Genomic DNA, 922,746 nt, shown 5'->3' on the forward strand with positions numbered 1-922,746 from the left:
CACGCACCTTTGTATTATCCATGTCACTACTCCTTTTCTACCCATCTATTCACATAGTGTTGCGATTTTACAAAGAAATATTACATAAAAATGACATTCATAAGATTTCTTTAAAATTCTCGTTTCCGTTCATAATAAGAATGCTTACTTATACATTTATTTTATAAGGCAAACGTTACTTAGGAGGTTTTCGATGCGAAAGAAAATTTGGTTTATATGCCTTGCATTATTTATTACTATGATTTTCACTTCATGTAATGCAACAAATGCAAATTCGAAAGGAAAAATTAAACTTGGTGTAACAAGTTGGAAAGAAAATATTGCAACCGCAAACATGTGGAAAGTTTTATTAGAAGAAAAAGGCTACAAAGTTGAGCTCATGTATTTAGAAAAAGCCGCAATTTGGACTGGTGTCGCTCGTGGTGATGTTGATGCGAATTTAGAAGTATGGCTACCAGTTACAGATAAACCGCTAAACGATCGTTATAAAGATGATATTGTCTTAAAATCAAAATGGTACGAAGGTACTGGACTAGGTTTAGTCGTCCCTTCTTATATGAAAAACATAAACAGTATCGAAGATTTAAATGCTCATAAAGATGAACTAGAGAATAAAATTGTCGGTATCGAACCCGGTAGTAGTCTTATGAATTTAACGAATAAAGCAATGAAAGAATATGATATAAAACTAAAACTTGTCCAATCCTCTGAAGCTGCGATGATGAGTGAACTAAAGAAAGCATATACGAAAAAGAAACCAATCGCTGTTACGCTTTGGAATCCGCATTGGGGCTTTTCAGAATTTGACTTAAAATATTTAAAAGACCCTAAGAAAGTATATGGTGAAAAAGATGACATTTATTACTCTGTTCGTAAAGGTTTCGAAAAAGACCATCCGGATATCATAAAATACTTTGACAAATGGAAGATGAACGATGAACAGCTTGGTACATTAATGGTCGAGTTAAATAAAACGAAAGATCCCGAAGAAGCGGCGCGAAAATGGATTAAGAAGAATCAAGCGCTAGTTGATGAATGGATAAAAGATTAATAAAAATAGGCTAGAGGGTTAGCATATCCTCTAGCCTGTTTTTAACTTATTTTTTCGTAACAACGTTATCTACAATCCCATATGCCTTCGCTTCTTCTGCAGTCATAAAATAATCTCTTTCTGTATCATGTGCTACTCTTTCAATCGGTTGCCCCGTTTTTTCTGCAATCATTTTATTAATATCATGCTTTAACTTTAATATTCTTTTCGCAGTTATTTCAATTTCTGTTGCTTGCCCTTGTGCACCACCAAGCGGCTGATGAATCATAATTTCACTGTTAGGGAGAGCAAACCGTTTTCCTTTTGCTCCTGATAATAATAACAATGCACCGAATGATGCCGCAAAGCCCATGCATAGCGTTTGCACATCTGGTTTAATTAAATTCATCGTATCTAATATTGCAAAACCTGCTGTCGTTGAACCGCCAGGGCTATTGATGTATAAGAATATATCTTTTTCTGCATCTTCTGCTTCTAAAAATAATAATTGCGCTACGACACTACTCGCTACTTGATCATTAATTTCTGAGCCGATAATAATAATGCGGTCTTTTAATAACCTTGAATATATATCATAGGAACGTTCTCCTAATTTTGTTTGTTCTACTACATATGGAATTGCATTCATTTTAAATCCCTCCAATACTTGTTATGCTGCGTAAAGCATATAACTGTAGGAAGAAGGGTTTTTCACATTAAATAATAAGACTGGCTGTTTAGATGGTAATTTAGTAAAATCTATTGTCGGAAGAAGCTTCGTTAATAATTCTGGTCTTTCCTCACGAATAGATGTTACAACAACTTCAATATCCTCTGTGAATTCGACTATCTCAATCCCTTCTTCACTTACAGTTTTCAGCCTATTTCTACTCCGAAATAAAGAAGCTTTCACTGCACCTTCTGATACAGAACACACTTTAGCAATATCAGCGATACTATATTGAAAAACATCTTTTAATAATAAAATTGCGGATTGCTGTACATTTAATGAAGACAATACTTTCCCTACCATTTCATGCAAATCTGCAATGTTCTCATGTGGTTCTTCAAAAGTGATTTGTCCTCTTATTTTTTCATGAACAGACTTAGACTTCATCTGATCTAACCAACGATTTCTTGCTATTTTATAGACGAGTGTCATACAAATATCTTTATTTCTATATTTTCGAAGCACTTTACACACTGTTTCTTGGGCGAGATCTTCCCCATCCCATTTGTTTTTCGTTAAAAAAGTACAGTATCTTTTTAACTCTCCATATTGTTCAATTAAAAAGTTTATATTTGAATGATTCATATCGATATGATTCTTTAAAACATGAGTTACTTTTGTGCACAAAATAACCACTCCTTTTCAGCGCTTACTTAATAAACGATTCAACATTAAAAAAAGTTACGGGGATATAAAAAAATAATGTTTATGTTCAATAATTCGCGGTCATAAATATGTTATGTACAATTTTACGTGAGGAGGAACAAATTTGCCAAAATTAACAATTGAAGGTGCGGGAACTTTTGATGTGAAAGAAGGAACAAAGTTAGTATTAGCAATTGAAGATAGCGGTGTCAACATTCTTCATCGTTGCGGCGGGAATGCACGTTGTACAACTTGTAGAGTAGAAATACTAGCAGGTGATTTCTGTGAAGCGAGTGCGAATGAGAAACATGCAATGACGGAAAAAGGAATTGAAGATCATTTACGATTATCTTGTCAAATGCGTGTACATAAAGATATAGTCGTTCGTCCGGTACTTACAGTTGAAAATTCAGGTCTTGATGCTGGGCCACGCCCGGCGGAGTAAAGTGATGAATTTAAAACAGCTCGCTGGCGAATATGCTGCTAACTTTGTAAATGATGGCATGAAAATTGGGCTTGGTACAGGTTCTACTGTATATTGGACAATACAAAAATTAGGTGAACGTGTAAAAGAAGGATTATCATTTCAAGCTGTACCAACATCAAAGGAAACTGAAGCATTAGCACAGCAACTAAATATCCCCCTAATTTCGTTAAACGACGTACAAAGCCTTGATCTTACAATTGATGGAGCGGATGAAATTGATTCAAATTTACAACTTATAAAAGGCGGTGGTGGTGCATTACTTCGTGAAAAAATCGTTGCCTCTTCCTCTAAAGAACTAATTATCATTGCTGATGAATCGAAATTTGTAACACATTTAGGTAATTTTCCATTACCTGTTGAAATCATCCCTTTTTCATGGAAACAAACCGAAAATAAAATTCAGTCTTTAGGGTGTCAAACCACATTACGTTTGAAAAATGATGAAACTTATATAACCGATAACAATAACCTGATTATCGATTGTATATTCCCTAATCATATTTCTAATCCTGCCCATTTACACACCCAATTAAAAATGATTACTGGTGTAGTTGAAACAGGGTTGTTTATAAGTATGACGAGTACAGCAATTATTGGTACTAAAAATGGGATAAAGAAATTGTAATAAAAGCTAACTTTTTAAAGTTGGCTTTTTAGTATGTTCTTCTTCTCTTAATAGTGCTTTATTATGATATACTAGGAAAACGCAAACTGATTACACTAGAAAGGACTGAACATTTTGCAATCCAAACTTATAACAGAACTTGCTGATTTAGAAACTGCCTTTCATATTCGAAAAGAAGTATTTGTAAAAGAACAAGGTGTCCCTCTTGCAGATGAATTCGATACATTCGATGAAATCGGAGAGCAATGTAAACATATTTTAGTTTATTATCATGAACTTCCTGTAGGCACAGGTCGTATACGATTTGTTGATGGTGTCGGAAAATTAGAACGTATTTGTATTTTAAAAGATTATCGTACATACGGATTAGGTAAAGTCATCATTCAAACGTTAGAAGAACTTGCTCGTAACGAACAAGTTACGAAAGTGAAACTACACGGTCAAACACAAGCTGAAGGATTTTATAAAAAATTAGACTATGAAACTTCTTCTGATATATTTATGGAAGATGGCATTCCGCACATACTTATGACGAAAATGTTATCATAATAAAAAGGGTAGTATATGAATCTTATGTATTCATACACTACCCTTTTTTATTAATAGAAAAGTGAATTCTCAAGATTACCTTTTGCATCAAAGCCCATCATCTCTTAGTTCATACCTAAGTAAAGCTTACACTGTTTTCCATAATGATAATGCATAAATCCAGTTTGGATCACCATTTCCTTGATAACTCTGGACTGCTTCATATACTTTTCCTTCGTGTAAAACTCTATCTCCCTTTTTATATGCTTTTTTTGCATCCCACGCTTCATATGAAGCGCTTTCGGTTTTTGTAGTAATTGTGAATATATCACTCTGTACGGATTCATTTCCAGCTACATCAACAGCTTTCACTACATATTTATAAGTAGTATTAGCGAGCAGATTTTTATCCAAATAAGAAGTTGTATTGGATGTTGCAATCTTTTTCATTGATCCTTCTGTTTCTCTATAAATATCATAATGGTCTACACCAATATTATCGTCAGATGGACTCCACATTAAATCCACACTTGACGCTGTCGTTCCCATACTATGTAATCCTTTTGGTTGTGTTGGTGCTTCTGTATCAGGAGTCTCAACTGTCGTTTTTACTGTAAGCGCTGTACTTTCTGTCGATACATTGCCAGCTGCGTCAATTGCTTTTACAGTATAAGAGTATTCTGTACTTGGTTGTAACTTCTTATCAATAAAATGAGTCCCTGGTACTGTATCAATCATCTCTCCGTTACGGAAGATTTGATATCCTTTTACCCCTACATTATCCGTAGAAGCGTTCCATGTTAGTTCTACACTATTCGCTGTTACTTTTTGCGTCTGAAGTCCATTTGGAATACTTGGTGCTTCTATGTCTGGTTTCACATCATTAATAAGATTAACATCAATTACATTATAGAATGCATTTGCTGTATCAGCTACATCCCATACTGCTAAAATCACATGATATCCACTACGATCAGTAGGTACATTGATTTTATGAGTTAAATTATTTGAAGCTGCAGAACCATCATGTTGTACAGTTCCAATTGGTTCGAAATCTGCTCTTATTAGCGCTTTATTTGGATTCCATCCTTTTTTAGTAATATAGTAATGCCACTTACTCGTTAAGTGAGGCGCAGTATACTTCCAAGTAAATGTATTTTCCCCACCAGTGATTGTATTTTTAAACCAACGATTTGCTGTTTGTTGATCTAAAATACCACCAAATTTTCCGCCTGCTGAAGCAATTTGTCCATCTACTGGACCACCTTGTGGGAACCCTTTTGGAGCTTCTAAACTTTGTGGTTCATACATAACACTTCCACAGTTTACATTTAGCGCACCATAAGTTGGACTACATAAAGCGGATCGGCTACCGGGCTTTTCAACAAAACCGTGCGCATAAGCATTTTGAGGAATAAGTGTCGTACTAATAATTCCAGCTGTTAATGCTACAACTCCTAAACTTTTTTTGTTCATTTTCATATTTTGTAGTTGTTTTAAAAATCGATTATTCATGTTCATGTCCCCTTCTTGTTATACTTTGTAGTGGAATGTGGGCTTTGATGTAAAAGAATAACAAGAGACAAACTTGTACCGATGTATGTGTTAATTATGCATACACCGCAGTGAAAATATATTTTTTCCTTGTGAAATATTTCACTTTATGAATATATCATGACATAGAACTCGCCTAAGCATGTGCAGAAGTTGTGCAGAAACAGTGAAATTATTACTAACATATAAAACCACATCCTGAAATCATAAATTAAAACTTTAATTAGTTGGGGTTTTACGGTCGGTTAATACGGGATAAAATAAAAGTGTGCAGCAGAAATTGTAGACTTAGTTCTCAAAATTCACATTTAGTATTTTCATTTTTTCCATTTAAACAATTCTTCTCTTCCTACAACAGAAAAGTGTCTATATCATTTAATATAGACACTTTTTTCATGTATAACTTTATATTTATTACTGACCTACAAATGTAAAAATTTCATCAACAGCTTCCTTATATCCACCCGATGTTCGGAATGATTCCTTCAAATTCAAAGCAGCCTCTTTATATGAAGGGTTATTTAAAATTAACTCCACACTTTCACGCAATTTCTCCACGGTTAATTCATTCATATGTAATTGAACTCCTGCTCCAAGACTCTCCACTTGCTTTGCAATTGCTGGCTGATCTGCACTTTGCGGTATTACAACGAGCGGAACCCCGTTATATAATCCTTCATGCGTACTGTTCATCCCGCCGTGTGTAATAAATAGTTTCGTATAAGTAAGCAGTTCGGTTTGAGGCACATAGTTTTTCACAATGAAGTTTTTAGGGATTTCGCCTAGATCACTTATTTTTGTTTTATTACCAATAGACATAACAATTGTATGCTCACTATTCTCAAAGGCCTTCATACACAGTTTATAAAAGTCAATCGCTTCATTAAAAACAGTACCTAATGAAATATAAATCGGACTTTTTTCTTCAATTGAAGTAAAATCAACGTCTCTGTTTTTCATTTGTGCAGAGATAGATGGTCCTACAAATTTATATGTTTCATCAAACGTATCACCAAAAGGCTGAAACTCCTTAATTGTATACACAATAGTAAGAGGTGCAGGATTACAGAAAACTTCATACGATGATTTTATTTCAACACCATATTTTTCAGCAATTCCCTTCGTTAAGTTTTGAAAATCATTCTGTATTTTATCATGAATTTCTACTGGGATATTTTTTGACAGATGACCTAACATTTGCTCAAAGGATTTTTCATCCTGCGCAAAAGATGTGCATGAATTTATGGCTGGAAGTTTAAGAATTTGAGCAATTAAATGGCCACAACCAAACATAGAATCATGAATCATGTAATCAAAATGTTCACCTTCAATTTGTTCTAGAACGCTAGATATTACAATATCCGCTGTATGTAGAAGGCCGTTTATTCTTTCCTGTAAATAATTTCTGCCTCCAGATAGAAACGCTTTTATAAATTTTTGATCATCAATCGTTCGTACAGTAGCACCTGTCTTCTCAATCCGATCCCTGAAAGCTTCTATTGAAAAATAAACGACCTCTTCACCACGAGAAATCAATTCTTCTACAACTTGTAAAGTTGGATTTATATGTCCTTCTGATCCAGCGTTAATAAATAAAACACGCGCCATAATAAACACTCCTTACGTTAAATCGTTTCTATGTTGGCAAGAGTACGGATTTTCTCCATACTCTTTTCTTAGTTGTTCGTAGCATGTTCCTACTAAATTGACCTAGCGAGTCTAAAACCGAGATCATCTATATGAAATGTAGGATGGCTTCGACGACGACAAGTAGCGCCGCACCCTCTCGCTGTTTCAGCCCAACTACCACCACGAAAAATGCGGTATGATCCGTACACTGTTTCATCATACAAATCATAACACCATTCCCAAACGTTCCCTAGCATATCATAAAGTCCCCATGCATTCGGTTCTTTTTGGCCAACGTCATGAATCTCTCCATTTGAATTTTCATTATACCACGCTATATCATGAAGTTTCCCGTATGTATATCCGGTTGTACTTGCTTTACATGCATATTGCCACTCTGCCTCAGATGGTAATCGGTAGCCATTTGAATCTAAATTACATTTCACAATTTGACCACCATCACTAATAGAATAATATTCTTTTAATCCCGCTTTTTTTGAAAGTACATTACAAAACACAATGGCATCGTTCCATGAAATATTGACAACTGGTTTATGATTTTTATCAAAATTATTTAATGTACTATTTGTAATAGCATCATATAGTTCGATTGTTACAGCATACTTCGCAAGAAGAAATGGTTGAATTTGCACTAGCCATTCTTTTTTTATTCGATCATCTCTTAATACTACCTCTCCAGCTGGAATATTTACCATTAATGAATCGATTGTTTGAATTAAATCATTAGTCATTTTCTATTCCTCCAAACGTTCATTTTATATGAATTTATAGTCATATACTCATTACAAAATACAATTTTCAAAAAGCGTTAAATTTTTCATAATAAAAAACGATTAGTTTAATTAAACTAATCGGTAAGATCCAAAAAGAATTGTTGTGTCACATTCTATTATTATATGTGCTCTAAAAATTTCCGAACCTCATTTGGAGATTTTAAAACAATAACCTTTTTCTCTTCGGACAATTGCTCTAACCCTTTTAAAATTGTAGGTCGTTTAGCATTAGGATATTTCCATATCCATTTAAAAAATTGCAAATCAAATCTTTCTTCACATCCCGCGCCCATATCTGGTCTTGTTTTATTCCGGTATTTTACAATTCTTTTAAACGCACGATAAATACAAATTGTTCTATGAATATCAAGGAAGATAATTGTATCAGCTGCATTCAGTCTGATATCCATCGTCCCGCCATAATTCCCATCAATAATCCACTTCTCATCTTTAATTAAGTTATTTTGAACTGCTATTTGTTCTTCTCTCGGAACACCTTCCCAATTCGGTTTCCAAAATAATGCATCAAGATGATGCACCTTAATATTTAATTTATTTCCTAACTGCCTTGCTAATGTAGATTTTCCTGAACCACCAGAACCAATTAATATTATTTTTTTCATACCTTTACGATACCTTCTATAACTTCTTCAATAGCTTCCTTATTAGCAAAAATCCAGAAGAACATTTCTTCATTTAAATTTAATAAATCTGGTAACTGGACAAAATAAGCAATAAAGATAATTTGAATTGAAAGCATAACATACCAAATGGCTTTTAGTTCTTCTTTCGTTAAATCATTTTGTTTATAATAACCTTCAAAGACTTTGCTAACGATATGTAACCATTTCCCTCTTAATCTTTCATCACTAAATAGCTCGCTTAATATACTTGTACAGCAATAACATAAATCAAATATTTTTACATTATTTTCTAAAATCTCAAAATCTATAAACCCTTCCAGTTTATCATCTTTAAAGATTACATTTGATAGATGCATATCACGATGAATAATTTGTCTCGGTAATGAATGGACCGTTTCCTTGAAAGCTGCGTGCATTCGCTCCATCTTTTGAATTACCTCTCGATGAACATACTCATTCTTTTCTAAAATCGGTATAGCCCATTCAAATACCATCTTATATAAATCTCTTTTTATTAACTCATGGTCACTATTCACCGAATGTAATGCTTTGTGCAGATTAGCTATTTCTTCTCCAATTGTACTTGCTAGCCTTTCCAGCTTATCCGTATCTTTTATTTCTAAAACACTTCCGGCAACATACTCATATAAGCAATAACATTTTTCTTTATATAATACATATTGTTCATCATTTACTGTCTTTACTACTCTCTGTACTTTAATTCCCTTTTCATACAGTTGCTTCAAAACATCGAATTCAACTAGAAGTTGCTTTATCGATCCCGTTCTCTTTAAAATGTACTCTTTATTCTTGCATAAAACCTTCGCTACTTTTGGTTGCATTACAGTAGCTGTGACATGTTCATTTCGAAACCAAAGCTTTGCAATTTCCATTGCTTATTCCATTTACAAATACCCCTTTTACAATTCTTATTTCTTCCGAAAAATAACCTCACACAGTATTCCCACTCCAACACCAATTGTATAAGCCACTACATCACTCCACAAAAAACCGTATCCCAACACGAGTCCGCCCAAAGTCGTTGCACGAATGCTATCTATCCATTCCGCATGATACAATTGGCTCGCTTCAATCCCGTAGCAAAACATTAAACTAGTAAAAGCCAACTTCTTCGTCTCTGTTTTAGGAAACAAAAATCCAAAGCCAGTGAAAATCATTAATGCCCATAATGCATCACCTAAATAATCATTTAATAGATGTGGTAGTGCAAAAGCAAACTTTCTTGAGCTAAGACCTAAAATAATAACAACTATAGTAAATAGTGCATATACTACTCTATTTCGTTTCGTATTCATTTTAAAGTCTCCTAATATGTAATGTAAAACTGTAAATAGCTAGTAAAACAAAGTTATTTTACTAGCTATTTATTGATTGCTTTTATGATAAGAAAATGTGGATTCATATTTAAATAATGATATGATTTTTCGCTTACTTCTTTCATTTTTTCAATTGCCTTCGGTTCCACTATCTCTTCTAATACAAAATAATTTGTAGTTTCATTTAGTATGTCTTGTAATGATCTTCTAAAAAACTTGACTTCAATAGTAATATTCGGTTTAACCCAAGTATCTATTAATAACTGTTTTTCAAAATAATTTTCACATGGAAACTTTGTGAAATCCATAAAAGGATGATGAATAGAATAAATAAGTTCTCCACCTGGCTTCAATACACGACGAAATTCTTGAAATACTTGATTCCAATTTTCTATATAATGAAGAGTTAATGAACTTACAATCACATCATACGTATTATCTTCAAATGGCAATGTTTCTTGCAGATCATGACAAAGGAACGTCGCTTCTTCTCCTATATTTTCTTTTGCTGCTTTTACCATTTCAGGACTTACATCAATTGCTGTAACATTTGCTCCTCTTCCTATGAATTGAGAAGTATACCATCCAGCTGCACATCCAGCATCTAATATCTTTTTTCCTTCTAGTTCCTTTGGAATAAGCTCCATCATCGCCGGTCTTTCATAATAACTGTTATATGGATTTGCGAAATCTAGATTTTCTTTATATGTACTCGCTAATTTATCATACGTATCTTTAATCGAATCTTTCATTACACACACTCCTAATACATATTAATCCATTAACTCCTGCTGCTTTTTCTTTGAAAATGATTGTAGTACTAAATCATACGACCAATCAATCATTTTATTAATTTGCTCCTGCTCTATACCCTTATGAATATAAACGGTATTCCAATGTTTTTTATTCATATGATACCCTGGAATAATTGTTTCTGGATAATCTTCTCTTATTCTTAATGCGACTTCTGGATCACACTTCAATGTAATCGCAGCCTTTTCACCTTCTTCATGATTTACTATCGCAAATATTTTATTATTAAGCCTCATACATGTTGCACTCCAGCCATCTGGAGAATCTTCTGTCGCTTTTCTTTTCGATAAACAGTACGCTCTTGTTGCATTCATTTTAATTGGCACCTCTTATTCTTTCCCTGTTTGATTACGATGCATCACAATTTGCTTCGTTGCTTGAAATTGCTGCTCACCGTAAAACTTTATTAGCTTCTCTCCGCAAAATAGACTAACAATATCAATATGAGATATTTCTCGAAGTAATATTGTAAGCATTTTCTCTCCAATACCTTTATTTCTTACATTCTCATGTACGACAACATCTTCAATGTATGCTCGAAAAACACCATCAGAAACGACTCTAGCAAATCCAACTAATTCATTTTCTTCCCATACTCCAATGGCTATACTATTCTTTAACATTTTTTCAATATCGACTTCTTTTCTTTCTGGCCACCAACCGACAGAATCATAAAGCTTCTTAATTTTTTCTGCACAGATTGGTTGTTCTTGTTGCAATTTATACGTGTACATATGCTTTCTCCCATCAATCAGTATACATAATATTATTATAATCTCTTTTCAAAAAAGTGCTGACTATGACCTTTTGGATGATCTTCAACGATACCATACTCTCGGTAACCGTGCTTTTTATAAAATTCTGGCGCTTGAAAACTAAATGAATCTAGCAATATTAATCTGCACCCTTTTTCCTTCGCAATTTCTTCAATTTTATATAACAGTTGACTACCATAACCGTCATGACGAACTGATTTATCAACCCATAAAAAGTCGATATGAAGATGATAAAAATACATCGTACCTGTTACACCACCAAATATTTTTCCTTCTTCATTTTTTACTACGAGGCTTACTTTTTCCATCGGCTGTTTTACTTCATCTGTTAAGATGGACATATTATATTGAATGACTTTATTTTTAATGTATTCTCCTTCAATACGTGTACCGTTCTCTATATGTTTCATATACATTGCTTCCTTTCAACTTAGTAAGCTACATTTTATTTTTCCCCTTTAAAATACTAATCAAAACGAATCCACCATATGTAACAAAGCATGAAAAGCCAATTATCCCTGGTACAGAGACATAGCCTACCCTTATGTAATTTATAACTGCAAAACAAGCGATAGACAATAAAATAGATGGCCAAAATATAACAGCTATTTTTCTTCGCCCTCGTTTCGATGTACTTTCTTTCTCTTCAGAAACACGTGTGCCAAAAAGCAATACAATACAAATAAGGATCGCTGCAAAGTAAATTGTATCTAATGACAAATTGTGATCATATAGGGCGATTCCAACTTCAAGAGCAATAATCGTTAAAATTAAAATAATGATTGTTAAAGTCTTTAAGTTTCTTTTCAATCGCTCACTCCTAGCATGCTTTCACTATATTCTTTGTATATGTACTTTAAAACTACTGCAAAAGCTTCATCTACCTCTTTATTTTCACGGCGATTCGGTAAATCTTTTCCCCCAATCACATAAAGAAGTGGAAATTCGTTAAACATTCCTATTATACCAATAAATTCAATATCGAATATAAAAAACCTTTTCAGCAGCTCATATGAGCTATTAAAATAAGAAAAAGGTAGCATGAATTTTTTCTTGCTACCGAAAAATATTTATTCTTCTATAGGATTTTCAGGACCGTTAAGTTCCAGCTGATAAAAAGCTAAATCTAGCCATTTATTAAACTTATAACCAGCTTTTTTTATTGTTCCTGCATGAACAAATCCATAGTTTTGATGCAAGGCAATACTTTTCTCATTCTCTGCATCAATTCCAGCAATTAAGGTCATATACCCTCTTTCCTTTGCAATTTTGATTAATTCTTTCATTAATGAAGACCCAATGCCATTTTTTCTATATGCCTTATCTACATACACAGAATGTTCAACTGAATATTTATAAGCAGGCCACGCTCTAAATGGGCCGAATGTCGCAAATCCTACTACTTTATTATCTAATTCATATACGATAATTGGATACTCTTCAGCCTTTTTTTGTTCATACCAATCTATTCTATTTTCAAGGGTTACAGGTTTATACGCATATACAGCTGTTGTATAAAGTATCGCATCGTTATAAATATCTAAAATGTATGCTAAATCTTTTTTCGTTGCTTCCCTTATCATTATTTTCTTCCTTTCATCATGTTCACCTTATTTTACTATCTTTTTAATAGTTTTATTTTATCGAAATTTCCGATTTTTATCTACATACGAATACTAGCTTTTCGGAAACCATCAAATATATTTATTGCAGCAGATAACATGTAGAAGAAAATTCCTCCCCCAATGAGCCACGTTTTAAACTCCTCTGAGGAAATAGTAAATGCATTTGCCAAATACGTAATAAACCCTGCGTTAAATACATGTGGATTTACTACAATTACAATGAATACTATCGTCCCAGCTATTTGAAGAATAGCATTCCCAATCGCCAATCTTTGAGTCCATTGTCCCTGCACTAATTTATAAAGGGATATACATATTTCAAAAACGATCATAATTACAACGATTGGCCAGTACTGCAATAAAACATCTTGATTAAAAGTTGGCAAGACAAACTTCAGTCCATTTGCCGTACCATTATATACGCCAACAAGATGATTCGCATAAAAGTAAAGTGTAGCCCAAACTGCTGTCCACATTAAACCTCCAAAAACTTCAAACTTCGAGATTGCTTTTTTCTTTGGGATATACGAGATGTTTTTCAAATCATCTGGTGTCCATTTTTTTAAACTTGTCGTCAACGGCTCGATACCTTTGTCTTTATCTGTTCTTTCTAAAATAACAAACACAAGTGTCAACCAGAAAAATACATGGAGGCCCACTTCAAAAATTCCCCCAATGCCTTTACCTATCAATTGTAAAATAACATTTAATACCGCTTGATCACCACTATAGCCTATAAAATTTTCTGCAACCATTGATATGAGTGCAATGACAGCTGCGATTGGTATAATCATTTTTAACAACGTTGTATATACATCAAAATAACGTGGTCCAATTAAATGCATCGGTCTATCCAAATAACCATTAGCCAATGAAACCGGACTCCCCAATTTTTCGAGAACGCTCTTTACATCTTCCTCATTATAATCTTCAGGTAACATATCATCTATAGTTGACCTTAGTTCAAGTGTAATATCTTCACGATTTTTTTCAGGTAATCTCTTCGCAACCTCTTGGATATAGAGATCAATTAAATTCATTCCCTTCCTCCTCCTTTAATAAGTTATAAAGTTCTTTCGAATCTTTTATCCATTCTTTTTTCAACTGCAAAAATATTTCTAATCCATAATCACTTAAAACATAATACTTACGAGGTCTACTCTCCGTTTTATCCCAACTACTCGTCACTAATTCCTGCTTTTCTAATCGGCGAAGTAGTGGATATAAAGTACTTTGATCAATTGTAACCCCTGATTGCTCCAATAACTGGACAAGTGAATATCCGTACTGCGGCGTTCTTAATTGACTTAAAACAGCTAACGTTAATGTCCCTCTTCTTAACTCAGTAATTAACGAGTTTAATAAAGTATCCATTCACTCACCTCATTTCCATTACTATATGTCATACAGTATGTGTTTTATACTATGTATCGTACAGTATTAATGTGACAAAAACTATAATTTTTTACCAAAAAAACAGATAATGAACAGCGCAAATTATATGATTTGTGCTTTTTTAGCTAAGTTATATATAACACTCTATAAGGTAACAACCTTAACTACTAATTTTGAAGTTCCAGTAATGCTATATTAAGTTACAAATATCGTATACATATGATGTGAACATAACCTCTCACTATAGGAAGCTATAAAAACGGTGAATTACCATGGTTGAATGATTCCCGTTTTCAGCACCTAATCAACGTTATTTCCTTCATAAACTTCATCTTGTTCAAAATCTCTATTTTTGTTTGGTTTATTAGAGGAAAATAAAAAAACAATTAAATTAGGTTAATTGTTTTTCAAATACAAAATCTTTATTTTTTTAAATAACCTATGATATTCGAAAAGACAAATTCTCCAAATGCAAGTGGTATATAAATAAACCATAACTTTAATATTGCCTTTGTTTCTTTGTGATCAGAATCCCCCATTAAAACCAACCCTATCCTTTATTTTCAAATATTTTGATTTTAATTCCAATAATAAGAAGATTATACCATTTACAAATTTAATAGTCTATGTTTTCTAAAAATTAAATAAACATATTCCCTCAATATTCAGATAAATATAATAACTTTTTTACGTTTCATCTTCAAATTCAATAATGAGTCCTGTTAGAACCGCTACATTACCAATCGATTGGATCCCGTGACCAATAAAATCCATCTTAAATTCTTCCTACTTTAATTTATGTAATGATATAATAACACTAAATTTTCAACACGTGCTTAATAGATTGGGGACTTGTAATGGATAAACCTCTCACTGCATTACAAACTATTATTATACATATGAATACAACTGAGCATTGGCATGATTTTATTTGTTACTGTCAGCATCGCGAAGCGGGACTTCGAAAATTAGCTTTTAAACATTTAGAGACATTTATTACAAATGCAAAGAAATGGGAATCAAAAGATCAAGAAGAGTTTGCCATTTCGCTGTTTACTATTTTAGATGCATTAAACGAAAAAGATGAGGTCTTAACTTTCTCACTAAATAGTTTTCTAATTGACATTCTATATAGATGGACAGAAAACAACCCATTTGATTCAAGACCTTTTAGATGGATAGGAATTTATATGGACTCTAGCAATAAAGAAGACGATTTAGAAAAATCCCTTCGAAAAGCGATTGAATTAGGTGGTGATACCGAACAAGAAGCCTTGATATACCTAGTTTCTAATTAAATCAATACTTTAGAATTTGGTACACATGAATTCCCTTCAGGTTATTGCGGAGATTTAAGTGAATGTATAGAAAAACTTCCCTATATGCTTCAATTAATTGATAGAATTCAGAATAAGAACATAAAGGAGCAAAACATTGGGCAAATACAAGAACAACTACACCTTATTCTAGATTGGTTAAAACATACACAAACTCCAGTAGATGCCGTTCGTGTACGGGAAAAAGAACAAACTCAGGAATTAGAAAAGGTCATTGTATATTATTTACACAACAGCTCAAGTCGTTAATTCATCGTGTACAGAGATAATAAAGTTGTTTAAAAAACGCCAGTCATGTTATTCAACAATCGGGCTATATAACGGAATAAATCCTTGTGAAAATTAAAAACATTTGAAATAATCGTTATTAAGTTGAAGCAGAGCGATTGCAGCAAAAGGTGATACGACTTTTTCTTACTTAATAATCGTACGATAGTTAAAAAATTCAACTAATTATATTCCGAAAGGGTGTGTGTAGTATCTTATCAACTAATGTTTTTACTTATAAATCTAAGGATGGAAAAACAATAATAATTAGAGAAGCTAAAGAACGGGATGCAGAAAGAATACTAGATTCTGCTTCAAAAGCTTTAATAAGCGCTCCATACATGCTAAGTACGGTTGAGGATGTAAAAAAGGTGCGTATCGATGCTATTCAAAAAACGTTAAAAGCTTATTATGAAAATCCAAATTATGTACAGTTTATTGCTGAAGTTGATGGTAAGTTAGTCGGTGCAATAGATTTTAAGAACGGAAACAAAGAAAAAATTAGTCATCAAGGGGCTTTTGCGATGACCATACTACCCGAATATCGAAATTATGGTATTGGAAGAGCTCTTCTAGAAACGTTAATCAATTGGGCTAAAAATAACAGTAAGATTGAAAAAGTTTGTCTTGAGGTAATGGAAGATAATCTAGGTGCAATCCAGTTATATAAGAATCTAGGCTTCTTTGAAGAGGGTAGAAAAGCAAAGGGTGTAAAATTGGATGGTAGCTATCAAGATTTAATATTAATGGCTTTATTCGTTTAAAATTGAACATTAATTTCAATATAAAAAGAGGGTCTTCATAGTCATCTCCCTGTTAAGTAGACAGTAATAGAAACCCTCTTTTTATATTTATCCCACATTAGCTTGCAGTAAAACTCCCCACTGATTATAGTTTCACTTTATTTTAATCCTTTAATTAAAGGTGACGCTTCCCCACTATGGAAAATCCATAAGTCATGAAGTGATCTCGTACATCCGACATATAGTAACTTTGCATCATGTTTTGTGTTTTTGTAATGTTCCTCATCCACATCAATTAAAAGCACCGCATCAAATTCTAAACCTTTCGCTAAATAGACAGGTACTACTGATATACCACCTTCATATTTACTTTGGTTTGCTTCAATTACGTTTACCGTTAATCCTGCATTTGTTAATTTCACATATATATCACGGCATTCATCTTCTGTTCTTCCGATTACCGCAATTGTTTTCACATCTGCATTTTGCAAATGTTTTACCGTCTTCACAATTTCAGTAAATTGATTTTCCGCATGAATTACTTTCACATCTTCTCCACTGCGGAAGACTGGTGTTGCGAGTCCTACTGGGATTTCTGCATTTTTAATTATTTCATTTGCAAATTCAATAATTTCTTTTGTAGAACGATAACTTCTTGTCAATTCATAATAACCGGTTTCTTGGAATACTTCCTTAAAAGCATTCCAATCTTCAATTCCTTGGTAATCATAAATCGCTTGCGATAAATCACCTAATATAGTGAAAGAATTACCTAATGTAATTTCTTTTAATACATAAACTTGGAAAGGCGAAAAATCTTGCGCTTCATCAATAACAACGTGATGAAACTTCTGCCCGATTTCAATCCCTGTTATACGATGATGTATGTATATTAAAGCTGGTAAATCTTCTACATACACTTCTTTTTTACGACAACTCTTTTCTGTTTCTTTAACAAGTTCTTCAGGTAATACCTCGAGTATTTCTTTACTTTTTACTATTGAACTATACAGTGAAAGAGCACTCATTTTCGGCCAAAACTTCATATATGCGTTCAGTCTCTTAGTCGCTTCTTTTTTAAGTAATTTTTTCTCGTTTGTTTCCCCGAATTTTTTAAGTTCAATTTCAATCCAGCGCTTCATTCGTCCTACTAATCGTTCTCTTCTTTTCTGTAAAGGATAATGTTTATATTCAACTTGCATCCATTTTTTAATATCTTCTACTGGAATAATCGCTCTATCCCACGCCTCAAAATCTTTTGTCGGAACTAACTCATTTTCAAATTGGATCATTCTCTCTTCAATAAACGTCTTAAATTCCAACGTACCCTTTAATTTACCTAGCATTATCTTCTTTTCATCACGATTAATTGAAAATGCTTCTTTCAATTTTTCTTCTGTCTGCTTTAGTTTCACTGAATCATCTAACGTACGTAATGCCCAATCCAGAAACGTTGTTTGACTAATATTCCCTACACCTAATTCAGGAAGTACACTCGAAATGTAGTCTAAAAACAGACTATTCGGCGCAAATACGATCATTCTTTCTGCTTCTAGTTGTTCACGATATTCATAAATTAAAAAAGCAAGGCGATGTAAAGCAATTGTTGTCTTTCCGCTCCCTGCAACCCCTTGAATAAGTAATGGTAAATTTCTTTCCGCTCGAATAATATCATTTTGTTCCGATTGAATCGTTGAAACAATATCCTTTAGCTTATTATCTTTATTCTCACCTAATCGATATAGAAGAAAATCATCGGCATGCGATACATCTTCATTTCCTTTTACATATGTATCAACAACACGTTCAAGTTCTCTTTTTCGAATGGAAATGTTTCGTTTTAAATACACATCACCTTCTACTAACCCATCTGGTGATTGATAAAATGCTAATTCTTCTCCACCGGTAAATGAATAAAACATACTTGCGACAGGCGCCCGCCAATCAATAATGATTGGCTTCATCGTGTCCATATCCGAAACCCCTACTTTTCCGATATAAATCGGCATAACTTCTTCTTTTCCATCTTCCTGAAAATCTAACCTTCCAAAGTACGGCTCTTGCACACCAATACGTAAGTTTTGTCTATTAGACTCCCTCATACTTTCAAGAATTTGCTCTTTAAAATCTTCTCCATAATAAACCGGGGTTTTTTCAAGCTTATCCAATTGCTCATCCATCGTATGTAAAGTATCCTTCATTTTTTGTAACTCATCTTCAAATATGTTGCTCATTTCGACGATTCCCTCCTGTCCGTTCTAATTTTTCAGTCGAAGTATCATTGTATTAAAAACCCAATCATAAAGTCAATAGTTTCCATTTAAATTTTCCGAAAAAACTTACTTTTCATCTTTCTAATTTAAAAAGAATATGCAACATCTAAATCACACAAATACACATATAGTATAGTGATGCATACAAAAGATACTACTTTCTATTTGTCTCCTATTTAATTTATCTATTAAAAAACATTTTAAAAATGAAAGACTTTAATCAATGGGCGTTTTACTGCCCATAAATAGTAGGATAAATAAAAGTAAAGGAGGCTCTTCGAATGAATATTTTTAATATTTTGAATCCACCTCAAGATTAAATATGCTTTTATCTGGCTGTATCCTTATGGTTTGATGGTCAATTATGTATGTTGAAATATATAGACTTACAAAATCCGTCTGGCCATGTGTTATCATGCATGCAATCGAGGCTGCTGTTCCTACTGTTTTAGTTACAATAACAGGGATTATTACTCTTACAAACAGTAGTGATTTTTGGTTAAATCCTACTAGCGGGGTCGCTGCTACTGTTTTATTTCTCGGAATTGGAATCGTACTAAGAACTATAAGAATAAAAAGAGAACGCCAATTATTCACACAATAAAAAGCAGATAATGAATTCGTCATTATCTGCTTTCCAATTTTTAAAACTACCTTATTATATTTTTTGATACATAAGCCAGTCACCAGAGTCTATCACTTTCTTTAACATCTTTTTATTCTGAGCGATATACACATATGCCTCAATTTCCCTATCAGCAACATATACTGTTTGCGTGATTCGATCATATAAATCAGTCTCCGCATTACCTGTATATTCTTCTAGTTCATCTAACTTACACAATATCTCATCATTTACTACATAAATTTCTCCATACACCTGTTCTTCAATCGAATAAGTCATGGCCGGATATCCTTCGTTCGTATCAAATAATTTTCCATATGTCCAAGCTCTGTCTGCGATGCATGTTGCACCTAGCATATAATGAGCATTCATTTGTCCTCTTCTTAACGTTCCATAAACGAAAACATGATACATAAATTCTTATCCCCTTTATATGCCTCTACTTTCTTATTTGTAAATAAGCACGAATCATAAAGTAACTCACTTCATTCGGAAGCTGTTCTTTAATAGATTTCAGACCACCATCTGCATTTTGAACGGCAGTTTCAATAAGAGATTCATACTCTGCTGGAACAAAGCTTTGCCAATCTACTTCCATTCCATCCTCATAGCAGCGAATTAAATGGTTTTCGATTGTTTGTCTTGATAAGTTACGTTCTTTTGCAATCTCATTCAAATCAATACCTTGTTTATACATTTCATACGTTTCTAAATGAGAATTTGCGGACGCTTTTCCTGACTTTTTACGCTCTGAAACTACTTCTGTCTTAATCGTTTCAGCATAATTTGGATTTTCCTTAATAAAATGCTGAACTGCTTGTAAGAAGTGCGAGCCATATTTCACAAGTTTGTGTTCTCCGATACCTTTTACCGTCAACAATTCGGAATCACTTTGCGGCATTTTCACACACATATCTTTTAATGTTTGGTCAGAGAAAATAACGAACGGAGGTACACCTTCTCCTTGTGCAATTTCTTTACGTACTTCACGAAGCACTTCAAATAAAGGATGGTCTTGAACAATTTGTCTTGTCTCTACTCGTTCTTTTCGTAAAACATTCTCTTTACCAAGTAATACTTCTTTCCCTTTTTCAGTTACTTTTAACGTCGGATAAGTGCCATGTTCAACTGCAATTAACTCGTCTGAAATTAAAAACTCAATAAACTCACTGACCTCTTTTACACTACGGTTCGATAAAAGCCCATACGTTGGTAAAGTATGAAAATTAAATTCAATAACTTTCTTATTCTTCGACCCAGTTAATACTTGCGCTATCATTTGCTTTCCAAAGCGTTGGTTCGTTCTAATCATGCATGATAAAACCATTTGTGATTCTCTTGTCACATCGATGCTCTCGCGATTGTCTGTACAATTACCACAGCGTCCACAATCTTCTTTCGGTTCTTCTCCAAAGTATTGCAAAATGAATGATTGTAAACATTGTTCTGTATGACAGTAATCGGTCATATTTTGCAATTTTTCAAGTTCATTTGAAAAACGTGATTCTCCAGTTGATTGATCAATTAAAAAACGCTGTACTTGTACATCTTGAGAAGAATATAACAATATACATGTACTATCTAATCCGTCACGACCAGCACGTCCTGCTTCTTGATAGTAACTTTCCATATTTTTTGGAAGCTGATAATGAATTACGTAACGAATATTCGATTTATCAATACCCATCCCGAATGCAGATGTTGCTACCATTACACTTACTTCATCTCGTAAAAAGAGTTCTTGTTGCTCATTTCGATCACTATCACTCATACCAGCATGATATTTTGATACAGAAACACCTGCCTTCATCAAATCTTCATATAACTGATCGACTACTTTTCTAGTAGCTGCATATATAATCCCGGATTCCTTTTGATTTTGACGAATATAATCCGCCAAATATGCATTTCGATCTTGCCCTTTAATGACAGAAAACGATAAGTTCTCACGCTCAAACGTTGTCATAATTGTATTTTCTTGATTAATTTCAAGTGTGTTACAAATATCATCACGTACTTGCGGTGTTGCTGTTGCTGTTAATGCTAATACGAGCGGCTTTTCTGGAAGATAATCTAATATGCGATGTATATGTAAATAACTTGGACGGAAATCATGTCCCCACTGTGAAATACAGTGTGCTTCATCAATCGCAATCATAGGGATTTTCATATCAATAAGTTGATCAACAAACTCCATCGAATCAAGACGCTCAGGCGCCACATAAAGTAACTTGTAATGTCCTTGTTTCGCTAATTGAATTCGCTGATTTGCTTCTGCAATAGATATAGAACTATTAATATATGTAGCTGAAATGCCATTCTGTACCAATGTATCTACTTGATCCTTCATAAGTGATATTAGAGGCGATATAACCAACGTCGTTCCTTCAAATACTAATGCCGGAATTTGATAACAAATCGACTTACCGCCACCCGTTGGCATAATACAAACCGTATCTTTCCCATCTAGTACATTTTTAATTGTTTCATCTTGTCCTCTTCGAAACGAAGAATAACCAAAGTAGGACGCTAAAAGTTCTTGTGCTTTAGTAAACAAAAAAGAGTCACCCGCTTTTCTTTATCTTTCATCTACTTCTATTATATCAATCACTTATGCGACTTGAAAGGGATGATTAGATGCTTATTGTTTTTTCATTATTCTATGTTTCTTCACTTATTTAATATGAATTAGCATCATTATTTTATATGTTTTACAACATTTATAACGTAAATCCAGTACACAAGAAGAAAGAGTTTCAATTTAAATGTTCATTTTATTTCCCTTTCTTGAATACTACTAATCGTATACATATAAATTCAGGAGGTTACTATATGAAACATCGTAATATGAGTTCCATCAAGGCAAAAACGAAAACACAAAAACTCCAATTCTCTAATAATGATGCGTGGAAATATGAATCATACTATAAGTACCAGCCATTATTCTCTTATAAAAAGCTTTTTAATTTTCTTTCTCAACTTTTTAGACGTTAATATATGTGCAAAAAATATATCATTCACAGAATTTTTCTCAATATTAAATGTATAGACTTACTACAATTCAGTTGTTACCATATATAATAATCTGTTGGATAAACCCCTTAAGTTGACCTGCTTATATTAGCAGGTCTTTTTCATGATTACATACTTCTGTGTACCTCGATCTCACTTCCAAGTCTTTTCTCCATTTTATAACCATATTTAGATCCCAACAATTAATGATAATCATAAATTGTTGGGATTTAAATTGTTCACATATAATTATGCAATTCTTCTTTCTCAATACACAAAACACATTTTACTTGTTACTATAAAAGTACTCCAGATGAGTTTTTTGCTCATCGACATTATCTAGTTATTGGGGCCTGCCGCGGGAAGCAGGTCCCTTTGACTGTATGAAGGTCCCAATTTCATTTGGACACATTTACCAGGTTTTTTTAAAAGAATTTTATGATAACATTACGTAGTCGAGTCCGACATCTCGGCAATACCCTTTTGAGGGTCTGCAACTTCCCTTACAGACCCTCTTTTACTTTATATTCAATTTATTCATATATACCACAACACCATTCATTGAATTTCTCCATTTCAAATTCCCTAAAAATAATCTAGGACACGTAACTAAAAATAAATCTTCATCATACTTTGAGTTATACATGTTCAAAGGAGTGTTACTATTTATGTATTCTTATTGGCAATCGTATTACTCCCCCTACCATAACCCTTATGTAAACTATGATTTATCCGTACGGAACTACCGAATTAGTAAAAATGAGAATTTTTTAAAAGGGTATATGCGTTCTTTATGGGAACAACACGTCGCTTGGACGAGATTGGCTATTATAAGTATAGTATTTAATTTACCAGATGTTAATGTTACTGTTGGACGACTTCTACAAAACGCAACACATATGGGACTATCACTTGAACCATTTTACGGTGAGGATGCAGTGAAAAAATATAGTGCATTAATTAAAGATCACTTAGTAATTGCAGCGGATCTTGTTAAAGCCGCAAAAGCTGGTAATCAAAATGCAGCGGCCGCTATAGAGAAAAAATGGTACGCTAATGGTGACGCAATTATTGAATTCCTTAACAGAATCAACCCATATATAGATAAAGAAGAATTTAGAAAAATGTTTTATGAACATTTAGCACTAACGAAAGCAGAAGCACTTGCCTTCCTAAATAAAGATTATGAAGCAGGAGTAAAACTTTACGATAAAATTGAAAAAGAAGCATTAGAAATGGCTGACATGATAACAAACGCAATCGTAAAACAATTCCCGCAAGTATTTCAATAAAGTGAAACTTTAATCAGTGAGGGGTTTGTTCATCCCCCACTGATTATCAGCTCTCACCAATCGGCTTATTTAGTTTTCTCTCCATGATATTTCACCTCTCCTCTTTACATTTAGCTTATATCGATATATTTTATTAATATCCGTTTTTTATAGGAGGAAATAGTTTGATTAACGCGATTGGTCTCGTTTTTATACTTACAAATAAACACGAGAAAAAAAAGAAAGTTTACTTAAATGAAAAATTTGCACTAATAGATATTATTGATTCTAAAGAAGTATTTGATGATGAAGGGAATCCTTTAGTAGAACTAACATGTAAATACAGTATATATTTAGATGAAAAATATTACTGTAAATCTCTCGATGATTATACCGGACAAGTCTTTCCTTTCTTAAGTGCAAAAATAGGAAAAGGTCTTCTAAGAAACTTAAACTATTACTTTTCTTACGTTGATGCCTATGATAAGAAACCACCAGTTAAAGAAATAAGACCACTTATGAAACAAGTAACTAACAGATAGCCAAAAATACCAAAAAAAGAAAGCATCTAACCCTGGATGTTTTCTTTTTTATTAAAAACTCATTAACTTTCATCCTCTTCTAAAAGTATGTATCCAAGCATATTTTAAATTAAAAACATTGGAGGATTAGAGTGAATGAAATACTCAGAAACAATTATAAGCAAACGACTTCGAATACTTAAAATGACGGGTATGTTTTTCATGCTAGTGTTAATAGCATGGATTGGCTATACAAAATTACTTTATGAAAACGGCTTTCTTCAAGAAAAAAAGAATTCAGTAGAAGTAATGAACACTAGCATTACAGGAGAAATAGAGCAGCTTTTTCATATAAACTTGCAAGGTTATCGAAAAACAAGCCTTGATGCTGTTATAGAAGCCAGTAAAACCGATCCAAGTGAACTATCCTTAATTGAACTAGTCAACAAATCCTGCTCGCGAGATTGCATAGGTGAACCAGTTACATATGTAAACTCAAACAATGGATATATCTTTTATAAGGAATCTAATGGAACTAATGTAGCTATAACGGTTAAAAAGAAAGACACATGGGTAATTGTAAAGAAATCTGTTCAAGATGGAATATAATCACCCAAAAAAAGAGTACGCATCGTACTCTTTTTTATTATTAATACCCTTCCTCTTCATGCCTACAATGGCATTTCGCTTTTGTTTTACAATGACATTTTTCACACTCACACTTCGGTTTCTCTTTGCAACAACACTCGTGAAAATCATTGCGCTTACATCTACATCTCCCAAACATTAAATCATCCCAAAATTTATTACAATCTTGAAAATGTCCACAATGACAAGTATTTCTCATAAATATGCTTCCTCCTTGATAGAATTCATCATATTCTATGTTTGAAAGTATACAAAGGCTTGTTTATTAGTCTATTTTCTCCATATTATAAGTAGAGTTAAAAGATTAAATAAAAATAAAAACCGTCACATGACGGCTCTTATTTTTGCAAACTACTCTTTTGTATAAAAATATTTAATTCCTTTCATATCTAACCAAGCAGTTGCTTTGTCCAGTTCGTTCCCTTGACGATAATCTGTTTCGAAATACACAAGCCCTTGGTTATCTCCACGAGATATTATTTTAGAAGTATATCCAAGCTTATCCATCATTTGAATCATGTCAGAAATTAAATTTACACCAAATTCATAAGTAACTACTTTGCTATATTTATTCACTATAATTCCAACCCCTTCTTGTTTTTTTATCGGCTCAACAATTTGATTTGTAAACCAAGCTAACGGCTTATTTCCAATCAGCTTATTTAAATCACACTTGCCGATACCAGCCACATTGCCTGTCTCTGTGTATTGCCAAATATCACATGGATACGCCGGTTTGTTACCACCATAACGAGGAATCCATACAAAATCACAATTGACATTTTCCATTCCAAATGGAGCATACATATGATGAGCAATATATAAACCGACTTTCTTAGCTCCTAATCTGCGTAATTCATCAATAAAAGCTTGTGCACCCGCTCTCATATCGTTCATTGTTCTTACTTCTACGTCAGCTACCCAAACTGTTGCATTTTTATCACCACGGTTCCAAAAGTCTCTTGCTTCTATCCGTGCATCCTCTACTGAAACGAAACGACAGAACGCATAATTACCAAACGGAATATTCCTTGCTTTCATTGCTTGTACATAATTTTTATATAAAGGATCTACATAGTTTGAACCATCTTGCACACGTGCAATTACGAAATCTAATTGTGGTGCTGCGATATCCCAGTTAATGTCGCCATTCCATTTCGAAATATCTACAATATAACCCATTATTTAACATCTCCTTTTTCATTATTATATTCAAAGCTTGTTTTTTTGTTATTATCAACTAATAAATAGTATGAGAGGTATTATATTATTGGGTAATAATTTAAAATTCGGCTTATGTATTGAGAAAACAAAATATTATTACGGGTTTAATAAGTAAAGATTTACAAAACTCTAAACTATATAAAGTGAAACGATAATTAGTAGGAGGCTACGAGCAGTGTAATTCCCACCTAATTTCTTAGCTTCATCCGAATTTTGAGGTAAGAATTTTACTTCCCGCAAATAGCTTGATAAATAAAACCACCTTTCTGACAGGTGGTTTTGTGTACTAATTTACATATAAATTGTCCATATTTTTATAGTTACTTAATATACTTGTTAACTAAAAATAAGACAATTTTTAGTTTTTAATCAAACCAATTTTCGTTTTATCTCACGTACTCATAGTACCATTTACGTGCATCTAACCAAGCTGTAAATTTATCGATATTCCCGGACGGATAGCCATTCGTTATAGCATAACCAATGCCATCTTTTTGAACGACAATTTGTCCATCAATACCCGCATCAACCATAGCTTGAGCCAAATCTTGTAAATTACTAAATGCTACACCACCAGTTTTTACTTTGAGCAAATCCGCTGCACCTCCTCCAGTTTGTCCTGTAAGAGCAAATACAATAGAATTAGCGATTTTATCAACATTCCATTTTGCCATGTCGGATTCATTATCAATAAACCCTAATTCAATAAGAATAGCCGGTGCCTTCGTTCCATTTAATACTGCTAAATCTGTACGTTGTTTCGCTCCTCGATCACGCCATCCAATATCTTTTGCTAGTTGAGCTGAGATTTTAGCCGCCAAATCTTTCTGATCATAATATAAAACCTCAACACCCTGTCCATTTCCATCACTTGCATTAAGATGAAAAGAAATAACTAAATCCACAGCATGGGAATTGCTATTCCGAATGATATTATTTAAATTTTGTGATTGAGTTGCCCCTACCTCGTCCGTATCGTCATAAACCGTGTGTCCTAGGGCTCTTAACTTAGCCGCCACGGCATCTTTAACTTGCCTATCTAGAACGTGTTCTTTCCGATTCCCGAAATTAGCACCTTGAACAATACTATTGTGTCCTCCGTGCAAACTATATCTAGCCATTATTCATCAACATCTCCTTTCTTAATATCTTATTCAAAACTTGTCTTATTGCTATTCCCACTTACAATCTTAACTGTGCCCATACGTCCTACATTTTCTAAAAGTGACGCAATTTGTTTTCGATATAAAAAAGCTATCGCTTCATAAATCGAATGATTTATTCTCTAAATTACTTTTACATGAATGACGACACGAACAAAAAAGCATCACCCTTTCGGCGATGCCTAAAAACTCTATTTTACTTTTCAGCTCCCTAAATAAATAGAGTTTAAAATCACTGAAACTACACCTATATTTCCTCCCCTTCCTTCACAGCTTCTTTCAACCTCTGCAACATATACCCAATTCCTTTACACCCCTCTAGCGGATATGTAATCATTTCTTCTGGATATAACTTTGTCACTACTTTTTTATGCTTCTTCCCTGCTAGTAAGACGATTTCGTCAAACTGTAGTAAACTTTTATCTACCATCTGTTTTTGTAATTGCTCTATACTTATTACCTCATCGCTTTTTGAATCAAATGCAAGATCATAGTTTTCTAATACAATATCACTTGGTCTTAAAAATCCATGTTTCGCTGATAATATAACCCAGTTTTCGAAAAACATAGTTGCGTACGCCTGACATGCTTTTCCGAACGGACTAATATATACATCTTTTGCTTCCATCGGTCCGTAGTCTGAATGTTTATCCCAAATTTTCTTTTTTCCGCATGGAATTATACATAGCCTTTTCATATATATTTCTACTCCCTTTACTTTGGTAAATAAAATTCGTTATTTTGTACATTTTTTTCTCGAAATACTATATAATAATTCTGAAAGTTAAAATTACACATTTTACCATATACGTACTATAGATTACTCTCATTGCAAATATTATAATACCATAAAAAATCTTTCATTTTTTCTTCAAAATAACGAAACTAAATTATAATAAAAGTATGTATTAATAAAACAATAAAGGAGGTTCATAAAAATGAAAAATATTATCCCTGCACTATTAGTCTATTTTATCGTTTGCGTTATTTCCGTTATCATCCCAGCATCTGAAGGCTATAATTATGTCGGCTGGAAGTTATTTGTTGGGCAAGTGTATGCGATACCTATTTTCTTCATTACTACGATAATCACATTTTATATAAACAAGAAAAAATCTTACGAATAAACGATTATAAGGATAGCTAAAGCTATCCTTATTTTAATTCGTTAATCCAATCTAAAATAACCCTTGCAGTACTTTATATCCTTTCTTCTAAAAAGTTAAACGCAACATCTGTATTTCAGCGTTTAAACGCAGTTCCTCCGAAATCCAGCTCTCTAATTTTGAAACAGATGCAATATTTTTTCAAAAAGCCCCTGTAATTTACTTTTCAATACTTCCATATCATTAAGCATACACAATGCGACTGTTTAAAAGTTAAAAATTTCTGCTTATTATAAATAAAAAAGGACAAGTAGCCAATCTGACTACTTGTCCTTACTGTTCATCTGTACGCAATACGATTAAGCTTGGAATGCTTCTGTTAATACTGGTACGATTTGTTTTTTACGAGATACAACACCTTTTAAAGTAGCTGTGTTGTTTTCTAGTGATACGTTGTATGCTTTCTCAACAACGTTTGCTGCTTTACCGATCGCAAGACCGACAGAATCGTTAGTTAAGATATCAGTTACAACGAATAAGAATAGGTCTAAACCTTTTTCTTCTACTACTGCAGAAATTACTTTTTCAAGTTCCGCTTGGTGTACAAGAACGTCGTTTGTATCAACAGCGTTTACTTGTGCGATTTCAACTTTCGCATTACCCATTTGGAATTCTTTAGCATCAAGAGAGATTAATTGCTCCATTGTTTTTCCGCTTAAGTCAGCACCAGCTTTTAACATTTCTAAGCCGTAGTTATCTGCATCTACACCAGCGATTTCCGCTAATTCACGAGCAGCTGCTACATCTTGTTCTGTGCAAGTTGGAGATTTGAATAGTAAAGAATCTGAAATGATTGCAGATAACATTAAACCTGCAACTTCTTTACGAATTGTTACGCCATTTTCTTTGTACATTTTGTTTAAGATTGTAGCTGTACAGCCAACTGGCTCACAACGATAGTATATAGGATCGCTTGTTTCAAAGTTAGCAATACGGTGATGGTCAATAACTTCTAACACACGAACTGATTCGATATCGTTAGCACTTTGTTGACGCTCGTTATGGTCAACTAAAATAACGTTGTCCACTTCGCTTGCTACTGTCTCAACAAAACGCGGTCCTTCTACTTTAAAATAGTCTAACGCAAATTGAGTTTCACCGCTGATTTCGCCTAAACGTACAGGCTCAGCATTCATTCCTAATTCTTTTTTCAATTCTGCATAAGCAATTGCAGAACAAATTGCATCTGTATCTGGGTTTTTATGCCCGAAAACTAGTACTTTTTCCATGTTTTCCACCTCTTCATGAAAAGGATATCTTAAAGAAGCAAATATGACAATATTTAAAGCATATTTTTTTATAAATAATTGCACTTTCTTCTATATTTTTCATCATTTTCATAAAAAAAATCATCTAAAATGAATTAGATGATCGAAATGTATGTTTCAATTAAAATAGTGTAGGAGCTTGCACTACATTGTTAAAAGCAAAATTTGAGGATAAGCCATTATTCAAAAGGTTTACATCTATAACTTGATAAAACGCATTTCCAGTGTCTGCAATTTCCCAAACAGCTAAAATAAGATGGTATCCACTACGGTCAGTTGGTACATTCGCTTCGTGCGTTACTGTTGTCCCTGGTCTAGCTCCACCGTCATTTTTTACATAGAATGGCACTAAATCTAAATCTGATCGCGTCAAAGGTTTATTTGGATTCCAACCTTTTTTCGTAATATAATATTTCCACTCTTTCGTACTATGAGGAGCCGTTAGTTTCCACTTGAATGTATTCGTCCCGCCATTTAACGTAACTTTCTTCCACCTATCTACAGTTTGAACATCTAAAGCGGGAAAATGACCAGCCCCTGCAATTTGTCCATCAGAAGGTCCTAGTTGTGGAAATCCACCTATCCCTTCTACACTTTGTGGTTCATATTGAATTGGTCCACAATTTACATTTACACCTTGCTTACATAAATAAGATCGGCTCGCTGGTGATTCTACATATCCATGAGCTGAAGCCTTTTCTGAAAACCCAAATGTTAATAATCCCGTAAGTAATACGCCACCACTTAAAATAACTTTCTTCATCTTTTGTAAACTATTCTTTTTCATTCTTTCATCCCCTTCCCATAATAAAGCGAAAATAACTATAGTTGGCTAGTCATCTTCTCTACATTTATTATAAGACGAGAATCATTACTAAAAGAACCCTCTAAAAACTTTCTCAAATTCATTTAGTGCGTTAATTAGATTATAATTAACTATTTTAACACCGCCAGAAAAATATAGACGGTGTTAAAAATAGTCGTTTATTATTCACTTACTAATAATTAAGTACTCTCCCCGTTTGATTATAACTTAAATGTTTTTATAATAAAGAACCGTAGCATCTAACTTTCCATTCGGAGAAATTGCATACCCTGGTATTGTTCCAACTTCTTGGTAGTCTAGTGATTTGTACAATTTATTGGAAGGATCTCCTTCTCTAGTATCTAATACTAAAAGAGACCTGTTTTCTTGCTTTGCTCGTTCCTCTGCTTTTTGCATAAGCGATCGTCCAATACCGTTTCGTCTAAAGTTTGGATGAGTCATTAATTTGCAAATCTCAGCTCTATGAATTCCGTTAGGCTTAGTAACTAATTGTAATTGAATACTCCCTGCTACTTCGTTGTTTATTTTAGCCACATACAATATCACTTCTGGCGCTAATACTGTTTGCCAATACTTTGTTGCATCTTTTTGTTCCAGTGGAGGCAAAAAACCAATTGATGCCCCATCATTTACAACCATTTTCAAAAGTTTCGAAAGTTCTTCTATATCATTTTCTAGTTTCTTAATTTCTTCAATTACTAAATTTCGCATTACTTTTCCCCCTTTTGTTTCATTGTAACAATTTTTAAAGAAGGAATAATGAAATAATAAGAGGAATTTATAGTTAAGATATGATTTTTTGTGAAAGGATAACGATATGAAATATATATTAGATAGAACGTACGCAAAAGAATTACTCGAATGGGCATATGAACAAAACCCGGGCCCTTGGTTTGAACATTCACTACATGTTGCTCATGCAACTGAAAACATAATTATAGAACTTATAAAAAAAGGGTACAAGCTAGATGCTGACATAGCATATAACGCTGCCCTTTTGCATGATATCGGAAGATACAAAGGTTTTACCAAATCGGTCATTCATTCCTATGATGGTTATATGTATATGAATGATTTAGGGTATACAGGAAACGCTGTTATTTGTGTGACACACTCATTCCCATGCAAAAATGAACATATAGATATCGCAGCAGAATGGAGTCTCGTTCCTGACCATATGAGAAGCCGGTTAGTTGAAATATTAAATGAACATTGTAACTACGACTTATACAATAAAGTAATTACTCTTTGTGACGCTCTTGCTGATGCGGATGGCTTTACTACGCTGGAAAGAAGATTAATTTCTGTTGGTTTGCGTCATGGTACAACATCTCATACATCTTTACATTGGAAAGGGTTTTATGCGATTAAGAAAGAATTAGAAGCTTTAATCGGTAAGAGTATATACACAGTTCTTCCTGATGTAGAAAAATCTATTTATAAAGATATAGAATATTAAAGTAAATACAAATTGAAAACGATAAAATTTGTATGTATGTTTCTAAAAGACTCTTTCAAAAATGGAGGGATTTCTTATTAGTAAAATAGGATTTGACTTGATAAACCTTGAGGGGAATTTTGAATTTGGATATGAAGATATAAAAAAGATTTCTATGAGATGTAAATTTTCTAACTGTTCACATACAAACGAACCAAACTGCGCGGTTAAAAGAGCTATCTCTGACGGTGCTCTTTCTGAAGAAGTAGTTAACAGTTACTATAGAGATTTTAATGAGGCACATTATGTTTCTAAACAGAAAAATAAAACAAAAGCCATTGATTATATGAAGCAATTGAAGCTTTTTACAAAACCTTAAAATTAAATAAATAGTTGTTATTTCTCATTCCTACTAAATTTTAAATTCTCCCATTATTGTATAACCATAAATTGAACCCATCCTAGATAATTTTTATACTCAAATTTAATTTCACATAAAAAACGTTTTAAACATAAAGTTTAAAACGTTTTTTTATTCAATGCTTTTGATTTTTCAATTCTGTTAAACACTCTTGCACTAAAGTTACCGCTTGACTCATCGCAGCTCCGCCAGCAAATGCTGCTGAAACACCACATGCTTCTAGAATCTCTTTATCCGAACATCCTTGATCAAGACAACCTTTTGTATGATAAATTGTACAATACTCATCTTGCGTTGCTAAACTAATTCCTAATGCAATAAGTTGTTTTTCTCTTTTTGTTAAAGAACCCTCTTGAAAACAAGCTTGCGTGAACGCATTATATGTCTCAGCGATTTCAGGAATTTGATTTGTAAAACTACCTATACCTTCTTTATAATGATGTAGAATATCATTTATCGAACTATGTTGCTCATGTTCCATCTTATTCCCTCCAGTCATATTATCCATACTTATTGTAGTATGTGATGAAATGGAGGCAATATACCCTCTTTTAAATTAAGAATTTTCAATTAATTTTAGTTATAATTTTAAATTATCATCGACAATAACTTTTTCTCTAGAACTTTTTCTTTCAACCTCTTTACTTCTTTCTTCCCAAAATGTTAATCCTTCAATCCCCACATTTTTAGGATTAAATACTGGATCTTTCCCTTCTTTTTTCTGCGTTTCATAATCTTTTAACACTTTTAATGCGGTTTTACTTAAAAGTAAGATTGCGATTAAGTTTAACCATGCCATACTACCGATTCCTAAATCTCCAAGATTCCATAAAAGCGACGCTGATTCAACGCTACCGATGTAAACCATAATTAAAAATCCAAATTTCAAAACTGGTTTTAACCAGCCATACTTCAGTTGACGATCTAAATAAGTAAGTGTCGTTTCAGCGATATAGTAATAAGCGAGTAACGTTGTAAATGCAAAAAAGAAAATCGCAATTGAAATAAATATTGGACCAAACCCTGTTATCACAGTTTCAACTGCTTGTTGTGTATAAATTGGACCAGCTTCCACATTTCCTATGTTTTGTACAATGGCGGTTTTCCCTTCAGGTATAACATTATACATACCTGTTATTAAAATCATAAGAGCTGTCGCTGTACATACGACAATTGTATCGATATATACGGAAAACGCTTGAACTAATCCTTGTTTTGCGGGATGCGATACTTCAGCACCCGCCGAACTATACGTCGCTTCTCCGACACCAGCAACGTTTGAAAATACAGCGCGTTTTACGCCCCATGCAATAGCTGCACCAACAATTCCACTAAACATTTCATTTACACCAAATGCGCTAGAGAAAATTAAAGCAAACATCCTTGGAATCTCCGTTACATTCGCAATTAATATGATACATGTAACAATTACATAACCAATTGCCATAAATGGAACAAGCATTTGAGAAACGCCAGCAATTCTCTTTACACCACCAAAAATAATTGCTGCTAGTAACACGACTAAAAATATACCAGTTATATATTTGCTAATACCATTAGAGTTTTCAAATCCAACTGCGATACTACTAGATTGAATACCTGGTAATAACACGCCATATGAAAGTGTTACAACTACTGCTACAATGACTGCAAACCACTTCATTTTCAAACCTTTCTCAATGAAATATGGAGTACCGCCGCGATATTCATTCCCTACTTTACTTTTGTATACTTGAGATAATGTTGATTCTACAAACGCGCTCGCTGCCCCTAACAAAGCCATTGCCCACATCCAAAATACAGCTCCAGGACCGCCGAAAGCAATTGCTGTCGCTACCCCTGCAATATTACCAATTCCAACTCTTCCTGATAAGGCTAAACAAAATGCCTGAAAAGATGATATTCCCGTCTCTGAACTCTTTCCTTCAAATAATAGTTTAATCATCTCTTTAAAATAACGGATTTGCAAAAAGCGTGTTGCAATCGTGAAATATACGCCTGCCCCTAATGCAAAAACAACTAAACCGATACTCCACACTTGCCCTACTAACCATTCTACTAAATTCTCCATCCAAATCCCCCTTATCATTCTTTGGAAAAGTAATTTTGTATATAAAAAAAAACGGACAACTATTATCAAACTTTCTAGTTGTCCGCATCTTTCATTATTTCATCCCTCAATTTTTATCAGTAAAACGCCCTATTACTTTATATTTACCCAAACACTTTTCACTTCTGTATAATTATCAAGCGCATATGAACCTAATTCGCGGCCAATACCAGATTGTTTATATCCACCAAATGGTGTAGCTGCATTTTCTAAGTTATAATCATTAATCCACACTGTTCCTGCTTTTAATTTATTTGCTACTTGATGACCCGTTTTGATATTTTGCGTCCATACACCCGCAGCAAGGCCATAGGATGAGTTGTTCGCTCGTTCAATTACTTCTTCTGTCGAATCAAATGGAAGTACGACAACAACTGGTCCAAATATTTCTTCCTTAACGATTGTCATATTGTCTGTAACATCTGTGAATATAGTTGGCTTAACGAAATAACCTTTTTCAAGCGCACGTTCGCCACCAGCCGCAACTGTAGCACCTTCTTTCTTCCCTTGCTCAATGTAATTTAACACACGCTCTTGTTGTTTCTTAGATACGAGTGGACCCATTTCCGTTCCTTTCTCCATACCTGCTCCAAGTTTTACGTTGTTCGCCATTTTCACAAGTGCATCTACTACAGTTTCATAATGTTTACGATGAACAAATACACGTGATCCTGCGCTACAATTTTGACCGTGATTATACATAATACCTTGGAATGCACCATTTATCGCTTCTTCCAAGTCCGCATCTTCTAAAATGATATTTGGTGATTTTCCGCCAAGCTCTAACGTTACATGCTTAATCATTTCTGCAGATTGACGCATAATATACTTTCCTGTAACAGTAGATCCTGTAAAAGCAACTTTATCAATGTCATGATGATTTACAATTGCAGCCCCTGCTTCAGGACCAAAGCCTGATACAAAGTTTACAACGCCGTTTGGAAATCCAGCCTCTTTAAAGAGTTTCGCTGTATATAGTAAAGATAAAGGCGTTTGCTCTGCTGGCTTTAATACAATCGTACAACCTGTCGCCAGTGCAGCTCCCATTTTCCAAGAAGACATAACAAGCGGAAAATTCCACGGAATAATTTGTCCTACAACACCAACAGGTTCATGTCTCGTATAATTCAAGTAATCTTTTGAAATCGGGATTGTTTGCCCAATAATTTTTGTAGCCCATCCTGCGTAATAACGATAATTTTCTACAGTCGCTGAAATATCATCATCAAGTGCTACTTGATATGGCTTTCCATTATCTAAAGCTTCTAGTTGCGCTAATTCTTCTCTATGTTCTTCAATTAAATCTGCTAATTTATAAATAAGATGCGCTCTTTCAGCAGTAGCCATTTCTGCCCACGGGCCAGATTCAAATGCAGATCTTGCCGCTTTTACTGCAGCATCAATATCCTCTTCTTGCGCTTCACATACGACTGCTAGAACCTCTTCTGTTGCTGGATTGTACGTTTCAAACGTCTTTCCGCCAATAGCAGAAACAAATTCGCCATTAATAAACATTTTAATTTCTTCATTTAAAAACGCTTCCACTTTTGGTTTCAGCTCAATATTTGTCTTTAACATTATGTTCTCCTCCTTATTTAAACAGCTGCATGAGCTGCAATATTTGATAAAAGCGTTTGAAGCTTTTGATCTTCTTCTACAGTTAACCCTAGTCTTGGATAGCGAGAAGGTCCTCCCGCTTGCCCATGTAATTCCATAGAACGTTTAACGATTTGAACATATTTCCCTGATCCTTCAAGAAACTCGCAAAGTGGTAAAATAGCATCGTTTATTTCCCACGCCTTTTCTAATTCACCATTTTGAAAATGCTCATACATTTTTGTAACGAGACCGGGAACGATATTTCCTGCTACTGAAACCCATCCCGAGGCACCAACTAAATATGATTCCATAACTAAATCTTCAGAACCACAGAAGACTTGGAAAGCCCCTTCACTTTGTCTTACTAAATCTCTCGCTTTTCGAATATCTCCGCTAGATTCTTTAATATGTGTAACATTTTCACACTCTTTTCCAATACGGAGCATTAGCTCTGTACTCATATCAACACCAGAAGTAAATGGATTATTGTATAACATAATTGGTATATTTACAGAGTTTGAGATTTCTTTAAAATGAAAATAAATCTCCTCTTCCTTCGGTTTACAATAGTAAGAGTTTATAATTAATGCACAATCCGCTCCGTGCGCTTCTGCATGTTTCGTATATTCAATTGTTTCTTTCGTCGTCTCTGCTGCAGTTCCAACAATAACTGGAATACGGCCATCAATTTCTTTCAACACGGTTGCTACCATTTTAAATCGTTCTTCTTTTGATAAACTTACAAATTCTCCTGTACTTCCATTAATGATGATACCTGCAACGTTTTGTTCGATAAAGTAATTTACATTTTGCTTTACCCCATCCCAATTAATTTCCTGAAATTCATCCATCGGTGTTATTAATACTGGGAATGCCCCTTTAATTTTTTGCATATTTATCTCTCCTTATCACATTTTATTTTAATAAGAAACCTGCAGGAAATGGATCCGTAGAGTCTAATAGAAACGTCTGCATCCCTGTAATAAATCCTCTACTTTCAAAACGGAAAATGTATCCTAGTTCCTCCTTCTTCACTTTTTCCACAGTTATAAAACTATTAAATATACTTTCATTTTTAAAAGGTTTATCCGCCATATAATCATTTTTAAATAACGCATGAACATAGGAAACAATAGTAGAAACAAAACCTGGCGAACGTACGATAAAGTTATCTTCATGAAATGTAATCGACTTTATATGGTTCTTTTCTTTTTGCAAAGGATCTACTAAAATAAGCCTTTTTATTAGCGACTGTTTTTGTATAGCCTGCAGTGTAGCTTCTCCCCATCTTTTCAATTCAGAAATGTTTTCCATGCGAATTTCTGGCGAATACGCACCTTTTTCTACAACTGCATATACTTTATCTGCTTGTATAAGAGAATAACTTACATTACCAACCTGTAAATTTTTCTCAATCATATAGCATAGTTTGCTTTCAAACGAAACCGATATAACTTCATCATTCTCTACATACGCATGAACTAAAAATATTCCACATAACGTTTCAATTTTGTATTGATTGGACTCTCTCTTTTTTAAATACCCACTTTCGAGTAACATCGTTATTACTGCAACAATGCCTCCATAATGAAGCGGAACCGAACCTTCATGATTAAAAAATAATACAGCTGCATCCACTTCGTTATAGATAGATGGAACGACAATACACCCATTCAAACCGATAAAACCACGTGGTTCATTTAATAAAAGCTTCATCTCTTCTGCTAATTCACCTGAAAATTGTTCATTTAATTGCTCCAAACTGTAGTAGTATTTGCATGGTACGTCTTTCATTACACGAAATGCCTCGCCATTTACATGTACGTCTACTGCTGTATACATTTTTTGAATGTTCATTTTATATCCTCCGTTTCATGTTCCATCGGCGGAATTAGCAAAAATCCTTCTTTAAGTGGATCCATTTCATTGTAAAAAAATCTATGCATACCCATAAGCCAAGCTGATCCCGTAATTTTCGTTATGACAGCTTCAATATTTTCAACATGTGTCGTATTCATGACATATCCTTTAAATAAAGAACCAACGATACTCTCATGAATGAACTCTTCACCAATTTCGATTTCTTTCTGAGCGTATAATACAGCTAGCTTCGCAGATGTTCCTGTACCGCATGGAGATCGATCTATTCCGCCTGGTGGTACAACAACTGTATTTTTCACATGCGCACATTCATGAGTAGGATCTGTATAAAATTCAACATGTGTTAATCCTCTTATAAACGAATACTCTGGATGAGTGATTTCAAACTTCTCATTAATTGTGTTTCTTATATGAATCGCCTTATCGATGATTGTAGATGCATTTTCTGGTACTAATTCTAGATCTACTGATTTCGCATCAATAATGGCATAAAAATTCCCTCCATACGCAATATCAGCCTCTATAGTTCCAATGTCTTTCACTTGTACAGTAATATTTTTCAATAAAAAAGCTGGTATGTTACAGAAAGATACTTCTTTTGCTTTTCCATCTTGAACAGCAATATCTACTTCAACTAAGCCAGCCGGTGTATCTAGTTTTAAAGAAGTAATCGGTTCAACTACCGGAATTAAACCTGATTCAACTAACGCTGTACATACACCGATTGTATCGTGACCACACATCGGTAAATATCCACCTGTCTCTATGTATATAACACCTATATCAGCCTCAGGATGACACGGGTCTGTTAATAATGCTCCTGACATTACATCATGACCACGCGGTTCATTCATTAACAATTTTCGAATCCAATCATACTCCTTTTTCATATGTAACATCTTCTCTGCCATCGTCTCTCCAATCAACTTTGGAAGTCCACTAATTAATGTCCTCGTTGGATTCCCACCTGTGTGTGTATCAATCGTCGTAAAGACTCTTTGTGACCTCATCCGTTTAACACCCTTTCTGTAAAACGACTCAAACGAAGTGGTTCAATAGGAATAATTGTCTCTTTTTCATTTAATAACTCTTCAATTACTTTTCCAGTAACTGCTGCAAGACTAATCCCATCACCTTCATGTCCAGCGGCAATGAAATAATTCGGAATATGTTCCACTCGTGAAATAATCGGTAAATGATCTTCTGTCCACGGACGTAAACCAGCGTAAGAACGAATTACCATCATATCTGCCATTTTCGGATAAAAACGAATTGCTCTATTTGCGATACATTTAATGACTTCATTATTTATCCTCGTATGAAATCCTACAAATTCACGACTACTACCAATTAAGAAATTTTGACTTTCAGTAGGCTCAAATACGAGCGCAACCCCGTATTTTTCAGTTAAAGCATCCACTTTTCGTTTTCCGCCAAATTTAGAAATTAAATAACCGAATTCCATTACTTTACGGCATCCTACGTGTTGTTGCCTTGAAGCTACAATAATATGCCCTTTTCTCGGTTCAATTGGTATATTTATATTTAACATCTGACCAATCTTAGGAGCCCACACACCGGCTGCATTTACAACTTGTTGTGCTGTAAAAGTTCCATTCGTAGTTTCTACAACAAATGAACCATCCGTCTCTATTTCCATACTCTTTACTTCCGTCTGCTTAAAAGCTTTTGCCCCAAACTTTTGTGCCTCTGACAGAAGCGAGAAAGCAAGGAGATATGGATTCACAGTTGAATCCGTCGCACATTCTAAACCGCCTAATAAATCATCAGCAAAAAAAGGCGACTCTTCCCTTATATCTTGCCTATCAAGCATTCGAAACGGTAATCCAGCTTCTTTTTGCCGATTTACCCATTGCTGCGCAGCTTCCATCTCTTCGTCTGACTCACATACGAGAATACTTCCTGGTGCCCTATATTCAAATGAATGCTCTAATTCTTCACTTAAATCAGTTACTAATTTTTGACTTACTAAAGACATTTGACTATCAAATCCCGGGTCTTTATCAATGGCCAAAATATTCCCATCACACCGTGAAGACGTCCCGCTGACAAATTCCCCTTTTTCAATGATTGTTACGTCTCTTCCGTATTTTGAAGTGTAATAAGCGATAGAACACCCTATTATTCCACCACCTATAATTAAAACGTCGCAGTGCCTCACAATATACTCCTCCTTTCCTAGCCCTCTCACTTTCTTTTTATGCAATTGACGTGCCAATTCTGTACATATACAATTTTTATAAATAATATTTTTATTTGTAAAAATATTTTAAATTTATAGTAAATAAGTGTATTATTTTTTTATCACTGTCAAAATTTTTATACATAACAGGAGGACATTATGGAATTCTCATTTCCGACTATACAAGAATTTTTGGAAAGCGTTTTAATCAATCATACATGTAGCCTTGATCGCATTAAGAAAATAAACGAAAGGTTTTATTACCTCCCTTCTACTACAGAAGAATATAATTGCGCAATTATTTATGTAGATGACTCATTCACTGCATTAATTGACGCTTTTTCTTATGAATTAGCTGTTATCATCCTTAACGAAAACGATGAGCCGATATGCTGTATAACTTCTCAGCAAATGATTCCATTTCTTTATAAGTCCTACAATGAACTACAGTCATTTTATGACACTGTAATACAAACAACTGACTCTTCTGTTACAGTAATTGATAGTAAAGAATGCGTTCGAACTTGGACAGATGGTGCTGAAAAAATATTTTCAGTCAACCATAATGAGATTATTGGGCAACCGATTACTCGTTTTTTTGATTATAAAGACTTGGAAATTTTACAATCTTTACATGATGGAAAAAGCATAGTCGCTCAGTTCCATCAGCCTCGCCCCGATTTATTCGTATTAATTAATTCAAATCCAGTTTATTGTAATGATGAAATTATAGGAGCAGTCGTTTCAGAAACAGATGTTACAAATCAAGTCGCTTTAAATGAAAAACTATTTAATATGTCACATGAAATGCACCGTTTAGAACAAGAAGTGGCAAAGTATAAAGATGAATCCGATCCATTCCTTGCGATGAATGGAAAAAGTCCTGTTATACAAAGAACGATACAATTAGCTAGAAAAGTTTGTTCGGTGAAATCAACTGTTTTAATACTTGGGGAAAGCGGAGTTGGAAAAGAAGTATTTGCGAAAGCAATTCATGAAGCAAGTGAAGCAGCGAAGGCGCCTTTCATTTCGATTAACTGCGGGGCAATTCCAGAAGCATTATTTGAAAGTGAATTATTCGGTTACGAGCGTGGGGCGTTTTCTGGAGCAAATAGTAAAGGAAGAAAAGGTAAAATTGAACTCGCGCAAGGCGGTACTTTATTTCTTGATGAAATAGGTGAAATGCCACTTGATATGCAAGTAAAACTGTTACGTGTACTGCAAGAGCGAAAGTATTACCGAGTTGGTGGTGAAAAAGAAATTAATATTGATTTCCGTATTATCGCTGCTACAAATCGTGATTTACAAGAAGAAATGAGAAAAGGAACTTTCCGAGAAGATTTATATTACCGCTTAAATGTAGTTAGCTTGCAGATTCCACCGCTGCGCGAAAGACGCGAGGATATTATTGAATTAACCTATTCTTTCTTAAACGATTTTTCAATCAACTATAACAGACCAATTCGTGACTTACCTTCAAGCATTATGCATGAACTGCTTCATTACAATTGGCCAGGTAATATTCGCGAACTTCGAAACGTTGTTGAACGGCTTGTGGTATTCGCAACAGACGGAATTATAAAACAAGAATATTTACCATTTCATACGACTGAAACTTTAGACAACCATACAGCCCATTCCCTATTACTCAGCAACAATAATACAATCCTTTCTTTACAAGAAGAGATGGATGAGCATGAGAAAAAAGTTATTGAAAGGGCTTTACGAATTTTAAATGGGAATAAATTAGAATGCGCAAAACAACTTGGTGTAACAAGGGCTACTTTATATAACCGTTTAAAGAAACTTGGACTTCAATAAAGAATCAGTATGCACCGATCAGGCGTTTACAGGTAGCCCTCTCTCCCTCCTCTATATTGGCATGATTTTTGCATATATAATTTGTGAAAACCGAACTAGAGGAGGAATACATATGACAAATAAAAACAACTTAATCGTTTGTCGTTGTGAAGAGGTTACATATGGGCAACTTCAATCGACAATTGCTAAATATAACTGCTCGGCAAGAGAATTAAAACTAAGAACACGTGCTGGCATGGGATTTTGCGGTGGTCGCACATGCAGAATAATGATAGATCGAATGATTGAAAATGCGAATCCTGACGTAACTCTTAATGAACTACCGTTAAAATATCAACCACCAATACGTGCAGTTACTTTTGGATCGGTAGGTGAAAGTAAATGAGTAGAATTACACATCACCCTATTTTAGGTACTTTACAAAGTAGTGAGCGTATTACCTTTCAATTTAACGGTCATCAATACGGAGCATATGAACATGAAACGATAGCTGCTGCCCTGTTAGCAAATGGAATTAGGACATTAAGAGTTCATGAAGATAGCGGAACACCGCGAGGTATTTATTGTAATATCGGACACTGTTCCGAATGCCGCATGACAGTAAATAATCAAACAAATGTACGCGCATGCTTAACTGTTGTAGAAGAAAACATGGTTGTTGAAAGCGGGAAACAGCATCCGAATATCGTGAGAGAGATGGTGAAAAAACGATGAGTGATGTAATTATTATTGGTGCAGGGCCAGCGGGATTATCTGCTTCTATTTCTTGTGCTCGTTTCGGACTAAAAGTGCTCGTTATTGATGAATTTATGAAGCCGGGCGGAAGATTGTTAGGACAGTTGCATCAAGAGCCTACTGGAGAATGGTGGAACGGAATAAAAGAATCGAAGCGACTTCATGAAGAAGCAGAATCACTTTCAGTACATATCAGGTGCGGTGTTTCGGTCTATAATTTAGATAGAGATGAAAACAATTGGTTTGTACATACTAATATCGGTACGTTAGAAGCACCTTTCGTACTACTTGCTACTGGAGCTGCGGAATATTCTATTCCCCTTCCTGGCTGGACACTTCCAGGAGTGATGTCAATTGGAGCAGCTCAAGTTATGACAAATGTTCATCGCGTGCAAGTTGGAAAAAAAGGAATTATTATTGGTGCTAACATTTTGTCTTTCGCCATTTTAAGTGAATTGCAATTAGCGGGAATTACAGTGGATCATATTGTACTCCCTGAGAAAAGCGAGTTAAGTCAAAAAGCTGGTGAACCTGAAGAAGTTTTAAACTCTCTTTTAAATGCAGCACATCTCGCTCCTTCTGCTATTTTGCGAATAGGTAGCCACTTTATGAAATATGATTGGGTTCGAAAAGCTGGATTAACATTCTATCCAAACAGCGGAATGAAAATAAACGGAACGCCACTTCACCTTCGGAAAGCAGCTCTTGAAATTATCGGAACAGATCAAGTTGAAGGTGTACGTGTTGCTAATATTGACTCTAAAGGAAATGTTATTAATGGATCAGAGAAAATATATGAAGCAGATTTTGTTTGTATTGCCGGGGGATTATACCCACTTGCCGAACTTGCAGCTGTAGCTGGTTGTCCCTTCCATTACATTTCAGAATTAGGTGGACACGTTCCTCTCCATTCCGAAACAATGGAAACTCCTCTTCCTGGTTTATTTGTAGCTGGCAATATTACAGGCATTGAAAGCGGAAAAATTGCGATGGCGCAAGGAACAGTTGCAGGTCTATCTATTGCTAAATATGCAAGCAAAAAACGTGATATAGTCGACCAACAATTATCTCACGCCATTCAAAACGTTCACTTTGTTCGTCAGAAATCTGCAATTCAGTTTAATCCGATGGTAGATATCGGTAGACGAAAGATGAATGAAATTTGGCGTGATTACTCATCTACATATGCACATACTAAAAAGAGCTGCTGAGATTATTCTCAACAGCTCTCTTCTCTACTCATCTGAGTTATTAAATTTCGCTAATGCGTAAATGCCTTCTTCATCATCTAATTCAAGTTGTAATCTCGCTGCGAATGGATTGACATTATATTCTCTGTCAAGCAATAAGCGTAAAGCTTCGATTAAGTTTGCTTGAATTAAAATTTGCTGGCGACCATTTACCTCTACTTCCGCAGAGAAACCGTAGTCGTCATCATACATGAGTTCAACTAATACTTCTTCTGGACCCACTTGTCTTTTTTCAGCGATATATATACAAAGCGCATTTATAAGCTCTTGTTCAGAAATTTTTATTGTTTCCATGCTACTTCATCTGCCTTCTTCTTACGTTGGTCTTTGAAGTATTTAAATGCACGAACTGCTAACATTACGATACCAGCCATTACTAACATATTTACCATAAATGCTAATACAGAACCAAGAGCTCCCATATTTGCAAATAAGCTACCCATTAGTAAACCACCAAGACCACCTAGTAATAAACCTTTCATAAAGCTTCCTTTATTACTTTTTGGTGCCGTGTTTGTTGCTTTCGTTTTTGAATCTGGAGTCGTTTTTTGAGAATTTACATTTGAGTCTTTTTTGTTTAAATCAACTTTTGACTTTTGACCTGAACTTGGTGTAAATGATTTTTTACCAGATTTGTAACTTTTCGCTGCTGCATGATCTACGAGCATAAAGCTGCTAGCCCCAAAGATAACCATGAATGCTGTCATTACTGCTACAAGTTTTTTCAACATATTATATCCATTCTCCTTTTATATAGATATATGTGAAATCTATCTTTCTAGTAAATTCAGAATGATAGATTTGTTTTTAAGAACATTTTAAAGGTTCTTATGAACTTATTATATGAACTTTTGTCGAAATATGCAAGTATTATTTACTTTCAACAGTTTGGTCACAAAGGAAAAATTAAGCAAAACAGAATTGACTTTAAATGAAACAAAACATATTATAAGTTCATAAGAACTTTTTATTATTTTGGAGGTGAAAAGATGGAAACATTTCATCTCACACGAAACGAAATGGCTACCCTTCTTCTATCACTAAGAGGATGGAATACGAAAAAGCCTCTCGGTATTTTACAAGAAGCTTGGGCAAAGTCACATAAAAAAGATATTGAAAGCGGACAAAGCGTTACAGCTTTTATTACTACCGCACTTTCACCTATTTTTGAAAAGCTGATTAAAATTGACGATACTGATGTCGGTTTTTCTTTAAATGAAATAGTTGCGCTTGGCAATCAGATTGAAAACACAAGTTTCTCTGTAACTGCTATGCAAAACTGGGTGAAACGAGATATAAAAGAAATGATTGGCTCTCCTCAAAAAGGGAAAAAATATTCAATTGAACAAGCAGCCTTACTATTTATTGTCGAAGATTTAAAAACAGCACTTGATTTTGAATCCATTCGTAAGCTATTACGCCTTATTGTAAATGATCCAGCTGATCGAAGTGATGATTTAATCAATCCTGTTCATTTATATGTAGCATACTCTTCTTTATTTGAAGAACTCAATCAAGGAAATTGCTTACAATTAAATGCAACAGATACCGTTCATACAATTGAAAACATCGTAAAAGAAAAAGCTGATAAAATCGCAAGTAAGTTCGATCAAATTAATAACGAACAACGCGAAGCAATTCGTAACGCTATTATTATTGCGACCCTTTCTGTACATACCGCTTATGTACAAATGTTAGCAAAGCGTTACGTAACAGCAACTTTATTTTTACAGAACTTAGATGTGAAGCCTTAAAAAATAGGAGCAGAAATGCTTCTATTTTTTTATGAGAAATTTTTAATAATCTTTTCATTAACCCTTCATGAAAACGTAGCTTATATACTTTACTATAATACTTATGAGAGACATAAAAGAATTGAAATAGCAATCCCCTATGTAAATAAGGTATAATCTACATATAGTGAACCTTTTACGTAATTAAATAAAAGGTTCTTATACTCAAAAATTCATAAACTAGAAGGTGCAACAATGTTAAGTAGTTTTATTCATTCAGTATTAACGTTTTTTGAAGGATTAGGTTATTGGGGCATTATGCTTGGACTTATGATTGAGATTATCCCAAGTGAAATTGTCCTTGCTTATGCAGGATACTTAGTATTCAATGGAAGTATCTCATTTATAGGCGCAGTTGTATTCGGTACAATTGGCGGTGTTATTGCCCAAATCTTTATTTATTGGCTTGGACGATATGGTGGACGCCCTATATTAGAACGTTATGGAAAATATATTTTCATACATAAAAAGCAAATAGACGCTGCAGAAGATTGGTTTAATCGTTACGGAACTGGTGTCATTTTTACAGCACGCCTCATTCCAGTAGTGCGTCATGCGATTTCAATTCCTGCTGGTATTACAAAAATGCCTTTACTACGTTTCACTACACTAACAGCACTTGCGATTATCCCTTGGTCTATTATTTTCATTTATTTAGGTGAAAAGCTAGGTGAAAATTGGGAAAATATTAACGATATTGCTGGTCCGTATGTGAAATCATTCGCAATTGGTGGCGTCGTACTTATACTTTTATACTTCGTTATAAAAAAATGGACAAAAAAGCGTAAAAATCTTGCTTAAGAATATAACAAAAACCGCTATAAATTCATTCGGAGTTATAGCGGTTTTTTATTTATATATGAATTAATCTTCAAGAATTATATAACACCTTTCCATCTACATTTACATGGATAAGCAACCGTTTGATCATTTCTTTCGTATATTATCTCAAAAAGGAGTGATTCCCCTATGCATTGGCAGCAAAAAATACCATACTTAATCGGACGCCCTATCGGTATTTCCTTCATAAATGGGCAAGGAACTTCTGGTGTATTATGTTCAGCTCATGATGGTCAATTATATGTGTATGAATACCTTTATCAAGCCCAGTTCGCAATGAAACATTATGATTATAGACAGATTCAAGATATACATGCATTCCCAAATTGTCCTCACCAAAATCCTCTATACTAAAAAAATCGGAACGGCTTATAGCCATTCCGATTTCTATACTTTATTTCTCAGAATTAAATTTCTGCACTGCTTCATCAAAATAAATCCAACCTTTCCAGCCCAAATGAATCGTATCTTTTAAGAAATACTTATCATATTCATGACCAGAGAAATCAACTACTGGATATCCTGCTTTCTCAACCTGTTCATGAACTTTTTTATAATACACTTCACGGCGTTCTTTCGGGAAGCCAGTATAATCATACCAAGGCCCATTGACAGGTACAGAAATAAAGAGTGGTTTGACATTTTTCTCTTTAAATAAATCTAAAATAATTTGTAAATCATCGTATTCTGGTGATTCATCATATGTTTCATTTGCTCTAAAGTTTTTTAAACCTTTTAGTTTTTTCTTCAGATTATTCTTATGATAATACGGATTTTCAATTCCGAATGTATTTGTAGTAGACTCTGCTTTCCCTTCTTGTTCTGCGTGTTTACGTGCGTCTTCCCAAGAAATTGAACGAAGTCCGATATTTGTTTTCTCTTTCATCGGTTCGATTTTAAATAAAGAGTTAAATAAATCTCTATGATCTAAAATATTTCGATGCATATAAGCAAGTGGTTTAACTAAACCTGCTTTTATGTTATGTTTCGTATCATTATATACAATACCTTCTAATGAATTTTTTAATATATCATCTTCTTGAACAACTTTATAATCTAATAGCCGTTTCGCGATTTGCTTCTTCATTCCTGGATTTATCTCATCATTAAAAATAAAATGATATGCTTGTTGTTTGGAGAAATTATTAGTGAAATCCCCTTGTGATACACCAGTCTTTGTAAACCATTGTGGTGAAAGAACAAACACTACTTTTTTACCTTCTAATTCATCCATAGTAGATGTCATATTTAAAATATGAGCTAAACTTTGTGTACCACCAGTTCCAATTAAAAACGGTGTAAAACCAGCTGGATTTACTTTGAAATAATTAGACGGATGATATGCATCCATTCGTAAAAATTCTGATGAACCGTACATCGGTAAATACTGTGAATTCTCTAACATTTTTTGCTGTAAGAAAACACTTTGTAATTTCTCTTTTTGTAAAGAAGTTGCCGCATCTTCTACCTTCTTATCACTAATAAGCGATACTAAACTTTTCGATGGGATTAGAATGATAATGAAAAAAAGCACACACGCTAAAATTATAGGACCAAAAGCATGCTTCATTTTCATCTTCTGTCCCTCTTTCTATCGTTATTAAATTGTAACCCTTGTTTTTGACACGTCATCTTTTCTCTCCTTTGTCTCTATACATGTTCCATTCTATTTATCTATTATATACATGTATGTATTTCCTTCCTTGTTCTATTAAGCCCTATATAAATAGCGCAAGAAAATGTTTCCATAGAAACATGTTAATTATACAAGATTCTACATAAATTTCACACTGGAATTTTAGTAATAATTTTATTTTTTAACAATGAAAAAATATATGAAATGTCTAGAATTCTTTGGATGATGTATGGAGTTCAAAATATGATAATAAGCGCCCGCTATGATCAACTTCATGAGTATATATAAACCCGAGCTTTCGTAAAAGTTTTTTCGAGCTCTCATTTGCTACTTTAACTCTAGCAATTATTCTTGTTACATTCAAAGTCTCTATTGCATATTTAATGGAAGCCTCTGCTGCTTCTAATGCATACCCATTCCTCCAATGTTCTGGGTCAAGAAGATACATAATTTCTATTTCACCTGTTTCATCTACCTTTCTTAAACCACAATGTCCTAAAAGCTTTCCTGTTTCACTATTAAATAACAACCATACCCCGAAGTCATACTGTTCCCAATGTAAGATAAGTTGCCCAATATAATCATTTGTTTCTTCCTTCGACATTCCTCTTGATTTAGCCAGCCATTTGCCAACAGTATCTTTTTTTAATATGTTATAAAACTGATCAATATCTTCTACAATTGGTTTCCTCATAAATAATCTTTTTGTATAAATTACTTTCTCTTCTTCAAACATAGACATCATTTTCCCTCCAAATACTGTTTACAGACTAATAAATTATACCATGAACTATTTTTCTAACTTTAAATAAGAAAAAACAGACTATCACATACGTGAAGTCTGTTTCCCCATTCTTTTATTTTTGTAAATCTGCCCATTTTAAACTTGTAGCTGGACCAAATTGATGTACATATAAATCTTTCACATATGGTTTTTGTAAGTAAGATAATCCACGCTGGAATACCGGTGCAATTACTGCATCATCAAGTAGCATTTTTTCAGCATCTTGCATTGCTTTCCAGCGAGCCTTTTCATCATTACCTAATTCTGTTTTAATCTTCTTAATTAATGCATCATATTCTGGATTTGCATATTCTGTATTATTAACACTGCTTCCAGAAAGGAATACTTCTAAGTAAGTCATTGGATCTGGATAATCTGGTAACCAGCGTGATAACGACATTTCATATTCTTTCTTCTTCTCAAGTGCTAATTTTTGCGTATGCGGCTGTAATTTCACATTCACTTTTAATCCTGGTAAGTTTTTCTCAAGCTGCTCTTTAATGTACTCTCCAACTTTTTTAAAGTTTTCTAAGTCATAATTTAATAATTCTAAAGTCACTTCATTTGTACCTGTCTCTTGTTTTGCTTTCTCCCAATATTCCTTCGCCTGTTTTACATTTGTCTTATTAAACTCACCAGACGTACTTCTAAAATCTTTCTTATCTGGGCCCTTTAAAAATCCTTTTGGTACGTAATAGTTCGCTGCAACCGATCCATCATTTAAAAATGAATCTGCGAGTCCCTTCTTATCAAAAACTGTACTTAGCGCAAGACGTGCATTTTTATTTTTAAGAATCGGTACATTTTCATTAAATCGGAAGAAGTACATAACTGGATCTGTATATTGTTTTAGCTCTTTATTATTTTTATATTTATCTACGAATTCTGTAGAAATAACAGCTCTATCAACTTTATCTGTTTCATATAAATTTACCGCAGTTGAAATTTCTTTTACAATTTGATAGTTTACTTCATCTAACTTCACTTCTTTTTTATCCCAATACTTATCGTTTTTCTTCATTGTAAAGCTAGCTTCATGCTTCCACTCTGATAATGTAAACGGTCCATTATATACCGCTTTATTTGCTTCTAATCCATATTTATCACCTTGCTCTTTCGCATATTTTTCGTTAATTGGATAGAAGGATGGTAAAATTAATAATTTCGTAAAATACGGTACAGGATGTTCTAGCTCTACGACGAATGTTTTATCATCCTTCGCTTTTACTCCTAATTCATCTAGACCTAGTTGTTTTTTATTTATCTTCTCAGCATTTTTTACATCGTACGCAATGTATGCATATTGAGAAGCTGTATCTGGATTAATCAATTGTTTCCAAGCGTATACGTAATCATGGGCGGTTACTGGATCTCCGTTAGACCATTTCGCATCACGCAATTGGAATGTATATGTCTTTCCATCTTTACTCACTTCATATTTTTGTGCGCCGGCTTCAATTTCTTCATCATTTTTCGATAGACGAAATAGTCCTTCCATTACGTTATTCAAAACGTTAAACGAGACTGCATCTGTTACTTTCCCTGAATTTAACGACGGAATTTCACCCGTTTCTAGTAACTGTAATACTTTCTTCTCATCTTTCGGCTTTGTTGCAGTTTTTTCTTTTGCGCAGCCAACTAAAAATGAAGAAACTAATAGAGTACTAACTAATGAGTAACGAACAACTTTTTTCATTTAAAAACCCCCTCTATTTTTAAGGTACGTAACGACGAGCACCAGCGTATTCTTCTATATATCCTGGTGTATTTAGCGGTATAATCTCTACCGATCTTTCAGCTCTTGGTGAGTGAATCATATTGCCATCACCAATATACATTGCGACGTGATGGACACTACCTTTCCCTTGATCATGTGCAAAGAAAATTAAATCTCCCTTTTGTAGATTTTCTTTATCAACTGCAACTCCTGCTCTTGATTGCGGTCCAGAATCTCGCGGAATTGTAATGCCGTGCGATTTATAGATCGTATGCGTGAAGCCAGAGCAATCAAATCCAAAACCACTTGTACCAGCCCATATATACGGTAATCCTAAAAACATTTTCCCTGTGTTAATTAAATCATCGGCCGCCGGAGTTGGAATATCAGTTTGAGATTGGTAAACTGTTCCATCATTTTTACGTATCCATGCTTTTTGCCCATTTGGCAACAATACACGGTATGAAATTGTGTCTTCACTTAATAGCGGCAGTCTTGTATTATAACTGACTTCAAGTGATTTATGTTTTTCAGAAGGGTTTATATATAAAATCGCTGTTGGTTTGGTTATTAAGACAAAAGGTTCATTTGTTTTATCTGCAAATTCTTGATTATATGTTAATTGTTTTTCAGGCATCCAGCCCGGATAACCTTCTTCATTTCGGGGTGTTGGCTGTCCATGCACTAATACCTTCACCCATTCGCCTTTCTTATCAATAACAGTTACTTCTTGACCGAGTAACGCTTGTGTTTCTAATTTATTTGCATTTGTTAACCATAGTTTCTCGTCAAGTGTCATTGATTTCGTCCATTTCCATAGATCCACTGGATTTGTTGTACTCGGTGTATCGATTGGCCTTAATGAATCAGGTACTGTCCATAACGTTGCAGCAGATACATCTATAAATGCTTTATTATCCTTCTTTTCTTCAGCATTTGCCGATGTAAACGATGAAAATATAAATAAAGTTGTTAAAAATGCAGTTCCTACTTTTTTCATATTTATCCCCCTTAAAAGATAGTTTACTAGTCTCTTCTCCTAAGACTTACTATTCACTGTCGATTGAAGGTTTACCTTTGATCCAGAATAAGTCATTCCTTCTGGCTCTTCCATTAACCAAAGCGGTGCATCAAGATCAAAATAATGAATATTAGGATGCGCTGCCGCTAAATGCGCAACAGCACTAACGGAAAGTGAAGATTCCATCATGCTGCCCACCATACACTTCACACCAGCTGTTTCTGCGATATCTGCAATACGCCATGCTTCACGTATACCACCACATTTCATTAATTTAATATTAATGAAGTCTGCATATCTTCCTTGAACGAGCTTTAATGCGTCACTTGCTGAAAATATACTTTCATCGGCCATAATTGGCGTTTGCACACGATCTTTGACATACTTTAACCCATCCCAATCTTTCGCGTGTACTGGTTGTTCAATAAATTCTATATTTAAATTACGATTTTCCATCTCTTGAATAATAGAGACCGCTTCTTTTGGACTCCAACCTTGATTCGCATCTAAACGTAATATCGTATTTCTTGGTACCACATTTCGAATTGCCTCAATACGTTCCAAATCTAAATGCGCCTCTTTACCCACTTTAATCTTTAATGTTTGAAATCCTTTTTCTATATGTTTCTTCGCTTCTTTTGCCATTAATACAGGCTCATCCACACTCACTGTAATATCGGTATGAATTTCTTTCTTCCCGCCTAACAATGCATATAACGGCACATTTTGATATTGGCAATATACATCATATAAAGCGATATCTACCGCTGCTTTGGCACTTGAATTTCCAATACAACTCATTTGAATGCCCTGTAGTAACTGCTGAAACTGAATGATATTTTGACCAATTAAACATGAACGCATCGGTCCTAAAATCGCTTCTTCCATTCCGCTGGTGAAATCCCCCGTAATAACTGGCGTTGCGGCTGCAGCCCCCTTACCAATCACTCCTTCGTCTGTATGAATATAAACATCTATACTTTCAATTTCTGTTACAGTACGAAGCGCGGTTTTAAACGGTGTATGCAGTTTTACACGTCTACGATTTACTTTTACATCTGTAATTTTCATTTTGTTCATCCTTTCATTCTCCAATGAAGTGAAATTTTAATCCACCGGAGATTTATACCCACGGATTATTAGGTAAACCTATTGGGCATTTACTCTTCTATCTCTCTACTTTGTTTTCGTTCACTTTTGATGTAGGACGATAATGTGAAATAAAAAAATCCAGCCATAAGAATGATTCTTACGGCTGGATTTTGTCTATGATTGAGTAGACAAAGCAGCAATCTGATTATATTTTTTCTGTGCATCTTTTAGCGCTACAAGTAACGCTTTTTGAGAAGAACCGAAATATCGGTTCTTTACTTCCATTACTAACGCCGGGTCATTTATATTTTTATGTAGAAATAAATATTTAACAAATTGAGATGTTAATGCAATTGTCGCTGAGCAGTCTGCATCTACAATTTCCCCTGTATCCTTAACAAGTATAAATGCTACGAAATAGCTTTTAAACTTTTCAGTAATGGGATTATTTTGAGGTGCTTTCGCATCCCCTACGATATAAATTGTATTTGAGGCGTACACAGCTATCTTCCTTTCTTATACGAGGATAACGGGTTTCTTAATAGTCGTATGAGCGAGGAACTCAACGTTGATTAAAAAATGTATCCGCTTACCTTGTATTATAATATAATTGACAGAATTTTAACAACATTTATTTTAGTGCATATTCCATATTTATGAAAATAGCTTAAACTCTTCATTTCTACAATATGTGATTGTTCCTTGTACCATGACATTCATACATAAAAAACTGCACCCCCAATTGTTAGACGGTGTCTAACAATTGGGGGTGCAGTTCAATGGCTAACTGTTTTTATTACTTTGGCATCACAAATATAGTTTCATTTGACTTAGAAAATTGATACTCTTTTCTCGCTAACTTCAAAATTTCTTCCTCATCGTCTGTTAAATTTTCTATGTTAGTCTTTAAAGAATCTTTATCTTTCTTTAAAGATACTAATTGCTTCTTTTGATCCGTAATCGTATCTTTCTTTTTATCAATTACTTCTTGTTGTTTCGTTAAAATATATTGAACATATAGAGTAGTTGCCGCAATAAAAAGGACCATTAAAATAAGTCGCCTTAACTTCTTTTTATTTATCCTACGCTTGTCACTAGGTTGTGATAATTGCTCTGGTATATTAGGAACATTTACTCGCTCGAGTTTCCTCATTCAAATCCCCCTAACCCATATTTTTCACTACCATCGGCACGTTTTCTTACTAAACTAAATTCTATTCTTATAAAATAAACTCCTTCACAAAAATATCCCATAAATTAACCAATTAAAGATAGCATTCGACGACATTTCCATATTTACACCGATTTTTTTTATACATGCTGCTATAAAATAGTAGTTTCTGTAATTCTTTTTCTACTATTGTAGAAGAGTTTTTTCACACACAATATTCCTTCCCCACATATCCATGTTATAACATGCTTACAAGGAGGGGGAATATGCATTACCGCACATTAGGTAAAACTGGAATAACTGTTTCTGAAATAGGTTTTGGCGCATGGGCAATCGGTGGTGATGAATGGGGACCTGTTAACGATAAACAATCTATAACCGCTATAAAAAAAGCAATTGAGTGTGGTGTGAATTTTATTGATACTGCGGATGTGTATGGTTTAGGACATAGTGAAAAGTTGGTAGCTACCGCGATTAAAGGACATCGTAATGATATTATCCTATCAACGAAAGGTGGTTTAATCGGACATCACTACGACCCTAATGGAGTTCCTGTATATGATACTCCCGAAAAAATCATCGCCGTATTCGAAACAAGTTTACAACGTCTTCAAACAGATTATATTGATCTTTATTTTTGTCATATTTGGTGGCATAATCGTAGAGAAACAGAAGCATTTCTACGTGCATTTGACATATTAAAACGTGATGGCAAAGTAAGAGCAGTCGGTGTTTCGACTCATGATTTACAATACATTCATCATTTCAATAACAACAACGAAATTGATATCGTACAACTTGATTACAATATATTAAATCGAAAACCAGAAAAAGATATATTACCATTCTTACAAGAGAAAAATCTAGGAGCTGTTATTCGTGGTCCATTAAAAATGGGCATTTTAACTGGAAAATTCACAAATAAAACAATTTTTCCAGATGGAGATTTACGCAAAGATTGGCCAAATGAAACTTGGTTTCAAGAAGACTTACAAACCGTAGAGAAACTTCGGCTGCTCTCAAATAAAAATCAGACCCTAGGGCAACTTGCACTTCGCTATGTACTCTCTCATCCGGCAGTAAGTGTTGTAATTCCTGGTGCAAAAACAGGAACACAAGCACAAGAAAATGCAAATGCATCTGTTCGCCCTATTTTGAGTGATGAAGAGCTTAACTATATTCATTCAATATAAAAAGCCCAATCCGGGCTTTTTAATTTGGCAAACTAATATCATACTCCATTCGCTTCGCTGTGTCCTCCGCAACATGCACACCTAACAAGTTTTTCACAATATGAAATGCCATATTAATTCCAGCTGAAATTCCGGCAGATGTTATAATATGTCCTTCATCTACAAACTTTACATTTTCTATAACTTCAACATTTTGAAACTCATTTTTAAACTTTTCAATACTAGCCCAATGTGTTGTTGCTTTTAAACCTTCCAGTAAACCTGCTTTCGCCAGTAATAGCGCTCCTGTACAAACTGAAGTCATCAGCTTTACTTCTTTCATTTGTTGGCGAATCCATTTTATTACTATTTCATTTTTTATTTCATATTTTCTAGCACCTAGCCCACCCGGAATTATTAAAATATCCACTGGTGGTAAATTTTCAATACTATAATCTGGCTGTACCTTCAATCCATTCCTTGCTGTAATCATTTCCCCATTCTCGCTAACTGTATAAACAGTAAATGTTTTTTCTTCATTCACCTCAGTTACAGAAAAAACTTCAAATGGCCCTGCAAAGTCTAACACTTCTACTTCATTAAATAAAAATATACCAACACTCCATTTATTCATCATAAGTTCACTTCCTGTTTCAAATGATGTAAAAGGTGATTATATCCTTTTTCTAATGCAATATCATACGCTGTTTTCCCATCATTTTTCTTAATCATCTTATTAGCTCCATTTTTAAGGAGCAACATAATTATTTCTTCATTTCCTAATAATGCTGCTTCGTGGAGTCCTGTCCAGCCTCCACTTTGCATAATATTTACATCTGATCCTTTTTCAATTAAGAAAGCGACAAGTTCACTTTGCTTGTTCGCAATTGCCGCTTGCAAAGGTGTATTTTCATTTTCATTTTTCGCTCTACTATGTATATCTGCACCGCTTTCTAAAAGAAAACTCGCTATTTCTTTCTGTCCAAAATAAGCTGCTAAATGAAGTGGTGTCCAGCCATCTTCACTACATTCGTTAACAATACTTGGACTCGCCTTTATAAACTTCACTACTTTTTCCTTATTACCACTTATAACAGCTTGTGCTATTGATTGTAAATGCTCCATAATAATCTCCCATCCTTCAAAATATTTAAGCATCTCCTTCTACATGTTCTATTAATTATTATATTTTCCTTTTAAAATCTTAAGTTTACATAATAATATTATATATATTACTTTTTTGTGCTTAATGCTGAATAGCAATAATGTTAAAAATACTGCCTTTAAACAATGAAGACCATAATTTCATTAGAGTTACTGAAAAAGCAAGCAAAAAACTATACACATAGTTTTCATCATATTTGTTCATTTGCATAAAATAAAACAGGTAATGTCTATTCTGCTATTCATGCTTTCAACATATCAAATAATATTATTCCAATAAAAAAACAATCCATTTTAAAAAGGGATTGTTTTTTTATTTCTTTTTTATACTGTTTATTTCATTTTTGTATTTTCAATGATGAAATAATTACATTTACAAAAATGAAACGCTACTATCTTAACCCCTCTTATAGTAATTTTTTCGTTTGAAAACAAAAAACACACTTCCACCTTACGATTGAAAAAACATATGTAAAAGTCTCTAAAACAGCTGCCTTATCATACTAATCTATAGCAGTTCTGTCTTCTTCCCTTACCCGTTTCCTTTAACACATACGATTTTAAAACTAGCGCCGTTAATGAATCTGTTAATGTTTTATATGATAAATTTGATAATGCCAATAGATCGTTCGTATATAGCATTCTATGCTTCTCTAATAATAATAGTACTAATCGTTCAGACGGTTTTAATGCCTCATCACTTTCTAGTATAAAGTCTATATTTTTCATTTCTCTAATTATTACTCCTTATATCAAAAAATACTTTAGACGCTTATTTAATATAAAAATAATACATAACAAAATTATAAATATATTAAAATAGCACCATCTAAAAACACTATTATACTATAACATAGAAGTAGTGTTTCCCCAAATAGGAAATGCTTTTTTATATCGCTTATAAGATTCTTGCAAACCTACATAATATTTTGTACCATTACCCACCAAGTTTTCTTCTAATTTCGCTGCTCATCCTGATGTATTTGTAATCAATGAAGTTCTTCTAAATTTATAAACAAATAAAAAACGGTTCGTCTATCATGCCCTAAACATGAATGACAACCGTTTTCCAGCTTCTTCTTAATTAACATGTTCTATCTTAAATATTTCTTGCAATATGCGGCTTACTGTAATGACTTGTTCCACCGCCACCAACTACTACTTTACCGCCTTTTTCGAAAATTAATAATTTACTTGAACCATCTGCAAGAAGCACTATTACTTCAGCATTATTACTTGTTGCTACATAAATTACATAACCACTCTTTGATATACAAGTTTCCCAATTCGAATCAAATTCTGATCTTACTACACGATTTGAATACACTTGATTTTCAATTCTATCTTGTTCTACGTTTTCCAAATTGATTCCTCCCACTTCACTAAAATAGCATTTATAGGAAAATAACAGCCCTATATAAAATAGTAGCCGACTTTAACATAAATAGTATATGTAATTAGTAGGAGAATGCTTGGACAACGAAAACGAAATAGACTTCAAAAATTTCACAATTGAAACTTCTCTTTAATCATTTCCGCTACTTCTTTTGCACTCAAATACGTGTTATTAATTTTTATATACTCTTCTTTTTCAATTTCACCATGAAGAGAGTTTAATCTATGCTTTTTCATCGTTTCTTTCAAATTATTTTCAGACCACTCAATATCTCTTTTTTTCGGTTTATGTTCTAATCTATTCGGGCTTTTATTTCGTTCTAATCTTTCATCTAATTCCGCTTCCAGCTCTACAAAATGCACTGTCCCACCTTTTGATTCAAAAATACTTTCTACATGATGTATATAATCCCAATCCGCTTGGAGGTCAAATGCCCATATATACGTAAAAATCATTCCAGATAAATCACTTTTAGATACTTCTTCAAATATTTCATTACGAAATAAACTTACTAGTCTTTTTGCTTCTTTCGTACTGTAATCAAAAATTGGACTTACTAAATCAATTGTCATGTGGTTATGAAAAAGTTTTAAACCGGTTAATGTTGCTAATTCTTGCCCCACTGTCATTTTTCCAACTGCTTGTGGGCCAAATATTAATATAAGTTTCATTTATTTCCCTCCAATCTTTCTCTATAAACCATTACATAAAATAAAAAATAAGGCAGCCGATTTTAAATCGATTGCCTTATTTTTTATTCATAGTTTTAGTTCTATTCTTTTCGCACAGCTTCAAAAGTAATCATTTGATTTGCATTTGACGGTTCTTTTTCATAATCATATTCAGCAGAGCACGTAATATTAGAGAAACCTATACTTTCTAAAAGAAGTTTAAACTCTTCTATTCCATACCAGCGCAGCGCAAAGCGTTGTAGTTCTGTTTGTACTAACTGTCCTTTACTCCACTTTTCATATTTCAAATATGATACAGTAACTTGGTTCAGCCAATCTATTTCAATTGATTTATTTTCTAATGTGATTCCGTCTCCACTCGGCAAAGAGAAAGTCGATGTATGAATTTCCCCAGTCTTCCAGTCATGCGGAAGCATAATATCTACGATTAATCGTCCATCTGGATTAAGATGTTCATAAAAACATTTCAATGCATTTATAGAATCCACACGATTTTCAATTAAACAAAAAGATCCAGTAGGAATGATAATTGCGTCATATTTATGCGGAAGTGAAAATTGTTGCAAGCTTCCTTCATATAAATTAGGATGTAAGCCTCTCTCTTTACAGCGCTTACGGCAAGAATCTAGCATTTCAGGTGAATAATCTATCCCATCCACTTTAAAACCAGCCTCTAGAAGCGGAATGATGACACGTCCTGAACCTACTGCGGCTTCGAGGATTCTTCCTCTACAATCTTTTAAACGTTTTTTGTAATACTCAATATCACCATTTAAAGAATAACCGACTGGTTTTGTGTAATCATACAGTTCTGTACAAAGTGTACTATAAAAGCTAAACATTTATTTTCTCCTCCGTTTTTACGTACGGAAGATTTCAATTCAACTAATCTTCCTGCACCTCTGATTTTAATGATATTTCGAAAGAGCTGACTGTCATAATATATCACTCACTTTCCATAGAATATAATGATATTGTATTACATAACCTTCCAATTTGAAATATAAAAATTAAAAATTCAGACTACAAATTAAAGAGCTTACTTTAGTAAACTCTTTAGAAAAAATATTTATTTCACAATCGGCAATGTCACTTCACTTAATTTCACTGTAAGTTTCGTGCCAGCTTTCGGTCTAATTGTATAATCATAATCACTTGCAATTAAAACAACTCCGATTTGATGCCCCGCTTTAAATACATAATCATCTGGCTGCATGTCCCATGTAAATGTATAATCTTTGCCCGGTTGAATCGCTGTTGAATTTTCTATACTCTTTAAGTTTTGTGGATCCATCCAGCCTCTCGTTACGATTTCCGGCTTCGCTCCTCCATAGTCAACAAGTAATGCTGTTAAATTTGATACAGATCGATCAATATTTCCTGTAATTGAAATCTTTGGTGTACCACTTATACGCGTATCTTTTTGCAGTACAGGCATTGTATATACTAATCGATTTGCTACTTCTAATTCTGGGTTTGCTACTAATTGGTTTGATTTCATTTGTGCATCATCTAAGAATGAGAAAACTTTATTAGCCGCTCCCATACTTAATGGTAAATTGACTGATTTATTACTTAAATACATACGGATTTTTGAAGGTACAGCCGCTGGATCTGGCCAATTTTTTATCTTTTGCCACGTTTTATTTTCTCGTTGCACATCAACCATTGGTTCATCCATAATTCCATTTTCAATTCCGTACAACCAATAATCTAACCATTTATTTTGTGTTTGCTGCCAGTTATTACTTGATGTCCCACCATGACCACCTTGGTGTAGCCACATTTTACGCGGAACATTATTTTCTCCAAGTGCTTCCCACCATTGCGCGAACTGTTTTGTTTTAACATTCCAATCGTTTAAACCATGAACAACAAATACACTCGTTTTTACATTTTTAGCATCTTTTACATAGTTACGTTTATCCCAAAAATCATTATAATTACCTGTTTTTCGGTCTTGTCCAGCCGTTAACTCTTTTATAACTTGTCCGCAAACTTCAGGGTTTTCCCTTGTCAGTACTGCTTCTGCCATATTATCTGTATCTTCCCCTTGATATCCGCCTGGAGCAATGACTGCACCATTTGCACGATAATAATCATACCAACTACTAATTGCTGCGATTGGAATAATTGTTTTTAAACCTTCGACTCCAGTAGTCGCAACAGCATTTGGTAAAGTACCATTATAGGAAACTCCAGTCATACCTACATTTCCTGTAGACCAATTTGCCTGAACTTCCTCACCCTGTTCTGTAAATGCTTTCGCGCGACCGTTTACCCAATCAATAACAGATTTTGTCCCGAGTATCTCTTGTTCATCTCCAGTTGTAGGGCATCCATCTGATTTTCCAGTACCGATACTTTCGCCTAGAATAACTGCATAACCTCTTGGCACGTAATAGTTCTCATACGAACCAAGATTAACCGCTCCATACGGTTTTCCTTCATACGCATACAATTCTTCATCTACATTATATACAGGAACATCTTTTAATCCAGATCGATATGGACTCATTTCATAAATAACAGGAACTTTCACATTCGGATCTGTCTTTGGACGCATAACTTTTATCGATACTCTGTCTTTCTTACCGTCTCGATCACTATCAACTTCTGTCTCTACATATAAATTTTCGATAATAGCTTCATCGAGAGAATAAATCGGTTTTGTCATCCCATTTTCTAATTCAATTTTTGTACTTTTAGTCTCTTCCTTCTTCTCAGCATGCACATCCATAGTAAAGCTAGGTATAATTGTTGCAGATAGCATTGCTGACAGTGTAATTGCCATTTTCTTTTTACTCAAAATGTTCCCTCCCCTTATTCGTTCTCTTTTACTATATAACAAAATAACTGAAAATTCAGTTTTATTTTATATAAAAGTTGAGAAACTCAAAGATTTCTTATTAAGTAAAATTTAATGCAGGTATGAAAGTATTTTCCCACTTCCTCCTTCTTTATAAAGTGAAACTTTAATCAGCCCTCACCAATTGGGCGTTTAGGATCAGCAGGGCCACTTCTTTGCTTTCGCTGAATTTTGAGGTGGGGTCTTACTGCCCGGCAAATAGCGGGATAAATAGAGAAAAAGACAACCGATATTTCTATCGCTTGCCTTACATTCCATTTATTATTTTTCTAACTCTTTAAAGGTATCTTTCAAGTCTTTATCAGATACCTTTATATCTGCATTTTTAAGCAGTTCTCTAGTAACTTGTTGATGGAATTGAGGATCTTGTATACGTTGCTGTTCTAATTCTTTACGAATATTCTCTTTCTCTTCCTCATACGGTTTAAGCTCTTTTTTATCCGTTAGCTTAATAATATGATATCCGAAAGAAGATTTAACAGGTTCACTCAATTGACCAACTTCTAACTTATACGCAGCATCCTCAAATTCTTTCACCATCATACCAGGTCCAAATTCAGATAGTTCCCCACCTTTTTCTTTAGAACCTGGATCCTCTGAATATTGTTTAGCCAATGCCGCGAAATCTTCGCCACTATTTAATTTTTCTTTAATTTCTTTTGCTGTCTTTTCATCTTTTACTAAAATATGGCTAACTTGAAGCTTTGGCTTATAATGATCTTTAATATCTTTTTCCGTTACGGTTGCTTTAATAGCTTTTTCAAAAGCAAAAGTAAGCTTTAATTTCTCTTTCAACTGATCTTCATTTTTCACACCATTGGATTCCATATATGTATTAAAATTATCGCCCATCTTGTCTTTTAATTCTTTTAGTTGTTTCGTTACCTCTTCATCCGTAACTTTATATTTATCATTTAATACTTTTTCTACTACCATTTCAGATAAATTCTGTTTACCGTAGTTTTCTTTTAATTTTTTGTTAAAATCACTTTCTGAAATGCTTCCTGATTTTGTCGTTACAATATTATCTGATGAACCACATGCAGATAAAGATAACGTCATACCCATTAAAATGCTACCAATTACTAATTTCTTTCTTTTCAAATCTGAATACCTCACTTCATTAAATTCAAATATAACTATTTAAATATAACGTTTTCCTGTGAACTTCACGTGAATTTAATGAAAGTAGAACATTTGCTAATTCTCCATTTAATACATCAATTTTGAAAATTATGGTGATTCATCCTGTATCGCTAATCTCTAAAGCTGCAAAAAGGACTAATATTTTCATTAGTCCTTTTTCACATTTATATAAAATTGAATTTCTCCATCTATAGAGGAAACTCCATATTCAAAACCATGCCTTTCTAAAATACTTTTCACTATCGCTAAACCTAATCCTGTACCTGATTTTTCTTTACTACGAGAAGATTCTAGTACATAAAAAGGCTCCCAAATTTTCTCGATATCCTTAATTTTATCCGTAGGAATGCCATTTTTTATTTGGAAATATATACTTTTATTTCTATCTTCTAATGTAATTATTATGTTTTGATTTGCTGTATATTTTATCGCATTAGAAATTAAATTTTGAAACACCATTCTCATTTTATTTAAATCTGCATAAACGATTGTATCGCCCGCATTACAATTTACTTGCAAGTTAATTTCTTTCGAATCCAGTTCAATCTGATGCTTATCTAATATACTCTGGACCAGTGGTTCAATGGGGAATTCTTCTTTTTGTAAAATATCTCTTTCTAGTTTAGAAAATCGTAATAATTCTTCAATTAAGTTTGATATTTGATCTGTTTGTTTAATAATTGTATCTACATAAGTCCCATCATCTAATCCATCTTTAATCCCCATAGAGTATGCTTTTACTAATGCGATCGGTGTCTTTAATTCATGCGTTACATCACCCATAAATCGTTTTAAATGTTCATTACGATAAGTTAAGTCTTGATGTGCTTCATGTAGTTTTTCACTCATGATATTAATACTATTGGCCAACTCTCCTATTTCATCATTCGTTTTCACTTTCGTTCTTTTAAACTGCAAATGTGAAATATCCTGAGCCACATCACTTAACTCTTTCAGTGGTGTCGTTATTATTTTTGAAAGTATCCACACAAGTAAAATAATAAGAAGGAGCGAGAAACATAGGATATATAAGTAAAATGTATTTAACGTATTTATAATTTCATTTGAATTCGCAATGGAAGTCCCAATTAAAATTATCGTATCATCTTTCGCAATATATTTAGCAAAAAAACTCGCTTTTACCTTTCCTTGATCGTACAGTTTATTCGATTGCCCTTCCGTCTTCACTTTCATAACTTCGTCTTTCGTAATCCAAAGCTTATTTAACGTTACTTTCTTTTTCGTAAGTTGCATGCGTAACGCGTCGTTCATAGCATCTTCTGACTGATTAATTGGCGTATACGCAATTGTAACATTATTTTCACTTTCAATTGTATGAATAACATCTTCTAAATCATTGACTGGCGTATTTTGTATTTGAGTTGTAAATTCATTTAAGTTTTCACGTGTTTTATAAATATTATATTTCGGCAGGAGAAAGTTAATTAATAATAAAGAAATTGTAAATATAAGAATAACGGTTAAAGAAATGCTGAGAAATAGCTTTTTCCCAAGTTTATTCACTTTGTTCCTCCAAACTATAACCCAGCCCACGATGCGTCTTAATAATATTTTCTCCAATTTTTTTACGCAGCCTTCTTACATGTGTATCAACCGTTCTCTCTTCTCCAAAATAGTCAAATCCCCATACAATGTCTAACAATTTTTTACGAGTTAAAATAGTTCCTTTATGATTTAAAAAGCATTTTATTAATTCGAGCTCTGTTTTTGTAATTTCTAACTCTATATCATTTTTATATACTTTATTTTTGGCGAAATTTATCTTTACATCTTGTACTTGAATAATATCATCATGCTGAATAAGTTTTTTCGCTCGTGTAATTAGTACTCCTGGATGAAATGGTTTTTTTACGTACTCATCTGCCCCACTTTGAAGCGCTGCTAATTCATCTTCACTTTCACTTTTCGCCGTAAGCATTAATACTTTTACGCTTGAATTCTTTTTTATTTCCTGACAGACAGTAATACCACTATGTTTCGGCATCATCCAATCCAAAATAGCTAAATCAATTTTTTCATCATAAAATATTTGAAGTGCTTCCTCTCCGTCTTTCGCTAATAATACTTCAAAGCCTTCTTTTTCAAAATAAGCTTTTAAAATCCTTAACATATCTTGTTCGTCATCTGCAATTAAAACTTTCATATTTTTTCCTCCATTGCTTTTAAACAAAAACCAATTGTATCATACAACATCTTTGTTACATGAATGTGACAGAAAAATATTTAAAGCTTTTGAGGGGATAGTAATGGTGAGGTGTTGTACTATGATAAAAAAAATCGGGGTCATTTCTCTTCTTCTATTTCTATTATCAACAAATGCGTTCGCAAATACAAATCAACAAATTGAAGTATTTGATTGTCAAAAAGAAATGGTCATTCAAAAACAATCTTTAGATCCAGTAATCCAAAAAGAAGCAGTTCAATACGCTAAATCAATTACTGGTCCATTTAAAAACTTAAATGTCGTTCCAAAAGATGGCTATATGATAAAAATCCCTTTATCTAAGCCGGTTTCTATTACTAATCAATGGTTACACACTACAATAGACGAAGTACTTATACTACTCCCACTAAAAGAAAAGCCTTATATTATGCTTTATGATGATGAAAATAATCCGCATTTTTATTATGTAAAAGGTAAACCAGGATTATTATTGAAACAAATGAAGGTTAAAACATAATTGACTGAAAAGGAGTCACCTTATAAGCTAAATTTTAAAAGCTAAGGTGCTCTTTTTTATAATAACAATTTAGTAAATGAAATTATAAAAGTTGTCTTTTAATATAAGGATCGCAACTTCATATATCAGCGATTTTTAAGATATATCGATTTACCAACAAAAAAACTGTTCGTAGCTATTATTTGGATAGCAATCTCTATAATACTTTGTAGTGACTCGATCCCTTATATAATCCCCCTTTTACAAATCCATTCGCAGTATAAAACACATCACCTTGCTTCGTGTCAGTATGTAAAACAATCACTTCAAAATATTTTTCCGCATGACATAATAGTTGGTTTAATAATAAGTTCCCTAACCCTATACGCCGATAATCCCTTGAAATATAAAATCTCCTTAACCGCCCAATCTTATTGTCTTTTGTGTACGGATCCTCATTTAAACCTCCAACTCCAATTAACATATCACCTTGGAAAACACCATATAAACATTCTCCAGTTTTATTGAATACATTTATTTTGTTTTTATATTCATTTATTAGCCTTATAAGGAAATTAAAACCTTCTTCTTCACTTTCTTGAACGAGATGACTGAATTCATATTCCATTAAATTTTCTATTTGTTGAATATGTATATCTTTCAAGTCCATTCCCCCTAAGTATGAAAATACATAAAAATGCTCGAGAATCTTTTATTCTGAGCATTTTTATGGTTGTTACTTTATGTAATTTATAGCGTGCGTATTCTTCACTTCATATGTAAATCGATAATACAGTTGATTAATTTTATTATGAAAATATAAGAGCCTTGCTACAATCTAGTGTGTGATAAGGCTCTTTAAAGTTGTTTAATTCTTATCGAATTAAAGCATGTGTTTGTTTAAGTGTATACATTCACCATTTATAAATTCTCTCAAATATACTATAAGTTTATATATTTCTCATTCTTCTCTAACAGGTTCAAAATAAATTGTAATTTGTTAATCGATATGCTTGTGTAACCACTGTTCAAATATCTTTAACTGTTCTTCGGTATGAAAGTAATGTTCACCCGTCTCCATAACTTCTAATTCACAACGATGTTTTTCTGTAAAATAGTTAATAGTTTCAAGTTCACACAGTTCATCCTTGGCTCCGTACAAAATATATGTATCTATATTCCATGTATTAATCGGATGTTCTTTTACATAGCATAAATAATCCCAATGTAACTTTTGACCAATAGGTGTCTCTATAGTCATTTCTTTTTGCAAAAGCTCTGGTGTTACATTAAACCATTTCATCATATTTTCGATAATTCGTTCCATATTAACTACTGGTGATAAAAATAATGCCTTTTCTACCACATCATTTTGATAAGCTAAAAGGCTAAAATACGCTCCCATACTACATGCAAACACGTTTATTTCTTTCCAATGTTCTTTTGCATAATTCATAATTATAGATAATTCACTAACACAAATCTGTACTTTGCAAGGCGTATTATCATCTTTTCTTTCTCCATGCTCAGGTAAATCAAAGCTTAATACTTGATAACCTTTTTGTTTGGCTTCTTCAGCTAATATTTGAATAATTGTATCTTCCTTATTTGACATATTTCCATGTACTGCAATAAAAATTTTATCACTCTTATCTCCCCATAAAACCGCAGGAATATTACTAATTTTAAAATTATTTTTAATCATATTCCCTCCATAAACTAAGACATATAGGACTTGGCAAAAAACGCACACACTTTATTTACCTCTGTACAGCAGGTAATATCCCCTTCAACTCCATTAAATCATCTATTACTACATCAGCCTGAGCAAGTTCATCTTCTTGCGCAAAATCAAAATTACACCCAATTGCAAGTAAACCGTTGTCTTTCGCTGCATTTATATCAGATAGCCGGTCACCAACTACCGCTGCCTCTTTTATATCATATTTGTTCATAATACTTTTAACTAAGTCACCTTTATTTAGCGATTGTATTTGTTCAATACTAAACGTTTCAATCACCCACTTGTCTAAAGCATAATAAGTTACGATTGCTCGTAAATATTCTTTCAAACCATTACTAGCAATGTAAATGGAACAATTATTTTCTTTTATATATGTAAATATTTCTTTTACATTTGGATATAAAGCGCCTTTTCCGCTTTTTATGTTTTCAATAAGTCTATCTAAAAAATATGCATCTGTTTGTTCTCTTATTTCAATAGAATGGTCCGGTAATAAAGCTTCCCAAACTTTCGGTAACGGCACACCCATAATTTCTCTATATTTATCAATTGGTGTTACTGTATCCCATAATTGTAATGATCTTAAGTGATCAAAAGTATCATCTAATGATAATTCTAAAATTTTATCTGTTTGAAATAACGTACCATCCATATCAAAAATTAATGCTTGTAACATTCCTATCTCTCCTTTTGGACTATGGTTTTACCAGATATATTTTTAAGCATCTCAATAATAATTTCTGAGCAATAATTCGCAGCAGTTTTCGCGAAGTCATCATAAGAAATTTGAGCTTCATCATTTGCGCTGTCAGAAATACATCTTATAATGAGAAACGGTATATCATTTATATAGGCAACATGTCCAATTGCTGCCCCTTCCATTTCTGTACAATGAGGTGCGTATTCGTCTATTAATTTCGCCTTTAACTTTGAATCTTCAACAAAACATTCACCGCTGACAATTCTTCCTTCATGAACTGCAATCTGTAAACTACTACTAATACAAGCTTTACGTGCTAACTCTACCAATTCCTTACTTGCAATAAATTCTTCTTGGAACGGAAATAAGTTTTTCATTTGAGTTTTACTTACATCATGATGAGTAACATTCGTTGAAATAACTATATCGCCGACTTTTACATCTGAATGTAATCCACCAGCAACGCCCGTATTAATGATAGAGTCTACATCAAATTTATGAATTAATGTTTGCGCGCATGCAGCTGCATTTACTTTCCCTACACCAGAACGTGTAATAATTACTTCTGTTCCCATGAATTCTCCAATATAAAAAGGCATTCCCGCTATTGTCTGTTCCTCTTGTATAACTAGTTTTTCTAAAAGTAAATCTATTTCAATTTGCATTGCTCCAATAATGCCGATTCTGTTCATGTATGTAGTCTCCTCTTTATTTATAAGTCAGCCAATATATTATGTAATACACCATAATTTTCAGCTATCCAATTCATTTCATCTGCAAAGCGTGAAGGTGGTACACTATGCTGATCCATATTGGCATGGATCCACCAAGTACTCTCCATGTACCAAAGCATTTGAATTGCCCGAACAATATTCCCTACTGGAAAGTCTACTTCATTGCGGTACCCTTCTAAAAATGATGCAACAAGACTCTTATTTAATACTCCGTCACTTAATGCGCACGATATAACTACACGGCCAATATCTAACTCTACATAATCGTAATCCATGCGATCAAAATCAAGAATCGCTGATACTTTATCATTAAGAAACAAGAAATTATCTACCCATAAATCACGGTGCACCCATCCCCTTTGGCTATTATGAAATTGTTCTGTATTTACCAATTGTGTTGCTTCTTGTTGTAATTTTATATAAGGGAGAATGTGCTCTTTTCCTAGTTTCTCTACTTCTCTCCTTTTATCTTCCCAATGTTTCAATCTCGCCTCTTTAGTAGGTGGAACAAATTTAGGATTTTCTCCTTTTATTAAAGAGCCATCATTTAACAAGTTATGCATATAGCCTATCGTCTGACCAAGAGAGTGAATTTCCTTTTGATTCACTTTTCCTGGTGAAACTAAGCTACCTTCCTTATGTTCTAATACTATAAATCTTTCATCACTTTTTGATATATGCATTACATTATTTTTATAAATTAATACTTTTGGACAACTTACACCATTATTATGTAATCTTTGCTGTTGTTGTAATGCTTGTATTAAAAGGTCTGAGTTATACATTTTGTACCGTTCTTGATTATATTGCTTTAATACAAAATCCCCTGCATCCGTTTCGAGTTTCCACTTCAAATTTAGCCAACCACGATGAATAGGTATTGCATTTCGAATTTTAAATTCAAATAAAGTTTCACATTCTACTTTCAACTCTTGAAAAATCATTGTAGCTTTTTCATTAGATAACGGCTCTATCATCTTACTTGTCCTTTCTTAACTTGGCATTCCTTTCACTCTCTCTAACATAACCGATAATAAAAATTTCGGAAGTACAAGTTGTCTCTTTAATCTTTTCGGCTGTGAGAGTAACCTATACAGCCATTCAGTTCCAGTATCCCTCATCATTTTTGGTGCTCTTTTTACAGTACCAGATATTATATCAATCATGCCTCCGATACCAATAGATAGCGGAACGTTTAATGTTTGTATGTTTTCATAGATGAACTCTTCTTGTTTTGGTGAACCTAGTCCTACGAGTAGTAAATGCGGCTTGAACTGCTTAATTTTCATTTTTATTTCCTCTATTTCTTCACCATTTACAAATCCATGCTGTCCTTTAAATTGTGCTCCTGGGAACTGCTCATTTAATTTTTCTAATGCCTTTTTATTACTTTCTGGCGCAGCTCCAAAAAGAAAGACACGATATTCATTGTCGTTACAATATTTTATTAAATCGTGAGTTAAATCCGCCCCAGTAACACGTTCTTTCAAACTTCCTTTTAATATTTTCGAGCCAATTATGACACCAATCCCATCCGCTGTTATTAAATCCGCAGATAGTAACATCTTTTTAAATTCCTTTGATTTTTCCGTATTTTCCTTTGCAGACATAACAATTTCAGGATTTGCAGTTACTACAAACCTTGGTTTCTCTTGTTGTTCATGTAGCCAACCTTTTAATAAACTTATAGCTTTTGCATATTCTAAAGTTGAAAAAGGTATACCTTTTATAAACTGCTGATCCACTGTACTCTCCCCTTACATAAGCTGCAAATATTCATCAATGTCTTTAGAAATTTGAATAAAAGCTTTATTCCAAAATTCATAATTTCTTATATCTATTTCAAAATGTTTTTTCATAAGCTCCTCTACTGGAGCCTTTCCTGTTTCTCGTAAGAACTCTTTATATTTCGAATGAAAAGTACTTTTACCTTCTTGAGCTATTTCTAATAAGCTAAAACTTACTAAATATCCAAATGTGTATGGATAATTGTAAAAAGGAACATCTGCTATATAAAATTGAATATATTTCATCCATACAAACGGCTGGTATTCACTTAAAGCTTTTCCATAAGCTTCTTTTTGTGCAATTATAGATAATTTCTCAATTTCATCAGCACTTAAAGGACCCTCTTTACATTTTTCATAAAATGTTTTTTCAAACTGATACGATGCTCGTATTGCCATTACATAATTAAAACTATTTCTTATTTTCCAGCTAAGTAATGACTTTTTCGTATCTTTACTATCCGTTGTTTCAATTAGATAATTTAAGAGTACCGTTTCAAAGAAAATAGATGCTGATTCAGCCGTACTCATTGGCAAATAATCATCTAAAAAAGACGTAGATTGTTCAAAACTCATATTATAAAAGTGCCAAGCATGTCCTAATTCATGAGCGAGCACTCTTACACTATCTATACTCCCATCATAACGAATGGAAATTCTCGATTCTTTCTCACTGAAAAATGGAGCACAAAACCCACCTGGTGGTTTATTCTCTCTCGGTTCAGCATCTACCCAACCACTTTCTATCGCATTACGTGCAAATTCTGCTAATTCTTCATCAATATTCTTACATGCATCATAAACGTTTTGTATTGCTACTGAAAAAGGAATCATGATCTCATTACTTTCCTTTACCGTCATAAGTTCATGCCATGTAATTGAAGCTTTTCCTTTCTTATACACGTTTAAAGCACTTACTAATTTATCAAGATTTTCTTCTGTCGCATTCCACATTTGGAATAATACAGTTTCTGAAATGCCATTCGCATGAAAAGATTGTGTTAAAATCTCTCTATCTTCTATTTCATTACTCTTTGCATTACGCAATCTCCCTATTTGATTTAATACAGTAGCAAAGATTTCTTTTTCCTTATGTAAAGTACTTGTAAGTAACTCGAATACTTCTAATCTTTCCTTTTCATTATCACTATTCATTGCAATAGTATTTGCTTGTCCAAAGGATAATTGTTTATTATTGTGCTCTATTTCTATCCTATCCCGTAATTGTATGTACATATTTTCCCAAGCATTAAGCTCATCTTTTATTAACTTAGTATTATCTGAAGTTTCCACTTCATTATGTTTTATTACTTGCTGTAATTCATTTTTTAGTTCCTTCACTTTCACGGTCAATTTAGTAAGGTCAGATGGTACACTTTCTTCAACTGATCTACAGTACAAATAGTATTCTGTTTTCTCAATAGCTTGTATTAGCTTTGAAAGAACCTCTACATCTTTTGTTACAAAATATTTCTCTTTCAACTCCAAAATTGGAAATAGAATATCCTCATTCAAATACAAGCGATTTAAATCCCATCTAGCAATTTCTTGCATTTTTATAGTCGCCTCCTATTTTTACAAATAGTTACAGATATTTCTCCCCACACAATTATATATGAAATGGCAAAATTTTGATATCTTCAAATATTTAAATTCCTACAAATACATTCTTATTTATACTCTTTTCTTCTACCATTAAGTATCATTCCACATATAAAAAATACTCCCTCTACAAGAGAGCAATTCATATAGGAAAACTTCAAAGATTTTATCTTCACCAATACCATATCGACCGGTAATCACAGATTAAAGAAAAAAGGATTGATCAAATGATCAATCCTTTACTCTACTTCATTTAAGAAAAATAACGTTATAACGCCAGGTCCTGTATGTGCTCCGATTGCTGCACCAATTGTATTTACGATAAATACTTTACAACCGAATCTTTCCGTAATTAATGATTTTAATGCTTCCGCTGTTTCTAAGTCATCACCATGAGTGATACCGATTGTTTGACCTTTAAGGTCTTTACCACGCTCTTCCATAATATCAACAATTCGGCTTAATACTTTCTTTTTCCCTCTTACCTTTTCAAGTGGTACAAGTTTTCCTTCTTCCACGTTTAAGATAGGCTTAATGTTTAGTAAACCACCGATAAAACCAGCTACTTTACTTAAACGTCCACCTCTAACAAGGTACTGTAAGTCAGCTACAGTGAAGATGTGCTCCATATGGTTCATTAGAAAAGCGACACGGTTTAAAATATCTTCTTTTGATGCGCCGTCTTTTGCCATTTTAGCAGCTTCTAAAACGACAAGACCTTGACCAAGCGAAGCACATTTTGTATCAATAATTTCTAAATCTAAATCTGCATATGTTTCTTTTACTTCCTCTTTAATGACAACTGATGATTGATATGTACCAGACAGTTCAGATGAAAAAGCTAAATATATACAAGGATTACCTTCTTTTGCATAAGAAACAAATTTTTCTTGGAAAGTTTCAAGTGAAGGCAATGATGTTCTATAAACAGCGCCTTCTCTCATTTTTTGTAATAATGTAACTGACTCTAATGTTACTCCATCTAAATACTCTGTTTCTGCTTCATCATATACACGGAGTGGAATTAAATCAATATCATATGCTTGCAGCAATTCTACTGGTAAATCCGCCGCACTATCCGTAATGATTTTAACACTCATTTTTAAACCTCTATTCTGTTATAAATATAAAATAATAAAATAAAAATAGTACTTTTAAATTATATACGTAAAACTTAAATGAAGAAAGGAAAACACTTTATATTGTATGCACTATTCTTCAAAACTTGAACTATTAATGAAAATGATTCTATTTTAAACACCTTTTTCTTATTATTTTTCTATAACACGAGTAATTTTATAAGTATTTTGTATCCGTATATTTTACTTCTTTAACTTAATATTAACTTTTCAATTTTCATAAAATAACCAAACTTTATTTTCCATCACATTGTTTGTTTACATTCATACTTTGGTGATGTTGAATATTAGTCCAGTTATGATAAATATTTATAGCCTGTACTATAATTAAAACAGTGAATATTTACCTGTAAGATGCACTATATCTAAATAAGGTTAAACATTTTATAAAATATTTAATTTTACTAGTAAAGCTAATAAAATTTGGAGAAGAATTTGAACATTTACTGCTATGTCTGTATCTGTAGTCGTAACTGTAACATTTCTAGAATTTCTAATAACAGTTTCTTGTTTATTAATTTGTTTAATAGATGATTTTTGAAACAATTCTTGTGCTACACGGTCAGCTTTTTCACTATCTGCTATAGAAATACTTATTATAACCACGATAGCTGCTTGTAATGCAGCTTGAATAGATAACGCAGCTTTTGTATCTGTAGTAGTAACTTCTACATCTGCTGAATCAACTATTGTAATAGATTCTTCAGAAATTTGGTAAGTTTTACTTTCTTGTGCTGCAGCTTCTGAAACGGTAGCATTTTTAAAAGATGGATGAGGATTTGAGGAGTCTAATGCACTCCACCTTTTATTTTCCTCTGAATGACATGTTTTTTTCATACATTCACCCCCTTTCAATCTAAATAATTATTAACTTGTGATTGTATTTCAGAAACAATACTTTTAATTTGCTGCTTTTTTTCTGGTGATAAATTTTTTAGTTTTTCTTCATTTATCCCATGCCTATTAAAAATATCTGAGAGTAAAAGGTCTATAATTATATTCTTTTGATCCTTATCAAACTTAAAGGAAGAAAATTTATTTAAATCATCCATTTACAATATTCACTCCTATCAGTTTTATATAAAAATTTCAAATAACTACCAGCATTATATGCATTTAAATAAAAATTGCTTGGACAAGTAACTTAATCTTTTATTTTCACGGCTTTTTACTAATAAAATCAAAAAGCTGTCTTCTAATACGAAGACAGCTTTCCTTTACTTCACATATATAAGTTTTATTCACTGTTAAATAATAGGTTCACCTTTGTTATTGTGTAGTTTTCCACACTTAATTTCCCATCAATCTTGAATATTAATTCAGTCATAATGAGAAAGTCCAAGCTTGTACCACATATTACAACAAAAAATATTTACTTAGAGTGAACCCTTATAGCTAAATATAAATAGGATAGACACTTTATAAAATGTTTAGTTTAACTAGTAACGCTAATAAAATTTGAAGAAGAATTTGAATATTCACTGCAATATCTGTATCAGTAGTTGTTACGGTTACGTTTCTGGAATTTTTAATAAATGTTTTTTGTCTATTAATTTGTTTAATAGATGATTTTTGAAACAATTCTTGTGTTATTTTATCTGCCTTTTCACTATCTGCTATAGAAATACTTACTACAACCACAATAGCTGCTTGTAACGCGGCTTGGATAGATAGTGCAGCTTTTGTATCTGTAGTAGTAACTTGTACATCTGCTGAATCTACTATTTCAATATATTCCTCAGAAACTTGATCGATTTCATCTGTTTGTATAGCTTCTTCTAAAAAATTTGCATTTTTACTAAATGAATAAGAATTTACTGATTCGGAATCCTGTTTTTTTGGTTCAGAACCCCGATTTAATGGATCACGTTTTTTCTTTCTTCTACAAACTTCACAATCACACATAAAATCACCCCTTTTAGTCTAAAAAATTAGCAATATAAAAATATTGGCTAACTACTAGCATTTTATGTATTTTTAAAAAAATTGTTTGGACAAGTAACTGAATTTATATTTTATTTCTAATTCTTTTTTGTAATAACAAAAAGCTGCCTTCTAATAAGAAGACAACCCTCTTTTATTTCACATTTATATAAAAGACCCATACTTAAATACATTTAACTTCATATGATATATTGCATCCTTTCTTTTTAGAATGAGTAGTCGTTACTGAAGGGCACTTTTCGAAGTGCTCTTATCTTTAATCCCCCTCTTTTTCAGGAAGAATTTTTTTTACTAAATCCTAATATGATTTGTATCACTAGGGCTGGCGATTACCACATTTCCTTAATAGCTTCAATGAATACAGTAGCTACTAATTAAAATAACCCTATGATTTTCTCTACACTTAAACAATCGTGCGTTACCGAACACATAAACTAATTTTTATTTTGACTATGTAACACTAAATTCACAAGATTATTATCCTATGTTTGGTGAAGCCATCATTTCAATGCCAGCAATCCCACACTTTTAACTAATAACTTAAACAAATGTGCTATCTCAAGGTTCTTTTAATATAGTATCTTATGTTCTATATAATGAAGAGAGCGCTAGTATTCCGAAGGAGGATGTATATGAGTATTCAATTGGCCACATCTAACGATTTAGAATGGATTAATAACCAATATGACTCAATAGGATTTGTACGGAGTGATTTAAAGAGAGATAAAGTTGCAATTATTACATATAACAACGAGTATGCAGGCGTTGGCCGATTAGTCCAAATAGATGAAGATACTTTAGAAATGGGCGGAATTTTTATTCTGCCTCAATTTAGAGGGCTACAATTAGCTGGTGAGCTTGTTTTATTTTTAGTAGAAACTGCAAAAAAATCACAAATACAAAATGTATATTGTCTTCCTTTTGAGGAATTAGAAAACTTTTATAAGAAATATGGATATACTGAAGTCAATACTACGAAAGAAGCAGTCCATCCAATTATTCTAAAAAAATATAATTGGTGTTTGGAGAATTACGATAAACACGTTCTACTCTTCAAATTGTAAATGTAATAAAAAAATATATTCTCAATCGTTTTTCTATCAGTACTCCTAATCGGAGCTAAGGATTAATCAAAGATATTTTATCTCTCCTTTTATAAATGGCTGATTAAAACTCAATGTTCTGTCAATACTATAGGTAACATGATTGTATTTCTCCATTCCCCCTTGGAGAAGAGCAGTTGGCTTTTGCTAACTGCTCTTTTATTTTTTCAAAAAGTCACATAAATATCTTTAATTCCAAACATTCAAAAGATAAAATGTGATAAAATTGTCATGAAGATATTTACCAACTAATACATGCGCCCTAGACTTACGTACTAGGGCGCATGTATTTTTTAGTATGTAACTCCTTCACTCATCTATTATCTACAAAATAAGTATCATATGCCTTATCAAATTCATATCCTAACTTTTCTGCTAGTTTAGCAGATGTAGTATTCGCTGCGTCCCAGTTTGGATACTTTCCATTTTCTAAGCAATCCAATATAATAGCTGCACTAACTACAGTTGCCAAGCCCTCTCTTCTATGATTGTGATCAGTCGCAACTTCAATTTCAATCCCATCATTATAAATACTATAGGAGGATGCACCGCATACAACTTCTCCATTATATAAAATGCTATAACCTATACCACGGTTTATATAATCTTCTATCGAATGAAATTGACTTGTAAAATCTTCAGATATCTTATGTAATTTGGGGCTATTTGCGATATGCTCATCTATTCTTCTTAACTCATATTCTTTTGGAAGTGCTGATATAAAAGATTGTAATTTTGAACGATTAAAAACTTCTGGATTTCGTTTGAATTTATAACGTAAAAACTTATCTATTTTTCTTTCATGGAATGTTTCTAAGCGTTGTTTCCACTCTTCACTATTTACGATAACTAAAATTCTTTCTGGAATATTACGTAATAACTCTTCTGTTTCTTTCGTATTTGGGTCTCCAGCGTAAAATGTAAAAATCCCTACCGTAACTTGTGCTACTTTTGGATTTTCAAGGTCATTTACCCAAGCAGTACCCATATGCCCTTGTAAATAAGAAAGTAAAACAACGTTATTGAAATCCTCAAACATAGAAACTAGTTTTTTTCTTGTATGTATATTCGCTTCATATATCATTTACATTCCCGCCTTCTTTAGAATCAACTACTCTTAACATTTTCATGAGCGCTCCATAATTCGTATTCATATACATACCCACCTGTTCATCATAAAAGCAATTGACTATTAAATTAAAACTTCGAATATTTATAAAATATCAGTAAACATAAAATGATTATAACATCTACTAACTATGAAATGATCAACATATAAAATAAGTCAACAATAAATATATTTCTTACCCGTTAACAAACGGTTTGAAGGACCAACATAATTAATTATGTAACAACCCTCAACAATAGTTTGAGGGTGCATTTAAATACATGTATTATAACTCATTTTTATAAATAAAAGATTCCGTCTCACCGTTCTTATATACTTTAGTCAATTTAACAACTGATTTGTACGTGTTAACGTCATCCTCTATCATTTTTTTATCTCTTCTATTTCGGCATCACCAGTTCCGCCCTCTATTTTTAAACAGTTCGAAATGGAAAGGTATCCGTTTGATGCCAATATAAAAATAAAAATCGTATCAGGAAAATTAATAAATAATAATCCGTAGTTTAAAGGGTCTCCAGCTGGATGTGATAAAAGTAATCGAAAACCTACCAGTTCAGGTACTTGAACAAAATCTCTAGAAACTCTCGGTTCACAACCCACTTACACTCCATCCCTTCTCTATATAGAATTGCTACTACATATATATGAGAAGAAAATAAGAAAAGTTTGGACAATATAACTTTAACGTAACATTATCGTTACCTACTCGTACATTTATATGGAAATTACACCAATTTTGAGTAAGGACACATAATTTTTACTATAAATACATATAACAATTTCATCTTTCATAAAAAAAACGTTATAATGAGGTGTAGCCTCTACGATTACGTTATAAAGGAGATTAAAATTATGGCTAAAATTAAAGTGTACCAAGCAAAAGAAGAAAATATGGATGCAGTAAAAAATATCATTGATGTTGAGGAACAAAACCCAACTACTGAAAATTTACAAAATCTATATGCGTGTGTATTAGATACTGAAGATATGGCATTGCCTGAATCATATATTGAAGAAGATATCTTAATTGATTCTATTGAAGTTATGGTTAACGCTTCTCAAAGCAAAGTAAGAGACTTAGGCGCATACGATGTAATCGAAGTTCAAAACAAAGGCAAGAAAACGCAAATTTTATTACTTGCAGACGAAGAATACGAAATTATCGAAGGCTAATCTAACACCGTACATACGAAAAAGCTCCTTTCCAATTGGAAAGGAGCTTTTTCATTACGCTTTTGATGTTTCACTCTTTTTATTCATTTGTTCTTTCTTAATTACCATACGCTCATTTCCCATAAAGAAAATGAATATGAATGCTAATCCAGCTGGTACCAATGCCCACATGAATGTTTGAACAATTGAACTAGAAAGAGCGTCAATAATCTTATCTAATATTTGCGGAGGGATTTGAGATCTTGCCGATTCTGATAAAATGGCTCTTGAATCCCCTAATTTTGTATTCATTCCCCCGCTCATCCCTTTAAATGCTTCTTCTAATTGATCTTGGAAACCTGTTCTTTGGATCATTCCGAAGATTGTAATACCTAGTGTCATTCCTAATGAACGAATGAAGTTACTCGTTGAAGTTGCAGATCCACGCTGTTCCATACCGAAGTTATGAATTGAAGCCATACTTAGTACAGAGAATGAGAAACCTACTCCAAATCCGATAATAATCATATAAACCGTTAATAATGCACGACTTGTTTCTGGCGTTAATGTACTTAATAAGAATAATCCGATTAACATAATAACAGCAGAAATAATCATAATGTTTCGGTAGCTCAGCTTAGTCGTTAAAAATCCACCTAACTGCGCTGTTACGACTGATCCTAACATCATCGGTAAAAGTAATAATCCTGAGTTTGTTGCGGTACCACCGTATACACCTTGAATAAATAACGGAATGTACACAGTTGCTGACATAAATGCAGCACCGTAACATAAAGCAATAATTGTACTCATTCCGAATAAGCGCTGCTTAAACATCTCAAATGAAATGATTGGTTCTTCTACTTTTCGTTCAATAAAAATGAATGCGATCATTAAAATAGCGAATCCACCAAATAAGCTTAAAATGAAATTAGAATCCCAATCATATTTTTGTCCGCCTAGTTCAAGCGCAAACATTAAAGAAACTACTGCACCAACTAAAGTAATTGCGCCAAACCAATCAATCTTTTGCTTTCTATGAACGCGTGATTCTTTATAAAAGAATGTAATAAAAATAAGTGCTAAAACGCCAAGTGGTAAGTTAATATAAAATACCCAGTGCCAGCTAATGTAATCGGTAATATATGCGCCAAGTAATGGCCCGAAAATACTAGATAATCCAAATACAGCTCCGAATAAACCACCCATTTTCCCGCGTTTTTCAGGTGGAAAAATATCAAAAACGATAGTAAACGCGATCGGCACTAATGCCCCGCCGCCAATACCTTGAATAGCACGATAAATACCTAACTGTGTAATATTTTCAGCAGTACCACAAAGTGCCGAACCAATCATAAAGACGATTAAACCGAAAATAAAGAATCTCTTTCTACCATACATATCTGATAGCTTACCGAAAATCGGCATGCCTGCCATTTCTGCGACCATATAGGCAGAAACGACCCATACAAAGTTTTCGAGGCCTCCTAAGTCACCAACGATTGTTCCCATCGCCGTTACAACAATGGTATTATCCATCGATGCCATTAAAATACCTAGCAATAAGCCCGCCACAACAAAGCCGAGCTTATTATTCTTCTCAACCATATCTCTTGCTCTCCCTCATACTACTTATATTTGTTTATGTTCTTTTACGACTGCATTACCTTTTTGATTAAAACTAGTATGATATTCTACAACACTAATTTCACATCCAGGACCAATTGTGACGTTGTTGCCTCTTACAACTTCAGCAATCGTATGTTCTAAATAGATATCATCTCCTTCAACAATTGAAGTTTGGAGGTTTCCAGCATGACTAGTAAAAGGAATAAATCTCGCTTTTTTACGAACGGTAATTTTTTTACCACCAATTTCTCTTACCTTACTGCCTTCATAACGAAGTGAGATTTGAATATTTTCAGCATTAAGTAATCCATCACTTTCAAGACCACCAGTTAATGATAAATCTTCTACTTCAATATCTCCCTTTACATTTAAAGCACCTTTTACATCTACGAAATCACCTGAAAACTTTCCTTCAATATTTATCATACCTCTAACTTTTGTTTTTTCAATATGAGCATCACCATGAATTTGTGTATTACCATATACTTTTACATATTTCGCATCTACATTTCCTTGTACTTCGTTATCTCCATACACGACATAGTTTTTCACTTTCACATTACCGCGTACATCACTCGTTCCGTACGTTTTAAACTCATTGCAACTCATATCATTCGTAATTGTTCCTTCACCGCGAATCTTCACTTTATTATAATCTCCGCCTGCTGAATTACCAGAACCATTTACTGTGAGACTATGTGGATGTTCCATACTGATTTCTCCCTTTCGTTAAACCTGCTTAATTTCTTTTACATTTGCATTTTTATCAACAGTAAGAACACCGGTATATTCAATCAGTTCAATCTCACAGTTTGCTCCTACTGTAACATTGTTTCCTCTTACCGTTCTTATGTGAGCATAATCAATATCGATATTGTCACCTTCTAATAGTTCAGCTTCTAACTGCAAGCCAAATACTGTTTTAAATAGCCTACTAAATGTACCTGATCTATGTCTTACTTTAATCGTTTGACCACCAATTTCTTTCGCTCGACATGTACCGTGAATATTTATATTAATTTCATCTGCGCTTAATAAACCACCGATTGTAAATTGTCCTTCTGAAGAAAAAGTATCCACTTCACAATTACCGTCAATTGTAGCTTGACCATTGACTTTAAATTCTTCACCAGTGACATTTCCACCTATCGTACCTTTTCCTGCAATTTTTAAACTGTTTGCTTTTACATTTTGCGTAATTGTTGCTTTTCCATCAATTCGCATCGTTTCAGCATGAACTGTGCCATCAACTTTACCAGATCCGCTAATTCGTGCACTGCTACTTTTCAAATCGCCAGTAACTGCACCGTAACCGTTACATTCAAATTGCTCACATTCAACATTTCCATTCACAGTTCCTTTTCCGTTTAATTGCACTTTATGAAACTCGCCACCATTCGATGAACCGTAACCATTTATAATCAAATTATCTGTACGCATACTTTCTCCTCCACTACAACAATTTAGTTTTTAATGCTTCGGTATATTTCATAATCGCTTCGCGTAAAACGATTTTGGTGCCTTTTTCAAAAATTAAATCGTCCACGTTTGAAACCAATAAACATGTAGAAATACCTAACTTTCGGACAATAATTAAGTCACAAGTTTTATGTTTAATTGCTTCATAATTTTCACGTAAAACTTGCAAGACCATTTTTCCTTCTTCTAAACTAATCTCTCCTGATTGTAGTAATTCTTCTAACATGTACACATAAAGAATATCTACAAATTGAAACTCTGCTCTTTTATTCGTTTGTTCTATGAAAAATTGTAAAACTGGTTCTGATGCAATCCCCTTGCATAAAATGTCTTCCTTTGTTAAAAGAATTTCTCTCACACTCGGCGAAAACATGTTCGCTAGTTCATCAAGTGATAAATCCTCTTTCATCGTTTGGATTTTATCGATACGCTCTAATATCTTTTCTTTCGGAAAAAATGTCTCTTGACCTGTAAACGTTGATTTTCGTACAAACCAATCTTCCGGAATTAAATTTTTTCTTTTCCACCTATATAACTGTCCGTATGAAATACCAGTTAGTTCTAATAAATCTTTTTTTGAAATTAAATCTGTACTCAACTGTATAACACTCCTTCCTGATAACAATGTAACATAACACTGTTACGCTGTAAATAGACTTTTATCACAAGTAGCGTAACAATGTGTAAAACAAACCTATTCCTACATACAAAAAAGGCTCTTACACACCTTATGAAAATGTGCAAAAGCCCTTATATATCAAGACTTAAACCAAATATTATAAAAATCAATCCAACCTTGTGAATTAATCATTATATTTTGAACTTTTTCATGTGTACTTACCTCTTGTTTATTACGATATAAAGGAATAATATGAATTTGACGTAACAAAGTATCCTCGATATCGCGTAACAGTGTAACTCTTTTCTCTAATTCTTCTTGTCTAAAATAAGGAGACAACTTTTCATGAAAGTCCATGCTGCTTTGTCCATGAATAAAACTATTTTTTGTAAGAAACATATATAATAGACTATCTTCTATTCGTTCACTAATTGTAGCACTATCATGCATCATATCGGCCTTTTGTATCGTACTTACTTCCAATAGCTCTTCTATATCAAGAAAATTATTTTCTACACGAATCCCGTATTTCGCACACTCTTTTTGTATCCACTGTGCATCTTCAACATGATCTCGTCCTGTAAATGTGTAGAGTTGTAGCACTTCATTATGATAAGTACTCCTTTTAATTAAACTTTCTACATCTTCCTCAATCTCTACAATGCTTTCACCTGCTAATATTAGTTTTTTTGCCACTTCTCCACGTTCTCCGCCGAGTTCTTGAACGATTGTATAACCATGAATGATGTTATATAACGCTTTCCGAAATAACGCATCTTGCATTGGTCCTTCTTTCGTAAGATTACATGTTATATATGTCACGTTCGACTCAAGCCGAGACAATTCTTTATTATGTTTTTCTTTATCTTTATACTGCGCCTTTACTAAAACATCGTATGTACTTACACCTTGTTCTACATTCCACAACTCAATACGATCTAAAAAAGGTCTTTCACGAAAATATAAAGGATGTCCTTCTAAAATGAACAGATTTTCATTACTTTTATATAATTGAAAAGGCCCTGTTCCAATTAGCTCTCCTGCTTCATCTTCATTCACGATAGAACACTGTTCTGCACTTAGCATATGTAAAAACATTCGATTTTCCGTATGTAATTGAATTTCGAAAACGTAGTCATCCACTGAACGGATATTTTCAACGTGTTGTAACATCCATGCGTGTGCATTATTTTCCAGCTTCATAAATCGATTCAACGAGTATATAACATCATGTGCAGTAAGTTGTTTTCCATTATGAAAGTGAACTCCTTTTCGTAAGTAAAACGTCCATATTTTTTCAGCGTCATTATATTCCCAGTGAAATGCAAGTCTTGGCTCTATAATGTTTGTATTACCGTCTACATACACGAGTGTGTCGAATATATGTTTTACCATATGGCATTCTGAACGCATTGTAGCGTATACAGGATCTAATGTGATATCTAAATTCATTTGTACTTGCAACCGGAGTACATCTCTTCTCCCTTCAGATGTCATTTCAACCTTATGACCAAATATTGAATCCACCCAGGAATGATATTCTCCCTTTACTGATGGAAAATGTGAGCTATAGCGTTCCACAAATATACTTCCGCTTTTCACATCCCCTTTTTTCGTTATTTCTTTTCCTCTATCTAAAATTAAAGACATCGGGTGCTTTTGAAATATTAACTTAGACCGATTTCCTCTGCCGCGACCTGGAAACCACTTGATCCAATTTAACTCATCTAATTTTTTTATAATTAATTTACTATTGCGCTCTGTACAAAATAATGTACCAGATATATTTTGCACTGTTACTTCCAATCGTTCTCCCTCTTTTTTTCCTTTTCCATAAGCAATCCATAGTTCAATGTATTGATCTAAAATAAACATCATACTCCCCCTAAAAGGTGAAAAATCCTCCCTATAGTCTCTACCCTTTTTCCAACTCTCCTTTCATCTTATCATTTCAATATAGAAAGGAGGAATTAATATTGAATTATCTCTTACTTCGTTACAATAAACCTATTTTTATTAGATTGTGTGGTGAATTATTAACCCGAACGACTGAATCTATGTTAGCTCTCATTATGATTATTTACGTCAATAAAATGTTAAACGGCAATGTAATAATAACTATGCTAATTTTCGGATTACAGCCACTTTCAGACATTTTATTTACACCTATTGCTGGAGGAATTACTGATAAATATGGCCGAAAAAAGATTATGTTACTCGGATTATTACTACAAGGTGTTGCAATCGGCAGTTTCGTTTTCGCTCAATCTGTTTTTATATTTGCACTGTTATATGTCATTAATGGTATTGGCCGTTCCTTATACATTCCAGCTCAGCGTGCACAAATTGCTGATTTAACAAAACAAGAGCAGCAAGCAGAAATTTTTGCTCTCCTACAAACGATGGGAGCAATTGGATCCGTAGTCGGCCCTTTAATCGGTGCATGTTTTTATAATACTCACCCAGAATATTTATTTATCGTGCAAAGTGTAACCCTTACGATATATGCCGTTGTTGTTTGGACCCAGCTCCCAGAAACCGTTCCACCTATGAGTAAGTCGAAACAAACAGTTGAGGCAAGTTCACCAAAGCAATTTATTTTTAAACATTATGCCATATTCGGTCTTATGGTTTCTACACTTCCTATTAGCTTTTTTTATGCACAAACTGAGACGAATTATCGTATTTTTGCAGAACATGTATTTCCTAATCTCGTATTCATACTCGCATTTATTTCAACATGCAAAGCCATTTTGGAAATCATACTACAAATCTTCCTCGTAAAATGGTCTGAACGATTTTCTATGGCGAAAATCATCCTTATTTCTTACGCCTGCTATACAATAGCTGCAGTTGGCTTTAGTTATTCAACGACGATATTGTCGTTATTCTTCACCTTACTCTTTTTAGTCATTGGAGAAAGTATTGCTCTAAACCACTTGTTACGATTCGTTTCAGAAATTGCACCTCACAATAAACGTGGTTTATATTTTTCAATTTACGGTATACACTGGGATATATCTCGAACGTGCGGACCAGTTATTGGTGCAGTTTTATTAAGTAAGTTAAATGGAAGTATGCTGTTTTATATTTGTGCTAGTTTCTTATTAATTGGAGGTATTGTTCAAGCACTGTTTGTTCAAAATTTAGAACGTAAAAAAATCATGAACCAGCCTACACATAATTTATAGGTTACTACTTTTTCAGTAGATCAATATTTCTTGTTGGATGAATATTAAAAAACAAAAGTGAAGTATTTCGCGTATGAAAGTATGTTTTATATGGCAGGAGACGTTCCTTATTTACAACTAAAAACACCTCACTTAAGGAAAGTGAGGTGTTTTTGAAATCACTTAATTTCTTATCCTGCCATTTTATTAATACTATCCTCTGGTGAAAATACAGAAATATGATCTACCTTACCAGTCGATTTTGGAATGACAAATTTCAGCTCATACTGGTTATTTACTTTGTATACATATATTTTATCTTCACCATTCTCTTTAACTGAAGATGGTTTTCCTAATGCTTTTTCAATTTCTTGTAATGTAATCAATTTTAGTTCTGCATGATATGAGCGTACATCAAAAACTTGTGACCCTTTATTAAATCCGAAAACAATATTTTTATTTGTAAAAGTTGCGTACATTCCGTTCCCTGCATATTCGGTTTTATTTGCTTTCCCCCACGCTTTTTCAATTTCTTCAATATCCCCTGTATGGGCTCCAAATGGTACATTAGGTACTTTTCCTTCTTTTGCGAGTTCAAACAAATCTTTAACGTGGTTAATTGATTTTTGATTAAGTGTTCTATTTTTCGAATCTGGGTCAGGCGATGGTTTTGTTGTTTTTTCATTGCTTGGTTTTGCTTCAGGATTTTTCTGTTCTTCTGAAAAATTACTTTGTTCATTTTTATTATTTTCCGAGGTTGGATTTGTTTCCTTTTTTTCGTCTGTCCCTTTACATGCGACTAGCGCAAACATACATGTAAACACCAAAAATAACATAACTATTTTTAAATATATTTTCATCATTTTTACCCCCTATTGCATCTTATTCATTTCGTTAACCAACCCATTACATTACTTTTCAAATTATGTTTGTTCCAAAAAGTCAGTGCTTCACTCTCTCCAAAAGCTTGTACAAAATATATTACAAAAGCTGTTTCTAAAAAGTAACCAAGTCTGTTATATCCGAAGTAACTACCTCTTGATAAACGAAACCATTTTCATCTCCTTATTTAAACCTTCTCTTCTCAATGATAATATCCTCTATCTATAACTTAAAACATGCTCTCACAACAGCTCCTTGAAACAGAAAAAAACCAGTAGGAAGTGATTACTCTTTTCCTACTGATTGAAATAAAATTATACGGTAAATCTTAGCTTCTTAAAAAATGTAGCGATAGTATTTTTTACAGTTTCAAAATTATAAGCAAACGTGTTATCTCCACTTAATGATGAAATACATGTTAAACCTGCAGCTTTAATAAAAGCTTTTACATCTACAAGCATAGAATTAGCCTCCATGAATTTAATTACAATCATTATAACAGGTGTTTTACGATGCTAACATGAAAGTAATAAATAGATTTCTATTATTAATTTATCCCGCTATTTGCCGGGCAGTAAGATCCCCACCTCAAAATTCAGCGGAAACAAAGAAGTTAGGTGGGGGCTCTGCTGTCCGTAAAAGCCCGATTGGTGAGGGCTGATAATCAGTGGGGATGAACACCCCCCACTGATTAAAGTTTCACTTTATTTAGCTCACAGTACACCATTCCAATGTCATATAAAAAAGCTGCCCAAAAAGGGCAGCTTCAAATATGTATATTACACTTCGATTGATTTACCATCTTCAACAATATGATAAAGTAAATGCGCTAAATGATGAATTGGACCGTATTCTTCCTCTTCCTCATCTGTTTCACCTTGGAACTCAAGATCGTTTAAGTACAGTGCTAAAAATTGATAGTATAGTTTTAAATCAAATCCGTAGCACGCAGTTGGCTCTTCATGATCACCTTCGTATTGTAACATTAAGTATTGATCGTTTCCTTCTGCATCTTCTGCGTCAAAGAATACGAAGAATCCAACGTTTGTATCTAAATCAAATAGATGACGAGTGCCTTTTTCTGTTGCTTTGTTAAAGTCCTCTTCACTTAATTTATGTACTGTTGTCGCTTTAGCATTATCTTCTTGATGGAAATTTACTGTGAATGTTTTCAATGCTGACACCTCCTGATTGTATAATACTAGCATAACATATAAAAAGGACTGCTTACAAATGTAAACAGTCCTTACATTCATTTTCGCATTGCTCGTAATAAGAAGCTTACGATGAAAATTAAGATGATCGCACCGATTAAAGCTGGAATAATTGCATATCCGCCAATGACTGGACCAAAACTACCAAGTAATTTCGAACCAACCCAAGAACCGATAATACCAGCAATAATATTACCAATTACACCACCAGGTACGTCCTTTCCAGTAATTAAGCTCGCAAGCCATCCTAATATACCACCGACGATTAAAGACCAAATCATATAATAACCTCCTTTGCATTTCACCAATCAAAATATAATTAGAAACAATTGCTTACCATTAGTTATGTGACATTTTTCATAAGTTATTCATGTTGTTCAACTTTAAGATTTTTGAGAATAATACACACAGATTAAACCTTTTTTTGAACTAACGATTTATCCGACTTGTTATTACACACATTAAGGACAATCTGGCTTCAATATTGTTCGCATAAACTCTTCTTTAAAAGCTGCATAGTTAAAACCAACAGCAATTCTTTGAATCGGCCGATTATCAAACCTTGTTGGCTCAGCTATTTTTCTAAAGTCTGCTACACTTTGGCCCCTAGTCACATCATTTGTCGTACTAATCCACACTGCCGATTTTTTATATTCGAAAATACTTTCATTTATAAACGAGATAAACGGTAATAAATCGTGTATAGGACTCCCACCAATACCCGGATATTCTTTTTTATAAAAGTTCTCATAATAAAAATCAATCATTGGTTTAATGAGTTTCGCCTGTCCAGTTCCTTGTTTATCTATTATATTGGCCATTTCAGGTGTTATAAGCGCGCCCTGTGTTACATTTAACGGGTATATGCTAGCGTTTTTCGCATATTTCATAACAATATTTGCTGCAATTGGATCACCATAAAAATTCGCTTCAGATACTGGTGTAACATTACCTGGAAATAGGAAAGCGCCGCCCATTATATAATACGAACAAATACGATCCATTATATTTGGATACAATAAAAATAACGTAGCAAGCGTCGTTAGTCTCCCTGTCGCCACAATTATAATATCTTCTGGACAAGGTTCGATTAATTTGATTAATTCACAAAAATTTTCTCGTTTACAAATTCTCATCTCAGGTGGAATAATAGGACCTAAACCGTGATCCCCGTGGATTTCAGGGAAAAACAAAGGCTCTTCAGCTGTCATCGGTCTACTCGCACCTTCAATAATTTTCACTTGTGTAGCATAGTACCTTTCTAAAAAATAAACATTTTCCGTAACGATATCTCGTGATACATTCCCGTACTCAGCAACAATACCTAGAATATCTAATTTACATGTTTTATTTGCATAAATTAACGCTACGGCGTCATCAATACCAAAGTCTCCAAAAAAGATAATTTTCTTATTAACTATTCTCACCCCTCTTCAGCATAATCTACTATTATTATTATGTGAAAAAGACAAGGCGGTGAAACAGCGCAAACTAAAAAAGCCGCCTATTTATTGGCGACTTCAATCTTTTTATAAGACAAATATGCAAGTACATTTTTACTTGAATCGTATTTCGGGTTATTTCCTTTTCTCGGCTCTCTCATATGTGTCTTTTCAAATCCAGGAATGTCTGGCATTTCCCCCATAAATTCAAGCATTTCTTCCTCAGTACCTTCAATGCGTACACGAATCATTATAACTATTCCTCAATTCTCAGTTTCTCTGTACTAAGTATATCGTACTTCAGAAAGACTGCAACACATTTATCTTTTTAACGTTATACTTTTTTTACATATAAACATAGCCATTTCAGTATAGAACGATTCTACTTTATTATTTTTAAATTGAATATTAAAATATTCCTTCATTTCGTTTGGTGCTTTCATCATACATTCTGTTAATTTTTCACGCTTTTGTAAAGGGACATCCATCATATTACACCACCAGTCAAAATCAAACTTCTTATCAAAAGTAAGACATGACTGCATTTGCAAACCATTTTTTTCTAATAAAGTAAGCCATTCTGTCTTTTTTAGAGCTCGTTCATGACTTGGGTCACGCTTTTTTTCTATAAAATTATAAAATGTATCATATTCATTATTTTCTGGCGAAACATTATCTATTAAGATGAATAATCCATTATCCTCCAACGTACGATTTACTTCATAAATAAATTGAGCCGGACTCGTAAAATGATGGGCTGCAATCCGGCATGTAATTGTATCAAAAAAATGGTCTGCAAATGGTAAATTCTCTGCATTTCCTGCTACAAAAGATACATTTTCATGACCATTCTGCTTTATAAAAACTTTTGCTTTTTCTAACATCTGTTCTGTTAAATCAAGTGCAACTACTTCTTCAAACATAGGTGCTAACATATTTGCCACATGCCCGCCACCAGTAGCAACATCAAGAAGACGATTATTATGACGAGACTCAACTTGTTGAACTACATATTGTAAATCCAGTCCTTTAGCATGTATTTTACTATTTACATATTTATCTGCATTGCTGCCAAACTGTTTTTTCACAAGCTCTTCTTTACTCATATTATCATCTTCTTTCTATTGTTATTTACATATACGACTCATATAATTATTACAATTCTCTTAATGTATTTTCAAATCCTCTTTTCATCTCACTTCTTATCATATTTACCTTTCATTAAAATAATATAATTTTGCATTTTATTATTAAACAAAAAAAAGGCTATGGGAACTTCCCCCCTAACCTGAATAAATATTTACTACATTTTTATTTCTTCGTATATATCTATATAATATAAATCCTCTTTCAACTTCATAATAACATCTACTTCGTTATAAGTAGCCTCACGAGCATGTAAACCAAATTGATCCATACCAATCCATATCCACCCAGGTGTAAGATATAAAACATCTATATTAAAATAATCTAACTTAGTAAGCTCCGATGTAATAAATTTATCTTTATTAGCGATTTGTTTATCTATTAAACCGTATTCTTTCCCATTTTCAAATAGCGATATAAATTTCCCTACAATCGGATGTTCACGAACAATAAAATGATATTCTTTTTCCTCTATATTTACCACAATCAAACGAGAAACAGATAAATCAGGCCCTGAATTCGACATATTTGTTTATTCACCTCCTTATATAGGCTTCTTAAATATGATAACAAATGAATATTCAAATTAAGTTAATATAATGTGAAAAATAAAAAAGCTGATTTCCCTTTAGAAATCAGCCTTTATAATTTGATCAACTTTATTCTTTTACAAATTATTATAATGTTTCTTTTTCCTCATCATTTCCAGAAACTAAATTTCCTATAGCATCTGCTGTTACTTCCACTACAAATTCACAAATACCAGCTACAACTTCTCCAAGTATTTCATCCATCTTTTTACCCCCTTATTTTATGTAACCTATTTGCATTATAGAAGAAATTGGTAAATACAAACTATCGAAAAAGGTGACATAAACCTTACAGAATTGTAAGCTCTTTTATCCCTTTACTTATCCCCTTTGAAACTCCAAGTATTTTTAGCAGACATATAGGCCATCATAATATGAAGCAAGTAATAATCTAGTGTCAGGAGGCGTTTAATATGTATTACGTAAAATTAATTAAAGGTCAATCTTTCTACGCTTTTGATCATCGTTTCTTAGTGTCTGAAGAAGAAGAGGTTTCAGAGAAAATTTATAATTACTTGCGACGTAATGAATTTTTTGAAGTACGTAAAGAAGAATATTCTGCTTAATTACAAAAAGCATTAAGAAAAATATCATCTTATTGTGATATATTCTTAATGCTTTTATGTGAATTTCTTCTTTTCAATAATTATTGTTGACTCTATTAAATAATCCAGTATTTGTCCAAGCTAATTCTTCACTATTTTCATATTCTAGTATATGAGGAGGTGAAGAATATGACTCATATCATTGATTACCAAGCTACTCAGCCTATAAGTAAAACTGGTGAAACAACTTTTGCAATCCCAGCTTCTCCAAATAAAGCAATTTTAGCAAATTTGAAATTGAGAATTTCAAGTAGAGATTCACGTAATAATCGAGTAGAATTAATCGCTACAATTGGTGTAGAAGGTATAACTGAGACTTCACAAGTTTTATTCCGAATTTTCCGTGATAACATTGAAATTTTTAATGCACAAGTAGGTATTGAATCTACAGATTCTGAACAATTCTACGTACAAACATTTCAAGCTATAGATCAAAACGTTAGCAGTGGAACACACGAATATTCATTAACTGTTGAAAACCTTACTAGTGGTGCAAGTGCAGAAGTTGTTGGCCCACTATCTTTTAGCGCTTTAGCTATTGGACAAGAGCGTAAATGTTGCTAAGTGAATCTAATATTTAATTTTGTACTTGAGAAAAGCGAGGCGTAGTTATACGTTCTTGCTTTTTTATATGTATCCTTACTTTCTATTAGCTTTAATCATAAATTTTTTACGTTTTGATTCACTTATTTCATCAATTAACACATCAAATTTTTGACAAATCAAAAAGATTGAAATCCAATTATGAAACACGTAATATAGACTCTGACTCTAAAAAAGTTCGTATGAAAATAGTGCATAAATAAGGAGGTTTTATATACGAGTTTTTCATTTTTAAAAGACGGAGAGGTTTTATGTTATGTGGCGTAATAAAAACGTTTGGATTGTTCTAATTGGGGAGTTTATTGCAGGTCTAGGATTATGGCTTGGTATTCTTGGCAACCTTGAATTTATGCAAAAATATGTCCCTTCTGATTTCATGAAATCAGTTATATTATTTATCGGACTATTAGCCGGTGTTCTAGTTGGACCTATGGCTGGCCGTGTCATCGATCAGTATGAAAAGAAAAAAGTTCTTCTTTACGCTGGGTTTGGTCGAGTTTTAAGTGTTATTTTCATGTTTTTTGCTATTCAATTTGAAAGTATCGCATTTATGATCGCATTTATGGTTGCTCTTCAAATTTCAGCAGCATTTTATTTCCCTGCATTACAATCTGTAATTCCACTCATCGTACGTGAGCATGAGTTATTACAAATGAACGGTGTACATATGAATGTTGGTACAATTGCTCGTATTGCAGGCACTTCACTAGGTGGAATTCTTTTAGTTGTGATGAGTTTACAGTACATGTATGCCTTCTCAATGGCAGCATACGCCTTATTATTCCTCTCGACTTTCTTCCTACAATTCGAAGACAAGAAATCAACAACACCAAGTAAACAAGCTGCAAAAGATAATAGCTTTATGGAAGTATTTCGTATTTTAAAAGGAATTCCTATTGCTTTTACAGCACTTATATTAAGTATCATCCCTCTATTATTTATAGCTGGGTTTAATTTAATGGTTATTAACATTAGCGAAATGCAACATGATCCTACGATTAAAGGGTTCATATATACAATTGAAGGTGTCGCATTTATGTTAGGTGCCTTCGTAATTAAACGTCTATCTGATCATTTCAAACCTGAAAAATTACTATATTTCTTCGCAGTTTGTACTGCTTTTGCACATCTGTCATTGTTCTTTAGCGATATAAAATGGATGGCTCTTACATCATTTGGTTTGTTTGGGTTTAGTGTTGGCTGCTTCTTCCCTATTATGTCGACGATTTTCCAAACGAAAGTGGAAAAAAGTTATCACGGTCGCCTCTTCTCATTCCGTAATATGTTTGAGAGGGTTATGTTCCAAATCGTCTTACTTGGCACAGGCTTCTTCTTAGATACAATTGGGTTACAATATATGGTTCTCATCTTTGGAGTCGTTTCATTATTGATTATTTCTATTTCCCTTTCTAAGCAGAAACATTATGAAAAACAGCATTCGCAATCTGCAAATTTATAAAATAAACAAAGAAGTATGGGTCTAATATTGAATCCATACTTCTTTGTTTTATAATACGCCTATTTATTACGTTTATTGAAATTACCTAAAGGAGTATCCCCCTTTTATTTCGAATAGATTATAAAAAGTACTCTTTATAAAAGGAGTGGTAAAATGTCTGATGGCATCGAAGTATTTATTGTCCTGCTCTTTGCAATTGCTCTGTTTAGCATCCTAAACTTTTTAGCCATTTCCTTATCTGGACATAGTTTTAAAAAAAGAATCGTGGCAGGTTTCATATTTTTACTACTGACTCCCATTATCTTTTTGACTATCGCAACATTTGCTTCTATATTCGATAAAGCAGGATTTGGCGCAGGTACGTTAGCCTTTATGACCGCAAGCGTATATATATTAAATGGAATAGTGATTCTGCTTTCCTCTTTATTTATCCTCAAAAAAGACATAACATAGGCTATAGTACTAGCATGAATCTGACTTTACACTAGATTCATGCTTATTTAATTTCTCCTAAATTTTTATATGAAATTAAATAATTCTTTAAAAAAATTTAAACTTTATTTATTATAATATCCCTATCGTATTCGCACGTTTATTCAAATTTAAAAGAAAGGAGCACAAAATGAAAAAGGTTCTACTTACAATTCCTATACTAATCATCCTACTTAGTGGATGCAGCAATAACGATATATACGGTTCTTGGGAAGTCGTTGACAATAAAAAAGGTGAATGCCCTGTATATTATAAATTTGAAACAGTTGTCAAAAAAGAAAATAAAGAGGAAATTGTGCAAAATTTAGTAGAAATGCAAACAACAAAGAATAAAGACGATTTATATAAAGGCTCATTTGTCAAAAATTCTAATGTATATCACATTGATTATGGTAATTCATTTACATCGGACCAAACTTTAAAAGTTGCCGACGGTACATTAAATGTATACTTTTTGACAGCCGAAAAATTATGCACATATAAAAAGAAATGATTACATTTCAGAGGAGACGCAGAAAATATTTTCTGCGTTATTTCACTTTAGAAATCGTCCGCAAAAATAGTCCTTGTTTTCGTATTCTTTTTCATTCAAAACATGAGAAATATACTTAATAAAAGCTAGAAAATACCTTAAGTTATATAAAATGAATCATATAATACACATTTCAATTAATATATCTACGCTATTTACATCGTTACTTTTCAAAATAGGCTAATCCTCCCTCTAAATTTGTCAATCGTTTTAATTTTCATAAAAAAATGATAAAATGTAAACATGTGTTTTCAGAATAATTAAAAACGCAGAATGAAAGCACTGTTTTTAGGAGGGGTTTTGATGACTTACACGTTAGCAACTAGAATGAAAGCATTCCAATCTTCTATATTTAGTGAATTAGGAGCCTATAAAAAAGAAAAAATTGCAGCAGGTCATAACATGATTGATTTGAGCATCGGAAATCCTGATATGCCGCCCGCTGATTTTGTAAGAGAAACAATGGTACATACAGCGAGTGAAAAAGAGAGCTATGGGTATACATTATCAGGTATTCAAGAATTTCACGAAGCTGTAACTGAATATTACAACAACACTCATAACGTTTTATTAAATGCGGATAAAGAAGTTTTATTATTAATGGGTTCACAAGACGGGCTCGTTCATTTACCTATGGTTTATGCAAATCCAGGTGATATTATATTAGTTCCTGATCCAGGATATACAGCTTATGAAACAGGTATTCAAATGGCTGGTGCAACATCTTACTACATGCCTTTAAAGAAAGAGAATGATTTCTTACCAGACTTAGAAGTCATCCCTGAAGAAATTGCCGATCAAGCGAAGATGATGATTTTAAACTTCCCAGGGAATCCCGTTCCAGCAATGGCTCATGAAGATTTCTTTAAAGAAGTAATCGCATTCGCGAAAAAGCATAATATTATCGTTGTCCATGATTTTGCTTATGCTGAATTTTATTTCGATGGTAATAAGCCAATTAGCTTTCTCTCTGTACCTGGTGCTAAAGAAGTTGGTGTAGAAATCAATTCTTTGTCAAAAAGTTATAGTTTAGCAGGTAGCCGTATTGGATATATGATTGGAAACGAAGAAATTGTTCGTGCACTTACTCAATTTAAATCTAATACCGATTACGGTGTATTTTTACCAATTCAAAAAGCGGCATCTGTAGCACTAAGAAATGGCGCTGCATTTTGTGAGAAAAACCGCGATATTTATCAAGAACGGAGAGATACTTTAGTCGATGGATTCCGAACATTTGGCTGGAATGTCGATAAGCCAGCTGGTAGTATGTTTGTCTGGGCTGAAATTCCACAAGGATGGACTTCTCTAGACTTCGCTTATGCATTAATGGATCGTGCGAATGTCGTTGTTACACCTGGTCATGCATTTGGACCTCATGGAGAAGGCTTCGTACGTATTGCACTCGTTCAAGATAAAGAAGTGTTGCAACAAGTTGTTGAAAATATTAGAAATAGCGGCATTTTCGTCCTTGAAAAAGTAGATGAATTAGTTAAAAATTAGTTCCCACTCCCCTGCTTAACTTTAGCAGGGGTATTATTAATTGGAGGTACTTTCATATGCATATTAAAGACACGCTTCCCCATCGTTATCCATTTTTAATGATTGATAAAGTAACAAATGTAAAACAAGGTGAATCCGTTACAGGATATAAACTCATTACAAATAACGAATGGTTTATAAATGATAGTCAAAAACATATGCCTCATATGTTAATTGTAGAATCACTTGCCCAGCTTAGTGCATTTGTACATACAAGTGATTCTGAAGGACTAGGATTTCTCTCCTCTTTAGATGGAGTTGAATTCCACGGAAAAGCATATCCCGGTGATAAACTTGATTTACATTATGAGCTAACGCGCAATCGCCGAGGTTTTATTCTTGGTAAAGGTATTGCAACTGTAAACGACCAGCCTATTGTAACTATAGAAAAACTATTAATATATCAAGCAGATTAAAGTGTTCCTTATATCAGTTGGAAATATCTATTCTCAACCAATTAAGTAAATAGGAAAACATATTACGTAGTTAGGAGCAGGAAAATGGAACGTACTATCGGTATCGATGCTGGAGGCACATTAACGAAAATAGCTTATTTTAACGAAAAAAAGCTATTAACTTTTGAAAAATTTTATTCACATGAACAACATAAAATAATAGATTGGATTAAAAACAACAATGGCATAAAACAAATATGTATTACGGGTGGTAAATCGAAACTATTACAGCATCTGCTTACAGGTTCATATAAAATAATAGAGCTAAACGAATTTGAATCTACTCTTGCAGGTGTCCAATACATATTAAAAGAAGAAAAACACACTATAAACAATTTTATTTTAACCAATATCGGTACAGGTACTTCTATCCATTATGTTTATAATGAACAATATATTCGCGCTGGTGGAACCGGAGTTGGCGGTGGGACTATTATGGGACTTTCAAAATTGTTAACAAATATAGATCATTTTGAAGATGTAATTCCTCTAACAAAAGTAGGATCTAGAAAAGAACTAGATATTACGGTTGGAGATATTTATGGTGGTATTCTCTCACCTATTGATAATAGCTTAACTGCTAGCAATTTTGGTAAAGCCGCTATTTCAGAATCGAAATATAATAGCTCAGACATACTTGCTACTATACAAGGACTTGTCGGTGAAGTCGTTACTGCATTAAGCCTTCAATTCGCTGAAACAAAAAACATTAAACATATTATTTATATTGGTTCGACTTTATGTAATAACGTACAACTTCAACATATTATAAGTAGCTACACCGAATATCAAAATAAAACACCAATCTTTTTACAAGATGGTGGTAATAGCGGTGCAATTGGTGCATTACTTCATGCTACGAAATAAAAAGCTGACTTTTGTCAGCTTTTTAAAAATGGCACTTCAAATTCAATAATTGATTCCCCGTTCTCTTCAATTCGCTCCACGCTTATTCTATCAATCACACAATTTAACTTCCCATGAAAACTAGGAATCTCCTTCACTACTTCAGCAGCTAATTTGGCACTTTCTTTTCTTCCGACTGTTACATGCGGGATGTACGGAATGTCTTCTTTCAAAAATTGTAATAAAGGTCCTGTATACAGCCTATCATGTAGTTCTTCTATTTGTTTTCTTCCTCTATCAACTTCTAAAAACAAATAGTTTCCTACGCTAGTGATACGATTTGCAAACTCAATTTCAATTTTGCCTCCCCCTTTTGATACATTAAAAATATGAGATTTTAATTCATCATTTGAAATATTACTCTTAAACGGGAATACGATTGTTATATGCGGTGGAATTAATCCAAATAAAGGATCATGTTTATGTCTAATGTTCTCTATTTTATCGATGGACATGTTGTTTAGAAAAAGTAAAATTGTACGCATTTTTATCCCCTCAACTTTTCCTCATTATAATATGTATCATATTCTATGACAGCCTGCCCTTCAACAACTTGTTTTGCTTACCTATAAAAATAAAAAAACTTCTCAAATGAGAAGTTTTCATATAGCATGATTATTATTTTCCCGCCAAACTTTCCTAAACTTTATATAACAAGCAATTCTCCATGGAATAATATACGAGACAGCAACAACGTAAAATAATAAACCAATCGTTTGTTGATCTAAATCAACGATAAATTGTCTTGAACCATATCTTAAAACGACAAGTGCAATAAAAGTAATTAAAAAAGCTGCACTTTTTTTCGTATAAATATTCCCATCATCTCTTCGCTCATAATTTGTTAGTGCTATAAGTGGTACAGAGAAAAGAATCCCAATAAATGCTGCTATAGCCACTTGTAGTACAGCTGGATGTACGGGACCTAAAAACCATACAATACCTGGTGTTAAAAATAGTAATGGCCATAAAATACGTTTTCCCGATCCCTTTATTGGCTTATACATGGAGCGATAACGACGCCAAAATATTAGTAGTGCAATGCATAAAAAAACGGTTATTAATGAAGAAGTATCTCCCATTCACTCTTCCTTCTCCCCTAAAATAATTGTATTTAAATTGTATCTTCAAACGAAACCTTACGAATAAATAGAGCGCTAATTACAATATATATGCAAATAAGAACTATCGAAACTAATATGAAATTAGGTATTTCTAGTAACATTTTACTATTAATAAACACCAACTCTTTTATACCTATCCCTGCATACATTGTACTCGCCAATCCGAATAAAACTATTATACTAAAGGCCAATCCGAACCAATTAAATCTTTTCTGAACAATAGTTGTTGATTGGAATAAACAAGCTAATGTACTATAAAATATGAATTGTACAAAGAATTGTTCAATTGCAGATGCTCCTAAATTTACATGTTCTGTTTTATAAAATGTATCCTGTAAAAACAAAGCTTGAAGACATGAAAACAATGCTGATTGCAATAAATTAAAACATATTGAACCAATCAAAAATTGCAACCTAGTGACACCAAACGAGACGACTGTAGGAAAAATATCAAGTTGAATAAGAAACACGCTTATCACAATAAACATTACGATTACAATTGATGAATTATTGAAAATATCATGTAAAAATGCTACCTTTATTCCCTTTAAATCAGTTGCAGTCATTGTCCCTTTTATAAGTAATGCCACAGTCCAAAAGATAAGAATGGCTTTATACTGATATTTTATATGTAACTTCAACTGCTTCATTAACATCGTCATTTTATTTCACCACCAGTTATATGAATAAATAGTTTTTGTAATGTAATTCTATCAATTGATAACCCTTCTTTTTCAAGAGAGTAATAATCTTCATTAGAAAGTTCTTCCCATATAACAGAAATCCTCTTATTTCCATAAACTTCTCGATTTATTACTTTTTTATTGATTGAAAACTCATCCACTTTATCTTTTTTTCCTGAAATAATATGACCTTGTCGTAATAAATCTTCCACTGATGATTGAACAACAAGTGCACCTTCTTTTATGATGATTACATCTTCAATAACATGAGTTACTTCTTCTACTAAATGTGTTGATAATATAATTGTTCGTGGATGCTCACCGTAATCTTCTAGTAGTAGACTATAAAATAATTCACGGTGTGCTGCGTCTAAACCTGTAGTTGGTTCATCAAAAATAGTAATAGGTGCTCTACTTGCTAATCCTTGAATGATTCCGACAACAGTTTGCATTCCGTGTGATAATTTATGATATTTTTCTTTCAAATTAAGTTGAAATTTCCTAGCAAGTTCTTCAGCAAACTTTTGATCCCAGTTTTTATAAAACATGTTACATAAATTAAAAATCTCTTTAACTTTATTATTTAGATATGCAGCTTCTTTCACTTTAACAAAACAAATATTTTGCATCGCTTTACTATTCTCAAAAACATGTTCACCAAATATTGATATGCTTCCACTACTTGAAGTAATTTGACCTGCAAGTAAATTTAATAGTGTCGTTTTCCCTGCTCCGTTCCTTCCAAGCAAACCATATATTTTATGCTCTTCCAATGAAATCGTTACTTCATTTACAGCTATTTTCTTTTTATATTTTTTCGTTACATCTTTCGTTTCAAGTGCAATCATCCCTCTTTCCCCTCCTTCGTAATCTTTTGAATCATATCCATCAATTCATTTTTTGATATTTCTAGTACTTTCGCTTCTTCCCACACTTTAGGTAAATATTCAGTCATAAAAGTATTTTGTCTTTTTTTTAGTACGACTTCTTTCGCTCCCTTTGCAACAAACATTCCGATCCCTCTCTTTTTATATAAAATCCCCTCATCTACTAATACATTCACCCCTTTAGCTGCAGTAGCCGGATTTATTTGTAACATCTTCGCAAATTGATTTGTCGATGGAACTTGTTCTTCTTCAAGCAATATGTCTTTTAAAATATCAGATTCAATCGTTTCTGCAATTTGTAAGTATATTAATTTATTTTGCTCCAGAGTAGGTTTCACACTTTCACCACCTTAGGTTCATAGGTTCATTACTTATGTAATTAACCATATCACATAAAATGTTTTTTTCCATAAATTTCTTTTACAAAAAAAGAGAATCATTCGTTTAAGAATGACTCTCTTTCTAAAATTTCGAAGTTTCAACTCTTGTTCTCAAATTCTTTTCATTTATACCATTTTGACAAAAGTTAAATTGTTGTCCCTTTATTGACTTTGTACGATCTACTATTTGCCCTAAATGATAACTTGTATGCTCCACTAAATGTAATAAACTATGAAGATCAATATGCCTTTTTTCTTCCCATACTTGTATATATACTTTTCCCCACTCATCAAATATTTCTTCAACAGTTTTTAACAAAGTTTCGGAGCTTAAATGTTTTATTGGAAAATATTCTTCAATTCCATTTTCAAAAACTATATTGGGACCCTTATAACGCCTTGTATTTCTCTGTAAATGTTCACAAATATGTAGTACGATTCCACCAATTGAATTAACAGCGGTCTCTTGTTTCCACAAATCTTCTTCACTAACGAGCCTAATTGCCTGTACTAACTTAGGTAAATAATGATCCTGCATTCTATGATAAGAAATTTTGTATACTAACTCCATCTTCTCCCCTCCATTATTTCAACTGGCTCACTGGATATTTAGCAAATAAAGATTTCCGAAAATCTTTATCTTCCACAAGCATTTTAATTTTTTCTTCATTGCCGTTAAAGAACTTTATAACTTTATTTTTATCCCATATATCTTTTTCTTTTGGAAAATCATCGAATATTCTATGCAAAATTGATAACATTTCTTCCCTCGTTATCTTAAAGTTTTTATTCTCTACCTGAAACTCATAAATTTTTGCATTTGGCACTAAAATCACTAAATATATAGCATTAAAGAAAAAATTCTTCTTCATCGTATCCTTCTCATCAAACCAATACGTCTCAATCATTTCTTCTGTAAGAGCCCCACTTTCTTTTGCGCCATAGTTCACTTTTATATTTTCATTTTCTAAACTTATACTTTGAACTGTTCCACCACCGGGTAAATGATTAACAATTGCAACCACATCTGAATTATTACCAACGTATGTCCCAGTATATTTCTTAAAATCATCTGACCTAATATCATATATATCTTTTATTCTTTCTCCATTAGAACAAGCCGCAATGAATAAAAAAATTGTTAGCATAACGATCATGTTATGATGCATATATTTCATTTAGCATCCCCCATTTTTATCGATATTTCGTTAATTACAATATTTACTTTCAAATCCCTTTTAAATATACGCATTTTAATCAAAATTAAAAATTTTCATTTTTTATGTTTACAATTATCCATTAATTGTATATACTTACTAACGTAAGAAAAAAATTCTAAAAGGAGGTCGAAGGAAATGATGAAATTACAATTACATGCATTAACTTTAGCGTTAACTGCACCTGTGTTTTCTGGACAATTAAATATGAATTCGACCACCCTAATGGAGAATTGAAAATCGTACTTTATTTCATTTAATTCATAAATTCGCCACAGGAGGCCGTATACTTTCCTGTGGCTTTTTCACGCCCAGCCATAGGAGAACTGTATCTTCCTGTGGTTTTTTTGCGCGATTTTTTAGTCTCTTACATTATTTTTCTAAGAAAGGAGCAACATTCAATGACTATTAGCGTATTGTTTTTAAGTATTACGATTCAAAGAAATATAATTTCCAAAGATGAAATTCTTCATAATGAGCAAATTGAAAAAGCTATGAATGATGTTAAGGAGCGCCAAGCACTTTACTGTGATCACCTGTAATTCCTTTTCGAAAGGAGGAATTCATTTATGACTTTTCATATTTTCTTTTTTACGACTGTACTTCAAAAAAATAATTTATCTGAAAATGAAATCAATCGTAAACAACAGTTAAAACAACTGACTGATAAAATAACTGACATTAAAAGTTCATACTACACTCAAATGTATTAAAAATATATTTTAAAGGGGTAATATATTCATGAAATTTAAAGCATTCTTTTTAACAATCACTATTCAAAAACGTAAGCTCTCACAGAAAGAGATTTTACGTGAACAACACATTCAAAACATTATGGACGAAGTAAAAGAGCTTCAATCTTCTTATTACACTCGTCTTTTCTAAACCACTTATAAAGGGGTAATTATCCTATGAAATTTAAAGTATTCTTTTTAACCATTACCATTCAAAAAAATAAATTTTCCGAGTCTGAAATGCTTCATGAGCGACAAATTAATCAGGCTATGGATTCTGTAAAAGAAAGACAAAGTCATTACTGTAGTCACCTGTAATTTCTTATTACACTCGTTTTTTCTAAATCACTTATAAAGGGGCAATTATTTTATGAAATTTAAAGTATTCTTTTTAACCATTACCATTCAAAAAAATAAATTTTCTGAGTCTGAAATGCTTCATGAACGACAAATTAATCAGGCTATGGATTCTGTAAAAGAAAGACAAAGTCATTACTGTAGTCATCTGTAATTCCAATTCGAAAGGAGGAATTCACATATGAAGTTTCACCTATTCTTTTTAACGATTACGATTCAAAAAGAAACAATATCTCAAAATGAATTAAAACAAGAAAGACAATATAAACAAGTTATTGATGAAATTCGAGATCGTAGAAGCAAATACTACACTCACCTTTAATCGTTTAACTATATAGAATTGAAAGGAGTCGATTATGATGATGATAGCACGCTGTAAGGAAATGATTTGGATAGTTCAGAGGGATTCCACATAGTTTTATAGAGCTTATATCACACAAGTTCATCGCTGAATTTGATGTATAAAAAATATATAATAAAATCAAATCAACCCGCTTTTAATTATTTTTTTATAAACAAAAGATACACCACTTAAAAAGAGGTGTATCTTTCTCAGGTTTTACTATTTCCGATTACTTCTCTTCGTTTTAAACAATCTCACTAAGTTTGAAACAACTGTTTTTGTTACTGCATAAACTGGTACTGCTAAAATCATTCCGATGATTCCAGCAAAGTTACCTATCCCTAAAATTAGGATAATAATTGTTAATGGGTGGATGTTTAATTTCGAGCTCATAATACGTGGTGAAATAATATTACTTTCAAACTGTTGTACAATTGTTACGATAATAATTACGTATAAGGCTTGCATCGGAGATACGAACAGTCCTACAATAACAGCTGGTGCTGCTCCGATAAATGGACCTAAGTTAGGAATGATGTTTGTAAATGCTGCAATAATTCCTAAAACGAAAGCGTACGGTAAATCGATAATTAAATAACCGATAAAAGTAAACGCACCTACAAATATACAAACGAGCGCTTGCCCTTGAATATATGCAGATAATGTTTCGTTCGTTTCCTTAATGATACGAAGCCCCTCTTCACGGTAAGACTCTGGTAATAAACTTACCGCTTTCCCTGGAAAGGCATGTCCATCTTTAAACATGTAAAATAAAATGAACGGTACAGTAAATACAACTAATGCAACGTTCGTGATAATACCAAATAAAGCCGTTGCACTCGACGTAATTGTATTTGGTATATCTTTTAAGTATTCAATCGCATTTTTTTCAATTGTTTCAATGGAAACGTAGTTTTGTGTAGATAACCATTCAAACAACCTATGATGTGATAATTCTTGTATGTATACTTTTCCTTCTTTTATGTAGCCTGGCATATTTTTTACTAAGTCCATTAGCTGTTGTGAAATCGTAGGAACAACTACTCCAACGCCAACTGCAGTTAATGTTATGATAAAAAGATATAACAGCAATATCGCTAAATTTCTAGGTACTTTTTTATTCTCCAAAAAGATTAATACAGGATTAAATATGAAGTATAAAAAAAGCGCGATTAAGATTGGGAAAAATAATGTTGATATGAAGATACCAATCGGTTGAAATAAAAATGATATTTTTGTGCAAATAAATATGATTCCTACAACCATTAGCACTTCTAATGTCCAAAAGTGCACTTTTGATTTCAAAAAAATGGCCTCCTTTAAACTAGCACTTCTCTTCATTGTACCAAAATAAGTATGAATTTCACATAATATTTTCCTTTACAATATTCCAAAATACCAATAAATACACTACAATGAGATTACATACAAATTTGCAGGTAAAGGTGATAAAAATGACACAATGCATCATTTGCAGAAAAGATACGAAAGAACTTAGTGAACAATATGTCATTCCAGAAATATTATGTGGATATTATTTCACAAACTCAATTTGTGATACTTGTCATGAACAAATGACAACAAATATTGATCGTCCTTTAATTAGGCATAAATTGAGTCAATTTAAGATTGAACAAATGAAAAGACAAATTGATTCCCCACTCTATACGAATGAGCACGGTGAGGAACTTGCAGCTGCTGAGACTGATGTTGTCGAAGTAAGCGACGAAATTCTTTATTCTAATGCATTAATTATGAAACTATGTAAAAAGCACGATATTTCCTTACATAATGAAATTTGGAAAGAGGAACGTGTAACGAAAGTAGCCAGTTCTATTCAACGTGAATTGCTATTGGATAACCGTAAATATAAAATGAGTATATTAAAAATGGCTTATACATTCGCTGTACAAACAGTTGATGGCTACTTTGAAGATCAAGATGCGATTGATATCTCTACCATTCTCTCAAATGCAGATTTCGTGGAACTAAAAGAAAAAAGCATTGTACGTGATTTAAGCAAAAGTTCTTTATGGAATACGCTAAATACAAGTAGTGAAAATCATTACTTTATTTTACTTAGCGATAAAGACGGTCTGTTTTGCTTTATTCGTTTGTTTGACATTTTTGATGTTGTCGTTCATTTATCAGAAAAAAGATTTGACCTTCCATCACCCATTGTCGGTGTAAATAATGTGAATACGCAGAAATTTTATGTCCAAAGTTTAAAACAGTATATGGATGGGCTGTTTAAAGAAAAAGCACCTACTATATAACAGGAACCAGAACGTACGGTCTCCTTTCTTGATGAAAAGACACTGTGTTATAATGAGTATGAAAAGAACAATACAATCACATAAACCAATTATAAATTGTATATAAATAAAAAAGACTAGTGTGCGGCTACACACTAGTCCACGTAACTTAGCAGATTGGATTGTTCATTTATCCTATTTGTTTCTTACAAACAAAACAACCCACATTCTATAAGCATAGGTGGGTTGTTATTTTTTGAGCTTGTCTATTAAAACGACGACGAACGTTAACAATGCAACGAGAAACAGTCCACCTTGCAGTAGCAACGCTATTTCACTCACGTATTATCACCCCCCTCCTACTCGGAGAAGTGATAATTGAACAACCAACCGCACCTTAAGTTACCCTTTAATTTTACCATATTTTCTAATAATTTACGATGAAAACCCGCAAGCGAATAACTTGCGGGTTTTTTATCCCGTGTTAACAGGCAGTAAACAAAATGGAGCAATAAATAAGTGAAACTTTATTTCTCACTATTTTTTTAATGCATATGCATCAGCAATCATTTCACCAACAATTTTATTTTCTTCTTTCTTCTCGTCTTTCAATAATGGGAATAACAATTCTGCCACTTCATACGCTTCTTCTAAATGCGGATATCCTGATAAAACAAACGTATCAATTCCTAACGATTCATATTCTTTTATCCTTTCTGCTACTGTATGCGGATTGCCTACAAGTGCAGTACCTGCCCCACCTCTTACAAGTCCGATTCCAGCCCATAAATTAGGGCTTATCTCTAACGACTCTCTCGTACCTTTATTTAAATGGGTCATCCGTTTTTGACCAACCGAATCATATCTTGCAAATGTCTTTTGAGCAAGCTCAATTGTTTCATTATCCACATATTGAATTAAACGTTCTGCCTCTTCCCATGCTTCTTCTTCTGTTTCTCTTACAATTACGTGTAATCTAATGCCAAATCGCACTGTACGCCCCTTCTCTTCTGCAAGTTTTCTTACTTCTTCTATTTTCTCTTTCACTTGCTCTGGCGGCTCTCCCCACGTTAAATATACATCACTATGTTCAGCTGCTACTTCTTTTCCAGCAGCTGACGATCCTCCGAAATATATAGGAGGATATGGTATTTGAACTGGTGGGAATACAACTTTACTATCTGTAACTTTAATATGTTTTCCTTCTAAAGAGATCGTTTCACCTTGCAATGTCGATTTCCAAACTTTTAAAAATTCATCCGCTGCTTCATATCTTTCATCATGATCAAGATATAATCCATCTCCTTGTAGTTCAACTGGATCTCCTCCAGCTACTACATTAATAAGCAGCCTCCCATGTGAAATTCTATCAAATGTAGATGCCATCCTCGCTGCAACTGTAGGGGACATTAGTCCTGGTCTCACTGCTACTAAAAATTTTAGTTTTTCTGTTTCAGCAGCAAGAGCTGAAGCTAACACCCAAGGGTCTTCACATCCTTGACCAGTTGGAAGTAAAACACCCGTATATCCTAAATAATCAGCTGCCGCAGCAACTTGCTTATAATAACCATATTCAGCTGCTCTTCCTCGTTTTGTCGTTCCTAAATATCGACCATCTCCATAAGCCGGAATAAACCATAATAATTCCATACCTTTACACACCCCTTATTTATTTTGAATCGTATACTAACACATTCTATATAAATTACCCCTAATAATTTATATGTTAATTCCCTGTCTCACCTTTAAAGTTATCTCGCCATCTTAAAAACTTCACTTCTAGTAAACGTACTAGAGAGTCAGAAAACTTCCCAACAAATGCAAATATAATTATGCCGACAAATACGATATCTGTATTTGAAAATTGTCTTGCATCCATAATCATATAGCCAATACCTTCTGTAGACCCCATAAGTTCTGCTACTACTAAACTCACCCACGCAACACCTAACGATAACCTTGCTCCTAGTAAAAGGTTAGGCAATGCAGCTGGTAAAATTAGTTTCGTGATTAATTTTCTTTTACTAAACTCTAACACTCTCGCAACATCAAATAACTTTGAATCCACACCTCTAATACCTAAAAATGCGTTTACGTATAAAGGAAAAAATGCACCATCTGCAATTAATAACACTTTTGATGTTTCACCAAAACCGAACCATAATACGAAAAGCGGCGCAACAGCTAAATGAGGTACAGTTCTTAACATTTGCACAGATGGGTCTAAATATTGCTCACTTCTCGTTGAAAATCCAACAATCGTTCCTAAAATGATTCCTAAGCCCCCACCAATAAAGAAACCAGCCGCAACCCTGAATACACTAATACTTAAATGGCCGAATAACTCTCCTGTTTTAATAAGCTCTTGGAAAGCTAGAAAAATATCTAATGGTGTTGGTAAAACTGTTTTAGAAACAAGACCGAATACGCCAGCCAACTGCCAAATTATTAATATAATAACCGGTATAGTAATCGCCCTTACTAAAACTTTTACATTTAACTTTCGTACCTTCTTTATGCCATTTTTCTTAATCGTTATACTCGCTGGTTTCATAACAGCTTTCGTATTTTCCACTTTACAAAACCTCTTTTCACTTCGCTTTCAATGCTTTTTCTACGAAAGAATTATCTACAACTTTTTCCGTCTTAATTTCTTTCTTTATAGAACCGAGCTTATATTGAAAATCCGCAGTCTTTTGTTGTTCTGCTATTATTTCCTTAGTTACCGGAACTAAAATTGGTTTGTCGTGATTAAACACTTCTTTTACAATCTCTGCATCTATCTTTTTTACAGAAGTGTATACTTTTATTGCTTCATCTAAGTTAGCATCTTGCCATACACGTGCTTTCTCATAAACTTTGAGGAATTTCTCAACTAATTCTGGATGTTCTTTCGCAAATTTTGTCCTCGTAATTAAAAATTCTGGTGAAGAGACATTTAATGTTTCACCGTCTGCAATCACCTTCGCACCTTTATTTAACGTATGTAATGATATGAAAGGGTCCCAAATCGCCCATGCATCTACTGATCCTGATTCGAATGCAGGCTGCGCTTCATCTGGTTGTAATTGAATGACATTTACATCTTTTGCATCAATACCTTCTTTATCAAGTGCTCGATATAATAAATTAAAGGCACTACTTCCTTTTGCTACTGCAATTTTTTTACCTTTTAAATCTTTTACACTCGCAATCTTACTATCTTTTTGAACGAGAATTCCAGTTCCTTTTCTCGCATAACTTGTATTGGCGATTTCGGTAAATCCAATACCTGCTGCTTGCGCTGAAATGACTGGAGAATTCCCTACTTCACCAAAGTCTAGCCGGTTTGATGCGATTGCTTCAAAATAAGGAGGTCCACTTTGGAACTCTGTCCATTTCACTTTAACTCCTTCTTTTTTAAACTCCTCTTCAAACCATCCCTTTTTCTTTGCTAGTAATAGCGGGCTTAATCCTTGTTGTATACCAATTTGTATTGTTACATCTTCTTTCTTACTACTTGCTGTACTTTTTTCACATCCTAACAAACATACTGATATAGCTAAAGCAAAAGAAAGAATTTTTAATTTTTTATACATATAAAATCACCCTTTTCCTATATACTTGTTTGAATCAACCCTCCATATTCAAACTGCTGTAATACTTTCGTTCGAAGTTGTTGGAACGATTGAGAAGTTTTATTTCGCGGATAAGGCAAATTATTTTCAATCACTTTATGTATTTTCCCTGGTTTTGCACTCATAATGATGATTCGGTTTGAAAGATATATCGCTTCGTCTATATCATGTGTAACGAATATCATTGTTGTTTTCTTCTGCTCCCAAATATTTAGCAATACTTCTTGTAAATGACTTCGAGTAAAAGCATCCAGCGCTCCAAAAGGTTCATCAAGTAATAATACATTTGGATCTCTTAATAACGCTCTCGCTATCGCAACACGTTGTGACATCCCGCCTGAAATTTCTTTCGGATACGATTTTTCAAAGCCATCTAACCGAACGATTTCAACCCATTCTCTTACCTTATCTCTCACATACTTATCTTTTAACGATAAATCTGCCGCTATATTTTCTTCAACTGTTAACCATGGAAAAAGCCTATGTTCTTGAAAAATAAAACCTTGTTTCTTGCTCGTTTTTAAGATAGGCTCCCCGTCAATAACAACTTCCCCTTCAAAATCATTATCTAGACCGGCAACAATTTTTAGTAATGTACTTTTTCCGCACCCACTCGGACCAATTACTGTAACAAAATCCCCTTTCTCTAATTGAAAATTAATATTCTCTAATACTTGAACAGTACCAGTTTGTTTCAAAAAATATTTTGATACCCCATCAATTGAAACAGTCATTTCTTCTCCTCCTTAAAATGATTCATATAAATGAACAGATTCAGTATTTGTGCAATAAAAAAACCAAAGGCATTTTATCAACAGATAAAATGCCTTTGGTTTCTCCAATCAGCAATACGTTATGGAATTAAGTACATATTATACAAATATTTCCGATAAGTCAACTAGGTTTTATCAAAACATACATATGATTCGTTTGAATATTTTTACTGTTGTTTATTTGAACGATATCATTTACTTACTATTTTTTCTGATTTTTAATCCACTGTAACCAATAAGAAAACTCACACGCTAAATGCATTTGATGGGATTTAATAACTAAGCGACGAAATTTCTACAAAAAAAAGAGTAATTTCAAGAAATATGCTACTAACCTTAGATTTATTAAAAAAGTTAGATCATATAACTTGAGACTACTCATTCCCATTCAAAATATTTATGTAATTAAATTTTATTTCCTCTGCACCCTGGCTGTCTCCAAAACTATTGGTGGCAGCTCTTTTTGAATGATTTCTTTTAATCCATAAAGAGCTTTCCTCACATAACCACCTTCGAAATTCCCTAATGGTTCTGGTAATTCATCTTCATCCAATATGAAGTATTCTCCATTTGGAAGTACCATAATATCGATGATTAAATCTTCAAAGGAAACCACTTCATCTTTTATTTGTGTGTTTTTTACAATATTAAAATAGGAACCTAAATACTTTCCTTTTATATCTCTCCATACGTATAAATTGTACGGACGATCTTTCCAGTAATATGCGATTGTATAACTTCCTTTTGGGATTGTTAACTTAGTATCATTTGCAGTCATTGTAAATGAATACTGCACCTCGTGAAATAAAACGATACTTTGTGATTGCTTTTCAAGTAATAAGCAATTGTGATCTACTATTGTTGAGTTATACCGGATTTTTCTTTCTATAATTTCAATTTTCGATGTAAGTAACTTATTCATTATTTTGTTTCCCCTTATGCTAGTTCTATCCTCAATTATATCCATTTATGTAGTGATAAAGAAGTGTATAGTTTTTTATATAATGATTTATAAAAGTATATAATAAAAACTCCTTCTTATTTAGAAAGAGTTTTTCACTATCCATGTTTCATATTTTTTCACTTCTAACGGAAGCTCATTTGTTTTTATGTAACTAACAGCACTATTACTCATGTTTTAACTTTTCCTTAACCGCATCATAAAATTTTCGTTCTTCATCAACATTTAAGTAAACACGACTTACTGTTTTAGAAAAGCCGTATAACAACTGCGCTTTCACTGGCTCTTTTAATGTTATTTCAAAAGTAGCAGGTTCTTTTATGAACTCCATAACAGTTGCATCCAATACCTGTTTCCTTTCTTTTGCCGTTAGCAATTCACCCTTGTAGAACGCAATATTATCAATTTGTGTAAATGGCATAACAATTTTCTTTCCTAATCCGATTTGAATGACTACTTGTTCTTCTGTTACGACAAGGGGATTTTTGCGCATCGCTTGTATTTCAGCTATAAAATAAATCATCGCGTATACATTTAAAATAAGTAAAATCCATGCTATTACTGGATTCCACTGATGTAGTAAATAATGAAAACCAATGCTTTCAATTATTGTTGCATGAATAATCATGATATACACACCTATAGCACCAGTCTTTTTATGATATGAGTATACAGATTTACCTGTTGGTACTTTTTCACGCCACGATAAAAACGCATAATAGATTAACTTACACTCTGTTAGAATGACATCTACTAACTTACTTCTTTTCATAGTAGCGTCAAACGCTGCATCAATTGCATAAGAAAAGGAATAATTTTCTCTTCTATATTCTTTATATTTTTTTATTATTTTAGGAAGCACTCTAACAATTTTATAGAGAAGGAATAATTCTAGACCTACAAATGCAATTTCAGCCGCAACAATAATATAAGAGATGAATGAAAAAGCTTGTAAATAGTCACTTGGAATAATAAATCTCGCAAAAATATAACCAGCTATTACAACAGGAACTATATACGTTAACGAGTATCTTTTTCGAATAATGAAGAAATACGTGATGATTGGAATGACAAACATGCAATCTAATAATGACCCAAGCACAACTTCTTTCGGCGCAACTGGTACAATTGGAAGGGCATACAATAAATAGTTTGGTAGCATAATTAAAAAGACGAGTCCAATCCAAACACCTTTTCGCCTTCGTGATAGTGTAACCTCCATACGTTCACTCCTTTATTTAAAAACCTCATTTAAATGGTCTTTATAAAATGAAATGGCACGTTCAAATTCTTTTACTTCCTCTACTTTCACGACAGTTTCAAGTAATAATTTCATCGCTGATTCGTGATCGTTTACGTTATATTTTGCTAATGATAAAAATACTTTCATCGGAGCGTTCTCTGGGAATTTTTTCACCCCAGCTTCTAATACTGTAATTGCCTTTTCATATTCCCCTATACAACGATATGTACTTCCTAAACCAATATAAGCACCGCAAAGCGATTCGCCATCAAGTCCATTTGCGATTGCCTGCTCATAATACGGAACTGCTTCTGTTTCTAGCCCCATTACATCATGTATCCACGCACACTGATACAGTACTTCTGCATCCTTTGTAAAGTTTGTTAATCCTATAAGCATCTCTTTAGACTGCGCATATTTCTTTTCGTTTCTAAGTTTAATAGCTTGCTTTAATAAATGTTCCATAGAATCCACTCCTCACCAATTATTCTGTGTATAGCTCTTGATTGGTATACGCTTCACATTCGTGTAAAAGTAAAATTCCCACCAATTAAAGTTTCGCTTACTTATTACTATGCGGATTCATTCTCATCTAAAAACTTAATTTTAAAAAGCAGTGACACGATTACATAATAACTCTAAGCTTTTGACAATTTCTTTCGCTGTTTCATCTTTCCCATTACACAACTTCCCTTTACCATCCTGTCCAATTACATAATGCACAGCTCCGCGCGAATATAAAGAATGTGGTGAATTCGCAATCATTACATTCACCCTTGCTTCTTTCATTCTATTTTTTGCTCTTTCAAACAGTTCTTCTTCATTTAAATCACTTTCAAGTTTAAAACCAACAAGTACTGTTTCTGGGTCCCATTCTTTTATTTGTTTTAATACTTTTGGAGCCTTTTGAAAGTGAATAATCGGTGCTATATCACTTGAAATTTTTCCGTTCATATTAAGAACATTACCATCTTGATCACAAATTTTCTCCACAATCCAATCTGATCCAGCCGCTGCCATAATGACTGCATCAATCTTTTCATGTGATATGATACTTTTCATTTTATCTTGTAAATCAACGATTCCTTCAAATGGATGTAATTCTAACCCTCTATGTACATTACTCGGTTTCTCCGCAAAATAACCGTGTAAATATATAACATGTGCCCCTTTAGCTAGAAGTTCTTCTGCGATTATCCTTCCGATTGTACCTTTGGCCATATTCGTATGCCCGCGTACTTGATCCCATTTTTCTAGACAACCACCGCTCGTAATTAATACCTTTTTCCCCTTCATTGTAACCATCCCTTACTAATTTTTCTTACGAAACCATTCTGTTCCAAAGTCAACTATATCACGCTGTTTCATTAGACGACACGTTGCATTCCCTATCTTCCCATTTTTTACAGTTCCTTTTCGCTCAAACTCCACACCAATTTCTACAAACTTCTCAGATTCGTAATCCATTTCAAAAAACTCTTTCCACACTCTTTCACCGTTTTCTATAATAGGTGCTCCTACTTGTATTAACTCACATGCACCAGAACGCACCTCGGATAAATGAACAGACGTATTGGAATCATATCCAACACCAATTAATAATACGTACCCGTCTAAATCATATATTTTTCTTAATGGAGATTCTTCTCCAAAGCTCATTGATAACGAATGGTTCATTGTTATTTCTACTGCATGTTTTCCCCATGCAGCAAAACTTCCTAACGGATGATTACTACGTACTACATTCGGATATGTACGAAAACATTCAACTATTTCACCCATTCCCCTTGTTGGGGTTATACGTGAATCAAATGCTGGGACGTTATCTCGGATAATTTGCCACCAGTCTTCCGGTACAGGTGGTCTTGACCAATGTTTCGGATCGGACAAATCCGAAGATTGCGTTGGCATTATTATCGTTCCTTCTTCCGTAACAACTTTCATTAATGCTTCTACTACAGCAACCGCACCACCAGATATCCACCCGATAGAACTTAGTGATGAATGAACGATAATTGTCATTCCTTTTTCGACTCCTAATGCTTTTAAATCTTTTGTTATTGTTTCGATTGTATTTGGAAATTGTGTACTTGCTACTATTTCATTCATTTTCATATTGGTTCCCCCACTAGCTACGTAAATTTAAACTTTTATATAAATATATTATCATATTTTTCTTAATTTTTAACTTAATCATTTTTCACATCTATAAAAAATAGTAATATTATTACACAAAAAAATATTTAAATTATAATATTCAGATTTAAAACACAAAAAGAAAGTGAAGATTTTACATCCAACCATAAAAAGCTGTTTTATACATAGACGAAAGAGCTCATCACAAATGATGAGCTCTTTGTTTACTTTATCCTTCAATTGTAACCCCAGTAAACATTGATAAGTTTCCCGTTATTTTCTCACCTACACGTAAAAATAAGCCTGCTGCTCTTCCGCTTATACAGTGAGAGCCAATTAATAGTTTACCAGTATATGGACCATCCCATGTGTCAATGGTATAGTCAGGCATTTCTATGTATTGCTGGTATATCTTCCTTTGTTCAAAGTAATACTCTGTTTTATCTTCAGCTAATAATTCATCATTTTCGTATATAGATACTCCGCCACCTTCACGACCAAATACAGGTTTGGAAACGTATGATTCATGTCTTTCTAGAAATCGCTTATTTGAAAAATATGTTGGTAGAAAGTATTTATAAATAATGTCTTGCTCTTCTTCTGTAAAGAAAACACTTTCTTCATAAAGCTTCCAAATTAGTGCGAGTACACTTTTGTTTTGCATAACAAATGCGGCTGGCGGATTAATAATTTTCACTCTTTCTTGCGCAATATGATCTAAAAATTGTAAACCAATCCTTTTTCCATTCTTATCAACGTCCGTTACTAAATACTCTATTGGATACAGTCTATATAAATATTTTATTTTTTCTCCACTCGGCGTATATATACCATCTTCCGCAACGACAATGTCTTGTATTCCTACATAGTCCGTTGACTGATTTAAGCAATACGTTCTTAAAAACTGAACCGTTTGACTATCTTCATCGTGCCAATCATAACTAGTAAAATATATCGTCTCTTCAGGGCCTATATGATAGTCATGTTTAATTTGTTCCCATGCCTGCACAATATGCTCTTCTATATGGTTTGGGTGATTTACATCATGATAACGGCATAACACTTCATTTGCGACAGACGGTTCTAAATAGCCTGTTGGCGTATCACAATTTACTTCTATTAATTTTATATCGTCACCATTTACGATAAAATCAAACCTTGTAAAATATGAAAATAAACCATTATGTTTCATTCTCGCCATTTCCCACGCTTCAGCTGGGAATCCAAGTTTTTGAAAATCTTCTGTCGTATTTACAATATATTGATACGTTCTATATAACACATACATGATTTCTTCTGTCGCTTTTGAGATAGCAGTATAAGTTTTTGCTGGCATGCGATACATCCCTGTTGCCATATATTGATTCCATTCTTCATTCTCTAACAGACTAGGCCAAGTGAAACCATTCCTACTAGCCTCTTCTGCAAGTGAAAACCATACTTTCATATACTCTTCTTGCTCTCGTTCTGTATACATTACTCCATTACCCTTTCGTTTTAGGATCCTGCTGGCGCTTTTGCGTTTCCAATTCCACTTGAACCAGAGTTTACTTTCGGTGTTTGCGTAGTAGATGATTTTGGCGTATTTGTATCTGGTGTTACTTTATTGGATGGATTTGGCTGCTGTTTATTTAAATCTACTTTATTGGAAGTATTATTGTTACCGTTAGAACCACCAGTATAACCACCGCTACTACCGCCACCTGTTCTACGCTCATCTTTTTCACGATATGGAATAACATTATTTGCATACGGTTTCTTCATTAAATTTGGTTTTGCTGTATAATTCATATTTGAAGTTCTACTCGCTAATAAATATCCTGCTACAAATGGAAGTATCGGTAAATGAGAGTTTTCATGATAAGATGAAAATGACGGATTATTTTCCTTGCATAACTCATCTTTCTCTACATTTTCATTGGTTGGGGCTTTATCATCACAATTTAATGTTTCTTGTTCATTTCTTTGTTTTGCACCATCTGTTTTAACAGCTGTACTTTCTTGCTGAGCAGTTTCTTCTTCATAATCACCACAACCTGTTAATAAAAAAGATGACACCCCTATTGAAGTAGCTATTTTTATAAACTTACTTTTATCCATTCTCACTTGTTATACACCCATCTTCTTTTATCTATATTTTTCCAGATACCTATATTATATAATGAAATTATTATTTTTTTCAAACTATATTCAATATGTACAATTGTATATTTTCATGCTATTTTTCCAAGTAACAATGAAATCTTTCTATCCCTGGATATTTTTCTCCTAAACTTTTAACTTGAAAACCAATTCTTTTATAAAATTCTACCGCCCCATCGTCTGTCTCTGCTTCTATATAAGTCAATTGATATATCCTTACCACTTCTTTAATCATTTGCAGTGCAATTCCTTTTTGACGATAATCTGGAGCCACTGCTATATGACATACTCGTGCTTTAGTTGCTCCGATTACTTCAATACCTAGACAAGCTTTTTCTTCATATTTGTACAAAGTCCCTTTATTACTTTGATAAAATAATACTGCTTTCTTTAAGCTTATTTCATTTGGACCGACGGCATATTGTAGCACATTTAATATTGAATCTTTTTCAATTTGTTCAACGCGATGTAAATTCATATTTTCATCCCTTTCTATGAAAAAAAGACTAACTCTTAATAAAAAGAGCTAATCTCATTACGCCGTTATTTTTTCTTCTTTTTTTACAACGACAGCCACATAACTATGAAGTATCATTCCAATAATAACGAGACTCATACCAATCCAAGATAATGATGACGGAATTGGTGCAGATAACCAGATCAGCTCTCCTACTAGCGCAAATAAAACTTCACCAGACTGCGTCGCTTCCACTGTTGCTAATTTTTGCGGATCATCTTTCACAAGATCTGTTGCAAAGAAAAATAATACTGTCGCGATTAACCCAGAGCTAACTGCTACAATAAAACATTGAAAAACTTGGCTACTTGACGGTAATCCGCCTGTTGATACTTCGTAACCAGATAATAAAAACCAAAATGGTAAACTTGCTAATGTCATACCGAGTACTCGCTGAAATACATCTAATTCCCCTTTACAAACTTGCATCATTTTTCTATTTCCAAGAGGATACGCAAATGCTGCAATAAGTACAGGAACTACACATAAAACGGTTTCACGAATACCTAATGAAGAAGCATGTTCTGCTTGCATGAGAACAACACCGAATAAAATAATGCCCGACATAACTAATTCCTTCATCGGAAGTTTTTTATGTAGTGGATCCACCGCAAAAAATGGTGTTAACAAAATCCCTGCAACGATTGTAATTTGCCATGTTGATGCAACAAGCCAACCTGGTCCGAACGCTCCAGCAAAACTAAGCGGTGCATAAAAGAGACCAAATCCAACGATACTCCACACTAACCATTCTTTCGGATTGTTTTTCATATATTGAAAGAGTTGCTTTAAGTTCCCTCTATACATAACAATAAGTAATAGCATTGGAACCATAAAATAATACCGTAATGATGCACTCCAAATCCAGCTTCCACCTTCTAAGTCCATTGCCCGGTTTAAAACAAAGGTAAAGGCAAAGAAAAATGATGCCAGTATCCCTATAACAATTGCTTTCATTGTAAAACCCCTTGTATTTAATTTTTTATCTCTATGACATATATTTTAGTATACGCGATGAAAAATCTACATACAAACTTACATTTCACTTTGGGATGATGAAGGAATTGTAGTAGATTTACATGGGAATAAAGTGCATTGGTATGAAATCGAGGCCATTACATATCAAAATTTTCAAGGGTCAAAATCTACTTTAATCTCGACCCGCTATAAAAGATGGCTACCAACTATTGCACATTCAATTTACTGGTTTTCTATTGAGAAACCAAAAGATTATCATAAAAATTTAATGATAGCTTGGGAAGAAAAGCGAACGAATAAAAACAAACGCCTCCTTTAATTATTATTTAGGGGCGTTCGTTCATTCAAAAATTAAAGAATATGTAGTTTATATTCTCTGTATAATTTCCTCAAACGACTGATATGAGCTTGATGATACCGATTATGATCTGCTATATGCCATATTCCCCATCTTATTGTCGCAGTTTCGCCTTTTTCATACAAAACTTCCTCTCTTAAAAGAACAACACCATATGTTCATCATCATTATACACACCATTCATTTTTATAGCCCTTTTTTCAATTCCGTATGTTTTAAATCCCATTGATTCATATAATCGTTTGGCTGGTTCGTTCGTTGAAACAACCCCTAAATTCAATTGCTCTAGCTTCATCTCTTTTGCCCTTTCAATTGCTTTACGTATTAAATCACGTGCAAGACCACTTCTTCGATTTTCAGTATCTACATACATTGCAACGATATGTCCTTTATGCTTATATGCGTCTTTTTCTTCTGTTAATAAAGTAACAACCCCAACTAAACGATTTTCATTATTAAAAGCACCAAATGTAAAACTACTATTGGATGAAAGATTACTAGCAACTCGTTCAAGAGGATTTTCTTGACGTACTGCTTCTTCATAAGTCGTTATAAATGCTTCTGGATTTACTTGTAATGCTTGTAAACGTAACTCCCAATATTGTTTTGCATCCGCTTTTGTAAGTAATCGAATCATTTTATCTTCCCCTTTTTAATTTACATAATATTTTTATAGGCTACTTTTTTGATTCATACTCTTCTTTTAATATACTGTAACGATTGCGATGAATGAACTTCCCCTGTCTCAATCGATCATTTCTCATTAACCCTTCGCATACAAATCCGGCACTTTCATAACTCTTTTTAGCTTTTGTATTATCTTCATCTACACGTAACCAAATTTTCTCCAATTCAAACTGAGAAAAACCTATTTGTAACATGCTGTTTAGAGCTGCCATTCCAAATCCTTTACCCCAATAGTCTTTATTTCCAATCGCAATTCCTAGTTCAGCATTTTTATTTGTTTTATCAAAATTTTTAAGGTCTACCCATCCAATATGTATACCTGCCTCAGTAACGATTGCCCTTTGTTCATAACCATTTTTTCGGCTTATACAAGCTTCAATCCAGTTTCTCGTATCTCCACGAGTGAACGGAGGATATTGATCTGGTACGACTAAATGCTTTGTTACATCTCTATCTAATGACCATTGATAGCGATCTTCTACATCATCTAGTGTCAATTCTCTTAATTGAACATATGGTACATTCATTTTTCTCTCCCGTTTTATAAAAATGATCAAAAGCGGCTACAAATTTGTTTGCATATTGCTCATCATATCTTCTTAGCACTCTAATAAACCATTTTGAACTCCCAAGCCACTTACCATTTACTCTTAATACATATTCATGTACTAAATCCGCTAATAAATTAGCGATAAACAATTCTTCTTCTCTTTTTGTTGCACCAATAAAGTCATCTAAAGTATCCGTAATAAAATATCGCTTCTGCTTAATCGTTTTTTCGGTCCATTTAGCTGGTCCTTTATGTAGTAAATCATTCGCTTCTTTTTTTAATTTCTCAACAATTTCCTTTTCCCCTTTTAATGCAATCCCTTCCGAAACTAATTGTGGTAACGACGGTCTCCCTCGATCACAATCCATTTTGAAAAAGGTTTTATATGTTTCAAAATTATGAACAAACACCTCAACAGGCCATCCATTACTATAGAAAGATTCCCTATAGCAAGAAGTTAAACTTTGGTCAACTATTACAATATCAAGGTCAGATGTTTTCGTCGCTTCTCCTCGTGTAACGCTTCCGCCGAGTAAAGCTACATCACAATTAGAAAATTGTAATGTAATTATGTTTTGTGCTGCGTCAATTGCTTTCATAACCGATCCTCTTTTCTTATTTCACTTTCTTTTTTTCAGCTCTTTCTCTCGCTTTTTTTATATAGCTTTCTGCATCTGGTGTTTTACATGATGTTGCACCGTGATCAACCTCTACTTTTCCAATTTCACGTGCAATTTCAATCGCTTGTCGCTCTAAGTCTTCATTACGAATTCCTATTGCGATTAAAGCACTATTCATCGCTTCTTTTTTTCTATTTTTTTCATTATGTATATTTTCTTTAATCTCTTCTAAGTACGGAGAGAAGAAATCATCATGTAACGTTTTATTCTTAATCGCTATATTTGCTAATAAAGACCAGCCAGCTCTTCCAATCCATTCATCATTAGACTTTGTCCACTCTTCCATTCTTTCTATTGCAATTGGCGAAGTACATATAGATGTCATAAGAACATCCATCAAACAGTAATAATCAACATCCTGAATCCAACTATTAAGCTGTTCTGTCGTTATTTTTTTCGGGTCTAAAATATAAGTTGCTAATGTCATTGCATCCATATTTTTCGTTCCCCACAATCCAACTGCTAAATCGTGATCTTTTTTTATCTTCTTTTTTAACAATTTTAAATTCGCAAAACTAACTCCAAATAACGGCTCTTTCGCTCCGTGGTTTTTATACGTTTTTCGATTTTGTTCTGTTCCATATTCCTCTAGTTGCCGCATTACTTCCTCAAGTAACATATACCCACCTCTTTATCTTTTATGTTGACTGTATATATGTATGTACGATATATTCTACATTACTTTTTGGTTTTCCTATATTTATTTTTAAAATACGGTATGTGAAATTTTTAAACATTGCACAGCTACACCATCAAAAAACTATACATGTTAAACATACAGTTTTTTGATGGTATCAATTTTCCATAGAATAAGATATAAACTACGAAAGAACTTTTAATGAGATGTGTATTTCCAACATGTTTAGAAAACTCTTTAAAATGGTTTACTATCATACTTTTATACCTCCTTCATAAATTATGTTTACTACATTTATTCTTAGCCAAAATACTTTCTACATTTTAATAACTCTCTCAATAAGATTTTCTTATATAAAAATCCCTACAAACGCTGTAGGGATTTATGTCTAAATCATTTTGCTACACTCTATTTCATATGAAAATAGTTTCCTTATTCAGATGCATTCATAAGCACAATTCTCCAACCATCTGGATCCTCTATTGTGGTTCCTTTCTCTATCCAATATGGGTTTTCTGGTTCCACCTCATGATAGCCCATATTACTTAATCGATTCACTATCTTTTCAATTTCATCTTTATTAGGCATATAAAAAACTAGTAAATTATCTTTTGTCGGTGCCGGACATGGACTTCCATTAACATGTGTAGTAAACTCCAAATGATACTCTTCATCTGGTAATCCAAACATAACCCCGTCATATCCTTCGTGATTGTGAAATTCCCCTATACGTTTTAGTCCTAATCCTGTTTCATAAAAACTAATCACTTCTTCCAATTTATCTGTTGGTCTTGCAATTCTAAATTGAACCCAATTCTTCATGCAAATCTCCTCCTTTTCATTTTCCAAAGCTTTATAGTAATTAGTATAGGTTACATATATTCCCTTTAACATCCCTCATTAGTGTGAGCTTCCTAAGTTGAAAGACCTATTAGTTAATAAACAATAGGACTTTAGTATAAATTGCTATTTTGCATTGTTTCTAATGTTATCCATGACTGCCCAATTGGATTAACATATGGCCTTTCCTCATTACAAATTTTACAGTGAGAAGGTGCTTCTTCATTTTCGGGATACTGTACTCCACATGTAGTGCAAATATAATTATTCATATTCCCGCTCCTTTTTTCATATAATTGTTTCTTTACCAATATTTTAATAAAAATCAAAAATATTCGAATCAATATTTGGAACGAAAACGAAGTGATACGAAAGTATGATTTGGTGATTGAAAGTTTAAATAATAAAGTTTAAATTCATTCTATTTTTCAAAACTGCAATTGATATAAAATCTTGCATACTTTTGGGTAAACTTTTTTACAAGTGTAAAAAAGTTTCTTTGCATTTCCCTACCTATAATTGCTAATATAGTAGAGTAGAACTTTTATAGAGAGAAGGAAAATTATGCACAATGGAATTCGAATGACAACTTTAGTAAAAAGGGCTATGTTAGTTTGTGCGGGAGTATTATTCACATACGAAGCGGCTTTTGGATCAGTACATACTGCTTTAGCTAGTACAGAGGATGAAGCAAAATCTGTTCAACTTGTAAGTGAGGTTCAAACATCTCTTGCTCCGAAAGAAGCTCCAAAACATTATAACGGGCAAGTTAGAAAAGTCGCTTATTTAACATTTGATGACGGTCCTGGAAAATACACAGCTGAGCTTTTAGATATGTTAAAGAAAGAAAATGCAAAAGCAACATTTTTCCTAATTGGTTCAAACGTAAAAGCTTTCCCTGATCTTGTAAAACGCGAAGATGCTGAAGGCCACTACGTTGGGATGCACAGTATGACTCATAACTACAAAAAACTTTACACTGAAGGTCATTACGTAGATGAAATGAAGGAAGACCAAGGCTTAATCGCTGGTGTTTTAGGTAAATCACCAGTATTAACTCGTCCAGCTTACGGCTCTATGCCAGGATTAAACGAAGGTCTTCGCAACAAAGTTGTAGACAATGGCTTAAAAGTTTGGGATTGGACAATTGATTCTTTAGACTGGAAATATAACAAAATGCAAGTTGATGCTGCATCAGCTAAAATTGTAGAAAACGTTCTAGCTCATTCTACAAATCCAACAGAAGTTATCCTTATGCATGATATTCATCCACAATCAGTAAAAGCAGTACCTGGAATTATTAAAGGACTGAAAGAAAAAGGATATGAATTAGAAGCATATAATGAGAACGAACACTTCCCATTAAACTTCTGGCATGATAATCGTATGTAATGAAAAGACTTGATCCCCTCTAGTAGGTTATCAAGTCTTTTTTATCGTTTTTAGAATTTCCTTATAGAGAAAACCTATACACGCTTGCACCATATCAATATTATACGTCCCTTCCCTTTTATCAAATAAATTTAACTTTGAAATATCACATGCTATCTTTAACCTAGTTTAAATAAGTAGATGTTATATAATCGTATTTATAGTGCAAACTGAAGAAGCTTGGAATCAATTTAAGAAAGAAACGCGATAAGTAAAAAACTACAAAAGCGACTTATTCAAAATAAAAACATACATATCAGAATACAGTCAAAAAAGGATTGAATATACAATTTCAATCCTTTTTTATATTATCAACACTTTAGCACATATTACTCTTAAGGAGTGATATGTATATGGATTTTCTTTCACCTGAATATTTGTCTGCCTTGCTTGCCATTATTGTAATCGATTTAGTGTTAGCCGGAGATAACGCCATCGTAATTGGATTAGCAGCAAGAAGATTACCGAAAGACCAACAAAAGAAAGTTATCATTTGGGGAACCATTGGAGCAATCGCTATTAGGGCTCTCGCTACCTTAGTTGTCGTTTGGTTATTAAAAATACCTGGATTACTCCTAATTGGTGGTGTACTTCTTATTTGGATCGCTTACAAGCTGATCGCTGAGGGCAAAAATCATGATATTAAAGCCGAAGAAGGATTTTGGTCTGCTATTAAAACCATTATTATTGCTGATGCGTTAATGGGCATTGATAATGTACTCGCTGTTGCAGGAGCTGCCCATGGTAACTTTTCTTTAGTAATCATCGGACTATTAGTGTCTATTCCAGTAGTCGTATGGGGCAGCACATTAATTTTAAAATGGGTGGATCGTTTTCCTGTCATCATTACGATCGGAGCAGCCGTTTTAGCTTATACTGCCGCGAAAATGATTGTAGATGAGAAATGGTTCGCTGGATTTTTCGAAAGTAACCCTTTCGTTAAATGGGCATTTATCATTATTATCATCGTCGGTGTAGTTTTCTTCGGAAAGGCAAAACAAAAAGCAACAGCTGGTTTTGTCTCATAATGATGGTATATTTACAAATAAAAGGCGCTATTCATATGAATAGCGCCTTTTATTATTTATTTAGCTTCCCCTTCCGGAGTCGTTTTTACCTTCGTTTTGTTTTTATCACGGTTGTTATAGTTATACTTCGAACGATCTACTGGAGTGAATCCTTCCGGTGTGTAGAATCGTAATAAGTCACCATTTACGACTTGGTCAGAGTATTTTAGTGAGTTTTGAACCATTTGTTCATTTTTCTTTATTTCATCTGTAAATTCTACAGGTTTTCCAGTAGTTGTATCATAGTATTTGCCGTTTAGTGCAGTAACTGTTGGGCTTACGTAGTTACCGTTACGGAACGCAACGACTTGTTTATGATCTGGTGATAATAAATCAGAACCGAATTGAACATAATTCTTTGTATCTGTACCTAGTAAGTGTAATAGCGTTGGAAGAACGTCAATTTCACCACCGTATTGATGTTGTACGCCACCTTTCACTCCTGGTACACGAACGATTAATGGTACACGTTGTAACTGTGCATTTTCAAATGAGTTCATTTCTTTACCCATTACTTTTGACATTGCTGCATTATGATTATCTGAAATACCGTAATGGTCTCCGTACATAACAATAATTGAGTTATCATATAAACCAGATTGTTTCAAGTAATCGATGAAGCCTTTTACAGATTCATCTAAATAGCGTGCTGTTTGGAAGTACGTATCTACTGATGAATCACCTGTTGTTGCTGGTTCAATCGTTGCTTCTGCCTTATCAATTGGATAAGGGAAATGGTTCGATAACGTAATAAACTTTGTATAGAACGGTTGTTTCAACGTTTGTAATAACGGAATAGATTCATTAAAGAACGGTTTATCTTTTAATCCGTAGTTTACTACGTCTTTTTCATTCATATCGTAGTATGACGCATCAAAGAATTTATTAAAACCAAATGATTTATAAATATCGTCACGGTTCCAGAATGTTTTGTAGTTACCGTGGAATACTGCTGATGTGTATCCTTGTTGTCCTAAAATAGCTGGTGCTGATTGATACGTATTATGAGATTTCGTTGTAAAGACAGAACCTTGCGGTAAGCCAAACATTGAATTCTCTAACATAAACTCCGCATCAGATGTTTTCCCTTGTCCTGTTTGATGGAAGAAGTTATCAAAGTATAGTGTATTCGCATCTTTTGTAAATGAGTTTAAGAACGGTGTAACTTCTTGACCATTTAATTTGTAATCAATTAAGAAGTTTTGGAATGACTCTAAATGAATGTAAATTACGTTCATTCCCTTTCCTTTACCGAAATACTCAGGATTTGGACTTGCATAAGTTGATGTTAAATAATTTCGTACTTCTGTCATATTATCGCCATCCGCTAATGCTCGTTCTGTCGATGCTTTCGCACTTTGAATTCCATCATAAATTGTGTAGTTGTATGCACCTAAATATTTCACAATATAATTACGGTCAAACGTTCTTGTTAATAATTCAGGACGGTCAGACTCTGCAAGACCTAAGTTAACACTGAATAATAAAATACCTACTACAAATACTAGAGATAATTTATGCTTCGCAACACGAATTGGTTTTGGATTTGCAAATTTTGTTGCGACTAACACAATTAATATAATCGTGTCTAAGAAGTATAATGGATCATAAAGATGTAGCAACGCAAGAATACTACCACCTAAATCTCCAAAGTTATTCGTTTGTGTTAATGTCGGGAACGTAATAAAGTCACTGAAAAAGCGATAGTATACTACGTTTGCGTATAAAAGAATCGACAATAACAAATTAATGATAATTAACCAAATATAAGATCGTTTCCCTTTTGCAAATAATGCAAGTCCTAAAAATAGAACTGCTGAACTAAGCGGGTTAAAAAACAGCAAGAATTTTTGGATTGTGTTTGAAATTCCTAAATTGAATTCCGTTACATAAGCTGCATATGTTTTGAGCCACAATAAAATAACGGCAAACAGAAAGAATCCAAAATGATTGCTTAACACACTTTTGCTCTTTAATAAGAACTGTTTCATTTCTCCACCTCTTTTGATCATCCAAGGCTTATTTTTTTATAAGTCTGTCTCTCTATTCAAATTTTCTTCTTCAAATAGATTATCTTTATTTAACTATATGAAGAATATTAGTAATTATAATTTGAAGCTAGTATTTATTCAACTATTTCTTTCTAGACATTTTGACCTTGGTTTCTATTTAACAAAATAAATTTGTAACATTTCCTGTTTTCTCCCAAGATTCATCCACTAATTATGACACCCCATACTATATACCTTTATAAACTCATTCGCAAACTATTCTATCTCCAAATTTGGTACATATTTCACATGACAAAATAATACGATTTGATTATATTACTCCACTTACATTTCCCTTCTTCAACTAACTCTTTAAATCTTAAAGTCATTACATCCCTTCCATACATGAAAGAATTCTCCTGTTCATTAATATTATATTTGAATAATTATTCATTTGATCGACCAGCGATGTTACGTTTTCTCGACAAAAAACTCGCTCTAAAAAGAGCGAGTTTTTTCATTATATATTATTGACCTTTGTACATTGCATCTACTTGTTTTTGAAGTTCCTCATTTTCTAAGAACTCATCATAAGTAGCCTCTTTATCAATTACACCGTTTGGTGTTACTTCGATAATGCGGTTTGCAATTGTTTGCACGAACTGATGGTCATGAGATGTGAATAAGATTGTACCTTTGAATGCAATTAAACCGTTGTTTAATGCTGTGATTGACTCAAGGTCTAAGTGGTTCGTTGGATCGTCAAGTGTGATTACGTTCGCACCACTTAACATCATTTTAGATAACATACAACGAACTTTTTCGCCTCCAGATAATACAGAAACGTTCTTCTTAACTTCTTCACCTGAGAATAACATACGGCCTAAGAAACCACGTAAGAAGCTTTCAGACTCATCTTGTGGAGAGAATTGACGTAACCATTCAACTAAGTTGTAATCACTGTTCTCAAAGTACTTAGAGTTATCTCTTGGGAAGTAAGATTGAGAGGTTGTAACACCCCATTTGAATGAACCGCTATCCGGCTCCATTTCACCCATAAGAATTTTAAATAATGTTGTCATCGCAATATCGTTACGGCCGATAAATGCAACTTTATCACCTTTATTTAAAGTGAAGTACACATTATCTAACACTTTTTCACCATCAATTGTTTTAGAAAGACCTTCAACAGTTAATAAGTCATTTCCTACTTCACGCTCAGGTGTGAAGCCAACGAATGGGTAACGACGTGATGACGGTCTAATATCATCTAATGTAATTTTGTCTAATAATTTTTTACGAGAAGTTGCTTGTTTCGCTTTAGAAGCGTTTGAACTAAAGCGTGCAATGAAGTTTTGTAACTCTTTTACTTTCTCTTCTTTTTTCTTATTAGCATCTTGTGTTAATTTTAAAGCTAATTGGCTTGACTCATACCAGAAGTCATAGTTACCAACATAAAGTTGAATTTTACCGAAATCAAGGTCAGCCATGTGCGTACATACTTTATTTAAGAAGTGACGGTCATGGGATACTACGATAACTGTGTTTTCAAAGTTCATTAAGAAATTTTCTAACCATTGAATCGCTTTTAAGTCCAAGTGGTTGGTAGGCTCATCTAATAATAGAATATCAGGTTGACCGAATAAAGCTTGAGCAAGTAATACTTTTACTTTCTCTGCCCCAGTTAATTCTGACAATTTCTTATCATGAAGGTCTTCACCAATACCTAAACCTTTAAGAAGAATTGCAGCTTCTGACTCAGCTTCCCAACCGTTAAGCTCAGCGAACTCACCTTCAAGTTCAGCAGCGCGCATTCCATCTTCATCACTAAAGTCTTCTTTCATGTAAATAGCATTTTTCTCTTGCATTACTTTGTAAAGTTGCGTGTGACCCATAATTACTGTTTCTAATACTGGGAACTCTTCATATTCGAAGTGGTTCTGTTTTAATACTGCTAGACGCTCACCTGGCGTAATATGTATGTCACCTGTTGATGGTTCAATTTCTCCAGATAAAATCTTTAGAAATGTAGATTTACCAGCACCGTTTGCTCCGATCAAACCGTAGCAGTTACCTGGCGTGAATTTTATGTTAACATCTTCAAATAATTTGCGATCCGCGAAACGCAAACTAACGTTACTTACTGTAATCATTTGTGTCCTCCTACTAATACCGCTTATTTCAGCGTTTTCTCACCGATTGTCTTAAAAAATCGCATATTACGACTCAATTATTGTAGACTATAGCTATTATATAGTAGAAGCTGGATGAATAGCAACGGTTGATTACCTTTCTACAATGAAATCGGATAGTTTTTGTCCATTCCCCTAGCTATTGTATGTATATCATCGACCTCTTTCTCATATAACCTTTCACTGCTCATTCTGTAATATATCGGATTCATTTTCATCTGAAATATTATATACCGAAAAAACTGTAGAGAAATCATTCCCTACAGTCTCTTCTTATTTCGTATTTATTATTTTCTCTTTGTAACTCTTCATTTTACTCGTTAACCCTATTAACGCCGGTAATAATATCGGCATCACAATTAAAGCTAATAGAAGAAGTGCAACGCCAACTACTGATGCAACTTGTATAAGTGTTAATACACCTGATGGAATTAATGCTGCAAATGTCCCGCCTAAAATTAGCGCCGCTGATAATACAACTCCTCCTATATGACGAGATGCAGTTACAATTTTCGTTACCGAATCCCCTTCTATCTCGTTATAGCGCATCATTACGAAAATACTATAATCCACTCCTAAAGCGACAATCATAATGAAGCTAAAGAATGGAACATTCCAGCTTAATGAATCTACATGTAATACATGTGCACTAATTTGTTCGCTTATACCGAGTGATGCGAAGTACGCTAATAGTAATGAGCCAATAATAAATATTGTGTTTAGTAATGAGCGTGTAATTACGATTAATACAATCGCAATTCCAATTAACATAATTGTAGCTGTACGTAAGAAATCTTGCCCTGTTACTTCTTTTAAATCAACGTTTCTAGCTGTTGTTCCGCCAATTGCTGTTTTCGCATCATGTAATTCCGTTCCCTTTACAGTGCCATCGATTGTTTTATTGATTTCTTGAATAATTGGCATCGCTTCTTTTGAATACGGATTTACATCTAAAATGATAGTCATTTTAGCAATTTTTCTATCCTGCGACATGTACGTGTTCAATGCTTTTTGGAAATCTTCTCCCTCTAGCACTTCTTTTGGAATATAAAACTTCTCAGAGCTCTTCGATTCATTGAGCTCCCCTAAATATTTTTGTGCGTCATGCAGGCCATTACTTACTTTTCCAAGCCCTTCTGTACTTTTAGATAAACCGGATTGTAATTGCCCCATCTTTTCTTGCAGGTCTTTAAGGCCCGTTAAAAGTTGTCCTTGCCCATCGTTTATTTTCGTTAATCCAGATTGTAACTCAACTGATTTATTTGCAATTTGTTTTGAACCTGAAGAACCTTCATTTAATCCATTTTTAAGATCGTCTGCTCCCTTTTGTAACTTATTAACTCCATTGCTCATTTCTTTTAAGCCGTTATCCACTTTCAGTAACGATTGATTCGCTTCTTTAAATGAACTCATCGCCGTTTTGTGCTGTGTTGCTAATTGATTTAATTCATTTGAAAGTACGCTTAATTTCTTTTGAGCCTCTTTAGCAATTCCTATCGTTTGTTGTATGTTTGGATCATTCGCTAATTCTGGTTTCGTTTGAACGAAATTGGTCATTAACATTTCAATTTGTTCATATCCCTTTTTCGCACCATCAATCGCTTGAAAAATACTTCCGAAGAATTGATCGTAAGAGTTTAAACCTTTTTCTAACTGTGCATAACCAGCATGCAGCTGCGACGTTGCATTAGATAGAACATTTATATTTTCGTTTACTGAAGCTAAACCACTCTCAATTTGCTGTGCTCCTTGTGCACCGTCGTTTATGCCATTTGATAATTGATGTAAAGCTGTTCCTAATGCTGATACCCCGTTTTTCGCCTCGTTCGTTCCATCAATTAATTTTTGAACATTCGCAAGACTATTTGAATCATTACTTCCCATTTTATTTTTCGCATCTGTTAATCCATCATTAATTTCCTTTATGCCACCATCGGCATCTCCTAATCCTGTATTCAATTCTCCCGCTTGCTTATTTAAATATAATTCTTTTATCTTCTCACCAGTTGGACGTGTTGGTGCATATACTTCTGACACACCTTTAACTTTCGAAATTTTATCAGTTAATTCGTCTAAAATTTGTAGAGAAGTTCCTTCATCCAGCTTTTTATCAGATTGAATGACTAATGTACTCGGTGAAGAGAAACCAGGCGGAAAATGATCCTCTATTACGTTAATACCCATCTTGGATTCATACTTATTATCCACTTCAAATAAATCATTGTAATTAAGTGTATTAGAGTATTTTAATACGAAAGGAATCGATATTACGAATACGATGATTAAAGCGACAAATGGCCTTGCTACTGAGTTTTTCGCAAAGAATCCCCATAAGCGACTATCCTCATGACCTTTAAATGTTTTAACTGGATAAAACATTCCTTTTCCTAAAAGCACCATGAAAAATGGATTTAAAGTCGTTAATACGAGTAATAATACTAAAACACCAATTGCTACCGCTGAAGTCGATTGATATAATTTAAAACTTGCTAAAGCAAGTGATGCAAAACCAATTAGCACCGCTATTCCGCTATATAATACAGTTTTACCTGCTGATTTGAATGTTTCTTTCGTAGCTAAAAATGCATTTTCTTGTTTACTTAATTCTTCTTTAAACCTCGTATATAATAAAATGTTATAATCTGTTCCTACCCCAAACAGGACGACGACTACGAACACTTGTGTAAAGTTTGAGAATGGAAAATTAAATTGATCTACAAGCTGGGCAATAATCCCCATTGAAACTAAATACGATATACCAACTGTAAGAAGAGAAACAATTGGAACAACTGGTGAACGGAATACGAGGATTAATACTACAAGAATGAAAATGATTGAAATAACTTCTGTCTTTTTCACTCCCTCTTGAGAGGATTTAAGAAAATCACCCGCTATTAAGTCACTTCCTGTTAAATACGTTTTTACCCCTTTCGTTTGCACTTTTTCATGAAGATTATTTGAAACTTTTGATATTTCACCATGTTTTTTATCTATCGATATTTGCGTTAAAATAGTCGTATTATCTTTAGAAACTAATTGTTTCTCCAAGTCTTTATTGTCTAAATGTGAAACAACTTCCTTAATTCCTAATTGCTCTTTTTCATTTTGCAGGGCGTTGATTGTTTTTGTTATTTCCTTTTTTTGTTCATCTGTTAAAGCTGCCTTATTGCCACTATTAAAAACGGCTATAATTTCATACTTTTCAACCCCTTCTTTATCCATCTCTTTCATCATCTTGTCAGCAATACTGCTTTGCTTTGTATTAGGGATTGTAATTTTCCCTTTTTCTTTCACTAATTGATCCATATTAGGCATCGTTACGACCATTGTAATAGTAATAACTATCCATAATAGAAAAGATAAACTTCTCCAACTTTTTAACTTGCTCATTTGAATCATCTCCCGTTTTGAAAGTTTCACGTTAGTAACGGAATGAACGTTCATTCCTATTGTTCTATTACATTATTTTGTGAATTCTATTAAACTAGTCTTTCCGGAATGAATGTTCATTCCCTTAGTTACACAAACATCCTTTCCTACTCTCATTTTTTAAATCTATTTAGGAATGAATATTCATTCCTTTCCTTATAAAGCTATAGAATCAAATGATTCTAATAGCGTTCCAAGAGCTTTCTTCTAATTCTTTTACTAACTCTTTCGAGTATTCTAATTGCCCTGTTGCAATTACTTTCGTTAATTTTTCTAGCGGTTGATATACAATAATAATTAAAGCAACTGGAGGCAATGGACGAAGAAAACCTTTTGCGATTCCATCTTCAATAATATTCATAAAGAAGCCTATAAAATCATCAAATATTTTCTTACTCTGTTCATCAAGAAAATAACTATCACAGTGAGAATTTGTAAATAAAAAAGCATCTACATTGTTTCTCGCAAATTCAAATAAACGGTTGTACGTATGACTAAACTGTTCACGAATATTTGCTTCAACAGGAAAATCCGTTTTTATTATTTCAGAAAGCTCTAACATACTTTTTGAAAATAATGAGTTAACAAGTGCCTCTTTATTTTCAAAATAGCGATAAATAGTACCCGCACCGACTTTTGCCTTTTCAGCGATCATTGGAATTGTCGTACCATCGTAACCACGCTCTGCAAAAAGTTGCATCGCAGCATCAAAAATATCCTCTTGTTTGTTTTTAGCCATTTTTTCCACCTCTATTTCCAGGAATGAAAATTCATTCCGTTTTTAATTATAAATTACATGGATTAATAGTCAAGTGCGTGACAAAGTATAGTTACGTTTTAGTGAAAAAATTATATCAACGATTATTAGAATATATCAGCGCAAGTCTAATTATATCAGCGATTTTCAGAATATATCGGCGCATCTCCAATTATATCAGCGATTTTCAGGATATATCGACTTACCGACAACCAAAGAGAAAGCTGTCCCAAAAATTGTTTTTGGGCAGCCCAATTTTCTATTGAAAACTTAAAAGAAATCATAAATAAATGCTTCTCGTACCGGAACTATTTTCTCAAACGCTTGTATTTCCTCTTCACTTCCGCTAATTAATTCTAATTCATTCAGTTGTAACGGACGTTTATAGCCGAACATTATTGTAGATAACTCGTTTATATCCAGTTTGATGCCTTTATCTATTGTTTTTTCTTTTATTATTGTTATTTCATGATTTGCAAGTCTCACTGTTATGTTATTCCACGGAGCAAATGCGTCTGTAATGTTTAGGATCACTTCTTGCTGTACATTGCTCCAATTCAACTCATATTGTTTTAAGAACTGCTCTACATCTACAATTCTTCCCATAAAATATGGTTTTATTTCTGTCTTCACGCGCGGCTCTTGCAATGAATATAATAACGGTTCGCTTTCACTTACTGTCATTTCGATTTCTTTAATCATAGAATCATGCTGACAAATAAAGTTCCACAGACCATTTCGTGCTTCATTATGCAGTGGTACAAATTCTTCTACTGTCATTTTATAGTTTTCTATTTTGTATAACATGTAACCTGCTGCCTTTTTATTTTCATCATAGTAAATCGCTAATGTTAAATCATCATAAACCGCTTGTAACCACCAGTTCTTCTCTCGAACTAACATACATGAAAAACGTTCTGCAAATGCTTCATAGAGCTTCTCGACTTCTTCTGGATGATTTTCTTTATTAAAACGTTTCACAGTACCATTTACTTGTTTTTTCATCACTAAATCGCTCTTACTTATATGACATTTGAGTAGATTCGCACAAAGTTCCCAGCCGTATTTACGGTAAAACGAAACAGCAAATGGATGTAACATAGAGACTGTAAAGCCATCTTTTTTCATTGTTTGAAGTGAATGTTGAAGTAGCTCTTTTACATACCCACTTCTTCTGTACTCTGGATACGTCGCTACTCCTGCAACGCCACCCATTTTAAATTTTTCTTTACCTATGTAAATATGAAACGGGATGAGGTGTAGTTTTGCAGCTAAGTCTTCCCCTTCCATAATGCCGTATATTTCATGACTTTCCTTCATTTTTGTAAGTTGCTGCTGTAATCGTTCCTCATCTACTTTATATTGAAAAGCGTATTCTGATAAACGTAATGCTTCTCTAAACTTATCTTCTTTTAATTGTATGACATTCATATAATTCTCCTCCATTCTCTGTTTGAATTGTATCATAATTCTTACTATTATAGTTCGGTAAGTGAAATTACAAGGACGTTTTAACAAAAAAAGCAGATACATCACGTATCTGCTTTCCACCCTTTTTATTTAGCTAACTTTTGAAGTTCGTCAAAGAATGTAGGATATGATACACCTACTGCTTCTGCATCTTCAATAATTGTTTTTCCTTCTGCCAGGCAACCAGCAATTGCAAGCATCATTCCGATACGGTGATCACCATAACTATTTACTGTATTGCCTTTTAGAGCTGATTTTCCGTAAATGATCATACCGTCATCAGTTGCTTCTATGCGAGCTCCTAGTTTCGTTAACTCAGCAACGACTGTATCAATACGGTTTGTTTCTTTTACTTTTAATTCGTGTGCATCTTTAATTACTGTAATTCCTTCTGCTTGCGTTGCCGCTAATGCGATTACAGGAATCTCATCGATTAATCTAGGGATAATATCTCCGCCAATTTCAATTCCTTTTAATGAAGATGTTTCGATTGTAATATTTGCAGCCGGTTCTGATGCCTCTTCGTTAATTAGATCTACAGTGAACGTAGCACCCATTTTTTCTAAAACATCAATAATACCTGTACGGGTTGGATTCATTCCTACATTTTGTAATACTAGTTTACTATTTGGGATGATTGCACCTGCTACTAAGAAAAACGCTGCTGATGATACGTCACCTGGCACTTGAATGTCTGTTGCTGTTAATTTTTGTCCACCTGACAGCTTCACTGTTTTCCCTTCGCGAGTTACTTTAACACCAAATGCTTCGAGCATTCTTTCCGTATGGTCGCGTGAAATATGTGGTTCTGTAACAGCTGTTACACCTTCTGCACGAAGACCTGCAAGTAAAATAGCCGACTTTACTTGTGCACTTGCAACAGGAGAAATATATTCAATTGCTTTTAAATCGCCGCCACGTATTGTTAACGGTGTAAATGTTCCTTCTTCTCGGCCGTCTATGTTTGCGCCCATTTGTTTTAATGGGTTTGTTACACGCTTCATCGGTCTTTTTGCGATAGATTCATCACCTTGTACGCAAGAGAAAAATGGTGTGTTAGCTAATATACCTGACATTAATCGGATTGTTGTACCAGAATTACCAACATCTAATACAGCTTTCGGTTCTTGTAAACCTTCTAATCCTTTACCAACTACAGTAACCTCATCACCGTTTTGCGTAATTTCTACTCCCATTTCTTTAAAACATGAAATCGTACTTAAACAGTCTGCACCGGGCAAGAAACCTTTAATTGTTGTTTTCCCTTCTGCAATAGAACCGAACATAACAGCACGGTGTGAAATGGATTTATCACCTGGGATTGTAATGTTGCCATTCAATCCGTTATTAACAGGTTGTATTGTTCTTTCTTTCACGTTTTTCACCTTCTCATTTAAATTGTTTCATAAGTTTGGTATTCTTCTTCTCCAAGCGCTAGCTTTGCTTTCATACGATCTTCTTCCCTTTGGAAGCTAATACGTAATACCCCAAGCAGTCCTTCACGCGCTTCTAATATTTGCAAGTTCGTAATACTAATTTCCTCGCGCGCTAAAATACTCGTAATATGAGCCAATGCCCCCACCTTATCTAATACATCGACGTATAAGTCGTGATAGGCAGGAATTGCCCCTCTCTTTCTTACTGGTAAAGAATCACGGTATTCTTTCGCATCTGCAAAATAGTTTTGAATCTCGCCTGCATCTCCGGTAGAAACTGTTTTATATAAATCTTCCATTTCAGAGATCCACTCTTTTAATAATACCATTAAATGCTCTCGATTTTGCTTTACAATATCACTCCACATTTTTGGACTACTAGATGCGATACGTGTAATGTCTTTGAAACCTCCAGCAGCTAGTTGATGAATGAGCGGATTATCTCCTGCATGTTTCTCAACTTGCTTTACTAAACCTGCTGCGATAAGGTGCGGAAAATGACTAACGATCCCTGTTACATAATCATGTTCTTCCGTATTTAAAACAAGAAAATGTGACCCTGTTCCTTTTAACCATACTTTAAGGTCTTCCACTTGTTTATTTGGCACGTGATTCATCGGTGTTAAAATGTAAAATGCATTTTCAAATAAATGTGCCTTTGCACTTTCAACTCCCGTTTTATGAGAACCCGCCATCGGATGTCCACCAATGAAAGAAACATCCTTTGAAAATAAAGCTTCCGCTTCGTTCATAATAGACCCTTTTGTACTACCAACATCAGTCACTATAACATCTTCTCGTAAACGGAATGACGCAAGTTTGTGTAATAGCTTCTTCGTTTCTTCAACTGGAGAAGCAAAAACAATTAAATGTGCCTCTTCACATGCACGCTGTAAATCAACTCCTATTTCATCTACTACGTGTAATTCTTTTGCACGCTCTACTTGCTCTTTAAATATATCGTACCCTGTTATCGTTACATCGTGCTCTTTCTTAATTGCTAATGCGAGAGAGCCTCCTATTAAACCTGTTCCAATTAATACTACCTTTTTACGCATTTGCCTCATCTCGAGACTTATTTTTTTTATTTTCAAAGTGTTGTTTTAACACTGAAATCACTCCTTCATTTTGCTCCCTTGTTCCAACTGTAATACGGACACCCTTTGGGAATGGACGAATAATAAATCCTGCATGTGCACAAGCTTCATAAATCTCTGCAGCATTATCTACCGGTAAGAAGATGAAATTAGTTTGTGACGAATAAAATGGTATACCGTTTTCCTTACAGAAACTCTCGTATTGCTGTAATCCTTCTGTATTCATGTGAACTATTTCTTTAATAAACTCGTCATCACCAAAAGCAATCGTCGCTGCTTTTTGCGCTAATGAAGATACGTTAAATGGTAAACGTACGACATTTAATTTCTCAATTAGCTCTTCCTGTCCGATCGCATATCCAACGCGGAAAGAAGCTAATCCGTATGCTTTAGAAAACGTTCTAAGTACAAGAATGTTTTTATGTTTTTCTAAAAGCGGTAATGTCTCAGGGAAATCTTTTGCTGTTACGTATTCATAGTACGCTTCATCAATGACAATTAACGTATTTTCACTAATGCCTTCAATAAATTGAGTTAATTTTTGCTCATTCACATATGTGCCCGTCGGGTTGTTCGGATTACAAATCCATACGATTTTCGTATTATTATTTACCGCTGACGAAATTTCGTCTAAATCGTATACACCTTTATTTAAAGGAATTTCTTTCACTTCACAGCCTTCAATAATCGCATGATGGCGGTACTGCGGGAATGTTGCACCTGCTGTTACAATGTTATCTCCCGCTCGTAATACGGCGCGGCTTATCATTTGAATGATTTCATCTAAACCACTACCACAAAGTACTTGTTCCATTTGCACATGCAACTTATCTGCGATTGTTTGACGGAGCGTTGTAGCACCTCCGTCAGGATATAAAGCATGTTCCAACCAAGAGTTTTGCAACTCTTCTAAAACTCTCGGTGAACAACCAAATGGATTTTCATTCGATGCTAATTTCACAAACAAATGATCTCCGTACACTTCTTTCATTTGTTCTGGTGATTTACCTGGTTTATATGGTTGTAATGATGATAGTTGATCTTTTACTTGCACGTTAAACCCACCTTTTTATTAAAATTCTTTTGCGTAGTTATTGTGTTGCATAATGTTTTGTTTTAATAATTCCATACGATCTTTTCCGAATTGTTCGACTAGTGCATCTGCAAGTTCCCATGCCACAACAGATTCAGCTACTACACCCGCTGCTGGTACTGCGCAACTATCAGATCTTTCAATACTCGCTTGGAATGCTTCTTTCGTATCAATATCAACGCTTGCTAACGGTTTGTATAAAGTAGGAATTGGCTTCATCACGCCTCTTACGATAATTGGCATACCTGTTGTCATACCGCCTTCTAAACCGCCGGCATTATTCGTTTTTCTCGTGTATCCTTTTTCTTCATCCCACAGAATTTCATCATGCACTTTGCTTCCCGGTTGTCGTGCCGCTTCAAAACCTACGCCGATTTCAGCACCTTTAAATGCATTTATACTCATAATTGCACCAGCAAGTTTTGCATCTAATTTACGATCGTAATGAACGTAACTACCAACGCCAATCGGCATACCTTCTGCAATCACTTCCACAATACCACCGATTGAATCTCCACTACTTTTTGCGTTGTCAATCGCATTCATCATTTCTTGCTCTACTTCTTTATCTAAACATCGAACTGGTGAGTTTTCAGTAATTGTTTGAATTTCTTCAATTGATAAGTTTGAAATATGTTTTGCTTTTACTCCACCAATTTCAAGAACATGTCCTGCAATTCCCACGCCTAATTCGCTTAAAATTTGTTTTGCAACTGCACCAGCAGCTACACGAACTGTCGTTTCTCTTGCAGATGACCGCTCTAATACGTTTCTTATATCACGATGACCATATTTAATTGCTCCATTTAAATCTGCATGTCCGGGACGTGGTTTTGTAATTGTACGTTTCATGTCTTTACTTTCTTTTTCCGAAATTGGCTCTGCACCCATTACTTTCGTCCAATGTTTGAAATCATCATTTTTTACAATTAACGTAATCGGTGATCCAAGTGTCATCCCGTGACGAACACCACTTACAATTTCAACTGTATCTGTTTCAATTTGCATACGTCTTCCGCGTCCATGACCTTTTTGTCTTCTTAATAATTCTTTATTAATATGTTCCGCCGTAAGTGTCAAACCTGCTGGTACACCTTCTAAAATAACTGTTAACTGCGGTCCATGTGATTCTCCAGCTGTAATGTATCTCATTTCTCTTGCCCCTTTACTATTTTTTTGTACAAAAAAGTCCCTACTGAGCGCTCAGTAGGGACGATGTTTATCGCGGTACCACCCTAGTTGTAGACTTCTTTCGTCTACCTCTCTTCTTCTTTAACGATCGTTCGACCGTCTTACCCTCCAAAAGTTGTCGGGAAAGATGCTCCAAGGCTGTAATTCATGCTTACCTTTGTACTGATTCACACCGACCATCAGCTCTCTTTAACAGTGAGATAAGCACTACTGTTTCCTCTTCAATGCATATATGATATGGAATTAAGATAATTTATTTTTGAAACCTTTTAACTCATCCATGAATCTATGGAATTCTGGAATGTCCATTTGTTGTGCAGAATCTGATAATGCAACTGCTGGATCTGGATGAACTTCAGCCATTACTGCATCTGCGCCAATTGCAAGTGCCGCTTTCGCTGTTGGTAATAATAAATCTCTGCGTCCAGTTGAATGTGTTACATCAACGATAACTGGTAAATGTGTTTCTTTCTTTAAAATTGGTACTGCAGAAATGTCTAATGTGTTACGTGTTGCTCTTTCGTATGTGCGGATACCGCGCTCACAAAGAATAATTTGATCGTTACCTTGCGCAATGATGTATTCCGCTGCGTTAATGAACTCATCAATTGTTGCTGCTAATCCACGTTTTAATAATACTGGTTTGTTAACTTTACCTACAGCTCGTAATAAATCGAAGTTTTGCATGTTACGTGCGCCAACTTGAATTACATCAACGTAGTCTAATGCCATTTCAACATCGTTCGGATTTAAAATTTCACTAATAATTGCTAAGTCAAACTCGTCTGCTACTTGACGTAAAATTTGAAGTCCTTCTACTCCTAAACCTTGGAAATCATATGGAGAAGTTCTCGGTTTGAATGCACCACCGCGCATTAATTTTAAGCCTTGGTCTTTCATCGCTTGCCCTACTTGACGAACTTGTTCTAAACTTTCTACTGCACAAGGTCCCATGATGAACGTTTGTGTTCCGTTTCCAATCAATTCACCTTTTACATCAACAATTGTATTTTCTTGTTTCTTTTTACGTGATACTAGTAACGCTTTACGGTTATCATCTTCTTGTAACTCTAAGCTTGCTTTGAAAATCGTTTTGAAAATATGTTGAACTGTTGATGTTTCGAATGGTCCTTCGTTATGCTCTGCAATCATATCAAGTACTTCACGCTCACGTACTGGATCAAAGCGTTTCGTGCCTTGTACTTGCTTTTGCTCTCCAATTTTTTGAACAATTTCACCACGTTTGTTTAAAAGGTGTAATAGTTGTAAGTTAATTTCATCTACCTGTTTACGTAATTGATCTAATTCATGATTTGCCATTTGGAAATCCTCCTCTAATGTTTTAAAAGTATAGTAAGAGAATAAAAAATTCTCTATTTTCTGAACTGACTAATTATACAAATTTATAGTGGAATCGATACCTCTTCTTATTTTAAACTAATAATTCGTACAAAGACATGAACTACTAGTTAAAAACCCACTTTTTTGTACAAAAAAGCCCTACTGATTCAATCAGTAGGGACGATATTTATCGCGGTACCACCCTAGTTGTAGACTTCTTTCGTCTACCTCTCTTCATTGTTAACGATCATCTGACCGTCTTTCCCTTCATAAAGACAATACTATCTTTACTACGAAAAAGATGCTCCAGGACTGTAATTCGCTCTTGTTTATGTACTGGTTTGCACCAACCACCAGCTCTCTGTTACAGGGAAACAACAACTACTGCTTTTCCTTTCAATGCATGACTATTTAATTTTCAAGTTGAACCACTAAAATACAAAAAGTCCCTACTGAATAAATCAGTAGGGACGATATTTATCGCGGTACCACCCTAGTTGTAGACTAACTTTCCGTCTACCTCTCTTCACTGTTAACGATCAATTGACCGCTTTTTCGTAATAAAGACAAACTATCTTTATTACGAAAAAGATGCTCCAAGACTGTAATTCATGATTATCCCTGTACTGGTTCACACCAACCACCAGCTCTCTGTTACAGTAAGACTAACCACTACTGTGATCTCTTCATTGCACTTTGTTTATTCAAATGTTTTTGAAATTGAATAAGTATGATTCGTATTATAGAACGCTTTTCAAAACACTGTCAACAACTTTTTATATATTTTTTTAAATTCCACTTTCGTCCTATAATTCTTTTTGTAAATCACCCATTACAATTCCTATGCGAATTATTTCATTTTCTAGTAAATGTAAAACATATTCCTCTACTTCATACTGAACTAATAATTCTTTTATTTGTATGATTTCTTTTTCAAATAAAACGGCTTCGTGACATGTTTGTAGTAAAATAAAAAACACATTTGCAAACATTTCTTTATGCGCTTTCATACTTTCTTTTTTATGAAGCATTTCAATCAATAACCGCTTCATTTCCTCACCTGTACATTTACCATGTACACTTGAAAATGCACGAGACATAATACATAATCCTTTTTCTAATATTTCATCCATGTATAAAATAATACGTAAAAGCATCACATATTCTCTCGCAGTTATCTCACCCATTTTTGGTCGTTCTCGCAAAAATACGCTGAGCCAAGCTGTCCAAAACTTTTGTTGTTCTTTTACACTTAATGTTTTGACGTAATAGCATAAAAACTGCATAAACTTAATTTTATTTTCTTCATTTTCTAGTATGAGTAACGGGTATAACCAATTTGTTTTTTGCTCCCAATATAGTACACATTTAATAAATACAAAGCTAAGCCACTTCAAGAAAGCTTCTCTCGTATGCGGATGTAATACTTCCAAATGTTCTATCGCATACTTAATAAATCGCTTCATTTCTGTAAATAAAGGTAAATTTATTTGCGTGTAACATAAGCCGGCCCATGCATATTCCGTAATCTCATTTTGTTTTTTTAAATCTAAGTATGGTAACAAATATTTTCGGCACCATTGTTTTTCAATATGATATAGAAATGTAATATCTGCTATTAAACGAGCAAACATAAAGTTTGTTCGTTCCGAATTAACTCTTACTTGTTCTTCAAATAAAAATAAATATTCATATACATTACGATCGTATAAATGATCATATGATAACAACTTTAATAATACAGCCGTCATTTTTCCAACTGGATGCTGAATTGATTCATTATAAAAATCTTGTTTCCCAAACTTAAAGTCTGTATCACTCTTCATAACTTGAGGGAACACTGAAAAAGCAAATCGTTTTACAACACGTATACTATTCTCTTCTAACTCTTCTAGTCGATTACTAATTTCATATAGAAAACTACTAATTAACCAATGAAAAGCAGTATTTCTAACAAATTTCTGCAATAGCGGAATAATTTTTTGGATTTGCTCACTCGTCAATCCTCGATTATTTCGCCATTCTCTAATACAAACAAACCATACTTCATTACTTATTTCTTGCACTCCTACTAATTGGTATGCAAATGAAATACTCCACTCTGTGTTTAATTTACATGCTTTTGATAACATCTCTAAAAAATGACGTTGTTCAAAAACACCATCTTGCGAAAATTGCTGAACTTGCTTCATAATTTCAACATCTTTCAGCTGCAATAATCCGTCAGCAGTTACATTACAAGTAATGCTTTCTGCTGTATCTTCTTTCTTTTGTACACTGTATCGTTCAGAATGAAAATGAGGATGCTTTTGCTTCATTAACTCATACCCATTTGCCGTAGATGGGCTATTCGAATCACACTTGAATAATAAGTCTAATACGAGACATGCATCAAATACCCTCTCTTCTGTAAGATGCTTTATTACAGTTCGAGTGACTTCTTCTTTTGTTTTTTCTAAACAATGTGCATAATGCCTTTTTAAAAGTTGAAAAACTTCGTGTTTATAAGTGAAATCTAAAAGAAGTCCTTCATGTAACAACCATTTCATTTTGTCATCTACACGAACAAAAATATTTTTATTCATCGCATCAATTGCAATTCGCTTTTGAAGTACACTATTTGCTTCTATCATTTCTGTAATATAATAATCCGCTTTTTTTTCATTGTTTTCGCATAAATAAGTTAGACACTCTTTTACAATTCGTATTAAAAATGCAAGATCATTTTGATGAAACTCTTTCTCTACATTTTCCTTATTTCTTTTTTTCAGTGCCGTTTGTCTTAACGACAACATTCTCAATTTTTCTAATCCAATCATCATAATTGGAACAGCATAATAAGCGATATATGGCCTCATCTTTTCGTTCCAAATTTGCTCCACATGAGAAAATGTAGATACTGGTAAGCGACTCGATTCCTCGAGTTCTATTGATTCTTGCGTATCATTCCCCCATTTTCTTACACGTTTCAACTTCAGTTTTCCGTCTAAAATAAAAGTTAGTAACAATAAGGCAATTTCTTTATGCTCAGGAAAAGAACATTTTTGCAGTAACTTAGAAATCTTTTCTATAGAGCTACTATCTTTTTCAGCTGTTTCTAATAAAAGGAGTGTCCACCTTGCAAACAACAGCGGGTCCATCTTACTCTTCGTTTCGTTTAAGTAGTTACAAATTGTTCTCCATAATAACGGTGATATTTTAGAATAGTTTTTATAAATTAATTGAAATAATTCTTTCTGATGACTAAAAAGAAATTGTTCCACTAACCATTCTGCAAGTAATTCATCTACTTCATTATAGTTTGGCGTAAGCATAAACAAATTTTGTAATTTACCTTCTGCTTCTAACCATTCGACCCATTCATAATCATGAGCAAATTCCACAAAGTAACGTACTGTTTCAATTTTTTTAATCGATTGCTTTATGTATGATAATTGTTCCTGTTCTACTGACGGGGGAACCGTTACAATATCCCGAATACGCATTCTTTTCGTAATATAATTATCACCCATTAATTCAGCCCAGCGTTTTACTGCTTTTACGAGGGATTGATGATTATTCACCTTATTCGGATACACAATTGGTCTTATCCCTAAATGTTCCCAGTGGTACGTATTTTCTCCTTGTGCGACAAAAGCAAATCGTCTTGTACTTGGTGGTAAACCAGTTGCTAAATATTTCATTACTGGGTCATTATGACTATATCCAATGAATAAAACGGTGTAATTTGAGAATAGATCAACTAAAAATCTTCTCGCCCACCCTTCCGTTAAGTAAGCCCTTCCAAAATCACCATCTGTTAAAATTAAAGCCTCTTTCTCCTGTTCTACATTACCATGTATATAAGCAAGACCTTTAAAAGCTCTCCCAGTCGGTAAAGCTGGAGCGTAATAAACATTGATATCTCTATTTATTTCTTTAATTGCTGTTGTAAAATGTTGATCAAAATTTGTTGTTACAATGCGGATATCTGTATCTAAAGGAAATAGCCTTGGAATTGCATAATGCAATGGATTCGGTTTTGATTTCTCTATATGAACAAGATCTCTTGCGACTTGATGTACATCTTTTGTTTTCGCAATTTTACCAAGATAATAATCATGTGGTTCTGTTATTTCACGTTTTTCGACATATAACGTTTTTGCAATTTCATCAACTAAATCATCAAAATTCGGTAAGTTTGATTTCCCTTTCATAGAAACTCCCGCTCCAACAAATAATACTAACTTTCCTTGCTCAAGGTGATCAATTAACTCATCTGGAATTTCTACTTCTGAAGTAATCCACATCCTGGATTCCCCCTTACCTAAAAATGTCATACACTCTCATTTTACTATAACATTTTTTCATTGTTTTTATAATATTTAGACTAAATTCCGAACATGAAAAAGTTTTATGTAAATAAATCCGTTACAATGTATGAACTCCAGAATTTATTGAAAAACTATGTATAAATCGGAGGTGTAAATTTTGAATGATTTCACAGTAGTGCTTATCAAGTTTATATCGTGCATTATCGCATTTAGCATTGGGCTTGCTTTATTTTTCCCTGCAACGTTTGTTCAAATTATTTCATTCAGTCTCTTTGTTACAATCGTATCCTACATGTTCGTTGATAAAATCATTTTAAATCGAATTGGCAATACTGGTGCCATTATGTCGGATTTCTTATTAACATATTTAAGCGTATGGATTTTCGGTAATATTTTATTAGACAACTATATGCAAATTGCATGGGGCAGTATCCTTTCTGCCATCGTCTTCACTTTATCTGAAGTAATCGTTCATCGCTTCTCTAACTCTCATACAAGGCACAATAATGATAACATTCGTATTAATCGCCGCTTTGCATATGGTACAGAGTTTGCTGAAGAACAAAATATATTGGATAAAGATAAGAAAAAGTAACGTTTTAATGCAGGAGCGCCCTTTTTAATTATGTGGTGCTCCTTTTTTGTATTTTTTCATTATGGTACGTGAAATTATATAAGTGATTATTTCAAAATACCGACCTACTAACAATATTTGACGCTATTTTTTCTAATAAAAAACTGCCTCTTATTTAGAGGCAGCCACTTTTAAGTCTTTTACTGCAACAACATCCGCAAACGCTCCCAATACTGCGTTATGATGTTTCACAATATCTTCAGCACGTAACACTTCTGTATTAAATGTACTATGTGCATCACTCACTAACGTTACTTTATATCCTTCACTACATGCTCTGCGCGTTGTCGTATCTACACAATACTCTGTTTGCATTCCCGAAAGAATAACGTGTTCAATTCCTTTCTCTTGTAACACTTCACTTAAGTTTGTATTATGGAATGAATCTGGAGTCGTCTTTTCAACTATATTATCTCCTTCTTGCGGAGCGATGGCCGCATGGATTCGCCATCCATCCGTACCTTTTTCTAACGGATGATCTTTAGGACCGTTATGTTGGATATAAATAACTGGAATATCATTTGAACGACATTCCCTAATAAGCTCTTGCAATGTTTGTAAAAACTTTCCCCCATTATGTACTGGCATTCCAGCTGTATACATACCCGCTTGCACATCAATTACGATTAATGCTTTTTTCATTTCACACATCCCCCTTTGTTTGTATAAGCCATTATTATTGTTTATATTCCATCATCCAACAATCTTCTAATTTCCCCTCATGCAACTCATGTTCCTTTAAAATCTTTACTTTTTTAAATCCACTTTTTTCATAACACTTTATTGCCCGTTCATTATTTACTTTCGGATCCATTGCAATTGCTTCTGCTCCCATTTCACCCATAATATATGTAATTGCTGCCTGAACGAGTTTTGTTCCAATTCCCTTTCCCCAATAGGCTGGTTCACCGATAAATTGGTCCATACCCCATACATTTTGTGATTCTTTATAGCCATATAACGCTTTCCACTCTGAATCCACTGGATACATTTGTATGTAACCAATCGGAATGGTATCAAATTCTATTAAACATCTTTTTTCATTACTGTTTGGACTATGTATAAAATGATCAAGCACCTTTTCTACAGATTGCGGATTATCTCGTCCTTCGTAATACCGCAGGACTGCTGGGTCCGTTAACCATTTAGAAATGATAGATGCATCATCTTCCATTACGTATCTAATCAATAAACCTTCTTTTTGAAAAAGCATATTATACCTCTATTATTCCTTTATATTTTTTCTTGCTGTTACATCTTTCATTGCACCTACTAATGCATATGGTAGTAATGTAATCGCAAAAAATGCTGTAAATACGTTAAATTGCGGGATTGTATAGAGTGTGAACCATTCAGTGAAAAATTGAGAATTTAATATTCTATTAAAAAACTCTCCGCCTGGCCTAAAGTTTGGTACCCACCCAGTTATTTCACACAAAATAAAGTGAAACTTTAATCAGTGGGGGTTTTGTTCATCCACCACTGATTATTAGTTGAACCAATCGGGCTTTTACGGACAGTTGATCCCCCACCTAACTTCTTCGCTTTCGCTGAATTTTGAGGTGGGCGTCTTACTGCCCGTTAATGCGGGATAAACAGTAACTGAACAATAAAAAATGCCCCTATATAACGAAACCAAGTCCGTTTCCATATAGGTTGTGCATTTTTTAATATATCCCCCATCTTACCCCCTCCTTAAATATCCATCATATTGATTATACACTTTCCTCACTTTATTTGTTAAAATTTTCTATATAATTAATGCTGTTTGGGGGGAATACATTATGTCTAATCCTATATTTACATCCACTTTAATCATTCTTAGAGGAAACTCCGCAAGTGGTAAAACAACGATTGCAAAACAACTACAAGAACATTTCGGACAAGGGACACTTTTAGTATCACAGGATGTTGTACGTAGAGATATGCTTAGAGTACACGACACAATGGGTAATTTATCACATGATTTACTATTTGAAATTACGAAGTACGGAAAAGGAAAATGTGAATTTGTTATTTTAGAAGGTATATTGAACAGTCATAGGTATGGTGAGATGTTAAAAGAATTAATTCGTTATTTTGATGAAAATGCATTTGCATATTACTTTGATTTATCATTAGAGGAAACTATTAGACGACATAACACAAGGGACAAACGACACGAATTTGGTGAAGATTCCCTACAAAAATGGTATAATCCGCACGATACTATTAAGGTTGCCAGAGAAACTATTTTTACAGATAACTTTACGCAAAAAGATATATTTGATGCAATTCTTAATGATGTTGCGATCAAAAAACAAGCCTAACATATTATGTTAGGCTTGTTATGTATTTTGTATTTCAGTTTTTATAATTAAACAATCTATACATAAATAATAGTATATATTCATTTCCCCAAACTGGAAATCAACTACTGAAATAAGTCCACGTTCCTCAATATCTTGAGTAATTGTAGCAACATATTTCATCTCTTTCGCACAAGTTGGACACGCCAAATCCTTTGGAAGATCATCATATAACGGTACCCCTAATAATCTACATACATATTCAGAACCGAACAAGTCAAAAGCTTCCCAGTAACTATCTTCATCTATAGGTATATCTTCATTTTTCATATTTATAAGCTTTACCGTTGTTTTTGGTAATGAAACTGGTAACTTATATTCCTCTTCCATTATCCATTCTTCTGTATTTTGCTGCTGTATGATTTGAACTGTTTTCCCTCCATCACTTAACTGAAAATATTGCGGTTCCCATACCATCGCGCAGTTTAAACATGAAACGAATGGTAAAATATTTAGTTCATTACTTTTAAGTTCAGCAAGTCTCCCATCTTTTAAATCAAAACAGAGAATTTGATGCATCTTTTCACCGCATAACTTACATACTGGCAAATTACAATCTTGACCGCCAAAGTAATGATTATATGAACCTCTTCCTTCAATTACTCTATACCCTTTCCTTTCTTTGCAATGTGCACCATATAATTCTGTTGTCATATTCTATCCTCGCCTTTTATAAGAGTGATTCACAAAATGATAATAATTAAGACTAAAAAGCATCGTCTTCCTGAATAGCTTCCATAATAAATTCTTTTAAACTCGGACATATTTCTTCCATTTCGTCATCCGCGTGATACCAAATATATATTTGATCATCCATTTTTCCATTATTTATTTTAAAGCACAATTTATCCCCTGAACCATCGTCACCAATTATGATAAGGTTTTCTGAAATATACTCATCTCTCATGTCAACATTTTGTCTAACTATATCATCCCAAGTTTTCGTTACATTTCTATTATCTTTAATCGGATATAGTACCCATTCCCCTATTTCAGCATTATTAACTAATTTAATAAGATCCCTATATTGATTTGGGAAAGCAGCACCTAACTTTTCTTCAGTTTCTTTTATTTGCAGCGCCAATACACCTTGTTTCTTTATTTCAATATATTCTCTTACTTCTTTCATGAAATACACCTATCCTTTGAACTTAATTACACTATTATGAGTAACAGTGTTTAGTAAACGATTTGATCCAATTTATACATTTCATTATACGTTAATCCTTCGTTTTCAACATACTACTCTTCTCTACTTCTCAATAAACTTCTGTTCTACTTCCTTACCTCATTCTTAATAGTTTTATTTTCTAAACATCATACATTTTTTATGTTTTGTTACAGGTTTAGTAATAAGCCATTTAAAAATCCTATTATCCTTCTACTAAAAAAATAAAAGCCAGCCTCAATAAAGAGAACTGACTTCTATTTGGATAATTATTGTTATTATAAAATTTTCACTTTAACAGTTTGTCTTCCCCAATTCATAGCTTTACTTTTTGAACCCATTAAAACATCAATACGATTACCTTTAATTGCACTTCCAGTATCACCAGCGATAGCTTCTCCATAACCTTCTACCCATACTTTAGATCCTAATGGGATTACTTTCGGGTCAACTGCGATAATTCTCATATTCGGATTTTCCGTTAAATCATGCCCCATCGCAGTTAAAACGCGTCCACCATATGTACCATTTTCACTTGGATCAGCAGTATACGCTGTCGCTACTACCGTTAATTCACGTTTAGCAGACTGTATGTTGTTTTTAGATGCTTCTTTCGCTCTCTCTTCTTCTTTAGCTTTTGCTATTTCTCTTGCTTTTTCTTCTTCTTTAGTTTTTGCTATTTCTCTTGCCTTCTCTTCTTCTTTAGCTTTTGCTATTTCTCTTACTTTTTCTTCTTCTTTAGCTTTTGCTATTTCTCTTGCTTTTTCTTCTTCTTTAGCTTTTGCTTTTGCTATTTCTCTTGCCTTCTCTTCTTCTTTAGCTTTTGCTATTTCTCTTGCCTTCTCTTCTTCTTTAGCTTTTGCTATTTCTCTTGCCTTCTCTTCTTCTTTAGCTTTTGCTATTTCTCTTGCTTTTTCTTCTTCTTTAGCTTTTGCTTTTTCTCTTGCTTTTTCTTCTTCTTTAGCTTTTACTATTTCTTGCGCTTTCGGTTCTTCTTTGACTTTTGCCTCTTCTTTAGGCTTTACTATTTCTTGCGCTTTCGGTTCTTCTTTGACTTTTACCTCTTCTTTAGGCTTTACTATTTCTTGCGCTTTTACTTCTTCTTTGACTTTTGCTTCTTCTTTAGGCTTTACTATTTCTTGCACTTTCGGTTCTTCTTTAACTTTTACTTCTTCTTTGACTTTTAACTCTTCTTTAGGCTTTACTATTTCTTGTGCTTTCGTTGTTTCTTTCGCTTTTGCTACTTTCTGCGTCTTTACTTCTTTCTTTTCTTTAACTGATTTTTGTACTTTCGCTACTTGCTTCGTTTTCTCTTCAGTTTTCTTTTCAGTTGGTGCTGTACTTGATAGGAAAGAAACGTTTGCATAAGCAGTTTTTCCTTTATACTCAAATTGCAGCCATCCGTCTTTTACTTGATGCGTTGATTCAATTACATCATCTTTTTTTAGTCTGCCAAGAATTTCTGAATCCGTGTTTGCTTCAGTACGTACATTTAACAAATTCGCCGTTACATGATACACATCTTTTGTAAACTCCGAACTTACAAACACTTCTTTACCGTTCAATTCAATTTTTGACCAGCCATCTTCGGTATTTATGACTTTTAACTCTTGCCCATTCTTTACTTTTTCGACCACTTTTGATTCTGTAGTCGGTTTTTCACGTACGTTAAGTACATCTGCTGTTACAATTGTTTCTGCGGTAGCAGTTGTGGTAAACGCCCCCAATCCAAAAACAGTTGCTGTTGCTGCGCCAATTACTTTTTTCATATTAGCCTCCATTAAATTTTTTTGAATTTTACCAAATGCCTTCGTAAAATTGTATAATCTTACATAATATCAAAACATTTGCAACAGTATATTAATATTGTTTAATATACTGTTATTAAAACTCCTTACTCCAATACTATCAAATTCTCATTTCTAATTCTATATATTATAAATCTCCTTATCTTTTATAAAAGCTCCATGCCCTTCTTCACACTAAATAGTTGTAGCAATTCCCGCCAAAAATAAACTTACGATTGCTAAAATTTGAGTAGCGACTATAGCCCCTCTTAAATGAAACTTATAATCTTTATATCCTTTCATACCTTCCGTACTAGGAATCACAACAAACCTTGGAGTAATCCAGCAAAAAATTAGCCAATCAATTATAAGTAAATCTACTAAATTGAAAATCATTAAAATACCAAAAGTGTGTAAATAGGCATCCATATACATTAATTTTTCATGCTTATGTAGTATATATGTAGAAATGAAAGGAGTACCGAAAAGAATAGTATTATATAAAATATTAAAATAAATGGTTTGCTTTTTTTCATGAATCGATTTTGGAAAAACTACTTTTTGAATATCTTTCGGATAATCAGTTAATGAAAGTCGAGGATTATAATATAAAGACCCTAAAATCATTACGGATAGTACAATAGACATGATGACACCAACGTACATCATTTGCTCAAATTGATTCATATGCTGTATTCACCCTTTTCTGTAATTACTATGATGGTCATTCACTTAATTACATATTGTATGTACGTACATAATCAAAAATTAACAACTAGCTTTAATAGCAAAGCAAAATTGTTGCAATGCAAATGCAAATTTAATACAGTGGAAGCCTAATTGATACAGATAGGATTGGTGAAACCTATGAAAATTGAACATATTGCAATTTGGGTAAATGACTTAGAATGTATGCGTGATTTTTATATAAAATACTTTAATGGTAAAGCAAACTCGTTATACCATAATGAAATGAAACAATTTGAATCTTATTTTATTACGTTCGAATCTGGAGCAAGGCTTGAACTTATGCGTAAAAAAGGGGTTGCAAATAAGCCTAATTTAAACATAACTGGCTATGCTCATATGGCTTTTTCTGTCGGTAGTGAAGAACGAGTGAATGAACTGACAAAGGTGATAAAAGATGCTGGTTATCCTTTATTAAATGGACCACGTTTTACTGGAGATGGCTATTATGAAAGTGTAATAGGTGATCCAGAAGGCAATCAAATAGAAATTACGATTTAACTTACCCTTTTTTACCACCTCCATATTTTCCCACGGATTAGGCGGTGCTGTTGCTGAGGTGCCAAATGGGGCAACTGCTTACTTTTACCGAAAAGCACTATCAAACATGTCAATATTCGCTACTTGGGAGCAACCAGAAGGTGCTGGTGGAAGTATTCGGTGGGTTGAAGACTTCCGCTTGGCAATGCTTCCATTTACAAAAGGTGTCTACGTTAATACGCCTGACCTATCCATTAAAAATTGGCTAGATGCATACTTCAGTTGTAACTTTGACCGATTAATGAAAGTAAAAGCAAAATATGATCCGAAAAATGTTTTTAACTTTCCGCAAAGTATTCCGCTTTTTTAAAATATACACTCCACCTAATCTATCTAAATGCAAAACATCCATTTTTTAAAATGGATGTTTTGTAAAAAGAAGTTTACATAATATAATTATCAATTGCTTATACCGAATAACTATTCAATCATCGAAAGTAAAACGTTCTCAAGCTCTTTTTTAGACAGCATACTATCATTTATATACACTTGATATGCATTTCTCCCTTCCCTTGCTGGCACAACTATTTTCATTGCCCTTACATTCGATTCTTTATACTCACCGAATGTAACGTCATAGCCATTTAATTTATATTTCTTTATATCTCCAGTAAAATTAGGCCCTCTTTCAGATGGTTTATCAAATGGTCTATCAATAAAGTAATCTTTATATTCTCCTTCAACAATTTCTAATTGATAAATTGTAAAACCTTTTTGTACAACTTCTACTAATTCACTTCGTGTTTCTTTATGTAAAATAGCTTCATCCATTATGTAAGGCCGATCTTGTTCATACATTTTCTTCTTTTCAAAGATTCGAAATCGTCGCCACGATTTACGACGCCAATCCTGTACTTCCTTGACAACTAGTCCATGTAACCAAAAACGAAATGAACGATTTATATCATAGTTTGTTATGGACTTCCACATATTGATGTACACTTCATTAACTATATCGTCTACATCTTGGTTTTGACTTCCTACTAAAAATACTACTGTTCTATAAATATCTTTACATGTATATTCATAAATAATTTGAAAGGCTTCTTGGTCCCCAGACCCCATTTTATATAGCCATTCCTTTAATTGTACTTCATCAAAAGCTCCGTTCCCCTCTCATGATCTTTCACACTATATTCGCTCGTTTTTCACAAAAGGTTCATTTTACATGAAAATTTATTTATTACAATAAAAATATAAGGTATATTTTTATGAAAAGGAGGAATTCAAGAATGAATACAGAGGATAAAATTTACGCTGAAAAAGTGTTGAAAAATCTCTTTATCGGATCACAAGTTGATGGATTACAATTTGGTATTTCTCCAGGCGCTATAAAGATTCATTTCACAAACTTTCACGACTCAGTTGATTATGACGGACAATTATATATCAATATCGAATCCAAATGGTGTTTATTTAATAAACCTCAAAAAAGCTACCCATTAAATGAAGATGAATTTGAAGTTTATTCTGAGAAAGAAGAATATGAAAGAATATTTAAGATAAGAAGACAAAAAGTTACCGATATACAACTTGGCTTAGAAATCCCTCATTTAATTATTACATTAGATAGTGGACAAATTATTTTTTTAAATGGTTTTCATGATTATTATGAATGTTGGCAAGCTGGTGTCCTATGTGAGCAATGGCTTGTAGTCGCTGCACCTGGGAATGAAATCGCCACTTGGACTCCTGATGAGTTTATCGATAAATAAACTGTTTTCACGAAGAAAAACCGAAAATATTTTATGAACTACATAACTATTTCTATTACACTTAAACGAATAGACATTTTACTTTAATAGAAATCATTTTATTAAATTTGAAAGGATAATAATGATGGCATGTGTCCATGATTTTGGAATAATTGACGAATTTAATTCTCAAAAAAGTTACAATGATTATACACCAGAGAAATATCATTGTATTTCTGTTAATGATGATATTATCAGTAGTTTAAATCAAAATTTATCAATTATGAAAACTTACTTTCATACAGTCAAAAATCAGGAATACGGTTTAGCTTATTGTGGTATTACAATTATCCCTCCTGAATCTTTAGCAATTTTCTATGAAACAGTTACATCTTCAAAGTTCTTCAGAAAATCTGATGAGCTGAATGAGTTAGCTTCAAAAATTGTACAAGCTGCAGCAGAACAGAAGTACATGATCCATTATGGGGTTTAAATGTAATTCAAAAAATGCTTAGGATTTCTCCGAAGTATTTTTTGTATGTTACTAATACATTTATTCCTTAACCATTTAGTCAATGCTTGAGCCTATGGTCCCTTCTTTTACAAGTGAGGGCGCCCCTATTAATCTAAATAAGCGTCTCATTTCCAATCTTCCAGCTAAACCATCTCCCATGCCCTTCTGTTTCTCCAACCGTTTCACGATATTCGTTTCCGTTAATATAATAATCAATATGAAGGTCACGATCCCACATGTTGTTATACAGGTGGAATACATCACGTTTTGCGCCAATTTCTTGTATTTGTTTTTCTAACTTATGTTTTACTTGTTCTGGTATTTGATTTGCGACGTGTGTATGGAAAATACAAATAACAGCTTCTTCACTTATTTGTTCAATAATAGATGATAATAGCTCTACACCGTCTCCTTCTATTAATTGGACAGATTCATTTTTCACTAAAGATGCAGCTTGATCAAACATCTCAAGCCTTTCTTTATGTTCTGGCCAAATTAAAGCACGTAACCATAAATAATCTTCCTCATCATGTAAATCATTCACATGTAAGTCCAGTCCGATTCTTTCTACGACAGATGGGCTTTCTTTTAGAAAATGTGGTACATTCTCCCCTCTTATTTCAGAAGTTACATGCACATTTGAATTTATATTTCCGTACATTTCATCCGTCCCGTACGAATAACAATATTGGTCCCAGAACAGTTGCAACCCAGAACTTGTCCCAATTTCAATTAACGCTAACGGCTTCTTCACTTTGTTAAATATGTAGCAGAAACTTGGGTATAAGTATGCGCACCGTCTTACTTCATTTGTTTGAACGAGTTTCGTTTGTAACAAAGTAATGATTTCTTCTCGGTACTCTTTACAGAAATCTTTAAAATGATTAAAAGCTTTATCTAAATTTGTAGCAGCATTTTCAACTAAACTACTATAATACGTTTTTAAATGATGTTCTTTCCCTGCTAGCAATAAATAATGTACTGCACCTAATAGTAAGTTTGGGACTGGTTGACCTACCTGAGCATAGGACGATAGTGTAAGTACTTCCTCATCTTCAGCAATTTTCATTGATAAATATTCATATAAATCACTTGACCCTTTACATTCCTTTATTGAAAAGTTTCGAAATAAGTTTGAAATTTGTTCTTTTGTACACATTAGAGTCCCTCCTTTTTATTTTTCAGAATAATCTTACCATTACAGAAAGAATAATCCCATAAAAAGGTACTCGATTTAGTCACTTAAGGATACGTAAGCTTTTTCGAGATAATTTCAAACTGTAATTTTTTTCTATTTATCACCTTAAAAGAGCTTGTTAAATAAGATTTTTAGCGAATAAAACGTTAAATAGTTTAAAATTATCAGATAACACTAGATATTTTAGTCTATTAATTATTATAATAGAGTATGAGATGGTTATATAATTGAGACAAAAAAGGTATACACCTAGGTGGGGCCTAGGCGGTGTTTCTCTTTTACGGCTTAGACATAGAAAACACCTACACTTTTTTGCCAATATAGGGGATGGAGAGATTATCATGAGCAACATGCAGCAAAAAACAGACGTTATCTTAATTGGTGCAGGAATTATGAGTGCAACGTTAGGCTCATTACTAAAAGAATTAGCACCAGAATGGGAAATTAAAGTTTTTGAAAAACTCGCAAGTGCCGGGGAAGAAAGCTCTAACGAATGGAATAATGCAGGTACAGGGCATTCTGCGCTATGCGAACTGAACTATACTTCCGAAAAAGCTGACGGATCTATAGATATTAGTAAGGCTGTAAAAGTGAATGAGCAATTCCAGCTTTCAAGACAATTTTGGGCATATCTTGTAAAGAGCAAATTAATTCGTAATCCACAAGATTTTATTATGCCACTACCTCATATGAGTTTAGTACAAGGGGAAAAAAATGTTGAGTTTCTAAAAAACCGTTTTGAAGCGCTTTCAAAAAATCCACTGTTTCAAGGAATGGAATTTTCTGATGCTCCTGAAACATTAAAAAAATGGCTTCCACTCATTATGGAAGGTCGCACATCTAATGAACCGATGGCGGCAACGAAGATTGACTCTGGAACAGATGTTAACTTCGGTGCATTAACACGTATGTTGTTTGATTACTTAAAAACAAAAAATGTCGAGCTAAACTACAAGCATAGTGTCGAAAATATTAAGCGCACGAAAAATGGTTTGTGGGAAGTAAAAGTACACGATATGAATAGTGGTAAAATTGAGCATCATACTGCTAAATTCGTCTTTATTGGCGGCGGTGGCGGTAGCCTACCTCTACTTCAAAAGACTGGTATCCCTGAATCAAAGCATATCGGTGGCTTCCCAGTAAGTGGACTATTTATGGTATGTAAAAACCAAAAAGTTGTAGAGCAGCATCATGCGAAAGTGTACGGTAAAGCTAAAGTTGGCGCTCCGCCAATGTCTGTACCTCATCTAGATACGAGATATATAGACAATAAAAAAGCTTTACTGTTTGGACCATTCGCAGGCTTCTCACCTAAATTCTTAAAAACTGGCTCAAATCTTGACTTAATCGGTTCTGTAAAACCGAATAATGTCTTAACGATGTTAGCCGCTGGTGTAAAAGAAATGGGACTTACAAAATACTTAATTCAGCAAGTTATGTTATCACATGAAAAACGTATGGAAGAATTACGCGAATTCATTCCGAACGCGAAAAGTAAAGATTGGGATATTGTAGTTGCTGGACAACGTGTACAAGTAATTAAAGATACTGATGCTGGCGGTAAAGGAACACTTCAATTTGGTACAGAAGTAGTAAGTGCAGCTGACGGCTCAATCGCCGCATTACTAGGCGCATCACCAGGTGCTTCTACTGCTGTTCACGTCATGCTCGAAGTATTAGAAAAATGTTTCCCAAGCCGCATGGTAGAATGGGAAGAAAAAATAAAAGAAATGATTCCTTCATATGGCATTTCACTAACTGAAAATCCAAGATTGTTCCAAGACCTTCACACTTCTACTGGTCGTACACTTGGATTAAACGAAAAAGAAACTGTTCATAATTAATGCAGAAATAAAAAAACGTCCGATATATTCGGACGTTTTTTTGTCTACTAAAAATTATACTTATCAATATTATCTTTCGTAAATACAACTCGTTCTGGTAATACGATAATTCCGTTCCCTTCTGCCTCATAATCATATCCTTGAATGGAGTTTGGCTCTACTTTCACTTTTCCAATTCCTTTTACTTCGAAGCTATCCCCTACTTTTAACTTCTTCCCTTTTACAACAATTTCATTTGCTACATACGTTGCGAGAGCACCTTGTTGTTTTACATCCCATAAACCAAATTGTTGTACTGTTCCTCGTTTTACATAATCACGCATAACGTTCGGTGTAGAAAATCCAGTTACCACTACTTTTTTATCCATTTTTAAGTTTTCAGCTGCCTGCGCCATTGCTGGGAGTGCTGTTGCATCTGGACAAATAACTGCGTTAATATCTGGATACGTTTTTAATATGTTCTCCCCTACGGATAAAGATTTTTGTGCATTATTTTCACCGTACTGCGTCGTTACAATTTCCCAGTTCGGATATTTCTTTTTAATAATTTCTTTCGCTTTCGTTACCCATTGGTTTTGATCCGTTACTGTCGGGCTAGAATAAAAGAATGCTACTTTTCCTTTATCTCCAATTTGCTTAGAAGTCATTTCTATTAATAAGTTAGCAAGTTGGTCTGGTGTTCCTTGGCTTATATAAAAAGAACGATCTTTCGGATTCACATCAGAATCCCATGTTAAGACGGTCATTCCTTTTTTCTTAGCACGTTGTAGTGATTGCGATAAACCATCAACTGATGTAGAGGAAACCATAAGTGCATCATAGTTTTGGTTAATAAAATTATTTATATACTTTACTTGCCCTGATACACTCGCTTCAGACGGCCCATCATATTTCACTTGTACGCCTAGCTTCTCTCCCATCTCCTTTGCTCCTTCACCTCCCGATGTGAAGAAACCAACTCCTGTTAATTTCGGAATAAATGCAAATTTCACATCATCAGCCTTTTTCTTATCTGCCGTTTGGCTAGAACACGCAATTAAACCGATTAAACAAATACATACAATCAATACAATCCCTAGTTTTCTCTTCATGACATTTCCCCCTTATGCAAACTCTGTCTTTTCCCCGCTAAAAATTGATGTAATTTGAAATGTCTCATAATAACTGAAAGAATAAGGATAATACCTATTACTACATTGGATTGTTCATTTGTTAAACCCGTCATTTGCAAGCCATACTGCATGAGCCCAATGAAAATACTCGCCAGTACAGTACCGAAAATACTTCCTTTTCCACCTGTAATAAGTGTCCCGCCTAATACAACTGCTGTAATAATTGGTAATATTGTTTCGCTTCCTATATCAGCACGTGCAGAACCGAAATATGCAGTTAAGAAAGCTCCTCCTAATCCACCTCCTAACCCAGAAAGTATGTAAGCAATGATTACTACTTTCTTCGTCTTAATCCCGGTGTATTTTGCTGCATTTTCATTCGCGCCTGTTAATTTTACGTGGCGCCCATATATCGTTCGGTGAAACAAAATCGTGCATACAATTGTTAATAAAATAAGTAGCCATAATAAATTGGGTATTCCTATAAAACTACCATTTGCTAGTTGTACATAAGTATCAGGTAAGCCGCTTATCCCTTCATATCCAGAAGCACCTGCCCCTCCTGAAATGACGAGTGCAATTCCTCCGTATAAAAACATCGTTCCGAGTGTAACGACTAGTGGTTCTACATCTGTCAATTTTATAATAAGCCCATTTAAAGCTCCTGCTAAGCAACTGACTATAAGTGCCATTATTACTGCTAGTAAAATATGAATTCCATTCATCCAAAACACACCAATTAAAATCGAGGTTAGCCCCATAATTGATCCTACAGATACGTCAATTCCTCCTGTTACAATAACGAAAGTCATTGGAATTGCCGCGATTGCTATGAATAGAAAATCATTTGTACTAAAAAGGAGATTACTAATATTTAAGAAATTGCTGTTTATAAAACTAAAGAGAATGAATTCTATAAGAAGTAATATGATTAACACACCTTCCCATCTGTAAAAATACTTCATAGATTCATTCTCCTTTCTGCTTTCCACTTCTTCATGACGCTATCTAATATGATAATAAGTAATAGTAAAAAACCTGAAATAGCATTATTCCAAAATGCTGGTATTTTTAAAAAGATAAGTGAACTGCTTATCACTTCTAAAAACAATGCTCCTAGTGCAGCTCCAAATATAGAACCTGTTCCTCCTTTTAGATGAATTCCTCCTAGCACAGCAGCTGCAATCACCTGTAGTTCCATTCCTGTACCAGTTTGATTTGGAACGAACCCGATATTCATAACAAATATGCAACCAGCGAGCGCAGCGCTTATGCCTGAAATCATAAACGCATATATCTTCACTTTATTAACAGGTATACCAATAAGCCTCGCGCCATCTTCATTATCACCTACCGCATAAAAGTATCTTCCCAATGGCACTTTTCTTAAAAAGAAGTATAGTAGTAGTAAAATAATAAGAACGAACCATACAGTTATAGGTAAACCAAGAATGATGATAGATGACAGCTGCTTAAAATCGTTTGGAATATCTTCAATCCACTTCCCGCCTGTGAAAATTAACATTGCACCTCTAACAATTCCTAACATGCCTAATGTCATAATAATGGCTGGTACCCGAAACTTCGCAACTCCAATACCATTTACGAAACCGATAATGGCCCCAAGTATAATAGCTACAAATATCGACAAGAATGCACTATACCCATTCGTTAACATCATTCCGCAAACTGCTGCACTTAATCCCATGCTTGAACCAACTGATACATCTATATTTTTCGTAAATAAGACGAACGATTGACCGATTGCTAGCACGACTAAAATAACGCTTGATTTCATCAGTAAAGATAACGAGGTAAATTGAATAAAACTAGGGTTTATCATCCCTACAATAGCTATATAAATTAGTAGTAACATTATGATAGACGTTTCGTGCATTTTATACATACGTTTCATTCCGTTACACCTCCGTATGCAAGGCGTGTAACTTCATTCACACTCAGTTGTTCTTTTTCCATATGAGAAACAAATCGCCCATTTCTCATTACATATACACGGTTTACTAATTGGATAATTTCTTCAACATCTGAAGAGATTAATAAAATTGCGAGTCCTTCCCTTTTCATTTTTTTTATCGTCTCATACACTTCAAGCCTTGCTTTCGCATCAATTCCGCGAGTCGGCTCATCAAGAATAATAATTTTAGGATTACATGCAAGATACTTCGCAAGCACGACCTTCTGCTGATTACCTCCTGATAAAGATGCCAATTCTTTATTCATATTCTGTACAACAATTCGGAACTGTTCTATAAACGATTTAACTAAAGCGCTTTCTTTTTCTTGATTTATAAAAAAGCGATTATTTTGATATAAACTTGCTGCTGCAATATTTTCTTTAACAGAAGCAATTGAGAAAATTCCATTCCTCGCCCTATCCTCTGGCACATAAACTAGTCCTTCGTCTAGCCTTTTATGCAAAGAACACGTATCAATTGATTTTCCCCCCAATAAGATAGACCCTGATTTTATAGTTTTCAATCCAAATATCGCTTCTGCTAATTCCGTTCTGCCAGATCCTATAATGCCAGCAACACCTACAACCTCACCCGCATGTACAGTGAATGATATATTTTCGAATGCGTGACCATTTATATCAACCACTTCTAATATTTTTTTCGTCTTTGCTGTCTCTTGAACTACTTCTATTTTCTCTTTCTGTTTATATCCTTTTGGCAATAGTCCCTCCATCAGCATGTCATATGTATAGTCACATACATCACCTTGGCTTACAACCATTCCATCACGTAGTATTGCTACTTTGTTGGCAATTTCAAAGATTTCTGGAAAACGATGCGTAATATAAATCATCCCAATTCCTTTTTCTTGTAAACTTTTCATCAACACAAAAAGACTCTTAATTTCGTGTGTTGTTAATGTCGATGTTGGCTCATCTAGAATAAGAATCTCAGCTTCTCTTATTAATCCTCTAACGATTTCTACTAACTGTTGTTGCGCAATAGATAACGATTCTCCCTGTTCATTAAGATCAATATCCCAACTTAAACTGTCAATTAATTGCTGAACTTTTACTTTAAGCTTCTTTCTATTCCCCTTTAATCCAATACATATATTTTCTTCAATGGTCATATGCGGAAAAATGAGCGGTTCTTGTGGTATTAAATAAATCCCTTCTTGGTGTGCTTCTTTTGGATTTGCAAACTGCTGTCTCTTTCCTTTCACATACATTTCTCCACTATCATACGAATATAACCCCGTTAATATTTTCATTAATGTCGATTTCCCGGCGCCATTTCCACCAACTAAAGCGTATATATCACCATGCTCTACTTGTAAGTTCACTTCCTTTAGCACAAGTTGATTCGAAAACGCCTTACTCATTTTCTTCACTTGTAATAAGGGCACATTCTCCACATGATGTCACCTGCCTTTACCCAGAACATTTTTTGAGAAAATGATTATTTGTTCTACTTGTTTTGTAGCATTTTATATTCCTTTTTTCATATCTAGAACACTTTTTTCAATGTACTATTAATCGTTTCAACTGGAATAAACAAAATATGTGACACATATGTTTAAGCATTGGTCAATTGTTGAAAGGGATGAAGAGTATGTCACAGCTGAACTTTGAAGAAAATTTATTAACTAAAGTAGCCTGGTACTATTATAAAGATCAATTAACACAACAAGAGATTGCTTCACTTCTTCATATTTCAAGAAATAAAGTCGTCCGGTTATTAGATAAGGCACGCAGTGAAGGTATCGTTACATTTCACGTAAAAGGAACCGGTTTGCATTGCTTGAGCATTGAACGTGACTTAATGAAAAAGTTCCACTTAAAAGATGCTTTCATTATCCCTACTCCAATAAACAATTATGCTACTTCTCTCGGAAAAGCCGCTGCACAATATTTAGAAACTCATCTCCAACAAGGTGATTTACTCGGCATCGGCTGGGGTGAAACGATAAGTAAAATGCTAGAAAACATTCATTTTGAAAGTTCTATTAATCTTTCATTCGTAACGCTAACAGGCGGAGTAAACCACTATCTCCCAAGAAAACAAAACTATTTACACTACATGCAAGGCGAACTTCACATTATCCCTACGCCGTTTCTAGCGTCTACAACCGAAATGGCACAAAGTATTCTATCAGAACCGAGTGTAAAAGATATGCTTCAAGTCGCTTCACTTGCTCATACGGCTGTTGTCGGTATTGGGGGATTATCTCAAGACGCTACGATTGTAAAAGAAGAAAAATTAACACTACGTGAGATGACATATATTCGTAGTCAAAACGGTGCTGGCGATATTTTAGGACAATTTTATAATACAAATGGCGATTTATTAGAGCTCTCGCATCACAATCGTCTAATTGGCACGCCCCTCTCTATTTTGCGCAATATGAAGCATGTCGTCGGTGTTGCTGGAGGTACTGAAAAGATAGATGCAATTTATGGTGCCTTAAAAGGAAAGTTTATTCATTCATTAATTACCGATGAGGAAACTGCCCTCTCCTTATTACGAAAGGATGGTGATTGTTAATGTCCCATTTATTAGCTTTTGATGCTGGTACAGGGAGCATTCGAGCAGTTCTTTTTGATTTACATGGTAATCAAATTGCAGTAAGTCAAAAAGAATGGATTCACAAATCTGACCTTCGTTATCCAAGCTCTATGAACTTTGATGTAGTAGAAAATTGGAAGCTAGTACAAGAATGTACGAAAGAGGTGCTTCAAAAAAGCAACACTCCTGCCTCTTCTATTCTTGCTATTAGCGCTACAAGTATGCGAGAAGGATTTGTTTTATATGATCAAGATGGGCAAGAAATATGGGCGTGTGCAAATGTTGATGGGCGCGCATCCGTCGAAGTTAGTGAATTAAAAGAAATTCGGTCACATCTTGAAAAAGATTTATATACAAAGTCTGGTCAAACTTTTTCATTAGGTGCTTTACCACGCCTACTCTGGATAAAAAAACATGAACCCGACGTCTATAATAATATTTACTCTTTTACAATGTTAAACGATTGGATTTTATATAAACTAAGCGGCGTACTACAAATTGATCCCTCAAACGGATGCACGTCAGGTATTTTTGACTTACAAAATAGAGTGTGGGATAACGATGTCGCTAAGGAGTGCGGTCTATCTTTGCCATTTTCACCAACAGTAAATGAAGCTGGTACAGTAATTGGCAACGTTACAAAAGAGTGTGCAGCATTAACTGGATTACGTGAAGGGATTCCTGTCGTCGCCGGGGGTGGAGATGCTCAAATGGCATCGCTCGGAACAGGAATCGTGAAACCGAATCAAACGTTAATATGCGGGGGTAGCTTTTGGCAACAAGAAGTGAATGTTACTGAGCCAATAACAGATCCACATGCTGCGATTCGAGTAAATTGTCACGTCGTTCCGAACCTATGGCAATATGAAACAATCGCCTTTTTCCCAGGTCTCGTTATGCGCTGGTTTCGAGACGCTTTTTGCCAAGAAGAAAAGAAACTTGCTGATAAACTCGGTGTAGATGCTTATGAATTACTAGAAGAACAAGCGAAAGACGTACCTGTCGGTTCACATGGCATTATCCCTACTTTTTCAAACGTTATGAACTACATTTCTTGGCGTCATGCCGCACCTTCTTTTTTAAATTTAAGTTTAGACGCTGACAAATGCGGAAAAAAAGAACTGTTTCGTGCTATTGAAGAAAATGCAGCCTTCATTACACTTGGAAACTTAAAATTAATAAAAAATCTAACTGGCACATTCCCTTCTGAAGTTATTTTTGCTGGCGGTGCCGCTAAAGGAAAACTATGGCCACAAATTCTATCAGACGTACTCGGTATTCCTGTAAAAGTACCTGTTGTGAAAGAAGCAGCTGCTTTAGGAACTGCGATTGCTGCTGGAGTTGGTGCTGGCATATATTCATCTATGGAAGAAACTGCCGAAGAGTTTGTACAGTGGGAGCAAACATTCGAACCAGTTACTGAAAATCACGAACTATATAAAGAGTTCTATGAAACATGGAAAACTGTATATGACAGTCAGCTCGCTTTAGCTGATAAAGGGCTCACCTCACATATGTGGATTGCGCCTGGTGCACTGTAACACATTACATAAAGGAGTGAACTGTATGTTAAAAGCGAATGAAAATGACTTCTCCTATCGCTTCGGTGATAACGGGCCGAAATATTTAATACAAGGTCCAAATATTGATCTTGGCCTTGTTGTCATTCAACCGGGCCAGGAGTTTCAAAACCATTATCATACGACGTGCGAAGAGGTCTTTTATGCATTAGAAGGTGAAATAGATTTCTATGTGAATAATGAAAGAGTTCCAATTAAACAAGGTGATGTCCTGCAAGTTCGTCCTCATGAATCTCACTATCTTATTAACCATTCTGACAAACCTTTTAAAGCTGTTTTTATTAAGTCACCACATTTACCAAATAAAGATACTGTACAAACGGAAAATCCAACATTAACGAAGGAGTGATTTGGAATGACTTGGGGATTTAAAAATCGATTAAATACAATTTTACCTGATGGCAGAGCGGTAATGTTAGCAATAGATCACGGTTATTTCTTAGGACCAATTCACGGACTAGAACAACCACTTGAAACAGTTAAAAACTTACTTCCTTACACGGATTCTCTCTTTTTAACGCGTGGTGTACTTAGCTCCTGTATTCCTGAAAACTGCAGCACACCGATGGTTATGCGTGTATCTGGCGGCGCTACTGTCGTCGGTAAAGATTTAGCGAATGAAACAATTGTTACACCTGTAAAAGAAGCAGTGAAGCAAAACGCAATTGGCGTTGGCGTTTCTGTTTTTGTCGGATCAGACTATGAAACACAAACTGTTTCGAATCTCGCAAATGTAGTCTCTGAAGCTCACGATTACGGCCTACCTGTACTCGGCATTACCGCAGTCGCAAAAGAATTACAAAAACGTGAAGCTCGCTTTCTAGCACTTGCTTCCCGCGTATGTGTTGAAATGGGTGCTGATATTATTAAAACGTATTACTGCGAAGGATTCGAAAAAATAACGAGCACATGCCCTGCCCCAGTAGTCATCGCGGGTGGCCCAAAACTAGATTCAATTGAAGACGCATTAAACATTACGTACAATGCACTGCAAGAAGGCGCAATTGGAGTAGACATGGGCCGAAACATATGGCAATCCGAGCACCCAGCTGCGATGATTCAAGCGATACATGGCATTGTGAAAAATGGATTGAATGTGAAAGAGGCACTTGAACTTTATGATGATGTGAAGAATTAATGTGAAAAGACAGACTATTTATTAGTCTGTCTTTTTTACTTTACAGTGAAACTTTCTTAATCCGTCTTCTAATATGATACATACTTAAATTCTATACACCTTCAAATGATTACTCTTGATGATTACTATTAAGCTTGGAAACTTTCTTATCTTCTCTATAATCAAGACAAGACACTTCAATTAATAAGCCATTAAATACTGTAAAATAAAAACCATAACTACTACCTCTCATCGAATAAGGTTCCTTGTCTATTTCAATGCCGCCGGCTACTAAACGATTATATGCTTGATCCACTTCACTTGATGTATCCACTAAAAAACCAATATGAAAAGCTTCCGGATACGTAACTTCCTTATTCCCTTTAAATGATTTTGGATCACTTAGCACAAGTATAAATCCACTCTCATCACTCATGACTACAAGTGCTTTCCCTTTTTGTTCCAAAAATTGAAAATCAAAAAATGTTTCAAAGAAATGTCTCGCTTCCGATAAATCATCAACACATAAATTTAAATGATTCAGCTTCATGTACTCATCTCCTTTTAAACTGAGGGTATATGGATTCATTTTTTTCATAACACTTAAATATGTAAGGAAAAATATTCAAGCGTTCCATCTAAGACTATGCTTTATAAGTCTAATATTTTTTTCTATAGCCTAGAACGTTTTTTAAATGAATGAAAGATTTCCTATCATTCCCATCCCCCCAGTAATAAAAAAGAGGATACATGTTTGCTTCTACAACATGTATCCTCTGCTTGTATATTACAACTGTTGATAAGCCGATTTCGATGATTTCACATAATAAACCGCATGATCCACATTAATAATATGATCTGGTTTTGGTTTACCACGTCCCGCTCTATGTCCAGCTAAGTGTTCTTCACTTGTTTCCCAGTTTTTCCATGCTTCTTCCGATTCCCAGCGAATCATTACGACAACTTCTTCGTCACCGCGTCTTACTTTTTTAACGAGAACACTTAAATCGATGAAGCCTTCAAATTTTTCAATTATGCCTTCTCCAGTAAAACGTTCTACAACTATATTTGATGTACCTTCTTTTACTGTAAATGTTTTCGTTTCGATAAACATATATCCCACTCCCTCTTCGTAATACGAATACTAGTATTCTTCTATTATAATTGATTATGATAATTATTTTCAATTGTAAAGTTTTAATTTTTTGAATTATGCTGATTTCTTTTCTATCGCCTCATCTAAAAATTTGAAATATGGAAGTAACATCCCTATTAAAGATGTAACACATATAATTGCACCGATAATTACATATAGCGCTCTTACTCCCCACATTTCACTCAATATTCCCCCTACTAACACACCTAATGGCATAGCGGATCGTATAAAAAATAAACGCACTGAAAATACTTGTCCTATCATATTATTTGGGACGATTTGTTGACATATTGTTGTGTTATGAACATTGAAAAATGCAATACAAATCCCTGCTATTACTTCAATTAGTATTGCAATGATAATACTATGATTGAATCCTAATGAAATGTATGTGAGTCCCCCTATAAACAATCCTCCAAGCATAAGTATACGCCGGCTTTTATATGTTACTTTTCCGACTAATACTGAGCCAATTACGTAGCCAAGTGGAAAACCTGCCATAAAATAGCCGTACTCTGCATATCCCGCTAACAGCTCGTCTTTTATATAAGGAAGATTTGTGACCATCGTTACCCCTACTCCAAACTGCACGAAAGTAAGAAATATACCGAGCCAAACGATGATTGGTTTTGTAAAAAAATATGTAAAACCTTGAAGAAATTGTTCTAGCCACGTTTTTCGTATATCTGTTGTAGTTCTCTTTTCTTTTATATAAAGTAAGAAAGCACCACTAACAAATAGACAAATACATACGAAAGATAATGTAAGTTCTGTTCCAATGAAATGAATGACTACTCCGCCCAATACTGGCGCAAGAAACATCATGAGACGAGTCATTCCATCAATATACGCATTTGCGTCTTGAAGTTGTCCTTGACTTACAATGCTCGGTGTAATTGCTTGACTTGCAGGTGTATAAAGAGGTGTAATAAGTCCCACTACAATTTGAACAACATAAATGTGCCAAACTTCTATACTACCTGTAACTAGCATCACCAAAGGTAATAAGAATACGGACGCCCGTATCCATTGTGAAAAAATCATAATCCACTTCCGGCTCCATTTATCAATAAATGGGCCACTTATTAATTGCAGTATGAGTGATGGGATGAAATATAATAGCCACATACTACTTAAAGCCATTTCCGATCCTGTTAACTCATATACTAGAATTGAATTACATAACGTTCCGAAAGCCCCTCCTAATTCAGAGATTGCACTACCAATCCACATAAAAAAGAACGAACGATTTTTCAATATATTTTTCAATTTCACACACCAACTTTTCTTTTATATTCCTCCCTTTATGTACATTCTCGTTGTTAATTATCTATTCAAAAACATATCTAATTCTTTCGCTAAAGACTGTACTGCTTTCTTTCTTAATACATATTTTCCGTCATGTATATCAACTAACTTCGCTGCACGTAACAATTTCAAATGATGGTGTACAGTCGATTTACCAAGCTGTAATCTTTCCGTTATTTCCTGTAATGTACGTTCTTTTTCAAATAACATTTTTACAATTCGCAATCTCGCCTCATCCCCAAGAGCCTTATGTTTTTGAACTAAAAAATAATTCGGTTCATACGGATCTTCAGGATGAATGCTTTCATTCGCAACTGGATAATGAAATACTTTCGTATCATCAATATCCGCTTCAATATTCCACGGTCTGTACGTCATTTGCGGAATAAGAAGTACGTGATGAACACTTGGCTCTGGCATATAGTTCACTCCGCCAGTCGCCCACTCGACAAACTCTTCCGGCTTCATCTTTTTATTCATTTCATTTTTCGCTTCATAATCTCGTTTTAATATAGAAAGTATTTGTTCTTCCTCTCTTTTAATAACACTCTCATACCAACCTGTCATAACAGCGATTAAATGCGATTTCAGCACTTGTACATCTACATTACATATAAAGCTAATATAAGTAGAAAAAAACTGATGATTATCTGTTAGTTCCTTTAGTTCGTGTATTGCACATACAACTCCCGTTGCAGCTAAACGTCTTTTCTCTTCATACTTCTCTCCTAAAAACGGTAAACATATAAATTTCAAATCTTCTTCTGAAAATGAATCAATTTTAAAATTAAACTGCGATAAATCTTGAAAATCCTCTTCATACAATAACTGGAGTAATGCTTTCCACGTATTATGTTCTTCTACAAACTGTAAGTGTTCTCTCATTTCTTCTGTTAATGCTTTCTTAATTTCTTCCCATTCACTTTGAGTCTTTTCAAGAGTATCAATTAACCTTTTATGAGTAATCGCTGCAATGCCAAGTGCACATTCGAAAAGTATCGAATATTTCACCTGAACGTTGTATGTTTCCCTTTTTCTGCTCGTTATGTGATAGACCTCCATTTTTATCCCCTCCTTGTTTGCTATATAACATATTCTATTTTTATCGAATTTTACCTTCTATATTTTTAGAACCGTTTTGCAACTTTAAAAAAACTTTAATCAATGAGCAAACAGAAAAAGGTTTATACTCTTTTCATTCTGACTCAATGAAAGCCTTGATTATTAAATATCATATTAAAAATGAGATTTTTTAATGGCTCAATTATACGTTGTATTTCACTCTCTTGTTCAACTATAGAGAAGGTTTATTGAAGAGAAAAGCGAACGCTTCAAGTACATGATGCCTTACAATCTTCATTAACCGCCCTTCAAGAAGCAGAACTAAATCAACTAAGTCCTTCTCTACCAGTTTGGCAACAATATATGAATATCCTTTTGCATGATGCTTATCATACAGGACAAATTATACAGCTTCGGAAACTTCAAGGTTCATGGCCAACTCACCGTTCTTATTTATAAAGTGAAATTTTAATCAGCTCTTACCAATCGGGATTTTGCGGGCAGCCCATCCCCACTTCACTTCTTTGCTTTCCCTGAATTTTGAGGTAAAAGTCTTACTGCCCGTTAATCCGGGATAAACGATGTTTAAAATCGCATACGTTTAATATCCAACAAAACAATTGAAAACAACTAATTGTTCGATAATTACTGCGATTGCTCAAAATAAAGCAAATTAAAATACATTGATTCCTAACATAACTTACATGCTTCATAACTTCTAATCATAATCCAAATTTGGAAGAATAGATGCTTTTTTATATACAAATAATAAGCCTCAAGGAGTTGTTGACATGCATTTCATATTGAATATGTTAGGGATTTTCGTTGTCATATTAATCGTTTTCTTATGTTCGCCTAATAAAAAACATATAAAATGGAGACCAATTGTAATTCTCATCCTATTGGAGCTTTTTATTACATGGTTTATGTTAGGCACAAAGCTCGGCAGTATTATCATTAATAAAATTGCGTCATTTTTCAGTTGGCTACTAGCATGTGCGAATGAAGGTATTCGATTTGCATTTCCTTCAGCTATGGAAAGTCAGCACATTGATTTCTTCTTTAGTGCGTTACTTCCTATCATTTTTGTTATTACTTTTTTCGATATTCTATCTTATTTCGGAATCTTAACTTGGATTATTGATAAAGTAGGTGCAGTTATTTCAAAGATTTCTCGTTTACCAAAGTTAGAAAGTTTCTTTTCGATTCAAATGATGTTTTTAGGAAACACCGAAGCACTTGCGGTTGTTCGTGATCAATTATCTGTGTTAAAAGAAAATCGATTATTAACTTTTGGAATTATGAGTATGAGTAGCGTTAGCGGATCCATTCTTGGCGCTTATTTATCAATGGTGCCAGCAACATATATTTTCAGCGCCATTCCATTAAATTGTATTAACGCATTAATTTTAGCCAATGTATTAAATCCTGTGGAAGTTTCGAAAGAAGAAGACGTTGTTTACACACCTTCAAAACATGAAAAAAAGGATTTCTTTTCTACTATTTCAAACAGTATGTTAGTTGGGATGAATATGGTTATCGTTATTTTAGCTATGGTAATTGGTTATGTAGCTTTAACAGCATGTTTAAATGGGATTTTAGGATTTTTTGTAACGGGGTTAACAATTCAAAAAATCTTCTCCATTATCTTTAGTCCTTTTGCATTTTTACTCGGTTTATCAGGCAGTGATGCTATGTATGTAGCTGAATTAATGGGGATCAAAATAACGACGAATGAATTTGTTGCAATGATGGATTTAAAATCAAACTTAAAGTCGCTACAACCGCATACGGTTGCGGTTGCAACGACATTTCTAGCTTCTTTTGCTAACTTTAGTACAGTAGGTATGATTTACGGAACTTACAATTCATTATTTGGCGGAGAAAAATCATCAGTCATCGGTAAAAATGTTTGGAAGCTTCTTGTTAGCGGGATGGCTGTTTCTTTATTAAGTGCTATGCTCGTTGGGCTATTTGTATGGTAAATAATTTTTATAATAAAAGACACCCAAGCCAATTGAGTGTCTTTTATTATTATTTTCGAATTTGCCCATTTCCACGAATCACATATTTTGTAGAAGTTAATGCTGGAAGCCCCATTGGTCCTCTTACGTGTAACTTTTGTGTACTGATACCAATTTCCGCTCCGAATCCAAATTCGGATCCATCTGTAAAACGAGTCGATGCATTATGATAAAGTGCCGCGGCATCTACAGAAGTAAAAAACTTGCTGACGTTTTCCTCGTTTTCAGTAATAATCGCTTCAGAATGCATAGATCCATACGTATTTATATGATGAATCGCTTCTTCAACAGTGGAAACCACTTTCACTGCTAGTGTGAGAGATAAAAACTCAGTTTCCCAGTCTTCTTCTGTCGCAAGTAAGATAGAAGGATCAATCGCCACTGCTTTATTATCACCACGTAGCTCCACTCCTCTTTCCTTCAAGGAAGAAAACAACTCGCTACCATATTGCTCTGCCCAATTCTCATGAAGTACAATCGTCTCAATTGCATTACATACAGATGGACGCTGCGTTTTTGCGTTTATAATAATATTAAACGCCATTTGTTTATCTGCTGTTTCATCAATGAATATATGACAATTTCCCGCACCTGTTTCAAGTACTGGAACAGACGCTTCTCTCACTACTGTATCAATTAATTGTTTACCGCCTCTTGGTATAAGAATATCCAAGTACTCGTTCAATGTAAACAACTGTTTTGCACTATCTCTCGTTGTATCTTCTATGAGCTGTACACTTTCTGAAGGCAAGCTAGTTTGCTTAAGCACCCGGTGAATAACGCTAACGATAGCTTTGTTAGAATGTATAGCAGAAGAACTACCACGTAGTATTACTGCGTTTCCTGTTTTTAAACAAATTGTAGCAGCATCAACAGTTACATTCGGTCTTGCCTCATAAATCATTCCGACAACACCAAGTGGTACGCGCATCTCCTGAATAGATAGTCCATTTGGTCGTTCCCATGCACTTACACATTCTCCAATAGGATCACGTAATTCAATTAACTGCTTAATACCCTCTGTCATATCAACAATTCGTTGTTCATTCAGCAAAAGGCGATCAAGGAGTGAATGAGAAAATCCTTTCTCCTTACCTTCTTCAATATCCCGTTTGTTTTCTTCTAAAATATAAGCTGTTTCTACTATCAGCTGATTAGCAATTGCAGCAAGTGCTTCATTTTTTTGATCTGTAGTTTTAAGCACAAGTTCTCTAGCAACCTCTTTTGCTTTTATCCCCTTTGCCAACACTTCATTCATTTTTATTTCCTCCTTTTTAAAGTGAAACCCAATGATCCCTATGGATGACTTCATAACTATGTCTCTCGCCTCTTACTTGAATATCATGGCTTTGCATACCTTTTACATCTCTTAGTTCCTCTGCACTATATGTGCATTGTCCTTTTCCTATTACGCGCCCTTGTTGCGTTACAACCTCTACAACTTCACCCACTTGGAAAAATCCTGATACATTCGTAACACCAGCTGGAAGTAAACTCTTCCCATGCTGAATGATGGCAGTAGCTGCCCCAGCATCTACTTCAATTTGTCCGCTAACAAGCGAATGCAAGGCAATCCATTGCTTGTTCATCTTCATTTCTTTTTGAGGAGCATTACCAACATACGTTCCATCACCCTTACCCTTCAAAACATCTACAAACTTTTCCTGTCCACGTCCTGTTCCGATAAATACACTCACACCAAGAGAGAGTGCTGTCTTTGCAGCATCGATTTTTGATTTCATACCGCCAGTCCCAAGTTTTGAGCCTGCATCTCCTGCAAGAGAAGAAATTTCTTCCGTAACTTCAGGAAGAAAATAATATTTTTTTGCATCCGCATTTTTCTGAGGATTTTTGTCATATAACCCGTTCACATCCGTAAAGATCATAAGCATATCCGCCGAAACAAGCCCGCTTACTAAAGCTGACAGCATATCATTATCACCGAACGTTAGCTCCTCTAAAGAGATGGAATCATTTTCATTAATAATTGGAAGAGCGGAACGGTTTAATAATTCTCCTAACGTAGCGTAAGCATTACTATATTGTTCTTTTCTAGAAAAATCACTTCTCGTCAGCAAAAGTTGCGCAGTAACGATGCCATATTTACGGAATTCCTCCGTGTACGCCTGCATTAACAAACTTTGTCCGACAGCTGCTGCAGCCTGTTTCCCTTTAATCGTTACAGGTCTGCTAGGATATCCTAGCGCTGAAAAACCTGCAGCGACGGCTCCAGATGTAATTAACACAACCTCGTGCCCATCTTCTTTCAACCGAGCCAATGCGGCAACGTGATCTGAAAGCTGTTCTGTAGAGATGCCTCCATGACTATCTGCCAAGGAACTACTCCCAATCTTTACAACAATTCGTTGTTTTTTCACTTTTTTATCCCCCAAGTCTAAAATCAAAGTTTTTTTATAAATTACACTTCATTCACTTTGTAACTATATCTATTCTCATCAATGCTGCACTGAAGTATTTAAGAGCAAAATAAAAATGACCGCTTCGCCCTTAATAAAATAAAAAGGACGAAACGGTCATTGTTCCGCGGTACCACCTTAATTGATATACATAGATATCCACTTGGTGCCTATAACGCAGGCGAACGCCTAAACTTTCATTTAAGACTCAGGGATAGGTTCGATATATTCTATACGAGGAATCTTTCAGCCGGTGAATTCCACTCTCTTTCGCAAGAAGACATATGTACTAATTCCCTTCAACGATTTTCAATCTAATTTTTTTATATTATGCGATATAGTTCGATTCGGTGTCAAGAGGTATTTTTAAAAATAAATAGAGCCACAAGTTATTTGTATGAAATTATCGCCCTACTGAATGAAAATACAAAATGATATAAGTTTAACTCATATTCATAAACATAAAACCTTACATTATAGTGTATATATTTACATAATGTCGAATATAATTAATTTTTGTCTTTTAGTGTTGCAAAAAGGAATATATTCTCTTAGAATGTTTCTTTATATTGCACAGGGATGTTATTCTTATTCTAAGAAAATAATATCAAACCGATATAATTGATTATAAAAGGAGCAAGATTGAGTTATTATGGATAAACAAATTGGATTCATCGGTTGCGGAAATATGGGAATGGCTATGATTGGCGGAATGATAAACAAAAATATAGTGTCTTCAAATCAAATTATTTGTTCAGATTTAAACACTGCTAATTTAAAAAATGCTAGTGAAAAATATGGGCTAACTACAACTACCGACAACAATAAAGTAGCTAAAAATGCTGATATTTTAATTTTATCAATCAAACCAGACCTATATTCATCAATAATTAATGAAATAAAAGAAGTAATCAAAAACGATGCTATCATCGTTACGATCGCTGCTGGAAAAAGTATTGAAAGTACTGAAAATGCCTTTAATAAAAAAGTAAAGGTTGTAAGAGTAATGCCTAATACTCCTGCTCTTGTTGGAGAAGGAATGTCTGCATTATGCCCTAATGAAATGGTGACAGAAAAAGATTTAGAAGATGTACTAAACATTTTCAATAGTTTTGGTCAAACAGAGATCGTAAGTGAAAAATTAATGGATGTTGTCACATCCGTAAGTGGTTCTTCACCAGCTTATGTATATATGATTATAGAAGCGATGGCAGATGCTGCTGTACTAGATGGTATGCCAAGAAATCAAGCATATAAATTCGCTGCTCAAGCTGTGTTAGGCTCTGCAAAAATGGTACTAGAAACAGGAATACATCCAGGTGAATTGAAAGATATGGTTTGTTCTCCTGGCGGAACGACAATAGAAGCTGTAGCAACATTAGAGGAAAAAGGATTACGAACAGCGATTATTTCAGCTATGCAGCGTTGTACGCAAAAGTCTGTTGAACTATCTGGTCAAACTAAAAAATAAAACTATAAAAGAGATTACGTTAGCTATGAATTCACATAATTTTAATTAAAAATTCACTACATGATAAACGGCCAAACTCATATAAAATTGAGCTTGGCCGTTCTACTTTTTAATTATATTAAAATAATTTTATTCGACTCTTCTTTAAAGGTTCTGTTTTATCCCTTACCTATTCCCTACTATGATTGTGTAATTTTATTAGAAACTAATAATTTTTCAATGCATTTCGGTAACATATCTAATAGTGTTTCAAATGCGTAGTTTACATCTAGACGTTCTGTCCATTGATGTGCATCTTTTCCTACCGGTCCCATATTTAATACTGGAACATCAAACTCTTCTAATTCCTGAAGCGGAATTGAATAGCCTTTATCCCATAATGGCATATTGTCTACAAGCGAACTCATTGAATCCAGTGGATACTGCAAGCCTACATAGCTTAAATCTGAAATCCCCCCAAAATAATTTTGGTTTTCAAATGTAATTTTATGATTGTAATGTGCATACTTTTCCATTTCTACAACTACCTCTTTTATTAAAGGATTGCTGCGTGAACTCACAGCTGGATAGTACGGCGGAGCGAAGAAAAGTACAATCATCGGTGCCTTTTCTTTACATAAAATCGCTAATTTATCTACTAAATCAATCGTTACCGCACGATCATCTTTATCTCCTCTATTTTTTATAATATTAGATTGAATATGATCTATTTTTTCTCGTCCATGTTGCTCAATTGCATATGTGATAAGCTCTTCATAAGTTAATACATTTACTTTGAGATTAGGTGGTATAAATGGATTATATTTAGAAAAACGATATGCATGTTTTTCATACGACTCTTCTATTTTCTCTGCTACTTTTGTTACTTTTTGACGTAACAATGAAACTACATCTGTCATTGATTTTTCTAATAAAAACAAATTAAATAATGTGACTGCACGATGCGGAATTTGTACAGAATAATCCTCTTTTAAGTCCCTTTGAAGTAAGTTAGTTGGCGGCGGACTCGCTTCCCCTTCTACAATATCACAAAGGTCTGTGTTTAACTCTAAGTCTGCCGTTATTAATGAAGCCATATAACTCCCATTTAAACCTGCAAAAGGTTCACCTACATGTGTCTCTTTTCCGTAGCACAGAAAACCAGGTAACACTTTACCAATAGAGCCAGTGTAAATATACTTATTTTGGTCACCAGGATGTCTTGAAAACATAGGCTCTGAGTTTAAGACCGTTTTATAATCTAAGTTATGCTCTCTTGCTAAATCTAACAGTCTCGGAACAGCGGCCCTCATCCCTACCGAATTCACTTCCTCATCTGGTACAGCCAATAAAAGAACATTCCCATCGAATCTTCCTTCACATGCTTGTTCAATCATTGCCATTTGTAATGCGAGGCCACATTTCATGTCCATTGTTCCTCTACCAAACAGCCAATCTCCATGTTCTATATCTTCACGTACATGGTCTGGAAGTTCATCTTTATGAGAATAAAACATAGATGTTAACTTTTTAGGATTAAATGCATCTTCTTTCCACACTCCGTAATCTTGTACATCTACAACATCAAAGTGACTTACTATAATTACAGTATTTTTTGTACTATCGCTTTTCTTTACTAGTGCTGTAACAAAAAATCGTCCGTCCCCTGTCGGATTTTTTTGTAAATGATGCGGGTTTTCTTTGAAGTACTGTAAATCAGATAACTGTTCCACAACAAAGTCTGGCAATATTACTTCAGCTTCTGAACCAGTAATACTAGGAATTTCAACAAGACCGCTTAATAATTGAATCAATTGTTCTTTTGATTGCCACTTTGACATATAAATCCCCCTATTTTTCCACATTATGAAAACGAATTCCAGTATATGAATAAAAAATGACGACAGCTATCAAAATTATAGTTCTGATGTACTGCCGATTTTTATTGATATTTCATGAGCTGCTTGTTTTACCTTGCTAATAAGAAAAGATAGTCGATCATCATTAATACGATGACTAATTAACCCAACACTTAATGCTCCTACTACTTTATGATTAAATCCGATAATAGGTGCAGCTACTGAAGCTGTCCCTTCTGTTTTTTCACCATAACTGACAGCATATCCTTCATTTTTTATTTGCTTTATTTGATTAAGAAGAATTTGCTTTTGTTCTGGTAATGAAGAAAGTAAATGCTCTACAATATGTTCCATTTCATTCGTTTTCATATTGGCAAGCATCGTTTTATTTGCGGCACCAATTGAAAGTGGAATTTGTTCCCCTAGATTATCAATAACTCGAATTTTTAAAGGACTATCAATTCTTTCAATGATAATAGAATGTGTTCCGTTTGGAATATTCAAATAGACACTTTCTTCCACTTCAGCAGCCAAACGTTTCATCACTTCTCTTGCAACAGATCTATAGTCTACCTTCTCCAATTGACGCAACCCTATTTCCATCCACATTGGTCCAATTTTGTACTGTTTTGTCTCTGAAATTTGTGTAACTAACCCATGCTCCATTAGAGAGTTAAGTAATCTATGTACTGTACTAACCGGGAGATGTGTTCCATCAGCTATATCAGAAATAGCCCAATACTCTTTTTCATTTGTAGAATTCAATAATTTAATAATACTTATCGCTCGATCAATGGACTGTACCATAACTCGCCTCAACTTTACTCGTAATATGTTAGTACGCTTAATTAACTATCAATTTAGCAAACATTCGAAATGAAATCAATCTATTTATTTAATTTTCTAACAATAAAAACATATCACTAACAATGAATTGAAAACGCAAACAAAAAAATATTGACTTTTCTTTTTAATTGTCTGAAAATTATAACAAGATTTCACATCACGGAATACATTCCATAATACGGAAAAACATCAAACTTTATTCTATCAACTACGAAAGTGAGGAAAACAATGGCGCAAGTAAACAATACAAACAATGAATTAAAACGTACGATGAAAAGTAGACATTTATTCATGATTGCACTCGGTGGTGTGATTGGAACGGGGTTATTTAACGGATCTGGCTTTATAATAAGTCAAGCTGGACCTGGTGGATCCGTACTTGCCTTTATGGCCGGTGGATTATTAATGTATTTCGTTATGCTATGTCTTGGTGAACTCGCTGTAGCCATGCCTGTTTCGGGTTCTTTCCAGGAATATGCCACTAAATTCATCAATCCTGCAACTGGCTTTACAATCGGATGGTTGTATTGGTTAAGCTGGGCGAATACGACCGGTCTTGAATTTACAACTGCCGGTATTACAATGCAGCGCTGGTTTCCTGATATTCCTGTTTGGGTTTGGTGTTTAATATTTGGCGTTACAATCTTTACTATTAACGCATTATCTGCTCGTAGTTATGCAGAAACAGAATTTTGGTTTTCAAGTATAAAAGTATCTGCCATTATAGCTTTTATAATTCTTGGTGGCGCCGCTATGTTCGGCTTTATTGATTTAAAAGGCGACGAACCAGCTCCACTTCTTTCAAATTTCGTAAATCATGGTGGTTTATTTCCGAATGGACTTGCAGCTATTCTATTAACAATGGTTACAGTCAATTATTCCTTCCAAGGTACAGAGCTTGTCGGAATCGCAGCAGGTGAAAGCGAAGATCCAGCAAAAACTTTACCTCGTTCTATTAGAAATATTATATGGCGCACAATGTTTTTCTTCGTCTTAGCAATCTTTGTTCTTGTTGCTTTAATTCCTTGGGAAGAAGCTGGATTAACAAAGAGTCCATTCGTTGCTGTTTTTGATAATATCGGTATTCCATATGCAGCTGATATTATGAACTTTGTTATTCTTACTGCTGTTCTTTCTGTTGCAAACTCAGGACTATACGCTGCTACTCGCATGCTTTGGTCTTTATCAAAAAACGAAATGGCTCCAGCATTTTTAAAGAAATTATCATCACGTGGGATTCCTCTCAACGCTTTAATCATGACAATAGCTATTTCTGCTTTTTCTCTTTTAACAAGCGTAGTAGCTGCTGAAACGGTTTACTTATGGTTAATTTCCATTTCTGGAGTCATAACAATTATTGTTTGGATGTCAATTTGTGTTTCTCAATTCTTTTTCCGCAAACACTATTTAGCTGAAGGTGGAAAATTAGACGACTTGAAGTTCAGAACTCCACTCTATCCCCTTGTACCAATTCTTGGTTTTGGATTGTATGGCATTATATTAGTAAGTCTTATCTTTATCCCAGATCAAAGACTAGGCATTTATTGTACTGTACCATTTATCATCTTTTGCTATACTTACTATCACTTTAAAGTTAAGAAAAGAATTGCAACTAACACTCAAAGTGAAACTAAAATTAGCGAAACTTCGTAATATTGTACGATACAAAAAAGACAACACGTGGCGTTTCACTTCATGTGTTGTCTTTTTTTATTATTTAAATATGAGTTCACCTGAATTTAATGGATTTTTCTCTTCTCCTACAAAAGTAGTAAAATTTTCATTTGAACTTGCTACCTCAGTTGGATTTATCGTATTTCAATTTCGATATAATAATAAATAGGTATATCAGATATAGCTGTACATTATTAGAACTACATTCATTACTCAACTGGTAGTTATCAAGAAAGAAAGGAATGATCATAATGATACAGAACATATACGAAACTCATTTACATGTAAGAAATTTAGAAAAAGCGATAAATTTCTATCAAAACAAGCTAGGATTAACCTTAGCAAGAAAACTCTCCAAAAGAAGAGTGGCTTTCTTTTGGGTCGGAGAAAATAAAAAACAAATGCTTGGACTATGGGAAGTAAATAATATCGAAGACTTTGAGCTGAGACATTTTGCTTTTGGTGTAAATTTAGAGTTTTTAATGACTTCTAAAGCGTGGTTAGAGGAGCGTGGAATAGAAGTGATAGGAAGTCAAGGAAAAGGAAATCAAGAGCCAATTGTCCAAAGGTGGATGCCCGCTGCAAGTGTATACTTTCTAGATTGTGATAGAAATAAATTAGAATTCATTTCTATGTTACATGACAATCCAGATGAATTAGAATATGCATCCTATTTAAGTGTATGGAATGCGGAACACCAAGAAAAATGAATGAAATTTCCGTTCAAGTCTTTTCTAATTTTTTAGATATACTGTTGTACGATCCCCCTTTTGCTATTAATTTTCGTCGGATTTATGAACAGTTATCGTAATGGAAAATTCATGATAACTCCACTTGTTAACATAATGCATTTATTGTTATCTTGTATTTGTACTTACGTACTAGCAATTCCTAATCTGCTTCCATTACAATTTGAAACATTTAATTTTTCTTCTTATCTGGCATCTAATCTTTAAACAAAAACTCCCCTTAAATCGAAAATGATTAAGGGGAATTTTATATACGATGCAATTATAGTTCAGATTTCACCCGAACAGAAACATTATTTTTAATTATATTTTTGACATCTTTAAAGCTAACAAAATTGTTACTTTTCTCATCCCAAAGACGGAAACGGAGTGAACGCAAGCTTGTAGCAAGCGTAATTGTTGGTACATTTTTTAAAGGAAGGGTATTGTTGTGTGCCTCTTCTAGTTTATAGTTAGGTACTCTTGGACTTAAATGGTGAACATGATGAAATCCAATATTACCCGTTAGAAATTGCAAAATTTTTGGAAGTTTATAAAAAGAACTTCCCTCCACTGCCGCTTTCACATATTCCCATTCTTTATCTTCTTCAAAATAAGAATCCTCGAATGTGTGCTGTACGTAAAACAGCCAAATCCCTATTGAACCTGCTATTAAAAATATAGAACCATGTACTAAAAGAAACGATTGCCATCCAATTGCCCAGCAAAGCATTCCTACAATAGCAACGATTAAAATATTCGTTAAATAAGTGTTCATACGTTCTTTTTTTCTAGCACCTTTTCGGTTAAATCTATTTTTAAGCAAGAAAACATAAATCGGGCCTAACCCAAACATAACGAATGGATTGCGATATAAACGATATGCTAAACGGAGTCTAAATGGTGCTGCTACATATTCATCTACTGTAAGCGTCCAAATATCCCCTGTACCCCTCTTATCCAAATTACCACTCGTAGCGTGGTGAATAGAATGCTCATGCCCCCACTGATCAAATGGGAATAATGTTAAAACACCCATACACGTTCCAACTATTCTATTTGCACGTCGACTTTTAAAGAATGAATAATGGGTACAATCATGAAAAATAATGAAAATCCTTGTCATAAATCCAGCGGCTAACAGTGCTGGAACTAATGTTAACCAATAAGAAACTGACAAACTTTTATAAGCAAGGTACCATAAAATAATAAATGGCACGATTGTGTTGATCAGTTGCCAAACACTTTTTTTAATCGTTGATTTTTCAAAAGGAGCAACTTGTTTTTTTAAATTTTTAGTATTTTCTAAGGTCATTGTTCTAATTCCTTTCCTTTTTGTTGCTAATTCATATTATAGCACACTATTAGTATCAGGTGTTAAAAGTAGCTATAATAAATATTTTATACTATGAAAATCTCTTTTTTCTTACTCATTACTTACAAATTTCTTACGTCCAAAATAGCTTCTATAATTGGACAGACGGAGCATTTTATGTATCAAAGAAACTTCATATTTTTCCAATAAGTACATAAAAAACAGCGAGTTTTTTCACAAGAAGAAAAAAGCTGCAATCAGTCAGTTTCACCGACTTATCGCAGCTTCTCTTCTTTTTACCTTATTTTATCGATGAAGCCAAACTGCACCTGCAGACTTGTCTTCAGCTTGGCCTACCACTTCAAACTTCAGTCCTAGCTTCGGTAACTTACGTCCTGCATCAGGAATAACGCTGTTGATGTATTGCTTAGAATCATCAAATTTTGCCACTCCTGGTAATCCTTTATAATCAAAGATACCGCGTGTTGGTGAATTTACTTTCCATGCTGGTGTTTGATCAAATGAGAATGCCGCATCGGCAATTTGATAACGCGTACTGCTCTTCACAGTAGGTTGTCCGTTTAATGTCCCTACAATTGCCTCTGGATGAGAATCTACTACTCCTAAGAACCCTTCACCTGGATGAACGCCTACCCAGTTATCTGTAAAGCTTTGATCCGCATACCATACAACCATTCCTGTATTAAATACTGGGCCACGTGCATATTGTAACGCAGTGTCAGAACCAGCGTAATTTCTCCACTCTACATAGTAATTATGTTTTTTCTGTTCAAATCCGTTAGACACAGTAAAGCCTTTTAACGTCATTGCGGGCTGACCTTCTGCATCATCAGAGAAAACAACTTTTCCATCTACAGTTAAGGCTGCATTATCTAACGCAAATCCTTTATAAGCTACTGCAATATCTGTTAAGTACTCAAATTGCAGTTTTACTTTTTTTCCTTTGAATTGGCTTAAATCGTATGATTTATCAACCCACTTACCATCAGTTGTATCCGCGCCGCCTTTTATATCTTTTTCGCCCATTCTATCAATGCGTGTCTTCGTTCCATCTTCTGCAATCGCATATACGTCAAGGAAATCATACTTCGCTTCAAGTTCGTAAAATGCCTTATAATCGAACTTAGCATCCTTTGCATTTGTTAAGTCAAATACTGGTGTCTCAAGTGTTGTATGAATGTCATTTCCTTTTGTACTGTAATAGAACTTCTTACCAAACGCTGATTCGATATTTTTTATATCTTTGTCCGGCAAGTTAACACGAACAATTCCAGGTCGTTTAGATTTTGTAGTACTTTGATCTACATATGTTGCAACACCGATTCCTTTGCTAAGTTTGTCATAATCTACTTCAAGAATATTCGCCCAGTTCCCCTTCATATTCTTTTGGAAAAACTCTTTATTTTGTGGCGAGAAACTCGTTGGCTCTGTTCCTGCAATTTTTCCAGCCCAGCTACCACCACTCATAATAGACCATGACTCAACAGGTTCACCTTGTCCTGAGTACTTTGTATCATATTCATCTGGTAAGCCTAAATCATGGCCATACTCATGTGCAAACACACCAACTGCTCCGTCTTCAGGCTCGATTGTATAATCATATGCAGCCATCTTTCCGCCCCAGTTCGAAACAGAAGATTTCGTGCCATCAATTGCATATGGTTTTGAACCTAGTTTTGAACGATGTGACCAAATCGCATCATCTTTCAATTTACCGCCGCCAGCTTCTTGACCAACGCCAGCATGTACAACCATTAAATGATCAATAATGCCATCTGGCTCATTTTTATTTCCATCACCATCTTGATCGTATTGATCAAATTGGTCATAGTCTGCTAAATTGATTCCTTTTGCTACCGCTGCTTTTAATGCTTCTTTCACAAAATCTTTTGGTCCTAAAGGCCCCTTGTTATCATGCCCAGTACCCGCATCAGCACCATAATCTGATGCTTTTCCTGGAACAGTAAGCCATTCTGTTACAGTCCCATCAACTGTATAGCTACCACCAGATTGTTCTTCATAATATTGCTTAAATGTGTTAATTTTCGATCCATCAAATAAAGTAAATGGTTCATCACCAAATAACATTTTTTGATAATGTTCACGATTAAAGTCCTTAGAATACATGTATCCTGGCTCTTGATCAATATTGTTATGCTTAAAATCGCTAAATTCTACAAGTAAAACAAGTACTTTATCTTTTCGAACAGCTCCATTGTATTCTTCTTGCTTCGCTGATGTAGTAGGTACTTTTCCATTTAATTTCCCAGGGTTCAATGCTGCACCTTGTCCAGCTACTGGGCCTACTTCAGGCTGCTGCGCCTGTTCATTTTCCCTCATTTTTGCATCTTTTACTTTTTTCATAAAGTCAGAGGCTTCTTGCGTAAGACTATCTCCTGTTAAGATTTCTTTCCCAGGGTTTTCCCCTTTCTTTTTCTCAACATATTTTTCGACAGCCTTTGAAGTCTCAGCTTGTGATGCAGATTGATCAATTACCCCCCGTTGTTTTAGCGCTTCAGCCAAACGCTCCTCCGGTATTAAGTGCTCATCTATTGGTAGAGATGATGTTGGTGTCTCAGCATACGCTGCGTGACCTCCAAAAGCAAACGTACTACTTAGTACTGCTGCTGTTGTTAATACCGCTAATGGTTTTAATTTCTTTTTCTTTTTCAATGTATTTCCTCCCCAGTGTCTGCAAATTATCGTTTTTTGCCGATAACAACACAATATTCGTTATAATACGAATATTCAATCTTTTTCAACAAATAAAATGTTGAGAAATATTTTTTTATGCAGGGTGAAATACATAAGATATAAAAACAAACAGACTCTCCTATAAATAACAGTGAACTTTTATATGTTCTTAGTTACAATCAAAATCCAGTAAATCTGGGATTCATACTTTTTTAATAAAAATAAGAATTAAATATTTTCTATACTATTTAATCTATGGATTACCATATTACTAACTATTCTCATTATTACAAGGTAATAGTGGTTCGTACATCATTATAGCGTGATTCTCTGTTACATATTGATCTTCTATTAACTGTTTCTGTTGATTATATATTTTACGTTGAATCACATTATGTCGTATATAACCGCCCCAGTATGCCGGTTGAATTGAGTGTTCTTTCTCATACACTTCATATTGATAAAGTTGCGGATAGACTGTTCTCCATTCACCAACTAAATGTTCATCTGTCATATAAAGGTGAAGTTGATACGGTTGGTCCGTTTCATTTTTAATTTGTAAATCCAAATAGTTATAGGAACAAGTCGCCCCACTCCCAAACGGTTGAGTTCGCCTAGAGTCAGGAAAGACATCAAAGCTATGACGATATCGTTCTGTTACTGTCAGTGGTGTATGTAAAGTCATCCAATATATTAAATTCGAAAGCTGACAAAGACCTCCTCCAATACCTGTTTGAAAAGATCCGTAATGTAATACCATACCTTCTACATACCCTTTTTTCCTCGTTGGCTTACCTATTAAACGCCAGTAAGAAAATGTTTCTCCCGGTCTAATGACGATACCATTTAGTTTTTTAACAGCAATTTTCAAATTAACAACCTTATTCTGTTGATACCACATATCTACATCTTTGAGCTTACGAAGTAATATCGTTCGGTGCTGAATTGCTGTACAAGGTAGCTTTTCTTGTTGGAACCTTTTTGCATATGTTTTTCCATCTGCCAACCACTGAATGTACCTCTTTGTAGAGTAATACCACTTCCCTAGCATAATGCGATACTTAGACCGCTGTTTAGGACGTAAGTGCACTATATTCATTTTATTCCCTCTCTCTTTCTTCAAGTAAATTCTAATATATTTCTAATTCAATAAACTACAGTTTTCTTAGCTGCATAATAATTTCCGCAAAAAAATAATAAATTTACTCTAGTGGAGATTTTATTTTGATGATTGCTTTATAATTATATAAAACTGAGCTTCAATACAATAAATTGAAATAAACATATTATAAATATAACGGATAACCTTAAATAAAAAATAATGAACATTAAAGAAATTCTAAAGTATTAATATATTTTTCGTAAATATTAATTGATAACACATTAGACTTTCTATATGTATAACTTCTTATTCTACAAAATGAAATTTTTTAATGTAAGAAAAAATATAATTTCCCTTTAACATTTATACAAGTCTCATATGGAAAACTTTACAAAACAATTCGAACACTTATATTTAGAATAAACACAAAAAATTGCCACCAGTTAGCTTAACTGGTTGGCAATTTTTTAACGAGAATGCTTTACAAATAGTTGAATTGCTTCTTCTGGTACATAGCACTTTCCATTACTCTCTACAATAATACTTCTTAATTCATACCCTTTACCATTGATACGAATTATATTTTTGTTACCAAATAATTGTGCTTCTACTTTATTATGTTTTACTACGAGTAACGGGTTTGCTCCTTCGATTTTGTCGGCTGTTACAGTTGCACCGATTTTCTTAAAGGCTTGTTCACTCTCTAAAAATATTTTATTCGTTACTTCTTCTAAGTTAAAGCCCATCGCTTTCGCCATCGTCTTCGCAATGTCTGTATTTTGGATTAAGCCTTCTGGTTTTTGAGGTCCATAAGAATGTAAGAATACATCCTCACCTGTATGTCCTCCTGTCGTAAAGCCGATATTTGCACGATTAGCCAATAATGTAGTAAGAATTCGTCCTACATCCATTTTCTTTTTTGCCACTTTTAATTTTTCTTTTTCATCATGAGTTAGATTATCCAAACCGTATAGTTTAGCTACATCTTCTACATTTGATAAATCAGATTTCAGTTTATTTATAGTTCCTTCAAGTGTCATTTTCGCCTTTTTCAATGGATCAATGTATGCAGAAACCGGTGTAGTATTGTATCCTTTTGTCGTATTCCTATTCCCTATAGAGATGCCGCTGTTACCATGATCAGTTAAAGCGATGAGCATCGTATCCCCATCTTTCTTCGCAAATTGTAACGCCTTTGCTATCGCTTCATCAAATGCCAATACATCACTAATCATCCCAATTGGATCATTAGCATGAGCTGCCCAATCAGGCTTACTACCTTCTACGAATAAAAAGAAGCCATCTTTATCTTTTGATAATGTTTGAATTGCTTTTTCTGTCATTTGAGAAAGTGTTGGTTGTTCTGGATTTGTTGCTATACGATCCATATCAAACGCAAGAGCATGATGTGAGAAAGAGCCCCAAATTTTATTAGATTTGGAGTTCAATAACGCATCTTTCGTTTCAACGAAATCGTATCCTTTGTCTTGAATCACCTTTACTAAATTTTCACCATCTTTTCGGATTCCATTACTTTTCATAGGTAACAGCGCCGCTTTTCCCCCGCCTAATACGACATCTATATTTTGATATACTTGCTGCTTCGCAATTACGTCAAAATGTTTGCGATTGACATGGTGAGCGGAGAATCCGGCCGGAGTAGCATGCTGAATTTCAGATGTAGCAACAATGCCAGTTGCACGACCAGTACGTTTTGCGCCTTCTAATACGTTTGCGACCGGCCGTAACTTGTCTTCTTCTTTTATTGGCTGTAAGCTAGGCGAACTTACAATAGAAGGTAATACACCTACATATCCTGAATTCGATTTATTTCCAGTTGCTAAAGCTGTTGCTGCTGGCGCCGAGTCTGTAATAGCTGATTCCGCCGAAAACGTACGAACACCTCCTGTTACAATTTGATCTAACGTAAGCGGTGCCCCTTTATACCAGCGAGCCAATGTTATCGCCGTTGAACTCGTTCCGTCCATAACCATCATAATTATATTTTTAGGCTGGTGTTCTACTTTTTTCACCTCAGCTTTGGCCGCATGATAATTCATCATACTTTCCGTACTTAATACGCTTACTATTATAGCTCCCACTAATAGTAACTTTTTCATCTTCACACCATAATTCAACATGATTGTTCCTCCATAAACTTTGCATTCATTTCAATACACCTTATTTCCTTTTCCATACCAAAACCTACATATGTTTTATTAGTTCCCAATTCTCATAAAGCTAACAATAGTTACTTTCTCTTTCTTTAATTAAATATCGATATGTATCATTTATCTTATAAAAAAGATTTAACATCCTTTTCATTAATTACTTGTTTAACAATAAATCCTCGATTAAAAGAAATAAAAATTTATTGTTAAACAATAAATTTCATGTTAAATTAATAAGATATTAAATAAATGAGGTGCTTTTTATGAAACAAGGATCCACACTCTTTTTAAAGACCGTTGTAATTCTGATCGGAATCCCCGTTCTTGCTATGTGCATTTTTTTAGTCCCTAAAATAGGAAATTTCGCCGCAGAATTATATCCAGATATTGCATATATTAAATATCTTGTATTTATCAATTTATACGCAACAGCAATACCTTATTACTTCGCACTGTACCAAACATTTAAGCTTTTAAACTATATTGATAAAAATAACGCATTCTCAGAGCTATCTGTTCAAGCTTTAAAAAATATTAAGTACAGCGCATTGGCAATTAGTGTATTATATGTATTAGGTATGCCACTTTTCTATCTCGTGGCAGAGAGAGATGACGCCCCTGGCATTATTATTATCGGGATGATTATGATTTTTGCTTCAATGGTAATCGCGGTCTTTGCTGCCGTTCTCCAAAGACTATTAAAAGATGCTATAGATATAAAATCAGAAAATGATTTAACGGTCTGAGGTGAATAATATGGCAATTATTATTAATATTGATGTAATGTTAGCAAAAAGAAAAATGAGTGTAACAGAACTTTCGGAGAAGGTTGGAATTACAATGGCTAACCTTTCTATCTTGAAAAATGGAAAAGCAAAAGCAGTCCGTTTTTCAACTTTAGAAGCAATATGTAAAGCATTAGAATGCCAACCGGGGGATATTTTAGAATATCAACCTGAAGATACCGAGTAAAAAGAGTCCTTCATACGAGAAGGACTCTTTTTATTACACATTACGGTGCAAAACTAATTTGACCAGTAAACAATAGGATAATTGTTATGATCCAAAATATAAAAAATGATGAGGACAGTATTAATGAAAGAATAGCAATTCCCTTCTTCTCTGTTCTTTTCGTCATTGTGATTATTGAAAGCATGATACCTACACCTGTAAGGGCAATTGTAATATAATCCCCAACTATATTACCTGCATTGGCTATCCTTGTTGGCGTTATAAAAACGAATAGAAAACACAGAATGCCGATGAGTAAAGATACATAGCTTATTATACTGTACTTCTTTTTAGGAACTATTTCAGTTTTCATACTAACCCCACCCCTTCTATATAGCTATGAGTGCATATTAACATGAATAACCATAATTTAGTTAAAATAAACTGGCCACTTCCTTAATAAAGATGGACGATTATCCTTTAATCTCTAGTAATTATTATATACAGAAAATAAAGTGAAACTTTAATCAGTGGAGGTTTTGTTCACCCTCCACTGATTATTAGTTGAAGCAATCAGGCTGCCCGTTATTACGGAATAAAATGAAAGAGTTCTAAAAAATAAAGACTGTACCTTTAAAATAAAAGATTCAGTCTTTATTAATAACTTTTTTTATAAAGAAAACTCTCTATCACTCACTATCTTAAAAAACTCCGAGTACTGTGATAAAGAATAATCCGCTACATCACAATTACCTTGAAACATACATGTTAAAATACCTAATTCTTTTGCAGGTAATAAATCTAATTCTCTATCTCCAATAGCTAAATCAATATTATGCTTTTTATGTAAATGATTATAAGCTAAAGAGTTGGGCTTTCGGGGAAAGCCATCGTCAATTGTAACCATATCTACAAAGTATTTTTCCCAGCCGTAATATTTTAAAATGTCCATAACTCCTGCCCTATGTTTATGGGTCATAATCACATTTTTATCTGCAAATTTCAAAACCTCTTCGACACCTGCAAAAGGTTTCATATCTTTTGGCGTGAATTTTCCCTTCAAAACTTTAATCTTTTCTTCCTGCTCGCATGAAATATTATAATACTGAATTGCATGAGAGTATGATATTTTTAAGTTTTTGTATATTTCTTATTTTTCTACTGAGTCACCTAATATTTCAGAAAGCATTATTGTATATGCAGGATACGTATCAAATAACGTCCCATCAAAATCCCATAAAATATTCATTCTATTCACCTTCTATTTTCAAATCATTGGATGACTAAATCCGCCCTATCCCTAGGCAATTCCGTTTCTAAGTAATAATCCTCTGCTTTCCAATACCTATTTTCAAACTTTGAAAGGTTTTTCTGTGTCTCCTCACTCTCACGTAGAAACCTTGTCTCTCTTGGACAGTCCAAATAGACCATATAATGAAAGAAATCTCTCCATTCTTTTCGCTGCAGAAAAACTCCTTCAATAACAATTACGCCTACAATAGGAATCTGTACTTTTTCCATTTCACATATATCTGTTTCTTCATGAAAAAAAGGTAATTTCAATTTTGTTTCGTGTTGTAGCTTTTGAAAAAATTTCTGCCTTAGCCATTCAATGTCCCATTGTAAATAATAATACTCGTACCATTCTTCATATCCAGTATGATATCGTTTATTACGCTCCACTATATGATCATCAATATGGAAAATATGAAACGGAATGCCTTCTTGTTTCATATTTTCTTTTAAATTGGCTACAAATGTTGTTTTTCCAGATCGACTTAAACCATCTATACCTAAAATGAATCTATTTTCCCTATGCTTCTTCATAATCGTTATAAGTTCGTTTGTACTCATTACTTCTTCCACTCTTCTTTTAATAAAGAATATAAAATGGTATCATGAGCAACTCCATTTTGAATCATATGTTTTCGAAGTAATCCTTCTTCTTGAAATCCTGCTTTACTTAATAATTTTTGAGAAGCTTTATTTTCTACATATACAACAGCAGCAACTCTAATAAGTTGCAATGTTTCAAACCCGTAAGTTAAAATTGCCTGTAACGCTTCCGTTGCATACCCTTGTCCCCAATATGTATCGTCTAATTCATAACCAATTTCAGCTCGTTTATGATGATTATTAATTAAATGAAATCCGCACGTTCCGATTAATTGGCCCGTCCCTTTTTTCTCGATTCCCCAGCGAAATACACTGCCCTCTTCATAACGATTTTTAAACGTTTGAATCGTTGTTTTCGCTTGCTCAATATTTTCAAAAGAATCCATTCCGAAATAACGTATAACTGATTCTTTCGAGAAATATTGGAACAGCGTTTCTGCATCTAATAGTGTAAGTTCTCTTAGTCGTAAACGTTCTGTTTCTAGTTTCGGAAATCCCATCTCTCTTTCTCCCTCTATTCTAATGAACTGCAAATTTCAATATAATTTCCATCTGGATCAGCAATGTAGGCAATTGTTTGTCCCCACGGTTTTACAATAGGTTCAACTAAAATCTTGATTCCTTGTTCTCTAAATTGCTCAATCGTTTCTTGTACATTCTCAACAACGAATCCTAATTCGAAATGAGAAGACTGTAATTCACCTTCTGTAAGCGGTAGTCCTGTTAATTCTTTCACATCTTGCCGCGTATTCATCGCTAAAATGGTAGTTCCAGTATTAAATTCAATATATGTTCCGTGCTCTGCTTTTATAGGTAACTGTAAAATATCTTTATAGAACCTTAAACATGCCTCAAACTTTTCTACATATAAAATGATGTACTTCATTTTCAAATTCATTTTACATCCCCCTTTATATCCATCCCTAAAATTTCGACAAATGTCTCATAAAAACCTTGTTTCTTATAGTAACGAGCACAAAAAAATGAGGCCGATTTCTCGGCCCCCCAGCTTATTGGCATAAAACAGGAGATTTGGTTTGGACATAACCAGTTCGTACTTTTATTATATTTTATTTTTTCTGAATTTTAAATGCATTAAACACCTATTTATATTGAGAAAGTTTTTTGCTTGCATAAAATTAAAGATTTTAAGAAATGATACAAATGGAGGTGTATACATATGGAACCAATGCTATGTCCAAGCTGTAAAACGAACCGTACTCGCTTTAATATTCTTGAGCAACAAGTAAAACCAGTCAAATTAAATCCACAAACTGGTCAAGTAGAAGAAGAATACACAAATGAAACGATGAATGCTTTTCATATGGCCTATCAAGGACCTACTTATCGCGTCCAATGCGCTGTATGTGGGCTTGTTGAAAACCCAGAACAATTTATTAAACCTGCTCAAAATCAGTCTTTCTAATAAAAACATGATTATCCCTTATAGAAATAGATTTTTCTATAAGGGATTTTTTCGTTTAATAAGTTAATTAAAAATGGATTTCTTCCTTATTATATATTAAACTTCGCACTATTTTGCTAATATTCAAAAAAGGGCAATACATCAAGTAATATTAATATTTAGGATTTCGGATCATTTTAACTAGTGGTTTATTATTAAGAATCATTTCTTATTCATTTATGATTTTTATTTGGTTATAAGATTTTAATACTTAACTAGTAGTTCTACACCTTAATTGCATAGTTTTTATTATATAAAAAAGAGTGAGCAAATTAAGTTTATATAGAAACAAAAGAAGTTGATCCCGGTTTTCCCTCTCATCAACTTCTTTTAAACTCCACTCTTTATTATAATATTTCACTTTTTAATTTTTTGATTTTCCAAGAGAGTCTTATAAAAAAGTACATCCACATACAACCTGAAAGACCTGTCGTAACTTTCGCCCACATTGGCAATCTTGATTCCATCGGGCTTAAAAATAGGTTATACATTGATGGTAATATACTTGCTGATATAATAACAAGGAATAGCAATAATTCATTTAGTTTTTGTATCCTCGTCTCTTTTTCTGAGTAAATATCAGGCAATTCATTAACCTCTTCTACTTCTTTACAAAAATAATTCCATCTTGTGAAACTTGTTACGCGTTTCCAACCTGACATTTCGTATATTTCGAAATACTCTTGTTGTTGTTCTTTCGAATCTCTATAAACTAATCTAAAATCAGCTTTGTATATTACATCTTTTGGCTCAGTTTTCTGAAACGTATACATTAAATTATATTTTTGTAATGCCCAACCTTGCTGATGCATCTTTCGTAAAAAAGCTTCTTCTTTTTCTAAATTCCATGCCGTAAAAAATTTAAATACCCTTTTTGTCTCCATCTTCCATTCACTCCCCTAATATACTGTTTCCATTCTTTACAGACCGCTGTAATCTGTTGTACTCCAGTTCCAGTACTTCTCTCCCAAACGGCGTTAACTCATAGCACTTCTTTCTATCTGTAGAGGCAACTTCAACAATTAATTTTTCTTTAAGTAATTTCGTCGTATTCCCGTATAAAGTACCAGGACCGAGCTTTACTTCCCCATTTGTCATCTCTTCTACCATTTGCATAATTCCATATCCGTGCATTGGTTTCACTAGTGATAACAATATGTAATATGTCGCCTCAGTTAACGGAATATATTTTTGCGCCTTCCCATTCATTATAACTACCTCCGATACATCGCCTTATGATATATCGACTTACGATACATCGTATATCGATATTGTATAATCATATTCCAAAATATGCAAGAGTAATTTAATAATTAAATATCCATTTCTTTGAATTAAAAAACCATACAAATTTTCTGAATAATTTGTTAAAATATAGAAATATTAGCTCTTTTATAATGAAAGGAATGGTACATATGATAAATAAATTGAAAGAAAACATCGGATCTGTGTTTGTTGGGAAAGAAAATGTTATTGATCTACTGCTCGTTTCACTTCTTGCTGATGGACATGCACTACTCGAAGACGTGCCTGGTACTGGGAAAACGTTACTGGCGAAAACCATTTCCAAAAGTATTGGTGGTAGTTTTTCTCGCGTTCAATTCACCCCCGATGTACTTCCAAGTGATATAACAGGTATTGAATACTTCAACCCAAAAACAAGCGAATTCGAATTAAGAATTGGACCAGTTATGACAAACATTTTGCTGGCAGATGAAATTAACCGTGCAATGCCGAGAACGCAGTCGAGTTTGTTAGAAGCGATGGAAGAACGACAAGTGACGCTCGAAAAACAATCTACGCCTCTGCCGAAACCGTTCTTTGTTATTGCGACGCAAAACCCAATTGAATCACAAGGGACTTTCCCTCTTCCAGATGCACAGCTTGATCGCTTTTTAATGACGATTTCAATCGGTTATCCTACTCCTGAAGATGAGCTACAAATGATGCGACGTTTTCGGAACGATTTACCATTAGAAAGTGTCACATCTGTCATCTCATTAGAAGATATTTTAGAATCTCAAAAACGAGTAAAAGAAATATTTGTTTCGGAACCGTTAGAACATTACATTATTAAACTTGCTCATGCTACAAGAAATCATGATTATATCGCTAACGGTGTAAGCCCACGTGCCACATTAGCTTTAGTACGTGCTGTTCAAGCTTTAGCCTTTTTACATGGGAGAGAATATTGCACACCAGAAGATATACAATTGTTAGTTCCTTCTGTTTGGAATCACCGTATCGTCTTATCAATGGAAGGTGCATTACGTACGACAAAAAATGATATTATGAAAAGTATTTTAAAAGAAGTTGACGTACCTGTGGAGATTGAGCAAGCATGAATGGACAGCGTGTTGTAACTGTGCCTTTATTTTTTCAACTCCATATTATTCAACTAACCGTTCCAATCGCGTTACTTTTCACATTCTTTTTCCCGCAACGAATGCTTATGTTTCTCTTTTTCTTCTATTATATATTTGCGATTTTTATTTATAAATATGTCGCTTTCATAGAGAAGAAGTTTCAAATCATAAATGAGAAACAAACTACACGGCTTTTTCCTGAGGAATCTGGACAGTTTTTTATTCATTTAAAAAATGGAGCCAGCATACCGCTCGTTAATGGTGTTTGTTACTTTCATTTAAATTCGTCCCTTATACCGCATAAAGAGCAAGGCATTGAACAAATATCAAAAACATTATTCTCTTTCCCATTTTCACAACCTGCAAATTCGGCACAAAAATGGGGTTTAACATTAACCGCAACGAAGCGTGGTGTGTTTCAAATTGAACAGTTTGAATGTGTATTAAAAGATCCATTTCATCTATTAACTGTACATTTACCTGTTTTTGATAAATTAAGGACTGAAATTATTGTGTATCCTTCTCCTAAAGAAGTAGCAGGTTTGCAAGAACTTCAGCAACTTTTGAATGGATTTTATCGAACGAATTTTTCTTTTTACAATGATGAAACATCTATTATCGGTGTAAAGCGATATGAGCGTGAGTCTTTCCGCTCTATTCATTGGAAGGCATCTGCTAAAATGCAACAATTACAAGCGAAGCAATATGAACCTGTAAAAAATTATAGTTGGACGATTTGTCTTTCTTTAGCTGCCGATCGTGGATTTGGTTGGAAAGATAATGTAGAAGAACTTATTTCATATGCAACATACATTTTCCAGTACACAACGAAGCACCACATTCCGTTTGAATTGTTTATTAGTGTATTAGCAGAAGGCGGTGCATTACATGTACCGTTAAATGAAGGACAAACACAATATGCAAAAGCTTTAGAAGAATTAGCCCGTATTTCAGATGATAGTACGTTACTTCCGAAACAAGGATTCCTTCATTATGTAAAGAGAAAGAGAGAACGATCGTCTACAATGATATACATTGGTTTACAAAGAAATGAACTCCCTCTTCTCTCGCAGCCAACGTTTCTCATTACTAGTGAAGGGATGGTGGAACCAGTTGAAAACTTGGCTATATCACATTCATGATTTCATTCTGCTCCTCCTGCTTTCATTATTAACAGAAAGAGATGAACTAATTAGTATTGCAATATTTTTAACAACAGGCTATATTGGAGTATTTCTTATTCATAAATTTATGCAGAAAAAAACAACAGGATTTGTAATACTTTTAGTTCTTCAAATCGTTCTTTTCTCTTTATTTTTACCTTTTTCTCTTTTTGGCACAATCATATTACCACTATTTTTCTTTATCGTACATGCGATCGAACCTGGATATCCAGTTCAAAAATCTTTAGGTGGTATTGTATGGTTTGTTGTTTCAGCTATATTTTATGCACCCTTTCCACCGTTGTGGAAACTATTAATGTTAGCCTTGCATCTTATGATTACATTTTGGTTAACCGGGGCAAATCGCAAACAACAACTATTACGTTTTGCTTCTATCATTACGATTGGCTTAATGAGTATATTAATTGTTCAAGTATTTCCTTTCATTCGACTTATTTTTGGTTTTATAACGGAAGTAGTCGCATTAGGCGTCGGCTATGCTTTAATGCCATTAATTAAAGCAGCGGAATTAAAAGATACTGAAGATGTTTGGGCAAATAAAGGACATCTCTTAAAACCAAAAATTGAAGACGGAAAAAAATTTCCTGATTTTGATCCAATACTCATAAATAGCGCTACAATAATAGTCTGTACAGCTATCGCTATTTACGTCGTTTGGAAAATAGTAAAAAAACGAAAACATTTAAGTTTACCAAATATGCCCGCCTTCGAATCTACTATCATTACTGATAAAGAAGGAATGAGCCAAAATCGTTTTAAACGAAATAAACCGCCGCATAACGAAATTCGGAAGGAAATTTTCAAGCTAGAGAGTAAGTTAACCCCTCCTTTAAATAGAAAACGGGGAGAAACTGTTGAGGCTTGGCTAGAAAGAATAAACGATGAAGAAGATGTAAATATTCAAAGTGATATTATTATAGATGCTTATAATACTGTGCGGTATTCAAATGGTGCAAACACTGTACTTCTACATGAATTTAAGGAAGAGATTCATAAGCTTTATGCATATCAAAAAAATTTGAAGAAACGAAAGAAATAACGTAACAAAAAGACTCCTATATTCATAGGAGTCTTTTTATACTTCTACGTTGCTTTTTAAATGGAAGCATTCTTCCCTGCTTCAATTTCTAATGACTCTTCATGCCACCAAAGTGTTTCTTCAGGGTCTTCTTTAGCGATTAGGTGTGCTTCTTTTTTCGTTTCTACTGTAGGATATGAACCTTTTAGCGCACGCCCTGAAGTCGTAACGAATAGTACACTAAATACAACTAATCCAATAATACTTACACCTGCTAAATAAAATGCCGGTGCGAGCGGGTTACCAGTTGCATGAACTAAGTATGAACATACGAGCGGTGTTGTTCCACCGAATATCGATACAGAAATATTAAATGAGATCGAAAGTGCTCGATAACGTACATCAGTGAAAAAGAGTGATGGTAATAATGAAGGTAATGTTCCTTCATATACACTTAAGAAGAAACCTAGTACGAAAATACCTGCAAATATAGCTGCAATATGTCCGTTACCTATTAGTAAAAATGCTGGAATTGCAAATACAGTTAAACCAAGTAAACCAATTTGCACAACGCGTTTATTACCAATTTTATCACTTAATTTACCGAAATATAGTGCTAGTGGAATCATAAGTGCCATCGTAATAGAAATAATTAATAAGCCTGTTGTTTCTTCGACTTTAAGTACTTGAGTTAGATAAGAAGGAATATACGAAAGAATCATATAATTTGTAATATTAAAGAAGGCGACAATTACTGTGCTTAATAAGAAGTCTTTTTTGTGATATTTAATAATATCCATAAATGAAAATTGTTCATTGTCTTCAGATTCCTCTTGTGCTTTTTCCATCTCTTCAAAGATTGGAGATTCATCTAGATGACGGCGTAAGTATAAACCGACCAAACCAATTGGTGCAGCTATTAAGAACGGAATACGCCATCCCCAGCTGAGCATTTGCTCATCTGTTAACAATAACGTCAAAATGGTAACAATTACCGATGCAGCAATGTAACCTGAGAGTGTTCCAATTTCAAGACCACTACCGAGTATACCACGCTTTTTATCTGGAGAAGATTCTGCGATATAAACCATTGCTCCTGAATATTCGCCGCCTGTAGAGAAGCCTTGAATCATTCGGGCAACTAAAAGTAGTATTGGTGCCCATACACCAATTTGTTCATAGGTTGGTAGTAATGCGATGAATAATGTAGAAAGTGCCATTAAAATAATAGTAGTACTTAACACGATTTTTCGGCCGTACTTATCTCCTATTCTACCAAAGAATACACCTCCGATTGGTCGAACGAGAAAGGCTGCTGCAAATGTACCGAATGTAAGTACAAGTTGCAATCCACTATTATCAACACCTGAGAAGAATAATTGACTTAAAATTACCGCTAAATACGCGTATAATCCGAAGTCAAACCACTCCATTGCGTTCCCTATACCAGTAGCAATTACTGCTTTCCTGGCTTGTTTAGGATTGACAATATTAACGTCTTGAGGTTCAAAATTTAAATCATTATTTTGTTGCATATAATAAAACAGCTCCTTATTTAATTTAACTTCTTTAAGCACACCTTCTCTTATTGAATAAAATTAATTCGAAGCACTTAAGGAAAAACAACGTCTCCTTATCTGTTATTATTATTTCACATAATTAATTATTTGTCCAATTAAATGCTCTTTTTATATAAAATTAAACCCTGTTTAACTTGTTATAAAATGACGTTTAGCTTATATAATATATACCTTTACACTACAAATGAAACTTTCATTTATTTATATTTATAACGTTTCTATAATTGCTTCCTCTAACTTAGAAATCAGTAACTTTTACTTAAGATTTGCATATATTTAAAAAGTGAACTCATTAACTCGAATTCTGTTTTATTACATTTAACTATAATATTATTATAGTTTTAAAGGAGGCTCTTTTATGTTGGAAATAATACTTTTACTTACTACTGTTTCTTTTCTCTTCATTATTTCTGGATTTTTCATTACCTTAAAACAATATAAAGAAATAAAAAATATAAAGACTATATTAACTACAAAAAAAGAAAATGAAAAAACTACATCCGAAAACTCAATCCCTATGCAATTAGACCTTAGCGTTCTCAATAATTTACTCGCGTCTGGAATAAATAAAGGTTCCAATTCAAGTAATGAAAATTCTAAGTCTGATAAAACTAAATAGTCGTTACGTATATAATAAAATATATATCTCCTATTTTATCTAACCTTATTAATAACTACCTCTGATTAAAAAGGAGACTACTTATGTGTAAAAATCCGATTTCTATTATTATTCGTATACAGCATAACATAAAAGTTTTACCTGAAATTTTGAAAGCCTGTGAACAACTACAGCCTTTAGAAATTATCCTTACTATTAACGGATGTATCGATGATTCCATTGATATTGCACAATCTTACAATTGTAAAATTATCACATTAGAAGAACCGACAGAATCAAATAATTGTTATGTAATTGGTGCCAAAAAAGCAAAAGGTAAGTACCTCTTATTTTTAGATGCAAATTACAATATCCCCCCTTCCTTACTTAAACAATTTCTTCAACCATTACTAGATAAATCAGCTGACTTAGTATTAAACAATTTAGATGATTTTTTTTATCAAAAGCAAAAGCCAACTATAGAAATGATTTGGCAGCAAGTTACGAATCATTTCTTTCATCGTCCAGATTTACATGTTAACTCACTATTATTTCCTCCCTACGCGGTAACAAAGGAAATTCTTGAAGCAATTACTCCAGAAAGTTTATTAAATCCGATATTAGCACAAATGAAAATTATTAAAAATAATTTTCGCATTAGCAATCATTTTAAAATTTCTATACCGCAAATTCCCTCCTTCCCCTCAAAACAACTCATTCGTTATCACCTAGAAGCAATTGAAAATTGGGTAAATATATTACAAGATTCAAGAGGAAACCATACTGATAATAATCGAAGGCGGGATATTATTTTAGAACTTCAAAACGGCGAACAAAGAGCTATATCCAAAATAATTACAGGTAAAGAGTTTTATTCAAATACTTATGGAAATAAACAATTATCCATCATTATCCCTGTTCAAAATGAAGAAAAAACGATAGAATCTATCATTTTTGAGGTGCAGAAATTAAAACCTTTAGAAATCATCATTATTGTTAATGGATCAACAGATAAAACAGAGGAATTGGCGAAGAATTGCGGTGCAACAGTTATTACTTACAAAGAAGCACTCGGCATTGATACCGGACGTGCCGTTGGTGCATATTTTGCAAAAGGTGATATATTATTATTTATTGATGGTGATCTCTTAATTCCTAGTTCTGATTTATTACCATTTGTACAATCTGTTCAAAATGGAACCGATTTAGCTTTAAATAAATTAGAGCACTACTACATGTATCGTGTTCCTTATACTATCGTAACTGCATGTAAGCATGTTGTTAATTTAGCATGTAATCGAAAAGATTTAGGTATGGGCTCCACAACTGCTGTCCCTCATGCTTTTAGTCGAAAATGCATTGATACAATTGGGTTTGCTTCTCTTCTTTCACCAACCTTAAGTCAAGTTAAAACAATTTTAGCAGGATTGCATGTACAAAATGTTCATTCTATCGACGTTGACAAGATAAATCGAGTTCGACCAGAAAAACACTTCTCGCAGGAAGGCTACCTTTCATTAGCAACGCAACAAATCATTGGTGATCATATAGAAGCAATTTCTTACCTCATCGAACAAAAAAAGAAACACTGAATGCTTTTAATTGTATATTCTTACCACCAAATAATATATGAATTTATTTTAAATATATAGCAAAATAAAAAAGATGGTTGTAACCATCTTTTTTATTTTTACATTAGATCAAAAGAGAAGTAGCAGGCAGGCTTTTCATTTCTGTATCTTTCTTAAGAAGTTTGAAAATAGAGGCTTGTTAATGAAGAGTCAACACTTAAATCATCTTTTAGTGCAATTGAGAAACATGCAACTAATGGTAAAGTAATAACAATTGATCCACTAGGACTAATTACAATAGTAGGACTTGTCCCACATGTGCCTCCACAATCGACTACTGCATCAATTCCACTACCAGGGGTAATTGTAATTTTAAGACACACATCTAAACAAACATTATTCGTAGTACATGCCATAACTCTCCCTCCTTTCTTTTAACAATATATGCAGTTAATCAAATTCGGACACGACTCTCTTACTAAGTCTTGTAAATTAGATGCTATTTTACTATTCGTTTTATAGGCAATTAACGTTTGATTAAACTATCTAAATTAACTAAGAAACTCAAATCATCTTTCACTGCAATAGAAATACATGCGATAAATGGTATTACATTAAAATTAGACAAACTTTCATCATTGCACCTTACGAATATTTCTGCGCCACCATTTGGATTGACTTTAGTTTCTAAATAAATCTTAAAATACCTTTTATTAATGTAAAAAAAGGTATTCTCGCCTTTCTTACATCTAATATTAAGTTAATTTCGTTACTGCTTTATTTACTCTTTACTTTATATACTTATAATAAATTGAAATAAAAAAGTAAAAACTTCTTCATGTATTTGAAGAGGTTTTTACTTTTCACTTACACTGAATTAAAAAAGCAATTTTAAAAATTTTGTTTTTATTCCAATACGTAACTCATACTTTATCCGTTGCTATTTCAAGCCGATTAATAAAGTGACTTCCAAATTAAAATAAATCTTTAAAATCCCTATTCTTTAGTAAATAAGAAAACCCTTCTACATGATCCCCAGTAATTCTCAATACAGCTGGTGGATGTCCTATCGTCGCAAAATGCTCTTGTGGCCGAATACGATTTGGTTTCATTACATCTACAAAATGGACACATCCGACTTTATACCCTTCTAATATTGCCTTTACTTGTGCAACACACGCTGTGTGAAGAGTGTCCCAGCCAATTCCCTCTAAACATTTTCTACTAATAGCATGGGGAACAGCAATTGTAGATCCTACCCCTAAATCTTTACGGTTACAAGCAATATTCAAAATATATTTATATAAACTTACAATATATAGAGGAAATCTAAGATTTAAATTTAAATCATTTAAAACCATATCAACACCATCCGCAACAGCTTGCGTTAACGGATGAAGATCTTTTGCTGGAATAGCAAAATCAGCATCAATAAAGAGAAGTATATCCCCTGTGGCTTCTTGTGCACCAATTGCCCGTCCTACATCATGCCCTAATCTTTCTTCATAAACAATTACTGTTGCCCCTGATTGCTTCGCGATTACTTCTGTCTGATCTGTTGACCCATTAATGACAACAATTATTTCTTTCGGTTCAATTTTTCTTGCCTCAAGAATAACTTCTTTAATCGTTGATTCTTCATTTTGTGCTGGTATAATAATTGATAACTGTTTTCCATTATAAATTGATGAATTCATTCCCCATCCTTTATGGAAACGTGAATAATTCTTTTGTTTTTTTAACTGCTCTATAATTTCTCTTTTTCTTCCTCCATCTGTATAGTTACCTCTATCATCTTTTCGTTGTAACCAACTCTCCAAAGCTTTTATATTTTCTTTAATCTCATATACTTCTAATTTAGTTAATTCATTTTTATAGAAAGAGGTTTCGTTTGCGGGCATATTATTCAAGGAGGTGTTAGTGATGGCTGACGAGGATTGTAGTCGCCACCCTTTCTCAATAAGAGTGACTTGGGACAGAATAGGGTTCTGCAAGATATCATATCCAATGTCTTCAATTGCTTTTTTAGTAATAGCATATGGCATAGATAACATCGAATCATATTTTAAATCCATACGCCCCAATACATCGTTTACTATTTTTCTATACACCATAGCAATACTTGGCCATTCTACTCTCATCTTTTCAAAACATACGGAGTCTATGTTATTTAAGATTACATCCTGTTCCTTTTTCAGTATCGGTTCTATAAATCGCTCTAATTCTACCGAAAAAATAACATCTTCCCCATCTAAAAATAAGACTACATCACCATTGGCGATTTTTGCCCCATGAACTGGTGCTTTCCGTTTACTTTTCTCCTCAATCACAACAACGTTACTTTCAACAAATGTTGGTATAGATTGTATCGCACTCATTCTATCATCAGCTACAATAATAATTTCTATTGGTTTTATATGCTGCACTTTATTTAAAATTTGATTCAATTTTGATTTTTCTTCTCCTAAAACTATAACGACTGATAGGTCCACTTCTTTTTGTTCTTCTCTTACAGTCTGATGAGGTTTTACTTTTTTTATATATTCAATTGTTTCACTCTTCCCTACAGCTGCATGCCCTGCTTTTTTATCAAAATATAAGTCAATTATAATTTGATTTACTTCCGTGTCTTTATCAAGTTGCTCTAATTCAGAAATAAATGGTAGTAAATGATTTTGCACATCAAATTCACACGCGAAATTTTGTAAAAAATAAATATTCGGTACATATTTAATGTGATTAAAAAATTTCACAACATTAATTCTTTCGCCAAATTTCTCCTCAATTTCTTCTCTTGATAAATTTGGATAAGACAAATCGAAAACTAGATTTATTGGTACAGGTATCCATTTTAATAAATTTGTTTGAGGATTATTAATTAAAGCTGTGGAGCCCTTAACGAATCCAGCTAAAATTAAAGACATAAATCCTCCCCCGGAACTGCCATAAAACAACACATTTTTCGAATCAACTTTTAACTTTACAAATACTATTTCTAAAATATTTGCTATATCTTGTAAATAAAATCTATTTAACTCTCCCTGTCCCCAGCCTAAAGATAATTTTCCAAGATATAACGTAGGGTCATTATAATATATAACAGTATCTTCAAATTCATCCATCCAAGAATGTCGATGAAAAATAGGTGGACCAATTGGCTGTTCTTGAAACCCACCTGCTCCGGATCCAAAAACAATAGTGTTAGAAGCATCGGGCTTAATACGAATTAAAAATTCATACGTTACTTTATCCCAATCAACCTTGAGTATAAATGGTTCTGTAATTTGAAAATCCATTTGCCATAATTGTTCATATGAAATGTTAATTTTTTTGTACTGGTCTAACAGTTTAATCACCCTTTCCATCTATTTCAAGATGTTCTATTAAGTAAGAGAGAGCTTCAACGTGATCACCAATTATTCTTAATACTGCCGGAGGATGTCCATTGTGACTTACATTCTCCATTAAACGAATTCTATTCGGTTTTACAACATCAACGTAATGTACACATTCTACTCTATACCCTTGTAATATAGCTTTTACTTGTGCAAGACTAGGGCATAGTAAGCTTTCCCAGCCTATTGCATCTAAACATGATCTACTCATAGCATGTGGAATTGCTACTAATGAGCCATTGCTTAATTCTGGACGATTATATGCTAAATTAAGCATATATTTTACGACGTCTACAACATAAAACGGAGGATGTAACATCGGATTCAAATCATTTAATGCTATGTCTACACCAGCTGAAACTGCTTTTGTAAAATGATGCAAATTACTTCCTGAAACACTAAAATCACCATCAATAAATAAAAGAATATCTCCTGTAGCTTCAAGCGCTCCAATAGCACGTCCAACATTATGACCAAGTCGTTCGTTATATTCAATAATAGTAACACCAAGTCTTTTAGCAATATTAGCCGTTTGATCTGTCGAACCATTTACAACGACAATTATTTCTAGTGGTTCTATTTTTCTCGCCTCAAGTATTACTTGTTCTATAGTCTCTTCTTCATTTTGTACTGGTATAATGACAGAAAGTTGTTTCCCGTTATAAATTGAAGAATGCATTCCCCAGCCTCGATGATACGAAGGATACTGCTTGCTTTCACCTAATCTTTGAATAATATCTCTTCTTTTTCCTGCATCAGTAAAACCTACTCTTCTTCCCTTTTTCTCTATCCATTTGGATATACCAATTAAATATTTTTCCACTTTCTCTTTTTCATTTTCTAATAATTCTTTTTTAAATAAATACCCTTCTTCTTCGAACATTTCATCTTTAGATAACGTTCTTATTGCATATTGATCGTTAATCCGCCACCCCTGATTCACAATCTTCATATAAGATAGAACGATATCTTCCATATAATTAAAGCCGATGTTTCCCACTACTTCCTTCGTAAGCGCATATGGTAACGAAAGTATTGAATTGCTTTTTAAATCTGGTCGACTTAAAATTTCATTTAACATTTTTCTCCATACAATATCCATATTTGGACATTTATCAACTTCTATAAATTTATCTATTTTGTTTAATACTACATCAGCCTGATTTGTAACGACTGGCTCAATAAAATTCTTCATTTCATTTGAAGATAATAAAAAATTACTATCTACAAATAACAATACATCTCCTTTTGCTGCCTTTACAGAAGCTTCATACCCATCATAATACGTACTATATTTATCCATCAAAACAATATGGCATTTATGTTTCTTTGCTATTTCATACAAATTACTTCTATCGTTAGGAACGAAAATTATAATTTCAAGAGGATTTAGCTTCCATATAGATTGAATTGACTCTTCTAATATTTGCTCTCTTTCACTATACAAAATAATAACCGTTAACGATTTCATTACACGCCCCCTTTACACATCATGTGACATAAAATATTAAGTATTACCATTTCCTGTGAATTCGCTACTTTATTAACATATTCAAAAGTGAATTATACTGTGTAAAAACAACCGTCTATTTTTGAAAATATAAGTTCTGCACTTACCTCTTTTCTCTTATCATTGTTTGTTACAACTCTCACCATTTAAAAATAAAAAAAGTCCTAATTTCTTTAGGACTCTTTTAAATAAACTTATCAATATTATTAATTTTATATACTACCTTTTTCCATGTTATACCGCGATCTTTTGTAGTAAATATTTCTTTTTTATTACACGCCCAACCTTTACGCCGATTAAAAAAATGCAAACAAAATACATTTTTTAATAATAGATTACTTGATACTTTGATCCATTTTGATCCTTTTTTTATTATTTGATATACACTTCCATTTTCACTATTTATAACCCAGCCATAATAGGAACTAAAAAACGAAACAGCCACTTTACTAGTATTTATTGTTTTATTTGAAATATGCCACGAATTCCCCTTATCAAATGAGTAATTCATTAAAAATACATCATCATTCATTTTAGTTGGTATTACTAATAATTTATTTTTATAGATTGCTTTATAAGCCATAGCAGTCCCATTATTAATTCCTTCAAGACTTGGAATATCTTTTATAGGATGCCAACTTTCCCCACCATTTATTGTTTTAAATACCGTTGATGTTTCATAATGTTTTTGTAGTGAAATAAACCCAATTAGATCGTTTATAAATGTTATCCCTGAAATACTATCACTAATACTTATATTTTTTATTACTTTCCAAACTTTCCCTTTCGTTTTCAAATAGTATAAATTATGTTCAAATTTATTTGATGCAAGCTTTCTAGATAATACAATCCATATACTATCCATATTCGTAGCATGCAATTGAACTTGAACATCAGTCGATTTCTCCCAATCTTCTTCAACCGGTAAAATAAACTCACTCCATCTTTCTCCTCTATTAACTGTATAAAATATAGCTGGCAATAAATCGTCATTCTTTTTTGTTAAACCATATGCCCAAGAGCTTCGAGCGTTTATTGGATACCCAAATAATACAATTGAATTAAGAGGATTGACAATATCCCATTCTACTCCTCCGTTTCGAGTATATAAGATAGCCTGCTTTTTATTTGTATATTGAATACTAGCCCAACCATATTTATCCGTTCTCATTTGTAAAGAAGTAAATTGAATATCATTATTTTCCAATATATCACCTCATTCTTATTATTTATATATTCGTATGCTATTATTTTCAAAACGTTCTATCATTAGTTATTTAAACCACCCGCTTTATCTACTATCTTTATACTTACTTTCCCTTTTCTTCACCACTCAAATATAACGAAACTCCTTCTATTTTTCCGTTATCATATACAAACGACTATATTTTACAAAATTCAACTATAAAAAATGCACCCCAATTGTAAACTATCCCCAACAATTAGAGTGCACTTTATATAAAATATAGCTTTTAATTTTTAAGCACTTACTACAGTAGCAACCTTATCCATACAAGTAATAAATTGAGTAATAAATGTATCAATTTCTTCTTTTGTAATTATATATGGAGGAAGTAAACGGATAATATTCCCTTGTGTTACGTCAACTAATATCCCTTTTTCCATTAGCTCTACCTGTAATTTCTTCACATTTTCATTTGTATCATTTAAACTAATTCCAAACATCATACCAGCATGACGTACTTCCTGAATATAATAAGAGTTTTCTTTCTGAATTTCTTGTAATTTATCATTTAAATATAGTGACGTTTCATACGCTTCGTGCATTAAACCATCTTCAATCAATGTGTTTAATACCGTTAACCCTAAAGCCGTTCCCATTGATGAATGAGCAAACGTTGTCCCGTGATCTCCTGGTGAAAATACATCACATAACTTTTTGCCTACAATAATTCCTCCTAGCGGTATCCCGCCTCCTGCTCCTTTACCAATTTGAATAATATCTGGTGTAATATTAAAATTTTGATAAGCAAATAGTTTTCCCGTTCTACCCATACCACTTTGAACTTCATCAACGACAAGAAGTACATTATATTTTTCACATAAATATTGAACACCATGTAAATATTCACTTGATAAAGGATAAATTCCTCCACTTCCTAAAACAGGCTCTAGCATAATCGCAATTGGTTTTTCTTTAATAATAGTCTCCTCTAATTGGTCTATATTTTCGCGCTCTACTTCATATACAGGAATCGATGTTTTAGGGAAATTTTGATATACACTTTCTTGTCTCGTAAAATGAAGTGCCCCTAACGTACGCCCATGGAAACTATTCTTCAGCACTACAATTCCTTCACGTTCTTCATTCGTATTAGCTCTATATTTATCAATTAATTTCAAAGTTGTTTCTGTCGCTTCCGTACCAGAGTTTGTAAAAAAGACCTTTCCGTTTTTTAATGAGCAATCCACTAATTTCTTTGCATATTCAATCGCAACTGGATTTAAAAAATGAAACGGCAGATGCAACGATTTTGTAACTTGTTCCATTGTCTTTTGTACAATTTTCGGATGATTATACCCTAATACGTTCACTCCGACTCCAGAAAATAAGTCTACATACTCTTTACCATCTACATCATAAAGCTTGCACCCTTCTCCTCTTTCTATCGCAACCTTCGTACGACAATACGTAGACATCATATATTCTTTATCTAATTGAAACCAATCCGACATGTTAAATTCCTCCTATTTATTTTCCCTGTTTATTTCTGTTCATTCTCTATAAACTCATGTATAAATTCATTTTTCAGATTAAAATTTTAATAGTAATTTTCTTCACAATATTCATTTTTCCATAATTTCTTCTATTTCAACAGGTCCACTACATACACGTTTTTTTCATCTAGCGGTCTGTTACTACTTTGCATATCATACATAATCAAGGTTATAAAATCATATTTAGTAACAATAGACGAAATAAATTTGGAGGCTATATCGATGAATGAAAACTATGATAAACAGGGGCAATCTTTACTAGGGAATCACTTTAATGAAAAAGGCGAACGTAATGAACAAGCTACCCTTCACTCACAAACAGTTGGTTCACGTGGACCTGTTCTAGAGCAAGATAGTGTACTTCACGAGACGTTACAAGAATTTATTCATGAAAAAATTTTAGAAAGACCTGTTCATGTAAAAGGATTTGGTGCGTTCGGTTATTTTCAAACGATATATTCGATGTCTGAACATACTAAATTAAGTTTTTTACAAAATTCTAATGAGAAAGTTCCTGTTATGGTGCGATTTTCGTTAGCTGTTAGTACGAAAGGAACACCGGATACTGCTAGAAATGTACGCGGTTTTTCTACAAAATTTTATACAAAAGAAGGCATTTTTGACCTTTTATGTAATCACATTCCTGTTTTTTCTGTCCGTGATCCGATGCGTTTCCCTGAAACGATTCAAGCATTATTGCCTTCACCTAAAAATAACTTAATAGACCCTAATAGATTTTGGAGTTTTGTCGCTAAAGCACCTGAATCTATTCATTTTGTTGTCCGTTTATACTCTAATAATGGTACGGCCAAAAGTCTTCGCCACATTCCAGGACATAGTGTTAATACATATGTATGGAGAAATGCGGAAGGTAATCGAAAGTATGTAAAGTATCATTGGTACCCGTTTGAAGGTGTACAGTACATTACTAGTAAAGAAGCAATTAAACTAGCTGCCGAAAATCCTGATTATAGCGGGAAAGATTTATATGATGCTATTGAAAATGGTAAACCAGTGGAGTATGGTTTATACGTCCAGCTCATGGATCCGAAAGATGAAGCGCACCTTTCTTATGATCCTTTAGATGACACAAAAGTATGGGATGAACAAACGTATCCTCTCATACCAGTCGGGAAAATGGTATTAAATAAAAATCCTGAAAATTTTATGGAACAAGTAGAAAAAGTCGCATTCTCCCCTTCTAATTTACTGGATGGTGCAGAACTATCAGATGATAAAATGCTGCAAGGGCGCGCTAGCATTTACAGTGATTCACAAAGAAGAAGAATTGGTCCCGAATTTCGCAAATTAACGATTAACCAGCAGCAAGATTGGACACCTGCTAATCAAATTACAACCGGTGAAGGAAGGTACGTTGAAGGTAAACTTGAAAGAACTTCTATAACGAAACAGGATAACTTTACGCAGGCTAGTGAATTTTATACGAAGTTACAGCCAATAGAAAAAGAACATCTCGCTGAAAACTTAGCTAGTGATTTGAAAGTTATATCCGATGATATTAGGAAGATCATTTTGGGGTATTTCAATCGAGTATCCACTGATTTGAAAACAAACATTGAGACAAAAATGAAAGAGCATTAAGAAGATTAAAACATGCTTTACGAATGAGAATTCAAATCTATATTAATTATTTTCTTATCAAAATCCAATGAGATTATTTAATTTAAAAATGTAAAGCCAATATATCCCTGTTCTATAATTAGAACAGGGATATGTTGAATTAGTTTAATGTTTAACATTAAATACTTTATTTCGCTAAAAAATGCAATAAGTAGCCTTTCAAAACAAACTATAGTAAACTATTTTACTTGTACCGTATAATTCCCTGTTCCACCACCATACTTATATACACTTAAGTAATATTTCCCTGGCTTTGCATTATAATTTCCAAGCAATTTGTTTCCATCACGTTTTGTTGCATAAGCTACATAATTATTTAAATCTGATTCAGAATATAATACCCAGTTCAATCCAAGATTTTGTTCGTTCGTAACAGAAATTTGTAAATCTTTTTGATCCTTTACATCAATAACAAATTTATCCCCCTGATCTTGATCGCTCAAGGTTCCTCTTAACAAAATATTCAAAGATAGTGGGTTTGCTGTTTCAAATGAATTATTTGGTTCTTTTTCTACAGCCGTACCTTCTTCCGTGTTCACTCCGCTAAACACAACATCATATTCAAATTGCCCAGCATTATTTACACGGTAATTTACAAAATAAGCAGTCAATGTTTTATATCCAGTCCACTCTTTTCCTGAAAGACGTTTCAACATATCATTTGTTGTTTCATTCATCACTTTCCAGTCCTCAACTTCTCCTTTAGCCGCACTTCCTGTATATGTCCCCTGTAGTGTAAATGTATTAAAGAATTGTGATTTATTCTTTGTTACTTTCACATCTTTTAATTTCGCTTCATTCGTAATATCTGAAGTAACGTCCGAAAGCGATTTTGGATCATGCTGAGTTAAATACTCATCTGATACTTGTGGAATTGTATACTTATCACGATTATCAATAAGCATTTGCATATATGATTGATATTCTTCATTTAACTTATTATCTTTGCTTAATGTAGCACGGTATGCATCGTAACTTGAAACATCATTTGCGCGAATTAAATCATGTACTTTATCGAACATTTCTGGGCGCTTATTATACATATATGATTGCAGTGCAAACGAATAATTATAAAAATCCCACGTTCCATATTTCGCATTTAATGTTTGTGATGCTGTATAACGTTTTGCAGGATCATTAGATAACCCACCAATTATACTTTTTCGTGGTACTACACTATCTAATCGCGTTGCACCTGCAAAGAACTCTGCATTCCCTTCTTCAAACCATGTTAAACGTTCATTTTGATACATTTCCCCTTGGCCCCATAATCCCTGAACTTCGTACCTTCCCTGTAAGTAGTGCGTAAATTCATGGCGGAACAATTCTTCCAGACTATAAATACTTTGCTCTGGTGTACGTTCATATGTAAAGAAAGTCCCTGTCCCTTCAATATAAATCCCACCATTATTCGTTTCATATCCGTACAGTTGACGATTAAATTGATACTCATCTGGGCTATTATAAATAACCATCGTTAACACATCATCAGCATGTCCGCTTTCAAGTGGTTTATCGCTACCAACTGTACGATAAAATTGAGAACGCACCTCTTTTGCCGCCCAGTATAGACGTTTAATTTTCTCTTCGCTAACTTTATCCCCAGCTTTAAAGACAATTGCACCATCATCAAACGTATACGTTTTCGGTAAATATTTCTTTTTACCCTCTTCTCGAATTTGATCTAAATTTACAGTTTTGCCGTTCGCATCTATTCCTCCATAATTTGTAGTAATTTGTTCTGCCGCAACAAAGTATTGCTCTCCTAAATATGGATAAATTCGCATTGCATCTGTAACAACTTGTTGTCCTTTTGTCGGCGTGCTATGAAGCTTGCCCAATCGGCCAGCATAGTAAATTCCATTATTAATTAACCATCCGTTTTTATTTGTTACTGTACCAAGTAGTGCAAAACGATTTATTTCATTAATAAAGTTATCAATATTTCGATACCACATCGTATCTTTTGGCTCTTTGCCAGTCGTGTACATATCCGTCTGAATATCAAAGTCAATTCCCTTCATCAACTCATATATAGCGTCTCCTTTTGTTCGGTCTTCAATGAAAGTTGCAAGATTATCGTTATATTGTTTAAAAATTTCACCTGCATATAAAACCGTTTCAACATCTGCTGATGCATTTCCAATTAATTTTCCATATGATGCAATTACTTTATTTTGTTCTGATGTACCAAGTTTGAAATTTGGATTTTTTGCAATTGTTTTTAAAGCTGGTAAACATTTATCATGGTAGCTACGCTCATTTAGTTTGCTTAATTCATCATGATAAAAACCTAAATAAAATGCTGCACGTAGAGCTTCTACTAATGTTTCAATTCCTTTTGAATCATCTTTCGTATAAGTTTGTCCTTGTTCTTCTAGTTTATTAATAATTGCTTGCATTCGACTATCATCTTGATAGAATTTAAGACTATCACTATTAAACTGAAATAATTCCGGAATTTGATACCATTTAATTGTCACAAGAAGATCAGTTAATTGTTTGTTATTTAATTGATTTAACTCAGCCATTGAATACTTTTTTTCTTCAGCTAACGGTTTAATATTATCGGTTGGTGCTAGTGGACGCTGCGATAAATCCGCTAATTTTAACCGTTTTGTAAAAGATGCATTTTCTTGTACTTTTGAAGAGTGCGCCAATTCATTAACAGATTTCTGTATTCCTACCGGCTCCATTTGTAATACGTTCTTCACGTTTTTCTCTTTTGTCTCTGCTTGAATTTGCAAACCATTACATGTTATTGTCACTAATCCAACACCAAGAATCCACTTAGAAATTTTCGAATATTTAACCATACCATTGCCCCCTAATAATTTAAAAGAAAATTCAGAATTTCAAAACCAAAAACCCACTTATTTGTATGTATTTACAGTTCTGCTATAAATACAACTATGATTAATAATGCAATAGTAGCTTGTTTTATACTATTACGAGTACAGATTCCTTACATACAATCTCCCTTCCTTACATGTAATACAAGCAAAAACCGTGCCAATCATATTTCTTATGAATAGCCAACATTCTTTTATAAATACTGTAGAATAAAATATACATAGGTGTTTCGGCAATGTATAAATCATTTGACACAAAATCTAATGTTTATGAAGAACAAATTCATTGAATGCTATAAGCTCATTAGCCAGTAAATAAATTTCAACTAACAACATCCCCAATTTTTAAATCTCTCAAACAAAGGTAAACAAACATATTCCATAAAGCTAATATGTTCGTTTACCTTTGTTATTTCATATCAACAGCAAACTATCGTTGAATAAAATAGCATGAATAAGTATTTTGTTATTCATTTCTCTTTTTCATATAATCTTTTTCACATTGCAACGGCTTGAATTTCACTTTTTTCCCTTTCTTCTTTTTCGTTTTTATAACGAGCCATTCCCCTTTTTCAACGTCTAGTTTTAGGCTTTTCATTACATTGATATTATCTTGTTCTTTATAAAGTAAAAATGCTTCTTGCGCCCTCACAAATAGGCTGGGCTGTTCGCTAAATCTACCACTATCATAAATTTTAGTTAGCGAATTATAATAAGAATCATTTTCCTTTCCACCATACATCAAATGGGCAGCCTCCAGATCTCTTTTACTTACTTCCCAAAAACTATGTTCATCAATATTTAAATTAAATGTGGATTTAATGTCCTGTATTATATTTTTCACATACTTTTCATCTCTAACTTTTCTTTCTTCGAGACAATCCGAAGATAACTCTGGTGCATCTGATTGGGAATGTACAACGTGTTGTATCGATACACACAGAATAAATACACTTAAAATGTAAAATATTTTTTTCATATTTACATATCACCTCAAATGATTTAGATACTATATCATTTGAGGCTTACAATATTCTTATGCTAATAATAAGAAAGATCCTATAAAATAAAATTTTTATAGGATCTTTCCTTTTAATATTGCTTTATCAAATTCACGGGCGGGGCAACTACCTTACTACTTTTCACATCATATAATCCTATAGGTGTTACTCGTATAAAAGGCAAGTGCGTCGCAGAAAAGAATAAAATTGTAAATGCTGGATCATCATACGCGTAGCCACGCTCTTGTAGTAATTTCACCATCTGTTTCTCTTCCTGTATTAATTCTCTCATTTTTAAATTAGACATAATCCCGAGCAATGGTAATGCTATTTCGTGTAACACTTCATTGTTTTCTACTATGACCATTCCACCACCGAGCTCTTTTACTCTACGAAAAGCTGTAAGCATATCTTCTTTTCTTTTTCCTATAAGAATGATGTCACCTGTACCAGAATAAGAGCTAGCAAGCCCACCTAGTTCTTTTGCAAAAGCTTTCACAGCTATATTCACTTGCCAACTGCCATCACGAGCAATCATCATAAGGAAACATTCATCATGATCTGTGGACAATTCATCACAGTCTATATTGATTTCACTAGTGTATGGTTTTGTAATAACGTTATTTAATAAGTGTATCCCCGTTTTATTAGAGAAAATCATATCCTCTTTTTCTATTGACCAATCTAATGATAATGGAGTTACTTTATGTTTACTCCAGTCTATATGTAATGCCTCATGTGTATTTACACCGTCACGCTTCACCCATTTCCCCTTTGCAAGGACACTAATTGGTACTGGGTTTTCTTTACTTTCTAAAATATTGATATTAGCAATTCTACCTGTCGCAATCGAACCATGTACATGTTCCATATTATAATAACGAGCAATATTATAACTTGCCATATCGTATGCATCTATTACTGGCACTCCTTGTTTTATCACGGTAGAAATCATAACGTTTGTCATTCCATTCTCATAAAACGAAGGATGTGAGCCGTCTGTTGTAAAAAAGAATCTATCAAACTGCTTTACACCTAGTTCCAACAATTCTTTCAGTAAAACTTCTAAATCTGGGCGGATTGAAGAATTTCTTAGGGAAACAGTGTAACCTTGCATAAGACGAGTGAAAGCTTCCTGCCCTGTCATCGCTTCATGATCACAATCTGTACCTAACAGTTTTAACTTCGCTAAAGTCGTTTCAGATGCACCTGGAAAATGTCCTTCTACTTTCTTCTGCAATCGCTTCGTTTCCTGCATCCAAGTTAACATTTCATCATCGCCATGTAATAGTTTTGGCCACGCTGTTAGTTCGCCGCCTTGAAGAACTGCTTTATGCTTAAGCCATTCTATTATTTCTTCACGATTAAATAAAGTTTCCCCGTTTTGCAATTCAGTTTGTCCATCAAAACGACACCACCAATACATACTTGCTGGAATCTTTTCAAATTCATCTAATAAACGAAATGCTTCTTCACGTTGTAATGTGAAAAATAAAGTTAAATTATCATTAATAAAAGTTGTTGTCCCAAACTGCATCGCATGATTCGCTAAAGTTTCAGGATTATATAATTGATATGGATGTGCATGAGGTTCTATGTAACTTGGAACTACATACTTTCCATCACAATCAATGACTTCACATTCATGCAGTTGCGCTGGCAGCTTTTCCCCTACATAAACAATCCGGTCATCATAGATCCAAATATTTGCTTGCATCCACTCGCGCATATAGGAATTTAAATAAGTTGCGTTCTTACATAAAATGTGCGGACTTCTTTTACCATCTATTACTTCAACATGCTCTCGTAATTGTTTATTACTCCATTTATAATGATTTTCCCCCATTGTATTCAACTCCAAATCAACTCATAATTATTTTGATTAAAACGAGAAATACTTAACTAACTAAAGTATTTTCCATTCATAACTCCCCAATTGGCGCCCCTATATCCTTCATTATATTTAATAATTTTAAAAATAACAATTTTCAGAACTACATACCTTTTTTATCCAAAATAAAAAGAATGTCATGTAACTGACATCCTTTTTATTTTTATCGTAAGCATTAAGATTGATTTTCACTTTGAAATATACTTGATGCCATATCATAAATGCAACTACTGTCCATAGTTGCGAACTTAAAAAAGCACCTCTTTTAAATATAACTATAACAAAATTCCATTCACTTTCTTTTCATCTATTTATTAAATTCAATTTGCATCATTTTATTAAACTGCGGAACAATATCGACCCCACCTATAGAGTTGAGACTGATAGCCAATGTATGTTTGCCTCCAATTACTCCCCCAGCAAAAGTTGTAAATCCAGGAATTCCTCCTCCATGCCCCCAAACTGAAACACCGTTTGGAAGTTTAGTCTCATAGATTCCAAGACCGTATGCGTCACCAACCCCTTTTCCTTCTATAGGAACTGTAGTAAGCATTTCTTTTAGCTCGCGTTCCTTCAGTAACTTACCACCGAGTAAAGATGAAAAGAACTTATTTAAATCATCCGCATTAGAAATCATATCTCCAGCTGCATTAGCTAAACTTGGATTATAATACGTAATATCTTTCAACTCGCCTGTTCCTTCCATTTTCACATATCCACGAGCATGATTCTTTCCTGGGATGACGGGTGAATTTCCTGGTAAAAACGTATTTGATAGGTCCAAAGGTTCAATAATTCGCTTTTCGATTTCTTCCGCATAACTATTTCCAGTTATTTTTTCAATAAGCATTCCTAGTATTACGTATCCTGTGTTTGAATACAACCAGTCTTTTCCCGGCGAAAAATCTGGAGGCAGCGAAAGACCTATTTTCACTATTTCTTCTGCTGTATACGTTTTTTTCGAATTCATTATGTCCGCGTCTTTTGACTTTAAGTATTCAGCGATACCACTCGTATGATTCAAAAGTTGTCGTATCGTAATTTGATTACCATCATACCCATTTCCTTGCACGAGACCTGGTAGCCACTTTTCAATTGGATCGTCAAGTTGTAAGCGATTTTCTCCTACTAATTGAAGCACAGTCGTCGCAGTAAACGTCTTCGTCACACTACCAATTCGAAAGCGATAATCCGAATTCACCGGTTTCTTTGTACTTAAGTCCGCCACGCCAGCAGTAAAACTACTAGTTTTTCCGTTGTTAGACGCCTTAGCTAATATTCCTACAGCACCAAGCTGTACTGTTTCCTGCATTACTTGTTTCCAGCCATTACGATTCTTTTGATCATGTACTTGTGACGAACTAGAAATATTTTGAGTTGACTCTGCAGTCACAGTAAAACCAGGTGTAAATAGAGCAGTACCCGCTAATAAAACTGCAAAACTTGCTAACTTAATTGAATTACATTTTTTCATAAGGCTTTCTCTCCTCCATTAATATCGGATTGATTCAAGCTATACTTTCATCCTATATGATAAATCTCTCTTTTTTCTTATCCATTCCTTACGAAATACTTACGTTTAAATTTAAATACGGTAAACTGAGGAAGAGTTATGCATGCAAATAAAAAGAGAACATGTTTTCATTTTTTATGTAAACATGTTCTCTTAAACATTTAAAATTCTATATCAACTTTTCATCCTATTCTTTACACAACTAATTTATATTCCTTTTTACCAGCCCGCACTAGCATTCATACCATTTCCAATAATAGAAAGTAATAGCGGCCATAATACTGGTCCCAATGTAAGAAATACATTTAGAAGTATGAGCATTCTATATCCAACGGTGAAATTGTGATTTTTACGATTAACAAATACTAAACTGATTAATGATATTATAGTTGTTAAAAATAATACTAACATTAGCAACCAATACCACACCATTAAACTAAGACTCCATGGTGTTAATAGCTCATGTATGATACAAAATGTGATTCCTAATACAGAAAAACTAAAACTAGTCACCGCTGTTTTTATAAGCCATTTATTTATTTTTTTATCGTATGTATTTTTACAATATAAATCTATTAAAGTATATAAAGATAAATATGCCATTAATACACCTATCCAAGACAATAACCAGTCTCCGTCCCCTTTGAATAATACGTACAGTAACCAACACATACCTACTGCTGAAAAAACAAAGGAAATAAGTATGCTTTTTAATACCGATTTCATTACATTTTCACACCCTTAAAAAATCAAAAATTAATTATGATTTATAAAAATTAAGTATAGGTTAACATGTAATGAAGTATAAGTAAATAAAGTTAATTTTATTTACCTATTTGAATACGGTTTCATATAAGAAAATAATTCATGTTAATCAAATTTCCATATAAAAAAGAAAAGGTGAATATTTATGTATCCACCTTCCCATCTCCCTCTACCCACTTCATTATTTCTTCCACATCTAAATCCGTATACGTCTTTTCACCATAACGAACAGACTCATATAACGAGATAATATCCCTTGTTCTACAAATTCTTTTTAACCATTGTTGCATCGTTTCATAGGACCTTCTCTGTTCATGAAATGGTAATGTTCTTTCCCATTCAACTAACGTTTTTCTTATCTTATCTGTCGGTAACGGCTGTTCTAACTGATGAATGACTTTTTCATTCTTTATGCTTCTTACCGCAGTTTGCTTTGTAATCAATTCTTTCTCCTGTACTATTTCTGTTTTCGTCAATTTTTTCCTAATATACTTGTAGATGGCATATATAATTGATATTGCAATTATCACATAAAAAGCTATAGTAATCCATATATTTGAAAGAACAGAAAGCACGTCACTCCATAGACTTTCTCTTTCGAAAGGTTGAAATTTTTTACCCGTTTTCGTTCTTATACCTGTATCTTCTACTTCTTCATATTCATCTTCATCTATTTTGGAATCATCAAAATTTTCACCTATACTAGTAAAGTCATAATTTCTTTCCGATATTGTCTTAGTCTTACTGAAAAAACGCTCTTTTACTATGTCCTGTACATACACAACACCTTGTGATAACGTTATCGCACTAATCGCAAAGAAAAGTATGATTAAAGTTCTTACACTCCATAACTTCACTTTCATATGCCGCTTTTTATTCACCATGACATAAGCCCCTTCTTATTCTTTCATTACAATCCATTTATTCGTTCTACTGTATTTCTTTGGTGAAGTACCAATAATTAAAGGAACCGCATCCAGTTCCTTTCGACGAAAGCCTGCTGTGTAAAAGTAAGAAGAAGATATAGGCGTATCTTGGTCTGATATCGAGGCAAGTACCTTTAATACATTTTGCAAATGTTTCCGATTATCCCCATTTTTTATATGTAGCAAACCGTTATCTTTTACACTATTGATCCATACTTCAAACGAACAGTTTTGCATAAGAAGTTGTTTGCATATACCTGCTGTTAATTCAATTAGTTCCTCTATATCATTTCGCAAAGAAACACCACTTTTATTTTGCAAGTTGAGATAAATCGCGTATTTATCACATTGTGTTCGCTCATACTTTTTCGCAGTTATCGTCCCTGTTTTCGCTGTTGCACTCCAGTGGATGGAACGAAAATCTTCATTTTCATAAGACTTTACTCCCATTACTTTCGTTTCATCATATAAGGGTGAAGACATCGCTTTTCGAAATCCTCGTGACCATTCTTGTAATTCAGGAACTTGTATTTTCGGAACAGCTGGTAAGACTAAATAAGAGGGCGTATCAACTTGTTTATATGTTATATGGTTCGTTATAAATCCAAAGAGATCAGTAATAACAATTTCAACTTCTTCCCATTTCGCGATGCCTCTTTTTAACGCTACAGCTTGCAAATCAAATGAAACTGACTCCCTTCCTTTTAAATTAAAATTCATATAATAATTTGAACCTGTACTATGATTTTTGTTTATTTCATCATGATTCCAAGTTAGCTTATTTTCACATTTAAATCGAAATACGATATTAAGAATAGGAAATATCGACTTGTTTGAAATTTTCATTTTGCACATATTCGTTTCACCTATAAAAACGTTCGAATTCCCTTGACTGTATTCCCATTCAACACGAGATACTTTACGTATATATACATGCATAGCACCTATTAAAATTACATATAAAAATACGAGAGATAAAAACAGTAGATTACTTGAAAATACACTTAAAATAACGGCTACAACTGACATAACCCCCATTACGAAAGGCTCCGCTAAAGGTGTATACACAAGCTGTTGATTCATCGTACATTCTCCACTGGCACACTAATCGTATGAAGAATTTCTTTCATAATTTGTTCTTTCGTCGTTTTCATCTCTCCCTCAATCGTTAACGTTAAACGATGAGCACAAACGGATGCAGCGAGCGTCTTAATATCATCTGGCGTACAGTAATCTCTTTCATTTAATATTGCCCGTGCTTGAATTGCTCTCATAAATGCCAACGTTCCCCGAGGGCTTACACCAATTTCAATTAACTCATGGTTACGAGTTGCTTCAATAATTTCAAGGAGATAATCTTGCACATCATTCCCTACTAACACTTCTCTTGCACGCTTTTGCATCGTAATAATTTCTTCACTTGAAATAATAGAATGTAACGTTTCTAATGGATCATTCATTTGAAACCGATTCATCATTTCCTTTTCAGCTTCTCTCGTAGGATAACCTTGGCGTATTGTGAGTAAAAACCGGTCTAACTGAGCATCTGGTAACGGAAATGTGCCCGCTGATTCGAGTGGATTTTGCGTTGCTATAACTAAAAAAGGTTCTGGTAATGAATGTGTCTGTTTCGCAATTGTAACAGTACGCTCTTCCATAACCTCAAGTAACGAAGATTGTGTTCTCGGTACAGCTCGATTAATTTCATCCACTAATACGATATTTGCAAAAATGGGTCCTAACCTTGTTTTAAAATCCGATTCCTTTACATGAAAATATTCAAGACCAATAACATCTCCAGGCAAAGTATCCGCTGTAAATTGTATTCTTTGAAATTTAGCGTCCACACTTTTAGCCAAACTTTTCGCTAATGTTGTTTTTCCTGTCCCAGGTACATCTTCTAATAAAATATGTCCCCTTGCTATAAGAGCTATAGCTGCCAGTTCAATCGATTCATCTTTTCCTATGATAACTTTCGAAATATTATTAGTAATCTTCTTTAATGTACTCATATAGTATCTTCCACCTTTTAATTATCTAAAAATTAAGAATTTTTTTCAAATTATAACATGTAATTCGAAGATGAAATAGAGTGAAAATGAATCTTTTATTTTTTCTTCATTGCACGCAAAAAAGCACCTATTGTCGTATATTGACAATGAGGTGCTTAACTCAATCCAACACCCTTCTTTCCCTCTAATTTTTAGTATCGATACATCCTTTTTTCTGCCACGCATGCATTGTTTTCAATTAACTAGTAAAATGCATTCTAATATTACATATAATAAAAAACATTTCGATTTGTTCGTTATAGAACTTCCTCTACATCGACACTCTCTATCTTTACTTCATACATATTTGGGATACTTGCTTCTTTTGGTACCCATACATAATAATTTTGATCATTTTCTAATATAAATTGAACTAACTTTGTTTCTGAAACATTCCAGAAATTTTTAAGATTATCAATGTAGTCTTCTAAATCGTCTTTATAGTCCAGTTGTAATATATAATCTCTTACCGTCAGGGCAAACACAATTAAACTTCCTAATAGATTTTTTTGCTCATTTTCTTCTTCATACTCTTGTGGTAAGAACCACACTTGACCTATTCCTATCGTTTTTTTGTATTTTTCATAAAAACTACTATCATCCATATTCTCATAATCATGTATTAATTCATTGACCAATGAATGCCATTTTGGCGGAATAATATTTTCCAATGCAGGATTATGTTCAATTCCTTCTACTATATCCTCGATTTCTTCTGTCTCATCTTCATAGTGATATTCACTTAGGTCTATATGCTTAAATTTCATTTCATTTTTATAATGTGCCAAATCATATGGATAATGGTTATTACCTTTTAAACTTGTATCATCAAGTTCGAGTATCTTTACTATTGCAGCTGTCTCAAAGCTCCAATACCCTACATATCCAGGTTCTTTATGCGCATTTTTCCATTCATAATCATAATGGCCTTTAAACCATTCTTTCTCCATGTACGTTTGCAATCTTTTAGACGCTTCTTTTTTATCTGTTTGTGCAAATTCTATAATCTCTCTCATTTTTGCATATGGATTTTCTTTATAATATCTATTCGTCATTTTTGTGTATCCGATATCACTAGCGCATAAGAGGAAATCGATTACTGCATCATTCACATTTTTTTTATCAACTATCTTTTTTAATCTTTCTATATTCTTTTTATCCGTTTCTAACAAAATCCCTAAGGAAATCATCCAAATCAGACTTAAATATCCAATTTCCCTACTTCCTGTATTCTCTAAATCATAAATTGCATTATGAAAATCTTCTTCTATTACACTAACATCTTCCCCTAAAGAATACTTTGCCCTAATATCCTCCATCTCATATCTAAAATTGGCTAGATATGTCCCTTCTATAATACTCTTATTATCTTTAGAATATCTTTGAATTCCATTTTTAGTATCTTCTTCTAAACTTTTAATATCTTCTCTATTTTCCTCTATAAACTCTTTATGATATTCAATTCCTTCTCTACACTTTTCTTCTATACATAAATAATCTCTCATACCATTCAATTCCTCCTAGCTTCTAAATTATGGCCATTCTCCAGCGATGTTACCCTTTGCATCTATCTTAAATGTTTTAACCTTTCCGCTACTATCGACTTTTGATAATACTCTTTCTACCTTATCTCTCTCCAACGCTTTTGTAATCTTATCTGCTAATTTGTTATCTCCATCAACAGCTTTCAATATTCTACTTTTTTCAGTATTCACACCTGTCAACCAACCATCTGACATTTGTGGTCCATCTTTAGTTTTTCCTAATTGTGAACTACCAAACTTTGCTTCATCAATAACATATTTAATATTTGAATTTGGATTTGCATTTTCGTATAATCCATCAATCCCTTTTACTATTTTATCATTTATGCCTGATGGTGTACTTTTTCCGACTGGCTTTAAATCAAATCCAGCTTCTTTTAAACTTTGATTATTCAATAAATTGTCACTAGATTTTATTTCACCATAATTCCCTTTTTGCTTATTGGTAGCTGTTTTTGCATCAAAATTATCTACAGTTGTGTTTTTGTTACTGCTAGGTTTACCCTTACCACCATCTTTAGACTTCGCAAACTTATAATAAGCTTCTATCAATTCACCTTGTGGTATTTTGGTTATGATAGTTCCACCAACACTAGAGAATGCATAGGAAGCCTCTCTCTTAAATGATTGTAACATTTCAAGCGTAGGCTTCAATTCTTTTGCTAGTTTTACTGCATTAGCAAATGTACTTACTCCACTTGATGCTTTTGCTCCTTTTGTGATATGGCCTACTTTATTTAGTGCCCTATCGCCTAATATTGTGGTAGCTATTTGTGTTAATCCATAGGTAGTCAATTCTGTACGACTCTCTGCATCTCCCTCTATCATATCTCGTTTTATTTTATTTGAAAATGCATGCCACATATTTTTTGCAGTTTCATCCAAATGGAAAAGTGCATAGGTTACATTAATAAAAGTTCCTATGTCCATATTACTTAAAGCTATTGCGGACTCGATTTCATCACCAATAGCTTTCCCCGATCCTCTTTGAATAGCTTCCCACATCTTTTTCGCTGTTTCAAACGTGCCAACTATACTGTCTGTCGCATCGTCCCAAGCATTTCTAACCGGAGATTTCTTCTCAATTATGTTATTTGTTTCTATATCTTTAATTGACTGATCATTTTTTTGAGCTGTTTCTTCTATAATCCCCTGAATCGAACTCACCCAATCCATATTCAACCCTTGTGTACTAAACGTACCACTCACAGGACTAAATCCTTTCCCACTTTGCACTTCAGCGAGTCCGGCTGTGATGCTAGCTGCTAATTGGAGAGCGGTGCTGTAGTTGTTGCTGGATGAATGATTGAATTCATATAAATGCTCTAGTTTTTCTTCCAGTTTTTTTCTCATTGCACCTAATACCGTTACAATTGCACCTACTCCGGGCATTGGTGTAAGTACTTCTATTGCTTCTATACTTGTAATCGATTGATTAATTCCCCTTATTTGTTCTCTTATTTCTTGTTCAATCACATCTGTCGAAGCAACTTTCGCTTGGAACTCATTTGGAAATGCTTCATTTTGGTGAATTAATTCTTCACATAAGCATATGATTCCTTGCGCTAATGGCCGAAATGTTTGGACAAGGTAGGCTTTTGCACTACTGTATGTTTGTCCTTGTAATACTGTGTCTATCGCAAATGCATCAATAGATTGAATGGCTTGTTCCATACTTTGAATCGTAGCATTACATATAGCGTTCATACTTTGAGTTTGACTTTGTACTTCTCCCAAATACATGTTTAAACTCATGTATTGGCCTCCCTTTGTAGTTGCTGCTGTTCATAGGAAAGGTTGTTTTCTTTCTCGCTGAGATGCCGTTTTTCTTTAAGCAACGTCTCTTTTTCGTTTTCTAATTCGAATGTAAGTTTTCTTTCGTACTGCCCGATCTCTTGCCGCATATTCGTAAAAAGGTGAAACACTTCTTTGTCGTCGTGCCAAGTTTCTAGTATTCGGTTAAATAAACGATTGCTTCTATTTTTCCATTCATGAAAACTAGCCTCAGCTCGTTCTTGATTTTGCAGCGCGATTCGGTTTTCATTTTGTTCTTCAAATATAATTCGTAATTTTTGATTACATTGACTGATTCTCGTTTCAATTTCTTGACTCATCTTTTCTCCCTACCTTTTCCCCTTTACGTAGGTTGTTACATTATTGAAAAGTCTTTTGAAGTCCAGTATCCATTTTCTCAAATTCATTTGCTACGGAATGGATATTATCAATCGTTTGTTGAAAAGTAGCGCAAAATTGTTTCGTGATTTGTAAATTTTGTTGATTTGCTTCTTGTGCTTTGAAGTTCACAGATAGTGTCGTACGCGTTGCCTTATTTATAGAGCGACTAGTAGCACTTTGCATCCTATCTGAAGCATTTCTCATTTTCGTTGCAAGTTGCGTTGCCGTATGCAAATTACTTTGAAATTCTCCCATTACTTACTCCCCTCTACCTTTTATTTACAAGAAAATTATACCACGGAAAAATATCCCAATAAACCGAATGTTCGAATTTAACACACAATTCAGCACTGTTACTGAGGATGCGAGCAACGCTTATCTATCAACATAACTGAGTCCAAAATGGATTCTACTTATACAAAAAAGATGACTTCAGCCATATGCTAAAGTCATCTTTTTCTACCTTATTATTTTACTAATTCTCCATTATAAGCTTTTATATTAAGCGGAGCAGTTAAAAATTGTGCTGCTTTACTAACGAAAGATGTGAAGTGTTCACTCGTATTATGGCTCGCAACTGCTGCTTCATCTTTCCATACTTCTACCATCGTATAAACACTTTCTTTTTCTGTATCTTTATATAAGTCATAAGATACATTTCCACTTTCTTCTCTTGAACCATGAATGAGTGGCTGAATTTCTTCTAAAAATGATTGTTGTTTTGCTGGGTCTACTTGAAATATTGCGTGAATAATAATCATGGTGCTTCCCCTCTCATTTTTCACTAATTTTTTCAAACTACTTCCACTCTGCAACTTTTTCAATTGGAAGACGTACTGATTGGTAACCACTGTCAGCAGCTTTCCCGATTGAAATTAGCATTACTGGTACGTAGCGTTCTTTATCTAGTCCAAATGCTTCTGCGATTTGGTCTTTTTCAAATCCACCAATTGGACAAGTGTCATAACCGTGAGCACGAGCTGCTAGCATAAATTGCATTGCTACAAGACCACCGTCAATTAATACCGTATCTTTCATTACTTCTGGTGTAACCATTGAGAAGTAAGCTGAAAGTTTTTTCATTTGGTCTTCTTTTACTTCTGCTGGCATTAAACCACGCTCTACTGCTGTACCGTAAATTTCTTCTGCGTTATCAAAGTTGTTTAAATCACCAAATAAAGCAATCATTGCTGAAGATGTTTCTACTTGAGATTGATTGAATTTCGCAAGTGGCGCAAGTGTTGCTTTCGCTTCATCACTTTCAATCACTACGAATCTCCATGGTTGCATGTTTACTGAAGATGGTGCAAGTGTTGCTTCTGTAAGAATTTCTGTCATTTCTTCTTTGCTAATTTTCACTGAAGGGTCGTACTTACGAATTGAACGACGTCCTGTTAAAATTTCGTTAAAATCATTTGTTTTTACTGAGTTAGTCATAGTTGTATTCTCCCTTTTTTATAATTCTTTTATATTTTCTTGAATGTGATTTAACATATTTAAAAGATTATCGCGTTCTTCCTCACTTAATCCTTTAAATGCAGATGCTGCAAAACGTTCTTTTTCCTCTTGAAATGCTTGAATTTTATTTCGTCCCTCTTCAGTAAGAGAAACTAACGTAATTCTGTTATCATCTGGATTTTTACGTCTTACAATCATTTCATTGGCCTCAAGCTGCTTTAAATGCCTTGTTATCGCAGCATTATCAATATTCACTTCTTGTTGAAGTGCTTTTTGACTAATTTCACCTACTTCATATAACTGAAGTATAAGCTCTAATCGAGACTGGCTCATACCCGTACACCCTTCAAATTTCGAACTTACTTCTTTATTTAGAAAGTGTAATTTATATAAAATAATCGCTTCTTTTGAGCATGAACTTGTCAAATTAACCCTCCTTTACAATCAAAATAAAAACATTTGATGTATCAATAGTTGATATGTCAATTAATATAATATATATCGATTTAGAATGCAAGCATTTTGTTTTCATTTTATTTTTTCCAAATTAAGGCGCTTTGTAGCGTTACAAATAATGTTAATTGCACTATAATAATACTAATTTAAAGAACTGGAGAGTGATTGATAATGCGGCAATATACAAATAGAAATGAGGAATTGAAAATAGAAATGAGGAATTGAAAATGGAAAATGAAATGAGGATATTCACAAATGACAACAATAAATATAGGGATTGTCGCGCACGTAGACGCTGGCAAGACGAGTTTGACTGAGCGTATTCTTTATGAAACGAATGTGATTAAAGAAATTGGCCGAGTAGATAGTGGTAATACACAAACTGACTCAATGGAATTAGAAAGACAACGCGGAATTACGATTAAAGCATCTGTCGTTTCTTTCTTTATTGATGCTGTAAAAGTAAATGTCATTGATACACCTGGACACGCTGATTTTACCGCTGAAGTGGAGCGATCATTCCGCATTCTAGACGGTGCGATTTTAGTTATCTCTGCCGTTGAAGGTGTGCAAGCACAAACAAAAATTTTAATGCGAACATTACAGAAACTAAACATACCGACTATTTTATTCGTTAATAAAATTGATCGTAGTGGCGCAAACACTGAAAAAGTTATGAAACAAATAAAAGAGGTTCTTTCAAACGAAGCATTCCCCTTCTACTCTGTTCTAAACGAAGGAACGAAAGAAGCCCGGATCATTGAATACAAATCATATGACGATTGTATGGAACTGTTAGCACCATTTAATGAATCGTTACTTGAATCATATGTAAATAACGAAATAATACCGGACGCACTATTAAGAGAAAAACTAGAACAGCAAATACAGCAAGCGAATGTGTATCCAATCTTTTTCGGTTCAGCAATGACTGGTATGGGCGTAACAGAACTTCTTGAAAAACTTCCGGCTCTCATTCCAGCTCTTACATCGGCACAAGAGGAACCATTATCCGGTGTTGTTTTTAAAATTGAACGTGAACCTTCTGGAGAAAAGGTTGCTTATATAAGAGTTTTTTCAGGTAGCTTACATGTTAGAAAATATGTTAATATACAGCGCAGTAAGTCTCTATTCCATAAAGAAAAGATAAAAAAAATGTGCCTATTTCATAATGGAGATACCGTTCAAACTTCTACCGTTCCTAGCGGTGAGTTTTGTAAAGTGTGGGGGCTGAATGATATTAAAATTGGTGATATTATCGGTGAACGTACGGATTATATAAAAGATATTCACTTTGCCGAACCACAAATGGAAGCTGCCATTGATGCGGTACCTAAAGAGCAAATTCATAATTTATACGCTGTTCTTATGGAACTATGTGAAGAAGATCCGCTCATTAAAGTTTGGAAAGACGATGTTCATAATGAACTATATATTCGCCTTTTCGGTGAGGTACAAAAAGAAGTAATTGAAACAACACTTTATGAGAAATATAATTTGCAGGTTACTTTTTCAAATACGCGAGTTGTATGTATCGAGAAACCAATTGGCGTAGGCAATTCTGTTGAAGTAATGGGTGAAAAAGAGAATCCATTTTACGCAACAATCGGATTCAAAGTTGAACGTGGTGAACTTAATTGCGGTATAACATATAAATTAGGTGTTGAGCTCGGCTCACTACCTTTAGCATTTCATAAAGCGATTGAAGATACGGTATTTCAAACGTTAAAACAAGGATTATATGGATGGGCAGTTACAGATATTATCGTCACGTTAACACATACTGGTTATGCTAGTCCTGTTACAACAGCGAGTGACTTTAGAAATTTAACACCGATCGTATTAATGGATGCTTTAAAGCAAGCTGAAACATATGTATATGAACCAGTAAATGAATTTGAATTAACTGTACCGGAGCACGCAATTAGTACTGCAATGTATAAGCTTGCTGCCGTTCCAGCAACTTTTGCAGAGCCTATATTCAATAACAATTCTTATCAGTTAACAGGATCATTACCTGTTGCGAAAACAGAGAGTTTCAAACGAATACTACATTCATTTACAGAAGGAGAAGGCATATTTACAACGAAGCCAGCTGGTTTCACAAAACTTATGGCTCCCTTCCCTACTCGAAAACGTGTTGATTATAATCCGCTGAATCGTAAGGATTATTTACTTCATGTTTTGAAGGCTTATTAAAGTAAAAGAGGTGCAATTCGCACCTCTTTTGCATGTATTAATAGGTTAGTTTGTCCTAACAACTTCTTTAAGTTTTCCTATTATTTTCGCTATAGCCTCAATTGAATTTTCCGTTTCATATCCCCCAATATTTACAGAATGATTTGCATTTTTGACAACTTCAATCTGTAAATTCGTTTTATATAACTGATCAATTTGATCTGCATTGTATTGGTGATCTTTATCCCCAATAACTAAAAACCCTTCGTGTCGACTATGTAAGATAGAATCAAAAATTGTATCAAACGTCAGTAAAGGTGTAAGTAGTATCATTTTTGACTGCGCGAATTCTTCTCTCTTCATTAAATCATTTGCAATCGGAATTGTTCCGAGTGACTTCCCTAAAAACATAGTCTCGTTGTATTGCTCATCTTTTAATACTTCATTTATTACAGGATTAATATCATCCATCATTACTTTCGTTACTTCTTCCATTGGTTTATTCATTAATTGTCCATCATAAGAATAATGAATATGTACAACATCTATTTTATGTTCAAGCATTAACATCGTTGCGTAATAAAATAACGGCTTATCATAATTGTATCCTGAACCTGAAAACATAAAGCAAACGGTACTAGAACCTTGTTCGATATGTGTGTAATAAATTACTTTGTCATTTATATGTACCTCTTTTTTAGTGCCCTTCACCATTTTCCCCTCCGAATACATTTACTTTTGTAATACGATATGTTCTGTGTGAACTGATACATCCTTTACTTTCTCTTTTATAAATGCAGGCTGTAAGTTATATGTATGCAGTTCTTCTACTGGCACCCATCTAAACAAATACGTTCTATCCTCTTCTTCCAAAATATATTGATCCGCTCCACTCACAGGTAACTCATGTAGCTCTACTTCATAATAAAAACTAATTTCATGAAACTTTCGCTCAGAAAGTGTAAAGAAATTTTCTACTGACCATATTAACCTTTTCCTTTTAATAGGAACACCTATCTCTTCCGCAAGCTCTCGTTTTAATGCATCTTCACTATTCTCTAGCATTTTTACTCTACCGCCGGGTACATACCAAAAATCTTCACCGTCACCTTGCAGAATGAGTATTTTATTATCATGTTTACAAATTGCTCCAACGCGGTAATTAAAACATGTTTCCTCAACTTTAAACGTAAGATCCATCCGTAACGCCCCCTTATATAAATATCGAATTATTACAAAACAATTATGTAATTACTGTACAAATAAGGTTACTAAATTTATCCACTCCATTCAATGGTTTTTGAATTTTCTAAACTATTATTTTTCATCATTACAAGTGTATATACATATGTTACAATCATATTGCACACTAGAAAACATTATGGGGGTACGGATGGAAACGTTATTAATCCAGCAAACTGAGAAATCAAATAAGTTTTGGAAAATCGTTGTGAAAGAAAAAGACTATGTTGTGTTTTACGGAAAAATTGGCACAGCTGGCAGTGTGAAAGCGAAAGAGTTTGAAACAGAAGAAGAATGTATGAAAGAAGCTAATAAACTAGTTGCTTCCAAACGTAAAAAAGGATATACAGACCCGTTGCCTGGGGAAGATTACATAAAAGAAAAAACAATAACCGAAGAAGAATTTTGGGAGCTACTTCATCGTGCAAAAACGAAAGGTGAGGACCAAGAAGAACAAATAGAATGGCTTACTTCTCACCTTGCTAAACGTACAGTACATGAAATTGTAGCTTTTGATACGCATATGCATCGCCTTTTGAAAGACTCCTATACCTCCCGTTTATGGGCAGCAGCCTATATTATTATGGGTGGCTGTTCAGATGATACTTTCGATTACTTCCGCGGATGGTTATTATATCAAGGAAAAGAGACATACGAAGCTTGTATTGAAGATCCAGAACGATTAATTCCTGTATTAGAAAATTTGAGTGAGTATGACGTCCCAGAAATAGAAGAACTTTCTTTATATTTCGGTTTCACTGTATATGCAGAAAAAACTGGTGACGAAGATGATACTTACTTTACACTTTACCATGTCTTATCTAATGAAGAATTCGACGATGTAGATTTTGAATTTGACTGGAATGAAGACGATGAAGAAGGTTTAAAAAAGATGTTTCCTAAGCTATGGGAACTGTATGGAGAAGAACCGTTTGAGTGGTAGATTCATTATTCGTGAAAAAGTGCCTTGTTTCTTTAGTAACAAGGCACTTTTTTTGATACTATATTTAAATTATCATCTTTCCACTCTCCCACCACTCCATAAAAGTCTTTAAAGAAGGAGCAACCCACGTTCTACTATCATTTTCATGGTTCCATACATATATATCATCTCTTTGTACTTTTCCATTCAAAATGGAATAGCCAAACAAATCACCATTTCCCCCATCAGCAAAAAATAATAAACAGTCAAAAGGCATGTATAAATCTTTAAAATCAACTATATTTCTCATACTCATATTTTCAGTTTTAATTTTTGAAGCAGACCATATAAAGTCACCGTATTCACCTTCTATACCGTTTGTTTCCTGTAATAATTGATATAAATCATTCGGTAACTCCACATGTAAACATTTTTGTATATCAGTAAGTTCATCCTTCGTAGCTGGGTTTTTCAAGCTTAAATTTGATGAGATACTGTGAATGGTGTCTTTCCACATCACCTTTTCCTCCTTATGTGCAATCAAGCATATTCAAAGAACTCCGCTAAATTTATTGATACCATCTTTCTAACAATTCCTTCTCCCTCTCGCCTGAAATACCTGCTTTTAATTCCCATTCTTCCGTACTCTCCATCCACTCATACACATCTGTAACTGTCTCGTCTATTCTTCTAAAAGTAAGCCCTTCATTAACCGCACTTTCGATACAAATAGAAAACCCGCCTCTCCACGGCTTCGTCTCACCATCTAATGGGAAAGTTTCTGGAATCCACAAAGGCATTTCTGTCCAAGGCTGCACATTGTGTTCACTCATAAACGATTCGTCTACCCAAACAAATTCAGCATCGCTATTCGTAACTTTTTTACACGTATTTAATAGCTCTTCCATCGTCAATTCATCATTCGGACCTGTTATATTGAATGTACCTGCTTTATTATTTTCTGCCATGTTGAGTCCAAATCTCGCGACATCTTTTATATCAACTATCTGCACTGGACGATTTTTTCTTCCTGGAACTAACACGTTACCTCCTTTTGCTACACGCTGAATCCAGTATGGAAGTCGATCTGTATAATCGAACATTCCTGAAAGAAGTCCTGCTCTTACGTGTAAAACACGCCCCGGCCAATACTTCTCTGCTTCTTTTTCGCATAATACTTTCAGCGCACCATAATGCTCATAAGGAGATATTTCACCATTCTCTACAGTCTTTATTTGCTCTTCCGTCGGTTCAGGTTGTAATATATAGTCTTCTTTTATGTCATGCGGAATCCAATCTTTATATACGGAAAGGCTTGAGATGAATATATAGTGTTCAATATTATCTTTAAGCACTTCTCCAACATTCCTAATATGATGTGGAGAAAATCCACATGTGTCTATGACAACATCCCACGTTCGATTTTTTAAACTTGATACATCGTTATTTCTGTCACCGGTTAACTGCTCCACATTAGAAAAAATTTCTTTGTTTGTTCCTCGGTTAAATAACGTAATTTCATGCCCTCTCTGTAAAGCCTCATCTACAAATGCTCTACCTAAAAATCGTGTACCGCCTAGAATTAGAATTTTCATGGTTCTCCCCCATTCGTGATTAATAACCCTTCCTAATGTTTAACGATTTTTTATTGAGGAAAGTTACGGGGAGCGTTTAAATTTTTCTACAAGTTCACCATTACTCTTTTAAAAGTATATACTCTTTGATTAATCTCCATCTATCCTTTGTTTCTGGCACAACTTCAGAAGCCATCACCACCACCAATTCCTTCTCTGGAATACAACAAATCATATTCCCACCATCACCCATAGCACAGTATGAAAAGATTCCATTTTCTTCTCGTAACCACCATAAGTAACCATATTGATTTTGGTTCATTTCTGTTGATTCTTTTATCCATGATTTTGATAGTATTTGTTTTCCATTATGAATACCTTCATTCAAATACAGCTGTCCAAACTTAGCTATATCCCTAACCGTTAACGTTAGTCCCCAGCCGCCCGTCGAAATACCGTTTGGATCGTGAACCCATCCTTTCACATCTTTTCCGAATAAGTCATCGAATCCAAATGCTTTCATATTGTAGTTTGGAATTTCGCTCCTGCCGAGTGGTTGAAATAAGTACTCATTCGCAAATTCACGTGCACTTTTCCCTGTTGCATTCGTAATCATTGCTGATAGTACATGCGCTCCTGCAGATGAATATTTAAAAGCTCCAATCTCTCCACCGTTCCCCATTCTATGAAGTGTATACTGTACCCAGTCTGGTTGTGTACATAATTCTTCTAACGGTTCCTGCCAGTCTACAAAAGGGTATGGAGCTGTCATTGTAAGTAGGTGTCGCACTGTTACTTCAGATGACTTTACTTTATATTCAGGGAAAAACTCTATTACTTTTTGATCAACACTTTTTATATAGCCCTTATCTATACATATTCCAATTAGCGCAGAGATTATCGTTTTTGTAACTGACGCTACATGAAATGTATCATTTTGTCCGTAATCGTTATAATATTTTTCAAAAATAACATTACCTTTCCGCACTACTAACATACCATTCATATTTTCATATTCTTCTTTTATAATCTGATCTAACTTTTCAGCAGTTTTCATTATTCTTTCCCCTTTAACCTATGATTAAAAAGGTTCGATAGGTACATATATATCAACTATATGTTTATGCTTTGGATGCTGCTTTGGATTATTTCTATATACTTCAAAAGGATACGAGTCTCTCGGTTTATATCCGCTATTTGGCAGCCATTCACCGTATAAGAAATCCCATGCTCCTTTATATTCATCTTGGAATATTTCAAAATGTCCTACTGCATATTTTCCAGAAGGTATTACCATTATTCCAACGTCGTTCGTTTCTACTGTGGATTCATCTGAAATTGTTACACATAGACTTGTTCTTAAATGATAGTCCTCAGTAAATTCATGATGATCGTGGTAAATGGTTAATACTTTCGTATCCTCAAATACATGATAGTTTTTCTTCGCCGCGTAACGAAATAATTTTTCTATCATTTCTGGAAAAGCTATAGCTAACTCTTCATATGTACCTGTATGTCTTATGTATGCGACGTTTATATCGTCCGCTGTTACAATTTCAACATTTCCTCGAACCTTCTTACATTCATTGTATTGAGGAATTCCCCTTACGTCTTTGCAATTCTTGCTATTATCGTTTCGATATTGAGACGGACTTACACCGTAATGACTTTTAAATGTTCGGGAAAAAACTGCTGAATCTGTGAATCCGAAGTGATACGCAATATCTGTAATCGTCATGTCTGCGCGATATGTAAGTAGATGTGTTGCCCTTTCTAGTTTCAAGCGATTCACATACCGAGATAATGGCTCATCAACTATTCCTTTAAAAATCCGATGAAAATGATACTTCGAAAATCCTGCTATATCAGCTAGCTCTTCAATGGATAATGAACTGTCTATGTTTGATTCTATATAATCTTGAACCTTATGTATGCGTCTTACATACTCATTTCTACTCTGTTTATTCTCCATACTCTTTATCTCCTCACAACAAAAAGAACCATCCTAGAATACTTTTAGGACGGCTTTCTATTCGTAATAGATTCTTCCATATTCTATTGTTAAATCGATATAATTTCACTATATTTTTTAAATTGATGGTAATGTGGCAGTATCCCGATTTAATTGAAAGAAACAACTATTTTTTTATAGCCCTACGCAAATTAATAATATTATTGGGATTTAGCTCCCATTGTCTCATAAGTTCTTTTTGTCTTGTTTTTAAGTCTTCAAATGGTTCTTCCACTATGTCGATTTTATTAAATTTCCCTTCGAAAACTAAAGCATTTTTTATCTTTTTATATCCACCAAAACCTAAGTCATCATTTAGTAACCAGACTACTCTCTGTATTTTTGCGAATAAAATACCACCTGTACACATTGGACACGGTTCCAACGTGCTATAAATAGTAAACTTCTCATTTTTTATTTTTGCATCAAACATTGCTTCCCCTGCATTGCGAATAGCGTCTATCTCTGCGTGAGCTGTTATGTCTTTTTGTGGATGCACTCTATTTCTTCCTCTTGCAATGACATTATTATTTCCATCAACAATAACTGCTCCTACTGGATATGTGTTTTCTTTTAATGCCTTTTCTGCTTCTTCCAATGCCATCTCCAAAAAATATCTATCTCTTTCAAAATGCATATAAATCCCCTTCTTTTGATGAAATTATTTTACAGAAATTGCTTTTGACATCCCACTCACTTCTATCAAATTAACAAAATAAAAAAAGATATCATTATGTCTGCAACAACAGGGCAAGAATGGTGTTTTGATATAAACTTAATTTAATAGAATTTGTGATACAATCCAATCGCCATTAAGCTAAGAAAAACAAATACCCTAAAACGAGAAATTTTAAGGGATCATAAAATTTTCAAATTTTTAATTCTTGTTTTGACGTTTCTTTTGTATGCTCCCTATAACCCCAAATACAATCGCTACTGCTAAACATACGATTGAGAAAGTTTGTAATACGTTTGTCGAAAAATAGCCTACCCCTAACACTACTGCTAAAACGATTCCTGCTACTAACATTCTCCGTTGCTGCATATCCATGCAATCATTCCCCTTTTATCTACACATTTTTCAAAAATAAAACTCTACTCCCGCCATTCCCATCATAATTTGTATGTACCGATACACCCTCTACCTCATCATCCCCAGCCTCAATTCGAAAACCGATTTCTTGATGAAACTGTATCGACTTTTTATTAGTTGGTGACGTAATTGCTTTTACAACTTTACGATTATTTGCACGAGCGACATCAAAGAAATAAGAATACAATGTCGATGCGATTCCTCTTCTTCTATACTTCGGATTTACACCGATAAAATGAACGTATGCTTCATCTTTATATGTTTGTGAAAAAAATCCACATAAGAAACCTAACGTTTCTCCTTCTTCTTCAATGATAAAACTCGTTTCTTGAAAGTGAACGAAAAACAATTTTGGCAACATGGCAGCCATGTCTCTCCCGCCCCACCAATCATTTAAAACAGAATGAATCTTTACATAATCTTCCCCTTGGATGTTTCTTACTCGCATATGTTTCTCCCTCTCACTCACTTCATTTTTTCATAAATTTTAATGACTGTTTCTACTAAAAGGATAAATACCCATATCCCGCAAAATACGAGAACGGACTGAAATATAGAACCTAGCATAACAATACTTATTAAACCTAATTCTGATCCTGAAATGGATATTTCATCAAACCCAAGATTATGTATAAATGGACCAGTAGAAAAAGCCATTAAAATAGAGCCTATTAAATAAATAGCACTCATTATTTTTAATATTTTTATAGAAAGATACGTAGTTTGTTTTTCTTCTACTTGTGATAATTCGATTTCTCCGCTTGCAATTCCTTTTTGCAAACAGTCCTCACATAGAAATTCTTCCTTAATTTTTTACCACCGTGCAATGTACCTGTAATTTCTTTACAGCGCGTACACTTTCGATTTATCATTTTGTTATCACTCCAATCTCGTAAGATTATACTTATACAATTTTATTTTTACCTTATTATTCCTTTTATGTATTTTATAGAGAGGTGACGTGTTTTATGATATCTAAACTTACTTTTGGCTATAAAAAGCCTACTGAGCAATATGTATTACGACCTAGTTGTTATGCAATTATTTTCAACTCAACTTCTTCCAAGATTGCTGTTATCCAAAAAGGAGACCGCTACTTTTTACCCGGCGGCGGTATGGAAGGTAATGAAACAAAAGAAGAATGTTTGCACCGTGAACTACTAGAGGAATTAGGATGGGCAATTAAAATTGATCAGTATATCGGTAATGCGGCTCGATATTTTTATGCAGAAAAGGAAGATATATTTTATTTAAACGATGGATTTTTTTATATTGCGAATATGGTGCAGAAACAAACTGAAAACTGTGAGGAGGATCATGTTCTAAGGTGGATGTCTCCATTGCATGCTATAGAGCTTCTCATACACGATCATTAAAAATGGGCCATTGAACAAGCGCTTTTATTACAAAAACAAAAAGGATCTCCTTCTATATGAAAGAGATCCTTTTTATTGTTAACTTACTTTTTTCAAATTGAGAGCTGGCTTTTTGATTCCACCTTTTTTTACAACATATAAACCGATGAAGATAATAAGCCCGCCAACTAGTTGCATCAAATTAATTTGCTCTCCAATGGTTACTGCCGCAAAGATCACTGCAAACAATGGCACAAGATACATATAAACCATTACTTTCGTTGAGCCTATTTTACTAATACCGACATACCACATTGCAAGTCCGAATATGGTCGCAAAGACGATTGAATATGCTAGTGATCCCCAGCTTGGCATATCTACTGGCCACGTTAGTGTGTTTACATTGAGTAAACAGTATATAACGAGAGGTACAATTCCAATTAAAGTAGACCATGATGTAACTCTCATTGCGGAGTATTTTGTAATGAGTGGTTGCGCTAAAATTGGATACCATCCCCACGCAATTGCTGCTACTAATCCAATTATATTTCCGAGCCACGCATACTCGTAAGAAGCTCCTCCTGTATGTCCTGTTAATAAAACGAATGCTGCACCAATAAAGGCTACGATTGAACCAATTTGTACTTTCATCGAAAAACGTTCTTGTTTGTGCAATACTGCTAATATCCCTGTAAAAATAGGGGACATCGCAATTAATAATGAAGCGTTCGTTGCTGAAGTATATTTCACAGATAGCATAAACATCGTTTGATACATTGTCGTTCCAACGATGCCGACTGCTACTAATCGTAACCAATCTTTTCTTTCAATACGTAATGAGCGTTCCATCATAAAAGTAATAAGTAATAATACCGGTGATGCTACTAAAAATCGTAAACTATTAAATTGAATGGATGACATATATGCCACGCCATACTTTCCTATTGTATAATTTGCTCCCCATACTAATGCAACAGATACTAGGAGCCATTCCATTTGCCATCGTTTCATCCGAATCTCCCCTTCCGTATTTAGCATAGTAAAATTGGCTGGATATAACACCGTCCAATTGGCTGTTTTTTTACCCAGCCAATTTGCTATACTGGATTTATATAAGAGATACGGAGGCGTTTTTTATGGAATGGAAACTAGATAATGACAGTAAAATCCCTATTTATCAGCAAGTTGTTGACTTTATTGAAAAACGTATTACATATGGAGAACTTCCTCCAGGTAGCTTCCTCCCTTCCGAACGGAAATTAGCTACACAGTTAAATGTAAACCGAAGTACAGTAACGACTGCTTATAATGAACTACGTGCTATGGGAATTGTAGAAAGTACGACTGGTAAAGGTACACGTGTAAGTACACATATGTGGGGAGTTTCTCCAACATTAACACCCAACTGGAGAAATTTCGTAGAAGGTGGTACGTTTTTACCAAACTTACCGTTACTTCGCCATATTCGGGCAGAAGTACAGCAAAATGAAAACATTATAGATTTCGCAAACGGAGAACTCGGTTGTAATCTCTATCCTCATGATCAACTACAAGCGATTTTACGTGAACAACCGTTAACGCATTCATTAAGTTATGATCATCCGCAAGGCTATCTCCCGCTAAGACAAGCGGTCGTAAAATATATGAAAGAATATTTAAAAGTTGAGGCGACTGAACAATCCATTATGATTACATCCGGCGCCCAGCAAGCACTTCACCTTATCGTACAATGTTTATTAAATCCAGGTGATGCTGTTGCTTTCGAAAGTCCTTCACACTGTTATTCCCTGCCTCTATTCCAATCAGCAGGTATTCGTATTTTCCCGTTACCTGTCGATGAACATGGTATTAATCCGGATGATGTGCAAGAATTATATAGAAAACACCGTATTAAAATGATCTTTTTAAATCCAAATTTCCAAAATCCTACGGGAACGATGCTTCATCCAAACCGTAGAAAAAAACTATTATCACTTTGTGCAGACTTACGAATTGCGATCGTTGAAGATGATCCGTCCAGTTTACTTACGCTAGAAAAGAAACAACCTTGCCCTACTTTAAAATCGATTGATGAAAATGGAACAGTTATTTATGTACATTCTTTATCAAAAATGATTGCGCCAGGATTACGAGTCGGCTGGCTCGTCGCTCCGCAATCTGTAGTAGAAAGGTTATCCGACGCAAGGCATCAAATGGAATTAGGAATGAGTATTTTCCCGCAGTGGCTTATGCAGCAGTTTTTCGAAACTGTACCATTTCAGTCGCATATCGTACCGTTACGAAAACAACTAGCAGAAAAAAGAGACGTTATTGTTCGTGCTCTAAACGAGCAACTTCAGGATAAAATCTCTTTTTCAAACCCTACTGGTGGTATTTACATATGGGGAAAATTAAAAGAACCGATAAACGAAAAACAACTTATTATGCAAAGCTTAAAACAAGAAATTACTTTTATGCCAGGTAGTATTTTCGGCGCGAAAGATGGTTATATTCGTTTATCTTATGGAAAAGTGGATATTGATCAAATTGAGGAAGGTATTTCTCGTTTGCGGGAGGCTATTTTGGTTTGTGGGAAATAAAATAACTTTTTAATACATTTAAAACTTCTTTATTCATTAACTCCAGATAATAAATAAGCAAAAAATAATGAAAAGAAGCTTAATTCCAAAATTAAATTATAAGAAAGCTCCTGATGATTGATACAGGGGCTTTCTTTTCGAAATTTTTCGTTTTTCTTTATCTTTCTTCCCGACTTCTAAGAATGATTCTTATAAATTGTAACTCATTATGATTAATTCACCTTTCCGCCCCATCCTTCTAACCCCATTATCACAAAAACCACATTTTTTATATAAAGATTGTGCAGCTACATTTTTAACGTTTACTGCTAAAATAATTTTATTTATACCTAAGAAGTTATTTCGGACAAAGTCAGGTAATATCTTTAAAACTTGTTTTGCATATCCTTTCCCTTGATGGTGAAAATCTGTTGAAAATGCTCTTATTAAAATAGATTTTTCATTATTTGTATATGGTTTAACCCCGTCATTTTTATGTAAAACAAAAAACGTTACAAGCTCATTATCTTTCATAGCTAAAATTGAATGCCGATTTGAATCCTCACTCGATAGTTTTACAAGCTTTTTAGGTAAACCTGTATAACAAAGCTGCTCTTCTGACAATGTATATTGATTTATTATATTTCTGAAGTTTTCATTATAAAAATATAACTGCATATAAATATCGCTCTCCTCAATAAATGGTCATTTCTATTTCGTTATCTACAAGTTAAATAATAAAACTCACCCCCTATTTTCTGTAAAATATTCCTCTTTAATATTCTTAACTACATATTTATTATAAATAGAGAAAAGCAACTCTCCATTCTCACAATCTAGCTGTATACTTAATAAATATTATGGGATTTGAAGTTTTTATCTCCACATTCTCACCCTCAAATATATACATTTGTTTATTTTCGATATCAATAAACGCCATAAGTCCATTCTCATTATATGCTTCTGAATATTCACCATCTATTTTTATTCTTTCAAAAGAAGAAAAAGGAGAATGTACTACTTGATATTCGGAAAGCTTCATTATTCGCTTTTCTTCCGGTACGTGCACAATTTTCGGATCATCATCAGATAAATATTCTAGCCCAATTTTATTCGGCGCAACAAAAATTAATAGATGCAATGGTTCTGTTTCATTATTTTTATAGCCATGTATATGGTTCTTCCACCCAAACACTATCTCTCCTTTTGATGCACGAATCATTATTTTATTTGAAATATAATAATCCAAATGACCTGACAACACAACCGCACAATCTTCTCCAAATGGATGGCTATGAGGTGGTATGCCTTCATGCGATTGAAAAATCACTTCATACACCCAATACTTATCATCATTCGTTTTATGAATAAGATCATTTTTTGATATATTAATAGTTGTTTGTGATAAATCGAAACTCCTCATTCGGCCCTCCTGATTAATTTCAGACTTACTTATCTTTTGAAACCATTGCATAGAGCAGTAACATGAAATGATCCTCTAATTTAAAATACATTTTATTTATATATATTCTATTGCTATTTTATCCAAATAAACACTATTAAAAATCAATCCGCAGAATGAAATTCAAATAAAACTTCCTAATACTTTCGTATTAAGAAATTTTCAAATCACTACATATAACCACTTATTAAAATCTATAGTATATTCGTTATTTAGTTCGAAATATTCGTTCATTTTATACAAATACATATGTATTAAATTGTGGAAGATATTACATGTTTGACAAAACCTAAATCTACCATTATCATCAACACGAACCTAGTTATAGGAGTGATAAAAATGAAAATTTACGTTGATGCAGATGCTTGTCCTGTAAAAGATGTAATTATTTTTGAAGCTACGAATGCAGAAATCCCTGTAACCCTCGTTACTAGCTTTTCTCATTACTCTAATGCTCAGCAACCTAAAGGTGTGGAAACAATTTATGTTGATTCCGGGGCAGATGCTGCAGATTACCGAATTATGCAGTTAGCAAAAAAAGAAGATTTAATCGTAACACAAGATTACGGTCTTGCTTCGCTCGCTTTAGCAAAAGGCTGTATCGTTCTACACCATAAAGGCTATAAGTATACGAATGATAACATTGAACAATTGTTACAAACACGATATTTAAGTGCAATGGTTCGAAAAAGTGGTAAACGTACAAAGGGACCGAAACCATTTACAGCAGAAGATAAAGAGAAATTTAGAGAGCTCTTTAAAAGTATGATCGCACTTTAAAAATGAATCGTCTATTTGCAAGGAAAACTTCGCAAAACAAAGAAGAGAATATCGTAATGAACATTCTCTTCTTGAGGTTTACCCTTTAAAATGAAGGTAAATTATCTAAGTTATTTTCTTTTATTCCATCAGGTTCACTACGTATAATATCTCTGCCATACTTATGAAATACGTCCACATGAGCTAACTTCCCTGATTTTGCTTCACTAAGAGCAGTCATATAATCTAACTCTCTCCCGCTACTTGTTTTAAAAGCAATCAAATCACCTTCATCATTTTTTCGAACAGCAACAATTTGTTCTGCTCCTGAAGTAACTTCCTGAGCTATTTCAAATTGAGCTTGCTCTTCCCCTTGATGTAAATAATCATTATATACTTTTTCAAAGTCTTTTTTGTCCATTAAACTCACCTCCAAAACATTTTATTAGTATGGTTGGGAGGTGTTGGTTTTATGTAATTTTCTGTTAGAAAAACGAATTTTTAATACCTACGCAACCCCTTCAAAGTCTCCAATATATCATCTGTAAAGGCTGTACTACCTTCTGTCTCTAAAGCTCTGAAATAAAAACTTCTTAGGAAAGTTCTAATATTTTGTACTAAAATAGCATGCTGCGGATGTCGGATGTCTTCAACAGTTGCTATACTATGTAACCAGTTGCTCCACTCTTCTTCAGTTAAAAGATTTTGGTTACGTAAAGACATAATTGGCTTTACTAATCTCTCATCTTCAAAGTGTACATATACGTAATCACTTAATCGAACCTTTTGACGAACAGCTGCAAGAATTGCATATGAAAACTCACGATTTTGTATAGTACGCACTAAAGCATCTAGTGCATCAGCAGCGTGTGCAGTAGAATGTGCCCAGCCTTTTCCTTCTACGTAACCTCTTACATCTTCTTCTAAATATACATATTCCAGTACTTGTTCTGCCACACTGTACAGTTGTTCTTCCGATAACAACGGTTCTCTTTCATGAACAGATAAAATAAGTGGTGGAATTAATACGGAGAATGCACGTTTAAATACAGAGTCTGTTCCCTTTTCACCAATTTTATAAAATAAATAATCAGGACTAATTGCTTGTAACATTAATCCTCTTAACTCTTTTTGTCTAAATACATCATTTGTAATCCATGTGTGAAGCGTACTATAAATTAAATCATCACGTAATTCAGCATCAGGTGATCCGATATAATCTAGCATCCACTGCGCATATGGATATGCATCTACGTCTTCTGGTACAGCATAATTATTATTTTTAATTTGTAGTAGTTCTTCTTTTAGTTCTAGTACTTCATTCATTCTATTCCCTGTCCCCTTTTTACGTTTTTTTATTGCCTTATCCCCCGTTTTTTACTTTCTAAAGTTAATTTAATTATACGAGAATTATAACTATAAATAAAAGGCTATACATATAATTTTGATTATGTATTACTTTCGCTCTTGAAATATAACTTCTGGATTTGCTAAATCACTATTCCGAAATACAACATCCGCATAACTTTTCGGATTATGCTCATTTATATACATCTTACATGCCGCATGATACCTGTTTAAAAACATCTTCTCTGCTTCTTCATAACTTCCAAAAGCTTCAGTTTCCCGCTTAGCACCACGTTTTCTCGCAATCTCAAAATTTGTATCTACAAAGATTTTGTAATCAAATAAATGCGCAACGTCTTTTTTCAATAGAAACGTTCCATCTACTATTAATATCATATTTTTCGTGGCCAATAGCGGCTCATTATGTACAGGCATATCCGTTATTAAGTTATGAGAAATCGTTTCATATTGTAAATTCCCGTTAGGTCCTAAAGGCATTAATAATCTTTCTTTGAAAGCTGTATAATCGTGTGCATCTTCATAATACCCTCTTGCAGATTCTTTTCCTTTTGTATAGCGAATCACTCTTGGATTATGAAAATCATCAATGCTGGCGCGTGTTACTGGTAATCCTCGTTTTTTTATTTCTTCCGCTAGTTCGTTTGCAAATGTTGTTTTTCCTGAGGCTGTAATACCGCTTACTCCAACTCTTATTGGATGGGTTAAGTTTAGCTTTACAATATGATCTGCAATTTCTTTGATTCTTTGTTTTCGGTTCATGATATCTCCCTTTATAATTAGTTGACATAATATAATTATAGATAATAATTCATGTCACTATTTGTCAGTAAATTGATATCCTTTCTCGAATCGCTGATATCTCGAAAAAATCATTGATATATTTTAAGTTATGATAGATATATTTGAAAAATCGTTGATATATTATTAGCTTACTTTCCCTTAAACCCTCGATATAAAGCAGTCCGTAATTCTTGTTTGTATTCTTCAATTTCTGGCATTTCGAGTTCTTCTGCTAGTCTGATAGCTAATTCAATATCATACGGTACTCGTACAAGTTGAATAGAAAAGCTCGCTGCTTCTTTTTCATTGTAAGTCCCTTCAAATATTAAATAGGAAGCTTGCGTTATTTCAAGCGGGTTTCCTACGCTACCGGCATTACATAACGTTTTCCCTCTGAAATTTTGAACGAACGCTTGGTGAACGTCACCGTAACAAACGACATCTGGTTTTCTTTCCCCTTCTATATTTTCCGTCAGATCACTATTTTCGAACATACTAATACGTTCTTCTCTTGAAGCGTGTGGTTGAATTCTTTCATATAAACTTCTCGGTGAAGCGTGAAACATACGAATGAATTTCCCACTCATATAAAACTCGATTGAAAATGGTAAGTTTCTTAAATAGTCATTTTGTTCTTCCGATAATTGGTTTTGATGCCATTTCAATGCTTCAAATTCAGTCGGCTTTGTAATAAAATCATCCCAGTTTCCCATTACGACTACTTCACATTCTTTACGAATGATTTCAATTGCTTCACTGGAATGAGGTCCTTTTCCTACTAAATCTCCAAGGCAAATAATGCGCTCGATTCCTCTTAATTTAATATCATTCAACACGGATTCTAATGCTTGAATATTACCGTGAATATCTGAAATTACTGCTATTTTATCCATATAAATTACTCCTTTATTTATTAAATTCGCTTGATTGATACCATTTTGGAATATAAGATGAAAAATGATTATGATCTTCTAAAATTCCATTTAATCTTTCCTTCATATCATCTAATAAATATGGTGTGCTTCGGTTTGTCCATACGATATCAGCCGGGAATATCATTGCTGCATATAATGAGTACAGTTTCCAAAAATGTAGATCAGGTTCTCCTCCGCAATAACCGTGAACTTGTCCAATCGCAAATGGTTTGCTTATTCTTATAGTAAAAATCGCTACGTTATAAAAATCGTGTATTGGATCACCAAAATCATATCCACCAAAATCGATAACGATAAATTCCTTATTATGAATCATGCTATTTGCTGGATGGAAGTCATCATGTAAAAATCTTATTGGACGATTTCCCAATAAATCTTTATGATTTTCTACAAAGGTTAATACTGGCTTCAAATCCAGAAAATTCACCTCGTAATCTGTTAGTGCCTCTATGTATCTTTCGTATTTATTCCATCTAGATGTTTCCCATTTATTACTTGCACTTTCTCTTTCAATTGAGTGAATCCTCTTTAATACTTCCCCCGCTTTTCTTCCTGCCTTATACTGTTCTTCCACCGATAACTTCGTTAAACCTTCTTCACCATTTATACCTCGGGTCCATTCAAATACTTGAACACATTTATTTAATTTCTCAATTATTATGAAATGAATTAACTTGGGTGTTGGAATATGTAATGACTCTAATTGTTTCATATACGTATATTCTTCTTGTTTACGTTCAAAATGAACAGCATCACATACTTTTACAAAATAGGTTTCTTGATTCTTTAATTCAATTTTATACTTCTCTTCATGTGAAAAACCTTTTGAAATAGCTGTACACGTTGCAATACGAGGCCATTCTAGTATTCTCTCTATCTCTCTAAGCATTTCTTCCACAACGTTCACCTCTATTAATATATGTACAAACTACCTCGCACTTCATGCTCTCGTTTATTTCCACCTTTAAACTCTACTGCAAATGGATATTCACCATTCTTATTCAAATGTTCTAGCACTAGCCCTTCTCCAATCGGTTCACAAAACTGCACATGAATATCTCCAAATACTACACTTTGACACTCGGCATTCCATTTTTCATTTTTCACAACTGAGCTTGTAGATAGCTCCATTACTTCTTTCCATTTCCGTACTGTTTCTCGAACATTTTTTACTGCGTAATGAATCGTTTCAATTTGTTGCACTTTGTTTTTATGTTCAGTAATCGTCCCACTGTTACGTAAATCGTTTCTTCTTTCTTCGTCCGTTTCATTCCACTGTATAAAGAAAGGTAATTTCGGTCCGTTCTCTTCTTGCTTAACGAATAACATTTTCCATTCTAAAAGTCGGCCATCTTTTCTCATACGTTTCCCTTCAAATGGCCCTATCGTATGTAAGCCGTACTTATTAAAGTTAACTGCTAGCTCCTCAATTGCATCTGTTCGGATCGCGATTTGTAGCATTCCTTCTCCATTTTGTAGTTTCACCACTGTTTCTTGTACTAATGGATTTTCTGCTTCTTTCGCTTTTTCTTCATGTTGAACTGCTAAAAATTCTATATATGATAAATCAAAATAACTTAAACTATTCCAAGTACCCCAATTCGTATGCTCTCCGCCTAATACAGTATGAAATCCAAGTTCCTGCATTTGTTTTGCCGCTTCCTCCGGTGTACCATAAACTGTGTGAACGAGATGATCAAATCGTAACATGTCTTTCTCCCCTTTCTCTCCATCCTTTTATTGTATATTTTATTTTTCTTTCATTCAATTCAAAAACTTTAAAACCTAGTTGATTTATACGATTAATATGTATTATAATGAAACAAATTTAATTATTGCTGATTGGAAAAACCAAAGGCACTTTTCTCATACGGGAAAAGTGTCTTTTTCATTTATTATTACAGGGGGATTATTTATGCAGAAATTAATTGTCTTTGCTATTATTGGATTTTTCGCTCAATTGATCGATGGAGCACTCGGAATGGCGTATGGGGTAACGTCTACTTCACTATTATTAATGTTTGGTATTGCACCGGCTGTAGCTTCCGCATCGGTTCATTTAGCTGAAGTCGTTACAACTGCAGCTTCTGGCGCATCTCATATCAAATTTGGAAACGTTGATAAATATACAGTTTCCAGGCTTACATTACCTGGGGCAATCGGCGCATTTATTGGGGCATGTTTTTTAAGTAATTTGCCTGGAGATGTAATCAAACCGTACATTTCCGTATTTTTATTTACTTTAGGGGTTTATATTTTATTACGATTCATCATTCAAAAACAAATTGTCACTTCAAATAAGCGTATGTCTGCCAAACAACTTGTGCCGCTTGGTTTATTCGCTGGATTCGTTGATTCAACTGGTGGCGGTGGTTGGGGGCCGATTACGACACCCGTTCTTCTAGCAAGAGGAAATGAAGCTAGAAAAGTTATTGGATCTGTAGATACGAGTGAATTTCCTGTTTCACTCGCTGCAACAATTGGCTTCTTCATCTCACTTGGCTGGGAACAAGTAAGCTGGGTTTGGGTATTTGCCTTAATGCTCGGCGGTATTGTCGCAGCTCCAATTGCTGCATGGTTAGTCCGCATCGTTCCGCCCCATTTACTTGGCGTATTAGTTGGTGGTCTTATTATCTTCACAAATATTCGTACACTGCTTACTACATTTAAAGTGGATCCAACTATTATTTCACTTTCTTACGTTGCAGTTGGTCTTGTCGTTATTATTTCTATTTTCATTGCTGTTCGAAATCATTCCAATCGTCCTAACGCATCAACGGCTGAGTATCCAAATGATCAGAAGCAAATGCTACCATAACTATAAAAAAATACCGCTCAATTTAGAGCGGTATTTTTTATTTTTCTATTTTCCAATTAATCATCGTTTCTGTAGCATTTACTCTCTTCATATGTAACTTTTCTAAAACACGCATCGAACTATAGTTATCTAGGAGTGTCTCTGCAATTATTGTTTCTACCTCTCCTGTTTTGAAAGCCCAATCGATTAGTTCTTTTACAGCTTCTGTTGCATAGCCCTGATTCCAATATTTCTCAATAAATCCATAGCCAATTTCTACTGTTTGATCCTCGTTTGGTTTCCCTTTAAATCCAATATCACCTAAAACGCTATCATCTTCTTTCCGAAAAACATACCACGCCCCCCATGGTAATAAAGCCTCATCTTGTTTCACATTCTCTACATGCCCTACAATATGCGGACCGCTATTATATCCTTGCTCGTTAGCAACTTGAATCCTCTCTTCTGTACACGGCACTATATAGAGCCTTTCTGTTTCTAATTTCATTTTGATTTCCCCTTTTTGCTTAAACGTTACTCTAATTATAACAAATAATATGACTTTATCATGAATGTCGAATTATATTTTTCTGAATTTTCTTTTTATTTAGAGGGTTTTTCAATATTTTTTGCGAAACATTTGTATAACAATTTTTTCTTTGCTTATTGCTACATAATAGTAGGTTCGGGTGGAGTTTTGCAAGCGTTTCCTATACAATAACCGATATTTTTTGACTTTTCCTAACAAAATATCTTGCAATATATTCAGAAAGTCATTACAATTGCCATATATTAAAAATCTTAGCAATATATAAATCCTCATCAATCCGATGAGGTAGAGGTTGCGACTTTTAATAGTAAAACGGACGAGACACAGAGAATGTCACTGACTCCGTTTGAAAGGAAAAGTTGCCGAAGTTTATATTTCTTCTCTGGAAATATGAGCTGGGGCTGTCTCCGAAAGGAACAGAACTGTCACGTTTACAAAATTACCGTGTAAACGTGGGGTGCTATCTTAACGGAAGGGTATGATGGGGTGGTTATTTGTGAAACGTTCCGCCAAATTCCTTTGGCGGTTTTTTGTATTTTTCTCCCCCGCTCCTTCCTAACCTACAAGAAAAGGAGTGTTGAACATGAATAGCGCAACAAATCAATCTACCTCTAAAACGCAAACTACACAAGGACAAGGTGAATTAAAACGCGGATTAAAATCGCGTCACCTTACGATGATTTCTCTCGGTGGTACAATCGGTACCGGACTATTTCTTGCCAGCGGTGGTGTAATCCATTCAGCTGGTCCTGGCGGTGCACTAATCGCATACGCCGCAATTGGAATTATGGTATATTTCTTAATGACAAGCTTAGCTGAACTTGCAGCTTACATGCCTGTTACTGGATCTTTTAGTACGTATGCAACAAAATTTGTTGATCCATCACTTGGTTTTGCACTTGGATGGAACTATTGGTATAACTGGGCGATTACGATCGCTGCTGAACTTGCAGCCGTAACATTAATTATGAAATTTTGGTTCCCAGATACCCCTTCTCTTATTTGGAGCGGATTATGTTTAGCTATTATTTTCCTTTTAAACTATTTATCTGTTAAAGGGTTTGGTGAATCTGAATATTGGTTCGCACTTATTAAAGTAGTTACAATTATTATCTTTTTAATTGTCGGCTTTATGATGATTTTCGGAATTATGGGGGGCGAAACTGTTGGATTCAAAAACTTCACTGTTGCAGATGCACCATTTAACGGCGGTATCATGGCAATTATCGGTGTATTTATGGCAGCTGGTTTCTCCTTCCAAGGAACTGAATTATTAGGAGTAGCTGCTGGTGAAACATCTGATCCAGAACGTAATATCCCAAAAGCAATTCGTTCAATCTTTTGGCGTATTCTTTTATTCTATATCCTTGCGATTCTCGTTATCGGTTTATTAATTCCTTATACAACTGAAAGTCTTGCTGCAAGTGATGTAACAGTAAGTCCATTTACACTTATTTTCGAAAAAGCGGGCGTTGCCTTTGCTGCTTCTGTTATGAACGCTGTTATTTTAACTGCTGTACTATCTGCTGGTAACTCTGGTATGTATGCATCAACTCGTATGCTTTGGGATTTAGCTCGCCAAGGAAAAGCACCAAAGTTTCTTGGTAAATTAGATAGCCGCGGGGTACCTGTTAACGCATTAATCGTAACATCGATTGTCGGTAGTATCGCTTTCATTGCTTCTTTATTCGGTGACGGTGTTGTATACATTTGGTTATTAAATGCATCAGGAATGTCTGGCTTTATCGCTTGGGTCGGCATTGCAATTAGTCATTACCGTTTCCGTAAAGCATATATTGCACAAGGAAAAGATTTGAAAGACTTACCATATAGAGCAAAATGGTTCCCATTCGGTCCACTCTTCGCATTTACACTTTGTATCATCGTAATTTTAGGACAAAACTACGGGGCGTTTATGGGTGAGTCAATCGACTGGAACGGCGTACTCGTTTCTTACATCGGTTTACCACTCTTCTTAGTACTATGGTTAGGATATAAATTTACGAAAAAAACAAAAGTGATTCCACTTGATAAATGTGAACTAAAATAAAGTGAAACGAGCAAACAAATTTGTTTGCTCGTTTTTTGTTGCAAACCTCTTTGCTTCCCTATTGCTCCTGTTTTTGCCATAATAGAAGAAATATAATTAAAGGTTGGGATACAATGAACATTCGCATTACTGATGAAGCAAAAGCAGCTATACATAGATTAGAACGTGAGGACAAAAAGATCATTCGCATTAGAGGGACAATGACAAACTCTTGTAGTATTTTCGTTGATGTCAATTTAATTTGGGATACATATAACGCAGATGATGTTGTATATGAAGATGCAGATCTTATCGTACAAATGGATTCATTCACGAAAGGCTACACTGGTGATACGGTGAAACTTGATTATAAGACGACAGGTTTTAGTATTACGACTCCGAGTGAGACGTTAGTTTATGGATTGTCGATTAAAAAATAAAAATTGTTTTCATTTGACCACCGAGGTGAAAAAATGGGTAAATATGTTCCGTTAAAATTTTTATTTAACGAAGAATTAGCAGAAAAAATGGCTGATTCTATTTGTAAACACGATCCTACTTTCTCTAAAAGAAACTTTGTATCTTCCGTAACATGTAAAGTTGAAAATTTAGAGTTAAAGCAGCGTATTGAAGTAATAGCAGATGAATTACATAATGCATTACAAAAAGATTTTAATGAAGCAATACATATATTACTAAAAACATTAGGCCCAGAAAATACAACAGAAGTAGGCACATTTACAAACGGATATATGTACATGCCTCTTGCAAAATACGTTGAAAAATATGGACTTAACAACTTTGAAACCTCATTCAACGCCATGTATGAAATAACGAAAAGAAATACTGCTGAATATGCCATTCGGCCTTTTCTTGAAACATACCATGAAGACACACTAAATATATTACAACAGTGGATTTATGACGAAAACAGCCACATTAGAAGATTAGTTTCTGAAGGTACAAGACCAAGGCTTCCTTGGGCTAAAAAAATAGGAGCTCTAAAAGATGATTTTAAGTACAATTTACAGCTTCTTGAACCATTAATGAATGACCCTTCTAAATATGTTCAAAAATCTGTAGCCAATCATATTAACGATATTACGAAAGAAGATAAAGAACTCGTTTTTCAGTGGTTACAGCAATTACGTGATAAACAGCATCCTATTAATCCTTGGATTATAAAACATGGACTAAGAACAGTAATAAAAAGTGGTACTTTACCAAAAAATTTTTCTTTTTAAGTATTTTAAACAAAACCGCTTATGCTTCAAAAATGAAGCATAAGCGGTTTTCCTTTTGAATACAGAAATAACAAACATAAAAAGTACTTTAAATTTCTTCTTTATATCATTATTTTACTAACTCTTCTATGTTATTACTTTCCTTAATTTTTTCGGATGATAGCCAGAGTGAATAACTTGTTCCATCCTTGTTCCTTAAATATATGTTAAATTCCTTATTATATAGTTCTTCTTTAAGAATAGTGACTACCTTTCTCAAATCATCTATTACATATGGATCATTTCTATACTTTATCTCACTGTCATTGAAAACTAATGTCAATTCATACTCTAGACAATTGCCGTCTTTCGGGTGTGGACAAGTAATATCCTCAATTTCAAAACGATCATTTTGAATTTCATTTAACCTTACGCCTACTTTTGTTTCAGTTTGAACCAAATATGTCCAATAACCGCTTACTGTGTTTTTCATTGTTAAAAGCAGTTCTTCTTTCGTTATAGCTTTTTGCACATTTTGAAAAGGCAAGCCTATAGATTCACCATTATAATCCTCAATTTCAAGTGTTGTTATCTTTCTATTACTCTTCTGAATGAATTGGATTAGAGCATATAAACGATCTAATTCTTTTGATTCAAATTGACTGTAATCAATCTTGTCACTCGTTTTTAAAGTTAATAATAACTTATCCGTTGGTTTCTCCTCTATATCATCATCCACTATATATTGAAAAACATTTTTATTTTCAGGTTCCACGTAACCTAATTTTTTAATTTCTTCTAGCATTGGTTTAAATTTCTTATATTCCTCATATGTTTTTTTTCCGTATTGATATTCATCACCTTTTATTCTTGAATATAAGAAGCCATCTACCTCTACTCTAAATTGAATATTTTTGTTATTTTTTGCTTGAACAGTATGATATGTATGCCCCATATTCCCTTCGTTTATAGCACCCCAATGTGTTACAATCACATCAATTCCGTGCTTTTTTTTCACATATTTTTTCACCTGATCGTCATCTTTATAATTACACCCACTTAAACATAAGAAACATAACAATAGTAACATTACATTTTTCATTCTTTTCATATAGCACCTTGCCCTCTTTTCGCATAAACAAAATATTCCATATATATAGAATACTAAATCGCTGAATGTTTTCAAAGAATTAAAATATTTTTACACTCGATTTATATATCTATTTCTTTTATTAATGGCTCTAATAAGTTTTAATATTGATAATCGAATATAATAAAAAGAAACCTAAATTTAAGGTTTCCCATTTTTACCAACAATTTAAATTTTAATAGATATTTTTTAGCCAAGTAATAATTCGTAGTACCTGAAACGACTCAAACCAAGTAATGAAAAACAGGACAACAAAGAAAGAGATAAGTGATATGAATTTTAATCTTCCATCTTCACGTCTAGCAATCGCTATAATACTCAGAACCAATCCAATTAAAAAAGAAATATACCCTAATAGGATAATAGGCTCAGAATAGCTATCTATTATCCTATTTAATCCAAATAATAACATTCCAAAAGTCATCAAGGTTATTGAAAATACACTAAATTTTTTCATAATTCAACCTCCAATATAATTTTACTATTTTATGGAGAGAATAATTTTTTTATGCGTATGAATGAACAATTACACTATAAAAGTAGATAACTCAATTTATTTTTTCATTAAACAACTGCCTTCTTTTATACCCTCAAAGGATTTTCACTCAATTAACCCGAATATATAAATAACAATTCTCACAAGGAGTAACTTTATATGAATCTATTCGAACACGAAACATAAAACCGTTCCACTTTAATAAGAGGTCCTCCCTTTTTCTTTTCTCATCATATCATCCATTAAAAAAATAGGAGGACATAATTATGAAACGTGATCCATTATTTTTAACTTTATTAGAAAGTGCAAATACACATTTTAGCGGCTGGGATTTTTCTTTCATTTCAGAAACAGGTCGAATGAAGAGCGAGCCTTTATCGTGGTCATACGGCAGTACTGCTTTTCAGCTTATGCAACGTGCAGAATCAATGCTCGATATGGGTACTGGCGGCGGAGAGTTTTTATCTATGTTACAACCGTTCCCGTCAACTATATTCGCTACTGAGGGCTACGCTCCAAATGTGCCAATTGCTCGAAAGAAATTAGAGCCTTTAGGGGTTGCCGTTGTAGAAGTGACCGATGATACTGCTTTGCCATTTCAAGATGGTCAATTTAATTTAATTATAAATCAACATGAATCGTATGCTGCTTCTGAGGTAAACAGAATTCTTTCTCCAAGTGGCGTTTTTCTTACACAACAAGTTGGCGGTCTTGATTGCGCGGAACTTAATGAGCAGTTTGGCTCACCACTAAATAGCGAATTTGCAAGTTGGTCTCTCGAAACCGCATGCAGTGAGTTAAAGCAAAATGGATTTACTATCTTAGATGCAAAAGAGGAATTCCCTTTCCAACGCTTTTATGACATTGGCGCTATCGTCTATTATTTAAAAGCGATTCCGTGGCAAATTCCTGATTTTACTGTTGAAAGGTATTGTGAGGAATTATATCGTATACATGAAATCATCTTACAAAAAGGTTATTTTGATGTGAAGCAACATCGTTTTATGATTAAGGCGATTTGTAGCTAACAAAAAGAGGTGGCAAAGCCACCTCCTTTTTGCTCCGTTTACATATGTTCTCTACTCTTTCATAATAAGAAAAGTTATATCATGCATATTACAATTATGACCGATGAATTGTATTTCTGAAACATATAATCACCTCGCATATATGATGAGAGCAAAAACGTGATTTTTCACTTTCCTCTTCTATTGAGAAATGAGTTGTTTTTCATATCGCTTGTTCGCATCATCTTCTGTCAAACATGCAGTTGTGTAATGAATAATATTCCGGTTATCATACGTAAACATATGTTCTAACTTATTTTCTTCTGTTAATACTGTCGGTAAGTATTTTGGTAAATTGCTAACTACTCCTCTATTATCACCATCTAATATCCAATCAATTTCTTTCCATTCTAATAGACCTTCAGCCGTACGTAATGGTGTATTCATTTGCATTCCATCTGGCAAATCAGCAACGAACACATACATTCCTTCACTAGCCTGGGGCTCATCTTTACCCTTAAAACCAACAGTCCCTTTATACGTTACACTTGAAAGTTCTATGCCCGTTTCCTCAAATGTTTCTCTAATTATTCCTTCGTATGGCGTTTCATTATCTTCTATTTTTCCTCCAACACCATTCCACATCCCCATATTCGGCTTTTTATTTCTATTTAATAGCAGTATTTTATCGCTTTTTCTAATAAAGCAAATTGTGTATTTGTACATACGATCATTTCCTTTCATTTTCCACATGAGTTATTTGGCTTATTTTCAAGTATCGACGAGTCTAAACATAAATTTTTCATATCATTTAATCCAAAAGGTTTTTTAAAGAAAATAAAGTGAAACTTTAATAAGTGGGGTTTTGCTCCTTTCCCACTTATTCTATTATTTTCATTTTTGAAAAAGGATAATATACAAATTCCACCTTGCCAATTATGTTATCTTCTTCAATATATCCTAAGCCATTTCGACTATCTCTACTTACTTCGCGGTTATCTCCCATTACAAATAACTTATTTGGCGGAATTTTTGTCTTTTGAAAGTTATAAAACACTTGTGTGTTGTTAAATAAATCTTTGTTTGTATATGGTTCTTCTTGCTTTTTATCGTTCACATATACCTTTCCGTTCGTTATGTTAATTACATCACCAGGAAGCCCTATTACACGTTTCACATAATATTTCGATTCATCCGCTTCCTTTATAATGACAATTTCTCCGTGTTGTAAATTAGAAAGACGTACTACTGCTTTATTTACAAATACGTAGTCTTCTTCATATAAAGTCGGCTGCATCGATTCCCCTTCCACCTTACATAAAGTAAAAGAATGGTAGCCTATGACTATCACCAATATAAATAGTATGTACTTTCCCCAGCCTCTCTTAATCTCCTTTTTCATATCCATTCCCACCTTATAAAGCGCTTTTTAACTCAAAAAATATATCACTGCACAATATGTTTCCATGCAGTGATACTATTTTTACTGTGCCTTGTTCGGTTGTTCTACTGGAATTGAATTTGTATTTGATCTATTTGTTTTTAATTCAAAATACGCATCCAAAATCTCTTTACCAATCGCAGAATTAATTCCTGATTTATCATCATTCACCCATGGTACAACAACTGAAAAAGCTACTTCCGGATCAGCATCATATGGTGCATAACCGGCAAGAGTTAAATTATAACATTTTTTCCGGTTGTTGTTCTCATCTCTTCCAATATCACTTTCTCCACCATATACTGTCTCAGCTGTTCCTGTTTTTCCCGCTGGTTTATATGGTAGACCTTTAAACGTTCCGGTACCTGTTCCGTCAGCTTCTTGAAAAACTCTTCTAAATCCTTCTTTTACATGATTAATGTACGAAGTGTCCATATCCACTCTATTTAATACAACTGGTTCAATCGACCGAACGACTTTTCCTACATCCTCTGGTCTATTCGGTTGCTCTCTAACTTCTTGTACAATTTGTGGCTTCATTCGGTAACCGCCATTTGCAATGGTTGAAATATATTGTGCAAGCTGAAGCGGCGTATATGTATCATACTGTCCAATCGCGTAATCAAGTAAAAATCCGGGTATGTTATCAGTTCTACCTACTTGACCAATTGATTCATTTGGCAGGTCAATACCAGTCGACACACCTAGGCCAAATTGTCTAAAATAGTAGCGCATTTTATTAAATGTTTCTTGTTTAATATCTAATGGATTGTTTGGGACATAATTAATGCCTGCCATTTTTAAAGCCGTATTAAACATATAAACGTTCGATGACACTTGCAAAGCTCTTAAATCATCAATATCCCCAAATTCTTTCCACGATTTCTTCGGCTTAGAACTTCCTTTAAAATACATTGGTGCATCAAAGAAATGTGTATACGGCTTAATCGCTTCTGTTTGATATCCAGTTAATAAAGTAGCACCTTTTACAGTTGACCCTAACTCATAAGAACTTGTCATCGTTCCTAATGCATAATCTTCTATTTGCATACCGCCATCTTTATTTACAATTTTCTTTCCTGCCATTGATAAAATTTGACCGTTTTTCGGATTCATCATTACTACGAACGCACGATCCATCATCGGCTCTGCAGCATGAAAGGCTCGTAAATTCTTTTCAAGGCTTCCCTCTACTCTTTTCTGTAAATCCATATCGACTGTTAACATCAAGTTATTTCCACTTTTTCCTTCAGTCACTTTTTCTGTTCGAACAATCTTCCCTGCTTTATCCATAATATTTTTAGACTGTTCTTTCGTTCCATGTAGTGCATCTTCGTATTGTTTTTCAATGTAACTTTTACCAATACGGTCGTTTCGATTATAATCACGAACTAAATAATAATCTAATTGTTCTCTTGGCAACCCTTCATTTTCATTAGAAACGCTACCTAGTATAGAGCGCAGTATTTTATCATTTGGGTATTCACGTTCCCAATCTACTGTCGTATCTACCCCCGGTAAACTTGCCAACCTTTCACTAACGACAGCATATTCATTTTGACTTACATCTTTTTTAACGATTTGCGGCGTCATTTTATATCCCGCATTCATTTTGCTTTTAATGGCTAGTACTTCTAGGTCTTCTTTTGAAAGTTCACTTAATTCTTCTTGTGTAATTCTTTCCCTACGTAACTCTTCAACTTTTTTATCTAATTCTTTCCCTTCTATCTCCTGCTTTCTAAATTTACTCTCATCTTCTTTCGTTACTTTCGCTGCTGCCCGCTTTTCATTTAACTGCATCCAAAAATCCTTTTTATCTGTTTCTGTTAACTTGTCTATGTCCTCTTGCGACATTTCAATTAGCTTAGCTAAATCTCTTGCTACTTGTAAAACTTCTTTCGAGTCTACTCCTCTCATTTTCGTATATGTAACGGTTCGCAATGGTTTATTATTTACAATAACGTGACCTTGCCGATCAAACATTTTCCCTCTAGGAACGGGAGTGCTTACCGTTACATCTTCCTTTTTATTTACTTCATTTCTATACGTTTCTCCATCAATGATTTGTACTTTACCTAATTGAATTATAATAGCTGAAAATAAAAGAAAGACAATAAAAAATAGTACATTTAACCGAAATGGAATATGAGTCTTTTTCTTTTTCGATAGTTTTTTCTGCTCCTTTTTCTGTCTCATTTCGCTCCCTCGCTTCATTCTATTAACATTTCTACGCAAAGTCATTATGTATCAAATTTATTTATATGATATATATAGAATTTTATATTAATTATAAAAGAAATAAAAGATTTAATTTTCAGTTTTTTATTTTTATATCCTATTTATTACCATTCCCTTAATGCACAATAAAATGAATATTATTCTAAAAGAAAAATGGAGCAAATTTATTTTTATAAATTATAGAGATGTTGTTACTACATTATCAAAATGTTTTCATATGGCTTAAAACAGCGATTACTCAAATAAAAAACTGAGGTAGATACCTCAGTTTTTTCGTTAACTTATTTCATTGAAGATAACCCTTCAACAAACTCACCAATCTTATTTTGAAAAACAAAGTCAAAGTTATATTCCTGTCCTGTTAACTCTTCATTTACTAAAATAGTTGTTGCCCCTACTTCTCTCTTTGCGATTTCCGGGAATGAAGCGACAGGTTGTACTTTTAATGACGTTCCCATAACGAGAAGTACATCTGTTTCATATAAACGTTTCATCGCATTTTGATATTGAGGCAGTGTATCTCCGTATAAAACAACGTCTGGATTTAAAATGAAATTACACTTCTGACAGCGCGGTACTTCATGATCAATCATATACTGTAAATCATAGCCTGATTTACATTTTGGACAATGTGCTGTTTGAAGTGTTCCATGTAAATCAATAACATGCTTACTGCCACCTAATTGATGTAAACCGTCAATATTTTGCGTTAAAATCGTAATATCTTTCCCTTGTTCTTCTAGCTCAGCTAAAAAACGATGTCCACGATTTGGTTTATATTGATGGAACGTATTAATTTGAAAGATTTCTTTATAATGCTTCCAAAATTCTTTCGGACTTCGGTTATAGTACCCTCTTGATAAGTACATCTCCACATTCGCATCAGCATACAATCCATTTGCTGAACGAAAATCTGGGATACCACTTTCCGTACTTGCACCAGCGCCTGTTAATACTGTAATTTTCTTCGCTTTTTCTAAAATTGAACGTACCTCTTCAAATTGTTGCACAAAAATCACCTCTATGTATTTTCCTATTCTTATTATACCAGTTGTTTACAGGCGGTGTTGTACAATTCATTTTACTTAATGCGTTGCGCCGCCAACCTCTACAATATCTACTTCAACTGTCATCGTTACTTCGATTGCCAATTCTATCCCCTTACGAATAGTAGAAAGTGACATACTCGGTTGCCCTGGATAGTTACTCGCTTGTTCTGGTAAAAACGGAATATGAATGAATCCGCCTTTTATTTTCTTATCATGTTTCTCTAGTTCATGCATAAGTCCATAGAATAAGTGATTACAAACGAATGTGCCTGCCGTCTGTGAAACAGATGACGGTATGCCCTCTTCGCGAAGTTTTTTTACGATTGCTTTCATCGGAAGTGTAGACCAATACGCAATCGCTCCTTCTTCTACAACCGGTACATCTACTGGCTGATTCCCTTCATTATCAGCAATTCTTGCATCATCAATATTAATTGCGACACGTTCTATCGTAATATCTGGTCTGCCCCCAGCTTGTCCGATACATATAATAATTTCCGGCGCTAGTTCTTCTATATACTCTTTTAATACGCTTATTGATTTATGAAATACAGTTGGTATTTGTTTGCTTATTATCTTGTATTCTCCAATTGTTTTTTCATGCAAACCTTTTGCTACTTCCCAAGCTGGATTGATATTTTCTCCGCCAAACGGATCAAACCCTGTTAATAATACTATTTTCATAGTTTTATCCTCCTAATTAAAAACGATATACAAGGCCGTACATAATAAACATATTTATGATAAAAATTGAAAGAGCAATTGGTACTTGTGCTTTAATAACTGCATTTTTATCCTTTAGTTCTAAAAGCATTGCTGGTACAATATTAAAATTTGCTGCCATTGGCGTAAGCAGTGTTCCGCAATATCCAGCAAACATACCAAGCGCTGCCATAATCGCTGGGTTTCCGCCGTGCATTTGAACTATTAAAGGTAAGCCAATTCCGCCAGTAATAACAGCAAACGCTGCGAATGCATTTCCCATTACGACTGTAAATAGCATCATTCCTAAACAGTACGCCATAACAGCAACGAACGGATACTCTGTCGGTAACACTTGTCCGACTAAGTCTGAAACAACTTGTCCAACGCCAGACTTCGCGAATATACCGCCAAGTGCTGCTAACATTTGTGGTAAAATTACAGCCCAGCCAACAGCTTGTAATAGTCTGCTTCCTTCTTGTACAGGCGTTGTTATTTTTGATTTTGTAATACGCATCGCCGCGACGAATGCGAGTAATGCACCAAGCGCTAATGCAACTAATGTTACTTTATCTGGATCAACAAGAGAGACATTTCCCCATCTAATTTTCCCTAACGTTAACGTACCGATAATTGTAAAAATAGGAATTAATAGTGCAGGCATAAAAATTTTATTTTTTAATTTCTCAGCATGTTTCACACGTTCTTGTACTGGAACTTCTTTTTCCTCTGATTTTGTCACTTTATTTAGCGAGGCTAAAACGACCATAGCGAGCACGATACAGCCCACGTAAAACGAAGGAATTACATTTCCAAATAAAAATGTAACTGCAAACAATGCCCAAAATAAACTAGAACCGAATCTGTTTGGATGTTCACGATCGAATGCGATACGAACAGCGATAAAAGCAACAATTATCCCTAATACATAATAGATTGTATCCATTGTGATGATGTTCATATTAGATTGCCTCCTTCTCTTCTTTTCCTTCTGCCTTCATTGTTTTCTCTATATATTTATCAAACCTTCTAAATCTAATCCAGCTTACAATAAGTGCAGATATTGCTGTCGGAATGCCCCAAAGTGCCATATCCCATACACCGACATGCATACCTACTGAATCGAAGAATCCTTTCATTAATAAAATAGCACCAGTTGCGATGAAAATATCTTCTCCGAAAAACCAAGCTGTATTTTCCGCAGCAGCTGCGTTTGCTTTAATCTTTTCTCTTAATTTTTCAGGAAGTTTACCGTATTTACCTTGCGCAGCCCCTTCTGCCATCGGTGCAACGAGCGGCCTTACTGTTTGCGCATGCCCACCAATATTAAGCCCTAGTGCTGCTGATGATTCTCTTATCGTAAAATATGACATTAATACTCTTCCAGTTGTTGCTCCTTTTGATTTCGTTATAAGTGCTTCGGCTCTTTCTTTTAAACCGTAACGCTCTAAAATTCCGATTACCGGTAAAGTTAATATAATTGGCATAGACATATATCTATTTTCTATGAAAAATTTACCGAACATGCTGATCACATCATAAAAACTTAATCCTGAAACCATACCAGTAACAATACCTGCAACCATAACTACTAAAAGTGTATTTAATCTAAATAAAAAGCCCACTGCCACTAATAATATCCCGATTAATTTCACCAATTCCAACACTTCCCCTCATTTTTTATTTCGGTGCACATATAGAAATACCATTATGTTCGAATATTCTGTATATTCTTTCTGCAAATTGCACTGCTTTTTCCCCATCACCGTGTAAACAAATCGTTTGCGCCTGAACTGCTACTTTCTCTCCATTGATCGAATTTACATGGCCTTCTTTCACCATTTGAAGTACTTGCTTTATCGCTTCGTCGTCATCTTTTATAAGCGCATTTTCTTCTGTACGGCTCGTTAATGTACCATCTTGCTTATATGTACGATCCGCAAAAGCCTCTTGTACGAGAGTTACATTGTATTTTTCTGCAGCCTGTATAAACGCCTCGCTATTTGCTAATCCGTAAAGTAATAGACTTGGATTTATATGATAAATTGCCTTTGCGATTGCATCTGCAATTTCCGGATTAGACGCCGCCATATTATATAAGGCACCGTGCGGCTTTACGTGCTGCATCTTCCCGCCTGCCGCTTTTACAAATGCTTCTAATGCGCCTGTTTGATATAAAACATAATCGTATACTTCACTTGCTGAAACATTCATGTTTCTTCTACCAAATCCAATTAAATCAGGAAATCCAGGATGCGCCCCTATTGCTACGTTATGCTCCAAAGCTTTTTCAACAGTTTGACGCATAATAGACGGATCACCCGCATGAAAACCGCAAGCAACGTTTATAGAGGAAACGAACGGAAGAATTTCATCATCATTCCCCATTTTATAAGCTCCAAAACTTTCTCCTAAATCACAGTTTAAATCGATTGTAGTCACAATGTATTCCTCCTAATTCCAGCTTCGTAAAGCGATGAATTTCTTTAATAGATTCATATTTACTTCCTGTTCTATGTACAATTGTTGCGCTTCTTCAAGCGTAATTTTCTCAAAAGAAACATAGTCCCCCGGCTTTAGCTGGGCAAGAAGAGGTAAATCTACTGAAATGATATTTCCCATTCTCGGATAGCCACCTGTCGTTTGCCTATCTGCCATTAATATAATCGGCTGTCCGCCATTAGGAACTTGAATGGTTCCAAATGTAACAGGACTCGATAAAATCTCTTTTTCTTCAATCCTATTTAAAACTTCTCCCTCAACCCTATAGCCCATACGGTCAGCATAATTAGATACCTTATACTCTTTCGTAAAAAATACCTTTCTACTTTCTTCTGTAAATTGATCGTATTCAAAGTCAGCTATGACACGAAGCTTAGGATGTTTCTTATACTTTGGTAGTACGCTGTTGCTAATTACCCATTTCGTTTTTATTCGCTCATCTTTTTGTAAGTCTTGAATGAAACGATTCGCCATTTCTGAGTACGTACCAATTTGAAAACAATCTCCTTTTTTCAGCATTCTTCCTTCTATACCACCAATCGCAGCACGTATGTACGTACTTTTGCTTCTCATTGTACGCTCAATATGTATACCACCCGCAAAAGTCACATACGCTCTACAACCACTTTTCACTTTTCCAAAACAAAGCATACTACCTTCTTCCGCTAAAATGGGACGCCATAATGGGATACGTTCTCCATTTAACAACGGTTCCATGTCTGCTCCGCCAATCGCAAGTAAAGTCGTTTTCTTTATTAACAATTTAGGTCCCATAATCGTCATTTCGAGTCCCGCTTCATTCTCTTCATTACCAACTAACATATTGATCATCCGAAGTGCACTTTGATCCATCGCCCCGCCAACTGGCACACCGTATTGTTGATAATGAGATCGCCCTAAATCTTGGACTGTTGTAAACATTCCCGCATGCAAAACTTCTACATCCATTCTTTAACCCCCTCAAGTGATACGTACTCTTCCTTCGTTATTGGAATAAATCGTAAATACATACCACTTTGAATATATGTTGGTATTTCTTCTTCCGGATTAAATAATGAAATAGGAGTTCGGCCGATAATATTCCATCCTCCCGGTGTTTCAAGCGGATATATACCTGTTTGATTTCCCCCAATACCTACTGAACCAGGAGAGATTTGTAACCGTGGTGTTTCTTTTCTAGGTGTTTCTAATTCTTTTGAAAGTCCTCCTAAATACGGGAACCCTGGTGTAAAACCTAGCATATATACAAAATATGTAGTTTCACTATGTATTCGAATCACATCTTCTACTTGTAAACCGTGATAATGCGCGACCTCTTCTAAATCAGGTCCATATTCTCCCCCGTAGCACACTGGTATAGAAATATGTTTCACATCCTGTTTTACTTCTTCTTTATAAAAATCACACAGCTCCTTTATATACTGGCGAACGTAATCATGTGACCTTTCACTTCTCTCATTTCCCTTCCATACTTCGTATACATTGTAGTAAACAGCTAATGAAGTAAACGACGGAACGCACTCTATCATTCCTGCAAACGGATGTTGCTGCAGTGCTTGAAATAACCGCTGTACTTTCTCATATATACCCATCTTAATTTCTTCACCAAATGTAACAATAATTGCTTGATCCCCTAACGCAGAAAATTTCATCCTACTCCCTCTTTCTATGCCAAAAAGCCGAGTTCTTTCGAAATGCGATGCGCTGTTTCTTTCACCTTCGCAATAAAATATGAAATGTTACTTTCGCTGTACTCAATTGCTAATCCTGAAATACTAATGCCTGCTACAACCGTTCCATCGCTCGCGAAAATGGGCGCTGCTATTGCGGCTGTATGATTTTCTAACTCAGAATAACTAATTGTGTAGCCTTCCTTTTTTGCCATTTGCAACACTTCTAGCAATTGTTCCTTATCCACAATTGTTCCATCTGCAAACTGTTTTAAATCCACTTCCTCTATGTATCCCCGTTTCTCTTCCTCAGAAAAATACGATAGTAAAATTCTTGGACATGCACCAGCATAAAGCGGTGCTCTTCTTCCAACCGCCGTATACACGCGTACTGGCTGAACACCTTCCATCTTTTCAACATAAATTGCGTCATTACCATCTTGAATTATTAAATTAACTGCCTGTCCTAAACTATCCCTAAGTTCTTTCATATAAGGAATTGCTATATTTCTTACTGATAATCGGTGTGAAACAAGTTGACCGAACCGTAAAAATACGACCCCTAAACGATATTTCCCCTTTTCGTTTTTTTGTAAAAACTCCATCTCTTCTAACGAGCCAATTAAACGATAAACAGATGTTTTCGGCATATTTGTAAGCTGAACCATCTCAGTTAAACTTAGCTCTTCATGCTCATAAAACAACTCTAAAATATCCATTGTCTTAACTGCCGTTTTATTTATACTCATTCTATCTCCCTTTCGTTCCGAAAAACGGAACTTAAATTCCGTTTTTCGAAACAAACATATAATTTAAAATTATAAAATATTCTTTCAATTCAATCAATAGATTTTAAGCAAATAAAAAAGCATGGAAGAATATCTCTCCCATACTTCACTACACTTTATAACGCTCTTACTTGTTTCAACGGCCAGAAAACAGCTTGTCCTTTTCCAACAATTTCATCTTCTGAAATAAAGCCAAACATGCGACCATCCTTAGAAACTTCACGATTATCCCCTAAAACAAATACTTGGCCTTCTGGCACTTTCGTTTTCCCTGTGATTTGTTCTAACGTAAAGTCTGGAGTTAATACACGGCCTACTGCTTTTTCTTTAAACTGTTTTAAATATGGTTCTTCCATCGCTTTTCCGTTTACATATAAAACATCATTTTTATACTCAACTGTATCGCCTGGCAAACCAATTACTCGTTTTACTAAATCGTAACCTTCTTTTCCGTGGAAGACGATAATATCAAAGCGATCTAATCCACTTATACTATAACCAATCTTATTCACGAGAACTCGTTCGTTATTTTCTAAAGTGGGCATCATCGATTCACCTTGTACTAAAGAAGGTGTAAATAAAACACCGCGAATAATAGCAATTAATACAAGGGTAAACCCTATCGTTTTAGCCCATGAGAATAATTCTTTCTTCGTATTTTCCTTCATCGTTTCTCCTCTTTCTTAAGCACTTATTTTATTATTTCAACTAATTCTTGTACTAAATTAGGATCTATTTCAGAAAAACATGATTTTCCTTCTCTTACCGCTGTACCGACGTGAGCTTGCGAAATCCCAGTTTCATCTAGCAATCGCTTTATATTTTCTTTCGTCACGCCAGCTCCAGCTACAAGCTGAATTTGACCATCGCTTACCTTTTGCATTTCTGTAAGCACCGGAATATTCTCTACTATATTTCCTTGTCCACCTGAAGTTAAAACGTGAGTCACTTTATGAAACTTCTTTAAAGTTCTCATCGCTTCTACTGGATTTTCTATATCATCTATCGCACGGTGGTACGTTACATTTATTCCATCTACAACAGATAGTAAGTCCGCTAATTTCTCTTCATCCACTTCATTTCGTTCATTTAATACGCCTAATACTACACCAGCTGCTCCTAACTTCTGTGCAACTATAATATCTTCTTTCATCATTTCAATTTCTTCTTCCGTATATGTAAAAGACTTCGCATGCGGACGAATCATAACATGAATTGGTATACTTACCGCTTCTACCGCTTTTTTTATAAAAGCATAACTCGGTGTTAAACCACCTTCTGTATAAGATGAAATTAATTCAATCCGCTTCCCGCCAGCGCTTTCAATTCGTTTTACATCTTCTAAACATGTTGCAATAACCTCTAGCATGAGATGACCTCTTTTCGTGCTTTTTTCTTATTATAACATTAGTAAAAATAAGAAGCCTAGCTTTCTCCTTTAAAACTTAAAAAAGAAGAATGAAAAGAAAGATTTTTTTATTGGCAACAATTATTGGTAACATCCTATTATTCATGTACACTCCTACCATAATGAAAAAACCCGTCATTTTGACGGACTTTTCTAATTTCAAGCTTTTCTTTCCTCAGTTTTCATATCAATGCCTAATTGATCTTCCAATAACTTTACACCTTTCTTTGTAAGATGGACAGCTCGGTTCTTATCCATTTTCGTAATCCATCCCTGTTCAAAAAGCAGTTTTGCAATTGCAGACCCTAACCAACCAGAAATATGGTAACGCCGTTCACTCCAATCAAGGCAAGGTTTTGCAAATACCCTCCTTTTTGTATCTGCCTCATCAACATTTATTCCAAAATTCAGAAACCATCGCTTACCTTGTTCCGTTACAATGTATTCTCCATCCTCTAAAATTATAAATTGCCTATCTAGTAATTTTTCAGTTATCTCTACACCGAGTTTGCCTGCAAGATGATCATAACAAGTTCGAGCATAACGAATTTGTTTTAGTTGACCTGATTGTTTTAAAGAGCGAACTTGAACTGTTGGTGCGATTGTCCCTAACTTTTCAAGCACTTCTGCAACTTCTTGATTAGCGAGTCGATAGTAACGATGTCTACCATGTTGTTCAACTGTAAGTAAATTCCCTTCTACTAATTTAGAAAGATGAGAACTAATTGTTGGATGTGACACTTTTGCCATATAAGCCAATTCACTAGCGGGTAGTGCCTGATTATTCATTAGACAATCTAATATGATTGCTCTTGTAGGTTCAGCAATTAGTTTAGCTATATATGAGATATTCGGATATACATTCATATTTCGATGATACCCTAACTATTAAATTGATACAATTATTTTAAGTTTAATAGTAAAGGAGAATTTATTATGAATGCAATTGATCTTAGTATATTAAATTTGAAAGAAACGAGAAGGCGCTCAGAAAAATTATGGAATTCTCTTCCTAATAATTTTCTTAATTGGAAGCCTGATCCTGAGGCTATGTCTTTTGGTGAGATGATTCGTCATGTATGGAGTTCAACTTTTTACTACCATATGATTATAAAAAACAACGGTTCAATAAACGACATACGTATCACGTATGATGACGAGCCGATTACTTGTGTAAAAAAAGAAATTGAATTGGCACAATCATACTTTACTGACTTCATAGAATATGTTCAATCAATAAGCATAGCCGAGCTAGATTCAAGACTTATTGATAGAAGCGATGTTGGCTATCAACGATATTTAGGCGATATGCTATTACGAATTGCCTATCATGATGCGGTCCATGCAGGTCAATTTTTACAATATTTACGAATGGTAAACTTAGAAAGACCATTAATTTGGGATTAAATACGAAAAATGTTTATACAGCCTCCAAACTGGCATTACAATAAGAATTTTTCAACAAGAAACAATCACAAAACCATGATAATCATTTATATTAAAAACCTACATCTCAACTAAGTACTTCATACACATAAAAAGCACGGGTTTGATTACTAATCAAACCCGTGCTTTCAAAACAACTATAATATCCACAAACAATAAAATGTAAAATTTAAAAACTACGACCGAAACGCCGCATCCGCCAACATAGACAATGTTGCATCATCCATCGGTGGATTATGCAGTCCTGCTCTGACGTTTAAATAGTAACGATGGAGCGGATTTTTTTCTGATAAACTTTTTGCTCCTACGATGCGCATCGATTTATCCACTATAGATATCGCCGCATTTGTTACAGCATATTTCACGGCTGCTAATTCTGCTTGCAGTGATAGTTTATCTTCTGCCTCATCGTACTTTTTCGCAATTTGATATAAAAAGACGCGAGCTTGCATAAGCTCGAGTTCTAATTCTCCAACTAATCTTCTAACATTCGGCAATAAACTAATAGAATGGTTTAAACTGTTTGGCTTGTATGATTCCGCAAATTGAACTGCATAATTTCTTGCTGATTGTGCAATTCCTAAATAACATGCTGGTATATGTAGCAACCAGCCAACACCCTTTTGTTTTACTTTCCCGCCTTTTATATCTGTAAAAAAGCGACCTTCTATCTCTACATTTTGTAAGACAAGGTCGTGGCTAGCAGTCCCTCGCATTGCAACGCTATCCCACGTTTCTTCAATAGATACACCGAGTGTATTTCTTGGAATAACAAACTCACCAACTTCTTCTTGGCCCTCCATACTTGCTGAAATAATAAAATAATCAAGTACTGGTGCCATCGTTGTAAAAGTTTTTCTTCCATTTATAACCCACTTCTCGCCTTGTTGAACCGCTATTGTTTCTGGTTTGCCGCCACGCGTCGGACTCCCTGTTTTCGGTTCTGTTGCTGCCCTGTTAAAGAGCGCACCATTACGTACTTCTTCGCAAAACCATTTGAACATCTCATCATTCCAAGAGCGATTTTCCGCTAGCTCTTTCACAATGCCAAGATGCCAGCCAATCGATAATGCAGTAGCTCCGCAGCCTTCCGCGATTTTCTCTTGAAATAAAACAAAGTCATATAAAGAAATCGCACTACCACCAAATTCCTTCGGTAACGTTAATTTCGTATATCCGATATCTTTCAAATCATTTATATTTTCATACGGAAATGATCCTAATTCACTTAGCTGATGCTCCCTTTCCATGAACTTCGGAATCAATTTATTTATTTGTGCAATAATGAAAGATTGTTCTTCTGTTTCAACAAATGAGAGTGCCATACTATAATCTCCTTTATGTTCGATTCATCAACCGCTCACTTTTTCATTATGATTATATGAAGCTACCTCTCTATTGTTTCACTATTCCGATAAAAATACAATGTTTTTGACTAATAAGAAAAGTTCCTATTTAAGGATAGGTTCTTTTCTTATGTTAATCTCCCTTCAATGCCTTTAATGGCAAAGAGGTTACATATCCAATATACGAGAATAATTCTTTAAAGAAGAATGGAATTTCTGTGTCTAACGTTTTATATGCTGATGTCGGCGTTGGTGAAGCATACGCTTCAATATTAATATGTTTTGCAATTCTCATTGCGCGTTTCATATGAAGTGGATCACTTACAATCGTGTATGTGCGTATTCCGTTCTCTATTCCAACTTGCTTCGCATTTTTTAAATTTTCTTCAGTGAAAAGGGATTTAGTTTCAATTAAAATATCTTCCTCTTTTACACCTTGTTTCATTGCATATACTCTTGCAGTACGTGCTTCCTCAAGTTCTGCCTCGAACTTTGTACCACCTGTAAAAATAATCTTTTTAATATTTCCGTTCTTATATAAAGAAATCGCATGATTAATTCTTTCTTTAAATACAGGAGATGGTTTTCCGTTCCACGAAGCTGCTCCTAGTACGATACCAGCATCCGTTTTCACGTCATCATTTGCTTTAAAACGATAACTCCAAATATCGTAAGCTGCATAACTTACATATAAAATAGCAGAACAAATCATTAGTAAAAATACTTGAAAGATTCGTCTTTTCTTACTCTTCTTATTTTCTTTCATTTGTAATTGCCTCCGTACATCATCCATACTTCTATAAAAAACATTTATATCAAATCGTTTTGTTTGAGTTTATTTAAAAGAAGGAACTTTACTTGTTATTTATGTATAAAAGGGTTTTCATTTAAAATTGAGGATTATCAATTCATTTTCATTTGCGGTTTTCATTACATTTTTTAAATTCATAAGTTTATTACCATACAACTACATTGTAACGAATTTTTTCTCAGAAGGGAACGATGAAACAAAAGGAATTAAAATAAAGTAGCATTTTGTAAGAAAAAAGGTATATTTTTCATATCTCACAAACAATATACCTTTCAAAACACGAATTATAACTTTTCTTTATACAACTCTAATTTTTCTAACAATTGTTCTTTTACGCCTGGCCATTCACTCGAGATAATACTGTACACCACCGCATCTCTCACATAACCATTCGGTAATTTTCTTTCATTTCGAAGCACACCCTCTTTTACTGCGCCTAACCTTTCAATTGCTCGTTGTGCTTTTTCATTTCTTGCATCCGTCTTAATTTGTACCCTAAGCATATGCAGTTTTTCAAAAGCATACTGGAGAAGCATATACTTACACTCTGTATTTATACTTGTACGTTGCACACTCGGATGATACCACGTTTGTCCTAATTCAACTGTCTTATCTTCTACTGAAATATTATATAAACGTGTACTTCCTACAATCTTATTCGTCTGTTGATCTACAAAGGTATTTGAGTACCTCTTCCGTAACCCTTTATCGCTTTTTGAACGTATTGTTGCATATCTTGCACACTATCCATTTTAGAGATTAAATACGCCCAAATATCCCGATTTCCTTCTACAATCGAAAACAAAGTTTCGACATCAGTATTATCCATTAACCGCAACTTTGCTCTTTCGTGAATAATTTCCATTTTTAAGCCCCCTTTGTTGTTACTATATCATAAGAACAAAAACGTATTATAATAATATAAAAATATAGAGCGAAGAATTCTTTTCAAATATATTCTTCTCGTATAAGGTAGGAAGACTCATCAGTAACCCTTAAAAAAGAATTTTTTGGTAATTCCCAATAAATTCTATATAATGATAAACGGGAGGGGATAAAAAATGCTAGATCAAATTACTTGGGGAACGCCAGGCAGCTTATTATGCTTAGGGTTCTTTTTTGCGGGACTAGGAATCTTCTTAAGAAGCGTTACGTCATATACGAAAAATAAATAAGAATATCCCGCTTTTAAACAAAAGAAGCCCTCTTTTTACAGACGGCTTCTTTTTTATAACTTTATCTTATTAAAACTTTAAAGCAATAAATAAGCAATCGGCGTAATAATAAGTAACGTTAAAATCGTTCTCTGCACATATAAAATAATAAGTTCAGATACTTTTAACGGAATATCTGTTGATAATATACAAGGAATGGAAGCGGAGAAAAACAAAATAGATGATACGGAAACAACTGCAATAACAAACTTTGTCACAATTGGTGCACTTACTACTAATAATGACGGTAAAAACATTTCTGCAATACCAACTGATGCGGCTTTAGCGGCTAAGTCTGCTTCTGGTAATTGTAATAGCCATGTAAACGGATAGAAAATATAACTGATCCAATCAAATATTGGCGTAAACTTCGCTAAGACGATACCAATTAATCCTACTGACATAATGGATGGTAAAATTCCCATCGTCATAATAAATCCGTCTTTTAAATTTAATGCAATATTTTTCATAATGCTCGGTGCAGACTTTGATACTTCTAACGCATCTTCCCAAGCACGTTCTAACATTTTTTCTTTATAAACAGGCTCTGGGAACCCTTCTTCTGTTACATATGTATCTGGTTTTCTACTGAGGGGCGGGATTCTTACGGTGATAGCAGTCACGATGAATGTTACAACAAGCGTAGTCCAAAAATAAACATTCCATAAATGCATAATATCTAATGTTTTTGCGATGATGATCATAAATGTAGCGGATACTGTAGAAAATCCTGTAGCGATAATCGCCGCTTCTTTTGTCGTATACTTTCCTTCTTTATACACGCGATTCGTAATAAGGAGAGCAAGCGAATAACTTCCAACGAAGGACGCAACTGCGTCGATTGCCGATCTCCCCGGCGTATTCCATAATGGCCTCATAATCGGACGACAAAATGTACCGATAAATTCAAGCAATCCATATCCGACTAATAACGCTAAAAACGCCGAGCCAATTGGAACGAGCAAACTTACTGATATGACTAGCTTCTCATATAAAAACGGTCCAACATCTGGCGCAAAGAACCAAGCTGGTCCTACTTTTAAACAATATAATATGCCAAATACAACGCCAACTACTTTTAAAATAGAAAAACAAATGTCTACGATAGATGCATTCCATTTCTTCGTATAAAATGGATAAATCGCACCAATTGCCATAACAAATAATGCATAATAAGGTACTATGCCAGGAACCGAAGCCCTAATCCACGATACGATATGATCAATCATAATAGACGATGCACCGTTTATCGTAACAGGAACGAAAAACATAAACACTCCAACGAGACTAGCAAGTATAAACCGAAGAATAATTCCCTTCTCTTGCCCTGTCTTAATTACATTACTCTTTAATTCAATTTCACTCAAAATTCGACACCTCCTATTATCTAAATATTCTGTATAATTATGTTGGATTCCTTCTTTCCATTTCTACTATTTCATCATATAAAAAAAGCCTATTTTAAAATAGGCTTTTTCTACTACCTCTCATAATCATCCACAATCACTTGAATGATACGATACGATTCTTCTGCTACTTTTTCATTACTATCCCTATTCGCATCATATGTAATTAACGCCTTCCAAAGTGCCCATCCTCTCGCTCTATTCCACGTTTCTTCATCCATGCGTAATACTTCATTAAATACATTTCTACTATTTTCATCAAAAAACGTCCACGCCATCGCCGCATCACAAGCAGGATCTCCTACACCTAAAATACCAAAATCAATTACAGCACAAAGTTTTCCCTCTTTAACGAGTAAATTCCCCGGTGCTACATCTCCATGAATCCAAACTGGCTTACGGTCCCATGTTGAACTAAGTGCTACATTCCAAAGGTGCTTTAATAATGCCTCGTCAAAAACATCCTTATTATTTTCAATAGCAACTCTCGCCTCTTCATCATATACAGATATAAGTCCGCCTCGGTAAAAATTATGTGTTCCAGCTAAAGGTCCGTTACTCGCATTAATAGATTGCAATTCTACTAAAAAAGATCCTAAGTCCGCCGCAAATTCATTTAAATCCCGAACGTTTTGTTTCGTAACTGTTTCTCCCTCTATCCACTTATTAATAGACCAAGGCAATGGATACGCTTCAGACGGATTTCCTTTCGCAAGTGGGGTAGAAATCGGTAAAGAAAGCCCCTTACTTAATATAGGAAGCCAACTATTTTCTTTCTCTACTTGCGGTGCATATGCTGCATCACTTGGCAATCTTACACTCATCTCATACCCTAAGTGAAACGTCCTATTATCATGCCCACTAAACTTTACAGGTTTCACTTCTAAATGGGCCCATTCGGGAAACTGTTCCTGTATTAACTTTTCAACTAAACTTACGTTAATTGGATGCATTCACATTCTCCTTTTCTTTTGAAACTTACTAAGCCCATCCGTACTTCCAACATATTCAAAACCATTTTTCTTATAAAAATCATTTAACGTACGATTATGCCCCACGCAATCTAACTTCAAATACTCTTTATCACATTGCACATTCTCTTCTACCCACCGTAAAACCCTCTCTCCTATTCCATTCCCCTTATATTTTCGTTTCACCGCAAATCTATGAATATATAATGAATTAGAAACTTCCTCTTTACCAAAAATATGTTCATCCCATTCATTTTGTTTAGGAGAAACTGTAATCGTACCAACTATTTCATCTTCTTTCATAACAATATACGTATATTTCTCTCTTATACATTCTAGTATTTCAGCCGTAGCTTCCTCTCCTAAAAGATACTGCCACTGATCCACTTCTTTATATTGTAGCCATTGTGCTACTTCTTTTAATAAAATGATAATACTATCACTTTCATTTTCAGTAGCAATTCGAATTGCATATTCTTTACTTATATTTCTCTCCATATTGCCGTTCCCCTTTCAAATTGCTACCATACTGACAAACGAGTCCTTCCATCATTTTCATCTGTAATATATTCTACATAAAATCCTTTATTCACTGCGTTTTCATACATCATTTCAATCTCTTCTTGGTTTTTCGCATAAATTTGTATATACTCACCATCCGCTACTAATACGACTACTTCACACTTACTCTCCTTAAATTCTTCAAATGTTGCAATTTCTCCTAGTACCTCTCCTTTTGGACATGCTTTTAGATCTAAAAATAAAAGATAATATATGTTATCTTTTATTAGCTTTTTTAATTCTGATCCTTCCATGATCTCGTTATCTTCTGAAAATAATTCTGGACCTAATTCATTCCCTATTATTATATAAGCTTCCTCCCTTCCCATGACTTGCCAATCAAATACAGTAATATCAATTGGCTTTAATACTTTCCAAAGTAAATTATCATATCCATCTAGAATATCTACTGTAATCCCTCTTTTCATATGCTTGCTCCTAACTTATTCATTTTCGTTTCATACATTATATATCAAATGTAATTACTATATTTTGTCGATACATATGTACATCATAAAAAACCGCTCCACTACTAGCGAAACGGTTTCCTTTTGCTTACATTTAAATATTTCATTCAATTGTTGCACTGCCTTTTAAAATAATTTCTAATATATGCACCACATTAGCCGTTCATTCTTAATGCTCACTTCGACTTTACAAAGTAATATAAAAACCATACTGCATGATTTTGTTCATCCGCAGCTATTCTCCGTAACAACTCTTTCAAATGTACATCCGATGTCTCATCTGAAATTTCCAAATAAAAATCTACTGTTTTTTGTTCATCTTGTATAGCAAACTCTAATCCTTGTAAATACGTATTTGGGCAGTCTTCAGTAATTTGTGGTTTCGGCTGCCTTCCAGTTAAGTTCGTATAAATTTGTACAAAGTTGTGGAAATGCTTTATTTCATCATTACGAATTTCAAGAATTTGTTTTTGTTCTACTTGATTTGGAGCCATATTCGCTAATTTTGCATAGCAGCTTATGGCGCTATACTCTCCATTTATAGCTTTTTCAATATCACTAATCAACTTATCATTTTGCCTATACCAATCATAATAATTTGAATTATACATCGTATCCCCCCATACTTTCGCTTAACATTTTATGCATTTAGAAATAGTAGGAGCCTGTGTATTTAACGGGACGGCTTTAGAATGAAAGAAAAGTTTGAGAAAAGGGTCTATTTTGCAAAGGAATTGCTTATGCATAAAATAATACTATTGTATACTGTTGCTATAAACTCTCGCGGGAGTTAAGAAAATAAATTCGCGAATCAACGATTGGTTCAACATGATGCGGTGCGAAGCTATTATGAGTTAAGTGACATAATTAGGAGGTTCCACTATGCCATCTTTATTTAAAACTATGGAGTTCCAGCTAAAAACCGAACGACTTGACCTGAGTATGTGGGAGGAATCCGATTCAGTTTGGATGAGGAAATTAATTGGCGAACGTGGTGTGGACATGCCGACCCTCGACTCCGTTCGTAAACGGCTTATTGAGATGCGTAAGAAGGCAGATGAAAATGGCATTTCCCTTCTCACTATTCGAAGAAGAGACGAAGGCGATTTCATCGGATACTGCGGCTTGATTATCGGTCGTTCCACACTTGAAGAGCCGGAGATTGCATACGAGTTGTTCCGCAGCGCTCATGGTAAAGGTTATGCGACTGAGGCGGCATCTGTTGTACTGGACGCGGCGATTGCTACTGGGCGCCAAAGACTTTGGTCGACTGTAGGTGCTTGGAATATCGCTTCCCTCCGGGTACTAGAAAAGATAGGATTTAAGCGTCATCACAGTACGTGGGATGACGAACGTGGTGAGATTGTCTGGAATGTACGTGACCTTTAGAGATCCCGACTTAATTCTAAACATAACACTTTTCAACAATTAGGTGTTTACATTGAGGAAAAGCCAGAAAAATTAACAAACTTTATTATCAGCAAATATTCATTCTTCAGCTTATAGATTTCATCAAAAAAAGCCGTTTCACTAATTAGTGAAACGGCTTTTTTTTAAGCGTTCAATTCTGTTTTATGCCCTTTTACTACACTACGTTTGAATGCAGTTGCTAATATAGTAACCATACTTACTATACCAATCCAAACGAGTACAGTAACAGGAGTATTCCAACTTAACCCTTTTCCGAAGAAGAAGATTTCTCTTAGGCCTTCAATCATAAATTTCATTGGTAACCATGAGTAAACCCAGTCTTGATAAAACGGAGACAACATCTCAGGTGCTAATGATAGTAACGGCGCCCCGAAGAATAGTAATAAAGCGAATAAACCGATTCCTTTTAGCCCAACCAATGAAAGTACCGCAGATATCATTAAGAAGAAACTAAAAGAAGTAATGGATAAGAATAGAGCTGTATCCGTGAAGTTCGAAATATTTAACCCTACCATCCCATCCGCAATCCATGTAAGACCAAATCCAATTACAAGTGTCGCAATAGCTCCTGTTACGATTTGGTTTACTTTTAACAGAAAGTTTTCTTTTCTTGAGCTTACTGGCATTTTACAAATCGCAATAAAAATAATCGCTGCACTAGCTAAACTTGCAATCCATAACGGCTGGAACAATGATATTGGTGAGTTACCGTTCGCACTATTTTTGCCGACCTCATTCATATTTTTCACGTTCTTTACAATAGGTGTTACTAATTTCGCAGCTTGATCTGTTGTTACAGTATCTCCTTTTGCTTTTAACCCTTCTAATATTTGCGTACGAACATTATTGTTCATATTATCAACAATCGCAGTTCATGGACCTTTTTATGCGGCTGGCTTAAAGAAATAAGTCAGCTATATAATAAAAGAACATCCACTATAATAGCGGATGTTCTTTTATTTCATTACAACACTTCAATATACCCTTCTGTTCCATGTACCCGAATTCGTTGTCCGTCTTTTATTAATTTCGTAGCATTCTCTACTCCAACGACTGCCGGTAATCCATATTCACGTGCAATTACTGCTCCGTGCGTCATAAGTCCGCCAACTTCAGTGACTAACCCTTTTATAGACACAAACAATGGTGTCCAGCCCGGATCAGTAAAAGCTGTAACTAATATATCGCCCTCTTCTAAATTCGCTTCTTCCATGTTTAAAATAACGCGAGCTCTCCCCTCAATCACTCCTGAAGAAACAGGCAAACCTACAATTGCTTCGGCCGGGAGATTTTCTCGTTTATATTTACCTGTAATGATTTCTCCATCAGACGTCATAACTCGCGGCGGCGTTAGTTTTTCATATAATTTGTACTCATTTTTTTGTTGATGAATAAGCTCGTAATCTAGTTTATTTGTGCGGACGACTTCGTGAAGTTCTTCAAAAGTTAGATAGTATATATCTTCTATTTCATCCAGAACATTATTTTTCACAAGTTTCTCTGCTTCTTTCAGTAATGCCTGCTTATATATGAAATAACGATGAATCATGCCGTATTTCGGATATTCACGATAACCGATGAAATTGCGGAGGTTACAAATCATTCTCTTCGTCTCTTCTACTTTTTGTTCCCCACCCGGCAAGTGCTGCAATCGCTCTAACAGCTCTTCTTCTTTTTTCAAAGCTTCCTGCAGCCCTTCTTCAAACTTCCGTTTACTAGCACCATATTCAAAGTCCCTTATATGATTTAAAATCATCGGTATAATTGTAGCTGGCTGTTCACTCCAGCGCGTTTTCGTAATGTCGATTTCTCCGCTGCATCTCATTCCATATTTATTTAGAAAGGCATCGATTGCATCCCGAACTGTTTCCCCGCCTTTAAACTGAATTAATTCATCTAAAAAGCTGTCATCTTCTACATGCTGTAAATACGCAATGACTTCTGGATACGGCCGAATCACATCTGCAACATCTAATAATGCTAAACCCATTTCTGAAGTAATATTATTTTGTACAGATTGTGAAAGTACATCTGCTGCATTCTTTTCCCCTAGCCATTGTTCCATCTTTTCATTAATCCATGATGAAGCATTCATACCTGCCATAATAATAGCTATACTTTGCGAGTTAAATAATACTTTCTTTAATTGCTGAATGTCTTCTAAAATAAAATGGAGTACATCCAGCCCTGATTTCGTTTGTATGTTTCGTTTTAACTCTTCGATTGATGCTTGACTATTCTGTATTAAATTTGTAACGATTGCCGGATCATTTTCAATTTCTGGTTGAGAATTTGCAGGTGGCACACTTTTACCAACACTCTTCCCTTTTTCATCATCTGGTAATAATTTAATAAAATTATCTCGCTCAACTATAGTCGTTAATGCATCTCTTACGAGTGGATCCGATTTTCCTAAAGTGTTTATTAAGTAATCTCTGCTAGCAGGTAAAGCTAATTGTTGCGTAGCATCGACAAATAACCTGCCTCCCGCTTTACGCATAGGGGCACTAGTTGTTAACAAGAAAAAAGATAACCCAAGTGGTTTCATCGCATCGGTCATCATTTGTTGGTGACCAACTGATATATACACGTGATTTTCCCCATCATTTACTTCTGGAATTGGATATAAAGTCGTAATCGGTCTGCTTTGGACTATATAAATTGTATCATCAACTAAGCACCATTCAATATCTTGCGGACAACCAAAATAAGCTTCGATTTGTCTTCCGATCTGTGCTAGTTGTAAAATTTGTTGTTCAGACAATGTTTGAAGTTTTTGCTGAACCGGATCAATCTGTTTCGTCTCTGTTCCGCCCTCTTTTACAGCATAAATAGCTATTTTTTTAGTCGCTATCATCGTTTCTGAAATTTCGCCTTCTTTTACTTTATAATTATCGGCAGAGACCAGACCCGATACTAATGCCTCACCAAGTCCAAAACTGGCATCAATTGATAACACCTTTCGGTTAGAAGTAATTGGATCAGCCGTAAATAAAATGCCCGAAGCCTCAGGGAAAACCATTTTTTGAACGACAACACATATAGAAACTTGATTATGTTCAAAACCATTTTGCATGCGGTACGTAACTGCTCGCTCTGTAAATAAAGACGCCCAGCACTTTCTTACATGCTGTAAAATCGCTTCTTCTCCGATAATATTTAAATACGTATCTTGTTGACCTGCAAATGAAGCATACGGTAAATCTTCAGCCGTCGCACTAGAACGCACGGCATACGCATGTTCATTTCCAAAACGTGAGAGATAATGAGCTACTGCTTCCACTACATCAGTAGGGATTTCTACTGCCATAATGACTTCTCTAATCTTCTTACTCATTTCACCAATTTGAGCACGCTCTTCCATTTTCAACTTTGTTAGCTGCTGCAACAAAGTTTGAAGCTCTTCATTTTGCTCGATAGCCTTTTCATATCCTACCGTTGTAACACAAAAACCTTCGGGTACTTGTAACCCTTGAACGCTTGATAACTCCCCTAAATTCAAACCTTTTCCACCGACGAGCGAAAGCTGCGTGTTTTCTATTTCCTGAAAATCGAGAACGAAAGAACTCATGTAACATCTCTCCTTACTATGCATGTGTTCTTGATTGTAGCAGGAGTCAATACGAATAAACAGTCTATTTCGAACTTGATTTACATGATATAATTAAGTTAGGAAGAGATAACTATTTTTATTTCTCCCCCTCTAATCCACTTCAATTACATCTCCAAACTTAAACATTCTTTGATTATGAAAAGCATCCGTACAAGTAATCGTCTTATTTAATGGATTTATATTAGCTACTGTTATGTAATTTTTATATAGATAGCCATTCTCTAAAATTTTTATAGTGTAATCCACTTTCAATAAAAGTCAAAAAAATATGTTCGTCAATTAAATCTTCACAAATATTTAATGCTTATAAATTAATATTCATCTCATATATAAGTTCTAAGAAATTTAGATAAAAAAGACATTATTTTTGATGATCTAAACTAATTGAAACTTTAATTAAATTATATATCTATAACAACATAGAGCAATGTCATAACGAATTGAAACCGAAAGTTTCTTAAAGTAGAAAATTCGGCTTCTTTTATATCGAAATTTGCTTAGCGTATATTTTCGTTAAAATGCGGGTAGTACCCCATCGCTATTGAGCTAAGCTCATACACCATCAATTATAGTAGAGGCTACGTGTAAAGAATTTAAAGACCCCTCAGGAATCAATGAATTCCTAAGGGGTTGCCTACGTGATATAACATATTTACAATTACGTTACGTTTAAAATACGTATCTTTTTCATTTACCTTATAACCACCCTATTTAAGTTTATAAGAACTATGCTTTTGAGATAAAAGTCATTACTTGTTTTATAAACTCGTAACCAAAATAACCACTAAATCCGAATAGGACTATTGCGGCAAATATAGATACTCTTTTAATAAAGGTTGGATTTAGAAAACGTCTAGTAAAATGAACAAAGCTTAATAAGATCATATCATGCATAAAGATACCTAATAAAATACCTACAGCTATTAATATAAATGTAGATGTACTTGCATTACCTAATGAAGAAACGAGAACCGGGCCAAAGACCCCTATCCAAAATACAATATTAGCCGGTGATATAGCAATCATAAAACCAGATAAATAAGCTGATAATAAAGATTTATTAGGATCTTCTCCATCTATGTTAACTTCCGACTTTGCTTCTTTAATGCTTTCTATTCCAATAAACATTAAAAATATAAAACCTAGGAGCCACATAACTGTTTCTACCCACGGATTGGTTAATACACTAGAGAACCCTAGATAAATCAGGACTATTAAAGATAAATCTACAGTCATTCCTCCTATACCTACAAACCAACCATGTACGAAACCATTTCTCATTCCTTGTTTCGTCATTTGGACTGTCATAGCACCTGCGGGTATTGCTAAAGATAAACCTAACAAAATATATGTGAAAAGTGTTATAATCATAAAAATTCTCCTATTATAAGTATTGTAATAATCAAACCCTTTTTCTTTTTCCTCGGATTCAGCAAATAGAACTAGAGCACGGCGACTTTTCACATTACTTCTAGCAAGCATCAAAAACTCATAAGAAGATAAATGCCTAAAATCCCATAAGATCCTTTACATGTTCAGCATTCTTTTTAGATGTTAATTTTTCAAGTAATAAAAACGCAACATCAAAAGCTGTGCCTGGATTTGATGATGTAATAATATTTCCATCTTGTACTATTAAATCATTTTGTACTATTGCACCAAAATTCTTTAACTGCTCTTTTCGTTTACTCGTTGGATGACTGTATGTGGTAGCTTTTTTACCTACAAGAATTCCACTTTTTCCAAGCGTTAATGATGCAACACAAATACTGGCAATAGGCTTCTGCTTGGCATAAAAATGTTGAATAACATGTAAGAATTCTCTACTGTATGCATCCCGATAAAAACCAGCCTCTTCAAATCCTCCTGGAATAGCTAGTGCATCAAATTCATCTAATTGAATATCATCAACCGTTTTTTCCGGTATGACAGTAAAATTCCAAGTACAAGTTAATTTATTCCGAAGACCAACTGTTACGACCTCGGTTGATCCATCTCCCTCCCATTTATTCCAGCCTAGTACATCTGTAAATACACTAGCTTCTACTGCTTCAAACCCGTCAGCTAATAATAATAAAATCTTTTTCATATCGTAAACCGCCTCCTTCTACCCTTATTTTATACAAGTATAGAAGGCTGATAAATAAGTTCAGTAAGGATATTTAATTGTTTTACTTTATTTTATAAAGAATTTAGGTTATTCTATTTTATAAAAAAAGGTTGGATATTTTATGGATCAAATTGATAAAAAAATCGTGGGACTATTACAGTCAAATGCAAAAATTTCAATGAAGGATTTAGCGGAAGCGGTTCACTTATCTTCCCCGTCAGTAACTGAGCGAGTACGAAAGTTAGAGGAACAACAAATTATTGAAGGTTACCATGCACATGTTTCTCTAAAAAAAATAAATCGTCCAATTTCTGCACTTATACTGTTTAAATCAACAAATTGTAAATCATTATCTAACTTTTGCTACAATCATCCAGATGTACTTGAGTGTTACAGAGTAGCAGGAGAAATTAGCTATATTGTCAAAATAGCAACACATTCTGTAGAAAGTTTAGAACAATTTATTGATGATTCAATGCAATATGGTACGCCATCAACGAATATTGTGTTATCTTCTTATGAAAAAAAGATAATTACTCCTTTTATTAGTGAAGAATAAAAATACTGGCATAATCAATTAACTATTGCTTATGCAGAAGGATAATTTTTGTATGTTATATTATTATATTTTTTTAAAAGGAGTGTAATTACAATGGATTTTTCTAATAAATCAGTGATCATAACAGGGGCTGGAAATGGAATCGGGAGAGGAATCGCTTTACACTATGCAGAAAAAGGGGCCAATGTTATTTTAGCAGATATAGACGAAAAAGCAGGTGCAAAAACAGTTACTAAGATGAAAGAACAGGGTAAAGAAGCACTTTTCGTACAAACAGATGTAAGGCTGGAAACAGATATTATTCGATTAATGGAAGTAGCTAATCAAACATACGGTCAGATAGATATTTTAATTAATAATGCAGGAAAAGAGTTATTCAAGTCTCCTTACGATATTTCGCTAGAAGAATGGGACGATGTAATAAGCACAAACCTAAGAAGCGTTTTCTTGGGTTCACGTGAAGCAGCAAAGTATATGCGTCATAACAAAGAAGGTGGATCTATCGTGAATATTGCCTCTACAAGGGCGATTATGTCTGAGCCAAATTCAGAATCTTATGCTGCCACAAAAGGTGGGATCGTTGCTATTACACATGCGCTCGCAGCCTCATTTAGCGAAGATAGGATTACCGTGAATGCTATTTCCCCAGGTTGGATTGAAACAGGAGATTATTCAAAATTAAGTAAAATTGATCATGAACAGCACCTATCAAAGCGTGTAGGAACACCAGATGATATTGCACGAGCCTGTCTGTATTTAACAGCCAGTGAAAATGATTTTGTTACAGGTATAAACCTTGTCGTAGACGGTGGAATGACGAGGAAAATGATGTATGAGGAATAGGCGGTAATCAATCAAGAAATACAGATTCGCTATCAATAAAGCCTACTTTATCCAAGGTGATTTACCGAATCATCATGTGAATTTGAAATACAATTGAACTGTTTATAAAAAAGATGAACCGGAATTTCCTATCTCTAATAAAGAAGGGATTTCCGTTTTTCTTTCGGATGAAACATGTGAAAATGAATAAAAACCATGAAGTACTTAATGCAAGGACACCAGCTACACTAAGAGCGTTAGTTAGATAAAAAAATAGAATATATCATATAGCTAGTAAGAGATATTAGTATCACTGAAAGGGCTGTTAATAGCTATTGAAAAGCATAATTTAATCAATCTCAATTACATCACAAAACTTAAATATCCTTTGATTATGAAAAGCATCGGTACAAGTAATCGCCTCATTTAATGGATTTCTATTAGCTACTGTTCTGTATTCTTTATAAACCTACATTAAAATATTCAGATGAACCTTTTATTAACTCATAACCCCTCCTCAAAAAATAGTAAAAACTACACTTGTGAAATCAATATTTTCTGTTTGCACTTTATATAAATTGATATGTCTCCACCTTAATTTTTGTTTTTTGTAATCCCCACTAATTCTTTTCTCAAATCTCCCAAAATGGATTTGAGAAATTAGGGAACTATAATGTCGTATTGAAACATATTAAGGGGGATAAAAGGTGAACAAGGAAATGAATTATGGAAGTGATTACAAGTTTATTCCAGCAACTTCAATTGAAAGTGGTCACGGCATCGAAGTATTGCCTGATTTATTTTGCTACACGATTCAAATCGTCAACATATGTTTTGTTGGGAATCCGCATACCGATGATTTTGTTTTAGTTGACGCTGGAATGCCTAAATGTGCAAATGAAATTATCTCTGTTACTGAGGAGCGATTTGGTACAAATAGCCGTCCAAAAGCAATTATTTTAACTCATGGGCATTTTGATCATGTTGGAGGAATAATTGAACTCATTAAATATTGGGATGTTCCAGTTTATGCCCATCAAATGGAGATACCGTTTTTGACTGGACAACAAAGCTATCCTGAACCAGATCCAACAGTTGAAGGTGGTATGGTAGCGAAAATGTCTCCCCTGTTCCCTAATGAACCGATTGATTTAGGAAATAGCGTAAAAGCACTACCTATCGATGGAACTGTTCCCCATATGCCAGAGTTTAGATGGATTCATACACCAGGGCATACTCCTGGGCAGATTTCATTATTCCGAGAGAAAGACCGAACTTTAATTGCTGGGGACGCTTTTGTTACAGTGAAACAGGAGTATCTGTATAAAGTAATAACTCAAGAACAGGAAATAAGCGGTCCTCCTCGTTATTTAACAACAGACTGGAAAGCCGCTAAAGAATCAGTCATTAAATTAGAAGAATTAAAGCCTCTAGTCGCTATTACTGGACATGGGATACCAATGTCAGGTGAATTGCTATCAACGAGCCTCAAAACACTGGTTCAAGAATTTGATAAAATTGCTGTACCTGATTACGGAAAATATATAGATAAAAAGATGCATTAAATGCGGAAATACTTTGTTTATTTTTATATTAATGAATCAAAACACCAACGAATATTAAGTTTAATATGAAAAAACACTGTACTTAGGCAACATCTCTATTATAAGAATGGAACTACCCTTTATGAATAAAGCTCGATATTCCGCAAATACTATCCATAGTATAAGCCTGCTTCTTACCCAGGTTGTACTTCTTACCATTAAGGGGTGATTAAAACGGGTTACGCTATATAAAAGCATAATCCGTTTTTAATGAAATATTGTATTCCATATACGTTTAAACAATGGAGGAAAATGATGAAACATATTGTTGCCTTATTAATTAAATACACAGCGATAACTGCAGTATTGCTAATCATGCTCAGTATCTTTCAAGGCATTTCAATTCCTAGAGTATTTCTAATTTCTCTTTTTCTTACGGGAGCTGCCTATTTAATCGGAGACCTCTTCATTTTACCTAAATACGGAAATATGATTGCTACAATGGCAGATTTCGGCTTAAGCTTTTTCGGAACTTGGTTACTAACATCCTTGTTTACTAATTTAGATGCTACTCGTAACATTGGACTTTCTTCATTTATAGCCGCTTTAATTATTGGTGGAACAGAAGTTTTCTTCCATATTTATATGAAGAGGCTAGTGCTACGTAACGACGATGAATTAAAAAATCGCAATCATATTCATCATGATAAATATGCTATGGAAATATCAGATGAATATATAGATTCTTCCACAATAAATAAATCCAAGCTTGAGGATACATCTAAAAAATAAAAAAGTGGCCAATGCCACTTTTTTATTTTTGTTTATTAAGCTTGATCAGAATTTCTTACATGTAACGGAGGTGGAACTACCCACCCTTTTTTCTTACTTAAACGTAGCAGAGTTACACCTGCCTGCGCTTTTTTCATATGAAATTGGCCAAATAGCATCCCTACATCTTCTCGAAGACATTTTCCCATCACTTGACTACATGTCACAAGCCCAGCTGCTAATCCTGTAGAAACAGCTGCTGCTATTTCAACATCATTAATACGTGCCCCTGGGGGAATGTCTTCGATAGATGCAACTGGTCGTTCTGGAGGAGCAGGCGGTAATGCTACGCCATTAATCTTTAAAAGAGCTTTTAATTCTTCTATTTCCGAATTCATATCATTTTCAATTAAGCCTTCTAAAAACTTCTTCAAATCTTCATCACCTGTATGATTCATAAATACTTGATGACTTGCAATTGCACCCTGTGCAGCAAGAAGATAACTCCAAATGTCAAATACTTCACCGTAATGTAACGGTTCATTTTGAGGATTTCCACTTAATATACCCATTTTTAAATTCCTACCTTTCGAAAATATCATAATAAATATTGATTTCAATATTGAAATCAAATTTTTAAGTATGCTTTTTCCTGCAAAAGATTTTCTACTATGCATGGAAAACACCTTTCCAACACCGCGTGTTTATTGTTTAGGAAAGTAGTTTACAAATTAAATACTCAAAGATTATGAAAGAAGATTATCAATAATCTTTGAGTGAGTATCTGTTTAATATAAGGTTTTTTATTTTTATGAATACACAAAAGAAATTGATTTACATATTTGCTATATTTTAAGCCAATTTACTTAGCGGTTAGCTCTACCACCAAGTTGTTGTTCAGCCATTGCTACTAAACGTTTTGTAATTTCGCCACCAACAGATCCGTTTGCACGAGCTGTTGTATCTGCACCAAGTTGTACACCAAACTCTTGTGCAATTTCATATTTCATTTGATCAAGAACTTGTTCAGCACCTCGAACTAACAATTCATTACGACTTCCACTATTATTGTTTGCCATCTTATTTCACCTCCGATGTTTTTAATATGCTACAAATTATGAAATAATAATTATCCTTTTTATGGAAATTAGATTATGAATAAAAATTGATTTTTTTCTTAAAGTAGGGCAAAACATATAAGAAAGAATAACTGATATAACATACTTTCATAACAACACTATGTATACTTCCTAATTCCCTTCAGTAAATAAAAGCAAGATTTCTATTTCAACAAGAAATTAAATAAAATTATGTTTTGAGACATAATCCAAAAGGAGATATGAGATGAAAGCTGTAACCTATCAAGGACCAAATCAAGTACAAGTTAAACAAGTTGATGATGCAAAGTTAGAGAAAAAAGATGATATTATTGTAAGAATTACTTCAACCGCTATTTGCGGTTCTGATTTACATTTATATCAAGGTAACATGCCCTTACCTCAAGGATACATTATCGGCCATGAACCAATGGGAATCGTTGAAGAAGTCGGGCCAGATGTCACTAAAGTGAAAAAAGGCGATCGTGTTGTCATCCCCTTCAACGTTTCTTGTGGACATTGTTTCTATTGCCAACATGAAATGGAAAGTCAATGTGATAACTCAAACCCTCATTACGATTCTGGTGGATACTTTGGTTATACGGAGAAATTTGGTAATCATCCAGGCGGACAAGCAGAATATTTAAAAGTTCCATTTGGAAATTTTACTCCATTTGTTATACCGGAATCATGCGAGCTTGAAGATGAATCCCTACTATTTTTATCAGATGTTTTACCTACAGCCTATTGGAGTGTAATAAACGCAGGCGTTAAGCCAGGTGATACTGTTATCGTCCTTGGTTGTGGACCTGTTGGATTAATGACACAAAAATTTGCTTGGATGCAAGGCGCTAAACGTGTAATTGCAGTGGATTACTTAGATTATCGGATGAATTATGCAAAAAAGATTAACAACGTTGAGGTATTTGAGTTTACAAAATTTCCAGATATGGGAGAACATTTAAAGGAAATTACACATGGCGGTGCTGATGTAGTCATTGATTGCGTGGGAATGGATGGAAAAAAATCGCCACTAGAATTTCTGGAACAAAAATTGAAATTACAAGGCGGAACTCTCGGCCCTATTCAAATTGCTACGAAAGCTGTAAGAAAATATGGAACGGTTCAAATGACTGGCGTTTATGGTGGCAATTATAATGCATTTCCACTCGGAGCATTTTGGGTTAGAAATATTAATCTTAAAATGGGACAAGCACCTGTCATTCATTTTATGCCAGAACTATTTGAAAAAATAACAAATAAAGAATTTGATCCAAAAGAGATTATTACACACAAAATCCCCCTTGAAGAAGCGAGCTACGGTTATCAAATTTTTAATAATCGTGAAGATGATTGTATAAAAGTCATTCTGAAGCCTTGAAGCTACAATTCATTATTCTTAATGAAAAGATAAGATTACATTTCGTAATCTTATCTTTTTTTATTAAATGCTAAGTATCTATCCCCTATTTTCATCTCACATCTAAAATAGTTATTTTCAAAAATTTTTCATTTTGAGATAATAATTAATTGGTAAAAACATGAATTAAAGTATTAAGTAACCAAATAGCGGACACGATAACAATGTTAACTAACTTAAAAGAGGTGTACTTCATGTTTTATTATAAAGAAGAACTGATTAATATTATCAAGCCGGACAAACCAGATCCAGCTGCCGCAAAAGTTTTACAAGAAATATTAGGTGGGCATTATGGCGAAATGCGTACAATGATGCAATACTTCTTCCAAAGCTCAAATTTTAGAGGTAAAGAGAAGCAATATCGTGATTTACTTCGAGGTGTTTTTTTAGAGGAAATAAGCCATGTAGAACTTGTACAACATACAATTAATCAACTATTAACTGGATCTGGTGAACCTACGCCAGGAAATGCTGGTATTGACAACGCACCACTTGATGAAGCGGTTAAACATGCAAATCCTCACCACTTTATTGTAGGTGCTCAAAGTTCATTGCCTGTTGATGCAGCTGGCAACCCATGGAATGGATCTTGGGTATATAGTCATGGGAATTTAATTAGCGATTTATTAGATAACGTAGTACTTGAATCTACAGGTGTACTTCAAAAAACTAGAATTTATGAAATGAGTTCCAATCAAACTTTTAGAGAAACACTTGCATTTTTAATTGTACGTGATAATGCACATCAAAATGCTTTCGCAAAAGCTTTAGAGACATTGGGTGTTGAATGGGGGAAACTCTTCCCTGTGCCGAACTATGATATTAATAAATACCCAGAGTGCAGAAAGTATGTAGACATGGGATTCCATAACGCACAATTTAATTTTAGTTTAGATCCAACAAGAATGGGAGAAATATTCCAAGGTGAATCACCAAGTAGAAACAAAGGAACATTAGCAGTAACTGACCCGCCAAAAGGTTTTCCTGTACCAGAACTTCCTGAAATACCAAATGAGCATAGTCCTGGATTAAAAGATATGGGTCTTTAAGATCATTATGGCCAACTATTGATTCATGGCTGGTCATAGTTATTTATAAAGATTCATGTAAACTTGTTGTTAACATGATAGGATATTTTAATAAATCCTCTTTATTTAAAAGTGGTGTTGATCATATTTCTGCTCCTCTTAATTTTGTTTCTATAAACCATTAAACGCCACTGTATACTTACTTATAATCTTCCTATATTGTAAACAAAGAGGAGGGACTTGTCCCCCCTCTTCTTTTAATTTTTCTTTAAAAGAATTGCTCCTGCAATCCCTGGGTGTGTCATTTCGAATGGATCTAGAATTAATTCTAAGTCCTCTTGTGACAATACACCATTTTTCACACAAAGTTCTCGAACGGATTGACCTGTTGCAATTGCTTCTTTCGCAACGCGAGCTGCTGCTTCATAACCGATATGAGGGTTCACGGCTGTAATAATTCCTACACTTTTCTCAACATACTCTTTTAAGCGATCTTCATTCGCTTCAATTCCTTTTAAGCAATTATCTGTAAAGGCACGGAAACCGTTATTCATAATGCTAATCGATTGAAGTAAGTTGAAAACAAGTACTGGTTCCATCACGTTTAATTCTAACTGTCCTGCTTCTGAAGCAAGGCAAATTGTATGGTCATTACCAATGACTTGGAACGCAATTTGATTAATTACCTCTGGCATAACAGGGTTTACTTTCCCTGGCATAATAGATGAACCTGGTTGACGAGCTGGTAACATAATTTCCGCTAAACCAACACGTGGACCTGATGCCATTAAGCGAAGGTCATTCGCAATTTTAGACATATTCATCATACATACTTTAAGTGCTGCAGATACTTCAGTATAAGCATCCGTATTTTGCGTCGCATCTACTAAATCTTCTGCACCAACAAGCGGTAATTCACTAATTGCAGCTAAATGTTTTACAACTGCTTCAATATATTCTGGATCTGCATTTAAGCCTGTACCAACTGCAGTTGCTCCCATGTTCACTTCATATAAGTGTTGACGTGATTGCTGAATGCGTTTCATATCACGTTCAAGTACACGTGAGTACGCTTTAAATTCTTGTCCAAGGCGAATTGGCACAGCGTCTTGTAAATGTGTACGTCCCATTTTAATCACATGATCGAACTGTTCGGCTTTTAATTCAAATACATCATGCATATAACCCATCGTTTGTAATAAGCCTTCTAATGCATTTAACGTTGCGATATGAATCGCCGTTGGGAATGCATCATTTGTTGATTGGGCCATATTTACATGACTATTTGGACTAATATAGTGATAGTCTCCCTTTTCCATTCCTAATAATTCAAGAGCACGATTGGCAATGACTTCATTTGCATTCATGTTCATTGAAGTACCCGCTCCGCCTTGGATTGGATCTACGATGAAATGATCATGCCATTTTCCATCAAGAATTTCTTGAGCAGCTTCTGCGATCGCACCGCCCTTGTTTAATTCCAATCTTCCTACATCTGTATTCGCAAGCGCTGCAGCTTTTTTTACAATTGCGAACGCTCTAATTAAACTTTCATGAATTTTATACCCTGTAATCGGGAAATTTTCAACAGCGCGTAAAGTCTGAATTCCGTAATATGCCTCAATAGGTAATTCCTTTCCTCCCAAAAAATCATTCTCCACTCGCACGTTCTTGTTTGTCATTGCCATTTTAATTTCTCCCCCATATTAAATGTAAAACCTAAATAAATCATATGAAGTCATTACCAATCCTTATCAGATTTTATTGTTAAATCGTAGACTAAAGGCTCTTCAATAATTTTTTTAATCTCTTCTAATTTATTAGTTTTCCCAAGCGCCCACATCAATTTTGCTATGATGGCTTCCGTATTCATATCTCCAGACAATATTACTTGATGTTGTGCCACTTTCCGTCCTACTTCATAGAGAAGTATGTCTTCTCCTTCTTCCAGGCATTGAGTAGTAATCACTACAGCAATCCCCATTTCAGTCAACTCTTGAATTTTCGAAAGCAAGTTCCTTCCTTCAAAAGGTAATCCACCGTTTCCAAAACTTTCAATAATAATTCCTTTATACAAATCTTTTAAGCAATCAAATATCTCTGGCTTTGTACCTGGATACAATTTCATAAGAAAAACATCCGTACATAAATTAGTATTTATTGAAAGTTCATTATGGGGGGACGTTGGCTTCCAATGATATTTCACTTCATCTTCATTTACCTCAGCAACATATGGATAATTCACACTTTCAAATGCATCATAACTTTTTGTTCGCATTTTAACTGCTCTCGTCCCAATAATCACCCTACTATCAAAAACAATAAACACACCGCCAACATCCTCACAGGCAAATCTAAGAGCATCAGCTACATTTTTCTTTGCATCTGTCTTTTTAAAACTAATAGGTACTTGTGAGCCTGTTAAAACAACTGGTTTTCTTAAACCTTGCAGCATATAAGATAACGCGGAAGATGTATAAGCTAACGTATCCGTTCCATGTGTAATCACAAACCCGTCATAGTCATCATAGTGATTAAAAACAGCATTAGCTATTTCTTTCCAGTGCTCAGGTTGCATATTGGTACTATCAATATTCATTAAGATTTTGCAATCTATTTCTAAGTTTCGAGAAGACTTCGAAAAATAATTCAATAATTCCTCAGCAGACAATCCTGGAACAAGCCCCTCATTCCCCTCCACAGATGCAATTGTCCCACCAGTTGCAAGTAATAAAATTTTCTTCATACACAACCCCTCCATAAAATAAACAACGATATATCGTTCGCGTAATGCGTATTTATATTTATCATTATAGAACTTAATTTGAATTAATCAAGATTTTGTATTCAATACGCGTACTTTTTTTCTATTCTTGATTCTTTTTCTATGCTATAATTAATTTAATAAAATTAGATGGGGTATGAGACGAATGCTGGAACGTTTATCTAAATTAAGAAAAAATCAAAAATGGTCCTTACAAGAGACAGCAGATCGACTTGGGATTGCGAAAAGCACCTATGCTGGTTATGAAAATGGTTATAGATTACCTTCATTACAATCTTTATCTAAAATAGCCGATTTATTTGATACATCTGTAGATTATATATTAGGTCGAATTGAACATTCACATCAAAACAAAGATGTAATTGATATTACAAGACTCCTAAACGATCCAGATGCAACACTTTTAGTAGATGGAGAAGCACTGTCAACAGAAGAGATAATAGATTTTATTGCTTTTGTGAGAAGTAAACGAGAACTAAGTTCCAAGAGAATAGAAAATATTGAACCAACATGTAAAAGTTAATTCAATAAAAAACGAAGACACTGCACTCTTTAAACTTAGAAATACTTAGACAATTAATTTGTAAACGGTTTATATAATGGATTCTTAGCAGCTGGCCTCATTTGGGGACTTATACTTGGAAACAATCCCATTGGTTATATGATTCAATTATTTTTCATCATTTGTGTGGGGTAGCAGCTATTTTCGGAGGTCTCACATCCAATAAATCAATTATCATGAAACAAGGACTTCTCGCTATTTTAGCATTGCTTGCCCTTTTATCTGTCATATAGAACTAAAGCTTTTCAATAAAGGAACTCACTTTTGAAGAATACGCCATTCTTTCTGTAGATTTATAAGAAAGAATGGCGTTTTTGTATGTCTATTTCTGTATCGAGAGAATTTGAAAGTATAACAGAATTCAAACAAGAATTAGCAAAGTATATAAAGTACTATAATCATGAAAGAATCAAGGAAAAATAAAAGGGAATGAATCCGGTATTGTACTAGGCTCATTCCCTAGAGGCTACTTAACAAACCGACCTTTCTAACTTTCGGGGACACAGTCTAGTTGAAGTGCTACAAGCAACGAATTTACTATTTTAAAGTTAAGTATTTAACCTTGAAGTACTTAATTCTTTTTTCCAGACAAAGCATACATTATATCTTGATGCTTTATTGTCCTCTTATAATTATGTGGTATCGGGAATTTGTTTCGTTGTTCTTTTATTATAATTATGATTACTATAAGTGATAAAGCTACAGGTATAAAAACGATTAACAAAGCATCTTAATGTTTATGAAATTCTTTGTTAATCGTTTCTCTTCTCCCTAATCTCCTGCGAGACTATATTTTTTATTAAAATTTCCCATATCTTATTTGATTTATTCTGTGACACCAGATTGGGTTACTCTTACATCAGCTGTTACACGAAAACGTAAATCTTTATAGGATTCTTCCCATTCTTGACTGTTCCATTTTCTTACGTGAGTTCTACCAAGCTTTCTAAGTCCTATAGGATCTGTGTCTTTTTTAATAAATCTCTTTATCAATGTAGTTGCTTTTTTTTCTATTTCTTTTTCCATAATTTTTTCTAATTTTTTTATTTCTTTAGGATTATCTAGATTTTTTGTTTTTGTAAATTCTTGAATTTCAGCTTTAACTTGAATATGAGCATTTACGAATGGATGCTTACTATTCCCCTCCATCTTATATTTTGTTCTAGCTTTTATATTCTCTATCGTAGCGTAAGTATTTGAAGAACCAGGTAGTTTGAATTGGTATGTACCTTGTTTAAAATTATCTGTCAACAATTTAAATACAAATAAATCTTTAGGGTTCACTTTATCAACCATTTTACATCTTTTAAAAAGTGCTATTCCATCTAACTCCAACACGTTACCTTTTTTAGATATTATCGGTAAATAGGAATCTCTCGCATCATCATTAAGTTGGTTTAAAAACATAAAAAAATTTGTTTTGGGCTGCGTTCCATTGTCCATATTTTGCTCCAGTAAAGAGGATAGATAGGAAGCAATTTCTTTTTCTTTAGAATAGTTCCCCTTTAATAGTGATTCCCCTTTTACATTTGTAATTGCTAAATAAATTGCATTTCCTACACTAGGATTTCGGTTCAAAGTCTCTAAAATTTCCTGCATTCCCTTTTCAATTATTTTTTCATTAAATATAATAACACGCAATTGCCCCAACTCTAGAGGTCCAGAAGATTTTTCGGATGCTCTTGCAAGAACTTCTCTACCAGTCTGGCCTGATGCTGAATAGATTTTTGTTTCACCTTCCCCGCCTCCTTTATAAGCTGAAATCGCAAAGGTTCCTTTTAGCTTACCTTCTGCTTCGGTATCATATGCCGCAACTTGAACTAAGTCAATGTCATCCACAATTTTCGTTTTAGCACAACCTATTAAGAAGACACTTAATATAAGGAAAAGTATCCATCGCTTCATGTTTATCTCCTTAACTTTATTTTAGCCGTTTGAATTAGCCATAGTACAGGTAGGTATACATATATATATACAAAGCCCATTTGACCTGTCCAAGTATTTAATAAGTTAATTTTATTACGATTATTCAAGAAAAATGATAAAACAAAGATGAATAGGATGATAACTGGCAAAACATATTTTTGCTTTATTCCCAGTGCCTCTTTTATACCACGACTTACTCCCCATAATGTAAAGGAAACATTGGGTAATATAAAAAAAGCCCAAACAGAAACAATAATGTATTCAAACCGCTCTATAAAGGGAAATTGTATAATTTTAATCATGCTTAAATATGCCCATATCGCACTCGCTAGTTGTTTTTCACTAAAAAATGCAAGAGTTAAAATCATAAGGTATGTGTAGACAATAGTCGTTACTAAATTTGCATAGTGCGCATATTTTTGAGACGTTTTTGCCTTTTTAATAAATGGGTAGTACAGCAATAACATTTCAAATCCAAAAAAACTAAACATATTTCCTTTCATTCCTTTCATAATTTCTAGGAATGAATGCTGTGCAATTGGAAATAAATTCTGGAAATCTGCATACTGCAAAGGATAAAAAAATGTGAAGATTAGAATGCTTGGGATAACGATTCCAAAGAAGCCGATTCCGGCAACTACACGAAATCCTCCAGTAACAATGTAATAACATAGACCCAAAAAAGCCCCTGCTATAACCCAAGATGAAATTGAAGGAAACATCCAAACATGTACTACTTCGATATAAGTATGTAGTGTTGTTGCACCTAACAATACAATATAGGATAAAAAAATGAAGTTGAGCAATCCACCAATCCATTTTCCAAGTACGTTTTGATTGATTGCAATGATGTCTCCATTACCCTGATTTAAAATCTGATATATGATCCAAATCATAACATTAACAGATATTCCAAAAAGTAGCGTGCTAATCCACGCATCATTTCCAACTAATTTTGCACTAATCCTTTCAAAACCAAGCATACCAACTCCCAACTGTATAGTAATAATTAAAAAAAATACCATATATGGCGAGACTTGATACTCAATTGGGATCTGTTTCATAATGCTCCTCCCTGTTAAATTCAATCATCAAAATCATTTCGTGATATGATTTTATTTTTCTCTACCTCTTCTGGATTAAAGCGAAAACGCTGTTTAGACCTTGAAAAAATAGGACGTCGAAACATCGCTGAGATTGGCATACGTATAATGCTGTCTTTCCAATCTGTAGGACGTGTAGGATAAAAAGGGAACAAATAAGGACGTCTTAATGATTCTGTACGTAATAAGCGTACTAAAAGGAAAGAACTTGTTAAAACAATTCCTAATAAGCCCAATAGGTGTGCAGATATTATAAAAGGAAAACGAATTACTCGAATTGTATTACCAATTCGATATATTGGTGCTGTAAATGAACTAAGAGCTGAAAGTGCAACAATGATAATAAGTACGTTACTTGTAAGACTTGCTTCTACCGATGCTTGTCCAATTACAATACCACCTACGATACCGACAGTTAAACCCACTTTAGTTGGTAAACGTGCCCCTGCTTCTCTCAGTAATTCAATCGTTATTTCTAAAAAAAGTGCTTCAATTAATGGAGGAAAAGGTACTTTACTTCTCGATATGATTAACGTTTCAAGAAGTTCTTTTGGGATAAGCTCGTAATGATATGTTAAGATCGAGACATATAATGGCGTCGTTAAGACAGAAAATATAAAAGCAAAAAGCCTTAATAGACGAAAAAAAGAGGCTATAATCCAAGGCATGGTGTAATCTTCTGTCGTAGAAAAAAAATCAATTAATGTTGTTGGAAGAGTGATGGCATAAGGCGAGCCATCTACAAAAAGTGCAATTTTCCCTTCTGCTAATACAGCTGCCACACGGTCCGGACGTTCTGTATTCAAAAATTGAGGGAATATAGAATTTGGGTTGTCTGCAATTAACTGCATCAAATAAGTACTATCCAAAACATGGTCTGTTTTTATTTGACTTACCCTTTTTATAATTTCTTGTAGATTTTGATCATTTACAATTCCCTCAATAAATACAATCGCAACAGTTGTGTTAGAGAGAGAGCCTACTTTCAATTCCTTCATTTGTAAATAAGGTGTTGGGAGCTTTCTACGTACTAAATTTAAATTTACATCTAAATCTTCGACAAATGCGATTTGCGGACCCACAATATTGTATTCAATTTCAGCTTTTGTAATATCCCTTTTTTCTTTCTTTGACACATTTACTAACAAACAATTTAGTTTATCTGTATCGAACTGAATAAGTATATAGCCATTTAAAATACTATCCTGAATATCTTCAATTTGATTTGTTATTTTTGAATTTTCAAAGGGTAAGACAGACCGAATATCTTGTAATGAATCGCAGCTCTTCTCTTTTATATAAGTTAAAACCTCTTCATGAAATATATTTACATCGATTAAGGTTCTAAAATATGAAATGACTATAGAGGATTTGTTTGAAGCGATCTCCAACGTTATAAAATCTTTAGATTTTTTTAGTAATTGCATTAATTCCTGCAAAGATTTTATAGAGTGAACAGGTACTTTTTCATGTGGTTTCAATTGATAATACCCTTCCTTTCAAAAAGAACCTATATATAGTTTTTAGAAATTTCTATTTTAAAAATGAGGGATATTTATATGTCAATATGCTCATTAAAAATAATGCCTTTTTAACTAACTTAACCAAAATTGGTTAAAAAATGTATTACAAGTAAAAATTTGAAATATCTCTAAGAAAAATTACAATATTAAAAACATCCTTTCTTTTGGTTCTAAAGAAAGGATGTTTTTATAACAGGCTTTTTCAAGTGTCTATTCTATAGGGTACATTTACCAGTGTTCTTCTCTTTATTATTTCATTAAGTAACATTAGCATTACATTTTGTATGGTTTCTTAAAAAATTTCAGTAAAAGAACATATTAATTTTGAAGTGTACAAATAGGGAGAGTGACTTCAACTGTAGTTCCCTTATTCACTTCACTCTCAATAAATACCTTTCCCTGATGTGTTTCAATGATTTTATAACAGATCATTAACCCTAAGCCAATCCCCTCTTCTTTAATACTATAAAAAGGTTCTCCGAGGTATGGTATACGTTCTTTTGGAATCCCACACCCTTGATCGATAAAACGAATACTTACTTGATTATTATCAAGTATATTTAATTGAATGAGAATTTCTCCTCCCATCGGCATAGATTCAATTGCATTTTTTAATATATTAACAAATACTTGCTTTAATTGATTTCCTTCACATGAAATCAATGGAATACCAGGGTTAAGATCGATTCTAATTTTTATATTATTCATCATTGCTTGAGGTTGTAGTAGCATTAAAACTTGATCCATTAGCACACTAATATCATTAGGTTTTATTTTTACCACCTGTGGTTTGGCTACCGCCATAAATTCAGTTGTAATACTCTCTATACGCTCAATCTCTGATGATACTATATTTATATAACCTTGATTATTTTCATTTTCCGTTGATTTTAGTAATTGCATGAACCCTTTCATTGTAGTTAATGGATTATTAATCTCATGAGCCATTACAGTCGCTAATTGTCCTACAACAGCAAGTTTTTCAGATTTTCGTAATAATTCTTCTGTTTTTAGCCGTTCAGTGATATCACGAGAAATACTTAGGAAAACTTTTTTACCATTTAAGTTAAAAACACGAACACTAAACTCAGTTGTTATTACTTTTCCTGTTGGAAAAACATATTCATCTTGCAAAGTGAAGGAAGTTTGTCCCTTTTTAATTTTTTCTAATAACCTTACGATTATTTGAGAATCTTGTGGTACTATATTTGAAAATGATAATGAGAGCAACTCTTCTCTACTATATCCAAATCTTCTACACCCAACAGGGTTTACCTCAATAAATCGACTTGGAGCATTATCTTCATTCAGCTCTACTACATATACCGCATCAGTTGCTTGTTCAATTAGTGCACGGTACTTCATTTCACTATCTCTTAATTGCTGGTGTAATCGATGTCGTTCTCTTTCTGCTTGTTTTCTTTCAGAGATGTCTCTACATATTGCTGATAAAGCTATCACATTTCCTCTTACATCTAGTATAGGAGAAACTGTCAGACTGACATCAAGAAGACTCCCATCGCTCCTTTGTCTAACAGTTTCTAATCTAGTAACCACAGATTCACCTGTTAGAATTTTCTGAATATTTTTAAGCGATTCTTCCATTAAAAAATCTGGTACACAAGGTAATCTCTTACCTATGATTTCTTGTGATGACCACCCAAATATCTTTTCATAAGCTTTATTCGCTTGTAAAATATGCCCTTCTCGATCAGAAATGGTAATAGCATCTAGATTGTGCTTTATAAATGATTCCAATAATTCTTTGGTAGCGCTTAATTCTGATTCTACCTTTTTCCTTTCGGTTATATCAACTGTAGAACCAACAACTTCAATAACTTGTCCATTTCGTTTAATCGGCCTAAGCGCAATAAGAATAATAGTTTTATCATTTGGCCAAGGTAATTCAAATATAATTTCTTTTCCTTCCCATGCCTGAAGATAGTACTTCATCAATTGTGGAACTAAATGTGGAGGAACAATAGAAGCATCAATAGTACGTAAGCTTTTTCCTACCACCTGTTCAGAATAAAATCCGTTTTGATAATAAAACTGTCCATCACATAAAGTGTGTATAAAGTGCTTACCCACTTTTTTAAATTTAAAAATTCCTCCTTGAAGCTCATGTACGGTATCTGCAAGTTCTTGCTTCGATTTTTTTAATTCTCGATTCATTTTAGATAAGTCCTGTGTTAAATAATACAATCTCTGGTAGGCTTCCATAAGAAATAGCCCAATTAAAAGTCCTAACGCTATATATAATAAGCCTCCTGTGTAAAGTAATGTAGTATTAAATAATACGCCAACTAACCACTTTATTCCAATAAAAACAGAAAAATATAACGATGCACTTTTAAAAGGATGTAGTTTTTTAAAATAAGTTTTAAAGGTAGAAAATAGAATCCCCATACCTAAATAAGCAATCACAGGAGGTTCCCAGTACCCTCCTGTGTAAAAGATACGCATTACAATTATGCTAATTAACGTAATCCAACCAGCAATACGACCAAAGTAAATAAAAGATAGAATAAGAGGAACAACTCGAAGATCGTAGGAAAATCCCATGTATGGAAAAGAAAAGAACATTAACGTAACTGCAATAATCCCTCCATAGAGCTTTTCAAAATATCGACTAGAATTAATTGTAAACACTTGAATAAATATTGCTGCGCTAACTAATAAAGAAAAAATAGAAAGGTTGATGAAATAATCTTTAATAATCATGTAATGTCCCTCCTTGCATTAAGTGTATTCGACAAAAAAACTAAAAATCCTACAAATTGTATAAACAGTTCAAATGCATAAATTTTAAACTAGGATAAAATCTAGAAAAGTAAATACGGAGCACAGCAGATGAGATATTTTAATGAAAAATAGTTCAAAAAAGATAATAGTAACCGTTGACTACTATTATCTTTTTTCTTTAATTTATCGTAATATGTCTGAAACTCTAAGGGACGTGGTATGTCATTTCATCAAACAATGATTATATGCTGAGTGATGAATATAGAAATTTCAGCAGTAATTTTTGAAAAATAACATAAAAAACAAAACTATCTTTAAAAATGGAAAAAAACTATATAAATGTCAACTAATCTATGTACAAAAACGTTCACTTAATTTTGCATAAAATCACTCAACTTAGGAAGCTAAGTAGTTCTTCAAGGTCGATAAGAACACCTGTAGATGCTTCAGGATAACTACATAATTGTATGAGTAATGTACTTGAAACCTTTCGGTAAAACCATACACATAAGACAACTAACTCCTTGGTTCAATATTTACTTTTTCGCTGAACAAATTCTTTTTCTTGAGCAAAATATTCTAGGATATAAGGAGATTTTTCAATTAACTTGTTGTCTAGTTTATTGTCCAGCTCCAATTACTTCGTTACTTTCAGATTCAGTTCATTATATTTTGTACTTTGTCTTTATACACAACATATTCTTTACCATCCACTACTGCTACTACCGCAAATTCATCATTTGGATTGAATGAAAGCCAATCAGCCCACATGTTAGTATTAGCCCCTCCACTCCACATATTATGAACAGTGTTTTTAGTTAAATTCATAACTTTATAAGACGCATTTGGCGCATTTGTTCCAGTCTTTATTTCAAAAGTGTATGCGTTATGAATTTTTTTATAAAAGTAGAAAACGTTTGATGGACGAAGCTGATTCAAAAAATCCTGTTCTTTTTTCTCTGCAATTTTTATCCCTTCTTGCAAAGTGACAACATCTGTTTTTAATGTTTTCCAACTGTTTTTCGCTGCATTCAAGCTAGGGGTTAAGAATTTATATTTATTTTGATCAGCTTTTTGATCAGCTTTATCAATATGTCCCAGTACACCCGAATATTGAGAATCTAAATCCTCCCATTGCGTAGACATATAAGTAAGAGCAGTGATAGCACTATCAAGCATACTATGCATATCACTAATATTATGAAATGCAACTCCAACTACACGATTCAATGTTATTTTATAATCTACAGTCTGACGCAATTTTTCTAATTCAGGTTCTAGCCAACCTAACTTACCTCTTGCATCACCTATCATTATGCCACCAGCAATCAAGGTTGGAATAAAGGGGATTTTCACCATGTCTAAGCCCTTAGATTCTATGTCTTTCTGATATTTTACTTGTCCTAAAAGGTCCTCTAGACGCTTTTGGTCAGCCTCCACATCAGCACCTTGGTTTTTTAAAATCGATTGCAATGTCTCTTTATGACTTCCAAATGTTCTAACATCTTCTCCAATAGCATTTTTTAATTGAATTAATTCTTCTATTAATGCTTTTGCAGACTTTTGATTTTGTTGAATTCCTCCCTGTAAATCTATAATCCCTTTTTTTAAAGTATCTCCATTTCCAGTATTGATCGCCTCTACTAATGTTTCATAATAATTTTCAAATTTTGTATCGTATTCTATAATGCCTGTCAATGTATCAAAAAGCTGTTTTTTTACTTGTGTATTCCATGTAACAGCATGTGCTCTTGCATTCTTTTGATCTTGTACAATTTTACTAGGTAAATCTGCATTTCCATTAATAGTTATTCCTTCAAAACTCACATCTGGATTATTAATTAGCAAATAAGAATATTCATTCATAGCTTTTGCAAATAAACCAGCATCTTGCAAAGCTTTTTTCATCTGTTCTTCATTTGCTGAAAGAGACATATTTTCAGTGTTCGTTTGTTCAATTTCAATTGCAAAAGTTTCTAGTGGTATGACTGCATAAGTAGTTGTTATAGTTAAAAATGCTGATACAGCGAGTAGTTTATGAGGGATTTTTTTCATCATTTCGTATTCCTCCTATATAAGGTATGGTTTCAAGTTCTAATCTTATTAAAAAGCGATGTCTTTCAAAATGAGTTCTACATCTTTTATCAGTATCGTTTGAACTTTCTTTAGCAGCCTTCAAATCATTAAGTATTAAAGAAAATGTATATAATCTGCTTCAAATTAACCGATTCTGTTGCAAATTTTAAAAAAGCAATTAAACTACAAGGTTATTTTTTATTCGAATCATACTTATATATAATTGAAAGGCGAAGTCTTTAATGAGACTCCGCCTTTCTGTTATATAAGGATTTATTAATTATTACTTTTCTGTTTAACAGTGTAATCATAGACTTTCTATGTTTTAGTTCACTTTACAACAGAATTAATATTTCCCTATTTTTGTGGAGTAACAGTTTCCACTTTTAATTCCTTTATTCCTTCTTTTAATGTAACAGCATCTGTTCGTAATGTTTTCCAACTGTCTTTCGCTGCATTTAAATTAGGTTTTAAGAATTTAAATTTATTTTGATCGGCTTTTTGAGCTGCATTCTCAATATGCCCTAGAACGCCCGAATATTGAGAATCTAAATCATGCCACTGCGTGGACATATAAGTAAGAGCGTTAATAGCATCATCAAGCGCCTTGTGCATTTCATTAATATTACTGTAAGCAACTCCAACTACACGATTTAAGGTTACTTTATAATCCACGGTCTGACGTAATTCTGCTAATAAAGGCTCTAACTTACCTAAATTATCCCTTGCTACTCCCACTATGATACCGCCAATTATTGGTAGACCCAAAATAGCACCCTTCATTACATTAAACCCATCAGATTCTAATTGTTTATAATAGTTTACTGATCCTAATACTTCTTCTAGACGCTTTTGATCAGCATCAACATCTGCACCTTGATTTTTTAAAATTGACTGCAAGAGCTCTTTATTACTTCCAAATGCTCTAACATCGTGTCCAATAGAGTCTCTTAATTTAGTTAATTCTTCTATTAGTTGTTGTGCATACTTTTGATTTTGTTGAATTTCACCTCGTAAATCTGTAATCCCTTCTTTTAAAGTTTCTCCATCCCCTGTATTAATCGCCTCTATCATTGTTTCATAATAATTATCAAATGTTGTATCGTATTCAACAATACCATTCAATGTATCTAAAAGCTGTTTTTTTACTTTCGTATCCCAAGTAACGGCATGTGCCCTTGCATTCTTTTGATCTTGTACGATTCTACCAGGTAAATCTACATATCCATTAATGGTAATTCCCTCAAAATTCACATCAGGATTCTTAATTAACATATAAGAATAGGCATTCATAGATTTTGCAAATAATCCAGCCTTTTGCAAGGTCTCTTTCATTCTCGCTTCATTTGCAGAAAGAGCCGTATCTCCATTATTCGTTTGTTCAATTTCACTTGCAAAAGTTGTTACTGGTGAAACTACATTAGCAGTTGTAATAGTTAATAGCGTCGATACAGCGAGTAATTTGTAAGGGATTTTTTTTATCATTTCATTTTCCTCCAATTTAGGTTTTAAATTTCAGTTCTACTCCTGTTTAAAAGCAATATCTTTTGAAATGAATTCTGCATCTTTATGAATATCATTCCAACTTTCTTTAGCGGCTTTTAAATCATCTGGTATTAAAGAGAATTTGTGGTCTTGCATAGAATCGATATTATCCAATAAATCTGTATAATTTGCGCCCATTGTATTCCATTGCTTTTGAATATTTGTTAGAGACAATATCGCTTGATCTACAGTCTGGTATAAATATGCCAATGTTTCTTTCGCGTTAGTAAGCGAAAGAACTGCTTGATTAGCACGATCTGCTTTCATACTTAATTCTCCGATTTTGTTAGAAATTTCATTATAGGAATCCATATGCTTAGATGCTGTGACACCAGCCGCAGTTCCTAGACCGATACCAGCTGCGCCAAGAGCCGAGAGTCCGCCAACAACAGCCGGTGTTGCTGTACCGCCAGTTACAACAATAACTACCGCTCCTCCAATAGCTGCAATAACTAAAATAGCTGCTCCCAATCCACCACCAATTGACCATGCTAATACATCATCAAAATGTTTTTTCTGAGTAGAACGAAGTTGCTCAATTTCAGCTTGAAGTTGTGGAATCGTTGCCTGTTGACCTGCTAATATTGCAGTTAATCCACCTTTCCCATCTGGACCACCAACATTATTTTTAAAATCTGTAGAATTTTGATATAGTTTCCCTTTGAAGTCTTGTAGCATCTTAATCACATCTGTAACTTCTTTTGAATTTGTATTGATTGTAGTAATTAAATCATTTATACCCTCTTTTAGACCTGCCTTATCTTTCTTTTGTACAGTTTCTACTAATGTGTCGTAATAATTTTGAAATTGTTCATCGTAATTTACAATATTACGAGCAGTTTTTTGAATCTGTGGCTTCGCTGTATCTAACCAGTAATTCGCATTGATTCGTGACAGCTCTTGATTAAGGTGAATATTTTTGAGCAACTCTCCCCCCTCTGAGCCTAAATCGATATTAGATAAATTTACATTTGGTTGCTTAATCATTGTTTTTGCGTATAAATCCATTACTAGAATATGAGACCCTGTTTCAGCTAATGCTTTCTTCAGTCCTTCGGGGCCTAATGCATAATTGCCTACTTTTTGTTCTTGAGCGGTCGTTTCTTGTGCAAATGCATGAATAGTGTTACCGGTAGTAGCAGTTATAACTGTTGCTAATGTAGCTAAAGTTAATACTTTGAATGGAAATTTTTTCATGACTATTCTCCTTCTTTCGCTAAATGCTTATAATCTTTATGAATTTCCAAAAAACGCAATATTAAAATTTGTATACTTGTTCTTCAAGGTAACTTATTACATTTTTTAATTGTCTTAATGTATCTTTTTGAGACTGCTCGTTAGTTGTATCAACATTAGTGGATAATTTTGTAATGCTATTTTTTATTAGATTTAAATCTTCTTTATAGCGCTTTAGTAGATCCAGTTCTACATCTACTTGATTTGCAAACGTATGCAAATCATTTTGTGTAAGAAGAAGCATTGATTTTTGTAAATCAGCTATTGATAATTTCGTTGTTAAATCATATATTTTTTGATTTTGTTTCTCTAAATCATCTAAATATGCTCGCTGTTCTGCTGTTAATTTATTTACTTCAGCAAAAACGCCAAATGTTTTCTTAATCTTTTCGGTATCAATGACCTTCATCAGGTCATACTCTTGTGTTTTTGCTGCGGCTGCGGCTGCTATTTCACCTTGTTTGCTTTTCTCAATTGCTTCACGAGCTGCTTTTTTTGCTGCTTCAATCTCTAGAGCAGTTTTACCTTGTTCTGTCGCTTCTTGCGCCGCTTTTTTCTCCGCTTCTAAAATAGAGTTGTTAATTTCTTTTCCTTTGTTATACGCTGCCACCCCTGCTTGAGCAGCCGGTTCAATAATTTCTTTTGAAAGACTATAAACTTCTTTGAATATAGCAAATCCCTGTTCATTTAAAGCCCCTGGTATTAATGCAATTTGCTGTAAATCATTTTGAATTGCTTTTTTGGTATTTAATATTTCATTTTTTAACTGATCTATTTTTCCTGTTCCATCTGTACTTAGTATGCCTTGCGCAGTTGCCACATTAGTATCAAAATCTTTTAATTTTTTATCAAGCTGTAATTTAAGATCTGTTAATTCATTGATTTGTCGTTGCGCATTTTCTTGATTCGTCATAGCCATTTCTTGAAGTACTTCAAGTCTATCCGAAAACCCTTCTCTATCTTCTTTATTGTCTACAAACGATTTTAATGTCGGGTAATAACTATTAAATTTTGTTACAAATCCTTTACTTTTTGAATTTAATAGAATTAACTGTGGATAGAGTTCCGATGACCATTCCTTCATATCTTGTTTGATTAGGAATTGATTGGTATTTAAAGCTGGGACTTCCTCTAGCTGTACATTAGGACTCATTAAAGATTGATCAATATACGTTTGGACTAATTTAGAATGCGCACCTAATTTTCGTAATGATGAAGAAATATCCATGTTTTCTTGTTGAGTTTCTGCTTGAACGATTGGTGTTGCGAGAGTATTGATAGGAATAGTTGCTCCAGTTACAATGGATGTTATTAAAAATCCTGTCATTATTTTAGTTTTCATTCCGTACACTCCTTTACCATTGTTTTTATAACTTAATTCATATAACTTGTACGACCGCTCTCTTTGTAAACTGGATAAGAAGGAGAAATCTTTCAGATACGTTAATATCGTTGTTTTTTACTTCTAATAGGATATAAGGATTTTATTTATCTCTCATTTCGATACTCTATTTTTTAAAATATAAATAACAAAAATTTATTAACTATATTTGAATCAGGCACCTTATGAGTAGTAAATTATTAATTCTTTCCTAAAGTTGCGGTTTAACTTACAGAATCGTGAGGATCAATAAACCAATGCTTACAGTTAATCTTGTCATAACATTGTTTAATTTCAATTTGATAATATCCCTCTTAGTTTTGTCAGCAAACTCCTTACTAGACAACAAAAGATGAAATTATACTGTACATTGCTTATACTTTTATTGCGGAATAACTTCACTTTTGTTATGCAGAAACTTAGAACACGTTTATTACCAATTTGATTCTTGACCTCTTGTGAATAAATTGACTATTTAGAAAATTATTAAAGACATAATGTTACTTACAACTTCACTATAATTCCTATTAGCGTAACCTTCTCCTTTCTGTCTGGTCATACCAGTTATGTTGTTCATTAAAACATTAAATTTTTAATGCGTAAATAGAAAGATTTTGTCGATTAAGCTCGATAATTCACTGTTAAATAAAAATATGTCCCGGAAAAAATTATATAAATATAGTTATTCGTAAATTTCATTTCTGTAATTGGAATGATTACAAATTAATGTGTATACGGTTAAAAATAACTATTTTAGCTCAACCAAGAAATTTTATTTTAGAAAAAATACTTATAGAATAATATAATAGGTCTTTTTATACTTTTTTACCTTTATTTAGTTATGTATAATTGCATAAAATGTAGATATATTTAGTAATATATGTTATATTATTGATTTTTCACAAAAAATCCTAATATCATTATTAATAAATATCCAGTATGAAGATATTAGTCTATAAACTTATCTTCGTTATAAACATAGGTTTTAAATTACAAAAAAGCTGCAAAGCTTCCTTGGAACACTTTGCAGCCTTCTGTCTTTTTATTTCCTTTAGCAAAATAACGGTTAGTGTATTTTTTCAAATTAACAATATGGTACAAAGATTTCCATTGAGCTTTTGCTCACATATGTGTTTATAAAGTCTTCAAGAGCTATTTGTTTGAGCTGACATCAGACTAGTTTATCTGATTCAGAACTATACCGATAAAGTGCAACTTTAATCAGTGGGGGTTTTGTTCATCCCCACTGATTATTAGCCCACACCAATCGGGCTTTTACGGGCAGCCCGCCCCCCCACCTAACTTCTTTGCTTTCGCTGAATTTTTAGATGGAGGTCTTACTGCCCGGCAAATAGCGGGATAAATTCAGCACATGATTGTTATTAAAAAAATAGATATACTTTGTTTCTCCATTATTTTTCTAACTCCTAAAAATTGAAACTGTTCCGCTAACAAGATAATATCTGGTTAATCTCATACGTCTATTTGAATACAAGTTCTTTTTCTAGACAAATCACAAACTCTTTCTAGAGTAATAAGTCCAGTATTTTCATCTTTTGGGATACTTACACCCATGTTTAAGTCTTTACATTGGAGACAGCAAATAACAAGCTTATATTATTGTATATTTTTCACGGTACTGCCTAGGAGTCATGCTAGTGATTTTTTTGAAAACTCTTATAAAATAACTTTGGTCATTAAAGTTAAGCCAAGCACAGATATCTGATAACGAATAAGTAGTGAGGGTTAATAATTTCTTTGCTTCTTCCACTCGTTCCCTTTGAATATATTCACTTAAAGTAATTCCCATTTCTTTTTTAAATAGTTTAGACAGATAAGTAGGCGTAATTTCTAAATGATTAGCAAGCTCATTCAGAGATATTCCATCGTAAACATTTTTATTAATATGTTTTATACATGTAGTAACCGCGTAAGAATACTTTTTTGCATTGTATTCTTTCACACGATCTGCAAAGGTACGTAAAGCGTCCCCTGATAATCGCTTTACAGATTCTACATTATCTAATTGTTCTAGGGTTTGTATATATAAAATACTATGGGCAAAAGCAATATCTGGTGGCAGATTTCCTTCTATTGCATATCGAGTGGCTAAGGTAATCGCAATAATTCCAAGGTTTTTTTGATTCCTGAGCGGATCCTCTACTAGCATAAGTTCAACATCTTCTTGCGAAACCGCATACATATACTGTATTAACTTTTTTTTATTTCCTTCTTTGATAGTCGAAAAGAAATCATTTACTAATGCCATATTGTGCGTTTTAGGTTTGTTTTGTCGACGTTTTAAAATATATAAATCAGGTTTCACATTTTTATTAGGAGTTTCCTCTAGTACTTTATTTTTTTCCAAGACAATATCTACATCTAACTTTTCATTGAAAATCATGTAATGTAATAAAATTCCCATATCAATTAATGTAGTTTTTTTAATCTCAGATAAACACTGATAATAGGCAAGTCTTTCTTGAATGTTATCATTTGATTTAAATTCTTTCTGAAATTTTATGATCATATCATCTGAATCTTTTGAATGTATAGTAGGACCGATTATAATAGTCCCTTTAATATCATCATGATTTTCTATATGAATTAGAACAAAATTTTCAAGATAGTTGTTGCTTCGAAAAAGTGGCAAGTTACAGGGATCGTTTTCTTGATAAATATCACTAAGATGTTCTTCTTTTGAAGAATAAAAAGGACTATAAACATTATCAGATGTAGAATGATATAAAATTTTTCTGTCTGCAGATAAAATATGTACAGGGGCATTAAATGCTTTATGTGTAAGATCACACAAGTGTTGTATATCGATAGAAGTATTCATTACATTCTCCTTTATAGATCCATAAAATATATTTTGTTATATATAATTCACGACAAATAATACTATAAAATATCAAATTAGTACAATTCACAACAAAATATTACTATATCTTTTTTATAAAAATCATATATTATTTAATTGTAGTTAGCATCTAAATATCAGAGTAGATAAGTAAAGGAAATACACTAAGTTCTTTTCTTAATTCTACAAAATATAATTATTGAACTTGAGAAAACAGTGAATTACTTCAAAATACAGTGGTAGTCAATGCGAGGACCAAGCTGGAAAAAGATTTAAAATAAAGCGAAAGTAACAGGAGATACTGTACCACCGCAAGAAACAACAGTCAAAGTTCCAATTCAATCATTTATACAAATTGAATTCAAAAAATAAATACTGCTAATTTAAATGTGAAACTGAAAAACTATTTTGCTCCAAATTTTAGAAAAAGATAATAAAGAAGTTGTGAAATTGGAAACAGATGAAAGCGATACGGCTATTTTTGAAGCACTATGCTTTGAAAAGTACAAGGTGGAGGAAATTCAAGTACTCAATTAAATATTTAATTGAGAGAAAGGTCTTTTCATCAACTAAAAATAAAAAACGAATGGAATATTCAAAAACATGACACTATATTACTGGTCGTAACAATAGTTTTACTTTCCACAAAAGAGGAAAAATATATAGACTTTACAAATACTAAGAATAGCAAACTAGATAGTTTTATTACCGCATCACATAAAGTGAAACTTTAATCAGTGGGGGTTTTGTTCATCCCCCACTGATTATTAGCTCTCACCAATCGGGCTTTTACGGGCAGCCCGCCCCCCACCTAACTTCTTTGCTTCCGCTGAATTTTGAGGTGGAGGTCTTACTGCCCGGCAAATAGCGGGATAAACTTATTATTAATTTCCAAATACAATAGTTGTTAATCAACAAAAAAACTTCAATAATTAAGGTGCACAGTAAATTGACCTCAAAACAGTAATTACTACAATATCAGTTTTTACTTATTCTATAAAAAAGAAATATCACTTAATAATTATTACTTTATATCAATTTAGACATAAAACATTTTATTATATCGGCTTAAGTATTATGAAATTAAAATTACAAATAACACCAAAACTCTTTTAAGGGCTCATACATCGTTCATATCGGGTTGATTATCTTTTGATACCTATGTCATTAATACAACTAAAAAAGTTTATTGCAAAGGAATCTGAGAGGTTTTTTCAATTTCGAAATTTATTTTTTTGTAAATTAAGGGAAAAATAATCCATATATATATACGGATTATTTTCTTAGTGTACTCTGTATTGACCTGTTAACTGTTTTTCAGCCATTCGAACTAAGCGTTTTGTAATCTCTCCACCGATCCGAACCATTTGCAGATGATGTGATGTATCAGGTCCCAGTGTGACTCCTAGTTCAAAAGCAATTTCATACTTCATTTGCTCAATAGTACTTGTAGTAGCAGAAATAAGAATTTCATTTGTATTACTTTCGCATCTTTGAATATTTATAAATAACATGTACCTAATTATGCTATTTATGCATGAGCAACCTAATTTATTCCAGTATTTTTATAGGAACCCTTTCCCTCCCCTTATTCCACCAATTAAATTTGAAACACAAATGTACATTGCATTTCAATATAACAATAAAAGCTACAAAAGCAACGAATTTACTATTTTAAAGTTAAGTGTTTAACCTTGAAGTACTTAAATTCTTTTTTCCAGATAAAGCATACATTATATCTTGATGTTTTATTGTCCTCTTATAATTATGTGGTATCGGGAATTTATTTCGGTGTTCTTTTATTATAATTAAAGTTTGAAGTTCTATGTTCAATACTTTTGCGAGGACATGATAGTTATATCCATTGTTTAACAGAGAAATTATGTCATAAAACATAGTTTTTCCACCCACTAATTTTACTAATTTATTCTTTAACTCATCCCCTTTTTCTTTAGCTTCATCAATTTCTAACAACATAGATTTTTTATTTGTCTGCTTAATGTATTGAGTATACAACTCTGGGAATTCTTTTTGTACTTCTTTGTTTAATACTGGTTTATATTTAATCATATAAGTAACTTGTAACAATGAGCGTTTTAACAAACTATCTTCAATGAGATACGCTACTTTATTAAATAAATGGACATATTCCTCAATATTGGAATAACTATTAAAATGAGCTAATACTCTACTTTTTATACTAAAAGCCTTGCCTACATAAATAATATTGTCATTATAATCTTTAATGAAATAAATACCACTGTCAGATTTTTTCAATTTATTATCTAATTCTTCTATACTCATAAAATGCAATTCACTCATACTTCTCTCTCCTTAGCAGTTTTAAATCGTAAAAAACAAGCAAGGTTTCTAAAAAAGTACTTAGCTGCCCTAGCATCTCTGATTTTATCTCTTGCTAAATGTCAAAAAACTGTTTCTATGTTCCTCAACTATCAATATGATTATTAATAAAATTTTCTATCGTTATTATCTCGCAATTTTATCATGTAATTTCGAGATCGTTTCCTCATTTAAATTACTGTGTTTTATCGAATAAAGGAAATATATTACTACCCCAATAGTAATCCAAATACTAAAGTACACCCATGTCCTTAACGGTAAATTTAGCATTAAAAACAAACAGCATACAATTGCAACGCATGGTAATACAGGTACAAAAGGTACCATAAATCCACGTTTTAAATTTGGGTGTGATTTACGTAGAATAATAACTGATAGACAAACTAACGCAAACGTCACCAAACTACCGATATTAACTAAATTAACTAATTCTTTCAAATCAATAAACCCAGCTATTATAGAGCTCCCTATTCCTGCCAATCCAGTTATAAAAGTGGGTGCTCCAGTTTTCTTATTAACTTTCGCAAATGATTTCGGTAACAATCCATCACGACTCATTGCAAAGAATACTCGTGTTGCCGCATACATATTGGAAAAAATAACAGCCATAAGGCCAATTACAGCACCTGCAGCAATTGCACCAGCGACTTTTCCTTGTCCTACAACTTCCATTACATAAGCCATCGCCTCAGGAACATTTAATTCTTTATAGGAAACCATTCCTGTCATAACAAGGCATACCATAACATAAATAATTGTACATATGATTAATGATGCAATAATACCGATCGGAAGATTACGTTTCGGATCTTTTACTTCTTCTGCTGAAGTTGCTAATATATCAAAACCCGTAAAAGCGAATAAAATAGCTGCTCCACCCGTAAAAACTCCACTTAAACCGTATGGTGCAATTGGTATCCAGTTCATTGGTTTTACATAGAATATACCAACCGTAATAAACAACAAAATCATTCCAATTTTAATCAATACCATTGTATTATTGATTCGTTTACTTTCCCTCGTACCACGGGATAACATCCATGCTAATATCAATGTAATGATTACTGCTGGTAGATTCACAATACCACCATGCGAAGGAATCGTTACTAGAGCTTTAGGTATCTCTAATCCAAATCCCTTTATTAAATTGTGGAAATAGCCTGTCCATCCAGCAGCGACAGCCGCTGTTGCCACGATATATATTAATAGCAATGACCAACCTACTAGATGAGCAACAAACTCACCAATTGTTGCATATGAGTATGTATATACACTACCAGACGCCGGGAGTGTAGAAGCAATTTCCGCGTAACATAATGCTATAAATCCACATATAATTGCTGCAAGTATAAATGAAAAAACAACTGCTGGGCCAGCATTTCTTGCTGCTACTAATCCAGTTAACACAAGAACACCCGTTCCAACTATCGAGCCTACCCCTAACATAATTAAATCAAATGCTCCTAATGTTTTCGTTAAAGTCTTGCTTTGATTATGCTCTAACAATTGTGTAACGGATTTCTTTTTTAGTAAATTACTCATATTTTCTGTATCCCCTTTAAAATAAGGTTTATTCTTCTCGTTAGTGTTGTATATAAATTTACTTAGTTATTAACTAGCCTCATAATATTTCTTTTACATTAAATAGATTTAAAATATTATATAAATTCGCTTCTCACTTACTAGTTAAACTAGACATTTCCATAGATTTTTGCGTACAACGTTTCATAGCTGAAATGATAGCTGTTCTTAAACCTTTTTCTTCTAGCGTTACTACAGCCTCTATCGTCGTTCCACCTGGAGAACAAACCATATCCTTCAATTCACCTGGATGTATTCCTGTTTCCAATACCATTTTTGCAGAACCTAATACAGCCTGAGCCGCAAATTTATAAGCTTGTTTTCTCGGCATACCGCCAAGTACAGCAGCATCTGCCATGGCTTCTATAAACATATACACATATGCTGGAGAAGAACCACTAATAGATGTAACAACATCCATTAGTTTTTCATTTATGACCTCCGTCTGGCCGAAAATATTAAATATGTTCAGTACCTCTTTTATATCTTTTTCTGTAACCATTTCATTAAAACATAACGCAGACATTCCTTCTCCAACAAGTGCCGGTGTATTAGGCATTACTCTAACAACTTTTAACTTTCTACCAAATTCATTCTCAGTGCTCTTAATACTTTTCCCTGCAGCAATAGTTACAACGATTACATCATTTTTTATTTGATCTTTTATTTGGTTAATTACCGATGAGTATAAATCTGGTTTGATTGATAAAATTAAAATGTCAGCGCTGTTAGCGACTTCATTGTTGTTAATAGTTATAGTTATGCCATATTCATTACTAGCATTTTTTAAATTAATGACATTTAAATCTGAACAAATTATTTGATCTGGAGAAACTATATTTTTTTTAATCATCCCACCTATCATAGCAATACCCATGTTTCCACATCCGATGAATCCTATTTGTTTATTCATAATAATTTGCTCTTACTCCTTCTACTCTAAATTTTATTGATTTTGAAATTATTATTCTAAATAAGGGCTATTACAATTACTTGGTTTATCAATAGAATTTCAAAATTCTCCTTCCTATATAGAGCTTACATATACCTCTAATAACTTCTTTGCTTTCGCTGAATTTTGAGGTGTGGGTCTTACTGCCCGGCAAATAGCGGGATAAAATCATTTCTTTAATCTATAATAAGAAGGACATAAAAAAACAAAAAGTTACAAAAATTTTCAAATTAAAACTTTTATAACTTTTTGTTTTGATGTAAATATAATTTCAATTAATGTATCTCACCGTTTTAAACTTGACGCTCCATAATCTTGTATAGTTACATTTATATGATATTTAATCGGTACTTTACTAAATGTTTGATCCCAATCTTTTTTGACTTTCTCCCATGTTCTCGGGTGTTTAATTCTTAATTGGTTGCCAAAACCCGCAATATCGACTTGGTATTCTTTTTGTATTTTTTTTGTAACATGATGTACTAAGTGCTTTACTTCTTTTTCAATAGCTTTTTCTTCCCTTTTTAAAAATTCATTTTCAAAATCTTTTCCTGATTGCATCCAATTTTCAGACAAACGCCCTTCTGATTCAATGTTTACATCAAAGGAAATATTATTTCCGTTAACATGTGGTATGATTTTGCTTTTTATTGACTTTATCTCGTATATAATAAGTTTCTTTGATTCTTTATCAAAAGTTTTTACCACACCACCATTCCTTTTTCCATTTATCCATACTACTCCTTCCAATTCCTGTTCATTTAAAAAGCCCATCAACTTTTTTGTCTTCCCTTTAATTACAGCAGCTCCTGCAAATTTTGTTTCTCCTTTTATCGAGATTACATTTTGCAAAAGAAAACTGGACCCTGACCGCATCTTTCCTTCCAATTTAGCGAGCGATACAGGAGGTAAAATCCTTGTTGTTCTATTTCTATTATCTGCAATTCCAGACAAACGAAATGCTGGGATTTCTCCTTTTTTGTTTGATTCCAGTACCTCCTTCGCTAGACCCTTGCTAATTAAGAGCATACAGCTAAGCCGAACTTCATTGTCACGGAGATACTGTTCAAGTAATTGTTCTAAACTGAATGTACGTACAAGACTATCACTAATAACAATGTTTTTTAAATGTGGGCTGAACATTGTGCTCTCTCTTTTCAATGAAAACTCACGAACAATTTGATGAATGGAATCACCGGTCTCAGAAACATTTATATAACGTTTTTGTTGTCCATTTCCTTTACTTTGTGCTTGCGAACTAACAATTTGATAAGTAGCTGTTATAAGATTTCTTTTAGGATAACCTCCTTCCTCATCCTCTTTCTCAATTGTTGAATCCTTCCCTTTATCTAGTGCTATACCTGCAGTTAAACTCAACTCTTCTACTTCTTTACTGCTCCAACATCCTGTTAAAAATAGAAGCAAAAGCGTCCATAACAAAGCCAAATAGAACCGCATATAATTAAATTTATTTTTCACACTACTCCTCCTTTTAATCGCGTAATAATAAGAAGAAGCAGTGGCAGTAAACCAAATAAAAATAAAGCAGCATTACCGAGCATATCCCCCAATTTAAGCAAGTCATTTATATTTTTCGAAGTCATAGCAATGATATAAATGATTGGAATCAAAGCAAAAATAAACGGATGAATTCTCTTTTTAAAGAGTTGTGCTAATCCTAATGCAGCTGCATAATAACTAATCGTATAGGTAGCAAATATTTGCATAATCCATATTACAAGCAGTAAAGATTCAAAACGTTCAAATATTAACCCAGAAATTTCAAAACTGCGCATAAGGTCAATTGTCGGCCATGTTCTTGTTACAACCCCATCAATTGATAATGCACCAATGACCATTACAACAGTTATTACATAAAAGATTAACGGAATAGAAATTCCAACTAAAATAGCTTTTACTGCTTTATTTCGTTGTTCCATAAATACCAAAAGAATTAACATAATTTCAGGACCTGTATATGCGAGAGACGTTGTTTTTATCCCATCTAATACTGGTTTAATTCCCAAACCTAATACGGGACGGAGATTATCTATCTCGAATATTCCGATGCTCATAAAGGAAATGATTAAAAAAATAAAAACAGTAATAGGAAATATTATTTCAAACATCCGTGCAATTGAATTAATACCACTCATAATCAAATAGAGACCTATCCACATAAAAGGCATAACAATAGCCCATGTGGGGGTTCCTTCGAGCAAAAAAAAGCTTATTACTTCTGCCATTGAACGAATTTGAAATGCTGAAGTTGTAAGAAAATACCCTATAATAAGAAAACTAAGTAATCTGCCTATCCATTTCCCTACAATATCTTGACTGTATTGGTAAAATGTTTTTTCTGGAAACTGCTGACTTAATTTGACCATAATTACTCCTGAAACCATTGCCAGTATTCCACCTAATATCACACTTAGCCATACATCTGGTGTTTTCACTTTTTCCACAGATGCTCTGGGCAAAGTGAGGATTCCTGTCCCAAGTATGTAATTTACAATAATAACAACTGCTTGCGAAGTTGTTATTCGGTCTTTAAGTTTAGTAATCACTGAAGGCCACTTCCTTTCGTCATCAGCTACCTTTTGCGGATATTTTTTTTGGTATGCATTATTTTCGGTCGACGTCTCATTATTTTTAATGGCATGCGAACCATAAAATCTTTCCAGTCACTAAATCGATATGGAACAGCAGGGCTGGTATAAGGAACGCCAAAACTTTTCAGTTTCACTAAATGACTGCAAAGTAAAAGAAAGAAGAGAATAACTCCATACAAGCCAAATATCGCAGCACAAAACATAGCTATAAAACGAAGAATGCGTAACGTAATTCCCACACTATATTGCGGAATAGTAAAAGAAGAAATAGCTGTTACCGCAACAACGATAACCATTATTGGACTAACAATTCCTGCTTCTACGGCAGCCTGACCAATTATTAAACCACCCACAATTCCCATTGCAGGCCCAATCGGTTTAGGCAGACGTAAACCTGCTTCTCGCAAAACTTCGATAGCTACTTCCATAATTAACGCTTCTATTAAAGCGGGAAAAGGAACTCCTTCTCGCGATCCGATAATAGAAATAGCGAGCTTAGTGGGAATTAATCCTGGATGAAATGAAATAAAAGAAATATATAGTGCTGGAGCAAATAATGAAACAAAAGCTGTCATGAAGCGTAATAAGCGGAGAAGCGTACCAGGAAGCCACCTTTCATAATAATCTTCTGGTGATTGCAGCAGCATACTAAATGTAACTGGAGCAATTAAAACAAATGGTGTTCCATCTAACAAAATAGCTACTCGACCTTCCATTAAAGCACTAATAACACGATCAGGTCGTTCTGTATTTTGAATCTGCGGAAAAGGACTGAGATAATTATCTTCAATAAGTTGCTCTATATAACCAGATTCGAGTACACTGTCTATGTCAATTTTCTGAATTCTGTTTTTTATTTCATCCACCAATTCTGTACTAGCAAGATCTTTAATAAATGCGACAACTAACTCTTTCTTTGCACGTTCTCCTACTGGTAGCTTTACTAATGATAAGTTCTCATCCGCACAGTGTCGTCGCAAAAGTGAGGTATTATCACTTAATACTTCAGTAAAACCGACCCGTGGCCCTCTGACTAATGCCTCCGATACTGGTTCTTCAATATTTCGTTTATTTGCTTTTGTTGTACCAAGAATAAACACATCTGCTAAACCATCAATTAAAAGAGCTGTTGAACCTATCAATACTTTGGGTATTAAATCTTTTATGTAATGGACTTCTGCTACTTCACTAATTGTAAGAACTTTATTTTTAATATATTCTTTTGAAACAGTCCCCTCCACATAAGAAGATTCATTTTTATATTCATCAGAAAAATCATCCATTAGTAATTTCATAATATGTTTGTCAATTATCTCTTTATCTGATAGACCATCAACAAAAACGATCCCAGCTTGAATATCTGTGCGTCCAATATTAAACTTTCGAAAGCGAACATCAGAATTATGTCCGATTTGTTGCTTTATAAGTTCTAAGTTAGAGGCAAAATCATTTGTGAAATGAACGTTTGCATTTTGAGATAGTTTATGCTCTTGTTTCGTTTTACTTTGAATATTATTTTTTTTCACTTGTTTGTCTCTTGACTTCCACCAACTCATTCTTCCCACTCTTTCTCTGACATACGAACCCAATGAAAAAATCTTGAGATAGTATACGGAATTAAAAACAAGATAAAAGCTTGTACAAAGACTTTCCAATCTGGAAGATAAGAAGTAATTATGTTCCACATTTTTATCACCCAATTTATATACTCTGCTAGGATTGAGATTTCTAAAAAACGATATGTACTTAATAAAAAATAACTATAAGATTAAAGAGCAGAAAAGCGAGACATTATGCTTATTTAGTACAAATAACCTAATTGGTATAAAAACATTTCTGACCTAAAATACCATTTCCAATTATAATTTGTTAAATATTATCTCCTTTTCCCTTATTTATATGCCCGCATTTGAATTTCAAATAATATAAGGATCAATGATATTTCCTCTTAAAGAAAAAAAGATGCTAGAAGATAGCATCTTTTTTTAAATTCAACTTACTATGTATTTATATTTTATTGTGAAAATACTCGTTTTTTTTAATGAATATTAATGTTTAAAAAAATAAAAAATACATATTCTTTTGTTCTAAGTTCATACACTTCTACCAAATCGATACGGAATTTTCTGATTTTAAAACTAATATGAAATAAAGGAGAATAAAAAGAAAAACTATTATCAATCTATCAATTGAAAATAATACTTAGCAAGAGTTTATCATCTTAACTCCAAGTGTATTCGTTTTGCTTCAAAATAAAGAACTTGAATAAATTTTTTCGTATCAATACGAGCAGGTAATGTTGGTTCATTATTCAATTCTGTCATCTTTCTCCTTACGGTAGTAAAATCAAAAAATCTAGAAGCATAATTTTCGAACTTCGGGTTTAAAAAATCAGTAAGTCCAAGGGATGCTAAATGGTTTAATGATTGATAAATTGCTCTCCGAATCCGTTGTTTGGAAGCTTCTATGAACCTTTTTAATTCGGCATCTTCAGCTGAATCCCCAAGTTTTTTTTGAGCCAAATTCATAAAAATCTCTTTTAGTGAGGGAAAGCCTTGTTCCAACGTGTTATCTTGTTCATATTTATATAAATAATCTAGCATATCCATTAAATCTTTACTTCCACTTTCACTGGCTATTCCTAATTCAGACAAAAGAAAATGAATGGAATTTTGAAAATGATTAAAAGTATTTAAATGTTTTTCATTACGGTATTTTTCTTGCGCACTTGAATTACTATCTAATTTTAGTACCATATTAAGCGATTCTTGAATGTTTTTTATCGATTTTTCCAAACGAATTCGTTCAATGACTTTCCGAACAACTGTTAATACTTCAATCCGGTTAATTGGCTTAATAATATAGTATTCAACACCAAGAGAATAAGCTTCAGCAATTAATTCTTTTGATTCTACTTGAGAGACCATGATGATTTTCCCTTTAAACGAAGGTTTTATTTGACGGATTGTTTTTATTCCATCTTGAATCGGCATTAACAAATCGATAAATAAAATGTCTATATTTTTAAGGATTAGCATTTGTTGCTCTAAAGATAAACCATCCTCAGCTTCTCCTATAACCTCCCCAAGATCTTCATCCTCGATAATTTGAGCCAACATTGAGCGAACCGCTTTTTCATCATCTACTATATAAAAATACATAGAATCACCCTTTCGAAATTATATGATCAATCCCTAATCTAATTATAAAAATTGATCCTTTTCCTTCGGTTCTGTCCTCAAGCGTAACATCACCTTCAAGTTGTTCGACCATTTCTTTAACATACGATAATCCGATACCTGTCGATGGGTTGCCTAAATCATCATATTTAGAAGTAAACCCAGGCTCAAAAATTGAATCTTTATATTTTGAAGAAATACCAGGACCATTATCGCCTATTTGAAATTCAACAAAATGGTGGTCTTTATTAATGTCAATTGTGATGGTTCCCATACCTTGGATAGCTTCTACAGCGTTTGTAACGATATTATTTATAATAGATAAGATTGTGTAAATATGATAATGAGGATGCACACCATCAATTTTATACACAAATTGGATATCTTTCTCTAGCAAGCGTGCATATTTCGTATTTGCCCGTATAATGATATTTACTAGTTCATGTACAGACATATAATCTGTAAAACTTTCATCAGAAATTAGTTTTGAAAGCCCCGCAAAAATACGTTGGTTATCCTTTTTAACGTCATGGACCTCACCAGCAATTTGTAATGCCTGTTGCCTTAAATCCCCAAGCTGAAAATCCATCTGTTTGTGCTCAAAAGAGTCTAAGGTTTTATATAAATCATAGGATTTTTTTGTTATATTCTCAGCATCTTGTAATGTTTTTTTTAAATGAACAGCATCTTCATATAAATTAGAGATAAGCATGAGCATGTGTTCATTTTGCTTCTTTATATGTCTCTCCCTTGATTGCGCTTCATACAATTTCATCATATTGAAAAAGCTTAGAACTATAAAACTATGGGAACATGCGATAACAATAATCTCATTTATTGCCTCGGATGTGATCGATGTTTTTAATACGAAATATTGAATCATTAATTCCACACAGTCTGACAGTATTTCAATCATGCAACCAATAAAACCAATCATTAGTGGTTGATGATAAAAACGTTTGATTTTTGCTAAATGAAAGAGATACGAATAAGTAAAATAAAAGAAAAAACTAGGATAGTGAGTATGAAAAGCGGCTAGCCAATCCATATTTCCCTTTATAATGACATCCATTGAGATACGAAATACTACCACGACTATCGCTGTTAAAAAACCCGGTAAAAATGCTGGAATTCGTCGAAACAATAACAAAAAAAAGAAAAATGTTGGTGCGCCAAAGCTCATTCTAAATGTTTCATTTAAAGGAAATGACTTTATTTCACCTACTAAGGGTACTGTAAGTATCATTAAAACGAGAATATAGATGTCTTTTTTTACTAAATTACTAAGATTCAAAATAATCACTTCTCACTTTCGCCTAACAGTCAGTATACAAACCTATTTGCATTAATACAATACTTACTCTATTTTTTTCAAAAACTGATAAATAAGATATAAACGAAAGCATTATAGATTGTGAGTATTCATTACACCCTTCTACTTTAGAAAGATACTTTATAACTCAAAAATGTTCAGACACAATATAAGGTCTGAACACTTTTGGACTCGCTCTAACACCAAAATATCTGTGCTCCTTTTTAAAATATACTTAAATCCCATTCTTTTGCAATATGTTCTAACAACATAATTCCTGGTAAACTATTCCCATATTCATCAATGGCTGGTCCGTAAATACCAATACCACATCCATCTTGGAACGATAAATCCTTCCTAGATTTTGAGGGAACAAGTGTCATAATTCCACCGGATACCCCACTCTTAGCTGGTAATCCAATGAAAGCAGCAAATTTTCCAGAAGCATTGTACATTCCACAAGTTAGCATTAAAGCTTTTGTTAACCTAGCTACTTCTTTAGGGAGCACTTGTTCTTTGCGAATAGGATGATATCCATCATGTGCTAGTATAAGCCCTATTAAGGCAATATCTTCTGTATTTATTTCAATCGAACATTGTTTTAGGTAAACCTCTAGTGTCTCCTCCACATCTGATTCTAGAAAACCATTCTCCTTTAAATAGTATGCTAATGCTCTATTACGATGAGCCGTTTCCCATTCTGATTGAAATACTATTTCATTAATAGCGGGACGCTTCTCTATCATTTTTTCAATTAATACGTATAGAGATTCTAATTTTTCTTGCACCGATGTCCCTGGCAAAAGTGAAGCTATCGTAATCGCTCCAGCATTGATCATAGGATTAAAAGGTTTTCCTGGTTTATGTATCTCTAAACGAATAATTGAATTAAAGGCATCTCCAGTTGGCTCTACGTCAACTCGTTCTAATACATAAGAAATACCGCGACTTAAACAAGCGGCTATAAAACCGATTACTTTTGATATACTTTGTAATGTGAAAGGTATCTCCCAATCTCCTGATTTTATCATTGTTCCATCTGGCTTTACTATACAAATACCTAACTGCGATACATTTATTTCCCCTAGAGCGGGAATATAACTGGCGCTTCGTCCCTTAGCTGCATACGCTCGATAATGAGCTACCCATTGATCTAAGCAAACTTTTTCTTGACCCTCAACTTGAACGCTAGAATCCTTTATCATTTAATCATATTCCCCCGTACTATTAACTTTATATAGAATGAATTTTTCTTTACTATAATCAATAATATTTGCACTAGAACCAAGAAAAATATTCAGACATATTGCAGTCTGAATATCCTTCTTATTACACACTTTTCTTTTTTGAAGTTTTCTCATAACTATCCCAACATTCAATATTTTTAAGCCCTTTAATGTTTTCTTTATAAAAAATAGGATCTTTACCAGCTTTTTTCTGGTTTATATAATCTTGTAACGCCGCAAATGCTACTTTTGAAAGTAAGGTAATAGCAATTAAATTAATAATAACCATAAAGCCCATAAATAAGTCCGCTAAATCCCATACAATTTGAATCTTTGCAACAGAACCAAATACAATCATAGCCAACATACTTATTCTGTATATCATTAACCACACTTTACTTGTATGTAAGAAGCGAATATTTGTTTCACCATAATAATAGTTGCCAATTAACGCACCAAATCCAAATAAAAAAACAAAGATAGCAAGACAACCCGATGCCCAAGGACCTATGTGTTCACTTAATGCTGCTTGTGTAAGTGCAATACCATTTAACCCCGGTTGTTTATATGCATCAGACAGCAAAATAATAAAGGCAGTGCTAGTACAAATGATCAGTGTATCCGTTAATACACCAAATGCTTGAATCAGTCCTTGTTTCACCGGATGACTTGTTGTTGCTGTTGCGGCAACGTTTGGTGCACTTCCCATACCAGCTTCATTTGAAAATAAACCACGTTTAACTCCATTCATAAGTGCTGCACCAATTGAACCGCCTGCTATTTGTTTAAAACCAAATGCGTTTTGAACAATAAGAGAAAGAACTTCCGGCATTTTTGATATGTTGGTAACTACAACAAATAATGCAACTCCAATGTATAATACCGCTAAAAATACCACCTTGTATTCAGCCATTTTTGCAATACGTTGTACACCACCAAAAATAATCGCAGCGAAAGCAATAGCCATGATTATCCCAACTGTTAGACGATCTGTACCAAATGAGTTTTGAAAAGCAATTGTAACTGTATTTGATTGTACTGAATTGAATACAAGACCAAAAGTAATTGTGATTAAAATAGAGAATAATACTCCCATCCAACGTTTATTCAACCCTTTTTCCATATAATAGGATGGACCACCGCGGAAACCAGTTTTATCTTTTACTTTATATATCTGTGCTAATGTGCTTTCGACAAAACTGGAGGCCGAGCTAATAATAGAAATAATCCACATCCAAAATACAGCTCCAGGACCACCTAATGCAATTGCAATCGCAATTCCTGTGATATTCCCTGTTCCAACGCGGGCTGCCATACCAATACAAAACGCTTGAAAAGGAGAGATTTGATCTTTAGAACCACTTTTCCCCTCCATTAATACACGGACCATCTCTTTGAACATTCGAAACTGTACAAAATTCAATTTAAATGTAAAATAAATTCCGCAAATAACAAGCATAATAATTAACAATTTAGACCATAAAAAATCATTTGTTGATCCGACTAACTCTACAAAAAATCTTTCCATATTATCACTCCATACCAAAAATTTATCTATCATAATCTATATAAAATCACCTATATTCCTTGGCATAAATACCTCATTCATATTCAAATACAACAAGGATAAAAATTTTCTATATTAATAGAATTGGCCTGTTTAAACAAACATCGCAACACGCAACTGCGAAACTGAATTTTCTAAAAACTTACCATTTATACACAAGATGCTCTATCCCCTTCTGCAAAACTAATATTCTTATCCACTAATGTTGTTGTACTATTATGTTTGTTTCGTTTACCGGTGATTTACATTTTAATCATAATAATCAATAGTGATTAACTGGTTTTTTGTTAATTTTCTTAAAAACATGGAAATATCTCCTTTCTTACTACTAATCTCAAAAATAGGCTAGGTAAAAATTTCACGAAAAATCTATAAAGCGCTTTCAATCTTTAACTAAGAGAAGTTTGTCTTTAATTTATAATTAAAAGTACAGAATGTTACGAAAAAGTACAGATTTTTATAAAAACAAAAAATTTTTTAAGATTTTTCATCTAAAAAAACAGTGAGATTTTGTGAATTTTATACAGTATCCAAACGTCGCAGATTTTGTTCTATCTATCCTTTGACAAGTCTCTATTTTCTTCATATAAACATGCATACTTTTTCTCTTTTAGAAGTTCATATAAATTATTTGAAATCAAGAATCAACGGAATATTATAGGAATATTTAAAAAATAAAACATTTAATTTATTTATGGTATCATACAAAAAACATTTGTTTTCTCAATTAATCCCCCTAGCTGGATTCGTCTATATTGCACATATTTACAACATGAAAGACACTAAGAAAAAAGGATTTTGTTGAAGGGATGAAACATTACAAAACTCTTATTTAGGACCTTATGTCATCCTCTTTTTTAGCAATATCGAGTTATCCCAAAAAACGTATATTTACTAACATAAATTACAGGTGGTGTATTGTGAAAGAAATAGTATTTGTTCAAAATAAAAAAAGACTCCTTATGAAATTCGAATTTTTAAAAAAGGATTTAGTACTTACCATTTCACTGATACTAGCAATTGTCAGCTGCTTAATACATTCGCCAAAGATCGAATATATTAACTTTGAAGTGTTAATTAGCTTATTTAATCTGATGGTAGCCATTAAGGCCTTGGAACAGCTAAAGATATTAGACAAACTTGCCGTTGCGATTTTAAATAAATGCAATAACAGCAGGTCAATATCTATTATTCTAATTTTGTTATGCTTTATTTGCTCCATGTTTGTAACAAATGATGTCGCTCTCCTCACTTTTGTACCAATAACACTTGTCATTAGTAAAAAAACACAAATGAACATGATGGATACAATCATCCTGCAGACAATTGCGGCAAACATCGGTAGTAGCTTGATGCCTATGGGAAACCCACAAAATTTATACCTATATTCTTACTATGGAATTAAGCTCATCCCATTTTTAGGTTCAATCCTGCTTTTAGCTGTACTTGGAATTAGTTTGTTATTTATATTTACTCAAAAACTTCAAAAAACAGATTTGAAAATAGAACTACCTGTTATTACCGTGAAAAATCGAAAAAAAGCTACCGTCTGGATTTTGATACTTATTACTATCATTGCATCTATTTTTGGTGTTATTAATTATTACATTGCGCTAATAGTCACACTGATAGCAGCATTTACGTTAGATAGAAACTTACTATTTAAGATCGATTACTTTCTTCTAATAACCTTTGTCTGTTTTTTTATTTTTATCGGAAACATTTCCCATTCCGATGCACTGGGGACATTTGCTCGCGCTAATTTAAGAGGAGATACTTCAGTCTTCTTTAGTTCCATATTTTTGAGTCAATTGATTAGCAATTTTCCTACTTCAATTCTTCTATCAAACTTTACTTCTGATTGGAAAACTTTATTACTAGGAGTAAATATTGGAGGGCTTGGAACAATTATCGCATCTTTAGCCAGTGTAATCTCCTATAAACTATTCATTCAGGCCAATGTTAAAGAGAGTAAGGCGTATTTAATTAAATTTAGCATTTACAACTTTGCATTTTTAATCATACTTACATGTATACAATACTTTATCTTTAAATTTCTAAAAATTTTTTAAAAAATTGATTCCTTTAGAAAAACCCAAATTTCTCAGCATTAAATTGAGAAATTTGGGTTTTAATATAGGTATGTTCACTATTTTGAGATGTTCCCAAAGCGAAACTCTTTTAGCTTTTACGTTATTTATTAGAATTCGGTTCATTTTTTATGCACTCAGTTATATAATAAATGACTGAATTTATAGGGTAATAACTTTCAATTAATAATAGAAATATAGCTTATTACAATGTTATTTCATTTTTGAAGTCCTCTTCACAAAATCCTTAATGTCCCTCAAATTTTTCCCGCTAATATTATCTTTGATGGTTAAATTTAGTTCAATTTCTAATTTTGCAAATACTGCTCCTACACAATTATAGATACTTAATCCCTCTATACTCTTTCAAGCGGTAATCCATTCCGATAGAAATTACAAATGACAAAATTTATCCGTTTTTCCTACTTGCTAAATTCAGCAAGTAAAATGTTTTTAAAAACTTCTGGGTTATTAAGGTTTAAACTGTTCGAATTGATAGCGAGTGTATGTTTACCTCCAAGTGTTCCACCAGCAAAAGTGGAAAACCCTGGAACGGCCCCCCTGTGTCCCCATACCGAGACACCGTTCGGAAGCTTAATTTCAAGTATTCCAAGACCATATCCGGTTCCCTCTCTATTTGTAGGAACTGTAGTAAGCATTTGTTTTAACTGCTGTTCCTTCAGTAATTTGCCACCTAGTAAGCAAGAGAAGAATTTGTTTAAGTCGTCAGCAGTAGAAATCATATCTCCATCCGAGCTACCTGGGTTAATATAAGTAACATCTTTTAGCTCACTCGCTCCGTCTAGTTGCAAATAGCCACGGGCATGCTTGGTGCCTGGAATCACGCTTGAATTACCAGGTAAAAATGTATTTGACAAATCAAGCGGTTCAATAATCCGATTTTCAACCTCTTCCGCATAGCTGTTTCCTGTTACTTTTTCAATAAGGATTCCTAGTATTACATATCCTGTATTTGAATAAGACCAACCCTTTCCTGGGGCAAAGTCTGGGGGAAGTGAAATCCCCATCTTTACAAATTCTTCAGCCGTATACGATTTTTTTATATCCGTAATATCAAAGTCTTTTGAATTTATATAGTCAGCAATACCACTTGTATGATTCAATATTTGCCGGATCGTAATTTGGTTACCATCATATCCGTTTCCTTGAATAACACCAGGTAACCATTTTTCAATGGAGTCGTCTAGATTCAAACGGTTCTCTCCAGATAATTGAAGTAGAACTGTTGCAATGAACGTTTTCGTCACACTGCCAATGCGAAAGCGAAAATCTGCTTTCATTGGTTTCTTAGTTTTCAGATCCGCTACCCCAGCTGTATAACTCCAAGTTTTACCCCCCTTAGAAATTTTAGCGAGTATTCCTGGGTATCCAAGTTGCAGTTCATCTCGCATTGCTTTCTTAACGGAAGTACGATCGCTTTGCGTACTTGTTTGTAACGAACTAGATACATTTTGCGTAGGTTCTGCTTTTACAATTAATGTTGGTGTTATGTATAACAGGGAACTTCCACCTATTAAAAGTGCTAGACTTGCACATGTAATTTTACTGCGTGTTTTCATAAAGAATTCCTCTCTTCTATTTAAATTGTATTGATGGCTGATAGCTGTCTCATATACTAACCACATAGCTATCAACTCTCCCAATGATAAAAGTCAACACTGAATTTGCAATCAACGTACTAATCATTATTTTCACAAACACCATTGTGTTCTAACAATCTCTAAATCACTCTTTTTCCACATACATATTAACCATAGAAATTACTTCTTTTCCTTAAAACACTCTTGTTACTGATTATTTGTTTTATATGTAGGCCGTACTTGTTCCCCCCTTCATGCCTCCTTATATTTTTATCCTACACAATGAAAATCTCTTTTTTCTTACCTATTCCTTACAAATTCCTTACATACAAAATCACTTCTACAATAGGACTGAAGTAGTATCTGTGCCCGAAAGCGCAAAAAACACCAATGCTTTTCGCTTCAGTGTTTTTGCGCTTTACATATTGTAAGATTCGTTTTACTCTTAACAGGTTAAACTGCTGATTTTTTCTAATGCGATTATTCTTCTTGCTATATAAAACAAATTTCATTGTGTTATATGAAATTTGTCATTAAGGCACATGATTCTAAATTTATTGATGTACTTGAGATGGACTCACTTTTTGAATTTGAACAAGTATATCAAACGCTTTACCTAATGATATATCAACAGTTTTTGGTATATCAGGCCCTTCGGTAGTTATTCCAGCGAAAATTGGCTGTTGTTCGTTTAACCAAGTTTTTGTCACGCCGTTCGCCTTACGTAAATCAATAAAAAATTGATCTTTTTTGACCTGTCCAAAAATGTAGTTATAACTGTTTGGATCATCCGATTTTAATGTTCCATAGGGGCCAAATTCACCATTGCTATTCTTCACATTGTATTGTCCTTCATAAACTGACGTTCCAATAGATACGTACCGTTTTCCGTAATATTCTGCTAAATGCTGCCCTGCTACTTTAGGGTATATAAAAGAAAGCATATTTGTTTTCGAAACGTGTCCATTATGTCCCCATACAATGGTTTTTCCTAAATGTTCTTCAGTCCACTTCGCATTTTCATACATTGCAATATCATGTTTCAAATAAAAATCCGCTGGTTTATCAGGAGGTGTCGCTAACATTGTAGTAAACTGTTCAATAATACGAGCATTTTGCTTTATCCATACGAACTCTTTAGATTTCCCATTTAAATGACTTTTATTTTCCTCTAATAAAGCACTAATTTGTTTAGCATCTAAAACATACTTTTCTTTTTCTTCTTTCGTAAGGCTTTCAAAAGTATTCATATCCTTTGTTACAGGAATAAGCCCTTTTATCTTCTCTTCTACTCTAGGCAACAGTTTTGAATTGTTCGCTTTAATATATTCTATTATATTATTATAAACATTTTCGTTTACTGATTGAATGTCCATCCCGATGACACGTACTTTCGATTTATGTTTTGGATTAGCATTATATTGCCGAATCCAATCAAGTAAATCTAGCATTTCTTTCGTCTTAAATACAGGTGTTAGGTGTTGGCTTGGGTTTCCCTTACCAGTAAGAACATATCGATCAAGTTCCAAGGCCCTGTCCCATCCCTCTTCTAAAACTAGATTGGTAAAGCCCCTTTCAGATACTAAATACTTAACAATGCGGTGTTTCATCGTAAAAACTTCATGAGCCCCATGCGTAGCTTCACCTAAACCTACAATTGAAGCTGAACCTACCATATCCTTAAGTGGTTTCAAATCATTAAGAGATGCAGTTGGATTAGTTGTTTTTAAAGGCTTTGCATGTGCTTCTAACCATTTCGTTATTTGATTTGTATTATAGGGAGCTGTAACAGAAACCTCTGTTTTCGAATCTGCATAAGTATTTCCTACAAAATGAGTCATTGTTATAGCAGAAGCAACAATTGCAATAATTATTTTCTTTTTCATAAAAAACCTCCTGAAATATTTACTTATAGCTTTTTGACATACTCTGCCAACTTCCGTTTAAAACATTCATTTTCTTATTACTGTTAAGATACATTTATTCTAGTTCCTAAAACTCACTTATTTCTTAATAGGTTCTTAAGAAATTCTTAATTCACTTATACGAATATAAAACTAAATAAGCTTCAATTCATTGTATTGTAAATTCCTCATTGCATAACATTATAATGTACAGATATTCGTTATAAATGATGTTATCTAAAGTATTCAATTTCAGTATGTATTATTAACGTAATTAATATATGGTTAATATGAAGTTCCAAATTTTGATTGTTTGTAGTCTCTTTATCATAGAGTTAATTTAGGGGTTATTTTTTGTTCACTTCATTTTTTTCGGCACTCTGCACCTAGACGGTATACCCATTGGCCACAGTTAGACTATTTCAAATCAAAAAAATAGATTACCTGCACACGAAAAAGTATAGTGCACAGGTAATCTATTTGTTTTTGAGATTAATAAAAACCTAATTTATCTTTTGAATTCTTCCATCAATAATAGACTGAATTGGTTCTTTTGATTTTTTTATATAATCTACTAATGCTTCAAAATCAGTTGGTCCTGTTTCAGCATCTTTACCGTTTTTAAAGGATACAAATCCATCTCCCCCTGAAGCTAGAAATGCGTTAGCAACGACGCTGTAAGTTTTAGAAGGAATAATTTCTTCTCCATTCGTTAAGCGAATACTTGTTACTTTTTCTCCATTGGGCTTGTTCGCATCCCAAGTGTATTGGATTCCTGAAATTTGAAGCATTCTTGTTATGTCTTTTTGCCATTGTTGATTTAAAATATCACGAATGTCTTGACCTGTTAAATTTACTTTTATTAATTGATTTCCGAATGGTTGAATACCATATATCTCTCCCCATGTAATATCACCAGCATCTAAGTCATTACGAATACCACCAGGATTCATAAGTGCAATTTGGGATTGCATTGTTGTACGCTGGGCATCAGCAACTAAATTTCCAAGAGTAGATTCACCAGCCGTATTGAGTTTGCGATCTAGTGGCGCAATAGACTTACCTACAACTTCATTAACAAGAGGTGCGATTTTTGCTTGATATTTCTCCATCTTCTTCTTTATTTTTTTATCAGGCTCTATGCCTTCATGATAAGTTGTAACAATTTCTGCTTTTTTCTCAACAATATCTTGTGTTTTACGATCAATCTTTACATCAACATCAGCAAAAGCCATACCATATGAATTTGCTTGTACGACAAGTTTATTATTAACAGTTCCATTTACATAAGTGTGGCTATGGCCACCAAAAATAACATCGACTTCTGGATCAGTCTCATTTGCTAATCGGACGATATCACCATTTGTTACGCCGTTCCCATCTGTTATACCTCCGTTATGTGCAAGAACAACGATAGATTTAACGCCTAGTTTTTTTAATTGCTTTACGGATTTGTTAATAGCTTCAACTTCATCTGTAATTTCTACATTCTTTAGCATAGTAGGCATAACAAGGTTAGGAACATCCGTTGTTACGACTCCGATAAATCCAACAGGAACTCCTTGTACCTTTTTTATAGTGAATGGTGGTAAAAATAAACGACCGGTGGATTTATTATAGAAATTTGCAGCAACATATGGGAATTTTGCCCCTTTAAAATTTCCTGTTTTCTCATGGTATCCACCATAAATAAGGCGGTTCATTTCTTCAACACCTTCATCAAATTCATGATTCCCTATCGTTCCAACATCGAATTTCAAATCATTTAGAAATTCAATCGTAGGTTCGTCTTGTAATAATGCTGAAACAGGAGTACTTGCTCCAACAACATCTCCAGCATGTACCTTTAATGTATTCGGATTTTGTTTTTCACGATCACGTAAATAAGCCCCTAAGTACTCAATTCCCCCTGCATCTTTATTGTTAATTTTTTTTACAGTGTCTAGTTGCCCATGAAAATCGTTAATACCGAGCATTTGTACATCTATGTAGCGGTTTGGTTCTGTACTTGCTTGGGCTGAAGGCATAGCAAATACACTAGTAAAAGTAACTGTACTTAATGCTAAAGCAACTGGAATGATTTTTTTCAACATAAAATTTCTCTCCCCTAATTAAAATCTGACATAATACGATGTTATTTTAATATATTAAGAGAATTATTTCCACAAAAATTCTACCAATTATAAAAATTAATAAGATTTTATTGTTTTCTGACAAGATGTTTCTTCCTCAAAAAATGTATATTTCTTTGTTTTGAGGATTATTCAAAATATTATCTTGATAGTAATATAACAATACTTCTAAGAAATCTAAAAAACTCTAATCAATATATTTTAGCTGTTAAGAAGAGTATTCAATCCAAAATTAATGGAGATTTATCAACCTAACATCTCAATATCACCATTTAAAAAGATGCTCCTGGATTTATCCAAGAGCATCTTTTATAAAGCTTTATTTTTTACTTGTTTATAATTTATCAATTAACAATTAACAATTATATAGTTGTAATCAGTCATTTAAAAATAATAGGAGTGCTTCATTAAATTCTTTGGCATGCGTTGCATTTAGCCCATGTGGACCACCCTTTATTAACGTTACTTTAGAATTAGGAATTGCTTCATGTGTTAATTTCCCACTATATTCAAATGGTACAGTTGCATCAGAATCACCGTGAATAATAAGAGTAGGTATATTAAACTTCTCCAAGTCTTTTCTAAAATCTGTCTTACTAAAGGCGGTAATACAATCAAGTGTTCCTTTAGGTGATGCACTGGCTGCAATATCCCAATTATATAAACGGAATGGCTCACTAACTAAATCTGTTCGATTACCAGCTGCGAAAAATCCCTTAGTAAATTCATCAAGAAATGCAAGGCGGTCATTAATCACACCACTTTTGAACGCTTCAATTGTTGCATCATCTAATGCCCCTTCAGGATGATCCTCTGATTTGTATAAATATGGAGGTACTGCTCCAGCAAAAACAGCCTTTTCAATACGATCTGTTCCATACGTACTAATATACCGGGCTACTTCGCCTCCACCCATAGAAAAACCAACAAGTGTGACATTTTGAAGCTCTAAATGTTCTAATAGTTGATGTAAATCAGAAGTAAAGGTATCATATTCATACCCTTCCCACGGCTGAGATGATTTTCCAAATCCTCGACGATCATATGTTATAACTCTGTATCCAGCCTCAACAAGAGCGGGAACTTGGTATTCCCAAGATCGACCACTTAACGGCCAACCATGAATTAGTACAACTGGTTTTCCTGTGCCATAATCCTCATAATATATCTCAATTGGTTCTTGATTTTCGGTTCCTACAGTAATTTTAGCCATGCTTCTACCTCCAAAAAATATTCTAATATGTATCCTTTTCTTCAATAATCCGGATGAATGTCATAACCTATTCATGCACGTTTATGTTGTGAACTCTAAGTATGAAACTCTATTGTTCCAATGCATTCATTTTCTCCTTTTGGAACAATCCCCCCTCTAATACCTTTTTCATCATAAAATAATTACTGAACATTACTCCTATTCAATTGTAATAACAAAAATAGGTGACTATCAATATTGTTCTATCTATAGGATGTATAGGTAAAACCAATCTATTTTATAGTGAAAACAACTATAGTTACGACCTATACGAATTATAGATAATTTAGAATTGATTAACGAATCAGTTTTCAAATACTATAAAATTGTATAGCACTTCATGTTCTGTGAATGCTGCTATAACCAATATTATTGGTCAGCTTAGTTATAAACGAAGAAACTTATGATAGTATTCGACTATTTAAACTTTCTTCGATTACTTAATTTTTAGGAGGAATACATAATGACTGATCTCTATTCTCGTATTAACAAAGATGATGCTGTCGTGCTTTTAGTAGATCATCAAACTGGTCTTATGTCCGGACTAGTACGTGACTATGGTGTTGATGAATTCAAGAACAATGTTTTAGCTCTTGCTCATACTGCTAAGTTTTTTGATTTACCAGTTATTTTAACAACAAGTTTCGAAAACGGGCCTAATGGACCTTTAATGCAAGAATTGGTTGATCTCTTTCCTCATGCACCAAAAATAGCTCGACCTGGACAAATTAACGCATGGGATAATGATGATTTTGTAAAAGTAATCGAAGAAACTGGAAAAAAACAACTTATCATCGCAGGCGTAGTTACGGACGTTTGTGTTGCTTTCCCGGCACTTTCCGCTATAAAAGCTGGATATGAAGTATTTGCTGTTACGGATGCTTCAGGAACTTTCAGTAAACAAGTTGCAGATGCTGCCAATACTCGTATGGCACATAGTGGTGTGCAACTTATGAACTGGTTTAGCGTAGCTTGCGAATTACAACGCGATTGGCGCAACGATGTCGAAGGTTTTGGCAATTTGCTTTCTAGCAATCTTCCAGGCTATCAAAATATAATTGGAAGCTATAGGGGAGCTCAGCGAGATCTTAGTAAACAAAATGCATAAAGTGAAACTTTAATCAGTGGGGGTTTTGTTCATCCCCCACTGATTATTAGTTGAACCAATCGGGCTTTTACAGGCAGTTGATCCCCCACCTAACTTCTTTGCTTCCGCTGAATTTTGAGGTGGGGGTCTTACTGCCCGTTAATGCGGGATAAATGTATTTCAAAGAAATAGCTTTAAATCACTTTCAAAAAAATGGATAGTATACATTTAGTGCTGATTAAATCAGCACTCTCTTTTAATTTAAAAGGTATAGCAAAAATTTTATTTTTACGATTACAATTTTAAACAATTAAAAAAGGAGCGTTTTATTATGAGTAATTTAGAATTGTTAAATCCGGAGAACAGTGCATTAATTTTGATTGATTTTCAACCTCAAATGACTTTTGGAGTTGCAAGTATTGATAGACAAACATTGATTAATAACGTTATGCTACTTGCTAAATCAGCAAAAACTTTTAACGTACCTACTATTCTTACTACAGTTGAGACACGCAGCTTTTCTGGTTATTTTTGGCCACAAATTCTTGATATATTCCCAAACCATGAAATTATAGAACGCAGTTCAATGAACTCTTGGGAAGATCCAAAATTTGTTGAAGCAGTTAAAGCAACAGGTAGAAAGAAATTAATATTTGCAGCACTTTGGACTGAAGTTTGCCTTGCATTCCCTGTGCTTGAAGCAATGAAAGCTGGCTATGAAGTGTATGCAGTTGATGATGCTTCAGGTGGTACTAGTCTGACAGCACATAACGCTGCTATGCGTCGTGTAGAACAAGCTGGTGCAATTCCAGTGACAGCAATTCAAGTTTTACTTGAATACCAACGTGACTGGGCACACAAAGACACTTATGATGCTGTAATGGAAATTGTAAAGGAGCACACTGGCGCTTATGGTCAAGGAGTAGAATACGCATATACTATGGTGCACGGCGCGCTTCCAAGCAGGAAAATATGAAACAAGAAGGAGTAGCTGTCGAAGAGACTTATACAGGGAACACGATGGATGCTGCTGATCCAGTAACAACGATTGTTACATGGGAAATTCAACAAGGTAAAGAAAAACAGTTTGAAACATGGAGACATGAAATCGAAGCTGCCGCTACTAAATTCCCAGGGCATTTAGGTGTAAATCTAATAGTCCTAAATAACGAATCGAGAGAGTATACTGTTATTTTTCGCTTTGATACGTATGAGCATCTACGTGCTTGGCAAGAATCAGACATTCGCCGGGATTTGTTAAAAACGGCAGAACAATTTCAAGTTACTAATCCGAGTTACAAAACTGAAAGTAGTTTGGCTTATTGGTTTGTTACTCCGAAAACGCCAGTTCCACCGCCAAAATGGAAAATGTCTATCGTTACCCTTTTGGGTGTATGGCCTCTTAGCATGTTAGTTCCTAAAGTGATAGGACCTATTATAAAACATATGAATCCTATTATGTCGGCCTTTTTTGTTTCAGTATGTATAGTGTCCTTGCTATCATGGGTAGTCATGCCGATTTTCGGTAAATTATTTCATCCATGGTTACAAAATAATAGAAAGTAGACGAGGTGTGAACATGAATTTACCGGATATGATTTTATATAACGGAAAAATTACTACCCTTGACCCTTCTCAGCCTGAGGTATCTGCTATCGCCATAACTGATGGTTTAGTCACTGCAGTAGGTGGAGATGAGCTTCTTAATAGTGCCACGGAAAAAACAAAGAAAATAGACCTTAAAAGAAAGAGAGCTATTCCAGGCCTGAATGACTCTCATATACACGTTATTCGTGGTGGTCTGCATTATAATATGGAATTACGTTGGGAAGGCGTGCCATCACTTTTTATTGCTCTAGAAATGCTCAAAGAACAGGCAAGGCGTACACCTGCTCCTCAGTGGGTAAGGGTAGTTGGAGGTTGGTCTGAATTTCAATTTAAAGAGAGACGGTTGCCAACTTTGGAAGAAATTAATGCCGTTTCTGAAGACACTCCTGTATTTGTGCTACATCTTTACGATAGAGCACTTGTAAATCGTGCTGGGCTGCATGCACTGGGATATACAAAAGATACACCAGACCCTCCAGGCTGCTTAATTGAGCGGGATAAACGAGGTAATCCAACGGGCCTTTTAATTGCGAATCCTAACGCTTCTATTCTTTATTCAAGTTTGGGTAAAGCACCAGCACTTAATTTTGACGACCAGATTAATTCAACTCGCCATTTTATGCGCGAATTAAATAGATTAGGTATTACAAGTGCTATTGACGCAGGTGGTGGATTCCAAAATTATCCTGATGATTACAAAGTTGTTGAACATTTAGCCGAGAAGGAACAATTAACTTTGCGTATTGCTTATAATCTATTTACGCAGAATCCAAATCATGAATATGAAGACTTTGCTTCATGGGCAAAAATTGTTTCTCCAGGTCAAGGAACTGATAAGTATAAAATGAATGGTGCCGGAGAGATGTTAGTATTCTCAGCAGCCGATTTTGAAAAATTTCAAATGCCACGGCCTGAACTAGCTACGATGATGGAAGCTGACTTAAAGAAAGTAATTTCTCTATTGGTGGAAAACCGTTGGCCCTTCCGTTTACATGCAACTTATGATGAGTCAATCACACGTTTCTTAAATGTATTCGAGGAAGTTAACAGTGAAATTCCTTTTAATGGTCTACGATGGTGGTTTGATCATGCAGAAACAATCTCAGATCGTAGCATGGAACGTGTTAAGGCTTTAAATGGCGGTATTGCCATCCAAGACCGCATGGCTTTTCAAGGTGAATACTTTGTTGATTTATACGGAAAGGAAGCTGCAAAGCGTACTCCTCCGATTTATCGTATGTTAGACCTTGGTATACCTGTTGGCGCCGGTAGTGATGCAACTAGAGTTTCCAGCTATAACCCTTGGGTCGCTCTTTATTGGATGGTTGCCGGAAAAACCATTGGTGGACTTTCGATATACGATGAAAAAAATAAACTGGATAGAAAAGTAGCCCTGGAATTATATTCAAAAGGAAGTGCGTGGTTCTCTGGTGATGAAGGTAAAAAAGGAACCCTTGCAGTAGGTCAGTTTGCTGATCTTGCTGTATTGTCTGCTGACTACTTTACTGTGCCAGAAGAAGAAATCAAAAACCTTGAATCATTACTCACAATTATGGGCGGACAGGTTGTGTATGGAAATGATGAATTTAAAAATTTATCACCTGAATTGCCGCCAGCATCACCTGACTGGTCACCGACGGGAGTTTATGGTTATGGCGGTGCTAACCTAGCCAACACTATACTTTCTCACGATGCCCATGATAACAAGTTACATAGTTGCAGTAACCCTCTCCATCAACACACTCATACCGTAATAGGAAAAGATGGAACTAAATGGGGTATTGGTTGTACTTGCTTTGCTTTCTAAATCAAAACCACCGGTATAATGCCGGTGGTTTTCTTTCTGCAATAAGGATATGTAGATTCGAAATAGCATTGTATATCTCTATTGGAATCTATTACTATTTAATAGGACAAAAGAGTTGATAGCTTAAACTTGATTTGTTTTTTACATCCTTCTCTCCTTGCAAAGCCTACCCCTTTCCCTTAAGTAAAAGTCAAAAATCGATCACACCACACATATAAAGCCACTGCCCTTTGACTTTAATATTTGCTTTATCTTAAGACTTATAGATTTTTTCAAATTTCACACTAGAATCATTATTATTTCTATTACACTGATACTTTTTGCGAATCATTTAACTTCTGCATAAAGATGCGTGCAGCAAAACTTAAAAATTTATCATCAAAGTGAATAAGATTAATATCTTGACTTGGTGTTGGATCAGTAATACGAACTATGCTCAAAGTATCATTATTAACAAAGTTAACCAGTGAACGAGGTATTATGGCAACCCCATGTCCATTGTATACAAGGCTCAATAGAGAAATAGAAGATTTTGTTTCTATATTTGCTTCAGATAAAGATAACCCTAAACTCTCACAATATATTTTAATAGATTCACGACAACTACATGAAACCATTATTCTACTCAGCCCTACTAATTCTCGAAAAGAAACAAATGATTTTTCATTCAAAGGATGATTTTTTGGAATGACAAGGACGAGCTCTTCACTATACAAAAGGGTGTTTGTTAATGTGTCTGGAATTTGAGCACTACGTGTAATCCCAAAATCAATATTTTTGTCAACGATTTGATTTACGGCAACTTCGGATTCTACAATTTTCACTACGATGTTGGGATAATGTTGTTGAAACTTCATAATATAAGGTGTTAAATAAGTAAGGTCCTCTAATAGACCTCCTATAGTAATCACACCTCTTTTTACACCCTTTAATTCAAAAATTTCATTATAAACGTCATCAAATTGTTGCATGATAAATTTTCCTTTATCAAATAGCAGCTTACCCGCTTCTGTCATTTTGATACCTCTTCCAACTCGATGAAACAAAGGTGTATCAAGTTCACCTTCTAACACACGTATTTGTTGACTTAAAGTCGGCTGTGAAATACCTAGAACTTCCGCAGCTTTAGTAAAACTATTATTATTACAAACTTGAATAAAATACTCTAAATGACGTAACTCCATTCTTGATACCCACTCTCCGCTTTATGAAAGATTTATAATGAAAAGGACGATATGTATACGTGAACATAACAACTTTATTTCCTACTATATTAATTGCAATTACATAATTTCTTTATTTTGTACTACAATACATTTACTACTATTTATTAATTTTCCCTCCTATTTATTTAATTTATATTTAATTAGGATATTACTAAACAGAAATAACATCTAAAAACTTACACTTTCTGTGCGTAATATCCTAACTTTTTCAACTGTTTACTTATCATTTTTTCTCAATATAGTCCAAACTACCAAATATTTGCCGAATCCCCTCTCTATGCTGTGGAAAAATTAGTGTCACCAATTCAATACCTTCTGAAATAATTGATGCATACGTGATACAAAAACTTACAAGTAATATTTTGTCCTCAATTTTTTTATAGGCCGATCAGCTTTACTGTATAGTAGCTCAAGCACTGCAAATTCAGTTGCATTAAGTCCATAAATTTTTAGATCCTTTTCATACGTTTAGTGATTGGCTGTAATTCCCTTGATAATATAACAAATAACTTTAAAGATAAGCTCTCATAATTACCAATCCTTTACAAGTTATCTTGAATTCGAGATTTATTATATTATCGTCGAAATATTATGTCAATAATTCATTTTAGCGTTATCAAGCCACTTATAATTTATTTCTCAACATAAGACATATAGAATCGTTAGAAAATAACTGTTAATATATAGATATCTCAATTACGTTATTTTTTAGAGGGCTTGTTGTCTAGCGCAAGCTCTCTTTTTTCATAGTCTAAATGGAATTCGGACACATTTTATATGGTGAGTTTTGCCCTCTTTTAGCGATAGAGACAAAAAATCTGGTTGTGATGTAAAAACTTCAAAATAACCGCAAATAATCTATAAAAATCAGACATATTAATGAATATGCATTCAAGCGAATCCGGTCTGTTTAAATTTGATTATTGAACTATTTCTCTGTGGCAAAATAAAGCAGCGCTATGGTCGGAAAAGCGATTCCGATCCACAATGCTACACTCCATCCTCCGAAAAAGGATCCAACAGCAACACCCAAAAAGAAAATAGACATGAATAATCCATTTAAGCGACTACGAACTTCTGGTTGCAAAGAGAAAATCAAACGTTGACTTAAAACTGGAAGAGGAATATCGCACTCGATGTTTCCAGCCCCGTCGACTGCAAGCAAAGCAACTTCTAGAGAAGGGAATTCAAAGAGGAGAATTGAAAGAAAACCTTGATATTGAATTATCCATCGATCTCATTTACGGACCAATTTTTTAATTATCCATCGATCTCATTTACGGACCAATTTTTTATCGGTTGCTAGTAACCGGTGATAAGTTGGATGATTCCTATGTACATCACTTGGTAACAAGCGCATTCGATGGAATACGATAAACATGAATAACATTCGAAAAAAGAATTAAATGCGCCTTCCTCCTATACGAATAAAATTTCGCTTAACTTAATAAATAAAATATCTAATTATTTAAGCTGATGTATATGAGTCGGTCCCCCACATACATCAGCTTAAGAGTTGAGAATTACCCTAAATGAATGAACATGCAAAAAAATTTATTCTGGGGATTTTACGATATTTTATTTAATCGAAATGTGACATAACTCCTAATATTAGTCTTATTAAGACGCAAGCTCCCTCTCTTCTATTTTTTAATTGAATATTTTAGGTTTATAATGATTTATTTTTAAAGATAATTACCTAATTTATTAACTTATTTTAGAGTAAAAAATAGGAGAAGTCTATCGTGACAGACTCCTCCTAAAAAACAACCGTTATATACATATTGAAAATAAATTTATTTTATTAATAATGAATATTCACCAGTGTTATCATCAAATTTATACACATTCAAATAATATTTCCCTGGTTTCGCTACGAATTTTCCCTTTATAGCATTTCCTTCATCTTCACCACAAGCTACGTAATTTTGCATGTCTGATTCATGATAAAGTACCCATGTCATCCCAATGTTTTGTTCATTTACCACAGAAATATCTACTTCTTTTGGAACTGTAACATCAAACGTATAAACATCTGTTTGATCAGGAGCGATCAGATTTCCTTTTACAAGCTTATTAAACGGGAGTACCTTTTCCTCTTCAAGGGATCCACCTGTTTGCGGATCTTGTTTTACAGTAACTTTTGTTTGTTCTTTACTTTCTTTTCCTCTACTATCTTTCACTGTTAGTTCCACAGTATATGCTCCTTTTTCTCCATATACATGGGTAGGGCTGACTTCTGTACTTGTTGTACCATCTCCAAAGTTCCATAGATAAGAAATAATTTTTCCATTTTCACTTTCTGTACCATCACTATGGAATTGAATTCCTTCATTTACTATCCCGCTATATGGTCCATTCATATTTACTATAGTCGTTGTTTTTTCTTTTTCCTCTGTTGCAACACCATGGAAAACAATATCATATTCAAATTGATTGGCTGCATTCACACGATAGTTAACAAAATAGGCTGTAACTGTTTTATAGCCGCTCCATCCTGTTTGAGACAACTGCTCCAAGGTTTGATTGACTTGTTTACTCATTGTTTTCCAGTCTTCAGACTCACCTTTTGATGTACTACCTATGTACTTGCCTTCTACAGTAAATGTGTTAAAAAATTGAGACTCATGTTTTGTGATTTTTGCATCTTTTATATTAGTTACATCGACAATTTCTTTCTTCACTTCAGCTAACGGCTTAGGTGCATGTTGTATTAAGTAATCATTTGTTACTTGTGGTACATTGTATTTATCTTGATTATCAATCAACTGCTGCATATACGTTTGATATTCTGTATTCAGCTGTGCATCTTTACTTAATGCTTCACGATACGCGTCATAATTTTTCACATCGTTTGCACGGATTAAATCCTGAATCTTATCAAAGGTTTCAAAGTGGTGATTATATAGATAAGACTGTAGTGCAAAGGAATAATTATAAAAATCCCATGATCCATATTTTGCGAACAAAGTTTGCTTTGCAGTATAACGGCTTGCCGGATCAGATGATAAGCCACTTATAATACTTTTACGTGGAACAACATTATTTGTACGTGTAGATCCTGCAAAGAATTCTGCATTCCCTTCTTGGAACCAAGTTAAGCGTTCATTTTGATATAGTTCTCCACTCCCAAATAAACCAGGAACCTCGTATCTTCCTTGTAAATAATGAGTGAATTCGTGACGGAATAACTCTTCTAGACTATAAATACTCTGTTTTGGTGTACGCTCATATGTAAAGAAAGTACCCTTCTCTTCAATATAAATACCGCCGTTGTTCGTTTCATATCCATATAATTGTCTATTTAATTGATAATCATCTGGATTATTATAAATTACAATTGTCAGCACATCATCTGCGTTACCTGATTCTAGTGCTTTATCATTTCCAATTACACGGTGATATTGTGCCTTTACTTCTTTGGCTGCCCAATATAACCTTTTAATTTTCTCTTCTGTTACTTTATCGCCTGTCTTAAAAACAATAGATCCATCATCAAATGTATATGTTTTAGGTAAGTATTGTAACTTCCCTTCTTCACGTATTTTCTGTAAATCTACTGTATTTCCATCATAATCTTTTCCACCGTAGTTTGTTTTGATTTGCTCTACCGCTATAAAATAAGGTCCACTTAGGCGAGGATACATATTCATCGCTTGTGTAACAACTTCCAATCCTTTGTTTGGATTGCTATGAAATTTCCCTAAACGTCCTGCATAATAAATCCCATTATTAATTAGCCAACTATTCTCAGTTGTTAAATTCCGTATGAGAGCAATTCTACTAACCTCATTTATAAAGTTATCTATCTTTCCATACCACATTGTTGCATTAGGCTTTTTATTCGTTTCCTGCAAATAAGATTGTATATCATAATCAATACCTTTTACGATTTCATATACAGCTTGTTCTTTCATATAATCATTAGCATACATAGAAAGGTTATCATTAAACTGTTTTAAAATATTTGCCGCATACTGTACTGTTTCAGCATCACTAGAAGCATTACTAATTAATTTCCCATACGCAACTACTACTCTATCTTGCTCAGCTGTACCTAATGTAAAGTTTGGATTTTTTGCAATAGCTTTTAATGCTGGTAAACATTTGTCATGGAAGCTTCTCTCATTTAAGTAACCTACTTCATTATTAAAATATCCCACATAAAAAGCAGAACGTAATATCTCAACAAAAGTTTCAATTCCCATTGAGTCCTCTTTCGTAAAAGATTTCCCTCGTCGTCCTAATTCATTAATGATAACGTTCATACGTTCTCTATTTTGATAAAAAGCTTTCGTATCTTGATTGAATTGAAATAAGTCTGTAATTTGATTCCATGAAACTCTTGATAGCGTATCAATGAATTGACTATCAGGCATTTTATTCAGTTCTGCCAGAGTATAGCTTTGCTTTAATTGCCTGTCATTATGTTTCATCACCGAAGTTGGCCTTTGTGAAAAATCACCTACTTTTAAACGCTCTTCAAAAGTTAAAGTTCCATCCGCTTTTGTAGCATGTGCCATTTCATCTTTTGAAGTTTCTGTTCCAATTGGTTTCATCTGTAACGTATTATAGGGTGCTTTTTCTTCTGCGGATACCTGTGTTTGAATACTTCCAAATGATAATGCCATCGTACTAATACCGATCATCATTTGAGTAAATTTTAAATTCTTGTTCATAACATTTCCTCCATTTATATATTCCACCCAAAAATATAACATTTTATCTTAATAAATTATCATAAAATGTATTATTACATATTGTTTAATATACATTTATGTATAAATTAATATTAAACAAATCATTATTGAATCTCTTTCTTTTTCCATACATACTCATGAATTGAGTAAACTTTTTGTTTGGAATTTACAGGTTCGTTGCACGAAACCAGACTCTCTTGCAAGATTTCTTAAGATGTTCGGGGATAAATAACATTGAATTTCTTGAGCAAATAGTTGTAGTTCATCAGATACAAAAATAGACATAAAAAACGCTATCCTTTCCTAGGATTCTAGAGAAAGAATAACGTTTTTTTACTCGTTCAGTACTTAGTAGGTATAACTTTTTATATTTCAAATGACTTTTCTCTCTAAAATTATTTTTCATACAAATTTTCAGATTCTAAAAAATCTATAAATTTCTTATAATGTGTCACTGTTCTTTCTAAAGCAATCATTAAAACAAATATAAAATAAATTGCTTGAATTCCATTCATATAATTAAAGAGTGATTCAAATATATATACAATACTTGCAATCATAGAACAAAACCATAGATAAAATTTCATTTTCAGTTTTTTAATTTTTTGCTTAGTTGTCTTACAAGGCTGGCCATGAACTCTTATAAACAAATAAATTGCTGTATGCAAAATAATAATTGAAAATTGGAAACTTCGATTGTCCTCTGAACTAAATTCAGAGAAACCTATTTCTAATGAATGTAATACTATCCAAATAGAAAACAAAGATAGCACGAAGACATATAAAAAACCAAATAATAATTCAAAAATAAATAACCAAGGTTTATTTAATATTGAGTAAAATGGATTTAGATATTTTATGGTTAATAAAAATTTCTTCACTAAATCAGTAATAATAATTGATGTATTAGTTATATTCATATAGAAAAGTAATGTTATTGGAACCAATAACATTATAGCAATGCCCCAAATGGTAATCTTAATACCGGATAAAAAGAAAACAGCTCCAAAAATTACAACTGAAAAAATAAAAGTTGATATTGGAACAAACATTAAAAATATAAGAGTTCTTATTAAGATTAACTTCCCTAAAAAATCTTTTATTATGAAAACATGTATTTTTTCCTCCTTGTAATTCTTCACAGTTTCAACTATTTCTTTCTCGGATAAAAGAAAATACTTCAATCTATTAAACATAAAAAAACTCCTTTATATTAATTTAAAAAAGATTGCCCTCTGTATGCTACAGAGGGCAATCTTTCTTGATGATTAAAATATATACCCAACTGTTAGCAAATATATTAAAAGACATTGTCATCAATTCACTTTAAATTTCACTTCTGGGTATTTGGAGTCCAATTTTTCAAGCGCAGAGCTATCGTCTACCTGTTTCACATATCGATCAAAAAAAGCGAGACTGAATTCGTTTATAATACGGTGAACGTATCTTGGATCTTCATCTAAGCTTCGTAACAAAGGAGAGAACAAATGAAAATCAGTGAAACTCGTATGATTGGTATGGGGAATAACCATTGACATGCCACCACCTGCAAGTGCATGGTCACTACGAACTTTTCCCTCTAAAAAATCTTCCGTGGAATCATCACTAGTCTCTGCATTCATAATCAAAAACGGTTTTCCAACTCTAGATTTCGGAACATTTTCCCCATATAATGTACCATCCATATTGATGGCTGCTTTGACACGGGAGTCTTCCACTAACACTTGCGCAGCTGTAGCTCCACCATAAGAATGTCCAAACATTCCAATTCGGGATGTATCCATTCTTCCTGTAAAGCGATTATCTTTATCGCTTTGGTTAAGCTTCTCTATTTGATTAAGTACAAAAACAACATCTTCCTTCCATAATTTGATATGGCGATCTCGTTCGGCAAAATCAGTTAAATTGATCGACTGTACAAAAGCGGTTCTGCCATCTGGAAAGACGGTAGCTGCAGCATCATAGGTATGATCAATTCCTACGACGATGTAACCTTGGCTGGCCAACTCCTCCACCTCAAACGTGTTTTGATTGCGAAAACCGCTTAAACCATGGGAAAAGAGTAGAACCGGATAACGTTCCTCTAAATCTGACAATTGAGCTTCCATGAATGCATTCGACTTCATCAAGCCTAAATGGTGAAACGCGAATGCTGGAATAGACAATGATTTTTCCAACCCCTTGGCAATCTCATCCGAGTTATGGATATAAGGTGCGCGATTCATCTCTCCTTTTTCTTTTGCAGGATACCAAACCTGAACCATCAGCTCGCGCCGGCCGTTCAAATCTTTCATATAAGGTTCTTCTCGATTATAATCAATCCAATGATAAAGTGTAGTACCAACCTTGAAGGGACCGCTCGTTTTTTCAAATAAAACTACCGGCATGAGGGAAGGAAGCATGACCGCAATAGTCAAATAAATGACCAGTAGCGATGTCTTGACTGTGAATGCCCCACAACTTTTAACGTTCTTTTTTGATTCAGCAAATAGATAGCAGCTTGTTAAAATAAATGGGGACAAATAAGCAGGAATCATCTGCCAGCGATACCCTTCTACGATAAGCTGCACACCAACCACACAAAAGGCAACTGTTAGAATGAAGACAGACCATTGTTTTATTTTCTCACTAAAAAACAATATACAGCCTAGAATACTAAAATTCACAATGATTATAACAGTCTCAAAAAAATCCATTTACATTCCTCCTATACCCGTATTTTATCTTCAAGGACATCCCAGCCAAATTGAAAAAACAATTTAAAATTACAAACTTTTCGTTTCCATCTCTGATTACCTTAATTCGTACCTTCAGTACCAAAAAATTATTTTCGGTACTAATTTTATATTATACCGAAATCTTCCAGACTGTAAAGTATAATTACCCTTAAGTAAAATCGACATAAAGTGAAACTTTAATCAGTGGGGTTTTCTTCATCCCCCACTGATTATCAGCCCTCACCAATCGGACTTTTATGGGCAGTTGATCTCCCACCTAAATTCTTTGCTTTCACTGAATTTTGAGGTAGGAATCTTACTGCCCATTAAAGCGGGATAAAAATAAAAAATGAGCGGGGCTACGTTAACCTGTATGGTTATTGTGACCCTACTCATTTTTTATGTAGAAGTACTATTTAATCCTTACTTGTGATTCCATGCAATATGATATCGGCCATCATTGCAAGTGACTCTTGTAGAGTAATTTGGTTAGAGGCTATACTCCCCTGTTCAAAAATTGATTTCATTAACGTTTTGAGTGTTTGGATTAGTACTGGAATGTCCATTGAACGTAAAACACCGCTATTGATGCCCTCTTCAACTAGCCCAGTAATTACCTCCCATTCTTCATTTATGCCTTGTTCTATTTTTGCCCACTGCTCTGGATGGTAACGTCGCAGTTCAATCAGTAAACGTACGAAGCTGTGCTGAAAATCCTTAGGCACAATTAAAAGAATCCCTTTTAATTTTTCCGGTATGGTCAAATTCGAATTATCGATAATTTCCCGAAAACGTATTTGGGCTTCTTCATTTATTTGCTCAACTACATAACCAATAAGCTCGTCCTTAGATGGAAAATGCTCGTAAAGCGTACTTTTGCTTACACCTAGATCACGAGCTAAATCACTCATTGTGAATTTTATTCCCCTTACATGAAAAAGCGCAATAGCAGTTTTGGCAATCCGATCTTTCATCATTTATTCACCTCATACCAAAATAGTAAAGTTATTATCTCTCCAGTACTATAATAGTACTTCGAGTACAAGAATAGTTTAACTTTTTATTTCTTGAAGGTCAAACGTGATGAAGATGATGACATTTCACCTCATAGCCTTTAAATGAAAATATTATGTTTTTTATGGAAACCAAGTTTATTTTTATCATTGCGGGGACATCAAAACTTTAACTTGATAGGGATATGGCACTACCCCAATTAATAAATATTATTAACTATATGTCTATCATATTTTTTATAAACAGGACTAATTAGATTTAAAAAAAGACTTCTTTTTCTTTACTCGTAATAAATCACCTGTCCACCCTTTGAATCGCATATACATATACATACCCCCTGTTGTGAAAATAATAAATAAGAGAGCCATTAAATAGCTATATTTCCATTCAAGTTCAGGCATGTATTTAAAATTCATACCCCATAATGCTCCTAAGGCTGTCAAAGGCGTACTTACAGCAGTTAATACAGTAAGAGCTTTCATAATTTCATTCCCACGATGAGAAGAAACAACTTCTTGTAAATGAATCATCGTGTCTAATTCTTCTTGGTACTCTTTAACGAGTTGTAATCCACGCTCTAATTTTACGTGCGTTTGTTTATAACAAAGGGTGTTTGTTAGTTTTTCTAACCAAGCTTCCTCCAAGCCTTGTAACACTTCTTGTATTAAGCGAAACACATGTGTGTTCATAAATAATTCATGACGAATATGATAAATCCTTTCTAAAACTGCTATGTTATTATGATGATAAAAATCCCATAACACATTTCTGAAATTGTTTTCAAAATAGTCAACCTTTCGTAAATAGTGAGATATAAATATCGATAAGATGGCACATAGTCCTTCAGCGGAACTATTACAATTTTTTATACCTATAGGGAAATTATGTATTAATTCTTGAAAATCTTCTTCCTCTTTTTCTTGGACCGTTATCAGTATCCCATGAGCTACGAAATAATGAAGAAATTTTTGAATTTTGGCGTCCTTTTTATCTTGATCATATAAAAACGAACCATATACACAAGTTTGACTTGGTGATAACGTATAAACATATAATCCATTTTCACAAGGAGAACTTATTTTCTTTACAAATTGAGAGAAATAAGATGTTACATCACGGGGGATTATAGAAGAAATTTCTTCAAGCTCACTAGTTTTCACATGATACCAACTCCATTTCGTCATTTTTATGCATTCCATATTATTCTTCCTTTCTAAATAGTTTTATGTTTGATCGAATCATATCCGTAATATGAAATTTGTATGTAGGTATCCATATCTTGGAGGAAAAGTTTTTAAATCATCTAAATTACAAAATAAATGCATAGGAGGTCTTATTCTTTAAAAAGGAAGACCCCCTATATATTAGTTATTTTTATTCTCAATTTTAAACATTTCCTCTATACAAGCACTTTTTATCTTTTCTTATTTATATTTGGAAAAGAAGCCACACAATTTGGCACGTCTATTCAACGAACTCCATTTCGGTCGTCATTATAATTTGGATTTATATGCAGATTGATTGGTGATGTCCTCAAATACTTGACTTCCAATAATATAGTATCCATGAAGCGCGGCCTCTTTTGAAGCGTCTACCATACGGAAAGAAACAATTTCACCTTGCATTTTTTCAATTTGTTTTTTGTGGAGATCTACTATTCCTCCTGTCCAAATAATAGTATCATACTGGTCTAACTTAAATTGTTCTTGTAATACACGCATGATGTCTTGGAAATGTGTATCCAACTCTTTTTGAATTAAAATATCCACCTGACTTGTCTCATAATTTTCTTCTTTATCTCCATATCCTTTTTCTAATATTTTTGGCATGTCATTAATATGCAATTGATTACTTTCACTCGCATGATTCTGCAGGATATTCTTAATATTTTTCAAAGGCTTGCTACATCCTAGTTCCGTCTCATAATGATTTAAAATGACATTCTGTTTCATATCTGTCATTTCTAATGTACGAAATCCACCATCAATAATTAAGATACGATCTTGTTCCTGAATGATTCCCTCTTTTAAGAAATAGGCATGTAAAGCGACCGGTTGCTGAAGAATCAAAACATTTTCCACCGTAATATTAATAAATTTCCCATCAATTTGTACGGAAGTTTCTTTTTTTAGTGCACGTTGTAATTGCTCATGCTGACTACCAAAACAAGTAACGGGAAGCCCGGTAACAACTAAAGGTAACACGACATTTTCTTTATAATCCTTTGCAATGCAACCAAATATTTGTTGTTTAAACTGTTCGCTTTCATAATAATTTTCTATTTCTTCTTCAAATGGAGGAAGAAATGAAGCGTCAGATTGATGTGCTTCATTTCCCATGTAGTATGCAAAGTCTAAGTCTATAAAACTTACCTTTGTTAAATCTTCACTTTCAGCATGATTAGGTACGGGAGCTAGTGTGGCAGCTTCACTCTTAATCGTCACCTCAGAATCTACATCCTGTCGATATGCCCGCTTAGTAAAACCAATTCCTACATCAATTGCATACAGAGATTTCATACTTTTTTCCTCACTTTCTATTTTTAGAATTAAATCTAAGCACTCTCTTCTTTCCCTTCTTTCACATATTTCTTTTCATTTTCCGTTTTTTCTCCGTCTAGGTTCTTACTATTTTGTTTTATTTCATTATCCTTTTCATCTTTTTTCTTTTTGTTATTTTCGTTTTCTGTTAAATCTTTAATAGTAGAAATGACAACCGGTGTGGCTGTAAGCAGTTGTGGTAATGTTTGTTTTGCAACATTAGCTGCAGTTACAGAGAATTGTTTACTTGTCTCGGTTACCTTCTCTAATGTTTCCTTTATGTTTCCTTCTTGTAGTTTGTCTTTTACGCTTTTTCCTTTTGTTTGTATAGCTTTCCGATTTTCTTTTTTTAACAGAGATACCATGACTCCGGTCGTAATCCCAATCACAGCATATTTAAATATTGTATGTTTCATTTTTCTCACCCTTCTCTACTTTTATTTTCTTCCATGCTACAACCTAAAATAATTAACTTATCTATTTATTAGATATTGCAATCTATTAGAGAGAATGATAGTTTTGCGGCTGCCTATCACTCGCCGTTAGTGTTTCATCTGTTACTAGAAGTAAAATTCTCCCTTGATCTAGTTTTTCTTCATATAAGTTAGCTTCCTCCTTCGACAACCCCATTTCCTCCATTTGATTTCGGAGCTCGTCCCCTTTTTTGGAGAAAAAGTTGATAATACTTGTGCCCAACCCTTGTTCTTTTACTCCAATCGTATTTGTGTTTGTATCATCCGCAATTCTTTTTGTTATATGTTTTTCATGTGTTAAGACGTAAATGTCATCTTGGCGAATCCCTTGCAATTCTAGCTTTTTTACTTTCATAACTACTTCCTGTTCATTTTGATATTCATAAACCACCGGTTTTCTTTCATTCTTATGCATCGTATTTTTCCTCCCTTAGATTTTTTATTTTCTTATTTAGTTGTTATGTAATATGTAATACACCTATTTTAAAGATGTTAAACCTAAATTTTCAAAAAACTTAACATAATAGGTTATTAATGTTTTTGAATATCAAGGAAATGTCACGAGCACTTTGCTTTGATAACAGTGTTACAAATAACGCTTTATTTGGAAGATAAGTCCATTATTTTATAGAAAATTTCTATTTAAAAAAGTTACAAAAGGAGTACAAGATATTTTTTTCGTTAATTAAATCAAAGGAAAATAAAAAAACACTCTTTTTAAAAGAGTGCTAACAAACATATAACCTAATAATGTTTCTAGTTTGATTACAGAAAGAAAGTCTTTATTAAAACATATAGTTGCTAATTTAATTGCGATCTTCCTTGCACCCAAGCAGCAATATCATTTATAACATACTCAGGAATATTAGCAGGACTATAATATTCATCCGGTTTACTTATTTCCCCATCGCCCTCTGTAAAGAAATGATTTAACTTTGGATATAGCTGGTAATCAACGTTATTTCGTTCTTTTAATTGTTCTTTCCAAAGAGGAATTTCGATTTTTGATTGAACTTGATAGTCTCTTTCTCCTTGAATAATAAGAAGTGGTGTCTTTTGTTCTTTTGACATTTCTGCTGCTTTAATTTTCCGAATAGAATCCCAAAATACTGCTGATCCTAAGTAAAAATCTTTTGGAGGATTCTGACCAGAGAAATTTGGATCATTTAATAATTCAAATTGCGATTTGTAGAATTTATATTGCTCCTGGTTCATTGCTCCAATAGAAAAAAGATACTCAAATTGATCTAAAACAACGTCTTGAATCGTACGAGCTGGTCCACCCATTACAATTGCCCCAGCAATATTTTGATTTTGGTCTTTTTCAATCATTTTCGGAAGCATCATTCCACCTTGACTATGACCAAGAATATATATTTGATTCTTATTTATTAGAGGCTCATTTTTAAGAAATTGAGTTACAAGAAGAGCATCATCTGTTGTCTCTTTATCAACTGTATAGAAGGGACTGAATTGTGTTTTCAGCCCATGTTCATACGTTCGTTTATTATAGCGAAGGACAGCAATTCCCTTCGATGCAAGACCTTCAGCTAAATCGCGAAATGGTTTTAAAGCAAACGCTGTTTCATCCTGATCAGTTGCTCCTGATCCTTGAACAAGAACAACCGCTGGAAAAGGACCATTTCCTTTTGGAACCGACAATGTTCCTGGTAATGGAAATGCACCACTTCCAACTACTACTTCTTTATCAACAAATGATTCAGGCTTACTATATGATGGACGCTCAGCAACAGGACTAAACGACATGCTTAGTTGAAAATCGTCTATTTTTCCAGATGGATCTAGTTTAATTAGTAAAGGTACAGTCATTTTTTCAAAAACTAATTGAATCTCCACATTTGTATGAACAGGATTTGTCTCTTTTTGTGTAACCTCTCCAATTTCTATAAAAGAACCTGCTTGTAATTGAACTGGCAGTCCCTCCCAATAGCTCTTCAACCATTCTTCGGATATTATTTTCTGTAATGACCTTGAGGTTAAATCAAATGCAGATTTATAATCTTCACTATTCATATAGCGAATAAATGAAAGAGTAGTAGATATAACAGGATTTTCATCATCACTATTGTCTATTTTTTTTATATTTGTGTTTACTTCCTTTAATTTTGAAATAAATTGGTGGTTAAATGGATTATTATATGTATTAGGATATAAATTTGTTTTCAAAATTTCCGTATTCCGTGCCTTATACAAATTTGAAGAACTCTTAAAATTTTCAGGTGAAATTACTTCCTCCGCATATGAGACTGAGGGAATTGCTATTGTAAAAATTGCACTGATAAGTAATAACTTATTACTTATTCTTCTTTTCTTACCCATACCTATTGATTCTCCCTTCAAAATTTAAAATTTCTAATACAATATGCCAACTATAAGGAAAATAAAAATTACCAAAGAGATTAATAATCTATTTTACGATCCCCCTCTCAAGTTAAAAATCTATCATTAACAAACTTCAATAAAAAACGCCTTCCCCCTCTTTTTTTATTGTTGGATTTTCCAATGACCTAGAAGCACAGCACGAAATTACATGTAACCGACCCATGAGATTCTCTGTTTCAAAAGAAAAAAGCACCCCACTAGATGCTTTCTTTAATTGTTCTCACTATCATTTATTCAGGTAATTCTCTTATTACTATAAGATAAATTCATTCTATTTCCTAAACCTCACTTATTTCTTAATTCACTCATACCAATATAAAACCTAATAACCTACCATCAAAAAATAAAGAAAATAGGTTATTTGGCTATTCATTTCGTAAACTTAATGCTCAAATTAGTTTTTTTCACAAAGTTAAACTTTATTAAGAAAAACTTAAAGAATTTCCCTCTATATTCATAAGAACTTTTTTCTATACTCAAAATGTAAATAGACAAAAGGAGAAACGATCATGAAGAAATTTGTAATTTGCATACTAGGAATAGGCCTCCCTATATACTTACTACCTTTTATATTACGCGGAGATTTAGACAGATTTAATCCGATTGCTGAAGAAAAAAATGTATATGCCGTTGCGAAAGGATATGGTGTTCCAGATTATCATCATAAAGGAAAAGCTATGTACTCACTAAAAGCTGTTGACGAATTAAGTAATGAAAAAGAATATACAGTTGGAACGAACACGCCTAATGATTTTATAAGAAAAACTTACTTAAAAATTCATGTGAAAGGAAAATATGTGTATTCTTACGATATTATTTCTAAAGAGGATATTCCTGAGAAAATAAGGGGACAATTGGAGATAGCAAATAAATAAAAGAGCCAATTCATACGATTTGGCTCTTTATTCTCTCTCCCATCTACCGTTTGGATAATTCTTTCGGTAGATTTATTAAATTCGTTATCATTGTTCCAATAACCATTGTTCAATTACTTTTACTGTTTCATCTCGTTGTGCTTTTGCCGTAATTAAACTCGCATTATCACCTTTTTGCTCACCATACATGCCAAAATGAGCATGGTTTCCCCCTTTTATCATGTGCATAGTTGTATTTTTCGACATTAACTTTTTATTGTTCTCTATTTTTTCTAGAGTTGCTAAAGCATCTACTTCTCCATAAATTGATAACATCGGAATCGATTTTGTAGAAAAGTCATCTGCAGGATACGAACCTAAGAAAATGATTCCGTGTACCTTGTCTTCATGCTGAGAGGCATACTTAGAAATCATAGCTCCGCCCATTGAATGCCCAGCAACATACCATTTTTGAACTTCAGGATACTTTTCAATTACACTATCTACCTCATTTATTCCAAATATCGCTAAGTTTAATGGTAACTTAGGCATTACTACAAAGTGCCCATCTTTTGCAAGAGCTTCTCCTAAGTAACTATAAGCCTCAGCTTCTACTTTAGCTCCTTGATAAAAAATAACCCCTACTTTCGCATCTTTCGCTCCAAAAACGATATTATCTTCATCTTTTTTATCATCTACTAACGACAAAGCCTCTTTAGTCGGTTTATAAGTAAACTGAGACCAAGTCAAAAAAGTAATACTTCCTATAATTAAAATAGCTAGTAAAGAGTACAGCATAATTTTTATCCATTTCTTCACAAAGATGACCTCCCTAAGATGTATATATTCCATATTTCGGATTATCATTAACACATATAAAAACTCGAGCATTTTTATTATGCTCAAGTTTTTAGTTCCGTCTTTAATTTATACTATAAATTGTCCAAGATAAATATGTAGCAAATGCAGACCATAAAAAATACGGAATTAGCAACCATGTCGATACCTTAGATAATTTGGAAGAAACTGCTATGAGAAGTAACGTAGTAATAGCGACAAGTAAACAATCTACTGTTGCTAAAAACAAATTCTTTTGGCTAAATTGAAAATAGCTGAACGCTTGATTGAATATATAATTTAAAAGGAATAAAAACCAAAATGTTTTTGGCTTGAATCCATAGTTGTTGTAAATAATTGCAACTGATAATGCAATAAGTCCAAATAATACAGCCCATATCATTCCGATTGTCATACCAGGAGGTGTCCAAGACGGCTTTTCTAACGCATCATACCAAGTACGATCAATAGGGAATAAAACACTAGAAACATAAAACAAACCATATGTTAGTAAAAATACTATAATACTAGATTTTTTCATAAACATTCTCCTTTTTACTAGAAGATTATAGAAAATTTATATGATTAGTATGTCCTTATAATGGATAAAATTCTAAATACATATTGTTTAACCTATTTCATACAAGTTCTTTCATACTTTTATATGCGCAAAGCGCTCTCTCTCGTGCTGCCTTATGGTCAACAACTGGCAAAGGATATGTATGACCAAGCTTAATATTGGCCTTTTGTAAAATATGCTCAGGTGCTTCCCAAGGTTTATGTATATACTTATTCGGTATATCTCTTAATTCTGGTACCCATTTTCTTATATACTCTCCATTTTTATCAAACTTTTCTCCTTGTGTGATAGGATTAAAAATACGAAAGTACGGTGATGCATCTGCTCCACTTCCAGCAACCCATTGCCATCCCATTGTATTATTTGCAATATCAGCATCTAGTAGTGTATCCATAAACCATTTTGCACCTTCTTGCCACGGAATTAACAAATGCTTTACAAGAAAAGAGGCTACAGCCATTCTTGCCCGATTATGCATAAAACCGGTTTGCCATAGTTCTCGCATTCCCGCATCAATAAACGGATAACCAGTTTCACCCTTCTGCCATACTCTTAATAACTCCTCTTCCTTATTCCACGGAAAATGTTCAAAGTTTTTATTAAGAGGTTTATATACTGTAAACGGATAGTGATATAGCAAATAATAAGAAAACTCTCTCCAAATTAATTGGCGTATAAAGCTATTAACTTGTTTTTCAAAAAGACTACATTGTCTTTCGGTACTTTTATTTATTAAGTAATGAAACATTAGCTTTACTGATATTTGGCCAAATGAAAGATATGGCGCTAACATTGAATGAGCATTTTGATTTGGAAAATCTCTTCCTTCACTATAAGAGACTAATTTACTAGAGAAAAATTTCTTAAATGTTTTGTATGCCCCTTCCTCTGTAGGCTCCCATATTGCTTCCATATGAGATGTCCACGGTATAGTCGGCAACAAGTGTAATTCTGAAACAGATAAGCTTGCTGGCAAAGAGCTTCCCCACTTTATACTCTGCACTTTTCTAATAGGTTTAGGTATTACCTGCTTTTGAAATGCATTGTAAAAAGGCGTAAACACCTTATATTCAGTGTTATCCTTCTTTTTTATAATCCACGGTTCTAATAATAAATGCGAATTAAATTCCTTACAAATAATACCTTTATCTTCTAATATCATTTTCATTTTTTGATTAGATTTTAACCTGTCTGGATCATAACAACTATTCCAATATACAGCCGTTATATCTAATTGTTTTATGAGAGAAAGTATTTCTTCCTGTGTATTTCCTTTGCGGATTATTAAAGTAGAGCCCAATGCCTTAAGTTGCTTTTGGACATCTATTATAGCATGGTGTAACCACCACTTTGCCGCACTTCCTATTGAAAAAGTTTCATCTTGTACATATACCGGAAGAACCTCCCCGGACTGAACAGCCTCAAATAGAGCTGGGTTATCATATAAACGAAAATCTTTTTGAAACATAACGATAATTTTGTTTTGCATGGCTACCTCTTCTGATTCTTAAAACATAATAAAATTTATTATACAACAGCAATTTATACATAAGAATTTATTTGTCTTTAATAGATTAATTAACTTTTTCAACTATTTTATTAGTAGCAATTTTAACAACCATTTCTGTTTCACCTGTTCTATCAATCCTGAAACCATGAACTTCAATATCAGAAGGTACTAATGGATGATGACGGATCATATCTATACTCTTTTCAATATTTTCACTAACATTTTTTTGTCCACTCAGCCATTGATTAAGGCTACCACTTGAAAATTCAGGCATGCAATTTTTAAAGAGATAGTCTAATTCTATATTATCTTTTATGAAATCACGTTGAGTTTGTAGATTAACTGAAGAAGTTTCTTTATCCTCTATTCCGACAACAAAAATTTCTTTAACATTTTCTTGATAAATAGCAATAATAATAGATCTCATTATATCTCCATAAGGATGTACAATTACAGAATCATAGCTGTGTATAGTCAACATGTTTTCTTGTTGAATGTTAGTTACTTGTTGGATACTAGGCTCTATTCCGTGTTCAATGTCTGTTAATAATAAAACTTTTTTATTCTTTGAATTCATATGGAGCACTCCTTCTTCATTATTGTATTTATGAAACTTTTAAGCTAGTAACAATAATAATTGTTACCAGTTTTTCCAGCGTCCCTCTGGATCAACACTTGCAAGTCTAACCCATCCATTTTGGACTTTTTCTCGAAATGTGAAATCATTATTTAACAAACGTTCTATATATTCAATAGGTGCTTGAATGACAATTAGTAAACGAAGTGGTGAATGATACGTCTCACTATCTGACTGCATAACCGATTGCCAAGGTAAGCCTGGCAACAGGTCACTAGCATTCCCTTGCATAACACCGAGACCCGCCGTTACGGTTTGGGTTGTTTTATTTCCACTACCATAATAATGAGGAGCTACAGTTGATGCGTAATATTGTAGATTTATCCACTGTGCAACTGTTCCTGGTCCTGCAATAATGTTAGCTAATATATCGCCACTTTCATCCTGTTTCCAATCATAATTATGAAGGAAAGCCCTACCTTCTAAGTCACAATCTTGAGTTAATTCACGCTTTCCGATAATAAAAGATGCATTACGCGCTAATCCCCATTCTGGACGTATTTCACTCCAATCTTCTGCAAATCGATGCGCCTCTTTACTCGGATTTTTTATTTTCGTTTTAAAATTAGGTAATTGCGTTAAACGTTCTCTATTTGCATGTTGGCTCACATTTGGCATAATCGTCTCGATACAATCAAACGCTTCTTGCGCAGTTTTCGAAAGTTCTGGGACGTAAATCCATTCCAATTCGTCCACTGTTGTTTTATGTTCAGCTGCTGCAAAAATGGTATCCTCAGGAATGTTAATGCCTTCAGCAGACAACGCCTCTCTTACTTCTGGAAGATTACATAAAGTCACAAAAACTCTTGCATTGAATCCCCCTGCTGCGCCTCCACAAGCACCACACTCAAGTGCTGCCGCATAAGGATTGTTCGTACTTTGACTACTATGTCCACACATTACAACTAAAGGAGCAAATTTTTCTGTCAGTCCCACCATTTTTAAAGCTTGACGCACATAGTTCACTTTTTCTTCTTTCGTAAAACCGATAGGTATCTCACCTTTTGTGTCATGAACATGATTAAGCGAGAGTGTTGTATCAGGTTTTTGTAACATAGTTTTACGAAGTTTACGAATGAAACCACCAACTCCTCTTGGCACAAAACTCCTTGTCACCATCTGTAGACCAAGTAAAGGGCCACTTACCTCAGGTAGTAACATACTTGTCAGTACATTTTGTTTCATCGTTTTAAATGTATAACGCACCGAACTGCCTACCCTCTTACGTTGCTCATAAGATTTAAATTCATTTTCATCTGTGAGCTCTTTTATTTGATGCTTCGGTTTTAATATAACTGGCAAAGAAGGATGGCTGTCATTACTACCTAGTTCACTAGTCGCAATTGGTAACCCAAAGAAACCAGCTATTCCAAACGTTTCAAACGGACCTAGTTTTTCTAAGTGGCGACGAAACGGTTCTGAACGTACATCAATACAAAATGCTAATTGAGCTAATACATGCTTTTGATCATTAGTTACACGCTGTTTAGAAGCAATCTTCTCCCTTAATTGCTCTGCATGCGTCTGTTCCCAGGCTTCGAGCCAAAGTTTTCTGCGAATATTTTCATCAAAACGATATGCAAATGCTAACAATTCACTTTGTTCAGCTGCAGGCATTCGTAACCATTCCCGTGTTGAAATATCTCCCCAATAGATCCAAGAAGCTATAAGTGGAGCAATCAAAACTTTTTTCTCAACCTTTTGATTTACTACAGATAAATAAGGTTTTACAATAGTCAACTCCATAGAAATTCGAACTGCTAAATATTCCATTAAGAGTTCCTGTTCCTGAATTGATTGTTTTGAGCGCCATCGTATCATTCCTGCCCACCCAGGCAAAGAAAGTAAGTGCCCTTCAAGATAAGCTTGAATGTTAGATTTAGAAATTCCTAGTTCAGATAATGCTCTCGTTAAAGCTAATCGGGCATCTTGTGGCCAATCTTTTAAAACTTTACGCTCATTTTTGCTGAGCGCTGGATCAAATTTAATAAGGTGTTGCCATGCACGATAAAAACCTTTCTCTCGATTTGGCATCGTCCAACTTGACTGGGAGTCATCAAGATATAATTTACACCATTTAATGATATGATAATTAAGAATATCAGATAGGTTTTCACTATTTTGATTCTCTATAAGCGAACTTATTGGCTGCATAACAGAGGCTTTCATATTTGCTGTATTTATATAACTCATTTCTTCTGCCAATTTATTTAATTCTGGCGATGATAATAGACTAGAAGGTAATTTTTCTAACTTTAAAGCCGCTTGGCAAAATCGCTCTACTTTCTCTCGCGGAATATGAAAAGATTGTGAATCCAGCCAACGAGACAAACTCATTTGTAAAAATGATTCCTCAATCTCACCTTTCGCTTTTGCCGAATGAATCATGGAGGCACTAGGATACATATCCACATTACGAATTTCTTTTAACCAATTTGCAACTTGATCAAATGATTGCTTTTCAAGTCCCATCCAAGGATGGTGAGCTGCAAACGTAGAGATAGGCCAAAGTGGTGCAATAACTCTGCTAGCAGATGCAACTAAATCATTTATATTATTTTTTTGTATATCAATGTTTGTATCTTTCTTTAATATTGACGATATGCTCATCACGAATTACCTCCCTTTGATACATAATGTTTCAGATAGCTTGGGTGACTTTCTACTGATTTTCTTCTCGCCTCACCTACTCGAACTAACCAAAGATAAAGTACAGCGAATAAAGTAGAAGATTGATTACGAGTAACGAAAGTACTAATAGCACTACTAAATAGTAAAATACATATAACAAAGATAACGGCTGGAGCTGAAGGTTGAACACTTTGATAAATGTCAGTATGCAACCATTTATAAAGAGAATTATGAACAGTAAAGTAAATGAGAGAACATCCAATCAAAACAATTACGCCAGCAATTCGTCCCATTCTTCCCTCTCCAAAAACAACAAGCTGTTTCCATGAAAAATATAATGACCACCCTAAGATTAACGCACTAACTAGCTGATATCCCTCTCCAGAAGTCATAAACCAGAAAGTAATTGCTATAAATAAGCCTAAAACACGCCCGACTATAATCCATAAATTTGACATCTTTTCATTAGACTGATTCACTACCCCAAAACGTTGCACTGAAGAACCAGCTTGTAAAAACAGTGTAGCTTTAAACAAACCATGTAAAATTAAATGAATAATAGCCGCTAAATAAGCGCCTAATGCACATTGAATAAGCATAAATCCCATTTGTGCAATAGTTGAACCTACTAGCTGACGTTTATAATCAACTTGGACTAAACTAATTCCTGTTCCGATTAAGACAGAAATACTAGAGAAAATAAGTAAAATGATTTGTGCAATATCATCATGAAAAAGAGGTGAAAATCTAGTTAACATGATACCGCCAGCATTTACTAAACCCGCATGCATAATAGCTGAAACAGGAGTTGGAGCAACGGCAGACTCAATTAACCATCTTTGAAAAGGCCATTGTGCTGCTGGAATCATCACCGCTAATATAATTAATAAGTTAATTCCTGTTCTCTCCAATGTTCCATGTAGCGCTACATTTTCATTCGTTAAAACTGATGTTAATTGCCACTGTCCAGTTACTTGAAAAAGCCAAATGATAGCTGATAGCAACGCAATCCAACTTATTGTAAATAAATAGCCAGAGATTTTAGTTGCTTCACTAACTACTTTCCACCCTTTATTTAGCCCTATGAGTAGAACCAATCCTATAAGCGTTGCTCCCCAACAAATGATCATGAAACGAAGATCATCACTTAACCATGCAACCGAAGATACACCTGTAGTAAATGTAAAAAGTAAAAAATATTTTCGATATGAGCGGTCTCCCATTAAGTAACGTACAGAAAAACGCTGAATGATTAAACCAATTGTAAGAACAAAGAAAGCCATTAACCAAGCTAAAGTATCTAGATGCCAAGGCCCCACAACTCTATCTCCATTGTTATTAACAAGTGCGAGTAAAGAAATCAATGAAGGCAAAGCAGCGATACCAATATGGATATGAACAAAACGTAAAGGCATCCTTGCATTTAAAAACAATAATCCACTTAGCCAAGAAGCACTAAGCGCCATAAAAAATAATGTTAACAGTGTTGATGAACTCAGCGAAATTAACATGTTAAATACTCCCTTCTAAGCGAAAATAACCTATAAAATTCCTTTTAATTAAGATGTTTTTTTAAATTTCAATTTTCATTCACTCTTTTTAGTGCATCGTTTTTTCCCATAAAAAAAACCGACAACTTCCATAATTCAATGATTTTATATCATCATTGAATTATGGAGATTGTCGGTTTCCCTTCAACTAACTTCAATAAAGTTTTTTGAAGAGCTCCCATTTTATAGAGAATAATAATGTATGTATTACTCCTGTTAAAAAGAAATGTATATTTCTGATCTCCTAGATTATGCAATCAATATATCAATTTATGTTATACGCTATCTTTTAATTAAGAAACTTTTTCATTTAGTCAATATTACATATTAAAAAAATGCTAAAGCCTTAATTATAGCAAGCTGTTAAAATGAGCGTCTATCAATTTTTTAAAACAATTATAAGATAAACCATATTAAGCAGTTTGTCAATTTCTTTATCCATTTTTTAAGAGTTATTTGAATTACGATTTATTATACCTAAATAACTTCAAGTTTTTAATTATTAGCCTGTTAATAAAGTGCAAAACTTGTAGGTTTCTTAATCCTTCCACTAACCTTAAGGTATTTTTAAAATTTCTCCTCAAGATTATGAAGCAATTTAAAAATCATCACTCGTTCGCCTGTACGGGAGCTTATATCCGTATGAAAGCTTTTCACTTTCTCTCCAGTTAATTCTAGTATAATCTCTTTCAGATCATCAATTCCAGATTCAACTAGCTCCGAACGATTCTTCTTTATCGTTAGCATACCGTCTTTTGTTTCGCAAACACTATATTCAGCCGGCGTTAAAACACCTTGTAAATTTACGATAATCATATCCCGTAATATATCTGTCTTAACGGATATAGACCCGCGTCCTAGGTAGTCCTTTTCCCAGTGAGTAATTGCTTTGCTTATCTCTGATTCAATAGAGCCTTTTGAGCTTTTCATCTATGTATCCTCCTTCAATAAAATAAATTTACAATAACAATATAATAATCCGGATTGATTTTATTTTCAATTATTGAGAAGAATTTATTGGGATTGTTGTATGGTATCCTTTCATATCATAGCGATTTTTTATATTACAATATAGATTTTTTTGATCATTCCCAACAAGATACTCTTACTATAAAGGCTCTGTTGCATAGATTTCTAAAAAGGACATTCCGGAGAAAATAAGGAAACTCTTGTGACATAATACATAAACGAAAGAGTCGATTTCTTTATAAAATAGGAAATCGACTTTTGCTTAATTATTGATTTAGTAATAAAAACGCCTTTTAAAATAACTATGTTTATACTATAGACGTTGATCTTTTTGGAAGTTTAGACGAAAATGATCCTCGTCATTATATACACCAAATTCATACCCTTTCTCTTTATAAAATTTAATAATTTCAGGAAGAGCTTGTAATGTTTGCGCCTTTTCATGCATTAAAACAACTTCTACTTCTTCTGTTGTCTGTTTCTTTACATTATCGATAATCTGAGTTGGATTATCTTTTAATTTCCAATCATTTGAGTCTATTGTCCAATCCCAAACTTTTATTGCTGCTTCTACAATTTGGTTACGAATTTCCTCGCCCTTTAATCCTGGTGCAGATCCATATGGCGGACGAACTAATTTAGGAGTTGTACCCGTAATATTATGGATAAGAGCTAACGTTTCTTTCATCTCCGGTACAAATTGTCCTTTTTTGTATAACTTATCACTATTATGTGTCATACTATGAGCACCAATATAATGCCCTTCTTTTACTGCTCGCTTTACGTTTTCCTGAAAACCTGTATTTTGTAAATTGCTACCTTGCATAAAAAATGTCGAGGCGACATTTTGCTCTTTTAGTACATCTAAAAATTTCCCAGTTAGTTCGCTAGGACCATCATCGAATGTTAAATAAACAACCTTTCCCACCGGTTTTCCATCAGGTCTTTTCTGTTTTGCTGGTGGTGTTTCTTTTTTCTTTTCTTGTTGTTGCGTGTTAACTTGATTACTACTTTCGTTAGCTATTCCCTTCGCTGGGATAGAGTTCCATTTTCCAATTAAAAAGAAGGTGAAAAAGGTCGTTGCTAAAACAACTCCTAAAGATATGATTGCCTTCGTTACTACACTTGTTTTTTTCTTACTTTTCGATTCTTTCATGATTTTCCGATCCTTTCCCTATTAATTTTCATTATTTATAAGGCTGAGCCTTTATTCGACTGAATCATTCGTTTCAACCGGTGTTTACAATAAATAGATTAATAGAGAGAGGTAAAGATAAAATGCAGATAGTGTCGAAATCAGTTAAAGAATAAGTTTAAGTTAATTCTTAAATTTGAAAACTGGGTATACACCCAAAATAAAAAATACTATTCTTTCTAATTAAGATTTAGAAAGAATAGTATTTTTCTATTTACCTATTTTATTACATCGTAAAATAATTAATAATGCCATCCACAATACCTTGTTGCGATTTTGCTTGGAATTCTTCTGAATTCATTCTTTTTTCATCACTCGCATTAGATGTAAACCCTAATTCAATTAAGATAGCCGGAGAAGGATTTTCTCGTAAGACAAGAAAATCACTTCCATGAATGCCTCTATCACGGCTGTCTATATTTTGATCAAAAATAGCTTCTTGTACGGTCTTAGCTAACTTTTTATCTTTCCTTTTATTAGATCCAAAATGAGTTGTTATTCCTTTTACATTTGTATCCTCAAAAGCATCATGATGAATGCTAATATAAAGATCCGCCACATGGTCTTTCGCTACTTTGACACGTGCTTGTAATTCTTCCTTTTGCTTTGTTTCTGGAAGTAAGCTCGTATCTTTTTCACGTGTTAATATAACTTTTGCATCCGTTCTTTCTTCTAATTCTTTCTTTATATTTTGTGCTACTTTTAAATTAAGCTCTTTTTCAATCGTTCCTAATTTCTTTCCTTTCGTCCCTCTATCTCCTCCACCATGCCCTGGATCAATTACAATAGTTTTTCCTTTTAATCGTAAATCCTCTTTTGATATGTTTTTGTGCCCTTTAGCATGTATGAAACTAACGCCTGTACCCATTATTATTATAATAAGCAAAAGCAATATCGCTCTTTTTTTCATTTTAACAATCTCCTTATCAACTTTTCATTCTCTTTCTAATGAAAATAGTAATGAATGCTGATAAAGATAAAATGCAGATAGTGTCGATTTTGTTTAAAAATAATAAAAACGTGTAGAAAAAATTCTACACGTTTTTATTTAAATAGAAATAAAATAATACTCCATCTTCTGTATTTGAAACACCATATTCCGCATCATGTAGCTCTAATATATTTTTTGAAATAGCAAGTCCCAATCCTGTTCCACCTTTTGAACGTTGACGAGACGTATCCCCTCGATAGAAACGATCCCATATTTTCTCTAAATGTTCTGGCGCGATATGAGCCCCTTTATTTTCTACACATACTTTTACACGTTCATTCTCTTCTATTGTAGAAATAATAATATTCTCCTGTTCTGGTGTGTAACGAATCGCATTTGTAATAAAGTTCGTTATAACTTGTTCTATGCGATGCTGGTTTGCAACAACTTCAATTTTAGAAAGTTGTTTATGAACATATAATTGCTTAGCTGTTATATCCGAGGTTAATTGCTCACATATGTAATCGATCATTTCATCAATATGGAAAACATCCATTTCCATTTTATATGTACCAGATTCGAATTTCGCTAACTCCAGCATATCAATAATGAGCATATCCATTTTATCTACTTCTTTTGACATTGCTTTAAAGTAATACTCCTTTTTATTACTAGCAACACCATCCTCTAAAATTGAAATACAGCTCTTCATAATACTTAAAGGTGTTTTTAACTCATGTGAAACACCAGCGATAAATTCTTTACGTGTATTCTCTAATTGCTTTTCTTTTTCTATATCTTGCTGCAATTGATGAATATACGAATGCAAAGCTTTAGAAAGTGTATTAATATTTTGTGATAAATCACCTATTTCATCCTTTGTAGTAATAGGTATCGTCTCAGAGAAATCTAAACCCGCGATTTTTTTTGTAGTATCATTTATTTGTAATAATGGCTTGGCGATTTTTTTTGAGTAATAGAACGATATCAAAACAATTAAAATCAATACAAAGATAATTAAATATACATAATAATCCTTTATCATTTGTACCGCTTCATCAACTGGTTGCAATGATGTCATAGCAAATATATAGTTTGTCTTACCCCCCGCGTCTTTTGTTGGCTTGATTAAAACTTTATATTTAATATCATTTTCTTCGTAATCCATTATTTCTGTAGAAGTAACATCATTAGATTTTTGATTCAATAATAAATCAACCTGAAATTGTTTTATTCTATCTATAAGCACACGATTTCCATATATAAAGTTCGTTCCTACAGTCCCCTCCGGTAATTGCACGTTTTGAATGCTTCCCGCTAAATATAATTGTGAACTTTCTTTTGAAGATACGGCTTTTGGCCCATACAACCTTTCTGACAGTTGCTTGTTCTCTAGCCCAACATTCTTCTCTTTTATTGTTAACATCGCAGGGACTACTATATCCCCCTTCTGTACTCCGTCGATAATAATATGACTCCCTTGTTCTAAACTATATTTCATCCTCTGTATATCTTCTAAATTGATAAAACTATACAACGGTATGTGAATGGAACGTTCAGAAAATATCTTATTTTCGTTTGGGTCTAATTGAATTTCTATAGAAAAATCATTTGCATATTTTATATTACCTACACTATCTAACGTTGTAATCCATGTCGCATTCTCTTGATAGAAATTTTGTTCTAATTCTTGAATTACTTTCGCATCATCTCCAGCTTTTATATATGCTTTTTCAAAGGATTGAATATTTGTTTTAATATCATTAACTTTTCGATTTGCGTAGTATTGCTTAAAAAATATAGTTTGTCCAATAAAAATAGTTACTAAAATAAGTGTGCATAATGCTGTTGTTAACATAAATAACTTTAATACAATTCCTTTTTTCATACTTGTCCCTCAAATTTATAACCAGCTCGTACAACCGTTACAATACAAGCTGCTTTTTGTCCTAATTTATGACGCAAATTACGAATATGACTATTAACAGTGCGATCATCCCCAGCGAATTCATAACCCCAAATTTTATTGATTAGTTGTTCTCTCGAAATTACAATTCCTTGATTTCGCATGAGATACGTTACTATTTCAGATTCTGTATGAGTCAAATTTATGTCTTCCCCATCTATAGTTACTGTACGAGAAGGAAAATGTACATGGATACCACTACTCGTTAATGTGTCTTCAGCTGGTACATTAACAGCTGAAGAATATCGGCTTTCCATTAATCGTTTTGCTCTTGCTAATAAAATAGGAGGACTATACGGCTTTGTAACATAATCATCTGCTCCTAGTTCAAATCCAAGTAAAGTATCATCTTCATCCACCCGAGCCGTTAGCATAATAATAGGTACATTAGATTTCTTCCGAATTCGCCGACAAACCGTCCAACCATCTAATTCCGGTAACATAATATCTAAAATAATTAAATGCACCTCATGCTCTTCAAATATAGATAACGCTTCTTTCCCATCCATCGCCTCTAAGGCGTTATACCCTTCGTTTAATAAGTAATCTTTCATAATTTCACGTAAAATATCTTCATCTTCTACAATTAATATTGTTCTTTGCATCTTTTATCTTCTCCACGATTTATTTTAGTTAGGAAGAAATAGTTCATTTTATATGTTAACCAATTAGAAATCTTTCACTATTTCCGTCACTACTACATACAACATAATTATATCAAGATAATAGCATACCGGTATAAAGATAAAATACAGAGATAGCCTTACTATTGAAATATTATTATGTGGAGGTGCCCCGATGAACCTTGTAATTAGAGAGTTAGAAACAAATGATTTAGATAATCTCCCGGAGATTGATGACAGTTTTATAGTGAATGCTCGGTTAATTCTTTCTCTTTCCAAAGGAAATAAACGTATAGAATATACAGTAGAAGACGTTCCGAGTTATGAAAAAAGTTATTTACAAAATCAAGATGATAATGAAGAACTGGCTTACAATGAATATATAAATAAACCTAATCAAGTCATTTACATAGCACTGTTACATAACCAAATCATTGGATTAATGGTATTGAAAAAGAATTGGAATCACTATGCTTACATAGAAGATATAAAGGTGGATAAAAAATATCGTACACTCGGAGTTGGTAAAAGATTAGTTGATCAAGCAAAGCAGTGGGCAAAAAAAGGAAATATGCCAGGTATCATGCTTGAAACGCAAAATAATAATGTCGCAGCATGTAAGTTCTATGAAAAATGCGGATTTGTAATTGGTGGGTGTGATTTTCTTGTTTATAAAGGTTTGGATATTGAAAATGATGAAGTTGCAATTTATTGGTATTTGCATTTCAAATGAAACTGTTTTTAACATTAAATAAAGTCAAAATAAAAACCCCAATCTCTCTATATTAAAATTGAGAAACTGGGGTTAAGTTATTTAACCATATTTTTTATTTAAAACAAATAACTAATTAATAATCCTGCTGATAATAAGAAGCCAAAAATCGTATTTGTCATCGCTGTTGATTTCATTGCGATGCGCATATACCCAGGATCCTTTGCCCCTTTTTGGAAACTTTGAATCGCAGAAATTGGCTTTCTCAAACCTAGGAACATAACTAATGCCCAAGGGCTTATATAACCCATTAATACAATTACGGCAATCCATAAATACGCAATGAAAAAGGCTACCGCTAGTGTTACCACAGCTTTCTCTCTCCCAAGGAGGATTACTAATGTCTTTCTTCCACCTTTAATATCTTCTTCGATATCTCTGATGTTATTCGACATATTGATTGCACCGACTAAAATTCCAATTGGAATGGAAATCAATACACTTTCAATCGTTACAGTATTCGTTTGAATAAAGAAAGCAATGAGTACAAAACATGTCCCCATTAACAATCCAGAAACTAATTCTCCAAACGGGGTGTACGCAATTGGTAGTGGACCACCTGTATATAAATAGCCAACTGCCATCCCAATTAAACCAATAACCACTAACCACCAACTACTATTCATACAAATATAAATGCCAATAAAAGCTGCTACTACATACAATAAAAGCGCAACTGTTAACACATTTTTTGGCTTCAATCCATGACGGACAATTCCACCACCGATGCCAACGGATTCAGCGGTATCTAATCCACGTTTGAAATCATAGTACTCATTAAATAAGTTCGTTGCTATTTGCAATGCTAAACATGCAACCATCATCGCAATAAATAACAGCCAATCAATTTTGGCAATATAAAGTGATGCCACTGTTCCTAAAATTACAGGAGAAAACGTCGCCGTTAATGTATGTGGGCGCGTCATCTTCCATATTAATTTAGCGGAACTAATTTCTTTTTCTGTCCCCATAACTCTGTTCAATCTCCCTACATTTTAAGTATAAATTACTAGCAGTATCTTTCTATCTATTTCCTGCCACGCATCCATTCATTATATCAATAAATGATTATCCTTTCTAACAAATCTACTTTTAATAAGGTGAAAAATTATAAAATGAAACTTTAATCAGTAGGAGTTTTGTCACCCCCACTGATTATTAGTACATATCCATTGGTTTTTTACGGGCAGCCCTCCCATTCGTTGAATTTTGTGGTGGGAGTCTTACTGCCCGTTAATGCGGGATAAAAAAGAAGTCAAATTACTTCCAAACAACACCTCGCCTCTCATATTCCATTCTGTATTCAACGGCAGCCGCAATTTTAGGGCTTGCGAATCTTTCCGTGATCCAAAGTCCCAAATCAACTCCTGAAGTAACTCCTCTTGCAGTGATAATATCCCCTTGATCCGCAATTCTGTAATGAAGAAGCTCTGCCCCGTATTCACTCATTTCATCCTGTGCCAAATAGTGCATCGTTGCCTTTCGACCGTTCAATATACCAGAGGCAGCTAATAGCATACCTCCTGTACACACACCAGCAACAATTGTTCCTGCATTGTGCATCTCGCTAATCATTTCGGTCAAAGTACCAAGCTCTGCTTGCTTTCGTGCCCCATGTTGAGCTTTATGATTCCAGCCACCACCAGGTACAATTAACAAATCTGGCCTATTATCCATTCGTAAAAAATCATGTAGTTTAACCGTAACTCCAAATGAAGTCGTAACTTCTTGTTTTTGTTCACTCGAAACGAATTCAATTGTAAATGGAGCCCCTTCTTCTATCGCTCTTTTCAGTACCTCAAACGGTGCGAAAGAGACAAGTTCTCCGAAACCATCAAACAATACTATTTGTATTTTCATTTTCGGACACCTCATATGCTTTCTTTTTTAAATTGTAGATATATATAATGATTGGGCAACCTCAAAGTGTAAATTGTAAAGTATACCTAGATTATTCAAATAAAAAATAATATCCCACATAGTTAAATACATTTGTAAACCCTACATTTTCCACAACTGCAACAGAAGGCTTGTTCAATTCCATACAGTCCCAATATGGAATAATATCATTCTCCAAACAATCTTTCACAAAACTATGCGCTATCTTTTGAGCTAATTTTCTCCCTTGGTGACCTTTTATCGTTTCAATATCTATACAATGTATATTTGCAAATACAAAACCTGAAAAACATACACTTACAATTAGATCATCATAAACAACGCAATAACCGATTCCCTCATCGAAAAAACAATCCGGTGAAGACCAAAACTCTAAAATTTTTGATTGTAAAAAATCAATATTCTTAAATGTATTGTTATTATTTTCATAGAGAGCTTTACTCATTTTCAGCACAGTATATCCCTGTTCAAATTTAGGCTCATGATGATTGTCATAATCCTCTTTTCTTAGCGTATACACTCTTTGATTCCAACTCTTTAATTTACGGTGCTGAAATATTCTTTCAATTGTTTTGTTCCATTTTGAATGATTACCGATTCCTTCAAAGCAATCTAGTCCTACCTTCCTCGCCTCAGGTACTATTACATTATTAATAAAATGATTCATTTCTTTATTAAACTCTTCATTTGCAGAATCTCCAATGAAGAAGAATCCATCATTATTACCTAACCAAATAAGTCCCGAATTAGGAGCAGTACTATTATCTACAAATATACGACCAGGGTTCACTCCTGCAATTACAGCACGTACCTCTAATTGACCTTGTTCATTCACTAAACTATTACACCTATAAAAATCATTCTTGCTTAGTTCACAGATCATACGTTACATCCCCTTTTTTAAACTGTTCTATTCTAACTTTACCACTTTCACATAATATTCTGTATTATTTTCAAGAGTGGTTTTAAAGCGATGCGATAAGTAAATGAAATACATAATAAAAAAGAGCCAATCCCCTATAAGATAGAAGATTGACTCTTTCCTTTATTTACTCCCCTGTTTCAGAAAATCGCTTTATACGTTCACCAATTTCATCACGAACACGTTGAAATTCGGACCACTCTTTTCCTGCTGGATCATCAAATCCCCAATGAACACGATTTACATGCGGCGGAGTAGATGGACAAACAGAATCCGCATGACTACACAGCGTAACGACTAAATCAGCACTATTTAAAATGTTTGCATCAATTATATCTGATGTTTGATTTGTTATGTCGATATTTACTTCGTTCATTGCTTTAATTGCATTTGGATTTACTCCATGTGCTTCAATTCCTGCAGAATATACATTCCATTTATCACCTAAATATTGTTTGCCCCATGCTTCTGCCATTTGGCTTCGGCATGAATTTCCTGTGCATAAGAAATAGATTGTCTTTTTGTTTTCCATGTTGTTTTCCGCCTTTGTTTTTAAATTATGCTGGTTGATCATTAAAATATTTACGCTTAAACCAAAAAGCGACGTTTACAAGTGCAATCATTACAGGTACTTCAACTAATGGTCCGATAACTGCTGCAAATGCTGCGCCTGAATGAATACCAAACACCCCAACTGCTACAGCAATTGCTAACTCAAAGTTATTACTACCTGCTGTAAATGCTAATGTTGTCGTCACCGGATAGTTTGCACCAATTTTTCTTCCCATAAAGAAAGATACAAAAAACATTACAATAAAATAGATTAATAACGGAATCGCTATTCTTACCACATCTAGTGGCACGCTAACAATCATCTCTCCTTTTAAAGAAAACATAATGACGATCGTAAATAGCAATGCAAGTAATGTAAGTGGACTAATTTTAGGTATAAACACCTTTTCATACCACTGTCTTCCTTTTAACTTAACTAGTACAAAGCGTGTCAACATACCTGCTATAAAAGGAATTCCCAAATAGATAAATACTGATTTTGCTACTTCTATCATTGTAATATCGACAATAGCACCTTCAATCCCTAACCATTCTGGAATTACAGTTACAAATACGTATGCATAAACTGAGAAAAAAAGCATTTGGAATACCGAATTAAAAGCAACTAAACCTGCCGCATACTCTTTATCTCCATCGGCAAGATCGTTCCAAACAATGACCATCGCAATGCAACGTGCTAACCCAATCATAATGAGACCAACCATGTATTCTGGTTTATCAGGAAGAAAAATAATTGCTAACCCAAACATAAGTACCGGACCAATAATCCAGTTTTGTACTAAAGATAGAACTAACACTTTTACATCTTTAAATACTCGGCCCATTTCCTCATAGCGAACTTTCGCTAATGGTGGATACATCATTACAATTAAACCAACAGCAAGTGGAATAGACGTCGTTCCAACCTGTAATGTATGTAGTCCGTCTACTACACTAGGAAACACAAACCCTAAACCAATCCCAACAGCCATAGCTAGAAAAATCCATAGTGTTAAATATCGATCTAGAAAAGATAAACGTTTCATTTTATTTTCCATCTCCTATTAACAACAAGAATTTTGTTCTACTACGTTAGAAGTCGTACAACAAGATGGATCTTCAATTTTATGAACATCACTCTGTGCTTTTGTATAAAAGAATTCCCACTCGTTCCCGTCAGGATCTGTTACCCAAAACTTATCTTGTACTGCATAGCAACAAGTCGTATCCATCTCATCACGTGCAAAGAACCCTTCTTTTTCTAATCTTTCTTTATGCAATGTAATCTCTTCAGCTGTATCCACTTGGAAACCGAAATGATTTACTTGGTTTCCCTTCACTTCATCTCTTACGTTCAGCGTGAAATTAAGTCCTGGCGTCTCTAATAAAAATTTTGCATAATCTGTTTTCACTTTAACTGGTGATACACCAAATACCTTTTCGTAAAATTCAATAGACTTCTCTAAATTCGTAACGTTTATACCGACGTGAACATATCTCATACCTTATTCCTCCTCTTTATATATTATTAATCAATTTTTTTTGATTAATGACTCAAAATTTTAACAGCAACTACCTTTACCTGTTTTTCTAAAGATACAGCACAATTCTTCTGATAACAAATTATTCACTTCCGCATCATTTAAATCATAATAACTCCACGTACCTTTTGTTTCTTTTACAATTAAACCTGCGTCTAATAAAACCTTTAAATGATAGGACAACTTAGATTGCGTCATTTCAAAAACTTCTGTTAAATCACATACACACGTCTGGCCCCGCTGGCAAAGCTCATACATGATTTCTAAACGTTTTTGATCAGCCAACGCTTTAAACTTTTTCTCATATAACTGAAAATTTTGTGCCACTGTAGTTCACTTCCCTTCATCAACTTTTTTTGATGTTTATAGTATATACGCTAGTGAGTTTATTATGCAACTTATTAATCAAATTTTTTTGATTTAGAAAAACTTCCTCCCATTATATCTTTGCTACAACTAAAAAGCACCCTAGCCTTTTCAAAAATGAAAAACTACGGTTCTTTTTACAACTTAATAGTTACAATATTTCCGAGAAATGGAGTCTCTATAACTATTTTAAATTTTAATTTGATCATTATAGAGTAGTGCCCCATCACCATCAATCTAAGAAAAACAAATACCCCAAAATGAGAAAAATCGATATAACTCTTGTTTTTGGTGCATATTCATAAAAATAGTTTAAATCCTTAAGTTGATGGTTGTGGGGCGGGCCCCATGCCCATCAAGCTAAGATTTTAAGACACCCCCATAACGAGAATTTTACTTTTTTACAGTTATTTATGAAAATTCGGCTTGTTTTTTTCATTTTTGGGGTGCTAGACCTAAAACTTCAGCAATATGCATAGACTGAAACATCTAGTTTTCACGATATAATTCTCAGCTAAATTCGAAAAAAAGAGCTTGAATTCCCAAGCTCTTTTAAATATTACTTAATAACTTTATAACCACCATTTTTCCTGTGGAATTAAAACTGTTTCAATATCAAAGTTATTCTCAAACCATTCCTTCATCAATGTTTTATGGACCAGATATTCTGATGCAGAATGGGAAACGCCGATTAAAGACATCGAAGTATTAGAAACATAACCCATCATTTGTTTGTATCTTTGTTTACCATATTCGTTATCAATATGGCAATGGATTTCGCCAGTGATATAGGCTTGAACTCCTCTTTTTTCAGCTTCCTCCATCCAACTTACTTTGTCGCCACAACCTGCAACGATAGCTATTTTCTTTACGTTATTTATGTTCTTACCTTCAAAATTAACATATGGAATATCGAATATTTCTTTTAAGTGAGAAGTTAGTTCACTTGTACTCTTTTCTTCAATGTTACAAATTAGAACTAGGTCTTCATTATTTACATAAGAAAATAGTAACGTGTTTTTAACTTAAAAAATAGTCTAAAACCTTAAGGTGACAGAAAGCGATCTAGTTTCTTACAGAATTAAACTAAGGACATTGTTTAACACATGTATTGCTATGATATATGCAAGGGATCTTTTAGAAATAAGATAAGCCACAGTAAATATCACCGAGCCTGGTAAATAAATAGCAAAATCGGAAAGGTTTTGTGAATGAAGAACTGTAAAAATTAGAATGGAAATGATTGATGCAATAGCAGTACCAACATAACTAGAAAATTTATTTACTAATATATGACGAAATATAATTTCCTCGACTATTGGACCTGCAACACCAACTAAAATCAATGCAAATATAAAAGGTACCTCTGAAGCGGCTTGATTAACGGCATCTTGATTCACGGACTGATCTGTATTTACTAGAAATTTCGTAACAAATTTTTCTAGAATTCCCGTAAGTAAAACCACCATAGGAATACTTACTACTTTCAAAATTGTTTTCTCTTTAAAATAAGAAAAACTTTGAATAATTTCTTTCCTATAGAAACTTATACCTATAATAGCAGGTACAATAAAAGCGGCGGCAGTATTGGCAAATTCTGATTCAACTAAATTTACATTAGTTAAAAGTGATACTCCTACTAATATGAGGACGCCAATCTGAAGTATTACAAACATTGTAAAAACTACTAACATAATAAGATCTTTTTTATTCGTTTTTATAAAGTTCACTTTATTATCCCCCTAATTAAATTGCCTAGAATCTTTAATTTTTCTTTCTGCATAAATTTCTCCTTTTAAATATATTCACACATGATTCCGGACCATTCGGTCCGGAATCTAATGATACTATATGTCTCTAATTTTTTAAACCCCTTTTTAAATTATTAACGATTAGCCTTTTATAAATTGAAGTGAAATTAGGAGTAGTTTAAACCCTTTAGCTCAATATATTTATAAAAATTATATATATAAATAAAATACATATACGTTAAAATTAACTTTATTTTTATATTTTCGACGATTATAGGGGTCCCACCCCATCGCTATCAAGCTAATAAAACAAAATTCCCCCTAAAATGAAAAAATACGCTATTCTTTCTATAGAATCATAGGAAAGGATGGCGTTTTAGTATGAATTTATCGATTTCTGATGAATTAGAATTGTTTTCTAAAGAATTGCAACGATATATGTCACCTGATGCTTTAGAGCAATTAGCTAAAAATGTAGGATTTGTTAAACGAAAAAGTAAATACCGCGCACAAGATTTAGTGGCTCTATGTATTTGGTTAAGTCAAAATATTGCCCATACTTCATTGGTACAATTAAGTAGTCGATTAGAAGCTAACACAGGCATTTCTATGAGTCCAGAAGGACTCAATCAACGTTTTAATTCTCAGGCTGTTCAGTTTTTACAACAACTCTTAGCACATTTACTTCACCAACAATTTTGTTCTTCTAACAAGATTCCAACTTTGTATACAAACTATTTTCGACGTATTCGTGTATTGGATTCTACACATTTTCAAATTCCGGATAAATTCACTTCTATATATCAAGGTTCAGGTGGTAGTGGTCAAAATGCTGGTGTGAAAATTCAACTAGAGTATGATTTACTAAGTGGTCAATTTCTTCATATTCATGTAGGATCGGGAAAGCACAATGATAAAACGTATGGTTCTACTTGTTTAGCGTCCCTTCAACCGAACGATATATGTATACGTGATTTAGGATACTTCGACCTAAAAGACTTACATACTATAGAAGAGTGTAATGCTTATTTTATTTCAAGATTAAAGCTCAATACACGTATATATCAAAAGAATAATGAGCCTGAATACTTTCAAAATGGAACAATAAAAAAGCACTCTGAGTACATCCAATTAGATATGGAGCAATTCATTGACCAATTACAGTCAGGTGAAACATATGAAATTCCCGAAATTTATATTGGAATGTATCAAAAACTTCCTGCAAGACTCATTCTGTACAAATTAACTGAAACACAAATGAAACGTAGGCAAAAGGATTTAGCATCTAAAGAACATAAGAAGCAAATTACCTATAAAGAACGTAGTAAGAGGCTTAGTGCAATTAACTTTTACATTACAAATATTCCTTTAGAATATCTACCAAAGGAACAAGTATACGATTTTTACTCCTTACGCTGGCAAATTGAACTTATTTTTAAAACATGGAAATCATTTTTTCGTATTCATCACTGTAATTCTGTAAAATTAGAACGACTAGAATGTCACTTATACGGACAATTAATAAGTATCCTTCTTTGTTCCTCCACCATGTTTCAAATGCGCCAATTACTCCTCATCAAGAAGAAACGAGAATTAAGTGAATATAAAGCAATTTATATCATCAAAGATTATTTTCCACTTATTTATCAATCTTTACAAAAAGACACCCAAGAATTAACAAAGATTCTCTTTCGTCTGTTTAATCTCTTACAGAAAAACGGACGAAAATCCCATAGGTATGAGAAGAAAACAGTCTTTGATATCTTAGGCGTCGTATACAACTTTTCTATGTCTCACAGTCATGTAGCGTAATCCAAAAAACTGAAACCTGATAGGGTTTATTTGGCATGCAAATCTTTAAAGAACTTACATTTGTGTTTAGAAAAACGAAAAAATTTCACGTGAAATTAAACTTATATAAGCTTAGCTTGATGGCGATGGGGGCGGGCCCCAATAAGAACGGTATCTAAGATTGTATGAAAGGTGTTAGTTCCATTCAAAAGGCCTCAGCCGACGATTAACTCAAGTACCGGTTTCGGATGACTCCCATGTGATGAAGTTCGTGTCCTGCGATGCCGTACGCGAGGGCGCGCGCCGTAATGCTTAGGTTGTTGGCTGTACCCTTGCGGTTCCACGCCTCCGCCGGTAGCCCGCGCAGCAATGTGATCGTTGATTGCCGGACGGCCTGGTAGTCTTCGGCCAGTTGCGCGATTGTCCAGCTTCCGAAAGGAGGCATGAACAATTCCTGATCGAAACCGGTCAGCGGCGTCTGGTCCCCTCTTGCGAACCGGAGCAGGCGGTAGGTCATGACACGTTCCGCGTCTGTAATGTGGCCCACAACTTCTTTCAGTGTCCATTTTCCTTCCGCATACCGATATGCGGCCTGGCTTTCGGTCAACGATGCCAGGAGCTCGGTCATTTGCTTTTCCTGAGCGAGCAGAATGTCGATGATGTTACCGTCTGGCACCAAACGGATATATTCGCCGGAGCTCCCAGCGTATTCTTCTTCTGATGGTCTTTGATTCATGCGTAGTCACCTCTTTATGTATATATAGAAAATTATAGCACTCGTCTATGTCTAATAAATTCGCGAAATGATAGAACTTCCCTTCTAATAATTGAGGCTAAGCAACTATTTAGTCGGTCGCCACACTATCCTGATTCCTTAGCGCAATAAGCAATTCTAATCAATAATGCATAAAAATTAGAAGTTATACAATATTTCAAAATTATTAATATATATTAGTTTATTCCGAAACACACATAAATATATTTTGTCGAAACTATTAAAAAGGGAGAATTTCTCTAGCTGAAGAATTAATAATTGTGTTACCAATATGTAAAAATCTCAATTTAAAACTAAAGGAGAACAAAATGGGACAAATAATTGTATCGATGTACCTCTCACTAGATGGTGTCATGGAGGAACCAGCTTGGACTGCTCCATACTTCAATGAAGAAGTGGCAAAGTTTCAATCCAATTTACTGTTTGAAAGTGAAGCTCTTCTACTAGGGCGAGTAACCTATCAAGGTTTTGCAGCTGCTTGGCCTTCTATGACTGATGAAGAAGGTTTTGCTGATAAGATGAACAGCATGCCTAAATTTGTTGCTTCAACAACTTTGGAAAAAACCGAATGGAATGCAAATCTTATCAAGGGTAATATTGTAGAAGAAATATCGAAACTGAAGGAACAGCCTGGTCAAAACCTTTTAATCTATGGCAGCAGTGACCTTACACAAACATTAATGCAACATGACCTCATTGATGAATATCACTTTATAGTCAATCCCGTTATCGTAGGGAGCGGAAAGCGTCTCTTTAAAGACCAGAACAATACAAAAGCATTAAAACTTATAGAAACAAGAACGACCAGTTCAGGTGTCGTTATTCTTTCCTATCAGCCGGAGAAAAAAGAATAATTATTGATAAATTATATAAACAAAAAAACTCATCAGAATAAATCCTGCTGAGTTTTTTTATAAGATAATACATATATTAATTTATAAAAATTACACGGGTTAGTACTTTATCAGTCATACCTACATAGGCATCGGATATTCCATATGTTTGTCCTATTTGGAGAGAGCTCATTAATACCTCCATATCTAGCTGTATATACTCTGTACCTTTCTTTATTCTTCCATCCTGAAAATAATCAGGTTTGCAATTTTTACAGCCCATACAAAGACAAGGATCCAGAGAGTAATGATAATAATGCCTGTTATCCAATTCTTTGGTTTGCTTATTGTCTGTCTTTCCTCTACCTTTCTTTTACAATCCTCCAACACTTCTTTAGGAATAAGTTTTAATGCCAAGTATACACCTAATGGTACAAGAATCAAATCATCAAGATACCCCAAGATTGGAATGAAGTCTGGGATTAAATCTATAGGACTAAAAGCATACGCAACAACAAGCATTGTAAATAATTTAGCATACCAAGGGACTCTTTCATCTCGATATGCCAAATAAAGTACAAGAAGTTGTTTTTTTAAGTTTCTAGCCCATTTTTTCATTTTTTGTATGATAGATATTTTTTCTTCTGTTTCTATCGGTTTATTTTGATTCAAATTATTCCTCTCCCATTTTATTACTTCGTACATCTTCTCAGAATTGTTCTTATTAACTGTATAATAATTGCGTAGCTACTATTGAGTCTAATACTTTATTTTAATAAAAACTATTTATAATATAAAACCTAATGATCAGTCTACATTTTAATAATCAATAAATTAGAAAGATAAGGGATAAGAAACACGTTTAAATCAACTAGGTTTAATCTAATCCAGTTTTTAAATGGGAACAAGCATGTGAGGGAGGGATCCCCAGATTTTCGTTCTGGGGTATTCTTTAATTTTAACCTGATAGACATAGGAGAAAACTTCTAATTTAGTAATTTGTGTAGTACAAGCTGTAACTAAATCTATTAATCTGACATACCATATAAATGTAACTTTAAATCAATAAAAAGTTGCAAAGGAGGCGAATATAAAATGGCATCATTTGAAATTGGTGCAAGATCTCTTTTTAACTTTCGAAACGAACGCTTTTTCTTATTAGTTGAAGATGAAATTACAATTCCAGATAAAGGTGTAGAAATTGATCCAGTTAATATCTATGAAATTGACGAGCAAACTTTCGATTTTATCAGAGATGAAGGAGATACACCTGTAATTGAACCATTTGATACACTTCCAACTGTACCACCTGAATTTAAATTAGAACGAAAATGTATTTTCACAGTCGATAATTCATACTTTGTAATATACGATTTAGAAGATGGCACTGATAACAACGTCCTATTAAGAATCAGTGCAGCATTATTTAATTCATTAAGAAATTCTGGTGTTCGTGAATGTTTTCCTCAAATTTTCATTTAAGAACTTAAATTAATTAGACCTCAAATGGAATACTCTTTGAACAATTTAACCCCTCGTAGTTTTCTACAAAGGGTTAAATTGTTATGTAAAAAGTTTTTTAATTATTAGCAGTTTTTGGCGGTTCGACAGGTACGATTGCTAGTCCAATTCGAGCAACCTAAGAAAAGCAAATACCCCAAAACGATAAAATTAGCATCTCTAGGTGAAAATGTACAATTTTTTGTTTTGGGGGCACTTTAAAATGTTAGCTTGATAGGCTTGGGGTGGGACCCTATGCCCATCAACTTAAGAAAAATAAATGCACCAAAACGAAAAAAAGAGCTGACTTTTCAAAGTAACTACCTGTAGAGAAAGAAAATTTTCGTTTAGGTGTATTTCAAAAAGTTAGCTTGATGGGTATGTGGTGCTACCCCACATCCATCAACTTAAGGATTCGGACTATTTTTGAAATTAAAAGCACGTTACTATTTTCTTATATTAATGAGAAAGGGTGACGTGCTTTTTATGAATATGCATCAAAAGCAAGAGTTGTCTTTATTTGCCGAAGAGTTATATCGATATATGTCTCCCGCTACACTTAATCAATTAGCTATAGAAGCAGGCGGGATGAAACGAAAACGGAAGTGCCACGGGCATCATTTTTTATCTTTGTGTGTATGGCTAAATCAACAAGTCGCTACTACCTCTCTTACCCAACTATGTAGTCAATTAGAAACTTCAACAGGAGTTTTATTAAGTCCGGAAGGACTTAATCGGCGATTTAACTCGGCTTCTGTAGCCTTTTTTCGTACTGTATTTACTACACTTCTACAGGCTAAGATTGGAGGCGTATCTAAGATTTCTCATTCTCTTTCTTCCTACTTTGAGCGCATTCGTATCCTTGATTCTACAACCTTTCAAGTTCCAGATCGATTCGCAGCTATGTATCCTGGTGCCGGAGGATGTAGTCATAAAGCTGGTGTGAAAATTCAACTAGAGTATGACTTGTTGAGTGGAGAGTTTTCTGATGTGAAAATTGAACCAGGAAAACGAAGTGATCAGGCGTATGGTGCGACTCGAACAGACATGATACAAAAGAATGAGCTGTATATCCGTGACTTAGGATATTTTCGTCTACAAGACTTTAAGTCTATTCAAGACAAGCAGGGGTATTATTTATCCCGTCTTAAGTTACCGACTAAAATATATAGAAAAGAGTTCGAAACAGTCGTATTTAAAACAAAACCTCCTCAATTGAAACCAGTATATATACAAATTCATTTGGAAGACATTATGAAACAATTAAAACCTGGCCAAGTTTATGAATTACACGATGTATATGTAGGGAGTAAAGATAAACTGCCTACTCGTATTGTAGTTTATAAATGTACCGAGGAGCAAAAACAGAAACGCTTACGTGACCGAGCTATTCGTGAAAAGAAAAAAGGGATTACATATACAGAGCGCACGAAGCTTTTACAAGGTATCACGGTATATATGACAAACATTCCTACGGAATGGGTACCAAAAGAGAAAATCTATGACCTATATTCATTACGTTGGCAAATTGAGCTGTTATTTAAAATATGGAAATCTTGGTTTCAAATTCATCGTTGTAAATCTATTAAACAAGAGCGATTAGAATGTCATCTTTATGGGCAACTCATTAGTATTCTATTATGTTCTTCTACTATGTTTAAAATGCGAGAACTCCTATTACGTAAAAAACAGAAAGAACTAAGTGAATATAAAGCAATGTATATAATTAAGGATTATTTTTCACTTTTTTACCAAGCATTACACAAAAACACCCAAGAATTATCAAAGGTTCTCCTTCGTCTGTTTAACCTCCTACAGCACAACGGACGAAAATCTCATCGGTACGAGAAAAAGACAGTCTTTGATATTTTGGGTGTTGTTTATGAGTATACCACTTCTAATCCTCAGGTAGCATAGTAAAAAATTGAAACCCGTCAGGGTTTATTTGATATGCCTACTTTTATAAAATCTATAAAAGATAATAAAAAATTATATAAAAAAACCACATTTTGTTTGAAAATATCCCTTAAGTTGATGGATGTGGGGTGGGACCCCAAACAGTACGATTTTATTTCAAAGACAACGATCTTACTACACACTTTTTATTTATCTCACACTCTCATATGCTAGTATTACTATTTTTTATTACTAATGTTGCCGTTTCACTCGGATGGCTAAGAGGAAAATGATGGCCATATGGAACAAAATCAACTTTACCAAGATGCGATGGAGCAGAATAGGCTCTGTCATAATCCCCCCAAATAATGTGAAGATTATACTTTGTTACTTCATTGAAATCACCTTGATCGTTTTTCAGTAGTAAACTGTTAAGCTGAACCGTAGTATTTAAAATTCTAGGAGAAGTAAAACTGTTTCTTATTTTTTCAATATAATGTTCAGGGATGCTCTCCATACTTTCAAACAAACCATTACTTAATAAATATCGCTCTATGAAATTAGTAGTTGCCAGTTTTAATGTCCATTTGTTCATAAATTGAGGAACATTTAGCGATTTAGCATTTTTTTTAACTACAGGTGGCTGAAGTAAAGTGATTGCATACTTCTTATCTATGTACTCTTGTACCAATGCTTCCAGAAGAATAAATGCACCGAATGAATGACCAATTAGATGTGCACCATTCGTAGCTTTCTCCAATAACTTTTTCACTACATTCAAATAGATATTTAGAAGATTTTTATCTCGTTTAAAAGGAGAATGCCCCAAACCTGGAAGATCCAAGATCCATACAGGTTGACCAGTTTTTTCATGAAGCTCTTGTGCTAAAGGAAATAAATCCTCTCCATCACTCAATAAACCATGTAATAAAATAAACGGTTTACCCTCTCCTTGTAATTGGTAAAGGGTATTGTTATCGAATGTTCGTTTAAATACATGATTATGCTGGCCATTTTGATACATCATTCGATAATCCAGATCAGCTACTACGGCAGGGAAAAATTTCATTACACTCGTCTTCCTAAACCAATCTCCTCCCATAATTTTTTTCGCTGAAACATTTGAAAATTTTCGTTTTGTAATAAAATTCAGTCCATCAGAAGGAATTTTTGTTATTTTACTTACTCCACTATTCATAATTGTTTTCATAAGCGGCATTGGAACCGAGATTTTTGGTGCCCTCATATTCATACTTTCCGACATAATACTTAATAATTCAGCAATGTTCTGATCGTGCTGTTTGTCTTCAACAAGTGTATATGTTTGAATAGTCGGTTGCTCCAATCTGAAAACCTGCACAATAAACTTCGCAAGCTCATCGTTTGAAATAAGTGGTAACCTATATCCCTTACCTCCAGGAATCACTGGCATGAGCCCTCTTCGCATACTCTTCACAAGCAAACCTAATCCTGCTATCTGCTCTGTACTCCCTGTTTTACTACTACCGACTACAGTTGGCGGATTAATTACAGAAAGCGGATAACCTACTGCTGATGCCTGCTGACGGATATAAAGATCTGCTAAAAATTTTGTTCTCTCATATGGATTTTTTATTTTCAAATAATTATTCCCTTCTTGAAACACATCAATTGCAATCTTGCTATTTTTATCATCAAAGGGACTCATATAACCTACAACATGAATAAATTGTTGCAAGCCCTTCAATTGATGAATACTTTTAGCTAATTCACTAATATGTTTGGCGCCATTTAAAAATACGGAAGCTACCTCTTTACTTGTCGCTTGAATATCCATGGGGCCTCCTGCGTGAATAATCACATCCGTTTTCAATACCCTCTCCTTATCTTCAGCACTTAGACCTAAATCTATTTTCGTCAAATCACCTTCAATAAAGTGCATAACTTCCTTTTTTAAGATACCTCTTTCTTGAAAAAGGCGTATTGCTTTACTTTTCGACCTCACTAAAAGAAGAATTTTAACATCCTCTTTGGTTAATTCTTTCACTAATTGCTTTCCAATAAAGCCTGTTCCACCAGTTAAAAATACTGTTCTCATATAAAATCCCCCTTTTTAGTACTATACAGTACTAATTCGATGTAAAAAAAATGCTTCTTTTATCGAAGCAATTTTAAAAAATGATCTGCTGTTTTCGTGATTACAGTTGCATCCTTCAATGTTTCTGAAATAAATAACGCTCCTTCAAGATTTGTAATAAAAAGTGATGCAACCTCATCAATATGAATCGTATTTCTAAATTCTCCATTCTCTACCCCTTGTTTAAGTAATAGAGAAACTTTCTTTTGTAATCCTGTAAAAAAAAGACCTATTTTTTCTTTTATTTGCGTGGCCTGTTTAGGACTTTGAATATAAAGAGTAATAAATGGACAGCTCCCCTTATACTCTCTCGACTGAACTCCTTGTGATAATTGCTTTAAAAACAGTTGGATACGATCTTCAACTAAAAATTGATTCTGAGAAAGTACGTCATCAATTGCAGATTGATACATTTCAATCCAATAATCAACGACCGCTTCTAATAATACTTCCTTATTAGAAAAGTGATAATACACATTAGACTTTGAAACTTTGCTTACACGTACTAATTCATCCATACTTGTATAAGCAAACCCTTTTTCTAAAAATAATGTTGCGGCTACTTCAATCACACGTTTTTGATTCATTAATTTTACCTTTGTCATAACTAGAACTATATAGTACTAATTTAAATATTACAAGTATTTATGTTAATTTAAAAAAAAGTTTGATTAAAAAAGTTCCACTAACATTGATTTTACTGCAAAAAATCTTATTTTGAATAAAATTGAACTGACCCCCAAAATTGTTAATTCACTATCGTCTAATAGAGATCACCATACATACCCATCAACTTAAGAAAAAGAAATGTCCCCTAAACGAAAAAATGAGAGACTTCTCAGAATAGCTATCTGTAGAGAAAGAAAATTTTAATTCAGGGAGATATGAAAGTATTAGCTTGATGATGATGTGGCGGTACCCCATATAAAGAAATTTTAAACCTCTTAATCTACATTTCCTTTATGTAAATATGGGAATAACGAAATTACCCCAAGGATAGCTAAACAAGCTCCAATCCATAGAGGAGATACAAAACCATATCCTTTACTGATCCCAAGACCACCTAGTGACGAACCAATAACAATACCTAGCGTAATAAAAGAACTATGAACGGTATTTATCATTATTCCATTACTAGCTGTCTTCATCACCCTCGCAACCATAGCTGGATTCAATGCTACACCAGTTAAACCAATAAAAATCGTAGAAATAACTGCAATGTATTTATTCTCTGCACTTAAAGCAAATAAAGACAACGCTATGATTAATATAATTAATCCACCCATAAGTATTTTCATTGTAAATTTATCAGCGAACTTGCCAATTATTATATTCCCAATTACCGTCGCACTACCATAGAGAGCAAGTAAATATGGAATACTTGCTCTTGAAAACCCTGTAACATTTGTAAAGATAGGAGTGAAATAACTAAATGCTGCAAACGTACCACCAATAATGAACATACTTGTTACGTACGCTGCCCAAAGATGAATATTCTTAAATCGCAGAAGTTCATCTTTCCAATTTAATTGCTCTTTATTTGAAGAGGATGGTAACAACCGTTGAATCATAATTGCTGATACTAGCACAAGAACAGAAACAGCCCCAAAACTAATACGCCAGCCAAAATATTGCGAAATAACGGTTGTTATAGGTAAACCTAATACAGTTGCGAACATTAAACCTGCAAGTACAATTGATGCAGCTTTTCCCCTTGAATCAGAGTGAACCAATGTCGCAGAAAAGGAAATCGCAACTCCAAAAGCTGAAGCTGAAGCAATACCAGTTATAATACGTGAAATCATCATAATATCATAGTTCCAAGCAATAGCTCCGAGCGATTGGCCAATTAAAAATATGAACATTAAAAACAATAATGCTTGTTTGCTGCGCATTCGTAAGAGGATTGCAGTTAAAATGGGGCCTCCTATTACCATTGCTCCTGCATAAGCTGAAATTAAATACCCAATGGATGATACAGAAACCTGGAATGCAAGAGCAAGTTCATTCATCATACCTGCAACCATAAATTCTGATGTAGTCATACAAAAGATTGCTAAAGCTAATAAATAAATAATCGATGGCATAAAAACACTCCTTATTCATTACTGTAATGATCGGTACAAAAATAGTGCGAAAAAAGGGCGCACTAAGCGCCACAAATAGACTCTACTGTTCCTTTGATAACTTGTTCAGACAACATCCGATTTTGCATCGATACATTAAGAACACGGAATCCGTAATAACTGCTTAAAAGCAGACTAGCTAATTCTTCAGCTGATTGCTTCTTTGAAATTTCACCTGTTTGCAATCCTTCCTCCATCACTGTTTCAATAGCTTGTTTAAGAAGTTCAACATGCTTCGAGAAAATTTCTTGTACCATTAAATCGTTTTTAGCACGTTCTATACTGGCATTAATCAATAAACATCCTTTTTGATCCATATTCTCAAAGTCTTCTTTCAATGCCCATTCAAAAAAATTACTTAATCGTTCTTTAACTGGAATTGGAGTATGTAACAATTTCTTTTGTTCCCTAATCCCAATTTCATGGTAGCGTTCTAATACTTGTTTATACAGTTCATGTTTACTACCGAAAGTATTGTATAAACTTCCTTTTCCAAGTCCTGTATCACTGCATAAATCTTGTGTAGAACATCCTTCATATCCTCTTAACCAAAATGTTTTCATTGCAACATCTACAATTGAGGAATAATCAAACTCTCGAGGTCTGCCGCGTTTATTCAATCGTATCCTCCTCTCATTTTAAAGATAACATGAATAGAATACCCTTTTTGTACCATACGGTCAATAATTTTGTTTTATTGTTACTGTAAAATAAAATTTGATTATTTTAGATTACGAATAATGAAAAATAGCCCCTTTATTCAAATTTCCTAGCGAAAAAATCACGTTTTAATAAATTTCTTTATCATCTCTACCTTTCTATAGATTACTAGTTATGAAACGAGGATCGTTTCATAACTAGTAATTTACTTAATTAGCTTGCTGGTTATGGAGTAGTGCCCCTATAAACAAAACCCTCCAGAGACATCTATAATCTGCCCTGTTACCCAGCGGCTATCAGAAGAAGCAAGGAATGCTACTACATCTGCAATATCTTCAACTTGCCCTATTCGTCCGAACACAGATGAATTCGTAGCAAAATTCCGTATTTCTGAATCATCTAGCAATTTCGCATTCATATCTGTCTTCGTATATCCAGGCATAATTGTATTCACTGTTATACCTCGTTCTCCAAGATGTTTAGCTAGAGGAAGTGTCATCGTATTTAGTGCACCTTTACTTAAACCGTATGCAATGGACCCTGTAAAACCAAGTCTTACTTCCGCTGATGAAATGTTAATAACGCGCCCTTCTACTCGTAGTAACGGTAATGTTTGCTGAATTAAAAAGAATGGCGCCTTAATATTTACAGCCATAATTTCATCAAAAACTTCTTCTGTCGTATTTTCAATCGTCCCTTGTGTACCTATCCCTGCATTGTTTACTAAAATATCAATCTCTGATGTACCAACTCTTATTTGTAATTCATTCTTCAATTGTTCTACTATTTTTTTGACACCATCCATTAAATTGAGATCAGCTTCAATTAAGAATGCCTTTCCTCCATTAGATTCAATCTCACTAATTGTTTCGTCTGCAGCTATTTTATTTCGGCCGTAGTGAATCGCAACTAATGCACCGTCGTTTGCCAATCTCATCGCAATCGCACGACCAATGCCGCGACTTGCCCCTGTTACTAATGCTACTTTCCCATCAAGATTCTTCATTTTTTCCATCCTTCCTAAATTCCCTTTTGATAAACCCTATACTTATATTTTCATGCAAATACTAATCATTTTAAATATAGATTTATAGGTAATTTAGTTCGTTCACTTATGATATTATAGTTATAATTTGCAATTCACTTTAGAAAACATAACAAGGAGGCTACACAATGCAAAACGCTGTAAAATTGGATGAAATCGATCATAAAATTATGAACCTGTTATATGAAAATGCGAGAATTTCTGTTTCAGAAATAGGACGAATTATATCCATGACGCAACCTGCTGTAAAAGAACGTATTAACAAGCTTGAAGATCAAGGAGTTATAGCGGCTTATCGAACGAAATTTGAGCCTGCAAAAATTAATAAAAACATTCAAGCATTCATCATGTTTAAAACGAGCCAATGCTCTGATTTTATTCAATTTTGTAATGCCGCTCCTGAAGTAACAGATTTATACCGAATTAGCGGGGAATTTAATTATATGATGAAGGTCATGAGCGATTCGATGGATTCTCTCGCTACATTTTTAGACTCTTTAATGCAATTTGGATTATCGTCTCCTTTAATTGTTTTAAAGAGGGAGTTTGAGGAGAAATTGTCGTTCTAATAAAGGGATACGTATTATCCCCGGCTAACAGTAAAAGTTTTTCCTTTATGAGAAAAGCCAATGAAATCAATGATTAGTAAACAAAAAAAGAACATTGATATTTCAATGTTCTTTTTTATATCTCTACTTATGAATTAGATCTCTATTCGAAAAAAGCACCTTAATCCCCTTACCCTTGATTCCTCTGCGCCTCTCTAAACTCCTCCTTCACCTTCTCTAACAACCCTTCTTCCGTAATTAATCGATACGCTGTATTTGCTAATGCTTTTGCCGATGTAATTAATGCTTTATCTCCAAGTTCTGAACGTGCTGCTTCTCTAAATTCATTCGTATGTGCAATTAAATCATCTGGTCCGATTTTAATGTACGGATGAATTGTCGGTACGACTTGACTTACGTTTCCTGCGTCGGTTGAACCAATCCCTACTCTTTCTTTACGATTTACATCTTCACCTAATAGTTCTAGTTCTTCCGCTACGATATCGTTATATGTTTTTGTTACGAGTAATTCATCGATTTCATTTTGAAATTGATGGATTTTTACTTTTGCACCTGTTGCTAATGCTGCTCCCTGTGCAATGTTTCTTACTTTTTCTGTTACTTCCGCGCATCTTTTTCTCGTTGCTGCACGGATGAAGAATCTTGCTGCGGCATAGTCAGGAATAATATTAGGTGCTTTTCCGCCCTCTGTAATGACACCATGAATTCTCACGTCTGACGGGAGTTGTTGGCGAAGTGCGTTAATACCGTTATAGAGCTGAATAACCGCATCTAATGCGTTAATCCCTTCTTCTGGCGAAGCTGCAGCGTGAGCTGTTTTTCCGTAAAAATGAAAATCAAGTGGATCGACTGCTAGTGAAGGACTCGTTGTCGCTGTCTTTCCGCTCGGATGAATCATAAGCGCCGCATCAATGTCTTTAAATAAACCTGCCTTTACATAACTTGATTTCGCGCTACCATTTGGCCCGCCTTCTTCTGCTGGCGTACCAAACACGACAACTTCCCCGCCAATTTCTTCAAGCGTTTCTGATAATGCGATTGCTGCTGCAACGCTAATTGTGCCAATTAAATTGTGACCACACGCATGACCTAGTCCTGGTAAAGCGTCGTACTCCGCTAAAAATGCGATTGCAGGTCCTTGTTTTCCAGAGCTTTTTCGCGCGATAAATCCCGTTTCATGTCCAGCTATATTGTGCTGCAACTGAAATCCTGCACTGCCTAGCAATAAACTTAACGTTCTAGAGGCATAAAACTCTTGGTTACCAATTTCCGGATTCGCATGAATATCATGACTTGTTTCTATGTACTTTTCCTTATTTCTTTCGATACTCTCTTCAATTGTTTTTCTTTGTGACGCTACTCCTGTCGCTCCCATTTTTCTTCCTCCTTTTATTTTCACAAAAAAAAGCCTCTTTCTAAAAGATAGAAAGAGGCTTCTGTATATACAGTCAAAATGAGCTTCTTTCTTATCTTTCAAGTTACCTTGCTGGAATTGGCACAGTATTCATAACGAATCCGCTGCCGAGGTATCATAGGGCCAGTCCCTCCACCTCTCGTGATAAGAATTTTCATAAAATTATATTAAATTATTTTTTATTCTAAGTTCATTCCAAGTAAAAGTCAAGGAATTCCTATCCGAATTTACCGAATATCTAAAAATCCTTTTAATACACCAATTGTCTCAGGTGCTTGCAGTCTTGCACATACGTACGGAAATTCCGTACTACCTTCAAACATCATTTGAGATGTAAGCGGTGCGCCTGCCCAGAAGATTTCATCATCAATTACGATAAACGGGAATGCTTTATTTTGTCTTTGTAACTTTACATTTTTCATTGGAACTGGTCCATCACTATAAACTGTTATTTGCGCATTTGTACGCATTAACGCTTGCCATACTCGTTTATCCACTTGTTTTGTACTTGGAAGTGAAATAATAATTTTTCGTTTTGAGGCTAAAATATCTTTTAATACCCCTTTCGTTTCCTCAAGATTCATTTCCATAAACCAGCGTAAACGTTTCGAAATTTTCCGTTCCCACAATTGTCTTGATGTCGTACGATCATACACATCTCCGTGACGTTCTATATGAGCTGTTAATTGTGATAACGCTTGTTTTCTCGAAAGGTTTTTACGCATATAATGGCAATCAGATAATTGAATGAACTTCCCTCTCGCCCTTGTCACTGCTACATTGACGAGGCGATGGTTTTTGTGATCAAAGAATAATACGCCAGGTCGTTCTTGCGGATAACTGTCAACCGTATCAAAGATCATCATATCTCTTTCAGAACCTTGGAACTTATGAACTGTCGCCGCTAAAACTGGTATGTTTTGATATTTCGTTCTCTGCAACATTTCTCTAATACACGTTGATAAAAAGCGTGACTGCGCCCTGTAAGGTGTCACAATACCAATTGATTGCACACCGTCTAACAATCCGATTAACATCATTTGCATTGCTACTAAACCAGACATAATGTTAAAACGTGAACCAGAAGCAGCATCTTTTAACGAAAAAGCTCCCATTTGGCTCGTATCAAATAAAACACTCGCCTCATTTGCGAACGGTTGTAGTTTCGCAAGTTCCTTACGTTCTGAAACAGACGGATGATCGTATACTCTATTTTTATAAATAAACGAATTCGTAAACTTCGATATATCCGCATGCATACGTCTTTGTTCCTGCAACATAAATAGGTTTGGGTGTGCTTCTGATTTATTAACAGACTCAACAATCCCAGCATGGTAAAATATATCTTCCCCAAGCCATTTGCGAACGAGTTCATGATTTGCCATAGCAATTGGAGGTAACTGTAAAAAGTCACCGCAAACGACGATACGTTTTCCAAGTGAAGCAGCTAATGCAATTTGCGGAACATATGCCATACTTACTTCATCTACAACAACTAAATCAAATGTACGCTCATAAATAAGTGAATCAATGGCACATTTTGATAAAGTTGCGCCGATTACTTTTGCATTTTCAATATATTCTTTTTCTACTTCTTTAATTTTAGCCTTTTGCTTTCGAAGATCACTTTCAATCTCTTGTATACGCTTCTTATCAGCAGATGTTGCTTTATACGATAAGATTTTTTCACGAAGATCTTGTCGTGTCTCTTCTAAATAGAGTCTTTCCTCACCCCAAGATCCGTTCGTCGTTTCAACTAACTTCGACGCAAGTAACGTTTCATGATTTCGTATATGTTCATGTTGACTATAACCGTAACGAACAATTTCACCAGGCGTCCATTTCTTTTTCTTCTCAATTTGCTTCGTTACTTCACTCATTAATACGTCTACTGCCGCATTACTATGAGCTAACACAAGTACCGATTTTCCTTTTTGATAATGAGCCGAAATAATACGTGATAAATTGTAAGACTTCCCTGTTCCCGGCGGTCCCCATACGTACGTTGTCGGATTATAAAACGAACGATATGCCAGTTCATTTTTTGGATTTTTCATCTTCTCAATATGTTTCGGACTGCTCGTCCCATCAACAAGACGCTTTATACGATTACGTTTCAGCTTATCTTTACGTGCTTCTTTCAACCTCTCTTGTAGTTGCTCTAAAAGTTGCCACGGTTCACTATATAAAACAGCTTCTCGTATTTCACCTTGTATATAATCATTTAATTTCAGTTCTATTTCTAATCCATGTACAGACAATACTTCTCCTGTCGCTTCCTCACCATCAAACTCAATTCGAATGGGTGAACCTTCAGGTAAGCTTACTTCCGAAATAAGCTGAAATACGTATACTGTACTTTCATAATCTGTATATAAAAAACGACCATTCATGATAGAAATTTTACTACCACCTATCGTTTTCCAATGTTTAATTTCATATGCTAATGCATAATGCCACTCTTTCATCGTTTCCGATAATGAAGGAGTTTGAGTAGTTGTATTCATCGTATAATCTCCTTCCTTCTCCCCAAACATACTTTCTCACTATACCATATAACACGCTAAAATTTGTAAGGTTTTTATCTTGCTTATTTTCTTAATTTTCAATAATATATTGTATATAATTTTCAGAAAGAAGGAATCTACATGCCAGTTAGAAGAATTGAACACGTTGGACTTATGGTTGCAAACTTAGAAACATCTATTTCATTTTATGAAGAAGTAGTCGGCTTACAGCTCATGAAACGTATGGGTCATCCGAATCCAGACTTAAAACTCGCTTTTTTAGGTGTAGAAGAATCAAAAGAAACGATACTAGAACTCATTGAAGGCTACAACTCTTCTCTTCCGGCAGAAGGAAAAGTACATCACATTTGCTTTAAAGTGGATTCATTAGAGGATGAGATCGAAAGACTAAAGAAACAAAAAGTAACCTTTTTACTAGGAGAAGAAATCGAAACATTACCAGATGGAACACGTTACATATTCTTCGCTGGCCCTGATGGAGAATGGATTGAGTTTTTTGAGACGGAGAGATAAAGTAAGACTTTATTTTGCGGGATAGAAAAGGAGCCGGAATTCCGGCCCTTGTTTTTAACCAGTAACAATGAAACATACCTCCAACCTAAGAATTTACCAAGATTAAAAACACAATCATTTTGTTAGGAGGAGAGAATGGGAAATACAGTCTTTATTATTGTTTTTTGGATACTGATACTATTTCCAATCCTTTATGTAATCAAGATAAAGGATTGGAATATAAAAACAGCTACCTTATTTGTTGGAAGGGTTCTATTAAGCATTGTCTATTTCATAAATGGAATGATGTTAGGACTGCAACGAAATTGGGTAGAACCTCCCTATGAAACAGAATGGGATTTCTTTGTAAAGTCTTTACTAAACGGAAAAACTGATGCACTTATACACTTGTTACTTCTAATTATTATCATTACTTTGGATCTATTCTTTACATTTTATTATATCAATAAAAAGAAATAGGATATTCTATCCTATTTCTTTTTTATGAGTAGCGCCATATCGCTATCAAACTAATGTTTTACGCTGCCCCTAAACAATAATTTTTTACATTTTTACTATGAGAATGTCAATTTTACTATTTTTGGGGTATTTATTTTTACTAGCTTGATGGACATGGGTTTGATTTATTTTCTTAGGTTAGTAGACATGTGGTGCTATCCCATTGCTATTAAGCTAAGAATTTAAGTGTAATATCATTTAAGGTAATACTTAAGATACAAATAAAATATCTTTTCCATGTCGCACTGTTTTATTGAAGTCTATCCCGAGTTGTAGCTAGTTCAATGCGACTGTAAATTCGGAGTTCGGTGCGCCAGCAAATACAACCGTTCCGTTCTCTGGTAGTTTCACTTTGTTATTATTACTAACAACGCTAAAATTGACGCATACTCCATTCCCATCATACACCGCGAATGAACTTCCTGATGGCAACTCCACATTCATCGTTTTCCCTGCTGCCTCTTGCGGAATCGTAAACCATTTCGCATGCCCATTTTTTTGCAGTGTAACTTTTGATAATTGACCTGCATCAAGGGATTTTACGTTAGATTCACTGACGTATAAAAAGCTGGCCATCTCCATATATTCAGTACCATTCTCTGTATAGAAATGAGCTTCCTTCGTATCCCTCCCATTCATCACAGGAATCTGAATTTGATGCGTCGCCGTATTCGGACCTGTAATTTTTTTGCCGTCCCAATAGCCATCCTTGATCGTAATTTGTGTGTTAAGAGGTATTTGTTGTCCTAGATAATTTATAGAATTAAATTTTTCGTTAACAAGGTAGAACTTGCCGCCCTCGCGCTTCGCCCATGCAGCAGCTGTTTTCTTCGGTAACACATTATTTTCTAATTTCTGAGCTAAATAGTGAGTCAGCACATTTTGCCCCAATCCCGGTGATAATTCATATGTGCTCTCTCTTAAATAAACTTTTCCATTCTTCTCAGTGACGAAGTTAAGCTTGGAAGTACCCTTTTCATTTATAAAGCTTCCATCCGCCGTATATACATATTTTTCTTCCGGTTTAGTTGGTAAAAACAGTTCTCCCTTCTTCGTAATCTCTATTTTGAAATGGCTTTGGATATTTCCATACAATCCTGCTTTTTTTACCACATCTTGAGGCACTTTAGCCTTGACTGGCTTGCCGAAGGATTTATCTGGTTTTATATCCTTAATTGCCCCTTTCTCTTTAAGCCTAGCTAGCAGTAATTTATTTGCCAACAGTTGATTTGTCATGCTGCTCCCACCGGAGGACAATACAGCTGCTGCCATCTTCTGTTCTGGAAGCACGACCAATGTAGCATGTTGCAGCATCGTATCCCCACCCTTAGTCAACGCTTTTATCCCATATTCACTGAATGGGTATAGTTTCACACTATCCCAGCCAAGACCATAGTTGAACATATTTCCGCTATCTCCTGGCCACATTCCTTTTTTATATTCTTCTTGTTCCATCGCCTTGACTGCTTTATTAGAGAGAATTTCTTTTCCCTGTCCCATAAATATTTGTGAGAATCGCACCACATCTTCTGCAGTAGAGGAGATTCCTCCCGTACCAATCACATTTACCATTTCACTTGGAAGCTGTCCCTGGTATGTCGGAGAATACTGTCCAGCCCGCTTTTCGTCTTCCCATTTGTCTTGCGATGTTATCGTTTGATTCAGTTTTAATGGCTCTGTAAACTTTTGATGTAGAAATTCAGTAAAACTCATACCGCTGACTCTTTCTACCAAGATCTCAGCCAGCGTAAAACCGTCATTACAGTATACTGAAAACGCGCCAGGGTCTGCCTTCAAGTTTTGGTTGGACAATTGTTGCAACAAGATATCATGGGCATAAGCATCATTATCTTTAAATAAAAATGCATTATTGAACGTCGAACCTTGCAAACCTGAGGAGTGATTCAACAGCATACGTGGTGTAATGCGTTTATATCGTTTATCTTTCATTTTGAACTCAGGAATATAGCCAGTAACAGGAGCATCCAAATCAACTTTTCCTTCGTCTACTAGTTTCATAACAGCCGCTGCTGTATATACTTTACTGGTTGAACCAATTCCGTATAAAGTATCTTTAGTTAATGGTTCTTTCCCTTCTATGTCGTTCTTGCCTGTCTGCCCCGACAAAATAAGTTTACCATTATCAATCAGCGCATACTGCACGCTAGTCGTCTCATAGGACTTCGTGAGTAGTTCAGCGTTCTCTGCAGCAATCTTCTCCAAATCTTTACTAGCAACTTCTTGGCTAGATACAACCGGAGCCTTACTGCTAGAAGACGCTATCGCTCCTGTTGGCAAGCTCATCGTTAGGGCCAAAGTAGCGGCTAACACCCCAGATAATTTATTTTCCATAAAAAAATGCCTCCTTAGATAAATGATTAATTTCATCTTTTATTTGTTCAATTACAAACATCACATAAACTACTATTCTGGCTTTATCCCTACTGTTGTAACAAACGGTAAAACCTCTCTTTTTCACATGTATGTTAGTACCATAAATGATTTTTTTATTTAGAATGCGCTTGTTACTAGTTTGGTTTTCGTATAAATAAACCCTATTTATCCTCCCTCTTTTGTGCTTCTCTATATTTGTATCCTACATAATAAAAATTTCTTTTTTCTTATGCATTTCTTACAATTTCCTTACGTTCAAATCACTTCTATAATTAGGTAGATTTTATTTTAAAATCTCCAGGATAATAAATGCTTATATAATCCCACAATTTCATAGAAGATGGATTCATAACCCTGCGCCAAATCATCATGCACATCTCTCATATTTCCTTGGATGCCCCCCTCAACCTTTACAACAGTTCCAACTGGCATCAACACTTCTTCACGTTCTTATAAATAGTAATAACTAATCAACTCCTTACCTGAAAATAAATGAATATAGAAAAAGAGAGATAAGGTTAAAATACCTTTATCTCTCTTTTTCTTTCACAAATTTTGCAAAGATTTTTTTTGTAAGAGTCCCCCTCACCGTCAATTTAAGAATTAAAAAAGAGGGGATTATCCCCCTCCTTTTTACGCTTGCTCCGACTGTCGAAATTATTTAATATACCCACGATTCAGTTCCGTTAATTTTTCATTGATGTTAAAAATTCTTACTCTAATATCTTTAACACCAACTGCTTCAAGTCTGTTCTTGTGCATTTCAGCGTATTTTTCAGCATCTTGTTTTTCCTCAAATACATAAATGCCTCCAGCTTCTTTTGTTTCTTCATTCTCAGTCCATATTTTCCAGTGAAATCCTTCTTCTTCGTTAATACTATTTGCTAAATCCCAAAATGTTTTTTCCATTTCTTCACCAAAAGGACCTTCAAACGGAAAATCAACTTGTAGTAAATATGCCACCTTCACTCACTCCTATTTTAATATAAAATTCTTCCCATTCTTTTACTGATTATGATTCAAATGATAGTAATGTCTAAATCCGTATTGCTATTATTATTCAAACACTAATTTGAGAATCCCCCTATTTGTAAAATAATCACATAATGATAGTAACTTGAACGCATAAAGTGAAAGTTTAATAGTTTTCGGTTATTTTTAAAAAATGTGATACAAACTTATCCCTAAACTAAGGACAAACAAAACAAGTGCAGGTATCGCTTTCTTAAAAGGATTTCTCGCTAATACAATTAGAGTTAATGCGGCTGCAAGCATCGTACCACCTAATAACACTCCTGCCCATAAAGCTATTACTGGAATCCAGATTCCTATCAACATTCCAATCGCTCCTACAATCTCAAAAGCTCCAGTTAAGAAATTAAAAAACGAAGGTAAACCAAATCGTTTGAACTCATCTGCCATTTTCCCGGATATAATTTTCGTTCCTGTCATTAAAAAGAACAGAAACAACACTACTTTTACAATATTGATGAAAATTAAAATAGTAATCACACCTTTCTTATTATTTGGTAAAAACTCAGTATTGTTCAGATAGTAGTCACTACCTTTATCCTATTTCCTGAGATTACCCGTATGGAAGTCGCTTCAATTTACATTACCCTTTTCAATATTAAAGGGCCAGAAATTACATGCTATAGCATATATAATACAAAAAATTTGATTGGCACTAGGCAAAAAAGTGACCCTGAATCAGATATCATACAAAATAAAGTTATCTTCCTATTCGTCCAAACAAAAATTATATGCTATAGCATATATAATACCTAAAACAAAGTTTGTTCCTTATGAATAGCATAGCATCAATAAGGAACAAATATTAATAGTGTGTATCATACAATTTGTTTAATAACGATTGTAATACTTTAATTTCTTCCTCGCTCAAATTACTCGTAACGAAATGGTGAGCGTCTTTCACTACAGGCAAGATTGTTTTCTTTAACTCGTCGCCTTTTTCAGTTAAAAAAAGGTTATGTGAACGCCTATCTTGGTCATTCAAAGCCTTCCTTACAATCCCTTTTCTCTCCATTGACTGTATCATTCTAACAACAGTAGTTTGATCTTTATCAATAGCTTCCGCCAACTCTTTTTGAGTAGTGCTCCTTTGGCTACAAAGAACACTAATAATCCCCCACTGCTCTGGCGTAACTCCATACGGCTTTAATTTCTTCGTAAAATAATTGGTCATTTTCACATCAGTACGGTGAACAAGATAGCCTATTAAATCATGTAAGTTCATATATCACCTCTATAAATTAAGATATAAAAGGATACAGCATACCAGTCAATCATTCACAATGAATGTATTTGTTTCACCATATATATGCTATGGCACATATATTAAAGTAGATTATTTTAATTGTCAAATGATTTACCTATTATTTTTCGAAAACAAAATCGTCCCTTTAGATTATAGAAGGAATGACTAATTTGACGTATTTCTCTGGCGATTTCTCCCTTATCGTTTTATGATATGCTAACAACATTTGATAAAATGCGGTATCTATAGACAGTCAAACACCTTTAAAGATACCTCGTCCAGTTCTTGCTGTTGCAAGATAAACAGCATATAATCAGTTAACCACCCACATTAGTAACGAACACATAAAGAAAAGGCATTCCAAATATGAAACGCCTTCTTTCGTTTTATAAAACCATCCAACACGCTGAACTTTTCAATTTAATATAATCACTCGTTTAACTAAAGAAATTGATTACGTGCATAACGCTCTTCTCACTTTTCTTGCAAAATTTAGTGGATCATCAACGTCTTCGATATTAACGTAAATTAAATTTGGATCATCACATAACCACTCATTGTGTATAGACGAAACGATTATTCCTTGTTTAATAATTGTCGCCACAAATTCAGTGACTTCTTTTTGTAAGAGTGCTACTCGGCCTAGGCATAATGCCCGTCCAGTTTTATTATCTCGTGATTCGAATGAAAAGGAAGTTGTTACTCTAAAACGTTTTCCCAAGATTGTTGCTCGTATTTCATCTCGGTTTATTGTTGCCACGCATTTCCCACCGGCGAATCCTTCTTGACCGCCAATGATTCTTGCAAACTGTTGGCAAATTGATTCCTCATTAACCGCCATACCTTTAATCATTCCTCCTTTTACTATTAGATTATGAATTCATACATAGGTCTGAAACGGCAATGAATCTAATCTATTATAAAAAAATGATGGCGATCTACCGAAAGCTATTAACTCAATTATTCTTGATCGTATGAATTGTTATCAGAGTTTAAATGGTGCAGAATTTTTATTTTATGCTGAATGGACATCGGAGACTGAAAGCAAAACTCAGCTATTATAATGGTAAGACATTTTTAAAGAGCATAAAAAAGACACCCTAAGGTGTCATCCTCCGACTTGAGAATCGTATCTATGTATGGAGAAATTTATAAAAAAACTAATACAAATGAAAAGTTTCTAACTATAATCTATAGAGCACTTATTCCATGAATTATTTTCAGGAAGAAGAATTTCAGTTACATTATTTTCTGAACAGTCTCGTTAAAGCCATCCCAAGAAATCCAGCACCCATTCCTATTAGCCATCCAGTTTGGGCATTTCCTAACATAGATCCCACTCCTCCACCAAGAAACATACAGCCAACGAATACTAATCCTCCAATTCCCCAATTCGGCCGTTCCATAATTCAATCACATCCTTTCAATAAAATATATGCGATTAGCTAACTCAACTTTCTTCCTTAAGATAGTTCATTACTTTGCTTAGGTTTAGCACATCAGGGAATTCATAAGATGCGAAGCTTGAGTCATTTATATAGATTGTAGAAATACGGGTATCAATCGTTATTAAAAATAACTGACGCATTTTAAACATCATCGATTTTATCATTTTGGACAACCTATTCTGTTAAATTGATATACATGCGAAAAAACTATCAAAATAAAACCCCAGAAATCCAAAGGTCTCTGGGGCTCCATTATATATTTAGCTCTTTTTGCTTTTTGTTTTGTTTATGTCTATACAGCAATTTTCGGCTTATTAGAGAAATCACTAATAAGGTCAGAATTAATAAGATAAGTTGCATAAATGATAAATCAAAATATTTAGCACCTGTAACGATTAAAAGTGTAGAAATCGTGCCTTTTACAACGAAAAAAATAATAACCCATAATCCGCCTTTTTTCCAGTTCATTTTATATTACCCTTTCCTACGTTTAAATTCTTAAAATATTTAATGATAGTTCTTAAATGTGACAACTTAATAGAAATCTATTATATTAACAAAAAATTCATGTCTAATTAAATGCAATGATTCTATATTAAGTGAAAATGATATTCATTGTCAATTTTATTGACTATTTGAATACTTATTATTTCTTTCTACTTTGTTTCTTATAAGCAATACGCTCTTGTATTCAAACAAAAACACCTCCATTGCATTTGCACACTTAGTATGCGAATGCAAGAGGTGTTTTTTCATATACCATCAGGTAAGATTTCCTGCTTTGTTTATTTCTTGATACGTAGCTATTTTTTAATACACAATAACTGGATCATACGTGTTCAAACTATCATATACAGTTTTTGCAACATTAGGAAGAAGGTTCACACACCCACCTGATCCTCCTGTTAAATAAGCATTATTTCCCCAGTCTTTGCGCCAGCCGGCATCGTGGAATCCTTGACCACTATTTGTGAATGGAACCCAGTAATCTACTTTAACCGCATAATCAGCTTTTCCTACTGCGTTACCTCTTAGCGTATATGGTGTTCGTTTATATAGGACGTACCACACACCTGGTGATGTATCTTCACCAGTACTATGTTTACCAGTTACTACATTTGTTGTAACAACTAATTTTCCATCTTTGTAAATCCAAATTTGTTGCTCTGCAATTGAAACTTCTGCATACGTGTCTCCGATGCCATTATTCGATGTTGTTTTATAACCGATACCTTCCTTCTCCCAACCATTCCCGTGAATATTAGAAGCAGAAAGCGATTTTTCGCCTTTCTCAAAGGCTTGTTGAACTTGTTTAGTTTCTTTTTCAACATCTAGTGCCCAGCCGTATCCTTCTCCTTTTACTGATATGACTGAACCGGAATGAGTTTTAAATGAGAAATCTTTATTTAATGTTGATTTGGCATTATTAATTTCAGTAATTTTCTTCTTAATGTCACTCGCATCAATTGTAACTTTCATATCCTTTGACATAGAGGCATTTTGAATTAAATCTTTCGCTTTTAAAGGATAAACTTCATCCTGCACTTTATACTCAACAGACTGCCCAAGAAGATTCTGTAGTGCTTTCTCCTCTTTTTTGACAATCGGATCGTCTTCTTTAATAGGTTTTATGTATGCAGACTTCAGATGAATTTCGCTTTTATATTTTTGCTTATCATAATCTTTCAGTAGACTAGTAACATCATACTGTTTTCCTTCAACACTTTTCGAAATAACAATTTTCCCTTGTTCTAGCTTCGCCATAGCATCTTGAGGCGCTTTTAATTTCTCATTCATAGAGATGAGCTTTTCTTCTACAAGTTTTTTCATCGTTTCACTACGATACTGATCTGCCTTCTCTGGTAGCAATGAATAATTTTCTCCCTTTGAGGAAGGGAAAAATGTCCACTGGTTTTTTAATAGTTTCTTAACTTGAGGCAAATCTTTTTCCGTAAGTTCCGTTTTTGTATCTTTTTCATCTAAAATTTGTTGTTGATCAACATAGACTTTGTTTGCTAGTCCAGATGTCTTTAATTTCTGTATTGCCTGATCAGCGCTCAGACCACCAACTTTTGTGTCATTAATTGTAACATTCGAATTGAAGTGAGTTGCCTGATAATAACTCATTCCCCCAATAAGAAGTGCAATTACACCAATACCCGCTGCAATAAACTTCCAATTTGTATAACGTTTTTTTGATCTTACTCGTTTTTGATCAATTTCTTCAACTGATTCATTTGTTGTATTGTTGTTCATCAATCTTTCCCCCGTATGCATTAACGTCAAACGATTTTCAACTAAAATCATAAACTAGTGTACCTTATTTTTCCTAAAATTTCATTATTTCCGACCACATTTTATCGCAATTTAATGATTAAATTTAGATTTTTCAATAGTACGATGCATTGCACAGCCCTTTACAAGTTATAAAATGAAATTTCAATCAACCGTTATACCAAAGGAATTAACTACATCTTTTTCGAAAAACTTTTTCTCTTTACGTAAAACACGAATTATATTATCCATTTTATAAACATCACCTCCTAATTTTGTCAAAAAAATAAACGATAGTCCTTCTATCTAAAATGTAGAAGGACTATCATTTTTTCAGTTAGAGTATTTGTATAATCGTTTAACTTTTTATTTCCTGAAAGTCAAACTTGATGAAGATGATGAAATTTCATCTCATAGCCTTTAAATGAAAACATTATGTTTTTTATGGCAACCAAGTTTATTTTCTTAGCTTGATGTACCCACATATCCAGCAGCCTAAGATAAAGTAAGAGTCTGTTCAACTAGATTTTTTCTAATATTTTTAGGAGCATCTTATTTCGCCTCGTCATATTTCACTAATTGAATTTAAAACACATCCGTATGCTATTTAGTAAAATTTACGATTCGAGACGTAATTATTGCAGTAATCAAGATAATACTAGCGGTTATCAAGCCAGATTCTCCAATCCAAATCTCAGTTTGATACCCTGTACTTGCACGTGTGAAAGGTCCTTGAATAATGGCATTCCAAGTAGCATGGATGATAACCGAAGGCCAAATGCTACCTGTGATAAGTCGTAAATAAGCTATAATATAACCGAATGGTACAATACAAAGATAGATACCAAGTACTGAAAGAACGACAGATGGTCCCGCTACATATAGACCAGCAATAACTATTGGAACATGCCACGTTGCCCAAATCAATCCACTAATAAGGATGGGCCGTGAAAACTCTGCATCGACTAGCCTTGTGAGCATATAACCTCGCCAACCCATTTCTTCTCCCAAAGCTGGGATTAAGCCAAGCAAACTTCCGAAAATGCCGCTCAATACTACTAGATAAATGAAGCTGAATGGTGCCGTTACATACTGAAGCCCAAGCATATTGTAGATCGGTTCTAAAATAAACATACCAACTTCGGGATACTGAAACCCCGCAATTCCGCTCGACCAGGCGATAGAATAAGTAATTCCACAAATAATCATAGGGATTAGCAGAGCAAAACCAATCCCTTTCCATATCTTTAAGTTACCGAGACTAAAAGATACATCTTTAAACCCTTCTTTCAGTATTATGCGAGTCAAAATAGAAGATAATGCTGGGGTAAACATATATACCACAATAAGTGGCATACTTTTCGTAATTATTACTACTACATTTAGGATAATTGAAGTAATGATTAAGATACTCAGAAAAAGTTGAAGTCCTATTTTAGCACGTTGGATTTTATCTTTATTGTGGAACGATTTTGCGTGTAATATCATTTTAATCCGCCCTTCCCCTATAATTCACTTGTTTATCGAATATACTTCTTGTCATTTCCACAGACACAACTTAGAATAAAAATATTTTTGTATACAAATTCATTCATCTTTAAAATCCCTCCCCAATTTATAATCTAGTCTTACTTACGACTCATCAATGTAATTATTATTTATAAGTTGTCATAGCGGATAGTACAAAAGTGTAATGATTAGTCTATGACCTGTGTCAATTAACCTTATGACAATACGTAACTAGAAAATATGATATGGGATAGATAACAATTGAATTAAGGCAATTGATTCGTGCAAGTACAATGAATCAATCTTGCTTTTACAAATAATTTAATTGAGGTGAAAAAAATGAATAAGAAAAGAATAATTGCAATGGTTAGTACAGCTTTATTAGTCACAGGATATGTAGAAGTAGGAAAGGCTCAAACAGTAGCAGTCGAAAATTCAGATCAATCAATACAAAAAAATATAGTTAAATCAATACAATCACAGGCTTACCCATTAAAAACGATAGAGCCGTCAAAATCATTTGAGGATTTAAAACCACTTAAGAAAATGATTGGGAGCGCACAATATGTAGGATTAGGAGAGACTACTCATGGAAGCTCTGAAATTTTCACTATGAAGTTTCGGCTTGTGAAATATTTGGTTACTGAGATGGGTTTTACAAATTTCACAATAGAAGAAGATTGGGGTAACGGCTTAAAACTAAATGAATATATCCAAACAGGAAAAGGAAACCCTAGAGAATTTTTAAACTTGTTATATCCTACTGATGAAATTATAGCCATGATTGAGTGGATGAAAGATTATAATGCTGATCCATCCAATAAAAAAAAGATCCAATTTATTGGGCTCAACTTAAAGGAGTTGGACCAAGGCTGCTTTAATAAAGTAATTGATTATGTAAGGCTGCATCGACCAGATTTGCTGGCAGAAGTAGAAGAAAATTATAAAGAATTGTCGGCTTTTAATGGAGGTTTACAGGAATATATGGACCTTGCTCCTGAAATAAAGGAAAAGTTCAAAGCAAACGCTGAGAGAGTAGCCCAATTACTAAAAGATGAGAATGGGCAAACCAACACAGAAATAGCTTCACCCGAATACATCTGGGCCAAAGCAACGGCAAGTGCAATAGAGAAATATACAACAATGCTAATTCCTAACGACTATCCAAGTATGTTAAAGCTACATGAGCAATACTTGGCCGATCATGTAATGTGGGCACAAGAGACATTGGGTGGTAAAACGATGGTATGGGGACACAATGTTCATATAGCTAAAGGAATTTTCGATGAGGAATTATACCCTTATGTTGCCGGGCATAATTTGAAGGAACGTTTAGACAATAATTATGTCACAATTGGCAGTACAACTACGGAGGGGAATTTCACCTTATACAACGACACCGGAGATAAGATTATAACAGATCCGATTCCACAAAATGTAAATAGTTTCAATTATACCTTTGGAAAAGTACCATATAAAATGTTTTTATTGGATAACCGTCACCTTAAAGGACCGGCAGAAAAATGGGTTAAAACAAAAAGACCATTACTAAGTATAGGGGCACGACTCTTACCGAACCAATTGGCATACTTTGATACGTCATTGCTTGAGCAATTTGATATTATTTTTCATATTCGAAAAACAAGTCCATCTCATATTAAATAAAAGTACAAAACAATCCCTTCTTGCATCTGCAAGAACGGGATTGTTTTATGGAGATTAATACTAACCAGAAGGAGGTTACTCTCCCCTTATTAACATCATTTAGAGATGTCATATGACACTTTTACACTAGTGAGAATGACAAAAAAAGCAGTACAATTCGGTTATTATATAGATAGGAGCGATGAGCTTTATGAAATCAAGATTCATCCAGAATGGTTATTTTTTATTGCTAACTTTCGTTACAGGATTGTTTTATTTTTGTTTTTATCTAATAGCTCTGCTATTCAGTTTCACCCTTTCATTTACGGTAATTGGGATTCCACTAATTATACGTGTACTACAGACTACTACACCTTTTATCCAATTCGAACGCATACAGACGAAAATTTATACAGATATTTCAACAGACTCTTATGACAGAAGTATAACAATAGATACATCGAACTGGACTCAGGGGAAATTAGTGCTTACTGATCGTCGTACTTGGTCTGCTGTCTTTTGGTTAATGCAGAAATTAGTGATTGGCATTTTCAGTCTCATTAGTACAATCATTTTTTATGTAATGCCACTTATGTTCCTGTTGGCACCACTACTGTATCGCTACATTGAAATGAATATTATATTCATACAGATAGATACTTTTGCCAAGTCACTCTTTGTAATGTTTATGGGTATAGTATTTACCGCCATAAGTATTAGAATAGTAGAACGTTTGACAAAGAAAATTGGTGGCTATACCCGTAGCATGATTCGGCAACTAAATCGATAGAAGTTTGCCTTCTGTGAGAAAATTGTAGTGTAAAATTAAAAAGTATAACAATGTATGAAGGATTAATTTATAATATAGGAAGTAAAATGGTAGGCTACTTAGGGGGGAATAACTTGTTAGATATGGTTAAGTATTGGTTTTGGTACGATTGGATTATGTTAGGAGTCCGTATACTTGTTAGTGTCTCTATCGTCGTAATCACGTTAGATTTTCAGAATAGTTTGACACTACCACTTTGGATTATTATTTTTTGGGAGGTTGTTGCCTTCTCTATTCCATGGGTAGCCTTACTGTTCAATTACAAATATTACTTGTTCACAGAAATACTGCTATATGGTGGACTGTGTATATATTTAACCTCCTTATTTCCGGAAGCTAACAAGACATTTCTTATATCGGTGTTTCTAATTGCTGCGAATAGTAAGCATTTGTCCTATTATTGGACAGCTCCAATAACAGTTTTTATAACAACTGGAATTTTCTATGCGCTTGCGCCAAGTAATAACTATTGGATTATGGTTACCTACTATGGACTTGCTTATGTAATGGGCTTCGCTTTCCATTTATTAATCGTCAATCATAAGCAAAATGAAGCAATTCGTAAACAAAACACGGTACTTGAGCAATATATGTCTCAGATTGAACGCATTACACTGGCAGAAGAACGGAACAGACTGTCGAGTGAGCTTCATGATACAGTTGGTCATGCTTATACTTCTATTATTATGGGGATGGAAACGTTGCGCACCGAACTTGCTACTGAAATGGGTATACAGAGGCTAGATTCTCTGCTTGAAATGGGACGTAAAAGTATTGAGGACGTGAGAGGTTACCTACATCAAATGAATTCTCCGTGTCAATCGTCTTCCTTGATTCAATCTCTACAAAATCTTGGAGCCGAATTTCAGGAGCACGCTCAGGTAAATGTAAGTTTTAGGACATTCGGAGAGGAATATCAACTATCTCGGCAAGCAAAGATCGCATTCGTTCGTTGCTTACAGGAGTCCCTTACGAATGCAGTACGTCATGGTCAAGGGACTGAAATTATAGTTTCATTGCAGTTTGAACAACAATATACGAGGTTAGAAGTTCAAGATAATGGAAAAGGAAATGTAGAATGGCAGGAAGGCTTCGGTATGAATGCGATGAAAGAACGGGCAATGAACTTGCAAGGTCATTTGTCTGTATATACAAAGCCAGAGGAAGGAATGCTTGTTACATGCACCATACCGCGACAAACTGAAATAAAAGATGGACTTATTCGTTTGTTAATTGTAGACGATCAGCCATTTGTTCGGGAAAGTTTGAGGACACTACTCGATAGATATGAAGATTTAAATGTAGTCGGCTTGGCTGAGGATGGCAATCAAGCCATCGATTTGTGTGGGCGCCTTCAACCCCATGTTATACTTATGGATTTAGATATGCAGCACATGGATGGAATCGAAGCCACCAAAAAGATTAAGCAACAATGGCCACATATCCGCGTATTGATTTTTACAACGTTTCAAGATACCGAACAGGCAGTGGAATCACTTCGCAACGGTGCGGATGGTTTTTTACTTAAATCTATTGAAACGTTGGAGCTAGCCAATACGATCCGACTTATTCACAAAGGTGGAACGCTGATTGATCAGGGAATGTCTCACAAAATATTTGAGAAGTTCGATGAACAAAAAGAGACACCACAATCAAAAGCAGCCGCTTATGAGCTAACAGCTAGGGAGATAGAAATATTACAGCTAGTAGCAAAAGGACTTCGTTACACTACCATAGCATCAAGGTTATATTTGTCAAATGGTACGGTCAGAAATTATGCTTCTACAGCTTATACAAAGCTAGGAGTCTCTAACAAAGAAGAAGCTGTTCAAAAGGCTCTAGAAATTGGAATTATTGAATAAAAAAGTGTTTTTTGTTTCTTTACAGCAAGATGAAATGTAGTTACAAAATACATAGAGGATAAACTTATGAATTTAATTGGATATCATTTTTTATAGGTAAATTTCTTGAAAAATTTAACCCTGTTTAAAAAATTTAAATAGCGTTGCTACATATTGAATGTAGCAACGCTATTATTTTCTATATTAGAAATTAGACATCTTTATTATTGCTATAGGGAAGGCTGTTTCAGGTCTTTTCACATGAAGATTCCTCTAAGCCAAATGCCCCCTCCCTAATACACTTGTTGCCTCTGAAAATAACTATTTAAAAATATGGTTGCTAATTTCATTTCAATCTTCCTTGCACCCAAGTGGCAATATTATTTATAACATACTCTGGGATATTAGCAGGCTATAATATTCATTCGATTGACTTAATTCTCCATCTCCTTCTGTAAAGAAGTGATTTCACTTTCGATACAGTCGATAATTAATGTTATCTCTCTCTTAATTGTTCTTTCCAAAAAGGATTATCTATCATTCTTTATGAATAACATCATTACATTGATCTTTTTTTCGAGAGTACAATTCCTTTATATAATTGAACTGTAATCAAGTAATAAATCGAATAAATTACTACAAAAATAACAAGTGGTAACCAAATACGAGAGTACGGATTGATTAAAATAGGACTAAACATGTTCATACCAAATAATATATGAGTAATCCCGACAATTGCTGGGAATAAAAATATGAAGTATAACTCTTTATAGATTGAGTTTGTTAATAATTCTCGGCGGACAACAATTTTACGAAACGTTTGATAACGTGCCACATCTTTTGATGCTCCCGACAGAACTTTAAACATTAAGCAACTTGCCATCGTTGCTAAAAATGCAACTCCAACGAAGAACCCCATAAACATTAGTCCGCTAGCAAAATCATGACTCACAATATTGTGACGAAAAACCGGGAAAATAATAATAACTAGTTACTATTATTATTTATTTGTCACTTTTAAAGCATCTAGCACTATCTTGGTTGCTTCTGCAATAAGCTTATCATCGTATTTAGCATCCTCTTTATCATGATTAGAAAGTATCGCAAGAACAATTGGTTTTTTATTTGGTGGCCAAATAATTGCGATATCATTTCTGGTTCCATAAGATCCCGAGCCAGTCTTATCAGCTACTTCCCATCCTCCTGGAACTCCGGCACGAATTAAGTTGTCTCCGGTAGTATTCCTTTTCATCCAATCTATTAATAAATCCCGTTTCTCAGTTGAAAGTACATCTCCTAGCGTAAAAGCCTGAAGACTAGTAGCTAATGCCTTTGGGGTACTAGTATCACGTACGTCTCCTGGAGGCACTTCGTTTAATTCTGGTTCAAAACGTTCAGGATTTGTAACGGTGTCTCCTACTTCTCTTAGTGATTTTTTGAATTCACTAGGTCCACCTAATTGTTTAAGAATAAGATTTTGTGCAGTATTATCACTATATCGAAGAGAAGCATCTGCAAGCTCTTTCAGGGTCATACCACTATCAACATACTTTTCTGTAATTGGATTGTAATTAACAAGATCTTCACGGGTATACAAAACTCTTTGATTTAGATCTTCTATTGATTTCTTTTGTAAAAGTACTCCCACAGCTAAAGCTTTGTGGGTAGATGCGTATGCAAACCGTTCATCTGATTGATAAGTAACGGTTTGATTCGTATCAGTGTCCAATGCATAAATACCGAGTTTAGCATCAAATTCTTTTTCAAGTTTAACAAAAGAATCATTACCAGTAATTTCTTGTTTGATTTGATTTGTTTGTTTCGTTTGTTTAGGTAATTCAGATTGAGTATTACCATCGGAACAGCCTATAAGCGTTGCACATGAAAGAAATACTACAGGTACCATCTTTTTGTAATGTAAAATGTTAAAAAACTTGTTTAAGACTATCATACATTTTCAACCTCTTTCAAGAATATATGTTTTTTTAGGTGTTATACATATCGATACAATTAAAGAGTGTATCGGATATCACTCTCTTGCATCTCACTTTTCATAAAATGAGTGAACTATCATGAACCCCTGTTTTATACGTATACTTAATAGACAACCTAAATAACAAGTTTGTTCCATTTTTATCAGTAGTCGTATCTAGAAACCTAAAAAAGTCCATTTAGAAAATCTAAATGGACTTTTTCACTCATATAATCCTATCTATAGTTAAACGAATAAGATTAAATAAATTTAATTTTTCTTATTTTATCTAATAAACTGTTTAGGCATTTCTTTAACGTGCTTATCGTCATCACGCCAATCATAGGTTTCTTTCTGTGAAACATCTAAAGTTTGATCTCCAATTCTAACAATATTCTTATTTACCCATTCAATATATGGATCTGTATCTGGATAGTTCCAATATATATTTTTCTCTGAATCTGTATCAAGGTTAACTAATTCACCCCTAACAGCATCCGCACTTAATGATCCTGCATTATGAAAATAAGTCTTGATGAGATATTTTCCATCTGGAGATTTCACTGTTCGAATGAATTCCCCTTTTGGAACACCTTGCAAACTAAAAAGTTTCCAATATCCAAATCCAATTATAATTACTAACATAGTAAGTATAGTTAGTAATACTTTTCTTTTTGTTTTTTTAATTTCACCTTTTGTATTTATAATACTCATTCAACTCCATTCCACAGAACGCATACCATATTATACCATTAAATAAATGGTATAATATATCAAAAATAAAAATCCTCCCGTAATAGCATTATAAAAAGGGCATGTGATGGTCTCCCTATTTATAAAGTGAAACTTTAATCACCCTCACCAATCTGGCTGCCCGTTAATGCGGGATAATCATGAAAATTCCCCTTTAAGAAAAAAATAAAAAATCAGACAGTATACTTGAATTGCTCTTCGCATGAGAATATACTAATAAAGCAGGCTATGACGTTCCTTCCTTCTAACTTCTTTGGCCAAATAGGGATGTTACTTTCCTGCTAAACACATAGGCTATGACAATTCTTCCTTCTTTGTAGAAATTTCAAATTGTTTTAGAGTTGTCAATTCCCTATGAAAAATAATTAGACTATAAAACCTCTTTCTTCTTTGGGATTGCATAAACTTTAGTTTATCAACCATTGATGTAGAGGTTTTCTTTTCTTAATTAACAAATTACCACTTAACAACTAAATGTTATATCCCTAATTTTCCACTAAAAAATAGCTATGTACCCTCTGTGCATTTTTCTACAATTAGTGTGTTTATACATATAAAAATAAAAATCTACCACTGAAAGGAGGACAGTCAGACTATTCCCCTCTTTTATAAGGCGTGAATAGCTGGCGTTCTCATGAAAAATTCTATTTACATAAGAAGAAGTTTGAAAGTAATTATAAAAAGAGAAGAAAATAAACTACCGAACATTTATTTAGCCACTGTTTTAAAAAAATTGGAAAATTTAGGATTTACTTTTTCCGAGCCTTTAATAGAAGAGTTGCAAACACTTTCGGTTGATGCATTCACATCGTTTTACAAAGAGTTGGTAAAACATTTAAAAGAAATGGTTGGAGCACATATTCAGTTTACTCCTATGTATCCAAACTTTCCGCAACAAATGATGGATTTAAGTGACGCTGATTTATACATTAATGCCATTATTCATTATGTGACGTTGCGCCTACCTGTATCAAAAGTAGAAGAACGACTCCCTCTTTTAGATAGAGTTGATTTGAAAGTTATTGACTTAGGAAGTGAAGAAGATTTCAATCAAATGATTTCTCAATTGATTAGTGCAAACAGCTCTATTTCCTCAACTGATAAGACGGATGTAGAATGGGCTATTACACACACTGAAGATGTTTCCTGTTTTCTACCTAATGTAATTCCTCATAAGGAAAATATGTCTTTTATAATTGGGGTTTTATTAATAAACAGAAAAATATCAGCCGATGCTGCTGCAAAGTATTTTAAAACAGCAACTGATGTTCTTCGCCTTGCAGTTGCTTTATCTGAAGGGGATGTAAGTTTAGCATCCTCCGTCCGATTCAAGAAGTTTAACCGAGCAGAAAGACGCTTCCTTTTAGGATTGTTAGAGCAATGCGGAAACATTACCGAAGATATGCTTCGATACAAAAAACGTTGGATTCGTTTAGGTGAAATTCTTCATCCAGCAGAATATCATACTCGTTTCCCAAAAACCCACCGAGCATTTGAGATTCTTCGCAACAACATTAAAGTTGAAACATTTAATGGAAAAATAGAAGCAACTTTGTTGAATCGTGATATCATGACAGCAAAAAATCTTTTAAAAACTCGTCCGGGGGAATTTGCCAGACGCTTGGATCATTTAATCCGTTTATGTAGTGATAAGTCAACAGATGTTTTCGATATTCTCGAAGATTTTCTAAGTATAATAGGAAACGTTTCTACTCCTGTATTACTTCAACTCACAGCTCATTTTAAGCATCGAAATGATAAAAATGAATTTCGTACCTTTTTTCCAAAGGGAAATGTAGCAAAAGCTATAGGTATTGAAAATACACTTCCATTTATCTCAGAGGATATTTGTTTAATGATTGTAAAAATGTGTGAAGATGCTTTAAAAAATCGCTTCGCAGAACTTCCAAGTCTCGGAAAAGTATTTTTGGATGAACAGTTAAAAAATCACTTAGTTCCCTTCTCTCAACGTTCAGCCAGCAAAGCGCTTCGCACATTATCTCGAGGAAGTAAAGTAGATTTGCCAGAAGGAGATACGATTCGTTTTTTCCTATGGTGGAAAGAAGGCTATGTGAATGGACAACATACAGGACGCGTTGACATTGATTTATCTGCTGCAATGTACGACGAAGATTGGCAATACAAAGAACATGTATCCTTCACGAACTTACGTTCAAAAAATTTCAAAGCCTACCATAGCGGAGATATTACTTCTGCACCAAAGGGGGCATCTGAATTCATTGATTTCGATATTCCGTCTGTGCTGAAATATGGTGCACGCTATGTAGTCATGACTTTGCTTTCTTACACAGACCAACCGTATAAAGATTTACCAGAATGCTTTACTGGTTGGATGGTTCGTCAATATCCTGGTTCAGGTGAAATATTTGAACCTTCTACTGTTCAAGATAAAGTGGATATTACTGCCGACACCCAAATCTCTATTCCAGTTATTTTAGACTTAAAGGAACGAAAATTGATTTGGACAGATTTGTCTCTTACAAGAGATCTAACTTATGATAATACCATCGAGGCTAATCAAAAAGGTATGATACTAGTTGGAAAGGCTTTAACTAATTTAGTTAAACCGAATTTATATGACTTGTTCCGATTACATATTGAAGCTAGAGGTGAACTCGTTCAAGACATCGAAGAAGCAGAAAGCATTTTTTCTTTGGATAAAGGGATTACTCCTTTCGATATTGAAAAAATAATATCTGATTTTATAGCTGACTCAAAAGGCTAACTACATTGCAAACAGTGATAATGCGTGGAAAATATCGATGTATAATGTCTATGTGAAACAGGACCTGATAGATGCATATCAGGTCCTGTTTTTTATTTAGTAGATACTAAATAGTCCGGTTAATCACTATTCATCTAAATACACTATACTAATAAAGTGAAATTTATTCGAAAGAAGTTCATTAGTTAATATGTATCTAATTAAGAAACAGTCATATACCAGCCCAAACATCTTTTCCATATCGCCCTTCATCTTGCACACGATCCAACCAATTTCTTGCTTCTTGTTCACTGACTTCATGAATTTCTTGATACGCTTGACAAAGGGTATCTTCTACATCCGGAGCCATTTTACTTCCATCACCACATATATAAAGATGAGCTCCATTATCTAATAACGAAATTAAATTGATTCTATCTTGTTTTATTAAATGCTGTACATATGTTTTTGGATGTCCCTCTAGACGAGAAAAAGCTGTGTGTAAAGAGATTAATCCATCTCTTTCATCATTTTCTAGTTCTGTACGATAAAGATAATCTTTTTCAGGATGACGACAACCAAAATATAGATGTGCTTCTCCTAAGTTAATACCTTTTTGCTTTTGAACACGACGCGCTTGCAAGAATCCACGGAATGGTGCAATTCCAGTACCTGGCCCAACCATAATAATTGGTGTTTCTGGATCTTTAGGTAATTCAAAGTTTGATTGTGGCGTTCGAATGAAACAGATAATCTCATCTTTATTATGACGCTGAGCTAAGTAATTAGAAGCGACTCCTTCATATGTCCCTTCCCCACTCCATGCAGGCGCATTAACAACACCGACCGTAATGCTCAGACGATTCTGTACAACGAGTGGAGAGCTTGAAATAGAATAGTAACGCGGTTTGAGCGCAGGAAGAAGTTCTAAAAAGCGTTCAAATCGGATTTCACAAGCCTCATACTTTTCAAGAAGGTCCAACATTGAAATCCGTTTCTTTAGTATTTGTTCATGGTAAACTCCTTCTTCTAATAATGCTTCCAATTCTTTTTTATGAGGAGGACATGCTGTGAATGTTACCATTTCTCGTATTTGTGCTCGAGTGGCTGCTTCTTGAACTTCAACACTATAACTAAGAAGGTCCAATAAACTAACAGGACTGTCTAAAGGTATGTGATTTATACTTCGTCCACTTGCACTCAGTATAACTTGATCCTTCCCATTTAATCCAAAGCGTCTTAAAATTCGGTTGATATTTTTCTCGCTATTAACTGGCAACACTCCAAGGTGGTCTCCTTCTTTATATGTAGCGCCTTCTGGCAAGGATACCTCGATATGTCGTGTACTTCTATCACTGTTGGATGATTGGAGTTCACGATTTTCTAGTACAGACGCATAAACTGCTTCATATGTTCGTGCAAGAGGAGATCCTCCAAGACGACTGACAAATTGCAGACTCAAAGTACTGCGCTCTTTTTCCATATTTTTGTTGAGCTCCAATCCAAATGCCTTCATCGCATCAGACCACATGCTTTGTTTCCATTGCTCGAGCTGTTCCTCGAAATCACCACTTGCATCTGCTTCTCCGCGTTTAGAAAATCTTGTTGCTCCTTTTTGAGCCATCTGCTCATCAATGTATCTTGGAATCCGTTGATAGGTGCTAGCCCAATTATGATCTCCACAACCAAAAACTGCGTATTGAACCCCTTTTAGCTCATCCGGTTTTAGTTCCTCCAACCATTGCACAAACTGCCCTGCATTACTTGGTGGTTTTCCATTATAAGAAGAAGTCACAATAAGTACCGCTCCTTCTTTTGGCAAACTTCCAATTCGATCGTTAAGAGCTACCACTTCCGTTTGAACCCCTTCTAAACTAGCTGTATCCGCTAATTCTCTTGCAATACCTTCTGCTACCCCTGTATCCGAGCCATACAGAACAAGAAGTGAAAGATTATCGGCCCCAATAATAGAAGGTGTCTTCTGAACGTGCTGCTTAATTTCATCGTTTTTCAGCTTGTCCTCTGTAGGTGCAAGAGCAGTAGGATGGCTAATAGTTTGTTTTCGGGGTAGAATCCTAATCTTAAAATCACCGGGCTTTAGCGTTAATGTTTGTTTTACGTCCAGCTGATAGTTTTGATAATCAATTAATTCAAAATGTTGAAGAAGCATTCCCATTACAAGAGTGGCTTCATGAAGTGCAAATTGCATACCGATACATGCTCTCTGGCCATTTCCAAATGGCTTATAAGCATGATGAGGAACCTTATCCAGCTCTTCAAATCGTTCAGGTTGGAATTCTTCCACGTTGTCTCCCCATGCATCTTTATCCCTATGTAGCTGTGGAATAAGAACAGAAATACGATCTTCTCCTTTCTTAATTGGGTATTTCCCGCCAATCACTGTATCTTCTTTTGCATAGAGACTGAATGCTGGAGCGGTAGGCCATAGACGCAGTGATTCATTTAAAATCATCCGTATATACTTCAGTTTCATAACTTGTTGGTATGTTGGAGTAGGATCTGTCAAAACACGGTCTACTTCTTCATAGGCTTTTTTCAATTTATCCGGATTCTTTAATAAAAAGTAAATTGCAAAAGATAACAATCCACTTGTTGTCTCATGCCCAGCTATTAAAAAAGTGATAATTTGGAAACGAATGTTTTCATCATCTAATTTTTCACCAGTTTCCGGATCTGACACATTTAACATACGGGAAAGTAAATCATTTTCTTCCTGATCTCCACTACTTTTACGTTCAGCAATAATATTATCTACTAAAGAAAACATAGATTGGATATCATGCTGAAATTGACGTTTCGTTCTCCACATAAGTTTGTCTTCTATATCCAGCCGCTGCAATTGGTGCATCGCCTCATCTAGAGCACGGGTCATGCTAGTAATAAAAGGATGAGGGGTCTCACGATAAAAGCTATTAAATCGGTAATTAAAACCACATAGACCAATTGTATCTAACGTAAGACGAGTCATATCCTCCGGAACATCCACGTTTTCATTCGGATTAAGCCGTGCCCATTTTTGAACGAGTTGTACAGCAATATCAACCATCATAGCATGGTAATCTTTCATTGCCCGTTGGCTAAATGTAGGCATCAAAATATTATGAGCTTTTTTCCAGTTAGGCTCGTGAGTCTCGCTTGTAAATAATCCGTCTCCAGCAAAGGCGCGAACTTTTGCTAAAGCACCCTCTATACTTTTATCGAACCGTGTTTCGTCACAGACTTCTGCTACCAGTTCATGTCCGGAAACGACAATAATGGTATCACTTAAAGTTTGAATTTGAAAAATGGGACCATACTCTTCCGCTATCTTGATAAAGGATAGGGTCGGTTTATCTTTATCGATTAATGGGAGATTACCCAGCGGTCCATATGTTTTCGGCTGAGGAATGGCAGATACTTTTTTTTCCATTTAAAACACCCTTTCAAAAAAGCATGAAATAACATATCCCATTTAATAAAGAGGAAATAGCAACTAATCGCCTGGGATAAAGATATGTAATTGATTACCTTATTTTATCTTTTCCCTAACTATTCATGATTATGATATTACGTATAAGCTTGGCAATTAGATTTATAACTTGTAGAAAAATACTAAATTAAAATGAAGCGAATAAATATAGTTGGAGCCTTTTAATGTTGGTGTTAAAAGATAATCTAAACTTGTAATGTTTATGAGAAATTGCAAACGGATCTCATCTCTTGTATTTGTTTATAAAAACGATTATTTTGATTCATTTTCTTCTAAAACACCCCAAAAATAGAGAAGTTGACGAGCTTAAGATTGTAGTATTCGAAAAATCAGTAGTTTAGTTAAACCAATACGATAAGCAAGTATACCGTGTTACTAATGAAAGAGGACCTGATATGAACATCAGGTCCTCTTTTACTATATAATTATTTCCCTGCTTCTTTTAGTTCTTTTCCAGCTTTAAATACCGGCGCCTTAGCAGCAAAAAACTTGTAGGAATCATTATCAAGCGTTTTATTTTTCTCTACCGATTTAGCTTCTCGACAGCTTCCGCACTTGTATCTACACGTTTAACGAAAAAAACTAATAGTAGTGCAACAACATTCATGCCAAGCGCTACATAAAACGAATATTGAATTCCAGATAATAAAGCCTTCTGAGTTACTATTGCCTTCGTAGTTTCTGTAAAGGTTGTTGGATCTATATGAGACATTAAACTTTCAGCTTTTGTTTTTGTTACAGAGTTCATAATCGTAACAAGAATAGCAGTACCAATCGAACCGGACACTTGTTGAGCCGTATTATTAACAGCTGTACCGTGCGGGTTTAAGCGAGTTGGCAATTGATTAAGACCATTTGTCATAAGTGGCATCATAACCATCGCCATCCCAAACATCCGCAGTGTGTAGATAAGAATAATATGTGTGTGACTAGAGTCAATTTGCAGACTTGCCAACATATAAGTTGAAACAGCTGTAATGGAAAGCCCCACTATGCCAAGAATCCGAGGACCATATTTATCAAATAGTTTACCTGTAATTGGTGACATAATCCCCATTATAACCGCACCTGGAAGCATCATCAGTCCAGAGCTCAGCGGAGAAATGCCACGGACGTTTTGTACATAAGCTGGTGTTAAAATCATACCCGAAAACATGGCCACCGCGTTGACAATTGCAATTACAGACGCAAGTGCAAACATTGGGTACTTGTAAACACGTAAATCCAATAACGGCTCATCCATTTTTAATTGACGAATAATGAAAGCAATTAGGGCAATTGCGCCTATGATTAAGGTTGTTAAGACAACTTTATTTGTCCAACCATCGGAGCTTGCAGAACTGAATCCATATAACAAACCGCCAAAACCGACAGAAGATAATAGTAATGAGAGATAATCAAGTTTTGCATTTTTGTTTTGTTTCATGACATTCTCAGATTTCCAAATCCCTAACAGTAAGCTAATGATTGCTAAGGGTAAAATCATTTCAAAAAGCAAACGCCAGTCATAATACTCTACAATATAACCTGATAGTGTCGGCCCAATTGCTGGAGCTGTAATCATAACTAGTCCAAAAATCCCCATTGCTGTTCCCCTTTTTTCTCTTGGAAAGCTTACTAGCATAATATTCATTAACAAAGGTCCCATAACTGAAGAGCCTGCCGCTTGAACCATCCGACCAGTAAGTAATAAACCAAAGTTAGGTGCTACAGCCGCTAAGGCAGTACCAAGAATAAAAATCACCATAGATGTAATAAATAGGCTCCTATTCGAGAAACGCGTTATTAAAAATGCTGAGGCCGGAATTAATATACCACTTACAAGCATATACCCTGTAGAAAGCCACTGGATCGTTGAATAATCTTGAATGTTTAAATCTTTCATTATTGATGGCAAGGCTACATTTAAAAGGGAGTTATTTAGAAATGAAACAAATGCCCCAATAAAAAGGATTACAAGCATTACATATGGTGGTTTTCTTTTATGTAATGTTTCACTCATATATTTAATTGCCCCTTCATTATAAATTTCATTGATTCGTTTAAATCGTTTACATATTTGCACAAGAAAACATTACCCTTACAGTATTTTGCCAAACTCTTCGAATGGATATTCTCTTTTTAGCAATTCCACTTGCTCAACATACCATTTTAAAATCTTTTTGTTGATTAAACCTTTATAAAAATGTTTGTTAACGGAATTTAAATTAGGCTGAAATACAAAAAAGAAGCAACTGAAAATCCCCTTCTAAAATAAAGTGAAACTTTACATCAATGGGAATTTTACAGGCAGCGAGAAAAATCAAAAAGACTACGCACCCATTCCTTTAAATACAGGCTTGTAGATCTAGTTATGTAACCATCCATAAAAAGGAATATTACATAGGCTAAGTCTAACATTACATTTTTAAAGTGAGGAGAATAAGCGTATGGACCAATATTGGTATTTGAATTCAAAGGGAAACGGGGAACAATATACTAACCAAATTTCATTATATTCACAGCCCGAAATAACTACATCTGAGGTAATGAATGATTTGAAGATTCCTGAGAATTGGAGTTACCGAGTCTATCCAGTTAGTTGGGATTCATCAGCCAATTATACGGGGTTCAATCCCCATCCCCCTCTCTTCTCTTGGGGGCAGCCAATTAATTATGCAGGGATAATGCCCCAAGGTCATCCTGCTAATTGGACTCCATTACCAAGTCATGCAGGTTTTAATTTTCAAAAACCTCCCTTCCCCTGGGCGCAACCATTCAATCATACAGGGATGTTCGCACAAGGTCATCTCGCAGCTTTACTATCGCCGCCAGCTAAGGCTTTTCATTTCAATACCAATAACTCGGGTGTTTTTGGAAACCCTCCAGGATGGGGTGGTCCGTGGGCCCCAATGGGATGGGGAAATAACGGAGGTAACGGTCAGCTAGGAATGCTTGGAAACTTACTTACAGCAGGAAAAGGCACCATGAGTGGAATAGGAATGATCAGTAGTCTAATCGGGATGGGGAAGTTCTTCTTTTAGTTAATTAGAACAGGAGAATGTGGCTGTAGCTTTAATCAGCCACATTTAAGGACAGTAATCTCCCACCTAACTTCCTAGCATAGCATTCGCGGAAATTTTAGGTGGATATGTATTGTTACAAGTTACTGTTTTACTTTGAGTGCTCCTTTACTTTCTTATCAAGTGCCTTACTATAAGCATCTTTGTTTTCCTGTGATAACTCATAAATTGCTTTTTTCCAATGCTCTCCGTCTACACCTGATAAAAATTCAGTACCTTTCATTGTAGCTTCTTGAATCTTCTGTTTATCTTCTTTACCAGCATCCTTAATTAACTTCGTTGCTTTTCTTGCCTCTGTTACCCCTTCTTGTATGGATTTGTGAATGTCTTTGTATGTATCAGGTACTTTTATGTGTTCCATATTGTCTAAAATTTTATCTATCTCGTTTGATGTTTTTAAAACAGCTTTTGCTTTTGCTTTTTCTTTGTCCTTTAAGGATTCTCCTAAGTTTAGTAATAGTTCATCCTTCTTAAATTGGAACTCTACCACTTGCTCACATATGTAGTACGGATACTGTTGTTCAGAAATTACTGTTTTCGTTATTGCTTTACTAGTTTGCTCAGTCTTATGAGTAGAATCTTTATCTTCTACCTCGCATCCGACTAACAGCATAAATGGAACTGCTAACGTTACTAGTTTCTTTGCTCTCATTATGTATTCTCCTTGTAGAAAGTATTGTAAGTAATTAACATATCAAACTATAACATACATTACATTATGGTTCACTTCCATTACGATTTTAAAATATAAAATACGAATACACCCCATAAGCCACAAATAAGATTAATAGAATAGAAATGCCGAGTACCGTATATATAATCCATTTTAAATTTGAGTTCATATAATCCTCCCACCTCTCGACAATTCCAGTATATAACAAAAAAGCATTGGATACCCAATGCTTTTTACACTTACGCAAATAAAGAAGTATTCGCATATAAAGCTGGTGAACCACCTGAATGTACGAATAAAATATTGTCTTCCTTATTAAATTTATCTTTTCTAATTAAGTCGATTAATCCCGCTACTGCCTTACCTGTATACACTGGATCAAGTAAAATACCTTCTGTTTTCGCAAGTAACTGAACTGCCTCTACCATTTCCGGCGTTGGTAACGCATAGCCTGGTCCTACATATTCATCAAAGCACGTAACAGCGTCGCGCGAGATAAAGTTTGGAATACCAACATGTGCTGAAGTTTCATCTACAAGTTTTGCTACTTTCTCTTCTTGCTCAGCTTTTCCTCTACTTACGTTAATCCCGATTACAGGAATATGGCTTTGTGTTCCAGAAAAACCAGTAACTAAACCAGCATGCATACCGCCGCTACCACTTACACAAACAACTGAACTGAAATCAATTCCTTGCTCAAATGATTGCGCCATAATTTCTTGCGCACAAGCAACGTATCCCATAGCACCCGTAGGGTTTGATCCACCAACTGGAATTACATATGGTGTATTACCTTTTTCACTTACTTCTTGTGCTACTTTATGCATTTCTTCCATAAGATCTGCTCCGTTCGGTACAACAATGACATTTTCAGCACCTAATAAGTGATATAAGAAATAGTTTCCGTTAAAGTCTCTCTTCTCTTCTGGCTCAAGCCCTTCCTCTAATACAAGGATACATTTCATTTTTTCTTTTACCGCAGCTGCCAGTGTCAGGCGGCAATGATTTGACTGAATACCACCAGCTGTAATTAACGTATCTGCACCATTTTCCTGTGCATCTGCAACTAAAAATTCTAATTTTCTCGTCTTATTGCCACCAGCTGTTAAACCAAGTAAATCATCTCGTTTAAAATAAATAGTCGGGCCACCAAGTGCTTCAGAAAAGTTGTTTAACTTTTCAATTGGTGTATATGATTCTGTATATTTTTTTCTCGGGAATTTAGCTAAATTCATTGTAACGCTCCTTTTGTACTTCTTTCACAATATATGTAACGTTACTATTATTACACGTAAAAATGGTGAAGTCATCTTTCTCGGTTAAAAATGTATTAGAATTTCATTTTGATAAGTAAAACCGTATTAATGATTTTAACTTAATTACGGTACATGAAATTTATATCAACGATTTTTTAAATATATCGTTCATTCCTTTCAATATATCAACGATTTTTCAAATATATCTATCGTAACTTGCAATATATCAACGATTTTTCAAATATATCTATCGTAACTTGCAATATATCAACGATTTTCTTAATATATCGATCTATCGACAAAAAACGACAGACAGGCAACCCCTTCCTCATCAACAAAAAAAGAGCCTACACATTCAAATGCAGACTCCCTCCAATCACTTATTTACCGAAAAACGAAGTAACTGTGTTAATCCCGGCTCTAAATTCATTTCACCTTTATGGCGTACGTATACGACTTTATCCCCATCAAATTTCGGAGGGTTTGCTTTACTATACGTATGCCACTCATTCGTTCCTTCTATAGAATACTCCATATATTCAGTTGCACCGACAATTATATTTTCACTATCATCTGCCGTTACATTTGGTGCCATCTGCGCAATTTTTGAATCACTAATTAATAACTTCTTTATATCCTTATCACGTTTGTAATCGTAAGCTGTCACAATTACATCGTTACCATATGCTTTCACTTGTAACCCTTGTTTAAATGAATAGCCATCTGGAGCAGTTTTCTCTCCTCCATTTGGTCCTGCTGACATCCAGCCCGTTTCAATCCCGCCCGTATTTACAACAGTAAATCCTTTTTTATCTCCGCCTGCAATTTTCTTTTTACCAGCCCAGTCCGGTAAGTTTAAATCCCAATGCGTATGACTCGTAAAGAAAACGACCTGCGGATAGTCTTTTAATATATCGTACAATTTATCCACGTTTAAATAATCTTGTAAATATGGTGATTGTCTTGATCCAGATACTGTATCAGGTAAAACGTGATGAGAGAAAATAAAGATTGGTTTATTTTTATCTTTTTGACTATACTCTTCTAAATTTTGTTTTAACCAACCTAATTGCTCATCACTCATATATACTTCATCCCACATTTTTGAATCGTGGTATTTCATATATTTTTCAGTTCCTAAAAATAAAAGTGGATAGCCATCTAATTCTTTTTTATGATATACCTTTTCTTGTCCACTAAATTTCAGATAGCGGTTAAATAAAGTTTCCTCAGTTACACCATTTGGCCATGTACTTTGAGAGAGTTTCCCATCTGCTGTCCATTTACCAGCATAAAACTCATGATTCCCAACAGTAGACCATACATTTTCTGGATGCTTATTTTTATTTAACACACGCTTTACATCATCATATTGTGACTGTTGTCCAGTCGGCGTTATATCCCCATTCATAATAAGCGCTCTAGAAAGTGGCGTTACTTTATTCATATCTTTTAATACGTGATCAAAATCTCCTAAATCACCTTGAATGTCACTAATAACATTAAAAGTTGTAGCTGATTTTCGAACTTGCTCTTTCCCTTCCGCATGTGCTGAAAATGTCGGTAATAATGCCGCCATAACTGCTAACGAAGCAACTGTCTTTTTCATACAAATTCTCCCCCTAATAATAGAATGTACAAACTGACATATTCTGCTTTCTCTTAGGTGCTTGTCCAATTCACATTATAAGGGGAGATTGTAAAGATTAATGGAATAAAAAATTAAGTGTTTTTTAAGAGATTTTGTCTTTTCTACACACTCCACAATTAGCAATTCGCGCCAATCTAGCTTTCTAGTCTTTAACATTACATAAATGTAAATGAATATGATGAATCTCTTAGTTTAATATGTTGTCTTTTTAATCTCTGTTATATAACCGCCACAAAATATGCTATCTTTTCAAGTTCTCTTTCTTTAATAAACGTTACTCCTCTTTTAATTAGCCTTAAAATTGTAAAGTGGCTTAATAATATGTTTAATATCAATTGTTTCTTTTGTATTCTCAATAATTTCATCCATTGGCTTATATACCATTGGTGCTTCATCTAAAGTACTTTCTGCAACAGATGTAGTCCAAACCTCTGTCATTGTATTTTGAAAATCCTCTAAGTTAAGTACTTCTTTCGCCTTCTTGCGACTCATAATACGCCCTGCTCCATGAGGGCCAGAAAAGTTCCAATCTGGATTTCCTTTACCAAATGCAATGATTGAACCATCTCTCATATTGATTGGAATGATTACTCGTTCATCTTTCTGAGCTGAAATAGCACCTTTTCTTAGAATCATATTGTCCATATCGATGTAGTTATGGATTGTAGTGAATTGATCTGTTACTTTCCAATCCATTGTAGTGACGATTTCATCAATCATTGCTTTACGATTTAACTCCGCATATTTTTGTGCAATTTTCATATCATTCATGTAATCTTTAAATCCTTGTCCTTCTAAATAAGCTAATTCTTTACAAATCACCGGTTTCTTAATTTCACGTAAAGCTTCATGTATTTCTTGTTGTCTGCCTTCTTTCGTTAAACGCTCAATAATTTCTTCTTTAATAGATTTAACGTTTATAAGTTGCTCGTAAGCAAAGTTTTGATAATACTCTGCTACTTGTTTCCCTAAATTACGCGAACCACTATGAATAACAATGTATACATTTCCTTCATCATCCTCATTCAGTTCGACAAAATGATTGCCCCCGCCAAGTGTACCAATACTTTTTTGAGCACGTTGCAATGTAAACGGGGCTCTTACACTATCAAAATCAATCATTTTTGAAAATCTATGTTCCTTATCTCGAATACGAAAACCACTTGGGACAAATTTACGTATCGTTTCGTCTAAGTAATCGAAGTTGATTTCCTCTTTTTTCTTATTAATTATAACAACCTCCATGCCACAACCAATATCGTACTTACCTCCCAGTTTCCTGAAAGTGTGGACTATACCTTCTCTACAGTCATCGAGATATGCAGTCTCTACTGTAGGCTCACCGTATTAATTATTCCTCTTCAACTCAAAATGGATGAGGAATAATTCTGTACCTTAGTCTGCTAACATGGTGCAAGTCTCTGAACCATTCGATTATGTCACCATAACCACTGGCTGCTGATTGCCCTCGTCTTTTATCGTTAGGGTTTCCAGTCAATTGAGTGAGTAGTTTAAAGTCTGAGCCGATTAGTTAACCCCGACTAAATTAGGAACAATCTTATCTTGAACTGTCATTGTTGTCCCAATCGTACAACCTGCGCCCGCATGTGTATCTGGCATAATACGGATCTTGCTATCCTTTACGAATTCTTGGTTACAAAGATCAATAATTTGACCTGCTGCCATTTTTTCTACATTCGTAGTATATACTTTCGCTTCATTGTATTTTCCTCGTAATTTCAACATCTTCTATTTCCCCTTTCCTTTAGTTTCTACAAAACATTAATTTATATATATTTATAATTATATTTTCCACCACTACAGCTCATTTCCTTTTTTATAAAAAAAGACACAGAGATTCCTCCCCATGCCTACTAATTTCCTACCTTTTCACCGCATGCACATAATGCACTGTCTCAAAAGCTTTCAAATAATCGTTTCGTCCTTCAAAATATAATTTATTTATGTCTTCTGGCGATAAATGCTCATAAATAAGTAAGCCCGCCTTCTCAAACAGTGCTTCCATTTCGGCATAAGAAAAACATGATTTCATTGGTTCTCCGCCTACCGCAGCCATTTTTACCATATTTTCAACTCGATTGGACAGTCCCTTTTCCGTAAACAAATTTTCATCGGGATAATCAAAAACGATAGAACTACCTGCCGGAACCATCTCGAATAAACATTCTAATAAACTAGCAAGTTCCTCTTTCGTTAAATAGTACGTTACACCTAATAGACTAAAGAACGTCTTTTTATTTTCAAATCCTTCATTCCGTAACTGCTCATAGAAAAATCCTTTCGTAAAATCCATTGAAACAAAATGAAGGTTATTTGGAACTTCAATTTCTACTTCTTTTATTCTTTCCTTCTTAAACGCCTGCGTAGAAGGATGATCCACTTCAAATATTTCTATTTTATTTTCTAATTCTCGGTGTCTAAAACTGAACGTATCTAAGCCTGCACCGAGTATGACGTATTGTTTCGCTCCTAATGTAATTTCATGTAGTAATACTCTTTCACAATATGCGGCACGTGCTAAAGGTGTTGGTGATAACTGAACTTGCGTAATCCATTTTAATATTTCTTTTGGATTGTCTTGAAACTGCTCTGCAATTTCTTTATTGAAAAAGTGAATCCCTTGAACCATATTCGTTTCAATATTAATTCGTTCTTTTGGCGAAATGAACTCTTTAGCTACATAATCATCAAAGATTTTCGGATTATCAAATTCACTATGATATGCCCTGCTGAAAGCTGATACTAACGACGTTACACTTGCTTCACCTTGTTTCACGCACATACACTCTCCTTCATTTTCACAACAAAAATAGGGTTCCCCTGGCCAGGAGAACCCTATTATACACCTTATTTTTATATTGGTAAATTATAGCATAAATAAGTTTTTTTGTCAAGTTTTCAGCCTACTAACGCTCCAACAATTTGTGTAATCTCTAGCAGGAAGATTTCGATCTACACCGAATATTCCAGTTCATAACAATACAAATGGAGGCCAATATGAAACGATTCGTCATTATTACTGTAGGAAAAACACACAGCGGTAAAACTACATTTGCAAAAGCTTTAGAAAAAGAGTTACCCCACTCTTTCGTTATGGATCAAGATAACCAAGCTGAATTTATTAACACGCATTATGAAAAATTACAGCCGGCTGAAGGTGCTAATACATTTAAGCACGGTCTTTCAAAATTCATTGTTGATTATGCGAAAGAACATACAAATTTACACCTTATTATTTGTAATTCCAATCGCAGTAAAAGCGGAAGATTCTATTTACTAAACGAATTATTTCCACAGAATGAATATGTACGCATATTAGTTCATTTTGACATTCCAGATGATGTACTTTACGAAAGAGTGGCTCGAAGCACGCGAAGTACGAATATTTTTAGAGGTGGATATTCTAGTTTCAAAGAAGTACTTGATCGACAACAAACTGAATCACTTCACGATGATGTGGTAGATCCTGTAGAAAACGAGGCTGATTATTTGTTTGTTATTCGCAATAATAAAGATGTAAGCTTTACTATAGAAGAAATTGTTCATCTAGCTAAAGGTTTATCCCCTACCCCAAATAAGAGATTATAAAAATTACATAATCATAGATTATTATGCAAATCCTTCCTCTAAGCGCCTAACATAGTATATAATAATAAGATAATCTACTTCTATATGCTCATTTTTACACAAAACAGTTCATGCATATGAAAGAAAAGAGGTACAAAAATATGAAAACAAAACAAACAATTGCTGCGTCTACACTAGCTTTAGCAATGATTGCTGGCGCGAACTCTGCTCATGCGGAAGTAAATGATGCTACTCCTCAGCAAAGTACGGGAGATCGATTAGCTGAAATTAAGCAACATAAACAAGAGTTAGATGCAAAATTGCAGCAACACAAAGAAAACGTGGATCAAACATTAAATGAACTTAACAAGGTTAAGGAAAATGTTGATACGAAGGTGAATGAACTACATGAACGTAAACAAGTTGCTGATGAAAAAATTAACGAAGTTAAACAGCATAAACAAGAACTAGATGCAAAACTGCAGCAAGACAAACAAATCGCCGAAGATAAAATCGCTGAAATTAAAGAGCATAAAAAACAAGTAGAAGATAAAGTTGCTGAAGTAAAAGAACATAAGCAAAATATCGATAACAAAGTGAATGAGATTAAAGAACATAAACAAACTGTCGATGAAAAAGTGAATGAAATGAAGCAACATAAAGAGAACATTGATCAAAAGGTTAATGAACTTAAGGAAGTTAAAAAACAAGTAGATGAAAAATTAGCTGAGTTAAAGAAAGCGAAACAAACTGCTGAGGACAAACTCGCTGAACTAAAAGAAAACAAGCCGAATACCGGTAACACGTTAGAGGAACTTAAGAAAATTAAAGGCAATTTAGACAGTCTTTCCGCTAACTTAGAATTAGCTAAACAAGATGTAAAAAACAAACTAGCTGTTTTACAAGAAGCTAGACAAGATTTAATTAATAAAATTAACGAAATTAAACAATCGAAACAAACTGTTTCAGATGATTTATCAAAGAAAAAACAAGACTTAGATATTAAAATCAACGACTTTAAGCATACTGAGAAAAAAATTGACGACAAATTAGCTGAGTTACATACAACGAAGCAAAATGTTGATAACAAGATTAATGAAGTATCACAGTCTAAACAAATGCAAGCAGATAATGGTACTAAAAACAATAACGCTAAAGAACTTCCTAACGCTGGTAGCGAGCAATCAAACAATATGGCTCTAGGAATGCTATCTGTATTAGGCGGTGTTTTATTACTTACTCGTAATAAAATTAAAACGTTATTCTCTAAATAAGTCCATAAAAAAAGGAAAACCGCACATACATGTACGGTTTTCCTTTTTTTATATTAACTGTCCATCTCGAAGCGTCAATATACGATCACATACATCAAGCATTCTTTCATCATGTGTAATCATAATTGCTGCTTTTTGGCTCTCTTTCACTTCGCGTTTCATCATTTCAACAACTTCACGTGCGCGTTTTGAGTCTAAGCTTGCCGTTGGCTCATCCGCTAATATTAAATCTGGGTTGTTCATGAACGCACGAGCGATTGCTACCCTTTGTTTTTCCCCGCCAGATAGTTGATTTGGATAATGATTCTTTCTTTCTCCTAATCCAAATGCCGCTAATAAATGATCTGCACGCTTTTCGGATTCTTGTTTACTTTCTTTTTTTAGCTTTGCAATGTAAAGTAACTGTTCTTTCACATTTAAATATGGAACAAGGTTTGCAAACTGGAAAATGAAGCCGATTTTTTTCAAACGAATGTCTGTCATTTCCTTTTCTGATAACTGTGTAATATTTTGCTCACGAATGTAAATATCCCCTTTTGACGGTGATAATAATGCACCCGCGATTGATAATAACGTACTTTTCCCTGATCCAGAAGGACCGACGATTCCGATAAATTCTCCGGCTTTCACATCAAGCGATATCGGATGAAGGGCTGTTACTTCCGTATTCCCTTCTCCGTACACTTTACTTACTTTGTCTAATTTTAATAATGAAGTCATTACATCCCGCCTCCAATTGCTTCTAATGCATCAACTTTTAATACTTGGTATAACGAAATAAGTGTTCCTAAAATACTAATTACGATAAAGATTGCTGCATATTGCGCAATCATCGGTGTTGTTAATAAGAACGGCATACCTGCTGGTAAAATTTGTTCTAACCCTTGTACAAGAACGATACTGATTACCATCGCAACGACTGATAAGAATAACGCCTGCACGACTAAGCTATTTGCTAAATACGAGTTCTTTGTACCGATTGCTTTTAATACACCTAATTGCTGTGTTTTTTGCAGTGTAATAACGTAGAAGAATACACCGATTAGTAATGCAGCGATAACAAGTAAGAACGCAATGATCATCGTTAATGTTCCTTGTTCTTCTTTAAATCCTGGAATACTTTGTAGCACTTCTTTTTTGTCAATTACGTGTGCATTTTTAATCTCTTTATCTGTGTTAAGTGCAATTGCACTATAATCTTTTTGGTTTGGTTGTGAAATAGCACCCCATACGTCTTCATTTACATAAACGACTGGTGTATGGCTAAACATTTGATCTTTCGTAAATCCAACGATTGTAAATTCTTTCTTTGAAACAGGATCAATAATTGTATCTCCAATATCAATTCCTTTTTCTTTAATTGATTCGTCAGCAACCATCTCGTTGTTTGCTGTACCTAATTTCTCCCCTTTTACAATTTTCGGTTCTAAAAATGAATCCCGTTCACTTGAGAAAATAGCGATATCAACCTTTTTCGAACTATCTTTCTTTTCATATGTTGAAACTTTCACACGAAACGGAACGGCTTCTTTCTCGCCTACTTGATTTACTACGTTATCTACATCGTCTTTCTTAATTTGTGAACGAAGTAATTTATTTTCCGCATCATCTGCTAAAACGAACTTATTTGCCTCCATATTTTGAATCGATGAAGCATTATCATATGATAGTCCATTTGCTAATCCTGAAATAACAAGAACTAAAAATGATAATAACACCATAATCAGTCCGATTAATCCGTATCTTAATTTTGATTGTTTCAATTCACGCAGAGCTAAAAACATTTCGCTCGCTCCTTCCTCTTTCTTTCTATGCACTTATCATAAAAAAGAAATATGAACGGAATATGAACAGAAGATTACAGAGGGGAAGATTTAATTTTCAGAAAGTATTGAAAATAACTAAAATCCTTGATACAATTCAGTCAAATAATCTTGACCGAGTAATTCCATTTAAGGAGTTGATCATTTTGAAGCCCATGTTAACACTCACTACTTATAGCCAACTAAAAGCAATAAGCGATCCACTACGTGTCGAAATGATGATGCGTCTATGCGAACGTCCTTATACAGGACAATTACTATCTGAGAAATTCGGCATTCCAAGGGCGAAAATTCATTATCATTTAAAAGAATTAGAAAAGAATGGTTTTATAGAGATTGTTTATACAGAAGAAAAGAATGGCATCATTCAAAAGTTCTATCAATCTGTCGCTAGAGGCTTCACTCCTGCTGCAGACCTATTACCTCATTTAGAAATGTTAAGCGAATCAGGTCGCCAAATCTTTTTACAAATGGCAGAAACAACGAAAAACCATATTCTCGCTGCTCCTGAAGAAGCTTTTATATTACGAAAAGAAAGCGAAGACCCGGCTGAGTGGAATTACGTTTCATCTTGCTGGGAGTTTGATGCTACGCCGGAACAATTTCAAGTGTGGGTAAAAAAGTTTCATGAATTGATGGCTGAATTAAATGATATCGCAAAAGATGCGGATAAAGATCCAAATAGTAAATCTTATTACATTTCTACTACTGCACTACAAATCGACGAACGAGCAATGCAGCGATTTGTGAAAAAAGAAGAAAAATCGTAATACGATTTTTTTTACACTAACGGTCAAATTTATTTTACCGAATAAATTTATTATAAAGGAGTAGATTAAATGGACATATTGAAAAACCGGAATTTCCTCTTATTATTTTTAGGGAGAATTTTTACAAACATAGGAGATAGTTTGTATTATGTAGCCGCGATGTGGCTCGTATATAAGCTAAGTGGTAATCCTTTTTATTCTGGATTGGCTGGTTTTCTTACATTATTACCCTCTGTACTTCAATTTCTTACTGGTCCATTCGTTGATAGATGGTCCATTAAAAACACCCTCGTCCTTACACAAGTTCTGCAATGCATTCTTATTTTAATCATTCCTATTACACACTACTTCGATCTATTAACAGTCCAACTACTACTCATCATTATGCCAATCGTAGCCTTTATCGAACAATTCGCCTATCCCGCACAATCGAAAGCTTTACCACTTCTACTGCATAAAACACAATTATTAAAAGGAAACTCACTCTTCTCATTTGCGTATCAAGGTATTGACTTAATTTGTACGACGATTTCTGGCATATTAGTAGCACTACTTGGCGCCATTACTTTATATGTGATCGACTCTTTCACATTCGCGATTACTGCCCTTTTGTTCTTTTCATTGAAAATGCCAAAGCAAACCGAAACGGGCACATCACTTTCAACAAAACAATATTTCTCAGATTTAAAAGAAGGTTTTTCAATTGTCTTCCGTTCCTTAATGGGCGCATTCTTAATCGGTTCAGTTGTTGCTAATTTCTCAATCGGTATGACGATGGCGATACTCCCTTCTTTCGCTGATTCTTTAGGAGGCGTGAAATCATATGGCTTCTTCTTAGCTGCTATATCAGCAGGTAGTCTCATCGGTGCATTATTCAGTTCATGGGTTGGCAAACGTAATGTTGGCCGCACTTCTATTATTAGCTTTGCGACTGGCGCTATCTTTTGGTTTCTCTCTACGATTGTACCGTTTCAATGGCTGTCTATTTTTTTATTCGGCCTAGCTTGGATCCCAATTGGTGCCACGAACATATTATTTGCGACAATTAGTCAAATTGTAATTCCAAATCAATATATCGGACGCATCAATTCAGTCATGCGAAGTATGGGCACAATTGCTATGCCATTCGGTTCTTTAATTGGCGGATACACCGCAAATGTATTTAGTAGCCAACTCATTTTTGCGCTCGCTAGCATCGGGATTTTCTTTATCTCTCTCGTATGGCTGCTTCATCCGAAATTACGGGCTTTGCCGAAAGCTGATGAGATTACAGCGGATACTTTTGGGGTTCGGTTTAAGGAAGAGCGTGGGAAAGGTGCGGCTTTATAGCAAACCAAACATAACCCCGTTCTAAATTGGGGACGGGGTTAAAAATATAGTTATTTCATTTTGGATGTAAAATAATTCACTAAAAATATAACAATAAAGTCGTTTGAATATCTAAATTTTATTCAACAATAGTACCAACTTATAACGGCAGTTAACGCTTTGATGGCCAAGCACCCTGCATTTTCCTTAATTGAATAATTTGTCCTGTATGATAAGCATCATGAAGCATGATATCCAGTAATTTCCCCTCTAGTGAATTTTGCTCAAGCTCTCTTTCGGAAATTGCACTTAATGCCTGTCTTAAATTACACTGAGCATTTTCAGAACGTTCAACGACTTTCTTCCATTCCATATCATCATTAGATTGCTTAGTAAGATAAAATGTGTCATTTCCGTCAAGATTATGTGTCCATTCACGGCCTTCCAAGTTTGCAGCAAGCCTCTCTTTGTAATAAATGAGATGATTAACGTTCTCCCAAATGGTATTCGTTTCCTCACCAGATGGTTTCCACATAGCCTGTTCGGCTGTAAGTCCTTCAATAGCATGTTTAAACGGTGCATACCAACTCTCTTTATCGAATGTTGAATCTAGTACGTTTAATAACACGTCAATTCGTTTCAAAGTAATTTCCTCCCTAAATAGTTACAGTTTCAATAAAATCCTTATAACTATGTAGAAATTCTACATTTCCAAACAAACTTCCTCCTGATTTCACTCCACAAACTCGTCCGAGTATGTAATGAAAATGACTCACATTTTTTCACTTTACACGTATACTAGAGACCAAAAAAAAAGAGGCCGTTCCGAAACAGCCTCTTTCTTTCCATCTATTTCGGAAGCTCCACCCGAACGGTCGTTCCTTCCCCCTTCGTACTATACACCGAAACGTTTCCATGATGCAGTTCAACAATCTTCTGCACAATCGACAATCCTAAACCGCTACCTTCTACGTTTCTCGTCCTTGCTGTATCTACTTTGTAAAAACGGTCAAAAATACGATCCATTTCTTCTTTTTCCATACCGATTCCGTTGTCTGATATAGAAATAATGACACTAGACTCTAACTCTTCGACGAAAAACTCAATCGTTCCACCATCGTTTGAAAACTTAATGCTATTCGTGAAAATGTTACTCCAAACTTGATGAAGTAAGTTTTCATCACCTTTTATAGTGATATCTGGCACATTAAATTCAACGGCGATATCTTTTTCCCGCCATTTCCACTCAAGCATAAAAATGACGTCTTTAATTTGCTTCTGCAGATTGAATTCTCTTATTTGTAGAACCTTTTCCTCTTTATCTAATGAAGCGAGCGTAAGTAACTGTTTACATAAACTAGACATTCGCTTACTTTCACCCTCAATAATTTGTAAGTAATGATTTCTTTCTTCCTCACTCATCTTTTCTGTTTGCAACGTCTTTGAAAAACCTTGTATGGAAGAAAGTGGCGACTGAAATTCATGTGAAACGTTCGAAACGAATTCTTGTCTCATTTCATCTAGTTCTTTAATACTCTTCGTCATCTTTTGGAAGCTTGTAGATAACGTTCCTATTTCATCTTTTCGTTTTACATCTAATTCAATTTCATATTCCCCACTCGCAATTTTTTGCGTAGCCTTCGTAAATTTACGGATTGGGCGAACGATGTAACCTGCTGCAATCGCTATAAAAATAATACTTAATAGTACGATAAACCCTAATAATACCGCTAGAAAAATTCTCATCTCGCCGAATTGTTGTTGAACGTCAGGGCGAATGAATAAAGCGTACTGTTTATCACCGTGTTGTACTGGGACACCGACGCTATTAATTAATTCATTATCGAAAAAACCTGTAATAAAGAGGCGCGTTGGATAAGTAGAAACACCATTAAATGTCTCCCCCTGCAATACTTTATGAACGGTATCATCACTTATTGTCGTCTTACGAAACGCATTACCGATACGCTTTCCATTCTTTTGATCATCAACAATGTAAATCTCATACCCTAATTTTGCAATAGAATGCAAATACGTCTCTTGATTTTCTTCACTTTGCTTTTCATATAACGATTTAACTTCTTCCGCATACTTTAAAATCTTTTCACTGTTATATGGTTTTAACTTCACTTGATAATATACGTTCGTTAATAAAAAGCCGATAATACTACTAAGTAGCATAATGCCGACCGTCATAAATACAAATCTAGAATATAGTGATTTCATCTTATTTCAACTCCAACTTATACCCGAGGCCGCGCACTGTTGTAATTTGAAAATCATCCGTTCGTTTTGAGAAACGATCTCGCAGCCTTTTCACATGAACATCAACTGTTCGTTCATCTCCTTCAAAATCCATTCCCCATACTAATTCAATTAGCTCTTCTCTTGAAAATGTTCTTCCAGGATAACTAGCAAGTTGTGATAATAACTCAAATTCCTTTAAAGGAAGCAAAATCGTTTGACCGTTACACTTTACTTCTACACCTTTTCGATCAATTGTCGTTCCGTGCAACGTAATAATATCTGCACTCAGCATTTGATAACGTCGTAATAAAGCTTTCATACGGAAAATCACTTCAGCTGGTTCAAATGGTTTTACGATATAATCGTCCGTACCAGAAATGAATCCTTTTTCTTTATCAACTAACTGATCTTTCGCCGTTAATAAAATAACTGGTATATCATGATACTTCCGGATTTCTTCACATAACGTATAGCCATCAACGAACGGCATCATAATGTCTACGATCGCAAGATGAATATTTTCCTTCTCTAAAACGTCTTGCGCTACCTTTCCATCTTCTGCTTCAAAAACTTTAAACCCCTCTTTTTGTAAATGGTAATGCAACAACTCTCTAATATGCTTATCATCATCAGCTAATAAAATATGTATCATCTTCATTAAACCCTCTCTCGTTCATCCTTCTACATCACTACATTAAGAAACAATTGGATTTTTTGCAAGAAAAAGAAAAAGAATCTATTTTGAAAAAAGATTATTCAAAATAGATTCTTACGTTTTAGTATTAAGATTATTTTAATCAAAAACAATTTCTAAGCCTTCGAAATATCAACAAATCCTTCTCCGAACACATCACGAACATCGTGTATAGCGATGAACGCCGCCGGATCCGTAGTTTGAACAATCCGCTTTAGCTTCACTACTTCTTGCTTATTAATAACAACATAAAGAATTTCCTTCGGAGTTTTCGTGTAATAGCCATGCCCTGAATATACAGTAACCCCTCTCCCCATTAAGGTTGTCACCTTCCCGGCAATTTCATCTGGATTATCAGAAATAATCGTAATAGCCTTCTTCGGATTTAACCCTTCAATTACAAATTCCATCACTTTCGTTGCTACATATAGCATAATAATTGTTATCATCAGTTTTTCTGCACCAATGATGAAATAAGATGAAAATGCAACGATTAAATCGAAGAACAGTAGACCGTAGCTAATGCTCCAGCCTAAATATTTATGTGTCATCCTTGCTAAGATCGTAGTACCTGCAGTTGTTCCGCCAACGCGAATGATAAGACCAATACCACACCCGATAAATATTCCTCCGAAAATGGCATTTACAAGCATTTCATCCGAAGCAATCGTCCAGCCTTCTGTTAAATGAAGAAATAGCGAGTTAGTCACTACAGCGATAATCGTATAAATTGTTGTGATTTTATTTAAAAATTTATAACCGACTATTAACAAAATCGCATTTAAAATTAAGTTAACTAAACCTGGTGACCATTCAAATAAATAGTACGTAATAATCGTGATACCTGTTACCCCACCCTCACCAAACTCGTTCGGGATAACAAATAAATTGACACCTAAAGCAAAAAGAAATGCACCAATAATAATAAAAATAATGTCTGTCGTTCTTTTTTTCATACAGTACCTCACTTCTTATGTAAATATTTATTCTGTCATAAACTCTCACCATTATATCGTGGAATATTCAAATCGAACAGTGGTTTGTTTTTTATTTTAATATAGGATGATAAATCAACTTTATCCTATATCCACTTGTAATTAAGAAAGTAAAATAACTGTATTTATTATGTACTACAACTAAAGTTTTGATTTCACATGCAATTCATGCTAAAAATGAATAGGAACACGTACTCGCATTAACTTCGAGTACAAAACAAATAGGCGAAGCTATAGAATAGGCTTCGCATCAAACGTGTGCTCACAGAGATTTATATTCATAAATCTCTGATTTTTTCACTTATCTTTCTCCATATACTCTTTAATTTTTCGTTCTTCCCATTCTTTTCCGAATATCCCAAATGGAAAAGTTGTTAAACCGTGTATAACGATACCAATCCCCCAACCTCCAAGTGGATATAAAAACCATAATTTACTTGAATCAGAGCTTATATTTATGAAAAAAAGCATTAAGTTAACTAATATATAGACCGTTAAATGAATGTAAAACGCTTTTAAATTCTCCACTCTTTTTTTAGCTCGTAAATAATTCTCATCTCGCTCCATATATAAACACCTCTTTCATTATTGTATTTTTTAACTCGCTCTGATTTAAACATCATATTCTAGTCGGATATCCCTTATTCTCAAAAAATACAAAGCAAAAAAGTATCCAGCAAATGGTCATACACATCACCATTTGCTGGATACTACATGATACATTTGTTATTTACAGGATTTTAATTAAGACCAAATCCATACACCATCATTATTTTCAGCGTTCGTCTTTGCTTCATGAACTTTTTCAATATGGTCAACTGTGTTCCAGTTAATAGAACTTCCGCCCCACCCTACATACTTCATATCAATTTTCACTTTCTCACCCGCATTAAATACTTGTCCCTTTGTTAAGAAAACATCAATAATAGCTTTCTTCCCATTTAGCGATGGATACTCAACTACAACATATTTAGTAGCACCGTCTCCCTCATCTTCCATCGTTCCTACTTTTGATACTTCTCCAATTACATAATTAGGTGAGCCATCTTCTTTCATGTGCATACCTAACTTGTTTGTTGTATTTTCAACTGCAGTTGCAACCATATATTCTGTAAAATTACGCATCATAGATCCAGTAGCTTTTACTTCATCTCCTACTTTCACATTTGAAAGTGAATCAATATACACACTAACCGGTTCCTCATATTGCTTAGATTTTACAACAATTACACCGTTATCTACTTCTACTACTCGTCCTTCTAACGTCGAGAAATTCGATTCAATAGAAGCTGCACTCGCTTTTGTTACTTCTAGTCCTGGTAAATTTATTCCTGATAATGCTGCGATCCCTAAAGCACCTGCTAAAATTAATTTTTTCATACCCATTATGAAACATCTCCATTCACGATGATTTTATTTTTTTGATTGGTATCGACCAACCTGTAATCATTATAGTTACAGGCAGTAAAAATAACAACCGTTTTCCTCATGCAATGTTGCATACTTTGATTTTCAAATATAAATCGGTTATTCCTATATTCAACACTAAGACTGAATTCTTGAATCCCAGCAGGTAAACGGATTGATGATGAAGAAACTAATGTCATACATCATGTTTTTCAATGATACAGTTTGTATAATCGTAGTCCATTACATTATGTAGGAGCGGAGTTAACATGTAAAAAAAACAAAGAGATTACAGCCAGGAGATACCGTGGCGACAGTAAGTCCTTCGTGGGGAGGAGCAGGTGATTCTGAAATAAGATAACGATATGACAGGACTCAAATAAATAAAAACACTCCTATAAGATATGACTGTGAATTGGTACTTTTCAAATGATATGAAGATTACTTATCTAATGATAAAGGGGGATTTACGTGTATGGACGTAACATTTACAGTAAGTAAATGGGATGAAAAACTAATTGATGATACTAGAAAAGATTTCCCTATTAATATTGCCCATGTTGAATATGATATTGATGGAGAATTAAAAGGAAAAGCTTTTGTTGAATACTTATTATATTATCTAGACTCAAATATAAATGATGGTCACTTGGCTACGGCTAAAATTTCTGGATTTTTACACTTTGAAGGAATTTATAAGGGGCAACAAGGGACATTCACAGCTATAGAGCAAGGAATATTTGATAAAGGAAATTTAGATTCCCCAGGAACAATTATTAAAGCTACCGGTAACTTAGAAAATCTGAGAGGGTCCTATAATTATCAGTTTACAGGTCAAACTAGTAAACTAATTTTAGAATTTGAACGTTAGCAAAATACCTTATAATTTAGTGGAAAGGACATTTCTTGTAATACTAGGAATGTCCTTTTTGTCAACGAGCTTATTCAAGTTAAAAATGAACAGAGTATATTATCAATATACAGCAATGCATATCATTTTCGTTATGGTGGAATTAAAAACCTAAGCCCGAGTGACATGGCCCCCACCTATTCATTACTTTTCCTACTAACTAAAGAATAATCCCAGAAAAACTCCCCTTCATAACTTCCTTTTCAAGTTGATTCCTACATATAAACATCGCAGTAATATTTGTACGATTTTTTTCATCGGGTTCAAATTGTTCAATGGTTAAGTCACAACGAATTGTGTCACCACTAAACACAGGACGTAAAAATTCAAAATCCATCTTGCGAGCTAGTACGTTATAATCACCGCCAATTTTTGTAGGTAGTGTTGATGTTAAAAGCCCTTGTACAACAAATCTCCCCTGCTCATCTGGTGTAACATGATGAACACCTTCATCTTTCGATACTTCCGTAAATAACGCAACATCTTCTTTTGTAAACGTTCGTTCAAAGGTGATTTTTTCGCCTACTTGTAATTTCATCCCATGCCCCTCCTCAAAAACTCTTTTAAAATAAGAAAAACCGAAACTCAAATCATTTCGGTTTTTCAAAACTATAGAAGTCAATATTTACTTTAAAGAATGAACAAACAACCCACTACGCAGTTTCGGTTCAAACCACGTTGATTTCGGCGGCATGACTTCTCCGGCATCTGCGATTGCTAATAAATCTTCCATAGATGTCGGATATAATGCGAATGCTGCTTTGTATTCGCCGCTGTTCACAAGGCGTTCTAGTTCTTCTAACCCCCGTATTCCGCCAACAAAATCAATGCGTGAATCAGAACGCGGATCATGTATTTCAAGTACTTGGCTTAATAAATGATCTTGCAGGATAGATACATCTAAACCTCTAACAAGATCATTCGCATCAAATGTTTCTTCTTTCACAGTAAGCTTATACCACTTCTCATTTACATACATTCCAAATGTTTTTGGTTCATTTGGTTTATACGGAGAAACAGGTGCTTCTTCTACATAGAAGTATTGCTTGATTTGTTTTAAAAACTGTTCTTCTGATAAACCGTTTAAATCTTTCACAACTCGGTTATAGTCCCAAATCGATAATTCATCATGAGGGAATAGAACCGATAAGAAGAAATTAAATTCCTCTTCTCCTGTGTAATTTGGATATTGTTCTCTTCTCATAAGTCCTACTTTTGCAGCTGATGCAGAACGGTGATGCCCATCTGCAATATAAAGATTAGGAATATCTTCAAATGCGTTTACTAAAGTCGTAATTACATCTTCATCTGCAATCTTCCACGCAACATGCTTAACACCGTCTTCTGCTGTAAATGTATAAATTGGCGCATGCTCTTCTTTCCAGCTTCTAATTAAATGCTTTACTTCATCTTTTGTACGGTAAGTTAAAAATATCGGACCTGTATTTGCGTCACACACATCTACGTGGCGAATACGATCTAGTTCTTTTTCATGACGTGTTCTTTCATGTTTTTTAATTGTATCATCTTCATACTCATCAATAGATGTACAAACGACAAGGCCTGACTGCGTTCTTCCTTGCATCGTCAGTTCATAAATATATAGCGCTGGCTCTTCATCTTGTATGAACACTTCTTCTCGTATAAATTGCTTTAAATTGTCGCCCGCTTTTTCATACACGCGATCATCATACGGTGACAATTCAGGATCTAAATCAATTTCTGCTTTATCAACATGCAAGAAAGAATATGGATTCCCTTTTACAACTTCCCTTGCCTCTTCACTATTTAATACGTCATACGGTAAAGCTGCCACTTGTGCCGCTTTTTCCTCTACTGGACGAATGGCCCGAAACGGTCGTATTTTTGCCACATTCCTCTCTCCTTTACACAATCATTCGAACGGCTACAACACCTGTAATTTTGCTTATATTTTCTACAATATTCTCTTTTATTATATCATCAATTCCGTTATCGATATCAATCATTGTGTATGCCCAAGAATGTTTACTACGATTAATCATATCGGCAATATTAATATGATGTTCCGCTAAGCATCCTGTAATTTGCCCTACCATATTCGGGACGTTTTGATGCATAATTGTAATTCGTTTCTTTCCGATATACGGCAATTCTACGTTTGGATAATTTACTGAGTTACGAATATTTCCTGTCTCTAAATATTCACGTAATTGACGCGCCGCCATTACTGCACAATTTTCTTCCGATTCAGACGTTGATGCACCAAGGTGAGGCGTCGCTGTTACATTTTTCATCTTTATTACATTCTCATTCGGGAAATCCGTTACGTAATGTGTAATAATATCTTCTTCTAATGCTTTTTGAAGAACCTTTTCATCTACAAGTTCTCCTCTAGAGAAATTAAATAGACGCATCCCTCTTTTCATCTTCTCTACAGCGTGTTCCCCAATGATCCCCTTCGTTTGATTCGTAAGAGGAATATGCAGTGTAATATAATCACACGTTGCAAAAATTTCATCAAGGCTAAATGCTCTTTGCACATGTGTAGAAAGACGCCAAGCTGTTTCAACTGAAATATAAGGATCATATCCGATAACATCCATGCCTAACGCTAACGCATCGTTCGCAACTAAAGCACCGATTGCGCCAAGTCCGATAACACCTAGACGTTTCCCTGCAATTTCTGATCCAACAAATTGTTTTTTTCCTGATTCAACAAGCTGTGGTACTTCTTCACCCTCTAAGTTTTTCGTCCAACTTACACCATTAATAATGTTGCGTGAAGACATAATAAGACTGGCAATAATGAGTTCCTTTACTGCATTAGCATTTGCCCCCGGCGTGTTAAATACTACAATTCCTTTTTCTGTACATCGCTCGACAGGAATATTATTTACACCAGCGCCAGCTCTTGCAATCGCCTTTAAGTCTTTTGAAAACTCTTCTTGATGTAAAGAGTAGCTACGAAGCAAAATTCCATCTGGATGATTGATTCTATCTCCTACTTCATAACGTTCTTCAGTAAAAACTTGCAAACCTTTTTCTGCAATTTGATTTAACGTTTGAACACGAAACATATTCCCATCTCCCTATCTATTCTCAAGCTCAAATTCCTTCATATAATCTACTAATCGTTTTACGCCGTGTGCTGGCATCGCATTGTAAATACTGGCACGCATACCGCCAACTGAGAGATGTCCTTTTAACGTAACAAGGCCGCGTTCCTTCGCTTTTTGTAAAAACTCATTGTTAAGTTCTTCTGACGGTGTTGTAAATGGAATGTTCATAAGTGATCGATACGCAGGATCAACTGGTGAAGTAAACAATTTAGATTCATCTAAAAAATGATAAATAAGTGAAGATTTCATTCTATTTTGTTCTTCAATCGCAGATACTCCGCCTTGCTCTTTCAACCACTCTAGTACAAGTTTTGTTACGTAAATACTAAAGGATGGCGGTGTATTATATAAGGAGTTATTTTTACTGTAAGTTTCATAATTTAACATTGTCGGACAAGAGCGATCTGCTCCCCCAATTAAATCTCTTTTTATAATAGCAATCGTTAAGCCCGCAGGTCCTAAATTCTTTTGCGCCCCCGCGTATATAAGACCAAACTTCGAAACATCATATTGTTCTGACAAAATATTTGAAGACATATCCGCAACGAGCGGCACTCTTTCTATATGTGGAATATCCACATATTTTGTCCCCTCAATTGTATTATTCGTTGTAATATGTACATAATCTAGTTTTTCATCGCTTAGTAAACCGTCCAGTTTAGGAATCGTAGTAAACTTCTCTTGCTCGGAAGAAGCAATTACTTGTACTTCCCCAACTTTTTCGGCTTCTTGCAGTGCCTTTTTAGACCATGAGCCAGTTAGTACGTATCCAGCTTTTTTATACGTATTCATTAAGTTCAGTGGTATCATAGAAAATTGTAATGACGCACCGCCTTGTAAAAATAAAACTTCATACTCATCAGGGATGCTCATTAATTCACGAAGTAAGTTACTCGCTTCCTCTATAATACTTTGAAAATAAGAAGATCGATGACTCATTTCCATAATAGACATGCCTGTCCCGTTATAATTTACAAGCTCCTTTTGCACTTTCTCTAAAACTGGCAAAGGGAGTATTGATGGTCCTGCTGAAAAATTATAGACTCTCTCCATTACCCTCATAACCTCCCTATTTCTCATTTTTATTAATTTTTAAACTTTCTGAATTATAACCCAAAATATAATACGTGGTCAATTTGTTTTCTATTATTACGGCGCAAGACGCGATGGAATCGCTTGCATGTGCAAACTATTTTTATAAACATACAAAAAAGTGTTAAGTACATAATCGTACTTAACACTCTAGTAATAAAGTATAATTGCTAATTATCCGTGAAGAACCGATCAAAAATTTGATAAATAGCAGAAAGACCAATGAGCCAATAAATAGTGTCCACAAGCGCCGGCATAGAACCAAACCATTTCTCAACTACATTGTAATCTAACGCTACAAACAACCAATTCAAACCGCCGAGAATCACCAAAATTACTGTAAGGTAAGACAAAAATTTCATTATGATTGCCCCCTAGGTGATAAGATGGTGAAAGGCCTTTCACTAGAAATATATGTAGTAAACTTCAAAACTTACCTATTTTGTAAAAATTATTTTCGGTACCAGCCGTTAATAACTGCCTCCGCTTCTTTACTATGTATTTGATACGGATGTGTACTATCATTAGAGCCAATAAACCAAATTGAAAAACCTTTAAAATATGGTTTCGGTTCTAATACATCGCGGTAAGCACGCCATCCATTTAATTGTACATCTTTCGAAAACACATTAGAAACATCTGGATTCCACGGATTTTGCAGTCCAAGTTCACGCGCTGGAACGTTAAATCCACCAAAATAAACGGGCTTTCCTGTTGCATTATGTAATTGTTCCAATTGCTGAACAACATTTTGTCCACGGTTATATACTGTCGTCGCAAATAAACTTTGCTTCACTTCTTCATATGACGGATTTCTTTTTCCAGAAACTTCAAACCAACTATCGATACTAACAATATCTACCTTCTTTAAATACGGACGGTTTATTTTCTCTATAAACTTCGCTTCATAAGAAGGATCCCAGCTTGCTGTTAACCACCAGTTCATTTGATACAAAACATTTCCTTTATACTGATTACGAACAAAATCAATTGTATCGCTCCAGTATCCTTCTGCATACTCCATATTCACGAAATTAGAAGCAATCTTTAGTCCATACACATTGTATTTACTTGTAATGGAATTAAAAATATCTTGCAGAATAACCGTCTTCCAATTCCAGAAGAAATCATTAATGTTACTTGGGTTCCATTCTGTCTCTCCAACATTCCCCTGCTGAATATACGGGAACGGTTCCACTATAACTTGAATATTACGCTTTAATAATTCTTGAATTAAAATAATAGCTTGTTGCTTTTGCGCTTGATTAATTACCATGTTAGTAGAAGTCACATTTGGGATATCTACTTGAATCGGTACATTTACTGTATTTAAATTTAAGCGCTCCACATCCGCTAATACTTTCGCTACATTTCCAACTTCCCATACTGTTACGTTTCCTGATTTGATTTTTCCAGATTGAACAGTATTTACATCTGCCTGTACATTTCCTTGAAAACAAAAAGAAAACAACATAATAAACACTCCTAAAAAACTTATTAAACTCTTATTTTTCTTCACAACTTTCCCCCTATAATTTTTGGCTTTCTTGATTATTTTATACAACGTTTCACATTTATTCCAGAAAAAAAATGAAGTTCCGTTCAACTATATTCATATAAATCTTCTAAAAATAGTAGGAAAAATAAAAAAGGAGCAGATTTCCGCTCCTTTTTATCCTTTTACGATTGAAATTATTGAATCCCTTCTGGTAACTTAATTGAATCAAACTTTTCATATGAATCAATCTTTATACTCACAACTGCATCCAATTTTTCCTTATCTGTACTAGCTTTTTTATCTGAGTTACTTTCACTCACTTTTATAGTTGTTCGCATCTCTTCAAATTTATAATCTTTTGTTATTATATATTCAATATTAAACGCATCCATATTAAATCCTTCCGTTAATTTTTTCATATCTCCATTAATTTTTTGTAACGTATCTACCGCTTCTTTTCCCTTTAAATCAAGTGTAAGTTTATATGTGTCTCCATCTTTCTTTGCTTTCATTTTCTTAGCCAAAGCTTCCGGTAAATCTAACTCATTAAGTAAATTTTTACTGACCATTACATCATTTACATTAAATTGATCATTAGGTATCGTAACTAACTCTCCTGTATCAGGGTTTTTCACTTGAGCAGCGACCTTTCCATCTACTTCATACGTTACAATATCTGTACCACTTATTTTCATTTCAGCTCTAGAATTCTTCAGTTTCGGCTCCATTTGTATTTTCATTTTAATTTCTTCTGATTGGCCGCTCCCCTTCATTGACATAAGAGATGTCAATGTAAGATATTCCTCTTGTTTTAATCCGTCAGCTGCTTTTTTAAAAATATCTTTCGCTACTAACTCTTTTTCTTTTTTTACAGATACTGTTTTAGGTCCACTTGTTTTTTCACTGCTACAACCAGTTGTTAAACCTACTATTAGCGCCAAACTAGATATTACAACCATTTTCTTCATACTGATTCTCCCCATTTCCCACTTAAAAATATTTTCATCCCATGTATAGTAAATCAACTGAAATAAATATATATACAATAATTATTTAACCTCTAAACGAAACCAGTTATTCAATCCGTATACTAATGTAACTAAAGCTCCTATCATACCAAAAACAACAATATTTATACCAATTGACGAACCAAATAAAACAGCCATCATTGACACCATCAGTAATAGCATAGCAATACTATTTATCTTAATTTCTACTACATCGCCATCCTTTACTTTCTTTTCTTTACTTCCAAAAAAGAATTGTTTTACTTTAATATTCGCTTCATCTAATTCAAAAGGAAGCGTATATTCTTCGTTATTCTCAAGTTTCATTACTACTTCGTTATCTACCTTTACAGCAACTCTTGCTGCTCCTCCCATTACCCCTGTTGCTCTTATTACTTTAATACTCATGCTAAATCTCCTCTCCCCCTATGACTTCTCCATGTCATTCATTTTTGTAATTCTTCTCTTATGAAATCCTTGAATGTAAAACAAAAAATGTATTTGTATGACACCGAAATCTTTTACGCTATACACCCATTTCTCGTTAAACAAAATATTCCAACAGAAATTATAACAAGTTCCTGCAAATTTTTTTGTCAAATTTTGTCGCGTTTACAAAAAAAGAGACTCTTACATATAGTAAAAGTCTTTTCTATCATTACCGTGGCTGTAACGTTAACATTTTCCCTTCTATTCCCGCTGTATTCAGTGTAGTCGTATGATAAATCATCTATTTGATCATGATACCAATCCCTTCTAAAAGGATAAAAATCCTCTTCCCCCTAATTCGCTTCTATTATGAAAGAACCTTTTGAAACATTGAAAAACCCCCTTCATTTTCCTACCAATGAAGGGGGTTTTTCTTATCGTTCGCTACGCCAACTTTCATTATGCCCAAGATTTGAATCTGTCGCTACTTGCACATCATATAACATTTCACTAAAGAAGCGTTTATCTACTTCTTTTGGTACAATGCGTCTTTCATCATCAATCTCATCGTATTCATATGAACCACGATTCACTGTACCTGCTTTATAAAATTGAATGTCAAATACACATACATCTTCTTCATCTTCATAACCAATCGGCGCTCCGCTAAATGACAATTGCACGCCTAATCCGGTACGAGTATCTTCTTTGTAAAATGTATAATACACACCGCCATCTTGAACAGACCCACGGATCCATCCAAGCTTCGTCATCTTACCGAATAACGAACGACCATTTAGTAAAATACCGCCAAATCTCTCAATAGCACTCTCATCATTCTCTTCTACTACAAACACTGGACGCTCAATTTGTAGGAACGGCTGAACAATTCCCGCACTTTCTAATTGCTCTTTCCATAATTCCTTCTCCGCCCCAGACAATTCTAACGGATGAACGAAACCAATAACAGTGCCAGATGAAAGTTCATAACTCTTCCCGTCAATTGTACAGAACACGCCACCTTCTGCATAACGGAATGCCTTCAGCAACTTCCCTTCCTTATACTCACCCCAAATGAGTGAAATAGAAAATTGCTTCATAATTGGATTATCCATAAATACAGACTTCCATGCATTATGTGACCAATAACGCTTTAATGAAAGTGCCGTTTCCAATCGTTGTTTTTGCATGGAAAGAGTATTTCGGAGTTCCTTCTTTAAAGAGGCTAATTCTTTTTTAGCCTCTTCAGCCTTTTCTACATCATCTTTTGCATTCGGCTTTGGAAGTGACTTCATACGTTTTCCTTCTTCTGTCTCTAATTCAATTTTTGACTCTGTAGTTAAAATGGCAGTAAAACTTCGATTCCCGAAATCAATTATTTTTTCACCATGTATAGTAAAGCCGAGGTCCGGCACCAATTGATCTTCCAGCTCTTCCTCTGTTATACCACGTGTTTTCGCAGCAAGACTTAGCGCTTCTTTTGCTGCATTACGTACTTGCTTATGTTTATATTTAAATGCTATTGCATGAATAGACATAAGTGCAAGCTTAGATGAAGACAAACCTAAAGCACGAACGGCATCCGCTGCTATCTTTCCTCTCATTTGAAGCACCCATTCATCAATTTGCTTTATAAGTATGTCGACCATTTTGTCGTCACTATACATTCCGTATAACGAAAGAATTCCACGTTTCTTCACATCTGCGTCTTGAGAAATCCATATTTGATATATTGTTTGCACATATTCTTTTAAGTCCTCTTCATTTAAAGCTCTACCAATTACTTCTGCTGTTTCTTTCTTCTCAATAACAGCATCTGAAATATACTGTTGTAAATAGGCTAACGGAATTGCAGCATCAGCAATTTCATCAGAGTCACGTAAACGGATTTGTGGCTCACCCCCAATCAATTGCAGAAGTGAATTTCTTGTTTGTTCAGTTAAAATACGTGCACATAGCTCTTCTATCTTTTCTTCCTCCGTTTGAAATAAAAACGAGAATTTTCCTGCGAAAGATTCATTTTTACTTTCTTGCAAAGCTTCCTGTACAAGTTTCGTATATTTTTCAAGCTTATACTCTATAAGTATTTTCATCACATTTTCACGAACAATTTTCTTTTTATTATGAAGTTCAACTGCTACATCTGCTGCAGCTTCTACATCTTTTGAAAGCAGTTTAACTACAGACTCACGCATTTTTTTAGATGAATCTCCTAAGCTTTTAATTAAAATTGGACGTATTTTAATCATGTTATCCTTTGCTAACTCTTCTAAAATATATGCTTTGGCCACAGCAGAATACTCATCAAATCGTTCAATGATGTACGCTTGTTCTTTTACAATTACACAAACAAGCGCTTCCTTCGCCTTATTTCGCTCTTCACTGTAGCATGCAGCTTCTTCAACTGCATAAGCGATAAGCTTTTCCTTACTTAACCCATACGAAAGCAGATCTTCTAATACTTGTTTCGGTTCTACTCCTCTGACAGAACATTCGTAAAGAAGTTCGTATAAATTAACACTATCTTCATCTCCAAACTGTAGTGTAAGTACAGCTTCCCTCTTCGCTACATCATCTATATCCCAAAGAAGCGCAACCTCTAACACCGGCATACCCCAATACATACTTCTATATTTCGGATTTTTAAGTATTTGCTCCATATCCTCAAGTGACAATTTCCCTAGTAAATAATCACGATATGTATCCCGCACTGTAGACAATTTTATTTGCAAAGCAGCAACAAAAAATTCTTCTCGCATTTTCCCTATATTTAGCTCATATCCTTTTTCAGCTAACGTTCGTGCGATGATGAGATAATTCATTTTACTTACATATTGCAAAGTACGTTGAATAAATTCAGGATCTTCCTCCAACATAAAGCATAGCAATTCATATTCATACGTCTTACAAAAATCCTCACTATTCAAATCATGTTGCCTTAGACGATGCGCAAAAAATCGTTCCTTAGAAATCCAAAACTGTGTACAAAAACTTTGAATTTCTTCATATGTTTCTCTATTTACACTACCAGTTTTTTTGTAGTTTTGAGACTGACCGAGAGTGTGACACATATAACGTGTTGCATAGTTTATAAAACCCCAAACATTTTTCTTCGCCAATATTTCAATATATCGCCTCGCAACATTCGAATATTTATGAACACAAAATAATAGCCGCCAAATATGTTCCGGTAAATTCCCACCTATAAATACTTCACTATCATCTTTACCTTTTAAATACCGTTTAACTGCTTCAACCTTTTCCTTTTCCCCTAGCAGTTTCAATATAAATTCTGTATGTTCTTCTAACCTCTCATTCAATAAAGAACTATATGTACGAAACTTTTCATAATCTACATCAAACATTACAAGAAGTAATGTTACTTGCTGGTTAGTTGGTAAAGTATGTAATTGTCCCTCTATATAGTTCGGATTCTCTCTTGTTAACTCTCTAAGAAAAACATCTGCTTCATTCACATAACTTGAAATACTGGATAAATATTTACATGCGATTGCTACAAGTTTGTCCAAAGGAAGTGCACTTTTTTCTAAATAAATCTTCATTTTAGAAAAACTGACATGCGCAAAACGGACTACAAGAACATTTAATAATTGCTCCTCGAGTATATGGTAAAATAATCGAAAAAAATCCGGATCTTGTTTATGCACTTTCCTAAAATCGTTTATAAATCGCTCCGCAAAATCGCTTCTTTTTTGATCACGAATTGTCGTTAGTTGAATATCTTTTAAAATCTCTTCTTCTTTTGTCTGTAAATATCGTTGTGATAATTGTTTCTGTTCTTCTGTCATATTAATATATTGAAACAACTCAGATGTACTAGTAGTCAAACTTTGTACCCCCCGCATCTTTTTATCTATTATAAAATACCCTTATTTAATGGTAGTATAGCATAAATCCCACAAAAACGAACATACATTCTATGTTAAGTTAATGGAAATTAAAATACACTACTCAAAATACATTTCCTTCTCTCTAAACTTCCCATTACGCACTTCTCCCCACTAAAATCCTTTAATTTTTCACTACACCAATTCCTCAAAATCCCCTTCACATAAGCTAACGTTTTCTTATTATTTTCAAACGCAATTTTAAGTGCCTCTAACACTTTCTCTCCAGAAAGTCTTTGTATCCAATTCTTCAATTCCTTCACAATATATGGGGATAAACTACTAATATTTTGTTCATAAAACTTATAAACTTCACTATTTGGAACGTCCTCTTCTATGGTTTCCACCTCTATCTCTTCCGCTTCTTCTTTCTCTTCAATAACTACTTGTGAACTACTATTATCCTCTTCTTTTGGCATACCAAAATGCTGCAGTACTAATGGAATCTTGTATTCTTCTTCAAGGCATTTACGTAAAAATATATGTATGAACTCATTACTTTTTACAGTCTTTAACTCACGTAATACGCACTTCTCCACATTCGTATTTGAAATAGGATTATAGTATAACCAGTTTATTATGAATACCTCTTTCGTTTCCGTATCATATAAAATCTTTCCATACTCAACAAACCTGTTTAGCAACTTCTCAACAGTCTCCATACTATAACCTGTTTCAAGCTCTGCCACACGCTTCGGTAATATGTAAATACCACATTGCTTTGTTTTCGTACCAGTTAACAAATATATGTAAAAATAACGCTCCTCTGGCGTTAAATCTAATATGAATTCATCTTGCCAAAAGTTCACCTGCACATTACGGTATACCGCCATATGTTTCCCTCCACTCTTTGCTAGTAAATAGGAAAATTTTAATCCTTCATTATAAAGATAGGCATGTGGGAATGGTTTTGGCATTCGAATTACAATTTTTTTACTACTACAACGCCGGTTTCATTTTTTCGCGCTTGTTTTGTTCTTGTAGTTGTTTTTGTTTTTGTTTTTTCTTAGTGATTTATTACTTGGTAGGGGCTTATGAGGGGCTTGGAAGGGCATTCTACATTACATACAATTTGTTCTTCCTACTAAATAGGAGCTATTCCAAATTATTATTTTGGATAGCTCCTTTCAAATTCTTCTTATTTTTTACTTCTACCAATGTCAGCTTCTACATACCATTTATTCTGCTATTTGCGGGCAGTAAAACTCTCATTTCAAAATTCGGTGAATAAACTGCTCAATTGCAGTGCGAGTGGCCCTCACTGATTAAAGTTTCATTTTATTTTTGCATTGAATCTAACATCTTCACAATAAAGGCAGCTGCCTGACCACGAGTTGCTGTACCTCGGGGATCAAACTCATTATTTCCAATACCATTAACTACCTTTAGACTGTATAATCGTTGAACCGATTCTTTGTATGTTATTAAATGCTTATCTGTAAATGGTAATGCTACTAACTCACCTGTAATTCCTTTATATCGTAATGCTTTGTCAATCATAATAGATACTTCTTCACGAGTAATTGGTGAGTTAGGATCAAAAATCCCTTCACCACGACCATTAATAATTCCTGCACTTGCACAACGTTTAATACCGTCATGAAGTGATGGATGTGCCTCATTAATATCTACAAATGACTTATTTCCCTCTGGTAGTTTAAGAGCATTCGAGATTAATTTCGCAAACTCCGCTCTCGTTACATTTCGATATGGAGCAAATACACCATTACCTTCGCCTTGCATAATACCTAGACTGTTTAATTTACGAATATGCCCTTCAAACCAGCCACCTGTAATATCATCTTTTGGTTTTTGTACTTCTTCCTTAGGCTTTTGTACTTCTTCCTTTGGTACATTGTAGTTAATTTTAATCCAACTTGGGTCATAGAAAATCCATTCTCCATTACCTACTTTATACCAACCATTTTTAACGGCTAATACTTTGTAACGATCTCCGTTTGAAGCTTTACGTACAACACGATGTTCAATACCCGCATCACTACGTACATTGATGCCACTACCATTTACCACTAGTTCCATGCTAGGTTCAGCTGGATTATTTTCATTTGGATTAAATGAGTCATTTTTATCTTGTAAAGGCGTATCAATCTGCGCATTTATATTTGCATACCACTGAATTCCTTGTACGAAACCAGCCCAATTACCACGTGAAATTAAAATGTCAGGACATTTTTTCCCGCTCCATTGTTGATGCTTGTAAATATGATCTGCACCAATTCCTTCTTTGTTCATTAAATAACCTGCAAGTCGTTTTGCATTTTCTAACGCTTTATTGTAATCACCGTCTTGGTTAACCGCGATCTCAATACCGATAGACTCCCTGTTTCCTGAACCATCTCCATCTCCTGCATGCCAACCATTTTCGTTTGTTGGTAAGTGTTGATAAATTTGTTTATCATCTACAGTAAAATGCCATGAAGCTGTTCGGAAAGTGCCTTCAGTTGCTTGCTTGTATAAATATTTCGCATGATTTTCAGCATTCGCACCAGCGGCTGTATTTGCGGTCTCATGGATTGTAATGTAACGTGCTTTCATCGGATTTGCAGGACGAATATCAGGATTTCCTGCTGGAACAATCCACTCCACAAATGGAACTCCTGCAAGTGTTCCATATTTCTTCGTACTCTGTGCACTATATTGAATACCTCTTGGCTTTGCAACAGGTTTCATTTGACGATCAGATCCATCATTTCGACCATCTACAGATTCAAATGCCTTTTCAATGTTTGAAATAGCTTCCTTTTCTGCTACTTGTCCCTTCTTAGCATTTTTCATTTTGTTTAATTCTTCTGTTTCATCATGTTTATGCTTATATTCTTCTAAAAGCATTTTTTCATTTTCAGATACTTCTGCTTCGTTAATTTGTACATGATTAGGAACTTCCAACTTGAAATTAGAATAATTTAATCCGCTCGTTCCGTGTTCTCCTTGGGCAATATTAAGTTGATCAGTTTGAGATTTGTTGATCTCTTCTGCTGATGCTGATAAAGATACGCTCCCTAAAATCACTAGACTTGTTGATAGTGCGATTACTTGTTGTTTGATTGTCTTATTCATTATTATAATAAACACATACACACTCCCACCGTGTATGTATCTCAACCTCCCTTTATTGTTACATTAATTTTTAAAAATATGAATCTACTATGTACTCCTAATATATTTTATTTTTATTTATATATTTAAATTACCATATTTTATAACCATTAAGAAAATATTTATATGTCATCCCTACAGATGAATTTCATCTAACATACTTTTTATAAAATTCATCAACAAACATTATTTTACAACTAATTACAAATACCGTCAAAATAATCAATTTAAACTTAGACAAATAACTGGCATACAATTTCATAATAAGAGATCCTATACTATCGACATACATCTATTACAAATTCCCTTTAACGTTTTCAACAATCTCATTTATCGTATTCCGATCAAACTTATCACTAATTTCATATGACTCACGATCTCCTACGAATTGCACGCCTACGATATCATTGCGATCCTTACCGTATTGCACTTCAATAATAGATCCACGCTCTATTTGCTTCCAAATGAGACCTACTTCATCTTTATTATCTAAAATAATGCAGTCTTCAATATTTTCGTCAATCCCAATTAACTTATTATCATCCATATATCCAATCTCGTATTGTTGCCGTTCTTTCGCTTTGCCACTTACTAATATACCTTTGCTACCATATGAGTAATCCATATAGTCCTTTTTCTCCGTTTGTACCGCTTTCGGCTTTTGTGCTTCAGTTTTTTCAGCAGCCCCACAACCTGTAATAAGACTGATTGGGATAACCACTATTAATACTAATCTAGTAAATTTCTTTATCATTTGTAACCAACCTCATATATTTAATGCAAAACTCCATTTATTACTCTATTAAAGAATAACATGATACTAAGTAAACAGAACGAAAGATAACATATTATTTACATACTCGCACTTTAATGAAGGACCAGGCCATTTAAACCTAGTCCTTCATAACTTTAACTTTGCTTCACATACTTAATTGTATTAAATGACGTCTCATTAAATAATCGCAAGTTTTCCCCATCATAATCTTGAACTTTATATGCTATTTTCTTTTTTTGAATTGTATCTTCTACACCGTCTACTAAACGTTTATTGAGATGTAAATAGATTGTAAAAGCTTCCTTATCATATTCCCAAGTTCCTTCAATATAATTCTTTTTATTTGGATACTCACCTTTACCATACGTTTCAAATGTCTTATCACCTTTTAAAATGAGTGACATATTGAAACCGTCTGTTCCTTGGAATCCCCAATTACCGATTAATTCCGTACCATCCTTCACATTCTTCATAACGTTATCTGTATTAATTCCAGCTTTCTTATCTAACTCTTTCAAATCTTTCATTGATACTGTACCGTCACCGATTTTAATATCTCCTTCAAGATCTTTGAATGCCTTAAGCCAGTAAATATCTCCTTCTTTCACTAGCTTTTCAGATTTCTCTATTAACTCTTTATCAGTCTTATCACCTTTTTCTCTTTTTTCTTTTCTGGTAAATACTTCATTTATTAAAGAAAAAGACTCTCTAAAATAACTAATTGCTTTTTCAAAATCTTTTTGTTGGTTTACATACTCTGTAGGGGGATCTATCGACTCAAATTTATCTAACACTTTATTTAATTCTTTCACACTATCTACTATATCTGATTTCTTTTTCTTACCGTCAAAAACCTCTCTTGTAATATTGTTATGCTCCGCAAACAACTTATCAAACTCTACCCCTAATTTATACACTTTATTAGGATAGTCTTCCTTTGAAACTTTTTCTTTCTTACTATTAGACTTCGATTCTTTTACTTTAGACTCTTCCGTTTTCTCCTGTTTAGAAGTGTTCGTTTTCTCAGAAACTCCACAACCAAATAACAACATGACCGGAACTGCTACCCCTAGTAGTTTCTTTGCATTCATGACTAATTTCTCCTTCTACTTGAATAGATTACTCTTGCTATACCCATCCTCTTTTTTATCTTGTAATTAAAGTTACAATCGCAATAACTCCTAGAATCGGTCCCCAATATTCCATTTTTATAAAAAATAATGAGTGCTTTTTGTTAAACATAACTTTTTCACCAGTTTCGGTATCTATATAAACTTTCCCATCTGGCTTATTAATATATTTACCTAAATACCAAGACATAACCCCTGATATAATAAACATTACCGCCATTGGCCAACTATGGTCTTGAAAATATGTAGCGTCCCCCGTTATAGATCCAAAGATAGCCTTACCCAAAAGAGTATTAATAATTACAATAATTGCGACTAAAAAACCCCAACCAGACCAAATAATCATCTATTTCTCCTCCTAAAGCGTACAACTTTGTACTTTATGTTAATTTGAACTGCAAACGAAAATGTTTAAAAAACCGAATATTCAGACGTTAATAATTATATTTAGCTTACATTCGATTCTAACTTTAATGTCCTAAATGCAAATGAACCAGATATAATTTGTAAAATTGTCGGAATAAGTAAAAAGAATAATGACATAAATAACATAACTATAGGAATCACAATCATACAAACTCCATAAACTTTATTATTAACCTTGTTTACTAAACACGATAAAATGAACAATCCTATTTGAACCGTTAAAATAATAGAGTAATAAGCTAAAAGTTCGTAATCAACACCTTCCATAATATTAAACGCTACAACTATTAATATTATGGAAATAATAATTCCCAAAATGCCACCAATTAAACCTAATACGAATTCAGGTGTTCTTTTCAATTCAATCCCCCTTTTATGAACCACTAACAACTTGTATATTTTTCCCATTCACCATCATACCAAATATTCACTGGAAAAACTATACATACTTTTCATTCTTCCTTACCTTACAGTGACCTTCTTACCATTATAGATAGCTTGTAGCAGTCACAAAATCAAAACCTTCAAAATTACTAACCGGTTTCGATACTTTTAGAAAGTAGACATACCTCTTGAATACAATTAGTATTAACATATGAAATATGAAAAGCTTAAAAAGGCTTTTACATGATGAAAGGAAGTTGCACAACTATGGATTTTAAAACAGTTATGCAAGAACTTGAAGCTCTAGGTAAGGAACGAACGAAAAAAATATACATATCTAACGGTGCGCATGAGCCAGTATTCGGAGTAGCTACAGGTGCTATGAAACCAATCGCTAAAAAAATAAAATTAAATCAAGAATTAGCTGAAGAACTTTATGCCACAGGCAACTACGATGCTATGTACTTTGCAGGTATTATTGCCGATCCAAAAGCTATGAGTGAGTCTGATTTTGATCGCTGGATAGACGGGGCATATTTTTATATGCTATCCGATTATGTGGTGGCAGTAACTTTATCAGAGTCAAATATCGCACAAGATGTTGCTGATAAATGGATTGCAAGTGGGGACGAGCTTAAAATGTCTGCAGGCTGGAGTTGCTACTGTTGGCTTTTAGGAAATCGCAAAGACAATGAATTTTCCGAAAGTAAAATTTCCGATATGCTTGAAATGGTGAAAGATACAATTCATCATTCTCCAGAACGAACAAAATCCGCTATGAATAATTTCCTAAACACCGTGGCAATATCATATGTACCACTACATGAAAAAGCAGTCGAGACTGCAAAAGAAGTTGGTATAGTTGAAGTCAAACGTGATAATAAAAAAAGCAGTTTGCTAAATGCTACAGAGAGTATTCAGAAAGAACTTGATAGAGGAAGACTTGGTTTTAAGCGTAAGTATGTAAGATGTTAAAAGTATGAAGGTGTCAATCTAGGAGAGATTGACACCTTTTTTGTGGACATTACTAGACTAACGGAGCTGCAAGTTAAAGGGAACCAATCATTCATCTCCCACTATACATCTCAAACTTCTTCTTTCAATTTATATACCCTATCTCTTTTCTCATCATCTTTGATAAAAATAAGTTTTCCTTCTGTAACAAAACCTTCTAATAGTAAACATACTTGTCCATATGCTTTAGGCTTATTCGTAGTGAATCTTTCATCGGGTATTTTACCAGATCGTATTAATCGTTCACATAGCTCAAGCGCACTTATTTCTTCAGAATCAATTAATTCTAAAATATCTTTTTGTAATGGTGATAAAGGGGCTGGTACCTTACATACCTCAGCTACCTCCACCTTTTCTTTTTCTTCTTCAAATAAATCTTCAAATGAAATTTGATTCATTACATCTGTTCCTTTCTAACAATTGATTTATATAACATGAATTGAATTCTATAGGTACGAAAACTTTAAATATTAGCCATTGTTATGTAGTGCTTACCTCATTACATGAATTTCAAACTCATGTACATCATTTCATATAGTATATTTTGATTATACCAAACATACGTTCTGCCTTCTATTGTAGAATTTTTATAACAGAAATGAAAGTAATAGCGAACATTTTTCTTCTCTTTAGTTGTATAGAAAACTATGTAAAAATTTTACATAATAAAATTATAATGATCTGTTAAATTTCTATGCAAAAAAGAAGCACTTGTTGCCTCAAGTAGACAATCAAGTGCTTTAACTTCATATGTTTTTTAAGTAACATTAAATTTGTAAATTTTATTGTAACAGTTTGACACCTTTTATATGTCGTGACAACTACTACGTTAAAACTTACGAGTTTGTACGAGCTCGTTAGTTTAGTATACATTTCGTGTGTTTATATTCATCGCCAAATAAAATACTATCTCACTTAAGCTTTTACTTTATTTTCTATTCTATCATTGCACGTAATATCTATAATGGTACAACCATCATAGAGTATATACTTTTTAACAGCCTATTCTTTTTCTGTCCACTTCAAAATACATTATTTTCTATTTTTCTTATATGCTTTTGTATTTATGGTTTTAGAACCATGAGCTTTATCACTCGCTTATGTTGCTTTACTAACACAAGCTTTTAACATATATTTTTAAAATAATAATTATTAAGACCAATTAAACTTCGTCAGACAAAGCATCATCGTAATCCTGTAATTCTTCCATAATTTCTTTTAACCGGTCAATATTATTTATAAATTCACCGTAAGAAATTTCTTGGTAATCGAAAATCCCTTCACCGTATTCATCGCTATCAAATATTTTCACTTCCGCACCTAACTTCAACAAGTTATCAACTAATCCCTTTAAATTTTCCATATCATCAATATCATTTGCATCTGTTTCGGCAAAAAAATCTTTGTTTTCAATTTTATTTTTTATCTCTGTAATTCCTAAACCAGTGTACTTTCTTAATGGTACTACACATTTACTAAATAAACCATTAGAGCTTATTTTAATTGCCATTTTACTCATCTATTATTCTCCTTTCCATTAAAATTCTTCTAAATAGTTTGGATTAACAGGTCTACCAGGTGCATTTTTACTATAGCTTCCGCCATGCCAACCCTTTAAATGTTCCCTGCCAGTTACAGGATAAATTAATTCTCCTCTATTACATATATGTGGATAATTCATAGCATTGTAAGTATGATGTCCAATTATTGATTTCCCATTGTATTGAGGTTTTTTTCCTTTTAAAATCTCTTGTATCTGTTCATTAGTCCAATCCCTTGTTGTAGGTTCTCCATCTAAAATTCTTTTCTTTTCTTGCTTCCAAAATTCATTAACCCCTGCAGCTCTTCTTTTTGAAAATCTTTTATCCCATTGGTATCTTTTATATTCTTCTTTTGTTACTGTACGATTTTCAATCTTTTCTTTTATTTTTTTCTGCTGACCCCTACTTAAAGATTTGTATGGTGTAAGTTTTGGTGTTAAATCAAGTTCTGCTTTCAGTACCCTTTGGGCAATAATCTCTTCTCCTACTGCTACTTTTTTATTCCCTAGAGCTTCACCCGTACCCTTAGCAAATTGATAAGCGTCATCCTTAGCTGCCGTACTTGCCTTTGAAAACTTTCCGGCTACTTCTCCAACAGTTGAAGATTCTATATAAGGAAGCTTCATTCCTATTCCAGTATCCACCGTCCTAACTGCTACTGGAATAGGAGTATTTTTCATAGCATCTAGTGCATTCTTTAAAGTCTTATTTTCCTTAAGCGATTGTACCACATTTTTACCCAAATTTGGATTAAAACCAGGCATTCCTTCTTTGAATTTTAATAATTTGGCTAAATCAGCTAATTCACTCGTGCCTTTGAATGCTTTTACTCCTTTTCCTAATAGCCCTACAGCTGGGATTGCATCTAATCCGCCAAAAATGATGTTTCCTGTTCGTTCTTCTTGGCTCAATTTCCGGTGTGTTCCCCAGTCTTCTCCGTCGATACCGCTTTTTATTTGTACAGCGCCGTATACAACTGCCGCAGCGGTTCCGAGTGGTGGACAAAGGATTGTTGTGATGATGATTCCTACGCCTATTCCTATGTCTCGCACCATTTCTAGTTTTTTCTGTTCATCTTCTATCGATTTGTATTCAAATCCTCGTGTGGATGGGACTACTTTCTTGTATTCTTCATAATTTAATTTTGCATCTGGATTTTGTTTTTTTAGTTCTTTGTATTCTGCCCTAAGTACGTTATCAAATGCAGGAGAATCTCTAAAAATATCTTCTACTGTTATTTTATCTTTCTTCTTCTGTATTGTTTGTGGTACACTTCCGTAGCCTGCATGCGCACCTGGTAATACTGTCGTTGTTGTAGAGCCAATTCGGTTATTTGTTTCAAAACTGAGAATAGATGTATCTCTCATTTTTTGAGCGAATTTATCCATTTCTACTAAAAAAGGTTTATCTATATGTTCAGAGACTAATCGCCCTGCTTCTCCGCAATATTTTTGTAATGTCGAATAGCTATCAAGTAATTCCCCGATTTTTTGCGATTGATCTTTAGGATTAAAATGTATACTACCATCCGAGTCTAAATCTCGTATTCTTCCATCAATTCTTTTTAATGATTCATTTGCTTCCCGTAATTTTATGAGTGCATCTTTTGTAATTCGATTCATACCATCCCCCATGTTTTGCCATGGTTCAGGTCTATATTTCACATCCATCTCGTTTTCATCCCCCCAGCCGTATGGTGATTTCTACAACTTACTTAATATTTCACGTAATTGTTCGTCCTTTTCAAGCATTTCTACACATACATTTCCTACAACTGTCGCTGACCTAGAATAGTGTTCAGCCAATTCTAGTGTTTTGTGTAATATATCAGGATATTTTTCAATTACTCTCATCGCTTCACCTTTTTGATAAAAATCACAGCTTAATAAACTCTCAATATTCGTTCCAATGACGTCTACATGGATTTTATATATATTTTCTAACTTCATTACTATATCAAGTAGTTCTTGAAAATTAACTAATACTTCTTCTCCACCACCAGAACCACTATCTCCCATTGATACTTGCATTATTGAATACCTCCTAACGAGAATTGTCTCGGGTCAATTAACTTTTTATATGGCATTTTTAACACGTCATACAATTTCTTATTAACCGCATAGAGGCTCACCCAGTCATATCGATTACGATCTACATCTATTTGAACGAAATCTTCTCCTTCAGTAAAATATAAGAAACATTCCCATTTTCCTCCTCTATTACTTCGAGGCCTCGTATACGTTTCTATCGCTATAACGTCTTTATTTGATAAATCTTTTTCCTCAAATGTTTGTTGTTCTGCCTCTGTCATTCTCTTTGAGAAAAATGTATCTTCTATTTCCCTCGGTTCTCTCAATAAGAAAGGAATGCGTGTTAATAATGAAAAATATACGTCCGGTTTTGGTATGTAGTCGATCTCGTATTTTTTATTTGGTTCTATTTCTGTTAATACAGCCACTCGGTCTTTATCCTCTTTTAAAAAGCCAATTAATACATTATTCATTCTCGTGTATTCATGACAATTTTCATATTCCTTTAATAGTTCAATTATTTGAAAAGCTGCAGGGGTAATTCCATTTTCACTTGTAAGTAGGCCTTTTTCTTTTAAACTCGTAGTTGCTTTCGTGACACATTCTGCATCAAGTAAAATAATTGCGTCACGGTTTGGCAATCCAAATATATCGGTAACCCCAGCTGCACCTGCGAGAACATATAATTCAGCAGGTGCAAAACTCATTTCTTTCCCCATTCTTTTATCCCTCGTTTCTCCATCACAGTTGTTTTATCTCCCTTACTTCCGATTTATCTCCGTACGTTTGAATGCTTTTATCTAACTCTTTCAAAGCTTTCGTATGTCCTTCAAATGCCTCTACCATTTCTGAATTATATTGAATGATCAAATCAAGATAACTTAAAAATGCATCTCTCGTTTTTCCATTCCATTTCGCACCTGTGACATATGCTTTTAAGTCTTTCGCTTGGTTTAAAGAATCCTTCATACCATTTTCAATGTTTTGTGCGTAAGAAATGGCACTTGCAGTGTTACTTCCTATAATTTCAACCTCTTTACCACTCATGCTGGTTCCCTCCATTCTTTGTATGCTTAATGGATAAGTTTTTCAAATTCCTTTTTCTTTTCTTCAAAAGCCTTGGTCGCTGCAGCGTATGCTGACGCTTTCTCCGATTCTGCTTTCGCTTTATATTCCAAATACTTTGCATAAGCTGTACTTTTTGCAGATCCAACATCGCTTAATGCACTTTTAAAATAGGATACTAATGTATGTAATTCTTCATCCTTTTCATGACGTTTTTGTTCAAATTCAACTGCCGGAATTTTATTAGCTTCTAAACCATTACTTTTACTCTCATAATCTCTCTTCGCTGATTCAGCATCTTGAATGAATTGCTTTAACTCTCTTTCTTTATCTTTTAAATAATCATGTAAATCATCATACCGATCTCGTTTCCTCGCACTTTCTGTAAAACCAGACGCATTTAAAAAAGCATTGTACAATTCATCTAACATCTTTCTCCCCCTTTAGCACAATAACTATGTAGTTAAATTCGTATATTTAAACATGAATATTCATTACATTAAGAATTAACAAATAATTATTTTTACATATTGCTATTTTATCAAAGGGATTTTAACATTTCCATATTTTATGAATGGCTTTCGCATTTTTCTTCAATAAAGTGAAACTTTAATCAATATGACTATGTATTTATGTGCAGAAATAATAAAAAACACTGCCAAGCGCAGTGTTTTTTATTATTACCTTTTATCCAATTCATTCGTATTAAATCCTTGCTTGAGAGTAAGACCAGTTCTTTCTTATTTCATAAACAACTATTTCTGGATAATCCCAATGAAGCGTACGAGTAGGCTCCCGGACTCGTTTTACTATTCCTTGGGCTGTTTTGTTTCTATATTCATTCCAATATTTTGGCTCAGTCGCTCTTAAAAGAACGATAGAAAAAGGATCTGATATGAATATCAGATCCTTAACTTTAATTTCTTAATACATACATCTTTTTACACGATAACTGGTTCGTACGTGCTCAAATTATCATACTCAGTTTTTACAATACTAGGTGGAATGTTAACACATCCTCAGATTCACCTTTTCTTGTAGCAGTGCATAATGTTTAATAAAATTAAAGCATATTTTTACTTACCAGACTTAATTTTTTCGTTATATTCTTCTAAAGTTAACCCTTTTTCTTTTAGATAAACGGCAACTTCTTTTCCTACATAACGATAGTGCCATGGCTCATACTTAATGCCAGTAATATTCTCTTTATCTTTTGGATAGCGGAGAGTAAACCCATATTCTGCAGCATTCTTATCTAACCATTTGAATGCATCGGTAGTTTCAAATTTTGCATTTAAATCTTCTACAGTATTTTGCCATTCAACTGAAATAATGTCTAACGCTAATCCAGTATGATGTTCACTTGCACCAGGATACTGAAGATATTCCAATGCCTTAGCACTAGCCTCTTTATCCGACAAGCCTTGAGATTTATAGCTTTTAACTGAAGCATCATAATAAGTTTGTTGTAATTTTATAGCTCGATAACCTGATCTTAAATAAAGATTGATTCCCTCTTTTTTTGCAGCTGCTACCATATCCTGATAGGAAGTTGCAATTCTACTATCTATTTTCATATTTGGCTTCGCATTTTGGGTGATACTTGTTAATTCAATTCCTAGTTCCTTTGATAACATATGCTCTCTATTTACAAGGATAATTCTCCAATCATTAACATCAGAGATAGGTAAAACATCTTTTTTCTTCGCATGTATTTCATTTTTATTTTTATCGTTATTATTAGTAGTTGCCTGAGATGTTTGCTTTCCACTACAAGCAGCAAGACTCCATCCCATTGCTAATACCAATGCTAAAATTATAAATTTTTTAATTGTATCTCATTCCCTTTTTGTTTATTAGTCTTTATACCAATTTCCCAACACGTCTCTAGGAATCTCCTTGAAATCCTTCAAAGAAACGGGACCGACAAATTTTTTAATTCCATGTTTTTTAGAATTTTCATCCGAATAATCTTTTAAAAATTGAATTTTAAATTGTTTCTTACCATCGGCATAGTCGGTTACTGTCGGTACGATTGCCGCTTGTCGTATACCAAAAGTTTTATCTTCATACTTAACAAATTGTACATAAGATAATCCTCCAACTAATGTTTCTAATTTTTCTTGCGCAGAAATAAGATTTCCAAGAGAATAATAGATTAGCGTTTCATGTCCATCTTTATTTTGTTTCCACTCAATTGGTTGAATTACATGTGGATGATTTCCAATTACTACATCTACACCTAAATCTGTTAAATATTGAGCAACTTCTTTTTGTTGCTTTGAAGGTGTTGAGGTATATTCTACTCCCCAATGCACCATAACAATCACCATATCAGAGCTACTCTTTGCCTTTTCCACATCATTTTGTATCGCTTTTTTATCAATTAAATTTAAAGCCCAAGACTTATCAGCTGGAATTTTAATTCCATTCGTACCATATGTATAATTTAGTAACGCAAAACGAATACCATTTTTTGTAATCGTTTTTATTTCATTACGCTCGTTTTTACTCTCATTAATACCTACCGGGATAACATCCGGATATTTCTTCCAGTATTCTCTTGTATTCGCAACACCTTTAATACCCATATCCATAGCGTGATTTGTCGCTTGCGTCACTATATTGAATCCAGTGTCCACTAAAGATTGGCCTACTTCTTCAGGTGTATTGAAAGTCGGATATCCCTGTACTTTTAAATTATTTCCGGCAATCGGAGTCTCCTGGTTCACTATAGCAAGATCACTTGATTTAACAGCTTTTTTGATATTTTCATAAATATAATTATAATCATATGAACCGTCTTTTTGTTTGCCATCTTTAATTACTGCGTCATGATATAAATTATCACCCGTAGCTATTAAATTCACAACCGATTGTACTTTTTTATCTTCCGTAAAATTAGGAGACTGTTGGATAGGACTTTTCTCTACCCAATTTGGTGCTTTTAATGATGTATCTATATTGGATTCAGCCGGTGGTAATGAAGCTTTAGACGTCTTAACATCTGTATTACCACAAGCGGTTAAAAGCACTAAAAAAATAAGACATACTAAAAAAAACTTTTTACTTCTCTGTAAAGTATCTAACATGTGATCCTCTTTTCTGTTTTATTCCTTATAACCAGTTCTAACAAATCATTCTTTAAAACAACGTATTTTGGTTTTACCCTTAATTATGGAAGGACACTCTGTTACACCTGCTTCGGAATATACTAATAATTGTTTTCCGCTTTCTAGCAATCTATCGATTCCATCAGAAGTGATAGGTTACTAGAAAAAGATGATCCATCAGGATGTCGACTAGTTTGATATACCTATTCCAATTGCAATAACTCGTTTAATATTTAAACAAGATAGGAGAATCGTTCATATAGCCTCTTCTCTCGCTTTATGTTTAAGGTGCCTCCAAAAAAGGGATCGTTGCTGTACCCCTTTGCATAGTGCGAAATTTTTGTAACTAATTTCTTTCATTCAAGCGACAAACATTATACCGATAACAATAAGTAAGACCCAAGAACTTATTTTACCAATATACGAAAAAAGTAGCAATCTTTTGTCCCATATAAAGAAGCCCATTAGGAGAAATGAACGAGAGATTCATTCTATTCAATTCCTTCATTGATTAATAAAAAAACAAGCCACCCAACTATTGGATGGCTCTATACTATAAAGAGAATTTGTTATTGGATTACTTCAATTTCCCTTCAAAAACAATCTTCCTACCGCACGGCTCAACTACTGTTTTGCCGTCTTTCTTTACTTCATGAAAGATTGGCTCTTCCATACGACGAGACGGAGCGTAGCCTTCTTGTTCCATACGTGCTAAGCAGTCTGTAATTGTTTCATTTTCAAGTACTTCAAATTTCTTTTTATTAGGTTGTTTTGTCATGCCCTAACCTACTTTCTATTTTTCTTGATGCAAATTGATTTTTCATGTAGACCATATATAACATTGCGAGAATTCCCATTATAATCATAACCGCAATAAAAAAGCTTGTATACTGTATTTTTTCTATAAATACGCCGCCTAATACAGGTCCCATAATACTTCCTAAACTAAAAGCGATTCCGGATAATATATTACCTGCCGGTAGTAAATGTCTCGGTAATAAATCAGTCATAAATCCGAGCCCTAAAGAGAAGCACGATCCAATAACCATACCCGCTAAAAGCATGCAGGCAAAGACGATCCAGTAATATTGATCAAATACGGCGGCAAGTAGAAAAATGCCCGTACTTATGCTAAACGTCCACGTTAATATACGGTCCCTTCCGTATTTATCACTCAATATACCGAGCGGAATTTGTGTAATAATACCCCCAACTGCAAATGCTGGTAATAAGAAGGATACATCTGAAACAGACCACCCTTTACGAAGTGCGTATACTGGTAAGTTACTGTTTAGCATTGCTTCAAGTACGCCATATGCAAGTGGTCCTAGCAGTGCAATCCATCCTAATCCAACAACTTGTTTATAACGAGAAAATGATGATTCACTCTTCACTTCTCTTTCATCTTGCGCTGGGAATGCATTTTTTGTTGGAAGTAGTAAAAGCCAACCTATTAAACAAAGTAAAGTAGATATAATAAATGGCGTTGCAAGACCGTACTGCACAGTGCTTGCTAAATACGGGCCAACGGCAAAACCAATTCCGAAGAATACACCGTATATCGATACTTGTCTCCCTATTTTACTTGGGTCTGATGTTGTCGTGATCCACGTTTGTGTTCCGACATGAAGCATATGATCTCCGACTCCAACTAGAAATCTAAGGATAAACCATACCCAAAACGAAAATGTTTGTGTAAAAAAGAATAATGAAATAATAACGAGAAACCCACCTATAACAATAATCGGCTTCATTCCAAACCTTTGCATCGGTTTTTCAAGAAACGGCGAAATGACTAATATCCCAATGTACAATGCCGTCGCATGAATACCATTAATACTTGAACTAACCCCTTCTTGTTCAAAAATCATTGCAATGGCCGGTAAGAGCATTCCTTGTGATAAACCCGAGATTGCTACAATCCCAACCATAATCCAAAAAGTAAAACGCATTGACATCCCTTTCCCTCTCCTTCTCACGCTTCCACTTTTCATTATAAACTGTTTCTGCAAATGCGTGTACGAATATTCGCAATAAAAAACAAGCTAAAAGAATGAATCTTTTAGCTTGTTACCTTATCCTTCCCAAACTTGTGCTTTCACATTGTTATGAAATTGCTTAAAGTATGGATGTTTATAAAAAGCAGTTTCATATAAGTATTGCTGTGCGTTAGCGATTGGTGGCTGCGGATATTGCATTTGTAAAGGAACTACAGCTGGCGAAACTTGCATATACAGCGGGTTTATCATCATTTTTGTATATGCGTAATGATTATATGGCGAATAAGCGATGAAAAATGGTTGATGCATTGATAATCTCCCCTTTTACCTACAATGTTATAGTATATGCAATACTGTTCATTTCGGGGATTATTTCTGTTCTAACCAATTCTCTACATGTTTTATAAATACATCTAAACAATCAATAAACGGCGAGTGTCCGCAATCTTCTAATACCTTCAACTCTGCATTTGGCAAATGTTTCGCTAATTCCTCACCGACTACTTGCGGAACGACATAATCTCTATCGCCTTGTATGACGAGTGTTGGCGCTTTAATACGATGAATTTGCTTACTTCCCTCTACAACCCCATTATATTCATCTGAAATATTAAATGTAATGAGCGCATAATTCACATCTACGAAATTACGTTGCGTTAACATATCATCTAAATACTTTTCATAACGGTCCGGTTCAGGTTGGTTATGCGTATATATTAATAGATTCCATACTGTACGGTAATATAGTTTGTTCATATTTTTTATCGCGTCTAATACTGGAGCGATTTGTACTGGATCTTGTGCAATTTCTTCTTTCGTCTTTACTAAACTTGATACAATCGGCTGCCCATTCGTATCTTTTTTAAAGATTGGGTAACCTTTCATTCCTACTGATTCTACTAAAATTAACTTTTCTACAAAATTTGGGTAATTCGCTGTAAATTGCATCGCAACGCCACCGCCCATTGACCAACCCATTAATGAGAATTTCTCTAGCTTTAACTCGTCGATAAATAATTTTACATCTTCTGCAAAGTCTTGTAATGAATCTATCGATTGATTATACGTTGATTGTCCAAACCCTCTTAAATCAAGAGCGTAAATATGGTATTGATCTTGCAACTTTTCAATAACTAAATCCCAATGTTGTGACGATGTCATGTTCCCGTGAATGAGTACAAGAATATCTGTATTTCGCCTTCCAACTTCCTGATATGCAATCGTTTCTCCGTTCGATAGTGAAACAAACTCCATTGTTGCAGGCTTAATCATCACAAGTTCCCCCATTCTATTTAATAGAAAGAAAATTCTTTACTTAATTAAAGAATAGCACGTAGAATGTACGTTCGCAACATAAAACCTATAAGAATTTTTTACATAAATCAACATGTCTATTACTAGACAATTATTATAAAAAAGTATATAGTTAGCTAGGTAACTAATTTGAAAGGATCAAAATACATGGACGAAAAACAACATTTTTTTCACATCGTCAGCCAGACTTCTCGAAAGTTTACGAAGAAATTTAATGAACGTGTATCTCCAACAGGGTTATTTAGTGCGCAATGGGCTGTTATTTTCCGCATTAATCAAACTGGTTCTTGTACGCAAACAGAATTGTGCCAGTATTTAAATGTTGAATCACCAACGATGACTCGTACGTTAACACGTATGGAAACGATGGGATGGATTATTCGTACAGAAGGTAAAGATCGCCGTGAGAAGCTCATTTCTTTATCCGAAACAGCGATAAAGATGATTCCAATATGGCAAGAAGAAGTTGATACTTTCGAAGAAAAAACGCTAGAAGGTATTAACGAAGATGATTTACATCAAGCATTTCAAGTGTTACAACAAATTATTAAAAATTTAGATTAAATTGGAGGGATGACGATGCAAAGTGAGAAACTTTGGACGAAGGATTTCCTCGGAACTTGTTTTAGTAGTCTATTTCTCTTCTTAACATTTTACATGCTTATGACTACTCTGCCTGTCTATGTAATAGACGGCCTAAAAGGAAAACCTGAGGAAATTGGTTTAGTTGCAACTGTGTTTCTTATTTCTTCTGTTTTATGTAGACCATTCACAGGAAAATGGCTCGATGATTTAGGAAGAAAGAAAATATTATTTATTTCACTTTCATTATTTTTAGCCGCTACTGTTATGTATTTCGGTGCGCAAAGTTTATTCTTATTACTTGCCCTTCGCTTCTTACACGGTATTGGGTTCGGGATGGCAACGACAGCTACTGGTACGATCGTAACTGATGTTGCGCCAGCTCATCGACGAGGCGAAGCACTTGCATATTTCGGCGTATTTATGAGTCTGCCGATGGTAATTGGTCCTTTTTTAGGTTTAACAATTATTTCTCATTTTTCGTTTACTGTGTTATTTATCGTTTGTTCCGTATTTTCATTACTTGCATTTTTATTAGGACTACTTGTAGATATTCCACACGAAGCACCTGTTAGCAAACAAAAACGTGAAAAAATGAAATGGAAAGACTTAATCGAACCATCTTCTATTCCAATTGCACTTACAGGATTTGTTTTAGCCTTTTCTTATAGTGGTATTTTATCCTTTATTCCTATTTATGCGAAAGAACTCGGTTTAAGTGAAATTGCAAGTTACTTCTTTATTTTATACGCACTTGTTGTTGTCATTTCTCGTCCATTTACAGGAAAGATTTTTGATCGCTTCGGTGAAAATGTACTCGTTTACCCTGCTATCATTATTTTCACAATCGGAATGTTCATATTAAGCCAAGCACAAACTTCATTTTGGTTCCTTGGCGCAGGTATGCTAATCGGTTTAGGTTACGGAACATTAATTCCGAGTTTCCAAACGATTGCGATTTCTGCCGCTCCAAACCATAGACGTGGTTCTGCGACAGCTACGTATTTCTCATTCTTTGATAGTGGTATTGGCTTTGGTTCTTTCATTTTAGGTATTGTCGCAGCGAAATCCAGTTATCATAATATGTATTTTATCGCAGCTATTATCGTTGCGTTCACTTTACTTTTATATTATGGATTACACGGACGAAAACAAAAATTCAAGAAACAACCTACAGACGGAAAAATTTCCGCTTAACGTTAATAAGGAAAGTAAACTTCCCCGTTTACTTTCCTTATTTTGTATTTCTTTCAAGACGAGCGTATACTTATAGTAGAAATAAAAAGGAGGGCCATATATGAAACTAAAAAAATCTCCCCTACTCTTACTTATACTAACATTCATATTTGTAATTACAGGGCTTGGGTTTACTTACTTCAAACAAAATAAAACGACCCCATCAAAACATAATGTGACAAAAGAAAACTGGTTAAATGACCCTTACTTACGTTGGTCATATACCCATATGAAAGAATTCACTTTAGTTAATAACGTAAAAAACAACCCTGACCAAATTGCTCACTTCCCTTCCGCATTGCAAAACTTAGACGATTTTGCTGTGGAGCGTAGATTCGGAAATACAACTCCTCTAAAAAAACTTTTAGACGATAACAAAACAGATGCTTTTGTCGTTGTACATAATGGACAACTTGTTTATGAACGATATTTCAATGGGTATAAACAGAATGAACCTCATGGTATGGCATCATTAGCAAAAGTCTTTACCGGGGCGATTATACAATCTCTCGCTGAAGAAAAACGTATTGACTTAGAAAAAACAGCTGACACTTACATAAAAGAATTAAAAAACACACCGTTCGGTAATGCCACACTTCAGCAATTAATGGACATGCAAGTGTCAGCTGAATATCCTACTCATGGATATGAGCAGCCTGGGCTAGAAAATCAAGATGCACAATTATATTTAGCTAGCAATATTTTACCCCGCGGCAAAAATTACGACGGTCCGATGAAAATTTATGATATGTTACGAGAAGCCGAAGAAACTGCACCGCCTGGTTCTTCCTTTTCTTACAATAACGGATCAACAGAAACGCTCGCTTGGATTATTAGAACTATTACTGGTAAATCACTAGCTGAAAATGTAAGTGAACGAATTTGGTCTCAAATTGGTATGGAAGAAAACGCGTATTACGTTACAGATGAAACAAAAGTAGAACAAGCTAGTGCTGGATTAAATGCAACTGCTAGAGATATGGCGAGATTCGGGCAATTACTATTAAACAACGGGGAATATAACGGAAAACAAATTCTCCCTTCTTCTATTACAGAAAGTGTAAAAAATGTACAAGAAGGTGAACTTGAAATTAGTAGTGGCGCTTCTATTTCTTATCATAATCAATGGTGGATTCCCCACAATGAACAAGGTGCTTTCGAAGTGTTAGGTAGTTACGGACAAACACTTTACATCGATCCGAAAGCAAATATGGTAATCGCCCACTTCTCTTCTAACGCAACGCCAAGTAATGAAATACATTCGGTTTATTCAAATATGTATATTGATATTGCACATTATTTAGAAAAGCTTCCACAGTAGTGGAAGCTTTTTCTTATTTCGGTGTTTTATTTGAATCCATTATATTATTCCAGGTTTAAAAGCATTCGTAAATCTACTATCCTCATCATAGTTATTCATAATTAAACTTTTTATTAGCAATCCAATAAAAAGTTACGAAGAGTGTCAATAAAATCCAAATAATCGTTAGTAACACATTGGCTATTGTGTTTGAATTTACTAATCACGTAATGAATGTTTCCATCATAAAAGAGTTTGATTATTTTTGTGACCTCTCCTCCATTAAAGCGCTCATTTGCTACAGTTTAATTTTCATTATGCTGTTTTGCCGAGTCCAATGCTTTTTTTAGTTCGTCCGGTTTTTGAGTACCTATTACAACTGAATTATATATCAACTTTAACTCTATGCCTTTCTTTCCATTCATGTTATAGACTTTTTCACCCTTAAAATTAAAACGAATTCCCCATCCTCCAAATCTTTTTAACGGACTGTAAGTAATACTTTCATAGTGACGTATATCTTTGAGGAGATACTCCCTATATTGAAAATGAAAAGGTACAAAACGAACATAAAGACCTTTTCCACGAACCTCAATAATTAGCTTCAATACCCCAAGCATTAATATAGGAGAAGCAATCCCAAAAACTAACCACAAGACAATTAATGCACCATTAGGAGCTGGTTTATCTCCAAACGGAATATCAAAGATAATTTGTTGAATAAATCCATACCACATCAGTATGGCGATCCCTAATATGAGTATCCATATCCAAATTTGTTGTGGCCGCTGAACCTCACGAAAGATAACTTGTTCTTGTTGTTTCATTAGCAATTCCACCTCCTAAATGGCTTATTTATTTGATTTCAACACATTTTATTCAACAATCTGGACTGATTGCTAAACAACAAAAAAATTGTACAAAAATTCCGTTCTGGGGTTGGTATAAGATTTTAACTTGATAGGCATGGAGATACTACCATTACTTCAACAATTCGAGTATCCAAAATTTAAATTAAATCTGAATTAACTAAAGCCGACAGCAATTGGATAATATTCATACTCTGACTGGCTGTCGGCTTTAATTTTAAAGTTTAATTAAAAAAATTTTTCTTATTATTTTTGATATAGTTAACGACAATTACAAAATAAGTAACAGCTATGAGATTAATTATACTTAATATTAGACCTGATGGATTGGACCAAGGAAGTACAAAAAGCCAAAATACTACCAAAATCGAACTCATTACATATAACCATTTGAATTGATCTGTCATTTTTAATTCCCCCCTTTTCCCTTCTTTGATGATTTTATCTTTCAAGAAATCATCTCCTTTAATTAATTCGTCAATGCTAATATTGAATAAATCACTTAATGTAATAAGTGTTTCAATATTCGGATAGCCTTTTTCAAGCTCCCATTTAGAAATTGATTGTCTGCTTATGTTTAATTTAAGAGCTAGTTCTTCTTGTGATAAGTTATGCTTTAAACGTTCTTCTTTTAGCTTTTTATAAAACTCCATGATTTTCAACTCCTATAATTTTATTTTTACTATAGATTATAAAAATTCATAAGAATAGAGAAGTAGAATGATGTAACCTAAGAGTAGCAAATGTTTGAAACCGGTGGTTGCATTATACTTCGATGCAAATGAAATAACATTTTTATATATAAGGACAATCATTGTAAATTTCAGAATTTTCTATACGTTTAAAGGTTATCTCTCAAACAACCTCGAATAATTGTACTACATATACATAAGGAGGGTGATCTATTTTGTTTCGTTCCTTTACAAATGGTTGCGTCGCCTTAGTGCAACGCTTCTTGCCAGAACCGTTTATTTTATCATGTTTACTAACTGTTTTTGTTATCTTCTTTGGTATGTTTGCGACTCACCAAACCCCTGTAGAAATGATTAATCACTGGGGTAATGGAATTTGGGGACTCCTCGCCTTTTCTATGCAAATGGCACTTGTACTCGTGACTGGATCTGCTTTAGCAAATGCTCCTCTTATTAAAAAGGGATTAACGAAAGCTGCCAGACTACCAAAAACGAATGGACAAGGCATTATTGCCATTTCAATTGTAAGTTTACTTGGTGCATACATAAACTGGGGCTTTGGAATTGTTGTATCTGTTTTATACGCAAAAGAAGTGGCAAGGCAGCTGGACGGATTAGATTATAGACTAGCAATCGCCTCTTCTTACTCTGGATTTCTCATTTGGCATGCGGGTCTTTCTGCCTCTATCCCTCTTACGTTAGCAACAGGCGGTGAAACGTTAATTAAAACGACTGCTGGAAGTATTAAAGAGGCGATTCCAATAACAGAAACGTTATTCTCACCATACGCTCTCGTTCCAGTTATTATTTTTCTCATTACGATGCCTCTCATTAATAAGGCGATGCATCCAGATGAAAAACATACGATCACTGTAGATCCTAGCGTGTTCCATGAAGAAGCCGCTGCTCAAGAAGTAGAAAAAAATACATTCGCTGAAAAGATGGAAAATAGCATTATTATTACACTTTGCGTTGGATTGTTAGGTCTCATTTATATTTTCAATTACTTTTATACGAAAGGTTTTAACCTTACTCTCGATATCGTGATTTTTATGTTATTAATTGCAGGTCTTATTTTCCACAGTACTCCGATTCAGTATATTCGCGCTTTTTCAGACTCTACGAAAAGTGCTTCTGGCATTTTACTTCAATTTCCGTTTTACGCAGGAATTATGGGCATGATGATTGGAGCAAATAGTGAAGGACTTTCACTTGGAGGAGCTATTTCTAATTTCTTTATTAGCATTTCAAATGAAACGACTTTTCCGCTCTTTACATTTTTAAGTGCTGGCATTGTTAACATTTTCGTTCCATCTGGCGGCGGTCAATGGGCTGTGCAAGCACCAATTATGATTCCAGCTGGCGCTGAACTTGGTGTACCTGCTGCAAAAACAGCAATGGCAATTGCATGGGGCGATGCTTGGACGAATTTAATTCAACCTTTCTGGGCATTACCAGCATTAGCGATAGCTGGTTTAGGTGCTCGTGACATTATGGGATTTTGTGTTGTGAACTTACTATATGCGGGTTTTATCATTAGTCTATGCTTCTTATTTATTTAAACGAAAAGCTAGTTTTATACTAGCTTTTTTACATAATAAATCACTTATTTCCCATGCAATTTATAATCTTCTCCCACTCTATCTCCGTAAGATGTAATGACTCAAATGCAAAAAAATCTTCGCAAATTTTTCCGATCAAGTGTGGATGTTCACTCAAAAAATTCCACTGTAACGCTTTAGGAAGAAAATATGTTTCATATTCTTTACTTCCCCGTACTACCTCATCAACTTCTCTTTCACAAATTCCTCTTATCAAGTAGTCATTTCTTAACTCTATTTGAATTTGCTGAAATGTTTTACTACATTTTTTCAATTGAAGTAAACACGTAACATACTTCCGAAAAAGTTCGCCGTCATACTGAATACAGTTTATAATACGGTCGACTTCATTCATAATGTACGAGCCTTTTCTTCTATTTGTAATAACCATTTTTCACGCTTTGATACTTTACTCGTTTTCACAGATTGAAACACTGAACGTTTTATATCGCGAATGCCACAAAAACGTAAAACACCTCTCTTCATCATAATCCAATCTGCTGATCGATATAATAGTGCGACGTACCATAGGGGCGAGTCTAACTTATTAATAACCCATGCTTTTTTCCCTTGCAATAATCCTTTCGGCAGAGCCCCTTCATATTTATAAGCAAATCCAGCTACGAAAATACGATCGATAAATCCTTTTAAAATTGCTGGCATCCCCCACCACCATATTGGATAGATGAATAAAAGTGTATCTACTTCTTCTACTAACGTTCTGTACCGAGCTGTTTCTTCTTCATTTACTAAATCACGTCTTTTCTTCTCTTCATTAAATACGAGGACTGGATCAAATTGTTCTTTGTATAAATCAAGCAGCGTAACTGAATGATTTGTTTCCGGTAGTCCTTTTTGCACATGATTGAAAATCGCCGCGTTAAAACTTGAAGGATTAGGATGAGCGTATACAATTAGTACGTTCACTACATAACAACTCCCTCTATACATTAAAGTTTCTCCTTCTTTAACATCTTCTCTACAATTTGCACGTTTTTCGAACTTTGCAATAATCGATTCAATAATATAAGTAATTCTTCTTTTTCTAAATCTTTCAGTTTCTCTTTAACTGCACTCTCACCAGCACCTTGAATATCATAAACAACTGCCGCCATATGCTTACAAAGATTCTCATATGGACATTCGCAGCTACTTTCTGAAAAATCTTCGAGATCGATAACTACTTCATAATTTCCTGCATTTCCAGTAACGAAAGCAAACACTTTTTTATCATGTATTTCAACATCTTCTACATGTCCATCTTCATAATATTCATATCCCTTATCTACAATGTACTTTGGGATCCATTTCGTTATATCTTTTAATAAGTAAGCGTACATAATTGTACCCCTTCCTTTAATTCCCTTTTGACTTCAAAAATCCTGTATGTTATTCTAATAACTGTCAAATAGCAAGTCTATATGACAAAACGACTGACACCTATTCGGCGAAGGTGTCTCTTTTCATTTGCAGCCGATATGAATTGCCTCTTTCAGGCACATTCAATTTTTGACACTACACACTCAACACCATTCCCTGTATCAGGCTGCTTTAGCAGTCTTTTACTCTACATACTCCGTTATTTTAAGAAAAAAAGAGAGCTTAGCTCCCTTTTCTCGCCTTATACAATACTCCTTTTTCAGCATAGAGATATTCATCAGCTAATGTAATTTTCCCATCCAGTTTTAGTTCGTCTAATAATCTTGATAAATAAAATTGATGCAACATCTTTTTCGTGAATTTTCCTTCATGATGCGAAACGATATGTTCTTGAATATCTAACAATGATATCGGCTTATCTTGCTCTATCATATATTCATAAACTGTACTACGCAGTTTTACGTATTTTTCGAGTGTCACAGTAATGCGCAACCCCTTTCTTCTTAATATAAATTTTCGTAATCGGTTTTTTTGCAATAAAAAAACCTCTCCGATAAGAAGAAGTTACGTATATATCTTCGTCTTATCTCCCAGAACAAATATGTTCTGCTGGAATTAGCACCTGCATCGCGGTTGCTGGGTTTCATCGGGCCAGTCCCTCCACCTCTCTGGATAAGAAAATATTCACTTAATTCTTACTATACGTAATTCCACTTTAATTGTCAAATAAATATAACAAATTATATTTTCTTCCTTACTGTTCATACTACCCATATACGAACACGCAAGGAGGATTATGAAATGCATCAAAATGCTCGCGGATATGTACAAGATTCTTTTCAATCATTACAAGAAGCTAAAAATTGTTTAGAAGAAGCGCTCGAAACAGTTGAAAAAGATTTTAATCGCGCTCGTATTGAACAATCACTTTATGCTGTTGAACAAGCTATTCAACGTTGCGAGTACACCGTTCACATTTTAGAAAAAGATTAAAAACTTCCCATCAATTGATGGGAAGTTTTTTCAAATGGCATACTTCATAATTATTGCCGTTATAATTAAAAAATATACAGAATTAGCAATTTCTAAAATTCCTACTTTTATAATAGAAATTTTTTTGCCATACAACACAATTGCTCGAATGACACTTGGTATAAAAATAAGAGAACACCAGGGATTAATCACAAATATGATTATTGTTAATACGATATGATATCCCCAAGATATAAGACGATACTTCGGGTTATTTTTTTCACGAATCATCGTTTTCACATAGAACGTACTACCTAAAAAGTATAAAAATGAAATAAGTGCAATGAATATAGCTGTATGATCGATTTGCTTCATTGAAAAGGAATAACTAATTAATCCACCGATACAAAACACAATAATCGCACAAATATCATTTAATAGTGCTCTTTCATTTTTTTGACGAGCGTAATACATATTCACTATAAATAATGGAATCATTACTATTACGAATAAAAGAATTCGCCACTCATATAATAAAGAAATCATCCCAAATAGGAACGCAATGCTGAAATAAACAATGGCAGCTTGTAAAAACTCTTTTTTTCGTCTTTGCTTTATGTATGTAAGAAATGGATACGTGGCTAAATAGATAAAAAACCACGCTAAAAACAATGGAATATGATAAATAGTAGGTTTCCCAAGTATGACACTTAATAAAAAAGGAATAACAAGCATAGCCCATGCACCATGTTGCTTCGGAATAACTAACTTCATTAACTATACACCTCCCTTTTGAAAAAAGTTCTCACCTACCATTATACAAATAATTTTATATAATAACGGATGTATATTAAATCGATTTTTTGACAAAAAAATGCTCCTTACAATATGTAAGAAGCATGAAAGAGGCAAACGAATATGTAAGTCGCGACCCTACCTTATATGAGTATGCTTTTCTATGTCACGTTATGCTCATCTAATATACCGTATTTCTTTTTAAATCTTGTAAGAATCGTAATCCATGAAGTACTAAATAGTAATAAGAAAATAACATTCGAAATCGCATGGCTCAAATCAAAGTAAAAACTTGCGATATAATACGAAATGACAGTTTCCCACGTTGCTTCTCGTATAAAACCGAGAAGGCCCCAGAAATTCATAATCCAGCCAAATAAAAAGCCAACAATTACTCCGTAAAGAAGTCTTCCCCATAGCTTTTTCATAAAAAATGTATTACGAAGTAAACCTGCTATAAAACCAATCATACCCCACGAAAACATTTGCCACGGTGTCCATGGACCTTGTCCTAAAAAAATATTAGATACGATTGCTGCTGTAGCACCAATCATAAAACCAGTTTCACTTCCAAATACAATTGCAGAAACGATAATGACAAAAGAAGTTGGTTGTACACTTGGTAAAATAGAAAATGGCACCCGGCTTACTGCTGCAATTGCCGCTAATACAGCAACGAGAACAATTTCACGTGAAACAAACGCCTTTCTTTCAAAACGGATATAGAAAGGTAACATAATAACCGCTAATATAAACAAACTACTTAACATGTAATAACCGTCCATGACAAGTGTCGTAAAGAGTAATGTGCCGATTATTACTGCAAAGATACATATTATGAATGCAACATATCGTTTGGACAAGCTTCGTACACATCCTCCCACGTTAATGCATATGGCAATTCTTTTCGAATGAATCGGTTAATAGATGTTGTATAAAAGAAGTTGCCGCTAAAAAATTCTTTCGGTGCATCATTCATAATGACTGTTCCATCAAATAACATCATACATTGATCAACGTATTTCGCTGCAAATTCAATGTCATGCGTCGCCATTACAATTGTTGTTCCTTCTTTTTGTAGCTTCCTAAATAGCTCTCCTACTCTTTCTTTCTTCCATGGATCTAACCCCTTTGTCGGTTCATCCAGTAATAATAAAGTCGGCTTTGATAATAACGTCGTACATAACGCAAGTAATTGTTGCTCTCCTCCGCTACAATCGTGCGGATGGCGTTCTTTAAGCGAATACAACCAAAACTGTTTTAGCCTATCTTCTGCTATTTCTTTTCCTTGTTCTCCGTATAATTCACGTGCACGTTCATAAACCTCGTCCCATACTGTATCAAATGTAAAATGATAATACGGATGCTGCGATACATACCCAATACTTTTAAATCGTTCTTTCGAATCAATTTTATGTATCACTTTTCCGTTCCACTTTACTTTCCCTCTTCTCGCTTTTTGTAATCCTGCTAAAATCGTTAACAGTGTAGACTTACCTGTACCGTTCTTCCCAACGAGCGCTACCCATTTTCCTTTTTCAATCGAAACTGATAAATCATGTAAAATAAGCGGACTATTTTTTTCATATTGGAACGAAATATGCTCTGCGCTTAAAATTACCTCTTGCTTTTCACTTTGTGCTATTGGCTCATTTACATATGATATCGCTGCAAAATCATTCATTTTCATTTGCGCCTCTCGCACTGTAAACGGAATATCTCTCACATTCCACTCTAAAAATAGCCTTGGAATTTGCGGAATAAATGGACGGAATGATTCTACTCCCCACATATCCGTAATAACAATTTTAGGACTACCATCATACATAATACGGCCATTATCCATACAAACAACGCGTGTTGCAAGCGGGATAACTTCATCTAAACGATGTTCACTTAAAATAATCGTAATTCCAAGTTCTTCATTAATCCGTTTTAATAATCCTAAAAACTCTTTTGCAGCGATTGGATCTAACTGCGCTGTCGGTTCATCTAATAATAGCAATTTCGGCTGCATAACTAATACCGCAGCTAAATTAACAAGTTGCTTTTGCCCACCAGATAACGTGTGAACAGATTGATGCAATAAATCTTGAAATCCTAAAAAGCTAATAAGCTCTGCTATTCTTTTTTGAATAATATGTGATGGTAATCCGATATTTTCTAAAGAAAATGCTAATTCTTGAATCACTGTATCCATAACGATCTGATTTTCTGGGTTTTGAAATACCATCCCAATTTCTTGGGCAGATAACAAATCAGCTACTTCCTCTATTAAAACACCCTCATAAAATATCTCTCCAGAACGCGTACCAATTGGAAGTAACTCCTTTTTAAAATGTTTTAATAAAGTCGTCTTCCCAGATCCCGATCCTCCAGCAAGTGCAATAAACTCACCTTTTTGAACAGAAAGAGAAATATGCTGTAACGCGTATTCGTTTTCATCAGCATATACAAATGATAAATTGTTTATTTCTGCATGCGCCACCATATCCATTCCCTTCCTTCCATCATAATTGGTAAACTAATAAACAGTGTAAATAATACAAACATCATTCCATCGTATTGCTGGAATAAAATAGATTCGACTTTCGGATAAATAATCAATTTCCCTCCGCCATAATTACTACATACAATAGCAGCTATAAATAGAATGATTAAATAATTGAGCGTATACCAATCGCGCCTTTCCATTCTATAGCGAATATACGTCGTACGCTTCGTTACACCAAATCCACGAGCTTGCATAGAATCTGCCGTTTGCAGTGCATCTTCTAATGAACAAATTAATAATACTTGCAGTAATTGCATACCATTTTTGACGCGTTCTATTATCGAACCTGAATCTACCTGCACACCTTTCGTCTTTTGAACGAGTGTGATTTTCTTTAATCGCCTCATAAACAAAGGAACAAATCTCACTGTAATCATCGTTAACAATGCAACTTTCGGTGAAATTCTTGAAAACAAATATAAAAATTTATGACTGGAAATAATATCATTGTATGACGCAAACGTAAACATAACTGCAACTAGTAATAACCCCATTACTATTCCAAACATAATCGCCTCAAGCTTAATACGGCTATCACCTAACCAAAATAACGTAGTTCGACCTCTATGCGTTAATAACGAATTAAATAAAATTACCATAAAGAAGAAAACAATTGTGCTCGGTAGCATCTTTCTTATCTTTTCGCTATTTCCTTGCATCACATTTAACATAATAATTAATACTATTGCTCCAATTAAAAAAAGAGGATGAAGACACATCGTACATAGTATCATCACCCCGATATAATAGAAAAAATTCACAAAAGGATGTAAAGAAGAAAAACTTATTTTCATAGCCCTTTACCGAATGCCTTTCTTATTGTAATACGTATACCCACTCAATTGTATCTCCTGGTTTTACCGTAGCTACACCAGCACTATGGTTTGGAAAAGCACCGTTCACACGATATTTCCATCCACTAGTATCCGCAATATCTTTTTCATATAAATCATTAATACCTTTTACATAAATACTATCTCTAGATCCGCTTGCATCAACATCTAATCCTGTACGTTGTAATACTTTATACACAGTATCGCCATCTTGTACATCCATCTTTTTCGCACCCATTATATATCCGTTATTTCCTTTTACCGAGATTGTTACTTGTTTTGCTTGCGGTTTCGGTACTGGTACTGGATCTGGTTTTGGTGGTTCAGGTTTTGGTACTGCCGGAGTCGGTATCGTTTTCTCCTCTTTATTCGGATCAACTTTTTGCTCCTGCTTCGGTGTTTCTTTCGGCTGATTCACAACCTTTGCTTCTTCTTTTACTTCTGGTGCTTTCGGTTGTTGTTTCTCTTCTTGTACTTGTTGCTGCTCTGGTTGCTTATTTACAGCAGGTTGCTCTTTCGGTTGTTCCTGTTGTTTCTCTTCTTTCTTTACCTCTGATTGTGCCTGCGGCTTTTCCTCTTTCGGCTTCTCTTCTACTTTTTGTTCTTGTTTCTCTTTCTGCTCTTCTTGCTGCTTTTGCTCTGATTCAGCTTGCTTTTCTTCTGTTTTTTCTTCCGGCTTCGCTTCATCTTTTTGTTCTTCTTGTTTCGCTACCTCTTCTTGCTTCGGTTCTACCTTCTTCTCAGGCTTTACAGCTGCCTCTTCACATCCGGCAAGTAGCCCGAGCGAAAGCAGTAAAGAAATGAACCATTTCACCTTACTCATCCTATCTCTCACCTTTCATACGAAAATTAGGAGCAAATATTTGCTCCTAATTTTTTGTTAAGCTGCTTTACGTCTCCATAATACATATGCAGAAGCAATACATAATACACCCATACCTACTTCTGTTGCTGCACTATGAGAAGATGCTCCTGTTTTTGGTAGACTGTTACCGTTTCCGATTTTTTTATTCTTAACCGGTTCGTTATCTACAACTACTTTTAGATTTTCATCTTTTGTTTCTTGTTGTACTTGGTCTTGTTCTTTCGGTTCTTCAGTAACTTCTTTTTCTACTACATTATTTTCTGGTTCAACGACCTTTTCTGGCTCTTCAATCGGTTTTGGCTTAATTACATCACCAGCGCCTACATTAGACCAATCATAAATAGATTTTCCCATTTCCTTAAATTGAAGTAATGCTAAAAGAGCCTGTTCTGTAGCCATTCCGTTACCATTTTGATCACTTGGTAACCATTTAAATTCACCATTTGAAAGTTGATATGATAATAGGTTTTGCATTGCCTTATGAAGACGATTTTGATCTACATCTTTAACAAGCGATAATCCAATAATTGCTTGCGCAGTACTATTTGAATTTTCTTGTCCATCAGCTGAAAAACCGCCATTTTGCAGCTGTTCGTTATATAAATACGCAACAGCTTTTTGTATAGCTGGTTTCACATCTGATCGCTCTTGATAAGGAGCTAATGCTGATAAAACCATACCTGTTACATCAACGCTACTAGCACTATCTTTACTACCTGAACTATTATAAGTCCATCCACCGTCTGTATGCTGATTATTTAACAGTGCTTCCACTAGAGCAACTCTATTCCATTTTGATTCAACTGGAATCTCATACTTTTTCGTATCAAATGCAAGTAAAGCAAATGCATAACCTGTAACAGAATTCACTTTATCTGACTCATACAATTTTTGAACTAAATTATGTCCACCTACATTTTTAGGGTCTGCACTCATTGCATTCATCATAATAATTGTTCTAGCTAAATCTGTCGCTGAAAAACGGTTAATACGCTTTTCTACTTTTTCAGTTACTGACTTAACATAATTTAATTTTGCCTCAATTGGCACATTCTTTCCAGAACGAGAAAGCGCTACAGCTACCCAGTCACTTTCAATTCCATCTTGTAACATCTTATCTGATGTTTTAGAAATGGCTTCGTTTAATTGTGCACTTGGATCTTGAATGTTCTCTTGCTTTGGTTGTTCTGGTTTTTCATCATTTGTTTTTGTACCATCTGGTTTTTCTTGTTTTGAACCATCCGTCTTTGGTTCTTCTGGTTTTTCTTGTTTTGGATCATTCGTCTTTGGTTCTTCTGGTTTTTCTTGTTTTGGATCATCCGTCTTCGGTTCTTCTGGTTTTTCTTGTTTTGGATCATCCGTCTTTGGTTCTTCTGGTTTGCCACCGTTAGGTTCTTCTGTTTTACACGTCCCGAACTTATCTAACGTTTCTTTCAATGTTTCCTGGCTTATATTGCTCCAGTCTGAAACAAAGCGAAAGACAACAACATCTCCAGATTTTAATTTATAACTATCTGCTCCGACTTCTGCAGACTTATCATTTACATCATACAGCCAAGCACTTGTAGCCCCGGCCATTAAACCATCGATGCCTTTTACATATGTTCCAAACGACATCGTTTCAGATTCTACCTTGTCCCCCATGACCTTTTGCAGCAAACTTAAAGCTGTTTCCCCATCTTTAATTTGCTCTTCTTTCGGACATAACATAATGCCTTTTTGTGATTCCCCAATAATTGCAAGTTTTGCTGTATTTTCTTCAGCAAACGTAATATGTACTGTATTCGCAAAAGAAACAAATACAAGTGTCACTGCCATTAACGACGTAAGCAGCCACTTTTTCAACATTGCCATCCCAAAATTTCCTCCCTTACTACCATTTACACAAAAAAAGGCCCTTCAAGGGCGTGCGATTGACACTCTCTTTTTGTAAGTGTCGAACAAAAATGTACAACACCTCCTACCCGCATTATTCGCGGCTATATTTGTATAGGAAAAATAATTTTGTTTATGAACGTATCATTGTGATAACATTCACTTTTCTTGGCACAACTTACTTCCATTTAAGTTATCGTAAAACGATAAACCTATACATTCTGTAAATTTTAAATTTCTGTATTATTTTACTATTGACAAAGAATTTTGTCCATGCTTTATCGGATTTATTTTCTAAGAATAATAACTTATTAACTCTTAACTATGTAAACTCTTTTCACTAATAATGACGCCATCTTCATCCGCATAGACATATTCATTTGGATTCCAATCCACTTGTCCAAAGTGCAATGAAATATTTCGTTCTCCTTTTCCTTCTTTCACACTTCTATTTGGCATCGTTCCTAACGCTAAAATACCAATATTAATATTCTTTAGTTCACTAGAATCACGAACATACCCATTCACAATAATTCCTGCTAGCTTTCTTTCTTCCGCAATAGCTGCCAAATTATCACCAAGTAACGCACAATTAGTAGACGCTCCGCCATCAACAACTAATACTGTTCCTTCTGGTAATGTTTGCAATCCTTCCTTCACTAGTACATTATCATCTTTCACTTTTACAGTTGCAATTTTCCCGTGGAATTGTTCTTTCTTCCCAAAAGACCGAAAAGACTGGCGACATATTTGTAATTCCTTTTCAAACTCATCACATAGATCTGTAGTTTTCCACATCTTGTTCCCTCTTTTCCTTTTTCTTTCTACATAACATATTCTTGGCTTATTATCGTTTCCCTGTCTAATATTGCAATAATTTGTATGTACGGGAAAAGGATACAAAAACTATTGCCTTAAGAAGCTACCTTTATTATAATCTATTTCACAGATTGAATTCAGAATATTAAAATTAATAAAGTGAAGAAGGAGGAATTTTATGCAAATACAAACTGAGGCAAAAAAACAACCTAGTAAACAAAAGTTTAAAATGCCTGATGCGTACGTACTACTATTTTTTATTGCCTTACTTTGCGCCATTGCTACGTATTTCGTTCCTGCTGGAGAATTTAAAAGAGTTACAAACGGGACCGTTACAACGACAATACCAGGTAGCTATCATTCTGTTCCGCAATCACCTGTAGGATTTGTTTCTTTTTTTACCGCTATTGAAAAAGGAATGACACTTGCTGCTCCGATCATCTTTTTAATTTTATTTACAGGCGGTGCCATTGCCATTCTTGAAAAAACAGGTGCTCTTGACGGTTTAATCTATCATGTTATAAACAAATTTCGTAATCAGCAATTACTTTTCATTTGTATCGTTGCCGCACTTTTTTCTATTCTCGGAACGACTGGCATTATCGTTAATTCAGTTATCGGTTTTATCCCCATCGGTATCATCGTTGCACGCACATTAAAATGGGACGCTATCGTAGGTGTAGCAATTATTTATTTAGGCACTTATGCTGGTTTTAACGCTACTATTTTATCCCCCTCACCTTTAGGCATTTCACAAAAGATCGCAGAACTTCCGATGTTTTCGGGAATTGGTTTACGCACAGCTATCTATATATCTTTTTTACTTGCCACTATCCTTTATATTAATTGGTATGTAAAGCGCTTGAAAAAATTGAATAAAGGAAGCATTCTTGGCGACAACTGGTTTCCAAGTAACGCTCTTTCAAGCGAAAAGGAAGCAGAGAAAAAAGAAGTTCCTTGGACGATACGTCATAAATTAATTTTACTCGTTTCAGCTTTATCATTAATTGCATTTTTAATAGGCGCTTTTCGTCTACATTGGACGGACGCAGAAATGACCGCTACTTTTATTTTCATAGCAATTACAGCCGGAATAATAGGTGGCATGAAAGCAAACGATATCGCTTCTACTTTTCTAAATGGCTGCCAAAACCTTATCTATGGTGCTTTAATTGTCGGAATGGCTCGCTGTATTTCAGTCATTTTAGAACAAGGCAAATTACTTGATACTATCGTTAACCAGCTCGCACAGTCTCTTGAAGGACAAAGCCCTGTATTTGGTGTTATCGGTATGTACGTAAGTAGTGCCGCATTACATTTCCTTATTTCATCCGGAACAGGAGAATCGGTTATTTTTATTCCGATATTAGCTCCATTAGCTGATTTCATGCACATTACACGCCAAGTTACAGTACAGGCTGTTATGCTCGGCGAGGGTGTAGTAAACTGCCTTAATCCAACTTCCGGTGTTTTAATGGGCGTTCTCGCAGCGAGCGGCATTTCTTATGGAAAATGGATTCGTTTCATGGCTCCACTTGCACTCATTTGGTTTATCATTGGACTTGTTTTTCTTATTGTTGGGGTAAATATTGAGTGGGGACCTTACTAAATACTTAACTAGATAAATAAGTACTATCGTTCCATATAAATATCTATTCTATTTCCCTCACTAGTCCTATAAAAATCATTTATTCTAGTAAAAATATAAGAAGGGATTGATCATAATGATCAATCCCTTTTATCAAAATATAATACCTTTAAAAATCTTAGTTCCAGATTTTATTTACCCATTCTGGATGATCAATAAAAGGATTGCGGTTATGTTGATATTTTGTAAAAATCACTTCATTACGCTTTCGCTCTAAATCATCGACCGGGTCTTGTTCATTCCATTTTAATAAGACAGATAGTTTCCCCATGTATGGATCTTTATTGTTGTTTACTTTTTCATTCAGTTCTAAATCTATTTCGCCGTTGTCTCCCTCGTAACGAACAGCCATATAAAACAGCATTCTAGCAATATCTCCTTTTACACTATCACGAGGTTCCCAAGAATCACTATCATATTTACATTCTGTCGCCTCAGAATGATTCACACCACCATTATCAAAATCTAGATTTCCACGTGAACTATTTACAGATACATCCGTCGCTCTTAAATGATGTAGATCTGTTCCAGGTCCTGCAGTCGTTCCAAAGTCACCGTGAGATTTTGCCCAAACATGCTCTCGGTTCCAGTTATTTACTCCTGATCCATTCGTAAGTTTCCCTTGCGAACGACCAGTATATAAGAGTATCACATTATTTTTATTATTTGGGTCCTCATCAGTATCTCTTAGCGCTTCCCAAACCGCACTGTATGATAGCTTTGTATGATTATCAATAATATTATGCAGTTCCTTCTTTAATTCTAAACCCGTTTTTCCTATTGCGTTATTATAATATGTATCGTCATAATTTTTTACAATAATCTCCTGTGCTGATGCAGGAGCTACTTCACCGTGTATAGTATCTGTGAATGATAGCGATGCAGAACCTAAAATAAAAAATGAAGATAGTGTAACCATAGCAATCTTTGTATTTCGAAACTTCATATACCCATTCCCCTTTTCTGTTTATTTAATACAAGACTCTATCCAGTCTGTATCACTTCTAAACTTTTTATTTATTCACATTCCAAACAATTTCACTTTTTACAAGGAATATCCTTCTCTTATAAAGATTATTAACATATTCTTTACAACTAAAAAGTAGTTTAATATTAACTTATAAATTTTAATTTATTTATGCAATAATGCATATTTGATAAATACTTAAAAAAACAGTTTGAATAAAAAGCATTCAAAGAAAACCGTGCAACAAAACAGATACAGTCTAAGACAGAAATAATAAAAATCAAGATGATAACTCGACTTTTCCCTTTTCCATAACTGTCTTTATTTTTGTGTAAAACCTTTCTTTCTCTGAATAATACGTACAAAAATAGATTGGATACCATGTAGGCACCAATCTATTTTAATTAAAGAAACTGTGTCAATTCTGAGTTCACAATACGTTGTGCAGTAATGATAACACTGTCAGCTGTTAGTCCATAAACACTATATAGTCCACCAGGTTGATTAGGAACAATTTGAACTTCATATTCAAATGCTTGTCCAAAAGCAGGATGAACTAAACTTAGAGTTACAAAAGTAGAAGCGTTAGAATTCACATTGAAGTTTACCTGTTCAATTAATACTAATGAACCGTCAAGTCTAAAAACTCTAGCTACTCCAGTAAGTGGGCCCGCAGTACGGTTAAGGATTTTCACCCTAACTCTATTTGCATTAGCAGGTTGATTTCCTACGTTTTCAATTGGTCCTGTAGTAAGAGCCATATAACATCACCTCCATTATATTATTATGATATTCAACGATAAACATTAATGTTATAGTCTAATTACCCAATTTATTTAAAATAAAAAAATGTTCGTTTTTATCGCGTTAATTAATAAAAACGAACATTTTATAATGAATGAATTCGCAAAAAATAAATTCATATACTAAACTAAATCAACCTACAACAACCGTTTTTTTTACAGACAATTACTCTCCCTTCCGACTTCCTCACTTTCGCCTAATATTGAACCGGAACTCTTTCTACCCGCATGTTGCGAGATAAAATGCGTATCCATCCAATTCACAATTATTTCTTCCAGCTCTGGATGAAGGGGCTTTCCCGCTCCTTTTTCATAATTCTGTTTAAACTCTAAAGCTTTGAACTCCCCCTCAAAACTTTTTAAACTATGATCCATATCTTTTATTACATGTACTGCAGAATCACCCTTCACATACTCACCGATCCGCTTCGCTCTTTCAGGATCAGCCTGAATATCTTTATCACCAGCAATAGCTAGTACTGGACATGTTACTTGTTGTAAATCTTTATAAATATCATGCTGAAAATGCTCTCTAAACCATTTTGCATTCATCGGTTTAAAACCAACTTTAATCGTATCTTTTTCTGTGTTCATCATTTTCTCTTTTATTTTTTCCATCTGCTTTTCTCCACGTTTCTCCACATTGAGAAGACGCATTAACTTTCCTTTTATTCCTTTCTGCGCTTTTAATTCTTTATAAGCAATCTCTCTTTGTCTTTTCGAAGCCTCTTCTAATGATTCCGCAGCTCCGGTAAGAAGGATGAGCCCATTAACTGGTGTTCTTGCATTGACTACCGTTGCCAACATACACCCTTCACTATGACCAGCCAAAATGATATTTTCTGGATCAACAAATGGTTGTTCTTTTAAATACGTAATCGTAGACTCTATATCACTAACTAAATCCCACATTCCAGTCTTCAGAAATTCTCCGTCACTCTTTCCTACTCCGCGCTTATCAAAACGAAGCGTCACTACTCCAAGCTTCGCCATTACATGTGCTAAAGCTTTATATATGTTCGACTTAAGCTTTAGCGGTACTATCGTTCCATCACGATCAATCTCTCCAGATCCAGCAATAATGACAACCGCAGCACACTTCCCGTCGGCTTTCGGTTTAGTAATCGTACCGCGCAAAGTAAATTCATTATTTATCGTTACTTCATATTCATCAAAGGTCATTATATTTATCCTCCCTCTAATCTGTTATATCCAATTTAAACTTTAAACTCGCTATTATATTTTTGTACTCTCTTACATCCTTCATCGGAGCGAAAACTGGATTCTCTGCAATACTTTGTAACATGCTTCGCTTTATAACCTCTTCACTCCTAACAGTTTTAGTACCGAGCGGAAATTCTGCAAACCATTCATCAATTGCATCAAAATATGAATCGCCGTGTAAATGCAGGCTATTTACTGTGAAACTAGCTGCACAAACTGTTGCATATTTCTGCAACATTTCTAATGCTCTTTCAAAATCTCCTAGCATACAATATACTTGCGCAGCAGCATAGTATACTTTTAAAGTCATATTAGGATGTAGTTTTTCTATTTCATATATATCTATTAACAGGAAAGCTCTATTTAAAATTACCTCTACCTTTTCAGTGTTTGAAGCATTTACTACTATATAATTCGGTATTGTCGCAACGAGTTGTATTAAATGTTGGTACATACTAATTTGCATCATTTCATTCGCCTTCTCAGTATTTCCAAGCATTTGATACGCTTGTGCGATTAAATCCTCTTCTGGAAAATTAGGACGTATCGTTTCGCCAAGTAATTGAAGCACCTCATTTGGTTTATTGAGTATAAGATAGCAAGTTGCTTGAAACGATATCGCCTCTTTCACAAGTGAAACATCATCACTTTCTTCCTGCACCCTGCTAAAAAGAGACATTGCTTCTTCTAAAATTTCAATTTTTTTATCCGTATCCTCAGTTAACATATGGTGATTAATAAAAAGAAGTCCCATTTGAAGTAATAACGGAAAACAAGAATAATATTTTTTGATTATTCCTCTGCACTCTATCATTACTTCATCAAACGTTTTTTCACTAAAAGCTTCTGCGAGTCTATGATATAAATTTTTAATATCTTCCTGTTTCATTTGCGGTGTATAACTAATTAGTTCATCTATACTAATGTTAAAGTATGATGCTAACAGTGGTAAAAATGTTATATCCGGATAACTCTGTCCTGTCTCCCATTTGGAAACAGATGCCTTCGTAATACCGATATACGTCGCTAACTCTTCCTGCGTAATTCCCTTTTCTTTTCTCTTATCTGCAATGATTTTATGAATATGAATTTCTCTCACTGTATCACCTCATACTTTTATTATATGTTTTTTATTTCACACAAAATATGGATTTAAAATCAACTTTCATTAACAAAATCAACCGCTAGGAAACATCCCCCTAAAATAAAAAGAAGTCCCATAAAATCAGAACTTCTTTTTCTGTGTATATTTACTTCGTTATCTCACCAAACTGCGCTCTCGTCACTTTCGCCAAGTCATCTACTTTAAGCTCAATTTGTATACCGATTTTCCCTCCACTTACAATGATCGTATTAAGTGATTGGGCACTTTCATCAATACATGTAGAAAATAGCTTTTTCATTCCGACTGGCGAACACCCACCGCGAATATATCCTGACACTTTCGTAATATCTTTAACGGGAATCATTTCAATTTTCTTTTCACTTACTGCTTTTGCGGCAGCTTTTAAATTTAGTTCCTCATCTACCGGAATGATAAACACATGATAATTTTTACTATTCCCTTGAGCAATTAACGTTTTATATACTTCTCTCACTTCTCGTCCAATTTTCTCAGCTACTGATACGCCATCAATTTTTCCATCGTCTGGATCATATGACATCATCGAATATTCAATTTTTTCTTTATCTAATATTCGCATCGCATTTGTTTTATCTTTTTTCATAACGTTCTCCTTAAAAGGTTATTTCATATTATTAAGTTTTATTATACACCCTTTTCCATTTCTCCTACATAACTTCACGTATATTTCAAAACTAAAAATATTGATAATTCAAAAATCATCTGATATAATTTGGAAAAACTTACGTTAAGGAGAGATTTGTCATGCGAAATGTTAATACTTCTTTCCAACTTCATCATCATACGTAACGCCGTGTATCCGAAGAAAAATTTTTCTTCGTGGGTACAGGGCTTTTCCTGTTGACCCACGAAGCGTTCATAAAGCTATGTGGGTATTTTTATACCTGCATAGCTTTTTTTAATTTAAAAAAGGAGTGATTATGATAGAAATGAGAAATGTAAAAGGAACGAAAGACTATTTACCAGAGGAGCAAGTGCTGCGAAATAAAATTAAAAGAGCTTGTGAAGATACGTTTGGACGATACGGATGCAAACCTTTAGAAACGCCGACGTTAAATATGTATGAGCTTATGTCTTACAAGTACGGCGGTGGTGATGAAATATTAAAAGAAATATATACACTTCAAGATCAAGGAAAACGTGATATTGCCTTACGATACGATTTAACTATTCCATTCGCAAAAGTTGTGGCAATGAACCCGAACCTCCGCCTCCCTTTTAAACGTTATGAAATTGGGAAAGTATTTCGAGATGGGCCAATTAAACAAGGAAGATTTCGTGAATTTATACAATGCGACGTTGATATTGTCGGTGTAGAATCAGTCATGGCTGAAGCGGAACTCATGAGCATGGCGTTTGAGCTGTTCCGAACATTAAACTTAGAGATATCGATCCAATATAATAACCGAAAATTGTTAAATGGTATTCTTCAGGCCATTAACATCCCTACTGAATTAACAAATGACGTCATTTTATCATTAGACAAAATCGAAAAGATTGGGATTGATGGTGTACGAAAAGATGTATTAGAGCGCGGAATTTCTGAAGAAATGGCTGATACAATATGTAATACTGTATTATCTTGTCTAAAGCTTACAATTGTTGACTTTAAAGAAGCTTTCAATAACCAACTCGTTGCCGATGGCGTAAACGAATTGCAACAATTACAGCAATATTTAATCGCTCTCGGAATAAATGAAAATACGATATTCAATCCGTTTTTAGCAAGAGGACTGACAATGTACACAGGTACTGTATATGAAATCTTCCTAAAAGATGGCTCAATTACATCTAGCATAGGTAGCGGCGGCCGTTACGATAACATTATCGGAGCATTCCGTGGTGATAGTATGAACTATCCAACAGTCGGTATTTCATTCGGTTTAGACGTTATTTATGCAGCACTATCGCAGAAAGAAACAATCTCATCTACAGCGGATCTATTTATCATCCCGCTCGGGACAGAATTACAATGCTTACAAATTGCCCAGCAATTACGTTCTACCACTTCCTTAAAAATCGAACTCGAACTAGCAGGACGCAAATTAAAACGTGCCCTTAATTATGCCAATAAAGAGAATATCCCTTATGTGCTTATTATTGGTGAAGAAGAACTTAGTACAAACACTGTTGTGCTGCGGAATATGAAGGAAGGTAGTGAGATGAAGGTTCCGCTTACTTCTTTGAAAAATAATACATTGAATAAATATTTTACTACGCCTACTACGTTATGACTGTGAAGTATTCTCAAAATGTAAATCAGGTAAACAAAAAAGGGCTGTCCGCGCATGACAGCCCTTTTCCCTTAATGAACAACACCTTCATAAGTGAAATTATATTAACGATTTTCCGAATATATCTATCATAATTTACACTATATCAACGATACATAGATTTTTCATTTGATAGATAACCGGGCAATTAGTTTACATAAAATAATTATACTCAATTTAATCTTACAAAACTTTAACATCCAATTACCTATTTTAATAATATATGGTTTTCTAATTTCACTACCAATTTAAGAAAAATTCATATCCTTCTCTACTATACCACTTTTATCTATTAACTTTTATTTTGTGCATTCCTACTCTCCAAAACTTTCTCCATATTATGAGTTGCCCATTCCATCATTAATAGAATCATTGGACGAAGTGATTCACCAAGCTCGGTTAACGAATATTCTACTTTAGGTGGCACTTCACGGTATACTTCACGATGTATGATGCCATCTGCTTCAAGTTCTCTAAGCTGCAGTGTTAACATTCTTTGTGTGATATTAGGTTTTAATCTTTTTAATTCATTAAACCTCTTTTTCCCATCTAATAAATGATACAAAATAACACCTTTCCATTTTCCACCAATCACCTCAACCATAGCTTCAACTGGACAAGAATATTTATTTAAAAATGGGTAATTTATATTATTTTCATTTGAACAATCCATAATAAATCCCTTCCCTTAACATTAGTATCTTTTTTGATACTATACCACATAAATGTGCGTACTTGTATCTATGTTACTTTAAAAATATAATTTACTTACAAAATAAATTAAAGAAAAGAGGAACTTTTATGACAAATACAAACGAAATTACAAAAGAGAAAATTATGGAGGCTTTTCATTTCAGACATGCATGTAAAGAGTTCGATCCTATGCACAAAATTTCAGAAGAGGATTTTAAATTCATTTTAGAAACAGGCAGATTATCTCCTTCTTCTTTTGGATATGAACCTTGGAAATTTATTGTCGTACAAAATAAAGAATTAAGAGAAAAACTACAACCGTATTCATGGGGCGCTGGTGGGCAACTTGCAACAGCTAGTCATTTTGTCATTGTTCTTTCAAGAAACATTAAAGATATGCATTATGATGCAGAGTATATTAAATATATGATGAACGATATTATTGGATTGCCTGAAGACACTCAAAAAATTAGATATGAATTCTTCAAAAAGTTCCAGGAAACAGATTTTAACTTATTACAATCCGATCGTACTGTATTTGATTGGGCATCTAAACAAACTTATATTGCTTTAGGTAATATGATGACGAGCGCAGCTCAAATCGGTATTGATTCTTGTCCGATAGAAGGATTCGATAAAGAGAAAGTAGACTCTTTACTTCGTCAAGAAGGCATTATACAGGGCGATAATCTTGAAGTATCTGTTATGGTTGCCTTTGGTTACCGTAAAGAAGATCCAAAACGTGATAAAACAAGACAGACTATGGATACAATTGTTGAATGGATTAAGTAATATAGCACACACAAATAATGCTCCTAATAGCTGGATACTTATACTAAAGAACTATTAGTCGTTTTTCTTATGTATGAATTTGGTTTTTCATGGAAAGATATATTAGTATGTATGCAGTTTGAGCACTCTATTTTTTAGAGTCGAACAGGAGGAGAATGAATATGTCTGATATTGAAGTTGGCGAAGTGTTTACTCTTAGTGATGAGAATAACGAAGAGCAAGAAGTAGAAGTACTTGGAGCGATGGATGTCGAAGGCGCAGAATATATTGCAGTTGCCTTTGTTGAAGATATCCAAACAGAAACTGAGGAAGACATTGATATTTTCTTTTTAAAAGTAGAAGAAGATAATGAGTTTTCATACATTGAAAATGATGAAGAGTTTGATAAAGTATCTGCTGCGTTTGAAAAGATTTTGGATGAGCAAGAGCAAGAATAGTATGAATGAAAAACACGAGGGCGGATGCATATCCGCCCTCTTTTTATTACTCATCCAGAGACTCACGCAGTAATTGCAGTACATCTTTCATCGCAAAAGGTCCATCTTTTTTAACATGCTCCGCAAATTCTGAAACGAGACGTAATGTTCTCACACTTTCGATTGGATGTTCTCCTGATGCACTTTCAGCTGAAAGCATAACTGCATTCGTCCCGTCCAGTACAGCTTGAAACACATCAGTCACCTCAGCCCTTGTTGGAATAGAATGATCTACCATAGATTGAAGCATTTGTGTTGCTGTAATGACATATGTATTCGTTCGATTACATTCCTGAATCATCATTTTCTGTAAAAGCGGAATGCATTGATACGGTAACTCTACTCCTAAATCGCCCCTTGCAATCATAATTCCATCTGCTTCTTTACATATATCCTGAAAATTCTCGATTGCTTCCATCGTTTCTATTTTTGCAATTACATTAGGTGACGTTTCTTTATACTGTTGTATAAAATCTCGTATTTCTTTTATATGACTAGGTTTTCTTACGAAAGAACACGCGATAAAATCAACATTCTCTTCTAAAAGAAACTGAATATCTTTTTTATCTTTCTCTGTAATAGCTGGTAAACGAACAGCCGCACCTGGTAAATTAACTCCTTTATGGGATGAGATATTGCCACCTGTTTTTACCTTTGTTTCTATTTTGTCCGTACTTATCTTTTCAACAATTAATTCAACTTCTCCATCATTAATTAAAATTCTACTGTCTACTTTCACATCATTCGGTATTCCTTCATAATCAACGCTTGCTTCTGTATTACTCCCTGTAACTGGTTGTGTATGTAAAATAAAAGAATCTCCTGCCTGAAGTGTAATTTGCTCTCCCTTCACTTCACCTAATCTTATTTTAGGTCCTTGTACATCACCCAAAAATTTAATAGAGTCATCTAATGATTTCACTAAACGAATGATGTCTTTATGACTTTCATGCGTGCCATGCGATAAATTCAGTCGAACAATTTTCATACCATTCTTTATTAACTGTGCTAATGTTTCTTTATTATTACTTGCGGGTCCAATTGTACAAATTCGATCGATTGTCATTTTTGTCACCATCCTTTTTTTAATAAGTTTCCCATATGAACTTAAAAATAACAGAGATTCTGACATGAATAGATTTAAATTTACATGAATTTCATAAAATTAAACCTGTATCCCTTGCTGGCTAAGCATTAGAAGATATATTCGCTTTTTTGCAAATGAAGACATGTTGAATCGAAAGTAAAAGAAAAGTTAAGTATGGGATAAACCATTGAGAGTTTCGAAATTTTCATATATTGTATGAATTGAGTTCGAACTCAAAAATTTAAAAAGGTGGGAAAATTAGTGAATATGAAAAAATCTTTATCGGTGACAACTTTAGGGTTAGCGGTTTTAGGTTTTGGTTTTACTAATAACGCAAGTGCTTCAGAGATCGATACTGTAGACAAGCAGCCCGTTTTAGTTGACTTTGATACAATTCAATCAACAAAAACATCTAGTGTTCCTAGTTTGACTATTGCAGCTGCACCTAAGAATGACTCTAACATTAGCGTATATACTCCCTTTTTTGGTAACCCATATGCAGTTGCTAAATCGAAATCAACTACGACCGAAGACTATGTTTATGCAAAAGCAAGAACTTTCAATGGCGATGGCTCATTAGTAAATACGAAAAGTAATAGTGCAAAAAAATCATCCTTTGTAAGTGCTACAGCGACCAACACAAGCATTTATTATGGAGATGATTACGCTATCGGTAATCATACCTATAAATTAAGTGGTTATAATGATGTGAATCACGAAACAAAAGCTTTCTGGTAAGAAAGAGAAAAAAGATATGCATCTTGCATATCTTTTTTCTCTAATATTTTACATATATTGAGGTGCTATTTATGAAACAAATATATATTATTAGCGGTGTTTTACTTATTTCATTACTTACAATTTATATTTTGTTCAATACTTCAATCATACAACCTCATCCACCTTCCATAGAAAATAAACGCGAGCAACAAACCAATACTATTTCTTACGGATTGAAGGATAATCAAGGCCAACATATTAACAATGGCAGTACAATTACTAGTGAGGATAATAAAATTAATGTAACATTATCATTCGTACATACTATTAATGAAAACCGAAAATATGGATTAATTGTTCTAGAAGATTACGAACAAAAACCTTTTAAAATAGAAGATACTACTAATGAAATATCACACTATTTTTTTGATATGAAACCAAACAGTTCAATGACTACGAAAATCTCTTTACACACTTCTCCTAATGCAAGTGAATTAACCTTTTTAATAATAAAAAAACCTGAATACAAATTAAAAGATAATAACTTAAATAAAGCAGCTATTTTAGAAGATATTCTAAGTATGCGATATTCAATGCATCCTCTTCAGAAAGAAAACGAAAAAATAAAACTCCCCCTTATAGATCCAGATGCTATTTTAAAAGATGGTCTTTACGAACCAGTATTTGTTACGAACCGTGAAGAGAACTTACAAACTGTCTTCTTTGAAAAGGAAGGCAAGCAATTAATTTTATCAAACGGTAATGAAACAAATGATGAAATGACCTACGCAATCGTGGCTTTTAAAGATTGGAAACAAGTTGAAATATTTAACAATAGAAAAGTCGTTTATACTAAGGTTGCACCTGAAACAAGACAAATCTTTAATTTCACATTGCCTTCAGTGGATCAAGAAAGTAATTTTCAACTCGTCGCTTTTCCATTTCCTTATAAAGTTAGCGAAGAAGATTATGTCAGTCAACAAGCATTCAGTTCCTTTCGCATCGTAATTGAAAATGAAAATAAATAAGTTATACTGTGCACATTACAACAACCTAAAAAAAGCCTACTCACAGGAGTAGGCTTTTGAAACTATGAAAGTTTCGTCAATAACTGATTTAAATCTTTTTTCGTTTTCGTCGTTAATGATTTCATTTTATTAACATCAATCTTTTCCTTCTCCGCCCCTACAATTAACGGATACATACTTTGACCGATTGTTTTAGAATCCGTCGGATGTGATGCTTCTAGCTCTTTTTCAATCACATCCCACTTTTCGTTAATTTGTTTGCCAAGCTTATTCACTGTTTCCAATTTCGGATTAGCAGCTAACTGCTTGTCCAAGCTATCAATTAATGCTACAACTTCTTTAACATTCGTTTTCACAGCAACACTTTTCTTCGGATCTTTCGTTGCCTTTCCGTTATTGTTTGTGCTTGTACTTGTGCTTTGATCTGCTGTTTTCCCGCTAGTCGTTTGATCATTCGTTTTTCCTGTCGTTTCTTTTTCTTTTGTTTTTACATTTTCGTTTTGAGTTGACGTTTTGCCGTTACTTTCTGTTCCTGATGATTCTTTCGTATTTTTTGCATCCTTATCTGTTTTTTCATTTGAAGAAGTATTTGTTTCTTTTTCAGTATCTTTCGTTGTTTTTGAAGCTTCATCTGCACTTGTCGTTTTTGCTTCTCCATCCTTTTGCGCAGTTACTTGCTCTTTCTTTTCCGTTTCTTTATCTGCTGAAGGACTACAAGCTGCCATAGTAAGCATTGTACCAATTGTAATCGATGCGATAGCGACCTTTTTCATTTTCATATAAATCCCCCTATGTTTTACATAATTTATCCTCCCCTTTACGATTCGATTTCCCCTTAAAAAATCCCTTTTCACATGAATTACCATCTTTCCGACAGTAATCTTCATAATAATACGGACAAAAACTGATAAACTCATTTTAATATTCGAGTTTCTTCTACTTCATTTTTCTGCTCGCAAGTAAAAGAAAAAGAGTATATTGTCACATTAAGAATCACTATCTTCATATGACGATATACTCTTCTATCAAATTTTTATCTTTCTTGACATTTTATTTATACAAAAAAATAAAATTTTCTTTCGTTTTTTGTTTCTCAACATTTGTTAACATAATATTTTTATGAATAACCACCATTCGAGTGAATGACTTGCCCAGTAACCCATTTCGCTTCTTCACTTACTAAAAAAGAAATTAAGCGCGCAGCATCCATCGTTTCTCCAACTCTACCTTGCGGGAATTTCCATACTAAATAATGTTTTAATTCCTCTGTAATCCACCCTGTATTTGTTGGTCCTGGATCAACAGCATTAACAGTAATCCCCTTCTCCATCGCTACTGGTGCCACTGACTTTGTAAATGCTTCAATTGCCCCTTTCGTTGCTGCATATGCTAGTTCATCTGGCATTGGACCTACTGACTGTCCTGAAGTAAGATTAATAATACTCCCGCCCGTTTTAAGTGAATAATGTTTTATAAACAATGAACTTAATAGCATAGTAGCCCGAACATTAACTGTATAATGTTTATCCAACTGCTCTACATCTAATTCCTCAATCCTCGTATGAGTAGAATATACTGCATTATTAACTAGAATAGATGGATCACCTAACCGTTCTGATACCATATAAAACAAACGATTTGGCGAATAAGACTGCGATAAATTGATTTCTGCCATTTCACATCGAACATCGTAACTTTCAATTTCCTTTTTCAGCAAAAAGGGTTCTTGATCACTCATTCCCCATGGCATCGCTTTATCATACTTTGGCCAGTACGTGAAAAAAATGTCTATCCCTTTTTGAGCAAGCACCTTGCATACAGCTGCACCAATTCCATTCAGACGAGTTGCCCCTGTTACAATTGCTATTTTCTTCACCTTTTTCTCCTCCATCTATACACAGATCCCCTGCATGAATACAGAGGATCTATCTTCTTATTGAATATTTGACAGTATACGTTCAGCACCTAATTTTAACATTTTAATAAAGATATAATTTACAATCGTAAACATTACAAATAAAACGATAAACATAACCCACAGTCCGACATGAAGGAAGAAGTATAATACACTTACTCCCCCCACAATAATTAAAGCTATTAAAATATTAGCTAAAAAATTCCACAAAGTTGTATATCGACTTTTAAATAATTTCTGCTCTGTATCCCAATGAATATCTGCAGTTTGCGCGTCCCAGCGTGTTCCGATTAAATTAATTAATAACAACCCGTTCGCACTTAGTAAAAACCACAGTATCATAAAGACTGGAGAAATCCCAGCTACAACTGCCATCGTAATACCGAATACTGCTAAAATGATCACATTAATTAACCAAGCAGTGATTGCTTTCGCAAAAAAGATATCCGAAGCCTTTACTGGTAAATAACGATTCACAAACCAAGAGCTTCCATCTCGCGAAAATGACGTTGTTGCAATGACGTTACTACCCATTAAAAATAACGATGCACAAAGGCCAACACCAATTGCAAATCCCGTTGTCTCTGGATTGTTAATATACTCTGTAATAAACTTTAAATTTCCATCTTGCACAAATAAAATAAAGAACAACATAATTGGCATAACGAAAGTTTGTACAATGCAATTTAAGAAAAATTGTGGTGTACGGAATAACGTTTTAAATTCTTTTTTCACATACGCTTTTAAATGCGAACTTTGTACTGTTGATTTCTGTAAACCTTCCGCCGAAATAACTTGTTTCTTTGCTGTACTCGTTGAAAGTCCAATAACCCCTTTTAAATATGTACGCTCTGCTATGTAATAAAACAACACAAAGAAGACAAATGAAATAACTGCAAAGATTATTACATATAAAGGTCCCTTCCAATTTGCATTTTCTACTAATGCTACTGCTCCAAAATATGTAGTTGGAAAATAGTTTGTCATTTGTACTAAAAGAGAAGACTGGTTGTTTGCAAGGTAATCCGCAATTGCATCTTCAGAAAACGAACTTTTATTTTTCCACTGCAAAAATACGTTAATTCCTACAATAAATAGTATACTTACGATTCCAATAAATATATTTCCTCGGTCTTTATTTTTCGCTATATTTGTATACCTCATAATAACTGTCATCAGTAACGAAGCTAGTACTAACGGCACAATTGGGAAGAGTAAGTAAATGAAAATCATATATATGTAATATGTAATAAATGCGCCACTTTTTAAACCGTACGTAATAAAGATCGGTAATAAAATAAATGAACTCATTACGTATTGTGTAATTAATACTGTTAAAAATTTGGCTGAAATAATTTGCGCTGGTTTTAATGGTAATGGTAATAACATTTCAATGTCATTGCTGTAGTAAAATACAGTTAAAATGTTCGTAATACTCATTAAAAATACCCATATACTCGCAATCGCAAGTCCCATTGCGATAATCATTCCTGGATCTTGCCCTAAATGTATCATTCCCTCATACATTGCATGCGTGATAGAACCAAACAGTAAAAAGCCGACAAATAAAATAGCTGCAAATGAAAATACATACGCCCATCGCTTCTTCTTATCTGTTATAAAATCTGCATAATTTAATTTCAATAATACTTTCGTTAACGTCCAAATTTTACTCATTGCCCGTCATCTCCAAGAACATTTTTTCAAGTGATTCATTGGATTTAAAATGATCTCTCATTTCATCTAAATTCCCTTTAAACTGAAGGTTTCCCTTATTAATAATCGCGACGCGGTCACATAATTTTTCTGCCACTTCTAATACGTGTGTAGAGAAGAATACAATCTTTCCTTTATCCGCATGTTCTCTCATCATTTCTTTTAAAATATATGCAGATTTCGGATCAAGCCCAGTTAATGGTTCATCTAAAATCCATACATCTGGCTCATGTACGAGCACACCAATAATAACGATTTTTTGTCTCATACCGTGCGAATAACTTTGAATTTGATCAGATAAAGCATTATAAAGATCAAACTTCTTCGCTAAAGACTCTATTCGTTCTTGTCGTACTTCTTTCGGCACTTCATACATATCGGCCATAAAGTTTAAATATTCAATTCCTTTTAATCGTAAAAACATATCTGGACTATCTGGTACATAACCAAACGTCTTCTTCGCTTCCATCGGCTCTTCCATAATATTTTTTCCGTTAATCGTAATAGTCCCTTTGTCCACCCCGTGAATGCCAGTAATCATCTTAATTGTCGTTGATTTACCCGCACCATTCGGTCCTAAAAATCCAAAGATTTCGCCGCTAGGTACAGATAAACTTAAGTCTTTTACTGCATAGGTAGACCCATTATAACTTTTTGACACATTCGTAATTTCAATCATTCCATCCAATCCTTTCCTTAATTACCAAATAACTATATTGATATTATAGCATACTTCTATTTTAAGATTTTTACATTTTTCAGTTTATTTAACCTTTAAAATAAATATACACCCCTAATCCAACAACTAAAACGACAGCTAGTATAATATAAATCATTGTTAAGCGTTTAATATTCCCCTTTGTCGCTTTGCTATAATTTGCATCACCATTCCGCCCAATTAACACCGTCGCAATGACAGTAATCACTACAAGTAATACAACGATCATGATCCAAGTTAGCATTTCTTCCTCCCCCTCCTTACAACCATTTTACAATATTATCCTCTTTATTTCGCAGCATATTTCCTCTTTTTACTATTATTATGAAGCAAACTGGAAAACTATTATTACCATTCCTATCCAATTGCGATATATTTATAACATAACGTGACTTATTTCTAACAACATAAGGAGGACCTATCATGAAAACAACTTGGATAAAATATTTAGGATTTCTCGGTTTCTTCGGTTTCCTCGGATTTTTTTATGAAAAAGGATTGTTTACTATGTTCTGTTTCTTCTCCTTTTTCACATCGTATAGAACAGTTCAACACGATGAACTGTTTGAACAAATTGTCAATAAATCGTGTCGCAATGCATTTATCGTTACGTTACTAACTACCACAATCATTATGTTTATTGAAATGTTATTTCCAAACCCTACGCTACAAGAGATTGATATCGCTCTTATTTTCGGCACACTCATTCTTACATTCGGCTTTTCTATGTTCTTTTTCGATAAACCAATTGATGAAATGGAAGATGCACCATGGCGTTCGTAACGAGAATAAAAGAATACCGTGCCAAATTGAACATGACACAAGAAGATTTAGCGAAGAGCGTTGGTGTGCGACGTGAAACAATTAGTCATCTCGAAAAAGGTAAATACAATCCTTCCTTACAACTTGCTCACGATATAGCGAAGGCATTACATAGTACGATTGATGAGATTTTTATTTTTGAGGATTGATTAAAGACGTCCAGTCACAAGAATCACATAAAAAAATACCGTCATTCTTTCCAAGAAGAATGACGGTATTTCTCATTGATTATCCATATAAAACCGCATGAAATACGCCTAATAGCAAGTATTGATCCTGCATGTAATCTTCATCATATACATTCATCTCAATGTAATACATATCTTCCTCAAGACGAATATTCCAATCTGCAATTACATAGCCCTTTCGTAATAACTTTCCCATTCCAAATGAAGTTTTATGAACAACATATTCTTCTGCCTTATATGTAAAGGTAAATAAGAAATTTGCATCCAATAACTTTCCGTCACATACAAGTATTTCATGCTCTGCATCATGATTATCTTTGTACGTTACTAAAATCCTTCTTTGGCGCTGCCTACTTACATCCTTTGCAATGACGCGAATATTGTCCTTACTATCCTTTATTTCATAAATAATATTACTACCAATTTTTGGAATGAAATCCAGCACTCTCATCAGCGTATTTTTATAATAGCCCCTTACTACGCCTACTTGCTCACTTCCATTATAAACCTCTATCGGTGTCGTATCTGCTTTGCTATCACACGGTCGTTTGTAAGAGAGCTGCATCATTCGCTCTCCTCTTAAGTACTGATCAAACGTCACAGGATATTCTATCATGCGCAGTTCTTTATTTAGCTCATACAAATAGCGTTGAACACTCTCTATTAATGTTGTAGTAGCTATACGCTCTTGAAGTTCAAATTCTTGCCAGCTGGAAAAAACATTCCATTGATTATGATCCTCTTCATAGAAGAAACCAAGAATTACCTCTTCACGGTCAGCCGTTTCATATTTCATAGGCACGTTCTGCCCATGTTGAACTTGTTCCATCCACTGACCTAAATAAATGCCCAGCTCTGCAACCTTCATACATGATTTTTGAAAAAATACGCTGTCACTCGCGCAAATCGTTACATCTCCTTCGATAAAGCCCTTTGAATAAGCATCATACCGTGGCTCATCCTTCTGCGGGATACTCTTATCTAACTCAAATAAAAACGTTAACATCCTTTATTCACCTCTAGTTGTTACACTAATCATACATGACATCGCATCACTCTGAGAGACTATTTATATACGCATATTTAATTCACGCATTATAACACGTGAATGATCTTGTATAGTAGCGCTATTTTTTGTTCTATATCTTAGTATATGAATTTATATGAGCGATTTTTCAAATATATCTATCACAACTTACAATATATCAACGATTTTTCAAATATATCGATTTTTCGACAAATATCAGCACAATTAAAATGAAGCTACCTTTTCTTCAGCCACTTCTACAATTTCTAAAATTTGTAGCAGACTCTCCACTTCATAAGTCGGATTAACACTCGTCTTATTCTCTTTCAAACTCGGATTATACCAACACGTATCAATGCCGAAGTCTTCTCCGCCTTTCATATCAGAAGTTAGCGAATCTCCGACCATTAGTACACTTGATTTATCCGTAATTCCAAATTTCTCAAATGCATAATCAAAAATCTCACGCGCTGGTTTTTGATGACCAACTTCTTCAGAAATAATAATGTGATCAAAGAAATTACATAAAGGCGAATTTCCGATTCTTGATTGTTGCACCTTCGTATATCCATTCGTAATAATACCTAACTTGCAATCTTGAAGATTTTCACATAATTGTACTGCGCCTTCTATAAGATGTACTTCCTTCCCTAAATTTTCAAGGTATACATCACTAAATTGCTGCGCATCTACGGCTATATTATGAAGTGCAAATAATTGTCTAAATCGCTCTACGGCTAATTCACTTAGCGTAATCATTTTATTTTCTAAATCTCTCCATAATCCATTACTAATCTCTTTATAACTTGCAAGATGATCATTATACCCTGTAGGCATGCCAAACTGTACAAACGCATTATGTAATGCGTGTCTTTCCGTTTCAGGGAAATCTAATAATGTATCGTCTACGTCGAATAATATAAATTTGTATTTCATGATGTTCTCCTCAATTCCTATTTTAAAAGCTTCGTTCTCATTGCTTATAAGTTTTTATATATGTCGTGATGAAGCGCTTTAACCCGCTCTTTATAGAATACACCTTTATCTTTTATTTTCAAATGTGCTATAAATAAATTTGCTAGCATGACTGCTGTATCTAGTCTATAAAATAAACTAAGAATATGAGGAGTAACATTAAAGATACTATCATTCTTATATCCATCTTTAAATTCATCCCAACTAACCTCATTTGTTTCAGCTATTCTCATAAGCTCCAGCAATGGATGACCAATTAAAGCATTATCCCAATCAACTATTGCTTTAACTTCTCCATTATACCCGATTAAATTGGCTGGTCGAATGTCCATATGTAATAAACATTTTACATGATCTGCTGTACTAAGAATATATTCAATTGTTTTTGTATCCGGAAGATTAATTTTGCAGTTCGTGATTGTATTAAACCCTTCTATCCGTTTCACAATTCGTTCTGCTATATACTTACTAATAGGCTCTCTAATATTTTGTTTGTAATACAAACCATCAATTGGCATACTATGAAGATTGCTCACTAACTCCCCTATTTTGCATGCGGAAATTGGCATATGATCAGCATACACACAATCCGAAATTAAAAAATCAAGTTCGGTTGAAAGATGCAATCCGTGTATCCTTGGTACTGGAATACCTTTTGAATGACAATACTTAGACAGCTCCGCTTCCTTTTGCAACGAAATCCGACTGTTAAATAAGTCTTCATTTATATTTTCCACTTCTCTTTCCCACGGTACTCGAAATGCCAAAGACCCCTTTTCTGAATCTCCTTGAAAAACAATATTTTGCACTCCCGTTCCAATCACCTTTAAATCTTGAATAGCTAGTTCCTTATACTCTTGACTTAGTATTGTTGCCAGCTTCTCTCTTAACCCCTCTGCTTTTACACGTGTATGAATCATTTTATCCCCCGATTCTTAAGTTCTTTTCATCCATTTTCTCCTCTGTGCACAACATCCTCATTAACAAAATTATAGCAACAATAGTAAAAGGAGGCTAATCCGCTCAGCCTCCTTCTCATTATTAATCTTCTAGCAATAACTCTTTCATTTCCTCTAACGACTCTTTCGTAAAGCCAAGAGCTTTTTCAGCGTATGCTTCAACTGATCCGTATTGCTTTTGAATTTCACCAATCGCAGCTTGCAAGTATTCAGCACGTGCTTCAAACATTGCACCTAATATCGCTCTGCTCTCATCGTTTTGTAATTTCGCACCTAAAAAGGCCATCATTTTTTCATTTAGCTTTTCACGGAATCCGTTACTTAGTAAGTAGTCTTCCATTACTGTTTTTTCTGGTACACCTAGTAAAAGTAGTAATAATGCTGAACCAAATCCAGTACGATCTTTTCCAGCTGTACAGTGGTTTACTAACGGTAAGTTTTCCGGGTTTTGCGCTAAGTTTAAGAAGCTCACGAATGCCTCGTTACCACTTACGAAATCTTGATTCATTTTCACAAGATACTCACCTGGTTTTCCTAACATAGAAAGGTCACCAACTTGGAAAAACTCATTTATATTTAAGTCTTTCGCTAAGTCTTGCATAACTGGTAAGCACACTTGACGAGCACCCGTAATTTCTGGATTCGGCTTATGCTTCACTTCAAAGTCTGTACGGTAATCGCAAATTAACTTTAAACCAGACTTTTGTAAATAGGCAATATCCCATTCAGTTAGCCCTGCTAATTCTTCAGAGCGGTATAATTTGCCCCATTTTACTTTACGGCCTTCAGTCGTTTCATATCCTCCCATATCACGGAAGTTAAACGCACCTTGTAATGGCAATCTACGCTCGGCTACTGTTACTGCTTGTCCATTACTTCCTACTAATCTAAAATATGGACGTTCATTTTCACTGGGGTTTTCAATTGTATATGATAATTCCCCATTTACTGTTGCAAGTAATTCTCCATTTTCTTCAATATGATCTGGTGAAGTACTCCAATAAATACGAACTTCTTCTATATTATTTTCCCACTTTATTTGTAACGTATTATCTTTATTTCTTTCTACAGTTGCTTGTAACCAATTTCTTTGCTGTCCCATTCTTTCACCAACGCTTTCTCATATAATCGAATCTCACTCTATTGTATTATACAAATATCTACTTTGTCGTTCTCATTTTTCTTTTTATCTTACAAACAGGCGAAAAGTTCTTTTACTTGTTCAAAATTTGTACATGGATTACCGCGAAATACGTATGCGATTTGTTCATTACCTAAATCTTCGTATACAACTGTTCCGCGATTAGGGTGCGGATAAAACTCTAACCCGTTTATAATTTGTTTTGGGCCATAGTTCATTGTCCATGAAGAAATAGGATAATACGCTTTGTTTTTATGTCTACAAACCCAAAGTGCATATAGTTTATTAACTTCGTCCCAGTATACATACTGCGTTTCGTCATTTCCGAAACCGACCGATTCAAGTTTCCAATTTAGTTTTTCATGAATTAACAAATTTACATAGGATACGTCATCTGGAGCATTCCACTCTCTACATCTTCCTATCTCACCCATTTCACTTCTCTTCGCTTGAAAGCTTAATAAGTGAAATGATGTATGTAATATCGTTTTCCCAAGCTCCATATTTACTGGTTGTAATTCAAATAGAAATCGTTCCATTTCGTCTTGGTTTACATATCCATGATCAACAGAAATTTCAACTTGTGTTTTCCATATAGATGTAACGTAACTTTCTTTTCCTTTATAATTTATACCTTTCCAATACACAAGCCCTTTATATTGAAAAGAATCTCCTTTTGCTTGAGAAATACAGCTATCCAGAAATGCTGGTTCCATTATATCGAGAAAAAATTCCTTTACTCGAAACATCCCAGTTGGAGTAACAACCTGAAACCAAAAAGTTCCCCACTTTTCACCTTCATAACGTTCTGAAACTTTTTCAACATTCCAGCCTTCTAACAATACATTTGGATACAATAACACGAATGAATGCATGGATTGCTTTAACATATATAGTCCCCTCCCGCTATACGAGTTCGAGAGTATACATCATTCATCCTCCTAAAACTTTCTCACATATCTCTCAGTTGAACTAAGCAGCTGACATCCATTCTTTTCAAAAACATCCTTCATCCATTCATTTTGTATATTTGTCTCACCAATATAATAAGATGCACCTATTTCCTTTAAGACAAACATCGCACCTGCAAATAATGCCGCTTCATATCCCTTATTACGCATATTTGGAGTAACTGCGAAGTACATAAGTTTCCCTTCTTCTAACGTACCTCTTTCAATATGCGGGATTACAATTCCTATCGGCTCTTCATCGACACTCGCTGTTAAGCAATGTTCTTTCCATTGCTCACCAATTTCTTGTAGCATCATATGCACAAATTGATCATGAGCGACTGGTTCTCCCGTCGCTTCATTCCACAGTGAATAAAAAGCCTCTTCTCCAACTTCTTCAATAAGCTTAAAATCCATTTCACTTTCTACATCTTCTACTTCATATATATCTTTAAATACAATCATGTTTTCCGTAACATATTCAAATGAATACGTTTCAAAACATTTTTTATACACATCATAATTTGGACTTTTTGAAGAGATTTCAAAATGTAGTTTTTCTAATTCACTTTTTTTAGCTTCAGCAACGCAATATTGCATCATTTCCTCTAATTGCTCTTCTGTAAAAATCTCTGCATTATTTTCTTTTATCATAATAGAAGAAGCACTTCTTCTTATTTTAAAATGTTTTTCTAACTGTTCTATCGTCGTCATATTCTTCCCTCATCTATATCATACTCGAATTTCTAATCGTTCTCCTTGCATGAGCAGGATTGTCCTTGAATATATAGAATACTAGAAAAGATCGCATCTTTAAAGTGCGGAGGAGGTTCTCCAGTGGATATTACAGCATTGCAACAACAGTTAGAGCTTATACAACAAAATGACTATACGCAACTACAGCATATAGACGTAAATGAGTTAACTTTGAACATGCTTCAGTATATCGGAACGACTGATAGCTACGTTCGTTACCAACTTATATATAAATGTTTTGCGCATTTCATTCATCATGAATTCCTTATGGACGATCAGCTGAAATTACTTCTGCAAACTTGTTTAAGTGATGAGTATTTATATTGTGACATTTACTCCCCACATACAGATGGGGTTTTCACACGTTCTTACACTGTTTCGTTAATTGCGTTAATACTCCAATTCGCTAATTCGCACTACTTTTGTACAGAGGAGGATATCGAAGAAATAAAAAATAAACTCATTACATACACAAACTTAGAAACGGATTTTCGGGGCTATATCGAAAATAAAGGATGGGCTCATTGTCTTGCTCACGTATCTGATGCCTTTACTGAAATTGTTCATAATACGTATACAACTTTTGAATGGTACGAAGAATTAATTCATTGTTTATTAAATAAAATCTTTATTCCATCTGACCTTTTTCATAATAACGAAGATGAACGCATTGTTACTCCATTACTAGCAATGCTGTATCATGATTTTCCTCAAAACGAGTTAATTTCTATTATTCATAAAAAAATAAAAAGGCTTCCTCAAATTAGAAAACGCCTTTCGCTTAATGAGTATTGTATTTTATGTGCCAATATTAAAACCTTTTTACGCACATTATTTTTCAGAACGAAAGACGACCATAACTTAGCCTTTACAGCACGTAAAACAGAAAGAATGTTAAAAGAAATTCCTAACTATTATTAAATATAAGGAGCAATGACATGGGTTATATTGAAGATATGAGAAATCTAGTAGGAAATCATCCACTTATTCTAATAGGATCACACGCCATTATATTAAATGAAAAAGATGAAGTATTGCTGCAGCTCCGTACAGATTTTAACCGCTGGAGCATTATTGGTGGTGCCCTAGAATATAACGAAACGTTAGAAGATGCTTTAAAACGAGAAGTGTTTGAAGAAACTGGACTTATTATTAAAAATCCAGAACTATTCCGTACATACTCAGGGCCAGACTTCTTTCAAATCTATCCAAACGGCGATCAAGTACACGGTGTACTCGTTGTTTATATTTGCCGAGAATTTCATGGTGAACTTGTATGCGATCAAAGTGAATCAAAAGAACTACGCTTCTTTTCACTTAATGAATTACCTAATAATCTTCCCTCTGTTATTGAGAGGATTATTACAGATTATCAAAAAAAATAAGGGAACGCTTAACGTTCCCTCTCAAATCCAATCCGTTTTTTAATTTCCGCTAAATTTACCTTTGCAATAGCGCGTGCCTTCTCAGCACCGTTTTCTAATGCTTCATATAATAAATCCGGCTCATTCATATACATTGCGTACTTTTCACGAGGTCCAGCTAACTCTCGATCTACAACGCGAAACAACTCTTTTTTTACATCGCCCCATCCGATTCCAGTCTCATATTTTTCACGTAATGACTGTATTTCGTCTTCTGTCGCAAATTCTTTATAAATTGTAAATAAGGTTTCTAGTTCTTTCGGTTCATTTGGAAGTGAAGAATCTGTTTTGATTTTAAATATTAACTTTCGTAGTTTTTCTTGCTCTGCAAATAATGGGATCACATTTCCGTAACTTTTACTCATCTTCCTTCCGTCAAGACCAGGTAAAATAGCTCCTTCTTCTTGTATGACATACTCCGGAAGTGTAAATGTCGTGCCAAATGTATGATTAAAATACGTCGCAATATCACGCGCAATTTCAATATGCTGAATTTGGTCTTTTCCAACTGGTACATGGGTAGCTTGAAATAATAATATGTCAGCTGCCATTAAAATCGGATACGTATATAACCCCATATTCACTCCTGCATCGACCTCTAACCCCGCTTCTTTATTTTGCTCCACCTTCGCTTTATACGCATGAGCACGGTTCATAAGACCTTTCGGAGTTAGGCAAGCTAAAATCCAAGCTAATTCTAGAATTTCTGGTACTTCTGTTTGCCGATAAAAAACAACATCTTCCCCAAGTCCAAGCGATAACCAAGTAGCTGCTACCTCTTTCGTATAACTGCTGAACTTTTCTGAATCATGCACAGCATTTAATGCATGATAATCAGCTATAAAGTACAATGCTTTTCCTTCATTATTCTTTGACATTTGTAATGCAGGTTTAATCGCACCAATATAATTCCCTAAATGCGGATAACCTGTCGGCTTAATTCCTGTTAACATTATTTTTTCACTCACACTAACTCCTCCTTTCGCAAAATAAAAAGAGCCCCTCATCCTTAAAAAGGACGAGAGACTCCCGCGGTACCACCTTAATTAGCTATCATTAGCTCACTTCATACTTCAATAACGTGAAGTAACCGTCTTTACCTACTCATTTCAGTTAGAAGCTCCAGAGTCCATTCCATATTCATCCCTTACTGATTCTCACCACATATCAGCTCTCTGAAAAGTTTCGAATATGTACTCTTCTCTTTCATTGCTTTTTCGTTATTTTTTACAGTTTATCACATTTCACTTCCAAACAAACCCGAATTTTCTATTTTATATAGCAGGAATTTCCACTTCAATTGTCTAATATTATATAGGTTTGCAGAAATATTCGAAACAACTTTGGAGGTTTTTTCATGGTAAAATATATATCCATTTTAGGTTCCACAGGATCCATCGGCACATCTGCATTAGATGTCGTTTCAGCTCATCCTGAACATTTCAAAATCGTCGGTTTAACCGCAAATTATAATATCGATCTTCTTGAGCAACAAATCAAAACGTTTCAACCTCGTATTGTAAGCGTTGCAACAAAAGACTTAGCAGACACGCTTCGTACGCGTATTTCAGCGAATACAAAAATCACATACGGAACTGATGGCTTAATTGCGGTAGCTACTCACCCTGATTCAAATCTTGTATTAAGTTCTGTTGTCGGAGTTTCCGGACTACTTCCAACGATTGAAGCATTAAAGGCGAAGAAAGATATTGCCATCGCTAATAAAGAAACGTTAGTTGCAGCTGGACATATCGTAACTGAACTAGCGAAACAAAACGGATGTCGCTTAATTCCAGTAGATAGCGAACATTCAGCTATTTTCCAATGTTTAAACGGAGAAAATAATAAAGAAATTGAGAAATTAATCGTTACAGCTTCTGGCGGTGCATTCCGTGATAAAACACGTGATGAAATGCAAACATTACAAGCAAAAGATGCTTTAAAGCACCCAAACTGGTTAATGGGCGCAAAACTAACGATTGATTCTGCCACATTAATGAATAAAGGGTTCGAAGTAATGGAAGCGAGATGGCTATTTGATATTCCATATGAAAAAATTGATGTAATGATTCATAAAGAAAGTATCATTCATTCTTTAGTAGAATTTATTGATGGATCAGTTATGGCACAGCCCGGTGCTCCTGATATGAGAATGCCGATTCAATATGCGTTTCACTATCCTACTCGGCTACCTTCTTCCTATGAAAAATTAAATTTATTAGAAATCGGTAGTTTACATTTTGAAAAACCAGATTTAGAGAAGTTCCCTTGTCTACAATACGCATATGAATGTGGCAAAATCGGTGGTACTACTCCCGCTGTATTAAATGCAGCAAATGAAATTGCGAATGCACTATTCTTAAAAAATGAAATTGCCTTTTTCGATATTGAAAAAACAATTTACAAAACAGTTGAAGCTCATCATAACGTAAAAGATCCTTCACTAGATGCTATATTAGAAGCGGATCAATGGGCACGCCAATATGCAAATGAATTGTTAATAAAAAAGAGCTAAAACAGATAATACTGTTTTAGCTCTTTTTTCACGTATTCAACTTAACAAATCTATAACCGTGCGTAACTAACACTTTTAATATCGCATATCCTGGAATGGCTAAAATAATGCCCATAATCCCGAATAAGTTTCCGGCAGTTAAAATGATAAAAATGATAGTAATCGGATGAATATCTAACTTTTTACCCATAACTTGCGGAGAAATAAATTTACCTTCTGCTAATTGTACAACCATCATAACGATAATTACTTTTAACACCATTGCTGGCGAGTCGATGAATGCGATAATTAACGCTGGTGTAATCGCGATAATTGGTCCTACGTACGGAACGATATTTACAATCATCGCTAAAATCGCAAGTAATACCGCATATTTAATACCAATAATAAGATAACCAATTAATAGCATAATACCGATAAATAAGCTCACGATAATTTGACCTCTAATATACGAGCTAATCGCATAATGCATATCATCTAGTATTCTCATTGCTGCTGGTTGTCTTTGCTCTGAAATGAACTTTAAGAAGTGATTCGGCAATTGTTCACCATCTTTTAAAAGATAGAACAATATAAATGGAACCATTACAAATGTTAAAACAACCTCTGTAACAGTACTCAAAAATCCAGTTACATTCCCAGTTACTGATGATAATGACTTTGTAAAATCAACTGTATAGTCTTTTACCATATTCGCAACATTAATATTTAAATTCTCCTGAATTTTACCGAGTAAATTACTTTCCCCGAATCTACGTGCTGCTTGTTCAATCTCATGGCCAAAATACGGTAAGTTATCAATTAATGCATCAATTTGATCTTTAATAATAGGGATAACCGTTACAACTAAAAATACAAATAATCCTAGTACGATTAAATATATAGAAGCTATCGATACGATTCTTGAAACACCTTTCTTTTCTAAAAGCGAAACGAATGGATGTAAAATATAGAATAGTACGCCTGCTAATAGTACTGGGAAGAAAATTGTTTTTAAAAATACGATAAACGGTGTAAAAACAAATGATATTTTTGTTAGCAATAAAATATTAATGAACAATAACGCAAATCCAAGTAATACCGCCAAATAATTTTGTTCTCTAAAAAACTTTCTTAACTTATCTCTTTTTCTTATATTTATTTTCTCCAATGAAACCACCTCTTCGAATGATGAAAAGCCCTTATTCAGGGCTCTTCATCATAATCTATATATCTATTTCTTTGCAGCTTTCACTACAAATGATACAATAAAAATTAACACGATTGCACCTAATAATGCTGGCACTACATGAATCCCACCAAATGATGGCCCAAAGGATCCAAATAATCTACCACCTAACGAAGCACCTAATAAACCTGCGATAATATTTCCGAACATACCACCCGGGAAATTTTTACCCGTTATAGAACTAGCAATTGCACCTATAATAGCACCAACTATTAATGTGATAATCCATCCCATTTTTAGCCCTCCATTTCTATTATAGTTTGTATGATTTAATACAAACATATGTATTTATCATTGCTAATCATATTTCACTATAGAAATATATTTACTACTATTTTACATATGGAGATACATATATTATATGCAAAAAAGAAAAATATTGTCAAACTCACCCATAAAGCAATTATATTCATATACCATATTTAAAGGAGGCTTCATTATCTATGATTCTTAAGTTAAATTCCAGTTCTTTTGAAGTAGCAACATCCATTTTACAGGTTCAAATTCCAGCTTATAAAGTTGAAGCAGACTACTTAAATAGCACTGCCATACCTCGTTTATATGATACTGTAAACGATATTCAAAGTTGTGTTGAAACATTCTATGGATATTTTTCTGAAAATAAACTTGTCGGTTTTATTTCTTTTGTACAAGAAGAAAAACTAATCGATATCCACAGGTTAGTTGTATCCCCCGATTTTTTTCAAAAAGGAATCGCAACAAAACTCCTAATTTATATATTTAACATGTTTCCCTCTTCAATGACATACATTGTACAAACAGGTAAAGCGAATACCCCTGCTATTACTTTATATAAAAAACACGGATTCATTACAGTATCAGATACAATACTTCCTGACGGTATGATTCTTGCGCAATTAAAAAAGACAGAATACACAAAATAATTTGACTTGTTCGCTTCTTTATGTTATTTTTTACTTTATAAAACCTTTTGCTGAGTCCAAATTTTGGAGCGGGGGAACCATTTTTGTAGCTATGCTACTTGGGGCGAATCTTTTTTAAGTAGGGAAACTCTCACTTCCCGAGTCCGACAGCTAACCTCGTAAGCGTAATGGGAGAGGAAGGTGCTTTTTGCCTATGTTACACATTTTGCCTCCTTAATTATAAATATGGGATCGATATCAAATAGTCACCTATATTTATAGAAAAGGAGAATGTATTATGTTACGTTTATCTGATCACGCAATTAAAATGATGGAGCAAAGACTTCGAATTGAAAAACAACGCACATATCAAGCAAATAAGGTTGTAGATAACTTACATCACAAATACTTCTTTCAGCATATTTTTCAACCGAAAAGATAAAGAAAATGTTTATTTAATATTAAAAAACACAAGGTGTGTCTTACAAAGACATTCCTTGTGTTTTTTATATTCTTTATAAAATTCTCACTACATTTAAGCTTGCTGTAATCGCACCTGCTATAGTAGTCACATGCCCTACACCTAACGGGCCATTTTGTAATATTAATGTTGAATTGGCACTCGTCACATTCACAAGAAGTGTATTTGAAATGGCTGGTTCGATTACTACAGTTGATGTCGTTACGTTTTGTATAAAACTCCCTGTTAGTTGCGTTCCATTTAATAGCAATCTAACAGATACTGTCTCATTCCCACCATTTGCATCCCCTTGAAAATAGTAGCTTACTAAATATATTCCTGGCGTCGTTACTGTGACTGTCGTAGCACTAGTTAAAGATACACCAGTTCCATATACAGTGGATCCAGAATTAATTGGGATGTTGGCACTTGCTGCAATTGTGCTTGTTGATGTAGAAAAGAAATATCCGCCACCTGTCGATATAGCAGATGATCCTGTTGCTCCAGTTAAGCCTGTTGGACCCGTGGCACCTGTTGGGCCTGTTACTCCTGTTCCCCCTGTCGCTCCTGTTATTCCTTGTATGCCTTGTATTCCGGTCGGTCCAGTTGCACCAGTCAATCCCGTCTGGCCCGTTACTCCTGTTGGACCCGTTATCCCTTGTGGACCTTGGATTCCTTGTGGACCTTGAGGACCCGTTGCTCCCGTCTGGCCGGTTGCTCCCGCCTGCCCCGTTACCCCTTGTGGTCCTTGGATTCCTTGTGGACCTTGAGGACCCGTTGCTCCCGCCTGGCCGGTTGCTCCAGTTGGACCGGTTGCTCCTTGTGGTCCTTGAATTCCTTGTGGACCTTGAGGACCCGTTGCTCCCGCCTGGCCGGTTGGACCGGTTGGACCGGTTGGACCCGCCTGACCAGTTATTCCTTGTAGACCTTGAGGACCGGTTGGACCAGTTGGGCCTTGTGGACCTTGCACGCCTTGTATCCCCTGAATTCCTTGGGGGCCGGTTGGACCAATTGGACCTTGTATTCCCTGAATTCCTTGAGGACCCGTTGCTCCCGCCTGGCCGGTTGGGCCTTGTGGACCTTGCACACCTTGTATTCCTTGAGGACCGGTTGGGCCTATACTTCCTTGTGGTCCCTGAATACCTTGTATTCCTTGAGGACCAGTTGGACCTGTTATGCCACTCGGACCTTGTACGCCTTGCACTCCTTGAGGACCGGTTGGACCACTCGGACCTTGGATTCCTTGTAGCCCCTGTAAACCAGTTGGACCGGTCGCTCCCCTTACTCCTTGCTCACCTTGTATGCCTTGTATCCCTTGAGGGCCGGTTGGACCGATTGGCCCCTGTGCCCCTTGCACTCCTTGTGGACCAGTCGGACCGGTTGCTCCTACCGGTCCCTGGATTCCTTGTAGACCTTGCGGACCAGTCGGACCGGTTACTCCTTGTATCCCTTGTGGACCTTGAATGCCTTGATCACCCGTTGGACCCGTTGCCCCCATTGGTCCCTGTACTCCTTGCAAACCTGTTACACCAGTTGCTCCGGTCGGTCCCTGTATTCCTTGTACCCCTTGAATTCCAGTCGCTCCTGTTGCTCCGGTCGCTCCTGTTGCCCCTGTTGCTCCAGTCGGACCAGTTGGACCCCCTGGTGATCCTGCTGGACCGGTTGGACCAGTTGGACCTCCTGGTGGACCAGTTGGACCGGTTGCTCCAGTCGGGCCAGTTGCAGAACCTGTCGGACCAGTTATCCCAGTGGCTCCTGTTGGGCCAGTTGGGCCGGTTGGACCATTTTCTCCTTGCACCCCTTGCACTCCTTGTATTCCTTGTGGGCCGGTTGGACCGATTGGACCTTGTACGCCTTGTATTCCTTGCGGTCCAGTTGGTCCACCTAAAGCACCAGTTGGACCGGTTGGACCAGTGGGCCCCGTAATACCTGGCGGTGGAAAAGGAATAGGTGCTTGAAACTTACTACACTTATCTTGATTCTTCACAAGCATCTCCCCCGTTATAACTAACGTATCAAACTATTTTTAATACATTTAAACTAGCTGTTATCACACCAGATAATGTCGTTACATGCCCGATAGCTAACGGACCATTTTGTAAAGACAAAGTTGCATTTGAAGAAGTAACTTCAATGACCATCGTATTCGAAACTGCTGGTTCTAATATAAAAGTACCTCCTGTAACATAAAAAATAAAACTCCCTGCGACTTGTATTCCATTTAAAGTAAGCCTCACTGAAATTGTTTCATTTCCGGCAGTTGGATCGCCTTGAAAATAATAGCTTACTAAATAAATTCCCGGCGTACTTAACGTTACAGTTGTTGCATTTGTTAAACTGACATCAGAACCAAAAACTGTAGATCCAGAATTAATTGGTATTAACGCATTCGCTGCAATTATACTCGTTGAAGTAGAAAAGAAATAACCTCCCCCGCTAGGTAAGCCCGTCGCTCCTGTCGCTCCCGCTATTCCCAAGAAACCTATTGAACCTGCACTACCAGTTACTCCTGTCGGTCCCACCACGCCACTTGGGCCCTGACTACCTTGTGCTCCAACTGGGCCTATACTACCACTAGCACCTGTCACCCCACTTGCTCCAATTGGGCCTTGCAACCCTTGAATCCCTTGTATACCTTGTATTCCTTGCGGACCCGTTGCACCTGTATTGCCTGTCGTTCCCGTTATTCCTTGTATTCCCGTAATCCCTTGAACACCTTGCACTCCTTGTAGTCCAGTTGCCCCAGTTGCTCCTGTGGCTCCAGTTTCGCCCGTTGCTCCTGTAATTCCAACATTTCCTTGTGGGCCTTGTGAGCCTTGACTACCTTGCGCTCCTTGGACTCCTTGTGAGCCTGTTATACCGACTTCCCCTGTATTTCCTTGGGGACCTCTAATTCCTTGTGCACCTGTTGGGCCGATAATTCCTTGCACTCCTTGTATTCCTTGCACTCCTTGCGCTCCTGTTGGACCCGTTATTCCTTGTAATCCTTGAGGACCTTGCAAACCAATAGCTCCAGTCGGTCCTATTATTCCTTGCACTCCTTGAGGACCTTGGGCACCTTGTGTACCTGTCAATCCGGTAGTCCCTTGTATCCCTTGAACACCTTGAGGACCTTGTGTTCCAGCTGCTCCTGTTTCCCCTTGAATTCCTTGAACTCCTTGTATACCTTGTGCTCCAGCAGGACCAGTTGCTCCTCGGATTCCTTGTGTTCCTTGAGCTCCTTCCGCTCCTGTAACACCAACTGGACCAGCTATCCCTTGTATTCCCACCATTCCTTGTGCACCTGTTGGACCTATCACACCTTGTATACCTTGAATACCTTTAGGACCTTCTGCACCAGTTGGACCAGTTACTCCCAGCGGACCTTGTATTCCTTGAGAACCTTCTGCACCAGTTGGACCTGTTATACCTTGGTTACCTTGAGGACCTTGTGCTCCTTGTACTCCAACTGCTCCAACTACACCTTGGGAACCTTGCGCTCCCCTTACACCTTGAGAACCTGTTGGACCTGTTATACCTTGCACTCCTTGCGCTCCAATTGGTCCTATCCCTCCGCTTACACCTGTTGAACCGGTCGCACCCGTTGGACCTGTTGGACCTCCTGGTGGACCGGGTGGGCCAGCTGGTCCAGTCACCCCACTAGAAGGGCCAATTGGACCGGTCACTCCCGTCGGACCGCCCGGTGGTCCTTCTGAGCCTTGAGTGCCAATACTACCCGTCGCTCCTGTTATACCTCTTATTCCCTTTATCCCTTGAAAACCTGTTGCTCCCGTTATACCTTGTATTCCTTGCACACCTTGTGGTCCTTGTAAACCTATTACACCTGTTATCCCCTTTATTCCACTTATACCTTGGGCACCTTGCATTCCAGTAGAACCAGTTGGACCCACTTCACCTTGTATTCCTTGAGCTCCTTGTGGGCCTTCTTCTCCAGTAATTCCTTGTATACCTTGGAAGCCGTCTTCCCCTTGTATACCAATAGCCCCTTGCTCTCCTTGTATTCCTTGAACACCTTGAGGGCCTTGTGGACCAGTTATACCCGAGACTCCAGTTATGCCTCTCTCTCCCTGCATTCCTTGTGCCCCTGTTTGTCCTCGCTCACCTATTTCCCCTTGTATTCCTTGTATGCCTTGTATACCTTGACTACCAGCAGGACCCGTAGCTCCTTGTATTCCTTCTAATCCTTGTACTCCAATATCACCAATTAGACCTTGGTTACCAATTAATCCTTGAGCACCTTGGAGACCAGTTGGGCCAGTTATACCTTGCTCTCCTGTATCACCAATAACCCCTTGTATTCCTTGTGCTCCTGTTGTCCCTCGGGGACCTTGTATCCCCCTGATACCTTGAGGACCTTGGGGCCCAGTTGCTCCCGTCGGTCCAGTCACCCCTGTAGGACCAACAGGACCTTCATGCCCTCCAGTTGGACCGATTGGACCACTATTACCTGTCGGACCCGTTGCTCCTAGAAGCGGAAGAGGCAGTGCCACTCCAAATTTTTTGCACTTTCTATGATGACGCACAACAATCCCCCTTCCCCAAAATAATTACACCTTTTATATGAAATGCATTTTTATAAGAAAAGTACACATTTAACCTGAATTTTATTAAAATAAAGAAGCCTATCATTTGTTTGAAATGATAGGCTTCTTTTATAAAAACAGTTTATTTTCTAGCTTTAATAATAAAAGTAGTCGGCACCATTCTAGCTTTATATAAAGAATAATACTTCGTAGACGGCTCAGCTAGTTCTCCATCAAACGAGCTTGATGGTTCAGGCTCTTCTATTCTCTCAATTTTAAATCCCGCTCTATTTAACTCATTTATGTATGTACTTATTTTTCTCTTATATAATGTCGCTTGTACATTTTCTCCTTTAAATGTTTCAAACGTAATGGGCGTTTCCTCATGATAAGAAGACTTTATAGCAACTTCTTCTGTACCATACTGTAAGTTTGAATATATGGGATGCTCCCAGCTAAAAATAAAACTTCCTCCTGGCTTTACATACGAATAAATCAATTCCAACGTTTTTCTTAAATCCGAAGTCCAGCCTAATGCATAAATGGAGTATACAATATCAAAATAATCTTTCGGTATATCCCCTTCTTCTTCCATTGCTCCACATATTAACTTTGGATTCCAACTCTTTAACGTTTCATTCGCTATTTTAATTTGTTCACTTGAAAGATCCAGGCCCCATACTTCCTCTGCTCGATGTTCCCCCATATATTTCAGCGAATGCCCACTTCCACATCCAATATCAAGTACCTTTTTATCTTTAATTGAATCGAACAAATGAATCTCATCTTCAGACGCCGTATAAGGACCATATTTCGGTAAACAATCCACTTGAAAGAAATAAGGTGCAACTGTATCCCAACACTTTTTATTTAAAGCTAACATTTGTGTACCTTTCATATGCTACATTCCCCCATCCATTTTCTTCCCCACTATTAATTACACATCATAACCCGTTCTTCCTTTTCTCTTCGCTCGGTAATTTTTCACTTTTGCAATTGTACCGCACGCTCTTCCTCCTTCTTCTCCAGCATACATACCGCACCATCTTTTACTTCCATTACGCGAATGATCATAAAATACCCAGCGGCAATCTGGACATGCTTTTAACCTTCCCCACACATTTTCTTGAATTGACATTAACACAATGCTTAACACTTTTGTATACACATTCTCTTCATATACTGGTTCATATGTAATACCTTTCATATCATCCTTTATATGTACATGAAATGGGTATTTCTCTAACCACTTTTGCAATGATTCTCCGCCTTCAATTGTCATCCGAATATCTTCTCGAAAACCTCTTAATTCCTCTATCGTATGAAATGGAAACTCTTCATCAAAATATTCTTTCATAAAGAGCTTTATATCTTCTTTTGTTTGCAGCAAATCAATTGGCTCTCTCGTATCGTTTGGTATTCTCCATGTATTTAAAAATTCCCGAATATATTCTAGTTCATTTGGAGCGTTTTGATTCAATTCGATCCACCTTCTTCTTAAAATTTACTTTTTTCTGACTTTATGTATAATTATAGTATAAAATAGTTAACCATCAAATAATTTTACTGGTTACATAATTAGGAGGATTTCTATGAAAGGTTTCTCAACACCGATACGTTTCATGCTTATTTCTTCATTTTTTATGTCTTTTGGGTATTTTGCAGTATACGCATTTTTAGCTATTTATCTATTAACCTTTCTTCATTTTTCTGCTGTCCAAGTAGGAACAGTGTTGACGATTATGACAATTACATCACGAGTTATCCCATTATTCTCAGGGTTAATTGCTGACAAAATAGGCTATATCATTATGATGATAGCCGGATTATTTTTAAGAGGAGTCGGATTTATCGCTTTAGGAATATGCTCTGATTTCTATACAATTTCTATTTCTTCTGCACTTATTGGCTTCGGAACTGCATTTTACGAACCTGCCGCTCGCGCTATATTTGGCTCACAGCCAGCTCATTTGAGAAAAAATTTATTTACATATTTAAACCTTAGCTTTAATTGCGGTGCAATAATCGGACCAATTGCAGGAGGATTCTTACTCTTACTCGATCCACTCTACGCTTTCTCTCTAACAGGATCTCTTATGCTGTTATTTGCTTTTATTTTTTACTTACTTAAAAATCACTTCCAAGTCACTACTGAAAACACGTCTATTACATTAGGAATACAGGTCATCTTACAAAACAAATCTTTCCTTCTGTTTTCCTTTATCATGATTTTCTTCTATATTATGTTTACTCAGCTTACTGTCGCACTTCCACTTCATATGAAAAACATTAGTAATAGCAATCAACTTGCTACACTCGTTATTACGATAAATGCGATAACAGGCGTCATATTTATGGTATTATTCCGAAAATTATTCCACAAATACAACACACTTTCGATTATTAAATACGGTGTTTTATTAATGAGTATTTCCTTTTTACTCATTCCTTTATTTCAACACCCATATTGGCTCTTTATTTGTGTAATTTTATTTACAATCGGTGAAACACTCGTATTACCTAACGCTGATATCGCTATTGCAAATTACAGTAATGAATCATATACAGCCACTTTCTTCGGATTTTATCAACTATCACTCGCATTTGGTTTTATCATTGGTAATTATACCGGTACATCTTTTACATCCAACTTAAGCAGAATGTATACACCATGGCTTATTTTTGGCGGAATAGGACTTATTGGTTTTATTTCACTACATATTTTGAATATAAAAAAAGTGGCCTCTAAAGAGGATATACACCTATGTAATACAAGCGACCTATAACGAAAAAGATTCGACCATCATATGTGACAGTCGAATCTTTTTATTTTTCATATTCAAGGTGATTATGTCTTTTACAACCAAATAAATAGCAAGCCCCTATATGATCAGTTTCAAACTCTAATCCTGGAACGTATCCAGATTTGATACGTTCTACCATTGTTTTATAACAATTATTCTCTTCTGTATATTCCTCAATTAACTCTTTCTTATCATTTTCTGTCCAGTTTTCTTCTACTTCTTCACTCTGAACATCTTCTATTTCTGCTGTTTTCGCTTCGATAGATTCCCGTATAACTTCATTTATACGGGAGAAATTATTCGTTTTATATAGAGCATACACAAATCTACCAATCCAATTAGGACTTTTCCAGCATTCTTTATATCCCTTTTCGAACCATTCAATTGCTTCTTTATAGCAATTCAATTCAACATATAAATCTGCTACATTAATTTCCCCTAAAAAATTATCAGATTCCCTGTTAAAAGTATCTAACTTCTCTTTTGCTTCTGTCGTTCGTTCTAAATCAATTAAACATTTTACATAGCTATACATGATATAGTCCGAATCCCCTGCAACTCGTAAAAAAAATTCCGAAGCTTTTTCCAGCTCTCCAAGGTTATAATGAGCTACAGCTACATTATGATATGCTTCATCCGATGGTTGAATCGAAATAGATTTTGTAATACTTCTTTCGCTTCTGTCCATTTTTCTTGTTTCATGTAAATGTCCCCTAAGATGTTATAAGGAAAGTATGAAGAAGGATTCAACTTAACAACTTCTCTTATTAATTCAAGAGCTTTATCATCATTCTCTTCCTCATAGAAGTACATCCAAGCAAGATTATTGAGAGATTGTACGTCTCTAGATTCATGTACTGCTTGTTGAAACAGTTCCATTGCTTCCTCATATTTATTTTGTTCAAACATTTCAATTGCCTTCTCGTTAATGTTCAAATAACTACCTCCGAAGTGAATAAATTCATCTACGCTTTATCATTATTTTAAGATGTAAAAATTGAAATTTCTATAAAAAATTTCTTTATCCTGTCTACATTTCGATTGAAATAGAAGCTAAAACACACGAATTTACAACAATGAGTAAATTTTTCAATCTCCCTTAAATTGGATATACATCCTGTTTTATTTTACATATTATGGTACAATCAAAAGGGTACTAACTAAACATTTACGCTCCACACTAGTAATCTAGCAATACCAAAATCAAAATTCACATGGAATTGAGGGATGTTATGAAACAGAAATTAGCTGTTCTTCTATTCACTGGAATCATATTATCAGGATGTTCAACTATAGCAGAGAATTCTTTAGAAAGCGGGAAAGGCAGTATGGAATTATTAACACCAACGATCACAACAAAAGATAATGAATTAGAAATTAAAACTAAAGGCATTGATGAAAATAAAGTAACTTTTATTTATGTTGCTAATAAAAAAGTGTTGGAACAAAAGCTAAAGAATGGTGAATCCTACAAGCTTAACATTAAAGATATCGAACACGCTCATAGGACGGACTACAAACCAAAAGTTCAACTTTTGCAAACGAAAGATGATAATGATGATGGAGAAATGGTAACCTTTAAACAAGTTCGATATACAGTTAAGAAAAACTAATTTTATAGTTATTTCATTATAAATGTAACGAACGAAAATATCCTTTTAACAGAGTAGAAATGTAAGGGGTGCTAACATGAAAAAACGATGGATTTCTTGGTGGATTGGTAACATATTTTGGATTATCGTTTTTGGAATATGGGCCGCTATTATTTGGCTACGAGATGTTGATGGGGCTGGTGTTATTCAAACACCTGAAATTAAATCAATATCACTTATCGTTTTATTAATTGCGTTTATCATACCGGTATTTTTTCAAATTATATGGCTAATCATTAATTTGAGAATGAGTAAAAAAAATAATTATACGATTTAGTTTTTTTGAATTAATAGATGAATATTTTTCATAAAAAAAGAGAGAAATCTACATCAAAATAGATTCCTCTCTTTTACATTTGGACTTATACTGCACTTTTACTGCAGCACTACTCCTCTTTTTTTACGATGCATGTTCATCTTTCTTTTTCATTAACGCTCTTTTCTTCATCGCCTTCGTTAAATATCCACCTTTAAACGAGCGAATTTCATACGAAGACATAAACGCTTTCGGTGCAATTTCATTAATGATTTCTAAAAGCTCTTTCTCTCTAGAACGCTTTGCAACGATATCTAAGCGATAACGTATAGAATTAATACCTTCGCCTTCAAATACTGTAACACCAAATCCAGAGTGACGTAATTCATCTACTAATTCATTACAACGGTCTAGTAAACTAACTTGATACGTAATATAACCAATTGCTAATTTATTCTCTATATAACCGCCTAATAACAGTCCCGCACTAAAGCCAATGACATAGGCAACGATGTTCATCCAATTTGATAAATCTTGAAACACAATACCTAAACTGACAATGTAAATAGCTCCTTCTAACAATCCAACACCAGCAGCGGATCTTGTTTGATTCTTTACAAGCAAAATCGTACGGATTGTTAAAATGGGAACGTAAATAATTTGAAGCACAAAAATAAGTAGCGCTTGTAACATTGGTATCCACCTCTTTCAAAAAGTCTTTTGTCATAATAACATACATAACCTTTAGAAATCGATGGGTTTTTTAAAAAATTTTTATTATTTTTCATAGTATTGAAAAACACAAAAAAGAAGCGTATTATATTTGTCGTTAATTTGGTTACTTGTATCAAATTACTAAAATAAAAAAGGAACCCGATTAGGTCCCTTTCATCATAGCTCTATGTTTTTCGAAGCATGTTCCCTTTGCTTCTCTTCTTCTTTCACTAACTGCATATTTGCATACGCTAAATTTGCAATCATTAAAAAGTGACCACCTAAAATACCTGTACCGAATGCCCACATTTCCATTTCATGCTCAATTTCATACATGATGATAGCTCCTAAAATAGCAGCTGCAAATCGGTTTAAAACTCCTAATCCAGGAGCCTTTTCCTTCATTACGATACTTTTTCCGAGTTTCTCCACTCTGCGAGCTAATAACCAAAGACAATAGGCGCTTACTGCTAATCCAATACCGAACCCTGTCACTTGTTTTCCAAACGGAGTAATCGTCCACATAAGTAGTAAACCACTAAAGATCACATACAATTGTAATCGATATACACGTAAGGCTTCTTGAATCAAAATATCCGCTCCTAAGTTCTCATTTTTTGTACTTTAGAAGAAAAGCAGCAACTTACACAGTTGCTGCTTTCTCTTCTTCTTGTTCTTGTTCCATCTTACGAATTTCAACACGTTTAATTTGGTAAGCGTCTTTTTCTAACACTTTAAATTCATAACCTTCCGCGTCAACATGTTGTCCTTCTTCGATTTCATGATTTTGCATCATAATCCATCCACCGATTGTATCCACATCATCTTCTTCGATGTGTAATCCAAATAAATCTTTCACTTCTGAAATAAGCACTTTTCCATCAACAATGATATGTTGCTCGTTCACATGTTGAATTGGCGGTGCCTCATCTTCATCATATTCGTCACGAATTTCGCCGACGATTTCCTCCAAGATATCTTCAAGCGTTACAATTCCGGCTGTTCCTCCGTACTCATCATATAAAACAGCCATCGGAATTCGCTTCTTCTGCATTTGAAGTAATAAATCGTGAATTGGAGTCGTTTCCATCACTTCAATAATCGGACGCATATACGAGCGAATAGATGATAAATCTTTTTGATCCTCGGTCATATATCGAATAAAGAAATCTTTTACGTTGACCATACCGATAATATCATCTTTATCTTCTCCAAAAATCGGATAACGTGTGTATCGCTCATTTTGGATTACTTTCATGTGTTCTTCTACTGAATCTTCCAGGTAGAAACCAACGATTTCTGTTCGCGGTACCATAATCTCTTTTGCAATACGATTATCAAATTCAAAAATGTTATTTACATACTTGTATTCAGCTTGATTAATTTCGCCACTTTCATAGCTATCTGAAAGGATAAGACGTAATTCTTCTTCTGTATGAGCTACTTCATGTTCTGAAGCTGGCTTTAAACCGAATAAACCAGTTATCACACGAGCTGAACCGTTCAATACCCAAATAAATGGATACATTACTTTATAGAACATCATTAATGGACCTGCCAATAATAACGTTACCCTTTCAGCCTTTTGAATTGCCATCGTTTTCGGAGCTAATTCCCCTACTACAACGTGTAAATACGTCATAATCATAAAAGCAAGCCCAAATGTTAATACTGATGAAATAGAAGGATTTAAGTTCCATTTCTCAAATAACGGGTGTAATAACTTTTCAATTGTCGGTTCACCTAACCAACCTAATCCCATAGCTGTAACTGTAATACCTAATTGACAAGCAGATAAATATTCATCTAAATTTGTTGTTACCTTTTTCGCTGCTAAAGCACCGCGTTTTCCTTCCGCAACAAGCTGATCGATACGGCTTGAACGTATCTTTACAATCGCAAACTCTGCTGCTACGAAAAATCCAGTAAATGCGATTAAAATCGCAACCATGACTAAATTAAATATTTCCAATGAATCCCCTTAGTTAAAAAACTAAGGTGTCCACCTCCTGTATACTATAATGTTTTCTTATTTGTTTGTTAGAAAACATAGCCCGATACAAAAATTAAAGAGGTCGGATTTCACTTACTCTATAATAATAGAGCAAGTGTCTGTATTAAAGCTGTCGTTTGACCAGATAAAGATTTCGATATTTTTTCACGTTGTGAATCAGTCAATCCATCTAAAAGCGGCTTTAACTCAGTAAGCTCCACTTCTAATTGATGAATATGGTCTGTCACTTCATTCACTTGTTTCGAAACGTGTTCATTGATACCGAGCAGCTTCTTCTTCTCCTCGATTTTCTCTTTAATCTCACAAAGCGGCATATGCATTTCTTTGCACTTCTCAATAAATTGTAATGTCTCAAATGCTGTTTCGTCGTAATAGCGATAATTAGATTGAGATCGCTCCGCTTTTAAGATACCTAGATTCGTATAATAATCAATCGTTCGTTTCGACACGTGAGCCATGAGAGCCAACTGTCCGATTCGATACACCTTCCCAACGATCTTCCCCCCTTGTTTATATTACTTACATCATACAACACATAAACTGTACAGTCAAACGTGACGGTTTATTATTCACAATTTATACAAAATTCCAATCTCCTCCTATGATGATTCAATACGAGTAATCTACACTTATACAATAAAATTACTAAACTACTACCTAATCACTACATTGTCTGCCACTTTTAACCTTTCTTATTTAAAAGCATATCCTACTAATAATGATTGCTTGTATAGGAGGGAATTAATATGAAAAAGACAATCATTTCTCATTTTTATAATGAAGAATACCTACTTCCATGGTGGCTTATGCATCACACGAAAATATTCGATCACGGCATTTTAATTAATAGAGGGTCTACAGATCGTTCCGTAGAGATTTGTAAACTATTAGCACCCCACTGGGAAGTACGAAATTCAAGATTTCTTGAGTTTGATCCAACTAATACTGATATTGAAGTGATGGAAATTGAAAGAGAAGTTTCAGGTTGGAAAATCGTTTTAAATACTACTGAATTCTTTTGTTGTAATAATACTGAAGAATTTTTTTCATCTCTTCATACACTAGGCCAAAACATGTATGCGATTAGAATGATTTTAATGATAGATAATCATAATTATAATTATTCAAAGCCTAGATATTCTATCCCCTTAGTAGAACAGCGATACCACGGTGTCTTCCCTTATAACCCAAATCTCGGATGTGCTTGGAGATTTATTCACAATCATCTAGACGGTGCATATTTACCTGGTAGACATCATTCGCGGCACGGATATATAATTTATGACTATCCTTCATTTATTTTAAAATTTTATTTTAGCCCTTGGAATGAACAATCAAAGGCAAGAAAATTACAAATTACACCTACCCTTTCAAAAAGGGGTGTTCAAATGGGACTTCAAACACATTACGGTCAATCTCCTGAAGTACTGGACATACGTTTTTTAGAGCTTAGTAACCTAACACAAGACCTCCGTCATAACCCTGAATATCAAAAATTATTTCCAAAATTCAAACCGTAATATTTTCTGCATCGTCATCACCTCAAACATTTTCATTCACTTAATCAAAAACAATCTCATTTGCATAAAATATGAATACTGTATAAATAATAAATTTTTATTTTAGGAGGAAAAAATGAAAGCTGTTATTCTTGCTGGTGGGTACGGTACAAGAATTGGGGAAGAAACACATTTAAAACCGAAACCTATGATTGAAATTGGAACAAAACCCATTCTATGGCACATTATGAGTTTGTATAGTCATTACGGGATTACTGAGTTTATTATTTGCTTAGGCTATAAAGGATATGCAATTAAAGAGTTCTTTCTAAATTACAACTTACACATGTCTGATTTCACAATACAGTTAAACGATAATACAATTACTACCCATTCTCATCGTGTAGAACCATGGAAAGTTACACTAATCGATACTGGTGTAAATACCGAAACGGGTGGCCGAGTGAAAAAGATTCAAAATTATGTCGGAGACGAACCTTTCTGCCTCACTTATGGTGATGGATTAAGTAATGTAAATATAAAAGAACTTATTACATTCCATAAAAAACATGGAAAAATGGCTACTGTTACTGCCGTACAACCTCCTGGTAGATTCGGTTCTCTCATATTAGATAAACAGTCTGTAACATCTTTTCAAGAAAAACCATTAGGTGATGGCGGATGGGTTAACGGTGGATTTTTCATTTTAAATCCTGAAGTTTTCAATTACATTAGTGGAGATAAGTCTGTTTTTGAAACAGACTCTTTAGTTCAGTTAGTAAATAAAAATGAATTGGCCGCATATCAACATTCTGGTTTTTGGCATCCGATGGATACATTGCGCGATAAAAATAAATTAGTCGAGCTATGGGAAAGTAATAACGCTCCGTGGAAGGTTTGGTAATATGGCTTCATCATCTTTTTGGAATAAGAAAAAAGTATTTATTACGGGACATACTGGATTTAAAGGCTCCTGGCTCACCCTTTTCTTAAGTTCTTTAGGTGCAGAAGTAGTAGGCTTTTCTTCTCATCCCCCATCCATTCCTAACATTTTTGAACAAGGTAACGTAGCAAAAGAGTGCACGACAATGAAAGGCAATATTACAGATTACCATTCTTTATTTCATGCCATGAAGCAGCATAAACCTGACATAATATTTCATTTAGCAGCTCAGCCAATCGTAACCGCTTCATACAAAAACCCTATCGATACATTCAAAACGAATGTTTTAGGTACTGTTCACGTGCTAGAAGCAGCAAAGTCCGTCGAAAGCGTACGTGCCATTATTAATGTGACAAGCGATAAATGTTATGAGAATGACGGTAGTGGCGACCGAGCGTTCGTGGAAAATGACCGACTAGGAGGTTTCGACCCTTATAGCGCTAGTAAAGCTTGCGCTGAAATAGTGGCAACATCCTATCAAAAATCATTCTTCCGCACTAATACCCAGAAACTCGCCTCAGTCAGAGCTGGTAACGTCATCGGCGGTGGTGATTGGGCAGAAGATCGATTATTCCCTGATATCATTCGGGCATATTTGCACAATCATACTTTGTGTATTCGAAACAAATATGCCGTCCGTCCGTGGCAACATGTTTTAGATCCTCTACATGGCTATATCCTTTTAGCTGAGAAACTTTGGAATGATGCTAAATATGCAGAAGCGTGGAATTTCGGCCCAATGAATGAACCTAACAGAACCGTTCATGATGTCATTGAATCTGTAATAAAATTATGGAATAACCCACTAACAATCATTTCCTCCTCTACAAATACTCCTTATGAATCACCTGTTTTAACACTCGATAGTACAAAAGCAGTAAACAAACTCGGCTGGACTCCTAAGTTATCAACAGATGATTCTATCGCTTGGACTGTTGATTGGTACAAAAAATATGCATCTGGTGAAAATATAGAATCTTTCACACGACAACAAATCGATGCATTCAAAAATTTATAAAGGGGCTATAAAATGGAACAGAAAAAATGCCGTTTTTGCCACTCATTACTAACCAACACTTTTTTAGATTTGGGCGTTTCCCCTCTCGCTAATTCATTTGTAGCTCCTGAAAGCTCATATAAAATGGAACCTTTTTATCCGCTGCACACATTTGTTTGTCACTCTTGTTTACTCGTACAGCTAGATGAATTTGAATCCCCGCAAAATATTTTTCATAACTATTTATACTTCAGCTCTTACTCCTCAAGTTGGCTACTACACGCTAAACAATATGTAGAAATGGCGATTAAGCGTTTCAACTTAACGAAACATTCAAAAGTGATTGAAATCGCAAGTAACGATGGGTACTTATTACAATACTTTAAAAAAGAAAATATCGAGACATTGGGAATTGAACCCGCGAAAAACGTAGCAGAAATTGCTATCAAAAAAGGAATTCCTACTCATGTGAATTTTTTCAGTAATGACTTAGCAAAAAAATTGCCACAAGCTGATTTAATCGTCGCAAATAACGTATTAGCACATGTTCCAAACTTGCATGATTTTGTTGCTGGTTTAAAAACACTATTAAAACGTGATGGCACGATAACAATCGAATTCCCGCACTTATTAAACCTTATATCCTTTAACCAATTTGATACCATCTACCATGAACACTTCTCCTACTTCTCACTTATAAGCCTTCAAAAAATTTTAGCTCATCATCATTTACAAATTGTTGATGTAGAAGAGCTTTCAACACATGGTGGTTCATTACGTATTTTTGTAAACCATCTAAGTTCCCAATCCACTATCCATTCCAACGTTACAAACTTACTCCAAAAAGAAGTCAATCACGGACTCGATACATTAGATTGCTATCTCCTTTTTTCTAAACGAGTGGAACAATTGAAAATAAATATTTTAAAGTTTTTTATCAAAGCAAAAGCTTTAAACAAACAAATCATCGGCTACGGCGCTCCGGCTAAAGGAAACACCCTGTTGAATTATTGCGGAATAGGTAAAGAATTTTTAGCGTATACAGTAGATAAAAATCCTCACAAACAAAATCTCCTTTTACCAGGAACTCGTATTCCAATAAAATCTCCAGCAGAAATTAAACGTACAAAACCGGATTACATTCTCATACTTCCTTGGAATTTGAAAGACGAAATTATAAAAGAATGCTCTTTCATTCGTGAATGGGGCGGTAAATTTCTAGTGACAGTTCCAGAAGTTGAGGTGATTGAGCCATGAAGAAAGTTGTTGTAACAGGTGGTAGTGGCTGGATAGGTAAATATGTTGTAGATTCACTTATACAAAAGGGATACGAAGTGCACGCCACGTATAATAAAAATAAACCCTCTCACCTCCCTTGCCACTGGCATAAAGTAAACTTGCTCCGCAATGACGAAGTAAAACAATTCATTTACGACGTTCAGCCTAGCCATCTCATTCACCTTGCTTGGGAAGCAGTGCCACCAGCATGCTATGTATCTATTAATAATTACTATTGGCTAAAGTCTAGTATTTCATTGATTCAGCACTTTACAACATGCGGCGGAAAGCGTGTTGTCGTTGCAGGTACTGGCGCAGAATACGAATGGTTTAACGGCGTATTATTTGAAGATTCACCGCTCCTTTCCTATAAAACCCCGTATTCTTTATGTAAAAATGCACTGCACTCCTGGCTAGAAACGTATGCACAACAAACAGGCCTCAGCATGTGTTGGGGCCGCATTTTTCATATGTATGGACCTCACGAACAAGGTAATCGGCTCGTTTCTAACATTATCACTTCCTTATTAAAAAACGAGGAAGCACTATGTACACATGGAAAACAATCGAGAGATTTCCTCCATGTGAGTGACGTCGCTGACGCTCTCGTAACAATATTAGAACACGGCATTACAGGCACCATCAATATCGCTTCTGGTCAATCTGTACAAATTAAAGAGTTAGCTTCTATCATTGCTAAAAAGATAGGAAAAGAACATTTAATTAAACTAGGTGCAATCCCTTTCTCTAAAGATGAACCTTTATTTGTCGGGGTTAATGTAGAACGTTTAAAAACTGAAGTAAACTGGAAACCAACATACGATCTAAATACAGGAATAGAAGAAACAATTTTATGGTGGAAATCATTTATACAAAAACATAACGATATGCATCATTAAAACGTAAATCCTTCGTTCCTCTCGCTAATTCCTTATACCATTCTTCTAATCTTTCCGGCGTAACAATATGATGCGTACCCATTCCTCCATGCTTACTAGCTTCAGAAAGAGTCGGACCAATTTGTAACTTTCTCTTTCTCATCGCATCATTCCACGGACTAAACCCAAACCATAATATACAGGCAAGAGGTGGATAAATCATCGATTCATGCGCAGATAAATGTCTTCCAACCGTATAACTTCCATGCTCATGATTATGAATAAATCTTCCCCTTCTCCATAGTCTCCACTCCTCTGGTAAATAACCATGAAATCGCTGTTTCATTAAAGGTATTCCAAAGTTAAGTTCCGGATAATTATAGTTAGGATCATCGACCATAATAAGCCCTTCTAGCCAATACATCCTACCTCCCAATTCATCTAGTGATTTCCAAAACTGATTTTTATCTTGCATGCAAAGAAACTCAGTCGTATTTAAAATCATTTTCCATCCTTGTACTTCTTGTTCTATCCTCATCACTTCATGATCTGTCGCATATGCATCAAACTCTGGATTTACAGAATCTCGCACTTCCCAATGCGGTGCGAATTTTTTACAAATCTCAACGGAACGATCTGTTGAACCTTTATTAATTAAAATACCATGATCAAAAAGTTTCGTATGATGCATAAGCCACCATGGCAATAAATATTCTTCATTGTAAAAATGCGAAATAACGGTTGTAGTTATAATAATCTCCTCCTCTTTCTCTATTAATCTACTTTTTATCCTACAACCAATATACTCATAAGCAAAAATATGTTTCCTAATTATTGATCAAATATTATTATTAATATTTTTGTAAGTTTTCCTTTGGTACCCAGCCCTTCTCACCATCTCTTCCTTCGCCCCAAACCCATCCATTGAATTCTTCTAATCCAATCACTCTTTCTCCAATACTCACATTTAATTCTTTCGCAGTATATTGTTTTATAATAATTCCTGTTCCATTCATATCTTTTTTTATAATTTGCTCCGGAACCCATCCTTTCCGGTCATATTTCTCTTCGTGACAAAACATCCAGTTTTCCCAGTTTTCCGGACCAGCGTAACTCTCTATCATTTTCACTACATCCCCCTCTTCTAAGCGAATTGGATTAGGATAATTGCTAACATGTGATTTTATAACGATATATTTCATAACAACCTCCAATAATCAGAAAATTAAGTTATAATATCATTATAACTTAAAGAGGAGGAATGCACGCATGTACTACAACACTTCATTCGAAAACGATCAACCTGTAGGCCGTCTATAAACTAAGACGGGCAATCATATAACACATACACTACGCCTCGTCTTAGGGAACTCATAATACCCTAAAAATAGACGGAGGTACTTTACATGAAACAAACAATTTTAGGAGCTATATGTTTATCACTAGCAGCAAGTATATGGGGTGGTATGTATGTTGTTAGCAAATACGTACTCGATTTTATCCCACCACTAACACTCGTTTGGCTACGCTTTATCATTGCTTTTGTTGTTTTGTATGGCATTTTGAAACTAGCTGAGAAAAAACAAAAGAAAAAAGTAAACATTCGCAAAAAAGATTGGCTCCTCTTCGCTTGGATAGGATTTATTGGATATTTCATTTCAATCACATGCCAATTTATCGGAACAAAATTATCCGACGCTCATACAGGCTCGTTAGTTACATCAGCTACGCCTGCATTTATGGTTATATTTGCAGCGCTCATTTTGAAAGAAAAACTAACCGCTCGTAGACTTTTATCTACTATAATAGCGACAATCGGTGTCATTATCGTAATCGGATGGGATATTGAAATTGGCTCCTATTTTATCGGAACAATCATTTTAGTTGGAGCCGCTATTACGTGGGCCTTACTATCTATTTATGTAAAAATCGCTTCAATCCAATTTTCATCCTTAGTTATTACAACGTATGCCATATTCTTTTCACTCTTTTTTATTACACCTTTTATGATATGGGAACTACAAGCAGCCTCTATCGGAACAGTAAATACGTACGTCATATTAGGCGTATTATACTTAGGAATCGTCTCAACAGCAGGTGCCTTTTTCCTTTGGAATAAAGGATTAGACTTAATGGATGCAAGCATCGGTTCCTTATTTTTCTTCTTCCAACCTATCGTTGGATCATTACTTGGTTGGCTCTTATTAAATGAGACATTAAATAGTAACTTTTTCATTGGTGGTATTCTTATTATCTGTAGTGTTTTTATTACTACTTTTGAAAAGAAATAAAAAGCAGGCAGAGATTCTTAATCTCTGCCTGTTCGCATAATTGGGTCTTGGTCGTGAAAACCAATACAAATCGATGCATATCATAATACTTCGCTTCTATTTGCTCTACTGCTAACGAAAAGACATCCTCTTGCATCTCTTCTAAATACTGAAATATATCCATACTAAATACTCCCCACTCTTTACGCACTCCAATGCGATGGACGAGACAATAATTTCGGCAATTTCGTATGCTTATCCCCTCTCGCAGCATTAACTTGAACTTGCGTCAGAAAAATACTATTAGTAAAATCAGCCCCGCGAATATCTGCATCTCGCAAATCTGCTCCGATGAGATCTGCTCCTCTTAAATCTGCACCATTTAAGTTAGCCGCAATTAAATAAGCTCCTCTTAAATTTGCACCTTGTAAATTTTTCTTTTTCAGATTCGCTCCCATAAGGTCTGCTCCACGGTGTATGATTCGTTTCTTACGCGCAGTATTCATTTCCTTCCATACTAGTTCGCTCGTTTCTAAAAGGAGAATGTTCACCTCTGCCCTATGCATTGGAACATTTATTTTCATTAACTCATCTGGATTTAAATTCGAAAGTCGCTCTGTCTCCTCAATTGCGTTCTCCAGCTCTTTATGAATTGGCTGTGTTGCCTTTAAAAGAATCGCCTCATTCAAATACCAAAGCATTTCATGAAGTTGATGCATAACTGGAAAAGCATCGTACATTTTTCTTGCATGCCTTGCATCTTTCCGCCAATCAATCCCTTTAAACGTACCCTGAGAAATCTTCTGTCCAGCACCGAAACACTCAAATACTGTACAACCTTTATAACCTTTTCCTCTAAGATTTTTATGTATACTACATTTAAAATCTGATTGTAAGTTGGAACATGGTTTACCACCATCTTTATTCACTGCAAAATCTACCGATGCTGCGAACGGTAATGCAACGCAACATAGACCGAAGCATTTTTCGCAGTTTGCTTTTAAATGATCGTTATGATTAGTCAAAATCTATACCCCCTGTTGTCTTTTGACTATTTCATAATATTCCAACTGTAATAAATAATCAATTTTAAAATAAACCAGCATCTTTCGTTTCAATTCATAACTTTATCATTCGATTTCCTTTCAATTGAAAAGGACTATTTCTATTTAATGAATTATAATTAAATTATAAATTTTCTAACTAAAAAGGAGACTTATTATGGCACTAGAAATGAAAACAAACTGTCAAATTTGCGATCAATCGCTCGAACAAGATTCTGAAGCATACATTTGTGTATATGAATGTACATTTTGCGCACCATGTACAGAAGAAAGACATAACGTTTGTCCAAACTGCGGCGGCGAATTAGTACGTAGACCGAAAAAGAAATAATAAAAAGCAAAGCGATATCGCTTTGCTTTTGTTTAGGCATCTGAAATTATATATTTAAAAACTTCACACAAACAGGCTCTGGCACAACAACATCAGATTGTAAAAGTGTTAACTTACCTGTAGATTCATCTCTTGAAAATAACACAAGATTATGTGACTTTTCATTTGTAGCAACAAGAAACTTTTCAGTAGGATCTAATACAAAGTCTCGTGGCCAATTTCCTTCTGTAGATGTATGTTCCACAAATGTAAGCTGGCCTGAGTTTTGATCTACGCTATAAACAGCGATACTATTATGACCACGATTACCTGCATATACAAAGCGGCCGTCAGAAGAAATATGGATAGCACTGCCTTGACTATTTTCATCAAATTGTTCTGGAAGAGTAGAAATATACTGTAATTCTGTAAAGGATCCTTCTTCCGAGTTATATGTTAGCGCAATAACCTCTGAACTAAGCTCCGTCATTACATAAGCGTATTTTCCATTTGGATGAAAAGCAATGTGTCTTGGTCCACTTCCCGGATTCACAGACAGGCTATTCACTTCTATTAATGTACTATCTTTTACTTCATACGTAATTATTTTATCTATCCCTAAATCAACGCCCACTACATATTTTTCATCAGGAGTGTACCCCGCGTAATGTGCATGTGGTTTTTCTTGTCTTTCTTTATTCGGACCTGAACCTTCATGTGCCATAATAGATGAAGCAGGATTTACAGTTCCATTTTCTTCATTTATTTCAAAAGACTCAATCGTTCCTTTATGGTAATTCGCTGTAACTACTGTATGATTTCCACTATCAACACTAATATGACAAGGAGAAGCACCTTCTACTACTTGTCTATTTTTCGCTTTTAGTTCTCCAGTATGACTATCAATGGAATAAGCAGCTACACCGCCAGATTCGCCTTCCTTAACAACAGAATAGAGATATTCATTATTTCGGTTAATCGTTACATATGTAGGGTTATCCAACTTAGCGGCAAGTGTTACATTACTAATTTTTTTTGCTTCTACATCTAGCGTAAATTTATATATTCCTTCGCTATTTTCTTTCGTGTAAGTTCCAACATATCCAATAAACTCTTTGTTATCCTTCATTTTCATAACCCTCTCTCCCTATATTTTTCGTTCATCATGCTTCTTAAAATATTTTATGTTGAAAGAGTATCCTAAAAAAATCGGAGTACCTCTTTATACGTTACCATATTTTCTTGGTAAATAGCTTTTAAACCCACTTTTTTTGATACGCTGCTATACTTTCATATTCTTCTTCCAATTGACGGGACAGACGGATATAGATTGGCGTTAAATCTTTATATTTTTCCACACTTTCCATGTTTGGCTCATGATGGAAATCTGCACCTACCATTTCAGAAACTACAGATAATGTATCTATTTCACCTAAACTATATAAACCGAGGATTGCAGCTCCTAAGCAAGAGCTTTCGAAACTTTCCGGAACATATACGTCTTGATGGAAGATGTCCGCCATCATCTGTCTCCAAAGTTCCGACCTTGCAAAGCCGCCTGTCGCTTGAATTTTTTTCGGTTCGCCAATTAACTCTTTTAAAGCGAGAAGAACCGTATATAAATTATAAATTACTCCTTCTAAAACAGCACGGATAAGATGTTCTTTCTTATGATGCAATCCGAGTCCAAAGAAAGATCCTCGTGCATTTGCATTCCATAAAGGAGCTCTTTCCCCTGCTAAATACGGGTGAAACAATAAACCGTCAGATCCAGGATTCACTTTTGCTGCTATTTCAGTAAGTACTTCATATGGATCTTTTCCTAAACGCTTTGCAAGCTCAATCTCTGAAGTACCCAATTGGTCACGAGCCCATCTGAAAATCATACCGCCATTATTCACTGGTCCACCGATTACCCAATGGTCTTCAGTTAACGCATAACAAAAAATTCTACCTTTTGGATCTGTTACAGGACGATTTGTTACAGCACGTATCGCACCGCTTGTACCAATTGTAACAGCCACAACGCCAGGATCTATTGCATTTACACCTAAATTAGATAGTACTCCATCACTCGCTCCTACTACAAAAGGCGTAGAAACAAGTACATTCATCTCTTTGGCAAGCTCTTCATCTAATCCTGTTAAACTGTGCGTTGTTGGAACAAGTTTAGAAAGCTTTTCATCTGTAATTCCCGCAACATGTAAAGCCTCTTCATCCCATTTTAAAGATTTCAAATTAAACATCCCTGTTGCTGACGCTATAGAATAATCAATTACATACTCTTTATATAACTTGTAAAAAACATATTCTTTAATAGAAATGAATTTATAACTTTTTGCGAATAACTCTGCCTGCTCATTCTGTAGCCAAACTAATTTCGAAAGTGGTGACATCGGATGAATTGGTGTCCCAGTACGAAGGTAAATTTCATGACCATTCATATCATTCTTTATTTTCTCCGCCCAGCTTGCACTTCTATTATCTGCCCAAGTAATACATCCCGTTAATGGATTCCCCTTTTCATCTACAGCAATGAGACTATGCATTGCCGAACTAAAAGAGACACAAAGAATATCACTTGGCTGTACACTACTTAATCGTACAGTTTCTTTAATCGTATTTATTACTGCACGAAAAATTTCTTCTGGGTCTTGTTCCGCTGTTTCAGGCGTAGGAGAATATAAAGGATATTCAATTCCATGACTAGCAATAACAGATCCATCAGTAGAAAATAGAACTGATTTTGTACTAGTTGTCCCAATGTCTACACCAATCATATATTTTGAGCTCACCATTTCTTCCTCCTAACAAAAAATTGTTACAGTATCCCACCATAAAAATACATTCCTTTTATCTATTGATAACGTTGTATGCCACAATTATCTAAATAGAAACATCTTTATCTTAAACAAACATATCGAGTAGTAAAACTCCTCCAAAAGCGATAAATGAAAGTAACGTTTCTAATACTGTCCATGTTTTAAATGTTTCTTTCACTGTTAACCCTAGGTATTCTTTTACCATCCAAAAACCAGCATCGTTTACGTGTGAAAACATTAATGCTCCTGCACCTGTTGCAATAACGAGTAACTCTAAATTCACACCTGTCGTATTTTCAACGATTGGTGAAACGATGCCCGCTGCTGTTGTTAAAGCGACTGTCGCTGACCCTGTCGCAATTCGAATTAATCCTGCTACTATAAATGCTAATACAATTGGGGATAGAGCTAAATGCTCAGACATTTGAGCAATAGCATTGCCTACACCACTATCGATAAGAATTTGCTTAAATCCCCCGCCAGCACCAATAATCGCAACAATTGAACCGATTGGTAATAAGCTATCTTCTGTTACCTTCTTAATAGCCTTTTTATCGATACCTTGGCGAAATCCAAGAAAATAAAACGCTGCAAAACATGCAATCAATAGTGCAATGATAGGACTACCGATTAATGTGACAGTCTTCATCAAAGTAGTAGAAAGAGGCACATAAGGAGCTGCTGCAGCTAAAACCATTAACATAACAGGTAACAAAATAACTAAAAATGAAACTCCTATTCCTGGTAATTTCGTTGATTTTGTGTTTACACGAATCAATTCTGGCTCATTTTCGGGAATTACACGTTTGTGAATCCATTTCGCAAATATAGGACCTGCAATAATCGCTGCAAAAAATGTAATAATGAGTGAATACAATAGTACCTTCCCAAGATTCGCTTTATAAATACCAATTGCTACAATTGCCCCTGGATGCGGAGGAACAAGGCCGTGTACGACAGATAGCCCAGCAATTGCTGGTAATGCTATCAATAAAATATTTTGTTTCGTTGTTTTATGAATTGAAATTACTAACGGCAGTAATATTAAAATGCCTACTTCAAAAAACACCGGGATTCCAATAATAAAACCTGCAATTAACATAGCCCATGGTAAGTTTTTTATCCCAAAGGATTTTATAAAGAACTCTGCCACCTGCATTCCAGCACCTGACTCTGCCATCATTTTCCCTAAAATTGTACCTAATACTAAAATACCTACTAAATGCCCGAGAACACTTCCAACTCCCGTTTCATAAGCACTTACTATTTTATCCATTGGCATTCCAGACATAATTGCTAAAAACAAACTTGCAATCGTTAAACTAATAAACGCATGCCATCTCCACCACGATACCCCTAAAATAACAATTACAATTGATAATAATGTAATAATTAAAAGGTACATATTCATACTCAATCCCCCTTTATGTAAACCCTTTCATAATTGCTATATAATTAAAAGAACCTATATAGTTCTTACTTGAGTAAAAGATACCTTTACATATTGCTATACGCTTAAAAGCATCTTCACATCATAATGATTTATATAAAAAGAATCTCCCTTATTAGAGATACACTTTAAATCATCTCTCTAATAAGGGGATTTCTCTTTCATAATTATAATGTTATTGTGATAAACGCTTCGCGCGAGCAATTTTTCCTTTTTTAAAAGTGAATGACGCTTTCATCTCTGCTTTTTTCACGTAGTAAGACTACAAACTCAGGATCCAGTTTAAACGATGAAGTTACTTAGGATTTGTCCTCTCATGAAAAGCAATTTTCGGAAAGCACCTTCACTTTCATGCATTATAATTTAGGAGCTTTCGCCCAATCCGCAGCAAATTTCTCAATACCTTGGTCTGTTAATGGGTGCATAGCAAGTTGCTCGATTACTTTATAAGGGATTGTTGCAATGTGAGCACCTGCCATCGCTACACGAGTTACATGATCTGGATGTCTGACAGAAGCCGCAATAATTTGTGTATCTAATTGATGAACATCGAATAATTCAGCAATTTTAGCAACTAATAGTACACCATCTTCAGAAATATCATCTAAGCGTCCTAAAAATGGAGAAACGTACGTTGCACCTGCTCGAGCAGCTAAAAGTGCTTGGTTCACAGTGAAAATAAGTGTAACGTTCGTTTTCACACCTTTTTCAGTAAGATAGCGACAAGCTTCTAATCCTGCTAGCGTCATTGGAAGTTTTATCGTGACGTTTTTATCGCCACCGTTAATTTTAATTAATTCTTCTGCTTGAGCAATCATTTCTTCAGCTGTAACAGCATCTGGCGTTACTTCTGCCGAAACAGACTCAACTTTAGGTACTGCCTGACAAATTTCTGCGATACGGTCTTCAAACTTAACGCCCTCTTTTGCTACTAAAGAAGGATTCGTTGTAACACCAGCTAAAACTCCAAGTTTATATGCTTTTTTTATGTCCTCAAGATTTGCAGTATCAATAAAAAATTTCATGATCAATTCCCTCCAGTTTTTAAACGTTGATGAGTTACATGTTTAATATGCTTATCCCGTAAAAGCCCGATTGGTATGGAATAAAGCCCCTACTTATTAAAGTTTCACTTTATTTCTTTTCTACTGCATGTCCGCCAAATTCATTGCGCAGAGCTGCTACTACTTTTCCTGTAAATGTATCATTGTCTAATGAGCGGTAGCGCATTAATAACGACATTGCGATAACAGGAGTTGCTGTTTGAAGGTCTAATGCTGTTTCTACTGTCCATTTTCCTTCACCAGAAGAATGCATAACACCCTTAATTTCATCCAGTTTTGCATCTTTAGAAAATGCATTTTCTGTTAATTCCATTAACCAAGAACGAATGACTGAACCGTTGTTCCATACCCTTGATACTTTTTCATAATCGTAGTCAAATTCACTTTTCTCTAGGATTTCAAATCCTTCACCAATAGCAGCCATCATACCGTATTCAATTCCGTTATGAACCATTTTTAAGAAGTGACCACTACCAGCTTTTCCAGCATATAAGAATCCATTTTCTACAGCAGTATCGCGGAAGATAGGTTCAACGATGTCCCAAGCTTCTTGATCTCCTCCGATCATGTAACAAGCACCATTACGAGCGCCTTCCATTCCGCCAGAAGTTCCTGCATCCATAAAGTGAATGCCATCTTTCTTTAATTGCTCATATCGGCGGATAGACTCTTTATAATGTGAATTACCAGCTTCAATTAAAATATCTCCTTTTGATAAAAGTGGTGTAACCTCATCAATAACAGAATCAACAACAGCGTGTGGTACCATTACCCAAAGAATTCTTGGTGATTGTAATGACTGAACAAGTTCACTTAAACTAGATGTACCCGTTGCCCCGTACTCTTTCATTTCTTCTACTGCGCTCGTATTTAAATCAAATGCTACTACTTCATGTTTATGATCCATTAAATTTTTCCCTAAATTTAATCCCATTTTACCTAACCCAATTAATCCTACTTGCATAATATAATTCCTCCTCAAATCATCTTTTATTAAAAATCCATATCACTACAATCTGGAATACCTTTCAGCACTGAAATGTTAGTATGTACAGAAAGGTATTCACAGTCATAGCTTAAGAATTCAACACATTTTTTGTAATTTGAACAACATTTTCTGTCGTAAATCCAAATAGATTCATGACTTCAGCTCCAGTTCCTGAAGCTCCAAATGTTTCAATTGATAGTACTTTTCCTTCTTGTCCTACATAACGTTCCCAACCTAGAGATACACCCATTTCAAGAGATACTCGTTTCGTTATAGAAGACGGAAGAACGGATTCTTTATATTCGTTCGATTGGCGATCGAATAACTCCCAGCTCGGCATTGCAACGATGCGAACAGAAACTTGATCTTCTTCTAATTTTGCTTTCGCACTAGTAGCTAAGGATACTTCAGAACCTGTCGCAATTAAAATTACATCCGGATTTTCATTCGTTTGTGTTAATACGTAAGCTCCTTTAGAGAGATTCTCTATGTTCGCTTTCGTTTCATTAAACACCGGTAAATTTTGACGGCTCAGTACTAAAACGACTGGACCATCCGTTTGCTGTAAAGCATACGCCCAAGCACTTGCTGTTTCATTTGCATCTGACGGACGGATAACTGTTAGACCAGGAATTGCTCGAAGCGCTGCCAATTGTTCAATTGGTTCATGCGTTGGACCATCTTCTCCTACAGCAATCGAATCATGTGTAAATACGTAAGTAACAGGTAACTTTTGCAGTGCAGCCAGTCGAATCGATGGACGAAGGTAATCATTAAATACAAAGAATGTACTTACGAAAGGTTTTACTCCTCCATGGAGAGCCAGTCCATTCGCTGCCGCGCCCATTGCGTGTTCACGTACACCGAAGTATATATTTCGTCCAGCATATGATTCTACTGCATATACTGCTTCACCTTTTATATCTGTCATCGTAGAATGAGAAAGATCCGCACTTCCACCGAAAATAGAAGGAATCGATTTCACATAATGATTAATAGCTTCCCCACTTGCAACACGAGTGGAAATCGTTTTTTCAATATCAAAGGATAGAATGTCTTTCGCTTCAATTAAAACATCACCTGTAATCGCTTTTTCTAATTCATCTGCTAGTGCAGGGTTCGACTCTCTGTATGAATTGAACTGCTCATTCCAGTCATTTTCTTTTTCAATACCTTTTTGTTTCAGTTCATTAAAATGAGCTTTTACTTCTTCAGGTACAAAGAAATCTTCCTCATAACCCCAACCATACACTTGTTTTGTCGCTGTTGCCTCTTCTACTCCAAGCGGATTACCATGTGCTTTGTTCGTTCCAGCAACTTTTGGACTTCCATAACCTATAATAGTTCTAATTTCTATAAGAGTAGGTTGATCCGTATTTTCTTTCGCTGATTGAATAGCTTTTGTAATAGCATCGACATCGTTTCCATCTTCAACTCTTACATATTGCCAATGTACAGATTCTGCCCTTTTCTGAATATCTTCAGAGAAAGCAATGCCTAATTCACCATCAAGTGAAATTTCATTTGAATCATACAGTACAATTAACTTGCCAAGTTTCATATGTCCTGCCATTGACATCGCTTCATAAGCGACACCCTCCATTAAGTCACCATCTCCGACTAAAGCATACGTATTGTGATCTATAATAGAGTGACCACCCTTATTAAACTTTGCTGCTAAATGAGCTTCTGCCATTGCCATTCCGACAGCATTCGCAATTCCTTGTCCTAACGGGCCTGTAGTCGCTTCAACTCCAGGAGTATGACCAAACTCAGGATGTCCTGGTGTTTTACTATTTAACTTTCTGAAGTTTTTCAAGTCATCAATTGAAACGTCATATCCAGCTAAATGAAGTAGGCTATATAATAGACTAGATCCATGTCCCGCCGATAAAACGAAACGATCACGGTTAAACCATTCTGGGTGATTAGGATTGTAATTTAAATGATTCGCCCATAATGCATAAGCCATCGGTGCTGCTCCCATTGGAAGACCTGGATGACCTGAATTTGCCGCATTAATAGCATCAATTGATAACGTACGAAGTGTATTCACTGCTAATTGATTTATGTTTTGTGTCATAGTAATAGTCCCCCTACATGCTTTTATGAAAGAAAGTACTTATTTTTCCGTTTCTTGATCTAACCACCATTTAAATCCACTTTCTTGCAATAGTTCATTCGACGCATCTGGACCATATGAACCAGACTCATATTCATGAAGTGGTAATAAGTTTTCCTCGAATGCTTCAAGAATTGGTTGTACCCATTCCCATGACAATTCCACTTCTCTCCAATGTGCAAAGAATGTAGCGTCTCCACTCACAGCATCATGAATGAGTCTTTCATACGCTTCAGGTACTCCCACATCCGCTTGCTCACAAGTAAAGTTAATACGCATCGGTTCAATTTCTCCATTTTTCAATGGATTTTTACTATTTAACTGTAATGAAACATTCTCACCTGGGCTAATTTCAATTATTAATAAGTTAGGTGCTGCATTTGGATTACTATCTTGATATTGCTGTTTTAACGTATTTTTAAATTCGATTACAATACGAGTAGACTTTTCTTTCATTCGTTTACCTGTTCGTATATAAAATGGAACGCCAGTCCAAAACGGATTATCGATCCACAATCGAGCAGCAACAAATGTGTCTATGTTAGAAGAAGGATTTACTCCTGGTTCCTCTTTATATGCTACAACTTGCTCGCCTTTTATCTCTCCTGAAGCATATTGTCCGCGAATGATATGGTTTTGAACGTCTTCTTTTTTCACTTTACGAAGCGTCTCCATTACCTTTCGCTTTTCCTCTCGAATTTCACATGCATTAACCTTTTCCGGCAGATTCATAGCAGTCATCATTAATATTTGTAACATATGATTTTGAACCATATCTCGAATGGCTCCTGCCTGATCATAATATCCTGCTCTTTCTTCAACCCCAACTGTTTCACTAGCTGTGATTTGTACATTCGCTATATGTTCTTTATTCCAAATAGACTGGAGAACAGGATTTGCAAATTCTAGTGCTTCAAGATTTTGAATCATCGGTTTACCTAAATAATGATCAATACGGTATATCTCGTCTTCTTCAAACGTGCGACTAAGCTTATCATTCAGCTCACGAGCAGATGTAAGGTCGTGCCCAAACGGTTTCTCAATCATTAGGCGTTTCCATCCATCCGTTTTATCAAGTCCGCTTTCCTTAATATTTAAAGCGATTGTCTCGAAAAATTCAGGAGCAACGGAAAGATAAAACATTCTATTACCTTTTATATGTAGTTCTTCTTCCCTTTCGCGAACGACTTGTAATAATCTCTCATAGTCTTCCGGCTTACTCACATCTAATGGACAATAGCGAAAATTATCTAAAAAACCTTCGAGATCTGAAGTCCCTTCTTCTCTATGGCGAGAAAACGTCTCTATTGATTCTTTTATTCTTTTTTGAAAATCTACATGAGATACTTCACGTCTCCCAAGCCCGATAACAGATATTTGCTTTGGAAGCTTTTGATCTCTATATAAGTTATATAGTGCGGGGTAAATTTTGCGTTTCGCTAAGTCCCCTGTCGCTCCAAATAAAACAAAGGTCATTGATTCCAAGTTCAGTCCCCCTCTTGTTGTATAATCCTTGTCAATATTTTAAAAATGAATTGTACAGAAGCCCCTGTTTTTATAAAAAAACAAAGAGTTATCAAATTCCAATTCCTTTTATACCTTTCGCTTTCTAATTGTCCCCAATATTAATAGTGGCAATTCAAAGCATTTCTACCACAGATTACTTATTTATCGAACCTAACAAACAAATGTATATTCGATTACTTTTAGTAATTAAATAATCTTATGTCTAGTATATTAACCATATAAATTATTATCGTCAATAAAAATGTCTTGCATTACATACTATTTATTTCGTAATGCTTTTCTAAGTGTATTCCTAATTACCATTCATTTTCAAAGATAATGATTGATATAACAAATGTCAGTTTCATCAAAATATTCAATCATTTTTTCATTAAACTCACGAGCAGACGTTACATGATAACCAAAAGGCTTCTCTATAATAAGACGACGGTTCAATCCTTTTGTAGCCCACAATCCACTTTCCTTAATATTTAAAGCAATGACATCAAATACTTCTGGTATAACAGATAGGTAAAACATGCGGTTTTCAGGAATGTTTAATTCTGTTTCACGCCTCTTTACAAGACGCAACAAATCTTGATAGTCCTCTATATTCGCTGTATTTAATTGACAATAACGAAATGTGCTAATAAATTCTTCTACTCCTAATTCATCATCAGTAGATCTTCTAGAAAATGTAGCAAGGGATTGTTCTACCTTTGTTTGAAATTCCACATCTGACATTACCCTTCTGCTGATACCGATAATCGAAATAGATTGTGGTATATTTTGATTACTAAATAGCTTATATAAAGCAGGATAAATTTTGCGTTTCGCTAAATCCCCTGTCGCTCCGGATAAAGTGAAACTTTAATCAGTGGGGGTTTTGTTCATCCCCACTGATTATTAGTTGAACCAATCGGGCTTTTACAGGCAGTTGCCCCCACCTAACTTCTATGATATCGCTGAATTTTGAGGTGGGGGGCTTACTGCCTGTTAATGCGGGGTAAAAGAAATGTCATTGAATCCATTTGTTCTCTCCCTTTTAAAACAATTGCTAGAATAGAATATATAAGTTCATTCGCTACTTAGCACAATACTGTCTCTAAAACCTCATACTTTACCAATGTTTCTTCAATACAATTTTCCCAAGAGCACGTTCTGACTCACTTATGTGGTGTGCTTTTTTTACACCTTCTACATGTAAAGGCAACACATGCGTGACAACAGGTTTAATCTTCCCGCTCTCAATTAATTCTGTAATAAGAGAAAGTTCATATCCGTTAGGTTCAGTAAATATATGGTCACTCTCAATATTTTTCTCTCTTGATATCTCGGTTTGCGGAATTTTCATACCTTTCGGACCATAAATAGACGCTAACTTTCCATTTGGTGCAAGTACTTTATAACTATTCTTTAGTACATCCCCACCTAACACATCAAATACAATATTGTAATTATGCAAAAGCAAAGAAAAGTCTTCCGTTTTGTAATCGACGACAGTATCAGCGCCTAGATCCTTTACAAATTGCATGTTTTTCGTACTAGTCGTAGTTGCAACATGTGCACCGAAACTTTTCGCTAGCTGAATAGCAAACGTACCAATCCCGCCAGATCCAGCATGAATTAAAACCTTATTACCCTTTTGAACATTAGCGAATTTCACTAAACTTTGCCAACTTGTCAAACCTACTAGAGGGATTGATGCCGCTTCCTCAAAAGATAGATTTCTCGGTTTTTTCGCTACATACTTCTCATCTACTGCCACGTACTCTGCATACGTACCATTTCGTTCAATATCTGGACGACTATATACTTCATCCCCCACTTTAAATGCTGTAACGTTTTTTCCTATAGCAGCAACTACACCTGCAACATCCCATCCTAAAACGAGCGGGAAGTCATAAGAAATTACGTCTTGAAGTAAACCCTCACGTATTTTCCAATCCACAGGATTTACACCAGCTGCATATACTTCAATCAGTATATCGTTGTCTCCCAATAGCGGTGTCTGCATTTCAATCTCTTGTAGTACACTTTTATCTCCATATTGCATAAGTCCTATTGCTTTCATTCTTTTCACTCCTTTACAAGGCTGGGAAATGCGGTAGCACTTCTTCTCCTAGCTCATCCAATACTTCGTCAGCTGGACGTTGACCATCAAATAGAGCAAGGAATAAATGATTCACACCAATACTTTTATATATATCAAGTAATTCAATTAGTGCCTTACGCCCTGTACGGTAACCTAAACGTATCGGTGTAGGACGTTCATTTGGATCTTCAGATAAATCTAAATGCATCGGTTGTATAAATGGTTTGAATACATCTGGATGATAATCCTCTACTAGTTCTCTCCATTGTCCAATTGCTCCCGCCTGATGCACCGGACTACGTGGATAATACATCCATCCATCTCCATGTTCAGCGAACCATTCCATATTTTGCTGACTAAAACCTGTAATAAAGGTTGGAACACGTTTAGACGGTTTTGGAACTAAATTCGCACCATGAACTTCTCCTAGTTTCGACTGGATAGACGGGAAGTTTTTATACAAAATTTCTTCCAAGTAAGCAAATGCTTCTCTAAACTTTTCACCTCGTGTTTCATGGCTAACACCTAACGCTTTGAAATCGGCACGTCTGTCACCGGATGAAACGCCAAGCATAATTCTTTCTGGAAATAGTTGATCTAATGTAGCAATTTCTTTTGCTACACGCAATGGATGACGAAGTGACAACACTGTTGCCGACGTTCCAAATGCGATTTTCTCTGTCTTGCTTGCTAAATACGTCAAATAAATCATCATATCGTAAATTTGACCTGTTGCAGGATCACCAAAATCAGGGTCTTGCAGCAATACATCGCGAAGCCATACACCTGTAAAACCGTATTGTTCCGCTTTTTGTACTAACTCTACTTGTTTTTCCATCGTTGGAGCATGAAACTGATAATTTTCAATCGGAATGTGAACTCCTAACGTAAGTTGATCTTTCGCAAACATACGATTATATCCAAAATGGTTCGCAAACTTTTCCATGTGTTTCACTCACTTTCCCTCATTCATATAAATCTATACTTTTCATATTTCTTCTCAAAATTGATAGGCAATACTGTAATACCACATTGTTGCCGATTGTCATCGTTATAACTTTCTTTGTGCTACGAGTGTTATTATAAATCGGTCATAACATGAATAACAGTACGTACTTTAAAGTGATGTAGGCACTTTAAAGTACCTATACTAAGTGAGTAATAATAAATCATGCTGCAAAAATAACATCTACCCTTTCTTCAAAAGCTTTACAGTAGTTTTTAGAAGTACGTTACATTATTTCATTTCATGCACTTTCCTCTTCTTTATATAAAATTCTCACTAACCAAATTCAAAATATTATACTTATTTTTCGTACTTTGCTATGCTATAACCACAAACAGGAGGTATAAACAATGAAAGCACAAATTATCCATTCTTTTGGGGATTCATCTGTATTTCAATTAGAAGAAGTTTCAAAACCGAAACTTTTACCCGGTCATGTTCTAATTCATGTAAAAGCAACAAGTGTAAATCCAATCGATACGAAAATGCGCAGTGGCGCTGTTTCATCAGTTGCTCCTGAATTTCCAGCTATATTACACGGGGATGTAGCTGGTATTGTCATAGAAGTAGGAGAAGGCGTTTCAAAATTCAAAACTGGTGATGAAGTATATGGATGTGCCGGAGGTTTCAAAGAAACTGGTGGTGCACTTGCAGAATTTATGCTTGCTGATGCACGACTGATTGCTCACAAACCTAAAAACCTAACAATGGAAGAAGCTGCTGCTCTACCATTGGTTGCAATTACAGCTTGGGAATCTTTATTTGATCGTGCAAATATTAAACCTGGTCAAAATGTTCTCATTCATGGAGCTACTGGTGGCGTAGGACACGTAGCCATTCAACTAGCTAAATGGGCAGGCGCTAAAGTTTTTACAACCGCTTCTCAGCAAAGCAAAATAGACATCGCCCATCGTCTAGGAGCCGACATAGCTATTAATTATAAAGAAGAATCTGTTCAAGAATATGTACAAAAACATACGAACGGAAACGGATTTGAAGTTATATTTGATACAGTAGGCGGCAAGAATCTTGATCATTCTTTTGAAGCTGCTGCGGTCAACGGAACTGTCGTAACAATTGCAGCTCGTTCAACCCATGACCTCTCTCCTTTACACGCAAAAGGACTCTCTCTGCACGTTACTTTTATGGCGTTAAAAATATTACATACAGATAAACGTGACGCTTGCGGGGAAATTTTAACTAAACTAACGCAAATAGTAGAAGAAGGACACCTTCGACCATTGCTAGATTCTAAACCTTTTACGTTTGATGAAGTTGCACAAGCACATGAATATTTGGAGTCAAATAAAGCAATTGGGAAAATAGTGTTGAAAAACGTTTGGTAACTTTCACTAAATAATACAAATAACAGCGGGATTGCTTCGCCTTATCTTTGTCTTAAGAGGCGTGCCACAACCTTAAAAACTTTCCATCCTTTACAACAAGTAAAAAAAGAACAGCCGAATTTTTCTTATAGTAGAAAATTCGGCTGTTTGCATGTCGCAATTTGCTTTTTATATATTTCCATTAATAGATAAAATACAACTCATTTGCCTTACCATCTTTACCTTCAACAGAATATTATGTTGTTTTTAATTTTTTAAAACACACTACGTACTAATCCCCCGTCTATTCGCAACGCGGAACCATTAATTGCTGAAGAAAGTGGGCTGCTTAAGAAAATGACAAGATTGGCAATTTCTTCTGGTCGAATAAGTCTTTGAATAATAGAGGTTGGTCGATTCTCTTTCATAAATCGCTTCTCAACTTCTTCTATTGTCAATTGCTCATTAGGATAAAGACTATTTAACATAGTCTCCACTCCTTCCGTTAAAGTCGAACCGGGCATTATAGTATTAACAGTCACATTCGTTCCTGTCGTCAGCTCAGCTAAACTGCGAGAAAGTGAGAGTTGCATCGTTTTAGTCGCACTATAATGAGCCATTTCTTGAGATGGCATAATAGCTGCTTCGCTAGCAATAAAGATAACTCTTCCTTCTTTTCTTTCAATCATTTTTTTCAAATACGAGCGAGTAAGTCGAACACCACTCATAATATTGACTTCAAACAATTTAAACCAATCTTCATCAGGGATATCAAAATATTCTACAGGTTCAAAAATTCCTAAGTTGTTAATAAGAATGTCTACTTCAGGGTACTTTTCAATCACGTTTTGGCACCCTTGTTCTGTTCCTAAATCAGCTACGACAGGTTGAAGGATAGCATCCGGATATTGCGTTCGAATTTCGTTTATCGTTTGATTAACATTTTCTTCACGGCGTCCATTAATAAGTACAGTAGCTCCTTCCGCTACTAATGAAGTGGCAATTGCTTTTCCAATCCCTGCCGTAGATCCAGTAACCAGTGCTGTTTTTCCTTTTAATTGCATATGCATATAGATCCCTCCAAATTCATGTGCTACATGATTGACTTACGTTGGAATAAATAATTACGTTTATATTGTGGTTCACTTCTCTTATCTTTAACAGAAAATAAGCTGATCCACCCTTTTTCGAAAGAGTATAAACGAAAATTATGTAGCTATTGCACTCTGTACGGAATTAAAAATCGAAATTATCATCATTTAGATCTACTCGATAATTCTGATTCTAATCATTGTCATGTTAAAAAATCACATCAACAACAGAGTAACGCTAAAACCAACTAATAAATACCATTATGATATATATTAACGATAAAGAAAATTACGCACTTTAAAGTTCCATAGGAACAAAAAAGTAACCCATAAACCATAATTTCTAACCCTTTACATTTACTAACGTAGTATCCTTTTCTATCATAGAAGAGGTTGTAAAATCACACATTCTTACATACAGTTATAAGATTATTTTTATTCTAATTAACTAAAAACCATATAACACATTTGTAAAATAAAATTCTAAAAAAACCTTGCAGAAAAATTCTACAAGGTTTTTGCCTATACACACAAATTAATCACTATATTAAAATAAAAGGGTTTATAATTCATCGCAATATTATTAAATATAAGCTGCTTTAAAGGCTTGTTGGACAGCTTGTACTTCTAATGAGTCTTTACCATATAAGTTCGTTGCTACACGAATACAAGCTTCTTTTAATTCTTTAAAGTTAGAAGTCATATTTAATTCATCCGTATTTGCATAATAGAAAATATCAAACATTTTATCTTCTCCAATGCCATGTACGTTTACTCCATTATGGTTTCCACCACTAGCAATCAAGTAAGCTACTTTATTAATAATGCTAGAGTTCGTGTGTACACCACCATGATCGTGGTCAGCATCAATAGGTAAGTTATTATAATGTCTATAGTCCTCCGGATATCTAGAAGAGATAGATGATGGGTTTTTCATATCTCTAAAAATACGACCTGATTGTTCTCCCATTGTCCAATTGAACTTTCCGTTATTAGCATACTTTTCAACTGCTACTCCTAAAATATCAGATAGAGCCTCATTAATTGCACCAGCTTCTCCTGCATACTCAAGTCCAGACTCATTTCTTGTAACCGCGTGTGTAAATTCATGTCCTGCCACATCAAATGCTCTAACAATTGGATCTCCGTATACTAGCATAGCTCCATTACTAAATGCATTAAACCACTGCTTAGGATTTCCTTTATTCGTACCATTTGTGTTCCAACCATGAACGACAGAAATTACTTTTTGTCCGTTATTATCAAAGCTGTTACGGCCATATTTTTCTTGATAAAAATCATATACTTTCGTTGCTAAATAATGAGCACTAACTGCTTTAGGATCAGTAAAATTTGTAGAATTACTTGTTACTAAATCATCGAGATAACCCCATACATTTCTTCTATAATTATTATAATCTTTATAATTAGCAGTATATGTTTCAATTCCCTTACCACGAGAATAATCTGCAAGCATGTACGTTCCATCACTTCGCTGCGTAATTCCAAACGTACGATTAATACCTAAGTCATCTTTTCCTGTACCTGTTAATCTTGAAGAATCTTGTGATTTATTTGCTGTCGCAGATTGGACAATACTACTATCTACTTGTATACCCAATTTTTGAACGAGTTCTTTTAATAGATTACCACCAAAAGCATCAATTAATACTGTACCAGATACATATTCAGGTGTAGATGCACTAAAAGTAATTTGATATGCGTTTGTAGCTTTATTTGTATTTTCATCTACATATACCACTTGTTTAATTTCTGGTTCTTCAATAAATGTGAGATCATTTCCATAGATGTTGAAAAGCTGTTTTTTTGCATCCTCTTCTGATAAAGTAATAGGTTGTTTCAAATCTTCCTGTTGTTGTAGATCTTGGGCACTATCCCCTGAAACGCTCGTAAGTACACCATCATCATTAATATGTGCTGTTAGTTGATATCCGTATACATCACGTCCTTCATACGTTTGTTGAAGACGTACCAATGTAGTACCATCATAAGATTTACGACTTTGCGTAACATTATAATTAACTTTGGATTCCGTATTAACTTGCTTTGATGATAATGCTTGTTCTGTTTTTCCTTTTAGTGCATCCTTTGCTACATTTTCTGCCGAATTTTGAGAAGGTGCTGTTAAATTACCTGTTCGGAACGTATCTTCCTTTGTGTCCACTTTTAAATCTTCTGTTGCCGCATGTACTCCTCCATAAGGCATAATCGCCGATAACACCACTCCTGTAGTTAAACCTACCTTTACGAAATTCTTCATATTTTTACTCCTTTTTAATCTTATTATCAAGTTAAATAAATGTTTTTCAGAATTGGAAACATAGATATTTCAAACTATCTATGTTTATCTACTGTTTATGAATTGTGATTCCTCATAATATAGATAGATTGCGTCGTTACTTTTAGATTCATTTCATTTCTCAAAAATCACTCATTATATAAGCTATCTTTATATTTATTTATATACGTTATTTTTTGTGGTTCTGATAACATATTTATTGCCATCCACACATTCTTTTTCATTTCTAATTTTTGCATTGGTATCTCTTTTAAAACAGGATTACTTATAATTGCTTCCATTTCTTCATCAATTCTTTGTATAAGATTTTTTTCTGGATTATTTTGCAAATAAGTATTTATCAATCCCCATTTTGTCATTATAAATTCATTTGTTTTATTCATAGGATTAATAATAGTAGCTTTACTAGTTAATCGTTTTTTTACTTCATCATGATAGATTTTAATTCTATATCCTTCTTTTAGTGGAATGATATCTTTTACAACGATTACATTTGTTCCTTCCATTTCCTTCGTATAAATTTTTTCACCTTTCTCATTAAACACCTCTATTGATGCATATTTTTCACCTGCATAATAGCTATGAGGCGTTTTAGTAGTAACCGTAAAAACAGCTCGCTTTTGCTCTAAGTCTGTATTTAATTCGGCAAACTGATCATCTCCTAATCCTAGGAATTGAATCGTTTCATTTACCAAATTGCTCACTTTCATTTCGTTAACATCAATCGTTAAACTATTATCCTTTTCCTTTACATAGGCATAATACGTACTGAAATGGTACATACTATCCGTTTTTCTACCTGAAATCTCAACCGTATAGATTCCATTTGGTACGTCTTGTAAATTGATATCTGCTGTTTCAATTGTTTTTTCTTGAATAACTGTATTCCCTTCTTTTAATTTAATCTTCCCTCCTTTCAATGTATCTATTTCATTTGTATTTAAATGGATATGCAAATTCCCTTTTAACCCAAGTGAAGCAATTTGCTGATTCGTAACTATTTCAAAGTTAGAGTTTATCGGAATATCAGGATCAACTAGAGCTCTCGCCTTAGCTAATTGTGATTCAGGCACTATATACGCTAAAGAAGTAACTGCCGGATAACCTTTCGCCCTATTCATCTCTATTTGTTTATGATTAAGCTTAAAGCCCCATCTTTCAAAAACGGGTGTAAAATCAACTTGTACATTCTCGCTATAAGACTGATTCATTAAATCTGGTAAAGAATGGTCACCTTTTTTAAAAGCAGCATTGCTAGCTAGTTTTCGATAACCTTGATACATTTTTGCAAAAGCTTCATTTCCAGCTTTTTGTTTCGCCATCGTTAAAAGAATAAGTTTTTGTCGTAAATCTAAGTCATCATAATTTTTATTTTCTTTCATTAAAGCATTGTATAAATTCCGTTCTACCTGTTCCTTCTTCCCAAAATTAAACAACCAACCAACTTGATCTGCTTTTTTACCATATTTACTATATTGATATTGAACACCAAATAGATTATTAGAAACTTCTCCTGTAAATATTCCTTGATTATCAAAACCTGCTTGATATCCATGAGCGATTTCATGTAAGGTTCCCCAACTTAGTTTATCTAACCACATCTTTGTACTATCTGTACTATTCGCTGTCCAATTTGCGCCATAATAGGCACCGCCAGCACCGGATATATCTGCTTTTAAGAAATAACGATTTTGACTTTTTTTATTTTCAACCGTTGAGCCATCTAAACCAATAATGGAATCATACATCGCAAAAATATCCTCATAATATGCAATTAACTCATCCAACGATTGAAAATCTTTTAAAGATCTTACTAACTCTTTATCTTTTTTAGGTATAAATAATTGGAAACTCTCCCCTTGAATTAATGCATACTCCCCATCAAATTGATCCCATGTACTAAAAAATTGAGATACACTTCCTTGTGATTTATAAACTGGAAGAGGTTTAGTAGCACTTTTACTCTCTACTTGGTACTCAAGTAGGGCAGGCTCTTCACCATACGGAGTATCTATGAAAGGAACTAAAGGCGTATCACCTTGAATCGTAACCCATTCATTTCCTACTTGTATGGATTTTTCATTTTTTGAGTCATTGGACAATAAACGTACTGTTAATTTGTTTTTAAAATTAGGATTTATTTGTCTTACCTTTAATGGTGTATTTCTCTGCAAAATAAACCCTAAATCTTGTCGATCATGATATTTCCCCTTACTTATGCCCGCCTGAAATATCCACTTAGGTTCTTCTAAGCTAGTAATTTCTTTTACATTTGTTCGTTCATCAGCATGTAAGTGTATATTTCCTGTAAGGAAAAACATTGTATACATTATGCCTATAACAAGTAACCTTTTCATTTGCATATCTCCTTTTCTATTTTTTATATACAAAATACAATAAAACCCTCCTTCTTCACTTATAACTATCTTCAGTAAGTTACTTATCAGTGTAATTATTATAGTTACATTAACTCATGATTATCAATCATTAAATATATGTAATTTTGCATATAAAAATAATTAACATTAAGTGTTTAAATATCATCTAATTTCACACTTTTATTTCTTCTTTTTCATACATGAATCAAAAAACACGAAGACTTAAAAGTCTTCGTGTTTTTTGAAATATACATATTGTTACACTTGTCATTGAATTCATAACTAGAATCTTTTTACTCATAAAAAAGTCAACTTTCTTCTGGATAATATCCATACCTAAACTTTTTAAATTTATTAATTCTATGTCTTAGCTCTATTTGATTTGCCAGTTAAATCCTCACATTTCTTTCTTTATAATATCTCCTAACTCCGTCCAACTTGTAATCCGCGGGATGTTGAGATGTTGATTGTAAGAAGTAGTTTTTGCATACACATTTATCGGTTTTCCTATTAACGTTTCTAAGACTGCCGGCTTATCATCAAAGAAATAGTTTAATTTTATTTCTTGTATGAAGTGTATTTTTTCTTCATCCTTCATTCCATAGAAAAAGCGATCTTCATGTACCGGAAAACCTTTTTCTATTAACCATTTTTTTGTTTGCTCTCCATGTTCTTTAGGCCGTGCTGTTATATAGTATATTTCATGTCCCTGTTTTTCTAATTCTTGTAATGTCTCTACTGCATATGGAAACGGTGAACAAGAAGTATAATAAATCTCATCCAGCAAACTATTCCACATATAACTGCCTTCCTCCGAAGTCATGCCAAATGCTTCATGAATTTCAATTGTTTTTAAAGAATGAAATATATCCAATCCTACTTTTTTGTTTAATTTTTTATTATATAAATGAAAAGCATGCTGCCTTAAATCAATTAACGTATCATCGATATCAAATCCAAACTTCACTCTTCATCGCTCCATTCTGCCATCTATTTATCGGAACATATAAGTAGTTTTTATTCTCCTTATATTTTCCGATATTCTGGATAGCCAATAAATCTATAATCTTTTCCAGCCTGGGTAAATGATATATCCTTAAATTCAATTGCATCTTGCATTTTAGTAATACCAGTCCCCTCTACAAAGCTAGGCGCCAATCTGCCCCCAATAATTTTTGGTGCGACATATAATATAAGTTTATCCATCAATTTATTTTCAATAAACGAAGCATTTACCTCTCCACCACCTTCAATAAGCAGGGAGGAAACTCCTTTTTGCCCTAAAACATCAAGCATTTCATGTAAGTTTATATGCTTTTCTCCGCTAGTAACAAATACTTTAACTCCTGCATTTTCTAATGCTTTCTTTTTTTTCGCTGCATGATTACTTGTTGTAAATATCCAGGTAGGAGCTTCTCCATCTGTAACAACGTTAGCTTCCATCGGTATGCGTAATGTCGAGTCCAATATTATTCGAATTGGATTTCGTCCATTTGGAATACGCGTTGTCAATGATGGATTATCCTTTTGAACAGTATTCGCTCCTACTAAAATAGCCGCATTTTCGTTTCGTATTTGGTGTACTTCTTGTCTTGCTTCTGTAGATGTAATCCACTTACTATCCGATGAAGACGTAGCGATTTTCCCGTCTAATGTAACTCCTGATTTAATCGTTACAAATGGACGCTTTGTCAAAATATATTTATTAAAGACTTCATTCATTTTTTTAGATTCTTCTTCACACACTCCTACAAGTACTTCAATATCTGCATCTTGTAGAATTTTAATTCCACGTCCAGAAACAAGCGGGTTTGGATCAAGTGTAGCAACTACTACCTTCTTAATTCCTGCTTGTACAATTGCTTCAGCACAAGGCCCTGTTCTACCATGATGAGAACAAGGTTCAAGAGTTACATAGATTGTAGCACCACGTGCCTGTTCTCCAGCCATACGTATCGCATGTATTTCGGCATGTGGTTCTCCGGCCTTCATATGTGCTCCGACCCCTACAATTCGATTATCATTTACAATCACAGATCCAACCAATGGATTTGGAGTCGTTTGTCCCTTCATAGCCTTGGCATTTTCTAGTGCTAGCTTCATATACAATTCATGCTCAAGCATGTAAGTGTCCCCCTTCAAAATGTCCAGAACGCTGAATCTTCGTTTGCAAATATTTCTCATTAAACTCTGAGACATCACCCCATAACGGTTCACGACTCGTAACATTTAATCCAGCTTTTTGTAATGCTTCTAATTTTTTCGGATTATTTGTAATAAGTTTTACAGGTTTTGAGCGTAGCGCTTTTAATACTTCAATTGTATCATCATAGTTTCGAACATCATCTTCAAAGCCTAGGTTCAGATTAGCTTCTACTGTATCTAACCCATTTTCTTGCAAGAGGTACGTCATAGCTTTACTAAACAAACCAATTCCTCTTCCTTCATGATTCGCTAAGTAAAATAAAGCACCTGAACCATGTTCTGTAATCATTTGTAAAGACTGCTTTAATTGGAATCCACAGTCACAACGTTTACTACCAAAGATATCACCGGTGTGACAAATACTATGCATACGAATTAGGGCATCTTCAGAATTCTCAAAATCACCATATACAAGCACACTAGATTGCTGCATATCAGCTAAATTAATAGATGAAAGTTTTTCAATAATCCCTTCTACACTATTTGTACCCTCACTACATTGTAACCAAGAATACCATTGAAAAACTTTAGTCTCCCCATATAAATTAATTGGCAATTTGATAGGACCTACTAAATAAATATCCTTTCCATCTTGATGTATAAATTGAATTTTATCTTCTAACACATGAATTGTATCTGTTGTAACCATTAGGTACCTCCTAGTATTGAGCATCTCTAAAAATTCTCTTCCATTGTTATATTTTTTATTGTTTAACTTACACAACGTAAGTGTTTTTACAGATGCTATTCTTTTTTCTCTCAGCTTATATGCAATATGTATCATTACAACTTTGGCCATTTAAAGAAAAGAGTTTTAGTTACATAAAACAACTTAGTTACTTTATGTAAGTGAGTATACATTCGTAATTAATTTACGTCAAGTAATTAATTATAAAAACATTTGTTACTAATAGTAAGATGTTATATAATTTGTTTTAGGAGGTGAAGGAAAATGAATGATTCTACATTATGCCCTCGCTTTGAAAAAGGAATGAAATTTTTTAGCCAACGATGGACAGCACTCATTATTTACCAACTTTTTTCTGGATCTCAGCGCTTTTGTACGCTTGAATCTTCTCTTCCTGTTAGCGGAAGATTACTTTCAGAAAGATTGAAAGAATTAGAACTAGAAGGAATTGTCGAACGTAAAGTCTTTCCTGAGACACCAGTTCGTATAGAATATTCTTTAACTCAAAAAGGATTTGCTTTAGAAGCTATTATTCGCGGAATAGAAGAATGGTCACAGGAATGGATAGAACTTGAGGAATAACATAAAAGCTTTTTCGTATATAGTTTTAAGTAATCAAATTACAGATACCTATTATTAAAACGCTAGGTTTTCAAGCATTTATGAAAACCTAGCGTTTTTTAATAAATAAAATGTAAGAAATAAAGCAAGGTGATCAAAATGATCACCTTGTTCCCTTAAAGATTAAAATAGTGTTTTAAAACCTTTTTTCATACATACTCAATTAATAAAAAGAACGAATAAGCTTTTTTTTATAACTAAACAGTTTTATTTTCACAATACAGTTAGCTTCCCCTGCTATTTGCGTACAGTAAGACCGCTATTAATTAAAGTTTCACTTTATTACATTATAATGTTACTTATGAAATTTCACACGCTCTTCAAGTGGTTGGAATTCTTTTTCACCTGGTGCAGCTGTTGGATTACCAAATGGCATTTGTGCAATTAGTTTCCAATTAGCAGGAACATTCCATTCTTGTTTTACCTCATCGTCAATTAATGGATTATAATGTTGTAAAGATGCCCCTAATCCCTCTGCTTCTAAACCTGTCCACACGACTAATTGGTGCATACCTGATGCTTGGTGTGACCAAATTGGGAAGTTTTCAGCATATGCAGCAAATTTTTCTTGAAGCGATTTAACGATAGCCTCATCTTCAAAGAATAGTACTGTTCCATAACCAGCTTTAAAAGAATCCATTTTTTGTTGCGTTCCTGAGAAATCTCCATCTCCAACTACTTTTCTTAATGTTTCAGTTGTAATATCCCATAATTTATCATGAGCTTCACCAAATAATACAACTAATCGCGCAGTTTGAGAATTGAAAGCTGATGGAGTATATTTCACAGCAAACTCCACAATTTCTTTAATTTTTTCATCCGATACTTGTACCTCTTTGTTAATTCCATAGTAAGTACGTCTTTCTTTCAGTGCAGTATAGAAATCTTTTGTCATAATTCATTTCCTCCTAAGTTTTAATATTCTTCAAAATGATACATTGCGAAGATAATATGAGTTGAAATGAGTTCATTTTTGAACCATTGAACACCATAACACCAATTGCTAGTCATTCTGAATCTAAACCACTGCTTCTTGCTTCAGTTTCCCTAAAAAAACACTTATAGCATCATTGATACAATCTAGTGATCATTCGGTATTATTTTACCCATTCTCTATTCATGTATCCTGCTTGTTTCATATTTACACAAATATGAAAATAACCTTAAATTGCTGGTCAAAAAAGCCAGGTAGCATGAATAACACATTACCTGGCTTTTTACATTTTTAATTTAAATTCAACTAAATATTACCAATGAATAGTAGTAAAAACTATACCCGCCACTTATTTAATAATTAACATCTCATAAGGATGTTGTTCCATAAATCTATTCTCCCAAGGAATCTCTAATGATGTCCAATTTGAACCACCGTCTACTGACTGATACACTCCTTTATTGCTAAACAGATAAAACGTTCCATCACTTGTTGCCTTTAATACTGGTATGATTGTGCCTTTAGAAGTCGGTAAACCTACATTCATTTCTTCCCAAGACTGATTTTTTTCTTTCTTATAAATAAATGATTCACAATTTCCATTATTGTAATCATGCGCTACGTGTGGATTTGAAGATGTCGCGATAATAATATTTTCTGGATCATTTGGGTTAACTGCCATTTGATATGCGTAATGATGCTTTAGCCCGCTACACATATAGTTCCAAGTCTTACCTCCATCATTACTCTCCGCATACTCTTGACCTGGTTCTTTCAAGAATGAATCACCTAACACCCCGTATAAACGATTTGGGGCATTGCGATGTGATTTAAGAATGTGAATATCTTGAGGATAGTTCCCCTCTTTTTCCTCAGTCCATGTCTTACCTCCATCTACACTTTTAATTAATCCGCCTACCTCAATAGTCGTATAAATAGTTTCTGGATTATTAGCATCAATTTCAATATGTTTTACATGGTGTGTATATGTTCTTTGAGGAAAGAACCATGATGCATATGATGGCATTTGTCGATAATCAGTTAGCAGCTCAAAACTGTCTCCTCCATTTTTGGATACGAACATTGCGCTCGGTTCAGTTCCTACATATACAATCCCGTTACCGTCATCCCCCTTCGCTGGAGATACAGAAACTGCTGTAATAGCTCTCATATGAATAGCATTTGCTGGGAACACTTCACCAAAGGAAGGTAACGCACCAATCGCTTCCCATGAACTTCCTCCATCTTTACTTCTCCATAATCCCCTGTCAAAAGTACCACAATATATTCTTTCTGGATCGTATGGATCTGAAGCTAACGCAACCGGATTCGCACCTACAAACTGCGATTGGACGCTCCATGTTGAGTCTTTTTTTTCTGCAATTACAAGTTCTCTATCAAACGCTAATATGAATTTTTCCATTACTAAAATCTCCTCGCTTCATGAATTTTCTACTATGTTATTTAAATTTTGAACATTACAAGTTAAGAGGCGCATTTTATATGCTATAGCATACAAAAGATAAATTTTATAAGCAATATGTGATTAAAAACTTACATTATATAATTTGTTAACTTCACATCAGTATAATGAACAAGATGTCCTGTTAACTCATATAAGTCCATATGCCACCTCTAAATAAATCACAATTTACATGCTATAGCATATATAATATAGAATCCATTATTTTATGTCAAACTTTAATACTGTTAATCAGTTCTTTAGCTCACCTAAAGTAATTTAAAAGTCATAATATAAACAGAAACATTTTATTGTCTATTCAATAAAAAAAGAGTGCAATTTTTGCACTCTTTTTACTCATTTCTATTAGAAATCAAAGTTATCAGGATCTGGACCAACGCGGTGATTTTGATTTAATGCATCGATTTTTTCCATATCTTCTTTCGTTAATTCAAAGTTAAATACATCTGCATTTGCAATAATGCGGTGCTCTTTCGTTGATTTTGGAATTGTGATCACTTCATTTTGAAGATCCCAACGTAAAATTACTTGTGCTGTTGTTTTACCATGTTTCTCAGCAATTTCTTGTAATGTTTCGTTATCTAATAATTGACCTTGCATAAGTGGTGACCATGCTTCCATTTGAATACCTTGTTCTTTACAGAAAGCTTGTAATTCTTTTTGTGTTAAACGAGGGTGGTATTCTACTTGGTTAATCATTGGTTTAATCTCTGCATCTTTCATTACATCTTGTAAGTGATGAATTTGGAAGTTACTTACACCAATTGCACGTACACGCTCTTCTTTATAAAGTGTTTCTAGCGCTCTCCACGTATCTTTATATTTTCCTTCTACAGGCCAGTGAACAAGATATAGGTCTAAATAATCTAGCTTTAATTTTTTTAAGCTCTCTTCGTATGCAGCAATCGTTTCTTCATATCCTTGATCTGCGTTCCATACTTTTGAAGTAATAAATAATTCTTCTCTTGAAATACCAGTTGCTTCAATACCGGCACGAATCCCCTCACCTACAGCTGCTTCATTTCCGTAAATTGCAGCTGTATCGATGCTGCGGTATCCTGCTTTAATTGCTGATTTAATCGCTTCTACAAGTTCTGGTCCTTCTTCTACTTTAAATACACCTAAACCAAACCAAGGCATTTCCACACCATTACTTAATACTGTTTTACTTTGTAAATTTTTCATTTTATTTTCTCTCCTTTTATTTTACTTGATCTCTTTTTTCTAATGTCATGCTCCATGCTGTTAAAATAACAGCACCTACTACCATAATGCCGCCTACCCAAGCTGTATGGATTAACCCTAACGAGTTCGTTACAATACCGCCTAAATAAGCACCAAGAGCAATCCCAGCATTAAACGCCGCAATATTAATTGCCGATGCAACATCGACAGCACTCGGTACAAATCGTTCAGCTAACATTACGACATATACTTGTAACCCTGGAACATTCATAAATGCGAATAGCCCCATTAAAATAATTGTGATTAACCCAGCTACCTTAAATGGTGCCGTAAATGTTAAAACAAATAATATAATCGCTTGAATAAAGAACATGTAGAATAGCGCTCGAATTGGATTATGATTCGATAATTTTCCGCCAATCACATTCCCTATCGCAATGGCGATCCCATACACTAATAAAATGATAGTAACCGTATTTGCTTTAAATCCTGTTACCTCTTGTAATAACGGAGATAAATACGTAAAAGTTACGAATGTTCCCCCATATCCTAATGCAGTAATAATGAAAACTAGTAACAGTCTTCCGTTCGTAATCAGTTTAAATTGATCGCGGAATGATACAGACGCACCTTTTTTCATATTAGATGGAATGAGAATACTATTTGCAATTAAGGCGATAATTCCAATTACTACAATTGCTAAAAATGATGTTCTCCAGCCAAATTGTTGACCAATAAATGTTCCAATTGGTGCACCTGTAATAGTCGCAACTGTTACGCCAGTAAACATAATTGCAATCGCGCTAGCCCGTTTATTTTCTGGGACAAGTGCCGCAGCAATCGTTGAACCAATTGACATAAACACACCATGCGAAAGTGCAGAAACAATTCGCGCAATAAGTAGTACAGTGAAGCTTGTTGCTACCGCTGCGATTCCGTTACCAATAATGAAAATAATCATAATCCACATTAATAACGTTTTTCGTGACATATTAGCTGTTAATGACGTTAATACTGGCGCACCAAACGCTACACCTAATGCATATAAAGAAACTGTTAAACCAGCTGTTGTAACCGAAACATGTAAATCTTCCGAAATAGATGGTAATAAACCGACACTAACAAATTCAGTTGTCCCAATCCCGAACGCACTAATTGCTAACGCTAGCAACGCAAATATACTTCTTCGATTCGTCTGAACTTCTGAAGACGATGCTGTATATGAATTCAATTGAGTTCCCCCTCTTCCCTATAATTCCTATCATAATAGTGCGATAAAAAGGCCCTTTTATCTTCTAAAAAACATATTTAATCTCTACAAACGCTATTATGAATGGTTTCATTCTTTTTTTAAAGAACGCACTTTAAAGTACTATAGGTACTTTTTAGTACCGTAAAGCTTGTCTCTCTCTTACATGTACTATTATGAAATATATTCAATACAATGAATAGTACGTACTTTAAAGTGCTGTAGGTACTAAAAAGTAACATAGTTAGTTACCAGTACCGTAAAACTTGTTTCTCTCTTACATGTGCTATTATGAATGATAATCACCCTAATAAAAAGTACGTACTTTAAAGTACTATAGGTACTAAAAAGTAATATTTATATAACCTAGCTTATTTTGCTCAAAAATTGAAATCTACATTCCATGAAAAAGACTTTCAAATGAAGAAATACACTTTCCCGTAGAGGCAACTTTAGAGAACATTACTTAAACATATAAAGGATCATGTTCATTACCACAGACAAATAATAAAAAGGCAAAAACGAACAGAAATGTGTTCATTTTTGCCTTTTTTATTTAATGATTAAAATGTACGACTTTTGGAAAGGAAATCTGCATTAGCTCCTGTTACACCACTTTGTCCCCAGTTCCCTGGAATCATTTCACGAATAAGAATTAGCACTTTATCCAAAGGTGCATGAGTATATTTAGATGTTACTTGTGTAAGTTCTTTTACCCACTTATCCTTTGTCTCTTGATCAAATGTATTCCATATATCAATCTTAATAATAGCCATTCCATTAACGTTACGACCTAGTGTATCGTAAGACTCTTTTGTCTCCCAATCGGACACCCTACTTTTCACAGCAAAGGTAGCATCACTTGCTACAGCCCCAGCTTTCCCAAAATTTTCTTTCTCAAGTTCCGTTATCAACACTTGAATTTTGTCAGGGACAATTTTTAATAGTTTTATTGTAAGTTCCGTTACATTATAAATAAATTCCTTCTTTTCTTCTGTTGACATGGTTGGCCAAGTATTTAGCTCAATTAATGGCATAGTGTTGCCCCCTAAAATTAATTATCTATTGACTAGTTACAACTATTGGTTCAAATGATTTTTAACTGCTCTTACTACCAATTCATGATCTTCTTCTGGTGGTAATCCTGAAACTGTTATCATTCCAATAACCCCTACGTTTTTTATTCTGATAGGAAAGCATCCACCAAACGCAGCATATTCCGAAGTATCTAAAAGATATTTTTCATTATATGAAATTCCAGTTATTTCACTTTGTATCTGCATATAATACGAGCTACGATCATGCAGGGAAACGACTCGTTTTTTACGCTCAATCCATTTCGTATTTTCCTCATTTGTCCCTGTCATCTTGAAATGAAATAATTGCACACCATTTTTCGTTATATCAACAGCAATCAATTTTCCCTCTCGCTTTGCTGTTTCAACGATAAATAAACCTAGTTGCAAGGCATCTTCATTTGTAAAAGAGGAAAATTGAAGTGTTTCCTCCTCTTTTAAAATTTGTTTACTTATTTCATTCAAATTTGAAGTGCTCATATCTTTAACCTCCATAATTGTTTTATGCCACACCGACATTTTTTCGAAATTATTAGGCCATATAGTACAACCCTTCAATCAATCTGATTCTAAATAAACTGCTGTAACATCGTTGGTAACTAGTAGTACCGTAAAGCTTGTTTTCTTCTTACTGGTGCTATTATGAATGATATTCAAAGTTATAAAAAGTACGCACTTTAAAGTGCTATAGGTACTTTAAAGTACTATTCTACTTATCCCTATCTTACAGAGACTATTATGAAATATATTTAACATCTTAAAAATGTATGTACTAAAGAATAATATTTTTAATCACTAACTTTTTTGATCAGTCGTTATAATCCAATTTCATCAAAATTTTTATCAATTATTACACTATCCAACAATAGGAGGAAACAAAGATGGATGAAAATATATCCAAAAGCTGAAAAGCAGTTGAGTCCCTTGAGGAAATAGTTATAATTCACTACTTATAGAAATAGACATACAAAAACGCCATCCTTTCCTATAATTTTAAAGAAAGAATAGCGTATTCTTTTCAAAAATGAGTTCTTTTATTGAGAAACTTTAATTCTATATCATACATAAAAGAGCAACCAGTGCTAAAACAGCTGGAAGTCCTTGTTTCACAATAATTGATTTATTAGATGTGAAACCTCCGAAAATAGCTGCTATCACCACACAAATCACGAAAAATAATTGGACCATATAACCAATTGGATTGAGCCCAAGTACAAGTCCCCAAATGAGACCAGCCGCTAAAAATCCATTATATAAACCTTGGTTTGCAAACATAATGGCTACGTTTCGATCTCCTTCTAAATGCTTCGGTAATTTGAAAGCACGTTTCGCTACTTTTGAATCAATAAAAAACATTTCAAGGATCATGATAAACAAATGTTCTAATGCTACGATCCCGACTAAAATAGCTGCGATTATTTCCACACTATTCTGCCCCCTACACTCTCTATTCTTTAATATTCTCTACATTTTTTTGCATCTGTAATAGAACATGAATAAGTATTTTGCGTTCTTCTTCACTGATATTTACGAACATTTCCTTCATAAAATGTTCCTTTTCTTTCTTAGAAGACTCGATTTGTTCTCGTCCTTGCTCACATAAACGAACAAGTGTTATACGGCCACCCTCAGGCTTCTTTCTTGTCAAAATATTAATTGATACATCAATTGTTGATATATCAATTAATATACATCTCTCTTTTTATTTTTGCAAGTTTTTTTGCTCAATTGGTTTTATTTTGTTCCAGCAACTTTAAACCAATTCAAAACATCAGTTCGCATTTCTAGAAATCATAATTACTTTAAGTTCATTCTGACAATCATATTTAACTAAATATATAAAAGAATTGAGTTATATCTCCATCAATTTATAAAAATTAATTTTTTCTAAAAACAGATACTTTACGTTTTTTATAGTAATAAAAATCATTTTTTTGTTTCAGAGGCAATCCATTTTGTTAGCCTGATGGGCATAAGATAGCACCCATATGGAGAACCAATTATCTTTCAAGAAGATGGCTAGAAATCTGGAATTGGTACAGGAGTTGCCTACTTCCCCGATTCAGATGGTACTAATTTAGAGCTAATTGCTCCAAAAGGTCCATTTAGACGTGAATAGTTAAAATAAATTAATACCGAAACAAGCCACCTTCTGCCTGGAAGGTGGCTGTTTGTCGGCAAGTTGATAGAATGACTAAAAAAGGACAAACTCTCCAATGTGAGAAGTTTGTCCAAAAAGTTTTTCATGTTAACTATTTTTACACTAATACGAATAATAGTGAATTAGAATAATGACTTAATACTTGCTAAGACAGTAAGTACACCTACAATAATAACAAATACGTTGCTCATTTTCCCTTTGTATTTAGCTAGTACTGGCACTTTTTGAATCGCATACATCGGTAATAGACATAAGATAGCAGCAACTAAAGGACCGCTTAGAGAATCAATAAGTCCAAGAATACTTGGATTTGTATAAGCAACAAACCAGCATGATAATACAACAAAAGTAAGAATTATTGTCTTAATTGTTTTTTCTTCAATATCTTTTCCACGTGATTTACCAAACTTAATAATCATGTCACGCATTACTTCAAATGCTCCTATATAATGGCCAAGGAAAGACTTTGTAATAGCCACAAAAGCAATAATTGGAGCTGCAATAGTGATTACAGGCGAATTAAGCTCATTAGCAAGATATGAAAGAATTGATAAGTTTTGTTCTTTTGCCATTTTTATATCATCTGGAGTCAAGCTCAATGCGCTACTCCAAACGAAGAACATAACAACAGCGAATGTCATGATATAACAAACCTTTTGTATTTGCGCACATTTAGCATCAGTGGCTTCGATTCCATACGTAGCTCTCTGTTTCACAACAAATGATGAAATCATAGGTGAATGATTAAATGAGAATACGATGATTGGTAGAATCATCAATATCGTCCCAAAATAGCCTGTTCCTGTTGAAGCAGTTGAAACAGCTGAAAAACTAAGCATTGACGTATTCCACTGTGGAATTAAAGATATTGCGATAAAAAGTAGAGAAACTATGAAAGGATACACTAACATACTCATTACCTTTACAGTAATATCTTGACCAAAATTCAGTATAGCGATAAGACCAAGAACTAATACAAGTGATAAAATAGCTCTTGGAGGTTCTGGCATGTGCAATTGATGCACGATAAAACTACTTGCAGTGTTTGTAAGCGCAACCGAATACATTAGTACGATTGTATAAATTGAACCGAAATATACGATGTTAAAAATGATACTCGCTTTATTTCCGAAATACTCTCTAATTGTACCTGTGATCCCCTCATCAGCAGAATTAGAAGCGTATATCATTTTAGCAAGTGCCCTATGTGAGTAGTACATAACTGGATATGCAAGCAATGTAATTAGTAGTAAAGATAATAAACCACCTGAACCTGCATTAATCGGTAAAAAGAGCACCCCTGCTCCAATTGCAGTTCCAAATAGACTGAGTGCCCATGTAGTATCCTGCTTATGCCACTTTTTCGGATCTGCATATTGCTCATTTTTTAGTGCAGTATTTTCAGCTTGAACTTCTATTTTCTTTGCAGTATTCCCGTTCATATAATAACTCCCCCTTGTATCTATTCCTGCATCTCTCTTTGCACCTAACAAATATTCCCTTTTTGGAAAATGAATTCCTTACAAGTTGCCCCACATTGTATGTCCTTCATCATAATGAATCCAAATTGAAACATTCGCTAATTAGCGTCCTAATATAATTGTTAGCGTTCACAAAAAAGTTTACTCGTAATATCCGCTCTTTATATAAAGACCCCTTAAGAGAACAATATAGAATAGACTTCATAAATACGTTGCAACATTTCTAATAACAGTGTATTACTTTAATGGTTTCTCTTTTTTACTTTTAAAAGTAATTTTAGCTAAACCGGCCTCTCTTCATTTGCGAGGCGTTTCTTTCTCAATTCTATACATTACTTTCATAACTTCGGTAGCACTGATGATATTGCTTACACAAGCCACTGAAGCACATTACATACATTTCGCCTCTAATCACACACCTTTCTTACTAATAATCGCATTTTTTATATTTACTCCAGAGATAATAAAATTTCTCTCGACGCCCTCATTATAACGTGTATATTTATAAAATTAATATTTTTATATTTTCAGAAATATTAAAGGGGAATAATTTTATATGGATAATATTTTACAGTTAGCATGTAGCCATTGTTTTTATCGCTTAAAGCTGAATTAGTTAGTAAAAAAATACAATAATACATTGTTTTTCTAGGTGACTTATTATAAAAATACTTATATCCCCTTTTATCAAAAAATTTTATTTTAAACATAAAAGATATTCTAATAAATAATTAATGTAGGTAAAAAGAAAAAAATCCCAAAATACAAAAACCAAATTTTAGGATATATATTATTAATATTGAATTCATATACAATTTAAAAAGCTACACTGAGCAAAAAACAAAAAAGCTGCCCCATATGGACAGCTCATTTACATAATTATCGTTATCAGGAATACACAAACAAATCACTTCAATATCATCTTAATTGTAGTTTGTTCGGCTCTTCTTCAGGGATATCTCTATGTTTGTAATGAATCGTTTTTACATCATTTCCTTTTATGCGAAAAGTAATTGTGTCCCATAAGGCGGATTGTGTGCACCCTCAAAAGTTTAAATTTTAAAATCCCTCATTAACTAGCTCTTTTATCGAGTTTAATTTTGAAGAAAGCTCGATAAACCATTCTTCATCCCCTGTTAATAATGCAAGATCTATAAGATAAAGGATTTGTTCCTTATTTATTACCTTTGATTCAGGGAGTTTGTTAACGTGTTTACTAAAGAGTAAAATCGCTTCGTTTATTGTGTACTGGCCGTCACGTTTCACAATACTAACTGTAACTATATCCTCTACATCATCAAGTGATACAATATAACCAACTATTAATTCACCTTCATTTGATATTCCACGAACCCAATCTCCTACTTTTAAAACATGATTATTATTTGACATCATACCGTTTCACCTTCCTATAAATATTTTTTGTGACGATAAAAAAGATATAAAAACAAATTATACTGTAATATTTTTCATTACATTTAAGTATTAAGAACTCACGGCTATATAATAATTAAGCCGCTTAACGCTCTTGATTGATAAGGTCAACAACTTCTTTCATTGTATAATTCTTTAAGTATTCACCTAGATGCTCTTCAGCACCTAAGAAAATAGCGAAAAGAACTTTTCGCATATTCGAACCTACAACACACTGATTGTTTGATTCTGGACACTTCGGCTGCAAAGCACCTTCAGAGGTTATCTGATAAATATGCCAAAGATTAATTTCATCTAAATCGCGAGCGAAAATAAAACCGCCACCAGTCCCCTCTTTCGATTGTATAAACTTATGTTTTTTTAACAAACTTAGTACTTTGCGAATGCGTACTGGATGAACGCCTGCACTTTCTGAAATAGCATTACTTGTTGACATCCGGTCTGGCTGTAAAGCTAAATAAGTTAAACTGTGTATGGCCAAGGTAAAGTCGCTGTTCATGATTTTCCTCCTACGATTAAAAATATTGTTTCTCATATATTAACATACTGTAGCCATAAATATTACAGATTGGTTAGAACGTTAAAACATGTGGACTGCTTCTTGCCATAAAAAATTAATTCCCTTATATTCTATCCCGTCCCACCTATATCTGATAACTTCATTTAGCTTTTTAAGTTAAAAAGAAAATTAAACACTCCACTGTTTCTTCACTTGTTCTTCTGCCAACTGTTCAATTTTTGTCCAAATCGTATCTTTACTCACAATAACATTTGTTTGATAATTTCTATCATTATAATTAACTGTAACACATACTTCAATCATCTTCTGCTTCCTCCTTTCAAGAAAATTTCTTATTTATATTTAATACCTGAAAAATTTTGAATTTAGTTATAATCTCTAGCATATAACTTCATTTTTTTAAATAATTAAGTTTAAAAACCCCACTGTTTCTTCACTTGTTCTTCTGCCAACTGTTCAATTTTTGTCCAAATCGTATCTTTGTTCACAATGACATTTGTTTGATAGTTTCTATCTTTATAATTAACTGTAACGCATACTTCTATCACCTTCAGTTTCCTCCTTTCAAAAAATTTCTCTTTCATACTATTACTTATTAATTAGCCAACTTTTGCAGTTCAATGTTTAAAAATGTTCGGACACTACGTGGTAAAAATTTGCGAATTTCTTCTTCGTTAAAACCAATTTGCAATCTTTTTTCGTCCAGCATAATCGGGCGACGCAACATTAGTGGATGCTCAATTATTAATGTATAAAATTCATTTAGCGAGAGCTCATCAATATTTATATTTAAGTCCTGAAAAGTTTTGGATCTAGTTGAAATAATTTCAGTAGCCCCCTCTTCAGTTAAACGAAGAATCGATTTAAGCTCATCAACTGTCATAGAATTTGATACGATGTTTTTTTCAATATAATCAATTTGATGCTCTTCAAGCCATGCTTTCGCTTTTCGGCATGAAGCACAGCTTGCTGTTGTATATAGAATTACCATATTTAACTCACTCCTTTAATGTTATTAAACGTACATTTTAAATATCGCTTATTGAAATGTATTAAAAAAAATTACAGTTTAGAATCAAATTCACATAATGTTAGTTATTCAGCAATGTTTCATTTATCTCTATTATTCATGCTACATTTTACAGACGTTAACAACTCACTTTTAAAAATCTTACTGTAATTTTAAACTTTACAGTTCAATTAATCAACTATTAAGTCTTGGATTAATTTTAATAACACAACAAATTATTCTCATGTAAAATTCCCCATAGCATGATGGCTCCTTCAAAGCACATTTCACGCATTTCTTGCTTACAAGTGCTATTATGGATTATATTCATCCTAATAAAAAGTACGTACTTTAAAGTGCTATAGGTACTAAAAAGTAACATATGCATTTTCAAGTGCCATTCTGCTTATTTCTCTCTTACATCGGTTATTATGACCGATATTTAGCACAATAAATAGTACGCACTTTAAAGTGTTATAGGTACTAAAAAGAAATAATTTTAGTATTACAACGGATGTAGGCTCACAACTGTAATCTAAATTCATCAAAGGAGTTTTTTTATGAAGACATATAATATTCCTGTAGAAGCGACTTTAGAAGTTATTGGTGGAAAGTGGAAGGTTGTTATCCTTTGTCATTAAAAAAAAGGAACAAAAAGAACGAGTGAATTAAAACGTTTAATGCCTGGTATTACGCAAAAAATGTTAACGCAACAATTACGGGAACTAGAAGAAGATGGTGTAATCCAAAGGAAAGTATATGACCAAGTACCACCGAAAGTAGAGTACTCTTTAACGGATTACGGTTCGTCTTTAGGAGCTATACTTGATTCCCTCTGTTCCTGGGGAGAAGTTCACCTTGAAAAAACCGGGAACACATCCATGCTGATTACTGCTGATGAATCATAACTGTAGAAGACATAAAATAGGTTGAGACAATACTTGCCTCAACCGTTTTTTATGTCTCTTTATAATTTTTTGCCGTAATGACTGTTTCAAACTCAAAGGTTTCCGGTAAATGATCTGCGTAAGAATATTCAAAAGTTCGTCCATCCGTTAAGTAAGCTACTTGCTCAACTCGCATTAGGAAATCCTGATTTGTTAAGTTCATAAACTGCTTTTCCCTATCATCTGGGCGAATTCCTTTAACCCTGACAACAGATGTCCCTACTTCAAGACCAAGTTTATTTTGAATATGTGAGTATATCGACTCCTCTAAAACAGAAGCCTCAACACCTGGGATAACCGAAATTGGCATCCATGTATGCTCCATAATCGTCGGAATGCTGTGAATGATGCGAAGGCGAATGATTTTATAGACGAAATCACCAATTGAAACTCCCAATTTCTCAGCAACTACTTCATCAGCACCTACAATCGCAAACTCGATAATTTTACTTTCTACCTCACTACCGTAAACAGCTTTCGTACCTGTTAAAGTTTGAATCATTCGTGCCTTTTCCTGCTGATGCCAATCTTGTACCACGGTTCCACTTCCGCGCCGGCGGATAATGTAGCCGTCTCTTACTAATAGATCCAGCGCTTTTTTAATCGTAAGTGCTGAAACATCGAATTCTTCAGCAAGGACGGAGCTACTCGGAATTTTTTCGTTGATTTTATATTCACCGTCTAAAATTTGCTGTTTAATCTTTTGATAAATGCCGAGGTATTTTACTTGTGTTGATCCGCTTGCCATTTCCATACCTCCTTTATACTGCAAACCCTCTTCTATTCATTCAAATGTAAAGCCTCAAGTTTGTAAACTGAAGGTGATGGGGCAGCAAATCCGTTTTCCAAGATTTCAATATTCGTTACTGCTTCTTCATCTTTCACAAGTTTTGGTGCACCATTTACAATTGTGTTATACGCTGCATCATAGAAACGACCGTAATCACCAAGCGGCGTTTTAATTTGTTTTTCAATCCAGTCACCATTTGCATTACGATATTTAGCAATTCCATAATACATCGGTGAATCTTCACCAAATCCTGCACTCTCAGGCATAATACCCGCTTTCAAATCATTTTCCTGCTGATCTTCACCATATTTAATAAATGATCCATTTGTTCCATGAACGATAAAGCGTGGATAATCTTTCGCTACGACATGGTTCGTTTTCAACTTAATCTTCAACTGATTTCCGTAATGTAAACCAACATCGAAATAGTTATCAACCGCACCGTCCATTTCATTATTACGAATATCGTATGTCACCGTATCTGGACGGCCGAATAGTGAAATCATGCGGTCCATCGTATGAATACCTAAACTATAAAATGAACCTTCTTCTTTTGGAGCTTCATGAGTGATTGAACCAGGACGGAAATAATCAATATGTGATTCAATCTCAATAATATCGCCAAGGAATCCTTGTTCAACTACTTGCTTTACAGCTAAAAAATCACCATCAAAACGACGGTTTTGATAAGGCATAACGACTACACCTTTCTCTCGTCCTAAAGCTAATAATTCTTTCGCATGTTCTACTGTATCGCAAAATGGTTTCTCAACGATAACTGATTTTCCGGCTAATATAACTTTTTTTGCTAATTCATAATGCGTATGTGCTGGCGTACAAATCGTCACAACTTGAATTTCTTTGTCATTCAACAATTCGTCTAAATCAGTAGTGAAGTAAACACCTTTTTCCTCATATGGAGCCGCTAATTTTTCATTTATTTGACGTACAAAAATTGTTTTTACTTTTATATTATTACGTGTCTTTAGATAAGGTAGGTGATAACGGTTAGCTGATTTTCCAAATCCAATAAAGCCCATTGTTAATGTCATGTTCTTCAACTTCCTTGCTCATAAATTTTCGTTTCTACATTTATTATATATTTTTATCTTTAAAAGTATATAGTTTTAATTTCAAAATTATATATCAAAAAGTCGAGAAAGAAATCATTTTCTGATTCCCATCTCGACTTTACGTTATAGACTTATATCCTATCATCATTTTATTTATACTCAATGACTTGAGAGCTACTTAGTTATATACTCTTATTCATACATATAAGAACGTGTCATCGGAATTGTATCATTAATCCCTTTTGTAAATACAAATTGATGTAAATCAATATTACCTGTAAAGAACGAAGCTGCACATGCATTTAAATATAAACGCCACATGCGGATAAATCGCTCATCTTTCGTTTTGCGAACTTCCTCTAGTACATTTTCATAATTTCGAGCCCAATGTTGTAATGTATTCCCGTAATGTCTACGTAAGCTTTCCACATCAACAATGAAAAATTGTTCGTTTGTCATGTTCGTGATTAATTCGTTAACAGCAGGAACATACCCACCAGGGAATATATATTTTTCAATCCAACCATTCGTAGCACCACCATTAGCCGGAGAAGTAATGCAATGCAGCAGAGAAATCCCGCCATCATTTAGTAGTTTGTTAACTGTTTCAAAGTATTGCGTAATGTTGTCTTTTCCTACATGTTCGATCATACCTACACTAACAATTTTATCAAATTTACGATTCTTAATATCGCGGTAATCAAGTAAAGATACTTCAACTAAATCCGTAAGTCCCTCTTGTTTAATTCGCTCGGAAGTCTTTGCAAATTGTTCCTCGCTTAATGTTACTCCCATCGCTTTCACACCGTACTGCTTAGCGGCAGCTGTAATGAGCTCACCCCACCCGCAACCGATATCTAATAGCGTATCACCTTTTTGAAGGTTCAACTTTTTCAAAATATGATTCACTTTATTATGCTGCGCTGTCGTTAAAGAATCTTGTTCATTTTGGAAATACGCACAAGAATATGTCATTGTCTCATCAAGCCATAATTTATAGAAATCGTTCCCAATATCATAATGGTGAGCAATATCTTCTTTATTTTTTTGTTTTGAGAAATTCCATTTACTTTTGAAATATTGCAACTTACTATCACCTAAAAAGCTATCCTGCCTTTTATAAATAGATTGAATTGCTTTTTCAAGATTACCCTCTATTTCAAGGTCTCCATTCATATATGCTTCACCGAATGCAATAGAAGGATCCTTAGCAATTTCTTTTTTTGAGAGCGGCTTATGGAATGTTATATGAAATTGAGGTTCCCCTTCGCCATATTGTATTGTTTCTCCATTCCAAAGTGTAATTTGAACTGGATCTGAAAACAGATTTTTAAGTATTTTTTTATAAAAAAGTTCTTCAACCATAAAAACATCTCCTACTAAAAAATTGAACAAAAAACTATACTAGTTAATAAGTCTTTTTGAACATAGCTTAAAATCGTTATGACTTCTTGCTACGAGTGTCATTATAAAACGGTTATATTATGAAGCATAGTACGTACTTTAAAGTGATGTAGGCACTTTTAAGTACCTATGACTGAAACAGGTCCTCAAAAATTTTACTTTTCATCATAACAACTTTCTAAAGTTTTAAAACGAAAAACACCACCTCGTCATTAGGTGGTGTTTTCAATATTACATATAGAGATTTCACTTAACTTCTGTGTTTTTTCTATCTATGCATCGTTCTCCCCACGCGGTTAATTGATTTAATACATTTTGTAAAGACCACCCATAATCGGTTAGGGAGTATTCTACTCGAGGGGGAATTTCTTTGTAAATTTCACGTGTAATCACACCATCTTCTTCCAGCTCACGTAGTTGCTGCGTTAACATTCTAACAGAAATTTCAGGCATCAAACGTTGTAACTCACTCGTTCGCTTCTTCCCTTTTGTTAAGTGACATAAAATAACGACCTTCCACTTTCCCCCGATAATTTCTAAAGTTGCTTCTATAGGTATATTATATTGTTTCACGCGATCTCCTCTCCTTTTTTATAAATTCCTTCTCTATTGTTACGTAAAAATAAATAATTTTCTATACGGCATATTTTAGTTCCTACAGCACAAAAAAGTACCTATATTACAAAAAAGTAATTATGCTGCTTAAAAATCTCCCTCTATACAAAAAGAAAAAACGAACATATTCTCGTTCGTTTTTTCTTTCTTTATTTAGCTGCTGTTATAAGCATAGACGTGTTACCATTCTTTTCAAGATGATTTTCTCCCCAGTTACAAAGAGAATCGAGTATAGCATCTAAAGAATGACCGTATTCGGTTAACGAATACTCTACTTTTGGCGGCACTTGGTTATACACTTTTCTCTCGATTACACCATCTTCTTCTAATTCACGTAATTGTTGCGTTAACATCTTTTGTGTAATACCAGACATTAATTGTTTTAATTCGCACGTTCTCTTTTTGTCTTTCTTTAAATGACAAAGGATAACTACTTTCCACTTTCCACCGATAACCTCTAAAGTTGCCTCTACAGGAATATTGTATGTTTTCATATAAAAATCTCCTTTAATAATTTTATAAGACAAATAAGCTAAAATATTTAAATATTACTTTTAAGTATCTATAGCACCTTAAAGTACGTACTTTTTATTGTATTAAACATGTTTCATAATAGCATACGTAAACAGCAGATGAGTAGTACGGCACCAAAAAGTACCTGTATTACTTTTTAGTATCTATATCACTTTAAAGTACGTACTTTTCATTATGTAAAATACATTTCATAATAGCATTTGTAAGAGTTGAGTGAGTCATGCAGTATTAGAAATAACCTTTTGGTACCCGTACTTTAAAGTGAGTATTTTTATCATACATTTTGTCAGACGATGAAATGACATGTTTTCATTTTCACATCCATTTACAATGATGAATTCATTTTTAAATACATTTTAGGAGGATATCTATAATGAGTAAATTACTAAAAGAAAAAATCGGTTTTGGTACAGCACCACTAGGAAACATGTACCGTAATATTCCTGAAGAAGAAGCAATCGCTACAGTGGATGCTGCTTGGGAGAATGGCGTTCGTTACTTTGATACAGCTCCACTTTATGGATCTGGCTTAGCGGAGATTCGTCTTGGTGAAGCACTATCAAAAAGAAATCGTGATGATTACTTTTTAAGTACGAAAGTAGGTCGAACTATTTCGGATGAATTAGAAGATCCATCTGCACGTGATTTAGGTGAAAAAGGCGGGCTTTTCGAATTTGGTCGCAAAAATAAAATGATCAATGACTATAGCGCAGATGCAACACTTCGTTCTATCGAGCAAAGTTTGAAACGTTTAAAAACAGATCGTCTAGACTTTGTTTTCATTCATGATTTAGCACAAGACTTTTATGGTGATGCGTGGATTTCACAATTTGAAATTGCTCGAACAGGAGCATTCCGTGCGCTAACACGTTTACGTGAAGAAGGAGTCATTAAAGGCTGGGGGCTTGGAGTAAACAAAGTAGAATCAATTGAACTTATGCTTGATTTAGAAGAAGCGAAACCAAATATATCCTTATTAGCTGGTCGCTATTCATTATTAGACCACGAACGTGCATTGCAACGAGTAATGCCTGCATCTGTAAAGCATAATATGGATATTGTTGTTGGTGGCCCATATAGCTCAGGTATTCTTGCTGGAGGCGCTCACTTCGAATATCAAAAAGCATCGCCAGAAATTATTGCAAAAGTTGAGAAAATCAAAGCTCTTGCAGATCGTCACGAAATTAGCATCAAAGCTGCTGCATTACAATTTTCACTAGCAAATCCAGCAGTTGCTGCCGTTGTTCCTGGTGCAAGTAAACCGGAACGAATTGTAGAAGACCAAAACGCCTTAAATACAGTAATTCCAGCAGCATTCTGGGAAGAAATGCGCGAACAAAAACTAGTAGCACCTAATGCACCACTACCAATCAACGTAAAATAATTTGAAACCTTAATCAGTGGGGTCATCCCCACTGATTATTTGCTCGCAAATATCGAGATAAAAAGGAGCGTAATGAACATGGCACATACTACTACATCTATGGAAATTTTCGGTTCACCTGAACAAGTATGGCAATTAATCGGAGGTTTCAACTCCCTTCCAGACTGGTTACCTTATATACCTAGCAGTAAATTAACGGAAGGCGGTCGTGTACGTCATCTAGCTAATCCAGATGGCGATACAATTATAGAACGCTTAGAAGTATTCAATGATAAAGAACGCTACTACACGTATTCAATCATGAATGCACCATTCCCAGTCACTAATTATCTATCTACAATCCAAGTGAAAGAAGGTACTGAAAGTAACACATCGTTAGTAGAGTGGTCTGGTACATTCACTCCTGTTGAGGTTAGTGATGAAGAGGCAATAAATCTGTTTCATGGTATTTACAGCGATGGACTGAAAGCATTACAGCAAGCATTTCTAGATTAATTCATGTAATTGATTGAGACGAGAAAATAAATTAACAGTCAAATATTCGATTTTTTTAGTTAAATTCATTATGAAAGATAAACAAATACAAATTTCATGCCTGCTTGTTATTGACAAGAAATAAAAAAATACTACCTCCAAATGGAAGGTAGTATTTTTTTATTAATCAGGAAAAACAATTAATCCCTCTTCTTTTTCCTCCTGTTTTAAATCTTCTTCTGGGAAGGTTACAGTTGAATTTTTATCACCTGTTCTTTTTGTTTCTTCACCTGGAAATACGAAAGTTGAATTTTCTTTTCCTTCATTTTTTTCTACGTTATCTGGAAATACCATAGGATCATTGGTAGTCAAATCACTATGAAATCCAAGGTTAGACAAAATTGCTTTTAAATCTGGTAAAACCCCTATTTTATCAGATGATGGGTTATTAGACTTTGTGCCTGTATTAGGATTACTTAAAATTGCTCTCAATTCTTTTGGTGTATATGCCTTACCTAAATGTTCTTTAGCAATCCCTTGAATCGATACAGCAGCCCCAGCAATTATAGGCGAAGCGCTAGAAGTACCACGGAAATTAGAAGTATAACGATTAGTTATGTTCTGATCTGTAACTTTTTGTCCTTTACTATTTTGATTTTGATATGTATCTAATGTATCAACATACTCTCCCCAACCATATACATCAATTCTACTACCATAGTTAGAGAAAGCTAAACGTTTATGAGGAACTCTTGCAGTAGATGCTCCAACTATAATAGCTCCTGAATCTTTAAAGTCTCGACTATTTCGATTTAAAATCTGCTTACCATTACGGTCTTTAAATTCATCTAAATCAATCCCACCATTACCAGCTGCTTCTACAATAATAATGCCTTTATCTGTACCTTTGCGAATTGCGTTAAATATACTCGGGTATACTTCTACTGGTAAAGGGTCATCTCCATATCCATCATATTTAAAGGATTCTTCTATTAATAAAACATCTCCAGCCTGTAAAGAATCTACGGCACTTAAAATAGCATCTCTTACATCGATTCTCCCATTATCTCGGATCACTGAAATTACTTTCGCCTTTGCTTTTGGTGCAATCCCAATATTCCCAATCCCATTGTCAGCTGCAGAAACAACACCTAGAACTGAAGTACCGTGAGAAAGATCATTACTCATTTTTCCAGACATAAATTCAATATTTTGACCGACTAAATCTTCATGATTTAATAACCAGCCTTCTTCCAAATCTACAAAAGTTGCTCCCTGGCCATTTCCTCCTTTAATTCCCCAAGCATAAGGAGCATTAATTCCTAAAGGTGCCTCTTCAAGATATCCCTGTCTTGAAAATCTAGGTTCATCATAAGGATTGACTGATAATACAGGCAATCTCGAGCCAGTTGTTGTGTTTATACTCTTATTAGAACGAACTAGTATTTTACTAGAATTGTCATTAGCAGCATATACTGTATTTGTTACAAATGTCGTACCTACCCCAGCAAAAGTTGTAATTGCAAGTGATGATATCAACATACCTTTAAAATTTTTCATCTTTCCACCTCTAGTTTTCTATTAGAATTAACATATTTAATAATGTGTATGAACCGAAAAGCTTTTTATCTTATTATAAAAATTAATAGATTTTTATAACTTTTTGATTTACATAAAAAACTCCTTTCATTCTTGTAATTCAATGTGTATATTTCAAAATAACAAACTCATTGTAACTATTATAGTTACACCTTTATTGATTTTCAACTACGAAATATAAATTTTTAAAAATAAATTTATATTACTTTAAAACAGAGCTAACCTTTTACGCATATAAAAAAACAAAATATCTGTGCAAATTACAGCGGTGAATAAGTTTATAGACTGCAAAAAAACAAGAAAAAGCAAAACACTAAGTGCTTTGCTCCTTATAAAATTCCTTTTAACTTTTCACCAATTAACCTCGCTACATACTCATAGCCTTCTGGTCCAAAGTGTAATCCATCTTTTTCACCATTTTCTACAAATCTTTTATAATCCCGTTCTTGAATCATTTCAGCGAATACGTTTAGAAAATAACTTCCTGTTTCCCTCGCCACTTTCTCCACCACGTCTGCATACTGACCAAGCACTCTATTTGTTCTATTACGCTGTCTTTCTTCATCAACTGGTGCAGGACTAATCAGTAGTACTTTATCTGATGAAATATGGTTCACAATCTTCTCTAAGTTTTCTTTATATGCTTGTAATGACACTTGAGAAAAAGAAACTGCATCATTCGTACCAAGAAAAACTGTTACGAAATCTGGTTTATATGATATTACATCTTCTTCAATCCTATTTAACGCATCGAATGTATTATCCCCTGGAACACCTGCATTCACTACTTTCCACTTCGGAAACATCTCTTGCAAACGTGGTGTTAATCTCGGCATTCCATCAAAAAATGTTTCATCAGCTGTAATACTATCTCCAAAGCATACTAACGTTTTCATTAAGCTACTCTCCTTTTACGTATGAAACAACTTTCCTTCTATTGCTTTTATATATCTTTCAGCAGAACGTTCAACTGCCTCATCTGCATTTTCTTTTACTACTCGATGAAAAGCATTGTATAAACGATTAAACTGTAACGGCTTCACTCGGTTCACCATTTCTTCCACTTTTCTCGCTGGTAATGGAATTAAGTTTGGATAGCTATACATAAAACTTACCCACCGCTCATCCGCTACAACTTGAATAATATCACCTGTTAACAAAATCCCTTTTCCATCATTACCTTCTTCCCAATGCAATACAGAACCACCACTAAAATGTCCTCCAAGACGATGTACAGTAATCCCATCCGCTAATTGTAAAGACTCACCAGACCAATAAATAATACGACTACTTGGGCGCATCACCCATTCTTTATCATCTTCGTGTATATAAATTGGTACATCAAATGTCTCTGCCCATTCTACTTGCGTTGAATAATAATGAGGATGAGACAATGCAATCGCATCTAATCCACCAAGCTCTTTTATTTTCGCAATTGTCGTTTCATCTAAATACGTAATACAGTCCCATAGTAAACGATATAACTCTGTTTTCACTATAAATGCCGTTTGACCGATCGCAAATCCTGGTTTTGTCGTAATACTATAAAGTCCATTTTCCTCTTCGATTATTACATTTTTATATGTATCATCTGTTTGCAAATTTTCTAAAGTCGTCCAAGACTGCCCTTTCGGATTCACATATTGCCTCTCTTCATCACAAATATGACAACTCACCGGTTCCTCTACACTCGCTGCATACTGCACACCGCACGTTGTACAAACGTAATTTTTCATCATAATTCCCCCTATCCCTATATTTTTATTAAACTGATTTTTGTTGATAATAATCTACTTTTTTATTTTCAATTAATAAACTTATAAAAGTAAGTAAATAAACAACTGTAACTGACAATGGAATTACAGTAAATCCTTTTTGGCTTCTGCAACATTCATCTCACTATCTCCCCCCAAATATTTGTACTATAAAGTCACCTCAACCTCGTCCATCCAATAACGCCAAGCTGCTAAATAATCTTCTAAATCTTTCGGGTGGTGCCGTAAACATGTATCTATACGCAAATATAGTCCTATGACTATTTCTTCATATAAATCACGGTCTTTTTTATAAAATACACATTGTTTCATCGCATAATCGATTGTTTCTTTTGTTAAATCTTCCGGGGTTGAACAGAACGCATAAATCAAATCATATATAGGATCTCCTAACACTGGTAAAGGATCAATTACACCGTGCAGTTTATTCCCTTGAAATATAAAATTATGAAATCCAAGATCACCATGCAATAAAAATGGCTGATTTATTCCAGTCCCCCTACTTGGACTATTTGCTAACTTAAAAACCGTTCTATACTCTTCCTCACTTATGTAACGTCTTACATTTTCATGAGCTTCCATCACATTTGTCGTTAAAAATTCATTCCAAGATTGAACTGGGCTTTCTTTCCATCCCCAGCCATCAACCTCTGTAGCTACTTCATACTTATTGATAACTTCCTTTACAAGTTTACTAAGAACACTCCGTTTATGGCCTAGTTTGCAAGAAGTTGTGCCCTCAAGGAATGAGTAAACAATATAGCGATTTAAAGGTTCCTTATATAAAAGCTTTGGAAATAATTCGTCCTTTTTATAAAACTGAAGAAAATAAGCTTCTTCACGTATGACATCCGATTCATTCAACTTTATAACGTATTGTTCATCTAACAAATATATAGTACTTGTCGTTCCCCCGTTTAATGCTTTTACGCTATTTGGATAATGTGAAATAACTTTTTCCTTAACTAGTTGTGCAGTGATTATTGAAATGTCCATTCTCTCACCCTTCAACTCCGAATATTTCCTTAATTCAAAAGACAACTTTACTATCATTTGACAAACAAAAGTAAAATCCTTTCAATCGCCCTGATATAACAAACAACAATTTTATTTTATTACAATGACTTTCTTCAATATTCCATTTATGATAACGTGATTTTATCACTCTAAATGCTCTTCATATACTCTAATAATTTCTATTGCAGGGTCTCTGTCTTGTAATTTATGAGCCAAACTTTCTACACCAAACACTTCTGTAAACGTATGACTACCTACAATTAAATTAATTCCTTTAAATTTCGCATGTTGCACTGTATATAATGTTTTTTCACCTGTTATGTACGTGTCACATCCTTTTTCTAATGCACGTTCAATCAAATTTGTATTATTTCCTGCACCGGTTAAGATTGCAATCCGTTTTACTGGTTTATCGTGATTTCTCCAGCTCTTCACTTTCTCTTCCATTTTTTCTTCAAGTTTTCCAACTAAGTTTGAAAAAGGAATGGCTTCTTTATATTCTCCTATTCCTGGTAGTTCTTCTTCCTCATAGGTTGAATATTCCAGTATTGTATCTATCCTAATTTCGTTAAATAACGATGTACACGTGCCAAACTTTACAAAATCTAACGGCAAATGAATCCAAAAATGATTCATTTCATATTGCTTCAATTTCTCAATACATGCCTCTTCCATACCAAATAAAAAACTCCACGGCGCATGATGTGTAACTATCATATCGACTCCATTTCGATACGCTTCTTCAATAGTTTCTAACGTTAAATTTGTTGTGTAACCGATTTTGTGAAATTCATCTTTACTTATATAAGTAAAACCATATTCATCATCGCCATATTTATGAAGATGCTCTCCAAATAGTGATGTTATATGTTCATTAAATTGCTTTATATTCATTTTTATTTCTCCTTTCATTTACTTTTATATTTCATAAATAAGGAAATACTAAATTACAACGTTACATACATATAGGAGGACAATATGAAACCTGAATTTTTAAAAGCTGTACATGATGCAATCGGAAATGTCGAACACATTCATATAGAGGAAAGCGGTGCTGACAGCTTACTTATTCATCATGATGATGCACAGCAGTTACAACAAGTTGCTAAGGCGTTAGAAAATAATAATTTCCGCTCCGCTTTAAGAACAACTGGAAATGCTTCGTACATTGAAGTATTGAACAGATAATGAAAGTCCGGATGTATTCCGGGCTTTCTTTTTATCCCGCTATTCACCGGGCAGTAAGACCCCCACTGATTAAAGTTTCACTTTATATTGAAACTTCAAACTCTTTCACATACACCGCTGTTCCAGCAATATCTATTTGTAACTTCTCGTTTTCTATCCCTTTCGTTACATAAACAGTTACACGACCATCTTTATTTATTTCCTGTCCTTGCTCAACGATTAAACTCAATTCATGTTCAAAACCTTTCTCTAAATACTCCGCATAATACGCTCCCATTACACCTGAAGCTGTTCCTGTCACTGGATCTTCAATCGTCCCAGCGTAAGCTGATGAAAAATGACGGCCGTGCATTTGTGCTAGTTCATCATAAGTTTCTAAACAAATTGGGTGAATAGAAGCATTAGGTATTTCTTTTAATACTGATGGAAATGCAGCATTATTAGGTTTCATTCTCTCACATGCATTAAGATTTTTAATCGGTACAATTACAGTCCAATTACCAGTACTTCCATATACAATCGGTAAACTTACATCTAAATCATTTATTTCTAAACCGATACTATGAGCTAATTCTTCTGTTGAACCTGTAAATTCTTTAAACTGAGGTGCTGCCTGTCTCATTTTAATAAAGGTTTCTCCATTTTCATTTACACCTATTTGCATCGGTAAAATCCCAGCCTTCGTTTCAATCGTAAGGTTACTTTTCTCTTCTAATAAACCTTTTTCGCGCAAGGCAAATATCGACCCTACTGTCCCATGACCACATAAATCCATTTCAAAACCAGGTGTAAAATAGCGCATTCTTATATCTCCTACTTCTGAGGAAAGAACAAAAGTTGTTTCGTTATATCCAACTTTTTCAGCAATAATTTGCATTTCCTCTTCCGTTAATCCATCTGCTTCTAATACAATACCTGCTGGATTTCCCTTATTTGGTTTATTCGTAAATGCGTCGTAATGAAATACGTTTATAGTCTTCATTTTCTTTTCCCCTTATTTGTCCATTTCTTTATTTTTATAATCAATAAGAAAATCGATCTAACCAACTTTCATAATCAGCTTTTTGAAATGGACGGATAATGAGTCTATCCGTCTCTACTTCTAATAACGATAGCTTCATTTAATTTCATCCCTCGAAATATTAATTGAATTTTCTTTATTATCTTACACAAAATACAAAATCTAGTAAATTATTATGTTTTTGATAAACATGCTTCTATTAAAATACAAAAGGAAACCCTGTTCTAAAGGGTTTCCTTTTGTCATCACACTACCAAACTTATCTGTAATTTAAAACGTTGTATTCTGTCTTTAATATTCCATAAATATCAACATCTTCATATGTATTTAATAAAAGTCTATTTTGTCTCAATGTGCCTTCTTTACGTAAACCCGACTTCTCTAATACTTTAATCGACGATCTATTTCTGGAAATGGCAGATGCCCAAATTTTGTTTAGACCTAATTCGATAAAGCCAAATTGAATCATTCTGTTTACAGCCTCAGTTGCAAAACCCTTTCCCCAATAATTCTTACCAATCCAATAACCAAGTTCACCTCTATTGTTACCCTTGTCAATTCTTAGTGTAATTGTACCTACAATTTCTCTTGATTCTTTAGAGACAATTCCTAAAGGATATTCGATTCCTTTCCTAATAAGTTCTGGTTGCATATCAACCCAATCTTGCGCGAACTCCAATTTATATGGATGCGGAAGCCCAAGAATATTAGCTAATTCCTTGTCATTAGCCAATTCTTTAATTCTAAAAACATCATCATTGGTAAAAGGTTCTATACATAAATGCTCAGTTTCTAATTTTATAGCCATCTTTTCTCCCCCTTGTACTGAAATTAGTTAGATCCCTTTATTTTCAATATTATACCAAAAACACAAAATTTTTAAAATCTTTATGATATCTACTAACAGAACCATAAACAAAAAATCCAGTTATGCTTTGTACATAACTGGATTCCTCATTATCTAATAGTTTTTTATTTTACAAGTACATTTTCTCTTAATTCCCTCTTTAACACTTTCCCTAAAGCATTTTTCGGTAACTCTTCTAAGAATACCACTTCTGGAATTTTGTAACTTGCTAACTTCTCTTTACAATACTGAAGAATACTTTCTTCTGTTAATGTTGTTTCGCCATCCTTCACAATGTAAGCTCTTGGAACCTCTCCCCAAAAGTCATCTGGAACTCCAACTACTGCAACTTCTAAAACACCATGTATTTCATGAATAACATCTTCTACTTGATCTGGATATACGTTGTCACCACCGCGTATAATAACGTCTTTATATCTTCCCATAATATGCAGGAATCCATCATCATCTATCATGCCAGCATCGCCCATGTTAAACCAGTTATCTTTTACTACCTTCTTTGTTGCCTTTTCATTATTCCAATATCCTTTAAACATGTATGGACTTTTCACATGAATCTCTCCAACTTCATTTGTTGTTAGTTCATGTCCTGTTTCCGGGTGAACAATTTTCACCTCTACATTTTTCAAGGTCTTTCCTACAGAAGACATCTTTTCTTTTCCCATCATTGGATGCCATGAGGTTACAACCCAACCTTCTGTACTACCATAGCCTTGCACCATATATATGCCTTTTTCCATATATTTTTGAATGAGTGTTTCTGGCACTTTTGTACCACCGCTTTGTGCTACTTTAAAGGTTGAAATGTTACGTTCTTTTTTATTTAGTTCATCAAGCATGTAACTATAAACAGCTGGGAAAGCAAGCATCGTAGTAATTTTCTCTTCTTCAATCTTATCCCAAATAAGAGCAGGATTCGAATCAGCTAAGAAGATCATCGTAACGCCATGATAAATACAATTTAAAATAGAAAGCACGCCACTCATATGAAACAATGGATGCACAGATAAAAAGCGTTCACCTGCTGGGATTTCTCTTTGTCCCGCAATTTCAGCAAAATAATGATGTAAGTTTTTATGTCCAATTACACATGCTTTTGCCTGTCCAGTCGTTCCTGATGTAAACAAGTAAATGGCATCGTCTTCTTCATGAACTTCTACGTTCGGTTCTGTCGTTGGCTGTTTTTGCAACTCTAATTCAAATGAACCAAAGTCTTCTTTTGTTGTTTGAATTACATAAGGAATTTCTTTAACAGCATCAACCTTTAATAACACTTCATTAAATTCTTCATCAATAACTAACACTTTTAATTTCGCTTCTTTTACAATCGTTTCTAATTCATAAACAGTCAGCTGATGATTTAGCGGAATAAATACCGCTCCAATTTTTAAACTTGCCATCATAACGCTTGGAAATGGGTGATTATTTTTGCATAGTATTCCTATACGATCTCCTCTTTGCACACCATTATGTAACAAATAATGTGCAAACTGATTTACTCGTTCATTATATTGCTGAAACGAATATCTTTTCTTCCCCCCTACAAGCGCTTCCAAATTTGGTGATTGCATTGCTCTCTTTTGTAATAATTGTCGCATCGTTCTCAAGTAAAACTCCCCTTTATATATGTTAGGTTTTTTATTTTACCAGATTAACTATTAATTTACTAAAGATTACACTTAGTGAATATAAGAAGAATATAAAATATCCATTTACTTTACAAGTAAATGGATATTTCCCATTATATATTAGAATACTTCTTGTTCATCACATATTGCACATACTCAGGTGCACTTTTATCAATCTCTTCATCGCTTAGTTTATATTCTGCACCATATAAATAAAAGGAAGGTATAAATTCCATACCTGTGTATAAGCATGTAGCTTGGAATGGTTTCGTCAACTCATCCATTGTAATTCCACTATTTTCATAGTCTTTTTCTAATCCACCTATAGAAATAGCTACACCAAATTCTTTCCCCTTCACTTTATCTCCTTTAGATCCGTACGCAAATCCATATGTTAATACATCATCGAACCATTTTTTTAATAATGGTGGTGAGCTGTACCAGTAAAGCGGAAATTGAAATATATATCTGTCATGTTCTACTAATAACTTTTGCTCTTCTTCAATATTAAACTCCCAATTCGGTGCCACTTTATACAATTCATGTACCGTAATTTCATCCGAATATTTCTCAAGTTCTTCAATCCATCTTTTATTAATTTTTGATTTTTCAATATCAGGATGTGCTACAATTACAAGTGTTTTCATCTTTTTTCATCCCCTTTATAAATTATTCAACCCTTTACGTATTAGTATGAATGAGTCACATATAATTGAAAAGTACGTACTTTAAAGTGCTATAGGAACCTTAAAGTACCTGTGGAGGTGTTATATGAATCAAAATGATAATTGCCCAATTGCAACAACACTCGATGTAATCGGTGGAAAATGGAAAGTTCATATTTTATGTATTTTGTCGGATGGAAAAATGCGAACAAATGAAATTAAACGAGAAATCCCAAACATTACACAAAAGGTTCTTACACAACAACTTCGGCAACTTGAAGCTGATGGGATTATCTATCGTACCGTATATCAAGAAGTTCCACCAAAGGTTGAGTACACACTAAGTGAATACGGAAAATCTTTAATGCAAATAATGGATAATCTGTTTGAATGGGGAAAAGATCATCAGATTAAAAGATTACATGACTAAAAAAGCACTATATACTTTGTTTAATCCTCTACGTTCATATTTTTTATTTCTATAAAGTTTATTTTCATCATTTTTTAGCTAACTTGTTTTCTTAGATTGATGGACGTGACCCCACATCCATCAATCTAAAAAGATACAATTAGAAAAATGAGATTTCTATAAAGTTTCGCATATAAACACTACTTCCGCCTCATTAAACGCTCGCTCTACTTTTTCTAATCTCAATTGTACGTAAGCTATAAAGAAGCACCCCTAAACCGAGAATTTTTTCATTATTAGACGCATTAGAACCTAAGGTAATAGTAGGTACATTTAAACCCATGAACCTTTCACTCCATTCTATAGGCATATATCCCTGCTTACCAATCGCTAATGTACGTCCGTCTATTGTACGGAGAGTACTTTGAATAAAATCAAACTCAACTTCTACATCTGACAATTTTGTGGCTTTATCTGTCATCAAAGTACCTCGTATCATAGTAAATCCTTGTATCATTTTTTCTTTAAACATACCAATTTGGTTATAATTCGAGTCATAAATTACCCAATCATATCCGTCCACTTCAGTATGAAAATAAGCTAGAATTTCCCCGCTACTCGTTTCTAATCCGTAAACATCTTTATTATGTAAAAAAGGTATTACTGAAAAAAGAATATTTGATGAAACCATCTTTGTTCCTGCTATATACTTACCATCAGGATGATATAAACCAAATTGCTTGTTTCGTTTTGGTAATTCTAATACAACTAAAGTATCAACATCCCAAAATGTTGCATTACTTTTTATCATATTCTTTTGTATCAACTTTCCTTTTCTTAACTGCCAAAATCCAATTCCCAAAAAGATAGAAGCAGCGATAACAAAAAATATAAACTGCCCCCAATTAATATGTCCCCAATCTTCATATACAGCGCATAAAGCAAGAATAAAAATACCCGTCCCAATTAACAGTTTCATCTTTCCTTTTCGCTTATAGTAATCAAATAATTCCATTTCTATATCCCCCTTATTTCTGTTCCCCAACTATTAATATATCAAAAACATAGAATGCCCTCTATTCAAAAATATAAGTTCTTCCACTGTCCAGTTCATTGGAAACAAAGTGATAGTCGACCTTTTGAGCTCAAACCCCTGAGAAAGAATAAAAGCGAAATCAATATTTTTGTATTTTAGAGATAATACCCTTTCACCATCAAGCTAATAAAAAGATACTCCTTAAAAATAAAAAACGCTATTCTCTCTGTAAAATCATAGAAAAGAATAGCGCTTTTTATTTTGAAATAGAAATCATCATTTAAACTAAACATGCTAATATTGATTTTGTGCGATTGTCAGTTACCTCATAATAAATTTCTAATCCTTTCCGAGTACCTGTAATCATTTTAGCAGCTTTTAGTTTAGATAAATGTTGACTAATTGTACTTTGAGGCATTTGTAAATCCCCATACATTGTTGTTACATTAGTAGGACCTTTTGCAAGCATTATTTTTACTAAAGATAGACGAACTGGATGCGCCAATACCTTTAACACCTCAGCGATTTCTTGAAACATTTCTTTTTTTTCTTTCATCTTATTTCTCCCCTTTTATATACATATTTATGTTATCCATATATATAATTCGGAGGTATATGCGTTTTTGTGTCCGTCATTTTAAAAAAATATAAAAAAACTTTAATCCGAAACTAAAGGATTAGCTTAACATAATGTCTCACCATTAATGATGAATAGGAATCTCATTATAGAAGCAGCAGTTTTTATACTACAACTCTACATTCAACTAACTAAAACCAATGAAAAAAAGAGCAGATAGTCTGCTCTTTTATGATGCCTCCTTATGTTCCGTGGAATGTTTAACACTCCCCAGTCTCTTTAGTTTATTCCACCCTACCGCTACTCCTCGAAGCGATGAGAATATAGATTTAATGACAACATAAGTCATAAATTGGCGATAAATAAAACGTTGTAAAATTAACCATGCCAATGGTTTTGGGTTCTCTTCCTCTAATTTAAATGCGAACAGAGAAGCGAGAAGATCCATTAAAAAGAAAACAAGATAAAATCCTAAAACTTTTAGCGGATTACTACTAAATAGTCCTATAATCATTAATATATCTGCAAAAGGAGCAATGAATTGCAGCACATATTGGAATAACCACATATTAGGCAGTGCAATAAATCCTAATGTTTTATGCTTTGGATTACATAACGCTTTTCGATGTTTCCAAAGACATTGAAGTGTACCATATGACCAACGATACCGCTGTTTAATGAGACTTTTCACATCTTCAGGTGATTCCGTAAAAGCATGCGCTTTTTCTTCATATACAATTCTATGCCCTTGACGTAAAAATGTAATAGTAAGATCCGTATCTTCTGCTAACGTATCTTCGCTTAAATATCCAGATTCAACTACATTCTTTTTGCGCCACGCCCCAATAGCTCCTGGAACTACTGTAATACAATTTAACTCATCAAAAGCTCTACGTTCTAAATTAAACCCTGTAATGTACTCAACATGTTGCCAAGTAGTTAACAAATTCCGTCTATTCCCCACTTTGACATTACCTGAAACTGCAGCTACATTCTGATTTTCAAAGTGTCTAACCATTAGAGAAATGGCGTCTTGCGCAATAATAGTATCCGCATCTAAAGTGACAATGATTTCTCCTCGCGATTGTTGAAACCCTAGGTTCATTGCCGATGATTTCCCGCCGTTTTCTTTCTGAATGAAACGAACTTTAGGGTGTTTATAAAATGTTTCTTTCATTACTTTTGACGTACCATCTGTCGATCCGTCATCCACAACAATAACTTCAAATTCTCTATAATTACTATCCAAAATTGAGTGAATTGTCTTGGCTATCACCTTTTCTTCATTATATGCTGCTATGACAACACTAACAAAAGGTTGATAGGACGAATTAATATAGCGAGATAACGTTTTTCTTTTCTGCTTCCATGCAAAATAAATTAAGAATAAAAATCGAAAAATCCCTAATCCAATAGCAATATAAAAAATAGTTGTTAATATATGCTTAAAGTATCCTGCCCCTGAAAAGACAGCTTTATTGTAAAGCAAATATTGCTTCCCCTCAGAAGAAACAGGAGGCATGATTTCATCTCGTTCTTTATTCATTAAATCTGAAATTGTTACAAAACTATATCCATGCTTTTTTAGGTCTTTAATAATAATTGGGAGCGCCTCTACTGTATGTGTACGGTTCCCTCCCGCATCATGGAGAAGAATAATATTTCCCTCTCCCTTATAAATGGGATTAAGAGCACGCTTTACTAATTCATTTGTTGATGGTATTGCCCAGTCTTCGGGATCAACTTTTTCCGCTACCATTGTATAGTTCATATTTTGTGCACGTAAAATAGGCAATATTTCATTTGATGAATCCGGGTTAGCATCCGCTTCATATGGCGGTCTAAATAAAACCGTAGAATGTCCAGTTACTTCCTGAATTAAACGTTGCGTCGTATTAAGTTCTACTTTCGTTCGTAGTAAAGACGTATCTGCTATGTTAGGATGCTTGAAAGTATGATTGCCAATTTCATGCCCTTCATCGTATATTCTTTTTACAATACTAGTATTTAGTTGCGCGTTTTCACCAAGTACAAAAAAAGCAGCTTTTATTTGATTCTCTTTTAATATATCTAATATTTCTGGCGTATATTTCGGGTCTGGTCCATCATCAAATGTTAATACTACTTGTTTCCCATTTGGTTTTCCATATCGTTGCACTTCATATGCAGATGGTAAGGATTGATATACTTCATCTGTAATATAATCATCTTTGCCTACTTTAAAATCTCTCAATCCATTTTTTCTTTCATTCTCAATCTGTAAAATTTCACCTTGTCCAGAATAATTCACTTCATCTAAACTACTGATTTTATGTAATACATTAGGATTTTTTTGTACCTCAATAGGATTTTTTAAAACTTTCCATATTGTAGGATCTTCTGCTCCTAATCTCCATAGCGCAAACCCCTTTGCATGATTGTCCATTGCGATTTTCACTTGATTATAAAGAGTAACACCGTCTAAGAACCAAGCAGTATGTTCTTTCTCTCCTGTTTTATATCTAAAATACGGATTTCCACTCACCTTATCCCATTGAATTTTTATATTTGAATCATGAGCCATTGCCATAACTTCTGAGAAAGTCATAGACTTTGCAGCTTCTTTACTATTTACTTCCCAATCATATCCATAGTTACCGAAAGCAACTATAAGTTTATTAGACGGAATATTCAGTTCTTTTAATGTATGTTGGAACCATTTATTTGAAGCAATTGGTCCTGGTTCCCCCGCTCCATAATGCTCATCGTACATCATTACAATCATTCGATCTATTATTTTTGCTAACGCACTATAATCAAAAGCCTTATCATTAGCTGGAACATCTTGTGTAACGAGCAAATCATGTTCATGAAATTCCTTAGTAAGTTCTTTCATAAAATTTGTTAAGTTTTCTCTATCACTTTCAGGTACGGCCTCAAAGTCAATATTAATACCTGAAAACTGATTTTTTTTAACTTGGATTACTAAATCATTAATAAACTTTGTCTTTACATCGTTTGAGGAACTAAGTAACTTATGAATTAGCCCACTATCAGGACCAGAAGCTTCCTCAGTATAGTTAGTAAGCAAAGGCATAATCTTCACTTGATTTTTTTCTGCCAACTTTACTATCTCAGGTTTTATCTCACTTCTAATCGTTAAATCTGCTTTTAAATGATACCACTCTGGTACTAACGTAGTTAATGAATCGATATTTTCTTTTAAAGAAGCGGTACTATTTTCATCCCAGTTTACATAAAAACCATACACTTCTTTAGGATGTTTACTATCCTTCGGCGGATTCACCAAATTTTTATTATCCTTCGTTTCGGTATTTGGGTTAAATGCTTCCTCCTTTAACTGCTGATCACTAAGTTTTTGATTAATTGGTACAAGTTTAGTATCTTGTTGTACAGCGGTATTCATATTTGGAATTTCTGGTGTTGAAAAAATACTTTGAAAGAAAAAATAAAATACAACACTTACACTAACTATTGAGATACATAGAAACCAAATAAAGGCTATGTTTCTCCTTCCTTTCGGATCATAAAAAACAGGTTTTTCTTTATCTTTCTCTTGTTGAATGTTTTTCTCCATTATATTTTTCACATACTCCTTCTTAATAGAACTATAGAATATTAAAGTGCAACTTTAATCAGTGGGGGTTTTGTTCACCCCCCCACTAATCATCAGCCCTCACCAATCGGGCTGCCCAGCAAATAGCGGAATAAATCCTTTTAGCTTTGAAGTGAATCTCTCACTTCCATATTCTATTGATTCTTCTTTTCATTCCCTTGCTGGTGGCCTCTATTTTCTTGTTGAGACCCCCTACCATTGTTCCCTTGCTCGTTTCCGTCATTTTCTTTCTGAAATCCTCTTCCATTGTTCCCTTGCCCATTTCCATTATTCCCTTGTTGAGATCCTCTTCCATTGTTCCCTTGCTGATTCCCATTATTTCCTTGTTGAGGATTTCTTCCATTGTTCCCTTGCCCATTTCCATTATTCCCTTGTTGAGACCCTCTTCCATTGTTCTCTTGCTCATTTCCATTATTTCCTTGTTGAGATCCTCTTCCATTGTTCCCTTGCTCGTTTCCGTTATTTCCCTGTTGAGATCCTCTTCCGTTGTTCCCTTGCCCATTTCCATTATTTCCTTGTTGAGATCCTCTTCCGTTGTTCCCTTGCCCATTTCCATTATTCCCTTGTTGAGATCCTCTTCCGTTGTTCCCTTGCTGATTCCCATTATTTCCTTGTTGAGCTTCTCTACTGTTATTCTCCTGTTGATTCCCTCTATTTTCTTGCTGAGATCCTCTTCCATTGTTTTCTTTTATTTGCTTCGATGGCTGTTCCTCTGTTTTCTTTTGTTCTTTCTGCTCTTGCTTTTCATATTTTTTTTCTTTTACAGGAGACAAATCGAGTGTTGCATCAGGAGATGACTCCGGGTGTGATTGCACCTCTTCTTCGTTTACCACCGGATTAGACGGGGTGACAGGAGGCGAAAGTGATTTGTTCTTCTCATTCTCTTGCTTTATATAAACACCTGTGCCAATTCCAGCTTTTCTAGCATTCTCTCGTATTTGCATTGTGCTACTTTGATATTCAACTGTAATATGTTTTAGCTCATATTCTTTCTTTAATTCTTTCATTGCCTTTTCCAAAAGTGGTTCTAGTGCCTTGTCCTTTGCAACAGCTGTTAGCATAACTTGCTTATCATTCGTTAAATACCTATCCTCTTGACTTTGCTTTATAATAGTACGTATTACTTCTTGTAATTGTTTATTTTCCCATTGCTTCAATTCTTTTAAAATACGCCTTCCATCATCATTACAAGCCTGCAAATCTATAACACGAAAATCCTTTGTTACGCTCACCTCTAAACTTGGATTTATATCAACTGAGACGTAAGCAAATACTTTTTCTTCTGGTTGGTTGTAGAAAAACAGCACTGCAAATAGAAAACAAGCAACAAGTATTGATGCAGGCTTTAAAAAGGAAGGAATCGAAAAATGCGATGCTTTTTGTTCTTGCTCATCAAACGAGATTTCCTCCCCGATTATGCAAGAATCCCCTTTTCTTTTACACGTAATAAACTCTCCATTTGGTGTTAAAACAACTACGCTATGCTTTTTTATATCCATCACAATTCCTTTATTCATCATGCTTTTCCCCTCTTATGTAATCCAGAATATATGTATAGTTGTTTGCAAAAATAATACACATTGCAATAATGTATTTTCTATGTCGTTCCAACGTTTTACGACTTACCCTAACACGCGGTTCAATCTGTTTAAGCGGTAACTTTTTCTTTCGGAACAGCTCTTCCATCATTTCCTCTTCTTTTATAATTATTTTCACAATTTCTATTAAGTGCTCACGTGTATCACGATGCTTAGGAGATTCTTTAGCAAGCTCTGAGAATGTGATTTTAAACTCAGCTAGCACACTTTGAAAATGAAGAATTTCCTCCTTACGGTTACTATTTTCCATCTCTTTCATATACTCCGTAAGCGACACTTGCATTTCTAACATTTCCTCTTGCTCATCTTCTTTTAAAAAGACAAAGTTATGTTTAGACTCCTTACGTATATAGTCAATTACATCTCTTTTTATAAGAAGATCAGCAAACGCTAAAAAGGATTTTCCTTTTGTATAGGAATACTGTTCAATTGCTTCGTTAAAAGCAAACAATCCAATGCTATATTCATCATCCTGTTCTGTAATATATCGACGGCAGACAGATGAGATTGATTTTCTAATAAAAGGCTGATACTGTACGATAAACGCTTCTTTGTCTTCTTCGTTGTTTTGTATGTTACATACGATATCTTCTATTTTCGGTTTTCTTAAGATCTTCATTACTAAACTCAACACTTGTAATCTCCCAGCCTCCTTCAAATAGCAAAATGGCCACTACACAAGTGACCATTTAACCAGATTTTCTTGGTACTTTTCTTCGGTCTTGTTTTCTTGCTGTTAGTTATATTTTTCGAGTCTAACTTTTCCCAACGTTTTCTTAATAATTTTCCTTTTCTCTCGGCACTAAAGTTAAGTTTGTATTTTTATCTACTTTCTTATTTTCTACCGTTCGTTTTGCTTATTCTCTTTCTATTTTATCTGCAATCCTTGAATAACTCTTCTCTATATAATTGGTAATTTCATCCTTCCATTTTGGATGCCACTTAATCTAGTAATTTTATTAATACTTCTATATTCTTTCATAGTCATTTTTCTTCTATTTATTTTTTTCACTATACATATTCGGAGGAGTACAAAGTTTTATGGGGGTCAAAAAATATTTTCATAAAAAAATACATATTTATTTCAAAAATAAAAACCATCAATTTGAAAAAGGGTAATCAAATTGATGGTTTTCTTATAATATCTATTAAATTAAGTTGGATTCTCATTATATCTAAAAAAGCACTAACTATTTTCTACCGGTTTTCTCCATTTTTATCTTTCTTGGTTATCATAATATGTCTTATCTGCGTATTTTCTATCATTTCCTTTTAGATAAGCTAAAATTACTTTTGGATTTTTAAGTAAAGTCCAGTCTCCATATGTATCAAATCTTCTGCATGAAGTTATCATTCCATTTTTAATAGTACCGAATTTCTTATTATTTTTCTTTCCCCATTCTTTTAACCGTTTAGCGAAATCTGCATCTTCTGCCATAAGCATGTTTTCATTAAATCCGTTAATTGCCATAAAGTCTTTTCTATAGCACCAAAAAATCCCTACAGATATAGCTCCGTACTTAAAAAGTAAGGGGATGATTATTAACATTGCGGAGAGAAATATTCCTAAAGATATTCTTTCAAACTTTCCATTTACCCCACCACCAATGTATTTACCTGAAGCTAAATATTTATCTACATTAGACAACATAGACTCTGTCATTATGGTATCAGCGTCTATAGTGACGATTATTTCTCCATTAGCTATTTTAGCCCCTGCATTTCGAATTTTAGATAAGTTTTTATCGTTATTTTTCAATGTAACACAATTATAAGATTTTGCTATTTCCTCTGTTTTATCTGTGCAACGATTTAAAACAACTATAACTTCCGTTTGCTCTTTATATGCCTCTGATGCCTTTGCAATTGAATCTAAACATTTTCTAATGTACTTTTCTTCATTGTGTGCAGGAATTATAATAGAAAACTTCACATCTTTTTTCAAATTGACTCCTGAAGATTCGTTTGTCTCAGTCATAATATGCCCCCCTTATTTTATAAGGTAAATATCTGTTATACATAACTTATATTAATATTTATTAGGTTATATTATAGAAACTGAAGGTAAAGAGGCTCTTACTGTCGACGTTCAAAAGCAAGACGTACAGCAAGCCCCGTTAAAACACTTGCCATAAGCCAACGCTGCCGTTGGGCGTGTGCATTTCGCAATTTTACTTGCTGTACATACAATTACAAGGTTAACTATAAAGCTAACAATGATTTGCGTAAGGCCCAAAACTGCACCTTGAAAAAGTAATGACCCCTTCTCTGGATCTTCAAATTGAGGTAGAAGTGATACATACAAAATAGCAATCTTTGGAGTCAAAAGTAACCTATCCGTAGAGCTACTAAAACTACTACAAATAAAGCAAAGCAACATGTAATATTTCGAACCCACTTTTGTATATCACCAAAATACCTTTCTATAAATATAGCGTTGATAGTAAGCATAAGAAATAAAACAAAGAAAGGCAGCGAGGTATAGATCCATTTTTATCTTCATGGCTGGAACTGTACTCCTTACCAAACTTCTAAATGAAATGTATAGCTCAGTAGTTACCTTATTTTTCAAAAAGACATTCTGATTATTTCTTTTTCACTTCTTCTACAAATTCCCATGTTTCTCCGCTATCTTTTGATTGATAAAGTGCACTACTATCGCCATTGTAGTCTCCATCTGCCCCTTGTCCAACTAACATATTAAAAACCCCATCTTTCTCATATGGCATACTAGGAGAATCAAAAGGACTTATTGTGGACTGTGTATGATCTAATTTCACTTCATGCGGCGGATATTCTACCTTTTTGAAAGATACTCCCCCATCATCTGTGCGATATAACTCTCCTTCATTACCAGAAGGCCTAATTGCTCCTAAAAACCCAAGTTTATCATTTATAAAAATGATTCCTGATACACTACCAATCCCCCCATTAAATGGGTCTGGATTGATAACCTCCCATGTTTTCCCTTCATCACTAGTCTTGCTTAATGAATAAAAGGCGCTCCCTAATGCTTTATCTGTCATATTTAGTTTATAACCAACTTCTTTCGATAGGAAAAACTGTTCTTTTTCATTCTTTAAATCTTGTTGTTCCTTCTCTTTAAGCATATCTTCTTTTGGAGGCGTCTTTGATTTACTCCAACTTGCGTCACTTATTAAATTATATCTAGCAGGGACTAGCTCTTTCTCTTTTCCAGGGACAAATATAGATACAGTATATCCAATGATATCAGAAGCTGCTTCTTTAACACTCTGCCTCTTACCATCCTCAGTAATATTAATAATTCCCTCTGTATTGGATCCCCAATTTCTTTTTCCATAATAAATCAACCCATACTTACTTTCATTCCATTTTTTGACCGTTTGCTTAACTGGGATCGCCTTAACCGTTTTAATTAAAGGTTCTACTAATTTATCATCATTATAATCAGGCTTTGCATATCCATCTCGTATTATAGTAATATCTTCTGATTTCTTCTTATTATAAGAGATTAAATAAGTTTCTTCTTTCCCATCAACATTTTTCCCATAAACAAATGTATCAAACGCTGTGATTGTTCCATCTGAATGAAATGTAAGATCAAAATCAGTTGCCATATACAATTTCTTTGGCAAAGGATATTTTTTATTTATATCTTCAAAAATACCTTCTACTCCAGATTTATATATATTATTATGTTTAAGTTTAACTGACCTTTCATGTTTTAACTTTTCTATAAACCACGCCAATTTTCCATTGTAATTTATTGCACTTTTATAAATCTGCATCCCATAAAATGATGTAATTGCAACAATAATGATAATAGAAATGGATCCCCATGCTATTGAATTTGTTAATTTTTTAAATTCATATTCTCTATTTTTTATCACCCGCATTGTAGTAAATGTAGTTATGGATATAAAAAGTACTATACATAATAACAAAATGTAAATATTATAATTCATTCTTCCGTACTTACAGTATAAGGCCAACTCATAGCAAAAGATCCCGTATACAATTATTAGTATTGGATTTGTTACTAATGACAGAAGTATCCTTTTTGTATTTTCTCTAAATATAGAAACCACTCCTAATTATATGAATTACTGATATTAAGTATACTTTATTGTAAAGTAACAAAAAAGCTATTTAATCTTGCCGCAAAAAATACAATAGACATATGAATATTATATTCATGTTAAAAAGGCCAACAATCCAAGATTGTTAGCCTCTACTTCCCATATTCGTATCTTTTATCACTTTACTTCCTTACAACTGGAATCCACATTTCACCAAACACTAAGCCGTTTCTTTTCCCCATCTCAACCGTCGTATTTGGTCCACCAACATAAGCAAACTCATTTGCATCTGGTAAAGCTTGACCGAAGGCGATGCCAGTCAACTTATTACTTAACTCTTCAGCTGTTTTGTCTTCCCCTTTTACTACTAAGTATTCTCCCCTCGGAAACTGAATCACTCTAGATTCTTCTTCTATTTGTGCTTCTGTCATGACACCCGCATAATACATCATTTTGTTATTCACCGCTTCGCTCACAGAAAAAATGTATTCATTTGTCGCTAAAGCTTTTAAAGTGTCCAGCCTTCCATCTTCTTTAACAGCCGACCAAAAGGCTTCCTTTTCTTTATTTATTCCAGCAAAGTCTGTATATTCACTCTTAATTTCAGTTCCAATACCTAACACAATAAAGCTATCTTTTTCTTCTATAGTATAATTTTTCATATGCAAAACCTGCCTCTTTTTTTATTAATCAAACGATTTATCTTTTCATCTGATACATTTATAATATCTTTAAACCATGTCAAAAAATGATACTGTTTAGGAGACCAAAATGAAAAAAATTGAACGTATTAATACAATTATGCGATATATTAACAACCGCTCCCACTTTACAATTTCTGAAATCATACGAGAATTTAACATATCAAGATCGACAGCTATTAGAGACATTAGAGAAATTGAAGCTATGGGAATGCCACTTGTCGCTGAAGTTGGGAGAACGGGTGGATATTTTGTTATGCATAATTCTATCCTGCCCGTTGTTCGCTTTACTGATAATGAAGTGAAAGCTCTTTTTATTGCCTTTATGGCTACGAGGAATCAACAACTTCCCTACCTAAAGAGTCGTCAATCTTTAGCCGAAAAACTACTAGGACTCATCTCAGAAACCCAGCAGGATGACCTTGTTCTTTTAAATCAACTCTTGCTGTTCCAAGGAACTAATCCTCATAATCCCGATCTACTTGAGCTTTCTGATCTCCCCCATCCTATGTTAGAAAAACTCATTCAAATCCTTCTTTTGGATAACCATTTATTGATTACCATTAAAAAAGATGAAGAAATTAAGTCTTATCCAATTTATCTATTACACCTTTATCAAGAAAAAAGCCATTGGATTATTGAAGGATTTGACTTAAAAGAAGAAAAGAAGTTAATGTTTCCTGTCGATGATCTCATCAATATCGAACCATACACGACGAATAAAAGGCTCAATAAGAAAAAGATTTTAGAAAAACTAAGTAAGAAGGCTGAAGCAATTAACCTTGTACTTGAACTTGGTCCGACAGCAATTGCCCAGTTCAAAAAATACCATCCTTTAAAAATTTCAATATCTTATACTAATCCTTACCAATCCACAGCCATTTTAAAAACTTTTATCAATGTTAACAATCCCGATGAAGTGACGGAAATAATAAATTGGCTGCTTTTTCTAGGGAAGGATATTAAAATCAAAGAAATACCCGATGAAGTATTAGCAGATTTACAAAAACGAGTGTGCTTATACATTCCATAAGCAGTGAGCCTCAAATATTAAGCTTTATCACTGGACAATTATTCTATTTTTAAATACCATTTCATTTACTACAATGAGAGCATGATAAATAATAAAAGCACGGAAAATCTCCCGTGCTTTTCTAAATATATATTATTCCTGAAGGTTTCGTTTATCTCGTTTCTTACCCTAACTGACTTTTAAATGCTTTACTGGCGAAAAAGTAAGAGATGACCATTATACCTACGCACCAAGCGAGCGCAATCCAAATATCGTTTCCAACAGTTCCTTCATATAAAAGAGCACGAATCGCATTCACGATTGAAGTTACAGGCTGATTCTCTGCAAACGCACGAACAATTTTTGGCATCGTTTCGGTAGGCACAAAGGCCGAACTAATAAATGGAAGAAAAACTAGCGGGTACGAGTAAGCAGTCGCCCCTTCCATAGACCTCGCTTTCAATCCTGGAATGATAGCGAGCCATGTTAGCGCCAGCGTAAACATCCCAAGTATCCCAGCTACCGCGAGCCAATCTAGAATATTAGCACTGGAACGGAAACCCATTAAGAGTGCAACAAGAATAACCACCACGATAGTAAGTACATTAGCAACAAGAGAGGTTAGAACGTGAGCCCACAATATCGATGAGCGCTTAATAGGCATCGTAATGAAACGTGCCATCAGCCCACTCTTTACATCCGTAAAGAGTCGCACGGAAGTGTAAGCTACACCGGATGCGATAGCCATTAGCAAAATTCCCGGCAATAAATAATTAACGTAGTTTTCCGTTCCAGTTTTTATTGCGCCGCCAAACACGTAGACAAATAATAGCATCATCATAATCGGTGTAATCGCTACTGTAATAATTGTATCCGGACTGCGCATAATGTTACGCATTAAACGACCTAGTAATACACCTGTTTTACTTTTCATTTACATCTCCTCCTTTTTGCCAATGATCGCAAGGAATATTTCTTCCAATGTCGGTTGCTTCTCGATATACTCCACTTTTGCTGGCGGGAACATCTCTTTTAGTTCAGCAAGAGTACCTGTCGTAATAATTTTTCCGCCATGCAAAATAGCGATACGGTCTGCCAGTTGTTCTGCTTCCTCCAAGTACTGAGTCGTAAGCAAAATAGTTGTACCGCTACCAGCAAGTTCCTTGACTGTATCCCACACTTCGATTCGCGCTTCAGGATCAAGTCCAGTCGTTGGTTCGTCAAGAAAAATAACTGCTGGCGCCCCAATCAAACTCATCGCGATATCAAGCCGGCGCTTCATCCCGCCTGAATACTGATCTGTCCTTTGGTTTGCCGCATCAGTCAGGCTAAATCTTGCAAGTAAATTGTCAGCAACTTGAGCGGGATTGGAAACACCACGTAATTTGGCGATCATTATCAAGTTTTCCCTCCCTGTCAGCATACCGTCTAAAGCTGCGAACTGCCCTGTCAAACTGATACTTTGACGAACATGGTCTGGTTGACGCTGTACATCAAATCCGCAAATACTTACTTCACCGCTATCTTGCTTCATTAGCGTCGAAAGGATGTTAACCGTTGTCGTCTTTCCCGCTCCATTTGAGCCTAGCAGCGCGAAAATTTCTCCACGCTGCACCTCAAAATCTACCCCTTTTAAAACTTCCTTGTCTTTAAAGGATTTTTTCAAGCCTTTTATAGAAATCGCTGCATTACTCATACTTTTTTCCTCCCTATAAAAATGTTTTGCGGAGATAATTTATTTACCTCTATCTATTTAGTACCACTGATATTCTGTATCACTTAGTACCAAGCTAAAAATATAACTGAATAGCTATGGTGGCAATTCATATGTGTAACCAGCTAATCAGTCGGTATTACTTATTCCATTTATTTTTTTCTCAATTTCTTCATAATACTTTCATTCAAATCTTCACGATACTTGGAGACGTAAGTTTTAGCATTTGCCACTAGTTCGTCAGCAAAGGAAGCCACGTCATCCCCAGTAATGTCAAGCACTTGTCTTCCTTCTGCTGCACCAGCTTCAAACAAATCGATTAATTCATACTGTATGTGTAACATATCCATCCCGTTACCCGCTGAGAAATTCCACATGTAGTTTTGAATTTTCTTAAATACAAATTGGTAGTCCTCTGGCAGAGCCTCAACTCGTGCCATCATCATTTTGTACTCTTTTTTATCACCAATTAACTTTTTAAACATTTCTAACATCTTATTTTCCTCCTTTTTTATAAAACCGAACAAGAAATTCCCAAAGTATCGGCCGGAACATTTTATCTTATGAACCTATTTTGACTTCAAGACGTTAATTTTTGACGATACAAAATCCCATTTTTTCCAAAACAATTCAAGCTCTTGGCGGCCCTCTTCATTTAATGAATAAAACTTACGAGGCGGTCCCATATCTGATGGTTTCTTTTCAATATTCACAAGCTTTTTCTTCTCTAATCGTACAAGGATGGTATACACCGTACCTTCCACAACTTCGGTAAACCCAAGATCATTCAGATGGCGGGTAATCTCATAGCCATACGTTTCACGGCGACTGATGATTTCCAGTACACACCCTTCCAGTGAACCTTTTAGCATTTCAGTTAAATTTTCCATGTCCTGATCCTCCTTTACCCCCTATTCTGTCTGACTTATATTCAGTATCACAGAGTACTAAGGCGAATTTTTTACTGAATAGCTTTTGAGTAAAACCACACTATTCAGTATTACTTATTACAACTACATTGTATGACTAAGTAGTTGTGGATGTCAACTTTATTTTCAAAAAAATTAAAAATCCGCTTTACCCTAACCGGATACAGCCTCCTTTTTTGTTGTAAGGGCCATCAAACTAGTAAAACAGAGCTGATTCAAAGTGTAATTTAAATCATCTCTGCTTTATTGTTTTCATACCGTTATATCTTGTTTTTTCACGATACAAATTGTTTCTCCCTACCATTCCCATTGCATATAAAGCATAAAGGCAAGTGCGGTCAGAGAAAATTTCCAGAGATTATCCGTACATGATACGAGCCTCCAAAATACAATTCTATTAGAAATCTGTTCTCTATATTCTCTTTTATTTTATTTCTGATAGTTGATTAGCAACACTATCTAAAAATTTTTCTACCTTTTCTTTTGATGTATCCGGCGCATGATAACCGATCGTAAATGTAAGCCTTCCATTATAAGAGCTTGCTCCCATTGAAAAGAATGGTGCATACATAATAGGTGATGTCATATACCCGTCCTCAGCTTGAATTTCACCAAACTGAATAGGTTCCTCAGCGATTACTCCCAAATTTGTCAGTAATGGCAACGCCATCCCCATCTGTACAGCCTGTTCATATTGCTGATTATACATTTCCTTCACTGTAGATAGCTTCATTTCTGCCAGTAACTCCATTCCTGCTGCTGAAGAAAGACCTGGATTTTGAGACTTTATTTTATCCATTGATTGTTTAACTCGAACAAGAGTCTGCTTAAATGTTTCATCGTCTTCCATTTTAATCACTGGCATTTCCATACCGGATAAGTTGCAAATAGCACCAGTTGTATTATTAGGCAGATATCGACGTAAATCAATTGTCAAGCCAATCATTTTTTCTGCAGTGCGAGGTTCTGCATACACAGTGAAATGTGATAAAGCTCGGAAGTATGCAGTCATGATTACATCATTCAAGGTAGCCTGTTGAGCTTTTGTCCATTGGGTTAAACGTAGAGTTTGCTCATGGCTCAATCGCCGTACGGACATTTGGGGAAATTTATTTTTGTTAGGTTGAGATGGAAAAGACCATAACGATGCCTGTTGTTCTTGGTTAGGACGATACGCACTTTTTATGTCCGATATTCCAGCGTATTTGAATACATGTGATTGATCTCGACAACTCTCATTTCCCTCATCAAATTCCTTTATAATTTGCTTCTTAGACCGTCCCAATGAAAGGTGAGTATATATCATTCCAAGCAATTTAATATATTCCTTGACTCCTGCACCATCTGAACATAGATGAGACAATTTCACAACTAACATATCTGTTGTAGTGCCCCGTAATAATTTCGTTTGAACCATAGGCCCCTGAATACGATCACCAGGTTCCTTAATAAAATCTATTGCCATTATTTCAAGTTCTTGATTATTTCCTTCTGCAAAAAAGCAAATAGATGAGTTAGTGTCAGATGAATGTTCCTCCCAGTAAGGAATATCATTTTCTACAAACCGGCTGTTCAAAACTGGTTGCAATTGCAACGTTATCCTTACTGATTCTTCAAGTATTTCCTTGGATATACCTACAGGAAAATAAAGAACTGCATTAATTTGTTGATCTGCAGAATAAAGACCTAATACATAATTCATTCGATCTTGTGGTGTTACTGAATACTTTCTTTTCTCCATAATTCCGTCCCCCTTTAGGACTTTTTGTATAACCCTATTTTCCATATGCTTATAATTTTTCTAGTCATTTTTCTTCAAGAGCTAATAACGCTTATTTTTCGAATTTTTAACGAAATCATCTTCTCCGTATTGGTTGCATTCTTTTTGCAGGTGATATATTCATTATTTTATTGTTATTAACACTGCCTAACCTCACAATAAAACCAAACAAGAATAAATTAAGTTTACATATACGTAAACATTTTATTATAACGTCTATAAATTATCAATATAGCAAATAAATCATTTTTATGTCTGTCAATAAAAAATAATATATTCAAGGGCCACTTCATCATAAAAGATTGATGTGCATGTAAATGTACCCATATCACTTTCAAAATAAGAATGAGAATTTTTTCAACAAAATAAGCTGCAGTTATTGATTTTACAGTAAGAAAAGCCCCTCCATTTTGAAAATGCGCAATCAAAATGAGTAGGGCTATTTCCAATTTAAATTTTATAAAAGAATGATTATCATAAATAATATTTTACTTTTTAGTCTACCTTATTATTTTCAATCCATTTTCCTAATAAATGAATGGATTTTATTCATATAATTTGAGGTGGTATCGTTGGTTTTTAAAAATAGAAAGCTTATTTTCAAATCAAATGAAAAAGAGGTAAAATTATAGATATTCATGTAGAAATTTCGTTTTGGGGATACTTAAAATCTTAAGGTGATGGGCATGTGGTGTTACACTTTAAAAGCTTTATAAAATTTATAGATATAGCGATTTTCTTTATTAATAATCATTTGTATGTACGTTTACTCACACACATACAAATGATTTATAAAGCTACAATTAAGTGAAAACATCTTTTCCGTTACGATAACATCATAGCCATGTCTTCTGCTGCATTTGTAATTAGTTTTAAACCAAATGTTTCTTGTAATACATCAAGCACGCCAGGTGAAATAAATTCAGGAGCCTTTGGACCGATGCGAATATCTTGAATCCCAAGACTAAATAGCCCGAGTAAAATGGCAACCGCTTTTTGTTCAAACCATGATAGCACAATACTTACTGGCAATTCATTCACTTCACATTGGAAAGCATCAGCTAAAGCAGCCGCTATTTTCACTGTAGAAATTGAATTATTGCACTGTCCTAAATCAATGTAACGCGGAATTTCCGTACCAGGTACAACACCGTAATCCACATCATTAAAGCGGAATTTCCCGCAAGAAGTTGTTAAAATAACCGTTTCTGGCGGAAGTGACGTTGCTAATTCACGATAATATTCTCCGCCTTTTCCCGGTGCATCACAACCGGCGATAACAAAGAAACGCTTTATTTTCCCCTCTTTTACTGCATCAATAATTTCTGGAGCTAATGATAATACTGTATTATGATGAAACCCTGTCACTAACTGTTCATCCGACTCCATATGTACTTCTGGAAGTTCTAGTGCTTTTTGAATTAATGGTGTAAAATCATCATTTTCAATTTTTTGTACACCTTCTAAACCTGCAATGTCATATGAAAAGAATCGATCAGAGTACGAGCCTTTAATTGGCATAACACAGTTCGTTGTAGCTAATATGGCACCAGTAAATTTTTCAAAAAGGCGTCTTTGATCATACCATGCCTTACCGATGTTTCCTTTTAAATGTTTATATTTTTTCAGCTGCGGATATCCGTGTGCTGGTAGCATTTCAGAATGCGTATAAATATTAATGTCTTTTCCTTCTGTTTGCTTTAATAGTTCTTCTAGTGCAAATAAATTATGACCCGTAACTACAATTGCTTTACCTTCTACACGATTTTGTGTAATTTGTACAGGCTCTGGCACACCAAAATGATTCGTATGTGCCTCATCTAATAATTCCATCACCCGTAAAGCTGATTTCCCCACTTTCATAGCCATATCAATATGCTCTTGTTCGTTAAAGTTAGAATTTGTTAATGTCATATATAAAGCTTCTTGTGTTGTAGCATCTACAAATGCATCCGTATATCCTAGCTGAGCAGCATGTGTGCGATAAGCTGCAATTCCTTTTAGCCCAAACACAATCGTATCTTGTAAACTCGCAATCGTTTCATTCTTGCCGCACACACCCATTACTTTACATCCGCCTGCTGGCGTTTGTTCACATTGATAACAAAACATATCATCCCACCCTCTCCCAATCATTCATTACACCTTAAGCATAATACCCATTGAAAAAAAGTGATGTGATATCAATCACAATAATATATAAAGATTTGTGACAGTTCATATTGTTGACATAATATTTTTATTGACACTAAAAAATATGCATTAGTGTGCACACATCTTTCGATACTTTTAAATAGCTAATTAATTTGGAGAAATATATACAACGAAAAAAATTTTTGAATCCCATGTACAAATAGTTGCAATTCATCACATATGAAAATAGACATAAAAATACGCTCTTCTTTCTATCATTCAATAGAAAGAAGAGCGTATTTGTCATTTTAAGGAACTATCATTTTTTATTAAAGTCTTTATTGTAAACCTTTTTATTTACAATACATTTACATTATCTTAACATTACTTACATTATTTATATGATATATTTATATAGAAGCTACTTAAGAAATTTCATATACATTTTATCTTTATGATCTCTTATCTAATCAATAAAAAGATCATGTTATATTTTTATAACAGGGGTGAATTACGATGACTGAAACTTTAAAAACACTTATAATGCTTGATGCTACTTATGTTGTTATAGCAATTATGACAGTACTAGTATTTGTATACTTGGAATTAAAATCTCAGTAATATATGCTGACGTAATCAACAGATTCAGCATTTAAATATAGTTAGAAGAAAGAGAGGAGAAAATTATTTCTCCTCTCTTTTGTATTTCTACAATTTCTTATTTTAATAAATCCAATGTATGTAAAAGTAATCCTTTGTTCCCTACTTCTCCATGACCAGGCACTACTGCATTTATATTTCTATATCGCTTCAGCACATTCTCAATCGATGTAGACCATTCATTTACATAAGCATCCGCAACGTTTCCTAAATCTTTCGCGGACGTAGATTTCACTAAACAGCCTCCAACTAAAATATTGTATTGCGGTAACCATACGACAATATTATCTTCTGTATGCCCTTTCCCTGGATAAAATGTTTCTACTTTCATATTTCCAAACTTCAAATTTGTAACGGTTTGTAAATCTCCAAGCGGTTCTTCATATCCATTTTTCTTTGCTAGTTCTGCAGTTAATGCTGTACTATGCGCTTTAATGCCTCTTTCTTTCAACGTTTTTATTCCGCCAATTCGATCAGCGTGCGCATGTGTAATAATGACATCCGTTACGCGCTTCTGAAATTTCTTTTCTACCATTTCTATTAGTTCCTTCGTTAATTTGTCATCCCAAGAAGAATCCACAAGTACTAACCCTTTAGAAGTATTAAGAACTAGACCGTTCGAAGGAACTGCTTCTCCATTAAAAGAACCTAACTCCGTATGAACCCATACATTCTTGTTTAACTGAGATATTGAAATGGTTCCCGTCTCATTTTTTATTACTATTTTCTCTACCTTTTGTGATGCTTGTACAGAAGAAATTGTGCTAACAAATTGAATTGTTCCTAGTAAACCTACACATAATCCTACTTTTAACAACGTATTCTTTTTCATGTTATCAACCCTTTCTTTCAAGCTAAATAGTTATTACCTATATTAGACAATTTATCTCAAATGTTTGTTCCATATAATTGGACACTTTATTATCGCCGCTTATGTAAATACACGCATGGTGCAGTAAAAAAGATCACCCAAATGGATGATCTTTTTTATAATTTATCAACATATTGCTTCGCTTCTAGTAAGGAAAAACCAAAAGCTTCTCTTACTCTCTTAACTGCTGTAACTTTTTTGCCTTCTTCTACAAGCTGGCGTAGTTCTTTATTAATTTCAGGTTCTCTTTCTACAATTCTCATTTCTTTCGTAATTAATTGTAATCTATCTTCAATTCTCTTTAAACGCGCATCATTTTTCTTTTCAATTGTAGCTAATTTTTCAGCGATATAAATGAAACCAAAGGCTAATATCAGTATAACCATCCAGAATTCCATAAATGTTCCCCCTTACTAACTTTCATTTGTTTTATTTCACTAACTTATCAGCTTTAGTTATTGAAATCATTCATTCCTTACAAGGAAAGGGTAAACTAAAACTTTCTCAAAAATTTGTACTAGACATGATTTCTCCTCAAGGTTGCTCAAAATGGACTGGATTAGGTGTTTTTCTTGATGATTCTAATGAAGAATTACAGGTTTATTCACTCGGATGGGGCGTCGGATTTCAATGTATGATGGTTTGTTATCCATACTGCGGGAATGGTGCTGTTATTATGACCAATTCCGATTTAGGTGTTCATCAAATGGAAGGGATCATTGGTGAGGTTGTAAAAACGTTATCCTTATAATGAAAATAAAGAAGCTGTTCCTTCCAGCTTCTTTATCTATATAACATTTTTCGCAACAATTTTTATATGTTCTGGTGCGATAATTTCCGTTATACTTTCTTGGAAATCTTCCCGCAACATTTCTTCCAAATGTTCTAACTGCACTTCAACATGAGTGCATTCTAAATTATGTATATTTAACAGTGCATAATGATCTTTTTTCTTAATTACTAAATATTGATTTTCCTCTGTCACAAGTACAGAACCTAATCGGACTCCTAATAAGCGTTGATCATCAAACTTCATAATTACTTCTCCTTCCCTCATATAAACAAAACTACAATGAAAATAATTACATTTATGAAAAAAAACGCTTATTTAGACTATATCATAATTTACTAAAATAGAAATATCTTTTTCTGTTTTAATAAAAATCCCTATTTTTTCATATATTTCGATACAAAAAAACTTTCTCAACATTAAATTTGAATTTTCAGTTTTTAACCCCATAAAAATCTATTATAATAAAGTTAATAAATGTTTGACCTCTCCTAATTCATGTACATATGGATGATCAGTAGTTATCGCTACTGATCTATTTTTTTGATTTCAGAAAGCAAATATGCTGCATCCTTTCCTACACCACAAATAAGTGCAGAACCCCTTTGAGATTGCCACGGCAATCCGATATAATACAATCCTTTTACTGGACTGATTCCCTTTATATGATTAGGAAATCCTTTCTCATTCACTGCTTGTTCAATTTCAATCCAATTATAATTTTGAACAAAACCAGTTGACCATATAACGCTTTCTGCACTATAAGTATCACCATTCTGAAACATGATGTTATTTCCTGATGCACTTACTACTTTTTCTTGCAGTTTAATTGCTCTATTCCGAATAAGTTTCTTACCCTCCAAACCGAAAATAGGGTCCTTTCTCTTCTGAAACCATCTTCCCCTCTTTGTATTTATTTCAGCGTACAATAAACCCACTTTTTCTAGCAGATTAAAAATACTTTTTCCAAAAAGTTGTAACGGTAAAAACGTTAAAGGATGACTAATAGACAACATAACTTCATGCGTTTTTGCAAGTTCTACTGCTATTTGCATTCCTGAATTTCCGCCACCTACTACAAGTGCCTTCCCCTGTGGAATTTGCGATGATGATCTATATTGTGATGAATGTATTTGAAAAATATGTGATGATAGATTTGCTGAAACTGAGGGAATAAATGGTTGCTGAAAACCACCTGATGCGATAATAACTTTTTTCGTTTGTAAAATTTCTGTAGGAGTATGTAATTCAAATATTTCTTTTTCTTTCTTTATTTTTAGAACTTCCGTTTGTAATTGTACCGGTAATTGAAAATGTCTTGCATATTCTTCTAAATAAGTCGCAATTTCATCTTTACATGGAAATTCATTTTTTTCACCTATTAACGCCATACCCGGCAAGCTACTGTAAGACCTTGGGGTAAAAAGCTGCAAAGAATCATATCGATTTCTCCATGAATCCCCAATTCGGTTTCCTGCCTCAAGTAATAAAAAATTATATCCTTCTTGCTTCAAGTAATATCCCATTGTTAATCCAGCTTGACCCGCTCCAATAATAATTAGGTCTTTCATTCTAATCCCTCCTTCCTTTACATATGAATACTTGTTCATATATTCATACGTTTCCATAATCATAACATTTTATTTTTATATAATTCAATATCTACTCAAAATAAAAAAGAGCAGTTTACCATAAAGTAAACTCCCCTTCATTCTATCTTCCCAGTCTTTAGCGCCTGTGCCCAGTCATATCTTTCTTGTTGAACAGCCAATCCAGCAGCTTCTTCCCAATTATAAGGAACTGAAATTTGTTCAATTGTCCATTCTCCCAAAACCTTTTCTATCACTACATATTTTGCATGCGGAGTTCCTGATTCCATTTTATGCATAACAGGTAACTCATCTTTGTATGCTGGAAGTCCTACACTTCCTGGATTTATAATGATCTTTCCGTTCGCTAAATAAACAACTCTAGGAATATGTGTATGACCACATACTATTATTTTTTGTTCTATATTTTGGAGTTGATCCATTATATTTTTTTCATTCTTTAATATTGCACCATTCTCATTCATCTCTTCTAACAAATACACTTCATCTGAAGTTGGCGTACCGTGACAACATAACATATCGTCTACAATAAATTGTGAAGGATGTTGTTTTAACCAACCTATATGATAATTTGTTAATTGATTTTGAACAAAAGTTAGTGTAGCAGATTGCTCTTGTATAGGTTCCCAAAGCATGCGATCACAATTGCCTTTAATATGTATCATCTCGCTACTCATTAATATTTCAATTGTCTCTAAAGGCTCTAACGGCCCATACACACTATCTCCTAAATTTATTATCATTTCGACCTTGCGACGTGTAATATCTTTTAATACCGATTTTAAAGCGTGACTATTTCCGTGGATATCTGAAATTATAGCTATTTTCATCTTAATCCCTACTTTAATATATTATTTATAAACATCTGCAGCCAATTCCCTCAAAACTTCTACATTCACTACTTCAAAACAACCATTGTTTTTCTTGATTATATTTTTATCACAAAAGAGATTCAAAGTACGTAATAAATGCCGATAACTCGTTCCTAACAACTCCGCTATTTCCGTTAAATTCCCACTAAACACAATTCTATTTTCATGCTGAACTGCTCGTTCTCCTGCTGCTAACATGTAACTCGCAAGTCTATTTTCAAGCGGATACAATAAATTAATTGTACTGTTTTTGGAAAGTCGGTTTAATTTATGTGCCAATGATCCGCAAATACATCTTAAAAATTTCGCATCATGAAATAGCTTATTTCTCACCTTTCCTAAAGGTAAACTCACACAATACGAATCTGCCATCACTTGTACGTTTGAAGTGATTCTTTGAGAATGAATTAACTCCACATCTCCAAGTAACTGCAAACTATCGTAAAAACATAATAATACCGATTTCCCGTTACTTAATGTGTTAAACGCTTTCGCTTTTCCTTCAACAAAGAAATATAAATAATCTATCTCTTCATTTTCTCTACAAATAAACTCATTCTTTTTAAAAAATATAAGTTCCATATATGGCTTCATATCATGACTAAAAAATGAATCAATATTATTTTTCTTCATATACTCTGCTAATTTAATAGAATTACATACTTTCTTCATAGTTCCCCACCTTTACAACTCATCCCCATTGTAATCAAAATTTTCTTCTTCCACTATGACATATGTCATAACAATACACAATTTCAGCATGATACATTCATTACAAATATGAAATATAAAGGGGATATTACATTGTATAACTTTCTTTCTGTCTTTATTGGTGTGCTCATCGCCGTTATGCTTCCATTGAATGGAATTTTATCCGAGTTAATTGGAAAGTATACAGCAAGCGTTGTCATTCACCTTGTCGGTTTAATTGCAGTTATCTTCATTTTAATCATAAACAAAAATAAAATTCGTTTCGATAAAAGTATTCCACTTTTTTTATATAGCGCTGGAGCGATTGGAGTATTCACTGTTCTTTTTAACAATATAAGTTTCTCCGTCCTTGGTGCTTCTATTACGATCGCATTAAGTTTACTCGGTCAATCTATTGCTTCCATCATTATCGATCATTTCGGCTTATTAGGAATGAAAGTTGCAAAGTTTGAAAAGAAAAAACTAATTGGATTATGTTTCATCTCTTCTGGAATTATAATCATGACAATTTATTAATGGGGGCAAGAAAATGTTATATATTACGATCGCTATTTTAGCTGGTGTTTCTATCGTTGTTGCTAGAATTATTAACGCGAATTTAGCAAAGGAAATTGGAAACTGGGAAGGCACGTTTTTTAATTATATTACTGGATTATTTTTCTCTATGTTATTTTTAATTTTCAGTTCAGATTCATTGTATATTCCAATGCAGACGTTACAATCTATTCCTATTGCTGTGTACTTAGGCGGATTAGTAGGCGTTATCGTTATTTCATTATCCAACTATATTACTCCTAAAATATCAGCCTTTTATTTAACATTACTCATCTTTATCGGACAATTATTTGCGGGGACTATTATTGATTTCTTCCTAACAAATGAACTCTCAATTGGTAAAGTTATTGGTGGCATTTTCGTATTAATTGGGCTCACTTACAATTTACTCATAGATCGCCCGATAAAAACTGTGAAACATAACCAAGTTCAACTATAATACTTTACGCTTACCTATCATATATTAATAGAAAAGCTCTTCACACGAAGTAATAGAGAGGAGAAAATCCTATTAAAAAAATTATTTTATTGCTAGGTAGTGTATTGATTATTTGTGGAATTGTATGGTTTATAAACTCGGGAAAATCTATTCAAGATCTCTATACTGCAAATAAACCGAAAAAGAAAGCTACTATTATTTCAAGCTCGCGAGATCCAAATGAGCCTCCTGTTTTTTTAGGTAAACAGGAAATAAAAGATATACATGTCGAATCAATTAAAACAAAACAGGATATCTTTCTCACAAAAACAGATGAATTAAAAACATTTATTAACAGTATGAATACCGCAAAAAAAGGCAAATTAACATTGGATGAAGAAGGATCAGATTTAATAGATTGTGATATGTGGATTACTTTCGAGGATGGAACTTATAAAAAATATTTCATATGGATAGTTGATCATCACAGCAGCGAAGTGATGATTGCTCAGCAAGATACTCCTGATGATGTAAACCTTACGTACTATCAGTTAAACGAAGATAGTTCAAAAAAAGTTTATAATTTATTTAAAAAAATTATTTAAACGAAAAAGTCATGAGCACGCGAACTCATGACTTTTTGCACTATATATACTCAGGGAACACTCTACAACCCTTTTCCTGCTCTATATCATGACCAAAGAAAACAATTGGTTTCTCTTTCGCCACAACTCCTTTTAAACGTTTAATTGAAGATAAAGCTAATTCTGGATCAAATCCTGCGAACGGCACTTCATCTTCAAAATTCTCTTTCGTGTACGATGCATCAATCGTTAATAAAACTGAACCGGATTGCTCCGTCTCAATGAATAGCGACTGATGGCCTGGAGAATGACCTGGCGTATACAATAATTGAACACCTGGTACCACTTCATAATCCCCTTCAATAATTTTGTAGTTCAAATGCGGTAATATACATTCTTTCATATATTCTTCTCTATGAAGTGCTGCCTCATATTCCGTTCGCTGCACAATAATCGGTGTATTTGTAAAAACACCGTTTCCTCCTGCATGATCAAAATGTAAGTGAGAGCTAATAATATATAAAAGGTCGTCCGGCTCATACCCTACACGCTTTAATATATTCACGATTCTATCTTCTTCAGTCATTTTCGGTAAAATCTGTCCTTCAACAAATGTACCGTTAAAAAGCCCTTCATTATTAACTGCACTTTCTGGCATACCTGTATCTACTAAAATAGGACCTTCTTCTGTCTCCAAAAGATAACACCATACCGGCAAGTTTAATAATTTTCCCGGTGTTAACGTACTGTTAACAGACGAATGATCCAACATACAACGACCTGCTGGGATGAAATAAAGTTTCTTTACTGTCATTATGTATCCACCTTTACATTTAGTTTGGGATAAAGTAATACAGTAAAAAATTCTTCTTTTTAGAAATAAACTCCTTCTAGACTATCAGTACAGCTTACATAAAAATGAAACATTAACACCGATTAACGCTGAAAACTTAAAGAAAGTACATGCACTACTTGAAAGCGGGCACACCATTGGGAAAATCGTATTAGAGAAATTTTAATCATGATAGTGACAGATAGTATGTGAAATTATATTAACGATTTTTCGAATATATCTATCATAACGTACAATATATCAACGATTTTTCAAATATATCTATCACAAATCAAATTATATCGATTTATCGACAAATAGCAACAATATGAAAAGGCTGTTCCAGATGAACAGCCTTTTCATTATTTACTTGAAATCTCTTTATTATTTTGAACGTCTAACGGAGCTCGCTTTCCTATTCCGAAAGCATAGAAACTAATTGTAACGATAGCTAAGAAAATAATACCTACAACTAATGAAATACGAGTATCATCGTTAAACCACATTCCGATTAATACCATAATTAAAAAGGCAATTGTTAAATAGTTTGTTACAGGAGCAAATGGCATTTTGAACGGATGATCTTTCATCTCTGCTCCCTTTTCTTTTCTAAAATTAATTTGACTAATTAAAATGACAAACCATGGTACCATTCCAGGAAGTACACTCGCACTATATACATATACGAATAAGTTTTTCGGTGCGATGTAACTTAAAACAACACCAACCGCCAGACCGATAATTACGCCAACTGTACCAAATAAAGGTACACCATTTCCAGAAAGTTTCGTGAAATATTTCGGTGCTTGTCCATTTACACCTAACGTATAAAGCATACGACCAGCACTATAAATACCACTATTACAACCAGACATTGCTGCTGTAATTACAACGAAGTTAATAAGTCCAGCTGCTGCCGTAATACCAACCTTCGCAAAAGTTGCTACGAACGGGCTACCAATTGTACTTAATTGATCCCACGGATACACAGTTACAATAACGAAAATAGCACCGATGTAGAAAATTAAAATACGCCAAATTGTACTTTGAATCGCTCTTGTAAGTGTCTTCTTTGGATCCTTCGCTTCACCAGCAGTAATACCGATTAATTCCACACCTTGATACGCTCCAACTACAAGTGATAATGCAAAGAAGAATCCTGAAAAACCACCTGTAAAGAAACCGCCATTTGACCAAAGATTAGATATGCCAATCGCTTCTCCGCCGTTACCAATTCCGAAGAAAATAAGGCCAAATCCTGCAATAATCATTAATAGAATCGTAACGATTTTAATCATCGCAAACCAAAATTCAAATTCACCAAATGACTTAACAGAAATTAAGTTAGCTGCACCAAGAATAACCATTGCAATTATACCTGGTATCCAAGCTGGTAAATCCGGGAACCAATATTGCATATACGCTCCAACCGCGATAATTTCTGACATCCCAACGATAACCCACTGGAACCAGTTACTCCACGCTGTCATATAACCAGCTAGTGGATGAATATACTTATGACCGAATGTCGCAAATGAGCCTGTACTTGGCTCCATATACAACATTTCTCCCATGGCACGCATGATGAAGAAGATGAAAATACCTGCAATTGCATAAGCAAGCATTACTGACGGACCTGTCCATTTAATTGTGCTGGCTGATCCCATAAACAAACCAACACCAATCGTTCCGCCTAAAGCAATCATTTGAATATGACGTGCTTCTAAACCTCTTTTCAATTCTTTGTTTGCCACTTCACTTCCCCCTCTTAGATGATTCATAGCCGCATTTTAACACAAGATGCTTTCCCCTAATTCCTTTCGGCCCTGAAAATGATGAAGCAAACGTCATTTTACACTAGCTTTAAAGCTATCCTAAAATCGTTTTGTGCTCCTAATAAAATTCTCAAAACCTTTCATCTTCCAATATTCTATAAATCTTAAAATTACTTATCTTATATTAATTCATTAATCTGAAAAATTCAATTATTTTTTCAATAAATTATTATACATAAGTCTGATTAATTTTTAACTAAATTAACAATAAAATACATCTATTCAATATGATTCCGGCATGTATATTATTACAATATAAATAACCGAGGAGATGCTATCTTCCTCGGTTTCATATCTCAAATACTTCAACCTTTATAGTTGATAACGTAATTTCCCACACATTCGATTCATATACCAATAAGAAATTTAATATATTAATAAACTACTAACTTCTTTACCCCAGCCAAATTTTGAGGCAGAAACCTTTCTGCCTCAAAACAACGGGATAAAATATAAAAGAGTCTCATTAAAAAATGAGACTCTTTTACAATTTCATATTTAAATCGATTTCGAAGTTTGCTTACCAAAGATAAATACCCTAGTAAACACTGCCATTATAACTACAATAACTAGAAAATAAAGTGGCATCACCAGTAACGAGCCCGTATGCAATTGACTCATTCCCCAAATTGTCATCGTTACAATTACATAGTATCCTAAGCTAAACAACGCTCCAGCTGTACCAATGACATCTTGAAAATCTACTAACGCTAAACTTAAACAATTAGGTAACGCTACTCCAATTCCTAATAGCAATATAAACATCGCTATTAAAAATACAACCATATATATTACATTCGGATTTGATCCCACAAACGTAATAACAGATAAAAGGATAGCTCCTCCTGTCATTACAAGACAACCGATATATATAATTTTCTCTGGTTTATAAGTAGCAAGTAAACGTTTTGAAATTTTCGCTCCAACAATAGAAGCAGACGCTACAACAATTCCTAGAAAGCCATACATACTAGGCGATAACTGAAAGTATTCAATAAAGATAAACGGCGCTTCTGCATAATAGCTAAATAAAACACCATTTGCTCCTCCAATTAATAGCCCATACGTTACCACTTTTGGATTTGTAATTAACCTCTTCAAGACTGAAAATACATTTATTTTATTCGTTACTGAGCCCGTTTTTGTTTCAGGAAGAGAAACAAACGTATACAGAAAAATACCGATACTCATAACTACTAAACTTAAAAATACTATTTTAAATCCAAACATTTGATCAAGAAAGCCACCAATTAACGGTCCTATCGCTGGTGTAAAAGCAATGACTGCTGAAATTTGAGCAAACATAACATGCCTCTTATGCCCTTCTACACTTTCACGAAGAATCGTTTGCGTCACAACTGATCCTGCACTTGCTCCAAACGCTTGAATAAAACGACTTACCAATAAAACTTCAATGGAATTTGCAATAAAGCACAAGAAACTCCCAGCGCCATATACGACAATTCCAAATAACATTGCCCAGCGACGGCCAATTATATCTGATAGCCATCCAATAAAAAATACACCTAAAGCAAATCCAGCAAAATACACACTAAGCGTTAACTGCACCTCATTATTACTTACATGTAACGCCTTTGAAATGTCAGGTAAAGACGGTGTGTAAATCGTTTCACTAATTTGCGGAAATGCGACAAGAATAATCATTAACAAAAGTGATGGTACTGAGACTTTTTTCATTTTTCATACCCTCCTATAACTTTGAAAATCTCAGAAATAAAAAGACTTTCCTTAGCTACGGAACAGGAGGGGCCATTATAGAAATCCGGTCATAAAACAACAAAGAAAACACCTCAATTACGTATGTTAATACTTATAGGAGGGTAATATTAACATCGATTTTTAAATATACTTTTTCAATTATATTACATATTAATTTTATTTTTCTAGTATTATCATTTCGAATGCTCTTTTTATATTAGTGAACAAATAATAAACGCCATAAAAGATAACAACTTGATATGAACGCCTTATTATGGAATAATTAGAAATAGTTTGAATCAATGAACCTGATTATAAAATGATAGACTCATATATTCCTAATGTCATAAAGTTGAACAAGTAGGAGGACTTTCGTAATGATTGAAATTTTAAGGACAGTAGTAAACTTCCTAATTTCTCTATTCTCAGGAGAATTACCCTTTGTGTATTATGTATGGATTATTACCCTATTCCTAATTCAAATAATCCAATCTACTCTGAACTATAAGCTTTTTAACAAGAAAAACAATTTCAGCACTTATATATCGGAAGGATTACTTGCTTTTATTATTTTATTGTTTGGAGGAATATTAGTATCTAAGTTACTTGCTTACATAATAGACGATTCTACTATTAGTATGACGAATTTAACACATTATTTTGTTTCTCTTATCATATTAACTATATTTGTTGTAATAACCTGTGTTAAAGACTTTATAGAGGCATCTATAAAGAATAAAAATACCTCTCTTTTTAGCTTTTTAGTAATTTCCTTCATAACAAGTATACTTTCATTCAAGTTTTTATCACCTTTAATTGAAGGTTCTTTTTCTCTTTCTAAATCTTTTATAACTACTTTAATCATTCTAGTAACTATATCAATCCCTCTATTAATTTCCTTAGAGGATAAGTATGCAGACGAAAAGGAAACGGAAAATTTATAGATTCTCATTTACATAAAAGAAAGAGGGAGCTCCCCTCTTTCTTTTATATCGTTCTATTTCACAAGACTAAATCATTCCTTTTAATATTAATCCTAAAACTGACATTATTATCGCGCTAATAATAATTCGCAAAATCCAAGTAGTGTTTGTACTTATTTTTTCTAATTGCTTATTGATTGTTGCTATGTCTTTCTCATTAATAGTGGTACGCGTTTCTAAATTTCGAATGTCTCTCATAATTTCTTTTTGCTCCGCCTTGAGATTGTCAATTTTAGCGTAAACATCTTCCATATATTCACACCCTCTGTTCATCTTAATAGAAAAATCTATATATATTATGAGACAACCCTCTTACCTGTGAATACATTGCGTATATCCGCGTACCAATTTTTTTGTACAATCTAATTGAATTACTCACATGTTTCCATTCTTCTATTTATAAATTAGCGTTGAGATACATTAAAATTAGAAAAGGAATCCCTTGTTTATTTAACAACAAACAAGGTGCAATCCACCATTCGGGAGCACCTACGATAATTTCTATTGTTTTCATATTTACAACTCCATATAATCAGTATGATTTTCTGAAGAAGCCAATTTTTGAACTGCTTAAAGTATACTAATATGAATACGAAATAGCTGTATTGATAAACTCTCTAGAACAATAAATATACTGGCTGAAACGGATCTATATCCAATATTTTTTCCAGTAACATGAATGGTTATTTCTGATAAATGCGTTTGTACATCATTGTTTTCAAAAATTTCATCCTCAACCTTTACAATATCTGCTTCACAATCTACTTCTTTAAAAGTTTTCAATAATTTTGTTTCCAATAAACTACAATCAAAGCTCTCATCTTTTATTACGGCAAATTTAACCTTCATATCGATTTCCCCATTTTTAACAAACTAAAATCACTAAATCAATATAAATATATATTATTCTATTAAATAATTCAAAATATACGCTTCTTATATACATTATTAAAAATAGGTTCTAAAGAATTAAATGAAAAAAGAAATTACATATACAAATCCCCTCTTTCAACCAATCAATATAGAATTCCCTTATGCCCAATGATTAAAATCTTTTCATATTAAAGCCGTAGATTCTAAGGACTTTTTGTTTTTATATTGATAAGTCATTTCTTGAATTTTGTATCATCGGAATTAATAATATAGTAAAACAAATTAAATATTAGGCGTTCAACTAATCTTTCATATAATTCGTCTCTTAATTATTTTGCTCATTGCGCTTTTTTATTTTCCTCACTATTTCAACTAAACTTTGTGTAATAATACATATTTCAAATACATTATTTCCTTTCACTCATACTTTTTTCATTGAGTTTTTATTCACAAATTCGTAACACATACATATGAGTTATCATGCTAAAATTAGTTTATTCACAAGAAGAAGTTCTTCTTAATAAATCAATCATTTTTAATACCCTGTTTAAAGCCTTGCCCCCCTGCAAGGTTTTTTCCTATTTAAATAGAGTAGTAGTTTTCATTATGCTTCTCTCCCCCTTGTTCCTTACCCTACAAATAATACTTCATATTTATTTTAATTTTTCAGCATCCGTACTCGCTCTGTTCGAGAGCTCTTTACCAAATATTCAATCTAATGATAAGATTGACCAAATTAATATTTTCGTCCATAACTGTATCAAAAAGTACACTAAAGAAAAAATAGCACTCTCACAATTAAGTAAACGCGAGCTTTTTCTTCTATCTACTTACTATTTAAGGTTAATAGTGATATAACCAGATTTAAAAATTCGACTTAAATTCATTGATGAATGGAGAGGTTTATATGAAATTGAAAGACAAAGTAGCAATCATAACTGGTGGTGCAAGTGGAATTGGCGAATCTACTGTTCGTCTTTTTATCGAAGAAGGTGCAAAAGTAGTTATTGCTGACTTTTCTGAACGTGGAAAAGAACTATCAGATGAATTGAATGCACATGGATATAATACGTTATTTATTAAAACTGATGTAACAAAAGAGGCAGATATTAAACAGCTAATTCATGAGACAGTAAGTACATACGGTAAATTAGATATTATGTATGCCAATGCCGGCGTTGCTGATGATGCACCAGCAAACGAATTATCCTATGAAAAGTGGAAAAGAACTATTGATATTAATTTGTCTGGGGTATTCCTTTCTGATAAATATTCGATTGAACAATTCCTTAAACAAGGTACAGGTGGTGTCATCGTTAACGCTGGTTCAATTCATAGTTTTGTTTCATTACCTACCCCAACAGCATACTCCTCTGCAAAAGGTGGTGTGAAACTATTAACTCAAAATTTATGTACTGCCTACGCTAAATATGGAATACGTATTAATGCGGTGTGCCCCGGTTATATTGACACCCCTTTACTTGGTAGTGTTAATCCTGAACAGAAAGAATATTTAGCTTCACTTCATCCACAAGGCAGACTTGGAACACCAGAAGAAGTCGCTAAAGCTGTCTTATTTTTAGCAAGTGATGATGCTAGTTTTGTTAACGGTACAACACTTCTTGTTGATGGAGGCTATACTGCACGTTAATTTAAAAATTTTGAAGCACCCTAAGAAATATATAGTCTTCAACAAGAAAAAGCGCCATCACAAGTGACGGCGCTTTTTCTATGTAAGAGCAACTAGAAGGTATCCTTCTAGCCTACTCCCATTTATAAGTCCAAAACTGTTCAAGTTGCAGCCATTTTAATGTTGCTGCATCTTTGTTTTTTATTTTTGCATGCGTGTCTTCAAGCATTGCTTCTGTTTGTGAACGGTGCGCACCTAATGCAGTTAATTTATGATCAAATACTTCACTAATGTTATTTACAACATCCGGTTCTCCTAATACTGCTTCACGATTTTTCGTAATCGCAACAGCATGGATAACTGGGCGCTCTTCTTTTGGCATACGTGATACAGCGCGAACGACAGCGCGGCCAAATGCATTATGATCTGGATGTACACCGTGCTCTGGATAAAATGTAATAATTCGAGATGGATTTACTTCTTGAATAATTGCTTCAATTTTGTCAGCAACGAAATCAACATCTTCAAATTCTAACGTTTTATCATGGAAGCCAAGCATTCTTAAATCTTTAATACCCATCGCTTCACAAGCATCTTTCAATTCTTTCTTACGGATATGTGGAATCGTTTCACGGTTAGCGAATACGTTCTTACCCATGTTACGTCCCATTTGTCCTAGAGTACCACATGCATACGTTACAGGTACTCCTTGATCTGTTAATAAGCGAATTGTTCCTCCCGCAGCATATGCTTCATCATCTGGATGCGGAAATACAACAAGTACATGTCTCTCCATAAGTTTCCCTCCTTCTTACTTAAATGGTGTTAAGCTTAACTCAAGTGCAACTGCTAGACGACCTAAATTATCATGTCCAGCTAATAATAAACGCTCTTGATCGTCTACTTCCCAGTGCGTAATACCTTCAGCATATACCCAACCGTGATCCATTTTCAAACCAACTCGGTATGGATTTGTTCCAGTTATCTTCCCGCGTTCAAAACGGATAATCGCATTTCGAATGAAAGCACCAACTGTCATCATCTTTTCATTTATGTGTGATGCATACGCTCCGTTTGTCGTTTCTAAATGAATATATACATCTTTATTTACAAAACGTTCAATTTCATTTTGAATAAGAGAACTATCTTTTACTATTTCCATCGGAATTCACCTCTTTAAACCATTTTACGCAAAAATAATGTAAATTGCTATCTCTATATTAGAGGACAACGCTCACTTTTCCTAATAATTTGCACTGTGTTTTTTATATTTTTTATATGATATGTAAAAAATACATTTTTTCCTTCACTTTGTTAAATAGTTTTCTTTCTTTTTTGAATTTGCTACAATATATTTTATCCCGTATTATTGCAGCGAGATACATTTCGACAATTGAATACATAATTTAAAGAAGGTGACATGATTGGAACAGTCAGCACATGAAGTAGCAAATTGGCAATATTATTTTGCAATTGCCGTATTTTTAATCACGTACGGATTTATTATTTCTGAGAAATTGAATCGTGCTGTAATCGCACTATTCGGTGCTGCTATTATGATTATTTTTGGAGTTGTAGATTTACATACTGCTTTCACATCACATATTCAATGGGAAACGATTACCCTTTTAATTGGGATGATGATTCTCGTACATATTACGAGTCAATCAGGCGTCTTTGAATTTGTGGCCATTAAAGCGGCAAAAGCAGCTGGTGGAAAACCGATTCGCATTTTATTATTACTATCCCTATTAACTGCTGTCGGATCAGCATTTTTGGACAATGTAACGACTGTTTTATTAATCGTTCCTGTTACATTATCCATTACACGTATTTTAAAAGTAAATCCTGTGCCTTATTTGATTTCAGAAGTGCTGTTTTCAAATATAGGCGGAACAGCAACATTAATCGGTGATCCACCTAATATTATGATTGGATCAGCAAACAAGCATTTAGACTTTAACGCCTTTTTACTTAACTTAGCTCCAATCGTAATTATTATTTCTATCGTGACACTTGGCATTATTTACTTCATGTATCGTAACAAACTAAAAACAACACCTGAACAAATCGAAAAACTAATGGCATTAAACGAAAAAGATTACATTAAAGATCAAAGCCTCCTTTTAAAATCTATTTCGATTTTAGGACTAACTATTTTAGGCTTCGTACTTCATTCGATTATTCATGTAGACGCTGCTGTTATCGCGATGACAGGCGCTACACTTCTTATGTTAATCGGCGTGAAAGAACATGATATTGAAGATGTATTTGCCCATGTTGAATGGGTAACCATTTTCTTCTTCGCCGGATTATTTGTTCTCGTTGGCGGGTTAATTGATATCGGACTTATCTCTTCACTTGCAAGAGAAGTAATCGACGTAACAAACGGTGACATCGGATTCGCAGCTATACTTATTTTATGGGTATCTGGCATCGCATCTGCGACAATCGACAACATCCCATTTGTCGCAACGATGATTCCTCTTATTCAAGACTTAGCTACAGGACTCGGACTATCTGTCGATTCTCCGCAAATCGAAGTACTATGGTGGGCGTTATCTCTTGGAGCTTGCTTAGGAGGAAATGGAACACTAATCGGTGCATCTGCAAACGTAGTCGTTGCTGGTATTGCAAAACGTGAAGGACATGGCTTCTCTTATATGGACTTCTTAAAAATTGGTTTACCATTAACTATTGTTGCACTCTTGTTATCACATGCTTATATATATTTACGTTATTTAATGTAAAAGTTGTATTGCATGAAATTATATCGTCAAATACAAAAGGTTTGCAGCATCCGTGCTGCAAACCTTTTTTCATCACCAAAATATACCGATAATTGCTAAACCACCTAAAATCATACCACCAATTTGTCCGACAATTGTTGGTGATAATTGAACACCTTTTCTCACTTCAACAACTGGTCTTTCGTGCCTTAGTTGCTGCACTTCACTTTGAAGTTGGTGCACACTTCCGTGTAACTCTTTAATAAGTTCTTTTAATTCGGCGACCTCTTCATTTACTGGTTTTGCCTTTTCTAAATTCATTTTACATGACTCCTTATAAATTCAATCAACACACTGTAAATTTTCGCCAATTACCATTATATCTCCTGCATACTACATATATAATTTCGAATGTACTTTCTAACCTTGCAGCTCTATCCATTCATCCCGCAATATCCCCATAATCATACGGTCAAAACACTTCCCATCTCTTTGAACCGCTTCTCTCATACAGCCTTCCATTTGAAAACCCATCTTTTTATACAATGCAATGGCAGGTTTATTATACGAAATAACATCGAGACCGATGCGGTGTAAATTCAATTCATAGAAAGCATACTTTAGAATAAGATGTATTGCTTCTTTCCCATATCCTTTTCCTCTATCATTCGCATCTCCTATACCAATGGCTAATAAACCTGTTTTGTTATTCCACTCTATACCATGAATCGCCACAAAACCAATTAAGCGATCTTCTTGAACTGTCCTTACCATGAAAGAAACACTATTCGATCTCCGTCCTTTTAATAACTCATCACTTGCTATTTCATTTAAAGATTGCGGGAATGCTACATCTGTATCAACATTTCTTAAATACTCACTATCTTCTTGCCACATAGCCATTACTTCAGCATCTGTTTCTCTCATAGCTGATAATTTAATCGTTTTATTTCGAAAAAGATTCATTGTCATTTCAAACTCCCCCTTTTAAATAACAGGGATACTTATTTTAGACTATTTATCCCCTTATTCCATAAACTGTTTCATAAACGGGATACTTACAATAAGCGCTGACATTGGCACATCTCCTCCATATTGAATTAACTTCATTGTATAATTTTTTATTTATTCTAACAATAATAGAAAGGCCCTCCAAATTTAGAGGGCCTTTCCTAATAGCAAAACTATATTATTTCGTAAACATTTTCTCCGCTTCATCCATTGCCATTTTGTTTCCTAAAGCAGAATAGTCCAGCCATGGTTGATCATTGATAATGTATACGTGCTTGCCTTTAACTGCTTTTAAGTCTTTCCAAATTGGCGTTTCTTGAAGTTGTTTAAATGCTGCTTTTGCTTTATCATCTCTATTTACAACAACGAAAATCGCATCTGCATCAAAGTCAGGTAATACTTCTTGTGAAATGACTTCGAAAGGGCGGTTTCCATCAATTTTCTCTACACCATTTGCAGGCTGTAACCCTAAGTCTTGGAATAAAATTGGTCCCATCGGTCTTTTCGTACTAAATACACGCAATTCTTTTGCAGTAACGCGAATTGCCATTACTTTTTCGTTATTACCTAGCTCTTTATCTATTAAACCTTTTACTCGTTTTGATTGCTCTTCGTAATCTTGAATATATTTATCTGCTTCTTTCTCACGGTTTACAAGTTTACCAACTTGTTTTAAATGATCTCTCCACGTACCTTCATCTAAATTGAAAGAATGTGTTTTTGCAATTTTTTCGTATTTCGCTACATCTTTACCAGCATATTTTTCATCAACATAAATGTCAGTTGGCTTTAATTGAAGTAACGCTTCCATATTCGGACCTGTTACAACACCAAGCTTCTTCGTATCTTTCAACTTCTCTTTAGCGTGCGGTAAGAAATCTTTTAAATCTCCACCAATAACAGAACCTACTGGTGTAATTCCTAATGCAAGTAAATCATTTGTTAAATGAATAGACATTGAAGCAATTTTTGGGTCATTACTTTTTTCCGTTTTTTTCGTTGCCTCTTCATTAGATTTCGTTTGACCACATGCTGCTAATACTAAAATACACATGATGCTAAATAAAATAGTAAGTTTCTTTTTCATATGTTCTCCTCTTTGAAGTATTTATTTTGTTTTTGTAAGTAAATAAAGAAAATACGGTGCTCCTAATGCGGCCACTACTACACCAGCCGGAATAGAATTTGGCTCAAATATAGAGCGACCTATCGTATCTGCTAGTACTAAAATAATCATTCCGATAATGCCAGCTAAAGGAAGAAAGTGTTGATATGTAGTACCTACTAACTTCCTCGCGATATGCGGAGCAACTAAACCGATAAAACCAATCCCTCCTGCCATCGATACACTCCCGCAAGATAATCCAACCGCTGTAGCTAAAAGTAATAACCGTTCTTTTTGAACAGGAACACCAAGTCCTGCTGCTACACTATCACCTAGTGACAATGCATTTAACGTTTTAGATTTTAACCATGCATACGGGGTAAGTATGCAAATCCAAGGTAATAACGCTAGGACATGAATCCAATCCCTTCCCCACACGTTGCCAACTAGCCATCTAGAAGCGAATGTATACGTCTCATCATTTAACTTGAGAGAGAAAAATAACGAAATTGCACTAAAGCCAGCTGAAACAGCAATACCAACGAGAATAAGTCTAATGGGAAGTAAACCTTTCGACCGATCACTCGCAAGTAAAATAATAAGAAATGCAGCTAATAACCCTCCGCCAAATGTAAATAACGGTATTAAAATCGATGCATTCTCATTAATAGAATGAAAGAAAGTAACGAATATAATTAGCCCGAAAGATGCACCTGCATGCAGCCCAAGAATACCAGGATCTGCAAGTGCATTCCGTGATAACCCTTGCAAAATCGCACCGGAAATACCAAGACCAATACCGGCTAACATCGTGATTATTATTCTTGGCATACGATAATCATATAGCACGGTTGCACTCTCAAAATTACCATAACCCAAAAGTGTTTCAATTACTCTAAGTGGCGCTATACTCAGTGTCCCTGTATTTAAACTAATTAAAATTACAGCGATACTTATACATCCGAAGATTGTAGTTACAGTAATAGCTCTCTTTTTATCCTTGTTAAAAAGATCCTTCACTTATAACTCCCTCCCAACTTTACGTGCTATATAGAGGAAGAATGGAACTCCAACAAGAGCTACCATAATCCCTATCGCAAGTTCCTTAGGAGGGTTTACTGTTCTTGCCCCTAAATCAGCTACAACTAATAACATAGCTCCTAATAATGCTGACATAGGAATAATGAGTCTATAATTAACACCAACTAATTTTCTAGCAATGTGCGGGATAACTAGTCCTACAAATCCAATAGAACCAACAGCTGAAACAGAAACACCTGCCAGAATAACTACTATAATCATCCCTAGTATTCTCGTTCGGTTCGTTTTCACTCCTAAATTTGTAGCAACATCATCTCCCATTGATATGAGTGAAATAGATCTCCCTAGCATTGTCGCGAAAATAATCGTTATAAGAATAATAGGGACTAAAAATTTCAAGTGTTCCCACTTAACCCCTGCAACACCACCAGCATACCAAAACGCTAAATCTTGGCTTAAATCATAATAAATCGCAACACCTGAACTTAATGAATGTAAAAGTGCTGCCATAACCGCTCCAGCAATCGTTAACCTCATTGGTGTTAACCCGCCTGATGTTGCTGATCCAATAACAAAAATAAGCACTGTACTTAAGACAGCTCCAATAAAGGAAACAATCATTAAATAGGAATACGGCATATGTGGGAAAAAAGCAAAACTAAGTGCTACTACAAACATCGCACCTGCATTTATTCCGAGTACACCTGCATCAGCTAAAGGATTTCGTGTTACACCTTGCATAACAGCACCAGCAACCGCAAAAGCTGCCCCTACAACTGCTGCTCCAATTACTCTCGGGAGCCTTAATTCATAAATAATTTGGTGCTGTGTTAGTTTCGGATTATAATCCAAAACCGCTGCCCACACCGTTTGTACATGAATATCTTTTGCACCAAATGAAATGGCTAAAAATATAGATCCAATTAAACATAAAATTGTTAAGCTCATGAAACATATGAACTTAATATGTATCCAGCGGTTATTACCAGCATGTACAGTAGACTTATGTAACATGTTTCATTTCATCCTTTATATTCAGTTGTTTTTTGTAATTATTTTTTATTTATAATTACTATTGATAATAATTATCATTTTCATTTAGATATTATATCCCCACTTTTTTTAAATAGCAAACTATTTTTTTACTTTTCTACTATTCATTGTTTTCACACACACATTTGTACAATTTTCATTACAAGGCGTTACATATAAAATGCCACTCGTTCTCTCCTTTTTCCTTATCGGTTTCTTCATTTGGATTGCAGAGAATATCGCAACATTTTTCGGAGCATGGCAATATCCAAATCAACGGGAAACATGGAATCTCATTCACTTAAGCAAAATTAGTTCATGGTTTTTACTCGTTGTTATTAGCATTATGATTGTCACGCAGCTCAAACATTTGAAGCAATCAAAAAGATAATGCTAATTATGTAAAAACAGTTAGCCCATCAATCATTAGAGAGTGATGGGCTTTTTTTAGTAATATTTTTTAAACCAACCTTATCAAAGGAGTTATAATTTACAAGAGTATAAGCAGTTGCACATTATGAACTACTACTAGCAGAAGATGTTGCTGCAGATGAAGCGGCAATCGTTGCCATCATAGCAGCCTGTTGTGCTTGTATGAGGACTTCTATCATTGTTTGTAAACCTGTGTTGGTAGTTTTACTTTCCTCACCTTTCTGACTTACGAACAGTTGAATAGCAATAAGAATATTTGTATCTGTATGCCAACGGAACAATTTATCCCCCTGCAATTTTTCAATAAATGCTCTAATAGAATGAATCTCTTTTTCTCCATCCTCGAGTAACGCTAGTAACCCGATAGCTGGGTAATGCATCTGTTTTACTTTTACCTTTTCTTGCTTTAACAAATTCCATATATTTGTGCATTTTGCGACTAACAGTTCTTCCCTGACATCCTTCTTTAGTGAAAGAATATGACTCAAAAATTGAAGATCATTCCCTTTATGCAAACCAGCTGTCGCTAGTTTCTGATAAAGGCGTTCCACTCGGTCCATAAGTGTGTCTACATTCTCTGATTGTCCTGCTAATAAAACCGCGAGCGGATAATCATTTGTACTTGTAAGAAAGAGGTGATCCTTTTTCATGCGTTTATATACTTGCATCGAGCGTTGAATGTGCGCGCCATGCTGTTCATTTTCTTCTGTTAAAAGTACAGCTGCTGCGAGATAAGTAAATATACTCCGGCTAAACCCACCAGTGACCAATTGTTCATATAAATCTAAAAACTCCCGAAAAGCTTTCTGGTAATCTGTAAAGTGAATATCTAATGTTGCGGCCACTACAAAACGATGATAAGACTTTAAGTATGAAAACATCCCTACCTGATTCTTAATATAACTACTAATTTCTAAAAAACGTCCGAGATCAAACAGTTTATCACTACCTGCATACATAGCAGCAATCATCATTCCTGTTCGAGAATCGCTCGTTTTCCATTTTAGTTCTCCCTTTAACTGTACATATGTATGTTTATATTGCTCCAACTTTTGCTCTAATGTAATCATAGTATTCACCCCTATTTCTAGTTCTTCTCTATCATTATACTTATATTCCATATTTAGGAATACTACAATTAATAATCACACCATAAAAATTATAAAATCCTCTTATCCTTCTTCATCAGCATCACGATGATAATCCCTAATCCTTCAAGAAGTTAAACAAAAAAGGTAGATAATAATTTATCTACCTTTTTTGTTTATATCATTTAACATTACACCTGTATTGCTTGTTATATGCAATTAAGACTAAAGAGCTTTAATAATACGTTCCATCGCCTTCATTTGTCCAATATGATCAGCTTCATGATAAAGCATCATACCGTAAAGCTCACCAACTGTTTCCAATCCTAGAAATGGCTCTGGCAGTTTATTTTCAAATGCTTCTGCTGGAATTTCTTTAATACGTTTTGCTTGTTCTTTTAATTGGACCGTTAACACTTCTAATGATGGTCCTTCTGTTGTCCATTTAGATGGTCTTGATCCATATCCAAACATACCTGGATATTCAGTTGGTAATTGTTTGAATTCTTTTCCAAACATGAAAACTTCTGCTGCCGTTAATACATGACCGATATGCCAACGAATTGTATTGTTAAAACCCTCTGGCTGCGTATCCACAGTTTTATCATCTAGCGTCTCCATAAATTTAAGTAATGCCCCGCGCGTTATTTCAAATTGTTTTAGACCAATTATTCTATTCATTTTATCGTTCTCCTTCTTCATGTACATTTTATTATGAACTAAGAATGTTCAATTCATTAAAGTTTCACTTTGTTTAATCTATCAGAAACAATGAAGAAATACATCTAATATGCTTAGTAAAAATAATAAAAAGGTTCACCTCTCGTACATATAGAATTACTTATTACACAAATAGTTTAGTAAATAAAAGAGGAGTGTTAATTTCATGTTACATGTTTTAAAACAGCAATATAATCTTATTAGCTCTACAAGAGAAACTCTATTTTCGTTTTTGGAAGAAATCCCAGTAGAAAAATTACATAGCACAGTTCCTAATTTCGGGAGCGGTAGCATTATAAAGACTCATATTCATGTAGCCGATTGCTACCGATACTGGCTTGGATCATTCGCATTTAAACAAAAGCGAGTAGACTTTTCATTTGCTAGCGATTACGAAATTGAGCATGCAGATGTGAAAAAAGTTCGCGCTAGATTTAAGTTAGTAGATGAGACTGTACAACGTTTTTTAGATGAATACAATGACCGTTGGCTCGAAAATATTGCAAATGAAGTAAAGTGGCAAAAAGAGCCTTGGAGTACAACTCCGCTATGGCTTTTAACTCATACGGAAACTCATGAGTTTCATCATAAAGGACAAATTGTATCAATGGCTAGGCACCTTGGATATACTCCTCCTGATACAGACCTTAGTTAATACATTCGTGTTCATTTCAAAGCGGAATGAGCAGCAAGAATAATAGTATGATCAAAAAACTCGTTGATACATTTTGTTGTGTATAAAACTTTTATTATTTGTTTTAGGTATACCATACCATTATAAAATTCATGTAACATCGAATTAAGGTTCATATTTTTTATGTAACTCATTGAAGAAAGTTTAAGTATTTATACATTCAATTACTAACTAAAGGAGAAAATTATAATGAGATTAGAGAGCGAAAGAATTTATTTAAGGCCTCTTTGCCAGCTAGATGCTCCTATTATATTAGAAAGTACAATGGATGATGAAATAAGATATATGACTGGAACTAAGTCCACTTTTTCATTGGAGCAAATTACGAAACATATAGATCATATAAATAATGATTCAAGTCGCTATGATTTCGCTATTTGTTTACAAAGTACTGAAGAGATGATTGGAGAGTTGTCGATTTTAGATATCGATGAGGAGAACAAAAGAGCAGGATTCAGAATATCAATGCTTTCAATAGCATTAACAGGACAAGGTTATGGAACTGAAGCTATTAAAATAGTTTTAAGGTTTGTTTTTGAACAACTATCATTAAATCGTTTACAGTTAGAAGTATTTAGCCATAATTTACGCGGAATTAAAGCTTATGAAAAAGTTGGTTTTGCAAAAGAAGGAACCTTACGTCAATCTTTATTTTATAACGATACATACTCAGATGAAATTATTATGGCCATACTTAAAAGCGATTATATAGAGAGACCTTTGTAAATGAATGTACTTAATCTATTAAACAATTTTAAAGAACCTTACCACAATAAAATGCAGTAAGGCTCTTTCATTTTTATATCAAATAACAGCTCTTAAAACATGTATAATCGTATCAATACCAAATAGTCTCCGCATAATTATATGCATCACTATTCGGAATTGCATGTTTCCCCTGTGCTTGTGCTTTTCTTGGATCTAAATCATATACCATTGGCGTATAGCATGATGTTTGCCCTTTATTTACAACACCATTTCCTCCAGCACTTCCGCAAGTGTATGCCTTTCCATCTGTTTTTCTAACAATCCTTGCATCAGCTTCATTATTATAAACTGCCAGGCGAGTTACAGTAACTTTTGCCCACGCTGTTTTACACGTCGTGCTAAATTTTAATTCCACATAAGAATTTGAATCAATCCACTTCTTTTCTTTCGTTACTGCTGATTGATCACAACTATTGTAATACGGACTTTTCCCATCATACGAATGGTCTTCTGCAAATGCTTTATCATTATTGGTCGTACTAAACACACTAGTTACGACGAGCAATGCCAGACAAAGACATGCGCTTACCTTTTTAATAAGTTTCACAGGATTCCACTCCTTTATTAATAACGTCCAGTTTTCCCGTAACCATTATTAATCGTCACTGCTTCGGCATCAGCTGTATAACCAAAATCAGCAGTTAAATCAAACACCATTCCTGTATAAGTGCTCGTTTGCCCAGTTTTAATTGCTCCATTACCACTATTAGAATCTACTGATTTTTGGAATACACCATTTTTATATTTATTAATAACAGCGTAAGCATATACTCCTCCAGAAACAGAAGGTGCTGGTTGATCTAAAACAAGCTTAGACCATGCCGCATGACATGTATTACTGTAACGTAAATACACTGTTCCTACTTTTTTACTACCTTCATAAACTGCTGTAGACTTTGCATTAAATCCATCTGCATCACATGTTGTACTTCCCCCGTATACTTTCGTTGTTGCTGGATTTTTTCCGTCATAATAGCTACTCAGATCAGTAGCTGCAAATGTACTTTCTTGAAAACTAAATAATACCCCTACACTCGCTACACTTAACACACATACTTTCATTAACTTTTTAAACATTTTTAATTCCCCCTCAAAATGATTATGTATACTAAACACAACCTATACTGCTGTGTTAGCCCTCCTTCCATGCTTCCTAGAGGCATCTTACAAAAACGAATTAACGTTGTAAATTCCCTTATGATTATTGGAATATACGAAGAACTTTACTTATCCTTGTAAGAAAAAAAGTTGAGAAATACACATTTTATAGCATCCTTTATTTAAAACATAAAAGAACCGATACTTGTTATATTCAAGCATCGGTTCTTTATACAAAATTGCCATTTTTTCTTTTATATAAAATAAATATTTCTCCACTTAATTTGTTGTAAAAAACTCCCTCGTTACATCAATAAATTGCTGCAGTGGTGCTGTCATCCATTTATCTTTATGCCAAGCAATTTGTGTATAAATTGGAGGTATTGTTTCGTTTAACATTAACTCCTTTAACGTCCCTTCCCGTATATCTTTTTCTACTACTATCGCTGGTAAAACGGCTATACCTAAATCTGCAATAACACATTGTTTAATTGCTTCCACACTAACAAACTCAATTTTATTTGCTGGATATAGATCTTCCCCGCGAAATAGCTCTTCAAATAAAGTTCTATATGAGCAGCCTAATTCTGTTAATAAAAGTGTTTCACTCTCTAAATCTTTTATAGAAACAGTAGTCTGTTCAAGTAAAATATGCCCTGGAGCAGCTACTACTTTTAATTCTTCTTTCATAAGTGGTTCCACATGTAAAACATCTTCTGTTTTACATTCGTCCAAAATAAATGCAAGATCTACTTTTCCCTCCATCAATTGTTCCTTCGCATCTTTATTGGAATGTGCTGGTTTAAATATAAGCTTTATTTTGGGGAATTGTATTTTAAACCTCTTTAATATAGAAGGCAGTCTGTATGTACATTGACTTTCTTGTGCACCAATTATTAACGTACCTGCTATTTCCTCATCATCTTTCACGGCCGTCTTTGCTTCGTTACTAAGTGCGATTATCTTGTCTGCATATAGTTGAAACTTTCTTCCTGCTTCAGTTAAGAAAAGACGTTTCCCTAATCTCTCAAATAGTGGTGTACCGAGCTCAGCCTCTAACGTTTTAATTTGTGCTGTAACGCTCGATTGAGCAAAGTTTAATTTCTTCGCAGTTTGTGTAAAGTTCAAAGTATCTGCTGCTACTTTAAATGTAATTAATTGTTTTATCTCCATTTATCATCCCTCTTTTTCAATCGATATTTCCGATTGATTTCATCGAAATAATCCTCTTTGTCTATTGATATTTATATTGTATGATAAAGAGCATCGACAAACAATAAAATGGAGGTATTCCATATGAAAGCACTTTGTTTCGAAACATTCGGAGATGCTGATGTACTTCAATATAAAGAAATCCCTGATCCAATCATTAATCCAAATGAAATTCTTATCCGCACGAAAGCAATCGGTCTAAATTTCGCAGATATTTATAGACGCCGTGGTGATTATCACCTCGCTGGTAACCCTCCTTATATATTAGGTTATGAAGGCGCTGGTATCGTTGAAGAAGTAGGTGCTAACGTTACTACTATCAATCCTGGAGACCGTATTGCATTTGCTGACGTTCCATTCGCAAATGCAGAATTAGTTGCCGTTCCAGCAGAAAAAGCAATCCCGCTTCCAGATTCAATTTCTTTTGAAACAGCCGCTTCTATCTTATTGCAAGGTCTAACGGCACATTATTTAACGAAAGATAGCTATCAAATAAAACAAGGTGATACAGCTTTAGTCCATGCTGCGGCTGGTGGCGTTGGTCAACTTCTTATTCAAATGATTAAACTACAGGGTGGAACAGTAATCGGTCTTACGTCATCAACCGAAAAAACCAAAGTAGCCACGTTAGTTGGGGCTGATCACGTATTTTTATATACTGAAAAATGGCATTCAAAAGTACTTGAAATAACAAACGGTACTGGAGTAAATGTTGTATATGAATCAGTAGGCTCTACACTTGAGGAAAGTTTTAACGCTACTAAAATCGGTGGTACTGTCGTATTTTACGGAATGGCCGGTGGTAATCCTGCGCCCATTGATCCACGTATGCTTATGGATACTTCGAAAACTTTAACTGGCGGAGACCTTTGGAACGTACTTACTACTTTTGAAGAACGTAAGCAGCGCTCTACTCAATTATTTGATTGGATCGCTACTGGAAAATTGAACATTGCAAGTCCTACTACATTCTCTTTACAAGACGGTGTCCGTGCACATGAATTATTAGAGAGCAGAAAAAGTACTGGGAAGATTTTATTGATCCCATAATTCATAAAATGAAAAGAAAGCTAGATTAAAATTTTGTGAAGACCTATAGTGAAAAAAATTGATAAATGAAAGGACATAACATATTTTATATAACTAATATGTTATGTCCTTACTTCTTCAAATAACGATCCCATGTATCACTCGAATAATTTTTGAGCTCTTTTCTCAATTAAAACTCCCTTTAATTGCATATGTTCTTTTATTTGTATATTGCTAGAAAATTATCATTTTTATTTATGAATAAGGCTACGTACCGATTTAAGCTAAAAACTAGATTTTGATCCTATAACAACAGTGGCATCTAATTCCTCATCTCTAGTCACTTTCGTGGTAAGCCCAGCACCAGCAAAGATTTCAAAGGTCTGAGTTGCCTGCATTTCACTCGTCTCTATTAAAAGATGCCCTCCCGATGCGAGCCAGAGAAATGCTTCTTTTGCTACTCTTCGCTGAATGTCGAGTCCATCCTCTCCTCCGTCTAGCGCCATTTTCGGTTCATGTAGACGGGCCTCCTGTGGAAGCAGCTTTATTGTCTCGGTAGGAACATAAGGTACGTTTGCAACTAGGGTATTCACATGGCCTTTAAGTGCGTGAGGCAAAGCTTTATACAAGTCACCTTCAAAAACATGGCCACCGAAATTTGTTACGTTGCGGCTAGCACATCGTACTGCGACAGGATCAATGTCAACAGAATACAATTCAATTCGTCCTAAAGCTGCCGCCAGAGCTACACCCACAGCACCTGAACCGCAACATAGATCAACGACGATATCACCAAAGCATAACAGAGCTTCTGCTTGGCGAACAAGAAACTCGGTACGTTGACGAGGTACGAAAACACCTCGGTCCACTTCTATCCGCAACCCACAAAATTCTGCGTATCCAACAACATATTCAAGTGGCAAACCATTGGCTCGCATTTCCACCATTCTCTTGAGGTCCTCTGGAGTTCGGGCTGCTGAAATAAGTAACCGGGTCTCTTCTTCTGCGAAAACACAACCCGCGCTCTGAAGTCTGTTAATTATACATTTTTCCGTTTTATTGTCCAAAAAGGAATTACATTCTTTTCCTATTTATCTCACCACTTTTTCTTATTTATAACCCTGTATTCGCTAAAAATTGGATGTATCCTTTTTAACAAAGTGGTCCTATTCAAAAAAATATGCCCTTATTCAATTAAATGACCCGATTGTTGAACAAAGAAACGTTCTACACAATAGAAAGTTTCATTATAATATCCCAATATAACCTTATAAATGATGCACTAAAAAATAAAAAGGAAGCTAGATTTTACTAACTTCCTTTTCTTATATCTATTTAAGATAGTATTATATTTCCACACTTTCTTTCCCTTTTGCAACATAACTCATATCTCCAACCGACTCGACTGTGTATGTTCCATCTTGATATACAATCTTCGTCACGCTAGCATTTTCCACTCCAAGTTTTGTTTTGCTACTGTCTAACATTTCTATTAAGGTAGTAATCAAAAGCCCATGAACGACAACTAAGACGTTACCGCCACCATTTTCAGCAGCTTCTTCACTAATTTTATCTATCTCTGTTTTTATACGAGTAGAAAACAATTCCCAATCTTCCGCCTGTTTTGTCGGATCTGCTACTCTAATAAGGTTAATCACTTCTTGAATAGAAAGCTTCAAGAGTTCTTCTGGTGATGCAACGCCTGCAGCTTTTCCAACCACATCCCACATATTCTCAAGTTTTTCACCTTCAAAAATACCGAAATTTAATTCTCGCAAATCTTTTCTTTGCTCAAGTTTTAATTTTGATTGCTCACTATATTTTAATACTAAATTAGCAGTTTCAATTGCGCGGCCGCTATCACTACTATACGCATTCATAAAATGAATATCTTTTAATCCTGTTCCTAAATTTGTGGCAACTTCAACACCTCTTTCTACTAAAGGAGAATCTGCCCAACCTTGCGCGCGATGATTCGTATTTAATATTGTTTTACCGTGTCTTGTAACATATAACGTCACTACATTCTCATTGCTATGTGTTTCTCGCTTATTCATTTCATTCTCTCCCTTTACGTTTCTATATCAATTTTACCACCTCAATTATTCATTGAGCAAAATATACGTCAGTAGATCCGCTTAATAAAAAAAGCTATCTTTCTGTATATCCATACAAAAAGATAGCATCTTTTATGATTACATTTCTTAACCGGTACTCCTATTCAGCAAAAGCACTCGAATATTGTACAATTCCTTCTACACCTCGAAGAGAATTTTCTGTTAATTCCATTATCATAAATACCTCTTCAGGCACTTCAAACGGTGCTTTTACATTCCACTCACTTGCTTTCTTAAAACCAAATTTCGGGTAGTACTCTGGATGTCCTAATACTACAACTGATCCGTATCCAAGTTGTTTCGCTTTTTCTAAAGCAGCCGTGATCAGTTTTCCACCAATTCCTTTCTTCTGATGGCCCCTAGCAACTGAAACTGGTGCAAGTGCTAACGATTCTACAGAAGTTCCACCTTGTTCTATTGTAATGTTCGATAACATAATGTGACCGACTATTTCTTCATCTATCGCAACGATAGATAACTCAGGAACAAACGCGTCACTTTTTCTAATACGTTTTACAAGTTCATGTTCTTTTTTATCACTAAACTCTTCATGTAAAAATGCTTCTTTTACAACTTCTTCTGTTTTTCTATAATCATTTTTTTGTTCTTGTCTAATCGTTACCATTTTAACTTATCCTCTATTCTTTCTTATTTCTTTTTGAATTTTACGAAGTGCTTTTTTCGATCCGCGCTCAATATCGTGTTGCATTTTTCTCTCTTTATAATCGACAAATAGTGTATTTAAATCGTATCCCTCTGGATATAACTCCTTCGCTGCTACCTCTAAAGTAATACGTTTTACATTTACTTCAACGAATTCACCGTTATAATATACAACGACGTTATAAAAATTATCTTTTTCCTTATAGATGATACCAAAATCATCATAATCTAATAAATTCACACGATCGCCGATTTTGTACTCATAATGAAATTCTCTTTTTTCTTGTACAAATTTCGGTTTTCTAATTTTACTTTCATTCACTTTTTCTAAAGCGTACTCTTTATTTCCCATGTACTCTTTCGCTCTTTTCAGCACATGTTCTTTTACGCTCATTTTATTCGCAATCCAAAGTGCATTACTTTCTCCTGATTTTCCGATAACTAATTTATAAAGCGGCTCTAGCGTTTCACTATTAAACTGCATCGCTGCATTCATAAAGTCATCGTGCATTTCTGAGAATCGTTTAATTTCTCCGTAATGCGTACTCGCAACGGTAATACATCCCGTAAGGTACAACTCTTCTAAAATAGATATTGCAAGTGCTGCACCTTCATTCGGTTCTGTACCGCTTCCTATTTCATCAAATAAAAGTAACGTATTATTATTTGACATCCTCATAATCTCAGAAAGATTTTTCATATGAGATGAAAATGTACTTAATGCGTTTTCGATACTTTGATTATCACCAATATCTACAAATACATTTTCAAAAATAGCGATTTCTGTACCTTTATCTCCTGCAATATGAAGACCTGACATTGTAGCTAATGTTAACAATCCAATCGTTTTTAACACAATTGTCTTTCCGCCCGCATTCGGCCCTGTAATAATTAAACTACGATACTCTTGACCAATTTTAAAATTTAAGGGTACAACTTGCCCTGTTAAAAGCGGATGCTTACAATTCACTAAATGAATGTAGCCATGATCATTTAACTTCGGTTCTATTCCATCAATCGATTTACTAAACTTCGCTTTTGCAAATACCATATCATACTGACTAATTAGCTCCATATTAATCTTTATACTATAAATGTTTTCTAACACCATTCCTGATAAAGTCGCTAAAATTTGATATTCTTCAACCGCTTCTTCTGCTTTCAAACCCGCTAGTTCCGCATTCAATTTCGTAACCGTATGCGGTTCTATAAATACAGTAGAACCTTTTGCCGAGGCTTCAATAATACTTCCAGCAACTTGGTTTTTATAGGAAGATTTAATTGGAATCGTATAACGGTCATCCTTTTTACTAATAAAGAATTCCTGAATGAATTTCTTATTTGCACTACTATTTAAAAACTTCGTTAAACGTTCTTTTATTTTCCCATCTACAGAATCGATATTATTTCGAATTCGTTTTAACTCTTTACTTGCAGCTGCATCAATACTATTTCCTTTAATTGAAAAGTTAATTTCCTCTTCAATACTTTTATATTCAGTCATTGAATTTGCATAAGAAGCTAATACTGGTGCAAAAAATTCTTTATCTAACATAAACTTTTTAATCTTTCTACATCCGCGTAAAAAGTCTGAAACACTGACTAATTCTTCTGGATCTAAAATCATCCCTTTTTCTAATTTTTGAATTGTACTAGCAATATTAGAAATGCCGAAGAAAGGAACATGCCCTTCTGCATCTAATATAGCTCGTGCTTCTGTCGTTTCATTCAACCGATTTCTCACTACTTTTATACTCGTACTCGGCTCTAATTTGTTTAATAATTCCTTACCTAATCCACTTACACAATAAGATTTCACTATATCCTTTAATTCGTTATATTGTAGCTTTTCAAAAGTCATCGTATTCATTTTGTTTCTCCTCACTATGATTGATTTTTATCATAAATGAAGATACCTACTCATTAGATTCCAATGAGTCATATATAAAATTCCATAATTATACAATAAAAATATATACAAAAAAGCTGCGGGGATACCGCAGCTTTTACATTTACAAGGCATTTGTAATAACATATGAGGAAATAAGCCATAAAAAATAGATGGCAGTCCCTTATTACACGCTTTATAAAGTATTGTAGGTATCTTCATAGGTTTTGAAATAAAGGCATGACAAAATTAGGGGTATGATGTACATAAAAATCCCCTGGTCTTATCCGATTTATTTCATTAAATTTTTCCTATTTAATACCTACCGCACTCACAAAAAGCACCTCTCATTAATTTATATTATAGTCATTGAAATCTAATTTATTGAAATCATCATACTATATGTTACGTGAGAAGTAAAGGTGTCATACTTTTATAACTATACAGAATGTAAAAAGGAAGAGGAAAACTTATATTTCAGTCTACCTCTTCTTTTTCATCACCAAATTACTGCTGAACATATATGGAAACTGATCCTCCACTTACTTGGAATTGTCCCCAACCATCCTTATTAATTGTTACAGTATTTGTTTGATTACCCGTAATATCGTACCATACTTCACCTGCGTTATTCTTCCCAACATCCATCCACTTTGACCCTCCTGGTCCATCAGAGATTAATGTTGCTAAACCAGAATTAGCATGTACACTATCACCTTCTCTTGTCCAGCCAATCACATCTGGATGATCAAAATAATCACGCTGCGTACCATATGCAAAGTTTTTTCGTGCCGTCAAAATCGGATCAATTTTATCCTTTAACGCTGGAATTTCATAGTTACTATTTCCTTTTGTACCATAGTAATCACCATAGAAAACAGAAGGATACCCCTCTGCACGCGTTAAAATAAATGCATATGCCAGCGGCTTGAACCAAGGGCTCACTACAGATTCCAATGACTGACCAGGCTGTGAATCATGATTTTCAACTAGAGTAACCGCAAGTGTAGGATGATTCGCAACTACCGTTCCTTTTAAAATATTTCTCATATCATAATTTCCATTTCCTGTTGAAGCATAATGAAAATTATAATGAAGTGGTGCATCGAACACAGATTGATTATAATTAACCTTCGCTAAATAATTATTTAAAGTCTGGATATCATTTTGCCAATATTCAGCTACTGTAAACATTTCTTTCCCTGTTTGCTGTCTAACGTGATTTACCCAATCGCGCAAGTATTCATGATCAATATGTTTAACAGCATCTAAACGAAAACCATCTAAATTTAATTCATTCGCATACCACGTTCCCCATTTTTTCATTTCATTCGCAACATCTGGATGATCAAAATCAAGATCCGCATACATCAAATAATCATAATTCCCATTCTCGCTAGACACTTCCCAGTCCCATGCTTTACCTATGCCCCTAAATTTATAAATTCGGTTTAATTTCCTTCCTTCATCCCAATCCGTTCCATCAAAATGATACCATTTCCATTTGAAATTAGAATAAGAATCTCCACGCCCTGGAAAGTTAAATCCCGTCCACGCACTAATTTCATAATCACCTGATACTTCAATATTCCGATTGCTCGGGTCTACCTCAACTGCTGTGACAGTTTCTGTATAATCAGCCCCACCTTTATGATTCATAACTACATCACCGTATACATTGATGTTTTTCTTATGTAAAGCGTCAATTGCAGACTTCAATTGTGCTTTCGTCCCATATTTCGTCCGCACTGTTCCCTTTTGATTGAATTCCCCCAAATCATATAAATCATATGCTCCATATCCTACGTCATTTTGCGTAGTTCCTTTATATGCAGGTGGTATCCAAACAGATGTAATTCCTTTTTGCGCTAAATTTTCAGCATCAGTACGCAAACGATTCCAATGATCTCCATCATTCGGAGCATACCACTCAAAATACTGCATTAACGTTCCATTGTTAACTGTATCTGCATATGCTTTACTCCCCTCATATATACTAGGTAAAAACATAACAACTGACAATCCGACTATTGTTATTCTTTTAAACATCTGTACACCATCCCTTCCGAGAAAGCGTTTGCATAGTTTATCAGAATTATTATAATATTCGTCCCACCGTTAGTAAAGTAGCAATCTCTCACTCTCTCATATTATTTTTAATCTAATTTCAAATATTCAACGTAGTTTTAATTTCACATCCTATTCAAGATTGTTTACAATTTACCTATAAAAGCATAACGGAGGGATTTCGATGACAGACTTTCAAAAACAATTTTTCGCACGATTACATATAGAAGAAAAAGACACAGTTTCATTTGAAGATTTATCTAACATTATGTACGCAATGGCACAAACTGTTCCTTTTGAAAACTTAAATATTCTCGAAAAGAATTTTAAAGAAATATCAAAAGAAAATTTGAAAGAGAAAATTTTAGTAAATAACCGTGGCGGTCTTTGTTATGAACTCAACCCTACTATGTATTACTTCCTGAAAGATTCTGGATTCGATGTTCATCTCGTTTCAGGAACAGTTTATAACGCTGCAAACTCCATATGGGCTGTTGATTCTGGCCATATCGCAACCGTTTTAACACATCATAATGAACTTTATTTAATTGAAGTAGGATTCGGATCATACTTACCTCTTGCCCCTGTCCCTTTCTCAGGTGAAGTCATTCACTCTATTACAGGAGATTATCGTATTCGTAAAGAAATGACCGAAAAGGGAAACTACATTTTAGAGATGCGGAAAAACAATGAGTTCTTGGATCAATCTTCTGCTGATGATTGGACGTTAGGCTATGCATTTTATATAGAAGAAGTGGATGAAGAAAAAGCAAATACAGCACAAAAAATTATCGTTGAACATGAAGGATCACCCTTTAATAAAGTACCTCTTATTGTAAAACTAACTGAAGATGGGCATGCCTCTTTAACGAAAGATAGCCTTACAGTAGCAAAAAATGGTAAAAAAACGAAAGAAACCGTTACAGACATGCAATATACAAACCTTTTACATTCAAAATTCGGAATTACACTATAAGTAAGTAAGCCTTGTTATTTCAGCAGGGCTTTTCAATTTTCAGCAGGGATTTTTTGCAATTTGTTGTATTTCATAGTTATATAGAAATATAACTACATGTTTAGAAAGGAAATGATTATGACAGAACTTAAAGATCGATTACAAGTAGCTGATATAGAAAAATGGGATTTAACAGACATTTACCATACAATTGAAGATTGGGAAAGTGATTTTCATAAAATTGAAGTATTAACGAAGGAATTACACGAGTTTAATGGAAATATTCACGATGGCAATAGTTTATTAGCTTATTTAACGAAGAGTGAAGAAGTTTCTAGCATAATATCTTTAATGTTCGCTTATGCACGATTACAATCTGACCTTGATACACGCGATACTGACGCGCAATCTCTTGTCGATAAAGTATCACAATTACACGTGAAAGTAAGTGCAGCGAAATCTTTCTTTTCCCCCTTCTTACTTAGCATAGACGAAAACACATTACATTCTTACATAGAAGAAACAGAAGGCTTACAATATTATAAAGAAGACTTATTTGAATTATACCGTTATAAAAAACACGTATTAAATAAGGACCAAGAAGAAATTTTATCACAAATGGGTGAAGCTCTTTCTTCTCCACAGCACACATTTGGTATGTTAAATAATGCAGATATATTATTTGGTGAAGTGACGACTGACGATGGAGAAAAAGTGAACTTAACACGCGGAATGTATGCAAAGTTAATAGAAGATACGAATCGTGAAAAGCGTAAAGAAGCTTATAAAGCATATTACAAACCATATGTTCAGTTAAAGAATTCCATAGCATCTACTTTATCCGCTGCTATTAAAAATAATGTTACTGTTTCGAAATTAAGAAACTATCCATCAGCGCTAGAGAAATCATTATTTGGCGATATGGTTCCAAAAGAAGTATATGAAAACCTAATTGATACAACGAAAAAAAACATTCAAACATTACATACATACAATGAAATTCGAAAAGAAAAATTAAACGTAGATGAACTAAGACAATACGACTTAGGCGTCGATTTAGTAGAAGGTGCAAAACAAGACATCCCATATAGTGAAGCATTTGACATTATGATTGCATCACTAGCTCCTTTAGGAGAAGAATATATTGAGACATTAAAAAGTTTTAAAGATAAAAGATATATAGACGTAAGAGAAACACCAGGGAAACGTTCTGGTGCTTATAACTTTGGTGTATACGGCGTTCATCCTTTCATTCTTTTAAATCATCACGATGATTTAAACAGCCTGTTCACTCTTACTCATGAATGCGGTCACGGTATGCATACGCACTATTCACATGGATACCAACCAAGAATTTCTGCACATTATTCTATCTTTGTCGCAGAAGTCGCTTCTACAGTAAATGAAGTGTTATTAATTCACTATTTATTAAAAGAAGCAAAAGATACGAACGTGCGTAACCATTTAGTTAACCATTTTATTGAGAAATTTAAAGGTACTTTCTTTACACAAATTATGTTTGCAGAATTTGAAAAAATCACACATGAAATGGCTGAACAAGGTAAACCATTACATGCACAAGTCTTCAGTGAAATTTATGAAAAGCTATTTAAAGAATATAACGGTGATTCACTTGTATTTGATGAAGAAGTAAAATACGGATGGGCTAGAATCCCTCATTTCTATCGCCCGTTTTACGTATACAAATATGCAACTGGATTCGCATCTGCCATTCAAATCGCTGATAAACTATTAAGCGGTGAGCCGAATGCTCAGAAAAATTATATTGAATTCCTTAAAGGCGGAAGTTCAGACTACCCATTAAACTTATTGAAAAAAGCTGGCGTCGATTTAACAACGCCAGAACCGATTGAAAGTGCATTGAAACAATTCACTCAACTTGTTGAGGAGTTTTCAGCTCTATAAAAAAGAGCCTCTCGCTAGAGGCTCTTTTTTATATTCCCTTTCCTTCTATTAAATCATTCGCCATTTTCCTAAATTCTTGATTAAATGCATCATTCATACCATTTTGGACGTTAGAAAATAATATGACAAACGTTCGTTTATCCCAGTTAAAATTATTAAATGTGTTCCAACCAGCTAATACACCGTGGTTATGATAATAATCTGGGTAAATATAGAAACTAAATCCATATTTTCTTGCAGGTGATGCAGAAAACATATCTGATACACTTTGTTTAGAAAGTAGTTTACCATCCATAATAGCTTCATCTAACTTTTTCATATCTTCAACAGTCGTATACATTTCACCACAACCATACAGCCAGTTCATTTTTAAGCGAGGTGTGGCTATTAACTTATTATCTTTTTTCGTATACCCTTCTGCTAAGAAAATATCTTCTGGGAGTGTTGCGCCCATTCCAGATTCATGCATTTCAACAGGATTCAAAATATTTTCTTTCACATATTCAGCAAGTGGTTTATTTGATATTTTTTCTACAATATATGCAAGCACCATATAATTATAATCTGTATATTTCCATCCTGTCCCTGCTGGAAATTGTAACGTTTGTGCCCCAATCCACGTTACTAATTTTAACCGTGATGCTGCGTCAACACTACCTTGTCCCTGTTCTGGTAATCCAGACGTATGCGTTAACAAGTTTCGTAACGTAATGTTTTTATCTGCTGGAAACGATGGGATATATTTATTTACATTGTCTTCAATGTTCAACTTCCCTTTTTCTTTTAGTTGCATAATAGATATTGCAACAACTGTTTTCGTAATAGAGCCAATGCGATATTTCGTTCTTGGCGTTGTTAGTACTTGATCTTTCACATTCGCATAACCGTAGCCTTTTCGTAAAATGACATGACCTTTACTTGCTACAAGAACACTCCCATTAAATCCTTTATCTTTTAAGTACTGATCTAGTTTTCCAGCTGCAATTTCATAACGCTTTTTCTCATTCGCATCAATTTCCTGCTTAACATCTTTTTGCTTACTATTTACATTAGAAAATGCCTTTGCATCATATTTTTTTCCTTTATTTGCATGTATTAGTGTAACAACACTTCCACAAAAAACAGCAAAAATAAAGAAAATGATTAACCATTTCTTTAACATACTAGGAGCCCTCTTTTATCTAGTTTCACTTAACGTACATCCATTCTATTTTATATCTTTTAATTATCAAGTATATTATAATATTATTTAATATTCACTCTGTTAAAACTAGATTCCTTTTTCTCACTTTCAATTTTGACTACTCTCTATTGTATTTCTTTCTTGCAAAATTTCCAACATACAATCGGATGCATTACAATATAATTTCAAATTCTTTTGTAACATTTGTTACATACTAAAAAGAATGGAGATGTAATATGAAAAACACCGATAAACGCAATCGTTTAGATGATAAGATGTTTCATTATCGGATAACAAAAAATAACATGTTATTAATTGAATATTACGGAAAACAGATTATGGCATTAAAAGGAAATGATGCTGAAAAATTTTTAAATAAAATAAATCATGCAAATAACAATAAAGAAAAACAGCTAATTATGGCTAAAATTACAGGTAATTTCAAAAGAGGTAATGAACGAAATTGAAAACGAATCTCATTTACATTTTGATTATACAACAAATAAAAAAAGAAATGTCGCTCATTCAACATTTCTTTAGACTTTCTTCATAAAAAATTTACATTGCTAACATTCCTTCATTTTCTATACTTCCTATATAAGCTAACCGCTGAAATAGTTAGTAATACAACTATGCATAACCACGCATACGTATATCCCTTCTTATCTACAATATAACCAAATAAAGCAGGCGCAGCAATAATAGCAATTTGATTTAATGTAAGTGCAAAACTCACTGTCATCCCTACCGATTCTTCACTTGCTGATTCCGCAACTTCAGTTATAAAAAGACTAAACCATCCAATTGAAAAGAACCCTAACAATGCACTTACACCATACAATACATTCGTTATTGTATGTATGCTCATTACTAATATTAGAATGAAGAAAATAGAAATACAAACAGTTATAAATAAGAGGGTACGCCGATTTCCCTTATAAAACAAATCACTAGTAGCTGCTAATATAACCCTACCAACCATTCCAGAAAAGAACATAACGGAAAATACTTTTCCAGCTAAAATTGGCGTGATTGATTGTTCCAATACTAAAAATTTTATAAAGTGTGCAACTAACACCATTTGCAATGAAATCATACAAATGCCAGTTATATAAATTGCATACAATTCTTTTTTACACATCACTTCTTTTAACTGCATCCAAAAAGAAAGTTTACTACGTTCTTGTTTAACTTTCTCTTGAATATATGGTTCCTTATAAAATATAAAAAATAAAAACCCTCCAATTATACAAATACATGCAATGCTATTTACCGCATAGGCCATATTATATTTTATTGTAAGAAACGGGATCAATACTCCCGCTAATGTACCACCAATCGGTATACCGGCTTGTCTAATCCCCATCGCTAACCCGCGATTTTCTTTTGAGAACCACTTCATTATCACCTTACTTCCTCCTGGCTGCGAAACACTATAAAACGTTCCTACTAATAAAAGTACAAAGAGTAACCCATTAAATCCATTGACCATATTAGTCAGTAAAAACGAACTTCCTAGTAAAAATGAACTTATCGAAATTAACAACTTTTCATTGTATTGATCAAGTAGCCGCCCGACAAAAAGCATACAAAATAGCGGTCCTATATTTACAACACTTACTAACAATCCAATCTCCGTATTCGTAAGTGCATATTCTTCTTTCCAAAATAAAGCAAACGCTCCAACACCATACGTTATAAGTGTCGCTGTTGTTTGAGCAACCGTCGCAAAAATTAACATAACCCACTTATAAGTACTATTCACCCTTTCTTCCATTAACACAATAATCCCTCCATCCCCTTCCATTGTATGAAAGTTCTGATATCATATAAAATAAAGATTTATCATGTAATCCATCAAAAAAAATGATACCTTTTCTGGAGGGATGATACTTGGATATAAAAGATTTAACTGTATTTTACGAAGTTGCGAAAGAAAAAAACATATCTCATGCAGCTAAAAATTTAAACTATGTACAGTCTGGCGTAACAATGCGTATGAAACAACTAGAAAACGAATTAGGTGTGCCTTTATTTTATCGAAACGGAAAAGGTGTAACTTTAACTTCTAACGGTGAGATTTTATTAACATACGCCAAACAAATTATCCACTTAATGGATCAATCTGTTAAAGCAGTTCAAAGTAATGGGATCGAACCAAGAGGCACTTTAAAAATTGGATGTACAGAATCTACAACCGCTGTAAGACTTCCATCTATATTAATGGCCTATTATGAGAAATACCCAAAAGTCGAATTAATTTTAGAATCAAATACGACGGAACAATTAATTAGGCTTGTACTAGAACGAAAACTGGACGGAGCGTTTATAGCTGGCTCTACTCAGCATGCCGAACTTCATACAAATATATTTCGTGAAGAAGAATTAGTTCTCATTAGCAAAAAGCCTTTATCTTCCTTTAAAGACATAGGAGACATGAATTTACTTGCATTTAGTCACGGGTGCTATTATAGAAATTTATTAGAAGATTGGCTTCAAGAAGAAGGAATTTCACCTAAGCGAGTATTTGAGTTTGGAACAATTGAAGCGATACTCGCATGTGTAAAATCAGGTATGGGCATAGCAATTATGATGAAGTCTATTTTAAATGGTCATAAACATGACATATCATTCAATCCTTTACCAAATAGCTTCCAAAAAGTTCCTACTACTTTTATTACTAGAAAAGATATATATCACTCTGCTGCATTACAAAAATTTATGGAGATGACTCACAATGCGTGAAAAGAAAATACGTGGTATGAAACGAAAAACAAACACTATGATAAAGCGAATTGAGGAACATACAAAAATGTTCCCTTCTACTTTCTATAACGATGAATATTGGAATATGCTATTGCCAGTTTCGCAAGCTTTTATTGACTCTCGTAAAACACCTAGAAAAGTAAAACGGTTATGTATTCAAACCTTATTAAATCAAGCAAATCATTTAATAAATATGAAACCGAGCGATACCCATACATATCGAGTTGTTGTTTTGATTTCTATAAATAATTTATGGGATTCGCAAATCATCATATTTAAAAATGAGGACTACTTTCATAATTTCTTTAATAGAGATAGTGAATTTCAAAAATGGATTCTTCTTTCAAATGAAATTGATTTTTGGGAGACATGGGAAATTTCAGTTTGTCATTCCTTCAAAACGCTTCACTTTCAAGAAATTATTTATGATGCAGATGAATGCTATGAAAAAGAGATTACGTTTATCGGGGAGTTAAATTAAAAAGGGTATACCTAAAACACTGGTATACCCTTTTCCACTTATTTTTCCTTTAATACACTATGTAATCGATCCGGATAATTTGTAAACATTCCTGTAGCACCCCATTTGATTAACAGTCTCATATCGGGTTTCTCATTAATTGTATAAGGGTGAATTAACAGTCCATTTTTCCTAGCCATTTTCATATATGACTCATCAATAATTAGTTCTCCGTTATCATTACGTAAGTTTGGTCCAATACCAGCTGCATACTTTTTAATTTCTTGAAAATCATCATTTGTTACACTTTTCGGTTCATGTGTAATACCAGACCATTCAACAATTTCATTGTTTTCATTTGGATAATACCAAAGCAATTGAACTAACGGAATATTTTCATTCATACTATGAATCTTTTTCAAACTATCTTTACTAAATGATTGAATCATAACACGGCTAGAAGACATGTTTTGGCCTACTAAATTATATTTTTGTAACAACGCCAACAATTTCTCTTCCATTCCTGGATACACATCTGGTGATTTTGTTTCAATATAATACTTCATACTTCTTCCATACTTTTGGAAGATTTCTTCAAGAGTTGGAACCTTTTGCCCAACATACTCTTGCTTAGCCTTTTCTGGATACGCTTTATTAAACCATGATCCAGCATCTAAACTCTTTATTTCGCTTAACGTTTTATCTCGTACTTCGCCTGTTCCATTTGTAGTGCGATCAACTGCTGTATCATGCATTGCAATTAATTGGCCATCCTTTGTTAATTGAATATCTAACTCTAAATAATCCGCTTTCATTTTTTTAACTAAATCATAAGAAGCAAAAGTATGCTCAGGTGCATGTCCACTTGCTCCGCGATGTGCAATATTTAAAAGCTTATTCGTATTCCATTCATGCTTCCCTTCTGCTTTCGCATGAACAGCTCCCCCAACAAAGATACTTCCCGTCATAAAGAAAATAACTAAAACGCTAATAATCTTTCTCATCCTTCTAATCCTTCCTACGTTGCAAATTTCAACAAGCTAATGAGATTTACACGAAATAGAAGACACACTTTCATTATTTTTATAAACCTATATTAAAATTCCAATCTTACAAATGTTTTCTATATTATTAATACAGAAAACTAGTATTATCCTATTTAATTTCTATAGCCCTCCTTTTCACATGTAACTCCCTATTTTGTACGGTTCATTCAATAAAAAAAGCCATAAATTATTTAGAATACACTCCTGTGTCCCTAAATAAATTTATGGCTTTTCTCAAATATCTCCGGCCTCTATTAACTTGTCGAATTTAATCATATCAAACCTATTGAAATTTGTGAATATTTTTTTCAGTACAGTGAAGCACACAAAACAATATTTCTGTAGTTACTCAAAAATCACATAATAAATTTCTCATTACCTCTTCCAATACTATATCTGGATTTACTACCGTTTTTTCCGAACGACATCCTATAAAGCCATCTGGTCTAATTAATACAGCACCTCCATTCTCTATACCATATAATTTGCTAAAAATATCTTCTGGAACAACAAAGTCTCCACTTAAGCCAACACGATACCCTTTTATATTTATTCCTAATTTAGCTGAAACAGTATGTGCTGCCTCAGCCCAAGAACTATTTTCTACTCCTGTAAGTAATACAAAACTGTTACCGAATAAGTCTAATGTAGAAACTTTCTTCCCCTCATACGTTCCCCATAAATGTGGCGCTCGCGTTCCAGGTCTTCCGTTCAACTCTATGCTATCCATTCTATGCGGAGTGACTGAATCATCTATAATCGCCTCTGAACAATACTGATATCCAACTGTAACAGCTAAACCATCCATATTATTCAAACTGCCTTCCTCTCTATTCGCAGCACGAAACAGTAAACTACTTGCATAAGCTGTCGTTAATTTTGCAACAGAGTGTCTCTCCTCATGATATGTTTCTAACAATTTTGGTTTTGCCTTCCCTTTTATAACAGCCGCTAATTTCCAAGCTAGATTGTGCGCATCTTGTATTCCTGTATTTGAACCAAATCCTCCTGTTGGCGGCATAATATGTGCAGAATCGCCAACTAAAAAGGTTCGATTTCCTTGAAATTTCACCGCTGTACTTTCGGCCGCTTCCCACGGTAAAACACTTAATATTTTTGATTCAACATTTGTACTTCCAATTGCTATTTGAATAATTTGTTTACAACGTTCTATAGTGAAGTCCTCTAGCCCCTCTCCTTTTAATGGATCGTAGGCTACATGATAAATCCATTTTTTTACGTTATCAACCGGGATAAGTGCACCAAGAACCTCCGGATGAAGTACCATCGAAAAACCGAATGCATCTCCTTGTATAAACTCACTTAAATCAGCTTCAAAATAAATATTCATATAATAGCCACCAATGGTTCCACGACCCTCAGTTTTAATCCCTAACTGCTCACGTATTTTACTTTTCGCTCCATCCGCTGCAATTACATAGTCACAATGTATGACACTTTCTTTTTCTGTTTCACGATTTCGAATCGTTGCTTTTACCCCGTTTTCATTTTGTTCAAATGAAACTAATTCATGATAAAAAGATAGTTGCTCGCCTAATGTTTTCGCTTCTTGTAACATCATCTCTTCTAAAATAATTTGATAACACGCAGTTTGTTTTGATGGACTAATCTTTTCTATTTTTTGAAGTAACTCTTCATCGTTTCCGTATTGCGTCGCTCTCATTTGTTCCAATTCTTCTTTATTCGCCTCAGCTATTGTATGAACCGCTATTCTTCCTCTGCAGTTCTCTAATGCTTTACCTGCCAATTTAATTCTTTTTTCCAAGCCTAATTCTCGAAATAACTCCATTGTACGTAAAGTAAGACCGCCTGCTTTCGGATGAATGGCAGTAGACGGATGCCTTTCAATAAGTAAGTACTCAATATTATGTTTTGCAAGAAATAACGCAGACGCTAACCCAGATAATCCCCCTCCAACAATTAAAACTGGTACATAATTCGATTTCATATATTTACCCTCCATATCATTGTTCTGAGCTCAGTGACATAAATATAATCAAAAAAAACATTAAAATATAGACTTATATTTCATTTTGAATTATCATATAAATAGATTACGCCCCAAAATTCCTTTTACCTTTTCATACATCTATAATCCACCTGAATTGTGTCTGTATGAAAGTGTAAAACAAAAGAATGTACTTTACGTTGAACCATGTTCTATCGTAAAAATCAAAAATAATACAAACATTATAAGCGGTCGTAACCTTATGGATTATACAAGGTTACGACCGCTTATTTTATTGTTACATCATTTTTTGTTTTTAAAACTTCATCTATTGTGTTATGTAATCCTTCCAATCCCTTTTCTATCTCCCTATAATTTTCAACAATAAAAAATTCATTCGTCTCGATTTTCTTTCTCAATATTGCACCTCATGCAACAATCATGTAGCATTACCGTATCGAAGTAATGGTTCATCATCTTAAACCTTTCGACTAATTACCTGGAGGCAAAGTGATTGAAATGAATAAACAAGAACAATTAAATATTATAAAAAAAGATTTTATTGATTCTCAAAAAGTATTATTGGCAATTGGTGATGAAACACGTCAAGCTATTTTATTAGTGCTAATGGAAACGGAATGTCAAACAGGATTACGTGTAGGAGAAATTACGAAGCAAACACACCTTTCCCGTCCAGCAGTATCACATCACCTTAAGATTTTACGAGAAGCTGGCATTATTTTAATGAGAAAAGAAGGTACAAAGAATTTTTATTATATTGATATACGTACAAAATTAGGTTTATTAAAAAATCTTGTATTAGATATTGAGAAGCTATTGCAAAACTTTTATTAAAACTTGGAGGTATAAGAAATGAAAGCAATGATAATTGATAGATATGGAAAAGTCCCAATGCGTATGGCAGAGGTACCTACTCCTGAAATTAATGAGTATGAAGTGCTCGCAGAAATTCATGCAGCTAGTATTAACCCAATTGATTTTAAAATACGTGATGGAAAAGTTAAAATGTTACTGAAATATGAAATGCCTCTAATCCTTGGGAATGACTTTTCCGGTGTCATCACGAAGGTTGGATCAAAAGTGACTCGTTTTAAAGTCGGCGATGCAATATATGCACGTCCAAGAAAAAATAAGATCGGTACTTTCGCGGAATATATAGCCATTCATGAAGATGATATAGCTTTAAAACCAAAAAATTTAAGTTTTGAGGAAGCGGCGTCGATTCCACTCGTTGGCTTAACATCCTATCAAGCACTACATGATATTATGCATTTACAAAAAGGACAAAAAATATTAATTCACGCTGGGTCTGGTGGTGTTGGTACTTTCGCAATTCAGTTAGCAAAAATAATGGGCGCTACCGTTACAACAACTGCTAGTGAAGCTGGTTCCGATTTAGTAAAGTCTCTTGGCGCAGATCAAATTATTAATTACAAAACAGAAAAATTTGAAGAAATACTCAAAAATTATGATGCAGTATTTGATACAATCGGCGGAACAACACTTGAAAAATCATTCAATATTATAAAAAGCGGAGGAAACATTGTTTCCGTTTCAGGTATGCCGAATGCTCGATTCGGTAAAGAATTTGGTTCAGGCTTCTTTAAAACTCTCTTATTTTCATTAGCCAGCAAAAAACTTACTGCACTTGAAAAAAAGCATAATGCTCAATATTCATTTTTATTTATGAAGCCAAGCGGGGATCAATTACGTACTATTGCAAACTATATTGAAGCCGGAAAAATCAAACCGGTAATCGATCGAGTTTTCCCTTTTGAAGATGCTCAAAAAGCAATGGAATATTCAGAGTCTGGAAGAGCAAAAGGAAAAATAATTGTAAAAATTAAATAATAATAAAAACCTCCATTTTCTTAAAATGGAGGTTTTAAATTTGCTGTTAAATAGACATAGTGCAATGAAGTCCTTACAATAGATTGCAAGGGGAAATATTATATTATACTTTTAGTTAACTTTACAAAGAATACATACGTACAAATACATAACTTAAAATACAAAAAGGAGGAGATACAATGACTAAAAATAATGAAACAGGTTGGAATTTAGATAATAGTTATACGACTTTACCACAATCATTTTATACAGAAATCCCCCCTACTCCCGTAAGTTCACCGGAGTTAGTTAAACTAAACCATTCATTAGCGATATCTCTTGGCTTGACCCCTGAAGAACTGAAAAAGGAAGCTGAAATTGCTATTTTCGCTGGTAATGCACTCCCAGAAGGAGCTCATCCATTAGCTCAAGCATATGCTGGCCATCAATTCGGACATTTTAATATGTTAGGCGACGGTCGTGCTCTTTTAATTGGCGAACAAATTACTCCTTCAGGTAAGCGTTTCGATATTCAACTGAAAGGTTCTGGCCCTACTCCCTATTCACGCCGAGGAGATGGTCGTGCTGCACTCGGTCCGATGCTACGTGAATATATTATTAGCGAAGCAATGTATGCACTCGATATTCCAACTACCCGCAGTTTAGCAGTTGTCACAACCGGTGAACCAACATATCGTGAAACAAAGTTACCTGGAGCAATTTTAACTAGAGTAGCTAGTAGCCATATACGCGTCGGTACATTTCAATATGCTGCAGCTCGTGGTTCAATAGAGGACCTGAAATCACTAGCTGACTATACGATAAAAAGGCATTACCCAGAAATTGAATCCCATGAAAACCGATATACTGCATTACTACAAGCAGTCATTAAAAGACAAGCTAGTCTTATCGCAAAATGGCAACTTGTTGGATTTATTCACGGTGTAATGAACACTGACAATATAACGATCAGTGGCGAAACAATTGATTACGGTCCTTGTGCATTTATGGACAATTACGACCAAGGAACCGTATTTAGCTCTATTGACACACAAGGTCGTTATGCATATGGAAATCAACCATATATGGCCGCATGGGATCTCGCACGACTAGCAGAATCTTTAATACCGATTCTGCACGAAGATGATGAAGAAGCACTAAAAATCGCTCAAGACGAAATTTCGAAATTTAGCGTACAGTATGAAAACAATTGGTTCCTTGGAATGAAAAAGAAATTAGGACTATTTAGCAACGAAGAACAAGATCAATCACTTATTGAGCAACTTTTAAAAATGATGGAGAAATATAAAGCAGATTACACTAATACATTCCGTTCATTAACTCTTGATACGTTAGAAAATATCCCTCTATTCGATAGTCCTGAATTTAAAGAATGGTACAAACTGTGGCAATCTCGATTAGAAAAACAAGAAGAATCGAAAGAAAACGCCTACGAGATGATGAAAAATAATAACCCATCAATCATCCCGAGGAACCACCGTGTAGAAGAAGCACTAGAAGCAGCTGTTACAAATGACGACTATAGCGTAATGGAGAAACTTCTTGAAGCTTTATCAAATCCTTATGCGTATTCTACAGATCAAGAAGAATACTGCATTCCGCCTGCACCGACGAATCGCCCTTATCGTACTTTTTGTGGGACTTGATTAAAAATTTGTTTTTATTTTAACCCAAAATTTATTAAGTTAACTATTAATCACAAACTTAAAAGTTGCTTTCAATATTGAAAGCAACACATTTAGTATCCAACCTTAAACAAGTCACAAATTATAATTTGTGACTTGTTTAATTACCCACGTTCAATAGAAGGTTTGTTTTGCAGGCATCGTTGTATCTTCAGAGACAGCATATGGATTTTCATTAGGTTTTATAATTATAAACGTTCCACCATATCCACTGTGAGCTAATTTATTGCAAAGACCTTCTACCATAAAACCCCATAACTCCAGCTGCTATTCCCATTATAGATAATCCAAGTTTTTTCTTTATTTTAATGCTTCTTTTTCAAATATTCTCTTTTTTATTTCATAACTCATAAAAAAATACTTTTCTGCTTTTTCTATATTACCTACTTTATGAAACTCTAATGCCAGACTTTCAGTATATTCGTGAATATACTCCGATAAATTTTTTCTTTCAAAGTAAGAAAAACCTTCAAGAATAATTTTTTCTATTTTTTCTACCTCTAAATGCTGACAAAATCCCTTTAGAATTAAAAAGTGATATCTATATTCATCATTTTTTAATTCCTCACAAACCTTCAATCCACTTTCAATTAATTCCTTCGCTTTTTCTATTTCACCTAATTTATAATATTCTCTTGCCTCTAAAAAGATTGCCTTATAATGAGTAGGCATTTTTTTAGAAACCTCAGATAAGTGTCTAATTGCTAAAACTGAAAGATTTTGACTCGCATACAATAAACCTAAATTATGTCTGATTCTTAATACTAACATTTCTGCATCATTTTTTTGTAAAATGTTTATTGCTGACGCAATATATTCCTCACCTTTATCATGCTGCTTTAATTCCGAAAAAGATAATCCTAATATATTTTCGCACAGCGCTATGTTCACTTCATACCCTGCTTGTTTAACAAAGATATCTCTTGCCTTTGAAGCGTATTCAATAGCTGAATATGCGTAATGCAAGTGGTATTTTAATATAGCAACTCTATAATTAAACTCTGCATATTCAATTTCATCTGAAATATGCTCTAATAACCCTTCAGCTTTTTCAAAATAGTTGCTAGCTTCACTATAATTAGTAAGAATTGTATAATGAATGGCTTTGAATAAATAATAATAATAATTAGAATATTCATCATTTGGTTTAGGCAATGCATCTATTTTATCAAAAGCTTTTTTCAAATTACCTAAACCATCTATTAGCACTTTATATCGAAATTCTAACAGATAATAGTGAAATGAAACCTTTATATCTGATTCGATAATATAAAGCTTTTTATCGATCTCTTCTTTTAATTTTTTTGCTTCACTTATACGTTGAGCTCTAATATCTCGATACCAATCATTCAGCATCTTATTAATTAATTCATTGCCAGTGATTTGTATATTCATCAAATCCACTCTCCTTCTTTTAATTATCATAAAAATAACATAATTCGATTATTTATATCTATCTATATATATATTTCTCAACAATTGAACGAAATTCATTCACTGAATTTTGTTCAATATTTTAATAGACCCGCTGTAAATATGAATACTTTTTCTTATAACCTCTGAATATGAGTATCCTTAAAATCCGTCTCATATTTCAATCCATATCCAAACATTCGATCCATTCCAATATGTGCTGTCCATATTAAGCCAATCATTATAACGATATCCATCTTAAAATAGACACCTATTAGAACAATTAATATGGATATGATATATGTGTGACATACATTATATATTTTCGCACCAACGTGATTATTAATCCCATATGCTAACATTGATAGATCCGGCGCTAAAAGGAATACAAAAAATATAATCCAACTAAACTCATATATCGAATACATATAAATTGTGGCTAAAAATACAACCATTCCTTCAAAATGTACAATACGTTTTTGCATTATTTATCATTCCTATTTTTCTATATTTATTGATACATTTTCATCGCTAAAAGTATTCTTTTCATTTTTTGCATTTTTTGACCAGATGGTTGCTAATATTGGCCCTGCAATGTTATGCCATACTGCCGCTAATACACTTGGGAGTGCAGCAACCGGTCCAAAATGCAAAATACTTTCCAGCTATATTACTTATCGCTTCTAGTACTTTCATCCACTCAGCCCCTATCTTTTAATTGAAACACCTTATTCGGATTCAAAATATTTTGCGGATCAAGAGCTTTCTTTATTTTCTCCATTACAAATAATGCCGCCCCATGTTCTTCTTCTTGATACTTTCGTTTCCCGATTCCAACGCCATGTTCTCCTGTACACGTTCCTCCTCGTTTAAGAGCATATTGAACGATACTTTCATTTATTTCGTCTGCCTTCTTCACTTCCTCCTTATCATTTGTGTCAATCATTAAGAGTACATGGAAATTCCCATCCCCAACATGACCGAGAATACCGCCAATAAGCCCTACTTTATCTAATACCTCTTTCGCATGTTGAATCGCTCCAGCTAATTCCGAAATTGGTACACATACGTCTGTACTCATTAGCTTTTTACCAGGATAACTATGCACGTAAGAGTACGCTAAGTTATGTCTTGCATCCCACAGCTTATTTCTCGCTGCTGTTTCCGTCTCAAACGCAATTTCTATACATTTATGATCAAGAACGATTTCTTTCGTAAATTCAATATCTTGCTTTAACCCTGCTTCATTGCCGTGAAACTCTAAAAACAGTGTCGGTTCTTCTCTGTAACTTGTTTCATTGTAATAATTTACTTGTTTCATAGATAATTCATCAACGAGTTCAATTCTCGCGATTGGAATACCTGCTTGTAATATGTTAATTACAGCTTCTACTGCATCATTTATAGTTGGAAACGATGCCCTCGCAGCCATAACATGTTCTGGTATACCGTATACTTTTAAAGTTAACTCCGTGAAACATCCAAGTGTTCCTTCTGATCCTACGAAAATACCATTTAAATGATAACCTGATGATGACTTCGCCGCTAAATTCCCGGTATGTATTACTACTCCATCAGCAAGAACGACTTCTAAATCTCGAACTTGATCACGCATTACCCCATACTTTACCGCTGTCGTTCCGCTCGCATTTGTAGCAGCCATTCCTCCTAACGTTGCATCAGCTCCTGGGTCTACACTAAAAAATAATCCATACTTTTTCAATTCTTTATTAAGCTGAGAGCGCGTCACTCCTGGCTGTACTCTCACAAGAAAATCCTTTTCTCTTATTTCAAGTATTTTGTTCATAAGAGAAAAGTCCATTGTAATTCCTTTTTCGTAAGGAATTACATGTCCCTCTAAACTGGACCCTACTCCAAATGGAACGACAGCTGTTCCGTGCTGACTCGCTATTTTCATTATCGCGCTGACTTCTTCGGTCGTTTTTGGAAAAACAACTACATCAGGTAAACTACTAACGTGGTAAGATTCATCTTTACTATGTAACTCTCGTACTGTCATATTTATTACTACTCGATCTTCAGGAAGTATGCCTTTTAATTCATTTACTACATGTTCAATTTTTATTTCCATAATCAACTCTCCTTTTTAATTTTAAAACAAGTATACCATCTTTATACAAAATAATTAGAAAAATAAGATTATTAAAACTGAACATACAAAAAAGAACCTGCAGCACACGCTACAAGTTCTTTTTCACTACATTTTAAACGATTTCTTTATTAACAACATAAACCAAATTAAAGTAACTGCCATCAACGAATGAGAAAACCCTACAATATAAGTTAACCCTTTAAAGTCAGCTCCATTTAACTGAAGAAGCCCTCTCGCTGCTAGCGAACCTAACATTAATATTAATGCAATGTTATGTAAAACAAACCACTTATTAAACCCTTGCACTTCATGAAACGCGAATACTTTTGCTAATCCTAAAGCAATTAAAAAGAAGAAAAAGCCAAGTACAAGTGTATGCGTATGCAAAAGATTTAACAAAGTAGACCCTAAAATCCCTTTATACTTACCATACTCCCTAGCGAAAATCCCTGATAATAAACCGATAATCAAATACGTAAACGATGCATTATATAATTTCTTCATTATGTACCTCCTTGAGTAGAATGTATAGTGTGTCATATTTAGTAATAATGATAGTTATATAGTAAAAACTCCTAGTCACCTAGGAGTCATTGTATAAGCATCTCACTCTTTACAATCAATCCTAATTATAAGATATCTCTCTATACAAAACAAACGAACTTTATGTGAACAAACACCCCCATTAAAATATGTTGCACTTTTGTTTTACACAATCCATACTAATTGTTATAACTTTTTAAAGGTGGTGTAATTATTGATAGTTCTTGAAACTGAACGTCTTAATCTTCGCTGGTTTGATATAAAAGACGCTCCTTTTATTCTTGAGTTAGTAAACGATCCTGCATGGATTCAGTTTATCGGTGACAAAGGAGTTAGTAACTTAGAAGATGCAAAAAATTATATTGTAAACGGTCCCATCGATATGTATAACAAACTTGGATTCGGCCTTTACTTAGTAGAACGAAAAAAAGATCTCACTCCACTTGGTATGTGTGGCCTTATTAAAAGAGATTCATTAGAAGACGTTGATATCGGGTTTGCCTTTTTAGAGACATTCCGTTCAAAAGGATATGGCTACGAGTCAGCTTCTGCGATAATCGAATACGGTGTACAAAAGCTCGGCATGAAACGAATTGTAGCAATTACTTCTGTAGATAACATCGCCTCAGGAAAGCTTTTAGAAAAAGTAGGATTACGATTTGAGAAAATCATTTCAGATTCAGGAGAAGATTTAAAATTATTTGGGTATAACGCATAGTAAAGAAGGTCGCCGTGAATGGTGACCTTCTTTACTATTTTACTGATCTCGTCATAATACTTTTAGTTCCATTTATAGTTTTGCAGTAATTCTTGTGATTACTACTATGCCTTTCATATCACATTTTTTGGAAATTCATAGAAATAAAACTTTCACATTTAAATAAATTATATTAATATATCAAATAAAGGAAGTGAGAATAAATGGAACAACCGCTATTTTTATTAGTTCTTCAATTCATTGCATTCATATTAATCATTTGTATCGTATATGGAATGTTGTACAATACCGTATTAAATTTAAATATGCCTAAATGGACTGCACATATAGTAGCTACGGTCTTTTCCCTTGGTATTACCTATCAAGCTTTTATAAATTTTATTTGAAAAACTTTTGTAGCAATTACTTCTATTGTTGATGCAGTAAAGCTTTTAGAAAAAGCAGGATTGCAATTTGAGAGGGTTATTTCAAGATCAGAAAACGTAACCATTTTTTATAAAGTCTTTCCAGCGCAAAATAGTGAAGAAGTTAGTTCCGCTGAAAGTGTGTTTGCATAAAAAGAAATGAATTTAATTGATGCTACAAAAACTTTATTTTAATTCTGGTTCTATTGTTTGGAATCGTTCTAGGGTACCATTTGTGTGGACTTTAAAAATTTTCATTTGCGCACCAAAATGTTGCGTTAAGTAAAATGTATCACCAGTTATTAAATTTCCAATCTTCCAATCAGGTTGATATGTACTTTCCATGGAACTTTCTAAATCCCCAATCATTATTAAATTGATATATAATGAAGATGAACTACTCAACATTTTCGTTAAAGATAGTCTATCAACCTCTAACTACCTAATGAACTCAAGTAAACACATCTTCAGTCATTTTAAGAGGTACAAAAGGCACCCTTTCGGGTGATTTTTGTATAAAAATTCTATTTTTTTATATTCGATACCAACCACGAACCTTTTTAAAATAATAGTATCATTATGTCTCCTTTTTAGAGATTATTTTTAATTACCTTTAATTTTTTGCACCAGAACCGGAAAATCCCTGACTACTCGAAATATCAACTATCAGGTGCTAATATTCAATAACGCGTACTGAAAATGATTAAACATTTTTATAAACCCGTGGAACATTTAAGAAATCAATTTTTCCCTTATCGAAATTTAATTAGCTTACAGTAATACAGTGGTCATATATTTTTAAGAATAACGGAAGAATATATAGAAATTGCTACAGAAATGTGAAGTTTAATTAATTTAGGAGGAACAAACTTGTTTAATCAGCTTGTAAAAGTTATACCGAATTTATTTACGATTGGAAATTTATTGTGCGGTGTTTTCTCAATCACCTTGAATATGAGTGAATATTTAGGAGCAGCCTCCATTCTCATTTTCTTTTCAGCTGTTTTAGATTTTCTTGATGGAAGAATTGCAAGAAAATTAAAAGTGAACAGTGAGTTTGGCATAGAATTGGATTCCTTAGCTGATATTGTTAGTTTCGGCGTCGCTCCTGCGCTTTTATTTCATACGATAGCAACACCTTCTATTTTAACTTCTTTGGCATTTATCCTATTCCCAACAATGGGTGCTTTAAGATTAGCTAAATTTAGTATTAAACCAACTATTGGATATTTTAAGGGATTACCTATTCCAGCTGCAGGATTATCATTGGCTGGTATGGCATTGTTTTCATATAGTAATGCATGGATTACTTTAATCCTCGCCCTCTTAATGGTAAGTCCCATTAGGTTTAAAAAATTTTAATGAAGGTCACGCCCAACGCCATTAAGGAGCATTTTAAATGGATTTAACGCGTCAATAAGTATAAAAAAGCGGGACAATAATATTAAATTAGGTGCCCTTCGAAAAATTAAAACCTTGTATTTATGGCTATTGGGTTAATCCATCGATATGTTATTCTGAAACGTCAGTCCACTTTTAACAGGAGCTCCCTTTATCAAGAGAGCTCCTGTTCTTATTTCTTCTTCTTTTCTGTCGGTTGGCTTTGTTTAGCAAAATTAGATGAATCATCAAAATTCGGTTGCTTTTTACCAGCATTATTACTTCTACCTTTTCCCATATGTAATGCACCTCCCCTCCCCCTTACTATTCCCAATAAAAAAATTCTCTTGCATCCAAGAGAATTTTAAATTGGGTTCTTATTGATAATACCTAAGTACTTCCAACACTGCCATTCCATAAAAGATGGATCCAATGTTAAATTATTTAATGCTAAAACAAATATTACATTTTCATATTTAACTGGATAATCAATTAATAATCCTAATGTATTTCCTGAATCTGCGACAATTATGATTCCCTTTTCTAACACGTCATCTATAACTTCTTTTAATTATTCTTACCTAGCATATAATATTTTCCTACACATTGAGATTGCATGTTGTATAAGGAAGCCCTTCTTCTTTCCATGCAAGAAATCCTCCCTTTAAATTCACTACTTCCTTTATACCAGCTCTTTGTAAAATACTAGCTGCTATAGCGGAACGTAATCCGGTTCGACATTGCAAAACTATTGGAAAATCTTTCGGTATATAATCTAGTTGTTCAAATAGATTACCTAAAGTGATATGTATTGCATCATGAAGGTGTCCTTCCTCCCACTCTTTTTTACTACGCACATCGATAACCTTAACGCTTCCACCTTTTATATGCGGATATAATTCAATCGATGTTTTTTCTTTGTAACTTTCAAATCTATCAAGTCTTTGTATTACTTTTAAGGGTGCAAAAGCAATAATATTATCTAACCCAATAGATTCAAATTCTCTAATAACTGCCTCTACTTTAACTTTTTCCTCATCTAGAATTATTAAAGTTTCTTTTTTATAATCTAATAACCATCCACACCAAGTTGTGAAAGAATTGTTATAAGGTATGTTAATTGACTTCTCGATATGACCTGCAGCAAAACTCTCTACATCCCTTATATCAACTATTTGATAAACGCTCTTCAAAATTTCTTGAAGTTCTTCTACTGTATTAATAGCAGTACTTTTTCTCTTCTTACGAATTGGCGGACCATACTTATTTAAATTCTTCATTAATGAAAAATACTTTGGAGGCTCTGGCTGTCCCGTCAATAAAGTCGATATAAAATCACTTTCTTCATTACACCGAAATGCCCAATTGAACATCTTTTCATAACCTAATGTAGAAGTTGGAATTGCTCCTAATGCTTTTCCACATGCGCTTCCCGCACCATGTGATGGCCATATTTGTAAATAATCAGGAAGTATTTTTATTTTTTGTATAGAATTAAATAATTGTTTCGCTCCTATTTTTGCAGTATCCTTAATACCGACTGCAGTTTCTAATAAATCCGGTCTTCCTATATCTCCTACAAATATAAAATCACCTGTGAATATTCCTATCGGTTTATCATTCGTATAATTATTTTGACTTGTATCAGTTACTAAAAAAGAAATACTTTCAGGCGTATGCCCTGGGGTGTGTATTACATTAAATTTTATATGACCTACTTTAAACTCCGTGCCCTCTCTAACCAATTTGTATCGACCTTCGTTAAGATATTGATATTTCCAATCACAATCTCCTTCATCGGATACATATAAATTTGCATGGTAAAGAGTAGAAAGTTCTCTAGACCCAGAAAGAAAATCAGCATGAATATGAGTCTCAGCCGCAGCAATTACTTCCATCCCCTCTTTCTTAGCAAACTCTATATATTGTTCTATATAGCGACTGGGATCAATAACGATTGCTACGCCTTCTTTCTGACAACCGACTAAATAGGAAGCATGTGCTAATTTTTCATCATAAAAATATTTTAAAAGCATAGCTATTCCCTCCAATTAGTTATTTCAAATTGATTTTCAATTTTTGTAACCATTTTTTATCTTCTCCTATAGAATCCCTTTCAACATTAAATTCCAATACATATATGGCAACATATATCTTTTAAGTAAAAACATACTATACCTTTCTTTCGCTTGATTAAATGGAAACGTTTCTTGTGGCTCATGTTCATAGTTAAATTCAGCGAGTATAAGACTTTTATATCCTGTAACAATCGGACATGATGTATATCCATCATATTTAGCCTGTAAATCTCTTCCGCTAAGTACATCCATAATATTTTGTTTTAAGACGGGTATTTGTTTTCGAATTGCTGCTCCAGTTTTAGAGGTAGGTAAATTGGTACAATCTCCAAGTCCAAAAATATTTTTATATTGCACATGCTGCAAAGTATAAGGGCTTATATCTACCCATCCCTGATGATCACTTATCTCACTCTCTTTAATAAAATTAGGTGGCCCCATTGGTGGAACAACATGTATCATACTATATGGTACGGTTTCTCTTTTTAGTGTTTGCGTATCTTCAAAAATTGCCTCTCTCTTTTCGGCGATAATTTCCACTAAATTTTTATTATAATTCGTTATAATTTGCTTTCTTTCTAGTACTTGTTCTAAAGTATTTGCATATCGTGGAACCTGAAATATGTTATTGTTTGCAGAATAAAACATTACTTCACTTCTGTTTCTTACACCACTATTACAAAAATACTCCTCTGCTAAGTACATAATTTTTTGTGGAGCACCACCGCATTTAATAGGAGTATTAGGGTGGGTAAAAAGCGCATTTCCTCCTTTAAATTTTTCGATTTCTCTCCAAGTAGAATCAACAGATGTATAAGAATAATTGCTACATACCCCATTAGTGCCAATAGACTCTTTTAAGCCTTTAATACTGTCCCAATTTATTTGTATACCAGCTGCTACAATAAGAATTTCATACTCAAGTAGCAGTCCGTCATCTAAAAGTATCTTATTTTCAGATGGAAATAACTTAACAACACTTTTAGGGATCCACGTTGCCCCTTTTGGAATAAGCGATTCCTGATTACGCATCGTACTTTCCTTTGAAACAATTCCTCCCCCCACTAAACTCCATAGTGGCTGAAAGTAATGTTTTTTTGATGGATCAATAATTGCTATACTTTCTTTAAATAGGGGTACATTTCGTAATAAATGTGCAGTAGAAGATAGTCCTGCTGTCCCAGCACCAATTACAATAATTTTATAACTATCTCTGGTCTTCATTATCCTCTTCCTATCTAAAATTGATTTTTAAATTAACTAATTAGTAGCCATTTTTTCATCGTAGTAACATTATTATAAGTTAAAAACATCATAGTTTTATCTGATTTAAATGAAAATTTTGTTAATTTTACCATTAACATTACTATATGCGTGAATCCCCTATGTTACTTCCATATTTTAGTTTTAATATTAAAACTAAATATTGTTATATAAAATAATACATTAAAATACTTTTCATGAATCCGGATAAGTAATGTTTAAAAAACAACAATTTTACTACAGTAATCAAGAACAGTTTTCTAAATTAAGTTACTGCAGAAAATATAACTCTGGCGCAATATCCCTACCAGCTTTCATTCCAATAATAACTCCATGATATAACGTCAAAGATGAAATCCCTCAACTTAGGTATTTGACTTTTTAAATTTATACAAATGTCTTAGCTCTATGTACTTTGATATATAGGTCCACATCAATATGTTATTGCATCATATACTGAACAGATAATTTAAATTACTTTTATAAAGGATGATGAGGATGAACCTAGAAGATATACAAAAATCCTATGGCGTAATTGTAAGTTTAGGAGGATTGTGTCAAGTCACCAACCAAATCAAAAGACACAATTTAAGAACATTTTCTGGACCTTTAGATTGGTTTTATTATCCATCACTTTCAGATGTAAACAGATTACTTCAAAATCGATTTAAAAAATTCATGAAGTTGGAAAATATGGTTATAGAAGGTTCCGAAAGTTACGGTCTTATTGAATCAGAATTTGATAATCAAATTAAATGGGCAGAACGAATTACCTACTGTATAAAGGACACTTATTATAATTGTTTTTCAATGCATGATTTTCCTATTAATTCAGAAAAGGATTTGAAATCAACCTATCCTTCTTTTAAAGCTAAATTAGACACTAGAATTAATCGATTCCTTGAAAAAATAAATAGTAGTGAATCCATTTTATTCATTAGAATTTGGGGAAATCGAGATGAAGCGGTTGAATTGCAAAACGTATTATCTAAAATTACAAATAAGGATTTTAATATCCTTATTGTTAATTTCAAGGAGGGTATATCTAATATTGTTGAACAAAATTGGGGAATATCGAGGGTTTGTTCAATTGAACTCCCACGTTATCAGGATAGATGGGAAGGTGATGATTCCGATTGGGATGTTATTTTAAACAAAATAACATTAACTTAATAATTTTCTTCTTACTTTTAACATGATTTGGCCCGTAAAATCAAATAGGTGTAGAGAAATAAAATTCCTGTCTAATTGATACACACTTAATTAACAAAACGTTCATATAATAATTCGTAAGTCCTTCTTTATTGAATAAATAGTTCTTTACAAAATTAGTTCCATCACTAGAGCACCTTTATGCGGTGCTCTTTTTTGAATTTATAAAATGTAAAAATAGTTGTTCCATTTTCCTTCAAATGACTAATTCCCTTTGTTATTCTTCTGTTGATTTCTGTATAATCATTTATGCGATCAGCATATTCTGCTTATGTAGTGCATTCACGACTACTTACTTCCATACTTTATCTTATATTTTGTCTTCTTGGATATTTCATTATAAGCTTCTTCAATTCCCTTGATTTCCTTCCCCTTCTTTTATCTTAAGAACAAGCAATTTCTTTCATTAATATTAAATAAACTAAAGCATAGATTTTAAAAGAACCTAATTTACATATAATTAATGATAAACTACAATGTGTATTCTCCACGTTTAATCAGCATCTGAATTATAAATCTAACATATTTTTTTTAGTTGATTGTCATTATGGTACAACCGTGTATACATTTACCAAACAAACTACATAGTTTAAATTAGTAAAATATATAGAGAGGAAGGAAATAAATCTATGAAAGTCATAATTTTGTGTGGCGGAAAAGGGCTTCGGATGCAAGGAATTTTAGAGGACATTCCCAAACCATTAGTTCGAGTTCAAGGAAAGCCTCTCCTCTTGCATATAATGAATTGGTATAGAAAATATGGACATTCTGATTTCATTTTGCCCTTAGGATATAAAGGTGAGAAAATTAAGGAATATTTTATGGACTTTAGCTGGAAAGAGAATGACTTTAGTTTGAATTTTAAAACCAGTCAATATACGCTACTTCAGAAATTAGAAAATTGGAATATACACTTTATAGATACAGGAATTGATACAATGACCGGGGCAAGACTAAAAAAACTTGAATCCTTTGTACAGGGTGAAACCTTTTTATTAACTTATGGTGACGGATTAGCCAATATAGATATTGATCAACTAATAGCATTCCATAAAGAAAAAGGAAAAATTGCTACATTAACTGGAATTAAAAAAAATAGTCAATACGGCCTATTGGCGGTCGAAGATGGAATTGCTATTGATTTTAAAGAAAAACCATTACTTGATGAAGTAATTAATGGCGGTTTTTTTGTATTTAACAAAGAAATATTCGATTATTTAAGTAATAATGATGATTGTGTTCTAGAAGAAGATCCTCTTCGAAATTTAATAAAAGACAATGAGCTCGCAGTCTATGAACACAATGACTTTTGGGCTAGTGTCGATACACCTAAAGATTTAAAAACTGTAAATGAAAGTTGGAATCCAAATAAATTTTAGTGGAGAGGACTGAATAAGCATTGAACTCTAATGATAAAAAAATAAGTTTACCTCGATTGTATATCCCCTCTAATGAGAAAATAGTTAACCCACTTTCAACAGGAATTAAAGCTTCAAATCTCTCCAAAAAAAATACTCAAAAAAGAATTGATCCCCAATTCTATAATCAACAACATGATCTAAATAATCATTTCTGCGTCATTGTAGGTAGTGAGTATGTCTTGAAAATTATTGCTTTACAGCAATCATTAATGCAGTACTCAGAAAAATTCACATTGTGGATTTGTTGTATAGATCCTTTTGCATATTCACTATTAAAAGAAATGAGTTTAATTAATGTAAACCTTTTACAAGTTGAAGAATTGGAAGATCGTGAATTAAAAGCAATTAAGAGAAAAAGAAAAGTAAATGAATATTGTTGGACTTTAAAATCTGTCTTGATAGAATATTTATTGGTCAATTATGATTTACCATCTATTCTATATTGTGATGGTGATTTATGCTTTTTCTCTGACCCTAATATTATTTTTGAGGAATGGGGTGACCATTCTATTTTCCTAACCCCCCAAAGAGATCGTGATTGGGTAGAAAAAATGTATGGAAAATATCAGGCTGGTCTAATTGGATTTAAGAATGATCTCTATGGACTAAAAAGTGTAAGATGGTGGAAAAATAAATGTATAGATTGGTGCAGTGCCGAGGCTGAGGAGGGAAAATTTGGCGACCAAAAGTATTTAGATTATATCCCTATATATTTTCCAAAAGTAAAAATTTCAAATAACTTAGGTATAAATGCTGCGCCTTGGAACTGTATATATAATAACGATTACAAAATTGACAAGACTAAAAACGATATATTTATTGAAAACGACAAACTAGTTGTTTACCATTTTGCATGTATTACTATCTTTACTGAAAATGATTTTGATCTTTGGTCTTTGGGAGAAATTTCAATACCCAATAATATATTAAACCATATTTACACTCCGTATTTAGAGAGAATTCAATTTGTTTTAAAGCAATTAAAGGATAAATTCAATAAAGATACTAAACAATTTTTAAGTAAAAAAGATATAAATAAAGCTCAAACTTTATATAAAGATTCACAATTAAGAAGAAAAATGAATCAATCCAATCATTTTATGAACTTTTCCATGATTATAAGTAAAGAGCGATTAATCCAAGGATTGACCTCTTATTATTCCTTAGAAAATTTCAACGCTAAATTTACTGTATGGATTTGTTGTATGGATGATTTAACGTATCAAATATTAGAAAAATTAAAATTAAAGCACGCCATACTAATTCCGGTAAAGGATATTGAAAATCATGAACTCCTCAGTATAAAAAATGATAGAAGTTTACAAGAATATTGTTGGACATTAAAAGCACCCCTATGTCTACATGTCCTTAGTCTTTATCCGGAAGTTGATCACATTATATATTGTGATGCTGATATGTATTTCTTTACAGCACCTAATATCATTCTTGATGAATGGTGGAAATACTCTGTATTCCTTTGCCCTCAAAGAAGCTCTACTGAAATTGAAAGCATACACGGTATATACCAAGCTGGTTTAGTAGGCTTCAAAAACGATCAAAATAGTAAAGAAATTTTAACATGGTGGAAAGATAAATGCCTAGAATATTGCAATAATCAATATGATGTTGAAATGAATAGATGGGGTGACCAAAAATATTTAAATCACATTCCTAACATCTTTTCTAATATAAAAATCATGACTCATAAAGGTATTGATGCAGCACCTTGGAATGTCATTTTAAATAGCAGTTCTATATCCAAAACAGATAATAAAGTTTTTATTGATCAAGATGAATTAATAGCTTTTCATTTTGGAAGTATGCAAATTATTAATCCAAATGAGTTCGATTTATGGAAACAAGAAACTTTAGAATTACCTCCAGCAGTTTTAGATTATATATACATTCCTTATATTGAACAATTGAACAAGACATGTCATACCCTTCATAATACTTTTCAAAAATCTCCCTCCTCTTTATTTGCTGACCAAATTGATACAACAACAATAAAAAATTATTTTAAATACCCCTCCCCTCATCACAATTAAGACTGATACTTTCCTTATTTAAAAATAAATCTATTTATTTCAGCAACTAAAAATACATCTTAATAAAGGATAGATTATCACTATGATTGCTTCATTTAAAAATAAAACTTTCCTTATTACTGGTGGATACGGTTTTATTGGTTCTCACTTGGCACGAAGACTTTTAAATTTACAAGCAAAAATTGTTCTTTTCATAAGAACACCATCAAACTCTTGGAGACTAAAGGATATTCTAAAATATATTGAAACCTATGAAATAGATATACGAGATAAAAAACAAGTACAAGATGCAATAAAGAAAATTAATCCCGATTATATCTTTCACCTGGCAGCCTATGGTGTAAATTCTGCCCATACAGATTACATCCATGCTATAGAAACAAATGTTATAGGGACTTGTAACATTATTCAAGCAGCAAAATTGGTGAATTGTAAAAAAATCATCAATTTTGGGAGTAGTTCTGAATACGGTAACAAGATGGAACCTATTCATGAAAATATGTTACTAACTCCTGTGGACATCTATGGAAGTACCAAAGCTGCTGCTACTATACTCGCCCATCAAATTGCTAGCGAAAACAATATTAATCTTATAACATTAAGACCTTTTGGCATATTCGGAGAAGGCGAAGAGCCGCATAAAATTTTTAGCTATATAATCTTGCGAGTATTACAAAACAAAGATGTAAATTTAACTTTATGTAATCAATTAAGAGATTATTGTTATATAGAAAATGTAATAGATGCCTGTATCCTAGCAGTAGAAAATACTACTGTACAAAATGAAATCTTTAATATTGGGAGCGGCACTATTCACCCCTTGAAACATTATGTAGAATTATTATTCAAACATTTGAAAACCAATTCCAGACCAAATTACGGTGCAATTTCCTCTAGAACAAATGAAAGATGGGTTCCTGAAGCGGATGTGCAAAAAATAAAAAACTCTCTTTCCTGGGAACCTAGAATTAATATTGAAGAAGGAATTATAAAAACTGTTAATTGGTATAAAAATAATAAACATTTATACCTAACTCCCTAAAAATAGGGTACTAAAGGAGGTGGACTAATTGTTAAACCAAAACTTTAATAATGCTTTTTACGGAAAAAGAATTTTAATTACTGGACATACTGGTTTTAAAGGTTCTTGGTTATCCCTATGGTTGAATGAATTAGGTGCTGCTGTAATCGGATATTCATTAGATCCTAAAAATAAAAATGATAACTTTAACATTACTAACCTTCAAAATAATATAATTGATATTCGTGGAGACATTAGAGATTTTAATAAATTAAATAAGGTTTTTACAGATTATAAACCTGAAATTGTATTCCATTTAGCTGCCCAACCTCTAGTTAAGTATTCATATGAATATCCTAGAGAAACATACGAGGTAAACGTTGTAGGAACTATGAATGTACTAGAGGCAATTCGATTACATGAATCAGCTAAAATAGGAATTATGGTGACAAGTGACAAGTGCTATGAAAATAAAGAATGGCCTTGGGGTTATCGTGAAATTGACCCTATGGGCGGCCATGACATATATAGCTCAAGCAAAGGATGCTGCGAACTTTTAATTTCTTCCTATCGTAATTCTTACTTTTCAGAAGAAAAATTTTCTCAACACAAGAAAATAATTGCAAGTGTTCGAGCTGGTAATGTAATTGGTGGTGGTGATTGGTCAATAGATAGAATTATTCCCGATTGTATACGAGCATTAGAATCAAACAAAAAGATTATTATTAGAAATCCTACTGCTATTAGACCCTGGCAACATGTACTAGAACCTTTAAGCGGGTATTTACTCCTTACAGAAAAAATTATAAATAATGGTATCCTTTTTTCAGGAGCATGGAACTTCGGGCCATCCCTAAGCAATATTGTTTCAGTAGAAAAATTAGTGACCAGTTTACTAGATATTTGGGGCTGCGGGGATTGGACAGCAGAAAATATAGGTCCAATAAATTTTCATGAAGCAAATTTACTAAACCTTGACATTAGCAAAGCAAAATTCAATCTTAATTGGCAGCCAAAATGGTCCCTACAACAGACTTTAGAAAATACAATAGAATGGTATAAACATTATAATTCTTACACCAGTTCTGAGATGAGAAATCTATGCATTAGCCAAATCAAACAATATTGCATGCTTTGAACTACTCCCACTTACCCATACTTGCTGTGAGTTCCTTATGGAGGGAGTCTTCTTGGTTAAAATAATAAAAGATACATTAATTTTTATAGTCTAAATTATAAACCTACTATACCTAAAATTATGTGATTGTCCATTAACAAAAATTTTATTTCTTCGGTTATTTCAAATCAACTATTGACATTATATTGAAGAATAAAGGAATCACGTATTTTTCTAGTGATTCCCTTGTTCTGAGAAAATAATGTCTTGCTTTAACGACAATACAGTATATGTGATTATTAATTTATTTGTTCTAGTTATGAAAAAATCTATTCCTGTCAAAAGAGCTTTCTTCAAAGAAAAACTTCCTTTTTTCTACTTATCCTACTCGAAAAGTAAATAATGTTATTTTTCAGATAATTACATCTACTATTTATAGAATTACACTGAGCTTTAACAAGTTTATGCTTATATATTGATTCTCTTATTTATTGTCACCAATGTTGATGAATTTATGCATAGCTTATTCTATACACAAATAGCTTTTTGAATTATCTTTTCAGAATAAATAAAGGAGACTTTCTCTTTTATGCACTTTCCCCTTACCAGTCTTAAATTTCCCTTTAATCAACAATAAGAACAAATCTTCAATATAGTACATCTTCTTTGAACTACCCCCACTTTCACTTCGTTTAGAAGTGAGGGATTCCTAAGTAAAGAGTTCTATCGAACTCTAATTGATTAGGCTAACCCTGCAGTCCTTGCGGTTAGAAGCCTTATCGCTTCACTCTTTAGATTGATACTTGCGTTAATATCCCTATCATGGTGTGTACGACAAGAAGGACAGTCCCATTCACGTAGGTTTAGATTTTTAACGTCTTTATTTTGATATCCACAATATCTACCAGAAGGGTTCTGTCTAACTGTAGCATTTACAATACGCCCCTCTACTTCGCGACTTTTGGCAAATCGAACAAGGCCTAGTTTCGGCAACTTTATTTTGTTCCCTACAACGGCAATGTTTTCATTTGTTTGTTTTGTGGTATAAGATTGTACGTTGTTCTTCTTAGATTTAAAGCGCGGTGCGCTGTTTTGTTTTTTGAAAAAGCGCGTATAAGCATCCGCAAGGTTGCGAACAGACGACTGAATCGCAATACTATCCACTTCTTTTAGCCAAACAAGCTCTTTCTTCATGGCAGGTAGTTTGGCAGAGCATATACCATAGGTCAAGCCTTTTCCTGTCTCTTTGTATGCGCGTGATCCCATAAGGATAAAAAATGATTGAATACAAAGCGAGAACACCCAATCGTTTTGTTGATTAGAATTGCTTGTGCTTGATTTGGATAGATACGAAACTTATAGGCTTTATTAATCATTATTTGATTCACCTCCATTTCGGTATATGACTATTACACACCAAACATACATTCGATAGATAGTAGAGTAATACTTTCTATATGCCGAACAATTAAGATGGCTTCCTGCCATCTCTTGTTCGAGGCCAATTCATCTCCCACCTACTCACTGGACTGTGACCCTTCACGCCCCTTGAGGAAGGAGTCTTCTTGGCTAAAATGATAAAATAAAACAAAACCATACGTAAGATAATTTTACTATTACAAATAATGACATAGTCTGTTTCACCTTTTACATTATCTAAAAAAGAACTTGTAGGAATTCTTACAAGTTCTTTTTTATTTCCTTTATTCTCTTCTTATTTACATACGCAAGATTTATACATTTGGTGGTGATACATACTATATTTATCCGATAAAACAATCTAAAAATTAATACATAATTGATCGTTTTAAGAAAAAGAAATTTTATAAATCTTCAATCACAGTTTCTTAGTTCACCTAATAGAACGTATAAAGACTCATATCATCTTTTGATTATTTTTGGATGTTTTATTCTACGTATATTCGACACGAATTGATTGTTTTTTATGAATTTTCTTGAAAAATATTGTAATATCACTCCATTTTTTCTTCTATTTTGTTATGATGTTTATAATTAAATTGGATTAGGATTTTTTTAGAAAATGGGGGCGTATATTATGAGTGTCTCAGTAAAAGGAAATGAGCAATTAACCTCTCTATTGAACGACTGGTATCGATCTATGCTATCTCAGCAAGTTATAAAAGCTACTAATCTAAAAAAGAAAATTGATGAAAAAATTAATAAGTTAAGCATTGAACCGAATCAAGAGCATCAGGATCAAAATTTGTTACTATACTATTCACTACTCGAATTTCGTTACAAGGTCTTAACAGATAGCCTTGGTATTCAACAAAATAGTTTTGATACTATTAGCGATTATGATATGCCTACAGATCAATTTCTACAATTCTATTATCATTTTTTCAAATCCATTCATTCCACTTTTATATCAAATTATACTGAGGCAGAGGAACATTATAAACTAGCAGAAAAAATATTGGTAGCTATACCAGATGAAATTGAACACGCCGAATTTTACTATAGAATTGCTACTTTCTATCACCATACCTATAACAATCTCGCTTCTATCGAATACGCAAATAAATCGAGAGCAATCTTTTCAAAGTACGAAGGTTATGAAGTAAAAACAGCCTTTTGTAATAGTTTGCTAGGTGGTTGCTGCATCTATTTAAAACAGTACGAACAAGCAGAAGAATATCTACATTGTGCAATTGATTTACTACAAAAAAATAGGGAAGAAGATTCCTTGTTATACGTAAAAAATACTATGGGGTGGCTGTATTCTGATCAAAGTATGTCTACTTTAGCTATTCGTCACCTTTCAGAAGTAACAGAGAAAATCCCTACACACTTCAAGGCCATCTTCCTACAAGCTAAGGAACATTATAAGTTAGGAGAACACTCAACGGCCAGCCAACTCATTGATAAGGGACTACAGATTTGCAGAGAGATTCATAACGAAGAATATACACACCACTTCTCTATTTTAAAAAAATTAAATGAAAATATTCCATTGGAAGAATTAGAAAAAATCATTCAAGAAGGAATCTTATACTTTGAGGAAGAAGAATTATGGGAATATGTTGTCGAATACGCCGAATTATTTGCCACAAAATGTAGACAATTAGAGAACCACCAAAAAGTAAGTGACTATTTCCATATTTGTTATCAAGCAAGACAAAAATCAATCGCAAAAGGAGTGTTAAAATAATGAAAAAAATTAGCTTATTATTATCAAGCATTGCTTTTATTGGGGTATTAACGGTGGGAATTTTTCAGTTTTCTAAAACAGATCAGCTTGCTACTCATGGGCATTATCCTGCTCCTTCATATAGTGTTGGCGATTATGGTGGTGCACCACCACAAATTTAATGTAAATGTATTTAAAAACCCTCCAAATGGAGGGTTTTTAAATGGCTTATCTGCCTGTTCAATACGCATAGAGAGTACATATTATACTTATTTACTATGTTATAAGATTTTTCATTTCCACTCTGTAACAAGATTCTAGCATTCTCTCCTAGAATCTCAACTTAAATCTTAAATCCACCAATTAACTCTTGAAGTTCTTCCGCCATCTGTGCTAATTGTATTGCTGAAGAATTTATCTCTTCCATAGAAGCATGTTGTTCCTCAGATGAACCAGCTATCGTTTGCATACTTGAAGAATTTTCTTTTACAGCCATAGCTATTTGATCAATCGATGTATCGACTTTCATTGCATCAGTAGTCATTGTATTAGATAGTTCCACCATATCATGCACTTTTGACACAATATCATTTGCAGATTTTGAAATCTCATAAAAACTTTGTTTTGTATCGTTAGCAACTTTAATTCCCGACTGTACTTCTACGCCTACTTCATTCATAGCTTTTACAGTCTCATGTACGTCTGCTTGTATTTCCTTAATTAAACTTCCAATTTCCATTGAAGATCCGGATGATTGCTCCGCCAACTTTCTAACTTCATCGGCAACAATTGCAAACCCTCTCCCCTGTTCCCCAGCTCTAGCTGCTTCAATCGCTGCATTTAATGCTAATAAATTTGTTTGTTCCGCAATATTTTGAATCGCTTCTAATATACTGCCAATTTGCTGTGATTTCTTATCTAATAATTTTATGACATTATCGGATTGAGAAACAGAGTGATGGATAGACTGCATTTGTGTTACAGTTTGTTCTACTAATTGTTCACCTTCATTGGCTTTTTGTTTAGTGTATATGGATGAAGCCGATACTTCAGAAGCATTCTCAGCTACGTATTGAATATTTCGTGTTACCTCACCAATTAATTCAGCTCCAGACTCAACTTCATTATTTTGAACCTCTGCACTGTTCGAGATTTCTTCCATCTCTTTTGTAATTTGTTCTGTCGCAACACTTGCTTGCTCTACACTAGCAGTTAGTTCCTCAGAAGACGCAGCTACATGTCCTGCAGATGTGTTAATTTGAGAAATAATATTACGTAACGACTCTGCCATTGTATTGAAACTACCACCTAATTGACCAAGTTCATCCTTTGAACGAATATCTATTTTCTCGGTTAAATCTCCTTGACTAATTCTTTGAGCTGAAATGACTAATTGTCTTAGTGGAGTAATTATAGATTTGAGTATGAATAGAATTACAATTCCACCTAACAATAATGAAGCACCTATTATAGTGAGCGTTTTATAAAAAATAGGATTGGTAGCTTCTTCAATTTCTTTCGTAGGCATTACGCCAGCTATTTTCCAACCTGTTTTTTTATTTGTCTTAAAGCTTATGTTTCGATCTTCACCATTGAGGCTATAAGTAATTACTCCATCTTCTGTCTTGTACAATTCATCCACTAAAGTTTTATCTAATTTCTCTCCAGGTTTTAGTGATGGATGAACAACTATAGTTTTATCTTGACTAACTATAGATACAAATCCTTGCTTCCCAATTTTTATCATTTTGGATGTTTTTACGATATCTTTAATATTCAAATCTACGCCAATGACACCACTTTTATCTGCATTCTGCTTTGCAATTGCAATTACCATATTTCCTGTAGACTTTGATTTATATGGAGATGAAACAATAATCTCTCCATCTGCTTTTACTGCATCCTTGTACCAACTGCTTTCTAGCGGATTAAACCCTTCTGGTATTTTTCCAACAGGTGCATGAATAAATTGATTGTTACTGGATGCCGTATAAATCGTTTCTATCTCTGGATGTAACTGTATATATTGATTAAATTTATTCTGTACATTTTGCGATTGTTCAGGATTATAATCCCCTTGTGTGAGTACCTTTGCAAAATGAGTGATATCTGTATGCTTATTTTCTAATTCATCATCAACAATCTTATCTAAAATACTTATATTATCTTTTGCTGATTGTAGAATTGTTTCATTAAGATCTGTTTTTGCTTTATTATAAGATGATACTCCTACGATAAGGCTTGGTATAATTAATATTGCTATAAATGCCATAGACAACTTCGTTTTAAGCTTTATTTGCCCCAATCTTTCTTTTATATTAAACACTAGCTACTTCTCCTTTTCATTTTTACTACTTATATAGTTTATTTAAATTTTTCTCCTTTACTTTTCCACATTCATTTATGGTACCATTCGAAATGAAACCACAATTACATCCTATTATCCGCACTTTATAATTTAGAGATTTAATTTTCACAGACAGAGTTTTATCTGCTCTCCTTTCGAATATGTTATTTTTCTAGATTCAGCAATTATTAGACTACGAATTATTCCAAATAAACTTGATGCAACATATACTTCATTTAAAAAATAATTATTGGATTTGTTTGGATAAAAATCTAGTTTAGTGCTAATCCAATCGGATGAAATTCTTACCATATTACATTCACTAAACATAAATAAGTAAATTTATTTCTTTTAATACTTATATTTAACTGCCTTTTAACCATTCTAACTGTATTATTTCATCGTTTTATCTATTTATTACAACCACTTTTGTATTATTGAATCACTAAACTATAAATTCTAAATAGGAGAATAAAATAAATTAGAGAATTACATTGTAACACATATATATAAGTTGTTAATATTAAAATTTAAAACTTTACTATTTTTCATATGCAATATTACATGCGAAAAGCCATAATTTTTTTGTTATACTATGCATGTGGATTTTTCATCCAAAATCCACCCAAACGCATATTTATGTATATGCCACCCTAATTGATGAAAGTGAGAAGAGTGTTTATCATTTTTCTCACTTTTTTATTTAGGCTCTGTTAATATTGATTATTGATAAAAAGTATAAAATAAGGGAAGACACCTTAGAGTTGGTGCTTCCCTTATTTGTTGATTATTCAAATCTAAAATAGGTATTTTCTAAACCTATTCTTTGCTTTAATGTTCTGCCCAAAGCATAATTATTTGGTAATTCTTTTTCAATGACACAAATAATATAACCTGCTTTTCCTGTTGTTAAATTAGTTAGTTGTAAGTAGTTAGTGTTGTCGTAGATATAAGAAATAATATATTCATAGAAATTATTTTCTTTATCTTCTCTATTCATACCAACATTGTACAACCTAACTCTTGTTCCTATCCAAATTTCCTCATCAACATTACTTAAAGGCATCCATTTCGAGTTATCCAATATTTCACCCTTTTCTTAATTCATTCGTTTATACACGAATGTTGCTAGACACAAACTATCATAAGCATCCGTCATTTCATTGATTAGACGACCACCGACAGAGAAAAAAGACTCAACATAGCTTTTTACCCATTGAAACACTTGCTCTTTTAGTTATTTTTACATTTTGAATCTACGAAAATGAATTCCCTTATAAAAACTCTAACAGAGAATCTTCCTTCCAAATTTCACCTAGGGAATTATTTGTTTTCCAAAAAACCTACCAACATCTTTATCAACTCATTTTAGAATATTTAAACAATAATTCCATATACATTACCTGCATAAATTATTCATTTTCTTTTATATAAGACCTACCTTTTTACTTTTGATAGATTATTAGACATTGGATTATTATACATAAATTCCAAAAACATGCGGTATTTTGTAGAATTTTGTCTATCAATATGTATGTACACCCTTTTGTAGTGGATATAGACTGTGAGGTGTAAGGAGATACCTTACAAAATAATAAAAAGGAGATTATAGAATGAGTAGATTAACAAAATTCTCAAAGTTAGTATTTGCAACTTTAATCGCGGGAAGTAGTCTAAGCACCTTTGTTTCGTCACACAGTGTACAAGCTGACACCTTAGATCCTAATTACCAAGACAATATAAAATTCATACCACCTTCTAGTGCTAGGCCAAAATTGGAACAAAAAAACACTATTGTTCCAGAAGCAAAAGTTGTTAAAAACCATTATGTAAAGTACTCTAAAGCACATTTCCAAACTAAAGAAAGTATACCAAAAGAGATTTATTATTCTTCAGAAGGCTTTAAGGGCTATATACAGGCAAGTACCGTTTGGGATATGGGAGATCATTTCGCAACACTATATTCCGGAACCGTTATTCGATGTTAGACTTTTAATCCATTCTCCCCTAATGCTTAAAATGGTTAATAACTCACTGCCAATACTGTAATATCTATTGTTCATAAAATAAACCACAAAATCTTTCGATTTCATGGTTTATCAAATATAAAGATAATGCTAAACGAATACTCTAACATTACCTTCCCCAAAGTTAATTATAGAGTATTTTCAAAAAAAAGACACTCTTGTAGTGTCTTTTTTATAGTATTTTAAAAAGAATTCCACCTACTAACACCTTTTTGTTGCGCCAATTCGTTTATTTCAATATGATACTTTTCCATCTCGTATATGCAATAGACAATGATAGCTAAACTCCAACTGACACTATAATAATTATGTGTGTAGAAGTCATAGCCCGCTTTAATACCTTTCTCTATTACAACTAATGTAAATCCTAAAGCCACCCATCTGTTAATTTTCATCTTTATAAACGTTAAAGAGATAATTATTAAAAATAAAATATTTGTAAGATGATTTATCATTAGCTCATATTTTTGAATGTATACCGCCATTATACAAGCAACGATATTAGTCGCAATGCCAAAGGCAATCACCGCTCCCCAAACCCTGTCCGAAAGTCCCACTCCTGAGTCAGTCCCTTCCTAAACAAATATCCCTTTCTTTAATTCGTTCCTACACCCTATTCAAGATATGCTAAATTATCCTTGTCTGATGAATATCTATTTATCTTTTCATATAGAGCAAACAAAATTTCTACTCATAATTTTTTCTTTATTAGACAAACTATGTCTAAGCCGTTTGAACTAGCGGCTTCACTCTTCTGGTAATGAGATAGCACAATTTATTGAATTGACTAACTCATTCAATCCACTGGCACCGGCAGGCAACAAAATAGTTGTCTGCCATTTTCATGTATACTTTTTCTAATTTCATTACAAACCAAATGTGTGCTGTACTGATTTCAAAAGGACAGCATTTCATTTTTAAAAATGTAAAAAAGATAAGATCCTGTCTACTTTTGGTATAGGACTTTTTCTTTTCACACATACTATTTTTGAACCTGTTTACCGATACGTGTCCTAATGGTGTCTTGAATTCCTCCTAAAAAGGGCTGCAGATACGACTGCATGCCCTTTTATTTACGTTGCTTCTCTATATTGAATAAAATAATTAAAAACTAAAAATATAATATTACATATTATTTCTGTTCAGATTATGTTAGGATTTACTTCGTAGTCGAATTATAGTTTCGTATCTAATTCAGCAATATGTGAACTGTTTACCTAAAGAAAAGACAACCAAAAGGTGTCTTTTCTTCTTTTAATCTAAAAAACATTTCTCCTATTTAGTAAGATCCAATTAGCCCTCTAACCTAAGCCTCATATTTAAAGGTAATTTAATCATACACTCAAGAATTTTCATCTATTTCAATATACTTATAACTTAATTTCCAATCACATTTCCAGCACTATATTTGCTTTCTTACAGAATTTCTGTCTTGTTCTTAATTCTGTCAAAATCCTCATGTAGCTATACAAAGAATATATGCTACTATGATATTAAGAAACTATGCGTTCCCTTAACCCTGTACCCGGCCCTGTATTTATTACAGGGTCTTTGTTTATTTTATTTACTTTTATTGGCTTATAAAGGTTAATACACAACCAATTTCAATTAAAATCGTTTAAATGTTAGTTAGAATTTGAAATAATATATCTATTAACTTTTTTAACAAATGAAATCTAATATTAAATTTCTAAATCTATACTGTACTATACACCAGTTAACACTATATAAATAGTATTAACTATCTTAATTGAATATTAGTAATAGTAAGTATAAACATTATCAATTTACTATATCTTACATTTATGTAAAAATAGATGTATGTTAAGCTTATTCAAAATCTTTCCCCTAATAAAGATTTGAAGTAGCATTTCATGATTCTCCTTACTGTTAATATGCCTTGAAAAAGAACCCTATAGGGTTCTTTTTCTTTTCATTATAACCTCAGTAAGTCCTTATTTAACATGCAAAAGGACTGCTAATTACTTGCAGCCCTTTTACATGTTAATATACACTTGTATTAAATACTTAATACTTTCTTGTATTAGGCGTTTATACAAACTAAACATGCCATTATTATTTAGATATATAACACTTCAAAGTTTAGAAGTATACAATAACAAATCTTTCCCAACTTCCAGCTACATAACTAGTAGCTGTTAATTCTCTACCACCATTTGCTGATATATATCTACCATTACTTAGTGCTTGTAATACATATATCCTATTGTCTCCACCATTATATAAGATAAACTTTTCCCATGCACCAATTGATGTACGATCTGCTACTACTCTACCATTTGACTCAAACAAAACATACTTCCCATTACTTTTAGTTTTTAAAGCGTACGTATATAATTCCCCAGTCGGAATTAATTCGAATTTCTCCCATTCATTAACTGCATTACGATTTGCTATTATATTTCCCGAAGGCTCAGCCGAAACATATTGTAAATTTGCTGCCTGTATAGCAACTGTCCAACTTCCATTTTACTTTAAAGGTTTAAACAATTGTGACCACATTTGTTTAAATCTCCACAATTTTTTCTAAGCTATTCTCTAAAAATCTTATTTTTCGTTGTAAATAAACCTGATTGGTACTCTTTATGCAAAAGAAAAGATGGAACCTTTAATTCAACTCCACCTTTTTTCGAAATAAAAAGCATCTAATTCTATTTGAATTAGATGCTTATATTTAGTCCTTAAACCTAATATTCTAAACTATTTACGCGTTTGTAAATCTTTTTTTATTACATCCCAGAGTGAATTATCTTGACGCATCGGTTTACCCTCTTCATCCCATTTTATTTTTTCTGTTCCCAATTCATAATTCATCCCTGTCCATGTGTCTTCACGGAATGCATAGAATGATTTATGCCATCCTTTTTGGTTAAAGATAGAAATAAGATCTTGCATGTATTGGGTAGCACCTGGAACAGTACGGTTAATTCCAAACTCCTCTGCAATAATTCGATTAGATGGTACATGATTTTTCTTAGACCATTGTTGAATTGGCTTCAAAAACTTCTCTAATCCCTGTCTATTCCACATTACAGGTTTCTCTAAATCCCCTACTTTTACTAATCCTGGATATTGATATTCCTTGTTTTGTTTTTCACCTTGGCTCGTTAATTCATATGGTTCATACATATGAAATGCGTATAGTGTTTTTTTATCCTCTACTGGTTTTAAATATTTAAAGGCCCATGGAGTAGCATATAAACCTGAATCTAAAATAATCGGTGTTTCTTTGTCCACTTCACGAATGGAGTTAATCACCTTTTCATAAAATCTGTTTAAATCAGCTGTCGTTCCTTTTACTTTTGCATACCATTTCTCGTAATCTTCCGTCCAAAAATCATTATATCTATTATTTTTAGCTGTTTCTGGATGTGGTTCATTTATAATATTATAACCAACCACCGCGGGGTGATCTTTTAGTTCCAGAGCGAGGTCCTTCCAAAATTGACTTGCTTGTTCTTGATACTTCTCTTCTTCCCATATTCTGTCGTCATTCTTATTATTATTAAATTGGCGCCATCGATCACCAGGTAAGGATAATATTGTAAGAACGACTTTCATTCCTTGTGATTGTGCGGCATCTAAATCCGCCTTTAATTTTTCTAGATCTTCCTTTACTAATCCCCGATAGTTATCTGCATTACCTATCAGAAAATCCTTTCCAGAAGTATCTGGTTTATCCTCAAATAGAAAATCTTTATCTTTTGCCCATTTATCAGGTGCTAAACGTACATATTCAATATTAGCTTCTTTTGCACTTTTATAGTTTTCAGGTAATGACGTACTATTCATGAAATTAGTACCCTTTCTTTTCGAATCCCAAAAACTAATTTTTGAATCGCCCTTGTGGTATGTATCAGCTCTTACATTCATTTCCTGTACTCCAAAACTCATCATGCCTAATAACGCAACAATTGGCAAAACTTTTTTCACAACTTTTCCTTCTTTCTCTTTATATTTAACACACATAACATACCTTTGTTTTGTTACAGGAATATGGCAATTTTCCAAAAATACCTTTTAAATTTATACATTGGTAGTTCATTCATAAAAAAAGAAAGAGATAATTAGAACGTTGCTTCATTTTAAAAGAAACAAAAAAGGAATCCGTAAAGGATTCCTTTTTGCAATGCACTCTTTTTCAAATGGTACATTTTGCACCTACTTTTAGTATAACTTATAATTCCCATAAAATAAATAAGATTAACTGAAATTCACTTCAAATTGTGATAAAAAACATAATTAAGAAGCGCAGATAACTAAATATCATCCCTTTATTAAATAAAAAAGATTAAATAATTCCCCCTCCAAACTAGGACCCCTTTACACTTTTTACAAATATTGTTATAATTAGATAAACTAAAGCATTATCCCATTAACAAAGGGACTCCATAATTGGAGTCCTTTTGTTAATTAGCTATTAAAAATGATAGCATGTGATTATTGTATAATTTCTTCCTTTTTTAGATCTGCATATTCTTCTACGAAATCCCATAAACCTTGCTTTTCGAAGTAAGAAATACTTTTTTCACTTCTTCTAAGAGTTTAATTGCTTCATCTTCATTAAGAGAACGTAAAATATTGAAATGATATACATACTCTTCATTTCCTAATTCCATACAAACTGCTAATCCTTTTTCAATAAGTTCTTTTACAATATTTGTTTTTCTTAGCTTATAGTGTTCACGCGCTTGTAAGAACACTGCTTTAAAATGGGCAATATTCTTCTCTGTGACTTCTGATAAATGACGAATTGCTAATTTAGATAAATTTTGAGTTGCATATAATAGTCCTAGATTATGCCTTACTATTAAAATCAATTTTTCTTCATTATGTTTTTGCAAAAGGTCAATGGAACGATTGAAATGTTCTTCCGCTTTTTCAAATTGCTTTAAGAATATACGAGCTGTCCCTAATGCGGTTTCACAAGAAGCAACTTTCACCTCATATCCCATTAGCCCTAAATACAAGGAATATAGATACTTATTTTACTTTCAAAGGCTGAAACCTTGCTGCATAACTACTGAAAATAAAGTGAAAAGACGTTCAAATCCATATGGATAGATCGTCTTTTCACTTTATTTCATACATATACTGATTTTTCACTTATTCATTTTGTATTGTACTTAAAAAACCAATAAATTCATCTTCATTTACAGGTTTACTGTAGTAATAGCCCTGAATTAGATAACATGCATTACGTTGTAACACTGTTAATTGTTCCTTCGTTTCTACCCCTTCTGCTATCACTTTCATGTTTAAAGTATGAGCAAGTGAAATAATGGTTTGTATAATTTCATCTCCATCAGTAGAAGTTCCAATCCTATTAACAAATTCTCTTGGAATTTTCAAAGTATCAATTGGATAAAGAGGCAGATACGCTAATGAAGAATAACCTGTACCAAAATCGTCAATTGATAAATGTACACCATATGATTTTAATGCTTTTAACTTCGATAAGGTTTCCTTTTCATCTACCATTGCTATTCGCTCTGTTAATTCCAAATCAATCGAATTAGCAGGTACTCCTATCTCTTCTATGGTAGATATAATGGTTTGAACAAAATCTTTCTGTTCAAACTCTATAGCTGATAAATTTATCCCCATCTTTAGATTTGAAAAGCCCGCAGAATGCCATTCTTTCAGTTGTTGACACGCTTTCTGTAACGTCCACTTCCCAATTGAAATAATCTGCGCCGTTTCTTCTGCGATAGGTATAAACTCAAAAGGAGAAATCAGTCCAAGCTCTGGATGTTGCCAACGTATTAAAGCCTCTGCACCAATAACCTTACCTGCCTTACTATCAATTTGTGGTTGATACAATAAAAACAACTCATTATTTTCAATTGCATTTGGTAAATCCTGTTCTAATCGTAATCGACGAGTTACTTTTTGAGATAATGTCTCGTCATACATACAAACAGCATTGTTACCTTTTTCCTTTGCGCTATACATAGCGATATCAGCGTGTTGTAAAAGTGTAGTAGTATTTATTCCTCCAAATGGATACACTGCTATTCCTATACTAAGAGATAAGTAAAAACTATGCTGATTTACTACAAATGGTTCTTCAGTTATACGAAATAGAGTTTTACACAAATCCAATAGCTGTTGCTCTGTTTGGTTATGGACAATGATCGCAAACTCATCACCACCTATTCTTGCTAGAGGAATAGTCGGTGACAGACATGTCCTAAAACGTTTGGCAACTTCTTTTAAAACCTTGTCACCAATCGAATGACCCAATGTATCATTAATAGTCTTAAAGCGATTTAAATCAATATACAGGAGCCCAAACTTATCCTGTGTTTTTTGTGCACGCTTAATAGATCTATCTAATTCTTGTTGGAAGAATATACGATTTCCAATCTCCGTCACCGTATCATGGAATGCAAGGTAATTTATCTCTTCCTGTTGTTGTTTCATCCTTGTTATGTCTTTTACCATTACATAGCTCCCAAAGGTTTGTCTTTCTATCATAATAGGAACTATAGTGACATACCAAAAGAGTATATCTTTCTCATTGTTATTTTTCACACGTAACTGTAGTGAAGATGAACTACATCGTTTCCCTTTCTTTATAGCTGCTTCCAATTCAGATTTATCTTCATCTAAAAAAATAGAGAAGCACTCTTTCCCTATCAATGCAGCACTTTCTTTTCCTAATAACATACTTCCAGCCTGGTTTATATTTAATACGATACCGTTTGAATCAATCGTTAAAATAGGATCCGGATGATACTCATATAATGACTTAAATCTCTCTTGATTTTTTACTAAATCATTAGATTTATTTATTAAATCCCTTGTTCTTTGAGATACTGTTTGTTCTAATTGATTATTAAACACTTTTAATGTTTTAGTTAACTCTTTGTTTTGCATTCGTACGATTGTATGACGAATCAGTACAAATACAAAAGCAATACAATTTCCCGTAATTAATGTAGCTGAAGAAGTTTGCTCTTTCAAAGTAAAGCCAATTAAGACTGCAACTGCAAGATAAGGGAATATACCAAGAAGTTTCTCTCCAAATGTCGGATTAATAATAAAATAATTTCTTTTAGAAGAAGTATTCTTTGGGATTGTAGCAGCAATAGCGATAAATAATAGGAAAACTCTATACAAACACCTTAAAAATATAACTGAACGCTCTGACAAATCACCTTGTAAGTAAAAATACAAATAGTCCGTAATAGCCAATCCAGTTAATACTAGGATAAAAATAAACAATTTACTTTTTGCATTGAAAATAGCAGGTCGAAAGATCAGTGTAACTCCAAGTAATAGAAGCAATAAATCTATAATCGGAAAAATAAATGAGAGAAAAACATCTCCAATTGATAAGAATAAAATATTTGCAGATGGTTTATTAAATAGGTACCACTCTAATGTAAAAATAGCAGTAACAACAATGCATAAATCACAAAGTAAATACGCTTTCTCCCATTTGTTACATTCCATCATAATTTTATAAAAGAACGCAAAAAGAAAGAAGAATAAGAAAAACAGTAGAAATACATCAGAAATATTAAAATTTTGTATTGGTAATTCTACATTAAGTACTTGAAAAGCGGATATGAAATTTCCTATCAAAAAACACCCTATTGCAATAGTAATGCAAACCCAGAATACTCCTAACTTAATTTTTTGGGATAATATAGAATACAGTAATGAGATAAATACAGTAGTTTCAACGACTAAAGATGATAGTCGGATATTAAAATCTGATACGAAATAATGATTCGGAAAAACAAATAAAAATATAAAGCAAAAGCTTATATAAGTTATTAAAGCCAATATCAATACATAAAATTGCACATATACATGTTTACGCAATGGATTCACCTTCTTGATTTTTCTATACTTTTATTAAAAAATGGCTTGATGGTGGCACAAGTCCTACTAATTAAAATGTGTGCTATCTATTATCCATATTATGACCTTTTTAAAAGATTTCTTTCTACACACAACAATCTTATTAACTTTTTGTAGATGTTTACAATTATCAATACTGAGGATTCTAAAAAGGATAAGCTGAAAAATGTAATTTTTTAAGTATTTGAGCATCGTAAATTTGGCGGGTACAACTTATCTACTCTTTACATATGAGATAGAATCTACTCCTCTATTGGATTATAGTTGCTATCTGTCACACTTAAAAAGGAATGAAAATATACTATCATTAAAATAGAAATTCAAATTAGTTTACGAAACCAACTGTAACTATTATAGTTACACAAAAAGTTGATGTCAATTTCATATCCTCCCTTTTTAACGGACAAAAGACATGACCTATTGAACAAAAATGTGATGTTTATAAAAAGGGCGGTAAAGTTTTATCTCCTTACTCAAAGAATTATAAATGATTTAGAATTAGATGAAATTGAAGCCAATATTGCATCTCCCTAAAAAGAATGTTACTCTAAAAATAGAATTATGAAAGGAATGATGGATGAATAATGATTAACTAATTTATATTTTAAGTTGAATTTTATAACTTCAAACTACAAAATATAGGGTTAGTCTATCCATTTTTAAAATTCAGTTCATACTTTATTTGTCATGATTCAAATGATTAATAAGTACTTATTAAGTATAGACGAAAGACTAATCCTTCCGATTACAAATTGGGGGATTTTTTTATTCCCGTTTGTCTTAGTTGAAACTTACTAATTGTTAAATGTACTTCACAAATAAAGGAGCGAGAAAAATGAGTACTTCAGATACTATTGTTACACATGTAATGCTCTATATAAGTCGTTAATATCCATCAAACTTATATAGAGGAATTAAAAAATGGATGGATGTTCCGACTTTATATGAAACGTTTCGATATATAAAGGAGGAATTATTATGTCAATGATAAAGGTCCAAGACTTAACTTTTTCATACCCAGGTAGCTTTGATAATATTTTTGAAAGTGTAAACTTCCAAATAGATACGGATTGGAAGCTAGGATTTATTGGTAGAAACGGACGAGGTAAAACGACATTCTTTAATTTATTGTTAGGGAATTATGAGTATAGCGGGAAAATCCTTGCTTCAGTAGAATTCAATTACTTCCCCTACTCTGTTTCAGATAAGAACAAATTCACTCATGAAATCCTTGAAGAAATTTGTCCCCAAGCCGCAGATTGGGAACTTCTACGTGAGATATCCTATTTAAATGTTGATGCTGAGGTCATGTACAGACCATTTAAAACATTATCAAATGGGGAACAAACAAAAGTGTTGCTTGCTGCACTGTTTTTAAATGCGGGTCAATTTCTATTAATTGATGAACCAACAAATCACTTAGATACAGATGCACGAAAGATAGTCTCCGATTATCTAAGGAAGAAAAAAGGATTTATTTTAATTTCACATGACAGAATCTTTTTAGATGGGTGCGTTGACCATATCCTATCTATTAATAGAGCAAATATTGAGGTTCAAAGTGGTAACTATTCTTCTTGGAAGTTAAATTTTGATAGACAGCAAGAACACGAGAAGGCTACAAATGAGCGTCTACAAAAAGACATAGGGCGATTAAAACAGTCTTCCAAACGTTCAGCAAGTTGGTCTAATGACGTGGAAGCTTCAAAAAATGGAACGAGGAATTCAGGCTCTAAGTTGGATAAGGGGTTTGTAGGACATAAAGCAGCCAAGATGATGAAAAGAGCAAAAAACCTTGAATCAAGGCAACAAAAAGCTATTGAGGAAAAATCAAAATTACTAAAAAATGTGGAAAAAACTGAGTCATTAAAATTGGAACAATTGCAATTTAAATCAAATGAATTGGTTACTTTAGTTGACGTGTCCGTTAAGTACAATGATCAAATTGTGAATGAGCCGATTAGCTTCATAGTTGAACAAGGTGACCGAATTGTACTTGATGGAACGAATGGGAGCGGAAAAAGTAGTATCCTAAAACTAATTCTAGGACATCCGATACAGCATACAGGCTTAGTTACTTTAGGTACAGGACTCATCATTTCCTATGTCCAACAAGATACTTCTCATTTGAAGGGATCACTATCAGGCTTTATTGAAGAGCACAAGATTGATGAAACCTTATTTAAGTCCATCCTAAGTAAGATGGACTTTGACCGAATTCAATTTGAAAAAGATATATCTCATTATTCTGGTGGACAAAAGAAAAAACTGCTTATCGCTAAAAGTTTATGTGAAAAAGCTCATATATATATATGGGACGAACCACTAAATTTTATAGATATCTATTCCCGCATGCAGATTGAAGAACTTATTCAACAATTTAATCCCACAATGGTTATTGTTGAGCATGATAAAATATTTCAACAAACAGTTGCAACGAAAACTATATCTATGTAGCTCAAAACGAATACTTGAAAATATAATCATTAACTTGAGTCTTTGAATTATAAAAACTTTAATGAATTGATAAAAAAAGCCTAATTTCTCTACAATACATTGAGAAATTAGGCTTTAAATAGTAATAATAGAATTCATAAACACTGAATAATTTACACATTAGGTTTATCTGTTAATGCAGTAACAATCCTGTCCACTAAGTCTTCGGGTAATCCATATTCCTTATTAACTACAGCCTGTATACTAGCAAAAGAACTTTCATTGTATTTTGATTGCCTTTTTCCTCTACTATCTTTCTCTTTATTTATGAAGTTTTCACGAGATTCATAGTTCATCTTATCTGATTCTTTACCAATAGATTGATTGGTGTAAATTATAAAGATACCTAACATCATAATTACACAAATGAAAATCCCTACTAATTTAAGTCTCATTATTCATTTCCTTCCTGCAACTCTTACTGTTTCTCGTTCATAATATCTCAACCATATCAAATTCATATTAATTTGAAGTAAAATTTTGTTCTTAACATATTTCTTAATAGAAAGACTGTATATCCCTCTATTTGTTTGACATCATTAAGATGCTCACAAATAGAAATAAATTCTATTCCTATATATAGATAAATAATCTAAAAATTTATATAATAAGATTAGAAGTGTAGCATATTATTATTATTGAAAGGTCTTGGTATAATGCTAGGCATTAATGTAAAAAAAACAAATGAAGAGTTAATTATTTCATGGCAATTGGCGGAGATTACAATTCCATTACGTGATGTAATTGAGGTTACCGAAGATGCTACCTATGCTGGTGTTGAAGAAGTAGATGTAATACGTATTGGAACAGCTTATGGGACAACAGACCGTATTTTAATTAAAACAGTAAAACAAAATTATGTATTGTTTACTACAAATAAAGTTGCTATTTTAAATGCCATTCACGCTTAAATATAGGAGTCTTCTTGGCTAAAATGATAAAAATAAGCACATCTTGTTATAAAAACAGATGTGCTTATTTTTTAATTTCTATGCATTTTTACGTTTTAAGAAAATCACTCCACCAACAATTAACAGTAATGCTCCTGCAGCCATAGAGATCCAACTTGTAAGATTAGTACCTGTTTGCGGTAACCATCCAATTTTAGATTGAATTTCTTTCTTAAGTTGTGGTTGTTCTTTTACTTGCTCGTTAGGTTGCTCTGGTGTTGTCGTATTTTTACCTGAATTTGGCTGTTCTGGTTTTGGTTGTTCCGATTTTCCCTCTTTAAATTTCACTGTTTGTCCCTTATCTTCAATTTCAGCGTGAATAGCTACTAATATATTATCTTGATACAGTTCTTCAAATACTACTACTTCTTTACCTTGTAATGCAGAAGCATTGAAAGTGAAGTCTAATGTGATAGAACCATTCTTCTCTTTAGCAGTAAACTTAGATTCTACTGTTACTTCTTTACCATCAACTAATAATGGCTTGTTTGTTGCTTTATCCACTAGTTTACCTTTTACTACGTACTCTTTACCCACGATTAAGTCTTTGTATTCCACTTTATCTTGGATTGTTACAGTTTTAGAAGCGTCTAACTCTTTAGAACCATCAGCTTTATTTGTAGCTGTCGTTTTAATAGAAGGCTCTACAAATCGAACTGTTTGACCTACATCGTTAATATCAGCGTGAGTTGCAATTACTTGCCCTTCATGTAATAAGTCTTCGAACACAACTACTTCTCTTCCTTGCTGTTCAGCACCAACAAAAGTAAAGTCTAATGTTACAAAACCGTTCTTTTCTTTTGCAGTAAATTTAGTCTCAGCTGTTACTTCTTTACCATCAATTAGTAATGGTTTGTTAATAGCTTTGTTCATTAATTTTCCTTTTACAGTGTACTCTTTACCTACAACTAAGTTAGTGTACTCCACTTTATCCTGGATTGTGATAGAATCCTTTGAATGAATCTCTTTTCCACCATCAGCTTTGTTTGTTGCTGTCGTTTTTACTGATGGCTTAACGAACTTAACTGTTTGACCTTTATCATTGATATCAGCATGTGTCGTAACAACTTTTCCGTCTTTCAGTAACTCTTCGAATACTACTACTTCTTTTTCTTCTAAACCAGTTGCATCAAAAGTGAAATCTAGTGTAATAGAACCATTTGCTTCTTTTGGTGTAAACTTCGTTTCAACAGTTACTTCTTTACCATTTACAACGAATGGTTTATTAGTCTCTTTATTCATTAATTTACCTTTTAAATTGTACTCTTTACCTACTTGTAGATCTTTGTATTCCACTTTATCTTGGATTGTTACAGACTTAGACGTGTGCATTTCTTTTGTACCATCTGTTTTATCAGTAGCTGTTGTTTTTATTGAAGGAATCTTTTCATCTTTGACAATGTGTTTAATGATTTGACCATTCTCTTTAATTTCAAAAGAGAACGTTTCTTCATTTAATACATAACCGTTTGGTGCAACAGTTTCTTTATATGTGTATTTTCCAAATGGTAGCTTTTCAAATTTAGCGATACCTTTATCATCTGTTTTACCTTTTACTACTTCTTTTCCTGCTTCGTTATAAATTGTAAATTCTGCATTTGGAAGCTTGTTATTTCCATCAGCTACATCTACCTTTGTAATTTCTAGATCACCTTTGATAAGATGATTAACTGCCAATAACTCAATAATCTTTCCATGTTCCTTTATTTCGAACGTAATCGGTTCTTTAACAAGAACGTAACCATTTGGAGAAGCCTTTTCTACAAATGAATATTTACCATACGCTAAATCTTTGACGTTAATCTCACCATTTTTATCTGTCTTATATTCCCCAACTACTTTTCCACTTGCATCTTTTAGCTCGAATGCTGCACCTTCTAATTTTTTACTAATATCCTCATTATCTACTTTTAGTAATTTTACACTACCTTTCACTTCGGTATTTTCCACTGTAAAAGTAAGTGTTTTATTGTGCTCTTTAATTTCAAAAGGATACTTTGTTTTATTTCCAATATATCCATTAGGTGTTTTTGTCTCTAAGAAATAATATTTACCATACGTAAGATCTTCAACGTTTGCAATTCCATTTTCTTTTGTTACTACTTTTTTCACTTCTTTTCCATCTTCAGTGAAGACTGTGAATTCAACATTTGGTAAAATCTTTCCTGAATCACTAAGCTTTTTAATTTCGATGTTACCTTTTACTTTGTTATTTACTATTTGGACAGCTCCTGTTTCCCCTGTCTTAACTTCAATAGTTTGTGGTTTATCATCTGAAACATAGCCTGTTGGTGCTTTAATTTCTTTTAATGTGTAAGTACCAATTGGTAAGTTGTTTAATTCTGCCATACCATCAGCACCAGTCGTGATTTTTCCGACTGATTCATTATTTGCATTAAAGACCTCAAATACTGCACCAGCTAAAACTTCTCCATTTTCTCCAACCTTTTTAATTTTTAAAGAACCAGCTGCTTCCCAATTTACTGCAAGATCACTACTAAGCTTTTCTTCATTTCTCTCTAATAGTACTGTAGCATTCTGAACAGTATCCGTACCACGATAAGCAATTGCTTGAACTTTAGTTAAATTAGCAGCAACACTTAAATTAAATTCACCCGTTTTTGTATTCTTAGGAATTTGGATACGAAATTTTTCTCCAACTAAAAGCTGATCTTTCACTTCTCCATTTTCACTAACAATTCTAACTCCATTAGGTGCATTTTTCGCTACTACCTTATAAGAACCACTCTTAGCATTTGTTTGTACTGAATATAGATTTGTTTCGAAGAATTCACCCTTTAATTCTGCTTTTTGCTTTTCAGCAGGAATCACATTCATAAAAACATCTTGAGTCTCTTCACTATTGTTAGCATTACTAATAATAGCCTTAGCTGCTTTTTCAACATTTTTATTCTCATGTTTTAATTCATTTACATCGAGTTGACCTAATGCATTCCAAACCGCAAGTTGCGTTGCATAATGCGCTTCATTTTTATTAGCTACTCCCAGCTGTTCAGCACTTTTTTGCGGGAAACCATTTAATAAGACTCTATATACTACATTATCTGTTTTCCCCATTTCAGGAAGATCTTCACCATTTGGTGATTTTAATCCAAGGGTTAAGCAATAAGCAATTTGACCACTTGAATTTTTAATCATTTCAGTGCGAATGTACTTACCTAGACTATTACTATAACTCCAGTCCATTGAATATTTCTCATGCGTCATAACCTCTGCACTAGCCCTAGGTAAAAATACATTAAGGAATAATGCCAGTACTGATAATAATGTAAAAACTCTTATAATGACTCTCTTACCCAATTTTGTAACCTCCCTAAAATAAATTAATCCGAGTATATATCGCAATATCTAAAACATTCACGATCGACCCAATTATCATTATAAAACAATAAATTACAAATATTAAATAATTTTAATAAAATAGTCAAAAAATTTACACATTTTATTATTTATCAAGTTTTTTAACGAATTTACTATATACAAATTCTAAAACACGCCTACAATTTAAAAGACAAATATGTATGTTAAATATATAAATAGCAATTCCTTTACTCCAGTTATTAAGCTTTCCCCTATTAAAAATAGCCTTTTCATTTTCTTGTTAACCTGAGTAATTTATACACCTCTTTTAATCTATTACACTCCTCCATTTAAATATAAAGGTGACTTCTCGTTCAAATAATAAAGTGAAACTTTAATCCGCCCGATTCCCACCTAACTTCTTTGCTTTCATTGAATTTTTGGGCGGGAGTCTTACTGCCCAAAAATAACGGGATATATTATGCAATATTGCATTTGATAATCATTTTCATTGTAACTATAATGATTACAGGATTACTATTAGTCTAATATTCTACATGGAGGTTTTATTATGTTTAAAAAAATTATTGTATCTTCTATGGCGCTTACTATGTTCGGTGGAGCTGCAACTATGCTAGAGGCACCTACTGCTCAAGCAGCTTCTTATAACTCAACGTCATCCTCTTACTTTGATGTCACTCCTGAAGAGGCTGTGGCTTTCTATCAATCTCAAGACTATAAAAAATTAAAAGTATTTTTGGATGACTTTGAAGCTAGAAACCCTTATACTCCAGGTGGAGGCTACGCTCAAGGGAGTGTACGTATGCAAAAATTCAACGATGCTCTTAGAGATGCCAAATTAACAAATGTCTACCAAGAATTTATTAGAATCTCATACTACAATCATTATCCAGAACCAAAATAATAACAACAGATTAAATGTTTATTATTTCTATAACTTAGCCTAATTTTAAATGTATAACCTAAAAATAATTACTAAAAACCACTCATATAAGGGTGGTTTTTCTATTTCCCCATATAATTTAGCGGAATGTTACATCATCTTTATTTTAATATCTTTTATAGTAGACATTCTCTCGTTGACACAATCTAGTAGGTTAGCAATGGGGATATCAAAATATATTTATAATTATTTTCTGTTTAATAGCAAAAAACGAACACCCTCTCACAATTAGATAAGGTGCTCGTTTTCATTTTTATCGGTAATTCTCAATTCATTTTAGCTTCTTTCCAATAAGCAAAGATTAAATTAACTTAAAAACAAAGCGTTTTAAATTTAATTCACAGATCTTACTGAAACTTGGAATTGCCCCTTAGAACCATCATCATTTGAAACGTAAATTTTATATGTTCCATTCGGTAATGGAGATAAAGCATTCCGTACATTTGTAACATTAATTTGTTGTTCTCCAGGTTTTATATAACCACCAACAATTAGCTCTGTATTTGGACCTTTTACACTATATCCCATTGTATTTTGACCATTATTTTTCATAGAGAAGCTTAAGTCAGTACTCCCATCATATACGAAAGAAGTTACAGCCTCGCCACTATAATTCATTGTTTGGGTTAATAATAAGTCTGCAGAAACATGTTCAACTACATGAATTGGATCATTCGTTTTGTGTACTTCTTCAGCATAAGTATTATTCCCTAACACACCAAGTGTTAATGCTGAAACTACTCCACAACTAAGCACTAGTTTATTTAACTTCATTTTAAGTTCCCCCTTGATGTTTGTATTCTATTACCATCATACATCCTTTTTTAAGTGCGTTTTTATGTAATAATTCATATCTATAAACCTATATATTTAAACTTTCCGCCTTAATAGTTATTGAGAAAGCCCCATAGATAAAGCTACAATATTACACTTCATAAAAAACATGTAAATTTTAAAGTCTTTTTCTAACAAAGTTTTATACGAGTAAGTACCAAAATACTCAAATAAATAGCATTTCTATTTCAGATAAAATGTACTAATAAAATTTTTCTAAAATTTCACTTTGTAATTTGATATATTCCATGTTAATATAACGAAGGCTACAAAACAGGAGTCACCACGCATATCTTTTTCACAGAATATTCATACTTTAAAAGACTTATTTTATCAGTAACTCAATCCAAATTTCACCTATACAAAAGTTAGTTTATGATTTCATATGTACATAAATTTAAATAGATTTTTTATCTATTATTTTTTTCTATTTTCCTTATCAATTTTAATACGAGTAATATAACAGCACTTTTCAAGTACCCTTCCTTTTTTAGATAAAAAGTCTACTAATACTAAACATCTATGTCCAACTCATACATAATTCTACTTACAAACTATCGGAGATGCAAAACTATGGGAATTTCTACTCTTTTATTAAATACCTTTATTATAATAATTTGTATCCTTAGCTATCACGTATTTTGGCTAGAGTTTAAAGAAAAAATAACATGTAATAATATGTTATTTTCTATCCTTTCCTCCATTGCTATTATTTTTTGTATGACTTTTCCTTTTCATTTACATGTGGGATTTATTTATGATTTACGTTTTATTCCTATAATATTAGTTTTTCTATATGGAAATACAAAAAACATTGTTTTTATAGGAATTTTATATCTTTCTTACCGGTTTTACTTAGGCGGAAATGGCGTTCTTCCATCATTTATTATCTTTACTATCATTTCTGTTATAACAATGCTCTTTCGTTACTTATTACCTATGTATTTTAAAGAAAAAAAGATATTATTAAGCTTACTTCTTATTTTAGTATGTACAGCTTCCCTTTCTATTTGCGGTATTGCAACTCAAATAAATACAGGAGGTAAAATAGACTCTACTCTCATAGAATTTTTATTAAATTATATAGTCATTAATATTTTCACAGTATTATTATCAGTTTATTTTATAGAGGAAATGATTGAGAAATATAAAATGAAAGAAAAACTGCAACGGGCTGAAAAATTTTATATAGCTAGCGAACTAGCAGCGTCAATTGCACACGAAATCCACAATCCACTAACCACGGTACATGGATTCACTCAATTATTAAATGAAAAACATGCCTCTAAGCTATCTCAGGATCAATACTTAGAAATCATGTTAATTGAAATGCAGCAAATACAATCTACTATTAATAACTATTTATCTTTAACCAAACCACAGAATACCCTAAAAGAAAAAATAGATATTAATCACATTTTAAATCAGGTGAAAGATACTATTTCACCACTCGCTCTATCATACAAAGTTGAAATCAAACAAAATAGTACAGATTCCTTTTATATAAATGGGGACCCCGAAAAATTCAAACTCTGTCTAAACAACATCATCCAAAACGGAATTGAGGCTATGAAAAATGGTGGATTATTACAAATAAATATACAAAAAGTAAAAGGAAATATCATAATTGATATTATTGATTCAGGAATTGGGATGTCATCTCAACAAATAAAACGAATTGCTTTGCCATTCTATTCAACAACAGAAAAAGGAACTGGGCTTGGTACTATGATTGCTTATAGTATTATTAGAGAATTAAACGGAGATATAGAAATAGAGAGTGAATTAGGTAAAGGGACACGCTTTTCTATTAGTATCCCTTGCTAATGTGATAACAATTTTCTGTTTAGTTAATTACATAAATGAATTTTAAGAATCCCGCTAGCTAGCTTACTTATTAATTATCTTAAATTCATATGCGTTAATTAAATATAATAAGGATCAGAGCCTATCTATTGTTACAGATACACTCTGATCCTTTAGTTTAATTCAATTAAAAACACTTAATATTTATAACTTTTCTTACATCGTGATGAAATACTAGTTCATCTATTTTATCTTATTTACTGATTAGATTGGTTTAATATAAATATAACATCTCGCGACACTTAATTTGTTATTATCATTAGAGACATTGCCTGCAGTTGTTTTTTCATTAAAGTACAGACCTTTTTCCATTCATTGAACAAGATAACTCCCCTTTTACTACTTCACTTCCACCGTATAATTCCCTGTCCCCCCGCCATACTGATACACATGTAAATAATACTTCCCTGGATACGTATAGTAACTACCTACTAGTTTATTCCCTTGTTGCTGAGCATACGTAACATAATTATTTAAATCTGCTTCAGAATAAAGTACCCAGTTCATTCCAATATTATTTTCATTCGTTACGTTAATTTGAAGGTTTTTAGCAGTCTCCACATTAATTTCAAAGAAATCACTTGTATCGCCATTTCCTAAACTAGCACGTAAAACTTGATTTAACTGCAATTTGTTTGCTGTTTGGAATGAGTTATTCGGTTCTTTTTCTACACTGTTATCTTCTTTCTTTTGAACAGTTACAGTCGCTGTAGCAGTATTAGTTGCTCCTTTATCGTCTGTTACCGTTAATTTCGTCGTATACGTTCCTTCTTTTGTATATACGTGAGTTGGATTTTGCTCATTACTTACTGCTCCATCACCAAACTCCCATTTATACGAAGTAATTTTCCCGTCTTCATCTTTTGATCCGTCGCTTGTAAATGAAATTGCTTCATTTACATTTCCGCTATACGGACCGTTTATAACTGCAACTGGTGCTTTATTCTCTGCACCTTCTTCTGTATTAATACCGTGGAACACAACATCATATTCAAATTGTCCTGATGTATTCACGCGATAATTTACAAAGTATGCTGTTACTGTTTTATAGCCTGTCCATTCCTTTGCACTTAAACGTTTTAACGTATCATTAACGTTTTGTGTAATTGTTTTCCAATCTTCATATTCTCCTTTTGCTGCAGTTCCTGTATATGTTCCTTGTAGTGTGAATGTATTAAAGAACTGTGATTTATTTTTCTTCACTGATACATTTTTCAATTTTGCTTCCGCTGTTATTTCTGCTGCAATATCTGAAACTGGCTTCGATGCATGATTCGCTAAATAATCGTCTGATACTAATGGCACATTATATTTCTCACGATTATCAACTAGCATTTGCATATAGTCCTGATATTCTTTATTTAAATTCGCATCTTTACTTAATGTAGAGCGATATGCATCATATGCTGTTACATCATTTTTCCTAATAAGATCATGTATTTTATCGAACATATCATATCTCTTATTGTACATATACGATTGTAAAGCAAAGGAATAATTATAGAAATCCCACGTTCCATACTTTGCATTTAACGTTCGCTCTGCCGTATAACGCTCTGCTGGATTTGAAGATAATCCTCCTATAATACTCTTTCTCGGTACAACATTATCCGTTCTCGTTGCCCCTGCAAAAAATTCAGCATTTCCTTCTTCAAACCAAGATAATCTTTCATTTTCATATATTTTCCCTTGTCCCCATAACCCTGGTACTTCATATCTACCTTGTAAATAATGCGTGAACTCGTGTCTGAATAATTCTTCTAAACTATAAATACTTTCTTCTGGCGTACGCTCATAAGTAAAGAACGTACCTGTTCCTTCTATATAAAGACCACCGTTATTCGTTTCATAACCGTACAATTGACGATTAAATTGATATTCTGCTGGGCTATTATAAATAACCATCGTTAATACATCATCAGGATTTCCTTTTTCTAAAGGTTGATCACTTTCAACCGTACGATGGAATTGTGCCTTTACTTCTTTTGCCGCCCAATATAAACGTTTTACTTTTTCTTCTGTCACTTTATCTCCAGCTTTTAAAACAATTGCCCCATCATCAAACGTATACGTTTTTGGCAAATATTTTTTCTTTCCATCTTCTCTTATTTGATCTAAATTCACCACTTTACCATTTGCATCTTTTCCGCCATAATTCGTTGCAATTTGCTCAGCAGCTACGAAATATTGCTCCCCTAAATACGGATACATTTTCATCGCATCTGTTACAACTTGTAACCCTTTAGTTCCTGTACTATGGAACATACCGAGTCTACCTGTATAATAAATGCCATTATTAATAAGCCAACCGTTTTTTGCTGTAATCGTTCCCATTAATGCAAAACGACTTAATTCATTAATATAACTATCTATTTTCTGATACCATACTGTATCTTTCGGTGCTTTCCTCGTATCGTACAAATACGATTGAATGTCGTAATCAACACCTTGCATAATATCGTAAATAGCATTTCCAGCTGAAAGATTATCTACTAATGTAGAAAAATTATCATTATATTGTTTAAAAATCTTTGCAGCTGATGTTATCGTTTCCACATCGCTCGAAGCGTTTCCTATTAACTTTCCGTATGATGATACCACTCTATTTTGCTCTAATGTACCCAGCTTAAAATTTGAATTGTTAGCCATCGCTTTTAATGCAGGTAAGCATTTATCATGATAACTCCGTTCATTTAATTTACTAAGTTCCGAATTATAAAATCCTAAATAAAATCCTGAACGTAATACCTCTACTAATGTCTCAATCCCTTTTGAATCATCCTTCGTATAGGCTTGTCCTTGCTGCTTCAATTTATCAATAATCGTCTGCATCCTACTATCATTTTGATAGAATGCTAGACTGTCTGTATTAAACTGAAATAGCCCCGTAATTTGCTCCCAATCAATTGTTACAAGTAAATCTACTAACTGCTGATTGCTTAATTGATTTAATTCGGCAATTGTATAATTTTTCGCTACAGCTAATTGCTTACTTTCTTTTTTCACCTCAGGTGGTCTTTGTGATAAATCGGCAAATTGTAACCTTTTCTCAAAAGACTTGCTTTCGAGCACTTTCGATGAATGAGCTAATTCTTGTACTGGTAGTTGTACACCGACTGGCTCCATTTTGAGCACATTTCGATAAGAAACTTGCTCTCCCTTAGTATCTTCTGCCAAACTTACCCCTTGAAAACTCCCTAACATTAAACTAGCAAAACTTACCCCTACTAACATTTTCTTTGAATAGCCTTTCATGCTCTCCCCTACCTTACATTTTTAGTGTCCCGCTCCATTATTTTACTATTTTTACTTTTTGTCCTGTATTGAGAAAAAATAAGGTAACGTTCACACATGTATCCATTCCATATAAAATTAACGCTTGACTTTCCGTGCATTTTATATCAAAAAAGATAGATAATAGCAAAATTCCTGCTACATCTATCCTCATTTTCAACACTATGATTTTAACTTTATAAATGTAACTTCCGGTAATGTTTGCATGTGCTGAATAAACTCATTCTTTTCTTCTGACGATATATTTTTCAGTTGCATCCCTACCTTATAAACAGTTTCTGTACTTTGCTGTGAAGCTTCCACCTCATATGAGAGTATTGGGATGCCTTTCACTTGTAGTGTTTCTAATATTTGTTGTACCGCTTCATGTTTATTTACAAACATTTGCACTGTTATATTTTGTGGAAATAAAAATTGCACCTTAAAAATACGACTTACAATTTCTAAACCAATTAAAACGAGAATCGTCGCTCCAATACCTACTACATACATTCCCGCTCCAATTGCTAATCCTATGCCGGCAGTAGCCCATAAACCAGCCGCGGTCGTTAATCCTTTCACCGCCTGCTTTTGAATAATAATTGTGCCTGCACCTAAAAAACCAACTCCACTAACGACTTGTGCTGCAATACGACTTGGGTCTAGAGACATATGCTCTTCAAACACAATATCTGAAAAGGCATATTTCGAAACAACCATTATTAACGCACTTCCTACCGCTACGAGGAAATGAGTCTTTAATCCAGCTTCTTTCGATCGAATTTCTCTTTCAATACCAATCATTGCTCCTAACAAGCCAGCAACACCGATTCGTATAATAAAATCAAAATCTACACTCACGGGCACTTCCCCCTTTCATTCATTATAGATAGATAAAACAAAAATTATCACAAACATCCTTTTATTTACATATAGGGGTACCGCTAAAATATACTTAATACTCCGACCGTTTTATGTTAATATTTAAAATATTAACATAAAATAAATAACTTCTAATTTTAAACCTTCACTAATTTTCTAAAAAATCAAAGATGAATTACGTGAAATTAGGTTGAGAAACTATGGAAAACGCTTTCAATTTGTATCGTAATTTTTTATAAAAACTATATAAATAAAGGAGCTTACTAACAATGAACGTCTCATTACTCACACCTACTACTGATTTACAAGAAGAATACTTAGATTTCTATAACGAATGGAAAGATAGCGGTGAAACAATGATCCCGTGGGTTATCTCAAAAAATCCTGCCAACTTCCCAGCTATGGTTCAAGAACTTCTCGATGCGCATAACGGAATAAATATCCCTGAAACTTGGGTACCAGACTCTACATATTGGCTTGTTACAGATGAAAATAAAATTGTGGGAGCTGTTAATATACGTCATAGTTTAACCAAACATTTATCTAACGCTGGCGGTCACATTGGTTATGGCATTCGCCCTTCTGAAAGAAGAAAAGGTTATGCTACGAAGTTACTAGCATTATCATTAGAAAAAACGAAGGAGTTAGACATCACGAAAGTACTTGTCGTTTGCGACGCTGTGAATACCGCTTCTGAAAAAACGATTTTGCATAACGGCGGGATTCGTGATGATGATTTCACTGAGGAAGATGGGAATATAGTAAGAAGATATTGGATTGAGCTATGAATAATCACAAATAAGCGAGAAAGTGATTATACACTTTCTCGCTTATTTTACACTGCTTCTATTTCAAACTGCACTGTAATACCACTTGGATCTACCACCACAAACCCATTTGTAGTTTCATTTATTTCATGTTGTTTTTCTATTAATCTTTCTTTCACTTCGTCTAACGCTTCTTTATGCGGTAGTACAATAGCATATACCTTTAGTCCAGTTGCATATACTGGTGGGTGTGGATTGTTTACTCCGTTCCACGTATTTGCACCAATATGGTGATGATATCCCCCTGCTGAAATAAATAAGCAATCCTCTTCACGCTGTTGTACTTCAAAACCTACTGTTTCCACATAAAATTCATGTGATTTCTCTACATCAGCTATTCGTAAATGTACGTGCCCAACGACAGTATTAGCAGGCAAACCATCAAAATCATAATCAACGAGTGTTGCCAATTCTTTTAAATCAAGTGGTGTACTTCCTCCTGATCCTTCTCCCCATTGATCACGCGGACGGTCTGCATAAATTTCAATACCATTCCCCTCTAAATCTTGCAAATAAAAAGCTTCGCTATATGTATGATCACTTGCACTATTAAACCTTGAAATTGGTAAAATTTCATTTGAATATGTATAACGCCCTTCTTGCTCATCCGGGCTGTCAATTACATTCTTATTACGAAGAACCCCAAATAGCGCAGAAGCAAAAGCTTCACGAGTCGGAACTAAAAAGGCTACATGATATATACCAGTCGTACGCGGTTCTTGCAGTACCCCGTTCTCTAACTTTTCAAGAACAAGTAACGCGTTCTTTCCACCTTTTCCAGATAAATATGCTTTATTCCCCTCTTGCTTAATTACCTCTAATCCTACAACATTCTCATAAAAAGCAATTTGACGCTCTAAGTCTTTCACTTTAAATTCAACATGACCAATACGTGTTTTCGGATGAATTTGTACCATGAATAACTCCATCTCCTTATCCCTATATTTTCCCATTACATATAACCGTTACTATGAAGGATACAACTAAAATCATCCTATGTAAATAAGAAAAGTCAGAATTTACATACATTTTTTATTTTCATAATAAAAATGCCACCTTTTCTAAATTTCAGAAAAGGTGGCTTTATAACTCTTATCTCATTTTATGTACTTCAGCAACTAGCTTTCCACCCTGAATGCCCATATAAAGCTTCACAGGTGCATCATTCGTATTTTCAAATACTAAATCTAAATATGGATATGCAATTGTAGCATCTCTTCCTTGTGGAACATAACCTACCGTTTTAGAATGTGTAGTTCTCTCCACCATTTTCAGGCCAGCTTGATCTGCTGCATTGTATAAAGTTGAAGATGTTTGACAAACACCACCGCCATATCCATCTACTAATTTACCATCAACTATTTCTTTTCCTAATTGATATCCTTTATCTGGTGTTGTATCACCGATTAATGAATTAAAAGAGAAACGGTCTCCTTTTGCTAACACAACTCCATTTATGCTCGCTGCTGACAAACGAATATTCTCAATACGGCCACCTGTTGAACCACCTAAGTTCGTTTCATATCTACCAATTACCGCACCATTTCCTTGCGCATCACTTAATGTTGCGACTGGTTTTTTCTCCACGATCGGCAACTGATACGTAGCATCCCACATACCAACATTTAACAATTTATCTACTAATTCTTTTTCCATTAATTCATAAGAAGGTTTTCCTTCTTGCCAACTTCCATCAGGTGCTATACGTGAAGGAACCATTTTTTTGTCGACGCTTTTTCCAATCTCACCAACAACCTTTGTGACAGACTTTTTAAATTTCGCTTCATCTTCAAAATAGCCTAAACTAGATAAATCTAATTTTTTCACTTCAGTACCAGTTCGACCATCAACTAAACTAATAGTATCCTGTACTTCTGCTTTAGCCTCTACAGTGTGCCCACCAATATCACTTACCAATGCAACATCACTTACTTTTGCACCACAGCCACTCATTATAGCTACACATAACACCCCAACTAATATACCCTTTACTTTACGGAACAATATACTCTCTCCCTTTCCCCAACATCACTATTATGTATTTATTTCATTTTTATGTATGTTTTGTTACAATCATTTTACAATATGTTTATAAAATGTTACAAGTTATTTTTCACTCTATATAAATTACTCTTTTCTTTTATAAATGTCTATACATATTTACATAAAAGTTTGAGTTTGATAGAATTGTAACTTTTATGTAAACTCTCCCTTTTATCCAGTATATACCATTACACAAAAGAAATACAAATCAAAAACTCTCAAGCTATTTTTTATAAAGTGAAACTGTAATCAGTGGGGGTCTTATTGCCCAGCAAATAGCGGGATAAAGAGAAATCCCGTCAACATAAATAGGTATTTGCCGTGCCACCGCTCCGCTTTTGCACATACATTATGGTGAATTCAACCTATTTTAAAGAAATGGAGGATGTTATTATGTATCCCTACAATCCATATGATCCATATAATCAATATGCGTACCAACAACCACAGTATGACTTACAAACACAATATCAATCTTATATAGATCAAGCAGAGCACACGAATCCATATGACCAAAATAGACAATTCCAACTTCCAATCTCTTTTCCTGGCACTGGAAATCGTCAATTAGAAAGACGCGTAAATGAGCTTGAACAAAGAGTTCGTCAACTAGAAAATACAGTTGAGCGCCATACACGTAGACTAAACCGCTTAAACCAACGTTTACGCACAGTAGAAAACAGACTAAACATTCCATTCGCAGCATTAGAAGACGGATTTTAATCGAGAAAATAAAGATTATATAAAGGAAGGGGCTTCCCCTTCCTTATATAAATTGACGAAAGTTTTTTCCATCTCTATACTGATAAGAGTTAATGAAATGAAACAAGGTGATAAATATGGATTTTGAAATAAATTATCTTTCCTTTTATGTTGTACAAGTAGAAGGAAAAGGTGAAGCAGTTGATAAACGCTACAAACATTTTCAAACTTTAGACGCTGAAGAATATGAAGATAGTTCCTTAAAAGAATTTTTGAATGGTGAGTTATTAAAAATATCGAAGCGAAAAGTAGAACGTCATGCAAAAACAGAACAAGCCCCAACAAAAATTGGTCGCTTTATTGTAGAAGAAGGGCACGAACTTGATTCAAACCCTCATTACAACCTTTTTAATCGTATTCGCTTTGCAGAAACAAAAGAAAACTTTAAAGATATGAGCGAACCTCTCGTTTATACATATCTTGACACAAGCGCTGTACGTGGTGGTGTATTTTTAATTGCTCAGGCAAAACTACGCAAATACTTTGATGATCCATTCGTATTCGTAATGAAATGCGACTTTGAACCAAAGGTTGCTTCTATTTCTGATGAATCAACACTGATTCGTAACGTTGAAATGGCCATCACAACAAAGAATATGAAATCTATCCAATATCCGTACATGCCTGAAGAAGGAATGGTTGAAGTAGGCGAACTAAAAATACATCAAGCATCACATGCCCGCTACTTTGAAGACTTCTTAAAATTCGTCGAATATGAACGCTCTATGCCTGAAATTATGAAAACACAAGTAATGGACATGGTATACGACCAAATTGAAGATGTATTTGAAGAAGGTACGGAAGAACGCGAACAATTCGACCAAGCGATGGAAGTATGGGCTGCCAGTCCGAAACGCGAAATTATGGAACAATTTTCAACTGAAGAAGTAATGGAAGCAACCGCTCAAATCGTCGAGCATGCTCCTGAAGTGGAATTAAAACTAAAAGCCGATCATATCTCTGTGAAGGCGTTGCTTGCGGATTTTGGGGATCAAATACATATTGCGAAGGTAAATGATCGATATGTACTTATGATTGAAGCAGACACACTTACATTTGAAAAAGGCTTCTCTCCTATTGAGTTTCTGAAGCCAGATGAGCTGCAAGATGTGATTGAGCGGATTGAGAATAAGCAGCAGTATTCGTTTGATCCGAGCGGTATTGAATAAAGTGAAACTTTAATCAGTGGGGTTTTGTTCATCCCCCACTAATTATTAGCCCTCACCAATCGGGCTTTTACGGGATAAATACTTCCATATAACTGTTGTTACTGGGCGCTTTTAATAAGCGCTCTTTTATTTATATAAAAAACCGATTCTACTAAGAATCGATTTTTCTGCTTTATAATAAAACATGTTTATTTTTAAATTTTTTTGATGCAAGATGACATTTGTTGCAGAATCAAATATATCCCTTCCTTGTTATACAGGCTTATTTCCATTAGAAATATCTACTTCAATATTTCTAGTTGACCAAGTCCTTCTATAAGTTGTTAAAATGCAAATTTCACTTTACTACCTCAAATTTATTGTACTCGTAAAAAGATAATTGAAAACGATATTCCGGATGTTCTCTCACCCAATCGTAGGCTTCTTCTAAAATTTCCATTTTGTTTTGCAAGTCATTAAGTTCACTACATTCGTCCCTTTTCTGTTTGCACAGAGGGCAGAATCCATTCACTATTTCCGCACTCGTCGCCCTAATAGTTTTACTTTCTAAATCAACTACTAGACGAAGAATAACAGAATGCTCTTCTTTTGTAGTCACCTTCATTTCAGCAATCCGATCCTCATTCCAAAAGACACCGTTTAATTCCATCTTTACTGTGACATCTTTAATATCCAAGTCTACCACTATCATACCTCCCTTGTACAAAACTCAATCTTACTCTTCTATTTTAAACTTTAATACACCACAACTTAAAGAGATATTAAGTTTTTTCCAATTCTTCTTTACTATGAAAGAAAGTGTAGTTAATGCTAATTGTGTGGTAAATATTATCCCAAAAACTAAAACAGTTAAAATGTTAAAGATTGTTTCCATTAAACTACACTCTTTTCTTTATATATATTTTTATTTTATTAATACAGTTTAAAACTCTTATTACGTCTTAACACTTCCAAAGCAATTATAATGTACAATCACAACAACAAGTTGATGCCTATTTAATATCAATACGCTGTTATTACATGTATGTAGTTAGAGATGGAGGAGCAATTCATTTAACCTCTGTATTCTCCTCCATCTCAGCCAAATACCTAATCTGTCGTTCCGCTTTTCTCACTGCTGTACGAAAATGTTTTTTCAGGAGTTCTACTGTATTTTCACTTATATAATATCTTTCCGTTATACTTTCCCACGTGTCACCACTTTCAAATGTACTCCATTCAAAAGGGCGTTCTGTATTTTTCTTTAGTTCTTTAAACACCCATTTTCGCATCTTTTTTTTCGCTTTTTCTGTTAGTTTTCCGTTTTTTACAAGTTCAAGTTCACCATGTCTTTTGTATCGCTTATTAATATCTCTCTCGCTATACACTTTAAGAAGTATATTTGCTGTATTTTCAGCATCTGCTAAAGCACGGTGCTGTTTTCCTTCCCACGTTAAAGCGAGCTGTTCTACCGCAAATTGTAAACTTGGCGTATGTTCAAACAATTCCTCATATGCTTGGAAAACAAATTTTTGCAAATCAATTCTATTTTCTTTTTCTATACTTGGGCATTCAACACCATATAATGTACAATCATGAGATAGAAAGCGATAATCTTCTTTTCCCCATGAAACAAATATAGAACCTTCGCCGATGAACTGAATAAATTTCTCTATAATTTGAGGGAATTTTTCTACACCCATTAAATCTTTTTTCGTAATACCGGTTAATTTTGTTGTATGACGAGTTAATCGTGCACTTGGTTTTACTAACTCCGAAAATTCTTCAATTATCTTCATTGTACCTATTTCTATTTTTACAGCTCCGATATCAACTATTTCTGATGGATCTTCTGATTTATACGGTCTGAAATTCCTTTCAATATCAAACACAATGAAATGTGTAGCGTTTTTCAATTTATTTACCTCTTTCTAAATTCCTTTTCACACAAACACTTTATTTTCAGTATTTATTTATTCATGTACTTTATACAAAAATACTCCGAATAAATAAATGAAAATTCAGTCTTGTTATGATATGTAAGTAGGAGGACATCTATAAAAGTGCAAAAAAAAAGAAGGGCGAGCCCTTCTTTTTTCAAAAATTACTTCTTGTTTACGTTAGTAGCTTGAGGTCCACGGTTACCTTGTTCTACTTCGAAAGTAACTTCTTGACCTTCTTCTAAAGTTTTGAAGCCTTCGCCTTGGATAGCTGAGAAATGAACGAATACGTCTTCTCCGCCTTCAACTTCGATGAAACCGAAACCTTTTTCTGAGTTAAACCATTTTACTTTACCGTTTTGCATGAAAAAAATCCTCCTACAATGTACCTATATGTACATATTCATTTTCAACCACCTTACAATAATAAGCCAGATATTAAAAAACTGCAACCCCTGAGGAGATTTAACATTGCTATCCTCCTCGGAAGTTACAGCTCATTTAAATCTCTATATTATTAAAAGTAAAATGGTTTAAACATACTATATCATATCAATATAATAAAAGTAAAGTTTTTTCTTAAATTATTTTTTGTTCCCACTGCATTGCTTTTAATTCACCTGATCCGGCTACTACATAACCCTCTTTTTGATTAACAATGCGCCATCCGTGCCCTTTAACTGAATCACATACTGTAACAATACCTTCTTCAAGAAGCACACGGCACACACTACTAATACCCGCCTTATTTTGCGTTGAAGTTGTATATAAAACATGTTGATCTACACTTAAGTCTAAATAACTACTTGCTTTCTGCTCACTTTGACATGTGTGCCAATATATTTTTTCACTTGCAATACTTTCATCTATTTTACAATAAGAAATATTCCCGCTAACTCCCTTGCACGATCCACTTGCCGCTACTAAATAAGAATTGTGTAAAGTCAACGCGGAGATCATTTGATTCATCGCAATTTTAATCCTCTTTAATTTACGTGTCTTCAAATCAAAGAGCCAAACACCACCATATTTAGCATGTATTTTCGTACCAATAAATAAGTAATGTTTATATAAAAATAACGATCGAATAGACGGTGCCGCACTGCCATACTCAAGAAACGGATGAATAGTTTCCCATGTCGAACCGAAATTATTAGAAAGATACAGCGTTTTTTCTCCATGAGCAACAACATTTCCTTGTACATTGCTACATACATTCCAACTCGTTGCTTTTGTTGGAAAACGCTGAATTGTCCAGTTCTCTCCACCATTCATACTACGAATAAAAATCCCTTCGTCACCTACACCATAAACTACATTATCTTCGCTATGTAAATCCCTAATTCGTTTTTGAAAACCATTTAAAATTCGTTTCCATTCTCCGTCTTGTTCAACAAATAAGCCATTATATGTAGTAGCTAACAACAGTTTTCCATCTCTTAACTTTGTAATAGCAGTTACACTTAACATTGTCTCCACGTTGACACTCCCATTCTTAGAACTTCTCAGCAAATACAATTGCAAAATTACTGCATTTTTCAACATCCTCTTCATCTTCTGGAGCTAATTCAATTTTTAGCCCTTCTTGTACAAGCTCTGCACCGCGCTCTACAAGACGTTCTTCAAATATCGTTACCGCTTCACAAAACAGTTCATACGCTGTATCACCCGATCCGAACACCGCTACCTTTTTCCCAGCTAAATCTATATTTTCTAAGTCATCATGAAAATCTTCCGCTTCAAATGGTAATTCACCATCGCCCCACGTATAAGATCCTAAAATGATTCCATCATAAGCTAATAATTCTTCAGCATCCATGCCTTCCATTTCTTGCAATACTACTTCATGATCAAAAGCATCTAAACTAACTTTAATTAAATCAGCAATACTCTCTGTATTTCCTGACATACTTGCATAAGCTATTAAAATTTTTGCCACTTTGGCATCCCCCTCTAACAATAAATGATTCTCATTCTCATTATATTAATAATGAGAATCAATTTCAATTGATTTTTTTCTACTTTTATTTACATTTCACATCTGACTATTTATATTTCATTTTAAATATCTACATTCATATTCAACTATTGCCAAATCTATCTTCAAACATTATTGTATTATCATCATTTCACATTACTTATTTCAAATAAAAAATGTTTTTGTATCATGCTCAATCTCTAATCAATTGTTCACTTTACAGAAAGAGGAGTCCTTATGATGAGAAAGTATTTTATTAGATTTTTAAAAGCAACCTCCCTTTTAACAATATTCTTACTAATAGGAGCTGCTATTATTTTATTCGGTACTTCATACGGTCATAATTTACGTGTTATCGCAGCCGAGAGTATTTTAACTTCTCAGCATCCACAATATGCAAAATTCACGTTATTGTCTGATGAAGAATTAAATAATATTTCTCAATCCATCACAAATCCAAAATGGAAAAATAGTGAATTTTTAACTTCTAAACTTTCAAAAAAAGAGTTAGAAAGACGAAAAGATTTACCACTAGATGTTTCTATTGAAACAATAAAGAAAAAATATAATGATCATTTTTTCGAAGGGAAATTAATGACAATTAGTAATCCATTCAACGTAAAACTTGTTACCCAGCAAGGTTCAGAAGGTAAAGACGTCGGAGAAAAAATATACGTAATGGCAAAGCGAAACCATGCAGTTGCCGCTGTCAATGCCAGTGGTTTTTGGGATGAAACCGGGCATGGTGGTGGTAAAACCGGAATCGGTATTGTTATTGAAAACGGTAAAGTTATAAACACGCCGAAAGATATTAATACCCCTACCCTCACTAGTGGTATTACAAAATATGGACAAATGGTTTCTGGAGAGTTTTCTGCTAACCAATTGTTAAATAAAAATGTTGTTTCCGCTGCTGGATTTATGCCTCAGCTAATTGTAAATGGAGAAAAAATGATTACAAATGATGGTGGTTGGGGATATGGCCCTCGAAGCATTATGGCTCAGAAAAAAGATGGATCGATTATGTTTTTCGTCATTGATGGTAGACAACCTCATAGCATTGGTGCTTCCTTGAGAGATTGTCAAGATATTCTTTATGAAAAAGGTGCTGTCAATGCGATGGCAATGGACGGTGGATCATCAGCAACATTATATGCAATGGGAGATATTTTAAATATCCCTTCCACCTTATCTCATAAATCACGCTATTTACCAAACGCATGGGTAGTTACAGCGAACCCTAAGCAACAAGTTCATGTAACAATAGACGGTAATTCTGCGAGCTCTCAAAAAATTTCTGAATTAACAAGGACGACTGCTATAGCTTTCAATAAATAAAAAAGCACAGATGACTATACAATCATCTGTGCTTTTTTATTACTTTTTAAAAATACCAAACGGCTTTCCAACTGGTAAAACAACTTTTCCGAAGTGTGTGTTTAACACTGCTGCTGCTGAACCATAGAAAGATAATAATGAAATAAGAAGTTCAGAATATGCTGCTAAATTATGCATTGCATGCGGCATAACACCTAAAGTACTTAATGAAAGACCGATAAATAAGAAATCAATAAGGACGAAAATCATAAATAATACTTTATGTGTTTCCATTGCACCAATTGTCATAAAGATTGTGAAAATCAAATATCCGATAAAGGCTACACCAAGCTGTTTTGAATCTGCAGCTTGTGCTAATTTTTCGCCAAATACTCCAAGTTGAATTAACCAAGTCATTCCAACACCTAGCCAAAATAGACCGTACGCACCGAATGCTGTTGTACCGAATGTATTGTTATGCTTTGCATCATGAATGCAAGCAAAGATTTGTGCAAATCCTCCTAAAAAGATTGCCCATGGTAATACAAGTGAAACGCCATCTGTTAAGCCTAACTTTTGAGATGATGCTACAAGTGTTACCATCGCTAATCCAAATAGACCAATTCCAGATGGATCTGCTGTTGTCATTTTCACATGATGTGTAGTAGTTTGATTGCTCATATAAACCTCCTGATTATAAACATACTCGAATACAATACTTAAATCAGAAGCCTATGTCAATGGTTTTTTTTGTATGTTGTCAGACGTTATATTTTATAATGATTAAATATATTTCCGACCACTTCATAAGGTTTTATATTCACTTTTTCCAACTCATTTATCGGTAGCCATAACGGAATATAACTTCCTCTACCTTCCCACTGAAATTCCTCAGCTGTTCCACTTCCGAACACTCCGCCTGTAATATAGGCAGCATAATAATATTCATTTCCTTTATATTTTACCTTTGCAATAAGGTGCTCCACTTTTATATGTACCCCTAATTCTTCGTATACCTCTCTTTTCGTTGCCTCTTCAGGCGTTTCACCTTCCTCAATCCCTCCGCCAGGAAACACATAATATGTTTCCTCTTCTCGAATACGTTTTATAAGAGCGATTTTTCCTTCCTGTACAATGATAGCCGCTCCGCGATTTCTTATCATTTTATTACCTCAATACGAATCGCAACTGTTCCCCACTCTTTTTCTTGTTCTTTCGTATATATTTTGTATGTACTTTCTAACATTTCCTCTAAACTATCATTTTCACAATCCAATAATTTTTTATCGATTTGTTCATACATGGCTTTAAAGCTCTCGTATCGCTTTATTTCCGTTACTTTTACCGTCATCATTTCTTTTGTCGTAAGATTCGTAAATACGATTTCATCGCCTTTGTTTATTAGTTGACGTTTTTCATCGTATAGGCGTACTTCATATACTTTTTTTCCTGATTGAATTGACTGAAACGGTTTATTATATAGACCCAGTTCGTATCGCATACATCCCACTTCCTTTTGTTCATTTCACCTATTAATACAGTTCACATTACTACATCTTGCATATAATATTCCATACGTATCACTTAATTGAGAAAGGAGGCTGAAGAAGCATGTTATATTTAAATCAAAAACCTGAATATAATAAATATGATATTGGTGATTATACTTATAGTAAAGTAGGGCCAACCATTTTTTCTTGGAACGATGAAACAAAATTAAAAATAGGTAAGTTTTGTTCATTAGCAGAAGAAGTCGTTTTCATACTTGGCGGTGAACATCGCGCAGACTGGATAACAACTTATCCATTTAATGCACTTTTTGATGAAGGAGCACATATTACTGGTCACCCTTCTTCAAAAGGTGATATCGTAGTCGGCAATGATGTATGGATTGGTTATCAATCCTGCATTTTATCTGGTGTTACAATTGGTAACGGGGCCATTATCGGCGCCAGGAGCATTGTTACAAAAGATGTACCCCCGTATGCAATTGTAGCTGGTAATCCTGCAAAATTTGTTCGATATCGTTTCCCGCAAGAAACGATTGACAAACTAGAGAATCTCGCATGGTGGGACTGGGACATTTCTGTTATAAAAGGAGCCATTCCATTACTACTCTCCGACAAAATCGACGAATTTTTCACCTCACCCGAAAAAGAATCTACATGATAAATACAGAAAGAGCATCCTTTTTTCCGGATGCTCTTTCTGTATTTATTTTTTATTTATTTTTTATTTATTGGCAAATGATTACACGGAGAACATTGAAAAGGAATTTTCCCTAAGCAATTAAGATTCGTTTCACAAATTTGTTCTATCGTTGGAACAAATGGAATGACAACTATGTTACTTTCTACCATTTGTGTAACAGGTGGCAATACTGTGCCTACTTGATGTTCGAAACGAATACTCGCTTGATTTATATAATTTCCTGAACCATTTGGCGCGCTCTGCACTACTACTTGGAACGAAACTGTCCGTGCTTCACCTGGATTTAAATTTCCTATAATAAAACCTGATACTGGGTTTACATTTGGCACTGGCGTATTATCAATCGTTACAGTTCCAAGGACAAATTGAACACTACTATCTAACATATCTTGAAAACGAATATTTTGTATTGCTGTATCCCCCGTATTTGTAATAACTGTCGTAAACGTAATAACATCGCCAATTGTTGCTGCCTGTAAATTTGCCGTTTTTACGACTGTCGTTGAGACATTTTGAGAAATAAACGGGATAACAACTGTATTGCTATCACCTTCAACTACTACTGGCGGCTCATTCGGATTTACAGTTGCGAGCCCATTTGCTATAGCAGTATTTGTAACTAAATTATTTATTTGTCCTCCTGTTATTACAACTTGGAAATTAATAATTGCTGCGTCATTTGGCTGAAAATCACCTAACGAAATACCGGTATTCGGATTAGCAAATGGAAGAGGTACATCATTTACCGTTACCGTGCCATTTATAAATAAAGTATTTGGATCAATGATATCTGTTAAAACAATATTCGTCACAGGAACTGTACTGTCATTTATAACGGCAATTCCATAAGTGACAACATCTCCTACCATCGCTACTTCAAAGTTTGCTCCTTTTGCAACAAATAAGATTGCAGTATTTACCGTCACTATAACTGTATTGCTCGTATCCATCACTGTAACTGGAGGCTCCCCTGGTACTAAAATATATTCTGCTAACGCCCCAGCAACGTTCACTACTGTGCCACCATCTGGAAAGCTCGTAATCGTAGCTTCATATGTTACAATCGCCGTCTCACCAACTGGAATGTCTACAATCGTAAATCCAACCTGCGGATTTACTCCCGGACGAGCTACTCCATTTACAGTTACACTATTTGGTACAAAAACAGCTTCCGGAGATAGGACATCGATAAATTGAATATTCATCGCATCAGCAGTACCAGTATTTAATATTCGAACCGTATACTTTACTGTTTCTCCTACTCCAACAATTGAATGATCTACTTCTTTTTGCATATCTAAACTGCCTCTATTTACTGGTGTGACTGTCGTATTACTTGAATTCGTAATTGTAAACGGAGGTTCTCCTGGAATTAATTCAAAATCACCCGTTACTCTTGCTGTATTCATAATGCTACTAGAAGGCGGAACTGCGATTACATTTACTTCAAATGTAATTAATACGCTATCCCCTACTGCAAGATTAGGCAATGCAAAGCCTACAAATGGATCTAAACCTACTTGCGGAATCCCATTTATTTGTACACTTCCAGGAACGAATTCTAAACTAGGTGATGGAACATCGCTAAACTGAACGTTCGTCGCTGTTACCGTTCCCGTATTTGTAACTTGCACACTATACGTTAACGTATCTCCTAATCGTGTCGCTTCTTTATTTACAGATTTTATAACGCTGAATCGTCCTCTATTCACTCTAGTTATCGTCGTATTACTCGGCTCTGTTACTACAACCGGTGGCTCTCCTGGCACTAAAGTAAAGCTTCCTGTTATATTTGCAACGTTCGTAATTGTTCCTGATGACGGGATGTTTGTAACTGTCGCTTGAAACGTCACTATAACTGTTTCACCAACTGGGATATCTCCAACTCCAAATCCAGTAATCGGATTTAAGTTTGGTTGCGGGGCTCCATTTATCGTTACACTATTTGGTACAAATGACGCACCTGTTGAAATCGTATCAATAAACTGAACATTGTTAGCTGTTACTGTTCCTGTATTCGTTATTTGCACTGTATACGTCAATACATCTCCAACTAGAGTAGCGGCTCTATTTACTTGTTTAATAACATTAAAGCGTCCTCTATTTACAGTTGTGAGTGTTGTATTACTTGGCTGATTTACTATAACTGGTGGTTCTCCTGGTACTAAAATAAAGCTTCCGGTAACATTTGCCGTATTGGCAATTGTTCCGTTTGACGGAACGCTAACAACTGTTACTTGGAATGTGACTTCTACACTTTCACCTGGAGTTATATCCGGAAGTGAGAAGCCAGTGTTAGGATCTAATCCAGGCTGTAACACACCGTTTATCGTTACACTATTCGGTACGAATGTTATAGAGGATGGTAATACATCACTATATTGAACATTCGTCGCTATCACTGTTCCCGTATTTTGAACTACTGTTGTATATGTGATTGTATCGCCTACTGCAACAACCGGCTGACTTACTGATTTTAAAACATTCAAACCAGATTCATTTATTTCTGTTAATGTCGTGTTACTTGTCGTCGTTTCAGTAATAGGCGGCTCTGTTTCACTTACAGCAAACGTAGCCGTAACGTCCACAAAGTTAACAACTGTTCCACCTTGAGGTATGCTCGTTACCATCTCTTGGTATGTGACAAGTACAAAATCACCTACAGGTATATCTGGAACTGCAAAGCCTATGAACGGATCTAATCCTGGTTCTGGCACTCCGTTTATACTCACACTTCCTGGAACAAATGCTACACCACTCGTACTAGAATCAAGAAATTGGACATTCGTTGCCGGTACCGTTCCAAAGTTAAAAATTAGTACATCATAGGTTAATATTTCCCCAACCGTTGCTGCCTCTTTATCTACTATTTTTACTGGAAAAATTGAAGCTATATTAATTGTCGTAACGACTAAATTCGTTAATATCGTTTGCGTAATCGGTGGCTCCTGCGGATTCGGTTGTGAAGTAAATGTAACGTCAGCATCATTTAATATGACTTCATTATCAGGAATTTCCGTAATGGTCACTTGGAACGTTACAGAAATACTCGCACCAGCATTTAATAACGGACTAACTGTAAAGCCTATTTCTGGATTTAATCCAGGTTGCTGTATTCCACCTATCGTTACACTGTTGTCAACAAACGTCGTCCCTTCTGGAATGACATCTTGGAAGAGTACATCTGTAACAGGGATAATTCCTACATTCGTTATTAGCACTGTATACGTTAATACATCCCCAACAGCCCCAGTTGCAATATTTACTGTTTTTATTGCTGTCACTTCACCAGGAGGAGGTAACGGTATTGTAACTACCGTTGTATTACTTGAGTTCGTTGTTGTTACAGGTGGTTGTAAAGGATTCAATAAGAAAGTAGCTGTAGCAGACGCTGTGTTTAGAACTGCCCCAAGCGTTGATGGTGCAACAACTATCACTTGGAATGTTACTGTCAATGATGTGCCAGCTGCAATATTAGGAAGCGGGAAACCAATATTTGGATCAAATCCAGGTTGAGGCGTTCCATTTATCGTTACACTATTTGCTACAAATGTTGTTTCTGGAGCAATCGTGTCAATAAAAGAAATATTTGTAGCTGCAACTGTACCTGTATTTCGTATAACAACAGAATATGTGTAAGTCTCTCCAAGTGCTGCTTGTTGTACAGATGAAGATTTTTGTATAGTTAGTCTCGCTGTATTTACTTGTGTTACTACAAAATTACTATTTGTAGTAGTCGTTATAGGAGGTCCTGCCGGATTTATAAGGAAACTTGCAGTAACATTCGATTGATTTCTTATATTTCCACCACTCGGAACACTTGTCACTGTCACTTGGAACGTAATTGTAGCAGTTTGCCCAACTGGAATATTTGTAACAGGAAAACCCACTATAGGATTCGCACCTTGCTGAACGACTCCATTAATCGTTACACTATTCGCTACAAATGTAGCTCCAGATGGGATTGGATCTTGAAAAATAATATTCGTTGCGGGGACAGTTCCTGTATTTTGAATAAGAATCGTATACGTTAACGTATCTCCTACACCTGCTTGTAGTGTATTTACACTTTTTATTACATTAATTGATCCTACATTCACTCGCGTCACAACAATATTACTAATCGTTACAATTGTAATTGGTGGCTGGAGAGGACTTACTTGGAAATCAGCAGTTACATTCGCATTATTCGGAAGAACTCTATTTGGTGGTACACTCGTGATTGCCACTTGGAAAGTAACTGTTACTATACCTCCTACTGGAATATTAGCAAGTGGAAATCCAGTTGTCGGGTTTAAACCTGGTTGAGGTGTCCCGTTTATTGTTACACTATTCGCTACAAAAGTGGTTCCAACTGGAATCGGATCAAGGAATGATACATTTGTCGCTACTACCGTTCCACTATTTTGTATAGCAACTGTATATGTTAGTGTATCTCCTACACCTGCTTCAGTAGCGCTTACACTCTTCATTACATTTAGTCCTGAGGAATTCACAACTGTCATAACAGTATTACTTGGAACCGTCACAGTAATTGGTGGCTCTGTTGGATTTACAAGAAAATCTCCAGTTACATTCGCGTTATTTACAACATTATTCCCTGGCGGAATTTCATCAATTAATACTTCAAATGAAATAATTACACTCGCGCCAGTAGGTAAATCATTTAATGGGAATCCTAGTCCTGGATCTGCCCCCTCTTGTAAAACACCATTAACCAATACACTATTTTCAATAAATAATGTCCCTGGCGGAATTGAATCTTGGAAAAATACACTTGTAGCTGGTACACTACCTGCATTTATAACTTCGATTGTATATACTAAAACATCTCCTACCGTTGCCACATTCGTATTCACTGCTTTCACAACTTCAAAGTTCCCTGATTGTACTGTCGTATTCACAACATTACTCGGTACATTGATTGTTACTGGTGGTTCATTCGGATTCACTTGAAAGCTTGCTGTTACATTTGCTTGATTTAAAATATCTTCATTTTCTGGATTCTGTACAATTACTACGTCAAATGTGACTACAACCGTTTGAGCCGCAGGAATATTTGGAAGAGAGAATCCTGTATTCGGATTTAGTCCACTTTGCTGTACTCCATTAATTGTTACAGAATTTGCAACGAAGGAAACAGCGGAAGAAATAGTGTCTTGAAATAACACATTTGTTAGCGGAACGTTTCCTGTATTTTGAACGGCAATCGTATATGTTAAAGTATCTCCTACTGCTGCTTGTGTTGTATTCACTTCTTTTATTACATTTAAACTGCCTGTATTAACTTGTGTCACAACTGTATTCGTTTGTCTATTAATCGTTATTGGCGGCTGATTCGGAATAACGACGAAATTAGCAGACACATTTCCGCGATTCGGAATCGTACCTCCTGATGGCGTAGAAGTTACTCGTACTTGAAATGTAACTGTCCTAGTCCCACCTGGAGATATGTTAGCAACTGTAAAGCCAGTTGCCGGATTTGCCCCAGGTTGCGAAATTCCATCTACAGTTACACTATTTGTGATAAAAGTCGTTCCAGTTGGGATTGGATCTTGAAAAATAACATTCGTCGCAAGTACATTTCCTGTATTTTGAATTGTTACCGTGTACGTAAGAACGTCGTTAACCGTTGCAAAAGCTTTATCCACTGTTTTTCTCGTTGTTATATCAGCTATATTAATTGTCGTAACTACAGTATTGCTTGTCGCTTGCCCTGAAACTGGTGGTTGACCAGGTACTGGAGTAAAGTTAAATGTTACACTCGCACGGTTTGGAATTGGATTGACAAGAGGGTTTGATGTCACTCGAACTTGAAAGCGCACTACAGTCGTTTGCGATGCATTAATACTTCCAAGATTAATACTACTTGCTGGATTCGCTCCTGGACGTGCTACCCCGTTTACCGTAACGCTATTTGCGACAAATGTTGTTCCAGCAGGGATACTATCAACAAAAATAACATTGTTTGCAGTGATGTTTCCATTATTCGTTACATTAACCGTGTACGTTAATACACCATTAAGTGTTGCCGTCTGTAGATCTACAGACTTTTGCATACTTATAGTTGCTTGATTCACTGTCGTTTGTACTGTATTTGAAGAAGACGTACTTGCAATAGGAAGGCTACCAACGAAAGGACGAAATTGGTAAGACACCATTGCACGATTTGAAATAGGATTTGGATTTGGAAACGATGTAATTCTTACTTGGAATGTAACGATTCTTTGAGCATTATTTGGTATCGTTCCTAAATTAATTCCACTAGCTGGATTCGCACTTGGTTGTGTTACTCCACCAACCGTTACACTACCAGCTATAAATGCTGTGCCGTTCGGAATACTATCTTGTAATATAACGTTGTCCGCACTTCCTGTTCCTGTATTCGGAACTGTAATCGTATAAGTGAGAATATCTCCTATACCTGCAACTGCTTTATCAACAGATTTGACAGGATTTATAATCGGTCCCGTCGCATCAATTTGAACACCAAAACCAGCCGCTGCATAACCATCACCATTTGTAACGAACCGAACGGTTGCTGACGTTTGATTATTTACTAATGATGATGAAGCATCTACGTTTGTAATATCCCATCCTTGTCTTCGAACAGCCAAAGCTATCCCTAATGGCTGATTCAAATCTCCAAACGTTCCGGTTGTATCTAATTCCCCAAAGTCATTACAAATTTGAGATTGAAAGAAATTATTTGCCGGATTTCTCGGTCCGAATAATGCAACTGTAGCATTTGGGTTTGGTCCAAAGCGAAGTTGATCTCCAGAAATGTTGGAATCTCCCTCTTGAACAGTTACGAGTACTCTTCCTGTAACAGCTCCTGTAGCTGGAGTAGCAAATCCTGAAATAGTAGCATCAACAGGCGGGGATGAAGCATCAATAATTTCTTGGCCTGCATAAACTGACAAATTCCGAAGAGGTAAACTTGCATTTTGATATACAACCTCAAGCGTCCAGCCAGCTGAACGACTGATTGTTGGATCAGCTGAAGTTCTTGCAGCGGGCACAGCACCTGTTGTATATGTGCCTGCCCCACCTGCACTAACAAGATTCGTTACATTAGCAGAGCGAGCATAATAAAACTGATTTCCTACTGAACCTTGCTGCGCGGTAGCGGGATCTGGCGTAACAGCAAACGTCCCTGATGGTGTTGTAAATGTAATATCATCATTTAAAAATGGTAAAACATCTTCCGTATCAGTCCGAAAAGTACCAGCCCAAACTAACTCTGCATATAGTACACTACTCCCCGCCGGAAGATTTAAAATTGCACTTGAAGAATTCAATTGCCATTCATCCGTCGTTCCTGCTGGGAACCCTGGTACTTGCAGCGCTGTATTTACCGTAGTAAATACAGCAAGTGTACCAAAAATATTACCTGGCGCAGGTGATGTAGGGCTAAGCCCTAACGTGTTCCCAGTGAACGTGACGGCACCAGGTACTGTTGTTGTAAAACGGTTTATAAAAGGCACACAATCATCTCATTTCATTTATAGTAAAAAGTGCTCTATACTATAAAATGTAGACAAACTATGCAATGTACGTTGTCCAACAAAATTCCGCACATACGAGAGGAGTTTATAAAACTATGCGCTACGTTATCATAACAGGAACTTCACAAGGTTTAGGTGAGGCTATTGCCACTCAGTTGTTAGAAGAAAGTACAACTGTCATCTCTATTTCTAGAAGAGAAAATAAAGAACTTACTAAACTTGCAGAGCAATATAACAGCAATTGCATTTTTCATTCCTTAGATCTTCAAGATATACATAACTTAGAAACTAACTTTAAAGAAATCATTTCATCCATTAAAGAAGACAATGTATCCTCTATTCATTTAATTAATAATGCAGGTACAGTTGCACCTATGAAGCCGATTGAAAAAGCAGAAAGTGAACAATTCATTACGAACGTTCACATTAATTTACTTGCACCTATGATTCTTACATCTACGTTTATGAAACATACGAAAGAATGGAAAGTAGATAAACGCGTTATAAATATTTCATCTGGTGCAGGAAAAAATCCTTATTTCGGATGGGGCGCTTATTGTACGACGAAAGCTGGTGTAAATATGTTTACACAATGCGTAGCAACTGAAGAATGGGAAAAAGAATATCCAGTAAAAATCGTCGCTTTTGCCCCCGGTGTTGTTGATACAAATATGCAAGCACAAATTCGTGAAACAGCTAAAGAAGACTTCACAAATTTAGACCGCTTCATTGCATTAAAAGAAGAAGGAAAGCTATTATCACCTGAATATGTTGCGAAAGCTATTCGTAACTTACTAGAAACTGAGGAATTCCCTCAAGGCGAGGTTATTAGAATTGATGAATAACAAAAAGGCGTGCTAAAATAGCACGCCTTTTTGTTTTACTTCTCTAAAAATATGAGCACAGATTCCGCAATTTGTTCATAACCAATTTCTTGATAAATTTTATTAGATGTCGGATTCGCTAGATCAGTATATAACGTAGTCGTCTGATAGCCTTCATCTAACATACGTTGACTAAGTGCTGCTACACAATGAGATGCATACCCTTTTTTCCTTGCTTCTTTCGGCGTATATACGAAATTGACTGTTATATTATTTTTAGTTGGTCTCGTTTTTGCAGCTACAGAAACGAGTTTCCCATCTACTTCCAAACCAAACAGTCGATTTGTAATTATTAATGTATACGCAGTTTGTTTTGCTTCTTCTTTCGTAGTAGGAAGCTTTACGTCTTCACAAAATTGATATATCCACTGTTCTATTAATGGTAATTCATCATTATTTACCGCTCGGAAAAGTCCATTCGCATTACACTTCTTCTTTACTCTGTTCAGCTCATACACACCTTGCTCCATTGCAACATTCGTTTTTTTATTTTCTAATACGGCAATCTCTTCCGCTAATTTCTGTACAATTTTCTTATTACCGATCAATCCAGGAATATCCGGATATACTTTCGTTAATTCTTTTGCAAGTTCCTCAATAGTTACTCCCGCAATTTCAGAAGTTGCAACAATGATTTGTTTCTTCTCTTCTGTTTGCAGAAATACAACCGCAATTTCTTCTCCTTGTTTCGCTATCCCCATAAATATCGGTTCTTGGACCATTTGTAATACACCTAATATGAGATTGTTTTCCTGCTCATTCTTTTCTAGAAATGGTGTAACATCTTCTTTAAAATGAAAAATCTCTTCATATACATGTAATTGAATCATCGACAATCTCTTCTCTCTATTCATAGTTTAATTAAGTATTGGCGATTAATTCATCAAATCCCTCTTTTACGATTCAATAATATTCAAAGCTAATGTATTCAAAGCATTTTCAGCTTGTAAAATTCTCTGTTTTTCCTTTTCAAATACATCTTCTTCTTTTTGAAATGACTCTTTTCGATTTTTGATCATGCGCTCCATCTCTTTTTTACTCGGTCCACCGTATACATTTCTTTTTTGAATAAAAGCTTCTGGCGATATAATTTCTTTCCACTCTTTTTCTAATAAATTTATTTTAAAATGTTCTTGCAAGTACATATTTACCTCTTTGAAGTGTAATTCATGTAGTTCTTTTTTCTGCTCCAATGACATATTTGCAATAGCACTTGCTGCATGATGAGCATGCCGAAATGGAATTTCATAGTTTTTTGTTAAAACATCGGCGAAATCCGTTATCGTTATTGCATGTTTATAGGAACGACTTTTTAACGTTTCTTCTTCTACTTTCATCGTTCGGATCACTGCATTCATCATACAAAAAACACGAATTGCCTTTTCAATCCCTTTATATAAATATGGCTGCAAGTCATCTTCCGTATCGACAATATCACCAAATGGTGTATTATGAATCATTTGAAATACTGTAAATGCTTCTCCTAAAGCACTACTCGTAATTGCACGAGCATGTTCAATTGAAACCGGGTTTCGTTTTTGCGGCATAATACTACTGATTTGTACATATGACTTTGCAACAGTAATACCGTCATATTCTTTCGTTGCTAACAACAAAAAGTCATGAATCCATCTACTCGTATTCGTCATCATTACCATAAGTAGCGAGCTAACTTCTAATAAATAATCCGCTCCAGCAACAGCATCATATGAGTTCTCAATTACATTTGTAAATCCAAGTAGATGAGCAACTCGTTCTCGTTTAATCGGGAAACTTGTTGTAGAGAGTGCAGCCGCCCCCATTGGAGACTGATTTAAAAGCTGGTACGTTTTTTTCATTCGTTCTAAATCTCTTTGCATCGTATCATAAATTGCTAACGTATAATGACCAAATGTTGTTGGCTGTGCTGGTTGTGTATGTGTATAAGCTGGCATGATCGTTTCCTTATGATCAGCAGCAAGTTGCAGTACACTTTCTTGCAATAACAAATGATGTTCTATTAATCGTAATACATATCGCCTTAAACTCATGCGATACATCGTTACGCCCATATCATTTCTACTTCTACCAATATGCATATTACTTACAAAATCGCATTTCGCTTCTTGAGAAATTAAATGTTCGACTAAAAAAAAGAGATCTTCATGCTGCTCTGTATAGAGCAATTGCTCTTCTGGAATTCCCTCTACCTTTTTTAATGCGTGTAATATAACTTTAGCTTCTTCCTTTTTCATTAAATTTTCTTCCGTCAGCATCGTAATATGTGCTTTATGCACTTGAAACATATCTTTCAATAAGTAATTTCGTTGAAAATCAAATACATGTTGTAATACACAATCCACATATGTTTTCCCAGGGAAATCAGCGCCTTCACTCTTTATAAACTCTTCTTTACTTTGTTTCATCACCTTTTCCCCTCTCACCTAAGTATTACTACCCATCATACCCAGAGATAGAAAAAAAGTGCTTGTACATAAAAATAAACTCGGTGCTCTCTGCACCGAGTTTATTTAATAAAAGTCGCATCATACTTATCACTTTGCAACACTTGGAAATGCAAGTTTGCTAAATGTTTCCGTATTTCTGCACTATCGTCTTCATTTAAATTATTCGCCAAAAACACAATTTCTGTACAGTTTCCACGTTTATCCATAGCATAAACTGCTTTTGTAACCGTCCATGGTGTGTAACCATTCTTTTGCCCCGCATGTCTGAATGTTTTACGGTATTTCTTGGCACTCATGTCTGTTTCAACGATATTTGCCCACACTTTTTCTTCAGCCTCTGTCAAGCCACCTTTATGGTTTGCCTTTTGAAGTAATACCATATAATCATTTGCAGAAGCTGCTGGTAATCTATCTGACCAAATTTTGTCGTAACGTTCCTCTAAATAAAGCGGAATTTCCTTCTGTAATAATGGTCCCTTCTTCTTTAAGCGTTCATGAATAATCATCGCATATTCACGATATTGCTCTTGAGACATTTCTTTTAACTTTTTCTCTATTTTATATTTTGGAACATGTAATTCTTTATGCAAATATCCCGGGATATACAAAGATGAAACGATTGGAAATAGTGGTTGATGTGCAGGAAGTGATAAACTTTGTAAATTTCGATTGATGTTATCTAATCCTAACAATTCCATTAAGTATTCAGCATTTGCATTCGAACTAAACTTAACCATTCCTTTTGCCACTTCTTCTAAAGAAACCGCTCCTTCAGTTATCTTACCCGTCTTCTCCAAATACTTTTGCCATCTATCTTGTGCACCACCATCTGTATTCGGCACATAATAACGATTCACATCATTAATCGACACGAAACTAGAAGAATCAATTTTCCCTTCAGTAACTTGTTTCGTATATTCAAGCGCCACAATTAATTTCATCGTACTAGCAACTGGCAATACAACATTTGGGTTTACAGAATAAACAACTTTATCATTTCTCTTTACTAGAAGCGCACTATTTTTTTCATCTTTATGTTCTTCAATAAAAGATGCAATATACTGTGCATCATCATTATTTGAACTCCACACTTTTTTCACTAAAAAGTTACCCGATATTAGCAAAACAAAAATACCCACAATTACTGCGCATACTATAGTTTTTTTCAAGTAAAATTCCTCTCCTATTGTGTAACTCTTCTCTATTTATCATTTAAAAACAAAATAATGGAGATGGTCATTTAAATAACCATCTCCATTATTTTAACTTGTATGCTCCTATTATGTCTACGTCATAAATTTCACAAAATCCTCAAGAAACTTTTTATAATGTAACGACCAACCAATTCGCACCCAATTTTTTAATGCTTTTGCATCAGGTTGAGGCCGAAAATCAGCAATACTCTCTCCTTTTGCAATTCCAACTGTATCTACATCGACACGACGATATACATAATCTAAAAGGGATGGATTTGCCGCAACCATCATTGTAACGACGTCATGTACTGGACTTCCTTTTATTTTCGGATTTAACTTTCTATAAGCTTTATAATAGTACGTAAATATCGGCTCGATTAACTTATTAAAACTCGTTTTAGAGTGTTTCGTAATATATTTTACCATTTCCGGTGTAATAATTGCTTCAGATGTAACGTTAAGTGGCACTAATGTTACATTTTTGGCATTTTGCATAACTAATTGTGACGCAATGGGATCACCATGAAAATTCGCCTCTGCGACTGGTGTTACATTGCCAGGCATTAAGAAAGCACCGCCCATTATATAATATTCTTTCACATACTTCATCATCGGCTTTTCTAAAATAAATGCTGTCGCTAATGTTGTTGATCTACCAGCATCGACTATTATTAATTCTCCTTTATATTTTTCAAGAAGATCAAAAAATGTACAAAAAGGCTTTATATTTGGTGAAAAAGTTTTTGGAGGTTTAATTGGCCCTAAACCGTCTGTCCCATGAATTTCTGGATAATACGTCGTAATATCTCCGGATAAAGGAATTTTCGCACCATTAATAACAGGTATATCTTCCCGTCCTGCCATTTGCAATAAATATGCGGCATTACTTGTCGCCTTTTCTTGTGTTACATTTCCATATCCCGTTACTACACCAACAATATCAATATCAGGATGCAACAATCCATACATAATTGCTAAAGAGTCATCAATGCCTGGGTCTCCTAAAAATAATACTTTTTTCATCGACCTCAACTCCATCCCCTCAGTTGTTATTAATTTATGAATAACCGTGGATATACAGAATAAAAAATGAACAAATTCACACAAAAAAACGCAGTCTTATAAGGACTACGTTTCTTCAGCTAACCTATACTGTTTTTTTTACAGCACTCATACTTCCAATGATGTAAGCGATAAACGCAAAACAAATCGGGAAGACAACTGTATGTATACCGAACGGATTTGGATAGAAAAGATGAATACACATATATGAGCCTACCCCAACTAAAATAGACGCAAGCGCTCCTGTAGCATTTCCTTTCCTCCAATATAACCCTAATACGATTGGCCAAATGAATGCTGCTTCTAATCCACCGAAAGAAAATAAATTTAGCCATATTAAAAAATCTGGTGGTTTAATTGCCGCTGCATAAACGAGTAGTCCTACAATACCCGTAATCCACAAACTTCCTTTTTTTATCGTACTGTCTGCTGCATCTTTATTTATGTAATTTACGTATATATCTTTAATAATTGACGAGCTTACAAGTAATAATAAAGAGTTTACTGTAGACATAATCGCTGCCATCGGTGCAGCTAAGAAAACTCCAGCTAACCAAGGTGGCAACACTTCCATCGCAAGTAGCGGCATTACTTTATCTGGTACCGTTATACCTGGAAGTACTACTCTTGCAAATACACCTGTTAAATGCATACCGATCATAATTGTGCCAACGACAACGGTTCCAATTATTAAAGCTTGGTGCATCGCTTTTGAATTTTTATAAGACATGGCACGCACGCTAATTTGCGGTAAACCGACAACGCCAATTCCAATTAAAATCCAAAATGATGTAACATATGATTTCGTTAAACTGCCATCTGCTCCGAATGGTGTAATTAACTTTGGATTAATTTGAACAAGTTCCTGCATAATCTTTTCAATTCCACCACCAGCAATGACAGTAGCAATTAAAATGATTGTTGTTCCAACTAACATAATGATTCCTAATAATGTATCTGATAGAGCAACTGCACGAAATCCACCAATTAATACGTACACAAGTACAGAAAAAGTAAATAAAAATAGTGCTGTTGTATACGATAGCCCCGTTAGTGACTCGATTAATCGTCCACCGCCGACCCACTGGGCTACTGTCGCTGAAAATAAAAAGATAATAATACATAACGCAGAAAGTATAACAACTGCTTTATTATTGTATCTCCCTTTTAAATAATCGATAAGAGTAATTGCTTCCATCTTCCTAGCGATAATTGCAAACTTTTTACCGATAACCGTTAAAACGATATACCCTGTTACAACTTGAATCGCAGATAACAGTACCCATCCAAGACCCATATTGTAAGCAATACCAGGGCCACCAATAAAGCTACTTGCACTACCGTATGTAGCAATCATTGTCATCGCTAATAATAAACCGCCTAGCTCACGCCCACCAAGAAAATATTCTTGCAAAAATTTATTATGAGCAGTTGCTTGCACGCGTCTTGAAGCATATACACCAATTAAAAATACAACGATAAACGAAATTATCATTGGAATGATTACATACCAATTCATCTATTATTCCTCACTTTTTTCTTCCTCATCGAGTGAAATATCTTGAAATACAAAACGAACAACTAAACTAAGTAAAATAACCATAACGATAAATCCAACGATACAGCTATAAAAAAACCATGCGGGAAAACCTAATACATATGTATATTCATTCGGATTTTTACTACCAAGCCCATAAGCAAATCCGTACCAAATTATAAAATTAATAATAGCAAGTCCAAGACCAATTAACGCTTCTCTATGGGCTATTCGAAAGCGTGGATCATCATGATAATCTTTCATTTTTACCCCTCCTCTCACGATGTATTATTGTACCATTGTTCTTCTAGTTTTTCCTACTAGAAAGCAAAAACAAGCAGGATTTTTTATAATCATATAGAAGATTCTCTTACATTACATATTTTTTACAATTGTAACACAAATGAAATTTGAATTTTCAGTATTTATTAATTATGATTTTAATTAGAGGCTTTCCATCTAGTTTCCACATCCTTGATTTCGGAATAAGCGCCGTCTCGTACTGCGTTTACATTATATTTTCAAGGGGGTTATACAATGAGTCAACTAGCTGTAAATCTTCATGAAAAGGTAGAGAAGTTTCTTCAAGGTACAAAAAAGTTATATGTGAATGGATCTTTCATTGAAAGCGCTTCCGGTAAAACATTTAAAACACCTAACCCAGCAACTGGTGAAACACTTGCCGTCGTTTCTGAAGCTGGTCGCGAAGATATTCATAAAGCTGTAGTCGCAGCTCGTATGGCTTTTGACGAAGGTCCTTGGTCTCGTATGAGCACTGCTGAGCGAAGCCGTCTCATGTACAAGTTAGCTGATTTAATGGAAGAACATAAAGAAGAGCTTGCACAGCTCGAAACATTAGATAACGGAAAGCCAATCCGTGAAACAATGGCAGCAGACATCCCACTTGCAATTGAGCATATGCGCTATTACGCTGGCTGGGCTACGAAAATCGTTGGTCAAACAATTCCTGTTTCCGGTGATTACTTTAACTATACACGCCATGAAGCTGTTGGTGTCGTTGGTCAAATTATTCCTTGGAACTTCCCGCTTCTTATGGCAATGTGGAAAATGGGAGCAGCGCTTGCTACAGGATGTACAATCGTTTTAAAACCTGCAGAACAAACTCCACTATCTGCTCTATACTTAGCTGAATTAATTGAAGAAGCTGGATTCCCGAAAGGTGTTATTAATATCGTACCTGGATTCGGTGAATCAGCTGGACAAGCTCTCGTTAATCATCCACTCGTTGATAAAATTGCATTTACCGGTTCTACTCCTGTCGGTAAACAAATTATGCGACAAGCATCCGAATCATTAAAACGCGTTACACTTGAGTTAGGCGGTAAATCACCAAATATCATCTTGCCGGATGCTGATTTATCTCGCGCGATTCCTGGTGCACTTTCTGGTGTTATGTTTAACCAAGGACAAGTATGCTCTGCTGGATCACGCTTATTTGTTCCGAAGAAAATGTATGATAATGTCATGGCTGATCTCGTCCTCTATTCTAAAAAACTAAATCAAGGTGTCGGTCTTAACCCTGAAACAACAATTGGTCCTCTCGTTTCTGAAGAACAACAAAAACGTGTAATGGGCTACATTGAAAAAGGGATTGAAGAAGGCGCTGAAGTACTTTGCGGAGGAAGTAATCCATTCGATCAAGGCTACTTCGTTTCTCCTACAGTATTCGCTGACGTAAATGATGAAATGACGATCGCAAAAGAAGAAATTTTCGGTCCAGTTATTTCTGCAATACCATTTAACGATATTGATGAAGTAATTGAACGTGCAAATAAATCACAATTCGGCTTAGCGGCTGGTGTGTGGACAGAAAATGTTAAAACAGCACACTATGTTGCAAGTAAAGTACGTGCAGGTACAGTGTGGGTAAACTGTTATAACGTGTTTGATGCAGCATCTCCATTTGGAGGATTTAAACAATCTGGTCTTGGCCGTGAAATGGGATCTTATGCATTAAATAACTATACAGAAGTAAAGAGCGTTTGGCTTAACTTAAATTAATGAAAAGAACCTGACCTATCCGGTCAGGTTCTTTTCATTATGTATTCCTTTAAACTTGCAGTCCTCCGCTCACATTTAGTACTTCACCTGTAATATAAGATGCGTATTCTGATGCTAAAAAGGCTGCTGCGTTCGCAATATCTTCTGGCGTTCCAATTCTACCAACTGGAATAGCGCCAACCATCTTTTCTTTCACTTTATCTGGTATCGTTTTGGTCATATCTGTATCCATAAACCCCGGACAAATCGCATTACAAGTAATACCGAAACTTCCAACTTCTTTCGCTGCTGTTTTTGTTAATCCTACAACTCCAGCTTTCGTTGCAGCATAATTTGCCTGTCCAATATTCCCCTCTCTACTTATAGAAGAAATATTAATAATTCTTCCATATCCTTGTTGTCTCATATAAAGAAGTGCTGGTTGCATACAATAAAAAACACCAGTTAAATTCACTTGTAATACTTGTTCCCAAGCAGATTTCTCCATTTTATGTAACATTGCGTCTCTTGTAATTCCAGCATTATTCACCAAAATATGTAATGTACCAAATTTTTGAACTGCATATTCAATTAACGACTTTGCTTCATTTTGATTACTCACATCACATCGATATGAGCACACTTCATATCCTTCATCTGATAACTCACGTGTCGTTTTTTGTAGCTTCTCTTCATTTACATCGCTAATTAATACTTTCGCCCCTAGCTTTGCATAAACCCTTGCAATCTCTTTTCCAATTCCCTGTGCAGCTCCTGTTACAACAGCTGTTTTCCCATTTAAAAACTCCATTCCTATCCCCCATTTCTATTACTTATACTGTATATTTCGGCTTTTTACTTTCCAACTCCTCTTTGTATAAAAAAGTCTATTTGTGTCAAACTAACTTTGCAACGTCGCATAAAGTGAAACTTTAATTAGTGGGAAGTTTGTTCATCCCCACTGATTATCAGCCCTCACCAATCGGGCATTTACGGGCAGTTAATCTCCCACCTAGCTTCTTTGTTCCATCTGAGTTTTAAGGTTGGAGTTTTACTACCCGTTATGCGGGATAAAGTGCAAGGAGATTGTGTCGAATGAATAAAAAGAATTTCAAACAAAGCAAAGCAACGGATGGCATTGATGTTGAGTTCTCTCGCGAACTCGCTGACCACAATGACTTAGAAGCAAACGCACGTGCAAATGCCGCTGATGCACGTCAAAAGCGCCAACCAACCGAAAAATAAGGTACATCACAACCTTATTCTTTTCAAAAGGGACCTACTACCCAACAAAATAAACCGAGAGACATCTCTCGGTTTATTTTCTATATTTTTTTGCATAATGAGCCAAAGTAAGCAACGGATATATATGAGCATAACTATGATAACGAATATAAAACCCACCTGGTAAACCTGTTCCAGTAGGATATTTTTCATTTATATAAGGGTTGGAGAGCAAATATGAAATACCTTTTCGAATAACTGGCGTTTCTTTATCATAGTAAGAAATGAGGGCATCTAACGCCCATGCTGTTTGGGATGGTGTACTAAATGGCAAAGTAACAAATCTTTTTTCTACACTACTTTGGCAAGATTCTCCCCAGCCACCATCTTCATGCTGTATATGTTCAAGCCATAAAGCTGCTCGTTTCAATGATGGATCGCTAGATGGTATTCCTAGTGACCGTAAACCAGTCAACACTGCCCACGTACCATATATATAACAAATTCCCCATTTCCCATACCACGATCCATTTTCCTCTTGTACATTCATTAACCAATTTATCGCACTTTGTTTTTGTTTCTCGGGCAATTCATTTTGCGTATACGTTCCGAAAAATTCTAACACTCTTCCTGTAATATCTGGTGTAGAAGGGTCTGTAATCATATCACTTGCATTTTCGATTGGTAAATTTGCTAATATACGGCTCGTTACCCCTTTTTCAAAAGCCCCCCAACCACCATCATTATTTTGCAATCCTTTAACCCAATTAACCGCTCGCTTCCAAGCATTATCTACATGTTCGTTCCCTCTACTTCGCGCCAATGCTCTTAACACAGCAGTTGTATCATCAATATCTGGAATCGTCGTATTCACATCCGAAAAGCCCCAACCACCCGGGAAGAGATCCGGTGCATGTACACTCCAATCTACTTTCTTCGTTTGCTGTTTTCTTAGTAAATATGCTGATGCATTTTGAATCACTTTACTTGCTTTCGGAACTTGAGCTTCTTGCAAAGCATAACTGAGTAAAGCTGTATCCCATATAGTTGACGGAGAGTTTTGCAAATGGCTCCCTCTCTCCACCTTCCATATATAAGATGTAATTCCCATTATAGCCTTCTCAATAATTGGTGATTGAATAGAATGTCCTAATGCAAGTAAAGCATAAATCATATAAAACGAGGCAGTTGCGTAGCTATATAATGTTCCATTTTCATCAATACGCTCTTTCATAAAACGTTCTACTTCCTCATATCCTTTATGATGCAAAGAAAGTGGATACGTTATAATTTTCTTCACGTCACTTACTAACGTTTGAAAAACTGGAGACCGATCCTCTCGAAACCATTCTCCGCCCCCGCCTGCAATGTGATTTAAATTTGGCAATAACTTTTTCCCTACTCGAAATCTTTTATTTAAACACAACATCATCGGAATTAAATGAATACGTGCTGAGCTACTCAATTCAAATATACTGAGAGGGGAATCATTCTGCAGAAACATAATTGGTGTTGGCAAATGAAAAAGAGAAGGATATTCATATTCTCCATGAATCGCTAATAAAAACTTCGTCATAAAATGAGCACGTGCTACCCCACCGCGCTCATTTATAAACATTTCCGCTCGCTTCATATTCGCATCTTCTTTTGTGTATTTTTCCGATGCAAGTAAGGCGGCATAAGATTGAATGGTAGCTGATAAATTACCTCCCACCTCATCTTCATACAATTTCCATGTTCCTTCATTTGTTTGAAGTGATGCTAATCTTTTCACAAACGGTTCTATCTCTTTATCTCTACCTAATAATTTTAATAAAAAAATCATATGGCAATCTGTTAATGGAGCTCCTTCAAAACAAAACCGCCACGTACCATCTTGCCGTTGCATTGTTTGAAGTGCAGTTGTTCTTCTCGCTATTTCTTCATGCACTTTTTCATATAATAACAAGTTACTCACCCACCCTTTCGAAATCCGTATAACGATATTCAAAAAGGTAGCTGAATATGTATAAAAACAAAGAAAAGCAGAACATATAAAATGTTCTGCTCATAAACAATACCCTACTCCGACAATAATTCCTAATAAAGCACCGACTACTACTTCATACGGTGTATGCCCAACAAGTTCATTTAACTTCTTATATTCTGTTTCTCTACCGTGAAAAAAGTCATTCAATATTTTTGCTTGTTTACTTACTGCAAGCCTTACTCCTGAAGCATCATACATAACAATAATGGCAAAAATAGTAGCAACCGCAAACATCGAGCTTTCCACACCTTCCACTACTCCAACTCCTGTAGCAAGCGCTGTAACTGTTGAAGCATGAGAACTTGGCATCCCACCTGAAGCAAAAAACTTTGCAAAATCAAATTCACCTGTTTTAACTAATTTAAAGACTACTTTCGTTAATTGTGCTAAAAACCATGAAATTACAGCTGCCATAAGCGGATCATTATGTAAAATTGTTTCCATGTTCTCAGCTCCTTACTAGCTATAATGGAAATCCTATATAGTATCAGTATAAAGAAAAATGCGTAGAAAATACTACGCATTATGATACTTTTGCTGATTTATTTTTTATAAATTTCGGTTGTTTCTGCACTAAAAACTTAGTCTTCGCTACCGAGAATACAAATAATGCAACCCATATACAGAAAAATGCAATCATATGAGTAGATGTGAAATGTTCACCAAATACGAATACACCTAAAATTAAGCTAATTGTTGGTGCAATATATTGTAAAAAACCTACCATATAAAGCGGAATAAGTTGGGCTCCTTTTGCAAAATAAAAAAGTGGTAGAGCTGTAACAATACCCGCTCCTATTAATAGTAATGTCGATAACATTGAGATAGAGCCAAATGAGCCGAAACCATGTACTCCTGTCATTACTAGATAAATAATCGCAAACGGCGTTACTAACATCGTTTCCATCGTAAGTCCAATTGTCGCATCATAGTTTAACAATTTTTTCGTTAATCCGTATAATCCAAATGAAAGGGCAAGTGATAAAGAAACCCACGGGATAGCCCCGAAACGTACTGTTAAAATGATAACCCCCACTCCAGCTAAACCAACTGCAACATATTGCCAGAAGTTTAACTTTTCCTTTAAAACGACTGTACCAAGTAAAATACTAATAAGCGGATTAATATAATAGCCAAGACTCGCTTCAATAACATGATTATGATTAACGGCCCATATGTAAACAAACCAGTTTCCACTAATCAAGACTGAAGCTATTGTTAATGACATTAATAATTTAGGTCGTTTAAAAAGATTCACAAATTCCCCAATAAACTGGCGAAACCTCTTCGTAACACCTAATACGAGTAACATAAAAACAAACGCCCAAACGATGCGGTGTGCTAATATTTCATCTGCTGGAACTTCCTCAACCCATTTCCAATAAATCGGTAGGATTCCCCACATCGTGTAAGCACCAGCCGCATATAGTATCCCTTTTTTTTGCTCTGCTGATTGACTCCCCATCTTCCTTTTTCTCCTCTTCTCATTTTTTCTCCATTATACGGTCTCACATGCTCACTTTACCAATAATCAATCTTCATTTCTTTCGACATTTCTCATACAACGAATAATAAACATACCGTTATTACAACAAGTAACGGTATGCCGAAAACAAATTTCTTTTTATGAGTTTTATGATGAAACATATACATGCCAATCCAAGCTCCAACTGCTCCCCCAGCTGCCGCTGATAAAAACAACGTACTTTCTGGCGTTCTCCACTGTTTCTTCTTCGCTTTTCGTTTATCAAGCCCCATAAGGCTAAAAGCTATAATGTTAATAATAAGAAAATAAATCCATTTCATCGCTTTCTCTCCTTATGAAAAATTCGCTTAATGGTAACACGAAAAAACGACGGAAACAACTGAAGAACTCTTTTTATCCAACTAGTTTCATTCCTTTTTCTTAATTAGTTACCTTCATATTTACATAACCAACTAAAATCGCAGTTAAAGCATTTAATATAGAAAAATGTTATGAGCAGAATCCTATATTTCATTACATTCATCCACTACCATATCATCAAAAAAATTGCTCTCAATCACTTTCTCATCAAAACGAAGAACTACAATTAGCCCTACATATAAAGAAACAAAATTTAGAAACCATTCCCCATTCTCATCTTTCTTAGCTAAGCATTTAAATATCTCTTGAAATTGCATACGCTCATCTGTCGCAACAACCGGTCGCACGCCAAAATATTTCAATACAAGATGTAGGTTGAGCTGCACGGATAATGATAAAATATACTTTAATAACTCGGTATAATGAGCAACATTTTTTTGACTATATAACTTCACAAGCTCTTGATGTAAAGTAGAAATTGATAATTCTTCTTTAGTCACTTTTGTTGCTTCTATCATTTCAATCATCTTTTTCATATCCATTCCATTTACCCCTCCTGTTACAAAACAAAAGCCAAAGTATACTTATTTTATAATCAACAATAATTGATTATTTCTCGTCTCTCTTTCTTCTTCACTTACTAAGTCATACTTTTTTAAAAGATGAAATACATCATTTAATATTTCTTGTGAGTGATTACCTTGTAAAAAATTTTTTAACCCTTTAAAAATCTCTTCTGATAAAAAACTCTTTTGACTTTCAAGCTTATTCATCACATCTTCAATAGAATGATCAATGTTACATGCCATACTAAACTTCCCCCTCTATCCTCTATAAATAATATCCTCAGCTAACGATGTAAACACTTCTCCAACAAGAGAATCTTCATCATATACAGATGAACCATTATTTTCTTCACGTTTCGCAAAAGGTATTTGAGCAATTACTTCTGTTTGCAATTGTTCTGCAAGCATTTCGCCGCCGCCTTTTCCGAAGAGATAATTTTTCGATCCATCTTGTTCTTCATAATAAGCCATATTTTCCACAATACCTAAAATCTCATGCTTCGTATGTTTTGCCATTACACCGACTCTTGAAGCAACGAATGAAGCTACATTGTGCGGAGTTGTAACAATTATTTCTTTCGCTTGCGGAATCATCGCTGCAACATCGATCGCAACATCTCCTGTACCTGGTGGTAAATCAAGTAATAAATAATCTAATTCTCCCCAGTGCGTATTCGCAAGAAAATTTTGAATCCATTTATTTAGCATCGGTCCGCGCCACATAACTGGGTTATTTCCTTCTGTAAAAAATCCCATCGACATGATTTTAACACCGTGACTAATGACTGGAATTGCCGTTTGATCAATCATCGTTGGTTTCTTATTCGTTTCCATCATAGCTGGAATACTAAAACCATATATATCTGCATCTAATATCCCCACCTTTTTGCCCATACGCGCTAGTGCAGTTGCAAGATTAATTGTCACCGTTGATTTTCCAACTCCGCCTTTTCCGCTCGTTACAGTAATAAAACGTACTCCTGAATCCGGGCGAAGCATGCTCGGCATACCAGTTTCTGTTCTAGTATTTTTCTTTAATTTCTCTGTTAAAGCTGTACGTTCTTCTTGTGTCATAGAACCAAATGTTACCTCCACTTTAGAGGCACCAATTGCGTGAAGTGATTCTTCAATATCTTGTTGAATTTTTGCTTTTAACGGACAACCTTGGATTGTTAGTACTACTTCAAGTTTAACCTCTGTTCCGTTCATTTGTATATTTCTAACCATATTTAATTCTACAACACTTTTGTGTAACTCTGGATCCTCTACATGTTTTAATGCATTCATTATTTGTTCTTGAGTAAGCATAGAACTCATCCCTTCTCTTATTCTAATTTATATACAACATTTTCTTGGCGCTTCATCTGGTGAAAAAGCTTATCATCCACCGCTAACAGGCGGGATTAATGCGACTATATCTCCAGCTTTTATCATCTCTTCATTCATTACAAACTCTTCGTTAACAGCGACCATCACTTTATCCAACGATTGTAAACAATAGCTGGCTTTAAGCCATTCTTTTAATTGTTGCACTGTCATTTCTTGCTTTTCTGAAATCACTAATCGATCCGATCCAACTTCCTCACGCAAATTTGCAAACAATAAAATTATAATCATTTTCTCATTCTTCCTTCTTTGGTTTTCCTTCTGGATATGGTGTATTTTCAAGTTGATCTCCAATCCACATCGTTCCATCTTCCCAAAATTCTTTTTTCCAAATTGGAACAATTCGTTTTATACGTTCAATCGCGTACTCATTCGCTTCATAAGCTACTTTACGATGCGGTGATGAAACTGCAATGACTACCGCAATATCCATTATTTCTAGCCGCCCTACACGGTGCGTAATTGCTACTTTTGTATCCGGCCATCTTTCACAAATTTCTTCTCCAATTCTCATAAGTTGTTTTACTGCCATCGGTTTATATGCTTCATACTCTAAATGTAGCGTTCGTTTTCCTTTTGTTAATTCTCTCACCGTACCAATAAATGTTGTAATCGCACCTGCTTCTCTTCTTGCGACTTTATTCGTTACTTCTTCAACTAAAATCGGATTATCTACAATCTCAAATAGCACTTGTTCCATTAAAACCACCTCTCACTTTATGAAATGTCCAAGGCCATTCACTACCTTCGTTATCTTCTAATAAAAGAACATCGACAAACATATCTTTTTTATATCCTCTTGTCCCGCCCGGCAATACGATAAACGCGTTGGATTCTGCCAATGAAGAAACTGAGCTAGATTTATCAAACCCTGATGGATAAGCGATTAATTTCCCCTCATCATATTGCAATTTTGCTCGTACAAATCTTGTAAATGGATTCGGTTTTAGAAAATCTTCTCCTAATAACGCTTTTTCTCTTTTTAAATGTACTTTTTCACTAAACATATACGTCCGAATACACGGTCTTACGAATAATTCAAACCCTACGTAACAAGCTGATGGATTTCCTGATAAACCAAATAATAACTTGCCATTTAATTGTGCTACAGTCGTAACACTTCCTGGTCGCATTGCAACTTTATTAAAAAGAACAGATGCACCTAACTTTTCGTAAATAGCTGGTAAATAATCATAATCTCCTACTGATACACCGCCCGTTGTAATTAACATATCTACTTGGCCAAGCGCTTCTTTCACAGCTGTAAAACACGTATTAAAATCATCACTAAACTTCCCAAAATATTTTACTCTTCCGCCCGCTCTTCGAATTTGAGACAATATCATGTACGTATTACTGTTTCGGATTTTCCCTGGCTGTAATGAATCATTGACATCCAGTAATTCACTCCCATTCGCTAACAGTCCAATTACAGGCTTTCTCGCAACTGGTACTTCACTATAACCGAATGTAGCAAGAAGAGCTGAAATACCTGGATTAATGTACGATCCCTTCTTTGCAAGAACTGTTCCTTTACGAGCATCTTCACCTTGAAAAGAAATATTGTCGCCCGTTTTGAATGATCGCTTCACTTCCATATAATTGTTGCCATTCTTCTCATATTGACGAGTCAGCTCTAACATAACAACCGCATCACACCCATTCGGAATTTGTGCTCCCGTCATAATTCGAACTGCTTGAAACGGACCTACTTTCTCATGGAATAGCGATCCTGCGCCAATTTCACCCATTACTTCAAATACAATTGGCGTTTCATAACTTGCTAAATTAGTATCTTCTGCTCGAATAGCAAATCCGTCATACGGCGAACGATTAAATGACGGCACATCATGGTCAGCTACTAAATCCTCTGCTAATATACGTCCATAAGCTAATTCAATTGGTAATAGCTCCTTTAAGCCTTTATCAGCAAACCCCATCACTTTACGAACAGCTTCTTCAACCGTAATTGGCACTCTTCTTTCCATTATTGACACCCTCTCTATTAACCGAATACGCGATAATATAGTTGTTTCGCTTTCGAAATATCATTTGTACCATGAATAAAAACACGATCATCCTGAAAAACAACGATGCGGTAATCATCGAATCGGCAAGATAGTAAATACGGATTCCGATCTACTTTCCCCAATTTTTTTAATACTTTTTCTATATCATCAAAATTGTATTTCCTATTGTCTACTGTTCTAATTTGAACTGTATTTCTTCCGCATAAAACAGCTGCTTTCGTTTGGTTTTCGTATGATAAATAAGGATAAGTTCGATTTGAACCGCATGAGAGACAAGCGTCTGTTTTTATTTTCCCTAATTTTATAAAATGATTTTGATTACTCCATATATCAAACATGAAAAATGTTTTTCTAATTGCTGAGAAATCTTCCACTAAAATTTTGAGTGCTTCTGCCACTTGATATGCTGCGACGATTTGAACAGTAGGGCTAATAATTCCAGCGGTATCACATGTCACACCTGTAACAGGAATATTTTTAAGCATACAATGTAAACACGGTGTCTCTTGTGGAATAATTGTATAACTCATACCATACGATCCAACGCAAGAACCATATACCCACGGAATATTATGTTTTTGTGATAAATCATTTATTACAAATCGAATATCAAAATTATCTGTTGCATCAATGATTACATCTACATTTTTTAATAGACCTTCCATATTTTCTGAAGTTGCATCCATTACGAAAGCATGTATTTGTACTTCCGAATTAATTTGTTCTAACCGATTTTTTGCAGCAATTGCTTTCGGCATTTTCTCTCTCGCATTTTGTTCAGAGTACAATTGTTGCCTTTGTAAATTACTCCATTCAACGTAGTCACGATCAATAATCGTCAACTTGCCAACACCTGCACGTACGAAACTTTCGGCACTTGCACTTCCTAATGCGCCTGCCCCTACAATTAACACATGTTTATTTCGAATTTTTTCTTGTCCTTTACTCCCAATTGGTTTGAACAACTGTTGTCGTGAATACCGATCAGCCATTACATACCCTTCCTCTCAAGAACTCTATTTCATATTAGAATGTTGTTTCTGATAACAAGCAAAGTAAGCAAAACCAACAAACCCAGCTCCTCCAATTACATTTCCGATAAAAACAGGAACAAAATTTTTAGCCAGATCCATCCACGTTAGATGACCAGCAAAAATAACAGCGGAAATGACAAACATATTTGCTACTACTTGCTGAAATCCAATCACTACAAATGCCATAATTGGAATCCAAATTCCGATGATTTTTCCGACAAAATCACTCGTCCCGTAAGCGAGCCAAAGAGCAAGACAAACGAGCCAATTACAACCAATTGCTAAAATTAAAGTTCTCCCAAATGATTCATGTAACTTCCCTTCCGCTATCGCTACCGTTTTATTTAAATACTCTCCCTCTGTTAATCCGCCAAGATGCCCAAAGCAATACGCAACGAAAATTGCCCCAATAAAATTCATGAGAGTAATCCAAACCCAGTTATTCAGTACGCTTATCAATGTAATTTTCTTTGCATAAAGCGCCATAGACAGTGACATCATATTTCCCGTAATTAATTCTCCTCCTGCTAATACTACGAGCATGAGTCCAACAGGAAATACTGCTCCTCCTAAAACATTCACTAGACTTCCCCAGCGCTCAGGTAAATTCCCTAAAACTCGAATGTTAAGTAAAAAACCTATCGCAATAAACGCTCCTCCTAAAAAACCGAGAATAAGCATCGCTGGCAATGTCTGTCTTACTTTTTGAACACCGGCCTCAATGACAAGCTCAGCAATTTGTTCCTGCTTATGAAATGCCATTACCCATTCCTCCATTTTCTCCAAATAAAAAAGCAGCTTCAAAAAACCTCCTCAAAATAAAGGTTTTTGAATGCTGCTTAATTTCTCTGCACATCTTTTACAGAGATATCAATCATCACTTTTACTATAAAATAGAAAATCCACAACTCTTGTAAATTTTCCATTTTTCACTATGAAGCTAGCTTTATATATTAACCACCGATATGTGACATTTCAATTTTAGGTATTGTTTTCTTATTTGTATGATTTAAGCGTTCATCTGAATAACGATCTTCCCTATTATTCCATATATCGCGTACTACATCTGTAATGTCCTCATCTGTATGTTCAGAACGAAGCAATTCCCTTAAATCATTTCCTTTAGAAGCAAATAAGCAAGTATATAATTTTCCTTCTGCAGAAATACGAGCTCTCGTACATGATGAGCAAAAAGAATCTGTTACTGATGAAATAATACCTATTTCCTCATCGCTTCCTATATAACGATACCTAGTAGCCACTTCACCAGAATAATTTGCTTCTATCCGTTCTAACGGCATAACTGGATGAATCGTATCTACTATTTCTTGTTTAGAGACGACCTCTTTTAAATCCCAACCATTATAATTTCCAACATCCATATACTCAATAAAACGAAGAATATGCTTATTTTCCTTAAAATATTGCGCCATCTGCAAAATGTCCTGTTCGTTTTTTCCCTTTTGAACGACCATATTTATTTTAATTTTCATTCCAACTTCAGCTGCAGCCTGTATTCCTTCCAGAACCCTTTGCACTTTGCTCCTATTACCATTTAAATAGAAAAACCGCTCTTCTTCTAAGGAATCTAAGCTAACTGTTACACGTGATAGTCCCGCCTTATATAAATCAGGAGCAAACTTTTTAAGTAACGATCCATTGGTTGTTAAACCGATATCTTCTACACCATCAATTTTATTAAGGCGCTCAATAAGCTTTGGAAGCCCTCTTCGAAGTAACGGTTCTCCGCCCGTAATCCGTAATTTTCTCACACCTAAAGAAACGAAAATACGTGTTATCCTTTCAATTTCATCAAAAGATAAAATTTTATCATTAGACAAAAACGAGTAATCAGGACCAAATATTTCTTCTGGCATACAATATCGACAGCGAAAATTACAGCGATCAGTAACTGAAATACGTAAATCCTTTAACGGACGTTGCAACTTGTCTAATGTAACTGATTTCATCTTCATTGCCTCACTTTTATTTTATATTTAAAACACGTTCTGGATGGGTATATACATTTAAGGAGTGATTACGAATAAATCCTATTGTCGTAATACCTAAATCTTCCGCTAGTTGCAAAGCTAACTCAGTTGGAGCTGATTTTGATAGTATAATTTCACAACCGATTTTTGCAACTTTCAATAATATTTCCGAAGAAATACGACCACTAAAAACAATGATTTTATCTTTTATAGAAATATCGTTTCTTAAACAATAACCGTAAATTTTGTCTAATGCATTATGCCTACCAATATCCATTCGACTTAAAATAATACCATTCACATCACATAAAGCTGCATTATGAACCCCACCAGTATGATGAAACGTATCCGCAGATTGCTGCATTTCTTTCATTAACCGAAAACAATCCTCTGCAGCAACCTGTACATGGACACCCTTCATTTTTTTTGCACTTAGTGCATCATTTGCAAAAACAAACCCTTGCCTACTCATACCACAACAAGACGTAATATAGCGTTTATTTTGCATTTGTTCATAATACGGATTTACTTTTGTCGTTGTTACATGCACAAATCCTTCTTTCTCCTGCACCCATACACTATCAATATCTTCATACTTCCGAATGATTCCTTCAGACGCTAAGAAGCCTATTACCATATCTTCTATATATTCTGGAGTACTAACCATTGTAACAAACTCCTGTCCGTTCATTTTAATGGTGACAGGAAACTCTGTTACAATGCTGTCCTCTATATGCTTAAACGCCCCTTGTTCATAACGAAAGATTTCTCTTTCTACCTGTATCGGTTTCACGATCAGTATCCTTCTCTCACGTTATATTTTTATCGAAAACAAATACCGAAACTGCAATATCTTCTTCTACTTTCATATCTGAAAACAAATTCACTAATTTTGCTCCAACAAGTTCCTCCAAATGTTCACGGGAATTCGCAGCATACACCTCTTGAATCATTTTCGTTCTAGCCATATGAACCATTTCCGCACCGTCCATCGTACTTGAAATAAATTTTTCAGTAGGTGTTAAGTTTCCATAAAGAGTCGCTATAGCCATATTTTCTGCAAAAACAGTATGAATTCGTTCTGGTCCTTTTCCGAAAAGTTCTTTTCGAAGTTTTCGTATCATATCATTAAATTCATGTACTTTTTTTGACATACAATCATACCTCCCAAAAGCCTCATTTTACTTTATTATATATTTTACCAAAATGAGCCTTCCGCCCAAACTATTTCGTACAAATATTTAGGCGGAAAGGTTCACTTCATGAAGTTTATTCGTCTTTTAACCCTTTCCCCATACCTTTTAAGAAATGAAGCCCAAACCCGATAGCACGGTTAATATCTGGGTCTTTCAATACTTTCATAAGATCGAATACCCCTACTTTTTTATTACTTTCTAGATGTTCATTACCTTCTTCTAGTCCGACTAATAAACTACCTATAAGCTTTTTCGTAAGTTCTGGGTCAAGTTCAGTTAACGCACCTGCAGCACCCATCATATTATTAATTAAATTTGTAACAGGCTCACGAGTTACTTGACCTAGAACAATTTTCGCAATTGGTTCTTTCGCTTTTAGCATTGAATTTGCAGCTTCTAGCATTCCAATGTCATTTAATTCTCCTACTATATTAAACATCTGATTTAGAGCTTCCTCATTATTAGTTAGAAGCTCTTTTAAATCATCTAACTTTTGCTGTTTTATTTCTTCCTCAGTTAATTCTTGTTTTTGAATCATTTTTATAGGTGCAGCCATAGTTTTCTCCTCCTACTTATCCGTTAAATGCACATACCCTGGACGTGCCCACTTACGATGTACCTCAATGCCAGCTTGAGGGTGACGTTTTTTATTGCGTGGGTTCGCTTTTGGCATCGGATTTTCGCCGTCAACTTCTAACACTTCCATACGTACTTTCGTTTGTTTATACGCAGGTGTATTCGTACGTACATCCACAGCAGGACCTGTTAAGAAATTAATTGCTGTTTCGTTATCTGTAGAGTTCATCGGTAAATATAACTCATTCGCTTTTACACGATCTGTAACGAGTGCACGTAATTTTAATGCTCCAAAAGGAGAGACAAGACGAACTAACGAACCTGTTTTTACGCCACGTTCTTTTGCAAGGTCTGGAGAGATTTCAACGAAAACACCAGGTACTTTCGTTTGAATACCTGTTGATTTATTTGTCATATTCCCTTCATGGAAATGCTCAAGCATACGACCGTTGTTAATGTGAAGGTCAAACTCGGCTGGAAATTCAGCTGGACGTACCCAGCCAGCAATCGCAAAACGAGCTTTTTTATCTGGGAAGTTAAATCCATCTTGGAACAGAAGTGGTGTATTTGTTCCATCAAAACTTCCCCAATGGAAACTGTTCCACCCTTCAAGCACTTCATAGCTCGCTTGCGAGAACAATGGTGATAAACTTGCCATTTCAGCAAAGATTTCACTTGGGTGGCTATAATTCCAGTTTGCACCTAGTTTATTCGCAACTTCCTGGACGATCCACCAGTCTGGTTTCGCGTCTCCTAGCGTAGGAAGAACTTGATATAATCTTTGGACACGGCGCTCTGTATTTGTGAAAGTGCCTTCTTTCTCAAGAGATGGCGCTGCTGGTAATACAACATCTGCATATTGAGCAGTTTTAGAAAGGAAAACATCTTGCACAACGAAGAAATCAAGGCTAGATAACACTTCATGTACATGATTTGCATTAGAATCTACAAGAGCCATATCTTCTCCGACAAGATACATTGCTTTCATTTTTCCTTCGTCAATTGCGTGAAGCATTTCAATATTATTAAGACCTGGTTCACTATCAATTTTCACTCCGTAAGCAGTTTCAAATTTCGCACGTTCCATTTCGTTAGTAACGTGCTGATATCCTGGAAGCCATCCTGGTAAAGTACCCATATCACAAGCACCTTGTACGTTATTGTGACCTCGAAGTGGGTATGCACCTGCTCCTGGACGACGATAGTTCCCTGTTGCAAGAAGTAAGTTTGAAATTGCAGCGGAAGTATCAGAACCACCTGTATTTTGCGTTACCCCCATACCCCAAAGGATACATGTACCATCTGCATCACGAATCATTTCAGCCATTTGAATAAGTGTTTCTTTTGAAATACCTGTTACTTCTTCTGCATATTCAAGTGTATATTCTTCTAGGCTCTCTTTGAAATCTTCAAAGAAGTTTACATTCTCATTAATAAATTCCTGATCATGCCAACCTTGATCGATCATATATTTCGTAACAGCCATTAACCATACTTGATCTGTTCCTTGTTTTGGACTAATAAAGACATCTGATCGCTCTGCCATTTCGGTTTTACGAAGATCAGCTACAATTAACTTTTGTCCGTGTAATTTATGTGCACGTTTAATACGTGTAGCTAGAACAGGATGACCCTCTGTCGGATTACATCCCACAATAATAACAAGACCAGATTGCGCAATATCTTTAATCGTTCCGGCATCACCGCCCATACCAATTGTACGGAACAAACCATCCGTTGCTGGTGATTGGCAATAACGTGAGCAGTTATCAATATTATTCGTTCCAAATACTTGTCGAGCTAATTTTTGAATTACATAATTGTCTTCATTTGTAATTTTAGAGGAAGAAATAAATCCAATAGAACCTTTACCGTACTCTTCTTTAATAGCGCCTAATTTATTTGCAACTACATTCAGTGCTTCTTCCCATGTAGATTCAACAAACGTTCCATTTTTACGAATTAAAGGTTTTGTTATTCGTTCTTTAGAATTTACGAAATCCCAACCAAATTTCCCTTTTACACAAGTGGAAATTGCGTTAACTGGTGCATCTGAAGATGGCTGTACTTTAAGGATTTTACGCCCCTTCGTCCACACTTCAAACGAACAACCTACACCACAAAATGTACATACTGTTTTCGTTTTCTTCGTACGAGTATCACGCATGGCCGCTTCCACTTCTGATACCGCAAAAATACCGCTATACCCAGGCTCAACTTCTTTAATTAAATCTACCATCGGTTCAAGAATATCTGGTTTTAATCCCGTCATAAATCCAGCTTCACCGAGCATCGTTTTCTCCATTAAAGCGTTACAAGGACAAATCGTTACACATTGACCACAGCTAACGCATGAAGAATCATTAATATTTACTCCTTCATCCCAAATAACTCGTGGGCGTTCCGCTTCCCAGTCTATCGATAACGTTTCATTTACTTGTAAGTTTTGACACACCTCAACGCATTGACCGCATGCAATACATTGATTAGGATCATAGCGATAAAACGGATGCGTCATATCAACTTCACTTACATCTACTTTCGGTTCATACGGATATTTTTGATGTTCGATTTCCATTAATTCTGCTGTATTATGCAGTTTACAGTTCCCATTGTTGTTGTCACATACTGTACAGTATAATAAATGATTTTCTAGTAACCGATCCATCGCCTCTGTTTGTGCTTCTTTTGCGCGAACAGAAGCACGTTCAATGTTCATACCTTCCGTTGCTATCGTCGAACAAGAACGCATTAACTTTCCGTCAACTTCTACAATACAAGTGTCACATGTTTGAATAGGATCTACTTCTGGCACGTAACAAATTTGCGGATGTTCAATCCCGTTCTCATTAATAACACCCAATATCGTCGAACCAGGCTCCGCTGTATACTTTTTTCCGTCAATTGTAATATGAACCATGTTGTCATTCATGGTCTTTCCCCCTTTTTGAGAATAAAAAAACTCCACCACGAAAATATACGCACCACATTTTTGGCACGCTATCATCATGGTGGAGTAGTTTATTAGCACATCTTGCTAAAATACCAATCCATTTATTCATAAATAAAACGATAGATTCATAACAGGTCATATCACGATTCCATCTTTAACACTATAATTATAGCGTTAAAGTTAAAAATATACAATATAAAATTTAAACTACGCATATGTCAGCTTGTAACTATCCATAATAACCCATATAAAACATAACAAGGAGTAAGCGAACAAATGGGGTCTTTTAATAAATGGATTCGTGGTGAAAAATCTTTTTCTACCAAAGAGCAAGCTAATCACACATTAAATAAATCTATCTCTTCTTCCCTTTCCCTTAATTTAAAGCACTTGTCCAAACTGTTTAGCGGTATTCCAGAATTAATAACACGCACTTTTCCATTAAAAAACGGACAGGAAGCTGCACTTATATATATGGAAGGACTTGTAGACAAAACTGTTATTAACGTAAACATTCTTCGTCCTCTCTTATTTAAAGAGTGGAATGAAGACGATTTTTGGGAAGCCTCTGTTTCTATCGGAGATATTAAAAAAGTTCAACAGTGGACAGACATTGAACAATCTCTTTTACACGGCAAAAGTATTTTATTTATAAACGGGCAACTATCCGCTTTAGAGCTTGATACGCAAGCGGCACCAAAAAGGAGCATTGAAGAACCTACAACAGAGAGCTCCATAAAAAGCTCACACGAAGGATTTAATGAAGTAGCGAGCGACAGCCTTGCACTTATTCGTCGATATATTCCAAATCGCGAATTGAAAGTGAAGGAATTCACTGTTGGTGAACGAGCTACTTCAAAGGTTTTTTTGCTTTATCTAGCAGATGTTGCGAACGAAAATGTCGTAAAAGAAATGGCATCCCGTATCGAGTCAGTAAAAGTTGATGCGATTCTTACTACTGGTGAATTAGAGGGATTTGTTGAAGATAATTCCTTTACTCTCTTTCCGCAATTATCAATAACTGAACGCCCTGACACAACAGCACATCATATTCTAGATGGGCGAATTGCCGTTATTGTAGATCGCTCACCAGGCGTATTAATAGGACCTATGACCTTTTCATCCTTTTTTCAGACGATAGATGATTACAGCTTCAGACCTATGATTCCATCTTTTATACGACTCCTTCGTTTCACTGGACTATTTATTGCAATATTTGCTCCTGCTCTTTATATTGCTATGATTTCCTTTCATTATGAAGTAATTCCACTTAAATTATTGTTAACAATTGGAGAATCTCGAGCCAAAATTCCTTTTCCGCCTATATTAGAAGCACTTTTGATGGAATTAGTACTTGAAATGCTACGCGAAGCTGCAGTTCGACTTCCCGGTCCCGTCGGACAAACAATTGGCGTCGTAGGAGGGATTGTCATTGGACAAGCTGCAGTTCAAGCAGGAATCGTAAGTAATGTTATGGTTATCGTCGTATCTATTACCGCAGTCGCTTCTTTTATCATTCCCAATCTGGAAATGTCAGCAGGAGTTCGGATTCTTCGCTTTCCAATGATGATAATCGCTTCTTTATTCGGAGTCATTGGAATTATGGTTGGAATGTCAGTTATCATCATCCATATTCTTTCTATGGAATCACTTGGTGTTCCTTACGGTAGTCCTTTTTCTCCATCATTTGCTACGGATTTAAAAGACGTTCTTGTGCGTTTGCCATGGAAACTAATGAAGAAACGACCACTATCCCTTAACTTAAAACAAGAAAATCGACAACCGGATATAGAAGAAAAGGAGGAAGATAAGTGACAAAGCGTGTAAAGAGGGAGATTAGTTTATTTCAATACATTTTAACGATTAGTGGTGTTCAAGTAGGATTCGGTGTACTTACACTGCCACGTGAAGTGGCCCAAGGGGCGAATACAGATGGCTGGATGTCTATTATTATAGGATGCGCTATCACTACTTTAGTCAGTCTATGTATTGTAAAAATCATGGAGAAGCATCCTGGTTACCATTTACTTGATGTGCTAACTCGTTATCTTGGAAAATGGTTAGGAAGAGTAGGAATGATTTTTTGGATTTTATATGCTGTTCTTGCAGCGGTTTCTTTAATTTTTTCCCTCTTATACGTTATTCACATTTGGATTTTGCCTAGATCTCCAATGTTTTTAATCATGATGCTATTATCTATTCCAATGGTAATGCTCGCATGTAAAGGTGTTCTTATTATTAGCCGCTATGCTGTTTTTACTGTCTTATTTACACTCTGGATGCCATTACTATTATTTATCCCACTTAAAGATGGGCATTGGATTTATCTTCTTCCTCTCCTTAAAGAGGGATGGATACCAGTTTTCAACACAGTAAAATCAACTATTATTGCCTTTCTCGGATTTGAGTTTGCATTCGTCCTTTATCCTTACCTCAGTAATAAATCATCTGCAAAAAAAGGGATTGTTCTTGCGAATTTGATTACGCTATTTATTTATCTTCAAGTCACGTTTGTCTCTTTTGTTTATTTTAGTCCAGATGGTATAACAAAGTTTTTATGGCCGACTCTTTCTCTTGTTACACCATTTCACTTCTCATTTCTTGAGCGATTTGAAATTATCTTTTTGTCATTTTATCTCTTTATTATTTTTGATTCTTGCATTCCTTATATTTTTACTGCTTCAGATGGAATCAATCAATTACTTAACAAAAAAAGGAGTTCATTACCTATTTATGGTTTATTATTCGGGTGTATCTTCATCTTATTCTTTTATATCCCTTCCTCTTACCAAATAAGTGCGTTGCGAGAATTTTGGGGAACTGCAAGTTATTTTATCGTTTTTCTATTCCCGGTCGTATTTCTCTTATACATGACACTTTATCAGCATTGGAAAAGGAGAAGAGTTTAAATGAGGCGCTTTATTCATTTCACTATACTTTACTTTCTCATAACCTTTTTAACAGGCTGTGGAGATCGACTCGACTTAGAAAAACAATCGATTTCATTAATTTACGGCTTTGATGCAAAAGCAAAAGGAAAATTAATTGTGTACCACGTAAATCCTATTTTTAATGAAGACGTAGAAAAAAAGTACGAAACACATGAAGCGAAAGTACGTACACCTCGAGAAGCAAAAGCAACGTTTAATAGTTCAAGTGGCGGTTTAGTATCTACAGAAAAGTTACAGCTCATTTTATTTAGCACAAATTTTTTAAAACAAGAAGGGGCTATGCCTTACCTTGATGTTTGGTATCGTGATCCTAAAAACACTGGAAACATGCGCATGGTTGCAGTAGACGGTCCAATTTCTTCAGTTATATATAATAACTTTAAAGATAAGCCTGCCCTTCCCGAGTATTTAACAGATTTAATTAATACGAACAAACTGTACAATCGGACCGTTTTTACGACATTCCATGAATTTCACAGGCAAACGTTTAATAAAGGTATAACACCTGCTATTTCAGAAATAAAAAAAGGTAAAAAGGATGTTATCGTTACTGGTTCCGCGCTATTAACTTCTCGCGGAATTTATAAAATGTCATTAAATCGTTATGAAAGCGCCCTTCTTCTTTTGTTACAAAAGAAAGCGAATACACCGGTTTCGCTTACATTGAAAATCCCTTCTACTTCAGTTGAAAGTAATAGTGATTTAAAAGATACCGATGGCGGCGATTTCGTAACAATAAATGTTCTTAGCATGGATCGTGATATCCATACAGATTATAGCGATAACCACTTCAAATTTCATGTTAAAATGGATTTGAAAATTGCTGTCTCTGAACTTACATTCAATATGGATATAGACAAAGATAGAAAGAAATTAACTTCTCTTATTACAAAACAACTAAACAAAGATTTGAACGATTTAATCCACAACATTCAAAAACAGCAACTTGATCCATTCGGATTTGGTGATTATGCGAGAGCGTTTCAATATAAAGAATGGAAACAAGTCGAAGATGATTGGCCGAGTGCCTTTTCAAAAGCTAATGTGAAAGTGGCACCAACTATTAAAATTTTAGAAAATGGGATTATTAAATAGAAAAAACACGCTACTTGTTCTTATATGAATAAGTAGCGTGTTTTCATTTCCATTACAAGTATTATTTCAATGGACTATACTTTATTTCTATTTCTAACATTACTATGTTTTTTAGCATATACAAAATATATGAAAACCCCTATTATAATCCATGCCACAAAACTAATTAAAGTAAGCTTAGAAAGGTTCAATGCCAAATATATACAACTTACTATTGAAACGATAGGTAAAAAAGGTACTAGAGGGGCACGGAATGGCCTCTTCATATTAGGATGTGTCTTTCTTAATACAATGACAGCTATAGATACAAACACAAATGCTGTTATCGTTCCCATATTCACTAAATTAGCTAATAAATTCAAATCCACTAATCCCGCTAATAAAGCTGCTAGTATACCTGTAACCCACGTATTAAAAAATGGAGTTTGTAAACGTTTATGGACACTTGAAAGTCTTTTTGGTAACAGTCCATCTCGACTCATCGAGTAAGATACACGAACAAATGCAAACATAGCTACTAACAGAACTGTTGTTAGCCCTGCTATCGCTCCCACCGATAACAACCCAGCAATTCTATCTTCTCCTACAGTGCGCAACGCATATGCAACCGGATCAGCAACATTTAATTCCGTAAACGGAACCATTCCAGTTAGCACGAATGAAACACCTACATATAGAACGGTACAAATGAACAAGGAAACAAGTAGCCCAATTGGCACGTTACGTTGTGGACGCTTCACTTCCTCTGCGGCTGTTGCAACTGCATCAAATCCTAAAAAAGCAAAAAATACAGTAGCAGCGCCCCCTACCACACCGTGAAAACCAAACGGTAGAAATGGTTGCCAATTCTCTGGTCTTACATATTGTGTCCCTACAACAATAAATCCTACAATAACAGCCAGTTTAATAATAACCATTATATTATTAATTCGTGCACTTTCTTTTGCACCACGGCTTAATAAAAATGTAACAACTAAAATAATAAGAACTGCTGGTAAATCAATGATTCCACCCTTCCCCATTCCTGGTGCCGAAGCAAAAACCGTAGGAATGTGAATATTAAAACCTAGTAGCAATGACTGAAAATATGCTGACCAGCCTGCTGCAACCGCAGAAGTCGCTAATAAATACTCCAGCATAACACACCAGCCAACTATAAATGCAAAAATCTCACCTAGTGTCATATATGTATATGAATATACACTTCCCGAAACTGGAACTGTAGATGCAAATTCAGCATAACAGAAAGCTACACATGCACATATAATTGCCGCTAATACAAAAGATAATACAATCGCCGGACCAGCATGTTTCGCTGCTACAATACCAGTTAATACGAAAATACCTGTACCAATAATTGCTCCAATACCTAAAAGAGTTAAATCAATCGCTCCTAAAGTTTGATTCAATACTTTTTTCTTTTCTTCATCCATTGCTTTCTTTATGAAAAGACTCATTCTTTGAAACCTCTTTTTCAAGTTTATCTCTTACTTGTTACATTCTTTATTACTGTTCTATTTTAAAAATAAAAATATACATAGTTCACTTCCCCTATAGACTTAGTAACCCGTCTCAATAAAAACAGAAAAATCAATCTCTTTATACCGTATTGAATTTTCAAAATATTAACCATGCCAAAAAACCATTAAGAATGCTGATTGAATTTATCATACAATTAATTATATTGTCAATAATAAATCACTCAAAAATAATCGGCTGATTATGTATCAAATGTTATTTTTATACATAATTATTTTCTCAAAAACATTGTTGTTTTCCACCTTAATATTCATATGCATTTTATTACATTGATTTTCATACAATTTTCATTACATACAATGTAATGAAAATCATAATAACCTCAAATGAATTATTATTCAAAAATAATAATTCATTTGAGGTTATTTCACCATTTTAATACTAACAAAAAAGTGCAGATTTTCATCTGCACTTTTTTTATTCTTCCACTTCAGCTTCTGCACTACTATTTTCAAGATGCTCCTTCTGAGCTTCCTCTTGCAACTCTGCTGAAATCATCCCATAATAAAGTTCCGGATATAACCCAAATATTTGATATACACTTCCTAAAAACGGCATCAGAATCCCTCTTTTCTAAAGTTGTATTGCCACTTTTAAGGATTCCCTTTTCATTCACTATACATTCGTTTTTGGCGTTTCTTCTTCATCTTGAATACTTAATAAATTTTGCCATTTTTTATACGGAGCGCTATTTGGATCTACATATCCTTTCGCATGCGAGCGATCCCACAATTGTTTAATAAACATTTCTTTCTCTTTCTTTGCCACCATATCGGCACCTGTGCCGTAATAGTTCTGGAAATACAACTCGATTTCATCAAGGAATAGTCTTAATAATTCATCTGATGTTTCTTCTAACGTCGGATCATACTTCGCTTCACGGTCATACATTAAAATCATGTCTAAAAGATTGTGGACATGTTCTTTTCTAAGCCATCTTACATCTTGGGCTCCTAATACGAACGGATGTGTATATAAATGTCCACCTTGTATCATCGCCTTTTCTTGCTCTTCTTCAAATCGTGACAAGATGTTTTCATAAATAAACGGATTATGAAGCAATGCTCTGTGTAATTTATAACTTTCGCTTGAAATATTTTTTCCCATCGACTGAATTAAAAAGCTACGTCCCACACCGTTATATTGATACACAAACTGTCCATCAACAGCAACTAAACTAATCCAGCGATACATATATGCGTATAGTAATGCACGATTACATTTATCATAATCTAATTTTGTTTGAGTCGCATTCAAATCTGGCATAAAGGCTGGTAAGTGCCAATACTTATCTAAATGCGGCGTTAAACTAGATTTTTTACTATTTAATTTGTTTACACGGCGATAATACGATTGGAAATAGTCACCTTTATCATTCATAAATCCGTTTGAAATATGTCCTGATGATAATTTAGGAAAATCTTGCAGCGATAAGCCATAATGTGCTCGATAACAGATCACTTCAAATGGTGAAAAGGCTTCGTGTACTGTATCTTTTTCTTTAAACATTTCTTGAATCAATTCCTCTTGCAGCTCTTTCTTTAAAGAAGGATGTATACCCCAATATTGTAATTCCCTATGATGAGCAACTTTCGGAATGAACGGACTTGCTAAATGGAACAGGTCTTCAATTTTTTCACGCACGTATTCATCGCGATCACGTTTCTTATAATCTGCTTCTTTTCGCAACGCTTCAATAATATTCAATTCTAATTTATCACGATAGCGTACTTGCAGTTCGTCATAACAATAGCTCAGTATATGTTCGCGATAGAAATCCTCTACCTTTTTCGACTGAATCTCTTCTGTTTTCGCATCACGACAATATTCCCCGTACAAACTCATATAAATTTCCGCTGATATATCTTTCGGTAGTACACCTAAATTTAAATGTTGCTGCATATCTTGCCATATCTTTTCTTGCAGCTGTTCCTCAGCTAATACATATACATTCGTCGGGTTTGTTTTCCCTTCAAATTCCTTACTGCGCTTTTGGATTTCAAACAGTAAATTTTCACGTGTTTCATGTAAATTATCAAAAAATCTTTCCCAATATTGAATCATTTTATTAACTGCTTGATATAGCGATTGATATACAAGTTCTAATAGCATTTCTTTTCGATATTCATTTAATTTGTGTGCATATTGCGTTATGATGTCTTCAAATTCTCTTTTGAATAAACGTTGCTGATTATTAATCATTTTTCCAAACCAGCCTTGTTGTTGAGCAATTTCTACTCGGCGTACAGCCGTTACCGTTCCATCGATATTACCCACATTAAATTTTTTATCGTAGTTTTGAATTACATTTCGCTTTTGTTCATTATTTTCATGTAGTCGATTCATTTTTTCCACTAACTGCTTTCGAATTTCATATAACATAAAACGTGCTGCTACTGGGTGAACTGGATCTGTTTTCTTTAAAAACCATGTATTTAATTGATAGGACTGCCCTTCAGAACCACTTGGTGAAAAGCGGTCTGATTCAATCATGTCATATAAAAGTGTCGTTACATGTTCATGTACACGGCTCGGAATCGCATACGCATATAAACGAACCGCATGATCCACTCTTGCCACTTCACCTTTCATTTGTTCCATCATTTTCAGTTTCGCAGCTGAAATTTTACACTCATGTTGCAGACGATTTAATTCCTCATCTTTTTGCACCGTTCGTTGTACATAACTTTCTACAGCTTCTAAAAACAGTTTTGATTTCGCAACTCCGAGCTTACCACCCTCTGCTCCTTCACGTGTTTCATTGTACATTTGTCTATAGAAAATATGAGCTTGCTCTGGACGGGTAGCAAGATGTTCCAAGTCCTCTAAATAACTTTTACCTCTCTCCGGCTTTTCACGCTGCATCCCACGTTTTACATCTTGGTCATATCTTTGCTTCTTCTCTTGAAACAGTTGATCTAAATGAAGCCACGATTCATCTAAACCTTGTACAGCCCATTTTAAAGCACAATATTTTAACACATGCTCATACGGATAAATGAGTTTTGCCGTTCCTGCCCCGCAATATCGTCCTTTTCCGCTTGATTCTGCTAATTGCTGAATTTGATTGTCTTCTTGTGCAAAATGACTTGTGGACATCGGGCTAAATAACTGTAAATAAATTGTATTTGCCATCTGTTCCATATAATCTGATAAATTGTGTAAATGGTGTCCATGTAGGTTTTCATAATCGTATAAGAAACAATAATTGTACGGTAAATGATGTTGTTTAATTGTATGATTCGTTCTTCCGTCTTCATCTACTTGATCAGGGCGATACTCTAATTCAATTGTTACACCGCCGCGTTTTGATAATTCTCCAGTAGAACCGAGCGTAATAGCATGTAATTCTTTTAACGATGCATAGCCATTTGCTTGCACCGTTTCAAATTCTTTCGCGCTAACTGTTCTCGTCTTTACTAAAACATCCGGCATTAAAAACGCACCGCGTATTAAAATGTTATGATGCTGCAATTTCTTCCGAAGCATTTCACGTAAATATAATGCAATTTGCAGAAACATCCCTGAACCTGTTCCGCCTGCTAGTGATGTTACTATAATGACACGCACACCATATTCCGTTTGATCACTTGTAACCGGAAAAATTTTCTCGATTTCTTGCCAAAAAGACGTCAATTTATCTTCTTTCATCGCAGCACGTAACGCTAAACGTGAAATAACGCGTAACTGTCCTGCTCCTTCTGTTAATGGCTTATCAAGTATAGTCGGATCCATCGGAAACCACTCTGGGATCGTTGGATCTCCTGCAATATACTCCCTAGGCGTTTTACTAGAACTTGTTTGTGTCTTAAACTTTCGAATATGATCAAATTTACTTAATGTATTCACATCTGTATCAAATACGTGCATTGCTACCTTTTTTCGGCGCTCTTCAGGCAGTTTTTCATATATTTGATGCGTCACAGTACTACCGATTCCACCTAAACCAATTAATATTGTTGGAACTTGTAATGTCATGTGAACCACCTTCCTATTCTTGCTTGTTTGAAAAAAGGGAAAGAGAATGAATACTCCATCCCCTTCTTATCCCTACCTACTATTCACATTCGTACTTGTAAATCTCCTTACCATATCCTCTATCAATTAGTAAAAGTTCATTTGGATATAGTGTCTTATGTTCCATTCCTACTTCATCCTCTGTTATAAACATTCCATCAATAATCATTCCAACTACTTGTGATTCTTTCGCTACAAAGACAGATTTCGAACCTTTCTTCGCTATAAATGTAACGGATTGCACATTTTTTCTTTCTGCTCTAAATGGGATCCCAAAATAATGGTTCCACCATTTATTTCGAAGTAATTCTGGTTCAGATTGATATAGCCAATCTTTCGCTACCTCTTGATCCCATTCATAATACAGTAGTGCTTTCCGGTGAAATCTTGGCCGAACAATCCATCCTAAAACAATGATTCCTACTACTAACAGTAATAAAGTGATAGGAATGACAAACTTAAAAATAAGCACATATTTTTCATAAAACGGAGCATCTTGAATATGGAATGTTATGTTTTTCTTTACTTCTTGTAACTTTGAATCCTGCATTACGATGGTAGCTTCTACGGTGCCGGTATCTGTAAAATTAAATGTGTCGGAGTAATAGGGACGAGGATAAACATAGATTTGATTTCCATGTTGCTTTATTTCATAGTTGATTGATTGTTTAGATGTGACACCAGTAGATTTTAATAGTTTTTTTACAGCTTCTTCTGTCATCGACTTACCATCTAACTGTGGTTGTAAAACAAATGGTTTACTATTCTCTAAATTTGTCACTTTTTCTTCATAATCTTTTGTAACAGTTTGAAGTGATAATTTCGGTTTCTCAGCTGTTTCAATTTTAAATTCTTTCGTCTGTCTATAAAACCCCTTTATATTCATATGAACTTTCCCGCGTACTAACCCTTTACCAAGCTTCGTTTCGTAATAAAACACATGCCTTTTATCGTTCCACTTCATTGCATATTGTTTTCCGTCTATTTCTACTTCTGCCTGAAAGTAAGAAGACTGAACTGGCAACTCCGTAGGCCTTGCTTCAATAACAGCTGTCACACCTTCATACATTTCCTCAACATTTTTTCTATCCTTATCCTCTTTGTCATAAGTAGAAACAGTATAATTAAGTGCCGGTTCGACTAGTACTTGTAACCCTTCTTTCTCAATATCTCGGTCCACTTCTATCGTATAAGTTCCTGGTTTAATAACTTCCTCATTTTCCGTACTTATATGAACTATATTTCCGAACAACTTTGCTTCTCCTGGTGCATGTATGGAAAAAGAAGATTGTAATTGTAATGGTTTAGAAATTTGTGTGACCTGATAATCGGGCAGAGAAGGCGATTGTCGTACAAGCGTCATACGCTTTAACGGAAACGGTGTTGTAATCTCTACTCTTTTCCCCACTACTTTCGTTTTTACAATCGATTCAACAGAGGAGAATGGATCACGATTTGCAACTAATGCTGCCACTTGATTTACACTTTTTACAATGCCATCTTCTCCGCTTGACGGCATCGTAACACCATTTATCTCTTTCTTCCATATTTCCTTGAACGTATTTAGTTGTTCTTTTTCTTGTTGTCCTAAATCTTCTTCCATCGTAATTAAGACTGGATGTAACGATATCTTTTTTGCATCCATTTCTTTCTTAAACTGGGCTAATTTCCGCAAAATTTGTTCTTTTCCGCCAACCTTATCTTTCTCTAAATCATTAAATGCCCCGTCAGTTAATACAATAAGCCAAAATTCACGTTTTCCATCTATATCTGCTTCCTTTTTTATAGATTGCATCGCCGTTTCTACCGCGCTAAATGGAGTATTTAAATACGTTTTCCATGCTCCAATTCCCTCAATTTCTGTTTGCCTTTTATCCTTCGTTAACGAAATGTTTAATGGCTCATTCGGCTTACTCATTGGAACGTAAGAAAATTTATCTTTTTCATCCAATAGCGCAACTAAACTTTGCAAAGCATAATTGGCATATTTCCAGCGATCGTTATTTCTCATGCTGCCCGAATCGTCATATACAAGTGAAACGACCCTTTCCTTTGCCTCCTCTCCTTTTGCAAAAGCTGATAAAGGTAAACATATAAATAGAAACAACATGAACGTGGCACAAATTCGGATTTTCATGATGAGGCTTCGCCACCTTTGTAGACAAATTCCTATGTTTAAATTTATGAGAGGAAACAAGATATATGACTTGTATTTTAGGACAACGAACCCAGCATAATTTTATTATGTAAACAGTTATAAGAACTGAATATTATTCCTTCTAGCGTTTTCTATCCGATACTATAAGTAAAAAAGTCTGTTTTAAGCTCCACACTTAAAACAGACTTTTCCTACTTTTCATTTTAAAAACACATAACAAAAAGTTTGATTTTTGACTTAACACATCACTTCTATTGTAAATCCACCAGGTGCTTCAACGTAAAACGTATACGCATGGACATGCTTAGGAGGCTCGACCAAAAATCCATCTTCCTTCAATCTTTGATTTATCTTATCTACTTGTTCTTCACTTTCTTGTGGAAATCCTACGTGAAATGTTTTTGGATACTGAACTTCTTTTCCTTTCATTAAAGTTAGTATAAATCCATCATTATCACGCATAACTGCAAAGGCATTCCCTCTTGTTCCACTACAAATTAGACCAAAATACTTCTCTAAAAACTCTCTAGCTGCTGTTACATCTGTAACTGTTAAATTAAGATGTTTAATTCCCAATCCTTCACCTTCTTTCTCAATTTTCTAATATTTTATCATACAAATAAAAAACACGCCTTCCACAGCGTGTTTCATTGCTTTACATACACTTCAACAATCGGATTCTCTTTATTATCCGCATGCAAGCGTATATTCTCTTCACTTGTATTATAAATACTAGCTAATAACATTATCGTTAACACATTAGGTGTCTTCGCATCACTTCCGTATTTTCTCTCAAGCGCTTCCTTATATTCAAAATCTAAATCCCCCTGCACATATGTATACACTTCAAAACCATCTTCTAAATTGCAAACTACTGTATCAATAATATCTGTCCCTACTTGCTTCTTCATTTCCTCTCGTAACGCTTCAATAAAATCTTCCCATGGTACTTCGTATGTCTGAAACTGATCTGTAGATTTCATGCCTTTTCCTCCTTATATATCCTCTTCTTATATTTCCCCTTTCCTATAACAATTATGATAGATAGGGCATTCGTACAAGCCGCACTTGTCCCCCTTACATATCGTATTACTGTAATGCGGAAGGAGGAAAGAATATGCATAGACAAAAATGTTATGATACATGCCAACGTTATTTCGGAAAAGTTGTTCGGATTGAAGACCGTGATGGCCGTATACATTTAGGTAAAATAATCGATGTGACACAAAACTCTGTATGGATCGAACCAGTGCAACAGCGCTCATCTTTTGATTCAGGGTTCGGATACTACGACGCTTATGCAAACGGTGGTTGTGACCTTTGTGGAGGCCTTAGCAGGTGTGATAGTTGTGGATTCGGATGCGGTGGTGGATTCAGCAGCTGCGGATGTGGTGGTCGTGGTTGTAGTAGTTGTGGTTGCGGCGGCTGGGGAGGCGGCGGTTGTGGCTGGGGTGTTGAACTCGGATTTGGTTTCATCTTCGGAATTACATTAGCTGCATTATTTTTCATTTAACATAGTAAAGAGTTGGCTACCTTTAGCCAACTCTTTTTCTTTATTTTTCACATATAAAAATACGATGCCCTAAAATGTGTTGGTACATAAGCCGTACATTTTCATGCTGTGCCCACGCCTCATATAACTCATTCGGAATATGTGAGGATACATTCCATTCTGGCTCTTCTACATAGCCAGAGATCGTTTCTGCAATCGTGCCACCACCCGCAATTGTAATTCTTTTAAAATTTGCTTTCTGAAATAATTGTACCCACTCATTCTCAGTTAACAGTTCTTTCATGCCATATAATTGGGCGATTTTTTCTTCCTCACCCTTATCAATGTGCCTATCAATAATCATTTCAATGACAACAAGCTTACCGTCCTGCTGTAATACACGATAACACTCCGAGATAACCCTTTCTTTGTCTGTAAAAGCGATGATTGATTCTCCAAGTACGAACTCAAATGAGTTATTCAAACACGGTAAATGCTCTACATTTCCTTCAATTAATTGTATATCTAACCCTTCAAACAACCATCTATCTTTTGCCTTTTGAATCATAATTTCATTCTTTTCAACCGTTGTTACTTTATAGCCAAATTCCCTTGTCATATATGCCGCTGTTTTCCCCGTACCGCAACCTATCTCAAGGACGTTCGCTCCATATTTAAAAGGCAGTTGTGCTAACAATTGTTTTGTTAAAGTAAAGCCACCAGGATGAGCACTTCCTATTCCGTAATAAGCTAGGAAATCGATGTATGTGTTTCGTTTCATGGGATTCTCCCTTTTTTATTTTATATATTCGAGCACGGAAGAAAAGTGCATAGAAAAAAGGGCGTATTGTACGCCCCTCATCTTACTTATCCTCTGTAATATATGCCCATTTATAGCTGTAGTCTCCACCAACTGGATGGTGAACAATACCTTTTACTTTCTGTCTTTGAACGATAGCATCACCACGTTGATATAATGGTGCAATTACAGCATCATCAAGTAATATTTTCTCAGCTTTTAGTAAGCTATCCCAACGTTCTTTCGTTTTCGTTAATAGCTCGCCTTTACCTTTTTCTACAATTTCATCATATTTTGGATTTGAATATCCAGTTTGGTTATGAGGACCATTTGTAACGAACATATCAATGAATGTCATTGGATCTAAGTAGTCAGGTCCCCAACCAGCGTAAGATAAATCATAATCTAAATCTGATTCTAATTTTAATTTTTGTTTAAACGGTTGATTTTTCAAGTTCACTGTTAACCCTGGTAAGTTTTTCTCAAGTTCTCCTTTTAAGAATTCTCCTACTTTCTTCGCATTATCGCTATCGTAGTTTAATAGCTCAATCGTTACTTGCTCTTTTCCAAGTTCTTTTTTCGCTTTTTCCCAATGCTCTTTTGCTTTTTTCACATCTGTTTTTAAAATATCTCCATTTTCTTTACGGAAGTCTTTTCCATCTGGACTCTTAGCAAATTCTTTTGGTACTAAGTAATCTGCTGGTGTAGATCCGTCATTTAAAATAACGTTCGTTAAGCCTTTTTTATCATATGCCTTTGCAATCGCTAAACGTAAATCTTTGTTCTTTAATACTGTATCTTGCCCACCACGTTTTTGGTTTAAACGTAAGAAGAACGTTGATGGTGTTTTTTGTGTATAAAAGTCTGGATTTGATTTATATTTGTCAACCATTTCAGATGTAAGTCCCGCACGATCGATTTGTCCGCTTTCATATAAGTTTACACGTGTACCGCTATCTTTTACTACGTTAAAGTTGATTTCATCTAACTTAACTGTTTTATTATCCCAATATTGTGCATTTTTCTTTAATTTCCATCCTTCTTCATGTTTCCAGTCTGTTAATGTAAATGGTCCGTTGTATAACGTTGTATCTGCTTCTAAACCGAATTTTTCACCTTTTTCTTTTACGAATTTTTCATTTAACGGATAGAATGTTCCGAATGAAGTTAATTCTACAAAGTAAGGAACTGGATTTTCTAATTCTACCTCTAATGTGTAATCATCTACAGCTTTTACACCTAACGTATCAAGTGGTGCTTTCCCATCATTAATTGCTTTTGCGTTCTTTAAATCAAACATAATGTATGCATATTCCGCTGCTGTATTTTTATCTACCGCACGTTTCCAAGCAAACACGAAATCCTTCGCTGTTACAGGGTCTCCATTTGACCATTTTGCATTTTTATTTAATGTAAATGTATACTTTTTACCATCATCACTCTTTTTATATGATTCAGCAACTCCTGGTGTTGCTTTATTATCTTTATCAAGTCGATATAAACCTTCCATTACGTTGTTTAAAGCTAGAAACGATACTTGGTCTGTCGCTTTAGCAGAGTCCATAGATGGAATCTCTTGAGACTCTGTTAAATTAAGCACTTGCTTCGCCGCTAGCTTTCCGCCTTCTTTTTCACCACTTTTCGGTGTTGTGCTTGCCTTCTCTTTATCTCCTGATCCAGAGCAAGCTGTTAATGCCATACTCATTACTAAAACTGGTGCTACGACCGCTGTCAATTTTTTCATCTTTTTTCTCTTCATTTTTTGTACCCTCCCCAATTATATGTACGATATTAACATTTAGAATTTCTCTACTAACTTTCGTTATCAGAAAATTCTTATTAATTAATATTCTACTATTTTTTAAAATTTTGTAAAGTATTTTTGTAAATTTTCTAAATATTTATTTTTTTATTATAGTAACTTGTTGTTTTAACTACTATATGAATTATCCCCGTCTACTATATGTAAACATCCCTCCCCTTATTCCACTCTATTACTACGTTCTATATTTTTCTTATTAGCATGAGGTCTCTTACTATCATCTGTCTTACTACTTACTGACCTCTCTAAATCCCTCCGATAGAACCTTCCTAATTACCTACCCGATTCTCAATAGGCTAACGAGATTTATTCCCTTATACATACTAAAAAGCATTTCAAAAGCAGCTCAGCCACTTTTGAAATGCTTTCACTTTATTTTTTTCCGCCATCCTCAGTTACATACGCCCACTTAAAGCTATATTCTGGACTGATGTTATGTTTCACAATTCCTTTTACATTCGGTTTCATTACATACGATCTTCCTGTTTGATATAAAGGAACTAACCCTGCATCTTCTTCAAGGAATAATTTTTCAGCTTTCCCTAACGTTTCCCAGCGTTTTTTCGCATCACTCATTAATTCATTACCTGCTTTTCCTACCATTTCATCGTATTTTGGATTTGAATAACTCATTTGGTTGTACGGGCTCTTCGATTCAAACATATCAATAAATGTCATTGGATCCGCATAGTCTGGACTCCAACCTGCATAAGAAATTTCATAATCTTGCGCAGTTTCTAATTTTAATTTTTGTTTGAACGGCTGAATTTTCGTATTAATCGTTACACCTTTTAAATTTTTCTCAATTTGATCTTTTACATAGTCAGCAATCTTTTTCGCAGTTCCATCATCATAGCTTAGCAATTCAATTGTAACTTGATCTTTTCCAAGTTCTTTTTTCGCTTCTTCCCACGCTGCTGCTCCTTTTTTTGGATTATATTTCAGACCATTTTTAAATGTATCTTGATAATCTTTACCATCTGGACCTGTCGCAAGTCCTTTTGGAACCAATTGATCTGTTGCTTTTGATCCATTATTTAAAATTACATTCGCCAATCCTTTTTTATCAACTGATAATGCAATTGCTTCACGAAGTTTTTTGCTCTTTAAAGGCGTATCTTGTCCGTTACGTTTTTGATTTAAACGTAAGAAGAATGTACTTGATTCCGCATACTCACCATATTCTTCTTTGTTCGATTTATATTTATCTACAAACTCTCCTGATAGTAATGTAAAATCAATTGATCCTGTATCATATAAGTTTACTTTCGTTGCAACCTCTTTTACTACACTATAGTTAATTTCTTCTAATTTCACAGTCTTTTTATCCCAGTACTTATCATTTTTCTTTAGCTGCCAACCTTGTTCATGTTTCCATGAAGACATAACGAATGGACCGTTATACACAGTTGTATCTGCTTCTAAACCGTACTTATCACCTTTTTCTTTTACGAATTTTTCATTTAATGGATAGTATGATGGGAATGCTAATAAATTTAAGAAATACGGTACCGGTTTTTCTAATTCTACTTCTAGCGTGTAATCATCTACCGCCTTCGCTCCTAATTCAGTTACAGGTTTTTCTCCTTTATTAATCGCTTCTGCATTTTTAATATAGTAAGCAATAAATGCATATTCTGCCGCAGTATCCTTATCAAGTAAGCGCTTCCATGCGAAAACGAAATCTTTCGCTGTTACAGGATCACCATTTGACCATTTTGCATCTTTTCGCAGTTTAAACATATACTTTTTACCATCTTCACTTTTCGTACTAGACTCTGCCGCAGCGGGAATTGGCTTATTATCTTTATCAAGGCGATATAGGCCTTCCATCGTGTTCCCTAAAATTTGCGAACCTAATGTATCAGTAGATTTAGAAGTATCCATCGTCGGAATTTCTTGGTTTTCCGTACGATTTAATACTTGTTTCGCTGCATATTTAATATCAGATTTTTTTTCTTCCCCACTATTTGATGTAGTAGTCGTTTTCTTTTCCCCACCTGACCCAGAACATGCTGTCAATGCAACACTCATCGCTAAAACTGGTACTACAACTGCCGTTAACTTTTTCATCTTTTTTCTCTTCATTTTTGTACCCTCCCTAATTATATGTACATTACCAATCCTTGAGAGACCCCTTACTAAAGATTTATTTTTCAGAAAATTACAACTAATGTTATTCTACTCTTTTTTTCGTATTTGTAAATAGTTTTATTTTAAATATTCTGATTTTTTTAATTTAGTAGGATTTATCCCCCATCTACTATATGTACATACTATACACCTTATTCGCCTCTATTTAACCACACTAAAAATTAGTATTTTAAGCTCACAAAAAAAGCATTTAAAAGTAGCTAAGCCACTTTTAAATGCTTTTTCAACTCTATTATTTTTCAGTCACATATGCCCACTTAAAGCTAAATTCTGGACTGATATTATGTTTTACTACTCCCTTTACATTTGGTTGTAAAACATAAGAATCTCCTCGTTGATATAAAGGTACAATCGCTACATCTTCTTCAAGTAATGTTTTTTCAGCTTTTCCTAACTCTTCCCAACGTTTTTTCGCATCGCTCATTAATTCCGTTCCAGCTTTTTTCACCATGCCGTCATATTTAGGATCAGAGAAGCTCATTTGGTTATGAGAATGTCCAGTCTCAAACATATCTAAGAACGTCATTGGATCTGCATAATCCGGATTCCATCCGCCATACGAAATATCATATTGTTGTTCAGTTTCTAATTTTAGTTTTTGCTTAAATGGTTGAAGTTTAATATTAACTGTTACACCTTTTAAGTTCTTCTCAATTTGGTCCTTAATATATTCTCCAACTTTTTTCGCATTACCAGTATCGTAGTTTAAGAATTCAATCGTAACTTGGTCTTTTCCAAGTTCTTTTTTCGCTTCTTCCCAAGCTGCAGCCGCTTTTTTAGCATTTGGTTTCAAACCGTTTTTAAACGTCTCTTGGAAATCTTTACCATCCGGTCCAGTTGCTAATCCTTTTGGCACTAAGAAGTCAGCTTCTTTTGATCCATCATTTAAAATTACATTTGCTAAATTCTTTTTATCAATTGATAACGCAATTGCTTCACGTAATTTTTTGCTCTTTAATGGCGTGTCTTGTCCATCACGTTTTTGGTTCATACGAATGAAATACGTACTTACTTGTGAATATGTGCCAAATTCATCTTTCTTGCTTCTATATTTATCAACGAACTCTCCATTTAATAAAGCAAAGTCAACTTGACCGCTATCATATAGATTGACTAAAGTCGCAGCCTCTTTAACAACACTAAAGTTAACTTCTTCCAGTTTCACAGTCTTTTTATCCCAATATTGATCATTTTTCTTTAATTGCCATCCTTGTTCATGCTTCCAATCTTTAAGAACGAACGGTCCGTTATAGACAGTTGTATCAGACTCTAAACCGAACTTCTCGCCCTTTTCTTTAACGAACTTTTCGTTTAATGGATAATATGATGGGAATGCTACTAAGTTTAAGAAGTACGGTACTGCTTGCTCTAACTCAACTTCAAGCGTAAGATCATCTACTGCTTTTACTCCTAATTCAGTTACAGGTTTTTCTCCTTTATTTACTACTTCTGCATTTTTAATCGGGAATGCGATAAATGCATACTCAGCAGCTGTTTTTGGATCTAATAGACGTTGCCAAGCGTATACGAAATCTTTCGCAGTTACTGGATCTCCATTTGACCATTTTGCATCTTTGCGTAGTTTGAACGTATATTTTTTACCATCTTCACTTTTCGTGCTAGATTCTGCTGCTGCTGGAATCGGCTTATTGTCTTTATCAAGACGATATAACCCTTCCATCGTATTACCTAGCATTTGTGAAGATACTGTATCAGTTGATTTTGAAGAGTCCATCGTCGGAATCTCTTGTGTTACTGTTCGATTTAGCACTTGTTTTGCTGCTAATTTTTCCCCTGACTTACTATCTCCACTAGAGCTAGAATTTGTGCTTGTCTTCTTATCTCCACCTGATGTAGAACATGCTGTTAACGCCATGCTCATTGCTAAAACCGGTGCTACAACTGCTGTTAGTTTTTTCATTTGTTTCTTTTTCATTTTGTACCCTCCCTAATTCTTAACGATAGCTATTAAAGAATTTTCTGATAATTCTGTTTTTCTCTATATATTTATCAGACGATTCTTACTAATTCTTATTCTACTAATTTTTTAATTTTTGTAAAGTATTATTATTGAAAATTTTTAAAAAATTATTTTTTTACAGTAATATTCATAAAAATGCCATATGTTGTTCAAACCTTATTTCGCATTCATACACATTTGTTGTTTTAATCACTTTCATCTCATTTACCACTTGAATACTTGTTAATTATTGCTAATAAATAATGCATATATCTAAAAACATCTTTTCTACAAAAATAAAAAAGCAGACATTTCGTCTGCTTTAATTCTCCTCAATTTGCTTTTCACTTAATCCTAGATGTGTTCTAAGAGTATTACTCAAACTCTGTAGATCTTTTTTATTAGGATTATAATAATATACACGTTGCCCGTTTGGGCCATTAGGTAAGTATAAATCATCACCAGCTAATTGTATTTTTTCAACTGAACCGTTTAAACCGTATTTATAAAAAGATAAAATATCATCCATTACTAAATTTGTTTTAAAATCACCATCAACCGCCTCAACTATTTTTTCTAACTTCGTAATCGATCCTACACTTTTTAATTTACTTAAAATCGCTTCAATAACAAGTTGTTGGCGTTGTCCTCTCATTGCATCACTATCAATATGGCGCGTTCTTGCTAGTGCAAGTGCTTCTTCCCCATTTAATTTTTGTAATCCTTTTTTCAAATGAATCGCATCAGGTTCATCTTTACTATTTTGCTCCGTAAATTCAACTGGGACATCCACTTCAATACCATCTAACCCATCAACAATTTTAGTAAAGGAACCAAAATTAAATTTCACAAAATAATCAACAGGCACCTGTAACAATTTTTCTACCGCTTCCACAGAAGCTTGCGGTCCTCCATCTTTACCATTTTTAACGAAACCACTTCCATATGCATGGGTTATTTTATCTTTTTTCTTTTCAACTGGAACATATGTATATGTATCACGCGGTATGCTCGTTAATTTCACTGTTTTATCGTCTTTATTAAAAGTCGCTAACAATAATGCATCTGTATGAAATGCACCATTATATTCCTTTTGTCGTTCTTGATTTTCATCAATTCCCATAATTAAAAGTGAAACATGATTTGCAATTGGCTTTACAGATTTCTCACGTAAATTGGATTTTTCACCTCGTGCTAAATTCAAATTAGATTTTTGTACAAGACTAGAAGTTTTCATATATACATAGGCTCCATAGCCAATTCCACCAAATAGTAATACCGCCAGTAGTAAACTTATTATCTTTTTCTTTTTATATTTTTGCTTATTTTTCTCTTCTCTTAAAGATGAATGATTCCCCATTTACTCTCCTCCTGTTTCTATTCATCCAATATGTTTTTCATTTTTTCATATTTAGCGCTATCCTTTTGAAACATACTTTCTTTCAATCCCTTATCTATTTGTATCCATTCAGTCGTAACTGAATATTGAATCAAGCCTTCTTGAAAACTAAGAAATTTCAACATAATCCCTGTATTTTTCTCCACAACCATTTCGAATTTCCCTCTTAAATCTTCAGAGGTGCTAACAGGCATCTCTATGTTTATAACTCCTTCAATTTTGTAACAATCTAATCCAAGATATTTCGTTTCTTTATAATTCCAATCTTTATATCGAATTAATAAATCTGCGAATTCTGATTGAATACTATATTTAGCTAGCCCTACATATTCATCATCATATCTCTTTTTCTCATCTGATTTTCTCACTACCCTTTCCGTAGGATTTAATTTTAATAGTTCATTGTTTCTTTCTTTCGGGTTCCATTTTGTCTCTTTATAGGTATACTTCTCATCATCAAACTCTTTTTTCTTGCCCTCGTTATATATAATTGTTCGTTTTTTGGCTAGTTTATCTTCTTTTGAAGAGATACCTCTTTGTTTCTCCGTATCAATCGCATACTTATATGTTGTAGCAATTCTTGATGAGCTAGAATATTCCTCAAATTGTCCTGAAATATTTTTAAAATAATCAATAGAATCTAGCATTTTTTGATGAATCTTTTCTTTATCTGGATAATGTACATTCGATTTTATTTCTTCTTCATTTTCATAATCAGAAAACGCTTTTTTCTTTACATATTCAAATACTCCACCCTTTTGCGCAAAACTTTGTATAGAAAACTCAGACATAGATACCACTGAAAGTATACAAACCGCTGCACTAATTATCATCATATGAATTTTGTAACTCTTCTTTTTTACCTGAAGATTATGTAGCGTGCCATTAATTTTTTCATTTAACTCTGGAGGTACTATAACATTTTCATCTTTTATTCTCTTTTTTAATTTCTCATCAAATAATTTTTCATTATCCATCCTTTACACCCCCTATTCCATCTTTAATCGTTTTTGTAGTTGTTCCCTCGCGCGTGACAATCTTGATTTCACTGTTCCTTTCGGTATTTCTAACAGCTTTGCTATACTCTCTTGATTCATGTCTTCATAGTAATAAAGCACCGTAACAGCTCTTAATTCTTCATGTAACGATTGAATCGCATTACACAAATCTATATCTTCATACTGATCACACGCACTCATATTGTAATCATTCTCTTCTGTCACAATTACATTTTTATACGCTCTAATAATATTGTTACACTCATTTATTAGTATTCGAATTAACCAAGTTTGAAAAAATTCTTCTTTTTTTAATTTTTTTATATTTTCATAGGCTTTTAAAATTGTTGTCTGTATCGCATCCTCTATATTTGTCTCATCACGTAACATCGCCTTTGCTATTCGATACATCTTCACTTTTTCTGTATGTATAAGCGCTATAAAGGCTTCATGATCACCTTTTTTCGCTAAAGAAACATCCGTTTCTTCTTTTATAATCATTTTATATAAAGGGATTACTTTCACAATCGCTCCTCCTGTTTCATCCTCACTTCATCACTTCCAATTTAACTTTACATATATTAGACGTATGAACCTAGAAAAAGGTTCACTTTTTTGAATATTTTTTTAATTAAAAAGATAAATATCCTTTATAAGGATGCAATAAACATACTAGTTTAAATTTACAAATAAAAAAAGCCCACTTTCTCAGTGGACTTTCTACTCTATAACGGTAAATCCCTCTTCCTAAATACTACAATCGCTACGATAAAAATACAAAGCGCTACAGCAGTTAAACTTATACTTACCGGCCATATATTATATGATCCTTCAGCAATTTCTTTCGGACGAAACAGCGTGAATAATGATAGGTTTTTCATCCATTCTAACTTATCACTTAACTTCCCTACCATATCCAATACGAAAAATAAGATAGTTAAACTCGCTGAATAACTTAGTGCTTTTCTTTCGTCATTACATATACAAGAAAAGAAAAATGAATAGGCACTAACGACTAAAAATATGAGCCCTCCGACTACATTTATCTTCAAAAATAATTCTTTATTTAAGTTATTATCCTCTAAAAACCATTCAGCACCTACTATACCCGCTACATACGTAACCGCTACAATAATCAGTAGTCCTAATATAAGAATAGCCGCTTGCGTAATTGCGATTCGTACTCTAGATACAGGCGTTGCTAGCAAGTATGCCATTGCTCCTTTATCTACATGACGAGCAATTAAATGTGTCGCAACTGTTACGCAAAAAATTGTTAAAATGATAATAAACAATAGACTATAGTATTCGCCCGCTAGAAAATCCATTACGTTTTGAATCGGACTTTCCATACCAACGATTTTTTTCACACTATCAGGCATGGCACCTATTAATTCATTTAGCCCTTTTGCTGATACCATTGACGGGAATATCCAAATTAATAACCACAGATATAAAGCTGCACCAGACGCATAACTCAAAATACTTTTTTGTGTTTCTTTCAAACTAGCTAAAAATAATTGCTTATTCATGCGTTATCCCTTCTTTCTTATCGTAATAATGCATAAATAAATGTTCTAAATCCATCGCTCTCGTTTGAAGTGCCGTTACATTGTAGTTTGAAAGTGTTTGTAAAACAGTTTGATAGTTTCCTTGTACAATGATAGATGCCTCTCTGCCTTTTACCGCTTCAAATTGCAAATTACACTTTGTAAGAGACTCAATCTCTTCTTGTGATGATACTGTTACATCTATCACCTGTCTTCTCATACTTTGTAAATCGTGAATATTTTCAACCGTTACGAGTCGACCATCTTTAATAATAGCTACTCTGTCACAAGTTCTCTCAATTTCAGTGAAAATATGCGAAGACATAAGAATTGTTTTTCCTCTTTGCTTTTCCTCTAATATTAAATCTATAAACACTTGCTGCATAAGTGGATCAAGTCCAGATGTTGGCTCATCTAAAATTAACACCTCTGGATCGTGCATAAATGCAGCGACTATCCCTACTTTTTGCTTCATTCCTTTAGACATTTTGCGAATCGGTGTTTTCACATCAAATTGCAGACGCTCTATCAGTTCATCTCGTCTTTTCGTATCCTTTAATCCACGCATTCCTTGCATTAATTTTAAAAACTCTAATCCGTTCATTCCTTCAATAAAAGAAATTTCACCCGGTAGATAACCAACTTCCCTTTGAATTTTCGCTGCTTCATTCCAACAATCTAATCCAAAAATTGTCGCTTTACCAACTGTCGGTTTTATAAATCCCATTAAATTACGAATCGTCGTTGATTTTCCGGCACCATTCGGTCCTAAATAACCAAATACTTCTCCCTCTTTTACATCAAATGTAATATGAAACAAACCTTTTCCATTCGAAAACTGTTTTGTGACATCTTGAACTGAAATCATAATTCCACCTCATTTTTTGAAATATTTAATGTGTGATATTTCAAAATCATTGTACTCCTCATCTTTCATATTCGCAACAACTTTTTGAAATATTTATCAGTCCATATTTCAAAATTGTTGTTTTCCATTATTTTTTCTTGTATATTTTAAGTGAGGTGATTGCATTGAACGGCTTTGAAAGAGTAAAAGAAAAGAAAAAGCGTGCCATTAAAGAAGCAGCATTCTTATTATTTTCAGAACGTGGATTTAATGAAGTGAAAATAGAACATATCGCAAAAGAAGCAAACGTTTCTCAAGTTACAATTTATAATCATTTCGGAAGTAAAGATGCGTTATTTAGGGAGCTTATACAAGAATTTATCATATCTGAATTTCAATATTATAAAGAGCTTGCAGAAGAAAAATTACCTTTTCATGATATGATGCAAAAAATGATTGTAAGAAAAATGAATACTGGCGGATTATTTCAACCTGATATGTTACTACAAATGATGCAAAGGGACGAAGAACTCCGTAAGTTTATTTATAGTTATCAAAATGAAAAAATCCTACCCTGGTATTTAGAAATATTAGAACGAGCTCAGCGCAAAAACGAAATTAATCCACACCTTACTAAAGAAATGATGTTACTTTACATTCAAATGTTTACAAAATTAGGTGATGAATTTGGAGCACAACTTCTTGAAGGAGATCGGGAAAAACATATAAAAGATATCGTTACGATGTTCTTCTATGGTCTTTCTGTTCCACAAAAGTAATTTTTCTAAAGAACAAATAAAATCACCAAAAAGCCCTTTGGATATTTAAATCGCAAGGGCTTTTTCATATCAAAAAATGACTAAAACTAACTTTATCTTAAAGAAGTTAAATGCTGCTTTATAGATAACACCTTATTATAGATTAACTCTTTTAGCATCACAGGCTGAATTGAAATAATCGTTTCACCAAAATTTAGAAAATAACTTGAAATAAACTCAACTTCTTGCTTGTTAAAATAGCCTGTTATACTATAATTTTCATTTTCTTTTTGTATCCTCATGGAAGGATAATTCTCTTTATCAAAAATATCTTTTCCTTTTTGATTAACAATGACACTAAAATCAATTGCATCAGGTTTTCTGTGAAAGTTTGTAAGATAACTTAATAGTTCTTCAAGATTTTTTGAATTCGTGTTGCTTGTTTCCTCAATAGAAAGAATTTTATCACATCTAATTATTTGAACACCATTTGTCTCAAAATTAAAGATTTTAGCATACCACTGGCCAAATTTAGATTCTACTCGAATAAATTGGGCAACCAACGCTTGCTCCTCACCTTTTTTTAAATATGTTAAATAATAAACTCGCTCAGCAAAAATTCCCTGTAAAATTTCTTTTAAGAACGGACTAAAATTACTATGATTTGTTACTTCAAAGGAAAGCGTTCGTTCCATAATTGAAATATTTTTACTCACATTATCAGGTAATACATGTTTAAATTTATTTTCAAGCGCAATACTTTCTACATTAAATGGTTTTGTCTTGTATCCATTTAGCGTAAGAATCGAAAAGTATAACGCATACATTTCATCCACACTAAAATAAATTGGCGATAACACACTATTTTCTATAATTTTATAACTTCCATTTCTACCTAGTTCAGAATATATGGGTACACCTATTTCTTCCAATGATTGAATATCTCGTAAAGCTGTACTTTTAGAAATATCATATCTAGCCATTAAATCTTTTAAATTAAAATATCTTTTATTATTTAAGAAAATAAGCATGTCATTTATTCGTTCAGTTTTTTTCATATTTCCCTCCCAAAAAGGTATCATGTATTGAAACCTTTTTAGTCTATATTATAATTATTAACTAATAAAGGAGTTGTGAATTTATGACATTAGAAATAGCTATTTTTCTCTCAATGAACGGGCAAGCAAAGGAGGCGATTAACTTTTATACACGTAATTTAGAAGCCAAAAAATTAATGATTGTTACGTATGAAGAACTGGCGAAAAGAGATAGTTCTTTTAAAATTACAAGTGAAAATAAAGATCATATTGCTCACTCTGTTTTACAAATTGGGAATACAAAGCTAATGATAGCAGAAGATACAATGAATACTAATGAACGTTATAACGTTGGAAATAACATGTCACTTTGCATTCAAAGCGCTAATTTAGAAGAAATACAAAGGTTTTATAATAATTTAATTTCCGATAAGCATGTAAAAATAATCTCTCCGCTAGAAAAAAATATATTTAGTGAAGCATATGGTATTATTGAAGATCCTTATGGCATACAAATCCAATTAATGTATGATAAACGACTAAACTAAATAATTAATCATATTCACATATTCCTAATAAAAAAGACACGAATTTCGTGTCTTTTTATTTTATAGAAATGACTCTACCTTTTTCACTGCTTTCAATCGCTAATTGAATCAGTTTAATAACATCTAAACCTTCTTTTGCTGTTACAGGTAGTTTCTCACCATTTAATATACTATCTCGCACACCTTTATAATAATTGTCATAACAACCGACTTCTGTTGGAATACGCTCTAAGTTTTCTTCTGTTTCTAAAGTAGCAAAATTCTCTTCATCGTCTACTCCATAACCGTTATCACCTGGCTTCATTCCATTTTTTAATTGCTCTTCCTGCGAATCCATACCGTACTTCACGATAGAACCTTTCTCTCCATGCACTATAAAATGCGGTCCAGCTTTTTTCACATAACTGCTACTACGTAAAATGACACGTTTAACTCCGTAATGAAGTACTATGTGGAAATAATCATCCACCTCTGCACCTGGTCGTTGTTTTATTACATCTGCACTTATCGCATCTGGTTTCCCGAATATTGATAACGCTTGGTCAATTAAATGCGACCCTAAATCGTATAATATACCGGAGCCTGGTAGATTTTTTTCTCTCCATCGATCACGTACATGTGGACGGAAACGATCAAAATTCGATTCATATGCGTATACATTCCCTACTCTGTTTTCTCCTAACAATTTCTTAATTGTTAAGAAATCATTATCAAAACGACGATTATGATATACGCTTAACATTACATTATGCTGCTCTGCTAATGAAATAAGCTTTTCCCCTTCTTCAATTGAGACAACAAATGGTTTTTCTACAACAACATGCTTACCGTTTAAAATTGCTTCTTTTACATATGGAAAATGAGTTGTATTAGGTGATGTAATAACAACTAAGTCAACATCAGCTCGCTTCACCAATTCATCAATTGTACTAACAACATTAGCATTTGGTAATGTTTCTTTTACTACCTCTTCTTTTGAGGATAATACAGCACGAATATCATATTCTTCTATCGTTTGTAATAGTGGGATATGAAATGTCGTACTAGAAAAACCAAATCCTACAATCCCTACACCTATTTTTTTCATGTTGCCCCTCCATTTGTCCCGCTTTAACAGGCAGTAAGATTCCTAACCAAAAATTCAGCGAAAGCTAAGGAATTAGGTGAGAAATCAACTGCTTGTTAAAGCCCGATTGGTTCAACTAATAATCAGTGTGGATAAAGAAAATCCCCATTGATTAAAGTTTCACTTTATGAGAACGATTTCATTCAGTTATTATAACAAGATTATTATTATCTACATAATAAATTGCCTAGAAAAAAGCATCTTGCTATTATTCATAGCAAGATGCCCTCTTTATTCTGGTCTTTTCTTCGTCCACGTTTCTACTACTTCACCAGTATCATTAACATCTAGCACTAGGCTACCATTACTATACCGGTCTTTATTTCGATACGCTTTCGGATCAATCTCTTCTACAATGTTTTTCTCTGTCTTCATGTAAACTAATTCATCGTCCCGAACAATTTCAATACCGACAATGCGGTACGGATTACGTTTTAATTCTTTGAAAATAACAAGACCTCGTTTCGCCCTCGTTGATTTTTCAATTTCTGATGCTTTTAGACGTTTTACAGCACCGCGCTGTGTTACGAGAATAAGTTGATCTTTGTCACCATTTAACGGTTTACCAGAAGCGACATAGTCATCTTCTTTTAAATTAATTGCTTTCACGCCAGCAGCTCTTACACCGACTGGACTTACTTCATCTTCATGGAAAATAAGTGCATATGCACCGTGTGTAGCAAGAACGATATCACTCGTTCCATCTGTCGCAAATATATCGACAACTTCATCATCTTTTTTCAAGTTTACAGCAACGAATGCCCTTGAATAACGCTGAACTTTATATTGATTTAATTCTGTTTTCTTTATCATACCATTTCTTGTTACAAATACGATAAATCGTTTTTCTTCCTCAAAGTTCGGTACAACCGTTGCCCAAATGATTGTTTCATCCCGGTCGAGTGAAACGATATTAGCAACGTGCTGACCTAAATCTTTCCAACGAATATCTGGCATTTCGTATACTGGCAGATATATATAGTTGCCTTTATTCGTAAATAAGAGGACTGTCTCTGTCGTATTCGTATCGAATCGTTCAAGTAAGATGTCACCCTCTTTCATACCGAAGTCTTTGCCATTTGAGGCATTATGTGAGCGCCATCCAGTACGTTTCACATATCCTTCTTTCGTTACAGTAACGATGACATCTTCTTGTGGGATCATCACTTCTACATCGATTTTAATTTCCTCGATTTGATCTTCAATAATTGCGCGTCGATCATCACTATATGTTTTCTTAACTCTCTTTAAATCTGTTTTAATTACTTGAAGTAATCTTTTTTCACTTTGTAAAATTGCCTGTAGCTCAATAATTTTCTTATTAAGCTCATCTGCTTCTTCTTGTAACGCCGTAATGTCTGTATTCGTTAAGCGATATAATTGCAAGGAAACAATTGCTTCTGCCTGTGCTTCTGTAAAGCCAAATTTTGCACTTAAATTATCTTTCGCGTTACGTTTATCTTTTGAAGCTCGAATTGTTTCAATTACTTGGTCTAAAATCGATAATGCTTTCTTTAAACCTTCTACAATATGTTGACGATTTTCTGCTTTTCTTAATTCATATTGCGAACGTCTCGTAATAACCTCTTTTTGATGTCCAATATAAGCATCTAAAATTTTCGGTAATGTCATAAGTGTTGGACGACGATTATTGATCGCTACCATATTAAAGTTATATGGAATTTGCAAATCTGTATTTTTATATAAATAATTTAAAATACCTTCGGCGTTTGCTTCTTTCTTTAATTCAACAACAATTCGTAAACCAGTACGATCTGTCTCATCACGCACTTCAGCAATACCATCTAACTTTTTATCTAGACGTAATTCATCCATTTTCTTTACAAGATTTGCCTTATTCACTTCGTAAGGAATTTCAGTGATTACAATTTGTTGTTTCCCACCGCGCACTGTTTCAACTTCTGCTTTTCCGCGAATAATAATTTTACCTTTACCTGTTTCATACGCCTTTTTAATACCATCAATCCCCTGAATAATACCGCCTGTTGGGAAATCTGGTCCTTTCATAACTGTTAATAAATCATCAACAGTACTATTTGGCTTATCAATACGCATCATTGTAGCATCAATAACTTCTCCAAGATGATGCGGAGGAATTTCTGTTGCATAACCAGCGGAAATCCCTGTAGACCCGTTCACTAATAAATTCGGGAACGCTGCTGGTAATACAACCGGTTCTTCACTCGTATCATCAAAGTTTGACACGAATTCAACTGTTTCTTTATCAAGATCACGTAATAATTCAGATGCGATTGGTGATAAACGAGCTTCCGTATAACGCATCGCTGCCGCTGGGTCCCCATCAACACTACCGTTATTACCATGCATTTCAACTAAAACATTACGTACTTTCCAAGTTTGGCTTAAGCGTACCATTGCTTCATATACAGAGGAATCTCCATGTGGATGATAATTACCGATAACATTACCTACTGTTTTAGCTGATTTACGAAACGCTTTATCATGTACATTACCTTCTACATACATAGAATATAAAATACGTCTTTGTACTGGCTTTAAGCCATCACGTGCATCTGGAAGTGCACGATCTTGAATAATATATTTACTATAACGTGCAAAGCGATCACCTAACACGTCTTCAAGCGGGAGGTCATGAAACTTCTCTGCTTGCATGTTATTCCACCTCCGTCTCCATAATCATTTCATTTTCTAAAATATTTCCTTCTTCTTGCATACCAAACTGTACATTACGTTCAATCCATTTACGGCGCGGTTCTACTTTATCGCCCATTAATGTTGTAACGCGACGCTCTGCTCTTGCTGCATCATCAATTTTCACGCGAATTAATGTACGCGTTTCAGGATTCATTGTTGTTTCCCATAATTGATCCGCATTCATTTCACCAAGTCCTTTATAACGTTGTAACATATAGCCTTTTCCAACTTTTTTCGTTACACCGTCTAATTCCTCATCTGACCAAGCGTATTCAATTACCTCACTCTTACCTTTTCCTTTACTTACTTTGTATAAAGGAGGAAGTGCGATAAACACTTTACCAGCTTCGATAAGTGGCTTCATATATCTGTAGAAGAACGTTAATAACAATACTTGAATATGAGCCCCATCCGTATCGGCATCGGTCATAATTACAACTTTATCGTAGTTAATATCTTCAACATCAAATTCATTTCCTACACCGCCGCCAATCGCATAAATGATTGTATTAATCTCTTCATTTTTAAAGATATCAGCAAGCTTTGCTTTTTCTGTATTAATTACTTTACCACGTAACGGTAATACGGCCTGGAAACGTCGGTCTCGTCCTTGTTTCGCAGAACCACCGGCAGAGTCACCCTCTACTAGGTACAGTTCATTTTTTTGCGGGTTACGTGATTGTGCAGGTGTTAATTTCCCGCTTAACGTACCTTCTGATTTTTTCTTTTTCTTACCACTACGCGCTTCTTCTCTTGCTTTACGGGCTGCTTCACGGGCTTGTGCTGCTTTAATTGCTTTTCTCACAAGAAGTGTAGCTACATCAGGATTTTCTTCTAAAAAGTATGCTAAATGCTCAGATACAATGGCATCAATTGAAGAACGCGCTTCACTTGTACCTAGTTTCCCTTTCGTTTGCCCTTCAAACTGAAGCACTTCTTCTGGTACACGTACCGAAACGATAGCCGCTACACCTTCACGAATATCTGTGCCTTCTAAGTTTTTATCTTTTTCTTTTAATAGTGCTACTTTACGAGCATACTCGTTAAACACACGCGTCATCGCTGTTTTAAATCCAGCTTCGTGTGTTCCACCATCTTTTGTACGTACGTTATTTACAAACGATAAAATGTTTTCTGAGTAGCCATCGTTAAATTGAAATGCTAGTTCTGCTTCAATTCCATTTTGTTCACCAGTGAAATATACAACTGGATGAATGGAATCTTTTTCTTCGTTTAAATATGAAACGAAAGCTTCAATTCCCGTTTCATAATGAAATACATCCTCTAAATCATTTCGTTCATCTTTTATTGAGATTTTCATTCCTTTTAATAAGAATGCAGATTCACGTAATCTCTCACATAATGTTTCATAATTATAATTTGTTGTGCTGAAAATCGTTGTATCTGGTTTGAAATGCATCGTAGTACCAGACTCTTTCGTCTTCCCGATTTTCTCAAGCGTCGTTACAGGAACACCGCCATTTTCAAAGCGTTGTTCGTAAATATTTCCGTCACGCTTAATCGTTACGACTAACCATTCTGATAAGGCATTTACAACCGATGCCCCAACACCGTGCAAACCACCACTCGTTTTGTAACCACCTTGACCAAACTTACCACCGGCATGAAGTACAGTTAAAATAACTTCAGGTGTAGGTTTCCCAAGTTTATGCATTCCCGTAGGCATTCCTCGCCCTTTATCTATAACGCTAATACTATTATCTTTATGTATTACGACTGAAATTTCGTCGCCAAATCCCGCTAACGCTTCGTCAACGGAGTTATCTACTATTTCATATACTAAATGATGCAATCCACGGCTGTCCGTGCTCCCGATATACATACCCGGGCGTTTTCGAACGGCTTCAAGTCCTTCTAACACTTGAATCGCATCTTCATTATATTGGAACTGATGCTTCGCCAAACTCCTTGCCCCTTTCCTAATCCAAAATCAGAACATATGTTTCTATTATAGAATAACGCCTCGACTATAGTTTTGGCAAGTTATCTTATCTCTTTTATATACCATTTTCAATAGAAAAATCCTTGTTTTCTCACAAGGATTCCTCTAGGCTACTATTTCAGAAAAATAATCGTTTGTCAACGAGAAATGGATATGTATTCCAAGATTACACATTCCAAACCTTTATTATGATCCAAATGATCAAGATCCAAAATGGGATTACAAATAACAACCCCCAAAAACAGCCTTTAAAAAATCTCATGATGAACACCTCGTTCATCGGCCCTACTTATCTATAATGAGGGCTGAATCAATCTTTCTACCTTTAAATCTATACTATTTTGTCATCGCATGTTCTACTTTAATACAACGATCCATTATTACAGTATAGTCTTTTTCTTTTAAAAATTTGTATGTATCCTCATCTTGTACTCCTAATTGTGCCCAAAAAACATCTGCATCAATCTCTACAAATTCTTTTGCAACATCCATTAAAAACTCTGAGCGACGAAATACATTTACTATGTCAACGTGTTCCTTAATATCCTTTAGTGAAGAAACTGCCTTTTCTCCAAGCACCTCATCTACTGTTGGATTAACTGGAATAATGCGGTATCCAGCATCTTGCATTGCTTTTGAAACCATATACGATGTACGTTCTGGCTTATCTGATAATCCAACAACCGCAATTGTTTTGCTTTTCTTTAACACTTCACCAATTTCCGTACGAGTTGGGTTTTCAATTGTCATAATTAATCCCTCCTATTCCTTTAGTATAGCCGATAAAGAAAGTCTCTTTCAATATGAAAGAGACTTTCTTTTATTTCGATTATTGATTCTTTGTAGCTGAATTATCTGCTAAAGTAGCCGATTTCGTCATTTTTTGACCGTTACGGTAGAATGTAACTTCTACTTTCTCGCCTACTTTTTTCTTTTCATATAAATATTTACGGAATTGAAGCGCATTCTCTACTTTTTGATTATCTAATGCTACTACAATATCATATTGCTCTAAACCAGCTTTTTCAGCCGGTGATATTGGGTAAATTTTACCTAATACAACACCATTAGTTACTTCTTTCGGTACTTTCAATTGATTGACTGCATAAGCTTGCACATCTTCTAATGAAACGACACCTACTCCAAGGGCTGGACGTTTCACTACTCCGTCTTTTTCAAGTGATTCAATAACTGGCTTTGCGATATTAATTGGAATAGCAAAGCCAATTCCTTCAACTTCTTGTTGTGCAATTTTACTTGAATTAATCCCAATTATTTCACCATTTTGGTTAAATAATGCACCACCACTGTTACCAGGGTTAATCGCTGCATCTGTTTGAATAACTTGTGCTTGCCAATCTGGTCGTTTATCGCCATCAATATCAACTGGAATTTCACGTTCTTTACTACTGATTATACCTTCCGTTACACTTCCATCAAAACCTAGTGGGTTACCGATTGCAATTGCTTTTTCACCCGCGCGGATTTTACTTGAGTCACCTAAAGTTGCAACTTTATTCACATTAGCCCCGTCAATTTCAACAACAGCTAAGTCTAACCAAGGATCTTTCCCTACTAACTTTGCATCTACCTTTTTACCATCACTTAGTTTTACAGCAAGTTTATTTGCACCATCTACTACGTGGTTGTTTGTTACGATATATGCTTTATTCCCTGCTTTTTTATAAATAACACCTGATCCTGAACCAGCTTGTTGTTCTTGACCTGTCGGTTGCATTGCAAATGGATCAACACTTTGTTGCATATTAATAACACCTACAACAACATCTTTCGCCCCTTCAATCATACCAGGTAAATCAGTTTCATTTTTCGCTTTATTTACAACAGGATCTACAGTACCTTCTACTTTTGAATCCGAACTAAATGATGATACTGGCGCTCCATTATTTTGAGCCCATGGCATATATGGTGCTGCAAAACTAATCGAAACCGCTCCGACTACAGCCCCCACTAAACCTGTGAAGAAATAGCCTTTTTTACTACCTGATTTTCTCACTTCTCTCGTTTCACTATGCTCTTCATTTAAATTTGGTCCGTCGTAATATCCCATGTTTTATTTCCCCTCTCTGGTGAATTCGTATTTTCAGTATAGTCACGTTTTGTGTCCTTCTTGTGAACTCATCGTGAAATCTAATTAAAAAAATACTCCTATCTAACATTGTAGACAAAAAAAGTATTTTTTGTACATTCTACCTTCAAAAGAGAGTATAAAATCGCCATTTCCCTAGGCTAAATTACACAAATCGTTCTAGATTATTCTTCAAATTTATAACCAACTCGAATAACAGTACCGATATGCTTCGCTTTATCTCCTAGCTTATTTCGAAGTTTTTTAATATGGGTATCAACCGTTCTGTCATCACCGTAATAGTCATATCCCCATAACTGATCTAATAAATGTTGACGTGATAACACGATTCCTTTGTTCTCCATTAAATACACAAGAAGTTCAAATTCTTTATGTGTCAATATAATTTCTTCTCCATCTACTAAAACAGTTCTAGATAGACGATTTACTTCTATTCCAGCTAAAGACATAGCATTTTCTTCCGCTACTCCTACCGCACCATCCGCACGTTTCAATAACGTCTTTGCGCGAGCTACTAATACTTTCGGGCTAAATGGTTTCGTTACATACTCGTCTGCACCTAATTCGAAACCTAGCAATGTATCATCCTCATCCGAACGTGCTGTCAACATAATAATTGGTACTGCTGATTCTTTTCTAATTCTTCTACAAACAGACCATCCATCTATTTCCGGTAACATAATATCTAACATAATTAAATCAATTTCATGCTCTGCAAATAACTCTAACGCTTTTTTTCCATCTTCTGCTTCGATTACTTCAAAGCCTTCATTACGAAAATAATCACTAACAATTTCACGTAATCTTCTTTCATCTTCAACAAGCAATACTGTTTTATTCATATAATCTATCCCGCCTTTTTACTCTTTCAATCGAATAATACGTTGATTGGAGCTTCCGCGAAATGGAAGTGTTAAATCTTTTTTCTCAATTTCAAACCTTCCATCGACTAAAACATCCCCATAATGTAACAACTCTATCATATCATTATTTTGAGAACTCTGTATCTCTTCTAACGTATAACCTGTATACATCCATAGGTTTTTTTTCAAATCTTTCACGATTTTTGCTACCTTTTTCACTTCAGCAGCTTGAAAAAATGGATCTCCACCTGAAAATGTTACATCAGTTAATGGATTACTTGCAATCTCTTTCACAATTTCTTCTACTGTCATTTCCGTTCCATTGCAAATATTCCACGATTTCGGATTATGGCAACCAACGCAACGATGCGGACAGCCCGCAAAAAACACGACTGTCCGCAATCCTTCTCCATCTACTACACTATCATGAATAATATTCATCACTTTCATTTATGTTTCACCCGATCTATCTCTTCACTACGTTTCGCACTATTCCACTTCGACATATCTCCTACAAGATAGCCTGTTATACGGCGAATTCTTTCTATATTAGCCTCATCTTTATTCCCGCAACTTGGACATTCATTCCCAATAACCCCGTGATAACTACAGCACTTACAACGGTCAACAGGATGATTAATTGAACCGTATCCAACGCCATGTTCTGCCATGGCTTGTACAATTTGTTTTAATGCCTTTTTGTTATGCATTGCTGCTCCATCTAGTTCAATATAAGTAATGTGTCCTCCATTACAGAGAGCGTGGAACGGGCCTTCTAAACGGATTTTATTTATCGCTTGAATGTTATAATAAACTGGAATATGGAATGAATTCGTATAGTAATTATGGTTCGTTATACCGTTAATTTCACCAAATTCTTCTCTATCTTTTTTCACAAACTTCCCTGATAATCCTTCTGCTGGAGTTGCAATTACTGAGAAATTCAGTTGATGTTCTTCTGTCGCTTTATCCATTCTATCTCTCATAAAGGAAATAATTTCATACCCAAGTTTCCATGATTCTCCATCTTCCCCATGATGCTTTCCTGTTAAAGCTACTAAACATTCCGCAAGACCGATAAAACCAATACTTAACGTCCCTTGTTTTAAAATCGAGGCTACGGAGTCTTCAGGCTGCAACGTTTCTCCACCACGCCATACACCTTGTGAATATAAAAACTGAAAATCTCTTGCTCGCTTCGTACATTGATACGCATATCTTTCTAATAGCTGCTTAATTCCTAAATCTAAATAATAGTTTAGCGCTTCAAAAAACGCTTCTTTTGAACCACTAATTAACGCTAATTTCACTAAATTAATAGACGTAAATGATAAATTCCCTCTACCAATCGCTGTTTCTTCTCCATGTATATTAGACATAACACGGGTACGACATCCCATGTAACATACTTCACTTTCTGGTCTTCCATCATAATGTACTGCATTAAACGGAGCATCTAAAAATGAAAAGTTAGGGAACAATCGTTCAGCCGTTGTCTCTAATGCTAATTCAAATAAATCGTAGTTCGGATCACTTTCTTCAAAATTCACACCTTTTTTCATCTTGAAAATTTGAATCGGAAAAATCGGTGTCTCTCCTTTACCAAGTCCAGCTTGTGTCGCTTTTAAAAGTTGTTTAATTAACATTCTTCCTTCTTTTGATGTATCTGTTCCGTAATTAATAGAAATAAACGGTACTTGTCCTCCGCCCCTACTATGCATACTATTCGAATTATGAACGAAAGCCTCACACGCTTGATACGTATCATTTTCCGTTTCTTTCCATGCGAATTCTTCTATTTGTTCTTTCGTAAGCGGATATGATTGTAATCGTTTTTTATGTCTCTCAATTGTTTTTCGTACATAAGGTGCTAAATCAATATCAAAGAGTGCAAACGATTGACCACCATGCTGCATATTTTGATTCGCTTGAAAAATAATAGACGAAAGAGCCAATGCACTTTTAATGTCTTGCGGTTGTCTCATATGTCCATGTCCAGTATGAAAACCGTTAGCAAGCATTTGCGCTAACGGAATTTGTGAACAAGTCGTCGTTCCTGTTGCATAAAAATCTAAATCATGTGGATATAATATATTTTCATTTATCGCTTTTTTCACTTGATCTGACAATAAATTCTCAACAGCATAATATTTTGCACTCTCAGATGCGAACGTTCCCATTACGCCCATTGGAGAGCGGCCGTCTACATTTGCATTTTCTTGCATCAAATCTTGTTCATTGCCGTGGACTATTGTCTCAAACACTTTCATTAATTCTTCTTCTCCACGTGTATTATTTTGTAACATTTATAACCCTCCACCAATATGTTGTTATCTTTTGATTAAAATGTTACTACATATAGTCTTACTGTTTCTGTGAGAAATGTAACATTACTGTGAAATTTTTTTCACGAAATAATGAATTTTTCATTTACAAAAAAGAAATGTGCTCTTTACAAATGTATGGTACAATATACGGGAAAAACTCTTTTTACCCTTTATCAACACATTTGAATAAAGGAGACTGAACTTATGGTTACTACATATCTTTTATTTATCGTTGCCTACTTACTTGGCTCGATTCCATTTGCACTAGTTGTTGGAAAAATCGGCTACGGAATCGATATTCGTGAGCACGGGAGCGGTAATCTAGGCGGAACAAACACATTCCGCACATTAGGGAAAAAAGCAGGTTTTACCGTTACAATTGCTGACATTTTAAAAGGGACATTAGCAACAAGTCTACCAATGATTTTCGGATTAGATATTCATCCACTATGGTTCGGGTTAGCGGCTGTTCTTGGACATGTCTATCCAATCTTCGCGAAATTCCGCGGTGGTAAAGCAGTTGCAACTTCTGCTGGGGTGCTATTATGCTATTCACCAGTTGTTTTTGCAATATTGGCTGTTGTATTTTTCACCCTTTTATTTACAACAAGATACGTATCACTTTCTTCTATGGTAACAGCAGTTGTTGCTGTTATTGCATCCATTGTTAGCGGGGATAAAATCTTCATTATTGCGATGTGTTTATTAGCAGGTATGGTTATTTATAAACACCGTGCAAATATCGGACGAATTATAAATAAAACTGAACCAAAAGCAAACTTTTCAAAAAAGCAAAAATAAGATCGTAACCCACATAACGCAAAAAGAAAACGTGAAGCATATTAATAGCGTCTTTTTGCGTTATTTTTTATACTAAAGAAAAAGCAACATAATTTGGAGGAACTATACATGAATCTTTCCGTAACAAAAGAAGCAGCACAATGGTATAAAAATGAATTAAACTTACAATCAAATGAAACACTACGCTTTTTCGTACAATACGGTGGTTGCAGTACTGTGCAAAAAGGACTTTCTTTAGGGATTCGTAAAGATGATCCTGCACATCCTGCTGTTCAAATTCAAGAAGAAGGTATTAACTTCTTTATTGAAGGCGATGATGAATGGTTCTTCGATGGACATAATTTATCTGTTACACTTAACGAAGGTGACGACTTCCCACAATTTAATTATGAAAAATAAAAAAACGTGGCTTCTGCCACGCTTTTTTATTTTTTCTTAATTTCCTCATATTTCGCATACCACTCAGGATATAACTTTTTAAATGATACAGGGCGGAACCCTTCTTTTTTCGCACAAATATTCGTCGTACTTGCAGTAATACAAAGTTCACCATCACCATTATATATTTCATATCCATATACAACGCGAAGTGGGCTCACAGTATCTACCCATGTTTTTACGATTGCTTTTTCTCCGTAACGCATCGCTTTACGGTATGAAATTTGTAAATCTAACACAGGAGAAATAATTCCTTCTTTCTCCATTTCAACATATGAAAAACCTAAATCTTGTATAAGTTTCGTGCGACCTAACTCAAGCCACACTAAGTAGTTTGAATGGTAAACAACACCCATTTGATCTGTTTCCGCATAACGGATTTCAACTTCATGTTCTGCTACAAACATATGTATATTCGCCTTCTTTCACTTCTGCTACCTTGCATACATTTAATCATAATACAGTGACATCAAAAATAAAATAAAAATAGTGAATCTTTTCCCGAAAGGAGCAAGCATATGATTCAAATTGTAACGGTTCGTAGCGGTGATAGCGTATATAGCTTGGCATCAAAATATGGATCAACACCTGACGAAATAGTAAAAGACAATGGACTAAATCCCGCTGAAACGCTCGTTGTTGGTCAGGCACTTATCGTTAATACGAAAGGAAATAATTATTATGTACAGCCTGGTGACAGCCTCTATCGGATTTCTCAAACATATAATGTCCCCCTCGCCAGTTTAGCTAAAGTTAATAATTTATCTTTAAAATCTATTCTCCATGTCGGACAACAATTATATGTACCAAAAGGCACAAAACGAGCTGTAGAATCCATCGCTTATTTACAACCTTCCACTATACCGATTAAAGAGAGTTTAGTTAATGCTACACGTGCCATCAATCCATTTTTAACATATTTAGCTTATTTTAGTTTTGAGGCAAAAAGAGATGGCACATTAAAAGAACCTACTGAAACAGCTAAAATTGCTAATATTGCAACGCAAGGGCAAACAATCCCTATGCTCGTTATTACAAATATTGAAAATGGTAATTTCAGTGCCGATCTAACATCGGTTATTTTACGCGACGCAACGATTCAAAACAAATTTATTACTAACATTTTGCAAACAGCTGAAAAATATGGCATGCGAGACATTCATTTCGATTTCGAGAGTGTAGCACCCGAAGACCGCGAGGCGTATAATCGCTTTTTACGAAATGTAAAAACACGCTTACCTAGCGGGTACACATTAAGCACAACTCTCGTACCGAAAACAAGTTCAAATCAAAAGGGAAAATTTTTCGAAGCCCATGATTATAAAGCGCAAGGGCAAATTGTTGATTTCGTCGTCATTATGACATATGACTGGGGTTGGCAGGGCGGGCCACCAATGGCAATCTCTCCTATCGGTCCTGTAAAAGAAGTACTTCAATACGCAAAATCTCAAATGCCTCCCCCAAAAATTATGATGGGGCAAAACTTATACGGATTCGATTGGAAACTTCCGTTCAAACAAGGGAATCCACCAGCAAAAGCAGTTAGCTCTGTCGCAGCTGTTGCACTTGCTCGTAAATATAATGTTCCTATCCGCTATGATTTCACAGCTCAAGCTCCACATTTTAATTACTTTGACGAAAATGGCGTACAACATGAAGTTTGGTTTGAAGATGCGAGGTCTATTCAAAGTAAATTCAATTTAATGAAAGAGCAGGGCATTGGCGGTATTAGTTATTGGAAGATTGGCTTGCCATTTCCACAAAATTGGCGTTTACTTGTTGAAAACTTTACGATTACGAAAAAGGGCTGACAAAAGTCAGCCCTTTTTGTACATTTTGTTAAGATTCATCTTTGATTTCACTTTTTAATGAGTCAATACTTTCTAAACGTCTTTGATTTTTTGCTTCAATAGCAGCACGATCTTTTTCATTAGAAAGTTCCGCTGTTTCTTTTGCTTCATTAAAGTTATCAACTGTATTTTGCACCATTTCTTGTAACTTTTCAGCGTTGTCACTTCGATTATCTGGATTTGGCATGTACTTCCCTCCTAATATTGTATATACACACCATCTTAAATTACCTATCTTTCCTCAAATTTATACATAAAAAAGGAGAATGTAATATTCTCCTTTTCTTTAACCATTATCAACAATCGGTTGTTTACCTGTTTGATCTTGCATTTGCTTTCCTTTATTTCCACCAGCTTTTTTTGATTGTGTTCCAATATGATTCGGTGCAAAGTCTTTTGAATTTTTTTTCGGATTACCCATTACTATCGCCTCCTTAACACTAGTATCGTACTAGTGTTAAGAATTATTCAGCTTGCTTAAAAAGTTTCATTTCATAACGTTTTTCAATGCGCTCTTCAATGCGATCAATTGCCTCACGATCGCTTAATAATTGTTGTTTATTTTCATTTACAAGTTCTTCAAACGATTTACGGCGACTTCTTCTCATGTTGTTCACCCTCTCTCCTTCGCTTTCTTATTACATAGTATGAGCAAACAAAAAACTCTTTAATCAGATTTGCAAGAAAATTTTATGTTTTAGTACTCCTAAAAAACTCCGTGTACAATATATTGCACACGGAGTTTTTTATACCATAATATTTAAATACTCTTTCAACTTTTCATCTGCATTCATTTCATTTTCTTTATAATCATGAAGCGCCTGTAATACAAAATCATACTGCTCTAAAATATAACTTTCTAATTTCATAACATCCTCTAAGCTATTAAGCATAATTCTCGTATTACCAACTTCACTTTTTAACGCCGGTTCACATTTTAAACTTGTACATATTTCTTTCACATCTTCTTCTAATATCTCTGTTAATACATATTTCTTTCGCCCTTTTACCTTTAATCTCATAACTGGATAAAAAGCTTTTATATCTAAATAACTTCCTACGTTCATACAACATAGCCATTCTACATTACGTTTATTACATGCAAGTATTTCTTTCACCGCTTCATATACCGCAGTTTCATCAAGCATAGCCTTATTTACTTTTCGTTTCCCTTCTTCTTCAATAGCTGCACACTTTTGATAAACAGCAGCACACGTAATGCAATCGTCAAATGCATTATGAGAGCTTAAACGAATTCCAAGCATTCGTTTTAACGTTTCAAGTTTATGATTAGGCGCATGCTTCATGTATTTCTTTGCTAAAAATACAGTATCAATTACTTTATTTTTAGGTTCAGGCAACCCAAGCATATTTACATTACTTTTCAAAAAGCGCATATCAAAAGAAGCATTATGGGCCACAATAACATTTGTATGTAAAAATGCTAAAAATAAAGGTAACACTTCTTCAATCGTCGGTGCATCTGAAACGCGATAATTAGTAATACCTGTTAAACTCGTTATTCGGTCCGGAATTGGCCGCTCTGGATTCACGTATGAAACAAATTGATCTACTAATTCATGATTACGATATTTCACTGCTGCAACTTGAATAATTTTATCATTATAAGGGTTAAATCCTGTTGTTTCAAAATCAATTACAACATAATCTAACGGTAAGGATACATTCCCCACTCCATACACTCCTTTATCTCTAAACGGTTATATTTCTTACATCATATCATGAAGTGATTACTACTTGAAAAAGAAAAGGCAGAAATGGGAACTCTCCATCTCTACCTTTTCACCATTATTTTAATTTAGCAACTCTTTTCTCCATCTCTTTTTGTGTCATCGGCCCAATAAACTTATCTTGAATGACACCTTTTGTATCTATAAAATACGAAGTTGGAATCGTAATTACTTTATAAGCTGTTGTCACATCAATGTTCTTGTCCAATAAAATAGGAAAAGTAATTCCTTTTTCTTTAGCAAAATTGCTTACCTTCTCTTCCCCCCCACCTTTTTCTGAAGGCGTATAATTGACCGCTAAAATTTCTACGTTCTCTTTATGTTCTTTATAGAAAGCCTCCATATCAGGCATTTCTTGCTGACATGGTCCACACCAAGTAGCCCAAAAGTTTAAAATTACTTTCTTTCCTTTTAAATCCGATAACTTTACATTTATCCCATCTAACTTCGTTAATGTAAAGTCCGGTGCACTCTTCCCTATCTCAATACCATTCCTTGCGATAATCTCTTTCATCGCAGCTTCACTTTTTTCTTGCTTCACTTTTACCGCCTGCTCTTTATGACCAAACTGTTCATAAGCTGCATATCCCGCTAAACAAAGTAACACTACAATAATCGTAAGCTTCCGCCACATTTTATATCACCCTAACGTATTATCTTCTTTTAACACATTCATCAAAATACTATATACCTTATTTTAGCTTATACGGACAAGCTTGGAAATATTCACATTCTAAATAATCAGAATTTTTATAACTAATATGAAATATTTACCTTTTAATCATATAATTAGAAATACATAGAACATTTTACAATGAAAGGAGCTCTCATGAATTTATTTAAAAAAATACTTCTATATATTCTTAGTTTTATATTTTCCCCAATCGGAATTATCACATGGATTATCTCACTATTTAGTAAAGATCCTGAAAAAAAACAAGTTGGACATATTTGTCTCTATATCGCATTAATCTCATTTATCCTTTTGGCAGGCCTCGGCATTATTACTTTTTTCACGATGACTACCATTACTACTATAGAATAGCTATAGAAAGGATGATTGTTTTGGGAGAACACCCTATCACCAAAGAGCTACGCTATATACGAATATGCTTAGTTATTTTAGTAATCGTTCTTTTATTTTTCAACAGTGAAAAAGTCGTTGAAATTTCTACAAATCATGATTCCATAGAAAATGTTCCCACCAGTAATATGACACAAATCGCGGAAAATACATTCGCTATTCAAGAATATAATCCATTACTAAGTAGCGAACATACAATTAAGATTTTCAAATATAATCCAGATACAAATCAACTTACTCTCGTCAAAGAAGTTAATTCTAGTGATTCGAATTCTTATACTTATCAACTTAATGAGACCGAATAAAGTGAAACTTTAATCAGCCCTCACCAATCGGGCTGCCCGGCAAATAGCGGAATAAAGATAAGAGCATTACATATCTCTTATCTTTTTGTTTGCAACTCTTTGTACAATGAGTTGCAATTTAATAATTCTCTAGGATTCCCACATTCCACAATAGTCCCATTCTTTATGACAACAACACAATCTGCTATCATCGCTCTCTCTACATCATGTGTTGCCACAATTCTCGTTACATCTCTCCCTATCCCTTCAATCATATTCCAAACCAGTTCTTGATTGCCTGGATCTAACCCAGCCGTCGGTTCATCTAAAATAATAAGAGTTGGATTTGATACAATCGCGCGCAATAATGCAAGACGTTTTCTTTCGCCTCCCGAAAACTCTTCACCGCTTTTATGTAGCACAGTTTGACTCCCTTCAGGTAACCCTCTAATAATCGGCGTTGCATTTATAAGTTCACTATTTTTTTCTAACTGATTTTCTAAACCCTCTTCCCCGAAATACATATTCTCTGTTACCGTCGTTCGGAAAAAACGTGGTTCTTGCCACACTGTAGTCATACGAGCTTCATTACCATAATAAGCAATGCTACCGTTAGATGGTTTATACAAGCCCGTTATTAACTTTAAAAGCGTTGTTTTTCCTGCACCGCTTTCTCCCACAATCATAACGAGTTTACCAGGACGAATTTGCAAATCAATATTATGAATTCTGCATTTCTCTTCGTCATTCTCCTGAAATGAAACATTTGTTATCCTGATCCCCATCGCTCTTTCTACATTGCTATCTGCTGCTCGTTTATTTAAAAAGCAAAAAGCTCTATTTGCCGAAGCGACTGCAACTTGTGTCATTATTAATAAATCGCCCACATAACGGACAGGGAAAAAGAGCATCTCAATTGTCGCTAACACTGCAATGAGTGAACCAACTTCTATTTCTCCCCTCATTATTTTTTGTGCACCTATAATGAGAACAACAATATATGCTCCTGTTTCAATCACCGTTCCAACTACTCCAATGCAATGTTGCATCATCGTCTTCTTTACTTCTGATTTATACGATTGTGCCGTTACTTCTTTAAATAAGCGAATTGCCCATTTTTCTTTTTGTAAGCTCCGCAAATCTTGTATCCCCTTTACAAACTGTGACACCATCTCTACAACACTTGAGTGATTTTTTTGAGAAACGCTTGCAATATCTCTTACCTTTTCTCCCATCAGTATTGGAACAATTGTACTTAAAAATAAAAACGGAGTTACCCACAATATAAACTGTATATCTATATGTTGTAGTGCTATGAAAGCTCCAATAAATTGGGCAATAGCGTGTATATATTCTATTAATATAGAGCCATATAATCTGACCCAGTTCGGAATATCAGACACGACCAAAGTTTCTAACTCTCCTTGCTTAATCTTCTCACTCTCTTCAAACGGTAATGAGAAATAGTGACGCAATAATTCTATACGTTTCGTTTGTAATATACGTTGACTCGCTTTTGAACTTATATAATCAAATAAAAGATTGTTCGCCCACATTAAAAAGTGACTACCCGCAAACAAAGCTATATATACATACGCACCTTTTAGCTCCCTTTGAATAAGATTGTCTACAATTAATCCCATGAAAATTGGGCGGGATAAATTTAAAATGGCAGCAATTATCCCACTACATACAGCTGCTATTACTAATATTTTTTCTTTCTGTAACGGTAACAAAATTCTTTTATATTCTTTCATGACGTTTCCTCCATTTTTCGTAGTAAAAAAGAAAGGGATGAAACCATATGGTTTCATCCCTTTCCATAAAATAAGGAAGCTAACTATTGTTAGCTTCCTTATTATTCATTTCAATTATTTAGTTCGACACTTTAGACTCTTCAATTTTCTCACGAAGAACCATTTGCAGAATACCACCGTGACGGTAGTAGTCAATTTCTACTTCACTATCGAAACGAGCTACTACTTCAAATTGTTTTTCATTGCCATCCGCATCAGTTGCAACTACTTTCACAAGATCGCGTGGTCTAACTGTTTTGTCGATTTGAATTTCAAATGACTCGTTACCAACAAGACCTAACGTTTCAGCACTTTCGCCATCTTTAAATTGAAGTGGTAGTACACCCATTAACACTAAGTTACTGCGGTGAATACGCTCAAAGCTTTCTGCAATTACTGCTTTAATACCTAGTAAGTTTGTTCCTTTCGCAGCCCAGTCACGAGAACTTCCCATACCGTAATCTTTACCAGCAACAACTAGAAGGCCTGTGCCATCTTCTTTATATTTCATAGCAGCATCATAGATAGACGTTACTTCACCTGTTGGCCAATATGTTGTATATCCGCCTTCTGTTCCTGGTGCGATTTGGTTTTTAATACGGATGTTCGCGAATGTACCACGCATCATAACTTCATGGTTACCACGACGAGAACCGTAAGAATTGAAGTCAACTGGTTGTACGCCGTTTTCTAATAAGTAGCGTCCAGCTGGTGTATGCTTACCGATTGAACCTGCTGGTGAAATGTGGTCTGTCGTTACAGAGTCACCAAATTTACCAACTACGCGTAGGCCTGATAATGTTTCAACTTCACCTGGCTCTTTAGATAATCCTTCAAAGAATGGTGGGTTTTGAATGTATGTTGAATCATTATCCCAAGTATATAACGCTTCATTTGAAGTTTGGATTTCATTCCAACGCTCATTGCTGTTAAATACTTGTGCATATTCTTTCTTGAACAGTTCAGATGTAACAACACTTTGAACTACATCTTCAATTTCTTTAGCTGATGGCCAAATATCGTTGAAGTAAACAGCATTGCCATTTGCATCTTTACCGATTTCATCATTTTTCAGGTCAATATCAACAGTACCTGCAAGTGCATATGCCACAACTAGTGGTGGTGATGCTAAGTAGTTTGCTTTTACAAGTGGGTGGATACGCCCTTCAAAGTTACGGTTACCAGATAAAACAGATGTTACTAGTAAGTCGTTTGCTGCGATTGCTTCTTCTAATTCTGGCGCTAATGGACCAGAGTTACCGATACAAGTCGTACAACCGTAACCAACTGTTTGGAAACCTAATTGATCTAAATATGTTGTTAAACCAGACTTATCTAAGTACTCAGTAACAACTTTAGATCCTGGTGCTAATGATGTTTTTACATACTCAGGTACTACAAGTCCTTTTTCAATTGCTTTCTTCGCAACTAGACCTGCTCCAATTAATACGTATGGGTTTGATGTATTTGTACAGCTTGTAATTGCAGCGATTGCAATTGCACCTGTTTTCATCGTTACTTCTTTATCTTCTAATGTAACCTTCACTTCTTTATCGAACTCTTGCTCATTAAATCCAAGTCCTTGTGTTCCAACTGGTGCTAAAACAGCTTTGTGGAACGCATCTTTCATATCTGAAAGTGGAATTAAATCTTGTGGGCGTTTCGGTCCAGAAAGGTTAGATTCGATTGTATTTAAATCAATTTCTACAAGATCAGTGTAGATTGGATCTTTACTGTCTGCTGTATAGAATAAACCGTTCGCTTTACAGTATTCTTCAACAACGCGAATTTGTTCTTCATCTCTACCTGTTAAACGTAAGTATTCTAATGAAATATCATCGATTGGGAAGAATCCACAAGTTGCGCCGTATTCTGGTGCCATATTTGAAATTGTTGCACGGTCAGCTAAAGGCATGCTCTTTAGTCCATTACCGAAGAACTCAACGAATTTACCAACTACACCTTTTTGACGTAATACTTGCGTTACTTTTAAGGCAACGTCAGTTGCTGTAGTACCACTTGGAAGTGTACCTGTTAATTTCACACCGATTACTTCAGGTACTGGGAAGTATGAAGGCTGTCCAAGCATTCCTGCTTCTGCTTCAATACCACCAACCCCCCATCCAAGAACGCCGATACCGTTAATCATTGTTGTATGTGAGTCTGTTCCAACTAATGAATCTGGGTATGCAACTAAGTCACCTTCAGCATTTTTCACAGCATGAACAACTGGTGCTAAATATTCAAGGTTTACTTGGTGTACAATACCTGTAGCTGGTGGAACTGCACGATAGTTATCAAATGATTTTTGTGCCCAGCTTAAAAATTTATAACGTTCTTCATTACGTTTAAACTCTAAGTCCATGTTGAATGCAAGCGCGTCTGCCGTACCCGCTCTATCAACCTGTACAGAGTGATCAATTACAAGATCTACAGTAATTTCTGGATTGATTTTATCAGGATCTCCACCCATGTCTGCCATTGCTTTACGAAGCGAAGCCAAATCAACAACAGCTGGTACACCAGTGAAATCTTGTAAAATTACACGAGATGGTTTAAATGGAACATCGATATCTTGCACATCTTTCGTTCCCCATTTCGCTAAATTTGTAACATGCTCTTCTGTAATTACACGTCCGTCTACTTGACGAAGTACCGATTCAAGTAAAACTTTCACGGAATATGGTAATTGAGATACGTTGCCAACCCCTGCATTTTCAAGCGCTTTCAAATCATAATAATGATACGTTTTTCCATCTACTTCAAAAGTTGCACGTGATTGAAATGGATTATGTTTGACCATTATGTTTCCCCCCTGTTAAACGTGACTAAGTTGTCTGAATATAAAATGTAGACAAACTTTTCAATACCTTACGATAATATCTTATTACAACTTTCTAAATAAGTAAATAATAAGAAACTTATAGATTATCATAAGTTTTCTTTATGTTTCTAAATTTGAATAGTGTTTATGCTCCTTATGAATACTATTACCATAAAGTAAAGTGCTCTATTAGCGCTTTACTTATAGTTCATACACACTATGAACTGCTCATCATTCAACATACAAAAAAATGTTATAGAGGTGAAATAAAATGGGTAAAAGAAAAGCAAATCATACTATTTCAGGAATGAATGCAGCATCCGCACAAGGACAAGGTGCTGGTTATAACGAAGAGTTTGCAAATGAGCCTTTAACTCCGGCAGAGCGACAAAATAATAAGAAACGTAAAAAGAATCAGTAACGAAAAATCCCAAAAGGTTCATTTTCCTTTTGGGATTTTTTCTAATGTTTATAACGTAGTAATTCCGAAACCGTTACAAATCGATATCCTTGTTTTTTTAGCTCAGGTAAAATTTTTGCTAGTGCTGCTACTGTTTGACTACGATCATTTCCTCCATCATGTAACAATACGATATCGCCACTTTTAGCATTTTTCACTACATGATTTACGATAGATTCAACCCCTGGATTTGCCCAATCACGCGGGTCTTGATGCCACGACCATAGAACGGTTTGATAACCAGCTTCTTTCGCTGTTTTAAATACAGCATCGTTAATATATCCGCCAGGAGGACGGAATAGCAAAGGTTCTTTCACCCATTTTTCGAAAAATTTCTTTCCATCTAAAATATCATTTTCTAATTTTTCATCTGATGAATTACTCGCATACAAATGATTCATCGTATGATTTCCAATTTCATGTCCCTCTTTTAACACCTGTTTCACTAAATATGGATTGCGCTGCACTCGAAATCCAATCATAAAAAATGTTGCTTCTGCTTTATATTGACGTAATAAATGTAAAACTTGCGGTGTATAAGTTGGATCTGGGCCATCATCAAATGTAATGGCAATAATCTTTTCATTATTAGGTACTTCCCACGTTACATAGCCAGTTGGTTCTAGCTCTTTTCTGAGCAACATTTTCGCTTCCACTTTTTCAACTTGAAATATATGTACTGCGCATAATAAAGAAAAAACGAATAGAAAAATTTTCTGTTTTCGCATAATGTTCATTAAAGTAAGAGGTTGTCAAATACACAACAACCTCATTTACTTTTCTAATTGATCTACATGTTGCATAATATTTTGGAGATTATTTTCGTATTGCTCAAGTTGTGGGCGTTGTGTTTCCGAAGCTACTTCTAACGCATTTTGAATCTGTTCATACGCCTCCTGAACCTCTTGGCGTAACTCTTTTAAATCATGACCGTAGTTTGGATCATTTTTCACAATGTTGTTATATGCATGTTCTGCTTGTGTAACTCCTTGCTGCGCTGCTTGAAAAGCTTGCTGTTTATCTTTATGATATGGCATTATATAATCCCCTTTCCATAATAGTTAGTCCCAATTATCTTTACCTTTTTTTCTAAAAACATTCTCGTATAAATTTGCAAACTTCTCTCATTCTAAAGAGAAAGAGGAGGTGTCACATACAATGAGCAAAAACAATCGTGAAGCAAAAGAAAAAAAGGGACAACCTGAACCATTAAGCGGATCTCATAAAGTAAAAAACCGTAACCATTCACGCCAAAAACATCATGCACATCATGATATGTAAAACAAAAAGTGCACACTAGCTATCTTTTCCACATACAATGTTTATATTTTTCCATTTATTCTTCACCCCTAATTCATTCATGCATAACATAGTATGAATTGAGATTTTACGGAGGGTGTCTTACATGGGCAAGAAAAAGAAGGATTGTCTTTTTCATGTTGATGGTTTCGAAGAATGGATGGATCAGTTTTGTTCTGACTCTTGTAGTAACTTTAGTTTCCCAAATCAAATTCATATTGACCTTTGCGAAACTGAACAAGAATACATTTTGGAAACAGATGTACCAAATGCCAATGAACAAAATGTAGTCATTAAAAAGATGGAGACAGGCCTAAACATTTGCATACTTCATAAAAACATTTCTTTGCAGCGAACTATTCCTTTACCCGCTAATGTTATTTATAAGAAGATGCTAGCCTGCTTAGAGAATGGTTTTTTGGCCATTCATATTTCCAAAAATGAATTTGCTGATAAACATGAAAAGAAAGTTCTTTTTTCAAATTAAGAGTTAATATAATACAAACATAAGCCCCAGTTGGTACTGGGGCTTATGTTATTCCGCATGCATCTCTATATTAGAATTTCTATCATATCTTTTTTTCGATAAACCTTTTGTAACTAAAAGCACAGGAAATGCCACAGTTGAAAATATAGCTAGTGCTGAAAATACTGCAAACCCATTTTGGTACCCGTAGTAATCGAGAAGTACTCCTCCAAACCACGGACCTATTACTGCTCCAATTCCCGAAAAACCCATCGCACCGAAGTATGTTCCTTTTAGATGCGCAACAGCAATATCATCAATAAATACATCCGTCATTGAAAACATTAAGACTTCTCCAATTGTAAAAATAATTGTACAAACGGCAGCACCTAGCAGAGATTCTACTACTCCAAATCCAAATAATCCTCCGCTCACAAATAAAGTTCCCACCATAATGGATACTAACGGTGTATACTTTTTACAAATTTGAATAACAGGGTATTGAATTACGACTACAACAATCGCATTTAAAGCTAGCATATATGAAAATAATTTCACTCCATCCTGAAATATATGTGCATTTGCAAAATATTGAGATACTGTTGTCGTTAAATGAGAAAAACCACAATTACTCAAAATAATACCAACTAGTGCAACTAAAAATACGACATCCTTTCGCAAAATACGAATTGCCTTTAACATTGTGACAGGCTTTTCTGTATTTACTTTCTTTTTTTCAATCGGATACTTCTTAAATTGGAACGCTAATATAGCTGTATATAAAATGTATACTCCAGCTGCTACTAAAAACGGAATTGTTGATTTTGCGCTTCCAATCTGTAACCCGACAAGTGGGCCAATCGCTACTCCAACATTGATTGCACCGTAACGCAAATTATATACGAGTAAACGATACTCAGGTTTCGTTAAATCTGATAATAACGCTCTTGATGTTGGCTCAAAAAATGACCTACATAATCCATTCAAAGCATTTAATAAAAAGAAACTTAAAACATGATCTGCAAGTGAAAAACCAATGAATACAAAGACCCAAACGATCATGGACCATATTATAATCATATTTCGACCGAATCGATCTGATAAATTCCCTCCGATAAAACTAGCAAACACTCCAACAAGTGCACTCGTTCCGATAATAGCACCTGTCATTCCAGCTGATACACCTTTCACAGTCGTTAAATAAATTGCTAAAAAAGGAATACTCATTGACGTGGCGAACCTCGCAAATAAAGTCCCTATTATAATTGTCATTCCTAACGGATGAATATTTTGCAACTTCCCCTTCATCTTAAAAACCTACTCTCCCTGTTCTTACATAAAAAAAGAAAGCAAAGGATCTGCTTTCTTTTCCCTTTTTATACTTGCGCTGTTGATACCCGCGCTGTTCTCGTTATATCCATATCTATGCCATATGTAAACTGTAATTCTTTACAAACATCTTTAATTAATATTGCAACATTATACTTCTCATTAAATTGTAAAACGATGTTCTCCACTTCTTCATATGTATACTTATATTCGCCTGTAATGACACTTTTTAGATCAAAGCATTCGTTAATACAAAGTTGTACAAGTAGCTGGTCATATTTCTCTATTACATCTTCTTTCTTCCAAAGTAACTCTTTTACATATAACCGATCAAACTTCACACTTTCTCGATTACAATCCGTTAAAATCCGGGTCATTTCATTTAATTCTCGATACAATTCAGAAATATTTTTGCTTAAACTAAGCAGTTTATCTACGCCATTTTCATATAACATATTTATTCCACCCCCGCATTTTCTTCTTATTATAGCAAGAAAATTCTAAAAATAGTTTCTTTCTTCTGAAATATTAGGAAACTAATTTCAATTGCTTTACAATGAAACTAGTTAATGCGAGAGGAGAAAGAAAATTGGAGCACAAATTATATTACACTGACGCTTATAAGCAAGAATTTACTACTAAAATTATAAAGCAAGATTATGATAAAGACGGTAACTTATACGTTGTTTTAAACGAAACCGCATTTTATCCGACTGGTGGCGGACAACCACATGACACTGGAACTTTAAATGGTATTGCTGTACTTGATGTTGAAGAAGTCGACGAAGAAATCCGCCACTTCATTGCAGAACAATTACACACAGAAGACGTAGAAGGTAAAATCAATTGGGAGCGCCGGTTTGATCATATGCAGCAACATGCAGCTCAGCACATTTTATCTGCTGTTTTTTGGGACTATTTCAACATACCTACGATTGGATTCCATCTTGGAAAAGAAACGATAACAATTGATTTAGAAACAGAAAATCTGCATGCAGAAACGGTTGAAAAGGCAGTACAAATTGCCAATAAAATCGTTTTTGAAAACCACCCAATCCGTATAGAGTGGATGAACTTAGAAGAAGCAAAAACATTACCTCTTCGTAAAGAACCAACTATGACAGAGAATATACGTGTTGTTATTATCGAAAATTACGACTACAATGGCTGTGGTGGAACCCATCCGAAATGCACTGGTGAAGTTGGTCCTATTCAAGTACTAGGATGGGAGCGCAATAAAGGTGGTATACGCTTAACCTTTATCGCTGGTTGGCGTACACTTAAATTAATGGGGCAACAGCAACAAATTATGAAAGATGTTTCCAAACAATTAAACAGTAGCGAAACTGATATCCCAGCAAAAGTGGCACAGCTTCTTACCTCTCAAAAGGAAAACGAAAAAACAATACAAACAATGAATGAAAAATTATTATTTGCAGAGGCAAATGAATTACTGCAACAGCCCACCGAAATACATGCTGGGTTACTTATTTCTAAAGCATTTACAGATCGTTCTATGCAAGAAATTGCAAAAATATCAGCTATCATTACAGAACAACAAGAGCATGCAATTACGTATTTCGTTATTGAAAATGATGACAAACTACAATGTATTCTCGCTTGCGGAAAAACAGTAACGCTCGATATGAATGCTCTTTTAAAAAATGCTCTTCCTACAATTGAAGGAAAAGGTGGCGGAAATAAAAAGAGTGCACGCGGCGGCGGAAAAGCAGTTATGAACGGGGACGAGTTTTTAAATCAGCTTGTTTCTTCTTTACAGTCAGCAGTGTAAAACATGTTTATGAAGGATAGCTAACGGCTATCCTTCAACTATATTTACAGGCCTATATGTTGTTTCAACCCTTGATAACTCCCTGAATTTGCAAAACCGCCACTTATAAGATTGATAAAAGTTTCCGAAAAACCATAATAACTTAATTCGTTAATCGGTACCATTTGCACATCATGAATCGGATTATGATCGAACTCGTTAGAAGGTAGTGTAATTTCACCTTCAATCCTTTCAAGCAGAAACGTAATATGTAACAAAGATGGACTAGCATCTGGTTTATCACAAACATAGAGTAGCTTCTTAATTTTAACTTCTAATCCTGTTTCTTCTCTCATTTCTCGAATCATCGCTTCTTCTAACGTTTCACCATTCTCTACCCTTCCTCCAGGTAAAGACCAATCGCGATTAGCCACTTTTTGCTTTACTAGCAATACTTTTTCATCTTCAATTAAAATTCCCGTAACACGAACTTGCATTATATTTTCTATATATAACCTCCTCTTCCCATTATATTTACACATTAATCCTTCCATAAAAAGAACGTATGTTTTATAATTAAAGAAAATTATGGAAGAAAGTAGTTGTTACATTCATGCGACCATCTTTAACAAAAACTATATCTCTTACAGATTTCCAAAATTATTATTGGTTAAAAGCAGAACTGCAAACATTTTGTCGCGAGCATGGTTTGCCAGCTAGTGGCTCTAAGACCGAAATAACCGAGCGTATCTCACATTATTTAACTACGGGGAAAGTCTTAAAAAACAGCTCTGGTCCAAAAGCAAGTAAAACTTCCCTCTCTTACAAAGACCTTTCTCTTCAAACGATTATTACTAAAAATCACCGCTGTAGCGAAGATGTTCGTGCTTTTTTCAAAGAAAAAATCGGAACAAACTTCCGCTTTACAGTAGCTCTTCAAAAATTTTTCAAAGAGAATGTTGGAAAAACATATGAAGACGCGGTAGCTTTTTGGCATGAAGAAAACGAACGAAAAAAAGACCCTACATACAAAACAACTATCGGTGCACAATTTGAATACAATCGCTTTACTCGTGACTTTTTCAAAGATCCAAATAATAAAGGAAAAGCAAAAGCTGATGCGATTGCTGCTTGGAACGAAATGAAAGCGAAGCCTGGCAGCAATGTTTATGTTCCTCAAAAAGTAGAAAACTAGTTACCTCACTAGTCTTCTACTTTCTCAAATAATAGCGCAATCCCTATCCCGCCTCCAATTCCTAATGTAGCAATTCCATATTTCATAGACTCTCTTTGAGCCTGATAAAACAAACGTGTTACAAGCATAGCCCCAGATGCACCGTACGGATGACCGAGCGCAATTGCCCCACCATTTACATTTAATTTTTCATACGGAATTTGTAACTCTTTTGCGCAAGCAACAACTTTTGAGGCGAATGCTTCATTTATTTCAAAATAATCGATGTCCTCTACTTTTACATTCATTTCGTTTAATAATCTGTTCACCGCAAATATCGGACCAGTCCCTGGAAGATTGGGATCCACTCCCACTACAGTACTACGAACGAAACGAAGGACAGGTTTATAACCGAGCTTTAGGGCTTGTCCCTCTTCCATTGCAAGAACAGCACATGCCCCATCATTTACACCACATGAATTACCTGCCGTCACTGTTCCATTTTGTAAAAATGCGGGCTTTGTTCTTTTAATGATTCGTTCATAATTCATTTCTGGCTTTATAGATTCATCTAATAATCCATTAAAAGAAAATATTTCATCATGTATATATCCTTTTTCTAACGCTTGCAGTGTCCGCTTATAACTAAGACAAGCGTACTCGTCTTGCATTTCTCTCGTTATGTTATAACGCTCCGCAACATATTCAGCAGCTACTCCCATGTCAGGATCACCAATTGTTTCAGGTGAAAATCTTGCTCTTTTTTGAAAAGGTGACGTACTTGTACTCTCTACTCCTCCGGCGATATAGCAATTACCTGCCCCGCCTTGAATGAGATGACACGCAGTTCGAATTGCTTCTAAACCAGCACCACATTGCCGATCAATCGTTACACCAGGAATATGATAGCCAAGTCCTGCCTCTAAAGCAGATAATCTTGCAACATTCCCTCCTGGCCCAACAACATTTCCTAATATAACATCGTCTATCTCTCTCTTAATTCCTTTACTTAAAAACGTAAGAAGCGGCGTTGCTAATTGCTGAACTTCATACTCTTTTAATATCCCATCCTTCTTACCGATAGGTGTTCTTTTCGCCTCTACAATAACTGCCTTATTCATATGTTTTCTCCCGGTTTTCAATCATACTTTTTGCTTCCATACGAGCGATTTTCCCACTATTTGTATAAGGTATTCCATCTACAAAATGCCATTCTTTCGGTATTTTAAACGAGGATAATCGTTGTAAGCAAAAACTCTTTAATTGTTGTTTCGTAGCACTTCCTTTTACGATCGCGACGGGCTTTTCACCCCAGTAACTATCTTTCACACCAATTACAACTATTTCATCAACAGCTGGGTGTTCATGTAATACACTTTCTATTTCTTCTGGATAAATATTGATTCCTCCAAATAAAATTATATTCTTCTCTCTACCAACAATATATATAAAGCCTTCTTCATCTTCATAGCCTACATCTCGCACTGTCATCCAGCCATCTGCATTCAACTCCCGTGTTAAACCCCCATCTATTATGTATCCCATAAAAAACTGATCACTTTTCACATAAACAGTTCCTATCTCGCCTTTTTGTACTTCTTCGCCTGCTTCATTACATATTCGAACTTGCACATTGTGACAAGGTTTTCCTACTGAATTTGGCCTTCTTTCGCTTTCTGCATCGACTAGTGCTGTTACAAAACTTAACTCTGATGCACCATAAAATTCATATCTTTTCGCATAAGGAAATATATTCTTTATTTTTTCTTTCGCTTCAGCTTCCCATTTCGCTCCTGATGAAATAATTTTCATTTTATTTTCTATTAATCTATTTTCTTTATATAAAGATTCAAGCATTGTCGGAACTGTATACATAACCGATATATTTTCAGTTTCTAACTTATCTAATACTTGATTCGGAATGAACTTTCTCATAATGTGCACCGTTTGTCCTACATATAATGCACTTATTGCCCCGTATAAGAAAAGAGAATGAACGAGCGTCCCAGCTATTAAAATTGAATCCTCCGTTTTCATATGAAAGTCATGTACATTACAATCAAAACTATGAATCCACGATTGCTGTGCACGTAAAAATGCTTTTGCTTTTCCAGTTGATCCTGATGTAAATCCCATATAAAAGGGAGCATTTCGTAAACTTTCTACAGTGGAATGTGTAGGAAGATATTTCTCTATCATTCTTTTCCACTCATCAATTTCAATTACTCTTCCTTCTTCATGCGATAAATCATTTACCTTATATCTTTCTGTCACAATCATATCCGGATTACTGATTTCAATTCTTTCTCTGAGCTCATCTTGTTTCCACTTTATATCTAACGGAACACAAACCCACCCGGCCATAGCGGCACCAGCAAATAGTTGTAAAAACTCTATACGATTTTCTAATAGGATTGCTATTGTTTTATTCTTTGATTCTGTTGCGTGCAACCAGTTTGCTACTTTACAAACTGATTCGAACCACTCTTTATATGTTAAAACTCTATCATTTTCCTTTATCGCTATTTTATTTGGTTGTAAAGAGGCATGCTTTTTGTATTCTTTTGTAATACCCATATGAGACGTCCTTTCTTTACAAAAATAATAAAAAGAAACACGGAATTAACGTGTTTCTTCCCTTTATCATCCCGCATTTGTATATTTTCCATTCTTTAAAGCGGGCGTAATAATATGTTTCAATGAACGATGTAATTTTGTTACGAGAATCGCCGCAATAATTGCTTTTATACAATCCCCTGGTAAAAACACAGCACTCACTTTCATTGTCTCCCATACAGAAACATCCATTAAAAACGCTTGTACAGTAATACCAAATACATAAACTACGAAAATACCACCAATTATATTAATACATAATACTTTTATAATAGACACTTCACGTAAACGCTCAATTAAATAACCAATAACAAACGCTCCAATGATGTAACCAAGTAAATATCCTGCACTTGGCCCAACAAATACACCAAGGCCACCGCGTCCACCAGCAAGTAATGGTGCTCCAACTCCTACAATAAGTAAGAAAATAAGCTGACTTAATGCACCAAGGCGTGACCCTAACAATCCACCCGCAAGCATAACACCGAGTGATTGCAATGTAATCGGAACTGGTGTAATAGAAAGAGCAATCGGAGGTATTAACCCTAACACTCCCATAATAGAACTAAATAAAGCGACGAAAACTAATTTTTTTGTATGCATATTTTCTTCTCCTGTTTGTAAACTTAAAAGTGTTTTTAGGTAACATATCACGAAAATTATATTATCTTTCCACCCTTCTTTTGTCAACTTTTATTTCATTTAAGTTTACAAATAAGAATTCACTTATTTCTCTCTATGCAAATGCTCCAGTTCTTTCCGAAGCGCCTGTTTCAAAAACTTCCCAACAGATGTTTTCGGTATTTCTTCCATAAATACAATATCATCTGGTAACCACCACTTCGCAAACTGTGGTTTTAAAAACTCATATATTTCTTCTTTTGTAACCGTACTATTTTTCTTTTGAACGACGCAGGCAATTGGTCGCTCTTGCCACTGAGGGTGAGGAATCGCAACGACGGCCGCTTCAAATATAGCATCATGTGCCATTAAAGCATTTTCAAGATCGACCGAAGAAATCCATTCTCCCCCGCTTTTAATAACATCCTTCGTACGGTCAACAATTTTCACGCAGCCTTCCTCATCAACCGTAACGACATCTCCTGTATATAACCAACCATCACGAAAACCTTCGACAGTACGATTATCGTTATAATAGCTTTCAGCGATCCATGGCGCTCGTAAACATAGTTCTCCCATCTCCGTACCATCCCACTTCACTTCACCATTTGTACCGACTACTTTCATCTCTACACCAGGGACAAGATACCCTTGTTTTGATCTAATTTCTAATTGCTCTTCATACGATAATTCTGTTTCATAACTTTTTAAACGTGCAAGTGTTACGAGTGGGCTCGTTTCAGTCATACCATATGCATGTATGAATGGAACATTATGTTTCTGTTCAAATGCTTTAATAACGCCTTTCGGCGCAGCTGCACCTCCGCATAGTATTCTCGTCATACTAGATAAATCGTAACTATTATTTTCTAACTCTTGTAATACGCCGAGCCAAATTGTCGGCACACCCGCAGCTAACGTCACTTTTTCTGATTGAATCATCTCTAATAAAATTTTCGGGGTAAACATCGGTCCAGGAAGAACTTGTTTTGATCCAAACCAAGTAGCCGCAAAAGGAAGTCCCCAAGCGTTCACATGAAACATCGGGACGATTGCCATTGCTGCGTCACTTTCCGATAAAGCAGCTGTATCAGCTAAACCGAGTGCCATACAATGCAATACAGTACTACGATGCGTATATACAACACCTTTTGGGTTTCCTGTAGTCGCTGACGTATAACACATACCAGCAGGTGTATTTTCATCAATATCTTTTACAAATTGGAAATTGGGATCGCCTTCTTCTAATAGCTTTTCATAATGATATACAGGCTCCAGCATAGTATTTGGAAGTTCATCTTTATCAGTCATAATAATGTAAGCCTGTACAGTTGATAATTGTGATTGAATATTTTCAACGAGCGGTACGAGATCTTCATCTATAAGTAGAATTCGGTCTTCTGCGTGCTGAATAATGTATGAAATATGTTGAGGAGATAAACGAATATTAATCGTGTGCAAAACAGAAGCAATACCTGGAATAGCAAAATACGCTTCTACATGTCGATGATGGTTCCACGCTAACGTTCCTACACGTTCACCTTCTTTAATTCCAAGCTTTTTCAACGCACTGGAAAGTCTTCTCGTCCTTTCCCCTAACTGCTTATACGTTAACGTTGTAACTGTATCATGTGTCCGTGAAACAATTTCTTTCTTCGAAAACAGTTTCTCTGCTCTTTCCATCATAGAACTAATTGTTAGCGGTACATTCATCATCATATTGGTTATATCCCCCTTTAAAGCGTTTTCATTTTTCGTTTATTATAACAGAATTCCGCAAATGGTTGCGACATTTTTCTGTTTTTTCTGAATTATTTCTTTGGAAATAATTCAGAAAAAACATGTTTTGAATACATTGATTCGAAACATGTTTTTTATCTTTTATAAACTATCTACCTTTTTTCTTACTTTCTTTTTCAGTTTAAAAATAAAACGATTACTGTATTCCTTATTTTCTACTAAAATTCGATATATCTCCCATACTCCTAACACACGAACAAAAAGATAAACTCCGATAGCAATAAGTACAACACAGTACGGATAATACTGAACTAATTCCCCTGAAGTGATATGCTTTTTCTCAAACAAAAACGGGATCGCGCCTGCTGCTATAAAACAAAATCCAACGATCATTACCGCAGCATACTTCTTCTTAATAATCACATATCTTTTTGTCAATTCTTTTAGAAAGTTTTGATCAAATAGTAGTTCTTCCTTTTTCAATACATTGTATCGACTCTCTTCTATCGTTACAGGTGCCATCATTGCTCCAATTCCAAGAACAGCAATGATAATGACAAGAAATGTCGACATTGTTGCATTTTCTTTAAATAATAGATACGGTATTGTAGACAAAATAAGCAAACTAAACCCTAACGCTATATATTTTGAAATCTTTTGTCCGTACACTATATACCCTTCTGCCATTTCCTGACTTACGTAATAGCCATCCACATTTTCATTACTTTGCTCTGCAGTTTCTTTTAATAAATAGTCGAGTGATACCTCAAAAACATTTCCAATCATTATTAACTTTTCAGTTTCAGGAAAACCTTGACAGTTTTCCCATTTACTAACCGCTTGCCTTGTTGTGTTTAATTTTTCAGCTAATGCTTCTTGAGAAAGGCCCTTTTCCTTTCTTAATTTAAAAAGCTTTTCACCAAATCCCATATGTGTGCCCCCCTTTGTTTTCTTACCTAAATTGTATGTAGACATTGCCCTTATCTCTATCTTCCCGGGGTTACACTTTGTCAACTTACGGTTGCGATTGTGTTATTTAGTGGTTTTATAGACGATTTAGCTATTTTCCTTCTATGATTATGGCGTTAATAAACCAAGACCCCTTAACAACCAATTATAACAATTAAAGGTAATTATTGTTATAAAAAATAAAAAAACTCCTTTATTCATTTAAAGGAGTTTTTTATATGAAATATTTCATTTATCCATATATCTTTCTCGAGATATACAATATCTTTTCGTGTCACGATACTTACCTTTAATGAACATATCCTTTTGAATCGTGCACTCGTACTCCATATTCAAACGTTTCATTAATTTTTCAGATGCTTCATTTTCTGAATCACATCCCGCTTCAATACTATTAAGATGCAACTCATGAAAACCATAGTAGAAAAAAGCTAATGCAGCCTCCGTAGCTAATCCTCTTCCCCAATATTTTCGAGATAAGGCGTATGCAATTTCTGCTGTATGTGTGACCAAATCATATTTAATAAATCCACACGTGCCTATAAGTTTCTTCTCCTCTTTTAATACAATTCCAAGAGGTGCTACTTGCCCTCCATTGTACTGACCCACAATTTCTTCTATATAGTTATATGTGTCACATAACAATCGATGAGCATCCCATACAGTAAAAGTTGTCATCTCTTTATCTGTAGCATACTCATATATATGTAAACTATCACTCATATTCATTTTCCTTAACATAAGTCGTTTCGTATACAAAGTTGGATATGACCACTTCTCAATAATCATAACGGTTTCTGTTTAAACCTTTCATAATTCCTTACCTTTAGTAAAAGGATATTCCCACAATCTGTACAAATATAAGCATCCACCGGCGAAGATGTGAACATCGTTTCCTTTTTCCGTATTTGTGCATATCCGACAAACTCACCTTCTCCTATATTTTGAGAACCACAATTAGAGCATGTCTGCACGGCTTTTTGTTTCATGAGAGCACCACCTTTAATCTGTTTCTACTCCCTTCGACAGTTCACTTCCATTTCCCTTCCAAAAAACCTCTTATTCTCTCACATTTCAACAGGAATCTCAAAACAAAAATCGTATATGTACTATGAAATATATTTATTAACGGAGGAATTTTATGACTACTGTTATGACACTCGATATGGCAACAGAAATTGAAAATGCAGAAATTGATATGCTCTCTTCTAAATTAGAGAGACTACAAACAATGAGCGGAAACCCCATGCAAGTGCAAATGAAAAAATTCGGTAGTGCCACTGCCTTTTCATCAAAAATAATTGCTGGTCCTGCTTTTAATACGGTAAAAGGTATTACAAATGCAGATGCGATTGATGCAATCATTTCTTATTATGAATCACTACAAATCCCTTGTCGTTTTGAAATTACCCCAGCACAAGGTACAACTGAATTATTTCAATACTTATCTCAAAAAGGGTTTTATCAATCTAGCTTCCATACTGCTTTGTATAGTATACCGAGAGAGGGTTCATCACTTCTTCCTTCTAATATTACAATACGAAAACTAAAAGAAAATGAGTTTGATATTTTTGCAGACATTTATGTATGTGGATTTAATATGCCATCCTTTACAAAAGATAGCGTGCGCCAAAATAATGAAATTCTTTACAATGAACCAGGATGGCATTTTTTCATAGCTGAAGTTCAAAATATCCCTGCTGGTATTGGTGTCCTGTATATAAATAAGGGTGTCGCATCATTAGCTACTTCTGCTACTTTGCCAGAATTTCAGCGTAAAGGCTGTCATACTGCATTAATTCAAAAACGAATTAAGACAGCTATTGAATTCAATTGTACTTTAATAGTTGGACAAGCAAGGTTCGGTAGCGGCAGTCAAAATAACATGGAACGTGCCCACATGAAAATTGCTTATACAAAATCAATATGGACCGCAAAAGACATATTATAATTTACTTTCTTTCTCCTTCCGTTACATTTTTAAACATTTTATGACAATTCCTTTTCTATCCTATTAATCATTTGAATATTCCAACTAGATTTGTTACGCTATTACTAGATACATCATTCAACTTGCACTATGAAAAGAGAATTCTAATCAAACTACAAGGAGGAGAAATGTATGACTAAGCATGAACACGGTTTAAAAGAAAAAGTAGAAGGTGCCATTGATAAGGTAAAAGGCGAAGTAAAAGAAGCTGTTGGGAAAGTAACTGACAATAAGAAATTACAAGCTGAAGGAAAATGGGATAAGGTGAAAGGCACTGCTAAAGATACAGTTGGTAATGTGAAAGAAAAAGTACATGAATATAAGGAACATAAATAATAAAAAACACGTTGGATGAATTTTCATCCAACGTGTTTTTTATTTTACTTTATATACATAATGAACCAAATGACATATGATATATTTTTATTTCTCTATGCTCTTTGTAAGCGGTTCTTTAAAGGCATTTCTATTCCATACAACAAAAACAATAAGAGAAATAATAAAGAATGCAACAAGACATATACCCAGATAATCAAAATTAACTACTTGTATGAGATTCCAAAACGGGCCCTGTAAATTATAGCTTTCAATAAGCAAAGATAATAGTTGATATCCCCCTATTAAAAAAGCCGTAATAACAGATATTGAGGTAATTAATACATTATATGAATTTCTTATTCGACTATTTTCCATTGCCCACTTATAATTCGTATTCATGAATGTACTATCTAATGTATCCATCAATGACATTCCGGCAGCAAACAAAACGGGGAAAGCAAATATACTTACAAGTGGAATAGATTGACTTGTTGCAGTTACTGTAGAAAGAGCAATTAATCCAATTTCACTCGCTGTATCAAAACCAAGTCCAAATAAAAAACCGATTATATACAATTGCTTCTGACTATCAATAAACGTAAATAAGCGCTGTGTGAAACGATATATAAACCCTAAATTTTCTGGCTGTTTGTCCTCGTGGCTTCTCAACACTTTAATAAGGTACAACAGATTGGTAAGACCAATAATGATAAGGAATGTACTAGAAACGATTGTACCGATAATACCGCCTATAGTTGAAAAGCTCTCCATTCCATGTTTTGCCGTTTTTCCAATTAAAGCAATTAATACAATCATCGCAAATACTACCGTAGAGTGTCCTAATGAGAAGTAAAATCCCACCCCCTGTGAGTTTTTACCTTTTTCAATTAATTTCCGAACAGTATTATCAATTGCGACAATATGATCACTATCAAACGCATGACGCAACCCTAAAGAATATGCAATAATAGCCATTCCGATTATGCTATTACCTTTATATAGCGCCGGTAATAATAATAAAATTCCAAGCACATGAAGAAATATAATAATAACAAAAAAGTTGGTTGCCTTTTTCAGTTCACTTTTCCACATAGTTACTAACCCTTTCTACTTTAAATTGAATACTCTTGAAAAAGAAAAGTGCCATAATAAAAACTAAAATCGTTATAATAGTCGCTAAAATAATTACAAAATTATTTAACACGTCGGTATGATTTGTAAGTGTTAACAGAGCTGGTACTGTTGCAGTAATCCAAGATTCAATGAAGCAAACAATACCTACATAAATATGAATCTTCTTTTTCAATCCATCTTGTAGGAAAAATAAAAACCAAAGGAATGCCCAAAAGAACCAAATTATTGTACTTTGCAAACTACCACTCTCATGTAATTGATTCACAATTCCCATAACCGTTGCAATGATAGCAACCCAAAGAGAATAGTAACCTACACCTGAAGAATCAAGTTTTAATATATTCGTAAGACCAACATATAAATAAGTAAAACCAAATAAAAAAATAGTTCCATTAGATAGGATAGTCCACTCATCGGATTGACTTCCTGTAAATAATAAATATAATGGTGTCAAAGTTTGTAATGCCCCTACAAATAAATTAAAGTATCCTACACTTTTGCTATCAATAAGTTTAAAAGCTGCTAGTGAATTCATAAATAGAACTGCACCGACAAACAATAATCCCACATTAGTCATAGTATCCCCTTCTCCTACTTAATATTTTCGATAGGATGTTAATTCTTCATGTAGACAATTCTCTCTAACAAAACGATGACACTGAAAAAATATAGACTCCATATCCTCAGTATTATGACTAAGTATGCGAATGACAAAGCCTTTACATGGTGTAGAAGATATTCCAATTTTCATATTGTTAGTGTTAGAAAGTGATGTTTTCAATGTTGCAATTAAATCATTTGTAATGTTCTCATTAATAACTATGAAAGTACCATAATGGGAATATTGATTTAATATTCCCATTTGATCTAACGACTCTTTGAAAGGGTTTAGCAATAAATGATCGTATACTACAAGTTTATTTTCCATATATATTTTTGTTAACGAATCAAAATATTGGTATGTGAACTTCTCCATATTTGGCGACCAACCAGGCGTAACTGAATCGCATAAAATCAATGTAGAATTATTTTGCATATATATATTTGTTTTTTGCTTATATGCTGCATCCTTGTACATAATTAACGGGTCTGGTAAATACTCCATAACAGCATTCTCACCAATATAAAAATTCAATTCTTGCAAAGCATAACTATTTGGAGTCTTGTAAACTTTCGTTGCTGATTGGCTTGTTATATATGTTTTCGCATCTTTACCAACATTTATATTTATAGAATAGAAATCTCCTTTTAAATAGCCTCCACCAGAATTCATAATATAGTAATATGCTCTACCATACTCATCCAAATATATTGGCTGCGTTACTTTTAAGGCATCTTTATGATAAACCTTAATAGGTACGGTTTTATGTCTCTTTTCCATCATATCAATGTTTAAGACACCTGTAGGGGATTTCATTTTTTCAGTCCTTCTAACATAATGTTCTGTCTCATCCAATTTATTAATTCTTGTAAACCTTCCTCATCCTTCAAATTTGTAAAAAAGTATGGTTTATTATGTCGGTAATTTTTCGTATCCTGCTCCATAACTCCAAGATTAGCTCCTACATAAGGTGCCAAATCCGTTTTATTAATTACAAATACATCAGATTTGATCATTCCTTGTCCACCTTTACGCGGAATCTTTTCTCCCTGTGCCACATCAATAATATAAATTGAAAAATCCACTAGCTCCGGACTAAATGTGGCAGCTAAATTATCACCCCCGCTTTCAATAAAAATAATATCTAAATTATTATGTCTAATCATGAGTTCTTCAATTGCTTCAAAATTCATAGAAGCGTCCTCTCGAATTGCTGTATGCGGGCACCCCCCTGTCTCTACACCAATAATTCTATCTTCTGATAAAACACCTGTTTTCAATAAAATCTTTGCATCTTCTTTCGTATAAATATCGTTTGTAATTGCTGCAATTTCATAATCTGTATTTAGATGTTTTGTTAACTTTTCAACTAACATGGTTTTCCCAGCACCTACGGGGCCACCGATACCAATTTTAATAGGCTTTATCAATTTATTCTTCCTCCCTATGACATGAAGACCCTTACATTTACATCTTCATGTTGCATTTGATTTATTTCGAATTCAGGATCATTCAATCCAAAATCTTCTAATGAAAGTATTTGAATTCTATCAATAGATTCGCAGATTAATTCATGGCATTCTTGTAATAGTTTTTGACCATCTGTTTGTCCAAGAGGAATGGCTCTCACACCGTTTTGAATTATACTTCCAACACTTGAGTATAAGAAAACTAAGAGCGTTTCTTCTATTGTCATTTTCAATTCCGCCCCTAATATTCCGTATACAATACTCGGATGACCTTGTAATTTATTACCCATAATATTTTCTTTATATATATTTAAATTTACAAACGAGAACAATTCACACAATAATTTAGAAGTACTTTTACTAATCATTCTATTTGCTTTTCTACATTCAAAAGGCAATGTTTGTGCTGTTATTAAATCATCTAAAAATGTAATTTGTTCTCCCTCATTATTCTTAATGGCTTCGTAAGTATATTTGCAAATTAAGCCGTCCGTGTATGTTAATTGGACTTTTACATATCGATTAACCCATTTGAAAAACCCGTCTTTATTTGTAACTTGTCCCTCTTGAATAAATGTTTCTAATCCAAAAGAGTGACTAAAACTTCCTGTTGGGAAGTTCGAATCACTAATTTGGAGTAGGTTAAGTAGGTTAAATATGTTTGTGCGAAGCATGCTTGAACGGTTTTGGTAATACTCTATTTTCTTTTTGATAAGGAACACCTTCCTTTTTAAGTAAATCTTCTACTAAGTAGTCGTTCGCCAAAATCATGCACCCTTCATCGAATTGTGCTGGTAAATGTCTATTCCCTAAGTTATGAGCAATAATCCCCATTTCTTTTATTGATTTTGGAGTAATTACAATTACCTCTTCTGGTAATACTTCAATATACACAATTCGATTTTCATCTTCATATAAAATATCACCGTTCTTTAATGTTTCTCCACTATCTAAAGACACCCCAATTTCAAAACCAGATTCTGAATATAATTTCTGAACTCTCTTCAGTAAAAGCTCACTAGAAATTAATATCTTATCAAGATGCTTTTTTGTGTTTGAGAAATCATTCATATTGCATACGTTGTTATTAATTTTTTCAATAATCATTTTATCTCCCCCGTTATATCAAAATAAAAAATATCTTTGAGCCATAGGTAGTACATCTACTGCTTCACACGTGATTACTTGTCCATCAACTTTAACTTCATATGTCTGCGGATCTACTTCAATTTCTGGTGTTGCATTATTTAGCTTCATATCTTGCTTCGAAATCTCTCTCGTATTTTTAACAGGTAATACAACTTTATTTAAACCTAATTTTTCTTTAATATTATTCTCATAAGCTACTTTCGATACAAATGTAATCGAACTTGACTGTACTGCTTTTCCATATGCACCAAACATCTTTTTTTCATAATATGGTTGTGGGGTAGGAATTGAAGCATTCTCGTCTCCCATTAATGCCATCACTACCATTCCGTTTTTCAAAACCATATCTGGCTTAACACCGAAAAATTGTGGATCCCATATTACAAGGTCTGCATACTTTCCTATTTCAATAGAGCCCACGTATTCTGAAATCCCATGTGTAATAGCTGGATTAATTGTATACTTAGCTATATAACGTTGAATTCTATTATTATCGTTATATTCTTTATCTCCCTCTAAACTACCAATCTGCTTTTTCATTTTATCGGCGGTTTGCCAATTGCGAATAATAACCTCTCCAACCCTTCCCATCGCCTGTGAGTCAGAGCTAATCATGCTGAAAACCCCTAAATCTTGCAAAATATCCTCTGCCGCGATTGTTTCTTTTCGAATCCTTGAATCTGCAAACATTACATCTTCTGGAATATTCGCTTTTAAATGATGACATACCATGAGCATATCTAAATGTTCATCCAGCGTATTCACTGTATATGGCAAGGTCGGGTTCGTTGATGATGGTAAAATATTATTCAGCGCAGCAATCTTTATAATATCTGGTGCATGCCCACCTCCAGCTCCTTCAGTGTGGTACGTATGAATAACACGATTATCAATAGCTTTTATCGTTTCTTCCACAAAACCACATTCGTTTAACGTATCCGTATGAATAGCGACTTGAATATCATATTTATCAGCAATCTGTAACGAGTGATTAATTGCTGACGAAGTTGCTCCCCAATCTTCATGGATTTTCAATCCGATAGCCCCTGCAAATATTTGTTCTTCCAGGGCAGGTAAACTTGAACTATTTCCTTTCCCTAAAAACCCAAGATTTATAGGAAAAGCTTCTGCTGCTTCTAGCATTTTTCTTAAATTCCAAGATCCAGGTGTTATTGTAGTTGCCTTAGTCCCTTCTGCCGGTCCTGTTCCCCCACCAATTAAAGTTGTTATACCTGAAGCCAATGCCGTATCAATTTGTTGTGGGGATATGAAATGCACATGTGTATCAATACCTCCAGCTGTAACGATTTTCCGCTCACCAGAAATTACTTCCGTTGATGTTCCAATGATGATATCAATATTATCCATAACTGAAGGATTACCACTCTTACCAATTGCTGAAATCTTCCCATCTTTTATACCAATATCCGCTTTATATACTCCCGTATAATCAATAATAATTGCATTCGTAATAACAACATCCACAACCCCCTGTTCTCTTGTAAGTTGTGAATTTTGTCCCATACCATCCCTAATTGATTTTCCTCCACCAAAGACAGCTTCATCACCATATACAGTGGCATTTCGATCAACATGTGCGAATAATTGTGTATCCGCTAAACGAATAGAATCTCCTGTAGTTGGACCATATAAATCAGCATATTGTTTACGTGACATCTTAAAACTCATGCTATCTCCCTCTTTTTGTGTAAGATTGAATATCGCCATCCACTTTATTTTTAAATCCATATACTTCTTGTTCCCCTGAATATGGAACTAGTTCAATCGTTTTTTCATCTCCAGGCTCAAATCTTACCGCTGTACCTGCTGGAATATTTAAATGTTGTCCAATTGCTACACTGCGATTGAATTTTAACGCCTCATTCACTTCATAAAAGTGGTAATGAGATCCAATTTGAATGGGTCTATCTCCCTGATTTATCACTTTGACTTTCATTGCTTTTTTATTTCCATTACATACTATGTCTTCTTTCGCAAGGATATATTGCCCTGGAATCATAACATTCACTTCCTTTAATGAATTGGCTGATGAATAGTTACTAATTTTGTTCCATCAGGAAAAGTTGCCTCAACTTGAATATCTGATATCATGTCTGCAATACCATCCATAACATCTTCAGCACTTAAAATGTTTTTTCCAAGTTCCATTAATTCCGCTACATTTTTACCATCTCTTGCTCCTTCCAAAATTTCATACGTAATAATAGCGATACTTTCTGGATAGTTTAACTTAAGCCCCCTCTCCTTTCGTCGATAAGCTAAATCAGCCGCAACAACTACTAGCAGTTTATCAATTTCTCTTGGCGTTAATCTCATTACAATCTTCCTTTCTGAAGTATTTTAAAACTAAGAATATTCTAAAAATAAAAGGTGTATTTTCAATGTCTTTTCCGTGTTTTCCCTATGTTTTTTTGCTATCAATCAAATAAAAAAAGAGCCGATGGGCTCTTTTTTTATTTTCCTTCATTCTTCTCTAACACGTATAAATCTTCTTCGATATTCGTTAATTTCTCACTTACAAGCTTTCTTGCATCTCCAATTGCTTGATTGTATGCAAATGGTCCAACTAATTTAACCATTTCTTCTATTAAACGCTCTGCTTGGAAACGTCCAATTTCATCTAAATCTTCTTCAACGAAAAATTGCTGAATTTGCGCTACAAGCTCTTCTTTTTTATCATTTGGTATTTTTATATTCATCATCGTTGTTACTCCTCTATATTTAAGATAATATCTTCCTTAACTCTACCATAGAAAAACGATTACCAGGACAGCTTTTTGTAACTCCTTCTAACTCTCTATGACCTAGTATATTTTCTTTCTTTATAGCAAATTGCTTCATAAACATTTTGCATAAAGAATATAATGCATTCACTTGTGCAGGAGTTGGATCGTATTTATCGAAATTTCCCGTCATACATATTCCAATTGTATGACGGTTATGGTCTTTCGCGTGCGCTCCAATATGTAAACCTCGCCCTTCCACTACAGTTCCGTCCTTTTCGATAAAATAGTTGTAACCAATCCCGCTCCACCCTCTTACAGTTTGATGAAATTCATGTGTTTTATACACGTCCCATCCATCTTCAGCTGTATGGTGGATAATCAGTTGATTTACTTTTTCTAAAGGAACTAATTCATCTTGAAATGTTAGATTGACATATTTAATTTCCATTTGAACTGCCTCCTCTTAAAAATCAATCATAATAATCGTTTTATCATCTGGTTTTATTCTCTTTCCCCCTTCCAGCTTTTCAATGATTGCTACATATTCGTTTATACTATTCTTTCTTATATATGCAACAGTTTGTTCTAATGACCAATCTGGGTGGAATAACCCGTCTGAACAAATAAAAATTCCACTCACTTCATCTATATGTAATTCACCATGTTGTAAATAATGTATCGCTTCTTTCATTCCATTTGCAACTGAGTAACCATTTGGCATATTTGCAAGATAACGATTGTACTTTAATTGTTCTCGAACATCTTGAAAAACAGGTTCTTCCGGCACAGATAAACCTTTCTTACGATCTTCTTCCCTCTTCCTTTTTGCTCGTTTACTAATTCCTTCAACTGTGTCTTTCGTTAATACTTGCATCGTTCCATTTTGAAAAGTTGCGACAATCATACAGTCCCCAAGCTGCGCATATTCAATTTTCTCACCAACTATTTGAACTGCCGCGATACATGTGCACCACAAATGCTCTTTTTTTCTCGTGTCTACTTCATATTCTAACATTTTGCTTTGTAATGCTTCATTTGCTTTGGCAACTGCAAATTGTAAACTATGATTCTCTCGTAATGCAGTAAAATAATTTGCAAATAAATGCGAAGCGATGTATGCTCCATTATGTCCATTTTCATCACGAAACGGGACAAGTGGTGTTGCACCGTCACATACACCATAAATCTTTTTATCTTTATTACAAAAATAAGAATCCTCACATTCTTGCTTCAACGGGCTTTTCTGTTGATATGTTTTTATCTTCACAACTGTATCCCCTTTCAAATGATAAAATACTCAAATTCTTTCGATTAATCTAATTTACCAAAATAAACTGTTTTTACCCAAAACTTTCAATATCATATATAATCTTGAAATAATATGAATTTTTCAGTGAAGGACGGGAAAGAAATGGTCAGATTCCTTGGTGTTATTATCGGTTCTATTATTATTGCGGTTGCCTTTAATCTTTTCCTTATCCCCCACAAAATTTTAAGTAGTGGAATTGGCGGAATTGCTATTATTTTAGGGATTGTAACCCCTGTAAACACAGGCATTATTAACTTTGTATTAAACTTACCTATCCTTATTTTAGGGTACATAGGTCTTGGAAAAAAAGTAATTTTTAACACAGTTGTCTCTGTAGTTGTATTATCTGTTGCATTATACTACGTTCCAGTAAAAGTCGTAGCAACAGATCCATTGTTATCTTCTATCTTCGGAGGTGTCATCGCCGGAGCTGGTATTGGTCTTGTTTTTAACTGTAATGGATCCACTGGTGGATTTGATATTATCGGTATGCTTTTATCCCGCAAGCGAGACATTAAACTTGGCGGATTCCTTATTATTTTAAATGCAGTCGTTGTAATAATCGCAGGATTCTTCTTCACCTGGGATGTTGCACTTACAAGCTTACTTTCAATTTATGTAACTGGTAAAGTAATTGATGCTGTTCATACAAAACATCGTAAAGTTACACTTATGATTGTAACAAATGAAGCAGAAAAAATGAAAAAACAGCTTCTTTCAACTGTTGTACGTGGAATAACGTTACTTGATGGCGAAGGCGCTTATTCAAGCGAGAAAAAGCGTGTACTTATGACGGTCGTTTCTCGTGAAGAATTAGCAAGTATGAAACTTACAATTTCTGAAATTGACCCGAATGCATTCGTTAATATTACAGAAACTGTAGAAGTGTTAGGACTTTTCAGAAGAAGTTAAAGACTAGGTGGGAATACACCTAGTCTTTATTTTGCATAAATTCAATTCTGTTTCCAAACGGGTCTGATACGTAAAATCGAATTACATCTGGCCGTGCATAATCATCAATCACTTTTACACCTTGCTCTATAAGTGTTTGCTTAAATTCATTAATTTCATTCACATAAAAAGCTGGATGAGCCTTTTTAGCTGGTGTAAAGTTCCGCTCGACACCAATATGGATTTCTTGATTTCCACATTTAAACCAACATCCACCTCGTTTTTTCAACTCTTCTGGCTTTGGAATTTCTACCATACCAATCTTATTCCCATAAAAATCACGCGCCTCTTCTTCACACTCTACAGGTGCAGCTACTTGCACGTGATCAATCCCTTGAATATAATTTTTCATTTTCTCTCCCCCTCCTCTACCCTAATGTTATACGGAAAACAGCCGTCTGTAACTTACAAAAGGTTTATAAAACAATATAAGCTCCCCTTATTACCATCCTGCATTCACTTTGCAAAAAAATAAAAAAATAAAATTTATTCTATAACTTCCATTTTTTATAGAAATACACATCACATCTATATTATAGTTATGAATAGACAAATCTTTTTAGATGCTATTTGTACGGAGGAACTATTATGAGTCGTAAAAAATATTCACCAACTCAAAAAAAACGTCATCCGAACATTTCTAGACGTTTGCGAAACCATATACAAGATCGTTCATTAACAGAAATGTACGCATCTCTGTTCGAACATAATCCTGATAGTATTATTTCCTTAAATTTAGAAGGAGTTATTCTACATATAAATCCTTCTGCCGAAAGAATATTAGGTTACACTTCTTTAGAATTAGAACAGAAAAATATTACCTCTATTTTAGGAGCACATATTTCTGAGCAAGTATTACAAAATATAAAGAATACTGAAGCGGATAATCAACAAGAGTATATCTTATCTATTTATCATAAAAATGGATTCTTATTAGATGTTGTGACAAAACTAGTTCCTATTTTTGTTCAAAATCGTCTTACTGGCGTATACGCTATTATGAAGCCACTTGAAAAATCAGAAAGAATTGAGAATATGCTAAAAGAAAGTGAGAAGAGATTACGTACATTAGTAAACTCCATGCCTGCGTTTGTTATATTTAAAGATCATGAAGGGCGCTGGCTTGAGGCAAATGACTACGCACTTTCTTGCTTCAACTTCCATCATGTACCTTACCACGGGAAAAAAGATAGCGAACTCATTCAATATAATGAAGCATACCGAGAAGCTTTTTTACATTGTGAAGAAATCGATGAACTAGCATGGCAACAAAGACAAATTCTTCATGGCGAGGAATTTATTATACATAGAGATGATTTCGATTTAATCTTAAGTATATCAAAAGTTCCGCTTTATCATCCTGATGGTTCTCGCAAAGGTCTTATCGTGATGGGGAGAGATGTTACTGAGCTAAAAGAAACTGAAAAGTTACTACGCAAATCTGAGAAGCTCGCAGTAGTCGGACAACTGACAGCTGGAATTGCCCATGAAATTCGAAACCCACTCACTTCCCTAAAGGGTTTTCTAACATTGCTCCTCCCTGAAATAAATGAGGAGCAAAAATGGTATATCGATGTTATGTTAAGTGAGATTTCACAAATGGAATCCATCACGAGTCAATTTATGGCGATGTCTAAGCCACAAGTAATATCTATCCAAACTTGTAACATACAAACTTTAATTGAAGAGGTAGTTACATTTATTTTACCGACTGCAATTATGCATAGCGTTCATATCATCATGGATCATTTTGATTACGTATATGATATTCAATGTGACGGTAACCAATTAAAACAAGTTTTTATAAACATATTAAAAAATGCGATAGAAGCGATGCCAAATGGCGGAAATATTTTCATCCAAACAAAACCATTAGAGGATAATTTCATCTTAATACGAATTATCGATGAAGGTTGTGGCATTCCAGAAGATCGTATCTCCCGTCTAGGCGAACCTTTTTATAGTTTAAAAGAAAAAGGTACAGGACTAGGATTAATGATGTGTTACAAAATAATTGAAGAACATCATGGTAAATTACACATTTCAAGCGAATTAAATAAAGGTACAATTGTTGATATTGAGCTACCACTTTCTTCATCTCATCTTGCAATCCAGTCTTAAATAAAAAAGAAGCATCTGCTAATGGTTAGCAGATGCTTCTTTTTTAAAATACTTTGTCATACCACTCTTTTGCTTTTTCTACTTCACCCATCGTTAATTGATGCCCTCGATTTTCCCAATGCATTGTTACATTCGCGTTTGCATTTTCTAATAGTATCTTCAATTCCTCTGACTCTGCTGATGAACAAATTGGGTCATTTGTCCCAGCAGCAATAAACACAGATTTCCCTGCTAAATTTGCTAATTGCATTCCTCTTCTTGGTACCATTGGGTGATGAAGCACAGCACCTTTCAATGCATTTTCGTAATGGAATAATAAGCTTGCTGCGATATTTGCCCCATTCGAATAACCGATAGCTACAATGTTATTTCTATCGAATTTATATTCTTTAGCCGCTTCATCTAAAAATTCATTTAATTCCTTCGTACGGAAAATTAAATCCTCTTCATCAAAAATGCCCTCTGCTAATCGGCGGAAGAAACGCGGCATCCCATTCTCTAACACATTTCCCCTAACGCTTAATACCGACGCTTTCGGATCAACTATTTCTGCAAGTGGTAGTAAATCTAATTCATTACCACCTGTGCCATGAAGTAATAACAACACTGGTTTTGACGTATCTTTTCCTTTTTGAAAAACATGTTTCATCATAATCCTGTTCCCCCTTCAATCACTTTAATCTAAATTTCTCACTTCAAATGGTAAAAGCGTTTGTTCAATCTGTTTTCTATGTTGTTCATATTGTTCCGGTAACTTTAATTCCTCACCCATCGTCTCTAACGATTCATCATGAGCGAAACCAGGAGGATCTGTTGCAATTTCAAATAAGATTTCACCATGTTCTCTAAAATAAATCGCGTTAAAATAATTTCGATCTTGTACAGGAGTTACGTGATATCCAAAACGCGACACATGCTCTTTCCAGTCTAGCTGATCAGCATCGTCACTCGCTCTCCAGGCAATATGATGAACTGTGCCAACGCCCATTTGGCCACGACCGATTGTTGATAATTTCAAATCAATAATATTTCCAATGTCAGCAGAAGAACGGAATCGAACAAATTCACCCTCTTCTCCAATTTTCTCAAGACCCATAATATGTTCTAACAATTCAGCTGTTTTTTGAGGCTGTGTAGATAAAAGAACAGCACCTCCAAACCCTTTAATTGCTACTTCTGGTGTAACTTCTCCAAAACTCCAATTATTTAATTCGCCTTTTTCTCTTTCAACTAATTCTATATGCAAACCATGCGGATCATCAAATTCTAAATACTGCTCTCCAAAACGAGTCATTTTTGTATACGAAACATCGAATTTTTCTAATCTATTTTCCCAAAACTCCATTGCACCTTTTGGTACAACGTAAGACGTAATTCCTACTTGACCATCTCCAATAATACCTTGACGAGCACCTGCCCATGGGAAAAACGTAATAATTGTTCCAGGCTTTCCTCCTTCATTTCCAAAATAAAGATGGTACGTACCTGGATCATCAAAATTCACTGTTTGTTTCACTAAACGTAACCCCAATACACCAGCATAAAAGTCTACATTTTCTTGTGGATGCCCTACAATCGCTGTAATATGATGGATTCCCATTGTTTTCTTTTCCATTTCTTCCACTCCTTTTTTATTTCATTATAAAAATTCTTTTACATTTAAATTCATTATTCATTTTGTCCATGCTACAAAGTAAAATCCGTCATTATAATTTTATCTCGAATTCGAGATATTAATTACAAAATTACGTATCGGTGTCTAACCTATTGAATTATCTCGAATTCAAGATAATTCGCAAAAAATATTTGTTCGATTTATAACCATAATAAATTTTCATTATGAACATTATTTATCTCGAACTCAAGATTTATTATAAGTTACTTATTTTTTATTGTCAATAAGTCCTTACTTTCATTTTTCTTGTTTTCACTTATGGTTCCCTACCTTAACAAACATTTTTTGTTCTTTCAAGTGAACGAGCACTTTTCATTACATGTGAAAACCTTTATAAACGCCTTTATCCCAGTGGATTACAATGATTTTTCAAGAAATTAAAGTAATAATATCCAGAAAATTAAAGAGTGTTTTTTCACACCTTATTTTCATTCCTTTACCCGATAAATTTTAAAAACTAAAAGCCATACAAATGTATGACTTTTAGCTTATTGACGTCTCAAATTTTGCTTTCTCTACATATACTTTACGAAATTTCATATAGCATCCAATACGCCAAGGTACTATATAACAAACCGCAAGAGTGTAGAAAAGAATGCCGATTGACTTTGGATCTAGACCTTGTAAATGTCTTCTAAAATAAGCACGTAAAAGAACGATAACTAAAAATGTAGCAATAAAAGCGATACTTTTTTTCGCATAAATTTGACCATCTTCTCTGACTTCATACCCACTTAAAATAATAAGTGGAATTGACAATAACAGTCCGATCCCAGCAGCTATACCAATTTGCCAACCAGCAAGTTGTATCGGTGCTGCGTATAAAGAAAAACCTGGTAATAAGAAGAATAATGGCAATAGTAGTCGTCTTCCTTTATTATTAATTGGTCGATTCATAGAGCGCATGCGTCTAAATATAACGAGCCCTATGACGAGTAAAAAAATTGTAATACTGTACGAACCTTGCTGCAAGTGAATCTCTCCCTAAAAATAGTCATTTTCAAAAATACTTCCCTATTATACTCCTAATTTTTCCAAAAATATAATTATTCCTCTAAAAAATCTTACACATCAAATATACTTTTAGGTTTGATTTACTATAGGAAACAATTCCGAAAGAGGAACTACTCTCCCCACCTCGTCTTTAAACACAATATGCTCTCTAGTTAAATGGCGCGGGCTCTTCACTCCCGCCGCTGCCGCTAATGAAAATAAACTATATCTCATACTAATAATATAATTCATAACTCGCCACTTCTTCTCATACGGATCTAACGCTTTTTGATAATGCGGATTCGTCGTGGCTACACCAGATGGACATTGACCAGAATTACATTGAAGGGCCATAATACAGCCACTTGCCATCATAAACCCACGGGCTGAACTTACAGCATCCGCCCCAATCGCTAAAGCAATCGCCACTTTATCTGGTGTGATTAATTTACCCGATGCAAATACTTTAAACTTGTTACGGACACCATAATGGTTTGCTGTATCAATAAATGTAAGTAATGCTGGAATAAGCGGCAGTCCCATATAATCTGCCATCGATTTATACGTTGCCCCTGATCCGCCTTCTGAACCGTCGATTGTAATAAAATCTGGGTAAATGTTTAGTTCTTTCATTGTTTTTATTAAATCTTCCAAAGGCTCCTGCTGACCAATTACAATTTTCATTCCAACTGGTTTACCGCTGTTTTCTTGCAACTGTTGAATAAAACAAAGTGTATCCGCTGCATTCTTTAAAAATGAAAATCGATTCGGTGAATTAATCGTCTCTCCCTTTCGGACGTTGCGAACAAAAGCAATTTTCTCATTTACTTTTTGTCCCTCTAAATGACCACCACGTATTTTAGCACCTTGCCCAAATTTCAATTCGAATGCTCTAATATTACTTTCTTTCGCTTTCTCCATGAATTTTCCCATTGAAAAATTACCGTCTTCATCACGGTATCCAAATAACCCTGGACCAATTTGCGCAACGATATTCGCTCCTGTATGTAAATGTTCTGGAATAACGCCACCTTCACCCGTATTAATCCACGATCCGCCTGCCATTTTTGCTCCAAAACCACTCGCTAAAATATAATTTTCTCCAATCGCACCGTAAGAAGTCGCAGATGCACCAAACATGCCATGTAGCTTCCACGGATATTTACGGTTCTCGCCAACTATAATTGCATCTTCTTCTTCGTACAGCCAAAGATTCGTTGTATCCGCTGTCAATTTTTCTCTTCTTGAAAATAACCCTTCTTTATGAATCACGTACTTTTTACCTTCCCGCTCTTGCGTGAGATTCACACTTAATTCCTCAGTTAATATTGGAAATAATGTATTAGCAATATAATATCCAGAAGCTTCAAAATCTCGTTTTGATCCAAAACCAAGTATTTCAGAGCGATATTTCGCTAAAAACATAACACTTTGAAAATCATAACGTGAGAAAGGCTTTCCATCCGTATCATGATCAAACCAATATTGTCGAAATTCAGGCCCTATCTTTTCCAGTAAGTAGCGCATTCTTCCTAAGTACGGATGTAATTTTAAAATAGAATGGTGTGTTCGTTTTTTTATAAAAAATGTGATGATAAAAAAGACGATTAAAAGCAACATTAAAAATAGTAATATACTAATAATAACGAGTAGCGTTTCACTCATCCCGCTTCCCCCTATGAAATTCCATAATAAAAGGAGAACACTCGATGTGCTCTCCTTTTATCTTTATTCATACTAACGTAGCAAGATGCTCTTTCGCGTCATATTCAACTAAACTTTCAGCGTGTTTAATTCGATGAACAAAGTCTGGATTAGCAATTAACGGTCTTCCGAATGCTGCTACATCAATCGTTCCTTCTTGCAACGCTTCTTCGGCCTCTTTCGGATTCAAATTACCAACCCCAACAATCGTACCATCCCAATATTTTCTTACTAGTTGATGAAAATTCTTTCCGTCAGCAATCTCTTGCGTATAATTCATCGTTGAAGGATGGATCATCGTTAACCCAACCTCTTTAAACATATTTATGAACGTTTCAATTGCAAACTCAGGGTTTTCCCACATATAAGTAGGATTATCACCTTTGAAAGCAGAGAAACGAAGAAGTGTTTTATTAGCTCCAACAGCTTCTATTACAGCCGCCGTTACTTCTTTCATAAACGTTAACCTTTGTTTTAAATCACCGCCATATTTATCTGTTCGCTTATTCGCAAACTCATACGTAAATTGATCGATTAAATATCCGTGTGCACCGTGAATTTCTACTCCATCAAATCCAGCTTCGATCGCATTTTTCGCAGCTTGTGCGTATTGACCGATCACTTCTTGTATTTCTTCTAACGTCATTGCTTCTGGCGTATCAAACGGTTTACGAAAGCGTGGAACATTCCCCTCTGCAGCGATAGCCGACGGTGCTTGTGGCATTTGACCACCAATTATTTCATGATGACTCATACGCCCAACATGCCATATTTGAGCAATAATCGTCCCGCCTTCTTTATGTACTGCCTCTGTAACAGGTTTCCAAGAATCGATTTGTTCTTGTGTATAAATACCTGGTACTCCTGGGTTTCCTTTTGCTCTCGGACTAATGACAATTCCTTCTGTAATAATTAGTCCAATTCCATCCGCAGCACGTTTTCTGTAGTACTCCACTACATCAGCACCAACTGCTCCAGTCTCATTATCTGCAAAGCATCTTGTCATCGGTGCCATCGCTATACGATTACGAAGAGACCAAGTTCCAACTTGAATTGGATCAAACAACTTTGTTTCTTCAACGTTTTCAAAAAATCCCCCAGCATTTACATTTGTTCCTTCATAAATACTCGCTGCTTTATTACTTGAACTTGTCATTTTTCTTCCCCCTAAAAAATCTTACTATAATCGCATCATACTTACTTTTAGATAGTAACGTCAATTTTTACGACTTTACAATAAAAAATTCGAATATCCAAAAAATAAAATGCTATAAATAATATTAAAAAGGTTTCCTTAGGAGGAAACCTTTTTTGTTGACCATATATGGCTGTCAATTCGTTTATCTCTTTAATAAAAAACACCTTATCAATAGAAGTGAAAATGGTTCAGTATTCTTCTAAAAATAATAACTTATATACCTAAAACAATGAAAGCCCTACCTCTCTTTCATCCTTACGGCTCCTCGTCCGTGCCAGTGTGAATCAGGATTGCAAAAATCAAGTAACTATTTTATCGAAGTATTCAATTAAACTTCGAACATTCATAAATGAAATTAAAAAATAAAAATGGATTTGATTGTAGTAATAACAATAGAGGTAATGCTCTAAAAGTGGTTTGAAAGAGTTGAATGTCTTTGAAATGATAAATTTTCTATAATTATGTTCCCAAAAAATTCAAGATCTTTTTTGGGATATAATACATTATTTGTAATGAACCTTAACAAAAGCTTTTTATCTGATTTTCTGTGATACCTTCAATTAATCCCAGTTCACTAATCAAAAATTCATATGCGTTATCTAACATCTTCTTTTCGCTTGCATTAAGTGCTTTTTCTTTCTGTATACGCATTAAATCACGCACAACTTCAGCACCTTCTTGCATTTTACCCGTCTTTATTTTATCAGTGTTCAATTTATACCTTTGTTTCCACGTAAGTAATCTATCTGATTCCCCATGTTGAAAAATATCCATTATGTGTGCTAATGCGGTTATATCCGTAACTGGTCGTATATTCGAATTCAATATTCTCCCTGCTGGAATCATTAGTTCCATATTACTAGCCGACATTTTTATAACATAATACTGTTGTTTTTCTCCTGAGATTTCCTTCTCTTCTATGGCTTTAATTATACCTGCTCCCTGCATTGGATAAACAATATTATCACCAATTTGAAACAAATAATCCACCTCCATATATGGTAACCTTCTCAAGCTTAACACACTTTTAGTTTTTTAGCAAAATTTTTATTTTATCATAAAATTATTTTACGAGTCAATACTTCAGAGGCAAGAAATTAAATTTACACAATACACTATAAAAATCGCAATTCCATTAACGGTTCCACACACATTCATTCTCCTTTAACACAAAAACACATCACTACATTTAAGTAGTGATGTGTTTTTGATAAGGCATAAATAAATATCTACTTTTCCGTCTATATACTAACCTGTTTGCTAACTGTTTCCCTCGCTAAAAGAAAACTCATAATCACTTGCGCTGCTACTCTACTCGTCATATCTCTGAAATCAAGAGTTGGATCAATCTCTACTATATCCATCCCTTGAACGAGCGATTCTTTACCAAGGAATTCAATCGCATCTAGTAAAGTCGTACTATCCATCCCACCAGGCCCAATTGCTGGACAACCTGGTGCAAACGCTTGGTCTAGCACATCCATATCAAGAGAAATATAAATAGAAGTCACACCTTGATTTCTTAATACTTCAATACTTTCCGTGATAATATCTTTTATTTCTCGCTCTCGTACGTCTTTCATTGTATACACTGTTACACCATGCTCTATTGCATATTCATGGTACGCACGTGCATTAGAAAAATTACGAATTCCAATTTGAACAAGTTGTTTCCCTGCAATGACATCATTTTCTAGTAAACTACGGAATGGTGTACCATTTGACGGGCCTCCATCATCTAAATTACGTAAATCATGATGAGCATCAAATTGAATAATTCCGACCTTCCCTTTACTGTTTGCAAAACCTGTTATACTCGGAAAACTAATCGAGTGGTCACCGCCAAGAACGATTGGTATCATGTTCGGGTTTACTTTCGTTACATGCCCAACTGTTTTCGCAATTCGTTTATGACTTTCTTTTATATCCGTCACATGCATCGTAATATCGCCGCAATCATATAAGACACTTTCTTTCATATCGTGTTCTTCTGTAATTGCATATGTGCTATATGCATCTAACATCGCACGAATTGTTTTTGGCGCAAAACTCGCTCCTGAATGACTAATAGACGGTTTAGAAAGGGGTGCTCCAATTAAGGCAGCACCGAATATTTCCACACCTTCCTCCCAATCTTTAATCATCTCACTCCATTTCGTCACTTCACGATCAATAAACTTTGCATTTTTCTTTAAATAGTGGCCGTGCTCCACGATTGTTCACCTCTTGTATATGCAATATTACCATTCTTCCATACTGTATTCACATGACTTACGCCGTAATGATACGGTACGTAAGCATAATTGTAAGCATCCCATAAAACTAAATCTGCCTTACGACCAACTCTAATTTTCCCAGCTACATCACCACGGTTAATGGCATATGATGAGTTAACCGTTACGGCATTCCAAACTTCTTCTGGTGTCATTTTCAATTTTAGCATCGCAATGCTCATAATAAGCTGAATATTTTCAGTTGGACAGCTACCTGGGTTAAAGTCTGTAGCTAACGCAACTGCAACACCTTCATCAATCATTTTACGTCCACGAGCAAAGCTTTCTTTATTTAAATAGAAAGTTGTTCCTGGTAATAAAGTTGCTACTGTATTAGAATTTGCAAGCATTTCAATTCCTTTATCAGAAGCACCAACTAAATGGTCCGCTGATGCTGCACCGATTTCTGCCGCTGCTTCCGCACCACCAAGAGGGTCGATTTCATCTGCATGAATTTTCATATCAAAGCCAAGCTCTTTCGCTTTTAATAAAAATTCTTTTGATTCTTCTACAGAGAACACACCTGTTTCACAGAAAATATCAACGAACTCCGCTAATTGCTTCTCTTTCATTTCTGGTAGTAGGTCTAACATCCATTGTAAAAATTCTTTCGATCTACCTTTATACTCTTTCGGAACTGCATGAGCACCTAAAAATGTTGAAACTAAATCGATCGGATGCTCTTTTTGTAATTGTGCTGTTGCCTCTAATTGTTTCCATTCCGTCTCATCATCTAATCCGTAACCACTCTTCGCTTCTACAGTAGTAACTCCGAAAGATAGCATACGGTCTAAATGGAATTTCGCTTTTTGAACAAGTTCTTCTTTCGACGCCTGTTTCGTTGCATTTACAGTTGAAAGTATGCCTCCGCCTTGTTCTAAAATTTCTAAGTACGGAACTCCTTGTAGTTTTAGTGCGATTTCATTTTCACGAGATCCACCAAATACAAGATGAGTATGCGGGTCAACAAGACCAGGAGAAACCATTTTCCCGCCGCAATCAATAACTTCTCTCGCTTGTAATCCTTTCGCTTCTTCCGCTGTTCCAACGAAAGTAATTACACCATTTTCAATTCCAACCGCACCGTTTTCGATAACAGGAAGCGTGTTCATCGCTTCCCGTCTTAACAAGCCATCTTCTTGATCCATTGTTAGTAATTGACCGATATTTATTAGTAAAGTGTCCAGCATGTTTTCTCCTCCTTATTTCATCATCGGAATGTTAACGCCTTTTTCTTTCGCAGTTTCCACAGCTAAGTCATACCCTGCATCCACGTGACGAACAACACCCATACCAGGGTCAGAAGTTAATACGCGCTCAATTCGTTTTGCTGCTGCTTCTGTTCCATCTGCAACGATAACCATTCCCGCATGAAGTGAATAACCCATACCAACGCCACCACCGTGGTGAACAGATACCCAGCTTGCACCGTTTACACTATTAATTAATGCATTTAAAATTGGCCAGTCAGCTACTGCATCACTACCATCTTTCATCGCTTCTGTTTCACGGTTTGGAGATGCTACTGATCCACAATCTAAATGGTCACGACCGATAACGATTGGTGCTGATAATTCACCATTTGCAACCATTTCATTAATGATGCGACCAAATTTCGCACGCTCACCGTAACCAAGCCAACAAATACGTGATGGAAGCCCTTGGAATTCAACTTGTTGACGTGCCATACGAATCCAGTTACATAAATGTTCATTATCAGCGAACTCACGTAAAATTACTTCGTCTGTTTTATAAATATCTTCTGGATCACCAGAAAGTGCTACCCAGCGGAATGGTCCTTTTCCTTCGCAGAATAATGGACGGATAAATGCTGGAACGAATCCTGGGAAATCGAATGCATTTTTCAAACCTTCATCGAAAGCAACTTGGCGAATGTTATTTCCGTAATCAAATGTAATTGCGCCTTTTTCTTGCATAGCAAGCATTGCTTCCACATGTTTTGTCATACTTTCTTTTGATAATTGTACGTAGCGTTCTGGATCTTCTTCACGAAGTTTCGCTGCTTCTTCTAACGTGTAGCCTACTGGAATATAACCGTTTAATGGATCATGAGCAGATGTTTGATCTGTAACTAAGTCTGGTGTAATATTGCGCTTCACTAGTTCTGGTAAAATTTCTGCCGCATTTCCTAATAAACCAATAGAAATCGGTTCTTTCTTCTCTTTATACTCGTTCGCAACCGTTAACGCTTCTTCTAATGATTCTGTATACATATCACAGTATCTCTTTTCAATACGACGATCGATGCTGCGCTTATCAACATCAATAGCAATGACAACACCGCCGTTCATCGTTACAGCAAGAGGTTGTGCACCACCCATACCACCTAAACCAGCAGTAAGTGTTAATGTACCTTTTAATGAACCATCGAAATGTTGACGAGCTGCTTCACCAAATGTTTCATATGTTCCTTGTAGAATCCCTTGCGTTCCAATGTAAATCCAGCTACCAGCTGTCATTTGTCCGTACATCATAAGACCTTTTTTCTCTAGTTCTCGGAAGTGATCCCAGTTTGCCCATTTTGGTACTAAGTTTGAGTTCGCTAACAAAACGCGAGGTGCATCTTCATGTGATTTAAAAATGGCAACTGGCTTTCCTGATTGAACAAGTAACGTTTCATCGCTTTCTAACGTTTTTAATGAATCTACAATCGCCTGATAACTTTCCCAGTTACGAGCTGCACGGCCAATTCCGCCATATACAACTAATTCTTCTGGTTTTTCAGCAACTTCAGGATCTAAATTGTTCATTAACATACGAAGTGCAGCTTCTTGCACCCACCCTTTCGTTTGTAACTCTGTACCTCTTGGCGCGCGAATTGTTTGTTGTACTTTTTCCATTTCAATCTCTCCCTTTTCTCATTTTATAGTGCTGCGTTTACATCTAATCTTTCTTTTATCGAATAATTCGTTTTTAACCAATGCGCAATATTTTCAATATCTGTTGAGAATATACGGTCATTTTTAATAGATGGCACCTGCTGACGACCTTGATGGTAGAAGCTCTTCGTCACTGTACTCATGTTTTCAATTCCGCGATATTCTGCTGCTTGCATTGCACAAATCATCTCAATAGAAAGAACACGTCTTGCATTTTGAATAATTTGATGTGCATGGCGTGAAGCAATTGTTCCCATACTTACATGATCTTCTTGGTTAGCAGAAGACGGAATTGAATCTACACTCGCCGGATGTGCTAACGTTTTATTTTCAGAAACAAGCGACGCTGCAGCATATTGCATAATCATTGCACCTGACTGTAGTCCTGGTTCTGGACTTAAAAATGGTGGTAAATCATTTAATTGCGGATTTACTAAACGCTCAATACGGCGCTCCGAAATATTTGCAAGTTCCGCCATTCCTACTTTTAAGAAGTCCATCGCAAACGCAATCGGTTGACCATGGAAGTTACCACCTGAAATTACTTTTTCTCCGCCATCAAAAATTAGCGGATTATCTGTTGCTGCATTCATTTCAATTTCTAATTTTTCTTTTACATAATTTAAAACTTGCCAAGAAGCACCGTGTACTTGCGGGATACAACGAAGTGAATAGGCATCCTGCACTCGTAATTCTCCTTGTTTTGTTGTTAATTTACTATCGTGAAGAATGTCACGAATTCTGCTCGCTACTTCCACTTGCTCTTTATAACCACGTGCTTTATGAACATTTTCATCAAATGCATCAATAATGCCTTGTAACCCTTCAATTGTCATCGAAGCAATTAGTTCAGCTTGATACGCCGTTGCTTCTGCTTCTATATAAGAAAGAACTCCTTGTGCTGTCATCGCCTGCGTACCATTAATTAACGCAAGACCTTCTTTCGCTTCAAGTTCAATTGGCTCAAGCCCTTCTTCTGTAAGAGCAACCATTGCATGAACGCGTTTCCCCTTATAGAACACTTCACCTTCGCCTAATAATACGAGCGCAAGATGAGATAAAGGTGCTAAATCGCCACTTGCACCAAGTGAACCTTGTTGCGGAACGACTGGATGAATTTTACGGTTTACAAACTCAAGAAGCATATTTACAACAAGCGGCCTAACACCAGATACTCCTTTAAGCATCGTGTTCGCTCGTAAAATTAACATTCCACGCGATACTTCTTCCGGGAATGGATCACCAATCCCACATGCATGTGACTGAATTAAATTATGTTGAAGTGCCTTTACATCATCTTTTTGGATAAGCACATCACTAAACTTTCCAAATCCAGTTGTAATTCCGTAAACGACTTTTCCGTCCTCTACAATTTTCTCAACTACTTCGCGGCACTCCGCTACCTTTTGCATACTAGTTGGACAAGCTGTTACACCTTCTCCTTCCAGTAATAACCTCTTCATTTCTTCAACTGTCAATGTATGTCCTGTTAACGTAATCATCATTTTTCCTCCTTAAAAAGGCAAAAGGGGACCTTATCTTTTTAAGACAGACTTCTGTCCTAAAAAAGCAAGGCCCCCTTCTAACTAATAGACTATGGGCAAATCATATGTGATTAATTCCTAAACCAATCGCCTCATGCTCAGATCCTTTTACAGGTGCACCAATCGTTCCATATAATGCAACAGCAACCCATTCGCCTTCTTTTTTTCCGTCGTATGGTGTACCGCGCACAATCGCAAAACGAAGTCCTACTGTACGAAGAACGTCTGCTAACTGAATTTGACCTCTCGTCACTCCGTACAAAGCTTCCATAATTGCATGATAAAGTGCATGTGTTTCTCTGTAAACGTCTGTTTCAATAACTTGGTTGCTTTTAGCCGCTGTTTCCATTGCTGCGACAACCTTTTGCGAATTCATCGAACCCACTTTCCCCGTACAATACTTCCAACCTTTTGGAATGGATAATACAGGACTTTCATTCTCATCCGCAAGTGCCAACAGCATGGCCATACGACCAATTCGATGTGTTCCTTGAAGAAGCATGTGACTCTCTCATTTCTTTTGAATTATTTGAATATTACTTAATTTAAGAATATATGAAAACGTTTAAATCGTCAATAGTTTAAAATCATATTCAAACATTTTTTTCATCCCCATAATTTTGTGTACACAAATGATTTACACAAAATTTCCAGACGTGCTATAGTCTCACTAACAGATGCAAAGGGGCGAAATTTCAGTGACAAAACGAAAAGATATTCATTTTCGAATTGAAGAGAAATTACTTGAAAGGTTTGAATTAGCACTCCATTACGAAGGTTTAAAGAAAACAGATGTATTAACACATGCAATCCAACAATTTTGCACAAAGGTGGAATGTGACAAAATGAATGATGTAAAACGTCAATATAACGTTAGCAACCATTTACAAACACGCATCGACACACATACACATTACGAAGAAAAACACGTAGATTTAGATAAACTCGTCATTAAACATTTACAACTTCAAGGGGAAGAAAACATATTAGAGGTTGGGTGCGCTAGTGGAAAATTCCTTTCCCTTTTACAAACAAATGGTCATAAAGGCCCATTAACCGGGTTTGATCAATCCGAAGCTATGCTTGCTGAAGCTGCTAAAACAAATAACTTAATAGAATGGAAACGAGGGGATGCTAGTAAACTTCCTTTCGAAACAAATTGTTATGACCTAATAATTGCAAGACATATGTTATACCATGTGAAAGATGTTGAAAAAACAATTCAAGGATTCCATAAAGTAATTCGTCCTGGCGGAACACTTTTAGCTACAACAAATTCTAGCGTTACACTACCTCGTATAGTTGAAATGTGTAACCGTATGTTAGACGCATTTGATTTACCGAAAACAACATCATCAGTCACTCCATTTTGTTTAGAAAACGGTAAAGAGATATTACAATCTGTTTTTCCAACTGTTGAAGAAACAGTTATTCATAATGCTCTCGTTTTTCATCATGCTACTCCGATTGTAAACTATATTTCTAGCATGTTTCCGTCGCTAAATATACCCGATAATATGTATCTTCAAGCCGAGATGAAAGAATGGCTAACAGAAGAAATCAACCAGGAATTATCTCTCCATAACGGTATATGGCGCGATCCAAAAACGTTAGTAATTTATCGGTGTCAAAAAGAAAAAAGCTAGCATTTGCTAGCTTTTACACGTTTTCTCGTAAAAGTTTCTCCATTACTACATTGCCTTTACCACAATAAAAATCTGTATTATGTTCGTCTGCCACTCCAAAATAAGAGGCAATTGCTATTCCAAATGGTACAAATGCATGCCCTTGTGCTGTAATGATATTTGAGTGTTTCACAACTTCTTCATACACAAAATTTTCTACTGGAAAACAATCAAATTTTTGATAATCTATAGTCGCAGTATAAGAAATCCCTTTAAATAACCCTGCTTTTGCTAGTGCATACGGTCCAGCACAAATTGCCGCCACTAATTTTTCTTGTTCATGAAATTGACGAATGATTGAAAAAAGAGGTTTTGCATCTTCCAACTGTCCTTCTTCTCCACCTGGAATAAGTATCCCCTCATACTCATCTACACATACTTCACTTACTTCTATATGCGGCTGCACTTGCAATCCAGTTTCACTTATAACCAATTCTTTAGTTAAGCCCGCTGTAATGATTTCATATTTATTTTTCAGCAATGCCGTCGCTACTGTTATTTCAAACTCTGCAAATGTTGAGTATACAAATAAAAGTATTTTTTTCATAGCCCTCTCTCCTTTAACCAGTCCATAAAATATACCTCTAAATCGTCCACTGTTAATCTATTCGTGTCCACATAAGTTACAGGAAATTTTTTATACCAGTCTTTTTCAGTTTCTACTAATTTAAATTGCTCCTCAAACGTACTTCTGTTTCTTGTTCTATCATTATTTTTTCTATCATATACATTCTTTTTCGTAACATCTAAGTAAAAAATCACATCCGAACGGCATGCTCTTAATTTATATAATTCATCTTTCAATTCAGTTTCTATATCCCACTCTTCTCCTATAATCGTTGGATAAAAGAGTGTAAAAAACTCAATGTCTTCTGGTCCGCGATCAAAAATTACGACTGAATCTTTCACATTTTGAAACTCCTTTATTTTTGCTTCCATAAACATTTTTTGATTCATAATAAACCCTACTTTTGAATTCATGTCTAAATTCAATTTTTTTCGCTTCTCTACAATTGGATATGGATTTTCATATATAACTCGAAACCCTCTCTTTTCTAACCTTTTTGCTAATGTTGTTTTTCCGCTAGCCATCGGCCCTTGCAGTGAAATTACGTATGCCACACCTCTCATTCCCTTACACTTTAGTACACCTATAATATACAGAATCTTGAAAACTCTCAACATTATATATATCATCTTGTTTCTTATTCTTATCTAACTTATAATGAAAAATAGAGATTATGACGGACGCATCAATAATGTAAGCTTGGAAATCCAAGCTTACATTATTTTTTGCTTTCTCTTTTCTAACAAAAAGAGTATACTAGATTAGAACGTATGTTCTTAATAATTACATACAGTAAGGAGATAGAACAATGGTATACGACACAAAAGCAATTTCTTGGAATGAATCTTTAAAACAACTTCAACGCCGCTATACAAACAAACAAGTTGACCGAAAAGAATTTGAGGATATTGAACTGATGGAATTCTTCCGCGATAACGACTACATTTCTTTACCTACACATATAAGCGGCCTATCAAAAACACGTTTTACTTCTTACTCTATTTTCACAACTGAAGATAAAGATCGTAAAGTTGGCACACTTATTATTGAGTATGTTGAAGACGATAATAATAATTTATGTGTTGAACAACTATACTTCGTTTAAACTATAACGCTTGGTCAAAATGACCAAGCGTTCTTGCTTTCTATGAATCTCACTGTATATAATATGAATAAAAGAAAACCGCTATCATTAAGGGGGGATATGCTTGCTCGAAGGATGGTTCAGTTGGTTCATTGTATTATGGACGGTTATTTTATTAGGGCTTATGTCTATCGGTGGATACTTTATGTTCAGAAAATTCCTGAAACGATTACCAAAAGAAGACGGCATGTCCATTTTGGATTGGGAAGGACACTACATAAATAAAACGAGACATTTATGGGATGATGAACAAAAACAATTGTTAGAAGAGCTTGTAAGCCCTGTTCCAGAACTATTTCGTGATGTTGCAAAATCAAAGATTGCTGGCAAAATCGGGGAACTTGCATTACAAGAAAATGCCTCTCAAATTACACAAGACTTAATTATTAAAGGGTATATCATTGCCACACCAAAGCGTGATCATAAATTTTTAATAAAAAAACTACAAGAAAAAAAGATTGATTATTCTAACTATCGATCTTTACTCGCAAAGTAACTTCATATTATTTTCGATAAAAAAGACAGCGCCTTTGACGCTGTCTTTTTATTTGGTACATATACAGTTTTTAAGTTAGCTTCATATCTTTTTCATTATAAAAACCATCTTCTTTTTCCATTTCCTTCTGTAATTTCGTAAAGGAACGATACATTGCAATTCTCCATGACACAATCATCGCAAACGCAAGTAAGAAGAACATGCCACTAAGTTGTCCTAAATCAAGAGATTGACTTAAGTAGGTTTTAAATACAATCCGCACTACAAGTAATCCAATTAATATGAAAACAAAGGCTTTTGAACGCTTCAAATAAATCTCTTGTCCTCTAATTTCAAATTTAGATGTTTTAATAAGAAAAATAGAGAAAATCAAACCGACACCAATTGCTTCTAACATTTCTGCTGGAGTTAATCGAAATTCAGGAAAAACATACATCAATGCACCCGTACTCATAAAAAATGGTGGAAGTATAATTTTTTTCAATGTTGCAGGTTTCTTAGCTGCTTTTAAACGAATAAACATCGCACCGACAGCCATACAAACAGCAACGATACTTGATAAAAGAACTATGTTCATATTTTCTCATCCTTTTTTGTGGCTATATGCAAAATATACTTTCATTATATGCTTTTCCGTTAGTATTTCCAACATTTTCGCAGAATAATACTAAAAACCAGTAAAACCACCAAATAAACTTGAGAAATATACGATAATTTTCGTCATCCAGTTAAAGTATAGGAAGACACCCATAACAATCATAATATATCCTCCGACTTTCATGAAGGCCATACTATTTCTTTTAATCCAAGACATTTTCGTAATAAAGAATGACAGTACGAAAAACGGGATTGCAAATCCAAGTATGTAAGCAATCATATATATCATTGCTGATTCTGGATTTGTTGCTGCTAATCCAATTACAGACACTAGAATTGGTCCGGTACATGGCGTCCACCCTGCTGCAAAAGCTAATCCGATTAGTACTGATCCAAAATAGCCACTTGGACGATTTTTAAATGTAAATTTACGGTCTTGCATTAAAAATTTCGGCTTAAACACCCCGACAATAATTAAGCCGAACACGATGATAAATATACCACCTAACTGTCTGATTAAATCTTTATAGTCAGTAAAGATTCCTCCAATAAAACTTGTACCAAATCCAATTGCAATAAATATAATTGAAAATCCAAGTAAGAAAAACGCTGTATGTATCATACTTCTTTTGCGAAGCATTGCATTTTCTTCTTTCAATTCAGAAACCGACATACCTGTTATGTACGATAAAAATGCCGGATAAAGCGGTAAGCAACATGGGGAAATAAATGATAAGAACCCGGCGCCAAACGCTAAAAAAATACTAATATCTTGCATCATTCCACTCCTCTCCCTAAATATTGTAACAAAAACACATAAAAATACTATGAACAATTCGTGAAATCACTTTTACAACGTGGCAATAAGAAAAACCGCACTTCCTCACAGTTTCTAATAAAACGTTTTCATTTCCTTCTATTATATAGAAAAAACCCAAATGGATTATAAAACTCCTTTAATTGTTATTACCATAACAAAGGTAACATAGTTTCTCAAATAATTAGCACGTTACTAGTACGTCTATATACATATTGGTTTAAAAAATATTTTTTTCAAATGCTATCTCTATACAATGCAAAGTTTATTTTATAATACTTCTACTATTAAAAATTTCAAGATTATGCATAAATATCATACTTTTATTATTATTCTATAAAATGTCATACTTTTCTTTCATTTGACCCTTTATTTCTAATTTTGTATACTTCCCTCTAGTTATATATTTTCGATACGGAACAACTTCATATAGATGGGAGGAATTTTTCATGCTTCGTTATTCTCTTTTAGTTTTATTAGGAGCGTGTAGTTATGGAATTTTAGCTATTTTTGTTAAGCTTGCATATGCAGAAGGATTTTCACTTGGAGAGGTAATTGGCAGCCAATATTTGTTCGGTTGGATTATTTTGCTTGCTATTACACTTCTATTTTCTAGACATCGCGTTCCTTTAAAGCAAGCATTACTTTTATTCGTTGCAGGAACATCTGCAAGTTTTACCGGAATTTTTTATTATGCTTCATTAAAAACTGTACCAGCTTCTATTGCAATTATTCTTTTATTCCAATTCGTTTGGGTCGGAATTATCATTGAAGCAGTCGCAACAAAAACATTACCTTCAAGAGAAAAAGTTATTTCTGTTATTTTCTTACTTGTAGGGACATTTTTATCAAGTGGTTTACTTGAACAATCAGTAGGTGCTTTCGATACGACTGGGGTCATTTTAGGTTTATTATCTGCTGTTACATTCGCAACATACATTTTCGTAAGCGGAAAAGTTGCTGTTGAAGTACCTTCATTACCGCGCGGTGTTCTCTTAATGACTGGTTCTTTAACTTTAGTCATGATTGTATTCCCACCAACATTTATTTTTAATGGTGCCATTTCTCAAGGTCTTTGGAAATACGGTTTAGGATTAGGAACATTTAGTATCGTTATTCCATCTATTGCCTTTACAATCGGGATTCCAAAAATCGGTTCTGGCTTAGCGACTATTCTTGGTGCAGCGGAACTACCAGTTACAACAATTATGTCAGTATTCGTTTTAAAAGAGGCTGTACTATCTTCACAATGGTTCGGTGTATCACTTATATTAATTGGGATTGCAATCCCGCAAATTGCATACGCAATGCGTGGACGTTATCGTAAACATCATACGCATAAAAAAGTCGCAGCATAAAGTGAAACTTTAATTAGTTGAACCAATCGGGCTTTTATGGGATAAACGAGAGAGGATTTTCATTTGAGAATCCTCTCTTTTATTGTTGTATACTTATGATAAATATTTTGCTGAAGAAAGAAGGCATACTACATGGTATCTATTTCAAATCAACTAAAAGAAAAACTTATTTCCATCCGTCGACATTTACATGAGTATCCAGAACTATCATATGAAGAGTTCGAAACAACAAAAGCAATAAAAAATTGGTTAGAAGAAAAAAACATTACTATCATTGATTCCAATTTAGAAACAGGAATTATCGCTGAAGTGTCTGGTAATAAAAACGGACCAATTGTAGCAGTTCGTGCTGATATTGATGCCCTTCCTATTCAAGAAGAAACACATTTGTCCTATGCATCTAAAGTACGAGGGAAAATGCATGCTTGTGGACACGATTTTCATACAGCTGCTATTTTAGGTACTGCTTTCTTATTAAAAGAAAGAGAATCTTCCCTAAATGGAACGGTTCGCTTCATATTCCAACCAGCTGAAGAAAGTAGTAATGGCGCTTGCAAAGTTATTGATGCTGGACATTTACGTAATGCGCAAGCGATTTTCGGCATGCATAATAAACCTGATTTACCAATAGGTACAATTGGCATTAAAGATGGTCCACTGATGGCCGGAGTTGATCGATTTGAAATTGAAATTCACGGAGTTGGTACACACGCGGCTGTACCAGATGCTGGAGTAGATCCTATTGTCGCATCCTCTCAAATTGTGATGGCACTGCAAACAATTGTAAGCCGAAATATAAGTTCATCTCATAATGCAGTTGTTAGTGTTACAAATATTCATGCAGGAAATACGTGGAACGTGATTCCTGAAAAAGCTACGTTAGAAGGAACGATTCGCACATTCCAAGCTGAAACACGTGAAAAGATTCCAGCACTCATGGAGCGTATTATTAAAGGTGTATCTGATGCATTAGGTGTAAAAACGAAATTCCGTTTTTATTCAGGTCCTCCTGCTGTTCACAACGATAAAGCTCTTACAGACTTATCTACTCAAGTTGCCACAAAGATGAATCTTAATATCATCTCGCCTAGTCCGTCAATGGCTGGAGAAGATTTCTCATTTTACCAACAGGAAATACCAGGTTCATTCGTCTTTATGGGAACGAGCGGTACACATGAATGGCATCATCCTGCTTTTACAATTAATGAAGAGGCACTGCCTATAAGTGCAGAATACTTTGCTTTACTAGCCGAAAGAGCACTTAAACAATTCTCATAAAAAAAGCCGTTCAAAGTGCATCTCAGCACCCTGAACGGCTTTTCTTATTAAGTTAAATCACGTTTTAAAAACACAGTATATGAAATACATAAAAATACGAACAAATAAAGTAACAACATACATGATGCAAACGGGAATGTTACTCCATCAATAAAACTTCCATTCTTTGAAATACTATATAAATCTGTGTTTGCTGGCAATAAATATTTCGCCCAGTTATATCTAGTGGCTGCTAATAGCGCAATATTGCCTGATAAAGCAAGGAATAGTGAAATACCAATTGCACCTCCACTAGATCTTGTTAACACAGAAATCATAAATGCAAACGATGCGTACACAACCGTTGGTAACCACGATAAAACATAATATTTACTTGCTTCTACAAAAATGTTTTGTTTTATTATATTTCCATCTTGGAAAATAAACTCACTCCATGCAGGCTGTTGGAATTTATAAATAACAAGTCCACATAAAGCGGAGAAGATCATATTAAATATAAATAATAAAGCTGTAAATATAACAATTGCTAAAAATTTTGCTGTTAAAATTTTAAAGCGACTCGCTGGTCGTATCGTTAAAAATTTATATGTTCCCCAGCTATATTCATTCGCAAAAATTGTACTTGCATACACGAGGATAAATGGGAGCAAAATTGGAAATACGATAAAACCTGTATCTCTCATGAAAGAAAGTGGAGAACTGCTTGCCGGTGCTGTATCCGTATCTAAATGCTTCATCTTAAGCTGGTATTCTTTTACAAGCTCATCCCCTGATTTTTCTGCTAAAATAGCTTCTTTTTTCATGCCAAGCTTTTTCTCAATTTCTACAGTTCGTTCTGTATAATCTACTTTCCATCCTTTTGTTTCCGGTTCAAAATACTTTACCGTAACCCATCCTAATCCGATTATTAATACTGCAATAACTGCAAATGGAATAATCGTTCGCTTCCGCTTAAATATTTTATACAGTTCGTTATATACTAAATTAAACAATATCTTTTCCCCCTGTTAATTCTAAAAATTGCTCTTCTAACGTTTTTCTTTCTTCATATACACGATACACTTGAATATTTTTCTCAAGCAATGTACGAATAACATTTGGGATTTCTTCATCTTTTACATTAATAAGTAATTCATTATCTTTTACTAAAACATCATGCCCTAATATTTCTGCTGCTTTATTCGCATCATCTACACGTATACGGATCGTCTCCATCTCTTCGCTTTGGCTATGCTGAATATTTTGCGTAGCCACATATTCCCCGTGCTGAATAATGATAACTCTGTCACACATTAATTCAACTTCTGAAAGTAAGTGACTTGATACAAGTACAGCTTTTCCTTGTTCATGTGCAATTTTTTTTATGTACATTCTCATTTCATGTATTCCACTAGGGTCTAATCCATTTGTCGGTTCATCCAGTATCAACACGTCTGGATCGTGAATAAGTGCCTGAGCGATTCCTAAACGTTGTCTCATGCCGAGTGAATACGCTTTTACTTTGCGATCAATTACTTGTCCCATCCCTAACAATTTCACTACTTCATCGATGCGTTCTTCGGTCACATTACCATTCATTCGTCCGAAATATGTTAAATTTTCATAGCCGCTCAAAAAAGGATAAAATTCAGGTGTCTCAATTACCGCTCCAATTTTCGCAGCTGTTTTTTCGAATTGCTGTTTCACAGATTGACCATCAATCCATACTTCACCTTCTGTCATACGGATCATACCAACCATCATTCTCATTAAAGTCGTTTTTCCAGCACCGTTTGGTCCGAGTAAACCGACAACCTCGCCTTTTTTCACTTCAAAACTAATATTTTGTACAAGTGTCTTTGATCCGATTTGCTTCGTTAACCGATCGACTTTTACAATTGATTGTTCATTTGTCATTCTATACAACCTTTCCTTCCCATTCTTTGTCAGGTCTTTTCACTGTAACATGATTATTTTTATGTGTAAAATAGAAAAAAGCATGATTTCTCATGCCCTTTCTTTAAACCGCAACGAATTTCCATCTTTTAAATTTCGAACAAATCGATAACATTGCATCATCGATATTAAAACGACAGTCATCATAATTACACTAATAATTACAACTGCATATATTGTAATTGGCGCACTATTTATTCCTTGTATCCCTGCGACTTTCATAAAGATAACCGTGAATAATTTCAAAAATAGCATCCCATTAATTAATCCAAAAACAAATGCTGCTCCATAAATGAATAATTGCTCCTGACATAATACACATAGTACCTCTTTTCTTTTCATATTTTCTTCTACATAAGATATAAACTCCTCCCTCCTCACATGCAAAAGGGAGTACATCATTTTATATGTAGTAAAAATACATATGAAAATTAGTACAATAAAAAGTGTGTAAAAGTACATTTGAAATACAAATGCATTCCCTACTTTCAAAATAGCTCCTTCATTAAATTGTAACGATATCATAAAAAACAAAATCATAGTACTCATAGCAATCCACATAAATTGCTTCATCCTTTTGGTAGCAAATGTTATAATATTTTTTCTCGCTAACCGACATAAAGACATAAAATTCTTCCCCTACCTTATTACATACGCATTCTATACTACTAGTGTATAAAAATATGACATTTTAAACATCGCACTACAATCGGAATTTCTTCTAAGTCTTTAGTCCTAGAAAACGAAATGATAAAAAATCACATTTAGAATATAATTGTAAAAAGGAGGAGGTTGCATGCGTATAAAATTACTATCAATCTTGTGTTTATTATTACTCACAAGTTGTAGCCAAATAAAAAACAATGAAGTTGCCATTGTTGAGCCATACAAATTAACAAAAGAGCAAGCTTCTATTTTACAAATGACTCCTTTTCAAGAAGGAAATAGCATATTTTATAACGTTACGCTTAAAAATGATAAAGATGAAATAAATGCTACAATTGATTATTATAACAATGGTAAGAAAACAAAAGAAATTGCTAATATAGCTACCTCACATTTTTCAAAAAAGAAAGTAAAGCTTTCTTTTTTACCACCACATTTCCAATTTGATAAAGATATACAAGAAAAAAGGCAGTGGTATCTGAATATTGAAGGTGGTTCAACACTTGTTCCTGAAGAAGCGCCACCAAGCGTAAATAGCTCTGCAACTACTACAATCCAATCTATAAAAAATTTAAAATACAATCAAAAAACAACTTTAGCTGCTGTAATCCAAACCAGTAAAGAAACTGTAAGCGTCCCTACAATTGACGAAGAAAAGGGTATTGATTTACTCTTAAAAGAAAATGAACACGTTTATCTATTTAGTATCGAGCTAAAAAAAGAACAATAAAGCGGAAATGCAACTTAAGTTGCATTTCCGCTTTATTGTTTAATAAGGTGTACTTTTATGGATTTGAATCAAATCCATTTTCTGTTACTACTATTACTCATCTTCTACTTCTATTCTATTCTTTTCTTCTCTCTTGCAATTTTTAAAAACTCTAGCAGCTCTGGATTACTATTCATTTTTTTGTAAGCCACTGACATTTCTGCAACGAAATTAGAATCATATAACTCTTTATATACAACTTCTGTTTTATATAACTTATTTGCCGACACGGGTATTACTGTAATTCCAATCCCTGCTGCTACAAGCCCCATAACTGTTTGATACTCTGTTGCTTCTTGTACAATACGTGGACTAAATCCAACTTCTCTACAAAGAGATAAAATTGTATCATACAAAGCTGGCCATACTGGTCTCGTAATAAATACAAACGGCTCATCTCGTAAATCTTCTATATGTATTTCATCTTTCTCTGCAAGTGGATGTGCCTTTGGTAAACACAAAGTGCAAGATAACCTTTGAATTGGCTCTAATTCTAATAATTGCGTTGGAATTGGTGGACGTAAAAAGCCAATATCGATACGGTTATCATGAAGTGCATGAACTTGATCTGGTGTTGACAATTCATGTAATGCAACAGACACTCTCGGAAATTTCTTTCTATATTCCCTAACAATTGATGGTAAAATATCATATATCGCCGCACCTACAAAACCAATTGAAAGTGATCCTACTTCTCCCCTTTGTGCACTTTGTGCAACTTCTACTGCTTTTTCAATTTGTTCAAACGCCTTTTTTACTTCTTTTAAAAACATTTCTCCTGCTTCTGTTAGTTCAACCTTTCTTTTCGTTCTTGAAAATAATGTAACTCCCATTTCTTTTTCTAATTGCTGTATTTGTTGACTAAGTGGTGGTTGTGTCATTTGTAAACGAGCAGCCGCCCGTCCAAAGTGTAACTCTTCTGCCACAACAACAAAATATTGCAAATGCCGTAATTCCATTTTTGGACACCCTTTTCACTTTCGATTAATATGTCTTATATATTAATAACATACAATTTATATATTAGACAAATATTTTGAATGAACGTATAGTAGAAATTGTTAATTCTTTTTTACAATTTTTATGTAACAAAAGAAAGAGGTGGTTACTGTATGAAATGGTGGAAGTTAAGCGGACAAATTTTATTACTATTTTGTTTCGCTTGGACAGGTGAATGGATTGCAAAACAGGCACACCTCCCAGTTCCAGGAAGTATAATCGGTATTTTCTTATTATTAATTTCATTAAAATTTAACCTAGTTAAAAAAGAATGGATACAGGACGGAGCAGATTTTTTATTAAAAGAACTTATTTTATTTTTCATCCCTTCTGCAGTCGCTGTCATACGTTACAGAGATACACTAACACAATATGGAATCGATCTCATTTTAATTATTATGATTAGCACTCTTTGCGTTACCTTAGTTACAGGACTTTTAACAGAATTGCTACTAAAGCGGAAAGGATCAACGCAATGATCGGATTTCTTTGTTTACTATTAACACTATTCACATATTGGCTATCAAAAAAAATGTATCAACGCTGGAATTGGAGTCTACTTTCTCCTCTTCTCGTCTGTCCCATTATTTTAATTGCTTTATTGCTCGGATTAGATACACCTTATGAAACATATGAATCTGGTGGTCATTGGTTAACTGAATTATTAAAACCCGCAACAGTTGCTTTTGCATGGCCAATCTATAAATACTTTGATTTATTAAAGAAACATGGAATGGCTATCTTACTTAATGTCATTGTCGGTTCGTTTTTATCAGTCATTACTTCAGCACTACTAGCAAATTATTTTCAAATTGATTCATCACTAGAACATAGTTTAGCGCCACATATCGTAACAACACCAATCGCAATGGCTATTTCAGAAATGATTGGTGGCATGTCACAATTAACTGCTGTATTTGTCGTTTTAACTGCCTTAACAGGAGCATTGCTCGGTCCTTCTCTCATACGTATTTGCCGTATTAAAACAGCAATCGCAAAAGGTATTATGTTAGGAACAAGCGCAAATGGAACCGGTACATCAAAAGCATTCGAAATCGGTCCTGTGGAAGGAACAATTGCAAGTTTATCTATGCTTTTAACAGCAGGCGCTAGTTTAGTTATCGTTCCGCTTTTCTTGTCTTGGATACATTAAAGAAGCAAGTATTTACATACTTGCTTCTTTATCTATATATTGGCACAGCAATTCATAATCCTCTGGAAAAGCTAAACACAATTGTTCAACTTCATGTATCCCTTTCCAAGCAATTTCATGTATTAACTCATCAGGATCTTGGATTTTCATATTACCGCCTATTTGTTTAACAAAATAATAATGGACATACACTGGAACACCGTATGTAATACCCTCTTTTTCATATATTTTATTTACAACTTCCACATTGTAACCTGTTTCTTCCCAAACTTCCCTAATACAACATTCTTCTAGTGTCTCTCCCTTTTCAAGTCCTCCACTTGGGACAGACCACCTTTTTTCTTCTCCCTCTTTGCCCTGCAGTACCATTAAAACTTCCTTTCTTTCATTTACACATACCGCTGCACTACCTATCCATCTCTCCATAAACATCCCTCCCCTACTAAAATTCGCCCTCTTTTTTATTTTCCCCTTGAAAAAAAGAGGAAAAAAATAAAACAATGACGAAAGATTACATCAACTTCATAGGCAATCCCTTCTTAGAAATTAAAACTGGAAGGATGAAAATATGATTTCTAATTATGTTGTGGAATGTGTCTTTTGTGAAGAAAATCGAAAGCCTCGCCAAGCTATTGTCACAGTTCCCGCCACTACTCAGCTACTAGCCATTGAAAAAGTGCGTGCGGAATGCAAACGTCGCTTCGGAAAAACTGTATTATTACAAACAGAAATTAAAGAAAAAATTGTTTTTGAACAAAAAGAAAGCTGACCATCAATTGGTCAGCTTTCTTATCCGATCATATTTTCACATGAAGATTAGGGGCATCCTCTTTAAGGATCGGGATTTTCCCATTATGTACGTTCCATAATGGTCATCGAACAATATATTTCTATACAATTAACTATTGAATAGAATAGGGCAAAACTTGTTCGCATTTTTAGAAAAGGGATAGGGATATAATTCAAGTAGTACTTCGAATACTCGAACTTTACACTCATAATATTAAAACAAATCCTTTTATATGGGAAATATGAATTACCTACATAATTCATTCGTAAAATATATTAATAGTTTGCTATATTAATTTTATCCCGCTATTTGTAAGCAGTAACCCCCTACTTATTATAATTTCACCTTATTCCATCAATAGCATACATCCAGCTAAAACCGGTGTCATAATCATCGAAAACCTCAAAAGCATTCGCGGTGCATAATTTGTAAACTTCGCGCCAATATATGCCCCTAACATGGTCCCGATTAATACTTGCAATAACAATATATAATCTAAATATCCTTCCGAACTATATCCTAGCCCACCCCCAATTGCAATCGGTAATATAACAAGCATCGTTGTCCCTACAGATTGCTGAATCGTTAGTCTCAATAGAACCATTAATCCAAGCTGAATAAACGGTGCAGAACCAATCCCAAATGAACCAGCCATCATTCCAGTAACTAATCCAAGGCATATACATTTCAACAAGTAGTTCATGGAAAACTCTTTATGCTTATATAAAGATGACTGTTCTTTGTTTTGGAACATAATTAATTTAATAAACATAAAAATTGCCGATAAAAATAACATCCCAGCTGTAAACCAATGAAGAAGATGTGCTGGTATAAGTGAACCAAATTTAGAACCAATATAAGAGCCAATTGCGCCAAATCCTCCAACAATCCCGCCTATAATAAATGCAACATTGCCTTCACGGTAATGACTGACAACACCTGATAATGTCGTAAATGCCATTGCAGTTAAAGATGTTGCAAGAGCAACATGAATAGGAATATGAAATACTAAAGTGAGTATCGCGATAATAAACCCAGCTCCTCCAGCTCCAACAAATCCTAATAAAATACCCATTACTAACATTGTTATAATAATTGCCACAGACTTTCCCTCCAGTAACACAATTATCCATCATATTTATCCTTACATACAAATAAAAAGCATCCTAGACGGATGCTTTTTATTTCAAAAATATGTACTTAATCTTGATTAATCAAAATAACCGCTGGACCAGCGACCACTACTCCAGCTACTTCTATTTTTTCAAATTCCTTTACTGTAATAGATATAACTCCTTCTCTTTCCATCAATTCTTTACTCAGGACATCAGTCGGGATTGCTTTCACCGTCTTACCTCCTTTTCATTTATACAATATGATAAAGTAAAACTTTAATGAGTGGGGTTTTTGTCCGTACTTATTAATTATTACCCCTCACCAATCGGACTAATAATCACCCAATGCATCTATATATATGCATCACCTCCGCTTTCATTCCTTATTCCACTCAAAAACCTTCTCCCCCTTCCGTGACATATTGAAAAATAAAAAAGAAGCTATAACATATAGCTTCCCTCTACGTTTCTTTAATCTTTATGCACCGTATATTCCATGACTTTTCCATCTCTATCAAATTGGAAAACAAGCTGTTCGCTATCTATTGGAATAAAGCCACGTTCAGTCCCAAGATAATACAAAGTGGTAACTCCTTCTTCCCCACTTCTCGTTTCCGTTGGAGCTCCTAACAATTGTATAATTTCTTCATTTGATTTCCCTATTAATTTATATTTTTGTAATAGATCATCTACCATATATACCCGCTTATCTGCATGATTTAACCATCTATTTTGATTAAACTTTGATGTATATTCATTTACACTTAGTTGTACAGTGCACACTATTAATGGTATGAGTGCTACTATTAAAACCCCCAACATTTGCTTCTTTTCTTCATTACGATTTTTAGAAACATATAAAATAGCCCTTTGAATCATGACTAATAAAACAAATGGTATGAATACTACAAAAATGCTCCTTACACTTAAGGGTATATGGACCATATCAATGACGAATATAAATAGAATGTACATTACTATATACAAACAAAAATAGACATACAAAATGCCACGTAGCATAGCGTTCAGAAAGATCTCCCCTTTTAACTCACTATATAATTCATCCGGCTAATCATTTCTCGAATCTGTTCTAATTCTTGCACTGTATATACTACTTTCCCTGCTAAGATTTCATTTCTGAAGAACGTTACAATTTGCTCCCGATTTTTTAATCTAGGTGTTTCCTCACTAGAAAGATCTATTATTTCTTTTCCATTTTCATTATAAAAATATACAACTGGTTTTACCTTTTCTTTTATACTATTAGCCTGCATTTCTTTCAAACAATTGTATAAAATTTGAGATAGTTTCTTCGCCTTATATACTGGATTTCCTTCATTTTTCACTTGTATAGTTGACGAATCTTTACCTACTATATATTCAAATGTCTCTTCTTTATCAACTTCTTGTTGATACTTACCCATTTCATCAATCATAAATGAATATATACCAGCATTTTCTTTCGTTAAACCATGAATTAATTTCTCGTTCCATTCTTTCGTCTCCAGTAGATAAATACCAGTTTTGCACAAGATGAGATGATGGATTCTATTATCGTTTATTTCACTATTATTTTTAATAAAAACATTCGGCATGACTTGAAATTCAGCATCTAATATGATGCCTTGCTCTATGAATCCTCGCTTCATATAATGTAATGTTTCGTACGTATTCATTTCAGCACCGTTTTTAGTATATTCTCGTAAATTTGCAATTAATTTTTGAAACATATGTATTTCGTTATTATGTTTATTTTGCATTTCACTACGTTCTTTACTATACTGCATAGCTAATTGATTTTTCATCATACGCATATTTTCAATTTCTCTATTTGCACTTACTTGTAAATCATTGTATTTTTTCTGTTCCATATTTTTTAAATTATTTTGTTGTTCTTTATGCTCTATCACCGTAGCTGCAATTTCATTTTTATACGTTTCAATTGCTTGTTTCTTTTCAAATTCTACTTGCTGACTCTCTGATTCTAACTGTTTATTTTTATAAAACAGCACAAATACTACAGCTAATAATATTAAAACCGCACCTATTAGCACATAATTCATATTTTTACCCCTTTATTTCATTTTTGATTATTTTTTATAAATATATCTACTATAGTATACTATGGTTTCGATATAGACTTTGTAAAAGTTGTATATTTTTAATAAAAGGCACCTCTGACGGGGCACCTTTTATTTTCACTCTATTGTACACCATACTGAATATAACTCGGATCGTAGTATATCCATTGATTTGTCCCTAAGCAAAGCCATCCATCTTGCTTACTCCATACTCGATACGATTCACCATGATGTAACTGTCTTATAACATTTCCATTTAATGATGGAGCATCACGCAAATTTACATTATCACCAGTAATAGTCGCCACATAATGTTTATACTGAATATAACTCGGATCATTATATACCCACTGATTTGTCCCTAAACAAAGCCATCCATCTTGTTCTCCCCAAACTTCATATGTTTCGCCACGATTCAATTGGCGAATTACACTAGACTGTAAAGATGGTCCACTTCTCAAATTCACATTATCTCCATTAATTATAGCAACCCCGTACACTGGAGTTGCATTATTAGGCGGGGAAACATTACCTCCACCACTTGCTCCATTCCCTTTTAAAGCTTCTAATGAAACTGCAGCTGATACATCACAATTTCCTACGCCTGAAATTTGTCCAGAATCTGTGTACTGCCACGCTGTCCACGCTGTCCATCCACCAGCATCAGCAGGCGGTGTACTCGAGTATTTAGCAATCCAAAGCGGTATATCACTTAATCCGCTAATTCCGAACTCATTAATATACCAAACTCCTGTATATAACATTACATCTTTTCCAGTAGCCTGTTTCACATAATTTATGAAGCTTCTTGCCCAATTCGATATAGCGTTACCAGTTAAATTACTGTTGCTCGGATCTGTTGGTGATTCTAAATCCAGAACTGGCATTAAGTCTGTCTGGTTATTTTGTAATATACCCACAAAATATTTCGCCTCTGAAATTGCATCATTTTGTTCTGGGCGTGCAAAATGGTATGCACCAATTAATACATTCGCATTTCGTGCTGCTTGTACATTCTTAGTAAAAGTAGGATCAATGTAGTTTACACCTTCTGTCGCTTTTGCATACGCTGCTGGAATTCCAGATGCCTTCACTGCATTCCAATCAATATTCCCTTTCCAATGAGACACATCAATAAACGTAACATTTGAACTTGATCTGTTTTGCATATAAAATCTCCTATCAATTTTTTTACTTCGTATACATACAATATGTACAAGTTTCATAAGAGGACACAACATTTATGCTATAGAAACAAAGAGTAAACATATGTTGTATACAAAATAAAAAAGACCTTGTATTACAAGGCCTTTTGCAAACTCACTTTATTTTGTAGCAAGTACATATTATAATACAAACCTTGCTCACTTAGTAATTCTTGATGTGTTCCTCTTTCTACTATCTCTCCATCATGCATCACAAAAATTTGATCTGAATCTTGAATTGTAGATAACCTATGCGCAATGGCTATCGTCGTTCTACCTTTTCGCATTTGTTGCAACGCTGTTTGAATAGCCTCTTCTGTTTCTGTATCGATATTAGCTGTTGCTTCATCTAATACTAATACTTTCGGATTCGTTGCTATCGTTCTAGCAAAAGCAATTAATTGTCGTTGACCGCTTGAAAATGCTGCACCTCTTTCTACTACTTCTGTTTCATACTGTTTTGGTAACTTTTCAATAAACGTATTTGCTTGCACAAATCGAGCAGCTTCTTTTACTTCTTCATCCGTAATTTCTTCATTATACATACGAATATTTTGCTTTACATTTCCAGCAAATAAAAATGCATCTTGCAATACGAGTCCTATTTTCTTTCTAATTTCTCGTTCTTCAAATTTTTCTAAATCTACACCGTCTATTACAATATTTCCTGACTTAATATTATAAAATCGCATTAACAAATTCATAATCGTACTTTTTCCGCTACCAGTATGCCCAACAAAAGCAACCGTTTGCCCTTGTTTCACGTGAAATGATACATTTTTTAAAACGTCACGCTTTCCATCATATGAAAAAGTAACATTTTTAAATTCAATATCCCCATCCACAACTTGAGGATTCTCATTGCCTTTTTGAACCGGTGCTAAATCTTTCTCGTCCATTAAATGAAATACACGTGATGACGAAACAAGTGCCTGTTGGAAAAAGGACAATTTCATCATCATCTCATTTACAGGTTGGAAGAAACGATGTATATAGTTAACAAAAGCATATAAAACTCCTACTTCAACAGGGCTCTTTAAAGCATCAATCCCAAATAAACCTAGTACTAACGCAATAGCTACAATATGCACTAAATCCGTAGCTGGTCGTAAAAGTAATGCGTCTAACTTCAAAGTACGTCGCCCTGCACTATAATGTTTATTATTCACTTCTTCAAACTCTTTTCTCATACGTTTTTCTTGTCTGAACACTTGAACAATATTCATTCCTTGTATGGACTCGTTCAACTTTGCATTTAACACGCTTAGTTGATTACGTACTTCTAAATAAAAAGCTGCACTTTTCCGGCGATATAATACCATAATCGCAAACATTATCGGAATTAATACGAGAGAAAATAGCGCTAATTTTACATCTAATAAAAACATCGCTACTAAAATACCTACTAAAAAGACTACATTTTTCACAAATGTTGATAATACACTAACATAAAAATCTTTAATCGCTTCCGTATCATTTGTTATACGCGATACAAGTGTACCAATCGGCGTACGATCAAAGAAACTTAATGACAGCTTTTGAACATGTTCATATACTTCAACTCGCATATCTTGAACAATCTTAAAAGCAATGTTCTGAAAGTACAATAGATTTAAATACGTAAATAATACTTTTAATAAATGAGCAACTATGTAAATTACAAATAAAGTAACGAGCGCTGATCGTTCAAAATCCCGCGGTACTAGGTGTTCATCGAGGAATTGTTTAATTAAAAAAGGACCCATCATTTCCGTTACTGTCGCACCAACTAAAAAGATAAATGCTAAAGATAGCAACCCTTTATATGGCTTCATATAGGAAAGCAATCTACTTAAATCACTTCGCTTCTTCTCTACCATCATACGCCTCCTTTCTCGACTAAAGCTTCTAATTGCTGGCTTTCATACATTTCCTTATACCAGCCGTTTTCCTTCATTAATTCCTCATGTGTACCTCTTTGTACAATTCTACCTTCATCAACAACAAGAATAAGATTGGCATGCTGAATTGCACTTAATCGGTGTGCAGTAATAATCGTCGTTTTCCCTGCTCTTTCCCTCTTTAAGGCACTTAAAATCGTCTCTTCTGTTTTTGCATCTACTGCTGATAAACAATCATCCAAAATTAAAATTTCAGCATTTGTTAATAAAGCACGAGCAATAGAGATTCGCTGTTTTTGACCACCAGATAACGAAACACCTCTTTCCCCTACTACTGTTTCATATCCTTCTGAAAATTGGAGGATGTCATTATGAATACAAGCAATCTCTGCAGCTTGGGTAATTTCATTATATGTAGCATCCGCCTTTCCAAAGGCAATATTCTCACCAATACTTGCTGAGAATAAAAAATGATCTTGCGGCACGTATGAAATGGCAGAACGGACACCATGAAGTGTTATATCTCGAATATCTCGCTCCCCAATTTTTAATTCACCATTAAAATGATCATACTCACGGATTAAACATTTTAATAAAGTTGTTTTCCCTGCGCCTGTACGTCCTACAACTCCTAGCGTTTCGCCCTTCTTCAAATCAAAGTGAATATCGTTTAAATGTAACAATTCATTTTTCTTATACGAAAATGAATCAACGGCAAACGAAACATTACCGCTCGCTATTGTCTGTACAGCTTTTTCGCTATTTACTACATCTGATTTTTGTGAAAGAATTTTTTCTACACGGTCATATGAAGCACGCCCACGCTCCATAATATTGAATAACCATCCAAACGCTAACATTGGCCAAACGAGGGTACCTAAATATGTCGTAAATGTAACGAGATCACCTACTGTTAATTCACCTCTTACAACTAATACCGATCCATAACATACTGCGATTAAAAAAGAAAATCCAACGATAAGAGAGATTGTCGGATCAAATAACGAATCAATACGTGCAACTAACACATTTTTATGTACAACATCTTCTGATTTTCTTCGAAACGCCTGCAAATCTTCTTTCTCTTGTCCAAGCGAGCGAATCACTTTCATTCCACTCATACTCTCTTGCACTTTATCATTGATTTCCGAAAACGATTGCTGTGCTTTATGAAACCTTTTATGTAATAAAGTTCCATAATAATTTGTCGAAATAGCTACAATCGGCATTGGAATTAAACTTAATAATGTTAACTTCCAGCTAATTGTAAAACCCATCGCTACGAGTACACATCCTCCGACAGCTAATGAGTCAACAAGCGTCAAAACACCTGCTCCAGCAGTTTGCTGGATCGCTTGAATATCATTGGTCGCATGTGCCATTAAATCACCTGTTCGATTTGACTGATAGAAAGATGGACTCATCTTTGTAAAATGTTCATATAAATTTTTTCGTAATTGGCGAGCTAATTTTAATGAAGACCCGAAAATCATAATACGCCATATGTAACGTAATATGTACATCGTAATGCCTACAATTACTAATAGTACAACCCATTTTAGTAACTTATCGGTCGTCAATGTTCCATCATTAATTTCATCTACAACGATTCCAATTACTTTTGGTGCTACAAGTTCTAAAAGTGCAACGCCAAACAATAAAATAATTCCAGTTATGTACGCTCGTTTTTCTTGTTTAAAAAACCACGCTAAATTCATAAACACTTTCATTTTTTTCCTCCTCCCTTAAAATGAGCGATGTTTTCAGTTTACCAAAAATACAGAATTTTTAAAAGTTTTAAAAACTATAACTAACAAAAAGAAAGACACTCTTAGCGAGTGTCTTTTAGCGCTTATTTCATTTGTTGCTTGTTCATTGCGCTCATCATTTGATTGATTTTCTTTTGGGAAGGTTTTTGTCCCATTTGCATCATCATCATTTTTAACATTTGTTCGTTAATTGGTGGATTTTTTTGTAAGTAATTCATCATATATTTGCGGGCAATGAAAAATCCTAACGCCACGCCTGCTACTAGTGCTACTACGCCCACTAGAATACCTAACCAAATTGGCATATATTTTCCTCCTTCATGTTGTCTACCTTACAGTGTACTAAAACCTTTTCAATAAGACAAGATACAATTCGACATTTTTTACACATATGTTCGTACTTGTTTTAGAGGATTCAGCCATCCGTACTTTGTATTTTCATAATCCATAGCTAAAAATGTTAATTCACACTTTCTTAACACCTCAAAGAATGTTGTTTCCATAGAGACATTTCCAGAGGTATTCATACGAATATAGTGCGGTTTCACCATTATTTCGCCGTACTCCGCTCCCGTATAAAGTGTATGTGTATGATGTGTTCTATCATATTTACCAAGAACGCGCAAAGCTTGTTCTAATTTATGATGAATTTTCATTACTTGCAATGGCATCGTTATATACATCATTTGCTTATATAACACTTTTTTCTCCGAAAGGGACCCAGATTCTGAAAATCGAGCAAATAAATCAAAAAACAAATATTCACGACCAAAATAAGCTTTCGCAATATCCTCTTGAATTAAATACAATTCATACGTTTTCATTTTTCCACTCCCAATCTGGACAACCTTTTCTCTTCATTATATATAAGAAAATTTGCAATGATTGTCTGACTGCGGAGAGATAAAAAACTTTTTCTGTCGAAAAAACTCATTTACATAGAAAAACCTCTCCATGCCGGAGAGATTTTTCTGAAATCATTAAAGCATTTCTTTTACTTTACGAACAACGTTCTCTACAGTAAATCCATACTCTTCCATAATCTTCTCACCAGGAGCAGAAGCACCGAATGTATCGATACCTAACACATCTCCTTCAAGACCTACGTAACGGTGCCATCCGAATGTAGCACCCATTTCGATTGCGAAACGTTTTGTTACTGCTTTTGGTAATACAGATTCTTTGTACTCTGCAGTTTGAGCTTCGAAGCGATCCATAGATGGCATGCTGACAACCGCTGCGTCAACGCCGTCTACTGCTAATGCTTTTTGAGCTTCAACAGCTAGGCTTACTTCAGATCCAGTTGCAAGTAAGATTACATCAGCCGTTTCTTTCTTGCTTGCAGAAACTACATATGCACCTTTTGCTACTTTTTCATACGTATCATCTTTTGCACCTTCTAATGTTGGAAGGTCTTGACGAGTTAATACTAAAGCAGTTGGTTTGTTTGTAGATTCTAAAGCAAGTCTCCAAGCTGCAACAGATTCGTTACCATCAGCAGGACGGATAACAGAAACGTTTGGCATTGCACGAAGCGCTGCTAATTGCTCGATTGGTTCATGTGTTGGACCATCTTCACCAACAGCGATACTGTCATGTGTGAATACATACGTTACTGGCAATTGCATTAATGCTGCAAGGCGAATTGCTGGACGTAAGTAATCAGAGAATACGAAGAACGTACCACCGTAAGTTTTTAAACCACCATGTAGTGCAATACCGTTCATTGCTGCACCCATTGCGAACTCACGTACACCGTACCAAATGTTTTTACCGCTGTAATCATCTCTTGTAAAGTCTTTTTCGTTATTCATGTATGTTTTGTTAGAACCAGCAAGGTCAGCAGATCCACCGAAGAATGATGGTACAGACTCTGCAATTGCATTAATTACAGCACCAGAAGAATTACGAGTTGCTGCTTTTGATCCTAATTCATAAGTTGGTAGGTTTTGCTCCCAACCTTCTGGAAGTTGACCGTTCATTGCTGCTTGGAATTCGTTTGCTAATTCTGGGTATGCTTGTGCATATTCACCTAGCATCGTGTTCCACTCAGCTTGCGCAGTTTCACCAACATCTTGTACTGTTTTACGGAAGTTGTCATATACTTCTTCTGCTACGTGGAAGTCTTGCTCAGCAGTCCAAGCATATGCTTCTTTCGTTAATTTCGTTTCTTCTACACCAAGTGGAGAACCATGTGAAGCTGATTTTCCTGATTTGTTTGGAGAACCGAAACCAATTGTCGTTCTTACTTCAATTAGCGTTGGGCGTTTTTCGTCAGCTTTCGCTTCTTCAATTGCTTTCGCGATTGCTTCAATATCGTTTCCATCCTCAACACGGATTACTTGCCATCCGTATGCTTTGTAACGATCTTCTACACTTTCAGAGAATGAACGATTTAAATCGCCATCTAATGAAATATCGTTTGAATCATAAAGCACAACAAGACGACCTAATTGTAAATGAGCAGCTAATGAAGATGCTTCAGCAGAAACGCCCTCCATTAAATCTCCATCACCACAAATAGCGTATGTATAATGATCTACTACACTATACGCATCACGGTTATATTTAGCAGCTAAATGTCTTTCAGCCATTGCCATACCTACAGCAGTTGCAATACCTTGTCCAAGTGGACCAGTCGTTGCATCTACACCAGCTGTATGACCGTACTCAGGATGTCCTGGAGTTTTGCTTCCCCATTGACGGAAGTTCTTTAAGTCATCCATTGTTACATCATAACCAGATAGGTGAAGTAGGCTGTATAATAACATTGAACCATGACCTGCAGATAATACGAAACGATCACGGTTAAACCACGTTGGGTTATTTGGATTGTGTTTCATAAATTGAGTCCATAATGTATAAGCCATTGGTGCTGCACCCATTGGCATTCCTGGGTGACCAGAGTTTGCTTTTTCAATCGCATCGATGGATAATGTGCGAATCGTGTTGATAGAAAGTTGTTCGATTGAATGTGACATGCTATTCTTCCCTTCGCTTATATTAGTAAACGTTTTATACATTTATATGATAGCTTCCCACGCAAGATTATACAACATGTATCGACAAATATGTTGATATTTTTTTGGTTTTTTATAAAAAAATCAATGTTCCCGGGAATGTATGGGCATTCAATATGACATACTTTTTCATTATTTTTATTTTAAAAAGAAAGGGAATTATCTGTATATTTATACAAATTTCTTCTATACTTACTTTTTTTAATACGTTTTTAAAAACACAAAAAGCATCTAACTTCGATGCTTTTCAAATAAGTTAAACAATCCGTTTCCGAATCGAACTTGAAATCCAATCAATTATAATTACCATTAAAATGATACCTAATAAAATAATCCCAACACGAGACCAATTCCGTGAACTCAGCGCAAAAATTAAAGGTGTACCAATCCCTCCTGCTCCAATAACCCCTAAAATCGCAGCGGATCGTACATTAATTTCAAATCTGTATAACGTATACGATAGAAAATCCGGTAACACTTGTGGTAACACTGCATACCAAAGTATTTGAAAACGGTTTGCTCCTGTTGCTAGTAACGCTTCCGTCGGTCCTTTATCTATGTTTTCAATTCCTTCTGAATATAGTTTCCCTAACATTCCAATAGAATGTAATCCTAAGGCCAATACTCCTGCAAAAGAGCCTGGACCAACAGCTTTTATAAATAAAAGAGCCATAACTAATTCAGGAAACGTACGAACAAAACTAAGTACAAATTTCCCAGATCCTGAAGTTAATTTTCCACTACTCATATTCGTTGCCGCCCAAAAGGCAAACGGAACAGATAAAAATGCAGAAATAAATGTACCTAATATTGCAATTGCCAACGTATCAATTAATCCATGTAATAAATCTTCACCATCTGGCAAAGATACATACGACCAGTCTGGATTCAATATCCCTGTCATAATTGCTTTCGTGATTTCACCTGCTGTGTCCTTTATCCCCTCTAATGGTACTCCTGAAAAGGCCCATACATATACAACTGTAAGTGCTATTAAAATAATCCAGCGATATATACTCGGTTTCTTCGGTTTTGGCACAATCATCGTCGTTCTATTCATTATAGTTTCTCCCGTAACAATGTACTAATGTAGTCAATTAACAAAACAACAATAAGGGTATAAATAATTATAGAAGCAGTTTGTTTATATTGTAAAAATCCAAGTGTACGATCATAATATAGTCCAATACCACCTGCTCCTACTAAACCTAAAACAGCTGCTGCACGTACGTTCACCTCAAATGTATAAAGAACATAGGAGACAAAATGTGCTTTTACTTGCGGAATTACCCCATAAACAATCCATTGTACCTTAGTAGCCCCTACAGCTGTCATCGCTTCTAGTGGGCCAGGGTCAATTGATTCAATTGATTCATACAACAATTTCGCTACAAGTCCAATTGAAAAAAAAGTAAGAGCCAAAATACCTGGAAGTGGCCCAATTCCAAAAATCGCTACGAAAATAGCCGCCAATAATAAATCTGGTATTGTTCGTATAAAATTTAAAATCATTCGAGCTAGACTGTATAAAAATGTGTTAGTAAACACATTACTTGCTGCAAACAATGCAAGTGGAATAGCTAAAATCGCTCCTAAGGTCGTCCCAATAATCGCCATACGTATTGTATCTAACATCGCTGTTGTAATAACTTGAAAATAACTCCAATCAGGTGGCACCATTTCTTTCAATAGATCTACCATATTTGGAAAACCGCCTACCAGTTTTGAAAATGATGCATCTACTTGTACACTACTACTCCACAGCATTAAAATAACTAAAATAAACGTTAACATATGTTTCAATTTACTCGGCGGCTTCGGTATTTCATTTGAATATATCGTCACCTCATTCATTTTACTGCCACCTCTAATAATTCGCTTTTCTGAGCAACGTCCCCATAAATTTCAGCGAATTTTTCATCCGTTGCTTCTTCTACTAAACCGTCAAAAACAATTTCTCCTGCATGTAATCCGATAATGCGTGTCGCATATTGTCTAGCCAAATCAATAGAATGTAAATTTACAATTGTCGTGATTCCAAAATCTTCATTAATTTTTTTCAAATCATCTAGCACTTGCTTTGTCGTAAGTGGATCTAACGATGCAACAGGCTCATCTGCCAATATGATTTTTGCTTCTTGCGCCAATGCTCTAGCTATCGATACACGTTGCTGTTGTCCTCCTGATAATTCATCAGCACGTGCATATGCTTTTTCTAAAATATTCACTCTTTTTAACGCTTGAAATGCGAGCTCCACATCTTCTTTCGGAAACAAACCTAACGTTGTACGTAATGTGGAATGATATCCAACACGACCAGCTAATACATTTTTTAATACTGTTGATCGCTTTACAAGGTTAAAACTTTGGAAGATCATACCGATATCCCGGCGCATACGCCTTAATCCTTTTCCTTTCGCAGAAGTAATAGACTCACCTTCAATAATGATTTCTCCTTCGGTAATCTCATGAAGACGATTTACGGATCTGAGAAGTGTAGATTTTCCAGCTCCGGATAATCCGACCACTACAATAAACTCACCTTTTTGAATCTTTAAATTTATATTATTCAATCCCTTTGTGCCATTCGGATACATTTTGGAAACATTTCGAAACTCTATCACACATCTTACCTACCTTCTATGTATTCAAAACGGCAAACTAACTGAAAACATCCCCTTTCAGCTAGCTGCCATTTCCATATGTATTATTGCGTTTTTACTTTCTTCCCATATTCACGAACGATGTCAAATTTACTATCATCAGATTTAACATATCCTTCATGTGAATATACTTCTTTAATGATTTTGTGACCTTCCTCATTCTTTCCAATTTCAATGAAAGCATCTTGTAATTTCTTGCTCCACTCTGCATCTAAATCAGATCGTACAGAAATTGTATCGTTCGGAATTTTCTCAGTAAATTTCACTATTTTCGTTTGATCAAATATATTCGGATAATCTTTTTTTACAATATTACGAGCATCTTGGAATACAACAGCCGCATCTACGTCACCATTTAAAAGAGCAATAAGCGACTGATCGTGACCTTTTAATGTAACAGGTTTCACATCTTTTAACGGATCAATTCCCTCTTTTAATAGAACAGCTGCAGGCCACACATATCCCGCTGATGACGTTACATCTTGATAGCCAATTTTTTTACCTTTTAAATCTTTTACACTATTAATATTTGAATCTTTCTTAACAACAAACTCAGATTTATAAAAGTCTACTAAATCCTTTGTAGGGGCTCCCGTTTCATCATCTACTCCAAAACGTTGTGCTTGTAAAATTACATTTGCAGCCTTCTTTTCATGTGCTAATACGTACGCTGTTGGCGGTAAAAATCCTACATCTACTTGTTTAGATGCCATCGCTTCTACAATTGTATTGTAGTTCGTTGAAATACTAACTTTTACTGGAATATTTAACTTATCACTTAATAGCTTCTCAAGCGGTTTTGCCTTCGCCTCTAACGTATCTGCATTTTGAGAAGGAACAAATTGAACATTTAAAGTCTTCGGTACATACCCTTTTTTCGTATCTTCATTTTTACTTGATTCCTTCGTTCCACAGCCACTTAATAATCCCGCTGCTAGTACAACTGTTGTGCTCATTGCAAAAACTTTTTTCAACATATTAATGCCTCCATTTTTCATTGTTATAAAATAACCTTTCATAAACATGAAGAAATATATCACATATTTTTACAAATAATTGATTATTTACAGAATCTTTACACATTCTATACACTCACATTAAAATTCTCTTCACATATTTGATATGATGAATTGGAAGATAACAATAGAAAAGGTGAGTCATATTGGAACAAAATCAAACTGTAACTTTAAACATCTTATTAACAAGCGATATACATGGCACTGTTTATCCTATTCACTACCAAGATAACTCCCCAGCAGAACTTGGTTTAGCTAAAATTTCTACTCTTATAAAAAAAGAACGTTCCCAAAATACAAACGTTCTTTTAATTGATAATGGCGACTTTATTCAAGGAACACCATTTACTTATCATTATGTTACATACGAAAAAAACAAAAAAAACCCAATGTCCTTATTAGCGAATTACTTACAGTATGACGCTGCAATTATCGGCAATCATGAATTTAATTACGGGATGGATATATTAAATAATGCTGTGACTACTGCGAACTTCCCGTACCTATCAGCAAACATTTTAGATAAAAACAGTAAAAAACCTTATTTCGGGAAACCATATGTAATAAAACATATTGAATCAAATATAAAAATTGCTATTTTAGGGGTAACAACACATTACATACCAAATTGGGAACAGTCCCATCACATTAAAGATTTACTATTTGAAGATGCATTAAAGACTACAAAAGAATGGGTTTCTTATATTCGCAAACATGAGAAACCAGATTTACTAGTCGTAGCGTATCACGGGGGAGTTGAACGAGATTTACAAACCGGGGTACCGACTGAAGTGTTAACAGGAGAAAACCAAGGATATGCAATGTGCCATGAAATTGAAGGCATAGATATCTTATTAACAGGCCACCAACACCGTGAAATTTCTCACACAATGGCTAACGGTGTAACAATTTTACAGACCGGATGCAATGGACACTCAGTTGGAAAAGTAAAAGTAACATTCGAAAAAACGAAACATAAATGGGTGAAAAAAGAGAGTTCTTCTGAATTATTATCTGTACAAGGATTTGAGGCGGACCAAGATGTACTTTCATTGGTAGCCGATTACGAAAAGAAAACACAAAAGTGGCTTGATCAACCTATTGGAATCATTCAAGGGGACATGCAAATTTCAGATGCTATGCAAACTCGTTTGCATGATCATCCTTTTATAGAATTCATAAATAAAATACAGATGAATATAGCTAATGTATCAATTTCTTGTACAAGTTTGTTCCATAATACATCTCCAGGTTTCCCGGAACATGTAACAATGCGTGATATCGTTTCTAATTATATTTATCCAAACACATTAAAAGTAATTAAAATAACTGGAGCAGATATAAAAAATGCTCTTGAACTCTCTGCTTCTTATTTCACATTAAAAACAGATGGATCAATCACCGTAAGTCCTACCTACATAGAACCAAAGCCACAACATTATAATTATGATATGTGGGAAGGGATTTCATACGTATTAAACATTTCAAAACCAATTGGTGAAAGAGTAGAATCTTTACAGCATAACAGTGCTCCTCTTAATATGAATGAAGAATATGACGTTGTAATGAATAATTATCGTGCAAGTGGCGGGGGAAATTTCTTTATGTTTCAAAACAAACCAGTAGTAAAAGATATACCCACAGATATGTCTGAACTTATCGCTAATTATATATTGGAACATAAAACGATAGAAGCAACAGTTAATAACAACTGGAAAGTTATTAAATAACGATTTTTACAAATAAAAAAGATGGGCTTCGCCCATCTTTTAATTTAATTTTGCATTATCTTGCTTTTTTAAAGCTTTTAATTTCGTCGGTGTAACATCTGTACCTTCTTCGTTAACAACTTTAATACCTTTAAGTTCGTTTAACATATTTTGACGAAATCCTTTTAAATATTGTTCACGTAGCGATTGACGCTCACGTTGCTCTTCTTCAGTTAAACCTTCAGCTTTTGCTTTTTTCGCTAAGAAGTTAATGCGTTCAACGAGTTCGTGATTAATCATCTCGAATCCCCCTTCTAATCAAAACTGATTATTATCATACAATAGTTACTCTTCTTTATCAAGCAATTGCTTCGTATACTCTACATATCTACGATGTACAGTCGCCTTTGAAACATTATGACCAAATCCACGTAATGTTGCTGCAATTTCTTCAAACGTGAGTTCACTTTTTCGCAAACGTACAATTTCCTCAATTGGCACTTCTTTTTTCTCTCTTCCTACACTTAAATGACGATTTTTTAAATTTTTTTCTGGACGATAACCTTTTTCTACTGCACGTTGCATACCTCGTTTAATTTTCATATTATGAATCTTTCTTTGATATTCTTCAACAATACCAATAATATCTAATACCATCGAATCAGAATCCGACAATTGTAATTCACCATTATGTGTATGCGTATATACTTTTATGCCTTCTTTATGTAAACAATGCATTAACGCGATCTTCGCATTTCCTCTACCAAGACGCGTTTCATCTTGTATAAGTAACACATCAATTTGTTCGTCTCGAATTGTATCCAACACCTCTAATATACCGTCACGTTCAATTGTATATCCACTAGCCTGCTCTTCAATCACCTTAGTAACATTCATTTGATAGCGCTCAGCTAAATGCAATAATTCATCTTTTTGACGTAATAATGATGTTTCTTGCGCTTCTTTCGTTGTACTCACACGTGCATAAATAATTGCATTCATTTTGAACCCCTCTTTCTCCCTATTATTTCCCTATAGTGTAACATAAATCCGCCATTTGTTCGAACTTATGTTTGTAGAATGTTTTTTCACATGTTATACTTATTAATAAGAAAAATGAAAGAAAACGAGGTGTTAGAAAACATGGAAAAGTTAACGAAACGCCAGCAAGACATTCTCGACTTTATTAAGCTAAAAGTACAAGAAAAAGGATATCCACCTTCCGTACGTGAAATTGGTCAAGCAGTCGGCCTCGCTTCTAGTTCTACAGTGCACGGACATTTATCACGATTAGAAGAAAAAGGATACATTCGACGCGATCCAACAAAACCACGTGCCATTGAAATTTTAGGTGAAGACCGAATGGATACGGAAACACAATCTGTTATTCAAGTTCCAATTGTCGGAAAAGTTACTGCTGGTTTACCAATTACAGCGGTCGAAAGCGTAGAGGAACATTTCCCACTTCCAGCTAGTATTGTTGCTGGAGCAGACCAAGTGTTCATGTTACGTATTTCTGGAGATAGTATGATTGAAGCTGGTATTTTCGATGGAGATTTAGTTGTTGTTCGCCAACAACAGTCTGCATATAATGGTGAAATTGTAGTCGCTTTAACAGAAGATAATGAAGCAACTGTTAAACGTTTCTATAAAGAAAAAGACCATTTCCGTCTACAACCAGAAAATTCTTCATTAGAACCTATCATTTTAAAACAAGTGTCAGTTATCGGGAAAGTAATTGGCGTATATCGTGATTTACATTAAAAATAAAAAAAAGAAGATAATTACCTTATTTATATAACGGTAATTATCTTCTTTTTTTGTATTTTGATAGATTTCCATGCATTCTATTTCTTATTAACGAGTTTTAATCGTCACATCTCCAGCAGCCGTTTTACCACTAATCTTTTTACTACCATTTCCAATTGTTACGTTTTTATTTTCTTCATTAAAAATTGTTACATCTCCGGCAGCACTTTGCCCAGTAATTACCGCATCTTGTGGTTTTTCCGATAAAGTAATATCTATATCTCCCGCAGTTGAACTTGCTTCTAGATTATACTTAGAATCATGATCTTGAATATTTATTTCCCCACTTGTTGTTTTTGCGGTCACTTTCCCTAATACCTTCTTAAAATTCACCTCACCAGCTTTTGTCGATCCCTCCACATTCTTAGCCGTTATTTGTTTCAACTCTACTTCTCCAGCAAGTGTTCTAACACTTACGCTATCACTTTTCACATCACTCATTTCGATTTGTCCAGCAGATGAATTTACTTTTACATCTTGGTAAGAGCGTTCGGGCACAAGGAGAGTCAATTTAGACGTTTGAAACCTAAAATCGTAAAAAGAAAAATCAAATGAAGCACCTTTTTCTCTTTCCCCAATAACTTTTAATGTGTCACCATCTTCTGCAATGCGAATCTCTTGTTTACGTACATCTCCTGATTGCTTGATATAAAAAGAAGAGTCAGGAGATTTTTGGACAATAATATCCCCGGCATCTAACTTAACTTCTATATTTTTTAATGTTTCGTTTTTAATTACATTTTCTTTATCGCCTTTTTTAGCAGTTTGTACTGCTTTTTCATATGTTTGGGAAATTCCTATTACTCCAATAATGATACAAGCAATAGCGATTAAAAATAGTTTTTTCATCATTTACTCTCCTTTTATCATTTTGAAGTTCCATATTACATATCGTACACACAATCTCTTAAACCACTTTGTACTATAAAAAGCGATAATACATAACAATAAACCTACTCCAACAAACGTTATACTAACGAAAAGATCCAACCATATAAAAGTACCCATAAATACTTTTCCAATAACGAAAAATGGTGTTACTACACTAGCAATACCACCGATCCAAAAAGAAAATATAAAAGCAATAATTGCGACTAATGGGCCTAACACAATAATAAAATTAAACAAACTAAGTCCAATCGCTGCCATAACAGCTCTTGTCACATTTGAAGTCGATGGATTTTTTTTCATTTCATCGAAGCGATACATCGCAAGTAATTCTTTCGCGATTACTTTCGGAGAACCAAGGCCTTGTATTATTTCTGATTCAGTTTTCCCCTCTTCTAGTCCAAACTGAAAGTGCTCTTCATAATCCAATAAAATATCTTGCCTCTCTTCCTCTGGTAACTTTCTAAGATAACTTGATAATTCTTTAAGAAACCCTTCTTTACTCATCCAATTCCACCCCTTCAATAATTTCTTGTACCCCTTTCGCAAAATCACACCATTCTGTTACTAACAAATGAAATTGCGTCTCCCCTTGCTCTGTTAATTGATAATATTTACGAGGTGGCCCTTCCGTAGATTCCTTTAAATACGTTTGAAAATACCCTTCTTTCGTCAAACGACGTAATAAAGGGTATACTGACCCTTCCGATATTAAAAATTTATTAGAAATTTGCTGAACAAGTTCATAACCGTAACTATCTTTACGTTTTACAAGTGCTAATACACAAAGTTCAAGCACACCTTTTTTAAACTGAACGTTCAAGTGCCATCCTCCTTTCCTATCTTAGTACTGTTCAATACACGGTACCTGTTTTATCCATAATATACCACTTAGTATTATTTATTGCAAGGTACTAAACTATATTTATTCCCAAAATTTAGAAAATGAACTAACGAAATCCTGAATAAGACTATGTTATAACTAAGTATCATTACGTTAATACCATTGAGTAATGATTCGATTCACAAGCCACAAACTTACAGCCTTGCAGATGAGGACGTAAAAATCATTGGTCGCGTCGTACAGGCAGTAAAAAATTATTAAGTTATAGCACAAGTAATTAAAAAAAGAGAAGATCGATTCTATCGAAAAAATTTTCTTAGTAAAATGATTCAAGGAAATCAAAAACAATCCAATAACTTCACTTAAAAAAGCTAAAAAAGCCCTGATACCGTAGTATCAAGGCTTCTCTCTCTTAGTATAGAGACATATATTGATCGCGTTCCCATTGGTGAACTTGTGTTCTAAAGATATCCCACTCAATCTCTTTCGCTTCGATGAAGTGCTCAAGTAAGTGTTCTCCTAGTGCACCGCATACTACTTCATTAGATTGTAATGTAACTAATGCTTGCGCTAATGTTGCTGGTAAATCAACGATACCTGCTTCTTCGCGCTCTTCTTTTGTCATTACATAGATGTTACGATCTACTGCTGCTGGTGGAGTTAATTTGTTTTTAATTCCATCAAGACCTGCAGCTAATAATGTAGCCATTACTAAATATGGGTTTGCAGCTGGGTCAACACTACGTACTTCTACGCGTGTACTAATACCACGAGATGCAGGGATACGTACTAACGGACTACGGTTTTGTGCAGACCATGCTACGTAACAAGGCGCTTCATATCCAGGCACTAGACGTTTGTATGAGTTTACAGTTGGGTTTGCTATCGCTGTAAATGCTGGTGCATGTTTTAAAATACCTGCGATGAAGTGACGAGCATCATCACTTAATTGTAAGTCACCGTTTGCATCAAAGAATACGTTCTCACCATTTTTAAATAATGATAAGTTACAGTGCATACCTGAACCGTTCACACCGTATAGTGGTTTTGGCATAAACGTTGCGTGTAAACCATGTTTACGAGCAATTGTTTTTACAACAAGTTTGAATGTTTGAATGTCATCACATGAGCGAATTGCATTTGCATATTTAAAGTCAATTTCGTGCTGCCCTGGAGCAACCTCATGGTGAGATGCTTCAATTTCAAATCCCATTTCTTCAAGTTCAAGAACGATATCACGACGACAGTTTTCCCCTAGATCCATCGGCGCAAGGTCGAAGTATCCACCGTTATCGTTTAGTTCTAATGTTGGATTTCCTTTTTCATCAACCTTAAATAGGAAGAATTCTGGCTCTGGTCCAAGATTGAAGTCTGAAAATCCTAAAGCTTCCATTTCTTTTAACACACGTTTTAAGTTGTTACGTGGGTCTCCATCAAATGGAGTGCCATCTGCATTGTAAATATCACAGATTAGTCGAGCTACTTTACCTTTTTCAGCTGTCCAAGGGAAAATTACCCAAGTGTCTAAATCAGGATATAAATACATATCAGATTCTTCAATACGTACGAAACCTTCAATCGAAGATCCATCAAACATCATTTTGTTATCAAGAGCTTTCGTTAATTGTCTCACTGGAATCTCTACGTTTTTAATTACCCCTAAAAGGTCCGTAAATTGTAAACGGATATACTTTACATTCTCTTCTTTCGCCAAACGGAAAATATCTTCTTTTGTGTATCTAGACATTATAAATTCCTCCTTAGTCCCTCTAATCGCCTTCAGAATCAGTTATCTTTAGTGAAAAAATCTTGAAATGTCACCTTGTCGCAATGAAGTTCGATTGAATCTACCTGTATGTTGTAGTTCATCTCGAAGTATTTTGCGAAGCTCAGTTTTTGAAATTTCTTTCGTTTCTTCTTTTACTTTCACTGCTTCTGTTTGATTTTCTTTCATTAGTAACACTTGTTTAATACCAGCCATATTCAAGCCTTGATCTAACAAATCTTTAATTTCTAACAACTTATCTACATCGTTAAATGAAAATAATCTACGATTCCCCTTTGTACGGGTTGGAGAAACAAGATTATGCTCTTCATAGTAGCGAATTTGACGTGCAGACAATTGTGTTAAATCCATAACAATACCAATAGGAAACAGCGGGGCAGAACGTCTATCTTCTTTCATTTTTCAGTTCCTCCTTCGCCTTAACTGCTTCTCATTTTATACTATGTTATGTTTAGTGTCAATAGATGTTAGCTTTTCTTACATGATTTTTTATAATTTTTTTTATGAATTTTTTCATTCTTTTTTCTAATCGCATAAATCATTACTTTTATACGAAAAAAGCTGCCGAAATCGACAGCTTCCCCTTAAGAAATTGTTAATAATTCTTTTTCAATTAATGCATCAATTGCAGAACAAATCGCAATCTTCACATGTGAATAAGTTAACCCACCTTGGACGTAAGCAACATAAGGCGGACGAATTGGACCATCAGCAGACAATTCAATACTTGCACCTTGAATAAATGTTCCCGCAGCCATAATTACATCATCTTCATAGCCTGGCATATAGTTTGCATACGGAGTAAAATGCGAATTAATTGGAGATGCATATTGAATCGCTTGGCAGAAGGCAATCATACGGTCTTTATCATCAAATTGAACAGATTGAATTAAATCTGTTCTTGGTGCATTCCACGCTGGTGACGTGTTCATTCCTAACTTTTCTAAAAACGCAGCTGTAAAAATTGCACCTTTCAGCGCTTGTCCTGCAACATGTGGCGCTAAGAAGAACCCTTGATACATTTCTTGCAGACTGTATAAAGACGCTCCAGCTTCCGCGCCAATTCCCGGAGATGTTAAACGATATGCACACGCTTCAACATACTGTTCTTTCCCGACAATATAACCACCAGTTTTAACAATTCCGCCGCCCGGGTTTTTAATAAGCGAACCCGCCATTAAATCTGCACCAACATGACATGGCTCTTGCTCTTCAATAAACTCGCCATAACAGTTATCTACAAACACAACAACATCAGGTTTAATTTCTTTAACAAACGCGATCATCTCTTTAATTTGAGAAATAGTAAACGATGGACGAGTAGCATAACCTTTCGAGCGCTGAATACCGATCATTTTCGTATTATTATGAATCGCTGCTGCAACAGCCTCAAAATCAACAAGCCCAGCTTCAGTTAGCGGAACTGCATTGTAACCGATATTATATTCTTTAAATGAACCTACACCTTTCCCACGTACACCAACAATTTCCTCTAACGTATCATACGGTTTCCCAGTGATATACAATAACTCATCTCCCGGGCGTAAAATACCAAATAACGCTGTAGAGATAGCGTGAGTACCTGAAATAATTTGCGGACGAACAAGTCCAGCTTCCGCCCCAAATACATCAGCATACACTTTTTCTAACGTATCACGGCCAATATCATCATAACCATAACCTGTTGTCGGGATAAAATGCGAGTCACTAATTTTATGTTTACGAAAACTTTCTAATACACGAAACTGATTGCTTTCAATTACTTCATCCGCACGTTTATGTACTTCTGTAATCTGACTCTCTACTTCTTTTACGATTGGAGCAATTTTTTCTCCATTTTTCAAACGATCAAACATTTTTATTTTCTCCTTCTTCCACTAAAAATCTCTTTAATTGCACATTAAGCGATGAATGAGTAAAAATATACCCTGCACAATCATATACAAATTTATCTTCTAGAAACTCCATCTTTGCTAATAGAGTTTCCGTCTTTAAAAGCGTTAACAACTTACCTTCACTCGGAGGGATTTCCACTCGATAACGATCCATTTCTTTCTTCATCTTCGTTTCTATCGCTTCTTTTATACGCAATAAATCACTTTCTTCAAAAGCACTAGTCATTAAGAAATCACTTTTCGGAAACGGAATAAAGTTTTGATGTAATTCATCTTTTTTATTATATAACGTAATAACAGGAATATGGTTAATTTCAAGTTCTGATAATAATCTTTTTACTGTTTTTTCATGCCCTATGTAGTTAGGATCCGCGGAATCAACTACATGTAAAATGACATCTGCTTCCCCCGCTTCTTCCAGTGTTGAACGAAAAGCAGCGATTAATGAAGTAGGTAAATCTTGTATAAAACCAACAGTATCAGTTAGTAATACTGTATAACCAGAAGATAACGGCATCTTCCTTGTCGTTGGGTCTAATGTTGCAAACAGAAGGTTTTCTTCAAACGTATCAGCTTCCGTTAATCTATTAAACAGTGTCGATTTCCCTGCATTTGTATACCCTATTAATGACACTTGAAATACTTTATTATCTTTTCTTCTCTCACGATATCTTTTTCGATGTTCCACAACAACTGCAAGTTGTTTCTTTATTTCATCAATACGCGATCGAATATGACGACGATCCGTCTCTAATTTCGTCTCACCCGGTCCTCTTGTTCCAATACCACCACCAAGACGCGATAAGGACAATCCTTGCCCCATAAGACGCGGCATTGTATATTGCAACTGAGCTAATTCTACTTGAAGCTTACCTTCCCTCGACTTCGCACGTTGCGCAAAAATATCCAGTATTAGTTGCGTTCGATCAATTACTCTCGCATCTAATACTGAGGATAAATTCCGAATTTGACTCGGCGTTAATTCATTATTAAATACAATAACATCCGGCTCTAACTCTTCAGTTAACATTGTAAGCTCTTCTAATTTCCCTTTACCTATGTAAGTTGCCGGATGAAACTTTGGTCGTTTTTGCGTTGTTGACACTAACAATTCTGCTCGTGCAGTCTTCGCTAGTGATGCAAGCTCTTTCATGGAATGCATAAATTTTTCATCATCATCTTGTGGCAATTGACAGCCTACTAATATGACTTTTTCTTTTTCTTCCATCAAATATGTTCACTCATCCTTTTCGAAATTTAAACCTTCTAATATAATAGCAGAGGAAGCACATTTCATCTAGTTAGCGGGGGAGAAAATTCATGGCATGGGAGATTTTTAGCATCATAGGCACAATCGCTTTCGCACTAAGCGGAGCCATTGTTGCAATGGAAGAGGATTATGATATTTTCGGGGTGTATATTTTAGGAATGGCAACCGCATTTGGGGGAGGTGCCCTTCGTAATTTATTAATCGGTTATCCGATTGTCGCGTTTTGGCAACAAGACATGTTATTCCAAATCGCACTTTTATCAATGACTATTATTTTTCTTTTTCCAAATAAGTTAATTAGACATTGGAAAAAGTGGGAAAATATCACTGACGCTATCGGCTTATCGGCATTTGCTGTACAAGGAGCATTATATGCCCAAAAATTAAATTTACCAATTAGCGCCACAATTGTAGCAGCTGTTTTAACTGGTATCGGCGGCGGTATCATTCGCGATCTTTTAGCCCGCAGAAAACCTCTCGTTCTTCGAGCTGAAGTATATGCCTTTTGGACAATTTTAGCAGGTTTCTTAATTGGAGCTCAAATTATTGTTAGCGATTGGGCTCTTTACATTCTATTCATTTTAATTGTTTGCTTCCGCATGGTTTCTATTCATTACAAATGGCATTTACCGCACAGACGTATCGAAACGAAAGAACGTTCAATGCATAAATAGCAATCTAACCTCTTTACATATCGTAAAGAGGTTTTTCTTTTCTAACGATTTTTTCTTTATATAATGTTTATACTAATTTTTAAAGTGAGGTGAATACAAATGACAAACCACGTTAATAAAGGAGCTCAAAAAAGCTCAGTAAATCAATTTGGACACGATCCTAATTCAGCACACGAAAAGAGCGCTAAAATGGAACACTTCCATAAAACACACCAAGAAAAAGCAAAAAAAGAGTAAACGAACTTATACACAAAAATTGACGCACAGTTTATGTACTGTGCGTCTCCTCTTCGAGCATCAAATCCATACTCGATATTCCAATTAAATCATTTTTATCATACGCATCTTCTTGCAACAACCGCATCGCCTGTGTACGAATTGATTTTTCAACAATATTCCGTACATATCGCCCATTACTAAACGATGTAATTTGCGACGAATACTTCACCGCATGTAAATGATCCCTAAATTTCCATTCAGCTTCTTTTGATAACTGATATTCACGATCTTCATACATTCTCTTCCCAATTTCCAATAGCTGATTTACCGAGTAATCCGCAAACTCAATAATAAATGGAAAACGAGATTGAAGCCCTGGATTTAATGAAAGAAAGTGATTCATCTCTCTTGAATATCCAGCTAAAATCAATACAAAACCATGTTGTTTATCTTCCATATGTTTTACAAGCGTATCAATTGCTTCTTTTCCAAAGTCCTTCTCTCCTCCTCGAGCTAAAGAATACGCCTCATCAATAAACAAAATACCTCCCATTGCTTTTTTTATTAAATCTCTTGTTTTTTGGGCTGTATGGCCGATGTACTCTCCTACAAGATCAGCACGTTCAGCTTCAACCAAGTGGCCTTTCGATAGAATATTCATCTCAAACAGCAATTTTCCTATCATTCTAGCAACAGTTGTCTTCCCTGTACCTGGATTCCCTTTAAACAGCATATGAAGTACTTGCTTCTCTGACTTCAATCCCTTTTCTTGTCTTTTTTTATTCACATAAATCCAAGCATATATTTCTTTTATTATCTTTTTTATATCCTCCATCCCAACAAGCTTCCCCATCTCTTCTTCAATTCTCTGCAGCATTTCATGTTTAATTGCAGTTTCATTTGAAATTACCGTTTTATTTTCTGCGGCTGGCAAAGAAATTTTCTTTCGATGGTTTAACACAATATTAATTTGATTGTTGTTTTTCTTTCGCATCGATTGTTCCATACAATCACCTCATTTTATCCACTCACCAAATATTATTATTCCTGTCCCCCTTGTAAATGCCTATTTTCAGAAAAGTTTGCTATAATATAAGAAATAATTAAGGTGGTGGGACTATGGAGACAACGGAATTCCATGATACAATACAAGCCTTTTCTATTTTTTTATTGAATAAAGGCCGAAAACCCTCAACTATTAAACGTTATGTTTATGACATTGAAGACTTCGGACATTGGTTAGAAAAAAACAAAAAGCTCCCTTCCAGTAATATATGGGCTACACTTTGTACAAAAGACTACGAAGATTACTTTTCCGATTTAAAAACGAATCGACATTACTCAGAAAAAACGATGCATCGTGTATTTATTGTACTAAATAGAATGCATCATTTTCTAAACATTCCTAATCCATTGAAGAATATGGAAATATCTATTCAACCAGACCGTACACTTCGTAACGAAGATTTCATTTCACCTGATGAAGAAAAAAGGTTAAAGTATATAGTCACTTCATTAGAAGGACTTTCAGAAAAACAACTTCCTGTGCGCCCCTTATTAATGGATCGCAATATTGCTATTTTAAATCTATTGATTGACTACGGTTTATCCTTACAGGAACTTACAGCATTAACAATGCATCACGTTCACTTTGAAACTAATACATTATCAATCCCAGCAACCGCAGGTGTAGAAAGAACAATTACATTAGCAAAAGAAGACAAAAAACAACTATATAATTATTACAAAAGCATCCCAGAACCAGTTCGTCCTAAATACCATAGTGATGATCCATTATTTGTCGCATTCGATTTTAACCGTGGAACATACAGGTGGGTATATGAAAATGATGCACCAAAGGCATTAACGGAAATTGCTATACAAAAAATGATTCGCCTCGAAGTGGCTAGAGCCAATTTACGTAAAGGAATTTCAGGACAACATTTTCGTAACACCTATATTTTAAACTTAATAAAAAAAGAAACTCCTGAATCAGAAATTATAAAACTCGCTGGATTCAAATCAAAAATTTCCTTAAAGCGATATTATCAATACGCAGAAAATAGAAAAAACGCCTTATTGTAAGGCGTTTTTTCTATTTTTTCTTTAAACAAACGATTTTACTATGACCATTTAACTAATTTCTGCATCTACTATGATGAGTTTCGTTCACATTTTCGTGAGAAAGGAGAGATTTAATGTCTCGTTATAACGACAATCAAAACAAATTCTCCAAACCATGCTTTCCAAGTAGCGCCGGACGAATCCCGAATACTCCATCAATCCCAATTACTAAAGCTCAACTTAGAACATTTCGTGCGATTATTATTGATTTAACAAAAATAATCCCAAAACTTTTCGCAAATCCATCTCCCCAAAATATTGAAGACCTAATCGATACATTGAACCTACTGAGTAAATTTATTTGTTCACTAGACGCTACTTCCTCCCTGAAAGCACAAGGGTTAGCTATTATTAAAAACTTAATAACTATATTAAGAAATCCAACCTTTGTAGCAAGCGCTGTATTTATTGAGCTTCAAAATCTCATTAACTATTTACTATACATTACAAAATTATTCCGAATTGACCCTTGCACACTTCAAGAGCTCCTTAAATTAATAGCAGCATTACAAACTGCTCTAGTTAATTCTGCTTCGTTCATTCAAGGACCTACCGGACCTACTGGACCAGCAGGCGCTACTGGTGCCACTGGGCCTCGAGGTAACACGGGCGCTACCGGCGCTACTGGGCCTCGAGGTAACACGGGCGCTACCGGCGCTACTGGGCCTCGAGGTAACACGGGCGCTACTGGCGCTACCGGGCCTCGAGGTAACACGGGCGCTACTGGCGCTACCGGTGCCACTGGACCTCGAGGTAACACGGGCGCTACTGGACCTCGAGGTAACACGGGCGCTACTGGCGCTACTGGACCTCAAGGTAACACGGGCGCTACTGGCGCTACTGGCGCTACCGGTGCCACTGGACCTCAAGGTAACACGGGCGCTACTGGCGCTACCGGTGCCACTGGGCCTCGAGGTAACACAGGCGCTACTGGCGCTACTGGGCCTCAAGGTAACACGGGCGCTACTGGTGCCACTGGACCTCAAGGTAACACGGGCGCTACCGGTGCCACTGGGCCTCGAGGTAACACGGGCGCTACTGGCGCTACCGGTGCCACTGGGCCTCGAGGTAACACGGGCGCTACTGGCGCTACCGGTGCCACTGGGCCTCGAGGTAACACGGGCGCTACTGGCGCTACCGGTGCCACTGGGCCTCAAGGTAACACGGGCGCTACTGGCGCTACCGGTGCCACTGGGCCTCAAGGTAACACGGGTGCTACTGGTATAGGAGTTACCGGACCTACTGGACCTTCTGGCGGGCCTCCTGGACCTACTGGACCTCAAGGTAACACAGGTGCTACTGGCGCTACTGGACCTCAAGGCGCTCAAGGTAACACAGGTGCTACTGGTGCTACTGGACCTCAAGGTGCTCAAGGTAACACAGGTGCTACTGGTGCTACTGGACCTCAAGGTGCTCAAGGTAACACAGGTGCTACTGGTGCTACTGGACCTCAAGGTGTTCAAGGTAACACAGGTGCTACTGGTGCCACTGGACCTCAAGGTGTTCAAGGTAACACAGGCGCCACTGGACCTCAAGGTGCTCAAGGTAACACGGGTGCTACTGGTGCCACTGGACCTCAAGGTGTTCAAGGTAACACAGGTGCTACTGGCGCTACTGGACCTCAGGGTGTTCAAGGTAACACGGGTGCTACTGGCGCTACCGGTGCCACTGGACCTCAAGGTGTTCAAGGTAACACAGGCGCTACCGGCGCTACTGGTGCTACTGGACCTCAAGGTGTTCAAGGTAACACAGGTGCTACTGGTGCTACTGGACCTCAAGGTGTTCAAGGTAACACAGGCGCTACCGGGCCTCAAGGCATTCAAGGACCAACGGGTGCTACCGGCGCTACTGGCATAGGAGTTACTGGACCTACTGGACCTTCTGGTGGACCTACCGGACCTACTGGGCCTACTGGACCTAGCTTCCCTATAGCAACAATTGTTGTAACAAACAATATTCAGCAAACAGTACTGCAATTTAATAATTTTATTTTTAGTACTGCAATTAACGTAAACAATATTATCTTCAACGGCACAGATACAGTTACTGTTATTAACGGTGGTATTTATGTAATTAGCGTATCCATTTCTACAACTGCGCCAGGATGCGCTCCACTCGGAGTAGGAATTTCAATTAATGGAGCAGTCGCAACTGATAATTTCTCTTCAAATTTAATAGGCGACTCACTTTCATTTACTACAATAGAAACATTAGCAGCCGGTGCAAGAATCTCTGTCCAATCTACACTTAATGAGATTACGATCCCTGCAACAGGAAATACTAACATCCGCCTTACTGTATTTAGAATCGCTTAAATTTCACTATATATTGTTTATGACAAATAAAAAAAGAGCGAGGAAACTCGCTCTTTTTTGTTATGTACAATAATTCATTACTATTCTAATTCAATTGAAACATTTTTTTGTGGTACAAATGTAGAAATTGCATGTTTATAAATAAGCTGTTGCTTACCTTCTGTTTCCAGCAGGACTGTAAAATTATCAAATCCTTTAATTAGTCCACGAAGCTGGAAACCATTTAATAAGTACAGCGTAACAAACGTATTTTCTTTACGGAGTTGATTTAAAAACTGATCTTGAATATTGATTGATTGCTTCATGTCGAATCCTCCTCTTTTTCTCTACTTACTATTATTCGACTTTACTTGTAACTTTCCTTCTATGTATCGTAAAATTTCTGACGTTTTTTCACCGTTTGTAACATCAAACCACGTGACATCCATTTTATTACGGAACCACGTTAATTGACGCTTTGCATAACGACGCGAATTCGTCTTTAATTGTGATACCGCATCTTCTAAAGAAACTCGATTCTCAAAATAATCATAGATTTCTTTATATCCAATCGCTTGAATAGATTGACAATCTCGTATCCCTCTATTATACAGCCCTTCTACTTCCTCTAATAGGCCTTGTTCCATCATCAAATCCACTCGTAAGTTAATGCGATCGTATAGCATTTCTCGATCCATTGTCAAGCCAATTAATGAAACATCATAGAGTAACTCTTTTTCTTGTTTCTCAATTTGTTCACTCATTTTTTCACCCGTTGTGCGAAAAATTTCTAACGCCCGAATGACACGTCGTACATTATTTGCATGAATACGCTCCGCACTTTCTGGATCTACTTCTTGCAATTTTTTATGTACATATTCCACACCGCGTTCTAAAGCTAACTTTTCCATTTGCTCTCGGTATATCACATCACCAGCATCATCTGTAAACTGATAATCGAATAAAACAGATTGTATATAAAGACCGGTCCCACCAACTATAATTGGTAATTTACCACGTTCTGTAATTTCTCGAATATGCTTGCGAACACGTTCTTGAAATTCCGCGACAGAAAATGAATCTTCCGGATTTTTTATATCGATCATATAATGTGGAATTCCGTCCATCTCTGCTTTTGTTACCTTTGCAGTTCCAATATCCATCGTTCGATAGATCTGCATGGAATCACCACTAATAATTTCACCGTTCAACGCTTTGGCAAGATTGATACTTAACTTCGTCTTTCCAACAGCAGTTGGTCCAATGATGACAGCAACTTTTTCACGTTGCACTTCTCCCATATCATTCAACTCTCTTTATGTAATATACTCCATCTATTGATTATACCCAATCTTACCAATTTTAACGGCATGATTGCAAGTTCTTTCATTTCGGTACATGAAATTATACAGAAAAAAGAACATAGTTTGTCCAATTCTGCATATACATGATAAAAATAGTTTCGAGAGGATGAGTTAACTATGAAACAATCCACCATCAATTTTTCATCTTTGACAAAAGACCTCATTTTAGCTACTTCTATAAAAGAACAAAATTGTTCACAAGAGGAATTATACTTCGCCCTAAATTGTTTACTACGGGCTTTTCATTCTACCCTCCATGAAACAACATTACATCCAGAAAATAAAAATACAGAATATATACAAACGCAATTTTGCAGTGCATATAAAATTATTACAGGTAAAACTATTTATCCATTTCAATAATCCATAAAAAGCGGCTGCTTACATAATTTCAAGCAACCGCTTTTTATATTAATATCGATAACCTATTGTATAACTTTCACTTTTACAGATTTGCGCCCCCAGCTATTAGCACTACCATCTGAACCGACTAATACATCAATACGATTTCCTTTAATCGCACCACCAGTGTCTCCAGCAATCGCTTCTCCATATCCTTCTACCCATACTTTTGATCCAAGCGGAATTACTTTCGGATCAACAGCAATTACTTTCATATTTGGATTTGCTGTTAAATCATGCCCCATTGCAGTTAATACACGACCACCATACGAACCATTCTCACTCGGATCTGCTGTATATGCCGTCGCTTCTACTGTAATTTCACGACCACCAGTAGGCGCACTTGTTTCAGTAGATTTTGCAACTGGTTTTGCAGCCGGTTTTTCTTTTACCACAGGTTTACTTGATTCTACATTCTTAATAGAATCGTTACTCTTAACAGACTCTTTATTCTTAACTACTGTATTATTTTTAACCGGCGTATTTGTTCTAGCTGGCGCTTCTTCTTGAGCTACAACCTCTTTCTTTTCGATTACAGGGGCTGTTCCTGTTAAAAATGGCACGTGAACATATCCAACTTTTCCATTGTAGTCGAATTGTAACCATTCATTTTGAACTTGATTCGTCGTTTCAATCACATCATTTTTATTAAGTTTACCTAAAATTTCAGAATCAGTATTCGCTCCAGCACGAACATTTAATACGCCCGCCGTTACATAATATGTGCTCTTTGTAAAATCGGCACTTACAAACGCTTCCTTACCGTTCAACTTAATTTTTGTCCATCCATTTTCTGTATTTATAACATCTAGTGTATTCCCACTTAACACTTTACCTACAAGCTTTGACTCTACATTTGGGTTTTCTCTAACATTTAATACGTCTGTTGTTACAATTGTTTCCGCTTTAGCAGAACCCGCAAAAATCCCAAGACCAAAAACTGCTGCTGTTGCTATACCTAATAATTTTTTCATGAATAGCCTCCATTTGCTTTGTTTTCGTATTTTCATTATAGCAACAGATTTTTAGAATTTTTAGAAATCACACAATTACAAAGCATTCGTAATATACGATTAACGAGTTGTAACATAAATTTCCATATTAATAAAATGTATTTCTCATACAATCTCCAGTGGTTTTCATATATTTTTCATATACGAGCACAAGAACTTTTTTCCAGAAAAAATTACAGTGTTACTTTTTTGTTACAAAAAAGTAACAATTCGTTACATCTTTTACCAAAAAACATCAATATTTAATTGTTAACCTATTTTTTTGTAATAAAAAGAGAGCAGCTACTAAAAGCTGCTCTCTTTTCATTTGTTATTGAACTTTCTTTTTCCAAACACCTAGCATAATAGCCGAGACAATCGTTCCAATTAATATAGAGAAAATATATAGTAACGGTTTATTTACTAACGCTATTACAAATAATCCACCATGCGGTGCTGGTAATGTAATTTGGAATAACATAGATAACGCACCTGCAATACTTGAACCAACAACACAACTTACGATTACTCGAACCGGATCTGCAGCTGCAAACGGAATCGCACCTTCTGTAATGAACGATGCTCCCATAATATAATTTGTTAAACCAGATTTACGTTCCGCTTCTGTAAACTTTGATTTAAAGAATGTAGTTGCAAATGCAATCGCAAGTGGCGGTACCATACCACCAGCCATAACTGCTGAGTGCACTCCAAAATTCTGTGCTTCTATTGCAGCAATACCAAACGTAAACGCCGCTTTATTAATTGGACCACCCATATCAATTGCCATCATACCACCTAAAATAAGACCTAGTAATATAGCATTCGTACCGTTTAAACCATTTAACCACCCTGTCAACATTTCATTTAATGCTACTACAGGCGGAATCACTGCTTTTTGCATTACAACTCCTGTAATCAATAATCCAAAGACTGGATATAACAAAACAGGTTTAATTCCTTCTAATTGTACTGGTAGTCCTGAAAATAATCTTTTCAACCCTAAAACAACATATCCAGCTAAGAAACCAGCAATTAATCCACCTAAAAAGCCAGCATTCGCATTCGCCGCTAAAAATCCACCTACAACACCAGGCATAAAACCAGGACGATCAGCAATAGAACTTGCAATAAATCCAGCTAAAATTGGTACAAGGAATAAAAACGCACCTGTTTTTCCTCCACCAATTGACATGAACAATTCAGCTAAAGGACCTTCCGCCTTTATACCACCAAACGAAAACGCTAGCGCTATTAAAATCCCGCCGCCAACAACGAACGGAAGCATATTACTTACGCCATTCATTAAATGCTTATAAATTCCTAATCCTTTTTCTTTTTCCGTACTTTCTGCCTTTCCATCTTCTTTTACACCTTTAAAGATTGGTGCATCTTGCTTTACAGCTCGATTAAGAAGTGTTTCCGTTTTTCTAATCCCATCAGCGACTGGTACTTGAATGACATGTTTACCAGCAAAACGATTCATTTCTACTTGTTTATCCGCCGCAACAATAATAGCTGTTGCACGTTCAATATCCTCTTTCGTTAAACCGTTTTTAATACCTGTCGATCCGTTTGTTTCAACTTTAATCGCTATTCCTAACTCTGTCGCTTTTGCTTTTAAGCTATCCGCTGCCATATATGTGTGAGCGATTCCAGTTGGACAAGCTGTAACAGCAAGTACGTACGGTTCATTTACTTCTGGTTTTGCGACTTCAATCTCTTCTTCTTTTTCATTCTCTTTTTCATCAAATAGTTGAAGAAGCTCACTTTCATCCTTTGCTTCTAATAGTTGCTTGCGAAATCCTTCATCCATTAATAATGTCGATAAACGAGACAACGTTTCTAAATGAGTATTATTCGCTCCTTCACTTGCAGCAATCATAAAGAATAAGTGTGCTGGCTGTCCGTCAAGCGACTCATAATTGATACCGCTTACACTTCTACCAAAACAAATCGATGGTTGTTTAACAGCCTTTGTCTTCGCATGAGGTATTGCAATACCTTCCCCTATTCCAGTCGTACTTTGGGACTCCCGCTTTAAAATAGCTTCTTTAAATTCCATTTTACTATTTAAACGATTTGCCCCATTTAATTTCTCAACTAATTCATCTATGACAGCTTCTTTATTTGAAGCTGTCAAATCCATAATGACTGTATCTCTTTTTAATAGTTCTGTAATTTTCATATGTTGCTTCCCCCTATCGCTTAGCTACAATTACTTGCGACAATAATTCTTCTACTTTTTCCTTCTTACATAAATCAGCTGAAAATGCTGTTGCACTCCCTGTTGCAACGCCGTATTGAAATGCCTTTTCAATATCTTTTGTCTGTTCATATTTGCCTACAAACCCTGCAACAAGAGAATCTCCGGCCCCAACTGAATTAATTACAACACCTTTTGGAACAGTCGCTTCATATATACCTTCTGCCGTAAATAATAAAGCTCCCTCTCCAGCCATCGATACGATAACGTGTTTTATACCTTGTTCAATTAATTTTCTTCCATAAGGTAAAACGTCCTCTACTGTTGAAAGCTCCACTCCAAACAACTCACCAAGTTCATGATGGTTTGGCTTAATTAAAAATGGCTTATTTTTAATTACATGCTGCAGTGCACTTCCACTCGCATCGACTACTACTCGAATACCTTTTTCAGCTCCGAGCGCTGCGATTGATTCATAAAAGGTAGTTGGGATAGATGCAGGTACACTTCCAGCTAGCACAACGCAATCTCCCTGCTTCATACTTTCGATTTGTTTCATTAATTGTTCAAATTGCTCATTTGTCACATTAGGACCTTGCCCATTTAATTCTGTCTCTTCTTGCCCTTTTATTTTCACATTAATTCGGGAATCTCCGTCTACTTGGATGAAGTTTGTCATTACGCCTTCCGCCTGTAATACACCTTTAATAAATTGACCGGTGAATCCACCAGTAAATCCAAGTGCTATATTTTCCACACCTAAACAATGGAGAACGCGAGAAACATTAATCCCTTTTCCTCCAGGAAACTTCATATCTTTCTCTGCTCGATTGACTGCGCCTAAATCAAAGGAATTAACTTGTACTACATAATCAATAGATGGATTTAAAGTAACTGTATAGATCATTGTTTATCAGCCTCAATTACATTGGTTTGTCTTTTATATTTTTCTAAATCAATTTCTAAATGGTTTGTAATAATATTTGCTTCTTCAACATTTGCAATTTTCGCAAATGCAACTTCTGAAAACTTACTTTCATCAATTAAGAAATATCCTTCGTTTGCTAATGTTAATGCCATTTGTTTTAAGAGCGCTTCTTCTGGATCTGGCGTTGTAAAGCCAAGCTGTTCATGTACACCATTTGCACCTAAAAAACATTTATCAAAACGATACTTCTGCATACTTTCCTGTGCCATAGCACCGATTAAAGCTTTCGTCCTACTCTTCATCATTCCACCTAGTAAATACGCACGAATATTATTTTCAACTAAAGCTTCAATATGCATAAGTCCATTCGTAACGACAGTCACATCTTTATTTATTAAAAATGGAATCATTTCAAATGTTGTACTTCCTGCATCTAAATAAATACAATCACCTTGTTCAATAACGCTAGCCGCATAATTAGCAATTTGTTGTTTTATTTGAATGTTTTTGGATGATTTTTCAACCATCGTTGGTTCTTGCCCTTTTCCTGTTAAAACAGCGGCACCACCATGAACTCTTTTTAATAACCTTTGCTTTTCCAATTGTGCTAAATCACGGCGAATTGTCGACTCAGAGCTTTCTGTTCTTTCAACTAATTGCTGTAATTTTACAACTTTCTGTTCTTTTACAAGTTGCAATATCATTTGATGACGTTCAGGAGTTAACATTTTATTCACCTCTTCTTTGATTACAGTATAATGAAAACGGTCACAAAAATCAACCACAAACAATCAAAAATAATCAAAAACACCCATAAACATTTATAAACAGCAAAAAGAAACCTATTCGATTAAACAATCAAATAGGTTTCTTTTCTAAATTCACTTATAAAGAAGCTTTATATATACTTAAAACATCATCTTTATTTAATTTTTTAAAGTTACCAAATTCACCATACGCCATCGCTTTATTAGCCATTATATCAATTTCATTTTCTCCAATACCGTAATCAGCTAATGTTGCTGGCGCTTCAATTGAAGTCCAAAATTGACGCAGTGCCTTAATTCCTTCTAAAGCCACTTCTTTATCTGTTTTGCCATCTGTTTCTATATCAAATACACGAATAGCGAACTGTTTAAAACGACTTACATTTTCCTCTACAACATGTTTCATCCAGTTCGGGAATAAAATCGCAAGGCCACCCCCGTGTGGTATATCATGAACAGCAGAAACTGCATGCTCAATATTATGAGTCGCCCAATCTCCTTTTACTCCCATCGCTAAAATGCCGTTTAACGCCATAGTACCACAATATAAAATAGTTTCTCTATGCTCATAATTTTCTAAATCACTTAAAAGCTTAGGTGCTGTCTCAATTACTGTTTTTAAAACAGCTTCACAATAACGATCTTGTAGTTCTGTATTCGTTCCATGATGGAAATATTGTTCTAATACGTGCGACATAATATCTACCATACCGTAAATGGTTTGATCTTTCGGTACAGAAGTAGTATGAACTGGATCTAAAATTGAAAACTGCGGGAAAGTAACTGGGCTACCCCATCCATACTTTTCATTCGTTTCCCAGTTTGTAATTACCGAGCCTGCATTCATTTCAGATCCTGTTGCTGCAAGAGTAAGTACAGTACCAAATGGTAATGCCTCATTAGCAAATGTTTTTTTCGTTACAATATCCCATACATCTCCATCGTACTTACTACCAGCTGCAATTGCCTTCGTACAGTCGATCACACTTCCTCCACCAACTGCTAAAATAAATTCAACACCATTTTCTTTACAAATTTGAATCCCTTTCTTTACAGTTGATACACGTGGATTCGGTTCAACACCTGTCAATTCAAATACTTCTGCATTTATATCCTTTAAAATAGAAATTACATTATCATAAATACCGTTTCTTTTAATGCTGCCTCCCCCGTATACGAGAAGAACTTTTTTACCGAACTGTGGAATTTCAGTTTTTAACTGCTCTAATTGACCTTTACCGAAAATAAGTTTCGTTGGATTACGAAATACAAAATTTTGCATATTCCTTTACCATCCCTTCTATATGAAAAGCAACTATACTTTTGTATACCATATTTTTTTCATTTCACAAAAATATTTGCTTAATAAAAAAACCCCAGCCTACAGGCTGAGATTTTTTATTGGTAATAAGGTGAGATCATTAAGTAAACAATAACACCAGATAAACTTACATATAACCAAATCGGCATCGTCCAACGTACAATTTTACGATGACGTGTTAATTGATTTGTAAAACCAAATACAAGTGCAAACAATGCAAGCGGTACAATAATTGCCGCCAGGATAATATGTGTAATTAAAATGATGAAATACACATATTTAATGAATCCTTCTCCGCCAAAATGTGTTGCTGGCGCTAAGTAATGATAAGATAAATAAGAAACACAAAATAGCAACGTCGTTGTAAATGCTGCCAGGATGAAACCACGGTGCATTTTCACATTCTTCTTAATAATAGAGTATAGAGCTGCTAATAAGAATACGAACGTAAAGCTATTAAAAATTGCATTTAACATTGGTAAAATTGTTACATCAAAATGTAATTCTCCTTCATAGCCAACAGGTCCAAAGAACAAAAATAAAATAATCGCATTTACAATTACAGAAAGCGTTATCACAATAGGAGCATAGCTTTTCTGATTTGTTGATTGATCCACCAAAATGGTCACTCCCTCTTCCTTCAAATATGTATACGTAACCTCACTATTTTAACATACTATTCACAGTGTAAATGTGACAATAGTTTGACACAGCAAGATAAGACAAAGAAAAAATCCTTCTTAATAAAACTTCTTAAGAAGGATTTTATCGCTTTATTATTCAAATAGCAACGCGATTAGTTTTTGTTAAAAAATGTATCGCTATATGCTTGAAAAATTTCAGACACTTGATATCCCATTAAAGAAATTGCTGTTAATGAAAAGAAACCAATCATAAGAAATCGAAACCACATATAAATCTCCTCCTTGTATTTAGCTTAAAAAACATTCGCTATATTACAAGTTGAGTGGCACTCTTCATCGTCACTTTCCTTTTTCCTTACAATTGCTGTAATAAATCGAATCATAAAGAAAATAACAAAAGGAATTTGTTCGTAATTCACATTGGCATAGTTTAGCAACGGCTCGCGCTGCATATCGAACGGGGATGAGAAGGAATAGAACATACCTTGCTCTTCCATATATACAATTACAATTTTCATGCAAAATACGATTCCTAGAAACGAAACAATATCTTGCCATTCTGTCGTATATAACAGGTTATACAGCTCTAATACGTACTCTTCCATTATCATCCCCCCCTTCCTTTTTTACCATTTTGCTCGCCTTCGTATAAAAAGTCAAGAAAAAAGTTTATATCCACTATGACAATAGTAATTACTTGTTTCTATGATTATATATGATTCTTTTATAGCAATGACTGGGTGTAACTCTCTTCGAAAATTAGAAAATTAGAAAATTAGAATCGAACAGATTCCTCATTCTTACTTTTAGGATTCAAAACTGTGCTATTTTTATTTCTATTAAAAATAAAATAAGAAAGTATGATAAGAACAGTAACAAACATTGTTAAAAGTGCTTGTGAACGTAAAGTATCAATTGCGAACATCGCAACTAAAACTGCTATAATAGCAACAATTGTAACATACGTTACATACGGAAAAAGCCACATTTTCACTTTCAAATTTTGTTGTTCCACTTTCCCCATTTTTTTACGCATCTTTAAATGCGAAACTGCAATAACGAGATAAACTAGTAACGCAATCCCGCCAGATGCATTCACTAAAAACAAAAAGACTTTATCTGGAGAAATGTAACTAAACACAACGCCAATATAAGCGAAGAAAGTTCCAAATAAAACGGCCAGAACTGGAACACCACTACTGTTCAATTTCAAAAACGCCTTTGGAGCATCTCCTCTTTCTGCCATCGAAAAAAGCATTCTTGAGTTTGTATATAAACCCGAATTTAAACAAGAGAGTACAGCTGTTAAAACGATAAAATTCATAATTTGTGCCGCAGCTGGTATTCCTATATGTTCCAATACAGCTACAAATGGACTTTTTAATATGTTTGCTGAATTCCATGGCAGTAGCGTAACAACTACCGCTATAGACCCAATAAAAAATACAAGAATACGCCAAATCACACTGTTTGTTGCTGTTTTTACTGCTTTTACAGGTTCTGCAGATTCACCTGCGGCTACCGCTACAATTTCTGATCCCATAAATGAAAATATAACGACAGTAATTCCAAGCAGTACCGAACTTATACCGTTTGGCATAAATCCACCTTGTCCAATTAAATTCGAAGTGCCGGGTGCTTCTGTTCCTGGAACAAATCCTAAAATAACAGCAAGACCTAGACAAAGGAACAAAACAATACTTATTACTTTAATAAAAGAAAACCAATATTCAAACTCTCCAAATGATTTCACCGAAAAAACGTTCGTCAGCGTTAATAAAATTGTTAATATTAAACTTAATAACCAAAGCGGTATTTGTGGAATCCAATATTGGATAATACCAGCACCTGCTGTGGCTTCTATTGCAATAACAATTACCCAAAAAAACCAGTATAACCAGCCTATTGTATAACCCGCCCAAGGACCAATCGCTTCTCTTGCATACGTTGCAAATGAACCACTTGTCGGATTAACAGCTGCCATTTCTCCTAGCATTCTCATGACGAAAATGACTAGAAGTCCTGCTAATGCATATGAAACGATAGAACCTGGTCCTGCCGAATGTACAACTGCACCACTTCCAACAAACAAACCAGCCCCTATTACACCGCCAATTGAAATCATTGTAATGTGGCGTATTTTGAGGTCTTTCTTTAGATTTTTATCCAAATCTTGTACATCCCCTTCCAAACTAAATTTTGAAATTTATGTAAGAGTACTGTGCGAAAGATTTTGTCCTATACTTTAAAATATATCAAAATATTCTGAATTCAACAATTAAAATTCAACCTCCTTCAAAAATTATTACATTAGGTTTAATACTTTCCCATACACAATTGTTGAGAAAATTATAGTCCCTTTACAAAAGAAAGAATTTTCAGATATTATTAAATAAACAAGATTATACATCTAGACAACTTTTTGTATAGGAGTGTTGATATGTTAAACAAGTTCAAATTTTTTTGTTGTATTTTAGTAATGTTCTTACTTCTACCGTTATCCCCTTTCCAAGCACAAGCAGCAAACAATTTAGGTTCAAAATTACTCGTTGGATACTGGCATAATTTTGATAACGGTACTGGCATTATTAAATTAAAAGACGTTTCACCAAAATGGGATGTAATCAATGTATCTTTTGGTGAAACTGGTGGTGATCGTTCCACTGTTGAATTTTCTCCTGTGTATGGTACAGATGCAGAATTCAAATCAGATATTTCTTATTTAAAAAGTAAAGGAAAGAAAGTAGTTCTTTCAATAGGTGGACAAAATGGGGTCGTTTTACTTCCTGACAATGCCGCTAAGGATCGTTTTATTAATTCCATACAATCTCTGATCGATAAATACGGTTTTGACGGAATAGATATTGACCTTGAATCAGGTATTTACTTAAACGGAAATGACACTAACTTCAAAAACCCAACTACCCCTCAAATCGTAAATCTTATTTCAGCTATTCGAACAATCTCAGATCATTATGGTCCAGATTTTCTATTAAGCATGGCCCCTGAAACAGCTTATGTTCAAGGCGGATATAGCGCATATGGAAGCATATGGGGTGCATATTTACCAATTATTTACGGAGTGAAAGATAAACTAACATACATTCACGTTCAACACTACAACGCTGGTAGCGGGATTGGAATGGACGGTAATAACTACAATCAAGGTACTGCAGACTACGAGGTCGCTATGGCAGATATGCTCTTACATGGTTTTCCTGTAGGTGGTAATGCAAATAACATTTTCCCAGCTCTTCGTTCAGATCAAGTCATGATTGGGCTTCCAGCAGCACCAGCGGCAGCTCCAAGTGGTGGATACATTTCGCCAACTGAAATGAAAAAAGCTTTAAATTATATCATTAAAGGAGTTCCATTCGGAGGAAAGTATAAACTTTCTAACCAGAGTGGCTATCCTGCATTCCGCGGCCTAATGTCTTGGTCTATTAATTGGGATGCAAAAAACAACTTTGAATTCTCTAGTAACTATAGAACATATTTTGATGGTCTTTCCTTGCAAAAATAACAAAGTAAAACTATAATTAGCCCTCATCAATCGGACATTTATGGGCAATCAATGCAGGATAAAAACAACAATAGGTCCCTTTATAGGTCCTATTGTTGTTTTTTACTTATGAAAATTACTTTGTCACATCTAAAGTTTTAAGAAACTCTTTTCCATCGACCAACATCGCACGTTCCTTGGAATCATATTGTTAAATATTCTAGTTACTATTTTGCTTCAACACAAAAATTGAAAGTTCAGGTACACTACAAAATCTAACAGGCATCCTAGTAGTCCCAATGCCACGATTTACATATAAATATAACGGCTTACTCTTCCCCTCTACTTCATACATACCTTCAACGTAGTGCTCAGCTAGTTTGGTAGTAATTAACGGACCTACAAAAGGAATTTGGACTTGTCCTCCGTGACTATGTCCTGACAGTTGAAGATCAACTGGGTAACGATTTATTTTGGTTACAACATCCGGCTCATGTACTAATAACATGTTGAAATCATTTTGTTTCAAGTTTTTTAAAGTTGAATCTATTTGCGGCTTCCCTAATAGAAAATCATCCAAACCTGATATTATAATATATTTGCCGTTTTCCACTTTAATTTTCTGTACTTCATTTACTAATACAGAAAAACCAGCTTCTTCCATATATTTTTTGTAAAATAAACTACCGCCCCCGCCCCTATCATGATTCCCAAACACAGCATATTTCCCTAAGGGAGCGTAAATTTTCTGCAAAATAACCTTCGCTTCTTCTCTTTCCGCACTATAAGACCCAAATTTATCTATTAAATCTCCGGTAAAAACTACTATATCTGGATGTAATTCATTCATCTTCTCCACTAAATGTTCAAGTTGTTTCAGTGTAAACTCTGGTCCTAAATGTACATCTGAAAACTGCAATATTTTTTTATTATTAAACTCTTTAGGAATTGTAGAAGCTTCTATTTCATTCCACGTAACTGTTACTAGTTTTCGTTCTATTTCTGTCGCATAATAATACAAACTTACTGGTATCATTAATATACTTATAAAACTAATAATAAATATCTTTACGATTGATTTTTTTCGTTCTTTTTTTACATGATTCGTATTCATGTTTTCACCTCTAGAAACACTTTAAATCCTTATTGTTACATTCATGTGACAACATGAACAATGTTATCAATATGTAATTCCCTCTCTATTCACTTTGACAATTTTATACAGAAGTCATAACATATTTTTATAATACATAGATTTTCGAAATTTTTTCTATTCATTCCATCATTTTATTACGGAGGGGTTATTCATGTCTGTATTTACACCAGAAGAAATTACGGAACTTGCTGCTAATTCCGGAAGAAAAAAAGCTCATTTATCATTACTCCCTATGTTAATTCTCGGTTTTTTTGGCGGTGCTTTTATAGCATTAGGGTATTTACTCGATATTCATGTTATTGGAACAATGCCAAAGGCTTGGGGATCATTTACTAGTTTTCTAGGCGCTGCTGTATTCCCTATTGGCCTTATTCTCGTTATTCTTGCAGGCGGTGAACTAGTAACTGGTAACATGATGACAGTTTCTATGGCCTGGCTTCAAAAGAAAATTACTTTATTTTATTTCATACGAAATTTAGTTATTGTTACATTTAGCAATTTCATAGGGGCTGTATTTGTAGCCTACTTTTTCGGTCATATCGTTGGCTTAACTGAAGGAGCTTTTTTAGCAAAAACTATTTCTATCGCTCAAGCGAAACTACAAGATACACCATTGCAAGCATTTATTTCTGCAATCGGATGTAATTGGCTCGTTTGTTTAGCTGTTTGGCTCAGTATGGGAAGTAAAGAATTTATCGGAAAGATTATCGGTATTTGGTTCCCGGTTATGACTTTTGTTGCGATTGGATTTCAACACGTTGTAGCCAATATGTTTGTCATCCCAGCCGCCATTTTTGCCGGTCATTTCACTTGGGCTGAATATTTTCCAAACTTTATTTTTGTTTTCTTTGGAAATTTAGTAGGAGGTATGTTATTTGTAGCACTACCTTACTTCATATCTTATAATAAGAAACTACCTGCTCATCAAGAGAAGACTGAAATGAAGAACAAATCTCTGTCCGCTTAAATGGAATGTCTATAAAGTGCCCTAAAAAATATTACAAATTTCATTTTTTTTGCGAATATATGTACGTACACTTGTTCTCGAATGTTTTATACGTTATAATAACAACTTAAATAGCATTATTTACATATGAGGTGAAAAACATGAACAAAACAGAATTAATTAAAAACGTAGCACAAAATGCTGAGATTTCTCAAAAAGAAGCTACTGTAGTTGTACAAACTGTAGTAGAATCAATCACTAACACTTTAGCTGCTGGTGAAAAAGTACAACTTATCGGATTCGGTACATTCGAAGTTCGTGAAAGAGCTGCTCGTACAGGCCGTAACCCACAAACTGGTGAAGAAATGCAAATCGCAGCTTCTAAAGTACCTGCTTTCAAAGCTGGTAAAGAACTAAAAGAAGCTGTAAAATAATGAAAAATATCCTTCTCATTTATGAGAAGGATATTTTTTTCATAACATAATTAATAAAAATCTGACCATTATGTTGTTTCTTTTGTTCTTTTATGCAAATAAAACCTTTACTTTCAAAAAAAGGTTTTGCGGTAATGCTCGCCTCTGTATATATCTCCCTATGCCCTAGGTTCACTGCTTCTTTTTCTAACTTCTGTAGTATGTATGAAGCGACTCTTTTCCCTTGATAATCTTTATGCGTAAATAAACGATCTACGTAACGATCATCGTTATAATCCCCAAACCCCACAATCACACCTTTATGATCCGCTACATAGCTAATATTCTTTTCTAAAGACTGTAACCAATTTTCTCTATCTAGTCGCTCCGGTGCCCACGCCTGTAGCTGTAACTCATTATAATCTTTTGCATTAACCGTATGAACTGTTTCATAGAACAATTGTAATACTTGATCTAAATCTTCTTTCTGGAATGTTCTAATTATAATATCTTTTAACATATATAAGTCTCCTTACGAAACTACCTCTTAACTTTTCTACTACATACGATTCTATATTTCTGCTTTATTATATCGTTTTAATTTCTATACGAACAAAAAAACAATACTTATTCAAAGTATTGTTTTTTAATTCTATTCAATTACTTAATGTAGCTCTTTAAGATTTTAATTTAACTCTTTGTAATCGTAATGCATTTAATACAACGGATACAGAACTAAATGCCATCGCTGCTCCAGCAACCCAAGGGGCTAAGAAACCTAATGCCGCAATTGGAATTCCTAACGCGTTATAAGCTAATGCCCAGAATAAATTTTGTTTAATATTTCTTATCGTCATTTTACTCATAAAGATCGCATCAGCAATACTATTTAAGTCACCGCGGATTAACGTTATATCCGCTGCTTCCATCGCTACATCCGTTCCCGTTCCAATTGCCATACCAATGTTCGCTGTAGCAAGAGCAGGAGCATCATTTATCCCGTCTCCAACCATCGCTACTTTCTTACCATTTGCTTGCAGTTTTTTCACTTCTTCTGCTTTTCCTTCTGGCAATACTTCTGCAATTACGTGATCAATACCAACTTGCTTTGCAATTGCCTGAGCAGTTTGTGTATTATCTCCTGTAATCATCACAACGTCTAGACCCATTTTTTTCAGTCTTGCGATAGCTGCTTTTGAAGTATCTTTTACAGTATCTGCAACGGCAACTATACCAGCATATTCTTTATCGATTGCAATAAGCATTGCTGTTTTTCCTTCTCGTTCTAGCGCTTCCATTGATTTAGAAACTTCTTCAATATCAATATTGAATTTCTTCATTAATCGACGTGTACCAATTAATAAGTGTTTTCCTTCTACAACTGATTCGATACCAAATCCCGGAATCGCTTCAAACGCTTCTGAACTTGGGATATCAATTTTCTTTTCTTTAATTCCTTCTACAATCGCTTCTGCAAGTGGATGTTCAGAATTTCTTTCTGCTGCCCCTACTAATCTAAGCAGTTCATTTTCATTGAATCCATCTGCTACAATTACATCTGTTAACACCGGCTTCCCATTTGTCACTGTACCCGTTTTATCTAAAATAACCGTATCTAATCGGTGCGTTGCTTCTAAATGCTCTCCACCTTTAAATAAAATACCATACTCTGCTGATCTTCCTGATCCTGCCATAATAGATGTAGGCGTTGCAAGACCTAATGCACATGGACAAGCGATAACAAGTACTGCTATCATTTTCTCAAGTGCTCCGCCAAAATCACCAGGTGTAACAAATATCATCCATACTGCAAATGTGATAATCGCAATCACAACTACAACCGGTACGAAAATACCTGAAATTTGATCTGCTACCCTTTGAATAGGAGCTTTTGAACCTTGTGCCTCTTCTACTACTTTAATAATTTGAGCTAATGCAGTATCTCTTCCTACTTTAGTTGCTTTCACTTTTAAAAATCCATTTTTATTTATTGTCGAACCTATTACTACATCCCCAATTGACTTATCAACAGGAATACTTTCACCCGTTAACATCGATTCATCAATTGCTGACTTTCCTTCTACAATCTCACCATCTACTGGTATTTTTTCACCAGGCTTTACATAGACGATATCACCAGCTACTACTTCTTCAATCAAAATTTTTATTTCTGTTCCATCTCGCACAACTGTAGCTGTCTTCGCTTGTAAACCCATCAATTTTTTAATTGCTTCTGATGAGCGCCCTTTTGCTTTCGCTTCAAATAATTTACCTAAAATAATTAATGTAATAAGTACCGCACTCGTTTCAAAATATAAATCTGTCATATGTTTCGAAGAACCAATAGATTGAATACTTAAATATACACTATAGAAATACGCGGCCGACGTTCCAAGCGCCACGAGAACATCCATATTCGCACTTTTATTACGTAACGCTTTATAAGCTCCAACATAAAACTGTCCACCAATGATAAATTGAACAGGGGTTGCAAGTGCTAGTTGCACCCAAGGGTTCATTAACATATCCGGTAAATAAATAAACGACGTAAATGAGAAATGACTAACCATTGCCCACAATAATGGGAAAGATAAAATAAACGAAATAATAAACTTCTTCTTTTGTCTTTCAATTTCTTGTAATCGATGATCAGTTGATGCATCTTGATCATCTGGTTTCACTTCTAATTTATATCCTAGCTTCGTAATCGCACTCTTCATTTCATTTACATTAACTTCATCAGGATTAAAGTCTACTGTAGCTGATTCTAAAGCAAAATTTACTGTCGCTTTGTTCACACCATCTAACTTATTTAAACGCTTTTCAACTCTATTTGCACATGCTGCACATGTCATTCCTGAAACAGTAAATTCAGCTTTATCACTTACAATTCCATATCCTAACGATTCAACTTTTTCTTTAAACTGTTGCGGATTTGTTTTAGTTGGATCGTACATTATTTTTGTTTTTTCAAGTGCAAAATTTACATTCGCCTCATGAACACCTTCTACTTTTTTTAGACCTTTTTCAATTCTATTTGCACATGCCGCACATGTCATTCCTGATATTTGAAGATTGGCCTCTTTTTTTTCATTCATGTCTCTCACCTCTATATACCCTTATGAGGTATAATTATTAGCAAAATAAATCGTACTTCATTTAAAGTACGATTTATTTCCATATCTAAAAATAATTATTGAACATCGTATCCTTGGTCTTCGATTACAGCAACGATATCTTTTAATGTTACGGCAGACGAGTCGATAGTAACTTCAACAGTTCCTTCTGCTAATTGAACCTTCACTTGTTCAACACCGTTTAGCTCTTTCACACTGCTTTCGATAGCATTTACACAATGTCCACAAGACATACCTTCAACCTGTAATGTTAACTGTTCCATTTAAAATCCTCCTCTTGTTTATTCATTGTTTGTTAATCACAATTACATCTTACCATACCCCCCTAAGGTAATCAATGGGTTTATATCATGATTTTTCAATTATTTTCTAAAAGTTTATTTTACACACACTTTTTCACATCAATACGCCGAGATCTTATTATGAAGGTAAACAAAAAAAAACAAGCCAGTGACATACTAGCTTGTTTTTACGCTTTTGAAAAACGTTCAAATACAGTCATTAATTCTTCAATTGCTTCGTCACCATTGCCATCTTTAATAGCACCTGAAACACAATGACTTGTATGGTTTTTTAATACACCCATTCCTACTTTTTTCATCGCTGCATTAATCGCTGAAATTTGCACTAAAATATCCACGCAATAACGATCATTTTCAATCATATTTTGAATACCGCGGACCTGTCCTTCAATTCTCTTTAATCTATTTATAATCTGTTCTTTTTCTTTTTCTGATCTATGTGTTACTGCTTCATGCTCTTTATGATCCATATTATCACCTTCTTAAAGTTTCTCTTCACCCAATAAAACAATTGTTTTTATGAGTATACCAATTATAGCATTAAATATCTACGCACGATACCCCATAAGAGTATATTTACGCTTTATGATTATTCTTAACAATGCATTAGCTTCTTAATCTCAATTTTTAGTATACCCTTTCCTTTTTGTCAAAAAAATCATTATATCTCTCATCAAAATTCAATAAAGTGAAACAAGAATAAGCAGGGATTACCCGCCCCCGCTTATTCTTCATCTATAATATTAAAATCTTAATTTTCAGATATTTAATCCAAGAATTTTTTCTTTCCATATATAATTATTGTTGATCACATACTTTTGTATCATTCACTACTGAAGTTCCTTCAACGGTTACCGTATGAAAACAGTCATTTACTCGAACTGTTACAACATTATCTTGCCGGTCAATGATATGATATTCATTAAAATTTTTATTCAGAGCACTGCGAATTTGTTCTCCTTCATAAATTGGGATGCCATGCGATAGAACCCAAATAAGTCCAGCGATAGCAAGAATAGTTTTCATACGATCTACCTCCTTGGGAATATAGTGAACTTTTAATCCATACTTTTTCAGCTCTACAAATCATGATCGGAATAAACCGAGCCTTTTTGGAAATAAGTTCATTTCGTCTATTTTATGTTTATGCTAATTGTGACCGTTTTGTGACAACTTTTTGTCTCTTTAGACGAAAAGTTGAAACAAAACTTTCAAAAAGGACAATTCTACATATCAAAAAAGGTTATGGAATGTTTCATCCATAACCTTTTTTCCTATATGTAACTAATAAATCTCAACCCTTTACTTAAAGACGTCGGCACAACAGATGCATGATTCTCCCCTTCAGCTTCATAAAACTTAAATTTAAGTTTATCGTGGTTTACTTGGAGAAGGCGCTCTGATAATTCATTTGCACCTACAACCATATGCTCTCGTTCTAGTGACCCAACTGTAAGGAACACTCCTGTTTCAAACTTAGCATTGTTTAATTCATTTATAAGGTTCTCTTCTTTTTCAAGTACGGATTTATTATTCCACCATATAGATGGACTACTAATAAAATAATTTTGAAAAGCATTTAAGTTTGTAAATAGTATATGGAGAGCAAATAATCCACCTAAAGAATGCCCAAATAACGTTTGCTTACCTTTATCAATCTCAAAATTCTTTTCAATTTGTGGTTTCAGTTCTTCTTCAATAAAAGTAAAGAAATTATGTGCTCCTCCTGTTTTAGGCCACGGTTTACCGTCTGGTTTTAAAGGGGCATCTTTTGAAATTACGCTAGGCGTAAAATCATAACATCTTTCTTCCCCTGAAAATGCGCCTTCAATTGGATAACCCACTCCTACTATAACAGCTGGTGAAACACCAGTTTTTTCCGCTCTTACTGATTGTATTTTAACTGCTTCATGAAATGTTTGAAAAAAGGCATTGCCATCTAATACGTAAATGACAGGATATCCTGAATCCGGTGCTGGTTGCCTCGGCTTTGAAATATGAATTTGATATTCCTTACCTTCTAATTTTGAATACATTTTCCATTGTTCTGTATTAGATATTATAATCTGCTGTTTTTCAACTGTAGTATTCACCCTATCCCCCCTTTTTAACTTGTTACATATATTTCGATTTTTTCTTCTTGAGATACAACGCTATCATAACCGAAACAAACAGGAGCCCCGTTATACGGATCAATCATGACACGTGCATCAATATGAAATACTTCTTTTAATACTTCATTTGTAATGATTTCTTCTGGGCTACCAGTTGTAACAATTTCTCCTTCCTTCATTGCAATAATTTCATCTGAAAATCTTGCTGCATGGTTGATATCATGTAATACCATAACAACCGTACAATTATGTTCTTTATTTAACTTCTCCACAATTTGTAATACATCTAATTGATGAGACATATCAAGGTATGTAGTTGGCTCATCTAATAGCAACACTTCTGTCTCTTGTGCTAATGCCATCGCTAGCCATACCTTTTGTCTTTGACCACCTGATAAATTTGCAATTTGTCTCGTTCGAAATTCAGAAGTTTTCGTTATATTTAATGCCCAATCAATCATTTCTTTATCTTTTGTCGTTAACTTATTTACGTTATTTCGATGTGGATAGCGTCCATAAGAAATTAATTCTTCCACTTTAAGTTCACCTGGTGCAATTGGAGTTTGCGGGAGTAAAGCTAACTGCTTCGCAATTTCTTTCGTTGAAATTGTATGTAAATCTTGCCCTTGCAAATATACTTTTCCGCTTTTTTGTTTTAAAATTCTTCCCATTGTTTTTAACAATGTCGATTTACCGCAACCGTTTGGACCTATAATTGTCGTTACTTTTCCTTCTTGTATTTCCACATTTAAATCGCGAAACACTGTAAGCTTTTCATAACTTGTTTCTAAATTTTTTGCACTTAAAATACTCACTTTTATTCCTCCTCTTACGCTTTCGCCTTATAAAGTAAATATAAGAAATACGGTACACCGACAATAGAAATAACGATTCCAACTGGTAACTCTACAGGTGTGAAAACTGTTTTTGCAATAAAGTCTGAGGCAATTACAAGAAACATTCCGATTACGCCGCACGTAGGAATTATATACTTATGTTGAATACCAACAAGTCTTTTCGCTATATGCGGTGCCATTAAGCCAATAAAACCGATACTCCCTGAAACAGCAACACATGCACTCACAAGCCCGATACTGCTTAATAATAAAATCGATTTCTCTCTTTCTACTGAAACACCTAAACTTGTAATACTCGTTTCTTCCAATTGGAATAAATCTAATAAATAAGCTTTCTTTTGTATAAGTGGAATTAAGATAATAAGCCATGGTAACATAGCCACAATATACTTCCAGTTCGCACTATATATGCTTCCAGACACCCACACTGCAGCCATCTCGAAATCAGTTGACTTCATTTTGAGTGATAAGTACATAGAAAAAGCTCCAAATCCCGATCCAATTGCAATCCCTGTTAATAAAAGTCGCTGCGAATCTAATTTACCGTTTTTCCAAGAAAACAGATAAATGATGATAGCTGCACCTAATCCACCTACTAAACCAAACATTGGCATCATCATAATAGAAACCCAGTCTGTGCTTTTTAATTGTCCTTGAAAGAAAAACATAAAAATGACAATCGCTGTTCCCGCTCCGGCATTTACTCCTAAAATACCTGGGTCCGCCAATCCATTTCTCGTAATCCCTTGAATAACAGCACCTGCAACACCAAGGCCTAATCCTACTAATCCAGCAATTACGATACGCGGAAGACGAAACTCAAAAATAACTAAATCATGTTCTGGTACTGGATCAATTCTAAAAAGTGTTTTAAATACATCTGTAATCGTAATGTCGAACGTACCATTTGTTAAACTAATATAGATAGCACATAGTATTAAAAATATAATAATCCCCATCGTCATTCCGAAACGTTGACTTGAACTTTTAAGCATGTCTCTCTCCTCCTCTAGTACGGATTAAATAAAGGAAGAAAGGAATTCCAATTAAGGAGGTAACGACTCCAATAGGTGTTTCAAATGGATAGTTTACAAATCTACTCAAAACGTCACATAACGCTAAGAAAACGCCACCAATAACACCTGCACATGGCAAAATCCACTTATAATCTACCCCAATTATAAAGCGGGTAATGTGCGGAATAATTAAACCTACAAAACCAACTTTCCCCACTAAAGCAACTGCTGTTCCTGTTAAAAAAATTACCGATAAAATTGCCATCGCTTTAACTAGTTTTGTACGCTGTCCTAAATTAATAGAAACCTCTTCGCCTAATGAAAGAATGGTAATAGATTTTGATATTAACAATGCTAAAATTATTCCAATTATCCCAAACGGTATCGTGATTTTAATTATATTAGGATCTACTTGATCTAACTTTGCATTAAACCAAAAACTAACATTTTGAGAAATTTGGAAATACGAAGCCATTGCAGCCGATACACTGCTTAAAAATGTTCCAATAACTGTTCCTATAATCGCTAACCTAACTGGTGATAAGCCATTTTGAAGGAGCGAACCAAAACCAAACACGATACCGGCTCCGAGTGCAGAACCAATCATTGAACATATAACCATACCAATTGATGACATTCCTGGAAGAAAAATTATACAAAGTGTAATAACAAAGGCAGCACCATCCGTCACACCCATAATAGAAGGGGATGCAAGATAGTTTCTTGTCATCCCCTGCATAAGTGCTCCTGATATGGCTAGAAATGCTCCGACTAAAAGAGCTGCAACTACCCTTGGTAAACGTGAAGTAATAATAATATTATGATTTACATCACTTGAATCAAAATGAAATAATGCGTTCCACACTGTTTCAGCATCAATACTTTTCGCCCCATACAAAATCGAAAGTATAACTGTAAATAAGATGAGTATGGGTGCTATACATAATATAGTTACTGGTACTGCATTTGTTTTCTGCATATCATTCAACGCACCTTACTTATTGTATTATTTAGATAAATTTTTCACTGCTTCTTTTAAGAAGGCAGTTTTACTCCAAGCAGTACCACCTTGCGCCATTGGATCTACAACGTTTACAAATACTTTCTTTTCCTTCGCAGCATTCATACTTTGCCAAATTGGATTACTTTCAATTTCTTCTAACACTTTTGGATTTTTATTTTCACTTGCCTCATATTGTAAGAAAATATAATCTGGGTTAAGTTCAGCAAGTTTTTCAAATGAAATTTTCTCTTGTGCTTTTACAGTTTTCAATTGTTCTGGAGCAGTTAGTCCAAGATCTTTATAAATTACAGGGTTGAAGTATACTCCTTCTGGATATAGGAATAATTCGTTTGCTCTTAGTCTAATGACAAGTACTTTTTTATCTTTTAACTTATCTCCTAGTTTTGCTTTTGCTCTTTCAGCGTCTGAATTGTAGTCTTTAATAATTTTTTCTGCTTTATCTTTTTTACCAGTTAATTCTCCCATTAACTTTAAGTTATCTTCCCAATTTGTTGAAACGTGTGATACCGGGAATGTAGGAGCTACTTTCGTAAACTTTTCAGCTGTTTCTGCTGGGAATTTCGTACTTGATGTAATCACATCTGGTTTTAATTGTAGTAATGTTTCGAAATTGGGTTGCATTTTCTCACCAACAGATTTCGCACCTTCTAACTCTTTTTCCAGGTATTTTGGTAGTTTACCACCTACAGTAATGGCACCAACTGGTTTAATTCCAAGTACTGCCGCATCTTCCATTGACTCTAAACTAGCTGTCGCAATTTTATCTACTTTTGCTGGCACTGTATATTCTTTACCTAAATATGTAATTTTTCGTTTTTCATCTTTTTTCGTTTCCGTAGCTTTTGTCTGTTGTTTTTGCTCGCCTGAAGTTTTATCCGCACTATTACATGCCGCTAAACCTACACTTAAAACGGTAACCATCCCTAAAGTAAATAATTTCTTGTTCATCTTTATATGTCTCCTCTCAAATTTTCAAACTATATTCTCAATAGAATTTAACTATATGAATCTTATTCCATATATATATTTCATTAGATTAATAATTTTATCCAGAACTCATTCACGTTCACTTCCCCTAGACTATAATTCTTTTACGTCTTCATCACTTGATAATCATTTTCACTGATAATGATTATCGTTACTAAGTATATATTTAATATGAAATTATTTCAAGAATGATTTGAAAAATTTTAACAAACTGAATTAAAAAAAGAAGTATCTCCCTAATATTAGGGAGATACTTCTTTTTTAGAAATTTATATGTAATTCAACTGGACAATGGTCTAATCCCATCACTTCACTATTAATTTTCGCTTCTGTTATCTGGTCTTTCATTCTTTCCGAAACAACAAAATAATCTAAACGCCATCCGATATTTTCACCTTTGTAATCTTGCTCTTACATTTATGAATACATACATACGCACTTTATTCAGGTTATACTAATTTCAGAGGTGATGTTCTTTGCACAATGAAGGAGTTACATTAACAAATGAGTATTGGCAAGCAATTATTCATAACGATTCTTCCTATGATAGCAAATTCTTTTATGCTGTGAAATCAACTGGAATTTTTTGCAGGCCATCATGCAAATCAAGAATACCGAATAGAAACAATGTACGAATTTTTCATCATGCAGAGCAAGCATTAAGCGAAAACTTTCGCCCGTGCAAACGTTGTAAGCCAAATGGGATCACTTTACCTAATGAAGAGTGGGTAGAACAAATTAAAGACTATATCGAAAAGCATTATGACGAATCCTTAACTCTCGACATGCTTGCGGAAATGTGTCACGGTAGCCCTTTTCATTTACAGCGTACTTTCAAAAGAATAATAGGGCTAACTCCTATAGAATATATACAACAATTCAGGGTTCTTAAAGCAACCAAATACCTTTTACACACAAATCAATCTATTAAAGAAATTAGTACTGCTGTCGGGATAGAAAACCCAGAGTATTTCGCAACTTTATTTAAAAAGAAAACCGGATTTACTCCTACTGAATATCGAAAAAAGAACGAAATGAAAGAGGGATACGATAATGAATTCCTACAAAAATAATTATATATATTGGACGCTACTTACACATAAAAATTGGCGATTTCATATTGCTGCAACTGAAAATGGACTATGTTTCATTGGATCACAAGACGAAAACTTTGAAGAATTAAATATATGGGCTAGAAAAAAACTGCCCCAACATATATTGATTCATAGTCCAGATTACTTGCAAATATATACGCAAGAAGTTATCGAGTATTTAGAAAACAAGCGAGAAACTTTTACATTTCCTATCGATGCTTATGGAACTAATTTTCAATTATCTGTTTGGAATACGGTACGTGAAATTCCTTATGGAAAGACATATTCTTATACAGAAATTGCTGAAAGAATTCAAAAACCTAAAGCTGTGCGCGCCGTTGCTTCTGCTATTGCTGCTAACCCTCTCCTTATTACTATTCCTTGTCACCGTGTTATTGGGAAGAATGGGAAACTAACCGGATTTAGGGGTGGATTAGAAATGAAGAAAAAATTGCTTACATTAGAAAAGTTACAGGTGGAATTCATATGACAGCAGAATATAATAGCGCATTATCTATAGTAGTTCCAAAAGAATTTTGTTTCCAAGAAAATTTACGTTATCTATCACGTTCTAACAATGAATGTATGTTTCATATTGAAGATAACAAAATTTATAAAGTTATCCCTGTTCAAGATGTAAATCCTTTAGTTGAAATTAGTGTGAATACAGATGGCAATATTCAAATACGTTGTTTAGAAGAATCATATACATCTGAAAAATCGATACGTGAAACTGTAGCTAACTATGTAAAAGAATGGTTTGATTTAACTACTGATTTAGCTCCCTTTTATACATTAGCTAAACATGATTTACTCCTTCAAGGACCAATTGAACAATATTATGGCCTTCGTACTTTAGGTATTCCAGACTTATTTGAGGCACTTTCCTGGGGAATTATCGGTCAACAAATTAACTTAACATATGCTTATACGCTAAAAAGAAGATTAGTTGAGCAATTTGGCAGTTATGTAGAATGGGACGGTAGAAAGCATTGGATATTCCCATTACCTGAAACAATTGCAAATCTACATGTAGAAGATCTCCAACAATTAAAAATGACGACTAGAAAATGTGAATATTTAATCGGTATTGCGAAGCTTATTACAGAGAGAAAACTATCAAAAGAGGATTTACTGCAAACACAAGATGTAAAGGTTGCTGAGAAACAATTAACCGCTATCCATGGTATAGGACCATGGACTGCCAACTATGTTTTAATGCGTTGTTTAAGATTTCCTTCAGCTTTTCCAATTGATGATGTTGGTCTGCATAATGCAATTAAATTTATAACAGGTTCCGAAAATAAACCGACTAAAAATGAAATAAAAGGTTTCGCGGCAAACTGGGCTAATTGGGAGTCTTATGCGACTTTTTATTTGTGGCGAGTACTATATTAAAAAGAACCAAGTAGCACATTCGTACTACTTGGTTCTTTTTTAAGCTTGCTCCTCAAAACGTCTTGCAATTTCCACAATAACTTGAACGGCTTTTTCCATAGTATCTACCGAAACATATTCAAATTTACCGTGATAGTTTTCACCACCAGTGAAAATATTCGGCGTCGGTAATCCCATATATGATAATTGTGATCCATCTGTGCCTCCGCGAATCGGATGAATATTTGGTTCAATGTCTAAACTTTTCATTGCTTCATATGCAATATCAACAATTTCTCTTACCGGTTCAATTTTTTCAAGCATGTTATAGTATTGATCATTCATTTCTAAAACGACTGCATCTTCGCCATACTTTTCTTGCATAGTCTTCACAATATTTTTAACGTTATTTTTACGCGCCTCAAAATTTTCACGATCAAAGTCTCGAATAATATAATACGCTTTACTTTGCTCAACATCACCATTTAAAGAAAGTAAATGATAGAATCCTTCATAGCCTTCTGTATATTCTGGCGCCTCTTCTACTGGTAAATACCCGTTAAACTCCATAGCCAGTTTAGTAGCATTGCGCATTTTATTTTTCGCTGTTCCAGGATGTGTATTCGTTCCGTTAAACGTTAACTTAGCACCTGCAGCATTAAAACTTTCATACTCTAAACCACCTAATGGACCTCCATCCATCGTATAAGCGAATGATGCACCAAACGCTTCTACATCAAAATGCGCTGGCCCACGACCAATTTCTTCATCCGGTGTAAATGCTACTCTTATTTTCCCGTGCTTAATTTGCGGATTATGTATTAAATGGTTCATTGCAACCATAATTTCTGTAAGACCAGCTTTATCATCTGCTCCTAGAAGTGTTGTACCATCAGTTGTAATAATGGTATGTCCTTTATATGATGGTAATTCCGGGAACTGCTCTGGTGTTAACACAACATTTAGCTCTTCATTTAACGTAATTGCATTACCATCAAAATTTTCATGAATTTGTGGTTTGACGTTTTTCCCTGTAAAGTCTGTTGCTGTATCTAAATGGGCTAAAAATCCAATTACAGGAACATCCTTGTCCGTATTAGCTGGAAGTGTTGCCATTACATAACCATTATCATCCATCGTTACTTCTGTTAAACCAATTTCTTTTAGCTCTTCCACTAATAACTTACCAAACTCAATTTGTCCTGGTGTTGTTGGTACTGTATGGCTTTCTTCATTTGATTGCGTATCAATTTTTACATATCTCGTAAATCTTTCAATAAGTTCTTGTTTCAAGTTCATTCACTCCCTTTTATGTTTCTCCCTCCATTATAATCCTTAAAACGAAATATTTTAACTTTTTTGAATGTGAAGATGTATATTTCATTTACATTGTTAACACTTTTACATATTTTACATAACAAAAAGAAAATTAGTGAACATATTTAAAGTACAGCTTAATACAAATAAATTCACCCTATTTACGACTCTCATCGCAAATAGGGTGTTTCTGTTTTTATCTCGCAATTTAAGAATATATACTACTCATTTACAATAAAAGTATATACATCATCATAAATACAGCCATTTACTTTAATCACATACTTCCCAGGTTTATTAAAACTAATTGTGTATTTATTTAACTGAATTGCTTCTTTATCTCCAGAAAGAATATCAATACTTCTGCCACTTAATACATACAATTCATTTAGATTCATCGTTACATCAATTATATTGAAATTTTCTACTTTCACTTGCTGTGCTTCCGCAACGCTTACACTTGGTTCTAAAAACAGTAGTCCACTTAATCCAATCGTCCCCGCTAAAGCAACTCCCGCAAACTTTTTAATCTGTTTCATTACAATGACCTCCTTATAGATTTTGTGTAAAGGTGATGTCCTCCCTTACACCACAAAGCCTATATGTAATGAAATGAAAAGTAAACGGGGACTGTAAGACAAAATTCTACATCTTTTTCTCCTATTGAATATAAATCCAACGTTTGGAGTTTTGACACATTTAAAATTGTTTCCCTAAACCAATTTCTCCATAATTTATTCAAAGACTGAATAATTACTTATTTATTTAACATTCTAAAAATAGTTGATAAAGATGCTTTCTATTCAAAAAAAAAGACTTTGCTATAAAAGTAACTTTTACAACAAAATCCATGCAACTAATTTTATTCCTCTTTCCATAATCTCTCTACATTCATTAATTGTTCTTCTTTAAACTCCATCTTATATATATCCGGTTTTGACGTATTCATTAAAAATTCAAAACCATATTGTTTATCAAAATAGTTTATCATTAATGTCATGACAAGCCCATGTGTACCAATTACAATTTTGCATCCTTGAAAATCCATTAAGATTTCTTTTAATACTTTCACTACTCTTCTCTGGCAATCTGCATATGACTCTCCTTCCGTTCGTGCAAAGTCCGGATTAGAGAACATCTTCTGTACAAGTGGATACACCTCTTTGTCTGATATAACCTGATCCTCACTTGAAAACATACACTCTTTAAGATTTTCATATACTACTATTTCTTTTTCATGGAAATTAGCTGACTCCTCTATCGTTAGCACAGCCCGATTATAAGGACTTGAAATAAAAGTATCAATCCTCTCCGCTTTTAATATGTCAGTTACTCTACGGGCATCCATATGTCCCCTCTCAGTTAACCCGCGCATTCTTTCATTTCCTTCTAGTTTTGGTGATTCACCATGTCTAACCATATAAATATATGTGCTCATAATTTCTCCTTAAAATTTTTTATAAAGTGAAACTTTAATTAGCCCTTACTAATCGGGCTTTTACAGGAAAATAGCGAGATAAGTTAATAAATCACGTTCATTTATCCCATTTCAACACTTAGGCGTAATACTACAATACTTTATAAACTGTGCTGATTTGTTCGTCTAATCCATTCTCCTACTAAACTCTCAAATAATTCAGGCTGCTCAATTTGCAAATTATGCCCTGCCATATCTAACACTGCTAATGTTGCCCTTGGATATTCTTCAATAATTTCTATAATATTTTGATAACCTACTGATATATCTTGTCTTCCAGTCAGTAAAAGAACGGGATTTTCATATTTTTCATGCTGAAAATCCATAGTAAGAGAGTAATTCTTTTGCAACCTTTCAATAAATTCATCATTAGCAACATCTAACCCAGGCTTAATTTCTTCTTTAAATCGCTTATATGTATATTCATTTGCTATTAGCTAACTCACAAAATTCCTCTCTTTCTGTGGAAGTGAGCGTATTTAAAAATTCCTCATCTTGTACAATTACCTGTTTATCTAGAAGAATCCTTTTTTCTGGCTCCGCTACAACAACAGGACATACTAATAGTAATCCGCTAACTCTCTCAAACATCTTTGCAAGTATACCTTTAGCTAAATAGCCTCCATATGATTCTCCTACCAATAAAAATTTTTCAGTAGAAATGATTTCCTCAATAAATGTGATAAGCACTTCTACTATACGATCTGAACTATTTATCCAATTTTGAGCATTCGATTTTCCCATACCAGGTAAATCAATATATATTCGCTTATAACCTTCATACTTCTGAAATACTGATTCCATACATTTCATCATTAACCTATGGTCAGGGGAGCAGCCATGTATGATAATGACTGGTTTACCCTCTCCCACAATTTCATAGTATATTTCTGCATCTTTAATTCGATATATCATAAAAAAGCCTCCCTATTTAGTGGCAATACTATTCCACTCTGTAAGAATACACGTTCTTATTTTATATCCTTTCTCAACATTTTCACAAATGTTAATTTTCAGATTAAAAATAAAAATCTCACCAAAAAAAGATACACATCATTTTATATGCAATTTTGCATCTCCACTTACAAATCACTAAAAAAACTTTACAATTCAAAGGATGACTAAATATACAATTTCTATTTAAAGTCTTGATACAGTCTATACTATCAACCGCAATATTTTTTCAACCTTAAGAATACTTACACTCTTTAACACTTTCCTTATAAACATGATTTTTATAAGGAAATCTGATACAATTCTTAAATAATATTATTATGTATAGATATAACGAACATAGTGCATAATTAAAGAAGGTGATTTCATTGAAATTAAATAAAAATTTACAATTATGTATATTAATCGGAACATTAATATGCTATTCAATCTATTTTATGTTTTTCTATCTGTTCCCTACTCATTTTTCAAATTCAGATGTACGCTTCGCTTCACTTGTCGTTGAAGCCATTACATTTGTATCACTGATTTACTCTATATATTCTAAGAAAGTCAGTTCAAATCCGTTTTGGATATGTATTACAATAGCAATTGGTAGTTTTTTATTAGGAAAAATAGTATATACATATCAAGATAGCTTCTTCGAAATTCCAATACATCGTTTTACGGTTTCTGATGTATTTTACATGTTTTTTCTATTTTTCTGTCTTATCGCTTTCTGCTATAAAATCTTAAAGGAATGCAATAAATGGGAAAAAGCGTTCTTTATTTGTGATATATGCATAGTGCTTACTTCCATATTCACATTAGAATGGTATTTATTTAATCAACCAAATTTAAATATATTCGCTCTTTCACTAGGAGATGTTTTCCTTTCATTTTTATACCCAATTGCAGATTTATTATTTCTACTGCTAGGTGTTAGTCTCTTTTTCCGTCCAACAATTTTTAATTCCAAACGGAAAATTTATATCTTTATTTTTGTATTAATAAGTTCTGCAACTTTTAACTATATTTATTTTTACTTAAATAACCACTTATCAACTGAAACTATAATATTATTACGTCTTTTATATAGAATACCTATATTACTTATTGCAATAGCTGGCTCTATTTCAGAAGATCATAATAGCCATAAAAATTATTTCCTTGTAAACCCTATAATAGGAAAAAAAGCTTTAGTTGTATTTCCCTATCTTGCTGTTGCAATACTAATCGGGTTTACATTAAAAGAACAAACATCCTCTTCAACTCTCATTACAGGAAATTGTATTACTTTTATTTTCGTACTCATTCGTCATTCTATCGTACGTATGCAAAACAATTCCTTAACAAAACGTTTGCAGGCATTTAATGCCCAACTAGAAGAAAAAGTTACTTTACGGACGTCTGATTTAGTTCATAAATCAGAGGCTCTTTCTCAAAAACAGCAAAAGTTTAAATCATTATATGAATATCATCCTGACCCTATCTTCACCATTGATTTAAATGGAATATTCTTAAATGTAAATAAGGCTGGGAGTGTACTACTTGGGGCACCAACGGATGAGTTACTAGGTGAAACTTGTTTTTCGATCATTTTAGATGAAGATAAGCATAAGCTAGCATTGGCATTAGAAAAAGTGAAACAACAAGAATCGGCATTCTTACAACTTAGTTCTCAATATAAAGATGGCTTTACTTATTTTTTATACGTTACAATCATTCCTATTATAATAGACGGACAAATTTCAGGAAGCTATATTATGGTGAAAGATATTACTGCACTAAAAAAACAGCAAGAAGAAATAAAATATTTAGCATTCCATGACACTGTAACGAAAATTGGGAACCGTGCCTTTTTCCATAAGAAATTAAAGAGAGTTATAAAAAATGCTAAAATAACAGAAAGCGAGTTTGCATTATTATATTTAGATTTAGATCGCTTTAAAGCAATTAACGATACACTTGGACATTCATCAGGAGATTACATATTAGAAGAAGTAGCAAAGCGATTCCAATCATGTCTTCCATCACATACTCATCTTTCAAGAATCGGTGGCGATGAATTTACAATCATAATTGAAAACTATACTGACGAAGATTACTTATTCCAATTATGTAACCAATTATTTGAATGCATGAAAAAGTCATTTATCATACATGAGCATAAATTAACTTTATCACTGAGTATCGGCATCGCTATTTATCCACATTCCGGAATCGATACCGCTACACTTCTGAAAAACGCTAATGTTGCAATGTATGATGCAAAAGCAAAAGAGCTTAACTCTGTCTCTATTTATGACGATGTAATCGCTAAAAAAATTGAAAGACGATTACGATTAGAAAAAGATTTACCAAACGCACTACAAAATGAAGAATTGTTCCTTTTGTATCAACCTCAAGTTGATAGTGAATCTAATAAAATTATCGGTGCAGAAGCTTTAATTAGGTGGAATCATCCTGAATTAGGTATTATTTCTCCATACGAGTTTATTCCGATTGCAGAAGAAACACTACAAATTATTTCAATAGGAAAATGGACATTAGAGCAGGCTTGCAAGCAAATGAAACGTTGGCACGCACTCGGATATTCACATTTAAAAATAGGTGTAAATTTATCTGCTAAAGAATTTGAACAAGAAGATTTTGTAAAATCTATTTCTTCTACTTTAACAAATACAGGTTTACCAGCAAGCTCTCTTGATCTTGAATTAACAGAGCGAATTGCAATGATGGATGAGCGAGAAACATTGATAAAACTGCGTACACTAAAAAGTTTAGGGATTCACATTTCTATCGACGATTTTGGTACAGGTTATTCTTCGCTAGCCTACTTACCTTTGTATCCAATTGATACGTTAAAAATCCCGAGAGAATTTATTACAATGTCTGAAACATGTGATGATGGAATGGAAATTATTAAAACGATCATCACATTAGCAAATACATTAGGAATGTCTGTCATTGCTGAAGGTGTAGAAACGAAAGAGCACGTAAATTTCCTTCAAAAAAATAAATGTCAGTTTATTCAAGGTTATTATTACAGTAAACCTATTCATATTCATGCATTTACTGAGCTATTAGAAAACGGCATTCACCGATAGTACATAACTAATTAGAATAAATAATAATGAATTTGAACAAATATAGTAAAAAGGAAAGAAGATACCTTCTTTCCTTTTGTTTTTCTATTTACATTTCTATTACTCCACCACTTCATTTATTATATCTATTATTTGATGAATTCCCTCATCATTTGTTTTCTTATATCCATTCATGTTTTGAATATATTTCTCCTTATTTGTATACAACTTATTTACTGCATGTATAAATGTATTCGTACTTACTCTGTCTTGGAGTATAACTTCCGCATATCCTTGCCGTGAAAAATATTCAGCATTTAAAACTTGATCTCCCCTGCTGGAACTGTTAGTTAACGGGATAAGCAACATCGGTTTCTTCAAAAATAACAATTCAGAAATAGCAGTAGAACCCGCTCTGGAAACTACAACACTTGCCATATTTAGTATATGCGGCAACTCGTCGCCTATATATTCAAATTGCATATACCCCTCCATGCCAATAGATGGGTCTACCTTCCCTTTACCACATATATGAATAATATTAAAGTTTAATAGTATTGTATCTAAACATTCCCTTACCATATCATTTATCCACTTAGCACCTTGACTCCCACCCATAATTAATAATACTGGTTTATCTTGCTGAAATTCACAATATCTTCTTCCTCGTAATACGTTACCCTTCTCAATTTCTTCCCTTACAATTGGTCCTACATAAACCTTCTTCTCATTACTTACATTTTCTCCTGTCTGAGGAAATGTTGTGCATAGCTTTGTAGCAAAAGGTAATGCTATTTTATTGGCAAGTCCTAATGTGCTATCTGGTTCACGTATAATTATAGGCACACGATTTAACCATGCTCCTATAGCTACAGGAACTGAAACAAATCCTCCTGCTGAAAAGATAACGTCAGGCTTTGTTTTCTTAATTAATTTATAACTTTGTAAACAACCTCGTATAATTTTAAAAGGATCTTTAAAATTTTCCCAATCCCAATATCTCCTAAGCTTGCCCGTTGAAACACTATTGTATTTAACATTTTGCACTAATGATTTTTCAATTCCATTTTTGGATCCAATATACTCGACTCTCCAGCCTTTCTCTATAAATTTAGGAATTAATACAATATTAATCATAACGTGTCCGGCTGTACCGCCCCCAGTGAAAAGAATCGTTTTGCTCATAACTTATACCCACCTTTATTATTAAAAATCTAGCTTTATATTTACCTTTTAAATGTAAATAAAATTATTATTTTTTATATAAATCTTTAACTCCACCTCTATATCTTGTAAAAGATCTTTAATGAGTTCATAAAAATCATTTCCATACTCACTACACTCGTATTGAGCAAAGATTTGAATCACATATCTAGTTTCCGTCTCTAATGCTGACTTTATTTGATTAACCCTTTTTTCTTCTACATACGCTTGATATTTATGTATTGCCTCATAAAGACGCAATACATGCGCTTCTTCATCTCTCCAATCCAACGCATCAACAATTGAAAGAAATAGCGTATTTTGATTATCTATTATTTCATAATCATTCATATATTTCTTACACCCTTTTTTGTTTTTCATTGCATGCAGATGTCACTACACTTCGCATACTCAAGTACATCTTTTAATGATTGATGAAATTCAATTTCTGGGATCCAACCTAACCTTTTTATTTCCTCTATTGCTAAACTCTCATTTGAGTCGCTCCCACTTTTCTCTGTTTCCTCTATAAAAAAATTTAGCTGTGTTAATTCTTTATATTGTCCTAGTACATTTAACAAAGATCGTTTTACTCCTGATCCGATATTATATTGTTTTCCATTTATTCCATCTCGTAATAACACATGATACGCTTTAATCGCATCACGTACATCTAGAAAATCTCTACTATCTTTCAAACTGTTTACTTCAATAATGGCTTTACTTCTACCTGATTCTATATCTATCATTTTCTTTGCGAGAATCGAACAAATGCCATTCGATTCCCCTGGACCAATTAAGTTTGAGGGCTTTGCAATGATAATATTTGAATCCATTAATCCTCCCCAAGCCTCTGCAATAATAACTTGCATCGTTTTACTTAAACTATATGGATTTGAAATTTTTATTTCGTTCATACTATCTGCTTGCAAAGCAGATCCTATAACTAATGTTCTACAATGCGAGGCTTCTTGCTTAATTGCTTCTAATAAATATAATGTTCCTATTACATTAACCTCTATATATTCAAGGGCAGCTGTCCAAGATTCTATAACCGAATTCCTTCCTGCTAAATGCAATACGTAGTCTGGCTTTATTTGTTTCATTACCTTCATTACTTCGCTCTTATTAGTTAAATTACAAGTAATACCATTTCTAATTTTTTCTCCATATGCACGATTTTGAAACATAGGAATTACATGAAAGCCCTGCTGTAAAAAATAGTGGCAAGCATGGCGTCCTGTGAAACCATTTGCACCAGTTATTAAAAGGCTCGCATTTTTTTTCATCGCAAAAACCCTCCTTTTAATAGCATTTGTTTCACCTCATGTTTTGCAAGTAAATCTTGTTGAGAACTAAAACTCTTCACATCCACTAGAGGATAGCTTGAATAATATTGTTGAAGTCCTTGTATAGGAATAGTCGGTAGTACCACAAAATAATTTTGATCAAAACTTATACTTGTTTTACTCTCTACCTCAGATAGAAGCATTTCACTTAATTTTTCACCCGGTCTTATCCCTACCTCTTTTACCTTAACATTTTCTTTTCCGGAATCTTCAATTAATACTTCTGCTAAATCTGTTATTTTACATGCCGGCATTTTCATAACAAAGATTTCCCCGCCTCTACCTTGAGATACGGCTTTAAATAACAACCCAACAGCATCTTCAACTGTTAAGAAAAATCTAGTCATATTCGCATCGGTAATCCCTACTTGTGAAGATTTTTTAATTTGTTGTTTAAAAAGTGGTACTACACTTCCACTCGTTCCTAAAACATTTCCACCACGAACACAAATGAATTTTGTTTTCTTCGTTTGTATATTCGCATGAACCATTAATTTTTCACCAATTGCTTTTGTCATCCCATACGTATTTGATGGATCAGCTGCTTTATCAGTTGAAACATATATAACTTTTTCAACTTGCATCTGTATAGAGGCTTCAATTACATTTTGCGTACCATGTATATTGGTTTTTATAGCTTCATAAGGATAATACTCACATACTGGAACATGTTTTAAAGCTGCAAGATGGAACACATAATGTACACCTTGGCAAGCATAGACTAGTTGATCTTTATCACGAATATCTCCAATAATAAATTTTAACCTATCATCATTTATAAACTGTTGCTGCATTTCAAACTGAACCGTTTCATTTCTTGAAAAAATTCTAATTTCTTTCGGTGATTTTTCTAATAGTTGTTTTATAAGTTCATGCCCCCACGAACCTGTACCACCAGTAATTAAAATTATTTTATTTAACATTCTTCTTCCTCCTACGAAACATCTCAATTTAAATAATATTTATTGAATTATTTTCAATTGATTCAAATCATAATCGTCGTTTGTTACATTTAATTGACAAAATAAAAAAACAGAAACTATTAAACGTAGTTTCTGTTTTTCATTTCATCTCACAACAGTAAGATTTTTTATACTGTTTGCATGATAAATAAATTCCTTGTAAAAAAACACCGCTCATTTATTTCTTATACTCGTAATAAAATAAATAGAATGATTCATAGCCAATAATCATATTTAAATTTATGAAAAAGGGAGGTAACGGAATGGACCGAAGCAATTCAAATCATACATATAACGGACCTTCCAAAGCACTGCCTCTCTCCCTATTCGACGTAAAAAATGAATTGAAACAAAAAAGCAAACTTATTCCTTCTGACACCATGTATAAATTAACGAAAGAAGAACAACTCATCATCAACAAAATAAAAATACAAACAGAACAACTAAATAAAAATAATGTTACAAGAACACGCGCATACTACCAATTTTACATTCAATATCCAGAAATACATTGGGCACTGCTTGGGCATATGGTATCACGTAACGGCGGTTGGAATATGACTGATTTAAAGGGCGATTTATATACGAGAATTTTATCAGAGAAAGATCAATTCATATTTTTTTCTTTTTTAGAAAGAGGGAATTGGCTTATTTTCCAAGATGTATACCCTCAATTTTTACTTTACGAACAAAGTGTAAAGAGATCACAAAAGTTATTTCACCTTCTCCCTCACCTAAATGTTTCTACATTTATGGAAACGATGTGGAACCATTTTTGGAAAACAGGTAACAAAAAAACTTTAGCAATTGCAACTATTATTAATGAACAAAACTACTTAGAAAAAAGAGTAATTCAAAATGTACAATTTAAAAAGACTGTACTAAATAGTATTGGATTTAAACTCTTTGATTTCTTTCAGTTTAATCATATCCTTTTCCCATTCTACGAAAATGATAAGAAACAAAAAGTATTACTATTTGGTGATACAATGAAACATTTCACTTCCTTACATGAACGGATATTAATTGGAAAAAGATTGTACTCATTATTATTTCGAGATACACATGTTTTATCTCAAATAATAAGCTGGGCTCAACACCATCCACATACAGGATCTAGGAAAGATTACTGGCCCCATTTATTTTCAAGTGTAAATGAATCTTTTTCCCGTGAGTTTTATAAGCGCCGAATTAAGAAATGCCAGTTACGAAATGGCGCTTATCGTATATACAGCCCTGCACTCATCTATGCATGGCGAGATATGAAGCATGAAGAAGTTGACAGTGAAGATTGGTTTACCGATTGGCAAGTTGTAAATTACTTAGTTGATAAGGAGGAAAATATAAATGGACAAATTACAGAAGACTACTGCAAAACACTCGAAAAAATTGAAATCGCCATTCTCGCAAAGAAAAATGTCCTCCTCCGAGAAGAAGAATGAGTTTCTAGCATTAGTAGTTACAATCTTTCTCTCTTCTATTATTGCAACTTGCTTAGATGCCTTTTTTGTTCATAAACAAATATATTCCTTTCCGGCTAGGCCCTTCTCATCCACATTTTCGGTTAATATAGCTTTTACATTGTTCGTACTGCCGATTTTAACAGTTATCTTTATACACATTTCAAAAAAATTATCTAAAGTTTCTAGAATTTCATTTATTATTTCAATCGGTATTTGTGCTAGCCTTTTTGAACAGATTGCTGAAAGTTTAGGTTTATTTGTACATAGTGCGAATTGGAACCATACATATTCTTTATTTGGTTATATAATTTTTCATTCTTTTATTTGGAACGTATATAATTGGATAAAAAAATAAAGAGACCATTATAGGTCTCTTCTTAAGCATACTCCTCCGTTATTACTAATGGTGTCAATGTTTGAAGGCTTTTAGAGCGTAAACGATAGGCAACGACTTTCTTCTTATATTGCTTAATGACATCAACATGTTCCTCATAGCTATATAGCGAAAATCTAATCTCTTTACTCCCTTTCTTCGTATCAATGACTATTGGTGTCCCTTCTCCGTGCGGTGGGAAATAATGTTTATCTAAAAACAACGCCTCATTAAATTCATGAATAACTTGTAGTTTCATTTCTCCCTCTATATTTTTTCCATCTATCGATATAGAAGTATTTTCCGCCTCAAGCTTTTGATGCAATTCAAATCTACTAATAATTGATTCTACAACAGAAGTGGGCATGCTAGAAACTAATACTTTAATAGCTCCAAAAACAAATAATGTAACTATAAACCATGTTGGCATTGTTATCATCTCCATTACATTTAAAAAATAAATTTCGTTCCATACGGTATTAGTATACTAATAAGTATTCCAGTTACAATCATCGTTACCGAACCGATAGTCGCTTCTTTCTCGCCTTCTTTCACTAAACGACTCACACCGATAATATGTGATGCACAGCCCATTCCAACTCCTTTTCCAATCGTACTTGTTATACGGAAAAACTTAAGTACTGTTGGTCCGATCATAGCACCTGTTATTCCTGCAACAACTACAAAACTAGAAGTCATAGATGGAATACCACCAATTTGATCCGCTATTGAAAGGGCAATTGGCATTGTCGCTACCTGTGGTAAAGTAGTTAATATAAGTTCCTTATCTATATTTAAAATTCCGCCAATCACTACATTCATGCTCGTTACAGCCACTATACCTATCACTACTCCGATTAGTATCGATGAAAAATTTTTCATCAGTATCTTTCGCTCTTTAAATAGAGGTATGGCCAATGCTACAATTGCAGGGCTCAATAAGCTTGAAAGAATGTTTCCCCCATTTTCCCTATACTCATGATGAGAAATACCAAAAATCAAAAATAAACAAATCATAATTGCCGTAACTGTTAACACTGGTAACGTAAATGCAAACGTAAATTTTTTATATAGCTTTGTCGCCAAGAAATAAATTGCTACAGTAATAATAATTAAGACCATTTGAATCGTGCACCTTGTCGATTTTATTTTTTTGATGTGACTAATAATTGACTTATATACCCTGAAACAATCAAAGTTACTACAGTACTTGCAACTACTAAAAGGAATATAATACTTCCCTTACTGAAAAGAAAAGACCCGTATTCCATGAGCCCTGTTGTCGAAGGGATTAAAAATAACGGTAAAAATACGATTAACTTTTCCGAACCTAACTCAAACCATTTTAACGGTAAAACGCGAGTGGAAAGGAGCAGGAACAGTATTAACATCCCTATTAAATTCCCCGGTATTGATAGATGGAATATTTCCTGAATCCACGTACCCACTAGGCTAAATACATATAGCACGCCTACTTGAAGTAAAAGCGTCACGTACTTCATTTCTTTCCCTCATTTCACTATCACACATCCATATTATGAAATCTCATTTAGCGTGTCGGCAAACCGTTTAATTCCAAGTTGAATTTGTTCTATATTCGCTCTACCAAACGTAAATCGTATATATTCATTTTTCGAACCTAAAACACTGCCCGGAACAAATGCGACACCATTCCGTATAGATTCACCTAATAAGTGATATTCATCAAACTTTCCTGTTACTTTACACCATACATGTATTCCACCCTCTGGCGCGAAACATTCAACTCGTTCTCCCAATGTTCCTTCAAGCTCTGCAATTAATTCATCTCTTCTTTGCTTCAATTGTCCACGAAGTATCGTAATATGTGTATGGAAATCCTTTGATTCTAAAAATTGATTTGCTACCCACTGCGTAAATACACTATGGCCAAAATCAACTTGTTGCTTTGCATCTGCTAAACGCTCAATTACGCGTGTAGGACCAATTACCCATCCAATACGTAATCCTGATGCAACAATTTTTGATAGTGAACTTATATAAAGAACATTTCCATTTTGGTCCATTGATTTTAATGTTGGGTTCACTTCTCCATTAAAAGAGATTAAACTATACGGATCATCTTCTACAATTGGTATACCGAACTCAGAAGACAGTTCTAAAATTTTTTTACGTCTCGCTAATGAAAGCACAGTACCCGTCGGATTCTGATAATCTGGATTCAAAAATACCATACGAATGCGATGCTTTTTGTGCAAATCGATTAAGTCATCTGGATTCATTCCATGCTCATCAACAGGTAAATGAAATATGTTTAAACCGGCCGATTTAAACATTGGAAGCGAAAAACAATACGAAGGATCTTCAATCGCAATCGCATCGCCAGGTTTTAATAAACATTGAACGATAAGATTAAGCGCCTGTTGTGCTCCAGATGTAATAAGAATAGAGCTTGAATCTGCTTCAATTTGTTTATATTGCTGAACATGTGCTGCAATTGTTTTTCTCAACATCTCATTTCCAAGTGGATGGTCATAGCCGAGATTTTCCATAAATGTTTTCTCCGACAAAATTGTTCGAAATCTGTCACTTGGAATTAATTCTGGTGACAGTTCACCACTTGCTAAATTAATTAAATCATCTTTTTGTGTTTCCGTTCGAATTTGTTGAACGAGTGGTACGTTAGGTAAGAACGATCCATCCTCCACGTACCTACCCCAGTTCGGTATTCGTTTATGTGAGACACCCCATATGTCTGTATTGACCCGTGTTCCGCTTCCCTTTTGCCGTTCTACTACTCCAAGTGATTTTAATTCTTCATACGCAGCTACTATTGTACTCCGGTTCACCTGTAATTCCTTTGCTAACATACGCTCAGAAGGTAACTTACTATCAGAAGGAAATTCGCCTGAAGAAATGCCTCTTTCAATATAATCTGCAATTTGTTTATATACAGGTGTCTTATCTGCACGATTTGGTTTCCATTCCATATAGTTCCCTCCTTTCAAAACGAACTATCCTCATTTTTTACTAACAGTATTCACCGTAAAAATAGTATTAATTAGTCACATTTTCTTATCCGTAAATGGATATATCCAAAATGGTTCTCTTTCTGATTACTCAATAGCTTCTGAAATTCCAACTTCATACTCTCATTTCAGTTCTTTTACAAACTATTAAATCATTACCGCATACCATGTTACCCCAACTAGTAGAACAAAAAGAAGAAGAATATAGATTGCAGATAAGTTTTTCACATTTCTTTTTGTAGACTTACCGTAATTCTCCTCCACGTTTCTTGCAACTAGTACAGTCCCAAATAGCGATACAATTACAATAATAACGACTAGTGAAATTGCAAAACTCATTGTCTTTTCACCTCTCTAAGACCCATCTATTTTAATTAAAGAACTTACATAAAAACCTTCCTCTTTAAAACGTTGATAACATACTACCTTTCTTCTCTTATCATAATAGATGTTTGCAAAAAGCGGACCAACCACTTTCGTGTTTTTTTGCTCATCCACTTAAAAAATAAAAAGCAACTGATCACTTAGGACCAGTTGCTTTTTTCACACAATAATTTTTCATTTAAAATTAATTCGATTTAAAAGTTTCGCCTTTTCATAATGAAACATCGACTGAGATAACTCAAAAATTGTTCCATTTACAAGATACACTGTATTTTCAATAAGAAGCGCCGGATCACCTTCATTTAATTCTAAAAGCTGTGCATTTTCTTTATTTACTTTTTCACAACTAATAACTTTATCAGCAAAACCAATATTTAATCGTAAATCTTCAATGAAATAACTGTATACAGAGCTTAATGCTATTTCTTCGTTCAAATATGGAATAATATCCTTTTTGAAATAACTTACTTCAATAGAGAATGGTTTAGCATCTACAATTCTTAAGCGCTTCAAAAAATACAACCTAGTTCCAGCTTCGCATTGCATCTGCTTTGCTATCTCTTCGTCCGCATCTATTACTTCAAGCTCTAACACTTTCGTTTCAATATTTTGTGAAACAAGATTTTTCGTTAATCCACGTAAACTTCCTAAATTAATGTAATCTGTTACAGAAGTTTCGCGTAAAAACATGCCACTACCTTGCACTTGAAAAATATAACCTCTATTCACAAGCTGACTAATTACTTTACGTATCGTATTACGGCTTACTTCAAATCGATTCATCAACGCTTCTTCTGTAGGTAGTTTTTTCGTTTCATTAAAAAGCCCATCTCGAATGTTTTGCTCTAACACATCTGCAATTTGTTTATACTTTGCACTCATACACTTTCTCCTAAAATACTCTTTTATCTGTTATAACTCTTCCCCTCTCGTTTCGATCACACGTTTATACCAATGAAACGAAAGTTTCTTCTTACGTTTTAAGTTATCATTATGATCGACAAAAATAAAGCCATATTGCTTTTTATATCCATTTAACCAACTTAAAAGATCAATCACTGACCATGCATAATAACCTTTTAAGTTAATTCCCTCTTCAATTGCACGCTTCATTACTTTTAAATGCGCTTCAATAAATTTAATTCTCGGAACATCTACAATTTCTCCGTC

Annotated in this window: 890 protein-coding genes, 46 pseudogenes, 4 riboswitches and 5 other annotated features (2 of these 945 running past the window's edge); of the genes and pseudogenes, 243 read left to right on the plus strand and 693 right to left on the minus strand. The window is 34.3% G+C overall.

Features of this window, described 5'->3' with window-relative positions; all coding sequences use genetic code 11:
• On the minus strand, positions 1–22 hold the 5' portion of the coding sequence (locus tag DN407_RS13575) for a quaternary amine ABC transporter ATP-binding protein (RefSeq protein WP_000370606.1). 1,184 nt of this gene lie to the left of the window's left edge; only the first 22 of its 1,206 coding nucleotides appear in the window; it begins with the start codon at positions 20–22; its stop codon lies off the left edge, out of view.
• 171 nt (positions 23–193) lie between these two features.
• Between DN407_RS13575 and DN407_RS13580 the strand changes: the two genes are divergently transcribed.
• Complete coding sequence (locus tag DN407_RS13580) at positions 194–1,051, plus strand: glycine betaine ABC transporter substrate-binding protein (protein WP_001227619.1); 858 nt, start codon at positions 194–196, stop codon at positions 1,049–1,051.
• Positions 1,052–1,097: 46 nt separating this feature from the next.
• On the opposite strand, the gene clpP is transcribed toward DN407_RS13580, so the two are convergent.
• Both clpP and DN407_RS13590 read right to left on the minus strand, forming a co-directional pair.
• On the minus strand, positions 1,098–1,679 hold the full coding sequence (clpP, locus tag DN407_RS13585; protein ID WP_000991611.1) for an ATP-dependent Clp endopeptidase proteolytic subunit ClpP: 582 nt from the start codon (positions 1,677–1,679) through the stop codon (positions 1,098–1,100).
• 21 nt (positions 1,680–1,700) lie between these two features.
• Positions 1,701–2,387: an RNA polymerase subunit sigma-70 gene (locus DN407_RS13590; protein ID WP_000337520.1), complete on the minus strand. Its 687-nt coding sequence runs from the start codon at positions 2,385–2,387 to the stop codon at positions 1,701–1,703.
• 142 nt (positions 2,388–2,529) lie between these two features.
• Between DN407_RS13590 and DN407_RS13595 the strand changes: the two genes are divergently transcribed.
• The 3 genes from DN407_RS13595 (at position 2,530) to DN407_RS13605 (ending at position 4,066) form a co-directional block, all read left to right on the plus strand.
• Entirely contained in the window at positions 2,530–2,850 is a 321-nt protein-coding gene (locus DN407_RS13595; RefSeq protein ID WP_001125388.1) for a 2Fe-2S iron-sulfur cluster-binding protein, read from the plus strand.
• 4 nt (positions 2,851–2,854) lie between these two features.
• Positions 2,855–3,517: a ribose 5-phosphate isomerase A gene (gene rpiA / locus DN407_RS13600; protein ID WP_001049986.1), complete on the plus strand. Its 663-nt coding sequence runs from the start codon at positions 2,855–2,857 to the stop codon at positions 3,515–3,517.
• Between the two features lie 114 nt (positions 3,518–3,631).
• Positions 3,632–4,066 (plus strand): GNAT family N-acetyltransferase, encoded by a 435-nt coding sequence (locus DN407_RS13605; protein ID WP_001190864.1) that lies wholly within the window; start codon positions 3,632–3,634, stop codon positions 4,064–4,066.
• A 126-nt stretch (positions 4,067–4,192) separates the two neighbouring features.
• On the opposite strand, the gene DN407_RS13610 is transcribed toward DN407_RS13605, so the two are convergent.
• The 16 genes and pseudogenes from DN407_RS13610 to DN407_RS32940 form a co-directional block, all read right to left on the minus strand.
• Entirely contained in the window at positions 4,193–5,560 is a 1,368-nt protein-coding gene (locus DN407_RS13610; RefSeq protein ID WP_149216372.1) for a lytic polysaccharide monooxygenase, read from the minus strand.
• Positions 5,561–6,013: 453 nt separating this feature from the next.
• Entirely contained in the window at positions 6,014–7,207 is a 1,194-nt protein-coding gene (locus DN407_RS13615) for a macrolide family glycosyltransferase (RefSeq protein WP_000124885.1), read from the minus strand.
• A 92-nt stretch (positions 7,208–7,299) separates the two neighbouring features.
• A complete protein-coding gene (locus tag DN407_RS13620) occupies positions 7,300–7,980 on the minus strand; it encodes a formylglycine-generating enzyme family protein (protein WP_098022663.1) in 681 nt (226 codons plus the stop codon).
• 161 nt (positions 7,981–8,141) lie between these two features.
• The gene (locus tag DN407_RS13625; protein ID WP_000720552.1) at positions 8,142–8,645 is read right to left on the minus strand and encodes a DNA topology modulation protein; all 504 of its coding nucleotides are present in this window, start codon (positions 8,643–8,645) and stop codon (positions 8,142–8,144) included.
• Entirely contained in the window at positions 8,642–9,559 is a 918-nt protein-coding gene (locus DN407_RS13630; protein WP_149216373.1) for a phosphotransferase enzyme family protein, read from the minus strand. Before DN407_RS13630 ends, DN407_RS13625 begins: the two co-directional genes overlap by 4 nt.
• Before the next feature lie 36 nt (positions 9,560–9,595).
• On the minus strand, positions 9,596–9,982 hold the full coding sequence (locus DN407_RS13635) for a ribosomal maturation YjgA family protein (protein ID WP_006918662.1): 387 nt from the start codon (positions 9,980–9,982) through the stop codon (positions 9,596–9,598).
• Positions 9,983–10,047: 65 nt separating this feature from the next.
• A complete protein-coding gene (locus tag DN407_RS13640) occupies positions 10,048–10,755 on the minus strand; it encodes a class I SAM-dependent methyltransferase (protein WP_000655256.1) in 708 nt (235 codons plus the stop codon).
• A gap of 21 nt (positions 10,756–10,776) precedes the next feature.
• Positions 10,777–11,130, minus strand: coding sequence for an MmcQ/YjbR family DNA-binding protein (locus tag DN407_RS13645; RefSeq protein ID WP_000994622.1), 354 nt, complete (start codon positions 11,128–11,130; stop codon positions 10,777–10,779).
• 15 nt (positions 11,131–11,145) lie between these two features.
• Complete coding sequence (locus tag DN407_RS13650; protein ID WP_000288969.1) at positions 11,146–11,550, minus strand: GNAT family N-acetyltransferase; 405 nt, start codon at positions 11,548–11,550, stop codon at positions 11,146–11,148.
• A gap of 35 nt (positions 11,551–11,585) precedes the next feature.
• A complete protein-coding gene (locus DN407_RS13655) occupies positions 11,586–12,002 on the minus strand; it encodes a GNAT family N-acetyltransferase (RefSeq protein ID WP_097862747.1) in 417 nt (138 codons plus the stop codon).
• Positions 12,003–12,030: 28 nt separating this feature from the next.
• A complete protein-coding gene (locus DN407_RS13660) occupies positions 12,031–12,402 on the minus strand; it encodes a hypothetical protein (RefSeq protein WP_000827981.1) in 372 nt (123 codons plus the stop codon).
• On the minus strand, positions 12,399–12,548 hold the full coding sequence (locus DN407_RS13665) for a hypothetical protein (RefSeq protein WP_000481400.1): 150 nt from the start codon (positions 12,546–12,548) through the stop codon (positions 12,399–12,401). The genes DN407_RS13660 and DN407_RS13665 overlap by 4 nt, the downstream gene beginning before the upstream one ends.
• Before the next feature lie 114 nt (positions 12,549–12,662).
• On the minus strand, positions 12,663–13,175 hold the full coding sequence (locus DN407_RS13670) for a GNAT family N-acetyltransferase (RefSeq protein WP_061655930.1): 513 nt from the start codon (positions 13,173–13,175) through the stop codon (positions 12,663–12,665).
• Positions 13,176–13,255: 80 nt separating this feature from the next.
• The gene (locus tag DN407_RS13675; RefSeq protein ID WP_149216374.1) at positions 13,256–14,257 is read right to left on the minus strand and encodes an HAAS signaling domain-containing protein; all 1,002 of its coding nucleotides are present in this window, start codon (positions 14,255–14,257) and stop codon (positions 13,256–13,258) included.
• Positions 14,244–14,591, minus strand: coding sequence for a PadR family transcriptional regulator (locus tag DN407_RS13680; protein ID WP_000380302.1), 348 nt, complete (start codon positions 14,589–14,591; stop codon positions 14,244–14,246). Before DN407_RS13680 ends, DN407_RS13675 begins: the two co-directional genes overlap by 14 nt.
• Positions 14,592–15,302: 711 nt before the next feature.
• Positions 15,303–15,377, minus strand: a pseudogene (locus tag DN407_RS32940) (DUF6944 family repetitive protein); the annotation flags it as partial.
• 92 nt (positions 15,378–15,469) lie between these two features.
• Between DN407_RS32940 and DN407_RS13685 the strand changes: the two are divergent.
• Together DN407_RS13685 and DN407_RS13690 are read left to right on the plus strand one after the other, a co-directional pair.
• Positions 15,470–16,198: pseudogene (locus tag DN407_RS13685) on the plus strand (hypothetical protein).
• 221 nt (positions 16,199–16,419) lie between these two features.
• Positions 16,420–16,980 carry a GNAT family N-acetyltransferase gene (locus tag DN407_RS13690; protein ID WP_176520490.1) on the plus strand — a complete coding sequence of 187 codons (561 nt, stop codon included), beginning with the start codon at positions 16,420–16,422 and terminating at the stop codon, positions 16,978–16,980.
• A 137-nt stretch (positions 16,981–17,117) separates the two neighbouring features.
• Here the strand turns inward: DN407_RS13690 and DN407_RS13695 are convergent, their stop codons facing one another.
• Positions 17,118–19,193, minus strand: coding sequence for a HelD family protein (locus DN407_RS13695; RefSeq protein ID WP_098279475.1), 2,076 nt, complete (start codon positions 19,191–19,193; stop codon positions 17,118–17,120).
• 334 nt (positions 19,194–19,527) lie between these two features.
• Here DN407_RS13695 and DN407_RS13700 point away from each other — a divergent pair.
• Positions 19,528–19,836, plus strand: a pseudogene (locus DN407_RS13700) (CPBP family intramembrane glutamate endopeptidase); the annotation flags it as partial.
• A 54-nt stretch (positions 19,837–19,890) separates the two neighbouring features.
• On the opposite strand, the gene DN407_RS13705 reads toward DN407_RS13700, so the two are convergent.
• Positions 19,891–20,271 carry a gamma-glutamylcyclotransferase family protein gene (locus DN407_RS13705; protein ID WP_098279476.1) on the minus strand — a complete coding sequence of 127 codons (381 nt, stop codon included), beginning with the start codon at positions 20,269–20,271 and terminating at the stop codon, positions 19,891–19,893.
• A gap of 25 nt (positions 20,272–20,296) precedes the next feature.
• Positions 20,297–22,414, minus strand: a complete 2,118-nt coding sequence (recQ, locus tag DN407_RS13710) for a DNA helicase RecQ (protein WP_098279477.1) — start codon at positions 22,412–22,414, stop codon at positions 20,297–20,299.
• A gap of 275 nt (positions 22,415–22,689) precedes the next feature.
• Between recQ and DN407_RS31645 the strand changes: the two genes are divergently transcribed.
• From DN407_RS31645 to DN407_RS13725, 4 genes are all read left to right on the plus strand, one after another.
• Entirely contained in the window at positions 22,690–22,851 is a 162-nt protein-coding gene (locus tag DN407_RS31645) for a hypothetical protein (protein ID WP_000682739.1), read from the plus strand.
• Positions 22,852–23,537: 686 nt separating this feature from the next.
• Entirely contained in the window at positions 23,538–24,161 is a 624-nt protein-coding gene (locus tag DN407_RS13715; RefSeq protein WP_000287725.1) for a hypothetical protein, read from the plus strand.
• A gap of 164 nt (positions 24,162–24,325) precedes the next feature.
• Positions 24,326–24,682, plus strand: coding sequence for a hypothetical protein (locus tag DN407_RS13720; protein WP_000606231.1), 357 nt, complete (start codon positions 24,326–24,328; stop codon positions 24,680–24,682).
• A gap of 135 nt (positions 24,683–24,817) precedes the next feature.
• Positions 24,818–25,270 carry a hypothetical protein gene (locus DN407_RS13725; protein ID WP_000877572.1) on the plus strand — a complete coding sequence of 151 codons (453 nt, stop codon included), beginning with the start codon at positions 24,818–24,820 and terminating at the stop codon, positions 25,268–25,270.
• On the opposite strand, the gene DN407_RS31650 is transcribed toward DN407_RS13725, so the two are convergent.
• The 4 genes from DN407_RS31650 to DN407_RS13740 all read right to left on the minus strand — a co-directional run bounded on the left by DN407_RS31650 (position 25,271) and on the right by DN407_RS13740 (position 28,393).
• Complete coding sequence (locus DN407_RS31650; protein WP_000503011.1) at positions 25,271–25,444, minus strand: hypothetical protein; 174 nt, start codon at positions 25,442–25,444, stop codon at positions 25,271–25,273.
• A gap of 216 nt (positions 25,445–25,660) precedes the next feature.
• On the minus strand, positions 25,661–26,491 hold the full coding sequence (locus DN407_RS13730) for a GH25 family lysozyme (protein ID WP_000540614.1): 831 nt from the start codon (positions 26,489–26,491) through the stop codon (positions 25,661–25,663).
• Between the two features lie 428 nt (positions 26,492–26,919).
• The gene (locus DN407_RS13735; RefSeq protein ID WP_000135278.1) at positions 26,920–27,654 is read right to left on the minus strand and encodes an N-acetylmuramoyl-L-alanine amidase; all 735 of its coding nucleotides are present in this window, start codon (positions 27,652–27,654) and stop codon (positions 26,920–26,922) included.
• Between the two features lie 289 nt (positions 27,655–27,943).
• Positions 27,944–28,393, minus strand: a complete 450-nt coding sequence (locus tag DN407_RS13740; protein ID WP_000824872.1) for a DUF6884 domain-containing protein — start codon at positions 28,391–28,393, stop codon at positions 27,944–27,946.
• 241 nt (positions 28,394–28,634) lie between these two features.
• Between DN407_RS13740 and DN407_RS13745 the strand changes: the two genes are divergently transcribed.
• Positions 28,635–28,823 (plus strand): DUF4017 family protein, encoded by a 189-nt coding sequence (locus DN407_RS13745; RefSeq protein WP_000789486.1) that lies wholly within the window; start codon positions 28,635–28,637, stop codon positions 28,821–28,823.
• Positions 28,824–29,161: 338 nt separating this feature from the next.
• Here the strand turns inward: DN407_RS13745 and ppaC are convergent, their stop codons facing one another.
• The 3 genes from ppaC to DN407_RS13760 form a co-directional block, all read right to left on the minus strand.
• The gene (ppaC, locus tag DN407_RS13750) at positions 29,162–30,091 is read right to left on the minus strand and encodes a manganese-dependent inorganic pyrophosphatase (protein ID WP_000416865.1); all 930 of its coding nucleotides are present in this window, start codon (positions 30,089–30,091) and stop codon (positions 29,162–29,164) included.
• A gap of 160 nt (positions 30,092–30,251) precedes the next feature.
• Positions 30,252–30,917: a lytic polysaccharide monooxygenase gene (locus DN407_RS13755; protein WP_000742279.1), complete on the minus strand. Its 666-nt coding sequence runs from the start codon at positions 30,915–30,917 to the stop codon at positions 30,252–30,254.
• Between the two features lie 246 nt (positions 30,918–31,163).
• Positions 31,164–31,667 carry a GNAT family N-acetyltransferase gene (locus DN407_RS13760; protein ID WP_001245250.1) on the minus strand — a complete coding sequence of 168 codons (504 nt, stop codon included), beginning with the start codon at positions 31,665–31,667 and terminating at the stop codon, positions 31,164–31,166.
• 106 nt (positions 31,668–31,773) lie between these two features.
• Between DN407_RS13760 and DN407_RS13765 the strand changes: the two genes are divergently transcribed.
• Both DN407_RS13765 and DN407_RS13770 read left to right on the plus strand, forming a co-directional pair.
• Positions 31,774–32,415, plus strand: coding sequence for an HD domain-containing protein (locus DN407_RS13765; RefSeq protein WP_098022658.1), 642 nt, complete (start codon positions 31,774–31,776; stop codon positions 32,413–32,415).
• Between the two features lie 61 nt (positions 32,416–32,476).
• Complete coding sequence (locus DN407_RS13770) at positions 32,477–32,773, plus strand: P-loop NTPase family protein (protein WP_000398281.1); 297 nt, start codon at positions 32,477–32,479, stop codon at positions 32,771–32,773.
• 157 nt (positions 32,774–32,930) lie between these two features.
• Here the strand turns inward: DN407_RS13770 and DN407_RS13775 are convergent, their stop codons facing one another.
• The 7 genes from DN407_RS13775 to DN407_RS13805 form a co-directional block, all read right to left on the minus strand.
• Positions 32,931–33,323 carry a carboxymuconolactone decarboxylase family protein gene (locus tag DN407_RS13775; RefSeq protein ID WP_002005224.1) on the minus strand — a complete coding sequence of 131 codons (393 nt, stop codon included), beginning with the start codon at positions 33,321–33,323 and terminating at the stop codon, positions 32,931–32,933.
• Positions 33,324–33,395: 72 nt separating this feature from the next.
• Positions 33,396–34,886, minus strand: coding sequence for an alanine/glycine:cation symporter family protein (locus tag DN407_RS13780; RefSeq protein ID WP_149216375.1), 1,491 nt, complete (start codon positions 34,884–34,886; stop codon positions 33,396–33,398).
• A gap of 132 nt (positions 34,887–35,018) precedes the next feature.
• On the minus strand, positions 35,019–36,503 hold the full coding sequence (locus DN407_RS13785; RefSeq protein ID WP_000920983.1) for an aldehyde dehydrogenase family protein: 1,485 nt from the start codon (positions 36,501–36,503) through the stop codon (positions 35,019–35,021).
• Between the two features lie 17 nt (positions 36,504–36,520).
• Complete coding sequence (gene dapA, locus DN407_RS13790) at positions 36,521–37,417, minus strand: 4-hydroxy-tetrahydrodipicolinate synthase (protein WP_149216376.1); 897 nt, start codon at positions 37,415–37,417, stop codon at positions 36,521–36,523.
• Positions 37,418–37,439: 22 nt separating this feature from the next.
• Positions 37,440–38,381, minus strand: coding sequence for a proline racemase family protein (locus DN407_RS13795; protein WP_149216377.1), 942 nt, complete (start codon positions 38,379–38,381; stop codon positions 37,440–37,442).
• A complete protein-coding gene (locus DN407_RS13800) occupies positions 38,378–39,415 on the minus strand; it encodes a proline racemase family protein (RefSeq protein ID WP_001257540.1) in 1,038 nt (345 codons plus the stop codon). The genes DN407_RS13795 and DN407_RS13800 overlap by 4 nt, the downstream gene beginning before the upstream one ends.
• A complete protein-coding gene (locus tag DN407_RS13805) occupies positions 39,412–40,587 on the minus strand; it encodes an NAD(P)/FAD-dependent oxidoreductase (protein WP_016118066.1) in 1,176 nt (391 codons plus the stop codon). Before DN407_RS13805 ends, DN407_RS13800 begins: the two co-directional genes overlap by 4 nt.
• 180 nt (positions 40,588–40,767) lie before the next feature.
• Between DN407_RS13805 and DN407_RS13810 the strand changes: the two genes are divergently transcribed.
• From DN407_RS13810 to DN407_RS13825, 4 genes are all read left to right on the plus strand, one after another.
• On the plus strand, positions 40,768–42,429 hold the full coding sequence (locus tag DN407_RS13810; protein ID WP_149216378.1) for a sigma-54 interaction domain-containing protein: 1,662 nt from the start codon (positions 40,768–40,770) through the stop codon (positions 42,427–42,429).
• Positions 42,430–42,541: 112 nt separating this feature from the next.
• Positions 42,542–42,814, plus strand: a complete 273-nt coding sequence (locus DN407_RS13815; protein WP_149216379.1) for a (2Fe-2S)-binding protein — start codon at positions 42,542–42,544, stop codon at positions 42,812–42,814.
• Positions 42,811–43,143 carry a (2Fe-2S)-binding protein gene (locus tag DN407_RS13820; protein ID WP_000087067.1) on the plus strand — a complete coding sequence of 111 codons (333 nt, stop codon included), beginning with the start codon at positions 42,811–42,813 and terminating at the stop codon, positions 43,141–43,143. The genes DN407_RS13815 and DN407_RS13820 overlap by 4 nt, the downstream gene beginning before the upstream one ends.
• Positions 43,140–44,375: an NAD(P)/FAD-dependent oxidoreductase gene (locus DN407_RS13825; protein ID WP_001286106.1), complete on the plus strand. Its 1,236-nt coding sequence runs from the start codon at positions 43,140–43,142 to the stop codon at positions 44,373–44,375. The genes DN407_RS13820 and DN407_RS13825 overlap by 4 nt, the downstream gene beginning before the upstream one ends.
• Positions 44,376–44,399: 24 nt before the next feature.
• Here DN407_RS13825 and DN407_RS13830 read toward each other — a convergent pair whose 3' ends face one another.
• On the minus strand, positions 44,400–44,708 hold the full coding sequence (locus DN407_RS13830) for a YxcD family protein (RefSeq protein ID WP_000447747.1): 309 nt from the start codon (positions 44,706–44,708) through the stop codon (positions 44,400–44,402).
• Complete coding sequence (locus DN407_RS13835; RefSeq protein WP_149216380.1) at positions 44,696–45,145, minus strand: hypothetical protein; 450 nt, start codon at positions 45,143–45,145, stop codon at positions 44,696–44,698. The genes DN407_RS13830 and DN407_RS13835 overlap by 13 nt, the downstream gene beginning before the upstream one ends.
• A 258-nt stretch (positions 45,146–45,403) precedes the next feature.
• Between DN407_RS13835 and DN407_RS13840 the strand changes: the two genes are divergently transcribed.
• The 3 genes from DN407_RS13840 (at position 45,404) to DN407_RS13850 (ending at position 47,401) form a co-directional block, all read left to right on the plus strand.
• Positions 45,404–46,168, plus strand: a complete 765-nt coding sequence (locus tag DN407_RS13840; RefSeq protein ID WP_000447231.1) for a DUF1836 domain-containing protein — start codon at positions 45,404–45,406, stop codon at positions 46,166–46,168.
• 234 nt (positions 46,169–46,402) lie between these two features.
• A complete protein-coding gene (uptA, locus tag DN407_RS13845; RefSeq protein WP_149216381.1) occupies positions 46,403–47,008 on the plus strand; it encodes an undecaprenyl phosphate transporter UptA in 606 nt (201 codons plus the stop codon).
• Between the two features lie 168 nt (positions 47,009–47,176).
• Positions 47,177–47,401, plus strand: coding sequence for a hypothetical protein (locus DN407_RS13850; RefSeq protein ID WP_000558689.1), 225 nt, complete (start codon positions 47,177–47,179; stop codon positions 47,399–47,401).
• A 40-nt stretch (positions 47,402–47,441) separates the two neighbouring features.
• Here the strand turns inward: DN407_RS13850 and dltD are convergent, their stop codons facing one another.
• The 7 genes from dltD to DN407_RS13885 form a co-directional block, all read right to left on the minus strand.
• On the minus strand, positions 47,442–48,623 hold the full coding sequence (dltD, locus tag DN407_RS13855; protein WP_098022651.1) for a D-alanyl-lipoteichoic acid biosynthesis protein DltD: 1,182 nt from the start codon (positions 48,621–48,623) through the stop codon (positions 47,442–47,444).
• Between the two features lie 268 nt (positions 48,624–48,891).
• Positions 48,892–49,425 (minus strand): GNAT family N-acetyltransferase, encoded by a 534-nt coding sequence (locus DN407_RS13860; RefSeq protein ID WP_000061613.1) that lies wholly within the window; start codon positions 49,423–49,425, stop codon positions 48,892–48,894.
• Between the two features lie 115 nt (positions 49,426–49,540).
• The gene (locus DN407_RS13865; RefSeq protein ID WP_000758254.1) at positions 49,541–51,163 is read right to left on the minus strand and encodes a peptide ABC transporter substrate-binding protein; all 1,623 of its coding nucleotides are present in this window, start codon (positions 51,161–51,163) and stop codon (positions 49,541–49,543) included.
• Positions 51,164–51,182: 19 nt separating this feature from the next.
• Positions 51,183–52,184, minus strand: coding sequence for a C40 family peptidase (locus DN407_RS13870; RefSeq protein WP_149216382.1), 1,002 nt, complete (start codon positions 52,182–52,184; stop codon positions 51,183–51,185).
• A gap of 39 nt (positions 52,185–52,223) precedes the next feature.
• Positions 52,224–53,285, minus strand: a complete 1,062-nt coding sequence (locus tag DN407_RS13875) for a dipeptide epimerase (RefSeq protein ID WP_001038458.1) — start codon at positions 53,283–53,285, stop codon at positions 52,224–52,226.
• A 186-nt stretch (positions 53,286–53,471) separates the two neighbouring features.
• Positions 53,472–53,798 carry a DUF3870 domain-containing protein gene (locus DN407_RS13880; RefSeq protein ID WP_000271312.1) on the minus strand — a complete coding sequence of 109 codons (327 nt, stop codon included), beginning with the start codon at positions 53,796–53,798 and terminating at the stop codon, positions 53,472–53,474.
• 295 nt (positions 53,799–54,093) lie between these two features.
• Positions 54,094–54,450, minus strand: coding sequence for an FtsB family cell division protein (locus DN407_RS13885; RefSeq protein WP_001228371.1), 357 nt, complete (start codon positions 54,448–54,450; stop codon positions 54,094–54,096).
• 284 nt (positions 54,451–54,734) lie between these two features.
• On the opposite strand from DN407_RS13885, the gene DN407_RS13890 reads away from it, so the two are divergent.
• A complete protein-coding gene (locus DN407_RS13890; protein WP_000559359.1) occupies positions 54,735–55,661 on the plus strand; it encodes an aldo/keto reductase in 927 nt (308 codons plus the stop codon).
• A 19-nt stretch (positions 55,662–55,680) separates the two neighbouring features.
• On the opposite strand, the gene DN407_RS13895 is transcribed toward DN407_RS13890, so the two are convergent.
• The 10 genes from DN407_RS13895 to DN407_RS13940 form a co-directional block, all read right to left on the minus strand.
• A complete protein-coding gene (locus DN407_RS13895; protein ID WP_000981432.1) occupies positions 55,681–56,277 on the minus strand; it encodes a DJ-1/PfpI family protein in 597 nt (198 codons plus the stop codon).
• Entirely contained in the window at positions 56,274–56,765 is a 492-nt protein-coding gene (locus tag DN407_RS13900; RefSeq protein WP_000400681.1) for an ankyrin repeat domain-containing protein, read from the minus strand. Before DN407_RS13900 ends, DN407_RS13895 begins: the two co-directional genes overlap by 4 nt.
• Positions 56,766–57,302: 537 nt before the next feature.
• Positions 57,303–57,533, minus strand: a complete 231-nt coding sequence (locus tag DN407_RS13905) for a hypothetical protein (RefSeq protein WP_000789031.1) — start codon at positions 57,531–57,533, stop codon at positions 57,303–57,305.
• 370 nt (positions 57,534–57,903) lie between these two features.
• Positions 57,904–58,167, minus strand: a complete 264-nt coding sequence (locus DN407_RS13910; protein ID WP_000432429.1) for a hypothetical protein — start codon at positions 58,165–58,167, stop codon at positions 57,904–57,906.
• A gap of 143 nt (positions 58,168–58,310) precedes the next feature.
• Positions 58,311–58,871 (minus strand): AAA family ATPase, encoded by a 561-nt coding sequence (locus DN407_RS13915; protein WP_000767061.1) that lies wholly within the window; start codon positions 58,869–58,871, stop codon positions 58,311–58,313.
• Positions 58,872–58,972: 101 nt separating this feature from the next.
• Positions 58,973–59,734: a class I SAM-dependent methyltransferase gene (locus DN407_RS13920; RefSeq protein WP_000490927.1), complete on the minus strand. Its 762-nt coding sequence runs from the start codon at positions 59,732–59,734 to the stop codon at positions 58,973–58,975.
• A 227-nt stretch (positions 59,735–59,961) separates the two neighbouring features.
• Positions 59,962–61,701: a Xaa-Pro dipeptidyl-peptidase gene (locus DN407_RS13925; protein WP_149216383.1), complete on the minus strand. Its 1,740-nt coding sequence runs from the start codon at positions 61,699–61,701 to the stop codon at positions 59,962–59,964.
• 321 nt (positions 61,702–62,022) lie between these two features.
• Entirely contained in the window at positions 62,023–62,865 is an 843-nt protein-coding gene (locus DN407_RS13930; protein ID WP_002103226.1) for a peptidylprolyl isomerase PrsA, read from the minus strand.
• Between the two features lie 189 nt (positions 62,866–63,054).
• Positions 63,055–64,431 (minus strand): sensor histidine kinase, encoded by a 1,377-nt coding sequence (locus DN407_RS13935; RefSeq protein WP_149216384.1) that lies wholly within the window; start codon positions 64,429–64,431, stop codon positions 63,055–63,057.
• Positions 64,424–65,071: a response regulator transcription factor gene (locus DN407_RS13940; RefSeq protein WP_000865979.1), complete on the minus strand. Its 648-nt coding sequence runs from the start codon at positions 65,069–65,071 to the stop codon at positions 64,424–64,426. The genes DN407_RS13935 and DN407_RS13940 overlap by 8 nt, the downstream gene beginning before the upstream one ends.
• Positions 65,072–65,192: 121 nt before the next feature.
• On the opposite strand from DN407_RS13940, the gene DN407_RS13945 reads away from it, so the two are divergent.
• Positions 65,193–65,609: a hypothetical protein gene (locus DN407_RS13945; RefSeq protein WP_000591772.1), complete on the plus strand. Its 417-nt coding sequence runs from the start codon at positions 65,193–65,195 to the stop codon at positions 65,607–65,609.
• A 196-nt stretch (positions 65,610–65,805) separates the two neighbouring features.
• On the opposite strand, the gene DN407_RS13950 is transcribed toward DN407_RS13945, so the two are convergent.
• From DN407_RS13950 to DN407_RS14000, 11 genes are all read right to left on the minus strand, one after another.
• Positions 65,806–66,258: a GNAT family N-acetyltransferase gene (locus DN407_RS13950; RefSeq protein ID WP_080450962.1), complete on the minus strand. Its 453-nt coding sequence runs from the start codon at positions 66,256–66,258 to the stop codon at positions 65,806–65,808.
• Between the two features lie 330 nt (positions 66,259–66,588).
• Positions 66,589–67,293: an alpha/beta hydrolase gene (locus tag DN407_RS13955; RefSeq protein ID WP_016110151.1), complete on the minus strand. Its 705-nt coding sequence runs from the start codon at positions 67,291–67,293 to the stop codon at positions 66,589–66,591.
• Positions 67,294–67,348: 55 nt separating this feature from the next.
• Positions 67,349–68,008, minus strand: coding sequence for an HAD family hydrolase (locus tag DN407_RS13960; protein ID WP_000938413.1), 660 nt, complete (start codon positions 68,006–68,008; stop codon positions 67,349–67,351).
• 2 nt (positions 68,009–68,010) lie between these two features.
• Positions 68,011–68,724, minus strand: coding sequence for a 5'-methylthioadenosine/adenosylhomocysteine nucleosidase (locus tag DN407_RS13965; protein ID WP_001079723.1), 714 nt, complete (start codon positions 68,722–68,724; stop codon positions 68,011–68,013).
• Positions 68,725–68,744: 20 nt separating this feature from the next.
• Positions 68,745–69,743: a phosphotransferase gene (locus tag DN407_RS13970; protein WP_000572381.1), complete on the minus strand. Its 999-nt coding sequence runs from the start codon at positions 69,741–69,743 to the stop codon at positions 68,745–68,747.
• Between the two features lie 15 nt (positions 69,744–69,758).
• On the minus strand, positions 69,759–70,511 hold the full coding sequence (locus DN407_RS13975; protein ID WP_149216385.1) for a WecB/TagA/CpsF family glycosyltransferase: 753 nt from the start codon (positions 70,509–70,511) through the stop codon (positions 69,759–69,761).
• 12 nt (positions 70,512–70,523) lie between these two features.
• A complete protein-coding gene (locus tag DN407_RS13980; protein ID WP_001155357.1) occupies positions 70,524–72,107 on the minus strand; it encodes a M3 family metallopeptidase in 1,584 nt (527 codons plus the stop codon).
• A gap of 287 nt (positions 72,108–72,394) precedes the next feature.
• The gene (locus DN407_RS13985; protein WP_149216386.1) at positions 72,395–73,255 is read right to left on the minus strand and encodes a DegV family protein; all 861 of its coding nucleotides are present in this window, start codon (positions 73,253–73,255) and stop codon (positions 72,395–72,397) included.
• A 423-nt stretch (positions 73,256–73,678) separates the two neighbouring features.
• The gene (locus DN407_RS13990; protein ID WP_000750489.1) at positions 73,679–74,131 is read right to left on the minus strand and encodes a spore coat protein; all 453 of its coding nucleotides are present in this window, start codon (positions 74,129–74,131) and stop codon (positions 73,679–73,681) included.
• 14 nt (positions 74,132–74,145) lie between these two features.
• Positions 74,146–74,346 (minus strand): spore coat protein W, encoded by a 201-nt coding sequence (locus tag DN407_RS13995; RefSeq protein WP_000342253.1) that lies wholly within the window; start codon positions 74,344–74,346, stop codon positions 74,146–74,148.
• A gap of 367 nt (positions 74,347–74,713) precedes the next feature.
• Positions 74,714–75,199 (minus strand): spore coat protein, encoded by a 486-nt coding sequence (locus DN407_RS14000; protein WP_000332786.1) that lies wholly within the window; start codon positions 75,197–75,199, stop codon positions 74,714–74,716.
• Positions 75,200–75,870: 671 nt separating this feature from the next.
• Between DN407_RS14000 and DN407_RS14005 the strand changes: the two genes are divergently transcribed.
• The gene (locus DN407_RS14005; protein ID WP_000027150.1) at positions 75,871–76,302 is read left to right on the plus strand and encodes a GNAT family N-acetyltransferase; all 432 of its coding nucleotides are present in this window, start codon (positions 75,871–75,873) and stop codon (positions 76,300–76,302) included.
• 352 nt (positions 76,303–76,654) lie between these two features.
• On the opposite strand, the gene DN407_RS14010 is transcribed toward DN407_RS14005, so the two are convergent.
• Positions 76,655–77,425: a GNAT family N-acetyltransferase gene (locus DN407_RS14010; RefSeq protein ID WP_097797025.1), complete on the minus strand. Its 771-nt coding sequence runs from the start codon at positions 77,423–77,425 to the stop codon at positions 76,655–76,657.
• A 310-nt stretch (positions 77,426–77,735) separates the two neighbouring features.
• Positions 77,736–78,061: pseudogene (locus DN407_RS14015) on the minus strand (BC_2878 family exosporium-associated protein); the annotation flags it as partial.
• 261 nt (positions 78,062–78,322) lie between these two features.
• Here DN407_RS14015 and DN407_RS14020 point away from each other — a divergent pair.
• Entirely contained in the window at positions 78,323–78,643 is a 321-nt protein-coding gene (locus DN407_RS14020; RefSeq protein WP_001062731.1) for a hypothetical protein, read from the plus strand.
• A 54-nt stretch (positions 78,644–78,697) separates the two neighbouring features.
• On the opposite strand, the gene DN407_RS14025 is transcribed toward DN407_RS14020, so the two are convergent.
• From DN407_RS14025 to DN407_RS14045, 5 genes are all read right to left on the minus strand, one after another.
• Positions 78,698–80,230 carry an MDR family MFS transporter gene (locus tag DN407_RS14025; RefSeq protein ID WP_097797026.1) on the minus strand — a complete coding sequence of 511 codons (1,533 nt, stop codon included), beginning with the start codon at positions 80,228–80,230 and terminating at the stop codon, positions 78,698–78,700.
• 24 nt (positions 80,231–80,254) lie between these two features.
• Positions 80,255–80,962, minus strand: coding sequence for a polymer-forming cytoskeletal protein (locus DN407_RS14030; RefSeq protein WP_149216387.1), 708 nt, complete (start codon positions 80,960–80,962; stop codon positions 80,255–80,257).
• A gap of 18 nt (positions 80,963–80,980) precedes the next feature.
• Positions 80,981–81,691, minus strand: a complete 711-nt coding sequence (locus DN407_RS14035) for a bactofilin family protein (protein WP_001258384.1) — start codon at positions 81,689–81,691, stop codon at positions 80,981–80,983.
• Between the two features lie 13 nt (positions 81,692–81,704).
• The gene (locus DN407_RS14040; RefSeq protein WP_000102238.1) at positions 81,705–82,328 is read right to left on the minus strand and encodes a YhbD family protein; all 624 of its coding nucleotides are present in this window, start codon (positions 82,326–82,328) and stop codon (positions 81,705–81,707) included.
• A gap of 159 nt (positions 82,329–82,487) precedes the next feature.
• On the minus strand, positions 82,488–84,224 hold the full coding sequence (locus DN407_RS14045) for an ABC transporter substrate-binding protein (protein ID WP_000470207.1): 1,737 nt from the start codon (positions 84,222–84,224) through the stop codon (positions 82,488–82,490).
• Positions 84,225–84,325: 101 nt separating this feature from the next.
• Here DN407_RS14045 and DN407_RS14050 point away from each other — a divergent pair, with 101 nt between their 5' ends.
• Positions 84,326–85,540 (plus strand): MDR family MFS transporter, encoded by a 1,215-nt coding sequence (locus tag DN407_RS14050; RefSeq protein WP_149216388.1) that lies wholly within the window; start codon positions 84,326–84,328, stop codon positions 85,538–85,540.
• A 170-nt stretch (positions 85,541–85,710) separates the two neighbouring features.
• On the opposite strand, the gene DN407_RS14055 is transcribed toward DN407_RS14050, so the two are convergent.
• The 9 genes and pseudogenes from DN407_RS14055 to DN407_RS14095 form a co-directional block, all read right to left on the minus strand.
• Positions 85,711–86,382, minus strand: a complete 672-nt coding sequence (locus DN407_RS14055) for a YjgB family protein (RefSeq protein WP_002098287.1) — start codon at positions 86,380–86,382, stop codon at positions 85,711–85,713.
• A 23-nt stretch (positions 86,383–86,405) separates the two neighbouring features.
• A pseudogene (locus DN407_RS14060) lies at positions 86,406–86,576 on the minus strand (aminopeptidase); the annotation flags it as partial.
• Positions 86,577–86,715: 139 nt separating this feature from the next.
• A complete protein-coding gene (locus DN407_RS14065; protein WP_000959548.1) occupies positions 86,716–86,862 on the minus strand; it encodes a hypothetical protein in 147 nt (48 codons plus the stop codon).
• A gap of 318 nt (positions 86,863–87,180) precedes the next feature.
• The gene (locus DN407_RS14070) at positions 87,181–87,576 is read right to left on the minus strand and encodes a hypothetical protein (RefSeq protein ID WP_000847587.1); all 396 of its coding nucleotides are present in this window, start codon (positions 87,574–87,576) and stop codon (positions 87,181–87,183) included.
• Positions 87,577–87,653: 77 nt separating this feature from the next.
• Positions 87,654–87,896, minus strand: a complete 243-nt coding sequence (locus DN407_RS14075; protein WP_000638306.1) for a GlsB/YeaQ/YmgE family stress response membrane protein — start codon at positions 87,894–87,896, stop codon at positions 87,654–87,656.
• Positions 87,897–88,076: 180 nt separating this feature from the next.
• Positions 88,077–89,042 carry a nucleoside hydrolase gene (locus DN407_RS14080; protein WP_149216389.1) on the minus strand — a complete coding sequence of 322 codons (966 nt, stop codon included), beginning with the start codon at positions 89,040–89,042 and terminating at the stop codon, positions 88,077–88,079.
• A 77-nt stretch (positions 89,043–89,119) separates the two neighbouring features.
• The gene (locus tag DN407_RS14085; protein ID WP_149216390.1) at positions 89,120–89,308 is read right to left on the minus strand and encodes a DUF3970 family protein; all 189 of its coding nucleotides are present in this window, start codon (positions 89,306–89,308) and stop codon (positions 89,120–89,122) included.
• 69 nt (positions 89,309–89,377) lie between these two features.
• On the minus strand, positions 89,378–90,163 hold the full coding sequence (locus DN407_RS14090; protein ID WP_000031303.1) for a class I SAM-dependent methyltransferase: 786 nt from the start codon (positions 90,161–90,163) through the stop codon (positions 89,378–89,380).
• Positions 90,164–90,360: 197 nt separating this feature from the next.
• Positions 90,361–90,729 carry a hypothetical protein gene (locus DN407_RS14095; protein ID WP_000071478.1) on the minus strand — a complete coding sequence of 123 codons (369 nt, stop codon included), beginning with the start codon at positions 90,727–90,729 and terminating at the stop codon, positions 90,361–90,363.
• Between the two features lie 477 nt (positions 90,730–91,206).
• Here DN407_RS14095 and DN407_RS14100 point away from each other — a divergent pair, with 477 nt between their 5' ends.
• From DN407_RS14100 to coaW, 8 genes are all read left to right on the plus strand, one after another.
• On the plus strand, positions 91,207–91,359 hold the full coding sequence (locus DN407_RS14100) for a YqbF domain-containing protein (protein ID WP_000291905.1): 153 nt from the start codon (positions 91,207–91,209) through the stop codon (positions 91,357–91,359).
• A gap of 168 nt (positions 91,360–91,527) precedes the next feature.
• Positions 91,528–91,962, plus strand: a complete 435-nt coding sequence (exsC, locus tag DN407_RS14105; RefSeq protein ID WP_000148797.1) for an exosporium protein ExsC — start codon at positions 91,528–91,530, stop codon at positions 91,960–91,962.
• Between the two features lie 295 nt (positions 91,963–92,257).
• Positions 92,258–93,460, plus strand: coding sequence for an MFS transporter (locus DN407_RS14110; protein WP_000269261.1), 1,203 nt, complete (start codon positions 92,258–92,260; stop codon positions 93,458–93,460).
• Positions 93,461–93,613: 153 nt separating this feature from the next.
• On the plus strand, positions 93,614–93,913 hold the full coding sequence (locus DN407_RS14115; RefSeq protein ID WP_001279464.1) for a hypothetical protein: 300 nt from the start codon (positions 93,614–93,616) through the stop codon (positions 93,911–93,913).
• A gap of 169 nt (positions 93,914–94,082) precedes the next feature.
• The gene (locus tag DN407_RS14120) at positions 94,083–94,445 is read left to right on the plus strand and encodes a hypothetical protein (protein WP_000757017.1); all 363 of its coding nucleotides are present in this window, start codon (positions 94,083–94,085) and stop codon (positions 94,443–94,445) included.
• Positions 94,446–94,787: 342 nt separating this feature from the next.
• Positions 94,788–95,987, plus strand: a complete 1,200-nt coding sequence (locus DN407_RS14125) for an LL-diaminopimelate aminotransferase (RefSeq protein ID WP_000222700.1) — start codon at positions 94,788–94,790, stop codon at positions 95,985–95,987.
• A 56-nt stretch (positions 95,988–96,043) separates the two neighbouring features.
• A complete protein-coding gene (locus tag DN407_RS14130) occupies positions 96,044–96,442 on the plus strand; it encodes a 3-hydroxyacyl-ACP dehydratase FabZ family protein (protein WP_000547659.1) in 399 nt (132 codons plus the stop codon).
• 84 nt (positions 96,443–96,526) lie between these two features.
• A complete protein-coding gene (coaW, locus tag DN407_RS14135) occupies positions 96,527–97,348 on the plus strand; it encodes a type II pantothenate kinase (RefSeq protein ID WP_000442493.1) in 822 nt (273 codons plus the stop codon).
• Positions 97,349–97,362: 14 nt separating this feature from the next.
• On the opposite strand, the gene DN407_RS14140 is transcribed toward coaW, so the two are convergent.
• From DN407_RS14140 to DN407_RS14170, 7 genes are all read right to left on the minus strand, one after another.
• The gene (locus DN407_RS14140) at positions 97,363–97,872 is read right to left on the minus strand and encodes a 2'-5' RNA ligase family protein (protein WP_044584563.1); all 510 of its coding nucleotides are present in this window, start codon (positions 97,870–97,872) and stop codon (positions 97,363–97,365) included.
• A gap of 117 nt (positions 97,873–97,989) precedes the next feature.
• Complete coding sequence (locus tag DN407_RS14145) at positions 97,990–98,469, minus strand: CcdC family protein (protein ID WP_000502975.1); 480 nt, start codon at positions 98,467–98,469, stop codon at positions 97,990–97,992.
• 32 nt (positions 98,470–98,501) lie between these two features.
• Positions 98,502–99,173, minus strand: a complete 672-nt coding sequence (locus DN407_RS14150; protein WP_000178179.1) for a DUF4052 family protein — start codon at positions 99,171–99,173, stop codon at positions 98,502–98,504.
• Positions 99,170–100,042 (minus strand): ATP-binding cassette domain-containing protein, encoded by an 873-nt coding sequence (locus DN407_RS14155; protein WP_000560916.1) that lies wholly within the window; start codon positions 100,040–100,042, stop codon positions 99,170–99,172. The genes DN407_RS14150 and DN407_RS14155 overlap by 4 nt, the downstream gene beginning before the upstream one ends.
• Entirely contained in the window at positions 100,039–100,419 is a 381-nt protein-coding gene (locus tag DN407_RS14160) for a GntR family transcriptional regulator (protein WP_000805199.1), read from the minus strand. The genes DN407_RS14155 and DN407_RS14160 overlap by 4 nt, the downstream gene beginning before the upstream one ends.
• Before the next feature lie 124 nt (positions 100,420–100,543).
• Positions 100,544–101,032 carry a hypothetical protein gene (locus tag DN407_RS14165; RefSeq protein WP_048567574.1) on the minus strand — a complete coding sequence of 163 codons (489 nt, stop codon included), beginning with the start codon at positions 101,030–101,032 and terminating at the stop codon, positions 100,544–100,546.
• A gap of 13 nt (positions 101,033–101,045) precedes the next feature.
• Positions 101,046–101,639 carry a DUF4825 domain-containing protein gene (locus DN407_RS14170; RefSeq protein ID WP_000876535.1) on the minus strand — a complete coding sequence of 198 codons (594 nt, stop codon included), beginning with the start codon at positions 101,637–101,639 and terminating at the stop codon, positions 101,046–101,048.
• A gap of 440 nt (positions 101,640–102,079) precedes the next feature.
• Here DN407_RS14170 and DN407_RS14175 point away from each other — a divergent pair, with 440 nt between their 5' ends.
• Genes DN407_RS14175 through DN407_RS14200 form a run of 6 tightly spaced genes read left to right on the plus strand, consistent with a single transcriptional unit; the run spans position 102,080 to position 103,091 of the window.
• Positions 102,080–102,220: a YrzI family small protein gene (locus DN407_RS14175; RefSeq protein WP_000156176.1), complete on the plus strand. Its 141-nt coding sequence runs from the start codon at positions 102,080–102,082 to the stop codon at positions 102,218–102,220.
• 27 nt (positions 102,221–102,247) lie between these two features.
• Positions 102,248–102,391 carry a YrzI family small protein gene (locus DN407_RS14180; protein ID WP_000142715.1) on the plus strand — a complete coding sequence of 48 codons (144 nt, stop codon included), beginning with the start codon at positions 102,248–102,250 and terminating at the stop codon, positions 102,389–102,391.
• A 28-nt stretch (positions 102,392–102,419) separates the two neighbouring features.
• The gene (locus DN407_RS14185) at positions 102,420–102,563 is read left to right on the plus strand and encodes a YrzI family small protein (protein ID WP_000668961.1); all 144 of its coding nucleotides are present in this window, start codon (positions 102,420–102,422) and stop codon (positions 102,561–102,563) included.
• 26 nt (positions 102,564–102,589) lie between these two features.
• The gene (locus DN407_RS14190; RefSeq protein ID WP_000669805.1) at positions 102,590–102,730 is read left to right on the plus strand and encodes a YrzI family small protein; all 141 of its coding nucleotides are present in this window, start codon (positions 102,590–102,592) and stop codon (positions 102,728–102,730) included.
• A 52-nt stretch (positions 102,731–102,782) separates the two neighbouring features.
• Positions 102,783–102,923, plus strand: coding sequence for a YrzI family small protein (locus DN407_RS14195; RefSeq protein ID WP_000669805.1), 141 nt, complete (start codon positions 102,783–102,785; stop codon positions 102,921–102,923).
• Positions 102,924–102,950: 27 nt separating this feature from the next.
• Positions 102,951–103,091, plus strand: coding sequence for a YrzI family small protein (locus tag DN407_RS14200; RefSeq protein ID WP_000668497.1), 141 nt, complete (start codon positions 102,951–102,953; stop codon positions 103,089–103,091).
• A 240-nt stretch (positions 103,092–103,331) separates the two neighbouring features.
• On the opposite strand, the gene DN407_RS14205 is transcribed toward DN407_RS14200, so the two are convergent.
• Entirely contained in the window at positions 103,332–104,417 is a 1,086-nt protein-coding gene (locus DN407_RS14205) for an AI-2E family transporter (RefSeq protein ID WP_149216391.1), read from the minus strand.
• A gap of 149 nt (positions 104,418–104,566) precedes the next feature.
• Here DN407_RS14205 and DN407_RS14210 point away from each other — a divergent pair, with 149 nt between their 5' ends.
• On the plus strand, positions 104,567–105,388 hold the full coding sequence (locus DN407_RS14210) for an HNH endonuclease (RefSeq protein WP_000189710.1): 822 nt from the start codon (positions 104,567–104,569) through the stop codon (positions 105,386–105,388).
• Positions 105,389–105,616: 228 nt separating this feature from the next.
• Here the strand turns inward: DN407_RS14210 and DN407_RS32145 are convergent, their stop codons facing one another.
• The 20 genes and pseudogenes from DN407_RS32145 to DN407_RS14310 all read right to left on the minus strand — a co-directional run bounded on the left by DN407_RS32145 (position 105,617) and on the right by DN407_RS14310 (position 121,468).
• Positions 105,617–105,709, minus strand: coding sequence for a putative holin-like toxin (locus DN407_RS32145; RefSeq protein ID WP_001289320.1), 93 nt, complete (start codon positions 105,707–105,709; stop codon positions 105,617–105,619).
• A gap of 195 nt (positions 105,710–105,904) precedes the next feature.
• Positions 105,905–107,017 (minus strand): FMNH2-dependent alkanesulfonate monooxygenase, encoded by a 1,113-nt coding sequence (ssuD, locus tag DN407_RS14215; RefSeq protein WP_000422258.1) that lies wholly within the window; start codon positions 107,015–107,017, stop codon positions 105,905–105,907.
• A 76-nt stretch (positions 107,018–107,093) separates the two neighbouring features.
• On the minus strand, positions 107,094–107,942 hold the full coding sequence (locus tag DN407_RS14220; protein WP_149216392.1) for an ABC transporter permease: 849 nt from the start codon (positions 107,940–107,942) through the stop codon (positions 107,094–107,096).
• Positions 107,943–107,958: 16 nt separating this feature from the next.
• Positions 107,959–108,945 (minus strand): aliphatic sulfonate ABC transporter substrate-binding protein, encoded by a 987-nt coding sequence (locus DN407_RS14225; protein ID WP_000277087.1) that lies wholly within the window; start codon positions 108,943–108,945, stop codon positions 107,959–107,961.
• A gap of 17 nt (positions 108,946–108,962) precedes the next feature.
• Positions 108,963–109,718 carry an ABC transporter ATP-binding protein gene (locus tag DN407_RS14230; protein ID WP_149216393.1) on the minus strand — a complete coding sequence of 252 codons (756 nt, stop codon included), beginning with the start codon at positions 109,716–109,718 and terminating at the stop codon, positions 108,963–108,965.
• Between the two features lie 451 nt (positions 109,719–110,169).
• A complete protein-coding gene (locus DN407_RS14235) occupies positions 110,170–110,679 on the minus strand; it encodes a ribonuclease FAU-1 family protein (protein ID WP_001037878.1) in 510 nt (169 codons plus the stop codon).
• Between the two features lie 205 nt (positions 110,680–110,884).
• Positions 110,885–111,940, minus strand: a complete 1,056-nt coding sequence (locus DN407_RS14240) for a hypothetical protein (RefSeq protein WP_000454145.1) — start codon at positions 111,938–111,940, stop codon at positions 110,885–110,887.
• Positions 111,941–111,952: 12 nt separating this feature from the next.
• Positions 111,953–112,426, minus strand: a complete 474-nt coding sequence (locus DN407_RS14245) for a tetratricopeptide repeat protein (RefSeq protein WP_000400636.1) — start codon at positions 112,424–112,426, stop codon at positions 111,953–111,955.
• A 141-nt stretch (positions 112,427–112,567) separates the two neighbouring features.
• Complete coding sequence (locus DN407_RS14250) at positions 112,568–113,257, minus strand: phosphopantothenoylcysteine decarboxylase domain-containing protein (protein WP_149216394.1); 690 nt, start codon at positions 113,255–113,257, stop codon at positions 112,568–112,570.
• 15 nt (positions 113,258–113,272) lie between these two features.
• Positions 113,273–114,076, minus strand: a complete 804-nt coding sequence (locus tag DN407_RS14255) for an AAC(3) family N-acetyltransferase (protein ID WP_000783344.1) — start codon at positions 114,074–114,076, stop codon at positions 113,273–113,275.
• 250 nt (positions 114,077–114,326) lie between these two features.
• Entirely contained in the window at positions 114,327–115,574 is a 1,248-nt protein-coding gene (locus tag DN407_RS14260) for a glutathionylspermidine synthase family protein (RefSeq protein ID WP_000287883.1), read from the minus strand.
• Between the two features lie 20 nt (positions 115,575–115,594).
• Complete coding sequence (locus DN407_RS14265) at positions 115,595–116,203, minus strand: hypothetical protein (protein ID WP_001242170.1); 609 nt, start codon at positions 116,201–116,203, stop codon at positions 115,595–115,597.
• 112 nt (positions 116,204–116,315) lie between these two features.
• Positions 116,316–116,717 carry a GNAT family N-acetyltransferase gene (locus DN407_RS14270; protein WP_149216395.1) on the minus strand — a complete coding sequence of 134 codons (402 nt, stop codon included), beginning with the start codon at positions 116,715–116,717 and terminating at the stop codon, positions 116,316–116,318.
• 57 nt (positions 116,718–116,774) lie between these two features.
• Positions 116,775–117,713, minus strand: a complete 939-nt coding sequence (locus tag DN407_RS14275; protein ID WP_000644587.1) for a DMT family transporter — start codon at positions 117,711–117,713, stop codon at positions 116,775–116,777.
• 372 nt (positions 117,714–118,085) lie between these two features.
• Positions 118,086–118,232 (minus strand): annotated as a pseudogene (locus DN407_RS14285) (DinB family protein); the annotation flags it as partial.
• Positions 118,229–118,729, minus strand: a complete 501-nt coding sequence (locus DN407_RS14290; protein WP_000620316.1) for a GNAT family N-acetyltransferase — start codon at positions 118,727–118,729, stop codon at positions 118,229–118,231. The gene DN407_RS14290 and the pseudogene DN407_RS14285, both read right to left, overlap by 4 nt.
• Positions 118,730–118,769: 40 nt before the next feature.
• A complete protein-coding gene (locus DN407_RS14295) occupies positions 118,770–119,306 on the minus strand; it encodes a GNAT family N-acetyltransferase (protein ID WP_001102495.1) in 537 nt (178 codons plus the stop codon).
• A complete protein-coding gene (locus DN407_RS14300; RefSeq protein ID WP_149216396.1) occupies positions 119,263–119,928 on the minus strand; it encodes a nucleotidyltransferase domain-containing protein in 666 nt (221 codons plus the stop codon). Before DN407_RS14300 ends, DN407_RS14295 begins: the two co-directional genes overlap by 44 nt.
• A gap of 16 nt (positions 119,929–119,944) precedes the next feature.
• On the minus strand, positions 119,945–120,628 hold the full coding sequence (locus tag DN407_RS14305) for a DNA alkylation repair protein (protein WP_000923474.1): 684 nt from the start codon (positions 120,626–120,628) through the stop codon (positions 119,945–119,947).
• 450 nt (positions 120,629–121,078) lie between these two features.
• A complete protein-coding gene (locus DN407_RS14310; protein WP_149216397.1) occupies positions 121,079–121,468 on the minus strand; it encodes a VOC family protein in 390 nt (129 codons plus the stop codon).
• A gap of 582 nt (positions 121,469–122,050) precedes the next feature.
• Here DN407_RS14310 and DN407_RS14320 point away from each other — a divergent pair.
• Together DN407_RS14320 and DN407_RS14325 are read left to right on the plus strand one after the other, a co-directional pair.
• Positions 122,051–122,878 (plus strand): peptidoglycan-N-acetylglucosamine deacetylase, encoded by an 828-nt coding sequence (locus tag DN407_RS14320; RefSeq protein ID WP_149216398.1) that lies wholly within the window; start codon positions 122,051–122,053, stop codon positions 122,876–122,878.
• A gap of 392 nt (positions 122,879–123,270) precedes the next feature.
• Complete coding sequence (locus DN407_RS14325; protein ID WP_000346944.1) at positions 123,271–123,945, plus strand: TerC family protein; 675 nt, start codon at positions 123,271–123,273, stop codon at positions 123,943–123,945.
• Positions 123,946–124,001: 56 nt separating this feature from the next.
• On the opposite strand, the gene ltaS is transcribed toward DN407_RS14325, so the two are convergent.
• The 11 genes from ltaS to DN407_RS14380 all read right to left on the minus strand — a co-directional run bounded on the left by ltaS (position 124,002) and on the right by DN407_RS14380 (position 144,270).
• A complete protein-coding gene (gene ltaS / locus DN407_RS14330; RefSeq protein WP_000808774.1) occupies positions 124,002–125,975 on the minus strand; it encodes a lipoteichoic acid synthase in 1,974 nt (657 codons plus the stop codon).
• Between the two features lie 527 nt (positions 125,976–126,502).
• Complete coding sequence (locus DN407_RS14335; protein WP_000633864.1) at positions 126,503–128,128, minus strand: ABC-F family ATP-binding cassette domain-containing protein; 1,626 nt, start codon at positions 128,126–128,128, stop codon at positions 126,503–126,505.
• A gap of 312 nt (positions 128,129–128,440) precedes the next feature.
• Positions 128,441–131,557 (minus strand): MMPL family transporter, encoded by a 3,117-nt coding sequence (locus DN407_RS14340; protein ID WP_140337371.1) that lies wholly within the window; start codon positions 131,555–131,557, stop codon positions 128,441–128,443.
• Between the two features lie 211 nt (positions 131,558–131,768).
• The gene (locus DN407_RS14345; protein WP_001107299.1) at positions 131,769–132,335 is read right to left on the minus strand and encodes a TetR/AcrR family transcriptional regulator; all 567 of its coding nucleotides are present in this window, start codon (positions 132,333–132,335) and stop codon (positions 131,769–131,771) included.
• A gap of 288 nt (positions 132,336–132,623) precedes the next feature.
• Positions 132,624–133,784, minus strand: a complete 1,161-nt coding sequence (locus tag DN407_RS14350) for a GNAT family N-acetyltransferase (RefSeq protein ID WP_001100916.1) — start codon at positions 133,782–133,784, stop codon at positions 132,624–132,626.
• Between the two features lie 125 nt (positions 133,785–133,909).
• Positions 133,910–135,199 carry a 3-phosphoshikimate 1-carboxyvinyltransferase gene (aroA, locus tag DN407_RS14355; RefSeq protein ID WP_000664628.1) on the minus strand — a complete coding sequence of 430 codons (1,290 nt, stop codon included), beginning with the start codon at positions 135,197–135,199 and terminating at the stop codon, positions 133,910–133,912.
• A gap of 17 nt (positions 135,200–135,216) precedes the next feature.
• Positions 135,217–136,317: a prephenate dehydrogenase gene (gene tyrA, locus DN407_RS14360; RefSeq protein ID WP_001228131.1), complete on the minus strand. Its 1,101-nt coding sequence runs from the start codon at positions 136,315–136,317 to the stop codon at positions 135,217–135,219.
• Positions 136,310–137,410, minus strand: coding sequence for a histidinol-phosphate transaminase (hisC, locus tag DN407_RS14365; RefSeq protein ID WP_097998099.1), 1,101 nt, complete (start codon positions 137,408–137,410; stop codon positions 136,310–136,312). Before hisC ends, tyrA begins: the two co-directional genes overlap by 8 nt.
• A gap of 18 nt (positions 137,411–137,428) precedes the next feature.
• Positions 137,429–138,601: a chorismate synthase gene (gene aroC, locus DN407_RS14370; RefSeq protein ID WP_001269428.1), complete on the minus strand. Its 1,173-nt coding sequence runs from the start codon at positions 138,599–138,601 to the stop codon at positions 137,429–137,431.
• A 53-nt stretch (positions 138,602–138,654) separates the two neighbouring features.
• Positions 138,655–138,874: a binding site (T-box leader), on the minus strand.
• A 9-nt stretch (positions 138,875–138,883) separates the two neighbouring features.
• Positions 138,884–139,960: a bifunctional 3-deoxy-7-phosphoheptulonate synthase/chorismate mutase gene (locus tag DN407_RS14375; protein ID WP_001273575.1), complete on the minus strand. Its 1,077-nt coding sequence runs from the start codon at positions 139,958–139,960 to the stop codon at positions 138,884–138,886.
• 194 nt (positions 139,961–140,154) lie between these two features.
• Positions 140,155–140,390 (minus strand) — a binding site (T-box leader).
• A 54-nt stretch (positions 140,391–140,444) separates the two neighbouring features.
• Positions 140,445–140,680: a binding site (T-box leader), on the minus strand.
• Positions 140,681–140,787: 107 nt separating this feature from the next.
• Positions 140,788–144,270 carry a DUF4020 domain-containing protein gene (locus DN407_RS14380; RefSeq protein ID WP_149216399.1) on the minus strand — a complete coding sequence of 1,161 codons (3,483 nt, stop codon included), beginning with the start codon at positions 144,268–144,270 and terminating at the stop codon, positions 140,788–140,790.
• Between the two features lie 181 nt (positions 144,271–144,451).
• Between DN407_RS14380 and DN407_RS14385 the strand changes: the two genes are divergently transcribed.
• On the plus strand, positions 144,452–144,889 hold the full coding sequence (locus DN407_RS14385) for a YndM family protein (protein ID WP_000997702.1): 438 nt from the start codon (positions 144,452–144,454) through the stop codon (positions 144,887–144,889).
• A gap of 150 nt (positions 144,890–145,039) precedes the next feature.
• Here the strand turns inward: DN407_RS14385 and DN407_RS14395 are convergent, their stop codons facing one another.
• The 4 genes and pseudogenes from DN407_RS14395 to DN407_RS31655 all read right to left on the minus strand — a co-directional run.
• Positions 145,040–145,570: a cysteine hydrolase family protein gene (locus DN407_RS14395; RefSeq protein ID WP_000709539.1), complete on the minus strand. Its 531-nt coding sequence runs from the start codon at positions 145,568–145,570 to the stop codon at positions 145,040–145,042.
• 34 nt (positions 145,571–145,604) lie between these two features.
• Complete coding sequence (locus DN407_RS14400) at positions 145,605–146,141, minus strand: GNAT family N-acetyltransferase (RefSeq protein ID WP_000898772.1); 537 nt, start codon at positions 146,139–146,141, stop codon at positions 145,605–145,607.
• Positions 146,142–146,153: 12 nt separating this feature from the next.
• A pseudogene (locus DN407_RS14405) lies at positions 146,154–146,372 on the minus strand (YfzA family protein); the annotation flags it as partial.
• A gap of 155 nt (positions 146,373–146,527) precedes the next feature.
• A pseudogene (locus DN407_RS31655) lies at positions 146,528–146,611 on the minus strand (YfzA family protein); the annotation flags it as partial.
• Between the two features lie 101 nt (positions 146,612–146,712).
• Between DN407_RS31655 and DN407_RS14415 the strand changes: the two are divergent.
• Positions 146,713–147,237 carry a kinase gene (locus DN407_RS14415; RefSeq protein WP_000070081.1) on the plus strand — a complete coding sequence of 175 codons (525 nt, stop codon included), beginning with the start codon at positions 146,713–146,715 and terminating at the stop codon, positions 147,235–147,237.
• 18 nt (positions 147,238–147,255) lie between these two features.
• Here DN407_RS14415 and DN407_RS14420 read toward each other — a convergent pair whose 3' ends face one another.
• The 4 genes from DN407_RS14420 to DN407_RS14435 form a co-directional block, all read right to left on the minus strand.
• The gene (locus tag DN407_RS14420; protein ID WP_061666496.1) at positions 147,256–147,930 is read right to left on the minus strand and encodes a hypothetical protein; all 675 of its coding nucleotides are present in this window, start codon (positions 147,928–147,930) and stop codon (positions 147,256–147,258) included.
• A gap of 52 nt (positions 147,931–147,982) precedes the next feature.
• Positions 147,983–148,405, minus strand: a complete 423-nt coding sequence (locus tag DN407_RS14425) for an SMI1/KNR4 family protein (RefSeq protein WP_149216400.1) — start codon at positions 148,403–148,405, stop codon at positions 147,983–147,985.
• Positions 148,406–148,722: 317 nt separating this feature from the next.
• A complete protein-coding gene (gene entB / locus DN407_RS14430) occupies positions 148,723–150,213 on the minus strand; it encodes a cell wall-binding protein EntB (protein ID WP_149216401.1) in 1,491 nt (496 codons plus the stop codon).
• A 213-nt stretch (positions 150,214–150,426) separates the two neighbouring features.
• Positions 150,427–150,918 carry a hypothetical protein gene (locus DN407_RS14435; RefSeq protein WP_001071234.1) on the minus strand — a complete coding sequence of 164 codons (492 nt, stop codon included), beginning with the start codon at positions 150,916–150,918 and terminating at the stop codon, positions 150,427–150,429.
• A gap of 180 nt (positions 150,919–151,098) precedes the next feature.
• On the opposite strand from DN407_RS14435, the gene DN407_RS14440 reads away from it, so the two are divergent.
• The gene (locus DN407_RS14440) at positions 151,099–151,479 is read left to right on the plus strand and encodes a VOC family protein (protein WP_000687532.1); all 381 of its coding nucleotides are present in this window, start codon (positions 151,099–151,101) and stop codon (positions 151,477–151,479) included.
• 58 nt (positions 151,480–151,537) lie between these two features.
• Positions 151,538–151,828 (plus strand): BBE domain-containing protein, encoded by a 291-nt coding sequence (locus DN407_RS14445; RefSeq protein WP_002005328.1) that lies wholly within the window; start codon positions 151,538–151,540, stop codon positions 151,826–151,828.
• A gap of 341 nt (positions 151,829–152,169) precedes the next feature.
• Here DN407_RS14445 and DN407_RS32150 read toward each other — a convergent pair.
• Positions 152,170–152,583, minus strand: a pseudogene (locus tag DN407_RS32150) (sigma factor); the annotation flags it as partial.
• A gap of 167 nt (positions 152,584–152,750) precedes the next feature.
• On the opposite strand from DN407_RS32150, the gene DN407_RS14455 reads away from it, so the two are divergent.
• Both DN407_RS14455 and DN407_RS14460 read left to right on the plus strand, forming a co-directional pair.
• The gene (locus DN407_RS14455; protein ID WP_001090918.1) at positions 152,751–153,233 is read left to right on the plus strand and encodes a hypothetical protein; all 483 of its coding nucleotides are present in this window, start codon (positions 152,751–152,753) and stop codon (positions 153,231–153,233) included.
• Between the two features lie 121 nt (positions 153,234–153,354).
• Positions 153,355–153,705, plus strand: a complete 351-nt coding sequence (locus tag DN407_RS14460; RefSeq protein WP_002152719.1) for a hypothetical protein — start codon at positions 153,355–153,357, stop codon at positions 153,703–153,705.
• A gap of 133 nt (positions 153,706–153,838) precedes the next feature.
• On the opposite strand, the gene DN407_RS14465 is transcribed toward DN407_RS14460, so the two are convergent.
• Positions 153,839–154,885 (minus strand): DUF2332 domain-containing protein, encoded by a 1,047-nt coding sequence (locus tag DN407_RS14465; RefSeq protein WP_149216402.1) that lies wholly within the window; start codon positions 154,883–154,885, stop codon positions 153,839–153,841.
• A 380-nt stretch (positions 154,886–155,265) separates the two neighbouring features.
• Here DN407_RS14465 and DN407_RS14470 point away from each other — a divergent pair, with 380 nt between their 5' ends.
• A complete protein-coding gene (locus DN407_RS14470) occupies positions 155,266–156,768 on the plus strand; it encodes a malate:quinone oxidoreductase (protein WP_149216403.1) in 1,503 nt (500 codons plus the stop codon).
• Positions 156,769–156,815: 47 nt separating this feature from the next.
• Here the strand turns inward: DN407_RS14470 and lsrB are convergent, their stop codons facing one another.
• Genes lsrB through DN407_RS14490 form a run of 4 tightly spaced genes read right to left on the minus strand, consistent with a single transcriptional unit; the run spans position 156,816 to position 161,273 of the window.
• Positions 156,816–157,859 carry an autoinducer 2 ABC transporter substrate-binding protein LsrB gene (lsrB, locus tag DN407_RS14475; protein ID WP_000823656.1) on the minus strand — a complete coding sequence of 348 codons (1,044 nt, stop codon included), beginning with the start codon at positions 157,857–157,859 and terminating at the stop codon, positions 156,816–156,818.
• Entirely contained in the window at positions 157,856–158,845 is a 990-nt protein-coding gene (locus tag DN407_RS14480; protein ID WP_000873530.1) for an ABC transporter permease, read from the minus strand. The genes lsrB and DN407_RS14480 overlap by 4 nt, the downstream gene beginning before the upstream one ends.
• Positions 158,842–159,795, minus strand: coding sequence for an ABC transporter permease subunit (locus tag DN407_RS14485; RefSeq protein WP_025117862.1), 954 nt, complete (start codon positions 159,793–159,795; stop codon positions 158,842–158,844). The genes DN407_RS14480 and DN407_RS14485 overlap by 4 nt, the downstream gene beginning before the upstream one ends.
• Complete coding sequence (locus tag DN407_RS14490) at positions 159,792–161,273, minus strand: sugar ABC transporter ATP-binding protein (protein ID WP_149216404.1); 1,482 nt, start codon at positions 161,271–161,273, stop codon at positions 159,792–159,794. Before DN407_RS14490 ends, DN407_RS14485 begins: the two co-directional genes overlap by 4 nt.
• Positions 161,274–161,470: 197 nt before the next feature.
• Here DN407_RS14490 and DN407_RS14495 point away from each other — a divergent pair, with 197 nt between their 5' ends.
• From DN407_RS14495 to lsrF, 4 genes are read left to right on the plus strand one after another with little or no spacing between them, the layout of a single operon-like run.
• Complete coding sequence (locus DN407_RS14495) at positions 161,471–162,403, plus strand: sugar-binding transcriptional regulator (RefSeq protein ID WP_149216405.1); 933 nt, start codon at positions 161,471–161,473, stop codon at positions 162,401–162,403.
• Complete coding sequence (gene lsrK, locus DN407_RS14500) at positions 162,403–163,965, plus strand: autoinducer-2 kinase (RefSeq protein WP_149216406.1); 1,563 nt, start codon at positions 162,403–162,405, stop codon at positions 163,963–163,965. The genes DN407_RS14495 and lsrK overlap by 1 nt, the downstream gene beginning before the upstream one ends.
• A 25-nt stretch (positions 163,966–163,990) precedes the next feature.
• Positions 163,991–164,353, plus strand: a complete 363-nt coding sequence (locus DN407_RS14505) for a cupin domain-containing protein (protein ID WP_000909986.1) — start codon at positions 163,991–163,993, stop codon at positions 164,351–164,353.
• Positions 164,354–164,359: 6 nt separating this feature from the next.
• Positions 164,360–165,142, plus strand: a complete 783-nt coding sequence (gene lsrF / locus DN407_RS14510; protein ID WP_000219772.1) for a 3-hydroxy-5-phosphonooxypentane-2,4-dione thiolase — start codon at positions 164,360–164,362, stop codon at positions 165,140–165,142.
• Between the two features lie 109 nt (positions 165,143–165,251).
• Here lsrF and DN407_RS14515 read toward each other — a convergent pair whose 3' ends face one another.
• The 4 genes from DN407_RS14515 to DN407_RS14530 all read right to left on the minus strand — a co-directional run bounded on the left by DN407_RS14515 (position 165,252) and on the right by DN407_RS14530 (position 168,647).
• A complete protein-coding gene (locus DN407_RS14515; RefSeq protein WP_065228994.1) occupies positions 165,252–165,671 on the minus strand; it encodes a VOC family protein in 420 nt (139 codons plus the stop codon).
• 237 nt (positions 165,672–165,908) lie between these two features.
• The gene (gene hmoA / locus DN407_RS14520; protein WP_000469497.1) at positions 165,909–166,235 is read right to left on the minus strand and encodes a heme-degrading monooxygenase HmoA; all 327 of its coding nucleotides are present in this window, start codon (positions 166,233–166,235) and stop codon (positions 165,909–165,911) included.
• A 96-nt stretch (positions 166,236–166,331) separates the two neighbouring features.
• Positions 166,332–167,552 (minus strand): MFS transporter, encoded by a 1,221-nt coding sequence (locus tag DN407_RS14525; RefSeq protein WP_076774946.1) that lies wholly within the window; start codon positions 167,550–167,552, stop codon positions 166,332–166,334.
• 51 nt (positions 167,553–167,603) lie between these two features.
• Positions 167,604–168,647, minus strand: a complete 1,044-nt coding sequence (locus tag DN407_RS14530) for an ArsR/SmtB family transcription factor (RefSeq protein WP_000454579.1) — start codon at positions 168,645–168,647, stop codon at positions 167,604–167,606.
• Positions 168,648–168,905: 258 nt separating this feature from the next.
• Here DN407_RS14530 and DN407_RS14535 point away from each other — a divergent pair.
• Both DN407_RS14535 and DN407_RS14540 read left to right on the plus strand, forming a co-directional pair.
• Positions 168,906–169,106: pseudogene (locus DN407_RS14535) on the plus strand (DinB family protein); the annotation flags it as partial.
• 332 nt (positions 169,107–169,438) lie between these two features.
• On the plus strand, positions 169,439–170,632 hold the full coding sequence (locus DN407_RS14540) for a NupC/NupG family nucleoside CNT transporter (protein ID WP_000545484.1): 1,194 nt from the start codon (positions 169,439–169,441) through the stop codon (positions 170,630–170,632).
• Positions 170,633–170,681: 49 nt separating this feature from the next.
• Here DN407_RS14540 and DN407_RS14545 read toward each other — a convergent pair whose 3' ends face one another.
• Together DN407_RS14545 and proB are read right to left on the minus strand one after the other, a co-directional pair.
• Complete coding sequence (locus DN407_RS14545) at positions 170,682–171,929, minus strand: glutamate-5-semialdehyde dehydrogenase (protein WP_149216407.1); 1,248 nt, start codon at positions 171,927–171,929, stop codon at positions 170,682–170,684.
• Positions 171,930–171,945: 16 nt separating this feature from the next.
• On the minus strand, positions 171,946–173,049 hold the full coding sequence (proB, locus tag DN407_RS14550; RefSeq protein WP_149216408.1) for a glutamate 5-kinase: 1,104 nt from the start codon (positions 173,047–173,049) through the stop codon (positions 171,946–171,948).
• A gap of 140 nt (positions 173,050–173,189) precedes the next feature.
• Positions 173,190–173,400 (minus strand) — a binding site (T-box leader).
• Between the two features lie 340 nt (positions 173,401–173,740).
• Here proB and proC (DN407_RS14555) point away from each other — a divergent pair.
• Complete coding sequence (proC, locus tag DN407_RS14555) at positions 173,741–174,559, plus strand: pyrroline-5-carboxylate reductase (RefSeq protein WP_000360729.1); 819 nt, start codon at positions 173,741–173,743, stop codon at positions 174,557–174,559.
• 179 nt (positions 174,560–174,738) lie between these two features.
• Here proC (DN407_RS14555) and DN407_RS14560 read toward each other — a convergent pair whose 3' ends face one another.
• Together DN407_RS14560 and DN407_RS14565 are read right to left on the minus strand one after the other, a co-directional pair.
• Positions 174,739–176,403 carry a M20/M25/M40 family metallo-hydrolase gene (locus tag DN407_RS14560; RefSeq protein WP_149216409.1) on the minus strand — a complete coding sequence of 555 codons (1,665 nt, stop codon included), beginning with the start codon at positions 176,401–176,403 and terminating at the stop codon, positions 174,739–174,741.
• 51 nt (positions 176,404–176,454) lie between these two features.
• A complete protein-coding gene (locus DN407_RS14565; protein WP_000250750.1) occupies positions 176,455–177,204 on the minus strand; it encodes an IclR family transcriptional regulator in 750 nt (249 codons plus the stop codon).
• 267 nt (positions 177,205–177,471) lie between these two features.
• Between DN407_RS14565 and DN407_RS14575 the strand changes: the two genes are divergently transcribed.
• Together DN407_RS14575 and DN407_RS14585 are read left to right on the plus strand one after the other, a co-directional pair.
• On the plus strand, positions 177,472–178,896 hold the full coding sequence (locus tag DN407_RS14575) for an amino acid permease (protein WP_000079967.1): 1,425 nt from the start codon (positions 177,472–177,474) through the stop codon (positions 178,894–178,896).
• A 272-nt stretch (positions 178,897–179,168) separates the two neighbouring features.
• Complete coding sequence (locus DN407_RS14585) at positions 179,169–179,627, plus strand: VOC family protein (RefSeq protein ID WP_000615639.1); 459 nt, start codon at positions 179,169–179,171, stop codon at positions 179,625–179,627.
• 301 nt (positions 179,628–179,928) lie between these two features.
• On the opposite strand, the gene desA is transcribed toward DN407_RS14585, so the two are convergent.
• From desA to DN407_RS14605, 4 genes are all read right to left on the minus strand, one after another.
• Positions 179,929–180,960, minus strand: a complete 1,032-nt coding sequence (gene desA / locus DN407_RS14590) for a Delta(5) desaturase DesA (protein WP_000171499.1) — start codon at positions 180,958–180,960, stop codon at positions 179,929–179,931.
• Between the two features lie 306 nt (positions 180,961–181,266).
• Complete coding sequence (locus tag DN407_RS14595) at positions 181,267–183,654, minus strand: immune inhibitor A domain-containing protein (protein ID WP_000727449.1); 2,388 nt, start codon at positions 183,652–183,654, stop codon at positions 181,267–181,269.
• Between the two features lie 292 nt (positions 183,655–183,946).
• Positions 183,947–184,774, minus strand: coding sequence for a VanW family protein (locus DN407_RS14600; RefSeq protein ID WP_098022293.1), 828 nt, complete (start codon positions 184,772–184,774; stop codon positions 183,947–183,949).
• Positions 184,775–185,244: 470 nt separating this feature from the next.
• Positions 185,245–186,918 (minus strand): alkaline phosphatase, encoded by a 1,674-nt coding sequence (locus DN407_RS14605; RefSeq protein WP_149216410.1) that lies wholly within the window; start codon positions 186,916–186,918, stop codon positions 185,245–185,247.
• A 293-nt stretch (positions 186,919–187,211) separates the two neighbouring features.
• Here DN407_RS14605 and DN407_RS14610 point away from each other — a divergent pair, with 293 nt between their 5' ends.
• Both DN407_RS14610 and DN407_RS14615 read left to right on the plus strand, forming a co-directional pair.
• Complete coding sequence (locus DN407_RS14610; RefSeq protein ID WP_000809118.1) at positions 187,212–187,694, plus strand: DUF2975 domain-containing protein; 483 nt, start codon at positions 187,212–187,214, stop codon at positions 187,692–187,694.
• Between the two features lie 10 nt (positions 187,695–187,704).
• Positions 187,705–187,920 (plus strand): helix-turn-helix domain-containing protein, encoded by a 216-nt coding sequence (locus DN407_RS14615; RefSeq protein WP_000974619.1) that lies wholly within the window; start codon positions 187,705–187,707, stop codon positions 187,918–187,920.
• A 40-nt stretch (positions 187,921–187,960) separates the two neighbouring features.
• On the opposite strand, the gene DN407_RS14620 is transcribed toward DN407_RS14615, so the two are convergent.
• The 5 genes and pseudogenes from DN407_RS14620 to DN407_RS14640 form a co-directional block, all read right to left on the minus strand.
• Positions 187,961–188,272, minus strand: coding sequence for a hypothetical protein (locus DN407_RS14620; protein WP_098022291.1), 312 nt, complete (start codon positions 188,270–188,272; stop codon positions 187,961–187,963).
• Positions 188,273–188,569: 297 nt separating this feature from the next.
• Positions 188,570–189,148, minus strand: a pseudogene (locus DN407_RS14625) (HAD-IA family hydrolase).
• Between the two features lie 23 nt (positions 189,149–189,171).
• The gene (locus DN407_RS14630; protein WP_000106112.1) at positions 189,172–189,753 is read right to left on the minus strand and encodes a kinase; all 582 of its coding nucleotides are present in this window, start codon (positions 189,751–189,753) and stop codon (positions 189,172–189,174) included.
• The gene (locus DN407_RS14635; RefSeq protein WP_000506676.1) at positions 189,753–190,295 is read right to left on the minus strand and encodes a GNAT family N-acetyltransferase; all 543 of its coding nucleotides are present in this window, start codon (positions 190,293–190,295) and stop codon (positions 189,753–189,755) included. The genes DN407_RS14630 and DN407_RS14635 overlap by 1 nt, the downstream gene beginning before the upstream one ends.
• A gap of 14 nt (positions 190,296–190,309) precedes the next feature.
• On the minus strand, positions 190,310–190,693 hold the full coding sequence (locus tag DN407_RS14640; RefSeq protein WP_001049847.1) for a VOC family protein: 384 nt from the start codon (positions 190,691–190,693) through the stop codon (positions 190,310–190,312).
• Between the two features lie 282 nt (positions 190,694–190,975).
• Here DN407_RS14640 and DN407_RS14645 point away from each other — a divergent pair, with 282 nt between their 5' ends.
• A complete protein-coding gene (locus DN407_RS14645; protein WP_000433609.1) occupies positions 190,976–191,221 on the plus strand; it encodes a hypothetical protein in 246 nt (81 codons plus the stop codon).
• 386 nt (positions 191,222–191,607) lie between these two features.
• Here the strand turns inward: DN407_RS14645 and DN407_RS14650 are convergent, their stop codons facing one another.
• Positions 191,608–192,144 (minus strand): DUF2812 domain-containing protein, encoded by a 537-nt coding sequence (locus tag DN407_RS14650; RefSeq protein WP_000448684.1) that lies wholly within the window; start codon positions 192,142–192,144, stop codon positions 191,608–191,610.
• A gap of 7 nt (positions 192,145–192,151) precedes the next feature.
• Positions 192,152–192,469 carry a PadR family transcriptional regulator gene (locus DN407_RS14655; protein WP_001013434.1) on the minus strand — a complete coding sequence of 106 codons (318 nt, stop codon included), beginning with the start codon at positions 192,467–192,469 and terminating at the stop codon, positions 192,152–192,154.
• Positions 192,470–192,675: 206 nt separating this feature from the next.
• Here DN407_RS14655 and DN407_RS14665 point away from each other — a divergent pair, with 206 nt between their 5' ends.
• Genes DN407_RS14665 through DN407_RS14675 form a run of 3 tightly spaced genes read left to right on the plus strand, consistent with a single transcriptional unit; the run spans position 192,676 to position 195,849 of the window.
• Positions 192,676–193,605, plus strand: a complete 930-nt coding sequence (locus DN407_RS14665) for an AAA family ATPase (RefSeq protein ID WP_000608776.1) — start codon at positions 192,676–192,678, stop codon at positions 193,603–193,605.
• Positions 193,602–194,768, plus strand: coding sequence for a DUF58 domain-containing protein (locus DN407_RS14670; protein ID WP_098450320.1), 1,167 nt, complete (start codon positions 193,602–193,604; stop codon positions 194,766–194,768). Before DN407_RS14665 ends, DN407_RS14670 begins: the two co-directional genes overlap by 4 nt.
• The gene (locus DN407_RS14675) at positions 194,740–195,849 is read left to right on the plus strand and encodes a DUF4018 domain-containing protein (RefSeq protein WP_149216411.1); all 1,110 of its coding nucleotides are present in this window, start codon (positions 194,740–194,742) and stop codon (positions 195,847–195,849) included. Before DN407_RS14670 ends, DN407_RS14675 begins: the two co-directional genes overlap by 29 nt.
• A 56-nt stretch (positions 195,850–195,905) precedes the next feature.
• Here the strand turns inward: DN407_RS14675 and DN407_RS14680 are convergent, their stop codons facing one another.
• Positions 195,906–197,363: an MFS transporter gene (locus tag DN407_RS14680; RefSeq protein WP_001186925.1), complete on the minus strand. Its 1,458-nt coding sequence runs from the start codon at positions 197,361–197,363 to the stop codon at positions 195,906–195,908.
• A gap of 403 nt (positions 197,364–197,766) precedes the next feature.
• On the opposite strand from DN407_RS14680, the gene DN407_RS14685 reads away from it, so the two are divergent.
• Both DN407_RS14685 and DN407_RS14690 read left to right on the plus strand, forming a co-directional pair.
• Positions 197,767–198,027: a hypothetical protein gene (locus DN407_RS14685; protein ID WP_000889747.1), complete on the plus strand. Its 261-nt coding sequence runs from the start codon at positions 197,767–197,769 to the stop codon at positions 198,025–198,027.
• A gap of 83 nt (positions 198,028–198,110) precedes the next feature.
• The gene (locus DN407_RS14690) at positions 198,111–199,598 is read left to right on the plus strand and encodes a glycosyltransferase family 2 protein (protein ID WP_149216412.1); all 1,488 of its coding nucleotides are present in this window, start codon (positions 198,111–198,113) and stop codon (positions 199,596–199,598) included.
• Positions 199,599–199,750: 152 nt separating this feature from the next.
• Here the strand turns inward: DN407_RS14690 and DN407_RS14695 are convergent, their stop codons facing one another.
• The 6 genes from DN407_RS14695 to DN407_RS14720 form a co-directional block, all read right to left on the minus strand.
• Positions 199,751–199,993, minus strand: coding sequence for a hypothetical protein (locus tag DN407_RS14695; RefSeq protein ID WP_000752474.1), 243 nt, complete (start codon positions 199,991–199,993; stop codon positions 199,751–199,753).
• A 110-nt stretch (positions 199,994–200,103) separates the two neighbouring features.
• The gene (locus tag DN407_RS32770) at positions 200,104–200,295 is read right to left on the minus strand and encodes a hypothetical protein (protein ID WP_044797305.1); all 192 of its coding nucleotides are present in this window, start codon (positions 200,293–200,295) and stop codon (positions 200,104–200,106) included.
• Between the two features lie 256 nt (positions 200,296–200,551).
• The gene (locus DN407_RS14705) at positions 200,552–202,873 is read right to left on the minus strand and encodes a glycosyltransferase family 2 protein (RefSeq protein WP_149216758.1); all 2,322 of its coding nucleotides are present in this window, start codon (positions 202,871–202,873) and stop codon (positions 200,552–200,554) included.
• Positions 202,874–202,925: 52 nt separating this feature from the next.
• A complete protein-coding gene (locus DN407_RS14710; protein ID WP_000839302.1) occupies positions 202,926–204,443 on the minus strand; it encodes a glycosyltransferase family 2 protein in 1,518 nt (505 codons plus the stop codon).
• A gap of 223 nt (positions 204,444–204,666) precedes the next feature.
• Positions 204,667–205,689: a hypothetical protein gene (locus DN407_RS14715; RefSeq protein WP_149216413.1), complete on the minus strand. Its 1,023-nt coding sequence runs from the start codon at positions 205,687–205,689 to the stop codon at positions 204,667–204,669.
• Between the two features lie 272 nt (positions 205,690–205,961).
• The gene (locus DN407_RS14720; protein ID WP_149216414.1) at positions 205,962–207,179 is read right to left on the minus strand and encodes an aspartate aminotransferase family protein; all 1,218 of its coding nucleotides are present in this window, start codon (positions 207,177–207,179) and stop codon (positions 205,962–205,964) included.
• Between the two features lie 264 nt (positions 207,180–207,443).
• Between DN407_RS14720 and DN407_RS14725 the strand changes: the two genes are divergently transcribed.
• Positions 207,444–208,823, plus strand: a complete 1,380-nt coding sequence (locus DN407_RS14725; RefSeq protein WP_149216415.1) for a catalase — start codon at positions 207,444–207,446, stop codon at positions 208,821–208,823.
• A 218-nt stretch (positions 208,824–209,041) separates the two neighbouring features.
• On the opposite strand, the gene colA (DN407_RS14730) is transcribed toward DN407_RS14725, so the two are convergent.
• From colA (DN407_RS14730) to DN407_RS14800, 15 genes are all read right to left on the minus strand, one after another.
• A complete protein-coding gene (colA, locus tag DN407_RS14730; protein WP_149216416.1) occupies positions 209,042–211,678 on the minus strand; it encodes a collagenase ColA in 2,637 nt (878 codons plus the stop codon).
• A gap of 502 nt (positions 211,679–212,180) precedes the next feature.
• The gene (locus DN407_RS14735) at positions 212,181–212,693 is read right to left on the minus strand and encodes a hypothetical protein (RefSeq protein WP_000719376.1); all 513 of its coding nucleotides are present in this window, start codon (positions 212,691–212,693) and stop codon (positions 212,181–212,183) included.
• Between the two features lie 113 nt (positions 212,694–212,806).
• On the minus strand, positions 212,807–214,561 hold the full coding sequence (locus DN407_RS14740; RefSeq protein ID WP_149216417.1) for an adenine deaminase C-terminal domain-containing protein: 1,755 nt from the start codon (positions 214,559–214,561) through the stop codon (positions 212,807–212,809).
• A 352-nt stretch (positions 214,562–214,913) separates the two neighbouring features.
• Positions 214,914–216,080: a serine hydrolase domain-containing protein gene (locus tag DN407_RS14745; RefSeq protein WP_000710636.1), complete on the minus strand. Its 1,167-nt coding sequence runs from the start codon at positions 216,078–216,080 to the stop codon at positions 214,914–214,916.
• Positions 216,081–216,338: 258 nt separating this feature from the next.
• Complete coding sequence (locus DN407_RS14750) at positions 216,339–216,845, minus strand: DUF3902 family protein (protein ID WP_000843835.1); 507 nt, start codon at positions 216,843–216,845, stop codon at positions 216,339–216,341.
• 182 nt (positions 216,846–217,027) lie between these two features.
• Positions 217,028–217,768 (minus strand): hypothetical protein, encoded by a 741-nt coding sequence (locus tag DN407_RS14755; RefSeq protein ID WP_000247507.1) that lies wholly within the window; start codon positions 217,766–217,768, stop codon positions 217,028–217,030.
• 15 nt (positions 217,769–217,783) lie between these two features.
• On the minus strand, positions 217,784–218,893 hold the full coding sequence (locus DN407_RS14760) for a DUF58 domain-containing protein (protein ID WP_001075943.1): 1,110 nt from the start codon (positions 218,891–218,893) through the stop codon (positions 217,784–217,786).
• Positions 218,890–219,822, minus strand: a complete 933-nt coding sequence (locus DN407_RS14765) for an AAA family ATPase (RefSeq protein ID WP_000105669.1) — start codon at positions 219,820–219,822, stop codon at positions 218,890–218,892. The genes DN407_RS14760 and DN407_RS14765 overlap by 4 nt, the downstream gene beginning before the upstream one ends.
• 296 nt (positions 219,823–220,118) lie before the next feature.
• Positions 220,119–221,366 (minus strand): PoNi-like cognate immunity protein, encoded by a 1,248-nt coding sequence (locus tag DN407_RS14770; protein WP_149216418.1) that lies wholly within the window; start codon positions 221,364–221,366, stop codon positions 220,119–220,121.
• A gap of 27 nt (positions 221,367–221,393) precedes the next feature.
• A complete protein-coding gene (locus tag DN407_RS14775) occupies positions 221,394–223,160 on the minus strand; it encodes a T7SS effector LXG polymorphic toxin (protein WP_149216419.1) in 1,767 nt (588 codons plus the stop codon).
• A complete protein-coding gene (locus DN407_RS14780) occupies positions 223,157–223,519 on the minus strand; it encodes a DUF3958 family protein (RefSeq protein WP_030026222.1) in 363 nt (120 codons plus the stop codon). Before DN407_RS14780 ends, DN407_RS14775 begins: the two co-directional genes overlap by 4 nt.
• A gap of 40 nt (positions 223,520–223,559) precedes the next feature.
• A complete protein-coding gene (locus DN407_RS14785; protein WP_000503638.1) occupies positions 223,560–223,835 on the minus strand; it encodes a TIGR04197 family type VII secretion effector in 276 nt (91 codons plus the stop codon).
• 212 nt (positions 223,836–224,047) lie between these two features.
• Positions 224,048–224,341, minus strand: a complete 294-nt coding sequence (locus DN407_RS14790) for a putative quinol monooxygenase (protein WP_000583816.1) — start codon at positions 224,339–224,341, stop codon at positions 224,048–224,050.
• A 37-nt stretch (positions 224,342–224,378) separates the two neighbouring features.
• Positions 224,379–225,017 (minus strand): nitroreductase family protein, encoded by a 639-nt coding sequence (locus DN407_RS14795; protein ID WP_000185391.1) that lies wholly within the window; start codon positions 225,015–225,017, stop codon positions 224,379–224,381.
• 18 nt (positions 225,018–225,035) lie between these two features.
• Positions 225,036–225,464, minus strand: a complete 429-nt coding sequence (locus DN407_RS14800; protein WP_000204172.1) for a MarR family winged helix-turn-helix transcriptional regulator — start codon at positions 225,462–225,464, stop codon at positions 225,036–225,038.
• A 285-nt stretch (positions 225,465–225,749) separates the two neighbouring features.
• Between DN407_RS14800 and DN407_RS14805 the strand changes: the two genes are divergently transcribed.
• Positions 225,750–227,693, plus strand: coding sequence for an elongation factor G (locus DN407_RS14805; protein ID WP_149216420.1), 1,944 nt, complete (start codon positions 225,750–225,752; stop codon positions 227,691–227,693).
• 45 nt (positions 227,694–227,738) lie between these two features.
• Here DN407_RS14805 and DN407_RS14810 read toward each other — a convergent pair whose 3' ends face one another.
• A complete protein-coding gene (locus DN407_RS14810; protein ID WP_149216421.1) occupies positions 227,739–228,404 on the minus strand; it encodes an alpha/beta hydrolase in 666 nt (221 codons plus the stop codon).
• A complete protein-coding gene (locus DN407_RS14815; protein ID WP_149216422.1) occupies positions 228,405–228,872 on the minus strand; it encodes an NUDIX hydrolase in 468 nt (155 codons plus the stop codon).
• Positions 228,873–229,065: 193 nt separating this feature from the next.
• Between DN407_RS14815 and DN407_RS14820 the strand changes: the two genes are divergently transcribed.
• On the plus strand, positions 229,066–229,857 hold the full coding sequence (locus DN407_RS14820) for a DUF4240 domain-containing protein (protein ID WP_000449117.1): 792 nt from the start codon (positions 229,066–229,068) through the stop codon (positions 229,855–229,857).
• A gap of 64 nt (positions 229,858–229,921) precedes the next feature.
• Here DN407_RS14820 and DN407_RS14825 read toward each other — a convergent pair whose 3' ends face one another.
• The 8 genes and pseudogenes from DN407_RS14825 to DN407_RS14855 form a co-directional block, all read right to left on the minus strand.
• Positions 229,922–230,353, minus strand: coding sequence for an SMI1/KNR4 family protein (locus DN407_RS14825; RefSeq protein ID WP_000265342.1), 432 nt, complete (start codon positions 230,351–230,353; stop codon positions 229,922–229,924).
• 52 nt (positions 230,354–230,405) lie between these two features.
• The gene (locus DN407_RS14830; protein WP_000697695.1) at positions 230,406–231,431 is read right to left on the minus strand and encodes an SDR family oxidoreductase; all 1,026 of its coding nucleotides are present in this window, start codon (positions 231,429–231,431) and stop codon (positions 230,406–230,408) included.
• Positions 231,432–231,531: 100 nt separating this feature from the next.
• Entirely contained in the window at positions 231,532–232,467 is a 936-nt protein-coding gene (locus tag DN407_RS14835) for a serine hydrolase domain-containing protein (RefSeq protein WP_149216423.1), read from the minus strand.
• Between the two features lie 24 nt (positions 232,468–232,491).
• The gene (locus tag DN407_RS14840; protein WP_000428667.1) at positions 232,492–233,382 is read right to left on the minus strand and encodes an AraC family transcriptional regulator; all 891 of its coding nucleotides are present in this window, start codon (positions 233,380–233,382) and stop codon (positions 232,492–232,494) included.
• Between the two features lie 166 nt (positions 233,383–233,548).
• Positions 233,549–234,058: a nucleoside deaminase gene (locus DN407_RS14845; RefSeq protein ID WP_000545359.1), complete on the minus strand. Its 510-nt coding sequence runs from the start codon at positions 234,056–234,058 to the stop codon at positions 233,549–233,551.
• 240 nt (positions 234,059–234,298) lie between these two features.
• Positions 234,299–234,472 (minus strand): hypothetical protein, encoded by a 174-nt coding sequence (locus tag DN407_RS31660; protein ID WP_000367555.1) that lies wholly within the window; start codon positions 234,470–234,472, stop codon positions 234,299–234,301.
• A gap of 19 nt (positions 234,473–234,491) precedes the next feature.
• On the minus strand, positions 234,492–234,962 hold the full coding sequence (locus DN407_RS14850) for a GNAT family N-acetyltransferase (protein ID WP_001266057.1): 471 nt from the start codon (positions 234,960–234,962) through the stop codon (positions 234,492–234,494).
• Between the two features lie 17 nt (positions 234,963–234,979).
• A pseudogene (locus tag DN407_RS14855) lies at positions 234,980–235,386 on the minus strand (DUF3980 domain-containing protein).
• Between the two features lie 96 nt (positions 235,387–235,482).
• Between DN407_RS14855 and DN407_RS14860 the strand changes: the two are divergent.
• On the plus strand, positions 235,483–235,890 hold the full coding sequence (locus DN407_RS14860; RefSeq protein ID WP_149216425.1) for an NUDIX hydrolase: 408 nt from the start codon (positions 235,483–235,485) through the stop codon (positions 235,888–235,890).
• Positions 235,891–235,968: 78 nt separating this feature from the next.
• Here DN407_RS14860 and DN407_RS14865 read toward each other — a convergent pair whose 3' ends face one another.
• Positions 235,969–236,880, minus strand: coding sequence for a DMT family transporter (locus tag DN407_RS14865; RefSeq protein ID WP_149216426.1), 912 nt, complete (start codon positions 236,878–236,880; stop codon positions 235,969–235,971).
• Positions 236,881–237,005: 125 nt separating this feature from the next.
• Here DN407_RS14865 and pdxR (DN407_RS14870) point away from each other — a divergent pair, with 125 nt between their 5' ends.
• A complete protein-coding gene (pdxR, locus tag DN407_RS14870) occupies positions 237,006–238,448 on the plus strand; it encodes a MocR-like pyridoxine biosynthesis transcription factor PdxR (protein WP_149216427.1) in 1,443 nt (480 codons plus the stop codon).
• Positions 238,449–238,637: 189 nt separating this feature from the next.
• Here the strand turns inward: pdxR (DN407_RS14870) and DN407_RS14875 are convergent, their stop codons facing one another.
• Together DN407_RS14875 and DN407_RS14880 are read right to left on the minus strand one after the other, a co-directional pair.
• Entirely contained in the window at positions 238,638–239,105 is a 468-nt protein-coding gene (locus tag DN407_RS14875; RefSeq protein ID WP_149216428.1) for a GNAT family N-acetyltransferase, read from the minus strand.
• A 151-nt stretch (positions 239,106–239,256) separates the two neighbouring features.
• Positions 239,257–239,850 carry a cupin domain-containing protein gene (locus DN407_RS14880; RefSeq protein WP_001255979.1) on the minus strand — a complete coding sequence of 198 codons (594 nt, stop codon included), beginning with the start codon at positions 239,848–239,850 and terminating at the stop codon, positions 239,257–239,259.
• A gap of 378 nt (positions 239,851–240,228) precedes the next feature.
• Here DN407_RS14880 and DN407_RS14885 point away from each other — a divergent pair, with 378 nt between their 5' ends.
• Positions 240,229–240,669: a YaiI/YqxD family protein gene (locus DN407_RS14885; RefSeq protein ID WP_000708769.1), complete on the plus strand. Its 441-nt coding sequence runs from the start codon at positions 240,229–240,231 to the stop codon at positions 240,667–240,669.
• 85 nt (positions 240,670–240,754) lie between these two features.
• Here the strand turns inward: DN407_RS14885 and DN407_RS14890 are convergent, their stop codons facing one another.
• The 6 genes from DN407_RS14890 to DN407_RS14915 form a co-directional block, all read right to left on the minus strand.
• Positions 240,755–241,069, minus strand: coding sequence for a DUF3892 domain-containing protein (locus DN407_RS14890; RefSeq protein ID WP_000358163.1), 315 nt, complete (start codon positions 241,067–241,069; stop codon positions 240,755–240,757).
• A gap of 80 nt (positions 241,070–241,149) precedes the next feature.
• Positions 241,150–241,974: a DUF2785 domain-containing protein gene (locus tag DN407_RS14895; RefSeq protein WP_084064168.1), complete on the minus strand. Its 825-nt coding sequence runs from the start codon at positions 241,972–241,974 to the stop codon at positions 241,150–241,152.
• Between the two features lie 129 nt (positions 241,975–242,103).
• Complete coding sequence (locus DN407_RS14900; RefSeq protein WP_149216429.1) at positions 242,104–242,775, minus strand: nucleoside/nucleotide kinase family protein; 672 nt, start codon at positions 242,773–242,775, stop codon at positions 242,104–242,106.
• A gap of 170 nt (positions 242,776–242,945) precedes the next feature.
• Positions 242,946–243,689, minus strand: coding sequence for a metallophosphoesterase family protein (locus DN407_RS14905; RefSeq protein WP_149216430.1), 744 nt, complete (start codon positions 243,687–243,689; stop codon positions 242,946–242,948).
• A gap of 13 nt (positions 243,690–243,702) precedes the next feature.
• Positions 243,703–244,629: an aminoglycoside phosphotransferase family protein gene (locus DN407_RS14910; protein ID WP_061139132.1), complete on the minus strand. Its 927-nt coding sequence runs from the start codon at positions 244,627–244,629 to the stop codon at positions 243,703–243,705.
• Positions 244,630–244,643: 14 nt separating this feature from the next.
• Positions 244,644–245,441: a VOC family protein gene (locus tag DN407_RS14915; RefSeq protein WP_149216431.1), complete on the minus strand. Its 798-nt coding sequence runs from the start codon at positions 245,439–245,441 to the stop codon at positions 244,644–244,646.
• Between the two features lie 205 nt (positions 245,442–245,646).
• On the opposite strand from DN407_RS14915, the gene DN407_RS14920 reads away from it, so the two are divergent.
• Positions 245,647–246,549, plus strand: a complete 903-nt coding sequence (locus DN407_RS14920) for a sulfite exporter TauE/SafE family protein (protein ID WP_001170728.1) — start codon at positions 245,647–245,649, stop codon at positions 246,547–246,549.
• A 37-nt stretch (positions 246,550–246,586) separates the two neighbouring features.
• Here the strand turns inward: DN407_RS14920 and DN407_RS14925 are convergent, their stop codons facing one another.
• Positions 246,587–247,036, minus strand: a complete 450-nt coding sequence (locus DN407_RS14925) for a GNAT family N-acetyltransferase (protein WP_000764599.1) — start codon at positions 247,034–247,036, stop codon at positions 246,587–246,589.
• 320 nt (positions 247,037–247,356) lie between these two features.
• Positions 247,357–247,549, plus strand: a riboswitch (Lysine riboswitch).
• Between the two features lie 112 nt (positions 247,550–247,661).
• On the opposite strand from DN407_RS14925, the gene DN407_RS14930 reads away from it, so the two are divergent.
• The 3 genes from DN407_RS14930 to DN407_RS14945 all read left to right on the plus strand — a co-directional run bounded on the left by DN407_RS14930 (position 247,662) and on the right by DN407_RS14945 (position 250,351).
• Positions 247,662–249,128, plus strand: a complete 1,467-nt coding sequence (locus DN407_RS14930) for an amino acid permease (protein WP_001083384.1) — start codon at positions 247,662–247,664, stop codon at positions 249,126–249,128.
• Positions 249,129–249,241: 113 nt separating this feature from the next.
• On the plus strand, positions 249,242–249,547 hold the full coding sequence (locus tag DN407_RS14940; protein ID WP_149216432.1) for an iron-sulfur cluster biosynthesis family protein: 306 nt from the start codon (positions 249,242–249,244) through the stop codon (positions 249,545–249,547).
• A 33-nt stretch (positions 249,548–249,580) separates the two neighbouring features.
• Positions 249,581–250,351, plus strand: a complete 771-nt coding sequence (locus DN407_RS14945; protein ID WP_149216433.1) for a DNA alkylation repair protein — start codon at positions 249,581–249,583, stop codon at positions 250,349–250,351.
• A gap of 109 nt (positions 250,352–250,460) precedes the next feature.
• Here DN407_RS14945 and DN407_RS14950 read toward each other — a convergent pair whose 3' ends face one another.
• Together DN407_RS14950 and DN407_RS14955 are read right to left on the minus strand one after the other, a co-directional pair.
• Complete coding sequence (locus DN407_RS14950; RefSeq protein WP_000827147.1) at positions 250,461–251,441, minus strand: hypothetical protein; 981 nt, start codon at positions 251,439–251,441, stop codon at positions 250,461–250,463.
• Between the two features lie 214 nt (positions 251,442–251,655).
• Entirely contained in the window at positions 251,656–251,937 is a 282-nt protein-coding gene (locus DN407_RS14955; protein WP_000714728.1) for a hypothetical protein, read from the minus strand.
• A 305-nt stretch (positions 251,938–252,242) separates the two neighbouring features.
• Between DN407_RS14955 and DN407_RS14960 the strand changes: the two genes are divergently transcribed.
• Entirely contained in the window at positions 252,243–253,004 is a 762-nt protein-coding gene (locus DN407_RS14960; protein ID WP_000817569.1) for a class I SAM-dependent methyltransferase, read from the plus strand.
• A 180-nt stretch (positions 253,005–253,184) separates the two neighbouring features.
• Here DN407_RS14960 and DN407_RS14965 read toward each other — a convergent pair whose 3' ends face one another.
• The gene (locus DN407_RS14965; RefSeq protein WP_000280182.1) at positions 253,185–253,709 is read right to left on the minus strand and encodes an NUDIX hydrolase; all 525 of its coding nucleotides are present in this window, start codon (positions 253,707–253,709) and stop codon (positions 253,185–253,187) included.
• Positions 253,710–253,760: 51 nt separating this feature from the next.
• Here DN407_RS14965 and DN407_RS14970 point away from each other — a divergent pair.
• A pseudogene (locus DN407_RS14970) lies at positions 253,761–253,829 on the plus strand (cephalosporin hydroxylase); the annotation flags it as partial.
• Between the two features lie 34 nt (positions 253,830–253,863).
• Here DN407_RS14970 and lepB (DN407_RS14975) read toward each other — a convergent pair.
• From lepB (DN407_RS14975) to DN407_RS15035, 13 genes are all read right to left on the minus strand, one after another.
• Positions 253,864–254,385 carry a signal peptidase I gene (lepB, locus tag DN407_RS14975; protein WP_001986493.1) on the minus strand — a complete coding sequence of 174 codons (522 nt, stop codon included), beginning with the start codon at positions 254,383–254,385 and terminating at the stop codon, positions 253,864–253,866.
• 81 nt (positions 254,386–254,466) lie between these two features.
• Complete coding sequence (locus DN407_RS14980; RefSeq protein ID WP_001249181.1) at positions 254,467–256,620, minus strand: peptidoglycan D,D-transpeptidase FtsI family protein; 2,154 nt, start codon at positions 256,618–256,620, stop codon at positions 254,467–254,469.
• A gap of 323 nt (positions 256,621–256,943) precedes the next feature.
• The gene (locus DN407_RS14985) at positions 256,944–257,672 is read right to left on the minus strand and encodes an NAD-dependent protein deacylase (protein WP_065224602.1); all 729 of its coding nucleotides are present in this window, start codon (positions 257,670–257,672) and stop codon (positions 256,944–256,946) included.
• A gap of 75 nt (positions 257,673–257,747) precedes the next feature.
• A complete protein-coding gene (gene pcp / locus DN407_RS14990; RefSeq protein WP_149216434.1) occupies positions 257,748–258,395 on the minus strand; it encodes a pyroglutamyl-peptidase I in 648 nt (215 codons plus the stop codon).
• Between the two features lie 16 nt (positions 258,396–258,411).
• Positions 258,412–259,374 carry a DUF979 domain-containing protein gene (locus DN407_RS14995; protein WP_097813996.1) on the minus strand — a complete coding sequence of 321 codons (963 nt, stop codon included), beginning with the start codon at positions 259,372–259,374 and terminating at the stop codon, positions 258,412–258,414.
• Between the two features lies 1 nt (position 259,375).
• Positions 259,376–260,071, minus strand: a complete 696-nt coding sequence (locus DN407_RS15000; protein WP_000239809.1) for a DUF969 domain-containing protein — start codon at positions 260,069–260,071, stop codon at positions 259,376–259,378.
• Between the two features lie 22 nt (positions 260,072–260,093).
• Complete coding sequence (gene pxpA, locus DN407_RS15005; protein WP_149216435.1) at positions 260,094–260,855, minus strand: 5-oxoprolinase subunit PxpA; 762 nt, start codon at positions 260,853–260,855, stop codon at positions 260,094–260,096.
• Positions 260,856–260,867: 12 nt separating this feature from the next.
• Complete coding sequence (locus DN407_RS15010; RefSeq protein WP_149216436.1) at positions 260,868–261,863, minus strand: 5-oxoprolinase subunit C family protein; 996 nt, start codon at positions 261,861–261,863, stop codon at positions 260,868–260,870.
• Complete coding sequence (gene pxpB / locus DN407_RS15015; protein WP_149216437.1) at positions 261,854–262,567, minus strand: 5-oxoprolinase subunit PxpB; 714 nt, start codon at positions 262,565–262,567, stop codon at positions 261,854–261,856. Before pxpB ends, DN407_RS15010 begins: the two co-directional genes overlap by 10 nt.
• A gap of 14 nt (positions 262,568–262,581) precedes the next feature.
• Positions 262,582–263,334, minus strand: coding sequence for an IclR family transcriptional regulator (locus DN407_RS15020; RefSeq protein ID WP_149216438.1), 753 nt, complete (start codon positions 263,332–263,334; stop codon positions 262,582–262,584).
• Positions 263,335–263,489: 155 nt separating this feature from the next.
• Positions 263,490–264,041 carry a signal peptidase I gene (gene lepB / locus DN407_RS15025; protein ID WP_000662490.1) on the minus strand — a complete coding sequence of 184 codons (552 nt, stop codon included), beginning with the start codon at positions 264,039–264,041 and terminating at the stop codon, positions 263,490–263,492.
• A gap of 23 nt (positions 264,042–264,064) precedes the next feature.
• The gene (locus DN407_RS15030) at positions 264,065–264,742 is read right to left on the minus strand and encodes a copper homeostasis protein CutC (RefSeq protein WP_061655640.1); all 678 of its coding nucleotides are present in this window, start codon (positions 264,740–264,742) and stop codon (positions 264,065–264,067) included.
• Between the two features lie 198 nt (positions 264,743–264,940).
• A complete protein-coding gene (locus tag DN407_RS15035; RefSeq protein WP_098430503.1) occupies positions 264,941–265,648 on the minus strand; it encodes an ArsR/SmtB family transcription factor in 708 nt (235 codons plus the stop codon).
• 69 nt (positions 265,649–265,717) lie between these two features.
• Here DN407_RS15035 and DN407_RS15040 point away from each other — a divergent pair, with 69 nt between their 5' ends.
• The gene (locus DN407_RS15040; RefSeq protein WP_000991285.1) at positions 265,718–266,188 is read left to right on the plus strand and encodes a DinB family protein; all 471 of its coding nucleotides are present in this window, start codon (positions 265,718–265,720) and stop codon (positions 266,186–266,188) included.
• Positions 266,189–266,403: 215 nt separating this feature from the next.
• Here the strand turns inward: DN407_RS15040 and DN407_RS15045 are convergent, their stop codons facing one another.
• The 8 genes and pseudogenes from DN407_RS15045 to DN407_RS15080 all read right to left on the minus strand — a co-directional run bounded on the left by DN407_RS15045 (position 266,404) and on the right by DN407_RS15080 (position 273,614).
• Positions 266,404–267,552 (minus strand): acyl-CoA dehydrogenase family protein, encoded by a 1,149-nt coding sequence (locus DN407_RS15045; protein ID WP_149216439.1) that lies wholly within the window; start codon positions 267,550–267,552, stop codon positions 266,404–266,406.
• A gap of 154 nt (positions 267,553–267,706) precedes the next feature.
• Complete coding sequence (locus tag DN407_RS15050; protein ID WP_000662216.1) at positions 267,707–268,339, minus strand: YdcF family protein; 633 nt, start codon at positions 268,337–268,339, stop codon at positions 267,707–267,709.
• Between the two features lie 329 nt (positions 268,340–268,668).
• Positions 268,669–269,249: pseudogene (locus tag DN407_RS15055) on the minus strand (GNAT family N-acetyltransferase).
• Positions 269,250–269,636: 387 nt separating this feature from the next.
• Entirely contained in the window at positions 269,637–270,965 is a 1,329-nt protein-coding gene (locus DN407_RS15060) for a YjiH family protein (RefSeq protein ID WP_001289412.1), read from the minus strand.
• Between the two features lie 113 nt (positions 270,966–271,078).
• Positions 271,079–271,957: an aminoglycoside phosphotransferase family protein gene (locus DN407_RS15065; RefSeq protein WP_000553370.1), complete on the minus strand. Its 879-nt coding sequence runs from the start codon at positions 271,955–271,957 to the stop codon at positions 271,079–271,081.
• Positions 271,958–272,473 (minus strand): GNAT family N-acetyltransferase, encoded by a 516-nt coding sequence (locus tag DN407_RS15070; protein WP_000440747.1) that lies wholly within the window; start codon positions 272,471–272,473, stop codon positions 271,958–271,960.
• A gap of 23 nt (positions 272,474–272,496) precedes the next feature.
• Complete coding sequence (locus DN407_RS15075; protein WP_149216440.1) at positions 272,497–272,964, minus strand: DUF2691 family protein; 468 nt, start codon at positions 272,962–272,964, stop codon at positions 272,497–272,499.
• Between the two features lie 215 nt (positions 272,965–273,179).
• Positions 273,180–273,614, minus strand: coding sequence for a ferritin-like domain-containing protein (locus tag DN407_RS15080; RefSeq protein ID WP_000282831.1), 435 nt, complete (start codon positions 273,612–273,614; stop codon positions 273,180–273,182).
• Between the two features lie 271 nt (positions 273,615–273,885).
• On the opposite strand from DN407_RS15080, the gene DN407_RS15085 reads away from it, so the two are divergent.
• Positions 273,886–274,392: a GNAT family N-acetyltransferase gene (locus DN407_RS15085; RefSeq protein WP_001139529.1), complete on the plus strand. Its 507-nt coding sequence runs from the start codon at positions 273,886–273,888 to the stop codon at positions 274,390–274,392.
• Between the two features lie 164 nt (positions 274,393–274,556).
• Here the strand turns inward: DN407_RS15085 and DN407_RS15090 are convergent.
• The 5 genes and pseudogenes from DN407_RS15090 to DN407_RS15110 form a co-directional block, all read right to left on the minus strand.
• Positions 274,557–275,303: pseudogene (locus DN407_RS15090) on the minus strand (ABC-2 transporter permease); the annotation flags it as partial.
• A gap of 95 nt (positions 275,304–275,398) precedes the next feature.
• Positions 275,399–278,005, minus strand: coding sequence for a phosphoenolpyruvate synthase (ppsA, locus tag DN407_RS15095; RefSeq protein WP_149216441.1), 2,607 nt, complete (start codon positions 278,003–278,005; stop codon positions 275,399–275,401).
• Between the two features lie 132 nt (positions 278,006–278,137).
• Entirely contained in the window at positions 278,138–278,299 is a 162-nt protein-coding gene (locus DN407_RS15100; protein WP_015382330.1) for a YolD-like family protein, read from the minus strand.
• 474 nt (positions 278,300–278,773) lie between these two features.
• Positions 278,774–279,418, minus strand: coding sequence for a LysE family translocator (locus DN407_RS15105; protein WP_000587494.1), 645 nt, complete (start codon positions 279,416–279,418; stop codon positions 278,774–278,776).
• 136 nt (positions 279,419–279,554) lie between these two features.
• Positions 279,555–280,136 carry a DJ-1/PfpI family protein gene (locus tag DN407_RS15110; RefSeq protein ID WP_000722336.1) on the minus strand — a complete coding sequence of 194 codons (582 nt, stop codon included), beginning with the start codon at positions 280,134–280,136 and terminating at the stop codon, positions 279,555–279,557.
• Between the two features lie 142 nt (positions 280,137–280,278).
• Here DN407_RS15110 and DN407_RS15115 point away from each other — a divergent pair, with 142 nt between their 5' ends.
• From DN407_RS15115 to DN407_RS15130, 4 genes are all read left to right on the plus strand, one after another.
• Entirely contained in the window at positions 280,279–280,716 is a 438-nt protein-coding gene (locus DN407_RS15115) for an Lrp/AsnC family transcriptional regulator (protein ID WP_000372089.1), read from the plus strand.
• A 93-nt stretch (positions 280,717–280,809) separates the two neighbouring features.
• Complete coding sequence (locus DN407_RS15120; protein ID WP_000347901.1) at positions 280,810–281,559, plus strand: glucose 1-dehydrogenase; 750 nt, start codon at positions 280,810–280,812, stop codon at positions 281,557–281,559.
• Positions 281,560–282,245: 686 nt separating this feature from the next.
• Positions 282,246–283,103 carry an MBL fold metallo-hydrolase gene (locus DN407_RS15125; RefSeq protein ID WP_149216442.1) on the plus strand — a complete coding sequence of 286 codons (858 nt, stop codon included), beginning with the start codon at positions 282,246–282,248 and terminating at the stop codon, positions 283,101–283,103.
• Positions 283,104–283,397: 294 nt separating this feature from the next.
• Positions 283,398–283,874 (plus strand): YndM family protein, encoded by a 477-nt coding sequence (locus DN407_RS15130; RefSeq protein ID WP_000680666.1) that lies wholly within the window; start codon positions 283,398–283,400, stop codon positions 283,872–283,874.
• A 35-nt stretch (positions 283,875–283,909) separates the two neighbouring features.
• On the opposite strand, the gene DN407_RS15135 is transcribed toward DN407_RS15130, so the two are convergent.
• Together DN407_RS15135 and sasP are read right to left on the minus strand one after the other, a co-directional pair.
• A complete protein-coding gene (locus DN407_RS15135) occupies positions 283,910–284,425 on the minus strand; it encodes a DUF3231 family protein (protein ID WP_001986359.1) in 516 nt (171 codons plus the stop codon).
• Between the two features lie 294 nt (positions 284,426–284,719).
• Positions 284,720–284,932, minus strand: a complete 213-nt coding sequence (sasP, locus tag DN407_RS15140; RefSeq protein ID WP_149216443.1) for a small acid-soluble spore protein, SasP family — start codon at positions 284,930–284,932, stop codon at positions 284,720–284,722.
• Positions 284,933–285,197: 265 nt separating this feature from the next.
• Here sasP and DN407_RS15145 point away from each other — a divergent pair, with 265 nt between their 5' ends.
• Positions 285,198–286,331, plus strand: coding sequence for a zinc-dependent alcohol dehydrogenase (locus DN407_RS15145; protein ID WP_000649092.1), 1,134 nt, complete (start codon positions 285,198–285,200; stop codon positions 286,329–286,331).
• Between the two features lie 233 nt (positions 286,332–286,564).
• A complete protein-coding gene (locus DN407_RS15150) occupies positions 286,565–287,419 on the plus strand; it encodes a manganese catalase family protein (protein ID WP_098664079.1) in 855 nt (284 codons plus the stop codon).
• Between the two features lie 236 nt (positions 287,420–287,655).
• Here the strand turns inward: DN407_RS15150 and aspA are convergent, their stop codons facing one another.
• Positions 287,656–289,086, minus strand: coding sequence for an aspartate ammonia-lyase (gene aspA / locus DN407_RS15155; protein WP_050821952.1), 1,431 nt, complete (start codon positions 289,084–289,086; stop codon positions 287,656–287,658).
• A gap of 53 nt (positions 289,087–289,139) precedes the next feature.
• Positions 289,140–290,144 (minus strand): asparaginase, encoded by a 1,005-nt coding sequence (gene ansA, locus DN407_RS15160; protein ID WP_000722296.1) that lies wholly within the window; start codon positions 290,142–290,144, stop codon positions 289,140–289,142.
• Positions 290,145–290,328: 184 nt separating this feature from the next.
• Here ansA and ansR point away from each other — a divergent pair, with 184 nt between their 5' ends.
• The 3 genes and pseudogenes from ansR to DN407_RS15175 all read left to right on the plus strand — a co-directional run.
• Positions 290,329–290,706 (plus strand): HTH-type transcriptional regulator AnsR, encoded by a 378-nt coding sequence (gene ansR, locus DN407_RS15165; RefSeq protein ID WP_000893567.1) that lies wholly within the window; start codon positions 290,329–290,331, stop codon positions 290,704–290,706.
• Positions 290,707–290,772: 66 nt separating this feature from the next.
• A pseudogene (locus tag DN407_RS32155) lies at positions 290,773–290,978 on the plus strand (DUF1304 domain-containing protein); the annotation flags it as partial.
• A gap of 103 nt (positions 290,979–291,081) precedes the next feature.
• Positions 291,082–291,168: pseudogene (locus tag DN407_RS15175) on the plus strand (IS3 family transposase); the annotation flags it as partial.
• A 125-nt stretch (positions 291,169–291,293) separates the two neighbouring features.
• Here the strand turns inward: DN407_RS15175 and DN407_RS15180 are convergent.
• The 11 genes and pseudogenes from DN407_RS15180 to DN407_RS15225 form a co-directional block, all read right to left on the minus strand.
• Positions 291,294–291,424: pseudogene (locus DN407_RS15180) on the minus strand (excinuclease ABC subunit C); the annotation flags it as partial.
• 146 nt (positions 291,425–291,570) lie between these two features.
• Complete coding sequence (locus tag DN407_RS15185) at positions 291,571–292,650, minus strand: Ger(x)C family spore germination protein (RefSeq protein ID WP_098023136.1); 1,080 nt, start codon at positions 292,648–292,650, stop codon at positions 291,571–291,573.
• A gap of 2 nt (positions 292,651–292,652) precedes the next feature.
• The gene (locus DN407_RS15190; RefSeq protein WP_000809694.1) at positions 292,653–293,735 is read right to left on the minus strand and encodes a GerAB/ArcD/ProY family transporter; all 1,083 of its coding nucleotides are present in this window, start codon (positions 293,733–293,735) and stop codon (positions 292,653–292,655) included.
• Between the two features lie 20 nt (positions 293,736–293,755).
• On the minus strand, positions 293,756–295,255 hold the full coding sequence (locus DN407_RS15195; protein ID WP_000802290.1) for a spore germination protein: 1,500 nt from the start codon (positions 295,253–295,255) through the stop codon (positions 293,756–293,758).
• Between the two features lie 360 nt (positions 295,256–295,615).
• Positions 295,616–298,021: a PAS domain S-box protein gene (locus DN407_RS15200; protein WP_087948666.1), complete on the minus strand. Its 2,406-nt coding sequence runs from the start codon at positions 298,019–298,021 to the stop codon at positions 295,616–295,618.
• Positions 298,022–298,451: 430 nt separating this feature from the next.
• Positions 298,452–298,679: pseudogene (locus DN407_RS32160) on the minus strand (hypothetical protein); the annotation flags it as partial.
• Between the two features lie 20 nt (positions 298,680–298,699).
• On the minus strand, positions 298,700–300,100 hold the full coding sequence (gene hblB / locus DN407_RS15205) for a hemolysin BL regulatory component HblB (RefSeq protein ID WP_061139116.1): 1,401 nt from the start codon (positions 300,098–300,100) through the stop codon (positions 298,700–298,702).
• Between the two features lie 375 nt (positions 300,101–300,475).
• Entirely contained in the window at positions 300,476–301,603 is a 1,128-nt protein-coding gene (hblA, locus tag DN407_RS15210) for a hemolysin BL binding component B (RefSeq protein ID WP_000591969.1), read from the minus strand.
• Positions 301,604–301,639: 36 nt separating this feature from the next.
• Positions 301,640–302,860: a hemolytic enterotoxin HBL lytic component L1 gene (gene hblD / locus DN407_RS15215; protein WP_000714435.1), complete on the minus strand. Its 1,221-nt coding sequence runs from the start codon at positions 302,858–302,860 to the stop codon at positions 301,640–301,642.
• A gap of 61 nt (positions 302,861–302,921) precedes the next feature.
• A complete protein-coding gene (gene hblC / locus DN407_RS15220; RefSeq protein WP_000850227.1) occupies positions 302,922–304,241 on the minus strand; it encodes a hemolytic enterotoxin HBL lytic component L2 in 1,320 nt (439 codons plus the stop codon).
• A gap of 1,651 nt (positions 304,242–305,892) precedes the next feature.
• The gene (locus DN407_RS15225) at positions 305,893–307,122 is read right to left on the minus strand and encodes a helix-turn-helix domain-containing protein (protein ID WP_149216444.1); all 1,230 of its coding nucleotides are present in this window, start codon (positions 307,120–307,122) and stop codon (positions 305,893–305,895) included.
• Positions 307,123–307,551: 429 nt separating this feature from the next.
• Here DN407_RS15225 and DN407_RS15235 point away from each other — a divergent pair, with 429 nt between their 5' ends.
• Positions 307,552–307,680 (plus strand): hypothetical protein, encoded by a 129-nt coding sequence (locus tag DN407_RS15235; RefSeq protein ID WP_000939299.1) that lies wholly within the window; start codon positions 307,552–307,554, stop codon positions 307,678–307,680.
• A gap of 746 nt (positions 307,681–308,426) precedes the next feature.
• Here DN407_RS15235 and DN407_RS15240 read toward each other — a convergent pair.
• The 11 genes from DN407_RS15240 to DN407_RS15290 form a co-directional block, all read right to left on the minus strand.
• Entirely contained in the window at positions 308,427–308,657 is a 231-nt protein-coding gene (locus DN407_RS15240; RefSeq protein WP_000897397.1) for an alpha/beta-type small acid-soluble spore protein, read from the minus strand.
• Positions 308,658–308,823: 166 nt separating this feature from the next.
• A complete protein-coding gene (locus DN407_RS15245; RefSeq protein WP_001292158.1) occupies positions 308,824–309,465 on the minus strand; it encodes a GIY-YIG nuclease family protein in 642 nt (213 codons plus the stop codon).
• A gap of 165 nt (positions 309,466–309,630) precedes the next feature.
• On the minus strand, positions 309,631–311,046 hold the full coding sequence (locus tag DN407_RS15250; RefSeq protein ID WP_000067454.1) for an amino acid permease: 1,416 nt from the start codon (positions 311,044–311,046) through the stop codon (positions 309,631–309,633).
• A 133-nt stretch (positions 311,047–311,179) separates the two neighbouring features.
• Entirely contained in the window at positions 311,180–311,998 is an 819-nt protein-coding gene (proC, locus tag DN407_RS15255) for a pyrroline-5-carboxylate reductase (RefSeq protein ID WP_061655831.1), read from the minus strand.
• Positions 311,999–312,322: 324 nt separating this feature from the next.
• Entirely contained in the window at positions 312,323–313,516 is a 1,194-nt protein-coding gene (locus DN407_RS15260) for a Ger(x)C family spore germination protein (RefSeq protein WP_000790799.1), read from the minus strand.
• Positions 313,513–314,604 carry a spore germination protein gene (locus tag DN407_RS15265; protein ID WP_061655832.1) on the minus strand — a complete coding sequence of 364 codons (1,092 nt, stop codon included), beginning with the start codon at positions 314,602–314,604 and terminating at the stop codon, positions 313,513–313,515. Before DN407_RS15265 ends, DN407_RS15260 begins: the two co-directional genes overlap by 4 nt.
• A 26-nt stretch (positions 314,605–314,630) precedes the next feature.
• Complete coding sequence (locus DN407_RS15270) at positions 314,631–316,205, minus strand: spore germination protein (RefSeq protein ID WP_149216445.1); 1,575 nt, start codon at positions 316,203–316,205, stop codon at positions 314,631–314,633.
• 660 nt (positions 316,206–316,865) lie between these two features.
• On the minus strand, positions 316,866–317,810 hold the full coding sequence (locus tag DN407_RS15275) for a response regulator (RefSeq protein ID WP_000274074.1): 945 nt from the start codon (positions 317,808–317,810) through the stop codon (positions 316,866–316,868).
• Between the two features lie 4 nt (positions 317,811–317,814).
• A complete protein-coding gene (locus DN407_RS15280) occupies positions 317,815–319,131 on the minus strand; it encodes a sensor histidine kinase (RefSeq protein ID WP_098283831.1) in 1,317 nt (438 codons plus the stop codon).
• 233 nt (positions 319,132–319,364) lie between these two features.
• Positions 319,365–320,345 (minus strand): glutaminase GlsA, encoded by a 981-nt coding sequence (gene glsA, locus DN407_RS15285; RefSeq protein WP_000588648.1) that lies wholly within the window; start codon positions 320,343–320,345, stop codon positions 319,365–319,367.
• 124 nt (positions 320,346–320,469) lie between these two features.
• Complete coding sequence (locus DN407_RS15290; RefSeq protein ID WP_149216446.1) at positions 320,470–321,894, minus strand: alanine/glycine:cation symporter family protein; 1,425 nt, start codon at positions 321,892–321,894, stop codon at positions 320,470–320,472.
• 959 nt (positions 321,895–322,853) lie between these two features.
• On the opposite strand from DN407_RS15290, the gene DN407_RS15295 reads away from it, so the two are divergent.
• Positions 322,854–324,005 (plus strand): anion transporter, encoded by a 1,152-nt coding sequence (locus DN407_RS15295; protein WP_098023131.1) that lies wholly within the window; start codon positions 322,854–322,856, stop codon positions 324,003–324,005.
• A gap of 440 nt (positions 324,006–324,445) precedes the next feature.
• On the opposite strand, the gene DN407_RS15305 is transcribed toward DN407_RS15295, so the two are convergent.
• The 4 genes from DN407_RS15305 to DN407_RS15320 form a co-directional block, all read right to left on the minus strand.
• Positions 324,446–325,603 carry a serine hydrolase domain-containing protein gene (locus DN407_RS15305; RefSeq protein ID WP_002103315.1) on the minus strand — a complete coding sequence of 386 codons (1,158 nt, stop codon included), beginning with the start codon at positions 325,601–325,603 and terminating at the stop codon, positions 324,446–324,448.
• A gap of 575 nt (positions 325,604–326,178) precedes the next feature.
• Positions 326,179–327,510 (minus strand): erythromycin esterase family protein, encoded by a 1,332-nt coding sequence (locus DN407_RS15310; RefSeq protein ID WP_069605259.1) that lies wholly within the window; start codon positions 327,508–327,510, stop codon positions 326,179–326,181.
• Positions 327,511–328,031: 521 nt separating this feature from the next.
• Complete coding sequence (locus DN407_RS15315; protein ID WP_098283715.1) at positions 328,032–329,621, minus strand: bifunctional metallophosphatase/5'-nucleotidase; 1,590 nt, start codon at positions 329,619–329,621, stop codon at positions 328,032–328,034.
• A 415-nt stretch (positions 329,622–330,036) separates the two neighbouring features.
• The gene (locus tag DN407_RS15320; RefSeq protein WP_048568442.1) at positions 330,037–330,873 is read right to left on the minus strand and encodes a bromoperoxidase; all 837 of its coding nucleotides are present in this window, start codon (positions 330,871–330,873) and stop codon (positions 330,037–330,039) included.
• A gap of 502 nt (positions 330,874–331,375) precedes the next feature.
• Between DN407_RS15320 and ycaC the strand changes: the two genes are divergently transcribed.
• The 4 genes from ycaC (at position 331,376) to DN407_RS15340 (ending at position 335,414) form a co-directional block, all read left to right on the plus strand.
• Complete coding sequence (gene ycaC / locus DN407_RS15325; protein WP_149216447.1) at positions 331,376–332,020, plus strand: isochorismate family cysteine hydrolase YcaC; 645 nt, start codon at positions 331,376–331,378, stop codon at positions 332,018–332,020.
• Between the two features lie 310 nt (positions 332,021–332,330).
• Entirely contained in the window at positions 332,331–332,975 is a 645-nt protein-coding gene (locus DN407_RS15330) for a hydrolase (protein ID WP_000067163.1), read from the plus strand.
• Entirely contained in the window at positions 332,972–333,565 is a 594-nt protein-coding gene (locus DN407_RS15335) for an antibiotic biosynthesis monooxygenase (protein WP_149216448.1), read from the plus strand. The genes DN407_RS15330 and DN407_RS15335 overlap by 4 nt, the downstream gene beginning before the upstream one ends.
• A 13-nt stretch (positions 333,566–333,578) precedes the next feature.
• A complete protein-coding gene (locus DN407_RS15340) occupies positions 333,579–335,414 on the plus strand; it encodes an amidohydrolase (RefSeq protein ID WP_001052852.1) in 1,836 nt (611 codons plus the stop codon).
• A 305-nt stretch (positions 335,415–335,719) separates the two neighbouring features.
• Here DN407_RS15340 and DN407_RS15345 read toward each other — a convergent pair whose 3' ends face one another.
• The 3 genes and pseudogenes from DN407_RS15345 to DN407_RS15360 form a co-directional block, all read right to left on the minus strand.
• Positions 335,720–336,598 carry a LysR family transcriptional regulator gene (locus DN407_RS15345; RefSeq protein WP_000423205.1) on the minus strand — a complete coding sequence of 293 codons (879 nt, stop codon included), beginning with the start codon at positions 336,596–336,598 and terminating at the stop codon, positions 335,720–335,722.
• Between the two features lie 218 nt (positions 336,599–336,816).
• Positions 336,817–337,179, minus strand: a pseudogene (locus DN407_RS32775) (MarR family transcriptional regulator).
• A gap of 389 nt (positions 337,180–337,568) precedes the next feature.
• Positions 337,569–337,754, minus strand: a pseudogene (locus DN407_RS15360) (MFS transporter); the annotation flags it as partial.
• Between DN407_RS15360 and DN407_RS15365 the strand changes: the two are divergent.
• Positions 337,742–338,017 (plus strand): annotated as a pseudogene (locus tag DN407_RS15365) (TetR-like C-terminal domain-containing protein); the annotation flags it as partial. The pseudogenes DN407_RS15360 and DN407_RS15365 sit on opposite strands and share 13 nt — an antisense overlap.
• 419 nt (positions 338,018–338,436) lie before the next feature.
• On the opposite strand, the gene colA (DN407_RS15370) reads toward DN407_RS15365, so the two are convergent.
• From colA (DN407_RS15370) to DN407_RS15410, 8 genes are all read right to left on the minus strand, one after another.
• Positions 338,437–341,319 carry a collagenase ColA gene (gene colA / locus DN407_RS15370; protein WP_149216449.1) on the minus strand — a complete coding sequence of 961 codons (2,883 nt, stop codon included), beginning with the start codon at positions 341,317–341,319 and terminating at the stop codon, positions 338,437–338,439.
• Positions 341,320–341,735: 416 nt separating this feature from the next.
• Positions 341,736–342,536: a hypothetical protein gene (locus tag DN407_RS15375; protein ID WP_098022863.1), complete on the minus strand. Its 801-nt coding sequence runs from the start codon at positions 342,534–342,536 to the stop codon at positions 341,736–341,738.
• A 120-nt stretch (positions 342,537–342,656) separates the two neighbouring features.
• On the minus strand, positions 342,657–344,036 hold the full coding sequence (locus DN407_RS15380) for an alpha/beta hydrolase family protein (RefSeq protein ID WP_098022862.1): 1,380 nt from the start codon (positions 344,034–344,036) through the stop codon (positions 342,657–342,659).
• A gap of 437 nt (positions 344,037–344,473) precedes the next feature.
• Positions 344,474–345,031, minus strand: coding sequence for a TetR/AcrR family transcriptional regulator (locus DN407_RS15390; RefSeq protein WP_000654864.1), 558 nt, complete (start codon positions 345,029–345,031; stop codon positions 344,474–344,476).
• A gap of 288 nt (positions 345,032–345,319) precedes the next feature.
• Positions 345,320–346,270: a magnesium transporter CorA family protein gene (locus tag DN407_RS15395; protein WP_098022860.1), complete on the minus strand. Its 951-nt coding sequence runs from the start codon at positions 346,268–346,270 to the stop codon at positions 345,320–345,322.
• A gap of 294 nt (positions 346,271–346,564) precedes the next feature.
• Positions 346,565–347,590: a ParM/StbA family protein gene (locus DN407_RS15400; RefSeq protein WP_098022859.1), complete on the minus strand. Its 1,026-nt coding sequence runs from the start codon at positions 347,588–347,590 to the stop codon at positions 346,565–346,567.
• 35 nt (positions 347,591–347,625) lie between these two features.
• Positions 347,626–348,027, minus strand: a complete 402-nt coding sequence (locus DN407_RS15405; protein WP_000683226.1) for a hypothetical protein — start codon at positions 348,025–348,027, stop codon at positions 347,626–347,628.
• 85 nt (positions 348,028–348,112) lie between these two features.
• Positions 348,113–348,499, minus strand: a complete 387-nt coding sequence (locus DN407_RS15410; protein ID WP_098022858.1) for a YflT domain-containing protein — start codon at positions 348,497–348,499, stop codon at positions 348,113–348,115.
• A 119-nt stretch (positions 348,500–348,618) separates the two neighbouring features.
• On the opposite strand from DN407_RS15410, the pseudogene DN407_RS32165 reads away from it, so the two are divergent.
• Positions 348,619–348,773, plus strand: a pseudogene (locus tag DN407_RS32165) (acyl dehydratase).
• Between the two features lie 112 nt (positions 348,774–348,885).
• Here the strand turns inward: DN407_RS32165 and DN407_RS15420 are convergent.
• Positions 348,886–350,424: an alpha/beta hydrolase gene (locus DN407_RS15420; RefSeq protein WP_141550155.1), complete on the minus strand. Its 1,539-nt coding sequence runs from the start codon at positions 350,422–350,424 to the stop codon at positions 348,886–348,888.
• Between the two features lie 572 nt (positions 350,425–350,996).
• Here DN407_RS15420 and DN407_RS15425 point away from each other — a divergent pair.
• The gene (locus DN407_RS15425; protein ID WP_000714887.1) at positions 350,997–351,362 is read left to right on the plus strand and encodes a YxeA family protein; all 366 of its coding nucleotides are present in this window, start codon (positions 350,997–350,999) and stop codon (positions 351,360–351,362) included.
• Between the two features lie 87 nt (positions 351,363–351,449).
• Here the strand turns inward: DN407_RS15425 and DN407_RS15430 are convergent, their stop codons facing one another.
• The 11 genes from DN407_RS15430 to DN407_RS15480 all read right to left on the minus strand — a co-directional run bounded on the left by DN407_RS15430 (position 351,450) and on the right by DN407_RS15480 (position 364,752).
• On the minus strand, positions 351,450–352,160 hold the full coding sequence (locus tag DN407_RS15430; RefSeq protein ID WP_087965133.1) for an alpha/beta hydrolase: 711 nt from the start codon (positions 352,158–352,160) through the stop codon (positions 351,450–351,452).
• 103 nt (positions 352,161–352,263) lie between these two features.
• A complete protein-coding gene (locus DN407_RS15435) occupies positions 352,264–352,719 on the minus strand; it encodes a TspO/MBR family protein (RefSeq protein WP_000749743.1) in 456 nt (151 codons plus the stop codon).
• Between the two features lie 97 nt (positions 352,720–352,816).
• A complete protein-coding gene (locus DN407_RS15440) occupies positions 352,817–354,247 on the minus strand; it encodes a cryptochrome/photolyase family protein (protein ID WP_098022857.1) in 1,431 nt (476 codons plus the stop codon).
• An 85-nt stretch (positions 354,248–354,332) separates the two neighbouring features.
• Positions 354,333–354,845: a carbonic anhydrase gene (locus tag DN407_RS15445; protein WP_097797473.1), complete on the minus strand. Its 513-nt coding sequence runs from the start codon at positions 354,843–354,845 to the stop codon at positions 354,333–354,335.
• A gap of 63 nt (positions 354,846–354,908) precedes the next feature.
• Positions 354,909–357,515: a DUF2309 domain-containing protein gene (locus DN407_RS15450; protein WP_149216450.1), complete on the minus strand. Its 2,607-nt coding sequence runs from the start codon at positions 357,513–357,515 to the stop codon at positions 354,909–354,911.
• Positions 357,515–359,047 carry an NADH dehydrogenase subunit 5 gene (locus tag DN407_RS15455; protein ID WP_000908945.1) on the minus strand — a complete coding sequence of 511 codons (1,533 nt, stop codon included), beginning with the start codon at positions 359,045–359,047 and terminating at the stop codon, positions 357,515–357,517. Before DN407_RS15455 ends, DN407_RS15450 begins: the two co-directional genes overlap by 1 nt.
• Before the next feature lie 606 nt (positions 359,048–359,653).
• Positions 359,654–360,016, minus strand: coding sequence for a Na-translocating system protein MpsC family protein (locus tag DN407_RS15460; protein WP_000842548.1), 363 nt, complete (start codon positions 360,014–360,016; stop codon positions 359,654–359,656).
• A gap of 352 nt (positions 360,017–360,368) precedes the next feature.
• Positions 360,369–361,211 (minus strand): polysaccharide deacetylase family protein, encoded by an 843-nt coding sequence (locus tag DN407_RS15465; protein WP_050821968.1) that lies wholly within the window; start codon positions 361,209–361,211, stop codon positions 360,369–360,371.
• A 265-nt stretch (positions 361,212–361,476) separates the two neighbouring features.
• Entirely contained in the window at positions 361,477–362,160 is a 684-nt protein-coding gene (locus DN407_RS15470) for an N-acetylmuramoyl-L-alanine amidase family protein (RefSeq protein ID WP_149216451.1), read from the minus strand.
• Positions 362,161–362,284: 124 nt separating this feature from the next.
• Positions 362,285–364,069 (minus strand): sensor histidine kinase, encoded by a 1,785-nt coding sequence (locus DN407_RS15475; protein ID WP_097797467.1) that lies wholly within the window; start codon positions 364,067–364,069, stop codon positions 362,285–362,287.
• Positions 364,066–364,752: a response regulator transcription factor gene (locus DN407_RS15480; RefSeq protein WP_149216452.1), complete on the minus strand. Its 687-nt coding sequence runs from the start codon at positions 364,750–364,752 to the stop codon at positions 364,066–364,068. Before DN407_RS15480 ends, DN407_RS15475 begins: the two co-directional genes overlap by 4 nt.
• Positions 364,753–364,945: 193 nt before the next feature.
• Here DN407_RS15480 and satA point away from each other — a divergent pair, with 193 nt between their 5' ends.
• Positions 364,946–365,503: a streptothricin N-acetyltransferase SatA gene (gene satA, locus DN407_RS15485; protein WP_098395893.1), complete on the plus strand. Its 558-nt coding sequence runs from the start codon at positions 364,946–364,948 to the stop codon at positions 365,501–365,503.
• Positions 365,504–365,601: 98 nt separating this feature from the next.
• Here the strand turns inward: satA and menA are convergent, their stop codons facing one another.
• The 9 genes and pseudogenes from menA to DN407_RS15530 form a co-directional block, all read right to left on the minus strand.
• On the minus strand, positions 365,602–366,513 hold the full coding sequence (gene menA, locus DN407_RS15490; protein WP_000536355.1) for a 1,4-dihydroxy-2-naphthoate polyprenyltransferase: 912 nt from the start codon (positions 366,511–366,513) through the stop codon (positions 365,602–365,604).
• Positions 366,514–366,802: 289 nt separating this feature from the next.
• Complete coding sequence (locus tag DN407_RS15495) at positions 366,803–367,402, minus strand: DJ-1/PfpI family protein (RefSeq protein WP_098005351.1); 600 nt, start codon at positions 367,400–367,402, stop codon at positions 366,803–366,805.
• Between the two features lie 91 nt (positions 367,403–367,493).
• Entirely contained in the window at positions 367,494–368,324 is an 831-nt protein-coding gene (locus DN407_RS15500; protein WP_000562836.1) for a GNAT family N-acetyltransferase, read from the minus strand.
• A 166-nt stretch (positions 368,325–368,490) separates the two neighbouring features.
• Entirely contained in the window at positions 368,491–368,895 is a 405-nt protein-coding gene (arsC, locus tag DN407_RS15505) for an arsenate reductase (thioredoxin) (RefSeq protein ID WP_000428354.1), read from the minus strand.
• Positions 368,896–368,920: 25 nt separating this feature from the next.
• Positions 368,921–369,961, minus strand: coding sequence for an ACR3 family arsenite efflux transporter (arsB, locus tag DN407_RS15510; RefSeq protein WP_149216453.1), 1,041 nt, complete (start codon positions 369,959–369,961; stop codon positions 368,921–368,923).
• 18 nt (positions 369,962–369,979) lie between these two features.
• Positions 369,980–370,417: an ArsI/CadI family heavy metal resistance metalloenzyme gene (locus tag DN407_RS15515; RefSeq protein ID WP_001271017.1), complete on the minus strand. Its 438-nt coding sequence runs from the start codon at positions 370,415–370,417 to the stop codon at positions 369,980–369,982.
• Between the two features lie 60 nt (positions 370,418–370,477).
• Positions 370,478–370,783 (minus strand): arsenical resistance operon transcriptional regulator ArsR, encoded by a 306-nt coding sequence (gene arsR / locus DN407_RS15520; RefSeq protein WP_002062841.1) that lies wholly within the window; start codon positions 370,781–370,783, stop codon positions 370,478–370,480.
• 611 nt (positions 370,784–371,394) lie between these two features.
• Positions 371,395–371,811: pseudogene (locus tag DN407_RS15525) on the minus strand (Nif3-like dinuclear metal center hexameric protein); the annotation flags it as partial.
• An 84-nt stretch (positions 371,812–371,895) separates the two neighbouring features.
• A complete protein-coding gene (locus tag DN407_RS15530) occupies positions 371,896–372,552 on the minus strand; it encodes a CPBP family intramembrane glutamic endopeptidase (RefSeq protein ID WP_061663671.1) in 657 nt (218 codons plus the stop codon).
• A 402-nt stretch (positions 372,553–372,954) separates the two neighbouring features.
• Here DN407_RS15530 and DN407_RS15535 point away from each other — a divergent pair, with 402 nt between their 5' ends.
• On the plus strand, positions 372,955–374,385 hold the full coding sequence (locus tag DN407_RS15535; protein WP_097813898.1) for an IS4 family transposase: 1,431 nt from the start codon (positions 372,955–372,957) through the stop codon (positions 374,383–374,385).
• Positions 374,386–374,590: 205 nt separating this feature from the next.
• On the opposite strand, the gene DN407_RS15540 is transcribed toward DN407_RS15535, so the two are convergent.
• Entirely contained in the window at positions 374,591–375,100 is a 510-nt protein-coding gene (locus tag DN407_RS15540) for a DinB family protein (RefSeq protein WP_001076316.1), read from the minus strand.
• 347 nt (positions 375,101–375,447) lie between these two features.
• On the opposite strand from DN407_RS15540, the gene DN407_RS15545 reads away from it, so the two are divergent.
• Positions 375,448–375,993, plus strand: coding sequence for a dihydrofolate reductase family protein (locus DN407_RS15545; protein WP_097842523.1), 546 nt, complete (start codon positions 375,448–375,450; stop codon positions 375,991–375,993).
• Positions 375,994–376,081: 88 nt separating this feature from the next.
• Here the strand turns inward: DN407_RS15545 and DN407_RS15550 are convergent.
• Positions 376,082–376,246, minus strand: a pseudogene (locus tag DN407_RS15550) (IS4 family transposase); the annotation flags it as partial.
• Positions 376,207–376,644 carry a YkvA family protein gene (locus DN407_RS15555; RefSeq protein WP_001075128.1) on the minus strand — a complete coding sequence of 146 codons (438 nt, stop codon included), beginning with the start codon at positions 376,642–376,644 and terminating at the stop codon, positions 376,207–376,209. The pseudogene DN407_RS15550 and the gene DN407_RS15555, both read right to left, overlap by 40 nt.
• Before the next feature lie 423 nt (positions 376,645–377,067).
• Between DN407_RS15555 and DN407_RS15560 the strand changes: the two genes are divergently transcribed.
• Entirely contained in the window at positions 377,068–377,454 is a 387-nt protein-coding gene (locus DN407_RS15560) for a spore coat protein (RefSeq protein ID WP_149216454.1), read from the plus strand.
• 504 nt (positions 377,455–377,958) lie between these two features.
• Entirely contained in the window at positions 377,959–379,389 is a 1,431-nt protein-coding gene (locus DN407_RS15565) for an IS4 family transposase (protein ID WP_149216455.1), read from the plus strand.
• Between the two features lie 202 nt (positions 379,390–379,591).
• Here the strand turns inward: DN407_RS15565 and DN407_RS15575 are convergent, their stop codons facing one another.
• The 5 genes from DN407_RS15575 to DN407_RS15595 all read right to left on the minus strand — a co-directional run bounded on the left by DN407_RS15575 (position 379,592) and on the right by DN407_RS15595 (position 385,276).
• Positions 379,592–381,445: an alpha/beta fold hydrolase gene (locus tag DN407_RS15575; RefSeq protein ID WP_149216457.1), complete on the minus strand. Its 1,854-nt coding sequence runs from the start codon at positions 381,443–381,445 to the stop codon at positions 379,592–379,594.
• A 59-nt stretch (positions 381,446–381,504) separates the two neighbouring features.
• Entirely contained in the window at positions 381,505–382,071 is a 567-nt protein-coding gene (locus DN407_RS15580) for a TetR/AcrR family transcriptional regulator (protein WP_001072309.1), read from the minus strand.
• Between the two features lie 357 nt (positions 382,072–382,428).
• Positions 382,429–383,571, minus strand: a complete 1,143-nt coding sequence (locus tag DN407_RS15585) for an MFS transporter (RefSeq protein WP_149216458.1) — start codon at positions 383,569–383,571, stop codon at positions 382,429–382,431.
• Between the two features lie 62 nt (positions 383,572–383,633).
• On the minus strand, positions 383,634–384,230 hold the full coding sequence (locus tag DN407_RS15590) for a TetR/AcrR family transcriptional regulator (protein WP_001042191.1): 597 nt from the start codon (positions 384,228–384,230) through the stop codon (positions 383,634–383,636).
• A gap of 281 nt (positions 384,231–384,511) precedes the next feature.
• Entirely contained in the window at positions 384,512–385,276 is a 765-nt protein-coding gene (locus tag DN407_RS15595; RefSeq protein ID WP_033668450.1) for an SDR family oxidoreductase, read from the minus strand.
• A gap of 167 nt (positions 385,277–385,443) precedes the next feature.
• Between DN407_RS15595 and DN407_RS15600 the strand changes: the two genes are divergently transcribed.
• Positions 385,444–385,884 carry an Lrp/AsnC family transcriptional regulator gene (locus DN407_RS15600; protein ID WP_149216459.1) on the plus strand — a complete coding sequence of 147 codons (441 nt, stop codon included), beginning with the start codon at positions 385,444–385,446 and terminating at the stop codon, positions 385,882–385,884.
• 169 nt (positions 385,885–386,053) lie between these two features.
• On the opposite strand, the gene DN407_RS15605 is transcribed toward DN407_RS15600, so the two are convergent.
• Both DN407_RS15605 and DN407_RS15610 read right to left on the minus strand, forming a co-directional pair.
• Positions 386,054–387,259 carry a M20 family metallopeptidase gene (locus DN407_RS15605; protein WP_061654903.1) on the minus strand — a complete coding sequence of 402 codons (1,206 nt, stop codon included), beginning with the start codon at positions 387,257–387,259 and terminating at the stop codon, positions 386,054–386,056.
• Positions 387,260–387,347: 88 nt separating this feature from the next.
• Positions 387,348–387,449: riboswitch (SAM riboswitch) on the minus strand.
• A gap of 76 nt (positions 387,450–387,525) precedes the next feature.
• The gene (locus DN407_RS15610) at positions 387,526–389,835 is read right to left on the minus strand and encodes an AAA domain-containing protein (RefSeq protein WP_149216460.1); all 2,310 of its coding nucleotides are present in this window, start codon (positions 389,833–389,835) and stop codon (positions 387,526–387,528) included.
• A gap of 111 nt (positions 389,836–389,946) precedes the next feature.
• Here DN407_RS15610 and DN407_RS15615 point away from each other — a divergent pair, with 111 nt between their 5' ends.
• Together DN407_RS15615 and DN407_RS15620 are read left to right on the plus strand one after the other, a co-directional pair.
• Complete coding sequence (locus tag DN407_RS15615; protein ID WP_001145286.1) at positions 389,947–390,339, plus strand: VOC family protein; 393 nt, start codon at positions 389,947–389,949, stop codon at positions 390,337–390,339.
• Between the two features lie 135 nt (positions 390,340–390,474).
• On the plus strand, positions 390,475–390,798 hold the full coding sequence (locus DN407_RS15620; RefSeq protein WP_000528638.1) for a hypothetical protein: 324 nt from the start codon (positions 390,475–390,477) through the stop codon (positions 390,796–390,798).
• A gap of 315 nt (positions 390,799–391,113) precedes the next feature.
• Here DN407_RS15620 and DN407_RS15625 read toward each other — a convergent pair whose 3' ends face one another.
• The 9 genes from DN407_RS15625 to DN407_RS15660 form a co-directional block, all read right to left on the minus strand.
• Positions 391,114–393,189: a serine hydrolase domain-containing protein gene (locus DN407_RS15625; protein ID WP_097797586.1), complete on the minus strand. Its 2,076-nt coding sequence runs from the start codon at positions 393,187–393,189 to the stop codon at positions 391,114–391,116.
• Between the two features lie 699 nt (positions 393,190–393,888).
• Positions 393,889–394,194: a monooxygenase gene (locus tag DN407_RS15630; protein ID WP_000323775.1), complete on the minus strand. Its 306-nt coding sequence runs from the start codon at positions 394,192–394,194 to the stop codon at positions 393,889–393,891.
• 195 nt (positions 394,195–394,389) lie between these two features.
• Positions 394,390–394,740: a DoxX family protein gene (locus tag DN407_RS15635; protein ID WP_080000489.1), complete on the minus strand. Its 351-nt coding sequence runs from the start codon at positions 394,738–394,740 to the stop codon at positions 394,390–394,392.
• Between the two features lie 328 nt (positions 394,741–395,068).
• Positions 395,069–395,488: a MarR family winged helix-turn-helix transcriptional regulator gene (locus tag DN407_RS15640; RefSeq protein ID WP_001048566.1), complete on the minus strand. Its 420-nt coding sequence runs from the start codon at positions 395,486–395,488 to the stop codon at positions 395,069–395,071.
• Between the two features lie 475 nt (positions 395,489–395,963).
• Positions 395,964–396,350, minus strand: coding sequence for a DUF1259 domain-containing protein (locus DN407_RS15645; protein WP_001986336.1), 387 nt, complete (start codon positions 396,348–396,350; stop codon positions 395,964–395,966).
• A gap of 403 nt (positions 396,351–396,753) precedes the next feature.
• The gene (locus DN407_RS31665; protein WP_000441008.1) at positions 396,754–396,915 is read right to left on the minus strand and encodes a hypothetical protein; all 162 of its coding nucleotides are present in this window, start codon (positions 396,913–396,915) and stop codon (positions 396,754–396,756) included.
• A gap of 294 nt (positions 396,916–397,209) precedes the next feature.
• A complete protein-coding gene (locus DN407_RS15650; RefSeq protein WP_001104104.1) occupies positions 397,210–397,425 on the minus strand; it encodes a hypothetical protein in 216 nt (71 codons plus the stop codon).
• Positions 397,426–397,767: 342 nt separating this feature from the next.
• Complete coding sequence (locus DN407_RS15655; protein WP_001064057.1) at positions 397,768–399,213, minus strand: L,D-transpeptidase family protein; 1,446 nt, start codon at positions 399,211–399,213, stop codon at positions 397,768–397,770.
• Between the two features lie 621 nt (positions 399,214–399,834).
• Positions 399,835–400,719, minus strand: a complete 885-nt coding sequence (locus DN407_RS15660) for a CPBP family intramembrane glutamic endopeptidase (RefSeq protein ID WP_000600470.1) — start codon at positions 400,717–400,719, stop codon at positions 399,835–399,837.
• Positions 400,720–401,079: 360 nt separating this feature from the next.
• On the opposite strand from DN407_RS15660, the gene DN407_RS15665 reads away from it, so the two are divergent.
• The 3 genes from DN407_RS15665 to DN407_RS15675 all read left to right on the plus strand — a co-directional run bounded on the left by DN407_RS15665 (position 401,080) and on the right by DN407_RS15675 (position 405,075).
• Positions 401,080–402,405, plus strand: a complete 1,326-nt coding sequence (locus DN407_RS15665) for an erythromycin esterase family protein (RefSeq protein WP_149216461.1) — start codon at positions 401,080–401,082, stop codon at positions 402,403–402,405.
• 190 nt (positions 402,406–402,595) lie between these two features.
• Entirely contained in the window at positions 402,596–403,174 is a 579-nt protein-coding gene (locus tag DN407_RS15670) for a sensor domain-containing protein (RefSeq protein WP_149216462.1), read from the plus strand.
• A gap of 113 nt (positions 403,175–403,287) precedes the next feature.
• A complete protein-coding gene (locus DN407_RS15675; RefSeq protein WP_149216759.1) occupies positions 403,288–405,075 on the plus strand; it encodes a helix-turn-helix transcriptional regulator in 1,788 nt (595 codons plus the stop codon).
• A 325-nt stretch (positions 405,076–405,400) separates the two neighbouring features.
• On the opposite strand, the pseudogene DN407_RS15680 reads toward DN407_RS15675, so the two are convergent.
• The 4 genes and pseudogenes from DN407_RS15680 to DN407_RS15695 form a co-directional block, all read right to left on the minus strand.
• Positions 405,401–405,592, minus strand: a pseudogene (locus DN407_RS15680) (alpha/beta hydrolase); the annotation flags it as partial.
• Between the two features lie 21 nt (positions 405,593–405,613).
• Positions 405,614–406,009: pseudogene (locus tag DN407_RS15685) on the minus strand (ABC transporter permease); the annotation flags it as partial.
• Between the two features lie 45 nt (positions 406,010–406,054).
• Positions 406,055–407,005: a class A beta-lactamase gene (gene bla / locus DN407_RS15690; protein ID WP_000636458.1), complete on the minus strand. Its 951-nt coding sequence runs from the start codon at positions 407,003–407,005 to the stop codon at positions 406,055–406,057.
• 306 nt (positions 407,006–407,311) lie between these two features.
• Positions 407,312–407,740 carry a DUF5412 domain-containing protein gene (locus tag DN407_RS15695; RefSeq protein WP_000022538.1) on the minus strand — a complete coding sequence of 143 codons (429 nt, stop codon included), beginning with the start codon at positions 407,738–407,740 and terminating at the stop codon, positions 407,312–407,314.
• Between the two features lie 673 nt (positions 407,741–408,413).
• Here DN407_RS15695 and DN407_RS15700 point away from each other — a divergent pair.
• The gene (locus DN407_RS15700) at positions 408,414–410,525 is read left to right on the plus strand and encodes a TerD family protein (RefSeq protein WP_149216463.1); all 2,112 of its coding nucleotides are present in this window, start codon (positions 408,414–408,416) and stop codon (positions 410,523–410,525) included.
• A gap of 211 nt (positions 410,526–410,736) precedes the next feature.
• Here the strand turns inward: DN407_RS15700 and cypD are convergent, their stop codons facing one another.
• Together cypD and DN407_RS15710 are read right to left on the minus strand one after the other, a co-directional pair.
• A complete protein-coding gene (gene cypD / locus DN407_RS15705; RefSeq protein WP_098329880.1) occupies positions 410,737–413,934 on the minus strand; it encodes a bifunctional P-450/NADPH--P450 reductase in 3,198 nt (1,065 codons plus the stop codon).
• Between the two features lie 583 nt (positions 413,935–414,517).
• Positions 414,518–415,996 (minus strand): DHA2 family efflux MFS transporter permease subunit, encoded by a 1,479-nt coding sequence (locus DN407_RS15710; RefSeq protein WP_000005138.1) that lies wholly within the window; start codon positions 415,994–415,996, stop codon positions 414,518–414,520.
• 427 nt (positions 415,997–416,423) lie between these two features.
• Here DN407_RS15710 and DN407_RS15715 point away from each other — a divergent pair, with 427 nt between their 5' ends.
• Positions 416,424–417,017, plus strand: a complete 594-nt coding sequence (locus DN407_RS15715; protein WP_149216464.1) for a hypothetical protein — start codon at positions 416,424–416,426, stop codon at positions 417,015–417,017.
• A 130-nt stretch (positions 417,018–417,147) separates the two neighbouring features.
• On the opposite strand, the gene DN407_RS15720 is transcribed toward DN407_RS15715, so the two are convergent.
• The 6 genes and pseudogenes from DN407_RS15720 to DN407_RS15745 form a co-directional block, all read right to left on the minus strand.
• Positions 417,148–417,708 (minus strand): hypothetical protein, encoded by a 561-nt coding sequence (locus tag DN407_RS15720; RefSeq protein ID WP_149216465.1) that lies wholly within the window; start codon positions 417,706–417,708, stop codon positions 417,148–417,150.
• Between the two features lie 260 nt (positions 417,709–417,968).
• Positions 417,969–418,964: a D-cysteate sulfo-lyase gene (gene cuyA, locus DN407_RS15725; RefSeq protein ID WP_001046619.1), complete on the minus strand. Its 996-nt coding sequence runs from the start codon at positions 418,962–418,964 to the stop codon at positions 417,969–417,971.
• 397 nt (positions 418,965–419,361) lie between these two features.
• Positions 419,362–420,594: a DUF4073 domain-containing protein gene (locus DN407_RS15730; RefSeq protein ID WP_061654910.1), complete on the minus strand. Its 1,233-nt coding sequence runs from the start codon at positions 420,592–420,594 to the stop codon at positions 419,362–419,364.
• A gap of 327 nt (positions 420,595–420,921) precedes the next feature.
• The gene (locus DN407_RS15735) at positions 420,922–421,881 is read right to left on the minus strand and encodes an RtcB family protein (RefSeq protein ID WP_098434882.1); all 960 of its coding nucleotides are present in this window, start codon (positions 421,879–421,881) and stop codon (positions 420,922–420,924) included.
• 285 nt (positions 421,882–422,166) lie between these two features.
• Positions 422,167–422,382, minus strand: a pseudogene (locus DN407_RS15740) (RtcB family protein); the annotation flags it as partial.
• Positions 422,383–422,518: 136 nt separating this feature from the next.
• Positions 422,519–423,439 (minus strand): class I SAM-dependent methyltransferase, encoded by a 921-nt coding sequence (locus DN407_RS15745; RefSeq protein ID WP_097796241.1) that lies wholly within the window; start codon positions 423,437–423,439, stop codon positions 422,519–422,521.
• A 203-nt stretch (positions 423,440–423,642) separates the two neighbouring features.
• On the opposite strand from DN407_RS15745, the gene DN407_RS15750 reads away from it, so the two are divergent.
• Together DN407_RS15750 and DN407_RS15755 are read left to right on the plus strand one after the other, a co-directional pair.
• Positions 423,643–424,245 (plus strand): AAA family ATPase, encoded by a 603-nt coding sequence (locus DN407_RS15750; RefSeq protein ID WP_140160684.1) that lies wholly within the window; start codon positions 423,643–423,645, stop codon positions 424,243–424,245.
• A 140-nt stretch (positions 424,246–424,385) separates the two neighbouring features.
• Positions 424,386–425,498: an LPXTG cell wall anchor domain-containing protein gene (locus DN407_RS15755; RefSeq protein ID WP_000851006.1), complete on the plus strand. Its 1,113-nt coding sequence runs from the start codon at positions 424,386–424,388 to the stop codon at positions 425,496–425,498.
• A gap of 48 nt (positions 425,499–425,546) precedes the next feature.
• On the opposite strand, the gene DN407_RS15760 is transcribed toward DN407_RS15755, so the two are convergent.
• On the minus strand, positions 425,547–426,218 hold the full coding sequence (locus DN407_RS15760) for an ABC transporter ATP-binding protein (protein WP_000202597.1): 672 nt from the start codon (positions 426,216–426,218) through the stop codon (positions 425,547–425,549).
• Positions 426,218–427,282 carry an ABC transporter permease gene (locus DN407_RS15765; RefSeq protein WP_000477749.1) on the minus strand — a complete coding sequence of 355 codons (1,065 nt, stop codon included), beginning with the start codon at positions 427,280–427,282 and terminating at the stop codon, positions 426,218–426,220. Before DN407_RS15765 ends, DN407_RS15760 begins: the two co-directional genes overlap by 1 nt.
• Before the next feature lie 185 nt (positions 427,283–427,467).
• Here DN407_RS15765 and DN407_RS15770 point away from each other — a divergent pair, with 185 nt between their 5' ends.
• Together DN407_RS15770 and DN407_RS15775 are read left to right on the plus strand one after the other, a co-directional pair.
• Positions 427,468–428,091: an ArsR/SmtB family transcription factor gene (locus DN407_RS15770; protein ID WP_000803871.1), complete on the plus strand. Its 624-nt coding sequence runs from the start codon at positions 427,468–427,470 to the stop codon at positions 428,089–428,091.
• A gap of 69 nt (positions 428,092–428,160) precedes the next feature.
• Positions 428,161–429,420 (plus strand): MFS transporter, encoded by a 1,260-nt coding sequence (locus tag DN407_RS15775; RefSeq protein WP_149216466.1) that lies wholly within the window; start codon positions 428,161–428,163, stop codon positions 429,418–429,420.
• Between the two features lie 151 nt (positions 429,421–429,571).
• Here DN407_RS15775 and DN407_RS15780 read toward each other — a convergent pair whose 3' ends face one another.
• The 6 genes from DN407_RS15780 to DN407_RS15805 all read right to left on the minus strand — a co-directional run bounded on the left by DN407_RS15780 (position 429,572) and on the right by DN407_RS15805 (position 434,721).
• Positions 429,572–430,042: a DinB family protein gene (locus DN407_RS15780; protein WP_000821015.1), complete on the minus strand. Its 471-nt coding sequence runs from the start codon at positions 430,040–430,042 to the stop codon at positions 429,572–429,574.
• Positions 430,043–430,248: 206 nt separating this feature from the next.
• The gene (locus tag DN407_RS15785) at positions 430,249–431,625 is read right to left on the minus strand and encodes a sensor histidine kinase (RefSeq protein ID WP_000839528.1); all 1,377 of its coding nucleotides are present in this window, start codon (positions 431,623–431,625) and stop codon (positions 430,249–430,251) included.
• Position 431,626: 1 nt separating this feature from the next.
• On the minus strand, positions 431,627–432,304 hold the full coding sequence (locus DN407_RS15790) for a response regulator transcription factor (RefSeq protein WP_000781961.1): 678 nt from the start codon (positions 432,302–432,304) through the stop codon (positions 431,627–431,629).
• Positions 432,305–432,456: 152 nt separating this feature from the next.
• Positions 432,457–433,296 (minus strand): YitT family protein, encoded by an 840-nt coding sequence (locus DN407_RS15795; protein ID WP_000747492.1) that lies wholly within the window; start codon positions 433,294–433,296, stop codon positions 432,457–432,459.
• A 336-nt stretch (positions 433,297–433,632) separates the two neighbouring features.
• Complete coding sequence (locus DN407_RS15800; RefSeq protein WP_000438994.1) at positions 433,633–433,902, minus strand: 2TM domain-containing protein; 270 nt, start codon at positions 433,900–433,902, stop codon at positions 433,633–433,635.
• A gap of 177 nt (positions 433,903–434,079) precedes the next feature.
• On the minus strand, positions 434,080–434,721 hold the full coding sequence (locus tag DN407_RS15805) for a hypothetical protein (RefSeq protein ID WP_149216467.1): 642 nt from the start codon (positions 434,719–434,721) through the stop codon (positions 434,080–434,082).
• A gap of 496 nt (positions 434,722–435,217) precedes the next feature.
• Between DN407_RS15805 and DN407_RS15810 the strand changes: the two genes are divergently transcribed.
• Complete coding sequence (locus tag DN407_RS15810) at positions 435,218–435,613, plus strand: DUF3224 domain-containing protein (RefSeq protein WP_000383503.1); 396 nt, start codon at positions 435,218–435,220, stop codon at positions 435,611–435,613.
• Between the two features lie 199 nt (positions 435,614–435,812).
• Here the strand turns inward: DN407_RS15810 and DN407_RS15815 are convergent, their stop codons facing one another.
• From DN407_RS15815 to DN407_RS15890, 15 genes are all read right to left on the minus strand, one after another.
• Positions 435,813–436,190, minus strand: a complete 378-nt coding sequence (locus DN407_RS15815; protein ID WP_000776359.1) for a hotdog family protein — start codon at positions 436,188–436,190, stop codon at positions 435,813–435,815.
• A gap of 87 nt (positions 436,191–436,277) precedes the next feature.
• Positions 436,278–437,525 carry a DUF1015 domain-containing protein gene (locus tag DN407_RS15820; RefSeq protein WP_016111584.1) on the minus strand — a complete coding sequence of 416 codons (1,248 nt, stop codon included), beginning with the start codon at positions 437,523–437,525 and terminating at the stop codon, positions 436,278–436,280.
• A gap of 13 nt (positions 437,526–437,538) precedes the next feature.
• The gene (locus tag DN407_RS15825; protein WP_000490228.1) at positions 437,539–438,711 is read right to left on the minus strand and encodes a 3-phosphoglycerate dehydrogenase family protein; all 1,173 of its coding nucleotides are present in this window, start codon (positions 438,709–438,711) and stop codon (positions 437,539–437,541) included.
• 12 nt (positions 438,712–438,723) lie between these two features.
• Positions 438,724–439,806, minus strand: coding sequence for a 3-phosphoserine/phosphohydroxythreonine transaminase (gene serC, locus DN407_RS15830; protein ID WP_149216468.1), 1,083 nt, complete (start codon positions 439,804–439,806; stop codon positions 438,724–438,726).
• Positions 439,807–440,015: 209 nt separating this feature from the next.
• A complete protein-coding gene (locus DN407_RS15835; protein WP_000670803.1) occupies positions 440,016–440,207 on the minus strand; it encodes a DUF378 domain-containing protein in 192 nt (63 codons plus the stop codon).
• 89 nt (positions 440,208–440,296) lie between these two features.
• Complete coding sequence (locus tag DN407_RS15840; protein ID WP_000739764.1) at positions 440,297–441,364, minus strand: glycoside hydrolase family 113; 1,068 nt, start codon at positions 441,362–441,364, stop codon at positions 440,297–440,299.
• A 173-nt stretch (positions 441,365–441,537) separates the two neighbouring features.
• The gene (locus DN407_RS15845) at positions 441,538–442,311 is read right to left on the minus strand and encodes a DUF6612 family protein (protein ID WP_000738989.1); all 774 of its coding nucleotides are present in this window, start codon (positions 442,309–442,311) and stop codon (positions 441,538–441,540) included.
• Between the two features lie 81 nt (positions 442,312–442,392).
• Positions 442,393–442,758 (minus strand): hypothetical protein, encoded by a 366-nt coding sequence (locus tag DN407_RS15850; protein WP_000025025.1) that lies wholly within the window; start codon positions 442,756–442,758, stop codon positions 442,393–442,395.
• A gap of 455 nt (positions 442,759–443,213) precedes the next feature.
• Positions 443,214–446,627: a DUF4132 domain-containing protein gene (locus tag DN407_RS15855; RefSeq protein WP_103652575.1), complete on the minus strand. Its 3,414-nt coding sequence runs from the start codon at positions 446,625–446,627 to the stop codon at positions 443,214–443,216.
• Between the two features lie 110 nt (positions 446,628–446,737).
• On the minus strand, positions 446,738–447,520 hold the full coding sequence (locus DN407_RS15860; protein WP_149216469.1) for a DnaD domain-containing protein: 783 nt from the start codon (positions 447,518–447,520) through the stop codon (positions 446,738–446,740).
• A gap of 445 nt (positions 447,521–447,965) precedes the next feature.
• Complete coding sequence (locus DN407_RS15870; RefSeq protein ID WP_149216760.1) at positions 447,966–449,765, minus strand: S-layer homology domain-containing protein; 1,800 nt, start codon at positions 449,763–449,765, stop codon at positions 447,966–447,968.
• A gap of 334 nt (positions 449,766–450,099) precedes the next feature.
• The gene (locus DN407_RS15875) at positions 450,100–450,558 is read right to left on the minus strand and encodes a hypothetical protein (RefSeq protein WP_149216470.1); all 459 of its coding nucleotides are present in this window, start codon (positions 450,556–450,558) and stop codon (positions 450,100–450,102) included.
• A gap of 155 nt (positions 450,559–450,713) precedes the next feature.
• Positions 450,714–451,670, minus strand: coding sequence for a DUF3994 domain-containing protein (locus DN407_RS15880; RefSeq protein WP_000992212.1), 957 nt, complete (start codon positions 451,668–451,670; stop codon positions 450,714–450,716).
• A gap of 55 nt (positions 451,671–451,725) precedes the next feature.
• Positions 451,726–452,055 (minus strand): hypothetical protein, encoded by a 330-nt coding sequence (locus tag DN407_RS15885; RefSeq protein ID WP_000587855.1) that lies wholly within the window; start codon positions 452,053–452,055, stop codon positions 451,726–451,728.
• Between the two features lie 101 nt (positions 452,056–452,156).
• Positions 452,157–452,495 carry a DUF4064 domain-containing protein gene (locus tag DN407_RS15890; protein WP_000831724.1) on the minus strand — a complete coding sequence of 113 codons (339 nt, stop codon included), beginning with the start codon at positions 452,493–452,495 and terminating at the stop codon, positions 452,157–452,159.
• 291 nt (positions 452,496–452,786) lie between these two features.
• On the opposite strand from DN407_RS15890, the gene DN407_RS15895 reads away from it, so the two are divergent.
• The gene (locus DN407_RS15895) at positions 452,787–453,494 is read left to right on the plus strand and encodes a DNA alkylation repair protein (RefSeq protein ID WP_000346320.1); all 708 of its coding nucleotides are present in this window, start codon (positions 452,787–452,789) and stop codon (positions 453,492–453,494) included.
• Positions 453,495–453,604: 110 nt separating this feature from the next.
• On the opposite strand, the gene DN407_RS15900 is transcribed toward DN407_RS15895, so the two are convergent.
• The 13 genes from DN407_RS15900 to phaZ all read right to left on the minus strand — a co-directional run bounded on the left by DN407_RS15900 (position 453,605) and on the right by phaZ (position 464,554).
• Complete coding sequence (locus tag DN407_RS15900; protein WP_001071909.1) at positions 453,605–453,931, minus strand: DUF3895 domain-containing protein; 327 nt, start codon at positions 453,929–453,931, stop codon at positions 453,605–453,607.
• Positions 453,932–454,695: 764 nt separating this feature from the next.
• Positions 454,696–455,052, minus strand: a complete 357-nt coding sequence (locus DN407_RS15910; protein WP_000041339.1) for a hypothetical protein — start codon at positions 455,050–455,052, stop codon at positions 454,696–454,698.
• Between the two features lie 18 nt (positions 455,053–455,070).
• Positions 455,071–456,744 (minus strand): hypothetical protein, encoded by a 1,674-nt coding sequence (locus DN407_RS15915; RefSeq protein ID WP_149216471.1) that lies wholly within the window; start codon positions 456,742–456,744, stop codon positions 455,071–455,073.
• A 33-nt stretch (positions 456,745–456,777) separates the two neighbouring features.
• Positions 456,778–457,104: a hypothetical protein gene (locus DN407_RS15920; RefSeq protein ID WP_001198201.1), complete on the minus strand. Its 327-nt coding sequence runs from the start codon at positions 457,102–457,104 to the stop codon at positions 456,778–456,780.
• Positions 457,104–457,823 (minus strand): DUF5081 family protein, encoded by a 720-nt coding sequence (locus DN407_RS15925; protein WP_000514121.1) that lies wholly within the window; start codon positions 457,821–457,823, stop codon positions 457,104–457,106. The genes DN407_RS15920 and DN407_RS15925 overlap by 1 nt, the downstream gene beginning before the upstream one ends.
• 22 nt (positions 457,824–457,845) lie before the next feature.
• Complete coding sequence (locus DN407_RS15930) at positions 457,846–458,151, minus strand: WXG100 family type VII secretion target (protein ID WP_000014537.1); 306 nt, start codon at positions 458,149–458,151, stop codon at positions 457,846–457,848.
• A 26-nt stretch (positions 458,152–458,177) separates the two neighbouring features.
• Complete coding sequence (locus DN407_RS15935; RefSeq protein ID WP_000883455.1) at positions 458,178–458,600, minus strand: hypothetical protein; 423 nt, start codon at positions 458,598–458,600, stop codon at positions 458,178–458,180.
• Positions 458,601–459,245: 645 nt separating this feature from the next.
• On the minus strand, positions 459,246–459,977 hold the full coding sequence (locus DN407_RS15940; RefSeq protein ID WP_000241986.1) for a M15 family metallopeptidase: 732 nt from the start codon (positions 459,975–459,977) through the stop codon (positions 459,246–459,248).
• Between the two features lie 48 nt (positions 459,978–460,025).
• Positions 460,026–461,261, minus strand: a complete 1,236-nt coding sequence (locus tag DN407_RS15945; protein WP_000887606.1) for a CapA family protein — start codon at positions 461,259–461,261, stop codon at positions 460,026–460,028.
• A 598-nt stretch (positions 461,262–461,859) separates the two neighbouring features.
• Positions 461,860–462,060: an NETI motif-containing protein gene (locus tag DN407_RS15950; protein ID WP_000166303.1), complete on the minus strand. Its 201-nt coding sequence runs from the start codon at positions 462,058–462,060 to the stop codon at positions 461,860–461,862.
• The gene (locus tag DN407_RS15955; RefSeq protein ID WP_000062802.1) at positions 462,044–463,240 is read right to left on the minus strand and encodes an MFS transporter; all 1,197 of its coding nucleotides are present in this window, start codon (positions 463,238–463,240) and stop codon (positions 462,044–462,046) included. The genes DN407_RS15950 and DN407_RS15955 overlap by 17 nt, the downstream gene beginning before the upstream one ends.
• Positions 463,241–463,357: 117 nt before the next feature.
• Positions 463,358–463,591 carry a hypothetical protein gene (locus tag DN407_RS15960; RefSeq protein ID WP_000554161.1) on the minus strand — a complete coding sequence of 78 codons (234 nt, stop codon included), beginning with the start codon at positions 463,589–463,591 and terminating at the stop codon, positions 463,358–463,360.
• 60 nt (positions 463,592–463,651) lie between these two features.
• A complete protein-coding gene (gene phaZ / locus DN407_RS15965; protein WP_098430327.1) occupies positions 463,652–464,554 on the minus strand; it encodes an intracellular short-chain-length polyhydroxyalkanoate depolymerase in 903 nt (300 codons plus the stop codon).
• A 189-nt stretch (positions 464,555–464,743) separates the two neighbouring features.
• On the opposite strand from phaZ, the gene DN407_RS15970 reads away from it, so the two are divergent.
• The 3 genes from DN407_RS15970 to DN407_RS15980 all read left to right on the plus strand — a co-directional run bounded on the left by DN407_RS15970 (position 464,744) and on the right by DN407_RS15980 (position 467,735).
• Positions 464,744–465,160, plus strand: a complete 417-nt coding sequence (locus DN407_RS15970) for a MarR family winged helix-turn-helix transcriptional regulator (RefSeq protein WP_000343675.1) — start codon at positions 464,744–464,746, stop codon at positions 465,158–465,160.
• 15 nt (positions 465,161–465,175) lie between these two features.
• On the plus strand, positions 465,176–466,375 hold the full coding sequence (locus DN407_RS15975; protein WP_001190318.1) for an MFS transporter: 1,200 nt from the start codon (positions 465,176–465,178) through the stop codon (positions 466,373–466,375).
• 100 nt (positions 466,376–466,475) lie between these two features.
• Positions 466,476–467,735 (plus strand): serine hydrolase domain-containing protein, encoded by a 1,260-nt coding sequence (locus DN407_RS15980; RefSeq protein ID WP_000768752.1) that lies wholly within the window; start codon positions 466,476–466,478, stop codon positions 467,733–467,735.
• A 284-nt stretch (positions 467,736–468,019) separates the two neighbouring features.
• Here the strand turns inward: DN407_RS15980 and DN407_RS15985 are convergent, their stop codons facing one another.
• The gene (locus DN407_RS15985) at positions 468,020–468,541 is read right to left on the minus strand and encodes a DUF6141 family protein (RefSeq protein WP_016111567.1); all 522 of its coding nucleotides are present in this window, start codon (positions 468,539–468,541) and stop codon (positions 468,020–468,022) included.
• A gap of 266 nt (positions 468,542–468,807) precedes the next feature.
• Complete coding sequence (locus DN407_RS15990) at positions 468,808–469,236, minus strand: helix-turn-helix domain-containing protein (RefSeq protein WP_053512606.1); 429 nt, start codon at positions 469,234–469,236, stop codon at positions 468,808–468,810.
• A gap of 254 nt (positions 469,237–469,490) precedes the next feature.
• Here DN407_RS15990 and DN407_RS15995 point away from each other — a divergent pair, with 254 nt between their 5' ends.
• On the plus strand, positions 469,491–470,837 hold the full coding sequence (locus DN407_RS15995; RefSeq protein WP_000490012.1) for a short-chain fatty acid transporter: 1,347 nt from the start codon (positions 469,491–469,493) through the stop codon (positions 470,835–470,837).
• 40 nt (positions 470,838–470,877) lie between these two features.
• Here DN407_RS15995 and DN407_RS16000 read toward each other — a convergent pair whose 3' ends face one another.
• The 4 genes from DN407_RS16000 to DN407_RS16015 form a co-directional block, all read right to left on the minus strand.
• The gene (locus DN407_RS16000) at positions 470,878–471,231 is read right to left on the minus strand and encodes a hypothetical protein (protein ID WP_001006469.1); all 354 of its coding nucleotides are present in this window, start codon (positions 471,229–471,231) and stop codon (positions 470,878–470,880) included.
• A complete protein-coding gene (locus tag DN407_RS16005) occupies positions 471,228–471,803 on the minus strand; it encodes an NAD(P)H-dependent oxidoreductase (protein ID WP_033667414.1) in 576 nt (191 codons plus the stop codon). The genes DN407_RS16000 and DN407_RS16005 overlap by 4 nt, the downstream gene beginning before the upstream one ends.
• 23 nt (positions 471,804–471,826) lie before the next feature.
• Complete coding sequence (locus tag DN407_RS16010) at positions 471,827–472,216, minus strand: SWIM zinc finger family protein (protein ID WP_000271521.1); 390 nt, start codon at positions 472,214–472,216, stop codon at positions 471,827–471,829.
• Positions 472,217–472,478: 262 nt separating this feature from the next.
• Positions 472,479–472,736 carry a hypothetical protein gene (locus tag DN407_RS16015; RefSeq protein WP_000171476.1) on the minus strand — a complete coding sequence of 86 codons (258 nt, stop codon included), beginning with the start codon at positions 472,734–472,736 and terminating at the stop codon, positions 472,479–472,481.
• 100 nt (positions 472,737–472,836) lie between these two features.
• Positions 472,837–472,935: riboswitch (SAM riboswitch) on the minus strand.
• A 122-nt stretch (positions 472,936–473,057) separates the two neighbouring features.
• Here DN407_RS16015 and DN407_RS16020 point away from each other — a divergent pair.
• Positions 473,058–473,249, plus strand: a complete 192-nt coding sequence (locus tag DN407_RS16020) for a hypothetical protein (protein ID WP_000554032.1) — start codon at positions 473,058–473,060, stop codon at positions 473,247–473,249.
• A gap of 30 nt (positions 473,250–473,279) precedes the next feature.
• Here DN407_RS16020 and DN407_RS16025 read toward each other — a convergent pair whose 3' ends face one another.
• The 7 genes from DN407_RS16025 to rraA all read right to left on the minus strand — a co-directional run bounded on the left by DN407_RS16025 (position 473,280) and on the right by rraA (position 480,948).
• Positions 473,280–474,002, minus strand: coding sequence for a YwiC-like family protein (locus DN407_RS16025; protein ID WP_000779978.1), 723 nt, complete (start codon positions 474,000–474,002; stop codon positions 473,280–473,282).
• Positions 474,003–474,184: 182 nt separating this feature from the next.
• Complete coding sequence (locus DN407_RS16030; RefSeq protein ID WP_000044901.1) at positions 474,185–474,886, minus strand: ECF transporter S component; 702 nt, start codon at positions 474,884–474,886, stop codon at positions 474,185–474,187.
• Complete coding sequence (locus DN407_RS16035; protein WP_139894580.1) at positions 474,859–476,520, minus strand: ABC transporter ATP-binding protein; 1,662 nt, start codon at positions 476,518–476,520, stop codon at positions 474,859–474,861. Before DN407_RS16035 ends, DN407_RS16030 begins: the two co-directional genes overlap by 28 nt.
• Positions 476,493–477,371: an energy-coupling factor transporter transmembrane component T gene (locus DN407_RS16040; RefSeq protein ID WP_033667170.1), complete on the minus strand. Its 879-nt coding sequence runs from the start codon at positions 477,369–477,371 to the stop codon at positions 476,493–476,495. Before DN407_RS16040 ends, DN407_RS16035 begins: the two co-directional genes overlap by 28 nt.
• A gap of 22 nt (positions 477,372–477,393) precedes the next feature.
• A complete protein-coding gene (locus tag DN407_RS16045) occupies positions 477,394–478,233 on the minus strand; it encodes a DUF4430 domain-containing protein (protein WP_000048895.1) in 840 nt (279 codons plus the stop codon).
• Between the two features lie 57 nt (positions 478,234–478,290).
• Positions 478,291–480,129 carry a DUF4430 domain-containing protein gene (locus DN407_RS16050; RefSeq protein ID WP_149216472.1) on the minus strand — a complete coding sequence of 613 codons (1,839 nt, stop codon included), beginning with the start codon at positions 480,127–480,129 and terminating at the stop codon, positions 478,291–478,293.
• A 339-nt stretch (positions 480,130–480,468) separates the two neighbouring features.
• Entirely contained in the window at positions 480,469–480,948 is a 480-nt protein-coding gene (gene rraA, locus DN407_RS16055) for a ribonuclease E activity regulator RraA (RefSeq protein ID WP_000266038.1), read from the minus strand.
• Between the two features lie 199 nt (positions 480,949–481,147).
• Between rraA and DN407_RS16060 the strand changes: the two genes are divergently transcribed.
• Positions 481,148–482,578, plus strand: coding sequence for a YfcC family protein (locus DN407_RS16060; RefSeq protein WP_001166970.1), 1,431 nt, complete (start codon positions 481,148–481,150; stop codon positions 482,576–482,578).
• A gap of 157 nt (positions 482,579–482,735) precedes the next feature.
• Here the strand turns inward: DN407_RS16060 and DN407_RS16065 are convergent, their stop codons facing one another.
• From DN407_RS16065 to ybaK, 5 genes are all read right to left on the minus strand, one after another.
• Positions 482,736–483,563, minus strand: a complete 828-nt coding sequence (locus DN407_RS16065; RefSeq protein ID WP_000672186.1) for an endonuclease I family protein — start codon at positions 483,561–483,563, stop codon at positions 482,736–482,738.
• A gap of 425 nt (positions 483,564–483,988) precedes the next feature.
• On the minus strand, positions 483,989–484,345 hold the full coding sequence (locus DN407_RS16070) for a hypothetical protein (RefSeq protein ID WP_001229426.1): 357 nt from the start codon (positions 484,343–484,345) through the stop codon (positions 483,989–483,991).
• A gap of 198 nt (positions 484,346–484,543) precedes the next feature.
• The gene (locus DN407_RS16075) at positions 484,544–485,569 is read right to left on the minus strand and encodes an alpha/beta hydrolase (protein WP_000141813.1); all 1,026 of its coding nucleotides are present in this window, start codon (positions 485,567–485,569) and stop codon (positions 484,544–484,546) included.
• Between the two features lie 16 nt (positions 485,570–485,585).
• On the minus strand, positions 485,586–486,710 hold the full coding sequence (locus tag DN407_RS16080) for a helix-turn-helix domain-containing protein (RefSeq protein WP_001206780.1): 1,125 nt from the start codon (positions 486,708–486,710) through the stop codon (positions 485,586–485,588).
• Between the two features lie 151 nt (positions 486,711–486,861).
• The gene (gene ybaK, locus DN407_RS16085) at positions 486,862–487,338 is read right to left on the minus strand and encodes a Cys-tRNA(Pro) deacylase (protein ID WP_000710862.1); all 477 of its coding nucleotides are present in this window, start codon (positions 487,336–487,338) and stop codon (positions 486,862–486,864) included.
• A 337-nt stretch (positions 487,339–487,675) separates the two neighbouring features.
• On the opposite strand from ybaK, the gene DN407_RS16090 reads away from it, so the two are divergent.
• Positions 487,676–488,989 (plus strand): histidine--tRNA ligase, encoded by a 1,314-nt coding sequence (locus DN407_RS16090; protein ID WP_149216473.1) that lies wholly within the window; start codon positions 487,676–487,678, stop codon positions 488,987–488,989.
• Positions 488,990–489,320: 331 nt separating this feature from the next.
• Here DN407_RS16090 and DN407_RS16095 read toward each other — a convergent pair whose 3' ends face one another.
• On the minus strand, positions 489,321–489,701 hold the full coding sequence (locus DN407_RS16095) for a winged helix-turn-helix transcriptional regulator (RefSeq protein WP_000340650.1): 381 nt from the start codon (positions 489,699–489,701) through the stop codon (positions 489,321–489,323).
• Positions 489,702–489,829: 128 nt separating this feature from the next.
• On the opposite strand from DN407_RS16095, the gene DN407_RS16100 reads away from it, so the two are divergent.
• Positions 489,830–490,513, plus strand: coding sequence for an NAD(P)H-dependent oxidoreductase (locus DN407_RS16100; RefSeq protein ID WP_000185718.1), 684 nt, complete (start codon positions 489,830–489,832; stop codon positions 490,511–490,513).
• A gap of 155 nt (positions 490,514–490,668) precedes the next feature.
• Entirely contained in the window at positions 490,669–490,950 is a 282-nt protein-coding gene (locus tag DN407_RS16105) for a DUF1292 domain-containing protein (protein ID WP_002005464.1), read from the plus strand.
• A gap of 46 nt (positions 490,951–490,996) precedes the next feature.
• On the opposite strand, the gene DN407_RS16110 is transcribed toward DN407_RS16105, so the two are convergent.
• Positions 490,997–492,055 carry a pyruvate kinase gene (locus tag DN407_RS16110; protein ID WP_000151081.1) on the minus strand — a complete coding sequence of 353 codons (1,059 nt, stop codon included), beginning with the start codon at positions 492,053–492,055 and terminating at the stop codon, positions 490,997–490,999.
• A 282-nt stretch (positions 492,056–492,337) separates the two neighbouring features.
• Between DN407_RS16110 and DN407_RS16115 the strand changes: the two genes are divergently transcribed.
• Positions 492,338–492,814 (plus strand): hypothetical protein, encoded by a 477-nt coding sequence (locus tag DN407_RS16115; RefSeq protein ID WP_001056346.1) that lies wholly within the window; start codon positions 492,338–492,340, stop codon positions 492,812–492,814.
• A gap of 71 nt (positions 492,815–492,885) precedes the next feature.
• Positions 492,886–493,824, plus strand: coding sequence for a hypothetical protein (locus DN407_RS16120; RefSeq protein ID WP_048568378.1), 939 nt, complete (start codon positions 492,886–492,888; stop codon positions 493,822–493,824).
• Between the two features lie 62 nt (positions 493,825–493,886).
• Here the strand turns inward: DN407_RS16120 and DN407_RS16125 are convergent, their stop codons facing one another.
• The 5 genes from DN407_RS16125 to DN407_RS16145 all read right to left on the minus strand — a co-directional run bounded on the left by DN407_RS16125 (position 493,887) and on the right by DN407_RS16145 (position 498,417).
• On the minus strand, positions 493,887–494,603 hold the full coding sequence (locus tag DN407_RS16125) for a hypothetical protein (RefSeq protein ID WP_000782538.1): 717 nt from the start codon (positions 494,601–494,603) through the stop codon (positions 493,887–493,889).
• 338 nt (positions 494,604–494,941) lie between these two features.
• Positions 494,942–495,700 (minus strand): SDR family oxidoreductase, encoded by a 759-nt coding sequence (locus DN407_RS16130; RefSeq protein WP_002103389.1) that lies wholly within the window; start codon positions 495,698–495,700, stop codon positions 494,942–494,944.
• Between the two features lie 57 nt (positions 495,701–495,757).
• On the minus strand, positions 495,758–497,416 hold the full coding sequence (locus DN407_RS16135) for a putative ABC transporter permease subunit (RefSeq protein ID WP_000036884.1): 1,659 nt from the start codon (positions 497,414–497,416) through the stop codon (positions 495,758–495,760).
• Positions 497,409–498,134: an ABC transporter ATP-binding protein gene (locus DN407_RS16140; protein ID WP_000570206.1), complete on the minus strand. Its 726-nt coding sequence runs from the start codon at positions 498,132–498,134 to the stop codon at positions 497,409–497,411. Before DN407_RS16140 ends, DN407_RS16135 begins: the two co-directional genes overlap by 8 nt.
• A gap of 88 nt (positions 498,135–498,222) precedes the next feature.
• Complete coding sequence (locus DN407_RS16145) at positions 498,223–498,417, minus strand: hypothetical protein (protein WP_000958863.1); 195 nt, start codon at positions 498,415–498,417, stop codon at positions 498,223–498,225.
• Positions 498,418–498,596: 179 nt separating this feature from the next.
• On the opposite strand from DN407_RS16145, the gene DN407_RS16150 reads away from it, so the two are divergent.
• Positions 498,597–498,956, plus strand: coding sequence for a DUF3796 domain-containing protein (locus DN407_RS16150; RefSeq protein ID WP_000859225.1), 360 nt, complete (start codon positions 498,597–498,599; stop codon positions 498,954–498,956).
• Positions 498,944–499,144, plus strand: coding sequence for a helix-turn-helix transcriptional regulator (locus DN407_RS16155; protein WP_000896323.1), 201 nt, complete (start codon positions 498,944–498,946; stop codon positions 499,142–499,144). The genes DN407_RS16150 and DN407_RS16155 overlap by 13 nt, the downstream gene beginning before the upstream one ends.
• A 79-nt stretch (positions 499,145–499,223) precedes the next feature.
• Here the strand turns inward: DN407_RS16155 and DN407_RS16160 are convergent, their stop codons facing one another.
• The 6 genes from DN407_RS16160 to DN407_RS16185 form a co-directional block, all read right to left on the minus strand.
• Positions 499,224–500,189, minus strand: a complete 966-nt coding sequence (locus tag DN407_RS16160; protein ID WP_000955120.1) for a tubby C-terminal domain-like protein — start codon at positions 500,187–500,189, stop codon at positions 499,224–499,226.
• A 246-nt stretch (positions 500,190–500,435) separates the two neighbouring features.
• On the minus strand, positions 500,436–501,146 hold the full coding sequence (locus DN407_RS16165; protein ID WP_000875414.1) for a YjjG family noncanonical pyrimidine nucleotidase: 711 nt from the start codon (positions 501,144–501,146) through the stop codon (positions 500,436–500,438).
• A gap of 44 nt (positions 501,147–501,190) precedes the next feature.
• Positions 501,191–502,105 carry a phosphotransferase family protein gene (locus DN407_RS16170; protein WP_149216474.1) on the minus strand — a complete coding sequence of 305 codons (915 nt, stop codon included), beginning with the start codon at positions 502,103–502,105 and terminating at the stop codon, positions 501,191–501,193.
• Positions 502,106–502,226: 121 nt separating this feature from the next.
• Positions 502,227–503,246, minus strand: coding sequence for a tyrosine-protein phosphatase (locus DN407_RS16175; protein WP_000531496.1), 1,020 nt, complete (start codon positions 503,244–503,246; stop codon positions 502,227–502,229).
• Between the two features lie 89 nt (positions 503,247–503,335).
• Positions 503,336–504,175 (minus strand): hypothetical protein, encoded by an 840-nt coding sequence (locus tag DN407_RS16180; protein WP_149216475.1) that lies wholly within the window; start codon positions 504,173–504,175, stop codon positions 503,336–503,338.
• A 51-nt stretch (positions 504,176–504,226) separates the two neighbouring features.
• Positions 504,227–504,949 carry a GNAT family N-acetyltransferase gene (locus DN407_RS16185; protein ID WP_149216476.1) on the minus strand — a complete coding sequence of 241 codons (723 nt, stop codon included), beginning with the start codon at positions 504,947–504,949 and terminating at the stop codon, positions 504,227–504,229.
• A gap of 123 nt (positions 504,950–505,072) precedes the next feature.
• Here DN407_RS16185 and DN407_RS16190 point away from each other — a divergent pair, with 123 nt between their 5' ends.
• A complete protein-coding gene (locus DN407_RS16190; RefSeq protein WP_000355452.1) occupies positions 505,073–505,912 on the plus strand; it encodes a DUF2785 domain-containing protein in 840 nt (279 codons plus the stop codon).
• A gap of 17 nt (positions 505,913–505,929) precedes the next feature.
• The gene (locus tag DN407_RS16195; RefSeq protein WP_061654939.1) at positions 505,930–506,376 is read left to right on the plus strand and encodes an NUDIX hydrolase; all 447 of its coding nucleotides are present in this window, start codon (positions 505,930–505,932) and stop codon (positions 506,374–506,376) included.
• A gap of 8 nt (positions 506,377–506,384) precedes the next feature.
• Here the strand turns inward: DN407_RS16195 and DN407_RS16200 are convergent, their stop codons facing one another.
• Positions 506,385–507,383 (minus strand): tryptophan--tRNA ligase, encoded by a 999-nt coding sequence (locus DN407_RS16200; protein WP_001290893.1) that lies wholly within the window; start codon positions 507,381–507,383, stop codon positions 506,385–506,387.
• Positions 507,384–507,426: 43 nt separating this feature from the next.
• Positions 507,427–507,634 (minus strand) — a binding site (T-box leader).
• A gap of 138 nt (positions 507,635–507,772) precedes the next feature.
• Between DN407_RS16200 and DN407_RS16205 the strand changes: the two genes are divergently transcribed.
• Positions 507,773–508,930, plus strand: a complete 1,158-nt coding sequence (locus DN407_RS16205) for a 1-deoxy-D-xylulose-5-phosphate reductoisomerase (RefSeq protein ID WP_149216477.1) — start codon at positions 507,773–507,775, stop codon at positions 508,928–508,930.
• A gap of 28 nt (positions 508,931–508,958) precedes the next feature.
• On the opposite strand, the gene DN407_RS16210 is transcribed toward DN407_RS16205, so the two are convergent.
• Both DN407_RS16210 and DN407_RS16215 read right to left on the minus strand, forming a co-directional pair.
• Positions 508,959–510,080, minus strand: a complete 1,122-nt coding sequence (locus DN407_RS16210; protein WP_000411481.1) for an AI-2E family transporter — start codon at positions 510,078–510,080, stop codon at positions 508,959–508,961.
• 63 nt (positions 510,081–510,143) lie between these two features.
• On the minus strand, positions 510,144–510,392 hold the full coding sequence (locus DN407_RS16215) for a GlsB/YeaQ/YmgE family stress response membrane protein (RefSeq protein WP_000539730.1): 249 nt from the start codon (positions 510,390–510,392) through the stop codon (positions 510,144–510,146).
• A 209-nt stretch (positions 510,393–510,601) separates the two neighbouring features.
• On the opposite strand from DN407_RS16215, the gene DN407_RS16220 reads away from it, so the two are divergent.
• Both DN407_RS16220 and DN407_RS31670 read left to right on the plus strand, forming a co-directional pair.
• Positions 510,602–511,063, plus strand: a complete 462-nt coding sequence (locus DN407_RS16220) for a GNAT family N-acetyltransferase (protein ID WP_030026548.1) — start codon at positions 510,602–510,604, stop codon at positions 511,061–511,063.
• Positions 511,064–511,101: 38 nt separating this feature from the next.
• Positions 511,102–511,244, plus strand: a riboswitch (cyclic di-AMP (ydaO/yuaA leader).
• A 96-nt stretch (positions 511,245–511,340) separates the two neighbouring features.
• Entirely contained in the window at positions 511,341–511,484 is a 144-nt protein-coding gene (locus DN407_RS31670) for a hypothetical protein (protein ID WP_000945243.1), read from the plus strand.
• 73 nt (positions 511,485–511,557) lie between these two features.
• On the opposite strand, the gene DN407_RS16225 is transcribed toward DN407_RS31670, so the two are convergent.
• The 4 genes from DN407_RS16225 to DN407_RS16240 all read right to left on the minus strand — a co-directional run bounded on the left by DN407_RS16225 (position 511,558) and on the right by DN407_RS16240 (position 517,505).
• Entirely contained in the window at positions 511,558–513,495 is a 1,938-nt protein-coding gene (locus tag DN407_RS16225) for a collagen-like protein (protein WP_149216478.1), read from the minus strand.
• Positions 513,496–513,517: 22 nt separating this feature from the next.
• A complete protein-coding gene (locus DN407_RS16230; RefSeq protein ID WP_149216479.1) occupies positions 513,518–516,025 on the minus strand; it encodes a collagen-like protein in 2,508 nt (835 codons plus the stop codon).
• Between the two features lie 142 nt (positions 516,026–516,167).
• Positions 516,168–516,923 (minus strand): class I SAM-dependent methyltransferase, encoded by a 756-nt coding sequence (locus tag DN407_RS16235; protein ID WP_098286357.1) that lies wholly within the window; start codon positions 516,921–516,923, stop codon positions 516,168–516,170.
• A gap of 39 nt (positions 516,924–516,962) precedes the next feature.
• Positions 516,963–517,505, minus strand: coding sequence for a CGNR zinc finger domain-containing protein (locus DN407_RS16240; RefSeq protein WP_048568364.1), 543 nt, complete (start codon positions 517,503–517,505; stop codon positions 516,963–516,965).
• Between the two features lie 112 nt (positions 517,506–517,617).
• On the opposite strand from DN407_RS16240, the gene DN407_RS16245 reads away from it, so the two are divergent.
• Positions 517,618–518,811, plus strand: coding sequence for an MDR family MFS transporter (locus DN407_RS16245; protein WP_000675760.1), 1,194 nt, complete (start codon positions 517,618–517,620; stop codon positions 518,809–518,811).
• A 40-nt stretch (positions 518,812–518,851) separates the two neighbouring features.
• Here the strand turns inward: DN407_RS16245 and DN407_RS16250 are convergent.
• A pseudogene (locus DN407_RS16250) lies at positions 518,852–519,765 on the minus strand (tetratricopeptide repeat protein).
• Positions 519,766–520,061: 296 nt separating this feature from the next.
• On the opposite strand from DN407_RS16250, the gene DN407_RS16255 reads away from it, so the two are divergent.
• Both DN407_RS16255 and DN407_RS16260 read left to right on the plus strand, forming a co-directional pair.
• Positions 520,062–520,442, plus strand: a complete 381-nt coding sequence (locus DN407_RS16255; RefSeq protein ID WP_140160688.1) for a hypothetical protein — start codon at positions 520,062–520,064, stop codon at positions 520,440–520,442.
• A 76-nt stretch (positions 520,443–520,518) separates the two neighbouring features.
• Positions 520,519–520,758 carry a DUF3923 family protein gene (locus DN407_RS16260; RefSeq protein WP_000747679.1) on the plus strand — a complete coding sequence of 80 codons (240 nt, stop codon included), beginning with the start codon at positions 520,519–520,521 and terminating at the stop codon, positions 520,756–520,758.
• 123 nt (positions 520,759–520,881) lie between these two features.
• Here DN407_RS16260 and DN407_RS16265 read toward each other — a convergent pair whose 3' ends face one another.
• From DN407_RS16265 to DN407_RS16280, 4 genes are all read right to left on the minus strand, one after another.
• Positions 520,882–521,430, minus strand: coding sequence for a DUF2179 domain-containing protein (locus DN407_RS16265; RefSeq protein WP_000938438.1), 549 nt, complete (start codon positions 521,428–521,430; stop codon positions 520,882–520,884).
• Positions 521,431–521,628: 198 nt separating this feature from the next.
• The gene (locus DN407_RS16270) at positions 521,629–522,042 is read right to left on the minus strand and encodes an ATP synthase subunit I (RefSeq protein ID WP_000613876.1); all 414 of its coding nucleotides are present in this window, start codon (positions 522,040–522,042) and stop codon (positions 521,629–521,631) included.
• 52 nt (positions 522,043–522,094) lie between these two features.
• Entirely contained in the window at positions 522,095–523,423 is a 1,329-nt protein-coding gene (locus DN407_RS16275) for a hemolysin family protein (protein WP_000402256.1), read from the minus strand.
• Between the two features lie 119 nt (positions 523,424–523,542).
• On the minus strand, positions 523,543–523,950 hold the full coding sequence (locus tag DN407_RS16280; protein ID WP_000285635.1) for a MerR family transcriptional regulator: 408 nt from the start codon (positions 523,948–523,950) through the stop codon (positions 523,543–523,545).
• 261 nt (positions 523,951–524,211) lie between these two features.
• Here DN407_RS16280 and DN407_RS16285 point away from each other — a divergent pair, with 261 nt between their 5' ends.
• The 5 genes from DN407_RS16285 to DN407_RS16305 all read left to right on the plus strand — a co-directional run bounded on the left by DN407_RS16285 (position 524,212) and on the right by DN407_RS16305 (position 529,081).
• Complete coding sequence (locus tag DN407_RS16285) at positions 524,212–524,985, plus strand: glycosyltransferase family 2 protein (protein ID WP_000750974.1); 774 nt, start codon at positions 524,212–524,214, stop codon at positions 524,983–524,985.
• A 115-nt stretch (positions 524,986–525,100) separates the two neighbouring features.
• Positions 525,101–525,868: a glucose-1-phosphate cytidylyltransferase gene (rfbF, locus tag DN407_RS16290; protein ID WP_000648809.1), complete on the plus strand. Its 768-nt coding sequence runs from the start codon at positions 525,101–525,103 to the stop codon at positions 525,866–525,868.
• Position 525,869: 1 nt separating this feature from the next.
• Entirely contained in the window at positions 525,870–526,925 is a 1,056-nt protein-coding gene (gene rfbG / locus DN407_RS16295; RefSeq protein ID WP_061655948.1) for a CDP-glucose 4,6-dehydratase, read from the plus strand.
• Between the two features lie 12 nt (positions 526,926–526,937).
• The gene (locus DN407_RS16300) at positions 526,938–528,161 is read left to right on the plus strand and encodes a class I SAM-dependent methyltransferase (RefSeq protein WP_000435771.1); all 1,224 of its coding nucleotides are present in this window, start codon (positions 526,938–526,940) and stop codon (positions 528,159–528,161) included.
• On the plus strand, positions 528,158–529,081 hold the full coding sequence (locus DN407_RS16305) for an NAD-dependent epimerase/dehydratase family protein (RefSeq protein ID WP_149216480.1): 924 nt from the start codon (positions 528,158–528,160) through the stop codon (positions 529,079–529,081). The genes DN407_RS16300 and DN407_RS16305 overlap by 4 nt, the downstream gene beginning before the upstream one ends.
• Here the strand turns inward: DN407_RS16305 and DN407_RS16310 are convergent.
• Together DN407_RS16310 and DN407_RS16315 are read right to left on the minus strand one after the other, a co-directional pair.
• On the minus strand, positions 529,050–529,850 hold the full coding sequence (locus DN407_RS16310) for a glycosyltransferase family 2 protein (protein WP_071686365.1): 801 nt from the start codon (positions 529,848–529,850) through the stop codon (positions 529,050–529,052). The two genes, DN407_RS16305 and DN407_RS16310, sit on opposite strands and share 32 nt — an antisense overlap.
• Before the next feature lie 61 nt (positions 529,851–529,911).
• Positions 529,912–530,262 carry an SH3 domain-containing protein gene (locus DN407_RS16315; protein ID WP_000875282.1) on the minus strand — a complete coding sequence of 117 codons (351 nt, stop codon included), beginning with the start codon at positions 530,260–530,262 and terminating at the stop codon, positions 529,912–529,914.
• 204 nt (positions 530,263–530,466) lie between these two features.
• Here DN407_RS16315 and DN407_RS16320 point away from each other — a divergent pair, with 204 nt between their 5' ends.
• Complete coding sequence (locus tag DN407_RS16320) at positions 530,467–531,351, plus strand: DMT family transporter (RefSeq protein ID WP_149216481.1); 885 nt, start codon at positions 530,467–530,469, stop codon at positions 531,349–531,351.
• Here DN407_RS16320 and DN407_RS16325 read toward each other — a convergent pair.
• Both DN407_RS16325 and DN407_RS16330 read right to left on the minus strand, forming a co-directional pair.
• A complete protein-coding gene (locus tag DN407_RS16325; RefSeq protein ID WP_149216482.1) occupies positions 531,332–531,514 on the minus strand; it encodes a hypothetical protein in 183 nt (60 codons plus the stop codon). The genes DN407_RS16320 and DN407_RS16325 overlap by 20 nt on opposite strands.
• Positions 531,515–531,533: 19 nt before the next feature.
• Entirely contained in the window at positions 531,534–532,355 is an 822-nt protein-coding gene (locus tag DN407_RS16330; protein ID WP_149216483.1) for a pentapeptide repeat-containing protein, read from the minus strand.
• Between the two features lie 196 nt (positions 532,356–532,551).
• Here DN407_RS16330 and DN407_RS16335 point away from each other — a divergent pair, with 196 nt between their 5' ends.
• Positions 532,552–532,725: a DUF1272 domain-containing protein gene (locus DN407_RS16335; RefSeq protein ID WP_001162788.1), complete on the plus strand. Its 174-nt coding sequence runs from the start codon at positions 532,552–532,554 to the stop codon at positions 532,723–532,725.
• Between the two features lie 46 nt (positions 532,726–532,771).
• Here DN407_RS16335 and DN407_RS16340 read toward each other — a convergent pair whose 3' ends face one another.
• The 10 genes and pseudogenes from DN407_RS16340 to DN407_RS16390 all read right to left on the minus strand — a co-directional run bounded on the left by DN407_RS16340 (position 532,772) and on the right by DN407_RS16390 (position 545,697).
• Positions 532,772–533,839: a lactonase family protein gene (locus tag DN407_RS16340; protein WP_086385142.1), complete on the minus strand. Its 1,068-nt coding sequence runs from the start codon at positions 533,837–533,839 to the stop codon at positions 532,772–532,774.
• Positions 533,840–533,960: 121 nt separating this feature from the next.
• Positions 533,961–535,502 (minus strand): gluconokinase, encoded by a 1,542-nt coding sequence (gntK, locus tag DN407_RS16345; protein ID WP_149216484.1) that lies wholly within the window; start codon positions 535,500–535,502, stop codon positions 533,961–533,963.
• Between the two features lie 109 nt (positions 535,503–535,611).
• The gene (gene gntP, locus DN407_RS16350; RefSeq protein WP_103622635.1) at positions 535,612–536,937 is read right to left on the minus strand and encodes a gluconate permease GntP; all 1,326 of its coding nucleotides are present in this window, start codon (positions 536,935–536,937) and stop codon (positions 535,612–535,614) included.
• Between the two features lie 395 nt (positions 536,938–537,332).
• Positions 537,333–538,001 (minus strand): fructose-6-phosphate aldolase, encoded by a 669-nt coding sequence (gene fsa, locus DN407_RS16355; RefSeq protein WP_000667692.1) that lies wholly within the window; start codon positions 537,999–538,001, stop codon positions 537,333–537,335.
• A gap of 109 nt (positions 538,002–538,110) precedes the next feature.
• Positions 538,111–539,004 carry a phosphogluconate dehydrogenase (NAD(+)-dependent, decarboxylating) gene (gene gnd, locus DN407_RS16360; protein WP_001195925.1) on the minus strand — a complete coding sequence of 298 codons (894 nt, stop codon included), beginning with the start codon at positions 539,002–539,004 and terminating at the stop codon, positions 538,111–538,113.
• 112 nt (positions 539,005–539,116) lie between these two features.
• The gene (gene tkt, locus DN407_RS16365) at positions 539,117–541,111 is read right to left on the minus strand and encodes a transketolase (protein WP_149216485.1); all 1,995 of its coding nucleotides are present in this window, start codon (positions 541,109–541,111) and stop codon (positions 539,117–539,119) included.
• A 39-nt stretch (positions 541,112–541,150) separates the two neighbouring features.
• Positions 541,151–542,635, minus strand: a complete 1,485-nt coding sequence (gene zwf, locus DN407_RS16370) for a glucose-6-phosphate dehydrogenase (protein WP_086385139.1) — start codon at positions 542,633–542,635, stop codon at positions 541,151–541,153.
• Positions 542,636–542,986: 351 nt separating this feature from the next.
• Positions 542,987–543,526: pseudogene (locus tag DN407_RS16375) on the minus strand (glucose-6-phosphate dehydrogenase); the annotation flags it as partial.
• Positions 543,527–543,776: 250 nt separating this feature from the next.
• A complete protein-coding gene (locus tag DN407_RS16385) occupies positions 543,777–544,730 on the minus strand; it encodes an NADP-dependent oxidoreductase (RefSeq protein ID WP_149216487.1) in 954 nt (317 codons plus the stop codon).
• A 13-nt stretch (positions 544,731–544,743) separates the two neighbouring features.
• Positions 544,744–545,697, minus strand: a complete 954-nt coding sequence (locus DN407_RS16390) for an LLM class oxidoreductase (RefSeq protein ID WP_149216761.1) — start codon at positions 545,695–545,697, stop codon at positions 544,744–544,746.
• 410 nt (positions 545,698–546,107) lie between these two features.
• Here DN407_RS16390 and DN407_RS16395 point away from each other — a divergent pair, with 410 nt between their 5' ends.
• Positions 546,108–547,103: a zinc-dependent alcohol dehydrogenase family protein gene (locus DN407_RS16395; RefSeq protein ID WP_149216488.1), complete on the plus strand. Its 996-nt coding sequence runs from the start codon at positions 546,108–546,110 to the stop codon at positions 547,101–547,103.
• Positions 547,104–547,357: 254 nt separating this feature from the next.
• Here the strand turns inward: DN407_RS16395 and DN407_RS16400 are convergent, their stop codons facing one another.
• The 6 genes from DN407_RS16400 to DN407_RS16425 all read right to left on the minus strand — a co-directional run bounded on the left by DN407_RS16400 (position 547,358) and on the right by DN407_RS16425 (position 555,725).
• Positions 547,358–548,152, minus strand: a complete 795-nt coding sequence (locus DN407_RS16400) for an SDR family NAD(P)-dependent oxidoreductase (protein ID WP_149216489.1) — start codon at positions 548,150–548,152, stop codon at positions 547,358–547,360.
• 604 nt (positions 548,153–548,756) lie between these two features.
• Positions 548,757–550,454, minus strand: coding sequence for a M4 family metallopeptidase (locus DN407_RS16405; RefSeq protein WP_149216490.1), 1,698 nt, complete (start codon positions 550,452–550,454; stop codon positions 548,757–548,759).
• Between the two features lie 167 nt (positions 550,455–550,621).
• A complete protein-coding gene (locus tag DN407_RS16410) occupies positions 550,622–552,850 on the minus strand; it encodes a putative mucin/carbohydrate-binding domain-containing protein (RefSeq protein WP_179955804.1) in 2,229 nt (742 codons plus the stop codon).
• Positions 552,851–553,268: 418 nt separating this feature from the next.
• Positions 553,269–553,838: a 5' nucleotidase, NT5C type gene (locus DN407_RS16415; RefSeq protein WP_149216492.1), complete on the minus strand. Its 570-nt coding sequence runs from the start codon at positions 553,836–553,838 to the stop codon at positions 553,269–553,271.
• A 59-nt stretch (positions 553,839–553,897) separates the two neighbouring features.
• Complete coding sequence (ribD, locus tag DN407_RS16420; RefSeq protein WP_149216493.1) at positions 553,898–554,995, minus strand: bifunctional diaminohydroxyphosphoribosylaminopyrimidine deaminase/5-amino-6-(5-phosphoribosylamino)uracil reductase RibD; 1,098 nt, start codon at positions 554,993–554,995, stop codon at positions 553,898–553,900.
• Positions 554,988–555,725: a GTP cyclohydrolase II gene (locus tag DN407_RS16425; protein ID WP_149216494.1), complete on the minus strand. Its 738-nt coding sequence runs from the start codon at positions 555,723–555,725 to the stop codon at positions 554,988–554,990. The genes ribD and DN407_RS16425 overlap by 8 nt, the downstream gene beginning before the upstream one ends.
• A 303-nt stretch (positions 555,726–556,028) precedes the next feature.
• On the opposite strand from DN407_RS16425, the gene DN407_RS16430 reads away from it, so the two are divergent.
• Positions 556,029–556,346, plus strand: coding sequence for a winged helix-turn-helix transcriptional regulator (locus tag DN407_RS16430; protein ID WP_001000104.1), 318 nt, complete (start codon positions 556,029–556,031; stop codon positions 556,344–556,346).
• Between the two features lie 334 nt (positions 556,347–556,680).
• Here the strand turns inward: DN407_RS16430 and DN407_RS16435 are convergent, their stop codons facing one another.
• The 8 genes and pseudogenes from DN407_RS16435 to DN407_RS32170 form a co-directional block, all read right to left on the minus strand.
• A complete protein-coding gene (locus DN407_RS16435) occupies positions 556,681–557,280 on the minus strand; it encodes a nitroreductase family protein (protein ID WP_000158938.1) in 600 nt (199 codons plus the stop codon).
• 388 nt (positions 557,281–557,668) lie between these two features.
• Positions 557,669–558,742 (minus strand): WD40/YVTN/BNR-like repeat-containing protein, encoded by a 1,074-nt coding sequence (locus DN407_RS16440; RefSeq protein WP_149216495.1) that lies wholly within the window; start codon positions 558,740–558,742, stop codon positions 557,669–557,671.
• Between the two features lie 405 nt (positions 558,743–559,147).
• Entirely contained in the window at positions 559,148–559,987 is an 840-nt protein-coding gene (locus tag DN407_RS16445; protein ID WP_149216496.1) for an aldo/keto reductase, read from the minus strand.
• Between the two features lie 16 nt (positions 559,988–560,003).
• Entirely contained in the window at positions 560,004–561,218 is a 1,215-nt protein-coding gene (locus DN407_RS16450; RefSeq protein ID WP_001089896.1) for an MFS transporter, read from the minus strand.
• 581 nt (positions 561,219–561,799) lie between these two features.
• Positions 561,800–562,273 (minus strand): tautomerase family protein, encoded by a 474-nt coding sequence (locus DN407_RS16455; protein WP_149216497.1) that lies wholly within the window; start codon positions 562,271–562,273, stop codon positions 561,800–561,802.
• A gap of 42 nt (positions 562,274–562,315) precedes the next feature.
• A complete protein-coding gene (locus DN407_RS16460) occupies positions 562,316–562,831 on the minus strand; it encodes a heme-degrading domain-containing protein (protein ID WP_113304360.1) in 516 nt (171 codons plus the stop codon).
• Positions 562,832–563,365: 534 nt separating this feature from the next.
• Entirely contained in the window at positions 563,366–563,737 is a 372-nt protein-coding gene (locus DN407_RS16465) for a DUF1304 domain-containing protein (RefSeq protein ID WP_000402472.1), read from the minus strand.
• 22 nt (positions 563,738–563,759) lie between these two features.
• Positions 563,760–563,963, minus strand: a pseudogene (locus tag DN407_RS32170) (hypothetical protein); the annotation flags it as partial.
• A gap of 333 nt (positions 563,964–564,296) precedes the next feature.
• Here DN407_RS32170 and DN407_RS16475 point away from each other — a divergent pair.
• A pseudogene (locus DN407_RS16475) lies at positions 564,297–564,431 on the plus strand (VOC family protein); the annotation flags it as partial.
• A gap of 164 nt (positions 564,432–564,595) precedes the next feature.
• Here DN407_RS16475 and DN407_RS16480 read toward each other — a convergent pair.
• The 7 genes and pseudogenes from DN407_RS16480 to spxA all read right to left on the minus strand — a co-directional run bounded on the left by DN407_RS16480 (position 564,596) and on the right by spxA (position 568,899).
• Entirely contained in the window at positions 564,596–565,915 is a 1,320-nt protein-coding gene (locus DN407_RS16480; protein ID WP_001014168.1) for an aromatic amino acid transport family protein, read from the minus strand.
• A gap of 957 nt (positions 565,916–566,872) precedes the next feature.
• Positions 566,873–567,006, minus strand: a pseudogene (locus DN407_RS16485) (DUF3888 domain-containing protein); the annotation flags it as partial.
• 7 nt (positions 567,007–567,013) lie between these two features.
• Positions 567,014–567,349, minus strand: a complete 336-nt coding sequence (locus DN407_RS16490) for an IDEAL domain-containing protein (RefSeq protein ID WP_000987462.1) — start codon at positions 567,347–567,349, stop codon at positions 567,014–567,016.
• Positions 567,350–567,473: 124 nt separating this feature from the next.
• Positions 567,474–567,887 carry an Rrf2-family transcriptional regulator SaiR gene (gene saiR / locus DN407_RS16495; protein ID WP_001083465.1) on the minus strand — a complete coding sequence of 138 codons (414 nt, stop codon included), beginning with the start codon at positions 567,885–567,887 and terminating at the stop codon, positions 567,474–567,476.
• A 189-nt stretch (positions 567,888–568,076) separates the two neighbouring features.
• On the minus strand, positions 568,077–568,211 hold the full coding sequence (locus DN407_RS16500; protein WP_000573530.1) for a BA3454 family stress response protein: 135 nt from the start codon (positions 568,209–568,211) through the stop codon (positions 568,077–568,079).
• Between the two features lie 110 nt (positions 568,212–568,321).
• Positions 568,322–568,456: a BA3454 family stress response protein gene (locus DN407_RS16505; RefSeq protein ID WP_000573515.1), complete on the minus strand. Its 135-nt coding sequence runs from the start codon at positions 568,454–568,456 to the stop codon at positions 568,322–568,324.
• Positions 568,457–568,503: 47 nt separating this feature from the next.
• Positions 568,504–568,899: a transcriptional regulator SpxA gene (gene spxA / locus DN407_RS16510; RefSeq protein ID WP_000236189.1), complete on the minus strand. Its 396-nt coding sequence runs from the start codon at positions 568,897–568,899 to the stop codon at positions 568,504–568,506.
• A 578-nt stretch (positions 568,900–569,477) separates the two neighbouring features.
• Between spxA and DN407_RS16515 the strand changes: the two are divergent.
• A pseudogene (locus DN407_RS16515) lies at positions 569,478–569,825 on the plus strand (winged helix-turn-helix transcriptional regulator).
• 49 nt (positions 569,826–569,874) lie between these two features.
• Here DN407_RS16515 and DN407_RS16520 read toward each other — a convergent pair.
• From DN407_RS16520 to DN407_RS16540, 5 genes are all read right to left on the minus strand, one after another.
• Complete coding sequence (locus tag DN407_RS16520; protein ID WP_016123066.1) at positions 569,875–570,612, minus strand: GntR family transcriptional regulator; 738 nt, start codon at positions 570,610–570,612, stop codon at positions 569,875–569,877.
• Positions 570,613–570,644: 32 nt separating this feature from the next.
• Positions 570,645–571,706, minus strand: coding sequence for an oxidoreductase (locus tag DN407_RS16525; protein WP_016123067.1), 1,062 nt, complete (start codon positions 571,704–571,706; stop codon positions 570,645–570,647).
• 213 nt (positions 571,707–571,919) lie between these two features.
• On the minus strand, positions 571,920–573,092 hold the full coding sequence (locus tag DN407_RS16530) for a cyclopropane-fatty-acyl-phospholipid synthase (RefSeq protein ID WP_006924209.1): 1,173 nt from the start codon (positions 573,090–573,092) through the stop codon (positions 571,920–571,922).
• 285 nt (positions 573,093–573,377) lie between these two features.
• On the minus strand, positions 573,378–573,704 hold the full coding sequence (locus tag DN407_RS16535) for a winged helix-turn-helix transcriptional regulator (protein ID WP_006924211.1): 327 nt from the start codon (positions 573,702–573,704) through the stop codon (positions 573,378–573,380).
• Between the two features lie 191 nt (positions 573,705–573,895).
• Positions 573,896–574,240: a winged helix-turn-helix transcriptional regulator gene (locus DN407_RS16540; RefSeq protein WP_016123069.1), complete on the minus strand. Its 345-nt coding sequence runs from the start codon at positions 574,238–574,240 to the stop codon at positions 573,896–573,898.
• Between the two features lie 413 nt (positions 574,241–574,653).
• Between DN407_RS16540 and DN407_RS16545 the strand changes: the two genes are divergently transcribed.
• Entirely contained in the window at positions 574,654–575,664 is a 1,011-nt protein-coding gene (locus DN407_RS16545) for an aldo/keto reductase (RefSeq protein ID WP_000040527.1), read from the plus strand.
• Between the two features lie 78 nt (positions 575,665–575,742).
• Positions 575,743–576,159 carry an SRPBCC family protein gene (locus DN407_RS16550; RefSeq protein ID WP_000951521.1) on the plus strand — a complete coding sequence of 139 codons (417 nt, stop codon included), beginning with the start codon at positions 575,743–575,745 and terminating at the stop codon, positions 576,157–576,159.
• Positions 576,160–576,321: 162 nt separating this feature from the next.
• Here the strand turns inward: DN407_RS16550 and DN407_RS16555 are convergent, their stop codons facing one another.
• From DN407_RS16555 to DN407_RS16575, 6 genes and pseudogenes are all read right to left on the minus strand, one after another.
• Entirely contained in the window at positions 576,322–577,698 is a 1,377-nt protein-coding gene (locus tag DN407_RS16555) for a S8 family peptidase (protein ID WP_149216498.1), read from the minus strand.
• A 368-nt stretch (positions 577,699–578,066) separates the two neighbouring features.
• Positions 578,067–578,633, minus strand: a complete 567-nt coding sequence (locus tag DN407_RS16560; protein WP_000855202.1) for an SGNH/GDSL hydrolase family protein — start codon at positions 578,631–578,633, stop codon at positions 578,067–578,069.
• Between the two features lie 15 nt (positions 578,634–578,648).
• Positions 578,649–579,476, minus strand: coding sequence for an MBL fold metallo-hydrolase (locus tag DN407_RS16565; protein WP_002061916.1), 828 nt, complete (start codon positions 579,474–579,476; stop codon positions 578,649–578,651).
• 25 nt (positions 579,477–579,501) lie between these two features.
• A pseudogene (locus tag DN407_RS32945) lies at positions 579,502–579,618 on the minus strand (DUF7010 family protein); the annotation flags it as partial.
• Positions 579,619–579,659: 41 nt separating this feature from the next.
• Positions 579,660–580,508 (minus strand): phosphotransferase, encoded by an 849-nt coding sequence (locus DN407_RS16570; protein ID WP_001986501.1) that lies wholly within the window; start codon positions 580,506–580,508, stop codon positions 579,660–579,662.
• Between the two features lie 165 nt (positions 580,509–580,673).
• On the minus strand, positions 580,674–581,423 hold the full coding sequence (locus DN407_RS16575) for a Nif3-like dinuclear metal center hexameric protein (RefSeq protein ID WP_001022449.1): 750 nt from the start codon (positions 581,421–581,423) through the stop codon (positions 580,674–580,676).
• Between the two features lie 84 nt (positions 581,424–581,507).
• Here DN407_RS16575 and DN407_RS16580 point away from each other — a divergent pair, with 84 nt between their 5' ends.
• Positions 581,508–581,717 carry a hypothetical protein gene (locus DN407_RS16580; protein WP_000801651.1) on the plus strand — a complete coding sequence of 70 codons (210 nt, stop codon included), beginning with the start codon at positions 581,508–581,510 and terminating at the stop codon, positions 581,715–581,717.
• An 82-nt stretch (positions 581,718–581,799) separates the two neighbouring features.
• Here the strand turns inward: DN407_RS16580 and DN407_RS16585 are convergent, their stop codons facing one another.
• The 5 genes and pseudogenes from DN407_RS16585 to DN407_RS16600 all read right to left on the minus strand — a co-directional run bounded on the left by DN407_RS16585 (position 581,800) and on the right by DN407_RS16600 (position 585,881).
• Positions 581,800–582,699 (minus strand): PhzF family phenazine biosynthesis isomerase, encoded by a 900-nt coding sequence (locus DN407_RS16585; protein ID WP_149216499.1) that lies wholly within the window; start codon positions 582,697–582,699, stop codon positions 581,800–581,802.
• 46 nt (positions 582,700–582,745) lie between these two features.
• Positions 582,746–582,838, minus strand: a pseudogene (locus DN407_RS31970) (GNAT family N-acetyltransferase); the annotation flags it as partial.
• A 159-nt stretch (positions 582,839–582,997) separates the two neighbouring features.
• The gene (locus DN407_RS16590) at positions 582,998–583,546 is read right to left on the minus strand and encodes a GNAT family N-acetyltransferase (protein WP_000985517.1); all 549 of its coding nucleotides are present in this window, start codon (positions 583,544–583,546) and stop codon (positions 582,998–583,000) included.
• Positions 583,547–583,710: 164 nt separating this feature from the next.
• Entirely contained in the window at positions 583,711–585,204 is a 1,494-nt protein-coding gene (locus DN407_RS16595; RefSeq protein ID WP_098926313.1) for a class I adenylate-forming enzyme family protein, read from the minus strand.
• Between the two features lie 143 nt (positions 585,205–585,347).
• Positions 585,348–585,881, minus strand: a complete 534-nt coding sequence (locus tag DN407_RS16600) for an NAD(P)H-dependent oxidoreductase (RefSeq protein WP_000855231.1) — start codon at positions 585,879–585,881, stop codon at positions 585,348–585,350.
• Between the two features lie 124 nt (positions 585,882–586,005).
• Between DN407_RS16600 and DN407_RS16605 the strand changes: the two genes are divergently transcribed.
• On the plus strand, positions 586,006–586,329 hold the full coding sequence (locus DN407_RS16605; protein WP_001072981.1) for a winged helix-turn-helix transcriptional regulator: 324 nt from the start codon (positions 586,006–586,008) through the stop codon (positions 586,327–586,329).
• Positions 586,330–586,522: 193 nt separating this feature from the next.
• Here the strand turns inward: DN407_RS16605 and DN407_RS16610 are convergent, their stop codons facing one another.
• The 10 genes and pseudogenes from DN407_RS16610 to DN407_RS16660 form a co-directional block, all read right to left on the minus strand.
• The gene (locus DN407_RS16610) at positions 586,523–587,323 is read right to left on the minus strand and encodes a hypothetical protein (RefSeq protein WP_044584716.1); all 801 of its coding nucleotides are present in this window, start codon (positions 587,321–587,323) and stop codon (positions 586,523–586,525) included.
• 301 nt (positions 587,324–587,624) lie between these two features.
• Complete coding sequence (locus DN407_RS16615) at positions 587,625–587,900, minus strand: ArsR/SmtB family transcription factor (protein ID WP_149216500.1); 276 nt, start codon at positions 587,898–587,900, stop codon at positions 587,625–587,627.
• 250 nt (positions 587,901–588,150) lie between these two features.
• Complete coding sequence (locus DN407_RS16620; RefSeq protein ID WP_000414299.1) at positions 588,151–591,498, minus strand: trifunctional glycoside hydrolase family 18/polysaccharide deacetylase/glycosyltransferase family 2 protein; 3,348 nt, start codon at positions 591,496–591,498, stop codon at positions 588,151–588,153.
• A 173-nt stretch (positions 591,499–591,671) separates the two neighbouring features.
• A complete protein-coding gene (locus tag DN407_RS16625; protein WP_149216501.1) occupies positions 591,672–593,057 on the minus strand; it encodes an anti-sigma factor domain-containing protein in 1,386 nt (461 codons plus the stop codon).
• Positions 593,047–593,769 (minus strand): RNA polymerase sigma factor SigI, encoded by a 723-nt coding sequence (sigI, locus tag DN407_RS16630; protein ID WP_002101143.1) that lies wholly within the window; start codon positions 593,767–593,769, stop codon positions 593,047–593,049. Before sigI ends, DN407_RS16625 begins: the two co-directional genes overlap by 11 nt.
• Before the next feature lie 582 nt (positions 593,770–594,351).
• A complete protein-coding gene (locus DN407_RS16635) occupies positions 594,352–595,113 on the minus strand; it encodes a glycosyltransferase family 2 protein (RefSeq protein WP_000141006.1) in 762 nt (253 codons plus the stop codon).
• Positions 595,114–595,211: 98 nt separating this feature from the next.
• Positions 595,212–595,464 (minus strand): annotated as a pseudogene (locus DN407_RS32175) (LysE family translocator); the annotation flags it as partial.
• A pseudogene (locus DN407_RS16645) lies at positions 595,458–595,613 on the minus strand (DUF3963 domain-containing protein); the annotation flags it as partial. The pseudogenes DN407_RS32175 and DN407_RS16645, both read right to left, overlap by 7 nt.
• Before the next feature lie 107 nt (positions 595,614–595,720).
• Positions 595,721–597,205, minus strand: a complete 1,485-nt coding sequence (locus tag DN407_RS16650) for a WD40/YVTN/BNR-like repeat-containing protein (protein ID WP_347402725.1) — start codon at positions 597,203–597,205, stop codon at positions 595,721–595,723.
• A 173-nt stretch (positions 597,206–597,378) separates the two neighbouring features.
• Complete coding sequence (locus tag DN407_RS16660; RefSeq protein WP_000801032.1) at positions 597,379–597,858, minus strand: GyrI-like domain-containing protein; 480 nt, start codon at positions 597,856–597,858, stop codon at positions 597,379–597,381.
• 109 nt (positions 597,859–597,967) lie between these two features.
• On the opposite strand from DN407_RS16660, the gene DN407_RS16665 reads away from it, so the two are divergent.
• Positions 597,968–598,930: a helix-turn-helix transcriptional regulator gene (locus DN407_RS16665; RefSeq protein WP_097814378.1), complete on the plus strand. Its 963-nt coding sequence runs from the start codon at positions 597,968–597,970 to the stop codon at positions 598,928–598,930.
• Positions 598,931–599,093: 163 nt separating this feature from the next.
• On the opposite strand, the gene DN407_RS16670 is transcribed toward DN407_RS16665, so the two are convergent.
• The 8 genes from DN407_RS16670 to DN407_RS16705 form a co-directional block, all read right to left on the minus strand.
• Entirely contained in the window at positions 599,094–599,843 is a 750-nt protein-coding gene (locus DN407_RS16670; protein ID WP_098381876.1) for an ABC transporter permease, read from the minus strand.
• Positions 599,844–600,605: an ABC transporter ATP-binding protein gene (locus DN407_RS16675; protein WP_149216503.1), complete on the minus strand. Its 762-nt coding sequence runs from the start codon at positions 600,603–600,605 to the stop codon at positions 599,844–599,846.
• A gap of 170 nt (positions 600,606–600,775) precedes the next feature.
• Positions 600,776–601,117 carry a DUF1048 domain-containing protein gene (locus DN407_RS16680; protein ID WP_000891986.1) on the minus strand — a complete coding sequence of 114 codons (342 nt, stop codon included), beginning with the start codon at positions 601,115–601,117 and terminating at the stop codon, positions 600,776–600,778.
• 75 nt (positions 601,118–601,192) lie between these two features.
• The gene (locus tag DN407_RS16685) at positions 601,193–601,513 is read right to left on the minus strand and encodes a PadR family transcriptional regulator (protein WP_000429488.1); all 321 of its coding nucleotides are present in this window, start codon (positions 601,511–601,513) and stop codon (positions 601,193–601,195) included.
• A gap of 463 nt (positions 601,514–601,976) precedes the next feature.
• Positions 601,977–603,293, minus strand: coding sequence for a condensation domain-containing protein (locus tag DN407_RS16690; protein ID WP_000415482.1), 1,317 nt, complete (start codon positions 603,291–603,293; stop codon positions 601,977–601,979).
• Between the two features lie 864 nt (positions 603,294–604,157).
• Entirely contained in the window at positions 604,158–605,444 is a 1,287-nt protein-coding gene (gene hcp / locus DN407_RS16695) for a hydroxylamine reductase (RefSeq protein ID WP_016512509.1), read from the minus strand.
• Positions 605,445–606,183: 739 nt separating this feature from the next.
• Positions 606,184–606,957: a BcII family subclass B1 metallo-beta-lactamase gene (gene bla2 / locus DN407_RS16700; RefSeq protein ID WP_149216504.1), complete on the minus strand. Its 774-nt coding sequence runs from the start codon at positions 606,955–606,957 to the stop codon at positions 606,184–606,186.
• Between the two features lie 155 nt (positions 606,958–607,112).
• The gene (locus tag DN407_RS16705; protein ID WP_061654639.1) at positions 607,113–607,394 is read right to left on the minus strand and encodes a hypothetical protein; all 282 of its coding nucleotides are present in this window, start codon (positions 607,392–607,394) and stop codon (positions 607,113–607,115) included.
• Positions 607,395–607,432: 38 nt separating this feature from the next.
• On the opposite strand from DN407_RS16705, the pseudogene DN407_RS16710 reads away from it, so the two are divergent.
• Positions 607,433–607,747: pseudogene (locus tag DN407_RS16710) on the plus strand (penicillin-binding protein); the annotation flags it as partial.
• A 36-nt stretch (positions 607,748–607,783) separates the two neighbouring features.
• Here DN407_RS16710 and DN407_RS16715 read toward each other — a convergent pair.
• The 4 genes from DN407_RS16715 to yeiL form a co-directional block, all read right to left on the minus strand.
• Positions 607,784–608,032: a hypothetical protein gene (locus DN407_RS16715; protein ID WP_000666948.1), complete on the minus strand. Its 249-nt coding sequence runs from the start codon at positions 608,030–608,032 to the stop codon at positions 607,784–607,786.
• 281 nt (positions 608,033–608,313) lie between these two features.
• The gene (locus DN407_RS16720) at positions 608,314–609,357 is read right to left on the minus strand and encodes a flavin-containing monooxygenase (protein WP_000653879.1); all 1,044 of its coding nucleotides are present in this window, start codon (positions 609,355–609,357) and stop codon (positions 608,314–608,316) included.
• A 137-nt stretch (positions 609,358–609,494) separates the two neighbouring features.
• On the minus strand, positions 609,495–610,226 hold the full coding sequence (locus DN407_RS16725) for a metallophosphoesterase family protein (RefSeq protein ID WP_000684254.1): 732 nt from the start codon (positions 610,224–610,226) through the stop codon (positions 609,495–609,497).
• A 21-nt stretch (positions 610,227–610,247) separates the two neighbouring features.
• A complete protein-coding gene (yeiL, locus tag DN407_RS16730) occupies positions 610,248–610,940 on the minus strand; it encodes a transcriptional regulator YeiL (RefSeq protein WP_149216505.1) in 693 nt (230 codons plus the stop codon).
• A 108-nt stretch (positions 610,941–611,048) separates the two neighbouring features.
• Between yeiL and DN407_RS16735 the strand changes: the two genes are divergently transcribed.
• The 3 genes from DN407_RS16735 to DN407_RS16745 all read left to right on the plus strand — a co-directional run bounded on the left by DN407_RS16735 (position 611,049) and on the right by DN407_RS16745 (position 612,557).
• Positions 611,049–611,495, plus strand: a complete 447-nt coding sequence (locus DN407_RS16735) for a DMT family transporter (protein WP_002005482.1) — start codon at positions 611,049–611,051, stop codon at positions 611,493–611,495.
• A 13-nt stretch (positions 611,496–611,508) separates the two neighbouring features.
• Positions 611,509–611,973: a DMT family transporter gene (locus DN407_RS16740; RefSeq protein WP_000965814.1), complete on the plus strand. Its 465-nt coding sequence runs from the start codon at positions 611,509–611,511 to the stop codon at positions 611,971–611,973.
• An 89-nt stretch (positions 611,974–612,062) separates the two neighbouring features.
• Positions 612,063–612,557: a YhfM domain-containing protein gene (locus tag DN407_RS16745; protein ID WP_000901692.1), complete on the plus strand. Its 495-nt coding sequence runs from the start codon at positions 612,063–612,065 to the stop codon at positions 612,555–612,557.
• Between the two features lie 40 nt (positions 612,558–612,597).
• On the opposite strand, the gene aiiA is transcribed toward DN407_RS16745, so the two are convergent.
• The 3 genes from aiiA to DN407_RS16760 all read right to left on the minus strand — a co-directional run bounded on the left by aiiA (position 612,598) and on the right by DN407_RS16760 (position 616,901).
• Positions 612,598–613,350: a quorum-quenching N-acyl homoserine lactonase AiiA gene (aiiA, locus tag DN407_RS16750; RefSeq protein ID WP_106824540.1), complete on the minus strand. Its 753-nt coding sequence runs from the start codon at positions 613,348–613,350 to the stop codon at positions 612,598–612,600.
• Between the two features lie 380 nt (positions 613,351–613,730).
• Entirely contained in the window at positions 613,731–615,122 is a 1,392-nt protein-coding gene (locus DN407_RS16755) for an amino acid permease (protein WP_001284404.1), read from the minus strand.
• A 579-nt stretch (positions 615,123–615,701) separates the two neighbouring features.
• Entirely contained in the window at positions 615,702–616,901 is a 1,200-nt protein-coding gene (locus DN407_RS16760; RefSeq protein WP_098381869.1) for a multidrug effflux MFS transporter, read from the minus strand.
• Between the two features lie 398 nt (positions 616,902–617,299).
• Between DN407_RS16760 and DN407_RS16765 the strand changes: the two genes are divergently transcribed.
• Complete coding sequence (locus DN407_RS16765; RefSeq protein ID WP_087875617.1) at positions 617,300–617,866, plus strand: DUF5823 family protein; 567 nt, start codon at positions 617,300–617,302, stop codon at positions 617,864–617,866.
• A gap of 66 nt (positions 617,867–617,932) precedes the next feature.
• On the opposite strand, the gene DN407_RS16770 is transcribed toward DN407_RS16765, so the two are convergent.
• Both DN407_RS16770 and DN407_RS16775 read right to left on the minus strand, forming a co-directional pair.
• Complete coding sequence (locus DN407_RS16770; RefSeq protein WP_000390458.1) at positions 617,933–618,157, minus strand: hemolysin XhlA family protein; 225 nt, start codon at positions 618,155–618,157, stop codon at positions 617,933–617,935.
• Positions 618,158–618,475: 318 nt separating this feature from the next.
• Positions 618,476–618,754, minus strand: a complete 279-nt coding sequence (locus DN407_RS16775; RefSeq protein WP_000865018.1) for a hypothetical protein — start codon at positions 618,752–618,754, stop codon at positions 618,476–618,478.
• A gap of 931 nt (positions 618,755–619,685) precedes the next feature.
• Here DN407_RS16775 and DN407_RS16785 point away from each other — a divergent pair.
• Complete coding sequence (locus tag DN407_RS16785) at positions 619,686–620,429, plus strand: SDR family NAD(P)-dependent oxidoreductase (RefSeq protein WP_000768017.1); 744 nt, start codon at positions 619,686–619,688, stop codon at positions 620,427–620,429.
• A 112-nt stretch (positions 620,430–620,541) separates the two neighbouring features.
• On the opposite strand, the gene bshB2 is transcribed toward DN407_RS16785, so the two are convergent.
• Together bshB2 and DN407_RS16795 are read right to left on the minus strand one after the other, a co-directional pair.
• On the minus strand, positions 620,542–621,204 hold the full coding sequence (gene bshB2, locus DN407_RS16790) for a bacillithiol biosynthesis deacetylase BshB2 (protein ID WP_000439483.1): 663 nt from the start codon (positions 621,202–621,204) through the stop codon (positions 620,542–620,544).
• 15 nt (positions 621,205–621,219) lie between these two features.
• Entirely contained in the window at positions 621,220–621,570 is a 351-nt protein-coding gene (locus tag DN407_RS16795) for a YojF family protein (protein ID WP_000407045.1), read from the minus strand.
• A gap of 262 nt (positions 621,571–621,832) precedes the next feature.
• On the opposite strand from DN407_RS16795, the gene DN407_RS16800 reads away from it, so the two are divergent.
• Positions 621,833–623,158 carry an ArsB/NhaD family transporter gene (locus DN407_RS16800; protein WP_000437992.1) on the plus strand — a complete coding sequence of 442 codons (1,326 nt, stop codon included), beginning with the start codon at positions 621,833–621,835 and terminating at the stop codon, positions 623,156–623,158.
• Between the two features lie 72 nt (positions 623,159–623,230).
• On the opposite strand, the gene DN407_RS16805 is transcribed toward DN407_RS16800, so the two are convergent.
• From DN407_RS16805 to DN407_RS16825, 5 genes are all read right to left on the minus strand, one after another.
• A complete protein-coding gene (locus DN407_RS16805; protein WP_001047304.1) occupies positions 623,231–623,458 on the minus strand; it encodes a coiled-coil domain-containing protein in 228 nt (75 codons plus the stop codon).
• Between the two features lie 99 nt (positions 623,459–623,557).
• The gene (locus DN407_RS16810; protein WP_000178506.1) at positions 623,558–624,109 is read right to left on the minus strand and encodes a GNAT family N-acetyltransferase; all 552 of its coding nucleotides are present in this window, start codon (positions 624,107–624,109) and stop codon (positions 623,558–623,560) included.
• 217 nt (positions 624,110–624,326) lie between these two features.
• Entirely contained in the window at positions 624,327–625,235 is a 909-nt protein-coding gene (locus DN407_RS16815) for an iron-hydroxamate ABC transporter substrate-binding protein (RefSeq protein ID WP_149216506.1), read from the minus strand.
• Positions 625,236–625,256: 21 nt separating this feature from the next.
• Positions 625,257–626,273 carry a FecCD family ABC transporter permease gene (locus tag DN407_RS16820; RefSeq protein WP_098341064.1) on the minus strand — a complete coding sequence of 339 codons (1,017 nt, stop codon included), beginning with the start codon at positions 626,271–626,273 and terminating at the stop codon, positions 625,257–625,259.
• Positions 626,274–627,308, minus strand: a complete 1,035-nt coding sequence (locus DN407_RS16825) for a FecCD family ABC transporter permease (RefSeq protein ID WP_000902730.1) — start codon at positions 627,306–627,308, stop codon at positions 626,274–626,276.
• A 121-nt stretch (positions 627,309–627,429) separates the two neighbouring features.
• Between DN407_RS16825 and DN407_RS16830 the strand changes: the two are divergent.
• A pseudogene (locus DN407_RS16830) lies at positions 627,430–627,717 on the plus strand (DUF817 family protein); the annotation flags it as partial.
• Between the two features lie 124 nt (positions 627,718–627,841).
• Here DN407_RS16830 and DN407_RS16835 read toward each other — a convergent pair.
• Entirely contained in the window at positions 627,842–628,879 is a 1,038-nt protein-coding gene (locus tag DN407_RS16835) for a DUF4003 domain-containing protein (protein WP_002103418.1), read from the minus strand.
• Positions 628,880–629,071: 192 nt separating this feature from the next.
• Positions 629,072–629,548, minus strand: coding sequence for a DinB family protein (locus tag DN407_RS16840; protein WP_113623480.1), 477 nt, complete (start codon positions 629,546–629,548; stop codon positions 629,072–629,074).
• 184 nt (positions 629,549–629,732) lie between these two features.
• Here DN407_RS16840 and DN407_RS16845 point away from each other — a divergent pair, with 184 nt between their 5' ends.
• Both DN407_RS16845 and DN407_RS16850 read left to right on the plus strand, forming a co-directional pair.
• Positions 629,733–630,221 (plus strand): DinB family protein, encoded by a 489-nt coding sequence (locus tag DN407_RS16845; protein ID WP_000903460.1) that lies wholly within the window; start codon positions 629,733–629,735, stop codon positions 630,219–630,221.
• A 228-nt stretch (positions 630,222–630,449) separates the two neighbouring features.
• Positions 630,450–630,986 carry a GNAT family N-acetyltransferase gene (locus tag DN407_RS16850; RefSeq protein ID WP_001235431.1) on the plus strand — a complete coding sequence of 179 codons (537 nt, stop codon included), beginning with the start codon at positions 630,450–630,452 and terminating at the stop codon, positions 630,984–630,986.
• A gap of 112 nt (positions 630,987–631,098) precedes the next feature.
• Here DN407_RS16850 and DN407_RS16855 read toward each other — a convergent pair whose 3' ends face one another.
• The 3 genes from DN407_RS16855 to DN407_RS16865 form a co-directional block, all read right to left on the minus strand.
• Entirely contained in the window at positions 631,099–631,575 is a 477-nt protein-coding gene (locus DN407_RS16855; protein WP_000767004.1) for a DUF2690 domain-containing protein, read from the minus strand.
• Positions 631,576–631,592: 17 nt separating this feature from the next.
• On the minus strand, positions 631,593–632,105 hold the full coding sequence (locus tag DN407_RS16860) for a DUF2690 domain-containing protein (RefSeq protein ID WP_000473748.1): 513 nt from the start codon (positions 632,103–632,105) through the stop codon (positions 631,593–631,595).
• Between the two features lie 300 nt (positions 632,106–632,405).
• On the minus strand, positions 632,406–633,299 hold the full coding sequence (locus DN407_RS16865) for a LysR family transcriptional regulator (protein ID WP_000403876.1): 894 nt from the start codon (positions 633,297–633,299) through the stop codon (positions 632,406–632,408).
• Positions 633,300–633,422: 123 nt separating this feature from the next.
• On the opposite strand from DN407_RS16865, the gene DN407_RS16870 reads away from it, so the two are divergent.
• Positions 633,423–634,388 (plus strand): quinone oxidoreductase family protein, encoded by a 966-nt coding sequence (locus DN407_RS16870; RefSeq protein WP_000645262.1) that lies wholly within the window; start codon positions 633,423–633,425, stop codon positions 634,386–634,388.
• 263 nt (positions 634,389–634,651) lie between these two features.
• Here the strand turns inward: DN407_RS16870 and DN407_RS16875 are convergent, their stop codons facing one another.
• From DN407_RS16875 to amyS, 5 genes are all read right to left on the minus strand, one after another.
• Positions 634,652–635,434: a putative protein N(5)-glutamine methyltransferase gene (locus DN407_RS16875; protein WP_000369194.1), complete on the minus strand. Its 783-nt coding sequence runs from the start codon at positions 635,432–635,434 to the stop codon at positions 634,652–634,654.
• A 279-nt stretch (positions 635,435–635,713) separates the two neighbouring features.
• Positions 635,714–636,424 carry a histidine phosphatase family protein gene (locus DN407_RS16880; RefSeq protein WP_001042056.1) on the minus strand — a complete coding sequence of 237 codons (711 nt, stop codon included), beginning with the start codon at positions 636,422–636,424 and terminating at the stop codon, positions 635,714–635,716.
• Between the two features lie 160 nt (positions 636,425–636,584).
• Positions 636,585–637,109, minus strand: a complete 525-nt coding sequence (locus tag DN407_RS16885; protein ID WP_069604838.1) for a GNAT family N-acetyltransferase — start codon at positions 637,107–637,109, stop codon at positions 636,585–636,587.
• Between the two features lie 6 nt (positions 637,110–637,115).
• On the minus strand, positions 637,116–639,017 hold the full coding sequence (locus DN407_RS16890; RefSeq protein ID WP_001095188.1) for an endonuclease MutS2: 1,902 nt from the start codon (positions 639,015–639,017) through the stop codon (positions 637,116–637,118).
• Between the two features lie 525 nt (positions 639,018–639,542).
• On the minus strand, positions 639,543–641,084 hold the full coding sequence (gene amyS / locus DN407_RS16895) for an alpha-amylase (protein WP_000476404.1): 1,542 nt from the start codon (positions 641,082–641,084) through the stop codon (positions 639,543–639,545).
• Positions 641,085–641,286: 202 nt separating this feature from the next.
• Between amyS and DN407_RS16900 the strand changes: the two genes are divergently transcribed.
• A complete protein-coding gene (locus DN407_RS16900; protein WP_000129195.1) occupies positions 641,287–642,078 on the plus strand; it encodes an arylamine N-acetyltransferase family protein in 792 nt (263 codons plus the stop codon).
• 117 nt (positions 642,079–642,195) lie between these two features.
• Positions 642,196–643,983 carry an oligoendopeptidase F gene (gene pepF, locus DN407_RS16905; protein WP_000137544.1) on the plus strand — a complete coding sequence of 596 codons (1,788 nt, stop codon included), beginning with the start codon at positions 642,196–642,198 and terminating at the stop codon, positions 643,981–643,983.
• A gap of 28 nt (positions 643,984–644,011) precedes the next feature.
• Here pepF and DN407_RS16910 read toward each other — a convergent pair whose 3' ends face one another.
• A complete protein-coding gene (locus DN407_RS16910) occupies positions 644,012–645,145 on the minus strand; it encodes a serine hydrolase domain-containing protein (RefSeq protein WP_000915166.1) in 1,134 nt (377 codons plus the stop codon).
• A 257-nt stretch (positions 645,146–645,402) separates the two neighbouring features.
• On the opposite strand from DN407_RS16910, the gene DN407_RS16915 reads away from it, so the two are divergent.
• Positions 645,403–645,633 carry a hypothetical protein gene (locus tag DN407_RS16915; protein ID WP_084064070.1) on the plus strand — a complete coding sequence of 77 codons (231 nt, stop codon included), beginning with the start codon at positions 645,403–645,405 and terminating at the stop codon, positions 645,631–645,633.
• 110 nt (positions 645,634–645,743) lie between these two features.
• Here the strand turns inward: DN407_RS16915 and DN407_RS16920 are convergent, their stop codons facing one another.
• Entirely contained in the window at positions 645,744–646,973 is a 1,230-nt protein-coding gene (locus DN407_RS16920) for an MFS transporter (protein WP_002000388.1), read from the minus strand.
• Positions 646,974–647,059: 86 nt separating this feature from the next.
• Between DN407_RS16920 and DN407_RS16925 the strand changes: the two genes are divergently transcribed.
• Entirely contained in the window at positions 647,060–647,911 is an 852-nt protein-coding gene (locus tag DN407_RS16925) for a LysR family transcriptional regulator (RefSeq protein WP_000351684.1), read from the plus strand.
• Complete coding sequence (locus DN407_RS16930) at positions 647,904–648,413, plus strand: DUF3916 domain-containing protein (protein WP_149216507.1); 510 nt, start codon at positions 647,904–647,906, stop codon at positions 648,411–648,413. Before DN407_RS16925 ends, DN407_RS16930 begins: the two co-directional genes overlap by 8 nt.
• Before the next feature lie 38 nt (positions 648,414–648,451).
• On the opposite strand, the gene DN407_RS16935 is transcribed toward DN407_RS16930, so the two are convergent.
• From DN407_RS16935 to DN407_RS32180, 3 genes are all read right to left on the minus strand, one after another.
• On the minus strand, positions 648,452–649,396 hold the full coding sequence (locus DN407_RS16935; RefSeq protein ID WP_001226363.1) for a glycerophosphodiester phosphodiesterase: 945 nt from the start codon (positions 649,394–649,396) through the stop codon (positions 648,452–648,454).
• A gap of 391 nt (positions 649,397–649,787) precedes the next feature.
• Positions 649,788–651,407 carry an FAD-dependent oxidoreductase gene (locus DN407_RS16940; protein ID WP_149216508.1) on the minus strand — a complete coding sequence of 540 codons (1,620 nt, stop codon included), beginning with the start codon at positions 651,405–651,407 and terminating at the stop codon, positions 649,788–649,790.
• Positions 651,408–651,694: 287 nt separating this feature from the next.
• A complete protein-coding gene (locus DN407_RS32180) occupies positions 651,695–651,826 on the minus strand; it encodes a hypothetical protein (protein WP_001227549.1) in 132 nt (43 codons plus the stop codon).
• A gap of 91 nt (positions 651,827–651,917) precedes the next feature.
• On the opposite strand from DN407_RS32180, the gene DN407_RS16945 reads away from it, so the two are divergent.
• The 3 genes from DN407_RS16945 to DN407_RS16955 all read left to right on the plus strand — a co-directional run bounded on the left by DN407_RS16945 (position 651,918) and on the right by DN407_RS16955 (position 654,925).
• Positions 651,918–652,262 (plus strand): ArsR/SmtB family transcription factor, encoded by a 345-nt coding sequence (locus DN407_RS16945; RefSeq protein WP_000571870.1) that lies wholly within the window; start codon positions 651,918–651,920, stop codon positions 652,260–652,262.
• An 18-nt stretch (positions 652,263–652,280) separates the two neighbouring features.
• The gene (locus tag DN407_RS16950; RefSeq protein ID WP_149216509.1) at positions 652,281–653,279 is read left to right on the plus strand and encodes an NADP-dependent oxidoreductase; all 999 of its coding nucleotides are present in this window, start codon (positions 652,281–652,283) and stop codon (positions 653,277–653,279) included.
• A 179-nt stretch (positions 653,280–653,458) separates the two neighbouring features.
• Positions 653,459–654,925, plus strand: coding sequence for a protein adenylyltransferase SelO (locus tag DN407_RS16955; RefSeq protein WP_016111437.1), 1,467 nt, complete (start codon positions 653,459–653,461; stop codon positions 654,923–654,925).
• Positions 654,926–655,078: 153 nt separating this feature from the next.
• Here DN407_RS16955 and DN407_RS32185 read toward each other — a convergent pair whose 3' ends face one another.
• From DN407_RS32185 to DN407_RS16980, 6 genes are all read right to left on the minus strand, one after another.
• The gene (locus DN407_RS32185; RefSeq protein ID WP_000229164.1) at positions 655,079–655,210 is read right to left on the minus strand and encodes a hypothetical protein; all 132 of its coding nucleotides are present in this window, start codon (positions 655,208–655,210) and stop codon (positions 655,079–655,081) included.
• Between the two features lie 54 nt (positions 655,211–655,264).
• Entirely contained in the window at positions 655,265–656,359 is a 1,095-nt protein-coding gene (locus DN407_RS16960; RefSeq protein WP_001025499.1) for a response regulator aspartate phosphatase, read from the minus strand.
• Positions 656,360–656,514: 155 nt separating this feature from the next.
• Positions 656,515–656,862 (minus strand): DUF4260 domain-containing protein, encoded by a 348-nt coding sequence (locus DN407_RS16965; RefSeq protein ID WP_001172065.1) that lies wholly within the window; start codon positions 656,860–656,862, stop codon positions 656,515–656,517.
• A 12-nt stretch (positions 656,863–656,874) separates the two neighbouring features.
• Positions 656,875–657,030 carry a transporter gene (locus DN407_RS16970; protein WP_098280223.1) on the minus strand — a complete coding sequence of 52 codons (156 nt, stop codon included), beginning with the start codon at positions 657,028–657,030 and terminating at the stop codon, positions 656,875–656,877.
• Positions 657,031–657,077: 47 nt separating this feature from the next.
• Complete coding sequence (locus tag DN407_RS16975; RefSeq protein ID WP_098284030.1) at positions 657,078–658,469, minus strand: FAD-binding oxidoreductase; 1,392 nt, start codon at positions 658,467–658,469, stop codon at positions 657,078–657,080.
• A gap of 126 nt (positions 658,470–658,595) precedes the next feature.
• A complete protein-coding gene (locus DN407_RS16980; protein WP_098280225.1) occupies positions 658,596–658,994 on the minus strand; it encodes a DUF2871 family protein in 399 nt (132 codons plus the stop codon).
• Positions 658,995–659,247: 253 nt separating this feature from the next.
• Here DN407_RS16980 and DN407_RS16985 point away from each other — a divergent pair, with 253 nt between their 5' ends.
• Together DN407_RS16985 and DN407_RS16990 are read left to right on the plus strand one after the other, a co-directional pair.
• Entirely contained in the window at positions 659,248–659,751 is a 504-nt protein-coding gene (locus DN407_RS16985) for a GNAT family N-acetyltransferase (protein WP_000636208.1), read from the plus strand.
• A gap of 203 nt (positions 659,752–659,954) precedes the next feature.
• Positions 659,955–660,137, plus strand: a complete 183-nt coding sequence (locus DN407_RS16990; RefSeq protein ID WP_000437513.1) for a hypothetical protein — start codon at positions 659,955–659,957, stop codon at positions 660,135–660,137.
• Positions 660,138–660,341: 204 nt separating this feature from the next.
• On the opposite strand, the gene DN407_RS16995 is transcribed toward DN407_RS16990, so the two are convergent.
• Positions 660,342–660,524, minus strand: a complete 183-nt coding sequence (locus DN407_RS16995) for a DUF5065 family protein (RefSeq protein WP_002000399.1) — start codon at positions 660,522–660,524, stop codon at positions 660,342–660,344.
• A 501-nt stretch (positions 660,525–661,025) separates the two neighbouring features.
• On the opposite strand from DN407_RS16995, the gene pssA reads away from it, so the two are divergent.
• A complete protein-coding gene (gene pssA / locus DN407_RS17000) occupies positions 661,026–661,517 on the plus strand; it encodes a CDP-diacylglycerol--serine O-phosphatidyltransferase (RefSeq protein ID WP_061655026.1) in 492 nt (163 codons plus the stop codon).
• 617 nt (positions 661,518–662,134) lie between these two features.
• Here pssA and DN407_RS17010 read toward each other — a convergent pair.
• On the minus strand, positions 662,135–663,571 hold the full coding sequence (locus tag DN407_RS17010; RefSeq protein WP_061655028.1) for an MBL fold metallo-hydrolase: 1,437 nt from the start codon (positions 663,569–663,571) through the stop codon (positions 662,135–662,137).
• A 66-nt stretch (positions 663,572–663,637) separates the two neighbouring features.
• On the minus strand, positions 663,638–664,837 hold the full coding sequence (locus DN407_RS17015) for an FAD/NAD(P)-binding oxidoreductase (protein WP_000857304.1): 1,200 nt from the start codon (positions 664,835–664,837) through the stop codon (positions 663,638–663,640).
• 537 nt (positions 664,838–665,374) lie between these two features.
• Here DN407_RS17015 and DN407_RS17020 point away from each other — a divergent pair.
• The 5 genes from DN407_RS17020 to rfbG (DN407_RS17040) all read left to right on the plus strand — a co-directional run bounded on the left by DN407_RS17020 (position 665,375) and on the right by rfbG (DN407_RS17040) (position 671,716).
• On the plus strand, positions 665,375–666,049 hold the full coding sequence (locus tag DN407_RS17020; protein ID WP_001047153.1) for a papain-like cysteine peptidase: 675 nt from the start codon (positions 665,375–665,377) through the stop codon (positions 666,047–666,049).
• A gap of 668 nt (positions 666,050–666,717) precedes the next feature.
• Positions 666,718–667,467: a sugar phosphate nucleotidyltransferase gene (locus tag DN407_RS17025; protein ID WP_000864432.1), complete on the plus strand. Its 750-nt coding sequence runs from the start codon at positions 666,718–666,720 to the stop codon at positions 667,465–667,467.
• 20 nt (positions 667,468–667,487) lie between these two features.
• Positions 667,488–669,557 (plus strand): hypothetical protein, encoded by a 2,070-nt coding sequence (locus DN407_RS17030; protein ID WP_001087521.1) that lies wholly within the window; start codon positions 667,488–667,490, stop codon positions 669,555–669,557.
• 82 nt (positions 669,558–669,639) lie between these two features.
• On the plus strand, positions 669,640–670,599 hold the full coding sequence (locus DN407_RS17035) for an NAD-dependent epimerase/dehydratase family protein (RefSeq protein ID WP_000561952.1): 960 nt from the start codon (positions 669,640–669,642) through the stop codon (positions 670,597–670,599).
• Between the two features lie 28 nt (positions 670,600–670,627).
• The gene (gene rfbG, locus DN407_RS17040) at positions 670,628–671,716 is read left to right on the plus strand and encodes a CDP-glucose 4,6-dehydratase (RefSeq protein WP_000934338.1); all 1,089 of its coding nucleotides are present in this window, start codon (positions 670,628–670,630) and stop codon (positions 671,714–671,716) included.
• 720 nt (positions 671,717–672,436) lie between these two features.
• Here the strand turns inward: rfbG (DN407_RS17040) and DN407_RS17045 are convergent.
• A pseudogene (locus DN407_RS17045) lies at positions 672,437–673,071 on the minus strand (RNA-guided endonuclease TnpB family protein).
• Positions 673,072–673,751: 680 nt separating this feature from the next.
• On the opposite strand from DN407_RS17045, the gene DN407_RS17050 reads away from it, so the two are divergent.
• A complete protein-coding gene (locus tag DN407_RS17050) occupies positions 673,752–674,867 on the plus strand; it encodes a Rap family tetratricopeptide repeat protein (RefSeq protein ID WP_149216510.1) in 1,116 nt (371 codons plus the stop codon).
• Positions 674,867–675,028 carry a hypothetical protein gene (locus tag DN407_RS31675; protein WP_000724116.1) on the plus strand — a complete coding sequence of 54 codons (162 nt, stop codon included), beginning with the start codon at positions 674,867–674,869 and terminating at the stop codon, positions 675,026–675,028. Before DN407_RS17050 ends, DN407_RS31675 begins: the two co-directional genes overlap by 1 nt.
• A 161-nt stretch (positions 675,029–675,189) precedes the next feature.
• Here DN407_RS31675 and DN407_RS17055 read toward each other — a convergent pair whose 3' ends face one another.
• Positions 675,190–677,172, minus strand: coding sequence for a methyl-accepting chemotaxis protein (locus tag DN407_RS17055; RefSeq protein WP_142334979.1), 1,983 nt, complete (start codon positions 677,170–677,172; stop codon positions 675,190–675,192).
• 808 nt (positions 677,173–677,980) lie between these two features.
• Positions 677,981–678,259, minus strand: coding sequence for a hypothetical protein (locus DN407_RS17065; protein ID WP_149216763.1), 279 nt, complete (start codon positions 678,257–678,259; stop codon positions 677,981–677,983).
• Between the two features lie 547 nt (positions 678,260–678,806).
• Between DN407_RS17065 and DN407_RS17070 the strand changes: the two genes are divergently transcribed.
• A complete protein-coding gene (locus DN407_RS17070; protein WP_000088957.1) occupies positions 678,807–679,181 on the plus strand; it encodes a hypothetical protein in 375 nt (124 codons plus the stop codon).
• Between the two features lie 221 nt (positions 679,182–679,402).
• Here DN407_RS17070 and DN407_RS17075 read toward each other — a convergent pair whose 3' ends face one another.
• The 5 genes and pseudogenes from DN407_RS17075 to DN407_RS17095 form a co-directional block, all read right to left on the minus strand.
• Entirely contained in the window at positions 679,403–679,777 is a 375-nt protein-coding gene (locus tag DN407_RS17075; RefSeq protein WP_149216511.1) for a hypothetical protein, read from the minus strand.
• A gap of 1,546 nt (positions 679,778–681,323) precedes the next feature.
• Positions 681,324–681,710: pseudogene (locus DN407_RS17080) on the minus strand (fascin domain-containing protein); the annotation flags it as partial.
• Between the two features lie 231 nt (positions 681,711–681,941).
• Positions 681,942–683,210, minus strand: coding sequence for a glycoside hydrolase family 5 protein (locus tag DN407_RS17085; protein WP_149216512.1), 1,269 nt, complete (start codon positions 683,208–683,210; stop codon positions 681,942–681,944).
• A gap of 512 nt (positions 683,211–683,722) precedes the next feature.
• Entirely contained in the window at positions 683,723–684,196 is a 474-nt protein-coding gene (locus DN407_RS17090; protein WP_002026151.1) for a tetratricopeptide repeat protein, read from the minus strand.
• A gap of 151 nt (positions 684,197–684,347) precedes the next feature.
• Positions 684,348–687,077 carry a sensor domain-containing protein gene (locus DN407_RS17095; RefSeq protein ID WP_002103434.1) on the minus strand — a complete coding sequence of 910 codons (2,730 nt, stop codon included), beginning with the start codon at positions 687,075–687,077 and terminating at the stop codon, positions 684,348–684,350.
• A 1,017-nt stretch (positions 687,078–688,094) separates the two neighbouring features.
• Here DN407_RS17095 and DN407_RS17100 point away from each other — a divergent pair.
• Complete coding sequence (locus tag DN407_RS17100) at positions 688,095–689,573, plus strand: Lsa family ABC-F type ribosomal protection protein (protein ID WP_000061799.1); 1,479 nt, start codon at positions 688,095–688,097, stop codon at positions 689,571–689,573.
• 200 nt (positions 689,574–689,773) lie between these two features.
• Here the strand turns inward: DN407_RS17100 and DN407_RS17105 are convergent.
• A pseudogene (locus DN407_RS17105) lies at positions 689,774–690,007 on the minus strand (hypothetical protein); the annotation flags it as partial.
• Between the two features lie 261 nt (positions 690,008–690,268).
• On the opposite strand from DN407_RS17105, the gene DN407_RS17110 reads away from it, so the two are divergent.
• The gene (locus DN407_RS17110) at positions 690,269–690,523 is read left to right on the plus strand and encodes a SunI/YnzG family protein (RefSeq protein WP_000900695.1); all 255 of its coding nucleotides are present in this window, start codon (positions 690,269–690,271) and stop codon (positions 690,521–690,523) included.
• A 78-nt stretch (positions 690,524–690,601) separates the two neighbouring features.
• On the opposite strand, the gene DN407_RS17115 is transcribed toward DN407_RS17110, so the two are convergent.
• Positions 690,602–693,883, minus strand: a complete 3,282-nt coding sequence (locus DN407_RS17115) for a VaFE repeat-containing surface-anchored protein (protein ID WP_098280325.1) — start codon at positions 693,881–693,883, stop codon at positions 690,602–690,604.
• Between the two features lie 571 nt (positions 693,884–694,454).
• Here DN407_RS17115 and DN407_RS17120 point away from each other — a divergent pair.
• Entirely contained in the window at positions 694,455–694,808 is a 354-nt protein-coding gene (locus DN407_RS17120) for a hypothetical protein (RefSeq protein ID WP_000473483.1), read from the plus strand.
• Between the two features lie 372 nt (positions 694,809–695,180).
• Here the strand turns inward: DN407_RS17120 and DN407_RS17125 are convergent, their stop codons facing one another.
• Positions 695,181–695,621, minus strand: a complete 441-nt coding sequence (locus DN407_RS17125; RefSeq protein WP_000773526.1) for a hypothetical protein — start codon at positions 695,619–695,621, stop codon at positions 695,181–695,183.
• Positions 695,622–696,254: 633 nt separating this feature from the next.
• On the opposite strand from DN407_RS17125, the gene DN407_RS17130 reads away from it, so the two are divergent.
• Entirely contained in the window at positions 696,255–697,508 is a 1,254-nt protein-coding gene (locus DN407_RS17130) for a sensor histidine kinase (RefSeq protein WP_149216513.1), read from the plus strand.
• Between the two features lie 378 nt (positions 697,509–697,886).
• Here DN407_RS17130 and colA (DN407_RS17135) read toward each other — a convergent pair whose 3' ends face one another.
• The gene (gene colA, locus DN407_RS17135) at positions 697,887–700,802 is read right to left on the minus strand and encodes a collagenase ColA (RefSeq protein WP_149216514.1); all 2,916 of its coding nucleotides are present in this window, start codon (positions 700,800–700,802) and stop codon (positions 697,887–697,889) included.
• Positions 700,803–701,003: 201 nt separating this feature from the next.
• Positions 701,004–701,681, minus strand: a complete 678-nt coding sequence (locus tag DN407_RS17140; protein WP_000109721.1) for an MgtC/SapB family protein — start codon at positions 701,679–701,681, stop codon at positions 701,004–701,006.
• Positions 701,682–701,971: 290 nt separating this feature from the next.
• On the opposite strand from DN407_RS17140, the gene DN407_RS17145 reads away from it, so the two are divergent.
• Positions 701,972–702,490 carry a GNAT family N-acetyltransferase gene (locus tag DN407_RS17145; protein WP_149216515.1) on the plus strand — a complete coding sequence of 173 codons (519 nt, stop codon included), beginning with the start codon at positions 701,972–701,974 and terminating at the stop codon, positions 702,488–702,490.
• Between the two features lie 47 nt (positions 702,491–702,537).
• Here the strand turns inward: DN407_RS17145 and DN407_RS17150 are convergent, their stop codons facing one another.
• Both DN407_RS17150 and DN407_RS17155 read right to left on the minus strand, forming a co-directional pair.
• Positions 702,538–703,446 (minus strand): VOC family protein, encoded by a 909-nt coding sequence (locus DN407_RS17150; protein ID WP_149216516.1) that lies wholly within the window; start codon positions 703,444–703,446, stop codon positions 702,538–702,540.
• A gap of 175 nt (positions 703,447–703,621) precedes the next feature.
• Positions 703,622–704,533 (minus strand): VanW family protein, encoded by a 912-nt coding sequence (locus tag DN407_RS17155; RefSeq protein ID WP_000488972.1) that lies wholly within the window; start codon positions 704,531–704,533, stop codon positions 703,622–703,624.
• 432 nt (positions 704,534–704,965) lie between these two features.
• On the opposite strand from DN407_RS17155, the gene DN407_RS17160 reads away from it, so the two are divergent.
• Both DN407_RS17160 and DN407_RS17165 read left to right on the plus strand, forming a co-directional pair.
• Positions 704,966–705,295, plus strand: a complete 330-nt coding sequence (locus tag DN407_RS17160) for a hypothetical protein (protein WP_000283715.1) — start codon at positions 704,966–704,968, stop codon at positions 705,293–705,295.
• Positions 705,296–705,411: 116 nt separating this feature from the next.
• Positions 705,412–706,503: a DUF3900 domain-containing protein gene (locus DN407_RS17165; RefSeq protein ID WP_000345046.1), complete on the plus strand. Its 1,092-nt coding sequence runs from the start codon at positions 705,412–705,414 to the stop codon at positions 706,501–706,503.
• A gap of 337 nt (positions 706,504–706,840) precedes the next feature.
• On the opposite strand, the gene DN407_RS17170 is transcribed toward DN407_RS17165, so the two are convergent.
• The 5 genes from DN407_RS17170 to DN407_RS17190 all read right to left on the minus strand — a co-directional run bounded on the left by DN407_RS17170 (position 706,841) and on the right by DN407_RS17190 (position 710,361).
• Positions 706,841–707,188, minus strand: a complete 348-nt coding sequence (locus DN407_RS17170) for a hypothetical protein (RefSeq protein WP_000227983.1) — start codon at positions 707,186–707,188, stop codon at positions 706,841–706,843.
• A gap of 364 nt (positions 707,189–707,552) precedes the next feature.
• Positions 707,553–708,398: an exonuclease gene (locus tag DN407_RS17175; protein ID WP_000786417.1), complete on the minus strand. Its 846-nt coding sequence runs from the start codon at positions 708,396–708,398 to the stop codon at positions 707,553–707,555.
• 188 nt (positions 708,399–708,586) lie between these two features.
• Positions 708,587–708,787 (minus strand): cold shock-like protein CspB, encoded by a 201-nt coding sequence (gene cspB / locus DN407_RS17180; protein WP_001179150.1) that lies wholly within the window; start codon positions 708,785–708,787, stop codon positions 708,587–708,589.
• Between the two features lie 214 nt (positions 708,788–709,001).
• Positions 709,002–709,901, minus strand: coding sequence for a WD40/YVTN/BNR-like repeat-containing protein (locus tag DN407_RS17185; RefSeq protein WP_000449526.1), 900 nt, complete (start codon positions 709,899–709,901; stop codon positions 709,002–709,004).
• 16 nt (positions 709,902–709,917) lie between these two features.
• Positions 709,918–710,361, minus strand: a complete 444-nt coding sequence (locus tag DN407_RS17190) for a flavodoxin (RefSeq protein WP_001062753.1) — start codon at positions 710,359–710,361, stop codon at positions 709,918–709,920.
• Positions 710,362–710,640: 279 nt separating this feature from the next.
• On the opposite strand from DN407_RS17190, the gene DN407_RS17195 reads away from it, so the two are divergent.
• Entirely contained in the window at positions 710,641–711,738 is a 1,098-nt protein-coding gene (locus DN407_RS17195; RefSeq protein ID WP_149216764.1) for a phosphodiester glycosidase family protein, read from the plus strand.
• A gap of 39 nt (positions 711,739–711,777) precedes the next feature.
• Here DN407_RS17195 and DN407_RS17200 read toward each other — a convergent pair whose 3' ends face one another.
• The 3 genes from DN407_RS17200 to DN407_RS17210 all read right to left on the minus strand — a co-directional run bounded on the left by DN407_RS17200 (position 711,778) and on the right by DN407_RS17210 (position 713,218).
• Positions 711,778–712,398: an acetate uptake transporter gene (locus tag DN407_RS17200; protein ID WP_000070938.1), complete on the minus strand. Its 621-nt coding sequence runs from the start codon at positions 712,396–712,398 to the stop codon at positions 711,778–711,780.
• Between the two features lie 86 nt (positions 712,399–712,484).
• Entirely contained in the window at positions 712,485–712,880 is a 396-nt protein-coding gene (locus DN407_RS17205) for an NUDIX hydrolase (protein WP_000620829.1), read from the minus strand.
• Complete coding sequence (locus tag DN407_RS17210) at positions 712,877–713,218, minus strand: ASCH domain-containing protein (protein ID WP_016111403.1); 342 nt, start codon at positions 713,216–713,218, stop codon at positions 712,877–712,879. Before DN407_RS17210 ends, DN407_RS17205 begins: the two co-directional genes overlap by 4 nt.
• A 110-nt stretch (positions 713,219–713,328) precedes the next feature.
• On the opposite strand from DN407_RS17210, the gene DN407_RS17215 reads away from it, so the two are divergent.
• Entirely contained in the window at positions 713,329–713,886 is a 558-nt protein-coding gene (locus DN407_RS17215) for a CatB-related O-acetyltransferase (RefSeq protein WP_000966305.1), read from the plus strand.
• 56 nt (positions 713,887–713,942) lie between these two features.
• On the opposite strand, the gene DN407_RS17220 is transcribed toward DN407_RS17215, so the two are convergent.
• On the minus strand, positions 713,943–721,415 hold the full coding sequence (locus tag DN407_RS17220; protein WP_149216517.1) for a DUF7507 domain-containing protein: 7,473 nt from the start codon (positions 721,413–721,415) through the stop codon (positions 713,943–713,945).
• Positions 721,416–721,531: 116 nt separating this feature from the next.
• Here DN407_RS17220 and DN407_RS17225 point away from each other — a divergent pair, with 116 nt between their 5' ends.
• Positions 721,532–722,281 (plus strand): (S)-benzoin forming benzil reductase, encoded by a 750-nt coding sequence (locus DN407_RS17225; RefSeq protein ID WP_149216518.1) that lies wholly within the window; start codon positions 721,532–721,534, stop codon positions 722,279–722,281.
• Between the two features lie 35 nt (positions 722,282–722,316).
• Here the strand turns inward: DN407_RS17225 and DN407_RS17230 are convergent, their stop codons facing one another.
• The 6 genes from DN407_RS17230 to DN407_RS17255 form a co-directional block, all read right to left on the minus strand.
• Positions 722,317–723,150: a GNAT family N-acetyltransferase gene (locus DN407_RS17230; RefSeq protein ID WP_000615375.1), complete on the minus strand. Its 834-nt coding sequence runs from the start codon at positions 723,148–723,150 to the stop codon at positions 722,317–722,319.
• Positions 723,151–723,216: 66 nt separating this feature from the next.
• Positions 723,217–724,725, minus strand: coding sequence for an argininosuccinate lyase (gene argH / locus DN407_RS17235; RefSeq protein WP_000813961.1), 1,509 nt, complete (start codon positions 724,723–724,725; stop codon positions 723,217–723,219).
• A 101-nt stretch (positions 724,726–724,826) separates the two neighbouring features.
• Entirely contained in the window at positions 724,827–725,936 is a 1,110-nt protein-coding gene (locus DN407_RS17240) for a serine hydrolase (protein WP_000751366.1), read from the minus strand.
• 117 nt (positions 725,937–726,053) lie between these two features.
• A complete protein-coding gene (locus tag DN407_RS17245) occupies positions 726,054–726,986 on the minus strand; it encodes a nucleoside hydrolase (RefSeq protein WP_000756459.1) in 933 nt (310 codons plus the stop codon).
• Between the two features lie 124 nt (positions 726,987–727,110).
• Positions 727,111–728,544 carry a sodium/pantothenate symporter gene (gene panF / locus DN407_RS17250; protein ID WP_001104819.1) on the minus strand — a complete coding sequence of 478 codons (1,434 nt, stop codon included), beginning with the start codon at positions 728,542–728,544 and terminating at the stop codon, positions 727,111–727,113.
• 3 nt (positions 728,545–728,547) lie between these two features.
• On the minus strand, positions 728,548–728,826 hold the full coding sequence (locus tag DN407_RS17255) for a YhdT family protein (protein ID WP_000656239.1): 279 nt from the start codon (positions 728,824–728,826) through the stop codon (positions 728,548–728,550).
• A gap of 273 nt (positions 728,827–729,099) precedes the next feature.
• Between DN407_RS17255 and dhaS the strand changes: the two genes are divergently transcribed.
• Positions 729,100–730,584, plus strand: a complete 1,485-nt coding sequence (gene dhaS / locus DN407_RS17260; RefSeq protein ID WP_000080279.1) for an aldehyde dehydrogenase DhaS — start codon at positions 729,100–729,102, stop codon at positions 730,582–730,584.
• Between the two features lie 49 nt (positions 730,585–730,633).
• Here the strand turns inward: dhaS and fabG are convergent, their stop codons facing one another.
• Positions 730,634–731,374 (minus strand): 3-oxoacyl-ACP reductase FabG, encoded by a 741-nt coding sequence (gene fabG / locus DN407_RS17265; protein ID WP_000395029.1) that lies wholly within the window; start codon positions 731,372–731,374, stop codon positions 730,634–730,636.
• A gap of 284 nt (positions 731,375–731,658) precedes the next feature.
• Here fabG and DN407_RS17270 point away from each other — a divergent pair, with 284 nt between their 5' ends.
• Entirely contained in the window at positions 731,659–731,808 is a 150-nt protein-coding gene (locus DN407_RS17270) for a YfhD family protein (RefSeq protein WP_001035813.1), read from the plus strand.
• Positions 731,809–731,881: 73 nt separating this feature from the next.
• On the opposite strand, the gene DN407_RS17275 is transcribed toward DN407_RS17270, so the two are convergent.
• From DN407_RS17275 to fdhF, 17 genes are all read right to left on the minus strand, one after another.
• A complete protein-coding gene (locus tag DN407_RS17275) occupies positions 731,882–733,735 on the minus strand; it encodes a terpene cyclase/mutase family protein (RefSeq protein ID WP_003315873.1) in 1,854 nt (617 codons plus the stop codon).
• A gap of 99 nt (positions 733,736–733,834) precedes the next feature.
• A complete protein-coding gene (locus tag DN407_RS17280) occupies positions 733,835–734,260 on the minus strand; it encodes a divergent PAP2 family protein (protein ID WP_000447820.1) in 426 nt (141 codons plus the stop codon).
• Between the two features lie 79 nt (positions 734,261–734,339).
• Positions 734,340–735,281: an EamA family transporter RarD gene (gene rarD, locus DN407_RS17285; protein ID WP_000535537.1), complete on the minus strand. Its 942-nt coding sequence runs from the start codon at positions 735,279–735,281 to the stop codon at positions 734,340–734,342.
• A 92-nt stretch (positions 735,282–735,373) separates the two neighbouring features.
• Positions 735,374–735,622 (minus strand): DUF1294 domain-containing protein, encoded by a 249-nt coding sequence (locus DN407_RS17290; protein WP_000871346.1) that lies wholly within the window; start codon positions 735,620–735,622, stop codon positions 735,374–735,376.
• 183 nt (positions 735,623–735,805) lie between these two features.
• Positions 735,806–736,204 carry a hypothetical protein gene (locus DN407_RS17295; protein ID WP_000367289.1) on the minus strand — a complete coding sequence of 133 codons (399 nt, stop codon included), beginning with the start codon at positions 736,202–736,204 and terminating at the stop codon, positions 735,806–735,808.
• A 42-nt stretch (positions 736,205–736,246) separates the two neighbouring features.
• Complete coding sequence (locus DN407_RS17300; protein WP_000752383.1) at positions 736,247–736,471, minus strand: hypothetical protein; 225 nt, start codon at positions 736,469–736,471, stop codon at positions 736,247–736,249.
• A gap of 15 nt (positions 736,472–736,486) precedes the next feature.
• Positions 736,487–737,536, minus strand: coding sequence for a P-loop NTPase (locus tag DN407_RS17305; RefSeq protein WP_000957509.1), 1,050 nt, complete (start codon positions 737,534–737,536; stop codon positions 736,487–736,489).
• Positions 737,537–737,608: 72 nt separating this feature from the next.
• Entirely contained in the window at positions 737,609–737,845 is a 237-nt protein-coding gene (moaD, locus tag DN407_RS17310) for a molybdopterin converting factor subunit 1 (protein WP_000583943.1), read from the minus strand.
• Between the two features lie 4 nt (positions 737,846–737,849).
• A complete protein-coding gene (gene moaE / locus DN407_RS17315) occupies positions 737,850–738,314 on the minus strand; it encodes a molybdopterin synthase catalytic subunit MoaE (protein ID WP_000438664.1) in 465 nt (154 codons plus the stop codon).
• A complete protein-coding gene (locus DN407_RS17320) occupies positions 738,295–739,602 on the minus strand; it encodes a molybdopterin molybdotransferase MoeA (RefSeq protein WP_098542289.1) in 1,308 nt (435 codons plus the stop codon). The genes moaE and DN407_RS17320 overlap by 20 nt, the downstream gene beginning before the upstream one ends.
• Positions 739,603–739,619: 17 nt before the next feature.
• A complete protein-coding gene (locus DN407_RS17325; protein WP_098281433.1) occupies positions 739,620–740,636 on the minus strand; it encodes a molybdopterin-synthase adenylyltransferase MoeB in 1,017 nt (338 codons plus the stop codon).
• 24 nt (positions 740,637–740,660) lie between these two features.
• Positions 740,661–741,440, minus strand: coding sequence for a formate channel (locus DN407_RS17330; RefSeq protein ID WP_149216519.1), 780 nt, complete (start codon positions 741,438–741,440; stop codon positions 740,661–740,663).
• Positions 741,441–741,631: 191 nt separating this feature from the next.
• A complete protein-coding gene (gene moaA / locus DN407_RS17335) occupies positions 741,632–742,648 on the minus strand; it encodes a GTP 3',8-cyclase MoaA (protein WP_149216520.1) in 1,017 nt (338 codons plus the stop codon).
• 16 nt (positions 742,649–742,664) lie between these two features.
• On the minus strand, positions 742,665–743,462 hold the full coding sequence (gene fdhD / locus DN407_RS17340) for a formate dehydrogenase accessory sulfurtransferase FdhD (RefSeq protein WP_000802689.1): 798 nt from the start codon (positions 743,460–743,462) through the stop codon (positions 742,665–742,667).
• A 16-nt stretch (positions 743,463–743,478) separates the two neighbouring features.
• Positions 743,479–743,823 (minus strand): Na-translocating system protein MpsC family protein, encoded by a 345-nt coding sequence (locus DN407_RS17345; protein ID WP_000039582.1) that lies wholly within the window; start codon positions 743,821–743,823, stop codon positions 743,479–743,481.
• A gap of 115 nt (positions 743,824–743,938) precedes the next feature.
• Positions 743,939–744,421, minus strand: coding sequence for a helical membrane plugin domain-containing protein (locus DN407_RS17350; protein ID WP_000729897.1), 483 nt, complete (start codon positions 744,419–744,421; stop codon positions 743,939–743,941).
• Between the two features lie 12 nt (positions 744,422–744,433).
• The gene (gene fdhF, locus DN407_RS17355; RefSeq protein ID WP_098542285.1) at positions 744,434–747,373 is read right to left on the minus strand and encodes a formate dehydrogenase subunit alpha; all 2,940 of its coding nucleotides are present in this window, start codon (positions 747,371–747,373) and stop codon (positions 744,434–744,436) included.
• Positions 747,374–747,670: 297 nt separating this feature from the next.
• Between fdhF and DN407_RS17360 the strand changes: the two genes are divergently transcribed.
• The 3 genes from DN407_RS17360 to gerSC are packed head-to-tail and all read left to right on the plus strand — an operon-like array spanning position 747,671 to position 751,440.
• Positions 747,671–749,209: a spore germination protein gene (locus DN407_RS17360; protein ID WP_098294648.1), complete on the plus strand. Its 1,539-nt coding sequence runs from the start codon at positions 747,671–747,673 to the stop codon at positions 749,207–749,209.
• A complete protein-coding gene (locus tag DN407_RS17365) occupies positions 749,206–750,303 on the plus strand; it encodes an endospore germination permease (protein WP_097796147.1) in 1,098 nt (365 codons plus the stop codon). The genes DN407_RS17360 and DN407_RS17365 overlap by 4 nt, the downstream gene beginning before the upstream one ends.
• Positions 750,304–751,440, plus strand: a complete 1,137-nt coding sequence (gene gerSC, locus DN407_RS17370) for a spore germination protein GerSC (RefSeq protein WP_001252211.1) — start codon at positions 750,304–750,306, stop codon at positions 751,438–751,440.
• Between the two features lie 74 nt (positions 751,441–751,514).
• Here gerSC and DN407_RS17375 read toward each other — a convergent pair whose 3' ends face one another.
• The 6 genes from DN407_RS17375 to DN407_RS17400 all read right to left on the minus strand — a co-directional run bounded on the left by DN407_RS17375 (position 751,515) and on the right by DN407_RS17400 (position 760,137).
• Positions 751,515–752,897, minus strand: a complete 1,383-nt coding sequence (locus DN407_RS17375; protein WP_000051665.1) for an APC family permease — start codon at positions 752,895–752,897, stop codon at positions 751,515–751,517.
• Positions 752,898–753,396: 499 nt separating this feature from the next.
• Complete coding sequence (locus DN407_RS17380) at positions 753,397–753,537, minus strand: hypothetical protein (protein WP_001116193.1); 141 nt, start codon at positions 753,535–753,537, stop codon at positions 753,397–753,399.
• Positions 753,538–753,594: 57 nt separating this feature from the next.
• Positions 753,595–756,957 (minus strand): tubulin-like doman-containing protein, encoded by a 3,363-nt coding sequence (locus DN407_RS17385; protein ID WP_149216521.1) that lies wholly within the window; start codon positions 756,955–756,957, stop codon positions 753,595–753,597.
• Positions 756,958–757,036: 79 nt separating this feature from the next.
• Positions 757,037–759,133 carry a vWA domain-containing protein gene (locus tag DN407_RS17390; protein ID WP_149216522.1) on the minus strand — a complete coding sequence of 699 codons (2,097 nt, stop codon included), beginning with the start codon at positions 759,131–759,133 and terminating at the stop codon, positions 757,037–757,039.
• Between the two features lie 258 nt (positions 759,134–759,391).
• On the minus strand, positions 759,392–759,730 hold the full coding sequence (locus DN407_RS17395; protein WP_086410233.1) for a VOC family protein: 339 nt from the start codon (positions 759,728–759,730) through the stop codon (positions 759,392–759,394).
• 71 nt (positions 759,731–759,801) lie between these two features.
• On the minus strand, positions 759,802–760,137 hold the full coding sequence (locus tag DN407_RS17400) for a hypothetical protein (RefSeq protein ID WP_000842888.1): 336 nt from the start codon (positions 760,135–760,137) through the stop codon (positions 759,802–759,804).
• A gap of 134 nt (positions 760,138–760,271) precedes the next feature.
• Between DN407_RS17400 and DN407_RS17405 the strand changes: the two genes are divergently transcribed.
• Positions 760,272–760,667 (plus strand): hypothetical protein, encoded by a 396-nt coding sequence (locus DN407_RS17405; RefSeq protein WP_000554977.1) that lies wholly within the window; start codon positions 760,272–760,274, stop codon positions 760,665–760,667.
• Between the two features lie 40 nt (positions 760,668–760,707).
• Here DN407_RS17405 and DN407_RS17410 read toward each other — a convergent pair whose 3' ends face one another.
• The 9 genes from DN407_RS17410 to DN407_RS17450 form a co-directional block, all read right to left on the minus strand.
• Positions 760,708–761,427, minus strand: a complete 720-nt coding sequence (locus tag DN407_RS17410) for a class I SAM-dependent methyltransferase (protein WP_000828247.1) — start codon at positions 761,425–761,427, stop codon at positions 760,708–760,710.
• A gap of 82 nt (positions 761,428–761,509) precedes the next feature.
• Positions 761,510–763,204, minus strand: a complete 1,695-nt coding sequence (locus DN407_RS17415) for a peptide ABC transporter substrate-binding protein (RefSeq protein WP_000823443.1) — start codon at positions 763,202–763,204, stop codon at positions 761,510–761,512.
• Between the two features lie 435 nt (positions 763,205–763,639).
• Positions 763,640–765,355 (minus strand): peptide ABC transporter substrate-binding protein, encoded by a 1,716-nt coding sequence (locus tag DN407_RS17420; protein WP_141529098.1) that lies wholly within the window; start codon positions 765,353–765,355, stop codon positions 763,640–763,642.
• 298 nt (positions 765,356–765,653) lie between these two features.
• Positions 765,654–767,357 (minus strand): peptide ABC transporter substrate-binding protein, encoded by a 1,704-nt coding sequence (locus DN407_RS17425; protein WP_000730165.1) that lies wholly within the window; start codon positions 767,355–767,357, stop codon positions 765,654–765,656.
• A gap of 346 nt (positions 767,358–767,703) precedes the next feature.
• Complete coding sequence (locus tag DN407_RS17430; RefSeq protein WP_000526726.1) at positions 767,704–768,741, minus strand: LCP family protein; 1,038 nt, start codon at positions 768,739–768,741, stop codon at positions 767,704–767,706.
• Between the two features lie 17 nt (positions 768,742–768,758).
• Positions 768,759–769,757: an anti-sigma factor gene (locus DN407_RS17435; protein WP_149216523.1), complete on the minus strand. Its 999-nt coding sequence runs from the start codon at positions 769,755–769,757 to the stop codon at positions 768,759–768,761.
• Between the two features lie 12 nt (positions 769,758–769,769).
• On the minus strand, positions 769,770–770,303 hold the full coding sequence (locus DN407_RS17440) for an RNA polymerase sigma factor (RefSeq protein WP_000864723.1): 534 nt from the start codon (positions 770,301–770,303) through the stop codon (positions 769,770–769,772).
• A gap of 200 nt (positions 770,304–770,503) precedes the next feature.
• Positions 770,504–771,310, minus strand: coding sequence for a DUF2705 family protein (locus DN407_RS17445; RefSeq protein ID WP_001041436.1), 807 nt, complete (start codon positions 771,308–771,310; stop codon positions 770,504–770,506).
• Complete coding sequence (locus DN407_RS17450; protein ID WP_149216524.1) at positions 771,303–772,196, minus strand: ABC transporter ATP-binding protein; 894 nt, start codon at positions 772,194–772,196, stop codon at positions 771,303–771,305. The genes DN407_RS17445 and DN407_RS17450 overlap by 8 nt, the downstream gene beginning before the upstream one ends.
• A 155-nt stretch (positions 772,197–772,351) precedes the next feature.
• Between DN407_RS17450 and DN407_RS17455 the strand changes: the two genes are divergently transcribed.
• On the plus strand, positions 772,352–772,954 hold the full coding sequence (locus DN407_RS17455) for a TetR/AcrR family transcriptional regulator (RefSeq protein ID WP_002005560.1): 603 nt from the start codon (positions 772,352–772,354) through the stop codon (positions 772,952–772,954).
• 92 nt (positions 772,955–773,046) lie between these two features.
• Here DN407_RS17455 and DN407_RS17460 read toward each other — a convergent pair whose 3' ends face one another.
• Positions 773,047–774,015, minus strand: coding sequence for a helix-turn-helix transcriptional regulator (locus DN407_RS17460; protein ID WP_098283880.1), 969 nt, complete (start codon positions 774,013–774,015; stop codon positions 773,047–773,049).
• 59 nt (positions 774,016–774,074) lie between these two features.
• On the opposite strand from DN407_RS17460, the gene DN407_RS17465 reads away from it, so the two are divergent.
• Positions 774,075–774,518, plus strand: coding sequence for a VOC family protein (locus DN407_RS17465; RefSeq protein ID WP_044795286.1), 444 nt, complete (start codon positions 774,075–774,077; stop codon positions 774,516–774,518).
• 55 nt (positions 774,519–774,573) lie between these two features.
• On the opposite strand, the gene DN407_RS17470 is transcribed toward DN407_RS17465, so the two are convergent.
• From DN407_RS17470 to DN407_RS17505, 8 genes are all read right to left on the minus strand, one after another.
• The gene (locus DN407_RS17470) at positions 774,574–775,605 is read right to left on the minus strand and encodes an oxidoreductase (RefSeq protein ID WP_000719773.1); all 1,032 of its coding nucleotides are present in this window, start codon (positions 775,603–775,605) and stop codon (positions 774,574–774,576) included.
• A gap of 270 nt (positions 775,606–775,875) precedes the next feature.
• Positions 775,876–778,299, minus strand: coding sequence for a DNA topoisomerase IV subunit A (gene parC, locus DN407_RS17475; RefSeq protein ID WP_001147463.1), 2,424 nt, complete (start codon positions 778,297–778,299; stop codon positions 775,876–775,878).
• A 1-nt stretch (position 778,300) separates the two neighbouring features.
• The gene (gene parE / locus DN407_RS17480; RefSeq protein ID WP_001062202.1) at positions 778,301–780,265 is read right to left on the minus strand and encodes a DNA topoisomerase IV subunit B; all 1,965 of its coding nucleotides are present in this window, start codon (positions 780,263–780,265) and stop codon (positions 778,301–778,303) included.
• Between the two features lie 375 nt (positions 780,266–780,640).
• Complete coding sequence (locus tag DN407_RS17485) at positions 780,641–781,054, minus strand: CoA-binding protein (RefSeq protein ID WP_000151387.1); 414 nt, start codon at positions 781,052–781,054, stop codon at positions 780,641–780,643.
• Between the two features lie 79 nt (positions 781,055–781,133).
• Positions 781,134–782,375 carry a S1C family serine protease gene (locus tag DN407_RS17490; protein ID WP_149216525.1) on the minus strand — a complete coding sequence of 414 codons (1,242 nt, stop codon included), beginning with the start codon at positions 782,373–782,375 and terminating at the stop codon, positions 781,134–781,136.
• A 203-nt stretch (positions 782,376–782,578) separates the two neighbouring features.
• The gene (locus DN407_RS17495; RefSeq protein WP_001044679.1) at positions 782,579–783,256 is read right to left on the minus strand and encodes a response regulator transcription factor; all 678 of its coding nucleotides are present in this window, start codon (positions 783,254–783,256) and stop codon (positions 782,579–782,581) included.
• 18 nt (positions 783,257–783,274) lie between these two features.
• On the minus strand, positions 783,275–783,727 hold the full coding sequence (gene nrdG / locus DN407_RS17500; RefSeq protein WP_000867078.1) for an anaerobic ribonucleoside-triphosphate reductase activating protein: 453 nt from the start codon (positions 783,725–783,727) through the stop codon (positions 783,275–783,277).
• Entirely contained in the window at positions 783,724–785,583 is a 1,860-nt protein-coding gene (locus DN407_RS17505; RefSeq protein WP_000940073.1) for an anaerobic ribonucleoside triphosphate reductase, read from the minus strand. The genes nrdG and DN407_RS17505 overlap by 4 nt, the downstream gene beginning before the upstream one ends.
• Positions 785,584–785,808: 225 nt before the next feature.
• Between DN407_RS17505 and plsY the strand changes: the two genes are divergently transcribed.
• On the plus strand, positions 785,809–786,405 hold the full coding sequence (plsY, locus tag DN407_RS17510) for a glycerol-3-phosphate 1-O-acyltransferase PlsY (protein WP_000258974.1): 597 nt from the start codon (positions 785,809–785,811) through the stop codon (positions 786,403–786,405).
• 108 nt (positions 786,406–786,513) lie between these two features.
• A complete protein-coding gene (locus DN407_RS17515; protein ID WP_001054453.1) occupies positions 786,514–786,804 on the plus strand; it encodes a HesB/YadR/YfhF family protein in 291 nt (96 codons plus the stop codon).
• Positions 786,805–786,830: 26 nt separating this feature from the next.
• Here DN407_RS17515 and DN407_RS17520 read toward each other — a convergent pair whose 3' ends face one another.
• Positions 786,831–787,250 (minus strand): acyl-CoA thioesterase, encoded by a 420-nt coding sequence (locus DN407_RS17520; protein ID WP_000495812.1) that lies wholly within the window; start codon positions 787,248–787,250, stop codon positions 786,831–786,833.
• 111 nt (positions 787,251–787,361) lie between these two features.
• Between DN407_RS17520 and DN407_RS17525 the strand changes: the two genes are divergently transcribed.
• A complete protein-coding gene (locus DN407_RS17525) occupies positions 787,362–788,654 on the plus strand; it encodes a glycoside hydrolase family 18 protein (protein WP_149216526.1) in 1,293 nt (430 codons plus the stop codon).
• A 28-nt stretch (positions 788,655–788,682) separates the two neighbouring features.
• Here the strand turns inward: DN407_RS17525 and tlp are convergent, their stop codons facing one another.
• The 5 genes from tlp to DN407_RS17550 form a co-directional block, all read right to left on the minus strand.
• Positions 788,683–788,880 (minus strand): small acid-soluble spore protein Tlp, encoded by a 198-nt coding sequence (tlp, locus tag DN407_RS17530; RefSeq protein WP_001133511.1) that lies wholly within the window; start codon positions 788,878–788,880, stop codon positions 788,683–788,685.
• A 99-nt stretch (positions 788,881–788,979) separates the two neighbouring features.
• Positions 788,980–789,114, minus strand: a complete 135-nt coding sequence (gene sspN / locus DN407_RS17535) for an acid-soluble spore protein SspN (RefSeq protein WP_000527987.1) — start codon at positions 789,112–789,114, stop codon at positions 788,980–788,982.
• Positions 789,115–789,157: 43 nt separating this feature from the next.
• Positions 789,158–789,301, minus strand: coding sequence for an FbpB family small basic protein (locus tag DN407_RS17540; RefSeq protein WP_001254703.1), 144 nt, complete (start codon positions 789,299–789,301; stop codon positions 789,158–789,160).
• A gap of 138 nt (positions 789,302–789,439) precedes the next feature.
• Positions 789,440–790,387, minus strand: a complete 948-nt coding sequence (locus DN407_RS17545) for a 3'-5' exonuclease (protein ID WP_149216527.1) — start codon at positions 790,385–790,387, stop codon at positions 789,440–789,442.
• Between the two features lie 115 nt (positions 790,388–790,502).
• The gene (locus DN407_RS17550) at positions 790,503–791,078 is read right to left on the minus strand and encodes a redoxin domain-containing protein (protein ID WP_000269053.1); all 576 of its coding nucleotides are present in this window, start codon (positions 791,076–791,078) and stop codon (positions 790,503–790,505) included.
• Between the two features lie 195 nt (positions 791,079–791,273).
• Between DN407_RS17550 and DN407_RS17555 the strand changes: the two genes are divergently transcribed.
• Both DN407_RS17555 and DN407_RS32780 read left to right on the plus strand, forming a co-directional pair.
• Complete coding sequence (locus DN407_RS17555) at positions 791,274–791,489, plus strand: hypothetical protein (protein ID WP_001048152.1); 216 nt, start codon at positions 791,274–791,276, stop codon at positions 791,487–791,489.
• 11 nt (positions 791,490–791,500) lie between these two features.
• Positions 791,501–791,833 (plus strand): YmzC family protein, encoded by a 333-nt coding sequence (locus tag DN407_RS32780; protein ID WP_074595727.1) that lies wholly within the window; start codon positions 791,501–791,503, stop codon positions 791,831–791,833.
• Between the two features lie 77 nt (positions 791,834–791,910).
• On the opposite strand, the gene DN407_RS17565 is transcribed toward DN407_RS32780, so the two are convergent.
• The gene (locus DN407_RS17565; RefSeq protein ID WP_149216528.1) at positions 791,911–793,569 is read right to left on the minus strand and encodes an ABC transporter ATP-binding protein; all 1,659 of its coding nucleotides are present in this window, start codon (positions 793,567–793,569) and stop codon (positions 791,911–791,913) included.
• A gap of 118 nt (positions 793,570–793,687) precedes the next feature.
• On the minus strand, positions 793,688–796,411 hold the full coding sequence (gene acnA, locus DN407_RS17570) for an aconitate hydratase AcnA (RefSeq protein WP_000238558.1): 2,724 nt from the start codon (positions 796,409–796,411) through the stop codon (positions 793,688–793,690).
• A gap of 292 nt (positions 796,412–796,703) precedes the next feature.
• On the opposite strand from acnA, the gene sspO reads away from it, so the two are divergent.
• Positions 796,704–796,853 (plus strand): small acid-soluble spore protein SspO, encoded by a 150-nt coding sequence (sspO, locus tag DN407_RS17575; protein WP_000518053.1) that lies wholly within the window; start codon positions 796,704–796,706, stop codon positions 796,851–796,853.
• A gap of 41 nt (positions 796,854–796,894) precedes the next feature.
• Here the strand turns inward: sspO and pdaB are convergent, their stop codons facing one another.
• Together pdaB and DN407_RS17585 are read right to left on the minus strand one after the other, a co-directional pair.
• The gene (gene pdaB, locus DN407_RS17580; protein ID WP_030027157.1) at positions 796,895–797,620 is read right to left on the minus strand and encodes a polysaccharide deacetylase family sporulation protein PdaB; all 726 of its coding nucleotides are present in this window, start codon (positions 797,618–797,620) and stop codon (positions 796,895–796,897) included.
• A gap of 45 nt (positions 797,621–797,665) precedes the next feature.
• Complete coding sequence (locus tag DN407_RS17585; RefSeq protein ID WP_001146293.1) at positions 797,666–797,929, minus strand: hypothetical protein; 264 nt, start codon at positions 797,927–797,929, stop codon at positions 797,666–797,668.
• 121 nt (positions 797,930–798,050) lie between these two features.
• Between DN407_RS17585 and DN407_RS17590 the strand changes: the two genes are divergently transcribed.
• Complete coding sequence (locus DN407_RS17590; protein WP_000042141.1) at positions 798,051–798,173, plus strand: small acid-soluble spore protein P; 123 nt, start codon at positions 798,051–798,053, stop codon at positions 798,171–798,173.
• 124 nt (positions 798,174–798,297) lie between these two features.
• A complete protein-coding gene (locus DN407_RS17595; RefSeq protein WP_149216529.1) occupies positions 798,298–798,678 on the plus strand; it encodes an Hsp20/alpha crystallin family protein in 381 nt (126 codons plus the stop codon).
• Between the two features lie 48 nt (positions 798,679–798,726).
• Here DN407_RS17595 and DN407_RS17600 read toward each other — a convergent pair whose 3' ends face one another.
• A complete protein-coding gene (locus DN407_RS17600) occupies positions 798,727–799,965 on the minus strand; it encodes an MDR family MFS transporter (RefSeq protein WP_016118459.1) in 1,239 nt (412 codons plus the stop codon).
• A 68-nt stretch (positions 799,966–800,033) separates the two neighbouring features.
• A complete protein-coding gene (locus DN407_RS17605) occupies positions 800,034–800,441 on the minus strand; it encodes a hypothetical protein (protein WP_000965133.1) in 408 nt (135 codons plus the stop codon).
• 134 nt (positions 800,442–800,575) lie between these two features.
• Between DN407_RS17605 and DN407_RS17610 the strand changes: the two genes are divergently transcribed.
• Positions 800,576–801,778, plus strand: coding sequence for an alanyl-tRNA editing protein (locus tag DN407_RS17610; protein ID WP_149216530.1), 1,203 nt, complete (start codon positions 800,576–800,578; stop codon positions 801,776–801,778).
• 44 nt (positions 801,779–801,822) lie between these two features.
• On the opposite strand, the gene DN407_RS17615 is transcribed toward DN407_RS17610, so the two are convergent.
• Entirely contained in the window at positions 801,823–802,311 is a 489-nt protein-coding gene (locus tag DN407_RS17615; RefSeq protein ID WP_100240302.1) for an NUDIX domain-containing protein, read from the minus strand.
• Between the two features lie 59 nt (positions 802,312–802,370).
• On the opposite strand from DN407_RS17615, the gene DN407_RS17620 reads away from it, so the two are divergent.
• Complete coding sequence (locus DN407_RS17620; RefSeq protein WP_065703468.1) at positions 802,371–802,952, plus strand: DUF6434 domain-containing protein; 582 nt, start codon at positions 802,371–802,373, stop codon at positions 802,950–802,952.
• An 8-nt stretch (positions 802,953–802,960) separates the two neighbouring features.
• On the opposite strand, the gene DN407_RS17625 is transcribed toward DN407_RS17620, so the two are convergent.
• The 7 genes from DN407_RS17625 to DN407_RS17655 form a co-directional block, all read right to left on the minus strand.
• The gene (locus DN407_RS17625) at positions 802,961–804,052 is read right to left on the minus strand and encodes an acetyl-CoA C-acyltransferase (RefSeq protein ID WP_149216531.1); all 1,092 of its coding nucleotides are present in this window, start codon (positions 804,050–804,052) and stop codon (positions 802,961–802,963) included.
• Complete coding sequence (locus DN407_RS17630) at positions 804,045–805,508, minus strand: acyl-CoA synthetase (protein WP_098664291.1); 1,464 nt, start codon at positions 805,506–805,508, stop codon at positions 804,045–804,047. The genes DN407_RS17625 and DN407_RS17630 overlap by 8 nt, the downstream gene beginning before the upstream one ends.
• A 66-nt stretch (positions 805,509–805,574) precedes the next feature.
• Positions 805,575–806,150, minus strand: a complete 576-nt coding sequence (locus DN407_RS17635; protein ID WP_000556954.1) for a biotin transporter BioY — start codon at positions 806,148–806,150, stop codon at positions 805,575–805,577.
• A gap of 123 nt (positions 806,151–806,273) precedes the next feature.
• Positions 806,274–807,887, minus strand: a complete 1,614-nt coding sequence (locus DN407_RS17640) for a long-chain fatty acid--CoA ligase (protein WP_149216532.1) — start codon at positions 807,885–807,887, stop codon at positions 806,274–806,276.
• Positions 807,888–808,049: 162 nt separating this feature from the next.
• On the minus strand, positions 808,050–808,838 hold the full coding sequence (locus DN407_RS17645; RefSeq protein WP_149216533.1) for a helix-turn-helix domain-containing protein: 789 nt from the start codon (positions 808,836–808,838) through the stop codon (positions 808,050–808,052).
• Between the two features lie 267 nt (positions 808,839–809,105).
• Positions 809,106–809,666: a GNAT family N-acetyltransferase gene (locus tag DN407_RS17650; RefSeq protein WP_065703456.1), complete on the minus strand. Its 561-nt coding sequence runs from the start codon at positions 809,664–809,666 to the stop codon at positions 809,106–809,108.
• Positions 809,663–809,866, minus strand: a complete 204-nt coding sequence (locus DN407_RS17655) for a hypothetical protein (RefSeq protein ID WP_000810193.1) — start codon at positions 809,864–809,866, stop codon at positions 809,663–809,665. The genes DN407_RS17650 and DN407_RS17655 overlap by 4 nt, the downstream gene beginning before the upstream one ends.
• Before the next feature lie 152 nt (positions 809,867–810,018).
• Between DN407_RS17655 and DN407_RS17660 the strand changes: the two genes are divergently transcribed.
• Positions 810,019–810,828, plus strand: a complete 810-nt coding sequence (locus DN407_RS17660; protein WP_098664293.1) for a GNAT family N-acetyltransferase — start codon at positions 810,019–810,021, stop codon at positions 810,826–810,828.
• A 171-nt stretch (positions 810,829–810,999) separates the two neighbouring features.
• On the plus strand, positions 811,000–811,203 hold the full coding sequence (locus DN407_RS17665) for a CsbD family protein (protein WP_000160423.1): 204 nt from the start codon (positions 811,000–811,002) through the stop codon (positions 811,201–811,203).
• An 87-nt stretch (positions 811,204–811,290) separates the two neighbouring features.
• Here the strand turns inward: DN407_RS17665 and DN407_RS17670 are convergent, their stop codons facing one another.
• The 12 genes from DN407_RS17670 to DN407_RS17725 form a co-directional block, all read right to left on the minus strand.
• The gene (locus tag DN407_RS17670) at positions 811,291–812,277 is read right to left on the minus strand and encodes a HoxN/HupN/NixA family nickel/cobalt transporter (protein ID WP_000265977.1); all 987 of its coding nucleotides are present in this window, start codon (positions 812,275–812,277) and stop codon (positions 811,291–811,293) included.
• Positions 812,264–812,896 carry an AmiS/UreI family transporter gene (locus tag DN407_RS17675; RefSeq protein WP_000185993.1) on the minus strand — a complete coding sequence of 211 codons (633 nt, stop codon included), beginning with the start codon at positions 812,894–812,896 and terminating at the stop codon, positions 812,264–812,266. Before DN407_RS17675 ends, DN407_RS17670 begins: the two co-directional genes overlap by 14 nt.
• 18 nt (positions 812,897–812,914) lie before the next feature.
• Positions 812,915–813,736 (minus strand): urease accessory protein UreD, encoded by an 822-nt coding sequence (locus DN407_RS17680; RefSeq protein ID WP_000841915.1) that lies wholly within the window; start codon positions 813,734–813,736, stop codon positions 812,915–812,917.
• On the minus strand, positions 813,733–814,350 hold the full coding sequence (gene ureG, locus DN407_RS17685; RefSeq protein ID WP_000594928.1) for an urease accessory protein UreG: 618 nt from the start codon (positions 814,348–814,350) through the stop codon (positions 813,733–813,735). Before ureG ends, DN407_RS17680 begins: the two co-directional genes overlap by 4 nt.
• A 14-nt stretch (positions 814,351–814,364) precedes the next feature.
• Complete coding sequence (locus DN407_RS17690) at positions 814,365–815,063, minus strand: urease accessory protein UreF (RefSeq protein WP_000946573.1); 699 nt, start codon at positions 815,061–815,063, stop codon at positions 814,365–814,367.
• Positions 815,041–815,496: an urease accessory protein UreE gene (locus tag DN407_RS17695; protein ID WP_000582805.1), complete on the minus strand. Its 456-nt coding sequence runs from the start codon at positions 815,494–815,496 to the stop codon at positions 815,041–815,043. Before DN407_RS17695 ends, DN407_RS17690 begins: the two co-directional genes overlap by 23 nt.
• Positions 815,497–815,514: 18 nt before the next feature.
• Positions 815,515–817,227: an urease subunit alpha gene (gene ureC / locus DN407_RS17700; RefSeq protein WP_000008664.1), complete on the minus strand. Its 1,713-nt coding sequence runs from the start codon at positions 817,225–817,227 to the stop codon at positions 815,515–815,517.
• 1 nt (position 817,228) lies between these two features.
• Positions 817,229–817,558 (minus strand): urease subunit beta, encoded by a 330-nt coding sequence (locus tag DN407_RS17705; protein ID WP_000612160.1) that lies wholly within the window; start codon positions 817,556–817,558, stop codon positions 817,229–817,231.
• Positions 817,559–817,572: 14 nt separating this feature from the next.
• Positions 817,573–817,875, minus strand: a complete 303-nt coding sequence (locus DN407_RS17710; RefSeq protein ID WP_001241327.1) for an urease subunit gamma — start codon at positions 817,873–817,875, stop codon at positions 817,573–817,575.
• Between the two features lie 137 nt (positions 817,876–818,012).
• Complete coding sequence (locus tag DN407_RS17715) at positions 818,013–818,261, minus strand: DUF2164 domain-containing protein (RefSeq protein WP_000981075.1); 249 nt, start codon at positions 818,259–818,261, stop codon at positions 818,013–818,015.
• A gap of 19 nt (positions 818,262–818,280) precedes the next feature.
• Positions 818,281–818,733 (minus strand): peptidoglycan recognition protein family protein, encoded by a 453-nt coding sequence (locus DN407_RS17720; RefSeq protein WP_000404192.1) that lies wholly within the window; start codon positions 818,731–818,733, stop codon positions 818,281–818,283.
• A 15-nt stretch (positions 818,734–818,748) separates the two neighbouring features.
• Positions 818,749–819,570 (minus strand): protein phosphatase 2C domain-containing protein, encoded by an 822-nt coding sequence (locus DN407_RS17725; RefSeq protein WP_149216534.1) that lies wholly within the window; start codon positions 819,568–819,570, stop codon positions 818,749–818,751.
• A 126-nt stretch (positions 819,571–819,696) separates the two neighbouring features.
• On the opposite strand from DN407_RS17725, the gene DN407_RS17730 reads away from it, so the two are divergent.
• Entirely contained in the window at positions 819,697–820,506 is an 810-nt protein-coding gene (locus DN407_RS17730; protein WP_000251344.1) for a YitT family protein, read from the plus strand.
• 19 nt (positions 820,507–820,525) lie between these two features.
• Here the strand turns inward: DN407_RS17730 and DN407_RS17735 are convergent, their stop codons facing one another.
• Positions 820,526–820,897: a VOC family protein gene (locus DN407_RS17735; protein WP_000800767.1), complete on the minus strand. Its 372-nt coding sequence runs from the start codon at positions 820,895–820,897 to the stop codon at positions 820,526–820,528.
• 236 nt (positions 820,898–821,133) lie between these two features.
• Between DN407_RS17735 and DN407_RS17745 the strand changes: the two genes are divergently transcribed.
• Positions 821,134–822,666: a BA3702 family sensor histidine kinase gene (locus DN407_RS17745; RefSeq protein ID WP_149216535.1), complete on the plus strand. Its 1,533-nt coding sequence runs from the start codon at positions 821,134–821,136 to the stop codon at positions 822,664–822,666.
• 43 nt (positions 822,667–822,709) lie between these two features.
• Here DN407_RS17745 and DN407_RS17750 read toward each other — a convergent pair whose 3' ends face one another.
• The 11 genes from DN407_RS17750 to hutP all read right to left on the minus strand — a co-directional run bounded on the left by DN407_RS17750 (position 822,710) and on the right by hutP (position 835,455).
• Positions 822,710–823,318, minus strand: coding sequence for an alpha/beta hydrolase (locus tag DN407_RS17750; RefSeq protein ID WP_149216536.1), 609 nt, complete (start codon positions 823,316–823,318; stop codon positions 822,710–822,712).
• A 24-nt stretch (positions 823,319–823,342) separates the two neighbouring features.
• Positions 823,343–824,281, minus strand: a complete 939-nt coding sequence (locus tag DN407_RS17755; protein WP_000412731.1) for a ring-cleaving dioxygenase — start codon at positions 824,279–824,281, stop codon at positions 823,343–823,345.
• A 543-nt stretch (positions 824,282–824,824) separates the two neighbouring features.
• On the minus strand, positions 824,825–825,313 hold the full coding sequence (locus tag DN407_RS17760) for a cytochrome c biogenesis protein CcdC (protein ID WP_001183922.1): 489 nt from the start codon (positions 825,311–825,313) through the stop codon (positions 824,825–824,827).
• A 111-nt stretch (positions 825,314–825,424) separates the two neighbouring features.
• Positions 825,425–826,999, minus strand: coding sequence for an FMN-binding glutamate synthase family protein (locus tag DN407_RS17765; protein WP_044584764.1), 1,575 nt, complete (start codon positions 826,997–826,999; stop codon positions 825,425–825,427).
• A 67-nt stretch (positions 827,000–827,066) separates the two neighbouring features.
• Positions 827,067–828,194, minus strand: coding sequence for an alkene reductase (locus DN407_RS17770; RefSeq protein ID WP_000204590.1), 1,128 nt, complete (start codon positions 828,192–828,194; stop codon positions 827,067–827,069).
• A gap of 561 nt (positions 828,195–828,755) precedes the next feature.
• Positions 828,756–829,217 carry a CarD family transcriptional regulator gene (locus tag DN407_RS17775; RefSeq protein WP_170317877.1) on the minus strand — a complete coding sequence of 154 codons (462 nt, stop codon included), beginning with the start codon at positions 829,215–829,217 and terminating at the stop codon, positions 828,756–828,758.
• Between the two features lie 260 nt (positions 829,218–829,477).
• The gene (hutG, locus tag DN407_RS17780; RefSeq protein ID WP_053512828.1) at positions 829,478–830,449 is read right to left on the minus strand and encodes a formimidoylglutamase; all 972 of its coding nucleotides are present in this window, start codon (positions 830,447–830,449) and stop codon (positions 829,478–829,480) included.
• A complete protein-coding gene (gene hutI, locus DN407_RS17785; protein WP_149216537.1) occupies positions 830,428–831,699 on the minus strand; it encodes an imidazolonepropionase in 1,272 nt (423 codons plus the stop codon). The genes hutG and hutI overlap by 22 nt, the downstream gene beginning before the upstream one ends.
• 12 nt (positions 831,700–831,711) lie before the next feature.
• A complete protein-coding gene (gene hutU / locus DN407_RS17790; RefSeq protein ID WP_000416946.1) occupies positions 831,712–833,370 on the minus strand; it encodes a urocanate hydratase in 1,659 nt (552 codons plus the stop codon).
• A 23-nt stretch (positions 833,371–833,393) separates the two neighbouring features.
• On the minus strand, positions 833,394–834,911 hold the full coding sequence (gene hutH / locus DN407_RS17795) for a histidine ammonia-lyase (protein WP_000631875.1): 1,518 nt from the start codon (positions 834,909–834,911) through the stop codon (positions 833,394–833,396).
• A gap of 103 nt (positions 834,912–835,014) precedes the next feature.
• On the minus strand, positions 835,015–835,455 hold the full coding sequence (gene hutP, locus DN407_RS17800) for a histidine utilization transcription antiterminator HutP (RefSeq protein ID WP_000926516.1): 441 nt from the start codon (positions 835,453–835,455) through the stop codon (positions 835,015–835,017).
• 196 nt (positions 835,456–835,651) lie between these two features.
• Between hutP and DN407_RS17805 the strand changes: the two genes are divergently transcribed.
• On the plus strand, positions 835,652–836,599 hold the full coding sequence (locus DN407_RS17805; RefSeq protein WP_000166755.1) for a class I SAM-dependent methyltransferase: 948 nt from the start codon (positions 835,652–835,654) through the stop codon (positions 836,597–836,599).
• Between the two features lie 13 nt (positions 836,600–836,612).
• On the opposite strand, the gene DN407_RS17810 is transcribed toward DN407_RS17805, so the two are convergent.
• Together DN407_RS17810 and DN407_RS17815 are read right to left on the minus strand one after the other, a co-directional pair.
• Positions 836,613–837,185 (minus strand): DJ-1/PfpI family protein, encoded by a 573-nt coding sequence (locus DN407_RS17810; protein WP_061655820.1) that lies wholly within the window; start codon positions 837,183–837,185, stop codon positions 836,613–836,615.
• Positions 837,182–837,769 carry an AAA family ATPase gene (locus tag DN407_RS17815; protein ID WP_001986424.1) on the minus strand — a complete coding sequence of 196 codons (588 nt, stop codon included), beginning with the start codon at positions 837,767–837,769 and terminating at the stop codon, positions 837,182–837,184. The genes DN407_RS17810 and DN407_RS17815 overlap by 4 nt, the downstream gene beginning before the upstream one ends.
• 245 nt (positions 837,770–838,014) lie before the next feature.
• On the opposite strand from DN407_RS17815, the gene DN407_RS17825 reads away from it, so the two are divergent.
• Positions 838,015–838,311 (plus strand): hypothetical protein, encoded by a 297-nt coding sequence (locus DN407_RS17825; protein WP_000262400.1) that lies wholly within the window; start codon positions 838,015–838,017, stop codon positions 838,309–838,311.
• Positions 838,312–838,414: 103 nt separating this feature from the next.
• The gene (locus DN407_RS17830) at positions 838,415–838,846 is read left to right on the plus strand and encodes a DUF2621 domain-containing protein (RefSeq protein ID WP_087967692.1); all 432 of its coding nucleotides are present in this window, start codon (positions 838,415–838,417) and stop codon (positions 838,844–838,846) included.
• Between the two features lie 70 nt (positions 838,847–838,916).
• Here the strand turns inward: DN407_RS17830 and DN407_RS17835 are convergent, their stop codons facing one another.
• The 3 genes from DN407_RS17835 to DN407_RS32950 all read right to left on the minus strand — a co-directional run bounded on the left by DN407_RS17835 (position 838,917) and on the right by DN407_RS32950 (position 840,387).
• A complete protein-coding gene (locus DN407_RS17835; protein ID WP_001028440.1) occupies positions 838,917–839,423 on the minus strand; it encodes a CcdC family protein in 507 nt (168 codons plus the stop codon).
• A gap of 90 nt (positions 839,424–839,513) precedes the next feature.
• The gene (gene ccdA, locus DN407_RS17840; RefSeq protein ID WP_001152676.1) at positions 839,514–840,221 is read right to left on the minus strand and encodes a cytochrome c-type biogenesis protein CcdA; all 708 of its coding nucleotides are present in this window, start codon (positions 840,219–840,221) and stop codon (positions 839,514–839,516) included.
• A 16-nt stretch (positions 840,222–840,237) separates the two neighbouring features.
• Positions 840,238–840,387, minus strand: coding sequence for a peptidase T (locus DN407_RS32950; protein WP_071686460.1), 150 nt, complete (start codon positions 840,385–840,387; stop codon positions 840,238–840,240).
• 322 nt (positions 840,388–840,709) lie between these two features.
• On the opposite strand from DN407_RS32950, the gene DN407_RS17850 reads away from it, so the two are divergent.
• A complete protein-coding gene (locus tag DN407_RS17850; RefSeq protein WP_149216538.1) occupies positions 840,710–841,618 on the plus strand; it encodes an EamA family transporter in 909 nt (302 codons plus the stop codon).
• A 132-nt stretch (positions 841,619–841,750) separates the two neighbouring features.
• Entirely contained in the window at positions 841,751–842,896 is a 1,146-nt protein-coding gene (locus DN407_RS17855; protein WP_149216539.1) for a M20 peptidase aminoacylase family protein, read from the plus strand.
• A 47-nt stretch (positions 842,897–842,943) separates the two neighbouring features.
• On the opposite strand, the gene DN407_RS17860 is transcribed toward DN407_RS17855, so the two are convergent.
• The 3 genes from DN407_RS17860 to DN407_RS17870 form a co-directional block, all read right to left on the minus strand.
• Positions 842,944–843,888 (minus strand): ABC transporter permease, encoded by a 945-nt coding sequence (locus tag DN407_RS17860; RefSeq protein WP_149216540.1) that lies wholly within the window; start codon positions 843,886–843,888, stop codon positions 842,944–842,946.
• Complete coding sequence (locus DN407_RS17865; RefSeq protein WP_000180617.1) at positions 843,881–844,792, minus strand: ABC transporter ATP-binding protein; 912 nt, start codon at positions 844,790–844,792, stop codon at positions 843,881–843,883. Before DN407_RS17865 ends, DN407_RS17860 begins: the two co-directional genes overlap by 8 nt.
• A gap of 90 nt (positions 844,793–844,882) precedes the next feature.
• Positions 844,883–845,458 (minus strand): hypothetical protein, encoded by a 576-nt coding sequence (locus DN407_RS17870; protein WP_000050601.1) that lies wholly within the window; start codon positions 845,456–845,458, stop codon positions 844,883–844,885.
• Between the two features lie 169 nt (positions 845,459–845,627).
• Between DN407_RS17870 and DN407_RS17875 the strand changes: the two genes are divergently transcribed.
• Positions 845,628–846,227: a hypothetical protein gene (locus DN407_RS17875; RefSeq protein WP_001220602.1), complete on the plus strand. Its 600-nt coding sequence runs from the start codon at positions 845,628–845,630 to the stop codon at positions 846,225–846,227.
• A 110-nt stretch (positions 846,228–846,337) separates the two neighbouring features.
• Here DN407_RS17875 and alsR read toward each other — a convergent pair whose 3' ends face one another.
• Complete coding sequence (alsR, locus tag DN407_RS17880) at positions 846,338–847,225, minus strand: acetoin biosynthesis transcriptional regulator AlsR (RefSeq protein ID WP_149216541.1); 888 nt, start codon at positions 847,223–847,225, stop codon at positions 846,338–846,340.
• Between the two features lie 153 nt (positions 847,226–847,378).
• Here alsR and DN407_RS17885 point away from each other — a divergent pair, with 153 nt between their 5' ends.
• Entirely contained in the window at positions 847,379–847,744 is a 366-nt protein-coding gene (locus tag DN407_RS17885; protein WP_000872365.1) for a CidA/LrgA family holin-like protein, read from the plus strand.
• Positions 847,741–848,418, plus strand: a complete 678-nt coding sequence (locus tag DN407_RS17890; RefSeq protein WP_000578965.1) for an LrgB family protein — start codon at positions 847,741–847,743, stop codon at positions 848,416–848,418. Before DN407_RS17885 ends, DN407_RS17890 begins: the two co-directional genes overlap by 4 nt.
• Positions 848,419–848,430: 12 nt before the next feature.
• Here DN407_RS17890 and DN407_RS17895 read toward each other — a convergent pair whose 3' ends face one another.
• Positions 848,431–848,844 carry an NUDIX hydrolase gene (locus tag DN407_RS17895; protein WP_000442977.1) on the minus strand — a complete coding sequence of 138 codons (414 nt, stop codon included), beginning with the start codon at positions 848,842–848,844 and terminating at the stop codon, positions 848,431–848,433.
• 142 nt (positions 848,845–848,986) lie between these two features.
• Between DN407_RS17895 and DN407_RS17900 the strand changes: the two genes are divergently transcribed.
• On the plus strand, positions 848,987–849,187 hold the full coding sequence (locus tag DN407_RS17900) for a DUF3903 domain-containing protein (protein ID WP_000625225.1): 201 nt from the start codon (positions 848,987–848,989) through the stop codon (positions 849,185–849,187).
• A gap of 367 nt (positions 849,188–849,554) precedes the next feature.
• Here the strand turns inward: DN407_RS17900 and DN407_RS17905 are convergent, their stop codons facing one another.
• The 14 genes from DN407_RS17905 to DN407_RS17975 all read right to left on the minus strand — a co-directional run bounded on the left by DN407_RS17905 (position 849,555) and on the right by DN407_RS17975 (position 863,918).
• On the minus strand, positions 849,555–850,310 hold the full coding sequence (locus DN407_RS17905) for a sulfite exporter TauE/SafE family protein (protein ID WP_000974654.1): 756 nt from the start codon (positions 850,308–850,310) through the stop codon (positions 849,555–849,557).
• A gap of 98 nt (positions 850,311–850,408) precedes the next feature.
• Positions 850,409–850,555 (minus strand): BC1881 family protein, encoded by a 147-nt coding sequence (locus DN407_RS17910; protein ID WP_000644411.1) that lies wholly within the window; start codon positions 850,553–850,555, stop codon positions 850,409–850,411.
• A 239-nt stretch (positions 850,556–850,794) separates the two neighbouring features.
• The gene (locus DN407_RS17915; RefSeq protein WP_000943751.1) at positions 850,795–851,343 is read right to left on the minus strand and encodes a hypothetical protein; all 549 of its coding nucleotides are present in this window, start codon (positions 851,341–851,343) and stop codon (positions 850,795–850,797) included.
• Between the two features lie 23 nt (positions 851,344–851,366).
• Positions 851,367–852,386 (minus strand): NERD domain-containing protein, encoded by a 1,020-nt coding sequence (locus DN407_RS17920; protein ID WP_098568753.1) that lies wholly within the window; start codon positions 852,384–852,386, stop codon positions 851,367–851,369.
• A 140-nt stretch (positions 852,387–852,526) separates the two neighbouring features.
• Entirely contained in the window at positions 852,527–853,573 is a 1,047-nt protein-coding gene (locus DN407_RS17925) for a GH25 family lysozyme (RefSeq protein ID WP_149216542.1), read from the minus strand.
• 131 nt (positions 853,574–853,704) lie between these two features.
• Positions 853,705–855,468, minus strand: a complete 1,764-nt coding sequence (locus DN407_RS17930; RefSeq protein ID WP_000229523.1) for an ABC transporter ATP-binding protein — start codon at positions 855,466–855,468, stop codon at positions 853,705–853,707.
• On the minus strand, positions 855,468–857,219 hold the full coding sequence (locus tag DN407_RS17935) for an ABC transporter ATP-binding protein (protein ID WP_000862453.1): 1,752 nt from the start codon (positions 857,217–857,219) through the stop codon (positions 855,468–855,470). Before DN407_RS17935 ends, DN407_RS17930 begins: the two co-directional genes overlap by 1 nt.
• A 122-nt stretch (positions 857,220–857,341) precedes the next feature.
• Complete coding sequence (locus DN407_RS17940; RefSeq protein WP_001123317.1) at positions 857,342–857,563, minus strand: YneF family protein; 222 nt, start codon at positions 857,561–857,563, stop codon at positions 857,342–857,344.
• Between the two features lie 78 nt (positions 857,564–857,641).
• Entirely contained in the window at positions 857,642–858,082 is a 441-nt protein-coding gene (gene sirA, locus DN407_RS17945) for a sporulation inhibitor of replication protein SirA (RefSeq protein ID WP_000860645.1), read from the minus strand.
• A gap of 156 nt (positions 858,083–858,238) precedes the next feature.
• Positions 858,239–860,239: a transketolase gene (gene tkt / locus DN407_RS17950; protein WP_000019782.1), complete on the minus strand. Its 2,001-nt coding sequence runs from the start codon at positions 860,237–860,239 to the stop codon at positions 858,239–858,241.
• Between the two features lie 295 nt (positions 860,240–860,534).
• Positions 860,535–861,338 carry a phosphonate ABC transporter, permease protein PhnE gene (phnE, locus tag DN407_RS17960; RefSeq protein ID WP_001082389.1) on the minus strand — a complete coding sequence of 268 codons (804 nt, stop codon included), beginning with the start codon at positions 861,336–861,338 and terminating at the stop codon, positions 860,535–860,537.
• Positions 861,338–862,132 carry a phosphonate ABC transporter, permease protein PhnE gene (gene phnE / locus DN407_RS17965; RefSeq protein WP_001006812.1) on the minus strand — a complete coding sequence of 265 codons (795 nt, stop codon included), beginning with the start codon at positions 862,130–862,132 and terminating at the stop codon, positions 861,338–861,340. The genes phnE (DN407_RS17960) and phnE (DN407_RS17965) overlap by 1 nt, the downstream gene beginning before the upstream one ends.
• On the minus strand, positions 862,129–862,902 hold the full coding sequence (gene phnC / locus DN407_RS17970; protein WP_149216543.1) for a phosphonate ABC transporter ATP-binding protein: 774 nt from the start codon (positions 862,900–862,902) through the stop codon (positions 862,129–862,131). The genes phnE (DN407_RS17965) and phnC overlap by 4 nt, the downstream gene beginning before the upstream one ends.
• A gap of 83 nt (positions 862,903–862,985) precedes the next feature.
• Positions 862,986–863,918 (minus strand): phosphate/phosphite/phosphonate ABC transporter substrate-binding protein, encoded by a 933-nt coding sequence (locus DN407_RS17975; RefSeq protein WP_000915077.1) that lies wholly within the window; start codon positions 863,916–863,918, stop codon positions 862,986–862,988.
• Between the two features lie 185 nt (positions 863,919–864,103).
• On the opposite strand from DN407_RS17975, the gene DN407_RS17980 reads away from it, so the two are divergent.
• On the plus strand, positions 864,104–865,687 hold the full coding sequence (locus DN407_RS17980) for a bifunctional metallophosphatase/5'-nucleotidase (RefSeq protein ID WP_087967684.1): 1,584 nt from the start codon (positions 864,104–864,106) through the stop codon (positions 865,685–865,687).
• A 39-nt stretch (positions 865,688–865,726) separates the two neighbouring features.
• Here DN407_RS17980 and DN407_RS17985 read toward each other — a convergent pair whose 3' ends face one another.
• Together DN407_RS17985 and DN407_RS17990 are read right to left on the minus strand one after the other, a co-directional pair.
• Positions 865,727–865,966 carry a DUF896 domain-containing protein gene (locus DN407_RS17985; protein WP_000607015.1) on the minus strand — a complete coding sequence of 80 codons (240 nt, stop codon included), beginning with the start codon at positions 865,964–865,966 and terminating at the stop codon, positions 865,727–865,729.
• A 45-nt stretch (positions 865,967–866,011) separates the two neighbouring features.
• On the minus strand, positions 866,012–866,668 hold the full coding sequence (locus DN407_RS17990; protein ID WP_000991472.1) for a YneB family resolvase-like protein: 657 nt from the start codon (positions 866,666–866,668) through the stop codon (positions 866,012–866,014).
• A 141-nt stretch (positions 866,669–866,809) separates the two neighbouring features.
• Between DN407_RS17990 and lexA the strand changes: the two genes are divergently transcribed.
• Complete coding sequence (gene lexA, locus DN407_RS17995; protein WP_000413738.1) at positions 866,810–867,430, plus strand: transcriptional repressor LexA; 621 nt, start codon at positions 866,810–866,812, stop codon at positions 867,428–867,430.
• Positions 867,431–867,523: 93 nt separating this feature from the next.
• Here lexA and DN407_RS18000 read toward each other — a convergent pair whose 3' ends face one another.
• The 3 genes from DN407_RS18000 to DN407_RS18010 are packed head-to-tail and all read right to left on the minus strand — an operon-like array spanning position 867,524 to position 869,186.
• A complete protein-coding gene (locus tag DN407_RS18000; protein WP_000976240.1) occupies positions 867,524–868,327 on the minus strand; it encodes a DUF4097 family beta strand repeat-containing protein in 804 nt (267 codons plus the stop codon).
• Positions 868,328–868,870, minus strand: coding sequence for a DUF1700 domain-containing protein (locus DN407_RS18005; protein ID WP_000031383.1), 543 nt, complete (start codon positions 868,868–868,870; stop codon positions 868,328–868,330).
• Positions 868,863–869,186: a PadR family transcriptional regulator gene (locus DN407_RS18010; RefSeq protein ID WP_097998321.1), complete on the minus strand. Its 324-nt coding sequence runs from the start codon at positions 869,184–869,186 to the stop codon at positions 868,863–868,865. Before DN407_RS18010 ends, DN407_RS18005 begins: the two co-directional genes overlap by 8 nt.
• A 162-nt stretch (positions 869,187–869,348) precedes the next feature.
• Between DN407_RS18010 and DN407_RS32955 the strand changes: the two are divergent.
• Positions 869,349–869,468, plus strand: a pseudogene (locus DN407_RS32955) (LexA family protein); the annotation flags it as partial.
• A 151-nt stretch (positions 869,469–869,619) separates the two neighbouring features.
• Here DN407_RS32955 and glnA read toward each other — a convergent pair.
• The 4 genes from glnA to hflX form a co-directional block, all read right to left on the minus strand.
• Positions 869,620–870,954, minus strand: coding sequence for a type I glutamate--ammonia ligase (glnA, locus tag DN407_RS18015; protein ID WP_000092763.1), 1,335 nt, complete (start codon positions 870,952–870,954; stop codon positions 869,620–869,622).
• Positions 870,955–871,002: 48 nt separating this feature from the next.
• Entirely contained in the window at positions 871,003–871,392 is a 390-nt protein-coding gene (gene glnR, locus DN407_RS18020; RefSeq protein WP_000656783.1) for a transcriptional repressor GlnR, read from the minus strand.
• Between the two features lie 185 nt (positions 871,393–871,577).
• On the minus strand, positions 871,578–872,849 hold the full coding sequence (locus DN407_RS18025; RefSeq protein WP_000460289.1) for a methionine gamma-lyase family protein: 1,272 nt from the start codon (positions 872,847–872,849) through the stop codon (positions 871,578–871,580).
• Positions 872,842–874,116: a GTPase HflX gene (hflX, locus tag DN407_RS18030; RefSeq protein ID WP_149216765.1), complete on the minus strand. Its 1,275-nt coding sequence runs from the start codon at positions 874,114–874,116 to the stop codon at positions 872,842–872,844. Before hflX ends, DN407_RS18025 begins: the two co-directional genes overlap by 8 nt.
• Positions 874,117–874,208: 92 nt before the next feature.
• On the opposite strand from hflX, the gene DN407_RS18035 reads away from it, so the two are divergent.
• Together DN407_RS18035 and DN407_RS31680 are read left to right on the plus strand one after the other, a co-directional pair.
• Positions 874,209–874,832: a trimeric intracellular cation channel family protein gene (locus tag DN407_RS18035; protein WP_000312267.1), complete on the plus strand. Its 624-nt coding sequence runs from the start codon at positions 874,209–874,211 to the stop codon at positions 874,830–874,832.
• Between the two features lie 99 nt (positions 874,833–874,931).
• On the plus strand, positions 874,932–875,069 hold the full coding sequence (locus DN407_RS31680; RefSeq protein ID WP_000181501.1) for a hypothetical protein: 138 nt from the start codon (positions 874,932–874,934) through the stop codon (positions 875,067–875,069).
• 31 nt (positions 875,070–875,100) lie between these two features.
• Here the strand turns inward: DN407_RS31680 and spoVK are convergent, their stop codons facing one another.
• Complete coding sequence (gene spoVK / locus DN407_RS18040; RefSeq protein ID WP_000438175.1) at positions 875,101–876,057, minus strand: stage V sporulation protein K; 957 nt, start codon at positions 876,055–876,057, stop codon at positions 875,101–875,103.
• Between the two features lie 113 nt (positions 876,058–876,170).
• Between spoVK and DN407_RS18045 the strand changes: the two genes are divergently transcribed.
• Both DN407_RS18045 and DN407_RS18050 read left to right on the plus strand, forming a co-directional pair.
• Positions 876,171–877,136 carry a tyrosine-type recombinase/integrase gene (locus tag DN407_RS18045; protein WP_000450319.1) on the plus strand — a complete coding sequence of 322 codons (966 nt, stop codon included), beginning with the start codon at positions 876,171–876,173 and terminating at the stop codon, positions 877,134–877,136.
• Between the two features lie 113 nt (positions 877,137–877,249).
• Positions 877,250–879,490 carry a Gly-Xaa-Xaa repeat protein gene (locus tag DN407_RS18050; protein ID WP_149216544.1) on the plus strand — a complete coding sequence of 747 codons (2,241 nt, stop codon included), beginning with the start codon at positions 877,250–877,252 and terminating at the stop codon, positions 879,488–879,490.
• An 80-nt stretch (positions 879,491–879,570) separates the two neighbouring features.
• Here DN407_RS18050 and hfq read toward each other — a convergent pair whose 3' ends face one another.
• Both hfq and miaA read right to left on the minus strand, forming a co-directional pair.
• Positions 879,571–879,795, minus strand: a complete 225-nt coding sequence (hfq, locus tag DN407_RS18055; protein WP_000813896.1) for an RNA chaperone Hfq — start codon at positions 879,793–879,795, stop codon at positions 879,571–879,573.
• A 21-nt stretch (positions 879,796–879,816) separates the two neighbouring features.
• Positions 879,817–880,770, minus strand: a complete 954-nt coding sequence (gene miaA, locus DN407_RS18060; RefSeq protein WP_000504958.1) for a tRNA (adenosine(37)-N6)-dimethylallyltransferase MiaA — start codon at positions 880,768–880,770, stop codon at positions 879,817–879,819.
• Positions 880,771–880,950: 180 nt separating this feature from the next.
• Here miaA and DN407_RS18065 point away from each other — a divergent pair, with 180 nt between their 5' ends.
• Positions 880,951–881,196, plus strand: a complete 246-nt coding sequence (locus DN407_RS18065) for a hypothetical protein (protein ID WP_000814426.1) — start codon at positions 880,951–880,953, stop codon at positions 881,194–881,196.
• A gap of 62 nt (positions 881,197–881,258) precedes the next feature.
• On the opposite strand, the gene entD is transcribed toward DN407_RS18065, so the two are convergent.
• The 8 genes from entD to gabP all read right to left on the minus strand — a co-directional run bounded on the left by entD (position 881,259) and on the right by gabP (position 890,263).
• On the minus strand, positions 881,259–882,209 hold the full coding sequence (gene entD / locus DN407_RS18070) for a cell wall-binding protein EntD (RefSeq protein WP_000734613.1): 951 nt from the start codon (positions 882,207–882,209) through the stop codon (positions 881,259–881,261).
• 349 nt (positions 882,210–882,558) lie between these two features.
• Positions 882,559–884,415 (minus strand): PTS fructose transporter subunit IIABC, encoded by a 1,857-nt coding sequence (locus DN407_RS18075; protein WP_000704599.1) that lies wholly within the window; start codon positions 884,413–884,415, stop codon positions 882,559–882,561.
• Positions 884,416–884,428: 13 nt separating this feature from the next.
• Positions 884,429–885,340: a 1-phosphofructokinase gene (pfkB, locus tag DN407_RS18080; protein WP_149216545.1), complete on the minus strand. Its 912-nt coding sequence runs from the start codon at positions 885,338–885,340 to the stop codon at positions 884,429–884,431.
• Positions 885,337–886,089, minus strand: a complete 753-nt coding sequence (locus DN407_RS18085) for a DeoR/GlpR family DNA-binding transcription regulator (RefSeq protein WP_000957286.1) — start codon at positions 886,087–886,089, stop codon at positions 885,337–885,339. The genes pfkB and DN407_RS18085 overlap by 4 nt, the downstream gene beginning before the upstream one ends.
• 157 nt (positions 886,090–886,246) lie before the next feature.
• On the minus strand, positions 886,247–887,410 hold the full coding sequence (locus tag DN407_RS18090) for an iron-containing alcohol dehydrogenase (protein ID WP_001179092.1): 1,164 nt from the start codon (positions 887,408–887,410) through the stop codon (positions 886,247–886,249).
• Between the two features lie 116 nt (positions 887,411–887,526).
• The gene (locus tag DN407_RS18095; protein WP_000228314.1) at positions 887,527–888,069 is read right to left on the minus strand and encodes a DUF420 domain-containing protein; all 543 of its coding nucleotides are present in this window, start codon (positions 888,067–888,069) and stop codon (positions 887,527–887,529) included.
• A gap of 317 nt (positions 888,070–888,386) precedes the next feature.
• Positions 888,387–888,704: a hypothetical protein gene (locus DN407_RS18100; protein WP_103595474.1), complete on the minus strand. Its 318-nt coding sequence runs from the start codon at positions 888,702–888,704 to the stop codon at positions 888,387–888,389.
• A gap of 164 nt (positions 888,705–888,868) precedes the next feature.
• Positions 888,869–890,263, minus strand: a complete 1,395-nt coding sequence (gabP, locus tag DN407_RS18105; protein ID WP_149216546.1) for a GABA permease — start codon at positions 890,261–890,263, stop codon at positions 888,869–888,871.
• 270 nt (positions 890,264–890,533) lie between these two features.
• On the opposite strand from gabP, the gene DN407_RS18115 reads away from it, so the two are divergent.
• Positions 890,534–891,616 carry a chitinase gene (locus DN407_RS18115; RefSeq protein WP_000932440.1) on the plus strand — a complete coding sequence of 361 codons (1,083 nt, stop codon included), beginning with the start codon at positions 890,534–890,536 and terminating at the stop codon, positions 891,614–891,616.
• Between the two features lie 199 nt (positions 891,617–891,815).
• Here DN407_RS18115 and DN407_RS18120 read toward each other — a convergent pair whose 3' ends face one another.
• The gene (locus DN407_RS18120; protein WP_001095345.1) at positions 891,816–892,709 is read right to left on the minus strand and encodes a metallophosphoesterase; all 894 of its coding nucleotides are present in this window, start codon (positions 892,707–892,709) and stop codon (positions 891,816–891,818) included.
• Positions 892,710–892,902: 193 nt separating this feature from the next.
• Here DN407_RS18120 and DN407_RS18125 point away from each other — a divergent pair, with 193 nt between their 5' ends.
• A complete protein-coding gene (locus DN407_RS18125; protein WP_000110530.1) occupies positions 892,903–893,718 on the plus strand; it encodes a formate/nitrite transporter family protein in 816 nt (271 codons plus the stop codon).
• Between the two features lie 140 nt (positions 893,719–893,858).
• Positions 893,859–894,131, plus strand: a complete 273-nt coding sequence (locus tag DN407_RS18130) for an HU family DNA-binding protein (protein WP_001043904.1) — start codon at positions 893,859–893,861, stop codon at positions 894,129–894,131.
• Between the two features lie 19 nt (positions 894,132–894,150).
• On the opposite strand, the gene DN407_RS18135 is transcribed toward DN407_RS18130, so the two are convergent.
• From DN407_RS18135 to DN407_RS18185, 11 genes and pseudogenes are all read right to left on the minus strand, one after another.
• Positions 894,151–894,630 carry a GNAT family N-acetyltransferase gene (locus tag DN407_RS18135; protein WP_000910158.1) on the minus strand — a complete coding sequence of 160 codons (480 nt, stop codon included), beginning with the start codon at positions 894,628–894,630 and terminating at the stop codon, positions 894,151–894,153.
• Between the two features lie 157 nt (positions 894,631–894,787).
• Positions 894,788–897,208, minus strand: a complete 2,421-nt coding sequence (locus DN407_RS18140; protein ID WP_149216547.1) for a heavy metal translocating P-type ATPase — start codon at positions 897,206–897,208, stop codon at positions 894,788–894,790.
• A gap of 95 nt (positions 897,209–897,303) precedes the next feature.
• The gene (copZ, locus tag DN407_RS18145) at positions 897,304–897,510 is read right to left on the minus strand and encodes a copper chaperone CopZ (RefSeq protein WP_000436973.1); all 207 of its coding nucleotides are present in this window, start codon (positions 897,508–897,510) and stop codon (positions 897,304–897,306) included.
• 206 nt (positions 897,511–897,716) lie between these two features.
• Entirely contained in the window at positions 897,717–898,019 is a 303-nt protein-coding gene (locus tag DN407_RS18150; protein WP_000349636.1) for a metal-sensing transcriptional repressor, read from the minus strand.
• Between the two features lie 328 nt (positions 898,020–898,347).
• Positions 898,348–898,575 (minus strand): hypothetical protein, encoded by a 228-nt coding sequence (locus DN407_RS18155; protein WP_000849103.1) that lies wholly within the window; start codon positions 898,573–898,575, stop codon positions 898,348–898,350.
• Between the two features lie 248 nt (positions 898,576–898,823).
• Positions 898,824–899,642: an alpha/beta hydrolase gene (locus DN407_RS18160; RefSeq protein ID WP_001098697.1), complete on the minus strand. Its 819-nt coding sequence runs from the start codon at positions 899,640–899,642 to the stop codon at positions 898,824–898,826.
• A 14-nt stretch (positions 899,643–899,656) separates the two neighbouring features.
• The gene (locus tag DN407_RS18165) at positions 899,657–900,478 is read right to left on the minus strand and encodes an ABC transporter ATP-binding protein (protein WP_000025773.1); all 822 of its coding nucleotides are present in this window, start codon (positions 900,476–900,478) and stop codon (positions 899,657–899,659) included.
• A 14-nt stretch (positions 900,479–900,492) separates the two neighbouring features.
• The gene (locus DN407_RS18170) at positions 900,493–901,515 is read right to left on the minus strand and encodes a FecCD family ABC transporter permease (RefSeq protein ID WP_000920450.1); all 1,023 of its coding nucleotides are present in this window, start codon (positions 901,513–901,515) and stop codon (positions 900,493–900,495) included.
• Complete coding sequence (locus DN407_RS18175) at positions 901,508–902,515, minus strand: FecCD family ABC transporter permease (protein WP_001173051.1); 1,008 nt, start codon at positions 902,513–902,515, stop codon at positions 901,508–901,510. The genes DN407_RS18170 and DN407_RS18175 overlap by 8 nt, the downstream gene beginning before the upstream one ends.
• Positions 902,516–902,542: 27 nt before the next feature.
• The gene (locus DN407_RS18180; RefSeq protein ID WP_058840222.1) at positions 902,543–903,508 is read right to left on the minus strand and encodes an iron-hydroxamate ABC transporter substrate-binding protein; all 966 of its coding nucleotides are present in this window, start codon (positions 903,506–903,508) and stop codon (positions 902,543–902,545) included.
• 300 nt (positions 903,509–903,808) lie between these two features.
• Positions 903,809–903,946, minus strand: a pseudogene (locus DN407_RS18185) (exodeoxyribonuclease III); the annotation flags it as partial.
• 77 nt (positions 903,947–904,023) lie between these two features.
• On the opposite strand from DN407_RS18185, the gene DN407_RS18190 reads away from it, so the two are divergent.
• The 3 genes from DN407_RS18190 to DN407_RS18200 are packed head-to-tail and all read left to right on the plus strand — an operon-like array spanning position 904,024 to position 906,039.
• Positions 904,024–904,620: a bifunctional transcriptional activator/DNA repair enzyme AdaA gene (locus DN407_RS18190; protein ID WP_016111203.1), complete on the plus strand. Its 597-nt coding sequence runs from the start codon at positions 904,024–904,026 to the stop codon at positions 904,618–904,620.
• Entirely contained in the window at positions 904,601–905,131 is a 531-nt protein-coding gene (locus DN407_RS18195) for a methylated-DNA--[protein]-cysteine S-methyltransferase (RefSeq protein ID WP_001089839.1), read from the plus strand. Before DN407_RS18190 ends, DN407_RS18195 begins: the two co-directional genes overlap by 20 nt.
• Complete coding sequence (locus DN407_RS18200; RefSeq protein ID WP_000123512.1) at positions 905,128–906,039, plus strand: DNA glycosylase; 912 nt, start codon at positions 905,128–905,130, stop codon at positions 906,037–906,039. Before DN407_RS18195 ends, DN407_RS18200 begins: the two co-directional genes overlap by 4 nt.
• Before the next feature lie 39 nt (positions 906,040–906,078).
• Here DN407_RS18200 and pepT read toward each other — a convergent pair whose 3' ends face one another.
• The 4 genes and pseudogenes from pepT to DN407_RS18220 form a co-directional block, all read right to left on the minus strand.
• Entirely contained in the window at positions 906,079–907,311 is a 1,233-nt protein-coding gene (gene pepT, locus DN407_RS18205; protein WP_000807014.1) for a peptidase T, read from the minus strand.
• Between the two features lie 245 nt (positions 907,312–907,556).
• Positions 907,557–907,874 carry a hypothetical protein gene (locus DN407_RS18210; RefSeq protein ID WP_000809493.1) on the minus strand — a complete coding sequence of 106 codons (318 nt, stop codon included), beginning with the start codon at positions 907,872–907,874 and terminating at the stop codon, positions 907,557–907,559.
• A gap of 323 nt (positions 907,875–908,197) precedes the next feature.
• Complete coding sequence (locus tag DN407_RS18215; RefSeq protein ID WP_000109183.1) at positions 908,198–908,773, minus strand: histidine phosphatase family protein; 576 nt, start codon at positions 908,771–908,773, stop codon at positions 908,198–908,200.
• 140 nt (positions 908,774–908,913) lie between these two features.
• Positions 908,914–909,727 (minus strand): annotated as a pseudogene (locus DN407_RS18220) (alpha/beta fold hydrolase).
• A 407-nt stretch (positions 909,728–910,134) separates the two neighbouring features.
• Here DN407_RS18220 and DN407_RS18225 point away from each other — a divergent pair.
• A complete protein-coding gene (locus tag DN407_RS18225) occupies positions 910,135–912,855 on the plus strand; it encodes a putative bifunctional diguanylate cyclase/phosphodiesterase (protein WP_000773555.1) in 2,721 nt (906 codons plus the stop codon).
• Between the two features lie 99 nt (positions 912,856–912,954).
• On the opposite strand, the gene DN407_RS18230 is transcribed toward DN407_RS18225, so the two are convergent.
• Genes DN407_RS18230 through DN407_RS18245 form a run of 4 tightly spaced genes read right to left on the minus strand, consistent with a single transcriptional unit; the run spans position 912,955 to position 916,309 of the window.
• Positions 912,955–914,019: an undecaprenyldiphospho-muramoylpentapeptide beta-N-acetylglucosaminyltransferase gene (locus DN407_RS18230; protein WP_016111208.1), complete on the minus strand. Its 1,065-nt coding sequence runs from the start codon at positions 914,017–914,019 to the stop codon at positions 912,955–912,957.
• 48 nt (positions 914,020–914,067) lie between these two features.
• A complete protein-coding gene (locus tag DN407_RS18235; protein WP_002101267.1) occupies positions 914,068–914,418 on the minus strand; it encodes a DUF6572 domain-containing protein in 351 nt (116 codons plus the stop codon).
• Positions 914,415–915,326: an SDR family oxidoreductase gene (locus DN407_RS18240; RefSeq protein WP_061655412.1), complete on the minus strand. Its 912-nt coding sequence runs from the start codon at positions 915,324–915,326 to the stop codon at positions 914,415–914,417. Before DN407_RS18240 ends, DN407_RS18235 begins: the two co-directional genes overlap by 4 nt.
• Positions 915,323–916,309, minus strand: coding sequence for a UDP-N-acetylglucosamine 4,6-dehydratase family protein (locus DN407_RS18245; protein ID WP_000932591.1), 987 nt, complete (start codon positions 916,307–916,309; stop codon positions 915,323–915,325). Before DN407_RS18245 ends, DN407_RS18240 begins: the two co-directional genes overlap by 4 nt.
• A 302-nt stretch (positions 916,310–916,611) precedes the next feature.
• Between DN407_RS18245 and DN407_RS18250 the strand changes: the two genes are divergently transcribed.
• Complete coding sequence (locus tag DN407_RS18250; protein WP_000376162.1) at positions 916,612–917,790, plus strand: DUF2515 domain-containing protein; 1,179 nt, start codon at positions 916,612–916,614, stop codon at positions 917,788–917,790.
• A complete protein-coding gene (locus DN407_RS18255; protein ID WP_033667178.1) occupies positions 917,765–918,166 on the plus strand; it encodes a CBO0543 family protein in 402 nt (133 codons plus the stop codon). The genes DN407_RS18250 and DN407_RS18255 overlap by 26 nt, the downstream gene beginning before the upstream one ends.
• 22 nt (positions 918,167–918,188) lie before the next feature.
• Here DN407_RS18255 and DN407_RS18260 read toward each other — a convergent pair whose 3' ends face one another.
• The 7 genes from DN407_RS18260 to DN407_RS18290 form a co-directional block, all read right to left on the minus strand.
• Positions 918,189–918,614, minus strand: coding sequence for a YfmQ family protein (locus DN407_RS18260; RefSeq protein WP_149216548.1), 426 nt, complete (start codon positions 918,612–918,614; stop codon positions 918,189–918,191).
• Between the two features lie 20 nt (positions 918,615–918,634).
• Positions 918,635–919,306: an LrgB family protein gene (locus DN407_RS18265; RefSeq protein ID WP_000242946.1), complete on the minus strand. Its 672-nt coding sequence runs from the start codon at positions 919,304–919,306 to the stop codon at positions 918,635–918,637.
• A 23-nt stretch (positions 919,307–919,329) separates the two neighbouring features.
• The gene (locus tag DN407_RS18270; protein ID WP_000878485.1) at positions 919,330–919,686 is read right to left on the minus strand and encodes a CidA/LrgA family holin-like protein; all 357 of its coding nucleotides are present in this window, start codon (positions 919,684–919,686) and stop codon (positions 919,330–919,332) included.
• Positions 919,687–919,719: 33 nt separating this feature from the next.
• Positions 919,720–921,153: a MocR-like pyridoxine biosynthesis transcription factor PdxR gene (gene pdxR / locus DN407_RS18275; protein WP_149216549.1), complete on the minus strand. Its 1,434-nt coding sequence runs from the start codon at positions 921,151–921,153 to the stop codon at positions 919,720–919,722.
• A 186-nt stretch (positions 921,154–921,339) separates the two neighbouring features.
• A complete protein-coding gene (locus tag DN407_RS18280) occupies positions 921,340–921,531 on the minus strand; it encodes a hypothetical protein (RefSeq protein WP_000006459.1) in 192 nt (63 codons plus the stop codon).
• 219 nt (positions 921,532–921,750) lie between these two features.
• A complete protein-coding gene (locus DN407_RS18285) occupies positions 921,751–922,458 on the minus strand; it encodes a GntR family transcriptional regulator (protein WP_001274909.1) in 708 nt (235 codons plus the stop codon).
• A 30-nt stretch (positions 922,459–922,488) separates the two neighbouring features.
• A protein-coding gene (locus DN407_RS18290) for a glycoside hydrolase family 1 protein (protein WP_149216550.1) crosses the window boundary here: on the minus strand, positions 922,489–922,746 show its 3' portion. It continues 1,152 nt past the right edge of the window; the window shows 258 of its 1,410 coding nt (coding positions 1,153–1,410); its start codon lies beyond the right edge, outside the window; it ends in the stop codon at positions 922,489–922,491.

Source organism: Bacillus sp. JAS24-2, from assembly GCF_008274905.1.
Classification (GTDB): domain Bacteria; phylum Bacillota; class Bacilli; order Bacillales; family Bacillaceae_G; genus Bacillus_A; species Bacillus_A cereus.

Excerpts from the sequence above, each read along its gene's own strand:
- DN407_RS13580 (WP_001227619.1), top strand. The coding sequence starts at position 194 with ATGCGAAAGAAAATTTGGTTTATATGCCTTGCATTATTTATTACTATG.
- clpP (WP_000991611.1), bottom strand. The coding sequence starts at position 1,679 with ATGAATGCAATTCCATATGTAGTAGAACAAACAAAATTAGGAGAACGT.
- rpiA (WP_001049986.1), top strand. The coding sequence starts at position 2,855 with ATGAATTTAAAACAGCTCGCTGGCGAATATGCTGCTAACTTTGTAAAT.
- DN407_RS13610 (WP_149216372.1), bottom strand. The coding sequence starts at position 5,560 with ATGAATAATCGATTTTTAAAACAACTACAAAATATGAAAATGAACAAA.
- DN407_RS13615 (WP_000124885.1), bottom strand. The coding sequence starts at position 7,207 with ATGGCGCGTGTTTTATTTATTAACGCTGGATCAGAAGGACATATAAAT.
- DN407_RS13620 (WP_098022663.1), bottom strand. The coding sequence starts at position 7,980 with ATGACTAATGATTTAATTCAAACAATCGATTCATTAATGGTAAATATT.
- DN407_RS13625 (WP_000720552.1), bottom strand. The coding sequence starts at position 8,645 with ATGAAAAAAATAATATTAATTGGTTCTGGTGGTTCAGGAAAATCTACA.
- DN407_RS13630 (WP_149216373.1), bottom strand. The coding sequence starts at position 9,559 with ATGGAAATTGCAAAGCTTTGGTTTCGAAATGAACATGTCACAGCTACT.
- DN407_RS13635 (WP_006918662.1), bottom strand. The coding sequence starts at position 9,982 with ATGAATACGAAACGAAATAGAGTAGTATATGCACTATTTACTATAGTT.
- DN407_RS13640 (WP_000655256.1), bottom strand. The coding sequence starts at position 10,755 with ATGAAAGATTCGATTAAAGATACGTATGATAAATTAGCGAGTACATAT.
- DN407_RS13645 (WP_000994622.1), bottom strand. The coding sequence starts at position 11,130 with ATGAATGCAACAAGAGCGTACTGTTTATCGAAAAGAAAAGCGACAGAA.
- DN407_RS13650 (WP_000288969.1), bottom strand. The coding sequence starts at position 11,550 with ATGTACACGTATAAATTGCAACAAGAACAACCAATCTGTGCAGAAAAA.
- DN407_RS13655 (WP_097862747.1), bottom strand. The coding sequence starts at position 12,002 with ATGAAACATATAGAGAACGGTACACGTATTGAAGGAGAATACATTAAA.
- DN407_RS13665 (WP_000481400.1), bottom strand. The coding sequence starts at position 12,548 with ATGTTTAACGAATTTCCACTTCTTTATGTGATTGGGGGAAAAGATTTA.
- DN407_RS13670 (WP_061655930.1), bottom strand. The coding sequence starts at position 13,175 with ATGATAAGGGAAGCAACGAAAAAAGATTTAGCATACATTTTAGATATT.
- DN407_RS13675 (WP_149216374.1), bottom strand. The coding sequence starts at position 14,257 with ATGAATTTAATTGATCTCTATATCCAAGAGGTTGCGAAGAGATTACCT.
- DN407_RS13680 (WP_000380302.1), bottom strand. The coding sequence starts at position 14,591 with ATGGATACTTTATTAAACTCGTTAATTACTGAGTTAAGAAGAGGGACA.
- DN407_RS13695 (WP_098279475.1), bottom strand. The coding sequence starts at position 19,193 with ATGAGCAACATATTTGAAGATGAGTTACAAAAAATGAAGGATACTTTA.
- DN407_RS13705 (WP_098279476.1), bottom strand. The coding sequence starts at position 20,271 with ATGTATCATGTTTTCGTTTATGGAACGTTAAGAAGAGGACAAATGAAT.
- DN407_RS31645 (WP_000682739.1), top strand. The coding sequence starts at position 22,690 with ATGAAACATCGTAATATGAGTTCCATCAAGGCAAAAACGAAAACACAA.
- DN407_RS13715 (WP_000287725.1), top strand. The coding sequence starts at position 23,538 with ATGTATTCTTATTGGCAATCGTATTACTCCCCCTACCATAACCCTTAT.
- DN407_RS13725 (WP_000877572.1), top strand. The coding sequence starts at position 24,818 with ATGAAATACTCAGAAACAATTATAAGCAAACGACTTCGAATACTTAAA.
- DN407_RS13730 (WP_000540614.1), bottom strand. The coding sequence starts at position 26,491 with ATGGGTTATATTGTAGATATTTCGAAATGGAATGGCGACATTAACTGG.
- DN407_RS13735 (WP_000135278.1), bottom strand. The coding sequence starts at position 27,654 with ATGGCTAGATATAGTTTGCACGGAGGACACAATAGTATTGTTCAAGGT.
- DN407_RS13740 (WP_000824872.1), bottom strand. The coding sequence starts at position 28,393 with ATGAAAAGGCTATGTATAATTCCATGCGGAAAAAAGAAAATTTGGGAT.
- DN407_RS13745 (WP_000789486.1), top strand. The coding sequence starts at position 28,635 with ATGAAAAATATTATCCCTGCACTATTAGTCTATTTTATCGTTTGCGTT.
- ppaC (WP_000416865.1), bottom strand. The coding sequence starts at position 30,091 with ATGGAAAAAGTACTAGTTTTCGGGCATAAAAACCCAGATACAGATGCA.
- DN407_RS13755 (WP_000742279.1), bottom strand. The coding sequence starts at position 30,917 with ATGAAAAAGAATAGTTTACAAAAGATGAAGAAAGTTATTTTAAGTGGT.
- DN407_RS13760 (WP_001245250.1), bottom strand. The coding sequence starts at position 31,667 with ATGCGAAATTTAGTAATTGAAGAAATTAAGAAACTAGAAAATGATATA.
- DN407_RS13765 (WP_098022658.1), top strand. The coding sequence starts at position 31,774 with ATGAAATATATATTAGATAGAACGTACGCAAAAGAATTACTCGAATGG.
- DN407_RS13770 (WP_000398281.1), top strand. The coding sequence starts at position 32,477 with ATGGAGGGATTTCTTATTAGTAAAATAGGATTTGACTTGATAAACCTT.
- DN407_RS13775 (WP_002005224.1), bottom strand. The coding sequence starts at position 33,323 with ATGGATAATATGACTGGAGGGAATAAGATGGAACATGAGCAACATAGT.
- DN407_RS13780 (WP_149216375.1), bottom strand. The coding sequence starts at position 34,886 with ATGGAGAATTTAGTAGAATGGTTAGTAGGGCAAGTGTGGAGTATCGGT.
- DN407_RS13785 (WP_000920983.1), bottom strand. The coding sequence starts at position 36,503 with ATGTTAAAGACAAATATTGAGCTGAAACCAAAAGTGGAAGCGTTTTTA.
- dapA (WP_149216376.1), bottom strand. The coding sequence starts at position 37,417 with ATGCAAAAAATTAAAGGGGCATTCCCAGTATTAATAACACCGATGGAT.
- DN407_RS13795 (WP_149216377.1), bottom strand. The coding sequence starts at position 38,381 with ATGAACATTCAAAAAATGTATACAGCAGTAGACGTACATGTAAATGGC.
- DN407_RS13800 (WP_001257540.1), bottom strand. The coding sequence starts at position 39,415 with ATGAGGTCACAAAGAGTCTTTACGACGATTGATACACACACAGGTGGG.
- DN407_RS13810 (WP_149216378.1), top strand. The coding sequence starts at position 40,768 with ATGGAATTCTCATTTCCGACTATACAAGAATTTTTGGAAAGCGTTTTA.
- DN407_RS13815 (WP_149216379.1), top strand. The coding sequence starts at position 42,542 with ATGACAAATAAAAACAACTTAATCGTTTGTCGTTGTGAAGAGGTTACA.
- DN407_RS13820 (WP_000087067.1), top strand. The coding sequence starts at position 42,811 with ATGAGTAGAATTACACATCACCCTATTTTAGGTACTTTACAAAGTAGT.
- DN407_RS13825 (WP_001286106.1), top strand. The coding sequence starts at position 43,140 with ATGAGTGATGTAATTATTATTGGTGCAGGGCCAGCGGGATTATCTGCT.
- DN407_RS13830 (WP_000447747.1), bottom strand. The coding sequence starts at position 44,708 with ATGGAAACAATAAAAATTTCTGAACAAGAGCTTATAAATGCGCTTTGT.
- DN407_RS13835 (WP_149216380.1), bottom strand. The coding sequence starts at position 45,145 with ATGTTGAAAAAACTTGTAGCAGTAATGACAGCATTCATGGTTATCTTT.
- DN407_RS13840 (WP_000447231.1), top strand. The coding sequence starts at position 45,404 with ATGGAAACATTTCATCTCACACGAAACGAAATGGCTACCCTTCTTCTA.
- uptA (WP_149216381.1), top strand. The coding sequence starts at position 46,403 with ATGTTAAGTAGTTTTATTCATTCAGTATTAACGTTTTTTGAAGGATTA.
- DN407_RS13850 (WP_000558689.1), top strand. The coding sequence starts at position 47,177 with ATGCATTGGCAGCAAAAAATACCATACTTAATCGGACGCCCTATCGGT.
- dltD (WP_098022651.1), bottom strand. The coding sequence starts at position 48,623 with ATGAAAATGAAGCATGCTTTTGGTCCTATAATTTTAGCGTGTGTGCTT.
- DN407_RS13860 (WP_000061613.1), bottom strand. The coding sequence starts at position 49,425 with ATGTCTATGTTTGAAGAAGAGAAAGTAATTTATACAAAAAGATTATTT.
- DN407_RS13865 (WP_000758254.1), bottom strand. The coding sequence starts at position 51,163 with ATGAAAAAAGTTGTTCGTTACTCATTAGTTAGTACTCTATTAGTTTCT.
- DN407_RS13870 (WP_149216382.1), bottom strand. The coding sequence starts at position 52,184 with ATGAAAAAAGTAGGAACTGCATTTTTAACAACTTTATTTATATTTTCA.
- DN407_RS13875 (WP_001038458.1), bottom strand. The coding sequence starts at position 53,285 with ATGAACAAAATGAAAATTACAGATGTAAAAGTAAATCGTAGACGTGTA.
- DN407_RS13885 (WP_001228371.1), bottom strand. The coding sequence starts at position 54,450 with ATGAGGAAACTCGAGCGAGTAAATGTTCCTAATATACCAGAGCAATTA.
- DN407_RS13890 (WP_000559359.1), top strand. The coding sequence starts at position 54,735 with ATGCATTACCGCACATTAGGTAAAACTGGAATAACTGTTTCTGAAATA.
- DN407_RS13895 (WP_000981432.1), bottom strand. The coding sequence starts at position 56,277 with ATGATGAATAAATGGAGTGTTGGTATATTTTTATTTAATGAAGTAGAA.
- DN407_RS13900 (WP_000400681.1), bottom strand. The coding sequence starts at position 56,765 with ATGGAGCATTTACAATCAATAGCACAAGCTGTTATAAGTGGTAATAAG.
- DN407_RS13905 (WP_000789031.1), bottom strand. The coding sequence starts at position 57,533 with ATGAAAAATATAGACTTTATACTAGAAAGTGATGAGGCATTAAAACCG.
- DN407_RS13915 (WP_000767061.1), bottom strand. The coding sequence starts at position 58,871 with ATGAAACTTATATTAATATTTGGCCCACAAGCAGTTGGAAAAATGACA.
- DN407_RS13920 (WP_000490927.1), bottom strand. The coding sequence starts at position 59,734 with ATGTTTAGCTTTTATAGTACACTTTGTACAGAACTGTATGATTACACA.
- DN407_RS13940 (WP_000865979.1), bottom strand. The coding sequence starts at position 65,071 with ATGAAAGTTTTAATTGCAGATGACGAACAAGATATGTTAAGGATTTTA.
- DN407_RS13945 (WP_000591772.1), top strand. The coding sequence starts at position 65,193 with ATGATAAAAAAAATCGGGGTCATTTCTCTTCTTCTATTTCTATTATCA.
- DN407_RS13950 (WP_080450962.1), bottom strand. The coding sequence starts at position 66,258 with ATGGACTTGAAAGATATACATATTCAACAAATAGAAAATTTAATGGAA.
- DN407_RS13955 (WP_016110151.1), bottom strand. The coding sequence starts at position 67,293 with ATGATTAAAAATAATTTTAAAATTAGTAATATTCCTGCGGTTTTATGG.
- DN407_RS13960 (WP_000938413.1), bottom strand. The coding sequence starts at position 68,008 with ATGTTACAAGCATTAATTTTTGATATGGATGGTACGTTATTTCAAACA.
- DN407_RS13965 (WP_001079723.1), bottom strand. The coding sequence starts at position 68,724 with ATGAACAGAATCGGCATTATTGGAGCAATGCAAATTGAAATAGATTTA.
- DN407_RS13970 (WP_000572381.1), bottom strand. The coding sequence starts at position 69,743 with ATGATAGAGCCGTTATCTAATGAAAAAGCTACAATGATTTTTCAAGAG.
- DN407_RS13980 (WP_001155357.1), bottom strand. The coding sequence starts at position 72,107 with ATGCAAGAAATTGCTAGATGGGATTTAAATCGCTTGTATTTGAATGAG.
- DN407_RS13985 (WP_149216386.1), bottom strand. The coding sequence starts at position 73,255 with ATGAGTGTTAAAATCATTACGGATAGTGCGGCGGATTTACCAGTAGAA.
- DN407_RS13990 (WP_000750489.1), bottom strand. The coding sequence starts at position 74,131 with ATGAAAAAAACATGTCATTCAGAGGAAAATAAAAGGTGGAGTGCATTA.
- DN407_RS13995 (WP_000342253.1), bottom strand. The coding sequence starts at position 74,346 with ATGGATGATTTAAATAAATTTTCTTCCTTTAAGTTTGATAAGGATCAA.
- DN407_RS14000 (WP_000332786.1), bottom strand. The coding sequence starts at position 75,199 with ATGTGTGATTGTGAAGTTTGTAGAAGAAAGAAAAAACGTGATCCATTA.
- DN407_RS14005 (WP_000027150.1), top strand. The coding sequence starts at position 75,871 with ATGAGTATTCAATTGGCCACATCTAACGATTTAGAATGGATTAATAAC.
- DN407_RS14010 (WP_097797025.1), bottom strand. The coding sequence starts at position 77,425 with ATGATATATGAAGCGAATATACATACAAGAAAAAAACTAGTTTCTATG.
- DN407_RS14020 (WP_001062731.1), top strand. The coding sequence starts at position 78,323 with ATGGCTAAAATTAAAGTGTACCAAGCAAAAGAAGAAAATATGGATGCA.
- DN407_RS14025 (WP_097797026.1), bottom strand. The coding sequence starts at position 80,230 with ATGGTTGAGAAGAATAATAAGCTCGGCTTTGTTGTGGCGGGCTTATTG.
- DN407_RS14030 (WP_149216387.1), bottom strand. The coding sequence starts at position 80,962 with ATGGAACATCCACATAGTCTCACAGTAAATGGTTCTGGTAATTCAGCA.
- DN407_RS14035 (WP_001258384.1), bottom strand. The coding sequence starts at position 81,691 with ATGCGTACAGATAATTTGATTATAAATGGTTACGGTTCATCGAATGGT.
- DN407_RS14045 (WP_000470207.1), bottom strand. The coding sequence starts at position 84,224 with ATGTTTATTTTAGATCAATACATTGAACTATGGATTGCTTATGGAAAA.
- DN407_RS14055 (WP_002098287.1), bottom strand. The coding sequence starts at position 86,382 with ATGATGAAAATATATTTAAAAATAGTTATGTTATTTTTGGTGTTTACA.
- DN407_RS14065 (WP_000959548.1), bottom strand. The coding sequence starts at position 86,862 with ATGCTTGTAGATGTAAAAGCTTTTATTAAAGCTGCAGGTTTAACATGT.
- DN407_RS14075 (WP_000638306.1), bottom strand. The coding sequence starts at position 87,896 with ATGATTTGGTCTTTAATCGTCGGTGGTATATTAGGATGGCTTGCGAGC.
- DN407_RS14085 (WP_149216390.1), bottom strand. The coding sequence starts at position 89,308 with ATGATTCGTGTACGCATTGAAGGTACTGAGGAAGAAATGCTTGAATTT.
- DN407_RS14090 (WP_000031303.1), bottom strand. The coding sequence starts at position 90,163 with ATGAGTAAAGAAGAGCTTGTGAAAAAACAGTTTGGCAGCAATGCAGAT.
- DN407_RS14095 (WP_000071478.1), bottom strand. The coding sequence starts at position 90,729 with ATGTCGAATTCAGGGCCTGATTTATCTGTTTCTCGTTTGATTGTGGTA.
- DN407_RS14100 (WP_000291905.1), top strand. The coding sequence starts at position 91,207 with ATGTATTACGTAAAATTAATTAAAGGTCAATCTTTCTACGCTTTTGAT.
- exsC (WP_000148797.1), top strand. The coding sequence starts at position 91,528 with ATGACTCATATCATTGATTACCAAGCTACTCAGCCTATAAGTAAAACT.
- DN407_RS14110 (WP_000269261.1), top strand. The coding sequence starts at position 92,258 with ATGTGGCGTAATAAAAACGTTTGGATTGTTCTAATTGGGGAGTTTATT.
- DN407_RS14115 (WP_001279464.1), top strand. The coding sequence starts at position 93,614 with ATGTCTGATGGCATCGAAGTATTTATTGTCCTGCTCTTTGCAATTGCT.
- DN407_RS14120 (WP_000757017.1), top strand. The coding sequence starts at position 94,083 with ATGAAAAAGGTTCTACTTACAATTCCTATACTAATCATCCTACTTAGT.
- DN407_RS14125 (WP_000222700.1), top strand. The coding sequence starts at position 94,788 with ATGACTTACACGTTAGCAACTAGAATGAAAGCATTCCAATCTTCTATA.
- DN407_RS14130 (WP_000547659.1), top strand. The coding sequence starts at position 96,044 with ATGCATATTAAAGACACGCTTCCCCATCGTTATCCATTTTTAATGATT.
- coaW (WP_000442493.1), top strand. The coding sequence starts at position 96,527 with ATGGAACGTACTATCGGTATCGATGCTGGAGGCACATTAACGAAAATA.
- DN407_RS14140 (WP_044584563.1), bottom strand. The coding sequence starts at position 97,872 with ATGCGTACAATTTTACTTTTTCTAAACAACATGTCCATCGATAAAATA.
- DN407_RS14145 (WP_000502975.1), bottom strand. The coding sequence starts at position 98,469 with ATGGGAGATACTTCTTCATTAATAACCGTTTTTTTATGCATTGCACTA.
- DN407_RS14150 (WP_000178179.1), bottom strand. The coding sequence starts at position 99,173 with ATGACGATGTTAATGAAGCAGTTGAAGTTACATATAAAATATCAGTAT.
- DN407_RS14155 (WP_000560916.1), bottom strand. The coding sequence starts at position 100,042 with ATGATTGCACTTGAAACGAAAGATGTAACGAAAAAATATAAAAAGAAA.
- DN407_RS14165 (WP_048567574.1), bottom strand. The coding sequence starts at position 101,032 with ATGGAGTTAGTATACAAAATTTCTTATCATAGAATGCAGGATCATTAT.
- DN407_RS14170 (WP_000876535.1), bottom strand. The coding sequence starts at position 101,639 with ATGAAATATATGCATCATAACATGATCGTTATGCTAACAATTTTTTTA.
- DN407_RS14175 (WP_000156176.1), top strand. The coding sequence starts at position 102,080 with ATGACTATTAGCGTATTGTTTTTAAGTATTACGATTCAAAGAAATATA.
- DN407_RS14180 (WP_000142715.1), top strand. The coding sequence starts at position 102,248 with ATGACTTTTCATATTTTCTTTTTTACGACTGTACTTCAAAAAAATAAT.
- DN407_RS14185 (WP_000668961.1), top strand. The coding sequence starts at position 102,420 with ATGAAATTTAAAGCATTCTTTTTAACAATCACTATTCAAAAACGTAAG.
- DN407_RS14190 (WP_000669805.1), top strand. The coding sequence starts at position 102,590 with ATGAAATTTAAAGTATTCTTTTTAACCATTACCATTCAAAAAAATAAA.
- DN407_RS14195 (WP_000669805.1), top strand. The coding sequence starts at position 102,783 with ATGAAATTTAAAGTATTCTTTTTAACCATTACCATTCAAAAAAATAAA.
- DN407_RS14200 (WP_000668497.1), top strand. The coding sequence starts at position 102,951 with ATGAAGTTTCACCTATTCTTTTTAACGATTACGATTCAAAAAGAAACA.
- DN407_RS14210 (WP_000189710.1), top strand. The coding sequence starts at position 104,567 with ATGACACAATGCATCATTTGCAGAAAAGATACGAAAGAACTTAGTGAA.
- ssuD (WP_000422258.1), bottom strand. The coding sequence starts at position 107,017 with ATGGAATTATTATGGTTTATTCCGGCTTATGGAGATGGTCGATATTTA.
- DN407_RS14225 (WP_000277087.1), bottom strand. The coding sequence starts at position 108,945 with ATGTATAAAAAATTAAAAATTCTTTCTTTTGCTTTAGCTATATCAGTA.
- DN407_RS14230 (WP_149216393.1), bottom strand. The coding sequence starts at position 109,718 with ATGACTGTTTCAATTGATGGGGTATCAAAATATTTTTTGAAACAAACT.
- DN407_RS14235 (WP_001037878.1), bottom strand. The coding sequence starts at position 110,679 with ATGAATAAGTTACTTACATCGAAAATTGAAATTATAGAAAGAAAAATC.
- DN407_RS14240 (WP_000454145.1), bottom strand. The coding sequence starts at position 111,940 with ATGGAGGTTACACTATCACGAAGGCGAAAAGGTGTTTGGATTGGACTC.
- DN407_RS14245 (WP_000400636.1), bottom strand. The coding sequence starts at position 112,426 with ATGGAACATTTATTAAAGCAAGCTATTAAACTTAGAAACGAAAAGAAA.
- DN407_RS14250 (WP_149216394.1), bottom strand. The coding sequence starts at position 113,257 with ATGAAGGGGAAAAAGGTATTAATTACGAGCGGTGGTTGTCTAGAAAAA.
- DN407_RS14255 (WP_000783344.1), bottom strand. The coding sequence starts at position 114,076 with ATGAAAATGAATGAAATAGTAGCAAGTACACAATTTCCAAATACAATC.
- DN407_RS14260 (WP_000287883.1), bottom strand. The coding sequence starts at position 115,574 with ATGTATACAGAACGAGAGCAAGAAGAGTATATGAAAGTATGGTTTTCA.
- DN407_RS14270 (WP_149216395.1), bottom strand. The coding sequence starts at position 116,717 with ATGAATTTACATCGCGTTGAACAAATTGAAAAAGATTCAATATTAAAT.
- DN407_RS14275 (WP_000644587.1), bottom strand. The coding sequence starts at position 117,713 with ATGAAAGCAATTGTTATAGGGATACTGGCATCATTTTTCTTTGCCTTT.
- DN407_RS14290 (WP_000620316.1), bottom strand. The coding sequence starts at position 118,729 with ATGATTCGATTACTTACAAAAGCGGATGCAAAACAATATTGGGAGTTA.
- DN407_RS14295 (WP_001102495.1), bottom strand. The coding sequence starts at position 119,306 with ATGAATGTACCATATGTTCAATTAAGAGAATTGACACTAGATGATGTA.
- DN407_RS14300 (WP_149216396.1), bottom strand. The coding sequence starts at position 119,928 with ATGAAAGCAATTGACGCAGCACAAAACATAATTACATTACAATTTTCT.
- DN407_RS14305 (WP_000923474.1), bottom strand. The coding sequence starts at position 120,628 with ATGTTACTTGAGGAAGTAATGCGGCAACTAGAGGAATATGGAACAGAA.
- DN407_RS14310 (WP_149216397.1), bottom strand. The coding sequence starts at position 121,468 with ATGAAGAATTGGGTTCAATTTAGAATTGCAAGACCAACAGATAAATTG.
- DN407_RS14320 (WP_149216398.1), top strand. The coding sequence starts at position 122,051 with ATGCACAATGGAATTCGAATGACAACTTTAGTAAAAAGGGCTATGTTA.
- DN407_RS14325 (WP_000346944.1), top strand. The coding sequence starts at position 123,271 with ATGGATTTTCTTTCACCTGAATATTTGTCTGCCTTGCTTGCCATTATT.
- ltaS (WP_000808774.1), bottom strand. The coding sequence starts at position 125,975 with ATGAAACAGTTCTTATTAAAGAGCAAAAGTGTGTTAAGCAATCATTTT.
- DN407_RS14335 (WP_000633864.1), bottom strand. The coding sequence starts at position 128,128 with ATGATTACAGTAAGTAACGTTAGTTTGCGTTTCGCGGATCGCAAATTA.
- DN407_RS14340 (WP_140337371.1), bottom strand. The coding sequence starts at position 131,557 with ATGAGCAAGTTAAAAAGTTGGAGAAGTTTATCTTTTCTATTATGGATA.
- DN407_RS14345 (WP_001107299.1), bottom strand. The coding sequence starts at position 132,335 with ATGGCTAAAAACAAACAAGAGGATATTTTTGATGCTGCGATGCAACTT.
- DN407_RS14350 (WP_001100916.1), bottom strand. The coding sequence starts at position 133,784 with ATGAATGTCATACAATTAAAAGAAGATAAGTTTAGAGAAGCATTACGT.
- tyrA (WP_001228131.1), bottom strand. The coding sequence starts at position 136,317 with ATGCGTAAAAAGGTAGTATTAATTGGAACAGGTTTAATAGGAGGCTCT.
- aroC (WP_001269428.1), bottom strand. The coding sequence starts at position 138,601 with ATGAGATACATTACAGCTGGAGAATCACATGGACCGCAGTTAACAGTT.
- DN407_RS14375 (WP_001273575.1), bottom strand. The coding sequence starts at position 139,960 with ATGGCAAATCATGAATTAGATCAATTACGTAAACAGGTAGATGAAATT.
- DN407_RS14380 (WP_149216399.1), bottom strand. The coding sequence starts at position 144,270 with ATGTGGATTACTTCAGAAGTAGAAATTCCAGATGAGTTAATTGATCAC.
- DN407_RS14395 (WP_000709539.1), bottom strand. The coding sequence starts at position 145,570 with ATGAAAAAAGCATTAATCGTAATTGATGTGCAAGCGGGTATGTATACA.
- DN407_RS14400 (WP_000898772.1), bottom strand. The coding sequence starts at position 146,141 with ATGCTTTTTCAAAAAGAAGGTTTATTGATTAGATACGTAATGGAAGAT.
- DN407_RS14415 (WP_000070081.1), top strand. The coding sequence starts at position 146,713 with ATGTCTAATCCTATATTTACATCCACTTTAATCATTCTTAGAGGAAAC.
- DN407_RS14420 (WP_061666496.1), bottom strand. The coding sequence starts at position 147,930 with ATGACAACAGAATTATATGGTGCACATTGCAAAGAAAGGAAAGGGTAT.
- DN407_RS14425 (WP_149216400.1), bottom strand. The coding sequence starts at position 148,405 with ATGAAAGAAGTAAGAGAATATATTGAAATAAAGAAACAAGGTGTATTG.
- entB (WP_149216401.1), bottom strand. The coding sequence starts at position 150,213 with ATGAAAAAAGTAATTGGCGCAGCAACAGCAACTGTTTTTGGATTGGGG.
- DN407_RS14435 (WP_001071234.1), bottom strand. The coding sequence starts at position 150,918 with ATGAATCAATTTGAGCAAATGATGTACGTTGGTGTCATCATGTCTATT.
- DN407_RS14440 (WP_000687532.1), top strand. The coding sequence starts at position 151,099 with ATGAAAATTGAACATATTGCAATTTGGGTAAATGACTTAGAATGTATG.
- DN407_RS14455 (WP_001090918.1), top strand. The coding sequence starts at position 152,751 with ATGAATACAGAGGATAAAATTTACGCTGAAAAAGTGTTGAAAAATCTC.
- DN407_RS14460 (WP_002152719.1), top strand. The coding sequence starts at position 153,355 with ATGATGGCATGTGTCCATGATTTTGGAATAATTGACGAATTTAATTCT.
- DN407_RS14465 (WP_149216402.1), bottom strand. The coding sequence starts at position 154,885 with ATGTGTACAAAAGAACAAATTTCAAACTTATTTCGAAACTTTTCAATA.
- DN407_RS14470 (WP_149216403.1), top strand. The coding sequence starts at position 155,266 with ATGAGCAACATGCAGCAAAAAACAGACGTTATCTTAATTGGTGCAGGA.
- lsrB (WP_000823656.1), bottom strand. The coding sequence starts at position 157,859 with ATGAAGAGAAAACTAGGGATTGTATTGATTGTATGTATTTGTTTAATC.
- DN407_RS14480 (WP_000873530.1), bottom strand. The coding sequence starts at position 158,845 with ATGAAGTATTTTTACAGATGGGAAGGTGTGTTAATCATATTACTTCTT.
- DN407_RS14485 (WP_025117862.1), bottom strand. The coding sequence starts at position 159,795 with ATGAAACGTATGTATAAAATGCACGAAACGTCTATCATAATGTTACTA.
- DN407_RS14495 (WP_149216405.1), top strand. The coding sequence starts at position 161,471 with ATGTCACAGCTGAACTTTGAAGAAAATTTATTAACTAAAGTAGCCTGG.
- lsrK (WP_149216406.1), top strand. The coding sequence starts at position 162,403 with ATGTCCCATTTATTAGCTTTTGATGCTGGTACAGGGAGCATTCGAGCA.
- DN407_RS14505 (WP_000909986.1), top strand. The coding sequence starts at position 163,991 with ATGTTAAAAGCGAATGAAAATGACTTCTCCTATCGCTTCGGTGATAAC.
- lsrF (WP_000219772.1), top strand. The coding sequence starts at position 164,360 with ATGACTTGGGGATTTAAAAATCGATTAAATACAATTTTACCTGATGGC.
- DN407_RS14515 (WP_065228994.1), bottom strand. The coding sequence starts at position 165,671 with ATGAAGCTGAATCATTTAAATTTATGTGTTGATGATTTATCGGAAGCG.
- hmoA (WP_000469497.1), bottom strand. The coding sequence starts at position 166,235 with ATGTTTATCGAAACGAAAACATTTACAGTAAAAGAAGGTACATCAAAT.
- DN407_RS14530 (WP_000454579.1), bottom strand. The coding sequence starts at position 168,647 with ATGGAGGTCTATCACATAACGAGCAGAAAAAGGGAAACATACAACGTT.
- DN407_RS14540 (WP_000545484.1), top strand. The coding sequence starts at position 169,439 with ATGCATTTCATATTGAATATGTTAGGGATTTTCGTTGTCATATTAATC.
- DN407_RS14545 (WP_149216407.1), bottom strand. The coding sequence starts at position 171,929 with ATGAATGAAGTGTTGGCAAAGGGGATAAAAGCAAAAGAGGTTGCTAGA.
- proC (WP_000360729.1), top strand. The coding sequence starts at position 173,741 with ATGGATAAACAAATTGGATTCATCGGTTGCGGAAATATGGGAATGGCT.
- DN407_RS14560 (WP_149216409.1), bottom strand. The coding sequence starts at position 176,403 with ATGTGGAAAAATAGGGGGATTTATATGTCAAAGTGGCAATCAAAAGAA.
- DN407_RS14565 (WP_000250750.1), bottom strand. The coding sequence starts at position 177,204 with ATGGTACAGTCCATTGATCGAGCGATAAGTATTATTAAATTATTGAAT.
- DN407_RS14575 (WP_000079967.1), top strand. The coding sequence starts at position 177,472 with ATGGCGCAAGTAAACAATACAAACAATGAATTAAAACGTACGATGAAA.
- DN407_RS14585 (WP_000615639.1), top strand. The coding sequence starts at position 179,169 with ATGATACAGAACATATACGAAACTCATTTACATGTAAGAAATTTAGAA.
- desA (WP_000171499.1), bottom strand. The coding sequence starts at position 180,960 with ATGACCTTAGAAAATACTAAAAATTTAAAAAAACAAGTTGCTCCTTTT.
- DN407_RS14600 (WP_098022293.1), bottom strand. The coding sequence starts at position 184,774 with ATGAATATAGTGCACTTACGTCCTAAACAGCGGTCTAAGTATCGCATT.
- DN407_RS14605 (WP_149216410.1), bottom strand. The coding sequence starts at position 186,918 with ATGTTGAATTATGGTGTGAAGATGAAAAAGTTACTATTAGTGGGAGCT.
- DN407_RS14610 (WP_000809118.1), top strand. The coding sequence starts at position 187,212 with ATGAAACAAGGATCCACACTCTTTTTAAAGACCGTTGTAATTCTGATC.
- DN407_RS14615 (WP_000974619.1), top strand. The coding sequence starts at position 187,705 with ATGGCAATTATTATTAATATTGATGTAATGTTAGCAAAAAGAAAAATG.
- DN407_RS14620 (WP_098022291.1), bottom strand. The coding sequence starts at position 188,272 with ATGAAAACTGAAATAGTTCCTAAAAAGAAGTACAGTATAATAAGCTAT.
- DN407_RS14630 (WP_000106112.1), bottom strand. The coding sequence starts at position 189,753 with ATGAGTACAAACGAACTTATAACGATTATGAAGAAGCATAGGGAAAAT.
- DN407_RS14635 (WP_000506676.1), bottom strand. The coding sequence starts at position 190,295 with ATGGGATTTCCGAAACTAGAAACAGAACGTTTACGACTAAGAGAACTT.
- DN407_RS14640 (WP_001049847.1), bottom strand. The coding sequence starts at position 190,693 with ATGAATTTGAAAATGAAGTACATCATTTTATATGTAGAAAAGTTTGAG.
- DN407_RS14645 (WP_000433609.1), top strand. The coding sequence starts at position 190,976 with ATGGAACCAATGCTATGTCCAAGCTGTAAAACGAACCGTACTCGCTTT.
- DN407_RS14650 (WP_000448684.1), bottom strand. The coding sequence starts at position 192,144 with ATGGAGACAAAAAGGGTATTTAAATTTTTTACGGCATGGAATTTAGAA.
- DN407_RS14655 (WP_001013434.1), bottom strand. The coding sequence starts at position 192,469 with ATGAATGGGAAGGCGCAAAAATATATTCCGTTAACTGAGGCGACATAT.
- DN407_RS14665 (WP_000608776.1), top strand. The coding sequence starts at position 192,676 with ATGATAAATAAATTGAAAGAAAACATCGGATCTGTGTTTGTTGGGAAA.
- DN407_RS14670 (WP_098450320.1), top strand. The coding sequence starts at position 193,602 with ATGAATGGACAGCGTGTTGTAACTGTGCCTTTATTTTTTCAACTCCAT.
- DN407_RS14680 (WP_001186925.1), bottom strand. The coding sequence starts at position 197,363 with ATGCAACAAAATAATGATTTAAATTTTGAACCTCAAGACGTTAATATT.
- DN407_RS14685 (WP_000889747.1), top strand. The coding sequence starts at position 197,767 with ATGTTGGAAATAATACTTTTACTTACTACTGTTTCTTTTCTCTTCATT.
- DN407_RS14690 (WP_149216412.1), top strand. The coding sequence starts at position 198,111 with ATGTGTAAAAATCCGATTTCTATTATTATTCGTATACAGCATAACATA.
- DN407_RS14695 (WP_000752474.1), bottom strand. The coding sequence starts at position 199,993 with ATGGCATGTACTACGAATAATGTTTGTTTAGATGTGTGTCTTAAAATT.
- DN407_RS14705 (WP_149216758.1), bottom strand. The coding sequence starts at position 202,873 with ATGGATTTTCAAATTACAGAACCATTTATACTCAAGGTTGATTGGGAT.
- DN407_RS14710 (WP_000839302.1), bottom strand. The coding sequence starts at position 204,443 with ATGAAATCGTTAACGGTTATTATTTTGTATAGTGAAAGAGAGCAAATA.
- DN407_RS14720 (WP_149216414.1), bottom strand. The coding sequence starts at position 207,179 with ATGTCGGATTGGTTTCAATTAGATAAAGAATATATGATGTCTACGTAT.
- DN407_RS14725 (WP_149216415.1), top strand. The coding sequence starts at position 207,444 with ATGAATGAAAACTATGATAAACAGGGGCAATCTTTACTAGGGAATCAC.
- colA (WP_149216416.1), bottom strand. The coding sequence starts at position 211,678 with ATGGTTAAATATTCGAAAATTTCTAAGTGGATTCTTGGTGTTGGATTA.
- DN407_RS14735 (WP_000719376.1), bottom strand. The coding sequence starts at position 212,693 with ATGAAAAAAATATTTTACATTTTAAGTGTATTTATTCTGTGTGTATCG.
- DN407_RS14740 (WP_149216417.1), bottom strand. The coding sequence starts at position 214,561 with ATGGGGGAAAATCATTATAAATGGAGTAATAAACAATTACGAGAGCAT.
- DN407_RS14745 (WP_000710636.1), bottom strand. The coding sequence starts at position 216,080 with ATGAAAAAATGTAATTCAATTAAGTTAGCAAGTTTTGCAGTTTTATTA.
- DN407_RS14750 (WP_000843835.1), bottom strand. The coding sequence starts at position 216,845 with ATGAAATCGGTATTAAAAAGCATACTTATTTCCTTTGTTTTTTCAGCA.
- DN407_RS14755 (WP_000247507.1), bottom strand. The coding sequence starts at position 217,768 with ATGGTGAATAAAAAGCGGCATATGAAAGTGAAGTTATGGAGTGTAAGA.
- DN407_RS14760 (WP_001075943.1), bottom strand. The coding sequence starts at position 218,893 with ATGAATCAACAGCTTGTGTATACACCTTTAGCGGAGCCTTTCGTAATG.
- DN407_RS14765 (WP_000105669.1), bottom strand. The coding sequence starts at position 219,822 with ATGAGTACATTAAAGAAGATTACTAATAATATTTCGAAAGTTATCATA.
- DN407_RS14770 (WP_149216418.1), bottom strand. The coding sequence starts at position 221,366 with ATGAGAGATTATTTATGTATAGAAGAAAAGTGTAGAGAAGGAATTGAA.
- DN407_RS14775 (WP_149216419.1), bottom strand. The coding sequence starts at position 223,160 with ATGAGTTTAAACATGTATTTGGGAGAAGTACAAAGTCAAACTCAAAGT.
- DN407_RS14780 (WP_030026222.1), bottom strand. The coding sequence starts at position 223,519 with ATGAGTCAAGAAATTGAAACGAGAATCAGTCAATGTAATCAAAAATTA.
- DN407_RS14785 (WP_000503638.1), bottom strand. The coding sequence starts at position 223,835 with ATGGGAGAATTTCAAAGTAATTTGCATACGGCAACGCAACTTGCAACG.
- DN407_RS14790 (WP_000583816.1), bottom strand. The coding sequence starts at position 224,341 with ATGATTATTATTCACGCAATATTTCAAGTAGACCCAGCAAAACAACAA.
- DN407_RS14795 (WP_000185391.1), bottom strand. The coding sequence starts at position 225,017 with ATGACTAACTCAGTAAAAACAAATGATTTTAACGAAATTTTAACAGGA.
- DN407_RS14805 (WP_149216420.1), top strand. The coding sequence starts at position 225,750 with ATGACAACAATAAATATAGGGATTGTCGCGCACGTAGACGCTGGCAAG.
- DN407_RS14810 (WP_149216421.1), bottom strand. The coding sequence starts at position 228,404 with ATGTATTCGGAGGGGAAAATGGTGAAGGGCACTAAAAAAGAGGTACAT.
- DN407_RS14815 (WP_149216422.1), bottom strand. The coding sequence starts at position 228,872 with ATGGATCTTACGTTTAAAGTTGAGGAAACATGTTTTAATTACCGCGTT.
- DN407_RS14820 (WP_000449117.1), top strand. The coding sequence starts at position 229,066 with ATGGAAACGTTATTAATCCAGCAAACTGAGAAATCAAATAAGTTTTGG.
- DN407_RS14825 (WP_000265342.1), bottom strand. The coding sequence starts at position 230,353 with ATGTGGAAAGACACCATTCACAGTATCTCATCAAATTTAAGCTTGAAA.
- DN407_RS14830 (WP_000697695.1), bottom strand. The coding sequence starts at position 231,431 with ATGAAAATTCTAATTCTAGGCGGTACACGATTTTTAGGTAGAGCATTT.
- DN407_RS14835 (WP_149216423.1), bottom strand. The coding sequence starts at position 232,467 with ATGAAAACTGCTGAAAAGTTAGATCAGATTATAAAAGAAGAATATGAA.
- DN407_RS14840 (WP_000428667.1), bottom strand. The coding sequence starts at position 233,382 with ATGGAGAATAAACAGAGTAGAAATGAGTATGTAAGACGCATACATAAG.
- DN407_RS14845 (WP_000545359.1), bottom strand. The coding sequence starts at position 234,058 with ATGCATTTTGAAAGAGATAGATATTTTTTGGAGATGGCATTGGAAGAA.
- DN407_RS31660 (WP_000367555.1), bottom strand. The coding sequence starts at position 234,472 with ATGGATATGCAGCAACGGAGAATGTTAGTAGCAGGAATCGTTTTAGCA.
- DN407_RS14850 (WP_001266057.1), bottom strand. The coding sequence starts at position 234,962 with ATGCGAGTAAGAAACATCCAAGGGGAAGATTATGTAAAGATTCATTCT.
- DN407_RS14860 (WP_149216425.1), top strand. The coding sequence starts at position 235,483 with ATGATATCTAAACTTACTTTTGGCTATAAAAAGCCTACTGAGCAATAT.
- DN407_RS14865 (WP_149216426.1), bottom strand. The coding sequence starts at position 236,880 with ATGAAACGATGGCAAATGGAATGGCTCCTAGTATCTGTTGCATTAGTA.
- pdxR (WP_149216427.1), top strand. The coding sequence starts at position 237,006 with ATGGAATGGAAACTAGATAATGACAGTAAAATCCCTATTTATCAGCAA.
- DN407_RS14875 (WP_149216428.1), bottom strand. The coding sequence starts at position 239,105 with ATGCAGTTATATTTTTATAATGAAAACTTCAGAAATATAATAAATCAA.
- DN407_RS14880 (WP_001255979.1), bottom strand. The coding sequence starts at position 239,850 with ATGAGGAGTTTCGATTTATCACAAACAACTATTAATATATCAAAAAAT.
- DN407_RS14885 (WP_000708769.1), top strand. The coding sequence starts at position 240,229 with ATGAAAATTTACGTTGATGCAGATGCTTGTCCTGTAAAAGATGTAATT.
- DN407_RS14890 (WP_000358163.1), bottom strand. The coding sequence starts at position 241,069 with ATGGACAAAAAAGACTTTGAAAAAGTATATAATGATTATTTACATCAA.
- DN407_RS14895 (WP_084064168.1), bottom strand. The coding sequence starts at position 241,974 with ATGAATGAAGTACTAGAACTAAAAGAAGAACTACTACAAATTAAAAAT.
- DN407_RS14900 (WP_149216429.1), bottom strand. The coding sequence starts at position 242,775 with ATGAACCGAAAACAAAGAATCAAAGAAATTGCAGATCATATTGTAAAG.
- DN407_RS14905 (WP_149216430.1), bottom strand. The coding sequence starts at position 243,689 with ATGGATAAAATAGCAGTAATTTCAGATATTCACGGTAATATTCAAGCA.
- DN407_RS14915 (WP_149216431.1), bottom strand. The coding sequence starts at position 245,441 with ATGTTACGATTTGATCATCTCGTTCACACAGTTTATGGTACACCGGAG.
- DN407_RS14920 (WP_001170728.1), top strand. The coding sequence starts at position 245,647 with ATGCAGAAATTAATTGTCTTTGCTATTATTGGATTTTTCGCTCAATTG.
- DN407_RS14925 (WP_000764599.1), bottom strand. The coding sequence starts at position 247,036 with ATGAAATTAGAAACAGAAAGGCTCTATATAGTGCCGTGTACAGAAGAG.
- DN407_RS14930 (WP_001083384.1), top strand. The coding sequence starts at position 247,662 with ATGAATAGCGCAACAAATCAATCTACCTCTAAAACGCAAACTACACAA.
- DN407_RS14940 (WP_149216432.1), top strand. The coding sequence starts at position 249,242 with ATGAACATTCGCATTACTGATGAAGCAAAAGCAGCTATACATAGATTA.
- DN407_RS14945 (WP_149216433.1), top strand. The coding sequence starts at position 249,581 with ATGGGTAAATATGTTCCGTTAAAATTTTTATTTAACGAAGAATTAGCA.
- DN407_RS14950 (WP_000827147.1), bottom strand. The coding sequence starts at position 251,441 with ATGAAAAGAATGAAAAATGTAATGTTACTATTGTTATGTTTCTTATGT.
- DN407_RS14955 (WP_000714728.1), bottom strand. The coding sequence starts at position 251,937 with ATGAAAAAATTTAGTGTATTTTCAATAACCTTGATGACTTTTGGAATG.
- DN407_RS14960 (WP_000817569.1), top strand. The coding sequence starts at position 252,243 with ATGAAACGTGATCCATTATTTTTAACTTTATTAGAAAGTGCAAATACA.
- DN407_RS14965 (WP_000280182.1), bottom strand. The coding sequence starts at position 253,709 with ATGTACAAATACACAATTTGCTTTATTAGAAAAAGCGATAAAATACTG.
- lepB (WP_001986493.1), bottom strand. The coding sequence starts at position 254,385 with ATGAAAAAGGAGATTAAGAGAGGCTGGGGAAAGTACATACTATTTATA.
- DN407_RS14980 (WP_001249181.1), bottom strand. The coding sequence starts at position 256,620 with ATGAGACAGAAAAAGGAGCAGAAAAAACTATCGAAAAAGAAAAAGACT.
- pcp (WP_149216434.1), bottom strand. The coding sequence starts at position 258,395 with ATGAAAATAGTATTATTAACAGGGTTTGATCCGTTTGGCGGAGAAAAT.
- DN407_RS14995 (WP_097813996.1), bottom strand. The coding sequence starts at position 259,374 with ATGAACATCATCACAATGGATACAATCTATTATGTATTAGGGATAATT.
- DN407_RS15010 (WP_149216436.1), bottom strand. The coding sequence starts at position 261,863 with ATGGATGTAGAAGTTTTGCATGCGGGAATGTTTACAACAGTCCAAGAT.
- pxpB (WP_149216437.1), bottom strand. The coding sequence starts at position 262,567 with ATGAAATTTTCTGCGTTAGGGGATCAAGCAATTATTGTTACATTTGGT.
- DN407_RS15020 (WP_149216438.1), bottom strand. The coding sequence starts at position 263,334 with ATGAGTATAAATAAAACGGCAGTTAAGACAATGGATATTTTAGAGTTG.
- lepB (WP_000662490.1), bottom strand. The coding sequence starts at position 264,041 with ATGAAGGAAAATACGAAGAAAGAATTATTCTCATGGGCTAAAACGATA.
- DN407_RS15030 (WP_061655640.1), bottom strand. The coding sequence starts at position 264,742 with ATGCTAGAGGTTATTGCAACATGTTTAGAAGATGTAAAACGAATTGAA.
- DN407_RS15035 (WP_098430503.1), bottom strand. The coding sequence starts at position 265,648 with ATGAATGTATATCCGAATATCTCATATATAGCTAAACTAATTGCTGAA.
- DN407_RS15040 (WP_000991285.1), top strand. The coding sequence starts at position 265,718 with ATGAATGCAATTGATCTTAGTATATTAAATTTGAAAGAAACGAGAAGG.
- DN407_RS15045 (WP_149216439.1), bottom strand. The coding sequence starts at position 267,552 with ATGGCACTCTCATTTGTTGAAACAGAAGAACAATCTTTCATTATTGCA.
- DN407_RS15050 (WP_000662216.1), bottom strand. The coding sequence starts at position 268,339 with ATGAAAGAAAATAAGAAGAGTAAGAAAAGACGAATCTTTCAAGTATTT.
- DN407_RS15065 (WP_000553370.1), bottom strand. The coding sequence starts at position 271,957 with ATGCATCCAATTAACGTAAGTTTAGTTGAAAAGTTAATACAGGAACAG.
- DN407_RS15070 (WP_000440747.1), bottom strand. The coding sequence starts at position 272,473 with ATGGAGAGAAATATAAGTAAAGAATATGCAATTCGAATTGCTACTGAA.
- DN407_RS15075 (WP_149216440.1), bottom strand. The coding sequence starts at position 272,964 with ATGAAAAGAGGGATTACAGTAGATATTCTAGATGGATATGATAATTTA.
- DN407_RS15080 (WP_000282831.1), bottom strand. The coding sequence starts at position 273,614 with ATGTATAATTCAAATTATTATGATTGGTATAGGCAAAATGATAAGTTG.
- DN407_RS15085 (WP_001139529.1), top strand. The coding sequence starts at position 273,886 with ATGCCATCTTTATTTAAAACTATGGAGTTCCAGCTAAAAACCGAACGA.
- ppsA (WP_149216441.1), bottom strand. The coding sequence starts at position 278,005 with ATGAGTTCTTTCGTTCTCGATTTTCAGGAAATAGAAAACACGCAGCTT.
- DN407_RS15105 (WP_000587494.1), bottom strand. The coding sequence starts at position 279,418 with ATGATTATAACACTTTTCACATATATTTTGTTAGGTTTATCTTTAGCA.
- DN407_RS15110 (WP_000722336.1), bottom strand. The coding sequence starts at position 280,136 with ATGAAAAAGATTTTATTATTATTAGCTGACGGGTTTGAAGCAGTAGAA.
- DN407_RS15115 (WP_000372089.1), top strand. The coding sequence starts at position 280,279 with ATGGATCAAATTGATAAAAAAATCGTGGGACTATTACAGTCAAATGCA.
- DN407_RS15120 (WP_000347901.1), top strand. The coding sequence starts at position 280,810 with ATGGATTTTTCTAATAAATCAGTGATCATAACAGGGGCTGGAAATGGA.
- DN407_RS15130 (WP_000680666.1), top strand. The coding sequence starts at position 283,398 with ATGAAACATATTGTTGCCTTATTAATTAAATACACAGCGATAACTGCA.
- DN407_RS15135 (WP_001986359.1), bottom strand. The coding sequence starts at position 284,425 with ATGGGTATATTAAGTGGAAATCCTCAAAATGAACCGTTACATTACGGT.
- sasP (WP_149216443.1), bottom strand. The coding sequence starts at position 284,932 with ATGGCAAACAATAATAGTGGAAGTCGTAATGAATTGTTAGTTCGAGGT.
- DN407_RS15145 (WP_000649092.1), top strand. The coding sequence starts at position 285,198 with ATGAAAGCTGTAACCTATCAAGGACCAAATCAAGTACAAGTTAAACAA.
- DN407_RS15150 (WP_098664079.1), top strand. The coding sequence starts at position 286,565 with ATGTTTTATTATAAAGAAGAACTGATTAATATTATCAAGCCGGACAAA.
- aspA (WP_050821952.1), bottom strand. The coding sequence starts at position 289,086 with ATGGCAATGACAAACAAGAACGTGCGAGTGGAGAATGATTTTTTGGGA.
- ansA (WP_000722296.1), bottom strand. The coding sequence starts at position 290,144 with ATGAAGAAAATTTTATTACTTGCAACTGGTGGGACAATTGCATCTGTG.
- ansR (WP_000893567.1), top strand. The coding sequence starts at position 290,329 with ATGCTGGAACGTTTATCTAAATTAAGAAAAAATCAAAAATGGTCCTTA.
- DN407_RS15185 (WP_098023136.1), bottom strand. The coding sequence starts at position 292,650 with ATGAAGCGATGGATACTTTTCCTTATATTAAGTGTCTTCTTAATAGGT.
- DN407_RS15190 (WP_000809694.1), bottom strand. The coding sequence starts at position 293,735 with ATGAAACAGATCCCAATTGAGTATCAAGTCTCGCCATATATGGTATTT.
- DN407_RS15200 (WP_087948666.1), bottom strand. The coding sequence starts at position 298,021 with ATGATTATTAAAGATTATTTCATCAACCTTTCTATTTTTTCTTTATTA.
- hblB (WP_061139116.1), bottom strand. The coding sequence starts at position 300,100 with ATGATGAAAAAAATCCCTCATAAACTACTCGCTGTATCAGCATTTTTA.
- hblA (WP_000591969.1), bottom strand. The coding sequence starts at position 301,603 with ATGATAAAAAAAATCCCTTACAAATTACTCGCTGTATCGACGCTATTA.
- hblD (WP_000714435.1), bottom strand. The coding sequence starts at position 302,860 with ATGAAAAAATTTCCATTCAAAGTATTAACTTTAGCTACATTAGCAACA.
- hblC (WP_000850227.1), bottom strand. The coding sequence starts at position 304,241 with ATGAAAACTAAAATAATGACAGGATTTTTAATAACATCCATTGTAACT.
- DN407_RS15225 (WP_149216444.1), bottom strand. The coding sequence starts at position 307,122 with ATGAATACTTCTATCGATATACAACACTTGTGTGATCTTACACATAAA.
- DN407_RS15240 (WP_000897397.1), bottom strand. The coding sequence starts at position 308,657 with ATGTTATTTATAAATATTCAAAGATGCGAAAGTAATACAAATGAAATT.
- DN407_RS15245 (WP_001292158.1), bottom strand. The coding sequence starts at position 309,465 with ATGAGTGAATTGCATTTTATGAGTATAGAAGAATTAGATAATAAATTG.
- DN407_RS15250 (WP_000067454.1), bottom strand. The coding sequence starts at position 311,046 with ATGAGTAATTTACTAAAAAAGAAATCCGTTACACAATTGTTAGAGCAT.
- proC (WP_061655831.1), bottom strand. The coding sequence starts at position 311,998 with ATGAATAAACAAATAGGATTCATCGGATGTGGAAACATGGGTATTGCT.
- DN407_RS15270 (WP_149216445.1), bottom strand. The coding sequence starts at position 316,205 with ATGAGTTGGTGGAAGTCAAGAGACAAACAAGTGAAAAAAAATAATATT.
- DN407_RS15275 (WP_000274074.1), bottom strand. The coding sequence starts at position 317,810 with ATGTATTTTTATATAGTAGATGATGAAAAAGCGGTTCGCTCAATGTTG.
- glsA (WP_000588648.1), bottom strand. The coding sequence starts at position 320,345 with ATGATAAAGGATTCTAGCGTTCAAGTTGAGGGTCAAGAAAAAGTTTGC.
- DN407_RS15290 (WP_149216446.1), bottom strand. The coding sequence starts at position 321,894 with ATGGAAAGATTTTTTGTAGAGTTAGTCGGATCAACAAATGATTTTTTA.
- DN407_RS15305 (WP_002103315.1), bottom strand. The coding sequence starts at position 325,603 with ATGAAAACACGCAGTAAAATTACATGTGCAAGTCTAGCACTTTTAATA.
- DN407_RS15310 (WP_069605259.1), bottom strand. The coding sequence starts at position 327,510 with ATGAAAAAGAAAATAATTATTGCAATTGTTGCTTCTGCTATAACAATG.
- DN407_RS15315 (WP_098283715.1), bottom strand. The coding sequence starts at position 329,621 with ATGTTGAAAAAAATCATTCCAGTTGCTTTAGCATTAAGTACAGTTACT.
- DN407_RS15320 (WP_048568442.1), bottom strand. The coding sequence starts at position 330,873 with ATGGCTAAAATTACTGTAGGAACCGAAAATCAAGAACCAATTGAGATA.
- ycaC (WP_149216447.1), top strand. The coding sequence starts at position 331,376 with ATGACTGATCTCTATTCTCGTATTAACAAAGATGATGCTGTCGTGCTT.
- DN407_RS15330 (WP_000067163.1), top strand. The coding sequence starts at position 332,331 with ATGAGTAATTTAGAATTGTTAAATCCGGAGAACAGTGCATTAATTTTG.
- DN407_RS15335 (WP_149216448.1), top strand. The coding sequence starts at position 332,972 with ATGAAACAAGAAGGAGTAGCTGTCGAAGAGACTTATACAGGGAACACG.
- DN407_RS15340 (WP_001052852.1), top strand. The coding sequence starts at position 333,579 with ATGAATTTACCGGATATGATTTTATATAACGGAAAAATTACTACCCTT.
- DN407_RS15345 (WP_000423205.1), bottom strand. The coding sequence starts at position 336,598 with ATGGAGTTACGTCATTTAGAGTATTTTATTCAAGTTTGTAATAATAAT.
- colA (WP_149216449.1), bottom strand. The coding sequence starts at position 341,319 with ATGAACAAGAATTTAAAATTTACTCAAATGATGATCGGTATTAGTACG.
- DN407_RS15375 (WP_098022863.1), bottom strand. The coding sequence starts at position 342,536 with ATGTTTAATAGATTGAAGTATTTTCTTTTATCCGAGAAAGAAATAGTT.
- DN407_RS15380 (WP_098022862.1), bottom strand. The coding sequence starts at position 344,036 with ATGGATTTTTTTGAGACTGTTATAATCATTGTGAATTTTAGTATTCTA.
- DN407_RS15390 (WP_000654864.1), bottom strand. The coding sequence starts at position 345,031 with ATGAAAGATCGGATTGCCAAAACTGCTATTGCGCTTTTTCATGTAAGG.
- DN407_RS15395 (WP_098022860.1), bottom strand. The coding sequence starts at position 346,270 with ATGGAATGCATAAAAATGACGAAATGGAGTTGGTATCATGTGAAAACT.
- DN407_RS15400 (WP_098022859.1), bottom strand. The coding sequence starts at position 347,590 with ATGAAATCTCTGTATGCAATTGATGTAGGAATTGGTTTTACTAAGCGG.
- DN407_RS15405 (WP_000683226.1), bottom strand. The coding sequence starts at position 348,027 with ATGAAACATACAATATTTAAATATGCTGTGATTGGGATTACGACCGGA.
- DN407_RS15410 (WP_098022858.1), bottom strand. The coding sequence starts at position 348,499 with ATGCATAAGAATGAAAGAAAACCGGTGGTTTATGAATATCAAAATGAA.
- DN407_RS15420 (WP_141550155.1), bottom strand. The coding sequence starts at position 350,424 with ATGGGTAAGAAAAGAAGAATAAGTAATAAGTTATTACTTATCAGTGCA.
- DN407_RS15425 (WP_000714887.1), top strand. The coding sequence starts at position 350,997 with ATGAAGAAATTTGTAATTTGCATACTAGGAATAGGCCTCCCTATATAC.
- DN407_RS15435 (WP_000749743.1), bottom strand. The coding sequence starts at position 352,719 with ATGAAAAAATCTAGTATTATAGTATTTTTACTAACATATGGTTTGTTT.
- DN407_RS15440 (WP_098022857.1), bottom strand. The coding sequence starts at position 354,247 with ATGCAAAACAAAATTATCGTTATGTTTCAAAAAGATTTTCGTTTATAT.
- DN407_RS15445 (WP_097797473.1), bottom strand. The coding sequence starts at position 354,845 with ATGAATTCAAAGAATAAAAAAGTTTTATTATTAACAGACATTGAACAC.
- DN407_RS15450 (WP_149216450.1), bottom strand. The coding sequence starts at position 357,515 with ATGAGCATATCGTCAATATTAAAGAAAGATACAAACATTGATATACAA.
- DN407_RS15455 (WP_000908945.1), bottom strand. The coding sequence starts at position 359,047 with ATGTTAATTTCGCTGAGTTCATCAACACTGTTAACATTATTTTTTATG.
- DN407_RS15460 (WP_000842548.1), bottom strand. The coding sequence starts at position 360,016 with ATGAAAAGCTCAAAAGGCTCTATTGAATCAGAGATAAGCAAAGCAATT.
- DN407_RS15465 (WP_050821968.1), bottom strand. The coding sequence starts at position 361,211 with ATGAAAGAATCGAAAAGTAAGAAAAAAACAAGTGTAGTAACGAAGGCA.
- DN407_RS15470 (WP_149216451.1), bottom strand. The coding sequence starts at position 362,160 with ATGAAAAAAAGAGCGATATTGCTTTTGCTTATTATAATAATAATGGGT.
- DN407_RS15475 (WP_097797467.1), bottom strand. The coding sequence starts at position 364,069 with ATGAAAAAAGGAATTGTATTAAAGTTATTTATGTTAACAACAGCATTA.
- DN407_RS15480 (WP_149216452.1), bottom strand. The coding sequence starts at position 364,752 with ATGCAAAGAACAATATTAATTGTAGAAGATGAAGATATTTTACGTGAA.
- satA (WP_098395893.1), top strand. The coding sequence starts at position 364,946 with ATGAACCTTGTAATTAGAGAGTTAGAAACAAATGATTTAGATAATCTC.
- menA (WP_000536355.1), bottom strand. The coding sequence starts at position 366,513 with ATGGGGACAGAAAAAGAAATTAGTTCCGCTAAATTAATATGGAAGATG.
- DN407_RS15495 (WP_098005351.1), bottom strand. The coding sequence starts at position 367,402 with ATGAAAATACAAATAGTATTGTTTGATGGTTTCGGAGAACTTGTCTCT.
- DN407_RS15500 (WP_000562836.1), bottom strand. The coding sequence starts at position 368,324 with ATGATCTGTGAACTAAGCAAGAATGATTTTTATAGGTGTAATAGTTTA.
- arsC (WP_000428354.1), bottom strand. The coding sequence starts at position 368,895 with ATGGAAAACAAAAAGACAATCTATTTCTTATGCACAGGAAATTCATGC.
- arsB (WP_149216453.1), bottom strand. The coding sequence starts at position 369,961 with ATGAAACGTTTATCTTTTCTAGATCGATATTTAACACTATGGATTTTT.
- DN407_RS15515 (WP_001271017.1), bottom strand. The coding sequence starts at position 370,417 with ATGAGATATGTTCACGTCGGTATAAACGTTACGAATTTAGAGAAGTCT.
- DN407_RS15535 (WP_097813898.1), top strand. The coding sequence starts at position 372,955 with ATGAATTTATCGATTTCTGATGAATTAGAATTGTTTTCTAAAGAATTG.
- DN407_RS15540 (WP_001076316.1), bottom strand. The coding sequence starts at position 375,100 with ATGAATCAAAGACCATCAGAAGAAGAATACGCTGGGAGCTCCGGCGAA.
- DN407_RS15545 (WP_097842523.1), top strand. The coding sequence starts at position 375,448 with ATGGGACAAATAATTGTATCGATGTACCTCTCACTAGATGGTGTCATG.
- DN407_RS15560 (WP_149216454.1), top strand. The coding sequence starts at position 377,068 with ATGGCATCATTTGAAATTGGTGCAAGATCTCTTTTTAACTTTCGAAAC.
- DN407_RS15565 (WP_149216455.1), top strand. The coding sequence starts at position 377,959 with ATGAATATGCATCAAAAGCAAGAGTTGTCTTTATTTGCCGAAGAGTTA.
- DN407_RS15575 (WP_149216457.1), bottom strand. The coding sequence starts at position 381,445 with ATGAGAACAGTATTTTTAACTGGTGGAACAGGCTTTATTGGAAAGCAA.
- DN407_RS15580 (WP_001072309.1), bottom strand. The coding sequence starts at position 382,071 with ATGAATCAAAAACGTGTGATTGAAGTAGCCGCAACATTATTTTTAGAA.
- DN407_RS15585 (WP_149216458.1), bottom strand. The coding sequence starts at position 383,571 with ATGCCATCGATTATTTATTTATTAGCTTTAGCAATCTTTTGTATGACT.
- DN407_RS15595 (WP_033668450.1), bottom strand. The coding sequence starts at position 385,276 with ATGAAGAATCTTGATGGGAAAGTAGCATTAGTAACAGGGGCAAGTCGC.
- DN407_RS15600 (WP_149216459.1), top strand. The coding sequence starts at position 385,444 with ATGCAAAACGCTGTAAAATTGGATGAAATCGATCATAAAATTATGAAC.
- DN407_RS15605 (WP_061654903.1), bottom strand. The coding sequence starts at position 387,259 with ATGGGAGCGACAGGAGTAGCGTCACAAAGAAAAACAATTGAAGAGAGT.
- DN407_RS15610 (WP_149216460.1), bottom strand. The coding sequence starts at position 389,835 with ATGTTTGGGGAGAAGGAAGGAGATTATACGATGAATACAACTACTCAA.
- DN407_RS15615 (WP_001145286.1), top strand. The coding sequence starts at position 389,947 with ATGCCAGTTAGAAGAATTGAACACGTTGGACTTATGGTTGCAAACTTA.
- DN407_RS15620 (WP_000528638.1), top strand. The coding sequence starts at position 390,475 with ATGGGAAATACAGTCTTTATTATTGTTTTTTGGATACTGATACTATTT.
- DN407_RS15625 (WP_097797586.1), bottom strand. The coding sequence starts at position 393,189 with ATGGAAAATAAATTATCTGGGGTGTTAGCCGCTACTTTGGCCCTAACG.
- DN407_RS15640 (WP_001048566.1), bottom strand. The coding sequence starts at position 395,488 with ATGAACTTACATGATTTAATAGGCTATCTTGTTCACCGTACTGATGTG.
- DN407_RS15645 (WP_001986336.1), bottom strand. The coding sequence starts at position 396,350 with ATGGCGGTTAATGAGGAATCAATTTGCCAACAGTTTGCAAGAATCATT.
- DN407_RS31665 (WP_000441008.1), bottom strand. The coding sequence starts at position 396,915 with ATGGAACGGCCGAATTGGGGAATTGGAGGATTAGTATTCGTTGGCTGT.
- DN407_RS15650 (WP_001104104.1), bottom strand. The coding sequence starts at position 397,425 with ATGAACTGGAAAAAAGGCGGATTATGGGTTATTATTTTTTTCGTTGTA.
- DN407_RS15655 (WP_001064057.1), bottom strand. The coding sequence starts at position 399,213 with ATGAACAACAATACAACAAATGAATCAGTTGAAGAAATTGATCAAAAA.
- DN407_RS15660 (WP_000600470.1), bottom strand. The coding sequence starts at position 400,719 with ATGATATTACACGCAAAATCGTTCCACAATAAAGATAAAATCCAACGT.
- DN407_RS15665 (WP_149216461.1), top strand. The coding sequence starts at position 401,080 with ATGAATAAGAAAAGAATAATTGCAATGGTTAGTACAGCTTTATTAGTC.
- DN407_RS15670 (WP_149216462.1), top strand. The coding sequence starts at position 402,596 with ATGAAATCAAGATTCATCCAGAATGGTTATTTTTTATTGCTAACTTTC.
- bla (WP_000636458.1), bottom strand. The coding sequence starts at position 407,005 with ATGATAGTCTTAAACAAGTTTTTTAACATTTTACATTACAAAAAGATG.
- DN407_RS15695 (WP_000022538.1), bottom strand. The coding sequence starts at position 407,740 with ATGAGTATTATAAATACAAAAGGTGAAATTAAAAAAACAAAAAGAAAA.
- DN407_RS15700 (WP_149216463.1), top strand. The coding sequence starts at position 408,414 with ATGAAAAATTCTATTTACATAAGAAGAAGTTTGAAAGTAATTATAAAA.
- cypD (WP_098329880.1), bottom strand. The coding sequence starts at position 413,934 with ATGGAAAAAAAAGTATCTGCCATTCCTCAGCCGAAAACATATGGACCG.
- DN407_RS15710 (WP_000005138.1), bottom strand. The coding sequence starts at position 415,996 with ATGAGTGAAACATTACATAAAAGAAAACCACCATATGTAATGCTTGTA.
- DN407_RS15715 (WP_149216464.1), top strand. The coding sequence starts at position 416,424 with ATGGACCAATATTGGTATTTGAATTCAAAGGGAAACGGGGAACAATAT.
- DN407_RS15720 (WP_149216465.1), bottom strand. The coding sequence starts at position 417,708 with ATGAGAGCAAAGAAACTAGTAACGTTAGCAGTTCCATTTATGCTGTTA.
- cuyA (WP_001046619.1), bottom strand. The coding sequence starts at position 418,964 with ATGAATTTAGCTAAATTCCCGAGAAAAAAATATACAGAATCATATACA.
- DN407_RS15730 (WP_061654910.1), bottom strand. The coding sequence starts at position 420,594 with ATGAAAAAGACAGTTGCTTCGTTAGCAGTTATGGCGGCATTATTACCG.
- DN407_RS15735 (WP_098434882.1), bottom strand. The coding sequence starts at position 421,881 with ATGGAGGTTGTTATAATTAATAAGAAAAAAGAGGAAATCAACTTCGAT.
- DN407_RS15745 (WP_097796241.1), bottom strand. The coding sequence starts at position 423,439 with ATGTGCGTGAAACAAGGTGAAGCAAGTGTAACGTCGTTAGTATCAGCT.
- DN407_RS15750 (WP_140160684.1), top strand. The coding sequence starts at position 423,643 with ATGGAGGCCAATATGAAACGATTCGTCATTATTACTGTAGGAAAAACA.
- DN407_RS15755 (WP_000851006.1), top strand. The coding sequence starts at position 424,386 with ATGAAAACAAAACAAACAATTGCTGCGTCTACACTAGCTTTAGCAATG.
- DN407_RS15760 (WP_000202597.1), bottom strand. The coding sequence starts at position 426,218 with ATGACTTCATTATTAAAATTAGACAAAGTAAGTAAAGTGTACGGAGAA.
- DN407_RS15765 (WP_000477749.1), bottom strand. The coding sequence starts at position 427,282 with ATGTTTTTAGCTCTGCGTGAATTGAAACAATCAAAATTAAGATACGGA.
- DN407_RS15775 (WP_149216466.1), top strand. The coding sequence starts at position 428,161 with ATGGACATATTGAAAAACCGGAATTTCCTCTTATTATTTTTAGGGAGA.
- DN407_RS15785 (WP_000839528.1), bottom strand. The coding sequence starts at position 431,625 with ATGAAATCACTATATTCTAGATTTGTATTTATGACGGTCGGCATTATG.
- DN407_RS15790 (WP_000781961.1), bottom strand. The coding sequence starts at position 432,304 with ATGAAGATGATACATATTTTATTAGCTGATGATGATAAGCATATTAGA.
- DN407_RS15795 (WP_000747492.1), bottom strand. The coding sequence starts at position 433,296 with ATGAAAAAAAGAACGACAGACATTATTTTTATTATTATTGGTGCATTT.
- DN407_RS15800 (WP_000438994.1), bottom strand. The coding sequence starts at position 433,902 with ATGGAGCGAGATGAGAATTATTTACGAGCTAAAAAAAGAGTGGAGAAT.
- DN407_RS15805 (WP_149216467.1), bottom strand. The coding sequence starts at position 434,721 with ATGGGTATGAAAAAATTAATTTTAGCAGGTGCTTTAGGGATCGCAGCA.
- DN407_RS15810 (WP_000383503.1), top strand. The coding sequence starts at position 435,218 with ATGGACGTAACATTTACAGTAAGTAAATGGGATGAAAAACTAATTGAT.
- DN407_RS15815 (WP_000776359.1), bottom strand. The coding sequence starts at position 436,190 with ATGAAATTACAAGTAGGCGAAAAAATCACCTTTGAACGAACGTTTACA.
- DN407_RS15825 (WP_000490228.1), bottom strand. The coding sequence starts at position 438,711 with ATGTTTCGTGTTCAAACGTTAAATCAAATTGCAGAAAAAGGTTTGCAA.
- serC (WP_149216468.1), bottom strand. The coding sequence starts at position 439,806 with ATGGAGAGAGTCTATAATTTTTCAGCAGGACCATCAATACTCCCTTTG.
- DN407_RS15835 (WP_000670803.1), bottom strand. The coding sequence starts at position 440,207 with ATGAAATTTTTGTCTTACCTTACAGTAATTTTGGTGATTCTCGGCGGT.
- DN407_RS15845 (WP_000738989.1), bottom strand. The coding sequence starts at position 442,311 with ATGAAGAAAATGGTTGTAATATCTAGTTTGGCGCTAATAGTAGGTTTA.
- DN407_RS15850 (WP_000025025.1), bottom strand. The coding sequence starts at position 442,758 with ATGAGTATTAAAGTAATAAGAGCAACAGGGGTAATGGGAGGAGCAGCA.
- DN407_RS15860 (WP_149216469.1), bottom strand. The coding sequence starts at position 447,520 with ATGGCGGTATACCGTAATGTGCAGGTGAACTTTTGGCAAGATGAATTC.
- DN407_RS15870 (WP_149216760.1), bottom strand. The coding sequence starts at position 449,765 with ATGAATAAGACAATCAAACAACAAGTAATCGCACTATCAACAAGTCTA.
- DN407_RS15875 (WP_149216470.1), bottom strand. The coding sequence starts at position 450,558 with ATGATAAAGAAATTTACTAGATTAGTATTAATAGTGGTTATCCCAATC.
- DN407_RS15880 (WP_000992212.1), bottom strand. The coding sequence starts at position 451,670 with ATGAATGCAAAGAAACTACTAGGGGTAGCAGTTCCGGTCATGTTGTTA.
- DN407_RS15885 (WP_000587855.1), bottom strand. The coding sequence starts at position 452,055 with ATGATTATTTGGTCTGGTTGGGGTTTTTTAGTCGCAATTATTGTAATT.
- DN407_RS15895 (WP_000346320.1), top strand. The coding sequence starts at position 452,787 with ATGGATTTTAAAACAGTTATGCAAGAACTTGAAGCTCTAGGTAAGGAA.
- DN407_RS15900 (WP_001071909.1), bottom strand. The coding sequence starts at position 453,931 with ATGAATCAAATTTCATTTGAAGATTTATTTGAAGAAGAAAAAGAAAAG.
- DN407_RS15910 (WP_000041339.1), bottom strand. The coding sequence starts at position 455,052 with ATGAGTAAAATGGCAATTAAAATAAGCTCTAATGGTTTATTTAGTAAA.
- DN407_RS15915 (WP_149216471.1), bottom strand. The coding sequence starts at position 456,744 with ATGGATGTGAAATATAGACCTGAACCATGGCAAAACATGGGGGATGGT.
- DN407_RS15920 (WP_001198201.1), bottom strand. The coding sequence starts at position 457,104 with ATGCAAGTATCAATGGGAGATAGTGGTTCTGGTGGTGGAGAAGAAGTA.
- DN407_RS15925 (WP_000514121.1), bottom strand. The coding sequence starts at position 457,823 with ATGGGGAAAGAAATGAGTTTTGCACCTGCTGAATTATATGTTCTCGCA.
- DN407_RS15930 (WP_000014537.1), bottom strand. The coding sequence starts at position 458,151 with ATGAGTGGTAAAGAGGTTGAAATTATAGGAAGTAACACTGCAAGTGCC.
- DN407_RS15935 (WP_000883455.1), bottom strand. The coding sequence starts at position 458,600 with ATGTTAGATGAATTGTACAATGCTTTTTTAAATGCGTCTGGTTTTACA.
- DN407_RS15945 (WP_000887606.1), bottom strand. The coding sequence starts at position 461,261 with ATGTTAGATACTTTACAGAGAAGTAAAAAGTTTTTTTTAGTATGTCTT.
- DN407_RS15950 (WP_000166303.1), bottom strand. The coding sequence starts at position 462,060 with ATGACAAAACAACCTAATAAAAAGAAATTTGAAGTACTTGAAAATGAA.
- DN407_RS15955 (WP_000062802.1), bottom strand. The coding sequence starts at position 463,240 with ATGTCAATGCGTTTTACTTTTTGGATTATGGTTGGGATTGTAGCAATC.
- DN407_RS15960 (WP_000554161.1), bottom strand. The coding sequence starts at position 463,591 with ATGCATCAACCATTTTTCATCGCTTATTCGCCATATAATCATTACGCA.
- phaZ (WP_098430327.1), bottom strand. The coding sequence starts at position 464,554 with ATGATTAAGCCTGCAACAATGGAGTTTGTTTCACTATCGAACGGAGAA.
- DN407_RS15970 (WP_000343675.1), top strand. The coding sequence starts at position 464,744 with ATGGACGAAAAACAACATTTTTTTCACATCGTCAGCCAGACTTCTCGA.
- DN407_RS15975 (WP_001190318.1), top strand. The coding sequence starts at position 465,176 with ATGCAAAGTGAGAAACTTTGGACGAAGGATTTCCTCGGAACTTGTTTT.
- DN407_RS15980 (WP_000768752.1), top strand. The coding sequence starts at position 466,476 with ATGAAACTAAAAAAATCTCCCCTACTCTTACTTATACTAACATTCATA.
- DN407_RS15985 (WP_016111567.1), bottom strand. The coding sequence starts at position 468,541 with ATGAAACAACAAGAACAAGTTATCTTTCGTGAGGTTCAGCGGCCACAA.
- DN407_RS15990 (WP_053512606.1), bottom strand. The coding sequence starts at position 469,236 with ATGGAGTTTTATAAAAAGCTAAAAGAAGAACGTTTAAAGCATAACTTA.
- DN407_RS16000 (WP_001006469.1), bottom strand. The coding sequence starts at position 471,231 with ATGAATGAAGTCGACCGTATTATAAACTGTATTCAGTATGACGGCGAA.
- DN407_RS16010 (WP_000271521.1), bottom strand. The coding sequence starts at position 472,216 with ATGTACGCTTACTTATTAAAAGATATAACGAAATGGATCCCAAAGTAC.
- DN407_RS16020 (WP_000554032.1), top strand. The coding sequence starts at position 473,058 with ATGCATCAAAATGCTCGCGGATATGTACAAGATTCTTTTCAATCATTA.
- DN407_RS16025 (WP_000779978.1), bottom strand. The coding sequence starts at position 474,002 with ATGAAGTTAGTTATTCCGAAGCAACATGGTGCATGGGCTATGCTTGTT.
- DN407_RS16035 (WP_139894580.1), bottom strand. The coding sequence starts at position 476,520 with ATGGATATGGTGGCGCATGCAGAAATAAACAATTTATCATTTGTATAT.
- DN407_RS16040 (WP_033667170.1), bottom strand. The coding sequence starts at position 477,371 with ATGAAAATAAGTTTTTCTTCTTTACATCCTTTTGTGAATTTTTTCTAT.
- DN407_RS16045 (WP_000048895.1), bottom strand. The coding sequence starts at position 478,233 with ATGAGTAAGGTGAAATGGTTCATTTCTTTACTGCTTTCGCTCGGGCTA.
- DN407_RS16050 (WP_149216472.1), bottom strand. The coding sequence starts at position 480,129 with ATGGCAATGTTGAAAAAGTGGCTGCTTACGTCGTTAATGGCAGTGACA.
- rraA (WP_000266038.1), bottom strand. The coding sequence starts at position 480,948 with ATGTGGAAAACTACAGATCTATGTGATGAGTTTGAAAAGGAATTACAA.
- DN407_RS16060 (WP_001166970.1), top strand. The coding sequence starts at position 481,148 with ATGCAAATACAAACTGAGGCAAAAAAACAACCTAGTAAACAAAAGTTT.
- DN407_RS16065 (WP_000672186.1), bottom strand. The coding sequence starts at position 483,563 with ATGAAGTTTCGAAATACAAAGATTGCTATGGTTACACTATCTTCATTT.
- DN407_RS16070 (WP_001229426.1), bottom strand. The coding sequence starts at position 484,345 with ATGGCTCTTACTACAGGACCAATTGAAAACGTAGGAAATCAACCTGCT.
- DN407_RS16075 (WP_000141813.1), bottom strand. The coding sequence starts at position 485,569 with ATGACCTTTGATGAATATGAAGTAACGATAAATAATGAATTTACTTTG.
- ybaK (WP_000710862.1), bottom strand. The coding sequence starts at position 487,338 with ATGAAAAAAGATAAAACAAATGCGATGCGAATATTAGATAAAGAAAAA.
- DN407_RS16090 (WP_149216473.1), top strand. The coding sequence starts at position 487,676 with ATGATAGAAATGAGAAATGTAAAAGGAACGAAAGACTATTTACCAGAG.
- DN407_RS16095 (WP_000340650.1), bottom strand. The coding sequence starts at position 489,701 with ATGGATTGTTCAAATGAAAATAATATAAATTACCCATTTTTAAATAAA.
- DN407_RS16100 (WP_000185718.1), top strand. The coding sequence starts at position 489,830 with ATGACAAATACAAACGAAATTACAAAAGAGAAAATTATGGAGGCTTTT.
- DN407_RS16105 (WP_002005464.1), top strand. The coding sequence starts at position 490,669 with ATGAATATGTCTGATATTGAAGTTGGCGAAGTGTTTACTCTTAGTGAT.
- DN407_RS16110 (WP_000151081.1), bottom strand. The coding sequence starts at position 492,055 with ATGACAATCGATCGAATTTGTACAATTGGACCCGCAAGTAATAATAAA.
- DN407_RS16120 (WP_048568378.1), top strand. The coding sequence starts at position 492,886 with ATGAAACAAATATATATTATTAGCGGTGTTTTACTTATTTCATTACTT.
- DN407_RS16125 (WP_000782538.1), bottom strand. The coding sequence starts at position 494,603 with ATGAAAATGAAAAAGGTCGCTATCGCATCGATTACAATTGGTACAATG.
- DN407_RS16135 (WP_000036884.1), bottom strand. The coding sequence starts at position 497,416 with ATGAGTAAAATTTGGACGTTAACGAAAGTATTATTGAAATTAAATTAT.
- DN407_RS16140 (WP_000570206.1), bottom strand. The coding sequence starts at position 498,134 with ATGATTGAAATTACGAATGTGTCAAAAAGTTATAATGGGTCTACCTAT.
- DN407_RS16145 (WP_000958863.1), bottom strand. The coding sequence starts at position 498,417 with ATGCTAACTTGGATCATGATCGTTGTATTACTTGTAGTGATTACTGTC.
- DN407_RS16150 (WP_000859225.1), top strand. The coding sequence starts at position 498,597 with ATGAAAACAACTTGGATAAAATATTTAGGATTTCTCGGTTTCTTCGGT.
- DN407_RS16155 (WP_000896323.1), top strand. The coding sequence starts at position 498,944 with ATGGCGTTCGTAACGAGAATAAAAGAATACCGTGCCAAATTGAACATG.
- DN407_RS16160 (WP_000955120.1), bottom strand. The coding sequence starts at position 500,189 with ATGTTAACGTTTTTATTTGAGTTAGATAAGAGTATCCCGCAGAAGGAT.
- DN407_RS16165 (WP_000875414.1), bottom strand. The coding sequence starts at position 501,146 with ATGAAATACAAATTTATATTATTCGACGTAGACGATACATTATTAGAT.
- DN407_RS16170 (WP_149216474.1), bottom strand. The coding sequence starts at position 502,105 with ATGATTCATACACGTGTAAAAGCAGAGGGGTTAAGAGAGAAGCTGGCA.
- DN407_RS16175 (WP_000531496.1), bottom strand. The coding sequence starts at position 503,246 with ATGGGACAGCAAAGAAATTGGTTACAAGCAACTGTAGAAAGAAATAAA.
- DN407_RS16180 (WP_149216475.1), bottom strand. The coding sequence starts at position 504,175 with ATGTTAAAGCAATCCATGCATTCATTCGTGTTATTGTATCCAAATGTA.
- DN407_RS16185 (WP_149216476.1), bottom strand. The coding sequence starts at position 504,949 with ATGACGACGATAGAACAGTTAGAAAAACATTTTAAAATAAGAAGAAGT.
- DN407_RS16195 (WP_061654939.1), top strand. The coding sequence starts at position 505,930 with ATGGGTTATATTGAAGATATGAGAAATCTAGTAGGAAATCATCCACTT.
- DN407_RS16205 (WP_149216477.1), top strand. The coding sequence starts at position 507,773 with ATGGTAAAATATATATCCATTTTAGGTTCCACAGGATCCATCGGCACA.
- DN407_RS16215 (WP_000539730.1), bottom strand. The coding sequence starts at position 510,392 with ATGGGATGGATTATCACATTAATAGTTGGTGCTATTATAGGTGCAATT.
- DN407_RS16220 (WP_030026548.1), top strand. The coding sequence starts at position 510,602 with ATGATTCTTAAGTTAAATTCCAGTTCTTTTGAAGTAGCAACATCCATT.
- DN407_RS31670 (WP_000945243.1), top strand. The coding sequence starts at position 511,341 with ATGTTACGTTTATCTGATCACGCAATTAAAATGATGGAGCAAAGACTT.
- DN407_RS16225 (WP_149216478.1), bottom strand. The coding sequence starts at position 513,495 with ATGCTTGTGAAGAATCAAGATAAGTGTAGTAAGTTTCAAGCACCTATT.
- DN407_RS16235 (WP_098286357.1), bottom strand. The coding sequence starts at position 516,923 with ATGAAAGGTACACAAATGTTAGCTTTAAATAAAAAGTGTTGGGATACA.
- DN407_RS16245 (WP_000675760.1), top strand. The coding sequence starts at position 517,618 with ATGAAAGGTTTCTCAACACCGATACGTTTCATGCTTATTTCTTCATTT.
- DN407_RS16255 (WP_140160688.1), top strand. The coding sequence starts at position 520,062 with ATGAAACAGAAATTAGCTGTTCTTCTATTCACTGGAATCATATTATCA.
- DN407_RS16260 (WP_000747679.1), top strand. The coding sequence starts at position 520,519 with ATGAAAAAACGATGGATTTCTTGGTGGATTGGTAACATATTTTGGATT.
- DN407_RS16265 (WP_000938438.1), bottom strand. The coding sequence starts at position 521,430 with ATGTTACAAGCGCTACTTATTTTTGTGCTTCAAATTATTTACGTTCCC.
- DN407_RS16285 (WP_000750974.1), top strand. The coding sequence starts at position 524,212 with ATGAAAAAGACAATCATTTCTCATTTTTATAATGAAGAATACCTACTT.
- rfbF (WP_000648809.1), top strand. The coding sequence starts at position 525,101 with ATGAAAGCTGTTATTCTTGCTGGTGGGTACGGTACAAGAATTGGGGAA.
- rfbG (WP_061655948.1), top strand. The coding sequence starts at position 525,870 with ATGGCTTCATCATCTTTTTGGAATAAGAAAAAAGTATTTATTACGGGA.
- DN407_RS16300 (WP_000435771.1), top strand. The coding sequence starts at position 526,938 with ATGGAACAGAAAAAATGCCGTTTTTGCCACTCATTACTAACCAACACT.
- DN407_RS16305 (WP_149216480.1), top strand. The coding sequence starts at position 528,158 with ATGAAGAAAGTTGTTGTAACAGGTGGTAGTGGCTGGATAGGTAAATAT.
- DN407_RS16315 (WP_000875282.1), bottom strand. The coding sequence starts at position 530,262 with ATGAAATATATCGTTATAAAATCACATGTTAGCAATTATCCTAATCCA.
- DN407_RS16320 (WP_149216481.1), top strand. The coding sequence starts at position 530,467 with ATGAAACAAACAATTTTAGGAGCTATATGTTTATCACTAGCAGCAAGT.
- DN407_RS16325 (WP_149216482.1), bottom strand. The coding sequence starts at position 531,514 with ATGGATATATTTCAGTATTTAGAAGAGATGCAAGAGGATGTCTTTTCG.
- DN407_RS16335 (WP_001162788.1), top strand. The coding sequence starts at position 532,552 with ATGGCACTAGAAATGAAAACAAACTGTCAAATTTGCGATCAATCGCTC.
- DN407_RS16340 (WP_086385142.1), bottom strand. The coding sequence starts at position 533,839 with ATGAAAATGAAGGATAACAAAGAGTTTATTGGATATGTTGGAACTTAC.
- gntK (WP_149216484.1), bottom strand. The coding sequence starts at position 535,502 with ATGGTGAGCTCAAAATATATGATTGGTGTAGACATTGGGACAACTAGT.
- gntP (WP_103622635.1), bottom strand. The coding sequence starts at position 536,937 with ATGAATATGTACCTTTTAATTATTACATTATTATCAATTGTAATTGTT.
- fsa (WP_000667692.1), bottom strand. The coding sequence starts at position 538,001 with ATGAAATTTTTTATTGATACTGCAAATCTTGAGGACATAAAAAAAGCA.
- gnd (WP_001195925.1), bottom strand. The coding sequence starts at position 539,004 with ATGCAAGTAGGATTAATTGGGTTAGGTAAAATGGGATTAAATTTAGGG.
- tkt (WP_149216485.1), bottom strand. The coding sequence starts at position 541,111 with ATGACACAAAACATAAATCAATTAGCAGTGAATACACTTCGTACGTTA.
- DN407_RS16385 (WP_149216487.1), bottom strand. The coding sequence starts at position 544,730 with ATGAAAGCAATAGGACTTATGCAATATGGAGATAAAAGTGTACTACAA.
- DN407_RS16390 (WP_149216761.1), bottom strand. The coding sequence starts at position 545,697 with ATGGAAAAGTTTGCGAACCATTTTGGATATAATCGTATGTTTGCGAAA.
- DN407_RS16395 (WP_149216488.1), top strand. The coding sequence starts at position 546,108 with ATGAAAGCACAAATTATCCATTCTTTTGGGGATTCATCTGTATTTCAA.
- DN407_RS16400 (WP_149216489.1), bottom strand. The coding sequence starts at position 548,152 with ATGCATATGCAATTAAAAGGAAAAACAGCACTGGTTACTGGATCTACG.
- DN407_RS16405 (WP_149216490.1), bottom strand. The coding sequence starts at position 550,454 with ATGAAGAATTTCGTAAAGGTAGGTTTAACTACAGGAGTGGTGTTATCG.
- DN407_RS16410 (WP_179955804.1), bottom strand. The coding sequence starts at position 552,850 with ATGAAAAGGTTACTTGTTATAGGCATAATGTATACAATGTTTTTCCTT.
- ribD (WP_149216493.1), bottom strand. The coding sequence starts at position 554,995 with ATGCTTGAGCATGAATTGTATATGAAGCTAGCACTAGAAAATGCCAAG.
- DN407_RS16425 (WP_149216494.1), bottom strand. The coding sequence starts at position 555,725 with ATGGTTACAACAGATACAATTCATGTGTTAGAAGATAAAATTCAATTT.
- DN407_RS16430 (WP_001000104.1), top strand. The coding sequence starts at position 556,029 with ATGAATGATTCTACATTATGCCCTCGCTTTGAAAAAGGAATGAAATTT.
- DN407_RS16435 (WP_000158938.1), bottom strand. The coding sequence starts at position 557,280 with ATGACAAAAGATTTCTATACTGCACTGAAAGAAAGACGTACTTACTAT.
- DN407_RS16440 (WP_149216495.1), bottom strand. The coding sequence starts at position 558,742 with ATGGAAAAATTCATATTAGCGTTTGATAGAGAACTTGTAATTGCAGAA.
- DN407_RS16445 (WP_149216496.1), bottom strand. The coding sequence starts at position 559,987 with ATGAAAAATTTACAAAGTAAAACAGTATTAAGTAATGGTGTGGAAATG.
- DN407_RS16455 (WP_149216497.1), bottom strand. The coding sequence starts at position 562,273 with ATGCCATTAATTGAGCTAAATACTTGGCCAACCATGTCAACAGAAGAA.
- DN407_RS16460 (WP_113304360.1), bottom strand. The coding sequence starts at position 562,831 with ATGTCGGTGTGGCATAAAACAATTATGGAGGTTAAAGATATGAGCACT.
- DN407_RS16480 (WP_001014168.1), bottom strand. The coding sequence starts at position 565,915 with ATGAACGGGAATACTGCAAAGAAAATAGAAGTTCAAGCTGAAAATACT.
- DN407_RS16490 (WP_000987462.1), bottom strand. The coding sequence starts at position 567,349 with ATGATGTCAAATAATAATCATGTTTTAAAAGTAGGAGATTGGGTTCGT.
- saiR (WP_001083465.1), bottom strand. The coding sequence starts at position 567,887 with ATGAACAGCGACTTTACCTTGGCCATACACAGTTTAACTTATTTAGCT.
- DN407_RS16500 (WP_000573530.1), bottom strand. The coding sequence starts at position 568,211 with ATGATTGAAGTATGTGTTACAGTTAATTATAATGATAGAAATTATCAA.
- spxA (WP_000236189.1), bottom strand. The coding sequence starts at position 568,899 with ATGGTAATTCTATATACAACAGCAAGCTGTGCTTCATGCCGAAAAGCG.
- DN407_RS16520 (WP_016123066.1), bottom strand. The coding sequence starts at position 570,612 with ATGGCAAGCGGATCAACACAAGTAAAATACCTCGGCATTTATCAAAAG.
- DN407_RS16525 (WP_016123067.1), bottom strand. The coding sequence starts at position 571,706 with ATGACATTAACAATGGGCTTTATTGGATTTGGAAAATCAGCTAACCGT.
- DN407_RS16530 (WP_006924209.1), bottom strand. The coding sequence starts at position 573,092 with ATGGTTGAAGAACTTTTTTATAAAAAAATACTTAAAAATCTGTTTTCA.
- DN407_RS16540 (WP_016123069.1), bottom strand. The coding sequence starts at position 574,240 with ATGAAAACATACAATATTCCTGTAGAGGCAACTTTAGAGGTTATCGGT.
- DN407_RS16545 (WP_000040527.1), top strand. The coding sequence starts at position 574,654 with ATGAGTAAATTACTAAAAGAAAAAATCGGTTTTGGTACAGCACCACTA.
- DN407_RS16550 (WP_000951521.1), top strand. The coding sequence starts at position 575,743 with ATGGCACATACTACTACATCTATGGAAATTTTCGGTTCACCTGAACAA.
- DN407_RS16555 (WP_149216498.1), bottom strand. The coding sequence starts at position 577,698 with ATGAAAAATTTTAAAGGTATGTTGATATCATCACTTGCAATTACAACT.
- DN407_RS16560 (WP_000855202.1), bottom strand. The coding sequence starts at position 578,633 with ATGAAAACGTTAGTATGCTTTGGAGATAGTATTACAGCTGATGAAACA.
- DN407_RS16565 (WP_002061916.1), bottom strand. The coding sequence starts at position 579,476 with ATGATGAAAAATTACGTTTGTACAACGTGCGGTGTGCAGTATGCAGCG.
- DN407_RS16570 (WP_001986501.1), bottom strand. The coding sequence starts at position 580,508 with ATGGACATTTCAATAATCACTGCACAACTAGTTAAGGAAAAAGTTATT.
- DN407_RS16575 (WP_001022449.1), bottom strand. The coding sequence starts at position 581,423 with ATGAATATAAAGCAATTTAATGAACATATAACATCACTATTTGGAGAG.
- DN407_RS16580 (WP_000801651.1), top strand. The coding sequence starts at position 581,508 with ATGAAACCTGAATTTTTAAAAGCTGTACATGATGCAATCGGAAATGTC.
- DN407_RS16585 (WP_149216499.1), bottom strand. The coding sequence starts at position 582,699 with ATGAAGACTATAAACGTATTTCATTACGACGCATTTACGAATAAACCA.
- DN407_RS16590 (WP_000985517.1), bottom strand. The coding sequence starts at position 583,546 with ATGGCTATAAAATTAGAAACTGAGCATTTATGTATAGAACCTTTTACC.
- DN407_RS16595 (WP_098926313.1), bottom strand. The coding sequence starts at position 585,204 with ATGCGACAATTATTACAAAAGAGAGCAATGCAATCACCAAATTTGGAA.
- DN407_RS16600 (WP_000855231.1), bottom strand. The coding sequence starts at position 585,881 with ATGAAAACACTTGTAATTGTAGCACATCCTGATATTGAAAAATCAAAA.
- DN407_RS16605 (WP_001072981.1), top strand. The coding sequence starts at position 586,006 with ATGAATCAAAATGATAATTGCCCAATTGCAACAACACTCGATGTAATC.
- DN407_RS16610 (WP_044584716.1), bottom strand. The coding sequence starts at position 587,323 with ATGGAATTATTTGATTACTATAAGCGAAAAGGAAAGATGAAACTGTTA.
- DN407_RS16615 (WP_149216500.1), bottom strand. The coding sequence starts at position 587,900 with ATGAAAGAAAAAAAAGAAATGTTTCAAGAAATCGCTGAGGTGTTAAAG.
- DN407_RS16620 (WP_000414299.1), bottom strand. The coding sequence starts at position 591,498 with ATGGAGAAAAACATTCAACAAGAGAAAGATAAAGAAAAACCTGTTTTT.
- DN407_RS16625 (WP_149216501.1), bottom strand. The coding sequence starts at position 593,057 with ATGATGAATAAAGGAATTGTGATGGATATAAAAAAGCATAGCGTAGTT.
- DN407_RS16635 (WP_000141006.1), bottom strand. The coding sequence starts at position 595,113 with ATGACTGAGACAAACGAATCTTCAGGAGTCAATTTGAAAAAAGATGTG.
- DN407_RS16660 (WP_000801032.1), bottom strand. The coding sequence starts at position 597,858 with ATGAAAAATTATACTATAGAAGAAAAAGATAGCTTTATTGTGTTAGGT.
- DN407_RS16665 (WP_097814378.1), top strand. The coding sequence starts at position 597,968 with ATGAAAAAAATTGAACGTATTAATACAATTATGCGATATATTAACAAC.
- DN407_RS16670 (WP_098381876.1), bottom strand. The coding sequence starts at position 599,843 with ATGAAAAGTAAAACAGGTGTATTACTAGGTCGTTTAATGCGTAACATT.
- DN407_RS16675 (WP_149216503.1), bottom strand. The coding sequence starts at position 600,605 with ATGAGTAATGCAGCGATTTCTATAAAAGGCTTGAAAAAATCCTTTAAA.
- DN407_RS16680 (WP_000891986.1), bottom strand. The coding sequence starts at position 601,117 with ATGTTAGAAATGTTTAAAAAGTTAATTGGTGATAAAAAAGAGTACAAA.
- DN407_RS16685 (WP_000429488.1), bottom strand. The coding sequence starts at position 601,513 with ATGGAAAATTTAACTGAAATGCTAAAAGGTTCACTGGAAGGGTGTGTA.
- DN407_RS16690 (WP_000415482.1), bottom strand. The coding sequence starts at position 603,293 with ATGGAGAAAAGAAAGTATTCAGTAACACCACAAGATCGAATGAATTAT.
- hcp (WP_016512509.1), bottom strand. The coding sequence starts at position 605,444 with ATGTTTTGTTATCAATGTGAACAAACGCCAGCAGGCGGATGTAAAGTA.
- bla2 (WP_149216504.1), bottom strand. The coding sequence starts at position 606,957 with ATGAAAAAGAATACGTTGTTAAAAGTAGGATTATGTGTAGGTTTACTA.
- DN407_RS16705 (WP_061654639.1), bottom strand. The coding sequence starts at position 607,394 with ATGGAATTCTGGATGGTTATACTGATATTAGCCTTTGGTTTCATTTAT.
- DN407_RS16715 (WP_000666948.1), bottom strand. The coding sequence starts at position 608,032 with ATGAAGTTTGATGATCAACGCTTATTAGGAGTCCGATTAGGTTCTGTA.
- DN407_RS16720 (WP_000653879.1), bottom strand. The coding sequence starts at position 609,357 with ATGAAAGACCTAATTATTATTGGAGCGGGTCAAGCTGGATTAACAATG.
- DN407_RS16725 (WP_000684254.1), bottom strand. The coding sequence starts at position 610,226 with ATGAAAATAGCTATAATTTCAGATATCCACGGAAATAGTCACGCTTTA.
- yeiL (WP_149216505.1), bottom strand. The coding sequence starts at position 610,940 with ATGAAGAAAGTATGTAATTCTATTAAATTAGCAGAGTATATGAAGAAA.
- DN407_RS16735 (WP_002005482.1), top strand. The coding sequence starts at position 611,049 with ATGAAATATAAAGGGGATATTACATTGTATAACTTTCTTTCTGTCTTT.
- DN407_RS16740 (WP_000965814.1), top strand. The coding sequence starts at position 611,509 with ATGTTATATATTACGATCGCTATTTTAGCTGGTGTTTCTATCGTTGTT.
- aiiA (WP_106824540.1), bottom strand. The coding sequence starts at position 613,350 with ATGACAGTAAAGAAACTTTATTTCATCCCAGCAGGTCGTTGTATGTTG.
- DN407_RS16760 (WP_098381869.1), bottom strand. The coding sequence starts at position 616,901 with ATGAAAAAAGTCTCAGTACCATCACTTTTGTTAATGATTATTCTTGTC.
- DN407_RS16765 (WP_087875617.1), top strand. The coding sequence starts at position 617,300 with ATGATTGAAATTTTAAGGACAGTAGTAAACTTCCTAATTTCTCTATTC.
- DN407_RS16770 (WP_000390458.1), bottom strand. The coding sequence starts at position 618,157 with ATGGAAGATGTTTACGCTAAAATTGACAATCTCAAGGCGGAGCAAAAA.
- DN407_RS16775 (WP_000865018.1), bottom strand. The coding sequence starts at position 618,754 with ATGAAGGTTAAATTTGCCGTAATAAAAGATGAGAGCTTTGATTGTAGT.
- DN407_RS16785 (WP_000768017.1), top strand. The coding sequence starts at position 619,686 with ATGAAATTGAAAGACAAAGTAGCAATCATAACTGGTGGTGCAAGTGGA.
- bshB2 (WP_000439483.1), bottom strand. The coding sequence starts at position 621,204 with ATGGAGAGACATGTACTTGTTGTATTTCCGCATCCAGATGATGAAGCA.
- DN407_RS16795 (WP_000407045.1), bottom strand. The coding sequence starts at position 621,570 with ATGGAAATAGTAAAAGATAGTTCTCTTATTCAAAATGAAATTGAACGT.
- DN407_RS16805 (WP_001047304.1), bottom strand. The coding sequence starts at position 623,458 with ATGAATTTAGAAAAGGCAAAACCAGTAAATGAAGAGGTCGCCGAATTA.
- DN407_RS16810 (WP_000178506.1), bottom strand. The coding sequence starts at position 624,109 with ATGACAATGAATCTTTTTCGAAATAAAACGATTAAATTATCAGCTATG.
- DN407_RS16815 (WP_149216506.1), bottom strand. The coding sequence starts at position 625,235 with ATGAAAAAGAAACTTACTATTTTATTTAGCATCATGTGTATTTTAGTA.
- DN407_RS16825 (WP_000902730.1), bottom strand. The coding sequence starts at position 627,308 with ATGTTACATAAGTCTACTGTACATGCTGGTAATAACCGCTGGATACAT.
- DN407_RS16835 (WP_002103418.1), bottom strand. The coding sequence starts at position 628,879 with ATGGAATATAAGTATAATGATAGAGAAGAACTAGAAATAGGGGTGAAT.
- DN407_RS16840 (WP_113623480.1), bottom strand. The coding sequence starts at position 629,548 with ATGAAGAAGGAGAACGATAAAATGAATAGAATAATTGGTCTAAAACAA.
- DN407_RS16845 (WP_000903460.1), top strand. The coding sequence starts at position 629,733 with ATGTTACATGTTTTAAAACAGCAATATAATCTTATTAGCTCTACAAGA.
- DN407_RS16850 (WP_001235431.1), top strand. The coding sequence starts at position 630,450 with ATGAGATTAGAGAGCGAAAGAATTTATTTAAGGCCTCTTTGCCAGCTA.
- DN407_RS16860 (WP_000473748.1), bottom strand. The coding sequence starts at position 632,105 with ATGTTTAAAAAGTTAATGAAAGTATGTGTGTTAAGTGTAGCGAGTGTA.
- DN407_RS16865 (WP_000403876.1), bottom strand. The coding sequence starts at position 633,299 with ATGGAGATAAAACAATTAATTACATTTAAAGTAGCAGCAGATACTTTG.
- DN407_RS16870 (WP_000645262.1), top strand. The coding sequence starts at position 633,423 with ATGAAAGCACTTTGTTTCGAAACATTCGGAGATGCTGATGTACTTCAA.
- DN407_RS16880 (WP_001042056.1), bottom strand. The coding sequence starts at position 636,424 with ATGAATAAGCGAGAAACACATAGCAATGAGAATGTAGTGACGTTATAT.
- DN407_RS16885 (WP_069604838.1), bottom strand. The coding sequence starts at position 637,109 with ATGGTAACGATTAGACAAGAACAAAAAAATGATTATAGAAAAACAGAA.
- DN407_RS16890 (WP_001095188.1), bottom strand. The coding sequence starts at position 639,017 with ATGAATACGATGACTTTTGAAAAGCTACAATATAACGAATTAAAGGAT.
- amyS (WP_000476404.1), bottom strand. The coding sequence starts at position 641,084 with ATGTTTAAAAGAATAACAATAGTCGGATTGTCAGTTGTTATGTTTTTA.
- DN407_RS16900 (WP_000129195.1), top strand. The coding sequence starts at position 641,287 with ATGACAGACTTTCAAAAACAATTTTTCGCACGATTACATATAGAAGAA.
- pepF (WP_000137544.1), top strand. The coding sequence starts at position 642,196 with ATGACAGAACTTAAAGATCGATTACAAGTAGCTGATATAGAAAAATGG.
- DN407_RS16910 (WP_000915166.1), bottom strand. The coding sequence starts at position 645,145 with ATGTTAAAGAAATGGTTAATCATTTTCTTTATTTTTGCTGTTTTTTGT.
- DN407_RS16915 (WP_084064070.1), top strand. The coding sequence starts at position 645,403 with ATGAAAAACACCGATAAACGCAATCGTTTAGATGATAAGATGTTTCAT.
- DN407_RS16920 (WP_002000388.1), bottom strand. The coding sequence starts at position 646,973 with ATGGAAGGGGATGGAGGGATTATTGTGTTAATGGAAGAAAGGGTGAAT.
- DN407_RS16930 (WP_149216507.1), top strand. The coding sequence starts at position 647,904 with ATGCGTGAAAAGAAAATACGTGGTATGAAACGAAAAACAAACACTATG.
- DN407_RS16935 (WP_001226363.1), bottom strand. The coding sequence starts at position 649,396 with ATGAGAAAGATTATTAGCGTTTTAGTTATTTTCTTTATGACGGGAAGT.
- DN407_RS16940 (WP_149216508.1), bottom strand. The coding sequence starts at position 651,407 with ATGAAATCGAATTATGTACCAGTTTTAATTGTTGGAGGGGGATTATCT.
- DN407_RS16950 (WP_149216509.1), top strand. The coding sequence starts at position 652,281 with ATGAAAGCAATGATAATTGATAGATATGGAAAAGTCCCAATGCGTATG.
- DN407_RS16955 (WP_016111437.1), top strand. The coding sequence starts at position 653,459 with ATGACTAAAAATAATGAAACAGGTTGGAATTTAGATAATAGTTATACG.
- DN407_RS32185 (WP_000229164.1), bottom strand. The coding sequence starts at position 655,210 with ATGGTAGAAGGTCTTTGCAATAAATTAGCTCACAGTGGATATGGTGGA.
- DN407_RS16960 (WP_001025499.1), bottom strand. The coding sequence starts at position 656,359 with ATGAATATACAAATCACTGGCAATGAATTAATTAATAAGATGCTGAAT.
- DN407_RS16965 (WP_001172065.1), bottom strand. The coding sequence starts at position 656,862 with ATGCAAAAACGTATTGTACATTTTGAAGGAATGGTTGTATTTTTAGCC.
- DN407_RS16975 (WP_098284030.1), bottom strand. The coding sequence starts at position 658,469 with ATGGAAATAAAAATTGAACATGTAGTAAATGAATTAAAAGGCATACTT.
- DN407_RS16980 (WP_098280225.1), bottom strand. The coding sequence starts at position 658,994 with ATGAAGAAATTATATAATGCATCGTTTACGTATTTGATTATCGGTTTA.
- DN407_RS16990 (WP_000437513.1), top strand. The coding sequence starts at position 659,955 with ATGGAACAACCGCTATTTTTATTAGTTCTTCAATTCATTGCATTCATA.
- DN407_RS16995 (WP_002000399.1), bottom strand. The coding sequence starts at position 660,524 with ATGATTGGGGATTTAGAAAGTTCCATGGAAAGTACATATCAACCTGAT.
- DN407_RS17010 (WP_061655028.1), bottom strand. The coding sequence starts at position 663,571 with ATGCTTTTAAAATATTTTTATGATGAAAAATTAGCACATGCTTCCTAT.
- DN407_RS17015 (WP_000857304.1), bottom strand. The coding sequence starts at position 664,837 with ATGAAGACCAGAGATAGTTATAAAATTATTGTAATTGGTGCTGGGACA.
- DN407_RS17020 (WP_001047153.1), top strand. The coding sequence starts at position 665,375 with ATGAACCTAGAAGATATACAAAAATCCTATGGCGTAATTGTAAGTTTA.
- DN407_RS17025 (WP_000864432.1), top strand. The coding sequence starts at position 666,718 with ATGAAAGTCATAATTTTGTGTGGCGGAAAAGGGCTTCGGATGCAAGGA.
- DN407_RS17035 (WP_000561952.1), top strand. The coding sequence starts at position 669,640 with ATGATTGCTTCATTTAAAAATAAAACTTTCCTTATTACTGGTGGATAC.
- DN407_RS17050 (WP_149216510.1), top strand. The coding sequence starts at position 673,752 with ATGAGTGTCTCAGTAAAAGGAAATGAGCAATTAACCTCTCTATTGAAC.
- DN407_RS31675 (WP_000724116.1), top strand. The coding sequence starts at position 674,867 with ATGAAAAAAATTAGCTTATTATTATCAAGCATTGCTTTTATTGGGGTA.
- DN407_RS17065 (WP_149216763.1), bottom strand. The coding sequence starts at position 678,259 with ATGCCTTTAAGTAATGTTGATGAGGAAATTTGGATAGGAACAAGAGTT.
- DN407_RS17070 (WP_000088957.1), top strand. The coding sequence starts at position 678,807 with ATGAGTAGATTAACAAAATTCTCAAAGTTAGTATTTGCAACTTTAATC.
- DN407_RS17085 (WP_149216512.1), bottom strand. The coding sequence starts at position 683,210 with ATGTGTGTTAAATATAAAGAGAAAGAAGGAAAAGTTGTGAAAAAAGTT.
- DN407_RS17090 (WP_002026151.1), bottom strand. The coding sequence starts at position 684,196 with ATGGGATATGAGGTGAAAGTTGCTTCTTGTGAAACCGCATTAGGGACA.
- DN407_RS17100 (WP_000061799.1), top strand. The coding sequence starts at position 688,095 with ATGTCAATGATAAAGGTCCAAGACTTAACTTTTTCATACCCAGGTAGC.
- DN407_RS17110 (WP_000900695.1), top strand. The coding sequence starts at position 690,269 with ATGCTAGGCATTAATGTAAAAAAAACAAATGAAGAGTTAATTATTTCA.
- DN407_RS17120 (WP_000473483.1), top strand. The coding sequence starts at position 694,455 with ATGTTTAAAAAAATTATTGTATCTTCTATGGCGCTTACTATGTTCGGT.
- DN407_RS17125 (WP_000773526.1), bottom strand. The coding sequence starts at position 695,621 with ATGAAGTTAAATAAACTAGTGCTTAGTTGTGGAGTAGTTTCAGCATTA.
- DN407_RS17130 (WP_149216513.1), top strand. The coding sequence starts at position 696,255 with ATGGGAATTTCTACTCTTTTATTAAATACCTTTATTATAATAATTTGT.
- colA (WP_149216514.1), bottom strand. The coding sequence starts at position 700,802 with ATGAAAGGCTATTCAAAGAAAATGTTAGTAGGGGTAAGTTTTGCTAGT.
- DN407_RS17145 (WP_149216515.1), top strand. The coding sequence starts at position 701,972 with ATGAACGTCTCATTACTCACACCTACTACTGATTTACAAGAAGAATAC.
- DN407_RS17150 (WP_149216516.1), bottom strand. The coding sequence starts at position 703,446 with ATGGTACAAATTCATCCGAAAACACGTATTGGTCATGTTGAATTTAAA.
- DN407_RS17160 (WP_000283715.1), top strand. The coding sequence starts at position 704,966 with ATGTATCCCTACAATCCATATGATCCATATAATCAATATGCGTACCAA.
- DN407_RS17165 (WP_000345046.1), top strand. The coding sequence starts at position 705,412 with ATGGATTTTGAAATAAATTATCTTTCCTTTTATGTTGTACAAGTAGAA.
- cspB (WP_001179150.1), bottom strand. The coding sequence starts at position 708,787 with ATGCAAAACGGTAAAGTAAAATGGTTTAACTCAGAAAAAGGTTTCGGT.
- DN407_RS17195 (WP_149216764.1), top strand. The coding sequence starts at position 710,641 with ATGAGAAAGTATTTTATTAGATTTTTAAAAGCAACCTCCCTTTTAACA.
- DN407_RS17200 (WP_000070938.1), bottom strand. The coding sequence starts at position 712,398 with ATGAGCAATCAAACTACTACACATCATGTGAAAATGACAACAGCAGAT.
- DN407_RS17205 (WP_000620829.1), bottom strand. The coding sequence starts at position 712,880 with ATGATAAGAAATCGCGGAGCGGCTATCATTGTACAGGAAGGAAAAATC.
- DN407_RS17210 (WP_016111403.1), bottom strand. The coding sequence starts at position 713,218 with ATGCGATACGAACTGGGTCTATATAATAAACCGTTTCAGTCAATTCAA.
- DN407_RS17215 (WP_000966305.1), top strand. The coding sequence starts at position 713,329 with ATGTTATATTTAAATCAAAAACCTGAATATAATAAATATGATATTGGT.
- DN407_RS17225 (WP_149216518.1), top strand. The coding sequence starts at position 721,532 with ATGCGCTACGTTATCATAACAGGAACTTCACAAGGTTTAGGTGAGGCT.
- DN407_RS17230 (WP_000615375.1), bottom strand. The coding sequence starts at position 723,150 with ATGATTCAATTACATGTATATGAAGAGATTTTTCATTTTAAAGAAGAT.
- argH (WP_000813961.1), bottom strand. The coding sequence starts at position 724,725 with ATGAAACAAAGTAAAGAAGAGTTTATAAAGAGTGAAGGCGCTGATTTC.
- DN407_RS17245 (WP_000756459.1), bottom strand. The coding sequence starts at position 726,986 with ATGAAAAAAGTATTATTTTTAGGAGACCCAGGCATTGATGACTCTTTA.
- panF (WP_001104819.1), bottom strand. The coding sequence starts at position 728,544 with ATGAATTGGTATGTAATCATTCCAATGATAATTTCGTTTATCGTTGTA.
- DN407_RS17255 (WP_000656239.1), bottom strand. The coding sequence starts at position 728,826 with ATGAAAGATTATCATGATGATCCACGCTTTCGAATAGCCCATAGAGAA.
- dhaS (WP_000080279.1), top strand. The coding sequence starts at position 729,100 with ATGAGTCAACTAGCTGTAAATCTTCATGAAAAGGTAGAGAAGTTTCTT.
- fabG (WP_000395029.1), bottom strand. The coding sequence starts at position 731,374 with ATGGAGTTTTTAAATGGGAAAACAGCTGTTGTAACAGGAGCTGCACAG.
- DN407_RS17270 (WP_001035813.1), top strand. The coding sequence starts at position 731,659 with ATGAATAAAAAGAATTTCAAACAAAGCAAAGCAACGGATGGCATTGAT.
- DN407_RS17280 (WP_000447820.1), bottom strand. The coding sequence starts at position 734,260 with ATGGAAACAATTTTACATAATGATCCGCTTATGGCAGCTGTAATTTCA.
- rarD (WP_000535537.1), bottom strand. The coding sequence starts at position 735,281 with ATGGGGAGTCAATCAGCAGAGCAAAAAAAAGGGATACTATATGCGGCT.
- DN407_RS17290 (WP_000871346.1), bottom strand. The coding sequence starts at position 735,622 with ATGAAATGGATTTATTTTCTTATTATTAACATTATAGCTTTTAGCCTT.
- DN407_RS17295 (WP_000367289.1), bottom strand. The coding sequence starts at position 736,204 with ATGGATATGAAAAAGATGATTGAAATGATAGAAGCAACAAAAGTGACT.
- DN407_RS17300 (WP_000752383.1), bottom strand. The coding sequence starts at position 736,471 with ATGGCATGTAACATTGATCATTCTATTGAAGATGTGATGAATAAGCTT.
- DN407_RS17305 (WP_000957509.1), bottom strand. The coding sequence starts at position 737,536 with ATGCTTACTCAAGAACAAATAATGAATGCATTAAAACATGTAGAGGAT.
- moaD (WP_000583943.1), bottom strand. The coding sequence starts at position 737,845 with ATGATTATAATTTTATTGTTTGCAAATTTGCGTGAGGAAGTTGGATCG.
- moaE (WP_000438664.1), bottom strand. The coding sequence starts at position 738,314 with ATGGAACAAGTGCTATTTGAGATTGTAGATAATCCGATTTTAGTTGAA.
- DN407_RS17320 (WP_098542289.1), bottom strand. The coding sequence starts at position 739,602 with ATGGAAAGAAGAGTGCCAATTACGGTTGAAGAAGCTGTTCGTAAAGTG.
- DN407_RS17325 (WP_098281433.1), bottom strand. The coding sequence starts at position 740,636 with ATGGCTGATCGGTATTCACGACAACAGTTGTTCAAACCAATTGGGAGT.
- DN407_RS17330 (WP_149216519.1), bottom strand. The coding sequence starts at position 741,440 with ATGGCATTTCATAAGCAGGAACAAATTGCTGAGCTTGTCATTGAGGCC.
- moaA (WP_149216520.1), bottom strand. The coding sequence starts at position 742,648 with ATGAAATCAGTTACATTAGACAAGTTGCAACGTCCGTTAAAGGATTTA.
- DN407_RS17345 (WP_000039582.1), bottom strand. The coding sequence starts at position 743,823 with ATGTCAAAAAAAGTACATGAATTTAATGATATGATACGAAAACTTCGA.
- DN407_RS17350 (WP_000729897.1), bottom strand. The coding sequence starts at position 744,421 with ATGGCTGCACCTATAAAAATGATTCAAAAACAAGAATTAACTGAGGAA.
- fdhF (WP_098542285.1), bottom strand. The coding sequence starts at position 747,373 with ATGAATGACAACATGGTTCATATTACAATTGACGGAAAAAAGTATACA.
- DN407_RS17360 (WP_098294648.1), top strand. The coding sequence starts at position 747,671 with ATGGGGTCTTTTAATAAATGGATTCGTGGTGAAAAATCTTTTTCTACC.
- gerSC (WP_001252211.1), top strand. The coding sequence starts at position 750,304 with ATGAGGCGCTTTATTCATTTCACTATACTTTACTTTCTCATAACCTTT.
- DN407_RS17375 (WP_000051665.1), bottom strand. The coding sequence starts at position 752,897 with ATGAGTCTTTTCATAAAGAAAGCAATGGATGAAGAAAAGAAAAAAGTA.
- DN407_RS17380 (WP_001116193.1), bottom strand. The coding sequence starts at position 753,537 with ATGCCGTTTTTAGGAAGTGTATATCAAATATTTGGGTTATATCCGGAA.
- DN407_RS17385 (WP_149216521.1), bottom strand. The coding sequence starts at position 756,957 with ATGACATTACAAGTTCCAACAATATTAATTGGTTTAGGTGGAATCGGT.
- DN407_RS17390 (WP_149216522.1), bottom strand. The coding sequence starts at position 759,133 with ATGAAAATCCGAATTTGTGCCACGTTCATGTTGTTTCTATTTATATGT.
- DN407_RS17400 (WP_000842888.1), bottom strand. The coding sequence starts at position 760,137 with ATGAAATCTACAGATCAGTTTCAGACATACGAAGTACCATGGGAAGAT.
- DN407_RS17405 (WP_000554977.1), top strand. The coding sequence starts at position 760,272 with ATGCATAGACAAAAATGTTATGATACATGCCAACGTTATTTCGGAAAA.
- DN407_RS17410 (WP_000828247.1), bottom strand. The coding sequence starts at position 761,427 with ATGAAACGAAACACATACATCGATTTCCTAGCTTATTACGGAATAGGA.
- DN407_RS17415 (WP_000823443.1), bottom strand. The coding sequence starts at position 763,204 with ATGAAGAGAAAAAAGATGAAAAAATTGACAGCGGTCGTAGCACCAGTT.
- DN407_RS17420 (WP_141529098.1), bottom strand. The coding sequence starts at position 765,355 with ATGAAGAGAAAAAAGATGAAAAAGTTAACGGCAGTTGTAGTACCAGTT.
- DN407_RS17425 (WP_000730165.1), bottom strand. The coding sequence starts at position 767,357 with ATGAAAAAGAAACAAATGAAAAAACTAACAGCAGTTGTAGCACCGGTT.
- DN407_RS17430 (WP_000526726.1), bottom strand. The coding sequence starts at position 768,741 with ATGGGGAATCATTCATCTTTAAGAGAAGAGAAAAATAAGCAAAAATAT.
- DN407_RS17435 (WP_149216523.1), bottom strand. The coding sequence starts at position 769,757 with ATGGATAATGAAAAATTATTTGATGAGAAATTAAAAAAGAGAATAAAA.
- DN407_RS17445 (WP_001041436.1), bottom strand. The coding sequence starts at position 771,310 with ATGAATAAGCAATTATTTTTAGCTAGTTTGAAAGAAACACAAAAAAGT.
- DN407_RS17450 (WP_149216524.1), bottom strand. The coding sequence starts at position 772,196 with ATGATTTCAGTTCAAGATGTCACAAAACAGTTTTCGAATGGAAAAGGT.
- DN407_RS17460 (WP_098283880.1), bottom strand. The coding sequence starts at position 774,015 with ATGATACCTTTTTGGGAGGGAAATATGAAAAAAACTGAACGAATAAAT.
- DN407_RS17465 (WP_044795286.1), top strand. The coding sequence starts at position 774,075 with ATGACATTAGAAATAGCTATTTTTCTCTCAATGAACGGGCAAGCAAAG.
- DN407_RS17470 (WP_000719773.1), bottom strand. The coding sequence starts at position 775,605 with ATGAAAAAAATAGGTGTAGGGATTGTAGGATTTGGTTTTTCTAGTACG.
- parC (WP_001147463.1), bottom strand. The coding sequence starts at position 778,299 with ATGCAAGCAGAGAAGTTTCATGACCTCCCGCTTGAAGACGTGTTAGGT.
- DN407_RS17485 (WP_000151387.1), bottom strand. The coding sequence starts at position 781,054 with ATGACAATTGAAAACCCAACTCGTACGGAAATTGGTGAAGTGTTAAAG.
- DN407_RS17490 (WP_149216525.1), bottom strand. The coding sequence starts at position 782,375 with ATGGGATATTACGACGGACCAAATTTAAATGAAGAGCATAGTGAAACG.
- DN407_RS17495 (WP_001044679.1), bottom strand. The coding sequence starts at position 783,256 with ATGAATAAAACAGTATTGCTTGTTGAAGATGAAAGAAGATTACGTGAA.
- nrdG (WP_000867078.1), bottom strand. The coding sequence starts at position 783,727 with ATGAAAGTGATGAATATTATTCATGATAGTGTAGTAGATGGAGAAGGA.
- DN407_RS17505 (WP_000940073.1), bottom strand. The coding sequence starts at position 785,583 with ATGTTACAAAATAATACACGTGGAGAAGAAGAATTAATGAAAGTGTTT.
- plsY (WP_000258974.1), top strand. The coding sequence starts at position 785,809 with ATGGTTACTACATATCTTTTATTTATCGTTGCCTACTTACTTGGCTCG.
- DN407_RS17515 (WP_001054453.1), top strand. The coding sequence starts at position 786,514 with ATGAATCTTTCCGTAACAAAAGAAGCAGCACAATGGTATAAAAATGAA.
- DN407_RS17520 (WP_000495812.1), bottom strand. The coding sequence starts at position 787,250 with ATGTTTGTAGCAGAACATGAAGTTGAAATCCGTTATGCGGAAACAGAT.
- DN407_RS17525 (WP_149216526.1), top strand. The coding sequence starts at position 787,362 with ATGATTCAAATTGTAACGGTTCGTAGCGGTGATAGCGTATATAGCTTG.
- tlp (WP_001133511.1), bottom strand. The coding sequence starts at position 788,880 with ATGCCAAATCCAGATAATCGAAGTGACAACGCTGAAAAGTTACAAGAA.
- sspN (WP_000527987.1), bottom strand. The coding sequence starts at position 789,114 with ATGGGTAATCCGAAAAAAAATTCAAAAGACTTTGCACCGAATCATATT.
- DN407_RS17540 (WP_001254703.1), bottom strand. The coding sequence starts at position 789,301 with ATGAGAAGAAGTCGCCGTAAATCGTTTGAAGAACTTGTAAATGAAAAT.
- DN407_RS17550 (WP_000269053.1), bottom strand. The coding sequence starts at position 791,078 with ATGTGGCGGAAGCTTACGATTATTGTAGTGTTACTTTGTTTAGCGGGA.
- DN407_RS17555 (WP_001048152.1), top strand. The coding sequence starts at position 791,274 with ATGAATTTATTTAAAAAAATACTTCTATATATTCTTAGTTTTATATTT.
- DN407_RS32780 (WP_074595727.1), top strand. The coding sequence starts at position 791,501 with ATGATTGTTTTGGGAGAACACCCTATCACCAAAGAGCTACGCTATATA.
- DN407_RS17565 (WP_149216528.1), bottom strand. The coding sequence starts at position 793,569 with ATGAAAGAATATAAAAGAATTTTGTTACCGTTACAGAAAGAAAAAATA.
- acnA (WP_000238558.1), bottom strand. The coding sequence starts at position 796,411 with ATGGTCAAACATAATCCATTTCAATCACGTGCAACTTTTGAAGTAGAT.
- sspO (WP_000518053.1), top strand. The coding sequence starts at position 796,704 with ATGGGTAAAAGAAAAGCAAATCATACTATTTCAGGAATGAATGCAGCA.
- pdaB (WP_030027157.1), bottom strand. The coding sequence starts at position 797,620 with ATGCGAAAACAGAAAATTTTTCTATTCGTTTTTTCTTTATTATGCGCA.
- DN407_RS17585 (WP_001146293.1), bottom strand. The coding sequence starts at position 797,929 with ATGCCATATCATAAAGATAAACAGCAAGCTTTTCAAGCAGCGCAGCAA.
- DN407_RS17590 (WP_000042141.1), top strand. The coding sequence starts at position 798,051 with ATGAGCAAAAACAATCGTGAAGCAAAAGAAAAAAAGGGACAACCTGAA.
- DN407_RS17595 (WP_149216529.1), top strand. The coding sequence starts at position 798,298 with ATGGGCAAGAAAAAGAAGGATTGTCTTTTTCATGTTGATGGTTTCGAA.
- DN407_RS17600 (WP_016118459.1), bottom strand. The coding sequence starts at position 799,965 with ATGAAGGGGAAGTTGCAAAATATTCATCCGTTAGGAATGACAATTATA.
- DN407_RS17605 (WP_000965133.1), bottom strand. The coding sequence starts at position 800,441 with ATGTTATATGAAAATGGCGTAGATAAACTGCTTAGTTTAAGCAAAAAT.
- DN407_RS17615 (WP_100240302.1), bottom strand. The coding sequence starts at position 802,311 with ATGGAAGGATTAATGTGTAAATATAATGGGAAGAGGAGGTTATATATA.
- DN407_RS17620 (WP_065703468.1), top strand. The coding sequence starts at position 802,371 with ATGCGACCATCTTTAACAAAAACTATATCTCTTACAGATTTCCAAAAT.
- DN407_RS17625 (WP_149216531.1), bottom strand. The coding sequence starts at position 804,052 with ATGAATAAGGCAGTTATTGTAGAGGCGAAAAGAACACCTATCGGTAAG.
- DN407_RS17630 (WP_098664291.1), bottom strand. The coding sequence starts at position 805,508 with ATGGGTATTACAAAAGAATACAAAAAGCATGCCTCTTTACAACCAAAT.
- DN407_RS17635 (WP_000556954.1), bottom strand. The coding sequence starts at position 806,150 with ATGCATACAAAAAAATTAGTTTTCGTCGCTTTATTTAGTTCTATTATG.
- DN407_RS17640 (WP_149216532.1), bottom strand. The coding sequence starts at position 807,887 with ATGATGATGAATGTACCGCTAACAATTAGTTCTATGATGGAAAGAGCA.
- DN407_RS17645 (WP_149216533.1), bottom strand. The coding sequence starts at position 808,838 with ATGGGATTTGGTGAAAAGCTTTTTAAATTAAGAAAGGAAAAGGGCCTT.
- DN407_RS17650 (WP_065703456.1), bottom strand. The coding sequence starts at position 809,666 with ATGATTATTGAGAAGTGGTCATATCCAACTTTGTATACGAAACGACTT.
- DN407_RS17655 (WP_000810193.1), bottom strand. The coding sequence starts at position 809,866 with ATGAAACAAAAAGCCGTGCAGACATGCTCTAATTGTGGTTCTCAAAAT.
- DN407_RS17660 (WP_098664293.1), top strand. The coding sequence starts at position 810,019 with ATGACTACTGTTATGACACTCGATATGGCAACAGAAATTGAAAATGCA.
- DN407_RS17665 (WP_000160423.1), top strand. The coding sequence starts at position 811,000 with ATGACTAAGCATGAACACGGTTTAAAAGAAAAAGTAGAAGGTGCCATT.
- DN407_RS17670 (WP_000265977.1), bottom strand. The coding sequence starts at position 812,277 with ATGTGGAAAAGTGAACTGAAAAAGGCAACCAACTTTTTTGTTATTATT.
- DN407_RS17675 (WP_000185993.1), bottom strand. The coding sequence starts at position 812,896 with ATGACTAATGTGGGATTATTGTTTGTCGGTGCAGTTCTATTTATGAAT.
- DN407_RS17680 (WP_000841915.1), bottom strand. The coding sequence starts at position 813,736 with ATGAAATCCCCTACAGGTGTCTTAAACATTGATATGATGGAAAAGAGA.
- DN407_RS17690 (WP_000946573.1), bottom strand. The coding sequence starts at position 815,063 with ATGCTTCGCACAAACATATTTAACCTACTTAACCTACTCCAAATTAGT.
- DN407_RS17695 (WP_000582805.1), bottom strand. The coding sequence starts at position 815,496 with ATGATTATTGAAAAAATTAATAACAACGTATGCAATATGAATGATTTC.
- ureC (WP_000008664.1), bottom strand. The coding sequence starts at position 817,227 with ATGAGTTTTAAGATGTCACGTAAACAATATGCTGATTTATATGGTCCA.
- DN407_RS17705 (WP_000612160.1), bottom strand. The coding sequence starts at position 817,558 with ATGATTCCAGGGCAATATATCCTTGCGAAAGAAGACATAGTATGTAAT.
- DN407_RS17710 (WP_001241327.1), bottom strand. The coding sequence starts at position 817,875 with ATGAGATTAACGCCAAGAGAAATTGATAAACTGCTAGTAGTTGTTGCG.
- DN407_RS17715 (WP_000981075.1), bottom strand. The coding sequence starts at position 818,261 with ATGATGAATATAAAAATACCAAATGATAAAAAAGAAGAGCTTGTAGCG.
- DN407_RS17720 (WP_000404192.1), bottom strand. The coding sequence starts at position 818,733 with ATGGAAATTAAATATGTCAATCTAACATTTCAAGATGAATTAGTTCCT.
- DN407_RS17730 (WP_000251344.1), top strand. The coding sequence starts at position 819,697 with ATGGTCAGATTCCTTGGTGTTATTATCGGTTCTATTATTATTGCGGTT.
- DN407_RS17735 (WP_000800767.1), bottom strand. The coding sequence starts at position 820,897 with ATGAAAAATTATATTCAAGGGATTGATCACGTGCAAGTAGCTGCACCT.
- DN407_RS17745 (WP_149216535.1), top strand. The coding sequence starts at position 821,134 with ATGAGTCGTAAAAAATATTCACCAACTCAAAAAAAACGTCATCCGAAC.
- DN407_RS17750 (WP_149216536.1), bottom strand. The coding sequence starts at position 823,318 with ATGATGAAACATGTTTTTCAAAAAGGAAAAGATACGTCAAAACCAGTG.
- DN407_RS17755 (WP_000412731.1), bottom strand. The coding sequence starts at position 824,281 with ATGGAAAAGAAAACAATGGGAATCCATCATATTACAGCGATTGTAGGG.
- DN407_RS17765 (WP_044584764.1), bottom strand. The coding sequence starts at position 826,999 with ATGAGTGAAACGCTACTCGTTATTATTAGTATATTACTATTTTTAATG.
- DN407_RS17770 (WP_000204590.1), bottom strand. The coding sequence starts at position 828,194 with ATGACAAGTTCAAGTAATAAAGCAGCGAGTATTTATGAAGGAACAAAT.
- hutI (WP_149216537.1), bottom strand. The coding sequence starts at position 831,699 with ATGCTGGACACTTTACTAATAAATATCGGTCAATTACTAACAATGGAT.
- hutU (WP_000416946.1), bottom strand. The coding sequence starts at position 833,370 with ATGGAAAAAGTACAACAAACAATTCGCGCGCCAAGAGGTACAGAGTTA.
- hutH (WP_000631875.1), bottom strand. The coding sequence starts at position 834,911 with ATGATTACGTTAACAGGACATACATTGACAGTTGAAGAAATGAAGAGG.
- hutP (WP_000926516.1), bottom strand. The coding sequence starts at position 835,455 with ATGCTTCTTCAAGGAACACATCGAATTGGTCGTATGGCCATGCTGTTG.
- DN407_RS17810 (WP_061655820.1), bottom strand. The coding sequence starts at position 837,185 with ATGAAAAAAATACTTTTATTTGTATACTCAACATTTGCAGAGTTTGAA.
- DN407_RS17815 (WP_001986424.1), bottom strand. The coding sequence starts at position 837,769 with ATGAGAGGTGTGGCATACGTAATTTCACTGCAAGGGCCGATGGCTAGC.
- DN407_RS17825 (WP_000262400.1), top strand. The coding sequence starts at position 838,015 with ATGGTATACGACACAAAAGCAATTTCTTGGAATGAATCTTTAAAACAA.
- DN407_RS17835 (WP_001028440.1), bottom strand. The coding sequence starts at position 839,423 with ATGAACATAGTTCTTTTATCAAGTATCGTTGCTGTTTGTATGGCTGTC.
- ccdA (WP_001152676.1), bottom strand. The coding sequence starts at position 840,221 with ATGCAAGATATTAGTATTTTTTTAGCGTTTGGCGCCGGGTTCTTATCA.
- DN407_RS17850 (WP_149216538.1), top strand. The coding sequence starts at position 840,710 with ATGCTTCGTTATTCTCTTTTAGTTTTATTAGGAGCGTGTAGTTATGGA.
- DN407_RS17855 (WP_149216539.1), top strand. The coding sequence starts at position 841,751 with ATGGTATCTATTTCAAATCAACTAAAAGAAAAACTTATTTCCATCCGT.
- DN407_RS17865 (WP_000180617.1), bottom strand. The coding sequence starts at position 844,792 with ATGACAAATGAACAATCAATTGTAAAAGTCGATCGGTTAACGAAGCAA.
- DN407_RS17870 (WP_000050601.1), bottom strand. The coding sequence starts at position 845,458 with ATGTCTTTATGTCGGTTAGCGAGAAAAAATATTATAACATTTGCTACC.
- DN407_RS17875 (WP_001220602.1), top strand. The coding sequence starts at position 845,628 with ATGCGTATAAAATTACTATCAATCTTGTGTTTATTATTACTCACAAGT.
- alsR (WP_149216541.1), bottom strand. The coding sequence starts at position 847,225 with ATGGAATTACGGCATTTGCAATATTTTGTTGTTGTGGCAGAAGAGTTA.
- DN407_RS17885 (WP_000872365.1), top strand. The coding sequence starts at position 847,379 with ATGAAATGGTGGAAGTTAAGCGGACAAATTTTATTACTATTTTGTTTC.
- DN407_RS17890 (WP_000578965.1), top strand. The coding sequence starts at position 847,741 with ATGATCGGATTTCTTTGTTTACTATTAACACTATTCACATATTGGCTA.
- DN407_RS17895 (WP_000442977.1), bottom strand. The coding sequence starts at position 848,844 with ATGGAGAGATGGATAGGTAGTGCAGCGGTATGTGTAAATGAAAGAAAG.
- DN407_RS17900 (WP_000625225.1), top strand. The coding sequence starts at position 848,987 with ATGATTTCTAATTATGTTGTGGAATGTGTCTTTTGTGAAGAAAATCGA.
- DN407_RS17915 (WP_000943751.1), bottom strand. The coding sequence starts at position 851,343 with ATGCTACGTGGCATTTTGTATGTCTATTTTTGTTTGTATATAGTAATG.
- DN407_RS17920 (WP_098568753.1), bottom strand. The coding sequence starts at position 852,386 with ATGAATTATGTGCTAATAGGTGCGGTTTTAATATTATTAGCTGTAGTA.
- DN407_RS17925 (WP_149216542.1), bottom strand. The coding sequence starts at position 853,573 with ATGCAAAACAGATCAAGTTCAAATGTTACGTTTATTGATGTGTCTCAT.
- DN407_RS17930 (WP_000229523.1), bottom strand. The coding sequence starts at position 855,468 with ATGGTAGAGAAGAAGCGAAGTGATTTAAGTAGATTGCTTTCCTATATG.
- DN407_RS17935 (WP_000862453.1), bottom strand. The coding sequence starts at position 857,219 with ATGAAAGTGTTTATGAATTTAGCGTGGTTTTTTAAACAAGAAAAACGA.
- DN407_RS17940 (WP_001123317.1), bottom strand. The coding sequence starts at position 857,563 with ATGCCAATTTGGTTAGGTATTCTAGTGGGCGTAGTAGCACTAGTAGCA.
- sirA (WP_000860645.1), bottom strand. The coding sequence starts at position 858,082 with ATGAAAACGTATGAATTGTATTTAATTCAAGAGGATATTGCGAAAGCT.
- tkt (WP_000019782.1), bottom strand. The coding sequence starts at position 860,239 with ATGTCACATTCAATCGAACAACTTTCTATCAACACGATTCGCACATTA.
- phnE (WP_001082389.1), bottom strand. The coding sequence starts at position 861,338 with ATGAATAGAACGACGATGATTGTGCCAAAACCGAAGAAACCGAGTATA.
- phnE (WP_001006812.1), bottom strand. The coding sequence starts at position 862,132 with ATGAATGAGGTGACGATATATTCAAATGAAATACCGAAGCCGCCGAGT.
- DN407_RS17975 (WP_000915077.1), bottom strand. The coding sequence starts at position 863,918 with ATGTTGAAAAAAGTTTTTGCAATGAGCACAACAGTTGTACTAGCAGCG.
- DN407_RS17985 (WP_000607015.1), bottom strand. The coding sequence starts at position 865,966 with ATGATTAATCACGAACTCGTTGAACGCATTAACTTCTTAGCGAAAAAA.
- DN407_RS17990 (WP_000991472.1), bottom strand. The coding sequence starts at position 866,668 with ATGAATGCAATTATTTATGCACGTGTGAGTACAACGAAAGAAGCGCAA.
- lexA (WP_000413738.1), top strand. The coding sequence starts at position 866,810 with ATGGAAAAGTTAACGAAACGCCAGCAAGACATTCTCGACTTTATTAAG.
- DN407_RS18000 (WP_000976240.1), bottom strand. The coding sequence starts at position 868,327 with ATGATGAAAAAACTATTTTTAATCGCTATTGCTTGTATCATTATTGGA.
- DN407_RS18005 (WP_000031383.1), bottom strand. The coding sequence starts at position 868,870 with ATGAGTAAAGAAGGGTTTCTTAAAGAATTATCAAGTTATCTTAGAAAG.
- glnA (WP_000092763.1), bottom strand. The coding sequence starts at position 870,954 with ATGTCTAGATACACAAAAGAAGATATTTTCCGTTTGGCGAAAGAAGAG.
- glnR (WP_000656783.1), bottom strand. The coding sequence starts at position 871,392 with ATGAAAGAAGATAGACGTTCTGCCCCGCTGTTTCCTATTGGTATTGTT.
- DN407_RS18025 (WP_000460289.1), bottom strand. The coding sequence starts at position 872,849 with ATGTTTGATCGTTTGAAAAATGGAGAAAAAATTGCTCCAATCGTAAAA.
- hflX (WP_149216765.1), bottom strand. The coding sequence starts at position 874,116 with ATGGAAGAAAAAGAAAAAGTCATATTAGTAGGCTGTCAATTGCCACAA.
- DN407_RS18035 (WP_000312267.1), top strand. The coding sequence starts at position 874,209 with ATGGCATGGGAGATTTTTAGCATCATAGGCACAATCGCTTTCGCACTA.
- DN407_RS31680 (WP_000181501.1), top strand. The coding sequence starts at position 874,932 with ATGACAAACCACGTTAATAAAGGAGCTCAAAAAAGCTCAGTAAATCAA.
- spoVK (WP_000438175.1), bottom strand. The coding sequence starts at position 876,057 with ATGGAACAATCGATGCGAAAGAAAAACAACAATCAAATTAATATTGTG.
- DN407_RS18045 (WP_000450319.1), top strand. The coding sequence starts at position 876,171 with ATGGAGACAACGGAATTCCATGATACAATACAAGCCTTTTCTATTTTT.
- DN407_RS18050 (WP_149216544.1), top strand. The coding sequence starts at position 877,250 with ATGTCTCGTTATAACGACAATCAAAACAAATTCTCCAAACCATGCTTT.
- hfq (WP_000813896.1), bottom strand. The coding sequence starts at position 879,795 with ATGAAGCAATCAATCAATATTCAAGATCAGTTTTTAAATCAACTCCGT.
- miaA (WP_000504958.1), bottom strand. The coding sequence starts at position 880,770 with ATGGGAGAAGTGCAACGTGAAAAAGTTGCTGTCATCATTGGACCAACT.
- DN407_RS18065 (WP_000814426.1), top strand. The coding sequence starts at position 880,951 with ATGAAACAATCCACCATCAATTTTTCATCTTTGACAAAAGACCTCATT.
- entD (WP_000734613.1), bottom strand. The coding sequence starts at position 882,209 with ATGAAAAAATTATTAGGTATAGCAACAGCAGCAGTTTTTGGTCTTGGG.
- DN407_RS18075 (WP_000704599.1), bottom strand. The coding sequence starts at position 884,415 with ATGAAAATTACAGAACTATTAAAAAGAGATACAGTCATTATGGATTTG.
- pfkB (WP_149216545.1), bottom strand. The coding sequence starts at position 885,340 with ATGATCTATACAGTTACTTTAAATCCATCTATTGATTATGTAGTACAA.
- DN407_RS18085 (WP_000957286.1), bottom strand. The coding sequence starts at position 886,089 with ATGTTAACTCCTGAACGTCATCAAATGATATTGCAACTTGTAAAAGAA.
- DN407_RS18090 (WP_001179092.1), bottom strand. The coding sequence starts at position 887,410 with ATGCAAAATTTTGTATTTCGTAATCCAACGAAACTTATTTTCGGTAAA.
- DN407_RS18100 (WP_103595474.1), bottom strand. The coding sequence starts at position 888,704 with ATGATAATGGAAGAGTACGTATTAGAGCTGTATAACCTGTTATATACG.
- DN407_RS18115 (WP_000932440.1), top strand. The coding sequence starts at position 890,534 with ATGTTAAACAAGTTCAAATTTTTTTGTTGTATTTTAGTAATGTTCTTA.
- DN407_RS18120 (WP_001095345.1), bottom strand. The coding sequence starts at position 892,709 with ATGAATACGAATCATGTAAAAAAAGAACGAAAAAAATCAATCGTAAAG.
- DN407_RS18125 (WP_000110530.1), top strand. The coding sequence starts at position 892,903 with ATGTCTGTATTTACACCAGAAGAAATTACGGAACTTGCTGCTAATTCC.
- DN407_RS18130 (WP_001043904.1), top strand. The coding sequence starts at position 893,859 with ATGAACAAAACAGAATTAATTAAAAACGTAGCACAAAATGCTGAGATT.
- DN407_RS18135 (WP_000910158.1), bottom strand. The coding sequence starts at position 894,630 with ATGTTAAAAGATATTATAATTAGAACATTCCAGAAAGAAGATTTAGAT.
- DN407_RS18140 (WP_149216547.1), bottom strand. The coding sequence starts at position 897,208 with ATGAATGAAAAAAAAGAGGCCAATCTTCAAATATCAGGAATGACATGT.
- copZ (WP_000436973.1), bottom strand. The coding sequence starts at position 897,510 with ATGGAACAGTTAACATTACAGGTTGAAGGTATGTCTTGTGGACATTGT.
- DN407_RS18150 (WP_000349636.1), bottom strand. The coding sequence starts at position 898,019 with ATGGATCATAAAGAGCATGAAGCAGTAACACATAGATCAGAAAAAGAA.
- DN407_RS18155 (WP_000849103.1), bottom strand. The coding sequence starts at position 898,575 with ATGAAAACTATTCTTGCTATCGCTGGACTTATTTGGGTTCTATCGCAT.
- DN407_RS18170 (WP_000920450.1), bottom strand. The coding sequence starts at position 901,515 with ATGCTTAAAAGTTCAAGTCAACGTTTCGGAATGACGATGGGGATTATT.
- DN407_RS18175 (WP_001173051.1), bottom strand. The coding sequence starts at position 902,515 with ATGCAGAAAACAAATGCAGTACCAGTAACTATATTATGTATAGCACCC.
- DN407_RS18180 (WP_058840222.1), bottom strand. The coding sequence starts at position 903,508 with ATGAACAAGAAATTATTTACTTTAGGGATGGTTACCGTTTTAAGTGTA.
- DN407_RS18195 (WP_001089839.1), top strand. The coding sequence starts at position 904,601 with ATGAATTCCTACAAAAATAATTATATATATTGGACGCTACTTACACAT.
- DN407_RS18200 (WP_000123512.1), top strand. The coding sequence starts at position 905,128 with ATGACAGCAGAATATAATAGCGCATTATCTATAGTAGTTCCAAAAGAA.
- DN407_RS18210 (WP_000809493.1), bottom strand. The coding sequence starts at position 907,874 with ATGAAACAGATTAAAAAGTTTGCGGGAGTTGCTTTAGCGGGGACGATT.
- DN407_RS18215 (WP_000109183.1), bottom strand. The coding sequence starts at position 908,773 with ATGAGCACATATATTTATATGGTTAGACATGGTGAATCACCAAAACTA.
- DN407_RS18230 (WP_016111208.1), bottom strand. The coding sequence starts at position 914,019 with ATGAGCAAAACGATTCTTTTCACTGGGGGCGGTACAGCCGGACACGTT.
- DN407_RS18235 (WP_002101267.1), bottom strand. The coding sequence starts at position 914,418 with ATGAAAAACAAAAAAGGGTGTAAGAAATATATGAATGATTATGAAATA.
- DN407_RS18240 (WP_061655412.1), bottom strand. The coding sequence starts at position 915,326 with ATGAAAAAAAATGCGAGCCTTTTAATAACTGGTGCAAATGGTTTCACA.
- DN407_RS18245 (WP_000932591.1), bottom strand. The coding sequence starts at position 916,309 with ATGTTAAATAAAATAATTTTAATTACTGGTGGTACAGGTTCGTGGGGG.
- DN407_RS18250 (WP_000376162.1), top strand. The coding sequence starts at position 916,612 with ATGGACCGAAGCAATTCAAATCATACATATAACGGACCTTCCAAAGCA.
- DN407_RS18255 (WP_033667178.1), top strand. The coding sequence starts at position 917,765 with ATGTCCTCCTCCGAGAAGAAGAATGAGTTTCTAGCATTAGTAGTTACA.
- DN407_RS18260 (WP_149216548.1), bottom strand. The coding sequence starts at position 918,614 with ATGCCAACATGGTTTATAGTTACATTATTTGTTTTTGGAGCTATTAAA.
- DN407_RS18265 (WP_000242946.1), bottom strand. The coding sequence starts at position 919,306 with ATGGTCTTAATTATTATTACTGTAGCAATTTATTTCTTGGCGACAAAG.
- DN407_RS18270 (WP_000878485.1), bottom strand. The coding sequence starts at position 919,686 with ATGAAGTACGTGACGCTTTTACTTCAAGTAGGCGTGCTATATGTATTT.
- pdxR (WP_149216549.1), bottom strand. The coding sequence starts at position 921,153 with ATGGAATGGAAACCAAATCGTGCAGATAAGACACCTGTATATAAACAA.
- DN407_RS18280 (WP_000006459.1), bottom strand. The coding sequence starts at position 921,531 with ATGAGTTTTGCAATTTCACTAGTCGTTATTATTGTAATTGTATCGCTA.
- DN407_RS18285 (WP_001274909.1), bottom strand. The coding sequence starts at position 922,458 with ATGAGTGCAAAGTATAAACAAATTGCAGATGTGTTAGAGCAAAACATT.